Origin of the sequence: Zobellia galactanivorans (assembly GCF_000973105.1) — a bacterium.
In the GTDB taxonomy this organism is placed as follows: domain Bacteria; phylum Bacteroidota; class Bacteroidia; order Flavobacteriales; family Flavobacteriaceae; genus Zobellia; species Zobellia galactanivorans.
In genome coordinates this window covers 4,109,818-5,032,563 of the sequence record NC_015844.1, presented here as the reverse complement: position 1 = coordinate 5,032,563, position 922,746 = coordinate 4,109,818, and the positions used below count along the sequence as shown (strand labels likewise).

The following is a 922,746-nucleotide window of genomic DNA, read 5'->3' as shown; positions in this document are numbered from 1 at the left end:
CGGCCTTGTCGAACAAGGTCTTGGTCAGCTCCAGCCTATTTTTGTCCAAGGCATCCTTGGCAATGGTCCCGTTGGCAATGGCCTTTTCAAGAAATTCATAAATATTCATGAACGGTCGGTTTATGTTGCTCCGATTTGATTCCGCTGCCGAATAAAAATGCTTCGCTTGAAATACCTGGTTCGAGGAATTTCAATACATCGGCTACACGAAAATCAAAGGGGAAAATTAAAAATCTTGGGGAATTTAAAAGTACTAAAACTTAGTAAGAATACCATTACGCAAATTGTGTTTTTTGAAGTAAGTCTTGGTCCCTGCCCTATTTGGCTTTTGGGCTAAAGGTTAGGGTTATGGTATGTACGCTCTTGCGCTGTCGTTTTTTTGTGGCCCCGATACTAATGGGCGAGAGCTCTATGGAGGCGCCTCCCTCCCCTGACCGCTCCAAGGTAAAACTCGATACGATTTCAAATCCGTTTCTTGTCAGCGGATAGGGTTCTACCGATTTATAGGCCTGTATTCCATTGCTTAATATTTCAGCTAGGTCACTGGAGAATTCATAGGCGGTGAGACTCGTCTTTTCGGTAGTTTCAAATTGGTAGTTGGCCGTATAGGAATTGTCGATAGATCGGTTCCTTTGTTTTGTGAAGCTAAGGAACCAAATCTTAAACTCCAATCCGTTTTCATCGGAAACCACATCGTTGAACTTCACCGAAACATCAAAGGTGCCATTAAAATAGCCATTTTGGGCCAGTTCGGAAGTGGCTTCCTTTACTTTTTCAAGCGCAGTGGCCACGGCAACGGATTCATCGTTGAGTTTCGATTTTTGACCGGTGACGTTAAGGGGAAGGGTCAAAACGAATAAAAGCAGTATGTGTTTCATTTTACTAGGTTTTACTTTATACAAGAATCAATAAGGTGATGCATTCCACTTTAGACGATATGGATTCAAGGCCCCACTAAGGCGAACCTACTTAAAGATAAAAATAATTTAACAGGAATACAATTACATTTACATCAATATAATTTGTAAGATACTTGTTTGGTAAGCCCTAGGATGAACTTGGCAGTAGGAATCGTATACAAGCGTTTTCCGGAGATTTTCCTCCCCTTCCCTCCTAGTCCTATATGCATTGAAATGCTACCTAAGTGAAATCACAAAAAAAGGGAAATTTATATCTCGGATAAATTTGTCCGTTATTAATTTTAGGTTTAATTTCGCCCCGATAATTAGAAGGATATTGCTTCCGTATTAGCTAGATGTGGTCTTCGCACTTTTTATAAGCTGTGATGAGGTACATCTTACGAGAGTACGGTTCTAAAATGAATTTATGACGCATAACAATCTTAAATCGGATAAAAAGACCTTTTTATATTTATTAAACCAAAAGGGAGTAGACTTGCTTTATGTAAGCATCGGTATAGCAATGCAAATCACTAATTATGAATTGAACAGCTTAAGAATATAAACATCGAAAGGCTTAGGACGCTAGGCTTATCACCTATCAATATATAGAACCATGAATAAAGCATCTTTAATCGAAAACATAAGCTATCAAGACCATCAAGGTCCTACAGTGACGGTCTTGTTTAAAACCCCCAATACCAAGGAACTCAGGATCCTTATGAAGAAGGGACAATTTATGAAGGAGCACAAGGCCCCCTACCCCATAGTTATAGAACTGTTTGAAGGGGAAGTCGACTTTGGCATTAATGGCGAGAAACAACTCCTTAAACGGGGCGATATAATCGCATTGGAAGCCAACGTACCCCATGATCTGGATTGTATTTCAGATTGTATCGTACGCTTGTCCATTTCAGTCCTTGATTCCGTAGAACGTGTTAACCAAGTTTCCCAATAAAATTTAGAAGATGAAAAAAGTTTGGATTGCATTTGCCAGTGTGGTAATACTCTCGTTTATAGTGCTTATATGGGTAGGAACGGAAGTCTATCAAAAACAACCTCCCATACCTGAGCTGGTACGGGTGAAAGATACGGGGGAAACCGTATATACAAAGGAGGATATTCAAACCGGACAAAATGTTTGGGAGTCCATTGGCGGTATGGAAGTTGGATCCATTTGGGGACACGGTAGTTATGTCGCCCCCGATTGGACGGCCGATTGGATACACAAAGAGGCCGTATTTTTATTGGAATACTGGTCCGAAGCCGATTTTAACCGCCCCTATAACAGTTTGGATGTCGAGAACAAGGCGGCCATAAAAGCCCGTCTGATCAAAGATATCAAGACCAACACCTTTGATGAGACCAACAAAACCCTGACCATATCGAAGGAGCGATGGGCGGCCATTAAGGCCAATGTGGAGCATTATACCTCTATTTTCTCCGAAGGAAAGGAAGAGTATGCCATTCCGAAAGGGGCCTTGACCGATCCGGTAAAATTGGAGCAGTTGAACGCCTTTTTGTTCTGGACCTCTTGGGCGGCGACTACCAACCGACCGGGAAAGGATTATACTTATACCTCCAACTGGCCGCACGAACCCTTGATCGACAACCTTATTACCAAGGGCTCCCTGGTCTGGTCGGGCCTATCTATTGTACTATTGCTTCTGTTCATCGGTATTCTTACTTACTACTATTTAAGAAACCATGAAAAAGGGGAAATCATAACCAAGCCCGACAGTGACCCCTTGACGGGAATGAGAATGTTTCCCTCGCAAAAGGCGGTACTCAAGTACTTTATCGTGGTGTCGCTCTTGATCGCCCTACAGGTGGTTCTGGGTATCTTAACCGTACATTATACGGTAGAAGGGCAGGCCTTCTTCGGTTTTGACCTGGCCAATTACCTGCCCTATTCGATTACCCGTACCTGGCATACCCAGTTGGCGGTATTCTGGATTGCGGCTACTTGGCTGGCGACAGGATTGTTTTTGGCACCGATGATCTCGGGCAAGGAAATGAAGTACCAAGTATTCGGTATCAATTTTCTGTTCATCGCCTTGCTTGTCATTGTTTTGGGATCCATGCTGGGCGAATGGCTCGGCGTACACCAATTCCTGGATCTGACCACGAATTTCTTTTTTGGCCACCAAGGCTACGAATACATGGACCTTGGCCGCTTTTGGCAAATATTCTTGGGGATAGGACTGGTGCTTTGGGTCATTATGGTAAGTAGGCATATTGTATATGCCATCCGTAAGAACGATGCCTCAAAACATTTGTTGATCATTCTCTTGCTCTCGGTTATGGCCATAGGTATGTTCTTTTTCTCCGGACTTATGTATGGGGAGAACAGTAGTCTACCGGTAATCAACTACTGGAGATGGTGGCTGGTCCACCTTTGGGTAGAAGGCTTTTTTGAGGTCTTTGCTACGGTGGTTATCGCCTTTATCTTTTCTAAAATGAAAATCATCTCGGCAAAAACGGCAGGTCGGGTGTCCGTAGCCTCGGCTTCCATTTTTTTGGCAGGAGGGATTATCGGAACCCTACATCACCTCTATTATTCGGGTACGCCTATTCAGGCCATTGCCTTGGGGGCGACCTTTAGTGCGCTTGAGGTGGTTCCCCTGACCCTTATGGGCTTCGAAATACGGGAAAACTGGAACATTCTAAAAAGCAGGTCTTGGATGCAAAGATACAAATGGCCCATATTCTTTTTTATTGCCGTGGCCTTTTGGAACTTTATCGGGGCCGGTGTTTTCGGCTTCCTTATCAACCCACCGATCGCCCTGTACTATATCCAAGGGCTGAATACGACGGCCGTACACGCCCATACCGCCTTGTTCGGCGTATACGGTATGTTGGGGATGGGATTCATCTTGATCTGCCTGCGGTTCTATTCCGATCGGGCCTGGGAAAGCAAAAAACTGACCCGCGCCTTCTGGCTCCTCAATATTGGATTGGTGGCCATGGTGCTTTTTAGCCTACTTCCCATAGGGATCATTCAGGCCTACACCTCCATAACCGAAGGGTATTCCTTTGCCCGCGATTCGGAATTGTTGTACTCACCGACCGTGCAGACCTTGAAGTGGTTACGAATGATCGGCGATATAATTTTCTCGGGTGGGATATTCTATTTCTGTTGGTTTACCATCTCTGAAACCCTATATAGCTTTAGAAGGAAATTGAAAAGAGAATAAGTAGTCCCATATACTATTATAGGCGTCCCAAAAAAGAAGCAGAAGGTCTTATCGGCCTTCTGCTTTTCTATTTTACGATAGTTGGGATGGTTATGGCGAAGGATTTTAATCTACCTTGATGATCTGTTCGGTAACGACCTTTCGGCTGGCCAGGTCACGTACGGATACCACGTAGACGCCAGAGGAGAGTTGGCCCATATCGAGTTCGTACTTGCCCTTGTCGGTAGTAAGGCTTTGTATCAGTTTTCCGCCCATATCGTTTATCTGTATGATCGATTTTGAACCGAGTCCCTCTATATAGAGTATTCCTTTGGTCGGGTTGGGGTACATTGAAATTTCGACCGTGTCAATGGGCCGGTTTTCGGTCAATACCTCTCCATTGGTATTGTAGACGACGATAACGGGTGGCCTGGCATAGGTCCCTTGTTCGGTGTCTCCGCTCTGAACGGATAGATAGAGGTTTCCGGTACTGGGGTCAAAGGCACCCCCACCGATTTTTTTCGAGCCATTGGCCTGAAACGGGGTATTGAAAAACCCGTGGTCGTAAGGTTGGGCCTCGTAGGGTTTTAAGGTGCCGTTTTTTATGGCAATCAAATCGTTCATGTCCCACAGCCAGTAATATTGGTAATTGTCCTTGGCCTGTGGGGTACAATATCCGCCGCAAAGGTTGCCGTTGTCCTGTACACATTTATAGCAAACACCACTTTCGTATCCCCCACTGCTGCCAATGGTCAAATAGGTTCGGGTACCGGGTATGATAAAGCCATAGGTGGCCCTAGACAGATGCGTCCATATATCATTGGTCTTCGATTCGTTGCTGAGGTCGCTGTGCAAGGGATTCGTTAGACTGAAATCCAATAAGGTCGTAGTCTTTATCGTACTGCTGGTGCTCAGGGCATCGGTTATATCGAAGGCAAAGGCGGAGGGCCCCACACTGGCCCTTGATATGATCGGAATACCGCTCGAGTGACCGGTAATATGGTCACCGCCCAAAGCTTCTTGGTAGTCTTCCGGAATCGGCGATATCCAGCCCGAGCTATGTGCCGGAGGACTGCCTTCAAAGCGGTAATACCCGCTGACCGATGAGGTTTCCAAGGCATTGGCATCGTTTACGATCAAGGTACTTAAGGTATTGTCGGCAGGGGCGTCGTAATATTCATAGGCATTGACGATCAGTTTGGCCTGGCCGCCCTGGTTTACGTAATAAAGGCCTCCTACCCTATCTATTTTTTCGGGATTCCCTTCCGAGGCCTTCGATAGTACCGGGCTAAAAACCTGAATAGGTTGCTCTACCATGTTCAGCTCCGAAAGCGATTCGCTTTTTACGATTTCCGGAATGGCGTATTCCGCTACGGCCTGTTGGTGGGCATGACCGACGATAAAAAGGGAATGGTTCTCGTAATTGTAGGCAATGGGCCCTTGGGAATAGTTGAGGTCCGATACGCCGTTGGTACTGGCCTTTATGCGAAAGGCACCCTCATAGGTCAATTGTGAGATGTCGAATAAGGGTAGTTCTTCTAGGCTTTGTCCATAGCTAGGAAATAGAGAGGCGGCCAGAAGCACCCAAAAAAAACATATGGTCTTCATCTTTTTTGCGATTTTAATGAATTGGACTTAAAAAAGAGCCTCCAACTAGGGGAAACATTAAGATAACGCAAAGCATAACCGAATGTTGTTCGTGAAGTTAAGAGGATGGTATAGAGGGAATTGTGGAGTGTTACAGGAAGGTCTTTCTGTGAACTATTAAGGGGCGCTTCGGTCGAGGGCCTAAAAAAAGCTCCCTGATATTTCAGGAAGCCAATGGTTGTTATAGATGGTGTATTATTACAATTAAGTGTCTAAAAAGCAGTCGGTTGTAGTTTTACAAGAGAAAGTTTATTTACCATTTTCGGAAGTATCAATACCGGTTAGTTTGCCACTATTTTGCTTCCATTCTACTTTAAAGTTTTTATTGAATTCCATAAAGATTTCCGGTTTTACCGTGCCGTGAAACTTATGATCCGTAATTTCTACCGTATAGGTACCGGCAGATGATACTAATTGGGCTCTCATTTTCCCCTCAGGTTGAATGATAGTTGCCTTTATCTTTCCATTTTCGGTAGCGTGAACGGTGATTCTGTTTTTTCTTTTTTCCATGATATTGTATTTATTCGTCTATAAAACTTATGCCTACTCCATAATATGCTACGGGGTTTGGTCCTGTATTTTTTACCCTGAAATACATTACCAAGCCGTTTTCGGTTACCCTTGAACGTACGTTTTCAACCGATAGTTCCGAAGGTATAAGACTGTAATAATGCGGTAAAAAGACCCAAGGATGTGCGGTTACGTTAACCTGTACACTAGTTAGATTTACTCGGGTATAGTCGCTATGCGTAAGCCACCAGTTGTGCGTGGCTCCTACCTCTAGATAGTCTCCTGAATAATCCATTTTGTGAAATTCCGTTTTTGCCATGATATCTTGTTTTAAGTGATTTTTAGATATAACCCATAGGGAGCGGCGGTACGGGGATGAACCTGGGCCATTGTTCAAAACTTATACTGAATGTAAAAATTAATTCTTTTAAACGGACCTAGATATGTGTTAATGGTAAATCACACTGTATAAAAGGTTTATTGTAAGGGGCATGGGGCGCTGAAATTAATTTGAGCGTATGTGCGGCCTCTTTATGTGATTTATACATTCAAGATGTTTAGTTGTATAATTTTTCTTACATCTTACACATTATTGAACTTAATGTGTTGTATTTCAGTATATTTTTAACACTCATCTTTCCCTCGGTAATTATTTTTTAACCTTATAAAACACGTATTATGAAAAAGTATGTATTCAAACTAATTGGTGGGGTACTTTTAATGGTCATGTATCAGAGTTGTTGCACCCCTAGTGCCACAATCGGAAGTGTAAACAACACTTTAAGGCCACAAGAGACCAGAAATTGGTGTTGGGCCGCGGTAACGCAGATGATTGCGCAAAACGAAGGAAAAATCGTGAGCCAATGTGATTTGGCGAATCATAGGTTTAGTATGACCAATTGTTGTGATTTTGAAAATACGGGCGAAAGTTGCCCTAAAACAAACGATTGTAACAGGCCGGGATGGCTTGAACTTACCTTTGCGGGAGTAAAGTACAGTGAAGACACCACCGCTTTGAGTTGGGATAAACTGAAAAAAAGCATCTATTGCAACAAAGATGTTCTTGGTTATGCCTATGGAACACCGGATGTAGTGGGCCATGTAGTGGCCGTGCGGGGCTATGTGAGTATAGCTGGCACCAATTATGTAGTACTCAACGATCCTTGGTCACCCTGTAACGGGACAGAACGAATGATCACTTATGAAGAATATGTCAATCCTACAGGTACGGCCACACATTGGAGAACTTGGTACGGTATCAGTAAAATTTAAAAACATAAAACCTAGAAAGAATGAAAACTTTAAGAACGATTATAGGTATGGCACTGCTCTTTTTTATGGTCCAAGCTGTAGCCCAAAGTAATGATAATCTTGAACAGACGGTTGAAAAGGGAAAATCCGATTTGGTGGAAGCGCTGAAGCAAACGGGCGAGCAATTCGATTTCGGAATAGACCCAGAAGCTGTAAAAAATGCCCGGGCCGCCAGGCCCTTGGCATTCCACGAAGTAAATTTTGACCAATTGTTGGAGTATAAGCAAAACGGTATAGCGAGCGTATTAAAACCGGAACATAAAAAAATCGTTCCCTTAATGTCAAATAATACGGTAGTAACGACCATATCGATATCAAATAAGGAAGGTAAATATCAGGTAACGGATCTGATCAACCATCAATATGAGAACGATTTGAACCAGTTGCCCGCCGAATTAAGGGAGAATAATTTTGAAAATCTAAAGGTGGTTTATGTACCCAACCTGAATACCACGGTCTATTCCATAAACGGAAAGAGCTATACCGACTATGGCGACCGTACTTTAAGGCAAGGTATGGATAGCGAAGTTCTAATGCAGGAACTTAAGGTGGATGCCAAAAAATTCCAACAAGCATATGGTACTCCCGCCAAGCAAGGTAAATTATTGAATTAACCAAGGTACAAGGCCTTTATCGAATTGAATCCCTTGAACGATGTTTGAGGGATTTTTTGGTTTCAAGAAAGTTCCTAATGGAAATAAATACGAAAGCCTTCTAAAAAAACCAATAACTTTGCAGGCAAAACCCAGTTCAAAAAAAGCCTTCAAACCATGTCGCCTAAACCCCATATTTCCGTTAACGGCCATACGCATGTTCTATATCAAGAAAATGCCCTATCACAAGAAGAACTGATAAAACAGAGCCAGGCTTTCTATACCTATCTGAAGCAGAGAAGGTCGATCAGGGAATATGCCGATACCCCTGTACCCAAGGAAGTTATAGAAACCTTGATCAAAACGGCCGCTACGGCGCCATCGGGAGCGCATAAGCAACCGTGGACGTTTTGTGCGGTATCGAACCCCGAGCTAAAAACAAAGATACGGGCAGCGGCCGAGGCGGAAGAAAAGGAAAGCTATGAGAGTCGAATGAGTGAGCGTTGGAAAAAAGACCTGGAACCCTTGGGTACCGATATGCACAAGCCTTTTTTGGAAGTGGCCCCTTGGTTGATCGTGGTTTTTAAAAAGGTACACGACCTTGGCGCCAATGGCGAAAAACTCAACAACTACTATGTGAACGAATCGGTGGGCATTGCCTGTGGCATGCTGATTACCGCTATACATAATGCGGGATTGGTTACTTTGACCCATACCCCTAGCCCTATGAATTTCTTAGCAAGGTTATTGAACCGACCAAGTAATGAGCGTGCCTTTTTATTACTGCCGGTGGGCTATCCAAAGTCGCCTACCTACGTGCCGGATATCGAACGGAAACCGTTGGATGAGGTGGCTGAATTTTATGAGTAATTTGAACCTAGAATAGTTGCTCATCGTCATCATCGCCACCTGGCAATTCCAAAGCTTTGACAGACTGTATTGCATTTCCTGCAATACCTTTTATGGAACCGTACATATCAATGGTATTGGTGACCACCTTTTCAATTTGTTTTTCACGCTGCTTCCAGATGCGTTGCATGGAGCGTTTCTCACTTTCCAAATCGGTTTTCATCTGGGTGAAGCCTTCTACTATGGCTTCTACTTGCATTCTAAAGGTATTACCCGTTAGAAAGGTATATAGCATATCCATTTTATCTCCCTTGTTTTCTTGGGAACTAATGGCCGTATCCAATTTAACAATGGTTTCCCTTAAAACGGCGCAAAGGCCTTTAAACTCATCGTAGTTACATATCCATATGCCATCTCTCAGACCCATTCTATCCATACCGGAGGGCATAACCTCGGTAACCAGAACTCCTATATTAGCGCCTCTATCTCTAATGTCTGCTTTGAACTTTTCTATCCACGTGGGCTGAAAATCTTTGGTACGTTTACTTTCGTAATAAATGGACCCGCAATTTTGGGCTGCACGGGTATTCACAACTTGAATACAATCTCCGCCTCTAGCACCTTTCTTAATTTCCTCAATGGAATCTAACGGAAATTGAGCCGCCAACCATTCCTCAATGGCCAGTTCTTGAACTTCGCCTTGCAATTGCATAGAACCCTGCTCCTGCTTACGTTTCATTTCTTCGGTAAGCTTCTTTTGGTCTTCTAATTGCTTTTGCATTTCTTTAAAACGCAATTCATTTTTGTCCTCTTCAGATTTCTTGATTTTTTCCTTTTCTGCAATAAGAATCTCGTTCAATTTCTTTTGAGATTCTGCTTCTGCAATCTCTTTAAGCTCAGATTTTTCGCGCTTCAGTTTTTCAATTTCAGCCTTGGTTCTATTGAGCTCTTTTATTTGTTCAGACTTCTCATTCAGCTCTTTTTGTAGCGCATCAAACTGTTCAGATTGTTCTTCTTTTAATTTGAGTTTAAGTTTGGACTCTATCTCCTTCTTGCCCTCTTTCAACTGATTTTCTAAACGTTCTTGAAAAAGCTCGTTTTCTTGCTTCTTCTTCTCTAGAAACTCCGCTTTTTCTCGTCTCAGCTTCTCTTGCTCAAATTCATAACGTTTCTTTTCTACTGCTATTTGAGACTGGTATTTTTGTTTGATTTCTTCTTCAAGTTGATGCGCCAAAATATCTTGTACATCTATTGATGTACCGCAGTTTGGACATTTTATTTGAGTATCTTCTTTCATGTATTCTTCTAATTCTCTAAAAATTTACGTTTACAAACCTTTCAAAGGTACTATTTACTTTTCCTGAATCATATATTTTGAACTAAGCGAGGGAAGATTTTAATGTACTGAATTGCGCTTGTAAATACTGTTTTGAAAATTGGAAATTATATTAGGTTATTATATCAGTTTTAATTTTTCTTTAATGTTTTAATAGTAAATAGAGGCGTTTCTGAATTAGGCTTAATTGTCGGCATATTAACCTTAAGCATAACTGGCATTGGAAAATCTATTCCCATTAATATTGCTTCTCCAGCTCCGAGAACCGGTAAAAAAGATAGGGTTTCTCGGTTAGCACTTGAACAAGCATTTACTATAGCTTCCTTATCATAATGATTAATAAGTCTATGAGAAATAAATGTCCCTATTTGACTCAAGGTACCATTAGGAATATCTCTAGGCATTTGGGTTGCAATACATAAAAACAGTCCATATTTTCTACATTCTTTTGCTATACTATCAACTGAATTTAATTCTGTTGCCTCAAAATATTCATCTTTTACTTTTTTATTCAAAAATTGATGAGCTTCGTCTATAAATAGAATTAGAGGGTTTTTTTTAAACCTGCTAACTCGAGCTTCTTCTAATAAATATTTTCCAATTGCGTTGGATAAAATTTCTCTTGATTGAAAATCAAAACCTACAAACTCAAAATTAATTCTCAATAAACTTTTATCATTATTGATGAAGTCATTGATTATATTAATCAACTCTCCATTTTCATTTTTTTCTTTATTGAAACCAAATAATGAATCGAATTTCGAGTTATTTATAAGGTTATTTATTCTAAGAATTAAGCTGACACAATTATTCAAATGATTATCATTTCTACCTCCCCACTTATCTTTATTGTTGAAATCAACATCGTATACACATTCCTTGACTATCTGTAGTGATAACGATTTTATGTCAAAATCAGACTTTATACTCTCTATCTCATTAATAAATTTATTATAGACCCTATTATAGGGTCTCATTAACTGTCCTGCCTTTAAAATTGTATTATCTCGTATTGTTATATTTTCTCTAACTTGTTCACTTATTTTAATTGAGAAAGTATTCTCATCAACTTTTTCAATAAAATCATCATCAATATTATTTTTTAAAACTCGAAGAATTTTTAAAGATTTTATAGCTTCCATTAATTTTGGAGCTTGAACTTGCCCTGAAGGTCTTAATAGAACAAATAAATCACTAATCGCAAGGTTTGTATAATGAAAAAATGAATCTATTGATAGTTTTGCCGATTTTTCAGAAAAATCTTCATCATCAAAATTAATATATTCACCTGTTGAATCTATTACTATAGTTTTGCTATTATTATAAGTTACACCTTCTATTAATTTACTTACTGTATAGCTCTTTCCCCCACCGGTTGTTCCAACTATTGCACAATGTCTCCCAAAAAGGGCTTGTTGTGAAAGTTCGACTATTGTAGTTTTATCATAGGTTAGACAGCCAAATTCAATGGTAGGAGCGACACTTTTATTAACTCCCTTTAGGCCAAATCCTTTAAAATAATTTTTAATGAAATTTGAAGAGCATATAAATACTTTTGCCCCTATCATGGGCAAAGAATTCAAGCCTTTATCAATCTTCATTGGATTAAATAATTCAAAAGAAAGCAATATTTCAATTTTACCTGTTGGATGAAATTCTTTTGTATTAAATGATTTTTCGCTTAATTGAAATCTTTCTTTTTCTGGCAGACTAAGCTCAAGAATTTTACCTAAAAAACCAAATTGGTCACCTTCAACTACAACATAATTACCAACTAATCCTCCTCTTAATTGCTCTCCATAAAATGAAAAAGGTTTCATTAAAACAGAAGATGGGAAATGAACCTTAACAAATTGAGGGGTAACCTGATTTACGTAACCAATAAAGTGAGTGTGGTTAAAAGGACTATTATTCATCTGGTGTCAAGTTGTTTATAATTATCTTATTATTACTCTCTTGACTGTAAGACTTTAAGTCCGGATAATATTTAACAAAATCTACAAATTCTTCATCTACTAATGCTATATTATTATACTTTTTTGCAGCCTCAAAAAAAGGTTTGAAATTTTCTGAAGAATCGTCAATACCTTTATTCACAACCATAAGCTGAAAACTTGGGTTTTGCTCTAAAGCTTCAATGATAGCAGTAACAATATGCTTATCATTAAAACTAAATCCGATACAAATTAACAATACATTTTCATTTCTTAAATTTTGCTGAAAACGTGACATCATTTCAAAATACGGTTGTTCATACGAACTTTCATATTTACTATCTTTAGGGTAAATCATTAGGGCATAGTCTACCTTTTCTTTTTGAAGAATATCTCCATTTTCTTTAGACCAATCAACAGAACCATGCGGTTTGTATAAATGAAATACTTTTTGAATAAAATTATCATCTTCCTTTACTCTGCTTAAACTTCTAGAAACAATATCATAATCAAAATTTCTGCCACTGAAAGTTCTAGGCAAGGAAAAAGAAAAGCCATCAATTATTGTATAATTGCTTTTTCGTCCAGCTTGTTCGAATAACGTATCATAATTAAGAGTAAATACCTTTGCTCTAGGGAAAGTTACTTTCCTTTTTGTGATTTTTTCTAAAAAAACCTGGTGCGGATTATCCTCAGGGAGTGTTATTGTACAATTGTCTTTAATAAGACTTTCTATTTTTGAAATTATTGACTTTATGTCTACTTCTTCCTCACCTTCTTCTGCCTTATCCTTGACATAATCCTTAGCTATATTAGCAAGCGATAATAATTTCTCTAAATTCTTGACATAATTACCCGATGTCTTATCTTTATCTACATAGCGAACTAGTTCACAAAACTTATAAAACTTTTTCTCTGTGATTTTTGATACTGAATCGTCCCAAAGGTGAGACAGCAATTTTCCTTTTTTCGTTTTACCTACTCCAATGGAAGAGCCTGCTCCTGTTAAAACATTCAAATTCTCAAATTGATGATTTAAGAATTGGCTGTACATTTTACGTTTTACTTCTATAGCATATTCCATTTTATTGGAATTAACTATATTATCTTCTTTAAAGTCGTAGAGTGCATCATTGATATATACATTTTCAACAATATCTTGGTTCATTTGAACCTTTACCGACTTTTTCCCATTCAAATATATATACTTCATATTTTTTTTTCTTTACCCCATTGCACCCACCTATCCATCCCATCCTGATACCATCTATCGCCAGAAATAAATAACAAGTCATTATTTCTTTCGACTTCAAATTCAATGGGTTGGTTGTAAATTTTTCCAGTTTTCCAGGCATCAAAACATTGTAGGAGCAAGTCCACTTGTTCATCTTTGGTCAGGTCCATATCTAGCGCATACAGTTGTTTTATGAGCGGTACGGCTTCCGTAGACAGCTTATCATCAAAATGAATAAGTGGTGATAGCCGTATGATGCTTTCATTCAAATTCTTGCCTGTGGTGGCTTTAAAAAACATCATGGCCATATAATTGGCGGTATCTGGCGGTTGGTATAAAATGGTCTTGGCTTGGTTAAAAACGGTTTCCATAAAGAAACTGAGTTGTGGTTTAAATTTATGAAACGCCCATTTCTTTCTTCGGTGTTGTTGGGTGTCTAGCTTCCAGTTCCAAAACGTCTCTTTATTATCCGAAGACATTAACGCATTACTGGTACCAAGGGAAACAATTTGTATGTCCTTTAAGTCCACTTTTAGTTTATAGGCCTCAATAATACCCGCTAGAATAGGATTATTGAATCCGCCAAGGGCGCCATCCCAAAGTTCAAAAAACACCCCGCTCTCTTGTGCTTTAAACCGTGCCGGAAAATCAAAATATTGCACCGGAGCATTAGAAGAACCATTAATGGCCTGCGTAAGCCGCACGGAATCATAGCGCGATGGCGTTAACGCATAGGATTTAAAAAACTTAGCCCGGTTGTTTAGCGCATCATAAGTACAGACCACAATTTTAAGGGACTCTTTACCAATGATTTTTGGCAATTCTGACATCTGCACCTTATCTACTTCTGGAAACAGATATTCAAAAGCTTCCATTTTCTTAGTAGCACTATATTTTGGTCCAAATCCAATACCGAAAAAACGTAAATAATCTACCGGAAAAAAGCGGTCCCAAAAGGCATTCTTATGAAAAATACGTTCTCGGTTTTCTTTATCCTTAAACAAGGTAATGGCCTTATTTATAGAATAATTTTCTGCCAAGGCAGCCAGAACAATACTTCCACCGGAATTGGCAATGACCAGATCAAACTTACGGAGTACCTCATGCCCGTTCATATTCCCGTAGCGGTCCCGTAAAGTGAGTAGTTGTATAATGGCCCAACTGCCGCCGCCATCTAAGGATAAGATTTTATACATTTTGGTCTGTACGTGGTTTGGAGTGACTAAATATATTAAAATATACTAAGATATCTATTACAGAAAAGTGTAATAGAATTCAGAAACTTTGTTGTAAACCGGGTTTCTGTGGATTACCCAACTCCTACTCCTTTTTAGAATAGATTCCGCCTACGGGAAAACAATACGGCGGACGACGCTCAAAACCTAAAAAACCAATATCTTCGCGCGCTGTATGTGGATGTATCTTGGGCTTCTGGCCGCTTTATTCTTAGGGTTTCATAACCTGCTTAAAAAACATGCCGTTCAGGGCAATGAAGTCTTTCCGGTGCTTTTGGGCACCATTTCTTCGGGCTTTTTGCTGTTGCTGCCTTTTTATGTGGGCTCCGCTTGGTATCCGGAGTATATGAAAAGTCTAAACTTCTACATTACGAATATCCCGTGGCAAACGCATGGGTACATTGCTATAAAGTCTGCCATCATGGCGGCTTCCTGGTTGTTGGCGTATCAGGCGCTAAAACATTTGCCCATTACCATAGTTACGCCCATACGGTCCGCAGGTCCGTTTTTTACATTTATAGGCGCTATTACCATTTACCAGGAAAAGCCCAACGGGTTGCAATGGGTGGGGTTCTTTCTGATTATATTTTCGGTATTGCTGTATTCCAGGATCGGCAAAAAGGAAGGCATCCACTTTAAAAGTAACAAATGGATATTCGCCATTATAGGCGCTACCTTTTTAGGGGCTTCTAGCGGACTGTACGATAAATTCCTTATTCAGAGTCTTACCTTGAACCCACAGACCCTACAATTCTGGTTTTGTTTCTACACCGTTCTTATTCTACTCGTTATTTTGAGTATCACCTGGTTTCCAAACGCGGAAAAGCGAAAAGCTTTTACGTGGCGTTGGTCCATTCCGCTTGTCGGCATACTGTTGCAAATAGCGGATTACTTTTACTTTAAGGCGCTGCAAGACCCCGATGCGTTGATTATGTTACTTTCCGCCATTAAACGCAGCCAGATACTCATTGCCGTGGTGGTAGGTGGACTCATCTTTAAAGAACAGAATAAACGCAAGAAACTGGTGCCCCTAGCGGGCATTATGATCGGGGTTTTCTTGATTCTGTATTCATAGGGGCATAACAAGCTATACGCTCAGGTGGTGGCCAAGGCCTTCTTAAGGGCCCTAAGGGTTTCGTTCAGCTTTAATTTGGCGTAGACGATACCAGCGGTTTTTCCTAAAAGGGCCGCAATGACCAATACGGCGATTCCCTTCCACCAGGTATCGAAAAACTGTCCGTCCGTAACAAAGTAAGCGGTGGCCATGCCTACCATACAGGCAAATACCGCCATTGAGCCTTCTTGGCAACCACAGGCGTAGTAGTACTTGTTCAGTTGCTTGGAATACCGAGTTGAAAGCGGCAGGTTTTCGTCCAATTGTATTTTTCTGTAGACCTGCTTTAAATTGGGATTGCTTTTCAGTTCTTCCAAACTCGCTAAGTCTTTTACGATATAGATCATTTTCTCAAGGTTATGGCAGTATGCTGTCTCTTGCCTGTTGGGTGGTGGTAATGTAGTTCCATGTAGCCTCGGCATCGTCAAGGGTGAAATTGGCCTCTCCCGATAAGAGCAGATATTCCGGTATGGCCTTGACAATTCCTCCGCCTTCTTTGGGTGTCCACATGATTAAGGCCGGGTTGTCATGATCTTCATGGTTTAACCCGTAATAGTGACCTATTTCATGAATGGGAACGAACCTTAAGGCTACTTCGGGAAAACGGGTTCTAAAAGTAACGCCTGACGGACTAAATTCTTCCAGTTCAGGCCTGTACCATGAGGTTAACCCGTTTAGGCTAAGATCTCGATACCCGAAGACGGCTACGGTGGGAACGGTGCTCAAATCTTCATTTTCGACAGGTCTTCCCATTAAGGCAAATAACTCGCGTTGGGCCGTATCATCGGTGGTATCGGATTGTAATGGAACGTGTTGCAAGGAGCTTACGACCAAATCTTTAATCGAAGGCCATGTAAAGTTCAGGCCGATTTGAAAGCCTTTTCTTCTCGCTAGGTCGAGATATCTTTTAAACGTAGCTTTCTTAATGGGATAAGCGGTAAAGGAAGGTACCGAATTGGGCCCAAGACTTATAAAGTCGTCGAGATCGCTCTGGCTTACTTTGGTAGATGTGCCCGTATATACGACCTCTCCATCAAAAGCCGAATAAATAAACTTACCGCTACAGTTAGAGACCCTTCCTGCCAAGGCGTGTAAATTTAAAATGCCTTCATTGTGCAAGCGTCTTAAAAAATCGGAGCTTCTGATGGCCAGACGACGGGGATCTATTGTAAGTGGAACTCCGATAGGGTCCCCCCCAAGACGCGCTTTTCTTTTAGAGCGTTCCAATCTTTCAGGGTCATCTGAAAAAACTTCTTCAAGGGCCGTTTCGATTATATTTTCGATCTTGGCCTTTTCTACGAGTCCCTTGGGGCCTACGTAGAACACCTGGCCGAGTAAGCGGGTGACCGAAGGAATCAACCTGAAAATGTTTAAAATACCAAGTCCCCCTTGTATCTTACACCAATTAAAGGTTAACAGGCCAACGATTAAATCTTTGAGTCCTTCTAAGGTGTCGGCAAGAATATCGACAATATCCTCGAGCCAAGCGAATATGCCGCTGAAAAAACCGAAAATAGCGGTAAATATGGAGCACAGCACCTTCCCGAATATACAGAATGTTCGTCCTAGTCCTTCCAACAATCGACCGATGTCGGAAAGCATGCCTTTTAGGTCCTGTAACAATACCCCGATAAAATCAATGATATCTTCAATGGTGTCGACAATATCGTTCCAAAGGTCCCACAAGGTTTTGAAGGCCTGAAGCGGATCGGTAAAAAGACAAACCAGAAAGGTTACCAATCTATGAATTATTTTAAGGACGAGTTCGATCACGATCCCTATCACATGGGTCACTATTTGGCATACCAAGGTGACCACCCATTTTGTAACGGTCACCACGACCCAAGTAACGACCTTGACTACGACGACCACAATCCAACAAAACCACTTGTTACAGCAAGCACACCACCATTTGCACTTTTGTCTTTTACATTTGCGCTCTTCTTGGCTCACCCATTCTTCAATGGGTTGGTTCACCTGCTCCTCTACCCATTGCCCTATGTTTTCGCATACTTCCTTGGCTTCGGTAATGAATCGGGAAACCGGGGTTAAAATCTTTTCGGTAATCCATGTTGATACGCTTCTACATGCCATGATCTATAATTTTTAAAGATGAATAAAATCAACAAAGCGGGAGTACTTTTGTCAGACTATATGGTCAGGGGGGAAATTGGAGGGAATGGGATGGTATCAAGCGGAAACAATTAAGCTGGCCCAAACCATCAATACAAATGTATCTTGGAAGGCTATTTGGTGGTCATACAATTGTATAATCGGTAAGGTTTTGTGTCTGTTCTGTAAAATTTGGGAATTGGACGGATAGGCCACCGATAAGGGTAAATTCTATTTTAATAAGAATGCCGAAGGTTTGAATTACAGCCTATTTTATAAATTGGGTATAAAAGGAATTTTGTGGACCATTACGCCGGAAGAGGCGAATTCGGCAGTATTATAGAAACGCTCGTCCCTTTCCCCGGCGTACTCTCTATACTTAACCTGCCCTTGTTTTTCTTTAGGTAATCTATAGAAGCCTTTAGCCCGAACCCGGTTCCTTTTTCTTCTGATGTACCCAATTGGGTAAAGAGCTTTTCACCTTCGAATATGGTATCTATTTCTACTTTGGAAAGTCCCACTCCAGAATCTTTGATTATGGTATGTACCTCATGGCCTTCCGTTTTTAGGCAAACATTTATGCTACCCTTTTTCGGGGTGAACTTAATGGCATTGTGCAAAACATTTCGAACCACAAAAGCATAGTTCCGCGGGTCGGCATATATGGTGCCGTTCAAATCGCCCAGGGTAAAATCTATTTGTTTTTCGAGTAGCATCGCTTCGAACAACCCCCCGATTTGGACAATGGTTTCCTTGCACTTGAACAAGGAAGATTTTGCGGGTTTGCCTTGAATTTGGTCTTGTGACCATTGTAATAAATCGGTTAAAAATAGATCAAGGTTCGCAATGTGTTTTGACAGGCGCCCCAAATACTCTTTTTCCGTTTCCCTATCGAAGTCATTGAACGCCATAGAGTCGACCAAACCCTTTAAGGTGGCCATGGGACTCCTAATATCATGTGATATTAACGTAAACAGCTTTTTGTTAATGATGTCTAATTCAGCGAGTTCCTGCTTCTGTTTTTTGATCTTCTTGGTATAACCTATAACCACTAAGGATATGGGGTAAGATATAATTATTGGCATTACCAGGGAAAGTGTAAGGCCATAGGCAAAATTGGCCACCTCAATAAAACATGCGGATAGCAAAAATAAAAAAACGGAAAAAAGTACACAGACAACAACTATTCTATGCGGCTTACTTAATAAGTTCTCTAATTTTTCTATCGGTCTTGACATTCTGGCATAAATTATTCATGGGCCGCTATTCCTAATTTGGGGCTTCCCTTTTTTTTCCTCCGTCAACGAACAATTTATTCACAGGTGACCAAAGAAATTCAATGAATATATAAAACGCCAAAAATTATACAATATTGGACGAAAAAATCGCATGTCTTTTAAACTGTTCATTCCCCGATTTGTAGCGCAGCTTTTATACAAATTTAGGTTTCAATCGGAAAAAACCCGAGCGAAGACGGAAAAACCTGATGCGTTTGTTTATGGTTAGTGCGGGAATTAAAAGTAGTGAACTTTCGATGAAGCATGGGTAAGCACATATTTTTTCGTTTCCGTTTGTTCTCTGTATAAGTAGGAAGTCCATTTGCGAAAACAAGCTCAAGTATCTGTAAACGGTTATTTACTTTTGTAATACAATTAATTTGAGTGACGTATTTATATCATCATTATCTTCAAACTAAATGTTTTTTGATATTTCAGCATATTGCATTCCTCGTTTCTTTGGTCTTACATCAAACCCCATTTTACTATAAAACCCAATTAAGACTTCTGGTGGAGAATAATCGGGGTTGTTAGTTAGCTCACCAAATATTTTTTTAAAACCGTTTTTCTTTGAACATAATTCAAATTCAGTTAGAACATTTGTTCCTAAGCCTTCCCTTTTTCTAAATACCTTAAAATCATAAATTTTAATACTGGTTTCTTCAAAAATGCCGTAATTCAGCAAAAATGCCCTAGATCCGTCTGAAAAATATCCGCTCACCTCTATTTTTTTCTTGTTTAATGAAACGTTTAAATTTTCATTGTTATGTATAATATTTTCTATCATTTAATTGTAACCCTTTTTCTGCGTAGTTATTTTTTCGTCTGCTTTTGGATCCAATCCATAAGTTCATCTTTATTTATGGCATCCCAAGTTGATTGAGTATTCTTTTTTTCTGATGGATTGTCTTCGGGTTGTAAAACAATTAATTCTGTGTTTTTATTTCCATCCAGTTCCAATTCAGCTAAAAATCCAACCATGTCTGTCGCATTATTCTCGTATAACGTTCTTAGTTGTTTTGTCAGCTTATATTTTATTGCGGGTTCAATATAGGCTCGAATATTATAGTCTTTATAAATCTTAACATTTTCATTCTTTTCATCAAAATAACTATATGATGAGAAGTTGTAATAATTTTCGGGATTTGTTTTTGGTGTTCCTCCCAAGTTCGTTTCCAATAGATAGTTTATAAATTTTGGTTCCCAAAGGTCAATTCGGTTAATTCTTATATCCCGTTTATGTTGATACCATTTTCTTGTAAAATCCATCGTAAAATTGCAAATGACAATACCATTTATATTGAGTTGAAATTCGAAATCACTCTCTTTCATAAATTTAATATACCGCATTGCTCGATGCCCTACTAAACTAGTTCCTAAAAAGAAAATGTTGTCATTTGGTAAATTTTGGGTAGTAAAGATTTCTTGAATTAGCTTATGCGTAGAAATCATAGATGATTTAGAAAAGTAAAAATCAAGAGGAATTTCGGTTGAAACAGATAATACCGCAAAGCCTTTTTCCGATGCTTGAGTATACATCTGCTTTGAGCTCCTGTTCTTATTGTCATACTTTGAATCTTCGAGGAAAATGAGCACACCTTTTATTTGCTTATTTTCAGGAAGCATTAGGGTATAACCTTTTTGAATAAAAGGCAAAAAGTCATTTTCTCCTATTCCAACCCTTATGCTATCATTTTTTAATGGTTCGTAGTATTCAACTATTTTCTGTGAAAAAGATTTTGTACAAAAAATAGTCAAGAAGAGTAAAAACAATACCTTAAAAGGTGTTTTCATTATCGTTTGTTTTAATGTTCGTCAATATGTAAGTTACCCCAAAAAAAATAGGTTGGCCAGTGGTCTAAAAGACAAAACCGCTTTAAAAAGCGGTTATACGCGCCTATATTTTAGGAATTAGGAATTTGTGCAACGCTTACTATTGTTAGCCATAGTAATTATATTTTCTCAAATTCCAATCCCATAATTTTTATCGAAATTATCTCTCCATTTTTATTTCTTTTAAATTGTATTGGGTAATTTGGAATATTGAATAGGTCTTTAGATAATGTTTTCATTTCAACGCTGTATGCTCCTCGTCCATAATGTAATTGCAACTTACCATCTTCAAATTTAACTTCTTTAGCTACTTGTAAACTTTTATTTAAATAAATACCTTCAAGTTCTTTTAATTCTAATTCTGTATGCCCGTAAGGTTCAAATTCTTTGAATAGCCAAGGTTTTTCGTTTTCATTTGCATAAAATTTGTATTGTTTCTTATTTGCTTGAGTATCAAACTCAATAATGTTGCCACCCATCAAAAACTTTTGACTACCAAGAGGCTCTAATTTTCCTATTTCTTCTCCATCTCTTGTTTTTAAAACTAAAATATTTTCTTTTAGTTTAATTGTTCCAGTTCTTATATCTTCATATTCATTACCAAGAAAGATGTAAGAACCCTCATATTTTTTAAGCTCATCTTTAGGAAGTTCAATAATCACATTCTCTAACTTTTGATTCGTGTTATCTTGCTCTTTGTTTGTAATATATAAATCCACAAGCTGAAAGAATCGTTCTTCAAAGTCCTCTTCAAAAGTGTTTTGTGTGGTAAAAAACGCAATATCCAATTCTGGAAAGTACAAGTATTTCGAAACGAACCCTCCCATGATCATACCGTCAAATCCCATAGCGGAATAACCGTTATGTGTTTCAAATTCAACTCCTAACCCAAAGTCGATTATGGTTCCATCATTTAGCTTTGCTTTAGTATGCATTTTCTTCCACAATTCAGGTGTGCCGATAGTAGAATTACGAATTCCTTGATGCCAATTAAACATATCTTTTGATGTAGTCATAATTTGACCATCTCCATTGTAGATTGCAGAGTGCAAATGCATTTTGTAGTAAGCTCCTTCATCTTCAATATACCCTATAGCTCTATTTTTTATTATGTTGTACGTATTATTTTTTTTGATGGTACTTTCCATTTTCAGTGGTGAAAAAATATGCTCTTGTAGATATTCTACAAAAGGTTTTTCTGATACTTTTTCAATAATATTAGCAAGCAAAATGTAGTTTGTGTTAGTATATTCAAAATAATCTCCAGGTTTAAAGTTGAGCTCTTTTAAATTTACTATGATATTACTAACTCTAGATTGTGTAAGTAAGTCGTTAAAAGATAAATCTGCTAAATAGAAATATGGGTCAACTTCCGGTATTCCGCTAGTTTGATTTAACAATTGTTCTATAGTTGGGTCGCCTTTTTTATATCTAGGAAGCTTATCGATATATTTGTAAGCGGGTTCTTTTAAAGATAATTTCCCTTCATTCTCTAATAACAAAATTGCTGCTGCCGTAAATTGTTTTGCAATTGAACCAATATCAAATACCGTTTCATTTGTTATTGGAATACCATAATCAAGATTAGCCGTTCCATATTGTTTTTCAAGCAGGATTTCGTTCCCCTTAAACACAGCTATTGAAAATCCGGGTTGATTATTATTTACTTTGTATAGGCTGTCTACACTTGAAACAATACTTTGGGAAGTTGCTAAATTTGGAATCAGCAATGATAGTATTAGTAATATGTCAAACAGTTTTTTAGTCATCAATTTTCTTTTTCTAAAGACTTGATCAAGTTCTTAATGTTACAGTTGAGTGGGGGGTATTACGGCTAACAACAATGGGATATAGTTGTTGATGCCATCCTTTCTATAATACCCGCGATTCTATATCTTTCTTTTTTATACCCCTCTAATTTACCACCTCTACGAAGACCTACCTTACAGATTTACATAAGGCTTTTACATAAGTTTTTAACAGGCGCTACGCGATTGGGCTTTGGGGGCTGTTGTCTTGGCGTTCTCTGGCATGCTCCTGAAAGACGGTAATTCCGTTTTTTTTTAAGGCCGATCTTCAATTTAAAATAAGTTGTCGCCCATATTTCACTTTCACCAATGGTTGTCCCTATCTTTGCGTTTTGGAACACATCGGATTAAGAACCTCAATTTTAGTAGATAAAGCGTATGCCCTTTAGAAAATTACATCCCCACTTGCTTGAGAATTTAGAGCGTTTGGAAATTGAAACGCCAACGCCCTTTCAAAAAAGTAGCATTCCCGTAATCAAAAGTGGTATAAATGTCTTTGCCTTCGCTAAGCAAGGCAGTGGAAAAACGACCACTTTGGTCTTGACCACCTTGCAAAAGCTAAAATGCGAGGCTATAGGAGACGCCCCAAGGGCGGTGGTTATGGTAGAGAACAAAGAGAAGGTGCTGGAACTGTACCAAACCTTTATAGAATATACCAAATACAGTTCGTTACGGGTGTATGCCAGCTACGAGCAGCTGCATATAGACGTGCAGAAGTCCGAAATATACTTGGGTATCGATATTTTGATTACCACGCCCAAAACGCTTCACAACCTGTTTCTGACCAATGGCGTAAGTATTTCCGAATTGAAGATCATTAGTGTCGACGATGCCGAATTCCTATCGAACAAAAAGGAAGCTACAGGCCTGATCGCCATGGCGGCAAGCATTAAGAAAAGCCAGTTTGTAATCTATGCCGAAAAAGCCCATCCGCAGTTGAAGCGCCTAGAAAATCACTTTATGGAACACTCCCGTACCGTCACGGCCTAAACGCCAAGCTTTTTACTACCAAGAAATCGGGAAGTAATCCTTTAGGAACTTTCCGCACCAGTGCTTTCCGGTATTGATACCGTCGAACAAGGGGTCCACTACCCTGGCGGCACCATCAACAATATCCAATGGGGGTTGAAAATCATGGACTTCCTGCTTTCTTTTGGCCAATTCCGCAGGGTCTTCATCGGTCACCCAGCCCGTATCTACCGCATTCATATAAATACCGAATTTGGCCAGGTCACCCGAAGCCGTATGGGTAAGCATGTTCAGGGCGGCTTTCGCCATATTGGTGTGGGGGTGTCGCGATTCCTTAAAAAATCGGTGGAACTTACCTTCCATGGCCGATACGTTTATAATGTGTTTTTGCCCGGTATTTTCCTTTTTCATGATTTCGGAAAGGCGGTTGCACAAGACAAAGGGAGCTACGGAATTTACCAATTGTACCTCTACCATTTCAGTGGTTTCAATGGCTCCCAATTTCAAACGCCAGCTATTGGTCTTACGCAGGTCTACTTGTTGTAAATCGGCGTCCAGTTCACTTTCGGGGAAGACCTCCTTGGCGACTAGGCTCGCGTCAAAACTATAGGGGATCTGCGACAATCTTGCGGAAGAGCGTAAACCGATGCCGGGTTCGGGACCGTGCCATGAAACGGGCATGTTCTTGTTGGAGGATGCCGCGGAAGTGAGTTCGTTAAGCTCTCCTAGGCAACTCCTATGGTCGGCCAGCACATCTTGCGCAAATTTGGGTAAGCTCTCAAAGGGCCTTTCTTCATTTAGCATGAGATGGGCATAGAAACCTGCCGGACGCCGGACGGTTTGGGCCGCATTGTTGATGAGAATATCAAGCTTTTCGTAGTTCTGCTCAATGTAGTTGCAGAAAATTTCCACGCTGGGAATATGCCTTAGGTCGAGTCCGTGTATTTTAAGACGATGGCCCCACTCCATAAAATCGGCCTCTTTGGAAAAGCGTAGAGCCGAATCCACGGGGAAACGGGTGGTAGCAATAACAGTGGCCCCTCCGCGTAAGAGCATTAGGCTGATATGGTAGCCGATCTTTAGGCGTGAACCTGTAATCACTGCCACTTGGCCCTTTACGTCGGCCGTTTGAAAGCGTTTGGCATAGTTTAGGTCTCCGCATTCGGTACACATGGTATCGTAGAAATGGTGGAGCTTGGTGAATTTGGCCTTACAGACGTAGCAGTCGCGGGGCGATTCCAATTCTGGAGTATCCTTTGCCGCTAGGTCGGCCGCAGCCAGTAATTTTGGGGCCACAAACACCGAGGCCTCACGGGCGTGTCGAATACCGGTCTGGTTACGGGCACTTTTGTCTTTGGCCGCTTGCTTTCGCTTGGCCGCTTTTTTGGCGTCTTTTTTTCTTCTCGAGAACTCTTCCCTACTCGGGCGGGATAATTGCCCCGACACCTTTATGAGCGTGGTTCTTTGTTCTTTTGGGATTTCGAATATCTGATCGGTGTCGGCCACCAATCGTTCTAGCACGGCAATACACTTCTCTACTTCCTCTAAGCTTACTTCTGGGCTTCCTTCCAACGCTTCACTCATCCTTCCTCCTGTTTTTATCGGAATAATTGTACTCCGTAATCGTAAAATTTTATGCCGCGCGAAACTACATCTTTATTTTGAAGGCTTTATGCAAAATGGGCCTTTTATTTTATGGGAAATGGGGCTGGTGAATTCCCTGTGATGACCGTTAATCGATACGATAGGCTTTTTGCTATGCCGGGCCATAAAAAAGGGCCGCTACCCTTATGTCGGTAGCCGCCCTTTTTATTGCATACAGGTGTTTTTACGCTTACTCCATATCTATGATACCCACCACTTCATAGGCTCTCGTGCCATTTACCTGTACTTTTTCATAAAGGATGTTGGCGAACTCAAAATAGGTTTGCCCGTCTATATTTACTTTTTCATAACCATCGGGAAGCTCATATACTATGGTGCCTACTTCAGGCTCTACTACCTCGTACTCTGAGTTTACCTCGGTATAGAAGGTTCCGCCCACATAAAAATACACCCGGTTGTTAAAACGTACCCTTCGGTAATCTGAAGGAAGGGTTTTTATTCTAAAGCCAATTTTAGGGGCTATCACAATGTATCGTCCTCGTGATACGGTGTAAAATTTATTATTGGAATAGTAATAGTCATTGCCCTTGTGCCTAATAACCGTTCTGTTGGGCACGGTTCTTACCGATACCACCTTCTTTTTTGGGGTTCTGTAGACCACTTTTCTGCTCGATACCCTGTTCGGGGTGGTCTTCACTACAGTTTTGGTCGTTGTGACCTTTGTGCTAGTACGCTTACGGGTTTGGGCCGTAGCCGAAACAGTACATGCAATTAAAAATAAAGAAGCTACTACGTATGTTTTAATGTTTGTTTTCATGATGCATAAGATTTAAAAAGTTAAACTTTTAGGATTGCGATCACTACTTTGACACTTATTTTTCACCTCGGTTTAATTTCACATGGCTGTTTTTATCGCAAACTAGACGAGGGGATGTTTTCAATCTATGAATTGGGGGATTCTATAGATGTAGAAAACCACGGTATTTTAAATTTAGGGTACAAAAAAGGCGTATTCGAATAGAACACGCCTAGTTATACGATACTTTTCCTCCCCTATTATTTCAGCAAAGCAAGAAGGCCTTGTAGTTCCGTAAGGTTAAGACTTGAATTGTTATCCGAATCCAATTGTTCAAAGTTCTCCGAAACCGAACCGATAGCTTCCGTTGAGCTGATGGCTTCGTTCTTATCCGTATCCAATAGGCTAAATAAACTGGCCACTTGTTGAACGGTCGAATTTGAGCTCAATGAACTCAACAGTGTTGCGGCATCCGCTACATTGGATGTGTTTACGTTCTTTACACTATTACAACTTGATAAAGCGGCTACGAGAGCCACCGATGCTATTACTTTTTTCATGACTTTATGTTTAGTACTTGTTTATAGAGCTGCAAAAGTAGTCTTATAAATTGAAGGGGAAGAAGTATATAGACCAATACCGCATTTATATCTATACAACTCTTAAAGTTATAGACGAATGGGGCGCTTGTCCTTATTAAATTTTTAATGGCTTGGGAATTGATCCGGATCCTTGGCTGGCCTAGTTGAGGCCGCCACAACGAAGGCACTGTGCATGTCGGGAAGCTGTTCGGGTAAAATTTTTGGGCACAAAAAAAGCCCATCGATTAAGATGGGCTTTTGTAAAACTTAAAGTATATGTATTAGATAACTTTTACGTTCACTGCGTTCAAACCTTTGTTGCCTTCTTGTAGATCGAATTCAACTTCATCGCCTTCGCGAATCTCGTCAACTAATCCTGAAACGTGTACAAAGTGATCTTTTTCAACGCCTTCTTCAGTGATAAAACCAAATCCTTTTGTATCATTGAAAAATTTTACTGTTCCTTTACTCATTGTAATGTAATTAAAAATTTATAGTACTTATTGTTTTGCAAAGATGGCGCCAATTTCCCAACATTCAACATTTTAATTTACTTATTTTCAACTTCTTATAAAACCAACTTTTAAGTATTCATTGAATTTCGGCCCATTTGGCCTAAATATGCACTCATTGTTCAATGATTATAGACGGTATTCTGTGGTAAGTTGTGGTTTTAGGAAGATATCCGTAAAATGTGCTCGATTAAGATTAGGTGTTTTTTATGCCTTATCCATGTCTTTTTGCTCTTCAAAAGAGGGGTTTGGCCCCATTTCGGAGGGGGAATTTTAAAGGAAGCCGCTGATTGGTGACAAATAATCGGCGCCCAAGTTTAAGTTTTTCATTAAAATCAAGGGGCGATTATCGCTGTTTTTACAAAATGGAAACGCGAACTTTCTTGTTCTTTAAGCGCGAGTTGTTCAATGTTCCGACTAACTGATCGGCAATCGACAAGGGAACGGCCACAAAGGCACAATCTTGTTTGAGCTCGATAACGCCCAACTGATCTTTTTTGATACCCCCTTGCTTAAAGAAGAGTCCGGCAATATCCCCTTTTGAGATCTTGTCCTTTCTGCCGCCGGAAATAAACAGGGTTTCCCACAACTGGGGTTTGCGGGCCGTTTTTTCGCCAATAGCGATACTTTCGGCACCTTTGATGAACTCGGGTACATGTTCATTTTTGTATTGCAAGACATAGGCCGTTCCTTTGGCATCTACACGGGCCGTTCTGCCATTACGGTGGGTGAATTCCTCTACGGCCCTGGGAAGTTCGTAATGAACGATATACTTCAACTCGGGAATATCTATGCCCCTTGCCGCCAAATCCGTAGCGATCAATATTCGGCTAGTGCCATTTCTGAATTTGATCAATGAACGTTCCCTGTCCCTTTGTTCCATCCCCCCTGAAAAACAGGTATATTGGATTCTGTTTTTATCTAAAAACCCGCTGACACGTTCGATGCTCTCCCTAAAATTGCAAAAGATGATTCCGGGTTGGTCGCCAAGGTGGAGCAGCAGTTCGGCCAAGGTCCGTAATTTATCCTTATCCGTTGAAATCACGGTTTTTATGGTCAGTTTCGATTCTTTTTTGGCCGCTAGGTAATCGATGGTTACGGCTTGGTCCAATCGAACGAATTTCGGAATTTCAACCCCCTGTGTAGCGGAAGTAAGTATACGCTTGTTCAGATGGGGCAATTGGTTGATGATCGTACTCATTTCACCTTCAAATCCCGTTTCCAGCGATTTGTCAAACTCATCCAAGACCAAGGTCCTGATATCCGTTTTAGAAAAACGACCGCTACCAAAATGGTCGGCAATCCTTCCCGGTGTACCTATGAGGATCGCCGGTGTATGCTTTAATTCAATTTTATCCTTGGAAATAGGTCGACCGCCGTATACCGCATTCACCTTAAAACCGGAGCCCATATCACGGACCACTTGTTCGATCTGTATGGCCAGTTCGCGTGAGGGCACTAAGATCAAGGCTTGTATTTCGGTACACTCTGGATCTAGGCTGTCGATAAGGGGCAAAAGAAAGGCCAAGGTCTTACCGGTGCCCGTTGGCGAAAGCAAAACCGTGTTGGTGGTTTTTGCAATGGTGTCAAGGGCTTCCTCTTGCATGGGGTTCAATGCCGAAATCTTGAGTTTCGCTAAAATATCCTGTTGATTACGAATGTTGTTGGCCATGGATCAGTGCTTTGAAGACGCCTCTATTTTGTGGTTGGCCGTGGTGTGGTGCATCACATGGTCGGCCAGTACTTTTTCTATCAATTCTTCCTTGGTCAAATGATGGAAAATGGTTTTTATTTTTTCCTTAGTTTCCGGGGAAAGGTTTCGGTTCGGTTTGGTCTTGAAAATTTTCTTGGCCCACAGTACCAAATTGGTTTCTTCCCTATCTTCGGCCCCTTGTTTTTTAAGTTCGTTGAAAACGAGTCCCAGTTCCTTTTCAAATTCCGGAATGTCTTTCCGTTCCTCTTCTTGGATAATGGTTAATGAAAGTCCCTTTGCCCCTGCCCTAGCTGTACGGCCGCTTCGGTGTACATAGGCTTCATAGGTATCGGGCAAGTGGTAATTCACCACATAGGATATTTCCTTAACGTCAATACCACGGGCGGCCAAATCCGTAGCTACAAGAATATCGATAAACCCTTCCCTGAACTGCCCCATGATCCGATCTCGGATTCCTTGGGTGAGACTACCGTGAATGGATCCGGAAGAAAATTTGTTGATGGCCAATTTCTTTGCCAGTTTATTCACTGCCGCTTTGGTCTTGCAGAAGATGATTCCGCGCTCCCCTTCTTTGCTATTTAAAAAGTGGAGCAGCACCTCGAGTTTTTCAATAGGTTCGACTACCATATATTTATGGTCGATGCCTTGGTGGCCCATTTGTGCCATATCGGCCTCTAGGTGCACTACGTGCTTCGACATATAGTTCTGTACCAATTGCTTTACCGTTCCCGGCATGGTGGCGGTAAAGAGCAATGTACGTCTCGATTTGGGCATCTCGGCATCTAGGGTATCCAAGTCCGTTTTCAGGGCGGTTACCATCTCGTCGGCCTCGTCTAAGACCAAGTACCTTAGTTTTTTTAGGCTAACGGCCTTCCGTTGGATCAAGTCGATCAATCGGCCGGGTGTAGCTACGATAATATGCGTTGTTTCCTTTAACCGTTCTATTTGTGGTTTTATGGGAATACCGCCACAAGCGGAAGCAATGGATATGGCGGGACTATGGGCCGCAAAGGAAACCAGGTTCTCGTAGATCTGTTGCCCCAATTCCCGTGTTGGCGATAGAATAACGGCCTGTACCTCTGTTTTATCGGTATGTATCAATTGAAGCAAGGGCAGGCCAAAAGCCGCGGTCTTACCGGTTCCCGTCTTGGCCAAGGCCACTACATCATCCTTTTGCTTTAATAAGACGGGAATGGTTTTCTTTTGAATATCGGTGGGAACGGAAATTTTTAGGTGGGCTAAACTCTGTAGCAGTTGTTCGTTGATCCCTAAAGCTGAAAATGATTTCGACATATGATAAATTTAAGCAAAGATAGGCAGGGGACGTCGGCGAATTGTGTAAAATGACGGACGATTTGATTGAAAAAAAGGGACTTAAAAGAATAAGCCCCTTTTGTAATGGTATTAAAAAACAAGGCTTAAGCTTCTTGAAGCGTACGTTTGGATTTTCTGTAAATGTAGTTTGGGTAAATGCTACGTTTCGCAAAACGGTTCAATTTATTGGAATTGACCATTTTCATATAAACGGGCTTGGTAACACCAAAATACTCATAGGTAGTACCGTCTAAAAAGGTAATTTCCAAAAGCATGCCCTTGTGTACGTAATCGGCAATACCCGAATTGTTTATCGTTTCGGTATAGGCTTCCAAATTTGCCGCTATGGTCTCAGGGGCGATACTCACCAAAAAGTGGTATCCGTCGATGATAGCTCGGCTATTGACTTCGGCCTCTTCGCGTTTGGCGTCGCCTTCTTGAAATTTATCCGGATGCCATTCCTTGACCAAATTGCGGTAGGTTGACTTAAGTGCCTTAAGTTCAATCTCCTTTTCAATTCCAAATAACTTCTTATACTGACCGATACGCTTCATAGACTTTTTTTTGAAGCGGCAAAGCTACGCCTTTATTTTGAACCACTTAGGCTTATTCGGGCTTTTATATTTTAGTGGGAAATCGGCTCTTTTCCTTTTTGGGTAAAAATCTAGATATACACTAGGACGATAATGGAAGAAGTCAGGTGTTCAATGAATTGTCATTGATAAACTCCAAAAACTTTGGCTTGTATTGCTCCGAAACCGTAATCCGCTGGTCGTTGATAACGATTTGGCTTCGCTCAACGACTTCAATGTTTTTTAAGGATACGATAAATGAGCGGTGTACCCTCATAAATTGGGCTTCGGGTAGTTCCTCTTCCAGATTTTTTAGGCTCATCAAGGTGAGCACCGGTTTGGGATTGTCTTTCAGCCATATCTTGATATAGTCCTTTAAGCCTTCAAAATAGAGTACATCGGAGAGTTTAATGCGCAACTGCTTGTATTCCGATTTTACAAAGAGAAATTCCTTTTCATCGGAAATCGAGGTTTTGTGTTGGCCTCGAAGCAGGGTAAACCATTCCAAGGCTTTGTTAGAAGCGGTCAAAAACTCGGCATAGTCGAAAGGTTTCAACAAATAATCCAAGGCTTCTACCTTAAAGCCTTCCAAGGCATACTGGTCAAAGGCCGTGGTAAAAATGACCCGGGTATGTTTGGGCAACATTTTAGAAAATTCGAGTCCTGTAAGGTCGGGCATCTGAATATCTAAAAAGAGCAGGTCTACCGTTTCGGTTCGGATATATTCAATAGCTTCTATGGCGCTATTGCATTTCTTTTTCAGTATCAGATAGGGCGTTTTTTCCACATAACTCTCCACTAGGTTCAGGGCCATAGGCTCGTCGTCTACGATCATGCACTTCAGTTGTATTGCTTCCATTTAGGTTTTGTTTTGGCCAAAAGTAATTTTTTGTATTTAATCTACTGTGTACCTAACCAGTACTTCGTTGTCTAAAATTACATTGGTAGACCATATAAATCGGGCATCAGCCGCACTATTATCAAAAACATCCGTAAAATTGGTATATGCCGGTTTATTATCGACACCTATAGTATTGTTGGTAAACTCGGTTGCATTAGGCCATTCGCCATCATCAAAATCAGCCGATTGCCAATTTAAAGGTGTTTTCCAATGCAACGCGTAATACGATGTACCATCATTGGAGTCTTCGGTACTGCAAGCATCGCTTAACCTTAGGGATCCTTGTTCTGATGCACAGGACAAATCCCTTAAGGGTGCCGTGTAAAATGTTTGGGCCTTCCAATCGGAATTTGTTGTGGCAATTATATCACCTTTGGCATCTTTAAACACGGCCACCATACCGCCATCTCCCGGATGGAATGCCTGCCCCCTGTTGGCCTCGGAGCCCAAGCCACTGTTTTCTTCCCAATCGACCAATTTCATGGCTATCGTAAAAGGCCTGTTCACCTTAAATCGAAGGATGTTGGAATTGAACTGTGTAAAAGGCACATTGTCTTTTCCCACAGGAACGCCATTAATGTACATTTCAAAATAGTTATCGGCAAATACATAGGCCGTAATCAGTTCGCCATCGGCATCCACTTCTATTATATCCGTCCCATCCAAAGCGGCCAATGCCTCATCGGCAGATCGATATTCCACTTTTGTACAAGGATTAAACAAATCCGAAGCAAAAGGAAAGCTGTCATCGGTAAAATTAACCTCAGCGGGAACCGTCCATTGACTACCATCTGTTGCAGTAGATGTACCAATTGGCGCTTTTCTACCTCTATCACATTCAAATATGTTTTGAGTAAGCACGGTTGCCGGCCCTTGGGATACAGAAGCAGTTCCTGTATAAGTTTCTGGATTTTCAGGTTTATTTTTTTTACTGTTTTTGCACGCTATCAAGGTGAAACAGGCGAAAAAAAGCACTGGTATAAAGTTCTTTACGTACATCATTTTATGCTTGTTTTAATTTAATTAGAGTCTACAAATGTTAAAGTCGTCCTATCAATAATTTTCACGGTGGCCAATGCATTCATAAATACATTGTAATCTACACTTAAACTGTGTTCCCTAGGTAAGGAAGCAGGTGTTTCCGATAAGGCATAAAGGGCTATGGTGTATTCGTGTTTGCCTTTTCCACGAGAACAAGGCGATGTATAGGAAATGGCCGTACCATCTTTATTCGATCCCATAAACCAAGATCCTTTGGAAGCCATTTTATATGGTATTTCGGTTGTTTCAGGGTCAATGCCCCATAATAACAGATACGAATTGACCTCGGTCTTATCATCCTTTTTCGGATAATGGTACATAACGATGGCTAAAGATTTAGTGCCCTCAGGTACATTTTGCCACGAAAGCGGTATGGAGTTTTCAACATCGTTTACCTTCTCTTCACACTTGTAGGCATCCAATAAAACGCCATTCCCTATCGCGACACTTGTTAGTTTAAAATCGGAATGGATCGTTTTAAAATCATCGTGATTAACTTTTGTAATCGCTTTGTCCCGGTTTTTACAGGACATTAAACAAAGGAAACATATGGGGATTAAGTATTTTGAATAGCTCATTTTTGTCTCGGCTTATAGGTTTCAACGGTTGATGTACCATCGGGATTTATAAATTCATAGGTGTAGGTACCTGCGCTGTTCCAACCATAATTTATGGTATATTCCTTTGAATCCAGGCTGTATGTCAAGGCATATGAATTTTCTCCCAACGATTTAAAATCGATAATTTTAGCACCTCGTAAGGGTCTTAATGCAGGTCGCAGTTCCTGTGTTCTCGGTTGGGGGTACACCTGATTTTCGGGCGCTTTAGTTTTTGGGTCTAATTGTACTTCCCCTCTCATGCCCGCAATAAAATAGGGATATTCCTTAATGGTGTGGTATTGATACGAACCATCGGGGTTTGTTTTTCCTAAATAGGCATCCAAGGTGTCCGTTGTTTCACCATAGACAGGAAAACCATCTACGGCATAGGCCACGGGGTTGCCGGTGCCCACTTGATCTTGTAGGTGTAATGGCGGTAAATGATAATGATAATCGTCTGCACGACCACAATGTCCGCCCCAATTGTCCAATTCCCCAATAGCATTGGCATCTTCCCCCCTATTGTTCAAAGGGTTGAAAATGGGAATTCCGTTTACGGCAACGGCAATTGCACCTTTTAACAAATTGGTTTTTGTAGATAGCGGATGTTCCGCCATTTTTGGATGGATGGGAATGGCCCAACTATTATCTCCCGTGTAATCTTGGTTAATAGGAACTTGTTGTTGCCAGTTTGTTATACCTACCATCATGTCGTGATCCGGTAGGCCATTTGATGAAACATAGAGATAGTTTTCGTCTGAACGTGTTGTAACACCTTCAAACTTGCCAAAATAGGTTTGCATCAGTGAAACGTCATTTGATGGTACTTCCCTTCTCCCGGTTTTAGGGATGCTAGTGTCTTTGCACGATACAATTAAAACAACACCTAAACCAAGTACGCCATGGATCAGGTAAATTGATTTTTTTTGTTTTATCAATTTAAAAAGAGAGAAGCACAAAAGAAAAATACCCAAACCAATGAGCGCCCCATTATAACTTGAAAATGATTGCGAACCACTTTCAATAGTCGTATTGGTGTTTAAAGAATGGATATATTCACTTTTGTTTTTAATATACTTTTGATCTTCGTCCGAAAAATCTGAAATCTGAAAGATTCTAATAGTATGGTCGCTATCCAAAAGCCAAACTTCATCGTTTTCATATTTAATAAAATCGGCTTTGAATAATTTATTTGTTGCTAACTCCCATTGTTTTAATGGAATTCCATGTCCACCTTCATGAGCGGAAATAGAACTAAAAGATAAGACGACGAGGATAATTAAAATTAAATATTTCATAGTCTTTCGCTTTAATCTTTATAGTTGTTTTGAAATTAAAATCAGAAATTTATTCTTTTAATGTGTTTTTAATTTTATCAATATTTAAGCTATTTGCCATCGCATTAAATATTTTGAAATAAGCACTTTCATTATTATATAATGCTTCATGCGTACCCTGTTCGATAACTTTTCCTTTTTCTAAAACAATGACATTTTCGGCGTCAATTATTTGAGAAATACTGTGGGAAATAACGATTACCGTTCGCCCTTTTTTTATGGCGTCTAAACTTTTCTTGATTTTTTCAGTTGCTATGGCATCCAAACTCGCCGTGGGTTCATCAAGAAAAATAATAGGAGGGTTTTTTAGAAATAATCGTGCTATAGAAACCCGCTGTTGTTGTCCACCAGATAATAATGTTGCTTTTGAATTATAGCCCTCTGGCAATTGAATAATTTGCTCATGAATATAGGCTTGTTTTGCTGCTGCTACAACCTCGTCGTCTGTAGCATTTTCTTTTCCGTAAAGGATGTTTTCTTTAATGCTACCATTGAATATATGGTTCTTTTGTAATACCAATCCGATGTTATCTCTTAACCAATGCGTATCATACTCTTGTAAATCAACACCATCTAAAAGTATTTTACCTGAAGTGGGTGCGTAGAACTTATCTAACAAATTAATCACTGTACTTTTTCCAGCACCACTTAGACCAACTAGAGCATTTATCGTATTGGGTTTAAAAACCATGGAAACATCATAAAGGGCTTTAGTTCCGTTAGGATATGCAAAATCTACATTTTCAATTTCAAAAGTACCGGTGAATTTTTCGGGAATATAAGTACCACTTAATTCTGTTTCTTCATCGGCGTCCATAATTTCAAAAAACGCATCCGAATATATTATCGCATCTTGTACTTCGTCATATATGCGATGCAATTGTTGTATAGGTGCCGATACATTGTTGAATAGTAAAATATGAAACATTATGGCGCCGATAGTCATGCTACCATTTAAAACAAAATAAGCGGTTAATATGATAATAATTACGACTCCAAATTGTTCTGTGAATTTCTTCAATCCGTCAAATAAGAAACTTAATTTTCTTGTTTGTAATTGATTTTCAGTCATGTCTAACTGAATGGCTTCGTGCTTTTTACTTTCAAAACTTTCTCTTGTAAAAGATTTTATAACGGTAATAGAATTTATTAAACCAATAATGCCATTATTTTTTGTTTCTCTATACTTCCTCATGGTGCGTCTAAAGCCTTTCAATTTTTTAGCTTGTAGACTGCTTATGTAGAAGAAAAGTGGAATAATTGATAGACTCACTAATCCCACATATACGTTGGCGTTAAACATGATAATTAAAGCGACAAAAGCATTAAAGAATAAAGGTAATATGTCAATAAAAAAGTTTTTTACCAACTGCGTAAGGCTTGTAACGCCTAAATCTATTCTGGTTTGTAATTTGCCGCTTTCATTAGTTGGAGAACTGTAAAAGGCCATTTTGTAAGTCAATATGCGTTCTACAATGTTTTGCGCAAAGTCTTTTGAAATGTAAATTTTCATTTTTTCTCCATAGAACTTTTGACCAAATTGTACTAGTGCATAAAAACCTTCTTTTAATAGAAGAATAATGCTAATTATGGCTAATAGCGTAAACCCTTCTTTTAGTGTTTTATTAGCGTTACTTAAGGTTGTTAATTCATCAACGGTGTAGCGTAATACTAACGCATTAACCTGCGCCAATAATGCGCCAATTATGGTTAGGATTAAAGACGCAATGACCAATTTTCTATAAGGTTTAACGTAATCCCAAAGTTTTTTAAAAAGCTCTACAAGCGTTTGCTTAGAGGCATCTTTCATATATTAAAGTTTGAACGAATTGTGTCTATGAAATAAGATAACTTGAGTAAGGTTATTGTACTTATTTAATAACACTAAGAAATATTATTCACAACATAGTTATAATTGGATTAGAGTATTTGGTTTATCATTTTCAATACTATTCAAAAAAATATGGGCCCTATGATGCTTAGTTAGTTTCTATTGTTAGATGAACCCTATAAACCCCCGTTTTGAGTTCCTTTTCAAAGGTATATTTATTGGGATATAATAACTGCAAACGTTTTTCAAGATTTTTCAAGCCGATGCCCGAACCGCTTTTGTCATTGTCTTCTTTCGGGAAATTGTGGTTCTCTATAGTAAAGTTCACCGTGTTTTTTTGCGTCGTCATATCAATGGATATAATGCTTTCCCTATTGGCGGAAACCCCGTGTTTAAAAGCATTTTCTATCAAGGATATAAATAATAGCGGGGCAATTTTTATAGAGGGATCGGCAACCGGAAAACTAGATTCCACTTCCGTCTTGTCCGAAATCCTCAATTTCATAAGGTCAATATACTTTCTCATAAATTCAATCTCCTTGGAGAGGGGCACCAATTCCGTATTGGTTTCGTACAAAAGGTAGCGCATGAGCTTCCCTAGGCTATGAATGGTAGATTTGGCCTTTTCCGGGGAAATATCGACCAATGAGTAGATATTGTTCAGCGAATTGAAAAAGAAATGCGGCTGTAATTGATAGCGCAAATGCTGCAGTTCGGTCTGTAGTTTAAAATTAATGGCCTCTTTGCGTTCCGCTTCCGTCCTCATCCATTGCTTCGTGGTTTTTATCGCAATGGAAAAAAGTACGGGTGCCGCATAGGAAATCATCTGCACATATAGGAACAGTTTTATGGGCGGCCCATCTTTTGTATTATCGCCCGGAGGTTTTCGCGTAAGATCTTGAAAAAAGAGGTCCTCTATCAGTTCTTTCAAAAACATAAAGAAAGCAATGGCCATAAGGTTGATAAGGATGAACCTAAGGGTTTTCTTGGGAAACAAGAACTTATCTATCAGAAGGAAAAAATTGAGATAGAAAATAATCGCATAGAACAACATCGGGACCAAAAAGTGGGCGATAAGCCTATTGATATCCGGATCTTGCCCGTATGATAATATATAGGGCATACTAAATAGGACAAGCCATATCAGTAGATGCTGAAAGAATATTACTTTTTTGTTTTTATACATAACTGTTTTATTCATAGCGCAATGCGGTAATCGGGTCTAAGACCGAAGCTTTTCTTGCGGGGTACCATCCAAAAAATATACCTGTAACCGCACATACGGCAAAGGATATGATTATGGAATATAAGGCCACACTTGTGGGCCAATGTAAGAACTTTTCAATAAAAACGGTAGCTCCCAATCCTAAGATGACCCCAAGGACACCACCGGTAATGCTAATAAGGATGGCCTCGATCAAAAATTGCATCAAAATATCGGAACCCTTCCCTCCTACGGCCATTCGCAGACCGATTTCCTTGGTACGTTCCTTTACCGAAACATACATGATGTTCATAATCCCTATACCGCCGATCAGCAATGAAATACCCGCTACGGCTACCAAAAGAATGGTCAGCATTTCACTGGTGGAGCTAAAGGTAGAAATTAATTCTTCCATAGAACGAACATGAAAGTCATCGTCTTCGGTGGCGGAAAGTTTGTGCTGGGCCCGTAAAATTTCGGTCACTTCCTCAACGGCATCCGGAGCGTCTTCCTCACTAATGGAAGAGGCCATGATCTGGTTTAAATGGTCAATGGCCAGAATACGCTTTTGAACCGTGGTATAAGGGGCAATGACCACATCGTCTTGATCTTGGCCAAAGGTGTTTTCCCCTTTTTCCTCGAGTACCCCGATGACCATAAAGGGAATGTTGTTAAAACGGATCATTTGCCCAACGGGGTCGGTTCCATCGGGAAAGACATTATCGACCACCGTTTGCCCGATCACGGCTACCTTGGAGGCGGACTTTACTTCGGCATCGGTAAACATGCTTCCGCTTTGCAGGCCGACCACCTTAATGTCTAAATACTCGGGGTTTACCCCGTAAATCGTAGAAGGCCAGTTATTTGATCCGTTTATGACCTGACCGCCCCCATTGACCAAAGGAGAAACATAACTCAATAACTCGGTCTTTTCTTTAATGGCGTAATAATCATCTAGGGTAAGCGATTCCATGGCACTGGCATCTTGCCGTACCCCTCCGCGCACATCTTCGCCCGGCCGTATCGTGATCATGTTCGAACCCATACTCGAGATCGTACTGCGAATACTTTCCTTGGAACCTTCGCCAATAGCCAACATGGCGATTACCGAAGCCACGCCAATAATGATTCCCAACATGGTCAATAAGGTCCTTAACTTGTTAAGGACAATAGCTTTATAGGCTATTTTTAATAAGTTTAATAGTCTCATGGTCAATGGTCTTCTTTAGGTAATTTTGCTAATTCTTCTGCTGCCGATTGTATGTTGTCGTTCAAGTAATCTTGAATGATATTACCATCTTTCAATACGATAGTTCTACTACTAAAGGTGGCAATATCGGGTTCGTGGGTAACAAAGGTGATGGTGATGCCCTGCTTGTTCAGTTCTTGAAAAAGCGACATGATCTCGTAAGATGTGCGGGTGTCCAAATTTCCCGTAGCCTCATCGGCCAGGATCATTACCGGATTGTTCACCAATGAACGGGCAATGGCCACACGCTGCTGCTGACCGCCCGAAAGCTGTGAAGGTGTATGGTGCAGGCGGTCGGCCAAACCTACCATTTCCAATGCCTTTATGGCACGTTCACGACGTTCTTCGGTAGAGACCTTGCTATTGTACAAAAGGGGAAGTTCTACGTTCTCAATGGCCGAAGTACGTGCCAACAGGTTGTACGATTGAAAAATAAAACCGATTTTCTCGTTGCGGATGGTAGCCAACTCGTTTCGGCTCAGATCCTTTACTTTTAGCCCGTCAATTTCATACGTGCCCGATGTAGGTTGGTCCAAACAGCCCAAAATATTCAGTAAGGTACTTTTTCCAGAACCACTCGATCCCATAATCGTCACGAACTCGCCTTCATTAATGGCGAACGAGATACCCCGTAGCGCATGGACCGTTTCAGTGCCCATGGTAAAGTCGCGTTTTAAATCTTGTATTTTAATGATCTCTTTGCTCATGGCTGTTTGTTATTTCTTTTTGCTTCCCGGTGGTTTGGGCATAAAAGGACTTTCACTTGAGCCGCTAGGTTCAGAGGTGGCTATAGTGGATTCCGATTTTAGACTGTAGACCAATTGATCGCCTTCTTTTATTCCGCTCAAAATCTGAACCTTTACCCCATCGCTGGCCCCTAGGGTCACTTTCTGTGGAGATATGGCCCCATTGGCTCCGTAGATCCAAACTACGGTCGCTTCTTCATCCGATTCCATAGGGTGTTCGGGTCGGGCCATACTTAGGTTCTGTTGTTTGTTGTAAGCCATTAGTTCCGGCGGGCTCGGTTTAAAATTGATGGCCTTGGCTTCGACCGATAGTACATCCTTCAATTCCAAGGTGTATATGGAAATGGTAGCCGTTAGTCCTGGTTTAAGCTTCAAGTCAGGGTTGTCGGCTTTAATGACCACGGTGTAGGTAACTACATTTGAGGTTACCGTGGGGTTGAGCCTCACCTGTGTTACGATTCCGGAAAATATCTCTCCTTGATAGGCATCTACCGTAAAACTTACGCGTTGGCCTTCTTGAACCTGCCCTATATCGGCTTCATCTACATCGGCTTCTACTTGCATTTCCCTTAGGTCTTGTGCAATGGTAAAAAGCGTGGGCGTACTATAACTGGCCGCGACCGTTTGGCCTTCGTCAATATCCCTCGACAGTACGACCCCGTCTATGGGAGAATAGATATTGGCGTATTCCAGATTGGTCTTGGCCTTTTGTAGGTCCGATAAACGTTGGGTTACGTTACCTTTTGCCGTTTCGTAATTGTATACCGCATCATCGAAATCCGATTGGCTAATAACTTGGTTTTCGAACAAGGTCTTTTGTCTTTCGTAGATGGTCTTGGTGTAGTTTCTCTGACTGACCGCATTGTCATAGGCCGCTTGTGCCTGAACGGTAGCGGCCTTGAGGTTTGTTTTGTCCAACTCGGCAATCAGTTGTCCTTCGGTAACCACACTGTTATAATCCACATAGATCTTTTCGACGACCCCCGATACCTGGGTACCTACTTCCACTTGGGTGATGGGCTCAATGGTTCCGGTTGCCGTAACCATGGTCGTTACATTTCCTTTTTGGGCCGCTACCGTCTTTGCTTCAATCGTTACGCTATCACCTCCGTTTAGAAAGCTATATGCGACAAAAGCTATGAGAACCAAGGCAAGACCGCCTATTATGATTTTTCTTTTATTTTTCATTTTAGTTAAAGTTTAATTTCGTTTCCTTGATAGAATTGTAAGAGTTGATGGTAAAGAATATTTAGATATTTGGCCTGTAAATAGTTCTGTTGGGCATTGGTGTAAGTGTTTTGGCTGATCACTAGGTCCGTGGTACTTAGGGCCCCCAATTCGTATTTTTTCTGGGCCAATTTGTAGGACTGCTCCGCCGCTTCCAAAGAGGCTTGGGCCGCAATAAGCTGTTCTTGCGATGACACGGCATTTTCATAGGCCGTTTCTACTTTTTTTATGACTTCTTTCTCTACACTTTGCTTTTGTAATTGGGCTCTTTCAATATTTATTGCAGCGGTCTTTACCGCGGCCTTGGTTTGGTTTCTATTGAAGATGGGAATGCTTAGGCTTAACCCTAATTTCTGGTTGAAATTGACATCTAATTGATCACCAAAGGTGTTGTCGTTCAGGCTGGTGTATCCTGTTCCTAGGCTACCGACCAAGGATAAGGTGGGCAAGTAACCCCCTTTTGCAATATCCAGTTCCTTTTCGTTTATGGCGATGTTCGTCTGGCTCGCTTCCACTTCGGGTAAATATGCTAGGGCATTGCTATAAATGATCTCTTTGTTGAGTTCGAGGTTGATCAGGTCGGAGTTTTCGGCCATGGTCTCAATTTCCATGGTTTCCAAAGGTGATAGTTCCAATAATTGTTTCAGGGTTATGATGTGTTGTGCATAGTCGTTCTTGGCGGCGATCAACTGATATTTGTTGGTGGCGGCCTGACTTTGGGCCTCGGTGTAGTCGCTCAATGCTATAGACCCGGCATCTAGGCGTGATTTGGCCCTTAGCACTTCTTTTTCCGATGCTTCAAGATTGTTTTCGGCAATGGTGATTCCTTCTTTACTGTAAAGTGTTTGTAGGTAGGTTTCCAAGATGCTGATTACGATACTGTTCTTGGCTTCCTCTTCCAATAGACTACTTTGCTCCAGAAGCAGTTTGTTCTGTTGGATCTGGTTATTGATCTGGTTCCCTTGGAATAAGGTCACGGAACTATTGACTCCCAAATTGGTGTTGTGGATCTGGTCCGACACATAATCGCTGGTAATCGGGTCTATGGTGGTTCCGTTGGAGAATCCCTGTGAGGCGCTACCGAAAAGATTGGGCAATCGTGATGATTTGGCCTTGCTGTAGTCTACTTCGGAAATGTTCTTGCTCAAGGTGGCATCCTTGACCGTGATATTGTTCTCTATGGCATAGGAGATACAATCTTGCAAAGACCACACTTTAGGGGCCGAAGAAGTATCTGCTTCTTGGGCAAAAGCGATCTGGGCGACTAAAAAACTTGCCATTAGTATATATAGTTTCATTTAAGCGTATTTTTAATTAACACTTCAAAGGTGAAACTATGTGGCTACACTATAAAAAGGAATAGAAGTCTGGCCCTTTTGACTATACGGAACCCCGAATTTTATCGATGGAATTTTTGTGATGATATCGGAAAAGGAATTTAGAACGAAGCCATGAGCTTTTTTCTTCTATGGTAAGCATCACTGTTAAACTTCTATCAAAAAATAGTCCTTCTCCAAACCTGATGTAGTCTGTTTCCTATATTTGTAAAAAGGTGTGCTAAAAGCTATATTCATGCGGAATCTTGTAGTTGTGATTTTCGGTTTCTATTTTTCTTCCTCCCTGTATGGTCAAATAGCCCCTAAAGAACAGGTCTCCCTAGATTCCTTATTGATCACCAATTTATCGCAATACCGATTTGAGACTCCCGTGGGTATAAACGGAGAAGTCTTTACAACAGGTTATTTTGATTACCAGTTATCTGAAAAGTTCAGCGCCGGCCTAGAACGCAATTACGCCAAGTTTGGAACGCATGAGCAAATTACGCCTTCCCTAGTTTTTAAATACGATGTGAACGAGAAGACCTATTTGTTTACACGTGTGGGAAAGACCTATGACATCGATCAAGGTAGCGGGAGCGAGCAGGGAGGCCTAATCAACGTGAACTTGGGCCTTGGTTATAGAATGAAGAAAAAGAGGGTCTTGGAAGTAGGGATATTTGCCGGACAAACGAATATACCGAAGCTTCCACCCATAAACCAGTTTTCCTTATCGATACGGTTTAGGTTCTAAACCATGGTAATAATAAAAAATCCGGTTACCTATGGCAACCGGATTTCCCCCTCTAGAATTATATCAGCATCATCACACTACATCCATATTACTAATTCAAATAATTATCGACTGCCGTTGCCCTTTCCGACACATGGCTGTTCAGTTCACTTATGGCTGCCTGAAAATCGGCGCTTGAATTCAAGAAACTGTATCCTTCGACTTCAGCGGTAGCATAGGGCTCTACCAATGCGGCATAGGTCGAATATTTGGCCTGCATATTACTTACGCTAAAGATATTGCTGGCTACTTCGCGAACATAGTCGTCGTACTTGGCCTTGTAGGTGGCATCTTCGTATAGATAACCGATCAAGGGCCATTCCGTTTCATTTAGGTCGGAGAAATCCAAGGCCAAGGCGCCTTCTTGATTTCCTCTTTGTAGGGCTTCGTTATTATCCCACGGAATCCATGCCAGTTTTTCGGTATCGGGATTGTTGTAAAGAAAGTAGTTGTGTGTCATTCTACCATAGGTATCCCAGTTTTGAATAACCGTATTCACCGCCAGATAGTTTAAGAAGGTATCGGTGTCAAAAACAGTCTCCAAATTGGCTCGCCAAGCTTCGGGGTCGCTTGTTCGATTATCGGCGTGTAGTGCGGCAAAAAGGCTTTGGATATCGGAATAATCGGCTTCGTCTTCATTGGTTTTCTTAACAAAGACCTCTTCGGAGAAAGTGCCTTCGGCAAAACTGGCTCCATCGCCGTCAGGTTTGTACAAGTTGCCGTCGTTATCGCTAAACTGGGTATCGATTACGGTATCGTCTACTTCTTCTACCATGGTGTATACCCCAAAGTAAACAGGACCGTCGCCATGGTCAACATACACTTCGTAAATAGCGGCATGTGAACTGGCCAATCCGGCTTCCCTGAATACATCGGTGGCCACTTTTTCGCGTAACATCGATTTGTCGTTGTAATTGTTTTTAAGGCTTAGTTTTTTGAAACCGTAGAATCTTTGGTTGTCAATTTGTGGGTACTCATCTTCAAATTCATCAAAATCGAGCTTGAACGATAGTTTTAAGATACCACTGGACCAGCTTGATTGTAGACTTGAATTTCCTTTAAAGCGAAGGCCTACGCGATACCATTCCTTTCCATTATAGAAAACTTCACCAGGTACGAAAATCGGGTCCTCGTCGATTTCTACCAGTCCTCCCCCACCGGCTCCTCCAGCAGGTGGGCCTCCTGCCCCAGGGCCACTTCCGGCACCGAAGTCGCCCCCAAATTCACCGTATAACGACGTCATGTTGTCAAGCATGCTCTGCCAACGTTCTTCGGTAATCACTAGGTCTATACGTTTTACGGCGTTGTCGGCAAAGACTTCCTCAAAATCAGGGTCGGCCGATTTGCTGTGTGTTGCGTCGGTCCAATCCGTGGCCTCAAAATCGGTATCGGCGTACTGTTCAACATAGGCGTCTTCATCCCCTGTTTCGTCGTTGAGCTCCTCGGTAGTCTCCGAGTCGCTGTCTGTATTGGTCACATCATCGTCGGAACAGGAAACGATAAAGGTAAGTTGCATTGCCAGTACGAGCAATAGGCTTATTTTTTTCATTTTAAATGGGTTTGAGAATTTGTATTAGGGTACAAAGATGCGGAATAGAAAGACTGCTATTTTGAAGAATCAGTGAATAGGCGGTTCTTTTCAGTGAATGGCAATAGAGAATCGGTAACCCATTTGAAGGGGTTGGGATTCAAGGATATAAGCGAGGTTGATAAAGCAATCGACGGTAGCCGTTCAATATTTGTGCTGTAGGGATTATCCCTTCAATTTGGTATAGCAATGCAGTCCCGCAGCCAAGTCCTCAGAGGCGATACCCAGTGACTTGAACACCGTTTTTTTGGATGCATCGTACAGGCTGGAATCTTTCAATAGTTCCGACATATCGGCTTTTACGAAGTCAAGGGCATCATGACCGTTTTCCTTGGCCGGAAGCAACAGCTCCCCTGCCTCATTGGCCGCCGAAACCCGGTTATCTACAAACACATCAGAGGTATTGATGATTTCTGAGGCAAGTTCCCTGGTGGTTGCCGTACAGGCCCCTACGGCATTGATGTGAACATGGGGTTTTAGGTAGGCGTTTTCCAATATAGGTTCCGTAGCGGCGGTAACCGTACAGATAATATCGGCGTCGATGGCCGCTTCCCTTACGGTGTCGCAGACCTTAAAATCAATTTCCTTGTATTGCTCCATATCGCCGGCAAGTCGTACTGCACTACTCTTGTTGAGGCTCCATAGGGTAATCTTTTCGATATCGCGGATTTCAAGCATGGCCTCAATGTGCTTTCTTGCCTGTACCCCACTACCAAGAATACATAAAGTCTTGGCCTTAGGAATCGCCAAGTGCTTAGTGGCCAAGGCGCTTACGGCGGCTGTTCTGATTCCCGTAATACCATCGGCATCCAAACTTGTCATTAACTGTCCCGTACGCGTTTCATAGAGATGGATAACCCCTTGGTGCGAGCTGAGTCCTTTCTTATAGTTATCGGGAAAAATACTCAACACTTTGATCCCCATGACTTCATAGGGGCGTATGTAGGCGGGCATCATGCCCATAATTCCATGGCTGTCATTGTGTAAGGGCATGGTCGTGCGGAGTGGATTGACGATATCCGTTTCGGCATTTAAGAGAAACAGTGCCTGCATAACCTCAATGCACTCCGACATGGGTAAAAGCTTCTCTATTTGATCGTTGTCTATAAACATCTATTCTAAGTTCTCTATAATTTTGTGCAAAACCTGTTTGAACTGTGCCAATTCATCGGGGGCGATACCATTTTCCGATAGTTCCGTTATCGTATTGGCAATGCTTAAGGCCTTGTTTTCAAGTGCCTTTCCTTGTTTTGTCAAAAATATTTGTTTGTTGCGCTTGTCCTCATCAAGGCAGCGTCTTATGAGCAATCCTTTTTTTTCCAAAGTATCCAGCTGGCGGGTCATGGTACTTTTTTCTTTCTTCGACCGCTTGGCCAGTTCCTGTTGGTTGATACCGTCCTCTTTCCATAAATAGAACAAAATCCGCCATTGTTCAATGGTGATTTCAACGCCGTTTTCCTGAAAGGCGCGTTGCAAATGCGCCGATAGAAGTCGTTCTGTGGCACTTATGAGTCGCGAGGAAGAGTTGAACTGTTCTGTTTTGATGATTTTTGAATTTAATTAATTGCAATATGCAACTATTTTTTTGAAATAGCCAAGAATTTGGGGCCGCTTTTGCTAGCTTCAAGCTTAAAAGGATTTGGAAAAATAGAGTCCCAGTGTCCTATCGCTATAGCGGGGAATAAGGCTTACGTTTTTCCATTTTAAAAAGGGGTTCCATTGAAAGAGATAGTCAAAATGATAAACGAGCCGGGTCACTAGAATACCAATTCCCGCCCCGGCCAATACATCCGATAGGTAATGTTTGTTATTGGCCAAGCGTAAACCTCCCGTAAGGGTGGCAAATCCATAGCCACTATATGCCAGGTATCGATTGGTGTCTTTGTATTCTTCGTAGACTGCCGCACCCGACGCAAAGGCGATGGAGGTATGCCCGGAAGGAAAGGCATTTTTGTCGGAACCATCGGGCCTGAGCTTGTACACCGAATTTTTTATGGCCCTGGTGAACACATCGGTCAAGATCATGGAAACGGCCAGGTTTTTGGTCTGGTCGAACCAGTGGTGTCTCGCCTTGACACCGGCTACGTTTGCAATAACCAGTGTGGCTATGGGGGCATATCTCGAAAAATCGTCAATATGTGTGCGAAAGTCGTTGCCTACCCCATCCTTGATGGTGCCGTTCAGGCTTTGCTCCCACCCGCTATCGGATAAGAGGATACCGGTAGTGAGGAGCGACAGGGGTAAAATACTTTTTTTGATCAGGTTTGTTCGGGGGCGTATCTCGGTACTATCACTTTGTGCGAACAGGTTGCCCAAGGTAAAACATATAAGGATCAGGCTTATTCTTTTTGTCATATTCCGATGTTGTTCGGCCAACTGTTTTATCCCCCCGAAAATAAAATCCCATTAAGGCCAAACACTTCAGCTGCATTACAATATAGTAAATGTTTTGATGTAGTTGGAATTTGCTTTCGCGGGATGTCTCCTGATCAAGCGGTTTTCAACGGCTTAGGATGCCCCGTTCATACGGTGTAATCTATCGAAAAATGGAAAATACACATACTATTCATTTTAAAAAGGAGTTTCAATTGGTGTAAACCCCTATTTTCTATAGAAATGAGAAACCTAACAACTTACCTACTGATCTTCGTGCTGCTTTCACTGGCCGGATGTAAAAAGGATGTGCTAGACCTAGGGGGAACGACTTCTACTTATGGAGCCGATTCCGAGGACTTAGACGACCAAGGCTTGCCTAAGCTAAAGTTCAAAGTTGAATTGCCGAGTATGGCCGACACCAAGGAATATACGATAGACTTGGAGCAGTGGGATATTCCAAATGACGGAACCGACCCTCTTAAAACCACGGCAAACCTACAGGCCGCTATCGATTGGGCGCACGACGAAGGATATGGGCGGGTAATCTTGCCTGAAGGCCACTACCTGGTCGGGGAAGAGAAAAACGATATATACCAAGGGGGTATTGAAATTCATGGGAATACGGAGTTCGTATTTAGTGAAGGTGCTATTTTGGAAATCGATACCAATGACAAGTGGAACTATTGTGTAATCAGTTTAGATGGCGATAATATAATAATCAGGGACGGTATTGTTCAAGGAGATAGGGATACCCATGTTTTTACCCCACGGGAGAGCGACGGAAACACTGCTCATGACGAGGGCCACGGTATTTGTGTTTGGAACGACAGCAATATTGTTCTTGTAGATAATATGATTATCAGAAATACCACGGGCGACGGTTCCCTAGTATTGGAGGCTACCGATGTTACATTTACCAACAATGATATTTATAATAACAGAAGGCAGGGAATTTCTATTGTGGGCGGTACGCGCATTACGATTACCGACAATGAGATTCATCATATAAAGGGAACGAGCCCGCAATTTGGAATCGATATTGAGGGTGCCGGCCGAGTAGATGAAGATATCTTGATCCAAGACAACTATTTCCATCATAATACGGGAGGTGATATCGTAAATACAAGTGGTAAAAATGTCTATATATTGGATAACATTATGGAGCAAGGGGAAGGAAGTACCTATGTAGACGGCCCCATTGTAAGCTGGCACAAAACCCATAACATCATTGCCCGAAATACCATTACCATGGTCGATGGCTCGGTCAATGGCCGGTTAGGCTATATACAGTATTCTGGTGGCGGGGACAAAGGGCATAACCGTGCGACCTATGTTCATGACAATGTTTGTAACAGCTGTGGCATGTATATGTACAAAAGTTCGGATGCCGATGTAAGGCGTAATAAATTTTACGGTTATTTTATGTCATTTACCGATTTTGACAATGCCGTATTGGTCGATAATTTAGTGACCTACTCCGAAGCGCATCCCAACCTAAGGTACTGCTGGTCTTACCGTTTTAATAATGTTACGGGTATGGCCGAAGGCAATTACCTAGGCGATGAACTACAAGACCTTCCCCTATCGAAGACCGAACCCTATACCATGCAGTGTGTATTGGACGGTTGGTAAAAAAATAAGGCAAAAACGTAATGTTAATGCCCTATTCAACTAAACAACTCACTATTATGAATAGTTATTCCTCTACCAATTGATAGGTATGTATCCAGTCTATTTTCATGGTGTTGATATTGTTGTTCGACAGATGTTCCTTTTTGGCAAGTCCCCCGAGCCAATCGGCATCAACCGTCCATAGGTCCCATATGATATTTAGCTCACGGGTAAAATCACGTGCCGAAACCACGCTTCCGGCCGGTTCGCCATCTAAATAAAACTGAATGTGCGTGGCGTCTTTCCACCAAACGCCAAAGGTGTGGTATTCTTCGTTCCAAGCTACGCCCTTAAGCGGGTTGGCATCGGAGAGTTCGCGATTGTCAAAATTGCCCTTATTACGCTTGGTATCGTCATTGACCACGTGAAAATATTGCGAATTCATTTGCCAAGGGAAATCGGGCTGACAGTTACAGGAGGGGTTGGAGTTATTCTCTATAACGTCAATTTCGTTACGGTTGGAAATATTCCCATTGTTCAACCAAAAGGTATTATAGGCCGAAATATGGGCCCCTTTAATACGGCTTACGGTATACATGGGGTAATTGACTTGGGCCTTCGACATAACACGGGAGGTTTCGAACCAACGCTCGGGGTCGTTGCCCAAGGTAGCTTTGATCCACAGTTTGCCATCGCTAACTCCAGAGTTTTCGGCCTTCATTTGTACGGGTACACCATAGTTCCAAAGCGATTTGGTCCATTTATCAGTATTGAAACCATTGTTGAACTCATCGGAAAGTTGTGATATTTTTACCCATTTCATGCCTTGGGGTGCCGGAGGTGGGGTGTTTCCGGTAAAATCATAGGTCGCGTTCGCTGTAACAGTTTCTTCCTTGTTCGTTTCTTCATCGGGGTCGGTCGGGGTCAATTCTTCTTCGTTCGGTAGTTTTTCTTCCGACTTTTGAATTTCAGATTCCGGTATGGATTTTTTTTCCAGTTCGGTATCTATATCATTCTTGCAGGCGAGACAAAATAGACTTGCTGCGAAAACAGCCATTTTAGTTAAGTTCATGGGGGTATGTTTTATAATTTCTTGAGTGCAAAACTAAAATTTGTAAGGTTTTTATTTCAAAAACGCACCTCGAAAAAAACTTGACAAGTGCAGAAAATAACTCTACATTATCTCAATACAGGCTTGTAAAACATAGGTTTTCTGCAAATTATCCTTAACCTATCGGCCTTTCTAAATTTTTTGAAATTGTGCCCCTTATTTATTTGGGTTCTATTATTCCATTCTTGTTATGTGAAGTTTTTTTGTAAAAACTATTCTTCATACCCTTTGATGTATACGTTTAAACTATAGGGAGTTAATCTGGTTTTGGTGCAATTCTAGTTTAATAAATGAAGCCTTCTTTTTTGACTTACATTTTATTAACCTCTTGAATTCTTGGGGCTTGCTAATTATAAAATACTTAATATCAGGTGGTTGTGTAAAAGAGGTGGAAGGGTATAGGACCGTTACTTATAATTGGCCCCTGTCGGAAGGGGGGTTAAAGGTAAAATAGTGTTTAAGTGTATTAATTAACTTCTATATAAGTAGGAAAATACACTATATATTGCGACATTATTAACCTTAAATTCTTACAATGAAATTACAATTTAAACCTGTTTATTTAGCGTCAATTGCCATAATGGCAATAGGATGCACCAAAGAAGTGACGGAAAACGATACCTCCGAAATTTCGGAAGTTCCAACTGAATTGAGGGCCGCGGCTTCTTCATTTTATACCCCACCGGGTCAGAATGTACGGGCCAATAAAAAAAACCTGGTCACGGATTACGGTGTTAACCACAATGATCAGAACGATGATAGTAGCAAATTAAACCTGGCTATCAAAGATTTATCGGATACCGGTGGTATACTGACCCTTCCTAAGGGAAAGTACTATTTGACCAAAATTAGAATGCGCTCTAATGTACATCTTGAAATAGAAAAGGGAACGGTAATCTATCCGACCAAGGGGTTGACTCCTGCGAAGAATCACAGAATTTTTGATTTTGCCAGTAAAACAGAGGAAAAAATAGAAAACGCCAGTATAGTGGGTAAAGGAGGTAAGTTTATAGTAGACCTAAGAGGCAACAGTTCTAAAAACCAAATTGTAGCCGATGTTGGTAACGTAACCAACTTTAAAATATCGAATTTTACGATCAAGGATGAAAAAACCATCTTTGCTTCGATATTGGTAAGCTTTACGGATAAGGCAGGCAATGCTTGGCCACATAAAGGTATTATTGAGAATATAGACCAGGCGAATGCCCATACGGGATATGGCCTCATACAGGCGTACGCGGCAGATAACATTCTGTTCAACAATCTAAGTTGTACGGGCGGGGTAACCTTGCGTTTAGAAACCGACAACCTCGCTATGAAAACCGCTAAAAAAGGGGGGGTAAGGGATATTTTTGCCACAAAGATCAAGAATACCAATGGCTTGACCCCGGTAATGTTCTCTCCCCATTTTATGGAAAACGGTAAAGTGACCATAGATGATGTAACCGCCATCGGTTGTGCATATGCCGTACGTGTAGAGCACGGTTTTATAGAGATTTTCGATAAGGGGAATAGGGCAAGTGCCGACGCTTTCAAGAACTATATTGAAGGTATTCTAGGAGCTGGCTCGGTAGAAGTCGTGTACAAACGTAATAACGGAAGAACATGGGCGGCACGTATCGCAAACGACTTTAACGAAGCGGCGTATAACCACTCCAATCCTGCCGTTAGCGGAATCAAACCAGGGAAATTCGCCACATCTAAGGTAACCAATGTTAAGGCAACCTATAAGGGTACTGGCGCCAAACTCAAGCAGGCATTCTTATCCTATTTACCCTGTTCGGAACGTTCTAAGGTTTGTCGGCCAGGTCCAGATGGGTTCGAGTATAACGGACCCTCCTTGGGAGTTACCATCGATAACACGAAAAGGGACAACAGCCTTGGCAATTATAACGTCAATGTAAGCACCTCCAGTGTTCAGGGCTTTCCCAATAATTACGTTTTAAACGTAAAGTATAATACCCCTAAAGTATGTAACCAAAATCTAGGTAGTATTACTTCGTGTAACTGATCACGAAACAATTTGTAAATAAAAAGCAGCTGTCCCTTATTACGGGCGGCTGCTTTTATGTCTTTAAGCCATGTCGTGATTTATTGGCGACTTTTGATAAAGGCTTGGATTTCTTCCGGGGTAAATATCGGATTGGCCCCTTCCCTACCGGCTACCATAGCTCCTATGGCACAGGCGAAATCTATGGTTTTTTGCGGGTCTTCCATTTTTATTAAGCCGTTGGTCAATGATGCCAAAAAAGAATCGCCGGCCCCTACGGTATCTACAACTTCAATGGGGTAGCCCTTATTCTCGTAAAAGTTATCCTTGTAGTACAAAATAGCCCCATGCGCCCCACGTGTTACACAGATAGATTTTGTATCGGTACGTTTTGCTATAAAACTAATGTTCTGTTCCAAAGCATTTGATTCGGAGCCCAGTTCTTGACCGATTTCCAAAATCTCATCGTCGTTGAACTTAATAAAATCCGCCGCTTTCATCAAGTGGCCCAGAACTTCCATGTTATAATAGGGCGCCCTGAGGTTCACGTCAAAAATCTTATACTTTGCTAATTTTAATAACTCGTAAAGCGTATGTTTGGATCGTTTGTCGCGAGCTACTAAACTCCCGTAAATAAAGGCGTCGGCCCCTTGGGTCGCTTTTATCGCCTTGTCGTCTATTTTTATGTTGTCCCAAGCCCTGGGAAATGTAATCTCATAGGAAGCGGAACCGTTTTGGGACAAGCTTACCTGTACTATTCCTGTGTTCAACTCTTGATCTACTTGTAAGTTTTCGGCGTTAATCCCTTTTTCTATGATGCTTTTCTCTATCTCCTTGCCTTTTTCATCCTCACCTATCCTACTGATGATGGATACCTGGTTACCTAAGGATTGTAAGCGTAACGCTACGTTCAAGGGGGCTCCCCCAATTTTTTCGTGTGTGGGGAAAACATCCCATAAAACTTCCCCAAAACAGACTATATTTTTCATTTAATTGTTGTTCTCCTGGTTACGGTTTATAGCGATCACACATTTTTCCACACCTTGGTCCATAATGTTTTTATAGGCTTGGGTGTACGCCTCTACAAAGCTTGAATCGTTTTTGAGTTTTCCGAATACCGACTCTATTTCCAAAAAGGTCTTCGGGTTTTCTACCGCGACCTTGGCTTTTTCACTTATCAAGGAAGCCATGGCGTCCTTGATATTCAGGACATGGCCTTTTTCATCTTTCCCCAAGCTATAGATTGCCCAAGCCGCAATGACAAAGGCGGCGCGCTTTATGGGTCCGTTTTCCGTTAATTGGGCATTTACGGTCGGTAAAATAAATATGGGGATCTTGGCGGAACTTTCAGAGCAGATTCTATCGATCTGGTCTTTTATATTGATGTTTCCAAACCTTTCCAACAGGGATCGCTTGTAGTCACTTAAATCGATGCCTTCCAAATCGCCTAAAACGGGACTCACCTCGACATCCATATAGCTGTTCAAAAAGCTTCTTACGTTTGGGTTGTTCACCGCTTCATCTATGGTATCGTATCCTAGTAGCGCGCCTAGAATGCCCAGTACGGAATGTCCGGCGTTTAGAAGGCTCAGTTTCATTTTTTCATAGGGCTCGACATTGTTTACAAATTGTGCCCCTACGGTTTCCCATGCCGGCCTTCCCTCAATAAAATCATCTTCTATGACCCATTGTTTAAAAGGTTCGCATACCACGGGCCAGGCATCTTCAATACCGGTAGTTTCCCGTAAGTTTATAATATCGGCTTCCGAGGTCGCCGGGGTTATTCTGTCGACCATGGCATTGGGAAAAGACACATGGCTTTCTATCCATTCTACCAAATCAGGTGCTGCGGTGGAAACATAAGTGAGCAACATCCTTTTGGCCATATGGCCATTCCCCTGAATGTTGTCGCAAGACTGAATGGTACATCCTTTGAGACCTCTATCCTTTCTCAGTTTTAAAGCTTGGGTCAGGTAACCAAAAATGGTCTTAGGGCTGTTGGGATGTGTTAGGTCATGTTGGATCAAGGGATTGTCAAAGTCGAATTTTTTGGTGGCCTCGTTATAGTTATACCCACCTTCGGTAATGGTCAAGGTGATAATTTTGACTTCAGGACTCGCCATTTTTTCGATAACCTTTATGGGGGCTTCCGGAGCGAAGAGATATTCAACGATGGAACCGATGACCTGTCGGGTATGGGTGCCGTCCAGTTCCTTGACGATCAAGGTGTACAAGCCGTCTTGTTCTTTTAGGGTATTGTAGATCTTAGTGTCGAAATCCAAAAGGGCTACGCCACATATCCCCCAATCCGTGACGGATTCGTCTTGCAGTAGTTGATCGGTATAAAAAGCTTCATGTGCCCGGTGAAACCCACCGATACCCACATGTACGATGCCCGTTTTAAGCTTAGATCTGTTGTATTTTGGAACTGAAACTCTTTCTGAAATATGGGAAAGATTAGTGCTGTTTAATTTATAATTTTTCATGGAAGATCTTTGTTTATTTATTCTCAAATCGTTGAAGCAATACGGCAAAAATGATGATCCCTCCTTTTACGACTTGCTGTGGATATGAAGGCACGTTTAAAAGATTTAGGATATTGCTGATCAAGCCTAAGATCAATACCCCCATCAAGGTATTTATGGCCGTACCCCTACCGCCATTTAAACTGGCGCCGCCGATTACTACGGCGGCAATGGCATCCAGTTCCCAGGCCATGCCCATATTGGGTGAGCCTAGGTTGGTTCTCGAAGCTACGATGATGGCCGAAATGGCCGCCAAGGCCCCAGATATGGCATAGACCAAAAACTTATACTTGTTTACCTTGATTCCAGAGAGTCGAGAGGCTTCCTCGTTACTTCCTATGGCAATGACGATTCTCCCGAAAACGTTGTGACGGAGCATGACCATCGCCAAAATCACGATTATAAAAAACACAATGGCAATATTGGGTATGCCCAAAAAGGAATTATTGGCAAAATCCGACATAAATAAACCGCCATAGGTCTTGAAAGTTACCGGAGAGCCTTTAGAGTAAATAAAGCCCATTCCCCGTGCTACGGTCATTAACGCCAAGGTTGCGATAAAGGGCGCCATTTTTTGGTAAGCCACCAAATAGCCCGAAACACTGCCCAGGCCAAATCCGATGGCAATGGTAATAAGAATGGCCAAGGGCAAGGCGAAAATATTAACGAGAATGGCAAAGGTCACGGCCAATAGGGCCACCATGGAACCTACGGACAAATCTATTCCGCCGGTCAAGATGACGATCAACATGCCGATACTTATAATACCGATACCCGATACTTGCTTTAAAAGGTTACTTAGGTTCACCGAGGTAAAGAATACATCTGAAATGATTGCGGAAAACAGCACCAATAACAAGAAGATGAATATGGTGTTGTATTTTATTAAGAACTTAAGCACACCGCCCGGGCTGCTCAGTTGTTGTTTTAAAGTTAAAGCCATCGTTTAAGTTTTTGAGTTAATTTTTTAGTGGTTTTCCAATTGCGTAACGAAGTATGTTTTCTTCGGAAAATTTTTCTTTGGGCAGTTCCCCATAGATCGTTCCTTTGTACATCACCAGAATTCTATCGGCAATACCCATTATTTCGGGCATATCCGATGAGATGACCACAACGCCGACGCCTCTTTTGGCCACTTCGTTGATCAGGTTGTAGATTTCTACTTTTGCGCCAACATCGACACCTCGGGTAGGCTCATCTATGATGATTACCTTACTGTCTATACTCAGCCACTTGGCCAAGGCCACTTTTTGTTGGTTTCCCCCACTTAGGTTTTCGACCGGTACCCCAGAGCTAGGCGTTTTAATGTTGAGTTTTTCTATCAGCTCCTGGACCTTGGCGTATTCTTTTTCGACATTGATAAAGCCGAACCGGTTTGAAATGGACTTAAAATTGGTCACACTGATGTTCTTTCGGATGGACAGGGGTAAGAACACGCCCTCTTCCTTTCTGTCTTCACAGACCAGGCCTATTTCTTGCTTCACTGCATCGGCAGGGGATTTGGTTTGAATTTCCTTTCCGTTCAAGAAAATGCTTCCCGATTTCTTTTTATCCGCTCCGAAGATCAATTTTGCGGTTTCTGTCCTTCCGCTTCCCCCTAGTCCCGCAATACCTAGTACTTCACCAGGCTTTACGGAAAAGGAAACATTGTGTACTAGGGTGTTTTTTGCCGTCAAATCCTTGACCTCAAAAATGGCTTCGTTCCCTACCTTTATGTTCCTTGGCGGGAACATATCTTTCAATTCCCTACCGATCATCAATCGAATTACGGCATCGGCATCGGTTTCGGAAACGGGCATGCTCCCCGTATCTACACCATCCTTAAGCACGGTTACGGTGTCGGCTATTTTGAAAATCTCCTCTAGGTGATGCGAAATGTAAATGATGGAAATACCCCGCTCCCTAAGTTTGAACAAATTGTCAAATAGTTTTTGGGTGTCGGTGGGGTCAAATACCGTAGTGGGCTCATCTAAAACCAAAACCTTGGTGTCTTCCGAAATCGCCTTGGCAATCTCTACCACTTGTTTTTGTACAATACTCAGGTTCCTTACCGTGGCCGAGGCATCGATATCAAAACCTAAGGAGTTGATCAATTCTTGGGCATCCTTGGTTATTTCCTTCCAGTTCATCCAAAACTTACTGGCCCCCAACTTATGCAGGTATATGTTTTCCGCTACGGAGAGGTCATTGATCAAAGATAGTTCTTGGTATACTACGCTAATACCCATGACCCGGCCTTCATGGGTGTTTTTAGGATGTATTTCCTCTCCATTGAGCAATACGCGACCGGTATCCCTTTGGTGTACCCCGCTTAGTATTTTCATCAAAGTGGATTTCCCCGCTCCGTTTTCGCCAAGTAGGGCATGGATTTCACCATGCTTTACCCTTAAATTGACATCCTTCAGCACTGAAACGATTCCGAAACTTTTTGATATTCCGGTCATTTCAAGTCTATACTCGCTTTTTGTATTTTGCATATCGTCCATTATAAGGGGTTAAAACAATGCATCTGGATTGTAATACTGAGCAGCGTTTTCTTTGGTGATAAGCAAAGGGGCGGTAAACGATGTTTTAGAAAAATCCCGCTTACCGTTCATATATTGAATCGCATAAGTGACGGCGTTTTTACCTATCTGAACCGGACTGTTCATAGCGGTACAGCCATAGAAATCGGTATCCATGATGTACTTAATGGCCTCTTTTTGTCCGTCGGCACCCGCGACAATCAGGATGTCATCCGTTTTTCCTGCCTGGGCAATGGCTTTTATGGCACCGAGGACACAAACATCGGACTCGGTAATAACCACATTGATGTCTGGGTGGGCCACTAAAATATCTTCCATGGCCTTTAGTCCTCCAGCATAAGACCATTCCGTATACATTTGGGTTTTAACGTTCAAATCGATGTAGCCCAAACTTCTTAGCTGTTCTTCGGCTATCCCCTGTAAGAGTCCTTGTTTTCGGGTTCTTCCGACCGGATTCCCCGCATTGCCGCTAAGTAGGGCAATGTTCATTTTTTTACTCCCGAATTTTTTGGCCAACCACTCTCCCGCAAGGGCACCGTTGGCCAAATTATTGGACTGTATCGTAGTCACATATTCGGCGGAAGGGTCGATTGAGCTATCGATTATAAAAACGGGGATGCCAGCGGCCTTGGCCAATTTGGTGACCCCTACCAAGGCATCGGGGTCTTTAGGGTTCAAGAGCAAGGCGTCTACCCCCTTTGTAATCAAATCTTCCACGGCCGATACCTGTTTACTGATATCGTCTTGCCCGTCGGCGGACAAAAAGGTCATTCCGTTTTTTTCCGTGGTTTCTTGAATGCTCTTTAACAAGGCCTGATAATAAGGCGCATTTAAAGTGGGGCTGCAATAGCCAATGGTTTTTCCTGAAAGATCGATGGCACTTTCTATCAGTCCATCTTCGTTCAATTCACCCTTTTGGGTGTTATCGGACTTTTCAATGGGTTCGGCACACCCTAAGGCGTTAAGTAAAATGGTAGATACCACAAATAACCTTAGCAGGTGTTTTACGGGCAGATGTTTGTTGAGTTTCATTTGGATTTTAGTTTTCGTTGAGTAAACTACCTCGGGGCAAGCCCGCGAGGGATTAACAGGAATACACCTTGATTATGAGGCAAGCCTCGGAGTATTTAATCTCGATTATCGAGTGAAATTTTTTGATAGCTATAGGATCATAATGTCTAATTGTAAAACGGTTAGTTCCTTTTCTGGATTCCACATGGCCATTACTTCAATGGGCAGTGCATACGAGCCAAAGGCAAGGCTTCTAGTAAAGGTAGCCCCTACATTTATGATATTGCCCGAATTTGTAGTGTAAAATGTCTTGTTGGTAAGGAAAGACCATGCCCCACCGGCAAAAAGCGATAAAGAGGAGGTTTTGTTTTTCCAGACCTTACCGCTCACTTCAAAATAGTGGGTCCACGAGTTCTTTAACCTTCCGTTATCCTGCAGTTCGTAATCTCCCGACCCCCCGTTGATAATGGTCGCAAAATACAATAGGGCATTCGGAATCGGGTGGTAACCCAAGCTTAGGTCTACGAAATTGTAACCTTGGGTTTTGTCATAACCCCAATAGTGCAGGTCATCGCCCCTCTCCTCTACTCCCGTATAGTTGTTATGCGATACCGCTTCAACAAAAAACGAATCGGAAAAACGATATTTTGAATAAATCGAAACCTCCTTGTAATAGGCGGGTACATTTTCTTCGGTATCGCTATTGACCACGTCGACCGTTGAAAAACTGGCACCTCCCCAAAAACCGAAAGTAAATTTTGTGTTTTCGGAGTTGTACTCGATATGGCTCGCCAATACCGCGCCCGGATGAACCACGGACCCATGCCAGGTATGCATATTTTTTAAATGCGCCCCGATACGGAACGGCCTATATTCAACTTCCTTTACTTCTTCCTGTGCGGAAGTTGAATTGAGCACTCCAAGAACAAAACAGCTATACAAACATAAATCCTGAAAATAGCTTCTTTGTTTTTTAGAAGGTAGATCCGTACGATACTTCTGTATTGGGGTTTTGGTTTTTTTCAAGATCACAGTTTTAATTTGCTTTAAAACTAACAAACGTCATTTGTACGTTTAATTTTTCAAATGTAAATAAATAGATTTATAATATCCTAATATTTTATCAAAAAAACTTGCAAACTATTATTTTATCAGTATGTTATGAGGAATTTTGTACGCATTTGATAAAACGAATAGGTGTTATTTTATAGCGTATGAAGTACGTTTATACTTAATTTTATTATATTCACCTCAAATATTGTAAATCTCTATTTTCGTAATACAACTTACTTATGGAACCCGAAAAAATATTGAATATATCCGTTGATTGTGTCGTTTTTGGATATGATATAAACACTAAATCCTTAAATGTTTTATTGATCAAACGATTTTTGGAAAGGGAAGAAGAGGTCTTGGTAAACGATTATGTGCTGACGGGTTATCACGTTTATCAAAAGGAAACCCTTGATGAAACGGCAACCAGGGTTTTAAAGGAATTGACCGGTTTGACCGACCAGTACAAAAAGCAGTTTAAGGCCTTTGGAAATCCGGATCGATTAACGAACGAGAAAGACCTTATCTGGATTCGGAATGAAGGATTCAATTCAAGAACCATCACTATTGCGTATTACTTTTTATTGAAAACGGACGATGTTGACTTAAAGAACAATAAGTACCAGGCCAAGTGGTTTCCCGTCAACGATTTGCCCGAACTCGGATTTGACCACGAAAAGATCATATTGGAGGCTTATGAAGATCTTAAGACAAAATGCTTATCGGAGCCCATTATTTTTAAGCTCCTTCCTGATAAGTTTACCATAAATGAAGTTCAGGATCTCTACCAATCTATCTTGGGAATAGAAATCGATAATAGAAATTTCAGGAGGAAACTAATTAAGAAAAAATACATTATAGCCCTAGATGAAAAACAAGTTGGGGTATCAAAAAGACCTGCCCAGCTTTATATGTTCAGCTTAGATCTGTACGAAAAGATGTTTAAGAAAAATTACCTGATAAATATTTGATTTCTAAGACTTGTATCCTTTTGGGATTTTAGAGCTTTTGAACCTGTATTTGGTACGATTCCTTTGCCCAAGACACAAAATCGCTTGCATTTTCGAAGACCGAACCAGGTACGGTATAGTATGAAGGCAATGGGGTGTTGGTTTTAAATACGGTAATGGGGGCTTCTCCCGCTGCTATATATTTTGACTGGTTACTAAGATCGACTTTTAGGGCTACCGAATCGTTATAGACCAGACCGAACATTAGGCCTTCGTAAAATAAGCCCACACCTCCGAACATTTTTTGGGTATAGACGCCTTCCCATTGGGCCAACTGGTCTAAAACATAGGCTAAGAAACCTTCGGTTACCTTCATGGGAAAAACATTATGTCTCTGGGTTTTCTAGGGCCATCCTGATCTGTTCACTATCCCAGTGGCTATCGAACTCGACAATCCCACGTTTGAAGTCCTGTTCCAATAATTTTTCTTGTTGTTCGAGTTCTTTCCGCGCCTTAAAAATATAATTATCGTCCCCTATTTGACCTTCTTTGGCCAGACGCCTAAGGCTGTCTTCATCGTATTTGATAAAGTTCTGCACTTGGCGCTGTAAGGTGTATTTTCTAAAGCCCATTTGACTAAGGACTTCACTCGCCAGTTTAAGGGAAGTTTCCAATGATTCCCTGTAAATATGGTCTATTTCCATATTTAGAAACTCGTAGGCTACGTACCTGTTTTTGGCACGGACCATGATTTTAACCTGTGGATATTTGTCCTTAACCGTCTTGGCCAATTGCTTGATGACATCGGGGTTGTCCATGGCACAAATTAGAATATTGGCCTCGGCTATTCCCGCAGATTCCAGTAGGTCGGTTCTAGTGGCGTCGCCATAATAGACCTCAAAACCCATTTTGCGCAAAAAATCGACACGATTGGAGTCGTGGTCCAAGATGGTGGCCTCTACGCCATGGGTGCGCAGAAATCGGCCCACAGTGCTTCCAAAATGTCCGAAACCCACCAAAATTACTTTTTGCGACTTGGCTATGTGGTCCATGGGCCTTTTTATGGATTCCTTGGTGCCCAAACGGGGCAAAAGCAGACGTTCGTTTACCATGCCAATGATCGGGGTAAAGGTCATGGTCAATGCCGTAACCACCAGCATCATGTCCAATTGATCCTGTTCCAAAATGTTCAATTGAAATGCGAACGACAACAGTACAAAGGCGAACTCCCCTATTTGTGCGAGTCCGAAAGTCAACAGTAATTTCTGGTTTAATTTTAATTTGAATACCGAGCCCGTAATAAAGAGCGCCAAGGCTTTTAGCACTATAACGGCGAGTAAAATGCCCCCAACGGTCAATGGGCTGTTCGCAATTACGATAAAATTGATGGAAGCGCCTACGGCCATAAAGAACAGACCTAATAGCAAGTTTTTAAACGGTTCAAGGGTGCTTTCCAATTCGTGTTTGAATTCACTATTCGACAAGACTACACCGCCAAGGAAGGCCCCTAGGGCAGGACTCAATCCGACCAGTTCCATTAAAAAGGAAATTCCGAAAACAATAAGCAGGGCGGCGGCAATCAATAGTTCCCTGACCCCTGTCTTGGCCACTTTTCGCAACATTGGTACTATAAGGTACTTCCCTGCGACCACAATGGCCACTACCGACACCAAAATCGTCAGGGTCTGTAGACCTAGGGGGAGATTTTGAAGCAAATTGGCGTGTTCGCTACTGTGTTCAACAGTGGGCTTATCCGTATTGGCCAATAAGGGCAAGGCGCCGAGCATGAAAATCACAATGATATCCTGGAACAGCAATATGGAGAATGAAGATTGTCCAAAATTGGTATTCAACAAACCTTTTTCTTTTATGGTCTGCAGGGCAATGGCCGTGGAAGACAAGGCGGTGGCCATAGCCAATGTCAAGGCAACGGTTTTGTTAAACCCAAATAGAATAAAAAGGAAATACGAAAGCAGCATGGTGGCCGCTACCTGAAGCCCTCCCATACCGACTATGGTTTTTCGCATTTTCCAGAAATTCTTGGGTTCAATTTCCAGACCGATCAAGAACAACATCATCACCACGCCAAATTCGGCAAAGTGAAGAATGTCTTCCCCTTCGTTACCGATAAATCCCAATACATAGGGGCCGATCAATACCCCGGCCAACAAATAGCCCAATACCGAACTTAGCCCCAGTCGTTTGGCGATAGATACACAAATAATAGCGCCCAATAAAAAGACTATGGCTTCAAAAAGAATACTTCCTGTCATATCTTATCTGTTGTTTGTAATTGGGGAATATCGTTTATAAAGGAAAAGCCGCGAACATCGGCCCGCTTTAGATTTTGTTGCAATACATCCAATAACCGATCGTATTGCTCGGCGTAGGCGTGCAACTCTTCAATTGGTATTCTATGTGTGCCCATAACCGCAAAAGGTGGTAGATACTGCATACCGCACAAATTAGCCGTTTGTTCAAAAGGTCGCAAGAACTCGGTTACCGAATAACTATTGCTTCCTTGTGAGCAGTAAAGTTCCCTGCTGCCTCCGGTAGTGATAACGTTTAAGCATTTCTTAGACTGTAGAGCCGTGCCATTTGGTCCGTAGGCCCACCCGAACTCCAAGACCACATCTATCCATTGTTTCATTAAAGGTGGGCAGCTGTACCAGTAAAATGGGTGATGGAAGATAATTATATCGTGCGCACTCATGAGCGCTTTTTCGGCATCTACATCTATATTGAAGTCGGGGTAACGTTCATATAGGTCGTGAAACGTTACCCCCTCTTTATCTTTAATCTTATCGACTAGAATGACATTCGCCCTAGATTTTTCAAACTTAGGGTGAGAAAATAGAACCAATATATTTTTCATATTGCGAATTTAGTCGAAAGTACTTTGCGAAAATTCGATCTTATTTTCTTTTTATGAAAAATATATTCCCATAATCTATTCTAATGGAATATTATATTATCGCTCAATGCAAGCAACTCTTCAATTTTGGCCTTGTCGTAAGCATCGGCCCAAATTAGAGTATCATTGTACATGTACCCTATTTTAAGGAGGGTTAGATGCGCCAAAAAAACACGTTATTTTTAGATGATAGGACTTGATTAATCTTCTGGTGGATGGCCGTGAATTTGTTCAAAGACGGCATCAAAATTTTCTCTAAGATAGGCGTTGAGCTTTTTTTGGTAATCCAGTTTTAGCCAACTTATAAAATTATAGGTGCTTTTACTGATACACTTGCCATAGACTTGTATCCTATTGTCAATGTCTTCTTTAAGTAACTTTGCCAATGCAAGGGCATCATATACATCTTCGCTATTTTCTATACAGATATAGGCATGTTGTTCAATGGATTTTTCCAACACCACTTTAGACGATTCCCCGGAAAAGGTGGCTTCCTTGTAAATGGCATTAATATCTAGATAAGTCTCTTTAGATTTTGAAAATTCTGATCGAATGTCCTCGGCCAACTCATGTTTAAAGGTACTTTCAATAGCTTCATCGTCCTTGATACGGTCTATGTAGAAATTAGGTGATTTAAAAATGGCCTCCCAGTCTAAATCTGCACCCCAAGGACCAAAACGATAGATATTGTTACCAAGATCGATAACGGTAAATTTAGATTTGTTGTTCAAGACCCTAGACCCCCTACCAATCATTTGGTAGTACAAGGTCAAGGATTTTGTGGCCCGGTTTAGGATTATGGTATCTATAGTGGGTTCATCAAAACCAGTCGTCAAAATACTTACCGATGTAAGTATCGCGTCGGGAGTTTCATGAAACCACTTTAAAATATGTTTTCGTTGTTTTTTGGTAGCGGTATTGTCTAAATGCATAATGGGCAAGCCCGCACTGTTAAAGGTGTGGTATACCTGGATAGAGGTTTCTATACCGTTGTTGAATATCAGCGTTTTTTTGCCCTTGGAATGGGTCGTATAAGCTTCCAGTAATTTATTTAACATGGACGGACTCGTATAGAGGTCCGAAGAAGATTTAACCGTATAATCCCCATTGGAACCTACCTCCAAAGAAGTCAACCCCATATCATACTGGTAGGTTTCGGCCCTGGCCAAAAAATCATTTTTAATTAAATTTTCTATGGATTCCCCAGGAATCAACTCATCGTAGTTGCGGTTCATGGGTAAGTCCTTATTGGAACTTAAGGGGGTAGCGGTAACCCCAAGGATAAAGGAGTTTTCGAAAAATTTAAACAGTTTTGTAAAGGAATTGTAATGGGCTTCATCTATAATGACCAAACCAACGTCAGAGATATCCAATATGCCGTCGTTAAGCCTGTTGTTCAATGTTTCTACCATGGCCACATAGCAACTGTAGCGTTCATGGTCATCTAAATTGGCTTTGCTATCGACAACTTTATTGACCACTCCAAAACTGGTGAGCATTTTGGAAGTCTGGTTGCAGAGTTCTACTCGGTGTGTCATGACCAAGACCTTTTTCGAGTGGTTTTTAAGGTATTGCCGGACTATTTCGGAAAAAATTACGGTCTTTCCGCCACCAGTGGGTAATTGATATAACAGGTGGTAGTCATCTCTTTCATTATCGAACTTTTCAAATATTTGATTAATAGCACCTTGCTGGTAGCTGTAAAGTTCTTTGTCCGTTTTCTTTTCTTGTAGTTCAAATTGAGTCTCTGGCATGTTATCTTTTTCTGTAGCCTGCAAAGGTAATACCTTCAATAAGTTATTACTAATCTATTGAAAGGCTTTCCGGAATAATTCCTCTCGATTTTCATAAATGATATCCATTGCGGGGAATTTATCGTATCGCTCTCAGGAAGTTACCCACAATAACGTGCGTTTCCTCGCTAGTTGGCCTATTGCATCGGAAGGCCTTATCTAAAACAGAAGAAGCCACAATATGTTGTGGCTTCTTCCTTATACTGATCCGATGACAACCGAATGGATGCTATCTACCCATATTTCTAAATAATCCTTTGTTTTTTTCTTCAATGGGAAGCTGTTTACACTTCCTTTAGGTAGAACATTTTTTAGTCACTATTGGAGCGTGTGAATTTATCGAAAAGAAACCCCTTCTTCAATTGGTTTAAACCTGAAAATGTAAAACGGTTTTGTTGATTTGTCCTTCCCGTCGTTAAATACGGCCCCATGGTTTACCTGGGCGGCCGAGACATACATGTAACCATCGGTATGGTTATAACTCACCCCATCGGGCCATACCAGATTATCGTCCTTTATCATCGTATGAACATTTCGGTCTTTTGCGAGAACCACAGCGACACTCTTGGTTTCCAAAGCGGTTAAATAGAGATTGCCCTCTTTGTCAATCGACATTCCCCCATTGTTGGGTTTTTCGGAATAGGTTTCAATTTTTTGGTCCAGCTCGGCCTCTGTTAGGGTTTCGTCCACGAGGTCCAAGGTTTTGACCCTGTAGATTTTGGTGCCGTTCAAAGGTCCGTAATAGACATATTCAAAATTAGCATCGGCTGTAATTCCGTCATTTCCGATCAGCAAGTCCTTTCCATTTACTGCCAGATGCTTGCCATTGATTACGGTAGGAGTATTTTCAGGTTTCGTAGTGCGGGTACCTTCTAAAACACGACGCGTTTTGCCTGTTTTCATATCTACGATGATAAAAGCTGCCTTGCTCCCATCTCCCCCATTGCCAATGCCTTCATCGGCTATGATAAAATAGCCGTGTTTGGTATCGACCACCATATCGTTGGGCTGTGATATTGCCGGCACTGCCGATTTTGGCAAGTAATAAATACGTTCTAATTTATCGGTTTTTGTATTCCAACCCACGATTTTAGGCGTAACATCGTTGCGTTGGGCCATATCGAGCATCCAGATAATCCCGTTTTCATCATTACGGATACCCAAAACATTGCTCAGGTAATTGTCGTCGGTATCCCTAGGGGTGTTCCATTCCAAATTGGGAAATGGCGTAGTTGTGTTCGTTTCTTTATCAAACTTGACCACTCGAATTTCCGGGGCAAAAAATGGATGGTGACTGTATACCAAATCCCCTTCGTTGGTAAAGGCAATATTCCCGACAGCTTGATCTACGGTCGCAAAAACTTCCGCCCTGGCCAATGGTTTTTGGGCATTTATAGTCATGGCCGATAGAATTATACTTAGTGCGATTATTTGCTTTTTCATCTTATTCGCTCTTTTTTAAATAATCCGGTAATTCTTTGCTCAACCAATCTTTACGAACAGGAACGTGCACATCTAAGTCTACCGTTTTTTCCAAGGCCCAAAATTCATGCGGTACGTTTTCAGGGAATACAATGACCTCTCCGCCCGAAACAATTACAAACTCTTCTTTGCCATCGACCAGGGTCTTGATTTTTACCTTTCCGGACATGATATAGGTAATCTGCTCGTTCGGATGTTGGTGCCAAGGAATATGTGCGCCTTCTTCCAAATCGAAAATGGTCATTTGTCCTTTTTCGCCGTGAAACCACTTGCGTTTTATTCCCTCTCCAATGGTTTCCGATGCCATTTCATCAAAATTGAAATGCTGCACTTTTGAGGTGGCTATGGAATCTATTGTTGTTACCTGTGCATTGGCCGTAGTTCCAGCGTATAGTGCTGCTATAACCAATATTTTAAAAGTAGTTTTCATTTTCTATTTAAATTATTTGACTCATGGTGTCTAAAATCCTTCCAAAACAATCTTTCCTTTTGCTTTTCCCGTTTCCAAAAAAGCGTGGGCTTTACGGAGGTTTTCGGCATTTATGGTTCCGAAGTGCTCACCTAAAGTGGTTCGGATGGTTCCGTTGTCTATCAATTCAGAAACTTCGTTCAAGATGTTATGCTGCTCGATCATATCCTCTGTCTGGAACATAGAGCGCGTAAACATCAATTCGATATGCGTAGAAACCGCTTTTCCTTTAAAAGGCATTACGTTCAACGATTTTGGGTCGTCTATAAACCCGAATTTACCTTGGGGTTTGATCAACTTGGCAATTTCCTCCACATGTTGTTCCGTTGCGTTTAGGCTCACTACATATTCGGGAGCCGGCAAATCGTATTTTTCAAACTCCTCGCTTAATTTATTCCTGTGGTTGATAACCGAGTCGGCACCCAATTCCTTTAACCAAGCCGTAGTTTCTTCACGGGAAGCCGTAGCAATGATATTCAGTTGGGTAAGTTTCTTGGCCAATTGCACCAAAATCGAACCCACTCCACCAGCGGCACCTATGACTAAAATGGATTTACTGGCATCGTTTTTGGCGACTTCCAATCTATCGAACAACATTTCCCAGGCCGTAAGTGAAGTCAAGGGTAAGGCAGCTGCTTCCGCATAAGACAAGCTCGCTGGTTTTTTGCCCACGATACGTTCATCTACAACTTGAAACTGTGCATAACTTCCTTGCCTTGTAAAATCGCCCGCATACCAAACTTCGTCACCGACCTTAAAGAGGGTAACATCCTCTCCTACTTCTTTAACAACACCGGTAGCATCCCAGCCGATAACCTTCCAATCATCGCCCTCAACAGGCATTCCGCCCCGTACTTTATAATCCGCCGGGTTTACGGAAATGGCTTTTATTTCAACTAAAATGTCTTTTCCTGTAGCTTTTGGAGTTTCTAATTTTATGTCCTGTAAAGAATTTACGTTCTCAATTGGTAAATTCTCTTTGTATCCTATTGCTTTCATCTTGGTTTCGTATTTTGAATGAATTTATATCACCGTTAAAATTTCGCTTTCGGGCAATCTGGATTTTGGTGTTTTATCCGTAGAATTGAAATCGGATTCCGCTCTATATCCTAAGGAAACGGCTACCAAAGCAGTATATCCTTTTTCCCTTAATCCGAATTCTTCATCCAAAGCCTTCACATCGATTCCTTCCATGGGCGTTGCGTCGATACCTAAACTTGCCACGCCCAATAAGAAGCTTCCTATGTTAAGGTAAACTTGTTTCTCCATCCAGTGTTGCAGGTCCTTTAGATCGTATTTATGGATACCGGCAAATGTTTTAACGGCACCTAAAAATCCATTTTTTATATCCTCGTTGGGGAATCTTCCGTTTTTGTCTTCAGTGTCGGCAATATGCTTGTAGTAGTCTTCGTCCGCATCGGTTTTTGAACAAAACAAAACCACGGCCGAGGCATTGCTTATCTTGGGTTCGTTAAAATGAAAAAATCCTTGGGTTCCTTTTGCCATGCGTGCTTTTCCTTCTTCCGTTTCGGCAATGATAAAATGCCAAGGTTGTAAGTTAACACTGGATGGACTCATCCTTAGAAGATTCTTGATTTCCGCCATATCCGCATCGGATATTTTTTTACTTGCGTCATACGCTTTGGTGGTGTACCTCCAGTTCAATATTTCTCTTAGGCTCATTTGTGTTGTTATTATATTGATTGAATATTTTATGGCAAAGATAAATAGGTGACATGTTCGAATTGGTGTATAAAAAAAGGTGTTGTTGGTACAAAAAAAGGTTTTGGAGGGACTTGGTCATAAAATTCCCCCAATAAACAGGGTTTTTTAAGAAAAATGGGAGAAATCACTCCGTTGATTATATAGTAAGCCTTTATAAGTACAAGGTTACCTTTGGGGAAGCCACCTAAATGTCAAGTTGATCCTTGGTTTGATTTGCTTAGCGGTTTTAGGTATCTTATGCTTATAGTTTTGCTGTGTAGCCCCTTGCATCAATAAAAGGCTGCCACTCGTCAACGGAATATCAATGCGTTTTAAATCTGTTCTTGACACATGTTTTAATTGAAAGGGCTTGGTAGCCCCAAAGGTTACCGAAGCGATAGCGGTGTTCTTTCTTTGGTCTCCCTTGTAATCTTGATGCCAGTCTACGCTGTCTTTGCCATCTCTGTAATAATTCAGTAAGCAGCGTGTGAAATTAACGCTGACCTCCTGCTCTATTCGCTCTTTTATAAAAAGTAAATCTGCATTCCATAAGTGCATTTTACTTTTTGTATTCGTGTATTGAATATCCTTGCTAACATCGCCATACCAAGCGGTCAGTCGTGGGTAATTCACATTTTTACCGTGAATGGTAATATGCTCTTGTTGCCAAGGAGTGTTTTTTAATAAGTTATTGAATAGCCTATTGCTCTCTTCTAAACTAAAGAAATTCTCGAATAAGGTAACATCGGCTCCTGGTAGATCAAATTCCGTTTTACGGACTTCATTTGTTGAAAATAAGTCCCCCTGATTAAATAAATCCATCTCTTCCTTCCTTAAACCATTCTTATTTAAACCGAACTAGGAACCCAAATCTACCAGCAGCTTTTTATGTTACCCATTGCCTTACAGGATAGACCGGATCAATCCGCCTTCAACCCTAATCGATGCCCCATTGGTAGCCGAGGCCAATTCACTACAATAATATACAATGGTATTGGCAACTTCATCGACAGAGGCAAAGCGTCCAATCAAGGATGTTGGGCGCATGTTTTTAAAGAAATTCTCTTCAACGGCTTCCTCGGAAAGGTTATCGGCCTTGGCCAAATCTTTAATAAAACCACTTACGCCTTTTGATTTTGTCGGTCCTGGTAGAATGGAATTCACCGTAACATTAGTGCCTTTGGTCAATTCCGCCAATCCCCTGCTCACGGCCAATTGTGCGGTTTTTGTCATTCCGTAATGGATCATCTCATCGGGAATGAATACGGCCGATTCACTGGAGATAAAAATGATACGGCCCCAGTTTTTCTTCAGCATTTTCGGGAAATAATGACGAGACAAACGGATGCCGCTCATGACATTGACCTCAAAAAAACGAAACCAGTCCTCATCGGGAATATCGACAAATGCCTTAGGTTCGAAAATACCGGTGTTATTTACCAAGATGTCTACTTCGGGCACTTCCTTGAGCAGCCTGTCAATATCCTCCACTTTAGAAAAATCCGCTGCAACCCCCGAAACATTATTACTTTGGGTACTTGCCTTTAGTTTTTCTACCGCAGCGTCAACCGATTCTTGTTTTCTGCCGTTAATGATAACCGTGGCGCCTTCGTTTAAAAAACGCTCTGCTGTGGCGTAACCGATACCTGCGGTAGAGCCGCTGATAAAGGCGATTTTGTCTTTAATTCTTAAATCCATTTTCTTCTCTTTTAAAAGTTATTTGCTGGCTGTTTCAAGTAATTCCAGGTCTTCTGTATCTAAATTCAATTTAGGGGCGTCGAACAAGGTTTGCAATTGACTTTTGCTAGTGGCGCTTACAATGGGTGCCGCAACATGTGGTTGGGCCATTAACCAGGCCAGGGCCACCGTTGCCGGTTTGGTGCCGTGTTTTTCCGAAACGGTATCGAGGGCCTTGATGATTTCCAAACCTTTTGGGGTCAAGTATTGCTTTACGCTACCTCCACGAACACTTTTGTTCAAATCATCCTCAGAACGATATTTACCGGTCAGGAATCCACTTGCCAAAGAAAAATAGGTCATTACACTTAGTCCGTATTCTTCAACAATCCCGGCATATTTGCTTTCGTACCCTTCACGCTCCACTAAGTTGTAATGCGGTTGTAAGGCCACGTATTTGGGAAGGTTGTTCGCTTCAGACACCTTAAAGGACTCAACCAATCTTTCGGGCGATAGATTGGAGGCCGCAATATGGCGTACCTTGCCTGCCTTTATGATTTCATCGTAGGTGGACAGCGTTTCTTCCACTGGGGTAACATCATCGTCAAAATGGGTGTAGTACAAGTCTATGTAGTCGGTCTGAAGGCGTAGTAGCGACTCGTCAACGGACTTTAGAATATGCTTCTTGCTAATGTCATTGGGGTGTTCCTTGGTTTCGGAACCTACTTTGGTGGCCAGCACTATTTGGTCCCTGTTGCCCCGCTCTTTCATCCATTTTCCGATAATGGTCTCCGATTGACCTCCTACCCCATTTACCCACCAACTATAGGTGTCGGCGGTATCTATAAAATTAAGGCCGGCATCGGTAAAGGCATCTAAAATTTCAAAGGATTGCTTTTCGTCCAATGTCCAACCAAAGACATTGCCCCCAAAATTAATTCGTGATACTTCTAGATCTGTATTTTCTATGTTTACTTTTTTCATCTTAATCCTGTCTATAATTATGCTATTTTAAATGAGCCCTTAAGAACCACGCCGTTTTCTCGTGTTCTTCCAATAAGGCGGTGATAAAATCACTGGTTCCCAAATCTTTGTATGTGTCCGCCAAAGGAATAATAATCTCCCTGAGATGAATACAAATGGTCTCGTGGTCTTGCAGTAATTCTTTAATAAATCCGGTGGAACTATTATCGTTCTGTTCGCGTTCGGTCAAGTGCGTCAAGGCCAAAAACTCTTTTAGGGTGGCCGGGGCATAGTGTCCCAAAGAACGTATGCGTTCCGCAATGTTATCTACCCTTTCTGCCAATTCCTCGTACTGAGTCTCGAAAAATTTATGCTTGTCATAAAAATCGGGGCCTTCAACATTCCAATGGGCGTTTCTGGTTTTGGTGTACAATACGTATTCGTCCGCCAGCAGTTTGGCCAATTCATCGGCTACGGCCTGTCTGTTTTCTTCTGAAATACCGATATTCGTTTTCATGTCCCTAATATTCTATGGTGTTAAAAAAAACACACGCATGGGCTGCGTGTGCTGTTTGTGATCAGTTTACTATTTCTGTCATTTCGTTCAAGGTAAATTCTTCTATTTTGCCTTCGGTGACCTTTAGGTAATGAGCCAATTGTTCGTTTTTCATATGGGCCTGCCACAACTCGCGGTTTACCCATCTTTCGAAAAACAGAAAGAGATTGGGGTTTTCGTTGTCTTGGTGTAGGTCGTAACAGATATTACCTTCTTCTGCCCTCGTGCTGTCCAACAACTTGAGCAATTCGGCCTTTACAAACTCCCTGTGTCCTTCTTTTACCACAATTTTGGCGACTATGGTCAAATACGATTTTTTCATGTTGTTTTTTCTTTAGTGTTATGTGTTGTTATTAATTCGGTTTTGCCCATACCTACGGGCTCGAGTTTTTTGACGTTTAAGATTTGGAGGGGGTGTATGTAAACACATAAACCGTTCCTTTTTGATTAGCTGCCATTCCGTCTGAACGAAGGTTTAAACAGTGCTCCCCTATGACTTTATAAGGACTTCTGGTACAGCTCGTATTGATTTGTAGAAGAGGTCTTTAAAAAGCTTTGAGGGCTAAGCTCGGCACTGGCTTTATGTCATACAAAGATAAGGTAGGCTTATAGTTCGTTTGGTGTATAAAAAATGGGTATTTGTGTACAAATGAAGGTTTGTAAAAAGAAAAAGCCCAAAACAGAAATCAACTGTTTTGGGCATAGATATGAAATAGGGGGATTTACTCGGAGATAACGATTTTTTGTTTTACCGTCTCACCGGTGGCTTTGGTAATTTCCAATATATAGATGCCCTTTTTCAGGGAAGAAACATCGATTTTTTGATCGATCACATCTTTCCTTAGCATAACCCAACCTTTTAGGTTGTACACTCTGGCTTCAACATAATCGGATTGCGAAATGTTCAATACATCCGTTGCGGGAACGGGGTATACCTGTAATTTTTCCGTAGGTTGGCCTTGAGGCTCAAAACTAGCGGGTTTTTCTACAGTCGATGTAGTTTCGGCACTATTGGCGGCACTTGCGTTCACAGGTTTGTAAACCCGGATCCAGTCTACCAATAAGTTGTTGTCGTAAAAGTTGGCCATCTCCGCAGCATTGGGGGATCGATAGGCTTCGGCTTGCCAACTTTGGTCTTCCACATTAATGATGATATCCATCTCTTTGCTAAATTTTCTGCCGTTGTTTAAGTAATTAAAGGGGTCGATAACGCTAATGTTCGACTTGTTTTTGGCGTCGCTTAAGCTAGATGCGATATTCATTTTTTGATAGCCATTCTCCTTGATCAGTTGTCCGTTTACCCCTGTGCTCGTAACACCGGCCGGGTAGGTATATTGCCAAGTGCCATCGGCCAACCTTGTCTGTACGGCGTCGTTGTCCAATATCCTTACCATTTGTCCGTCTACAAAATACTCCAGTCGTGTTGGGGATACCCAGTTCACCCCGATCCTGATGGTTTTGCCTCCCCATTGGGTTACGCCGTTTTTGCCCCACCAGCTATTAAGGTCGGCGGGTTGGTAATCCTTAAAATTAGGGGGTCTGATAAAAACATGGTGGCTCAAGTGGATCTTAGATGCAAAATAACTGTTCCTGTTGTCGTTTCCAGGGCCTCCATAGCATTCCATAATATCGATTTCCTGGGTGTCATCAGGACTCAATAGCCAAATATCGGAGGCCAAGGTGGAATTCATGACTTTTACCCTGGCTTCTACGAATACCGGATATTTTACCCGCGTTTTATTGGTGATACAACCGGCCCTAGTCTCGGGTCTACTTATAGGGGTGTTGTTTGAGCCGGTAAAGGATTTTGTGGCTCCGGGAATTCGAGATGCCCAAATGTTCAGGTTGCCTCCAGAAACGGCTACATGGTTTTGCATCCATTTGGTCGGGCCGGGGCCTTCAAAATTATTGGGTTGCCCATTGGGACGATTGTGGTATTTGTTGTACCATTTCATATTTCCATTGGGACCAAAATCTACCACATTGTTCGTGGGATTAAAGGTGTAGTTGAAATCGTCACTGGCGGCGGTTTGCAGCTTCCATGTTTTGCCGGCCCCAGCATTGGCCGGTATGGGCACGTTGTCCCAATCGTATTGTCCGTAGGATGTAAAAAACTGTAAAAATGCGATAATCGCAAGTAGGATACTTCTTTTCATTTGTATTTGATTTTAGGGTTCTTAAAAAAATTAACACGTCCAAATTAATCTTTAGGACGTATAATTAAATAAAGGCGACTTGACAAAAACTAAACATGGTTTTTGTAGTCGATTAAAAGAAGTTGCATTTTACCGATGGTCCGCTGAATTATATAGGGTTAACGCAGGAATTAAAAAAAATAATTATTTTTATTTATTATTTTAATTCCTACAATATTTATAGTATTTACTTATAATATTTAAGGCGTAAACTTATAATTATGTCTCCTTGGTTGTGGTGAAAAAGGGTCAAAATGACCTTAATAAGCATCATTTTGCTATGGCTATTGGCCTATAAACATAAGGTGGTTTTGAAGGGTGTTTTTAGAAAGGAAACCTTGCGATGGGAACTAGTTTCGCTCTAGCCACGTGTGGTATAAAAATTGGATATTTTTGTACAATAAAAGGTTTTTGGGCTCGGATACACCACTTGTACTATTATTTTTTTTAATTTTAACGGATGATTTTGAATAAATCAAACAAACATGCAAGTATTAGAAGCTCATAAACCTTTTGAAATACAAGAAATAGAATTGACGGATTGGAAACAGCGTCCCGTCAAAAACAATTTTTTTGAATTGGTTCTTATTAAGGAAGGTTCGGGTACCCAGTGTATCAATTACAATCACTATCCTTATACGAAGGACAGTGTCTTTTTGCTTCCTCCTTTAAAATGTCATTCGTTTACCATAACTAGGCCGACGCGATTTGTTTTTTTAAAATTCACCGATTCTTTCTTTAAAAAGGGAAGCCGTGGCATGCATATTGACCGGAACGAGTGGTTCAATGAGGCGGCCTATATTCTTTCAAACTACAATCAATTGCCAGGTGATATCATTAAGACGGATCTTGACCGACAGCACCTTCAGAATCTGGTGACCATGATATTGCAAGAATCACGGAGCTATGAGCGGGAATCGGTACAGCTTATAACCAGTCTTATGACCAGTATATTGGAACTTTTGATCCGCAACATTAAAAAGGGAAGTTATTATGAGATGGCGCAAAAGGTCAGTGACGAGCGGATTACTAAAATGTTGGCCTATATCAATGAGCATATCGATAAGCCGGAGCTTTTGAAAATCGATAACCTGGCAAAGACTTTTATGATGTCGCCCACCTATGTAAGCGAGTATTTTAGGAAGCAGGTAAAAATATCCCTCCGCGAGTATATTATTAAGGCCAAGCTTAAGTTGGTGGAGATACGCTTGTTAAACTCCGACTTTACCCTTTCCGAGATTGCCGATGACCTTGGGTTTACCGATGTAAGCCACTTATCCAAAACCTTTAAACGTTATGCGGGGACTTCGATTCGGGAATTCAAGAACAATGGGGAATATATGATCTTAAAGAGAAACTCCTGTTCTGCTCAGGTATAGTTCAAAAATGAACTTTTAGGGGAAGTCAGTCTTCTTGTTGGTATAGCTTCTTTTCCAAATGATACTCGAGCCCATGCTGGGGTATTGGTTAGAATCGACTTCTTTGCCTTCTATCAGGTGGTCAAGGGCCTTGCACAAATCTTGGCCCGTAGCTTTTGCAATGCAGGGACGGGTCATGTCGAATCTTCCCGAGTAGGCACATTCCATGTTGTGGTCGAAAACAAAAAAATCAGGGGTGCTCTGTGCTTCGTAGGTAAGGGCGGCATTTTGGTGCTCGTCGTACAGGTAAGGAAAAGGATAGTTGTGGTATTCCGCAATTTGCTTCATAAATACCGGGGCGTCTTTGGGACTTTGTTCAACGTCATTGCTACTGATTGCAATAAATGTAACGCCTAATTCTTGGTATTTGTTAGCGATTTCCACCAATTTCGGATTGATGTGTTGAACAAAGGGGCAGTGGTTGCAAAGAAAAACTATGACCGTAGCTATATCGGATTTGATGTCGCACAGGCTCATAAAGTTATTGGAAACGGTATCGCGCAACCTAAAATTAGGGGCTTTCGTACCTAGTTCCATCATACTTGATAGTACAAATGCCATAAATGTAATTTACCATCGTCCTTGTTGGTGACAAGCACGAATATTTAAACTTCTAGAACTACTCTCCTTTTGTATTGATTTACCATGTAATATGTCGCCCTGTCATCGGTTTTGTTAACCAAGGGTGGTTTGCTGGTAAAGCAACAATATCTCTTCAGTAAATTAAAAGGATTTTATAGTAAAAAAAAAGGAATTTTGTTCAAAATTTTATATATTCTATGCTATTCTACCGCTATTTATGTGCAAAAAGGACAAATATATAGGGGTATTTGAATTTAGTACAATTATTTGTCCTTTTTTTATACAAAAAAATAATAATATTAACGTTTTTACAAAATATATAAGAAATGTAGATTTGTTACGCTCTTTATAGCGTACTTTCTTGTGGCTGTTGGTCATCTTTCCACTGGGACCTATATTTTTTCAAGAATTCCTTTTGCCTGTTTTCCATATGTTTATGCCAGGCGTCTAAATCGAAAAAATCTTTGCCAAATGGACTTTCAAAAAAGTCGTCGTTAAAAAAATGTTTGGTAAACAAGGAGTCCGGTCCGAAAACATCCTCAAATCCCTCTTGGTTAAAGTGTGAAAATCTACTGTAGAATTTTGAGCGCATTTGTTGAAGGGTGCTATCCTTATCAAGGCCCGCCAAGTCTTCTAAGTTTCCGGAAGACCATGAGTAGATGGAGTCAAAACGGATCAGGTTGCCGTTTTCGTCAAATTCCTTGTTCACTTTCCAAGTGCCCTTTGGCTCTTCGTTTATTTGTTTTTCCGCTTCTTTGTGTTCTGCTATGTCTTTGCTCTCTTGGGCGTTACAGCCTAGGTTCAAGAGAGCCAATAACAAGAAAAAAGGTAATGTTCTCATGACTTATAAATTTTAGGTTTTGTATTCGGAAAATAAGCGGACCTATACCTTGGTCCGCTTACGTTGTTATTTGTCTGTTCTATGCAATAGCAATACGTTTGGGCGGTTTCTTTTTGGCCTCTTCTTTTTTTGGCAAGTATACGCTGAGTATACCTTCTTGGTAGTTGGCCTTTATTTGGCTGTCGTCGACCGTTTCAGGAAGCGTAAAGCTCCGTTTAAAAGATGAGTAGCCAAACTCCCTACGGGTGTACTTTTCGTCCTTGGCTTCGTTCTCTTCGGTAATCTCGGCTGAAATGGACAATACCTGGTTGTCTAGGTCAATATGGAAATTCGATTTATTGAGTCCGGGTACGGCCATATCCACCGAAAAGGCATCGGGGGTCTCTTTGATGTTCACCATGGGTAAGCTTATTCCCGTGTTGAAGTTTTGTGAAAATACCGATGGCCAATCTCGCGTGAACAGATCATCCACCCAAGATGAAAGCATGGGGTAAGTTGATAAACTAGTTGAATTTGTTCTTGTCAAACCTCCTTTTTCAGGAGCATTTTTAACCAAAGTGCTCATAATAAATTAGATTTAAGTTAAACAATAAATTCATCGAAATGCCCGCAAAAAAAATACCACAATACGCCTTAAAACGGACTGTGGTTTACTTTTAAAACTTTTTAAGAAAAAGGGTTGAAAAAGCGTTAGAAAAACACTTTTGAAAATGTCATTTTGACAATGTAAAGTGACACTTTTTCAAGGGGTTAGCGCTGTACGGGGCTGCCATTTTTTCAGTGTGTTTCTCCCTTTGGCCCGTCTAGGGGCATTACATGGTTTACTTGGTGTAGAATTTGAAACAGCTTGGGGTGTTCAAACTCTAATTTCGGATTCCATATCATGGTCAATTGGGCCTTTTGGGGCGTATCGGACAATTCGTGAAAGTCTATGGGCAAATGGAGTCCCCGTATCGATGACATAGGCTCCAATGACACCCCCATGCCCGCCTCGATCAATCGTATACTGGTGCTTACCGAATCGGTTTCGTGTACCACATTAGGTATAAAACCGGCACTGGTGCAAATCGACTCTATAATATTCACATAGTTGGGGCCATCGGTCTTTGAGGGAAAGATAAAGGGCTCTTTTGTAAATGTGGCAAAGCCATTCTTTTGCAACCGCTCCATATCAAACCCCTTGGGTACCAACACGGCATAATTATCTATATGTAATACCTTGCTTTTTAATCCTACCGGCACCAAGGGGTTGGTGGCAAAACCGATATCGAGTTCCCCCGATTGCAGGCGTATATATTGGTCGCGGTTGTTGAGTTCCTTTAAAATGGTCTTGATGTTCGGAAGGTTTTGACGAATGTCTATTAGGATTTCGGGGAGTATGGACTGCATTACCGAATGGGTAAAGCCGATTTTAAGTTCCCCGGCTTCGCCTTTGTGGATTTGGTTCGTCCTCTTAATGATAAATTCATACTGAAGAAGGAGCTTTTCCATTTCCGGAATAAAATACCTTCCGGCCTCCGTCAACTCAACATTCCGCTTGTTTCGTTTGAACAAGGGGGTGTTGATACCTTCTTCCAATTGCTTGATTTTACGGCTAAGGGCCGGTTGTACAATATGTAGGGCCTCGGCGGTTTTGGTGAAATTCAGTTTTTTTGAAAGCAATATGGCGCTACGTATGTGTTGTAAATCCATTTCAGTAATACGTATTTGTTATTAGTTTATCAAAATTAAGTATTTATTCTTATTAATAAGGATGTCTAGCTTTGTAATGCTTAGGAAGATGTAGAATTAAAAAAAAGCACCCGATGATGAAAGACAATAGAGTATCGAAGGTTTACGAAGCGGAACGATTTAGGGAAATGGGAAAGGAGCTTATCGATGTTCTAGCCGACCATTTGGGAAGCCTTCAAAACCAAGATACTAAAACCGTTTACCCTGATAATGCCCCTGAAGACGAGCTGCAGTTTTGGGAAAGGGACCTAGGGCGCCCATCAGATCCTATGTCGACCTTCAAAACGATTATCGCTCGCTCGCAACAAACCCAGCACCCAAGGTATATGGGGCACCAAACTGCGGTTCCGGCTCCAATAACGGCCCTTACGGGCATGGTAACCGACCTTTTGAACAATAGTTCGGGGGTTTATGAAATGGGACCGGTTTCCAATGCCATGGAGCGAGTCGTTACCGACTTTACGCAAAAGAAAGTGGGCTATCCCAAGACGGCCTCGGGCCTTATGACCTCGGGAGGAAGCCTAGGGAACCTTACCGCCTTATTGGCCGCAAGAAAAGACCGGGCACCCCACAATGTTTGGGAAGAAGGCCATAACGAAAAATTGGCGGTATTGGTCTCCGAAGAGGCCCATTACTGTATTGACAGGGCGGCACGAATCATGGGGCTAGGCGATAAAGGAATCATTAAAGTTCCGGTAGATGATGAGTTCAAAATGCGTGCCGACCTACTCCCCCATTATTTGGAAAAGGCCAAGGAAGACGGACTCCATGTGTTTTGTGTTATTGGCTGTGCTGGCTCTACGGCTACGGGTTCTTACGATGACCTTGAGGCCTTGGCGGAGTTTAGCAAATCCCATAAGCTTTGGTTACATGTTGATGGTGCCCATGGCGGTGCGGTGGTGTTTTCCGAAAAATACAGGCCCTTGGTCAAGGGAATCGAAAAAGCGGACTCCGTAGTTATCGATTTCCATAAGATGTTGATGACCCCGGTTTTGAGTACGGCCCTCTTGTTTAAGGAGGGAAACAAAATTTATAGGACCTTTATGCAAAGGGCCCAATATTTATGGGATTCACCGGAATCTGAAGAATGGTACAATTCGGCGAAAAGGACTTTTGAGTGTAGCAAACCGTTTCTCTCGGCAAATGTCTATATGATTCTAAAGACCTATGGCAACGATATTTTTGAAAAAAATGTAGACCGTCTCTACGATTCGGCCCAAGTACTGGCACAAATGATCAAGGGGAAGCCTGGGATGGAACTGCTGCACGAACCCGAATCGAACATTGTCAATTTCAGGTATACGCCCCATAAAAATATGCCTACCGATAAATTAAACCACCTGAATACCGAAATCAGGAAGCGCTTGGTGTCCACTGGAAGTTTTTACATCGTGCAGACCACCATTGGGGATCAACGGACCCTAAGGTGTTCTATTATGAATCCATTGACCTCGAAGGCTGATTTTCAGGACTTGCTCGATGAGATTGAAAAACAAGGGGCTTCCATCTTAGGTGCGGAGCTGGTCTTGGGGTAATAGGGAAGCTTTTCTAACCGTAAAAACGAGAGAGGTCGGTTCATTTATGTACAAATTGGTAAAGTGTACCGAAATTCACCTTGGAATATGATAGTTTTGCAGCTTGATAAAATCGCTTGCCGCATGAAACTAGCATTGACCATAGGTGCCGCCCTCATTTTTATTGGTGTTTCCAACGCCCAGTTGGTGAATATTGAGTCCAAACGCATGCAAAAAGACTCGGTGCGCTTTGCCCTGAAAAGCGACCTGCTCTTCAATTATACGGACAATAATGGGGCCTATATCCTTCAGATAGGATCCAACCTTACCACCCAGTTGAAATCAAGGGATTTGAAAAAAATCCTTTTCTTTATCGGAAACTACAACCTCATACGAAGTAAGGACGAGGATTTTCAGAATTCCTATTTCTTCCATCTACGCTACAATCACAAACTGACCGATTTGTTTAGGCTCGAAGGTTTTGTTCAAAACCAGAACAACACCCTGTTATCTATACGGAACAGAAACCTGGTCGGTGCAGGGCTTCGGTTAAAGTTAATTTCAGAAGAAAATGCAAAGGTCTATTTTGGCAATGCCTATATGTACGAAATAGAGGTACAAAAAGATACGGAAGAACAATTCTATAACCATAGGAACAGCAGTTATCTATCGGCTACCTATGCCTTTCCGAAGACGCGTTTGGATTTTACCGGAACTGTATACTTCCAGCCCTTGTACCGCTATATAGCCAACCATCGTATACTAAGTCAGCTAAAGGCCGAAATGCCCCTAACGGGCCATCTTAGCCTTTCCGCCTTGTACAACTATTCCTTTAGTAGTTTTTCTACCTCTTCGGAAAGCGATCGTTCGTCTAATCTGAAATTAGGACTTACCTTTTCCATTTAAACGACAAGCGACTTATCGCGTGGCGAGAACCCTGCTCATCTCTTCCCCTATCTTAAGGAGGTCGTTACGCTCTTCTTCCGTAAAATCATAGGGTACGGGCTTGGCAATACCCAAGGTGCCGTATAACTTCCCGTCCAATAACATAGGGGCCGCAATGGAACCCTCTACTTTGGTTTCTTTGGCGGCAGGACGGGCCACGCCTGAACTGTCGGTCTGTAAATTACACATCTCAACGGCCTCCTTGCGCTCGGCCGCAATACCGGCCATACCTTTTCCGATGGGAATGGTAGATAACTTGGGTATCAAAAAGGGAGGAATGCCCTTATGGGCCTGTAATTGCAATAAAGAAGTGTCTTGGTCTAAAAAGTGGATGGTTCCCGTAGTGCAGTCAAAACCACTGATAATGTCCTCCAAGAGCTGCTGCCAATTAGGCTCGGGTTGTTTCAACTTTTCAAAAACGGTGGCTAGGGTCGATCCTTCCTTGTGATCCATAATAAATAGTGTTTACTGAATAAAATCGGTTCGGTCTAATGTGAATGCGGGCTTCCAGATGTATGGATAGTCGCTTACCTACAAATTTACTAAAGTAATCGGTAGGGAGACCACTCTATTCCCACGGAAAAACTAAACCTTTGTTAAAAAAGAATGAACGTTCATTTTTGTTCTTACCTTTGTGCCAGAACTTAGAACCATGACAGCATTAACAAAGAGTCAAATTAAAAGAAAGGCGCTGGTAGAAGCCACCATAGAATTGGTGAACAATAGCGGTTTCCATGCGGCTCCCATGTCGAAAATAGCAAAAATGGCCAATGTGTCCCCTGCTACTATTTACCTCTATTTTGAGAACAAACAAGATTTGGTCAATAAGGTATATATCGAAGTAAAGGCGGCCTTTACGGAATATGCCTTTGCTACCTACGACCCCAAAATGGATGTTGAAAAGGGCTTTGAGATCATTTGGAAACGCATAGCCGATTTTAAACTTAAGGAATGTGAGGAAGCCATGTTCTTGGCGCAGTGCGACAATACTCCCATCATTGACGAGCCGAGCCGTCAGCAAGGTATTAAGCATTTACAACCCTTATTGGATCTTTGGGAACGCGGCAGAAAAGAGGGAAGGATCAAACCTTTATCCGATTACATTTTATATGCCTATGCCATTAACCCCTTATCCTTTTTAATGATCATGCAAAAAAGGGGGGCGTTTCAATTGAACGAAGACCATTTGGAAGAAGCTTATCAATCGGCTTGGAGCAGTATTAAAAAATAAACAGAACATCATTAAACAATAAATATATATATGGAATTACTCGATAAATTAAACTGGAGATACGCAGCTAAGGCGATGAATGGAGAGACCGTACCACAGGAGAAAGTGGACCGTATACTTGAGGCGGCCCGCCTCGCTCCTACCTCTAGTGGTTTGCAACCTTTTGAAATCATAGTGGTTACGAATCAAGAATTAAAGGAAAAGATAAAAGCGGTAGCATGGAACCAGTCGGTGGTCACCGATTCATCGCATTTATTGGTTTTTGCGGCCTGGGACAACTATACCGAAGAGCGCATCAATAAAATGTTCGACCTCACCAATGAAATTAGGGGCTTTAAGAACGAAGGATGGGAAAATTACAGACAACAATTGTTGGGGATGTACCCACAGCGTGACCCCGAGGTAAATTTTCAACACGCCGCACGCCAAGCCTATATCGCATTTTCACAGGCGATTGCCGCTGCCGCCTTTGAAGGGGTAGATTCTACCCCGATGGAAGGTTTTGACCCAGATGCGGTAGATGAAATCCTCGATCTAAGATCAAAGGGGCTACGCAGCTGTGTGTTATTGCCCATCGGTTATAGGGATACAAGTAACGATTGGTTGGTAAACTTGGTAAAAGTGAGAAAGAGCACTGAAGACCTAGTTACCGTACTCGATTAAAAAAAAAGAAAATGAAAACAATCCTATTAAAGAACAGGCCTAAGGGAAGACCGACGGTCTCCGATTTTGAGTTTATTGAAAGTGAGGCTCCTTCGGAAATAAAAGAGGGCGAAATGCTTTTGGAAACCGCTTATGTTTCCGTAGACCCCTATTTAAGGGGAAAGATGAACGATGTGAAGTCGTACACCCCTCCTTTTGAATTGAACAAGCCCATTCATTCGGGAATCGTGGCCAAGGTTGTGGCATCTAAACATGCCGATTACAAGCCCGGGGATTACTTAGCGGGAATGCTGGACTGGAAAACCCAGCAGGTTTCAAATGGTGAAGGTTTGACCAAAGTAGACGAGACCAAGGCCCCCTTAAGTGCATACTTGGGTATTTTGGGGATGACGGGACTTACCGCTTATTTGGGACTCACCGAAATAGGAAAACCCAAGAAGGGTGAAACCTTGGTAGTCTCAGGGGCTGCAGGTGCCGTAGGAAGCGTTGTTGGCCAAATCGGGAAGATACTCGGTCTTAAGGTTATCGGTATTGCCGGCAGTGATGAAAAGGTAGACTTGCTAAAATCGAAATTCGGTTTTGACGAGGGAATCAATTATAACACTACCGATGATATGACCGCAGCTATTAAAAAAGCGGCACCCGAGGGAGTTGATATTTACTTTGACAATGTGGGCGGACCTATTTCAGATGCGGTCTTGTTCAACATCAATCAGTTTGCGCGACTGATCATTTGTGGGGCCATTTCAGTGTATAACAATACCGAACTGCCCAAGAGCATCAGTGTTCAACCGTTTTTGGTGAGGAATAGTGCCCTAATGCAAGGTTTTATCGTCTTCAATTACCACGAAAAATATCCTGAAGCCCTAAAACAATTATCCGCTTGGTTGGCCGAAGGAAAACTGACCTATAGCGAGACTATAGTGGAAGGTTTTGAAAACATTCCCCAAGCATTTATCGACTTGTTCGATGGAAAGAATAAAGGAAAAATGGTCGTTAAGATCTAAGGATCACAAATCACAAAAGTAAAAACGCTATGAATAATTTTGAATTTAAAAATCCTACCAAAATCATATTTGGGAAGGATACGATCCATAAAATAACAGAGGAAATTCCTTCCGATGCCAAAATATTAATGCTCTATGGCGGGGGAAGTATCAAAAAGAACGGGGTTTACGAACAGGTGAAGACGGCCTTGGCCAAGGCGGATGTCGTTGAGTTCGGAGGTATTCCGGCCAACCCAGAGTACGCCGTACTTATGGATGCCTTAAAGGTTATCAAGGAAGAAAATATTACCTACCTACTAGCTGTCGGTGGTGGTTCGGTTATTGACGGAACCAAGTTTTTATCCGCGGCAGCAGTTTATGAAGGTGAAGAACCATGGGACTTTGTAAGGAAAAGAGAGCCTATTCAAAAAGGAATGCCCTTCGGTACGGTGTTGACCTTGCCGGCGACCGGTTCGGAAATGAACTCGGGAACGGTAATCTCTAGGAAGGAAACCCAAGAGAAGTTGGCCTTTGGAGGTCCTGCCCTATTCCCGCAGTTTTCGGTATTGGATCCACAGGTAATCACCTCCATTCCAGAAAGACAATTGGTAAACGGTATCACCGATGCCTTTACCCATGTTCTCGAACAGTATATGACCTATCCTGCAGGGGGACTTCTACAGGACCGTTTCGCGGAAAGTATCTTGCAGACCCTAATCGAGATCGCTCCTAGGGTGATCAAAGACCCGAGTGATTACGAGGCCGCGGCCAACTTTATGTGGAGCTGTACCATGGCCCTTAACGGACTCATTCAACAAGGGGTTCCCGGTGACTGGGCGGTACATATGATGGGCCACGAGCTTACGGCAATGTACGGGATCGATCACGCCAGGACTTTAGCGGTCGTAGCACCAAGTCATTATAAGTACAACTTTGAGGCCAAGAAAGAAAAATTGGCCCAATATGGCGAGCGTGTTTGGAACATCACCGAAGGTAGTATTGATGATAAGGCCTATGCGGCCATAGAAAAAACCGAAGCCTTCTTTAAGGGCTTGGGTATTGACACCAAACTATCGGACTATACTTCCGATTACGAAGGTACGGCCGAAAAAATAGCACAACGTTTTACCGATCGCGGATGGAAAGGTCTTGGCGAACGTCAGGCCTTAACTCCTCAAGATGCCGAGAAGATCGTAAAAATGGCATATTAACCTCAAAAATTAAAAGATGAAAATATTATTCGTTTTAACCTCCCATGACAAGTTGGGAGACACAGGAAAAAAAACAGGATTTTGGGTAGAGGAATTCGCAAATCCGTATTACACCTTGCTTGACAAAGGGGCCGATATTACCCTGGCAACCCCTAAGGGCGGTGCCGCCCCAATTGACCCGAGCAGTGATACGCCCGATGCCAGCACCAAGGATACCGAACGTTTCAACAATGATCCGGTAGCCCAGGAAAAAATCAAAAACACAAAAGTATTGGCCGATATGAAGGCCGATGACTTCGATGCGGTTTTCTATCCTGGAGGTCACGGTCCCCTATGGGATTTGGCTACCGATGCAAATTCCAAGGCCTTGATCGAGAAGTTCAACGCGCAGAACAAGCCTATAGCCTTCGTATGTCACGCCCCTGCCGCCTTAAAAGAGGTAAAGGGTAGAGATGGAAACTTCTTGGTAAAGGGCAAAAAGGTAACAGGATTTTCCAATACCGAAGAAGAAGCCGTACAATTGACCAATGTAGTGCCATTTTTGGTCGAAGACGCCTTAAAGTCCAATGGAGGAATATATTCTAGAGGGGAAGATTGGGCCGCCTATGCTTTGCAAGACGGAAACCTGATTACAGGGCAAAACCCTGCCTCATCGGAATTGGTGGCCGAAAAACTATTGGCCAGTTTGAACTAATTGTAGTTCCCCCTTTTTGCAAAAGGCTTACCGGGTGTACCGGTAGGCCTTTTTTTTATCTTTAATATTTCCCTTGAACCATGGCCATCTTATCTGATGACGGTGGCTTCCAATTCGACTTTCAAGGTTTCAAAAAGGCTTTTAACTTCCAATACGGTACTTGCTTGTTGTATGTTATGCCCTGAAATCCAATTTTGAAATATATCAAAACAGCTAAAAAAATCATCGGTAGATGTAGTGTAGACATTTAATCTAACGATATTATTACATTCAAACCCGGCCTCTTCTATAATTTTTTCCAGATTTTGAATCGTCTTTATTAATTGTGTTTTCATACCCTCCGTGCTGGATTTTCCATGGGCATCAATTGCGGTTTGACCAGATATATAAAGCGTAGCTTTTGGGTTGATTACTTCAACCGCTTGTACATAACTCCTTTCGTTTTGCCATTGCCATGGGTTGATAATTTTTTTCTCCATTTGTTTTTGATGTTGTGCAGCTACTGACATGATAGTCGATAGCGCGATGGTTAAGATTCTTTTTTTTATAAGTCACGGCTTCGATTTGAATGTGCCTTACAAAGGTTGGAACTTTAGCATCGCTTACGGTGTGATAAACATCACAATTATGAAAAATCAGAAAATAATCAAGAAGACATTCTACTTAGCGTTTCCCGAGATACGCCCAAGTAGGAAGCTAAAAGGGTTTTGGGGAGCCGTTGAAACAAAGTGGGATGTTCCTTTAAGAGCTGCCCATATCTTTCTTTGGCACTTGAAGTTAGAAAGGATAAAATCCTTCGTTGTGAAGCGATATGGCCGGCATTGGATTTCTCTAAAAAGAAATGTCCCATTTTAGGAAGCTCTGCTGCAAGTTTGTAGTAGTTGCCCAGAGTAATACAAAACACCTGAGTATCTTCAATACATTGAAGTGCCAGTTTGGCCTTACTTCGGGTAAAATAGGCGGTAAAGTCGCTTTCCCACCAATTCTTCATCGCAAATGATGCGATGTGTTCCTTTCCATCCACATCATCATAAACCAATTTCATGAGGCCCGAAACAACATAATAGCAATGGTTGACCTCTTCTCCCCTTTGGATAAGAAAATCGTTTTTTTTATAGCTTGCTTTTGAGAAATGAGACAACACATGAGCAAACTCCTTATCCGATATTGAAACTACTTTTTCAATGTGCTTTCTAAGCTGGTCTTCCATAAAAAAATGTAAAGTTCATTTTTTTTAGATAAATATAAGGCTATTGAAAGGTTTTAAATCGTTGGACCGAAAAAGATACCGGCGTCCGACTTATCGATATGGTCCTGATTATCAGGTGCAAATCAGGTGGGCATGTATGCAATTGACCTACCTATTGTCAATCCACGCTTCGCCAGAAGGTAATTGGGTTAGGGGTCTAAAAGACATGACCGTTTAAATGATCGAACTTCCTCCAATTCACAAAGAGTCCACCGGTATGGGTGAGTTCTTTTTGTTTTAGAATATATGACCCTTAGATTAAGAGTCGTCTTGAATTAACGAAATATTGACTGGTGTTCGCATAAATCGGTTATAATTTATGAGGCTTATTGACTTGGTTGCGCTTGATCTTTTTCAAATGGTATACGTGGATCACACAGAAAACTAGGCCGGCGATGACCAAAGGAATCGATTCTAAAAACACGCCATAAATGATATAGAAAAAACTGGAGATTAGGTGCCATACCCTGAATGGCCCCATTTCCTTTTTTGTTATTGCAAAAAAACCAGTTGCAATAGCAATATATCCAAACAATTCTGTAATCAGGTTCATTTCAAATTAAGGTGGCTTAAGGTTCTTTCTTTATAATTTTTTTCACTTACTAATATTTCCATTTCTTTTAATTCTTCAACAAAATGCGGACTATTTTTGATCAAATCTTCCGTGGTCTTTGCCCCTGCATTCCAATGTTCACGAAAAACCGGTAGTTGCTCCTTTGATTTTTCCGATAGCTCAAGCAATTGTTTTCGTGAGTCATTATCGTCGGTACTTGTATTTATGTATCCTTTTTTTTTCATTTTCTTAATGATCTTTACACAGGCAGGGTGTGACATTCGCAGCTCCTGCGCTATTTCGGTAATCGTCATGCACTTGTGCTTCTCCAACAATAAGAATATTAAATGCCAGTTGGGCTCGATATCAAGGCCCACCGTCTTGTAATAATCTCTTGTGCTATAGAGCACTTCATCGCTCAATCGCTTTATTCTACTCATTAATCCTGCATACTCTATCTCCGTCAAAAAGTCATTCATAAATTTATATGTAACTGGTTACGCAAATGTAAATCATTTTTCGTAACTGGTTACGTAAATAGAAAAAAATTAAGGGGCAATTATGGAAATAAACAAAATAAAAGCTTGACCCTGAAGATGGCCAAGCTTTATATCGATCTAAAATCTATGGAATCGGATGATCAGGCCTTCTTACACCGTATCAAAAACATGGGTTGGTTTTCGTCTACCTCTATAATTTCACAGAGTCCAACTTTATCGAACTCGGCTTTCACTGCTTCGGTGTCGTAAAAGAATATGGGCACACCCTGGTGAAACTCATAACAATCCTTGCCCAGCAATTTTCCTTTTCCAAAATTGGGAGCGGTCTTTGTTATGGCCGTAAACACCATATGGCCCTTATCGGCTAGTTGGTCATAACAGTCCCTTATAAGCTTAGCCCTTTGGCTTGGATTTAATAGGTGGATTAGGGCATGACAAAAGATTCCGTCGTATTTTTTGTCGTCAAAAGGCATGTCGGTTACGGAACCGTGATGTATAACCATTGCTTCGCCGAAGTGCTTTCGGGCCAATTCAATAGCGGTTTTGGATATTTCTATGCCAGTGACCTGTATACCTTTTGATCTGAATATTTGCGCATTCCGACCATAACCGATACCTGGGATGAGTATATTTTTAACCGATGGCCCATCAAAAAAATCTAGGGCCAACAAAGCGGACTTAGCCGGTTTAAACCCCCACATTTCTTGTTTGTCTAAAAAACTATCTTCCCAAAACTCAGACATACTTTCCCTTTTTATCTACAAATTTCATCCTTGATAAGTTCGCAAAGAATACCTTCTCTCTCAATTGTTGAGATTATTTCTTTTGTGTAAATATGTCGCCCTTCGATGCGCAATATCGTATGACCGCAAGGATAGGCTAATTTCGTTTCATTCATGTCATAATCAATTTTTAACTGGTCGAATTCCTTTTCAAGCAGTTTAACCATTCTCTTTGCTTTTGAAATTTTTTCAATATTGGTAATCAAAACTTCAACCATAACCTTATTCTTTACAATGATCTTAAAATTCTTCCTGGGCGAGCTCCATATTTGCCATGGCCCCGGCCATATTTCCCGTAGAGACCGCATTGGCTATGGAACGGGCCCTTAGACTGTTGTCACCGCAAGCAAATACCCCATCAACAGTAGTTTTTTGCATGCCATCGACTTTTATAAGCCCCTGTTCATTCAGTTGGCAACCTAATAAATCAGGTATATCGGAGCTCTGTGTGAACGGAAGGCTTGCATATGCGGCATGAAAATCTTCTTTGCTATTGTCCTTAAATACAACATTTTTAATATAGCCATTTTCATGTTCGATTCCAGCGACCTCCTTTTCAATTAGCGTTATGTTGTTTTTGGTAAGCTTCAAGATTTGATCGGTATTGAAATTTGCTTTTCCCGAGGTTAAGATAACAAGGTCTTTCGTGAGATTAAGAACGAGTGATGCCAAGTGCATCGCTTGTTCCCCATTGCTTATTATCGCTGTTTTTTTATGACGGATTTCATATCCATGGCAGTACGGGCAATGCACAACAGATATTCCCCAGCAAGAGGAAAAATTATATATATCGGGCATTGTATCCTTGATTCCTGTGGCAAAAATCAATTTTTTTGCGGTAAACTCCTTTCCTTTCTTCGTGAAGATCCGAAAACCTGGGTCGCTTTTAACTCCCTGTATGGCAACATCATCAATAAACGTAACGGAGGGGTAATTTAATACCTGGGATTTGGCTTGTTCTGATATGTTACTTGGTTTTACCCCGTCATGGGTAATAAAATTATGGGCGTGTGGGGTGTACCGATTACAGGGCAAGCCACTATCGATGAGCAATACGCTTCGTAAGGAACGACCTAAGGCCATTGCCGCGGAAAGACCGGCGTAACTTCCTCCGACAACTATTATTTCAAAATGTGCGGTACTGTTCATTGCAAGATGGATTTTATTTGTAAATGCAAAATAGTCGCATTAAACTTTTGACGAATATATGCGTTTTTTATATAATTGCAACAACATCGCATTAATTTATTTATATGTAATTTTATACTATGAAAAGAAGAAATACGCCCACAAAGGAGGCGGTACTTTCCGTTTTGAGTTCCAGTACCAAGGCCATGAGTCCTGATGCCATTGCGAAGAAAATAGATGTCGCCATTGACAGAGCTACAATTTACAGGGTGCTGAACCGCTTTTGTGAGGACGGGGTTTTACATAGAGTAGTAGCCGACGACGGGAAGCAATATTTCGCCCTGTGTTTAAAGTGCGACGAGAACGAAAAACCCTTGCACCATTTTCATTTTCGCTGCAAAAATTGCGAGACCATAGAATGCTTGCCCCTTCCCGTAAATTTCACCATAGCTAAGGGCTATGAAGTGGAAAGTGTGAATTGTGTACTTATTGGGGTTTGTAAAGATTGTGCTTAAATTTTAAGAATGGATTTCCTTCCCTCGAAGTTTCCTTTTGAGTCGTATGATGCCCCCCGCAATAAGTGCCGGAACACCAGTAAGTACGGTAACCTTGACCAAGGGTAAAACATATCTCATCCAACCCATGCCCGGTCCTCCGGGCTCTTGTCCCGAGTTGCTTTCCGCACTTGTTCTAAAACCTTCGGCCCATTCGCTGAATTCAAATAAATACACTGTTAAAGACAGAACAATACTTAAACAAATCAACAGTAGTAGCTGGAGCATACGTTTTGATATGATGGTGCCCACTTCGGTCAAATGGTGTAAATCGGACTTAAATTTAAATTTGCTGAAAGCACCGAGGATCCATCGCCAATGCAAGGCGATATGAATACCAAAGACAGGCATAAAGAGGGTGGCGCTAAGGTTATGGATTTTTGTCCAAAACGGGTCGGGTTCAAAATGGATTCCAAAAACGGGCAAAGCGGCCTCTGAAATAACGATACCGGAAACCGTTATGACAATCATAAAAAAATAGAGGGTCCAGTTTAGGACATAATCGAATCGGGTTTTGTTGGATCCCCTTTGAAAGAATTTTTTCGAATTCGTAGCGATCCAATTCCAATTAATAATGAGGTGTAAAAAAAAAGGGAGGATAATGATAAAACTGGCCCATTCATGAAGAGGAATCCCTGTAGTTTGAGGAATGAGCACTAAGACCATAAGGGTAAAAAAGAACAAATCCACATATACTCTTACCTTGGACGTTTTCTTGGTTTTGGAAGTCTCGTTCATTGCTTTAGGCCTTTAAAATATATTTCATATGATGGGGGTGAAACTCGCAAATATGTGTTTAAAATCCATTCAAGTAAAGGTTAAAGTATAGGGATAAATGGTAAATGTGAAACCCGAACCTAAAAAGCGACACATAAAATCACCCTTCGGACGTCTTTACTCCAATCCTTTTTTATCAGGGTTCCAAAAAGGCTTGGTCTTGATTTGCTTCGTATCCCAATTCAATTCCTTTCTAAAGTATTTGTTCAAGGCAACGCACAACCTACTGTCGCCCGCAATATAGACCATCTTTCTGCCCTGCATTTTTTTTAGTAAGGGTCTTAGTTCGGTCAAGACCTCTTCTGCGGGATTTTCGGGCATTTCGAAAAAACGAAAGGGCGTGCTTCCATCAATATCGGGAAACATTTCGCTTAGGTCGTGATTATAAATAATGCTTTCCACCTGCTTTTCCTCTGGCAAATGTCGTTTTATCACATAGAGATGCGATAAAGCCGATAGATCGCCGATCATCAAGTAACTGTCGGCACTATCGTCTAAAAGAAAATTTCCCTTTTTCCACTTGAAGTGTACCTCGGTATCCGTTTGGCAAGTTTCGGCCCACACTGCCCCTATTCCCCTGCTGTGGGTGGCAATGGCCAGATCTATGGTCTCGTTTTCCCTGTCAATGGCCCAAACGCTATAGCTTCTTACCTTATCCTTTAAGGCAATTTCCTCTTGGCCGATACCGACCCCTAGTCGTATAAAATATCCGGGGGTAAAATCAACGTCTTTAATGTGCTTGCTTGTTATTCGGATTTTATAAACCGATTCGGAGAGCTTCAATTTTTCTACGATCCTTCCTTTCTCCAGTATCTTTTTGATGAGGGTCTCTACTATTCCCATTTTTGTTATTTTTCTAAATTAAATATGCAGGGGTAAATCGCTTTATTATAGTTTGTTAAGGCTTTTTTTGGGTGATTTACTCCTGCCGACTAGCTGCGGACTTCCTTCAAAAGCCCTAAAAGGACCGATGCGTCCTCCCCTATTGGACGGTATTTTTAGGGTAAAGTTTAATCGGCCGCCCCCAATTTTTCCAGTGGTTCCGTTTTAAAACCGGAATGTCCCATGAAGGGGGGATTCTTGGCCTTTCGTTTCGGCGCGGATACCCGGTTTGGGCTATTCTTTGTAAGTTACACTTTGTAATATAAAATCAACGATAGGAGAAGGATCTTTTAAGGAATGGGGATGATGGCCAACCCCTTTTTTTCCGATGAGTTCAATGTGGCCTCCTGCTTCCTTGAAGTTCTTGGCAAGTAGGGCCGTATTTTCCCCGTAAGGTACTACTACATCGGCATCTCCATATACATGCATTACCGGAATACCGGCTTTGGCCACTTTTACACTATTGTTTATGGGGATATCATCAAAGTCTTTGACCGAATCGGCATCTAGGCCATAGGCTTCCAGGCAGCGTTTCCAGGCTTGGGGACTCCCCTCTCCGCTAAACATGCCTCCTGGCCAGCTTTTAATATCGCAGACCGGGGCGTCGGCATAAATGGCGAATACCTTGTCGGTGTTTTGTGAGGCCCAATTATAGACGATCAGTCCCCCTCGGCTCATTCCCTCTAAAACCACTTTTTTATGGAGTCCGTATTCCGAAGTGCAAAACGTATAGAAGTCGTTCCACAGGTCCACGGCCGTCTTGCTCCCAAATAGATCGGACACATCAACATATACCACGTGAAAACCTTTTTCCAAAAGGGCTTTGTCGACTTGCGGTTCATGGCCCCAGAATCTTGCTCTCCAAATCCAATAACGGTTGGCGTTTCCTGTGTTGGGAAAGACTATTTTGGCCTCATGTCCTTGAAACGAAAATTCCTTGACCTTGTATTCCGTAAAAATGGGGTCTTGGCCATATGTGCCTAGGGAAAGGAATAGGCTAATGAATAGTAGGATTTTGCTTAGGCAGGTTTTCATCTATCTTGGCTTTTGGTATATGCGCCCACGCGATTAAACGTCTTAGGTATTCCGTCGGTTTTCTTCGTAGGGTTATGGGCACAAGTTAAATAAATTGTGGGATCCTAGCCATTTTCAATTTAAAACCCGGAGTATAATGAAGGGGAGGTTATTCGAGTAAAAAGCCCCGGAATGGGGCCTTTATCTATATCTTAAAATAAATAGAACGTGTTGGACACGATCGGTCCCACTCAGGTCCTGCCCCACCCTTATTCACAATGGGCGCTCCTTGGGTTTTTCAATGAGGCGCATTTAAACAAGTATTTTGACTGTGGGTAATTTGGTGTGGGATCATCGGTTACGACCAAGGGTTCCAGTGCCTGCCCATCGTAACTGGGCATGCTTATTTGCTCTAGGGAGCCGTTGCCCAAGGCGACCTTCTTTCCTTCAAGGTTTCCGTTAAAGCTATAATCGATCATGGCATCTAAGAGTCTGTAAATCCCATAATAATCATAGGCATCGTAGGCCGACTTCGTATTGGGCAGATTGTGTTCGGCCGAATAGGTATAGTCGTTCAAAACACTGCTTTTGATCAAGATAAAGTCCTTTTCCGCATCGGCTATGTTGATGTTCTTAAAAATATCAATGGCCATTCTATGGTCGTTGGTTACATCATCGTCATAGACCTGTGTGATAAGTTTTGTGTTCGATGGAAAATGGTCTAACTGGGTATCGGAGAGTTGGTAGGAAAACCATTGGGCCATGGCAAAAATAAACCTGCCGTTTTCGCCCCAGCCCTCTTCTACAAAACCTTTGTAGGCCAGGCTAAATGATGCCCCGCCGCCGAAGGAGTGTCCCATAAAACCGACTTTTTCCGTATCGATAATATCGGGATAATCGGTTGCGGCCTTTTTAAAACTTTCCCATAAGGTCTCGTAGCGTTCGTCGACCGATACCCCGGTCGTGGGATAGGGCGCGAAGACCACGGCATATCCCTTTTTGGCTATAAACTCATACAGTCCGATGTTATATTCACTTTCCTCACCTCCGTAAGGATGCGAATAGAAGATGGTGGGTAAAGCTTCAGTGGCTTCTTGGGGATAGAATATTTCTACATTTTTCCCTTCGTAGATAGGACTTTCAAATGTGGTCTTTGCCACCGTATAGGTACCATCGCTCCCATAGCCGCCCAAGGGTTTTGCAATGGGGCCTTGAAGTTCGTTTTCAGCAGAGGGTAAGGTGGGAAGGGGATCTTCAATGGCATCTTCGGAACAAGCGGTCAAGATCAATAAGGCGCAAAAGGCCTGGGCAATGGCTTTCATGTACGGTTTTTATAAATGATTGGATTATAGCCAACGTTTCAGTGAGGGCAATTATTATATAGATGGGAAGGAATACCGTGTCTCTGACTCCATAATAGAAGCATTTTAGGAAGTACAAACGTTAAGGGTAGCATCCCCCGCCTTACGGGCTCCTCCAGGAGGGGGGTGTTTTGGACGGTTTTTTAAATGGTACATTCGTGTTAGTTGGGAAGAGGGGCACATTAATCCCTAATCCTAACCAATAAGATGGCGTCTTTCTCGATTTCGTTGACTGCCTGTTCAAACATCTTTACTTCCGAACGCTGCTTTTCGAAAAGGCTTTCATTTAATTGATGCAAGTTGTCGGTATCGGCCTTGCGCAGGTCTTCGTCCGTTATATTCAGGTGTTTTAATTGCTCTGCGAGCTTCTTGGCGGTTTGGTAATTGATCAAAATAGGATGTTCGTCCCGTGTCCTAAATTTTTGCCGGGCCTCTTCGGTCAAACTATTCGTTATGTGTATTCCTTTTTGCTTTAGAAAATTTTGAAGGTCATCGAACATTAAAAAGGCTCGATCGTTCAATGCGCCGACCAAGCTTGTTTTCGATTTTAAGAAGTCTTTATAATTATCGACAACAACTTCTTCTTTAACCGTCCAAAACAATTTCTTCTTCTTTTTTGTAACTACCTTGTATTCGGCAGCTTCTACAAGCTCGTTCAGGTAGGAAGCCTGCAGAAGCCTAAACTCGGCCGAAGGGTCGGCTGCCTTATCGGGTTTGTCGGTGGCGGACTTTGGTCGGGCGTACTTTTTTGCTTCGTAGTTTTGCGCAAACTTTCCTGATGTTCTTCTAATCATAACAAAGGGCGTTTCTATCGTAAATTATATTTTTTTTCGGAAATCACCATCGCTATACCCTAGGTTTTTCAACTGGAAAAAAGGAACTTACGTAAAACTAACCCTCGAATCCGATTGATGTGATAAGTGGGGTGCGTACCATGGCGGGCGTATCTTCCACCTTGCCCCTCCTTCGAAATGGGTGCGGGACGCTCGCTCCAGCTGAAGACTTGATTTACCTTTGCTAGCTATGCTTGTTATTCCCGTAGTTTATTTTTAATACTTTCTGAAATGTCTTTTAACTTATATATGGGTAGCATTTCGCTTTTGTGTTCGGAGTATGTATTGGAGACTTTTTCAACATCTATAAAACCAATGATTTTGGCAAAATCGTATTCGCCAAGTGCCGTCTCTGCAATTCTAATGATAGAAGATTTAAAAGAATCATCATTGATAAATTTGTCATCGGTTACGTAGAACATGGTTTCCAAATAATAGCCATTTTCACCACTTAGATTTTCTGTATAGGTAAAAAAGACATCTTTTTCGGTAAGTTCAAAATCGTCAAGCCTGTAGTTAAACTTAGAAATATCCCGAGCTTGTATAAAGGGTATGATTTTCCAGTTTTCTATCGTATGGGCGCTATTTACCAGGTCGATTACAGCATCAAATTGTTCTACATTCCCTTCAGCCGTTATTAATAGTTCATATGGTTTTTCTCCCCCCATTCTAAACCAAATGTTTTCATTGTATACGTGCAATTTTTCTTCAAAAACATTCATTGCTTCATCAATTTCGCCTTGATGTAGTGAATTCAAATTGGCCAAAGTATACTCGTATTTCGCTTTGTTGCTATTGAACCAATTCCAAAATTGAGATGATCTGTTATCTATATTCATTGCGTTTTTTTAATGATGGCCAACTGTTACATACCATTGGGGTTGATATCGTTTCCCCTTATAGCGATTAACATAATAAATCCCTGATGTTTAGATGATGCGTGGATCTAGGGAAGATATCCCCTACTCTTCGGACAAGTCCTTTCAAGGGACAGTATGGGGTTTACCAGGTTTTTATAAGGGATTGGGGTAACACGTTTTTAATATTTTAGGTATTCTTTTTATGGTTTCGTCAGGTTATTGCTTATAATCCCAAAGAACGAATTTGTAGAAAGGATTATTGCACCAATAAGGACTAAATAAGACAAAGCGGATATAGGTTGGTTTGCTTTGTTATTGAGGGACATATAAGGCCAGGCATCCGTTAGGGAACTATGACTTTATATACCGTGTGACCAACCAATAGATGGGTGTCGATGCGACACTGCCTACAAGGACTAAGATGGGAAATTACCTATATTGGAGTTCGGTGTATTGGCCTAGGAAGCATCCCCCACCCTAGGGGCGCCCTTTAGTGCCTTGCACTGAGCCTGCCGAAGTGGGGGGCATTTTTATGTATGGTTAGCCAACATATTTTTTTAGTATAAGGGCGGCACAATGTCCTCCAAATCCAAAACTGTTGCTCAGGGCGTAATTAATATCTTTAGAGGTCTTTTTACCGAGGGATAAATTCAGTTTTTTTGATATTTTTTCATCTACTTCGGTGGTGTTTATCGTTGGGGGAATCATAGCTGTTTTTACCGATAAACAAGTTGATATCGCTTCTATGGCACCTGTTCCCCCTAATAAATGTCCTGTCATGGATTTAGTCGCACTAATTTGGATTTTATCTAGATTCGAATCAAATAGCTTTTCGATCGCTTTAATTTCAGACAAGTCTCCTAAGCCGGTAGATGTGGCGTGCGCATTTATATAATCAATTTCTTTGGGCGTAATATTCGCTTCGCTTATTCCGTTTTGCATGGCTAAATACCCTCCAAGTCCTTCAGGGTGGGTGCCGGTAATATGATAAGCATCTGAACTTTCCCCGCCTCCGACAACTTCGGCGTAAATTTTGGCATTTCTCCTTATCGCGGAATCCAAGCTCTCTATGATTAAGGCTCCAGCTCCTTCACCAACAACAAAGCCATCTCTCTTTTTATCAAATGGTTTTGAGGCGGAACTATAGTCTTCATTGTTCGTAGACATGGCCTTCATTGCATTGAACCCCCCAATTGAAGCTTCTGTAATTGGAGCTTCCGAGCCACCTGCGATAATGATATCCGCCTTTCCTAAACGGATATAGTTAAAAGCTTGGATTACACTCTGTGTTGACGAAGCACAAGCCGTTACCGGACAATAGTTTACACCTCTTAATCCGTTATTGATTGAAATGGTTCCCGATAAACCATTGGAAATTATTTTGGTTATAAAAAAAGGATTAAAACGAGGGTTGAAATGGTTATTGGTATAATCGATTATTTCCTTTTCAAAAGTTTCAAAGCCACCGATTCCACTTGAGAATATCACACCAATTCTATTCGTGTCCAATTTTGAAAATTCCAGTTCAGCATCTTTGATAGCCTCTTCTGACGCGATTAGTCCGTATTGACTAAACCTATCGAGTTTTCTTGCTTCCTTGCGGTCAAAATAGTCCAAAGCATCATAATTCTTTATTTCACAAGCAAATTGGGTTTTGAATTTGTTCGCATCAAAACGCGTTATCTTGTTCGCCCCTGAAACCCCTTTCAATAAATTATCCCAATACTCCTTTACGTTTTTGCCAATCGGCGTAATTGCTCCCAATCCTGTTACTACTACTCTTTTCATAATTGTCTTTTTTTTCATATACCGTAAGGTATATAGTGGGTTAAATTTTTTTTACTCTTGTTTTAATTGAAGAATTTCTGTTTCTAGATAGGCTATATTGTTTAATAAAATTTCTGGTTTGTTCAGTGTTTTGGCCAGTAAGATGCTACCCTCGATCATAGAAATCATTCGGTAGGAAAATTGGTTGACGTCTATTTCTTTAAGTTCCTTACTATTGACCCCGTCTTCTAAAATTGAAGTGACCTTGTGGTGCCAATTGTGAATGGTTTTTACGACTTCCTTATTCAATAGATCATTTCCATCATCTGAATCTACAGCCGTATTCAATATGGCACAGCCACCGTTTTTAAAAATGGGTTTAAAGGATGTTTTGTAATGGTTCAAGAAAGCGATTAATTTATCTATCGCCTTGTTTTCTTTTTCAATTTTATCTAGTATTTGTCTCGTCTGAAATTTATAATTGTACCGAAAAGCCTCTAGTGCAACCTCGTTTTTATCTTTAAAATTACCGTAAATACTGCCCTTTGTTAACCCGGTAGCCTTGGTTAAATCGGACAAATACGTTCCTGTATATCCCTTTTTATTGAATATTGAAGCGGTTTTCTCAATGATTAATTGCCTGGTTTTTTCCGATCGTATCATATTGCTAATATACTCTACGGTATATGGATAAGCAAATTTTTATGGGGTTTGATTCGCTTCTTCATTCTTTGCCGACGCGTTTTTTGTCTCCATTGGCCAATAATCGGATAGGACCATTGATGGCTTGGTTCCGGGAGAACATCCCCAGCCCTGCGGGTAGGAATTGATAGCACAAGCATACTGCTCGAGCTAGAGAGGGTTGAAAATCAACGCTTGTAATTTTTTCCTTTTTCCGGTCCCATAAATGTTTGAGGAGGCCTTACTTGTACACGTATCGAAAGGGGTATATGCCGTTTTATTATAGGAAATCAAGGTTGCTTACCTACCCTTGGTTTTACCTCTTGGTATGGCTTCGGTCTCTTAAAATATTGATAATTCGGTTTCTGTTGTAAACTCTTCAAGGAATCTCACTCCTTTATATGAATTTCCCTTTTCGTTTAATTTGGGACTCCAAACGGCTATGGCATATTGTTTTGGGTGCACCGCTACAATTCCTCCACCAACACCGCTTTTGCCCGGAAGTCCTACCTTGAAAGCAAATTCCCCAGATTCATCATAGAAGCCGCAGGTTTGCATTAGGGCATTTATCCTTTTGGTTTGGCTTCTTGTAAGTATTTGTTGCTTATCGCCTAAAGTAAAGCCGTCATTGGCTAAAAACAAGAATAGATTCGAAAGGTCTTCGCAACTCATTTCGAGTGAACAAAGGTTAAAATAGAAGTCAAGAACTTCTGAGGGATTGTTTTCAATGTTCCCGAACGACTTTATTAAATTACATAAGGCGGCATTGCGGTAGCCTACATTTTTTTCGGAAGTCGCTATTCTTTCGGAATAACGAATCTCCTTACTGTTTGAAAGTTTTTTTACAAAGTTCAAAAAATCTTCCTTGGGATATCTTAAATTACTTATGAGTATGTCTGCAATGACAAGAGCTCCAGCGTTGATAAATGGGTTTCTAGGGATTCCATTTTCGACTTCAAGTTGGATAAGGGAATTAAAAGCGGTTCCGGAGGGCTCCACCTTTACCCTATTCCATAGTTCTTCGCCCAATAGACGATATGCCATAATTAACGAAAGCACCTTGACGATACTTTGTATAGAAAATTTATCGGAACTATTTCCTACCCCAAAATTTAAATGGTCTATGGTTGAAATATGCACCCCGAAAAAATCGGGATTTACATTTCCTAATTCAGGGATATACGATGCTAAATTTCCCTTATCATCAATACCCTTTACTTTGTCGTATACATTTTGAACTACTTTTTTTATATCCACATTTCTGTTATTAATGGTGCCAAGGGATGAGCTCTTAACGATGGGTGACAAACCTCCTCTTGCTCTCCGCCACGCACATGGTGAAATTCTTTTCCTTTTTTTCGGCCTGCGCTTGCCCCTTCAAAGCCTTGCACTGAGCCTGCCGAAGTGGGGTAATTTATTGAGGCCATTTACATATGCTCCCATACATGGGATGCTCACGTAAGTCGTGCAATAGCTAAGCGTTAACAAAGGGCGCTTATCGGTTTATACTTTTCTCCATATCATCTATTTTTTTATTCAACCGTTCAAAATCAGGTTCTATAAAAGGAAGGGCAAATAGATTTACGGAGAACATTTTATTCTTTTTGTGAAATAATATAAAGTAACCAAATTTGCGATTATCCGAAAAAACTTCATACGTCACATAATTTGTTGAATTTATGGTAATGTTTTCGACTTTAGTGTAATCTAATTCCTTAGAATCTAATAATTCTACGGTTTGGTCCATTACAAAACCCATAAATAGATTTTCTTCTACATCTAGAGGAAAGGCTGTGGTTTTATTATATAATCCTAAGACACTTTTATTTGCTATTTGTTCTTGTTGTAACTCGTAAGTAATTATTCCATCATCTTCAACAAACTTTTTAAAATCGGATTTGACCTCTGTAAAATATTGGTCAATTTGTTCTTCGGAGTATAGATCGCTTAAGTGTATGACTTGATCCCAATCTTTTTCGGTAGTTGGTATTTCTTTCTTTTCCGCATTGCAAGAAATCAGAAACAGGACCGCAAAAATCAGCGGGTATATGCTCAGTATATGTTTTTTCAATGTATGTAGACCTATGATGATATCGAGGGACAGACCAAAGGAAGGTGTATCTGATACCTGTTGTTCCTAATTATTTTATATTTTCCCTTTCAAGGACTTCAGCCGGTGCAATTCGTCAAATTCCGCTACAACGACTTTACCATTTCTCAATCCTTCAACCTTATCTTCTGAAATAACCAATTGAAAGTCTCGGTCGATCAGATAATTCATGAAAGCATTTTTATGGTTTAATTCTACTCCACTTATTAATTGTGGGAAACAAGTCATTATTTTTTCAAAGTGGTTTTTGTCAATGCCGGGTATTTTATCGTCATCTATGGTTACAACGAGGGTTCCTTGCCCGTAATTGGCACAGTAATAGCTTTTAGAGCCAAACAAGCCACAAACCATCATTCCTATTTTGTGTTCAAAACCTTCCTCCACATTAAAATGAGGATCGGTCAATTCTTCAATATGCTTCTCTTCCCCTATGGCTTTCAGTTGGTTGGATTGAATTAACAGGTTTTCAGGCATTCCACTTTGCGTATTCGCCCAGGCCCACATCCAAGAGTTGTCATTAAAAGATAGTGAGCCTATTATTTGAATAGGAAACTCTAAGGAATCGAATATGATTTTTCCCTCTCCCATATCAAGCTCCCAAGCTTTTGAACCGATTACATCCCCGAAAATCATTTGTTTTTCAAAGGAAAGTCCAGCATTTTGTTCAACAGCTTCCTTAAAACTGTTGTAATCGGTTTTTTCAATTACTTTGAATGTGGAAGAATCAATTTCAGGTTTCCCTTTCTGTTTCTTTCCTCCAAAGAGGTTATCTAATATTCCCATAGCGAAAGCTTTTGTTTGTAGGTTTTATTAACCCGAGGTTCTTTGAATTTATTGTTCCATTATCAAGCTCTCTATTAAATATTTTCGTTTAAGCTCAGGTAAATTCATGAAATTTTCAAATGTCAAAGTTAGGTAATCGTTAATTCCTGTTTTTTTTATCAGAATCGATAGTGAAAACTTTTGAGCGACATTTTGGACAATAGATGTCTTGAGTGAAATAGGAATCAGGATTTTTCCTGTCTGCAACAAGTCCGATTAACCTTTGAATAGTAGGACCAATTTTTAGTGTTTTATCTTTTTCATCCGCTTCGGATATTATTTCTCCAATAAGCTTCCAGGCTTCACTTTTTAAACCACAAAAATATTTAATTTCCATACCGTCGTTTGAACTATAAATATATTCCCCATAGCTGAAATCCGATAATAACGGGGCGTCAAATTTATGTCCGCAAGTAGGTTGGGTGCAATTCGCCTCAAATGTAGCTATATTCATTTTTTACGCTTTGCGTGAAGTCCATTTGCATAAAATCATTTCGAAATTCCTGCGGGAATTTAATAATAATTACGGAACAGCCTATGATGATATTCGGCACCCACGATAATATTTGATCAGGGCAATGTATTTACCGGTGTGCAGATTTGACGGAATCGATTACCGTAGGCTTAAGAAAACCCAAAAGCCCCATGTTCGTAAATACGTCTATTCGATCTACTACCCCATACAATGTCAAGACTATTTTATGAGTCCCATGCGGGTATGGTAAAAAAAGGGCGAGTTGGGTTATATAAAAAAAACAGTTTATTATTACGATAATTCGTTTAAATGTTGTAAGATTTTTTTTATTAGGTAAAAACAGCTACTCAAGCCAACTATTCTATTCTACATCACTAATTTTCATTACCTTAAATAAAATTTCTATAAAATTAGAATCATTGGGTGTAGCTAAAAACGATTCGAAGTCACAGAAAGAGTATCAGAAAATGTTCATTGACCAGGCTTCTAGCGCAATGGCTATGGTCGATAATGACATGCGCTACATTGCAGCATCTCGATCATGGATAAAAGATTATGGCCTGGAAGGAATTGAAATAATAGGCCGTTCGCACTATGAAATTTTTCCTGAAATAGGTGATGATTGGAAAGCTATGCACAAGAGATGCCTAAACGGAGCTACGGATATTTGTGAAGAAACGGCTTTTAAGCGTAAAAATGGTTCCATACAATGGATCTATTGGGATGTTCGCCCTTGGTTTATATCAGAGGACAAAATTGGCGGAATTTTAATGCATACTGGCGATATTACACGTCGAAAGGAAAAAGAGCTGGAAAAAGCCAGAATTGATGACATACTTGAAAAAACAAATGAAATTGCGAGAATAGGGGCTTGGGAGTTGAATCTTATAACAAAAGTGGTGTATTGGAATAAAATAACTCGTGAAATACACGAGGTTTCAGAAGACTTTATCCCCGTTTTTGATAATGGATTTAACTTTTTCAAAGAAGGAGAAAGTAGGGATAAATTACTAAATGCGTTTGATAATGCTGAGGCTGACGGCACTCATTTTAATTTAGAATTAGAAATTATTACAGCCAAAGGTAATGTCTGTTGGACTAGGGTGATTGGAAGGGCAGAATACTCGAATGGAAAACCATCTAGGCTTTTTGGAATAATACAAGACATTGATAAAACAAAATTTGCCGAACAACAATTAAATAAGGCCCATTCTGAATTGCAGGCTATATTCGATTCTAAATCGATTATGATCGTATCAACGGATAAGAAGGGTGTTATTAAACGTTTTAACCAGGGTGCCGAGGCTTTATTGGGGTATTCTGCGGCTGAAATGGTAGGAAAAGAAAAGCCTAGATTATATATTGGCGAGGAAGAAATAATAAAATTTAGAAATGACATAGCAGAACTTAACGGAAGAGACCCGGCCACCTTTGATCATTATGTAAATTTTCATAAAATAGAGTTAAACGACACTCGTGAATGGACGTATTATAAAAAAGATGGTTCGCCGGTTTACGTCATCTCTACAATAACGGGTATAAAAAATCGCGACAATGAGAATGAAGGGTTTATTGCAATCTCAAAAGATATTTCTGAAATAAAGTACGTTGAGAATGAATTACTGAAAAAAAATCAGCTTTTGAATTTTGCGGAACAGATTTCAATGATGGCCAGTTGGAAATGGGATACAGTTGCCGATAAGGTGAAATGGTCACAAAATTTCTATAAAATTTTAGAGCTTGACGAAGACATATCCGACCTTAATTTTGACTCGTATTATAGGTTTGTCCATCCTAAGGATATAAAAATTGTCGATCAACATTTTGAGAACGTAGAAAACGACAAAAAGTGGGAGAGCTTTACGCATCGTATAATAACAACCTCGGGCAAGGTCAAAACAATTCAACTTTTTGGGGAAGTTTTTACAAACGAAAAAGGCCAGATTATAGAAATGATCGGCACTTGCCAAGATGTTACTGAAATTAAAATGGAGGAAAGGAAGTTCAGAGGGCTTCTAGAATCTGCTCCTGACGCCATGGTTATCGTAAATGATAAAGGAGTTATACAGTTGATCAATAAACAATCGGAAAAATTATTTGGATATACACCAGAAGAGTTAGTTGATAAACCGGTAGAAATCTTAATACCCGCTAGATTTTATCATAAACATTCCAACCATCGAAATCGTTTTTTCCATTCCCCGATATCACGAGAAATGGGCGATGGCAGAGAGTTGTTCGCATTAAAAAAAAATGGGAAAGAAGTACCCATTCAAATAAGTTTGAGTCCTCTTCACACAGAAGAGGGTTTGTTGGTTTCCGCTGCTATACGTGATATTACTAAACAGAAATTAGCCGAACAAAAAATTAATGACGCAAAAAATAATTTAGAACTCGTAGCTCAAACACTGTCCGCACAAAACAAGCAGCTTGCAGATTTCACCCATATAACCTCTCATAATTTAAGGGCCCCAGTGGCCAACCTTAATGCCTTACTTCAAATATATGATCAGTCAGAAAATGAAGTAGACCGTATTGATATATTTAGCAAGTTTAAAATAGTTGTTCAACATCTGACCTTAACGCTTAATACCTTGGTCGATGCATTAAAAACAAAGATCAGTGATTCAGGGGAAGACCTTGAAGAGATCAATTTGGCCGATGTGCTATTAGATACCAAAGAAATTCTTAGTGGGGCAATATTAAAGTCCGGTGTCATCATCAAGAGCGACTTTTCCAAGGTTTCTACCATTCCCTATAAGAGAATTTACATGGAAAGCATTTTCCTCAATTTGGTCGGAAATGCGATCAAATATAAATCGGAAGACCGCTTACCGGAAATACGTATTACCACAGAGATTGAAAACGAAAAAACCATACTTAAGTTCCATGACAATGGACTCGGTATTGATTTAGAGCAACACGGGCATAAATTGTTTGGATTGAATAAGGTTTTTCACAGACATCCTGATGCAAAAGGTGTAGGTTTATTTTTGACAAGAACGCAGATTGAAGCCATGGGCGGCGTTATCTCTGCATCTAGCAAGGTTAATGTAGGAACGACGTTCACAATACATTTCAAATAGTTTTGGCCCTAACACCATAAATGTGCAAGTTGAAAATAACGGCGAATTGACTTTATTTGGATCTCTGGTGGCGTTGCTCCCTTAATGGGGCCTCGGACTTTAGTTAAAACAAGGCTTGGCATTGATTTTCCGTGATGCCCAATAGTTTGGCAAGGGCAGGTTCGGTTTTAAGGGGTACTTGTATAGGTGTCATCTTCATCAACATGGGGACGGGGTTCATTTTCCCTGAAAATATTTTAAACAAATTACCGTTTATAGCCTCATAAAGTAATCCTTGTTTTTTTTTGTAAATGTTATATCCGTTCTGTGCCCATATCCCCAATAGTGCGTAGCTAAGCTTGAATTGAAGCATAGGCCTTATGGGGTCGGGGGTGAACATATTTTTTTCCACTAAAATTTAAGGGTTGGTTTAGGCTAGTAAATTAATTATAAGATTAAAAGAAAAATCCTATTTCACATATTGCCATCAAGTTTAGTAAAAACATAAATTGCCAAGGGGGCGACACTTGCCCTAATGGGGCGAATAATTTCTCGATTCCACCCGCTTTTATAGCTTTGGAAAAGGGAACCAAGCCTACCTATCCCCCCTACCCGCCTTTATCGTGTCCCCTATCTATTAACGCCTAAATTTGCTATGTGCGGTGCCATTTCCGCCTAATTAAAATAAAATCATGAACACAAAATACTACACCGTTTGCCTTTTAGTTTTTACCCTATTCTTTCAAACCGAAATAAACGCCCAAAATGACACCATTTATTACGATCACAATTGGGGCGAAACCACAAAATCAAATGCCAGTTTTTACAGGCCCTTGCCGTTAAAGCAAGACGGGAATAAATATTTGGTAAAAGACTATTATATCGATGGCACCCTGCAATTTGAGGGATGGGAGCTAAGGATGGACGCTACGGAAGCGGCACCTTTGGGCGCCAATACTTATTACGACGGTACCGTAGTGTGGTATTATCCCAATGGTCATAAAAAAACAACGATTACCTATAAAAATAAGAAAGAGAACGGAGCGATCACCTCTTATTATGAAAATGGTGCCGTAAAAAGTGATGCCGAAGTTTTGGATGGCGAATGGCAATCCTCCAAATCCTATGACAAGGAAGGTAAATTACTGACCACATTGCACTATAAAGATGGCAGGGCAAACGAAGGGATTAGTAAATGTTTTATACAGTATAAAGAGGGGCGTATAATAGCAGAGCAATTGTATTATGAAAACACTAAAATACTGGCCTATGAACGTATTTGCCCCGATAAGGGTTGTTATGATGAAAACACAGAGATCTTTTACGACAAATCCGGAAGGGTAATCCAAAAAAACAACTGTATGGACGAAAAAGTTTTGGATGGCGCGGCCATAAGCTTTTTCAAAGGAAATCGGTGTGGATACGTAAAAGGTATAAAATCCATTACAAAAATTGAACATGGGGGCTTTAACGGCCCCTATACGAGGTATGACAATAATGGCGACGTAATTTATTCCGGCATCTACAAAGATAACGAACCTTACGAAGGTACTTTTGAGACGGAAGATGAGGATAACCTGACCTATATCACAACCTATACCAAGGGGACCAAAAATGGAAAGGAAACGGTATGGAACAAGGGAAAGAAAATTGCCGAAGGATTTTATAAAGAAGGCCTAAAACAGGATGGGACTTTTGTTGAAAAAAGACAGTTTACCGGTTGGTCTAAAATCCCCATTATTGTGAATTTAAAGGATGGCAAGGAAGAAGGCCAACAAAAATTCTACAATGTAGCCAGGGATATGACCATAGGGTATTACCATGCAAAAGCGGGAATAAAAGAAGGGGCCTATGCCGCTTTTTATTATGACGGGGAAGTACTTGCAGAGGCAACCTATAAAGACGGAAAACCATTTGAAGGTATAGTCTTGTTCAATGACGAATACCGTGCTTATAAAAATGGGGTACGGATTAGGGAAAATGTAGTGGTAGACAGTGAAGAACAAGAGCGCTTACAAGCCTTTTCAAAAGGTTCCGATACGGTGGAAGGCGGGTATAACATGGGCGGTTTTGAAATGGCAAGTTCCATAGTCTTTTTAGACACCCACCGGTTTTTCTTCTCACTAAGTGTGGGCAGTATGGACCTGGTTATGTACGGAGCCTATCATTTAAAAAACGGATCCTTGAAATTACAAGTGCCCAAAGAACAAAAGCAGGCCTTTGCAGTGTATGGCAGAAAGGACGATACCCTAAAAGACACCATTCGCATTCAGTATTATAATTACGATTCTCCCAGTAAACCCTTACTGCAATTGAACAAGCAATGGTATGCCTTGGACGATGATCCCCAGCAAGCAATGGAAAATTATTCGCATAGTTATGAAACTTTTCAAGTAGATGTAAAGAAACCCACCTCCTTAAAATTAGGTATCAAAACCAAGGATGGTCAGTCCAAAATACTGCATAGCATACTTGAAGCTGAAACCCTTCAAGCGTATAACGATTTTATCATTGCCTATAATGTAACTAGCGATGAGATCAGGAAATTTGAAAACGCAGAATTTACTTTCAAAGGAGAAAACTTAATCGTTGATGGTAAGGAAAAAAAGAAACGGCTCCTTAGCCCCGAAGATAAAGAAGATGTGTTGGACTATATTATAGAGAACAGGGGCTTTCCTGCTGCCATAAAGAACAATACCTATAAAAAAATAAAGCTGAAGGATAAAACCGTTGACAAAAAAATAAAAAAGTACACCAACCTCATTAAAATCGAAGAATAGGTTTCGTGTATAGTTCGCTCTATGTTCATTCCCCAATAAGTAGGATAGCCTTTATACATATCTCGGTTAATTGATGCTACTTTTCCAAACATGTCCATCGGTCTATGATAAGCTATGGATTCATATTTTCTTTCCTTATTGTAATATTCAAAATACTCGGCCAATAGTAGGGACAGTTCCAGTCCTTCATTTGGCGGGTTCGGATACCTTCCCATATTTGACACTTCTCCACAGGCGTCTATGAAGCCCTAGCCTATTAGGGTGTAGTATTGATAAAATAGCTTCAAAAGCCTACTGTATTAATAGGATTATTCTTTACTAATATTGTAGGAAAATTTAACACAAAAAACATCTTTGTTCAGTTTTTGTCGAGTTGGTAAAACCTAGAAAACAGACACGGCATTGTATATTTGGCGATGATTCATCTGTTTGTTTGTTGAATACATTTTTATTAACCCCTAAAATTACATTATCATGAAAAAAAATTATCTTTTACTGTATTTTATTTTTCTTTTGTGTGGCTCTATCGCTGCACAGGACTGGAACGGAATTCCTGTACCTGCCAATCCCGGAAATGGTATGACTTGGCAATTACAGGATAATGTTTCGGATAGTTTTAATTACACAAGTAGTGAAGGAAATAGGCCTACTGCCTTTACTAGTAAATGGAAACCTTCCTATATCAATGGATGGACTGGTCCTGGATCAACAATTTTTAATGCGCCGCAGGCATGGACCAATGGTTCTCAATTGGCAATTCAGGCACAACCAGCAGGGAATGGAAAATCTTACAACGGAATTATCACCTCCAAAAATAAGATCCAGTACCCGGTGTATATGGAAATTAAGGCCAAGATAATGGACCAGGTACTAGCAAATGCTTTCTGGACCTTGACTGACGACGAGACTCAGGAAATTGATATTATGGAAGGCTATGGCAGTGATCGGGGGGGAACTTGGTTCGCCCAAAGAATGCATTTGAGCCACCATACATTTATTCGTAACCCCTTTACGGATTATCAGCCTATGGGAGACGCTACATGGTATTACAACGGAGGTACACCATGGCGTTCAGCATATCACCGTTATGGATGTTATTGGAAAGATCCATTTACATTGGAATATTATATTGACGGGGTAAAGGTTAGAACGGTCACAAGAGCCGAAATTGATCCTAATAATCATCTCGGCGGAACAGGGTTGAATCAGGCAACAAATATTATTATTGATTGTGAAAATCAAACAGATTGGAGGCCCGCGGCTACTCAAGAAGAACTGGCCGATGATAGCAAAAATATCTTCTGGGTCGATTGGATACGTGTGTACAAGCCTGTTGCGGTAAGTGGAGGTGGAAACAACGGTAACGACGGTGCCACTGAATTTCAATATGATTTAGGAACGGACACCTCGGCAGTATGGCCAGGGTATACACGGGTTTCCAACACCACTAGGGCTGGTAATTTTGGATGGGCGAACACCAATGACATCGGATCAAGAGATCGTGGGGCTTCTAACGGAAGGAACAATATAAACCGTGATATTAATTTTAGTTCACAAACTAGGTTCTTCACTCAAGACCTATCCAATGGCACTTATAACGTATTGATCACTTTTGGGGACACCTATGCCCGAAAAAATATGAACGTCGCGGCCGAAGGGCAAAATAAATTAACAAACATAAACACCAATGCCGGGCAATATGTTAGTAGGTCGTTTGACGTAAATGTCAACGACGGAAAACTAGATTTGCGATTTTCAGTTGGTAATGGCGGGGATGTGTGGTCCATTACAAGAATCTGGATTAGAAAAGTTACGAGCAACAGCGCTAATTTGTTAGCGGCAAAAGGATTAACATTGGAAGATCCTGTGGAAACTACGGAATTTTTATATCCTAACCCCGCAAAAACAGATGATTTTGTGACTGTTCCCAATAGTGAAATTGGAAGTAGTATAATCATCTATAATAGTGCAGGTCAAGTAGTGAAAAAAGTAAGTGTGGTTTCCGAAAATCAGAAAATATCACTAGAAGGATTTGCTAAAGGAATGTACTTTATCAATTTGAATGGTCAGAGTACAAAACTTATTGTCCAATAAACACAATAACAATTTCAATTAAACGACAAAGGCGCTCTGATGATACAGAAAGGCCTTTGTCGTTTTTTAAGTTACTTCAGGAACCAAGATAAATTTTTAGGTGGTATTGTTAGCTTCTTCTAACTAGAATATGATCTGTGTTTTGGGGCTTCTTGTACTTGCTGTAAACCGCTTCGTTTTTGTGCAATGTCGGCACATGGTGTATGCCCTGTTTACTGGGTAAATTAGGTACTTTTCTTTTTGAAGCTTGCTTTTAGTACGGTATACTGTTCGTGAAATAAGAATATAGACACCAGAAGAAAAGGTAGCCCGGACCAGAAGGCCCATTTATGAAAATCCGTATGAGGAAGTGTGGGATATGCCAAGTATCTAAATGAAAGGTAGAGTAAAAGCACACCTATAATTCCAATTGCATTTTTGGCAATGGTCTTTTTGATTACGAGACTTAACACGATAAGTAACTTGCCTAAAATAGCGGTTATTGTAGCCATCAGTAAGATATGGGAAAAAGCATCCGAAAACTTATTACCCATGGAAAACCCCCTGCCTATAGAGAAAAACTCGATTATGAACATTATGGAAATAAGGCTTTTATGAATTAGAAGAATTAAGGAATGTAAGGCTATGGTCCAAATTTTGAGTTTTTTCATACGCGGTTAAAGAGAAATTAGAGTAGGCTTTTTATCGGTGTTTAAGGTGTTGGATATGGTATTCGCTTGGTATTCGGTGTGGACCACATATTTGATAATGATTAGATATCCCCATGAATGCCTCCTACTCACAGCGACTAATATAAGAAATTCCTCACCTTTGAATGGTTTGTTGGCCTGGAAAGGACATCCCCTACCCTGGGCGCGCCCTTCAAAATCTAATACTGAGCCTTCCGCAGCGGAAATTTATTGCAAGGCATTTTTATTTACGCGGAGCGAACAGCAGGCTTGTGCCGGTTGGGTCGGTGTGTCGGCACTGTCGATTTCCACGCCATCGCATACGGAACTATTTCAGGACTTATTTTTTCTGGTAATAATACAAACGAGTGAGTCCGCTAATCCAGCCGGCAGGGTGGTGAATTCCGCCTTCATCGCCGAAAACCGTAGGTAGATCGGTTTCTTTTTTAGGTTTGCTCAGTTTGAACTGACCATCGGCCTCAAAGCCATTGGTTATGGTGCCGGTCATGGCATCCCAATCCGATTTGGAACGGTTTCCTATTCCAACGATCATACTTGCCGAAAAGTCTTCCGTATTTTCATGGAAGCCTGAGTGAAGTCCCGATATCCACTGTAAATTACCAACGGCGATTTCAATAAACCTATCGTCGTGATATAGGTTATAAAACTCCATGGCGAGGCCTGCGGCATAGCCGAAAATTTTATTATGTCCGTGGTACCATCCACTCCAGTTCAATAATCCCTCGTTTTTGTAGTATCCGGCGGGTAGTATTTTAAAAGGATTTTGATGGGTGGCCGGCAGAAAGTAGTTAAAAGCGAAACTATCGACACAGGCTTTCCAACTCACCGCATTCGGGTGATCGCCCCATAGATCCATCATCTCTATTAACGGAATCAAGTAATGGGGAAAGTGTCCGCCTTGGTTATAGGCCTTATAATTGGCATTCCATGCACCGCAGTGTATATCGGCTTTTTCGGTAAAATCATAAGAGTCGTAGGTGTAGAAATGACCGTAAAGGCCATCTTCGGCCCGGTCTTTCGGTACTTGTCTTTTTATGATTTTTGAAGCATAGTCAACGGCTTTGTTTTTATACTCCAATTCTCCGCACTTGTATAGTTCGAGCGAGGCCCACATCATCATAACCAAATCCCTGGTCATCCATTCCTTGGGCGGTCTTTTCATGCCGTAAGGCGCGCCGTGGGTGATGGCGAAATTATCGGTATTGTCCCAATGAAGCACGGGGCCATACTCTGAAATCCATTGATATGATTTTAGGGAGCGGGCTTTATATGCATTGGCAAGCGAAGGGTTTTCAGCCCGTATCAAACGCGATATTTTGGCCAATATCATGGCCGTTTTGGCCACATTTCCGGTCACGACCTTTAAATTCTCCCGGGCTTCATGAATGACGGCACCTTCCTTGAAGCCCAGTTCTTGCGCCTTGTCTTGACACAGGGCAACGTAATTCGCCCCCACTATCAATTGTTCGTGTATTTCCGATTTGTGCGCCTGGGATAGGTTCTCTTTGTCCAATTCCAATAGGTCACATAAGGCGTTTAACATAATGATATGGCTGCTTACCTCTTGTAAGGGACTGCCACAATCTTTCCATCCCCCTTCAGGTTGATAGCTCAGGCTATCGCGTATATGTAAGTGCGATAGCGCGGTTGCATACCAAGTTTCGTCCCAGAGCCGTTTTTTGCCTATGGTAATGGGTAATTCCTTTTTACTTTGGAATATAGGTTTGTTATGGTCCCTAATTTCCAAAACATAGGCGCCGGCCGTTTTACAATCTGAAAAATCGACTTTCCACCAGAATTTGTTCCACTTTTTGGTAGATTTCCCAATCTTACCTTTAAGCACCTTTTTATGGTCTGAGGCCCTTCTTAATATAAAAGTGGCATCGGCACTCAAAAATGTAGAATCGGTATTTTGAATCATGGCATGTTTGGGCATATGGCTATCGTATCCTACCTGCGAATAGGTCAATAAGGTGTAATCGTATGGCTTTTGGGAAAAACCGAAAAACGATATCAGTAAAAAAAGGAGGCTAAGTATGTACTTCATCTTCAATTTGTATTCGGGCATTATGCCCTTATAGGTTGTTGTTCTTTGGCCCGAAATAGTACGGTCTTGTAATTGGGGCCTATTATGGGACGGGACTGTAAATTACATTTCGGCGTCGGCCAATTTCTTGGTATCGACATACTGCTGAAAGGCGGTAATCTTTCCTTCATCGTTAAGTGTCCATAAATGTGCGGCCTGGGCATTATAACTTTTTCCGGTAGCCTTTACCTTGGCATTGTACCTTAGGGTAGCTAAGACCATGTTATCGCTCATGCCATGGACTTTTACGTCTTGTACGCCAAAGTGCTCGTGCTTGGCTCCAAGGCGTGCAAATACGCCTTCTAAGATCGAATCTGGACCTATGTAGGGGTTTCCGTCCGCAAGTGGATTGCTCTCGGCTTCCTTCCATTCGATTTTTGCGTGCATCAAGCCCAGAACAATGGGCATATCGCCGGTAGCAAAAGCCTTGTACAAGGTGTCAATGGTTTGAATGTTCTGTTTTGTTCCCATGATTTTGGTTTTAGTTGGTCTTAATTTTAAGATAAGTGAACTTGAACAATGAAAGTCAACAATGAAAAATGGGTATCGGTACTATATAGTTATAGGCGCTAAAGCAATACATCCCCTAAAGAAAGCTGGCCAAGGGGTATCTCTTTTAGCGGATGCACTATGGATTCTAAATTTCGGCATTCGATTCCACTATTTTCTTCCCATAAATATGATATACGGTACGGTGTACCTATGTGTTCAACTTGCTTTTTAATTGCGATTTTCCATTTTCATCCCATTCGTTTTTTAGAATGCTCAATAAAACGGAGTCGGTTCGTCCTATTCCGTTCGTTGCCGGAAAAATTCCCCGCATGATGCCTTCTTTTTTACAGCCTACGCTTTCCATTGCCGCAATGCTTATTTTATTTTCGATATAGGCTCCTAGCCCTATTCTTTCAGCTCCCATTCTCTCAAAGGCAAATTCAAACAACAGATATTTGCAATGTTTGTTTAGACCCGTTCCCCTGAACGCTTTTCCGTACCAAGTATAGCCTAACCGGATGGCTTTCAGACTAGGGGTTATTTCACAATATCTGGTGCTTCCGGCAAATTGATTCTTGATTTTGTCAAAAACGATAAATGGATACTCCTTCCCTATCTTTCGGTTGTTAATGGCCGATTGGATGTATTGGGTCAGGTTTTCAATTCCGTCGCCTTTTACGAAAGAGTATTTCCAGATATCGGCTTCGTTGGCGATTTCAATTAAGTCGTTGACGTGCTCGGTCTTAAGGGGACTTAATTTGACAAAGTCGTCTTCTAAAATGTGGTTGTTCTTACAGTCGAAATTTAGCATTTGCTTTATTTTTATTCATTGTGCCCATGGCCTAGTTATCATGTGCCGCTTTTTTTATTTTGTATTCAAATTGTAAAACCCTCAAATTCCACAAGGTCAAGGTCTGGGTAGCGGTAATTCTTTGATGTTCACTTCGTACTACAAGCTTGTCTTTAAATGAGGAAATGAACTTGGTCCATAATTGTCCCTTTGAGTCTTCCAGTAAAAAGTAAAATCCGCTATCCCCTATTCGATGTCCTGCGGAATCGAGTATGAGTTCACCGTTTCTTCCGACCTTAGGGGTTAAAATGACAGTAGCATTTCCATTGGGTAAAGGAAATATCGCTTTGATACCTGTCTGTCCCGATGGTATGGTACAGGTTTCATAAACCCCCGAATACACGATTTGATCGGTAGACTTAAAGGTTCGGAGCCAGACCGTTCTTTTGACTTCATTTGTTTTGGGGTCTACTAGTTGAATTATTTCACTTGTCAATCCTGACGGGTCCTTTATGTTTTTTATTGGGACGTTTAGTTGCTCTATTCTTTTGCTGAACAGTATGTTTAGTAAAACGCCGAAGCCCTTAAAAAAAGGATTCCATTTTACTTTTAACCGAAGGTCGTAATCAGATGTGTTTTGATAAAAGTCAACCACATCTTTAGATAAGGTATTTAATTCATTGGGAGACAGCTTGAGTTGGTCGATCGATTGAATCAATCCCTTGTTCCTTTTCCCATGATCCATATGTAAACCTTCTTTTTTGGCCAGGTAGTCGATAAATTTCAAACCAATACCATTGGTGCCGCCAAAAGGTCCTAAGAGCCATTGGTGTTCGGTCGTATCGATTTTCTTTCCAAAAAGAATAACCCATTGCTGCGTGATCCGATCTTGAAGACTTTGTTTTTTATGTGCTATTCCCATATCTACCGAAACCCTTATGTAGGGGGAATAAAATTTGATTTCCCTTTCCACTCGCCGAATTCGGCCAAAGGCTTAAACCTTAAAGTAGTAAACTCATAATGAAAGTTCTTTCTTTCTCTTTCTTTCATGGCGGCGGAATGTCTTTGAGGTCTTTCTACCGCACTATGACCATGGACCATATCGGTCATTTCTTTTTCCGTTTTCCAAATCGAAAAAGTCGAGACGGTATTGGGAAAATTGATAGACGCTAATGAAAGTACCGTACCCGGGTGGTCTCTCACCAGTTTTTCTACAGGTCTTCCCCAATGAATAAACCTTGGAAGGGCCAATGGCTTCATTCGTGCTATGGTGACTGCGACTACAGGCGCATTTGAACTTTCCGGTTGCGCTCTGTGCTTTGGTATTTCAAACCCGCTAAACTTTCCCCATTCCCTAATAAAGGACAGGCGCACGTGCCAAGCTTTAGCGAGCCTACGTCCAAAACGGTCTTCTTTCAAATAGTTTTCAAGGGCACTTTCGTTTTCCCATTGCATAAAAACGGCCACTTGCCCGAGTAAGATTCGAGACGAGGATAAGATAGGAGCGCCCAGGGTCATTGCCGTCATGTATTCCGAGTGGATCAGCCCTTTCGTATTCTTGGCAATCGGATTCGAGAATATGCCTTTCATCGCATCAAAAAAGGGAAGTTTTACTAAATGATACGAGAATAGGCTCACTTTGACTTTATTTGAATTCGTAGTTCTATGCTGTTTTCAAGTCACATACCAGGAGGGTATAGTCATTGATGCTATTCTACTTATAGCAACTAAGGTAGTAAATCTCTCGTAACCTTGTGTCAGCCGGGAAGTACATACCCCCTTCAAAGGGGGACTGTATTTGGATCTTGTATGGCTTTGATTTTTTCTGGTCAGGATGCCTATGTGGTGTGGGGCTAACCTTCCCTAACGAAGCGGGAATGCCTTATTTTTTATGGGGCATCTTCATTTGGTAAAGGTCAAAACCTTTTGCCCAAAAATCCTTTTCCGTTTTTTCAAGTTCGAATCCCATTTTTTCATAAAACTTATGGGCCAATTGTGTTGTTCGAACGACGATTGAATCCATATTTTCAATCCCCTTCAAATGATCAAGCCGGTGTTGTATCAGCGTTCTTCCCACGCCTTTTCCTTGGAAATTTGGGTTGATGATATCCCACGAAATTCGGGCAAGTCTTAATTTAGGGAAGTAATTTATCCCTCCTGCTCCAATAATGACGGCATTCTCTTCATAAACAAAGTAATCTTCCACTTCGCGATCAAGATAGTTTGATAAATCGGCTTCTTCGGAAGGAGCAAAAAAAGCAGGAGTATTCTTTCGTAGTAATTCGATTATTTTCGGTTTATCCTTATTTGAATATTTCCTGATCATTATGCGCGTTATGGTTTTCAAATGAGAGCCAGTAGTACTATACTATTTCCTTGCGTTGAAGTGAAAATATGTCTTTACCTAATTCGTTAAACTTCTCAATAACCGAATCGCTACCATTGTCCATGATTTCTTTTCTTTCCCTTTCTGATATGGGCACCATCCATAGGAAATTGATTTTTGAGCCACGATAGTCCTCTAGTTCAGGCTTAGGGAGGATGTCCAATCTATTGGTGAGCCAAACAAAATTGAATATTGAAGAATTAAAACGCATAAAATTGATGGTGTGCCCTTCGCCTAAAAACGTAATATGGTCCCAAGGGATAGAAGATTGGGCACTTATCCACCTAGCCATTTCCTGTAATTCATCATCGGAAAAAACGGAATTCAATATAATTCCGAGCTCGATCCGATTCGACTCAAACCGGTCTTCAAAGTACATCTCAACCAAGGGCATAGGGACTAAGGAAAGTCCCACTGTCGCAAAGACCGTTTTTGACTCGCCCGCTCTCAAATAGAGGCCTTTAGGCGGCCATTCGTTTCCATCTATGGCGTAATACTTGTCGTGCTTCCCAAACGATTCATCGTAGGTGCCTAATATCAAGGGTTGTTGAATTTGAAAAGGGTTCAATTCATTGCCCCAAGAATCCCAATAGGCCTTAGATTGTTGTATCCTGTCCAAAAATTCATTTGATTTTGTCAATTCCCAAGCAAAATCCCCTTGTCCGATACAATCCCTTGCATATCCATAAAAGCCATTTTTTCCTCCCCAGCTTGGGATGATGGCAATTACTTCCCCATTTGCTAAAAGACTTGCGGCATCTCCTTCTTCGGTCCAAATAATTTCCAAATCATTTGGATCCAATTTCCCCTGTCCTTCCTTGAACTTACAAAATTGTTCGGGCAGCATAGGGGGAATGCCCTTGTCCATTAATTTTTCTTCCAATTTGGCCGGGGCTTTTTTTAGATTTCTAACCCAGCAAGATTTTACCCCAAAATTTGTTTTTTCATCTCCCCATAAATAAAAGTAGACGACTCGGTTGTCTTGTTCCACAAATGCTTTAATCGGGCAAGAAGGTGATGCTTCCTCGATCAGGACTTCGGCTTCTTGAAATTCTTCTTCTTCGGATGAAAATAGATTTTTTAGGAAACTCATGCTTTGGTGTTTTGGTCGAGTTGGTTATATAAAAGGATATGATTATTGATGCTATTCTAAATTGATAACGTCAAAAATAAGCATCTCTTATATCGCTTTACGGATAACATAAGGATGAGGCTTGCCCTAGTCGAGGAATACCTCCCCCGCCCTGCCTGCGCGCGCCTTCAAAGGGGGACTCTATTCGGACCTTGTATTAGTTTGTTTTTTTTGGTCGGGGTGATGCATGGAAACTAGGGGGGCAGCATCTTTAATGAAGGGGTGGTGCTTCGGTCTTTACCGTTAGTTTTAAAGTCTAAACGGCTCCCATTTTCCCCCTATTCCATTCCGCTCTGCCCCAACTCCAATGGGCATTTCAAACAATTCGTTCAGGGTGTTATCGAGTTCCACAGCATTTTTTAAAGAAATGAGTTTTGCGTTTTCTTCCGTGTGGTCGTTCCCTCCACATAAGAATTGCCAATCTCCATCCGTATCGTGCGATGCATATAGTATCGGACATTTTTCATCAACTACATGATTGCAGGTAAAAACGGCCTTGTTTTCGGGGTCGTTAAATTTAAATTCCGGTTTGTTTTGGTCGTTTTTTCCTTTTCCGAATAGGTTAAATAGGCTCATAGCAATTAGTAAAGTGAGTGAAATTCATTTGTCATTCTTCGTAGTCTGAATTTTTCCAATGCACGCCACGAATGGGATATCATCATTAATGCTATCCTAAATTGACAACGTCAAAAATAAGTATCTCATATATCGCTGTGCGGATACCACGAGTAGGAGCCTTGCCTTAATCGGGGAATACCTCCCCTGCCCTATGGGCATCCCCCTTCAAAAAGGGGGATTTTATCAGGAGTTGAACTACTCGGCGCTGGCCAACTGTCCGCTTTCGCCAGTATAGGTCACCCTATAAATGGCATCGCCAAAATCATCGGAAATCAGAAGGGAGCCATCTTCAAGGAATAGCACATCTACGGGCCTTCCAAAGGCTTCCTGGCTTTCTTCGTCCAACCAGCCGTCTATAAAGGTTTCATAAGCTACCGCTTCATTGTTTTCGATTTTCACCAAAGAAATCCTATAGCCAGATTTTTTAGAGCGGTTCCACGAGCCGTGTTCGGCGATAAAGGCGTATTTTTTATATTTTTCGGGAAACATAGCTCCGGTATAAAACTTTATGCCCAAGGGGGCTACATGGGCTCCTAGGGTCTGAATGGGCGCTACAAAATCGGAGCATGGGCGTTGGTCTCCGAACTCGGGATCCTTGATGGTGCCACCGTGGCAAAACGGATAGCCATAATGCTGTCCGGCCTCCGTGACCCGGTTCAATTCACAGGGAGGAATATCATCGCCCATCATATCCCTGCCATTATCGGTAAAATACATTTCCTTGGTTTCTGGGTGCCATGTAAAACCTACGGTATTACGAACGCCCCTGGCATAGATCTCGCGGTTGCTTCCATCGGGGTCCATACGGCTAATGCTGGCAAAACGCTCATCTACCATGGTAGAATCACAAATGTTACAGGGAGCGCCTACGGGAACGTACAATTTGTCATCGGGGCCAAAGGCGATGTATTTCCATCCGTGATGAAAGGCCTCGGGAAAATCGTCATACACGAGCTTGGGTTCGGGTACACTGTCTAAATTGGCCTCAATATTGTCATAACGGAAGAGTTTGCTTACATCGGCCACATAAAGTGAGCCATTTCTAAAAGCGATTCCGTTGGGCGAATCAAAAATAGTATCCAACTCAATCACTCTGTCCGCCTTAAAATCCTTATCACGGTCTTGAATGGCATATACCCTTTTGTCGTTTCTAGTGCCCACGAAAAGAGTCCCGTCGTCACCCATGGCCATAGAGCGTGCACCATCGATACTGTCGGCGAATACCTCTATCTTAAATCCATCAGGTAAGTTCAGGCGGTCAATGGGGAGTTGGGACTTGGCTTCGTCGTAGCTTACCGCGGGTTCCTTTTCTTCGGTTTTTTCCTTTTTGTCGTTACAGGCCGTAAAGCCAACCATTATCAGGGCGGCTGCAAATGTTTTTAGGGTAAGGTTTTTCATGTGTTTGTTGTTAGAGGTATTTTTTTAAATTTTCTTTAAAGAACGTAGCGCTATCGGCAATGCTCTGCATGTCGTTGTGGGCGAAGTTTCCGCCTTGCTCAATATAATAATACGCTAGGGCATCAGGGTCGATTTGCGACAGCATTTTTACGTAGTCAATGGAGCCATTGCCCAGTTCGGTATAGTCGCGGCTCACTTTATCCATATCCTTGATATGCCACATGACATAACGCCCCGGATGTTGGGCAATAAGCTCTTGTGGGGTACTGTTTGACGAATGTACCACCCAATACATATCCATCTGCAACTTGACCAAATCAGGGTCGGTTTCCCTTAGGATAATATCATAACCGGTTTGCCCATTGTGGTCGGTAAATTCAAAATCGTGGTTATGATACGCAAAACCCAAGCCTGCGGCCTTTACCTGCTCCCCCATCCAATTCAATTTACCACTTAGTACCTTAAAGTTTTCAAGGGTTCTAAACTCGGGGGCCAACCAAGGCCAGGTAATATAGGGTTTGTCCAGGATTTGGGCCCCTTTGATACAGGCGTCCAAATAGGCTTTTAGCTCGTCTTCGGGTTTGTCAAAATAAGACGAAAAATTATAATGTCCGCTAGAGACGGTCAGGTCAAGATCATCCAAAATCTGTTTGAACTCCCCTGCCCTATACCCGTAATACCCGATACGGTCTGGGTCAAAACCATAGATCTCAAGGTCTTCATAGCCCATGGCCCTTGCCTTTTTAAGGCTCTCTATAGGGGCTTTCGCCATGGCATCGCGAATGGTAAACAGTTGTAGGCCCATTTTGAACTTGGGTTTACGGGCCAAGGGAAATTTGGTAATGGGCAGTAGGGTTGCGGCCGATGCCCATGTACTCCGTTTAATAAAATCTCTTCGTTCCATTATTGGCGATATCTCATTCAAAAAAAAAGGGTCTGCCCGATAAGGCAAACCCGAATATATTACAAAGTTTTGGGAGAACGAAAATTTATACGATTTATGAAACCGATTCCAGTGCTTTCCCGATAAGGGTGTCGCCTTCTAGAATTTCTATGGTCGCATTGGTAAGGGCGTCATCGTGGAGGGCACGGACTAAGGTTTGGGCTACATCGTCCCTGCTAATGGAGCCGGATTGGCCTAAGCTCGACGCGGCCTTGATCTTTCCGCTTCCCTTATCGTTGGTCAATGAACCGGGGCGTACGATGGCATAGGTAAGCTTGCTTTCCTTTAAATATACATCGGCATTGTGCTTGGCCTTAAGGTATTCCTTTAGGTCGCTTGCCTGTTCGGGCCTATCGGCGCCCATGGAACTCAGCATTACGAATTTTTTTAGATGGACGGATTTTGAGGCATCTACCAGTTTGTTGGCCCCCTCTTCATCCACCTCCTTAACTTTCTTCCCTCCTGAACCGGCGGCGAATATTGCCTTATCGATGTCCTTTACCGTATGCGATATGTCCCCTTCCAAGTCGCCCAAGACCGTGGCAATGTTATCCTTTTCAAATTGAGCCTGTTGCGATGCCTTGCGCACCATGGCCACGGGGGTGAAATATTGTGATTCGTTGAGTAAGGCTACTATCTTTTTTCCTGTGGTACCGTTGGCACCCGCTACTAATACATTTTCCATTTCATCGTTTTTTTGTTCCTACGAAGTTACGTCTAAGCTATGGCGCGGCTTGATCCAGAATGATTCCTTTTTGCCCCAAAAACATTCCGTTGCGCTTCCTTACCTTTGCGGCATAATTTTTTTTGAATGGCCCATCAGCATTATAAGATCTATAAGCCTTTCGGACTCATCAGTCAGATGGGGTCGAACAATATAAAGGAGAAACGTACCAAGCGCTTTATAAGCGAACTGTATGATTTTGTAGAAGGAAGTATGGCTATAGGAAGGCTGGACGAAAAATCGGAGGGACTCCTTTTAATGACGACGGACGGAAAATTGAGCGATACGGTGAACCGGTCGGGCATAGAAAAGGAATATTATGCCCAATTGGACGGTAGCATTAGTCCGGAAGCCATAGAAGAACTTCAGCAAGGCGTGGAAATCGGTATTGCAGGTAAAAAATACCGTACTAAGCCCTGTGCGGCGCGATTGATAAAGGAAGACCCGGGTTTTCCTAAGGCCCACCCCTTATTGCGTGTGGGGACGCATCGGCCTAATTCTTGGTTATCGGTGACCTTAACGGAAGGTAAATTTCGGCAAGTACGAAAAATGACGGCGGCGGTAGGCTTTCCTACCTTGCGATTGGTGCGGGTACGTATCGGGTCGGTGACCTTGCAAGGCATGAATCCGTCCGATGTTATCGATTTTCCGGATATGCCTGCGGTACTAAATCTCGAATGATCGAATTACTCGGTCAATTTTTGAATTGGGGTAAGCGCTACTTTTCTAAATTCGACTTCAGAACCTTCGGCCTGTAGGGCAATTTGTCCGCTCTGGGCGGTAGCCTCATAGCCATGGTTGACCATATCGCCGTTTACCCAAACCTTGATCTCGTTTTTTAGGCATTCTATGGTCATATGGTTCCACTCCCCTACGGGTTTTTCCGAACCATCGGTCAGGTTGACAATGCGTCGTTTCTTTCCTTCGGTAATACCCCATTCTTCTTTTGGCCCGCGTCGTTCCACCATATCATCTACCTTGATATCTTCGACAATACACCAAAAATCACCGGCATTCTCGTGCATCATCTGCACCTCAATGGATTTAGGGAACATCTTATAAAGGGAGCGCGGTGTAGAGGCAAAGACCAAGACACCACAATTGCCCGGTTCCCCGGCAAAACGATACTCAACGTCAAGGCGGAAGTCCTCGTACGAAGCATCCGTAATGATGTGGCCTGCAGGCGTTCCCAAGCTGACCAACATGCCATCCCTCATAATAAAAGGGTTTCTGGCATCCGTGCTATCCATGGCCGGCACATCAATATGCCACCCACTTAAGTCCTTGCCATTGAACAGGTTCTTGGCAGAGGGTGTACATGAACATAGGGTAGCAAAAGCTAGAGAAAAAACTAAGATGAATTTTTTCATAGACGTAGAAAACGGACATAACATGCTGCCCTTTTATTAAGATTGTATTATTTGAAAACGGCCGCTTAAATTTTCTTTACGCGAACGGCGTTCATACCCTTCATTCCCTTTTCAAGTTCAAAGGCTACCTTGTCGTTCTCATCGATTTCGTCGATAAGACCACTAACGTGAACAAAGTATTTTTCTTGATTTTCAGAATCGATAATAAAACCGAAGCCTTTGGAGAAATCGAAATAGGACACCTTACCGTTACGTACAGGGTCAAATTCCTCTTCTTCGCCTTCTACTTTCTTGGGAATGCCCAATACGATATCTTCGGCATCGACCTGAACTTTTTGGGATGGATCTGGTGGAGTATCTACAAGGTTACCATTATGGTCAACGTAAGCAAAAGGAATACCTTCGCCTCCTTCTTTAGCAGCAGCTTTTCGAGCTTCTTTCTTCTTTTGTTTCTCTTCTCGTCTCTTTAGACGTTTCTTCTCTTTTTCAGTCTTATTATAGGTTTGCTGCGATTTTGCCATTCGGTATTTTTCTTGTTTTAAAATTAGGAGGATAAGATAGGCATTTATTTTGATTTTATTATGATTTTCGGGCAAAGAAATTACATCTTTGGGGATGTTCGGCCCATTTTATATTAAAGAAGGTAATGTGCTTGAGCCTAGGTTGATACGGCAATTAATTCTGTAAGCTGGAAGGGCTTTTTTATTCTGGTTTCCATATGAATTAAAACTTCGGGCCCATTTTTGAAGCAAAAGAGGTCAAAACCCCAAAGCCTTCGCTTAAGATTCGTTCATTGTAATGGATAGAAAGGGATCCTTTCTAGGGCTAGTGGAATCCAAAAGGATAAAAACAAAAAAATCCCTTTATACATCGCTTTTAGCTACATACTTATTGGATTTTGTTTATATGGGAAAGCAAAAGAAAAGCCCTTATCCGATAAAGATAAGGGCTTTTTTATGTCTCTATTTATGAGGGTCAATCTTTTAATGAAATGGTCTCTTTGGTACCATCGGGATAAGTGAGTTCTCCGATATCATCACATTCGCCGTTACCGAAATCAACATCTACGGTCAATCCGTTTTTTGTTAGCTCCATAAGGCCTTTTCCGACGTAATCACATCCAAACTCGGCTTCAAGGTCGGACTTGATATTAACGGAATAGGTATTGCCATCGGCTTTAACGATCCATTCCCCGTCAACGGTAAGTTTTCCGGTTCCGAATTCCTCTCCTAATATGATGGTGGAGATCTTGTTTCCTTTTTCGCTAATTACGGAGTCGTCGGCCAGGGTCAATGACATATCACTGACCACATTGAATATGATTGAATTTTCTTCCCCGGCATCAAGGGAGATACTTCGGGTACCATCTAATTCGATGTCACCGACGATTAAATTGTCATAGCTTACGCTATAGGTATACGAATCGTCTTGTCCGCCATAGGTTACGGTCAATGAACCGCTAAGCACTTCCCCATCGTCTTCGACTTTACATTGGTCAAAAGAGACCGTAAAGCCTGTGTTGGTATACTCGGCTTCGTAGCAACTGTTGTCTTTGGCCGATTTTCCCGATTGGCGATTCGTAAAAAGGTCTTGTATCACGGTATCCGCGGCACTGGTCATTTGGTCGGTTTCCAGAACGGTCTTGATTTCGGTCTGATCTACTTTTTGGTCTTGTCCGTCATTTAGTGTGCCTTCGTCATCATTAGAACAACTAAAGGCCAAAAAGGCAAGGGCGCCATATAGGGCGAAAGGTTTCATTTTCTCGAATAAATAACTCATGTCCATAATTTTTGGGTTACGCACTAAAAACGCAATCTTCTGTGTTTTAGTATGATTCCGGGCGTTTTTCAGATGAAAGGCCCAAAAAATAGTACCAACCGTATCCTAACTATTTTCAATGGCTATATGAAGTCGAAACCTGAATTTATTCCATCTAAAATCATCGTAAAATCGTATACGATTCATATATTTACGGAATGGGAATGAGCATAATACTACGCGACAAGGTAAGGGAACATCTTTTAAGGCAAATGCAAAAGGGCCATTTGCAGCCCGGACAGGGCATCAACCTGGCCGCCTTGGCGCGACAGCTCAAGGTGAGCGTAACCCCTATTCGAGAAGCCTTGACCCAATTACAGCAATCACATATCGTACGGGCCATACCCAACCGCGGATTCGTGATTGCGGCCGTAAACCCCGAAGAGGCAAAGAACCTCTATGAGCTGGTCGCCCATTTGGAAGTTCTAGCCTTGGAAGAATCGACCTTTGACGAAGCGGCGATTTCCAAACTCAAAAAGCAAAGGGACCTTATCGCCAAGGCCGAGAATGCCCTAGAACGGGTCAATGCCTATATGGAGTTTCACCGTCTGCTTACCTCGAACTACAAAAATCCCGTTTTTCAACAAATACTCAAGGACCTCAAAACCCGTGTTTTTTTCTATGAACGCGCCTTTATGTCCAACGATTCCTTTCACTATAATTCCAACGACCAGCACGACGCCATTATCTCGGCCATTGAAGACGATAATATTCCATCGGCCGCATTGGTTCTAAAAATGAATTGGATGCTCATAAAAAGCTATATCGAAAAGCAGCTTGTGGTGTTATAGATTCTTCAATAAAAATCAGTAAACCCTTGGTTTTTTTGCAGTGATTTTGCGCTCTTGCGTCATTATTCGTATCGATATCGTACAAAGTGTTGCGTACCTTTATGTTGTTCATTTTCAATGCTTCGGTTAAATAATCACAAAGTTTTTGTAAAATGAATTACGGATCGAAAATACAGATATACATTTGATCTATAATTCGATTGAAAACCGAAAAAGAGGACAACAATTTTTAATCACAGGCGTTTTAACGATACCTAAAAAAAACAATAAGATGGGTTACTTATCTCCACAAATCGAAGTTTTGGCCAAAAAGAAAAAGCGAGAAGAAAAATCATTGGTAAAGAGGGAATACTCTTGCGGTATTTTTCAAGACTACGGTGATTTAAGCCAGGATACTGAACGAATAAAGGACTAGTAGCTACTAGTTCTTCAATAAGGTTCGGGCTACTTCCAAAACGGTTTTCGCCTCTAGTTCGGGTGTGCCGTCCAAAGGATAGATGGCATGTCCTTCACGGGCAACGAAGGCGGTTCGTAAGCCTGCCCTTTTGGCTCCTAAAATATCCCATCCGTGGGCAGCGACCATCATGGTATTTTCTGCCGGAACCTTCATGGTCTCGAGAACCGCCCTGTAAGAAGCAAGCTCGGGTTTGTAACGTCCTACGGCTTCCACAGAAAAAATAGCGTCAAAATAATCGGCAAGACCCGCAAATTGCAATTGTGCATTTAAAAGTTTTCCGTTACTATTCGATAAGGCCACGAGTTTGATTTGGGCCTCCTTCAACATTTTTAAGCCTTCTTTTACATCTTCGTGCGCAGGCAACTTCTTTATATTTCCCAGAATGGCATCCAAGCGATCTTCCGATAGGTTTTTACCGAATTTCCGCATGGTCATCTTAAGGGTGGCTTTTCCGATAGTGCCGAAATCTACATAGTTACCCGTTAAAGTTTCGGTTAAGGAGTAATGCAGTAAGGTTCTAAACCACAAGGAAAAGGCATGTTCTGAATTTAATGATTCGTTAATCGCATTTTCCAGAGGTCCCATATCTAATAGGGTCTCGTTTACATCGAAAATCAGTAGCTCGGGTTTCTTTACTTTTGCCGACATTTTAGCTGCAGTTCAGTGGCTTCCTTTTTGAACATCGGTAATAAAACGGCGAAGATTCTCGGGAAGGTTCGATTCGTTAAATTGTGACTCGTAGACTTCCTTGCCATCGCTAAACTTTACCGTATAGGTAAATCCGTCCCTTAAATGGCTATGGTCTTCGCGTTTAACACTGACGGCTTCGAGCATTTCCTTTTCCGCTTCTTTATCGAGTTTCAATTCCCCTTCAAATTGCTTGGGAATACCTGTAAAACCTCCTTCTATGTTGATTTGATACTTCATTATGCTATAATTGGGCTTAGACCTACTTGCGTAAAACTACTACTGATAGCTTCAATTGCCTTTTCGGACACCTTGTTTTCCGAAATAAGTTGTTCTGCGGTACGGGTCAAGGTTTCTACCATATCGTTAAAATCTGCCGTGCGCCAGAGCGATTTTAAGGTTTCGAACCATATCAGGGCACAGTCATCTATGCCGATTTCAAGGCAGCAGAGATAAAAGGCCTTGTTAGGAATTCCTGAATTGATATGTACGCCTTGGTTATCCCCGCTTCCGTTATAGTAGTTGTCCATATGGTCGGGCTGGGTGTCAAAATCGTTGGCCGTTCCCGGTGCCTTCATAGAGCGGATGGCAACGCCGGGAAATCCCTCGGTAACCACACTGTCCCCTATAAGCCAATCGGCCTCTGAAATATCTTGCTTTAGGTATTTCTGTTTAATAATGGTGCCGAACACATCGGAAAAGTGCTCATTAAGAGCCCCAGGCTGGCTCTGGTATTCTAAATTGGCAAAAAATTGGGTCACCCCGTGGGCCAGTTCATGGGCCACAACGTCAATAGCACTGGCAAAATCGGTAAATTCCTTTCCGTCACCATCGCCATAGGTCATCTCATCGCCGTCCCAATAGGCATTGTTATAGCCCTCGCCATAATGAACGTTGGAAATAATATCCAGACCGTTGCCATCAATGGAATTGAGGCCAAAAGTTTCTTTAAAATAATCGCGAACAAAACCCGAAGTCTCATAGGCCTTATTTACACTTGGGTCTTCTACGGCTTCCTGTCCCTCTTTTCGAACCAGCTCCAAGCGTTGTTCGAATTGGTTTTTGGAGTCGTAGATATAGCGTTCACCCTTCCCCTCTTCCGGCTTGCGTAATAAGAGGTTGTTAAGGCTGTTCCTTCTTCGTTCCGCAATCCTACCCGTATCGTTCAAAGCCCTCTTACAACTGTTGTTGCCGAGTTTGGCCAGTTTTTCGAGCAAATAGGGAGGTACAATATAGCATTGGGCATGGGTACACATAAAAAATGGGGTTTCTGATTTACGATGTAATTTCGTACGTTTTTAGCTTACCTCCAAAAATTAAGCGTTAAGTTTTTCCCTTAAATAAGAAATAAAAAAGCTTATTCTTTGGGGAACAAACTTTGATCCAATCCCGGTACCAAAGCAAGGGCATTCTTATAATACACCTTCTTTAACACCTCGTCAGGCAGGTTGAGTCCGTACATGGCCCAAAAGGCGTGGTATTTTTTGTAATAGGGAAAATATTCGTCATTCGATTCCAAGACCCTAAAATAAGTAGGGAATTCCTCGGGTTTCCAGCTATCCTTCCCGAAGAGGATACGGTCTTGATACTTGATAAAAAATTGCCGTGCGTTTTGCGGCTGTCGCCCCAGTTCGGCGATTACCGCGGCTATACCCACATACATGTTGGGAATTTCATCGAGAAAGCGGCCCAATTGCTGTAAGTTATTGGCATACCAGCCCATATGGGCATTGATAAACTTTGTATTCGGGTGTTTTTTGAACATGCGGTGCTGTTCGTCAATAATTTGCTGCCAAGGGGCCGGATCCGTATCGCTCCGTTTTCTACGGGGATGGGTCTTTAGTTCCAACCAACGCTCGTTGTCGGCATCCATATCGTCCCAAAAAGATTTTGGGTCGGCGGAATGTATCAATACGGGCACACCCAGTTCGCCACATTTGGCCCAAATCGGATCTAGGCGTTCATCGTCTACAGCCAATCGCTTTCCTTCATTATCCACGTTTCGCAACCCTAGACTCTTAAAGACCTTTAGGCCCTTTGCCCCATTTTTAATATCGGCTTCCAATTGGGCCACGGCCTTTTCCGTCCAGCCCGGCTTTCCTGCCCCATCAAAGTCGACGTTGGCAAATACCACGAATCGATTGGGATAGGTTTTGGCTACGTTATCTACGCTTTCGGCCAGGCCACTGCCCGACCCTCCACTTAGGTTGACCATAACGGCCTCATTGAGGGCATCCATATCGGCTACCAAGCTTTTCAGGCGCGAAGCCCCCATGTTGCGCTGGTGACTGTGGATGTCGACAAAGGGATATTTAGCCTTGGTTATTTCATGCCCGGGCACCACTAAGGTAGATTTGGGGTTGTAGCCTTCAAAACTCATTTCTTGCGCCCATAGACCCGTGCAGGCCAAGAGCAAAAATGCGATACTAATGTTCAGTTTCATTCTTATGCTTTAGTTGTTCGTAATCTTCGCTCGTATCGATATCAATGATGTTCTGTCCCGCAGAAACCCTAATGATATGGCTTCCTTCTTTTTGCAAGAGCTGCTTGGCCCCAAAATCCTTATTCAGTTTTAACAGGGCCTCAAAATACGGCTTGGGAAAAAGTGCGGGCACCCCTGCCCTATGCTTATATGTGGTGGCGATAATTTTATCCTTATGCCGTATGGAATGATCGATCAAGAGGTTAAGGTAGCTTTCTTCGATCAAAGGTTGGTCGGCCAGCATGATCAATATGCCTTCGATATCTTTGTCCGAGCCCATCAAGGATGCCGTTCCGTGCGCTATGGAACTCCCCATTCCCAATTCCCACGCCGTATTTTCCGTAAAGGCAAAGGGCTCTGTTACCGCAGAGCGTATTTTTTCGGCATTTGCCCCTAAAACCGACAGTATTTCTGAGGCCTTCGACGCCTTTGCGGTGCGTATGGCCTGGCCCAAGAGCGTAGTGTCTCGCCAAGGAAGTAGCTGCTTGGGTTTTCCCATACGTGAAGACGCCCCTGCGGCCAAAATCAATATTGCGATACGATGTGGAGCACTTTTCATTAGGTGTGTATTCTTCCCAATTTGTTTTTGAGCATTATGGCTTCCTTGCCCCGGGTTACCGAAAGTATTTCCGATAGAATGGCCAAGGCGATTTCTTGAGCCGTTTCCGCTCCTATATCTAGACCGGCAGGGCCGTGTATGGCATCAAAAAAGGTATCCACCACTTCGGGGTAATGCTCTATAAACTCGTTCAATAGTTTTTCCCTTCGCTTGGCCGGACCGAGCAATCCCAGGTATACGGGTTTCGATTCCCTTATCGCTAACAAATACTTTAGGTCACGTACATAACTATGTGTCATTAAAACGATTGCGGTTTGTTCGTCGATAGTATCGAGGGATAGCATTTCAGGTTCTTCGCTAAGGAAAAGGTCGGCCCCGGGAAAATCGTTGATGTTCTTTTCCTCCGCTGCGGAAGCTACGATGGTCACTTCCCAGCCCATTAAGGAAGCAAAGGAACACAATTGTACCGCATCGTGTTCCGCACCGATTATAATCAGTTTAAAACAAGGGTTCATTTGTTGCTCGAACACAGGGAAATCGTCGGATGGAACGACCTTGGGCCTTAACCCAATTCTATTTTTTCCGAAAACAAAGAACGAAGCCAAGGCTGCATGGCTTCCTTCCTTTTTGATATAGGAAGAACGAATGGTAAACTGTTCCCTATGCTTTATGGTAAGCTCAAAGGCCTCTATAAAAGATGTACTTGGGGCGAAAGGTTCTATTAAGATATAGAGAATGCCTTCGCAGCCCAATCGGTAACGCCCATCATAGATCATCATCTTGGGCACATCGTCGTTAAAGACGGTATGGGCCTGCCTAAAGATTTCCTTTTCGACACAGCCGCCACTGACCGCCCCGATCATTTTGCCGTCTTCACGTATGAGCATACGCACTCCTGGTCGGCGGTATGAAGAGCCTTCTAAAGCAACGACCGTCGCGAGGACGGTCTTTTGCTTCTTTTCTTTGGCGAGCTTATAGGCCCTAATAATGTTTTTTAGTTCATGCGTCATACAAATCGGAATCGCTTAAGTACAATCGGTCTAGTAGGAACGGTCCTCTATGGACTATCCCAGTATTTCTTCTTGTTTGGCTTGCCACAATTCTTCCTGCTCTATAAAAGGTTGTTTGTAGACCCGCTTGCCGGTGGCCGCCTTTAAGGCATTGGCTACCGCACCACCAGCAGGTGGTAAAGTGGGTTCGCCCAAACCGGTTGGCGATAGTTCGTTTTGTACCAGATAGGTTTCTACGGCGGCTGCATCTTTCATTCGGCCCAAACGGTACTTGTCAAAATTCTTTGCGGTAGGTTGGCCGTTTTCGAAACCGAAACTACCGTACATACTGTGTCCGATACCGTCTACGATACCTCCCTCTATTTGGTTCAGGGCCCCTAAAGGATTGATGACAATGCCACAATCGACCACACAGGTTACCTTTTTGACCACCGGAAGGCCTTTTTCAATGACCACGTCCGCTACTTCCGCCACATGGGTATTATGGCAATAATAGGCAACAAAGCCTTGATACGTCCCTTGGGGCTGTTTTCCCCAACCGGACTTATCGACGGCCATTTTTATAACCTTTTGCATACGTTCCGGGGAATATTCGATCCGCTCGTCCGTAGTGCCCTTTACTTTTTCCAATAAATCTAAGCGTAGCTTGATCTTGTCCACTTCCATTTCTTCGGCTAGTTCATCAAAGAAACTCTGTTCGGCATAGGCCAAGAAGTTGGTGTACGGTGCCCGCCATGCTCCCGTAGTAATATTGCTTTTATAGTTGGCCACGTCGACTTGGTAGTTTTCGACTGCACCGGCCGGAAAGAAATTCGGGATCAATCCGTACATGTTTCCATTGATGGCGGCCTCTTTTAACTGGTAGCCTGTTAATTGCCCATCTTTAATGGCCGCTTTGATCCTGTATTTTATGGAAGGCCTGTATACCCCGGTAGACATGTCGTCTTCGCGGGAAGAAACCATTTTTACGGGCTTTCGGATAGCGTCACTGATCTCTGCCGCTTCATAAACGAAATCCCCATACAGCCTTCTTCCGAAACCACCGCCCATACGGGTCATTTCCAAGTGGATATCGGCCACATCGCGCCCTAAAAGTTCGGCGACGGTATTTGCCGCATCTTCAGGGGTTTGCACCGGTCCTACCAAATGAATCTTCTCATCGGTTACATGGGCGAAAAAGTTCATGGGTTCCATACAGTTGTGCGGAAGGAAGGGAGATTCGTAGGTACGCTCCAATACTTTATCGGCCTGAGCGAATGCCTTGTTGACATCGCCATCCTTTCTCATGGTTACAAAATCTTTGCCATCTAAAAGGGCATTGAGTTTTTCGTCATGAAACTCGGTACTTTCAAGAGGGGTCGCATCGGACCAAGTGGCCTTGATGGCTTTTTTACCCTTGAAGGCATCCCAAGTTGTCTTTGCCAAAACGACCACCTTTCCGCTCCCGCTTAATTGGGCCGTCCAGTTTACTTTATCCTTTTCCAATAAAGCCTTGGCCTTATCGCCAATTTGAATGACGTCGATAACCCCGGGTATGGCTTTGGCCTCGGTAGCATCAAAGGAAACCAATTCCTGTCCGAATGCCGGTGGCCTAAGTACAGCGGCATAGACCATGCCCTCTACCTTATAATCCATACCGTACAAAGGCTGTCCGGTAATGATTTTATCGATATCGACATTGCGTTGGTCAGTGCCTATTATTTTATAGTCCTTGGGTTCTTTTAAGGTAACGTTTTCAGGAACTTCCAAAGCTGCGGCCTCCTCGACCACATCGCCATAACTTAGGGTTTCCCCGGCCTTATTCGTGATGATTCCTTCGCTAACGGACAATTCGGAAGCATCGACGCCCCAACGTGCCGCCGCGGCGTTCACCAACATTTGCTTGGCCGTAGCCCCTGTCTGGCGTAAGGCATCCCACCCGAAGCGAATGGACTGGCTACCCCCTGCGATTTGTCTGGTATAGTTTTTTGTATCGAGCACGCCTTGTTGTACATAAACATTGTCCCAAGCCACATCTAGCTCTTCGGCAATGATCATGGGCATAGCTGTTTTTACCCCTTGTCCGATTTCAGGATTGGGCGAAAAAATGGTCACGGCCCCATTTTTGGCGATTTTTATAAAGGCATTGAAATCGTTGTAATTTAAATCCGCTAAATCGACCGGAGGTTTGACATCCGATTTGCAGGCGGTAAAAAGATTGAAACCTATTAGGAGTCCCCCACTCGCCAATGACGAGGTGCGTAAAAAGTTTCTTCGACTAAAAGGTATGGATGGTGTTGACATGAGCTGTAAATTATAGAATTAAAGCTTTTCTTGTGATCAAAAGCCTAATGGTATGTTTTGTTAAGCCATTTTTTCGGCCGCTACGCCCACCGCTTTCTTTATACGGTTATATGCGGAACATCTACAAATGTTACCGTTCATGGCCTCGGAAATTTCTTCTTCCGTAGGACTGGGGTTCTTTGCCAAAAAAGCCGAGGCGGTCATCATTTGACCTGCCTGACAGTATCCGCATTGGGGTACGTCAACTTCTTTCCAAGCCTGTTGCACAGGATGCGAGCCGTCTTCAGAAAGCCCTTCGATGGTAGTGATCGACATGCCTACGGCCGAGGCCACGGGCAATGAACAACTTCTGGTGGCATTGCCTTCGACATGTACCGTACAAGCACCGCATTGGGCTATCCCGCAACCAAATTTAGTGCCGACCATGTTTAAATGGTCTCTCAAGACCCATAATAGTGGAGTGTCTTCACTTGCCTCTACCGTGTGTTCTTTTCCGTTAACCGTTAGTTGATACGTTGGCATAAATATCGTTTTAGTTTAAAGTTTTGTGTTAGATCTACACAAGGTATTAAAAAATTAAGATTTCATCTTCGTTTTAACAATTTCTTTGGTGTTGTAACAGACCATGTAGAATAAGGAAAACCGATGCAATCCCCAGAAAAAATAATTCTTAAAAATTAGTGAACTAATTTCGAAATATCCATTTCATGCCTTAATTTTAGGGCCTTAACAATCTTTAACATATTTTTTCGACTTCACAATACTTAAAAACCAAAATCAACGTTGTGATGGTTGAACGTAAAATCCACGAAAATGAATTCCTCCTCAAAACTACTTTTGTTTTTTTTCTCCATTATTCTATTTGCTTCTTGCGGAAATGCCGATGACGATGTGAACTATGCCCTAAATACAGGTGATGGACTTGGGAAAGGACAACCCGTTGACAAATGTTTGGACCTGGGTGACAATGAACTTGTCCTTTCCATACAGGACCAATACACTACCGCCCCCGGTAAGGTTTCTATTTTCTTTAAAGTATCGAATAGTGAAGGGAGTCCTGTTTCAGGATTGACCGCTGACCAGTTTACGATTTACGAACAAGGAAGGAACGACGATTGCTTCAATACCATTTCCCCATCGGAATCACAAGCGCGTATTTCTCCCAATGAGCAAATATTTTCTAGTAACACCCTTTTAATACTTGATTTAAGTAATAGTGTTTTGAGCGAGAGTGTCGATGAACTAAAGGCCGCGAGTATCAGTTTTATCGATGCCGTAATGCCGGCTACATCGCAGGAGTCATATAAAATGGCCATTTATTGGTTTGACGGGGAAGACATATTACATGAGCTAACTCCTTTGACTTCCGTGAAATCGGACTTGACCGCTGCGATCGAGACCATCAATAAGGATATCAGTAGCGATGTGTCTACCGACCTTTACGGTGCTGTCATTAAAGCTACCGATAAAGCCAGTGACCTTTTGAAGGATAGTACAAAAGGCGATAAGATCGGTGCTGCTTCCGTGGTAATCTTTACCGATGGTACAGATCAGGCTTCACGCTATGCTAAAGATGCCGCCCAGAAAAAAGTAGATACGGCCGATCCGAACATTTCCTTCTTTACCATTGGTTTGGGAAGCGAGATCGATACACAGGTCTTGAGCGACCTCGGAAAGAACTCTAGCGAATTTGCCGCTAACAAAGATGAATTGGAAGATACTTTCAATAGGATTTCCGAAATCGTTTCCGAGCGAGCCAACAGTTTTTACCTTTTCGAGTACTGTAGCCCTAAAAGAGGTGGTGACAACAACCTGGCCATTCAAGTAAAAAATGGTAGTTTACAAGGTGCCGTTCAGACCAAATTTAGCGCAGAAGGCTTTACAGGAGGCTGTGAATAATCAGCCTATCTCAATAAAACAGTAAAAAAGACGCCTAAAATAGGCGTCTTTTTTTTTTCTTTTTTACAAAAGCCTTAATCCTTCAATAACAAAGGGTTGCGCCCCCTTTTGTCGGGTTTATATAACCCTTTGCCTAGAATGTTGACCATAGGTGAAGATCCAATTGCAGACCTATTCCGTATTATAGTAGTGAATCAATATACTTTTATATCAAAACGTTTTAAAATGAAAAAATCAATTATCCTAAGTACGCTTGCCGTTACCCTAATGGCATCTTGTGTTTCTAAGAAAAAATATGTTGCTCTTGAAAACAACTTGTCCGAAACGCAAAGCGCATTGACAAAGACCCAAGTTGAAAAGGAAGAACTTGAAGGTAAAATGTCTAAGATAGAAGCTCGTGTAACCGAGTATAACGAAAAGATCAATTCTTTAAAGGAGATCAACGATAGTCAAATGACTTCTGTTGACGATGTTGCCGTAATGAGCAACAACACCAAAGCGAAGATGAGATCAACACTTGCCAAAGTGGATCCCGCTAAACTTGCCGAAGCAAAAACTTTGCAAGATTCAATGAACTTGGCCATTTCTTACAACCTTAAGAAATCTATTTCAGATGACGATGACGATGTAGATGTGAACATCGACAAGACCGTTGTTATGATCAACATTTCCGACAAACTTCTTTTCAATAGTGGTAGCTACCGCGTAAGCAGCAAAGCCAACAAGATTCTTGAAAAATTGGCGCAGGTAATCAACTCTGAGCCAAGCATGGAAGTTATGGTCGAAGGTCACACCGATTCAAGAAGCATCAGCACTGAAATGTTCCGTGATAACTGGGACTTGAGCGTTAAGCGTGCTACAAGTGTGGTTCAGATCCTTCAGAACAAGTACAATGTTGATCCTACTAAAATGATCGCAGCCGGTAGAAGTAGCTATTTACCTTTGGTGGATAACGACACTAAAGAAAACCGTGCGAAGAACAGACGTACTAAAATCGTTATCATTCCGAACTTGAACAAGTTTTTCGCCCTTTTGGACGCGGAAACACTATAAAACACAGTGGTATTGCCGATAATTTGTCTCGGCTATTGCACAACAGTTAAAAAGGAAGAACTTACCGTTCTTCCTTTTTTTGTGCGATTCAACGAATTAAAACAATATTAGGTGGGGTTTTCTTCTACTTCGCTGTTCAAAGAGAACACGAGTACCCCATATTAGAAAATGAAAACCTACATCCAGAACAAATGCTATGCTAAATGGCAAAATTTTAGAACACATGGATGTATTAACAGTTATTATTCAGAACACCGCTTTAAACGGAATGCCTAAATGGTACCAGGCCTTGACCCTTACATTGTTTGCTATCATTGCGACCTTGGCAATTTCAATGTACTTTAGAATAGCCCTTCAGGCTTCAGAGATGTCTGAAATGGCCATGCGGTTCGGCTACTAAGCGCGAATACCACTTATCGATAGATCATCGCATTCTTGAAATTCGTTTTCTTATCGGCCTCAAGGTCGATCAAAAAACCGTTGATTATGGCGTGCGTGATTTTTCCACCTTTTTCCAAGAGGAAGGTAGGGTTGAGTCCGATTTCTATTGAAAACTCGGGTAACTTATACCGCTTTCCGATGATATGTATGGGAAAGGGAGAAGACAGTTTCGACGATGGAATGTTTTCTACCCGTACATAGGTGTACCCCGATTTTAATAAGGAAGTGATATCAAGGGCGGCCAGGTCGTTCAATGTATTCACTAGCTTGGGGTATACCTTGCCCGGAACGATGGTATGGCCCGAAGCATCAAGGGTTTCGTATCCATAATAGGTAGAGAGGTCCCCTTGGTCTAGGATGCGGCTGCTGTACCAAAAATCGTTATGGTCTTTTTTGTCTACCTCTAGACGGTTCATACCTATATCCAAGATATAGTTTTTACCCAAAAGCGGATAGGTGGCATTCGCTATTTTCAAATCAAAAAGCTTCCGGTCGTTTTCAGGTATTTCCTCGTATTCCTCCAAGGCGATATCCTTATAGTTTTCCTTGGCAATGGTATATATGGCGGAAAGGATCGAAACATAGTTCAGTTTCCTTATCTCCTGCTTCTCCACATCGTTATGATAGCCTCCTGATTCTATTAAAATGGCACTGGTGCCCCACTTTTGGATATTATCACCGAAGGCCCTTGGTTCAAAATCGTCATTGTATCGCCCAACCTGGCCCGGAGCGTATTTTTGAATAATCTTGTTCATAAAGACAATGACCTTCATGGCGTTGCCCCGTACTTCATTGATGTCTTTTTCGTAATTGTATGCCGGGGCCAAGTATGAGATGGTGGCCGGTTTTTCGGTTCTTTCGGCATTGTAATAGGTACTTTGGTCGTGTAGGTTGAAGCCAAAATCGGCATTTAGACTATCACGTACCCTTTTCAGGGTCTGGCCCTCGGGAGATTGTAAGCGCAATGCATCACGGTTGACATCGATGCCCAAGCGGTTTCTTCGTTGAAAGACTTCTGCCCCATCAGGATTTAACATGGGTAAAAAATGCAAGGTGCAGTTGGCCAAGATTTCCTGTTTTTCTACAGCGAAATCATCGCTCTTGAAAAAATTGAATATATCGAAAATAGCTTGTGTTGCGGTAGGTTCGTCACCGTGCATCTGTGACCATAGGAAAACGTCGGTCGGTCCCTCCCCTAGACTGATGAGCGACAAGGAACGGCCCTCGATGGACTTGCCGACTTGGGCGACCTTAAATTTAGGGTGGTTTTTGTACTGTTCTATTAAGGGCTGCAGCTCATGGTGCTTTATACGTCTTTTTTGAAGCAAGGGCTCTTTGTACGTTTCATAGGTTTCGTAAAGTTGGGTAGTCAGATCCTTTTGCTGTGCATGGCTGAATATGCAGACAAAAAGGATAAGGGCGGTAATCGGTATTCTCATGGGGTAATCGGTTTTTTTGGTACGGGTGCAAAATTAAGGTTTTTGGTGGCTCGTCGAACCTTGCCCATAAAATCTTCGCCCGGGTCGGTCTTTTGGGTACGGTAGCCTTTGTCCTTTTCCAACCACAGCGGGTGGTTCTCAAAATAGGTGTATTCATAATGCCCTATCAGGTAATCGATGGCATATTTGTCGGCTAGGTATTTTACCAGTTCGATATTCGATTTCAGTTGGGCCTCGGTCAAGGGCAAGGCTTCGGTGCCCCCGACATTTTCTATGCCTATGGCGCAATGGTTCAAGCCAATGACATGTCGGGCCATGGTGGTCTCGGGCAACAGGCGATAAATGCTGCCATCACGGTCTACCAAAAATTGGGAAGAAACGTTTAATCCGCTTACATCCTTAATATCGGGTCGCCAATTGGGCAAGGCCGGAGGATCAAAGGCTTCGAACGCTTCTTCGAAGGTGGGTATGACCGTCCAATGCAGTACGATCATTCTCGGAATTATGGTCGGTGTCACCCTTTCCAGTCCATAGCGATTCCGAAGGTATTCTAGGCTCAGTTGTTTTCGGGTTTCGTCAAAGACAATGGGTCTATCTATAATTTCAGGAAGCTGTACCGTTTCCTTTACCGGCTTGCACTGCAAAAAGAGCAGGCAGCTGAAAATAGCTAGGTGTAGGCGGTATTTTTTGATCATTCGTTATCGGTGTTGGTTTCGCGTTTGACACGGTATTTGATCTTTAATTTTTTTCTGCCCCATTTTCTTGCTTTCGCAATATCCGTACCCATATAAATATCGATTTTGTTTTTCCAACGGCTGTGCATCTTGTCCATTACGGTATAAAACCCATCGAGGCCTTGTATTTTCACGTGGCTCCCTTGTTCCAATCCCAGGTCTAAGAGGTCTCGTGAAACCGCTATTGCCTTCATACCGGGGAGCAAGGTGTCGCCCCAAGCAGCTACGCTTGGCTCTTCGTCCGTTTGCCAATGAACGGAATTGTAGGCCGAGACGTTCACTACCTTGGTTTTCCAGATGCAACCATCATCCCCATCCTTGTCTTTTTCAGCACAAGAAAGGCACAAATAGCAGAACAATAAAAGTAAGATGGTCTTTTTGTCCATAGCCCTAAGCTTTCCCTTAAAGCTACATAATTTTCAAGATACAGGATACGGGATCGGTTCTCCTTTGTAAAAGGCAATAATATTACGGGCGGCAAAAACCGACATTTGACGCCGTGCCTCTAGGGTGGCCGAACCTATGTGCGGGGTTACCGCAACCTGTTCCATTGAGAGCAGCGGGTTATCGGCCTTCATGGGTTCGGGGTCGGTAACATCGAGTCCCGCTCCCCATATTTCGCCCTGTTCCAAAGCCGCTATCAAATCTGCTTCATTATGTACCTGGCCTCTTGCGGTGTTTACGAAAATAGCGGACGATTTCATTTTTTTAAATGCGCCGGCATCAAACTTGTGCTTTGTGTCAGGCGTAAGCGCACAGTGTGCGGAAATGATATCGCTTTGCTCCAAAAGGTCGTTAAAGGAAACTTTTTGGGCCTGTAGTTCTTCCTCGGCTTCCTTATTGGTCGAACGATTACAGTAAAGTACTTTCATTCCGTAGGCGCCCTTACAACGGCGGGCAAATTCGAGTCCTATCCTTCCCAGCCCGAAAACCCCGACCGTTTTGTTTTTTAGTTCTATTCCCAAATGGGCTTGGGGCCTAAAATGCCGCCATTCGTCTTTGGCTATGGTCTTGTGCATATAGAACATCTTTCTCGATACGGCCAAGACAAGGGCAAAGGCTATATCGGCCGTGGCATCGGTCATGGAGTTTGGCGCATTGGCAATGGGAATACCCAAGCGTTTCGCCGCTACAATATCGATGTTGTCGTAGCCCGCTGCATATTGGGAAATGATTTTAAGATGCTTGTTCGCATTTAAGAATTCGGCATCCAGTTCGTAATTGCTCGTGCTTAAAAGGGCATCGTGTTGCGCTGCGGCTTTATAAAGATCTTCTTTGGTCATCGGCAGGTCTTTGGTCCATTTGGTCACTTTCAGGCCTTCCTTTTTTAATAAATCGATTCCGGTATCGGGTATATTCAGAGGTACAAGTATTTTCATGGTAGGCAATTTATAAAATCTAATAGACGGTTGTACAAATTCATTTACTTTTACATTTTTTCTGGTGCATTTTTTATTTCAAAATTCCCGAGAACCCATGAAAACCTTCAAACGTATCCTTCTAATTTTATTTGTTATTCTTGCCGTGGCCGTATACTTTAATTTTCCCAAACTCAATTTTATTTCCGGCTATGCCGCTAAAAACATGGCTTCTACGGTCTTTTTGACCGAGCGTGGGGCCCAATCGGTAGAATTGAACGATAACGATGTGCCTTTGATAAACTTGGCCGACGTGGAGACCGACGGAGAGAGTGCTTCCGCTTCGGTATTCGGACTCATGGAGCGTAAAGCCGTGTGCCATGAAGGACTGGGCTGTACTTTGATCAATGAAAATTATGACCCCAATTTCGAAATTCCCGTTCCGGTACGGGCAGAACCGAAGTCCGATCTGTTTTTTCCCTATGGGGACAAGGAAGCCAAAGACACGGTTTTTACCCATATAGATTATGACCGTTTGCAAAAAGCCATAGATTGGGCCTTTAGTGATAACGAGGAGAAAAAGACCAGAACGGTGCTCGTGGCCTATAAAAACCATATCGTCGGTGAGAAGTATTTGGAAGGCTTTACCAAGGATACGCCAATTTTAGGCTGGAGTATGACCAAAAGTGTACTTGCAACCCTATACGGTATTCTCGAATACCAAGGAAAAATAGACTTGGACCAGGCCGTACTTTTGGACGGATGGGAAAAGGATGAAAGAAAAAATATTACCCTGAACCATCTGTTGCGTATGCAAAGCGGACTTGCTTGGGAAGAAGATTACACCTCTATTTCAGATGTAACCCGTATGCTATTTATGGATGCCGATATGACCAAGGCACAAGGCGAAAAGGAAGCCATTGCCGCACCTACGGAAATATGGAATTATTCTTCGGGAACTTCCAACCTTTTGTCGGGCATTTTAAGAAAACGGTTTAAGACCCATCAAGAGTATATCAATTTTCCATACGAAGCACTTATCGATAAGATTGGAATGAGCAGTATGTTGATTGAAACCGATATGAAAGGCAATTTTGTAGGATCTTCATATGCTTGGGCCACCACCCGTGATTGGGCCAAATTCGGACTACTATATTTGAACAAGGGGAATTGGAACGGCGAGCAGCTTTTTGATTCTTCCTGGGTCGATTATGTATCCACGCCAACTTTACATTCCGATGGCACCTACGGAGGGCATTTTTGGCTTAATGCCAATGGAAAATATCCAGATGTACCCAGGGACCTCTACTCTGCCAATGGCTACCAAGGGCAGCGGGTATTTATTATTCCCTCAAAAGATCTGGTAGTGGTTCGCACCGGCCTTGCCGAAGAACCCGATTTTGATATCAATCTCTTTTTGAAAAACATCTTGGCCTCCTTTCAATAATATTGCCCATTCTAGACGTACGAAACCCGTACGAAAAAACTTAAATATCTTTTTGTAAGAGTTACACAACAATTTTGCCTTGCCTCGCAACAATAGTTTCGATGTGATAAGGCTTCAGTGTATGTTTACAGTGTAATAAAAACGAAAGTAAATTTTTTCATTTTCATATAGTGTTCTCGACGAAAGAGCCTTTTCCTTCTAGGATGGGCTCTTTCTGGTTTTATATCGTTCGAGAAAATGGTTTGGCCGTGAATAACGACCGTTCTTTCTGTTTTTTGCGATCAAGGAATATACTTGTTCTTTCCGAAATTGGGCTTGCGTTTTTCGAGAAAGGCGTTTCTACCTTCCTTGGCTTCTTCGGTTCCGTAGGCCAGACGTGTAGCCTCACCGGCAAACACTTGCTGCCCTACCATACCGTCATCCGTAAGGTTCATGGCGAATTTTAGCATTTTTATGGAAGTGGGCGACTTTTCAAGAATCTCTTGGGCCCATTGATAAGCGGTATCCTCTAATTCATCATGAGGGATTACGGCGTTGACCATTCCCATTTCGTAGGCTTCTTGGGCGGAGTAGTTGCGGCCTAGGAAAAAGATTTCACGGGCCTTTTTTTGCCCCACCATTTTGGCAAGGTAGGCCGAACCGTAGCCTCCGTCAAAACTGGTAACATCGGCATCGGTCTGTTTAAAAATGGCATGCTCCTTACTGGCCAAGGTCAAATCGCACACGACATGGAGGCTGTGCCCCCCACCCACGGCCCAACCGGGCACTACGGCAATCACTGCTTTGGGCATAAAACGTATCTGGCGCTGTACCTCAAGAATGTTCAAACGGTGCATACCGTCTTCCCCGACATAACCTTGCTCCCCCCTAGCCCTTTGGTCGCCTCCGCTACAGAACGAATAAACGCCATCTTTGGTAGAAGGTCCTTCGGCCGATAACAAGACGACCCCGATAGAGGTGTCTTCCTGGGCATCATAAAAGGCTTTGTACAGTTCACTTGTCGTCTTTGGCCTGAACGCATTGCGAACATTTGGGCGGTTGAAGGCTATTCGGGCTACGCCGTTACACTTTTTATAGGTGATATCTTCGAATTCTATTGCTGTTTTCCAGTCCGGTTTTTGCATGGTCATAATTTAAACATTGCAAAGTAAAGCAATTTGAAAAAAACAATACGGCATAACTGAGGTTTGTAGTTATTAAAAATAAGGAAAAATGAAAGGGTGAATACGCTTGTTTTTTAACAAAGGGCTTCCATTCGTCCGATTAAAACATATAATGTCAAAACAGACGCACCATTAATCGTTTTTTTGTGTTTCGATAGAATAAATCCCTTAATTTACAATGAATTAGGCTAAATTGATTTATTTTCGTAGTAATGCATAGCGTATAAACCATTGATTTGTATTTCCCCATACTTAAGATTTTCTGTACTCGACAGCGGTCTTATTCTTGTTAATTAGGTATAAAATTCTTTTTGATGTGTATTAAAGATCGCCCCATAGAAAATATAGACGATAGAATCGCTGATTTAAACGTAATTGCCAGAATAGGTTATTGGGAGTTCGATGTCGATTTAGAAAGCTATCGACTAGACAAGGTATCGTATGATATTCTGCAGTTGCCCTATGGCGCTGCCTTAGAAGACCAAGAAACGGAAACCTATTGTCAGAATAAAGATGAATGGGCGGTTGTAAGCAATCTCATTGCCACAACGGCAAAGAGAAAAAAACCGTTCCATCATGAAGTGGAATTGGAGCTCCCCGATGGGAATCATATTTGGCTTCTATTGATAGGGAAAATAAGCTATGATACCAATAGAAATATAAAAGTGTCCGGAATGATGCAAGACATCACGGATAGAAAAGAGTTCGAGACAGAATTGACCCAGAAGAACGAACTTTTGAACTTTACGGAGAACAAAGCCGCTTTAGGGCATTGGAAATGGGACTTAAAAACCGATTTAGTTAGTTGTTCAAAAAACATTGCTCGTATAATCGGGGTCGCATACGGCACTGTTGTTACTATCGAAGAATTAATCAATGGGGTCCACCCCGAAGACCTTGAATTAGTACGTAATCACTTGGAAAAAGCCGTAAAGACCAAGTCTTTTGACCCTTTGTTTCACCGATTTCTCTTAGATGATGGCTCTGAACGGACAATTGAAGTTTTGGGGAAACCCGTTCTCGATGATTCCGGTAAGTTGGTGAGTTTTATATGTAGTTCCCAAGATATTACGACCCGAAAGCAGTTTGAAAATGAACTAATTAAAAAGAACCAACTATTTATTGTGGCCCAACAAAGGGCCAAATTCGGGTATTGGCAATGGGACCCTAAGACTGATTCCGTAAACTGTTCGGAAAATATGTCGCGCCTTTTAAGAATCGAGGAAAATACTACTTTTCCGATAAAGGACCTTATTAAGGATGTACACCCGAATGATATAGACTACGTTCGTTCCTGTTTGAACAAAGTTGTGAAGACCAAGACTTTTAATGGTTTTAGCCATCGCATAGTTCTAAACGACGAGATTCGATACGTTAAGGTGTATGGGAAGGTCAACACGGACCTGAATGATGAAATTTTAAATATTTTGGGGGTTTCCCAAGACGTTACCGAACAAAAGAAATCTGAAAATGAACTTCTTAGTAAGAACCAACTCTTAGGATTTGCCGAGCAAATTTCAAAAATCGGTAATTGGCAATGGAATATGACCACCAATATCATAAAATGGTCGACCAATCTATATCGCATTTTTGAAATTGAAGAAAACAGTGAAGTTCATTTCGACACTTACTTTGGCCATGTTCACCCAGATGATAAGGAAATGGTAACCACTAAAATAAATTCCCTTGCAGAGAACAAGAACTTTGAAAGTGTAATACACCGGATTGTATTGAATAACGGAACGATTAAGGTTGTAGAGCTATTGGCAACCGTAAACCTCGACGATTCCGATAATATCATCGAAATGTTGGGCACGTTACAAGATGTAAGTGAACAACGTTCAGAAGAAATAAAGTTCAGGGGCTTATTGGAGTCGGCCCCCAATGCAACACTTATAGTGGGCGAAGGCGATAGCATACAAATGATCAATAAGCAAGCGGAACTTTTATTCGGTTATACCCCAGAAGAGTTAATAGGGAAAAACTTTGAGATTCTTGTGCCTTCTAGGTTTGAAGAAATGCGCATTCCACAAAAAAAGAAGTTTTTTGAGAATCCGGTAGTTCAAGAGATGGATTTGGGAGAGGACTTCTTTATGAAGCACAAATCGGGAAAAGAAATCCCGGTAAAGGTTACCCTAGGCCTTTTGGAAATCGATAAGGGATTATTGATATCTATGGCCGTACGGGATATCACTACCGAGAAACTGGCTGAACGTAAAATCTTAAAGGCCAAGGAAGACTTGGAAGTCTTGACGCGGGAGCTTACTGCACAAAACCTTCAATTGGCCGATTTCACCCAAATTACCTCGCACAACCTACGCGCACCGGTAAGCAATTTAAATTCGCTTTTAGACATTTATAAGATGATGGACGATGAAGAAGAGCGTAAAGAGCTTTTCGAAAAATTCGAAACGGTTATAGCCCATCTCACACTGACGTTGAATACACTGATTAACGCACTGTCGACTAAAAGTAATACCTCGGTGGAATGCCATGCAGTTTCCTTTAGTGAAACCTTTAAGAAAACCGAGGAAATCCTTACGGCGGAAATCATTAGGACCAAGGCCATTATTAAAAGTGATTTTTCAAAAGTAGATTCCATTCAATATCATAAAATATATTTAGAGAGCATTTTTCAAAATTTAATCGGGAATGCTTTAAAATATAAATCGCCGGAACGTATTCCCCAGATAGAGGTCAGCTCCGAAATACATAACGGTAAAGTTCTGTTGAAATTTAAGGATAACGGGCTAGGGATTGACCTAGAAAGGCATGGGGACAAAATATTCGGATTGAACAAGGTTTTTCACAACCATCCGGAAGCAAAGGGTATAGGGCTTTTTATGACCAAGACCCAGGTCGAAGCTATGGGAGGTAAAATATCAGTATCAAGTAAGGTCGACGAAGGCTCTACTTTTATCATATCCTTTAAATAATATCATATGGAACCATCTTTTCATCTGTGTATTATCGATGACGACGAGATTTATCGTTTTACCACCATTCAATCCGTTAAGTTTTTAGGGAAGGAACATAAAAGCTCGGTTTTCTCAAATGGTGAAGACGCTTTGGCCTTTATAACGGAAAACCTGGATAAGCCTGCCGTATTGCCCGATTTTATCTTTTTGGATATCGACATGCCTATTATGGATGGATTTCAGTTTCTTGAAGGCTATCGGCCCCTTGTCCCCAAAATAGGCAAATCGATAGAAATCTATATGGTTTCTTCCTCGGTGGACCCAGAAGATATTGAAAGGGCCAGGGCCTATCCTATGGTAGTCGACTATATTTCCAAGCCATTGGATAGTGATAGGCTTAAAACTATTATGAACGCGGGTTAAAATCCTTGAATTTAAATGTCGGTCACTATTGTCGACCCATTATTTTTTTTCATCAATTATCTCAAAATTTATAATATTCATTAGGTTTTTATGTTAAATAATAGTTTCAAGTTTGTACTAAATGGGTGTGAATAATCATAAAAACAGTATCGATTCCGACACCATGAATTCCATTCATGAAAGGTTGAGGATGGGTACGTGGAAATTGAATGTGGTTACCGGTGAGTATACGCTTGACGACATTACTTGCGATATACTACAGATTCCCCATGACACTGTCTTAAAAAGAGGGATAAAGCCTCCAATGGACCGGCCTGACACTACGGGACTCCAAATAGAAGAAGGGTTAAGGGAACTCATACATTCAGGTACGCCTTTTGACCATGAACTAGAATTTACAACCCCAAAGGGGAACCCGAGATGGCTACACGTTATTGCCACCCGTAAACCGGAAAATGGCAAATGCATTGAGGTTTTAGGAATCATTCAAGACATCACCACAAGAAAACAAACCGAAAACAACCTTTTTCAGCATAATAAATTATTGAACCTCGCACAAAGAAAAGCGAGATTGGGCCATTGGAATTGGGATTTTAGAACAAATACGTTCAGCTGTTCCGAAAATATGAGCCGTATAATCGGTTTTGAACCCGATGTTCCCGTATCAATGAGTTCTGTTTTAGATAATATCCATCCCGATGACCGAACCTATGTTGATGCACTATTGACCAACTGTATCAAAAATAAGGAGTTCCAAAGTTTCACCCACAGAATGATACTGGAAGATGGTAGCATGCGAACCATTCAGGTGTCGGGAGATATATATGTAGATGAAGAGGGTGAAATAATCAATGTCTTGGGGATCTCACAAGACATTTCCGATTATAAGGAAATTGAAGAGGAATTGCTTAAAAAGAACGAACTCTTAATTTTCGCGGAACAAAAGGCATTATTGGGGCACTGGGAATGGAACATTATCACGGATGAAGTTTTCTGGTCCTCCAACCTCTATTATCTATTTAAGCAAGAGGAAAATACAAAACTGGAGTTCAATACCTATTACAGCTACGTACATGTCGAAGACCAAGCCAAAGTTTCGGCCCACTTCGGCAAGGCCATTGAAGAGAAACACTTTGAGAAAATCATACACCGCATTGTTTTAAACGATGGCACCTTAAAATGGATCTTGTTATTGGGTGAGGTCGTTGTGAACGAACAAGATGCAATAATTAAGCTTATCGGAACTTGCCAAGATGTGACCGAGCAACAGATGCAAGAGATCAAGTTTAAAGGATTGGTCGAATCTGCCCCGAGCGCTACGATTATTATAGATAAAGAAGGGATTATACAAATGGTCAATAAACAGGCCGAAAGCCTGTTCGGCTACACTCCCGAAGAGTTAGTCGAAAAATCGGTCGAGGTTCTCATACCTGCAAGGTTTGAAGAAAAGAGGGCACCGCACCGCGAAAAATTTCTGGCCAACCCCAAAATTCAGAAAATCGATATTGGGGAAGACTTTTATATGATCCATAAATCGGGAAGGGAAATTCCGGTAAACATAACACTTGGACCTTTACATATAGAAGAGGGATTGCTTATATCTATGTCCATACGCGACACGACCGCCCAAAAAATGGCCGAACGGAAAATTTTAAAGGCCAAGGAAGATCTGGAAATCCTTACCAAGGAGCTGACCGCACAAAACCATCAACTGGCGGACTTTACGCAGATTACCTCTCACAACCTGCGGGCTCCGGTAAGTAATTTGAACTCACTTTTGGAAATCTATAAATTGATGGACAATGAGGAAGAGCGCAAAGAGTTGTTCGGAAAATTTGAAATCGTCATCGGACACCTTACCTTGACGCTTAATACCTTGGTAGAGGCCTTGTCGGTAAAAAACCATACGTCAATTGAGAGAAGTGAGGTTTCCCTTAGTGAAACCTTACTAAAAACAGAAGAGATTTTTACTGCCGAAATCAGCAGGACCAAGGCAGTTATTAAAGGTGATTTTTCAGAGATTGATTCTGTTCACTACAATAAAATCTATTTAGAGAGCATTTTTCAAAATCTAATAGGAAACGGTTTAAAATATAGGTCGTCAGAGCGTATGCCCGTGATAGAGGTGAGTTCAGAGGTTCGAAGCGGAAGAGTGCTGTTGCGCTTCCAGGACAACGGTTTAGGGGTCGATTTGAACAGGCACGGCCATAAAATGTTCGGATTGAACAAAGTTTTTCATAATCACCCCGAGGCAAAAGGCATCGGTTTATTTATGACCAAGACCCAGGTAGAAGCCATGGGCGGAAAAATAGCAGTATCGAGTAAAGTCAACGAAGGCTCTACTTTTACCATAACATTATAACTAATCAATATTTCATGCAATCACCTTTTCACCTATCTATTATCGATGATGACGATATTTACCGTTTCACGATTATTCAATCCGCAAAATTTTTAGGAATAGAACACAAAACTTCGGTCTTTGTGAACGGTGAGGATGCCTTGAACTTTATTTTGGAAAACCAAAACGATCCGGCCGCCCTCCCCGACATTATCCTTTTAGATATTGATATGCCCGTTATGGACGGGTTTCAATTTTTAGAGGAATACGAGGCCATAGAACCGAAAATAGATAAAGATATAAAGATTTATATGGTCTCTTCATCGGTCGATCCAGAAGATATTGCCCGGGCGAAATCCTATTCTATGGTAGTGGACTATATTTCCAAACCTTTGACCCCGGAGAACCTTAAACAATTGGTTGCCGATATTTGAAAAAGCCAAGGGGCAAAAAAACTTGAGAGCTTTTAGTTTCTGGCATTCTTCTCCTCGATCCATTTAGAAAGGTACTTTGTGGCCTGCATGGTTTGATGAAGCAATAGTGCGCCTATAAAATTTTTGCGTCTGTGCGCTTCTAAATTAAGGGCCAACCCATCGATTTTCTCCTTCAATCGCTTTTCTAGCACATGACGGTCGTAGCATGTATTGACAATGGCAAGGCCATTGTTCTGTGCTTTCGTCCATTCGCTTTTATTTTGGTACAGTTGTAAGGCCGCTTCGGCAAAGCCTTCGGCCGAATTGGCAATGGCCCCGCTCCACGGCATTTCGGCGTGCATACCTTCGGCACCGATATCGGTAGTAATACTTGGGGTTCCATTTTGCATGGCCGTGCTCAATTTTCCCTTGATACCCGCGCCAAAACGCAAAGGCGCCAGATTAAGGCGGGCTCTACCTAAGACCTTGTTCGCATCTTCGGCCCAGCCTTTTACATGGAAGCCTTGGTCGGGCCGGTGTAGCTCTTGGATGCGCTGTGGCAGATAGGCCCCATAAACCGACAATTGGGCATCGGGAAGCCCTTTTCGAATAAGTGGCCAAATCTCTTGGAAAAGGAAAAGCAGGGCGTCTACATTTGGGGCATGTCTACCGTTTCCAATACAGATAAAACCCGACCTTTGGTCGAAGGCGGGCCAATGGCCTTGCCTCTCTTTATCAATAGGGTCTAATAAAAACGGGAGATGCAGTAAGAGATTCTCGTCTATAGCTAACTTTTTCGTCAAGAGTTCCATCTCGAAAGTCGAAACCATTAATGAAAGATCGGATCGGTAAATGCTTGCCACTTCACGTTTGGTCATATCGCTTTGCCGCCAGTCGTCCAGTGAAAATGTTATGCGCTTCTTATGGGCCGTTTCCCGAGCTTTCCGAAGCGAATGCAAATCTTCGGTATCAAGTATCCTAATAGCGTTCGGTAAGCTTTCGGCTATTCGCCACCCAAACTGTTCTTCGGTCAAAAAACGATCAAAAATGACAATGTCGGGGTTTAGCTCCTTTATGGAGAGGTCAAAACCGGAATCGTTCAACGTAATGGGCATCGATTCAATCGCCAATGCCTTCAAGTCTAGGGATAGCCCTGTTTGGCTCGCCGTACTCGCAAAAACAACGCGATAGCCCTCTTCCTTAAAAAAACGCAGTAATTCCAGCATACGGTTTCCTGCTGCCGTAGAAGCGGGCTCGGGCCAGGTAAAACCAATAACCAAAAGTATATCTTGCTTCACCTTGTTGTAACAAATTTATAGACTTGGTAGAATTTCCAATAACCCTACATCTTGGCCGCGAACATACGGGAAATACTCGAGCGTAATTTACGTTCGTAATCTTCTTCGAGCCATTCCTTGTAGTTCTTGGTATTGTTCATGATGCAGTACGAATATTGCCGTACGCGATAGGCGATTTCTTCCTTGAGCTCTTTGGCCAAGATACGGGCGTCGAAAACATCCTCTGAATTCTCTACACAAATCTGGGCGTGCTGCTCTATACTGCGCTCCAATACAATTTTGGACTTGAGACCTTGGGCAAAAACTTTTTTATATTCTTCCTTGATGTTAAACTCAATATTAGTAGATTTCTTGAATTTCTCACGAAGGGACGGGGGCATTTCATAAACAAATTCTTTTTCGATTTCCTCGTCGTTCTTGATGTTCTCAAGGTAAAAATCAGGAAAATGAAAGATTTCCTGCCAATCTATAGGGGCGTCCCACAATCCAAAACGCGCTACATTGTTTCCGAGGTCGACTACCGTAAACTCACTCTTGTTCGGAAGGATACGCGAGCCCCTACCGATCATTTGAAAGTACAAGGTCAATGAACGGGTGGCCCTATTGAGAATAATGGTCTCTACCGAAGGTTCGTCAAAACCGGTGGTAAGGATACTGACCGAGGTCAGAATGGCGTCAGGGGTATTGGAAAACCATTCTAATATTTCCTTTCGTTCCGAAGCCGTGTTTTTATTATCCAAGTGACGGATATTATACCCTGCCTTTTTAAAGGTTTCGTATACGTAACGGGAGGTATTGATACCGTTGTTGAAAATCAATGTTTTGGTACCATCGGCAATCTCCTTATAGGCCGATAAAAGCTTACCGAGCATGCTTTGGTTGCTATAGAGCTCATCGGAAGACTTAACGGTATAGTCTCCACTGATGCCCAGTTTTAGGCTTTGTAGGCTTACATCGTAATTGTACATATTGGCCTTGGCCAAAAACTTCTTTTTGATCAACGACCCTATAGATTCGCCCACGATCAACTTTTGGTAGTTGTCTTTCATGGGCAATTTGATGTTCGAACTTAAGGGCGTTGCGGTAACCCCGAGAATGGTAGAGTTCTTGAAGAACTTAAATAGTTTTCGGAAGGAGTTATAATGGGCTTCATCGATGATGACCAGGCCAATATCGTTGATTTCGACCTTTTCTTCCTGAAGCCTATTGTTCAAGGTTTCCACCATGGCCACAAAGCACATATAGCTGTCTTGGTCGGTAAGCTCCTTTACCTCGCTATTGATGATTTTGTTCTTTACACCGAAACTGTTGAGCATACGGGAAGTTTGGGTGCTCAATTCTATACGGTGCGTAAGTACGACCACTTTTTTACCCGTTTTTTCAATATAACGTCGGGCTATTTCAGAAAAAACAACGGTCTTACCACCACCGGTTGGCAATTGGTATAGAAGGTTACCCTTTTCTTCAGGATCCTCAAGATGCTTGAAAATGGTCTTCAGATCTTCGATCTGATAATCGTATAGTTGCTTTTCGGTAGTATCTTTTTTTAACTCCAAGTAGGGTCTAAAATTTAGCGTTCATGTATTGTAAGAAGGTGGGGCTTCCCAATTTTCTCAATTTTACAAAATTAAAGGAAATTTGTACTCTTCTGAAATTAAATCTGGGGAAATCGACAAAAGTACCGCTCAGGCCCCGTTATACTTGGGGCCAAAAGCGTGTCTTTCTATTTTTGACAAAAGAGGGAAATGTTCAGGGTCAATACCCCTTTTCCATGACCACTTCGTTCAGTAGATTCCTTCCTGACAGTAGCCTATCATAATTTTCAAGGATCTGGGGCACTACGGAACCGGTATCGGAAACACTGGCATAATGCGGGGTCATCTGTATTTTTTCATGTTTCCAAAACGGATGTTCTTTTGGTAAAGGCTCTTGATGGTAAACATCCAAGCCTGCACCCGAAAGGTGTCCCCTGTCCAACATTTCGATCAAGTCTTCGTCTACCAAGTGGCCACCACGTGCCACATTTATAACAAAAGCGCCTTTAGGAAGCTTCAAAAACAGTTCTTTGTTCAAAATGCCGGTAGTTTCTTGGGTCAAGGGCAGTAGACAAACGGCGATCTGTGTGGTTTTTAAAAAATCGGACAGCCCTTCATCTCCCACATAGCAATCGACACCGGCTATGTCTTTTTTCGAGCTGGCCCAGCCCTGAACCTTAAAGCCATATTTGACCAAATCCGTGGCCAATTCCCGCCCTAGGGCACCAAGCCCCAGAATACCGACCCTAAAATCGGAAATCCTGTGGTATTGTATGGGTTGCCATACCCCTTTCATTTGGTTGATTTTATACTGGTCTAGGTTTTTTAAATGACTTAGGATGACCGCAAGAACGTGTTCTGACATATCCTTGGCCAACATATCGTCTACCACACGGGTTATGGGCAAGTTTTTGGGCGCCGCCCCATCTTCGAAAATAAAGTCCACCCCTGCCCCGCTAGAAGCTATCAGCTCTAAGTGGGGATAATGCGCCAATGCCCCTTTTGGATGCTTCCAGACCAAGGCCATTTTAATTTTTTCCTTGGGGTGGTCTTCCAAATAACTGTATACCTCGAGTTCCGGTCGTTGCGCCAAGAGGGCCTTCTTCCAAAGTTCAATCTTGTCGTCTTGTCTAATAATAACTATTGCCATATTTAATCTATGATATCTAGGGCTCGGGAAAAGCCCTCGCCGAATTGCCAATTTTGGTCTTGTGTTGTGCTGTAAATTTTTACGATTCTTTCCTTGTATTCGGCCAACAGCCCATTGACCGATACAAACCTAAGCGCTTCGGTAAACGAGTTCATCATGCTTTTGTAAAAGGCGTCGGGCAGGTTATGGTCTTTTTCGAATACTTGGGCTATCTCCAAGTTGTAGAGCATGACGTCGGCAATAAGATGTGGGTCTACACCAAGTTTTATAAAGTGCTTTATGAATTTCTGGGCTACGGAGCGTCTTGCCCTAGGGCGTCTTCGCTTTACAGGGAAGTATTCATTACTGATTTTTGTCTTTGCTTCTTGAACGAGCTTGTCTTCCTTGGGGTTGAAGATAAAGTTGTAGTACTCCTTTACCTCGGGAAAGCGCTCGTAAAGGTCGAGCAATTGCTCTTCAATGGCCCCTTTGTCTATTTCCGAAAGGTATTTCTTTAGCTTTCGCTTGCTCATTTTTCTACGATTTGTCCTCAAAAATAGCGGAATGCGTCAAATCCACCTAGATTCGTACCTGAAATCTTAAACTTCTCATAAATTATGTATAAGAATACTCACAAGTCTTTGGATAATAGATAATAAAAATGTATACTGTATGCTTGTAGCAATCCTAAACACATTAGATATATGAGGCAACTAAAGATTATCAAGCAAGTAACCAATCGGGAATCAAAATCATTGGACAAATACTTGCAAGATATCAGTAAAATTGATTTGATCAATGCGTCTGAGGAAGTAGAACTCGCACAAAGGATCCGTGCTGGGGACCAAGTAGCCCTAGAAAAATTAACTACTGCCAACTTACGCTTTGTAGTCTCCGTGGCCAAACAATATCAGAACCAAGGCCTGAAACTACCCGATTTGATCAACGAAGGAAACCTTGGCCTTGTAAAAGCGGCTAAGCGTTTTGATGAAACCCGTGGTTTCAAATTTATATCATATGCCGTTTGGTGGATTCGCCAATCTATTCTTCAAGCCCTTGCCGAACAATCACGTGTGGTACGACTGCCTTTGAACAAAATTGGATCTATCAATAAAATCAAAAAAACCTTTTCTTACTTGGAGCAGGCCCATGAGCGCCCACCCTCTGCCGAAGAAATAGCCAAAGAGCTAGAAATGACGGTCAGTGAGGTAAAGCAATCGATGAAAAACTCAGGGAGACACGTTTCTATGGATGCGCCCCTTAGGGAAGGTGAAGACTCAAACCTTTACGACGTACTTCGTAGCGGAGAGTCCCCTAGACCGGATAAGATATTAATGCAGCAATCCCTTAATACAGAGATTAACCGTGCTTTAGAGACCTTGTCTCCAAGGGAAGCCGATGTGGTTAAATTATATTACGGTATTGGCGATCAGCAATCTATGACTTTAGCTGAAATAGGGCAGACTTTTGACCTTACTAGGGAAAGAGTCCGTCAAATTCGTGAGAAGGCCATTAGAAAATTACGTCATAATTCAAGAAGTAAACTCTTAAAGACCTATTTGGGATAGACCCGAAACAGATATAAATTAAAAAAGCCCTGACGTGTTAACGCCAGGGCTTTTTTGTACAACTAATAATTTACTTATAGACTAAGAATAATTTAGTTTGTTGATTTGTTCGCTATTCAAGATTTCATTTAAGTTTTCAATGAAACTCATGTAAGCTGCGTTGTCTGGGTTTTGATTTGCCATAGTTGTAGGTTTTAAAGGTTGCAAGGATTGGGGTTAGATTACATGTAATCTAATTCTACCAATTCATTTAAGCTCAAAATTTCGTTAAGGTCTTGAAGGAATGATAGGTACTCTTCTCCGTAGGTATCGTAAAGCATTTTTCTATAGGTTAAGTTACTATTTTGATTCGGTGTCTTAATTACTATGATGTAAACATATTCATAAACTCATGTGATTACAACAAAATGTGGTGTAACGAAAGAAAAATGTTGTAAAAGTTGTTAATCATGTAAAGATCTTCCTTTATCGGTATAAAAAATGGCATGTCATGTATCGATAAAGTATTACTCTTTATCTGTTATCTATTAAAAACCAGTGTTTTATAATTTGAGGATGCCGGTGTGTACGGCTAACCCAAGCATTTCTGGACTATTGTGGCGATTCGTTCTGCTTATTTGCAAAGCTGCTTTTGGTAAAGCTATTCAGTCAAAACTGTTGAGATAAACTTTTTTTGTTTAGTGAAAACTTTGGAGGTCTATGAGGGGTGTACTGGAAAAGAATGTGAATCGAAATTCTTTAAAACCTCACTTCGTAGGTAAGGCCTGCGGAAATTCCATAAAAGAACTTACCGGAATCAAATATCAATTCTTGCCGGGTTGCCCCAATGTTTGCGGTGTAGATGTTAGGACTCTTTTTTCCCGTAAACTGATATTCCAAACTTAATCGCTGCGACTCCACATACAAAAGGGTTTCTGCCAAAAGCTCACCCCCTGAAGTCAATTGCTGAAGTTCCGGCGAATAGCCCATGCCGACGTTCAGTCCGATATAGTTTACGGCATCCTTAAGATACTTTCGCACCAGCAGATTTCCCGAGTAGCTGGTCAGGTTGTCGGACCCAGGTGTGATGTAAGACCGTAAGGAAAAATAATAGTTGCCCGTGTAGTAGCCTAATGAATTGGTGATTATGGAAACCTTGGTGGTCTCAAAATCGATATATCTCCCGCCGGCAGAGAATTCGAAAGCTGCGGGCAGGTTTACATATAGGTCGCCTCCTACCCTGTGTTTTGGATAGATCGGGGCATTGGAGTACCCGTAGTTCAAATAGGCATAGAATCGTTTTGAAATTTTAGGGTAAAAGTCCGCTTCGTACTGAACCCCATATGTTCCCAGGCGATTGCTGTAATTTATTCTAGGTATGATACTGCCCAAAGGGGTCTGTCTTTTATAGGAAAGACTTGAATAGTACATGGGGTCGTATCGTTGATCGTAAACGACGGCAAGATTTCGCAATGAAATACTATTGTTCAAGGCCGGTTCGCCCTCGGGAGATTTGGTGTCAAGCGTATCAAGGACTTTCTTTTGGGGTGTAGTGATGCTATCACTTTTGTAAGATTCCATTTCCCCGTATTCGGTACGGGCCAGTCCTTCTTCGGCAATGGTCTTTAATCGCATTACTTCGGCATCGTCTTTTAAGAAAATCAAGGCTTTGTTCGCCAAGCCCACTGCCGTAGCGTGGTTTTTTGCGTAGAGTTCATTTTTTATGGCAGCCATCCAAACATCCCTATCCTTCCTTTCCGAAGAGGTAATGATATTGAATTCTTCCCTTGCCCTATCGTATTCGCCGCTCCAACTGTAAGTACTGGCCAATAAGGAGCGGGCGCTGTGGTCCTTACTGTCTGGTTTGACCAATTCGGACAATATGGCATTGGCCGATTTAAAATCGCCTTCAAAAGCCAAATTACGGGCCTCTGCCAAACGCACATTATCCATTTCCGCAGCACCCTTTTCCTGGGGTCGTACGGAAAGGGCCGTGAAAACGCACAGCACAAATAGATATGTGGTTTTAAGCTTCATTCTAATTCAAACGTATTTACAAGGGTCTAGGTATCAGACCTGTTCTTTTTTTTCAAGGATGCGGCAATTCCCTTCTTTTGCGCTTGCCGGCGCGCCCGTTCTATTTTATCCTTTATCTCATGGGCACTCGAGCTATTCCGTTCTACTTGGTCAATAAGCTCCATGGCTTCTTTTGGGCGTTCGGACCAGAAATACACATCGAAGAGGGCCGAATATGAATCAATGTAATTCGGGTTCATTTTAATACAGTCTTTCAATATTTCAATGGACTTGTCGTAGTTTCCCATCCAAACATTGACCCTGCCCGTTAAAATCTTGGTGTCGATGTGGCTCGGGGCTTCCGAAAGGATGTAGCGACTGAGCAAAAGCGATTTTTCATATTCCCGCTCAAAGGCCAATTCACGTGCTATCATATAGACCTTGTCAAAATTTTGTCCGTTGTACACGCTGTTGATCCATATGATTTCCGAATCGGTGAACTTTTCCTTTTTCACCGAAAAAATGGCAAGGCTATCGGGAATGATCTTGTCCTTATTGGTTACATAGGCGTTCATTGATTTAAAGGCCTTTAACTTGGCCTCACTCTTAGATCCACCAAAAGCCGAGCTTAGATCCATGTTTTCGTCCAGTTCATAAACCGAACCATCGGAGTATAGCTTTTCGCCATCAACAAATTCTTTCAATTCGTTTTTGTTGCGCATCAAGGGAATGTGTTTTTTTGACCTGAATTCTTCCGACATATCTAAGGCATCGCCCATCCATGCCACTTTTTTGGGCATTTTAAGCTCGTAATTCGCCTCAAGAAGGGCTAATAAGGTCGGGGTAACGTCAAAATGTGAATTGACGGCACTAATTTTTTTGGTTTGCTTCAAAAGGGGACTGAACATGATCAAGGGCACATGGAAACGGCTCAGGTTATTGCGTTGGGGTATCGGAATCAGTCTGTGGTCTCCCGTAATGATGAAAATGGTGTTATCGTAGTTCGGTTGTTGCCTATACGCTTCAAGGACATATTTTAAGGCATCATCGGCGTAAAGCAAGGTCGCGAAGACATTGTCGTTCTTTTCGATCACCTTTTTTGTCTTTCGATCATAATCCCTCTTAGAGAGGAGTTGGGCCACTTTGGCCTCGTAGAAATCCTTTTTGGGAGGAATAAAGGGTTCGTGGGTACTAATAGTCATATACACCTCCATACGAGGCTGTTCGGCTTCACGGGGCAGACTCATACTCTTTTTGAAAAGTTCCTTGTCAGGATAGCCCCAAGAGGCCCCTGCCGCATCTTCGGCCTGCATTTGATAGTTCTTTCCGAACCCTGACTTATCGAGTACAAAATCTACGTTTTCACTGCTCAAAAATCGGTCAACATTGTCAAAAGAGCTATTGGTTCCTTGGTAAAAAGAAGTATGGTAGCCATTGTTTTTTAGAATACTGAACAAGGTGAGTTTGTTCGGGTACTTTTCAAGTTCCATAAATCCGCTTTTGCCAAAGGGAAGCGACCCTAAAAGCGAGGGTAAAACCCCAAAGGTACGTCCGGTATTGCTCAAGCAATTTTCCCAATACAGGGATTTGGTGGTCAAAGAATCTAAAAAAGGGGTAAAACCTCCATACTCGGCCCCTTCCCCTACAAAATCCCTACCAAGTCCCTCGACCATAATAAATACAATGTTGGGTTTACTGTCCTTAAGTTGAAAATACTCGCCCAAAACATTGGGTATGGGCTTCGATTTGATCAAGGGGTACTCAACGTCGGAGTTATAGGAAGTATCTTCCGTAGAAGAGTCATAAAGATTGAGTGCCAGATATTGGGTTTTGTTATGGTCTATAGGTTTTCCCTCAATAAACAGTGTAGCAATGAACATGCTAATTAAAATAATGGTAAACGGGTACATTTTATTAATGTGGTGGTAATGCTTGGAGCTCACCTTGTACAAACCGAAGAACATACCTACAATACCTATAAAGCCCAAGGGCAGTACCCATGATATACCACCCGAATTGGCTATGGTCGTTTGAATGTCCTCAAAACTATAGCCTAAGAGGTCGGAACCCAAAGGCACCAAGGCGGTACAAAAATAGCTGATCAGCATGGCTTCGATCATCAATAGTAGGAGTAGCACCACAAAGACCAGGTTGAAACCATAACGCGGACGCAAGTTTTCCCAAAAATTAAATGGAAAGGCCAATAGCACCCCTACCAGGGAGGAATAGCCCATTTGATGAACAAGGGCTATAAAGAAACTGGTGCCGAAAATTACATCAACAACCCCCTTGAAATACAAGGTGGCATATTGATAAACGGTAAGCACCAACAGACTACCGAAGAAAGAAATGATCAATCTCGTGTAATGTTTTAAGGTGTATCGGTCTATCGTACTCGTATTCATCTTTTAGATCAAGCGGCTTTGGCAAAGCCTTTGCGAACCTGGGAACCCCAGCCCGATTTAATTTTAAACAGTTTTTTGTAATTTCCGCGTACGGCCGACCATACCACGATCGGGTGGAACAGTATCGGTTCGATAAGGGCACACAACATAAGCGTTAGAATGTCCTTCGTTTTCTTGTACTCATTGTAACTAAAGACGTCCCAAAGAATGGCATAGAACGAAAACATGACGGAGAAGAGATAAACCATTGCCGTTATGGCGATAAAAAACTCCCAGTTTAAAATACCTAGATATATAAAGGTTATAATGGTAAAAAAGCCAAAAAACTCCATAAGGGGAGCTAGCCATTCATAGAAAAACCAGTAGGGATAACTTAAGAGTCCCAATCGCCCGTATTTGGAATTAAAGAACATATCCTTATGCTTAAACAAGGTCTCGAGGTTGCCCCTCGCCCATCGGTCCCTTTGGTTGACGAGTATCTTGAGGTCTTCCGGAACTTCCGTCCAACACAAGGGGTCGGGAATGTATTCTATGGTATAAGGCTCTTTACGGTCGTGCATATACCTACGCATCTTAAAGACGATTTCCATGTCCTCTCCCACCGTTCCCGTATCATATCCGCCCACGGCCAAGGCTATTTCCCGGTCAAAAAAACCAAAGGCCCCTGAAATGATCAAAAGGCTATCGATACTTCCCCAGGCCATCCTTCCTAAAATAAAGGAGCGGGTATATTCCAATAGTTGAAAGCGAGCCAACCAATTTGTCGGTAGGCGTATTTCTTCAAGTTGCCCCCCTTCTATGACACAGGAATTGGCAACACGTATTACGCCCCCGACCGCAATGACCCGTTTTTCGGAACGTTGGTAAAATGATTTTACCACATGTAGCAAGGCATCGGGCAGCAAAAGACAATCGACGTCAATGCAACCGACATAACGATTGGTTGAAAGTGCCATACCTGTATTCAGGGCATCGGATTTCCCTCCGTTTTCCTTGTCTATGACCGTGAGTTTGGAAAATGCCCTGTGGGGGGATTTGTAGATGCCGCGAATCGGCTTATTTTTCCAGTTGGGGTCGATTTTTTGATCGACCTTGACCAAGTCGTAGGCATCGATCATCTTTTGAAGCGTATCGTCTTTACTACCGTCGTTGACGACCATGACCTCGTAGTTGACATAGCGAAGCGACATGAGTGAACGAATGTTCTCTACAATGGTAAGTCCTTCGTTATAGGCCGGGGCTATAATGGTTATACTCGGGGCTAAAGGCGAGGCCATAACTTTTGATAGGCTGCCAAAACTGTTTTTCTTTCGGTAGTGGATGGAGTTTCTGGTGGACAGATACCCCATAATGGTGAATAAGGTGAATAGGGTGACCGTAAACATTAAGAAAACGATGTTTATATAGTCTAGAATAATATGGAATAAAGCACTATCCATGCAATTTCCCTATAATTTTTTTAGGAAACTCTATAATGGAATCGAAGAAAGTGCCCTCGCCCGAAACGACTTCGCTCTCGTTTACTTCTATGTTGAGTGTTTTTTCGTCGTATTTCTTGTCAAGCACCTCGGTATCGGCAAGTTCAAATTCAAAATCGAGAAGCTTAGGGGTTTCGGTTGCTATTGGTGGCGTATGCGACCTAGGCTTGGCTTTTGTAGTTGCCGTTGGGGCAATCGGTTCCAATGACGAAAGGTCGATTGGCAGTTCTTCTACCGGTTTCGGTGCTGCCGGTTTTTCGAACTCGCTCTTTTTTGAAACTTTTTCGATCAGAAGTTTTAAGGCGTGTTGGGCCTTTTTACGGATTTTAGGGTCGGGATCTTCCAATAAACCATCGAGAAAATCGATTTCCTTTTCATCACCGACCGACACTATTTCCCCTAAAAGCACCAGTTTTGATTCTTGGTCTATATTCTTGAACAGGTCGGCAAATATGCTAAAGCTAGGAAGTTGAACCGCACGATCTTCTTCCTTTGCTTTCGTCCGGTTTAAATTCTTGGTATAGGAAAATTGGTCGATCAAACCCCGAATACGATGCTTGATGAACGATTCGCTTTCCTCTGCCAAGAGCTCGCGTAAAAGGGGTACTTCCCTATGGTCGCCCATTTCTTCCAAATCATCAAGGAGGCCCATCATATACGCTTCATGGGCGTCGTAATAAACAGGTTCGGGAATTAAATCGGTAAAGGGTTTTTCATCCTTTTTCGGGGAAACGACCTCGTAGTCCACTTCCATTTCCCGAAGTTCGTTAAGGGTCAATAGCCAGGTCATGACATCTTCGCTTTCCGTAGCTATGGGGTCGGGCTCTGCTTCCGGAAAAGTCTGCTTCGGAGTTTCGTTTAAAAAGGGTGTCAAGTTTTCGGGGTGTTCAAAATTGACTTCAAAATCGGAAAGCGTATAACCTTCCAAACTTTCAATTTTTTGAGCGCCTTCATCGGCCTGTGCGGCAATGTCGTCGGCTGCTTCCGATTCGTTATCGGTAACAATGGGCAAAAATCCGAATTCGTTTATTTCCTTTTTCAAGGCATTGTTTTCCGCGTCAGGCGTAATCTCCGTAGTATCTCCCTCAACCACCAAAGGAAGGAAGTCGATTTGGGAAATATCGAATTGGGGCGTTTCCGTTTCCGACGGTTCTTCTTGTGGCTTGTTAAAGGCTACTTCTTCAAATTGAACTTCCATACGGTGAAGTTTCTCCTTGGGGTTTTTTGAGTCGGACATGCTTGTATTTTTAATAGGTGGATTAATGTCGGTTGTAGGGGGCACGACTATGGGTAAAAAATCATAATCGAGCGATTCTTCTTCGTCGTCGATTTCGGTGGATGCATCTTTTTTCTCGGGATAAGGGAGGGTAAGCGCGTCGATTACCTCAATGCTTAAAATTGTTTGGTCTTCTTCTCCCCCGTTCAATGAAACCTTAGGGAAGCGTGTGGGTATAGATTCCTCCATTTGGATGTTTTCTGGTGCATCAACACCTTCTTCTGCGATTTCGCTTGCTTGCGCCGGCATCGTTGGCGAAATCCCTTCCACTTGATTCTCAATAGGTGATACCCCGGCTTTTGCATCGTCTTGAAAAGGTATCTCATCAACTTCCATAGTTTGGGGGATTTCTTCTACGGAAAGAGTCGGTGTTACTTCTGTGACCGGCTCTTTGTAACTTTCTGTCTTTTCGATGTCCTTCGTAGGCATTACCGATTCGGGTGAAATGGTGTTAATGGCGGTCAGGGCCTTGCTTGAAACGGAGAAATTGGACTCTTTTTGTTCCACCATCCTTAAAAAATCGATATCGTCGGTGCTACCCAGCTCGGCAATGGTACCTAAGATCGCGATCTTGGTATCCGTGGCACATTTTTTAAAAACCGATTTTAAGACGGGAATGGCCTCTACTACATAAAATTCTTTGATGCAGGCAATGGCCTCTTCCTGTATTTGTTGGTTTTTGTGCTTGACCAGCTCTATGAGTGAGGCATTGGCATCGTTCTGATTGTAATATTTAATTAGCCTAAGGGCAAAGAGTACTACGTGTTTGTTCTTAGAAGTCAACCACACTCTAAACTTAGGGGGAACAAAACCTTCTTGGTTCCGTATGACATCTAAGAGTTTGAGTTGTTGCCATTCCGATATTTTATAGCGGGTAGTATCGAGAAAATAGTTGATGCCTTCAGGTTTTAGGGTTACCGTGGCAATTTCCGCTTGCTTTCTTATGGTGCTGTTCTTATGGTTGATAAACTTGGTAATAAAGCCATAGGCCGATTCTACCTGCATTTGGGTAAGTTCAAGAATGCCTTTTGAGATAACTTCCCAACGCCAGCTCTGAAGTTTTTCAAAGGCATCCTTTTCGAGTTCGAGGTTTTGGTAGAGTTCAAAAAGTCGCGTTTGGGTATCTCCGGAAACATCTTTTCTTAAGTCAAGCAAGATTTCGACCAAAACCTTTCGGTTGAAAGGTGTTTTGAGCAATTCGCGGATTTCTAGTTTAGAGGAGATATAGCTCGATTTCTCGGTAACATCGTCACTATCGTCGTAGAACAAGAACTCGCTTATCATTGCCGAGAGTTCCCTTTTTCGTTGTTTGGTGATGGAAGCGGTGGCCGATATTTTATTCCTTACGACAAATACCGAGATAAAGTATACTACTGCCAGGCCAACGAACACCATAGATAGGTTCCACAACACCTCCGTATCGATTTTTGGGGCTGTTATGTTGGCAAGGTGATAGTATGTAATTTTTTTTAACAAATTAGATTTTGTTCAGTTCGCGGGCTACTCGAACTAAGAGCTCTGAAGGACTCACAGGTTTTGATATAAAATCGTTGGCCCCCAACTCGAATGCGTTCAGAACATTTTCTTCGTTGCCCGCAGAAGAGATTATGATAATCGGTACTTGTGATTTCAATTCATGGCGTACAAAACTGATCAGTTCCATACCCGAGAAATAAGGCATCATAATGTCACTTACGATAATGTCTGGCATATTTCCCAACAAATACTCCTTGACCATTTTTCCATTGGTCTTATGGTTAACTTCATAGCCGCCTTTCTTAAGGCGAAAATTCAACAGCGAGGCCAATAGTTCGTCGTCTTCGGCCAGCAATAGTCTTTTTTTATCCATGGCGGGCCTTAATGGTTGGTCAGTTCCGAATAGGCTCTATCTAAGGCATCTTTGACCTTTGGAAATTCGTCGTTGAAACAGTTGCATAAAAATTCAAGATGTTTGGGGTCTTTATCAAGTTTACAGCCCTTCTGTATTTGAACGACGATGTCGTGCAGGCTTTGGGTACGCATCATGGCCAGGCCGGCCTTGACCTTATGTGCGGCCAAATCTAATTTTTCAAAATCATTGCTTTTTAAATGGATTTTGGCGGCCCCCATAAATTCAAGGGCGTTGGAAGTAAACAGGGTAATCAACTCTTGTAACAAATCCATTTCCCCCATACACTCTTTAAGAATGAGCGATAGGTCGATTTCAGGCTCGGTCTTGGTTGCTTCCGAGGTTCCATTTAGGATCAATACATCTTTTTTGTCCATAGTCGTTTCAATTTTCAGCTCTTTTAAAACATCACCGTACGATTTGTAATGCTCAATAATGGCGTCATAAGTGTCTATATCTATTTCAGGATAGGCCTTTTCAAAGGTTTTGGTCCGTTGGCCCACCGGATTGTCTTGACAATTTGAGTCGGCATCGATGAAGTTCTCCTTAGACTTAAAGATGATTTCCAAAAGGTTCTTTTTAAAGTTCTGGAAAGATAATTTTAGATGGAAAGCCTCGTCGGGAGTCAATTTTTCAACTGAAAAATCATTAAGAAGCGACTCTAAATCCGTCAATTGGAAAAGTAGGTTTTTCGTTTTCAATTTTGGTTATTTAGGTTAGTAAGTGTGGGACTGATTTATATTCTTCTTTACATCAATTCTTTAGGGTTACAATTTCTATTTTATACTATCTATAGTAAAATTCCTTATTTGATACAGTGCACACAACTAAATGTTCCCTATAGTGCGATAAATGTTGTCAAAGTGCTTAAATTGTAGGTTTAAAACATATTTTATGAAGCATTTCGTCTATTTATTTAGCCTTCTAACGTTTACAGCCTGTAAAGAAAACAAACCGAAAGTGGAAGAAAACATAGAACAAAAAGCCAAAAGGATACATGAAAAGATAATTACGATAGATACGCATAACGATATCAATATCAATAACTTCAGTGATAGTATAAACTATACCCAACGACTAGATACCCAAATAAACCTGCCCAAGATGGACGAAGGAGGGTTAGATGTTACTTGGCTTATCGTTTACACAGGGCAAGACACGCTGAGTGATGAAGGCTTTGCCAAGGCCGAAGGGAATGCCATGTCAAAATTCGAGGCCATTCATCGACTTTGTGAGGAAATCGCCCCCGATCAAATTGAACTGGCCTTAAATTCGGATGACGTAAGACGAATCTATCAAGCCAAAAAGAAGGTGGCCATGATAGGCGTTGAGAATGCCTACCCTATGGGCGAAGATCTTTCCAACTTTAAAAAATACTTCGACCTTGGGGCGCGCTATATTTCATTATCGCATAATGGACATAGCCAATTCAGCGATTCCAATACGGGGGAAAAGGATAATGTGTGGCTTCATAATGGTTTAAGTGAACTGGGTCAAGAAGCTGTAAAAGAAATGAATAGACTTGGAATAATGATTGATGTGTCCCATCCTTCCAAGGAAGCCATGAAGCAGATGGTCGCCCTTTCAAAAGCGCCGATCATAGCTTCCCATTCTTCGGCAAGGGCCTTGTGCGATCATAGTAGAAACCTTGATGACGAGCAGCTCAAGTTGATGAAAGAAAACGGAGGGGTGGTACAAACGGTTGCCTTCAGTTCTTATTTGAACACCAAAAAAGACGAAGCCTATAATGCCTATATTAAAACAATTTTAGAGAAGGTGGCCGATTCCATGGGACTGGAATGGTATTCACGGGATCAATTCCCTTCTTTGACAGATGAACAGAAAGAGACCTTTATGGATAACTATCCCAAAGTCAAAAAAATCGGGATTTCCATGGTAGAGAAAATTCAGGGTGCCCCGAAAATGGTAGATGTTTCCGATTTTGTAGACCACATAGACTACATGGTCGATCTAATAGGAATCGACCATGTAGGTATCAGTTCCGACTTTGACGGCGGAGGGGGTATCAAAGGGTGGTCCGATGCTTCGGAAACCTTCAATGTTACGCTTGAACTCGTGAAACGCGGCTATACCGAGGAAGAGATTGCAAAACTATGGGGAGAGAACCTCTTACGTGTGCTTGACGAAGTTCAGGCCGTAGCCGCCGAACTACAGAAAACTTAGTCTTCCGATGCCAAACGGTCCCTAACGTATTCCACCTTTGTCTTCCCATGTGGGGCAGGTTTTCCGTCGGGGCCAAGGTTGACCATGATGATATTGTCAACGGTTACAATGGTTTCGCGAGTCATTTTATTGCGCACTTCACAATTTAATGTCAATGAAGTTTTTCCGAATTTTACGACTTCGATGCCTATTTCAATGATATCGCCCTTAACGGCAGTGCTCATAAAATTGATTTCCGACATATATTTGGTAACCACTTTTTTGTTCTCTAACTGAATAATGCTGTAAAGGGCAGCCTCTTCATCGATCCAAGCCAATACACGTCCCCCGAAAAGCGTTTCGTTGGCGTTTAAATCCCCGGGTTTTACCCACTTTCTACTGTGAAATCTCATGACATTAATTGTTTAAATATGTTGAATTTTTGTGTAAAATTAGAAAAGTATAAACTGTTAAAATAGTTTACCGTACGAATCTTCGAGCGATTTGGGGATATGGAGGTCTGTACCCCATTTTTTGTTCAATTTGTCAATAAATGAGGCTGATAATAAAGGGGATTCCACTTCCATATTTTGGTGAACGAAAAAATGGATGTTTTGTAGCCCTTGGCTTTTCCATTGGTCCAATCGTGCGATCCAATCGTTTAGCCGTTCGTAATCCGTAGGGTGGTTGGCCCCCACATACCGCACGAAGGCCTCATTGTTGGTCAAACGCATATGTAACATATCACGCCTGCCCGCAGTATCTACCAGAATATTGGCCATGTTGTTCTCTTCCAAGAGGTGGTAGAGTTCTTGGCTCACCTTTTCGTCGTTGAACCAGTCGGTATGCCTAAACTCTATGGCCAAAGGAAACTCCTTGGGCCAGTATTCAACAAAGCGCACTACCCTGTCCCAATTCTTAGGCCCGAAATTATCGTGCATCTGTAAAAATATGGTGCCTAATTTTTCCTTAAGATTGGCCGTAACCTCCAAATAGCGGTCTACTATAGGAAATGCGGCATCGTTCAATCGTCGCAAGTGACTGATGTCCCTTGAAATTTTAGGAAAAAACCTAAAATCTTCAGGGGTCTTGTCATACCATTTTTGATATTGTTCCGCGGGAAATATCCTGTAGAAGGTAGCATTGAGTTCTATACTGTTGAACTGTGAACTATAGTAAGCCAACTCGTCTTTCGTCCCCCTAGGATAAAAGTTCTTTAGTTCTTGTCGGTTCCATTTGGCGCATCCTACCGAAATGTTCAAGCGGTCCGTACCCTTGGTTCCGTTCAAGACAGCGGCGGTGTCAGGGTGGTCTTTGGGCAGGGTGAAATCGATGATTTCAGGATGGTCTACTTTTCCAAATTTCATTTTAAAAATGATTTAAAAAGCAATGTTATACTACAGGAAAAAAATAAACTTGGTCGAATCGGTCAAACCAAGGTCGGGTACGGTTCAGGACCAAACAAAAAAGCGGCTATCGAAGTAGCCGCTTTTGTACATATAGAAAAATTACTTCAAGGCCTTCTTTTTGATATAACCGGCAATGTTCTTGGCCAGCTTGGCATAGCATTCCGAAATTCGGTAGCCACTGTTGTAATCGTTACCCATGGCGCCGTATCCTTGAACATCCTTGTACGTTCCTTCCAACAAAATATTGCTAGGATTTGCGGTTTCATATACCGTTATGGTCGCATCGATTTCTGCATTTTTCCGAACTACGCCCACGTTGTAACCGGCATAAATCTTAGTGGAGTGGATTTTCATGGTGTAATCGGCAGCATCTTTGGATGCAACTACCTCCCCATCTTCAAAACGCTTGTTGAAAGACTCAATGAACTTCGGTTCATAGCGCTCTTCGCGATCGGCAAACCACGATTTTTTAAACTCCTCTCCCTTACCGGCCTCTTTTTCTTCCCGTTTAGCCATTTTATCGGCCAAGAAATCCTCTTCCGAATCATATTTCGGGATTTGGACATCACTGTAGTCGAATTCCAAGGTATAGGCCGAAATGTCCTTTAGGTTCTTGATGTCCCCCTTGTTTATTTTCATCTTTTGGGCATAGGTAGTTGCGGTAACTACCAATAATGCCAATACTAAATGTTTGCGCATCTCAATACTCGTTATTATGGTTAATGTTAATATTTCTTACAAGATACAAAGGTTTCAAAGATGTGCAAATTTTGTGGGAGCTTACCGATAATTATTAAAGTCCTTTGGTCTATAAAACTCCATGTCAAATCTTTTAATATGGCGCAACACCTGAGAGGTTATTTTAAGTAAGGTGTATTTTAAAATAAATAACAACGAACTAATTATAAGTTGTTTAATAGATTTACATAAAGTGATACATTAATTTTTAACATAGACCGTTTTCTTGTTTAAAAATTCTTTAATACCATGGGAAGACAGTTCTCTTCCGTATCCTGAAATCTTCACTCCGCCAAAGGGCAGCCTAGGGTCGCTTTTAACCAATTCGTTTACAAACACGGCTCCTTCATTAAACTTGCCGATCAGTTCTTTTACACGATTTTTATCCTTCGTAAAAATACTCACTCCGAGTCCGAATTCGGATCGATTGGAAAGTTCAACGGCTTCTGCATCAGATTGAAATGTAGTAATCCCTATAACAGGACCAAAGGTTTCCTCTTTAAAAACGGGCATATCGGCCGTGACCTCAGATAAAAGGGTCGGCTCAAAATAGGTTCCTTTTCTGTGGCCTCCTAAAATAATCTTGGCTCCCATTTCAACAGAACCCTTCACTTGTTGTTCAAGTTCTTGGGCCAAATCTTCACGGGCCATCACACCAATATAGGTTTGCTTGTCCATTGGGTCACCCGATTTGAGTTCTTTTACCTTATCGATAAACTTTTGGGTAAAGCTATCCACTATGGATTCGTTCACGAGAAGGCGTTTACCGGCAATACAACTTTGGCCCGTATTTTGAAATCTGGCATTTACGCATGTCGCTACACTTTGATCTAGATCGGCATCGTCAAAAATGATCAAGCCATTGCTTCCGCCCAGTTCCAAGACGGTCTTTTTTATATTGGCCCCGGCTATGGAGGCTACGGAAGCCCCGGCAGGCTTACTTCCCGTTAAGGTCACCGCCTGTACGATATCGTTCTCTATCACCGATTTGATTTGGTCACTATCCAATATCAAATTTTGAAAACATCCTTCGGGAAAACCGGCCTTCCCAAAGACCTCCTGGATCATTTCGGCCGATTGCATGACGTTAGAGGCATGTTTGAGCACGCCTACGTTACCGGCCATAAGATTGGGCGCGGCAAAGCGGAATACTTGCCAAAAAGGGTAGTTCCACGGCATTATGGCCAATATCACACCCAAAGGTTGGTATTTTACATAGCTGCTGGCCGCATCCGTTTCTATGATTTCATCCCTTAGTTGATGTTCTGCGTTCTCGGCGTAATATTCACATACCCAAGCGCATTTTTCTACTTCGGCAATGGATTGTGAAATCGGTTTTCCCATTTCTAGGGTAATCACCTCGGCGTATCGTTCTTTGTTCTGCCGCAATTGTTCCGCCGCTTTGTGCATTAGGCGCGATCGCTCTTCGAAGGAGGTCTCTTTCCATTCGAGGTAACATTGATGTGATACTTTAAGTTTTGATTCTAAATCGTTTTTGGTCAACTCATTAAACTCGTACAATTTCTTCCCGTTATAAGGGTTTATAGACTGTTTCATCTTCTTTGTTTTTTCCTGTAACCTTTATCCATATCATTGTTCAGGATACAAAATAACGCATAAACGGGCTGTTCATAACCTCGTTAAAAACTAATTTTGTCTTAAAAAGACCAGAGTGGCTTAATGTATATCTTTATAAAAAGCTACATCATGAGCGATCGATCCGATAGTCTATCCAGCATCCGTATTGAAATTTCATCCGCCAGAGTTACCGAGGGTATGAGCGAAAACGAGAGATTTCAAAACCTGACCCTAAGACCCATTATCAAGTTTCAGAATGACCTTTTTGTTGCGGTCTTTAAAAACTACATCAAAAAGCACAAAAACGCGTTTTACGACCTTTCCCTTGAAAGACGTTTTGACTACATTGAGAATGCGATCCAAAAAGATATTAAATTCCGGAATTCGTTAAAGGGCATGATCATAGGTCATTTTACCCTTAACGAGTACGAGATTTATACCCAAAACTCATCCGCATTGAACAAACGTATGATGAACATGGTCGTTGCTCGGCTGAAAGACCATATACAACTGTTCGAAGCCCCCGTTTTAGTCCAATAAGGACTCACCGTTCAAGTTGGTCGTAAGTACATCGCTCATATAGTCGAAAAAAGGACGTATGGCCTTATAGGCCACATCTATCTCATGGGCGAAGTTCGGCGACAAGACTTGCTTGTCGGTAAATTTTCTAACAAAAACGTATTGCTTTTTCTTAATGAGGTCGATATCGATATGGGCCTTATCAAAACCTTTGGGAGCCGTTTTTACTTCATCGCCCCCTAACTCGCCCCATATCTTTTTAAAACCTGGCTCGGCCATAATCTCGCGCATTTCCGAAGCATCTTGTTCAAATTCCTTTCGGATACGCAGTAGGTCTTCCTTGTTCGGTGCCCAAAATCCCGTAGCGACAAAAGACTCCCCGGGTTTTACGTGTAAGTAATAACCGCCACGGCGTTGAGGCCCTAAACGGGAAAAAGAACCTGCAAAATGGGTCTTATAGGGGGCTTTGTCCTTAGAAAAGCGAACGTCCCTGTAGATTCTGAACATCTTTACCTTTTCTATTTCATCATGAAGCCTAAGCTTGTTGCCTACCTCTTCGTAGAAAACCTTAACTCGGGCTTCATGGTTTTTGAACTCTTTTTTATTTTCGCTAAACCATTCGCGATTATTGTTCTTTTCGAGCCGGCTTAAAAAAATGAGCGTCTCTTTCGTAATTATGGGATCTAACATACGACCTAAATGTTGTTATTTTAGATAAAGTTAACCATTTAACGAAATCGGCTTTTAGATTTATGAGTAATTTAGCCCTTTCAGCAATTGTATATGAAACATACTTCGATCATTGACAAAATCAACAGGCATAAAAAACAGCCTAACCTACGTTATAAACTTAAAGAAAAGGTTGAAGAGTTTACCAACCTTCTTTTCTATACCCTTTTTGATATCGATACTCCGGTAGAGAAGAACCTTGATAAACTCGAGATTCTTTTTGATGAAGTAGTCGACCTTGCATGCTGGGACTCCAATAAACCTTGCAAAAAGATTTGGGAAAATTATGTAGAAAAACTCCCTAGTATACTGCAGCACCTTAATCTCGATGCAGAGGCTACGGTAAATTGCGACCCGGCCTCATTGTCGGTTGAAGAGGTCTATATGGCCTACCCAGGCTTTTATGCCATTGCTATTTATCGCTTGGCCCATGAACTCTATAGTGAAGGGTTTCCTTTGGTACCGCGCCTTATGACGGAATACGCACATCGGCAGACCGGGGTGGATATTAATCCAGGTGCCCAAATCGGAAACTCCTTTCATATTGATCATGGTACGGGTGTGGTCATCGGGGAAACCGCCATTATTAAAGACCACGTAAAAATATACCAAGGGGTGACTTTGGGCGGCTTGTATGTTGCCAAACATTTACAGAGTACCAAACGGCACCCTACCATTGAAAACAACGTTACCATATATGCGAACGCCACGATTCTAGGTGGTGAAACCGTAATCGGGGAAAACTCCATTATTGGAGGTAATGCCTGGTTGACCGCATCGGTACCACCCAATTCAACTGTTTTCCATACCCCAGAAATTAAAATAAAAACACTTCCGCATGTCTCATAGTATTTTAGACCTTATCGGTAATACGCCAATGGTTGAATCAAAGGTTTTGAACAAAAACCCGAACGTTAAGCTGTTCTTTAAACTGGAAGGAAATAATCCTGGTGGCAGCGTAAAGGATCGTGCTGCCCTTAATATGATCAAAAATGGACTCGAGCGGGGCGATTTCGGCAAAAACTCGAAGCTTATCGAAGCAACTAGTGGCAATACAGGTATTGCCCTGGCCATGATTGCCGGTATTTTCGGATTGGACATTGAACTTGTCATGTCGGAGAAAAGCACTATAGAACGGGTGAAGACCATGAGGGCCTACGGTGCCAAAGTAACCTTGACCCCGGCCGAAGTCGGTATAGAGGGTGCCCGTGATTATGCCGAGGCAAAAGTAAAGAATGAAGGCTATGTGATGATCGACCAGTTTGCCAATAATGACAATTGGAAAGCACATTACCAGAGTACGGGGCCTGAAATTTGGAAAGATACCCAAGGAAAAATAACACATTTTGTATCGGCCATGGGAACGACCGGTACCATTATGGGAACCTCTACTTATTTAAAGGAACAAAGCGAATCGGTTTCCATCGTAGGGGTACAACCTACCGATAACTCTAGTATACCCGGTATTCGTAAATGGCCTCAAGAGTACTTGCCAAAAATTTTCAATTCAAAAAAAATAGACCAGACCATAGAGGTAAGTGAAGACGATGCTCGGGAAATGGCCCGAAGGTTGGCCAAGGAAGAAGGTATATTGGCCGGTATGAGCAGCGGTGGAGCGGCGGCTGCGGCTTTGCGTTTGGCCGAAACCCTTGAAAGTGGGGTTATTGTTTCCATTGTCTGTGATCGGGGCGACCGCTACCTTTCTTCAGACTTGTTCGAATAGGGCTTTTAGTTCAATATTTTGTCCATTCCCTCCTTAAAGGTCTTGAAGTCCTGAAGATAATTGTGGCCTCCTTCCGCAATGGTCAAGAGTTCTTTATTCTTTCCAGGAATGGCTTCGTATAGCTTTTGGGCCGATTCATATGGGATGACCGAATCTTCTTTACCGTGAAAAATATAAATGGGACAGTCTATTTTTTTGACATATTCGTTTGAAGGAAACCGAAAATTCGAGAGCCAATCGATCGGTAAAAAAGGGAAGCGGTATTTTCCCAAGGCCACGGCGCTATAGAACGGGGATTCCAATATTAACTTTTTGGGTTCGTTCTTTGACGCAAGCCAGGTAGCTATACCAGTGCCAAATGAACGTCCGTATACCAGGATATCCTCTTCGTCGTACTTCTCACGGATATAGTCGTAAAACATCTGTGCATCGTCATAGAGGGCTTGTTCACTGACCTCCCCTGTACTTTTTCCATAAGTCCTATAGTCGACCAAAACCGATTCGTATCCTTTTCTAGAGAAGAGGTTGGCCACATGGGTAAGGTGTGAAATATTGCCCGAATTGCCGTGAAAATAAAGCACTATCCCTTTGGCTTCAGGTTGTTTGATGTGTACGGCGTTAAGCTTGGCCCCGTCATTGGCCGTAAGATAGAACTCCTCGAAATCTTGACAAAAATCGTAAGTGTGTGAAAGCGGCATTTTAGAGGGAAAGAACACGAGTCGCTCTTGGTAGGTATAAGCTAGAACAGCGATCAAGACATACAAAATTACAAGTATCAATCCCCATTTTTTCAATCTTCGCATGAAGTACTACGTTTGGTGAGTGTTATTTTTTTTTGGAAAATTACAAATAAGAAGGTAAAATCGCTAGATCCTATCACAACCAATTCTTCCTCTTAAAATAAATCATCATACCTATAAAAAGAGCGATCATGACGCCCCATACATAATAGTATCCATTTTCATAATGCAGTTCGGGCATATGGTCAAAATTCATACCATAGATGCCGGCAATAAAGGTCAAGGGGATAAAAATGGAGGCCATAATGGTCAGTACCTTCATCACCTCGTTCATTTTATTGCTCATATTGCTCATGTACATTTCCATAAGGCTCATCGACATTTCCCTATATATTTGAATACTTTCGTTTATTTCCAAAGAATGGTCAAGGGCATCGCGAAGAAAAACCTTGGTATCTTTGGTGATAAGTGGGTTTTCTGTATCGATCAAGCGACTGACCAGCTCTTTTACGGGAAAGATCCAACGCCGTATCCGCAACACCTCCTTTTTTATCATTTGGATTTCATGGGCGATTTCGGGAGTGGGATTGTCATAGACCACTTCTTCCAACTCCTCTATCTTATGGTTCAAATGTTCGAGAACTACAAAATAGTTGTCTACTATAGCATCGATTAAAGCAAAAAACAGATAATCGGCGCCTCGTGTTCTTATACGGCCCGATTTATTCTTGATACGATGCCTGACCCCTTTAAACACATCGTCATCCATTTCTTGAAATACGAGTACACAGCTTTCTAGCAAGACCATGGCGACATGTTCATAGACGATTTCCTGCTCATTATTGATATACAGCATTTTGAAAACCCCGAAAATATAATCCTCGTATTCATCGATTTTGGGCCGTTGATGGGTATCTACGATATCTTCCAATACCAAGGGATTGAGTCCGAAGCGTTTTCCTATTTTAGCGATAAAATCTTCATCACTGATTCCGACGATGTCGATCCATGAAATTTCGGGCAGTTCTTTATGGGCGACAATGGCATCGATATCTCCGGGAATGTGTTCGCTTAAGACATTCTCATTGTATTCCAAAATATTGACTACGCTGGTCCCTCCTTCCCTACGCCCCATATAGGTAATGGTACCCGGGGCTTTGCCCATTTTCTTCTGAAATTTGGATGCTTTTTTAGGAAGTATTTTTCCCAATCTTTTTCGTCTGGCCATAAACAGCGTAATTTTTATAAATATAGTAAGAAGTGGCCAACTAGATTTTCTGATCGGTAAAATGTAGCTCATGAAGTAGCAAACCTGAGCCTGGGGCCACATAAGTAAGCTTCATGGTAGTTTCGGGTCGTAAGGAATCTTGAATGTCGGCCATAGACAGCTCCCCCTTTCCCAGTTGGATCAAGGCCCCCATGATCATCCGTATTTGATAGCGCATAAAGCCTTCCCCTTTTACGTGTAAGGCATAGCTTTCCCTAGGAAAAAAATTGGCCTTTAAGACTTCGTTCGGTTTGAGTTCGCAAGAGATAATGGTGCGAAATGTGGTAGTGCCCTCTTGAAGGCGGGCGGTATAGGTCTTAAAATCGTGACTTCCCTCAAAAAGCTTGGCCGCCTTGATCATCACATCAATATCCAAGGGCTGTAATATATTGGCCAAAAAGGGCGCACAGAAGGGATGGTTTTTTTCACCGTGGGAAAAGAGATAAATGTATTCCTTTTGTTTTGCGTCTTGTATGATGTTAAACGCCTTATCCACCTCCTTAATGCTCAAGGCCCGGATATCGGGCGGTAAGTTCTCGTTAAAAAAGCTAAGGAATTCATTGAGGTTCCCAAGGCCCATATCATCTACGAATAGTTCAAAGGCCATATTCACGGCAGACACCTTTGCGTCGGTACGGCCTGCACCCAAAATCTTAAAAGAGCGGTCGGCCAAAACAAACTTTAGGGTTTTGGCCAGCATTCCCTCTATGGTTTTCTGTTTGGGTTGTTTTTGCCACCCACTATAGCGAAAACCAAGGTATTGAACACGTAGCAAATAGCAATAACGTTGTTTTTGCATGAATTTTCTCTTTAGGGCCAAGCTACTATTTTTTTTGTATTTTGTAGTGAATAAGCTTCTAAACCCAACCGATATGACTTCCCAAAGTAGAATAAAACCACCCGTGTGGTTTTGGATTGTAAGCGTTGTCGCCTTATTGTGGAATCTGATAGGTGCGGCCTCATACGTGGCCGATGCCTTTATGAGTGTTGAACAACTAAGCCAATTTACCCAAGAACAAAGATTGTTGTACGAATCGAGGCCGGGTTGGGTAACGGCTGCCTATGCCTTTGCCGTTTGGGCCGGAACCCTCGGCTGTATTGCGCTGCTTTTTAGAAAGAAATGGGCCCGTACCGCCTTTTTGGTTTCTTTGATAGGAGTGCTTGTGCAGAACATATATCAATTTTTCTTGAGCGATACCCTTCAAGTAATGGGTGAAGGCGCCTTGATTCTAGCCCTTATGGTGATTATCATAAGTATTGCTTTACTATTTTTTGCGAAATTTAGTTCTTCCAAAGCTTGGATCACCTAATATTGTCGGACTGAATCAGTTGAGTGGAATACAATGCTTTTTCAGTTCGGGTTTGATACCCTAGAGCAGGTAATTTGGGCTTTCACAAATAGCTCAACAAGGTATACTGTAGTTCAACGATTATTTTAAATAAACTGACAAAAAGGACGTTTTTTAGTCAGCTAAATCAATCCCTCACCCCTGGAAAACAACTTTTTATGAAGTTTATTTTAAAAATATTGCCTTGGAAAAAGACAATAAACGTGTCGATCGCGGTGATTGCACTTCTTATTATTTTTAGTTTTTATGGGCTTTATACCAATTCCTTTTATTTGTTAAAACCTAACAACTACATTTTCCCCCTATTGAGCTTGACCCATTTGACATTTTTATATGTGCTTTGGTTTAAAATCAAGGAAGATGAGCTGACAGACCCGCAAATGCGCAATATTGAATACATTCTTTACGTAGTTTTTGCCGTATACGTCTTTAAGACTTTTGAGTCTTTGTTTATCTTAACAAGCTATTCCGAATTTCAGAACCATATTATTCCTGCCAGTTTCTTTCCTTTAGGGATCCTTATTTTCTTGCTACACGTGGCTCTTTTGGGGCTTACCTTGCTAGCCATTAAATATAGAAAAGACCTGGTCGGGGATTATAAATTTGATGATATGAACCAACATATCGATTCTTGGGAATGATCTCATTTCTTTAAAACAATAAAACCCCGTTGAAAAGCGGGGTTTCTTTTTTTATAAGGCTTCCCCTATCTGGTAACGCTTCCTGAAGGAAAGCTACCATCTACATTCGTGGCGATTTCTTGGACTCCCATGGCATCAGCGGCCACCATGCCTACCAAAGGCTTCAAGGTAAACGGGGCGGTACTATTGTCTGGAAAAGGTTCGATGCTGATTACGGCGACCTTACCTCTTACATCGGTCGGAAAAACCAAGGGTGACGGGGCATTGACCAAAAGGTCTTCACCTGGAAAGTTCGGACCGGGGTTGCTTCCACTGAACGGGGCTTGCTCATCGGCCGCATCCGTTGCCGTAAAGGTTCCCGTAGTGACCGGAACACCGTCGATGACTACCCATCCTTCGTACTTCCAGCCTGCTTCAAGCTGTGGCAATTTTAGTCCGGCTACTGCGCTTCCCGAGCTGTTGTCCAAAAACCAGATTCCACTGTATTTTTCTTCATCGGCCCCTGTACCCGTTGGTGCCGCTATAATAAATTTTCCTTCGATATCATCAAAGGACGGAGCTACGGTACCTGTGCCCAAATTCGCGGTATCCCCGTTAAAATCACCTACGAAGATTTTAGTGTCGGCAGGGGCTGTCGATGGATCCGGATTCGGTTCTATGGATAATACAAAGCTTGTAGCGCTGTTCAATATTTCAGCTTCCATTTCAAATTCGGTAGCGGAAAGCTTTCCCGAGTCATCGACCGAAAACGTTCCTGTTGAAACAGGGGCACCGTTTACAATGACCCAACCTTCATATAGATAGTCATCTCCCAAATTCTCCAATCCGGTCAAATTCAGGTTTAAGGATGACGCCTCTGGTAACATCACCGTATCATCATCGTCATCACTACACGAAACTACCAATAGCCCGAAGAGCGCAATGAAGAGTCCTGTTTTAATTTTACAATTTTTCATTTTTTTTTAGTTTTTAGATTATGAGGCAAAATAAAGGGAGGAGTATAACAAGAGTATCACAGAAAGATAAACTTTCAATAACCGCTAAGTCCCACCAATGTTTATTACCTAGTGTTTAGGGCCCTAAGCCTGCATAAAGCGACTTATCCCATAAAAGTTTGTAAAGGAACGGTATAGCATTACGACCAAAGTGAAATATAGAATGAAATCCCCTGTACTTTCTCCCCAAAAGGTATGGCCCGTTAAATGAACATTGTTTAACAACCTGTTGATTATCAGTTTAAAATGCAATACGTGTAGCTAGTAGCCCTAGCCTTACCGTTTATCTGTTTTAAATGGGGTTGTGATGATTATGTGATACTTTTTGATTTCATTCGTAAGCTGTATGATGAAAGAAATATTGATAATAGAAGATGATCCAGAAATCATCAAGCTTTTGGAAATCCACCTTACGGACCTTATTTATAAGATATCGAAGGCCATGGATGGTGCGGAAGGACTGAAAATGGCCTTGGAAAACAACTATGACCTTATACTTTTGGATTTGACCCTTCCCAGTATGGATGGAGTTGAAATTTGCAAGAGTTTACGGGCCGAAAAGAACACGCCCATTATAATGCTTACGGCGAAGTCGGAAGAAATTGACCGTGTTCTAGGCTTAGAGATCGGGGCCGACGACTACATTACCAAACCCTTTAGTATACGGGAACTATTGGCCCGTATCAAGGCGGTAATGCGCCGCACGGATGTCCAAGAGGCCCAAACCGACAATACGGCTACCATTTCTTGTGAAGGACTTTCCATAGATATAGACAAAAGAAAGGTGCTTTTGAACGATACCAAGGTGGAACTTTCTCCCAAAGAATTTGAACTATTGGTCTTAATGGCCTCTAATCCGGGGCGTAACTACACCCGAACCCAATTATTGAATATGATTTGGGGCTATAATTTTGAAGGATACGAACATACGGTAAACTCACATATCAACCGATTACGGGCCAAGATAGAATCGGATATGGCCAATCCGGTGTATATATTAACGACTTGGGGCGTGGGCTATAAGTTTAATGAAGATATCACCTTATGAGTCAAAACGAAAAAACCTTGACGCCCAAGCTGATCAAAAAACTTTGGTTGGCCTTTGTACTCCTTGTTTTGTTGATGGGGTCTTCCTATATTTTTATCACGGGCTATTTTGCCAATAAATACAGCCAAGAAACCACACAACGCCTTAATGCCGACGTGGCCCATCATGTAATTGCGGAAAAATTTAAGGATGCCTCCCCCTTTCTTGAAGACGGCAGCGTAAACAAGCCCTTATTCGGTGACCTGATGCACGATATGATGGCCGTTAACCAAAGTATCGAGGTCTATTTGTTGAATGAAAGCGGCGATGTTCTGTATTCTGTCGTTTTAGACCATGGGGACAAAAGTTCCATAAAAACGGTTTCCTTGGCCCCTATTCAATCGTTCATCAAAAATAAAGGGGAACGTTTTGTTTTGGGCGATGATCCTAGAAACCCCGGGGAACAAAAGATTTTTTCGGCGGCCCCCTACTCCGTCGACGGTCGTAACGGATATATGTATATCGTGCTGGCCGGAAAGAAATTTCAAGAAATTAGCGATAACCTTATGGGGCAGTACTTTGCCAAACTGGGTATCGGGGCTACCTTTCTTACCATGCTCTTTTCGTTGGTCATCGGCCTTATGGCCATTTGGTTTTTGACCAAGAACCTAAGGTTGATTACACAGACCGTACGCAAATTTCACGATGGCGACCTTGAAGCGCGAATTGCCGATCCCCAAGATTCGGATATTGAGGTGTTCGCTAAATCGTTCAATGAAATGGCCGATAGTATTGTTGGCAATATGGATAAAATGAAATCGGTAGACCACTTGCGCAGGGAACTCATTGCCAATGTATCGCATGACCTTAGAACGCCCTTGGCCATTCTAAAAGGATATATAGAGACCTTACAGATAAAGAACGACACCCTTTCTGAAGAACAAAAAAAAGAGTATCTACAGATTACACATGATAATGTGGATAAGCTTTCGAATTTGGTAAACCAACTCTTTGAATATTCAAAACTGGAAGCGGAACAGGTTACCCCTGTAAAAGAACCCTTTTCCATAACCGAACTCTCCCACGACCTGATCGCCAAATTCAGGGTGCTTGCCGAACAAAAGCAAATAGAACTTCAATTGGATAATCCCCAAGAGAACTGTATGGTCTTTGCCGATGTAAGCCTTGTGGAAAGGGCCTTGCAGAACCTAATAGAGAATGCCCTAAAATATACCCAAGCCAATGGTAAGGTGACCTTATCCTTACAGAAAAAAGGAAAAAACGTAGAGATAAACATTACCGATACCGGAACAGGCATACCCGTGAACGAGCAACCCTTTATATTCGACCGCTATAAGCAGGTGGATAAAAGTGCCAAAAAACACGGCGTCGGACTAGGTCTGGCCATAGTCAAAAAGATAATGGACCTACATGATACTACCATTACCGTTTTAAGCAAACCCAAGGAAGGGAGTTCATTTATCTTCAACCTACCGGCCTACCAAATATAGAAAAAGGCCTAGAGCTTATAGAACTTAGGCCTTTTTTAGTATGATCTTGTCTCGGATTGATCTTTATTGGGAAATTACGCCCAAATCGCCCCCATCGGTAGCTTTTCCCTTTAAGGGAGAATCTGCACTTAAGGTATATGATGATTCATCGGAGAATTTAGGGTCTAGGTCCCATTGGTTTTCTACGAAGTATTCCTGGTCTCCCGTTACCACGAGTTTCTCGGAATTGCTCAAGGCGTTATTCCGGACTTTTACAATAGGTTCACCAACTACCAAGTGCATTTGAATCGCCTTACTGTCCCTAAAAATATTGTTTTTGATATCGATTTCCTGCACACCGTAAAGGGAGATGGCCGACTTGTATTTATTTTTCTTGCCGAACCCGACCTTATCGAATACATTGTGGTCGACTTCTAGAAAAGGCCCGAAGGTACTTTCGTCCTTACCGCCTCTATACAACCGCAATGCCGCGCCTTGTAGTTCGCTAATGATATTGTTCTTCATGATGAAGTACTCTACATTATAGGCCCCTATGTCATCGGTTTCGGTGTCTAGTGCAGTAATGCTTCCCGTAATTTTTCTGAAGGTCGAATTTTTGATACTGATGGTATCGGCAAAAGTGCCCTTTGAAACCCTTAACACATCAAAAGAATGGTTGACGACCATATCTTTAAACTCACATTTATCAATAAACAACTTATAGTTTTCTATCATCGAGTTTTTACTGGTGCTTATAACGGAATTACCTGCGTAATCCGGGGATTTCGCCCCGTCAAAGCTTATGTTCTCCAAAGACAGGCTTCCTCCATCTTGGATCTCAAAGGCCATCATTCTTTCAAAGAAGATCTTAGCCTTTTCTTTACCCTCCGTTTTAAAGGAAAGGGGATGGTTTATTTTCACGGCCTTGGTCAACAAATAGGTGCCGCCTTCTTCCAAAAGCATGATATCACCTGCTTCGGACTTCTTTACTTCATCATATAAAGTGTTGATCCCCGCTTTTACCTTGATCGTTTTACCAGAATTCAATGCAACGGTTTTATCTTCCTTGGAATACCAAGTTACCCCTGTATTTTCCTTGGTGGCGATATTCGGACTTATGGTTACCTTATGCTTTATTTTTTTTGAGGTAGGAATCAAGAAGCCCTGCCCGTTTTTTACCAATTGAATGTCGGCGTTTACAAAGCCTTTTTCAATAGTGGTTTCAGAATTCTTCCCGAGGATATTGTTTTTAAAGCTAATTCCGCTAATATCATCGTTAATGGTGAAGATATCTTTCTTGGTATCGTTATAAATGATATTCCTTGAAAATTCGGAAGTTTGGGGAGCTTGACTCCTTTCTTCATCGCTACCCGCGCCAAAAAGGATATTTTCACAATTTACAAAAGTGTTGTTGTTTACTTTTGAGTCGATTACCGGAACGTAGCGGTTTGGCGGGGAATTGGGTACGCCGTTCATCATAACGAAAGCCCCTCGAAAACGATATCCGGTTAATCCTATATGGTAATTGTTAATGACCGTCTGGCTTTCGTTAATTACCCTAACCCCTCCTGTACTCGGCTTACCGTTACCAATAAAGACATTGCCGTCAACCAAGGTTTCATTACCATGACGCATGGTTAAGGTTCCCGTACACTCAAAGAAGGTATTGTATTTAAAAGTGTTCTGGCAAGACTTGTTCGAGATGATCTCATGTTCGCCATTGCATCGGTCAAAGTAATTGGATTCTACCAAGGTGTTGGAATTTTCCATGGCATGATGGCTCGTCCCAATTCGTAAGGTTTCGCCACCATTATTTCCATAAGTGGGGCGTGGCCCGAAATAATTGTGGTCTATTTTATGGTTGTTCGCCCTGCTACCTTCTGTGTCGAGGCCGACGATCATGGTGACTCCCAAATTCTTTTTCCCTACGATATGGTTGTGGTCAATACGGTTGTTTTTACCATAGATGGTTATCCAGTAATCCTGTACCTGACGCTCGGGGTTGTTGAAGTTGTCAATAACACATTCGGTCAAGCGGCTATGATTGGCCATTTTCTCCCGGTCCTTCCTAAAGGAAATCACTGCATTGGTCGGTGTATGGCCATTTTTAAAGATCAGACCTTTTACAATCAAATGATTCCCGGCCATCCTTAGGTTCGATTCGCCTTCCAAGGTCACCTTTCCTTTTTCTTCTACCGTAAGGGTAATGGGCTTTTCTGCCGTCCCTTCTGCTTCAAACAGAAGTTCGGAGTCTTTCCATATACCATTGGCAAGAACAATACTATCGCCCGGTTGTACCGTTCGGAGCGCTTCATTAAACTCGGCTACGTTCTTGACCGTATTTTTTTGTTGGGCCGTTACAAACGAGAAGGTACCGAGAAGAAAAATAAAGGAAAAAAAATTGTGTAAGTGTCTCATAGTTCTAAATTGGTTAACCAGTTTGGTTTACCAAAAATACATATTATTACAGAACCGACAAATATTTAACACAAAATCGGTGTTTAATATATAAAACGGGTCCCTTAAATCATATCACCCCAATAGAAGGGGGGTTACTTTCCGCAGTATCACTGGGCTTCTGGGGCGCTTCCACTTCCAAGCGTCGCTTCTTTGAACCATACCTCGGCATAGCTTCCATTTGCATATTGCTTGGCAATGTCACCATCGTAAACGTCGGCCCCTGTACTCCATACCAGATTATCCTCTGGGGATTTTCCGTTGGTTTGGTTGTAGGCTCCTAGCTTAAAGTATTGTATTTCCCCGGCATAGGCATTTTCACGTTCGATACCGTCACGACCTATTGAAGCATACAGCGTCTTTATCTGTTGAGGAATATCGGACTTCTTGGTAAAATTGGATTTTAATAGGTTTTTGGTGAATTTAATGGTCTTGTGGCCTTCACTAGAAAAAGTGAGGTACATGATACCTTCATAAACGTTGATTTCATAACTAAACTCCTCCCCCAAGGCTATACCGTCTTCCGGTTCTTCGGGGTATGAGGTAGCCGTTGGGCCAACGACCGACATATCGTATCCCCAAACTGCCGTGGAGTAATCCCATCGCTTTGAATTATCACCCTTGGTGTTAATCTCGTAATTCCAAAAAACGGAGCCTTTTGTATGGCCTGGAAATTTTTTGTAAAAGATTTTTATCGGTTCGTTTTCGTGTCCTTCATCGCTGTGAATTTGGCCGACCACGACAGAGTATGACGCGGCAACCCTAGCATCGCCCGAAGTGGAGACGTGTTGAACCTTTAAGGTTGCATTCAACTTCCCTCCTGTTTCGGGAATCCAGTGTTTTTTCTGCCCTAATTCCGTTCTGGTATTACTTGAGGTCCTTGAGGTAATGCCCGAGTTCGGTGTTTTGAATACTACCCAATCTGTTTCATTTTCATGTTCAACATAAAAAAAGTCATCCTTCGCATAATTCACAAGGTCTTCTTTATGGGTGCCATCGCCTAAGAGAATTTTCCATTCATCCATTTGAGGGATAAGCTCACTTGGGTATTTAGTGGTGTTTTTCATTGCAACGGCCGATTCCGATGCACTGTCCGTAGTGGCCTTAGGTTTGTCTTTACAGGCGAAAAGGACGAATACGGTAACTGTAGCTAATACTGTTTTTTTCATTTTTAGGTTGTATGGTTTAATACATCAATTTGAGTGGGAGGTTTTCTTCAACAATCAGCTCCCCTGAATTTGTTATTTCATTGTCGGAATGCATATTGTTCTTTGCTCCCCAAAGGCGGGCCACATACTTCACTTGGTTGTCTCGGAATTTGTTTCCGGAAAGGTTTACGTTTATAATACCATAGGTGTTGAGTAAAATTTCGCTTTCTTCCTTTGCCCCGCACTGAGTGAAGCTGCTGTTGGTCACGACCAGATTGCCTCCCACGGTCGATTCGTCGTAGCCCCCTCGGTAATAATCGATTACGTTTTTGCCAACGCCTTTAAAACGGCAATTGTCAATATATATGTTTTCGGCATTGTATTCGCCTTTGTCGTCGGTCTCTTCCGACAGCTCCAGACCATTGGCACAATCGGTAATTACGGTAGATTTCAGTTGAATGTATTCGGAGAAGGAATATTTGTAGGCCTTGAGCACATAGTCAAAACCCGATATTTCAGAATCTACGACCGTTAAGTTATAGAGACTGGACATATTGTTTTTCAAACTGGCAAATGCATATTGGGCTTTTTCTCCTTTAAGGATAAGCCCTTTTAGGGTCAGTTGTCCTTTGGGGTTCATTTCAAATGCCGGGGTCTTTGCGGCACCGTTGTAATGAATGATAGCCTTCTTATGGATATCGGCCGACTGTAGGGTCAAGTGTTTATCGATTTTCAACGGGGTTTTAAGCTTGTATTTGCTAGCAGTCAAACGTATGGTATCCCCCTGTTTTGCTTTTTGCACCGCACTGATCAATTGGGAGGTTGAACGTACGGAATAGGTTTTGACTACATCCTTTTTATCGGAATTTAAAGGAAACCAATCCGGACCGTATTGGGAGATGTCTATAAGATTCGGCTTTTGGGTCGGGGCTTTAACAATGGCACCGACCGCGTTTTGTTCCGCCCTGGAGTTCCCAAAAAGGTCGGTCGTAATCTGATCAAATTCAAAACCTTTGTATAGCGCTGAACCCGACAGGTCATTTGCAGGAATCAGGACATTTTCTTCTAATTCGGAAAGGGAAAAATCTTTGGTTTCCACCCCTGGAAGCTTTCGGAATGAAAGTCCTTGATTATTTATGAGGTTGTTTCTAAAGCGTATTCCATCTAAGGAATCGTGGGCAACCACAGGCTGTTTATCTCCCTTGTCACTATAGATAAGGTTATTTGCCACTATCGTTCGAATCGGGCGCTCCGACCTGATTTCCGAGGCGGGAAGAATGTCTTTTTGATCCACATTGGAACCGACCCCGAACTGCAAAGGCGAGGTGCAATTGACCCATGTGTTGTGGACCACTACCACATCCGTAACCTGTATATATCTATTGAGGGGTGATTTTGGAATACCGTTCATAACGGCAAGTGGACTCCTAAAGGTTTTTCCTTTTAGGTTATAGAAATAATTGTTGGTAACCCAATGACCTGTTCCGATCAACCTAACGCCGCCGATCTGTTCGGAATTTGTATCTCCTATAAAATAGTTACCGTCTATGATACAGTAATTGCCGTGTCTTGTTACCAATGAGCCCTCGCTTTTATAAAAGACATTGTTCCTGAACTCATTAAAATTTGATTTGCTTGAAATGACTTCCACCTCTCCATTGCACCTATCGAAGAAATTATGCGCTACCAAGGTGTGGCTCGGGGTCATGGAAGTATAACTGTTCCCTAGTTGTATGGTTTCGGCACTAGGCCCGCCTTTTGGGGGTCTTGGGCCAAAATAGTTGTTGTTGATTTTGTGGTAATTCTTTATGTTCTGGTTTCCGGCCAAATCAATTCTGACCGTGGGGCCTCTATTGGACTTTCCGGCGATGTAGCAATGATCCAACTGGTTATGCCTTCCCTTGAACAATACCCAAAGGTCGGTCTCGTTTCTTTGGGCCTTATTGAAATCTAAGATGACGGAATTGGTAATTCGGGAGTGATTGGCCACTGTATCTTCGTTAATGGCAAATTCAATGACCGCGTTAGAAGGCGATGCACCATTGATGAAGTACAAACCGTTGACAACAAGGTATTCCCCGCCTAATTTTAGGTCCGATTTTCCGCCAATAAAGACTTTGCCAGGTGTTTCCGCCTTGAGGGTTATGGGCTGCCCTTCCTTTCCATATCCCAAAAATCGGATTTGAACATCGTTCCAATCTCCATTGGCCATGATAATTTCGTCTCCAGGATTTGCCTGATCTATGGCTTCATTCAATTCTGTGCTATTCTTTACGTAAATCCCTTTATCGTTTGGGTTTTCGATAAAGGAAAACAAGGAAAGAACCACACTTAGTACTAATAAACTGGCTTTTGTCATGTTACTTACTGATAGGATTTGTTTTGTCATTTTGTTATGCCGATTGACTCCGAACCAAGGTCGAGTACAAATGAACGGCACGAAAAGCGTTGACGTAGTGACTTAATTCGGACATTGTGGTTTCTCATACATTGAAACCGTAAAGTGCAAAGACTAAGATAACTCGTACGAATCGCCTTAATTGGTTTACCAAACTGGTTTACCAAATATAGTCGTTTTATTATTTAAAACAAATTGTTTCGCCCTTAACCGTCTTAACGCGCCTATTTTTTTCATCATTATCCTATGAACGAAAGGAACAACTTAAGCTTTTATAAAGGTAATAAGACGTTCATCCAAGAGAGATAACACTTGGTCTAAACTTCAAAATATTTTGCCAAACCGATAGTTCTTTAAGTCTAACTTAAAATTCCCCGCTATGAAGTTTAAAGATTTCTTTTTAATCTGTCTTTCCCTAGTAATTTTTAACGCCTGTTCGGATGACGATGTACAAATTGATGCGCCTGACGAAGACACAGGGCAGCCTCAGGAGGAAGTGCCAAATGGAGAGGAAGAAGGGTCGGGAAACACTGCTCCCGCCGAATTCAGTCTTGCAGGTTTGGAAGACGGTACATCGGATGTAGACTTACACCCGGTTTTAAGCTGGACCGCCGCTACCGATTCGGATGGCGACGAGGTTACCTATACCCTACTCTTGGATACCAATGAATCTCCCGAAACCATATTGGCGGAAAACCTAACAGCGACCGAGTTCACCATAGCCGAAGGTTTAGATCGAGATAAAGTATACTATTGGAAAGTAATCGCTAGCGATGGCAAGGGTGGTGAAACGGAGAGTAGCGAGACTTTTAGCTTTAGCACCAAAGGATTTTCATTTGCCGATTCGGCCTTAACTGCCAATGTAGGCTTCGGAGCAAGAAGAAACCATAGTATTACCGAGTTCGATGGAAAATTATGGATGATAGGCGGCAGGGACGATACCACTTCATATGATGATATCTGGTCATCGACAGATGGTGAAACATGGCAATTGGAAGCAGAAGATCCTTTTGGTTTTTTTAACAAAAGCAATCATACAGCGGTTGTCTTTAAAAACAAGTTGTGGGTAATTGCTGGAGGATTCAGTGATGTTTGGTCATCTACTAACGGAAAAGACTGGACCAAGGAAACTACCAATCCCGGATTTGGGTCTCGAGAAGGTCATTCTACTGTAGTCTACGATGGTAAACTTTGGGTCATAGGTGGTACCAAGGTCTCAGACCAAATGAACGATGTTTGGTATTCCGAAAATGGAATTAATTGGGTACAAGCTGCCGAAAGCACGCAATTCTCTCCACGTACCGACCATACCACCGTAGTTTTTGATGGAAAAATGTATTTAATAGGCGGAACTTCCGTTGAAGATTCATCCCCTATATTTTATAATGATATCTATACTTCTACGGACGGTGTTAATTGGACGGAAGTCGATACGGATTCTGTATTTGAATTACGGGCCAATCATACCTCCCTTGTTACCGGTAATAGGATGTGGGTCATTGGAGGTTGGCAGGCGATCGTAAACCAAAGTACTTTTCATCAAGACATTACAACCTTCGCCGATGTATGGTATTCCGATAATGGAACCCATTGGAACAAACTAACGACCAGTGCCTCCTACGGGGCCAGAATGGGGCATGCTTCGGTAATATTTAATGATAAAATACTTATTTCGGGAGGTCTTAAAATTAATCAAGAAGACAATACAAGGGCCCACAACAGTGATGTTTGGATGATTGAATAAACCTGTCATATACGCATAAAAAAAGCCCTTTCGTTAAGAGAGGGCTTTTTGTTTTTTAAGACTGTAAGCTGCTACAGCTTATCGATATAGCTTCCGTAAAGGTCTTTAAACTGGTAACCTTCCGAAAATCGGTTTTTACTCAATTTATTGTGTGATACGAGTCCCCATAAGATCAATTCCTTTAAGAAATATACATCCGCCTTGGGAAAATCGGGTTGATGTTCCTTTATCAATTGGTTCAATTCTGGAATGGCATCCAAACTACGTTTGTATTCCTCATCGGTAAACTCATCTAAAAGCTCAAAGCCTTCCCCTTGAAAGAACCAGCTTAGAAGTCCGTCATACGGCGTTTGGGCATCCTTTCTTTCCAATTTGTTAATGGCGGGAAAATATTTGGGAAACAAACGTTTTACGGCATCGTCGATCAGTATTTCGGCAACGCCATCGGCACCTTCTTGCTCCCCTTCATAGACCAGTTCGATCTTTCCGGTAATAGCGGGAATGATTCCCATAAAATCGCTCAAGCGCACCATGGTACTTTCCGCATCGGTCAATAGGGCCCTTCTTTCGGCAGTGCTCAAAAGGTTTTCAAAAGCGGTAATACTCGTACGGGCACTTACCCCGCTCTTGGCATCTACATATTCGCTCTCCCTGGCCTCAAAAATCACTTGCTCTAACAAGTCCTTGGCAATATCGGGAACGTAGACGGAATTTGTTTGACGTTCATCTAGACGGGCTTCTTGTTCCGTAATTTTTCTCGCCGTTTCAATATCGTCGGGATAATGGGTCAAGATCTGTGAGCCGATCCTATCTTTCAAAGGGGTTACAATGCTTCCCCTGTTGGTATAATCCTCGGGGTTTGCCGTAAACACAAATTGAATATCTAGGGGCAATCGCAGTTTAAATCCACGAATTTGTATATCACCCTCCTCTAAAATATTGAATAAAGACACCTGAATCCTAGCCTGAAGGTCGGGTAGTTCGTTGATTACGAAGATACAACGGTTGGCCCGGGGGATCATTCCAAAATGGATCACCCTGTCATCGGCATAAGATAATTTAAGGTTTGCCGCCTTTATGGGGTCGACATCACCTATCAAATCGGCCACGGTAACATCGGGTGTCGCCAATTTTTCGGCAAAACGCTCATCCCTGTGCAGCCAAGAAATTGGGGTATCAACCCCTTTTTCCTTGATAAGCTCCATGGCATATCTAGACATAGGCTTTGTAGGGTCGTCATTGATTTCTGAACCTTCCACTACGGGAATGTATTCATCCAATAAATTCACCATTAGGTGGGCCAAACGGGTTTTTGCCTGTCCGCGCAACCCAAGTAAATTGATGTTGTGACGAGACAGAATGGCCCTTTCCAATTCGGGAATCACCGAATCTTCATAACCCCAAACTCCCGTAAAGGTCTCTTCTCCTTTCTTTATTTTTTCGATAAGGTTGTCCCGCAACTCATCTTTGATACTCTTGGTCTGGTACCCGGCAGCTTTTAGCTGGCCTAGGGTATTTATATTTTTATAATCTAATTTCATATATCGCAATCGCTTTTCTAGTCAATATCGTTTCAAAATGAAGCTTCAGCTTTCCCTAAATCCCTAATTTTTATTTTAGCCGTTTTCTTCTGTTGTTTTCATAATCCTCAAAAATCATTTCCCCCAATCCTTTTAATCCCGTAAAGAAGGCCTTGCCCTTGTTCGCCTCGGTAAAATGCCGGATAAATTGCATTAAATAGGCATCTTGGGCAATCATAAATGTGGTAATGGGAATATGCAGTTTTCTGGCCTGCCGTGCCATATTGTAGCATTTCTCGACAATGTAATCATCTAAACCGACACTATTTTTATAGTAAGTACCGTCAGGAAGCCTTAGACAACTGGGTTTTCCATCGGTGATCATAAAAATCTGCTTATTGGTATTCCGTTTACGCCGTAAGATATCCATGGCCAATTGGAGTCCCGCTACCGTATTGGTATGATAGGGTCCGACTTTTAGGTAGGGAAGGTCTTTAATGGGTATGGGCCAGGCATCGTTGCCAAAAACCAGAATGTCCAGGGTATCCTTGGGATAGCGGGTCGTAATCAATTCTGCCAGCGCCATCGCCACTTTTTTAGCGGGTGTAATACGGTCTTCCCCGTATAGAATCATACTATGGCTGATGTCTATCATCAGCACCGTACTCATCTGGGCCTTATGTTGGGTGTCTTCTACGACCAGGTCTTCCTCATTGAGTTGAAAACTGCCAATACCATGGTTGATTTGTGCATTTTTCAAGCTTTCGGTCATGGAAATATGCTCTAAGCCATCGCCATAACGGTATTCCCTGAAATCTCCGGTATGCTCATCGCCTTGTCCCGATTTTCCCGTTTTATGATTTCCCGAGCCGCTGCGCTTAATTTTTCCGAAAATTTGGTCCAAAGCCCTTTGTCGGATCAGGCGTTCCATTTTGGCGGTAATGGAAATATTTCCCTTTCCACCGTTTTCATCGCCCTCATCCCCTTCTCCATCGGAAGGATCATCGTCAAATTCCTCCTGAATGTATCCTTTTGCCTTTAACTCCTCTATGAAATCATCGATCGTATATTCATCATCGGTCAGTTCATACTCCTTGTCCAATTCACGCAGCCAATCTATAGCCTCGTCAAAATCACCCGAAGTATGGGTAATGAGCTCTTGAAAAATATCAAAAAGTTTTTCAAAGGGAGTTTGTTCCGGTGCTTCATAGGTTGAAAACCGGAACCCTTTTCTCGTGTTCATAGCCATAACATAAAATTACTTAATAAAACCGTCAACACCTCCCTTTTTAGGAAATGTTAACGGTTACGGACTATTAGCACATACAAAGCCTTGCTCCTTTGCTATTTTATGGGGAAGGTTGTGCTTAGCTTATGATTCCCAAGGGCGCTGTCGTTTTATAGGCGCCCCGAGTAAAGTCAGGAAATTCTTGTGGAGCCCCATTGGCTGCCACGGAAGCTTCGCTTAAGGGAGAAACCGCACTCCATAGGCAACCTTCGTAAACGTTTTGGTCTAAAGGCTCCCCGTTTCTTAAACATTCAACGATACGGAATAACATTATAAAGTCCATTCCGCCATGACCGCCCATCTTTCTGGCCAGTTCACCTACCCGTTTATATAAAGGATGTTCGTATTTCTCGTAAATTTTGGCCAAGCCCTCGCCTTCTGCCCAGTGATGGTGGTCTTCCGTAGCACCTTCAACACCACCTTCCAAGGCGATTCGGGTCGGAAAGCCGGCCAAAGTGCCCTTGGTTCCCTGAATCATATTGTGACGGGTATAGGGGCGTGGACTGGTTTCGTCCCACTGTACCATAATGGTACGGCCCAAAGTACTCTTAATGATAGAGGTATTGATATCCCCTCCTTTGTAATCTAATTTATTCCATTTATGATCTGCAGGGAAGTTCTTTTCGGCATACAGTTTACGGCCCTTTGCGGGAGATGAGAACGAATTGATAAACTTGAAGTTATCTTCTGTACGTGCAATGTTCATATACTGTGCTACGGGACCCAAACCATGGGTTGGATAGAGATTTCCATCTCTATGGGCATAATGTGGTGTTCTCCAAGAACCTGTACCACGGTCTACCTCATTCATTTGAAAACGCAATTCATGGATATAGGCTGCCTCGCCATGCAATAATTCCCCGATTACCCCTTTTCTACACATGTTCAAGTACAACAGCTCATCTCTGCCGTAGTTGACATTTTCCATCATCATACAGTGTTTCTTCGTTTTTTCCGAAGTGTCAACAATGTCCCACATTTCTTGCAAGGTCAATGCCAATGGTACTTCTACAAAAGCATGGCTGCCGGCATTCATGGCCGCGATGGCCATAGGGGCGTGTAATCCCCAAGGCGTTGCGATGATTACGGCATCGGGTTTTTCTTCCTTCAGCATTTTTTTCCAATCGTTCTCACCATCGGTATACAATTTCACCTTCTTATGTCGCTGACCTTTACCGACTTCTTTACAGACATTTGCGGATTTTTTGGCCAAGTCTTCATAGAGGTCGGAAATAGCAACGACCTCTGTACCTTCTATTGCCGCAATTTGAGACACATGTCCAGATCCTCTAGCTCCTACCCCGATAAAGGCAAAACGCACCTTGTCTAATTTAGGTGCTGCAAAGCCTCCCATGTATTGGGCCGAGTAAGGCCTGTCCGTTCCTAAAAAATTAGCTTGGGAAATATTCGGTGCCAATGCGATGCCGGCCCCTACCAATGAGGTTTTTTTTAGGAAATTTCTTCTGTTCGAATTCATCTGTCTTTTTTTGTGGTTGTTTGTAGAAATGAGTCTACAATATAAAGAAGTTTTAGGTAATTTGAAGATAATAGGATACTGCAATTCAAAAAGTAGTGCCAAGGGCCCTTTATTTTTTTGAAAGGCCCTTATGAGAACCTACCTTCGTAAAAGATGATAAAAGAACAGTGCTTCGGGTTTTTGGCTACCCCTGCTTTATGGAGGGAAATGGAATTCGGAATAGAACAATTCGTTTTTCCCGATATCGATTTGCATGGATTTACTCCACGACCAATTTTAAAAAAAATGCGCCTTGGCCATCAAATGGAAGAGGTATTCTCCCGCTTGTTGATTCATGACACTACCTACGAACTACTGCTGCACAATCTGCCGATCAAAGACCATAACCGGACCATTGGCGAAATTGACTTTATACTACGGCATAGGGAGACGAAAAAATTGATACATGTGGAATTGACCTATAAATTCTATATCGTAGACCCGAGCCTACCAGAGCCCATTCACCGATTGGTCGGCCCTAACCGTAGGGATTTGTTCTTTAGTAAAATGGAAAAGATAAGGGACAGGCAGTTTGCCCTTTTGCATACGGAAAGTGGTATCAAGGCTTTATCGGAAAGAGGCATCGACCATGAAGCCATTGTTCATCAAGCCTGTTTTAAGGCCCAATTGTTCATGCCCTTTCAAAAGCCCCATATTCATATAGAACCTTTAAATACAGCTTGTGTTTATGGGTATTGGCTTCGCTTGGAGGACTTTGATACCGCCGATTTTAAAACCTACCATTATTACCTGCCCATTAAATCGGAATGGGTCGTTGCACCGCACAACAACGTTGATTGGTCTTCCCATTCCGAAATTTTAAAAGAAGTGCGCCTACGTATCGAAAATACAAGTGCCCCCATGGTCTGGCTGAAAAAATCGGATGGCCAATTCGAAAAACTATTTGTGGCCTGGTGGTAAGTAAGACCTGTGAAGGGCCTAGGTTTAAAATATGTCTATATCTCCCTTACCTTCCCTGACGACTTCGGCTTCCCCATTCGATAGGTCGATAACCGTTGACGCCACATTATCGCCATAACCGCCGTCGATTACGATATCGACCAAGTTCTCCCATTTTTCAAAAATGAGTTCCGGGTCGGTGGTGTATTCCAACAGATCATCATCATCACGAATGGAAGTAGAAACTATGGGGTTGCCCAGTCCTTCCACCAGTGCCCTGGCTATGGTGTTGTCAGGTACCCTGATTCCAACGGTTTTTCGCTTCTTGAAATCTTTGGGGAGATTGTTGTTACCCGGAAGAATGAAGGTATAGGGCCCCGGTAAGGCCCTTTTGAGAATTTTAAAGGTGGCCGTATCGATTTGACGAACGTAATCTGACAGATTGCTCAAATCGGCACAGATAAAAGACCAGTTGGCCTTGGCCAATTTAATTCCTTTGATTCGGGCAATTTTTTCCAAGGCGCGCGAATTGGTAATATCGCAACCTAGGCCATAGACCGTGTCGGTTGGGTAAATGATCAGCCCGCCCTTGCGCAAAACATCGACTACCCTTTTTACTTCCTTTGGGTTCGGATTGTCCTTATATATTTTTATAAACTCTGCCATAGCATTTCACTTATAAGACCTTATCTAAATTACTACATTTTTTTCTTCTCTCAAACCCTATGGATCACCCCCTGCCTTATGGGATTGTTTTTCTGTCTATTTATTCACTTTTAAGGAAAAGCAATGATATGGTTTAAAACAACAAAGCCCCATGAATCTATTTCTTGGGGCTTTGTTTATAGTGTAATGAATCGTCACCTAACCTATAACTTCCAATTTGGCAAAGCGAAGCAATAATTTCTTTACGTCGCCCTTTTCAAATTGGATCTCGGCCTTTCGGTCATTGCCCACACCTTCTATTTTCAATACTTTTCCTCGACCAAATCGCGTATGGTTGATAAGGCAGCCTTCTGCCAGATTGGGGTCTACCGAATTGGTGTTGCCCACGGGCGTAGCCAGGTCCGGTTTGAGTTTCCGCAGTTTTCTAAGCTGGTTTTCATTCGGTTTTTTTCGACTTGGCGGGGTGCCTTTCACCGGTTTGTTCTGACGTAACCTGCTTTTGTCCACCTCTCCGAAAATATCGCCGTCCAATAAAGGTTTGTACCGATAGCCGGTATCGATCGGAGTGAGGTTTTCTATGTATTTCTCATCGATTTCCTCTAAGAACCGACTGGGTTCGGCATCTATCAGTTTGCCCCATCGGTACCTGTTTTGTGTATAGGTAAGATAGGCTTGCTTTTCGGCCCGGGTCAGGGCCACATAGAACAACCTTCGCTCTTCTTCCAATTCGCTACGGGTATTCATACTCATTCCTGAAGGGAAGAGGTCTTCCTCCATACCTACGATATAAACATAGGGAAACTCCAATCCCTTGGCCAGGTGAATGGTCATTAGGGCCACGCGGTCATCATCGCCTTTATCGTTATCCAAATCCGTTGCCAAGGCCACATCTTCCAAGAATTCACTAATACTTCCTGTAGCATCGGCAATTTCTTTCTGTCCTTCCACAAAATCCTTTATACCGTTGAGCAACTCTTCAATATTTTCCATTTTACCGATACCTTCTGGCGTTCCGTCTTTTTTAAACTCTAAAAGGAGTCCGGATTTTTTGGCCACATGTTCGGCCAAGGTAAAGGCGTCGGTCGTTTCGTTCATGATCTGGAAACTGCGGATCATAGTGGTAAAATCTTGTAGCTTTCGCTTGGTGCCCGCGTTGATTTTTAAATCAATTTTATCGAGATTCTGAATAACCTCAAAAATGGAACGGTTGTAATGATTGGCCGCTACCGTAAGTTTATCAAGGGTGGTCTGTCCTATACCCCTTGCCGGGAAATTGATGACCCGTTTAAGGGCCTCCTCGTCTTTCGGGTTGATTACCAATCGCAAGTATCCCAAAACATCCTTGATTTCCTTCCGTTGGTAAAAGGATAGTCCCCCATAGATACGATATGGAATATCGCGCTTTCGTAAGGCGTCTTCTATGGCGCGGGACTGTGAGTTGGTGCGGTAGAGCACGGCAAATTCGCCATTGCCCATCTGTTCGTTCATCTTATGGTCCCAAATGGATCCGGCTACGAAACGCCCTTCCTCGGCATCGGTGGTACTGCGGTGTACCTTGATCGGAGGGCCGTCATCGTTCGAGGTCCAAACCACTTTCTCTAACTGGTCTTTGTTCTTTTCGATAATGGAGTTGGCCGCATTTACGATATTTCGTGTAGACCTATAGTTCTGTTCAAGGCGGTACATGCCCACATTTTCATAATCGCGTTGAAAGTTGAGGATGTTGCTGATATTCGCCCCGCGGAAAGAATAGATACTCTGTGCATCATCGCCCACCACACAAATATTATGATAGCGGTCGGCTAGGGCCTTTACGATCAAATATTGGGAATGGTTGGTATCTTGGTACTCATCTACCAAAATATATCGGAACCGGTCTTGGTACTTCATAAGCACTTCGGGGAAGCGGTTCAATAGCTCGTTGGTGCGCAACAACAAATCATCAAAGTCCATCGCACCGGCCTTAAAGCAACGCTCTACGTAGTTCTGGTAGATTTCTCCCATTCTTGGCCTTTTGGCCATGGCATCGGCTTCTACCAGTTCAGGGTTCTGCATATAGGCCTTTACGGTAATCAGGCTGTTCTTGTATGAGGATATACGGTTCTGCACCTGTTTGTACTTATAGATATCCTTGTCGAGTCCCATTTCCTTGATAATGGAAGCCAACAGCCTTTGCGAATCTTGGGTGTCATATATGGTGAAATTACTCGGGAAGCCCAATTTATCGCCATCGTACCGCAATAACTTGGCAAAAACGGAGTGAAAGGTACCCATCCAAAGGTTTTTGGTCTCTGCCCTACCCGCAATCTTGGCGATACGCTCTTTCATTTCACGTGCGGCCTTGTTGGTAAAGGTCAATGCCAATATGTTAAAAGCATCAACACCTTGTTGCATCAAATAGGCTATACGATAGGTAAGCACCCTTGTCTTGCCCGAGCCGGCTCCGGCAATGACCATTAAGGGGCCATCTTTATGCAGAACGGGAGCCCTTTGGGCGTCGTTCAGTTCATCTATAAAATTATCCAATTTACTAGGGTATTTTTTGTAGCGGTGAATTTAACCATAAATAGGTTTACCTTAAAACATAGTTGACCTCTTTTATAAACAGAGGGTTCCGTTTATGTCGAAATCAGGGAGTCCGTTCGAGGCATGGGAGTGCGTGCCGCTCTATGCGTTCAACCGTGCAACACGGTAGCCGCATATAACGATAAATTTGTAAAAATGGGGAAAAGCAGGTTATACGTTAAACCTGAAGTGCATGATATCGCCATCCTTCACGATATATTCCTTGCCTTCTACGCGCATCTTACCCGCTTCCTTAACTTTGGCTTCACTTCCAAATTGAACAAAATCCTTATAAGAAATCACCTCGGCGCGGATAAATCCTTTTTCAAAATCGGTATGGATTACCCCAGCTGCTTGAGGAGCGGTAGCGCCAACGGGAATCGTCCATGCACGAACTTCCTTGACCCCCGCCGTAAAATAGGTCTCAAGGTTGAGCAATTTATAGGCGCCACGAATCAATTTAGCCGAACCCGGTTCTTCCAAACCAAGGTCTTCTAAGAACATTTGGCGTTCTTCATAGGTTTCAAGTTCGGTAATATCCGCTTCGGTACCAACGGCCAAGACGATTACTTCTGCGTTCTCTTGGGCAACGGCGGCCTTTACTTTTTCTACATAGTCATTTCCTGTAGCGGCGGCATCTTCATCTACATTACAAACATACATTACAGGCTTATCGGTAATGAATTGCAAGGGTTTTACAAATTCGTTTCTATCGTCTTCCGATATATCGATGGCGCGAACCGAAGTTCCCGCTTCCAAACCTTCTTTCAGCTTCAAGAGCACCGCTTCTTCTTTTTGGGCTTCCTTATTACCCGTCTTGGCGGCACGCTTTACCTTGTCCAGTTTTTTATCTACCGTCTCAAGATCTTTCAATTGAAGTTCCATATCAATGGTCTCTTTGTCCCTTATCGGATCGACGGAACCATCGACATGAACAATATTGTCATTGTCAAAACAACGGAGTACATGTAGTATAGCATCGGTTTCACGAATGTTTCCCAAGAACTGGTTTCCCAGTCCTTCCCCTTTACTAGCCCCTTTTACCAAACCGGCAATATCTACGATTTCAACCGTTGCGGGCAAAACACGTTCTGGATCTACCAATGATTCCAATTTCTCTAACCGGGCATCGGGAACGTTTACCACCCCGATATTTGGTTCTATCGTACAAAAAGGAAAATTGGCACTTTGCGCCTTGGCGTTGGAAAGACAATTGAACAGAGTTGATTTTCCTACGTTTGGCAATCCTACAATACCTGCTTTCATCTTGAAATTTGTAATTAAAGTTTGAATAAATTAAAAAGGGCTTCTAAAATAGGGTGCAAAGATAACTTTTTGAATTGGTATTTTTAATAAATCTACTCTCCTCTTGCTTAGGTCTTATAAGTAGATTTAAGTGCTGTAGTCCGTGTTGAAATATTTTCAAAAAAATAAGTGTATCGTTGACATATAATCATGAAATAACCAAAAATGACAAATTAAATTAAAACATTTAACGTTATTTTAGTAATCATTGCATATATTTAGACCAAGCCCAGATCTAAAATATGAACACCTTTTCTGAAAAATCTTTATGGGAATTATTTACGGAAGGAGATCAAAACGCCTTTTCTTCATTATTCAAAACCTATTATCCACAACTCTACAGTTACGGAATAAAAATCTCTTCGGACCAATTTATTACTGAGGATTGTCTTCAAAATTTTTTTATCTACTTACATAAAAATCGAGGAAAAATTAGAAAAGTTGACCACGTAAAATCTTACTTATTTACCTCTTTTCGAAGGGCAATTCTAAAAAGTTTGAAAAAGGAACGGCAATTTAGCTCCTATGACACGTCATTTGAATTAGGTCAGTCTTTTGGATTTTCACCCGAAGAATTGAAAATCGAACAAGAATCGAGCCATATCAAGACGACTACCCTAGCCATCTTACTTAACTCACTTTCCACACGACAGCGAGAAGTCATCTACTTAAAATACTATAGTGGCCTATCTACAAAAGATACCATGGAGGTTATGGATATATCTTATCAAAGCGTATTGAACACCTTGCAGAAGGCCTTTACCAAACTAAGAAATGAGATCGAAGATCGAGAAATATCGGCGGTCTTTGAAAAAACTTAAAAATAATAGGGTATAAATAATAAACATTAGCCTCTTTATTAGTGAAGCCCCTGTTTATGAGCAAAGAAGAACTATCCCTCTTAGAGATACTGATCGACGATATATCGTTCGTAAACTGGGCAAAGAACCATAATCAAAACGATGTGGCCTTCTGGAACAAATGGATTGGGCAACATCCTGATAAAATAGAAACGGTGTACAATGCCAAGGCTATAATATTAGGTATCAAATTCAACAAGACCCAGGTTTCGGAAACTAAAATAGATCAAGCCCTTAGCGATATACTAGCCCTAGTAGAAGTGGAAGAAAAAAGTATTAATAAGGAAAGATTTTCGTTCATTACCGTAAAATATATGGCAATGGCGACCACCTTGGTTCTCATGATAAGCTTGGCCTATATTTTTATACCTGCCGATACCACGGTTACCCACACTACCCTATTTGGGGAAATCATCGATTTAAAACTGCCCGATGGTACGTCTGTCATCTTAAACGGTAATTCTCAAATAAGTTATGACAAAAGCAGCCCCCGAAATATAAATCTATCGGGAGAGGCTTACTTTAAGGTAAAAGCCATTCCCTCTACCAAAGCCAAATTCTGGGTGAATACCAAAGATTTAAAGGTAGAAGTATTCGGAACACAATTCCATGTAAGCACCCGAAACAATAAGACCGGCGTTCTTTTAGATGAAGGCTGCATTGAGCTTTTGCTGGGGAACGGCACCTCCCAAAAAATGAAACCGGGCGAATTGGTATCGTATTCCAATGAAGACAAGGCCATAACCCACGACAGGGTGACCCAAGAACTTTCCTATTCCTTATGGCGTGAAGGAACCTATATATTCAACAACACCTCGGTATATGAGGTCATGAAAAATATAGAACAGGCCTATGGCCTAAAAACGGAATTCATTGACGAAGAACTAAAACATCAAAAACTTACGGGAGGCATCCCCAACCAAAATCTAAAAATCTGTTTGTCGGCTATAGAAAAATCGACAGGAACCCGAATTGTCGAGAAAGACAATAGACTTTTAATGTTTAAAAATTAACTCAAAATCAAATCATTACTATGAGAAACACTATTATGAAAACACTGTTAGCCGCTAGCCTGTTGATCGGAAGTATTCCGATTCAGGCTTCGGACAAAAACCTTGACAGGGAAGCGGAAAATTACGTTACCCTTTCCGATTTTCTCGCCGAGATAAGTAAAAAACACAAGGTTTTTTTTACGTATAATGCCAGCCTTATATCTGGGGAGAATCTAAATCCTGAGGAATACCGATATAATAAGCTCAATAAAATCATACATAAACTCGAGAGTAAAACCAGTTTTGACTTTGAGTATTTGGGCAATAGCTATTATGTCGTATACCACAAGAAAGCCGAGAAAATAAAAACTAAGAAGCTTTTTCTTAATACTTTGGGCCACACTACCACTTTGGATCTATCCGTACTTCAGCAATCCGTTTCAGGAAAGGTTGAAGATCAAGATGGCAACCCGCTAGCAGGTGTTAATGTGGTGGAAAAGGGAACGACCAATGGTACCACTACCGATTTTGACGGAAATTATACCATTGAGGTTTCCGATAATGCCACCTTGGTCTATAGTTATATAGGATTTCCGACCACGGAAAAAAAGGTAGCGGGAAAATCGGTTATAAACGTATCGCTTAGTGAGGGCGTACAATTGGAGGAGTTTATTGTTGTAGGGTCGCGAACCGCTCCTCGAAGCAACACGGATACACCGTTACCCGTTGACGTTGTGGGTGTCAAGGAATTAACTTCTACAGGGCAAGCGACATTTGATAAAGCTTTACAGTATAGAATTCCCTCGTTCAACACGGTTCAAACACCCGTAAACGATGCCACCTCCTTACTCGATCCTTATGAAATTCGTAATATGGGTCCAAGTAGGACCCTGATCTTGATAAATGGTAAACGTAAGAACTTGAGTGCCCTTTTGTACACACAAACCTCACCGGGACGTGGTGAAACCGGTGCGGATATTTCCGCCATACCGACAGACGCCATAAAAAGAGTGGAAATCCTTAGGGATGGTGCTTCGGCCCAATATGGTTCCGATGCCATTGCCGGTGTTATGAATATCATCCTTAAAGATAGTCCCAATGAAGGTTCCGCCACGGTGCGTACGGGAATTACCTCGGAAGGTGACGGTGAAATGTTCGGGGTATCCTTGAATAATGGAAGTTCAATAGGCGAAGACAAGGGTTTTATCAATTACACCATTGATTTATCTAAAGTAAACCAGGCCAATCGACCTGGAACGGTAGATGCCGGCGGTGAATACGCTGATTTTGTTTATCGGGACCCGCTGGATACGGAAAACTACGAAAACGGTCATGATGAAGCGAGTTTGATCGCTAGAAACCAGGCAGGGTTGAACCTGGTAAACAACTTCTTGGCAGAAACCCCTGATGCGGGCAACATCAATGGTTCTCCAGAAACGGCAGCGGCCAAATTTTCGGTCAATTTCGGCTATGATTTAAGTGATAACACACAACTATACGGAAATGCAGCTTATGTGTATAAGGCGGTAAACAGTTTTGCCAACTATAGAACCCCCTACTGGAGGCAAGCCGAGTCATTATCACCGCTTGATATTGACGGAACGGATTATTCGAGCTACTTGACCGACTTTTTTCCTGATGGCCCTAACGGTGCTTATGTAGGTTATGTACCTACCTTTGAGGGTTTGCTTAGTGATTATAACGGTACTATCGGATTCAAGTCGACCATTAATGATTGGAATATAGACGCTAGTTTTACCACTGGTGGTAACTTACAGACCTATAAGGTCAATAATTCACACAATCCTAATTTTGTATACTCCCCTTCGGTCTTTCTCGATGCCAATGGAAATGGTTCGGTAGATGATGGGGAAATCACGGAAGGTTCGCAGTTGTATCGTGAAAATAGTCAACAATCCTTCAATCCTGGTGGAACCAAATTCACACACAACGTTGGGAATATTGATATCTCAAGATTGCTATCCGATAAAATAAGTATAGGTGTCGGTGCTGAGTTCAGAACAGAAACTTTTGAAATCATAGAAGGGGAACTAGCTTCATATGATGGTGGCGGTGCCGATTCATTTGCGGGTGCCTCTCCACAAAACTCCGGTAAATTCAACAGGTATAACATTGGGGGCTATTTAAGTTTAGATTACGACGTAACCGATGCGTTCTTGTTAAGTGGTACTATTAGAACGGAAAACTATTCTGATTTTGGCAATGCTTTTGTATATAAGTTTAGCTCACGTTACAAAGTGGCTGATGCGTTTACCTTAAGAGGTTCGATCTCTTCTGGATTTAGGGCGCCTACCTTACATCAGATCTACACTCAGAAAGCCCAGTATAGTTTTGTTCCCGGTCAAGGTATTCAAGTAGGTGGTTTGATCAACAACGTGTCTACACAAGCCAAACTTTTGGGCATACCGCAATTGGATGCCGAAACGTCTACGAACTTTACCATTGGCTTTGGTGGGAAAATAGCCAATAAATTCAGCTATACTTTCGATTACTACAATATTGCCGTAGAAGATAGAATTGTATTGGGGAATGAAATTGGAGGAAGCGGCGATGCTGCCAACCCGTTAGACGTTCTTTTGGCGAACAATAATTTAAGTGATGTTAGCTTTTTCTCGAACGCCATTGATACAAGGACTTCGGGTGTAGATGTAGTTCTTGCTTATAGGGGCATTGCACTTGGGGCAGGTAGTCTAGATTTGAATTTATCGGGAAACTATACGATTCAAAACGAACTTGATGGTCCGGTCAAGAACATTCCTCTAGTGGAAAACTCAGGTCAATCCGTAGTGAACGGAACCCAAGAGGCCTTGTTTTTTACTTCTCGTCCTGAAACGAAGTGGATTTTTGGAATAAACTATAATATCAATAAATTCGGTTTCTCCCTGAACAATACCTATTTCGGAAAAACAAGGTTCCAACAACAAGGATTGCAAGACCTTGAAGACATTTTTATTAATGCTGCCGATATTCCTGCAGGGGCCGCAGCAGATGGCGGTTCTGATTTGAGTACAGAGTTTACCCCAAAAATCGTGACCGATTTAGGGATAAATTTTAATGCAACCGAAAAGTTTACGATTGCATTGAATGTCAACAATTTATTTAATGTATTGCCCGAATGGAGTTTTGTTGATGCTACGGCAACCGGTCAGGCAATATTAGATGGTGCCGCGGTCGTGAATTCGCCTTCTAACCTGATTACCTTCAACCAAAGGTATTCTCAAATGACTTATGACGGCTACCATTTCAGTCAATTAGGAACCATGTTCAACTTATCGTTGAACTATAAGTTCTAAGCTATTACATTTAAGTATATTATTGCTTGAACAAAAGCCGCCTATAACTAGGCGGCTTTTATTTTGTCTATGTGAATATCAAGAAACAAAAAACCCGGGCAGTGCCCAGGTTTCTATGTAATGTCTTTCGATTAAAAAATTAGCCCAACGCCCTAGCTGTCGGGGTGCATGAATTTTTGTTTGGCCAAAAGGGTCTCTTCCGACTCTACGTGTTCATCATCAGGCACACAACAATCTACCGGGCAGACCGCTGCACACTGTGGCTCTTCATGAAAGCCCATGCATTCGGTGCATTTATCAGGTGAGATATAATAGATCTCATCACTGATCGGTTCTTGTACCTCGTCTGCGTTCACCGCCTTACCGTTTGGAAGCACAACATCCCCTTCGAGAGAAGTGCCATCACTGTAACGCCATTCATCAGCTCCTTCGTAAATTGCAGTATTCGGACACTCAGGCTCACAAGCCCCGCAATTGATGCATTCATCCGTTATAACTATCGCCATATTCGTTTTATTAAGCTGAACGGACTTTAACCCGTTCGTTATATTTTCATTTTAATCTTAAAAGCAAAAATCGATTCAGTATTCTTACTTTTGCACAAAGGTACTTCGGAATACAATTTTGAACAAATATATGAACGACCATCACAAAACTTTTATTGCTTTTGTTAAACTCGGCCACTTTCTTAGGGAGTTTGTTACATTGGAAACACCAAACGATGAATGGTCGCGAAAATTAGACGAGGCCATTGTCCTATCCAAACATAAAAATGGTTGGTTTACCCGGGAAAATGTAATACACGCACTCAAAAGCTGGGGCGAATTGCTTACCGATGAAAATCTTACCGCTTGGCTATCTGCCTACGACGTCAAACAGAACCGCCCGAAAACGGTGGCCCTGATCATGGCAGGAAACATTCCCTTAGTTGGGTTTCACGACTTTCTGTCGGTACTCATTACCGGAAACAAGGTGTTGGCCAAATTGTCTTCCAACGATAATGTGCTCAATATCTTTATTAAGGATTACTTGGTTTCTATTGAACCTTCCTTAAAAGACAGCATTGAAATTTCCGATGGGCGTCTAGAGGGCTTCGATGCCGTAATCGCTACAGGAAGCAATAATACCTCCCGCTATTTTGAGCACTATTTCAGTAAGGTACCCAATATTATTCGAAAAAACAGAAACTCGGTTGCCGTTTTGACCGGAAACGAATCGACGGAACAGCTCAATGCCCTAGGGGAAGATGTATTCCGTTATTACGGTTTGGGGTGTAGAAGTGTCAGTAAGATATTTGTTCCCGATACCTATGATTTCGATACGCTTTTTAAGGCCGTGTACCCCCACCACCCTATTGTAGAGCACGTTAAATATGCGAATAACTACGATTATAATAAAGCGGTCTATCTGATGTCGGAGTTTAAGATACTCGATAACGGATTTTTGACCCTTAAGGAAGATAAAAGCTATAGCTCCCCTATTGCTTCGCTCTTCTACGAACGTTATAAGGACCTTTCTTCATTGAAGGAAAGGCTTGCGTCTGACACGGATGAACTACAGTGCATTGTGGGGCAAGGTGTCGTAGAGGGGGAAATACCTTTTGGAAAGACCCAACAACCCTCGCTGACGGACTACGCCGACAACCTTGACACTGTTGACTTCCTGTTAAAAAACTAATGGAATTTTTCGTGATAAATAGTTACGTTTTCCCTTAAATTCAAGACCTTTATCCTCTTAAATTATTTTACACCTTATGAAAAAACACAATTTTAGTGCCGGACCCTGTGTACTACCGCAAGAGGTATTTCTAAAAGCTTCTGAAGCTATAATGGACTTTAACGAATCGGGACTTTCGCTTATAGAAATTTCCCATAGAAGCAAAGACTTCGTTGAAGTCATGGAAAAGGCACGTAGTCTTGCCCTAGAGCTTTTGGGCTTGGAAGGCAAAGGATATTCAGCACTTTTTCTTCAAGGTGGGGCAAGTATGCAGTTTCTTATGACGGCCTATAACCTTCTTGAAAACAAGGCAGGGTATTTAAATACCGGTACCTGGAGCGAAAAGGCCATTAAAGAGGCTAAAATGTTCGGGGATATTATGGAAGTTGGATCATCAAAAGACGAGAACTTTAACTATATCCCGAAAGGCTATGCCATACCCGAAGGTTTAGACTATCTTCATTTAACTTCGAACAATACTATTTTCGGTACGCAGATCAAGAAATTTCCAAAGACAAATGTGCCTTTGGTTTGCGATATGAGTTCCGATATCTTTTCGCGACAACTTGATTTCACCCAATTTGACCTGATTTACGCCGGAGCACAAAAAAATATGGGCCCCGCCGGTACAACCTTGGTCGTGGTAAAAGATGATATTCTAGGGAAGGTCTCAAGAAAAATCCCAAGTATGCTCGACTACCAAGTGCATATTTCCAAAGATAGTATGTTCAATACCCCTCCGGTATTTGCGGTTTATACCTCCATGTTGACATTAGAGTGGCTCAAAGACTTGGGCGGTATTGCGGCGATTGAGGAAATCAATGAGAAGAAGGCGCAATTGCTTTATTCTGAAATTGATCTGAATCCTGTATTTCAAGGTTTTGCCAAGAAAGAAGACCGTTCGAACATGAATGCTACCTTTAACCTGGCCGATGATAGGCTAAAAGAAACCTTCGATGCCCTTTGGAAGGAAGCCGGAATCAACGGAATCAACGGTCACCGATCCGTAGGTGGATATCGCGCCTCTATGTACAATGCCCTTTCCCTAGAAAGTGTAGGGGTTTTGGTAGATGTGATGAGCGAAATGGAAAGAAAAGGATAACAGCCTGTTCCCTATAAAATTAAGATCATAAAAAAGGACGACCGTTGGTACATGCCTTGCCGACGGACGGCCTTTTTATTTCAATACAAACCAATATTTGAATCAGATGAAAATACTTGCAAATGACGGAATGGCCCAAGCGGGCATCAAAGTACTTGAAGATTCTGGTTTTGAAGTACTGACCACTAGGGTGGCCCAAGAACAATTACAGAATTTCATTAACGATAATCAAATAAACGGTCTGTTGGTGCGCAGTGCCACACAGGTGCGTAAAGACCTTATCGACAACTGCCCTAGCCTAAAACTTATAGGAAGAGGCGGGGTCGGAATGGACAATATTGATGTGGAATACGCCAAGGGCAAGGGGCTTCATGTTATCAATACCCCTTCGGCTTCATCTTCATCCGTGGCCGAACTTGTGTTCGCCCATCTTTTTGGGGGAGTCAGGTATTTGCACGATGCCAATAGGAATATGCCGCTTGAAGGTGATAGCAAGTTCAAGCAATTGAAGAAATCCTACGCTGCCGGAATGGAGCTACGGGGAAAGACCCTGGGTATTATCGGTTTTGGAAGAATCGGTCAGGCCACGGCCAAAATTGCACTGGGCGTAGGTATGAAAGTCATCTACCACGATCCATTTCTTGAAAAGGCATCGATCGAGCTGCCCTTTTTCGACGGACGATCGCTAACTTTTGATTTTGAGTCACAAACTAAGGACGAATTGGTTTCAACCGCCGATTTTATTACGCTTCACGTTCCTGCTCAAAAAAGTTATGTTTTGGGAAAAAAGGAATTTGAGCAAATGAAACCTGGGGTCGGTATCGTAAATGCCGCCCGTGGAGGTGTACTCGATGAAGTCGCTTTGGTAGATGCCCTTGAAAACGGGAACGTCTCCTTTGCGGGACTTGATGTGTATGAATCGGAGCCTTCACCTGAAATTAGGATATTGATGCACCCGAATATTTCGCTTACACCCCATATAGGTGCCGCAACCGGCGAAGCACAGAACCGTATTTCCACCGAATTGGCAGAACAGATCATTACACTATTAAAATAAGTCGAGTACAATACGTTTACCATAACCTCGTTGAACAAGGTATCGTTCGGTGGGGATTTTTTTCAATTAAACCTCTACGGATAAAACCACAAGACTTTTTTCGCTTTTCTACGGAATTCTTGTCGGCAACTCATTACGAATCAGATAGGTATATTTTGTATAATGAAGGTTTGGGCAAGAGATTATAAGGGTTCTTCTTCCTTTCTAGTATTTTTGACCGAATCTTTTCGTAAATTGTTAATCAATTATAAACACATAAACACATAAACACTAAACATTATGTCAGGATTATTAGACTTACTAAGCAGCCCTATGGGCAAACAATTAATAAGCGGCGTAGCCAGCCAAACGGGCAACTCTACCGACCAAACCGGTAGTGTGCTTAGTATGGCCCTCCCCGTTTTAATGGGCGCAATGAAAAAAAATGCGTCTTCTCCCGAGGGGGCACAAGGATTGATGAGCGCCCTATCGGGCAAGCACGACGGGGGTATCTTAGATAATCTTGGCGGACTTTTCAGTGGAGGTGTGGATCAATCGGTAATGGACGATGGTGCAGGTATTCTTGGTCATGTCCTAGGAGGAAAACAGGCTCAGGTTGAAAATGCATTAAGCCAAAAGTCAGGAATGGATGCAGGTTCCGTTGCTACCATATTGAAAGTAGCGGCCCCTATTCTATTAGGATACCTAGGAAAACAGACCAAAGAACAGAACGTTAGCGATTCCAATGGCATTGGCGACCTTTTAGGAAACTTGATGGGTGGCGGTGATTCCGGTAACCAACAACAGTCTTTGATCGAATCTTTTTTAGATTCCGACGGTGACGGAAGTATACTTGACGATGTAGCCTCTATGGCCCTTGGTGGTAAAAAAGGAGGAATTGGCGGTATGCTAGGCGGTCTCTTCGGAAAATAGACCACTTACATTTGCAAAATCACTAAAAGTCGTTTGTTGATACAAGCGGCTTTTTTTTGTAAATTGGTATAGAAGTTGTTGCAATACTGCTAAAAGATGAAGCTATGAAAAAGATATATTTAGTTTTAGGCACACTCGGTCTTTTTTTCGTAATGATAGCGGGCAGTTGTTCAAGTTCAAAAGAAACCGTAATATCCGATAAAGAGAAAGCTGCCTTTCGTCAAAAGGAGGCGGATACGGTAAAAATTGCCGACGATGCCACCGAATACGAAATTATCATCATTGAACCCGGTTTCAATTTTTGGTTAGAGAGCATAGCCAAACCCCGAAACTATTACTCCCAAGAGTTTCTTGAAAGCAGAAACCAGATTTTCGTCACCAACTACAACCAAAGGGTAATGCAGCCCATGCGCTATGACCCCAATCTTTATGAGCAGCAGATCAACTATGATTTTCATACGGATTACGGCTACGAGGTGAATTACAAGCTCTATAATTACTTTATTTATTTCCAAAGAAAATACAATCAGCGACTAGGGCCTTTTGTACCAAGAATTTGATTCCCTATATTTGTCTAGATTCTTGTTATGAAAAAACTTAAACAACGCTGGGGCGTAGACTCCAATTTTCAGTTAGCCGTCATTTTTTTGGTCTTTGCCATTACCGGCTCCTGTGCTACCAAACTTGCTGCCCCCATTACTTCTTTTATAGGTCTTGACAGCGAAACTACGAGTGCCTGGTTATACTGGACGGCACGTATTTTCTTGATATTCCCTATTTACCAAGTGCTTTTGGTGGCCTTTGGATGGCTCTTTGGTCAGTTTCGGTTCTTCTGGAATTTTGAAAAGAAAATGATCCACAGGCTTGGCCTAGGCTTCTTGCTTAAATAATTTACCAATTCTTTAACGAAACGACTACTGTAATTTTTTCTAGTTTTGTGGCATGAATAAAATCATCGGCATTTTAACTTCAACGATTTCCGTTTTGCTGGTGGTCTGTATCCTTGCACCTTCGATCACTAAACTTGCACACGCCCTTTACGAACACCATTCCGAAGAGTGTACCGAAGCCGATAGCCTTCACGTGCATGAAGCCGAGTTGGATTGTGATTTTCAAAAGTTCCATCTCTCCCCTCAGTTCACTCCTTTCTTAATTGCCTTTACACCTTATACCCCTGAAATCACTAGGGAGAATACCAACAATTTCTACTTCTTTTTAAGCAAATACCAAAAACTACATTTTGTACTTAGGGGACCACCCCAACTTTCATAATTACCTCGATTTACAGCACCTTATTTTAAGAATTACTTTAAATCATAATTATTATGGAACGCTTTATATATGCATTGCTTTTTGCAATGTTGGGAACTTATGTACACGCCCAAAACGCTTTATCGGGAACTGTTACCGATCCAAGGGGAAACACGAAATTATTTGGTGCGGAGGTCTATTTTCCACAGTTGGAAAAGGGTACGGTCACCGATGAAAACGGAAGTTATGAATTGAACAACCTGCCAACGGGGAGCTATAAGATTGTTATCTCCCACATTGGTTTTCAAACTTTGTCGAAGTCTATTTTAATCACGACCGGCAACAACACTTATGATGCCCAATTGGCATCCAGTGCCATTGAAATGGAAGAAATTATCGTTTCGACCCCCTTTCATAAGCTACAGCGTGAAAATGTGATGAAGGTAGAAAGGGCCGATATCAAGAGCCTTAAGACCAAGGGGGCGGTTACGCTTTCCGACGGGATTACCAATGTTCCAGGGGTGGAAAGTGTCTCTACCGGCCTTGGAATAGGCAAGCCGGTCATACGAGGACTTAGTTCTAACCGTGTACTCGTGTATACCCAAGGCATTCGACTTGAAAATCAACAGTTTGGAGATGAACACGGTCTTGGTATAAGTGATGCAGGTATTGAGAGTGTAGAGGTTATAAAGGGACCTGCTTCCCTCCTTTACGGCTCAGATGCCATGGGCGGGGTACTCTACCTTAACCCTGAAAAGTTTGCAGTGGCGAACAGTACCGAAGGCGACCTTAATCTTAATTATTTTTCAAACACCGAAGGGCTTAATGCCAATGCCGGGTTTAAAACCTCTGGGGAAAAGTTCAAGTTTATTTTAAGGGGGAGCACGGCCAGTCATACCGATTATCACACAGGCGATGATGTAACGGTAACCAATTCGAGGTTTCAGGAACACGATGTAAAAACGGGTATCGCCTATCAGGAAAGCAATTTTAAAACGGAACTTCGTTATAACTACAATTACCTAAAACTGGGTATTCCAGAAGAAATAGGTGCTCAGACCAATGAACGCGCACCCCTTTCCCCCTTTCAAAAAATAGATAACCATATTGTAAGTTCAAAAACCAATATTTTCTTTGGAGCGTCAAGTTTGGAAACCATTTTGGGCTATACCTTTAATACTAGAAAAGAGTTTGAGGAAGGGGAAGAAGGTGCCGCCCTTGATATGGATTTGGCCACTTTCAACTACAATCTTCTCTATCACTTGCCAAAATGGGGCAACTGGGAAACTATTGTCGGTGCGCAAGGAATGCACCAAACCAATACCAATTTCGGGGAAGAAGTCCTGATTCCCGATGCCACGACCAACGACATCGGTTTCTTGGCCACATCACACCTTCATTTTGAGAACAATAGCGACCTACAGCTCGGACTCCGCTATGATCGGCGTACCCTGAGCGGTGAGGAAAACGGGATCTCCGGTGAAGAGGGGTATATCGCTCCGATAGATCGGGACTTCAATAGTGTGAATGCCGCCATTGGTTATAAGCTGGAACCCTTAAAACGGCTTACCGCCCGAATTAACCTGGCTTCGGGTTTTAGGGCGCCCAATTTGGCCGAATTGACTTCTAACGGGGTACACGAAGGCACGAACCGCTACGAAATAGGTAATGCCGATTTGAGCAACGAACAAAACCTGCAGACCGACATCTCTCTAGAATATAAAAACGAACACGTAGAGTTCTATGTCAACGGGTTTTACAACGCAGTAAACGATTATATCTTTATTCAATCCAATGGTCAGACCATCGACGGAAATACTGTTTTCTTATACGAACAGCAAGACGCCAAACTCTACGGCGGGGAAATCGGATTACATATACATCCACATCCCTTAGATTGGCTACATATTGAGAGTAGTTTTGAAATGGTTACCGGAAAACTTAAAGACGACAGCTATTTGCCTTTGATTCCTGCAAACGCCCTGAACAACACCCTACGTACGGAATTCACCAAAAGTAACAGTTGGCTAGAGAACTACTATGCTTTCGTCACGCTTAAATCCGTTTTTAAACAGGATAAGGTCAGTGGATTTGAACTCGCTTCAGACGGGTATAACCTTTTGAGCTTGGGGCTTGGAGGAAAGACCCTTCTTTTTGGTTACCCTATCGATATTCGCGTTAGCGCCAACAATATTTTAAACACCGATTATATTTCGCACTTGTCCCGTCTGAAAACCGATGGTATAGCGAATATTGGAAGGAATATAAATTTAGGGATAAGCATTCCGCTTTAACCCTTTTAAAAAGATGCGAAGCCGCAGGCCGACAGGAAAGCTTCCTATGGGTTTGTGGCTTTGTTTTTTCGCTTGGAATGAAAACCATAAACGAACTGGCCAATAAAGCCCTTGGGCATCTCGTTGTCCCCTTCGTAGCCCAGAGGAACGAGGCCACTATCTTCGGGGATGTAGTCGGTTTTAAAAAGATAGTCCCACATACTCAAGCTTATGCCGTAATTAACGCCATTCTTTCTTCCTTCGGGAAGTTCATAGGCATGGTGGTACAAATGCATGACCGGATTATTGAAGATATATTTTAACGGTCCCCAGGTAAGTTTAATGTTGGAATGGTTTAAATGACCGATGGCAATAGCAACAAAATGAACAATATAGGCCTGCTCCGGCTCAAAGCCTCCCAATATCATTACTGCAAAAGTTTTTAAGGGCTTATAAAAAATATTTTCCATCCAATGGTAGCGCATATGGGCTGCAAAACCCATTTCCTTTACACTGTGGTGCACCTTATGGAATTCCCATAAAAAGGCATATCTATGAAGTAGCATATGGGTAAACCATTGCACGAAATCCAAGAGCACGAAAAAGACCAATAGTTGAAAGATTTCCGGCCATTCCTTTAAATCGACCAATGCTAAAGTATTGGATGCTATCCCTATATCTAAGAACAATAGTTCCAAACACTTATAAAATCCACTAATAACTATGGTGAAAAGGAAAAAATTAAAAAAGATGTAAAAGGCATCCAACCAAAAATCCTTTCGAAAAACGGCTTGGTTTTTGCGCCACGGGAAAGCAATTTCGAGAATCCAGACCAATATGGAGAGCAAGATGATTCCCCAAAAATAATTGGTGTACCAAGGGACTTCAAATACAATCGACTTCCAGGTCCAATTGAGTGTACCCATAAAGGAATTGAGAAATGCATCAAGATATTTTTCCATAATAAAAGCAAGCTATAAACTTGGGTATTGGTCGAAAAAAGGTGTTCAATCTTTCAGTTCATACCAATCAATATCGGTTAAAACTTCCCTTCGGCCTTTTTTCTTGGGGGGATAGTTGGTTACTAAATAATCGATGATAATATCTTCATTCTTCCCTAAATCCCATAAATTCTGGGTTTCCTGCATCCATCTGATCGTGGCCTTCCAGCGCTCCTTGTTCATTCGGTTTTGGATCACCAGTTTTGCGGAATGGCAATTAGTGCAATTTTGAACGGTCTCCATCATTCCCGGGGCATCGACAAAACCGGTCCGTACGTGGATCCCGTTTTCTATTTTGTCAAAATCATCTTCCTCTACCGGCACGGTGACTATCTCGGCATCAGGTCCGTTATTCTTAAAGGCCGATAGATCGGGGTCGACCAAAAGGTAGATCAATCCGACCGCAAAAATAGCTACTATGGTACAGGTAAGGATCAATACCCTGTAGAATCCCCGAAATTCCTGTTTCAGTTTGTCGTGGTTCGGCTTCTTCATCTATGCAACTTTTACGGCTATTCTATGACAGGCATTGTTCAGGTAGCCTTTGGGGTTCCACCCCGGTAATAACATGGGCTGGCTAAATCCGTTTGAATCGGTCGCGCGCGCCCAAACCTCGTAGTACCCTTGTTGTGGAAATTCCACTTGGGCAGAAAAATGCTGCCAAGCCAATCGGTTGGCAGGTTTTTCAAGGTTACATTGCTTCCAGGTAGAACCAAAATCAATAGAGTATTCCATTTTGGCAACCTCTAGCTCCCCGGCCCAGGCATGGCCCCTGACCGTTAATTTTTTTCCTTCGGGAATAGTGGCGCCCGATTTCGGATAGGTAATCAGTGACTTTACCGGCATCGACTCTATAATGCACATATCTTCGTCCGCTACTTTTTCCCCTGGGGCAACAGGTTTGCAGGGAACCCTGTATGCGGTGCCTGTCATTTTGGTGCCGTCGTGAACGATATTTCTAATACTGATACGCTGTAACCATTTGCCCGACACCGATGCAGGCCAGCCGCCGGCAATTACCCTAAGTGGATACCCATGTGCCAAGGGGATATCTTCGCCGTTCATTTTAAAGGCCAATAGGGTTTCGTCTTGCATGGCCTTAGCCATAGGGGCCCCTCTTGATATAGGTTCTTTTCCAGGGTCTCGGCTCAGGTGGATATCGGCCGCATGGTAGCCAAAATACACGGCGTCGTCTTTTATGCCAACATCTTCGAGAACGTCACGAAGCCGAACACCGGTCCAACTTGCGCAATACACCGCGCCTACCGTCCATTGGTTTCCCTTAGCGGGTGGGTCGAATTCGCTCCTTCCGTTACCGCCACATTCTAAGGTCAATTGATAGGTATGGTGCTTAAACTTTGATTTGAGCTCCTCAAGGGTATAGGTCTTTTTTTGTTTGACGGACTCACCATCGATGGTAAGCGTCCAATTTTTTACATCTATTGCCTCAGGTATGAGTCCATTATTACGGACAAAAATATACTTGTTCGGTGTGACCTTATCGTCTAAAAGATGGGCCTGGGCCTCCATATTCCATGGTTTGTCGTTGAGTACGACCATCTCCTTGTCTTTGTTGAACAACTTAAAAGGGTCGGGATCCTGAAGAGCCAAGGGTACATAGTTTTCCGCCATTTTTGATCCGTAGACAATGTCGGCACCGATTATACCCGCTAGAGATGCAAGGGCCGCTCTTCCAATAAACTTTCTTCTTTGCATAAATTTAGGTCTGGTTTACTCTCAAAGTTATAGATATTTAATATACTACCCTGTGCTATTGTTTGATTTTAATTTTTTTTTAAGGATTTAGTTTTAAGTCGATCAAAAAAACTTAAACAAAATAAAATAAAGAATTTAAAGCCCTTTAAACATTGGGATTGCGGGCTTTTGTTAAAAAGCCACCCTAATCGATTACAAATGAATACTGTAGCTAAATACCTATTAAATCTATAGACTTTTTAGGTCATATGAAAATTCCCATTAACCTATTCCCGAGCAAAAATCAGGGATTTATTTCTGTGGTTTCGGCAGCATCGGCTTTTTTAAAAACATAGGTGTACAACCACATCAAGGTAAAGGTGGGTATCACATCTAGACCCGGAACAATTTCCTCTAAAAAAGTGATGATACCGGCACCTTGCCCGATTTTTCCCTTGTACATACGTGTCATCAGCCAACCGGCCAAAGGCGCCCATACAATATCGGAGAACTCCCCGATAAACGGAATAACGAAGGAAAGCATACCTATACCATCGAAGAGCAGGCCTAGAAGTAGTTTTTTATATTTCTCGTCCTTATTTTTTGACATATTGAAAAGTATTTATTCTTACTATCAAAAGCAATAAGAATGCCAAAAAATAATTTAGTCGAAGTGCTCCGTTATGGGCTTAAGACAAATCGGAACTGATCAGTTTTAAAAACTCGTTTCGGGTCTCGATTTTTTCGAACTGTCCACGAAAGCCAGAGGTGGTTGTCACGGAATTTTGTTTTTGAACCCCACGCATCATCATGCACATATGTGATGCTTCAATAACCACTGCCACACCTTTTGGCTTAAGGGTGTTGTTGATGCATTCGAGAATATCATGGGTCAAACGTTCCTGTACTTGAAGGCGACGGGCAAAAACATCGACCACCCTTGGGATTTTACTTAGCCCCACAATATGTCCGTTAGGAATGTAGGCCACGTGTGCCTTGCCAAAGAAAGGCAGCATGTGGTGCTCGCAGAGCGAATACAGTTCAATGTCCTTGATAATGACCATATCGTCATAATCTTCCTTGAACATCGCCCCTTCAAGAATCTCAACGGCATCCTGTTGGTATCCCTGGGTAAGGAAAAGCATCGCCTTGGCCGCTCTTTCGGGAGTTTTTACCAATCCTTCGCGAGTAACGTCCTCCCCTATTCCATCGATAATTTTTGAAAATCGGTCTTTGACTTCCGAAGTAATTTCCAAATCATATTCTTCTAAATTTCTATAGGGTGCCATATAGCTCTTTTATTTCGTTACCGTAAGGATATAAATAGTCGACAAAAGTACAGTTTTCTGCACCAATGCGCCAATTTATTCTTTTCGGAACAAAAACAGGGTGTAAAGTGAAGCCTTCGCAAACGGCAATTTTCATTACTTTTACCCTCGTATTAAAATTTAGTACACGTTTTTTGATAAAATTCACGGGGATTAAGCATCAAGATATATGATCAAAGCCAATAATATTAAAAAGTTTTACGGCGATTTAGAAGTATTAAAGGGGGTAGACCTTCATATTAAGAAAGGCGAGGTCATTTCCATAGTGGGGGCTTCCGGGGCCGGAAAAACGACCTTATTGCAGATTCTTGGCACGCTAGACGTTCAATCGAATCCGTCGGACAGCAAATTGCTGATCCACGATACCGAAGTCACCCAATTGTCGGACAAAAACTTGGCCAGATTCAGAAACGAACATATTGGTTTTATTTTTCAATTCCACCAATTGCTCCCCGAATTTACGGCACTTGAAAATGTCTGTATTCCTGCATTTATTAAAAAAACACCTAAGGCACAGGCCGAAAAAAAAGCGAAGCAGCTATTGGATTTTTTAGGACTATCGGCCCGATATAACCATAAGCCGAACGAACTTTCCGGGGGGGAGCAACAAAGGGTGGCCGTCGCCCGGGCTTTGGTCAACGACCCTTCAATTATTTTTGCGGACGAGCCTAGCGGGAACCTTGATTCGGAAAGTGCCGACAATTTGCACAAACTCTTTTTTGAACTCCGTGACGAGTTCGGACAAACCTTCGTTATCGTCACCCATAATGAGCAGCTGGCAGATATGGCCGACCGAAAGCTGACCATGGTAGACGGACTCATCGTAAACAAGGAAGTGGTGGCCGATGTTACGGAGCTTTAAAACCCACTGCCCCTGTTTAAAGAAAGCATCGAATGAACCGCACCGAACTAAAGGAATTTTTAGACGCCAAGGTCTTACAGTATGAGCATCCGAAATTTTTGGAAACGGATCCCATTCAAATTCCCCATAAATTTTTACGCAAAGAAGATATCGAAATCAGTGCCTTCCTCACGGCCACTATTGCCTGGGGCAATCGCAAGAGCATTATCAACAATGCCAATAGGCTGATGGACCTAATGGGCAATTCACCCTATGATTTTGTACTTGACTACAGACCCGACGATGCGGAACGACTCTCGGGTTTTGTGCACCGGACCTTCAACAGTGAGGATCTGGACTATTTTATCAAAAGCCTCCAAAACATTTATATCAATCACGGGGGACTGGAAGCGGTTTTTGCCGAACATGCCGAGGAAGACTCGATGCAAACGGCCATATCGGCTTTTAAAAAGACTTTTTTTGAACTCCCCCACCCCATACGTACCCAAAAACATGTGAGCGACCCCTTAAAGGGTTCGGCCGCCAAACGGATCAATATGTTTTTACGTTGGATGGTACGTAGCAACGCCACTTCCGTAGATTTCGGTATCTGGAAGCGCATTTCACCCAGCCAACTATCCTGTCCCCTGGATGTGCACTCTGGAAACGTAGGTAGAAAGTTAAAACTCCTCGGCCGTAAACAGAACGATGCCAAAGCCTTGGCCGAACTTGACAAAAACCTACGTAAACTAGATCCTAGCGACCCGGTAAAATACGACTTCGCCCTTTTCGGCTTGGGGGTTTTTGAAAAATTCTAGAGCGTTTCCTTGCGTTTTATTGATAACGCTTTTTAAACTCCAAAGGCGTACTCTGAGTCTTTGCCTTAAAAACCCTTGAAAAATAGGCATAATCTTCATAGCCCAAGAATTCGGCGACATGGGCCAAAGATGTCTGGGAATGTACAATGAGCCGTTTGGCTTCCAAAAGAATACGGTCATTGATCAATTCGGTCGTGGTCTTGCCTAAGGTGCTCTTGGTAACGCGGTTCAAATGTTTTGTGGTAATATGGAGTTTGTCCGCATAAAAACGGGCCTGTTTCTCACTTCTGTAATATTGCTCCACCGTTTGCTCCAATTCAGAAAGAATTTTTAAATAGGTGGGCGACAATACATTCTGCGTAGTGTCAAAAGCGGCATAATATCGACTAAGGTCAATGTAGGCCAAGTTGATCAGACTTGCCAATTTCTGCCTTTTGTAGACTGCATTAGCATGATATTCTTGGTTGATTTCATTGAAACGTACCGCTATATCTTGAAGCGCTTCTGGTGACAAGGTCAGGTTAGGGGGATTTTTATAGGAATAGTAAAACGGAAATTGATGCAACTTAACCCCGGAAATATTCAACTCAAAGAAGGATTGGGTGTGAAAAAAGATATAACCTTCCACTGCAGAGTCGAACTTCCAACTATGGGTTTGCCCAGGTTTTAAGAAGAAGAGGCTTCCCTTTTCAATGGGGTAGGAACTAAAATCGATTTCATGAACACCCCTACCCTTTAAAAATAACACACAAAGAAAAAAATCGTGTTTGTGTGGCCTATGCACGATGGTTTCGTTCTTTTTGAGGTGGGCGGCCAAGGCGTTACTATAAAAATCGACCGAAGAATGTTCTTCTTCAAATTGTTCTATATGTAAGACCGGTACAATTTTCACGAGATGCAAATATGTCTTAAAAGTACAAAAAATGGCGATAAAGCTGTAAGACTTAACATCAGTATTACTATTAATTTTGCTATATAATAGCAATGCAACCAGTCTGTTTTGGTGTTACATTGGTTCAAAAAGTGCAAGAAGGTCTGTATGTCACATTAGTTCATAACATGAGGTTCTTGTACTAGAAAAAAATAGCATATGAAATTTTTAAAGGGCACAAAGATTTACAGCATATTTACGGGTACTTGCCCCGTTTGCCAAAGCGAAAGTATGTATACCACTGCCAATCCGTATAAACTTTCAAGCACCCTAAAAATGAGAGAGCGCTGTAGTCACTGTCATACCAAGTACAAAATAGAACCTTCCTTTTTCTACGGTGCCATGTATGTAAGTTATCCCGTAGGACTCTGTTTTGCTGGCTTTGCTTTTTTCCTTTGTTATCTGATAATCGGTCTAGGCTTGATAAGCACCTACGCCATTATCGTTGTAGAAATGGTATTGGTCTTGCCCATAGTGCTTCGGCTTTCCCGAAACATTTGGATCAATTTTTTTATGCACTATGGTCAATCCCTTAAAAGGAAACAAAGGACCTAAGGTGTACTTTCCAAAATAGAATCAAGAAGCGATGAGTCCGTCTAAAATCGTTCTGATTTTTTCGGCATTCCAATCGGTGGCCCCTGTTTCCTTTATGATGATCTTTCCTGATCTGTCAATGATAAAATTGGTAGGTATACTATTGCCGTGAAGCAATTCAGGAGCCTGCATTCTTGGAATATATACCGGTAGACTGAATTTCTTTTTATCTAAAAAACGCTGTACCACTTCCGTTTTTTCGTGGGTCAGCAGTACAAACTCGACCGAAGTACCATAATCATCGTATAGCTTTTGAATACTGGGCATTTCTGCAATACAAGGCGGGCACCAAGTAGCCCAATAGCCAATAAAGGTAACCTTATTGCCCCCTATCTCTATGGAGGTATTCGTACCGTCTAAAGTACTGACCTTATATGCAAAGGGACTAAGTTTCGCTTGGTCTTCCTTATCAAGGGGTGATGGTGAAAAGAACTGCATTTTTACACTGCTCAAAGCTACCTGAATAGGCTTTCTGGTCTGGGGTATGACCAAGAGCAGAATAAATACGAACAGTAAAATATCAGCGATACTAAATTTTCTTTTTTTCATTACGGCAAGTTACTAAAACTGGTAGTTATGGTCAAAGAAGTATCGGCCTTGATTTGGTTAAAACTCATTGAGGAATTGGAGGCAGATTAAGTCTCCCATACCTATTGTTCGCCTTCGCTCATTTTTTTGAACTGTTTGTATATCCATTGCTTTTCTTGCAAGGAAAACTTTTTATTCTCAAACCATTCGTAAGCCGCAATTTTTTCGTTTTCAATCTGGGCCTTTCGTATGGCCTCTAAGGATACCAAGTGCCAATGTACCCCTTTTTGTCGGTTTACCGAGTAGCCAATATCTTCGGTTATATAGGATATTCTAGGCTGATTAATAAGTTTGACCCCATTTCTTAGAACCGCCAAGGTTTTGGTAAGTCTTACTACTTCGGAAAAGGAGTACCTGACAAAGTCGTTAAACCCTTCTTGCTTTGTATTGTATAATTTATCGCCTACTTTTAGTTGTCTCATGATTGTTGAAAGCCCGCAAAATTAATGGCTTCCCACTTCATTTCAAGAATCCGGGGCAAAGAAATTATCAACAAAATTGGTTTTGTAGGGTAAGGGACTGGCGGCTAAGCATCCCCATATGAAAGTGAAGCCTAAGTATAAAAAAAAGGATGCCAACAGCGAACGATAGGCATCCTTTTGAATAAAAGTCGAGCAACTAAACCGTTTCCAGCCTTAGGGCCTTTCCTTTTTTTCGTTTTCTTTTTTTCTGCAACTTGTTCCACCAGATCAATGTTCCCGTAATAGGTAAACTTGTGGCGATCAGGCAGGCCAAAAAGTATAAGGTCTTTGAAAAGCTACCATAGATATCGCCTAGGTGTAAAGGTCTGATCAAAGACGCGACCTGAACGTTCAGGGGTTTCTCGTCAAATATTTCCTTTTTTAAGACCGTACCGTCTCGATCCAAAACCAATTTATCGGTAATGACAGGAGAGCGTCCTGAAGCATCATTTTTGGTAATGGTGTATACTTCTGTTTCGGTTTTGGGCAGAGCAAGCCTAATCTGTCCTTCATAGGCCAGTTCTGTATTGACCACCTCCAGTATTTCGGCTACGGACACTACTTTCGCATCCTTGGCGAGGGAAGAGCTTACCTTAGGGCCACCTCCTCGATTTCCGAATATTTTAGCCCCAAGCACTGCGCTTCCGGCATCTCGGTACCACTGAAAGGACCAACAAAGTCCGGTCAAACACATAATCACCAAAAAAATACAGGCATAAAAACCCAAAGTATTGTGTAAATCATGGTTAATACGCTTCCAGTTGGCCGAAAACTTAATTTTAAAGCCTGGCTTGAAATTTTTCCATTTTAACCGCTTGGGGAACCATAAAACGATTCCACTGATGGATAGGATCAAGAATATGATCGTGGCTATCCCCACAATAGGCCTTCCTATTTCTATATCGAGCAACAACCAACGGTGCAGGCGGAACATGGTCATAAAAAATCCATCGAGGGAGGACTTCAATTCCTTTTGGTACTCTCCCGTATAGGGGTTTACATAATACGTACTCCCCCTTCGTTGTTTGGGGTCGGTCTTTATGGAAAAGAGATAAGGCTCCTTCGCCGTGGCAGGGAGGGTTACCGCAGTGATATCGCCCTCTTCCTTCAATTTGTCGGAGAGCAGCTCGATCGACATTTTCTCCCCTTGGGTAGCCTCGACTACAAAATCATCGGTAAAAAACGACTTTATTTCATCTTCAAAAACAAGTAGGGTGCCACTCAAACAAACAAGGAACAAAACAATACCACTGGCCAATCCTAGCCATAAATGTACATCGTTGATAAATTTTCTCAAGCTATATTTCTGCATTGCCTTCGTATTGGTTGGTTCGGCACCCTAATTGATTCTAAAACTTATAAGTAATCATCCCATAGAAACTTCTAGGGTCGGTTTGATTGATATATCGGGTACGGTAGGCATTGTAACCGATTTCATCAAAAATGTTGTTCATCAAGACACGCACGCCCCAGTTTTCGTTAATTCGGTAGGCGACTTGTGCGTTCACCAAGGTATAGGCCTCAACATCAAAAGGTTTTTGGCCAGGAACGATACCCTCGTGGGTTACGGCTCCGGCACTCCAATCATTGATCGGCCGTTCACCCGTATAATAGGCGCCGGCTCCTATTGACAAGCCTTTCAAGCTGTTTCTAAAGGCGTAATTACCGTACACGTTAAACGTATGCTTAGGCGTATTCAAGGGTGCGGAACCATACACATAGGAAGTGTGTTCTTTATATTGGGCATCGATGTACGAATATCCGGTTATGACTTCGAAGTTTTCAAGTATACGCCCGGTAAGTTCTACTTCTACCCCTTGTCTTTGGTCGTTTCCTCCTTTTTGATAGAATCCGGTAGCGATCCAGTTCTCGTCATATACGGGAAGATTAATGTTCTTATTGTTGATTTTGAAATAGGTCAGGTTAAAGCGCAAGCGACTATCGAGCCAGTTGGTCTTAATACCGGCTTCGAACTGATCAAAACGCTCGTTACCCAATTCCTTACCGTCTTCCCCTAAACGGGTACCTGTTCTTGGGTAGGAGCTATTGGTGTAGGAAGCGAACACGTTAAGGTTCTCCATAGGCGAAACAATAATACCACCAAGGGGATTGAAGGCATCGCTATCCGTAGTTTCGGTCTCGGTACTGGTTTCCGTAGTACTGTAACGGAAGCCTAAAAACGATTTTAACCAAGAGTTGAAGGTAATAACGTCTTGGGCCACAAAGCCTATGGACCTAGACTCGGATCCGGCCGTACTTGGGTCGCTTAGACCAAGGTCGTCGGGCAGTTGATTCGATATGGTAGAGAAAACGTCCAAGGTGTCCAGCACGGCTACACTACTGCTAGAGGTGTTGTACTTAGAAGTTCTATAATCCATACCTACCTGAAAGGTGTGTCCGATAGAACCTGTTTGCATATCGTCACCGATAAGGTCTATTTGAAGCACACTGTTTTTATCTTCCCTGGTAGATATAGCATACCCTCGCGTCCTTAGATTGTAAACCGTGTTGCCTTCCCCGTCGGTAATGGCGCCTCCTAAACTGGCATTTTTAAGATCTAGATCCAAACTCGAGGCGAAATAAGCCGCATTCAAGCTCAATTTATCGGAGAGCGTCTTTTTAAAGCGAGCGGAATAATTCAGGTTCTGGGTAAGGCTTTTATCATTTTTATAGCCTAAAAACTGACTATGGGGAAGGTCATATATGGCATTGGTGTCGTTTTCTGCCAAATTTACCGTACCTGGATCGGGAGTCCTACTGTCATCAAAATAATCCATTTCCATGGTCAATGTGGTTCCCTCGTCGATACGCCATTCAAAGGAAGGGTTAATGTAAAAACGTTGGGAAGAAACCCCGGCGCGATAGCTATCGGCTTGTTCCAAGGCCCCGTTGATTCGAAAGGCGGTGTTTTGCTTTTCGGTCAATGGTCCGTAAACATCGAATGTGGGACGGGTCTGCCCGAAGCTCCCCCCTCTAAAAGAGGCTTGACCGCCAAATTGATACTTGGGAGTTTTGGTAACGATATTGATGACCCCACCAGGACTACCCAAATCGGTGGCGACGCCCTGGGTAATGGAAGCTGCCCCTTTTAGGACTTGAATGTTGTCAACCCCTTGCATATCGGTAAGGATACCCGTACCCCTAAAATCGGAATGCACACGTACCCCGTTCTTTAAAATAGGAATGCCCCTAAACCCTCGTGAAGACATACTTTCGCTACGATTTCCATAAGTAGCAAAGGAATATACCCCCGGTACGTTTTTGGTAGCATCGGCAATGGTAAGGGTACCTTGGTCTTCGATGACTTTTTCAGAAATTACCGAGATACTTTGGATCTGCTCATAGGTGGCCAATGGCAAACGGGTCAAGGCCTCTATTTTGTCAGGATGTTCATAACGCGAACCGAATACTTCTACTTCTTCAAGCTCGGTATCCATACGAACGGAAAAGTCGACCGTAATATCTCTATCGCTAAGGTTTACCGCTTTTTTTATGGTTTTAAACCCAACGGCACTGACCTGTAATTCGTAGGAGCCAGGTACCACCCCGGTAATTTTATATTCCCCATTTTCGTTTGCAGCCGCTCCGTTCTTGGCTTTCAGTATGGCAACATGGGCATAGGCCACAGGCTCTCCGTCATTGCTCGTTACCCTTCCGTTAATGCTATACTGTGCTTCTTGTGCATGCCCCCAAAAAAAGCTGAATCCAAGGAGGAATAGTAGAGAAAATCTCATTGGTTTTTATTTAGAATTGTTACAAATAGTTAAATTCGACGCAAAAATATAGCGACATTGCAAAACATCCAAATTATTTATACTAAATCTAAATAGAGATAATTAACTTGTTGATATACAAATCGTAAATGTTAAACTTTAACATTTAAAAGCGGGCCAAACCCTTGATATAAGCCATAAAAAAACCACCCTTGCATGACGGTGGTTTTTTATTTAGTAATCTATATTACTTAATGAAACCCGTATTTTTCGAGTCCTTTTCTACTTATCTTAATGGCTTCCAATGGTGTTGTTTTATAGGTTTTATCCTGTTCCACCATATAGTATTTCATACCGGATAATTTCTTCTCTTTTAAGATTCGGGCAAAATCGATACTTCCCGTACCTACCGGTGCGAACCAACCGTCTTCGTTCATGTCTTTTACATGCCATATCTTAAATCGCTTCGGATATTTTTTGAAATAGGCTACAGGATCGGCACCTGCTTTGGTCACCCAAAATAAGTCCATTTGAAAATTGACCCATTTCGGATTGCAGTGTTCTAAAAGATAATCGATGACCACTACCCCATTTTCATCCTTCTCAAATTCAAAGTCATGATTGTGGTACAACAACTTGAGTCCCGCTTTCTTGCATTTTTCACCCAGTATATCTAAAATTCCCGCCAAATTCTCGGCACCTCCCGTCATACCCATTGTCATGGTTTCCTCGTCAACCGTAAAGAGTCCCATCGGGGGTACGGGAACCACAAAGTACTTAAACCCGGCTGTTTTTACATCGATAATCATGGCATCGGCATTTTCAAGGGTCACACTTCCCTGATGACTGCTTATGGGCTTCAAGCCTAGTTCTTTTAACTTCTTTTTAAATTCCAATGGCGTCATTCCGTAGAACTTTCCGTCCTCATATCCTGCCGCTTCAATATACTTGTAACCGGCATCGGCTACCGCTCTCAAGGTGCTCTCCACATCGGAAGCCATGTCATCCCTTAGGGTATATAGAGCGAGGCCCCCGTAACTGTCTTGGGCGTTGATAAATGAGCTGCTTGCCATTAGTAGGCACATACATAGTACTTTAAATGTTTTCATTTGTCGTTGAGTTTTCTGTAATAAGCTAAGATACTATATCTGATTAAAAATTATCTGGCCATAATCTTAAAATACGGCACCTCTGGTTTAGAAAAACGGAAATTCACCTACATAGGTCGAATATAATTTTTACAAGCTCTTCGAAATATGTAGTTTTAAGTCTTAAATCTCTTCGTATGCCATGTCCTTGCAACCCTCAAGTGAACTATAGCGACTGCTGTAAAAAAGCCCATACGGATATTCGTAGCGTAGCCACGGCCGAGGCTCTAATGCGTTCCCGTTATAGTGCCTTTGTTTTAGGGGACATCGATTATCTACAAAAAAGCCACCACAGCACTACCCGACCAAACAAAATTGAAAAACGTAGGATAAAGACCTGGGCCAAGGCGGTAAACTGGTTAAAACTTGAGGTCTTATATACTTCCGAAGGAAGCGAAACCGATAGTTCGGGCACCGTAGAATTCAAGGCCTATTATATGGAAAACGGTCAAATGGGCGTTATATATGAAAAATCGAACTTTAGCAAAGAAAATGGTCATTGGGTATATGTTGATGGCGTCCATAGAAATTTATAAGGTTTGAATCACATATTTCGAAATGAGCTTCTATTAAAAACAACTGTATTAACTATTAAAAAATCCTACTATGGGCATCATAAAGAAAATATTCGGCAGAAAACAGAACATCAGGAAACGTAAGGGAAACCCAGATGTTTACGATATGCCCAATGAAGATGAAAGGATGAATTGGGCAATGGAAAAGGCCAGATTAACCTTCCATTATTTTAAAACCTGCACGGAAAACCCCAAGGAAGGACAGGCCTACTTTTCCGTTAAAGCCCGAATAGAAGACGGGAGCAATGTAGAACACATATGGCTTTTAGAACCCAATTTTGACCTTGAGGGGAATGTTTACGGTCGGGTCGGCAATGAGCCTATCGATGTTAAAAATGTAAGCCTTGACGAAAATATAGGAATCGCTTTTGACCATGTTTCCGATTGGATGATCGTAGAAAATGGGAGGTTGATCGGAGGCTACACTTTAAGGGCTATTAGGGAAGGATTAACGGGTGATGCCCTTCAAAATTTTGATAAAAGCCTAGGTGGAATAGTCATAGATGAAGGGGAAGATCATTTTCTCCCCGACCACGACACACCCGAAGGCGCCATATTGGCCTTAGAGGAAGCTTATGACCAAGACGACCTGGAAAAATCATTAAACTGTAAGGATTTTAGAAAAGAAGCCGAGTTCCTCCTCAAGAAAAGCGTACAAATCGAGATTGATGAAGAACTTATCCAAAACACTGCCGAAGTACTTAGGCTTTCCTTTATAAAAAACATGCAAGAAAACGGAATGCCCAAGTTCAACGGCATTAAAAGAGCCTTTCAAAGACAAAACCTATCCGACGAACATTGCATCGTCACCGAAATCTGTCGCTACCCCGATGGCGGGCTATCCAGACAAAGGCTCAACACCTACAAGATAGATGGCCAATGGAAAGTTTTGGGACTCGAAGAATAAGCGGATTTATTCAACCTTCAGTTCATTGCATTTTATGATTTATCAAATCAGTCACCACCCAAAAGGTGAAAGGCTCCTTTAATCAATACCGTATCTTTGGTAGTAACACCTTGCATATCGGCTAGAGCTACTTCCCCATTGTATGTAGAACCGGTCTTTACCGAAACCTGGTCAAAATAATAACCATCCTCCGTTGTCTCGTTTAGCTTTAGGAGTGAATGCGCATTCTCGATGGCTACAACAGCCGTTTCGGTTATGGCGTTGACTTCGGTCGTATCCGTAATGATTTCGGCCTCTACGAACATTCCCGGTAAGAAATGCGCCTGTTCTTCATTTTTAAGATGTCCGTGTACCTTGATGGTGCGATTGTCTTCTATGGCCGTACCGATTAAGTGAACTTCTGCCTCAAAAACATCGGTGGAAGATTCAGGGACCTTAAAATTGATTTCCTGCCCTTTTTTTAATTTCATGATATCTTTTTCAAAGACCGATAATTCTAGGTGGATATGGTCATTGTTTATGATTTCCATGATTGATGAGGCCGGGGACACGTAGGTGCCACGACTCACGTTTACCTTGGTAATACTCCCTGAAATCGGGGCATAAATACTTACTATTGAACTTATATTTCCACTTTCGACCTGGGAAGGGGAAATATTCAGAAGTGTTAGTTGCTTACGAAGGCCATTGTATGTTGCCAAAGCGGTTTTGTAGGTGCTCTCGGCTTGTAAAAAACTTTTTTGGGACGTAATATGCTCTGCCATCATCGTTTTTTGTCGTTCGTATTCCGACTTTAAAAAGGCCAATTTTTCGTTGACCTCCATATAATCTTGCTGCAACCTGATAAAATCGGGGTTTTCAAGGGTTAGCAAAACTTGTCCTTTACGAACCTTATCCCCTATCAATAAGGGCACGGTCTTGATGTATCCGCCCATAGTAGCACTGACCGATGCCCTGTTTTCAGGGGGTACATCTATCGTTCCCGAACTCTGTATGGTTATGGGAAAGGATTTTACCTCTATATGGCCCAAGGCCATCTCACTGCGTTCAAATTGGGCCTTGGAAACAAAGAGCCTATGGTCTATCTTTTGGGTGTTCTGGTCTGCGGCTGATTTATCTTCCGAGGCTTTACTGCCACAGCCCAGAAGGATCATAAACAAGCTTAATGTTGTGATGTTGTATATAGTGCGTTGCATAATGCTAATATTAAAGGGTTAAGTAATTTATGGCGATAACGATGCCGTTGTACTCTTCGAGTTTGTCCAGATAATCCAGTTTCACTTCATAAGCACTTTCCAAACTCTGTATATACTGGTAAAAATCGACTTCGCCGTTTTTGAAGCTACCATTGGCCGTTTTTAAAATTTCATCGGATAAGGCGGACCCTTCCTCTTCGTAGTAAGTAAGTGCCTGCGACAACTGGTCCATCTGGTCCTTTAATGCCCTATACTTGGCCGTAAGTTGAATTTCATATTCATTGAATTCTTCCGAAGCTATCGCTTCGGCAATGCCTGCGGCCTTTATTTTAGAAGCTTGCCCTCCGAACAAAAGAGGAATCTTTACCCCCAATTGATAGCCGTACAGATTACTGTTCAGCCCCGAATTCGTTCCCTGAAAGTAGTTCAGGCTAATGTCGGGCAAGAGCCGTTGTTTCTCCAACTTACGCTGTACTTGAAATAAGGCTATCCTATTTTGGTAAAATTCCATTTCCGAACTTCCTTCAAGATCCACAGTTTTAAGTCCCACTTTTAGCTCCCGTGCATTTGCTATCTTCAACGGGTTTTCCGATTGCACCGTTTTCGTTAAGTCAACATAGGCCCTGCTTACGTTCTGTTGTGACTCGAGATACTTTATATTGATTTGTTTTTGCTTAGAGGCAGCCGTGATTTTTTCCAGGTAATTGGTCTCGCCCAATTCAAAACGTCTCGCCGCCATATGGGAAAAGTTGGAATAGAGACTGTCAAGTGTTCTTAACACTTGCTCTTTCTCTCGGGCGATTTGATAAGTATAATAAGCTGCCGTGACCTTTCGTTCCAAGGCCTTTTTCTTGATGTCAAAGGAACTCGTTGCCAAGTTGTGGTTGGCCTTGTTCACTTTCCTTTCGGAAAAATATACGGTTGGAAACCGAAAGTCTTGTTGCACGCCATAGACGCGTAAGGCTTCATTGTTCGCAGCCAAGTTATTTTCGTCAAACTCGTAATACACTTGGGTCTTATCAAAGCTAAATGCACTGTTGATTAAGGCATGGGATTGCTCTACCTCTAGCCTATTCGCATTGAGGCCTGCGTTATTTTCAACGGCCGTTGTAATCAAATTTTCAAGATCCATTGGGGCTTGCTGTGCATGGGCGGGTAGGGTCATCAAGCCAAAAAGCATTAGTAAGCCCATGAGCTGATTGGCGTTTGGTTTGGCTTTTTCTTTCAAGGAGTGGAAATAGGCATACAGTACCGGTAAAACCACTAAGGTCAAAAGGGTGGCGGTAATCAATCCTCCAATAACTACCGTGGCCAATGGCCGCTGCACTTCGGCCCCGGCATTCGTTGAAATCGCCATGGGCAAGAAGCCCAGTGCCGCGGCCATTGCCGTGAGCAATACCGCTCGCAATCGGTCTATGGCGCCATGTTTGATCAGTTCATTGATATCACTGTAGCCTCCTTCCTTTTCCAATTCTTTAAAATGCTCGATCAACACGATACCGTTGAGTACGGCAATTCCGAACAAGGCGATAAAACCGACCCCTGCGGATATACTGAAAGGTAAACCCCTTAACCATAGTAAGAGTACACCGCCCACCGCTGCCAGAGGTATGGCCGAATAGATCATCAGGGCTTCTTTGACCGAGCTAAAAGCAAAATAGAGCAAGACAAAAATCAGGATAAGGGCAATGGGCACGGCAACCAACAACCTCGATTTTGCACTTTGGAGGTTCTCGAATTGGCCTCCGTAGGCAATCGTATACCCAACAGGTAGGCTTATGTTCTCGTTGATCAAGCGCTGTACATCGTCTACCACCGATTGTAAATCGCGATTACGCACATTGACCCCCACTACGATCCTGCGTTTGGTGTCGTCACGTGATATTTTGGCCGCCCCCTTTTGATAGGTGATATCCGCCAATTCACTCAAAGGAACTTTACCTCCCCTAGGCACATCGATATAAAGATTTTTTAGGTTATCGATATCTTGCCGCAAGTTTTTGTCCAATCGAACAACAAGGTCAAAACGGCGTTCCCCTTCAAAAACGTTTCCTGCACTACGGCCGGCAAAGCCCATGGAAACCATGTCGTTCACCTCTTGGATGTTGAGTCCGTACCGAGCAATTTTGGCCCGGTTGAACTTTACGTTCATTTCGGGCAGGCCGGCAATTTTCTCTACCGAAATATCGGCAGCCCCATCTACTTTTTCGATCAGGGCACCTATTTCGTTTCCTTTTTGGGCCAAAATATCAAGATCGTCCCCAAATATCTTAATGGCTATATCGGCACGGACCCCGGTAATAAGTTCGTTAAACCGCATCTCAATGGGCTGGGTAAATTCTACTTCCATTCCGGGTATGACGGCAAGGGCTTCCTTAAACCTATCGGCCAACTCGTCTTTGGAATCGGCCGAAGTCCACTCACTTTTTGGTTTCAGTACAATAATAACATCGCTTTCTTCCATAGACATGGGGTCGGTAGGTACTTCCGCGGCGCCAATACGGGTTACAACCTGTTTCACCTCCGGAAATTTATCCAATAAAATCTTCTCTATTTCCGTTGTGATTTTTACCGTGTTACTTAAAGACGTTCCAGTCTTTAATACCGGTTGGATAACAAAATCACCCTCATCCAAGGTAGGTACAAATTCGCCTCCCATATTGGAATATAGAAACACTGACACCGCTAAGAGCAAAGCTGCTATTCCTAAAACAATAGGCCTGCTGTGAAGGGCCCAGTGAATAATCGGTTCATATTTGGCCCTCAACCATTTCATAATACGTACGGAGATGTTCTTGTCGGATACGGTAGAGGGTTTTAAAAACAAGGAGGCCGCTACGGGTACATAGGTAAAGCACAGTAACATGGCACCTATAAGGGCAAAGCTAAAGGTCAGGGCCATTGGTTTGAACATTTTCCCCTCCACTCCGGATAGGGAAAGAATAGGGATGAATACGATCAAAATGATCAACTGCCCAAAAATGGCGGAATTCATCATTTTTGAAGCTCCTGTAACCGTAATTCTATCCTTTATCCGTTGTTGCTCGACTCTTGAAACGGCGATAATCTCATCTTTTTTCCGGGTGATCTGAAAGGCGATGAACTCCACTATAATCACCGCACCATCAATGATAATTCCAAAGTCAATGGCACCTAGGCTCATTAAATTGGCGTCCACACCAAAAACATACATAAGCGATAGCGCAAAAAGAAGACAGAGGGGGATTACCGAGGCAACGACCAGTCCCGAACGGAAGTTCCCCAATAAGAGGACCACCACGAAGATTACGATCAAACATCCTAGGATCAGGTTCTCCGATACGGTAAAGGTGGTTTTAGCTATAAGTTCGCTACGGTCTAGAAAAGCGTTGATATACACGCCTTCCGGGAGTGATTTTGAAATGGAGGCCACGCGCTCCTTTACCGCCTCGATTACTTTTTTTGAATTGGCGTCCTTCAACATCATTACCTGCCCCAAAACCTTTTCACCTTGACCATTACCGGTAATAGCACCGAATCGCGTGGCACTTCCAAAGCCTACGCTGGCGACATCTTTGATATAAATCGGTAAGTCTCCCTCGTTTTTCACTACAATATGTCCAATGTCGTCCAAAGACGTTATCAAGCCTTCCCCTCGAATAAAATAGGCTTGATTCACCTTTTCTATATACCCGCCTCCAGTGACACTATTGTTTGCCTCCAAGGCATTGAACACCTCTTGGGCGGTGATGTTCATGGCATTTAATTTTTCTGTATTGATCGCTACCTCGTATTGCTTAAGGAAACCTCCCCAAGTATTGACTTCAACCACACCGGGGATCCCTGAAAGTTGTCGTTTGACCACCCAATCTTGAATGGTACGCAAGTCTTCTATGCTATAACGATCCTTAAACTCGGGATTTACGTCAAGAATGTATTGGTAGATTTCGCCAAGCCCTGTAGTTATCGGCCCCATTTCAGGAACTCCAAAACCGTCGGGGATTTTTTCCGATGCCGATTTGATTTTTTCCGCAATAAGTTGACGTGGCAAATAAGTGCCCAAATCGTCGTCAAAGACAATGGTGACTACGGACAATCCGAATTTAGAAATGGACCGGATTTCTTGTACCCCCGGTAAATTTGCCATTTCCAACTCAATAGGATAGGTTATAAACTGTTCGATATCTTGGGTCGAAAGGTTGCGAGACGTAGTAATGACCTGCACCTGATTATTGGTGACATCGGGTACCGCACCAATAGGTATTTGGGTCAAGGAGTACAAGCCAAAACCTATAATAAAGCTTGTAAACAATAGAACGATCAGCTTGTTCCTTATGCTGAAATTAATGATATATGATAGCATTTTTTATGAAATAATAAACGTTAGTCGTCCGTTGATTCACCAGAGTGAACGGACCTTAAAAAAAATGAACGCGATTATTTTATGAATGCCGGGGCGGCTGAAGGATTCCCTCTGAATGAAGTGAGGAGGAGGGTGCCTGATAAAAGAAATTATGCGATTTATATTCCGGAATTTCAACCGTTTTAAAATCTTCTTTTTGGGAGTTTAAGACGAGGGCCGTAAGGGATGAAAAGTGTGATTGTTGTTGAAACGGCAACTGCTCATGATCCTCTTTTTCTTCTTGGTGCTCTTCGTTATGAATTGCTTTTAACTCCCCATAATGTTTTGAAATGAACACAAAAACATTATCTCCATATTGCTCACTATGAAATTGGGCGTGCTCTATAAATTTGTCTATTTGGGAAATATCATAGAGACTTATTCCAAAGCTTTGCAATAGAATAACAAATGATAGTGATATGGAAACGAGTCTACTCACGAGTATAAAGGTAGTGATTTGTGGGTTTGCTTCATCCCGGAGAAATCAATTCTTCGCTAATATAGAATCTGTCTACGTTATCATTTTTGGGTTTGAATCCCTTGAATATATCGAACTAAAACACTATTCTCTAGTACAGCCCCGCTGGTATAAATTTTAATGGCTTATTGAGTGCCTTGGCCTATGAAGCGCTAAGCTACCTCGATCCGATAATCGATGAAGCCTGCGTCGGGTTTTAGTTTTTTAAACCCTAGGCTTTCATACAGACCTTGTGCCGCAAAATTGTCGACGGCCGTTGAAAGTTCAACAAATTTTGCGCCTTTGCTTTGGGCAAATTCCATGGCCGTCTTGACCAGGGCTTCCCCTATCCCCTGTTTTCTGTGTTTTGCCTCGACAAACAGGTCGTTGAGTATCCAATTTTTTACCGCACGTACGGATGAAAATTTAGGATAAAGTTGCGTAAAGCCAACAGGGATTATTTCTCCGTCCTTCTCGGTTAATGCCACGAAGATTATGGACTCATTATGCTCCATTCGCGACTGTAAAAAGTCATGGGCCAATTGAAGGTCCGATGCTTGCTCGTAAAATACCCGATATTTATCGAAGAGCTTGACGACCAAACTAAGTTCGGAACTTGTTATTCTTTTTATCTGCATTGCAAATCTTTAGGAAAACGAATCATTGGAATTAAGAATGAACAAGTTAAAAAATTTTCCTTTTAAAATATAGGTTTATAAAAAGGGCCCATACTAATCGGTCCAATAATCCAATACCAAAACATCGGCAATTATAGGTCCTATCTGGCTTACCAAATCTAAATGCGCTTTATGGAAAAGGTAGATTTCCCTAGCATGCTCATCATTGAAGGTCAGGGTAAAGCAATGGGTCAAACCTTTGCTGTTCCCTTCGGCGCTATCATTTATCCCCCACTCTATATCGGCAATTTCAGGAATGTCTTTACCCAAATCAACAAAAGCTTTGACTGCTTCCGCTACCTGTTCATCGGTAGCTTCCTCTTTGTATTTCAGGCCGACCATATGTCTTAAAACTTTGCCCTCCCTATTGATTTTCGGGGAAACTTTGTAGGTGGCTATCTTTTTTAAATCAAATCGGAAAGAACCGGCAATAAGAAAATGGCTTCCTTCTATCGTATGGGACCTTAAACCGTAATAGATGGAAAACCCTGTTTCCAAATAATTTATGGGTGATAGTATGCCTTCTTCATTGAGTTTACACAGTTGTATACTAGCATCATCCCTGGTTCCGACCGCCAAAATAGCTTCATTATTATCTATTGAAACCACTTCAATTCTAGTTTGCCCCTGCAATTTGGTAGTGTCATCATCCTTTAGGACAAAATGAGGCTCGAGCCCGCCTTTTTTGTTCACTTTAAAAACACTTACCCCATCGCCGTGATAAACGAAATCCGGTCTTTTTATAAAGCCCCCTCTCTTGTAATACTTATGGTGTCTGTGACCTACAATCACATAATTGTTGTTGCCCAATGTGACACCGGTCACCGGGTAGGCCCCGGTTAGGAATCTATCGGTTGTATTGTCGCTTATATTGTTGATGTTTTTAAACCTACCATCTTCATACACCCTAAAACTACTCACCCCATTATCTTGAAATCCACTTGTATATAGAAAGGTTTTCCCCTTGATTTTATGGGTGAACATTCCTATGACACCATCGGTATGAATGGTATCATCGTCTTTCATAGACTGTACATGGGTCAATTTTCCGTCGTTCTGAATTTTGAAACTGCTTAAGCCAGGTGTTTCCTCTAGTCCGCCAATAAATAGGTATGACGATTTGTTCATATGAATAACCTCTAAAGTAATGGCCGTTCCTAGGTAGGTCTCCTCCGTATCTTCAACCAAGGCCACCCTTTTAAGGGAACCGTTGTTCAAAATTTCAAAAGTCTCGATTACGTTTCCGTGTTTGTTGGCTACAAAGAGAAAGTCGGTGCCATTAATGTTATCGGCCACCATGCCCCTTGCCGGTCCTTCTTTCCGGTAGAGTTCATGATTGCTTATCGGGGTAAGTATGCCTTCTTTGCTTAGGCTGTAGACATCTATATTTCCAACACCTCCGGCAAATACGTAGTGAGCGCCCCCTTTTTCATAGCTCGTTACCGAAACCGTATTGTTTCCCGATATACTTTTAAAGTCTTTTCGGTAAAGCATTAGTTCTTCGGATACTTGGGCCAGGCCTACTTGGGAGAAAACCAAAACTATGGCGAGAACGACTTTTTTTATGCAATTCATAATCTTATGCTTTTCTAATTTGATCCATCTATAATCGAGCTTGCTCCGGCCATGGCAATAGTACGGTCTTCGTCTATGGTACCGCCACTTACACCTATCGCCCCAATGATTTGGCCCTCTTGATTTTTGATGGGTATGCCTCCCGGAAAAGTAATCAAACCTCCGTTAGAGTGTTCTATGTTATAAATGATACCCCCTGGTTGTGTCAACTCCCCTAATTTTCCGGTATCAATGTTGAAATATCGGGCTGTTTTTGCCTTTTTTATGGCAACATCAATACTTCCGAGAAAAGACTCATCCATTCGTATAAAGGCTTTTAGGTTGGCTCCGGCATCGACTACGGCAATATTGACGCAGACCTTCGATTCCTCTGCTTTTTTCTTTGCGGCCAAAAGGGCTGTATGGGCTTGGTCGTGTGTAATATCTTTGGCCATCTGTGCCTGTCCTTTCCCTGTTAACAATAGTAATGCAAGCGTAGCGATACCTATTTTGAAGTGTTTTCGTAAGTCCATAATCCTATTTATAATTGTATCCTGCAAAAATTATGAACTATTCTAGAAAAAAAGTTGAACAAGTTCAACTCTATTGAAATTTTATAGGCCTTTGGACGATTTTTTAATTTTACTCAAAAACTCATGGGTAATGCCTAAGTAGCTTGCTATTTGTTTGTCTGTCAGTTTTGACACTATATTGGGATAGGTCTCCGCAAAATCGTGGTATCTTTCCTTTGCTGTTTGGCAATGGTTGTTAATCAAACGGCGTTGCCATGCTACGATGGCTTTCTGCGACATAATACGGAAGAGTTTCTCGGTCGCGGGAATGGTATCGTAAAGTGTTAATTTATCTTTCCTGTTGATGAGAAGTATTTTACTGTCCTCCAATGCCTGTATGTTCAAATTGGAGGGGTTCTGATTCATAAAGCTATCTATATCCATAAGCCACCAATCCTTGATCGCGAAATACAAGGTATTTTCTTTTCCTTTTTTATCTAGGATAAATACCCTGAAACACCCTTCCAAAACAAAACCTTCAAACTTACAAACACTGCCCTGAGTCAATAAAAACTCTTTTTTTTGAATAACTTTTGGTTCAAAATAACTACAAAGCTGCTCCAGTTCCGGTTTAGAAAGTTGCAGGCTTTTTTCGATATTCTGGATTAATAGTTCGTTCATCATGCTTTGTGCTTTGCGTTCGTATGTTTCCTGTACAGCGCTTATTTCGTGACTGATATGCTTATGCTGTCTTCAGTGCGATTCATAAATTCGTCCACGGCCGTAAATGTCAATTCAAAATGGCCTTCATAGGCGGGCACACCCGATAGGGTCATATTTTTATTATCGAATGTCAACCAATCGAATTGGTCATGATTACAGTCCAACACCAAATTGCCGTTATCAATATCTTTAAAATAATCCGATGGAAGGGTCAAGGTGAATTTTTCTCCAAGCGGTACCGTGATATCTTCCAGTGGGTGAAAAACAAAGGGTTTAAAGACCTTTGACGTATTGGTCCAATAAATATCGGATTCGGTCAGGCCCTTTTCCCCGATCTGTAAACGCGTAAAAAACAGAAATTTGTTGTCAATGCTTACAAAGGGTCTGCGGTCCCAATCTTTGGAATTTATTGGGGCATCAAGAGCTACTGCCGGGGTCCATTGTTTATGGTAGTCGCGGTAACTGATGTATAGGTCCACAAAAGAATTGTCATCGGTATATCTGCAAAACAGGATATAATCTTCATTTGGAGAGATAAATACACTTTCTTCATCGTTTGGCGAATTTAATTCGGAAACTCCTTTCGCGCTTTGATAGGTCTTGTCCTCCATTGTGGAATAGAACAAATCTGCCGTGGAGCAGTTTTCGATTCCTTGACAATTTCTATTCGACGAAAAATAGAGGCTTCCGTCATATGTCATACTAGCATTGGCTTCCCTGCTTGTGGAGTTAATAGGGACATGCATTTTTTTAGGTACGCCCCAACCGCCATTTTCCTGTTTCACTCTCCAAATATCGGTGACATACAGGTTGTTCGTATCCGCTATGCTTTGGGCGTAAAGCAGGGATTCCCCATCGGGTGTAAAATAAGGTAGGAATACACTTTTGTTTTCCAAAGATTTAAAAATCTCGGGGGTAGTCCACTTACCACTTGTCTTTTCCGAATAGAATATGCTTCCACTAAAATCGCTTGGGTTTAAGATACCAAAGGCCAATTGTCGCGTATCGGGCGTAAACGAGATACCGTGCTCGAATCGACCTTTGAGGGAAACGATATCCGGCGCGAAGATAACAGGAGTAGCACCAGGAAGGTTTTGGTTCAAATAATCGACAGGCTCCTCTCGCGACGCACAGCCCATTAAGCCAAGAATAAAAATATAGGACAGAAGTATTTTAGTCATTAGCGCTTCGTTTTTGCTGTAACGGTTATATATGTTCGGCCTTTGTTTTAAGATTATGTGCATTCGCAATCAATGTTGAAAAAATCGGAGCACATTTTTGTCTTTCACGGGCATCTACTAAGGCCTAAAAATAAACTATCCTTAAGAATAGGGCGTAAAAAAAGATTGGGAAAAGCTTTCTATTACTTTTTAGACAAAGCTTACGGGATTCCTGTTTTTATTTTATCTGGATATGTGGTAAAGCACTTCTGATTATTGGCTAGGTAATAATAGATAGGTCAAGGAAGCAAAAGCAACATCACCAAACCGGCCCTAAATAAAAAATCCTACCAAGAAAACTTGATAGGATTTTATTTTTACAAGCTACTGCTTGCTTGCGGAGAAAGAGGGATTCGAACCCCCGGAGGTGTGACCCTCAACAGTTTTCAAGACTGCCGCATTCGACCACTCTGCCATTTCTCCTGAGTGCCTCATCAGGTATTCCCTGAATGCGGGTGCAAATATAGTAACCTTTTTCTACTCTGTAAAATGTTTTGTTATTTTTTATTCTTTTCAAATTAAAATTCGCCTTCAATTTTGCTAAATTGCCCCCTTATGGAACAGCCCCTTGTTAGCATACTCATCCCTTTTAAGAACACCGAAGCCTTTCTTTCCCAGTGTATTGACTCCATCTTAAAGCAGACTTACCCGAATTGGGAGGTACTGGCCGTTAATGATGGTAGTAGTGATGGCAGTAAAAATTTGGTGGAATCTTATGCTAAAAACGAGCCTCGTATACATTTGTTTGATAATGAAGGAAATGGCATTATCGAAGGCCTAAGAATGGCATATAAGCATAGTAAGGGGGAGTTTGTCACCCGAATGGATTCCGACGATATTATGACGGAAGACAAGTTAAAAACCATGGCGGAATCTTTATTGGAACACGGAAAAGGCCACCTCGCCGTCGGACAGGTCCGTTATTTTTCGCACCGCGGTATCAGCAATGGTTACGAACGTTATGAACAATGGTTGAACCAACTCACCCAAACAGGGGACAATTATTCCGAGATCTATAAGGAATGTGTTATCCCCTCCCCTTGTTGGATGGCCTATCGCGAAGATTTTGAGCGTTGCGGGGCCTTTGAACCGGACCTCTATCCAGAAGATTACGACCTTACTTTTCGTTTCTACCAAAACGGATTAAAATGTATTCCCTGTTCTAAACTCCTACATTATTGGCGCGATTACGACACCCGTACCTCTAGGACCAGTGAACACTATGCCCAGAATTATTTTCTAGACATCAAACTTAGATATTTCCTCAAACTGAACCACGAGCCCGACCGACCGTTGACGGTTTGGGGTGCCGGTACCAAAGGGAAGGAAATAGCAAAAGGCCTGCAAGCGCAAAACATCGACTTTTATTGGCTATGCGACAACCCGAAAAAGATAGGCAAACATATATATGGGAAGGAAATGCTGCACTTCAGTAAACTCAAGGAACTCCCCAATCCCCAAAGTATCGTTACCGTAGCCAATGAAGAAGCCCAGCAGTATATCAGAAAGTTCTTTTCAGGCCTAGGACAAAAACCTATGGTAGATTACTTTTTTTTCTGTTAATTTTAAGGCTAGGGTCGCTATTTGGCAAGATACCGCCCTTGTAAAATAACTTTTCACTAAGCCATGTTATAAAGCGTGAAATGTATATCTTTACCATCTCAATTCAGGAAATGCAGTTTAAATATCCGGAACTTTTTTGGGCCCTTTTTCTCCTCCTGATCCCTATTTTCATTCATTTGTTCCAATTACGACGTTTCAAGAAAACGCCCTTCACCAATGTCAAGTTCCTAAAGAAGGTCGTTTCGGAGTCGAGACAGAGCAACACCCTTAAAAAATGGTTGCTATTGTTTACCCGAATGTCGCTCTTAGCTGCCTTGGTCTTTGCCTTTTCACAACCTTTTTTCGCTGAAAAGTCCGCCCTTAAACAAAAGGAAACGGTTATCTATTTAGATGATTCCTTTAGTATGCAACTCAAGAGCGAAGGCACTACCCTATTGGAAAATGCTGTTCAGGACTTGATTAAAAAGCTTCCTAAAACGGAACGCTTTTCACTGTTCACCAACACCAAAACGTTTAGAAACACGAGTCTTCAAGATATTCAAAATGAACTTCTCGCCTTGGGTTTCCATAACAAACAGTTGAAGATCAACGAAGTGTTCCTAAAGGGGCAGACCCTCTTTTCTTCCGACCCTTCAACGGAGAAAAACTTGATCGTCCTTTCCGACTTTCAACAGCGTATGGCCGGTGGTTCTGCCGAAAAGTTATCTCGATTACAGCTGCACTTGGTGCGTTTGGGAGCGGATGCGGTTACCAATGTCGCCATAGACTCGGCTTATATTACCTCGGAAACCTCGGAAAACCTTACGCTTTCGGTAGAATTATCAAGTACCAACCAAAAAGAAAGTGTTCCGGTCTCCTTGTTCAACGGTGATAAATTGGCTGCAAAAACTTCGGCTTCCTTTGACGCATCCCCGACAGTTACCATAAGTTTCAGCCTTCCTAAAAACGAGGTTTTCAATGGGAAAATCGAAATCGATGATTCTGGATTAAGCTATGACAACCGACTCTTTTTCAACATAGGCGAACGGGAAAAAATAAAGGTTTTGTCGGTGGGCAACCAAAAAAACGATTTTCTGAAACGTATTTTTACCGAAGACGAGTTTGCCTATACGGCCTTTGAGCTCAAAAACCTAAATTATAGCACTCTTGCTGCACAACACCTGATCGTGCTTAACGATCTGCCGCAAATTCCTGCCTCCTTGACGACCAGCCTAAAGGCTTTTATCGCAAATGGGGGGCATTTGACCATTATACCCGCCGTAGGTATTGATATGGATTCATACAATCTATTGACCTCAAATTACGCCACAAGCTTTGTCCAATCGCTTCGTGATGAACGCGAGATTACCAACATCTCTTTTTCGCATCCTTTGTACCAAAACGTATTTGAAAAAAACGTTACCAATTTTCAATATCCGAAAGCTTCCGAATTCTATCAAATCAAGACCTCGGCACCAACGGCATTGGGTTTTCAGGGCGGTATACCCTTTTTAGTGGGCGATGAGTCCTTCTTTTTGTTCACGGCATCCCTGGGACCCGAAAATTCGAATTTCACCAAATCCCCCCTGGTCGTACCTACCTTTTACAATATGGCCATGGGCAGTTTAAAACTCCCTCCGCTTTATACCGTATTGGGAGAATCTACGACCATAGACATTGCTACTACCCTTGCCCCGGACCATATCTTGAAATTAAAGAAACCGGACTTTGAATTTATTCCGCAACAGCGGTCACTGGCCCATAAAGTATCTCTTTTCTTTAATGGCGACCTACAGGAAGACGGCATCTATGCGGTGATGGAAGACCAGAAAACTACAAAGAATATAAGCTTTAACCACAACCGAAACGAAAGCAAATTGGCCTATTTGAATACCGAGCAATTGGGAAGCGATCTGTCCGCAACCTCTATTGCATCGCTATTCGACACCATTGAAAAAGACAACAGCGTAACCGAGCTTTGGAAATGGTTTGTTATTTTAGCGCTGCTTTTGCTGTTTGTTGAAGTACTCATTCAAAAATATCTTAAATGAACATCCTCTTAAAATCGGCGAAAATAATTGATCAAAACAGCGAAGAGCTTCATTTAAAGACCCGCGACATACTTATCAAAAAGGGAACTATTGCCAAGATAGCGGCCAAAATAGAGCCCGAAGGAAAAACAAGGGTCATTAAACATAAAAACCTTCATGTTTCCATCGGTTGGTTCGATAGTAGCGTGGCCTTCGGGGAACCTGGCTATGAAGAACGGGAAACCATCGCCAACGGTCTACATACCGCGGCCCTGAGCGGCTTTACCGATATAGTCCTCAACCCCAGTACCCATCCCGCACCCGATAGTAGTTCGTCTATTGTGTTCTTAAAAAATGCAGCGGCCGATCAATTGACCTCCCTTCACCCCTTGGGCACCTTAACGGTAGATGCCAAAGGCATAGACCTGGCCGAATTGTACGATATGAAAAATGCCGGGGCGGTCGGATTTTTCGACTTTAAAAAACCGTTGACCAATCCCAACCTCTTGAAAATTGCCTTGCAATATGTCCAGAATTTTGAGGGACTGGTCTACTCCTTCCCCATGGATACCCGAATCGCCGGTAAGGGCATTGTCAATGAAGGCGAGGTGTCGACCAAACTAGGACTTAAAGGGATTCCTATTTTAGCGGAAGAACTGCAAGTGGCCAGAGACCTTTTTATCTTGGAATATACAGGAGGAAAACTACACATACCCACTATTTCTACGGCCAAATCGGTGAAATTGATTGCCGAGGCCAAAAAGAAAGGTTTAGATGTAAGCTGCAGCGTTGCCGTACATAACCTAAGTTTTACCGATGACTGCCTTGAGGAATTCGATTCGGCCTATAAGACCCTGCCACCTTTACGGACAAAGACCGATGCGAAGGCCCTTATCAAGGGGTTAAAAGACGGTATTATCGACTTTGTCGCCAGCGACCACAGCCCTATGAACATTGAGGAAAAACGTGTGGAATTCGACAATGCTTCTTACGGAAGTATCGGACTTGAAAGTGCTTTTGGCAGCCTCAATACCCTTTTGGACACCGAAACTACCATAGGCTTGTTGACGAAAGGAAGGGAACGCTACGGATTAAAATCACCGGTTTTAAAGGAAGGGGAAAAAGCCTGCCTTACCTTGTTCGATCCCGAAGTAAACTATATCTTTGAAGAAGGACATATAAGCTCTACCTCAAAGAACAGTATGTATATGGGTTCCCCATTAAAAGGGAAAGTATACGGAACAATCAATAAAGGATTGTTCGTTACGGAGGAAGCATAAAAAAATAACACCTAAAACCAACACAATGGACCAAACTACGATCGACAAGGGTAAAACCATGGCAATTATCAGCTACATTACATTAATAGGAACCTTAGTGGCCTACATCATGAACAACAAAGAACAGAATGAGTTCGCCAAGTTCCATATCGGGCAGGCCCTTAGGGCATGGCTTACGGGAATTGTGGTATCGATTATCGCTGCCGTGTTGATTGTGGTCACGGGAATAGGCCTGCTCAGTTACCTTCAATACATCGGGTTGATTTTGGCCGTTATAGGCCTTATGAACGCCGTAAACGGGAAGGCGGAGAAAATTCCATTGGTCGGCGATATCGGGTAAGCCCTTTATTTATATACGATACAAAAAAGGGACCTTATAGGGGTCTCTTTTTTTTGTGCAAGACTAGCTCATATCTTAACTTTGACGGCATGAATACAGTAAAGGAAGGAAAAACCACGGCCTTAACGGCTTATTTTACCATTATAGGTTCGCTTATTGCCATAAGCATGAACTCCGATGCCAAAAATGAGTTCGCCCGCTTTCACACGAGACAGGCCTTTGGGCTTCACCTCTTTTTTTTGGGCTTTGCCCTATTTTTGAGCCAGTGGTTCAATGAGTATGCTTGGTACGGCCTGTACATCTGTTATTTTGTACTTTGGTGGTACGGCTTTCTCGGAGCCCTGAACGGAAAAAAACAGTCCGTTCCCCTAGTTGGTGATTTCTTTCAAAAATGGTTTACATTTATCCAATGACAACAGCCCCCCTATCATTAGAACACCTGATCAGACCCTCTAGCCTCAAAGAAGGAAAAGCCCCGGTTCTTTTTATGTTCCATGGCTATGGAAGTAATGAGGAAGACTTGTTTTCCTTTGCGCCGGAACTTCCCGAAGAACTTTGTATCATCTCGGTTCGGGCCCCTTACCCCTTGGAGCCTTTTGGTTACGCGTGGTACGCCATTAATTTTGATGCCCAACAGGGCAAATGGAGCGATGATGAACAGGCCAAAAGTTCTAGGGATAAAATCGTGGCCTTTATAGATGAGGCCTGTGCGACTTATGCCCTTGATGCGGAACGTGTCACCATTTTAGGTTTTAGCCAAGGAACGATATTGAGCTATGCCGTAGCCATATCCTATCCCGAGAAAATAAAAAACGTGGTGGCCTTGAGCGGTTATATCAACGAAGCGATCTTAAAAGAAGGCTATCAAGAAAAGGACCACTCCAACTTAAAAATCTATGCTTCACATGGTCAGGTGGATCAAGTGATTCCCCCTGAATGGGCGCAGAAAGCCCCTGAGTTTCTTAAAAACCTCGACATTGACCACTTATACGAAGAGTTTCCTGTGGGACACGGAGTCGCTCCCCAAAATTTCCATTCGTTCAAAAAGTGGTTGGAAGGTAAAATATAGCTATTCACTTCGTGTATAAAGCAAATGGTCAAGCATTGTAAAATCGACGCTTAGATCATCTTTTAGCTCGTACTTGATCAATAGCTCTCCCCAATATTTTCCGTCCGAAAAATCGGTCAATATCCATTTGTGGTTCAAGACTTTGATCTTGTTGATCTTAAAGTCGCTATCCATACCCTCATACGGCACCAAAGGATTGTCACCCTTGCTTTCATTGGTTTCCAATAGCTTGTCGGCAATATAACGGGATGGGTCCTCCAATTCCAAATGGTCGTAATAGGCCAAGGCATCATCGTTGTTTTCCAAGGAAAAATATTGCATTTCCAAAACTTTCAGCTGCGTATCCCGAACCGAATCGCGCAATTGCTCGATCTGCCCCCCAAGTTTGTTAATTCGGGAATCTTTGGCCTTTACCATATTGCCGTTGCTGACAAAAAGGTAAAGACAGATCAGTGACACAAAAATGAAGAGGTATAAAAATATTTTACTTTTCATAAAATGAAGAATTATTTACTCTTTAAACGGTTAAGGTCAAGTTATCGTAAGCCAAATGTACATTTTTTGGTAATTTTTTTTCAACTTCCTCATGAAAGCCGAGCATATGGCTAATGTGGGTAAGGTAGGCCTTTTCGGGTTGAATCTTATCGATGAAGGCCAAGGCTTCCTCTAGGTTAAAATGCGAATGGTGGGGTTCTTCACGAAGTGCGTTGACTACCAAAAACTTAGTGCCCTTTACTTTTTCGGCCTCTTCATCGCTTATGGTCTTTACATCGGTCAGGTAAGTAAAATGTTTGATTCGAAAGCCCAGTACCTTGATTCGGTTATGACTGGCCTCGATCGGCATAACGGAAACATCGCCGATAGTAAACCTATGGTCTTTGTCTATTAGGTTGACCGCCACCGCCGGTGCCCCGGGATATCGGTTTTCATCCGCAAAAATATAATCGAAACGCCGTTTAAGGGAATCGGCAACGCGTTTATGCAAATATATAGGTATATCGCCCTGTCTAAAGAAATAGGGACGAATATCATCTAGTCCCGCAGTATGATCGGAGTGCTCATGGGTGAAAAGGACCCCATCGAGCTTGCTTACCTGACTGGTCAACATCTGTTGCCTGAAATCAGGACCGCAATCTATCACATAATTGTAGTCTTTCCATGATATCAAGAGGGATACACGTAGCCTCTTGTCCTTAGGGTCCGTACTGTGGCAAACCGGGTGATTACTGCCTATTACGGGTATTCCCTGAGAAGTGCCCGTACCTAAAAATGTAATTTTAAACGCATCGCTCATCTAAGCTCAAATTTATAACTAAATAATTTAATAGATTAGCTGAACTTGTTAACTTTGTTGAAAGCAAAATCCAACTAAATGGCCTCAGTTCTAAAAAGGGACAGCACCTTTGAAAATATTCCTTCCATCAAAGCCAAAACTTTACGGATCAACCTAAACCCTGACATCTACGGAACTTTTGCTGAAATTGGCGCAGGCCAAGAAACAGCGAGACATTTCTTTCGTTCGGGCGGAGCGTCCGGTACTATTGCCAAGGCGATGAGTGCCTACGATAAAGATTTTAGCGATGCCATTTACGGTATTGAAACCGATGGTAGGTACGTAACACAATCTCGTTTAAAAAAGATGCTCTCGCATGAAATGACGCTCATGGAAGAGCGTATCAGCCGCGAGACCCATCCAGACCGACTTTTCTTTTCCTATGCCAATACAGTGGCAACCATTGATTTCTCGAAAAGATATAAGGGTCACGGCTGGGTAGGCATCCGTTTTCAACTCGATCCCACTCAAAAAGAGTTGGACGAAATCATACTGCACATTCGTTTTAAACAAAACGAAGCCCGATTGCAACAGGAAACATTGGGAATTCTTGGCGTTAATTTGATTTACGGTGCCTTTTACAAGTATCACAAACCAAAAAAGATGCTTAAGTATCTCTATGACCACATTGACAAGGATACCGTGGAAATCGACATGGTAAACTTTTCAGGTCCTAATTTTAAGGATGTGGACAACCGATTGATGAGCTTGCAGTTGATCCGAAACGACATGACCGATGCGGTGATGTTCGGCCCTGATGGCAACAACTTCTTGCCGGCGGCCGCATTGTACAAAAAAAATATCTTGGCCCTGCGCGGAAGCTTTAGGCCGGTTACCAAAGTGAACATGGATATGTTTCATAAATCGTATGACATTTTTATACGAGATCCGGCGGTCAACCAAGAAAGCACCATGGTCATTTTTGAAATCACCCTATCGAACCTTAAGGCTTCGGGGGAAATAGACGAACAAGATTTTATGGATCGCGCCGAATTGCTCTGTGCCCTCGGCCACAACGTAATGATATCCAAATTTCAGGAATACTATAAACTGGTAGAATACTTCAATCGGTATACCAAGGCCAAAATAGGTCTTACCATGGGAGTCAACAATCTGGTGGATATCTTTGACGAAAAGTATTACCGACATTTATCGGGAGGCATCTTGGAAGCCTTTGGTAAGTTGTTCTTCAAAGACCTTCAGGTGTACCTCTACCCTATGAAAAATGCTGAAACCGGTCAAATTATGACCAGTAACAACATTAAGGTCCACCCGAGAATGAAAGAGCTTTACAAGTTCTTCAAGTACAACGGTAAGGTGATGGACATTATAGACTATGACCCCGAAATCATGCATATTTTCTCGAGAGACGTGCTAAAGAAAATCATCAATGGTGATGAAGGCTGGGAAGACATGTTACCGAAAGGCATTCCCGAAATCATTAAAGAAGAAAAGCTGTTTACCAGAAAACTGCTGAAATCGGAAGATGAAGATAAAGTAAAATAGAAAGAGGGGCCTAAGCCCCTCTTTAATTTATATCGCAAATGTATGGATGTAAAATCAGTCCAATAGTTGGGCGGCGTGGTCCTTGGTCTTTACCTTATCGATTACCTTGGTCACTATCGCATTTTCATCGATGACAAAGGTCTTTCTGTGGATACCGTCGTATTCGCGTCCCATAAATTTCTTAGGGCCCCATACCCCGAAAGTATTGATTACCGTACGGTCTTCATCGGCCAACAAGGGAAACGGAAAACCGTATTTCTTTTTAAAATTGCCCTGTCTTTTTTCTGAATCGGCACTAACACCCAATAGTTCGTACCCTTGTTCCTGAAGTTCTTGGTAATTGTCCCTTAGGTTACAAGCTTCTGCCGTACACCCTGGGGTGCTCGCTTTCGGATAAAAGAACACAATGAGCTTTTTACCGCTGTAGTCAGATAATTTAATTGTATTCCCGTCTTGGTCTTTCGCTGAAAAATCGGGTACTTTGTCCCCTACTTGTAATGTATTCATAGCTATCGTTCTTTTTGTATACGAGGCTAAAATTAGACAAAAATGACAAAAGCGGAAAAGATTGATTTCACCATTACGACTTTACGTGATATTTATCCCTCTATACCGGTGCCCTTAGACCACAAAGACCCTTATACTTTGTTGATCGCCGTATTGTTATCGGCACAAAGTACCGATGTTCGGGTGAACAAGATTACCCCCCTATTATTTGAAAGGGCCGATAATCCGTATGATATGGTTAAGATGTCGGTAGAGGAAATTCGTGAAATCATAAAGCCTGTGGGCCTCTCCCCTATGAAATCAAAGGGAATCTACGGCTTGTCAAAAATACTTATCGATAAATACGAGGGCGAGGTACCGAAAGACATAGCGCTTTTGGAAGAGTTGCCCGCCGTGGGACATAAAACGGCCAGTGTGGTGGTCTCACAGGCTTTCGGTATACCTGCTTTTCCCGTAGACACCCATATTCATAGGCTTATGTACCGTTGGGGGTTTTCGAATGGTAAAAATGTGGTTCAAACCGAAAAAGATGCCAAGCGCCTGTTTCCAAAAGAACTTTGGAACGACTTGCATCTTCAGATAATTTGGTACGGAAGGGAATACTCTCCGGCCCGGGGATGGGATCTAGAAAAAGATATTATAACAAAGACCATCGGTAGAAAGACCGTAATCGATGCTTACTACAAAACAAAAAAGACCCGATAAACGGGTCTGTATCTTTAGTTTAAGCTGTTTTCAAAACGAAAATTATTGTATTCAACAATATGAAATTGTTTAGAAAAACTTAGTAAAAAGTTGATTGTTTCCTTCGTAGCTTTTACAGCATTGCCTCTTTCAAGGTTTTCAGAGTAAATTTTTTCCATAATAGTAGCATAGTTATACAATGGATAACGCAACTAGATTGGAAATATTGTTGAGAATTCTCAGCTACTTATTAATTCGTTAAAACAATATTATGTTTGTCAATGATTTTTCTAAGGTTAATAAGGGCATAACGCATTCTTCCCAAGGCCGTGTTAATGCTTACTCCGGTGTTTTCAGAGATTTCCTTAAAGCTCATGTCTTTGTAGATACGCATTACCAAAACTTCTTTTTGATCATCTGGTAATTCTTCGATCAAATGTTTAAGGTCAGAAGTAATTTGGTCTTTAATAAGCTGCTTTTCCGCATTTAACTTATCATCTCCGATTACGGAAAAGATATTGAAATCATCATTTCCTTCGAACATCGGCATCCTTTTGTTCTTTCTAAAATGATCGATGATCAAGTTATGGGCGATACGCATTACCCAAGGTAAAAACTTTCCCTCTTCACTATATGAACCTCTTTTTAAAGTTTTGATCACTTTAATAAATGTGTCCTGGAAAATATCTTCGGTCACATCGCGATCCAAAACCTTAGAGTAAATAAAACTAGATATTCTTTGGTTGTGACGGTTGATCAAAATCTCAAGAGCTTTTTCGTCTCCGCTGATATAATCTCTTACTAGTATTGAATCTTCGATTTGTTGGTTCATTGTGTAGGGTTTTTTAGTTTAAGATTTGAGACTTTCCTAAGAAAGACTACCGTTATTTAGTTATTTTAAGAATGTAATTTTATCCTTTGGTGGATGGCCTTGTTATTAATTATGATATAAAACTAGATAATAGAGGGGTCTAGAAAAAAACATTGTTGTAAAACCGCTTGTTTTTGATGTGAAAACCTACTTTTCCCTTTTTCAACAAAATAAAATGGTTCGAAGTGCGTTAGCCACACAAAATCAATACCCTGAAGATGTATGGCCTGGTATTGTTTTAAAAGGAGAATATACATATCATACAATACTTATTATAAACACAGGCTTTATGGGTACTTATTTCCTACAAAAAAGGCCCTTGCACAATTCGTGCAAGGGCCTTTTATATAATATAAGGTTATTCGTCAGTTCATATTTGACTCAAACTGTAAACCTTTGGCTTCTGTAATACTTAGAGATTTGGAATAAGCCAATAGAAACTCAACGGTTTCAGGCTTCGCTTTTACCAATCTACATTTGTCCGATTCTGTAGCGTAAATTTTTCCCATATATATTCAGTATTGTTACCGCATAATAACGCAACTGATATAAATATAATGAATTGCTTCGACCTATGGTTAATTAATTCGTCAAAGCAATGTTGTTCTGTTCAATAATCTTCCGCAAATTAATAAGGGCATAGCGCATACGGCCCAGTGCGGTATTTATACTTACCCCGGTATTTTCCGAGATTTCCTTAAAACTCATATCCCTATAGATACGCATGACCAAAACCTCCTTTTGGTCTTCAGGTAGTTCATCTACCAAAATTTCAAGGTCACAATCGATCTGGTCTTTTATTAACTGTCGTTCTATATTTAGCTTTTCGTCCCCTATGTGGGCGAAAATATCAAAAGTATCGGACCCCTCGAACATAGGCATTCGGCTATTTTTTCTAAAGTGGTCTATAATAAGGTTATGGGCGATACGCATCACCCATGGCAAAAATTTACCTTCTTCATTATAGGTGCCCCGTCGAAGTGTTTTGATGACCTTAATAAAGGTGTCTTGAAAAATGTCTTCGGTAATATCACGGTTGTTTACCTTGGAGTAAATAAAACTGCTGAGCCGCTGGTTGTGCTTTTCAATCAGAATCTCCAAAGCTTTTTCATCACCCGAGATGTAATTTTTAATAAGAAGGGAATCTTTTGTCAATATATCCATAACAATTACTTTAATAGTTAAAACCTGACGTCCTTTTCATAGAAAAGGTCTGGTAGATAATGTTTTAATCTTTCTAAAAGTAATTTTTCGCTATAGGCGTCTTAACATTTTGTTGGGGTCAAATATAGAAAAAATTAAATGACTTTAGAAAATTTCTGACGTTATCGACACATTTTTTAATGTGAACTGTACAATTTTAGCTATTGAAATCATCATATCGTATCTTTGTAAGCTTAGATAAGCACATGGCAGAAATAGTAGACGTAAACCCCAAGTACAACATAATCATTAAGGGAGCAAAACTGCACAACTTAAAGAATATCGACGTTGTCATCCCCCGAAACAAATTGGTGGTCATTACCGGTCTTTCGGGTTCCGGAAAATCGAGTTTGGCTTTCGATACGCTTTATGCCGAAGGCCAAAGAAGGTATGTAGAAAGTCTTTCGTCTTATGCAAGGCAATTCTTGGGCAAGCTAGACAAACCCAAGGTTGATTATATAAAAGGTATAGCGCCCGCCATCGCCATTGAACAAAAGGTGAATTCTACCAACCCACGTTCTACCGTAGGTACTACCACCGAAATTTACGATTACCTCAAACTGCTCTACGCCCGTATCGGCCGTACCATCTCCCCTATTTCCGGGCGAGAGGTCAAAAAAGATACGGTTACCGATGTGGTCGAACAGGTAAAGACATACGAGGAAGGCACCAAGTTACTTTTATTGGCCCCGATCCAAATAGATGCGAACCGAGATACCATCAAATCACTACAATTGCTCTCAAAGCAAGGCTACGCGCGTATCAAATATAAGGGCGAAGTACTTCGTATAGACAACGTACCTGATGATATTTCACGGAATTTCGATTTGGTCGTCGATCGGATTATTGTCAAAGATGACGAAGATTTCTACAATCGTTTGGCAAATGCCGTCGATACCGCTTTTTTTGAAGGAAAAGGTGAATGTGCCATTGAAGAACTCAACAGCAAAGAGCGCATTCCCTTCAGCAATAAGTTTGAGCTTGATGGGATGACGTTTTTAGAACCAAATGTACATCTGTTCAGTTTTAACAACCCTTATGGGGCCTGTCCGAAATGCGAAGGCTATGGCGATGTTATCGGTATTGATGAAGACCTAGTGGTGCCCAATACAGCCCTTTCTGTTTATGAAAATGCCATTTTCCCATGGCGAGGCGAAAGTATGGGGTGGTACAGGGACCAACTGGTAAACTCTTCCTACAAATTCGATTTCCCGATACACAAACCTTGGTTCGAACTTTCCGAAGAACAAAAACAACTGGTCTGGGACGGAAACGAACATTTTATCGGCCTACATAAGTTTTTTGGTCAACTAGAGGAAAAAAGCTATAAAATTCAAAACCGGGTGATGCTTTCGCGCTACCGGGGAAAAACCAAATGCAACGTTTGCCACGGAAAACGCCTGCGCAAGGAAACGGACTATGTAAAAATTGCCGGTAAGAACATTTCCGACTTGGTCGAACTTCCCATTAAAAAGTTGATTCCGTTTTTTGATGATTTGGTTTTGGATAAATACGATTCGAAAATCGCTTCCCGCCTTTTAAAGGAAATCAATACCAGGCTCGGTTTTCTCGATAAGGTAGGATTAAGCTATCTGACCATGAACCGAAAGTCGAATACCTTATCGGGTGGTGAAAGCCAACGGATCAACCTAGCAACCTCTTTGGGCAGTAGCCTTGTAGGAAGCATGTATATTCTTGATGAACCCAGTATCGGACTACATCCTAAAGACACCGAAAACCTGATCGATGTTTTGTTGTCCTTACGCGATTTGGGCAATACCGTAATCGTAGTCGAACACGACGAAGACATTATGAAGGCTGCCGACGAAGTCATAGATATTGGCCCGGAAGCGGGAACACATGGCGGTGAGGTAGTGGCCCATGGGACCTTGGACGACATCTTAAAATCGAATTCACTGACTGCAGGATACTTGAACGGCACGAAAGAAATCAGTGTGCCCACAAAAAGACGGACCTCTCCCGATTATATTACGATTAAAGGGGCCCGCGAAAACAACCTTAAAAATATAGATGTTACTTTTCCATTAAACATGCTTACCGTAATAACCGGTGTTTCCGGTAGTGGAAAGAGTACCTTGGTCAAAAAACTCCTCTACCCTATTATTTTAAAGGAAGTTGGTGGTTACGGCGAAAAGGCCGGACAGTATACCAAAGTAGAAGGAAAATACAAGACCATAAAACATGTCGAGTTCGTAGACCAGAACCCCATTGGTAGGTCTTCACGCTCAAATCCCGTGACCTATATAAAGGCCTACGATGATATCAGAAACCTCTTTGCGGCACAGAAACTGAGTAAAATCAGGGCTTATCAGGCCAAACACTTCTCTTTTAATGTCGATGGAGGCCGGTGTGAAAAATGTAAGGGGGAAGGCGAAATTACGGTAGAAATGCAGTTTATGGCCGATGTACACCTTCAATGCGATACCTGTGGGGGTAAGCGTTTTAAAAAGGAAGTCTTGGAAGTAAAGTTTCATGAGGCCAATATCGATGACGTTCTTAATATGACCATTGATGATGCCATTGCCTTTTTTGATATCCATAAACAAAACAAGATCGTAAACAAACTAAAACCTTTACAAGATGTTGGCTTGGGCTATGTAACCCTTGGACAGTCTTCTTCTACCCTTTCGGGCGGTGAGGCACAGCGTATTAAACTGGCTTCCTTTTTGGTCAAGGGCACGACCAAGGACAAGGCCTTGTTCATTTTTGACGAACCCACTACAGGACTACATTTTCACGATATCAAAAAACTTTTGAAGTCATTTGATGCCCTTATAGAAAAGGGCCATTCGGTCATTGTGATCGAACATAATGTAGAGCTCATCAAGTGTGCGGACTATATTATTGATCTAGGCCCGGAAGGCGGTGAAAATGGAGGGCAACTTTTGGCGGAAGGCACGCCCGAGGAAATAATCAAAAGCAGCACTTCGTTTACGGCCAAGTATCTAAAGGAAAAATTGTAGCTAGCCGTATAGCCCTTACAAATCAAATTAGAGACCCCATTTTAGCTTAAAGAATGGGGTCTTTTTTATGGATTTGATTCCGTATCAAATTATTTATAAAGCCTATTTCCTCCCTTTTTAAAATAACAATTCGATTTAATTAACTCAATATCAGATAGTTGCATTTGTGTTCCGATTTTTGGCACGCTGTTTGTTTATTACAACTCGAATGTAAATAATTACACTCAGGAATTTAAAACCTTATAGCATGAGAAACTTACTACTCTTTTTTTCGGCCCTTATTTTAGGCACTACCGGTGCCATGGCCACAGTTACAGTAGAAGATAAGGTTGCAGAACGCAATGCTTATGGATACAACGACTCATTTATTTTTGTCGAAAATGGCATTACGTTTTCGGTATATCCTGATGGTGAGTTTGATTTTTACATTGATGGTCGCGTCACCGGACGTAGAAACGGTGTTACCTTTAACTCTGGTTATGATTATAGCCCGTACGCCCAATATGATGATTACGGTGCGGTAATTCAAGTAGAGAACGTACCTATTTATTACGATTATTACGGACGTGTTACCCAAATAGGTGATGTTGACATAAGTTATAACAACGGACGCATCCGTAGATTGGGAGGCATGAGCATCTATTACAACCACAGAGGTCTATATGATTATCATACGGGGTATATAAACATTTACAACAGACGCTATGTCCACAGACCCTTCCATGCCTTTTTTACCAGACCGTCAATTGGCTTTTGTCTTGTGTACAACAGGCCTTATAGAAGATATTACAGTCCTGTTCGTTATACCTATTATTCTCCTTACAGACATAATACAAGACGATTCTATGCCAAAATCGGTAAAACCCATCGCTATAATAAAATTAGGAGCGAAAGATCAAGGGTATATAGAAACGATAAAAGGGTAAGCGTACGAAGCAGTGCCCGCAGAACTAACAGTTTGGCTTCCAATAGAAGCAGCAATGTTTCTAAATCAAGGAATACTACGGCCCGTCATAGTGCCGCTGTAAGAAGCACGAACAGAAGTAGCGCGGTGCGCAATGGAAAAACCAGCAAGGCCACGGTAAACCGGTCATCGACCCGTGTTCGCCCGAGTAACGGTACTTCTGTAACCCGAAAAACGACTACCGTACGCAAACCGAATAGAAGTACGGTAACCAAAAGAACAACGGTGACCAAAACATCATCGGCCAAGAGACCAACGCGCAGTGCGGTAAGCTCTAGCAACCGTAACCGCTATAGCTCTTCTCAAAATAAAAACACGGTCCGAAGCACAAAACGGACACCTACCCAGAGTAGAAGCAGCGTGTCGAACCGTAGTTCATCAAGAAGTTCCGTGAGCAAAGCCCCTTCAAGAAGCAGCTCGAACAACAGCGCTTCAAGATCGACTTCATCGAGAAGCTCAAGAAGATATTAAAATAGTTTTTAGGTTGGTTAGTTGTTGCCCCCGCAGTAGATTCGTCTGCTGCGGGGGTTTTATTTTAGATGGCTTTCTCAACCGTAACCTTAATCGATTTACTGATCGGTGTTTTGCTCTTATCGGCGTATTGGTCATAAGGCACCAAGACATTGGTTTCAGGGTAGTAGGCGGCCAAATCACCTGAAGGGATATTATACGGTACTACCAGAAACTTATGTGCCGTACGTACCTTTCCATTATAGGTACTTTTAATATGTACCACGTCCATCTTTTTCAAGTTCCTTTTTTCCATATCCTTGGCATTCATAAAAAGAACCCGCCTTTCATTGTAGATTCCGCGGTACCTGTCATCCATTCCATAGATCGTAGTGTTGAACTGATCATGGGAGCGAATGGTCATCAACATGAGCTCTTCATCCTTTAAATCGTGTTCGGGCAAGGGGTTTCGGGTCAGCTGGGCCCGACCATTGGGCAGCATACTAAAATCGAGATCACGAACATTGTTGGGTAGATAATACCCTATTCCTTTTGACCTTTCCTTTGTATTTTCAAACCCTTTGATGATTAAGTCGATACTCTCCCGAATTAGCTCATAATCCTCTCCCATGGCTTTCCAGTTTACCGAATGCCCGGCTCCAAAATGAGTATGGGCCAGTTCGGCGATAAGCTCTGGTTCACTTTTTATGTTCTCGGAGGTCGGTTTTAGAAGTCCACGTGATTGGCGTACACGGCCCATGCTATCTTCCATGGTCTGGTATCTCAACTTGTCACCTTTCATATCTTTTTCCGACCTACCGAAAGTGGGTAGAATGAGCGCCGTTTTTCCGGTCACCAAATGCGATCGGTTCAATTTCGTACTTATCTGAACCGTAAGTTCACAGTTCTGCATGGCCTCGGCCGTATACAAGGTATCGGAAGCCGCCATTAAAAAATTTCCTCCCAAACAAATAAAAACCTTACCGCTTTCATCATGCATGGCCTTAATGGCCCCAACAACATCAAGTCCCTCTTTATCAGGGGCCTTAAAGCCTAAATGTTTTTCAATACGCTCGTTGAGTTCTGGGTTTACAAAATGCATAATCCCCACACTACGGTCGCCCTGAACGTTGCTATGGCCGCGTACAGGACAGGTGCCAGCGTTGGGTTTTCCTAAGGACCCTTTTAACAAGAGTAGGTTCAAGTATTCGCAAATAGTAGCTACACCGTTCTTATGCTGGGTCAGTCCCATCGCCCAACATATCACGATATTACTACTTGTAGCCAATAAGGCCACGGTTTCATCGATAATGGCTTCCTCTACCCCACATAGTTCGAGTAATGACGATTCGTCGTAGCGGGCCAAGTCGTCCAAAAGTTCTTGGTAACCGTCTACATACTCGCCCAAGAAATCATGGTTAAATACTTTCTGACCGGCTTCATCCAAGGCGGCCAGTCGTTTTAAAATCAATTTCATCAGGGCTATATCTTGATTGATACGCACCTGAAGATGAATATCGGTAAGATTTTCACCTCCACCTATGAGTCCTTTTACATGTTGTGGATTCTTGAAATTAATGAGTCCGGATTCTTCAAGGGGATTGATACTAATCACCTTGCCTCCATTTTTCTTGCATTTTTCTAAGGCCGAAAGCATACGGGGGTGATTCGTTCCCGGGTTTTGTCCGGCCACGATTACCACATCGGCACCGTATAGGTCTTCAAGTTTTACCGAACCTTTACCGATACCCAAGGTCTCTGAAAGGGCTACGCCACTTGATTCGTGGCACATATTGGAACAGTCGGGCATATTATTGGTGCCTAGGGCCCTGGCAAACATACCGTAAAGGTAGGCCGCTTCGTTACTGGATCGCCCGGAAGTATAAAAAATGGCATCATCGGGTGATTTCAATCGCCCTAATTCTTCGGAAATAAGTTCATATGACTCTTGCCATGAGATAGGCTCGTAGTGAATACTGCCCGGCCTAAGAACAAGAGGTTCGGTAAGCCTACCGAATTTGTTCAATTGGTATTCAGTGAGTTTCGATAACTCTTCTACGGAATACTTCTTGAAAAATTCTCGGCCGATCTTATCGGTAGTGGCCTCATCGGCAACTGCCTTTGCCCCATTTTCACAATATTCCGCTATAGTGGAAGGTTTTTCCGGATTGGGCCAAGCGCAACTCGGACAGTCAAAGCCGTCTTCTTGGTTCAGCTCTAAAAATGCACGCATAGAGCGTACAATGCCCATTTCCTTAAATCCGTGGCGCAAGGCCTCTTTTACACCTAATTTTCCGGCAGCGTACCGTACCGGTTCTGTTATCTTGATATTCGAGAAATCTTCGGAACCAATGACCGATACCTTTCTTCGAAAGTTTTCATTCTGCATACTCAACTTATATTTCTAGTGTTGCAATTTAGGGTTAGGGTAATTATCGGACTCGTCTTCCCCCCTATCCTCTATACATGTAAAGTCTTTTTCAACCAAAAGTAATAGGTTTTGTCCATCTCCGAGTGGGACCGAACCATTAAATCCTATGCGGTTGTTGTCTTCCCAGTCTTTCACCAATTCTTGAGGCAAGACTACGGTAATGGTATTATCTTGAAAATCTGCCGTAAGACCAGACACATCTTGGGAACGCAAGGCGTAGGTAAATGAACCGCTTATAAATGGCGTAACCTCTTGTACCACGCCTTCTTTGCAGAGTTGTGTGACTTCTGATTTTGTAATCCGTACGCGAACGGAATTACCTTTGATCCTTATTTTCATCTTAGGTTCTATTGATAACGACCATTAAAAATGGTCTCAAAATTTAATTAGTGTTAAATATACAAGTCAATATCGAAACAACGCGGGATATTCTTCCTTTCTTGGGTCTTGCCCTTGTTTCTGTCTTCCTCGTACAACAAAACTCCTTCTGAAGAGTATATTTTAAAATAAACACCTGGTCCAGGTATGGAAGATATCGGGGTTTCAACACGGATCATCGGCGATAGAAATGTCTGTTTGAAATCAAGTCCCTTATAATCTATTCGAAACTGACCCTTGCTATCGGTCAGGGCACTTCCTAAAAAGTCGTCATTGATCCAGTCCGTATCAAATGCCGCAACGGTCACTCCCTTTACAGGGGTATTATGGTCTTCTTTGGAACGTATATGTCCGATAATCGTCCATATATCAAGTTCCGTGCGAACCTGGTTCCAAAACTTAAAATTGAAGCTATAATTAAAAATGAACTCCTTATCTTCTTGATTCTTACGCCAAACCGGATTCAACCGCCTTAGGGTGAACTGAACCGTGTGCGTCGCCTTTTTTGATTTGCCCTTATCACTAACCACCACATCAATTTCCAAGGGGCCACTACCGTATCGATCGGACAAAGGGATGTTATAGTTGCCCTCATCATCCGTATACCCACTGCCTATAAGATGTTTTGTTTTTTGGATAACGGTCTTAGAAGATAAAATAACAAGCTTACCCTTTTCGATATGGAGTTCATCGGCTTCCGGTAGTACTTTATAAACCCGTATTTCGGCATTTGTCAAAGTCTCATAGAACTCTAAATGCAAACATGCCCTCAAACAACCTCTAACTAAATGCCCCATGTACTCTTAATAAATCAATTGAAATCTAATTTCTTAATGCCTAATGCCATTTATGGCTTAATGTAAAAATTGGACAGAATGTCCACATTAAAGTGACTATCAAATGTTAAGGTAAAACTATTCGCCTTTCTTTCCAAATAGACCGTTCAGCACTTGGTAAACATCTTCTGAAATCTTGAATTTATACACCACCCCAACATAGAGTAAGCTAATCCCCAGTCCTTTGATCATGATATTTAAAATTGGATGAAAGGGAAGCGTAACAAAGTAAAAAACCAATACCGTTCCGATCATCAATAGGGTAACCGCGATGGTTTCCTTGGTAAAAGGAAGTATGTTGAACTTCATCTTAACATAGACCAGTTTTACGGTATTGTAGATAAAAAAGGCCAAAAAACTGGCGATTGCGGCACCATCGAGTCCGTATGCCGGTATAAGCCAAACATTTAGAAGCACGGTAACAATGGCCAAAAAGACCCCCATGAACAATACGGCCCTGTAGTAATCGGAATTGTAAAGAATGGAATTATTATTCCCCAATAGGGCATCGTACAACTTGGCGAGTCCCAACCAGACAAAGATAAAATACCCGTGCCTATAGGCGTCGGGTAGCAATTTGTACAAATCGTCGAGATTAAGGAAGATAAGAACAAAAAGCAGTCCGGAAATAACATAAAGTGTAAGCGAACTTTTTTGGTAAAGCCGCTTTAGCCCCACAGCATCCTTTCTATTTAGGAGTTCCGCGGTAAGGGGGTAGGTTATCTGGTGCATCGACCGCGAGGGTACGGCTATGACCAAAGCAATAAAGCTGGCCACACTGTAGTAGGCTACATTCTCGATCTTGATAAATTGGTTGATCATGACCTTGTCGATTTCCAATAAGACAATGGCCACGGAACCGCCTAAGATAATAAGGGCACTATATACTAAGATTTTAGGTGTATTTTCAGGAAAGTCAAAAACCAATCGAGGCCTATGTAAGCGATAGGCATATAATTTCATAACGAGCATTCGTAAAATATAGACGATTACGAGTCCATCTATAAAAGACGTAACCGAAATCACCTTAAAATATAACAGGACCAGTAGCGTAGTCTGCCCCACCCTACCGAAAATCTCTTTCATGAAATTGCCGAAAACCGATTTCATATGCACCCTGGCCCAGGCGTAAAAAACTTCAAAATAGGCCATAACCATGGCAATCAAAAAGATATGCCACACATAGTCTTTTACGATGGGATTTTCCTTGGATAAAAAACTTCCGATGGCATCGTTCACCACATATGTGATTCCGGCAATAGGAAGCATAAGTGCCAAAGGCAAAAAAAGCATAAGGGTCAAAAATCCGTCAGTAGATTTGCTATCGTTGAAGCCACTATAGAATTTGACCAGCGTATTCGGTACCCCAAAGGCCAATAAGGGCATTAAAACGACCGAGGCCGACAAGACCACCTGTAAGAGCCCGTAATACTCGGGGTCCATAAACTGCAAATAGAGAACCAAAGTATTCAGTGCCCCGAGTCCGAAACCGAGGTATGTAATAATTGAATTGTTGAGCGATTGCTTGAATACAATTCCCATTACAAGAGTTTTGAAAGTTCTTCGGTTAGGGCGCGTCTGCTAAAACGCTCCACATCCACCGATTCAGATACAATACTCCCTTTTTTATAGGCCTCATACCAAGCTAAAATGGTGTTTTTTAACGGCTCAAGGGCGGAGTAGTCGAATACCTTGCCCGCGTTTGTACCTTGAATGATCTCGCCCGCTTCCCAACCTTGGGGGCCGACCGCCAAAATAGGTCGCTTCGCCGCCATGTATTCAAACAGTTTGCCAGGGATAATTCCCTTGGTTTCTTCGCTATCGATCTCTACCAGAAGCAACAATTGGGAGCTTTGTTGTTTTCGTAAGGCTTCCGCATGTGAACCGTAACCCCTCATTTTAATATACGGCCCTAATTCATAACGGTACATGGTATCCATCACATCTTGACTTACCACTCCCATAAACTCCAGCTGTAAATCGCCCCTGAAGACGGCATTTTCCCTTGCTATTTGTGAGAGCACTTTCCATAGGTTTTCCGGATTTCTTCCGCTAAGCAAAGAACCGATATGGGAAATGGTAAATCCTTTATCCAAATCTACTTCCCCGCTATGCTCCAGATCATAACCGTTGGTAATAACCGAAATGGGCTGTTTTGTAATACTTTCGAACTCTTCTTTTGTGGTCTTACTGGTTACCACTATTTTATCGGCTTCATTGAGTACGGCATGCTCAAGGGCCTTGTGTTCTTTTTGTGAATTTTTTGAAAGCCGCAGTTCTTTATGGTAGCCTATAGAGGTCCATGGATCGCGAAAATCGGCCAACCATTGTAAACCGTGTAATTTCTTCAACTCTCGCCCAATGAGATGCACACTGTGTGGCGGGCCTGTGGTAATAATGGTTTTTAATTTTTCCTTGGCAATAATATCGCTCAAATATTTCACCGAAGGTTTTACCCAGTACTTTCGGGCATCCGGAATAAAAAAATTGCCCCTCACCCAAAGCATGGCCTTTTCAAAGACCGACTGGTTTTTGGTTTGGATAATTCCCGAACTGATGCGTTTTGTTTTTTTTGAGGAGAAAACCTTCGCTATGCCATAAGGCTCAAAAAGCGGCTGCGAATAAACGGTTAGGTTTTCGACAACTTCAGAGGCCAAAGTGGCGTCTTCTATAGGGTAATGCGGATTCTCGGGAATGTAGACCAAGGGTTCAATACCGAAATCACGAAGGTATTTAACGAATTTTAGCCATCTCTGCACCCCTGGGCCGCCCGCAGGAGGCCAGTAATAGGTGATGATGAGGACTTTCTTCATAAATAATTTTATTGTTGGATATCAGAATAACTCAACCTTTACCAGCTATTTTTTTTGTCGTTCAGTTCCTTTTCTTTCTTAGGGACAAAAAAGGTAAAACCAATACCGCCGAGAACGATAAGGGCCAAAAGGATGTTACTGGCCAAGGTAATCTTGCTCCCGGTCGCCACGACCTCCGGTTCGAAAATAAACTCGATTTTATGGCTTCCTTGTGGGACTTCCATGGCCCGCAGCGTATAGTTTACCCTAAAGAAATCTTGTGGTTTTCCATCGATATAGGCATGCCATCCATGTGGATAATACATTTCGGAGAAAACGGCCAGTCCGGGATTCTGGTTTGCCGATTCGTAGACCAAGTGATTCGGCCTATAGTCCGTTAAGCGAATGGAAGCCGTAGAATCAAGCGCAAACTCCAATCGGTCCAATTCTTTTACCTTGGCTTGGTTAACGACCGCTTCGGTCTTTGTATCCAAATCGTTTAAGGCCAAGATTTCTTCATCGGCCGAATCTACCTTGAGCACTTTACTTACGAACCAGGCATTGCCATTGGCGTTGGGGTTGACCGCAGGGTAGCTTTTGCCTTCTTCGTCTTGCTGCACTACATATTTTACATTGAGCATATTGAGTACCCCCAAATTCCCTTTGTATATATAGAAGCTGAATAGGTCTTCAAGACCTGCCGGTTTGGCGGCGTGATAACCTCCGATACTTTGGTGATAATACGATGTACGGGCCCCATTGATACCTTCTTGGGGGTCATATACGCGAAAAATGGATTTATCCTTACTGATTTCTTGATCTATGGCCGTTTCGGGAAAAGGCTGTGTCATTCTTCTCTTTGAAACAAAGTCTTCACCGTCTACGTATCGCAAACCAACACCGACCAAGTCAAATACGATCAAAGCTCCAAGGGCCACTATCGCCAAATTTTCCTTTAGCTTTCCCTTTATGTAGAACCAAAGTGCCAAAGCGGCCAAAATAACATATATCAACGAACGCAAAAGATCGGAGTTATATACGGCCTTACGGTCGGCCTGTATCAAGGAAACGAGCTCGTCTCCATAATTTCTTTTTAGGAATTCATCACTTGGCCCCACAAAATCGAAGCCCGCTTTAAAGATAAACAGGGCTACACAGAGGCCCAATACGGTAAAAAAGGAAATTTTTAAGGCATTGAGTTTTTCCTCTACCCGAACAGTAGGTGTAAACAGTTCACGCAGGGCCAAAATGGCCAATACGGGAGCACACAATTCCAAGATCACCTGTATGGACGACACCGCCCGAAACTTATCGTATAGCGGAAAATAATCGATCATAAAGTCGGTCAATAGGCTAAAGTTCTTTCCCCATGAAAGTAACAATGACATAATCACTCCGCCCAAAAGCCACCATTTGGTCTTTCCTTTGACCAAAATGAGTCCTAAAACAAAAAGAAAGAAGATGATTGCGCCAATATAGGCAGGGCCCGATGTACCGGGTTGATCCGACCAGTACAAAGGAAGTCCCTTAGAGAAATTTAAAGCTTGACTTCGGGAAACTCCTTGGTCGACCAAGAAATTAAAAGTTTTGGAACTCTCCCCCAGATTTTCACTATTGGATCCACCGAACAAGCGGGGTACGAAAAGATTCAATGATTCGGTAATCCCATAACTCCATTGTGTGATGTAGGATTTATCCAATCCGTTCGTATTCTCCTTAGCCGTACCGTCAGGATTGATCGTAAGTTCCGATTTTCCACGGGTACTCCAATCGGCATATTCCTTTGTGGCCATAAGGCTTGTGGCATTGGCCGCAATACCCAATAGAACCGCCGCCAATAGAATACCCACCGAACTGAAATAATGTACCAGCTTTCCGTTGCGAATAGCGTCATAAAGATAGACCGCACCTAGAATCAGTACTAAAAGCATGAAATAATAGGTCATTTGGTAGTGGTTGGCCTTTATTTCTAGGGCCATGGCAAAAGCGGTAAGGATAAAACCCCAAAGATATTTTTTGCGGAACACCAATACAATCCCTCCCAAAACCATGGGTAAATATCCAAGGGCATGGGCCTTGGCATTATGCCCGACCCCCAATATGATGATGAAATAGGTAGAAAAACCAAATGCCAATGCGCCTACAATGGCCAAACGATAATCGACCTTTAGACAACAAAGCAATATATAAAAGCCAATAAAATAAAGAAATAGGTAGTCGGCCGGCCTCGGTAAAAACCGAATCGCACGGTCTAATGTCTTGATATAGTCATGTGGATAATATGCCCCCAATTGATATGTGGGCATGCCCCCGAAGGCGCTATTGGTCCAATACGGTTCATCACCGGTCTTTTTCCTGAAATCATTCTGCTCTTTGGCCATTCCCGTAAATTGAACAATATCAGACTGTTCAATTACCTTCCCCTGAAGTACGGGATAGAAATATGCCAAAGCGGCGACAACAAAGAATACGGTAACAAAAAAATGTACGAAGAAGGCCTTCAATCCTTTTTGCATAATGGGAGATATCGATTGTTTCGGCTAAAATAATGAACTTATCGCTACTTTGGAATCAGAACGCACTATTAAACTTATAATGCCGTAGGTATGGCCCAAGCGTACCGAAAAAAATAAACCAAGGGATGGGAGGGAAAAAGACACCGCACCGAAAGAAATGGAAAAAACGGGAATACAATTACTCTACTTCCTCAAAGTCGATATAATCGCCTACTTTATTATTTGATTTACTGCCTTTGGAAGGTTTTTTTTCTATAATAACATCGCCGACGCGCTCTTGGGTCGCTTGCTCTTGTTGTGCAAATCCCCCAAACTTTTCATTAAAGTGCTCTTGTGTTTTGCGGGCCGCATAACCGAATATCTTAGGAGCGAACATCTTTACTACCAACTTGAACAGATAGTAGATCAATACGATGATCAATATAGTTTTTAAAAATGCCATACTTTTTTCGAAATAATTATATCAAAAATACGATTCTAACGTTGTAATAGCTGTGTAGAAGTGCTAAAATATTACTAAAGTACCATTTCAAATATATGTGTATACCCCATAAAACTCGCAAAATACAAGACTATGGAGGTATTGGCCTATAAAAAATGGTGTTCGTTCATAGCCTTCTACCTTTACAAAACGAATACGAGTTCAAAGTTAATCTAGCGACACCAAGATGAAAAAATATCTTTTGACTTTATTTTTTGCCCTACCCTTTATTGGGGCTTCACAATATACCGATGTAATCAACTCCAACAGGCCTGGACTTTCGGTCAGTGCATATGCCGTTGGCCGCAATGTGCTTCAAGTCGAGGCGGGCGTACTGTTCGAACAACGTGACCATAGCTTGCTCAATACCGAAAGTAATATTTGGGGTTCCGATATATCTTTACGGTACGGACTTCTTTTTGAGCAGTTGGAAATAAATTATGAGGGTACCTATGTCAACCAGAATATCACTTATACCGATTTTGGCACTTCAGAAAACCTGACCGATTTTTCAAGAAACCGGGTCGGACTGAAATATATGATCTACGACCATTACAAAAACCCGGAACGGAACAAACCCAACCTTTATAGCTGGAAGGCCAATTACGGTTTTAAGTTCAAGAATTTAATTCCGTCCATATCCCTTTACGGAGGGGCTACCTTTAATTTAGGCGATAACCCTTTTTATGTCGGTGACCCAACTGTGTCGTACCGTGGGATGATAGCTACGCAAAGTAGACTGACCCCTCGTTTTGTGTTGATCACCAATATAGCGTATGACCGGATTACCACCGATTACCCTGAGTTGAGTTATATGATATCCCTCTCCCATGCCTTCCGTAACCCTAAATGGAGTGCCTTTGTAGAAAACCAGGGTATTCAAAGCGATCGTTATTCCGATGCCCTTATTCGAGGAGGTATCGCGCATTTGCTCACAGATGACCTTCAGGTAGACTTTAACCTTGGCGCAAGTTTCAAGAATACCCCTTCACGTATTTTCATTACCGTCGGCGGCTCGTACCGTTTCGATATGCACAAAGACAAGTTGAAATCGATAGATGAGCAAAGTGCCGGCGAAAATGGAGGCCCCATCAAGAAGAATTCGATGAAGAAGAAAAAGAAGGAAGCCCGCAAAAAAGGGGAAAGTGGTAGCGGTGCCGAAGACATCGACCTAGGCCCTTCTAAAAAAGAACTCAAAAAGATGAGAAAACAAGAAAAGAAGCAAAGAAAGAACAAAAGTAAAAATCGTGATAACGGCGCCATTGATTTTTAAAGGGGCCAAGCTTTCACAATTTTGCAAAATTCAGTTTCATAATTTTATTCTCATCCTATTTATCCCTAATATTGACCTTACAAAAAAAATGGTATGGTCACTCTGAAAGAAGCGATTTCAAAAGACGAACTAAAGCAGTTCGTGAAATTTCCTTTTGCGCTTTATAAAGATTCAGCCTATTGGGTTCCACCTTTGATTGCCGATGAGATGGCGACATTCGACAAGGACACCAATCCTGCTTTTAAAAATGCCAGCGCTTGGTTCTATCTCGCCTACAAGAACAATAAGATTGTAGGCCGTGTCGTAGCCATCATCAATCACCTTGAGGTCAATCAACAGAACGTTAAGAAAATGCGGTTCGGTTGGTTCGACTTTGTTGATGACCCCGAAGTATCGGAAGCCTTGCTAAAAAAGGTGGCCGAGATAGGAGCTGCGCACAACTTAGAGTTTATGGAGGGTCCGGTAGGTTTTTCCAATTTGGACAAGGTAGGCGTGCTTACAGACGGCTTTGATCAGCCTGGAAGCATGGTTACTTGGTACAATCACGCCTACTATGTTAACCATTATGAGCGTTTGGGATTTGTAAAAGAGAAAAAATATGTCGAAAACAAGTTTCCCGCCAAGAATGCCGACCCCGCACTGTTCACGAAATTGAACGAATTGGTCAAACGTCGTTATGGTCTGCGTGAGATAAATTTTAAGAAAACGAGTGAGGTAATGCCCTTGGTCGACCAAATGTTCGACCTTTTTAACCAAACCTACTCCAAACTTTCTTCTTTTGTACCTATAACCGATGTGCAAAAGGAATACTTCAAGAAAAAGTATATCACTTTTATAGATCCCGAATACATCAAGTTCATTGTAGATAAAAACGATAGCTTGATCGCATTTGCCATTGTTATGCCTTCGTTCAGCAGTGCTTTGCAAAAGGCCAAGGGAAAACTGTTCCCTTTTGGTTTCTACCATCTATTACGTGCAAAAAAGCACAACAAGGATGCGGTATTCTATCTTATAGGCATTCACCCCGATTATCAAAACAAAGGGGTTACGGCCATTATCTTTAACGAATACTACAAGACCTTCAACAAAAGGGGGATTGAAATGTGCTACCGCACGCCCGAACTTGAAGACAATATTGCCATCCGTCAAATGTGGAAGCATTTTGACCCTAAAATCTACAAACGGCGCTGTACTTACAAAAAGAGCTTGTGAGGTATAGGCCGCTTCCGCCCTACCGGCATCAAAAATAGGTCATAAAAAAGCCCCGTTTTATAAAAACGGGGCCTTTATTTTTTAACGAAAAAGCTTCACTTACTCTCCCATTGCCGCAGCAACAGCTGCAGATAATCTTTTGTAGGTGCCGTTTTCCAAACGGTCCCTAATCGCGGAAAAAGCTTCCAATGTTTCTTCTATATCTTGCATGGTATGTGTGGCGGTAGGAATCATTCTCAATAGAATCAATCCTTTAGGTATTACAGGGTAAACCACTATAGAACAGAAAATTCCGTAGTTTTCACGTAAATCCTTAACCAGTGCCATCGCTTCTGGAATACTACCGTTAAGGTATACCGGAGTAACACATGTATTCGTGCTTCCTATGTTGAAGCCCCTATCTTTTAATCCATTTTGAAGCGCGTTTACGTTTTCCCACAACTTGGCCTTTAGCTCAGGCATGGTGCGTAGCATATCCAATCGCTTCAATGCCCCTTTTACATAAATCATCGGCAAGGACTTAGCGAACATTTGTGACCTCAAGTTGTACTTGAGATAATCGATAATTTCCTTATCGGCCGCGATGAAAGCCCCAATACCCGCCATAGATTTGGCGAAAGTGGCAAAATAGACATCAATACCGTCTTGTACGCCTTGTTCTTGACCCGTACCGGCACCAGTAGCGCCTAAGGTTCCAAAGCCATGTGCATCATCAACGAACAAACGGAAGGTATATTTTTTCTTGAGTTCGATAATCTCTTTGAGTTTTCCTTGCTCGCCCCGCATTCCGAATACACCTTCGGAAATGACCAAAATACCACCTCCGGTATGTTCGGCCATTTTTGTGGCACGCTCAAGGTTTTTCTCAAGACTCTCGATATCGTTATGTTTAAAGGTAAATCGTTTACCCATGTGTAGACGAACGCCATCGATAATACAGGCGTGCGAATCAACATCATAAACGATGATATCATCCTTGGAAACCAAGGCGTCTATGGCAGAAACCATTCCTTGGTAACCAAAATTCAATAAGTAAGCGGATTGTTTATCAACAAACTCGGCCAATTCTTTTTCAAGCTGCTCGTGAAAGTCGGTATGACCACTCATCATTCTAGCCCCCATCGGGTAGGCCGCTCCAAATTCTGTAGCCGCTTCTCCGTCTACCTTTTTAACTTCCGGAAGGTTGGCCAAGCCCAAGTAATCATTGATACTCCAAGTGATTACCTCTTTTCCTTGAAATTTCATCCTGTTGGAAATCGGACCTTCCAACTTAGGAAAAACGAAATATCCCTCCGCCTGTGAAGCCCATTTTCCTAACGGACCCTTGTTCTCTAGAATTCTGTCAAATAAATCTCGCATTTAGGTTTACTTTGTATTTAAGGGCAAAAGTAAGATTTTAAGAGCAACATTCATAAAATATTATTCCGAAACAAAAAAGCAATGACCTATAGTCATTGCTCTTTAACTTTTGCAAACCTCGTTGTTATTCTTTAATATATTGTACTTTTTGAATTTCGCCAACTTCCTTGGTGTCGAAAAAACCTTGGTCTTCCATCCATTGGTCACTATACACTTTACTCATATATCGTGAGCCATGGTCGGGAAAAATAACGACAACGTTATCATCTGGTCCAAATTCGTTTTCTTCGTTCAATTGTTTAAGGGCCTGCATGACAGCTCCACTGGTATAGCCGGCAAAAATACCTTCGGTCTTGGCGATTTCACGTGCGGTATGCGCACTTTCCGAATCGGTAACCTTTATAAATTTATCGATCACATCAAAATCCGTTGCGGAAGGAATCAGGTTCTTACCTAAGCCCTCTATACGGTACGGATAGATTTCGTTGACATCGAACTCTCGGGTTTCATGGTATTTTTTTAATACGGAACCAAAGGCATCGACACCGATAACCTTAACGTCGGGATTTTGCTCCTTCAGGTACTTTGCAGTACCGGAAATGGTGCCCCCTGTTCCGCTACAAGCCACAAAATGGGTAATCTGACCTCCGGTCTGCTCCCATATTTCAGGCCCCGTACTTTCGTAGTGGGCATGCATATTAAGCTCGTTAAAATATTGATTGATATAAATCGACCCACTGGTTTCCCTGTGCAAGCGTTTCGCCACCTCGTAATACGAACGGGGGTCGTCTGCGCTCACGTGTGCGGGACAAACATAGACCGTTGCGCCCATTGAACGCAACATATCGATTTTATCTTTTGATGATTTTGAACTTACCGCCAAAATACATTTGTAACCTTTGATGATGCTCACCATCGCAATACTAAAACCCGTATTGCCCGATGTGGTCTCAATGATGGTGCTCCCTTCGGTTAAAATGCCCTTGCGCTCTGCCTCTTCTATAATATGCATCGCTATGCGATCTTTGGAAGAGTGGCCCGGGTTGAAAGCTTCTACCTTGGCGTAAAAGTTACCTGTGAAGCCTTTTGTTATTCTGTTTAACTTTACTAGCGGTGTGTTTCCTACAAGTTCTAGGATACTGTTGTAAGCCTTGATTTTGTTTTCCATAAAGGATGTCTGGTTTCGGGAACTATCTATGGTATTCTAAAGATATCCACAAAATTCTTAAAGCAAAATTACTATTTTTTTTGAATATGTCATTTTAACATCGAAAATACCTCTAAAAAATGAAGATTTTGTGGCTTTTATATGAAATCATTAACATTTCGTTAGCATTATACACAAGATTTGAACAATTTAAAGGTTGTAAAATCACGGATATTCACTGAATTTACCTTTATCATAAAACCAAACGGTACAATTACCTATATTATTCTGTAACCTTACCTTCCAAATCTAAAAAGAAGGCGTATTCTTTGGCGACTTCCCGTAATGATTCAAAACGTCCGGAAGCTCCTCCGTGTCCGGTATCCATATTAATGTCCATCATCAATAGGTTCTTATCGGTCTTCATCTCCCTAAGCTTGGCCACCCATTTTGCGGGTTCAAAATATTGCACCTGTGAATCATGGAGCCCTGTAGTCACCAACAAATTCGGATATTCTTGTGCGACTACCTGATCATAGGGCGAATACGACTTCATATAATCGTAATACGTTTTGTCGTTCGGGTTTCCCCATTCGTCATACTCACCCGTGGTCAACGGTATGGAGTCATCGAGCATGGTGGTGACCACATCGACAAAGGGAACTGCAGCAATTACCCCGTTATATAGGCCAGGCGCCATGTTGATAACGGCACCCATTAGGAGTCCTCCCGCAGAACCACCCATAGCATATAAATGCTGGGGGGAAGTATACCCTTGTTCCAAGAGATACTTTGAGCAATCGATAAAATCGGTAAAGGTGTTTTTTTTCTTAAGCAACTTGCCATTTTCGTACCAAGGCCTTCCTAGGTACTCCCCTCCCCTTATGTGCGCCACGATATAGACAAAGCCCCGATCTAAAAGGCTAAGGCGTACCGTAGAGAAATAAGGATCAATGGTATGCCCGTACGAACCATAGGCATATTGTAATACCGGGGTCTCTTGGTTGAGTTCAGTGTCTTTATGGTATACGATCGACATGGGTATCTTTACCCCGTCGCGGGCCGTGGCCCAAATGCGTTTTTCCTTATAATTGTTCTTGTCAAATGCTCCCCCAAGTACTTCCTGTTCCTTTTTGACCTCTTTTTCTTTAGTTCTCATATTAAAATCGATTACCGAACTGGGGGTGGTCATCGAATTATAGGAATAGCGCAAAATTTCAGTATCGAAATCAGGATTCCTGCCTACGCCTGCCGTATAGGTCTCACTATCAAAAGGTAGATAATACGAATCGGAACCGTCCCATCTATTGATCTTGATTTGGTTCAATCCGTTTGATCGTTCCGATATCACATAGTAGTCCTTGAACATATCGACATCTTCCAGCAGAACATCTTCGCGATGGGGAATAAACTCTTCCCAACGATCCGAAGTGGTCGCATTTTCATCGGTTTTCATCAATTTGAAATTCGTGGCGCCATCTTTATTGGTCAAAATGTAAAAATGGGATCCGTAATGGGAAACACTGTATTCCACACCTCGTTCACGGGGCGAGAACATTTGTAACTCACCATCGGGATCATCGGAACGCAGGTATTGATATTCCGAAGTCAAGGTGCTGTACGAACCGATATAGATATATTTTTTAGATTTCGATTTGTATACGTATGTACCGAAGGTATCGTCCTTTTCATGAAACACCAGTACATCTTCTTCAGCCGGGGTACCGAATTTGTGTTTCATAATTTTGTCGGACCTCAAGGTAACCTCGTCTTTTTTGGTGTAAAAAAGAGTCTTGTTATCATCTGCCCAGACCGAGCCTCCCGTAGTATTCTCTATGGTATCCTCATAAATTTCACCGGTTTCAAGGTTTTTTATGCGGATGGTATATTGCCGTCTAGAAACGGTGTCAACCCCAAAGGCGGCCAATTTGTTATTAGGACTAATGGCTATTCCACCAATACTAAAGTACTCGTGCCCCTTTGCCATTTCGTTTCCATCGAACATGATTTCCTCAGAAGCATCAAGGCTACCTTTCTTGCGCGAATAAATAGGATATTCCTTTCCCGTCTCGTACCTAGTGATATACCAGTATCCATTTTGCTTATAGGGAACCGAAGCATCATCTTCCTTTATCCGGGATTTCATTTCGTTAAAAAGAAGTTCTTGAAAAGGTTTGGTGTGGGCCGTAAGGGAATCGTAATACTGCTTTTCGGCCTTAAGATGGGCAATCACCTCCGGATTTTCCTTATCGCTCAGCCAATAGTAGTTATCTACCCTGACATCTCCATGTTTTTCCAATGTAAACGGAATTTTTTTCGCTATCGGTGCTTTTGCTTCACTCATATTCATTTGTTGACTTTGAACTAAGGGCACAAATGTAAGGCATAAGCCTAGAACGATATACTTTTTCGCCAAATGGTTCATTGTAGACATATTTTAGCTACAATTTAGTAATTTCGCAAATTAGTCTAACAAAAAAAAAGAAAACTATGTTCGGAGATATGATGGGTATGATGGGGAAACTCAAGGAAACCCAACAAAAAGTAGAAGAAACCAAAAAACGCCTTGACACGGTGAGCCTAGAAGAGTCTTCCGCAGATGGTTTGGTCAAGGTGACAATTACGGCCAATAGGGAGGTAAAACAGATTCAAATCGACGATAGTCTTCTCGAAGACAAAGAGCAACTGGAGGACTTTCTGATCCTGACCCTTAACAAGGCCATAACAAAGGCTACACAGGTCAACGAAGCGGAACTTGCCGCCGTAGCAAAAGAAGGTATGCCCAATATTCCGGGGATGGACTCGTTATTTAAATAATGGCAGGCTATTTGCTTGTTAACGACTTAAATCCGTCAGCTATGAAATTCTTATTACTTTTCTTTCTGCCCCTTTGCCTGTTGGGCCAGACCGACACCCCTGCCAAGGAAGTCGATTGGCTAAAGAATTACGACAGTGCCATGCATATATCGAAAGAAGAAAATAAGAATGTTCTGGTGTATTTCACCGGAAGCGATTGGTGCCCTCCGTGCAAAATGCTAAAACGCGACCTTTTTGACACGGACGAGTTCTACGAACTATCAAAAAACTACGTGCTACTCTATATTGATATACCGCGGAATAGGGATTTATTGAGCACGGAACAATGGGAGCACAACCAAGGGCTATTTAAAAAACTGAACAAGAAAGGAGTCTTTCCCTTACTGACCGTACTAAGTCCTAAAGGAAAAGTTGTAAACGAATATTCCGGCTATGGTATGACGGGCGAAATAAGCTACCATCTGAAATTCTTAGAAAAAAACAAATAGAAAAAGGCCTCTGATCAGAGGCCTTTTTTTTATTGCAAATTTGCAGGAATTAGTTATTGATCAACCTAAATTCGGTCCTTCTATTTACCGCATGCTCCCTAGAGGTACAAGAAACCCCATCCTTACAACGGTTCTTAGGTTTTGTTTCCCCATAGCCGTTAGCGACCAAAAGACTTGAATTGATGCCTTTGGAAATCAAATACTGGGCCACGGCCTGCGCCCTTCGTTCCGATAGATCCTGGTTTGAAGATGCACTGCCCTGGGCATCGGTATGTGAGGCCAATTCTACTTTAACCCCGGGATTCTTGGCCAACACGGGCAATAAACGGGCATCGATAATGCTTTTGGCCTGAGCGGTCAAAGTAGCACTGCCTAAATTCCAATTGATAGGAAGGGCTTGATAGGTAACCAAGGAACACTCTACTTCTTTCCAAGTCGTTAACCCTCCTTTTTCTTTCAACACCTCTTTGGTGTAAGTCTTGGTTACGGGCGGCACAACTTCCTCAACGGTATAGGCATCTTTATCCAAGACCGTTCGGGTAATTTCGTCATAAACCGCAGGAACAACTTCTTCTACCACCTTGGCCGGAGAAATAAGGACCCTTTTAGTGTAGCTTGCGTTTTTTTCGGGAACCGGAGTCTTTGATGCACTGGCATCACGGACCAAGGTAGCCGTTTCAATAGTCTGAAATTCCGCAGGGTATCCTTTGTAACACCAATACCTACAATCGTCAGGGTTGCCGGAATCACAATCAGGAGCCGCCGCCCCTAATTCCCATTGTGCATAGGCAGGCTTCACTTCGATCGTTTCAGAGGCCGTGCCAAAACTGGCCGGACTTATACTCAAGGTATTACCGCCTTCCTTGGAAACATAGGTCACCTTTTCAGTGCCCCACTCTTCGGGAATAATGCGGAGTTTTTTACTCTCTTCCTTGACCAAAACACGCTCGGTAACGGTTTTGTAGGTTGCGGGAATCGTCTTTAATACCTTGTAACCGGGCTTTATCGTAACCGTAACGGTTTCGTTTACATAAACGTCCGGGGTGGTACATCGTACATAACACTTTCCGGGTTCAGGATTGGTGGGCAAATCTTGTGCCGCACCCAATGATGCCGTCAATACGGCAATAGAAAAAAGAATCTTTTTCATAGTTTAGTTAATGTTTATAGTTTATAGTGAACTCCAAGTTAATGATTTAATAAATTTTTAACAAGTACATTCTTATTAAAAACGAAAAACGTCGTTGAAATACATCATTTTAACCAGAAAAAAATATAGTAGCATAGCATAGACTGATTCTTGCGTAAAAATTGTTATTTCAAAAATCCGTAAATTTATTATCCATGAAGACATCTATAATAAAGACCCATTTTACCGATAGCAAATACAAATTTTCAGTTAGTTCCCTTAGTGGAAGCACTATATTAAACAGTATAGCCTACACTAATGAAGATGCCATGAAAAAGGCTATGGCTCAACTGCAAGGTATGCCCGTTGGCCGTGGCAATTTTGAACGAAAAACAAACCACGATGGTCAGTTTCTGTTTTATTTAAAGGACGCGAACGGACAAATACTAGGGCATAGTCTACCCTACGGCTCGGAGGCCGGCATGGAGAACGGAATTAAAAACCTTATAAATTCCTTAAACGCCCTAAAAGAAGAATACGATCTATAATCTAAAGGCTTCTTAGAATATCGATGAATTTATCGTGCATGGTATCGGTGTAATCCAAATGGGTGACAATGCGAAGTTTTCCTTGTCCCATACCTATAATATGTACCCCATTTTCCTTGAGTTTTCCCAAAAAAGCATCCGCTTTGAGGACATTTTCATCGATTTCAAAAATAATGATGTTGGTTTCAATGGGCTCAACCCTCTTAATATAAGATAAGCCCTGTAGCTCCTCTCCTATTTCACGGGCCTTGCTATGATCTTCTGCCAGTCGCTCCACATGGTGGTCGAGCGCATAAATACCCGCAGCGGCCAAATACCCCGCCTGGCGCATGCCTCCTCCGAAGATCTTTCGAATACGAAGTGCTTGGTCCATTTGCGCCTTGCTTCCTACAACGACAGAACCTACCGGGCAGCCCAGTCCCTTGCTCAGGCAGACACTAATGGTATCAAATAATTCCCCATAAGCTAAAGGACTTTCATTTTTCTGTACCATGGCATTCCATAAACGGGCACCGTCTAAATGATAGCTCAAGTTGTGTTCTATGCAGACTTCCTTGATTTTTTTTAATTCCTTGATGTCCCAGCAGGCTCCACCTCCTTTGTTGGTCGTATTTTCAATACACACCAATGAGGTCAGCGGACTGTGATAGAAATCCGGCGGATTAATCGCTGCTTCAACTTGATCGGAGGTAAGCATCCCCCTATGTCCATCGATCAGCCGGCACGAGACTCCACTATTAAAACTGACTCCTCCCCCTTCATAATTATAGACATGGGCATATTTATCACATATCAACTGTTCTCCCGGTTGGGTATGTAGCTTTATAGCGGTCTGATTGGCCATTGTTCCCGATGGGAAAAACAAGGCCGCTTCCTTCCCGAACATTTGGGCCACTTTTTCCTCAAGAGCGTTCACGGTAGGATCGTCTTTAAACACATCATCGCCCACTTGGGCAGACATCATGGCATCTAACATTTCCGGGGTGGGCTTGGTTACGGTATCACTGATTAGGTTGATCTGCATACTAATTGTATAATAAATTACTTATAAAAAGCATTCGTGCATTTAGCTCAATATCCTTAAAAATAGAGCGCGCCAAATGTAGCCAAATTTGACAAAAACGAAGGAAATTGTTTCTTTTTCGTACAAAATACAATAAAAAAGTCCCTTTATTATTGCTTGAATACTAATTTACCATTTCAATAATTACATTATTATTTGCTGTAAAGAGCTTAAAAACGAGTATCTTAAGTACAAACAAATGTACTATGGTAAATCTCGAAAATCAGATTTTTTCTTCCTACAAAAGAAACCCTGTCCTGTTTGATGAAATCTTTGATAAAAAAGGGCAAGTGAAGGATGTCTACTCCAAACTGTTCAACCTCTATGGAGAGCATTCCATAAAGGATTATGTCAATCTAAATGAAAAGGCAAAATCATCATTCTTTAACCAGGGCATCACGTTTCAGGTATATGATAAAAAGAAAACAGAGGAAAAAATTTTTCCTTTTGACCTTTTCCCACGAATAATCCCTCCCGAAGAATGGAACATTATCGAATCGGGAGCCATACAGCGAAGCAGGGCGCTAAACCTGTTTCTATGGGATATTTACCATGACAAAAAAATAATAAAACAGGGTATAGTCCCCATGGAGTTGATAAGCTCGTCCGCCAACTACTTGGATCAAATGAATAAGGTCGACCCGCCTGGTGGAATCTATAACCATATTTCCGGCACCGATATCATTAAACATACCGATGGACAATATTACGTGCTTGAAGACAATATAAGATGTCCAAGTGGGGTAAGTTATGTTATCTGTAACCGCACCGCCCTAAAGCGGGCCCTCTTTGGAGTTTTTAATCATTACAAAACCTATTCGGTTACCAATTACGCCGAAAATCTCTTGGACTTGCTTGAAACGGTTAAGCCAAAAGGTGTAGACGTCCCTAATGTTGTGGTCATTACTCCAGGCATGTTCAACTCAGCCTTTTATGAGCATTCTTATTTGGCAAAAACCATGGGAGTTGAACTGGTAGAAGGCAGGGATTTATTTGTGGAAAACGACTTTGTTTATATGAAGACCATTCAAGGACCACAAAAAGTAGATGTAATATACCGAAGAATCGACGATGCCTTTATCGATCCATTAGAGTTCAAGCCTGATTCTTCCCTAGGCGTACCGGGCCTATTTGCCGCTTACAAAAAAGGCAATGTAACTTTGGCCAATGCCCCGGGGACCGGTGTTGCCGATGACAAGGCGGTATACACCTATATGCCTGAAATTATAAGGTATTACCTAAACGAAGAACCTATTCTCAACAATGTGCACACCTACCATTGCAGTAGACCCAAAGAATTAAAGTACGTTTTGGAACATATAGAAAACCTAGTTATAAAACCAGTGGACGAAGCCGGTGGTTATGGTATCTCTATTGGAAACCGACTTAGCAAAAAGGAAATAGAAGTCGTCAAGGCGGAAATTCTTTTAAATCCAAGAAAGTATGTAGCACAACCTATTATGTCTCTTTCGGTTCACCCTACTTATATCGATAAAACCGAATCTTTTGAACAACGGCATGTAGACTTAAGAACGTTTACGGTTTTGGGAAAGGACAAGGAATTCGTCCTGAAAGGAGGCTTGACCCGAGTAGCCTTAAAAAGGGGCAACTTGATCGTCAACTCATCACAGGGTGGGGGATCCAAAGACACTTGGGTTTTAAAAACTTAATGGGAACGCAATAAAAAATTTACTCGAACACAAGGTTCACAACCCTAATACGGACTAATATTTAAAAATTGCCTATGCTAGCACGAGTCGCCAATAACCTTTTCTGGATGGGACGCTATATTGAACGTTCAGAGCACATTGCCCGGTATCTTCGGGTCAACTATTTTTCATCCCTGGATGCCCCTAACCAACTTTCGCAATCACGGCAATTCGTCTTACGTTCCATGCTCAATATGATAGGTGACCCCATAGAGGACGAATCCATCGTACACAGTGAAGAAAAAGTGCTGTATAAGATAGGGTTGGACCCGAATTATCCTTCTTCCATTATAAATAACGTGAGAAGCGTACGGGAAAATGCCAATAGTGCCCGAGACCTCATTTCCACTGAGCTATACGAATCTATCAATAAGTTTTACCACTTCATCTCAAAATACGACCCTAAGGTCTATACAAAAAATGGGCTTCACGACTTCACCCTTAACGTTACAGAGATGTCCGCTATATTGAGGGGAAAGGTAAGAAGTACGCTCATGCACGATGAGATTTACGCCATAATCATGATGGGCGCCAATATCGAGCGGGCCACACAAATTATACGTATCATCAATGCCAAGAGCAACGACGCACTAAAGGCACAGGGCAGCTATGGGGACAAATTTAAAAATAGTTTTGAGTGGACTACCCTTTTGAAATGTACGGAGTCTTATGATATGATGCGCCGGTACTACAAAAAAACCCCGAGCAGTATATCTACTTTGGAATTTTTGATCCTCAACCCCGATTGCCCCCGGTCAATTATGAACAGTTTAAACCAAGTGTTTAAACATATGCAAATTTTAGACCCCAATAAAAAAATAGATCGTGACTCTACAGCTTTTTTAGTTGCCAAGGTAAAGGCGGAATATGAGTTTAAATGTATAATAGAAATAGAAAAAGACATTCAATCGGTCATTGACAATACCTTGGACAGTCTTTATGAAATAAGTCAAAAAATGGAAGAAGAATTTTTTAGCTACTGATTCCCACCCCCGCTCAACTCATATCAAGACCGAACATAAACAGTACCCTTAACTAGTTTAACCAAATTTATATGCCATTAGAATATTTTATTACCTATAAAGCCCAAAACACCTATGAAGAATCGGTACATGAGGCCTATTGGCAATTTTTGGTCATCCCGGAAGAAAATGAATCACAGCAATTCATCGGAATCGACTTTGATTCTTCTATCGGCCCCAAATTTGAATTTTCCATAAACGGATATGGCTTTAAGACCATACGTGTCCATATGAAACAAAAGTTTGAACAAATTGCCTTTGAAGCCCGATTCAGACTAATAAAAAAAGAAATCAACCCCTTCGATTTTACACCTGAAGCCGATAAATCAAAGTCGATTGAAAAAATTCAGGGGCTAAATTTTAGAGTCGATTACGAGGCCTTCCTAAAAACAACCCCTTACACTCATATTCCCTACACTAAAAACATTTTGTTCGAATTTGATTGGGGCAATTCTATTTTCGACAACCTAATGGCCCTTAATAGTTATACTTACCGCTATATTCAATTTAACACTACGGCAACAGATGTACACACCACATTAGATGAAGTATTGGATATCCGTCAAGGGGTTTGTCAAGATTTTACCCATTTGTTTTGTGCTTTAGCAAGGACAAACGGTATTCCTGCCCGATATGTTTCGGGTTATCTACATCAAGGAAACGGTTATTTTGGGGATTCACAAATGCACGCATGGGCAGAAGCCTATATCCCCTATGCCGGCTGGATCGGTTTTGACCCTACCAATAATATTTTGGCAGCAACCGATCACATTAAGGTTGCGCACGGCAAAGACTACTCAGATTGCTCTCCGTTAAAGGGTGTTGTATACACCTCGGGAAAGAACCAAACCGTTCATTCCGTTCAGGTGAACAGCCAAGACCAACAATAAGGATTTCAGTATAAAAAACCTGAGTGCAGGGCATTGGCCGATCAACAAACCCGTGTTTGTCCCCTATCATAAACATTCGAAAATTTACTGCAGAATAGATAAAAAAGAGTAGTATTTTTGTATGAAAATAAAATACAATGACAATTACTACGGACCTGTTTAAGGGTCTTCAAGATCGCCTTGGTGCGTTAAGGAGGTATCTTTGACGTCGATGCCAAGCTTATTGAAATAGAAAACGAACAAGAGAAGACCTTGGCTCCGGATTTCTGGGACAATCCCCAGGAAGCCCAAGCCCATATGAAGTTCATACAGTCTAAAAAGCAGTGGGTGGATGATTACAATACCGCCAAAACACTGGTTGACGACTTAGAAATTTTGATGGAATTTTTTCAGGAAGGGGAAGTCACTGAAACCGAGGTTGCCGCCCAGTACGAAAAGGCCATTAACCAGTTAGAGAAGCTCGAGTTCAAAAACATGCTTTCGGAGGAAGGTGATGAACTTTCGGCTGTTCTGCAGATTACGGCCGGTGCCGGTGGTACCGAAAGTTGCGATTGGGCCTCTATGCTCATGCGTATGTATATGATGTGGGCCGAAAAGAACAAATACAAAATAAAGGAGCTCAATTATCAAGAAGGGGATGTTGCGGGTATAAAGACCGTAACCCTAGAGATAGAAGGTGACTTTGCGTTCGGATGGTTAAAAGGCGAAAACGGGGTGCACCGATTAGTGCGTATCTCCCCTTTCGACAGCAATGCCAAACGGCACACCTCATTTGCTTCGGTATACGTATACCCCTTAGTGGACGACAGTATTGAAATTGACGTAAACCCTGCAGATATAACCATTACCACCGCACGGTCTAGTGGGGCCGGTGGTCAGAACGTAAACAAGGTGGAAACCAAGGTACAACTGGTGCACCATCCTACGGGCATACAGATTTCTTGCTCAGATTCAAGGAGTCAGCACGACAACAGGGCTACGGCCATGAAAATGTTGAAGTCGCAACTCTACGAAATCGAACTTCGGAAGAAAATGGAGGCACGACAAGAAATCGAATCCTCTAAAATGAAAATTGAATGGGGGTCGCAAATACGCAACTATGTAATGCATCCTTACAAGCTTATTAAGGATGTGCGTACCGGTCAAGAAACAGGTAATGTCGATGCCGTAATGGACGGAGATATCGATGCTTTTCTAAAAGCTTACCTTATGATGATGGGCCAAAAAGAAGAAGATTGATTACAACAACAAATTAGCTATAAGATAGTATTACGATGATAAAGATATATCACAACCCTAGATGCCAAAAATCACGAGAAGGACTACATATACTCGAACAATCGGGCAAGGAATTTGAGGTCATAAAATACTTGGAGGACGTACCCAGCAAGGAAGAGCTTCGCAAAGTATTGGATTGCCTCGGTATCACCCCGGAAATGTTGGTCAGAAAAAATGAGGCTATTTGGAAGGAGAACTATAGGGGCAAGCTTTTGTCGCAAGAAGAAATTCTAGATGCCATGATCCTTCACCCTAAACTCATAGAACGCCCCATAGTAGTGAACGGCGGGAAAGCGGTAATCGGCCGCCCTCCAAAATTGGTGGAAGATATCCTTTAAGAATATCGTTCTTTCCTAAAAAATAAAAAGTAGGTATTTCACTAGAAATCAAGTGGATGCCTACATTATTTTTTAGTATATTTTCACCCTTAAGAATTTGGTACATTTGTTGCGTTATTATTTTAACAAAGCTTTAACCAAAGCAAGGTTAAACCATTCTATAAAAATATAATCTTACACCCTGATATCGTCATGAAAAACAATATCCCATACGTTATTTTACTTTTTGTTCTATTGTTTACAAGTCCCGAGCTAGTGGCCCAATACGGTTATGGTGGCGGTGGATACGGCTATGGTGGCGGAGGTTATGGTTATGGAAGGCAACGAAGTGCCATCCCTCAAGTTCAGGAAACACCAAAAGCCCCCGAGCCCAAAACTGCCGAGCAAATCGTTAATGACGAAATGCCCGGTATAGCCCAAGCCTTGGAGCTAAACGAATTTGAATCGGCCGTAATGAGTTCCGTATTGAAAAAGTATCTGCAAAAACGAATTGAAATGCAGATTCTTGAGCTAAGTCCCGAGCAAATGCGCGAGGGTATGGAAAAAATCACCAAGGCCCAAGACGAAGAACTGAAGGCCGGTTTGCCCATTGAAAAATATGAGGCTTTTGTAGAAATGCAGAAAAAGGGACTTCAAAAGACACAAAAGGAAAAGAAACGGGAGAAAAAACGAAAGAAAAAAAAATCTAAAGACTGACATGAGAAAAACCTTCTTGATCACCCTGTTACTGTTATCGATAAACGCATTCGCACAACGGCCACAGCGGCCCCAAGGTCAAGAACGGCAGCCCATAAAAATCACCGGAACGGTATTGGACAAAGACAATGGCGATCCACTTGAATACGCTACTTTAGTACTTCAAAGCGTCGATAACCCTGAAAAAGTTACGGGGGGCATCACTGATATCGACGGTAAATTCTCTGTTGAGACCCTTCCCGGAAAATACAACATCAGTGTTGAATATATCTCCTATAAAACTTACAAACTACCTAACCAACTCCTAAACGAATCTACCGATTTGGGTACGGTAAAATTGGCCCTTGACGTGGCACAATTGGAAGGCGTAGAAGTGGTCGGCGAAAAAACCACCGTTGAAGTCCGCCTCGACAAAAAAATCTACAATATAGGTAAAGACCTTACCACTAGTGGGGCGACCATTAGCGACGCCCTCAACAATGTTCCTTCGGTAAATGTAGACGTGGAAGGAGCCATTAGTTTACGGGGGAATGAAAACGTAAGAATCCTTATCAATGGGAAACCTTCGGCCTTGGCCGGTTTTGGTTCTACGGACGCCCTAAGGGAACTGCCCGCCGATGCCATAGAAAAGGTAGAGGTCATAACAAGTCCCTCGGCGAGGTATGATGCAGAGGGTACCGCCGGTATCTTGAACATTGTTTTAAAGCGGGAAAAAACCCTAGGTTTTAACGGTTCGGTAAGCGTAAACATAGGATACCCTTCACAAAGCAGCATGTCGGTCAATGCCAATTTAAGAACAAATAAATTCAATGTTTTCAATACCTTGGGCTACAGATATAATGAATCGCCTGGTCATGCCTTTTATGAAAACTCGTACAACGACGGCCAATACGATCAAATTAACGAAAACCGCGATTATACCCGCTCGGGCAAAGGTTTCAACAATAATTTTGGCGTTGAATATTTCTTTAATGAAAAGTCCTCGCTTACAGGAAGTTTCTTTATGCGTTTTCAAGATGGGGACGACCTAACCGAAAATTATAGTGACTATTTTGAGAGCGGACTTTTAACGAGAAAAAGTTTCAGGGAGGAAATAGAACTTGAAGATGAAGAGAACTACCAGTTCTCATTAAATTATGTGAACAATATCGATGACGATGGCCAAAAGCTCACAGCAGATTTACAGTATTCCAATGGTGACGAAGTAGAGAATTCTACCATTGATGACAACAACACCTTTCCTAACACAAGTTTAAACACGCTTGAAAGTATCTATCAGAATGAAATTGACGACGAATATCTCGTACAGGCCGATTACGTGCTCCCCATGGGAGACGCCCAGTTTGAAGTAGGCTATAGGGGTACTTTTGAAAGAGAGATTACAGATTATAAACTTGACTCGTTAAACAGGTCTACCAATCAATTTGTTACAAATGAAGATTTGACCAATAAATTCACTTACCAAGAAAATGTAAATGCCCTGTACACCCAATACGGTAATAAATTCGGTAAATTTTCTTTCTTGGCCGGGTTACGATTGGAAAACACACAACTAAAAGGAGAGGTCACCTCAGATTTTGATACATCTGCCATTGAGGATGCCTTAGGAGAAGATGTCGATTTAAATTTTGATAAAAACTACTTAGGCCTCTTCCCTACCCTCAACCTTATATTTGAAATTGGGGAGATGGAAAACATTTCTTTAGGTTACAATAGAAGGATCAATAGACCTAGAGGGCGTTTTATAAATCCCTTTCCATCTAGGGCCAGTAGAGCCAATATTTTTCAGGGAAATCCAGATTTGGACCCAGCCTATTCAAATTCGTTTGATCTAGGCTACCTAAAGCGTTGGGACAAGCTTACACTTACTTCCTCGGTTTATTATAAGCGTGAGACCAATTCATTTGAGTACATTCAGGAAGCCACTGGGCAGACCACAACGGACAGTGTACGAATCATTAGGTCTTTACCCATTAATTTATCCTCAAACGAAAGAATAGGCGCCGAAGCCGGTGTGCTGTACAATCCAAAAAAATGGTTGCGTTTAAATGGTAGTGTCAACTTCTTCCAATTTTCAAGTGAAGGGGAACATAACGGAACGGATTATGGAACGGATAACACAAGTTGGTTTGCCCGTTTCAGCTCAAAAGTAAGTCTGCCCGAGAAAATAGAATGGCAAACCAATGCCTTTTATATGGGGCCACGTCAAAATTCACAGACGGAGACCAAGGGTATGCTGTCTTTAAACTTGGCGTTCAGCAAAGACATTATGAAAGATAAAGGCACCGTATCGCTAAATGTAAGTGACCTTTTGAATTCAAGGAAAAGACAATCTTACACCGTTTCCGACGACTTTACCTCTAGAAGCGAATTCCAGTTTAGGCCCAGATCAATAAACCTCTCTTTCAGGTATAGGATCAACCAGTCTAAAGACCGAGACCGTAAAAATGGTAGAGGTGGAAATGAGAACGGTGGTGGAGAAGATGAAATGGAAGGTTAAAAAGAGAATAGGCTCAATAAAAAATCCCCGCTAATTTAATGTTAGCGGGGATTTTTTTATTCGATCAAGGGCACAAAAAAGCAGGAAAGCGAATATTCGTTTTCCTGCTTTTTCTATGTAAAAACGCAACTATGCGCTACGTTTAGCTCTTTTCTTTTCTCTCCACTCTTTATAGAGTTCCATAATATTTCCCCCTAACCAATAAGGTACTACAAAGGTCAATAAAAAAATCATCAACCAAAAACCGATGGTTAAAATGGTTAAGAAAGCTAAAAATCCAAGGTACTGATCAAATTCCATGTGCTAAATTTTGCTATACAAAGATACTTTAGAAAGAATGATAATTGCAAATGGAAATCAAAAAAAATGGAAGAAGTTGAAAAATCTAAATTTTTAAACTTACGAAGACGAAATAAAATGGTGAAATGCTACCTTTGTCATCTAACGTAATACTACCAGAAATGAGCTTTAGAATAGAAAAGGACACTATGGGCCAAGTACAGGTTCCAAGTGATAAATACTGGGGTGCACAAACAGAGCGTTCCCGTAATAATTTTAAAATCGGGCCTTCTGCCTCTATGCCCTTGGATGTAGTCTACGGTTTTGCCTTCCTTAAAAAAGCGGCGGCCTATGCCAATGCCGAGCTTGGCGTTCTTGCCCAAGAAAAAAGGGATTTGATCGCCCAGGTCTGCGACGAGATTCTAGAAGGAAAGCTTGATGACCAATTTCCATTGGTGATATGGCAAACCGGGTCGGGAACACAGAGCAATATGAACGTTAACGAAGTGATTGCCAATCGCGCCCATGAAATTGCCGGAAAAAAAATTGGCGAAGGCGAAAAAACGATTCAGCCTAACGACGATGTCAACAAATCACAATCATCGAACGATACCTTCCCAACGGGAATGCATATAGCCGCTTACAAGAAAATTGTAGAGACGACCATCCCGGGTATTACCCAGCTTCGTGATACTTTAGACAAAAAATCCAAAGAGTTCGCCAATGTGGTAAAGATCGGTCGTACGCACCTTATGGATGCCACTCCCCTAACCCTGGGACAGGAATTTTCGGGCTATGTTTCACAATTGGACCACGGCTTGAAAGCTTTGAACAATACTCTTGATCACCTAAGCGAATTGGCTTTAGGGGGAACTGCTGTCGGAACCGGTTTGAATACCCCAAAGGGTTATGATGTTCTTGTTGCGAAATACATTGCCGAGTTCACCGGTATGCCCTTCCGTACCGCCGAGAACAAGTTTGAAGCCCTTGCGGCACATGATGCCATTGTAGAGAGCCACGGCGCCTTAAAACAACTAGCCGTATCATTGAACAAAATAGCCAACGATATCCGTATGATGGCCTCTGGACCTCGTTCAGGTATCGGTGAAATTATAATTCCCGCCAACGAACCGGGAAGTTCCATTATGCCCGGAAAGGTTAACCCGACGCAATGTGAAGCAATGACCATGGTATGTGCCCAAGTCATGGGGAACGATGTAGCGATTTCAGTCGGAGGTACCCAAGGACACTACGAATTGAACGTATTCAAACCTATGATGGCCGCCAACATCCTACAATCCGCCCAATTGATCGGCGATGCCTGTGTGAGCTTTGACGTTAACTGCGCGGCCGGTATAGAGCCTAACCACGAAGTTATCAAAGAGCTTTTAAACAATTCCTTGATGTTGGTTACGGCATTGAATACAAAAATCGGCTACTATAAAGCTGCCGAAATTGCCAATACGGCCCATAAGAACGGAACCACTTTAAAAGAAGAAGCCATTAACCTCGGTTATGTTTCCGCCGAAGATTATGACGAATGGGTAAAACCCGCCGATATGGTAGGTAGCCTTAAATAAGTTGGACTTAGAAAAGTGTACAAATAAAAAGGGGCAATCTGTTAAGATTGCCCCTTTTCTTATATAAATGGTAGTGTTTATTATTTCAATGTGAACTTAGAAGTTCCTAGCAACTTAAGTCTATCATCATAAACGTTGACCATGTAGTTTCCTTCTTTGAAGTCCCCCGCAGGCTTACTGATGTAATCACAAACGTCCAATGATTTGTTTTCGTAGTAGAAGCCAGTTCCTTTGCTGTAAGTTACAGATGCGCCGGAATCATTGGTTTTAGAATAGCTTTCCCCTAAAACGTTACCTTGTGGGTCAAGAACTTCAATAAAGAATTCCCTGTCTCCAGCTTGGGCGATTACGTTATCGGCAACCGTAAAACAGATTTTGAATTTATCGGTTCTTTTTGCTCTTGACGTAGAAACCAATTTACCACTGCTGCGTTCCTTAACGGCGTCAACACTGAATTTAGATAAGTTAAGTGCAGATCCTTTTTCAACAACGTCGGCCAATTGCGTATTTTGAACAACCAAAGAATCGTTAAAAACAGTTTGCTTCTCTAGTTCAGTATAAGTACTGTCCCTTTGCATGGCAATAAGCGTGTTCGATTTGGTAAGCGAATCTACCTGCTTTAACAATTGCTCCCTTTCTTGCTTTAAGATGCTAACTTGTCTTCTATATCTAGACAAAGAAGAAATATCGGCTTTCATACTTTTTACAGAGTCGATATATTTTGCAATGTTGTCCCTTGCGGATACCAACTCTTCATTGGTTGCATTGCTTTCCAAAATAGCTTTGTCGTATTCAGACTTTAAACTATTCAAGTCTTCAACAACCAACTCTTTTTCTTGTGTAAGTGCAGTTTCGTTCTTTTTCTTTTCTTGATATAGACTAACGGTATAGATGATGGTACCCAAAAGTACCACACCTAGCAAGCCTGCCAGCACCTTCAAACCATTGTTACTTTTTGTTTCAGTCATAATGTTAAGATTTATTTCTAATAAGAATTTATTTGTTTGTATCGGTGTATATACGATAAGTTTTAATTTTTAGATTTTTTAATGTAAAAAAATCGTTTATTAAAGAAAATAAATCCTTACGAAACCTTAATTTTAAATACATCTATATATCACCTTCTTATAACTGAAATGGAAATAGTACCTTTTAATCCTCTGTACGCCTCGGCATTTAGGGACTTGAACCTGAAATGGATCGAAGAGTTTTTTGCGGTAGAACCGCTGGATACCTATTTATTGGAAAACTGCGAAGCAAGCATAATCGATAAAGGAGGTTACATCTTTTTTGCAAAAAAGGAAAACGATATCGTAGGGTGTTGTGCATTACTTCCTGCCGGCCCCACTACCTTTGAATTGGGAAAAATGGCAGTAGATCCCAACTATCGCGGTCATAAAATTGGACAAAAACTCTTGTCGCATGTATTGGACTTCTCAAAGAAAAAGTCCTTGCGCCGTTTGATTCTATATTCAAACACCAAATTGAACAACGCCCTGCACATCTATAAAAAGTTTGGTTTTGTAGAAGTTCCCATTGAAGAAAACCTTGAATACACACGAAGCAATATTAAAATGCAATTAACCCTATAAACCTAAAACACCATGAAGCGTATACTATTTGTATTGATTAGTGCAAGCATCCTTACTCTTGGGTGTAAAGAGAATAAAAAAGAAGTCGCCCCGGATCAAAAAGCCCTATCAGAGGCCAATGAAACGGCCTCGGTTCCCGCTATGGCGGAAAATGTACCTTCCAAAGTAACGATAAGCCCTATTGAGCACGCTACCGCTGTCTTGGAATGGAACAATATAACGGTCTATATAGACCCTGTAGGAGGCATAGACATGTTCAAAGGCCATAAATCGCCCGACCTCATATTGATAACCGACATCCATGGCGACCATTTTGACCTAGAGACCCTAAAAGCTTTGGGCACGGATAAAGCAAAAATTATAGTGCCCCAAGCCGTAGCCGACAAAATACCCGATGTCTTTACCCCTCAGATTGATGTATTGAACAACGGCGACAGCAAGGAACGCTACGGAATTACGATTGAAGCCATACCAATGTACAACCTAAGGAAGGAGGCCCTAAAGTTTCACGAGAAAGGCCGTGGTAATGGCTATCTTTTGAGTATCGATGGCCAACGTATCTATTTTTCTGGCGATACGGAAGACATTCCTGAAATGCGAAGCCTTAAGCACATCGATAAGGCCTTTATTTGTATGAACCTTCCCTATACCATGACCCCTGAAAGCGCTGCCGATGCCGTATTGGAATTCAAACCCAAACAGGTCTACCCTTACCATTACAGAGGTAAGCCCGATGTAAGCGATGTTTCTAAATTCAAACAATTGGTCAATGCTGCTGATCCCAATATCGAAGTGATCCAGTTGGATTGGTACCCTAAGGCTGATTATTAAAATACGTTTCGAGTATAAAAAAAAGCTCTTGAAAATTTTTCAAGAGCTTTTTTTCCTTAAAATCGATTTTATCTATCGAATCAATTTCTTGTACTTAATACGTTTCGGAATCAAATCCCCTCCCAATCGTTTTTTCTTGTTCTCTTCGTAATCGGAGAAGGAACCTTCAAAGAAATAGACCTGTGAATCGCCTTCAAAGGCCAGGATATGGGTACAGATACGATCTAGGAACCAACGGTCGTGGGAAATCACCACTGCACAGCCTGCAAAGTTTTCCAGACCTTCTTCCAAGGCTCGTAAGGTATTAACATCTAGGTCGTTGGTAGGCTCATCCAAAAGTAATACATTACCTTCTTCCTTTAGGGTCATGGCCAAGTGGAGTCGGTTACGCTCACCACCGGAAAGCATACTTACTTTTTTATTCTGTTCACTTCCTGAAAAATTGAACCTGCTTAAATAGGCCCTTGAATTCACTTGACGACCGCCCATCATAATAAGCTCTTGCTCATCACTGAAGTTTTGCCAAATGGTTTTTTCGGGATCTATATTCGAATGACTTTGGTCTACATAGGCGATTTTAGCGGTCTCGCCCACTTGAAAATCTCCTTTATCAGGAGTTTCCTCTCCCATGATCATTCTAAAAATTGTCGTCTTACCGGCTCCATTCGGGCCAATAACCCCCACGATACCCGCTTGTGGTAATTTAAAGTTCAGGTCCTCGTACAATAACTTGTCGCCATAGGCCTTACTAACGCCATTCGCTTCAAGCACGTTCGTGCCCAATCGCGGTCCGTTCGGAATATAAATTTCAAGTTTTTCGTCAAGTTGTTTTTGATCTTGGCTCATCAACTTGTCGTAATTCTTCAAACGCGCCTTTTGTTTGGTCTGACGTCCTTTCGCTCCCTGACGTACCCATTCCAGCTCGCGCTCCAAGGTTTTTTGTCGTTTAGAGGCCGTCTTGCTCTCCTGCTCCAGACGTTTTGATTTTTGGTCCAACCAACTTGAATAGTTTCCTTTCCAGGGAATACCTTCACCTCGGTCCAATTCCAATATCCATCCCGCTACGTTATCCAAGAAGTACCGGTCGTGGGTAACGGCAATGACCGTACCTTTATATTGGGCCAAGTGATGTTCCAACCAATGTACCGATTCGGCATCAAGGTGGTTGGTAGGCTCATCGAGCAATAATATTTCGGGTTCTTGAAGCAATAGGCGGCAAAGGGCCACACGCCTTCTTTCCCCTCCGGACAGTACCCCGATTTTTTTATCGGGCTCAGGGGTGCGAAGGGCATCCATGGCGATTTCTAATTTCGTGTCCAATTCCCAGGCATTGGAAGCATCGATCTTATCTTGAAGCTCGGCCTGCTTATCCATTAACTTCTGCATCTTATCGGCATCTTCATATACTTCAGGAAGACCGAACATATCGTTGATTTTGTTGTACTCGTCAAGTATGGCCACGGTTTCGCTAACGCCTTCCTTGACAATCTCCAACACGGTTTTGTTTTCGTCCAACTCCGGTTCTTGTTCAAGGTAACCGACTTTATATCCTGGGGAGAAAACGACATCGCCCTGAAAATTCTTGTCAACTCCCGCAATGATCTTTAACAAGGTTGATTTACCCGACCCGTTTAGACCTAAAATACCAATCTTGGCACCATAGAAAAAACTTAGGTATATATTCTTAAGAACAGGTGTATTCGCGTTCTTATAGGTTTTAGTGACCCCCGACATGGAGAAAATCACTTTCTTATCGTCAGACATATAATGGTTTTAAGTGTTTTAGAGGATATTAAAAAGAGTGGACTAAACCCGTCCTTTAAGTGCGTTGAATACCCAAGCAATAGCAAAGAATCCTATGCCTACGGAGGCAAAGCCCCATCCTGCTACTTCATCGTATCTAAAGGCTCCTAAAGCGATTAGGGCCAAGCCCACAAAAATCATTATAAAAGTGGCCCAGGCCAATACGGTATTTTTATTCATTCCCATGGTTTTTCGGTTTCGATTTTGGTAACTTCAAATATCGTAATTTTTAGGGTATTTCAAGGCTACACGCCCTCTTTTTGTTGTTCGAAAGGAAAAATAATGTTTGATTTTTGCCGCACCTCATAAAGAAGCCGGGCCAAATCGACACTATTGCGATGGCTCCACATCGAACTTTGCACCTTGCCGGAAGCCAAACAGCTGTGTACTTCCTCAATTTCATAAGTGTATCCCTTACCCTTGGTAGGCAAATTGTAATCGACCAATTCACCCTCCTTTTCTATAGAATACCCCTGTGCCTCATGCCATCGCGGCGATAAAAAAATACTGCCTTCACTTCCCGAAATCTCGGCTTTCATTTCAGATTTGGAATTTAATCCGCTATACAGAATGGCCTGCGCGCCTTCATAATCAAAGATCATTGAGGTCTGCATTTCTACCCCCGTCTTGTATAAATGCGACGAAGCTTGTATGTTTTTTGGCATGCCCAACAGTAAATAGGACAGAAAAATGGGATAGATTCCTATATCGAGCAAAGAGCCACCGGCCAGATCAGGGTTGAGCAGTCGGTTATCGGGATCCCTGTTCAGGGCATAAAAGGCAAAATCGGCATGAACAAAACCTACAGAACCAATTTCACCGCTTTCCACTAGTTGTTTCGCTTTCCGTATCGATGGATTAAAACGGCTCCAAAGCGCCTCCATTAAAAACACCTTGTTCTTTTCGGCCACGGCAATCATGCGCGCTACCTGATCTGGGTTCACCCCCATCGGTTTTTCGCAGAGCACATGTTTGCCATTTTCCATGGCACGTATGCTCAAGGCTTCATGTGAGGTGTGCGGGGTTGCTATATAAACCACGTCTACCTCCTTACTTTCAAACAGGGCATCGTAAGTATCAAAAGTATGGGCCACCCCATATTCACCGGCAAATGCCTTTGCTTTTTCAAGGCTTCTAGATGCCACCGCGGTCAAGGTTCCGCCCGTAACCAGGGCCAAATCTTTCGCAAAGGTGTGAGCTATACTTCCCAAACCAACAATTCCCCATCGTATTTCTTGTACCATATGATTTTCGATTTTTTCAAATGTAAACAATTTTACTCCTTATCTTTAAGCATTGAAAAGTCAAGGTAAAAAAATGGATATAAAATTCAACAAGAACGAAGACCATAACAAATTACTACTAAGCGACCTTAAAAGGCGCTTGGCCCAAGTAAAACTTGGAGGAGGAAAAGCACGCATCGAAAAACAGCACGCCCAAGGAAAAATGACGGCCCGTGAGCGTATAGACTACCTCTTGGACGCAGACAAGGACAGTATTGAAATAGGTGCCTTTGTGGGCGATGGCATGTACGAAGAACATGGCGGTTGCCCTTCTGGCGGAGTGGTCATTAAAATGGGATACGTTTCCGGGAAGCAATGTCTTGTGGTTGCGAACGATGCCACGGTAAAGGCGGGTGCCTGGTTTCCCATAACGGGCAAGAAAAACCTTAGGGCCCAGGAAATCGCCATGGAAAACCGCTTGCCCATTATCTATTTGGTAGATAGTGCGGGAGTATACCTTCCCCTCCAGGATGAAATTTTCCCAGATAAAGAACATTTTGGCCGAATTTTCAGGAACAATGCGATAATGAGCAGTATGGGAATTACCCAAATTGCAGCGGTCATGGGCAGTTGTGTGGCCGGCGGGGCCTATTTGCCCATCATGAGCGACGAGGCACTGATCGTAGATAAAACAGGAAGCATTTTCTTGGCCGGAAGCTATCTGGTGAAAGCCGCTATTGGCGAAAGCATAGACAATGAAACCTTGGGAGGGGCCACTACCCATTGTGAAATAAGCGGCGTAACCGATTACAAGGCCAAAGATGATGCCGATGCCCTGAATACCATTAAGAACATCATGGACAAAATCGGTGATTTTGACAAGGCCGGATACAATAGAAAAGAGGCGGTAAAACCCAAGGAAAATCCCGATGATATTTTCGGCATTCTACCCGGCTCCAGAACGGATCAGTATGATATGGGCGAAATTATAAAACGCCTGGTTGACAATTCCGAATTTGAAGAATACAAAGAAGGTTACGGTAAAACCATTTTAACGGGCTATGCCAGGATTGATGGTTGGGCCGTAGGTATAGTGGCGAACCAACGCAAGGTCGTAAAGACAAAAAAGGGGGAAATGCAGTTCGGCGGGGTCATCTATTCCGATTCCGCGGATAAGGCCACCCGCTTTATTGCCAATTGCAACCAGAAGAAAATCCCACTTGTCTTCCTGCAAGACGTTACCGGGTTTATGGTAGGAAGCAAAAGTGAACATGGCGGTATCATTAAGGATGGGGCGAAAATGGTAAATGCCGTAAGTAACTCCGTAGTTCCGAAATTCACTATCGTTATCGGCAATAGTTATGGTGCCGGAAACTACGCCATGTGCGGAAAGGCTTATGACCCAAGGCTTATAGTAGCTTGGCCAAGTGCGGAACTTGCCGTTATGGGCGGAAACTCTGCCGCTAAAGTACTTTTGCAAATTGAAAAGGCCTCGCTCAAGAAAAAAGGGGAAACGATTACCGAAAAGAAAGAAGCCGAGCTTTTCAATAAAATCAAAAGTAGGTATGATAATCAGGTTTCGCCTTATTACGCGGCTTCCCGTTTATGGACCGATGCGGTAATAAACCCTTTGGATACCCGTAAATGGATTTCTATGGGAATCGAGGCGGCCAACCATGCCCCTATTGAAAAGGAGTTTAACCTGGGTGTTATACAAGTATAACCCCATTTCTATAGCCAAGATGTTATAAGGCGACCTTGTTTAGGGTTGCCTTTCTTTTTATTTTTCCACTAGAGGTTTCTACAAAGGCCTCCACGGTAAAAATTTCCTTGGGCACTTCAAACTTTTTAAGGGATGTAAGATTCGCAATCTTATTTCTTAATTGCGCCGTTTCTTGAACTCCTTCCACTAGCAAAACCAATTTTTGACCTAATACTTCATCGGGCAGGGCGGCCACAAAAAAACGGTTTTCCATAATCGAGGCCAGCTTGGCCTCTATCTGTTCAGGGAATAATTTTACACCCCCGGAGTTAATGACATTATCAAGACGCCCCAACCACTTAAAAGTCTTTTCCGAAGTTAAGCGAACCATATCATTGGTATGGATGGTTTCATTGGATACCAATGGCGCATCGATTACCAAGCAGCCCCTTTCATCCGTGGTAACACTAACATCGGCCAAGGTCGTGAAAACGTCCAAATCTATATTCGATTCGATCAGTTCTGCCAATAAGGGCTTCACCGCTATGTGGGTTATGGTTTCCGTCATACCATAGGTTTCGTAGACCTTGGTACGCTGCGCCGCTTTAAGAAAGCTTTGTTTCAATTTATAGGAAACCGGTGCGCCCCCAACAATAAGTTTTTTCACCCCGTCAAGTTCATTCAAGGAATTTTCAAACTGCAGGGGAACCATGGCTACAAAGTCATACGATGCCGAGGTTTCCGTCAATGGTTTGGAGGATGGATGAACACAATCAAGGGAAAGCCCTAAGACCATGGCGCGGACCAACATCATCTTACCGGCAATATAACTGGCGGGAAGACATAGCAGGGCCGTGTCGCCAGGTTGGAGCTCAAAGAACGCGCCCGTAGCACGGGCCGAATTTACCATATGTTGCTTTTGCAAACTTATAGGCTTGGGCTTTCCCGTTGATCCCGAAGTATGAACGGTTAGACTGGGCGCATCGTTCAACCAATCGATAAGAAAATCGCCGATGGCTTGTTCATAGGCCTCCCCTTCCTTTACCAAACTATAGGCAACTTCCTTTAGTTCTTCCTTGGAATAGGAACATCCGTTAAGTTTAAATTGGTGATGAAGGGTCTTGTACGTCTGCATTATCGTTATTTAAGGCTAAAAATGTCTCTTTTGACGGCACATCCCCTGTTAGGCGTTCCTTCCAATCGGTCCACTTGTACTTTTTGGAAAACATATAAAGTAATAACGGATAGATGACAAAGACCGGCACCAAAATATCCCAACCTAAAACAGGGTCGGAAACATCACGGTACAAAGAGTTGGTCTGAAAAGCCGTCCAATCGGCCGTGACCAAAAGTGCTGCGGTCAAGTTGTTGGCCGCATGAAAGCCCAAGGCCAATTCCAAACCTTCGTCCATCAAAGTAATAATACCGAGAAAAAAGCCTGTGCCTATATAGAAAATCAAAATACCATAGCCCATTTTCGCAACTTCAGGATTAAAAACGTGCATGATCCCAAAAAGCAAGGAAGTCACGAACAAAGGCACCCAACGGTTCTTGGCCATAATTCCGAGCCCCTGCATCATATAGCCCCGCATGTAGTATTCTTCCATGCTCGTCTGTAGCGGAATCATCAAAACGGCGATAACTGCCAAGATTAAAAACGGCTCCAAGTTAAAATTGAATTCATAATTCTCCGGGGAAAGCACGATATCGACAGAGATAAAGGCCGTGGAAATCAAGGCCCAAACGAAAAAAGCAAAGAAGACCCTTTTAAAATCGATTTTCTTACGCGAAGTCGTAAGTTGGGTGATTTTCTGTTTATGTACCAAGGACACATAGGCAAAAAGGCCGATCAAACCGATTACAAAGGTCAACAACATCAAGAAAAACAGGGTGTTGGCCCCTAAAATATCGGCCATTACGCCCATATCCCCAGATCCTAAAACCGCAAGGGAATCGGCCTTGACCAAAAGCGCAATAATCAAGGGAATACCTCCTATAAATTGCCATACAAAAAAAACAACCAGGAGTCCGATAACATACCTCCACGAATCACTCAATCCTCTATACGCTTGTGCTATATACATAAATCTTCAATTAAATTACTTTTCCATTTTTTATTATCCCTATAGAACAATTGTCCCTTTTGCACCGTTAAGGGCGAATCGAGGTTGTTGGTATACAGGCTTCCCGTGCCCAAACCTTGTGGCATCGGGCTTTGCAAGGTGTAGGTCCACTGTGCGATGGCATTCAGCCCCACATTACTTTCAAGGGCACTTGTAATCCACCAGCCGATATGCATTCTTTCGGCAATTTCGATCCATTCTTTACAGCCCCTATAGCCTCCGACCAAACTTGGTTTCAGAATGATATATTGCGGTTGTATGGTTTGTAAGAGTTCTTCCTTTTTCGTTACACCGAAAACCCCGATCAATTCTTCATCAAGGGCTATGGGCAAGGGTGTCTTGGCACATAAATCGCGCATCAGTTGAAATTGGCCCTGCTTTACAGGCTGTTCTATGGAATGTAAAGAGAACCGGCCTAAAACACTCAGTTTGTGCAAGGCATCTTCGGCGGTAAAGGCCCCGTTGGCATCTACCCTTAATTCTATTTCCGAAGGGTCATATTTTTTTCTGATGGATGATAGCAGGGCTATTTCCGTATCAAAATCTATGGCCCCGATTTTCATTTTGATGCATTTGAAGCCCTCGCTCAATTTGTGGGCGATTTGTTCGTGCATAAAACTTTCATCTCCCATCCAAATAAGACCATTAATGGCAATCGGTCTGGACTTGTTCGTAAATTCCGATGGAAACAGTACAAATGGATTGTTGGATTCAAGAGAGGTAAAGGCCTGCTCTACCCCAAATTGTATACTCGGAAATTCCATCAAGGCTTCCCAAAGCGCTTCTTTCCCCAAGTGGATATTTTCACAGGTCCATTTTAATCGCTCCTCATAATCGGAAACATCATCAATACTCAGTCCCCTTAAAATTCCACATTCCCCTATTCCATAATTTCCATCCTCATGAAGAATAAGGAACCAGGTTTCCTTTTGGGTCAGTACGCCCCGCGAAGTTCCACTCGGGCGCTTAAAATTTAGGATGTATTTTTTATAGTGTGCCTGCATAATTCGCTTCAAATTTAGCTATATTTTACCTCTTAAATACCCAAAATGGCAAGCATAAACCACAAAACTGTTTGGATTACCGGGGCCTCTTCAGGAATTGAGGAAGTGAAGATAGCGACAATGCCAATGGCATGACGGTTAAAGATTTTGCCCAGAAAATGGTAAAGGCCATAGAAAAGGAAGAATTTGAAGTGTATATGGGCGGCGGCGAAGTCTTGGGCGTTTATTTGAAACGCTTTTTTCCTAAATTATTACATCGTGTAATGGTAAGGCGCAGTGCAAAAAAAGAGAGTTCTAACAGAAATTAAACCAATAACGTACACCGTCTTCGGCGGTCTTGTCAATGTTCAAAGTGGTCTGTAGTTGGTTGGCCAAGCGGTTCATCAACCTAATACCCATGGATGAATTGGCCCTTTCATCGGTGTCATCCGGCAGACCGATACCGTTATCGGAATATTCAAAATATCCTTCCTTTTCACCGATTTTTCGAATGTGGATGTAGATTTTTCCGTTTTCATCATTATCGGGGAAAGCATACTTAAAGGAATTGGAAACAAGCTCATTGAGCATGAGGCCAAAAGGAATGGCACGGTCAATATCGAGTTCAACACCTTCGGCATCTACCGTGATATTGATATTGTGTCCCCCTTTTTTATAGACCGACTGCACGCTATTGATCAGACTCTCGATATAGCTCTGCATTTCAATAACGGACAAATCTTCGTTTTGATATAGTTTTTGATGGATCAAGGCCATGGCCTTCACCCTACTCTTTCCTTCTTCCAAGGCTTCAATGGCCGCCTTGCTCCTCGTATTTTTGGTCTGCAGGCTCAACAAACTGGAAACCATTTGAAGGTTATTCTTTACCCTGTGGTGAATTTCCTTTAAGAGCGAATCTTTTTCTACCAAGGAATTTTCAATGATATATTTCTGTTCGGCGATCAGTCGTTGGTTTTTTATACTCTTCAAATAGGCATATACCAAGCCGGCAAAACCTAACAAGGTGAACAATAAAGAAATAAGTACCAAGTTGATACTGCGGTCCTTGGCCATCATATCGTTTCTTGATTTTTCAAGAGCACGCTTTTGCTCGGCCAACATGGTTTGCGATACCGCAAGATCCTGCCCCATTACCGCTGCCAATTGTTGCTTTCTCAGCTCCGACTCGTTGTTCAATATAGAATCGCGCACGCGAATGTTCTTCTTAAAGTAAAGGGCGGCGTTCTTGTAATCTTCCGTTTTCTCGTAATACATGGCCAACAACCTGTTTTTTCGCAAAAGGTTAGTGGTCGTTCTGGTCTCAAGATTATCACTTAGGTAATCCGTTGCCTTTTCATAGTTGGCCAACTGCAAATAGCATTCGGAAATGGCCAGACTATTTTCGGTAATTTCTGATGAGAGCTCTTTGCTTTTGTATTTTTTCAAGGTATTGATGGCACTTTCCAAATGTGGGATGGCATCTTTGTACTGCTCCAGTTCCACATGGCATTTGCCTATATTGCCTTCTATGATTCCCTTTAAAAGATTGGCGCTCTCTATCTCTTTATCCGATTTTTTTCGGGTAATGAGGTTCAAGAAAACATCGATATAGCCTTTGGCTTTTTTGTAATGGCTTAAGGCGGTAGGCGCAGATTCATCCAACCTTAAGTAGTTCCCTAGATTATTGTAGTATTCGGCTTGGGCATAAAAATCGTTCTCTTCTATGGTTTTCTTTACATTATCAATGTAATGTTCCATGGCTTTTCTATACATGCCCAAATTGGCATAGATATCATAGAAGGCGACATTCTCGTTAATACCGAGTTCCCTTTGTTCTTTGCGTATTTCAATTTGTTCGGTATACATGGTAAGCTGACCGTAGTTGTCATCCATGATATCCAACAATTTGCTTTTCATATTGTTATCAAGGTCTTCTTTATCGACATATAGTTCTTTAGAAATGGCCAAACTTTTATCGTAGTCGCCCAAATCGTAATAAATTCTGGCCTGCATGAGCTTGTAATACTCAATTTCCTTGACATTATCTTCTTTGATAGCCGCGTTCAGGTAGATATTGATAAGGTCTAACCAATCATAGGTAGAGTTTTCACGGTAGAGGTCGGGCGAATTAAAAAAGAAGTTCAACTGCTCATTGACGGCCTCAATATCTTGAAACCGCTGATAAGGGTTTTTCTCACTGTCATCTTCTTGGGCGCGTAGAGCTACCGCTAGAAAAAATACAGCCAAGAGTACAAGGGCTTTTTTGAATGAAAGGTTGTTCATATTTTGAAATGAAACAAAATCAGAGAGCATTATGCTAATTTATTACTAGATTCTATTCAGCTTTTGGCCTTGGGTCTTATACTCATAAAACGTTACCATTATGCATACCGGTAGCCAATTCAAATTAACTCATTTTAATTAAATATTCCGTTCATTTATCCATAAAGTTAAACAAAAGCTCGGGAACAAAATAACAGCACTTACATAAGGCTTTATACGCCCGAAAACATGGAAAAAAAAGTAAGGCTACCGTATGTGCCGTTCATCGACAATAAAAATACCACTTGTCGATCAGAACCGTTCAGCATTGTTGTGTAGGACGTTATTCTTGTTGTAAAAACCAGATCTGTCCACATTTTCGACCTACATTATATTGTTGACGGAAACATTTTATTTTAGTTTCCTACTACCCGAAAATTCCACATCACCTAATAATCTGCCTTTTTGTGGTACAGTTCTTGGGAAATTCCCGCTATTCGTCCTCCTTAGCTTGAACGTATCATCAAATTTTAACGTGATGTATATTAACAAATGAAATTTGCGATTGTTTATGAATAAAAAAAGGAACCATCAATGATGATTCCCTGGGATATATATATTTCCTTTTTCAAGAATTCATTGCCGAAATGATAAACTCTTTAAAATCTTTCGAAATCGGTATCAAGGTATCCTTTATCATGATATCCTTAGAATTGATTGCATCGATGTGGTCTACATTTACGATATAGGATTTATGGGCCCTATAGAACTTGTTTTTCGGTAGTTTTTCCAAATAATCCTTTAAGGGAGAGCGTACCAAGAACTTCTTGTCAACGGTATTCACTTCTAAGTATACGTTATCGGCCTTGATAAACCGGATATCACTAAACTGAATACGGTAGTAAAGATGTTGTTTTTTTACAAAAATAGAATCTTTCAAAACGGTGTTCGACATGGGAACATCTTCATTGCTGTTGACCACTGCCGCAGGCGATTTATCGGAGCGCGTGAAATTGGAAAGAGCGATTTCGATAGATGTATACAGGTCTTGCTGTTCAAAAGGTTTCACCAAATAACCGTTAGGTTTTACGGTCTTAGCGTTCTCTACAGTAGCCCTATCCGAGTTCGAAGTAACAAAAATAAAGGGAATGTCGTAGTTTTCACGGATGTGCTTTCCTAAATCGATACCCGTTTTGTCAGAGGCCAAAATAATATCGATCAAAACCAAATCTACATGTTGTGTCTTTAAGACTTCTTCCGCCTGTTCGTAGACGATGACATTATCTACAATCTCATACCCTATTTCTTCGAGCATAGATTGCATATCATCTGCGATGATCACATTGTCTTCTACTATTAATATTCTAATTGGTTGTTCCAAAATGGTTATTATTTAGTGTGTTTATATTCTAAATTTACAAAAAAATATTACAACTGATGTACATCAGTACTGACAAAAGAAAGGTGCTTAAGGCCAATTTCTTCAGTTCGGGATCTATTTGGTCATTTCTATCCGTTCGATATACCCTTTTCAAATGTAAAAAAATGGGTATAAACGCTAATAAAGGTAAGTAAGTCGCCCAACTTTTAAAATTCAAAATTGAAAAAACCAAGATACATATGAAGGCCGAAACCAATAATGCATAGTGGTACTTCTTACCGTTTGAAAAACCAATATAGACAATGAGCGTATTCTTATTTGCTTTTTTATCGGACTCGTAATCGCGTAGATTATTGAGGTTCAATACTCCTGCACTTAAGAAACCGATGGCCGCTGCGGGCAATAATGCCATGGCATTCAAGCTTTTTGTATATAAAAACATGGATCCCATAACAGCCAAAAGGCCAAAGAACAGAAAGACAAAAACATCTCCCAGTCCCCTATATCCGTATGCCGAGGCACCAATGGTATACTTTATGGCGGCCCAGATACTCGCTGCCCCCAATATGAGGAAGACTATAGGGTAAAACATATTTTCAAATCCGAAGGCACAATATACAAGGGCTACGACCAAAAGAAAGTCGATGACAATCGAAATGATTACCCCTTGTTTCAATTCCTCCCGGGTCACGATTCCACTTTGCAAGGCCCTTTTAGGACCTATGCGGTCTTCGTTATCGGTACCCCTTACCCCATCGCCGTAATCGTTGGCAAAATTAGAGGTGACCTGAAATCCTATGGTCGTCAATAGGGCCAGGACAAAAATGAGCATATCCTGTACACCGTATAAATTGGCCAGCGCGGAACCTACTACAACACCGGAAACCGATAAGGGTAGGGTTCGTAACCTAGCTGCATTTATCCAAGGACCTACTTTTGTCAAAATTATTGCGGGGATTCTATCCGTATTCTTTTTCCATCTTTATAAGACGCCACAAAAGCATCCTGAAAACCGAGTTCCACCAATTGTTCCCTGAATTTCTGCGCTTCCTGTAAGGTTTCAAAATTACCTAGGGAATAGGAATAAAACGGATTAGTTTTCACAAACATGGTATTGGTAAGTGCCTCTGAGGCCAAGGTCATATTGTTGTCAACAAATGATTTTACCTGTACGGAGTATATCTTCTCCTTTTCTAAAAATTCCTTTGCCAAATAGAATTCCCTTACTAGGCTCAACTCTTCGTTTTGTTGCTTCAAGTTGTCAATTCTAGACTTAATAGCGTCTAAACTATCTATAGATACCAATAAATTACTTGGGCTCTCGTAGTTGTTGGAAACGCTACGTCCTGCGGAAAAGGAAAAAACGATAAGACCGCCTATAAGGAAAAGTCCCGTTATACCCGCAAAGATATTGCGTTGCCATCGTTTGTTTCTAATCTCCTTGTTTTTGAACTTAATCTGATCTAGAAGACGCTCATTAATTATCTGCGCCTTGTCTATATCTTTGTGCAACTCCAGTAGGTCGCTTTCTTCTATAAATGGCATATAATTATTTTTTATGAGGTTACACTGTTAAAGTTAACCAAAATACCGAAAGATCGATGAAATGCACTTCCGGAATGTTGCAAAATTACCATATTCTGTGGTATAGATGTATATATCCGATGTTAAAAACTTTCCGTTCATCGATCAATCAGTGATTACACGGTAACGGAAGCAATTTCTTTTTCATCAGATAGCGTGTATACCATCTTCCTTAATTAAAATTTTTCGTTCCCTGTATAAGGTTCCCACTCCCTTTTTAAAGGTTTTCTTACTCATTTGAAGTTCCTTCTTAATGAGTACCGGGTCCGATTTGTCGTGTAAGGCCAAAAATCCGCCATGGGCCATTAGCCTTTTATAGATAGCCTCGGCCGCTGGCTCTAGGATTTTTTCGCCGATAGGCTGTAGGGAAACGTCTAATTTGTTGTCAGGACGAATATGCTTGATATACCCTTTGGTTCTATCACCGACCGCTACATGTTTATAGATCTCATTGGAATAAACCAGGCCTTTGTGTTGATCGTTGATTATGACTTCCCATCCCAAATCGGTCAATCGGGTAAAGAGTAGGTCTACTTCTTGGCGCTCCCTAACCGTCAGTTCTTCGTTACTTAAAAATTTATCGATTTTGTTCGAGCCGACCAAGCGGAACGAAACATCATCCATATAACAGCGAACGACATACCATTGCCCTTCTTTCATTTTCTCGCGCTGCTCACTAAAGGGAACCAACAAATGCTTTTCAAGGCCCCAGTCCATAAACGCCCCAATTTTATTCACTTCGGCAACTTGTAGAAAACCGAATCTATTTCTGATTACACTTGGGGTCAAGGTAGTGGCAATAGGTCTTTCTTCATGGTCTAGATAACAGAAAACCTTTATCATGTCACCAATATCTATGGTTTTTGGCACATACTTGTTGGGCAGTAGTATTTCGGTACCGGTATTGCTCCCTAAAAAGAGACCAACACTGGTATCTCTTAACACTTCCAGCTCATTATAATTTCCGAGTTCTATCATACTGCAAAAGTAACTTTAAAATTTGGGTATAAAAAAACCGCTCACTATTAATGAACGGTTTTTAGACATTATGCAATTTACATTAATAAGCAGATGCTTTATTAAAGTGTTTGCAGAGCATGTAATAAATAACTGCTCTATGCTTGTTTCTGTTGCTAGCACCATATTTTTCTACAACAGACTTGATAGCTTCCATCAATTTTGGGTCATCGCTCATACCTAATTTCTTCATTAGGTAATTCTTCTTAACCGTTTCCAACTCCTTATCATCGGAACCTGAAACCTTGGAAGCATCGATATTATAGATTGCAGGACCGAGGCCTACAGTAACTTTGGTCAAAAGATCCATATCTGGAGTTTCTCCAAATTTTTCCTTAATATCCTCAGCGTACTTTACAATCAAATCGTCTCTTTTACTCATAATAGTTAGTGTTGATTTATGTTAATGGTTTATATTAATCTCCTCGAAGATATAAAATCAAAATAACCGAGCAAAATTTTGTTGTTTAAAATTCTTGGGGTGTGGATTTCAAGAATTTTGGGGGTATCTGATTTTTTATAAAAATCTTTGAGCCTGTCTTTCAGGCTAGTTAGGTCGTTTGCCAACACATATTCAAAGCCGAATTGGGCACTTAGGTGCGCTACATTTTTTTCGTGGGCGGTTTCAAAGAAAGTTTCATAGTTTTCGGTTTCCTCCTGGCCCGGCAGGATCCTAAAAATCCCGCCACCGTTATTATTGATCACCACAATCCGAAAGTCGGAACGAATATAGTTGTTCCAAAGGCCATTACTGTCGTATAAGAAGCTAAGGTCGCCGCTAATCAGCAAGGTGGGGGTTTCCGAATAAAATGCAGCACCGACCGCCGTAGACGTGCTCCCGTCGATACCACTGGTTCCCCTATTACAAAAAATACGCAAGGAAGGGTCTAAATCGAACAACTGGGCATAGCGTACCGTGGAACTGTTGGCCAACTGCAATTGGTAGGCGTTGGGAATGTTCCGCAAAACATGTTCAAAGGCCAGCATATCGGAAAAGGGTATTTGGCCGAGGTAGACCTCTCTCCTAGCCTCGTATTGGGATCTTCTAGTATCTAAAAAGGCATAATAATCACTAGCCCTTGACCGAAGCCCGTCCATAAAATACTTAAAAAAAGTATTGGCATCGGTCTTAAAATGATGGGTCAACGAAAAGAACGTATCAAAAGCCTTCAGTTCATCAATATGCCAATGGTGGTCGGGTCGGTACTCCCTTAAAAAAGCTTTGATTTTTTTTGAAACTACAAGTCCCCCAAAAGTCAGCAGTATCTCGGGGCGTAGCCTTGAAAAAAGACTATCGGCCTCATCGCTCTTTTCCATAGGGGCGACCAAACTATCGATACTGGTAAAGAAATTCGGGTGGTGCAGGTTCGATGTCGTCTCCGTTAAAACAACAACGGATGGATCGGTGGCCAATACATCTAAAAACCTTTGCTCTACGGCATTCGGCGGGTTTACCCCTACCAACACCATTTTCTTGGCAGAGGCCTCCCAGATATCGGTAAAGTCCCCTATTTCCGAAAAATCCCATTCATTTACATCGGTATCCTGCACAATGTCGGCCGTTACCGTGGGTTCTACAATGGTATCGTACAAAGGCTCTTCGAAGGGCACGTTGATATGTACGGGCAACTTTAAGCGTAAGGCCAGGTTCAAGGCGATATTCAGCTCTTCATCATTATTTTGCTGTACTTCTTCTTGCAAGGCTTCCACACTACCTCCGGACAAATACTCCGGGGCATATTTTTTAACCCTGGGCAAGGCATGGGACACATCTTGCCTCAAGTTCGCCGAATACCCGATATGCCTATCAAAAACGTTGTCTTGGCGAATGGTCTGTCCGTCCCCAACATCAATTTTATAGACGGGGCGATCGGCCGAGATTACGACTATGGGAATGCCACTATAAAAAGCTTCCGCAACCGCCGGGTAATAGTTTAACAAGGCACTACCCGAAGTACATACTAGCGCCACGGGTTCGTGCAACTGCTGTGCTATGCCTAGCGCAAAAAAGCCTGCGCTGCGTTCGTCTACAATACTAAAACATTTAAAGTAGGGGTCTTCGCTAAAATCAATCGTCAAGGGTGCATTTCGCGACCCTGGGGATATCACTATGTTCTTTATTTTTTTCGCCTTGCAGTGTTGCACTACCAATTGGGCGGAGGGTATGCTGGAGTATCTCATGAGCCACAAAAATACAACGGTTGTATTTCTTAAACCAATCTTGTTTAAATTACTCCGTAGCCAAAATTACTTTAAGCATGGTCTTGCTCTTGGCAACGGTTTCCCCCCATTCCTTTTCGGGGTCCGAGTCCTTTGTGATTCCTCCTCCCACATAAATTTGTATCGTATCGTTTATCCTCTGCATACAGCGTAAGTTGACAAAAAGGGTGGTATTTTTCGAAATGGAACGATATACATTGTTTTCGGTATTTCCCGGACGGGTGTTCCTGTTCCGTTCCGTTTTAAAATTAAGTTCCCCTAAAAAACCGGTATAGAACTCCCTATCATAATTTTCTTCCCTAAGGATAAAAGCCTTGGTCTCCCCTTTGGGCATACCGCAAACGGCAGGTGTAGGATGTAGTGCATTTATAATCGCCCCAAGGTTTTCCTGGGTGGCGTTTCCTGAAATCTTGGTACGCAAATGCATCAATGCACCGGCCTTGACCGACTCCGTTGGCGTTCGTTCCAAATTGGAAACCTTGCCCTCAAGCGCCTTGAGGATATAGTTGGTTACCAACTGCTGCTCTTCAAGCTCTTTATTGCCCCAGGTAGGGTTAACGTTATCCGTATAATCTTGGGTACCCGCCAATGACATGGTGGTTAATTTTCTATTGTGAAAGGTCAATAATATTTCTGGGGTCGCCCCAAGCCACATTCCCACTTTCGGATGGTACCACAGGTAGCAAAAGGCTGTTTTATACTGATGCAATAGCGCTTGAAACAAACTCAAAGGTGCCGTATCGGTTTTGACCGTAATACTTCTGGAGAGCACGACCTTGTCAAATTTTCCGGCCTTGATATCGGCTATCCCCTTTTTTACCAAATCCAAATGAAAGGCATGCTGTTCCTCCCCCGGCTCTTCTCCAATATTCTTTGAAGGACTATTGGTTTTGTCGGGAAAAGCATCCAAATGTAGTACTTCATCCAGTCTCAGGAGAATGGCAGGCGCATCTGAATCAAAAGGGGCAAAAACAAAGCCCGTTTCCGAGTAGTCGTTCAGATGGAGCAGCCCATCATCGTTTTGAAAAATAGCCTTAACGCTTTCTTCATTAGGTTTACGGTAGGCCACAAAAGGTAATTCTTTCTCGAGGTGAGAATCAATTTTGTCAAAAAAATCCAAGGGCATTATTTTTTCTTAGGTAAGGCAATAGTGGTCAATTTACACACGGATATCAGTTTTCCTTCTCCATCCGTAATCTTAATGTCCCACAGTTGGGTCGTTCTTCCTTTGTGTAAAATCGTAGCTTTGGCAAACACCTCGCCTTCACGGACACTTTTAACATGATTGGCGGAAATTTCGATACCACGGATAGCAAATTGCTGGGCATCGAGAAAAATATACGAGGCCATACTGCCTATACTTTCGGCCAGAGCCACCATGGCACCTCCGTGAAGAACCCCGTCGGGTTGATGCACCCTTGGGTTTACAGGCATCTTTCCCACCAGAAAATCTTCCCCCACATCCGTATATTCGATTTGTAGGGTCTCCATTAGCGTGTTTTTCGAAGATTCGTTGCAAACCTTCAGTATTTTTTCTTTGTAGCCGTCCATATCATCTATTTTTGTCAAAATTAAGCATTACACCTTCAATAAAAGCCATTACTTTTATAGAGATTTTTGTTCTATGGATTATTCTGAAAACACGGTGTCGTATACCACCACAAATAGTTATGCTACACTCAATACGCTAACCGACAAAACCAAAAACGTTTGGGTCGTATTGCACGGTATTGGCTATTTGAGCCGTTATTTCCTGAGGTATTTTGATGAATTACCACCTGAAGAAAATTATATTATCGCACCTCAAGCGCCTTCAAAATACTACCTAAAGAACAGCTACCGCCATGTTGGGGCCAGTTGGCTTACCAAGGAAGCCACCCAGCAAGAAACGCAGAATGTCATGGCTTACCTAGATGCCGTTTATGCCGCGGAAAAATTCCCCATAGACCTGAATTTCATTGTATTCGGATACTCACAAGGTGTTTCGGTCGCCACCCGATGGGTCGCGCAAAAAAGAATACAATGCGACCATTTGGTCTTGTATGCCGGAGGAATTCCTGAAGAATTACGGGCGTCGGACTTTGAATTCCTAGCTAAAAACCAAAGTAAGATTACCACCCTTGTGGGCGATGCCGATGAATATTTAACCGAAGAAAGGCAAGCCTTGGAAACGAAAAAAATAGAACGCCTATTTGGAGGAAAGGCCAAACAAATTTTGTTTAAAGGCGGACACGAAATAAAAAAAGAGCTTATCTTAAACCTGGTAAAATGAATGCGGATATAAGCTTGGAAAACGAGTTGGTACAACTGCTTCCCTTATCTGAGAACCATGTAGATATACTTTGGCCCATTGCCCAAGAAATGGACCTGTTCCAATACGGCTCCAATGACATTTCTACATTTGAAAAACTAAAGGCTTATGTCGATACGGCCCTTAAGGAGGCCCGGGAAGGACGATCCATACCTTTTATCATTTATAACAAGATGACCCATGAATGTGTAGGAAGCACCCGTTTTGGACATATCGACCCAAAAAACAAGGTTCTTCATATTGGCTGGACATGGATTTCCCAAGCCTCACGCGGTACTGGCCTCAACCATCAAATGAAATTTTTGATGTTGCGCCATGCCTTTGAAGAAATGGAATTTGAGAAAGTAGAGTTTCGGATCGACGAAAGAAACCTCCGATCTCGAAAAGCCGTAGAGAAATTGGGGGCGACATTAGAAGGAATCCTAAGAAAGAACGTCGTTACTAAAAATAATTTTAGACGAAGTTCTTGCTGTTACGGCATCTTAAAAGAGGAATGGGGCCAAATCAAGGAAGCAAAATTTAAAGATTTTATATGAAACAAGCTATTGCACAAGTTACCCTTGTCGTACAAAACTACGATAAAGCCATAGAATTCTATACTAAAAAATTAGGATTCAACCTTGTAGACGATATCGCTCTGGAAGGTGGCAAAAGATGGGTGACCGTTTCGCCCCCGAGCCTTAGCGGGCTTTCCCTTCTATTGGCCGAGGCTACCAATGAAGAACAGCGAAAAGCCGTAGGCAACCAAAGCGGCGGCCGTGTTTTTCTGTTTCTCCATACCGATAATTTTTGGAGGGACTACAAGCGTATGAAGGAACAGGGCGTAACCTTCAACGAAGACCCTAGGGAGGAACCCTATGGCACCGTAGTAGTGTTTAAAGACCTGTACGGCAACCTTTGGGACCTTATCGAAAGAAAATAGTCCGCCTTTAGTAACTTGTTTCATCCAATTGCACCTTGCCCCTGAAGGTCCGATAGACAAAAAAGGTATACCCCAACACCAAGGGACCTCCTATGGCGACCATGGTCAACATGATCTTTAACGACTTTGTCGATGCCGCCGCATTATAGATGTCGATACTGTGTGCGGGATCCAAGGTGGAAAACAATAGGGTTGGGTAAAGTTCTATTGCTACAAGGGCCAATAGAAAACTGATGGTCAGGGATGAAAAAAAGAAAGCCCACTTATAGTTTTTCTTATTGGCCAACCTTGGCACATTGGCTATGCTTAAAAAGGTTGCCAAGGGCACGGCAAACAAAACGGGATCACTTCTAAAGGCGTCGGAAAGATGCGGAATATACAGCAAGGTATAGAGAGTCGTAACCGCAAAACTCACCATAAAGAAAATCATTCCCTTCTTTAATAAAAAGGTCAATTTGGCGAACAATCTACCTTCCGTCTTTAAAAGTAAATATATGGCACCGTGCGCCATAAAAAGAGACAAAGTGGTAAGTCCCGTAAGAATGGCATAGGGATTCAAAAACTCAAAAAAACCGGCTCCTTGGTATTGATAATCAGGACCAAGGGCAATCCCTTGAAGGACGTTTCCCAATACCACGCCCAATAAGAACGCCAAAAGTATACTGGAGACGCTATACCCAATATCCCATGTTTTACGCCACCATTTCATTTCTTCCTTCCCCCTAAACTCTATTGATATCGCCCTAAAAATAATACAGATCAAAAACAGCATAAACGGAATGTATAAAGAAGAAAACAGCGTGGCATACATCACGGGGAAACCGGCAAAAAGGGCGCCACCGCCTATGACCAACCATACCTCGTTTCCGTCCCATACGGGTCCCACCGCATTAAGCGCGATTCTTCTGCTCTGTTCTTTCCTTAAGAACAAATGCCAAGCCCCTGCCCCAAAATCAAAGCCATCAAGAATGGCATAACCGGAAAATAATCCTCCTACTACCAAAAACCACCATGTGGGATAATCGAGTCCTAAAAACGTTTCCATGCTATATTAATTTCCGGTTACTATTTGGGTTATTTCCTTGGTCAAGGGTCGATCGTCTTCATCGCTATCGTCATACGGACCGTGTTTTATCTTTTTATTCAGCAAATACACAAAGAGCAAAAACAGCAAGGTATATACGAACATAAACAAAATCAAGGAAAACAAGACCTGATTGGCACTGACCGCCTGGGAAAAGGCTTCGGAGGTACGTAAAAGTCCGTACACCACCCAAGGTTGCCTTCCCATTTCCGCCGTAAACCACCCCACTTGATTGGCTATTTGCGGCAATAGGGCCGTAAAGACAAAAGTCCAAAGCAGCCACCGTTTATCAAAAAGATTACCCCGCCACCACAAGTAACAGGCATAGAGGGTCAATAAAATCAAGAACATGCCTATGGCCACCATAATATGGTAGAACTGAAATACGGCATTTATCTGCGAGGGCCTATCTTTTTCAGCAAATGCGTTGAGTCCGGTTACAGGCGTATCGAAATCATAATCGAGCAAGAACGAAAGCCCCCCGGGTATTTTCAATCCGGTCACTTTTTGCTCCTCTTTATCGACCCATCCGAAAAGATACATATCGGCTGGGGCGGAGGCTTCAAAATGCCCCTCCATGGTAGCAAGTTTCGCGGGCTGGTTTACCGCCACACCTTCGGCGGAACTATGGCCCGTTGCCAACTGGCCCAAGGAAAAAACGGTAGCAACGACCAAGGTAATCTTAAAAGCTTTTTGCGAAATATGGACAAAGCGCCCCCTGAGAATGTAATAGGCATGTACGCTCAAGATCAAAAAAGTACCGGCCAGAAAGGCACCTAGCCAAACATGAAGAATACGATCCACACTCGACGGATTAAAGACCATGGCCCAAAAGTCTGTAATTTCGGCCCGGGCCTCTAGGCCCTCACCAACGATATGGTACCCGGCAGGGGTCTGCTGCCAGCTATTGGCCACTACGATCCAGATCGCCGAAAACATCGACCCGAGAAAAACCCCGATAGTAGAAACCAAATGCACCCAAGGTTTTACCCGGTTCCACCCAAAAATAAGCACCCCTAAAAAACCACTTTCCAAGGCGAAGGCAAAGATACCTTCCGCCGCAAGTGCACTACCGAAAATATCCCCCACATAACGGGAGTAGACTGCCCAATTCGTTCCAAACTCGAACTCCATTACAATTCCCGTTACCACCCCTATTCCAAAGGTCAGGGCAAAAATCTTGGTCCAAAATTTGGCGAGGGTATGGTATTCTTGATTTTTGGTCCTCATATACAAACTTTCGAACACGACCATTACCAAGCCGATACCGATACTCAGGGGAGGATATATGTAATGAAAGGCTATAGTGAAGGCAAATTGAATACGGGAAAGAATCTCAACATCCATAACGGTGGGTTTTGTAGTACAAAGATACTACCCACCCTTCTTTTTACCCAGTAACAATGGTTACGTTTTGTTCTATTTTTGTGTTAAATATCAAAAAGTTACAAGTGGATATTTAAAACCTTCTATCAGGGGAAAAAGCTTTGATATCCATAACGGTATTTCGGTCACCAATTATTTCCGATACCAATTTTCCGGTAACAGGCCCCAAGCTCCATCCCATCATGGCGTGGCCCGTAGCGAAGGTCAGGTTCTTCAATTTATTCGACCTTCCTATATAGGGAAGGCCATCGGGAGAAACAGGTCGTAGCCCCGTCTTGGCATTGGCTATCTCATTGTCGTTTATATCCACCGTAGGATAAAAGCTATGGGCTCCCTTGGCGATGGCCACGGCCCGTTCTTTTCGAATATGGTCGTTGAGTCCCGAAAACTCCATGGTGCCGGCAAAGCGGGTAAACCCTTGCATAGGGGTGACTGCCATATTAGACTCCATCAAAATGGCGGGGATAGATATTCCGGTAGGTCGTGCAACGTTTATACTATAGCCTTTACCTCCTTGTAGGGGTAGGTCTAAATTTATCTTTCGGGCGATTTTCCCGCTCCACGAACCCGCGGCCAGAACTACTTCGTCGGCCGTATAATTCCCTTTTGAGGTTTGAACCTCTTGAATATGGTTGTCCTTCACCTTTAGGTCCACTACCTCTTCGTTCAATCGTATCTCTACGCCTACCTTACGTAGGTGATCTAGCATTTTTGGCATAAATTGCGTAGGTGTGGTGTGCCCGTCACACTCGTAATGAATGGCTCCTTTGGCATCAATAGCCACATTGGGTTCCAGACGTGCCAATTGTTTTTGATCCAGTTCGGAAACTTCAAGTCCCAAAAAACTGGCCTTGTCCGCCACTTCCTTCTCATGAAGATATGCTTCCTTGGTTTTATAGAGCATTAACAAGCCTTTTCGTTCCAGTTGAAAGTCGCCCAAATCACCGGAAGCCTTAATAAACTGAAAGAGTTCACGGCTCAAGACATTAACCTCCTTAATTACGGGAATTGCCCTGGCTACTTTTTCCTTGGTAGAGGATTTGTGAAAATACCACGACCATTTGAAGAATTCGATATCCCACCGGGGTTTCATATAAAAGGGGCTGGCCGAATTGAACATCATTTTGATGCCCTTTGCGATCATACCGGGTGACGCCAATGGCACAATATGGCTAGGCGTAATATATCCTGCATTTACAAAAGAGGCTCCCGAGGTCATATCGGACTTATCTATAATGACGACCTCATGTCCTTCCTTTTGAAGAAAATAGGCCGAACACAGTCCGACGATCCCTCCTCCTATAATGATTACTCTTTTGCTCAATTTCCCTATTTGTTTATATCACCTGAAACCCATGTGCGTATGGGTCGTCGTCATCGATTGTAATGGTATTATGGCCATATATCCGGGCCCAACCTTGTATACTGGGAAAAATGGCAACCTTACCATCTAGTAGGGTTTCCTCTTCCACCCTTCCTATAAATTTAGAACCGATAAAGCTTTCATGGACAAAGTCCTCTCCCTTCTTCAATTTACCCTTGGCATACCATTGCGCCATTCGCGCGGAAGTACCGGTGCCACAGGGCGACCTATCTATGGCCTTATCCCCGTAAAAAACGGCGTTTCTAGCGGTAGCATCGGAGGAAATCGTGTCTCCCGTCCATAAAATATGGCTAACACCCTTGATGGTTTCGTTCTCGGGATGGACAAATACATTCGGGTATTCGGCATTGATTTTATCGCGGATTTCCTGACTTAGCTGCACCAGCTTCCCGGCCGTAAAATCTTGAATGCCCGAGAAATTTTCCTGTGGGTCGATGATGGCATAAAAATTCCCTCCATAGGAAACATCGAATACCAATTCGCCCAAAACCGAACTTTGTACGGTCAGTTCCGTAGCCGCCAAATACGATTTCACATTGGTCAACTTTACCCAATCTACCTTTTTTCCGGTCTGTTGATATGCGATTTTCACTAAGCCTGCGGGGGTTTCCATTCTTATGGTGCCTGGGATTTTCGGTTGTAGCAGTCCTTCTTCGATCCCTATGGTAATGGCCCCAATGGTGCCATGGCCACACATGGGCAAGCAGCCACTGGTTTCAATAAAGAGAATGCCAAAATCGTTTTCAGGATCGGCCGGGGGATAAAAAATGCTGCCGCTCATCATATCGTGTCCCCTAGGCTCGAACATCAGCCCTTTGCGTATCCAGTCATATTCCCTAAGGAAATGCTGGCGCTTTTCGCTCATTGACGCCCCGTTAAGTTCAGGGCCACCTTCGGCGACGACCCTAACCGGGTTTCCGCAGGTATGTGCATCTATACACCTGAAAACACTTGTAGCCATATTTCCATTATCAATTGTACGACCTAGATCTTATTCTATTTTTTTGTTGGTATGCTCACTGTCAACAATACGCATTATGGAAAGCGGATTGTTATCGCGTAATGCTTCCGGAAGGGCCTCTTGCGGCCAGTTTTGAAAGGAAACCGGTCTGACCCAACGTTTAATGGCGGAAACCCCTACAGAAGTGAAGCGACTATCGGTACTTGCGGGGAAAGGTCCCCCGTGTTGCATGGAAGGACACACTTCCACACCGGTGGGCACCCCGTTAAAAATCAATCGCCCTACCCTTCCCTGTAAAGCATCTATTACCGACCCGTAGCGTTCGATCTCTTCGGCATTACCCAGAACGGTACCCGTTAGCTGCCCTTCCAAGCAGTTCAATACTTCCGTTAATTCATTGGCATCGGCACACCTCACCACTAGGGAAAAAGGACCGAAAACTTCTTGATGCAGTTTAGGGTTCTTTAAGAAATTCACCCCATTGACGGTCAGCACTTTTTGCCCCGCATAATTCGGTGCTGTCTGTTTTTTATATTCGGCCACTACATCGGTTCCCCCTTGGGCCGACACTTCTTCCTTCCCTTTTTCGTAGTTGCTATGTATGTTGGGGTGGAGCATACAGCTAGGCTCCAATTTTTCTATTTCTTCGCCCAAGGCGTCAATAAAGGCATCTAAGGAAGTACTTTTTACCCCTAGGATCAACCCGGGATTGGTACAAAACTGTCCCGCTCCCAACATGACCGACCCAGCGTATTGTTGGGCCCAAAATACTCCTTTTTCCTGCAAGGCCGAAGGTAGGACTACCACTGGGTTAATACTGCCCATTTCCGCAAAAACAGGTATAGGTTCCTTACGTTCGTTTGCCAATTTATAGAGTGCGGTGCCCCCTTTTATACTTCCCGTAAAGCCAACACCCTTAACTTTTGGGTGGAGTACCAACTGCTGGCCTACTTCTATTCCGCTGCTGTTCAGGTTTGAAAAAACACCATCGGGCATACCGGTACGTTCGGCGGCCTTTATGATTGCCGAGGAAACCAGTTCTCCGGTTCCCGCATGCATCGGATGGCTTTTTACGATTACCGGGCAACCTGCGGCCAAGGCACTGGCAGTATCACCGCCCGCCGTAGAAAATGCAAAGGGAAAATTACTTGAACCAAAAACAGCAATAGGGCCGATAGGCAACAGCATTTTTCGCAAATCTAGCTTAGGAAAAGGTTGTCGGTCCGCTTGGGCCGTATCTATGGTTGCCTCTACCCATGAGCCTTCTTTTAAAAGTTCGGCAAAGGCACGCAACTGCCCCATGGTACGCCCACGTTCGCCCATGGCCCTTCCTTGTGGTAAGCCCGATTCCTTACAATACGCCTGTATCAATTCATCGCCCAAAGCATCAATCTCTTCGGCTATAGCTTCTAGAAACTGGGCCTTTTTTGCCCCGGAAAGGTTTTTGTACAGCTGAAAAGCCTTATCGGCCTTACCCACCGCACTATCTATCTCTTCCTTGGTAGCCTCGTAGAACGTCCACTCCGTAGCTTGATTCGCATTCGGGTCAAAGGTGTTGTATGTTTGGTTTCCTTTAGATGAAAGGTCTTTTCCTATGTAGTTTTTTCCTGTAATCATATTATCGTATTTGAAGTCTATTCAGCAGCCATGAAGCTACTATAATTGACCTTAAGCAGCAAGAATTTCCGCAAAAGACTTTCAGCTCCCCAGACCAAGGCGGGACCTATGTCCCGCTCATCTCGATCGGAGCATTCTTAAACCAAGTGTCAATCGCTTTTTAGCCTTAAGCCAAGGTTACGTTCAAAGGCTTTAGATTTTTATAATCGGGCAGTTGGGGCCTTGTCTTCAATCCTTCTTGAATCACCTTTAGCACTCTTTCACGTTCTGCTCCTTGCAATGGAAGCCTAGGTTTACGCACATTTTCGGTACCGATACCCGTGGCCACCTCGGCCAACTTGATATTTTGCACCAATTGAGGGCTTATATCCAATTCCAATAAAGGCAAGAACCATCTATAAATTTCGGTAGCTTCCTTGGCATAACCCGCTTTGGCCAGCTCGTAAATAGCTACGGTTTCCGCAGGAAAGGCACAGACCAAACCAGCGACCCAACCATCGGCGCCGATAAGAAGACTTTCTAGGGCCAATGGGTCGACCCCCGTCAAAATACTCAGGTCGGAACCGAATTCGTTTCTCAACCGTCCTATATTTATGATATCGCGGGTAGATTCCTTTACGGCCGTAATATTCTTTAGTTGCAAAAGTTCTTTGAACATGTCTACCGTAACCTCGATTTTATAGTCCACCGGATTGTTGTAGATCATAATCGGAAGCTCCGTGCTACTGGCAATTTCCTTAAAAAATTCAACGGTTTCATGGTCCGTGGATTTATAGCGCATGGGAGGAAGAACCATTAGTCCGTCCGCACCACTTTTCTCTGCATCCTTTACCGCTTGCAGGGCCACTTTTGTAGCCTGCTCCGCAATTGTCATGATTACAGGAATTTTCCCGTCAATGATTTGAACGGTTTCTTTGATCAAAATCTTTTTTTCTTCCGCTTCCAAGGTACTGGCCTCGCCAAGCGAACCGCCCAAAACTATACCGTGTACCCCTGCTTCTATCTGTGCTTCAATATTTGTACGGAACATGTTTAGATCCAATGTATCGTCGCTATTGAATTTAGTAGTTACCGCAGGCATTACACCCTTCCATTCAAATTTCATAAGGTCGTTTTAAAATTGTCTTAGACAAAATTAGTTGCGGAAGACCAAGGATAATAAGATGATTTTATCAAAAAATTAGACTATATTATCCATTCAGTATACCTTTACAAGAATAAGTGCATTAAATACGCTCAACACACCTATGAAAGTCCATCCGTTTCAGGTTCCAAAACCACTTCACCAAAACTTGATCGTTCAAGTAGACCGTGAACCGATCTTTTACAACAGGCTGCACCAACATGCTGAAATTCAGTTTACCTTGATCGTGAAGGCCAAGGGAAAACTAATTGTGGGCGATAGTATCCACCCCTTTAAAGACGGTGATTTTTTTGTGATCGGGCCGCATTGCCCGCATATGTTCAAGAACGACAAGAGTGATGCTATGTCGCATAAAATCTCCTTGTTCTTTACGGAGCATACTTTTGGGGCATCGTTTTTTGAGCTGCCCGACCTCGAAGAGTTACAACCTCTACTCGATATTTCAAGGGAGGGGTTTCAAATTATAGGAAATACCGAGCCGATACAAAAGCTTATGGTACAACTACCGGGTTTGGAAAAACTAGACCGCTTTGTGGCTTTCTTTCAGTTACTGAAACGATTGGGCCATGCCGATAAAAAAACCTTGACGAATTTTGTTTACCCAAAGAAGATCGGTAACTCCCAAGGACGACGTATGCAGACCATATTTGAATACGTAGTTACCCACTTTCAGTCCGAAATCGATTTGAACACGGTAGCCGCCCAAGTGCATATGACGCCCAATGCGTTTTGTAAATTTTTCAAACAGCACACCAATAAAACCTTCTTTCAATTCTTGATCGAGCTCAGGATAGAACATGCCTGTCAATTGTTGAACCGATCGGAAGACCAACTTTCGATCCTTGAAATATCGGAACAGTCGGGCTTTTCCTCCATATCGAATTTCAACAGGCAATTCAAAAAACTAAAAGGTATTACGCCCTCCCGCTTTTCCGCCCAACAAGAGGACGGAAAAGCGGTAAGCATCCCTATCTAGTTTTCTACAACCCCAAATTTATAGGTACAATGCGAGGTATAGGTTTCCCCTGGCTCCAATCGCGTACTCGGGAACTCAGGTTGGTTGGGCGAATCAGGGAAGTGTTGCGTTTCTAAACAGAAAGAGCCCCTACGGACATAAGCCTTTCCACTTTTACCGATATCGGTGCCGTTGAGAAAATTTCCCCCATAAAACTGAACTCCCGGCTCATCGGTATACACCTCTAAGGTTCTACCGCTATTGGGTTCTACCACTCTCGCTGCAAAAGTCAGGCCTTCCGCATTTTTAGGGGTTTCGTTAAGCACGAAATTATGGTCGTACCCATTCCCTAGCTTCAATTGTTCAAAATCAGCTTCAATATCTTGCCCTATCGCCTTCGGTGTTTTAAAATCAAAAGGGGTTCCGGCTACATCCTGTAGCTCACCGGTGGGAATCAATCCATTGTCAACCGGTGTAAACTTATCGGCATTCAACATCACGATATGGTCATTGACCGTACCTTCCCCTTCCCCTTTCAGGTTAAAGAAGGAATGGTTGGTGAGGTTTACGTAGGTAGGCTTGTCCGTCTTTGCCTCATAACTTATTTCCAAGGCATTATCATCGGTAAGCACGTAACTGACCTTTACCTCTAGATTACCCGGGTAGCCTTCCTCCATATCAGGAGAGGTTCGAGTAAAGGATATGGAGTTATCGCTTTGTTCTTCTACGTTCCAAACAACGCTTTCAAAACCGAGCAATCCCCCGTGAAGGTGGTTTTCATTATTGTTGACGGCCAAGTCATAAGTTTTTCCATCCAAGGTAAACTTCCCTTTAGCAATACGGTTTCCATATCTACCGATTACGGCCCCGTAAAAGTTCTTTTTGGCACGGTAATCCTCTAGCTTATCGAAGCCAAGAACCACATCGGTAAATTCCCCATTTTTATCGGGCACGTATAATGACACCAAACGTAGTCCGTAATTGGTAAAGGTGGCTTCCATTCCGTTAGCGTTGGTCAAAACATAGAACCCTACGGAATCACCTTCAATAGTTGTGATAAAGTCTTGGGCGTTAATATTCTTTTCAAATTTGGCTTTTGGGGTTTCAGAAACGGATTCCGTCATTTTTTCTTTTTTGATTTGGTTACACGACATGGATATAGAGCCTGTTAAGGCACAGGCGATTAATAGTTTTAAAGCTTTCATAATTTATTTGGATGTTGGAATATAGTCAAAGCTCGAGCAAGTTAGTTAAAAAAGTGATTCTTTTCGAAGCATAATTATTGTCTGGGCAACAGACCTTTTCTATTTGTTTTCGTTATTTTTGGAAACTTTATATAAGTATAACCCATAAGACATGAAAAAACTCATTATTCTTGCCATAGGATTGGCCATGGCCTGCAATTCATCACAAACAACGGTTTCGGATGGAGATAAAAATGCAGCTAACAAATCTACCAATTCCCCAAAAACATTCGCGGAGACCATAACCGAGAGTGAACTCAAAGATCATTTATATACATATGCTTCCGACGAATTCGAAGGAAGGGAAACCGGTCAACCCGGACAGAAGAAAGCCGTGGAGTACCTAAAGGCCCAATATGAAAAAATGGGTATTCCTGCCGCCCAAAAAAACGGCGATTATTTTCAAAAGGTACCCCTTCAAGTTAGCCAATTGCCCGTTGGTTCCCTTACCGTTGATGGCAAGGAATATCCTTTAGGGGAAAGCTTTCTTACCTTTTCAAAGGCCCAAGGCACCTTTAGCGAGATCGTATACGCCGGTTATGGTATAGAGGAAGGTACTTATTCGGATTATAAGAACCTTGATGTAAAGGATAAAGTGATATTGATCAAATCGGGAGAACCGGTAGACGCCAACGGCAATTATCTATTATCGGGCTCGACCGAAAAATCGATATGGAGCAATATGTCCGAATCTTTGGGCAAACGATTGGAGCTTGCCAGCTCTAAAGGCGCCAAGGGTATCTTATATTACGATGAGAGCAATTTTTCACGATTTAAAAGTCGCTTTAAATGGATGGAGACCAACGATAGCGGAAGAATGGAATTGGCCAAAGACGATAGCGACGGCTTTTTTAATTTTTTGATCAACTCGACCTTGGCCAAAGCCATCTTACCTACGATCGTATCGGATCACAAGCCTAGAAAAATAAGCAAAAAGATTTCGATCGATGTGGAGAGCGATAATGATGAGATTTCATCTGAAAACGTAGTTGCCGTATTAAAGGGCTCAGAGAAGCCTGACGAGTACGTGGTAATTTCATCTCACCTAGACCATATTGGAATTACGGCCGACGGGGAAATCAACAATGGTGCCGATGACGATGGTTCGGGTACCGTGGCCCTTTTGGAAATTGCCCAAGCCTTCAAAAAGGCCGCCGATGCTGGTAAAGGACCCAAGCGATCTATTGTTTTCCTACATGTTACTGGTGAAGAAAAAGGACTTTTAGGCTCACAATACTATACCGATGTAGACCCCATATTTCCATTGGAAAATACAGTGGCCAACCTCAATATCGATATGATAGGACGGATAGACCCAAAACGTGACGGCGAACGCAATTATATTTACTTGATAGGCTCTGACAAGCTCAGTACCGACCTACATGAGCTTTCCGAGGAAGTCAATAACAAATACACCCAGATAGAATTAGATTACACCTATAACGATGAAAACGACCCAAATCGCTTTTATTACAGAAGTGATCACTACAATTTTGCAAAGAACAACATTCCGATCATTTTCTATTTTAATGGAACCCATGATGATTACCACAGGCCTGGGGATACGCCCGACAAGATCAACTATGATCTACTCGAAAACCGTACTCGTTTAGTTTTCTATACGGCATGGGAAGTGGCCAACAGAGACCAACGCGTAGTCGTGGACAAAGCTTCTAAATAATATCCTTAATCTCTATAAACTGAAAACCTGCCCAAAACGGCAGGTTTTTGGATCAAGCTCAAAAGTTGTGTGTGAATTGAAATAGGAGTTCGATATTTGCAGTAAAACGAACAGCATTGGAATTATCTATCGACCTATTAAAGCTTATACTGCCGGAACTTTTACTAACCCACTTTAAACTAGTTTCCCATGAAACTGAAGATGGTATGCTTCATTTATATTTTGAAGAAAAAGAGGATACCCCTAAAGAGGAAAAACACCGCATTTTAATAGGCCATGGATTTCATAAGGAGATCGTCGTCCAGGACTTTCCATTGCGGGGAAAGTCGGTCTTTCTCCACATTAAGCGCCGCCGTTGGCTGGACAAGGCCACGGGGCAAGCCGTGCAAAGAGATTGGGAGTTGGTGGCCCAGGGAACTCGTATGACCGTAGAGTTCGCTGCTTTTTTAAAAGTACTTGGTCAGTACTAAAGCAAATGACTGTCATACCATCGGCCAATTCTATGGGGTAAACGGCAAAAAACTACAGCGACAGTTTAGGGATTATCTAAGCGATTTCAGGCAGTGGAAGGAGAAATCCCATGCCAAGCAATGGCTTATATTCCCCGAAAACATAGGGCCTAATCTGTCCATTGACGAAACAGCACTCTCCAAAGGAGAACTCTACACCATAATCACCAATAAAAAAGGCAAGGGCAAGAAAGGGTCCATAGTGGCCATATTCTCCGGTACCAAGGTGGGGCCGATTATAGAGCAGCTGTTAAAGATATCTGCCAAGAAAAGGGCCATGGTCAAAGAAATCACTCTGGATATGGCCAACTCCATGAAGACCATCGCCAAGACCTGCTTCCCAAAGGCGATACAGGTAACGGACAGGTTCCATGTGCAAAAACTGGCACTGGAGGCCCTTCAGGACATCCGAATCAAACACCGATGGGAGGCCATAGACCAAGAGAACCAACAGATTAAAGAGGCCAGGGCAAAGAACGGGACATTCGTCCCAAAAGAGTTTAGCAATGGGGATACCAGAAAACAACTCTTAGCCAGAAGTAGGTACCTACTTTACAAATCACCAAACAATTGGACGCAGAACCAAGCCGAAAGAAGTAAAATATTGTTCGCCCAATATCCCGATATAAAGGTCGCCTTCGATCTTGTGCAGGGGCTCAGGAACATATTCAATACAGCAGCTTCTATACAATCTGCATATACAAAGCTGGCACATTGGTACAAAGATGTACAGAACACAGGCTTTAGGGCCTTCAATACCATTGCCAATACGATATCACTCAATTATAGGTCGATCCTAAACTATTTTATAAATAGAAGTACGAATGCTTCTGCGGAATCCTTCAACGCAAAAATTAAAGCGTTCAGGGCACAGTTCAGAGGGGTGAAAAATGTAGAATTCTTCCTTTACAGATTGACGACAATTTTTGCATAAACACAACAATTGGTCATGATCCAGGTTTTTTTATGTTCGATCGATAGATACCATATAAAACCAAAAAAGCCCTGTCAAAATTGACAAGGCTTTTTATTTCGGGGTGGAAGACCGGTTTCGAACCGGCGACCTCTTGAACCACAATCAAGCACTCTAACCAGCTGAGCTACAACCACCATTTGTAAGCGGTGGCAAAGGTAATTTTTTTTATGTAATCTTTCAAAATAAAAAGGGCGTATTTTTTCCTCTACCCTCAATTCCTTCTAAAACAAATTGATAATGAGGCAATAAAATCTTTCGTCTTCCTACAAATAATCGGTAAAATGCGTAAAATTCACGACAAAACACACAATTTTTGGCGTTTCACAACAAATATTATAAAGATCTACAACCTATGAATAAATTAGACTCCTAATTGATTCAAAATGTCTTTTGTCAAAGCTAAATTTTTGACCTTTACCCTACTTCCCAAATTGGGCATTGTGCTATTTGGGTGGGCCATTTTTTTTAGCCCTCCGCTTAAAGCCCAGACCAAGGCAAAAGATAGTATAGAAACCCTGATCAAGGAAATGAGGGCCCAACCCGGTTTCTCCGCAAAGGATAGCCTTCATATCGATTTGCTCAATGAACTCGCAAGGAAACAGCGTTTCTACCATACCGATAGTATTTTACTGCTCTCACGACAAGCCTTGGCCTATAGCCAATCGATTTTTTATAAAAAAGGAGAAGGTGATGCACTTGTAGGTTTCGGAAATTACTATACCGACAAGGGAAACCATGAAAAAAGTATCGCCTATTTTCAAAAGGCGCTTTCACTTGGCCAGAAAATCAACAACTCAAAATTAATCTTACGGGCGAGGAACAATCTAGCTATGCAACATAGCTATATCGGCGATTATGCACAATCACTGATACATTATTTAAAGGGCATCGATTTGGCCAGTGAAACCGATAACAAATTCATGCTATCGGTTATGAACGAGAATGTTGCCAACCTTTATGCTTCGCAAAAAGACTATACCCAAGCCCTGGCATTTTACAAAGAGGTCAAAAAGCTCAATGAAGAACTGGGCAACGAGATCTATTCAGCGGAAACTATGAGCAATATGGGTTCAATCTATGCGGATATAGGTGAACTTGAAAAAGCTATGTACAATATCAACTCGAGCATTTCGGTTTTTGAGAGACACGGCATTATGGAATGGCTGGCCTACGCTTACGAGACCAAGGGAGAAATTTATTTAAAGGGCGGAAAAAACGAATGGGCCCTCTACTGGTACAGGCAGAGTGAAATGCTACATGAAAAACTTCAGGATGACCGTGGAAAAATAGAGCTATTCAACGGTATGGGTAAAGCTTACTTGGGTATGAACCAAGATAGTATTTCAGAGTATTATGCCCAAGAAGCGTATAAAATTTCTACTGTAATAAAAGACATGGAAGGCTCTAAACAATGCGCGAAGACCCTTTATAAGGTACATAAGAACAAAGGCGACTATGAAGAGGCATTGAAATACCATGAAATTTATCAATCTTTGTCAGATACCCTATCAAGAAACGAAAACAAAAAAAGCTTGACCATGCTCATAACCAAAATGGAGCATGAAAAACAAAAAGTCGATCTTATAGCGGAAAACAAAAAACAATTGGATACCCAGCGAGCCTATGTTAATGTAGCCCTAGGAATTCTCTTTATTTTCATTGTAGTGACCCTTTTGGTCGGGCGAAGTGAAAAAATACAAAAGAACCTAAACGCCGAACTAAAGAAAAAAACCAAGGATTTAGAGAAAAATGAGTTGGAGTTACAGGAAATCAACCGTACAAAAGATAAACTTTTCTCAATCATAGGGCATGACCTTAGAGGCCCCATAGGCGCCTTTCAAGGCTTGTTGAAACTTTTTAAGAACGGAGAAATCGAAAAGAACGAATTTATAGGCTTTATGCCGAAACTTGCCAATGACATCGACCATATTTCGTTTACCCTGAACAATCTATTGACTTGGGGCCAAACCCAAATGAACGGAGCCATCACCCAGCCGGCCGTAGTCGCGCTCGATTCCTTGGTAAAAGACAACATCGACCTATTGTCGGAAACGGCCAAAAACAAGTCGATCCGACTTATAAGCCATCTTAACTCGAATACCTTGACCTGGTCTGACAGTAACCAAATAGACATTGTAATCCGCAACCTGATAAGCAATGCCATAAAGTTTACGCCCGAAAACGGAATGGTGACTATTTCGGCCATTGAATTAAACCAACAGTGGCAAATATCAATTCGAGATACAGGTGTCGGTATGGACCAAGATACCATTGAAAAGCTCTTTATCGCCACTTCTTCGGTTACCACCTATGGTACCAATAATGAAAAAGGCACCGGTCTGGGACTCTCACTTTGTAAGGAAATGGTAGAAAAGAACAATGGCGCCATCTGGGTCGAAAGCAGTTTGCGCAAAGGCAGTACCTTTCACTTTACCCTGCCCAAGGCCAACAAGAATTACCAAAAAACCGCTTAAATCAAGTCGTCGATATTGTTGACGCCCACAAAACGTTCAACAGTAAAACCTTCCGCATAGTCCACCCCTATCAGTCTACCGAGATCTCTGGCCCTATAGTTTACACTATCTATAAAGTTTTTACTACTAATAGGTGTTTCCGGCTCTTTACTTTTGGGATCGTGAAATTGTGAGGAATAGGCCAATATCGCTTCCGTTTTCTTTGCGATATATCCCGACACATCTACAACAAAATCGGGTTCAAGATTTTTCCATTGAATGTAGTGGTAAACGACCTTGGGCCTCCATTGCGCTTGCACGTCATCCGCATCGTCAAGTCTGGTCTCGATTTTTATCAATCCACTTAAAAAACAGGCATCACTGACCAATTTACTGCCTTTGCCATGGTCGATATGCCGATCATCTATGGCATTGCACAGCACTATTTCAGGCCTGTACTTACGCACCATCTTAATGATTTCCAGTTGATGTGCCCTATCGTTGACGAAAAAGCCGTCGGCAAAGCCTAAATTTTCCCGTGCCACTACCCCAAGAACCTTGGCGGAAGCTGCAGCTTCACTATCCCGTATTTCCGCAGAACCCCTTGTTCCGAGTTCTCCACGGGTCAAATCTACGATACCTACTTTTTTTCCGTTCGCAATGGCTTTGGCAATGGTAGCCCCGGCACCAAGTTCAACATCATCGGGATGGGCGCCAAAAGCTAATATATCTAATTTCATTCTTTTTTTCTTGAATTTATTCTATGTACTGGGCAGTACCACTAACTAGTCGTTGCTACCCTGCCCAACCTTACTTTTTCCAAGGCCTGTTCGATATCGGCAATTAAATCTTCGGGCTCTTCTATTCCTACCGAAAAACGGATCAAACCATCTAAGATACCTTGTTTTGCCCTTTCTTCGGCCCCCAAAAGGGCATGAGAGGTCTTGGTTGGCGAAAGCATGGTGCTCTCTACACCTGCCAAACTCATGGAAGGCTTTATCAATTGTAGTTCTTTTTGAAACTGGGTAGCATCGTAATCTTCATGTAATTCAAAGGACAGCATGCCCCCAAAACCGTTCATTTGCGATTTGGCCAATTCGTGATCGGGATGGCTCTTTAAGCCTGGGTAATAGACCCGGGTAACCGCTTTGTGCCCGAACAGGTATTCGGCCATATGCTGGGCGTTGGCGTTTTGGGCCTTTACACGCAATCCCATGGTCTTCAAGCTTCTTTCGAGCAGCCAGACCGTATAATCACTAAGGCTTCCGCCAAAGTTCTTCGCCAAAGCGAAAATTCGATTGATATTTTCTTCGGAGGAAGCCACTGCTCCCGCCAAAATATCCGAATGGCCTCCCATATACTTTGTAGCACTATGAATGACCACGTCAATACCGAAGTCTATAGGGTTTTGGTTTACCGGACTTGCGAAAGTATTATCGATCATAGAGATGAGTCCGTGTTTTTTGGCCAACTTCCCGATGGCATCCAAATCGGTTATGGTCAAAAGTGGATTGGAAGGCGTTTCTATATATATCACCTTGGTATTCGATCGGATCTTTTTCTCGAAGTCTTCAGGGGCCCATCCATGGGTAAAGGAATATTCGATACCAAATTTATCGAATTCCTCCACCACTAAATTATAAGTACCTCCGTACAACACTTGCTGGAGTACCACGTGGTCCCCTGCCCTTAAAAATGCCATTAAGGAGGTAGTAATGGCCGCCATGCCACTACCGAATATCAGACCGGCTTGGGTATGCTCCAAAGCCGCTATTTTCTTGCACAGGGCCTCTTGGTTGGGAGTGTTGAAATATCTGGGATATCGTTTTACATCAACGTCTTCAAAGGCATACGAACTACTCATATAAAGTGGGGAAACCGCTCCTTTAAACTGTTCATCTTTCACCTCGCCCACATGGGTACATATCGTATTGAGGCCTATTTTCTTCTGCTGCATAATTTCAAGAATTTAGAAGGATAAAGTTACAAAAAGCCGATTAGACACTGACCTTTTTCCACTTCCCTTTTTTAAACCACACCATAGAGATGACGGCCAATAGTATCTCTGCGGCAGTAATGGCGACGAATACGCCCATTGCCCCCCATTGAAACGCAATGGCCGTTAAATAGGCGAAAGGCAACTGAAACAACCAAAAAGCAATAAGGTTCAGTTTGGTCGGTGTACCGGTATCACCTGCCCCGTTAAAAGCTTGGGTCACGACCATGCCATAGGCATAGAACACGTAGCCCACCGCTATAATCTGAAGGCATAGACCGCCATTTTCAACCACTACAGGATTCGTATTGAACCAACCTACGATATCATATGCAAAGAAGAGGTAGACCAAAGAAACAATGCCCATAAACCAGGCATTGTATTTTCCCGTCTTCCAAACCGAGGTTTCCGCGCGATCGGGCTGTTTCGCCCCAAGGTTTTGGCCCACTAGGGTTGCCGCTGCATTGCTCATCCCCCAAGAGGGCATCAAAGTAAACAGCATGACCCTAATGGCTATAGTGTAGCCTGCCAAGACCTCACTGCCAAATTCCGACATCATCCGCATGAGAAATACCCAACTGGATGTACCTATCAGGAATTGGGCGATACCTCCGAGCGATACCTTTACAAGGTTGAGCATTACCCCAAAACGGATTACCATGTCCTTAAACCCGATCTGTATTCGGCTCCAACCAAAGAACAAGACCGCCAATTGAAACACAACGGCCGCTCCCCTGCCAATATTGGTAGCTATGGCCGCCCCCATGACCCCATACTCCGGTATAGGCCCCCAACCAAAAATAAATACGGGGTCTAGAATAATATTGAGTCCATTGGAAAGCACCAAGGCCCACATGGCCACGGAAGCATCGCCTGCCCCCCTGAATATGGCGTTGATCAGGAACAATAGCAAAATGGTGATGTTACCGCCCAACAAGAGTTTCGTATAACCGGAGCCTTCGGCTATCAAGTCGGGTTCCGCCCCCATTAAGGCCAGAATATCCTTGGCATATATAAACCCTAGTACCCCGACTATAAGCGAAACCAAGACACCCAAGGCTATGGCCTGCACCGCCGCTTCTTGGGCGCCCTTTACATCCTTCGCCCCTATTCTTCGGGCTACTATGGCCGTTGCCGCCATGCTAAGTCCTATGGCAACGGCATAGACCAAGGTCACTACCGATTCGGTCAGACCAATGGTGGCGACGGCATTTACACTTACCTGTGAAACATAGGCAATATCTACAATGGCGAAAATAGACTCCATCATCATCTCCAAGATCATGGGGATGGAAAGCATAAAAATGGCCTTACGGATGCTTCCGGAAGTAAACTCTGTTTCTTTGCCCGTAACGGCAACGATAAAGTGCTGAAACAGTCTTTTTAAGGTAATTCTATTTATATGTGGCATTTGAAAAGAAATTATGTTGAAAAAAGGAAGACATGTCAAAACCGAACGAAGAAGGTTCGATTAATTTAGGACAAAGGCCTAACGACATCTATACGAAACATAATTTCTATAACTTCATGATGGGGCAAATATCGATTTTTTTTGGATAACAAAAAACCGTTCCTAGTACAAAATACTGAAAAAGAACAGCTTCTACACTAGGAACGGTATGTATTATGGACCTGAGTTCGATTAAAACAAAGTTGTTTGATTAGTTTTTATGGTTTGAAATTTGATACTTGGTTTTTTGGCAGGAAGCTATATGCAATAAGCCCTGCGATAATATTTACCAAGAAATTACCAAAGCTTCTATGTCTTGAATGTTCTATTTGGCAGATGTTTTTGAGTTCATCATTGACGGTCTCTATTACGGAACGTTTTCTAAGTAAAATTTTATCACTCATGGTCATTAGTGAATTCTTCATGTTGTTTCTAACCGATGTGATTAGGTGTACGCCATCAACAAAGAGCATCTGCATTAAATCTTTTCCTATGTAGCCTTTGTCGGCGAATAACTTCCCGTAAATTTTGTCTAGAAACCGCTCTTTCTTTAATGGCTCCCTATCGTCTACGTTAGCCTGTGTAATTGTGAAGTTTAAAATCTCCCCTTTGTCATTTATGATAATGTGCAACTTAAAACCGTGAAACCAACCCATGGTAGACCTACCAGTAGTAGCAATACCCTTAAAGACTTTATGATTGTGTATTCGTTTATTCTTGCGGACCCTTACAGGAGTAGAGTCAATAAATGATATTCCAGAGCAATCACCCAAACAGCAGGTTTTTAAAAACAAAGTCATAGCCATTAAGTTCTCTTGCATTAGTTCTGTAAATCTATTATAGGAAACTGTGGCAGGAAAATCATTTTTCATATGAGTCTTTACATAGAAAACATAGAAGTGTTTAAAGGTTCTAAACCCACTTAATTGGAAAATAATTGCTAGTGTGATTATTTCACTTTGAGACATTATCGAAGGACGCTTTGCTTTATTCCCAATAAGGGCTTTATCCACTACTTCAGCATATTCCTTACAAAATTCATCGACTAAACAGAAAATTTCTAACTTTAGAGTAAATTATCATAGATAGATTTTTAGATTAAAAAATTGATTTTCAACACTTTAATTTACTAAAAATCTATCTTTTTTGCTGTCTAATAATCAAATATTATTAATCGAACTCAGGTTATAAAGTAAAAAAACAAGGATAAACCACAATATGTTACCCTTATAAATCACTATTCAAAAATCGTTATTTATAGGTATATTATTTCTCTTAATGCTTCTTTAAATTTACTTATAACAATTCAAGTGCACAATACTAAATTGTATAAAAAAATAAACTAATGAATATCTTTAGTTTTACCGCTCATTTTGATAGCGAGGAATCATTTTAAGCAAGAGTGGAGATAAGGTATATGTTTCTTCTCTCAGTTCTCCCATACTGAGTATTATTGGAAAAAGAGCCGTTGGAGTTATGAGTGCAAGAAGTGTTGTTCTCGGACTTCGTTGCTTAGTGGTACGATTATGTAGAGTTCTAATCTTTCATTTTTGTATGGTATAAGACTATGTTTCTGATGAGTGTTACTAAGAAAAGATTTTCTACCAAGGTGATAAAGAAAAAGCTAGGGTTGAAAAGTTACGAGCCTGTATGGGTAGTGGTACATAAACCTTGTGGCCATTGGGGAATAGGGGTGCAGATATACACTTGTAAAACATTAATTTTAAGCATTCATTTAATAATGTTATCAACAATTATTATGGACCAAACACACACAAACCCAAAACAACTATTTGATCCAACACCTTATGGTTTTTGTCATTCTGTAAAATCGCCTTCCAATGGTGAATACATTTTCATTTCTGGACAAGGTGGTGATCAAGATTTAGATCATACCCTTTCAAGTGACTTTAGAACTCAATTACAATTTACTCTAAAAAATATTAAAATTGTACTAGACGAATATAACCTAGAACCTGAAAACATTGTTAAAATTACCGTACTGATTGTTAATCATAATGAAGAAAAATTAAAAATTTGGAGTGAAGAAATGAGTGAATTTTGGACAAATAAAATTTACCCTGCTAGCACATTAATCCCCGTCCCAAGGTTAGCTCTAGACGCTATGCAGGTTGAGATAGACGCGATTGCTTTTAAGACAAATAAATAATATTGCTATAGGAATTTTTATCGCTTCATTAATACCACTCTATATATTATATCTGCAACCAAATTACAGGGCTTTAACATTTAACTTAACAATAAACATCCAAATGAAAAACACCTCAAATAATAAAAAGATAATACTCCTAAAAAAGGAGCTTGACAAAGTAGGAATCAAATATGAAGAAACTAAGGGAGAATACTTCCCCACGTATTCTCAAATGCATAATCGCGCAGCAATAATTCCTCAAATTGTAGTATCACCTTGTAGCGATTGGGGAGTAGCCAGAGTATTGTCTTTATTAACATCATTAGAAATTTATGAGAATACTTCGGTTTCTGTTAGATCTGGCGGACATGGATATTTTAATGGCGCTTCTTGTGACGGTATAATGATAAATTTATCTATGATGGATAACTGTGATTTAAATGAAAACATCATCTCTCTTCAGCCAGGATGTATTTTAGGGAAAATAATATACCTACTTCATCAAAACAATAAAGCTCTTCCTCATGGTGATTGTTTTGACGTACATGCTGGGGGACATTTTACTACAGCAGGTTGGGACTTTATACTTAGTAAAAAGTATGGTCTTGGGTGTCAACATGTAGAAAGTGCTAAAATAGTTCTTTGGAGCGGAGAGACATTAGTCGTAAATGAACATTCTCATCCTGATATTCTTTGGTCTTTAAAAGGCGGTGCTGCAGCCGAAATAGGTGTAGTGACAGAATTAAATTTGAAAGTCATAGAAGCCCCATCTACGGCAAGTTGGTGTCTGAAATTAATGTCAAAAAACCAATTGAAAGTTTGTGTAGCAAATAAAACATTTTTGAAAGCCCATCATTTACCTAGAGAGATTAGCGTTTCATTTAGAATCCACTTTGAACCAGGTTATTCAGAACCTATGTGTTCGTTCAATGTTTTTAGTTTATTCTCTATTTCAGAAACATTAAAAATTTTGAGACAAGAACTTGGCGAAACAGTTGTCAAGATAATTGAAAACTCTGATGATTGGAAGACAGGTTCTATATTGGATGTTAGGATGATCACCGCATCAGATTATCTTACTGAAACTCCCGAAGCTATATCAGAAGTAACAAGCGAAAAATTAAGACGTTCACCTCTAACATACTGGGAAGAAACGTCTTGGAAAAGAGAAATGGTAGATTCATATTTTACTACCTTATCAAGTTGGAGTATACCTGATTGTGATCAAATGTTTTTAGATTTAATAAATGCTTGCGAAAAAATAAAAGATCATCCATTAAAATGGCGAATGTACATTCTTACAGCAAGCGGAGGAGCAAAAATAAAAGAAAAAAGGTGCTCTATGGAGTTAGGAGAAGTGCTTACAAGGTTTGAACTACACTGGGACGAACCAAATGGAGAAGATGAATATTATGCCAAAGAGTTTACTGAGGATATAAATATCATCATTCAAAAATATAGAGACTCAGGTCCTAAACGGATTTATAGAGGTGATATTTGGCTTGCTGAGCAAGGTTATTGTGAGAAGTTGGAAAAAATCAAAGCAAAATACAGTCTATCAACAAACAAAATCTCAAGTCATAAATTAACTTGCTCTAGTTTAGTTATGCGTTGATATTAATTTCTCATATTGATATTGGATTTGGTCAAACCGCAGTAGTGAAGTTTGTCGTAAAACCAAATTACTATAAACCTGAGTTCGATTAAAACAAAGTTGTTTGATTAGTTTTTATGGTTTGAAATTTGATACTTGGTTTTTTTGGCAGGAAGCTATATGCAATAAGCCCTGCGATAATATTTACCAAGAAATTACCAAAGCTTCTATGTCTTGAATGTTCTATTTGGCAGATATTTTTGAGTTCATCATTGACGGTCTCTATTACGGAACGTTTTCTAAGTAAAATTTTATCACTCATGGTCATTAGTGAATTCTTCATGTTGTTTCTAACCGATGTGATTAGGTGTACGCCATCAACAAAGAGCATCTGCATTAAATCTTTTCCTATGTAGCCTTTGTCGGCGAATAACTTCCCGTAAATTTTGTCTAGAAACCGCTCTTTCTTTAATGGCTCCCTATCGTCTACGTTAGCCTGTGTAATTGTGAAGTTTAAAATCTCCCCTTTGCCATTTATGATAATGTGCAACTTAAAACCGTGAAACCAACCCATGGTAGACCTACCAGTAGTAGCAATACCCTTAAAGACTTTATGATTGTGTATTCGTTTATTCTTGCGGACCCTTACAGGAGTAGAGTCAATAAATGATATTCCAGAGCAATCACCCAAACAGCAGGTTTTTAAAAACAAAGTCATAGCCATTAAGTTCTCTTGCATTAGTTCTGTAAATCTATTATAGGAAACTGTGGCAGGAAAATCATTTTTCATATGAGTCTTTACATAGAAGTGTTTAAAGGTTCTAAACCCCTTAATTGGAAAATAATTGCTAGTGTGATTATTTCACTTTGAGACATTATCGAAGGACGCTTTGCTTTATTCCCAATAAGGGCTTTATCCACTACTTCAGCATATTCCTTACAAAATTCATCGACTAAACAGAAAATTTCTAACTTTAGAGTAAATTATCATAGATAGATTTTTAGATTAAAAAATTGAATTTCAACACTTTAATTTACTGAAAATCTATCTTTTTTGCTGTCTAATAATCAAATATTATTAATCGAACTCAGGTTATGGGTGAACTGTGAGGTATCCTTCGATAAAAATCACGAAAGACAAGACCGTTTAAGAATCGATTATTTCAACTCCAGTTCTTTGATCTCAACGTCATTCTTTCCCCTTATGGCTTCAAAACCTTGAATCATTTCCTGAAGTTTTTCAGGGTTTTCCTTGGCCAAGTTCTTGGTTTGGCCAATATCATCCTTAAGGTTGTACAGTTGATATTCACTATCATTACCCAATTCTATATTCACCTGCTTGTTTATGGCAGCACCTTTATAAGGAGGGATCATGGCCCAGTCCCCTTTTCTAAAAGCCGTTCTTGAACCCGCCTCTAAAACCAATTCTGTTCTACCTTGGTCGCTTTTCCCCATTAGGACGTCCAAAAAGTTTTCGCTATCCTCGCCTTTTTTATCACTACCTACCAAAGCGGCCATTGAGGTAAGTAAATCTACCTGACATACCAAGGCCTCCGATTTGGCCGGAGCGATCTTGCCTTTCCAATATGTAATAAAAGGTACGCGTGTACCTGCGTCGAACAAGCTGTATTTTCCACCACGCAAAGGACCTGATGGTTTGTGGTTTCCTAGCTTCTCTACCGCATCATCATAGTAGCCATCATTTACCACAGGGCCATTATCACTGGAAAATACGATTAAGGTATTCTCTAAAAGACCTTGTTCCTCTAAGGTCTTCATGAATTCACCAACAACCCAATCCGCTTCAAGAATAACATCGCCACGTGGACCCATTCCCGACTTTCCTGCGAATCGTGGATGTGGCGTGCGCGGTACGTGAGGTTGTTGCAAAGCGTAGTATAAAAAGAAGGGCTCGTCTTTATGATCTTTAACATAGGCTTGGGCCTTGGCCAAAAAGTGGTCGGCCATATCTACATCGCTCCATTTTGCCGCTTCCCCACCTTTCATATATCCGATACGTGGAATACCGTTCACAATGCTGTTGTTATGACCGTGATGCCATTTCATTGTAGTCAATTCCGGGTTTTCCAATCCTGTAGGTTCTCCTTCAAAATTTTCTTTGTAGCTCACTTCTATAGGGTCGTTGGGATCTAAACCGTCAACATGGCCATCTTTAATATAAACGGTAGGCACCCTGTCTTGAGTGGCCGCCAAAATATAGGAATAATCGAAACCAACCTCATTTGGACCAGGGGAAACCCTTTCGTTCCAGTTTACGTTTCCGCTTCCCAGACCTAAATGCCATTTACCTACGATACCCGTAGTATAGCCTTTTTCCTTAAGCATTTTCGGAACGGTCAGTTGATCGGTACTGATAATCAAAGGAGCCGTGCCCGGAAGTATTTTGGCATCTTTGTTCCTCCAAGGATAGCGTCCGGTGAGTATGGCATAGCGACTTGGCGTACAGGTAGCCGAGGTGGCATAACCGTTGGTGAACTGCACACCGCCCTCTGCCAAGGCATCGATATTGGGCGTGCTCAATTCAGTGGCGCCATATGCACTTAGGTCGCCATATCCCAAATCATCCATATAAATGAAGACAATATTGGGTTGCTTGGGACTATCGTCCTTTACGACCGTTTTTTCCTCTTTGGACTTACAGCCCGACAACACCAGTAACAGGATGGCGCCATTCAAAAAATAATTCCTTAAACTTGTCATGAATCGTTTTGTATTTATAAATTAATTTACACTCAAATTTATAGCTTTTCACCTATACAGAAATCACCTTTCTAGAATCAATAGTTATTTCTATACCACTTATGGTTTTTTTCGTGTCTCCTTCTCCTATGACTATAGTGTATTTGCCCAATTGATAAACTGAAGGGACATAGGTATCACCTTTTACCCTCATGGCGTGCACCAATTCTTTAGTGTCTTCATTAATGACCTTCACGACTTGATCGGCGATGGCCATTTTCAATTTAGGAAGATACCCAACGGGACGTCGACCATCATTATCAGTTTGTTGAATGGTCAAGGGCCATCCTGGGAAGGTATTTGCCTCGGAAGTACGTTCCAAATCGGCCAAAAAGCGAATGGCTTCCATTTTTATGGTCCGTTCCATGGTATCAAAAGTAACGATACCATAGCCCGATGACTTCTTTTGTGCCCTTTTGTAGCGATCGGTCTCTTCATCAAAATCATCGGTTGGATTTCCGACCGCATAAATATAGTTATCATTACCAAAACCATCGCGGTAGCAGCCTGTATTCGGCAAACCGTGTTCGGGGCGATCCGTAAAGGGAACGTTTACCGAATCGGGTTGTCCCCACCTTGGGTATCCTGTGGAAATGGCCGGTGTACAAAAGGTCCATCCCCCATCCCTAGGCTCATCTATACTGTATTGTACCACAAAAGGCAAATGCTGGTCTCCATTAATATGAAAGGCACAGGCTTTTCTAATGGTCTCAATTACTTTGTCCCTTTTTGATTTCGGCCACCCGCCCGAATCGAGGTCTCCGAATAGAAACTGTTTTTTGGGTCCGTGATGTGTTCCCACATTCGAAAACAAGGTCTGGCTGAGCAACACTTTCATATTGGCCCCTTTCCAGTCCGCTACCCAATCGTTTAAGAAATCGAGTTGTCGTTGTCCTACAAAGGTCAGTTCATCCCCCTCCAGTTCCCCGGGCTTGGCCGGTTCGGTAAGGTGATCGATCCTCCCCTTACCCGGCCTCACCATTTCGGGCCCCGATTTAAAGAGTCGGTCACTGACAATGGCAAAACTTACCTTACCATAGACCAAATGGGTATACCATGTACTGATATTCGATTTCATCGGTGTCCGATCATAGGCATCCGGCATATGACCACATTGGGTCTTGTTCACTACATTGACAAAGTTGGGCGTTTGTACAAGACCTCCATGGGCATCACGTACATTTTCCCAATCTTCAAATGAGATTCCCTCGCCTCCTTCTCCCCAGAGGTTACCTTGATAGACATCGTGATCATCAGGGGTACAGATACTAGGTCTATCCCTCAGCACTTCGCCAAAGGCCCAGCCGAACATATACCATTTGCCCAAATAATTCAAGATGGCCTTATCCTCGGGTTGTCTTTTTATGGGATAACCTCCGTTACCTTCATATAACTGGTCCCCTGAAAAATAAAGTATATCGGGGTTCGACTTCTCAAGATTTTCAACGAGCGGACGATACGGGAAGCCCATAGCATGCTGACAAGTGAGTCCGCCAAAAACCAAGGACCTGTCAAAGGGTTCTTTACGTATGACCCCTTCATAACTATGTCGTTCTTTATCTAAACTATACCGCAAACGGTACTTGATATCTTCGGAAGCATCCCAAGCGTCAATAGTAAAAATGGAGGTAAAGGAAACCGGGTCTACCTGGCCTTTCGCCTCTTTTACCCATTTTCCCTTCCTTAAAAACTGAAGTTCTACCTTTTGTGAATCTTTGGCCCCTATAGGAGGAAGTTGGGCCGTAAGCTTCAACTTACCCCTTGAGAGCGTGTACATGGCCCATAAAATGGGACCAAAACTCTGTTCGGGCCTATGTTGGATCTTTGTGCCCGACAATTGCATCCCGCCCCACCAAAAGGTGCTTTCCTTTTTTTGTTTCCCCTTGTTTTCCAAGGCGATCAAACCGTTCAGCTTCCCTTTTACAGGATGTTGCAAACGCTTTGTCTTTCCGTTGGCATCGGTAAGTAGAAGGGTCAGTTCCGTAGAACCGGCCGTATGCTTTCCTTTGAGCTCTAGTGAGAAATTATCGAAATTGAAGCCAGTGGGCAGTATTTCCACTTTGTCTTCGATGTAGGCCTTACCTTCCAAGGTTGCCCCGACGGAAATACCTTTTCCAAAATAACAGGCGGCCTTTACACTATCGGGGTCGGTATGGTCTTTAATCCCTATGGCAAAACCGACACCTCCTTTATTGCCTTTGTTTTCCAACAAACCCAAGTTTCCCGAAATGGCAAAATCACCTTCGCCATCACCAAGTACATGGGTCAGTACATGGAGCCTTGATTGGGTTTCCGCTCCTGAAAATTCAAGACGGCGGTTCTTAATTTCCCAATCTTCCATAGGTACGGCCCAGAAAGAACTACCGATCCAGACCCTCTCGTTCAGCTTGGTGAAATCTACCAAAAAAGAAGAGCTATCACTCCGAGGTGGCATTTCGTTGGTAAAAGCCATTTCTTTTGCAAGAATGGGATTTAAAGGACTTGCCAGCATGGGCACGGCAAGTCCTAGGTTTTGTATAAACTTTCTTCTTTTTATCGTCATGTTTAGTTGCCTAATTTAGGATTAACGTTCACCTCAGATTCCGGTATAGGCCAAACATCATCTATTCCAACTCTAAAGTCCTTTGAAGTAACATACCACCTAGACTGCGGATCGAGTTTCTTTGATGTGGTTGGATACAGGGTAGAATCGGGAAAAGGAGCGCCCCAGAAATCACCTACCAGAACCTCGTCACCAATACCCCATCTAAAAATATCCCATAGACGTTGGCCTTCAAATGCCAATTCGATCCTTCTTTCATTTCTCAAAATAGGACGAAGGGCAGCGGCATCGGTCTCGGTTATAGGAGGAAGTCCTACCGAAGCCCTCCCACGCACTTTATTAATCGTCTCATCCAACAATTGTTGTGTAATAGGGTTGCCTGCCTCGAGTTCGGCTTCCAGGTAGCTCAACAATACCTCGGCATATCTGATAATAGGAATGTTCCCGCCATAATCGGATTGAAGGTTACCGCTGAACGATTCATCAAAAAACTTTCGAAGTCCGTAGCCGGTTCTCGTGGCTTGTTTTGAATAGGTCAACTGATCGAGTGATTCACTATGGTCTGGGTGGCAATCATAGATTTTATCCCCAAATGAAGAACCGTCCCAAAGAAGGTTATATCGAAAACGCGGATCGCGATTCGCCCCCATATCGTCATAATCAAACTTGGGGTCATCATAAGACAAAGGGGTTCCGTCATCAAAACCATAGGCATCGGCCAAACTTCCCAAGGGGTTTACAATATGCCATCCCGAAGCTACTGCCGGATAGGCATGTTGTGGCAAGGCGTTACCCGCTTGTCCTCCAAAATATTGGGTACTGAAAATGTTCTCGCTACTGGCCTCATTCACCGGAGTAAAAAGGGAAGCATAGTCGGGATCGATGGTATTTTCCCCCATGTCGATGATTTCTTTGTACACTTTAGAGGCTTCGATAAAATTCTTTTCGCCCAGATACATTCTTCCCAAAAAAGCTAAAGCTGCCTGTTTGCTCGCACGCCCCGCCTCTGAACCGGTGAGTTCACCAAAAGACGGTAAATCTTCTGCTGCGGCCTTGAGTTCACTGATTACAAAAGACACCAATTCCGCCTTGGTGGCCTTATCTACGTTATTGGCCTCTTCAGGTGTTAAAGTGCTGGTAACCAAGGGCGAACTACCCCAGAACTGGGTGATATAAAAATAGGTCGCTGCACGAAGAAAACGTACTTCGGCCGCCATTCTATCGATTTGCGCTTGATCCATAGGTACGTTGTCTATGTTTTCAAGAAAATCGTTGCAAATCGCTATACGCTTATACGAGCCTTTCCAGTACCCGTTTACCACATTATTGTTCGGTAAAAGCGTACCATTGGTCAATCTATTTTGCGTTGAATTATCCCCTCTACGGTCATATGCATTATCGGTTGCGAACTCCATAAAAACAATTCCACAGTAGGTCCACCAGTCTGATGGCACTACCTGCGTACCGTATTCAATAGCGCCGCGATAGGCACCCGTAAGGGCTATATTGGCATTCGATTCCGAAGTCCAAAAATTATCTTTTGCAAAGGCGTTGCTCGGAAATTGCTCCAATTGTTTGTCACAGGCCGAAACCATTAGCAATACCATTGCCAAAACAACAAACCTGCCAAAACCTGATATGCGAGTTCTATGTGTATATAAAAAGTTTGTCATGTTCTAAAATTTTAAGTTTAAACCAAAGGTGTAGGTCGTTAAAATAGGGTAATAGCCTCCTGCCGAATTAATTTCAGGATCCCATCCGTCCCTGTAAGAGTTGAAAGAATGTAAATTCTCGGCCCCTACATAGACCCTAAGGTTATCAATACCGATAAGGTCGGTTACCGGATTAGGGAAATTATAGCCGAACTGAACGTTTTTAACCCGAAGGTAACCTGCGTTTATCACCCAGAAATCAGAAGTGGTCGTGTTCGGTGTCCCACTATTGGTAACCACCTCCAGTCTCGGATAATCAGGGTAACGCACCGGATTGTTCGGGTCAAACCGACCATCCATCTGCCATTGCTGAATATTTCCAAGATTAAAGAAGGCATAACCCGCATAATTGGTCAATTGTCCTTTTACGCCCCCAACGCCCTGAAGAAAAACGGAAAAGTCGAAATTCTTATAGTTCAGGTTGATATTTGCCCCATAGGTATATTTAGGAATACGACTTCCCAAATACGTCCGGTCATAGGTAGGGTCGACCTTTCCATCGGGTACGCCATCGGGTCCACTAATATCCTTATATCTAAAATCACCCGCCTGAGAGGTCGGATTTACCGCCGATTGATCGGGCCAATTTGCTATTTCCCCATCATTCAAGAATACCCCGTCGGTCTTATAACCATAGTACATTTGCATAGGAAAACCAACAAAGAGGTCAGAGCCGTTACCCACGTAACCATTGGGTTGTTCTACATTACCCAGGCCTAAGGTTACTACCTCGTTATCTATCACCGAAAAGTTTCCGTTTATCGAATAGCTAAAGTCTCCTTTTGTGTCACGATAACCCATATCGAATTCCCATCCTGTGTTCTTTACGGCACCGGTATTGGTTTCACTGATACCCACCCCAAGTACAGAAGACACACTTGACGACGGCTTGAAAAGCACATCTGTGGTATTTCTTCTAAAATAGGTGGCATTGAAGGTCAGTTTTCCATCGAAAAAGCCCGTTTCAACACCGACATCGGTAGTTTCGGTAGATTCCCATTTGATATTGGCATCCCTATAGGTAGAGTATGCCGCCCCAGTTGAAAGTCCCCCTCCAAGCGCGTAATCACGACCCGAGGCCAAAACGGTTTGATAGGGATAATTTCCGATATTTTGGTTTCCTAGAATACCCCAAGAAGCTTTAAACTTCAAGTTCGACAACCAAGATACATCTTGTAAAAAAGACTCTTGGGAAGCCCTCCAGCCCAAGGCTGCAGCAGGGAAAACCGCGTATTTATTGTTTTTTGGGAATCTAGACGACCCATCGTAACGAAGGGTGGCCTCAAAGAGATAGCGTTCATCAAAACTATATTTCAAACGGGAGAAAAACGATTGCAAGGCCCATTCCGCATCAAAGCCTGACGATTGTTGATTTTCGGCACTACCCAAGTCAAGAACGGTATAATCGTTGCTTGCAAAATTCTGACGGTATCCGTTGAAAAAGGAAAATTCCTCGTTTTCAAAAGAATATCCTCCCAAAAAGCTAAAATCGTGTACCCCAACCTCTTTAGACCATTCACCCGTAAGCTGTAAGGTCTTGTAGATTTCCTTATTGCTGTACTGATTGAGATAAGACTGTCCTAAAAATATATTCTCGTCCAAACGTTGTGATGCATAGTACGAGCGTTCCTCATGCAAAGTGAAGTTATATCCCCCAATGGCCGAAAACACCAAATTGTCGTTCGGCTTGTAATCCAACTTTACGTTTACGCCCGCCTTTGTCCGCGGGTTTTCCAAATATGAATCAGAGGCCAACCATGCTACGGGCGTACCGCCACTTTCAGGTCCGATACCGAAATTACCCTGGGAATCTTGCCCGAGTTCAATGGCCGGATATCTCACGGCATTCGAAACCAATTGGCTCATAAAACTACCTGCATTATTTGTGGCATCCGTAGCCCTATTCGCTTCACTTTGGTATCCCGGTCCTTTATTTCCAGTTACCTGTGGTTCTTCCCTTTTTTCCACAGAACCAAAAAAACGCGTGCTCAATTCAAACTTATCGCCCAATTTATTCTGCAAGTTCATACGGAAATTATACCGGCTGAAGCTATTTTTCGGGATGATTCCATCCTGTTCGAGAATACCTGCAGAGACGTAGTATTTATTCTTTTCATCACCTCCGTTAAGGGTAAGGGTATGCGAAGTTTGAACCCCATTTTTAGAAAATAGGTCTTCAAGAAATTTAGTATTGGGATAATTATCGGGATCGTCTTGCGCCTTGTACTTGGCAATATCCTCTGCAGTAAAACTGTTGCTTCCAGAAGCAATATTATACATTTCGGCATATTCCCAAGAATTTACAAATTTAGGAAGTTCGGTTGCTGCGTTAAAACCGACATAGCTATTGTAATTGACAGAAAATTTGTTCTCGCTACCCGATTTTGTGGTAATCAAAATAACACCATTTGCTGAACGTGCACCATATATAGCTGCGGAAGAGGCATCTTTAAGAACGGAAATGGATTTGATATCATCGGGGTTGATGTCGTTCATACTACCCGCTATCCCATCAATTAAGACCAGTGCATCGGGTGTTGCCCCAAAAGAACCTACTCCCCTTACACTGATATTACCACCGCTTTGACCTGGCCTGCCCGATCTCTGTACCACGGTAACTCCGGGCATCTGACCGGTAATGGCTTGTGAAACTTGGGTAACGGGCCTGTTCTCAATGTCCTTGGAGGACACTTGGGACACCGAACCGATAACGTTCACCTTCTTTTGTGTACCGAAACCGACTACCACGACCTCTTCTAGGCCAGCGGCGCTTTCCACTAATTGAATGTTAAAAGTGGACTGTCCGGCAACAGGAATCTCTTTTGTAGCAAAACCTATATAGGAAATTACCAAAACGGCATCATCGGAGCTCAGTTCAAGACTAAAGTTCCCATCAAAGTCGGCCGTAACTCCGTTGGTCGTACCTTTTTCTACCACATTTGCGCCCGCCAAGGGCACACCCATTTCATCGGTAATGACACCGGTAACCACTCGTTGCTCTTGATCGATTTTACTTTTACGGAGTGGATTTTCGATGGGATTATCAGGCCGTTTACTTTTAAGAACAATCTGATTTTTTACCATGGTGTATGTGACACCATCCCCAAAAACCATTTGCAACACTTCTTTTATCGGGGTCTTTTCTATACTGAGCGTCACCCTTTTAGACACGTTAAGTTGTCCGGTCTTATAAAAGAAACGGAACTGGCTTTGGTTCTCTATTTTTTTCAGTACACTTTCAATAGTTTCGTTATTGGCCTCTATAGAAACCTTCTTGTTTTGCGAATAGGAATTCGCGTGAAGATTGAACAAAGCCAAAGCAAACATTAGAACGGAGATTTTCACTGTACGATTCTTGTTAAGAATGTTTTTCATAAGAATGAAAAACAATGGTTTTTTTTCCATATTTTTAAAGGATTTTGATTTGTTTTTACTTGGATTAAAATCACTCTTATTCGGGGGACGTGGCCGCGTTCCCCGATTTTTTTAAGTTTTTGGTCACTTCATAATTACACGGGTTTTTTAATTCGTATTTGGTTATTGGCTATCTCGTAATCGAACTCTGCACTTTCTTTAAAGGTATCCAGTAAATCTTGAATGCTCTCATTCTTAAAAGCTCCCCTGAACCGTACCGATTCCAATTCGGTATACCCATTTTCAATACGCACGCCATAGCGACGCTCTATCTTTTTTATAATATCTTTGAAGGGCTCATTGTTAAAGGTTAAATCCCCATTTCGCCAGTTCAGGTAATCGTTGATATCGACCTCACTAATGACCAATGCATCTTCTGCCATAGCCGCTTTCTGACCCGGTTTTAGGATGCTTGGCCCCCCACCGCCCCCATCATTGCGCTTGTCATTGATGGCCACACTGCCCTCGGCCAGTACGGTATAATTTTCTTCATCGGTATAAGAGCTTACGTTAAAATGGGTGCCCAAGACTTGGACGTCCATATCTTTGGCCACTACGGTAAATTTATGGTCGGGGTCTTTGGCTACTTCAAAGTAGGCCTCCCCATTTAAAAAAACCTTTCGGTCTTGACCTGCTATAAAGCTGACCGGATATTTTAGGGATGTATCGGCATTTAAATGAACCAAAGTACCATCGGAAAGCATTAGCTCGAACCTTTTTCCTTTAGGAACAATAATTTCATTGTACACCAGTTCGGTAGTCGATTTGGCCCGATATTCCATTCGGTCATCGGATTGCGATGCCAGAACGTTTCCTTCGGCATCGGTAATGATACCCTCCTTCCCTGTAACGATTTCACGAATCTGATCGTTGGCGGTCTTTAATACGATAGCGTTGTCTTCTACAATTAACGTCGGTTGCTCAATGGTATCCGACCTTAAAAATTTAAAGAAGACTATTGACCCTACCAAAGCAATAAACACAGCCGCGTATTTGAACACAAAGTGATTGAAATAAGATCTCTTTACCTTTTGTGGCTTGGTCGTGCCACTTATCTTTTGCCAAAGTTCCTGCTTCGTTCCGTTATCGAAACTAAATTCGGATAAGAGGGCATCTTTATCTTGGTACGATTCAAGAAAACGTTCGAGCAATTCTATCTCTTGGGGCGAGCATTCATTGTTCACGTATTTCTTGAAAAGTTTTTTGGCACTTTTTGCATTCATTTTAACTCGATTAAAAAGGGGGTGTCATTATTAAGTACCCAAACTCATACGATAGTACACGTCAGATGGTCGTTTTTTTCAAAATTTAATAAAATTAACCGGCAAGAATTAGGGAATCCTCAAACAGAGTAACCCAAAAAAGCAGTCTGAACAGGCTGAAATACAGTGCCGTAAATAATATCAGACCGGTATTAATGTAGAAGGACAAGACAAAGAAAAACCGCATCCTCTAGCTGAAGATTACTACGAAGAAAGGCAAGAGCTTTTGAAATTTGGTTTTTTACGGCCTGTACGGAAATTTCCAGCTCCTCGGCGATTTCTTTATTCGATTTGTGTTGGTAACGACTCAGAACAAAAATATGACGACATCTTTTGGGCAATTTGGCCACGTAGTCGCGTATGATCTGGTCAAGTTCCGAATACTCCAATTTCTGGGAAACGTTCATCGACACGTCAATGATATTCAAACGGGTCAAATCTTCTTTCGAAAACTTATTATTTCTGAAGTGATTGAAAATTTGATATTTTACGGCTTGAAAAAGATAGGGTTTCAACGAAGTTATCGTATTCGATTTCCGTTTTGACCAGAGTGATATAAAAACCTCTTGGATAATATCTTCACAGACCGCCCTATCCTTAATTATGTTATGGGCATAGAAGAACAAGGCTTTGGCATATTTGTCATATACCGCCTTGAAAGAGGCGTTATCTTCTTCTTTCATACCTTTTAAGAGCCTACTATCTTCTGTTATCATTTTCATCACACGGCGAACAAGATGCTAAATCTATAAAAAATAGACTGGAAATTACTAATTTCTAAAGAAAACATAACGATTTGAAACAATATAACAAACGTTTGTTACCCTATACTTCAATAGCATAGCCCGTTCCCAGCCATTTCTTCTATCGTTCTTAATGTAAAAAATGGGGGCGATTATAACTTCGCCCCCATTATCCACTATTTAAACTCACTCAACTTATTCTAAAAACATCCCATAGATAAAGCTTCTATGGAAACTAAGCCCCCATTGGAAATATGACCTTATCACATTATCGTGCGAGCGGTTCAAACCATCAATACAAAGGGTTTTGTATTAACAACTCGTTTTTGTTCAACTCTTCCAATTTGATCGGAAAAAAATAGAATCGGTCTTTCCATTCGCGTTCCTGGACTTGAATAATGTTATATCTAGGTCTTTCCTCATTCAAGTGGTATTTGATGTCTACACCAAAGGCATTTTGCATGACTTCCGGGGCGATCATCCACCTTCTGATGTCAAAAAAGCGTTGGTCTTCGCCCATCAATTCAATTTTTCGCTCGTGTCGTACGGCATCGACGAGATCGGCATCGACTTGGGTCAAATCAGGCATCCCTACCCTTTTCCTAAGCATGTTCGTATAGGTTCTTGCTTCGCCATACTCGCCCAATTCGGCGCATGCTTCGGCATAGTTCAATAGTATCTCGGCATATCTGATAAACCTCCATGGGGTAGTCGTCCTCACTTTAGGGGCTTCTATGGAGATATCTTGAAATTTCCTAAAATAATAGCCCGTGTGGGTTCCGCTCCAGGTGGTAACCGGGGTATCGAAAGAATCTAATCCACCTACCCAAGTTCCGTCAGGTTGCTCGTAGCTTCCGGTCTGGATAATACCATAAGGGTCGGCCGCCACAACGTCTTCTGGCCTCTGTCTCCATTGGGCCCCATCAAAAAATATGTTGACATAAAAACGGGGATCTCTGTTTTTATAGGGTTCCGCGCGATGTTCGGGGTTATCCCAGTCAAATTGCTCTCCCGTTGCCATCTCAAAATCATCTACCATTCCGTTGATCGGAGCCATATTTCCCCACCCCTTATAACCGGTCGGAAGGTTTTGTACCCCTATGTTCAAACTCCAAATCTGACCCGATTCGGTAAAATTGCGTATAAAGATATCTTCCTGTGTTTGTTTTAATGTAAAAACCTCGTCATAGTTTCGGGCCAAGGAATCATTTTCGGTCGGCTCTCCTTTATACAAGCTATAAATTCCCATGTCCATTACGGCCTTGGCCGCATCCTTGGCCAGTTTTAGCCTGTCGGTCTGGGATCCTCCTACATAACCAACCAGTTCGGGGTTGCTATATCCCTGCGCCCAAGCGGCATCAGAATTGTACAGTTCACTGGCCGCATAAAGCAGCACCCTTGATTTTAAGGACATTGCCGCCCCTTTGGTCGCCCTGCCCAAATTGGACCCTTCATGCATTTCCGGCAATAATTCGGCGCCTTTTTCACATTCTTCGACAATAAAATCAATACATTCTTCAAAAGTGTTCCTTGCCAAGAGAAAATCGTCGGTAAGTTCATAAGACTTTGTAATCAATGGTACCCCTCCGTACTGGAAAACCAGGTTGTGGTAGTGATAGGCCCTTAAAAAATGTACTTCTCCGATCAATCGGTTCTTGAATTCCTGATCTTCATATTCGTTATTCTCCACTTGTTCCAAGAACACGTTGCAAGCGCGAATATACTTGTAATGATGTTCCCAACGCATTTTAGATGTTCGGGACCAAGTATCGAATACGAGGTAATCACTAGGCGTAATCAATGATTTTACAACGTTCCCGTGGCCTTGGTCCGATCCCGGATCGAACATGGTCTCATCGGTAAAGACCGACATCATAGGACGATCAAAACTATGCCCTACGTTCCAATATATGTCGTTGACAAATTGCTCCATCATCGGCAATTGGCTCCAAACATCATCTTCGGCAAATTGATTCTTCGGACTCCTGTCAAGAAAATCCTTATCACAAGAGGTAAGCAGAATAACACCTAGTAAGCCAAGCGTTATATATCTATATATATGTTTAATTTTCATAGTTCTAAAATTTAATTTCAATTCCTCCATTAATAACCCGTTGTACAGGGTAAGGTTGTGAGCCCCCGCTTAAGCTGCGTTGGTCACTTTCAGGATCAAAATCCTTGAGGTCAGGACTATAGGTCAAGAGGTTATACCCATTTACGTACAATCTGGTTCCCTTACTTCCGAATTTATCGCAAAGGTCCTGTGGTAAATTATATCCTAGTTCTAAAGTTTTAAGTCTTAAATAGTCCGATTTACGAAGAAAGTAGGTATTCCTATTGTTCCTCCAGTATTCGGAGTCCCTATTGTGCGCCCTTGGGCCCGGTGCATCTGGGTTATCGGGTGTCCATCTGTTATCGTAGTAATCCTTAAGGAAATTACCGATCAGACCAGACTCGGTAGAAATATACCTGACCGCACCTGCAGCCCCTTGAAAAAGCATGGAAAAATCGAATTGTTTGTAATTCAAGGCCAAGTTCAAGCCTCCTGAAAAACGAGGGATGTTATTTTTTTCGTCCCTAACCCTATCCAAGCCATTGATTACCCCATCTTCATTCACATCCTTGAAAATAATATCACCAGGTCGTGCCCCTTCCCAATGCGGAGTGGCATCTACTTCAGCTTGGTCGTTAAAAATACCTTCGGACACGTAATATAGGTCTTGGTCTATATCTTCGGGAACCGTAGGAATAGGCTTCCCTGTAGATTGCTGCCATTCAGGTCTTCCCGGGGATTCATCCCAAAAGGTGATCTTGTTTTTTGCATATCCTCCGTTTAGGCCTACGCTATAGCCCAAGTCGTTGATGTTTCCACGATAGCTCAAATTAAAGTCGAAACCTTGGTTGGTAACCTTTCCGATATTCTCCCTAGGTAAATTGATACCCGCCGAAGTGGGTACGGATGCATTCCTCCACCATAATATATCGGACCTTCTATAGTCGAAAAAGGCCAAGTCGAAGTAGAGTTTCTTATCTAAGAAATACGACTCTATACCTATATCGAATTGATTGGCAACTTCCCATGAAACGTTTTCATTTGGGATTCTTTCTTCAAATAGGAGTTTGTACGATTCGTTGACCCCAAAATTGTAGATAAAATCGCTATAGCCATACGAAGCCAAATACTGCCATTCGCCAATTCGGTCGTTTCCTGTTTGTCCGTAGGAAGTCCTTATTTTAAACTCATCGACAAAAGACAGGTTCTCTTTCCAAAACTTCTCTTCCGACATCCTCCATCCTAAGGAAACCCCTGGAAAAAAGCCAAATCTGTTTTCCTCGGGAAAAATATAGGAGCCATCGTATCTCCATACGAATTCAAAAAGCAACTTCTCCTTAAAATTGTAATTCAACCTACCGAAGTAGTTTAATCTTGCACTTTCGTAAGACCCACCGGTATTGTCCTTATCCTGGTCCCCTCCCGCGAACAATTCTGGGGTGGTACTCGAAACATAATGACGCCTAAAGGCATTAAAATTGCCTCCTTTGTCTTCCCTTGATTCAACCCCACCAAGAAGTTTGATATTATGTATCTCGTTAAAGGTTGTCTCGTAGTTCATGACGGCATTGGTGAGGAGCGATTGTTTCTCGGCACTATACTGTGTCAATCTCGGGTCATTGAACGGAACCATGGCCGAATTTAGAATAGGCTTGTCGTTCGCATCATAACTCACTTGGTCCCATGAATTTACTTCCCATGGTGTTTCGAAGCGTTTTCTGTTTTCGAAGGATTTATCAAAATTCGTGCTTAAGTTAAGTGAAAGCCCTTCGATCCACGGAATTTTAAAATTCAACTTAAAACTACTGTTCAGTGAGTAGTTTTTTGTTTCATCGAAGCCCGCGGCACCTGTACTTATGGTTACCGGGTTTTGACCTCCAAGGATGTCGGGACCGGGACTACCATCGGGCCAGACTGCAGGAATGTTCGGGTTACCCACGGTGGTAGTTCTAAATATGGCACCAAAACCCTGTGTAGGGGAATTTGTATCGGCAAATCTTCCATAGAGGTCTACGCCCCAAGAAATATTATCGGAAAATTTCCCATCGATATTGGTCCTGAAATCGTATTGTTTATAGTTACTTACACTATTGCGATAATAGGCGTCTTGAAACTTATATCCCCCGGAAATGAAATAGTTGACATACTCACCTCCACCTGATATTTGACCATTTACATTTTTCTGACCCGACCAGGGTTTTAAAACTTCATCAAACCAGTCCGTATTCGGGTAAAGCCATGGGTCAGAGTTGGAAGAAAACATGGCAATTTCTTCATCGGAATAACGCGGCGATCGACCGGCATAAATATCGATTTCACTTTGCAATCTAGCATATTCGGAGCCGTTGGCCATTTCAGGAATCCTTGTTGGCTGATTAAACCCCTGATTATAATTGAAGGTCAAAGACGGCTTGCCCAATCTACCCCTTTTTGTTTTGACCAATATGACCCCATTGGCCGCTTGAGAACCATAGATTGCCGCGGAAACATCTTTCAGTACCGTGATGCTTTCTATGGAATTTGGGTCGATCCTTGACAACGAACGCCCGGGAACACCGTCAACAACGACCAAGGCGGAATTATCCCCTAAGGTATTGGAGCCCCTGATTCTAATAACGGTATCATCGGCACCCGGCTCACCACTTCTTTGAACCGTAGTTACCCCTGCCATTCTTCCCCCTAGGGCCTGACTGACGTTGGTTGTTGGTGATTTCAGTACTTCCTCGCCTTTTAAATTGCTAATGGCCCCGGTAAGGGTAACTTTCTTTTGCGTTCCGTAACCTACTACTACCACTTCTTCCAAGCCGGCGGCGCTCTCTTTTAATTGTACGTTGATGTTCGCCTGCCCTTCGGCCGACACCTCCATTGTAGAGAAACCGATATAGGAAATCACCAAGGTGGCATTTTCATCGGCCAATTCAATCGAGAAATTACCATCAAAATCAGCGGTTACCCCGTTGGTCGTGCCTTTTTCTACAATATTTGCCCCCGGTAGCGGGTTTCCGTCTTCATCGGTAACCATTCCCGAAACCGAAAACTGATCTATAACCGGCAAGGACTGTCCCGTTAAGGGAAGTACGACCGGTTTTTTTATGGGGATTTTGGCTTTTTTTAGAATAATCTGCTTGTGCAAGACCTCAAATCGAATATTGGTCCCCTCAAAGAGTTCGTTCAAAATAGTAGAAATCAACTTCTTCTTTACTTTTATCGATACTTCCCGATAAAGGTCAACGTCTTTTCTGTTTAGCAGAAACTTATAGTCACTGAGCTGTTCTATCTCTTGAATGACCTCTTGCACCGTAGCATCGGGCATATCAAGCGATATTTTTTTGGATTGGGAATACGTATTGGCCTGTATTTGAAACAAGGATATTATCGTAAGAAGCACGGTAAGTTTCATCTTCAAGCTTAATTTTAACGTGCATACGCACACACCCCTTGAGTTAAAGAGTTTTTTCATAATTTTACGGTGTTAATTGGTTTAATTTAGTTTAGACCACTTTAAGCTAATCGGGAAATGTGTCCGCATTTTCCGATTTTTTTTGCCCCAATGGTCTTTTGGTCATTTTTACTCTATGATCACTTCATTGTCTATTATTTTATAGGTTATGGCATAACTTTTACTAAACGACTGCAGTATTTGATCGATCGATTCAATGTCAAAGGTGGCATCGAACAATTGTTCATCGAGATTTTTGTTCCCGTTATGGATCTTGATGTTGTATTTTCTTTCTAGGGTCTGGCGTATCTGTCGAAAAGAACTATTCCTAAAAATCAGTTTTCCTTGGATCCATGCCGTGTATACCCTGGTATTCACTTTTTCTATGGAAATCTCGGTGTCACCCTTATTCATTTCCGCCTTAAATCCCGGCTCAAGAGGCACAGCTTCTCCACTAAGGCTTCCTTTATTGTGTAGCTCCACGGCCCCTTCAACAAGTACGGTGTTGATACTTGAGTCTTCGAGATAATGGGAAACGTTGAATTTTGTACCCAACACCTTTACGTTCATTTCATCGGCATTGACCACAAAGGGGTGGCCATCATCCTTGGTTACCTCAAAATAGGCCTCCCCTTCCAAGAAAACCGTTCGATCCCTGTCTTTATGAAATGTAACCGGGTAACGCATGGTAGTCCCTGAATTTAAAAATACACGGGTGCCGTCAGATAAAACAAGATCGAACCTTTTGCCATAGGGCACATGTAAGGTATTATAGACTAATTCTTTGGAGTTGGGGTTCCCCGTGTAAATCAGTTTTCCCTTGTCTTGATTTCCTACCACATTGCCCTTGGCATCCTTAACCTTTCCTTTTCTGTTGGGGTCCAAAGATTCTACCGTACCATTGTCCATGGTTATGGTTATCTGGGCTTCGCCCGGAACAAGGGCCTCGTTTTTCTTTTTGCCGAAGAAATCGATTTGGTACAAATAGCCAATAGTCAAGAACAAAACGGCCACAGCGGCATATTTGAGCATATTTTGAAACCGCGCACCAGAGGTCTTCCGTTTATCACGTTTGATTTCCTCTAAAAGCTTTTTCTTTATCTTGTCCGTATCCGGTTCGTTCATAGCCAACATTGTTTCAAAATATATTTTAACATATGCCTCAAAGCGTGATTCGTTCTCGCTCACGAGAATCCAATCGGACAGAAAGTCCAGATCATCAGCACTTGCTTCGTTGGTCAGATATTTTAAAATACGGTTTTCCGTTTCTGGAAGTATCACATTTATGCCTTTTCTATTAGTAATGACAAAGCAAATTCACAATACCCTAATTATTTTGTAATTTTTTTTACATATTTGTAATAATTCCCCCTTAAGACCATGACCAACCTTAATATTTTATGAATAACGAAAAGGATATATTTTTAATTGAGCGATTAAAAAACGGAGAAGAAGAAGCTTTCATTTATTTGGTCGACCATTACAACAGACGCTTGTATGGATATGCCTTGACCTTAACCAACAATCATGCTTTGGCAGAAGATATATTGCAAAATGTATTTTTAAGGACCTGGGAGCAGCGCAAAAAAATAAGTATTACGGCCTCTTTACAGAATTACCTTTTCAAATCGGTACATAACGAGTTTATCAACCAATACAAAAAGAAGCGCTCAACAATGGTGTTGGAGCAGAAGTACTTCAATGCTTTGGAAAAAGCTACGGCCGCCCATGACGATATTTCCTTGGAAGGAGTGATTTCAAAAATTAAAAGGGAAATAGAAAACCTTCCTCCCAAATGCAAGGAAGTATTCTTGCTCAGCAGAAATGAAGGATTGACCAATCTAGAGATTGCCCACCATCTCAACGTTTCCATAAAGACGGTCGAGGCCCAGATTACCAAAGCCTTTTCTACCCTGAGAAAGGAGCTCGCGACCGAATACAAAAGTATGTTCTTTATTCTATACCCAATGACAAAGCCTAACTAAAACCCTAAGGGCTATTTTACATAGTTGACCCTATACCTCCAATTACTGATAGCCCCGAGAATCACGGCTCCGAGAGCAATGTACCATACGTAATCGGGTGTTATGGCCGCGGCACCACTCTGTCCGTAACTGTGCAGTCCGACCAAATAGTAGTTCACCCCAAAGTAGGTCATCATAATACTACCGAAGGCTATAACACTTAAAAAATTAAAGGTCCATTTGCTGCGCAAACCGGGTACCAGGCGTGCATGAAGTACAAAAGCGTACACCATAATCGAAATCAGTGCCCAGGTCTCCTTGGGATCCCAACCCCAATATCGCCCCCAACTTTCATTGGCCCACTGCCCCCCAAGGAAGTTCCCTATGGTCAACATGACCAAACCTACCGTCATCGACAATTCGTTAATTATGGTCAATTCCTTAATATTCAACTCCATTGCCGCCTTGTTCTTCTTATTCGTAAAAATCATAAGAATCAAGGAGACCAAACCTAGGATCATGGCTACGGAAAGCGGTCCATAGCTCGCCACAATAACCGCAACGTGTACCATTAGCCAATAACTATCCAGTACGGGAACCAAATTGGAAATTGCAGGGTCGACCCAATTCAAGTGGGCTATGGTCAATAGCATACTCGCAACAAAAGCCGATGCAGCGATAGTCATATCACTTTTCCTCGCAAAAAGTAGTCCCATCCCCATGGTTGCCCACGATACATACAGAATACTCTCATAGGCATCACTCCATGGTGCATGTCCTGAAATATACCAACGCAATATTAACCCTGCCGTATGCCACAGGAACAGAATAAAAATCGTTCCCTTAAAAAAGTAAACGGTGGCGCGCCAGATGGAACGGTCTTTAAAGATCTGGAAAATCAACACAAAGAACATCAACACTCCTACCATGGCATATAAGCGGTAGAGGTAGTTAAAAATATCGAGCTTATTGTACACCACTTCTGTATTGATCTTGGCCTGTGAGGGCAAGACTTCCGCACCGTGGTTCAATTGGTTCTGTTTAAAGGCCTCCAAAAGCTTATCGGCATCAGTGTAATCACCTGTTTCCTTGGCTTTGCGCAAGGTCATTAGGTAGTAGGGAAGTGAATTCTTTATAAAATTGGCATAAAGGGAATCGGAAACCTGGTATTGGCCTCCCCTAAATTCCACGGCCGAAATCCATTTGTTGTTCTCGTCGTTCAACAAGGGGAAGATCTTTACGATCCTACCACTTAAGGCCTGGTCTAAAAGGCTCAAACGGATATTGGCCTCTTTAAGGTCCTTGTCGAACTGATTTGGAATATTGGTCGCGGTAGCCTGTCTCAAAAAGGGCTCCAATTTGTAATTTCCCTTTTCATCAAAGAAATCGGTAGCCTTGGCGTGGGTCTGACCTTCCGGAATACCGATTACGTGCCTTATACTATCGTTCTTTCCTTTTTTGTCGACCGCTAAAAACTGGGCGTTATACCATGCGGCAGGGCGCAACATCATCGATAAGAATACCTGGTCGGCATTCATATCCTTATAAATATCGTCTAAACTAAGTTTTCGAAGCAACTCCGATGAAAATGTATTGATCGGCTTCATTCGCCCGCCATCGTCTTGGATCACCAGTTTTCCGAATTTTTCGGCATGGTCTTTAGATACGATGGTCGTACGCAACACTGAATCGATCTGTTGCTGTGTAGGTGCGGAACTGTTATGGTCGTGACCGTCATCGGCGGTATGTTCTTGGGCGTTGACGTTCAATAACATTCCCAGAACAAGAATACCGGTAAGTTTGGCCTTCTTGCCCTTGAGCTTTTCCAACGATGCCCCTAAATCCTTAAAGCGTGTTTTTCCAAAGAACATAATCCCCATAAGTCCGATATAAAGTAAGAAGTATCCCAAGTAAGTGATGCCGGTTCCCCATTGGTCATGATTGACCGATAAGACCGTTCCCTTTTCATCGGGATGGAAACTCGACTGAAAGAAGCGGTAGCCCCTGTGGTCTAAAATATGGTTCATATAGATACTATAGTCGAACGGACGGTCATCTTCTACGGTCACCTTGCTCATAAAAGATTTGTAGCCCTGTTCCGTTCCGGGGTATTTTTCAGCTATAAAATCGTTGAGTTTAATACTGAAGGGCAATTCGTAAATTTTAGAGCCATAACTAAGCTTAAAGTCAAGACCGCCCAAACTTATCTTATCGGTAAAATCGGCACTACCCCTACCTCCCAATAATTTTTGCCTGGTTTTTTCACCGTTGACATTAATTTCAACGACCAAGGCATCCATGGTAGCATCGGTCACTTCCTCCTTAGGCACTTTAACTACGCCATACTTGCCTTTTACTACCGGTTCGGGAATAACAAACTGCATACCCGCCGTATTGTACAAGGAGCGCAATTGCAGTTCTTGTAAACTATCTTTTGCCACTTGGCCCTGAAACTGGTCGGCCATACGCATAAAGCTCGCGTCAAAAGCGGATTTGATCTTATATTCGCCCTTATCCTCAAAAATGTTGATAGCGCCATCGGTTTCTTTGTTCAAGGCGAAAAGTACGCCATGAATGCTCGTAACCGTCCCGCTTTCCAAGAAATGCTCGTGACGCTGGCCATCTCCGGCCTCAACGATCTTTAAATAGGTTTTTCCGTTTTCATCGGGAACCAATCCTTGTTTGGCCCCTTTGATAAAATCTACATATGAAATGGTAAAAGGAATCCCTTTGAAGTCCGATTTCCAGGGTAAATTCGATTTTAGTCCCTCAGGCGTAACAATGATATCTTCTTGAAGCGTTTTTCTTTGGAACTCCTTTTTCTCTTCACCATCTACCTCTACTTCGACCTCACCTTCAACATGGGCCGTTAGATAGGTCTTATCGGAATAGAATATTTTTTCAGAATTCCCCTCACGTATGGGCATTACCCCTTCATAACTGATATATCGGGTAACGAAAGCCCCTATGATAATGAATATCCATGAAAGGTGAAGTACCAAGACCGCCCATTTTTCCCACCTCAAAAGACGGTAGCGAAACATGTTCCCGATAAAATTGATGACAAAAAAGACCATGATCGCCTCAAACCACCACGCGTTATATATCCAGATCCTAGCCGTTTCAGTGCTATATTTACTTTCGACAAAAGTGCCTAGCCCCATTGCTATCGCAAAGACTATAAAAAGAACGGACATCAAGCGAGTGGAGAAAAAGAATTTTTTGAGCATGTTCATCGTCAGCAGCTGAATTGGTTTTCAGCACGCAAAAATACGCCCTTTTTATTATTTACAGGAAAATTGACAGCCCTAAAGTCTTGACAATACTGTTAATTATAAGTGAAAATTTTATGAAGTCTTTTTGAAAAAAAGAAGTCCATTTCAAAAATATAAAACCTTGGGGCCTCTTTTTACGAATCGCTTATCTTACAAAAAACTCCCCGTTCTATTTGCAATGTTCAAGCTATCTGGCGAAAGCATATTTTTCAAAGGAACAAAGCCTTCTATACGTAAATATATGCTTATTTTCGCCCCATGATCAAGCTTAGTATTTTAGGTACCGGCAATGTGGCCACTCACTTATTCAAGGCTTTTTTACAGGCCGACGGCGTAAAGGTCGTAGAAGTTGTCGGCCGGAACGAAGAAGCCCTATCCAAGTTTGCAACACAGGTCCAAACGTCTTCCGATTTTTCGGCACTAGCGGACGCCGATATTTATATTATCGCAGTAAGTGACAACTCCATAAAAACTGTATCAGAGCTTCTTACGGATAAAAATAAATTGGTGGCGCACACCTCCGGAAGCACCCCCATGGAAGAACTTTCGCGACACAAAAGAAGCGGGGTCTTTTATCCTTTACAGACTTTTAGTCCGTCCAATCCGGTCGATTTTAGCAAGGTGCCGATTTGTGTAGAGGCCAAAAACGAGAAAGACTTAAATTTATTAAAGGAACTCGGGGCCCGCATCTCCGAAAGTGTGTATGAGATAGGGACCGAAGAGCGAAGAAGCCTTCACTTGGCCGCCGTTTTTGTAAACAATTTTACCAATCACCTATACCATATAGGCGCACAAATTTGCGAAGAGAACAAGGTTCCATTTAAAATTCTGGCCCCCCTCATTCAGGAAACCGCAAAAAAAATAGAGACCCTTTCACCTTACGCCGCGCAGACCGGACCGGCCAGGCGAAACGACTCCAAAACGATCACGAAGCATTTAGAACAAATAAAAAATCCCGAGTTCAAAACAGTTTATGAACTCCTGAGCAAATCAATACAAACAACTTATGGAAAAGAGCTATAAAGAGTACCTTAAAGATATAGATACCTTTATTTTTGATGTTGACGGTGTATTTACCGATAGCACCTTAGTGATAACCACCGATGGCGAAATGCTGCGACGCATGAGTGTCAAAGACGGTTACGCCGTAAAGACCGCCCTGAAAAAAGGTTATAAGATCTGCGTTATCTCCGGAGGTACCAACGAAGGGGTACGTAAGCGTCTGCAAGCCTTGGGAGTCACCGATATCTATTTGGGGGCCCACCATAAAATGGAGGTATTGGAAGAGTACATGGACATTCACGGCATCGATACGAGTACCCTGTTGTACATGGGCGATGACATTCCCGACATCCCCCCCATGCAAAGGGTAGCCCTCCCAACATGCCCTCAAAACGCGGTGCCCGAAGTAAAGGCGATATCAATGTACGTTTCCCATAAAAATGGCGGCGAAGGTTGTGTCAGGGACGTCATTGAACAAGTACTGAAAGTAAAGGGCGATTGGGCCGGCAATTTTAGCGCAGCAAACGATTGATTATGCTAGACCTGAAACACCACACCCTGATATTGGCCAGCGGTTCCCCTAGAAGACATCAATTTTTAAAGGAAATGGGACTCCCCTTCGAGGTCCGGCTCAAATCGGTCGACGAGGTGTATCCCCCTGAGTTAAAGGGAAGCGAAATCAGCGATTATTTGGCCCAACTAAAAGCCAGTGCCTTTAAAGGCTCCTTGGCCCCTGGGGAAATACTGCTTACCTCCGACACCGTAGTTTGGCACAAGGGCGTATCATTGGCCAAGGCAGCCGATGCCCAAGAAGCTTTTGAGATGCTCAAGGCCCTTTCCGGTGATTGGCACGAAGTCATTACCTCGGTCTGTTTTACCACTTCCAGCTCACAAAAAGTTGTCCACCAGGTGACACAGGTGAAGTTCAGGGAACTATCCGACGAGGAAATCAAATACTATATCAACACCTACAAGCCCTTTGATAAGGCCGGGGCATATGGCATTCAAGAATGGATAGGCCTAACAGGCATTGAAGAGATAAAAGGATCGTACCCCAATGTAGTAGGACTCCCTACCCAATTGGTATACAAAACGTTAATTGAAATGGTCAAGTAGTTCTTTTTGATTATTTTTAAACAAAACTACTATCCTATGAAAACTGCAATACCGAAAGGCTTATTGACCATACTTCTTGCCCTATGGGTTTCATCTGTCCAATCTTGTAAGGAAACCAATAAAAATGAGGAACAAGCTATGGCCCTTCATTCCGAAAAGGCCCAGAAGCTCCCCAAAAAATCCCTCTCGGAAGAATTTAAAGCCTATTGGTACGCCGGTGATGCCGAGATTACATCCTATAAACTAGAACTGGCTCGTTATGGCGAAATCCGGGATGGCAAATCGGTCCTTATATATGTCACCGAGCCTTTCTTGAAAGAAAAGCAAGTGAAAGCGGACGAAAACCATCCTGACAATATCCCCGTACTAAAACTCAACGCGACCAAAAAATACCTTACGGGCATCTACCCCTACTCAATAATGACGAGTACCTTTTATCCGGTACACGATAACGACCATGCAGTCAAGGTTTCATTTTCGGCACAAGAGTGGTGCGGACAGGTATATGCTCAGCTGAATAATCGGGAACAATTTGATATTACATCGCATTCCTATTTCGAAAGCGAGGCCGACCAAGACTTCAAACTAGAGAAAACCATACTTGAAAACGAGCTTTGGAACAAAATCCGGATCTCTCCTGAAAGTTTACCTACGGGAGATTTGACCATTATCCCCTCGTTGGAATATATTCGCTTGTCCCACAAAGAATTAAAACCATATAAGTCAACTGCCAGTCTAAGTAGCAAAGACGGCATTTCCACTTACGAAATAACCTATCCCGAGCTAGAAAGAAGCTTAAAAATCAATTTTACGACCGCTTTTCCGCATAGTATCGAAAGCTGGTCCGATACCTTTTCGAGCGGTTTTGGCAAGAACGCAAAAATTATGACTTCTACGGCTACGAAAATCAGCACATTAAAAACGCCCTATTGGCGACAAAACGGAAATAAGCATATATCTTTGCGCGATAGTTTAGGCCTATAGTTAGTGCTATGCAAGAATTTCTTTTTTCCTACAGACACGAATTGATCGGAACCGTCATTACCTTTGGCCTGCTGATCATTCTAAAATTTATAACCGATAAGACTATTCGTAAAATCGGCAGGATCAGTGATATTGTCGAGGCAAGAACCCTGTTGATCACCAAATATGCATCCACCTTATGGACTGTAATCGGTTTTGGTGTCATCTCATTTATTTGGGGCGTTAACTTTAGGGAAGTAGGCCTCGTATTTTCTTCGGTATTTGCGGTTATAGGGGTGGCCCTATTCGCCAGTTGGTCTATTTTGAGCAATATAACGGCAGGTGTCATCTTATTTTTCTCCTTCCCGTTTAAAATTGGCGATCGAGTGAAGATCATGGATAAGGACATGGAAATTGAAGAACCTTTTTTAATAGAGGATATAAGGGCTTTTCATGTGAGTTTACGAAAGAAAAATGGCGAACTCCTCATCTATCCGAACAACCTGATGATGCAAAAAGCGGTTACGCTTATCTATAATTCGGAGGACGATCCTGACGGTAGTGAGGAAGCCTAGTGCCCTAGAGGATTCTTTAGTGCAACAAGAGGGAAATCTATTTTGTTAAAGAAGTTTTAAAAAAGCAGTCGAGCCCTTTAAACTTTCTATCTTTGGTATGGTGCCACCTCTACTAAATAGTGGCTTCTACCGAACAAAAACCAACTTTATGCGCTATTTTCTAGTATTCTTTACAGGAATACTTTTATCATCGTCCCTGATCGTTGCACAAAAACCCGAGCAACGGTCCTCTTCCGAAATATACCATTCTCTGGAAAAATTAAACTTTTTGGGTACCGCGCTTTATATAGCGGCCCACCCCGATGATGAGAATACCCGTTTGATTTCCTATCTCTCGAACAAGCTTAAGGCTCGTACGGGATATCTTTCGTTGACGAGGGGCGACGGAGGCCAGAATTTGATCGGTTCGGAACTTCGTGAGCTGTTAGGGGTCTTACGTACACAAGAACTTTTGGCGGCGCGGCGCATTGACGGCGGGGAACAGTTTTTTTCGAGGGCCAATGATTTCGGCTACTCCAAACACCCTGATGAAACCTTAAAAATATGGAATAAGGAAGCCGTATTGGGCGATGTTGTCTGGGCTATCAGAAAATTCAAACCCGATGTGATTATTAACCGTTTCGATCATAGGAGTCCCGGTACCACACATGGGCACCATACCTCTTCCGCCATGTTGAGTTTTGAGGCCTTTGACCTCGCTAATGACAAGAATGCCTATAGCGATCAATTAGAACTCACCGAAACTTGGCAACCCAAAAGGTTGTTTTTCAACACTTCGTGGTGGTTTTATGGCAGCGAGGAAAAATTCAAAAAAGCGGACAAGTCCAACATGGCCCATTTAGACATTGGCACCTACTACCCTATTTTAGGAAAATCGAATAACGAGATCGCCGCTTTGGCGAGTAGCCAACACTTGTGCCAAGGCTTTGGCCGATTATCACAAAGAGGCTCAGAAAACGAATATATAGAGTTGTTGAAAGGAACGATGCCGAAAAATTCGGGCGATATTTTCGAAGGTATCGACACTTCTTGGTCTCGCGTATCGGGTGGTAAAGCCGTTGGGGATATTTTGTATGAAGTGGAAAGGAACTTTGACTTCACCGACCCATCAAAACATCTGCCCCAATTGGTGGCTGCATACGACTTGCTTCAAAAAGTAGACGACCCTTATTGGAGGAAGCTTAAGACAGAGGAATTAAAAGACATCATTGCCGATATAAGCGGCCTATACCTCGAAGCTTCAGCGGAAACGGCTTTGGCCAATCCAGGAGGAAAGGTTAAAGTAAACATTGAAGCCGTTAATCGTAGTTCCGTGCAAATGAAGTTAAAAAATATATCTATTTCTTCTTCAGATGCCCGTATTGCCCCTTCCATCCCCTTAGCGAACAATAAAAAGGAAACTTTTGAAATCGAATTGCAGATTCCAAAGACCACAGAATTCACCAGTCCGTATTGGTTAAAGGAAAAAGGGAGTTTGGGCATGTACAAGGTAGACGACCAAAAACTTATCGGCAAGCCCGAAACCCCACGCGCCTTTGTGGCCAAATTTGATATTGAACTAAGCGGTCGCACCATAGCATTTGAACGCCCCGTTATACACCATTATGCAAAACCTGACAAGGGAGAGCTATTTCAGCCCTTTGAAGTGCTGCCCGAAGCTACCGCCCGATTTAACGACAAAGTCTTGATCTTTGCGGATGGCAAGTCTAAAAACATACCGGTGACCATCAGGGCCCATGCCGATAATATCAAAGGCGAGCTAGAACTGCAGCATTCGAAGGGATGGAAGGTAGATGTGGCATCGCAAGCCTTTGAAATTGCCAAAAAAGGCGACGAGCAGACCCTTGTTTTCACCTTGACCCCACCGGAAAACGAAGATGAAAGTTATATTTCACCGATCATAAAATTAAACGGGAAGCAAATCTCCAAGGAATTGGTGACCATAGCCTACGACCATGTTCCTACCCAGTCGGTATTGCTACCTTCAGAAGCCAAGGTCGTACGTTTGAACATTAAAAAATCGGGGCAACATATCGGCTATATTGTAGGGGCCGGCGATGAAGTTCCCGAAAGTTTGAGACAAATTGGTTACATTGTACATATTATTGAGCCCAATACGATTACTAAGGGCTCCTTAGACAAGTACGATGCAATCGTTGTAGGCATTCGGGCCTATAACGTGGTAGAGGAACTGAAATTCAAACAGCGTTATCTTTTCGACTACGTTGAAAACGGAGGTAATCTGATCGTTCAGTACAATACGGCCAGCAGACGAGGTAAGCAACTTGAAAATTTGGCGCCCTACCCCATCACCTTATCCCGTGATAGGGTAACGGATGAAAATTCAGAAGTAAAGATATTGGCCAAAAAACACGCACTTATGAATTACCCGAATACGATCGGCCAAAGTGATTTTGAGGGATGGGTACAGGAACGCGGACTTTATTTTCCAAATGAATGGTCCAAGGAGTTTACACCTGTTCTCTCTATGCACGACAAGGGGGAATCTCCGAAAAAGGGAAGCCTTTTGGTGACACCTTACGGAAAAGGGAACTATATCTATACCGGATTGAGTTTCTTTAGGGAATTGCCCGCCGGTGTGCCAGGGGCCTATAAGTTGTTCGCCAATATGCTTTCTTTAGAAAAGAACGTACAACCCACCAAATTGAATTAAATACTATGTTAGACAAGTTCGATTGGAAAAAGGAATATTCGCTAGTACTCATACTGAACATCGTATACGTGCTGATTTTTTGCTATTTAATGACCGCTTTTACGTAAATGGGAACATTAGACTGGATTATTTTATCGAGTACACTGCTGTTCATTGTGGCCTACGGCGTATATAAGACCCGTGGCAGCAAAAACGTGAACGATTATGTCGGTGGTGGGAAGGATGCCAAATGGTGGACCATAGGTCTGTCTGTTATGGCCACCCAGGCCAGTGCCATTACATTTTTATCTACGCCAGGGCAAGCCTTTCACGATGGTATGGGCTTCGTTCAATTCTATTTCGGACTCCCCTTGGCGATGATCATCATATGTTTGGTCTTCGTGCCTATATATCACAGGCTGAAGGTATATACGGCCTATGAATTTTTAGAGAATCGATTTGATTTAAAAACACGCTCCTTAGCGGCCATTCTATTTCTGATCCAACGCGGCTTGGCGGCGGGTATCACTATTTTCGCGCCCTCCATCATTCTTTCTGCCGTGCTCGGATGGGACTTACGCACCCTTAACATCATTATCGGGGTGCTCGTTATCATTTATACCGTTTCCGGAGGAACCAAAGCGGTAAGCGTTACCCAAAAGCAACAGATGTTCATCATCATGACGGGTATGTTCATCACGTTCTTCTTTATCCTCGGTTACCTGCCCGCCGATATCAACTTCGGAAAGGCCCTTAAAATAGCCGGTGCCAGTAATAAATTGGACATTGTGGACTTCAGCTTTGATACCAAAAGCAGATATACCTTTTGGAGTGGCATTACTGGAGGACTCTTTTTGGCCTTGTCGTACTTCGGAACCGACCAAAGCCAAGTACAGCGTTACCTTTCGGGAAAATCATTGCGCGAAAGTCAACTAGGGTTAGTCTTTAACGGTATTCTAAAAATACCTATGCAGTTCTTTATCCTTTTGGTGGGGGTTATGGTATTTGTATTCTACCAATACAATCCCTCCCCCTTGAATTTCAATCCTGCGGCTACCGAAGCGGTTATGAATTCTGAATACGCCGACGACTATAGCATTCTACAAAAGGGACAAGAGCGTTTGGAAGAAGAAAAGAAAATGGCCCAACACAAATTTTCTGCGGCCCTTGAATTAAAGGAATACAGCGTGGTCGAAGAGGCCAAATTGCAAATCATCAGCCTTAACACCAAAGACAGTACCAATCGCGCCGCGGCCCGAGCCCTGATCAAACAGGCCGATGACATCGTCGAAACCAATGACAAGGATTACGTTTTTATCCATTTTATCCTTAACAACCTACCTAAAGGACTCATAGGTTTACTCCTCGCCGTCATTCTTTCGGCGGCCATGTCTTCAACGGCATCGGAGCTGAACGCCCTAGGTACCATAACGGCCCTTGACCTATACAAAAGGAATGCGAAGGCCGACTTGGGCGAGGCCCATTACGTAAAGGTCACCAAGGGATTCACCCTGCTATGGGGAATCATAGCCATATTCATTGCCAGTATCGCCAACCTTTTTGACAACTTGATCCAACTGGTGAATATTATCGGCTCCATCTTTTACGGTAACGTACTTGGTATTTTTCTATTGGCATTTTTCTTTAAGTTCGTAAAGGGCAACGCCGTATTTTTTGCCGCCCTGTTGACCCAACTTATAATTTTCGTACTCTTCTATAACCTTATCTATATCTACCCTACCGGGGAAGAAAAACTAGGCTATTTATGGTTGAACTTCATAGGTGCGGGCATGGTAATTCTAATGGCCCTTGTCTTTGAAGGCTTCGACCGCTTACTGAAGAAACCGCCGATAGAATCCTCCAATACATAGATACTAGGGAATACGACTTGCTTTGTATTTTCACAAGCCATAAAAAAATCCCGGCTCCTTAACGGAACCGGGATTTTTTATAGCTTATAAAGTAAAGGCTTGTTTAGCGCTTCCACTCTTCGATTGATTCGGTATTCATTTTAACGTAATCATCGTTACCTGCTTCCTTCGCTTTTTTCAAGGATTTTTTAGCGGTTTTGATAGCTGCCTTTTTATCCCCTGACTTAGCTTGGATAAGCGACTGCTGACGCAATTGCCAAAACGCAGGCTCTTCGATCATTGACATGGCCTTGTCCATCCACTCGGAAGCCTTTTTAATGTCTTTTCCTTCACTTGAATAATACACGGCCGCTCCATAGTAATCATCGGCCTTAGGGCTTCCTGCCATAGTCTTTTCGATACTTGCCATTACCTTGCTGTCGGTTGGAAACTCAACAGGCACGGCCACATAGGTTCTTTCCCACATCAATCCTAAATTTGCGGTGTTGGTACCCAAGTCGTCCCAAGTAATCGTAAAAGTTTCGATATCGACAGGCAATTGATACACCTGCGCCGTAGTTTTTGCGGCTACCTTGCTATCATCCCATTCTTTAGGTGTTCCCCCTCCATCGGCTTCCGTATAGAAGAAAACTTCCCAAGAGGTTTTTCCTGGTTTTGTGTAAAGGGCATAAGAACCCGCCTTGAGCTCTTGTCCGTCTACTTTTACGTCGTCGCTAAAGGTGACTTTGGTTCGGGCATTGGCACCGGTTCTCCAAAGTTTACCGTACTCCAAAAGTCCTCCAAAAATCGTCCTTCCACGCATAGAAGGCCTTGAATATTCAACGGTTACCTCGGTCAAACCGACGGTCTGCTGCAACTTAGAGGCCGGGCTCGGTGCCGGCGTCGCAATCTGGGCCTGCATTGTAACAGAAGCAAGCATTACACTCGCTAAGAATAGAATTTTTTTCATTTTGAATTAATTTTTAGATTTTTACAAATCTAAATATAAACCCCTCCTAATCTGTTAACAAACTCTTAAATAAAGCCGAATTATGGGGCGATAAAAGCCCGGGAAAGCACCTCGTTCTCCAGAACCAATGTAACAAAATAAAGTCCCGTCCTTAATCCTGAAATATCTATTGAATTACTATCGATACGACTGCCCAATGTATAGGCCATACGCCGGCCCGAAGCATCGTATAAAGCCCTTCCCAAAACCCTATCGTCATGACTTAAACGATATTCCAAAAACGGACTGCCGAATTGTTTTTTCAAGATCAATCTATCTGATGGAAGTCCATCCGTTTCTGGGTCGGGCCCTCCTATTATAGGATCGACCGCTCCTTCATCTTCCCCTTCGTCAATTGACTCTTGATTTTCTTCCTGCCCTTCTTCCTCTTCTTCCTCTTCTTCAGCCTGTTCTTCCTCTTCCACTGGCTCCTCCTCTTCTTCGGTATCTACAGGGTCGGTTGAAAACGCATATAATTTTGACTTCAGTAAAAAACCAAGGTCCGCTCTTTCAAAACGCTCCGAACTCAGGAAATAGGTTTCGGCATCCACTTGGGCAATACTCTCTATTTGTGCCATGTTCACGTCTACTTTCAGCCGTTCAACGGGCCCTTCAAAAATATTGGTTTTGCTTGCCCCATCGATCTTGTACAAGAAAGGGGAAAGACTTGGACTATATCCCACAAGATAGAGTTGCCCGGATACGGGGTCATAATCGGCCCCCGTGACCAAACCATCCACAGCATATCCATCCAGTCTTTTGGCCTTATAACTTCCGGGTTCGATGGGCACGGCATAGGCCACCGTTCCTTGGGTATTCCATTGTTTGGTCAGCACGACCAGCTGGTCTTCCATAACAAACAAGGCCTCGGCATCCCAATCGCTATTCCCGTTGTTTTCAAAACTCGTTTGGTCTTCGTAGCTAAACTCAATTTTTTCGGCCATCAGGGTATTCGATGTCAAATAATCGGATTTGGCAATTCGATAAATGGCCAGGTTTTCCCTGGTTCCGTTATTATTACCAAAATCACCAATGTAGATAAAGGTTTCATCTTGGGCGATATCTTCCCAATCGTGGTTGGATACGTTCCCTATGGTTACGGTACGGCTTATGGTAAGCGAAAGGGTATCGATTTCATACAGCTCGGGCAAGTTTCCCGAATCGTTATGGGTAATCAGTCGATCATTAAAAAAAAGGAGTCCCGAACTTTCAGACAGGCCATCGGGCATCTCGCCTACTTCCCTTATGGCTTCTTGGGCCGACAGGGATAGACCGATAAAAAAAAGCGCCAGAAACAATCTTTTCTTTCCCATAATCCGGTTCTGAGGGAAATGTACAAAATCAAAACCAATATTCCATCCTCCTTATTTCATTTAAAATCAAGAAGTCCCGTAGGAGTGTCGTATACCGATGATGTTATTTTGTTTATCAATAAAGCAAAATTATTAAACAAAATACAGCTATATTTGTATATGAAGTTATACCAGTTACACGCCAAACAATCGCTTCCGATAACTCCGGAAGCCGCTTGGGCATTTTTGGCCGATCCAAAAAACCTAAAAATCATCACCCCCGAACACATGGGTTTTGAAATATTGTCTGGCGACGACCGGCCCATGTTTTCCGGACAGATCATTCACTATACGGTTTCCCCCTTTAAAGGCTATACTACCAAATGGGTCACCGAGATTACCCATGTACAGGAAGGAAAATACTTTGTAGACGAACAACGTTTTGGCCCCTATGCCTTATGGCATCACAAGCACTTTATCAAAGCCGTTGAAGGTGGTGTGGAAATGGAGGATATCATCGATTACAAAATTCCTTTTGGCATCTTTGGTCGCCTTGCCCACCCTATTGTTGTCAAACGACAGCTGCAGCAGATTTTTTCCTATCGGGAAAAAAAGCTGATCGAACTCTTCGGCACCCTAGAAAACGGAAGCAGGGAACTTTACTTTAGATCCTTTTAAACCTAAGCGAGAGATGAAAAAAAATATACTATTAATCGGGGGTTCATACGGTATCGGACTTGAATTGGTAAAACAACTTCAGAACGAATATTCCGTATATGTAGCCTCTCGAAGTTTTGGACAACTAGGTAATACCAACGCCATACACCTGCCTTTTGATAGTAATAATGATACTATCGACACCACTGCCCTTCCCGACCAACTGCACGGCTTTGTATACTGCCCCGGCTCTATCAACCTAAAGCCCTTTCAGATGATGGGCCTAGATAATTTTGAAACGGACATGCAACTCAATTTTTTTAATATGGTCAAAGTGGTAAAAACTATTTTACCTTTAATGGACGTGAGTAGTTCCATAGTACTTTTTAGCACGGTAGCCGTGGGTACGGGTATGCCCTACCATACGAGCATCGCTGCCGCCAAGGGGGCCGTTGAGGGTTTTGCCCGTTCATTGGCCGCGGAATGCGCGCCCAATATTCGGGTCAACGTAATTGCGCCTTCCTTGGTAGATACCCCATTGGCCAAGCGCCTGTTGAACAATGATAAAAAAATAGAAGCCATGTCGCATAGACATCCGCTAAAGCGCATCGGAAAAGTAGAGGATATTGCCAGTGCCGCCGCTTTTTTACTCAGTGAAAAAAGTACATGGATCACCGGTCAGGTCATGGGAGTGGATGGTGGAATGTCAACCTTAAATTTAAGCTAAGCTTATGTCGGATACAATTTCCATATTTTGGTTTCGAAGGGATTTACGCCTAGACGATAACTTGGGCTTTTTTGAAGCCCTGAAAGGCAATCATGCCGTTATGCCCATTTTTATATTCGACAAGGAAATTCTTGAGAACCTCCCAAAAGATGATGCCCGTGTCACCTTTATCTTTGAACGCCTCCAGGCCATGCGCGATACCCTTCAAGATGATAACCACAGTTCCATAGCCCTATATTACGGTACTGCGGAATCCGTTTTTAAAAACCTTCTTGAAACCTATACTATCGATGCCGTGTATACGAATCACGATTACGAGCCCTATGCACAAAAACGAGATCAGGCCGTAAAAGAACTTTTAGCCTCAAAAGAGGTTGGTTTTCATTCGTTTAAGGACCAAGTCATTTTTGAAAAAGACGACATTCTAAAGAACGATGGCGACCCCTATATTGTTTATACCCCCTATAAAAACAAATGGAAATCACTTTTTGAAGCCGATAAGCACTTAAAGATCCATTACACCAGCACCTATAGGGACCATCTCCTTCGAAATACCCGTTTACCCAATCTTAGCCTATCGGATATGGGCTTTGAGACCTCTTCCATACAAGTGCCCGATTACACCCTTACCCCAACCTTGGTAGCGGAGTATGAAGATACCCGAAACTATCCGGCCATTGAAAACGGCACTTCCCGTTTAGGTCCCCATCTGCGATTCGGTACCGTTTCGGTTCGAAAGATGATGAAAAAGGCCATAGCCGAAAAGAATGAGGTCTTTTGGAACGAATTGATCTGGCGTGAGTTTTTTATGCAGATCCTATGGCATTATCCTAGAACGGTGCATGAGGCCTTTAAAAAGAAATACGATCGCATATCATGGAGGAACAATGAGGGTGAGTTTGAAAAATGGAAAAAGGGGGAAACCGGATTTAAGCTGGTCGATGCCGGAATGCGTGAACTCAATGCTACCGGATATATGCACAATCGCGTACGTATGTTGGTAGCCAGTTTTCTATGCAAGCACTTACTCATAGACTGGCGCTGGGGCGAAGCCTATTTTGCCGAAAAGTTGTTGGATTATGAAATGAGCAGCAACGTAGGTAATTGGCAGTGGGCCTCAGGTAGCGGTGTGGATGCCGCACCCTACTTCCGTATTTTTAACCCAATGACGCAGGTCGACAAATTTGACAAAGACCATACCTATATCTCCAAATGGGTCCCCGAACACAACACTAAGGAATACGCCGATAAAATGGTCAACCATAAGGAAGCCCGTGAACGGTGTTTAAGCACCTATAAGGAAGCCTTAAGCTAAGGCCATTGTCCAACTTTCGCTTAACGTGAAAGTTGTCGCTCTAACTGACGCTTCTCGGCCATACGGTATTTCAGTATGTTTACATAACGTAAGGCCTCTCCGTTATTATAATCGGTATACGATTTTGAAGCCCATTCCATGGCCTTTTCAAGATCGCCGTTGATTTCATTGATGATGGCCATATTATAACAGGCCCTACCCGCTACCTTGGCATCGGGGTTGCTTACTTCTTTTTCCCATAGTGCGGCAGCTCCGTCCCAATCTCCGGTCTGGGCGCGTCTTTTGGCCACAACAAAATTGTCGGTTCCTTTTACGAAATAATCCCTTGAAATTCTTTTATGTAACGGACGCACATCGTAACCGTATGAATTACCGATATGGCTACTGCGTTGTATAACGGCTTCCTTCCTCCCTATTACCGCCTCAACGGCTTTCATGGGGTTGACCCCTGATCCTACCGATGTAACATAATCATTGGCGATATACTCATCCAAGATCAACTTACTCTGTGGATCGTACACCCTCCAACCGTTTTTAATGGCGGTATTGAGTGTTACTTTATGCCCCGGTAAAGAAGCCTTTATTCCAAGGCTATTGGGAATGGTCACCGTAGTCGCCTCATAATTCACCTTGGTCTCGGTATCGTAAAATTCCAAAGAGAAAAGTACGTCTACATTATTGGCTTCACAGATTTCCTGAACATCTTGCCAGTTCAAGGCCGCGGGAAAAACCCCTAAACCCTTTCTTTGCACATCGATATCGTTAATGATGGTAATATTCTCAAAACGTTCGTTACGGGTAAGCTCATCAAAGAGTCCCGTTACCGCAGATTCGGCACCTTCCTTGTCAAGGTTAAGCCCTTCGAGCGATAAGACCTTGTCTATTTTATCGACTACCTTATTTTCTTCTGAGGGAATACTCCTATTGATCAGCCCAATGCGAACGGCATTGGAGGGCAAAGTAATTCGGGCGGGTTCCGTAGCCCCCATCGTAAGTTTGTTGGTCGATGCACAACTAGAAAAAAGTAGTAGGATAACACATGCGGAAAACAATCGGTTAAGATTTCTCATGGGACAAAAGTTATATCGTTAGGCTTTTCAAAATTTTTTAGAAAAGCAAAGTAGGTTCGATATTAAACTAAAAGCGCCCCCAATTATTGCCTCAGGCCTAGCTATGACCCATAAACTCGACCAACAACACTACAAAGTAGGGGAAATCTTAAAAAACCGGACTTTAAAATCCTTACTTACAGCTATCCACCCCCTGGTTTTAGTTCCACATTAAAATGCTTTTGTATCTTACGTCCCGTTACAATAAGGTGCTGGCCCAGTGGCAAGCATTTCCATAAACCATACTTTAGTCCTTACCCATGAAAAACCTATTCCTTGCCCTCTTTTTTGTTACCGGCGTCCCCCTCTGTGTTCAAGCGCAGACTTTCGATTTTAAAATCGACCATTTTGCCTTGGTCGTTGAAGATTCTGATGTAAGCGCCGACTTTTATGCCAACATCCTAAAACTGGAGGAAACTCCCCACCCGGATAAAAAGCCCGGTTTTCGCTGGTTTATTGTAAGTGGAAATTCTCAGATCCATCTTATAGAAAAAGATTTCGCCCCTTTTGAAAAGAACAAATCGATGCACCTGTGCCTTTCTACCCAAGATTTGGATGGTATGATCGCCCACTTGGAAAAGAACAACATTCCGTATTGGGACTGGCCCGGAGAGCAAAACGCGGTTACCCTGCGTTCCGACGGTGTGCGTCAGATTTACATTCAAGACCCCGACAAGTATTGGATAGAGATCAATACCGCAAAGCACTAAAACACAAAAAGAGGCCACATGGGCCTCTTTTTTTATTCTCTCTAAACGATTAAAACGTTTATTTGATGTTGTACCCTGGGGCCAGAATACCTTCCCCAACTTCGGGATGCCTCTTGAGGTAGGCCGCAACAAAGGGACACAAAGGTGCTATTTGCTTTTTTTCCTTCTTCAAAAAATCGAGCACTTTCCCTACTAAGGCACTTCCTACACCTTGACCTCCCAATTCAGAAGGTACTTCGGTGTGGGTCAGATAGACAATATCCTGTTTTGAAACCATGTATTCCACAAAGGCGATATGCCCGTCAACATCTATTTCAAACCTAGCCTTCTCACCTTTCTTATCCACTAAGGGTATCTGGGAATAATCTCTTTTTTCCATGGTAAAACACACTAATTATACTCGGGAAATCTTGGCGCCGATAGCACGTAAGCGTGTATCGATGTCTTCGTATCCACGATCGATCTGTTCAATATTGTGAATGGTAGACGTACCCTTTGCGGATAGTGCGGCTATCAACAAGGAAACCCCTGCCCTAATATCGGGAGACACCATGGTCGTAGCCTTTAAGGTCGATTTAAAATCGTGGCCGATTACCGTGGCGCGGTGTGGATCGCAAAGAATGATCTTGGCGCCCATGTCGATAAGTTTGTCCACAAAGAACAAACGGCTTTCAAACATTTTTTGATGGATCAGCACTTCACCTTTGGCCTGGGTGGCCACTACCAAGATAATACTCAATAGATCGGGAGTGAGTCCCGGCCAAGGCGCATCGGCTATGGTCAAAATGGAGCCATCGATATAATTCTGTATTTCGTATCCGTTGGTATGTGCGGGAATAAAGATATCATCGCCCTTCTTTTCCAAGGTAATGCCCAACTTTCTGAAGACAGTGGGAATTTGTCCTAGGTCGTTCCAACTTACGTTCTTAATCGTCAATTCGCTTTTGGTCATAGCGGCGAGGCCGATCCAGCTTCCTATTTCGATCATATCGGGAAGCATGGTATGATCCGTTCCCCCTAAGGATTCTACCCCCTCAATTTCCAATAGGTTCGAGCCTACACCGGAAATCTTGGCGCCCATACGGTTCAACATTTTACACAGCTGTTGCAAATAAGGCTCACAGGCCGCGTTGTAAATGGTCGTTTTTCCTTCGGCCAAAACGGCGGCCATCAAAATATTGGCCGTACCTGTTACCGAAGCTTCATCGAGCAACATATAGGTGCCCTTTAATTTTTTGGCCTCGACCCCGTAAAAGTATTCTTCCTTGTTATATCTGAACTTGGCCCCTAATTTTATAAATCCTTCAAAATGGGTATCCAAACGACGCCTACCGATTTTATCACCGCCGGGCTTAGGGATGTATCCCTTTCCAAAACGCGCCAACAAAGGTCCGACCAACATAATAGATCCACGAAGTCCGCGACCATCTTCCTTAAACTGGTCCGACTGTAGGTAATCTAAATTGATGTCGTCAGCCTTAAAGCTGTACGATCCCTTTGCCTTCTTTTGGATTTTTACGCCCAAATCTTCAAGCAATGCGATCAGTTTATTGACATCTACTATATTAGGAATGTTGTGGATCGTAACAGTGTCGTTGGTAAGCAATACGGCACATAGTATTTGTAAGGCTTCGTTTTTAGCGCCTTGTGGCGTGATTTCACCAGAGAGTTGGTGACCGCCTTCAATTTTAAAGGTACCCATGTAAGATTGAGGAGTGTTAATATCGCTTTTTACCGCGATTGTTATTGTTGCGTTGGTTATTTTTCTTTCCCGAGTTGTTGTTTCTTGGGGTTTTTGCCACCCTGTTCTTCAAGAACTGGCCACTATCGGTAAGACTCTCTCCCGTCAGGTCTATTTGACCGTCACTAAGTTCAAGAAGATGCTTGAAAATAGCCTTATCGTCTACCGTGTCTTTATTCCAGTTCAGGTAACATTTTTTCATGTGGTTGGCAATGGCGTATTCCAATCCATCGCGCATATCGCCTTTTTCCCATTTTACGGCCACATCGATCATACGTTTGATGTTGTTTCCGTAGAAACGGTATTTCGGGAAATTCTGAGGATATTCCAAAGGCTCGGGACGCTGTCTCAAGACCTCTTTACTGGTAATGGGAAAGGGCGACTTTACATCCAATTTAAAATCGGACATAATGAATAACTGGTCCCATAATTTATGTTGGAAATCGGGTACGTCCCTTAGGTGTGGCTGAATATTTCCCATGACGCTAATAATCGCCTGGGCCACTTTGTTTCTTTCTTCGTCGTCTTCTATGGAAATGGCGTGATCCACCATTTTTTGAAAATGACGTCCGTATTCTGGAATGATCAATTTTGACCGTTCCGTATTATATTCTAGGTTTTCTACTAAATTCAAATTGAAAAGTTTTGCTTAAAAAATAAGGAAGTGTTCTTATAACGTCTGCAAATTAAGAAAATTATGGGTCAAATACTATTTATAGGCTGATAACCCCCTTAACCTTGCCCACTTCCTTGTATTTTGCTATTACATCGTCAGGGTTTTTCATGTTTACCGTAATCGACAGACTGGTGTACTTTCCGTTCTTGGAACGCTTCGATTCGATTACGGCACCGGTATTGTCGAATATCTTATGGATCCGGTCTACCTTTGATGCATCGCTCTGTACAATAAATTTATAGAGGTAATTGGAAGGCCAAGTGGTACTCTCCCCTAATTGCTCACGCAAGCGTTTATAGAACGCTTCTGGATTCTCATTTTCCATATTACGATTTTGTACAAAGGTAACGGTTCGGGCCCAATTTTAAAATCATTCGGGAATGATTACTTTTGCAAGAATAAGATTTAACTATTGGAGCTTAAAAAAGTAGTCATTACAGGCGGCCCGAGCACGGGCAAAACTTCGGTCATAGAACATTTGGAGAGCAAAGGCTTTCCCTGTGTGCACGAGCTTATACGTAGTATGACCCTCTCTGAAAAGAAGGAAGCGGGCAATACCGATTTTTCGGTCAACCCCATTGTTTCGGTCAAAGACCCGAAAAAATTCAACCAACAGCTTTTGGAGGGACGGATAAAACAGTATACCGATGCGGGGAACACCGTGGGCGAAGTCGTCTTTTTTGACCGTGGCATACCCGATGTACATGCTTATATGAATTGTTTCGGACAGGAATACGACGAAGCCTTCGAGCGGCCATGCCACATCTATCGCTACGACAAAATACTTTTGATGCCGCCATGGAAGGAAATCCACGTAGTGGACAACGAACGTTTTGAGTCTTTTGAGGAGGCCGAACGTGTTTATGAATATCTCAAGTCTACCTATGAAAAGGTCGGCTACCCTATTACCCTTGTCCCCAAAGGAAGCATAGAGGAACGTACCGAATTTATCTTAAAACAGCTAAACCTATACTAATGCACGAAGACCCGATATCCATTTTACGGCAATATTGGGGCTTTGATAGTTTTAGAGGGTCCCAAAAACAGATTATCGACGCCATTTTAGACCGGCGGGACGTATTGGCTTTGCTGCCTACGGGCGGCGGAAAATCGATTTGTTTTCAAGTGCCGGCCATGGCGCAAGAAGGACTCTGTATTGTGGTCTCTCCCCTTATCGCCCTGATACAGGACCAAGTGGAAAACTTGAGAAAAAGGGGAATCAAGGCCATAGCCCTTACGGGAGGCATTCCCTTTAACGAACTCTTGGACCTGTTGGACAATTGCCTTTACGGCGGGTATAAATTCGTATACCTATCGCCCGAGCGCCTGCAACAGGAATTGGTACAGGAGAAAATCCGCCAGATGAACGTAAACCTGGTAGCCATTGACGAGGCCCACTGTATTTCACAATGGGGCCATGATTTTAGGCCTGCCTACCTAGAATGTGCCGAGATCCGCAAACTTTTGCCCCAGACCCCTGTGGTAGCCCTGACCGCTACCGCTACCCATAGGGTGGCCGACGATATCGTAGAGAGCTTGCATTTGACCGCCCCTATTATCGTTAGGGATTCCTTTGCAAGAAAGAACATTGCCTTGAAGGTACTTTGGGAAGAAGATAAACGCCATCGTCTGGTAGAACTGTGTTCACAGGCCCGGAAGAGCGTGATTATCTATGTAGGCACACGCCGGGGCACCGTAGAGCTCTCCCAGTTACTGAATTCCAAAGGCTGTAGCGCCACCTTTTTTCATGGGGGAATAACCAAAAAGGAGAAAACCCAGCGCTTAGAGCTCTGGTTGAACAACAAGGTGCAGGTTATGGTCGCCACCAATGCCTTTGGTATGGGCGTAGACAAACCCGATGTTTCCTTGGTGGTGCATTACCAGATTCCCGACTGCCTAGAAAACTATTACCAAGAAGCAGGCCGGGCCGGCCGTGATGGCCAGGCCGCACAAGCCGTGCTCATTACGAACGCCAATGACGAGCAACAACTCAAAAACCAGTTTTTGAGCGTACTGCCCGATACGGCCTTCTTAAAAAAGATATACAACAAGCTCAACAATTACTTTCAAATAGGATACGGCGAGGGCAGTAATGAAACCCTGCAGTTCAATTTCAACAAATTTGTGAGTACTTATGGACTGAATTCGTTTTTGGCCTACAATGCCCTCCGTATATTGGACCGTAATTCCGTCATTGCCCTTTCCGAGGCATTTTCAAAGAAGACCACGGTGCAGTTCATTTCGAGCAAAGAAACCATATTCGACTATATCGATACCCACAAGGCCTCGGCCGATGTCATCCAGACCATCTTAAGGACCTATGGGGGTATTTTTGATTTTGAGACAAAAATCAACACCCATTTATTGGCCAAAAAGACCAATAGCTCCGAAAAACGGGTGCTCGAAGTACTGGAACAAATGAAAAAAGACGAGGTCATTACCTACGAATCACAGCATAGCGATCTAGAGATTACCTTTCTTGTACCCCGTGAAGACGATCTTGTTATCAATGTTTTTGCGAAAAAGGTAGAAGAGCAAAACCGCATCAAAACCGAAAAGGTATTTCAGATGCTGGACTATATAAAAAATAATAAGGTATGTAGGAGCCGACAGGTTCTGGGTTATTTCGGGGAAGAAGACACCCAAGATTGCGGTGTTTGCGATGTCTGTTTGTCAAAAGCCCGATCTGACCGACCTGATTACGGACGTATTCAGAAAGACATCGCGGCCTTATTGCAAAAGGGGCCCTATAGTTCAAGGGCATTAATCGCCCATACATCGCACGAACAAAAAGAGGTATTACATGTTTTACGGGCCATGCTCGAGAACGGAAAGATTCAAATAAACACCAAGAACGAGTACCAGTTGACCTGATGTGGCCAGACCTACTCTTATATAACGATATAATAAATACGATATACGAATGAAAGATTTACGCATAGTCTTTATGGGAACCCCAGAGTTCGCCACAACCATTTTGGCAAAACTGGTCGAAAACGGCCATAAGGTGGTAGGGGTCATTACCGCACCGGACCGACCCGCCGGCCGGGGCCGAAGCCTGCAGCAATCACATGTAAAACAATATGCCGTTGAAAAAGGGCTTAAAGTCTTACAGCCCACCAACCTGAAGAACGAAGCGTTTTTGGCCGAGTTAAAGGCCCTGAACGCCAACATACAGGTAGTCGTGGCATTTCGAATGTTGCCGAAGGCCGTTTGGGCCATGCCCGAATACGGTACTTTTAACCTGCACGCATCGCTATTGCCCGATTATCGCGGTGCCGCCCCCATCAACTGGGCCATTATAAACGGGGAAAGGGAAACCGGGGTCACCACATTCTTTATAGACGATAAGATCGATACCGGGGAAATCATATTACAGGAAAAAACGGAGATCGAAGAAGATACCACCGCGGGTGAACTGCACGACAAATTGATGGTCATGGGCGCCGACCTGGTATTAAAGACCTTAAAGCTTATTTCGGAAGATAAGATAAGTACGGTGGCACAGCCCCAGAACAAAAAACTAAAAGAAGCCTTTAAAATACATAAGGAAACCTGCCAAATCGATTGGCAAAAACCCATGGATGCCATTTACGATCATATTCGTGGACTTAGTCCCTACCCTGCCGCATGGACCCATCTAAAAAACGGGGAAGAAGAGATTTTTGTAAAAATCTACGAAGCGATGAAGGAAAAAACGCACCACGATTTAAGGGTGGGCGACATCGTGTTCGATAAGAAGGAAATGAAAGTGGCGGTCGAAAACGGGTTTATCAAGCTCCTAGAAATACAGCTTCCGGGCAAGCGAAAAATGAAAACCAAGGATGTTTTAAATGGTCTGAAAATCGAAAAAAACGCCCAAATGGCCTAAACCCCCACCACCATTGGGCTGCGAGAAGCGTAAAAAAAGCCCTACTTTATCAACAAACGCCTATAGTTATTAACAAAAACATGGATTTCATCCCTTTTTACTTGCGTTCGACACAAATCCATATAAATTTGTTCAACATTAAAATTCGTTTAACAACAATTAATTATTTAAATTATGAACAAAACAGAATTAATCGATGCAATGGCAGCAGATGCCGGCATCACTAAAGCCGCAGCCAAAAAAGCATTAGAGTCTTTCTTAGGAAACGTTGAGGGTTCTCTAAAAAAAGGTAACCGAGTTTCTTTGGTTGGTTTTGGATCTTGGTCAGTATCTAAGAGAAATGCAAGAGAAGGAAGAAACCCATCAACTGGAAAAACCATCAAAATTGCAGCTAAGAACGTTGTTAAGTTCAAAGCAGGTTCTGATTTGGCAAATTCAGTAAACTAGTAGTCGTTTAGACCACAATATAGAAAGGCGTCCACATTGTGCGACGCTTTTTTTATTTCCCCTTGTTTGGTTTTTATAAGAAATGTCTTATTTTAGATAATAATAGTTTACAAAACCATGGTAGAACTTAAACCAACTAAGGGCAAACTCCTAATCGCCGAACCGACCTTGACCGGTGACGTTTCCTTTAACCGTTCGGTTGTTCTTTTGGCGGAACACAACGATGAAGGTTCTGTTGGATTTATCTTGAACAAACCTTTGGAATACAGTATCAGCGACCTTATCACCGAGATAGAGATTCCTTTTCAAGTCTATAACGGAGGCCCTGTAGAACAAGACAACCTATATTTTATCCATAAGGTACCCGAACTCATTACCAATAGCATAGAAATCTCCGATGGGATTTATTGGGGCGGTGACTTTGAGAATACGATCCAACTGATCAATAAAAAAGTAATTTCGGAAGAAGACATCCGTTTCTTTTTGGGCTACTCGGGCTGGTCTTCCCTACAACTCGACCAAGAGCTCTCGTCTAGATCGTGGATAGTGGTCGAAAACGATTATGAAAGCGCCCTTATCCATAAATCGGCGGATGCCTTTTGGAAGGAAAAAATGGTAGAACTGGGCGGTAATTACCTCCTATGGTCCAACTCCCCTGAAAACCCTAGCCTGAACTAAAGGCCTCTATGCGAGTCTTGCTATGGCATTTAGTTTGCCCAGCAGCTCCTTGGCCACCTTGTTCCCAAATTCTTTTTTACGGTACTTTGTAATGGGGCGTATGCCCACTACACTATTGGTTACAAACAACTCATCGGCCTTTTGTAGTTCAAAGGGCGATATGGATGCTTCCTCAAAATCGAAATTTTCGAGTTTAGAAAGTATCTCGATCATTTTTTTACGCACGATTCCGTTCAGGCAACCATCTTCTAGAGGTGGGGTCTTCACCTTTCCATCCTTCACCAAAAAAACATTGGCGTTCAATGATTCTACGATCTGTTTGTCGTTATTGAGCAAAAGACAGTTTTGATAGCCGTTTTCTTCGGCAAAAATACTACCCACCACATTAATGATCTTATTATTGGTCTTTAGGGTCGAAAGCATATCGCGATTCACATAGAAATCCTTGAAAAGTTCTACTTCATACGGACTTTCGTCTACCACATAAAAGGCCTCTTTTAGGGGCGCTACCTCGATGATATATGAAATATCGTTGGTTAAGGGGGTGTAGAGGCCGCCATCGTTTCGGTGGACGGACAATCGCACCCGGAGCTGTTCGCCTATACCCTCGTTGGCCGCAATGGTCTTTTTGATTTCCTCCTCCAAAAATTCCATGGTAAAATGCATAGGGATTTCCATACGGAGGATACGCATAGATGCCATAAGCCTAAGATAATGGTCTTCCCAAAAGAACAACTTTCCCCCGACCATTCTCATGGTTTCAAAAAGAGCGTCGCCATAGCGTAGTCCGCGATTGTTATGGTTTAAAAAATTCGTGTTTTTTCCTAAAAGGTCTCCGTTGTAGTTTACCATAAAAAAAGTCCCGATAATTATCGGGACCAAATATAAGGTGATATTAATAATTTAAGGTTATACAGAGCCCAAAACCTGTTTGAGATCACTTACCTGGTTACGCCAAAGCATCTTAGCTTCGTCAACTTCATCCTCTTCGGCAAAATCGGTTATAAAAAGGGATACGTCTTTAGTGATTTCGTCTACTATGATCTTCATTTCAAAATATGAATCATCATCGTTATCGACCCATGTGAACCGAACGAACTCATCACTTTTACGTTTCAATAATTTGGCTTCTTCTTCAGAGCCATCCCATATAAAACTGAACATTTCACCTCTGGAGTTCACGTTATCGGCAAACCATTCGGAAAGCCCTGATGGAGTTGACAAATACTGGTATAGCAACTGTGGCGAGGATTGTACTACAAATTCTAGTTCAAATTTTATTTTATCGTCCATTCTTTAGTGTTTTCTTTGGGCAATATATAGATTTCCTTATGATAAAAAAATAAAACGCATAGAATAATTTTTTAGCAAAGAATTGTTGAAGAACAAAAATAAACTTTATATTTGCAGCCGCTTTCAAATAACAACGCGGCGAGGTAGCTCAGCTGGTTAGAGCGTCGGATTCATAACCCGGAGGCCGAGGGTTCAAGTCCCTCTCTCGCTACAAGGTTCAAAACCTGCAAAAAAAACGGTTTGTGTAGAAACACAAGCCGTTTTTTTATGCCTTTAGTTTCCGTTCTTTAGAAAGCCACTCCCTTACAAAATGCTTTTTTATTGAATTCTATCTTTGGCGCTCCGAAATTATATTCCTGCAAAATGGCCCCGGCCCTATATGGTGATTTCTAAGTTGGAGATTGCCCTATTCACTTTGATGTTGCCTTGTTTTTTTTTGGACATGTCCGTGTAGAAAGGCTAAAAAAGAAAGCAAGCGAGCGAAGAATTACTTAGCCACCAAATTCTAGACATTATAAGATTGTACGAGTGCGCTTATTTCCTTCTTCCTTGCTCCCAGCCTATTTTTAATTCTATCGGGGTTCTAATGCATTCATATGCGTAATTGAAGCCATTAGCCGGGCTTTTGTTCCAACAACCTCGTCAGATCATGGCTGTACACGCAAGAATTAAGTCCTCCTTGTGTAAAACGCCTTAACTAGACCGAGGGTTCGGTATCGACTGTTGCCTCTAAAACCGATTCTACGGGATCGGATAGGTTCTCAAAAAGGTCATAACCGGTCAAGCTTTCTATGTTGTCTACCGTGGTTTTGAATTGAATCCAATCCGTATTGATGTCTTGGTCATTGGGAACCAGTACGGCAATCACCCTTGTGGAGGTGGTCACACGTTGAATATCATTGCTTCCATTAGGCAAGATCAAGGCTACTTTCCAGAAGGCATCCGGTACGTTTATCTCCCCATTTGATATGGTGTTTGCCGCCCCCTTACTTCCCGAGCCCCCGGTTCCTAGCACTCCGGAAATGATATGGACTTCATTACCTTCCAAGGTCAACGAACGCAGATAGTTCTCAAGATTGGCCCATGACCTCTGGTTATTGTCCGGTGCCTGCGGTGCGATATTGGTCATATAATAGGTATTCTCATTGGAGTCCTCGCTACCATTACGGTCTGCCGAAGGACACAAATGCCCTCGGTCAAAGCCCGAATTGGTATAGTCGCTGGTGGTCGCCCTAAAGAAAGTATTGGGCAGGGTGGTATCCGATTTAAAACAGTTACACCTTGAGGTAGTACCCGTCCATGCCGTACTCAAATGCCAGCTAACCCAATTGGCCGTTCCATTGCTATTATTGTAGGAAAGGCTAAAATCCGGTTTTGAGAGGAAGTAATTATCGGGCGAAGATGCGGCGTTGGAGGGATTGCCAAAGGTTAGGTTACTATCCATAGACGGGTTATCGCCTCCACCCGATGTATTTATATCAATTTCAATATTATCGATATTGATCCTATTGGCCCCGCCAGAAACCTTATAGATTCCGTACCGAACGCTTTGCGTTTCATTTACCTCAAATGTCACCGTATTCAAGGTGGTGGAATCCGTTGTTATGGTATCCCCGACAAAGTACCAGCTTGCACCGTCATCGTAGGACGCTACCAACCTCCAATCCGATGGGCCATTATTACCGTAGGCCGCATGGCGTACAAGAACGCTGCTCGCGCCATTCTCCATATTAAAACTCATGGTCAATGCCCCGCTATTCCTAATTCGCACCGACTTGGCCCCAAACTTTCGATCATTGGCCAAAGCCCCTAAAAGGGCATCGTCAAGATACCACTCCCCTGAAGGGGATAAAGTTACACTGCCCGCCGCATAACTTCCCTTGCTGCCCGATTCAAAGGTTTCGGTAAAACCGACCACCTTAGCCACTAAGCCCTTGGGTTTGTGTTTATGTGGCCCCTGATTATCATAGTAATACGTAGGTACATCCAATTCGCCATTAATGGCAAGTCCTTCTAAAGGAACTTCCTGGGCCGTATAAGGATCGGGACGGTAATCCTCTTTAGAACAAGCAACGAAAAAAAGAGAGGACAGAACAAAAAGAGCAAGGTAATTCGGGGCGAAATACTTCATAGGGCTATTACTTTATATCGTACAGTGTAGTACGACATAAAGATAATGTAATATTTTACTTACTTATTACTAGGGCGATATTAAAGTTTTACTTGTTTGCGTAATTGCTAATTTGTTTAGAGCTTGGGATGAAGCCATGATAGTCATACCATGCCATTAACTATGCCTGGTCTTTCTAAAAAAACGACAGCCTCAGTTAAGCCGACCTCAGATAAAACAAGGACAAAATATTTTAAGAAAACCACTTAATTACTTCTTCGCCCAAGTTTTCATTTAGCTTGTCCCCGCTAAGGACATTTAATCTTCCAATTGCGCATTGATGCCTTACATTGTAAGCTTCCCCTAAATAGAACTGCTTAGTTTTCTAAAACTTCATTATTTGTGGTCTTCACATTGAATACCTCTGACCAAAAGATGCTTATAGCAAAGCAGTTTGATAATTCTATTAGTTTTGTATAACACCTGTCCTAAAGATTGGGGCATCTACACTATTTAAGCACAAACATGCGATTCTATATCCTTTATAAATTTTGCTAGTATTCAATATTGCTGCAAAATCTCAAAACCACTTACTCCTGAACTCCCTACCAACCTAACACGAAGTCTAACCCCTACCTTCTTTTCCTAAAGAAATGATAACATTTTGTGAATCTCCCTAATTTGCTATTCCCTCTTTGGGCTCAATTGAATGCTTTATGTATTTTTATGGGATGCGCGAACCAAAAATTAATTTTAATAACATAGCATGAGCAGTTACTTTAAAAAATACCCGAATGACCAAGGGTTTTTCGAAGATTACGGTGGGGCCTTTATACCACCGGCCCTAGAGGTCGAAATGAAAAAAATAACGGATGCCTATCAGACCATTAGCAAATCGCACAACTTTATAGAGGAGTTGCGTAGCATCCGTAAACATTACCAGGGACGCCCTACCCCGGTCTACTATTGTTCCCGTTTGTCCAAAAAATACGGGGGACGGATTTATTTAAAACGGGAAGACCTGAACCATTCGGGAGCGCATAAGCTGAACCACTGTATGGGCGAGGCCTTGCTGGCCAAGCACCTCGGTAAAAAGAAACTGATTGCCGAAACCGGAGCGGGCCAACACGGGGTGGCCTTGGCCACTGCCGCAGCCTATTTCGGATTGGAGTGCGAAATACACATGGGCGAGGTCGATATTAAAAAACAGCATCCGAACGTGGTGCGTATGAAAATATTGGGGGCCGAGGTGGTGCCCGCGACCCACGGTCTAAAAACCTTGAAAGAAGCCGTCGATTCGGCCTTTGAAGCCTACCTTAAGGATCCCGAAAACACTATTTACTGCATCGGTTCGGTGGTGGGTCCCCACCCCTTTCCCATGATGGTCCGTGATTTTCAACGGGTGGTGGGAATCGAAGCCCGAGAGCAGTTTATGGATATGACCGGGGAATTGCCCGACCATGTCGTGGCCTGTGTGGGCGGAGGAAGTAATGCCATAGGGATATTCTCGGCATTTCTCGAAGACGATGATTGCAAACTGCACGGCGTTGAACCGGGAGGTCGCTCCTTGGAAATGGGTGAGCATGCCGCTACCATGACCTTTGGTACCCCAAACATCATCCACGGTTTTAAATGCTATACCCTACAGGATGAGAATGGCGACCCGGCACCGGTATATTCCGTGGCGAGCGGACTCGATTATCCGGGTGTCGGACCCGAGCACAGTATGCTCAAAGACATGGGGGCCGTCAACTACGACATCATCAACGACAAGGAAACCATAGACGCCTTTTACGAGCTAAGCCGACTGGAAGGGATCATTCCCGCCCTTGAAAGCTCCCACGCCGTTGCCTATGGTATAAAACTGGCCCAAGAGCATCCCCAGAAATCCATACTCATCAATTTGAGCGGTAGAGGGGATAAGGATATCGACTATGTGGTGGATACCTACGGCCTTCCGGAATAGAACACCTAAGCTTCCCCTAGCCTATGAATTTATGGGGACTAGAAAACAAAAGGACCATGCCTGTGCATTGGTCCTTTTTTTGTTTTTATGAGTATTGGAATCGCTCTCGCAACAATTTTGATACGATCTGCTTCATAACTACCATACACGAAGCTAAAGGACTGATAGCTTTGTAATTGAGCAATCATTCATGACCAAAGGTCTCACTTTATTGCGAAGACCTTCGCCAAAATATCGGCCTAATGGCCCTATCGGGACAATCGCTGTTTATCAACCATTTAAACCTAAAACACTATTATGGGAAGCAAAAGAATCACCTTAATCGCCTTATTCTTCGTTTGTATAGTTCAGGCACAAGCCGAAGTGGAATTTCCAGTTGAAGTGGGCATGAAACCGGAGAGCATTACCAAGGGCTTTAACGACAACTATTACGTAACCGTAATGAACGCAAAAGAACCCGGGGATGGCGAAGTGGTAGAGATTTCCAAGAAGGGTGTAAAGGTGTTTGCCAAGGGTTTTGATGAACCCAAGGGAATCGTCTACCTAAACGGGGAGCTGTACTTCTCCGATGTGACCCGTATCTGGAAGCTTGATGAAAAAGGCCAAGCCCGTATTTTTGTAGATAAAAGCGACTTTCCCGAAACCGTCCTCTATTTGAACGATGTTTCCCTAGATGCTCAGGGAAAGGGAATCTTGGTAGCCGATATGGGGGCGACCCAATACATGCGCGACCCCGAAAATAACTTATGGCCCCTAGATAGTGAGGAAGCCAAGAAAGTCCCAAAACTTGGGCGTATCTACCATATAAGTTCAGAAGGGCTCATTACCATAAAACAAGATACTTCCCCACTTATGCCAAACCCCAATGGCGTGGGGGTTGACAAGGATGGAAACCTTATGGTAGGTGCTTTTTTCAAGGGAAATTTCCTGATTACCGAAAATGGCGCGCTTCGTCCGCTTAAAGGTGAATATAGAGGGGCCGATGCCGTAGAGCAAGATCGTAAGGGCAACTACTACGTTAGCAGTTGGGTTTCTGGAAAAGTTTGGAAAATAGACCCTAAGACCGAAGCCTCTACCGTACTGATCGAAGGATTGGAATCGGCTGCGGATTTTTATCTGGAGGAAGATAGGGGAAGGTTGTTGGTGCCCGATATGATGGCCGGAAAAATATATGCGGTTCCGCTTAAAAATTAGTTGTGGAGGGAAGTCCTTCCTCCCTCAAGAAACCTTGTAGAACCTTGGTTGGACGCCTTCCCGTGAAGGGTTTGAACCCATCCAAATCGCCTTAGAACTATGCTGTTTTAATTTTACGGCAAGTTGGATGGGTTGGAATTCCCCTTAATAACTCACTTTTGATGTATTGTTAAGCTTATCTTCTACGATAGGATACAGATCATAGGTAGGATAAATCTCGGAACGAAAGGCTTTCCAAGCGCTTCTTTCTATGGCCAAATTTACATCCTTAAGCTTTGAGGCGGGCAACTCCAGCACCACCATTTGGCCAATCCCCATTACTACGTACCAGTTCACAACGGAAACCCCTTCGGGCGGGAAGTTTTTATAGAAGCCCTGCTTCTTTCTAACCTCCTCTATCTCGTTCAGGTTCATCGACTGATCGTGTTTTAAGAAGATCGTCAACAGCAATTTGTCCGAATCCCTCTTATCGGCATCCGAAGATTGGGCATAGGAAAGACTTGTTATACATAGCATCGCCCATACGGCAAAAATCACATTTTTCATACGTTGTATTTATTTAACTATTTGTAATGGAAACTTTCTTTATTTTACGGTTTCTAAAATGGCCTCTTTGGCCAATTTTGGTTTTTTGTCCCGGTCATACAAAAGGGGATAATTGGTTCTATTGGGGATGGGATAGCCATTCTTCCAAGACAATCCGTCATGTACGCCCCAAAGGGTAACCCTATCGATTTTATCGCGGTTCTTTAGGAAGATCTCAAAAAGCTCCTTGTAACGGGCGGCCAATTCCACCGAAACCGAATCCGGAAGCCCTTCTTTATAGGGGTCTAGGAAGGATTCAAACTCCTCTAACTGAAATTGGGGTTCCATCATACTTGTGCCAATGATCTGGCCTTCCTTGGTCAAGGGAAGCACGTCTACATCCAACTCGGTTATCATCACCTTCACCCCCAGGGCGGCATAGGCGTCTATGGCTTGTTGAATGTAATCGTTCTTGGGAAAGTTGAGTCCCCAATGGCCTTGAATACCTATTCCGTCTATTCGGATACCTTCCTCCTGCAACATCTTTACCATACGTACGATCCCGTCTCTCTTCTCGGGTCGCCATGCATTAAAATCGTTGTAATAAAGTTCGGTGTCAGGGGCGTATTCACTGGCGTACTTAAAGGCCAATTTTACCATTTCATCCCCATCGCCTATATATTGTATCCAGTTCGTGGGCCTATAAGAGCCATCATTGTCCATAACCTCATTGAGCACATCCCAGGCATGCACTTTTCCCGCATATCTTCCGGCTACGGCTTCGATGTGCTTTCGGAGCTGCTCCTTTTGCTCCTCGGGCGAATTCGGCGCTCCATTTTCATTGGTAAAAAACCAATCGGGAGTCTGGTTATGCCAGATCAAGGTATGGCCTACGATAAACATGTTGTGTTCCTGACCAAAGGCCACAAACGCATCCGCTTCCTCAAAATTATACACATTGCGTGCCGGGCTCACGGATTCCGCCTTCATACAATTCTCGGGCGTAATCGTATTGAACTCTTGGGTTACGATTTGTAGCGAGGTCGCATCCTTCCCCGAAACCACCGCCCCGTTTATGGCGGACCCCATCTTAAATTGGTCCTTAAAGGCTGTTTTTAGGGGGATTTCCTTGGTATCGGACTTTATATCCAAGCTCGTGTTTTCACTACTTTCCTTTTCCTTGCAGCCCATTGACATCAGCAACAGAAGACCTAGCAGCCGAATGGTCCTTAGCTTAATACCTCTTGTTTTTAGCATCTTTTTCTTTTAATATATCTCTATTCTCGCTTATTGCAATCCCTCTAAAAAGCCATCATAGGCCTGTTTTTTATTATAATTCCCATCGAAGAGCAAAGGCCATTCCGGTACACCGTAGTAATCGACCAACCAAGACTCATTGTCGCGAAGGCCCCATACGGTAATCCCAAATTTATTTTCAGGGGGAACCGCATTGTATATGTTTACCACTTCCTTGAATTTGGCCTTTTGGCGTGCGGCCTTTTCCGCGGATAGCGAAGATAGGTTCTTGTCGTTCTCCAAGTTGGTGCGAATGTCGAGTTCCGAAAAGTGCAGCTTCAATCCTCTTGAAACGGCCCCATCGACCACGGCTTGAATATCCTCGGCCGAAGGATTATCGATTGAAATGTGCATTTGCGCCCCGAGACCGTCGATCAGATCTCCCAAGTCATCCACCAAATCAAATATGGCCGCCCTCTTGCCGGAACTGGCCGCTATATTGAAATCATTGTAGAACAAAATAGCCTCGGGGTCGGCATTACGGGCAAACTGAAAACACTTTTTGACATAGTCGTCCCCCATTCTTTGCCTAAAAACCGAGTTTCTTAAGGGATTGCCCGCACTTTCGTCCACGGCTTCATTAACGACATCCCAAGACCGTACCTTACCCTTGTATCGCGTCATGGTCGTGGTAATATAGTCTTCTACCATCTTTTCGAATTCAGCATCGCTACCCGTAAAATTCTCTACCCAATCGGGAGAGGCTTCATGCCAAATTAAGGCGTGACCATGAACGTACATATCATTTGCCACTGCAAAATCAACAATGGCATCGCCCGCACTAAAATCATAGCTGTCTTGTGAGGGATACATGATGTTCATCTTCATCTCGTACTCCGCTGTCAAACTATTGAATTCCTTTTTCAATACTTGAGTGTGGCTCCCTCCTTCGTTAATTCGGTACGATTGGGTTATTACCCCAACGCTAAAGGTATCCGTCCCATCCTTTAGCCCCTTGTCCGATAGGTCCTCGCAACCACTGGTAGGGCAGACACCATACCGCTGGTCTACCTTTATCGTTTTTTTGGCGATTGAAGTCCCGGCCGCATTGCTTACCTCAAGTGTAATCGTGTATTCGCCGGTTTCCGTGTAACGCACTTCTTCGAGCCCCGCTTTGTCCGCAACTTTCTCGCCTCCCTTTCCAAAATCCCAAACCGCGGTATACTCACGCTCCGATTCCGTGGCATTGTCCAATAAAATGGCATAAGGATCTTCCTCGGAAATCGTATAGTCGAAGGAAGCTTCTACCTTGGCCTCCGGAATTTCATCGCCCGCAACATCGTCATTGAACCCTTCCTTATCGGAAGAGCAGCCTAAACCAAAGATGATAAGGGGCAGCAGTAAGTATTTCTTAATTTTTTTCATTTTAAATTCCATTTCAAAATTATTTAACAAGATTACTGTTGATTCCATTAAAAACACATGCTTCGAAAGTATAGCTTAGCCTATCGGAATGCTATAATAAATTGTGCATTGTCTAGTAAGGATGTAGCATTCCCTCATGCTTCACCCCTGTTCTTTCCTACTGATCACGCCACTCTACCGCCTAGGACCGGAAGAATGGCATCATCCCGATATAGGATGCCCTGTTCCTTTTTAACGGGAAACGCGACGATCTGCAACAGAAATGATAATTATGGCTTCAAAGATTATAGTGTGACGCCTAGGCCTCCTTTAAATTTACTACCATAAAAATGAAGAGGAATGACCAACAATTTGCATTTACATCGTTTCACTATTACGTCCGCGCTATTCTTTTTTCTAATGGGAAGCTGTCCCCTTTTTTCCCAAATGCCCATCCCGAAACAATCGGAAAGATTGGAACAGTATTTAGGCTTTTGGGTAAGTTCGGTCGACCCGAAAACGGACAGTATCGCCCCCTTGCCAAGTATCAAAATGAACAACTATCCTAAAATAGATCATTCCACAATGTCGGTAGATGTATTTCAAAGGGATGGGAAAACCTACAAACACACCTTAATAGAACTTATCGGATACGACACCAAGACCGATTCCGTTTTTGCATTGGGGAAAAGCGCCCAAGGTGAAATGTTTCTGGGGAAAGGCGGATTTACAAGTAAAAAGCATTGGGTAATGAAAGACCGCGACTTTACAGGCCGAGAAACCATGACGGTCACTTTTGATTTTAAGCACCAGACCGATGTTTATGTAAAGGGGACCGACCCACAAAACGAGGTGCTTTGGGAAACCCGCTATATCAAGAAAAACCCTAAGGACAAAAACATAGGTATCCAGCTCGTATCGGTACACAATAAAATGCTGGAGGATCCTAAGCAAACCTTGAAGTATTTGGATAGGATGGGCTATAGCTATATTGAGACCTTTGTCTATAAAGACCGCTCGTTTTATGGACTGTCCCCCTTAGACTTTAAAAAATTGGTAGAAGAAAACAATTTGAAGTTTACGGGATCTATGACGTTTTACGACCTGCCTACGAAGGACGATAAAGCGTGGAAAAAAGCCATGAAATGGTGGAAGGAATGCATCGATGACCACAAACAGGCCGGTGTTGAATACCTCACCATATCGAACAATCAAATCAAGGAAATCACCACCCTTGACGAACTCAAGCGCTATTGTGCCTACTATGATGCCATTGGGAAACTTTGTAAGGAAAGGGGAATTCAATTCGCCTACCACAATCACTCCGATGAGTTTAAAACCATAGAGAAGCAGGTGGTCTATGACTACTTCATAGAGCATACCGACCCCGAATATGTTCATTTTCAAGCCGACCTATACTGGATGCATTTTTCGGATGTCGACCCAATCGACTACTTTAAAAAATACGACGACCGCTTTATAAGCTGGCATGTAAAAGATTACGAAGAATTGGGCCAAAGCGGGAAAATGGATTTTGAGGAATATTTTAAATATTCGAAAACCGCTGGCCTAAAATATGTTGTGGCCGAAGTGGAAGCCTTTAATTATCCCGTGTGGTACAGCATCAATGCCGCTTGGAACTATTTATACTTTAACATCTTATAACAATCGACTCTCAACACTCAACACTTCAACTTTATGAAATCCAGAATTTTACAATTCACCTGTTTTATCATTTTAACTTTCAACCATATGGCTTTTGCCCAAGACCAATTTAAGGTGTTGTTATTTACCGTACAAGACACCTGGCACTACGAATGTATTCCCAATGCGGTAGACGCTTTTCACAAAATGGCCGCCGAACATCAGTTTAAGTTTGATTGGACGCAAAGTTCCGAAGACCTCGCCCTAAAATTACCTTCCTACGACGTGGTGGTATTTTTAAATGCGAATACCGACAATTTAACCAATGAACAGCTCAAGGTTTTACAAACGCACATTCAAAACGGGAACGGCTTCGTGGGAGTCCACTCCACCTCCGATAGTGAGATTAGAAACCCTTGGTTCGACAATCTTATAGGCGGGGTTTTTAGGGACCATCCGCAATTTCAAGCTGCCGTTCTAAGCAATCATGATGCCAATTTCCCCTCAAACCTACATCTGCCGGAAAAATGGTTGTGGAGCGACGAATGGTACAATTTTGACCTCTTGAAATCTGATGCCATCAAAGTACTTCTATCCGTAGACGAAGACACCTATGATTACCAGAAGGGATATGACGAAATACCGCTAAAAGGTATGGGCAAAAACCACCCTATAGCATGGTATCAATTCTACGATGGTGGGCGTTCTTTTTATACGGCACTGGGCCATAAGCCCGAAGCGTTTGAAGATCAAATGTTTTTAGACCACCTGTTCGGAGGTATCTACTGGGCCGCCCAGGGGGAAAGTAAACTACCTGGGGGCAAGCCCGCGAGGCATTAAAAGGAATACCCCTTGATTTCGAGGCAAGCCTCGGAGCATTTAATCTCGATTATCGGGTAAATGATCAGGGATTTGGGTTCACTAAGGCCACAATGGCTTTTTTGAGTCCATGCTGGTCGTTTATTCCAGTTTAGTGTACCTTGAAATGCCGCAGTGCATTACTGATATGTGCTTCGACCGTTCGGATAGAGATATCGAGCTCTTCGGCGATTTCCCTGTTTTTGTACATTTTGATCCGACTGAGATAAAATACGTTCCTACATTTTTTGGGAAGCTTGTTCAAGGTGGTCTTAAACTCCTGTTCCAAATCATTTTCACGCAACTTATCATCTATCCCATTCGGGCTGGGAAGGGTCGCAATGATGGTCTCATCTAAATCTACGTACTTATTGTTACGATATACATTGATAATTTTGCGGCGGAGTGCCGTAGTCAAGTAGGCCTTTAAATGTACGATTTCGATAGTGGACTTCTTTTCCCACAGGTGTATAAAAAGTTCCTGTATCAGGTCTTCTGCCAGTTGCCGATCTTGCAACAGTGCCGAGGTATAGCCATATAGGTCGTTAAAATATCTATCGTAGACCTGTCTGAATGACTCTTGGTCGCCCAATCTTACTTTATCAAGTAGCTCCTTGTCAGATAAATGGTCACTCATTTTCGGGTTGGTATTGAGCCTCTAAATTACGTATGCTATAGTCGCGTGAAGTAATTTAGATTATATGCCTTTGTTAAGAAATGGTTAGAAAGGATAAAATAAATGCCGCCCACTTTTATGCAGCAGGCGGCATTTTAAACATGACATTAACGTAAACTAACAATTACCTTGATAGGAAAGTGGTCGGAAATATAATTGCCTCCCCTTTGCCCGTCTATAATGTGGTGCTTATGGACTTTTACGCCTTGGGCAATAAAAACATAATCTATTCGTTCCCTACTTTGATCAGGCTCCAAGGCAAAACCGTTGAAAGTGTAGTCGGGACCGTAAACCATTTGGGCGCTATTTTTACTATCGATTACGACAAGGCTTTTGGGCTTTCCGCTCGTCAATTCGGTATAGGCCTCTTCGGAAGGCGCAAAATTAAAATCGCCCGTAATCAAAAATGGCTTATCCCCCGCTATCTTTTGGATCTCTTGCCGTATGAGCTTGGCACTTTCCAATTGGGCCGTCTTACCACGGTGGTCAAAATGGGTATTGAAAAAATAAAACGCCTCTCCCGTTGCTATTTTTCGAAGTTTTACCCAGGTCATGATTCTCGGCAAAGCTGCATCCCAACCTTGGGAATTCACCTTTTCCGGCGTTTCTGAAAGCCAAAACGTGCCGCTGTCCATGAGTTCAAAGGTCTCTTTTTTGAAGAATACGGGACAAAACTCCCCTTCCTTGTCCCCATTTCTTCCAATACCGACGTAATCGTAGGCAGGAAGCCTTTCGACCATGTCGTTCAATTGGCTTTCTATCACTTCCTGTGCCCCAAAGACATCTACATCAAAAAAATTGATGCCCTCGCAAAGCCAGTCCCTTCGGTTTTCCCAAATATTGATACCGTCCTTGGGGTTGGCATACCTAATGTTAAAGGTCATGGCACTTATCACTTCGGCGCTCTGTGCACGGGATAAAAAGGGTCCTAGCAACAGTAGGGCCAGTATACTTATCTTCTTTATTTTTTTCATTTGCCTCATATTATTCCCAACCCGGATTTTGGGTCAGGTTCGGGTTTAATTGCAACTCCACTCTCGGTAAAGGGTATAGATAGTCCCTCTCTTCGTCAAACATCCTATTGTTGAAATCAGGTTGTGGGTCGATTAAATTATCGGCGTCAAAGAAGATATCCGACCCGATCTTAATGTACTGCACCCCCTGTACCTGGCCTTCTGGCTCATCACCTTCAAACAAGACCACATCGGCATTCCCATCGGAATCCATATCGTACTCTCCCGCCCCGGGAAAATAGAGTCCGCGTAAGGGCTTGGTCAATGCTTGACCGGCCTTCCAACGCACAACGTCGTTCCAACGATGGTTTTCCATATAGAGCTCTATACGTCTTTCCCTTCTGATTTCAAGAATTACGCCTTTGTTCGCCCCGCTAACATTGGGGTATTGGTCTTCCAAAAAGGCATCGGGATTACTATTGGCATCATCGAGGCTCATGGCGGGCATTCCTACCCTATTTCTCAACAATTGAACCGATGCATCCAAATCTGCCTGGCTAAGGGTGCCAAGTTCGGCTTTGGCCTCGGCAAAATTCAACAGTACTTCCCCAAAGCGAAGGACTGGTAGGTCGGAAATCGACTCGTCATAGGTATCGTATACCGGCTCCGAAACATACTTGATCAATTGGTAGCCGGTCATGGTCGCCCCAAGGTTCGGGGCAAGCTCCATAGCTTCTCCCTTACGGGTGTAACCCGGGGTACGCACGGTCTGCGAAAGCCTTGGATCCCTATCTGCCACTTCATCGGTAAAAAAGATTTGGTTGTAGTTCGGTAAATCGGTAAAGCGTGAACCATCGGCCATCAAATAACTGTTAACCAAGTCTTTGGGCATACCAGGCCTACCGTAAGAAGACGTGGTAGTATAGTAGTTCACATTGTGATCTACGGCAACCGTTTGGGTAAACTGCCTACTTAAGATCATTTCGCTGGTCTGGGCATCTTGGGAATTGAAAAGGTTCATGTAATCAGTGCCTGTACTTCCTGTACTATACACACCGTATGGCGAGTTTTCCATCAGTTCGAGGGAAGCATCGACACTGGCATTTAGATAGGTTTCAAATCCGGGCAGATTGCGGTATTTGCCAAAGGTACCTTCATATAGGGCCACCCGTGATTTTAGGGCAAGGGCACTGTATTTCGTAATACGATAGGCTTGGACTTCCTCGTTCAAGTTGGCGATTGCACGATCCAGATCCTCTAAGATCCGATCCGTTATAAACTGACGGCTCTCGCGTGGTGCCTGAAGGCTTTCCATATCATCGGCACTAATGGTCGTCTCGTAATAGGGCACTTCGCCAAACCTTTGGAGTTTCTGGAAATAGAAATACGCCCTAAAAAAATAGGCCACTCCGCTATAATGGAGCTTGGCGGACTCATCTTCACACTTTTCGTAGTTCTCGATAAAATAGTTGATGTCCCTCAGATAGGCCCAATCCCATCCACCGCCTGTGGTAGGTATGGTCCTGGCCCCTCTCATTTCCTCACTTAGGGTCGTTGAAACGATATTGTCGGCAACCGCGTCCCCATCATAGATACTCGTACTTGGTAACATTCTATAAAAGCCATTGGTGTACAGCTGTAAATCGCTTGCCTTTAAAAAGAAATTGTTCTCGGTGACGTCGGAGAGCGGTTCCTTATCGAGATAATCATCGCTACAGCCAACCAAAAGCAAGATGCAAATCAGTATTGTATATTTAAATTTCATAGTGGGTGTATTTTAAAATTGTAGTGAAATACCTAGTGAATATATTTTGGAAAACGGCGTTGATTGGGCCGTACTCCTATTCGTGGAAGTCGAGGGAGAATTAAGGTTTACCGAATTACTGGCCGCTTCGGGGTCGATGTAATCGGTGAGTTTACTAAAGGTCAAAAGGTTCTCACCGCTAAAATAAAGTCTTAGTTTATTGAAGGGCATGCGTTCGGTAATACCACTTGGCAAGGTATAGCCCAAAGTCAGGTTCTTCATCCGTAGGTAGGCCACACTCTGCAAATATCGATTGTTTACCGCTCCCAGTGCATCGCTTTCGGAAAGTGCGATATACCCAAAAAGCCTTGGGTAATACGCATCGGTGTTTTCGGGCGTCCAGATCTCACCGACCATATCCTTTCGGATAAAGGAATCATAAGGTCGGTTGTACATGGCCCAAAACAATCTCGAATCGCGATTCGGATACCAATCTTGCTTGCCAACACCTTGAAAGAAGGCGGAAAAGTCAAAACCTTTGTAGGCGGCATTCAACTTAAAGCTATAAAGGTATTGAGGGGCAGTATTCCCTAAAATCTTTCTATCGCCAGGATTCTCCAAGGTATTTTCACCATCATCGATTACCCCGTCGTTATTCAAGTCGGTATACTTTACATCACCGGGCTGTAGACCTCCGGCGGCCACAATTCGGTTCGACACCCTGGTCTGATCGGCATGGGCGGCCACTTCCTCTTCCGTTTGAAAGAGTCCCTCCACATCATAGCCCCAAAGCTCGCCGATCGTCATACCTTCATAAAAATCGGATAGACTATTGTTCGGGTTATCGAAGCGGGTAATTTTTGTTTTGGAATTCGACAAGGTACCTACGACCGAAAACTCAAAAGAATCATTCCCAATTTCGAAGGAATCATTATAGCCCAAAGACAGTTCAAAGCCCCTGGTTTGCAAATCGGCCGCATTCTCTTGGGGCGATGGCGCACCCAATACACTCGGCAAAGTCGCTCCTTTGGTCAACATCCCTTCGGTATTGCGCTGATACCAGTCGAAACTAGTGGTCAAGCGGTTCTTAAAGAAGGAAAGGTCGGTACCCAAATTCAAGGTCTTTACCTCTTCCCAAGTAATTGCCCTTGGGTTCAGGTTGGGCGACTCGATATAATCTAAGGTAGACCCATCCATGGCATAACCGAAATCAATATCCTTATTCAAAGTAGGGATATAGGCGTAGTCATCAATGTTTTGGTTGCCCAATGACCCATAAGAGGCACGTAATTTCACTTGGCTGACGGCGTGGACCTCCTTTAGGAAATCTTCGTTAGAAACTACCCAGCCTGCAGAAACCGAGGGGAAAAAGCCCCAACGATAATCAGACGGAAATCTCGACGATCCATCGTAGCGACCGTTCATCTCCAAGAGATACTTTTTCTTATAGTCGTAAGACAAGCGGTAAAAAACACCCTGCAAGGCCCAGGCCGAGGCGCTACCACTGGCTTCGGCGTTGGAGGTGGCCAAACCTAGGGAGTTTAAATCATCTGAAATACTATTCAGCTTGCTGGCTTCAAAACTCTTGGTTTCAAAAGACTCTTGGTTGAAACCTACCATACCGCTCACGAAATGGTCGCCCAATTGTTTTTTGTACTCTCCATAGATATTAAAGGCATCGTAACTCGATTGGGTGTTGTACTCTTTTAAACGATCACTACCCATGGTACCGACCTCCCCAACAAATATGGAATAAGGTATTCGCGTTGACCTTTGGTACCTGTTGTAGGTTTGCTTTCGCAAGGCGTAGCTCGTAGTAATATCCAAACCTTCAAAAGGACTAATGACCGCTGTAGCGATATTCGAGAATTCCTGATTTACGGTTTCTTGCTTTGACTTACCGTGCAAGAGGGCCGCATAGACCCCGTCGCCGACCGTATAGTTGTTCAATTCGGTTCTCCATAGTGCGTTACCGTCGGGATTGGTAGGGCTATAGGCCGGAATGGCATGTACCCACAATAAACTGCCCCAAGGGTCGGCATAGTTTCCGTATTGACTGCCCCCGTGTTGTAGGTCGTTCGAACGGTTGAACTGCATGTTGTTCGTAAAGGTCAGCCAATCATTCGCATCTACCTCTATCTTTCCCCTTAAGTTGTATTGCTTATAGATATCATCTTGAACCTTTAGAATACCCGTAGATTCATAGTTTCGGTACGAGAAAAACGTCCTAACCTTATCCGAGCCTCCCGAAAGGGAAACATTGGTAATGTTCGAAGGTGCGCTTTTTCTAAAGAAGGTATTCCACCAATCGGTTGCCCCATAATGCACGTACTGGTCGCGCCCATTTCTATTATCGATGACCACCCTAGCCTTTGAAGGATCTTGGGACACTTCCAAAAGTGCGTCGTAATCTTGTTCGGTATAACCGGTATACGACCTTCCTACCGCCGTTCTGAACGCTTCATCGACCAACATGGTAGACTTATACGGGTCGGTTAAAAAGTCCGTGTTCATGGTCGGGGAACTAAAGGCCGTGGTATGGTTTACATTCACTGAAATATTGCCCTTCTTCGCTTTTTTTGTCGTAACCAAGACTACCCCAAAAGCACCTCGGGCCCCATAAATGGCAGATGCACCGGCATCTTTCAATACACTAACGGACTCAATATCGCTAGGGTTCAAATTATTGATATCCCCTTCTACCCCATCGACAATGACCAAGGGAGACCCTCCATTAATGGAAGTAAAACCGCGAATATTTATTCGAGGCGATTGCCCCGGTTTACCACTTGACTGGGTAATGTTCAAACCTGGGCTCACCCCCTGCAAAGCATTGGCCGCATTTGACAGCGGTCTGTTTTCGATAGTGGAAACATCGACCTTGTTTACGGCGTCGATCAGCTTTTCCTTGCTTTTGCTACCGTAGCCGATAACGACTACCTCTTCCAACATTTGTTCGTCAGACTTAAGAACAACGATCAATCCCGATTGATCTTCCGAAATCGTCATGGTCTGGGTCAACATCCCCATGTAGGAAAATTCCAATGTTCCCCCACGTGCCATTTGAATTGAAAAATTGCCATCAAAATCGGTAACAATACCATTTTGGGTCCCCACTTCCATCACACTGACCCCCATTAAGGCCACGCCTTGTACATCTTCTAGGGTTCCCGAAACTTTCACCTTGTCTTGTACGATATCGGCAAGGGTTACGGTGACCGTTTTGGCGATAATCTTATAGTTTATGGGGAATTCTTTTGAAAGACGGTACATTACCGCTTCTAGTGAAGCATCTTTAAAATCGACACTTTTGGTAATATTCAAACGCTGTATCCTTTCACTGTAAACAAAGGAGGCATGGGAAACCGCTTCAACATGATCGAATATTTCGACCAAGGTCTTATTGTTCTCCTCTAGCGTAATTTTGATTTCATCGACCTCTCCATTGCTTGGCTTTGCAAGCGCGGTAAAACAGGTCGACAGAAGTAAAAATCCAATGACTTTTAGCTTCAATCTATTTTTTAGTACTTTTATTTTCATTTTAGGTTTTCTATTAGTTCTTCAGGCTTTTAGTAAAATCTTCGGCCTTTTCTATTCGTGTAGGAAAGGCTTTTTTTGTTCAGGGGGACATGTTACATAGGCAAGCGGGTTTTAGGAATAACTGTATACGTAGATGGCGACTTCTCCTTAAATTCTATTCCGAGTAAAAAACTCAAGCTCTCCATGGTCTGCCGTAAATTGGGATTACGATATTTCCCTATTACTTTTTTATCTGCCAAGGAGGGGTCGGATAGACGTATGGACACATCGAACCATTTTTCCAACATATATAGGGCCTCTTCAAGCCTTATGTTATTGAGATAAATGGTGTTGGAGGTCCAAGCTGCATCTATAGCAGATTCATCGGCCGATTTTCTATAAGCATATGTGGTTTTGTGATAATGCAATTGATGGTCGGGAAGTAGAATTTCCTTTAGCCCATCGCTGTTTTTTACCATGACCTTCCCAGTGGCCACACTTACGGTAATGCTGTCTTTCTCAGCAAATGAATTGATATTAAACGAGGTGCCCAACACCTCGGTGGTCAGCTCTTGGGTCTTTACACGAAAAGGACGGCTCGTATCTCGGTGCACCCTGAAAAAGGCTTCCCCTTCCAATACAACTTCCCGTAAACCTTCTTGGAACTGGTCGGGAAACTGTATGGAGCTCCCAGAGTTCAGCATCACAAAAGTACCATCGGGCAATAGCACTTCCTGCTTTTCGCCATAGCGGGTTTGTACCGTACGCATTGTGGGCTCGGGCCCGTAGCCTAGAAATATAAAGAGGCCGATCACAAGAAGAATACTGGCCGCAATGCCTATGCTATAAAAGGACCTGTACGAGGGACCTATATGCTTGACCTCTTTCATCTCCCCTTCTATTCGTCGATACAGATTCGACTTTGTCTTCGCTGTAGATAGAGGTGTAAGGTCAGATGGTAATTGTTGTTTATCAAAATACGCATCCACGATCTCCCTTTCCTCTTCCGTGGCGTGACCCGAAGCATACTTCTCTAATATTTTTATGAATTCATCGGTATTCAAAAGCACAATTTTTAGTGTTGCTACTACTAAGTAGACACCTAAAAATGGCTATACACGTAAATGGGTTTCGAGAATATCGGGTATTTAATCATTACGTAACATTCCTCTATCCCTACACAATATTCCCTTAACATTAGAGGTAAGAACGCTAGTAGTGCCTTCGTCTTTTGAATTATGAGGAGGCCGTCAAAGAATAGCCCTTCCCGCGTAAGCCAAAAATGCTTTTCCGCTTCGTAAACCAACTCGGGGCATTTAATCTCGATTATGGCGTAAAAAAGCCATGATTGGCCTATCCATAAAACAACAGATCCCCACAACTTATCGTTATGGGGATCCGGGAATAATTTAAGCTTGGTAGGGCCTAGGCTTCCAATAATTCCTTTAGCTCCTTGGCCGCTTGGGTAGGGTCTTCGGCACCGTAAATGGCGGCTCCCGCTACCGCTACGGTTACTCCGGATTGTTTTACGGCCGTAATACTGCCTAGGTTTACACCTCCGGCAATAGACACGGGTACTCCCGCCCTGGCAGCTTCATCTATCAATACCTGAATGGAATATCCTTCTTCGGCCTGTTCGTCAAGACCGGCATGCAATTCCACAAATTCGGCCCCCAAGGCAATGGCCTCTTGGGCACGTTTTACCCGGTCTTTTACGCCAATGGTATCGACTACGATACCCTTGCCATGCGCTTTTGCCGATTTTACCGCCCCGGCTATGGTCGCATCACCCGTTGCCCCTAGCACCGTAATGTAATCGGCTCCGGCACCAAAGGCCATATCGGCTTCCAACTCCCCTGCATCGGCCGTTTTTAGATCGGCCAAGACCAATTTATCGGGAAAGGCATCTTTCATCTTCCTGATTCCCGATAGGCCCTCACTCTTAATAAGGGGCGTTCCCAATTCTATGATGTCGATGTACGGGGACACCTTGGTCGCCAATGCAATGGCATCTTCTATTCTTAATAAATCTATTGCTACTTGTAACTTTGCCATAATTCTATGTTTAAAATGTTCTATTATTAATTCAGTATTGAAATCGAATATGTTATTCCATATTGGCGTGCCGCTTCCAAAGTTCGGAAGCCGGACTCCCGTCCAATTCCCAAAGGGTCTGAAATAAAGCGTCTAAACCCAATAAGAGCGATTGTTCAAAAAGACTGCCCGCATATTGCTTGGAAATAGATTCGTCACGTCCCTGCTTTTCTGCCGCGGGTATGCGCACCACATGGTCAGACAATAGGGCCAATCGTGAATCGGGGTTGGTCGTAAAGCATATCAGTCCTGCCCCTACCCGCTTCGTGGTTTCCGCGGCGTTGACGATACCCAGGGTCGTACCCGAACCCGAACCGGCAATCAGTACATCGCCCGCACCTATGGCCGGTGAGGTGGTTTCCCCCACTACATGTACCTCGTAGCCTAAGTGCATAAAACGCATTGCCGCCGCCTTCATCATGAGTCCGGTGCGCCCCGCTCCCATTATAAAAATACGTTTGGCCTGCGTAATCACGGGAATTAAAGCGGCCCATTCCCCATATGGGATAAGCTCCATTAACCTAAGGTGCTCGTTTGCAATGGACTTCATTGCACTTTCCACTAATCGGGTCTTGCTTTCATCAAGTATGTTCTCCATCTCTAAATCGTTTCCTTCCTTAAACTCGAGTACAAAATTAGGCGGGTACCCATGGCGAATAGTTATACAATCTGATAGATATGTGGTACAATTTGCCCACATCGCCATTTAGGGTGGTGCTATTCGCTATTTTTGTGGTACATTTTGGAAACGGGGTGCCATCGGCTATTTAAACCCCTCGTCCGCAAACAATAAAACAGAGGTTTTATGCTCAGTGATAAAGTGTTATATATTCGAGATTTGGGCAATTGCCCCCCGGCCTATTTAAACGACCCGGCAAGAAAGGATTTTTTTGAAATCGTATGGTTGCGCAATGAAGATGCCCTTCATGTTCCGCAACACAGTTTTCAAACCTTAAAAGGGGATTGGATCTATTTGATTCCCCCCTATAGGGTCCACCAATTGAACAAGGCAGGAAAAAACGGGGTATTGATTTCCTTTAAACAAGAATTGTTGGAGGGCGACTTAAAGGAATTTCTGTTGGATGTGTTCCGGATGTTCAATATACAAGGGGAATTTTCCTGCCTTCAGGTCAACGAGGAGAGTTCAAAGGGACTCATTTCGGTTCTTGAACTTTTGGAAGCCGAGTACAATCAGGAAACCATCAATTTAATCATGGTAAAGGCCGTCTTAAAGGTTTTTCTTCTCCAATTGATCCAGCTAAAAGAGCAGCATTTTACCTTGCACGATATTAACGAAAAGCGGGTCTACGAGTTTATGCTCTTGCTCGAAAAAAATTACGAAGATCAACGCAATGCCGAGTTCTACGCCGGAAAACTGGGGATAAGCGCTAAGCGCCTCAACCAAATCCTCAAGGAGAAACTGAACAAGACCGGGGTGCAAATCATACACGATAGGCTCATATTGGAAGCCAAGCGGCAGATCATACACAGTGAGAATACCATTAAGGAAATAGCCTATAAACTTGGGTTTAAGGACCACTCCTATTTTAGCCGCTTTTTTAAACTACATGCAGGACTCACCCCTTTGGAATTTCAAAATAAGGTGAAGGAACATGTGATTTCCCATGAAAATACTTTGTATAGCTAAATCAAGTGGATTCTTTGGATGGGAAACCGGCCCTTAATACCGAAAAGAGTTTCGGGTCTATATGACATGATATTAAATTCCTGAGGCAAAGAGAAATAAAAGATAACTTCTTACCGTTAGACCTTTGCCGTAACTTTAGCAATTTCAGTTCGTACTTGTTATTTTGCCTTAGGTATCGTAAGGTCGGTATAGGCCAATGCTTAAGTATAAAAGCGAAAAGTCAGTGGGAACACATTTGAAGTTCTACCGGTTGAAATCCCCCGTAGACGTATTAAAAAAGGCATCGAAAAATGAATAGGCTTAGCATAAAACTCAGGGAAGTTTATTTCCCTTTTTTGATCATCTCCATAGCTACCATTCTGTCCTACAACCTTTTCAGATGGATTTTCGATATCAAATTGGGCATTCTCCCCCTAAAAGAAGACTTGCTGAACTTTTGGATTCCCTTTGCCATTCCATGGGTACCGATATTACTTTGGCTAAGACGAAGGATTCGCATCCTAAAAATAAGTAGGAAAGGCGGGGACGGAAACTTTGCCTATCAATTTGCAATGGCACTGGCCATGACGGTGCCTATCATCATCAGTCAGAATTATCTTCAAAAAGCTTCCTATGATTTAATCTTCGTCAACAACATTCAACAGACCAAGGCCCATGAAAAGGAAAAATACTTTAAGGTCAATACCTATAGCCTTGACAAGGGCACGCTATTGCCCTATGTAACATCACGGACTTCCGGAAAGTATAATAGCCGCCTTAATTTCCACCTGTACATATCTTGTCCGTTTAAGAACGCCGAGAATGTTTGGTATGGTATTACTTTCAAAAAAACGATCAGCAATAGATTAAATGATCACGAAAAAGATGTCGCCTACAAAAATTTCATACAGGCATCGGAACGAAAATTAAAAACCTACAGCTTTCAAAATGCCAACTACTTTCAAAAGCTAGGAAATTCAGATGACAGGGACGGCTTTCTAGGGGCCATCAAAACGGCGAATAAGGGTGTAGATGAAAAAGGGCAAATCATTCTGGTACCAAAGATGGAATCTTTTGTCGATAAGCACGACAATAGCTTTACCTGGATCTTTGCCTCATTCGGCATAGGGGCCTTCGTTTTGCTTTTGATGACCACCCTTCCCGGAATTAACAAGAAGGAGTTGAACAACTTCAAAAAAAGAAAAGACCTCAAAGACGACGACCTCAAAGAGTTTTTAGAATACTTGAATCCCATGGGGCCCTATAAGTCCACCTCGATCTTATTACTCTTGAATATCGCGGTATTTCTGGTGATGATGTTTTCAGGATTGAACATCATCTCCCCCACACCACAAGAACTTTTGGAAATTGGGGGAAACAGAAGGGCCGAGGTAATGACCGGGGAGTTTTCGAGACTTCTTACATCGACCTTTATCCATGGCGGTTTGCTACACCTTGTTATGAACTTGGTCGGTTTAGGATTGGGAGGAATGCTATTGGATAGTATTCTCGGAAGATTCCAATTCATATTGAGCTATATCCTTTGTGGAATCGTGGCCAGTATCGCCAGTATACTTTGGTATGAAAATACGGTAAGCGTTGGGGCTTCCGGTGCTATTTTCGGACTATATGGTATCATTCTGGCCTTTACGATCTTTAAAATCTTCCCGCGTTATATGCGCTCAACAACGTGGATTCTATTAGGACTTTATGCAGGAGGAAGTTTATTGTTCGGATTTTTTGGAGGAATCGACAATGCGGCGCATTTTGGCGGCTTGATAAGTGGATTCGTAATTGGAGGAATCCTCATCGTAACCCAAAAGGAAGCCCTAATGCAAAAGGCAAAATGATAATAGGGCCACAACACCCCTTCATATAAAAACGGCAGGCTTTCAAACCCACCGTTTTTCATTTCTAAATTTCTGTACCCCTCTAGCCCTTCCGATATCGACCTGCCCTTTTTAAGGAATTTATTAAAGGGAAGGACGACAACCTAAAAAGGACTACGGCATTATGCGGTAAGGTCTACCTTTATGCGTTTGAGCGGTTCCCGCCCCGCTTTTACTTTGTATTGCTTGTTAAGTGACGGGCTACCTATAATTTCTAAGGAAATACGATATTTCCCCTTGGCAAATACGCGTGGACTATACGTATTGGAAGGTAATCGCAATACATATAGCAAAGAACCGTCTTCTTCAAACACCTTTAATAAGGGAAGCTTTTCTGAAGTGATATGCAATTCGGGTAAAAACAGATCAGCCTTTGAAAGGTAATTGTCTTCCTGTTTCACGGTTATCGGCCAACCTGGGTATTGTGCATCGCTTTGTAAGGGGTCGTAGAAGCGTTTATAGCAATCGGTCCTTATGGTGCGTTCCTTTTTATTAAAGCTTACTATTCCGTAACCATTGGCCCTGTTGTGCAAAATGACCGGTTCTTTGTGCGAATTATACGGATTGCCCACAGCCTCTACGGTAATCTTATTTCCAAATCCATCGATATGGTCGCCCGTATAGGCCGGGTTATCGTGGCTATGTCCACTGCCATCGACCGGAGGCCAGAACCTTCTCGGCCATACATTGTTTAGGGCAGGACCGGTATAAGCATAACCGCAATCGCCAAATTCGTCTACCCCATATTTAATAAAGGTGCTCAAATGCTGATCTCCCGCGATGTGGAAGGTCATGGCTTTTCTGATGGTCCTTAAGGCTTTGTCCCTTTTATTCTGGGGCCAGGCGTTGCTATCGGCATCCACGGTCATCACATCTCCTTCAATGTATTCCCCCTTTTCCGGAACATGCAAGGTCGGCACCATGGTTTCGCCCGTATTATTGTCTTTGGGCAAGGTAGCGACCGCGGCAAAAATGGTCTGTGACAAAAGGGCCTTCATCTGTGTGTCTTCTTGCCAGTCTTGTACCCAATCTTCAAGAAAGGCCTCTTGGCGTTCCCCCAGTAGATCGGCCTCAATATTCCTGTGTTTTTTGATATCGAAATTTTCGCCCACGATAAAACCGTTATAGACTTCGGCCTCGGGCGGTAATACCATTTTTGGGGCCGATTTAAACTTACGGTCTTCCAAAATGGCAAAACTCAGTCCGGCATAATCCCATTGCGTATAGTATACATTGATCCCTTGCTCCACAGGCGTAGCATCGTAGGGGTCGGGCAAATGGGCCGTCTGTGTAAATTGAAGGATATTCACCCATTCGGGATCCATTTTATATCCTCCCGAATCTTGGGCATCCGAACCGTAGCCCAAACTAGGGTCCGTATGGCTCCCTCCGGCACCCCATAGGTTACCTTGGTACACATCGTGGTCATCGGTAATGACGGCGCAGGGTTTATGCCGGAATACTTCGCGGTACGACCAGCCGAACATCATCCACTTTCTTAAAAAATCAAGACAGCGTTTATCGAAGTCGCCCGTAAATTGAGATCCGTAACCACCATTCCGTTCATAAAACTGATCCCCAAGAAAGGCGCAGATATCGTAGTCCAGTTTACTCAAGGCCTCATGGATATCACTATCGGGAAAACCGTAATCGGCATTGCAATTCAATACGGCCAGTTTAAGCTCATCTTTATCCTTGGGCTCTTCGGCGATAGTCCCTTCATAGTAGTATTGAAGAACGCCATCTTTTCTGGGCAATTCTACGGCAATACGATAGGGCACATCCTTGTTTCCTTCCCAATTGTCAATAACAAAAAGTTCCGTCCTCCCGGCATGCGTCAAGCTTATTTCCTTTTCTACGGCCCATCCGCCCTCTTTTTTAAATTCCAGCCTCAGTTTATGTCCCGGTATTTTTTCAAAGGGGGCAAACTGTCCCTTAAGCTTTAATCGCTTTCTATGTAAGGTGTATTGGGTAAAACAAATGGGTCCGAATATCTGGTCCTCGTTTTCATACAATGATGAAGATTGAATGCTCCAATCGGAGAAGGCACAAGACGGGCGATCTTCGGTAAGGCCCTTCCCTTGAAAATCCGCCATAAGGGCAAAATTCCCAAGTACCTCCGTTTTTTGCACGACTAAGTCCTTGCTAAGGAAGAGGGTTTTATTTCCCGCTAACACTTCAACTTGAAGCTTCTGGCTGTCATTTGGCCCAAGGGAAGTGCTTACCGATAAGGTAAAGTGTTTGGGCAGCTCCTCGAAACCCGTTTCGATTATCGCCTCGCCCACCTTTAACTTACCTGTTGGTGTCAGCCCTATAACCAATCCGTTTCCAAAAATGGCGGACCTATAATCTTCAAAATCGCCTTTCCCCCCTAAAAGCATTCCCACGCAACCCTTATCCAATTGTCGTATTTCGGGGTTTACCACTTCAATGGTGACCGAGGTACGCACCCCGGCATCGCCGTTATGGTTTTGAACGGTCAGCAGCTGCAAGTTTCTGTTCTTTGCCGTTATATTACAAAGCAACCTGCCGTCACGTATTTCCCAGTCTTGTAACCTGTTTCCCCAGTATTCGGGGCCTACCCACTTCATATCGTACCACAGGTCCCAAGCACTCTTAAACTGTACGGGAACATTCTTCCCTAATTCCTTTTTAAAAAATCTAGACATCCCATAGCCCGAAAACGCCATAGGTATGATCGCTCCTAGCGACACCGTCTTTATATAATCCCTACGTTTCATGTTACTTATAGTTTAGTGGACTAATCCACATTCAAATAGTTTCCCGATTTATCTACCAATTCATCTTCTACTTCTATGCTGTAATCGGGTATTTTAAAATAAATGAATTCGTTATCGGGATCGGGAAACTCGGTCAGTTTCAACCTAAATTCATGTTTGCGATCTGCCTTTCCACTATTATTTTCCCTCCAACCGCTAATAAAAACAGCTGTACCATCAGGACGTACCGAATCGTCACTTTCAGGGCCGCTCAAGGTACTCGGGTCCAACAAAATCCTTCTCAGGTCGTAAAAGGAACGCTTCCCGTTTGCGGTGGCTTCCGGATTTTTATCAAGGTTCAACCCATAGACTATGGGGCCTCGCATGAGGGCCACCCGTCCCGAATTTCTTTTCCTTCCTTTTATAAAACGGATATCCATCGGAAAATCTAGAAGTACCCGATCCTTCGACGTCCATTTTCTAGTAATATCCACAAAAGTCCCCGGTTTGATTTCTCCCTGCCATTTTTCGCCATTGACCATTATAGTCGCCTCCTTGGCCCACGAAGGGATCCGCAAGGAAAGCGGAAAAGTCGATGCCTTGTTCGGGGAGACCGATAACTCTACCCTTCCCGAGGTCGGATAGCTGGTCTTCTGTTGTACGTCTACCGTAATACCGTCATTGAGCTCTACCCTTGCTTCGGATTGGGCATAAAGGTTCACGGCCACCCCATCTTCTTTCGACCGGTAATAAACCATTCCGGGCAGCTCGGAAATAATCCTTCTAAAATTGCCGGGGCAGCACATGTATTCCACATCGTAGTAATGACGCTCCCCTTCAAAGGGGGTATAGTAGCGTAACTTTCCCCCGTCTGGTGATTGGGCGCCAAAGAGTCCGTTATACACGGTTCTTTCAATGAGGTCGCCGTACTCTGCCTTTCCGGTCAAACGGAGCAAGCTTTCATAAACCCTGGTTTGATATGCGGTAGCACAGGTCTCCCCCAATTCGTTTTCCCCATCTTGGTCGTCGGTCCAAATCTCACGTTGTCCGGCACTTCCCGAAATGGTCAGGCCATCTTCCGCCAAGAAAAACCGCATGGCATTCTCGGTCTGTTGCAAGAGCTCCTTGTTTCCCGTATACCGGTAAAGTTCAATTTGCGCCATGCACATGGCAAAATAGGCGAACATATGTCCACTTACCCCAGGTCTACGGCCGATTTCGATCTTGGTATCCCATTGGTACAAGGACTTGGTCTTTTCCGAAAAATTCAGGAAGCGTTTTTCACCCGTGGTTTTATACAGTCTGAAAATAGCCCAATCGATTCCCGTGTCGAGCACGTGCATATCTACTTCGGCGGCGTAATCATCGGGCATTTCGTGCCAATGTTCCATAATAAAATCAGCCGTCTTTATGGCCGCTTTGAGCGAGCGTTTGTTCCCGAACAGTTCATAGTCGGATGTTAGCCCGTCTATGATAAAGGCCATTTCATGGATATCCCAATTATCACCACCCCCTTGGCTGTTCCACAGTCTACGTTCCGGCTTATAAAATCCAGAATACCCATTTTTCAGCTGTTCGTCAATAACCTTATCGACAATCTCGTTCTTTATTTCCATCATTTTCGGATCATGGGAATAGGCCGCCAATCGTACGGAGGCATCTATGAGCATTCCCATACCGATAAAGGCCCCTACCACTTCGGGTCCGGTTTTGGCCTTAAAGTGATCCGTGAAGTTTTCATCGAGATGGAGTTTTTTGATGTTGTTGTCCATGGTCACATCAAGTCGCCTTCCGATTTCGCCTTCTATCTTGACGTTCTTTACCAAAACTTGATGAAACTCATCCGAAACTTTAGCCGGTACAACATCTTGGGCATGGAGCAGTGGAATACCTACCGCAACTAAAGCGATGTATACAAGAGTACTTTTCATTATCTTAATTGTTTTAAATTTTTATTATTCATCTATCCTTATAATTTTGCTGTTCAGCGCTTCCCCAAGCTTATCGTAAAGGTCTTGGTTTCTCCCTCTTCAAATGAAATTTTCAACGGACCGCCTTTACTTGTAAGCTCTTTTCCCGAGTTATCTTCGCTGGTCCAAGTGGTGTGATAGTCCCTGATCAGTAGATTGATATCCTGCTTTTTATTGGAGTAGATGGTACAATGCACTACCCCCTTGTTAAAATCCCACGATAGCTCCTTCACCCGGGCTTGGGTCCGGCACACTATATTTGTGATCTTACCCACGGCGATATCTTCCTTCCAGGCCGGCAACAACTCAATAAACCCCGGGCGAGAGTATACCAAGGCTTCGGCCACGACGGTGGGCAAACTACAGAGTGCATCGGAGTTAAAAATTTCGAGATCCGGATTATGGGAGGTAAACATCCCCCTGTAAATAAACTTTTTAGACAGCATATAGCCCAGGTTTTTATACAGTAAATCGGCCTGTTTAAGTCTTGCGCCGATCAGGGCCCGATGCATGAGTCCATGCGCGGAAAAGTTACCGGATTTTCTCTTATTTGCCGCTATTATGGCCGCATCAAAAAGCTCGGGCGTCTCCTCAGGGTTAATCTCATGTCCCGGCCACACCGGATAAAAGTGCGATGCGTGGCGATGGTCGTAGTTGTCCTCTAAATTGGGGGCGGCCCATTCCTTTAAACCTCCGATATCGTTGATAAGGTAAGGAGGAAGCTTGTCTATTAGTTCCTGTAATTGCTTTCTCCTTTCTGATTCAATTCCCAAATCATCGTACACGGTAATCAAGTTGGTAAAAATCTCCTTGGCTACGGCAATATCCATGGTAGCGTTTATTACCCCGCCCACCTTTAAGTTTGACGGTGTATTTTCCGGAGAATAGGAAGGAACGAAAACAAAATTTCCCTTACTATCCTTAACGGTGAGGAAGTCCTCATAAAAGAGAGCGGTCTTTTCCATCATCGGCAACAAACGTTCCTTCAAGAACTTCTCATCCCCTGTCGTTTGATAATACTCATAGCATGGGGAGAGCAGCCATCCTGCCCCTGACACCCAAAACTGACCCGGAAAGGAGGCGTTAAAATGGGTATGTAAGCCCCTTCTCCCCGAGGTCCTGAATCCTGATAAATACCCTCTGCAACCGTAAATGTTCTTAGCATTTATTTCCCAATCGGGGGCAATCCGCTCCAACATTTTCATATAACTGTCAATCGCCTCGGGCATGTCGGTAATGTTCGCCGAGGAAATCTGTAGGTTTACATTGGCATCGGTGGTAAAATCACCTGACCATTCCGGTCTCCATTGCCCGTTCCATATCCCCATTAAATTGGGCGGGTTTTCGCCACTCGAAGACAATAAGGCGTACCGTCCCATATAGAACATGGTTTCTAGAAATTCGGGAGAAATACGATCGGGGTTTTTAATCTGTTGGGCAATCAGTTCTTCTGTCGAGTGCCGGACCGAATCGTTGGGATAAATATCAAAGTCTACCCGGTTGAAAATTTCCCCATGAACTTTAGCGTGACGTGCCAATAAGGATTTATAGTCTAGCCCAACTTTGTTTATGGCTTTTTTGGCCCCTTCAATTTGGCTTTTTCCAAAATCTTCCAAAGGAATGATTTTACTGATCAGCAAAACTTCTTCCGCATCCCGAATACTCAAAACACTGTCGTTTACAGCAGTATTTCCTTGGTTTACAACCACCTTGGTAAGCACTTCATAACCCCGTTCATTGACCCGGTAATTCACCCGAAATGTAAGCCAATCGGAGCTTAGCGACCGTGTAACATCTGACACCCCATAGGGAACTTCTTCCCTAGTGGCCCAATCTTCCGGCTTTGCCCCCTGCATATCCATTGAGATTTCGCAATTGATAGCCCCATCACCGCCAATTTTTTGAACGATGACATGGTCTTTTCTGCTTACAAAAGATCTGCGGTCAAAGCGGTGTCCGCCATCTTTCCAACTTACTAGCACTTCCCCTGTTTCAAAATTTAGGCTTCTTCCGTAATCCTCGATAGAATTGATCTGTGGTTGTTGGATGTTCATGACAAGGGCCGGATGGTAAGGATCCGTCCATAGCAATTTTGGGAGGCCTTCATCTTTTGCCCTATCAATGGAATAGGTAATGGCCCCTTCATAATCGCCATTCATCAACATTTTTCTGGTCTGCGGTAAGTACTTGGCAATATCGGGTGGTTCAACATTTTCATTCCCGATAGGTTCATAGAGGAATTCGTGATTAAAGATGACCTGTTCATTTTCAGGTTGACCAAATACCATGATACCCATTGCCCCATTACCACTCACGAGGGCATCTTGCCACATATCCGCGGGTAGCACACTATATATAGCTTTGGAATAGCTTTCTTTCTTGGTATCGCTTTGGCGGTCACAGGAAAGGAAGGTTATGGCCACTATAAATAATTTGACAATGTTGTATTTCATTATATTTTCTTTCTTTTGTTTCCTTCAATAAGTTACCTGTTTATATACCACTTGCGCCAGAATAAAAATTAAATATTGGGGCGATAGTTATCGCCCCAATTTCAATTGTAAATAGCGGTAAATTAAGGTTTACCAACCTGGGTTTTGTTCCAACTTTGGGTTTATATTGATTTCCCTTGTGGGCAAGGGCCTCAAATAGTGTTTTCCTTCATCGAAATATCGCCTTTCGGAAGGCTCTACGATAAGGAAGCCATTCGCATCGGTTCGGCTCTGGTAGTCTTCCTTGAGATATATGTTCTTATCGTCGTCATTGATGATAATAGGATCGGTACCCCATTGTGAACCTACTATTTTGATACCTAAGACGGTCTGTGGTAGAACTTCCTCGGCGATCTTCCATCTTCGCAAGTCGTCGTAGCGATAGCCTTCCAAGGCAAGTTCAACGGTACGCTCCCTTCGTATCTCCTCCTTCATGTCCAATCCGTTCGAACTAACAAAGGTGTTTTTTAGAGGCAGCATCCCTACCCTATCACGGATCACATTGATCGACTTATCTAAATCGATATCACTGATACTACCATTTTTTTCGTACAAGGCTTCCGCATAGATAAGCAATACTTCGGCATAGCGAATCACATGGGTATCCCATCCGAATTGGTTCTGTTGGGTGGTATTCCCAAACTCGTTTTCAGATCTGTACTTGTTGGTCATATACCCCGTATTCCCATTTCTTGACGGGAAAAATGGCCAACTTTCAATAGGTTCCGGGAAAAGTGACCAGACCACGGAACTACCGGGACGGACAAAGGTCATTTCCATACGGGGATCACGGTTTTCGTATTCCGAAGTCCTTGTATCATACCCATTGAAATCATCCGATTTATCGATGGGGAGTCCATCGGTACATAAATATTCATCGGCCAATTTCTTGGTAGGGATATATTCCCCACCTAAAATACGGTCACTGAAATTCTGACCGCGTACGTTCACCTCATAGCGACTGTCCAATATACTTTCAGGGGAGTCGTCTCCTTCCTCGATAAAGAGGTATCTATAACTTTCGGCACCCTTACCCGTAAACAAGCTGAACTCATTACTATCGATGACCTCACTGGCCGATGCAATGGCTACATCTAAGTATCCCCCATCACCAGTGCCGTGATATTTCCCCCAAGTTCCTTCAAAAAGGGCGATTCTAGCCTTTAATGATAGGGCGGCACCTTTGGTGATCCTACCCACGTCAGCTGAAGCAAGACTTGATTTTAAAGGCAGGTCTAGGGTAGCATCGGTAAGGTCTTGTAGCATAAAATCGACAGTTTCCTTTCTTGTGGCCCTTGCGTCGTATAATCCTTCCGAATCGATATCGGGTACATCCTTTATCAAGGGAACTCCCCCATACAACCTAAAAAGCATCCAATAGTTCCAAGCCCTGAAAAATTTAGCTTCCGCAACAAATCTTTTTACATCGGCATCCTCTAATTTTCCAGAATTTTCCGCTTCGGCAAAAATCTTATTGCACTGTCGAATGTAGGTATAAGGGGTATTCCATTTATCATCGGTATCGGAAACCACATAGGTTCCGTTACTTATGGAATTATCGGTAAAATACGCAATTTCAGACTCTACATCGGCTTCTATCTTTTGCTGAGACAGCGAATAGTAAAGGTTGTTGGAAGCCAATTTAAAATCATCGGCAGTCTCCCAAAAGGTGGCATCTGAAATAGAGTCAAGAGGATATAGATCCAAGTCTTTGGTACACCCGGAAATTAGCAAAACAACCAAAATAATATAATTATATAACTTTTTCATTTTTCTATTTGTTAGGGTTTAAAATTTCAGGTCAACGCCCAGTGAAATGGTTTTGGTAAATGGGTAATTCTGGTACGTCTTGTTTCTACCCGCGAACAAACTTTCGGGATCATAAGTATTGCCCCATGTGCCCTTACTAAAAGTAAAAAGGTCATCGGCACTTGTATAAAGTCTAAAGCTCTCCAATCGCAATGATTCACAGATGGACTCTGGCAGGTTAAAGGCAAGTACCAAGGACTTAACCCTTAGGTAGGAAAGCTTGTTTACCACCCGATCGGAATATTTGTAGTTCCAGTCCCTTAGTTCATCCCATCCTACACCACCGGGGATGATTCTAGGAAATTCGGCATCGGTTCTTTCGGGCGTCCATGTTTTTCCGTGAAAGTAACTTATAGAAGGGTGCCATACGTAGTACAAGGGCATGCTAGGTACACCTTCCCTGATACCGACACGCTTGCCCACTCCCTGAAAGAGCATGCTAAAGTCAAAATTCTTGTACGATAGACTGATGTTCGAAGAATAGGTATACCTCGGGTTGGTATTCCCTAAATACTTCATATCGCCCGTGGTACCCGCTTCGGGGTTGCCAAATGCCGTAATTTTTCCGTCACCGTCCAAATCGTTGTACATGGCATCACCGATACCGATATTCTGGGGAACGTTTTCCAATTTTTTGTATTCGTCCAACTGCTGTTGATTTTGGATAAAGCCGTTGGATTCAAATCCGAAATACGAATTTATGGGGTAGCCCTGTCTTGTCGACACCAATCCTTCGGCATAGGAATCGTTTCCTTCCAGTTTGGTCAGTTTGTTTTTGGCATCACTCACGTTGGCCGAAATGGAATACTTAAAGTCGCCCTTGGTATCGCTCCAACCTATGGAGAAATCCCATCCCTTGGTTTCCAAATCACCGATGTTCAATGTAGGGGCCGTACCACCGAGGGTTGCCGGCAAGGTTACATTGACCAACATATCGCTGTTCTTCTTTACGAAATAATCGAAACTACCGGCCAACCTTGATTTAAACAAGGCAAAGTCGATACCGATATTGGAAGTCTCTATCGTCTCCCATGTACGCGATTCGGAGGCTATACTGGCAACCGCACCTGGCAAACCAACATTGGGCGAGCCCAGAGGATAGTTCCCCGATACCGTAATAAGGGGAATATAATCGTAGTTACCGAAACTTAGGTTTTGGTTCCCCGATTGGCCCCAAGAAGCCCTTAATTTTAAATCGTTGATCGTATTCGAATTCTTTATAAAATTCTCCTCTCCCAAATTATATGAAGCCGATACGGCGGGAAACAAGGCACTCCATCTTTCGCTGGCCGCAAATTTTGAACTTCCGTCTATTCTTGTGGTTACATCGACAAAGAATTTACGGTTGTACGAATAACTGAACCTTCCGAAGTAGGAATTCAATGCCCAATCGGTCAAGGACCCTGTATAATCCATAAAGGCTACATCGGTCCTGTCGGCCAGGTTTAGGGTAAATATGTCGTTCGATTTAAAGTTATAGCCCGTTATACTTTGACTTTCGTATTCATTTTGCTCGTGCGAGACACCACCCATTAAATTAATGCGATGATTGTCGAACAGGGTTTTATTGTAATCTAAGTATGCCGTATATGAACCATAGGTGTTTTTAGAATTGAAATAGGTTGCGGAATTCGGATTGTTTCGCGTACCGAAGGTTTCATCGTCCCAATTGATCAGATCGAAGGTACGATTAGAAGCATTGGAATCGTATATTTCGAAATTCACCCCTACCTGGGTTACCAGCTTTAAATCGTCGGTAATACTAAGGTCGGCCTTTAAGTTGGTTTGAAATTTCTTTAGGTCTGAACTCTTCTCCCCGTTTTCCTCTAACAATTGCACCGGGTTTTGATAGTTTTGATACCAGTAAAACTGGCCATCGGGCGTATATGTAGGGGCATAGCTCCACATCAGGTGTGCACTTTCTATGGCGCTTCCCAAAGCCGATGGTTCCTTAACCACATTGTTGTCGAATGCCGTACGTAGGTTTACCTTTAACTTGTTCTTAAAAAGATTGAAGCCGAAATTCACCCTGAGGTTGTACAGGTCCGATTTTGATACACCATGGGTGATGACACCATCGTTCGATTTGTAGCCTGCCGAAATCAGGTAATCATGATTCTCTTCCCCACCTGAAATCGATAGGTTGTGCATGCTTTGGGTTCCGGTTCCGTAGATATCCTTCAACCAATCGTGCGAGCCGTAAAAGCCAGGGTAGTTTTCCAAATACTTCATCCACCCATTGCCCGGTTCTGGCGCAGCGTTGTTTCTAATTTTATCGAATACTTCCTCGGTCACCCCGGGCTGCCCGATGTTTCGCATTCCCTCATCGTACATTTCCGCCATTTGCAAGGTGTTGGTCATTTCGCTTATGTAGGTTGGAATATTGACCCCATAGTTATAGGAGTAATTTACCGACAAGCGACCTTTCTTTCCCTTTTTCGTGGTCACCATCACCACCCCATCGGCCGCACGCGCACCGTAGATCGAAGCTGCCGCATCTTTTAAAACGGTAACATTCGCAATATCATTAGGGTTTATGGTGTTGAGATCTCCGGGAATTCCATCGATCAAGATCAAAGGACTACTACCCGCTATGGACGAGGCGCCCCGAATATTTATGGAATAGCCTTCGCGACCCGGTTGCCCGCTACTTCGGGTTACGGTAACCCCTGGCATGGCCCCTTGCATGGCATCCAAGGTATTGATCACCGGACGGTCTTCAAATATTTTATCGCCTACTTTCGATACCGAACCTGTCAATTCCCCTTTTAGCTTGGTTCCGTATCCCACAACAACGACTTCATCCAAACCCGAGGCACTTTCTTCCATTTGTACACTTACCGAAGTCTGTCCCTTTAGGCTGACCTCCTTGGTCGCGAAGCCTATGTAGGAAATCACAAGTATGGCGTTTTCATTGGCCACGTTTATGGCAAAATTACCGTCAAAATCGGCCGTGACCCCGTTTGTAGTGCCCTTCTCTACGATATTCGCCCCTGGAAGCGGTTCTTGGTTCGCATCTAACACAACGCCCTGAACTTGCCGTTGGACCACCGTGGCTACCTTTGATTTCTCGGGCACGACCCGTGTTGTTTGGGCTTTCGAAGCATCGACCTTGATAACGATCTGCTTTTTCAGGATGATATAATCAATGGGCGTTCCCTTAAAGAGTATGTCCAATATTTTCGCTACCGGCTGATTGGTAACCTTGACCGAGACCAATTTCTTTATATCCAATTTTTGGTTGTTATAAAGAAATTTAAAATCCGTCATCGACTCTATTTCCTCAAAGACCCGGCGTATTTCTACCTCGTTCAGGTCAAGGCTGATCTTTGTTTTTTGCGCGTATCCGTTAGCCTGTACGGAGAAAATAGAGAGCATTATAAGAATTGCCGAAAGTTTCATTCTTAAATTTAATTTTAACGAATGGGCACTGTAGGTACCCATGCCAGTACATTTTTCCATATTTTTGTAAAGTTTTTTAGTTGACTATTGAATAGTTGATTATCGTAAGTCGGGAAATGTTAGCGCATTTTCCGATTTTTTTTGTTCGATAACACCTATTCGATTTTATTCAATTCACTCTTTTTTGGTTATTTCATAGGCACTTGGTATTAGTTGGTTTTGTGATTATTTTGGTGGGAAAATGATAATATGGTTATCTGTTATTTGATATTCAAAAGGGGTTTCGAGCGTAAAGGAATTTAAAACATCGTCTATGGTCTCTACATCAAAGGTGGCGGTAAACACTTGGCCATTTAGTTTTTCATACCTATTCTCTATGGTCACGTTATAATGCCTTTGTAGTTTCTCTATAATCTGTTTAAAGGAAGTACGCTTTAGTACCAATACCCCTTTGACCCAATCGGTATAGGTATGGGTATCGACTTTTTCAAATTCTATTTGTTCATAGAACTTATCCCAGTCGGCCTTGTATCCGGGTTGCAATAAAGTTCCCTCCCCATTTTTGTCTCCTTTTTGGGCGGGATACAGCATTACCGACCCCTCCACCAAAACGGTACTTACTTTTCTATCTAATTTATAAGACGATATGTTGAACTGGGTGCCCAAGACCTGAACATCCATTCCTCCGGCACTTACAACAAATGGGTGCCTTTTATCTTTGTATACATTGAAATAGCCTTCACCCGAAAGAAAGACTTGTCGGTTTTGCCCCGGTATAAATTTGACCGGATACTTTAAGGAAGACCCCGCATTGAGGTGCACTACGGTACTATCGGATAAGATCAACGTAAATCTTTTACCATAGGGCACTTTTAAGGTGTTATAGGAAAGTTCCGTGTCCTCCCTATGTATGGAATAGTCCAATTGCTCTTCTACCTGTTTTACCAATACGCTTCCCTTTTTGTTGGTAATGGACTTTATCTCGTTGGGGGCAATCACCTTGACTTCACCATTGCCCAGTTGTAAGGTAATGGCATCGGTCGGTGCCACAGGGCTATCGGTATCGTCACCGTATTTCAAATAGCCCAGACCCAAGGCCAGTCCCACAACAAGCAGTGCGGCATATTTCAAAGGAAACCGTTGGAAAGAACGGAGCTGTGTTTTTCTTTTTTGTAATTGTGAACGCGCTACAATACGGTGCCAATCCGCTTCGATATCGAGTTCCAAAACCTCTGAAACGTTTCCTCCCCGCTTTTTAACAGCTTGAAGGCGACGAAACAAAGATCTATTTTCCTCGGAATCATTTATCCAAGCATCAAAATAGAACCGTTCTTCATCGGTAAGTTTGTCCTTTAGTTTTTTAACTATAATCGGGGCTATGTCCATAGTCTTCATTCCGTTCGATCAGGCTTAAAAATTGATCGCTTTGGTATATGACCCAGGAATGATAAAATAGGGTGATGCTATTTTGAAAAAAGTTTAAAATTTTTTGAGTAAAAACTAGAAAATCCAAAAAAAGAAGAGGGTATAGTGCACATTTCCCAAATTACTTCGCAGAATGCGATATGCCTTTTTCATTTGGGTCTTTACCGTATTCACCGAAATCCCTAAGGAATCGGCGGTAGAATTGTATTTCTGGCCCTTTACCACACAAAGTTCAAAAACGTTCTTGCATTGGGGAGGAAGTTTTTCGAGCGCATCTTGCACCTTCAATCTTAGTTCATCATCCGGCTCCTCTTCCTCCAAGGCGATTATCAAGGCATTTTGATTTAAGGGCTCTAATTTTTTGGAACGTTCCAAATGTTTCAGGCTTGTATTCTTAACGGCCCTCCAGATATAGGCCTTTAGGTTTAGAATTTCGGCTGCCTGATCTTTGACCAAGATTTTTACGAACACATCTTGAACAATATCCTTTGCCTGGTCCATACAAGCCACGTAACTATAAGACAACAAACAGAACTCTCTATAGCATTCCTTGAAAATAACCTGCACCTCTACCCGTATACCATTTTCTTCTTTGGTATCCACAGGTTTCCGTAAAGAGCTATTAGCTGTTAGTTTCATCGATTCCATCCGTTCATAAGAGCTTAATGGTAAAAAAGAGAATAGCCTCTGTACAGCATCCATACAACGCAAGCTTGTCTTAAAAAAGAAAGACAATGCGCCTGAACGTCTTAGAAAATTTCCATAAATTTTGAACCAGAGGGAACATCCCTTAACAGATATATCTCTTTCAAGTCCCAACCCCCCAAATCGGATTTGTAATTTTCTTAAATATCCTTATGTATTTATAAGAAAACCATAATTTGAACGATGTTAAAATATTGATTTCACTACCCAAAAGAAGCTTATACCGCTTTGTGGCAAAACGAAAATCGGGTTAAAAAAATGCATGTGTAGTCGTTACGTGCAGTTCGTTCGCCGTTGTAGATATGATAATAGAAAGAATAGCAAGATCCTCCCCCATAGAGCTAAAGGTTTTTTTGAAAGCCTATGGCGCGTATACTAGCCGACCTTATCAACCACTAGGGTTTGCCGATTACTCGGTCTCTTCGCCAATACCGATATTCTTAAAGGTTTGGATGATCAGCTGCATTTCCTTTTCGTGTAAGTGCTTATCGGAAATCGCCATATTTTCAAGAATCTGTGCCAATACCTTCTTTTTAGGGAAGGTCATATTATGAAGGGACACCAATGCTTCGTCAACCGTTGTGTTTTTGGCCTCATTGATCAAATCATTGTCCATATCGATATCTTCTTGAAGTTGTCTCATAGCTTCAAGCTCGCCCGGATGTACGGTCCCATCGGCCATTACCACCTCATGGGCCATAACATAGATCGCTTTCTTTTCAACGGCTTCAAATTGTGCTTTTTCTAAATTCTTAGTTTTCATAAGGGTCTTATATCAACTTCACTTGTTCATAGATTCAAAGATATAGGCCATTAAGCTACTTTCCTTAGTATGCTTAAAACCGTCGGAAATAGCCGTCATCTCTAAAATCGATTCTAGGTTTTTCTTTTTTTCCTGGGGCATTTGCCTCAAAATGGAAAGGGCCTGTTCACTTTCAATATTCCGGGCCTGCATGATAAAATTACTATCAAAATCGATTTGCCGCATCAGTTGGGAAACGGCGTTGATTTCCCCATTATGCACCTGTCCGTCTGCCAAGATAAGGGAATTTACAACGTGTACCATGGCCAGTTTTTCGGCCAATGTAAAGACCGCTATTTTCTCTTGCATAAATGCTTAATGGTTTTTGTTTATTCCGGTAAGATAGTAAATTCTTTGAAAGTGCTTCCAATTTTACACCAATAGCGGTTAGAAGACAGAGAGTGTAGGTTTCAGCTTGGAAGACAATTGCAATTTTGAGGGGATTATCCCAATGCTGCCATAGAGAATTTCATATACGGCTTTCCTTAGCAAGCCTTCTTGGCGGGAGTTATTTTATCTTTTTTCTTCTTCCTTTTTCATATCTATAATTCGAGTCCCTTCCATATCCAATTTCATCTATCACTTCAAACCTAAAGTTTTTCAAATCCTTGGTCTTTATTACCTTGATGCCGAAGGGTGCGTTAACAAAATAGGCATACTTGTCATCCTTGGCATAATAATGAATATCACATTCCAAATAATATGGGGCATCCTCCCCTATGCATTCTTCCAAGAATTCAAAAGTGTCCGGATTGGCCCCTTCTACTATTTCATTTTTAAAATACAGATGGTCTTTGTCCTTAAAAAGGGTTTGGACTTTTGGGTGGACTTGCTCAAAAGTATCGACATCACAAGCCACTTTTCGGGTATGGCCAAAGAATATGGTGTCTTTTACCCTTTGATAGCAGCCATTGATCGGAATCATCTCGGAAAGCGCATAAGGCAATTTGTCTTCGTACCAATAATCGGATTCCCCCGAAGTGGAATAGCCGTTATCGATATCTACGATTTGAAAATCGTTTGGGTCTGCATTCGGCAAGGTGGCGAAACCGCACATATAACTTTTTAGGTATACGGCCTTTTTATCTTTAAAATAAATGGTGTTTTCGGCTTCATTTGCTTCAATTAGGCTAAAGCTGGCAATATCGATGTTCTTAAGTTCTTTCTCAAAACAGGTGTCGCCATAGAAGTAAATCCACTCGCTGTTCTTTGAATAACTGTGTCCTAAATGTACCCAATCGGTGTCATAATCCTTCCCCCGAAAAATTTCGAATTCCCTGCCAGATTTATCTTTGACCAGTTGTCTATCCCAAAATAAATCCAAGATTACTAAATCGTCCATGCTTAATTATTGTTAGGCTTATACTGTTGTTTTACGTTTTGATATCCATTTTTCGCTATCGAGCTACATCTTATGCCCTGCCAACAACTTCCACCGCCTTTGTCTGTGCCGGTAAAACGAACGGGCCCAACTAGAGATAAACCCGGTTAAGATTCCGCCGAAAATAACAATTTCATCTTCATAGGAAATAGCTCTATCCCCTATGGACCTCATGGAAATTTTATGGTTCCAAACTTTTGCGAAACTGTCTTTTTCAACGGTTTCCAAGATATAATTATTGTCATCTATTTTGGAAAAATGCAGGGTATGGAGTCCCCCAAAAGGTATAAAGCCGTATACCCTCATTTTTGTGGTCACCGTCATTCCCTCTTTCCAGGTCTCCGGAAATTTCCCGCCCGTTGGTGTAAACTCTATTTTCCCCTTCGCTATAAATTCAAGCGTGGCGCTTTTTTTTACTTTTTCCCAAGCGGATTCAAGGTCGATTTCAATTTCAGAGCTTACCGTCAATCTATGGGCGCTTACTTCTTTGTTCCCATAAGGTATTTTTATCTTTTCAATTCTTGAGGTCATGGCTTTTAAATCGATAGGTGTTGGAATGCCTTTTCGGCACTAAATTTCCCTACAAGTTATAGTAAAAATAGATTTTGCCCCTATTGTGGCCAACGAAGGACCTAATTTTTGTAGAAAGCGGCCTTTCGTTTTTTGAAGGGTACAAAAAAACAAAGAGGGCCATATGCCGCTGTTTTTGCTATGGTGGTTTTTAATGGTTTTGCAAGGTTTCCAATACTATTTTCCAAGAATCATCTGCCTGTCTTTTCCAATTGGCAATATAGCTTCCTGTATTTTTAATGGTATCCAAGCTTTCTGCAATAAACCCAATACTCTAAACTCAAAGCTGCTGAAGGATAAGGTCTTGGAACTAATCACCGGCATAAATTTCATCCTTGTCGTTTAGACCAAAAAGAAAAAATGGCAATAGGATTATGGCATTATTTATTTTAAAAAAATAAGGATGTTGGACTCCATGTCGAGTTGTGCAACGCTTACCCTTGTTGTAAGCCGTTTTATTCCGCAGTGGTATTCGGGTTATGTCTGATTTTAAAGTTACAAGAATTAGCGATAAAACACATTTTATTTGCTTGTCCGTGTAATTCATTTGCTTTGTCAATCATATTCAAATCCGTGATTTTCACTTTAGGATTTAGAGTAACCTCCGTAAATTTTCCGCTTCCATTTTTAGTTTCCTCCATAAGTCCTGTTGCGTTATCTAAATATTCGGTAACTACAATTTTATGTACTGAACATAAATGTAAATACCAAAGCATATGACAAGCTGACAATGAAGATAGAAAAAGGTCTTCAGGATTATATCTCGTCTTATCTCCCAAAAATGATGGATCAGATGAACCCTTAATACCATCATATTTTCCGTCAGCCATGATTTTATGGTTTCTATTGAAAGATTTATAATTCAGAGTTCCGTTTCCCTCGTTTCCTGTCCATTCAACTTTGATTTCGTAATAATGTTTTTTCATTATTCTCACTTTAATATTTTGATTTAAAATGGCTTACGCTTCTTGTATGGTGCGTACGCTTCCCGTAGGGGGCATATGCATTATACAAATTATCAGCAAATGTCACTTTATTATCTTACCCTTTGAATTGATGATGACATCTTTGTTGCCAACTTTTGCATTCGCAGTATTGTTATCAGAAAACTCAGAAATAAAATCAAATTCATAAGGTATAATCAAATTTCCCGTTTTATCAATTGCTCCGTATTTGCCTCCTTTTTGTGTTTTATAGGGACCGTTTTCAATGACTTCAAATCCCCTTCGTACAATAGCGATTTTATTTTTGAAGGGAGTAACACTTTCAAATTTAGCCTCGACAACTATTTTTCCGCATTGGTTTATAAATCCTAGTTTTTCATTTTTCTTAAATCTGGCGAAACCTTCATGAAAATCATCAATAAAATTTCCCATTTTTAAAACAGGTATATTTAATTTTTTTCCAGTTTTGTCAATAAAATAATTTCCATTTACACTATCTCCAACGGCTGCAATACCACAGTCAGTAAATTCACTAGCTATTCCAAATTTAGGTTGAATTATAATTTCCCCATCTTGTTTATACCCCCAACCTTTATCGGTTTCAAATGGTATAATTTCCTTCGACTGCGAATTACAGCTTGTAATTAAGAAAAGTGCTATTAATTGAAAGATTTTTTTCATCTTCTGCATTTTTTATTTTAATACCTCCCAAAATTCCATTGAGTGAGCTGTATTAAATAAATTATAAGTTTTTACCTCTCCTTTTTCCCATAGGTTAACATGAGCATTTAAGCCAGATATCTATTCTTGAAATATGATTATTTCTTGTTCGTTTTCAATTTCTTTAGCAAAGTCATCCCTACCTGGATTACTTGTGCCTTCACATTTTTTTTAATAGGAGACCGATATTTACCATTATTGCCTGTTACATCATCTCTAATAGACAACCCAGCTGCCCGAACCTCACTTAGTGAAATTCTATGGGAAATCGTATTTTTTAAGGCGTAACGTAAGCTAACACAACAAGTGTTATAAAAATAAGTGTGAAACCAATATCGAGCAGCTTCACTTGTTTAAGGGCTATTACTTTTACTGAAGGATTTTCTAACACTGTTGATTGATCTGGATACGACATCCACATTGCTTGAAATTCATTTAATTTAGTTGTTGCTTTTTTTTGATTTTAGAGTTACTAATTGCCAACAATGGGATATAGTTATTGATGCTATCCACCCTATAACCCCGGCAATCCTATATCTTTCTTTTTTAGACACTTCTAATTTACAGACCCCTGTGTACAGCTTTTTATTTCAGTCGTTTTTTTATTTGCATTCGCTGATGTAGAATTCTAAGGACTTCAACAATTTCATTTTCGGCTTTTCTGTAAAAAATAAGATGCGATTTGATTTTCGTTACTCGATAGTTTTTTCGAGTTTGTTCAGCGGATTTGCCAATTTGATAGTTGTCCGCAATAAATTCAATTTCCCCTATTATTAAGTCGTAACATCTATCCGCTTGTTCTTTAGACCATTTATTAAAAGTATAGACCCAAATATCATTTAAATCATTAATCGCTTGTTTACTGATTCGATATTTGTTTTTACTCATGAGTGTTTGCGATGTAATTCAGTCAGGTTTTGTTTTGGGTCAAAATCTTCCACAAATCCGCTATTTTCTCCAACTTCGAGGGCTTTAATCAGTTCTCTTTCCTTTTTTTCTTCATGTTCTAGCAAACGTAGCGCTGAACGAATTACTTCGCTAACCGAACTGTACCTACCCGAATTTACTTCTTCTCTGATAAAATCTTCAAAATGATTTCCGAGTGATATTGAGGTGTTTTTTCCCATTTTGACTAACGTTTTACTCAAATGTACCAAATCTTGGTAATTTAGCCAAATTGCACACAACGGCAGCCCCCTGCAACACCGAATCTGCCCATCCTGTAAAAAGGGAGAACTGGTGACCCTGCATACGTTTTCCGCACGGGGACCAGCGGCACACTGGATCGCAAAACTTAAAAAATACACTAAAGCACAGTAAGAAAATAAACGCCCCTTGGACGGGATAGGGAACCCTATGTCCGAAACCAAGCAAAAGCCGCCAAAATACCCCCGAAAACAGGAAATTCAACAGCATCTAAGAAGTGATTGCATACTCGGGAGAAAACAAGACCTCCAAATCACTATACGGGTTCAAGTGCAGACCTCAAATAACCCATCCCAAAACAGACCAATACCCATAGAAGGCTGACCGACACAGAACCGGTTCAGTCAACACGGTGTTCATGCTGGGTCGTACCGACCACACGAATGCTTAGTTATTCTAAACCGTTTTATTCTTCAGAAGGATAAGGTTCATCGTATTCCTTAATGATTTTTCCCGTAACACCATCTATTATTATAACACCTAAAAGCATATCTTCCTCACTTTTATTATAGGTTATAGCCCAAAAAGGTTTTTCGGTTTCCTTACCAATATTTGCAGTACCGAAGCCAAAACTTCTTGTAACTTCAAATCCATAGGCATCCATATCTAATTTTCTGTCTTTGATAAGTTTCGAAATATCTTCCCAAGTAAATTTATAGGGAGCATCATAATCTGTTTCTTTTATTAAATTTCCTTTTTCGTCATATTCTTTCATTATTCCTGCTAAAAAATCATTGGGAAAATCTTGAACAGTTGATTTCAACTTGCCATTTTCATAATAGTCATTTCTAATTTGAAAATTTGAATTTTTAGATTTGATTATTTCATAATAACCAAATTGACGTTTTCTTTGTTCAACTACTGCACTGTCTTTAGTAAGAAAGTTATATTCGTTTAATTGGTTTTTGTTCCTATTAAAGGTTTCTATGTCAAAAGTCTTCATTTTTGTATTTTTTTGTGGTTTGTTTTGTGCTTTGCAGTTAGTGAAAAGCATTAAAAGCAAAATGTATTTTAAGATTGTTTTCATACGTTTATTCTTTTCTAAGATCTTTATTTTTCCATAGTTTTTTCCATTGCCATAACCAAGTATTTGTTCTTGTAGCAGAATAATCCATTATGTTTTGGGTTGCTTTCTTTTTGTAACTAAAAGTGGCACTATTATCGAAACTATGTCTTAACCCCATACAATGTAATAGCTCGTGTGTTACAGTTGCTTTGCGTTTACCAACAAACATAATAGCTGATTGAGAGTTGAAGCCGTTAGCATATCCTGCTAGTTTCACAATTTTCACTACTTTATCTGTTCTACCACCTGTATCTCCAAAGAAGAACACTTTAAAATAGTCCTTATATTTTGGCAGTTCTTTGTTCAAGGTCTTTTCCATATACTCGGCTAAACTATTTCCTCCTTTATTATGATATTTGTTAAGTATTTTTTTTCCATTTAAATCTAATAATGTATAATTTTTGTTGAAATCGGGATATTTTGGTTTTTTAGTTGTTGAATCTAATTCAGTCAACTTAAAATCAATTTCGTCTAATTCTAATTTAGTATAGGCTTGTTTTAAATAACGCGCTAACATCTCCTTTTCAGGCTTCCCTGTTTTGTTGGTTGTATTACCAAATTTAGGTTTTCCACTATTCAATTCAGTTTCGACCTTAACAAAGACAACCTGTGCTTTTTTACGATTGGCTTTATCATTTTTAAGAATATTCAGTTGTCCCAACTGCCGTTTTTGGCACATTGCTTTTATAACTTGGTCTGTACTAAACTCTTTAATACACTCAATGGTTAAATGGTCGTCCAACCTTTTTTTTCCTTTGCTTTGTGCGGGTATTTTATCGGTATTTAGTTTAAAAAGTGTTTTGTCGTACTCAAAAGTTAAATCTAGCTTTTTAGGGTTTTTAATGGTCTCTATCTGTAAACTTAATATCTGTGTTTCTTTTGGGTATATGGTCAACCAACTTTGTATGTATTCATATGCGCTACCATCTGGGTTTTTATGCCAATCTATAGGTATAGTATCGTAAATATCACATTTTAATTCTTTGTATTTAGTGTCTGTTTTATATTTGGTAAATTTATTTACGCCCTTTATGGATTTGTTTGTGCCTAAGATATCTTTATAGGTCAGTTTGTCGTCCTTGTCCTTTTTATCTCTCATGAAATCAAAACCGTATTCGCCATCGTAATTTTTGCTTGGTCTAAAATCTACAATTACCTTTGGAGGAGTTATGATTTGCAGAACATTACTTTCTTTTTTAGAGCCTTTATGGCTTACTTTAGCAATAAGCCCGTCAGTTTCGGAACTTCTAAATTCATCCCATTCTTCTTTGATTTTTAGGGAGCTTATTTGCACAGTTCCTTCATCGGTTAAATACTCGGTAAATGTTAATGATTTCGTACCTTCTTCGAACTCGGTACCATCTTCTTTTTCAATGGTGATTTCAACGCTACCGCCTTCGGCATTCGCTACTTTGACCTCCAATGCTACTTTTTCTTGGTAGGTGGTCTCTTCAATTGTTTCTCCTTCAACAGTTTTCCACTTTACCGATGCCAATTTTGGTTTTGGCACAATGGGTTCGGGCGTTATGTTATTCGTCAAATTAGAAAGGTCGGTTATCTTCCATGGTTTTTCGAATACCATATCGCCAATTCGCAGTATGCCCGGGGAGAATACGTAGGTATCTTTGGCGGTGGATAGGTCATCATAATTTCTTTGGCAGCTTACCACATAGGTATCAAAGAACTCATAATCAGTAAGTTTTGACATTCCGCCCCGATTGTAAAATCGTATATATCCGCTGCACATTGTATCTCGTGCCAAGGCCAGAGCCAATATATCGGTTGTGCCATCTGCCTCTACGGTAACGGTAAATATACCACCTTGCGGGAGTGAAGTTGGTTTAAAAGTATAAGGGTCAATGTTTTGGTCAAAGTGTATATCAGTATCTAATACGTTTATTCTTCTACCGTTGATAAAGAGTTTCGCTAAAAAGCTCATTTCATATTCTTTTTATTCTTTTAATCATTATTTGAACAACGTTAGTATAAGAAAATTCTTATGATATTAGGTTGTTTATCTGTAAACGGTTTAGAACGTACATAGAGGTGTACAATTACACATATACCTTTTTATTCGGGTATAAAAGCAATATTTTCAACCACTTAAACCCACACGAATACAAAAATTCTTACAATTCCGGTCTTACAGAAAAGCGTAATCCTATTAAAATGAAGTGGTTTTGTATTCGGGAGAAGAGGGACTGTAGCTGGTGTTCTTAAACATCCCCTACCCTTCGCCCCCCTTCAAAGGGGCTAAACTGCACGTTATACGATCAATATAAAAGCAGGGCATACGTCCATATGGCCAGCAAGAACATATTGCAAAAAACTAAGTTAAGCCTGGCATTTTCGGTAATCGTTTTGCTTAAAAAAACATATAAAATTGAAACAAGGATCACGCTGGTACATAAAATCAACAACACCTGATTCAATCCGTTAAAACCCGAAGCCAATGGTATCGTCTTTTTTGAGGTATCCACTGTTTTTACCGTCTTAAGAAGTGGAGTTACCGTCAATGTTACCTCAGATGACCTTATGGGCGTTCCGAGCGTGGAAAATTTGAGGTTGGTCGCGGTAATGTATTTATACCCCAAGCTTTTACTGGTCCTCACCGATGTTCCCCCGGCACTTTGGGGTATCCTTACATTCTCACCGTAAGCGAGAACATCGGTTATTTGCCTTTCTGGGAGGATAAAATAATCGGTTAAAAATACAAGACTTGCCAATAATGGCCCCGAAACCAAAAGCAGGAATTTTGTTTTGAACCTTTTTTTAAAAAACAGGTTGACCTTTCTGGTTATATCGTTAATGTCCATTATCTCCATAAAACGTAAATAACTTATAAAAGAATAGTTTGTGTAAGGGTTACTTTTGTTGGCAATTGGCTTTTTATTTAAATAACTGTCCTATTGTTTTCATAGGAAGGAACATTTTACCACAATCAGGTAGATCAATAAAGCCATATTTTAAATAGAACCTTTTAGCTTTATCGTCAATGGGATCCACAATTACTGCAATTGAACCAATGATATCCTGAGAGACATCAAATGCTCGCTTTAGTGCATCAATTAACATCAATTCTCCGAATCCGTTTCCTTTTATCGTGGTATCTATTGCAAGTCTGCCGAGCAGAGTAACAGGTAATTCATTGTAGCTTTTAGGGAGTCGCTTTGTTACGGCCTCTGGAAGTAAATTTCGCTTAATTGATGCATTTGAAAGTGTATAATAACCTTTTACGATATCTGATTCGTCTGATAAAACAAAACATATCGATAGGTTTCTTTTTATATCTTGACTAGCTTGCTTTTTTAGATAATTATCTAATAAATCATAGCCACAGTCAAAATTACCTCTATCATGATTTGACTGTAGAGGCCCTGTTTTGTAACCCATCTGGTTCAATTATGTCAAGATATCTTTTAGCAGCTTTCTTAAGTTTGGAATTAGGAGCAGGAGGATTCATTAGGGCATTTGCAAATATTTCTTGATCTCTTTTTGTAGAGATAATTTGCTCATGTTTTTCAATAATCTCCTCAGCACGCTGTTGTACTGCGAAAAACACAAACTCAGAAAGGGAGCGAAAACCACCTAATTTTGATGCACGTTCGAACAAACTCTTTTGTTCCTCAGTCCATCGGGTATCGAATCTTGCAACTTTTGTACTCATGACACAAATGTACGGAATATTACCGTACAAAAAAATTATTTATGTTTGTTGCCAACAACTGCATATGCGTACAATTCCACATATAATTCGGGCTTAAAAGCAACATATTCAACTACTTAAACCCACACGAATATAAAAATTCTTACAATTCTGTTCTTACATAAAAGCGTAATCCCTTAAAAATAAAGTGGTTTTTTGTTCGGGAGAAGAGGGACTGTAGCCGGTGTTCTTAAACATCCCCCGCCCTTCAGGCACCCCCTTCAAAGCGCAGCACTGGGCCTGTAGAAGTGGGGGATTTACAGGGTGTTGTTTTCATCATTACGGCTTGTGCAAGGGCTAGCTTTGTTGGGAGCAGTTTTCTTTCCACGTTTAATGTCTATTCTAATTTTGTCCGCATCTTCATTAAGCGCTTGAATAAAGAATTACGTATGTTATATTGTAATTCGTGCAGAGATTTAATCGTATCATCTTTGTTTGAATCCAAATCCTGCGTTTTTAGCAATTCCAATCGGTTGTTCTTAAGTTCTTCAATAAAATCAATCGCGGATTTGCAATCGGCGATTGAAAGGTCAGCTATTTTCATTTCCTAAGTATTTAAAATATTGATGCTAAAATAAAAAACAATAGGAAATATTGATATCGAATAATTCGTTAGTTATTAACTTATTATCAACTAAGGTTGTTTTTTTGTTCAGCCTATGTTATATGCCTCTTTTAATGATTTTGCAAGGTTTCAAATACTATCTTCCAAGAATCATCTGCCTGTCTTTTCCAATTGACAATGTAGGTTCCCGTATTTTTAATGGTATCCGAACTTTCCTTATTAATAAAAATCTCATTAAAGGTGTTGTAGGATATGGCCATATCTTCCGAGGGTATAATTGTGGGCCTTCCCCGATGGACGAGCTGTACATCGTATTTTTCGTAGATCCGTTCCCAATGAGTTATTAAAGAATCTTTTGTCAAATTCTGAATAGGGCCATCTGGGTAAATAGCTACGTAATTGTCCGCGTAAAATTCTATCCAATCGTAATCGAACCGTTCATAGACAGCGTAAAGGCTGTCTACCTGTTTAGTTATTAGCGCCGTTAGCTCAGCGTCGGATGTTTTTGCAAGAGGTAGGGGCTTTTTGTCACTTTGGCATCCAATGATTATACATGGAATTAGGATCAATAGCGCGGATAGTAATTTTAGGCTTTTCATACCGGTTTGTTTTAATTGTAAATAACAGAATAGGATTGTCGTTATTAAATTACTGATAATTAGCGATATATAAAATAAAACACTAACCCAAGGGACTTGTAGGTGTTTTATTGTTCCGCTTAGAGGGTACAATGGTTTGTGTTGTTAGTCGGGATACAGCATTCTAGGTTCAGCAAAGCACAAAATCCTTATGCCCATGTTGGTATTCCCTTCCCCTGTCGTCCCTGATTGTTACGGTACAGGCAAAGGGAGTTTCGGTAAACCGGGTATCCTTCGGATAAGGCCGGCTGGCGTTCAAATCAAAGCACAGGGTCATTTTTGCGGATTTGACAAAGTCCATTGACGAGCCGCTATGCTTGACCAATTCGGGAAACCAGTCGTTCCAGCTTCGTATGGCAGCTTCAATTTCAGTGGTAATCAATTCTTTTGGTGTGGCCTCGTTTTTTAAAATATCAATGTCAAGACGGTCTTGTCCGGTTTGGCGCATTTTTTTCAACAAAAGATCGAGAAAATAGTCGGTTTCCACATAATTGACCAAGCTGGTAAATGAACGTCCAAAATTATGTGAAACGCTCTGTAATGTTTTACGACTGGGCATTTAAATCTATCTTTTTTTGTGGCGTTACACGTAGTGCTGTTGTGGGCGTTTTTCTAATTCTATGTCGGGCCAAAGATTATGGTTATTCGAAATGGAATGCCCTATTTTTCCATTTTTTAAATTAACACTAAACCGTTTATAAATACAAGTTCCTATTCCATAGGAAAAATATAAAAAATATCGTAGTCCGCAGAATGTGAGTCGGCGTCGTGTAGGCTAAAAATAAATGTGATCATAGAAAATAAAAAAAGGCCCTGTATTGCTACAGCGCCTTTTTGACACAAACAAACCTATGTTAGAAAGATCAGGTTATTTTCGAATAAGCTACATACCAAATTTGTACCCGAAAGTCACCAATAGGGCTGTATTTTTCAAAACGTTTTTTTCATTACCCGAAAAATCTAAAAACCCGCCTTCGTACGATAGGCCCAATTGAATTTGATCGTTGAAAAGAACCCCCAATCCAACGTTCAAACCAAAATCAAATCCCTTTACATCCGTTCCGATCTTGTAGGTAGTGTTCCCTTGTTTGGCCGATAGTGCCGTAGCTAGGTAAAAGCCAGAGGCGGCGTAGAAGGCACCGGAACCTCCTATTTCAAAAATGTTGTATCGGGCGCTTAACGGCAATTGAAGGTAGTACATGTTCAGATTGTCTTCCGTAGTGGATGCCCCCTTTTTGGCAAACATCAACCCGGAGCCCAAATAGAGGTCATCGGTAACATCAAATTCAATGGTTCCTCCCAATTTGACGCCCAAAGTCCGACCATACAAATCGTTCACATAGGTATCGGGCGAAACGGCACTGCTCAAGCCTAGCCCGGCCTCTATCCCAAAAATTTGGGCCTGTGATGAAACACCTGCCAACGCCATGAATAAGACGACTAATACTTTTACTGAATTTTTCATATTTTCATTTTAAAGTTTGCGGGTGTCCGTGTTCTCGAAAACCCCGATTAATTTATGATGGCAAGGTATAGGAAGGCCATATTTTTTGAAATACCGCCTTTATTGTATTTTTTTCTACCTGATTTCCAGTAGAAACCGGGTGGGGCCCTACAAAAAAGTCCGACTTCAATAAAGCCGGACCCCTAACAATACATCAACTTAAAAAATCAATTTTGCTTTCCGCGATAATAAGAAGGGCCGAAAACCCCGTTATCGGCTACGACCAAAGGCACGATATGGGAGCCAAACCTAAATAAGGGGTTGAGCCATAAGGTCTCGCCCGTATTGGCATCCATGGCCAACAAACCCACACTGTCCTCGTCGTTTTTGTTACGTAGGATATCGTGTCCATGGGTAAACAAAATACCGTTTGCGTAAACCGGGCTAAAATCTACACTTACATCTTCGTTGTTCCATAACTCCTCGCCATTTTGCAGGTCCAAAGCAAAGGGTTTGGCATTGGTGGCCCCAGCAAAACTGGAGCCTTTGTCGTAATTTCCGAACACAACGTTTTCCTCTATTATAGGATTCCACAGTGTATCGGCCCCCGTATCTTTTTGCCATATTACCGACGTGGTATTTAAATCTATGCAATAAAGGGCGGAAGTGATACCTTGTCCCGCAGGTATGCCATTTACGACCAACTTATCCCCCGATATAAATGGTGTGCCGACACCATTGGCCTCAAACTTCCATAAAGTGTCAAGGGTATTCAGGTCTATGGCATATAGGTTTTTGGCCGGCATATACAGTATACCGTCATCGACCAAGGGTGTGCCTGTCAATTCATAGGGCAATTTGATCTTTTGGATCAAGTTGCCGGTTTCCTTATCAAGTATGTGCATGTAAGGAGGTAAATCGCTCAAAAAACTTTCTTCTGAAAACACGTATACCTTATCTTCATGCAATATTTGAGTACTGTTGCTGTGCAATATATTGTCAAGTTCACCAAAAAGTTCAGTGGTATAATACCATTTGATATTACCTGTTGTTTGGTCTACGGCCACTACCACTCCCGAGGTGCCCGAGGCATAACAGGTGCCGTCGACGCAGATGGGCGAAGTAACCTCATAACTGCTGTAATGATACTCCAACATAAATTGTTCCCACATAAAATTTTTATCGCCCACGTCAATGGCATTAATGGAATTGTCGTTCGCCGTCACGTAAAGCATACCCGCTCCATAGTGTGGAACCGAGACGTATTTGGTTTGGTAGGGGAAAGAATAAAGTTCGGTTTCTTCACCGGTTTGGGCGTCAACGGTATAAAGGTTTTCATCATTTGCCGCTATAAGAAAATTGTTCAGCTCCGGATCGCCCGATACGATCTGCCCACCTTTTTCCGGATGGATCACCTCCCCGTCTTCATTGAGTTCCACCCCGTCATCCTTGGTACAGCTTGCCACAAAAACAAGCACGATACCCCAAAAGACCGTTCTTGACAAAAATGTATTTTTCATTTATCCTACTTTAAAATTAAAAACCTCCGACTGCGATGTGTTTCCCTTGCCGTCCATCACCGGAACGTCCTATTTCGACGATGTTATAGCGAGCGCTTTGCCATAATTGATGAAAAACCGATGAATGCGACTGTTGCAACCTCTAGTACTTTTACGATTTTTCATAATTCTGTTTGTAATGATTTCGGGTATCCGTGTTCTCGAAAACCCCGATTAATATATGATGGCAAGGTATAGGAAGGCCGAATTTTTTGAAATACCGCCTTTTTTGTATTTTTTACTCCCTGATTTCCCGTAGAAACCGCGTAGGGACCCACAAAAAAGTCCGACCTCAATAAAGCCGGCCCCTTAGCAACATATCAACTTAAAAAATCAATTTTGCTTTCCGCGATAATAAGAAGGGCCAAAAACCCCGTTATCGGCTACGACCAAAGGCACAATATGGGAACCATATTTAAACAAGGGGTTGAGCCATAAGGTCTCGCCCGTATTGGCATCCATGGCCAACAGGCCCACACTGTCCTCGTCATTTTTGTTACGTAGGATATCGTGTCCATGGGTAAACAAAATACCGTTTGCGTAAACCGGGCTAAAATCTACACTTACATCTTCGTTTTTCCATAATTCTTCCCCGTTTCGCAGGTCTAGGGCAAAAGGCTTTGCATTGGTTGCACTCGGAAAATTTGTGCCTTTATCGTAATTGCTAAAGACCACGTTCCCTACAATCAAGGGTGCCCAAAGACTGTTCGCCCCGGTTTCTACCTCCCAAAGAGTACTTTTGGTGTTTTTATCCAAACAATACAGCACCGAACCGATACTCTGCCCGTACGGTATGGCACTTACGACCAATTTATCACCCGAAACAAACGGGGTTCCAACACCGTTGGCTTCGAACATCCAAAGGGTGTTCAAGGTATCTAAATCTATAACATAGAGGTTTTTGGCCGGCAAGTACATGGTGTTTTCCATAAATACGGGGACTCCCGATGGTTCATAGGGTAGTTTTTGCTTTTGTATAAGCCCCCCTGTTTCCTTATCCAAAATGTGTAGGTAGGCGGGTAGATTGGAATAATAGCCCTTATTGGAAAACACATAGACCTTATCCCCATAAACTATGGGGGGCTTGTTAACGTTTAAAACATAGTCCAATTTCCCATTGGGGTCCGTGGTATAGTACCATTTTAAATTTCCTGTGGCTTCATCAACGGCAACTACCACCCCTGATCCCCCTGAGGCATAACAGACCCCATCGATGCAAATGGGCCGGGTCTCCCCCATGCTACCAAAATTAAATTCCAGCATGTACCGATCCCATAAAAAACGCCTATCGGCTACGCTCAGTGCATTTATTGAATTATCATCAGATGTTACGTAAATAGTACCGTTGTTATAATCCGATGGCCCCACAAAGTCCGTAAGGTCGGGAAAAGCATAAATTACGGTTTCTTCACCGGTTTGGGCGTCGACCGTATAAATGGTTTCATCTTTTGCGGCTATAATAAAATTGTTCAGCTCCGGATCGCCCGATACGATCTGCCCGCCTTTTTCCGGATGGATCACTTCCCCGTTTTCATTGAGTTCCACCCCATCATCCTTGGTACAGCTTGCCACAAAAACAAGCACGATACCCCAAAAGACCGTTCTTGACAAAAATGTATTTTTCATTTATCCTACTTTAAAATTAAAAACCTCCGACTGCGATGTGTTTCCCTCGCTATCCTTCGTCTTTACCTGCCAATAATAGGTCCGTCCCGAAACCACATCGGTCTCCATCGTAGTCTGCCCGGTAGTACCGAGAAGTATCGACGGCGTGGTTTCCGTGCCAAAAAACACCTCAAAGGCCACAATATCGTCATCAACATCCGAGGCCTGCCATTGAAGGCTTACCTTGGTGGTAGCGGGAATGCTTCCTCCCCTTTCGGGATACTCGGCCTCGGCAGGAAACGGGGCGTAGTTTACCACCCCGGCACCGGCATTGTAAAATTTCCATGTGGCACTTTTAAGGGCCATATCGGAGGCGTTGCTTTTGCTGACCACAAACCATTCATAGGGCGTATTGCTCGCAAGGGTAATGGTCGATTCGTTATTTCCGGCCTCGGTCAACCGCGTACTTCCATCGATAAGGTTTTTCAGGTTCACCTCGTAATAATCGGCGCTTTCCGAGGCTTCCCATTGAAAGGTAACCGCACTCTGCAGTTCGTCGACAACGGCCCCTTCCGTACACTCCGAATTGTTTTCGGGAAATATCAGGGAAACACTTCCGGGATCCCCTAGGGAGTCTGGATCTACACCGTCGTCTTTACTGCCCGGACACGCCGTTAAGGTTAGCAGCAACAACAGCGACATTGCGAATTGGGTCGTTCTCATTGTTTGATGATTTTATAGGTTTTTGTTTCATCGTTGATTTGAACCGACAATACGTAGACACCGGCCGTTAGGCTTTCCGCATCCAAGGTGATGGTATTCGTCTGGGGCGCTATGGCCTTTTGAAAGATGATGCGTCCGTCGAAGGAATTTAATTGAACGGGAATGGTGTACCCATAGGTTTTACCCAATACCACGGAAATCGCTCCGCTTTCTACAGGATTGGGATATACGATCACCTCTTCGTGCAGCATCAGGTCTTCGCTATAGGTCCCTTGGCAACTCTTATTGGTTTTAACGGACAATTTTGCGGTAGAGCTTCGAAGGGGCAAGGTAATCTGCGCTTCTTGGGTAACCACCGTTTCGTTGTCGAGTGAAATGATGTATTCCTCAGCTCCCGATAGGTTCAGGCTTACCGACCTTGCGGATAAATTAACTTTTGAGCTTACCGAAAGGGCTTCGGGTTCGGATACGTTCACCTCAAAACAACGTTCATAGTCCGCCTGGCCTGCTACGGTAATGCATACCGAATACGAACCACTTTTTAAATTTGAAAAAGAAACGGAGCTTGTAAAACTTTGGGTTTCACTCACCCCGTTTCCGGCTAGTGTAACTGTATAGCTATGGTTACTATTTGCAGAAATATCAATACTACCGTTATGGCTGTCCATACACGATTCCCCTTTGGCCGATACGGTAAAATTGGTACTCGGCAGGGAGAAAATCTCACAACCCGTAAGGTCTACCGTAGCCCCTAAGGGGGTATTGGGACATAGGTCGTCGGCATTGGGTACGCCGTCGTTATCGGTATCGTTGGGGTCGTTGGCCATTAAACGCACCGTAAAGTCCTTGGTCGACCCATCCTCTGCCGTTACCGTATACACCACGGGCTCGGTAAAGTCGTTAAAACTCACCCCGCTCTGCTGGGGCAGGCCCGATACGGAAACCGTGGCCCTGGCCGATGTGGCGAAGGTGGCCACTAGATTGCCAGGGTTAATGTTCGCGGGCAAGGCCATAACAATCTCATTGCCGTTGATGCTTCCTACCGTGGGCGGGGAAGTAACATTGAACCTGAAATCGGTGATTTCCTTTTCACTGCTCAAGGTACTTCGGGATCCGACCGTATACCAGATGCCCCACTTGCCGTTCGGGATCAATTCCTCCGCACTGCCCGTCGGGGTCATTTTGTCGGCGGCCAGGCCAATGGCCATGATGTCCTGGTCGGAACCGTTGTAGGTATCAAAAATGATCTTGTCATCGGTTTTTGAAAAATTGGGGAAGCCCAACTTGTTGTTGTCATAAACCTTTTTTACATCACCTGTTTCAATATTGACGGTGATGATACTGTATTCCCCTTCGAGTTCGTTGAAGTAATCAAAGGCGAGGATATTGCCCGATGTTTTAGAAAAGGAAGGGTTACCGATACTGACCCCCTCGGGCAGGTTCGTAAATATTTTTTGAATACTGCCGTCGCCAAAAGTATTGGTTTGGTTGTCCCACACCTGCAAGGCCCCAACATCCCAATATTCGATATTGGTACCATCGGCATTGTTCAGTCGGTTTAGGGCATCGTAGATCAGGTACTGCCCCGAATAATCCCATTCCAAGGCATCGGGATATAGCACCTCTCCCGTGGTGACGCCATCGGCGGAAGTAGGGTTGTACAGTTCAAACTCCTTGAACTCACCGGTGACCAGGTCGGATACATAAATGATATTGGACTCGTCGTTTATGACCGATGCCAGTTTGGTACCGTCTTTGGAAAGTGAGACCGCCGCCCATACGGGGTCTTCGGAAATAACCGATTCTTCGGGGGCGTTTACGTCGAGCGATATGGCGTTTACCTTGTTCTCTTCGGTGACGAAGATGGCAAAGCTTCCATCGTCGGATACACTGGGTTTTCTATGGACCCCGGTCGTGGTCAACGGATAATAGATCGTAGCTTCCGTATCGGACGCATAGATGGTATTGGGGTCGGTGTCCCTAATATCCAAACTTAAGATAAACTCGTCCCCTTCCGCTAAGGGAATGTCGTTATCGGTATCGGTAGAGGTGCCCGCGGTAATCCCCACGGTATCAAAGGCCGTTTCAATGGCCGCTACTTCGGCCGAGTTTTCGCCATGAAGATCAAGGGCCGATTGAACGACGGCGATCCGAAGATCGATGAATTGGGAAGATGCGGTCAGGTAAGTGGACAGGGCGCGGTAATAGATCTGCTCCGCCTTATCTTTCCCTATATCGGTGGCAATCAAATAGTAGGCCCGGTTTACGATTCCACTGTTCATATGTACCCCGCCGTTATCCTCCTCGCCGGAATAGTACTCCGTCATGTCTTTGGGCTGCCATCCCCTTTGCCCCTGGCTTGCTCCGTTGTTTGGGTCTTGCAAATTGCGCATGGCCCCCGAATTAAAATATTCCCGGTTTACAATATCCTCCCCCAGTAGCCAATCGTCGCGATCAATCATGGTTCCGAAAATATCGGCAAACGATTCGTTGATCGCGCCCGATTGATAGGAATACTCCAAATTGGCCGTAGCCTCGATCACACCGTGCGACATTTCGTGTCCCCCTACATCCAAGGCGCCGGCCAAGGGCGAAAAAGCGGCCTTCCCGTTTCCGTAAAAAATGGCCTTTCCGTTCCAAAAGGCATTGTCGTAGCCCCCGCCATCGTCAGCAGCCACGTTAACAATCGATATGATGGTGCCTCCTTGGCCATTGATCGAACTTCTGTCAAAGTTTTTTTCAAAATAGTCGTACGATACTTCGGCATTGTACTGTGCCGAAACTGCCACAGGGTCGTTCCAGGTACTGGTGGTAGAGGTTACGTAATAAAAAGTGGCGTCCTCCTCCGGGGCCTTGTTTTTTAAATCCCATGTCATGATGGCCCCTACGGGATTATCGGGTATTTTCGATTGCCCTGAATTGAACATCGATTTTGAGGTGTTGATCATATAATTTTTACCGTCAATGCTATAGGTATCCAGCTGCCGGGTCACCCCGTTTAAGTCCGTTCCCGAAGTATTCGAAGGCGGCGGTGCCAAACGGCCCCTCTCATGGCCTTCCTTCCCATACTCATGGTAGAGCGTACAGGTATGGTATATTTTATTGAGGATACGCCCGTTCTGCGCATCGATAAAATACTCCCACCTGTCCTTTATATTCGGATGTACGGTCAAATGCCTGGCCAAAACGTTCTTCCCTTCAAAGGGATAGATCAAAAGTTCCTCCTCATAATCGGAATTTAAAAAAACGGAATTTGTCTTTCCGGTCTTGGTAGGGAAGGAAACGCCCAAATCCTTTTCCACCCGTTGCAAGGCGTCTTGTACACTTAGTTTGGGTTGCGTACGCTCTATACTTGGGGTAGGCTTGTTTCTGCCGTTCATGGCATCGACCTTGTTGCCTTGGTCTAAATGCAGGATCAGTTCGCCCCCGTACACCTTTATCCCTTTGAACACCTGCTGCATTTTAATGTGCTTCTGGCCCAAGGCATCGGTATGCTTCGATATTTCTACAAATTCGGCATCGGGATCCTTAACTTGGATAAGGTGTTTCACTCCGGCCAAATAATCCTTGATCACTTGTTCCGATGACTGTTTTGCGGTCAAGCTCGCTACTTCCTTTCCCGCCTTGCTTTTAATAAACAAGGGGATACCATCTTCCGACCTTCCAATAACCTCGTGCTCATAAACCGCATCCCCGGAAGTGATTTGAAAGACCGAAGGCATCTGAAAATTGGTGCGCCCCGGTAGGCTTTGCCCCTTCTTTTTGGCCGCAAGTTTTAAGGCGTTGAACTTTTTTATACTCCCGGTCTTGGCCGTAGTGCCCTTGTCGTGTCTTTTATCATCAAAGGTATCTTGTGCCCTTAATGAAGAGGCCGCCAATACGACTAGAACAAAGGTGAGCAGATAAGGTCTATTTTTCATGGTCGGTTATTTAATGTGACTTTTCAACTCTTTATAAAATTCCAAGCAGTCTTTGGAAAATTTGTGATCTTTGGCTCCCCATACGATCCTGTGTCTTTGATTTTCCTTGACTTCCTCCAAAAAAAAATAGCTATTGCCCGGGTGGTAGAAATCGATTTCCGAAAGGCCGAGTTCCTCGATTCCCATAAAAAAGGCGCTGGCCTCTTTTTTTGAGAGCGCTTGTAGTTCTTTGGTCGTTTCGGTTACGGAATTGTGATGGAACAATTGTCCGTTTTGAAGAAGGATATAAGTGTCTACCATTCCTGCCATTCCGCCCCCCTTTCCGAAGACCAGTTGCACATCGGGCAGCTCGTCAAAAGAGTAGCGCGGAGATTTACATCCCAGTAGGGCCAAGAAAAGTAAAATCGAAAATACTAGCGTCCGTTTCATTAGTTATTATATATTCGTTCTTTAAAGGTACCTGCGCGAGACACCGTGACCATTGGTTTTTATGCGTTCTACCCGATAGTTTGGGCGAATACGGATTTGTTGATGGCAAGGTATTTTGAAAATGCCGCCCATGAAATACCGCCTTCGTTGTATTTTTTTCTACTGGTTTTCCGGTATATTGATTATGGGGTGTTTATTGTGCGGTATAGATATGGTATCTTGGCTATTGATAAATAAAAACCCATCGGACTAAATGCGTTCAACTGTATTTGTTTTCATTCTTCTTCTATCGTTTTTCGGGAGGTCTCAAACGGGGCGTGAAACGCGAATCGATAGCCTTGAAAATGCACTTAAAATGGCGGAGCACGATACCACCCGTGTACTTGTCCTTAGCGAACTGGCGCGAAGCTATGGCGGCGTAGATTCCTTAAAGTGCTTTGAAAACGGGTTTAAGGCCATCGGCCTAAGCAAAAAAATCAATTATTTAAGGGGAATGGCCGATGCCCACATTAACTTGGCTGGTGGTTATCTCGATTATTTTGACGTTGAAAATGCCAAAAAGTATTTTGAGGTCGGAAACCGTTTGGCCGATAAGCTCGTGGCCAAGGATTCTTCTGCGGCCAATATGAAAATTTGGTTGCGGGGCTATTACAATTTAGGGGTGGCCTACGGCTACGAAGGCAATGTCGCCAAAGAAATTGAAATGGCGGCGAAAACCATACCCATAGCACAAAAAATGGGCGATAAAATGTTCGTGGCGAACGGCAATACCAACCTGGCCGTAAAATACAATAGTCTAGCGATGTTGGACGAGTCTTACGAAATGTTCAAGATTAGCCAAAAACAGTTTCAAGAAATAGGCTCGCCCGAAGATATGTTATACCATAGCATCTCTTTTTCGTCATGTTTGGCGAGTATGGATTCTTTAGATCAAATGAAATCTGTTCTGGACATCGCAAAAATAAATCTGGACAAGATTCCCAACTCGTTCTATCGAGGGCCTTATTATGCGGAATTAGGACTCTATTACGGAAAGGTAGAGGAGTATGACAAGGCCTTGGAAGCCTTGGATACATCCTATGCGTTTTATCAAGGCAAAAAATCGTATCACTACTTAAAACTACTGTACCAAAGGTATGCCACGATTTATGCCAAAATGGGCGATTTTGAAAAAGCGATAGCCTATACTTTAAAGTACATCAACTTTAGTGATAGCGAACACTCCCCCTCCGACAAAGTAAATTCTTATTTTATCCTTGCCAAATATGAGGCCGCACTTGATAATTACAAGGATGCATACCACTACCTAAGGGATTATGTAATCGCCGTTGACAGCATTCGGGCGAGGCAATTGGGTAATGATATGCAACAGTTGGAGATACAGTACAAAACCGCTAAGAAGGAAAAGGAAATACTGGCCCTTAAAAACGAAAAGAGCGAGGCCGCCCTTGCACTTCAGGTCAAGAGGTCACAAACCTACCTCCTGGGAGCCATTGCCAGTTTATTGGCCTTATTGCTCTTTGTCGGTTTCTATGCGTACAACGACAAGCTCAGAAGGGCAAGAAAAAAGGAACGCGAGCAAGAGAAGGAAGTAGCACTTTTAAAGCAAAAGCAAGAAAACGAAGTATTTTCGGCCATGATAGAAGGCCAAGAAAAAGAACGCAAACGCCTTGCCATAGATTTGCACGATGGTTTAGGCGGAAGGTTGTCGGGCATTAGCCTTAACCTCTCAAAACTCAACAAAGACGAACCCAAGGAATACCCCAAGGCCCAATTGCAAAAGGTAACGAAGGACCTGAATGACGCCCTGACCGAATTGCGTTCCATTGCGCGAAACATGATGCCGGAAACCTTGGTCAAGTTCGGTCTTCAGGCAGCCTTAAAGGACTATTGCAGTAGCATGACCGGGAATGGCACCAAGGTTACCCTGCAGTTTTACGGTACCGAAAAAGGAATCGATCTCAATCAACAGGTGACCATGTACCGCGTTATTCAAGAATTGATCAATAATGCCGTTAAACACGCCAAGGCTACGGAAGTACTGGTACAATATATGAGGGATGGCAATAGGGTCGACATTACAGTTGAAGATAACGGCATAGGCTTAAACAAAAACGATTTTGAAGAAAAGGAAGGTGGTATGGGCATCTCTAACCTTAGGACCAGGGTCGCCTACCTCAAGGGCGATCTGGAGTTCCACTCCGAAGAAAACGAGGGTACCACCGTTAATGTACAAATTACCGTAGATGCAGCATAAACCTATACAAATTTTAATAGTAGATGATCACCCCATGGTGATCGAAGGTCTTAAAACCTTATTGAGCGACGACAACCGGGTGACCGTCAAGACCCATTTTATGAACGGCACCGATACGCTTTCCTACTTGGAAAAGGATACCGCGGATGTTATTTTGTTGGATGTAAACCTGCCCGATATCAATGGGGTGGAAATGGTGACCAAAATTCTCAATATTAGGGCGAATATTGGTATTATCGGGCTGAGCACCTACAGCGAGCCGAGCATTATCAACCAAATGATCAAAAATGGGGTCAGGGGATACCTGCTCAAGAACGCCACGGCCGACGAGTTGGTCAATGCCATTTCGCAAGTGCACCAAGGCCATTTTTATTTCGGGAGCGAGGTGCAAAAAATACTTGCCGATTCGGTCACCCAAGAACACAACGATTTGCCCAAGTTGACCCGAAGGGAAAAGCATATCCTCACCTTGATCGCCGATGGAAAAACCACCAACAACATTGCCGAAGAACTGTTTATCAGTCCCCTTACCGTAGAGACACACCGGCGAAACCTTATGCAGAAATTGGAAGTTTCCAACGCGGCCTCCCTGATCAAGGTGGCAGTCGAAAAACAATTGATATAAAGGCAAATAAAAATCCCTTTTTAACAAAGCAGAAGAATGTTCTTAAAAAGAATGGAAATAGGATATACAAACACCAAATAATTTAAGTCGACCATCTTTGCTACGATAATCATTCCAATATTTGATAAAATTAAATCATATTCCATATCAGGTATGTAAGATTTTCGTTACTTTTATTAAAAAGCAAACCCTCCTTACATGACCCAACCTACCTCCCCAAGCACTGAAAATCAGCATATTAAATCTCAAAAAAACGAATTTTCAATAATAGGCGTCGGAGCAAGTGCAGGAGGATTGGAGGCTTTAAAATCATTTTTTGAGGATCTACCCGCCAAATTTGCCCATAGCTTTGTGGTTGTTCAACACTTGAGCCCCGATTACAAGAGTCTTATGGGGGAACTCTTGTCTAAAAACACCGACATGCCCATAATCGAGGTCAAGAAAAAGACCAAGGTCGAACCTGGTACGATCTATCTTTTAACCCCTAAAAAAAATATATTCGTCAAGGATGGACACCTGCTCTTAGAGAACAAGCCCACGGATAGAACCTTGAACCTTCCTATCGATTTATTCTTCAAGTCCTTGGCCAGGGAAAAGACGAACAAGGCCATTGCCGTAATCTTAAGCGGAACAGGTAGTGACGGAACCTCTGGGGCAAGGGACATTAAGGAATTCGGTGGAATGGTTATGGTACAGGACCCCGAACAGGCCGAGTTTGAAAGCATGCCGCAAAATGCCATTAACACCCATTTGGTAGACTATGTCTTACCTACCGAACAAATGGGGGAAGAACTACAACGCTTCATGCAGCACCCTGCCGTATACGGATCTCTCGAAGAAAGTATTTTAAAGGACGAGGAGACCCTTATTAAGATTTTGAACTTTGTAAACAGTCAGACCAAATTAGACTTTGAATACTACAAGAGGCCTACTTTAATCCGGATGATTGCCCGAAGAATTGGTGTAAAACGCCTAGATTCCCTTCAAGAATACAAAGATTTCCTATTGGAAAGACCTGAAGAAGCCCACTTTTTGATAAGGGAATTTTTGGTCGGGGTAACCAGTTTTTTTAGGGATGATACGGTTTGGGATCTTTTGACCAATGAAATCATCCCCAAATTAATTTACGATAAAAAGAAAAATGACACCATAAAATGTTGGTGTGTTGGGGTAAGCAGTGGCGAAGAAGCCTATTCCTTGGCTATAATTATCAACGAGGAGCTCGCCAAACAAAATAAAAAAAACCTGGTCAAAATTTTTGCTACCGATATTGAGAAAAACCACCTCAAAGATGGCTCTAAAGGCATATATAACGAAAGTTCGGTTTCAAACATTCCCGAAAAGCGTTTACTTGCAAATTTCACGAAGAAAGGTGATAGTTACCATATTAATGAGAACATAAGGCGTATGGTCATTTTTAGCAAGCACAATGTGCTAAAAGACCCTCCTTTTAATAAAATGGATATTTCCTTTTGCCGAAATATGCTCATTTATTTGCAACCCGCCGCCCAAAATAAGGTGCTCGATGTATTGCACTACTCGCTAAACAGGAACGGCATTCTAGTACTTGGAAGCAGTGAATCTTTGAGCAGGCAAAAAAATGCTTTTGAGGAATTACATCGAAAACAAAAAATATACCGCAACATACGACCAGCCAAAATTTTAGGGCTTCAACCCTACAATTCAAAAAATACACTAAGAAATTCCTTCGGCACGGAAACCATAGGCTATGAGCGAAATACAAAACAGTTTATAGTAGAGGCTTTAAGTGACAATCTACACCTAGCTTCCATCGTAATCGATAGCAATTTCAACATTGTGGATGCTTATGGGGAACTGAGCAACTACATCAGCCTACCTAACAAAGGCTTCAGTATGAATCTTTTAAAAATGGTGCCTGAGAGTATAGCTATGGTGTTGAGCTACTCTATAAGAAAAGTAGGCACTACCAATCAAAAACTTAAACATGAAAATCTAAATTTTTCAACGGGTAAAGAACCTGTGATGGCCAATATGCACGTGGCTTCCTTCCAGAATCCCTTAAACAGCAACCCCTCGAATTTTTTGGTGATCATAAAGCCTGTTGAACTACAATCTTCCCACACTTTAGTGCTCGAAGAAACCAATGTTGTCCCAAAAAACACAAGAGAACGCGAACTAGAGTCCGAATTGAAAGAAACTAGGGAGAGTCTTAAAAATATGATCGAAGAGGTAGAGACCAGCAATGAAGAATTGCAAGCTACCAATGAAGAACTCTTAGCCTCAAACGAAGAGTTACAGAGCACCAATGAAGAGTTGCAAAGTGTAAACGAGGAGCTACATACCGTAAATGCGGAACTTCAGGAAAAAATAGAGGAACTAGCAATGCTTAATTCAGATTTGGACAACCTTTTTAAAAGTACGGATATAGGCACCGTATTTTTAGATAAGGAACTGAGAATACGAAAATTCACCCCTAGCGTAGCTAAGCACTTTAATCTATTAGAAAACGATGTCAATAGACCTCTCGAACACTTCGCCAGCTCGTTTCACAAGAACAACTATAAAGAGTTCATCTCAGATATTAAATCCGTAATAATCAACCATGTCCCTAAAGAAAGTGAAGTAAAAGATGCCAAGGGCCAATGGTTCTTGCAAAAGATCGTGCCTTTTCAAGATGGTGGAGGAAATGTGGCCGGAGCTACCTTAAGCTACGTTGACATCAACAAACTTAAATCGGCGGAACAACGCTTGCAAAACCAACAACTTGCCATTGAACAAACCACCGATAGTTTTTGGGACTTGAACATAGCCGATAATACCTATTATGTAAGTCATTCAATTGCCGAAGTTCTGGGTTACCATAAGGATGAAATCGAAGAAACTATCGAGTTTTGGAGCGCCTTGGCCCATCCTGGCGATTTGAAAATTCAAATAGAGGCCATGCAAAAGCATATTGACTCACAAGGCAAGGAACCCTATGCGGTGGAAACAAGATACAAACATAAATTGGGCCATTATGTTACCTTACTATTAAGAGGTAAAATTATGGAGTGGACAGAAGACGGACAGCCCAAAAGAATGATAGGCACCACGACCGATGTTTCCATGCTCAAAAAATTGCCTAAACTGGAACAGGACCTACTCGACCGAAACATGGTCTTTGAACAGGTGTTGGAAATAACCATGGCCGGTTTCTGGGACTGGAACATTGCCGAAAACAGCGAATACCTTAGCCCTACCTTTAAGAAAATGTTCGGTTATGATGAACATGAAATGACGGGCTCCGCTGAATCATGGCAGAGAATCGTACACCCGGACGATTTGCCCGGTGTACTCGAAAAACTTGATGCCCATGTAAAAAGTAAGGGGGAAATACCTTACGATAATGAAATCAGGTACTTCCACAAAAACGGCAGCATTGTATGGGTATGGTGCAAAGGCTTGGTCATAGAATGGGGCGAGAACGGCGAACCCAAGAGAATGGTGGGCAGCCACATCAACATAACCCAGTTAAAGCAACTATCGCGAAGCAATAAGGAGCTAGAGCGCTTTGCTTATGTGGCCAGCCACGACCTGCAGGAACCTTTACGTACGATACGTGATTTTGTAGCATTGTTCAAAGATGAGTACAATACCCTTCTCGACAATAGGGCCAACACTTATCTCGAATTTATAGAAGAGGCCTCCTCAAGAATGGGCGAATTGGTAAAAGTGATTTTGGCCTATTCAAAAATAGGGAGCAACACCAAAAAAGAAATCGTAAATTTAAAAGAGGTAGTCGAAAACGTGCAGAAAGACCTTCAAATCCGTATCGACTCCACCAAAACCAAAATTCTTATTAAGGAACTGCCTACCCTAACCGGACATAGGGTCGAACTGCATTCCCTTTTTCTTAACCTTATCGGCAATTCCATAAAATTTATAAGCAAAGATGAAAGTCCCAGAATAGAAATCGGCACCCTAACTTGTGAAAAGGGGGAACATATTTATATAAGGGACAATGGAATAGGAATAGACAAAAAAAACCAAGAACACATTTTTCAAGTATTTAAAAGATTGCACAACCAAGAAGATTATGAAGGTACCGGAATAGGTCTGGCACACTGCAAAAAGATCGTAGAGCTTCATAACGGAAAAATTTGGGTGGAATCAGAAATGGGAAAGGGAAGTACCTTTCACTTTAACTTAAATCTATAACTTTCTTTACTATGATAAATACCATCGTACTTGTAGACGATAACAACGCTACAAACTTCATTCACGAAACTTACTTAAGACGGGTCAATTGTGCGGAAAACATCTTGGCTTTTACTATGGGGCAAAAAGCTATCGACTATCTCAGCAATGCGGAAGCCTTTCCCGAACTCATATTCATCGACATAAATATGCCCACCATGGATGCATGGGAGTTTATGGACCTATATAGTGAACTAGACCCAAAATTAAAGATCAATACCCGGGTAATCTTATTGACTACTTCCATTATACCCAGTGATGCCGATAAAATGACCAAGTATAGGGAAATCAAGGATATGATGTACAAGCCTCTAAACGAAGAAGCTATAAGGGGAATAATGCACGAGCACTTCAATCTTTCCTTTTAGACCTCCCTAGTTTTTGTCCATTTATATATCTACAACATGACCTAGCCTTTTCTTCAATCCCTTAAAGTCTTCTACCGCCCTACCCTTTAGTTTGGGGCGGCCGATATCAAAGAGGTTCCGACCTTCTCCATGACCGATATTACCATCACCGATAAACAAAGAAAGCCAACACAGATACATCCGAGTTGGCCTTCTCCTTAATCAAAAATTATTTATGGCGCCCAGTTAAAGGTTACGTAAGACGCCTTGGAATGTGAGCTACGTCTAAAGACATAACCGGAAAAGCTTCCCAGAATAGCCCTATCCGAAGTTACCATTCGTATTCCATAGGCACAGTCAACATTGGCATTGATAGGATCGGCAGCCATATTATCGATTGTCGTCAACAACTTGCCTTTTCCAGGATCGCTAGCTCCTACAATCCCATTGCTATCGAGCTTGCCCCCTTCATCGTAGCGATTTACGGCAGGGGTTATCTTTATACCTGCAGAGGGCAAGTTTCCGCCAAATATCTCTAACGAAAAAGCGTTGAAGTGGTCATCTTTAAAATTACCATAAACCAGTACCTTTTCAGCTCCTTTGTACTTGCCACATTCTTTTACCTCACCCGCACTGTTCTTTACGGTAAGTCCCAGTTGTGGTATGGGGCTATCGGTAAAACCATAATGTTCTGGGTTTTTATTGTCCAAGAAAACCGAGACCTCGCATGATTGAATCGGTGTTTTTGAGGCGTCCGCACACTCTAAACGCAGGCGGTATTTACCTGTTCTACTTTCCGAATCCCAGTTCGCCAGAGGGGTGTCGCTATAATTCCCCAAATCGTTATTATACTCATCTATACGGAACCATCCGTTTTCATCGGGTACGCGCAGGCCTATAGTGAACAATCCTTGCTTATACCTTCTTCCGTCTTCAACTACAGTCCATGAACTTTCGCTCTCTTTCCGGAAGAGCATTCGAAAATACTTGCTTGTCGGCACATTTATATGGCCCCAGATCGCAACAATATGTCCGAACGGACGGTCGAACAGATTTGGCGATAAGGTCGTACCGTTGATGTATTTACGAGCATAGCCATCGCTATTAATATCTTCGACCAAGACCTTGTTCACATGTTGGATCTCGCAATTATTATTGGCCCCATCATATGTTCTTACCTGAACGCGACATTCCTTAACATTGCCCCATGCAGGTCTATAATTCGGTCCGGTAGGAGCGACTTCCCAACTGAGGATGGCCCTTACCTTTATTATATTTTCCACCTTACATGATTTCGACTTTCTATCCATATCGTCTACCCGAAGATTCACCGCATACATTAAGGGGTTGACGTTTCTAGGGATGTCATGTACCTTAAAAAATCGGGTACCCTCGTGGCGATAGCCCAGACCATCGCCCCAATCGACATAAAAGGCAACATACTCTTCACTGCCCAAGCTACACAGATTGCCCTTATAACCATTTTGGCGCTTTACCGCTACTACCGCCTCGAGCGTATTTTGTTCGGGGAACAGGCCTACACAGCTCAGTTCCTCAAACGAAGTGTTGTACTTCAAGGGTTTAATCGGAAACAGCCATTTGGGATCGATCAACTTTGGCTTGAATTTTTCCAAGATCTCGGGCGGTAGCATATGGACTTGATCATAGGCATTCTGGATCTCGTTTTCATCTGCCATTCCCGCGTAATAATTCGGGTTCTTTAAAATGTTCTCCTTAAAATCGACACGGTCTTCCTCAAGGTCTTTTTTGTTATAGTCAAGCGAACCTTTCACTTTCTCTAGGAGTTCTTTCTTGAGATGCTGCAGGTCGCTATACGATTTTACGAGGCTTAGTTCCTTGAAATCACCTGTAAGAATCTCCCATGCTTTTTTACTTGGGTTAATTTGTACCCACGCCTCTTTTACATTACCCCAAGTAGGTACATAATGGGGTCCCATAGGTGGGGTATTCCAACTTAAAATAGCCCTTACCTTTACCAAGTAAGGGGTTTTACAGCTCTTTTTTTCAAAATCCACAACCTGTTTTACCGCATAGCACAAGGGGCCTTTTCGGGCCGCCCCGAGGTTATGTGCGCTTACCGAAACCGCTGGGCCGACTGGTTCAAATCCCGAACCATAGTCCACATAAAAAGCAATGAATTCCTTACTGCCAGAGCCGCATAGTTCACCTCCGTATCCGTAAGGCAATTTCACTTTAAAAACCGCCTCCAGTTCGTCGGTTTCAGTGTAGAGCCCTATACATTCAAGTTCTTCATACTTGGTATCTCCCTTCTTCGGCTGTATGACCGGTATCTTTATCGGTAGCTTTAGCTTTTCGAAGGCCCCAAAGTAATTCGGGTTGATGCTTACCAATGATTTGAACTGAAATCTTGAGAAGTCGTAAGATGCCGCCTGTATCGCCTCATCCGGCACGACAAGCTCAATCTGGTCCAAGGCGCCCCCTTTTGAAAAAATTTCGGAATCGGAAACAAAAATGGGCGCCCCGTCTTTGTTCAGCACTTGCAAGTAACCCTTGGGTTCCGATTCCTTTTTTGAGCTCTCAACGGCCAAACTGAACCGACCTTGCTTATCGGTTATTGCCGGTTTTACCCCTTTCATTTTAAGAAGATTCCCGTCTACCAATTCTACGGCCAAGCCTTCTAACGAGCTACCGTCCTTTTTACTAGATACCTTACCATAAAGCATCTGTTTAGATGATGATTTTACCATAACATTTTCATTTTTATATAGATTATTATCCTTTTTCCTATGCAACAAAGTCCTTAACACCAATTGATAAGGGTATGGGGCGTTAAAATTTTCTAGGGGGAATAATCGGGAGAAAGCTGTATCAAGCACTCAAGAATCGGCTTGTTCGTAAGGAAGGTGGTTGGTCTTGTCAATTACCGTATCACGGAAATCAACGAATCAAATATATACGGACTCCCGCATCTTGGGGAGTAAATTTGTATGGACCGTCGGTATTTTTGTATAAACAGTACGCTTCATTACCATCAACGATCCGGCCGGGGCCGAGGAGAAATAGTTATAAATAGCTCTATGATAACCACATCATCTTAAAAAGTCCGGATTTAGTCTAAAGGGGCTTTTTGGTCGAATTTCTAACGATAAGGCTGGTTTTGACCACCTTTGTTTCAAATTCCTTTTTAGAGTCTTTGTTCTCGATACGGTCGATCAGTATGTCGACAGTCGTTTCGCCAATGTATTTTCCGTGTTGACTTACCATGGTCAGGGAAGGCGTAACATATTTTGACAGCTCGCCGTTCGTAAAACCGATAATGGATATATCCTCCGGTACGCGGTAACCTCTTGATTGCACTATGCTCATCACTTTAACCGCGGTTATTTCGTCGAGGGTCATTATAGCATCGATAGGTCGGTAATTTAAGAGAAACGACATAGTTATGTCTAAATCATCTTCCTTACCTATAGGAACTATTAACTTTTCATCGAAGTCCACCCCCATTTCATCCAATGCCTTTTTATACCCGTCTATCCGAAGTTTGCTTATATTGGAATCTTCTATAGGGGTAACTACGGCAATGGTCCTACAGCCGGTATTGATAAAAAAACGCGTCGCCTTATATCCCGCCTCGTAATCATCGACAATAACTTTGTCACACTGGATCAAGTCGGTTACCCTATCGAACATGACCATGGGTATCTGATTATCGTGAAGCTTTTTTATCTGTGGCACATGCCCAGGCAGTTCCGATTCGTCGGCAGCCGATGAAATGATAATGCCGTCAACGGAGCCCGCACTCAATAATTCCAAGGTTTTGGTTTCCTTTTCAAGGCTCTGGTTGGTGATGCAGGTAATTATACTATATCCCTTTATATCTGCCACACTTTCAATACCATATAAGACTTGAACGAAAAAATAGTTCAATATGTTGGGGATTACAATACCTATGGTCTTGGTGTTTCTGTTCAACAGGTTTAACGCCACCTTATTGGGGCGATAGTTATTGGCCTTGGCGTAGTCTTGAATTTTAGTCCGTAGCTGCTCACTTATTTCATAACTATCGTTAATGGCCTTAGATACCGTGGAAATAGACACGTTAAAATGGGTCGCTATTTTCTTGAGTGTAATTTTAGACATTTCTTCAAGTATGGATAGGTTTAAAAACTAGAGCCGATTCCTTTTAATTTGGCCTCGGCTTATAGGTTTATGTATTCATGGCCAACATAAGCCGTTTACATAAGATTAGCAAGCTTCTTGCCACAAGATACAGTTTACTCGGGCCATACCGCTCTTTACCCATCCAATTCTTTATACTCAAACCATTTGAAATCGGCATGATGGTTATGCATGGCCAGATCTTGACAACAAATGCCTACGAAACTCCCCGTAAACGCCGGTCGATACCTACTTCTTCCATCGCGCACATAATCATCCGACAAAATGCTCGCATCGAGCTCCTCGCCTAGTTCTTTGAAATTATTGCCATCGGCACTCCAATAAAACTGTAAACGGTTCCTGTTCATCACCCCCCTAAGGTATACCGCTTCATAGGCCGTGGTATCTTCCAGTTCTTCTTGAAAACTCATCTTAAAGTTATCGGAAGAGATCACACACAAGTACTTTTTCGTACCTTCGATATTAGCGGTGATACAGGCATAATGATAATGGCCCGCATTGTAATAAAACACCAAGCCGGCCATATGATGGATATTTTCGGGGCGAAACTCTATACAGGTAGAAACCTGAACATGAAAGGCCTGAACCCTTCTTGCCAAAAGACTTTGATAATGGAGGGAATTCAACGACTCCCTTCCATAGAGCCTTAAATACCCCTTTCTATGGGAAAGGCTACACCATTCCCCTGAAATGGGCACCCGAAGTGACTGAAAATCGATAGGGATTTCCGAACTGTCGAAATCTACCCTTTCGGGGGACTTTTCAAAAGGAAATTCAGGTAAATCGGGTAAGGGGATCTCTTGCCTTGGCACTCGGCTTCCGCCTTTCAGATAGGGCCAGTCATCCCTCCAAACCACTTCCTCTATGGCCGTTTCCCTTCCTAGTGTACAATTCCCGTGTACGGTCAGGGGCCTTCCCACCAAAAAAACGGCATACCAATCGCCCTTCTGGGTCTGTACCAAATCGCCGTGTCCTGATTTTTGTAAAGGATTTGTTTTGTCGCTAGCCGCCGAGACCAATGGGTTATTGGGGTGAAACTCATAGGGTCCGAAGATATCCTTACTTCTTCCAACGGTCATGGCATGGCCATACTCCGTTCCTCCTTCAGCCAAAACAATATAATAGAATTCGTCTTTTTGATATAGGTGGGGGCCTTCGGACAGTCCCAATGCCGTGCCAGGCGTGAGGTAATGTACCTCGCCTACGAGTTTCTTTTGTTCCGCATCATAGGCCTGCATTTCAATCCCTCCGAAAAAACGGCCATTGCGGTGATCAACCAGCATGTTCAGAAACCATTTTTTACCATTCGTATCATGAAAAAGGGAGCCGTCAAACCCTCTTGAGGACAGATAGATCGGTTCGCTCCAATCTCCCGTAATATCGTTTGTGGTCACCAAATAGTTCGGTGTGTCCTTCCATACCCCGTCAAAAGACCTAACGTTGGAGTATACCAAATAAAAGGTACCCTTGTCATAAGAAAGACATGGAGCCCAAACCCCGCACGAATCGGGATTTCCCCGCATATCCAATTGTGATATACGGTTTAGGGGGCGCGCTATCAATTTCCAGTTTTTCAAATCCCTGGAATGGTGGATCTGTACCCCAGGGAACCACTCAAAGGTAGATGTGGCAATATAGTAATCGTCTCCTACCCTACATATTGAGGGATCAGGGTTAAAGCCTGTCAATATCGGATTTTGTATCGTACTCATTCTCTGATTAATTCTTTTTCAAGTTCTTCTAAAGACTTCCCCTTGGTTTCCGGCAGTATTCTGTACAGTACGGCAAAACCGATTATGGCCAGTACGCCGAAAATGAAAAAACTCATGGCATTGCCTAGGTTGGATAATTCCCAAGGGAAAAACTGTTGTACCAACCAACTTGCAAGACTATTGACAAAACCAATGACACCAATGACCAAGCCCCTGTACTTATTGGGATACATTTCAGAAAGCATCACCCACATTACCGGGCCTAAGGAAAAAGCGAAACACGCTATAAACCCTAGAATTCCGATCAGTACCAAATTAGGGTTCATGGTTGTAGCCGCTTCCATAATCGCCCCTTCATTCTTGGTGAATTCCCGTATTCCGAAAGTAGATTTCATGGCATTTTTAAAATCTACGTCATTTTCAAATTTGATGTTGCTCACCTGAAACAGCTTGTCTTGATCTAGCATATTTAGGTTGCCACTAGTTTCGGTCTTGAGTTCATATGTGGCATTGTTAAAGGCGTACGCACACAAGAGCATACTAATGCCTATTCCTACCAAACCGGATAACAGCAAGGGTCTTCTGCCCAGTCTATCGATAAGGAAGAGGGCCAATACGGTAAACACTACGGTAGTAAAACTTAAAAGAACCCCCGAAGTAAAGGCGGCATCGGTTCCTATACCGGTTTGTTTGAAAATACTCGTCGCATAAAAATACACCGCATTTATACCTGTAACCTGCTGGATTACGCCCAGAATAAGGCCTACGACCAGCACAAACCGCAATGAGGGCTTCAACAAGGTCATAATCGATACCTCTTTATTCTTGCTCTGTGCCTCAATATTTCTTTCTATACTTTCCTCTTCGGCCTCGGCCTTTTCGATGCCGTGAAGACTTATCAAGACCGCTTTGGCTTCTTCCTTGAAGTTTTTTTGGTACAACCAACGGGGACTCCGTGGAACGAAAAACATCAAAATCAAATAAAGAAGGGCAGGAAACAACTCGACCCCGAGCATCCATCGCCAGACCGTTTGATCGTTCAAATAAAGACTACCGGGACCATTGAGACCGTTTAAAATGTTATTGCACAGAAAAGCCGCAAAAAAGCCGAGTACTATATTCAACTGCTGCATGGAAACCAGTTTGCCCCTATTCTCCGCATTGGATATTTCGGCAATATAAGTAGGAGCCAATACGAGGGCCGCCCCAAAGGCCACACCCCCTATCATTCGGGTTATATATAGCATTTCGTAAGAGCTGGCATATGCCGACAAAAGGGCAGAAAGTGCATACAGGAAAGCTACGACCAAGAGAATTTTCTTTCTCCCCAACATATCACTCAGCCTACCGGCAAACAGCATGGAAAACATGGCCGCAAAAGAAGGGGAACTTACCGCCCATCCCGTTTGTGCATCGTTCAAACCAAATTCTGGCGTAACATAGGAAATAACACCCGATATAATACCGGCATCAAAACCAAAGAGAAAACCACCAATGGAAACAACGAGGGCCACAAAAAACGTCTTTCGACGAACTACTCTATCCATACGCTATAGAAAGCTTATACCTTCTAAATTTTTTATTTGAAAACAGTTTGTTTTCATAAGATTACGACTCCTTCTAATACCTTTATTAAGGCCTTAGTTTTTGAAAAATACAAATCAAAAGGTAAAGCACAGTGACATTGTGCTATTACCTTTTGAAACTAACTAAACAACAAAGTCTTACTTAAAATATATCGTTCATTAATAACCTGGGTTTTGAACCAAGTTTGGATTCTTTTCAATTTCACCGATGGGAATAGGAAGAAAATCAAAATGCTCCCTATAGGTACGGTCTTCCTTTTCCGGATAGGTATAGACAAAACTTCCGTCAGACTGCCTAACCGCAAGGGCCTCATGGATGGGCTTATTGAAGACCTCCATGCCCTTTTTCCATCTACGTACATCAAAAAACCGGTGTTCCTCATACACCAATTCTACCCTTCTTTCATTCCAAATCCGGGATCTCATTTCATCTTTTGAAAGTCCTTCCGGCAAATTGGGTTGACCGGCACGGTTCCTGACTTGGTTGATGGCGTCGTACACTCCTTGATCCGGCCCCACCGCCTCATTTTGTGCTTCGGCGTAGTTCAACAATACCTCGGCATACCTAAAAAGCATATAGTTGTTCTCTTGCGCATAAGAACCGTTGGACAGAGCCGTACCAATGGGGGCCTCTTCATCGAACTTCTTCAACCCATAACCGCAGTTTACCGCCTTATTGGTGTGTGCATTTCCCGCCAATTGGGGGTCTTCGCTATAATCTGTATAGAACCCTACGTTCTCTACGCCTCTCCAACTCGAACCGTTATAGACTATGGTCGCATCGAGACGGCTGTCCCTATTCTTATACGGATCGTTCGGGTCATACCCTGAACTGGAATCGTTAATAGGAAGGCCATTCGTCATTTCATAGGCATCGACAATATCTTGGGTCGGACTAAAACCGCCCCATGTACCGGCACCGGGCACTGATCGAAACCACATTCCCCACGTAACATCAATGGTATGCACCGATTCGGGAAATTGAAACTGGCGTTCAAAAATAGACTCCTCATTTCCTTCATTGGCCGCTAAAAAGAGCCCTCTATAATCAGGAAAGAGTCCGTATTTACCTAAATCCATAACATCCTTTGCGGCATCGGCGGCATCGCTCCAACGCGCGATATCGTTACCGGGGTTGTTCAATGGACTCGCATAATAGAGCATGGCCTTTGACTTCAAGGCTAGGGCAGCTCCCTTTGAGGCATGTCCTGAAATCACATCGGTTTCCAAATTATCGGCCGCAAAATCACATTCGGAAAAAATAAAGGTATAGACCTCTTCGATAGAATTTCTAGGCAATAGAATATCGTCATCACTTATCCCCTGTACTCGGTCTATAAGCGGTACGCCGCCGAAGGTCTTGACCAATTCAAAATAGGCAAAGGCCCTTAAAAACCGTACCTCGGCTATATAGGTAGCCACTTTGTCGGCAGCAATAACATCATCCGATACCTTTGCGACACCCTCTAAAAACACATTGGCCCTACGGATCAACTTGTAGTTTTCAGACCAGAACTCGTTGGCATAAGGGGCGTTGGAAGGCGTTATCCCACCAGTATTGAATAACTGAATGGCCGCATCGATTTTCCCATTTCCATCATCCGTAGCCAAATCGATGTGACTAAAAGCCGGTATATCGTACAAATCGCCCTTTCTTGTAAACGGGGTCAGCGTGGTACCATATATATTGGCCAAATTCTGTTCTATGAGTCCCTCTTCTTCCCAAATCGATTCATTTGAGATAAACGTAGATGGTTTTACGTCTAAAAGGGAATCATCGCATGCCGTGAACATGCCTGAAATTACTATGGATAAAATGAATAACTTTTTCATTTTGTATTGTTTTCTTGATTAAAAATCTATTTTGATACCGAAGTTGTACGACTTAATGTTCGGATAGGTCTGCCCCATACTGTTGATCGTTTCGGGATCTACTTGGGGAACATCGGAAAAGGTCAGTAAATTTTGCCCTCCCAGATAAATGCGAACATTCGTGAGGTTCAATTGCGAAACCACTTCTTGGGGAAAGGAAAAGCCCAATTCTATATTCTTCAACCTAAGATAAGAGGCGTCATATACATAAAGACTACTCGTAGCATCGGTCGGGAAATTGTGGTTATTGACATCTATATTCGAGTACTGTGCGTTCGGATTGCTCGCCGACCAATGATTATCGGCCCAGAATTGCGGTACGCCCCCATCGTTAAAGAAGGGCCATACAATTTGCGATTGTAATTGATACTGAACATCTGCAGCACCTTGGAACATAAAGGAAAAATCGAAATTCTTATAATCGAGGCCTCCTGAAAACCCATAAATGATATTGGGTACGTTTCCTTCCCCTAAATAAGTTCTATCACCCGCATCAACCTTTCCATCACCATTGACATCGGCGTATTTTACGTCTCCCGGTTTTGTCTGGTAACCTTCCCCTTGGAGTTCCTGTGCTGCAAAGCCATCAATTTCGGCCTGCGTCTTGAAAATTCCAAGCGCCTTGTAACCGTAATAGGCATCTATGGGGCGGCCTTCCCTTCTTAGAAATTCAGAAGTACCCTCGGCTTCATCCATGTTGATGATCTTATTCTTGGCATAGGTGAAGTTCCCGTTTAAATAGAAGGTCAGTTCTTCCAATCGCTTGGTATAGCCTAAAGCGACCTCAAAGCCTTTGTTCTCTACCTCCCCGATATTTTCAAGGGGCAAGGTGGCCCCAAAGTGAAGCGGAACCGAAGCCGAACGTTGGGTCAAAATGTCGGAACGTTTTTCCGTGAAATAGTCGAAGGTAAAATCGATATCCCTAAATAACTTTGCATCTAGCCCAATATTGGACTTAGTGGAGGTTTCCCAGGTAATACTTTCATTACCGAGTGCCCCAGGTTCATAACCCTTAACATAGGATCCATCAAAAATGTAATCTCCATAATTCAGTTTACTGTTCAACCAGTTTTTAGCCGTGTATAGGTTGTATTTGTTATAGTATGGAAATCGGTCGGTGTTTATCTGGTCATTACCCAGTGTACCGTATGACCCCCTTATCTTAAGGAAATCTATGCCCTTTACATTCTCAAAGAAATTTTCTTCGGAAAGGATCCAAGCCCCGGAAAAGGAAGAGAATGTTCCCCATCGATAATCAGGCGCAAAATTCTCGGTACCGTCACGACGAACATTAGCCTCGAACAAGTATCGTTGCTTATAGGAATAATTTAATCGCCCGATATAACTCTGACGTCCAAATTGATCGGTATTACCCGTAGATACATTCTGTGCCGCTGCATTTATTTGCTGTAAGACTTCCGAGGAAAAATCAAATGCCCTGATGTTCGAATAGCTGACATTCGTTTCCTTTTGAAAGAACATGGCCAGACCTGAAATACTGTGATCTCCGAAAATCCGGTTATAATTAAAAGCCAATTGGGTCTCGAGAAACTCCGACTCATTTTGGGTCAAGTTCAATTGGGGTTTTTGCCGTGGCGATTTTATATATTCCCCATTAGCTTCTATGCTATAGGTCTGGGGGTCACTGCTCCAAGTCTCCCGTTTGTAATAATTCTTATCCAAGGAAACCACTCCCTTAACCGATAAACCCGGTATCCATGGAAGTTGCTGTTCGAGCTGCAACCTAGTAAGAATACTGTTGTTTTCGGTATTGGCATAACCACCATCCTTTATGGCCGCATAGGTATTGTTGTGCCCCCCAAAGGGCGAGGCCAAATTCCCGTTCGAAAAAACAGCCGGCATTATCGAAGCATTCCGAAGAGATTCGGCAAATACCGCTTGACTCGAAGTGTTCGACTCTTTCGTTTCTTCCATGCGGCCCGAGATATCTACGGAAAATGTAGTGTTCTTGCTAAAGTCGATATCAACATTGGTCCGTAGGTTGTAGCGGTCAAAGTTCAAGGCATCGTAAAGTCCACCCTGATCCAAATAGCCCAAGGAGGTAAAATACTTTACCATTTCGCCACCTCCGCTCATAGAAAGGTTGTGCTGTTGTTGCAAGGCAAAATCGTTCTCAAGAATTAGATTGTACCAATCTGTATTCGGATAGCGGTCAGGGTCGGAACCATCTTTAAACTTTTGGATTTCTTCGTCGGTAAACCGTGGCGTAGTACTGGTGGGATTCATAAGCTTCTCCCTTTCATTGGCCAAGGTCGCATACTCGTATGAATTGGTGAATTCGGGTAATTGGGTAGGACTTTGAAAGCCGAAATTAGAAGAAAATTTGGCCGATAGTTTACCTACCTTACCCCGCTTCGTTTTGATGACGATAACCCCATTGGCCCCACGCATACCGAAAATAGCCGCGGAAGCCGCATCTTTCAACACGTTTACCGATTCGATTTCATTGGGATCTAACTGCGAGAAATCGGACATATTACGTTCGATACCGTCAATAATGATACCTGGCGTAGTGTTTCCTTGATAGGTAGCAACCCCTCGTATATAAATATTCGAACCATCCTTTCCAGGTTCCCCGCTGGCCTGTTTGGCCACAACACCAGGTGTACGACCTACAATGGCATTACTGGCGTTGGCAACATGGGCCTTTTCAATTTCCTCGGTCTTGACAATACTGACCGCACCGGTAAGATTCGATTTTTTCTGTGTACCGTATCCTACCACAACGACCTCGTCCAACGATTGCGCATCGTCTTCCAAAACGACATCTATATTGGTTTGCCCGCCGATCAAGACCTCTTGGGTTCTGTACCCAATGTAACTAAAGACCAAGACCGCATCTGCTGTAACATCTTCGACCGTATAATTACCGTCAAAGTCGGTCTGTGTTCCCATAGTTGTTCCCTTCACTACAACACTTGCCCCAGGCAGAGGGCCACTTTTATCCTTAACACTGCCTGTAACTGTCTGCCCTAGAACGTAGTTCGAACTTGTTATAAAAATAAAAAGTGCCAATACATTCTGAATCAACCTCCTGCTCATAAATTTTCAGATTAATTAGTTTCTTTTATGGAATGGAAGATTACCCGTCATCGATAATTTCATTCCAACCAAATGTAGAGTCAAGCCTTGTTGTTTTATGATTTTTTAACAAATGGAAGCAACGAAGACGATGAAATTCATTTTTTTTAAATACACGGAAAAATAATTTTAAACCACTCTAAACCAATTAATTAAAACTGAATCCAAGATTTTAAAGGAACAAGCGAAAACGCTTTCGTAGAAAAACGTCCTTTTCATTGCTCGACTTAATGAATTGACATTATTTTGCTATAAATATTTACATATAAACAATTTAACCCTCAATAGACTGACTTATCTACATCTAAATGAGGCGATAATCCTATAATTGATTAAACCAGAGCCATATGAAACCATCCTCATTTTTCCTCTTAGCCATTGTCGCTTTACTAACCAATGTAGACATAGCCCATGGGCAGGAAATACATGTAGCCAAACACGGAAGTGATCAAAATAACGGAACCAAGAAAAGTCCTTTTTTGACCATTTCAAAGGCCGCTAGCGTAGCCGTTCCCGGAAATACCATTATGATCCACGAAGGCACCTATAGGGAGTATATCGACCCTGCACGCGGAGGGAGCTCCCCGTCAAATAGGATTACCTATAGGGCCGCCGATAAAGCACAGGTTTACATTAAGGGCTCTGAAGAATTCGATACTTGGGAAAAACAAGCAAACGGACTGTGGAAACTTGAAGTGCCCATTTCTTTTTTCAAGGGGTATAATCCCTATACGCTAACGGTTGACGGTGATTTTCAAAATTACGGCCAGTGGCACCATAGGGGCGATGTTTACTTGAACAATGGGGCTTTTCACGAAGTACAAAGTTTAGAGGAATGCCAGACCAAGACTTATACGTGGTACACTACTTCAACCGAAGAGACGACAATTATCTATGCCAATTTCGAGGGCTACGACCCCAATAAGGAGCAAACGGAAATCAATGTACGCGAACTCATCTTCTTCCCTTCCCGCCTCAACATAGACTACATTAGCTTAGACGGACTCAGGTTTTTACATGCCGCGCCCAACTGGCAGGCACCCAATGTAGGTGAGACCGATCCGAATCCACTTACACAAAAAGGAGCTATAGGTTCTAAAATGGGACAAGGTTGGATCATTGAAAACTGTGAAGTAAGTTATTCTAAAACAGCAGGAATAATGATGGGGGAATCGTTTGACGATTTTGATTCTTTTGAAAACATAGAAACCTTTGGCAACCATCTGATAAAGAACAATATCATTACCAAGTGTGGTGAATACGGAATTGCCGGTCAAAAGGGCCTCTCTAGATCGACCATCATCGGCAATAGAATAGAAGATATCAATTACAGAAATGAATTTGGGGGCTATGAACCTGCAGGTATAAAGATTTGGAACTGTACCGATGTACATATTGAAAATAATCTTATCAGGAATATCACCTCAAAGCAAGACAGTTCTTCGCAATCGTATTGCATTTGGATAGACTTTGCCAACCAAGGAACCCGAATTACCCGGAATTTCTTGATCGGTGGGGAAAGGGCCACTACTCCATTATTTTTAGAGGCAAATATCGGGCCGACCCTTGTTGACAATAATGTTATAATCGATTTGCCGAGCAAGGCCGTTCAGGTATTCTCCGGAGGCTCGATATTTGCCCATAACCTGTTTATCGATACCAACTTTCACTTCGCCATACAAGAATTCGGAAATGGGGGTTCGGGCGCAAGAAATGCTTACACCGTAGTACCACATACCTTAAAAAAGGTAAATGACGGACTTAAGGTCGAGATTGAAAACAACAAATTCTACAATAATATTTTCGTCGGCAAAAACGGAAGTTTCGATCTTGAAATCACCCCGCATAACGGTAATGAAGTAGCCTATAACCTTTATGTCGGTGGAATACGCCCGAACAAAGACCATAAGCACTCGGCCGAAAGTCCGTTTGACTTTACCTATCGGATAAAAGAAAGCAAAAAAGGCCTTAGTTTCAAATTTAGGTTTGACCGTTCTTATGAAAACATCAACGCCCCATTTGTCGATCCCGATCTTATAGGACAGATTCCGCATGCCGAACAGAGTATAGCCGACAAGTCGGCAACCCCTATTACAGTAAACACGGATTTCAATGGAAGTAGAAGAATAGGAGCCCACCCTAAAGTAGGTCCCTTGGAAAGTCTTTCAAAGGGAACAAATACCCTACATATAGAAACAGCCATGCAGCCCACACCGGGAATCAAGTATTAATGGTTTCACCCTTTTCCAATAAAAAAGCAGTGTCAAGCACTGCTTTTTTTTGTGGTATAAGCTTTATTTTAATCGGTATTTCTCTAAGGTAGCATCCATATCCAACATAAACTGGGCCCCTTGGATCAGGTCTTCCATATGGTCAATAATAGCTTCGTCGACTTTTAAGCAGATATCGACCAAAGGACTGGAGCACCAAATCTTATTGCAATGATTCCCACCACAATCGGCACAGGTACAGGGCTCGTTAGATTTACGAACAATGCCCAAAAGGTGGTCTAGGTCGTCCCTAGACATAAACACGCCTACGGTATCTACAATCATTTGCAGTTCGCGTACCCCCGTTGTTCTATTGTTCATTTTATACATCGCTCCATAACCATTTTGATATAGTAGTTCCATTTTATCCTATTTATTGATTCATAAAAACTATTTCGTTTAGTTTGAGTCACTTTGTTTGCAGCTGTTTTACACTTTTTTAAGTTAAAAAAACCGGACACCTGTCCATGTCCGGTTTCAATGTTTTCAAACAGACTTTAGGTCAAGGGCTATTGAAGAAGTGTGTACTCAAAAGCGGGGTATCCCCTAACACCACTTTCATTTACCAAAGCCGTAAATTTCAATTTATAGTAATTGCCATCGCCATCCTTTACGATAAAGAATACATCTTCTTTTAAGGAAGGCAGGGTACCTGGTCCGCCTCCATTTCGCCAACTGCTTCCAATAGCTCTTTGGTCGGTGTCCAAGGCTTCCGTATCAATGTCGGATATCGTAAATTCCTCGTAAGACTTACTTTCGGCATCTACCTTATAGGCCGAAACCTCGCCTTTGCTATTGGTAGCAACAAAATCGGCATAGCCATAAGACCCATACCCTTCAATCTCATTGGTAAAAACCGTAAAATTGAGATCCCATTTATCCTTTTCGGGTTCAACACTAACGAGCGTATCGGATATAAGACTGACAAATTGAAAATTGAATGCCGCATCCTTGGAAACACTTATTTCCTTATGCGTGGTGTCCTCAAGACGGGCATATTGTAAGGTATAGTCATTACCGTTTCTCAGCACCCTGATTTTCATCCATCCACGGGAATCACCTGAAGTATTCACCCCACCGGTTTCCGGTTCTTCCGTACCTATTTTTGATCCCATGTTGAGCAAATACACTTTGTTCGCCGCATCGACTTCGGGTACTTCTTTAATGGCCGTTCCCTTGATATCACCACTGGGCGCATCTACATATGCCGTATTGGCCGCATCAAAGGTCCCAACGGCCACACTGGCCTGAAGCCCGGCTACCTGCTCCGCCGTAACGGCATCGATATCTATATCATCAAGCTCGGCCACAGCCATGTAAAGGGAGCCGTTAATGGCTACCCTAAACGCATCCCCATTATAAAATGCCAAGTCCCAGGCTTCGCGACTTATACTGCTTTGGTTTTGGGCACTAAGGTCAATGTAGACCTGATTCGGCTCATTGGGGCCTCCTACCTCAGGTGCCATTTGACCTCCAAGGGCCGCAGTTTCCTCGAAGGCCACTTGCATACTTGTGGTTCCATTCGACAGGCCATCGGAAAGATGAACAGCGCTTATCTCTAGGGTTATCGATTTTTCGGTGCCTTCAACCGCATCTTTTAACTTCTTAAAAACAAAGGAAGCACGCTCTGCCCCACTTGCGATATCTAGGGTAACAACCCCGTTCACAGCGGCCGGTACCGTTACAAAATCTTCGGTATCGCCATAGGTGGCATTGGTACCCGTAAACGAAATTTCTACAGAACCGTTTTCCGGCGCCGCCGTTGAAAACACCAGATCGATATTTTTTTCGTCTTCCGAGGCCCCGAAACTCACTGACGGATTTTCAAAAGCGACAACAAAATCTTCCTGTACAACAGTAGCGTCATCAGAACTACAGGCCGAGACCAACACAAGAAGCAAAAGGGTTAAAATAGGTTTGATGGTAATTTTCATAAGTATAGTAATTAGAGATTAAGATTGTACGATAGTTTTAAAAAGTATGACCTTCCGTAACCGAGCAAAACGCTACTTGTAGCGTTCGAATGGACGGTCCCTCCCCCAGCCGAAACGGTGTTCACCCGGGTTATGTCCATGAGGTTTCGAGCGCCAAGGGTTAGCTGAAGTCTGTTGTCGTAGAAGGATTTTTTTACGGTGGCATCTAGCCAACCGTATTGATCTTGTTCCCCCTTGATAAAGATGACCTCCCCCTCTTCATTCTGATCTTGTAAAAACTGATATTGCTTCCCCGTGAACTTGTAGTATGCCGAAAAAACGGTATTCCACTTCGGAAGACGGTACGATAGGTTTCCATTCAACTGTACGGAATAGAGGTAGTCATCATTGAAATCTTCCTGACTTTCCAAGCTTTTGGATTGCCCGGAGAAAGAGATGCCACCACTCAGTTGCAGCTTATTATAAGATAACGTATTCGCATAAGAGAGACCCCATGTTTTATAACCGTCAATATTGTTATACTGAAAAGCCAAGGGATTGGTATTGACTATCGTCAACTCTATTCGATCATCTACGGAAAGGTACCAAGCGGATAGTTTTCTTTTTAAAGACCATGCGCTGTCTTCCGCCCAAAACTCCTTATTTAAATGTAAAAAGGCAGAGTAACCCCGCTCGGGATCCAGGTCTTCATTCCCTCTAAGGTCATGGTTGATATCTACGAAATAGGAGAACAATTCATCGTAATTCGGACTCCTAGGTGAAGTGCCTAGTACCGCCCGCAATTGATAACCGTTCTCAAAAAAATAGCGCAAGCTTAAAGAGAGGGCAGTCTGAGGGTCGAACTTTGAAGAAAAAAGGGAGCGTACCCCAGGCCGTACGGAAAACTTTTTGCTTACGATGTACTCGGCCGAGGCAAATATATCGTACGATTCCAATCGTCGTTTGATATGGTCTGTCTCAAAATCGCCTGCCAGCGAAGAAGAGTAACCATCAATAGCGTTCACCTCGTATCCGAACTGGTAATTAGACCACTTATTTCGAAACAGGTTATTGAGGGTTCCCCGAGAATAAAACCCTTTACGGGACTCATATTCAAAAGACTCTTGGTCAAACTTTTCATTTGCCCTGATCCTATAATTATAGGTTTCAATATCGCGTTTTTGTTGCTGATATGAGAATGAAGCATCATAATTTATGGTCTCGATAAGGTTTCCCGAGAGGTTGAAGTGGTGGTTGAAGCGTTTTGATAAGAAGATTTCATCGGATGCGGTAGGGTTCGTAGTTTGAGTGGCCGAATTTAGATTGGTACGCACCAGTGAGTCATATAGCGCAACTTCCTCGTCGAAATACTCGAACCTGTAAAAAGCCTTAAGCCCATCACCATTATAACGCACAAGGGCTTTGGCATTGTTCTGCAATTTGGGCAACCACTCATGTCCCCTATGACCATCGTTCCGTTCGTAATCCTGACCCTTTCGATCTCCGAAGTGACCGGCGAAATCGTTGCGGGTATAGGTGCCGTTCATATACCACTTTTTCGAAATGTTATGCCCTACTTTCAAGGATTGGATATGGCGTCCCTTATTGGCAAATCCATATTCACTACCAATAGTCTCTTCTTGAACATAGGGGTTGATCTGCCATTTATAGGCGGAAGATTTTTTCGTAATTATATTGATTATACCCGATACGGCATTCGATCCGTATTGTACCCCCATAGAGCCCTCTACAATTTCCACCTGTTCCACATCATCTAAGTTCAATTGTGTCAGGTCGGTATTATTCCCTAGACCTTCATCATTGATCAGGGGCACATTGTCTATCAAAATCTTGAAATACTGTGAGTCCAATCCAAATAACTGAACCCCACTTTTTCCACTTGAAGGATTCGGAACAATATTGATGTTCAAGGTTTGGTTCAGTACATCGGCCAAATTGTTCGCCGCTAGATTATCGATAACCCGACGAGGGACAACCTTTACTTGAAATACGGATTTATCGACACTCTGCCTATTGTACTGTCCGGTTACCACAACCTCTTCCAACTCGGTCGTACCTGTAGAATCGCGCTGTTCTTGGGCATTTATGGTAACACAGAAAAGGGTCGATAACACGGTAAGCGATACGCGAAGGGACATGTATATTGTTTAGATTGATTCTTAATAGCGAGCAAATATATGTATTATTTTTAATCAGTCTAAATAAATTTTATAATTTTGCGGCTCAAACATTTGACCAAAATAAATTATGATCATCATGAAAAAATCCCTTTTTCTAGCCCTTGCCTGTACCGCTATAAGCTTTCAAGGAAGTGCCCAAAAAGACAAAAAAGAACAAGATGCCGAAGCCATAAAAAAAATGTGTGGCTGTTACGAGGTAACCTTCAATTTTGCCGAAACCTTCAACTATAGTAACGACTCCCTGTACAAGCCTTCAAAAACCAAAATCGACAAGGGCCTTGAGTGGGCGCAGCTCGTAAGCGATGAGTCCGATAAAATATCCATACAGCATATCCTACAGGTAGGAAATCCCGCCGACCCTATGATCATTAAGCACTGGCGTCAAGATTGGTTATTTGAAAACAGGGACCTCTATCTGTACAATGCCGATAATGAATGGGTCTACCAACAAAAAACAGAAGAAGAGGTAACGGGACAATGGACACAAAAAGTGTATCAAGTAGATGATAGTCCCAGGTACGAAGGCTCCGCCACATGGGTGCATGTAGATGGAAAAAGTTACTGGGAAAACACAACCCCCGCCCCCCTTCCCCGTAGGGAATACACCACCCGAGGCGATTACAATTTGACCTTACGAGGCAATAGGCAGGAAATAACCGACTACGGTTGGGTACATGACCAAGACAACACCAAAATTTTACGACAAAAAGGTCAAGAAGATGTCATCATCGCCAAAGAAAAAGGCTATAACACCTATGTAAAGGTAGATGATTCGCGCTGTGCCCCTAGCGCCGAGTGGTGGAAGTCCAATGCTAAAAAATGGGCCATGGTACGTACGAAGTGGGACGAGGTTTTTGCTCGTAAAACAGATTTACACCTCGCCGAAAAAGTAGACAACAAAGTGCTCTACAAGTATCTCTTTGATGAGGAGATGGTAAAAAAGAAGCGTATAGAAAAAGTAATCGAATCATTTGTAAAATAGATGTAAAACAAAAGGACTGTATGCGGTTTATACCCCTTATTTTTCCATTGGTAAGCTATCTGGAAAACGATGTTCTTCGATTGCGCTCATAAGGAATTTTCTGCCCTAGAATCTGACATGGTCGCAAAGGAAGATACCCCCTTTCATTGCGGCTCCTCCTTGGGTCAAACACCTTCCTGTTTAGCATATCGTTTGAAACACGGGGGCATATAATCGCTAAAACGAAATTATGGACATTGCTTATCACTTAGGCCCTGAAAACCCATACAACACCAACTGATTATTGTAATAAGTATCTGATTCCTACAACATAAAAAACATGAAAAAACGATATCTGCCCCTTGTCTCTATTACCCTATGCCTAGTGGGATTGACCAGCTTTACCTTTCCCCAGGAAAGAATCGGTTACAAATGTTTGATCCAACTGACTAATTATACGGGAGAAGGGGCCTATATCGTAGTATCCTTGCTCAACAGCAAGGAAGAATACGTAGAAACCCTGTATGTACAAGGCGACGATAACGAATGGTACCGCGACCTCGAGGAATGGTGGAAACAACTTTACGGTAAAAAAAGACCAGACATCGATGCTATTGTAGGTGAAACCGTAACGGGTGGACAGCGTAAAATGACCGTATTGGGAATTCCCCTAGACAAGATAGATGCGGGCTACAAAATCCGTTTTGAATCTGCCGTTGAAGACCAAGAGTATTATAAAAACGATGTGGAATTTGAACTTACTAGCGAAAACCTAAAATCGAAGATAAAAGGTAGGGGCTTTATCCGTTATGTACGTTTGCTTCCTCAGTAAACCTACCCTCGGCCCTTTCCCTACTTCACCCCTCAATGCCCAATACCACTAAGGAGCGAGCTCTCTTTTCCTTAACTCTCAATTATCAAGGCCTCCACTTATTCGATGCGGGACCATTGCTTCCGGCCAGCTTCAAAAGGAACTGATCCAAATCATGTTCCACCACCCTAACAAGAAGTAACTTTCGCCTAAAATTGAGGCTCCTATTTATCCAGGGTTTGGTGATAGACAGGAAGGCCCACAAGCAAATAAAAAACCTCAATACATCCTATCAAAATATGTCTAAAAACGGAGAAGCACCAGGTGCTCCAGGAATTGAGGCCAGATGGAGCTCTAGTACAAAATCAGGAATCGGAAAGGCCCTAAATTCGGCTTCCGACGTAACTTTCACCCTTAGCCACGGTATTCTGAACGAAGCCTACTACCCACGTGAAGATATTGCCTGTATACGTGATATGGGACTCATCGTTACGGATGGACATGGATTTTTTTCTGAGGAAAAAAGAGATACGGAACACTTTACAAAAACAATCGAAGAAGGTATTCCCGCCTATCATATCGTCAATAGCGATCCCTCCGGGAAATTTAAGATTACCAAGGAAATCATTGCCGATCCTTTTCGCAATACTATTCTGCAACGTATAAGGTTCGAAGCAAACCATCCCGAACCCCCATTACAATTATTCGCATTGCTCGCACCCCATTTAAACAATGAAGGGGGCAACAACTCGGGCTGGCTTGGCGAGTATAAGGGGGTTGAAATGCTATTTGCCAAAAATGGCGACATAGCCGTAGCCATGGCCTGTTCCACCAAATGGCTGCATCGGTCCGTCGGCTTTGTAGGTACTTCGGACGGATGGACAGATTTACACCAACACGGTAAGTTAAAATGGCAATATGAGCGTGCTTCGCGTGGGAATATCGCCCTTACCGGCGAAATAGACCTAAGCGAAAATGACTTTGTTTTGGCCATAAGTTTTGGCCGCACCCATTTAGAGGCGGCCAACCATGCCAGGTCGAGTATCCTAAACGGTTTTAACTCGGCAAAAAGACGATATGTACAAGAGTGGCAAACCTGGCAAAATACCTTGCCCAAAATATCTGCCAAAAATTTTAAGACAAGCGCCGCTACCCTACGTATGCACGAGGCCAAAAACTTTCCCGGCGGCATTATAGCGAGCCTTTCCATTCCTTGGGGAAACACAAAGGGAGACTCCGACAAAAGCGGTTACCACGTTGTATGGCCCCGTGACCTCGTGGAAAGTGCCGGTGGGTTCAACGCCCTTGAAACCAAGGCGGACATATCGCGTATTGTAAACTATCTGATGTCTACCCAAAATGCCGATGGGAGTTGGCCGCAGAATATGTGGCTTCAAGGGGAACCGAACTGGACCGGTATTCAAATGGACCAAATTGCCTTGCCTATTTTGGAAATGCTCAAAGGTTATTTGCGCAACACCATAGGAAAAAATCGTATGAAACGATATTGGCCCTTGGCCAAAAAGGCCCTTACCTTCCTATTGATAAACGGCCCTTATACCGACCAAGACCGATGGGAAGAAGAAAGTGGCTTTTCGCCCTTTACCATGGCCACAGAAATTGCCGCCTTATTGGCCGGGGCAGAACTGGCCGAGATAAACGGGGAAGAAACCTTAGCCGCCTATTGTCGCGAGACAGCCGATACTTGGAACGATACTATCGAATACCGAACCTATGTTACCGGTACGCCCTTAGCACAAAAACATGGGGTAGACGGCTATTACATCCGTATCAATCCCTTTGCCGATATTCCCGCTGCCGAATTGGGGGACAGAACGATCAATTTAAAAAATCATCATTTTGACCATGGCAAAACGCCCATTAACGAACTGATCAGCGTAGACGCATTGGCCTTGGTCAGGTTCGGCCTTCGTGCACCCGATGACCAAAGAATCTTAAATACCCTAAAAGTAATCGATGCCGAACTAAAAGTCGACACCCCCAATGGCAGCTGTTGGTACCGTTACAATAATGACGGCTATGGGGAACATGAAAACGGCGACCCTTATGACGGTACGGGAAAGGGTCGGGCATGGCCCCTATTGACAGGAGAAAGGGCCCATTATGAAATCGCCGCGGGCCATATCGAATCGGCCCGGAAACTCCTAAACGCTATGGATGCCTTTGCCAATAACGGCTTACTGCCCGAACAGATATGGGACAAAGACGATATACCCGAAAAGGGACTATATCGCGGTAGGCATACAGGGTCGGCAATGCCCCTGACATGGGCCCATGCCGAATACATCAAACTCTGTATTTCTATAGACCATAAAAAGGTATTTGATATGCCCGAACAAACCTGTGAAAGGTATTTGCGCAAAAACACCGTATCGGATTACCAAGTGTGGCGATTTGATAACGGAACCCGTGTCTTACCCAAGGGAAAAACATTACGGATCGAGACCTTGGCCGATTGTACCCTTCATTGGACGGACGACCATTGGAAAACCACCTATCAAACGCAGGCAAAGCACCTTAATATCGGACTATTTATCACCGACATTCAGCCCTGCCACAAAGAGGCCACATCCTTGGAGTTCACATTTTATTGGAAAGAAGCGAAGAAATGGGAATGCAAAAATTTTTCGGTGCGTATTGAAAACGAATGAGTTTTATGGAAGGGCTTTTCAACCTAATTTAACAGAAAGTATTGCGCTAAACCTGAATCATCAGTTCTAAACGGCCGTCTCCCCCTTGTTTAAAATTCGTTTTAGCAAAATGGAGTATATCGGAGCATTACCAAGCATTGTCGTACAGACCGAAGCCGTAACCGCAGTAAAAATCAGAGGTAAAATCAACTCATAGTTTGCCGTCATCTCAACCGAAAGGGCCAATCCCGTAAGCGGGGCCCTAATGGTCGAGGCAAAGATACCGGCCATACCCGCAACACCAAAGATGGCCGGGTCTTGAACCACATCCGGAAAAAAATATTGGGCCATCCCGCCAAAAAGCATTCCCGAAATTACCCCTAGCGTTATAAGGGGCGTGAAAATCCCTCCCGGCACCCCTGACCCATAACTCATAATCGAAAGGAAAAACCGCACCACAAATAAGGCCAGTAGAAATTTTAAGGTAAAGGAATCGTTGTAAGCATTCGCAATGGTGCTATATCCCGAACCAATCATATCTTCGGAATACAGTCCTACGGCAGTAATGACAAAGGCGATACCCAAAGCAATGACCATAGGGTTTATCCTTATTTTTTTAAAGAAATCCAAAGCTTCGATCAACAGTTTATTAAAGGCAATTCCAATGAAGCTGAGTATGAGTCCGAATACCACGAACAGCCATAGTCCCGATAAGTCTTCAAAAGTAAAAATCGTGGTTTTTAGTATCGGCCCGCTTCCTACCAAGAACCTGACCACCATATCGGCAGAACCGGCACCGATCATAAGTGCCGCAAGCGAATAAAAATTGAACTTAAAATGCCCGTTCATTTCCTCTATGACAAAAATAATTCCCGAAAAAGGGGCATTAAAGGCACTTGCCAAACCAGATGCGGCCCCTGTACTGATCAAAGGGTTATCTTCCTCCACAGATTGTTTAAAAACATCTTCCACCATTTTGCCTACGTTGGCCCCTATTTGAACGGTCGGTCCTTCACGGCCTAAGAGCAAGCCGCTACTCAAGGAGAATATTGAGGCAAAAAACTTTATCGGTAACACCTTGCGCCATCTCACAGCTCGTACACCATCAAGGGCGCCTTCTATTTCCTGAATACCACTGCCCGCGGCTTCAGGTGCGTATTTTTTTACCAAGAATATGGAAAACCAGATACCGAAAAAAGTAAAAAGCATAGGCCAAAACCAATCTTGCCATAGCTGATCGGCCTGTCCTATTTGAAATGTTGTCCTAAAAGTTGATAATCGCGCAAGCACCAACCTAAAAATCGAACTCAAAAGGCCGGTGATCACACCTATCAAAAGGGCATTCAACAAAAGCTTATAATTCCTTATGTCAAGGTTTACCGACCGATCTTTACTACTTGTTCCGTTTCTATTGCCCATTGATTTCATATAAACTCCCCCATAGAAAAACGGGATCGCACAAAATTAAACCTTGGCTATGCCAACAAGAATGACCCACATCAGCATTTTGACCAATATGCTTTTTTTTCTTGGCATGACCCAAATCATTCAAAACCCCTCGTAAGACCTTTACATTTGAGGTTACGCACGTAACCAATTCAGAAAATAGATTTGAACTTCAAGACTCCAAAAAAGATAAGGCAATGGCTGATCGAGATCGGGGAGCTCTCCTATTTCGCGGCTCGTTTTTTCAAGGAAGCCTTGCGGCCACCGTATGAATTCAATGAGTTTTTGAGACAGTGTTATCAAATTGGCTATCGATCCCTCACCTTGGTATTGGTCACCGGTTTTATTATAGGCCTGGTCATGGACCTACAATCACGACCGACCATGATACAGTTCGGTGCCGTTTCTTGGATGCCCAATATGGTAGGAATCTCGATCGTACGCGAACTCGGGCCCGTAATCACCGCCTTGGTCTGTGCCGGAAGGATATCTTCGGGTATAGGTGCGGAACTGGGATCGATGCGGGTTACCGAACAGATTGACGCCATGGAAGTATCGGGAACCAACCCTTTTAAATTTTTGGTGGTCACACGCGTTATGGCATCCATAATGATGCTCCCCCTACTTGTGGTCGTGAGTGATGCCGTTGCCCTTTTCGGATCGGCCTTGGTTGAAAATATAGAAGGAAACGTTTCCTTTCAGCTCTATTTCAATACTGTTTTTGATGTACTGACCTATACCGATATTATACCCGCTACCATCAAGACCTTCTTTTTTGGTTTTGCCATTGGAATCGTAGGTTGCTACAAGGGCTTTTACAGTAAAAAGGGAACGGCAGGTGTCGGTATTGCAGCCAATACGGCCGTAGTAATGGCTTCCTTGCTCTTGTTCGTTATTGATTTTGTGGCCGTTTTTATCTCGAATATTTTTTATGACGTATGATGGATGAAGAGAAAAACATACCCGTAAAGAATCGTCCTAAAGCCCCTACAAAGGAGGTGATCATGGAAATCAAAGATCTCTATAAGAGTTTTTCGGGCCATAAGGTGCTCAATGGCTTCCATATGAAATTGCATAAGGGGGAGAACCTAGTGGTCATGGGGAAATCGGGCTCGGGAAAATCGGTGATGATAAAGTGTTTGGTGGGGCTTATACAACCCGATACGGGGTATATTTCGGTTATGGGGAAGGAAATTAAAAACCTAGATCGCGAAACCCTCGATGAACTCCGCTCCGATATCGGTTTCCTATTTCAGGGAAGCGCATTGTACGATTCAATGACGGTACGTGAGAATTTGGAGTTCCCTTTACGACGGCACAAGGAGAAATTCGGAAAACAGACAGATACCCAGGCCTTGGTAGTCGAAGCCTTGGAAAATGTGGGGCTGGCACATACCATCGACCTGATGCCAGAAGAACTGTCGGGAGGAATGAAAAGAAGGGTAGCCTTGGCCCGAACATTGATCTTACGCCCAAAAATCATTCTTTACGATGAGCCTACAAGCGGCTTAGACCCGATCACTTCCAAGGAAATCATTGAATTAATGCGCAACATACAGTTAAAATATGGCACCTCTTCATTGATCATAACACACGATGTCGATTGTGCCAGGGTCATCTCGGACCGAATGATCCTATTGGTCGATGGTATCAACTACGCCGAAGGTAGCTACGCCCAACTCTCACAATCTAAGGACCCCAAAATAGAGGCCTTCTTTAAAAAATAGATTATGGAAAAATCAGCATCGGAGAAATTTAGGTTAGGGATTTTTGTTCTCATAGGTACGGCACTACTGGTTCTGGTCATCTATTTCATCGGAAACCAACAAAACATGTTCGGCAATAGCTTTACCCTAAAGGTTAGCTTTAAGAACATACGGGGGCTACAGAATGGCAACAATGTTCGTTATGCCGGTATCAGCATCGGTACGGTAAAGTATATTGAAATGATCAACGATACCACAATCGAGGTAGATATGCTCATCGATGCCAAAATGCAAAAACACATCAAAAAAAACGCTATAGCCAATATCGGCTCAGATGGCCTAGTGGGCAGTATGATCATTAACATCGTTCCTGGCGTAGGCGAAGCACCCTATGTTGAATCTGGGGATGAAATCAATTCGTTTAGTGGAGTGGCCACTGCGGATATGATGAATACCTTAAGCGTAACCAATGAAAATGCCGCCCTATTGACCGAGCAGCTCCTTCATATTACCCGCTCTATCAATAACGGAGACGGAACCTTGGGCCGTTTACTCAATGACACGCTTATGGGAGGTGACTTAAAACAGACCTTGATCAACCTAAAACAGACCAGTAACGATGCCCGCACGACCATGCATAAACTAAATGAACTTGTACAACATTTCAATTCAAAGGAAAGTGTTGCCGGAACTCTCTTGGGCGACTCGCTTTCCGGGGCAAAAATCCGAAATGTATTGGATAACCTTGAAAACGCATCCGTAGAAATTGAGGGAACCGCAAAAAACCTCAACACCATAGTAGACCGGATAAACAAAGGCAAAGGGGCCATAAACTATTTGGCAACGGATACCACCTTGGTACACCAGCTTCAAAACTCCGTAAAGAACGTAGATGAGGGGCTGGTCAAATTCAACGAAAACATGGAAGCCTTAAAACATAATTTTTTGACCCGTGGCTATTTCAAAAAGCAGGAAAAGCAACAGGAAAAGAATCAAAAAGAATAATTGCGTAATTACAGTAAACACCTAGTAAAGACGTATAGAAGCTATACTCTTTTGATCGCCCCATGATGATATGACATAAATCATATGGCGTTTTTTAATACTGTAATACCTTCACCCCTGTTAACCGATTTGCCCGCATACAAACGGATAAGACCTAGCTAAATAATTGAAAAACAAATGGCTGAATTAAATAATTAGCTTAACTTAAACATGAAGTTCCCTTCCAATAAAATAGAAGCCCCATCATTCAAACCTTAATACTTATAAAACACCCCATTTATGAATGAAATCTCAGTTAGTGAAAGTACCAGTATCCTTAGAAAAAATTACACCGGCCATCTGGCGTATATCTCAGACGGAAAACCCTATGTAGTACCCATAACGTACTATTTCGACCCTGAGGACAATACTCTCATAAGCTACACCACGGAAGGTCATAAAGTGAATGCATTGAGAAAAAATTCATCCGTTTCCCTGGTAGTGGAAGAAATCCAATCCATGGTGAATTGGGAATCCGCCCTTGTCCTTGGCGAATTTGAAGAGCTTAATGGCGAAAAGGCCAAAGAGAAACTTCATACCTTTGTAGAAGGCATAAAAGGGATTATCCATAGGCAGGAGCATAAAAATGTTGAATTTATCAATGAGTTTTCAAGTAAATCCTATTCTAGGGGCAATCCTATCATATATATAATCAAAATCCTTGAGATTACCGGTAGGCGTCGCGAGACCTAAAAAAACTATGATGGGGTTAATGAACACGGAACACCTATCCAAATCTGGAAACAGGTATAAACCGGCCTTTAGCGTGCCATAGCACCCTTGGTCGATACGCTTGGTGTTAGCCCCCCAACTTCCTGTCTTTCTTCAGGGCCGTAAAACCGGAGACCACATCAAAAAGTTCTTCGTCTATTGAACTTTGCCTTAAACGATGATAGGTGTGGCCTATATCATCGAGCAATTCTTCAATGTTCTTTTCTGCGCGTTGCATGGCATTCAACCTGCTTAAATTTTCACAGGCCAATGATTCCGTACAGGTTTTATATAGGCTAACAAAGAGATATTCACGAATTAAACTCCCTATAAGCCTAGCACTGTCGCCAATCACTTCGGGTTGTTTTGGGGAAGGCCATTTTAAGCGTCCGTTTTCTTGTTGCCATTTTACATCTAGGGGAAATAGACGTGATTTTTCCTGTCGGTAAGAACCTTCCTTTTCCAAATGGTTATGAAAAAGGTAGTACTCATCTATGCTTCCATTCTCATGGTTTTCCTCTATCTGCAGCAAAATAGACCCGATAAGGGCGGTAATGGCGTGAATGGAGTTGGGTAGATTGAATTCCTTGGTTACGGTCATGCCCCTATCCTTCAACAATAGAGGTACGCGCACCCCTACGGTCCAGATTTCCATTTTCCCCTCGTGAGCGGATAAGGACTCTTGCACGTATTCCGAAAGGGCATCGTTAAACTGCCCGACAAAACCTTGATCCGATCCAAAAACAATAGCGCAAATAGATTTCGGGCCTTTTTTAGGGTTTTCGCCCTGCTTTACAATAGGGCTTTCCAATCCGATGTATTTTAAATATGCTACAAGTCCCCAAGAAACGTTGGCCCAATAATCCCCTAAAGATTCCATGGCCCTTTCATACTGGCCGATATTAGCGGCGGCCATAGCCTTCATAGTACGCACTATGGAGTTAAGCTCCTTGGCCCCGGTAATCTGTCTCGTTAAACTTTCCAATGAATCCATGCCTCTTATTTTTGGTGCTTACCCTTCCGCTTGAAAGGCGCTAAGTGCCCTTTTGGCTGCCGCTAATATGCTTTCCCGCCCAGTCTCGTCTACAACATCATTAGAGTAAAAGCTTTTTTGAACGGACTCAGGCAAGGCGTCTATGCTTTTTATGACCGCCTTTTCGGCCTCATACATATCTGCAATAGGAATCGTATCAAAAAGGCCTTGGGTGAGGGCCAGAAGTACACCTATTTGTTCCGCTACGGATAAGGGTTCTAGTTCATTCTGTTTGAGAACTTCCCGAATACGCTTACCGTGTTCGATCACCTTTTTTGTTTCTTCATCTAAGTGGGAACCAAAACGGGCAAAGGTCTCCAATTCCTCAAACTGGGAAAACCCAAGTTTTAAGTCGCCCGTAATGGCCCTATAGGCCGGTAGCTGGGCCTTTCCCCCCACTCGAGAAACCGATTTACCCACCTCAACCGCAGGTAGAATACCCAATTCAAATTGTTTGGGCGATAGATAAATCTGTCCATCGGTTATTGAAATCAAATTGGTAGGTATATAGGCCGAAATGTTCTGTGCCTCGGTTTCGATTATAGGAAGGGCGGTCAACGAACCACCTCCGAGTTCTTCGCTTAAATGAGTAGAACGCTCCAACAGTCGGGAATGGATATAAAATATATCGCCGGGAAAGGCCTCGCGTCCCGGAGGTCTTTTCAACAATAGGGAAAGCTCACGATACGCCCTAGCGTGGTTCGTTAAATCATCATAAACGATAAGCACATCCTTCCCCATCTCCATAAAATATTCGGCTATACTCGTAGCCGCATAGGGAGCAATATATTGAAGCCCTGGTGAATTATTCCCCTCGGTTACCATAACGATGGTATACCCCATGGCTCCATTTTCCTTTAAATCGGCAATAACCTTGGCAATCGATGATGCCCGTTGCCCAATGGCGCAATAGACACAAATGACATCTTTATCTTTTTGATTGACTATGGTATCTAAAGCAATGGCCGTCTTCCCGGTTTGCCGATCACCCAAAATCAATTCCCTTTGCCCCCGCCCTATGGGAATAAGGGCATCTATTACCTTAATTCCCGTTTGTAAGGGCATGCTGACCCCGGCACGGTCCATAATAGGTGTCGCACTCCTTTCGATAGGTAGTCTTTTTTCATAGGAAATCGCCCCTTTTTCATCCATAGCCTGGCCCAATGGCCCAATGACCCTTCCAAGGAGGGCCTTGCCCACAGGAACGTCCATTACGCGATTCGTACGTTCAACAAGGTCACCGGTATTTAAATCGGAATCCTCTCCTAAGAGAATGGCGCCGATTTCATCTTCATCGATATTAAAGGCAATACCGTACCAGTCTCCCGGGAATTTCAACAACTCCTCATATCCCGCATTAGGCAAGCCCGATACTTTTACCACACCGGCGGAAACGCTGGTAACACGCCCTATTTCTTTTGGCGATAGCTTGAACTCGTGATGTTCCGTTTGTTTGGCAAGTTCATTAAACGTATCGTCTACTAAACCATTATAATCCGTTGCTCCCATTTCATTTCGATTTCCATTCTATCTAGCTTTCTATTTCCACAGCTTCTTCAAAAGGTTTTAAATAGTCCCTTATACTCCAAGACAACCTATAACCATTCGACAACATTTCAATTCCGTTGATCAATTCCGGTCGGGTTTTAAACTCAAGAACAGCTTCTGTTTTCAACAAGCCTTTTACCGCGGTTCGTATGGCTTCCCGTTGTTTTTCCGATAGCGGAAAAGTACTGTGTACCAATATGGGTTTGCCTCCCTCAAGGGCTTTTGAAAGTTTTATTTTTTCATCGGCTTGCAAGCCCTTTATTTTATTTAAAAAGACCTCAAGGGTTTGCCCTTCCAGACTAGCGGACGACAGGTCTTTCAGGGTTTTTCGGGTAATATCGAGCACTTTGCCCTTTATCCTTTTCGCCATACCATTGTTTTTGATGGTTTGGTCTTCGGCAAAAGCCTTTTCCAAGCGCTCCTTCAGTTCATTGGCTTCATTTCTCGCATTTTCCCTTAGCCTATCCCCTTCGGCCTTGGCTTCCATAGCTGCCTTTCGCATTAACTCATCCTTCTCCTTATCAAAAATCTCATTTTTGTGGTTGAATTCGTCCCTTGCCTTGGCCGCTTCCCTTTTTTGCGATTCAGCATCCAAGAGTTGCTTCTTTATATTCGTTTCCCGTTCATCTATGGAAGCTAAAATGGGCCTATAGAGAAAACGTTTCAATAACCACATCAACACCAAGAAATTGATGATTTGGGCTATTACGGTAAACCAGTCGATTTTCATGTTTTATTTATTTAGCGATGAAATGGTTCCAGAAAGGATTGGCGAAAATCAAGATCATTGAAATCACAAAACAATAGATGGCCAAAGATTCAAGCATGGCCAGCCCCACAAAAAGCGTTCGCGTCACCGTCTGACTTGCGTCGGGTTGTTGGGCCATTGAAGTCAATGCCGTTGAAATAGACTTACCCTGCCCCAGTGCCGGTATCATACAACCGATTCCCGTTGTTATACCTGCGGTAATAATTGAGACCATAGCGATTATCGTAGTATTATCCATAGTGTTAAATTTTATTGTTAAACCAGTTTTGAATTAATTTAAAAAAGGAATACCCTTCCTTGTCATTTTGAGTTCGTTACCCTTATAGATTTGTGTTTCATTTTCTTGACCCGAGCCTTCTTTTTGTCCGATTCCTCGGTTGCGGCAGCAATATAAACCGTTGCCAAAATGCTAAATATATAGGCCTGTATAACCCCTGTTATAAGCCCTAAAACCGTCATTAACACCGGAAAGAACAAGGGCGCTATACTCAAGAGGATGCTTACAATAAGTCCCCCGCTCATTATATTACCGAAGAGGCGAACCGCCAATGCCAAGGTACGAGACACTTCACTAATAATGTTAAAGGGAAGCATTATGAACGTAGGCTCTATAAAGGTTTTCAAATAGCCCAAGACCCCGTTTTCCGCAATACCGAAAAGGGGTGTCGCCAGAAAAACACAGAGCGCCAAAGCCACCGTGGTAGACAGAGAACTGGTGGGCGGTTCATAGCCTGGGAAAATAATACACAAATTGGCAAAGGCAATGAAAATGAACAGGGTTCCAATAAAGCCCAAAAACTTTTCCGACTTCTTTAGTCCCACTTCCTTTATCTGTTGGTTCATTCCGGTTACGAGCATTTCCAAAATGCATTGCCACCGCGATATCTTTAAATCGCTACGCAGTTTTCGGGTTACCAAAACAGATGCCACCACCAGTACGAACATTAACACCCAAGTGGTGACCAAGGTTAGGTTAATGGTGATAAAGCCATTTTGCCAAAAAATCGTTTCGTCAGGACTCAGTTCCATATCAATATTCCTTTTCTACAGGTACGGGTTTCATCGCTTTGGTCTTGGTCATCCGAATGACCATAAAACGGGCGGCAACAAAGCCCAAAAGACAAATCAACATATACTTAAAATTGTTTTGGCCCATATAATAGAATCCCAAAAGGATAAGGCCCACCCTTATGAACAAACTTCCCAAATACCACAATACCGGCTTTTTAGACGATAGCATCTTTTTTGATGTAAACCAGAGACCTCCAAAAAACAGGAATCCAAGGCAAGCTCCACCAAAGAGCACGGATAAGGTCATTACTAAATCATTCATCTTTTTTATTTTTATGTTCGTGCATTGATTTATTCTCTTTGTCTATCCACTGCCAGGCAAGGGCACAACCGACAAACAGACCGGCAAGTAACAAGGTCAGCGTCCATGAAAAAGTCTGTGGGTATCTCTTGTCCAACCATAGTCCTAACACAGCTCCCAATACGGTCGGTACGGCAACGGACCACCCCACCATCCCAAAAGTGCCAAAGCCCCTCCACTCACTCCTTTTCTCTTCATTTCGGGCGTGTAACATTTGTTTTTCCTTACTATCCACTTGTTCTAAAAAGCCCTTTCCCCTTTTCTTATTCACGGTTTTCCCACTCATGATTGACGAAGTTTTTTAATCCCTTGAATAAATTCACTTTCCAGTTTGGCCACCGCCTTCCGCACGTCTCTTTCCTTTTCATCTAGATCGATAAATTCTCGCTCTACGGCATCCCTTAATTTTCCTAGATCAGCCCCCGCAATGGCATTTCGTACCGATATCCCTACATAGGCGTCCCTTTTCGTGAGTATACCTTCATCCACCGCTACATAGTGTTCTTGTCCATCCTCCGTCTCATATATCAATATTCCCGGAACCAGCGCGGCAACGCAATCGAGCCTATGGGGCAAAAAACCGTAGGAACCGGCATTGGTATCTACTACGATACGCCGCACCCCTGAAATTTTCAGGAATATCTTAAACGGAAGTAAAATATGTAGCTCCATGGTTTTTTGTTTCGTTCTATGCCTTTGCTATCTCTTTATCAGAAGTAGCCGCGTTTTGTGTCCCAGCTTTGCTTTCTTTTTTACTTTGTTCCTTTTTAGCCTTTTCGATAGCTTCGTCTATGGTGCCCACCATATAGAAAGCACGCTCTGGCAAATCTTTAAATTCATCTTTGAGAATACGTTCGCAACCATCAAGGGCCTCTTCTAATTTTACGCCTTTCCCTTTGAGTCCGCTAAACTGTTCCGTAGTAAAGAAGGGTTGTGTAAAAAACCGTTCTAAGCGCCTCGCCCGGTTTACAATAGCCCGGTCATTTACCGAGAGTTGTTCCAAACCTAACATGGCTATGATATCCTTTAGCTCCTCATATTGGGCCAAGGTTTGTTTTATTTGCTGTAGAAGGTGGTAGTGTCGCTCCCCAATAACCCCAGGAGTTGCCATTTTGGAGCTTGACTGCAATAGGTCTATCGCAGGGAAAAGTCCTTCGCCCGCTCTCTTCCTTGATAAAGTGATCGAGGCCGAAAGGTGGGAAAAGGTATGTACCGCCGCGGGATCCGTCAGGTCGTCCGCAGGTACATATACGGCCTGTATACTGGTAATGGCCCCAGTATCGGTATTGGCTATCCGCTCTTCCAATTTTGCAAGTTCGGTTCCCAAAGTAGGTTGATAGCCCAATCTTGAGGGCATTTGCCCCATAAGGCCGGAAACTTCCATCCCCGCTTGAATAAAACGAAACACGTTATCGATAAGCAAAAGCACATCACGATGTTCGTCATCCCTAAAATATTCTGCCATGGTCAAAGCGGCATGACCTACCCGAAAGCGCGCTCCGGGCGGCTCGTTCATCTGCCCGAACATCATCACCATATCTTTCAGTACATCGGCCTTTTTCATATCATGGTACAGTTCATGGCCTTCACGGCAACGTTCACCAATACCGCAAAACATACTTATACCCTGGTGATAGCCCACCATATTATGGATCATCTCGGTCAACAGTACCGTTTTGCCAACACCTGCCCCACCGAACAAACCGGCATTACCACCATGTTGTAAGGGCACCATGACATCGATAGCCTTTATTCCAGTTTCAAAAATTTCAGATTTTGTAGAGCGTTTAGATAGGGGTGGCGGCAATTGGTGTACACTTTTACGAGGCAATTCCGATAAAGCTTCTCCGTGGTCGATAGTATTGCCAAAGACATCGAACATACGTCCCATGATTTCTTTGCCTACAGGAACAGATAACTGTCCGCCATCGGTTTCCGCTACCATTCCTCTTGCCAAACCCTGTGTAGGCGTTAAGGCAATGGCCCTGACCCTATGCTCATCTAGTTGTGATAACACCTCGACAACAATGGTATTATCGGGCCCAGTACGTATTACAGTATTGATCGAGGGCAAGTCGCTATCGAACCAAATGTCCACTACACTTCCCTGTACGGCAACTACGCTACCGAAAATGGGGGTACTGTTATGATTTACATCCCTTGCCATACTTCTCTGCTTGTAAATGAGGTGGTAAAAGTATGGCCCCGTAGTTCCAGAGGAAATGACCTAAGTCATGGAAGAAAAAATGGGGTATGACCTAGGTCATTTCCATTGGCAGGGAATCATCGGAGATTCGTATTCTGAAATCTTGGTCGGGAACGACCTTATAAACACATAGCCATGAAAAATTACATACGTCACTTTAACGAAATTGACATTAACGATGTTCCTACCGTAGGTGGAAAAAATGCATCCTTAGGTGAAATGTTCCAAAAGCTGACCTCTAAAGGCGTACAGGTACCTGATGGCTTTGCTACCACAGCGGAAGCATACTGGCATTTTTTACAAGAAGTACATATACAGGACGAAATTTTTGGCCTTTTGGCAAAATTGAATACTAAAGATTTTTCGAACTTAAAGGAAATTGGGGCCTCGGTGAGAAAGGCTATACTGGGCACCGAGCTTCCTGAAGATATAAAGGAAGCCATTAAAGAAGGATACAATTCCTTAGCAAAAAAGTATAAAGGAGATATTTCACTGGCGGTACGCAGTAGCGCTACGGCCGAAGATTTACCCAACGCCAGTTTTGCGGGCCAACAAGAAAGTTATTTAAACGTAAAGGGGAAAGATGAGCTTATAGATGCCTGTAAAAGATGTTATGCCTCGTTATTTACCGACCGGGCCATCAAATACAGGGAAGACAACGGTTTTGACCATACCAAGGTAGCCCTCTCCATTGGTGTACAAATGATGGTCCGCTCAGATTTGGCCGCTTCCGGGGTAAACTTCACCCTAGACCCCGATACGGGTTTTGACCAAGTAGTAATGGTCTCCAGCATATATGGATTGGGCGAGAATATCGTACAGGGCAGCATAAACCCCGATGATTATTTTGTTTTTAAGCCCAGTCTAAAAAATGGCGTTGAACAACCTATTGTCTCTAGACGTTTGGGCAGTAAGGAAAAAACCATGGTCTACGATAAATCGGGAAGCGGTACCGTGAACCTTGATACTCCGGTGGAAAAACAAGAACAGTACGTACTTACCGATGCCGAAGTGGTAAAACTGGCACAGTGGTCATTGATTATTGAGGACCATTACCAACGCCCTATGGATATTGAATGGGCGAAGGACGGACTCACCAATGAACTTTTTATCGTACAGGCCAGGCCAGAGACCGTACAGAGTGCCAAAAAGAACAAACTCAAAATCAATACCTATACCTTACTGAACAAGGGAAAGGAAATTACCCGCGGAATGGGCCTCGGCAATAAAATCTCTTCCGGTAAGGCCCGTATATTACACAGTCCTGAAGAATCCGACAAACTACAAAAAGGAGAAATCCTCGTTACCGAACGTACCAATCCCGATTGGGACCCCATTCTAAAAAAAGCAGCAGGTATTATCACGGACCAAGGCGGGCGAACCAGTCATGCGGCCATCGTGGCACGGGAAGTAGGTGCCGCAGCAATAGTTGGTAGCAACAATGCCACCAAGGTCATTAAAGACGGACAAGACATCACGATTTCTTGTGCCGAGGGCGATACCGGTATTGTTTATGACGGACTCTTGGAATGGAATGAAAACGAAGTGGATATTGCCGCCCTTGGAAATCCGAAAACCCAAGCTATGCTTATTTTGGCCGATCCCGAACAAGCCTTCAAATATTCATTTTACCCTTCTGCTGGAGTGGGCTTAATGCGCTTAGAGTTCGTTATCAACAACTCTATTCAAATCCACCCCATGGCCTTAAAACATTTTGATAGGTTGAAAGACCCTGCCGTTAAAGAGAAGATTCAGAAGTTAACGCACCACTACCCTGATAAGTCCGATTATTTTGTGCACAAACTTGCCGAAGGCATTGCCACAATTGCAGCAGCCTTCTACCCCAAAGACGTTATCGTTCGTACCAGTGATTTTAAAACCAACGAATATGCCAACTTAATAGGCGGAACCGAATTTGAACCCGTAGAATCTAACCCAATGTTAGGGTTCAGGGGAGCATCGAGGTACTATAACCCCAAATACCAAGACGCCTTTGCATTAGAGTGCATGGCATTGAAAAGGGTACGTGAAACTATGGGCCTTACCAACGTAAAAGTTATGATTCCCTTCTGTCGTACCCTAAAAGAAGCTGCTAAAGTCGTATCGGTTTTAGAAAAAAACGGTTTGAAACGAGGGGAAAACGGACTTCAACTGTATATGATGACCGAAATACCCAACAACATCATCTTGGCAGAGCAATTTGCCGAATACTTCGACGGATTTTCAATCGGCTCCAACGATTTGACACAGTTGACCTTGGGTGTGGATAGAGACTCCGAATTGTTGAGCGACATTTTTGATATCAACGATATCGGGGTGAAAAAGATGATTGCCATGGTCATCGAATCGGCCCGTAAGACCCATACTAAAATAGGACTTTGTGGCCAGGCGCCAAGTGACTACCCCGAATTTGCCCAATTTCTTGTGGAAAAAGGCATCAACTCCATATCCTTTAATCCCGATGCATTGATCGCCGGTATCAAAAACATCACTAAAGCTGAGAAAAACAAAATCGGATATGGTATGGCCCAAAGCAGTAATTAATGTCAAGGTCAATATCCATTAGTTTTGAATTATACTAGAACTTAAAAATGAAAATAGCAATATTCAATGTACATAATTGGGAAAGGGACTATCTGCAAAATGCCAATAACGGCAAGCATAGCCTAAAAATGCTCGATACTTACCTGAGCTTGGATACGGTAGATTTGGCCAAAGGCTGTGATGCCATATGTATCTTCACCGAAGACAATGCTTCTGCCCCCATCTTAGACCGCTTGCACGAACTTGGTGTTCAATATGTAGCCCTACGTTCGGCCGGTTTTAATAATATAGATGTGCCCCATGCAAAAAAGTTGGGTATCCGCATGGCACGGGTGCCCGAATATTCGCCCTACGCCATTGCCGAGTTTACGGTAGGCATCATGCTGGCCCTCAACCGTAAATTGGTCAGAACCCATTACCGGATAATGGAAATGAATTTTTCATTGAACGGGCTCGTCGGCTTTGATATGAACGGAAAAACGGTAGGCATCATAGGCACGGGAAAAATTGGACGCGTAGTGGCCAAGATTTTACATGGGTTTGGCTGTAAACTATTGCTTTATGACATTGTTGAAGATAAATCCTTGGTAGAAAAATACGATGCCACTTATACCGATCTGGATGCCTTGTGCCAACAATCCGATATTATTACCCTTCATGCCCCCCTAAACGAAAAGACCCATCATCTTATTGATGCGGATAGGATTTCGAAAATGAAAAAAGGGGTAATGTTGATCAATGCCGGACGGGGAGGCTTAGTAAATACCCAAGATGTCATAAACGGACTCAAATCTGGGCAAATAGGCTATTTCGGGATGGATGTCTATGAAGAGGAAAAAGGACTCTATTTTGAGGACCATTCCGATGATATCCTTCAAGATGATGCCATGGCCCGTTTAATGACCCTTAGAAATGTATTGATCAGCAGTCACCAAGCCTTTTTGACCGATACCGCCCTTGAAAACATTTCACAAATCACCTTTGACAATTTGGAATGTATGGAAAAAGGAAATGCTTGTAAAAACGAAATAAAATAAGCCTATCATGGGAAAATTAATATTGGTCAGGCACGGAAAAAGTCTTTGGAACGTAAAAAATGTTTTTACGGGATGGACGGACATTGACTTGGCACCGGAAGGTATGGAAGAGGCCAGAAAAGCCGGGGAACTGATAAAATCCAACCTTATTGAGATAGACCTTTGTTTCTCCTCCTATCTAAAAAGAGCCATCCGCACGGCCTGGATCATATTGGAAACGGCAGAGATGATGCACGTAGACACCCGCTATAGCTGGAAGTTGAACGAAAGACATTATGGCGATTGGCAGGGAAAGAACAAGGACGAAGTGCTAAAAGAGGTAGGTGAAGCCTTCTTTTTAAGCGTTCGTAGAGGTTACGATACGCCCCCTCCCAGCCTTTCCAACACCGATAAAAGGAATCCTGAATTCGATTCTAATTATAAGGCCTTGGACACCTCTGTTTTACCCTTGGGCGAATCGCTTAAGGATACTTCAAAACGAGTGGTCAATTACTTTTTTGAGGCCATTGCACCTGAATTGGCCAAGGGCAAAACCATATTGATTGCCGCTCACGGAAATTCATTACGGGCCCTTATCGAATATTTAGAACATATTTCATCCGATGAGATCGCCAAAGTAGAAGTGGCCACGGGTGTACCCCATATGTACGCCTTTGACGATAAACTCAATATTACCGAGCACTACCCATTACGATAAAACGAACGAATCTGTATTAAAAATTCCTAAGATGGCACAAATAATCACACTTACCGTAAACCCTGCGATTGACAAAAGCACTACCGTGGCAGGCATGAGCCCTAACACGAAATTACGCTGTGCCGAACCCAGTTATGATGCCGGTGGCGGAGGCATAAACGTATCACGGGCCATTCGAAAATTAGGGGGAACATCACTTTGTAGCTACTTTGCAGGTGGGCCAACGGGAGAATTTTTAAAAAAGCTCTTAACCGAACAAAACATAGAACAATCGGTAATTCCCATTGAGGGATGGACCCGTGAAAACCTTGCGGTAACCGATACCACTACGAACCAGCAATATCGATTTGGGATGCCGGGTCCGCCCGTAAAGGAAGTAGAATGGAAATCTGCCTTAACGCAACTCGAACAACGACTCCATGAAGGAGACTATTTGGTGGCCAGTGGAAAACTTCCTCCCCATGTACCAGAGGACTTCTATTTAAAAGTAGGTCGCATGGCCGAAAAAAAAGGAGTCCGGTTTATTCTTGACACTTCGGGCGAAGCGCTTATGGAAGCCGCTAAGTCAAAAGTTTATATGTTGAAGCCCAATTTGGCCGAACTAGGGGCCCTATGTGGGGTGGCTTCTATAACCGATTTAGACTTGAAGCCCTTGGCCCAACAGTTTTTAGAGCGTCATGATTGCGAAGTTCTTGTCGTTTCCTTAGGGCCAAAAGGCGCTTTATTGGCCACAAAAAATACAATGGAACAGATACCTGCTCCCGTGGTTCATCAAAAAAGTACCATTGGTGCCGGAGATAGTATGGTTGCCGGAATGGTCATGAGCTTGATATGGGGCAAACCCTTGAGCGATATGGTCAGATACGGCGTAGCCTGCGGAACTGCCGCTACCATGCACCACGGTACCCAACTCTGTCATAAGGAAGATGCAGACCGGCTTTATGATTGGATAAAAGGACAAAAACCTATTTAAAATACAAATAAAGCACCCAAAATGGAACTTGAATACTATTTGAAAGAAGAAACGGCGTCTTTGTTAGATCATACATGTACGACCATTCCCAACGATAAACTGAACCTGCCCGGACCTGATTTCACCGATCGCATTATGGCACCGACAGATAGGTCTAACCGGGTTTTAGGAAGCATACAACAGTTATTTGATCACGGTAGGCTGGCCGGTACGGGCTACCTTTCGCTCTTACCGGTCGACCAGGGCGTAGAACATTCCGCAGGGGCCAGCTTTGCGCCCAATCCCGACTATTTTGATCCCGAGAACATTGTAAAACTCGCTATTGAAGGAGGGTGCAACGCCGTTGCCTCAACCCTCGGTGTGCTCGGTGCCGTCTCAAGGAAATACGCCCATAAAATTCCTTTTTTGGTCAAATTGAACCATAATGAGCTCCTATCCTACCCCAACACTTTTGATCAAATCTATTTTGCCCAAGTAGAACAAGCCTGGAACATGGGCGCCGTAGCCGTTGGGGCCACTATTTATTTCGGCTCTCCAGAATCTGACAGGCAAATACAGGAAACCGGCAAAGCCTTTAAACGTGCCCATGAATTGGGCATGGCCACGGTTCTTTGGTGCTACCTGCGCAATGATGCTTTTAAAAAGGGCAAGGACTATGCCCTTAGTGCCGATTTGACCGGACAGGCCAACCACCTTGGGGTAACCCTGGAAGCCGATATCATCAAACAAAAACAAGCGAGTAACAATGGCGGTTTTCTTGCCCTAAAAGACTTTGGAAAAACCAGCGACCTTGTCTACAGTACACTCACTAGCGATCACCCCATAGACCTGACCCGTTACCAAGTGGCCAATTGCTATATGGGCCGGTCGGGACTCATTAACTCCGGAGGGGCTTCGGGCAAAGACGATTTTGCCACAGCCGTACGTACGGCCGTAATCAATAAAAGAGCGGGTGGTATGGGACTGATTTCCGGTAGAAAGGCCTTTCAAAGACCGATGAAGGAAGGAATCAAGTTACTAAACCTTATTCAGGATATTTATTTAGACCCATCAATTACGATAGCTTAAAATAAAAATAGACCCTTATGAAAATGATAGAAGGACGCTCTTTTCCAATACTCCGAAATTCCCTAATACCATTGGCCATAGGGTCCCGAAAGAACCTAGGCCATAAAAACGGCATTGTATTGGCCGGGGACATAGGGGGCACAAAAACCAATCTCGCCCTTTTTGAATACAAAGACGGCCATCTTTCCCCCTTAAAACAAAACTCGTACAAAACCAAAGACTACAATTCCTTACTCGAGATCATACATGAGTTTGAAGTAAAGGAAATAACCCCAATCGATAGTATGTGTTTTGGTGTAGCGGGGCCCATAACCAATGGCAAGGTGTACGGTACTAATTTCCCCTGGGGCATCGATGCCCAAGAACTGACCCGTGAACTTCACCTTAGATCCGTTTTTCTAATAAACGATATGCAGGCCAATGCTTATGGTTTGGCGGCCTTAGGGGAAAAAGACCTTGACCCCTTAAAATACGGCTCGCAAATAGAGGGTAATGCCGTGATTATATCCCCGGGCACAGGCTTAGGGGAAGCCGGTCTGTATTGGGACGGCAAGGCCTACCACCCCTTTGCCTCCGAGGGCGGTCATTGCGATTTTAGCCCGAGAAATGATTTCGATTATGAGATTTGGAAGTACTTTCAGCAGAAATATGGCCATGTAAGCTGGGAACGCCTATTATCGGGACAAGGCATTCGCGATACCTATCAGCTCATTCGCAATGTCAGTGGTGAAAAGGAATCCGATGCCTTTAAGGCGAAAATGGCCAAGGAAGACCCTGCGGCCGTAATTACCAAGACCGCTATAGAAGGGACAGATCCGGTCTGTATGGAAACCCTTGATCTTTTTGTCCGCTTTTTGGCCATAGAGACTTCTCAACTAGCCTTAAAATTCAAGGCTACCGGAGGGATTTTTATTGGTGGGGGCATCATGCCCAAAATAATAAAGGGAATGAACCGGGAAGCATTCAACGATAATTTTATGCAATCGGGACGTTTAAACTCCCTTTTGCAAATGGTTCCCGTAAACGTTATTCTCAACGACAATACGGCATTGCTCGGAGCAGGCTACTATGCGGCCATGTCACTTGAGTAAAACACTTGTTAGTAGATAAAAAAAGACCGTGGACTTAAGGGGTTCACGGTCTTTTTTTTAGCTATAACTTATCCATTTCAACATCGTATTCGACCACTTTAAAAAGTCGCCTTCTATTTTCCCTGACATTCTTGACAAATTCAGCCATGTCTTCCTCGAGCTCGGCGTGTTCCTCCCTAAAGGCCTTTTCGTCTTGGCTTTCGGAATTGCCAATAATGTTGGAAAGATGCGATAGATGGGTATCTACCCGCTCTAGGAGTTGGTCACAATCCCTTGTGTCTTTCAAGATACTTTCCCCTACTCTACGGATGTTTTCCAAATCAGCTTCGGCCTTTATCCATAAAAAATATTTATCCTCAAGATGTCGCAAGAACTTAAGGTCGTCCTTATAGAACAAAAGGTCAGACTTCCAATGCTCGGTCAAGACATACAGTTCTTGCCAATTGCCTTTCTCGATAAAATCGCCCTTGGGCCTAGTTCTAAAATTATCCATGTAGTAACTATTTTATAGAAAACAATGATTTTTTCTTTTCTTCAATATGAATCAGGACTACTCCAATACAAGAATGGGCACCTTGGAATTTTGAATCAACGATTGCGTCAACTGTCCTTGGGAAGGAGCGCCATGTTTCGCATGGTTTCGGGGAAGGATGGCGACAAGGTCTATATCATGCTTTATGGCATAATTGGAAATTCCTTCTAAAACATCATCATTTTTAATGAAAACACGTTCTTTATAAAAGGTTTCAAGATAATACTCTATGGCTTTCTCGTTCTGCTCTTCCTCTTTGCTATAGCCATAGATGCCAGGCTCGTTTTCAACGGTCAGCACATGCACTTTGGCATTGCACTTTCGGGCTATCCTCAAAAGACTTCCCAACACCTTGGCGTCATCGATCTTTTCCTTGCCCAAAACCAAGGCTATCTGCGCCAGATTGTACTCTTTATAGCTATGCGGAACCACCAAAACCGGACATTTACTATCCAATACAAGTTCTTCGGTATTGGTATGCTGCTTTTCCCCATGGCCTTCAATACCCGATGTTCCCATTATAATGAGGTCTATCCGCTCGGTTTTCTTAATATCCAACAAAGTCTGGACGAGACTTCCGTTTTGTATTTTCCATTCAAGTTTGTTCTTCAGCTTTCCCCTATATTTTTTCTCCAATTTCTCAAAATTCTCTGGCAATAACTCGAGATTACAGCTTCCTGAAACATAAGCCAATACAATTTTAATATCATCAAGCCGACCTACAAAGCCTATGGCATATTCCAATGCCTTTTTTGATGCCTCCGTAAAATCGAACGGTACTAGTATTGTCGATATTCTGTCCATATTAATTTGTCTTTGAATAAGGTTTTATAATCCTATTAAACCAAAAATACCCTGAGGTCTCAAGAAAACCCATGACCTGTATCATATGCCGTTATTTTAAACAAAGGGTCTAACTATTCAGGCTTATCCCTAATTTTGGCAGTTCTAAAATTTGGGCTTTACAATTTTCCATTTGTTCGCCTTGTCCTTTACGGCCAAGAGATGGTCCGAAATCATCTTGGCCTGTAATTCCGGTAGCTTATATAATTTTCCAGACATTACGATATTCTGCCGTTCTTGTATGGGCCATATCATTTCACCTACTTCATTGACCACGACCTCGGTAAAGTCATAATCGTAAATCTTTAATTGAAAGGTATTTTTCCCTCTTAGCGATTTACTTTCGTAAATACCCACGGCATGGCCTTCACTGAAGGGACTGACGTTCAAAAATTCAGCCGGTATGGCCATGTTTCCCTTTTTATCTATAAAGCCGTATCGGGCAATACCATCCTCTTTTACTTCCCTCACCACACAGCGTCCGTTCTTGAACTGGGGATAGCCAATACCTTCAACCCCCGGATTATCGGTTTGTGGATTTTTATTCCAAACCAGGTCATTCCTAAAACCAATAACCAATTGTCCTTCTTCATCAATAAATCCCCATTGGTCTCCCTTTCTAACCGCCGCCAAACCATCACTAAAAGGCGTGATTTGGTCGAGTTCGGCCACTGTGGGTTTATTGATTTGTTCTACCGTCTGTGAAATACCTAAATAAGGTATCAACAATAAACATGTGATAATAAGTAAGTGTTTCATCTTTCATTATTTTTTTGTGTTCACCCAAAGGTATGTGCTGCTTGTTTGGCCGGAAATGACTTGGGTCAGTTGCTTCATAGTTTTATAAAGCCCGCAAAAAAATGTGATACCGGGCCTTATCTTGTATAGGCTTCTGGCCTATCATGGCCATGCCTAGCGTTGTTTTCCCCTTCCAAACGCATAAATTCCCCTTCTTCCCTGATTTAAATCATAGTTTACCATAATCCTTTAAAATAGTTTTGAGCTTGTTTTAAGTACACGATCAAATCACTCCAATAGTTTAAACTGAAAAACATAGCGCCATGATCAAAGACTATTCAAAACGGTATAACGACCTTACCCGATCAATAAAAGAATTAGGTGTCAACATTCCCGACACCATCGGTGGCTTTAATAGCCTTCACAAGGCCAGTACCGCCGAGGGCGTACTTTCCTCAAAGACCAAAGAACTCATTGCCCTGGGCATCGCCATTACCGTCCGCTGTGACGGTTGTATTGCCTTTCACGTAAGCGACGCCTTAAAATCGGGAGCCAGTGCCGAAGAAATTCTAGAGACCATAGGCGTTGCGATAATGATGGGCGGAGGCCCTGCCCTTATATATGGCTGTGAAGCTTTGGAAGCATTGAACCAATTTGTGGTAATGGAATAATATGAAACAGCAATCGAACACAAATACCCCCAAGGGGAAGAAAGCCCCAAAACCAAACCCGCCTTCAGGCGGACTAGGATACTATTGGGTCTACTTGCTACTTTTTATCTTTTTAATGGCATTTACCTTTTTCTCCAACCCTATTTCAGGAGCTAAGGAAATCAGTTGGACCTTTCTTCAAGATTCGCTTTTAACGCAGCAGAAGGTTTCTAAAATCACCGTGGTCAACAGGGAGTTCGCAGAGATCTTTACCAAAAACCAAGCCGTTAAAGACCCAAGCTCCACAGGTCAAGCCCCTAGTTGGTTCAGCTCCGTTGAAAGTGCGAAATACCGCATAACCATCGGCTCGGTCGAGAATTTCGAGAGTAAGCTACAGACGGCACAAGCCGATTTTTCGCCTGAGGACAAAATCGACATTCAATACCAAAACAGGACAAGCTGGATAAGCCTATTATCATGGATTTTTCCCATAGCCCTATTGATCCTATTCTGGTTCTTTATACTCAAGCGCATGGGAAGCGGAGGTCCTATGGGTGGTTCAATGCTCAACATAGGAAAGTCTACGGCAAAACTGGTGGAAAAGGGAACCAAGAGCACCGTCACCTTTAATGACGTAGCCGGCCTCAAGGAAGCAAAGGCCGAGGTTATGGAGGTCGTAGATTTTCTCAAACACCCTGAAACCTATACCGAATTAGGCGCTAAAATTCCCAAGGGAGTTATGCTCGTCGGCCCACCGGGAACGGGAAAAACACTGATAGCCAAAGCCGTGGCGGGAGAGGCCCAAGTACCTTTCTTTTCCATGTCCGGTTCCGAGTTCGTTGAAATGTTCGTAGGCGTTGGAGCCTCTCGGGTTCGCGACCTCTTCAAAAGGGCGAAGGAAAAGACCCCGAGCATTATTTTTATCGACGAAATAGATGCCGTGGGTCGCTCACGTGGTAAAGGCGGCGGATTTCAGTCTAACGACGAACGCGAAAACACCCTGAACCAACTCCTGACCGAATTGGACGGGTTCGGCCCCAATACCGGGGTCATTGTCTTGGCAGCTACCAACCGCCCCGACGTACTGGACAAAGCCCTCTTGCGCCCCGGAAGGTTCGACCGCCATATTTATCTCGAACTCCCCACCAAGGAGGAGCGCATGGAAATATTCAAGGTCCACCTTCGCCCACTCAAACTGGCCAAAGATGTAGATGTGGTAAGCTTGGCCGAATTAAGTCCCGGATTTTCAGGAGCCGACATTGCCAATATCTGTAACGAGGCAGCCCTTATTGCCGCCCGGAAAAAGAAAAAAACGGTACACTACCACGATTTTCTCGAGGCAAGGGACCGTATCGTAGGCGGAATGGAACGAAAAAGTAAAATCATATCCCCAAAAGAAAAAGAAACCGTAGCCTATCATGAAGCCGGTCATGCCGTAGTAAGCTGGTATCTAAAGCATGTTGATTCTTTGGTAAAAGTGTCAATCATACCGAGGGGCAAATCATTAGGTTCTACCTGGTACCTCCCCGAAGAAAGACAAATTGTTACCAAGGCACAGTTCATCGATCAGATGTGCGCCTCCTTAGGCGGGCGGGCGGCAGAGGAAATTGTATTTGATGAAATCTCATCCGGCGCCCTAGACGACCTGGAAAAGGTCACCAAGCAGGCCTATGCCATGGTTTCTTATTACGGACTTGACAAAAAGATTGGGCCTATGAGTTTTTATGACTCCTCGGGTCAAAACAATCAACTGCTAGGCAAACCTTACAGCGAAGCTATGGCCGAACTGATAGACAATGAGGCGCAAGCCCTGATCCAAACAGCTTATGAGAAAACCAAGACGTTATTGTTGAGGCACCGAAACGAACTGGAAAACCTGGCGCAGCTTCTACTCAAGCAAGAGGTTGTGGAAAAAGACGATCTGGAAAAACTTTTGGGAAAAAGGATAGAAAATAAAACCAAGGATAACAGCACCCATGACGACAGCCCATTGTCGCTTCTAAACACACATAAGCCCTAAGGCCAACCGTGTCATCGACCTTTGATTTCCGATAGACCGAAGCTTCAAATATAGCTTGTCTGGATAAAAGTCGAAAGTATGACTTTCGTCATACCAATTGTGCCCAGATAATTACACCTTTGGTCATAGCATTTATTCAAAGTGAAATTCTTACGAACCTAATTTATAGAGCGATTATGAAAACAGCAACAATTTACAATTCCGACTTACATTTTGAACACCAACAATGGAAATCTGAGCTGGCCTTTTGGAAAGATGAACTAAAATCTTTTAACAACCGATTGAAGGAGTTGGTAAACCGTTGGACCGATAAGGAAGTACTCGCACAACTAGAACATTTTCAAAATGAATTTATCTTACACTCAGGTGTTATTGAAGATTTGCAGGAAACCATAGCGGAACACGAAATGAATATTTCAAAGCAAAGAGACAATAACCATGAGTCGATGGATGTCACCATGGTCAAGAACCACATACAGTTTCGCGAGAAAATGGAAACCCAAAGACAGATTTACGCCGACCTTAAAAAAGAGTTCTTCCGTTTTCTAACGAAGTATATGTAATACATCCATAGCATATGGCAGCATTCAAACTCCCGAAGCAACAGGAAATAAAAAGGTACGCCACACTGTTCAACGTCCTCGCCAAATATGGTTTTGAGGACGTTTTGGCAAATAGCGGTATTATAAAGGCTATCCCTAAAACCTACTTAAACCAACACCCCGATACCGAAAAAAACCTTTCATTTTCTACTTACGAACGTATTCGTATGGTGCTCGAAGAACTGGGGCCCAGCTATGTCAAGCTAGGCCAGATCTTTAGCAATCGGGAAGACATGCTTCCTCCTGAACTCATTAAGGAGCTTGAAAAATTACAAGACCATGCGCCCCAATTAAAAAACTTTGATGTACAAAAGGTACTTGAAGAAGAACTAAACATTTCCCTCCCCGACCATTTTCTCTCGGTGGATCCCGAGCCCTTGGCCGCTGCATCTTTGGCCCAGGTGCACCGGGCACAATTGTTGACCGGCGAAGAAGTGGTCTTTAAGATTCAGCGCCCCCTTATAAAGGAAATCATAGAAAGTGATCTGCTGATCATGAAGCAGCTAGCCCGAGCCCTTGAAAAATACAGTACCCATGCACAAGCCTTACAACCCGTACGTATCGTCGCTTCCTTTGAACAAAGTATTCACGAGGAGCTTCAATTTTTACGGGAAATAGAAAACACAGAAAGGTTCGCGAGGAATTTTGAGGACAATGAGCTGATTCATGTACCCGTAATCTATCGCCACTTTTGTACCGACAGCCTTATCTGCATGGAATTTCTCGACGGTATCAAAGTCTCTGAAATCGATAGGCTCAAAGCCGCAAATATAGACCCTTCGGCCGTAGCCAAAGTTGGGGTCGACCTCTACCTGGCCCAAATTCTTGAGCACGGATTCTTTCATGCCGACCCACATCCGGGAAACATTTTTGTGCTTCCTACAAGCGGACAAATCTCCTTTTTAGATTTTGGTATGATGGGTAGCATCATGCCGAACGACAAGGAAGTCCTAGGAGACCTACTCCTGTATTTCTTGAGGAAGGACGTCAAAAAAATTAGAATCCTCCTTGAGAAAATTGCCGTAAAAACCGATATTCCCGATCAAAAGAAGCTCGAGCAAGATATATATGAATTGGTATCAGGGGTCAGCGATACCGCCCTACAGAACGTAAAGATAGGAAGCACCCTCACCCAGTTCAAAACCGTACTGTACGAAAACAAAATTGTCTTGCCCCACTATCTCTACATGTTGATAAGGGGACTTATCATCATAGAGGGCGTAGGCCGAAAGCTAGATCCCGCATTCAACATTTCCGATAATCTAGAACCCTATACCGCGAAAATCATCGGCAGAAGGTTTAACCTAAAAAGGCTCTTTAAAAAGAACCTAAGCCGCTTTCAAGACCTTAATGAGCTCATAGACACCCTACCCGATGATATCAACTCCATTTTAAAAAAGATAAAAGATGGTAAATTAGTGGTGGTGCATGAACATAAGGGCTTAAAAGAATTCCAGACCGCAACCAGCAAATCGGTGAACCGTTTGGTCTTTGCCGTCATTATAGCCGCCCTTTCCATCGGGTCGTCTATTCTGGTCATGGCACAAATGCCTCCCTTGATCAACGGCATTCCCTTGTTGGGAGCCATGGGCTTTGTTCTTTCGGCCCTATTGGGGTTTTATATTGTGATATCCATATTCAGGAACGATCAATTCTAAATGTTCTACGACCACTAATCTAAAAGCCTATGGTGACTTTTGAAGGTATAAACGAATTTATGGACAGCTATATTCTCGGCGTACTCATCAGTATGGGAATAGGCCTTATCATCGGCTTGGAACGGGAGTATAACAAATTGAAGGATCAAGGTTTTGCGGGCATCCGTACCTTTCCCATTGTCGCCATACTGGGCTTCACCCTAGAAAACCTGAGCGACAAATTTACGGTTTGGCTATTGATCGTCGGCCTTGCCTCCTTTATATTGTTCTTGGCTTTCAACCATATTTATCAAAAACAAGAAGAATATAGCAAGGGCCTGACTACCAATCTAGCCTTGATCGCCACTTTTATCTTAGGGGTCATGGTATCGGCGGAATACTATAGGGACGCAGTGGCCACATCGGTGATTCTCGTAACGCTACTTTCCCTAAAAACAAGGTTTCGAACGGTAATCAGCAACATCACTTCCGAAGAGCTTTTTGCCTTTATCAAGTTTTCCATTATTGCCCTTTTGATATTGCCCTCCCTACCTAACAAAAGCTACGGATCAAATGGCTTATTGAATCCGTTTGAAATCGGTTCTATAGTAGTAATCGTATCCTTTTTAAACTTTATAGGTTATTTTTTGGTGAAATATGTAGGTTCTAAAAGGGGCATATTGCTAACGGCCATCCTTGGCGGTCTAATATCGAGTACTGCCGTTGCATGGAGTTACGCCTCCCGTAGTGAAGAATCACCCGAACTCTCAAAAAAATACGCTGCCGGAATCATTATTGCGTCGGCCATTATGTTTCCTAGATTGGCTTTTTTGGTATATATCTTCAACAGCGCCCTTTTGACCTATTTGGCACTTCCATTTACCTTGTTGACCTTGATCTGCCTGGTCGTATCCTTAGTACTCATCCAAAGGGACACCAAAAAACCCGATACCAACATTAAATTGGGCAACCCGCTCAATATACTGAACGCCATTGGTTTTGGCGCCATTTATGTGGTCATCCTATTCGCTGTTTTCTATAGTAATAAATTCTTTGGCGAAAGCGGATTGTATTATTCTGCCCTTATTTCAGGCTTGGCCGATACCGATGCCATTACCATTAGCATGGCGAAATTTTCACTCGATACCGATAAGCTAAATTTGGCTTCTTTGGTAATCATTGCCGCTGTTTTAAGCAACATGCTGGTCAAACTGGGAATCAGCATCCTCAAAGGCTCAAAAACTACCGGAAAACTTGTTGCCTATACTTTTGGGGCCATCATTCTTGTCAGCGTAATCTATATTCTTTCCCACAACATTTAACAAAATATCCCAATTATTCCATTGGTATGATTTAGGTCATTCCAATTGGTATCGAGACAGGGCACCTTTGCACCTGATAAGGTTAAACTCTTATATACAGATGAAAGATCGGGTTAGAAAAAGGTGTAAAGCGTCATTCACCAATATGACGCTCCTGCTGTTGATAATGCTCTCGTCATATATACAGGCGCAAGAGCAAGAAATAAGTATTTCAGAAGCATTGGAACTCAGTTATGCCAACAATGAAAAAATCAAGCAATATAACGAGCGTGTACAGCAGAAAGTCTACAACGACAAAGCGGCCAAAGGCAACTTTCTCCCTTCCTTGAACCTCTTGGGCGGTTATACTTATCTCAACGAAAACATTCAGGTCAACACCTCTCAGATTTCCACTTCCCTAGATGATCTGGGGGGGAAATACGGTGCGGCATTTGTAGCCGCTTACGGCGAGCAAATAGGTTTGTCAGGGCTAAGCACAGAAAGTGCCTATAGTACATTGGTAAGTGTATTGGGCCAATTCCCACCCTACCCGAATATGGAAATAGACAACCGGCAATTCCCTACAGCGGCATTAACGGCGACACAACCCTTATTTACCGGTGGAAAAATCATTGCCGCCAAGAGATACGCCAAGGCGGAGTTGCGTTCGGCCGATATTGAACTAAAACAGGTAAAGGATGAAATCGCGAACGAACTTATCGAACGCTATCTAAACGTAGTGCTATTACAACAGGTGGTCAAGACCCGACAGGAGGTTTATGACGCAATGCTCAAGCATAAAGAGCAGGCAGAGCGTTCGGTCCAACTGGAAATTCTCCCTAAACACGTATTGCTAAGGGCCCAAGTAGCGGTAGCCGATGCCCAAAAGGATTTGAACAACGACCTGAACAAAGAAGAATTGGCCACCATGGCCTTACGTACTACCATGAACTTGGCGGATACGATTCCCTTTAAGGTAATGGATAGCATTTCTTACAAAGAACTCTATCTCGATTTCAACGAGCTGTTGACCACGGCCTATGCAAAACAACCTGTTTTAGGCTTAATAGACCAAAAAGAGGAAATGGCCAAACAGGCACTGGCTTTGGAAAAATCGAAGTTTATGCCCAACATAGCGGCTTTTGGTACGTACAATATGTTCCGCGATGAACTGCCTGTAGTCCCTCCCCAATTTATGGTCGGCGTTCAGGCCCAAATCAATCTCTTTAACGGGTTTAAGGACATCAACCAATTGAAATCAAGCAAACACTTGGAAAAAGAAGTCAAAAATGCCAAGGATTATGCCTTTAAGCAAATTCATTTATTGGTACAATCCAACTACGTTACCGCACGTAACCAGCAAAAACTATACAACAGCCTAACAGCTACGGTAGAATTGGCGAAAGAGAATTTACGGATCAACACCAGAAGGTTTGAAGAAGGTCTGGGAAAATCCATAGATGTAATCGATGCATCGCTGTTGTACAAGCAATCCAAAATAGAGCAATTGGTAGCCCTCAATGGGTACTACCAAGCGATTGCCAATCTCTATACCGCCATAGGAGAACCCGAAAAAATAATACCGTTTATCAATAAATAGGCACATCATGAAAAAAGCATATATAACCTTGGCCCTACCTATACTGATCATCGTCTTTGCCATTGCCTTCTTTTTCATTAAGGCGAACAGCAAGGAAGAAACCATCTATTCCGGCATGTTGGAAACCACAGAAATAAATGTGTCCTCTGTGATTTCCGGGAGGGTACTCAACCTATTGGTAGAAAAAGGAAGCACCGTAGAAAAGGGAGATGTACTGGCCAAGTTGGAACCCGATATATTGAACGCTAAGAAGGGCCAGGCCCAAGGCATGGTCAAAGCTGCCAAATCCCTTTTCAACAAAGCGGAATACGGAGCGCGACAAGAAGAGATAAATGCGCTTCAAAACCAATATCAAATGGCTAAAAGTCAATTTGATTTTGCCGAAAAAACCTATAAGCGGTACCAAGCCCTTTATGCCGATAATATCATCTCAAAACAGGAAATGGATGAACTCCAATTCAAGTACGATGCGGCCAAAGAGCAGATGAATGCGGCCAAATCGGTTTGGGACATGGCCAAAAAAGGAGCGAGAAAAGAAGATATAAGTGCGGCCTACGGCAGTTATGAAAGTGCTAAAAGCGCATATAACGAAGTTGAGGCATTTTATGACGAGCTACAAATCGTAGCCCCTGCCGGAGGAATTATCAGTAATCAGATTGCGGAAGAAGGAGAAGTCATGGCGGCCGGATATCCTATCGTGACCATACAAATTCCCGAAAAGGTCTATGCGATCGTCAATGTAAGGGAAGACGACCTGTCCGATTTTAAAATGGGCCAAGTCTATAAGGCCACAGTGCCAGGACTTAGCAATGAAGAAATAGATTTTAAAGTCAGTTACATTGCTCCCATGGCCGATTTTGCCACTTGGGTTCCGGTAAAGGCAAAGGGCGAATATGACCTAAAAACTTTTGAAATTCACTTAAAGCCCCAAGACCGTATATTGGAACTAAGACCGGGCATGTCCATACACTTTCACAAATAATATTATGTTAGGCAACTGGGGTATATATCGTGTTTTTAAGCGGGAATTGCTGCGACTGGCACAGCAAAAATCCGTTCGGAACCTATTTATTATCGTGCCGCTTTTGGCATTTTTTATACTTGGCGCCATATACTATAAGGGAGCGCTAAGAGAATTGCCCATTGCTGTTTACGATAACGACAACAGTTCTATGAGCCGTACCTATATCAGGTTTTTAGAGGCCTCGCCCACTTTTAAGATTACCCATTACATTTCCTCTGATGAAGACATTGAAAGGGCCTTTGTAAAAAATGATGTCGAGGCGGTATTTTACATTCCTAAGGATTTTTACAAAAACGTATTAAAAAAAATACCGGTACAAGTAAAAATATACAGCAACTCTACCAACATTGTCTTTGGAAACCTGGTATACCGATCAGCGGTTCAGATAAGCCAGTTGCTAAGTGCTTCCGTTGCCATCAAGCGAATGGCACCCTTGGGCATAGACCCAAGTAAAATATCGGGAACCGTTCTCCCCATTCAGGTAAACTCCCGGGTTCTGGGAAATCCCCAATACAATTATAGTTACTACTTAATTCCGGGGCTAAGCATCGTACTATTGCAAATGATCGTATTCATTGCTGCCTCTAGGGCCTTTAATAACGAATGGAAAAACAACACTTTTCAAGGACTGGTTACGGCTTCAAAAGGAAACTTTCTTTCTATGCTCTTTGGAAAATACTTAGCGTTTCTGGTCTATGGCCTTAGTTTATGTGGAATGGTTCTGGCCGTATTGTTTCCCGTTTTCGGAATACCGGTTTATGGAAACATAGGTGGCCTAATGGCCCTACTCTTTCTTCTGATTACGGTAAATATCTTTTTGGGGTTTGGACTCTCCTTACTGTTTAAAAATGAGCTTATAGCACTTGACCTTGCCATCTTCTATAATTCGCCGGCATTTGTCTTTAGTGGGTTTACCTTTCCCATATGGGCCATGCCTTGGATCAACCGAGCTTATGCCGATATCATTCCCTTTACCCATTTTCTGACCGGCTTCCTTAAGATTTACCAGTTAGATACTCCGGTTCATTTTATATGGCCCGAAATAGGGAAGTTGCTGGTATTTCTCTTGGCTGGATTTATATTGATTTTAGGAGGATTGACCTTGAATGGAAAGCTCATTTTTCCCGTAAAAAAAATAGAGGCGATATGAACTTAAAAATCATCTGGAAACTCATACAAAAGGAAGCGCTTTTAGTAGTTAACGACAAAAGCATTCTCCTTGTTCTTTTCGTTGCCCCCTTTCTATATCTTTTTATGATAGGGACCACTTACATCAAAAAAGACGAAGAAAAAGTAAGCGTCGGTGTGGTCGATATGGACCATACAAAAAGTAGCAGAACATTTTTAAATAAGCTCAATGCGACCCAAAAAGTAGACTTGAACCATGCGTATTACAGTCTACCGGAAGCCCATATGGGTATTTCCGCCTTTGATGTGCAAGGCTATGTCTATATCCCGTACGGCTTTGAAAAAAAACTAAAAAGAAAAGAAACCGCCCCTATCGGACTCGTATTGAACAACACCCGTTTTTTACCCTCTAACGACATCAACAAAGCCGTTAATTTGGTCTCCTTGGACTACGCCCTAGAGTCTCGGGAAAAATTCTTTGAATCAAAGACGATCCTACCACAGTTGGCCAGCAGTAATGCCGATCCTGTAAGGGCGCAAGTCAATTCGGTCTACAACCCTACCAATAATTACGGCGATTTTTTATTGCCCTTCGTACTGTTTCTCATACTGCATCAAACCCTACTCATAGGTCTGTCGGAAAGCGTGGCATCGGATCGTGAAAAAGGACTCATGAAAGTTGGTTTTAAGGATAGCAACAACAACTTTATCAATTATATATCAGGAAAAACCGGAATCTACCTTCTCTTGTTCCTAGCTTATAGTTTCTTTGTGCTTTTGGTAGTGTTTCCTTTTTTTGATTTACCCATCCACGGAAACTTCCTTGCCCTCATGGGAGGCTCCATCATTTTTCTTTTGGCCACCCTCTTATACGGATGGTTCTTTGCCTCTTTCTTTAATACGGAAACTGGGGCTATGGAGGTCATTGCTTTTACCTCTTATCCCGTATTTTTAATTACGGGGGTAACCTGGTCTATAAATGAGATGCCATTGTTCGTTCAATTTATATCAAACCTTATTCCCCTAAGACCTTTTTTCGTCTTGCTAAAAAAACTTGCCATCATGGGGGTCGACAGTCATTTTTACCTCAACGAGGTCATCCACCTTTTAATTTTATTGCTTGTGGGGTATGTGGCCGCGTTTTTCAGGTTTCGTTACCTACAAAAAGGAGAGCCAAAACTAGCGGACAATAGGCCGGTTCCCCTATCGAGCGATTGAAATTTTGTTGCCACCCCCTTCTTTTTACACATCTTCGGCCGAACCGATCAAGGATCCATCTGCTTATTATATAAAAACAGCCCTTAGTTTCAATGACTGAAACCAAGAGCTGTTTTACTAGGGGCTAAAAACCCCTAAACTATTGAAATAAAACGTGTTTCTTTTGCTTACGGATACCCCATCCCCACAACGTTATACCCGTAAGCTTAGAAACTTAAAGATTTTTCACATAACCGAAAACCATCTTTTTAAACTCACGAAAGTTATCCGTAAAGGTTTCCATTCGTTTTTTGAGTTGACGGTGCTTCTCCCTGTAATCCGCATCGGCCAGACCGCTTTCTCCCATTTCCAAGCGAGAGAGCAACCTTTCGTGCTCTTCGATATCATCGGACAAATAATCGAACAATTCGGAATGTACCGCATCCAAATTTTCAAGAATTTGGTTGTATGCCGTTTGTGCGGCATCTTCGGTCTTTCCCTTCTCTATCAAATCGGCAAAAAAACGGGCCTCATCTTTATAAAAGGCTATATTGCTCAACCATTCCCTACTCTCAAAATGAAGCACCTCTAAACTTGCCCCTAAAAGTAATTCGGTTTTTGGATTCAGTGTTTGTGTTTTCATACTCCTATGCTTTTAAAAGTTTTAATATTTATGGCACCAATGAACTCATGGTGGTCTTAAACATATATCAATTGTTGACGGCCTACTTATTTCTTAACTTCATATCTATTAAAGAAACTGACTTCAAGGGTCTTTCTGGCATTTTCCAAAAGTTGCTTCACTTCTTCCAAGCTTTGGTTTCTGATCATGGCGATTTCATCTACCGAGAAATGAAATTCCGTGGCCAGTTCAAATACCGTACGCATGGGCAGTGGAAGATTGTGCAGTACCATGGTGGTATGCCTCCTAATATTTTCCCGTCCCAATTCCTTATCTAATTGCGCTATCAACTCTTTATTATGGTCTTCTATAAAGACATGGTTCAATACGTAGTCGTTCTTAGCATAAGATATATCATCGAGTTCGTCGATCATGACAAAATCACCATCACCATCGGTACTGAACTTTTCCTCCATGGCATCCCATTCAGGTCGGGAATAATCATCGATATTCTTCAGAAAGTAGTCGTCAAACTCCTCATCTACAATCGTCTCTTCCAAAAGCTCATCGGCTTTTTTGAACAACCATGGATGTAGCTGTTCTTCGCTGTCCACCTCAAAAAAGTTCGTATAAGCCTCTATAAATAGCTGATCTACAAAATCATCTACTTTGTACTTTCCCTTCGGAAGATTTCCCTTGCTCAGGGCCGCGGCCAACCTTTTGCCAATGTAGCGCTTTACCTGATACAGGTCTTTTAGCAGCAGCTTATTGAAGGAGGTTTGGTCGTTCTGTTCTTTGAAGCGGGTAAGGTCAGAAAAGGTACTCGCTACGAATACGTTAAATTCTTTTTTATTTTCATAATATTCAAGAGTGTCCATGCTATGTGTTTTTGATTAGAATACATCATAAAATTGCGGCTATATGTGCTAGAAAACTATGACCTAGGTCAGTCGCATCATATAAAGCGTATTAGGGTTTGTCCATATCGACCGAAGTGTCCAATTTCAATTCCAATTTTTCAAGATCGAAACGATGGCCCCTAGCCACGAACAGAGTTGCACCTTCACTTAACTTTTCAACACATGCCAAGGCTTGTTCCTCGCTCACTCCCAATCCCCTTAATATACCATAAGGTCCTCCGGAAAGCACCCCTATCGCGCGGTTGCCCACAGGGTCAAGAAAGGTCGAGACCAAGAAACCTGCAACGAACAAACGCCCTAATTCGGGGTTATAGAAGGTGTTGAAGGCGGTATCTTCACCTAGAAGTTCCTTAAAAAAATGTCGTAATTGCGTTTCTTTGAACGTCAATTCTTTGGAATTGTCCGTATAATCATCTTGTAGATTACCGATTACCGATATTACAATTTTATCAAAATCCATCTGACCGACCACTTTTAAGGCCTTTTCCAAATCTGAAATTTGGTCGTACGGTTTTAGAAAAACCTGTTTTTGTTCTGTTTTCGGGACGTGCATATTCTTTTAAATTAGAGACCGCATGGTCATAAACTCGGAGCATTCTCCTTCGCTAAAGTACAAGTAGATATTTTCTATATGCCTGACCTAGGTCATATGGTCAAAAATTTTACCTGACTAACTTTACCATTCACAATTCATACTAATTAAAAACAAAAATCATGGCAAACGATAGTGGAAACATTCTTCTTGCTCTATTGACAGGAGCAGCAATCGGTGCGGGTATCGGAATACTTTATGCCCCCGACAAAGGAGTTGAAACAAGACATAAAATCAAAGACAAGGCTTTGGATGCCAAACACGACCTAACGGAACGAATGGCACATGCCAAAGACGAACTGACCAAAACGGCCAACGAAAAGAAAGAAGAGTTCGAACAAAAACTAGATGAGACCATTAGCAATATGAGTTACAAGGCCGATGATATCATATCTACTTTAGAACGTAAACTGGAAGACCTTAAGAAGAAAAACGCCCAACTACACAAATAGTGCGATATGGCATTTGAAACATTAAAAAAAGACCTCATTGACGTAGATGCGGATATGAGGTCTTATCTTGAAACCAGCGAAGAATATTACAAGCTCAAATTCTTTAAAGTACTCATGGGCTCCATTACGACCCTGGCCCAATCTTTAATCATAGGGGCTGTACTATTTTTAGCCTTGTCCATGGTATCCTTGGGTATCTCCCTCGCCCTTAATGAGGCTATGGGAAGTTTCTATTCGGGCTTTTTGATCGTGGGCGCTTTTTATATAGTTGTGGCCCTTATCTTTTATTTCTTCAGAAGTGTATTGCAGCGGCCATTGCTACAAAAATTCTCAAAACATTATTTCGACCGGCCATGACAAAAAAATATAGTTCGTTTTCGGAAATAGACCATGATCTGAAAATTTTACGACTCCAACGTGAAATTGCGAAGGAAAGCTTGAAACTTGACCTAAAAATCACAAAAGACCACCTCGAGCCAAGGCAAATGATACAAACCGCAAGCTTTGACATTAAACGGTCGTTAATCGATTTTGCCCTGAGCAAGGGACTTGAATGGCTACGTCGCCTAGGGCGGAAGTCATAGCCTTAACCTAGCAGGTCAACTAGCCAAAGTCGGCCACCTGTTGCAATTGTTTTTTATCCGAGAGTATAATTCTACGCGATTCGCCCAATTGGATCAACCCTTTATCCTTAAAACTCGATAGTACCCGTATGGCCGTCTCCGTCGCCGTACCGATCAAGCCCGCAAAATCTTCCCTAGAGATACTGATACCCATATCATCATCTTTGATAAGCCCTTTATCGTACAGTTCCAACAAAGCGGTAGCGGCCCTTTTACGTACCGAATCGAAGGCCATGCCCATCAATTGGTTTTGCATATGAAGAACATTGTTCGAGATCATACCGATAAACTTATGCGATACCTCTTTATTGTTGAACAACAGTTGGGTGAAATCTTTCTTGGGAATACTACATATTTCACAGTGACTAAGGGCCACGGCCGTTTCCGTATACATACCCGAACTTCCCAAGACACAAAGTTGCCCTATAAAATCGCCCGCACTGAACATGCCGGTCACATACTCTTTACCGTTTTCATTGTGCTTGTACGTTTTAACCTCCCCACTTTGTATAAAGTAGAGATTATGGGCCATGCTCCCTTCCGAAAAAATCTCTTCTTTAGGCCTATACTGGGTCAAGCTACGGTCAGCCGAAAGATCTTTTAGGTTTTGATATTTTGAAGCCTCCTTTATAAAATCATTGATGCCTTGTACATTTCTTGAAAATTCTTTGCGCAAAAAGGAATTCTTCCTGAGCCGTGCCTCTATGGCTTCGATCAAATCTATGGCCTCAAAAGGTTTGGTCAAGTAATCGTCGGCCCCCATGGCCATTCCCTTCCGCAAATCGGATTTTTCCGATTTGGCCGTTAAAAAGATAAAGGGGATACAGGCCGTTTTTTGGTCTTGGCTCAGTTGTTCAAAAACGCCATAACCATCCATTTCGGGCATCATTATATCGCAAAGAATTAGGTCGGGGGCGAAAGACCTCGCCTTTTCAATACCGATTTTGCCGTTTTCGGCGGTGGCTACCCGGTAATTTTCAAGTTCCAGAATTTCCGCGGTCATTTCACGTACATCGTAATTGTCTTCAATAAGCAGTATTTTTTTCATTTGTCAAAAGATTTAAGGGGAGTTCTACGATAAAAGTGGTGCCTTGGCCAAGTTGGCTCCGAAAGCTGATAGTTCCGTTCATTAAAAGCGTGTATTGCCTTACAATGTTCAAACCTAACCCTGTACCTTGAAAATTGGTGGCATTTTTTGCCCGATAAAAACGCTGGAACAGGTAATCTTGATCCTCTGCCGGTATTCCGATACCCCGATCCGCAACCTCAATAAAAAGCTTATCGTCCTTGGTATCGATTTTTAACGTAATAGGCTTGTGCTCTTCAGAATACTTTATGGCGTTAGACAATAAATTATGTACAATATGTCTTAGTAATTTGGTGTCAAGCCCTACTTCTATACGCGAACGGCTGTTAATGACATCTATGGTCTGTCCGTTCTTTTTCACACCTTGGACCTCTTCTACCAATACCTCTATAAATTCAACAAAATCGAACAAGATGGGCTGGGCCACTACCTTGCCCTCTTCCAATTTACTTAAAGATAGGAAATCGTTCAGTATGTCTACCAAATTTTTCACACTGCCCTTTATGGTTTGAATATACTTTGTTCGCTTTTCTTCCTGACCGTCGCCATTTCGCCTTTCAATAAGGTTGGTTGCCGATAGAATGGCACTTAAGGGAGTTCTGAACTCATGGGAAGCCATTGAAATGAATCTAGATTTCAACTCGTTGAGTTCCTTTTCCTTTTGCAGCGTATTGCGAATCTCGACCTCTACCCGTTTTTGGTCGGAAATGTTATTATAGACGATCAAGGCCTGAACCACCTCTTGCTCCTCATTGAACAAAGGGGTGGTATTGACCAAATACGATTTGCCTTGTACTTTCGCCTCAAAGGAGCGATGTTCGCCTTTTAAGGTCTTTAGTACGTTTTGCTTCACTTTTTTCTTTAGTTCGGCAGGAACATTGTTTAACTCGTCAATGGTATCCCCCACTTGTATAGCCTTCCTGAAATTGAGTGTATCGAGATCTTCGCCCTCTATGAACACTACACGTAAATGCATATCGACCACCCCTACAAAGCCCTTGGGAAAATTTCTAAAAATGGTAACCAACAACTCTTGACTGGCAATAGCACTGTTTTCGGCGGTCTTGGTAATCTGAATTTGATCTTCGAGATTCATATTCGACTCCACCAACTTCCGCACCATATCCTTTAATTCAACGGTACGTTCGGCCACCTTGTTTTCCAGTGCTTCGGCATAGACGGCCAGTTCTTCCCTACTCTTCCGTAGCGCTGCGCTGATATTGTGCTGCTCAATGGCCACACTTGTGGCCTGGGTGATATTATATATGATTTCCTTTTCGGTATCGAGCGGTATTCTCGAAACATTGAAGTAAATGGCAAAGGTGCCCAGCAATTCTTGGTTGGACGAAAATATAGGGAAGGACCAACACGCCTTAAGGTTGGCTTCCTCGGCCAATTCCCTAAATGCGCTCCAAAGCGGATCACTAGAGGTATCGGAAACAATGATTTCTTTTTTTAAATAGGCCGCTGCACCACAAGACCCGTTTTCTGCTCCTATTTGCATTCCCTCAATGGCATCCGTAAAGCTTTTCGGCACGTTTGGTGCCGCCAATTGCCTTAAACTGCCCGTTTCCTTATCCAATAACAGAATTGACCCATGGCAATTGGGAATGGCGGTTTCAATGGTCTCTACAATTTTATAGGCAATGTGTTCCAATGGTTCATGTTGAATGATCATATCCATAACATGGGATTGCCCGATCTTAAAAAACTCCTCTACCTTATGGGCCGTAACATCGTTATGTACCCCAACAAAATGGGTCAACACCTTTTCTTCATTGTATATGGGCGTAATACTCACCTCGTTCCAAAACAAGGAACCATCTTTTCTATAATTACGCAACACCACACGGCAATCCTCTCCATTTCTAATAGCCTCGGACATTAATTTGATCTCGAACTGATCCTTGTCCTCACGCTGTAAGAAACGACAATTCTTCCCCATAAAATCGTCCTCATCATATCCCGTGGTCTTACAAAAGGCCTCATTGGCATATATAATAGGATGGTCGGGCTCTCGGGCATCACAAATAATAATCCCGTTGGCCGTTGCCGCCAGAGCCTGATTGCGCACATATAGAATATTCTCTATGGCCCTTTCGTTCGTAATATCACGGATAATGGTCAGAAGGCGGTTTTTGTCCATAGGGACAATACGGCCTTCGTAAAATTGCCTTCCCTTCTCCCCGTCAAAATTGTACTCTACAAATTGTATTTCGTTAGTTTTAATAGTTTTATCGATTCCATCGCGAATCGCCTGGCAAATATGGGGCGGCAAGAGTTCTTTTATATGCCCCCCTATTATACTAGACGCCGGAGCGAACAATTTTTCGGGTTCGGGTACATAGTAGTCAAGAAATTCCCCTTCATAATCCAATATAAACATCATATCGGGCAAAGCCTCTAGCAAAGCTTTGTTCTTGGTCAGGTTTTCTTCGAGTTGCTGTTCGGTTGCCTTTTGTTCCGTGACGTCTTGTATGGTGCCGAACCATTCCAAGGGCTTGCCCTCATTGTCATATGAGGCCTTACCCCTTGCCGTGATATATCGTATGCTACCATCGGTTCTGACCATTCTTTTATTGTTGGAATAGGAAGTTTTGTTTTCAATGGCGTATGCAATGTCGTCTATGGTAGCTTGACGGTCGTCTGGATGAATGAATTGTAGGACCGTATCAACATTTAACCGCTTATCACCAGGAGGCAGGCCGCATATTCTATAAAATTCATCCGACCAGTTTCTTTCATTGGTCCTCAGGTTCCATACCCAGCTACCGATATGGGCCAAACTTTGTGCCTCGTTCATTTTCTCGGCACTGACGGCGGCCTTTTTTTCGGCCAATAAACGATCGGTTATATCTATGACAAAGGCAACCACAACGTTTTCATCGTTGATTTGGGTCGGACTCAAACTGATTTCCACAGGAAACTGTGAGCCGTCTTTTCTCAGGGCCCATAGATTCCCTCCTTTTCCCATAGGTCGGGACGTAGGTTTTTTGGCAAAGTTCTTTCTATGGTTTTGATGGGATTTTCCATATTGGCCCGGCACAAGGTCTTCTACCGTTTTATGGGCCAATTCACCCGGTCCGTAGCCGAACATTTTTTCTACTGAAGGGTTGGCCCTGAAAATGCGCCCCTTATAGTCCACCACAATAATACCTTCTACCGAAGATTCAAATATTCCTTTGAAAAGGTCATTGTCTTTTAGTTTTTCTACCATTGGGTACAGTCTAGAAGCCTTATTTTCAAACTAAATTACAAAAAAGGCGGGGCCACGTTGCAAAATTGGGCCTATAAATATGCATACCTAGACCGACTCCGAATAGTGGGGCGTAGTACGCTCCGAATACTATAGAGGAAAAAAGCGTCCATGTATGATTTTAACAAATATATAATGGTCTTCCTTATAGAAACATGACCTTTGTCATGATTTCTACTTTAACCGACACTATTTGCTATACTATTCAACCGTAAACTGCAATGCTACGTCGTTTTCTTCAAGATTTTTTTTAGCGGCCCGATAGCCCAATTCAAATATGGCATCGATACTGTTCATATCGAAGGTGCCGAAAGCGGAAAGACCTTCAGGGGAGATAATCATGTCAAATTCCGCGAATTTTAGCATGGATTCGGAAGCGGACTTCAATTTATAGGCCCGCTCCACGACAGTATAAGAATGTTTTAGATCTTCCATTCTTATTTTTTTCAGTGGATTGACATAGACCCCGATAATTTTATCGCACTTATTCTTTAGCGGTTCAATGGGGAAATTATTGAGAACCCCCCCGTCAATATAATAAGCGTCACCTATTTTTGTAGGGGTAAACATTCCCGGAAAGGAAGCCGAGGCCAATACTGGTCGAATGAGTTGCCCCTTATGGAATATTTTGAGCGTACCCTTTATGATGTCGGTACCCGTTACGTAGAGCGGTTTCTTTAATACACTAAAATCGTCCTTGGGAAAAAATTCCTTGAAATTATCATAGTACTTCTCCGTATCTAAAAAGCCCGGTTTGCTACGGGCATACTTCTGTGTACGAAATAGGGGGATGGTTTTAAAAAAATGTAATATTTCGGCCCAACCGACACCTCCCGCATAGAGTGCTCCCACAATGGCTCCGGCACTGGTACCCGATATATGTGTCGGGAATATCCCGTGCTCCTCTAAAGCCTTTATAGCGCCAATATGCGCCACTCCCCTAATTCCTCCTCCTGAAAGTACAAGACCTATATTCATTTGTTTTGCGCTAATTGTGGAAATTTACGAACTATACCTCTATCTAAATATGATCCAAATCATAGGTCATATTACAAGACGGGACTAAATACTTTGGCGAGTCCCTCTTTAAAACGCTCGGACTTGGGTCGCCGTGTAAATTCCTTATAATTTATTTCTTGGCTAATTTTGCAATCATTTAAAAAATCACGTTTTAGCTGCTTTGTCAGTTCTTTATCATAGGCCAAAACATTGACCTCGTAATTTTGTTCAAAACTCCTCACATCGAGGTTGGCGGTACCTATGGTCGTCAGTTCATCGTCGGTAAACATGAGTTTACTGTGCAAGAAACCGTCAGGATATTGGTAAATTCTAACCCCGGCTTCCAAAAAGTTTTCAAAATACGAGCGTACGCCCCATCTGACCAAAAAACTATCGGAGTTGGATGAAAGCAAGATCCTGACATCGACCCCGCCCAAAGCGGCTACCTGTAAAGCTTCCATAAGGGCTTCCCCCGGAATAATATAGGGGTTTACGATGTAGATGTACTTTTTGGCGCTGTTGATCAATGAAAAATACAGTTGATGCACCGACGGAAAATCGGAATCAGGGCCGCTCGAAACGGTCTGTACAATAGATTTTCCAATCTTGGGTATGTTCGAAAAATACGACAATGTCAGCATATCGTCCTTGCCACTGGCAAAACTCCAGTCCATGGCAAATACCGCCTGAAGGCTATTGACTATAGGCCCCCTAAGTCGCAAATGCATATCGTGCCAAGTACCCAACACCGGGTCACCGTTAATGTACTTGTCCGATACGTTAACACCGCCCGTAAAGGCGGTATGCCCATCAACCACCACAATCTTCCTATGGTTTCGGTAATTAATGGACGAGAGCAGCCTTTTGAACCGAATGGGCAAAAAACTAAATACTTCTACCCCTGATTCCTTGAGTTGGTTGACATAGGCCTTACTTAAGGTATTGCTTCCCAAACCGTCGTATAGAAAACGGATTTCAACCCCTTCCTTTATTTTTCGTTGCCAAAGGGCCAGAAATCGATCGGCCAGTTCACCTTCCTCAAAAATATAGTATTGAACATGTATAAACTTTTGGGCACCTTCCATAGCCTGAAAAATGGCGTCAAAGGTTGCCGGTCCATCCTTTAGGGGAGTCAGCTCATTACCTAAACTAGGTAAAAAGCTGGAGTTTTTGGCTATGAGCTTTACCAATTTGATGTGGCCTTTTATCGGTTCGGGCACGTTCACCCCATTATTTCGATCTATGTCATCACAATAGGCCTCGACCGTTTTTAGGTATGCCGATATCTCTTCGGTCTTTTTAAGGCGGTAAAACTTGTTTTTTCTTCTGTTACGCCCCAGAACGAAGTAAAACAACATACCGCCGACCGGTATGGTAAAGATGGCCAAAAGCCAAGCAAGGGTCTTTGTGGGGCGTATACCATAGAGCAGTAACCTGCCTACCAAGAACAGGGCCAACGAAAAGTAAACGATAAGTGCGATGGTCATATTCCAAATGTTATTTTATCCAATGCAAACAAATCATCTTTTCCTGAAGACCTACTCACTGATGCGCATTTCAAAATTAACCACACCTCCATCAATAGTAGCATGATGCAAAATACCTTTTTTATAAAAGTATAAGTTTTCCTTGCCATTCGCATTGATTTTCTTGTAGCTATGGTTTCCTAGGGCCACTATGGTATTCATAGTACCATCTTGTTCCGAATAGCAATAATCGATATGCTTTGGCTCCTTAAAGTACAGCAATATAGTGGTATAGTCGATAGAATCTTTCAAGTTACTTTCCTTTTTGTTCTTTAGGATACGATATTGATCATTTTTCCACAAAGTACTTGTCTCGGCGTGGGGCCTATTGTTGACCAAAATATTGACATTGGCCTTTTGAAGGTGGTCATTGTCAAAGCTTACATCATACTTATAGTCTACCGCTATCGGTGTCAATAGCTTGGTTTTGATGCTGGTAAAACTCTGATAAGTAGTTACGGTGCCCACGGTCTTTCGGCTTACTTCTAAACTCCCTATAAGCTTGTTTTTCATTAGGATATCGTATTGCAATACCGTATCGGGAACAAGGCTATCGCCCATAAGACCAATGCAAAAAATAAGTCCGATTACGTATTTGACCATAATGTTAAATATAGTAGGGTATTTGTATTTGTACAAATTACCGTAATTAAATACGGTCTCTCCCTGACCAATATCATAAAAGAAAGTGAAGTTTTTTTGGACCAAACGCCGAGCAAAGGTTAATGGCGCCTTACATATGGCAGGTCAGAGGGTTTATCGTCAAACCCAAGAAGAAGAAGAAGAAGAAGAAGAAGAAGAAGAAGAAGAAGAAGAAGAAGAAGAATTATAACAAAAAGAAAGCCCTCATATCTAACCTACCTACATGGACGCATACAGGTTTTGATAAGAAGGCTGTTCTAACGATTAGTGTTTCTTATGATATCTCTACAGTTTTCGGACTGTGTTTTTTGGCTTCTTCTTTTTTGGCAATTTTGAATTTGAGAAGGCCATCTTTATAGCTCGCCTTTATTTTATCGTCGGCTACGCTTTCAGGCAATCGGAGTGATTTTTGAAAAGAGGTATAACTAAACTCCTTACGGCTATAGTTATCTTCCTCTTCTTTTTTGACATTGGAATTTTCCGCTGAAATGTTCAGGCACCCATTATCGATACTCACATTGAAATCTTTCTTGTCATAACCAGGTGCCGCAAGTTCAATTTCAAAATTATCTTCGTTTTCCTTAACATTCATGGCCGGCTCTTCTAGTTTTCCCAACCAAGAACCTCCATTAAAAAAATCGTCGTTGTTGAAAAAATCATTACTTACAAGATTTCCCCAGGGTCTTTTGTTAAATTTAATTAGTGACATAATATCAACTTTTTAGTTAAACAATTAACGTACGGCTAAAGTATAATGGAAGCACAACCAAAAGAATGACCTAGGTCAGGATGTAGGATTTTAACAAAAAAAATAAAGAAGTATTTGAAAAACTAGATCTTCGAACTCAATTTCAACATTTTACCACTAAGGGAAAAGAGCCAACGCAACTGTTCGAGTATGAGATAGGCTTCCTGCAAATTTCTCACCTTACCGGTCTTTACGGCATTTTCAAAATCCCAGGCAATCGTATCGAACCTAGAACGATTGTCCTCAAAAGAGCGTTCAAGGTTTTTGATTGAAAAATCAGTATTTTCACCTTCATGGGCCAAGCTATGCATGGCCCGATCCATATTCTCCCCTATTTGGGCTATGGCCGATTTAAAACCTTCGGAAGCTTCCGTAGTGTTGTGGTTCTGTATGTAAGAGCTTAAAGAGGCCAAGGAGGCTAAAAAAGCATGGCTAAGCGCCACAAACTCATACACCTCGTCTATATTCCTTTGCTTTGACCTAGGTTCTTGGACCATTTGTTGAAAGGCAGAACTCAGGTTAGAGGTTTCTACAAAAGCTTTCTTTCGGGTAACGCGAAGCGGGGCAAGCAATTTTTCCTTCGCACTGTAAAAACGGCCTATTTCAATTAAAAAGTTCTTGTGGGCCCGCAAAGAGTCCTCAAAATTCTTAGCGATGTTCAGAAAGCCCCATGTAGGCCAAAGCCATAAGGTGGCCAAAAACGACAATGCCGCGCCCACTACCGTATCGAGGATCCGAAATTGGATGACGGTCAAAATATCGGGCCTTAAAATACCGTAAATGAATATCACGCTCAAGGTGATAAAGGTAGCCGCCGTTTTATAATTCCGCTGTAGCATAGAAAATGCAGCTACCAAGGAGGCTATGCCCAACACGGCAAAAACATAGGTATTCTGTACAAGGGAAACTATAACAAATGCAATGGCCCCTCCGATAAGGGTTCCTATGATCCTGTCTTTTGAACGGGCCTTGGTAAGGCCGTAACTTGGCCTAAGGATAATGATGATGGTCAACAAGATCCAATACGGGTTCTGAAACTCAAAAATCGTACCCACCCCGTAACCGATCATTACGGTGACCGCCAAGCGCAAAGCATGCTTGAATATAGACGAGGCAAAACTAAAGTTCTGAACAAGTACCTTGGGGTCATAATCGGGCAAGGCTACAAATTTACGGGCATATTCTTCGTCGATCAACTCTAGTTCCTCGGGTTTGGGGTCATCGAGCAGCCATTTGATCTTTCTCAGCATTTCCACCTGCTTCTCCTGATATTCAAAAAGGTTTTGAAGCATTAAAAAGCCTTCCAAGTTTTCGTTCTTCGGTATGGACCTTAATTTGGTAATCTCTTCCTTGATTCTCCCAACACACTCTTTCAACTCCCTATTGTTCGGCAACTTCCTCCTATCACTACCGGCATGGCCGATTTTTTCCAATTGGTCGGAAATTCGGAACATAAGCCTTTGAAACATTTCCATGTATCCTCGATGCCTTGAAAAAATATCATCCATCTTCGCATAGTTGACGGGGTTGGAAATGGCCGTTTCTAGCATCTCGACCAACTGGGTAAGTACCAATAACCGTTTTCCGTTGTACATGGATTGTCCGGAACTTTTTCGCGAGACGATAAGCATCTCCCGTAAGCTATCGTGGTTCTCGGTGAGCTGAACCTGTATTTTCTGTAATTCGGAAAGTAAGTCATCTCGCTTGGTATTTGATTCGATCAAACGCCCCCGGATATGCAGGAATTTTGCCGTCAAAAGATAAGTTTCCGTAAACACCTCTTCAACTTCCCCTGTGGGGTTGATACGGTGCCAAACGACGGCCAAAAACAAATACCACAGACCGCCCAAGCCGACAAAGAGCGCATACTGATATACCTCCAGATTTTGAAGTTCATGGGCAAAACTCAATACCAAGGCCAAAAGCCCCGAAAAACTGATCAATGAAGCCCGAAAGCCAAAAACGGAGAGGTAGGCTATGGTAAAGGTCAGCAGCCCCAAAACGGGAATCAAGACAAACAGGTTCAAATCGAGATAGCCCCCAATAAAGGTAACCACGACCACCAATGCGGCAGAGCAAAGAATACCGATCTTTTTATGCCTATAACTACCACTGACATCACTGGGCGAGCTCCAAAAAGCCCCAAAACAAAGTGCCAGTCCAATTTCGAGCCGATCGAAATACAATCCCAATAAAATAGGGACGGTAACGGCAACCGCCACCAATATGGCCTTTGAAAAATCGGTGCTTTTCAAAAACTGTAAGAGTTCCCTAAAGTTTACTGCGATGGTATTGTTCAACATACTGAAACGGCCCTTTACCATGGCAAAGATAAGCTATAAACAGGGCTTCACATCAACTGCGATAGCTTCTTTTAAGAATCTCCCCCTAGAACGACAAGGAGGGGCCAAAGATTATTAACACCCGTTTCTTTAGTCGGTTTTACTTTGTTTAATGCAAATCCTGACCTAACTTTAGCTCTAAATTAGCCGTATGAAGAACACGATTTCAGCAAGGGTCGCCGATTTTTTAAAAAACTATCCCCCCTTCAATGAAATAGATATCAAAGAAATAGAAAGCCTATCGGAAGAAATAAGCATTGTCTACAAAGTAAAGGGAGAGGCTATTTTCGCCATCGATGAAGAAGCGCACAAGTATTTTTATGTCGTGCACAAAGGGGCGGTCATACTCACCAAAGAACCCAATGACGAGGTCGTGGACCTGTGCGACGAGGGTGACATCTTCGGACTGAGGCCGCTTATTGCCAATGAAAATTATAAGATCGGGGCCAAGGCCTACGAAGAGACCATTCTTTACGCCATCCCGATAGTGGATTTCAAACCGATCATAAAAAAGTACGACGAAGTAGGCACCTTTCTTATCGAAAGCTTTGCGTCGAACACCAGAAATCCCTATTCAAAGAGTCATAGGGGCAAACTCTACGGGGCCTCCGAATCGACAGAAAATGCTAAGGTAGGCGACAATCAACTCCTAGACCTGCAGTGCGTCCACTATTCAAAAAAGCTGGTCACCTGCACCGAAAACACCATGATCAAAACCATTGCCTCTACCATGACCGAAAAAAAAGTAGGGGCTATGTTGGTCTTAAAAGACAAGCTTCCCGTGGGAATCATAACGGATAAGGACATTAGGAATAAAATTGCAACGGGACTCTTTCCTATCACCTCAAGGGCAAAAAGCATTATGAGCTCCCCAGTTATTACCTATCCGAAAAAAATGACCGTGACCCAGGCCCAGATGGCCATGATGAAGAGTAACATCAGCCATCTATGCCTAACCTTGGATGGTACACCGAATACAGAGGCCGTAGGTATCATAAGCAAGCATGATATCATGTTCGAGTTGGGCAACAACCCTGCGGTATTGATCAAGGCCATCAAACGTGCCAATGGTTTCAAAAAGCTAAAGGCCGTACGCCGGCAGATCATGAACCTGCTTCAAGGATATCTCGACCAGAACATCCCCCTCACCCTGACCTCGAAAATCATATCGGAACTTAACGATGCGTGCATCAAACAGATCATCAAGATTGCACTTGATAAGATGGAGAGTCCTCCTCCGGTTAAATTTGCCTGGTTGGCCATGGGCAGCCAAGGGCGCAGCGAACAATTACTGCATACAGATCAAGATAACGCCTTGGTCTTTGAAGACGTACCCGATTATTTATTAAGGTCGACCCGAGCCTATTTTTTGAATCTATCCAAGATTGTCACAAAAGGTCTTTTTAGTATAGGCTATGAGTACTGCCCTGCTGAAATGATGGCTTCCAACCCCGAGTGGTGTTCCAGTATTTCGGAATGGAAGGAGCGGATTTACCATTGGATCACCAATCCCGGTCCTGACCAGGTCTTGTTGTCTTCCATATTTTTTGATTACAACCTATCGTACGGAGATCCCGATTTGGTAAGCGAGCTTAGTGCCCACATATTCGATACGACGGAAAAATTCCCGAACTTCTTTTTACACTTGGCCAGTGGCGCATTGCAGAGTCCTTCCCCTAGTGGTTTTTTCAGAAGTTTCTTGGTAGAGGAAGATGGCGAGTACAAAGACTTTTTCGATGTAAAACGAAGGGCCTTGATGCCCTTGATCGATGGTGCACGTGTGTTGACCCTCTCCCATAAGGTAAAGTCGATCAACAATACGGCGGAGCGATTTGAAAAATTGGCCGAACTGGAGCCCAACAACGAGGAATTGTTCATGGCCTGCTCGTACGCTACAAAAGCCCTTTTGAAATTCAGGACCAGACATGGACTCCTACACAATGACTCGGGGCGTTTTATAGCGCTTAACAAATTGACCAAAGAAGAAAAAATCAAGTTGAAGCGATGCTTTAAAACCATTAAAGACCTCCAGGAGCTTCTAAAAATACGCTTTAAAGTGACAAACCTATTGGGCTAATGAACCTGTTTAAAAAACGAAAAAAGAACTATCCCGATTTTTGGATGGATTACTTAGAGCGGTTCAACGCCAAGCCGGAGAACGACCTCTCAAAGATCCGCTTTGTGGTACTCGATACGGAAACTACGGGCTTTGATTACGAAGCCGACCGTATCTTATCTATCGGGGCCCTAAGCCTTCAGAACAACCATATCAATGTAAACCAAAGTCTTGAGGTCTATCTATACCAGCATTTCTATCATGCCGAGAACATTCAGATACACGGTATTTTACAGGAAGAGCCCAAGGAACGTATTACGGAGTTGGATGCCCTGATCCAATTTTTAGATTACATCGGCAATTCGGTTCTTGTGGCCCATCATGCCGGCTTCGACCGAACCATGATCAACAAGGCCCTCAACCGGCACGGGATGCCCGACCTAAAGAACAAGTTTCTCGATACTTCCGTCCTTTACAAGCGAACCCTGATCCAATCGCCACTGTTACCGGTCAAGCCCCAATATTCACTCGATGAGCTGGCCGAAAAATTCGATATCTCCAAAAAAGACCGGCATACGGCACTAGGCGATGCCTACATTACCGCCATTGCCTTTATGAAGATTCTGCAAAAATTAAAAACAAAGAAAAATTTTTCGGTTAAAAAACTACTGAAGTAGGCCTTCAAGCCTTTAAATAAGCCAACACGTTCTTTTCAATACGGGTTTGGATATCCGATATATCGGCCTTTTGAAAAGCTTCGCCCGTTATGTTTTCGTACAGTTCGATATAACGTTCGGAAACCGTTTCTATATACTCATCGGTCATATGGGGCAAGGTTTGCCCTTCAAGCCCCTGAAAGCCGTTTTCAATAAGCCATTGGCGTACGAACTCTTTCGACAATTGTTTTTGGGGCGCGCCTTTTTCCTGTAATTCCGCATAGGTGTCGGCATAGAAATAACGCGAAGAATCGGGCGTATGGATTTCGTCTATCAAAACAATCTTACCGTCCTTGGTCTTTCCGAATTCGTATTTGGTATCTACCAGTATGAGTCCTCTTTCGGCCGCAATTTGGGTACCCCTTTCAAAAAGGGCTTGTGTATATTGCTCTAAAACTTCATAATCCTCCTTAGAGACGATACCTCTTTTTAAAATATCCTCTTTAGAAATATCCTCATCGTGATCTCCCATTTCAGCCTTGGTAGCCGGGGTAATAATGGGGTTGGGGAATTTATCGTTTTCCTTCATTCCCTCTGGCATGGCCACGCCGCACAACATACGCTTACCTGCTTTATATTCACGGGCCGCATGCCCCGAAAGATAGCCCCTAATGACCATTTCCACCTTGAAAGGTTCACAGGCATGCCCTACCGCTACATTGGGGTCTGGCGTAGCCATTAACCAATTGGGAACGATATCTTTGGTAGCATCCATCATTTTAGTGGCGATCTGATTCAGGATCTGCCCTTTATAAGGAATACCTTTGGGCATCACCACATCAAAGGCCGATAGGCGATCGGTGGCAACCATGACCAAGATTCCATTATCAAGTTCATATACTTCACGTACCTTGCCCTTGTAAATACTTTTCTGGCCAGGAAATTCAAAATTCGTATCTGTAATGGTACTGCTCATTCTATGCGGGTAATTTTCTATTAAAAGAGGGTTTCGTATTAATTTTGGTGTTCTATATTCTTGTATGCGTCAATCACCTTTTTTACCAGCTTATGACGAATCACATCTTTATCGTCGAGATAAACAATTTCAATACCCTGGGTATTTTTAAGGATCAAAAGGGCTTCCTTGAGTCCTGAAATCACCCTTCTCGGCAAATCGATCTGTCCGGGATCACCGGTAATCATAAATTTGGCGTTCTTTCCCATACGGGTAAGGAACATTTTCATTTGTGCATGGGTCGTGTTCTGGGCCTCATCCAAAATAACAAAGGCATTATCCAAGGTACGTCCGCGCATAAAGGCCAATGGGGCTATTTGAATGATTCCGTTCTCTATCAAGTGGGCCAGCTTTTCCGAAGGTATCATATCCCTAAGTCCGTCGTACAAAGGTTGCATATAGGGATCTAATTTCTCCTTTAAATCCCCTGGCAAGAAGCCTAGGTTCTCACCAGCCTCGACTGCAGGTCTTGTTAAGATAATGCGCTTTACCTGCTTTTCCTTCAAGGCTTTAACCGCCAAGGCTACGCCGGTATAGGTCTTTCCCGTACCTGCCGGGCCAATGGCGAAGACCATATCGTTGTTCTTGGCCGCATCGACCAACCTTCGTTGATTGAGGGTCTGTGGTTTTATAAGACGGCCATTAACCCCATGTACCAAAGTTTCCCCACTGTTCTCGGGAGACTCATAGTCTTGGGACGTATTGCTGGTCAGCACACGTTCAATGCTATTTTCGTCTAATTTATTGTACTTGCCAAAATGGGCGGTAAGCATATCAAAGCGGCGTTCGAACTCTTCGAGGAGTTCTTCATCACCGTAGACTTTAATTTTGCTTCCCCTTGCTACGATCTTGAGCTTTGGAAAATACTTTTTTAGTAAATCTATATTTTGATTTTGTTGCCCGAAAAATTCGCGTGGGCTAATCTCTGTAAGTTCTATTATCAGTTCGTTCAAAAAGTGGAGGTGTTAAAATGAGAGCCCGTGAACATAATATTTCGCCTGACTGTTTTTTTGTTATAATTTTGTTTAACAAACTTAACGAAAATTTCAGTTTGCCTAACTAAAACATATCAACATTACTGTATGATAGCGAACTTAAATAATCAGATTTTTACATTTTCCAGTAGCATCTTGCATTCCTTTCTATATCGGTTTAGCGTAGTTATTACCGTTGCACGCCTCATCGTCCGACCCTCCCAAGCTCGTTTAACACCTACTTTTCTTGATATAAATGAAAAGAATTCATGACTCCGATTATAACGCTTACTACAGATTTTGGTCTAAAAGACTACTTTGTCGGTACCCTTAAGGGAACTATCTATAAAGAGCTCTCCGATGCAAAAATAGTTGATATTTCCCATGATATAAGTCCGTTCAACATTCAGGAATGTGCCTATATCTTAGAGAATGCCTACAAACATTTTCCTGAAGGCACCATACATATCGTTGGTGTAGATTCGGAACCCACCCCAGAAAACCAACATATTGCGGTTCTAGTAAACGGCCATTATTTTATCAGTGCCAACAATGGGGTGATCGGACTCATTACCAGTGAGGTCCAGCCCGAAAAAGTCGTGGAACTGAACATACCCAACCCCAGCCACGGTTCCTTTCCCGTGCTTGACGTTTTTGTACAGGTAGCCTGCCATATTGCCCGTGGAGGTACCTTGGAAGTTGTGGGCAAGCCTTTTGACGGATTGAAGGAGCTTAGGGAATTTGCCCCCAGCGCCACCGATAACGGTAACAAAATCATCGGCAGCGTTATCTATATAGACAACTACGGAAACGTGGTGACCAATATCCATAGGAACTATTTTGAAGCCTACCGTAAGGGACGCGATTTTGAACTCAACGCCCGTACGACCAAAATCAAGAAAATACATAATAAGTATAGTGACATTATCAATTTTGACCTAGAAAGAAGCCAGCGTAAGGGAGCTGGTGATCTTTTGGCCCTTTTTAACAGTGCCGGATATGTGCAATTGTCCATATACAAAAGTGACCTGAACACCGTAGGTGGGGCCTCTACCCTACTCGGACTCGATTACAGGGATACCGTTACCATTAGCTTTGTATAGAAATCGCCTACAAACCGATTAAGAATGAATCGAACAAATACTGGTTTAAATTGAAATTGTTTATAAATTTGATGACATGGTTTTAAGCTTTCATCATAAAACAACCTCAAACCTAGCTGTATTTCAGACCGACCGGAAGAAATACACCACAATCTAGAAGCTTTATATATGCTCGCCATTTTCAAACGTGAAATACAATCGTTCTTTACTTCGCCCATAGGGTATTTGGTCATCGGCCTTTTTCTTGTTCTCAACGGACTGTTTCTATGGGTTTTCAAGGGACCGTTCAATATTTTCGACTACGGATTTGCCGATTTGGGCAACTTTTTTCTGTTGGCCCCGTGGGTCTTTCTTTTTTTGATTCCCGCCATTACCATGAAAAGTTTCTCGGAGGAGAAAAAACTAGGCACCTTAGAATTGCTCTTTATCAAGCCACTTACCCTTTGGCAAACCGTTTTAGGTAAATTTCTGGGCACCTTGGCTTTGGGAGTAATTGCCCTGATCCCGACCTTGCTTTATGCTTACACCGTATCCCAGTTGGGCACTACGGCAGGTAATATAGATACGGGCCTGGTCATAGGTTCGTATTTCGGGACCCTATTCCTAATGGCCTGTTATACCGCCGTGGGGCTTTTTGCGTCTACGCTCTCGGAAAACCAGATCGTAGCCTTCATTACGGGGCTCGTACTTTGTTTTATACTGTATTATGGTTTTGAAGGTCTGGCTACCATTATGGATACCAGTGAAACCGTTGTTTTTGTTCAAAAATTGGGTATGAAACATCACTTTGAGAGTATTGCCCGGGGCGTACTCGACACCCGAGACCTGGTTTATTTTGTTTCCTTGACCGCTTTCTTTCTTTTTCTTACGGTAGAAAAGCTTAAAAACACAAACCGATAATGAAGAAAAATGCTATTGGCGTAGTTGCCGCATTGATCGTTCTACTGATAATCAATTTTGCCTCCGGTTGGGTGTATACCCGTTTTGACCTTACCGAAGACCAAAGGTATACCCTATCGCAGGAAGCCTTGAACACGGTAGAAAATTTTGACCAACCGGTTATCGTAGATGTGCTCCTGGAGGGCAACCTCCCTCCTGAATTCTTAAGACTAAAGACCGAGACACGCCAGTTGCTGGAGGAATTCGCCAGTAAGAACAACAATATAAAATTCAATTTTGTAGACCCGCTTGAAGATACCGAAAACATTGAAGGCACACTTACCGACCTACAGGCATTGGGCCTAAAACCCGCACAAGTTACCGTAGAGGACAGTGGCAAGGTGTCACAAGAAATCGTTTTTCCTTGGGCCATGGTCAACTATAAGAACAAGACCGTTAAGGTGCCCTTGCTCAAGAATAAGTTAGGGGCCTCCACCGAGGACCGGGTCAACAATTCTGTACAGAACTTGGAATATGCCTTTAGCGATGCATTTGCCAAGGTAAACCTTACCGAGAAAAAACGAATTGCCATATTAAAGGGGAATGGCGAACTTGATGATATTTATATCGCTGATTTTCTCACCTCCATTCGTGAGTATTATAATATAGGTGCCATTACACTTGATTCGGTGACCAACAATCCGCAGGGGACCCTAGACCAATTAAAGGAATTTGACCTTGCCCTGATCGCCAAACCTACCGAAGCCTTTACCGATGCCGAAAAATATGTGCTCGACCAATACATCGTAAACGGGGGCAAGTCGATGTGGCTTATCGACCAGGTGAATATGGAATTGGACAGCCTTTTTAATCAAAGTGGTACGGCCATGGCGCTTCCGAGGGACTTAAACCTTACCGATTTCTTCTTTAAGTACGGTGTACGGGTCAACGGCAATTTGGTGAACGATATGTATTTCACCCAAATCGTAATTGCATCGGGAGAAGGAAACGATTCACAGTACAATCCCGTTCCTTGGTATTACCACCCGATGGTCTTTTCAAAAAACGACCATCCTATAAACAATAACCTTGAGGCCATACGGTTTCAATTTGCCAACTCTATAGATACCTTGGCCAATAGCAATAAAAAGACCATACTACTGTCGAGTTCGCCCCTGTCAAAATTAGACGGTACACCTAAGCAAATCAGTCTAGACCTTATAGACCTAAACACCCCTCCCGACAAAGAACGCTACAACAAGGGCAACAACCCCTTGGCCGTTCTTATCAACGGTAAATTTACATCGGCATTCGCCAATCGGGTCAAGCCGGTAGCCTTGAAAGGCACCCTTGACCAAGGTCAAGAGAATGCCATGTTGGTAATTTCGGATGGCGACATCATACGCAATCAGGTACGGAACAATAGGCCCTTGGAATTGGGTTACGACAAGTGGACAAACAACTATTATGGAAACAAAGAATTTTTAATAAACGCCATGAATTACCTTTTAGACGAAAAAGGACTTATAAACATTCGAAATAAAAAAGTGGCCGTACCCCTCATGGACGCCAAAAAGATTGTCGACCATAAAAGCTATTGGCAGCTAATAAATATTGGGCTTCCCGTAGGATTGACACTTCTTTTTGGGGCATTTTTCAACTATTTTAGAAAGCGCAAATACGGGGCCTAGATGTTAATAAGTTTGTTTCGGTAAAAAATGCATTTCAAATATCTTTGTTTCACTGAGTTTTTCGGAACTTGGTTTAATTTCGAGACATTTTTAGACACTATATCCCACAAATTGAAATAACGATTCTCCTATGAAATTCATAGTATCCAGTACGTATCTCTTAAAGCAGTTACAAGTTTTAGGTGGTGTTATCAACAATAGCAACACGCTACCTATTTTAGATAATTTTTTATTCGACCTTGACAACAATAAACTAACGGTCTCCGCTTCGGATCTTGAAACTACAATGAGTTCGGTACTGGATGTGGATTCTGACAACCAAGGGACCATTGCCGTTCCGGCGCGTCTTTTATTGGAAACCCTAAAGACTTTTCCCGAACAGCCCTTGACCTTTGTTGTAGAGGATAACAATACGGTAGAGATCAGCTCAAACCATGGTAAGTATGCCTTGGCCTATGCAGATGGTGCCGAATTTCCGAAAGCCGTTGAACTGGCCAACCCTAGTTCAACTACCCTTCTCGGCGATATTTTGGCCACGGCCATTGACAAAACCATATTTGCGGCCGGTAACGATGACCTTAGGCCGGTGATGAGCGGTGTCTTTTTTCAATTCTCACCCGAAAACCTAACCTTTGTCGCTACCGATGCCCACAAATTGGTAAAATATCAAAGAACGGATGTTACGGCTTCGCAAGTAGCCGAATTTATAATGCCGAAGAAACCCTTAACACTCTTAAAGGGAATTTTGTCCGGTAGCGAATCTGATGTCGTTATCGAATACAATGACAGTAATGCCAAGTTCAGTTTTGAAAATACCGAACTTATCTGTCGTTTGATCGATGGAAAATATCCGAACTACGAAGCAGTAATCCCTAAGGAGAATCCTAATGTACTTTCTATTGCCCGAAATCAATTTTTGAGCTCGGTAAAAAGGGTCGCTATTTTCTCTAACAAGACTACCCACCAGATACGTTTAAAAATCGCAGGGGCCGAATTGAATATTTCTGCCGAGGATATCGATTACAGCAACAAGGCCGAAGAGCGTTTGACCTGTTCTTACCAAGGTGACGATATGCAAATTGGCTTTAACTCCCGATTCTTGACCGAAATGTTGAACAATCTCAATTCCGATGATGTTTCCTTGGAAATGAGCTTGCCGAACAGAGCAGGTATCCTTACCCCTATCGACGGACTGGACGAAGGTGAAAATGTAACCATGTTGGTTATGCCGGTTATGCTTAATAGCTAAGAACATTACCCCAATATAAAGTAGAGCCCTGGAATATGTTCCGGGGCTTTTTTTATTGAAAAAAATCCTTACGCTTCATTCTGCCCTATATTAAGTCGGAATGCCCTGATGCGCCTGCCAATCTCTAAAGGAAGAAGCATAAAACGAAGTAAATCACCAGCTTACCACTCCCTTATTCCTTCAAAAAAATTATAATACAACAACTAGACCGTCGTTTATTTCGTACATCTTTAAACCCCGAAATTAAAATTGTATGAAAAAGTTGAAGATTTATCTATTCTTATTAAGCATCGGTTTCTGTGTTATAAGCTGTACGAACGACAACTTAGGCTTGGTTACGAATGACGATTCCGAGGAACAAGAAACGGAAACCCCTACCGAAGAAGAGAACACCGAGGAAGAGGAAGATACCGATGAAAATACCGAGGGCGAAAACGAAACCCCTATTGATGTAGCTACGGAACTAATCGCTAACGATTTAGAGCCACACCCCATGCAAGATGTAGCAAAGCCCGAATACTTAAAGACCATTGTCGACCCATCCTTTGGAACGATCATCCGTAGAATCTCAAATGGCGGCAACGGTAGTGTCATTAAACCCATGTACAGTACCATTCAAGCATGGAATGCCGATGAGAGCAGAATGATCCTATACGACCAGACCAATGGCGTACATCAATTACTAGACGGTAAGACCTATGCCTTTATCAGAAACCTCGACGATGTTCGCCCCGATGACCTAGAGCAGCTGTTTTGGGATTTTAACGAAGCCGACATTCTATATTACCTCGATAAATCTACCGACGATTTTATCAAGTATACCGTGTCATCGGGTAACAAAGAAATCATGGTAAACCTTAAAGAACTTACAGGCTGTAACGGAAGCATCAGTATGGGCAACGATGTACAGATGATGTCGTGGGATTCAGATGTTATCGGTTTCCGCTGTAATAACGACCAAACCTACTCCTATCGCTTTTCGACCAAAAAACTAACCCTTCTCAAGGTAGGCGATGTTAATTATACGGCCGCCATGCCTGCTCCAAGCGGTAATCTTTTTTACCACAATGTATCCTCATACGATACTAATGGCAATTTAAAGGCCCAACTGAATAAAAATAAGCCCGAACATTCGTGTTTGGGTCAAATGGCCAACGGAAGCGATACCGATTTTTCAGTGAGTTTTGGCGAAGGTCCGCGTGGAGGCTGTTTGGGCAATATCATTGCCTATGATTTGAATACGGGCGATTGTATCCCCGTAATATCTGAAGATTTAGGGTATGATTATCCTAAAAGTGGTACGCATATTTCTGCCGTAGCCCATAAAAATCCGGGATGGATCGCAGCCTCTATGGTCGGTTTTGAAAAAGACGGACAAAAACTATTAGACCAAGAATTGGTCATAGCCCGGGTTGAACCTGGAAATGTAGAAGTATACCGTATTGGACACCACAGGGCGGACGAGGACGAATTCGGTTATTGGGGTGAGCCACATGCCGTCATCAGTCCCACAGGAACACGCGTACTTTTTGGTTCGGATTGGAGCGGTAGCGAAGATGGCAAATCTGTAGAATCATACGTTGTTGAGCTACCTTCTTATCAACCCTAATCGTTAAATTGTTTTATCGCAAGCCATATAAGGTTAACACCTTGCACTTTTAACGCACTTAAGAACAAGCCCCAAAAAAGGGCTTGTTCTCGTTTACACCTATTCCATTTACACAAAAAACGGGGTCAAGCGAACATAAAAAACTTCGCTTTACACAGAACTGCATTGTTTTTTTTATTTAATTAATATATTAGTAATTACATAGTTCTGTGCAACTTAGATTGGGATGATTTCAAAAGGGAGGTCCTATGCCCATGTTAAACTTTCTAACATCGAAATAGACACCAACCGAACCATTGATATCATGAATAGTAAAAAGTCGAAAAGACTTATACCGAGAATTTAGATAACTTAAGGCAAAACGGATGGTCACTTATGGGGCTCTACCAGAGTTTAAGGCTCCAAGGAAAAAAAAGAGGAGGCCCAGACCATTGAAGCCGAATTTTATAAGGCTTGGGGCATGCCGATATAAAAATCGAAACATCGGTACTATAAATTTAACAATGCCATGAGTGCATCAAAAAAAACGAAGTATTCTTTTATCGCCATAGCCTTACTACCTATTTGCGTTGGCCTTTTTTTATTCCTTCTTTTTTCCACGGAGAAAAAACTCCCTATTTTTAACGCTACCGACTTCAATTCCGAATTAGTAGACCTTTCCATTCAGGGCAGTTTAAACAAGCACAAGGTCGCCAATTTCAGTTTAATCGACCAGAACAATACCCCCATTACCCAAGAGAATTACAAAGACAAAATTTACGTGGCCGATTTCTTCTTTACCCGGTGCCCCAATATTTGCCCTATTATGGCCAACCATATGAAAAAATTGCAAAAGGCCTTCCTGAACGACGATGATGTGATGTTTCTATCCATGTCCGTTACCCCTGAAATTGACAGCGTATCGGTTTTAAGGAAATACGCCAACAAACACGGTGCCATTGACGGAAAGTGGCATATTACCACGGGCGACAAAAAACACATTTACGAGCTGGCCCGTAAAAGTTACTTTGCCGTGATAAATCAAGGGGACGGTGGGTTACAGGATTTTATCCATACCCCAAACTTTATTTTAATCGACAAAAAGAATAGAATTCGGGGTGTTTACAACGGCACAAGCGACAAGGATGTTAGCCGGTTGGCCATTGATATCAAGACCTTACAAAAGGAGGATTTATAAAACCAAGCCCTTATTTACGTGTAGGCCTGGGTGCCTCTAGTTTTTCATTATAATACTTTAACGCTTCTTTCAACTCTTCTAATTTATCTGCTCGGGTTTGCGCCACATTATGCTCCTCTGAGATATCTTCCTTCAAATTATACAATTCATAGAGGTCATCCTCATAAAAATAGATGAGTTTCCAATCCCCTTTTCTAACGGCTTGCCCTGGAGTCCATCCACTACCGTGATAATGCGGATAATCCCAAAACAAACTCTTATGGGACACATTTTCCTTTCCATCCAGTAAGGGGGAAAGACTGATTCCGTCTTGATGTAAATCTGGCCGAAGCGGCAAATCAAGTTCGCTTAAGATTGTAGGGAACATGTCCATACTAATAACAGGAGCATCAATTTCATTTCCCTGCTTTTGTCCCGGTCTCTTGATCAAAAGCGGGATCCTAATTCCTCCTTCATAAGCCCAGCCCTTACCCGCTCTTAACGGTCTTACACTGGTTGGCGCCTTTCGGTTGGCCATAAGCGTGGTCAGTCCTCCATTATCAGAAGTAAAAATCACCAAAGTATTATCCATTATATCCAAAGCTTCCATTTTTTCCAGAAGCCTACCTACATTCTCATCCAGTGCATATACCATAGAAGCATAGGCTGCATTGTATTGGTTGATTACCGTTTGCCCTATTCCTTCTTTTTTGAACAATGCCACGCTATCTTTTAAGGCCTGCTTCTTTGCCTCGAATTTCGCTATGTGTTTTTTTGAGGCCTGAATAGGCGTATGAACGGTGTAATAGGATAGATATAATAAAAACGGATGGTCTTTATTCTCCTCTAAAAACGCCATAGATTCATTAGTAAGCCTGTCGGTTAAATATTCGCCTTCCGGGCCATCTGAAAGTTTCGGGTTTTTATAGGGCGAATAATAGCCTCCTGGCGGACGCCCCTTGTGATGACCGCCTTTGTTTATGTCAAATCCTTGGTCTTCCGGATAAAAACCGGTGTCGCCCAAGTGCCACTTCCCTGCAAAAAACGTTTTATAATCCGCTTCCTTTAGTACCTCCGCAAGAGTGACTTCCTCCAAAGGCAATTCATACAAGTCTTCAGGCCCCTGTAGTAAGGTGTTTTTATTTTCATAACCGGGAATCCAATCCGTTATCCCTACCCTAGTGGGATATTTACCCGTCATTAGGGCCGCTCTACTGGGCGAACAAACGGGATTGGGGCTATAAGCATTGGTAAACCGATTACTTTGAGCCGCCAACTTATCAATATTAGGCGTCTCATAAAAGGAACTACCATAGCAAGCCAAATCTTTCCACCCCAAATCATCGACTAAAATAAAAACTACATTTTTAGGTTTCGTTTGACCTTTAGCCTCCGGTACTTCTCCTGCCGGTTTTTTCTCTTTGCAACCTATCAAAATTAGGCCAAGGGCCACCAGGGTCATTATTCCGTTTTTCATTATCTCTATATTTTTTTCTCCGTAATCTTAGATCGAGAACCCAAGACCGGAGGTGTTCTCACATCTTTCCCTATGGTCTTCTAAAAAAAGGCACGACTACTTTCCCCCTAAATATATTGAAATATAGATAGAACAAGAGATATCGGCATTGCAATGGGGAATTTAAATTCTAGGATAGGAAAAAAGCCCAACTAAATTTTCAATAGTTTTGCGCTCCAAAGAAAATGATATGACCGTTCAGGACCTCGTTGGCGAGTATTCGATTATAGGAAGCAATCAAGATGCCGAACCGCATTCGTATAAAGGAAAACTGGTTTTATCTTTAGACAGGAATGCCAGAATCGTTGCCAAATGGACTATCGGCGCGAAGCAAGAGCAAGCCGGTACCGGCTTTTTCAAAAACAATATCCTTGTTATAAACTTCAGGTATGTCGGCGAAGACCAAAATATTTACAAGGGCGTTGCCGTATACCAATGCATCAGCAAGGACATCCTCGATGGCTTTTGGTCTGAAAAATATGGGGATCCGCTTTATTTAGGGGAAGAACGTTGTTTCAGGATCCCTACCAAGCCCGAATTACTAAATTAAAAGGCAAACATAATATGGCAAATAATGAACCCTATCACCGCTAAGACGATGCCCACCAAGAAGACATGAAAAGAGGTTCTAAGGAGTTTGAATTTTTTATCTATGGTCTTTCCCAAATGAAAAGTATCTTTTGCTATGGTCTTGTAAAGTTCGTCTCCTTTGTACATTAAGCTGGTGAGCTCTTCGGTGTACTGCTCTTCTTCCATGGTATTAAAATTACCGTAGAACAAAAGGTTGTTCGTTGCCTTATTTCCGTGTGTAAGTTCGGGTCTCGTAGCAAATATGGCATACCCGATAGAGATGAGATTGGTTCCCAACATTATGATCGCCGGAAATATAAGATGCGGGTCTTTGTCCAATTGCGTGAGTACCGTTCCCAAGATAATGGAAAGAATAAGGGCGTTGATGGAAATAAGAATGTTCGATTTTCTATCGATCATGGTATTCAAGGTATACTGGTTTCTAGATACCAAGCGAAACAAAGTTTCCGCACCCCGTTCCGAGCGCGGTTCTACTTTTAAAAGTTTCTTCTTTAGTTCTTTTAGCTTCTCCTTATCAATTCCCAGTTCGGCAATCAATTGCGTATCGATTATTTTTGCTTTCGCCTTAGCGTCTTTCATATCGTATTATAAAGCGATTAGTTGATTCTTTGAAAAATCAGGCATCTCTACATTAAAATGTCTATAAACAGCCTTAGGGATTCCCAAATCGGCCACAAACACTTCTATGCCACTTGGCAATTGCTCCAATATCGTTTTAGGCGCCGCCAAGGTCATTACCTGGTCTGCTTCAAATCCCGATAACTCACCATTTTTGGAAATACCGATGGGAATATCCAATGATATTCTAAATGCCGATGATGCGTTGGCCAGCCCAATACTTTTGGCAAAGGCATCTGACAAGGGTAACCGTTGTGAAAACCCTAAATAGGCATCTACCCAAATATCCGTTGTTTCCGGTATGCCTTCTTTAGCCCCGAATAACAAGGCTCGTTCCAATTGTGTTTTGGGCAGGTCTTTGGTAATAGGCACTACCACATCTAAATACACCTTAAACCCCCAAGCAGCCAGTCTACGGGCTGCTACCAATCCGCCACCACCATTGTTTCCATTACCCACACCAATTGTGACGACTGAACTCTGAGTTGCCTTTTTAGCGACTAATCTGGCTAATTGAAGTCCGGCATTTTCCATCATCAATTCAATGGACAGCTTATATTTTTCAACTGCCCAATAATCCATCTCTTTAAAGGCTTCTAATGAAAGACTGGTTACCTGCATATTTACTTTTTATAGGTATTGATAGCTTCCGTAAAAAAATGTACGACTTGAGCTTCGTTAATTTTTGTAGCCGGTAAAACTGCTCCTTTAAATCCTTCGTTTTTCCATTCACCCATAGAAAGCGAAGTAAAATTTGATGTTTCTATGCCATCGTGACCTTTGTATCCGCTGATATAAAAATAGTGCTCATTGATCATCGTATCGGGTACAGCTAAACCAAAGCCAATAGACAAATCATCAGAGATAATAACGTAAGCACCTGAATCGAAGTGATGGGGCCAAATACGGATGTCTGATGATAAACCATTTGCCTCAAGTGTCTTTTCTAAACTAGATTGCGCCAAAGTCCTTAAACCGGTAAGCTCCTTTAATTTATGCGCATCTAGTTTAAAGGTGAAAGAATCATCAATTGAATACGGCAGGTCATAATGAAAATCATAGGTATACTTCTTACCCAAAAATGCATCCGCCGAATTCGTTAGCCACTCCAATACTTGCTCATGGGTTTTTCCATCCAGTGCAAAAGAAGCATTGTTCTTAGGGGAATTCCATTCTAAGGAAAAGGTATTATAGTTTAAGGCAAGAACATCGCCATCTATTGATAACGGGTGTGTTTCTAGACCTTGTTTATCAATTGACCACCCAAGATTCGTATGGCTATCATCTGCCTTCTTCTCTACAAAACTTATTCCTGCCGCAGCTAAATATTGTGCTGCTAAATGCATCATTTTTTCCATAGTTATTTTTTTAGGCGTTTACACCGGCGTAATTAATTCCGGTTAGTTTATGCATATCATAATTGTACGTAGCGAGGTCATCAAAGTTGAATTTTGAAACATCATCATGGCCACAAGCTCTTGCGACCACTTTTATCAAGTTATTTGTTGCATCGAAATAGTTGTGTAATTGTTTTGCCGAAGACTCAATTATCAACCTACTGCGCAGCGATTCTTTTTGTGTAGCGATCCCTACCGGACAGTTATTGCTTCCACAGGCCCGCATACCCAAGCAACCGATAGCCTGTAAAGCCGAGTTGGAAACCGCAATAGCATCTGCACCCAACATCAAGGCCTTTGCAAAATCTTCCGCAATTCGCAAGCCTCCGGTAATTACTAAAGTTACGTCAGTTGCACCGACTTTGTCCAGATACTTTCTTGCCCTTGCCAAAGCGGGTATAGTGGGTATGTTGATATTATCCCTTAAAATGGTAGGCGCAGAACCGGTACCTCCCCCTCTACCATCTAAAATGATATAATCGACACCCACATCTAATGCAAATTGAATATCTTTTTCTATATGACTTGCTGCAATTTTGAATCCAATCGGTATACCCCCTGTACGCTCTCTTACCTGCGCTGCGAAAGATTTGAAGTCATCTACACCATGAAAATCTGGGAAAGTGGCTGGTGAAATTGCAGTCTCTCCTTCTTTTAAACCTCTTACCTCAGCAATTTCCTTACTTACTTTAGCACCTGGTAAATGACCACCCGTACCTGTTTTAGCTCCTTGTCCGCCTTTAAAATGAAAAGCTTGAACTTTGTCTAGCTTATCCCAAGTAAATCCAAACTTTGCCGAAGCCAATTCGTAAAAATACTTGCTGTTATTTTCCTGTTCCTGAGGCAGCATTCCGCCTTCTCCCGAACAAATACCCGTACCCGCTAATTGCGCACCTTTTGACAATGCTATTTTAGCTTCGCGCGATAAGGCGCCGAAACTCATATCACTGACAAACAACGGAATATCTAAGGTCAATGGTTTCTTTGCTTTAGGTCCGATCACTACCTTTGTTGCCACACCGTCTTCATCTAGCAAAGGCCTGCTCGCCAATTGGGCCGGCAAAAATTGAATATCGTTCCATTTTGGCAAGGTATTTCTATCCACTCCCATAGATGCGGAAAAACCATGGTGACCCAGATTCTTCAATCCGTTAGTAGCTAACTCTTTTATATACCCCGTATAAGGTTCTGTCTCTTCAGGATGGGTATCTGCGTAAGCGCCTAAATAGGCATCCCTGTTAAAGGGCTGTGGACTATCTACCAAATAGGCATCGATCTCTTCCTCATCTACAAAAAGACTGTCGCCTTCAATTTTAGTAGAAAACTTATGTAAAACCTCAGCATTATTGTATTCCGAGACCCCGGTATCTACTCTATAATCCCAACCGTGAACCCCACAGATAAGATTATGGCCATCTACATGGCCGTCTGACATCAAAGCTCCCCTATGCAAGCATCTACCGTACAATACAGAAATATCATCGTCAAATTTTACGATAACCAAATCCAAACCGTTGACCAGTGCGTGTTCCGGTTTCTTATTTTCTAAGGATGATACTTGGGCAATTGCAATTGGTTTTTTCATAAGATGAGTTTTTAAATATTAAAAAGAAAAGCCGAGCACGAATACAATTCGCCCGCCGTCTGCACTACTAAAATAACCTAAATTAGTTGTAAATGCCTCTGCGCCAATGAGCCAAAGCGAACCTCCAACGGAATTGTGCCATGTATTGGAGATATCATTTTCGGTCCAAACCCTACCATAATCGAAACTGCCGGTAACCCCAAATCTAAACGGAACAAGGCTCGTTCGCACGCCACCTAACGGAAACCTAAGGTCTGTATTCTGATAAAAGGATTGTTTTCCCGTAAAGCGTTCATTTCTAAAACCTCTTAGACTTTTATTGCCTCCTATGGTTGCAGCATGATAAAACTCAAAGTCATCACCTATAAGGGCCTCTCCTCCCAACTCTGTTGCCAAAACAATGCTTCCGCTTTTTGTTAACTTATGATTTACCGTTAACTTGGGCTGCAGATAGGCGAAACTATTATCGGACTCCGTATTATCAATATTGGTTTTATAACCTATTGTTAATCCTGCATCTAGTCCTAAGGTAGGGAAAGCATTACTATTTTTATTTTTAAAATTATAAGCGGCCTCTATTCCTCCGTAAGTTTGCCGGTTAAACATAGTGTTGTCTACAGGAAATTCCTCTACAAATCGATCTTGGGTATTTTCTACACTAAAAGATTCTATCAAAGGTTTAAAATAAAAGGAGCCACCACTAATTCCTTCCCATTTTAATGCCAACGCAGCTTTAAACTTTCGAATCCTCACCCGGTTAAAATCTAAGTCTACCGCATCATTATCGTATTCCGTATCATTTCCGAAACCGAAAAAGTTTTGTGCAAAATTAGGACTGGTATATAAACCTTCTATGCCAAAATTCCAGTTGTGGAATATGTTCGAAAACTCCCCGCTATACGATAAATCATAACCTGAAGTACTGGTGTAAAAGGCCGCATTAATACTATGCTTATAAGTGAAAGGATTGCGTTGTAAACTATAGGAAGTGTGGTTACTTACTACACCAATTTTGAGTCCATCGTCTGGATTCACAGCTAGTACAGGAAGTAATTGATTAAAGTTGTACTTTACTTTTTTATGGTCGTAATTATTTAATTCATAATCATTTACCAGCCACTTCTTAGAGCGTTTGTTCACTATAGTATTCTCTTTGTCCTTGTAATCGTATAACTTTACATTTTTGGTGTTTCTAAAATCATAGGTATCATTCTTCTTCCCCCCAACAATCTTAATTTTAATAGGATGGTCTCCCTCTCCTTCTATCGTGAACGTATCTTTGCCGTCTAAACCAAAAAGCCATATTTCCTTGGTAATATCTTTTGAGTACGTATGGTTTAAAATCCCTAAATCCTTCCGGTCTATTTTTAAGGAGGTTTTTCCATTGGGCAACCTAGTTATGGTAAAATCATCGGCTTTTTGGGTACCGGTAACTACCTGAAATTTGTTGAGATATAAGTAATACGCTTTAGCGATTTCCATAAGGTTATCCCGCCTGCCTTGCAACTTCACTTTAATATCTTCTATTACGGGCCCCTTTACTTCTTTAGGAATAGCCTCAAAAGCCTTTTCTATATCCGCATTGGTAAGCCCATTTTGAATATGACTGGCCTGCTTTTCCCATTCGTCCCAATCTGATGCATGTATCAATGTCAAATCTAAATGATAAGGCGATGATGCAAACCATTTTACACTTCTTAGCTCCTCGTCATACGTTTGCATTTTACGCAAACCTGGTATAAGTCGGGTTAGGGTACTGATTAGTGTACCGTCATATTTAGAAAATGCCTGATCACGGTCTCTTGGGATAGGACTGCAATACTCCGTGCCATCTTCATTTTTATAAAGTGCCCAACGCCATTGATCTTCATGGCGGTCCCAATCTCCCAAGAGCATATCAAACAACCTAGCTCTTATATAGGAAGGCTCGTCTACAACCGATTTTCCCGATTTATTTATTTCCTGCAAAACATCGGCCGTACTCAATATATCTTCAGGCGTTCCAAAACTTTCGGATTCTATTTGTGTATCCCCTACATGCTCTTCGATCATATACAATTCATCGCCAAAATCATCATTGTAATTCCCCAATACTTTCTGTTTGGGGATATAGTATAATACCGGATTCGTATGGTTTACTCCAACTGCCGCAGAAAGACTTCCAATGGCAAAAGGAGTATATGGGTTAGAAGTGGTGTAAAAATCCGCCAAGAACTTATCTACGACCGTACCGTCTAAAACATCGCCAACGTAAGTTTCTTGAAAAGCGTTGGCCTGTAGAAATTTAATGGTACTCTTTTTTAGGGCACGCATCACATATTGCTTACCTGTTTTATCTACTAATCGTAAAGATTTTGATTGCTGCCCACCGCCACGTTTTACAGGCGTTAACCCTCCCATTAAAGTATCTAATAAAACTACGGGTGCATTCACCTCCTTACCATAAAAATTGCGGTAATGCTCTCCCCAAAGTGCTTTGTAAAATCCACTTTTTGTAGCTGCTTTTTTAGTGTAAACGGAAGCCAATTGCGTACTAGGATAGTTTTTCTTAAAAACGTATGATTCCGTATGGTCCTTACCTCCCCTTAGGACTATGGTCTTAAAGACTTCCTTAGCAGCTCCATTCTCAAGTATTTCATAGTGTGCAATTACCTCACCATCCGTTGTTATATCTAAACGGACATATCCATTCTTTCTCAAGGAAAAATCGCCTTCCTCCCCTTTTTTAACGGCTTCCAAACTACCTGCCGCACCGCTATTAATTTGGGGGACACTTCCTTTTATATACTGTAGATTCCTTCCTTGTCCCGATAAAAAAATTACATTCTCTCCTCCTCGAGCTATGGTTTTTAACCTGTTTCTGAGCGTTCTATATTGTTTATTCTGAAAATCTTGACTAGAAAACCCTCCAATATTTCTAAACAGTCCTTGTTTGCTATTGGTCTCTATAGGGTGATACATGGCTACAAGAATGATTTTTCCTTGTGCCTTTTTTATTCTGTTCTCAAATTCCAAAAAGAATAAGGTTCTATTCTGAATTTCAGAATCTTCATTGATATACACATGCTTATCCCAGTCCTCTAAAAACCATTGGGAATCTACCGTAATCAATTCTACGTTTTCGCCCAGATCATGATGCTTAATAGGTTCGGCATCATCTGGGGAAAATTTGGCGTTACTATTGTCTTGAATATAGTCTTCAATGTTCCTAACGCCTTTATGCCCTTTTGCCCATTCCTTGTAACCCGGAATAAACAATACCTCCTTGGCACCATTTAAAACTTTAAGCTGAGGGGCGACAGTCTGCTTAAAATCGCTATTCGATACTGCATTTCCTATAATAAGAAGAGATGAAGTTGCTTGGCCGTTCACTTCTGAAACGATATGTTCCAATACTCCCGAATCGTTATCATCCGCTGTGTTTGCAGTTATGAATATCGACCTTTCAATTTGTTGGGAAAATACTGTACTGGCTACAAAAAAAAGAAGGTAGGCAATAAAATGGTTGATTCTAAAACACTTCACAATAGGTTGGTTTCGACCTTTTGTCGTAAAAAAGAGGACTTTCTTTCATTTATATATTTATGAAGAGGATAACATATAAAAAAAAGGAAGTCCCGCTACTCAAAACAAACCCAAACTTTAGGGTTTACCGCGTAACCGCTTGAATTGTTTGTAGGCCTTATCGACGGCTTCTTTCGGTGCTTTTTGGAATTCCCTATCCGTTACCTTGTACACCTTTTGGAGGCTATCAAGTTTATCATGCATTTGATCGATAATGGAAGTATAGGTTCGGTCATCGATGAGATTATTCAACTCCTTAGGGTCTTTGTATAGGTCGTAAAACTCCCAACTGTCTATATCATCATAAAAATGCATGAGCTTATACCGTTTGGTTCGAACCCCATAGTGTTTCTTGACCATATGAAAAGCGGGGTAATCGTAATAATGATAGTAAATAACATTACGAAAATCATCGGGATCCATACTTCCATCCAGCAAACCTTTGAATGATTGCCCCTGCATGGCTTCAGTTTTATCCGTCACCCCCGCAAAGTCTAGAAAGGTCTGTGCGAAGTCTAGGTTTTGGACCATGCCATCTATTTGGGTATTAGGGGGAATCGTGCCTGGCAATTGCATCAACAAAGGTGTACCAAAGGAGGTTTCATACATAAAGCGCTTGTCGAACCAACCGTTCTCTCCCAAGTAGAATCCCTGGTCGGAAGTGTAGACCACCAAGGTGTTTTTATCGAGTCCGCTTTCCTCTAGGTAATCTAAAATCTCACCAACACCTTCATCTACTGCGGCAATGGTAGCCATGTAATCTTGCAGGTAGCGCTGTCCCTTCCATTGGGCAAGGGCCTTTCCTTCCAGCTTTGCCTTATGAAAAGCATTGTTTTTGGGCAAATAGGCCTTATCCCAAGCCTTGCGCTGTTCGGGCGACATACGTTCAAAATCGGTTGTCCATGGGTTGTGAGCCAATTCGGTGCTGCCGTACCCTTGGGTCATTTTTAAATCATGCCCTTCGTACATATCATCATAAATGGTCTGTAATTGCGCTTCTGCCGCCCTTTGCTTTTTAAAGGAAGAAAAATAGGTATCGGGAAGGGGAAACTCTACGGAGTCATATTTATTCAAGTGACGTAAGGCGGGCATCCAGTTGCGGTGTGGGGCCTTGTGATGCACCATCATAAAAAAGGGAAGACTATCCTTTCGTTGATCTTTCAACCAGCTCAAGGCTTCTTCGGTTATGATGTCGGTAGCATAGCCTTCCACCCTTGTGGTATCCCCATTTTGAACAAAATCAGGATTATAGTAATTCCCTTGGTCTACGAGTACCTTGGAGTAATCGAAGCCTTGGGGTGCGCTGTCTAGATGCCATTTTCCAATCAAAGCGGTCTGATAACCTGCTTGTCCGAGTATTTTTGGCAAGGTGGTTTGGTTACCGTCAAAATGGTCTCCGTTCTGTCTAAACCCATTCAGGTGACTGTGCTTACCGGTAAGAATAACCGCCCGACTTGGACCACAAATGGAATTCGTTACATAACTATGCGTAAAAAAGGCCCCGTTCTTGGCCAGCCGGTCTATATTCGGTGTAGGGGCCAATTGTGCAATCGGATGATTATAGGCACTTATGGCCTGAATAGCATGGTCGTCGGCCATGATGAACAGAATATTCGTCTTTGGCACCGTCTCTTCCGCGTGTGGGGGATTCTCTTTACAAGCTATAAAAGCAAAGGCAAAAAATACATATATGAAGGGTGATCGTAAAAGCATAGTAAACTGATTGAGGCTATTTTAATCTAAAGGATGTTTTTAAATCTGCCGTAGCGTCGGTTCCCACAAAAACTTCAAATTCCCCTGGTTCTGCAACAAATTCCAAGGCAGCGTTATAAAACTTCAGGTCTTCGGGCCGCAAGGTCAATTCAACGGTTTTTGTTTCCCCCTTTTTTAAGAATATTTTCTTGAAACCCTTTAGTTCGCGCATAGGCGGGGTTACCGTACGTACTACATCCCGTAGATATAACTGTACCACTTCTTCCCCGTCATATGCGCCAGTATTGCTCACCTCTACAGAAACCGAAATCGATTCGCCCTGTTCGATTTCATCTTTGTTCAATTGGATATTCGAATAACTGAAATCGGTATAGCTCAGGCCATGCCCAAAAGGTAAGAGCGGCGTATTCTCCACATCGAGATAATTCGATTTAAACTTTTGGAAGTTATCTCCCTCTATGGGCCTGCCCGTATTTTTCATACTGTGATATACTGGAATTTGCCCTACGTTTCTGGGCCAAGTTGCCGTTAACTTTCCTGAGGGATTGTAATCCCCAAAAACCACATCGGCTATAGCATTGCCCGCTTCTACACCGGGATGCCATACTTGAAGTATACTTGCGGGAAGTTCCAGTTCTTCGGCAATGGTCAATGGTCTTCCGCTCATCAGGACAATTACCAGAGGCTTTCCGGTCTTTGCCAACTCCCTTAAAAGTCGCTTTTGGCTTTTTGGAAGGGAAATATCGGTTCTACTGGCCGCCTCTCCACTAAACTCACTGGCTTCCCCTACTACGGCCACAACGACATCGGCTTCTTTTGACAGATCCAAGGCTTCCTTCAACAAGACCGCAGAAGGGCGCTCGTCTATTTCTACCCGTGTTCCAAAAACATTGGCCCGTTGGGCCAAATCGGGGTCATCTGTAATATTGGCGCCTTTGGCATAGCTTATTTTTGCTTTTGGGGCCACATTCTTGAAACCTTCTAAAACAGGAACGGACAACTGTGGGTCACCTGTAGGGGCCCAAGTTCCCAACATATTGTTCTTATTGTTGGCCAAAGGCCCTATCAATGCTATTTTGGACTTCTTCTTCAGTGGAAGTATATCTTCTTGTTTTTTCAGCAGTACAAAAGAGCGCTTTGCTGCCTCACGGGCCAAACTTCTGTTCCCATCCGTAAGAATGTCTTTTGCCGGTCTACTCTCATCGGAATAGCGATAGGGGTCGTCAAAGAGTCCCAATTTATATTTGGCGGTCAATATTCTACGGCATGCCTCGGTGATTGCCACTTCGGTAATCTTGCCCTCGGCTACCGATTGCTTTAATGTGGTAAGAAACCCTTCCCCGACCATATCCATATCAAGTCCCGCATTCAAGGCCAAAGCCGATACCGTCTGCAAATCACCTAGCCCATGGGCAATCATCTCGTTTACCGAGGTATAATCGGAAACCACGAAGCCCTCAAAACCCCATTGGTTCCGCAAAAGGTCGGTAATCAACCATTTGTTGCCCGAAGCCGGAACCCCATCAATATCATTGAACGAAGTCATGGCACTACCTACCCCAGCATCTACCGCCGCCTTATAAACCGGTAAGTATTGGTTGTACATTTTCAACCTGCCCATGTCTACGGTATTGTAATCACGCCCCGCTTCGGCCGCACCGTACAGGGCCAAGTGTTTTACCGTGGCCATCATCGTATTAGGAGCTGAAAGATCGCTTCCCTGATAGCCCTTTATCATCGCCTTGGCAATGGCACTCCCCAGATACGGGTCTTCACCGGCACCTTCGGCAATACGCCCCCAACGGGGATCTCGGGCTATATCTACCATAGGTGAGAAATTCCAGTTGATTCCATCTGCCGTAGCTTCCTTGGCTGCGGTTTCCGCCATTTTTTGAATTAGCCCTACATCCCAACTAGCGGCCGTTCCCAAGGGTATGGGAAAAGTCGTTTTGTAGCCATGTATGATGTCCGAGCCAATAAGCAAGGGAATCTTTAGCCGTGAATTTTCAATGGCTATTTTTTGGGCCTGCCTTACTTTTTCAGGCCCGGAAACCCCAAAAAGTCCACCTACTTGGCCCGCCTTGATCTTTGCCTCTACATTTTCACTCACTACCGAACCTGTAGCAATGCCCCCTCCAGGAGTCAATAGATTGAGCTGGCCGATTTTTTCATCCAAGGTCATTTGGGATAGAAGCTGCTCCACCGCTTCTATCGTTTCTTGGGAGCGCACAAAAGTCGAAAAGCCGAGTACAAGCGTCAAAAAACAGATTCTTCTCTTTATATTCCTCATTTTCTGTTATTTATATTTTATATCAAATTAGATTTTGGCAAAACCATCCCTTTGACAAATCAGTTTAAACCGATTCCCACGGGGTATTCGTTTATTCTTAAAGTGAATTCCTAATAGGTAAAACCTAAACTATCGAGTCCGCGCTGCACATCTTCATTTTGCATAAAGAGCCGCCATAGCAATCCCGATCTATGATTCTCTATCATTACTAAAATAGGACCTTGGTCAATGGCCAAATAGGCATCGGCTACCCAGAAATTGTATTGGGGACTAAAAGCATCATAAAAACCGGCCGGACCTAAAAGTTCGTCCTTGTTGCTATAAAAATACCGTAGCGCCCTCATGGATTCCTCTGGTGTATAGGGCATAGAGCTTAAAGCCGCAGTAGGGGAAATCACCCCCGTGTCATTTGAGGGACTATGCGCATTATAGCCTAAACTTCCATCTGCATTTCTACTATAACTGGCCGTAAGCCCCCAACAATCTTTACCGTAATCTTTATAATTCTTGGGGTTATCCACACAATAGGCATGATTGATCTTGGCATGGTTTAGCGTGGCATCCGCATAATTCACAAAGGCATCGGCCAAGTTACTAGGGTCTAAGCCCATATAGGAATAGTGTGCCCAGAACAATGGCCCGCCTTTTGAGGAACTACCTGCATGATTGACAATGAGTGGAATATCGTAGGTCGAAGCCCCGTTGGCAATCGCCCCATTAGAGGCCCAGCCGTTTTCGTACACTTCTTTGGCAATGGGGTAATCAGGGGAAGCCGCTGCCATGACATAGGTAATCAGCACTTCATTATACCCCTTCAACTCAAGACCGATATCAAAACCGAAATCAGGACTCCAATGCCAGTACAAGGTGTTTTTATTTTGTGTAAACCAGTCCCATTCAACAGCTTTCCAAAGTTCATCGGCTTTTTGGGCCACTACTTGTTCTTCGGAATTGCCCTCTTTCAAATATTCTTTTACACAGATCAGCCCTTGTGCCAAAAAGGAAGTTTCCACCAAATCGGCGCCATTATCCTTTTCACTAAAGGGAAGGGTATTCCCGTTCCGTCCATCCAACCAATGGGGCCATGCCCCGTGAAACCTATCGGCACCTTCTAAGAAAGAAATGATTTTCTCCAGTCTTTCAACTCCCTCGATACGGGACACAAAACCTCTTTCCATAGCGACCAAAATCCCCATAAGGCCAAAGCCCGTTCCCCCAACGGTTACCGTATTAGGGTCGTTTGACGGGTCTTGGGGATGATACCTTTCGCGGGCGGCACCCGATTCGGTCTGGGCGAAATCCCAGAAATACTTAAAGGTTTCTTTTTGGGTTAGGTCGAGAAGCTCCCCATCGGTCAACTCCACTTCTATTTCAGGTTCATTTTCCTCGGGTACTTCTGGAAGTTCGGAAACCCCGATTGCACCACCATCTGCATCATCCGAAGTACAAGAAGCAAAAACCAAAAACACCAAAACGAAACCCAATGCTCTACTCATCATCACTGTTTTCAGAACTAAACCCTAATTTTTTCAATCCCTTTCGAACATCGGCATTCTTCATAAAAAGCTTCCATAGGAGTCCACTTCTATAGTTTTCGATCATCACCGGAATAGGTCCTTGGTCGATGGCTAGGTATCGAGGTACGTACCATTTGTTTTCAAGGCTAAAGGCATCATAGGGCCCGTATTTTCCGATCAAGGAGTCTTGTTCGGCATACATATACCGTAAAAAATCCTTGCTCTGTTGAGGCGTGTAAGGCATGGACGAAAGGGCGGCCGTAGGAGAGATGACCCCTAAGTCCCTATCGGGCCTATGACCCGCATATCCTTTCATCGAATAGCTAGAGGTCAAGCCCCAAAGATTCTTTCCATAGCCTTTATATTCATGTGGATTTTCAAGCGCATGGCGGTATTGGATCAGGGCGTGGTTTTCGTTCAGCTTCCAATAATCGGCATATTGATCCCTTAGTCCTTTGGGGTTAAGTCCCAAATACGAATAATGTGCCCAAAACATGGGGCCTACAGGAGACCTATCATGCTCGTAATGGTTCAGTACCGTTCGAAGGCCATAAAAAGTCGTATCGTTCATAATTTTCCCATTTTGGGCCCATCCTTGCTCATAGACCTCTTTACCGATAGGATGTGTAGGCGATGCTGCAGCCAGAATGTACATGATCAAGGCTTCATTATATCCTCCTACCGGAAAATTCATTTCCCATTGGTACTCAGGAGACCAATGCCAATAGAGCACATTCTCCCCACCCTTGGTATACCAGTCCCATTCGACCTCTTCCCAAAGTTTTTGAATGCGGTCCGCCAGTTTCTTTTCACGCGCGTTACCGACTTCAAAGTATTCCTTAACGGTCAATAGGCCCTGGACCAGAAAAGCGGTTTCAACCAAATCCCCACCATTATCCTTCTTGCTAAAGGGGGTCATTTTTCCATCGGGCATAAGCCAATGGGGCCAAGCTCCGTGAAACCTATCGGAGGTTTCGAGAAAGGAAACACATTTTTCATAGCGTTCGAGAGCTTCTTCACGGGTAATAAATCCCCGTTCGACCCCCACTAGAATGGCCATAAGTCCAAAGCCCGAACCTCCCGTAGTAATGATATCCTTATCGTGAGCAGGGTACACATTGTCCATGTGGATGCGTTCCCGGGCCAAACCCGAAGTAGGTTCGGCTCCATCCCAGAAATAATCAAAAGTCTGCCTTTGGATCAAGTCGAACAATTGGTCATCGGTCAGTTCTTGATCGGCCTTTACCTCTTGTTGGTCTTTTTTAGAAGGATTGCCTCCGCAACCTAGTGAAAGTGCGCCCATGATCAGGGCCAATAAAACTAATCTCATATATTTTTTTAAAGTGATTTTCAGACAGGTTTTCTTGGGAATTACAAATTGTGGTTCATAATCCCCTGTATTTCTTCTTGGGTCAAGGCCTTATCAAAAAACCGAAGTTCATCGATCAGGCTTTCGTTGGACAAGTGGCCCCATTCGGTAAACCTAGGTGCTCCCGATCCTATTGAAAGTATATCGCAACCCGACCAATCGATACCGCCATCTACGCTATTCTGGGCAACGATCTCTCCGTTAATATAGAGTACGGCATCGCTTTCTGAGATAGAAAATGCCAAATGAACCCAACCAGCCGTTGTCGGATCTATAGCTGCCGCATCTGCCCCATCGAGCCATACGTCAGATTCACCGGTACCAACATTCAGTTTAAAGACCTGTCTTGTAGCATCACCTTCCCTAAAGAAACGAAAACCACTGGTCCTTAAATTTTGCACTTCGGGGAAGCCCTCTTTTTCAGTGTCTTCAGGACTCATTACCAAGATGCCCCCATTACCCGATGAGGCATCCACTTTATACCAAAGTGTAGCACTAAACGCATCGGGAGTCAATCCGTTTGAAGGAACGGTCAAATAAGAATCCGTAGCACCCATGTAAGAAGCATCACCGGCAACCACATCATCCTCAGAAAAACTAGGGGTGCCGACAAGATCAGCCGCTATGTCAGTAAACAAATTTTTATAGGTACCATCGAAAGGCATGTAGAACATCTCTCCCGGAAAATTGGGAGGGTAATCAGAAACGACGATACCCGAATCATCTTGAATGATCTGTCTGATTTCATCTTGGGTAATCGCGCGGTCAAATATGCGCAACTCATCCATTAAGCTTAGGTCCGATTTATGGTTCCATCCCGAAAAATTAGGTTCTCCCGACATTATGGAAAGTACATTGACATCATTCCAGTCGATTCCTCCCAAAGGTCCTTGAGAAACAATTTGTCCATCGATATACACCACGGCTTCCGAACCGGAAATGGTAAAGGCAAGATTTACCCATTCTTCCGAAGCTGGGTCTACTTCCGCAGCTTCACCTCCATCAAACCAAGTATTCTTGTCCCCTTCCCCTACGTTTAACTTGTAACGCTGTTGGCCATTGGCATTCTCACGAAAGAACCTAAAACCACTGGTCAGTACATTTCCTCCTGCATCATCGAGCGGCGGACTCATGGCCAAAATACCGGCACGGTCGGGCATCGCATTTAATTTTACCCAAAAAATGGCACTTAACTCCGTATTCTTAAATCGTTCGGAGTCTAGGGTAAGATAAGCCCCTTCAGCGCCGGCATACGCCCCACTTCCGGCCAAACTTTCTTCACTGATCGCCGGAGACCCCACTTGTTCGGCCTCTTCAAAGCTCAGCAGGTCGACATATCCTCCATCGAAGGGCATGTACAATATCTCTCCAGGGTACTTTGATATATAGGCCGGTTCTTTGGTAAAATTGATCACCTCACTAGTCGATTTGCCGTCTAAATCTTTGGCTATAACCGTAAGTTGATGCGCTCCATCTTCAAGTTGGTCGTATACTAAATCATCTACGATCAACTTGCGGTAATCTTTAAAAGTATTGTAGTTGCCTATTCTTGTTCCGTCAAGCAATACTTCTACCGAACCCAATTCTATATCGTCTTCGGCCTGAAACCTAACGGTTATGGTTGCCAATTCTTCATTCACTTTTACGGCAGCGCCTTCGGCAGGTGACGTAATAGTAATGGTCGGGGCCGAGGCATCTGCCCCTGGGTCGACTTCTGTTAAGGCATCGATACCTTGGTCACAGCTGTAAAAAAGTGTAGCGACCATCAGGCACGATACTAGGTTTTTGATATTTTTCATCTTTCTGATTTGTTAGTTGATTCGATTAATTGTCCAATACAGGAAACTGATCAATTTGCGGCTGTGGATAAGGAAGGTATTTCTTGTCTTCCGTAAAGGTTCGTCCGTCATAGCTTAGCTCATCGTATTTTTTCAATCGGAGCATATCGTAGTAACGTTTTCCCCATTCCATAGCGAGTTCGGCAAACTTTTCATCTACGATCTGATCTAAGGTCACACCGGACAAAGCAGGCATTCCGGCTCTTTCCCGTACCAAGTTTACCGCTTGGTCGGCAGTCATTACAGAACTTGAAGCCCCTTGCTTTAATGCTTCGGCATACATCAGTAGAATTTCGGCATAACGGATAACGTTATAGTTTTTATTACTGCCATAGGCGGTTCTTCCCGCAATTAGCTGATTGGACGGCAGATAGTGTTTCCCACTTGAAAAATAGCCTCTGGAAAAATCGTTTATTTTATCACCGTCCCTAGTAACATTGGTCATAAAAGAAGGTAAATCGGAATAGGCCGCATCGGTTTGTAATTCGGCAATACCTCGATCCGTAAAGAGCACACTAGTCTCTAAACGAACGGTTTCGCCACGGTCTAACATAAATTTGATAAACTTGAAGCTAGGTTCATAAAAACCCCATCCACTTGCGGCCCCTTCTACTGCGGGTGTCCAGTTTACCGAACCGTAAGGAGCGTACAAATGGGCGAATCGATCACCTTCCCCTTGATTAAAATCGGAATATTGCAGGTCGAGTATACTCTCGTCGCTCAACTTGCCCGGAGTTTTAAATAGCTCATAGAAATCTGGGTAAAGACTGAACTTGCCCGAAGCTATAATCTGTCCTGTGGCATCGGCAACTGCTTGGTAATTTTCCAACTCTTGGTTTGCCAAGGCCTTAATCGCCAAGGCAGTATATTTAGTCACCCCTCCTTTTAAATCGGTACGTTCGTTGGGACGCATTTCGGGTAAAAGTGGTATGGCCAAATCCATCTGATCGGAAACATGTTGCATCACTTCCGCCTTGGTCGGTAAGGTTTCTACCTCTAACAAGAGTTCCGTATCGGAGGACTCAGGAATGAACACATCGCCATACACCTGTGAAATCTGGAACAACATCATACCACGCAACACCTGAATTTCGGCTATGTATTGGTTCCCCAAGGCAATTTCCTCATCGGAACCGAATTCTTGGTAGCGTGCAATCTGTTCCATGGCCGTATGTGCGGAAATCACATCGGCATAAGTGTTTTCCCAAAGGGAATTCACCATCCAATGATCTTTACTGTAGTTAAATTTATCCATTTCGGTAAACTCGGGCTGATCGCCCAAACCACCGGAATTCACATCGTCGCCCCGAACGGAAATGATCAAAGGCTGCTCCCACCCCCTCGAATAAAAAGCCTCATAGGCACCAACGGTAGACAGTAACATCCCCGATGAATCGGTAAAGTCCGTTCCCCCGGCAAAATTATTGTTCAGTTCAGGTTCGTCAAGCTTATCGGTACATCCCCAAACAGCTAGGACGAAAAGCAACACTAGGGAAGGTTTTGAAATTTTTATAAATCGTTTCATAGTCGCTCTTTTTTATATTTTAATATTTACGCCTATCGTATAGATAGCAGGAATTGGATAAGTTTCATTGTCTACACCATTGGATACTTCAGGGCTAAAACCGTTATAATTGAAAACCGACAAAGGTTTCTCGGCCGTTACGTAGATACGGGTCTGCGGAATACCCTTTGTTGCCCCGTTTTTATTGATGGTATACCCTAAGGTGATGTTCTGGATCCGAAAGAAGTCCCCTTTCTCGATAAAGAAATCGCTTAACTGCTGGTTCCATCCTTTTCTGATACCTGCCGAAGAAGGGTAACTGTTTGAAGTACCTTCGCCATGCCAGCGGTTCAAAGCAAAATCGCGATCCCAATTAGTGTCATTGGTAAAGATGACCTCCCCACGTTTACGGTTCAAGATTTTATTCCCGCCTTGGCCCAATGCCGCTGCCGAGAAATCCCATCCTTTATAATTAAAGCCCATATTGAAGCCAAAGGAATAGGTTGGTAAATAATTGCCCAACATAACGCGGTCATCCGCGGTAATACCATCTACCCCGTCTTGATCCTTAAATTTCAAATCTCCGGGAACAATGGCATTTCCATTGGCGATTTCTATTTGTGCTGCGGGATCAGCAGCAATTTCCGCATCGTTTTGATAGACACCCTCGACTTCCAAACCAAAGAAGGAGAAAACGGGATCACCAACCCGGGTCCGTTGTCTGAATTCGGCAGAACCTGTATCAATATTCAACTGACGGTCGGTGTCGAGTACTTCATTTTTCAAGGTGGAAAAATTAGCCCCCAATGAGTAACTAAAGTCATCCGAAACCTGGTCGTTCCAGTTTAAAGCCAATTCCAGACCTTGATTTCTAATTTCACCTACATTCTGTCGCGTTGCATCAGGAATTAAAGGAACTTCAATAGGAATTACCGCATCTTTGGTATCCCTCACATAATAATCCGCCTCCAATGAAAGCCTATTATTAAAGGTACGTGCCGATAGACCTAGGTTCACCTCTTCGGTAACCTCCCATTTTAGGGCCGTAAAATTACTTGTTGTATTCACCCCACTGACCATAGTGTCACCAAAAGCCGTGGTGACCACAGTAGAGGTAATGGCGCCTTCGCTACCAGGTACTTTATCGTTCCCCAGTTTACCCCAGCTACCGCGAAATTTCAGAAAGTCGAAAACGCCATTGTTCTGCATAAAATTTTCTTCGGAAACAACCCATCCCGCACCGATTGTTGGGAAATACCCCCATTTTTCTTGATACTTATTGGTTCCATCCGCTCGGTAGGTACCGTACAACAGGTATCTATTATCGTAGTTATAGGAAACCCTGCCGAAGAAAGACAATCCATATTCACGACGGCCATCATCCTTAACATCGTCTTGAACAATGGTCTGAGCCTGATCTAGATAATAGGCCTCTTCACCCGACAATGGAAAATTCAAGCCCTTGGCCTCCAATCGCTCGAAGGATTCATCCCTAAAAGAAGAACCTCCAAGAACGGTTAGATTATGTTTGCCAAAAGATTCGGTGTAGGTTAAGGTGTTGTCCCATATTTGATTGGAATAGGTATCGTTGCGCTTTATAAGCTCCGCATTTTCCCGCTGAAATCCGTTACCGATAAAATAGGGCAAGCGAACCTCTCTGCGCTCAACGGTCTCAAAGTTGTGGTTATAGGCCGTTTTAAAGGTCAATTTTTCAGGAATGATATGTACCTGGGCGTAAAAATTGGCCAGTACGTTCCTTATTTTTGAGCGCAGCTCACTATTGTCCATGGTCGGAAATGGATTCTGCCCACCGCGGTAACCCAAATCCTGGGCATTGGCATAATTGGTAGGAAATACATTTTCATTTCCGGCAAGGTTTTCGTCGTATACGGGAAGGATCGGAACCGCATAATAGGCTAAGCGAAAAGCCGAGTTTTCGGCATCGTAACGGGTAGCGTTACTGATGACCGTATTCCCCCCAATGGTCAAATGGTCATTGACCTTGAAATCGATCTTACTTCTAAGGTTAAAACGCTCGTATTCATTCTTCATTTTAAGAATTCCCTCTTGTCCAAAATAATTGGCGCCAATAGCATAGGTAGCATTATCGCTGCCACCGGTAACCCCTATACTATGGTTTTGAATTAAAGCGGGTCTCAAAATTTCGTTATACCAATCCGTGTTTACATTAGGTACATTCGGGTTAATTCGGCTACGCCCGTAACGCTGCATGGCATTGTCGATAAATTCGATATCAGGAGCCGAACCGGACTCTTGTGCCAAGGTCACAAATTGCTCAGAATTAGCTAATTTTAACACATTCTGTGCCACTTGAAAGCCCGAATACCCATCATAAGTAATCTCTGCCTTTTTATTATATGCCCCCGATTTGGTTTCGATGAGTACTACCCCGTTTGCGGCACGCACCCCATAGATTGCGGCGGCGGAAGCATCTTTCAAAACTGAGATAGAGGTAATATCGGCCGTATTCAAAAAGTCGATATCATCAAAGAACATTCCGTCTACAACATAAAGTGGACCAGAGGCACCGGTATCATATGAACCGATACCACGCACCCGAATAGTAGGCCCTTGACCCGGGCTCCCATTACTCACCACCTGTAGGCCCGCCACCTTGCCCTGTAGCGCCTGCATGGGTGAACTAGTAGGTGTGGCCGATAGTTCTTCCGCCTTTACCGTTGTAATAGAAGACGTAAGGTCTTTTGACTTCATTTCACCATAACCGATGACCACCACCTCATCTAAGGCTTGCGCATCTTCCGATAAGCTTACGTTAATGTTCGTTTGTCCGTTCACGATAACTTGTTGCGTGGTAAAACCCATATAGCTTATTACCAATGTCGCATCTTTTGGCACATCGTTGAGAGTATAGTTGCCATCAAAATCAGTTTGGGTACCCGATGTGGTACCTTTCACCACAATACTTGCTCCCGGTAATGGTTCCCCATTGATATCGCTAATCGTACCCGTAACGGTAATATCGTCTTGAGCAAACAATACCACCTGAAACAAAAAGAAGCATATCAACAAAAAAATGTTCCTTATTTTCATAATTGTCTAAAAGTTGAGTTATAAATTTATCAATACGTTAAATTCAAGCACAAGTTATCAATTCCACCCCCTCACGCTTTTGAGAAAGGCTACATAAAAAGTACATCAAGCCCATTAAGGCACTTAAACCCAGTAATACACGATATTTGCAGTAATGTGAAAGCGGAATAAACTTAAAACTTTAACAGTATGATGTAGTAGTGATGTAGTATCGTAATTCCATAAAAACTAGATATGTAGGAATTAGACTTACTTTAAGCACCCCTATTTGAACTTGATGAGGAAATTCGATAGGTTCTGTGAACTATCTATCCCCAATTTCTTTCGTAAACGGTACCGATGTATTTCCACTCCCCGAATAGAGATAGCCATTAGCGGGGCAATTTCCTTACTGGTAAGGTTCATCTTCAAATAGGCACAAAGTTTTAAATCTTTAGGTGTAAGTTTTGGAAACTGTTGCAATAAATTGTCGAAAAAGTCATCGTGCAGTTCTTTAAAATTGACCTCGAAATTCTTCCAATCTTCATTCTCATTGATCGAGCCGTCCAACTTCTTGGTCAATGAGCGGTAACGTTGCTTGTTCGGAAAGGCATCCTTGTTCAGCACCATCAAATCTTTAAGCTCTAATATGAGCTCGTTCTTTTTGGCTACGCTCATGGTGGTTCGGGCCAGTTCGGTCTGCTTGCGTTTGATTTCCTTTTCCAACTTTTCTTTCTCCAACTGTGCCAAACGCTCGTCTTGTTCGCGCTGCAGACGTATTTTTAAAAGTTCGTGCTTTCTTTTTAACTTTTGTCGATTGTACCATCTCACCCCCAAAATCACGGCTATTACCAACACCAAGTACCCTAACATACTCCAGTTTGAAAGGTACCAGGGCGGAGCTATATTGAAGGTAATGGTCTTTGGGGCGCTCTTTCGGTTATCCATACTTACGGTATGAACGTTCAAATCATACCTGCCATGGGGTAAATTTTGAAAATTGAGGGTACCCTCGGTAGTGTATGCCCCTTGGTAAAATGGCCCTTTAAGTTCATAATAGTATCTCGGTTGGATCATACGCGGGGCCGCAAACTGAAACCGCAAATCACGGGACTCCGCATAGGCCACCTCAAACACCGTATCGTTGATGGAATAGCGCCTATCATGGGCTCCAAAAAATGAAAGTTCCGGAACGGGAATCGTCGCGTTATGCAACTGACGTTGTAGTTGGGTAAGGTTCATTTGGGCGAAGCCATCGCTCAAAGTCAAAAGATATGTAGAATCGTTTCGCCTAACGGCCCGTTCCATATCGGGCATCAAGCGCTGGTTCAACTGAACCTCGCTGATAGCAATGGCATTCTCTCGTAGATCCGTATATAACAGTTCTTTGGTCTCCCCGTCCTTTAAAAACCAGAAATGCTCTCCATCCGTATAGATCAAGGACTTACCCGTAAAGGGTTCGAACTCCTTTAAAACATCTATTTTACCTACCAAGGGATCGTACTTAAACCATTTTCCCTCGCTCTGTAAAACAATCTGGTTTTTGATGTGATACAGTTTTACGTTATAAATATTAGGGAGTACCGACGTATCAAAAACCGTCCTTTCCTCTACCTTCGATAGATCGGCGTTCAACCGAAAGCGGAATAGTCCCTTATAATGATGGGCGGCCCAAATGGTCTGCTTATCTTCAAAGCACAGTTGTTTCACCGGAAAATCGATACCTAAAATCGTACTAATATCCCATTGCCCGTTGGGCTGCTTTTTGAATTTGGCCACGCCTGTATAGGTGCCCTGCAAAAAAATATCGTTCGTTTCAGGTACTTTAACAAATTGATACCCCCCTGCCCGATCCGATATTTTGGTCAGCCTTTCGCCTTCCAATTTAAAGGTTCCGGTATTGTGGCCGGCCAAAACATCGCCACCGATCGACTCAACGTCCCAAACATGGCCCTGTGAACCTTCAAAAAAATGCAATTCGTCTTCCTTAAAGTAATAGATACCCGTATTGCTTCCCAAATACATGGTGTTTTCTTGTATGGCCACATCGTGTACCGTGCCCAAGGCTCCCGTATGGTCGGTGTAAAAGGTAATGGGTGAATTCACTTGTACACGGTCGATACCATTTTCCAGACCTACCCAGAACTGATCGTTGAACCCGGCCAAAGAAAGCACCGTATTGTTCTGAAGTCCTGTTTTTCTATTGAGGTTGCGAAATATTCCTTCATTATAATCAAATAGGTAAAGTCCGTTCTTGATCGTTCCAAAAACAATTTCCCCCGTGTCCAAAGGCAGAATTTTATTCAACTGGTACTCCTTTAACCGGTCGTTCATATTTTTGTCGATCGGGGTAAACTCTCCGTTATTTAGAACCACACAACCATTCAATTGCGTTCCGATCAAAAGTCCCCCCTCAAAAGATACCATGTCAGTTATGGTCTGATCCTCAAATATTTCATTGTTAGCTACGGGCTCCAATTTTTGTCCCTTGAGCCAATAGAGCCCCATGTTTTTTGCCGCTACATAAACTTCGTTATCGTAAACTGCCAAACCCGTTATAACGAAATCGGGGTCTATGACGTTTATCTGCCCCTCTTCATATTTGTATAGGGTGGAAAATGAACGAAAAACAATAGCATCTTGAAAAGGTTGTATTTGCCAAAATTCCTCACTGGTAAAGGTGTGGTCCTTAATAAGGTGGGTCAACGAAGTATAATCAAGCCCTCCCTGATCCGTGGTCTGCCAATATCCGAATTCTTCGTAAGACCCGGTGTAGATCTTATCCTTAACCGAGGCTACCGAACGAAGAATGGTAGCATTGGGGAGTTTGTTCAACACCCATTCTTCGCCGTTAAAAGAAAGTAGCCCCTTGTCATTGGCCGCAAAGACCCTTCCGTTATCATCTACCGTAATCCCCCAATTTTGCGCCCCTGCATTGTACTCAAAGACTTTATAATTATAAATTGGGGGCAGCAAGGTTTGGGCGCCTAGGCTTAAGGACCAAAGAAATACAAGGGAACCTATGTAATACCCTATTCTCATCAACATCTCTACTTTACATATTAAATAAAGGGCTTCGCCCCCACTAGAATTACGAACAAAGATAGGTAGTTTATGGAAGCTTGGGTGCGCTGTTCTTCCGTGAAAACCCTAGTCATATCGTAATCCTAAGAAAATGTATCTTAAATACCACAAGCCAAGTTGTAAAAAACTAGCTTTTACCAAGAATCGTTTTATACGCTTCCATCCTATGGATATAAAACGGCACAGCCCCCAAAAAAGGCTTATAAAAACCCGTAAAAAAATGTAATTTACACCTTTATTGAATTGATGCATATACCCTTATTTCTGGACGAAATACTTGTAAGGAAGCACATTTGAACAAGTACTTTTCTTTCGTACAGTCACGGTATCAACAACTTATAGTTATAATTTATGGATTTAATGAAAGAACACGAGATGTTTATGCGACGTGCCATTGAAATGGCCGCAAAGGGAATGAACTCAAATGCAGGCGGTCCTTTTGGCGCCGTAGTCGTTAAAGACGGCGAAATAATTGCGGAAGGACATAACAAGGTTACCTCTACGAACGACCCTACCGCCCATGCCGAAATGGTAGTTATTAGGGAAGCCTGTCAAAAATTGGACAGTTTTCAATTGACCGACTGTATTATTTATACCTCTTGCGAACCCTGCCCCATGTGCCTTGGCGCTATTTACTGGGCCCGACCCAAAGCGGTTTTTTACGGTTGTGACAAAGCAGATGCCAAAGCCATAGATTTCGATGATCAATTTATTTATGACGAACTCGACAAAGATATGGAAGACCGGCAAATAGGTTTTAAACAAATGCTTCGGGACGAAGCCGTAGAGGTCTTTGATAATTGGGCCTCAAAAAACGACAAGACGAAGTACTAGGGAAATATCCGAAGACAAATACGGAACAAACGTTTCGCCCTTTATTCATTATCCCAACCTAAACTACCATGACCGAAAAAGAAAAGATGATGAAGGGCGATGCATATGATTCGCGTGACCCGGAATTACTCAAAATGTATCACAGGGCCCGTAAACTACTACAGGCCTATAATAGCCTAGACTCCGAATTACCCGAGGAAAGGGAAAGGCTTTTGACCGAATTACTATTACACAAAGCCTCCGGTGTATGGATTGAAGCGCCGTTCTTCTGTGATTATGGGGCTAATATTTCTATTGGCGAAAATACCTTTGTGAACACCAATTGTATGTTTATCGATAATAATAAAATTACCATTGGCAAAAACGGATTGATAGCCCCTTTTGTTCAGATTTATACGGCTACGCACCCTTTAAGGGCATCTGATAGAATTATTGAAGATGGGAATTCTACCCGCTATTTAACCAACACAAAACCCGTTGTAATTGGAGATAATGCCTGGATCGGAGGAAACTCCATCATCTTTCCCGGTGTAACCATTGGCAACAACGTAACCATAGGTGCCGGTAGCGTTGTCACCAAGGATATACCGGATAATGTACTAGCTTATGGCAACCCTTGTAAAGTCATCAGAAGCCTGTAAGTAAAGGGAGAAACAAGAAATCCCCAGATTTTTTATCCCTATCGAGGCATCCCTTTATTTCAGATACTTTACCTGAAGGGGAAACTGTATTTTTTTCGAGAAGTCCTCCAAGTAATTTTCCCATTCTTTCGCATTGGCAAATTGCTTGCTTTCCTTCCATGTAAAACCGGCATAGTATACGACGCTGCCCTCTTGTACACTTAGGCCCGCGTAGACATTGTTTTCATCAGGGCGGCCGTTTTGGTATTCTTCCACCTCTACAATACGTTTGGGCTCGGCTACAATGGCGGTTCCCAATTCCGAATCTTCATGTGGCTGCCAATAACTTACATAGCCTTTATCTTGGGCTACGCTCACTTGTCCGTCATTTTCATGCATGGTCAAACCAACCGAAAGCTTATCCGTTCCCCTAACCTTAATTTCAAATCGAGAAAGATTGGAGCCATTATCAAGTGAAATGTGTTTTTCTTCCTTTATTATATCTTCCCCGGCCTTCCAATCCTCATATTTTAGAACAAAGCTAGTGCGAATAGGTCCCTTGGTAAGCGTTTCATAACTGGTGAAATTCTTGGAAACGTGGTAGCTAGAATCCCTTTTTACGGCTATACCGCCTACGCCCCTACTAACACCTACATGAAAATTGTCTAGACCTTCCCCGGTATCCTCATGATAGCTGCCGTCGGTTTCGAGTTCCTTCTTGTACCATTTGTTTATGATAGGGTAATCTACCTTTTTTAACCAAGCGTCAATCCCGCTGGACAAGGTGCCTCCGGGGACCCCGTCTTCTTTTAATTTTTGCGCTGTTGGACCATAGGTTCTAAACGCAACCCGATTATTTTCCCATGCATAGTCGTCGGTACGTTCGGGAACGAACCTTGAATAACAAAGGGGATCGGCTTCCTCAATTGTTTTTTCTTCGGAAGCGATTATTTCAAATAGTTTGCTCTCTCCGGCATCGACCTCGGGCTGAAACAAGAGTTGGTCCAAACTTCCATCACCATCCAAATCTACCGCTTGTGAAGTGACTTTGTTTTGGGTGGCCAAATCAAAGATTTCATACGATTTTGCCGACGCCCGAATAGCGTTCTTAAAAGGTATTGCCGCTAAATCGATTTCCAACGTTTCAAGCGACCTCGCTTCGTTCAAGGGGTTGACGATTTCAATACGATAGCGGCCCTCTGTGGCGTCAGTGCATCCCAACTGTAACAATGCCCCGCATACGCCTAAGGTAAAAAAGAATTTTAGTCCCATAGCATTAGTTCTCGTTAGAAGGTTTTCCGATGGTAGCCAAAATTCCCCCATCGACATACAGTACATGTCCGTTGACAAAATCACTGGCCTTAGAGCTTAAAAAGATTGCGGCCCCTTGAAGCTCGTTGGGGTCGCCCCATTTGGCGGCCGGTGTTCTATTGATAATAAATTCGTTGAACGGATGCCCATCGACCCGAATAGGTTCGGTCTGGGAAGTCGCAAAATACCCTGGTCCTATTCCGTTCACCTGTATATTGTGTTTGGCCCATTCCGTAGCCATGTTCCGGGTCAACATTTTGAGTCCGCCCTTGGCTGCGGCGTAGGCTCCAACGGTATTTCTTCCCAATTCGCTCATCATGGAGCAAATGTTGATGATCTTTCCCTCTTTACGGGCGATCATGCCTTTTACCACGTGTTTTGAAACAATAAACGGACTCACCAAGTCAACATCGATAACTTGCTTAAAATCGGATACTTCCATATCCTCAAGGGGCGTTCTTTTGATGATTCCCGCGTTGTTCACCAGAATATCGATTTCACCGACTTCCTGTTCTATTTTTTGGATCGCTTCCATCACGGCCCGCTCATCCGTCACGTCAAACTTATATCCGTGGGCGGTAATACCTTCTTTTTTATACGCCTTTAAGGCCGCGTCTATCTTTTCTTGGGATGAATTTCCGTTCACAATCAGTGTAGCGCCCGCATTGCCCAAACCTTTGGCCATAGCCATACCCAAACCGTGTGTACTGCCTGTAACCAAGGCTATTTTTCCTTTTAAATCAAATAAAGAAATGCTCATATCTATCGTAGTTCTGTAATTTTAGCCACATCCATATCGTTGTAATCGAGGTTCTCTCCGGCCATGCCCCAGATAAAAGTGTAGTTCGAGGTTCCTGATCCACAGTGGATAGACCATGGTGGGGAAATGACCGCTTGATGGTTCTGCATCCAGATATGACGGGTTTCCTGGGGCTGCCCCATAAAATGACAAACAGATTGGTCTTCAGACACATCGGTATAAAAATAGACTTCCATACGACGGTCGTGAACGTGTGCTGGCATAGTATTCCAAACACTTCCGGTCTTTAGTTCGGTCATTCCCATCTGAAGCTGGCAGGTGGTAACGATACCCCCAATGATCATTTGGTTAACGGTTCGGTGATTCGCCGTTTCCAAGCTACCTAACTCTAATTTATTGGCCTCCGCCCTACTTACTTTTTTAGTGGGATAGGCCCTATGCGCAGGAGCGGAATTAAAATAGAACAAGGCCGGGGCATTGGCATCATTACTCTTAAATATTACCTTTTTGGCCCCTTGACCTATATAAAGGGCATCCTTATGATCGAGTTCGTAGGTAGTACCATCAACTTCGACGCTGCCCGAGGCCCCAACGTTAATTATACCTATTTCCCTTCGTTCTAGAAAATAGTCCGATTTCAACGGATCTATTGCCTCAAGTGCCAAAGGCGCTTCCGGAACGACTCCCCCGGTAATGTATCTATCGTAATGGGAGTAGGTCATGTTTATTTTTCCCGGCTCCAGTAAATTTTCAATCAAAAACTCTTCACGCAATTGAGTTGTATCATATTTTTTTACCGCTTCCGGACTTGAAGCATAGCGCGTTTCATAATTCACATTCATATCTAATTAAGGGTTTGTTTTTTTTAGAATTTCAGCACATAAAAGTAGCCTTAACCGCACTAAACATAAGGGGGATATCATTTTAAAACAGGGGGTGTATAAGTTTTTATCGCCTATAAGCCTCCCTAACACAATATAGACTGGTGAGGTAACAAAAGATTCGCTAACTTTTGGCCTAAGAAACCAAATCAATCCATGAAGTTTCATTTCGCCATTCTTATATTATTGACCCTTTTCGGACAAGTTCAGGCCCAAATACCTGATGTCCCCGCAAAGGAACTGGAGTTTAAAAATTATTCTACCGAAGACGGACTCTCACAGCGTTCCGTGGTTTCAATAATTCAAGATACCAGAGGTTTTCTTTGGTTCGGCACGCGCTACGGACTCAACAGGTTCGACGGCAAAAAATTCAAAAACTACTACTACGATGCCACGAACAAAAACAGCCTTAGCAACAGCTGGGTAAAAGTACTCTACCTCGGCCCTAAGGGCACGGTGTGGGCGGGGACCAAAAACGGACTCAACAAGTACAATCCCGATACGGATGATTTTACCCGTGTACGTATGCCCAATAACGGGGACAGGCCTTTTGAAGGGGAAATTTTCGACATTGGCGCTGCCGACGATGAACATATTTGGGTGTCCGCCGAAAAAGGTCTGATGCGCATTAATACCATATCTGGGGAAGTGCACGATTTCAATCAATTGCACAGCGATTTAGAACTAGACCCCCATACGGTACTTTCCGTTCTAAACCCTAAAAAGACCCATCTTTGGTTTGGCAATCCTAAAAAAGTTTTCTTTTATGACGATACAAAAAAGCAGCTAGAAACCTATGACTACCCCTCAAACCAATCACCTGAAAAAACTAAAAATTACCACACCGTTCTATTCAAGGACCAAGGAGGCACCGTTTGGCTGGGCTATAACGGAGGGCTGGCATATTTTAATGAGATAACACAAACTTTTTCGGATCTTTTAGACCCACAAGGAGCCTTAAGAATAGACAGTCCCGTTCGCACCATCCATGAAGAAAACGGAGAGGACTTATGGGTCGGAACGTACAACGGACTCTATATCTACAACCGTAAAACTAAGGATTGGACCCTCTATAAAAACAACCCGGACAATCCCAAGAGCCTCAGCCAGAATTCCATTTACGATATTACGGCCGACTCTAGGGGCGACCTCTGGATCGGTACTTGGGCGGGCGGAATCAGCTACCTGAATCGAAAATCAAGCATTTTCAAAAACTACCAAATCGGCTCAAACGGATTGAATTACCCCGTGGTCAGCTCGATCATAGAAGATAACCATAACAACCTATGGATCGGTACCGAGGGCGGTGGACTCAATTACTTCGACACCTCACAGAAGAAGTTCACCTATTTCACCCATGTCAATTCCGAAAAGAATTCTATTGCCAGCAACAATGTCAAGGCCATGGACAAAGACCGGTTCGGCAATCTTTGGGTAGGCACGCACGACCAGGGGCTTTCTTACGCCTCCGTTCAAGACGATAAACTTTCCTTTAAAGATTGGAACTCGATAGCCACCCCCTCATCAAGGCCGAACAAAAACCGTATCACCTGTCTGTTCGAAGATGGTCACGGCAACGTCTGGATGGGTACCGACAATCGCGGATTGAATTTTTACGACATTAAATCAGGAAACAGCTTCAGGGTGGGAGACCCTAAAAACATATTGGGCACCTTTGTCTCCATCATTACCCAGCCCCAGTCCGATGGCAATATACTTGTTGGAGGAGAAAACGGCCTAGGTTCCGTTTCGGTCGATTCAAGGGAAATCACCCGGATAGCCTTTAAAAAAGAAAGCGATGACCCTTACGACATCAAAAAGGTAATTAGTATTTACGCCTCTACCCCCACCCTCCTGTGGATCGGGACCGAAGGTGATGGCCTATACCAATACGACCTAAAAACCCATAAATCTACCCGCTATGGCGTCAACAGCGGCCTTCCCGATGAAGTCATTTACGGAATCTTGCCCGACGACCTGGGCCATATATGGCTTAGTACAAACAAGGGACTCAGCAGATTGAACATCAACTCTGGGGAAATAAAGAACTATTCACGGGCCGATGGCCTGGTCAACAATGAATTCAACTACGGCGCACATTTACGGACGCAAAATGGGAAATTGGCTTTTGGCGGGGTTAATGGTTTTACCATTTTCGACCCTAAAGAGATAGAACGCGATTCTTTTATCGCCCCAGTGGTCATTGAAAAACTGAAAATCGCCGATGCCTCCGAAATAACCATAGCCCCCTCCACTTCACATTTTGAACTGAAGCACGACGAAAACGACATTACCTTCGATTATGTGGCCCTCGATTTTTCAAGGCCCCAAAATAATAAGTACGCTTATAAACTCGATGGTTTCGACACCAAGTGGAATTTCAGCGGCAACCTAACAAGAGCTACCTATACCAATCTAGACCCAGGCAACTATACCTTTCTCGTAAAGGCCTCCAACAGTGACGGCATCTTCAATGGGGAGGTGGCTTCCCTTGAAATAAGCATAACCCCACCTTTCTGGAAGACTTGGTGGGCCTATCTACTCTACTTTTTGGCCCTAGGGGGGATTTTCTTGCTGGTAAGAAGGTATACCCTTATCCGCATCAAAGAACGGCACGATCTTAGAAGGGAACGACAGGAAAAGACCCAAATGCAGGAACTGAACCGCTTAAAACTACAGTTGTTCACCAATATATCGCATGATTTCAGAACACCGCTAACCTTAATTACGGCCCCGCTACAGCGACTTATCGAAGAGAAAAAGGATGATCCGCAGCTACACAGACAATTAAGCGGTATGCAACGGAATGCCCGTATTTTACTTCAACTTATAAATCAATTATTAGACTTCAGAAAGGCCGAAAACGGAAAGCTGAAACTAGCGTTTTCAAAGAATGACATTATACCCTTCGTAGAAGACACCAAGGCTTCGTTCAACGAACTTGCCCAAGACAAAGGCATCAATTTTGTGCTCATAGCCCCAAAACCACCATTGGAAGTCTGGTTTGACCGTATCGAAATGAAAAAGGTAATCCTGAACATTTTGAGCAATGCCTTTAAATTTACCCCTCCCAACGGAAAAATAAGTATACAGATCGAAGCCAAGGACGATTCGGTCGACATTCTAATAAAAGATACCGGAAGCGGCATCAACCAAAAAGACATCGAATTTGTTTTTGACCGCTATTTTCAATTGGGCCAGAAAAACGATTTGCGTTCAGGAACAGGTGTGGGGCTAGCCTTGGCCAAAGACATAGTAGATCTGCACCACGGTAAAATCTCCGTAGAAAGCGAACTCGGTAAAGGCTCATGTTTTTCGATCAGCCTTCCTTTGGGCAAGGCCCATTTAAAGCCCGAAGACCTCACTTATGATGAACGTTCCGAAGAAAACGACCTTTTAGATTATTACGACCCCTCGATTTTAAAATCGACCTGGGTCAAAGATGAAATCGAGACCGCCCCGAACCTAGACGACAGCAAACAGACCATATTGGTGGTCGAAGACAATAAAGAGGTCAGAACCTTTGTAAAGGGAATCTTCAATGATGAATTTAACGTGATAGAGGCCAATAACGGTCGAATGGGAATAGAACTGGCCAAGACCAAGAACATAGACATGATCATTAGCGATGTCATGATGCCCGAAATGGGCGGTATTGAAATGTGCGAATCCTTGAAGTCCGACGTACTTACCAGTCATATTCCCGTAATCCTTCTGACGGCAAGGACCTCTTCCAAAATTCAGAAAATAGGATTCGAAACGGGAGCCGATGCCTATGTCACCAAACCTTTTGAAGCCCACCTCTTAAAATTACAGGTACAAAACCTGCTAGCTACGCGAAAAAAATTGGCCAAGAAATTCAGAAAAGACCTGGTTCTTGAACCCAGTGAACTGAAGTTAGTATCTACCGACGAGGTCTTTCTGAAAAATGCGGTCGACATTGTAGAGAAAAACCTCTCGAACGCCGAACTCAATGCCAGTTTCCTAAGTGAACATATCAACATGAGCCAATCGGTACTATACCGAAAACTCAAGGCCCTAACCGGCAATACCATATCGGAATTCATCCGTGGCATTCGCCTCAAGAAAGCGGGCCAACTCTTACGGGAAACCGAATTGAACATCAACGATGTGGCCTATGAAGTAGGCTTTAACGACATCAAATATTTCAGGGCCTGTTTTAAGAAGGCCTACGGAAAAACGCCTTCCGCTTATAAAAAACAACAGCCTTTTGACCCTGAGCGTGTCTAAAAATCTTAAAGTCCCCCTTTAAAAACGCATTTCCACCCCCTTTAAAAGTAGTATCGGCGGTAGTTTAGCACCAAACCGAAGACAGGAAACAAAATACGCTCATACATTTAATCGCGACCTGACTTCATAATCTATACCAATGAAACTAACAAAAATCGTTTTACATGCTGCATTGGCCTTTTTAATGTGCGGCTGTACCTTTAAAAAAGAAGGGACTAAACCCGACCACAAAGAAACAACCACTGTTAATGTCGATGAAATTGTCATCAAGGCGACCAAACAATTAGACCTACAATCTAAAGTTGCGGAGCAAGCAAACCGCATCCCCAGAACAGTGACGCCAGAGGGGGAAATGCATTGGACCGGACAACAATTTGACTGGACGGAGGGCTTCTTTCCCGGGAGCCTATGGTATCTTTTCAAAGCAAGCCAAGATGATATTTGGAAAACAAGGGCCGAAAAATTCCAAGCCCTTTATGAAGATCATAAATACAAGACCACCAATCACGACCTAGGCTTTGTCTTTAACACCTCGTACGGTAACGGATACCTTCTTACCGAAAATGAAGCCTTTAAAGAAGTAATGATCGTAGCGGCCGATTCGCTTTCCTCCCGGTTCAACCCCAACGTGGGGTGTATTAAGAGTTGGGACGTTGATCGAGGATGGCAAGCCTCACGAGGTTGGTTGTTTCCCGTGATCATAGACAATATGATGAACCTTGAACTACTCTTTAAGGTTTCGGAATACACAGGCGACCCCAAGTACAAAGAGATAGCCATTACACATGCTGAAACTACCTTAAAAAATCATTTTAGGGACGATAACAGTTCGTATCACGTAGTCGATTACGACCCCGAAACCGGAGCGGTACGATCGAAACAAACGGCACAGGGCATTTCCCACGAAAGCTCTTGGGCCCGAGGTCAGGCATGGGGACTTTACGGCTATACCATTTGTTACCGTTATACCAAAAATCCCGAATACTTGAATATGGCAAAGAAAATCGCTGCTTATATCATCGGTCAGAAGGCGCAAAAAAACGGTATTCCCTATTGGGACTATCACGCCGAAAATATTCCTGACGAACCCTATGATGTATCGGCCGCGGCCATTACCGCTTCGGCGCTGCTAGAATTGAACCAATATACCAATGATACCTATAAAAATGAGGTAGAAACCATTTTGACCGCTTTGGCTTCGGATGAGTTCACCGCCCCAATCGGTACCAACCATAATTTTATCCTTAAACACAGTGTGGGCAGTATTCCTCATAAAGCTGAAATCGATGTTCCCTTGAACTATGCCGATTATTACTATCTTGAAGCATTACTAAGGTATAAAGAACAGTATCATGAAAATTAAGCTAGTTGGCTTGTTCTCCTGTATTATAGGCATGGGCTGCGCCGCACAGGAAACTGCGGTATGGACCAATTATAAGAATGCCGCGAAGTCCCATACCGAACCCATATTGCCCAATTTTTCCTATGCCGGCTACAAGTTCAGTGAAATCGGTATTCCCGAAGAAAAGCACCGGGTTTTTAACGTACAGGATTTCGGGGCACGGGCCGATGACGGTATTTCCGATAAACAGGCAGTCGTTGAAGCCATAAAGGCTGCCGAGGCAAACGGAAGCGGAATAGTCTATTTTCCTGCGGGAAGGTATCATTTCAACACCCCTGCCGACGATTTAGACCCCATACAGATCAGGTCTTCCAACATCGTTTTTCGGGGGCCGAAAAAGACTTCCGAAAAGGCCGTCCTGTTCTTTGAACGCGATATACCCCCCACTGTACCAGAAAAAATATGGACCTCGCCCTATGCCATACAGACCAAGGCTTCCGAAAAAAGTCGGTTCATAACCGATATCAAAGGAAATGCCACAAGGGAAACCCATACCATAGAGGTTGCCGACGCTTCCCAAATTAAAAAGGGCGATTGGGTCATTGTGCAGCTTAAGGATAATGACCCCGAATTTGTTGCCCAAGATATCCACCCCCTTCCACTAAATCCCAAATGGAGGACGATCATTGAAGAGGGCGTACAGGTCAACGAACGCCATAAAGTGGCATCGGTATCGGGAAATACCGTTACTTTTGTCGACCCTATCCACTACAGCATTTCCGAGCGACAAAACTGGAAACTGTATACCTTTCCCCACCTTTCCCATGTGGGCTTTGAAAACCTAAGTTTTGAAGGCAATTGGAAAAAAGAGTTCGTACACCATAGATCGGCACAAGACGATGGCGGATGGAGTATTTTAAACTTATCGGGGCTCGTTGATTCTTGGGTAAAAGACTGTAGGTTCACCAATATCAACAGAGCCATATATTTTTCACATTCGGCGGCCACTACCGCCATTAATGTGGTCATCGACGGAAAAATAGGACATAGTGCCATTACCGTAGGCGGTGGCTCCACGGGGGTTCTATTGGCCCATATCGTTGACGAGGCCGGCATGCAGCACGCTTCGGGCGTTGGTGGGGGCAGTACCACGGGTACGGTAATCTGGCGCTCGAAACACCCCGCTCATACCAGTTTTGAATCGCATGCCTCACAACCCCGCTCTACCCTTTTCGACAATGTTGAAGGTGGCTTTTTCAAGGGAAGGGCTGGCGGCGCCATACAAAACTTACCGAACCACGGACGCCATCTCGTATTGTGGAATTATAAGGAAACCGATGAAGCCGAAACGAATTTTCCCTTCGTCGCTACCGAAACCTATTACTGGCGTATGGTTCCCCCCATTATCGTAGGGTTTCATGGGGCGGGCACCACTTTTAAAGAAGACGAAGTACAATTGATAGAAAGCCTAGGCAGCCCCGTACAGCCAGAATCCTTGTTCGAAGCACAACTGCAATTGCGCTTGGGCAAATTGCCCCAATGGATATTAGACTTAAAAAATAGCTTAGCAAAAAAATAAAAACGACTTGCCATAATGCGAATAGTTACGATAATGACAGCCTTGCTTCTTGCTGTGGGATGCGCCGAAAAGAAAGAAGCTATAACTACCGCTTCCAAGGATGCAAAGCAGCCCAATGTTTTGATCATTTACCCTGACCAATTAAGACGCTACAGTGCCGGTTTTTGGTCTAAGGAGGAATACAGAAAATACGTCATAGGAAAACCTGACCCCGTAATTACCCCTAATATTGACCAATTGGCCGAAAATGGGGTGGTCTTCACCCAAGCGGTCAGCAATTTCCCCTTATGCAGTCCCGCAAGAGGCATGATCTTATCGGGGAGGTACCCCGAACAAAACGGGATATGGAACAATTGTAGAAAAGACCGAAGCGAAAGCTTAAGAGACGACATCCCTACGATAACCGACCTGTTCTACGAGGCGGGTTACAACACCTCCTACTTTGGTAAATGCCACTGGCTCAAGAACGAGGCCCTGTTCGACGAAAACGGGACATACGTAGGCTCTACCGAGGAACCGGGAGGGCATTACATCAATCGATACGACACTTATGTGCCTCCAGGGAAATCTCGCCATAGTATCGAGTATTTTTACCAATCTATTCGAGATACGCATTACGATCCGTTGGTCTACAGTAACGACCCGAATACCGTAGCGGGTAAAAAAGATGGCGAATTGCATCAACCCAAGACATTTACACCCAAGAACGAAGCCGAAAAAATCAAGGCTTACCTTGAAAACAAGCATAAGCTCCGCGATTCCGACAAGCCGTTTTTTATGATGTGGTCGATCAACCCACCACATAACCCCTGGGACGATGAAAACACCGATATGGAAACCTTGGCGAAATATTACAATACAGATAAGTTTCCGCAAGACAGTTTATTGGCGGTACGTGAAAATGCCGATTTAAAGGTAGCCAGCTATGTACGTCATTATTTCGCCAACCTCACTAGCGTAGACCATTATATTGGCGAAGTAATGGAAACCCTGAAGGAAATGGGGAAACTCGACAACACCATCATTATCTTCAGTTCAGACCATGGTGAAATGCTGGGCAGTCATGGTAAGGAAGGTAAAAATGTATTCGAAACCGAAGCCTTGGCCATACCTTTTATCGTGCATTGGCCTAAAGGAATAAAGGCCGGAGGCATCAACGATGTGCTTTTCAGCGTACCGGATGTGCTGCCTACCGTTATGGGATTGGCAGGTATGGGGCAAAAGATTCCCGAAGCGGTTCAAGGATATGATTTCTCCCCTCTTATAATCCCTTCTAGCGATACAAGCATTGAAAAACCGAAGGGAGTTTTACTTATGCTCGCCAAATCGAGGGGCATACTTACCGACCGCTATACCCTTTGCGTAGAACAAAAGGCCGACCGTAGGAACAGAACACCCGATGATAAGGATATTTATCTCTACGACAACCTAAAAGATCCTTACCAGCTGAAAAGGCTGGGTCTTGACGAAAGGCCCCAAGAAGCTGCTGCGCTTTTACAGCTTTTAGGTTCGGAATTAAAGCGGACCAACGACCCTTGGTACCAACAAAAAAAGTTCAAAGATGTTATACGGTACGAATAAGGTACCCTTACATCTTTGAACTTAACAACACTATTACGTAAACTATAAAAATTACCTTAAAAAGTCTTTCATAGGCCTTGTTTCATCGAAGACCTTGATTTTTATATTCCTATAAAATATTTCAGCAGTTTCTGCCTGTAGTCCTATTTCCCCTTCGGAATGACTGAGGTTGGTCAGCACATTTACCACTTTTCCGTTGAGTTTGTAAATGGCATACGCCTTGCCCATCACGATTACCTCGCATTGGTTCCATTGTCCATCAAGCGCATGGTACTCCGCATCTTTATGGGCCTTGTGCTCCCCTCCGCGATGTTCTTGGGCCACGCCCCCATCCTCTTTTGATAGATAGGTCCTTAATTTAGGGTTCGCCTCGGAATTGTCACCATACCAATCAAAGCTTGCCCCCGAATTCCACACACAGCCCGTGTGGTTCTCGTTTCGGGTATCATCGTAACGCACTTGATACTCCAATCCCTTAGGCCAAATATTCACGTCGAAAACATGAAAGTACATACCGGCATCATACTGAAACTTATCATAATTATTAAAAACTTTATCACCCCACTTATATTCAAACTTAAAGCTGTAGCGACTGTACTTCTCTTTGGTAAAAAACATACAATGGGTGCCATTTTTTCCCGTAACCCTTCGGTCTCCATCGGGAAAATTTTTATATACATGCATTTCCCCATTATCGCCCGCAGAAAATACCTTTTCGGCCAAACCGGGCGTTTTGTCTCGGCACATAATGTTCCAGTTCCCCATATCCTTCCCATTGTAAAGGGAAACGTAACCGTCCTCATCCTTAGCGGAATCGGACGGCGAAACGTTCTTGGCCTTACATGAGAAAAGGAAAACGCTTATACCCGCTACGGCAATAAATCTCAAGTGTTTCATCTAGCGTTTATTTAAGCCTACGTACCAAAATAGTCCAATCTAGCTGCTTTTTATCGGGAGACTTCCCTAGGTCGACCATACCTCCCCCTCTTACTTTCTTAACCTTCGATTTTTTGAGATCCCCTCCTTTTTTAGGATTGAACCAAAGTACCTCAAACTCTCCGGAAGCATGGGACAAATCTAGTTGGGCCGTAGGCTGTGAATTCAAGTATACCATATAGACCTCATTTTCCTTGGCCAAACAGTACACCGTGTTTTCATTCTTGCTATTGCCTACCAGATCATTTCTGTTTTCTGTTTCCCAGAAAGGAATATCGTTGTTTTTAAAGAAATTCATGGCATGTACCGCTTGATCCCAGAAGAGGTCCCTAGAACGATAATCTTCACAGGTAAGGTCTGAATGGGGATGCGCATATCCAAAATACCATTCATTGCCCCATCCGCCGGCCATAAAAGTGCCCCAAAGTGCATTTCTACGGGCATTATCATGATCCGGATCTTCTCCATCGGTAATCAATGAATGTTGTGCATCACCAGGTTCATCGACCGCTACGGCCCACTGGAAACCTGCTTTTTTAGAGGCGTCTAGCCAATGCAATACCGCCTTGTGAACCCTACTGAAATCTTCTTTGTTGGTCTGTACCGAAGGTCCCGTAAGACCACTGTCCGGTCCTAACAAATCATCAAACTCAATTCCGTTGTGGATGACCAAATGATGGTGATAGGGGTCGTTCTTTTTAAAATACGCGGTCATGGCCAAACGTTGTTCGGTTTCCTGCGGTGGTGTTGTAGGGTTGCTTACCCACTCCCCATTTTCCTCACAAAGATTCCAGTTCAATGCCAGGTGATGTCCGAAGCGCGCCATAAGCTCGCGGTAGTACAATTTCGTGTTCGCTCCTACCCCTCCATTGTCCAATAGACCTTGGTTTTCCACTTCAAACATCTTAAAGTGTAAAAACAATCCCAGTTTTTGGGCGTGCTCAAAAATAATTTCCCACTGGTCCATTTTCGAAATATCGATTCGATCATAGGTATCGTAATCGACATACGGAAAAACATTTTGATCGTCTCCAGCGATATTATTGGTCAAGAACGAAACGGAATTCAAGCCTTTAGACGCCAGGTAATTCAAGGCTCCGATAATGGCTTTCCCCTTTCCGTTTTTCCATGTGGGGTCGTTCTGCTTGTAATCTTGCAAGTGGGCCGACCAAGTTTTTACCATATTATCTTTATGTCCGTCGTTCTTAAAAGTTCCGTCAAGGTCGGCATACGATAGAAAATTCTCGGGAGCATCGGGGCCCTGTTTCAAGAAATACTCGCCAGTTTCTGCAAATTTCAAATAACGCTCGCCTACGTACTGCAACCTTCCTTTTGCCCTAAAATCGTTGCCGGTCTTATCGGTTTCATCTATTTTGAAGCTACCCGTTGCGCCATCCATATAAGAGCCGCTTAACCCTGTATTGGGCTTGGTGCTCACAGCGGCATAATTTCCCTTTCTAAAATCTACTTTATAGGTCCATTCACCTGTTTCATCGGGAGCAAAATGTACACGCCATTTGTTGCCTTCCTTGGCGGAAGACTGTCCGGCATCCCCATCGGCGGCATAATAGCCCGGTACCAAATATGATTTACCGCTCTGCTTATGGGTAAAGGTTACATTAAACCTATAGTTCATAAACGGATTGTAATCTGCATCCTCCGAAGTATTTGGACCGTCGAAGGTCAAGGTTACCTTGTGCCACTTCTTAAGCTCGCCCGTAATTTGCATCTGGGTTCGGGCTGCCATTTCTTGTTGTAATTCTTGTATCAATTTTTTACCCGTATCGGCCTTCACCAATACCAATCCGCTCCATCGGGCACGGCTAAACTCCTTACCGTCCCTGCTCTTGGGAACGGCCTTCACCCCAATAACATCATCGGTATTTAGCTTGATATTCGAGTATACCTTAACATATTCAAGTCCTTCCTCAAACATATTGCTGCTTAGGGGCGTTCTAAAATCTTGAAAATTTTGGTCGTTCTTTTTCAAGGTATAAACCGAGCGGCCATCGTTTTCACCTACGGTAAACAATACGACGTCATAGTCTCCTTGGGCTCCATCAAAAGCAAGGGAAGCTTCGGCCTCCTTAAATTTTTCAGGGTCTATGGCCAACCACTCCTTATCCTTATAAAAAGAGTTTTTTGTACTCTTGAACCATTGTGCCGGATATATTTTGGCACTTGGCCTCACATCCTTTACGGTAGCCAATAAACCTTTATAATCCGAAGAGCTGGCCTCTTCTTTCTGGGGATGGAAAGTCCTATCGGTGGTTAAAATAAATTGGTCCATTTCAAAACCGTCTTCACGCATACTGAACTGAATGTCGTGTTCACCGGCCTTATCTATATCGAGATAAATAAACCCTGGGATACCACAGTGCCTTTCCTCGGTGCGCTGGTTATTGCCCCAAGTCCAAGTATCTTTACCCTCGCACCATTGCATACGCTGCCCCGATTCAGGCCAGGTTCCATCAACACCCACGTGAACACCGTTATCTTCACTACCCGTGCTATAGGCCCGTACCCAAACGTAATATCTCCCCGGTGTAGAAAAATTGACCCTATAATGTAAAATACCGATTTTACCAGGCTCATTGGAGAAGTTGACCCCAACGATCAGTTTTTCGTCATGGTTGGTTCGCGTATCGGGTAAGATCTCTATATACTTACCGCCATTCGCCCCTTGGGTGTGTAAATCGCCGTCGTTGGCTTTTAAATCGGTGCTAAAGCCCTTATCGACCACAAACCATTTTCGTTGATCGGTATTGGTCTGCTTATAGAAATCTTCGGCTTCTACAACCACATGGCCTTTTTCCTCGGTATGCACCTTGACCTCTTGTTGATGGGGCTTAAATGCGGAAAAAAGGAAGCATAAGGCCGTCAGGGACCAAAAAAGCGTGAATTGTTTTTTCATGTGTCGTGGTTTCATAGGTTCATTGTTTTTGTGTTCATGTTTAATATCAACGCCGTAAAGGCTGGGTTCAGTTTTTTTTATTCTTATTTGTAGAATTCCGTATCACGATGAAGGAATTGAGCACCTTCTTTTCATAATTCAGCTTAAACTCGGTAGAGGGTTGCAGCAGTAGCTTCGCCGATTCTTGCCCCATAGCGAAAGCCGGTTGGTCGATACTGGTTAGGGAGGGTTCCAACAGCTCACCCACCGGTTCGTTGTTAAAACCTATAATGGAGAGTTGCTCTGGAATGGAAATCCCTCTTTCCTTTGCGGCCAACATAACACTGATGGCCATTTGGTCACTGAAGGCCAAGATACCGTCGGGATATTCCGACTGATAAAGCAGGTCCCTAGCGGCGCTCATCGCACTTTCGCGATCGAAGGTGCTGAACCTTAGCAAGCTTGCGTCTTGCCTTAGTCCGGCTTCCTTTAAGGCTTCCTTATAGCCTTGCGCCCTGTCTCGATTGATCTGAAGGATTTCAGGTCCGCCCAAATAGGCTATTCGTTCACATCCTATGGAAATCAAATGTTGTACCGCATTATAGGCGGCCAACCGGTTGTCTATCGTTACCTTATGGGTCAAGACCTCATTGCATTCCCTATTAAAGAAAACCAAAGGGACTCCATTTCGCTTCAACTTCTCAAAATGTCCAAAAGTTTTGGTCTCACTGGCCAAGGACACAATTACGCCCTTGACCCCGATATTGATCAGTTCGTTTACCAAATCTTTTTCGCGTTCACTCGATTCATTGCTTTGGCAAACGACAATGCGCATACCGAACTGCTCGGCTATTTGTTCAATACCACTGATAGCCGTTGCATATAGGTGATAACCGATCTTAGGAACGATAACCCCGATCAATTTAGAGGCACTTCCTTTTTTTAGCCCTAAGGTATCAATGGAGACATAGCCTAGTTCCTCGGCCGCACGTCGAACCTTTTCTTTGGTAAAACCGCTGATACGAGGGTTATCTTTTAACGCACGCGAAACGGACGATACCGATAAGTTTAACTTCTCGGCTATATCTTGTAAAGTGGCATTTCGTTTGTTCGGACGCTGTTTCAAAAGATATTCTTTAGCAAAATCAATTGAGCAAAATATTGCGCAATAATTTGTATTATTATCAAAATTGATAACCAAATTTACATATATTTGTCAAAAATACTTAATTAATCGATAAATTAACATTTAATATTTGTGCAAATTTGTGCAACAAAAATTTAGCTTTATTCAAGAACTATGGGCAAAACATATAAAATAGCCGTTGTAAAAGGAGACGGCATAGGATCCGAAATTGTACCAGCGGGCGTATCCGTATTAGAGGCCGTGGCAGCAAAACACAATTTTTCCCTAGACACTACCGATTTTTCATGGGGTGCCGGTCATTATTTAAAGCATGGGGAATTCATGCCCTCAGACGGCATAGAGCAACTAAAGGCCTTTGATGCCATATACTTTGGGGCGGTTGGCCTACCTGCGGTGGATGATACCCTTCCGGCAAGGGACTACACGTTTAAAGTACGTACCCAACTGGAGCAATATGTCAACTACAGACCGGTAAAACTTTTTTCCGGGGTAAAAAGTCCCCTAAGGGACAAAACCGAAAAAGACATCGATTTTGTCATTCTTCGTGAGAACAACGAAGGGGAATTTGTCCAAAACGGCAAAATACTTTACCCTGACACCCCCAATGGCGTCGCCGTCGACACCAGCATGGTCACCCGATTAGGCGTTGAACGTATCGCCCATTACGCCTTTAAATTGGCCCGCAAGCGCCGAAAGCACGTGACCAACGTAACCAAATCGAACACCTTGATCTACACCTTGGGCTTTTGGGACAAGGTCATAGCGGAGGTTGCGGAGCAATATCCTGATGTTACCTATACGAAAATGTACATTGACAATGCTTCGGCCAGCTTTGTTTTGAAACCTGAAGTTTTTGATGTTATCGTCACTACCAATATGATGGGCGACATCCTCTCCGATCTTGGCGGTGCCATAATGGGAAGCTTAGGCCTCGGCGGTAGTGGAAACATCAACCCTGAAAATAATTTTCCTTCAATGTTCGAGCCTATTCACGGTTCTGCACCCGATATTGCAGGACAGAACATTGCCAACCCTATAGGTCAAATCTGGTCCGCGGCCATCATGCTGGAACATTTGGGCGAATCAGAGGCTGCCCAGGATATTCTTGCCGGTATAGAACACACTACCGCCAAGGGCAATTTAACCAAGGACCTCAAAGGAAACGCCACAACTTCCGAAGTGGCAGAAAGTGTAGTCGCATTCATAAAGGCCAATTAAAACTGAATTCCCAAATGGGTGAAAAACGAATCATAGACCTAACACAGACCATTGGCAACCATATGCCCGGGGCATCCATAGAAAATGCTAAAACAGTAGCCGATGATGGATGGAACGCCACCACCTTGCACCTATACTCGCATAGTGGCACCCATATGGACGCCCCGATTCATTTTGAAACCACTGATCAGACCATAGACGAGTTGCCGGTAAGCCATTTTATTTCAGAAGCCTGGGTCGTAGATATCACTTCCATCTCCCCTAGCGAAGAAATAAAGGTTTCCCATTTGGGAGACGTGGCCCATTCGTTCAGAAAAGGGGAAAGCATATTATTGCGTTCCGGTTGGAGCAAGCGGGCGGGGACCGATAGTTATAGAAACAGCTTACCGCGTATCGGCAAGGAGCTCGCCCTTTGGCTCGGCAACAACGGCGTTAACATATTGGGCGTGGAACCCCCATCGGTGGCGGATGTCAACAATATTGAAGAGGTTACCGAAATACACACGATCTTATTTAAGAACAAGGTAATCATCATAGAAGGGCTAACCAACCTTGAGGCACTCTCAAAACCCAAGGTCACGCTCATCGCCCTTCCTTTGAAAGTAGCAAAAGGCGATGGCGCGCCGGCCCGGGTCATAGCTATAGAAACTGAAAATTAATGGAACAAACGGCAATTTTACGTTCGATTACGGAAGGTGATGCGCTACCCGGATACGAAAGGGCTATTCTTAAAGCGTTGGAGACATCCCCCAAAAGCATAGTCGTTCTAGATGATGACCCCACCGGTACCCAAACCATATACGACATACCGGTAATAACGGAATGGACCCAAGAGATCTTAGAACGGGAACTAGTTGATAACCGTATTTTTTTTATCCTGACCAACTCAAGAAGTTTACAGGCCGAAGAAGCCAACTCCCTTGCCGAATGCATCGGTCAACGCTTAAAGATAGCGGCCGACAAACTTGATAAGTCCGTTTTGGTAATCAGCCGTAGCGACTCCACCTTACGAGGCCATTATCCGAACGAGGTAGAAGCCCTGGTCAAGGGATTAGGGTGGAAAAACACCAAACAACTGTTGATTCCCGCTTTTTTTGAAGGGGGAAGATACACCTTCAATGATGTGCACTACGTTGCCGAAAAGCAACACTTTGTACCAGCTTCCAAAACACCGTTCGCCCAAGACAATACTTTTGGCTATTCTTCATCCAACCTTAAGGAATACATTCTCGAAAAGTATGGGCCCCGCATATCTCCCGATGAAATCGGGTCGATATCGCTAACCGACTTACGCGCATCGGATTTGACGAAGGTCCAAAAAGCTTTAACCTCTAAGACGAAAACACATTTTGTTGTCAACGCCACAAGTTATTCCGACTTACAGGCCATAGCCTTGTCCTGTCTTTTACATCAAGGCCATCTCGTTTTTAGAAGCGCCGCCTCCTTTGTCAACGCCTTGGGAGGAATCGCCCCTAAAAAATGCCTTGAAAAAGGCGAGATATTAAAGAACAAAGTTTCCTATGGAGCCCTGACCGTTGTCGGTTCTTACGTCCCCAAAACAACGGCCCAATTAAACTATCTCAAAAACAGAAGCTCCGCCCTCTTCCTTGAGCTGAACGCGAATTTGGTCTTCGACATAAATGCCTTTAGCGCCCAAATATCCGATTTGGCCGAACAAGCCGACAAGGCCATAGACAAGGGGCAAAACGTTGTAATTTACACCAGTCGCACCATCGTAAAGGGCGCCGATAAAAAAGAAAGCCTGGCTATTGTCAACGAAGTGGCGAACGGACTGAACTCCCTTATAAGACAGCTAAGGGTTCGGCCGCGATATATACTGGCCAAAGGAGGGATAACGTCTAGCGATATCGCAACCAAGGGTTTGGGTGTAAAACGCGCCATGGTTCTCGGACAGGTCATTAAAGGGGTTCCGGTATGGCAATTGGGAAATGAGTCGAAATTCCCTAATTTACCTTATATCGTTTTCCCTGGAAATGTTGGTGATGAAAAGGCAGTGGCCGAAGTAATAGAACTTTTGAATTAATAGATAAAGATGAAAGAACACGGTTATTTCCCTAAACGTTATTTTATGGTGGTCGGCACATTTTTGCTGGCCCTGCTTTTATATATTGACCGCATCTGTATTTCTGTTGCCAAAGACCCCATTTCGGAAGCCCTGAACCTCAGCGACAAACAAATGGGATGGATTCTAGCCTCCTTTTCCCTTGGCTATGCCTTTTTTCAAACCCCGTCGGGTATTTTGGCCGACCGCTTCGGGCCACGCCGGGTACTCACTATGATCGTAACCTTATGGTCGGTGTTTACCGCATTGACGGGAGCAGCATTTAATTTTATATCGCTTTTGATCGTACGTTTTCTCTTTGGCGCGGGTGAGGCGGGTGCCTTTCCCGGCATGTCAAGGGCCATTTTTAGCTGGATCCCCCTAAAGGAACGGGGATTGGTAACCGGCATCAATTTTTCCGGTTCTCGACTAGGTGCGGCCTTCGCCCTACCTGCCGTTGCCTGGATGGTAAACGACTTCGGATGGAGGATCACCTTTTTCATTTTAGGTGCCGTTGGCGTGCTCTGGGCATTGGCCTGGTACTTTTTATTCCGTGACACCCCCGAGGAACACAACGGTATTTCAAAGGTGGAAAAGGAATTTATCATTGCCTCCCGACAAAACAAAAAAGCTACAAAAACCAAGGAAAAAATACATTTCGGAACCCTGCTTAAATCAAGGAACATGTGGTTGGCCATGGGCCAGTACTTTGCCAGTAATTTCACCTTTTTCTTTGCCCTTACCTGGCTCTTTCCCCATATAAAGAGCGAATACGGACTAGAAACGGTCGAGGCCGGATTCTACTCGGCCATACCCCTCACTTTTGGGGCCATAGGCAATTGGGTCTCAGGCTGGCTGATCGACAGGATATTCAAAAACGGCAATTGGAACAAATCGAGAATATTGCCCGCATCTATCGGTTTTGGCCTTGCGGCCATTGGTCTTTTGGGAAGTATTTATATGGATTCGGCCGTTGGAGCCATTGTTTTTCTAAGTATCGCTATTTTTGGGGCGGACATGACCCTTCCCCCATCTTGGGCCTTTTGTGTTGATATTGGCCAAAAGCACTCGGGAACGGTATCGGGCACAATGAACATGGCCGGAAACATAGGAGCCTTTATTACAGCCCTATTATTCCCTTATTTATTGGCATGGACAGGTTCCACTACCCTATTTTTTATAGTAGGTGCGGCCCTCAACATTATGGCCATATTCATTTGGTACAATATGAAACCATCAAAACACTTTTCACTATACTAAAATGAAAAAGTTAACAGGAGTATGTATCGGGGCAGGTTATTTTAGTCAATTTCACTTTGATGCCTGGCAACGCATAGAGAATGTAGAGATTGCAGCCATTTGCGACCACCAACTCGCAAAGGCCCAAACCGTTTGTGACACCTATGGTTTCAAAAAGGCCTATGACGATGTGGTTACCATGCTCGAAACGGAAAAACCTGATTTCGTTGATATTATAACACCCCCTGAAACCCATTTAGAACTCTGTAAACTTGCCATTGCAAACGGAATCGATATCATCTGTCAAAAACCCTTGGCCCCTACTTATGGGGAGTCCGTTCAAATAGCAGAAATGATAAAAAGCTCGGGAGTCCGTATGATGGTACACGAGAATTTCCGGTTTATGCCATGGTACCGCGAAATCAAAAAGCTATTGGAACAGAATACAATAGGCGACAAAATACAGACCATTCAACTTCGTATGCGCATGGGAGATGGCTGGCAAGACGACGCCTATATGAACCGACAACCTTATTTCCGTAAAATGGACCGCCTGCTTATCTATGAGACCGGTATCCATTTTATTGACGTCTTCAGCTTTTTGGGAGGAAACATCAAAAGTGTTTACGCCAAGTTACGCACCTTGAACCCCAATATTAAAGGGGAGGATTTTGCTTGGGTAAATTTTGATTTTGAAAATGGAACCCTAGGCTTTTTAGATGCGAGCCGTTATAACGAAAATACGGCCGAAGACCCCAGGTTGACCTTTGGCTCGGTACTGATCGATGGTCCCAAGGGCAGCATAAGGCTCTATGACGACGGCACCATTACCGTGCAGCCCCTCGGCAAAAAAGAAACCAAGCACACCTACCACTTTGAGAATAAGAACTTTTCGGGCGATTGTGTCTTCGCCACACAATCACATTTCATAGAACGACTGTGCGATAACAAGCCCTTTGAAACGGAGGTATCTAAATACCTAAAGAACATAGAGGTTCAAGATGCCATCTACCGTTCCAACGATGAAAAATCGCCTGTCAACATCGCGTAAACACAATATTTCCGCACTTTTTACATTTGTATAAGATAGAGGCATACCTTTGCCCAGTATCTTTGTTGATACATCTTACATAAGTCTATAGAATTCAATCCGCCCGATCTTGAAGAGGATATTATTAGCCCTTTGCGTGTTTACCGCTATATACGCTCGATCACAAGAAAGTTATAGCCGTACCCTAAGGCTTATGGGCAGCAGGTTCGACATCACCGTTGTCGATACCGATTCGACCAAGGCCCATAGATATATTGATATGGCCGTTGCCGATATTTCAAGAATTGAAAAATTGATTTCTTCTTGGGACAGTCTGTCGCAGACCTCACGAATCAATAAAAACGCAGGAATCAGACCGGTAAAAGTCGACAAAGAACTGTTCGACCTTATCGAACGGTCCCTTGCCATTAGCCAACTCACCGACGGTGCTTTTGACATTAGTTACGCCTCCATGGATGCCCTTTGGAAGTTTGACGGGAGTATGACCACAATTCCCGCCCCCGAAGCCATAAAACGATCCGTTTCTAGAGTCGGTTATAAAAAAATCGTTTTAAACAGAGAAAACCGCACCGTCTTTCTAAAGGAAAAGGGCATGAAAATAGGTTTTGGGGGCATAGGGAAAGGCTATGCGGCCGACCATGCCAAAAAAATGCTCATGAGCGAAGGTGTGGTTTCCGGTATCATCAATGCCTCTGGCGATATGAACACATGGGGCAAACAAGCAAACGGCGAGCCTTGGAAAGTGGCCATCACCAATCCGATGGATAAAAATAAGGTGTTTGCACTGCTTCCCATACAACACGGAGCCGTTGTAACCTCTGGCAATTACGAAAAATACGTAACGTTTAACGGTATTCGTTATTCCCATATCATCGACCCGAGAACAGGCTATCCGTCCGCGGGCATCATCAGCGCAACCGTATTCGCCCCAAAAGCCGAACTTGCCGACGCCTTGGCCACTTCGGTCTTTGTTATGGGGAAGGAAGTCGGGCTTAACAGAATCAACCAGATACCGAATGTTGAATGCATTTTAATTGACGGGAAAGGAAACATCCATACATCCGACAAAATAGAAATAGAAAAATTATGATCGCTCGATTTTTGACAGTAGTATTGTTTATCATAACCCTAAACAGTTGTGTGGTGGTAAAAGAGTACGATAAAGTAAACCTCAACGATCCCGATATGGCCCTGTCGGACAAAAAGTGCGACCGAAATGTAACGATCGCGCATTCATATCGCGAAGCGGCCGCAGGGGCAAATGGAGGAAAAACCGGTGGCGGATGCGGCTGTAACTAAAAAAGTGTCAGATATGACGATCCACATAAAAAATATACTCCTGATCTTGCTGGTTTTCGCTTTTGCCGAAGCAAGGTCACAAGAAGAACCCACCTACAAAAAACGGGTTCTTGAGAGTACCGAAGTCGATATTTTATCAAGCTACTACTCGCAAGATGGAGATAATGCAGCGGTCAGTGGCGGCATTGGAACAGAAGAGCTAACGGATATTACCGGTACCATAGTAGTATCGATACCCTTGAACGACGATGATGTCTTGACCATAGATGCAGGCGTATCGGCCTATACCTCGGCCTCTTCAAGCAATGTCGATCCGTTTGACGGAAAAGGTAGCGCCAATGCATTTGTGGCCAGTAGCGGGGCCTCAAAAGCCGATAATTGGGTCAACCTAAAAGGTAGTTATACCCATAGTTCAGATAACAGGAACGATGTTTGGTCGGCCAGCGCTTCGCTCGCTTCGGAATACGATTACTTCTCTTTGGGATTTGGCGGGAGCTATTCCAAACTATTCAATGAAAAAAATACTGAAGCCAGTATAAATGCCAATGTCTTTTTGGATAGCTGGACTACCGTTTACCCAATAGAACTTCGTCCTTTTTCCGATGGAGGGCTAGGTTTTTTCAGACCCGACGAAATTTCAGGAAACCCAAATTACAGTCCACAATTCACGGAGTTAACAAAGAAGAACAGAAACTCATACTCCATGGGTTTTGGACTTTCGCAAATATTGCACAAGAATGTTCAGGGATTGGTATCGATAGACCTCGTGCAACAACAAGGCCTACTTTCCACGCCTTTTCAAAGGGTTTATTTCAGCGATGTAGCGGATAGCTTTATTGAAGATTTCCATCTCGCCGACGATATCGAACGCCTTCCTGACAACCGCTTCAAAATCGCTATAGGAGGCCGTTTGAACTGGTATGTGAACGAAATACTGTCGCTACGCACCTATTATCGCTATTACTTCGATGACTGGGGCATCAACTCACATACGGCAAGCGTTGAAATCCCCATAAAACTATCGGATAAGTTTACCGTATATCCTTCCTATCGTTTTTACAATCAAACGGCAGCGGATTACTTTGCACCCTATGAAACCCATTTGTCTACCGAAAATTTTTACACTTCGGACTACGACCTTTCTAAGTACAATGCGCATCAATATGGTTTAGGCGTATCTTATACCGATATTTTTACCCAACTACATATTTCTAAATTCGGACTAAAAAGTATCGACCTTAAGTTCTATCGATACGATCGCGACACCTCCTTTGGCTATCAAATTGTTACGGCTGGTTTCAACTTTGTAATGGATTAAAAGACAAGAAAAGTCTATACTTCAAAATCGGGAAGCACTACCTTACATCTTTCAAGCCATAGTAGATAATTTTATGGATTGACCGAGGTAGGGCAATCGCTCCGACAGGCTCAAAGGAAAAGATCCTCCTATGCCGCCTTTCTTCAGGGTTCCAAAGCGTTTCCAATAGATAAGGTCAGCTTATAAAATTTGAACGGCGTTCAAATGGCCCTCGAAACGAATTTGAAACCCTATTGGAAAGTATATGGGCAAAAGTTTTACAATTGGGCAAGGTAGGGAGTTCACCATAATTTCATTTCTTTAGGAGGCCATTCTTTGGCAGCCCTACGGCTTACGCCCCGTATCAATGAGGAAATAGAATATAATTTTCCCTTAAAAAAGATATTTGAATTGCCTACTATTGCAGAATATTTAAAATATATAGAAGAGACCTTAACCTTTTTATTAAAGGAATAGAACGTACCCGTTCAAGATTACGTAAACTTCCTCGAGGCAAGCCTCGGAGCATTTAATCTCGATTATCGAGTAAAATAGGATTGTATGCATTGCGCCAAACAAAATTCGGCTAAAGTCCTAAAATCAAGGCTTATCAAATATATGGCCTTGATTATTGCGCTCTGTTATATCATCAATCCTTTACACCAGCAAATCCAAACCGTACTTCACGAGGTCTCGCATATATTAACAATTCATGATAACCTTATTTCCCATGCTTCGGTTACGGAAAAACACCATCGGGCCCACCAACATTCCGGTCAAGAAACACTTCACCAACACGAATTCATCGATGTTTTTAGCGCACTCTTTGATGCATCCGACGAAGAGGGGCATCACGATGAAGAACTGCACGCCGATTTTAAATTCGACAAACACCTGGTCAAAGATTCTGACGACTACGACAGTATTGTATTCACAGAACCACGAACCACTTATTTTTGTTTCGACAACTTTCTAGAATCAAGCTACTACAATGCCATAGAAGAGCCACCGAAACCTATCCGGCCATATTTTTTTTGATATAAGACCCTATAGATCGGGGCTTACAATATACCGTACACACCGCTTTTCTTTATTGTGGTGGTGTGCCTATGGCTTCTATTTTATACATCAAACTATACACGATGAAAAAACAGATTATATATATATTATTAATGCTTTTTTGTACTAGCACTTATGCCCATGACCTGAACGGCAAAGTACTAAGCGAAAATAAAACCGCCTTAGAAGGTGTCGGGGTCTATAACAAGACTACAGGCGGGTATACCTACACCAATGTTTCAGGATATTTTGAACTGGACGATATTTCGGTCGGTGATGTGATTTACTTCTACAGTTTGGGCTATAAAAACCAACAGCTTACTATTACCGAGGCCCAATTGAATAGCACAGTAGAAATCATCCTTCAAGAATCGGCCGTCTCACTCGACCAAGTCGTATTGGTTTCAAAAGTAAATGCGCTGAGCAATTTTGTCAATGTAGACGTAAAGGCAAATCCCGTAAAATCTTCACAAGAAATATTGCGAAAAGTACCGGGGTTAATTATAGGGCAGCATGCCGGTGGAGGAAAAGCCGAACAAATATTCTTAAGGGGATTCGATATCGACCATGGAACCGATTTGGCCATAAATGTAGACGGACTTCCCGTAAACATGGTATCGCATGCGCACGGACAGGGTTATTCCGATATGCATTTCATTATCCCAGAAACCATAGATAACATCGACTTCGGAAAGGGGCCCTATTATGTCCACAAGGGAAATTTCAATACGGCCGGCTACGTCGATTTGAAAACGAAACGAAAAATCGATAAGAATACGGTCTCCCTTGAGCTAGGACAGTTTAATACACTCCGTACCCTAGGTATGTTCAAAGTTGCCGAAAGCGACTTTAGCAACGCTTATTTGGCTTCTGAGCTGGTTCTGACCGATGGTCCTTTTGAATCATCGCAAAACTTCAATCGCATCAATATTATGGGACGATACTCATTCAATAATAGAAAAGATCAGGACCTGACCCTTACCCTATCGCACTTTCAAAGTAAATGGGACGCTTCGGGCCAGATACCACAACGTAGCGTTGACGCGGGTAGCATCAGTAGGTTTGGGGCCATTGATGATACGGAGGGAGGAAATACCAGCAGGAGCAACCTTCTTTTGAACCATACCAAACAGCTTGATGAGCATTCAAGGGTAAAATCTAAAGCCTATCTGACCCAATATGACTTCGAGCTTTTCTCCAATTTTACATTCTTTTTGGAAGACCCCGTAAACGGCGACCAAATAAGGCAATCTGAAGACCGCACCATAATCGGGGCCGAAACCAGTTACGAGCATTCCGTTCATATTGGTGATCACGATTCACAGTTCAAGTACGAGTCCGGTATAGGGTTTAGGTACGATGATGTCAATGACGTTCAACTCTCCCGTACCAAGAATCGCCAAACCCTATTGGAGCGACTGGCTTTCGGCGATGTTGACGAACTTAATGCCTACGGTTTTTTTGATATCACCTACAAGAAAAACAAATGGACCCTGAACACAGGGCTCAGGTTAGACTATTTTAAGTTCGATTATATCGATAAACTTTCCGAAACCTACGATAGCAAAAGTGAAAACAAACTTTTTCTCGGGCCCAAACTCAATATCATCTATGCCCCCACGTCAAACTTGCAATTATTTGCCAAGTCAGGTATAGGCTATCATTCAAACGACACCCGAGTGGTTACAGCCAACAATGGCAAGGAAATTTTACCCTTGGCCTATGGGGCGGACCTGGGTGCTATTTATAAACCCATAGACAGACTTGCGATCAATGTAGCCCTATGGTCCCTCTTCCTTGACCAGGAATTCGTTTACGTTGGCGATGCGGGCATCGTTGAACCCAGCGGAAAAACCAAGCGCCTTGGGCTAGATTTCGGTTTAAGATACCAACTTACCGACTGGCTCTATGCCAATGGTGATATCAACTATACCTACGCGAGAAGTAGTGAAGACCCAAGCGGTCAAGACTATATTCCCTTGGCCCCCGACCTAACGTCTTCGGCGGGACTCTCCTTTAGTAATATCAATAATTTTTCAGGAGGGATCAATTATAAGTTCGTGAAGGATAGACCTGCCAACGAGGATAATTCCATTGTGGCGGAAGGATATTTTGTAACCGACTTGAACATCAACTATTCCATTAAGAATTGGACCTTGGGCATAATTGTAGAAAACTTGTTTGACACCGAATGGAACGAAACCCAATTTGCCACTGAAAGTCGACTTTTTAACGAAACCGAACCCGTAGAAGAAATTCATTTTACTCCGGGTACACCCTTTTATTTAAGGGGAAAAGTTTCGGTCACCTTTTAGTTTTTTCAATTTTTATACAAACGATGGTAAGGTGAATTCACCTTACCATCGTTTTTGTTTTTAAGACCGATCAAAGTTTTTAAGAATTGTTCCGATTATAGCGGTTCTAACTTATCTTTGTATAGAACCAAACAAAACATCATAAATATCGGCATTGTCCGTTATACCTCTTACGATACTAACGAAACCCTTATAAATGTTTCACTTTTTCAGTAAAAAGAAATTCTTGTCCGATTACCTAGAAGGGTTTATCGATATCCATAACCACATCTTACCGGGTATTGATGATGGGGCCAAAACCGTAGACGAATCGATTGGCCTTATCAAAGCATTTTCCGAATTGGGCGTAAAGCATTTTATTGCCACCCCACATATCATGTCTAACTATTACCCCAACACCAAAGAGACGATTCAGGCCGCCCTATCGGAATTAAAGAATGCCCTTTTACAAAATGGATTGACAGATATTTCCATAGAGGCATCGGCCGAACATATGATCGATGACAATTATGAATTTTTATTGGAGAGCTCGGGCGTAATGCCCATGAAGAAGGACTATCTTCTTGTAGAAATGTCCTATTTGCAGCCACCTATAAATTTTGATGACGCCATTATAAAGACGGCCTCCAATCGATTTTTTCCGATTCTGGCCCACCCGGAGAGATATGGCTTTCTACACCATCGAATGAAACGATATAACCAATACAAAGACAATGGGATATTGTTTCAGATGAACTTATTGTCGCTGAGCGAGTATTACGGCAAGGAAGTGCCAAAAGTAGCCCATGAACTTTTAGAAAACGGTTTCATCGATTTCCTGGGTTCGGATATACATAACATGAATCAATTCAACGCCCTTAAAAAACTTACGGTATCGAAAAAGACCTTGGAGCAGTTATTACCATTGATCAATAATACCATCGAGACCTTTTATTAAGATAGGTCAAATCGAAGGAAAGAAATTTCGCGTATTCAAACAAAAAAGCCGCTGTATAGCGGCTTTTTTTATATTCAGTTCAAAATAATCTAATTCTTCACCAGGAACTTTATGGTAACCGGGTCACCCATATTGTTCACTATGTTCAGGAAGTAAATACCATCCCTTAACAGATAAACGGGTATGTTATAGGCATTATCCCCGGAAAGAACAATATCCTCGGCACTAATATCGCTAATCAATCGTCCTTGTTGATCGTGCAAATTAACCCCCAGCATCATAAAGTCAGCAGGTTGGTTGAGCACCCGAACGCTTACGACGCCTTCGGTAACGGGGTTGTCTTTTAAAATATACCCCATCTTATCCCCTTCAAGGGTTTCCGAAACGATTATGGTCACCGTTGCGGTATCGGTAACCCCTTCAGCATCGGTAACGGTGAGCTCTACATTGTAAGTGCCGTTTTCAACAAAGGTATTAGCAGTATCCGAATCGGTCGATGTTTTTCCATCTTGAAAATCCCATAAATAACTAACGACATCACCGAATGACTTACTACCCGTAAAGGTTACTTCTAGTGGCGCACTTCCTTCGGTAGGAGCCGCTTCGGCAACAGCCAAAAGTCCATTTTCATTTACAACAGTAACCGTAACGGTATCAGAATCCGATTCTCCCTCATCATCGGTAACGACAAGAGTAAATACATAGACTCCGGCACTCAAATTGCTAACGGTCAAACTTGCCGTATCGGCTCCACTCAACGTTGCCAAATCAGGTCCGCTTTTTTGGGACCAAGCATAAGAAACTTCTCCTCCATCAGGATCCGATCCAAACCCGGTAAGCACGACATTGCTTATTGGCAAGGTCAATACTTGGTCATCACCGGCATCGGCCGTAGGTGCCCCTTCCACTACCGGTTCAATTATTTCAATACCTGATATTTTCGGGTATTCTGTGACCGGTGTCAAGGTAATGGTCAAACTGCCATCCGTAACATTTATACCGCTAAAGGTCTCTATTACGGCCGTTGCCGCACCTCCAGCCGCTACAAAAATATCGTAGTTTTCCTTTTGCTGCTGACCTTCAACATCGATATTAAAAATACGTGATCCAGCTCCTCCTGCAGCTCCTCCTGCCACACCATAATATATCTCCGCAAAATGGAGATTGACACTAAGCTCTCCGTTATTCACAGGAATCTCATAAATCAGGCTTCCGGTAGCGCGGTAACGTTCGGTTTGATACAGTTGATCATTCTCCGTATTGGCTATATCTATAATATTCGTTATCGTTCCCCCTCCATTATAATACTGATCTGCAGACCAACTATTTCCGTCAAAAGTAAAATTTGGTCCTCCCGCATTAACACGGGATACTGATGTTTGACTATCACTTACCGTAATAGTCACATCGTCAAACGCCGTATCCCCTTCATCATCCGTCACACTCAAACGAAAAACGTAAATGCCTTCTACCAAGCCGTTGATGGTTACATTTTGAGTATCGGTATTACTCATACCGGTATCGTTTGGCCCACTCACTTGCGTCCACTGAAATGCAACAATATCCCCGCCATCAGGGTCACTTCCTTGACCATTCAGCTTTAAGCTTACCCCGGGAAGAACGGTTCTGTCATCACCCGCATTAGCTATAGGCCGATCATCTTCTGGCCGTATGGTGGTATTTTCATAAATTCTTGGTCTGTTATCGTTTCTCCAACCATTTGAGATAATATCCAAATCGCCATCATTATCAATATCAACAACCCTTGCCCCATCATGATGTTCCAAAGGACCTCCTGCGTCAAGAACCTTAAGGTTAAATTCCCCGGAACCACAAAGGTCGTTTTCAAAGGCTATTAGACGATGACTACCTCTCCACTCTCCTACGATAATATCTTGGTCGCCATCAAAATCAATGTCGGATGCAAATACACTGAGACTTCCTTTTATATCCGTATCCAATAGGTGTCTAATCCATGGTTGGGTCGGATCGGAAGGCGCTTCAAACCAAGCAAATTCATCTCTCGCGGGATCAGAGGTATCTGCACTTAGTTGCCCCACCACGGCATCTAAATCACCGTCACGGTCAAAATCGGCTAATTGGGCACGGTCAGGTGTCGACACATAGCTTATACCCGTATCGAAAATTTCAAAATTTCCACTACCGTCATTTCGTAGCCAGTTCACTCCTTGAAATAAATCCAAATCCCCATCACGGTCAATATCCCCGGCTTGAATATCTTCTCCAGAAGACTCCCCCTCTTCACTAATATCCACTAAACTCCATGTTCCTTCGGTCGGATTGGCCGAGGGGGTAAGCATTTGAATCGGTGCTTTGGTTTTTTCGGCCCCATTCCAGTTAATGGCCATTTGATAAGGGCCATTTACACTAAAGACCCCTCCAGCCAAGCCTGCCACAAATGGTTCCCAATATCCGGTATTACCGGCCGGGATGTTATTATAGATCGTAAAGTTACCGGCGCCATCACCTTTTGCCCAAAGAAGAACCTCACTCTCATATTGACTATCGGGAGCAATACCTAAGGCCGTTCCCAATAAATCGTAATTGCCATCCCCATCAAAATCATACACATGAACTACGTTTCCAAAGTTTTCTCCAATATCGTTTCGTATCCAATCCCCGCTTACAGAGCCTGGGTTCTTATACCACCAACTACCGGTTACAATATCCTTTAGACCATCTCCGTCAAAATCATATTTGGCGAATGTATATACCGAAGGATAAGGCAGTGAAGATTCTTCCAGTTGCTTTACGGACCAGGATTCGGGAAATGGAGTTTCATTACAAGTTATCTGACCGGTAACGTTGACGACAACTTCGTCATAGATGCCCGTACCTGTATGGTCTGCATTAAAAAGTTCCACTTTAATCGTATGCTGCCCAGCTCCGTATCCATCGATAGGAATAGGGTCATAACCATAATACTTGTCGACCAATGTACCATTGACAAAATAATGTACATGGGTATCCCCTTCGTTTATCACCCAGTTTTCTACGGCAAAAGCCACCTGAAAAGGTTCATTTACCTCCCAGCCGTTCATTGGGGAAGTAATAGTTATTTTGGGCCTGCTCTCCTCCCCTACAAAAGTATCAGGAGGCAAAACTTCTATCCCCGATAATTTTGGGTTTTCTTCTATGGCGGTAAACGAGATGCTAACAAAACCATCCGTTACCGATATATTATCGATTTCCTTTCGTAATGCTGTCGCTGCCTCTACTTCCGAGAGGATATCAAAATTCGTGAGTACCGGTTTATTCTCTATGGAGATATTGAACACTCGACTTCCTTGTCCTCCCGGTCTACTACCTACACCAAAATAAAGCTCCGCAAAATGTAGGCGGATATCATACTCACCTGATGCCGGCACCGGTATTTCGTACGAAAAGGTACCATATCTTTCGGTTTGGTAGAGTGTATCGTCGGTAGTACCATTTATAGGTATGGCCGCATCAAACTGATTTCCCCCACTTGCGTAGGTATCCGCTAAAAATATCTGGTCATCAAGAACGGTCTGATCCCCCCCAACATTGATTCGAATTGCATTTATCGTAGAAAGGGAATGATCCTCCGCAACAATAGAAATGCCCGAAGTATTCTTTACGTTCTTTATATTGATTTCATAGGTGATGCCCGAATCTAAAGAAGAGGTAGACAGAATAACAGTTCGATTATCGGACAAAAGCTCTGCCGAACTTATGGTCACTCCATTATTTATAGTATAATTGGATAGTTGTTCGGCCGTAGATGCGGTAACATATTCAGAAAATACAACTCGAACCTCTGTCGGAGTGTTTACCCTTACCGAGTTCACCAAGGGGGGTGACATATCTACAGAAACTCCCGCCCCTACAAATTCGATGAAATTTATATCAAAACTGTTTTGCTGGCTTGTCGGATTTTTAAAAACAAAGTACAAATCGTGCTTTCCTCCCGGTTCCACAAAATTGGTCTCAACATATTCCCAATTTGAGGCCCCTCCTGTATTTGGTACATTTGAAGTCGCTAAAAGTGTACCGTTGGTACTATCTAAGCGAAGTTCAATACTTCCTCCGTCATTATTGGAAGCTACGTAGTATTTTACAGAGGAAATATTGGCCAAGTTCCTTCCCTCCAAAACAATATAACTATTATGGTTGACTCGAATGGCCCCTTCGCCCCCTTCAAGCGGATCGGTATTGTCTATTAACTGAACCCCACTTTCTTGATCATAAAATTCAGCCTCTTTTCGTTTGGGGTGCAATTGAATTTGACCAAAGGAAACAAGGTTGCCTTGGTCTTTGTAATTACTTCCCAAAACATAGTAAAGATCATCGCCCCCATCAATATTATGACCACTATATTCCAAGGTATAGTCTCCGGGACAGCCATCCAATGTGTTCCCATCGTGAAAATGATTTAAATGGCCCAAGGAAGGAATAATATCCACATCCTTACAATCAATCCCCCCACCTGAGGTACTTCCATCTTCGGCATCGCTAACCTCCAAATCTATCGTAATATCGTCACCCCATCCGACCAAACCTCCGTCGGGCGGAGAATTGAAAGTAAATTCAGCTTTGGTATTTCCTGCGTATATCGTTATATTTTTAACCCCCTGTGCCCCGTCACCATCAATTACTTTTAACTGGGCATTATATATACCTTCCGTGGTATAGGTATGCTGGGTTTGCGTTACTCCCGATACTTTGGGGCTCCCATCGCCGAAATCCCATTCATATACTAAGCCGGTATCCCCGTCCGGATCATAGGTGCCATCACTAGAAAAGTTGACCGTTAGGTTTAAGGCTCCACTGGTAACATCGGCTTCGGCCAAAACTATTGGGGGAGAATTGGTAACGATACCGGTATAATCAACCCTTACCAAGCGACCACTACCATCCCCATCTTCACAACAGCCTACCCCATATTCCAAAATATACATATGCCCATCAGGGCCAATTCCCATGTCGATATAACCATCCTCAGCATTTGTCGGAAAAACAGAGGGGGCCAATTGTTCGGTGCTCAAAATCGTACCATTTGCGTCCATCTTTACGGCATATACCTTACTATCATTAAAGTTATAATAGAACAAGACCCCGTCAAAAGCGGCGGGAAGTCTTTGCTGATCGCTCAAATTCGGATCGTAGTAATAACGAGGCCCAGAAAATATGGACCATTTACTACCATTTCCCCTCTTAAACTCCATCCAAGAGCCCACGGCGGGCGGCAAATCCTCTAATCCCGTATTCCAGGTCGAAACATTTTTTGGGGAGTTGGGATTATTATACACAGGGGTAGCATGACTTATTTTATAAGGCTCATTTTTTCCGGAAAAATAGGGCCACCCATAATTACCCGCTTCCTTGGTCAGGTTCATTTCGTCCATACCGACCGGCCCTTCCCCATTCTCCCCCGAGTCATTAGCATCAGGTCCTACCTCTCCCCAAAAAATCCAATCGTTGTTCTCTTTATCGATAAAAAAGCGGTAGGGGTTTCTAGCCCCCATGACATATATTTCAGGTCGGGTATTTGGTGTACCTACTGCAAACAAATTGCCAGTAGGTATATCATAAGTACCATTAGGCAATGGCTTGATACGTAAAATTTTCCCCCTTAAATCATTGGTATTCGACGAACTTTTTTCTGCACTATTTGGACTATAGCCCTCATGTATTGCTGCATAGCTCCCATGATTGGTATTATCTCCCGTAGAAATCAATAAGTTACCTTGCGAATCGAAGCCCATATCCCCTCCGGCATGATAACTCGTTTTTCGCTGCGTCTCCCACTCCAACATATTTTTTTCCGAAGACAGATCAAGGAGATCTCCATTCATTGTAAACCTGGAAATCCTATTCTTGTCTTCGTTCTCAAGGGAGTAATAAATATAGACCCAATTATTAGTCTCAAAATTAGGATCAAAGGCCATGGCCAAAAGGCCGTCTTCAGCTCCGTGATACACAGGTATGGTTCCCGCACTTACCGTTGTAAAAAGCTCGGGTTTATGAATAAAAATCTCTCCGAACCGATCTAAAACGAATATTCGACCATCGGGAGCGAATTCCATAGAAGTCGCATTGGTAAAACCCGAATGCAACTCTACTAACTGAAACTCATCGGGCAATTGTGCCCCGACACGAAAATTCCCCGCAAAAAAGATGATCAAACAAGTAATTAAAAAACTTGTTACGTAATTTTTTTTCATATCAAATAGTGTTTGCTTTTTCCTAATTCCTGTGTCTTACACAGCCAACAAATATAATCTATTAACACCCTGAGGGTTGAATACCCTACTTCTTTTCGTTAAAAGCGGGCTGAACTTCGGTAAATGACAAAGCCTAGCTTAAACTGATGATTCACCAAACTTTACACATACACCACATACCTCTTTCCATATACTAAGAAGAGGGGTTCTGTTTACTGTTAAGTTCTCTAGGGGAAGATTTCTATATACGCGCGAAAATAGGTGTTTTTTTAAAAGATCTTTACCCTCGAATGTTAAGAAGTTCTCCATTCAAGGTATAAAAATAAAAACCCTGAATAAATTCAGGGTTTTTATTACTTTTTAAGATGTTTTTTCCTTAAAATTTCCACCATTTCTTTTGGGTCTTACCATAGCCGTAGCCATATTTACCACCGTATCCTAAATTAGAAGCGTCTACATCATTCACTACAAAGGACAAACCTTTGATTTTTCCTTCCTGTTGCAATTTTAACGGGAACTCGACCGCACTGATTTCAGTAACCCCGGCTCGAGTAACATATACCAATAAATCGGCATAATCACTTATTAGCAAGGTATCGGTCACCACCATTAAAGGCGCGGTATCCACAATAACATAATCATACGCTTTTGATACCTCGGTCAATAAGTCCTCTACCCTTCCACTCATGAGCAATTCCGCCGGATTGGGAGGGATACGCCCTGAATAAATAACATCTATGGTATTTTGGTGAACCAACATAGGGTTGACAATATCTTTAACATTCAATGTATTATCATAGAGATATTCGGTCAACCCAGCATCCTTATTCCTACTAGGTTTGGCCATTTTATCAATATCCCCACTTGTAAAAAAGCTATACAATTTAGGATTTCGTATGTCCGCACCTACCAAGAGTACCCTTTTATTGGTACTGGCCAAAATCATGGCCAGATTGGTTGAAAGAAAAGTTTTTCCTTCTCCCGGAACACTTGAAGTAACATACACCACATTGCCTTTTCCATCTTTCTTCTTGGTCTTTAAAATATAGTCAAGATTCGTACGGATTATCCTTAAGGATTCGGCCAAAACCGAGCGATCTTCCTTTACGACCAATTTTTCGTCTTTTTTACCTATACTAGGTAGTTCCCCAAGTACCGGCACATCACTCACATACTTCTCCAAAGAATGCATATTATGGATTTTATTGTCCAATAAGTCCTTAACATATATAATAGAAAATGGAATAAAAAGACCAAGAATAAAGGAGGCCAAATAAATTATATTCTTTTTGGGAGAAACCGGCATTTTACTAACCGCATAGGCCTTATCGATAATTTTTGATTTAGGTGAGGTTGAGGCGACCGCAATTTGTGACTCCTCGCGCTTTTGCAACAAATAGAGGTACAAGGATTCTGTCGTTTGTTGCTTTCGGGTTATGTCCCTTAAGGCTTTTTCATTGGCCGGGGCCGAATAAATCTTGGAATTGAATCGCGCTTGTTGTCCACTTAGAGAATTAACGGTCATTCCTAGGTTGTTGACCGTACTACTTAGGCTCGACTGCATACTGCGCTTTAAACCGGCTATTTGCTGGTCTAAGTTTACGATTACCGGGTTCTTTTCATTCGAACTCTTCAGCAGTCTTTTTCGCTCCAAGACCAACTGGTTGTAACGATCAGTCGTACTCGCTATCGTAGGGTCAGAAAGCCCTATATTGGTAGGCAGTACTTCATAGCCATCTTGCTGCTGAACAATTTCCTGCATGGAAGCGGCCATATTAAGTTGATTCCGCGCATTCGCCAGTTCTTGCTGGTTTGCTACCCCTACATTTAAATTAATATTGGCTTCGGACGCAATATCGGTAACCCCCTTTTCCGTCTTAAAATCCTTGGCAGACTGATCCACATTAGAAAGCCGCGTAGCAATATTCGCAATACGCTCCTCTATAAAATTTGAGGTTCTATCCGCTATGATTTGCTTGTCTTCTATGGCATTCCTATTATAAACACGTACCAAGGCATCCAAAATATCCTTGGCCTTCTCCTGAATCGCATCCTCCATCTGAATATTCAAGATATTCGAATATTCATCCACGGAACTTACCTGTAAACGTCCTCTATAGGACTGTGCTGTATCGTCAATCGGTTTGATAGAAACACGCAAGGTTTTATCCCTATAATTTTCTAACGTCGCCACATTGGGCGTAATAACAATATCCCCAATGGGAGTTGAAATATTCTTGCCAAAAGCATAAATCTTCACCGGCTTGTCTTCCTGTTCTGTATAACCAAAGGTGGTCGAAGATGAAATGGTAAGAAAGAAATTCAAATTTGCCCGGTTTATAACCGAATCAGGGGCGATAAAGTTTATTTTTACAGGAGGGTTCTTATAGAGTTCCGACTCTATAATATTACCTTGAACGTAAATTTTTGTACTCAACCCCAACTCCTTAACTACTTCTACCCAATTGGATCTCGAATTGATAATTTGAATTTCATCCTCTACCTTCGTTGTTTGTCCTCCAAAGACTTCCAAATCCCGAAACATATCGAGCTCTGAACCCGAACTTTTTTCATCCAAAATCTGAATTTGGGTCTGCACCGCAAACTTCGGGGTAGCATACCTAATATTAACATAGGCAAGCAACAAGGCAAATACGACCGAGAACAAAAACCATTTCCAGTATGCCGTATAGGTATTGAGTATTTCCTTAAAATCAAATGAATTATTTGACATAGAATTCTGGGTATTCAAGCTCATTTTATGCTTTTAGTAAATATTAGTGTCTTCAAATTAATTACGCGTAATCAATAACACCGTAGAGGTAATCAACAAGGAAGCAACGGAGACATAAATGGATGCCCGATTATCCAAGGTAGAGGATTTGATGGCCGAATTGTTCGGCTCTACATAGACTATATCATTTTGGGTCAGATAATAGACGGGCGAACTTAGGGCTTCCTTTTTTGTCAAGTCGATACGCGTGTACACCTTGGTACCATCAAAGTCCCGAATGACCATTACGTTTTCCCGCTTCCCTTTAATGGTCAGGTCACCTGCCAATCCTAAAGCCTCCATAATAGTAATCCGCTCCCCATCTACTGGATAGGTCCCTGGACGATTCACCTCGCCTAAAACCGAGATACTAAAGTTTCTTAGCCTGATATTAATAATCGGGTCTTTCAGATAATCCGAAAGCCTATCCCTAAGCAAAACCCTGACTTCCTCCCCTGATAAGCCGGCAATTTTTATTTTTCCTATTACCGGAAAATCAATTTCCCCTTCCTTATCAACCAAGTAATCCACTTGTTCCGGGCGAATTCCACCTTCGGAACTCCCTCTAAACAGATTAAATGGAGCGCTCGCCTCACTGTCTAAAGTGGACACAAAAATACTCACTAAATCATCTACCTTAAACTTAGGGGTAAAACTATTCTTATCGACCAAGGTTTCAAAGTCTCCCGTATTTTGAAAATAAACCACTTCTTTTCTTGTGGCACATGAAGAAAGTAGAACGGCTGACAATACCAAAAGGGGTATAATCGACCTTAAAGAACTAGTAATCGCGGTAAGACTTCGTTTTTTCATAGACATAGTGTTTCAAATTTTGGTGCAATGATAACAAATAAAAAATTTATAAAACTTTTTTAAGCGGATGATTCTTAGTTGTGTTCTGCTTCTTTTTATCAAGCAAACACAACTCCGAATTATTGGAGATAAATTCTGGGACAATTTCCTTCATTAAACTTACCGTGCTTTCATTAAAGAACATATTGGACACACAAAGTTCATCTATTTTAGCATGTACCAAGGTATAATCCAGCTCCCTGGTCTTACCGATCATAATTTTTTTATGATAGGTAGGCAAGGTATTTTCCCCATTAGCCAACAGTTCTTCGTACAACTTTTCACCGGGTCTCAAACCTGTGATTTTTATATCGATATCCTCAGGATATCGAAGTCCGCTCAGTTTGATCATATTTTTGGCCAAATCGAATATCTTTACCGATTCACCCATATCAAAAATAAAAATTTCACCGCCTTCTCCCATCGCACCGGCCTCAAGAACCAATTGTGACGCCTCGGGTATGGTCATAAAAAAACGGGTAACGTTTTCGTGGGTAACGGTCAATGGCCCTCCTTTTTCTATTTGCTTTTTAAACAGAGGAATGACAGATCCGTTTGACCCAAGCACATTTCCAAAACGCGTGGTTATGAATTTCGTCTTTCCTTTTTGCTGCATACAACTGATATACATTTCAGCAATTCGTTTGGTAGCCCCCATGACATTCGTCGGGTTCACCGCTTTGTCGGTAGAAATGAATATAAACTTGTCGACATTATGACTGATAGACAAATCGGCCACTACCTTTGTACCTGCAACATTGATCTTAATGGCCTCATAGGCATTGTATTCCATTAAAGGAACATGCTTGTAGGCGGCGGCATGAAAAACAATATTCGGCTTGTATTCCTGAAAGAGGTTGTTCAATCTATTTTTATCGCGTACATCCCCCACAATAGGCATAAAATTGTGGTAGCCATTTTGTTTTAATTCTTGTTGCAAATCGTACAAGGCCGATTCCGATTGATCGATAACAATCAATGATTTATAGTTATAAGTACATACCTGACGTACGATTTCACTACCGATAGACCCCGCGCCTCCCGTAACAAGAATAACCTTGTTTTTGATTTCGCCTTCGATTTTTGAATTTTTGATGTTGATCGGCGCACGATCCAACAAATCTTCAATCTGAATCTGCTTGATTTGCGATACTTTCAACTCACCGTTGATCCATTGCTCTACCGGAGGAACAATTTTAACCTGGACCGGAAAGTCCACCAAACCTTCGACCAAAACCTTTAAACTTCTTGGGTCAATATTCTGTATAGAAAAAATAACTTCTGAAATATTGTTCTTTACAATAAAATCGCGGTTCAGTACATCTTTATGAAATACTTTTACCCCATTGATTTGCTTGCCGACCTTTTTTACATCTTCATCGACATAACCCACTACCCTAACCCGGCTTTTTGTATGGTTGACCAAGGCGTTCTGGGTCAATATACCCGACTCCCCCGCCCCAAAAATCAAAACATTCTTATTGACCTTAAAATCGCGGGCCATAAGGTTGTTGTAAAGCGCCTTAAACACATACCTTGAAGCCGTAAGGGCCACAAAGCTCAACAAGCTATGGATAATGATGATCCCCAAGGGAACCGTAAAATTCTCGAATACGCCAAGCTCCCTATTGAACAAGACCATGGAAATCAGCAAAATGCTTGAAAGACAAATGGCATTGAATATGTTGTATACATCCCTTACCCCCGTATGCCTAATAACCCCTTTATGAGAGCCCGTAAAAATAAAAGAGGCCAAAGCTATCAAGGCAATAATAGGCAATTGAACAAATAGTCTTTCTATTTCAAAATCTAAAGTGAGATTAAAACGTATGATATACGATAACACAAAGGAAATAGAGATCATAACCACGTCAATGGCCAAAACCAACCACTTAGACGCATATTTATGAGCATTACTTACTAAATAGTCTTTTATCATCAGATTAAATTTTGGTTAGAATTAACTCCACTATTCTTTCCAGATCATTTTGGGAAAGGTTAGAGCCACTTGGCAAACAAAGCCCCCGGTTGAAAAGGTCTTCCGATGTACCATCGCTATAATGGGGAAATTCATTGAAAACCGGCTGCATATGCATCGGCTTCCATAAAGGTCTAGATTCGATATCGACCTCTAAAAGGGCCAATCGTATTTTTTCCCTAATCTCAAAGGAAGGGGTCAACACGCAAGTCAACCATCTATTGCAATAATATCCCTCTGGTTCCTCTAAAAATTCAAGTTGGGAAAGATGCCCAAGATGTTTTTTATAAAAATCGTAATTAAATCTTCTTTGTCCTACACGTTCTTGAAGCACTTCCATCTGACCACGGCCAATACCTGCAAGGATATTGCTCATTCTATAATTGTAGCCTACATTTGAGTGCTGGTAGTGGGGCGCATCGTCCCTTGCTTGCGTGGCCAAGAATACGGCCCTTTTCTTCACCTCCTCTTTTCTTGACACCAAGGCGCCTCCCCCAGAGGTGGTAATTATTTTATTTCCGTTAAAAGAAAAAATCCCTATTTCCCCAAAAGTACCGCATTTTTTATCCTTGAACGCGCTCCCCAGGGCCTCGGCACTATCCTCCACGACGGGAATATCATATTTTTCTGAAATCTTCCCTATTTCATCTACTTTATAGGGCATTCCATATAAATGGACCGCTACGATAGCTTTCGGTTTTTTCCCATGGGCCATTCGATCCTTTATGGCGGTCTCCAATAATTCAGGGGAAATATTCCAAGTATCCCTTTCACTATCTACAAAAACGGGAGTTGCCCCAAGGTACATAATGGGATTGGCCGATGCCGAAAAAGTAAAACTTTGACAAATTACTTCATCGCCCCGGGTTACGCCCAGCAATTCTAAAGCGAGATGAATTGCGGCAGTACCTGAACTAAGTGCGGCTACGTGCATGTTGCCACCTACAAACTGGGTTATGGATTTTTCAAAGTTATCTACGTTAGGCCCTAAAGGAGCGACCCAATTCGTATCAAAGGCTTCTTGAACGTATTTTTGTTCACCTCCTCCCATATGGGGAGAAGACAGCCATATTTTATCTTTTACAATAGTTTTCACCGGAAATTGGTTTTTAGTTCATTATCGTTTGGGGGTTGCCGACATTTTCAAATCCATGGCGGCCAAACATATAAATATAATCTCAATATTGCCAAGCAATACTTCCTTGATTATCAAAAACAAAACTAAACCTTAACATTAGAACCCTTCATTAATTTTGTTGTACGCCCCAAAAAATCGGCTAATCACACCTTACACCGAACTCCAACATCAACCTTGAGTCACATATGTACGATATAAAACGAATATTAGATGTGTTTTTTTCACCCCTAAATTCTTTCAAAAATAGGAAACCCAAAGGCATTCTCCCTATAAAAACATCAAAACCAAAGGCTTAGAACAAAAAAAAGGAGCGAAGCCAATACGAAACACCGCTCCCCATAAGTTCATTTCCAAGGTTTCTTAGATTCGATTATAATCCTTAAAATCCTTGTGTTCTTTTTTATACAGTTCATCTTCCGGCAAGGATTTGAAATACTCGTAGGTCTTTTTCATGCCTTCCGCACGGGACACCTTGGGCTCCCAGCCTAGGATCTCTTTGGCCTTTGTAATATCAGGTTGCCTTTGCATTGGGTCATCTTGCGGTAGAGGCTTATAAATAACCTTCTGGTCGGTACCGGTCAACTTTACAATTTCCTCCGCAAAATCCTTAATAGTAATTTCATGTGGGTTACCAATATTTACGGGCATATCATAATCGCTGAGCAATAGACGGTATATCCCTTCCACTTCATCATCGACATAACAAAAGGAACGGGTTTGACTACCATCACCGAACACGGTCAAATCTTCACCTCGCAAGGCCTGTCCAATAAACGCAGGTATTACCCTACCATCATTCAGTCGCATTCTAGGCCCATAGGTATTAAATATTCTAACTATTCGTGTTTCAAGACCATGAAAGCGATTATAAGCCATGGTAATAGATTCCATAAACCTTTTGGCTTCATCGTAAACCCCTCTAGGGCCAATGGTATTCACATTACCATAATATTCTTCCGTCTGAGGGTGAACCAAGGGATCCCCGTATATTTCGGAAGTAGAGGCAATTAATATCCTGGCGTTTTTAACCTTGGCCAAGCCCAATAGGTTATGGGTTCCCAATGCCCCCACCTTCAAGGTCTGAATCGGAATCTTTAAATAATCGATCGGACTGGCCGGAGAGGCAAAATGAAGAATATAGTCCAATTTCCCTGGCACATTCACGAATTTAGTAACATCGTGATGGTAAAACTCAAAGTTCTCTAACTTAAAAAGATGCTCAATGTTACGCAAGTCGCCTGTAATCAGGTTATCCATAGCAATTACATAATATCCCTCCTTTATAAATCGGTCACACAGATGGGATCCTAAAAAACCGGCCGCCCCGGTAATCAGTATTTTCTTCATTTCGTACATTTAATATTCCGCCCAACGAATGCCAGATACTTTAACATTGAAAAGCAGAACCATTTATCACTAGTTGGCATTACAATCGGCACGAATATAAATACATTGTATCAAACCCAAGACGTTTTTTTCTCAAAATGCTATGAACTTCAAATATTTAAGATAAAAGGTAAATAGTCTTATTCTATAAATGCTTCGTATATAATTTCAGACAAGTATCGGCTTGCTTCAATTACAAGCCCTATAAAAATAAATCGTATTCCACCTCATGATTATTAATACATCGATAAATTAGTCCCATTTGTAACACATAATCTTGAAATAAATCTTTTTAACCGAAAAAATGCAAGGTAGTTTTGAGTTATTTAGTAATCTTTGCAACCTAATAAAATGAACCTATCCATGAAAAAAGTAAATAAAATATGCTGTATCGGTGCAGGATATGTAGGTGGACCAACCATGTCCGTTATTGCCAGCCAGTGTCCTGAAATTACGGTAACTGTTGTGGACATTAACCAAGCCAGAATCGACCAATGGAATGATTCGGACCTAGATAATTTACCCGTCTACGAGCCAGGGCTAAAAGAAATAGTTGAAAAAACCAGGGGAAAGAACCTTTTCTTCTCCACTGAAGTGGACAAAGCCATAGATGAGGCCGAGATTATTTTCATATCGGTAAACACCCCAACAAAGACCTATGGAAAAGGGAAAGGGCAGGCAGCAGATTTAAAATTTGTAGAGCTCTGTGCCCGTAATATCGCCAAAGTGGCCAAAACCGATAAAATAGTCGTAGAAAAATCTACATTACCGGTACGAACGGCCAGTGCGATCAAAAGTATTTTGGAAAACACCGGGAATGGCGTAAAATTCGAAATTCTTTCCAACCCTGAATTTTTGGCCGAAGGTACTGCCATAGAAGATTTGCTCCATGCCGACCGGGTGTTGATCGGCGGTGACGAAACACCTTCGGGACAAGAAGCTAAGGACACCCTCAGTTCCATTTACGAACATTGGCTTCCCAAAGAGCGTGTTTTACAGACCAATGTATGGTCTTCCGAGCTCTCTAAATTGGTTGCCAACGCATTTTTGGCACAAAGGGTTTCTTCCATCAATGCCATTTCAGCATTATGTGAACGTACCGATGCCAATGTGGCGGAGGTGTCAAGGGCGATTGGCACCGACAGTAGAATTGGACCTAAATTCCTAAATGCCTCTGTTGGTTTTGGAGGCTCTTGCTTTCAAAAGGACATCCTGAACTTGGTGTATATATCAAGAACTTTCGGACTTAATGAGGTTGCCGATTATTGGGAACAGGTCATCATTATGAACGATTATCAAAAAAGACGTTTTGCCGAAAATATAATTTCAACCTTATACAACACGGTTTCAGGCAAGAAAATTGTTTTCTTCGGATGGGCCTTTAAAAAGGATACCAATGATACTAGGGAATCCGCCGCCATTAACATAGCCGATGCCCTACTTGAAGAAAAGGCGGAAATTGTGGTATACGACCCAAAAGTTTCGGCCGATAGAATTTATGCCGATTTGGATTACCTAGATACAAGGACTCCCGAAGAGAACCGACAACTCCTTACGGTAGTAAACGACCCTATGGAAGCCGTTCAAGAGGCGCATGCCATAGCCATTCTAACCGAATGGGATGAATTCAAGACCTATTCTTGGGATACGATTTTTGAAAAAATGTTAAAACCTGCCTTTGTTTTCGACGGCCGTCGCCTATTATCAAAAGAAGAAATGGAAGAAAAAGGCTTCCAATACTACAAAATAGGACAATCATGAAAATTCTTGTCACCGGTGCAGCCGGTTTTATAGGATATCATCTCTGTGAAAAACTCTTGCATCAAGGTTTTGAGGTCGTCGGCCTAGATAACATCAACGATTATTACGATGTAAACCTCAAATACGACCGTCTGAAGCAATTGGGCATTGAACGGAGCGATGCCCAAACATTTCGTAAAAAATGTTACGGCTCCATCTATGGTGACAAATTTTCTTTTGTTCGAATGAACCTCGAAGACCGGGACGCCCTTCCCAAACTTTTTAAGGAAGAGAAAGTGGACCGGGTCTGTAATTTGGCTGCGCAAGCCGGTGTCCGTTACAGCATTGAAAATCCAGAGACCTACATTGATAGTAATATTGTGGGCTACCTGAATTTACTAGAGTGTTGCAGACACAATAAAGTCGAACACTTAGTTTACGCCAGTAGCTCCAGTGTCTATGGTTTGAACGAAAAAATACCTTTTTCCACTTCAGATAGTGTAGACCATCCGATAAGCCTGTATGCCGCAAGCAAAAAGAGTAATGAACTTATGGCCCACACCTATAGCCATTTGTTCGGGTTTGCAACCACGGGACTCCGATTTTTCACGGTATATGGCCCTTGGGGACGTCCCGACATGGCCCTGTTCCTGTTTACCGATGCCATTGCCAAAGGCAATCCGATACAGGTATTCAACCATGGTAAGATGGAACGCGACTTTACCTATGTCGACGATATTGTTGAAGGGATTGTACGTGTACTCACCAAAACGGTTCGTAATAGGGATTTGTACGAAATCTATAATATCGGCAATAATAATGCCGTTAAATTAACCGATTTTATAGAAGCCATCGAGAGCAGTATGGGGCAAAAAGCCACAAAAGAGTTGATGCCCATGCAGCCAGGAGATGTTGAACGTACCTGGGCCGATGTAAATGACCTGATTAGGGACTACGACTACCAGCCCAATACCAGCGTAGTCGAAGGTGTCCAGAAATTTATTGAGTGGTATAAAAACTATTATAAAAAATAGATTTACTTTTAATGTAAAAAGCCTCAATAAATATTGAGGCTTTTTATTGATTTTCAAATACTCAAAATCTAAAATCCTATCTTTTATAACAGGGCATCAACCTATTTAAAAAAAATATGCTATTCAATTCTGTAGATTTCGCACTTTTCCTACCAATAGTATTTATTTTATACTGGTTTGTTTTTAATAAAAATATTAATCTTCAAAATTTCCTTATTGTAGTCGCCAGTTATTTCTTCTATGGTTGGTGGGATTGGAAATTTCTTGGTTTAATTGCCTTTAGCACTTTTGTTGATTACTCAATCGGTGTAGCTTTATCAAAAGAAAACAGACCGTTAATACGAAAAATTCTATTATGGACTAGCATTTCTGTTAATCTAGGTTTTTTAGGCTTCTTTAAATATTATAATTTTTTTCTAGATAATTTTGTCTCCGCCTATTCTTTCTTTGGTCAAGAAATCAATGTTCAATCCCTTAATATTATTTTACCTGTTGGTATCAGTTTTTATACCTTCCAGACTTTAAGCTATACTATAGACGTTTACAGAAAGCAACTAGAACCAACAAGGGATTTTATCGCTTTTTCCGCCTTTGTTTGTTTCTTTCCACAACTCGTTGCAGGACCAATTGAAAGGGCCACCCATTTACTGCCACAATTCTACAAGAAGCGAGTTTTTGATTATTCAAAAGCGGTAGACGGTATGCGTCAAATCTTATGGGGCCTGTTTAAAAAAATTGTGATTGCCGACAATTGCGCGGAATATGCCAATGAAATATTCAATAATTCAGGAGAATATTCCGGAAGCACCTTATTGCTAGGTGCTTTTTTCTTTACCTTTCAAATCTATGGCGATTTCTCAGGATACTCCGATATCGCCATTGGCACATCAAGGTTGTTTGGTTTTGATTTAATGAAAAATTTTGCTTTTCCCTATTTTTCCAGGGATATCGCTGAATTTTGGAGAAGATGGCACATCTCCTTATCAACTTGGTTTAGAGACTATCTTTATATCCCTCTTGGCGGAAGCCGGGGAGGTACCTGGATGAAAATCCGTAACACCTTTATCATTTTCTTGGTAAGTGGCTTTTGGCACGGAGCGAATTGGACATTTCTTGTTTGGGGAGCCTTAAACGCTATTTACTTTTTACCCCTAATGCTCTCTGGCAAAAACCGACAGAATATAGATATTGTAGCCCAAGGCAAATACTTGCCAAACTTTAAGGAAATTCTACAAATAATCTATACATTTCTTTTAACAGTCTTGGCATGGGTCTTTTTTAGGGCTGAAAATGTGGCTCACGCACTAAGTTATTTAGCCAATATTTTCGACACAACCCTTTTCTCTCAACCACAAATATTACCCACGACCCTAATAGCCTTGCTTGCCCTGTTTATTATCACAGAATGGCTTCAAAGAGAAAAAAATCACGGTCTTGAAATCTACGGCAACGGATTATTAAAACATAGACCTATCCGATGGGGAGCTTATATAGGAATTATTATCATTATTTTCTCGTTTGGAGGCTCACAACAAGAATTCATTTACTTTCAATTTTAATAAATGAAAAAGTTTATCACAACCGTTTTTCTTTTTTTAGTTCTCGGCATGATTGTTGGCGAATTAATAGCTCGCTTTTTTGTCATTAGCCCAGACATCCCCAAAAGAAGTATTGATCAATGGGGAATACAAAAATACATCCCAAACCAATCCGGAAAATGGAAGGGAGGACAACATAAGTGGCAGATTAACAAGTTGGGCTGGCCAGGTATTTTACCCAACTCCACAGATAGCTTAATCACTATAATTGGAGATTCTTTTGTGGAAAATTTCATGAATCCCGATTCGTGTCACCAAAACATGTACTTAAAGAAAAAATTGCCTCAATTCAATTTCTTGGAAGCCTCTCGTTCAGGAGTTAATTTTCTAGAAGCAACTATGATTGCAGACCAACTTGATTCCCTGAAACCCTTATATCAATTACTTTATGTTGATGATATCGATTTCAAAGAGAGCATAGTTCAAATTAGCCCAAACACTCAGCTCACACAATTCGACATATCAAAAAAGAAAATAACAAAAGCAAAACTAAAGTCTTCTTTTGCAAAAAATGCACTATACACATGTAAATTTATTTACTATCTCTACAGCAACTATTGGCAGCGTAAAAATATTAAGACCAAAAAGACCAAGAAAAAAAAGGTTCTTTCCTATTTAGAGCCCTATAAAATTTTACTCTCATTCTTTAACGACTCAAATCGAACAAATAATCGGATTTTAGTTTTTCGCCCAGATACAGACCATAATATTATAGAGTTATGTAAAAATATGGGATATAAGTATATTCTACTGAAAGAGTCCAAAAACGAAGAATGGTCCTTTGATTACGACCCGCATTGGACCTGCTTTGGCCATAAAAAAGCTGCTTTACAGATAGCAAAAGATTTGGAGCTCAAACTAAAGTAATCTTTATATAAAAACTATTTTTCAACTTTTCCTTTCACTGTTAATCCAAAAAAATCTTGTTCTCGGTGGTATAAAATCGATTTTCATACAACGCTTTTTTGTTGTTAGGCCTATGGGGATACTGCCAAAGGGTCTCTAAAAAAGCATCCCAATTCGAATACGGTTTGAGCTCTAGAACAGGCTCTAAGGGATTGGATAAAATTTCCAAGGTAATTACCCCCGTCTCTTGGTCGCCACTGATAACCCAATCAATCCTTTCGTTCCTTAGTTGAAAATCCTCAATTTCCACAGGCAGTTTTTGAGGTTGCACCTCCAATAGGTTTGTTTTAGAATCCACGTAAAACGCCGTAACGAGGGACCGTAAAGACCATAGGCAGCTTCCCGCTCCGGAATACGAATTAAGAACACTCAAATCGTCAGAATAAAAACCTTGGGTCACCTTCCCTTTGGATAGAGCTCCGTTCGAAATAAAATAAGACCAAGTATAATCCAATGCCCGTAATGCCTCGCCTGGAGAAACCACTTCTTGATTCAACAACGAGGCCGCAATTATTGGAGACGGCACCGCCATTCGATAACAAACACTGCGCCCCATCATAGGAAAACCCTCGGGACCAAAAAAATGTTTAAAAAATTCGGAAAAATCCGCGTTGGCCTTACAAATAAATTCCGAATGGAAATCAGGGTGCATTTGATTAAGCCAAAACAAACAATACTGTATGGCCCAGGCATTGTAATAATCAGGAGGTGCTTCCCCATCTTTAAACCACCCCTTCCCCAAATAGTCTTTTTTTATATATCGCTCGAATTTTTTATGGGCCACCTCCACATCTTTCGGTTCGGCCATTCCAAGAGCCTCTAAAGATTTTACCACCATTACCGGAAATAAATTCCAATTGTTATCCCCATGTTTTTTTTCCCTAATCTGCATCAGCCAAGTATAAACCTGTTCCTTTTCACCTTCATCAAACGTATCCCAGATAAATTCCTTGGAAATCCACAAACCTAAGGCTATATCTGCGGCTTCAGCTAGTTTCTGATCATAATCCCCAATCACCCCCCAATATTCCGTCGACCTAGGATCAGAACCTTTTAAAACCGCTTTACGGAATAGCTCGGCTATATTAGTAGCATTCCCTTCCATTTCCATAGGGGCATTTTGGGTATTTAACACATATGAACACCCTAAGGGAAAGAATCGGGAAAAACCTTCCAAAGCATTAATACTTTGACCGCCACCACTAAATTCCCCTGGATAATAGACCAAAGCCCCACTCTTAGACTTGTATTCTTGATACCCCCTAAAGAAGTACTCAAATAATTTTTTAAACCGTTCACGTGGCGCATAGGAAAGTGTATCCAGAAAAACAGTTTTTACCTCTTTATCATAAGATTCTGCATTTTCAAAAGCGGAAATCTTATTTTCCCAATTCTCCACTTTGACGCGTTGCAACCTCCACCAATAAAGACTAAGGCCTAAAAAAAATACAACTATAAGTATTGGTACTAATTTTATCTTTCGCATTCCGTATACACAATTAATTTAAGGCAAACAAAGGTTTAGATTACTCCTTTGTCCCAACATTGGTCCAACCCTGTTATAAAGCGCTAAATTCCTAAATTAAAAGTAAACCTTGGTGGTTTGCAAAAAAAACTTCTGCCAAAGGCTTTCTTTTTAATTCCCTCCTGATTAAAAGAGGTCTCTAAAATGCCTTTGTCCGTTTAACTCCCTTTTAAGTCATTTACCTCCTCATGCTTATATAACAACAAAAGACAGATGAAATGTTAATAAAAAACGTATTTTATCGATTTTTTATACCATTCAACGTCCAAAGTGTACTTAAAATCCGTACAACCCTCGATGAAAAACATAATCTATACAATTTATTAACACATTTCATCGATTTTTTTTGTTCTTTTGTCGACAATAAAAACGTATTGGTCCAAAATTAAATCGGTAAATCATATTTCCTATTCAACTGAACACTTATGAATTTTTCCCACCCCACTAGTAAAAGGATAACCCTTTCCTTGTTATCCACCTTAACTCTTTTTTCCTGTTCCAAAGACACCGAACTCCTTGAAAGCTATTTAGATGCTTCGGCCCCAACCAATGAAAGTCCCCTTGGGGTCAATGATTTTTATAAGGTAGGGGAAAACGGACGTATTACTATGGATGTGCTTTCCAATGATAGGTTCTCCAACCCCAACAATGTTAAGATCATCGGAGTATCGGAACCCAAAAATGGTTATGTAGTCATTAATGACGATAACACCATTACCTATGTCCTAGGGGACAGATCGGCACAGGAAGAGGCCGAAGCGGCTGAGGCCGAACGCAAGGCCCGTGAAAAAGAGGAGGCCCAGGCTTTACAGGAACAAGCGCAAGTAGAAGCCGAAGAAGAAGCAAAAGCCCAAGCAGAAAGAGAGGCCCAAGAAAAGGCCGAAGCGGAAGCAAAGGCTCAAGCAGAAAGGGAAGCCCAGGAAAAAGCCGAAGCTGAAGCAAAGGCACAAGCGGAAAGGGAGGCCCAAGAAAAAACAGAAGCGGAAGCCCAAGCCCAGGCTGAGAGAGAAGCCCAAGAAAAAGCAGAAGCAGAAGCAAAGGCCCAGGCCGAAAGAGAAGCCCAAGAAAAAGCAGAAGCAGAAGCAAAGGCCCAAGCTGAAAGAGAAGCCCAAGAAAAAGCGGAAGCGGAAGCAAAAGCCCAAGCTGAAAAAGAAGCCCAAGAAAAAGCCGCTGCCGAAGCCGCGGCCCAAGAGGAAGTTGATGACTCCTTTACCTATACCACCGAAACCACCGACGAAGAAGGCAATGTAGTCACCGAGGAGGTCAATGTGACTGTAACAACCAAGGCCTTTAGTGAATTAAAGGCTTTCCCTACCGCTGAAGGTTTTGGGAAAAATGCCACAGGAGGCCGTGGAGGTATTGTGGTTGAAGTTACCAACTTAAACGATTCAGGTCCTGGAAGTCTTCGGGCAGCCTTGGAAATGAAACAAACTAGAACTATTGTTTTTAAAGTAGGAGGAACTATTAAAGCAAAATCACATTTACCTATTTATCCTGGCTCAGAAAATGTCACTATCGCCGGCCAAACCGCACCTGGGGACGGGATACTTATTAAAGGAGGTGAATTAAGAATTGGAACTGGAAATGTTATCGTTCGTCACCTAAGAATTAGAATGGGCGACAATGGAAACGATGACGATAACTCAGATGGAATAAAGATTAAATCTTTCGAACCGAATGGACTTAAAGATGTAATAATCGACCATTGTTCTATTTCTTGGGCTGATGATGAAAATATTTCAATATCTAACGCAAAAAATATTACCGTTCAAAATTCTGTTATAGGAGAAAGTGTCAGAGCTGTTTTAATGGGAGACTCAAAAAATGTATCATTTATAAACAATCTATTTGCCTTGAACAATAGCAGAAATATTATGGCTGGTTCTGTTGAGCATAAAGATTTAACTTTTGAACAAATCAACAATATTGTCTATGGCTTTAAATGGGCCACAGCAGGTACCGAAGGTATGACTTTTAATGCTATTGGCAATAAATACAAATTATCCAAAGACTTTAAAACTTCTACCGAATATGCTATTACCTTGAGCCCTCCTGCCATAGAAAGAAGCAACACAAATCGAATTGAAACTACACGTGCTTATCTCAAGGATAATATCATCGACACTGAGTTATTAGGAGTATACCGTTGGGAGATAAAACCGTACCTCATCTCCTCTCCAGTAAATAAATCAGACTATAAAGCAACAAATGCTAGTAGTCTAGATGATAAGTTACTACCCCGTGTTGGCGCTAGTGTTCCTAAAAGAGATGCTGTGGATTCGCGTTTAATTAATCACTATAAAAACGGTAGTGGCTCATTGAAAAGTAACGGTTCCTTTCCTAGCATCAACAACGGCACGGCCTATAAAGATAGCGATAAGGACGGTATGTCCGATGACTGGGAAAAAGCCCACGGACTCAACCCTAATGATAAAAACGATGGCAATAAAGACCGAAACGGAGATGGTTACACCAATTTGGAAGATTTTTTATACTACCTCGCCAACAACTAATTTAAAATAGGTTATAACTATAAATCAACACACTCGATAATTATTGTTTAATAAAAAAGACTGCAAGTAAAAAAACAGGGAAGCACCTCAATTCAGGTTCTTCCCTGTTTGTTTTTGCTAGAACCACCACTTTAAGGTCATAAATTTCACTCTCTCTTTAAAACCTCCCTCTTTTCGGGAAAGAACAGGATTTCAACGAAATTCAACATTATAATTCATTCCGAATCTTATCTTTGCTGAGAAATGAATGAAACCCCATCATGATAAAAAAAGCTTTCTATTTAAGTTTGTTACTTTTAGCCTTGTTTTACGGAGTAATGATTGGAAAGTACAGAGTGTTTCCTTATGAATTATTCAAAAGTTTGCAAGACATATCTGAAGAACAAATATCAAATCCTTTGGAAAGCTATGTCTATACACAGAACGACCTTGAAGCCTTAATATCTGTAAAGCCAGATAATATTGATTCTCTTAGAAACGTTTTAAGAGATGTTGTTTTTGGCTCAAAGAGCTTACCCGAATTACTGCCTGTCAAAGTTTTTGATACTAGTGATGATTTTTACTCTGACTTAAAAAATCTAGACAAAATCGAACAATTTGAAATTAACCAAGCCCACGGATTAAAGTCCATAGGATATATTTTTCATCCCAATGCTAAAAACAATAGATTAATAATTTACCATCAAGGCCATAGCGGAGGATTTAACCTTGGAAAAAACACGATTCAATACTTCCTTAAAAAAGGCTTTACCATATATGCCCTAGCAATGCCTCTTAAGGGTAAAAACAACCATCCTGTAATCGAGGTAAAAAAAATAGGGAAAATTCATTTAGAAAATCATGAAGAATTAAAATACCTTGATAACCCCTTACAATACTTTGTCGCCCCTGTAGTGGCCATGGTCAATTATGCCAAAAAACAGAATTATAACGAAATCGCTATGATCGGCATAAGTGGTGGGGGATGGACTACTACAGTAACTGCCGCCCTTGACCCTAGAATAAACTATAGCTTTCCTGTTGCCGGCACCTACCCGATGTTCGTCAGGTATTCCAAACCATCCAGAAATTATGGAGATTTTGAACAAACCCATGAAGACCTCTATCAAAAGGTAAACTATCTAGACATGTATATTATGGGGGCAACCGGGAAAAACCGATACCAGTTCCAAATACTCAACAAATATGACTCATGCTGTTTTGAAGGTGATGATTATAAAAAATACGTAGATTTTGTTTCGGAAAAAGTATCAGAATTTGGAAGTGGTAAGTTTCTTTTTTATTCCGATACCAGCCATAAACAACACAAAATATCGGATATAGCTCTTGAACAAATAGATGATGTATTGAGTACTAATCATCCAAATTAGCCAGATGTAGGATTCAAATGGGGTTATTCGCAAAAATTGACTATGTTAAAAACGAAAAAAAACGAGGATTTCTTTTTTTTAAGCAGAACAGACAACAAGTAAAAATTTCACTTAAGAGTTCGGTCGTAATGTCCTACAACGGATAATTTTGACGATCTTCCCATTAATACGGTAATTCTCTAATCATTTTGTTTACTTTGCCTCCTATTTATATAAATGACCACTAATTAATTCGATTGAAAATTATGTCCATAAAAGATTTAGAGCTTTCCCTTAACCATAAAATACTAGTCACCGGCGGTGCCGGCTTTATCGGATCCAATCTATGCGAAGCCTTATTAGACAACGGAAACCGTGTCGTTTGCCTTGACAATTTTGCAACAGGCAAACGGGAAAACATCCTCCCCTTTACCTCCAACCCTAACTTTAGCCTTATTGAAGGAGACATTAGGGATTTATCCACTTGCCATAAAGCTTGTGCCGATGTGGACTTTATATTGCACCAAGCGGCATTGGGGTCCGTTCCCCGATCTATAAATGACCCTATTACCAGCAACGACGTAAATGTTTCCGGATTTCTGAATATGCTCGTCGCTGCCCGGGATGCGAAGGTAAAACGCTTTGTATACGCTGCCAGTTCTTCCACCTATGGGGATTCAAAATCAATGCCGAAAGTAGAGGACGTTATAGGGAAACCTCTTTCCCCTTATGCCATTACCAAATATGTAAACGAATTATATGCCAACATTTTCAGTTCTACATACGGACTGGAAACTATAGGGCTACGATATTTTAATGTTTTCGGGCAAAGACAAGACCCCAATGGGGCCTATGCGGCCGTAATTCCAAAATTTACCATGCAACTTATGGCCCATGAGTCGCCAGTTATAAATGGTGATGGTAGTTTTTCCCGAGATTTTACGTATATCGACAATGTCGTTCAAATGAACATAAGGGCTTTGTTGGCAAAGGACAAAGAAGCCATTAACACCGTATACAACGTAGCCTTTGGCGAACGTACCGATTTGAACGAACTTGTAAGCTTGCTAAAAACCTATTTAAGTGAATTTGATCCGCAAATTGCAAATATCGATATCACTTACGGCCCAGAAAGAAAGGGAGATGTCCCCCACTCTTTGGCGTCTATAGAAAAGGCTGAAAAATTGCTAGGCTACGCGCCTCAATTCGATATAAAAACCGGACTCAAAAATGCCGTTAATTGGTATTGGAACAATTTAAAATAAAGAAGAATGAAAAATATTAAAATAGCAATAATAGGATTGGGTTATGTTGGCCTACCTCTTGCACGATTATTTGCTACGAAGTATCCGGTAATCGGATTTGACATCAACGAGGAACGGATTAAAGAATTGCAATCCGGCACGGACAGTACCTTAGAGGTAGAAGACGATATTTTGCAACAAGTGTTGCGCGATACCCCTCAAATGGAAACCGGGCTACATTGTACGAACCAAATGGAGGCAATTTCCGATTGCAACTATTACATCGTAACCGTCCCCACTCCTGTGGACCACACCAACAGACCTGTTCTAACGCCTTTGTACAAATCAAGCGAAACGGTTGGGAAGGTGTTGAAAAAAGGAGACACCGTCGTCTATGAATCCACGGTATACCCTGGCGTAACGGAAGAAGAGTGTATCCCTGTACTCGAAAAAGTAAGTGGACTCGTCTTTAACAAAGATTTCTTTGTTGGATATTCCCCTGAACGTATCAATCCAGGTGACAAGGAACATACCGTAGAAAAGATTCTAAAGGTTACTTCGGGCTCTACTCCGGAAACCGGAAAAAAAGTCAATGCCCTATATGCTTCGGTAATCACTGCCGGCACCCACCTTGCCCCCTCCATAAAGGTAGCAGAGGCCGCCAAGGTAATTGAAAACTCTCAAAGGGATATCAATATCGCCTTTGTAAACGAATTGGCAAAAATCTTCAATTTAATGGATATTGACACGAGTGCCGTACTTGAGGCAGCGGGGACCAAATGGAACTTCTTGCCCTTCAAACCCGGACTGGTTGGTGGCCATTGTATTGGTGTTGACCCCTATTATCTCGCCCAAAAAGCACAAGAGTTCGGTTATCACCCCGAAATCATCCTAGCCGGTAGGCGTATGAATGATGGTATGGGGAAATACGTAGCTTCTGAAGTTATCAAATTAATGGTTCAACGGGAGATAAAGATAAAAGGAGCCAAAATGCTCGTTTTAGGTATTACCTTTAAAGAAAATTGTCCCGATGTACGAAACACTAAGGCGGTAGACGTAATTACCAACCTTAAGAGCTACGGGGCCAATATCAGTATCTTCGACCCATGGGCCTCCAAGGAAGAAGTTGAAGAAGAATATGGCCTAGAAATAGTAAACCAAGTACCTAACGAAAAGTACGATACCATTGTTCTTGCCGTTGCCCATAATGAGTTTTTAAATATTGACCTACGAGCCCTTTTAAACGAAAACGGTGTGTTATACGATGTAAAAGGCATCTTAAAAGGTAAGGTAGACGGTAGACTTTAAACTTAGTTTTAGTTCTTTTATTAGAGACCTATATAAGGTCCAAGAAAAAAGCCCGGCATATGTCGGGCTTTTTTCTTGGACCTTAGTTTTTTTTCTCGATTCTATTTTTTTTTAAAACACTACCAACCAATTATTTATAAAAAAAATAAGAGCCAAATACGTAACCTATCCTTCCTACCCTATTACTTCTCTCTTTTTGTTAAAAAGAATCGTTTTATATGAGAAATACACCGTTCATCGATCTTATAAAAAGATACAGTGCATTTCATCTATTAAAATGATGTTTCAACAACAATATTTGGCTTTACGGGTTACTATTTTGTCAACGGATAATTGCTATATGTCCCCAGACAAAGAAAATTAATCTATGTAATTCAATAATTTATAAGAAAAGGGTCCCCAAATCCCAAATCTTAACACCTACTTATGAAAATAACAAAACTAAAAGTCATTAATTTGACTATGCTATTACTTGCACTATTTTTAAGTATCTCATGCAGTAAAGACACCGATTTACTCGCTGAGTATGTTGTCTCCGACGCAGAACAGGCCCGTTTGACCGGTAACATTTTAATAAACGACTCCTACGTAATCAACGGGAAAGAAGCCATTGTTTTAGACGTATTGTCAAACGACATATTGGAAAATCCCGAAAAAGTAAAAATCGTAGAAACCTCGCAACCTAAAAATGGATCGGTTATTATCAACGATGACAATACCCTTACCTATGTTCCGGATGGTGTAAACGAAAAACCAGAGACGAACAATCCTCAAGAAACTCCAGCTGAGAGCGAAGAAGAAGAAGAAGAAGAAGAAGAAGAACCTTCTGAAGATACCGAAGAAAAATCAAAAGATTCGTTCACTTACACTACCGAAATCGAACAAGAAGACGGAAAAAAAGAAACCGAGGAAGCCTCGGTAATAGTATCCAACGATTTTGACGAGCTAAAAGCCTTTCCTACTGCTGAAGGGTTTGGAAAATACACTACCGGAGGGAGAGGTGGTGTTGTTGTAAAAGTCACTAACCTAAACCTTTCAGGGCCAGGAAGTCTACGCGATGCTTTGGAAGACCCCAGACCTAGGACTATCATATTTGATGTCGCTGGAACGATAAGAGGTTCGGGCTCAGGAGAAGAATGGTACATCAAAAGTGGTAATTTCACTATCGATGGATTAACCGCTCCAGGTGAAGGAATTGAAATACAAAATATATCAATCATTTTGACCGCCTCTAATGTAATTATGAGGAACTTGAGGATTAGAGGGGGCTTTGGTTCAAGTACCGATTTGAAATGTTTGAGAATAAGAGACGTTTATGGCCCTATCAAAGATATCATAGTAGATAGATGTGATTTTTACTATGGTACCGACGAAAATTTCGCATTAACCGGAGTCAACAATATAACTATTCAAAGATGCATAAGCGGTCACGGAGGTTATGGCTCTTTAATAGGCAGAGGGACATCTACAAGCATAATCAAGAACTATTATGGGCTAAACAATTCAAGGAACCTAGCAAATAGCTATAGAAATTCAACTGTTGGCAAAGAAGTAATTAATAACGTCAGTTATAATCAGTATTGGTCTTTGATTATAGCAATGTACGAGGAAAGAAGCGACTGGATTGGCAATGTTGGTAAGGTTCCAACAGGAGGTTCAGCCAAATCAGACTACATGATAAATCTAGATTATACGGAAAATTGCAAAACTTGTGTGCCTGAAAAAACATACGTATATGAAAAAGACAACATCCATTTAAATTACACCCATGCCAAGGGAAAATATGATCCGGTATGGGCTGCTAACGCGAATGAGTCGAGACAAATGACAGGAAATATAACAACCCCACTTCCTTCTTCCTTGACTGTTGCTACGGTCCTAGGGGAAAATGGAGCTGGATATAAGCCATGGGATAGAGATCGTATTGACCAACAACTTATCGATCATTTCTATGCCGGAACGGGGTCTCCAAAAACAAAATGGAGCTTTACTGACAACACAGATTTTGTAAACCCTTCGTTTTCTTCCCGTTCCTCCGACTATGACAAGGACAATGATGGTATTGCTGACGACTGGGAAGTCAACATCGGAGGCACTATTGGTATTGCAGACAATAACAAAGATCACGACAAAGATGGCTACACCAACCTAGAAGAATTTTTACATTTCTTATCTAGAGATTAACTCAATAACTTCCTCGTATTTTTCAGTAAAATGAAGAATACCATTTTTTGAGGATTAACCAGTTTTTTTTTACATCTTTGTAACTTGAATAGAGCAAATAGTAATAAGCGGCACCTTAGCTGCCAGATTAATTAGTTGTTTGTATTTACCTATCAAAGCAAAAAAATCTTATGTCTCGATTTAGAGATTCTGTCCCAACAATCAATAGGAAGGAGCCCTCACTTTCGGTTATTGTACCCGTTTACAATGCCGCCCCATATCTAAAGCGTTGTGTCGAAAGCATTTGCAACCAAACCTACAAACAAATGGAAATCATCCTTGTTGATGATGGATCTACGGATGAAAGCTTCAATATTTGCAAAATTTTAGAAAAGAACGATTCTAGAATAGTGGTTGTGCAACAAGCCAATGCAGGGTCTAGTGTAGCTAGAAATACAGGGCTAGATTTTGCCACGGGTGATTATATTGCTTTTATTGATAGTGATGATTCCATAAATGAAAGAATGTTTGAGACCATGATTAATTTTATCCTGGAAAACGAACTCGAAGTTGTTGAATGTGGTTTAACCTCTACAAATAAAAAACAAAACGTTTCAGATTCAAACACCTTCATTGAAAGCAGGGAAAAGGCCATGGAGCGGTTAATTCGTGAAAAAAATTGGTCAGTTTGGAGAAGAATCTATAAAAAAGAATTAATAGGTAATCTAAGGTTTATACCTGGTAAAATTCATCAAGATGTTTTTTTTACCGTTGACATCTTAAATAGAGCCGAAAAGCAAGGATATATTGCAGAGCCCTTCTATATTTATAACACGGAAAATGAAAGCATCACAAGAAGTCCTTATAATATGAAAAAATTGGCGGCCAAGGACGCCCCTTATTATGTTTTTGAATGTACACAGGGTTACAACCTAAATGTGCGGACCCTTGCTAGTCAATACCTCATCAGGACACTTCTAAGTCACTATGACCGTTTATTTTCCCACAGTTACTTAGATCCAAATTATACGTATAGGAAAGAAATAAAATCAGAGATTATTGATCAATTAAAATTGAAGTATAAAAACAATTCTTTCTTTGCTCTATTAGCTAAATATTCTCCATTTTGGCTTTACGGTATCATTCTCAAACTAATTGCACTTCGAATTAAAATCCGGTTAATGCTGTTAAAACGATAATGTCTAGACTTAAGAACACCATTCAAAACGCGAAGGTTAGCGTTTTTTTTCATGTCATTTTTATTTTTACCCAATTCTTTGCCCGAAAAATTTTCCTTGAAAACCTTGGGGATGACTTTATGGGCCTTACCTCTACCCTTCAAAGCTTCCTAAGCTTCTTAAATCTGGCCGAACTGGGAATCGGAACAGCTATTGGTTTTACCCTCTACAAGCCTATTTTTGATAAAAACCACCAAGAGATCAACCATATCATCCGATTTTTTGGTAATATCTATAAAAAAATCGGATGGGCAATCATTGGTTTGGCCTTGATACTTTCTGCCTTCTTTCCGCTCATATTTGAAGATGTAGATATCTCCCTACCTCTTATTTACTATGCTTTTTTCACCTTTTTAGCAAGTTCCTTATTGGGGTATTTTTTTAATTACCATATGCTTTTGTTTCAGGCCGACCAAAAAGAATACATGGTAGCCAAGTACCTTCAAAGCTATAACATAACAAAAATTGTTTTACAGATCATCCTTGTATTCTATTTTCAAAGCTTTATTGCCTGGGTGACCCTTGAACTATTGAGTTCCATAATGTTTACCATATCCTTACGCAAAAAAACAACCAAACAGTACCCTTGGCTATCATTGTCTCTCAACAATGGGCAAAAAAGCAAGGATTTTAAATCCTACCCCGAACTCATAAAAAAAATAAAACAGATTAGCCTACATAAATTGGGCACTTTTATCTCCAATGGCACGGATAATATTTTAATATTCTCCTTTATCAATGTCGAGACCGTGGCTTTCTTTGGCAACTACCAACTGATTATTCTCAACTTTGCCACCCTACTGAACAAATTCTTTTCAGGAACCAATGCCAGTGTAGGCAATTTAGTGGCCGAAAAAAATGAAAATTCCATTAAACAGGTATTTTGGGAATTAATGTCCTTCCGCTTTTTTATCGCGGGTATTGTAACGATTGGAATCGTTACTTTAGTAAACCCATTTATCATTCTTTGGTTAGGCGAAAAATATGTGCTTTCTGAAGTCACCGTTGCTTTTTTTGCCCTCAACTTTTTTATACTTCAAGTGCGTCAACCGGTTGATGTATTCAAACAAGCTTATGGGCTATATTCCGATACTTGGGCTCCTGTAGCCCAAAGTATTATTAATTTAGGAATGTCACTGCTTTTGGTTAATAAATTTGAACTTACAGGTGTCTTAATGGGTACCAGCTGCAGCCTAATCATTATCATTATGTTCTGGCGCCCCTATTTCCTCTTTACAAAAGCCTTTCATTGGCCTTTTTATGAATATGCTCTTGGATTCTTAAAACTTTTGCTAACCTTTGTTCCTGTATACTTTTTAGTCCGATATGTTATTATTCGTTTTTTTAACTCTGACATAAATAACTTTTACGATTTTGCGATTTACTCTTTCTTGGTAGCTTGTACAATCATTATTCTTTACGGAGGTATACTTTACGCTAGCAATCACTTTTTCCGAGATTTAATAAAGCGCTTAAAGAATGGTTTATTAAAACTCTAATAGAAGCCTAGGTTTATTTTAAAGAACTTGAACCATACATCCATCCCAATTGCAAATTGAACGGATAATTAATTCTAGCCAATAGAAATAATGTATCTTAGCAATCCGAAATTCAGCAATGGACCCCTATTGATATTTTCTCCTTTGCATTCCATTTTAAGTTATTTACTATGTTTAGCATTCTCACCCCTACATATAATCGAGCCGATGTGATTGATAGGGTTTATTATTCACTAAAAAAACAAACCCTAAAAGATTTTGAGTGGATTATAATCGATGATGCAGGAACAGACCACACCTCCGAACTTGTTCGAAAGTGGCAAGAAGAACCTGGCCAATTTAACATTACCTATCACAAACTAGAAACTAATATGGGGAAAGCTCCGGCGGTCAATTATGGTTTGAGCCTATGTTCGCGACCAATTACTATAATTGCCGACGATGACGACACATTTATATCTACGACTTTAGAAGATTTAAAACAAGTATGGGATACGGTGAACAAAACCGAAAACGGACACAAAATTGCAGCAGTTTGGACCTTAGTCCAAGATGAAGACAACAAAATAATAGGCGAAAAATACCCCTCTGATTTTTGGCAAGTGAATTTTAAGCAAAGAGTATTGGAACGTAACGCTCCCCCGCTTGGAGAAAAATGGCACAGTTGGCGCACCAAAGTTCTGAAAGAATACAAAATGCATTACAATCCTAATTCCCATATAGGTCCGGGTGTTACTTGGAACATAATTAATAAGGACTATGATTTTTTATGCCTTAACATGGTTCATCGCACCTATTGGTATACCAAGGATGGCATTATTCAACAAAAAAAGTCAAGACTTAAGGTAGAAAAACGAAACTACTATTCGTCATACTACCAATTAGAAAAAGTTAACACATACCTAATATTAAGAGAACCCTATTATAGAAAAGTCGCTTTTAATTATATTAAAGCTCGTTTTTTTTATAAAGACAAAACAACGCGATTAGGTAATCTTCGTTTTTTAGCATGTGCAATCGCATTTTGTATTACATTACCTAAAAGAATATTAATGCATATCTAATGTAACAACTACATCTTCGTATTGATAAGTTTCTGCTTTTGCTAGATTTAAATGCGCATGCTCACAACAGCGATTATATGGCCAAAAAAAAAATTTCCTTTGTTATTTACAGCCTTAATTCCGGAGGTGCCGAAAGGGTTATAACTGAATTGGCAAACAGTTTTGTTCATGATTTTGACGTTTTTATTATTACTTTGGTTAAGACCGAACCATTTTACAAACTCAATCCCGAAGTAAACCTGTTGTATTGTTCCGAAAACATTAAAAACCACACAACTCCCCTCAAATCAATTATTGACGGGGTATCTAGAATTAGAACCCTTACCAAGATTATAAAAAAGAATAATATTAGTCTTGTTATTGGATTTATGACCACCTCTAACATCTATGCTATATGGGCTGCTAAATTATGCCGTATATCATGCATCGTTAGTGAACGCGCTAATCATAGTATTTATAAGTTACCTAGATTACAGGCATTAGTAAGAGATATAAGCTATAAACTATGCAATTATTTAGTGGTACAAACAGACGCTAACAAGCGATTCTACTCAACAAAGCTTTCGAGTTCAAAAATAATAGTGATTCCCAACCCTATTGCACCAGCACTTTCAACTAAAAGAAACCTGCAGCTAAATAAACCCAAAGACAACATTATTCTTAATGTGGGTAGTTTTAAAAAAGGAAAAGCGCAAGAATTGTTGATATCTGCCTTTTCCAACATTGACAATGAAGGGTGGCAAGTTATTTTTGTGGGGGATGGACCTACTAAACAAAAAAATTTAGATCTCACTAAACAACTTAAACTAGAAAATAGAATAAGCTTTGTTGGAAAACAACAAAATGTTCACGAATTTTACAACAACGCGTCCTTATTTGTTTTCACTTCTGAACATGAAGGATTCCCTAATGCGCTATTGGAAGCCTTATATTTTGGAATCCCAACTATATCAACCAATTGTGAGCATGGTCCTTCTGAGCTAATTACAAATGGAGAAAACGGCTTTCTGATTCCAGTAGGAGACCAAAAAGCCCTAGAACAAAAAATAACTACGTTGATAAATGACAAAAAAATTCAAAAGGAGTTTCAATCCAAATCTATGATTTCTACGAAAAAGTATCAAATTGAAAACATTGTAGAAGAGTGGCGAAGGTACATTGATAAATTAATTTAGAGCTATGATAACAAAGCATCTATTTTCTTTGAACAAAGTTTTAAAATTTAGCATTTTAGGTCTTTTCATGTTAAATATACCAAGCTTTATTCTAACTTATTTAAATCCGGTATTGTCTTCAGCTCTTAGTTATCTATCCTTTGGCCTCCTTATCTTATTTTTTCTAACGAACAGTAGATCCGAAATTAATAAATGGCTTTTAGTTATAGGAGTACTTTACTTTTGTATCGGAAGTCTTTCAGGCCAAACTTACATACCTCCCTTTGATGTTTATCTGATAGAATGGGTCAAGTATTTCATAATAGTAATCTGCGGCAACGAAGTTGTAAAGCGAACAACCACCAAAGAGATGTCTATATTTTTACTTATTGGAGCCTCAAGCATTATTTTACAAATTTTTCTTTTTAATAATCCACTAAAGGACTATGGGAGATATAGCGGTTTCTTTTTAAACCCTAATGCAGGTGGTTTTATATGTATATTAGGCTATGCACTGAGTTATTCTATAAAAAATAGAAAATTTAAATTTTTTGCCCAATGGACTTTTACATTAATGGGCTTATTAACTTTTTCCAGAACTTTTATATTACTTTGGGTAATTATTAATTTAATTTCAATTAAACTCTCCATAAAAAATGCAAATAAGCTGCTTTTAGGGGCTGGATTATTATTTACACTCGTGGCCTACAACTCTTTTTTACCTGTGAAAAACCAAAGATTAACACAACTAGCAGGAACAATAAGTGGGGATTCCAATGCTGCGAGAGATCTAAATGAAGGATCAAGAACAGAGACATGGGCAAAGTTCTATGAATTTGTACTTGACAAACCCCTTTTTGGCAATGGTTCCGGATCTTTTGGAGGGGGTGGCTTAGGGGGGTTTTTAGGAGCCCATAATTCCTATTTAAAACTCATAGGAGAGGCTGGTATTATCCCTTTTTTGCTTCTAGTTTTTTATTTTATTTATTTAATTAAGAATGGTTATCATTTATTTGACCATGCCCCTTATTTGTTTTTTATGGCAATTGCCCTGGCCAGTATATTAATGACCAACCATAGCTTTTTCAAAAATGGATATCTCTTATTTAGCGCTTTGTGGATATATGCTCAAATTAATCTCTTAAAGCGACAAAAAATAATAGAACCAGTCAACAATATGAATGCTAGAAAGACATCGTTGGAGTAAATACAACTTGGTTTTAACATAAAGTTAGATACAAAAAAAACACCATCGTAACTAAACATCAAATAGATACCTCTATTAGGGTTTTATATTTTAAGATTAAAAAAATCGAAATATGTCTAAAATTATATGTGCTCATTTCAAAAACCCTAACAGTAAAAATACTGAGAAAAAGCTCATTTCAATCTGCAAGAAAATAGCACCCAATAATATAACCCCAAACCCCACAAAAATACTCTACAGTAAATCTGGCATTTCTGCAATAATGAACCCAATGAAAACCTTGTCAATATTCGGAGACAATATCCTTTTGGGTAATGCCTTCTCCGGGACAGATAAGCCATGGCATTCATGTGATGTAAATGAATTGGATGGTTCTTTTGCTATATTTAGAAATACCCCTGAAACAAGTGAATGTATTACGGATTCCGTAGCTACAAGAACCATTTGGTATTATTTTGACTCCCATACTTTTTTGGCTTCTACATCGCAAAGAGCTATTATTCTTTTTTTAGAAAGTTTTGAGTTCAATGACCAATGTATCCCATGGATGTTATCTACAGGGTCATTAGGTCCCGTTCATTCTTGGGACAAACGCATTAATAGAATACCTCCATATAGCAGTCTCACTTTAGACAAAAAAAAATGGACGATTAAAATCAATACAAAACCTATTTTTTTCAAATCATCAAAAAAAACACGTTCGTTTTACAAAAAACAGTTTTACACTGTAATAACCAATACGATAAAAAATAGTAAAATTGATTTAAGCAAATGGACGCTTCCTTTATCTGGTGGATATGACAGTAGAGGTCTCCTTTTTTTCCTACTAAAATCAAGCGATAAAAAGCCAAAAACTATAACTTGGGGACTAAAGTCATCAAGGTTTAAAGAAAAAAATGACGCATTCATTGCTAAGGAAGTTGCCAAAGCTTTGAATGTTTCAAATAAATATTATCACACTGACCTTAGTAATAAAGAATCTACAGAAGATATATTTAACAGGTTTATTCTAAATGGAGAAGGTCGAGTTGATCATATTGGAGGCTATATGGACGGTTTTCACATTTGGAAAACTTTGTTCGAGAACAATGTCGAAGGAACCATTAGGGGCGATGTTGGATTCGGTCTATCCAGAAGTGTCTCAAGTGAGATTAATGTGAGGTACGCTATTGGTATGGCAACATGTTCTGATTATATAAATCTAAATACATATTGTAAACAATATAATCTCCCCTTTGAACAAATTCCATCACATTTAAATAAAAAAGCCAATGAAACATTAGAAGAGTGGAGAGATAGACTGTACCACCAATTCAGAATTCCCACTATTTTAGCGGCACTATCAGACCTTAAATTGGGATACGTTGAACAAGCTACTCCCTTTTTATCCAATAAAATCCTTGAACTAGCAAGAAGTACACCTGATAACTTAAGAACGAAAAAAAAGCTGTTTAAAGAAATCGTTAACTCTTTTGAACCAAAATTAGAATATGCTACACAAGGAGCTAACGAAAATTACACCAGCACTTTAAAAAAACAAGAGGTAGTTGAAGTATTAAAAGCGATGTTAGTTTCTAGCGACGCAAAAAAAATATTCCCAACACCCTTCTTAGATAAGATAGAGAAAAGTATGAAAACGGAGGCTAGGCTTAATGGAACAAAAACAAGTAAAAAAGATTCGATGATCTTATATGCAAAGAAAATAACCCCGAATTTCGTTAAGAAAATGATTGCAATAAAACAACCCTACCTCTCATTAGATAATAATTTATTGGCATTTCGTATCTATATCATCACCTATATGTTTCGTTTACTACATTCAGAAGTTAAGGAGCTCTAAAAAATCCAGGTAGATACACAACAATATATAGGACTCCATCTAGTTATAAAGGGGATTAACAGTAGGTTTATAAATCATTTAACAGTAATCAACAATATGTGCGGAATATATGGCTCTACAATAAATTATAGTGAAGATAAGGTCAAGGCAAAACTGGCTATTACATCTTATAGGGGACCAGACCAAATGGGATGGCAGAATTACAACTACTCTAAAGGAAATATTATTTTTGGTCATAACCGATTATCCATCATAGACCTTGACCCTAGATCGAACCAACCTATGGCTTACGCCGAAAAGGTGCATATTGTTTTTAATGGAGAAATCTATAATTTTAAAACCTTAAAGCAAAATTTAGAAAAAAAAGGATATTCTTTTACCACCACCAGTGATACCGAAGTTATTTGTGCGGCCTATCTAGAATACGGGGAAGAATGTGCCTCTCATTTAAATGGAATGTTCGCTTTTGTAATCTACGACATTGAAAATCAAATACTTTTCGGCGCAAAAGATCGCCTAGGACAAAAACCTTTTTATTATTATTTAAACGGAGAACAGTTTGAATTTGCAAGCCAAATTTCCTCTATCCAACTCTTTCACAATAAACTTAGTATTTCAGAAAAATCGATTCAGGAATATTTTACATGGAATTCCGTCCCCTCCCCTAGCTCCATTTTTAATGAAATAAAAAAATTGGAAGATGGTCATTCCTTCACCTATAACTTAAGTAATTCCGATTTTAAAACACAGCAATATTGGGACATTGATCTTTCGAACAAGGGCGGATTCAATGGTGATTTTCAGAGGGCACAAAATCAATTGGAGGAATTATTAACCGATGCCGTAGGAATTAGATTGGTTGCCGATGTCCCCGTTGGTGTTTTTCTTTCAGGAGGAGTCGATTCATCTCTTATTGCCGCTATGGCCTCAAAAGTTAGCACAGAAAAAGTCAAGACTTTTTCTGTAAAATTCAATGAAAAAAGATTTGACGAAAGCACCTATGCCCAACAAGTGGCCGACCATCTACGCACTGACCATCATATTATAGAGTGTGATTATAATGAAGGTATTGCCTTAATCGATAATTTTTGCGACTATTACGACGAACCCTTTGCTGATCCTTCGGCAATACCCTCAATGTTACTTGCCAAACATACCAAGCAGAAAGTTACCGTAGCCCTTTCAGGAGATGGAGGTGATGAAGGTTTTTTAGGATACCCACGCTATCAATGGGCAAAAGCGAATAAAAAAATTTATAAGCTTCCTTTATTTACTCGAAAAATAGCAGCAACTCTTTTGAATCTTTCCCCTTTCAAAAACAATCGTTTAGAAGCCTTATCTCACTACATTCGATTAAACAGTATAGAAAACGCATACCTCAGATCTATGACCAATTCGGAGGCTTCATGGTTTGAACCAACTTATGAAACCTTAAAAATTAAAGAACTCAAGTACCTTTTTCATACTCAAAAGAACATTTATGAAAGAATTTCAGATTTTGATTTAAAAACTTACTTGCCGTGGGACATTAACACCAAAGTAGATCGTGCAAGTATGGCGTATTCTTTAGAAACACGCTCCCCTCTTCTAGACTATCGAGTTATAGAATTTGCACAATCGCTTCCTACCAACTATAAATTTGACGGGGATAATCAAAAACGAATACTTAAAGAGGTTTTATATTCCCATGTACCAAAACATATTTTCGACAGACCCAAATCAGGGTTCGGCGTACCATTAAGCCTTTGGTTTAAAAATGAACTTAAGGACTACGTATTATCTGAATTATCTTATGACAACTTAAAAGACATTCCATGTATCAAGCCAGAAGGCGCTCAGAAATTAATCGACCAACATATGAGCGGTCAATGGGATAATTATAAGATAATATGGAAGTTGTTGGTTTTAAAACAGTGGCTATCTAGAAATGGTGATGGTTTCTCAATAAAATAGATGATTAGGGAGGAGGGGGCGATGAACTCCTCGTTACAGTGATTTAAGTATAAGGCTATTTCTAAATTAGCTCACATAACAATTATGTTAAATGAATTCCCAAAAAAAAATATCCATTGTTTTTATGATTCCAACACTTTCTACGGGAGGAGCAGAACGGGTCATTTCATTCATTTCCCAAAATTTGGATTCTAAATTATTTCAAAGTCAACTTCTTGTTATAGACAAAAAGGAAAATTCTACTTTCAATATAGAGAAAATACCAGTAACCTACTTAAACAAAACAAGGGTTTTACATGCTGCCCCACAAATAATACATTTTTTATATAAACAAAAACCTGATATTGTTTTTAGCTCCATTGGCCACCTAAACACTCTTATTGGTATATTGTCCCCCCTGTTTAAAAATATAAAATTTGTAATACGTGAAGCTAGCGTGGTTAGTGTAATGCAAAAATTTTCTGCAAAAAAAAGCATAGGTAAAAATTTTCTTTCTAAATGGGCTTTTAGTAATGTCGATAAAGTTGTATGCCAATCAATTGATATGGCGAACGATTTTAAAAATTTGTACGATTTAAATGATACAAATATTGTTATAATCGGTAATCCTATTACGTCTGGCCAGCCCGCATCTATAAAAAAGAAAAAAACACCTTCTAATACGAAAAAGTTTATTACGGTTGGACGGTTAAGTAAAGAAAAAGGGCATCATCGTGTTTTGAATGTTTTAGCTAGATTAGAACGGGAGTTTTCATACTTAATTATTGGTGATGGCCCCGAACGAGCCAATCTGATTGAACAAATGGATAGATTAGGGCTATCTGATAAAATCACCCACATTCCCTACACCGATAATGTTAATTATTATTTATCTGAAAACGACTTGTATTTACAAGGTTCTTATGTCGAAGGTTTCCCAAATGCCGTTTTAGAAAGTTGTGCGGCAGGCACCCCGGTTTTAGCGTTTGCTGCTCCTGGAGGCACCAATGAAATTCTTGAACATAATATAAATGGTTTTATAGTAGAAAACGAAGAGGCCTTTCTGAAATGTCTTTGCTCTGACAAAGAATGGAACCACGAGTTCATTCAAAATTCAGTTTATTCAAAATTTAGCGCACAAATCATTTTGGAAAAGTATCAAAACCTCTTTACTTCACTATGCTAAATCTTTACTTTTTTGATTACCTACAATATAAATATGATTGACCTGTTTATATAGATGTCGTAATATTCTGTATTGTTTAATAATTACAACTACACTTTTTACAAATCTGGAATTAATCTAACATGCCTTAAATGGTTTAGTTTAAATTTGTTTTTCAAAAGATTCAATTTATGTGCGGAATATACGGGACTACTATACCTTATAAAGAGCAAGAGGTAAGAGAAAAATTAAAAAGAACAAGCTTCCGAGGCCCTGATCAAATGGGGCTAAAAACCTACCAAAGTATACTGGGGAAAATCACATTCGGACATAACCGTCTATCGATTATAGATCTTGACTCTAGATCAAATCAACCTTTAGAATATGCTAAAAATATACATATAGTATTCAATGGTGAAATTTATAATTTTAAAGAAATAAGAGAAATCCTTAAGAAAAAAGGACATTCGTTTTCTACAACAAGTGACACAGAAGTTATTTGTGCCGCTTATTTAGAATACGGGGAAGAATGTGTCAAACATTTTAACGGAATGTTTGCCTTCGTTATTTTTGATGCAACCAAACAATTGTTGTTCGGAGCGAAAGACCGCATGGGGCAAAAACCTTTTTATTATTATTTAAATGGAAAAGATTTTGAATTTTCCAGTCAAATTTCGTCTATAGCACTGTTTAATACGAATCTAACAATCTCCAGAAATAGCATTCAAGAATATTTAGCATGGAGCTCTGTTCCTAGTCCCCATTCCATATTTAATGAGATAAAAAAATTGGAAGATGGTCACTCTTTTACATTTGACCTTCAAAACGGAGTGTTTAAAGAAAAACAATATTGGGATATTGATTACTTAAACCCACCAAACTATAAAGGGTCATTTTTATCAGCTCAAGACCATCTAGAAGAACTATTGAGTGATGCTACTAGAATTAGACTCTTCGCAGATGTGCCTGTCGGGGTATTTTTATCTGGCGGGGTAGATTCCTCTTTAATTGCGGCGTTAGCTACGAAAAGTACTTCAAAAAAAATAAAAACATTCTGTGTTAGATTTAATGAAAAAGGTTTTAACGAGAGTCATTATGCTCAACAAGTTGCTGACCACCTAGACACTGAACACGAGGTAATAGACTGTGATTACAAAGAAGGTATTGACCTGTTGGATAATTTCTCGTTTTATTATGACGAGCCATTTGCCGATGCTTCCGCCGTACCCTCAATGCTATTAGCAAAACATACAAAAAAACAGGTTACGGTAGCTCTATCAGGTGATGGTGGGGATGAAGGCTTTTTGGGATATCATCGATATAATTGGATAGATAAAATAAACATTTTTATGAAGTTTCCCTATCCAATTCGCAAACAAATGACAAAATTAATAACTTCAGTACCTAATTATCGCTTTAAAGTTGCTGCAAATGTAATTGATTCTAAAGACATTGAAGAAGCTTACCTAAAAACGGTTTTCTCCCCTGATCAATCATGGATGAGTACTCCAAATTCAAACCCTGAGTTTGAAGAGCTTAAATATTTAATGCATAACAACAAAAACATTTATGAACGCGCTGCTAATTTCGATATTAAGACTTATCTAAATTGGGACATTAATCAAAAAGTCGATCGAGCTAGCATGGCTTATTCTTTGGAAACAAGATCTCCATTTCTTGATTATAGGATTATGGAATTTGCTCAAACACTTCCAACCTCATTTAAATATAAATCAGGAAATCAAAAAAGAATTTTAAAAGAAATATTATACAAGCACGTACCTAAATCAATTTTTGACAGGCCAAAAGCTGGATTTGCCATGCCTTTTAAAGTTTGGTTCCGGGAAGATTTAAAAGAATTTGTGCTTGATCAACTTTCTTTAGAAAACCTAAACTCCATACCCGGAATAAAACCCGAAGTTATTTCTTCAATGATTGAAAGTCATATGAATGGTTCTTGGAATCATTACCCCCTTATTTGGAAACTCTTAGTACTTAAACAATGGCTAGACAAAAACGGAAAGGGTTTTTCTATACAATAGCCAGATTACATCTAAAAAAAGAATGAACGTAACCCTTTTTATATATTCCATGGCCGGTGGTGGTGCCGAACGAGTAGTTTCCTATCTACTACCCTACCTAAAAGAACAAGGATTTTCCGTTCATTTGGTGCTTATGAACGACACTATCAGTTATGACATTCCCAAAGACATTAATATCCATTATTTAGAAAGGTCAAAGGGCGATGAAAATGGAATAATCAAACTACTAAAACTACCTTTTTTAGCTTTTAAATATGCTAGACTACTGAAAAAATTAAATGTTAGCCATTCGTTTAGCTTGCTTACACGACCAAACTACATTAACACTTTATCGCAATTATTTACTTCGTTTCGCCCCAAAATCATTATAAGTGAACGATCTTTTCCCAGTCTACAATACGGTTATGGGAATTTTCAATCAAAAGTGAATAATTGGCTTATCTCCAAGTTGTATCCGAAAGCCGATTATATTCTTTGCAATTCTCAAGGAAATGCAAACGATTTAATAACAAATTATGGTATTGATTCAAATATAACCGATGTTATTTATAACCCAGTCGACATTGAGAATATTACAAACAGGCAAGCAGCTAACTCGTTTTTCGACCCCCACTATTTCAACATGATTACGGTGGGGAGACTTGATACCGGTAAAAACCATGAACTTTTGATTCGTGCCCTACAAAATCTGCCCCAGGCCAGGTTATATATTTTGGGCTCGGGAGTACTATCGGAATATTTAACCGAACTCGCAAAAGAATTGAGATTACAAGACCGCGTATTCTTCCTTGGCTTTGACAACAACCCTTATCAATACTTAAAAGCGGCCGATTTATTTGTTTTCGGCTCCAATCACGAAGGCTTTCCTAATGTTCTCTTAGAAGCCATGTGCTGCGGGCTACCTATTTTGACTACAAATTGTAAATCCGGCCCTAGTGAGATCATGAAGCTCGAAGAAGCCCATGATGAAGATATAATGAAAACACCTTACGGGATTTTAACTCCGGTCGGTGATGTTGACCTTATGGCCAAGGGCATGACGTTTTTCTTAGAAAACCCCCAATACCTAAACGATTGCAAAACCAAGGTTCTTGAACGAATAAAAGATTTTAGCAAAGAAGGCATTCTAAAAGCCTACGAATTAGCTTTGTCCAAACAATAAAAACCCGAACCTTTAGTTTTGCTAGATAGAACACCTCCTTACATAGGTTATGAAAAGAAAACTATTTAGAATTGCCGCTGCCCCAGGTTCCCTTGCCGTTCTACTCAACGGCCAGTTACGTTATATGAACGATTTTTTTGACGTAACAGGTGTAGCTTCTGAAGGTTCACAGCACCAAACGATAAGGGACAGTGAAGGTATTCGTACGGTAGTTGTCAATATTGACCGAAAAATAAATCTTTGGGCCGATATCGTATCCCTATACAAGTTGTTCGTTCTTTTTAAAAAGGAAAAGCCCGATATCATTCATTCCATCACCCCTAAAGCGGGACTGTTGAGCATGGTTGCCGGTTACCTGGCCGGGGTCCCTTATCGCCTGCATACCTTTACGGGCCTGGTTTTCCCTACCCAACAAGGTCTAATAAAGCATATGCTTATCTTCTTCGACCGCATCATCTGTTTTTGTGCGACCCATATTTATCCAGAGGGAAGGGGGGTAAAGAAGGATCTTACTGCATACAAAATCACCCGTAAACCTTTAAAGATTATTGGTCACGGGAATGTGAACGGTATTGATTTAGACCACTTCGACCCTATGCTCTATCCTAGCAATATTCAAAAGGAAATAAGGAAAAATCTACATATCGACGAATCTGATTTTATATGGTCTTTTGTGGGCCGAATTGGGTTTGATAAAGGGATAGAGGAAATGATCACTTCCTTTGTTCAAGTACAAAAAGAATCAAAAAACTCTAAATTATTGCTCGTGGGGCCTTACGAAAAGGATATGGACCCCTTGCCCCCATCCATAGAAAAGGAAATTGAAGAAAACGAGGGCATTATATCCGTGGGTTGGCAACAAGATGTTAGACCCTATTTTGCCATTTCGAACGTATTCGTATTTCCCAGTTACAGAGAGGGATTCCCAAATGTACTTCTCCAAGCCGGCGCTATGGGCAAATACAGTATCGTTACCAATATTAATGGTTCTAATGAAATTATCGAAGACGGAATAAATGGTACGATTATACCCGTAAAGAACAGCGATGCCCTAACCCATGCCATGCTAAACTGCTTAAATACCCCATCCGACTACTTCGGTTCCAATCCAAAATACAGACAACTGATTTCCGAAAAATATAGCCAACAGTTCGTTTGGTCGGAGCAGCTCAAAGAATACCGATTGCTCAAGTAGGCCCGAACGCCCCCTATGGGTTAGCATAACCAAAAGTATGGGTTTCCTCCCTTTCGTCTTATTACAACAGACATCGATATGCAGCAAACTACCTTGGGGCAAGCCCTCAAGGCATTAAAAGGAATACTCCTTGATTTCGAGGCAAGCCTCGGAGCATTTCATCTCGATTATCGAGTAAACTTGCATTTTAACAAAAATGCAAGTACTTGGTCTATAACCAAAATTTATAAGGCGTTTTTATCTGTATTTTGCAAGGGTTATTAGACGCTTCATGATTTACCGTTATTTTTTTAAAAGACTAATCGATTTTATAATGGCATTGTCAATTTTGACTTTGGCCCTGCCTATCATATTGCTCGTTGTTCTTTTTTTAGGAATCGCTAATCGTGGAAGTATCTTTTTTGTTCAAAAACGCCCTGGAAAAGACGGCAAAATCTTCACCATATTGAAGTTCAAGACCATGAACGACAAAAAAGATGCAAGCGGAAACCTTCTTCCTGACGAAAAAAGACTTACCTCTGCAGGTAAATTCATTAGAAAAACATCCCTTGATGAACTCCCCCAATTATTAAACGTGCTCAAGGGAGATATGAGCCTAATTGGCCCCCGCCCATTATTAGTCTCGTATTTGCCCCTCTACAACGATTATCAGAGGCGAAGGCACGAGGTCAAGCCGGGCATAACGGGATGGGCACAAGTGAACGGGAGAAATGCCATATCTTGGAATAAAAAATTTGAATATGACGTGTGGTATGTTGACCACATCTCTTTCCCCCTCGATCTCAAAATATTGTTTTTGACCGTACTGAAAGTAGTCAAAACCGATGGGATCTCATCCGATACCAGTGCCACAATGGAATTGTTTACAGGAAATAGCGAACTATGCGATTAAGTATTATTATACCGTGTTACAACATGGAACTCTATTTAAGCGAATGCGTCAATAGCTTATTAGACCAGCAAATGACGGATTCCGAATACGAGATTATTATTGTAAACGATGAATCTAAAGATAGAACGTTAGAAATCGCCCAAGAATACGCTTCGCAACACTCTAATATAAAGGTTATCGACAAAAAGAATGCGGGCGTAGGTGCGGCAAGAAATTCGGGATACGACCTCGCTCAAGGGGAATACATTTATTTTCTCGACCCCGATGACTATGTTGCCCAAAATACTTTGCCCATTTTACTCGACCTATGCAAAGCCAACGATTTAGACATCTTGACTTTCGTAAGCAAATCGGTCGTCACCAAACCTTATCCCTATTCTAAAAACATTGATTCCTTTGATGCATCCGCTCAACCTGACATCTGCGACGGCATTACCTATATAGCGAACAAAAAGCACAAAAACGAAATTTGGTGGTATTTGATCAAACGTGATTTTATTCAAAATACCGGAATCCGCTTTATCGAGGGCAAATGGATGGAAGATGCCATTCTTACCTCCGAACTCTTCTGCCAGGCCAAAAGAATGGCCCATGCCGACTTAGACGTACACCGATATCGTATTTTGCCAACATCGGCCATGCGCAATAAAAGTCCGGAACACTACAACAAAGTAATCTACGACAATGCAAATGCAGCCCATGTGTTCAACGAACTAATATCGACCATACCTAGGGAGCATAAAGACGCCGAGGCCTGTATCAAAAGACTTAAAACACGTCAGCAGTCCTTTGTCTTCTTTCTAATGGTTCGCCTGATGAAATCAGATATTCCGGTTTCTGAAATTCCCGCCATGCTCTCGGGTTTTGAAAAAATAGACGCATACCCATTAAAGAAATTTCTAGGGGAAGATTACCACGGGATAGGCTATTCGTGCTTGGTTTTCGTATTTAACAGAAAACCTTTGATCAATCCTTTCATAAAGATGTTCCGATCTTTTTATACTTTAGTACGATGAATATTCTCATATCTTCTGCCGGGAGGCGTGTTTCTCTCGTTAGGGCCTTTCAAAAGGAACTTAAAAAAATATATCCCGAGGCTAAAGTGTATGCATCGGATGCCGACCCAACACTTTCCGGTGCCTGCCAAATAGCCGACGGCTATTTTAAAGTGCCTTTTGTGACCCATGCCGATTATTTCGATGTGTTGATCAGCGAATGTAAAAAACGTGATATCGGCCTGTTGATTCCTACGATTGACACAGAGTTATTACCACTGGCACAAAACAGACTGCTTTTGGAAAAAAACGGGATCGTACCCGTGGTTGCCTCCTCCGATTTCGTCGGAAAATGTAGGGACAAAAGACAAATCCACAAGTTCTTTGAAGCCCATAACGTAGAAGTTGCCAAAGAATATTCAAAAGACAAATATCGCCTTCCACTGTTCATCAAACCTATTGATGGCAGTAGAAGTGTTGACACCTATCTGATCAAGGAGGAGAAAGACCTAACGGACTATCATTTTCAAAATGATAAACTTATGTTCTTAGAATACCTCGATCATGATCAATACAATGAGTTTACCTGCGACCTATACTACGGTAAAGACCATGAACTGAAATGTGTCGTTCCTCGAAAAAGAATCGAAGTAAGGGATGGAGAGGTCTATAAGGCCTTGACCGTGAAGAATCTTCTCGTTGACTACATCAAAAAAAATATGGCTACCGTAAACGGTGCCGTGGGTTGCCTTACAGCCCAGTTTTTCGTCCATAATACGGAAAACAATGTTAGGGCCATAGAGATCAACCCAAGATTTGGTGGTGGCTACCCCCTATCTTATTTGGCAGGTGCCAACTACCCCAAATGGATTATAGAGGAATTCACCCAAGGGAAACAAATTGATCAAGATTTTGATTGTTGGGAAAAAGACCTTCTCATGATCAGATATGACGATGAAATTTTAGTCCATGGATATAAAGGTTGATGAAAAATCCGTCATCGTTTTTGATTTAGACGATACACTCTATAATGAAATCGATTATCTAAGATCTGCTTATTCCGCCATTGCCATGGAACTCGCCCCCAAGCAATGGAAAAAACTTTTTGTACAAATGTTCTCAATGTATCGAAACAAAGAGAACGTGTTCGAATACTTGACCACTACTTTTGGGGTTGAAAAACAAATGCTCATAAACCTTTATCGAAACCACCAACCAGCTATCGTTCCATTCGAAGGGGTTCTACCTTTGTTAAAACACATAAAGGACAAAGGTGGAAAACTGGGTATCATAACCGATGGGAGGAGCAAAACCCAAAGAGCCAAGCTCTCAGCCTTGGCCGTAGTTGACTACTTTGATACCATTGTGATATCGGAAGAACTAGGTTCCGAAAAGCCCGACCAAAAAAACTATCGGGCCATAGAAGAAGCTTTTCCAAATCATCGCTATTGTTACATTGCCGATAATATAAGAAAGGATTTTCTCGCTCCTAATACCCTTGGGTGGGATAGTATCGGGCTCATCGACAATGGCCTGAACATCCACAGCGATGCTTTTCGCTATTTTACCGAAGACCACCTTCCAAAGACCTTCGTTAAAAATATTGGCGAAATTGCAGTTACATAAAATACCATCGCTTTTTTCTTTGATCGTGTTAAAAAGTTGACCTGGGTTTTTTGAAAGTCTATTTCAAAGTGGTAAATTTATGTTAGTAATTATGTAGGTATAATCTGGTTCGGACAACGGATTCCAAAATAATGGAATACACCTAGTTTTAATTAAATTTTTATCAAATGGCTTTAACAAAGAGTTATTTACCTATCATTACCCTTTTAGTCCTATTTATGAGTCAACGTTACGGATAGCCCCCATTTTATCAATAGTACCCATCCCAAACCAAAACACTCTGATGACAGGGCCAGCACTGTCTATTCGGATATTTAGACCATATGCATGATCAAAATCATAACTGAAAGGAATGAGTGGAACGACCTCATAAAAAAAGTCGACCACTGTGACTTTTACCATACCTACCACTACCACTACCTCTCAAAAGGAGATGATGAAACCCCTATTCTGATTCATTACGAAGAAGAAGGTACTCATATCATCCTCCCCCTAATGTTACGGGAAATAGAGGGCACCTGTTACAAGGACGTTACCTCTGTGTATGGCTATGCAGGCCCGCTATGTAGTACCAAGAAGCTTAATTTCGACAACACCAATTTCAAAAACGAATTACAAAAGCTATTCTTGGCACACAAAGTGGTATCCGTTTTTTCAAGACTCCATCCCTACATTGACCACCAAGATGAAATTCTGGCCAATATTGGGGAAATCTATAGCCCTGGTGAGGTAGTTTACATTGATCTCACCCTACCACTTGATCTACAACGGCAACAGTACAGTAGTCGCTTAAAGACTTATATCAATAAATCGCAAAAGCTCTGTTCCGTTCGTAAAGGGACTTCGGAAGAGGACATCCGGACCTTTATCGAAATCTATTACGAAAACATGAGAAGGGTAAACGCCGATGAAAGTTATTTCTTCAGTGACCGTTACTTCTACCAGCTCATGCTCAGTTCGTTCTTTGAAACGGAACTATTGCTATGCGTATTAAACGAGACCAATGAAGTCATCGGTGGCGCCATGTTCATAAAGACCGACGAAATAGTACAATACCATTTGTCGGGACATAAAGAAGAATTCTTGCACCTCAATGCCATTAAACTGATCATTGACACCATGCGCATCAATGCCACCGAAGAAAAATACAAGTATTTCAACCTCGGTGGTGGAAAAGGCGTTAAGAGCGATACGCTCTTTGCCTTTAAGTCCACTTTTTCAAAAAACCACAGACCTGCTAAATTTTGGAGATATGTAGTAAACCCTAAAGTGTACAAGGAACTCGTAAAAATGAACGAGGACCAACGGTGTGAAAGTACCAATGATGGCGAAAGCAACTTTTTTCCCGCCTACCGACAAATACCAAAATCCAATTAATCCCAGTCCGTTTTGATAAAAAATAATCCCTTTCTATCAGACACCTACACCTCGATTTGGTCGAATCATTTTGACGGAGGCAAGAAGCCCTTGACTGTCGATTTTTTAGAAAACATACAATTTTACAAGTATGCGGGACTCCCCCTTTATATCAATTCAGGAAAAACCCTTACCAAGGGTATGGACTATCGATTACACCCCGCGCCTATAAACGACCATAAAAAAAAGGTATTTCTCATTTACGATGTCCCTACCTATTTCAATACCATTCGCGACATCCCCGAAAATACCACTTTAAAGTTGCTCCGATCCAAGCAATACCCCGGCTTTGCCATCGAATTAGGGCCATACACCAACTTTAACGAGTATATGCTCGCTACCTTCGGCAAGAGCAGCAGGTACAAGTTGAACAAATACAAAAAGCGTTTTGAAGCCTGTTTCGATATTAGATACAAAATGTACCACGGGGACATCGGCAAAGAAACCTACGATTTTGTATTTGATTCTTTTAAGGAATTACTCACCAAACGATTTGACGACAAACAAATCACCAACAATAATCTCAATCCGGAAGAATGGCAGTTCTATTACGATGTCGCCTATCCGTTGATTCTTGAAAAAAAAGCCTCCCTATTCGTTATTTACGACAGGGAAAAACCGATCGGGGTAACCTTGAACTATCATTCCGACAGCGTTCTCTTTGATGCTATTACCGTTTTTGATATTGATTACGCCAAATTCCATTTGGGTTCGGTGACCATTATGAAATTGATAGAATATTGCCTAGCGGAAAAAATAGAAGTATTCGATTTTTCCAAAGGTTACTTTGATTATAAAACGAGGTGGTCGAATACGACCTATGATTTTGAATATCATATTTTCTACGACGCCTCATCCCTTATCGCCAAGACCTTGGCGTCTACTTTGAAGCGATTCTTCGATTTCAAACAAAAGCTGCGCGATAAGAACATAAACGAAAGATTGCATCGGTTCACTTATAAACTAAGGCATAGAAAATCCGAAGTCAAAACTATAGATGCTCCCTTTACATTTCATGATATTTCTTCGGACCCCCTACCCAATGGGCTTACCGAAGTCGATTTAAACCTGGCCGAGAACCATAAATTAAAAATGCTGGCGTTTGAATTCTTATATCTGAACGATGAGTGTTTTACCTCGCTTAAAGCGTTCACCGACCTAACCGACCAATATTATTTTATAGGGACGAAGAAAAAAGTGAAAGTTTCCATAACTTAATTCGACCTTGAAGAGATTACAACAATTAAGGATAAATAACATCAATAAAAATAGATAACAGTGCTGTTCAACTCACTCGATTTTTTGATTTTCCTTCCAGTGGTATTCATACTATATTGGTTCGTTTTCAAAAAGAGCCTCAAGGTGCAGAATCTATTGGTCATTGCAGCCAGTTATGTCTTCTATGGCTGGTGGGATTGGCGTTTTCTTATCCTTATCTTTTTCAGTACCGTTCTCGATTTTTTCGTTGGCCAGCAAATTTTTAAAAATCAAGACAATAAGCAAAGAGCCAAATATTGGCTATGGGTAAGCGTTGCCTTTAACTTGGGCCTATTAGGCTTCTTTAAATACTACAACTTTTTTGTAGACTCGTTTATCGAGGCGGTTAGCGCCTTGGGCTACAACATTAAAAGCGTATGGACCTTACGTATCATCCTACCCGTAGGTATCTCCTTCTACACTTTTCAGACCATGTCATATTCATTTGACATCTATTACAAAAAGCTCGAGCCCACCAAAAATTTCATCTCCTTCGCAGCTTTTGTAGCTTTCTTTCCGCAATTGGTAGCGGGCCCCATAGAAAGGGCCTCCAACCTATTGAACCAAATCAATACCCTCCGTAGTTTTAAATACGAACAGGCCAGTAGCGGATTAAAGCTTATTCTTTGGGGCTTTTTTAAAAAACTCGTTATCGCCGATTCCCTAGCCCCCATAGTTGATGATATTTTTACGAACTATACCGACTACCCGGCCTCTACCTTGATTCTTGGGGTCTCGCTTTTTAGCTTTCAAGTGTATGGTGATTTCAGTGGCTATACCGATATCGCCATCGGTACGGCAAAACTCTTTGGGGTAGAGCTGATGTCCAACTTCAAATTCCCCAATTTTTCACGGAACATTGCTGAATATTGGCAAAGATGGCACATTTCGCTCAGCACATGGTTCAGACATTACCTCTACATTCCTATGGGAGGGTCGCGGGTGAGTAAATTAAAGTCATTGCGAAACATTGCCGTCATTTTTTTGGTCAGCGGACTTTGGCATGGGGCCAATTGGACCTTTGTTTTTTGGGGAGGAATTCATGCCTTGCTCTATATGCCCGTATTTTTAATGGGCCGAAACAGGATTTATGCCGACAATGTTATAGCCGAACGTACTTGGCTTCCGAGCATTACTGAAATCCTTCAAGTGTTACTGACTTTTATTCTCGTAACCTTTTCGAGGATATTCTTCCGGTCGCCCACCCTATCCTCATCCTTCGATTTTATCGAAAGAATAGGAAGTAATTTTTATTACGAACCCTATATGCACCCCATGGGCTATAGAATGTTCGATTTTTATTTACTGATAGCCCTGTTTACCTTTTATGAATATTTGATACGAAGGGATGAACGCAACCCGTTCAAGTTTAAATCGCCCGTAGTCCGGTTTCTCTTGTATACCCTAGTGGTTTTGAGTATATTATTGTTCTATGACGATGGGGTCAACCGTTCGTTCATTTATTTTCAATTTTAAGATAGGATGAAAAAGTTTATTCTAAAATCCGTTCTCTATATGCTTCTGATCCTCCTATTATTGGAAGTGATCGTAAGGGTATTCCATCTCTATACCGAAGACCCTCCTCGCTTTATTGATGCATATGGAGTTGAAAAACGAGTGCCCGACCATAGTGGATACGCTGTTACAGGCAATAGAAACCAAAACTTCTCTGAATTCCATATCAACAAGGCGGGCTTCAATTCCTTCCGAGAGTTCACGCCTTCAGCGGACAAGTTTGAACTGGCCTTGATCGGGGATTCCTTTATTGAAGGTTTTCACCAAGACGTTTCAAACTCCATAGGCAAGCAAATTGAAATTCAGACCGAAGGTATAGAAGTATATGAATACGGATACGCCGGCTATGACTTTGCCAACCAGATGCATTTGGTACATGCCTATAAGAACGATTTTCAACTCATAGACCAAATCATCTTATACCTAAATTACGATAACGACTTAAACCGAGGGGTTTACGAACCAAATAAGGACCGGATCAAAATGCTCTCCTCTACCCTTTTTAAAATACGCGACAATATCAAACTACTGGCCTACGGCAGCAAAATAGGGATTATAGAGCCCCTCAAAAAATTGGCCCAACGTGGCGTAGCCTTTAACGACACCAAAGAAGGCTACCGTACCAATGAACTTACCCTAGACAGTGAAGACGAAAAGTTAAAACGCGACCAAAAAAGAATAGCCAATTTCAAAAGCTTGATCCACCTTTACGGTTTTGACAAAACTAAAACCACCCTGCTGCTAGACCGTAGAAAAACCAGTAAACGCTTCTTGGACTTCTGTCAGAGCAATGGGATACGGTACATTGACTTTTCATCCAGTTTTGAGAACTCCAAGAAACCTACGACCCTGATATACGACCACCACTGGAACGCACACGGTCGAGCCCTTATTGCCAAAGAGATAGCCGACTATGTAAAGGAGACCCAAAAGCACTGAACGCGTTAACAAAATTCTTGCACGACCTGCCCCCTATGAACTCCACGAACTTTTTTTTCGACGCCTACACCAAAGAACTGCTGCCGACACATTACAGGCAATTGCAAAACAGGTATACGGGTGACGTGGTCTTTACCAATTCCAATACCGATGAATTTCACTTTGAAGGACCGGCCTTCGTAGTTGAGGACGTACCTGGTTATTTCAAGGTAGAGACCGAAAAACTTCCAAAAAATATAGGGCGCCATACCATAAAACAGTATCCCGGCTTTCTAATCAATTTTGAGAATGTACCTTCCTTAGGCGCTTACCTAAACGAGCGCTTCGGTAAAACGAGCCGCTATAAACTACGTCGAGAGCAAAGAAAACTAGAACAATGTTTTAATATTCGTTATGTCATGTACTTTGGTGCCATGGAAAAACCGGAGTACGATTTTTTAATGGAAGAATTCTATCGACTGTTGGAATTGCGCTCGCTTGAAAAAGGAATCAAGGATAATATCAATTTAGCTACCCAAGATTTTTACCGTGCCAACGTCTATCAAATGATCTTAGACAAGAAAGCTTCATTCTATGTAATTTACAATGGAAAAAAACCTATCGATATCTGCCTGAACTTCCACATGAAAAATGTTATTTTTCAATATATACGAACCTACGATATCGATTATTCGAAGTTCAACACCGGTTACACCGACCTGATGAAGCAGATAGAATGGTGCATTGCCAATGGCGTACGATTGATTACTTTTTCAAAGGGCGATTTTTATTGGAAAAGACGCTGGTGCAATACCGTCTACGATTACAATTACGATATCTTTTTCAAAAAGAATTCCTTAAAAGGAAGACTAAAGGCCCAATTGTACTATCTGATCAAAGCCTTGAAGCAATTTGTTCGCGAAAAAGGCCTTATTGAGAAATATCACGATTTTAGGGACAAACATCGAAAACCCATAAATTTACCGAACGACCCTTCAAAAATTACACGGACCCCGATACCCTTCGAAAAGGAATTCGAAAAAATAGAAGCTATTGATTTTAAGAATAGCAAATTCGATTTTCTTAGACGGACTATTTACGATTTTCTCTATGAGAACGACGAAAAAGAGTCCGAAATTAACATTTATGCAATTTTAGATCATCCAAAATCGTACTTGGTCGTAGGTAAAAAGAGTAAAATATTGCTTTCAAATACTTCCGATAGCCCGATTTTCTGAATAAAAACCGTAAATAAACCTTTAATTTTGCCGTATTTATGCGGTTCATCGAGTTTTTTCCCAATATTTTCTTAAAAAAAATCCAGACATTGCACTTCACCGTATATATTCGCAGTTGAACCCCGTAAACGAGAACACTGTGGCTGATTTAACCAAGACGTCTGAAAATTTCAATATACAATTGTGGCTTGCTGAATTAAAAGAAAATATAATTCTTTCTATTTACCATAAATCCCCCATTATTTTTCTACTCTTTATTAGGTAGTAGAGCACCCCAACCTAGTTTTAATTTAGTCCCCCTTGAAAGACCTGAAACGAAGAATTTCGCGGTTTGATGATCGAAAAGTTCTTTTTACGGACTTTTTTGATACGCTGGTCCACCGTACCGTACACCCTAATTACGCCATACGGTTATGGGCCAAGTTTATGGTTCGTGAGTTGGCCATACCCATGGAGGGCGAACAATTGTTTACCATTCGTACCGAAGCACTTGCCTATCTCGGCAAAAAGCAAGGTCGCTCTACCCTAGAGATCAAATACAAAGATGTAATCACCGAGGTATATCACAGGCTTGTGAATACCGAAAACTTACACGACGTTCCCTTCCCTAGATTCAAAAAATTATTTGAAAGGGCCGACTTTACCGCTGAAATTTCAGTGCAGTTCAAGAACGAAACCCTTATTTCCACTCTCGAACACTTTAAACAAAAGGGATATCGCATTTACCTAATGTCCGATTTCTACCTTTCAAAAAAGGTAATCGAAAAAATTCTTGACTTCCATAAAATAGACCATTTATTCAATGCCGTTTTTCTCTCTAGCAGCGTAGGACACAGCAAAGAAAAAGGTTCATTATACCCCTATGTACTGGACAAACTGTCCTTAGATGCCAAAGAGGTTTTGATGATCGGCGACAATATGGGCAGTGATGTGAACAATGCCCATAAACACGGTATACCCTCATTGCACCTGAAACACTTTTCCCATAAGTTCAGGAACAAAAAGAACCTTTTGGGTTCCGATAAAAACGACTTTAAAAAAGTTTGCCAGACCATTGAATCCCGGTGTAAAAAAAGCGGACATCCGTTTAGCGAATACGTGCTCCATTTTTACTTCTTTACCGAGCGACTTTATATCAATGCCAAAAAAAACAAGGTAAACGACCTGTTCTTCCTTGCCCGCGAAGGACACTTTTTAAAACAACTGTTCGATTGCTACCAAGACATGAACCTGTTCAAGAGCGAGGCGAAAATTCGAACGCACTATCTCAAGGCTTCAAGGCAATCGGCTACTCAACTGGCCCTTCGACCATTGCCCGAAGAAGATTTTGGGGGCTTACTCAAAAGATTCGGAAAGATGTCATTAGATCATTTCCTTGACTGGTTCCCTTTTTCCGATGAGACCAAAAACGATATCAAGCAGGAAATCCCTAAAACTACGGACAGTAACCATGCTGCGTTTTTTCAATCGGAAACCATGCAGTACCTAAGAAGCAGCCCTAGATTTCAAGAGGCCTACGACCAAAACCGCTACGACCAAAAAATGGCATTCCTCAACTATTTGAAATCCTTCGGAGCCGATTTTGATAAAGATGGTCTTGCCCTAGTTGATGTGGGATGGGGAGGCACCATGCAAGAAAGCATATACAAGTTCCTCAAAAGGAAAATACCGGTAACGGGCTACTACCTTGGACTTAAGGAAATATACAATATTGAAAAGGGCACCAAGAGATACGGTTTGAATTTTTCAATCTATCCGAGCCAAGATTTTTCCGATGATGTACTCATGGCCAACGGACAACTTTACGAACAATTGCTGGCAGCGCCACATGGCAGTACCCTATCGTATACCATGGGCGAAAACGGCCAATCCCCCACAGTGGAGTTCCACGAACCCAATGAGAAAATGGTTTTTGACCAATACGTGAGTCCGATTCAGGAATATATGTTTTCCGAATTCAAGAACCTTTTCAACGATTTGCGTGCCATTGACTATTCACAGGCTATGGTACAAAACTACATTACCGACATGGCCTTGCGTACAGGTATTTTTACCAACAGGAAAAAATTAAAGTTCGTAAACCAGATTACAAAGGGGTTTTACCAAAATGTAGGCGAGAATAAAGTAGGCCTTGAGTACAACCCGAACCAAGTTAAAACTTCAAAGGTGGCCCTTATCAAGACATTTTTGAAGTCTCCCGAAAAAGTCTTCCGATATTTGGTGAAAATCAAACCATTCATGTATGCTAAAGGCTATTATTGGATGTCATGGCCCTTAAACCTAACGTACTATTACATTAAGTTTAATTTTTGGGCCAAGCGAAAATGGCTGAACAAAGGTTTGTTATCGTAACTAAAACTTGGTAATAACAAACTCCGACCTTCTATTTTCTTGATGTTTTTCCTCATCGCAATAGGTGTTGTCATCACATTCGTTCAACAAATGGGTTTCGCCATAGGCTTCCGTATCAAGACGTTCAGCCGATACGCCCCGCTTTACCAAATAGGCCTTGGTATGGGTTACACGTCGTTCCGACAACCAATCGTTGTAGGCCGATGTACCCCTTGAATCGGTATGTGAAGTGATTTGAAGCTCCAATTCCGGATATTTCGCCAAAATATCGGCGAGACCGTCAAGAACCTTTTTCGATTTTGCATTTAAATACGAAGAATTCAGGTCGAAATACGCAAAGCCCAGAGCGTCAATCTCATTTCTGATTTCCGTTTCACGCTGTTTTAAGGCATCTAGCCTAGCTTTTTCGGCTGCGGCCAATCGAGCTTCCTCTTTTTCTTTGGCCAGTCTTGCAGCTAGGTCCGCCTCTTCCCTTTCCCTTTCTGCAGCCGCGATCGAATCTTGTTGCTTCTGCCTTTGGGCATCCAACTCCTCGATCAAGGCGAGTTTGGCCTCGCCCTTTTTCGATAGTCCTTTCGTAATTCCAAATTGATATACCACCCCAGCCGCATGCTGTAAGTGATTGGTGGCCTGGTCATTGTTCGCCGCCCATTTTCCCGAAGAACTGAAATCGAGTCCGAAACGATCGGAAAACCAGGTTCTAAACCCAACTACGGCATTATAAGTGGCCCGAGGTTCATTATTGGCTTCCATATAACCCGCACCAACACCCAAGTAGGGGTCGAACCATCCGGTCTGCCCAATGATCTTATTCAAGTCATAGGTCAACCGGGCGTCTATCCCATAATAATCGGTTTCTTCAAGGTTAGTCCTTCCATCGATAAATTTACCCACGGCGTATTTGTTGTAGGTACCGATAGCCTCTACGCCGATTCCACTATCAAAATATCTTCCGATACTGATTCTTGAGGGATATGGCAGTACGTTCCATTGATCTCCCGGAGCCAATAGTTCATCGAACACATCTCCTGAGTCATCTACAATATTATAACCAAGGCCAATAATCCACGAACTTTTTACAATACTGTCCTTTGCTACAAGTTTTGGTTCTTCTTGCGCCTGCAATAGGTTTGCCGTGGCACATAACAATAGAACCATATATTTTATATGGGGTTTCATAAGAATACAATTTGGGTGTTCTCACTACAAAGTAAGAACTATAAGGGCAAGAACCCGAATGTACACTTCGAATGGCACCAATAATCGATAGCCCGTTCAATACCAGCTATATATCGGTTTTACTCTACAATAATTTGCTTTTGGGTAAGTGGTAGGCTATAAATTGAAAACGGACTCGTCAAGGCGGTAGAAGACGCCTCCCCCTTGGTCGTTTCAACGCCTAAGACCAAACGGCTGTCGGATGTATTCTTAACGAACAATCGAGGCAAGGAAGCTCCTTGCTGTTTTCCGGCGCAGTAGATGAGCAACATTTCCTTGCCAAAGTCAACTTCGGGTACCGCCAGTCCCGGTTTTCGGGTTCTGTTGACCTGTGCGTAGAATTTAAGCAGGCTTTTTCTATCGGTAACGACTATCATCCCCTCTTCATCGGTCCCGCTATAAAAATCGCTTTCAATAAGTTGCATTAGGTTTTCCTGTTCGGAAACGTCTTGTTGGCGCCCTCTTTTTTCCTGCCCTTTACAAGATGAGAAAAGTAGAATCAAAACCAAGAAAGCACATTTCATATTACGTCAAAGATTTGTCAAACCTTGCTTTATAGGCCTTTTCATAGAGTGCTTCATATAAGGGCAGCACCTTTTTGATATCGAACCGTTCCGCAGAGGCTACCGCATTTTGTTTAAATTGCTCCAAAGTATCCTCATCTTTCAAAATACGCAAGGCGTTGTGTGCCATATCGGCAACGTCGCCAATATCGCTCAAAAACCCGGTAATACCGTGTTCATTAACTTCAGGTATACCCCCCGCATTACTCGATATTACAGGTACCTTATTGATCATTGCCTCCAAGGCCGCCAAACCAAAACTCTCAGATTCGGAAGGCAAAAGAAACAGATCGGAAAAACATAGAATTCTATCTATTTCATTACTGTTGCCTAAAAATATGACCTTATCGACCAAACCCTTTTCTTCGCACAACCTTTCGGCATTTTCCTTTTCAGGTCCTTCCCCCACCATAACCAACTTGGCCGGTATTTCCTTTTGAATACGGTCAAAGATCTCGATGACATCGGGTATGCGTTTTACCTTCCTAAAATTACTGATATGCGTAATAATTTTCTCGTCGTCCTTAGCCATTAAAGAACGCTGGCAATCGGTAAACGTAAGACTGTAATTTGATTTATCTATAAAATTGGGTACCACCTCGATTTCCTTCTTAATATCGAAGAACTCCATGGTACGTTGTTTTAGGTTTTCGGAAACGGAAGTCACCACGTCGGATTGATTGATACTGAAGGTAACCGCCGGTTTATAGAATGGATGGTTGCCCACCAAGGTGATATCCGTACCGTGCAAGGTCGTTATCATTGGCACATATATTCCCTCTTCCTCCAACATTTTTTTGGCCATATAACCTGCATAGGCATGTGGTATGGCATAATGAACATGAAGCAAATCGATGTTGTGCAACTTCACCGTATCTACCAATTTACTTGACAACGCCAGTTCATAAGGTTGATATTTAAAGAGCGGATATTCGGGTACATGCACTTCGTGGAAGTAAATTTTATTACCTAAGAGCCCTAGGCGCACGGGTTGCTTATAAGTTACAAAATGAACCTCATGCCCTCTATCGGCCAAGGCTATACCTAGTTCCGTGGCTACTACACCGCTCCCTCCAAAAGTTGGATAACAAACAATTGCTATTTTCATCAGTCAAATTTAGCTAAATCTATAAAGTAAGTCGGTAAAAGCCCTTTTTAATTTCAAGACACCGCAAAGTATATGGCAAGTAAACCGAGCATCTTCGCCCAATTCTTTAATTATCAAGGATGTGCCAAAGAATTATAGTTCCTAAAAAAAACCATCAATTTACAATAGCGTCGTAAATTACTTTTTGAATACGTGTTCGTAAACCCGATTTTATCAAAAGCGTATTGGAAGAGGAAGGGTAAGTTCTGTTCGACAAGAATACGTAAACGATTTCCTCTTCGGGATCGGCCCAAGTATAGGTGCCGGTAAAACCACTGTGGCCAAAACTTTTTCGGGATACACAACCACAGGTAGGGCCGCCATCTTTTAATTGGGGTTTATCAAAGCCTACCCCACGCCTCACGTTCTCATCGCAGAAATAACAGGTATTGAACTTTTTGACCGTACGTGCATCCAAAAAACGGGTGCCTCCGTAAATGCCGTCCTGTAAGTACATTTGCATGATCTTGGCGATATCACCTGCATTACTGAAAAGTCCGGCATGGCCTCCGACCCCACCTTGCATGGCCGCCCCCATATCGTGCACATAGCCTTGAACGGTCTCGTAACGGTAATATTTATCGACCTCGGTGGGTACAATCCTGTTTTTAGGGAATTTCTCAAGAGGATTATAACTCGTATTCAATGCCCCGATGGGCTTATACAGAAATTCATCCACCTGCTTGTCCAATCGCTTCTTGCCAACTTTTTCAATGTATTTTTTCATCACGTAATAACCTACATCACTGTACCTATAGCGATTCGATTTTAAGCTCTGTCTCCCGATCCGGTTATAGATGGAATCGTTATACGCATCGGTAAGATAAAGTTTATCGGTTACCTTATACGAAAAACCATCGGTAGGTTCCGTTCTATAGAACTCTTTCGATGGTTTTCGGTTCTTGTCAAGCGTAGCGACATAAAAAGCGATCCACGCGGGCAGTCTTCCATAATGTGACAATGCCTTTAGTACGGTGACGTTCTTCAGTTCCGATTCGGCATATTCGGGAATCAGTTCCTGAAAGGTATTGTTCAGTTTGATATCCCCCTCCTCTTCCATTTTCATGATCATCGGCAACGTACCCAATATTTTTGTTATGGAAGCCAAATCATAAATATGTTCGGTGGTAATACTGTCCTTAGAATCGTAGGTCGGCTTACCAAACCCTTTATTATAGACCACCTTTCCCTTTCGGGCCACCAGTACCTGGGCACCCGGAAACATTAAAGAATCGATCCCATGCCGTACCAGTGTATCGATTTGGGCCAATTTGGCCGCATCGAAACCCACCCGCTCGGGATAACTGTACCCCAATCGCAATAACGACTTTAACCGAACCTGGGTGTTTACCGGAAAATCGCTATGGGCGGTAACCGGCAACTTACCTTCACCGGGGATGGCCCCGAAAATCAACTGAGCCGTCTTACGCTGTGCCAACTCGCTGTTTTGATACGCTACCACTACCCCGTCGATACTCTTAAAGGAAGGTACATCTAAGAGCGCGTAAGGCTTAGCGAATACCGACAATATCAAGTTTGATGTTCGTTGGTTCGCTATTTCCTCCAACCACTGTAGTTCTCTTTTTGAAAACTTATACGCTTTCCAAGGGCTTTCATTACTCTTATGAAGTCCCACGATTACCAAGTTATAATCTTTAAGCTTCGTCTTTAAGGTTCCGATATCACTGGCGTTCACCTGTTTTACCGCAGCATATTTGTTCAATTCTTCAAGAAAGGGATCACTATTGGCATCGCCGAACTTTACATAGGCGATTTTCTTGTTCTCCAACTGCTTGACTCCCATCAGGTAAAAATTGTTCTTTACCACGGTCAAGGCCTTTTCTATGGCCTCTTCGTAAATCAGGTCATCGGTTCTCGAATTCAGGTCCTCATAAAGGTTTTTGAGCTCCACCGGCTTATACCTGTTTAGCCCGACCTTATATTTCGCCATTAAAATTTTCTTTACCGAACTGGCCAACCTTTCTTCGGTAATCCTTCCCTTTTCATAAGCTTTGGCCAGTTTTTCCTTGGCCTTGTCCACTTGTGTAGGCATTAATAGGATGTCATTGCCCGCCATGAAAGCGGCCAACTCGGCATCACCATCTTTACCGTGGTTGGTTACACCCTTCATATTTAGGGCATCGGTAAAAACCAATCCTTTAAAATTCATTTCCTCCTTTAACAACCCGGAAATGATCTGCTCCGACAAGGAAGACGGAAGTTCTTTTTGCAACTCGAGCGCAGGTACCTCTAGATGGGCGACCATAACACTACTCAAGCCTTCGTCGATCAATCTTCTGAAAGGATACAATTCTACACTGTCAAGTCGTTCGCGGGTAAAATTGATCATGGGCAAGGCCTTATGCGAATCGGTTTCCGTATCCCCATGGCCCGGAAAGTGTTTTCCACTGGCGAGTACCCCGGCACTTTCCATTCCTTTCATAAAGGCAATTCCCTTATTGGCTACATTCTCACGGTCTTCCCCAAAAGAGCGATTACCTATTATAGGGTTTTTCGGGTTTGTATTGATATCGATGTCGGGAGCAAAATTGATATGCACGCCCAAACGCTTGGCATGCTCCCCGATGCGCCTACCTACCTTTCGTACCACGGTGTTATCGGTAATGGCCCCTAGGGTCATATTCCATGGAAAGGCATATGTAGAGTCTAACCTCATGGCAAGTCCCCACTCGGCATCTAGGCCGATCATCAAGGGAAGTTTTGAAACCGATTGAAATTCGTTCGTCAGTTTGGCCTGTCTCATAGGGCCACCCGTAGAAAAGATTACCCCTCCAATATGCTGTTCCTTAATGAGTGCCTTTATTTTATCTGTACTGGATTTAGCCTGATCCGAGCCCACCATGACCATAAAAAGTTGTCCTAACTTTTCGTCAAGCGTCATCTCACTATAGCGCGCATCGACCCATTTACTTTGGGCCAGACTGTCTTTGGTCACCAAAGGATGTTGCGCTGCAGCACCTAGAATTACAAAAAAAAGTAAGGAAAAAACAGAAAAAAAACGCATTGTTCAGATAGATCTATGGCAATAACTAAAAACTAAAAGGAATATTGCATTTCATCCGATATATATAATGAAACCAATACTTCAGGAAACATGTCGAACCGATTTCACTACATAAACCGGGCATGCCAACTCTCCCCGGCGGGTACTTCCCAATGTTCTTGGTACTCCTGTTTATTGGCAACAAGATTGTTAAAAACAATAGTGTTTTTAGACACTGCCTTTTGTTTGGCCATTTTTTTGAAATCTATCAAGGTCTTATAGGCAATGTGCTCGCCTTGCTTATAAGAAACGTTCATCTTATCAAGAAGTTCTACATTGTATTTTTTTTCTAAATGTTGGATAAAGTGAACCGATGCGTCTATTGAACAACCTGATGCGGCCACCTCACTTTGGTCGAGGGCCAAAACAATAAACCTTTTGTATTTTATTTCATATCCTGCTTTCAACTGACTACCATGGGCGGTCCATTCGGTTATAAAGTCGTTGAGCTCGTTACGTATTTCGGCCAATTCGGCTTCGGTAAAACTGCGGTTGGCCTGATAGATCCATATGCGTGAAGCATCGGGCAAAGTATTAAATTCTACTAGCATTTTCTTGTGTTCTAATTGGGGGTTCTTAATCGAGGGGCCCTACAGGTCTTGCGCAGAGGCAATCAGCTCGGCAATATCCATCACGGCAATGGCGCCCTCCTTTTCTTTATTCTTAACTCCGTCTGTCATCATCGTATTGCAAAATGGGCATGCGGCGGCAATAATTTCAGGCTGGGTCTCCATTGCCTGTTCCGTACGCTCTATGTTCACGTCCTTATCCCCTTTTTCCGGTTCCTTGAACATCTGTGCCCCACCGGCACCGCAACAAAGTCCCTTTTGCCTACAGCTCTTCATTTCAATAAGCTCGGCATCAAGTTTTCGGATCATTTCCCTTGGCGCTTCGTAAACATTATTGGCCCGGCCCAAATAGCACGGGTCATGGTAAGTTATACGCTTTCCTTTGAATTTTCCACCTTCAAGGGTAATCCTTCCGTCTTCGAACAGGGTCTTTAAAAATTGGGTATGGTGAACCACCTCATACTGCCCCCCTAAACCGGGGTACTCATTTTTAATGGTATTGAAGCAATGGGGACAAGCCGTTACGATTTTATTTATACCGTAGGCATTCATCACTTCGATATTGGTAACCGCCTGCATTTGAAAGAGAAACTCGTTGCCCGCCCTTTTGGCCGGATCACCGGTACAACTCTCCTCCGTACCCAAAACGGCAAAGGAAACATTCGCCTTGTTGAGCAATTGCACAAAAGCCTTTGTTATTTTTTTCGCCCTATCGTCAAAACTACCCGCACAGCCGACCCAAAACAAAACTTCTGGTTTCTGACCTGCGGCAAAGAGTTCTGCCATTGTTGGAACTTTCAATTCGTTCGCCATTGTAAAAAATTCAAATTCTAAAATTAGTATCGCGGCCCAAGTACCTTGTTTATTCTTCTTTGGCCCAGTTGAGTCGATCCATCTGGTTGAAAGGCCAAGGCGCCCCGTTATTTTCTATATTCCCCATCATATTGTTCAAATCCGTAGGCGCAGCGGATTGCTCCATTACCAAATATTGACGCATATCCATGATTATGGAAAGGGGATCTATGCTCACCGGACAAGCCTGAACACAAGCATTACACGTAGTGCACGCCCAAAGCTCCTCCCTAGAGATATAATCGTCTAGCAATTGCTTTCCGTCGTCTACAAACTGCCCCTTGTTGGCATCTATATTCTTACCCACTTCCTCTAAGCGGTCACGGGTATCCATCATGATCTTTCTGGGCGACAATTTTTTTCCGGTCTGGTTGGCCGGGCACTCGTCGGTACACCGCCCACATTCAGTACAGGTATAAGAATTCAACAACTGCACCCAACTCAGGTCGGTAACGTCGGAAGCCCCGAATTTTTCAGGTTCCCCAGCATCTTCTTCCGTAGGAGCGGCAAAAGGGTCGGCAGAAGGATCCATCATCAATTTTACCTCTGCGGTTACGGCATCCAAGTTTTTAAACTGTCCCTTTGGCTTCAATTTACCGTAATAGGTATTGGGAAATGCCAAAAGAATATGTAAATGTTTGGAATAATAAAGGTAATTCAAAAAACAAAGTATCCCTATAATATGAAGCCACCATGCCGTACGTTCCAAAAGTATCAACGAAGACATGGACATCCCCTCAAAAAGAGGTGCCATAAACTGGCTTACCGGAAACATACCGGCCTTTAAATAATGGTCTGCCCCCATTTGCTGCAATTGGTAATCGGCCCCGTTCATAGTCAGGAACAATACCATAAGAACCAATTCTATATACAGAATAAGATTTCCATCTTGCTTGGGCCAACCCGTCATTTCCGGTTTGATAAAACGTCTGACCCGAATAATATTACGGCGTACCCAAAATACGGTTACGGCAACAATGACCAAGAAAGCCAATACTTCAAAAGAGCCGATCAGCACATCGTATACCGAACCAAGGGGCGCAAAAAGGCGGTGTGTCCCCAAGATGCCGTCGAGTACGATCTCCAACACCTCGATATTGATAATGATAAAACCGACGTATACTATAATATGCAGAAAGCCCGCTACGGGACGAACCACCATCTTCGTCTGCCCCAAGGCAATTTTGGCCATGTTTTTCCAACGTTGGCCTTTGTCATCGCTTACGTCTACATCTTTACCCAGTTTAATATTTCTTGACAGCCGTTTTACGTTTCGGGCAAAAAAACCGATACCGGCTATAAGTACGATTACAAATAAAATATTTGGGAAGTATTCCATCTATTGTTCGGGTTGTGGTTGTGGTTGAAGGTTGGCTGGATCGTCTTCCGGTAATTCGTAATCTACCTGCTTCTTACCGAAAACGGATACGTTTACGTAACGCTTGGGGTTCAAACGAAAGTCTTGGAGCAATAGATCCAGTTCCCTTGATGCATTGTTCAAATTTGTATAAAGTTCTTCGTCTTTCATAAGCTTGCCCAAAGTACCGTCCCCCTTCTCTATATTCGACATCAATTTGTTCAAATTGACCATAGTGGACTCTAGGTTTGCCAAAGTATTGCCGAGACCGGCATTGTTCAACGAGTCTGATAGTTTAGCGAAATTAGAGGTAAGTTCCTGAAAATTGTTCAGCGATTGGTTCAAGTTCTCCTCGTTGGTACTTAAAATCCGGCTGAGCATATCGGCGCTTTTTTGAAAACTGGCTACGGTAGCGTTCAGACCGCTCAAGGTTTCCCTCAAATCTTTTTTGGCCCTATCGTCCAGCACTTCGTTCACGTTCATCAACAAGCTATCGGCATTGGTAACGGCCCCTTCCACTTTTTGCTGTAAGGGAGTCAGTTGTTTCTGTACCAATTGTGTCAGCCCCAGCTGAACCTTGCTGGTCAAGGTGTCGCCCGACTTTGCCATCGGTGCCCCGTCAAATATGGGTTTAACCTGAATGCCCTTTCCCCCGATAATTCCCGTATCGTAGAGCTCGGCAAAACTGTTCTTACTGAATTCAAAATCACTTTTAATAAACAAAGTGACCAATAAATGACCGCTCTGGTCCTTGAACTTAACGTCGGTCACCTTACCTACCACAAAACCGTTTATGGTTACGGGCGTGCCCACTTGAAGTCCTCCGACCTCTTTATACACTGCGTATATGGTTTTACCATCTTCAAATAAAGGCGATGATTTCAAATAGCTAAAACCTAAGATGAACAATAGAATACCGCCTATTACTATTATTCCTGTTTTTATTTCCCTGGATAGTTTCAAAAGGATCGATTTTGGGTTAATTAGAGACTTCTTTCAATATATAGGTCCCTAACAAAATTAGAAATAAAATATGGAAGGTAATTATTTATTGTATCGAAACCTACTTGAGACTGTCTTTAAAAGGTATCCGTTCGCCATTTCTATAGGCAACGATATACGAAGTGGTATACCCTTTTAAGTCGGCGTTCGATTTCAACATTTTTGCCTCTTCCAATGATGGTGTGCTACCATATACATATCTATAAAGCCCTTTATAAGGTTCTTTGGCCACCCGATTGAGTCCGTTGAACGATTCAGGTCGTAACGGGAGGTTCTTTGCACTGGCCATAATCTGAACCTTGTACACCACATCGGATTTTTTTTCCGCTGGGGCCACAGTAGTTTCCTTCGAAACCGAAGGTGCTGTCTTTTGTGGTTCTGGGGGAGTCTCTTTTTTTACCGCAACGTCCTGATCATTTCCCTTGGCCTCTTCGATGATTTGAATAGCCTCCTTCTTTGGCTCCGCGGGCACCTCGGTAGTCTTGGCCACAATAGGCTCGTCTTTGATTTTTTGCGATACCGTTTCTTTTTTCGGGGCAGCGACCGGTTCCGGTTTAGGCTGTTCTTTCTTTTCCTCTATCGGTTCGGGTTCGGGCGTACTGGCTATGATACTCGTATCGAAATCGGCAATATTGGCCCTAATATTCTCTTTATACGTAAGGATTGCCTCGGCTATGGAGGTTCCCATCTCCGACTGTCCCCTTTTTGAATTCAGGTAGGCCCCTTCCTCCTTATTCGTCAAAAAACCGGTTTCCACCAATACACTCGGCATAACGGTCTGGTGCAAAACAATAAACCCGGCCTGCTTGACCTTTCTATCGGTTCTCTTGAGCTTTTTCGTAAAGTTGTCTTGAATGGCCTTCGCCAAAGCTATACTCTGATCCAAAAACTCTTCTTGCATTATGGTAAGTCCGATTACCGACTCAGGCGAGTTAATATCGTAATCGGCGTACTTGCTCTTATAATTATCCTCCAAATAAATTACCGAGTTTTCCTTTTTTGCGATTTCAAAATTTTGTTTGTTCGCATGAAGTCCCAAAACAAAGGTTCCCGCACCGTGTGCATTTGAAGTATGTGAATCGCAATGAACCGACACAAAAAGGTCGGCATTGGCCTTATTCGCAATTTGTCCCCTTTCATAAAGATCTACGAAGGTATCATCCTTACGGGTATAGATTACTTTTATATTCGGATTTTTCTCTAAAATAGAGCCAGCTTTTAATACAATGTTCAACGCGATCTGCTTTTCCAAATACCCGTTGCCCATATTGCCTGGATCATGTCCACCATGCCCAGCATCAAGCACTACCGTGAATTTTCCATCGTTTCTGTTTTCAGGATTCTTGGTGTAAAAAGAAGATAAGATTAGTGCTAAAAAAATAATAGGAAATAGGAAAAACCGTTGTACACGGGTATTCACTCTGTATTTAGAAGCCTTCATTATGGTTAAATTTATGGTAACACCCTGTATAGGGAACGAAAAATATATGTAAGTTTGAGCTCCGAAAAATAAGCCGAACGGTTACAAAAATAGGATATATAGCCTTGCAATCAAACAAACATCTTTTACTTTTACTAGCATTGCTATTTGTTGGCGCTTTCAATTCACTCGCTCAAGAAGACGGTTTAATATGGCTACCCATCAAAGCAGACAAGGATACTATTATTGCCCCACTTTTCCCAGACCCTGTACAAAAAGACAGTATAGCGGGAGATTCAACCGCACTTGGCCCCAATAATGGCAAGGAGCCCTTACTACTTGACAAAATCAAGTACAAGGCCAAAGATTACGTCAAACTGAGCCAAAAAGACCAAAAGATATACCTCTATAACGAAGCCGAAATATATTACCAAGATACCGAATTAAAAGCCGGTATTATTACAATGGACTATATTAAAAACGAGGTATACGCGGGGCGGATCAAAGATTCTTTGGGCAATTATACCCAGCTCCCCTATTTTAAACAGGGTGATAACGAGGTACGGCCCGACAGTATCCGTTTTAACTTTGACACCCAAAAAGCCTTGATCTGGAACTCAAGAACCGAGCAGCAGGCCGGTCTGGGACAATTGGGAAGCGACGCCATGAAGGTTTATGCGGAGATCACAAAAAAGGAAAACGATTCGGTCTATTTTCTTCACGAAGGAAAATTGACCACCTCACAAGACACCATAAATCCCGATTACTACATTCGGATCCGAAAGGCGAAATTTGTCCCCAAAAAGAAGGTCATTGCAGGCTTCAGCAACCTTTACATAGCCGATGTGCCGACGCCCGTGGCCTTGCCCTTTGCCTATTTCCCTTTAACGGTAGGCCGCTCCGCAGGATTGATGATGCCTACATTCGGTAACGACCCCGATAGAGGCTACTTTTTACAGAATGGAGGGTATTACATACCCTTTTCCGATTATGCGGATATTACCCTTACGGGGGATTTCTATACCAACGGAAGTTATGGTTTTAGAACACAAAGCGTGTACAGCAAGCGCTATCGCTACCGCGGTAACGTTAATTTCAGGTACGAAAATTTGGTCACGAGCCAGAAGGGTTTTGACGATTATAGCAACAGTAAGGTGTGGAACATTCAGATATCACACTCACAAGACACCAAGGCCAGTCCCAATTCCCGGTTTTCGGCATCGGTAAACCTAGGAAGCAGTTCGTATTACCAAAACTCATTGAACCAGGTAAACCTGCCCTTGACCCAGAACAACAACCTATCGTCATCCATTTCATATTCCAAGACCTTTCCGGCCTATCCTTCGGTCAACATGAGCCTTACGGCAAGTCACTCACAGAATACGAGCCCTACGGCACGTGCCAACCCCGACCAAGACAACATACAGATGACCCTTCCTACCTTTCAGGCCAGTATGGAACGTATATTCCCATTCGCCAAAAAAGACGGAATCAAAAAAGGGGTGATACAGAATATTAATTTCCAGTATGACGTCAATGCACGTAACTCACTGACTACGAACGACGAAAACTTTTTAAAGGCGGCCATGTTCGACAATGCCAAGGTCGGTGCAAAACACCGCATCCCTATCAGCACCAATTTTAAGGTCGCCAAATTTTTCAGTGTTACCATGGGCGGTAGCTACGAAGATGTATGGGCATTGGAAACCTATACCCAACGCTACGAGCGCAGCGAAGACGGTGAGATCGGTTCGGTCGTAAAAGATACCATTTCAGGTTTTGACCGTTACAACAAATACAATATGAGTGCCAGTATAGGAACCACGGTCTACGGTACTTTCAATTTTGGGGAAGACAAAAAGATACAAGCCTTACGCCACGTTATGCGGCCCTCGTTAAGCTACGGTTACTCCCCTTCTTTTGACCAGTTCTACGATGAATACCTGAACAACGATACCGGAGAGGTTGTACAGTATAGCCGCTTTGAAGGCACGCTAAACGGTGCCCCTAGCCTCGGCAAGAGCAACAGCCTTAGCTTTTCTTTGGCAAACACCCTCGAAGCCAAGGTAAGGGATAAGGATTCAACGGCCACCGAACCCAAAAAGATTCCGATCCTTAGCAATTTCAATATTTCCACCGGATATAATTTTGAGTCGGATTCCTTAAAATTAAGCCCCCTAAGAATTAACGGCGGAACGAACATTTTAGACAATAAAATGTCTATTAACTTTTCTGCAGGCCTTGACCCATACGCCATAGACAACAATGGTAGCAGAATCGACAAATTCAACATCGATAACGGAGGAAGCCTTTTTAGATTGACCCAAGCCAATATAAACATCGGGTATTCCATAGACAGCAAGACCTTTGGAAAAAAGAAAGAAGAAGAGGAAGAAGAGGAAGAGGCCGGTGCCTACGATTACGTAGCCCAAAGCGGAGGTAGGGACGACGACCTTTTCGGAAGGGCGGACGACTTTGACAGGCGAAGAATAGATGACGACGAAAAAGATAAGGGTGAAGACGTAGATAACCCGCGCTACGCCACCAAAATCCCATGGAATTTCCGATTGGCCTATTCCGCAAGTTACTTCAACTCGGCCCGACAGAACGAATTCAGCAGTCATTCATTGATGTTCTCGGGCGACATTGAGCTTTCTCCCCGTTGGAAGGTGGGCGGCTCCAGTGGATACGATTTTAAGAACAAAGGTTTTACCCTTACCCAGTTACGCTTTGAACGCGACCTAAAAAGTTTTAGGATGAACTTTAACTGGACCCCTTTTGGTCAATACTCTCGATGGTATTTCTTTATCGGAATAAAAAGCTCCATCCTTAGCGACCTGAAGTGGGAAAACCGAAGTCAGCGCTAACAAGGTCGACATTCTTAGCTACATTTGCTAAAACAGCCTACAGCTAAAAAACAAAAATCACAGAACGATGAAAACAATAATCAACACCCCTAATGCCCCTGCCCCTATTGGTCCTTACAACCAAGCCGTCTTAAGCGGAGATACCCTTTATATATCAGGACAGATCCCTATAGACCCCGCCACAGGAAAGCTTATTGAGGGTGACATCGCAAAAGAGGCACGACAATCTATGGAAAACCTAAAAGCGGTACTTACCGAAGCCGATATGACTTTTGAAAATGTAGTCAAGAGCACTATTTTCTTGAAGGACATGAAGCAGTTTTCAGAGGTCAACGAAGTGTACGCGACTTATTTCGACAGTGAAACGGCACCCGCCAGGGAAACCGTAGAAGTCTCAAACCTGCCCAAGTTCGTCAATGTTGAAATTTCAATGATTGCGGTACGCTAACCCAAAACAAAACAGGCCTTGACTTTCATCAAGGCCTGTGATATATTGCAATAAACAAAGCTAGATGGTTTCTACATGAAACTCCATCAATCCTTCTATCGGTCGTTGTCTAATAACCCCAACGATCAAGTCGTTACGCTCAAGGACCGTTACCAGTTCATCCCTTAAGTAATGCGCTATACTTCCCACAAAGTTGATCGGCACCTTGGTCGCCAGTTCAAACTGCATGATATAGTTGTTTACAAACTGCTGGAAGCCCTTATCGATAACCCCTTTACAATACGGATGGTTTTTGTTTTCCACTAAAAACCGGGCAAAGGTAGCCAAATAGGTATTCGGATTCGGTTGTTTGTACAAGTTCTCTTTTATGACATCGGCATCCAAATTATACTCTTTGGCAAACTTGATACCTAAGTCTTGGGGCATTTTGTGAAAATAGTAGTCCCTTATCAACTTTCGTCCAAAGAAATTACCACTACCGTCATCCATGGGTATATAACCTAAGGAAGTCACTTTCTGAAACAGCTGATGCCCGTCGTAGTAACTACAGTTAGAGCCTGTTCCCAAGATACAAACGATTCCTTGGTGACCTATTTTGGTCGTGGAAAAAATTGCGGCATAGGTATCTTCCTTTACATCGGTTTTTGCATTGGGGAAAAAATCCTTAAAGATATCCCCAAGGAATTTTTTCATACGGTCGGTACCACATCCGGCCCCGTAAAAATGCAATCTGGAAACCTTCTCCCTATTTTTAGAAAGCTCAAAGTTATTGGCCAATCTATCCTCGATTACCTCTCTAGTCAAAACTTCTGGGCTCAACCCTAAGGTTTGGGTCATAAACAACTGGTTACCCTTTTCATCCAAGGCAATCCAATCTGATTTTGTGGCCCCACTATCTACAATTAAAATCATAATCTTCGTTTAAAAAAATAATCCTGAAAATAAGCAATTTTTTGCCCACTCTCAGGATTACCATTAGTAATATTCAGAAAAATTATAAGCTGGCAACGTGCTGAGTCAAATCTACCATTTTGTTAGAAAAACCAGCCTCGTTATCGTACCAACAAATCAATTTGAAGAACTTAGAGTTCAATTCGATACCTGCACCGGCATCAAAAATACTTGTACGTTTATCACTTACGAAATCTTGAGAAACAAGAGCCTCTTCAGTATAACCCAAAATACCTTTCAACTCGCCTTCAGAAGCCGCTTTGAACGCTTTTTTGATTTCTTCGTAAGAAGTGTCTTTTTGAAGACGAACCGTTAAATCCACTACAGATACATCAGCCGTAGGAACCCTAAAGGCCATACCTGTAAGCTTACCTTCCAATGCTGGAATAACCTTAGTTACCGCTTTGGCAGCACCTGTAGATGCAGGAATAATGTTCAACATAGCACTTCTACCACCTCTCCAGTCTTTTCTAGAAGGACCATCAACGGTCATTTGAGTTGCTGTAGTAGCGTGAACCGTAGTCATCAATGCCTCCTCGATACCGAAGTTATCGTTCAACACTTTGGCCATTGGAGCCAAACAGTTGGTAGTACAAGATGCGTTAGATACGATAGTGTTAGAAGCCGTAACCTCTTTATGGTTAACACCCATTACGAACATTGGGGCATCTTTGGACGGAGCGGAGATCACTACTTTTTTGGCACCCCCATCGATGTGGTATTGTGCAGTTTCCAAAGTGGTGAAGATACCGGTACACTCGGCAACGATTTCAGCGCCAACGGCATCCCACTTGATATTTTTTGGGTCACGCTCAGCTGTGATCCTTACTGTTTTTCCGTTAACGATCAAGTTACCATCTTGAACCTCAACAGTACCTTCGAACTTACCATGTACGGAATCATACTTTAAAAGGTAGGCCAAATGCTCAACGTCCAACAAATCGTTAATGGCGACTACATCTACACCTTCTCTTCTTACAGTTTCCCTAAAGACCAATCTTCCGATACGGCCGAATCCGTTAATTCCTATTTTTAAATCTGACATGTTCTTCTTGTTTTGAATTAAATTATGTTGTCATTATTTCTGAAACTCGAATAAGTTCCTTATCTATTTTCGTATGTCCTTTGATAGCTTTGCTAATCGGCGTAAGAATAATTTTGTTGTTCTGGACCCCCACCATAAAGTTGGTCTGCCCTTCCAACAAGCTTTCTACGGCCTTCACTCCCATTCTACTGGCCAAGACCCTGTCGTAACAAGATGGCGCCCCTCCACGCTGCATATGCCCTAATACGGACACCCGTACATCGTAAATAGGTAAGTGTTCCTCAACATATTCCTTAAGTTCAAAAACACTTTTACCGATCTTATCACCTTCAGCCACCACAACGATACTAGATGACTTACCCGATTTTTTACTACGCTTTAAAGATTCGAGCAAACGCTCAAGACCTCGGTTCGCCTCAGGAATCAATATCTCTTCGGCACCCGCACCAACGCCGGTATTTAAAGCGATATGACCTACATCCCTACCCATAACCTCAACAAAGAAAAGTCGGTTATGCGAGCTGGCGGTATCCCTAATCTTATCGATTACCTCAACCACCGTATTCATGGCCGTATCAAAACCTACCGTATTAGATGTACCGAATATATCGTTGTCGATAGTACCCGGAATACCTATAATCGGAAAGTGATACTCCTGGTTAAATACCATAGCTCCGGTAAAACTACCGTCGCCCCCGATAACCACGAAAGCATCGATACCCTCTGCCCTTAATTGCTCATAGGCTCTTTTGCGCCCTTCGGGCGTTCTAAAACCATCACAACGGGCCGATTTGAGAATCGTTCCTCCTTTATTGATTATGTTATTGACGCTACGTGCGTCCATCGGCTTAAAATCCCCCTCGATCATGCCCTGATATCCTCTATAGATACCTACGCAATCTACTTTCATGTAGGCACAAGTTCTAACCACGGAGCGTATTGCAGCATTCATGCCGGGGGAATCACCTCCGGAGGTCAAAACACCTATTTTCTTTATTTCTGAAGCCATTAAAAAAAACTAAGTTGCAAAACTAACAAACTTATTCGAATTCCGATCCTGTTATCCATCTAATTTAACGTCTTGATAACTCAGCTCACATTTTCTTAAAATATGTAACCAATTATAACATTTTTACACCCCTAGCTTTCGACTTACTAAGAATATGGCAAAAGCCTGATTCTGCTACAAATGCGAAATTTTAGTATTTTTTTAGATGCGTTTTTTAAGAAAATACACCCGTTTTAGACCGATTACCACTAAAAAGAACCGTATAACCCCTTTTAGTTTAACTGCTTATCCTTAGGATAAAATTTCAGCAAACTATCTTTACCCATTACGGCACTAGGAACCTGGCCGGGTTCGGGAAGCTCTTCTTTAGCCGCTTCCTTTTTTAGAATATTCCGGAAGAGCTCCCTAAAACTATTGAAATCTACTTCATACGAAATACCTACACCTTGGGTATACCCCAATCTATCGGCCAAATATTCCTGTATCTCGTTCTCCCTGTTGAAAAATTTGGCACTTAAGGTCCCTTCTTCGTTCAACAACAATTGTATCTCAAAATTTCCCGCTACGACGGTTTCCGTGGTCCCCCCTACCGGAACCCCTACTTTTCCATTAAAAAGCATGCGGTCACTGATCCGGGTAGAAACGGTCACCCCTATTCTGTTTTCCGTCTGGTAATCGGCACTTCTATCAAGAATTCCCTGCTCGTACGAAAGACCAAGGTTAAATTTATCGTTATTGCCCAACACTTGGTTCAACAGTCCCGAGGCCGATTGCAAAAGATTACCGGTTACCGCTTGTTGGTCGATGCCGGTCTGATCGTTCACGAAAGAGCCCTGAGCCAGTAAGAAAAGGGCATTGCGCTCTTCGACCGTAGGATCCTGCAATCGATATTCCAGCTCAGACTGCACGATACTATTGGTCCCCGGGAAATCAATATTAAACTCGATATCAGGACTCTCAAGGTCATCAGTAAGCTTAATCACCACTTCCGTAGGTATACGTCGCGTATACCCCGGATTATCCAACAGAGGCGCCGGGTTGGCATTCAAGGCATATACCGCCTCGAGGTCCAAGGTCGCCTTTAGAGGCTCACGATCCCATACGATGGTACCCCCCGGTTTCACCTGAAAGGTTTTATTGATCACCCCACCGAACTTATAGTTATACTGTCCTTCGACCACAACAAAATCTCCGTACATTTCAAAGGCACCACGGGTATTGATACGGATCAACAAAATACCGACCCCGCTTCCTTTTAAAGAACTTCCGGTCTTGGTATCGGTCACGATCTCTACCTCTGCATCAGGGGTAACATCAAGGTCAAAAGTAAGCTCAAGTCCCTGAAACTCGTCTAGGGTGCGTTCTTCTTCCACATGGTTCAACTGATTCTTCTCCACAAAATTGATAAAGGAATAATCCCCAATGGAAGCCACATCACTAAGCGGAATCTTTAAGGAAGTCCCCCTTGCCGTTTTTCCTTCCACCTTAATATTCAAAGCCTTGGTAGGCCCGAAAATCCGACCTTTTCCGTCTAAGTAACCGGTACCATAGTACAGCACTTCCTCTTCAAAGTCGGTATTCAAAATCAAAAGCCTGTCGTTATTCGTATCTACATCGATATCGAGCAACCAATTATCAAAAAAGGAATGACTTATCGTTCCATCCAAGACTGCCTTGGTCTTCTTATCTACGTCCGTAATTTTTATCTGATCGAAATCAAAGGTCTGCTTACTCAGGTTCACCCTAGAGTTCGCCGCAAAATCATAGTCAACATTTAGATACGGAATACCCAGACCGGCCTTATCCAAGGTAAGTACACCGCTAAAATCAGGGTTATCTACCGAACCTTGGATACGTGCATTACCGCTGACATACCCCCGTATATGGCTAATAATATTTTCCCCCAGGGGAGCAAAAGGCTCCAAATCAAACCGATCAAAGCTTACCAAAAGGTTGGCTTTGGGCATATCTTCCTTATTGTCGATACTCCCTACCACGCTCAATTTTTCCAATCCCTTATCGGTAATCTGTGAATTTACCGCAAACTCCGTCAAATCTTTATTACCGACAATACCTACGGTAAGATCCCCCAAGCGCATATCATTAATGGAGAAATCATCGACCGCAAGGTTGGAAGAAGGCAAATAAATATTGTCTTTCTGCAAGATATTGAGCGTTCCGTTCACTTCTCCCTGCAACCGAAGACTATCTATAGCAGGCGTTATTTTGTTCAGCGAAACAATCTTGAACTGAAGCTGCAAATCTTTATAGGTAGAGTCGGCCAACTGCCCTTTCAGACGAATCTGTTCCTGGGCGCTATTGTTCATTACGATTTCCCGTATATCGATACTATCGAGCGTACGGTTAATGACTACCTTGTTTTTATTGTCGCCGTCTTTATTGAGAATCCATTTATTCCCCTTAAAGTTTACATCGGAAGTCTTTAAACCGATCACCGACTTGTTGTCTTTATTAAAGGTGTGATAAAAGTTAAGATTATAACTGTCGTTCAAATCACTCCCCCCTTTAAATTCCGTCCTAAAGAACAAGGTGTCTTTTAGAGTCGTGTTGATCAGGTTAAAATCTTTTACATCGTAATAGTTGGTAGAAAGATCACTAACCGATATATAGGTATTGAACAATGGGTTTTTATTATCGATCTTGATATCTATATTATCGGCCTCATTACCAAATGCGACTATACTAGGGGACTTAAAGTTCAACTTAAAGTCACCCTCATCGGCCACAATATTTCCCTTGATAAAGGTATTTGGGTCAAATTTCACTTCAGGAAAAAAGACATCGACAATCTTGTTATAGATCTTAAAATTAAAGGCAAGGGTCTGCCCTCCCGATATCTTAAAAGGCCTATAGTTGGTATAGATACTCCCCAAGGAGTTTTGTACCAAACGACCCAACTCACCCACTTTAAACTTTCCTTTCATATAACCGGTGATAATATCCGGCGAGTTGATATCGATCACGCGAACCGTATCGTTCTCAAAGGTCGAGGACACTTTAAAATCTTCAAAGTAATAGGTGTCGTTCTTATTCTGAAAGATGGTCTTGGTGAATTTGACATCCCCCACAAGGTTATCCAGGGTATTTCCGGTAACGTCCATATTCACATTTCCCTTAAATATGGAAACGCTGTCGTTGACAAAATTCAACTTATTGAGGTCGGCGTAATCAACGGAGGCTATAAAATTAAAATCGTTTCGATCTTCCCCGAAATCGGCAAGCCCTTTAAAGCTGAATTTAATATTCTCGTCATTGCTCAGTACCGTACCATCGAACAACTGCTCCTTTAAAATTCCCGAGACCTTGAGATTCTTATAAGCGTAGTTGTTAAACTCCACCGAATACACCTCACCTATAACCTCGGTATTCAAAGTTTCCTGAACAAAGCCCTGCCCCTCCACATTAAAATCCAAGGAGGTCTTGCCCAATCTTTCGTTTTCGGTAAAATCGCCCAAATCAAAATCAATAAGGGACACAAAACCTTTGTAGGTTGCGTTGTCGATATTGTTGATATCGGAAAGCTCAAGATCGGCATAACTGCTTCCTATAGCTGTATTAAGGTTCACCTTGGCGTCTATTGAATTTTCGGTAATGACCGCATCGCCCCGTATGGTGAACTGCCCCAGTTTCTGAAAACTTGAAGGCAAGGATTTTCCCAATATATTCGGCATAAGGGCACGTAGCTCATAATAGCTTGACGTAACGTTCTTCATATCGGCCCGCATAATGAAGGGCTTTTTACGATCGAACAGGCTTTTAAAATTAAAATTGCCCCTGATACCCGTATTGTCGGACTGTAAGAACAATTCTTCGGTATTAAGGTCATTTAACACCCCAGATATCTTAGACGAAAAATTGACCTCCTTGCCCCTACCGAACTGATCGTAGAGCATGTTTATCTCGTCAAAGGACACGACAGATTCTTCAAATTCGGCCGTTAAGTTGACCTTGTTTAAAAAGTCGGCAAAATCCTTTCGCTCATAATCAAAGACCAAATCCCCTTTTAAGTGCGAACCAACAGTCTGTATCTTCAACGAGTCAAAACGCATTTGCTGTTTTGTATACTTGAAATCGGTAGACATTTGCTGAACGTTGATGCCCCGCTGACTATTAAAGGCCATGGTATTGATTTTGGCCGACACCTGAGGACCAAGAATAAGAAAATCGCTTGCCCCGATATTCAGCTCTTCAAAATCAAGCAAGAGTTGATTTTCAAAATTCTCATCGATCAAGCGAAAAGTACTATTGGCAATCTCAACATCAGAAGACGAAAAGAGAAAAGGATCCGTACCGGGCTTACGCGGTTTTCCGTCATCGAACTTATCGATGAACACCTCAAGGTTGGTACTCCTATTGTCCAAATAGGTTTTCAACTTAAAATCCAGCTCATCTATTTTTATGTCACCAAACTCGAGTTTGCCCTTGCTCAGGTTTCTAATACTAAGAATGGAAGTCGTAAGCTTGTTTACGTAAAAAAGGGTATCTTTTCTGTAGTCCTCAATATAGATTCCTTCAAGATTGGTATCCCACGTAATCAGTGAAATTCTGAGTTTATCGATATTGATATTCGTACCAAAATCATTGTTGATCGTATCCGTGGCATATTTGGCGAAACTTGTCTGAACGAAGGGCAAGGAAAGTATGACCGTAGCTAAAATACAGATCAGCACGAGTACCATCATGGTTCTAATCAGTATTTTTCTCAGTTTTTTGATAGGTCTATATGTTTTACCTTTGCGCGTTCAACTTTTATTCCAAACTCGGTGAAAAACGAAACTATTTATATCCTTGCCATAGAATCTTCATGTGACGATACTTCTGCGGCTGTCTTGAGCAATAAAAAAGTACTCAGTAACATCACGGCCACACAAAAAATTCACGAAGAATATGGAGGTGTTGTACCCGAACTCGCTTCACGGGCGCACCAGCAAAACATAGTTCCGGTAGTACACCAAGCTTTGAACAAAGCAAATATCGACAAAAAACAATTATCCGCCATAGCTTTTACGCGCGGTCCTGGATTGATGGGCTCGCTTCTTGTCGGAACCTCGTTCGCAAAGTCGCTTTCATTAGGCCTGAACATTCCACTAATCGAGGTCAACCACATGCAGGCACACATCTTGGCCCACTTTATAGAAGGGCAACAAGACGGCGCTCCCGAGTTTCCTTTTTTAGCTATGACCATTAGTGGCGGCCACACGCAAATTGTTCTTGTAAAAGATTTTTTCGATATGGAAATTCTCGGCGAAACACTTGACGATGCCGTTGGGGAAGCCTTTGACAAGAGTGCCAAAATTTTAGGCCTACCCTACCCCGGAGGGCCGCTGGTAGACAAATATGCCCAAGAAGGAAACCCCAAAGCCTTTCCTTTCCCTAAACCAAAGGTCGAAGGACTAAATTTTAGTTTCAGCGGATTAAAAACCAGTATTTTATATTTCATACAAAGGGAAACCGCAAAGAATCCCGATTTTGTTCAAGAAAACCTGAAAGATATTTGTGCATCGATACAAAAAACAATCATCCATATCCTAATGGACAAGCTCAAAAAAGCCGTAGAAGAAACCGGAATTACCCAAATAGCTATCGGAGGCGGGGTAAGTGCCAATTCAGGTATTAGGAACGCACTTAAAATGGCCGAAAAAAATAGGGGCTGGCAAACCTTCATACCCCGATTCGAATACTGCACCGACAATGCGGCAATGATCGGCGTAGTAGGCTACCTAAAATACCAACAGCATAAATTCTCCGAACAGGACATCTCCGCCAAGGCCCGTTATATGCTTTCCCAAAAAAAACTCTAACAATAGATTCGCTACAACCCAACCTTGAGTGTTAAACAAATTTCGTTCCCACCATATTGTTCATATCTTAGACCTATGCAATTATTTTACAATCCAGACTTAGACCAGAGCGTTTCACAGTTCACCTTCTCACAGGAAGAGAGTCGACATATAGTTAAAGTATTACGTAAAAAAGAAGGCGACACTTTACACATTACCAATGGAAAAGGATTTATTTTCGAGTCCGAAATCTTACTCGCCGACCCCAAAAGATGCAAGGCCCAAGTGGTCTCGACAACAAAGAAACACCCTCAAAGACACTGGCTACATATGGTGGTCGCCCCGACGAAAAACAATGATCGTTTCGAGTGGTTTTTAGAAAAAGCTACCGAAATTGGGGTAAACGAAATTACCCCTATCTTTTGCGATAGATCGGAACGAAAAGTTATCAAAAAGGAGCGCTTGGAAAAAGTGGTCCAATCGGCCATGAAACAAAGCCTACGCACTTACCTCCCCAAATTGAACGACGCCATAGCCTACAAAGACTACATCGCCCAAGCACAAAACGGACTCTTGTTCATCGCACACTGCGAAGAAGAAGAAAAAGTAGACCTAAAAAGAAGGGTCGCGGCCGACACGGACGTCACCATATTGATCGGGCCCGAAGGTGACTTTTCACCCGAAGAAATACGATTGGCCCGTAAAAGCGGCTTTTTACCCGTTTCTTTGGGCGAATACCGCTTACGAACCGAAACAGCGGCCATTGTAGCCTGCACCACCGTCACCATGATCAACAATTCATAGGAAGCCAAACAAGGAACACAAGCTTTTTTACCCGCCCGTTACACAAGATTTCACATGTTCGCAAAGACCATAAACCAACTATGACGGAAAGCTTCGCCCCACCTCTTCAACGAAAATATTTTTCACATACCTATTGTCTCCCCCAAACAATCGATATCTAAACAATTCGTTTATACTTCATAATTCATACATTTGAATAATAGTTCTTTAGTCTGACATCAAAATGAAACGATTGACCCATTATTTAGCATTCCTTACCCTGTTGACAACAGTTTCCTTACCTGCCCAAGAGATTGCCATATTAAAATATAAGGGAGGAGGCGACTGGTACGCCAACCCCACCGCCCTACCAAATCTCATCGTATTTTGCAATGAAAATATCGGGACCGCCCTGCCCCCGAAACCCGAAACCGTTGAAGTAGGAAGCAGCACCATTTTTCAATATCCCTTCATTCATATGACCGGACATGGCAACGTAGTCTTTTCCGACGAGGAAGCAGAAAACCTAAGAACCTACCTTCTATCCGGTGGGTTTTTACATATCGACGACAATTACGGTATGGCCCCCTACCTCAAAAAAGCCCTTGAAAAAGTCTTTCCCAACAAAACTTTGGAAGAACTCCCCAGCGACCATCCTATTTTCAAGCAAGTCTATTCATTTCCCGACGGACTACCCAAAATACACGAGCACGATGGCAAGCGCCCCCAGGCCCTAGGCATTTTTGACGAAAACCGACTGATACTGCTCTTCACTATAGAAAGCGACCTTGGGGACGGATGGGAAGACCCCAGCGTACACAACGACCCTGACGAAATAAGGACCAAGGCGCTTCAAATGGGGGCCAACATCATTCAATACGCCTTTACCAAGTAAATATACGCCCACAAAACGCAACAAAGAGATGAACTCAAAAACTATCAGCAACGGAATTCTGCGCGCCGTAGGAATCATTCTCAGCACCGCCCTGCTACTCTATTTTTTATGGAAAATCCAGTCCGTTATCGCCTATTTGGCCATTGCAGCTGTCGTAGCCCTTATTGGCCGTCCTGTCGTGTTCTTTTTCAGGCGCAGGCTCAAGTTACCCAATACCATTGCGGTAATCTTGACCATGGCCCTAATGGTAGGTGTGTTGAGCGGGATTATCGCTCTTTTCGTTCCGCTTCTAACGGAGCAGGGCAAAAACCTCTCACTACTCGATATTGACCAACTCGAACGGAACCTAGATTCACTGCACGAGCAAATCATCAATTTCATAGGCACAGCGCCAAACGTAGTGGACGAAATAATTGAAGACACCGACTTTGAAAAAACGATTGTAGACAGCCTTAATATCGGATTTATACCTAATTTTCTCAACTCTTTCCTAGACGTCCTAAGCACCGCCAGTATCGGACTCTTTTCCGTTTTGTTCATTTCCTTTTTCTTTTTAAAGGACAGTAATCTTTTTCAAAGCGGCATTCTGGCTTTTGTCAACGAAAAAAACGAAAAAAGGACCGTAACCTCTATTGAAAAAATAAACAATTTATTGTCGAGATACTTCGTTGGCTTGCTGCTTCAAATTTTTATCCTGTTCGTAATTTACACGATAACACTATTGATTTTAGGTATAGAAAACGCCATTGTCATCGCCTTTTTGTGCGCCCTCTTCAACATCATTCCATACATCGGTCCGATCATTGGCGGGGTCATTATGGTAGTGCTTACAATGACCAGTAATTTAGGCATGGATTTTAGCACCGTAATCCTCCCCAAAGCCGGCTATGTTTTAATCGGATTATTGATAGGACAACTCGTTGATAATTTCTTTTCACAACCCTTCATTTTTAGCAACAGTGTAAAGTCACACCCTTTAGAAATCTTCTTGATCATTATCATTGCCGGATTGCTTTTCGGTGTGGTCGGAATGATCGTCGCCGTACCCGGATACACCGCCATAAAAGTGATTTTAAAGGAATTTTTATCAGAAAACAAGCTCGTTAAATCGATCACAAAAAGTTTATAGTTAAGGTTTGAATAAAAATATATTAAATACTGGTGTACAGAATTTTATATTAAAAAATTTGAATACTGACATCATGTCAGTATTGCTTAAAAAACCCTATTTTGGGCTAGTTTCCAACAAAGAGCTAGCCGAGCAATTAGAGTCGCGAAAAAAGAGCGAAAAAAAACTCAATACCTGGTTCAATGCCTCGAACATCTACTACCCCAACAAGCTAAATATTGAGCAAACCTCTTCTGAAATTACGGCTCGCTACAAGTCGGAAATAGTATCGGGGAAATCACTTGTCGACCTTACCGGAGGTTTTGGTGTAGACAGCTATTTTTTTAGCAAAAAAATAGACCGTGTTTTCCACTGCGAAATCGACAAAAACTTGTCCGAAATCGCGTCCCATAACTTTGAGGTTTTAGGTGCGAATAACATAGAGACAAAAGCGGAAAGCGGTTTGGATTTTATCAGGAATTCGGAACGGCATTTTGAATGGATCTACATCGACCCTTCAAGGCGAAATGATATCAAACAACGAGTTTTTTTATTGTCGGATTGCCAACCCGATGTAATCGCAAATCTAGATCTATTGTTTTCCAAAACGGAGCACATCTTAATTAAAACAGCGCCCCTCCTCGATATTTCCGCAGGGATAAACGAACTGAAACACATCAAGGAAATACATATCGTTGCCCTAAACAACGAAGTAAAAGAACTCTTATGGGTTTTAGAACGAGGTTTTAAAGGCGAAGTAACCGTCAAAACCGTTAACAAAACCAAATTAGACGACCAAAGCTTTAGCTTCGGCCTCGAGCAAGAAAGGAAATGCGACTCAAGCTTTTCCCTTCCCCTATCGTACCTGTACGAGCCGAATGCCGCAATTTTGAAATCCGGGGCCTTTAAAACCATTGGCCATAGCTATCAACTAAAAAAACTGCAGGAACACACTCATTTATACACCTCCGATGAACTGATCGATTTTCCGGGAAGACGATTCAAAATCGAAAAAGTGCTTCCTTACAACAAAAAGGAAATCAAGCGAAATGCCATAAGGAAGGCCAATATTACAACACGCAATTTTCCCGATAGCGTAGCCGATATCCGAAAGAAGTTCAGTATTAAAGATGGGGGCGAGCTCTATATCTTCTTCGCTACAAACCTAGAAAGAAAGGCCACCGTTATAATCGGCTCTAAAGTTTAGTTTTAGGGAGGGGATTTTTTCTTTTTTAACACCTCCAGCCCTATTTTTTCCCACTTGTCCCCTTGTTAATGGCCCAATAGAAGACTTTACCCCCCCTACAACCTCACAAATAAACATCCCTCCCACAGGAAGTCCACGGTTCGTTTAAGTTCCTTTCATTTATAAAAGCAGGCAAAACACTATATCACTCTTGGCGTTTTTGTGCCACAAACCATTCGTACAATTCTTCATTGTCGTAAGCAGGCACCCATGCGTCGTGGCCCACACCTGGATATCGAGTGAAACGCACCTTGTACCCCATACTTTTTAACTTGGCCACCATAGTTTCCGATTCGGATATGGGAATGGACTCATCTTCTTCCCCATGAAAAACCCAGATAGGCATTTTCTTGTCGATCCACGAAGCATATGGCAAGGGAGTCATACCGCAAACTACGGCCATGGCCGCAAATTTTTTAGGATACTGAACGGCCATTTCCCATGCTGCCCCTCCACCTCTACTAAGTCCTGTTAAATAAATCCTAGTCGTGTCCACCCGATTGTTTTTTACAATCGTATCGAGCAATTGTATGACAGAGCGGGTATTCCACCACATTTTCTTATAGGGGTTTTGAGGCGCAAGAATTAAAAATGGGAATTTTTTGCCCCGTTTTATCAATTTAGGCGGACCGTTTCTCTTTACATATACCAAACTATCCCCAGACTCTCCTCCCCCATGTAAAAACAGCAAGAGGGGGAATTTTTCCTCTGGACGCTCCTCATATTCCTCTGGATAGTACAGATAATAGCTGTAGTTCTCGGTTATGACCGTTTCTTGTTCGGCATCTATGAGTTTATATTTTGATTGGGCGGCACACCCCTGTAGGACACCACAAAGTAAAATGAAATATAATTTTCGCAACATTGATCTCTTCTTTTCCGCAAATAGGTATGACAGAATTCATCGGTTAAAGTACAATTTTAAATGTAGCGCAAAAAAAACGGATGCCAAAATTGGCATCCGTTTCTATATGATTTATATTATAAAAGTTTATCGATACAGGGTAAAATGTCCAACGTAGCGTATATCTCGGTCATCGTTTTGATTCACCACGTACCAATAATCACCACTTGGTAGTTCTTTTCCTTCGTAGCGTCCGTCCCAATTACTAACTTGGTCCAGTTCAGCAACCACCCTACCGTAACGGTCATAGATAATCACCTCTATGTTAGGGAAGAACTCACGATTGCCCGGTGCCCAGAAATCGTTCTCATTATCGCCATTGGGCGTAAAGAAATTGGGTATTTCGAGCATTCCGGTAAATTCGAACGGAATCACCGCTATAGCCTCACAACCATTTTGGTCGACTACCTTAATTTCTACAGTACCGCTTTCCGTAGTGGTATAAAGACCTTCACTACCGTAAGACACGCCATCAAAGAAGAATTCATATCCACCAAAACCTCCTTCGGCAGTGGCCGTAATCTCGTTCGGTCCGGTTTTTTCCGCTGTCAATGTTAACGGATCGTACGCTTCTATAGTAAATTCAACAAAGTTGGTACAACCGTTTTCATGGTAGATATATACCGTATGGTCTCCTGCCGGTAAATCTCCCCAGGAGCGTTCCGATCCGGCCAAGGCCGTTATGGCATCCGTAGGATCGATCGGATCTAACGCGAACAACAATTCGGACAATAGACTTTCATCTTGCATCTGTACGGAGGCCGTGCTATTTGGGAAAATACCCTCACAACCATATTGTACCAATGGGTCCGCCGTAAGGTCCACCCCAATTTCTATAGGAATGAACACATTCGTCTCACACATATTGGCATCGCGCACATAGACAATATAACCTTCACCTCCAATCAAACTATCGAACGAAAGGTCATCATTTCTTAAGAAAACCTCTGTTCCGTCTGAATTCGGCCCCACTAATCGGGTTTCGTAGTATTCTACAAAAGTCACCGGATCCACAAAAGGCGTTCCTCCCGTTACGTTCAAACGTGCCGTACCATCTTCAAAACCGATACAGGTTTCGGGCGTTGAGCTAAAGTCTACAATTTGCAACTCTTCAGGTGCCGTTACTATAATTTCAAAAGTTTGCGGACAACCTTCGGCATCTTGTGCCAACACGGTATACGATGGATTGCTCGGGGTATTCGCCGGCAAATCGGTAAACGTATAGGACGTTGGATTATCAGGGTCGCTAAAGAACTCGCTCAAATTCGGCTCTATGGCAAATTGCACCAATCCTGATGCCCCACTGTCTACCGTCATGGTAATGGTTCCATCGGAAGCCCCATAACATGTTGTCGGTGTCGAAGTCGGCGATAGAACAACCGGTACTGCAGGAGCTATGGTGAACGGACCTTCTACGAGTCCACATGTAGCACGACTGATTACCGATATCCAATAATCACCCGCATCTAAGTTTTCAAAAGTACCGAAATCTTGAGCCGGTAAACTTCTATAGGTCGGCATACTTTCGGCCGCAAAGGCATCGGAACCTGGATCATAGTCATAAATTCTAAATTCATAAATACCGGTACCTCCGTTGGCAATCGCCTCTATCCTACCATCAACCTCATAGGCACAAGACACATCAAAAGTAGGCGAAGCCGGGTCTAGACTTAAAGGTTCGGCATCGGTAATGGTAATACCATTGGTTTTCCGAGCGAGACATGAACTTGCACTTCCCACCTTACGAACCTCATAGCGATACGAATTTCCAATAACACCGGGCAATCCAGTTTTTACAGGAAGTCCATTTCCGTCAACCTCATCAATTGGCAACCATGGCCCTCCTGAACCATTGACACTATATTCATATGTACCCCCTTGTGGGTTGTTCACCCGAATCATCATTGTTGCTTCATTACCACAAGCTGGAACCGAAGTTTGAATCAAGGCAGGATTGATCGCTGGTGGCGGAATTACCTGAACCGGAGCGGTTATCACACGACAATTTAAAGTAGAGACCACCTCAACGGCATACCAACCTCCCGGAATCACTCCGGTACCTGCGGTTCCAACAAATTCAGGACTAGTTTGCAAACCAGTGCTCGATTCTATATCGGTAATATCGTTACTACCCAAATGTAACAACCTATATTGGTAGCCACCGCCAGGTACACCCCCTATGGCCCCTGGTGTGGTGGTACCAGGTTCTACGGCAACAATTACCGCATCGTTTCCTGTCGGACATTCAAGTTCTCGAGTAACAATAGCATCCGCCTCAATTGGAGGCACAGGTAGCAATTCGAGTTCCGCGGTATGGGTACACCCTTCGATATCGCGAACAGTTACCCTATAGTTACCACTTGACAAACCGGTAAAACGGTTATTGGTTCCGTTAGCGGCAAATGAGGCATAGGCCGCATTACTATGTGGCGCAAAACCACTACCTATGGGATTTTCATACTCTAACATATATTCATATGGCGAACTATCCCATCCTCCTTGTGTAGTGACAAAAATTTCACCGAGATTATCGTTACAACCCACACGACCGATTTCTTCCATGTTTGTAATAAGAAGTTGTTCGTTAGGCATTTCTATCGTACTCATGTTGCTAAAAACATCACAGGTTGTCGCAGATTTACCCTGCTCACGAATAACCACCCTTAAGTTACCCCCTTCCAATCCGGTAATGGTTGCCGGGTTATTTACGGTGGCATCAATAGTCCCCGTGGAGTTCCCTCCTACCGGAGCACCGAAGGCCCCTCCGCTAAAACCTGGGTCCGACGCATCGTAAACCGTATATTCATACACTCCTGAGAAGTTGGTCAAACTGGCCAAATTGGTTATTTCTATATTCAATATACCATCGGTAGTACCAAAACAACCAACAGGTTCATTCTGGCTGATGGAAACCGTGGGCAAAACAGGCTCATCTACTACATAGGCGACAATCGGATACGAACATCCCCCTATATCGTTTACCCGTAAATTGTACTCCCCGGCCACCATGGGCAGATCAAACTCAACAAAACTGCCACTAGGTTGGGCCTGGTCGGCCACTGGTGCTACGGAAAAACCTTGATCTTCAATTATAAAATTGGTGCTTCCGGTAACATCTATTCGAATACGTTCTGGATTCTCACAATCCATTGGCGATATTTGGGTAATCGTTGCGGTTACCGTATTAGGCGCCAATACCGTTACCGAGTCAAAGAACTCACAACCATTGGAATCCCTTGCGTAAATGGTAATGACCTGATCAGATCCCGTATCGACTATTTCAAAATCAGGACTTGACTGATAACTATCCGCAAGATTTATTTTGTATCCATATGGCGCCCCGTTACCTACATTTCCACCAACTATAGCTGCACTTACAATCGTAGTACTATATTGGTTGGCTGCCGGATTACAGACCAATGTACCCGAAGTCACATCAATTTCAAATGGGGGCGGCTCGTTGATCACCACTTCCTCCCTATCGAAACAATCCCTATCGGTAACTACCTCTATTACATAGGTCCCTGGTGCCAAGGCCGTAAAAGAACCCGATAGATTAGTGTTGATTCGGCTTGAAGTATCCAAGTTTAAGGGTAGTGCCCCTATAGTACCCGAATACAGGTTGTATTCCTTAATACCATCTACGTCGGTGCCTGCAATCAATGAAGCGGAAATACTTCCATCATCAGCTCCATTACAACTTACGTCGCTCTCGCCCGTATCATCAATATCGGGACTTGTAGGTGCAGACCTCACAATACCATCTACGGTAAAGGTACAGTTATCGATACCATCATCCACTAGATTATCGGTTATCACAACTTCGTAATCTCCCGCAGGGATATTTTCAAAAATACCGTCGTCATCTGGGTCGGTTATATCTACGGCCCCTCCAAAGATATCGGTTCCGATAAGTCTATAAGTAAAGTCACCACTACCTCCATCGGCAGTAATTGTAATAATCCCATTGTCTACCTCACAGCTCGGTTCGCTGGTAAAGTCACCCGAAGCCGACAAAACCTGAAATACTTCGGCCACGCCGTCTATGTCACACCCATTGGCATCGATGATATTGTAATCATAGGCCCCAACGCTGTTAACGATAAATGTTGCCGTGGTATTGATAGCAGGATCACCAGAATTGGCTACTGTCTGACTAATACCGTTCAAGGTAAAGGTAGGTGTATCGAAATCGCCCGGTAAACTTAAGGTGATTTCAAATCCGCCGGCAGCGGTAGCGGTTACATCACATTGATTCTCAACCACAGGGTCCAACAAAGGTAAATCGGGGTTCAGCTGTATAATTGCCGCAGAAATACGATACGCACAGTCATTAGCATCTTTTACCCAAATATCGTATTCCGTACCCGGTGGCAGAGATCCCGGCAAGGCTACCGTAGCGGCATCACTAAAATCTGCATTCGTCGGTGGTGTTCCGGCAGGCATAAAAGCGTATAGATAAGGACTACCCGTAGCAAAAGGCGTACCTCCACTTCCCCTGACCGTCAATTGGCCCAGGGCGTTACAGTTGGCATTTTGATTGTCAATAATATCTACTCGAGGTAGGTTTATAACAGTATCTACCGTTGCCCCATCCGTACAACCATTAGCATCTACGATAGAAATTCCATAGCGCCCTAAATCTACTCCAGTAGGTACGATTACTTCAGTTCCTAAAACCGGGGACACCCCAGTTTCGGTATGAACGACAGCACCAGTATCTAAATCGGTTATTACAATATCAAACGGGGCAAGACCCGAGTTTATCATATACCTCAACTCTACTTCCCCCACACCACAACGATATTCACTTGTTAAGGCAACATCTGAACCTGGGCCACTTGGCAATGTTATTTCTTCAGAATAAATACATCCTGTATTGTTATCGCGAACATCTACGGTATACGTTACCCCAAAAAGCAAATTGTCAAAACAATGCCTGTCCGGAGGACTACTCGGAGAAGTCCACCCTGCAAGCGGATCTGGATCCGTTAAACGGATACTGTAATCTAAAGGCAGTGTACCTCCGGTTATATTCACACACACCGTAGTTCCACTTGCTGTACATGTAAATCCTGGAAACGGTTCAGGGATGATATCAAGGGAGCCACTATCGATCGTAAAAGGCTCAATATCCCTACATCCACGTGAATCCAACACAATCACCTGATAATCTCCCGGTTCCAAACTTGCATCCTCTATGGTCAACGGAAAATCACCTGGTACCACGTTATCTAAGGTCACAAGGGGATTCCCAAAATTATCCTCTACTATAACCGTATAGTCAGGCACCCCTGCTCCGGGTGCAGGTGTAAGCGGTAAATTTACAACAACCCCACCAGAGAGCGGTGCCGGTGCACAAGTAGCATCGATTGGCGTTACCGTAATATCCGGGGCCGGATCGGTGTCCTCGGCTACCGTAATCGCCATAACCCCTGTGGTACAGTTTCTGGCATCCTTTACCACATACTCGTAATCGCCCGCCGCGAGTCCCGAATAAATGGTTTGCGAAGAAAAATTATAATCGATCGGATCCGGGCCCGCGGGATTGTTGGGGTCCAATGGATCGTTCTGCAATTCGCCTACCGGGGCAAATACCACTTCAAATGGGGGTACGCCCGACGCCACAGTAGGAATTATTTCTACAAAACCACTATTGGCATCGCCACAACTGGGGCCGACGATTCGGTGTGTAGCCGCGATATTGGTCGGCTCGGCAAATGTCAAGGGTTCGGATATGGCGCTACAGCCATTGCTATCGGTCACCTCAACGGTATAGTCGCCATAGTCGGAATACGACATGGTATAGGTAAACGAAGCGGACGGAAGCGGGTTTCCGGTATATCCGGCCACCGCAGCACCGTCTTTGTATATGGTATAGGAGGTTGCGGCGAGATTGGAGACATCCCCTCCCGAAACGTCGATCTGCATTTCTCCCGTACCTCCACAGGCAATCTCTTCGTTGATATCGAGACTCACCTGGAGCTGGGGCGGTATTCGAACTGCCGAAGTAGAAGCGATACAACCGTTTCCATCAACGACTTCAATGGTGTAGTTACCGGGGACCAAGTCCGTAAACGTATGGGTTCCGGGCGTGCCCGGTGTCACCAATGCCCCTCCATTAATTCGGTACTGATGCGTACCTATTGCTGCGGAGCCCGGAGTAGAAGAAACGGTAATTTCTGCGGTGTTGGTAGTTGAATAACAGTAATCGGCCGAGTCAAAGCTAATTGCCGGAGCATCAACACTGGTAAGGGTGAACGTTGTAGAAGCACTACAACCCTCAGAATCAGTAACCGTTAAGGTATAGGTTCCTTCCTCGGTCAAGTTACCGAATGTCCCTCCTGTTTTTGGCCCATCTGTCCGTCCATCGGAAGGAGGCCATTCCAATTCATAGCGGTATCCACCGAAACCTCCTGTGGCACTTCCAACGACCCTACCAATATTGTTGTTCTGACAACTCATATCGGTTAGGCTGTAATTAACGCTCAAGGGGGTACCGGCTTCTTCGACGTCGAAGGAAACGGTAGAGGTACAATTGGTATCGTTATCGGTTACCGTAATCTCGTAGGTACCGGCACCTAAACCGGTTATAGGAATTTCCAAATCACTGCTCGTTCCACTCACAACAGGTGTAGCCGGCAATTGAACCACGGCATAGTCATAATCCGTAGCAAAACCATCGACCAAGAAGGCGCCGTTACCATCAGTGGCACCAGGACAAACCTTTCTATCCCCTCCCGATTTTACCCTGGCACGGATAGAACTAAAACCTCCCGTGGTAAAACTGGCCGTATAAGTACAACCATTGGCATCGGTAATCTCAAATTGGTAAGATGTATCCAACCTTAATCCATTAAAAACATTGCTCGCTTGCGGTCCGGAAAGCGGTGCTGCGGGAATAGCGGAAATCACTTCATATTGAGTAGCAAAACCTGCTGGCAACACATCAATAGTAACCCTGCTCGTGCCCGTTGAACAATCTAAATTATCTTGTGCAAAACTTATGGATGTGGGCGGTACCGGTTCCGATACGGTGATCGGCGAAAGGGCCTGAAAACAGCCTGCATCGTCCTTAACATAAGGTATATACGTACCTGGAGCTACCCCTGTAAAAGTAGTTCCCGATTGATAGGTAACATTATCTAGACTATATTCATATCCTGAGCCCGATCCACCTGTAGCCGGTGTAAAATCAATAATAGCCCCGCCATTGATACACGTATAATCTTGGGTCAGCGATGCACTACCACTGAGACCCCCAGCGGAAGTAACGGTAACGGCAGGCAAAGACAGAACACAACTGAACGCCCCTTGCGAGTAACGCACTTCTACAATAGTGTAGGTATCATCCGTAACAGGTATGGTAGGTGAAGAAGTAAAGGGATCTCCTGCATTATTGGTAGCCCTAAACTCCAGGTTAAACCCTTTCGGATCAGTAACATTAAAATCGACTTTTCCTCCACCATTGGTACAGGTTCCTATAATAGGAGCGGCCGTAACGTCTGGAGGTGTCAATTCGGCGACATACTCCGATTTTTCCGCCGTACAACCCTGATCGTCGGTAATATAAAAGGTATAGGTTCCCGGACTTGTTACGGTATACGAACTCGTACCCGAGAAAAATCCGCCCGAATCACCGCCATCACTAACCGTATAGCTATACGAGCCAGAACCTCCCGAAGGGGTTACATCGATATCTACACTAGATATAGTAGAGCAGCCAAAGCTCATACCGTTTGTGTCAGTTACTACACTGATCGGACTCAAGCCCGTACCGACTTTTATCGGATTACCACCGGTATCGGTATATTGTATAGGCGCAGCTATCCCATTCGGAATATCTTCCTTACAGTCATTGGTCTCAACTTTAACGGCATATGTACCTTCACTAACAGCCCCAAAAGTATAGGTATTACTAGATATGGTAGAGGTAAATTCAATTTCCGCTCCATTTTCATCCAATAAGGTATACACATAAGGCCCCGGAACTTCGGAGTTAACGGTTACATCAATACTACCGGTCTCACCGCTACATACCGGATTGGTATAGGTGACATCGATTTCGATATCTACTTGCTTAATCTCGATAACGTCATATAAATATTCACAAACCTCGCCCGCTATGTTCAAACGCGCCTGAACGGTATAGAACCCAGGGTCAAGGTTTGGGAAAATAGATGAAGATTGGTACGGCCCAAAGGTTCCGCTCGCTTCGCGAATTCTAAATTGGTAACTATTAGGAAGGCCGGTAATCTCGATTCGACCCGGGTTATTACAAACAAAATCTTTCTTCGTATAACTCTGGGTAATCGTACTTTTTATTACTTCAAAATAATAATACTGACCTCCGTTTACCTGAACCCTATATTCGGCCCCTGTTGCAGCTGAAATGGAACTGGCATCTAAATTAAAAGTCGACGCGGTAGACACTTCGGTATAATCCCCTCCATTGGTATTCGGACAAGGTAAGTTTGTATTTGGAGCAGCTCCCGTTAATCTTTGCCAAGAAACACTTCCGGAAGTTGACAAGGTGATGTTTCTATCATCGGAATCACCACAAAGAATAAAACGGGCAATAGTAGAACCATCGCTCGTACAGTTATCGACATCGTCATAACCTTGAATAATAGTCGCGAACATAGGAGCTGCGGTAGCGCTCACCGTTTCTTTTTTCTCGGTTATGGATGAATTCTTGAGCGCAGTCTTTTCAACGGCCCCAGTCTTTGAAGAAGTGGCCTCTTTGATTGCCGAAGCGACCTCCTCGTAAACCGAGAAAGCCTTCTTGCCTGCAATTGCTGAAGTACAAACTACTGAAAATGTCATTAACAGTAGGGCATAAACAATATGCCTTGTTTTTTTTGGGAGCATAGGTTAAGTCGTTTTTAAAAGAAAATGAGCGATTTGGGCTGCATCACTTTCTCTTGTCTAATTCTTTTAAACTTATAAATTCTCGTTATCTTTAACCACAACGAGGTACCTTAAATTATTATCATTTAACGTCAAATTATGCGAAATAGTGTACTATCGATTACCCTAGCTGCCATAACACTTAGTTATTCATGCGCGCAAAGCACTGAAAACAAGGTAGATACGCCCGTAAACACCCCCTACTCGGCCGAGCTTATGATCGATGAACTGCAGACTCCGTGGGGATTTGTTTTTCTAGGGAAAAACGAACTGTTGATTACGGAAAAATCAGGGGAACTGATCCATTACAAAGATGGAAACAAAACAAAAGTTAAGAATGTACCCGAAGTCTATGCTCGTGGCCAAGGCGGTCTATTGGATATTGAGCTACATCCCGATTTCAAAAACAATGGTTGGATCTATATTTCATACGCCTCTCAGGAAGGGGAAGGCAAGGGGGGACACACGGCATTGATGCGCTGCAAACTAAAAGACAACTCACTAAGCCATAAGGAGTTGTTATATAAAGCATCTCCCAACACTACCAAAGGCCAACATTTTGGTTCACGTATTGAATTTGATAACGATGGTTACCTTTATTTGTCAATTGGCGAGCGCGGGGCCCGTGATGAAAACCCTCAAGATATTACCCGTGATGGCGGAAAAATTTATCGCTTTTACGATGATGGAAGAATTCCTGGAGACAATCCGTTTACAGGAAAGAAAAATGCCAAAACCGCCATTTACAGTTATGGGCACAGAAACCCGCAAGGCTTGGCCATACACCCCGAAACTGGGGAGATTTGGGAAAACGAGCACGGTCCGAGGGGCGGGGATGAAATCAATATCATAAAGGCCGGTGCCAACTACGGTTGGCCTTTGGTCACCTATGGCATAAACTACAGTGGCACCTCCATTACCGACAAAACCGAAATGGAAGGAATGACCCAACCCATTCACTATTGGGTACCAAGTATAGCCCCTAGCGGAATGGCATTTGTAACCACGGACACGTATAAAGGCTGGAAAGGAAGTATTCTCGTCGGTTCTTTGAAATTTCAGTATATGGAACGGCTTCAGATGGAAGGCGACAAAGTGGTCAAACGCGAAAAACTATTGTCCGATCTAGGCCGCGTCCGCGACATTAAAGAAGGTCCGGACGGACTGATTTACGTGGCCGTAGAGGGAAAGGGCATCTATAAATTAGTGCCAAGCCCATAACCTCCTACCCTATATCCATCCCTATGAAAACCTTTGGTATAAAATCATTTATAACGCCCCTTGCACTTTTCCTTTTCGGATCGGTCGTCCATGCACAGGAATCCGTATTAGCGGAAAGTATGATGCGGGGTAGTGAAATCTATGCCGACTTTTGTGTTAGCTGCCATCTAGAAAACGGAGAAGGCATCCAAAGTACCTTTCCCCCCTTGGCCAATTCCGATTATCTTGCCCAAAACCGAGAGGCCAGTATTCGCGGGGTAAAATATGGCCAACAAGGTAAAATGACCGTAAACGGAATATCCTATAACAATATCATGCCCTCCATGGGACTAGAAGATGAAGAAATTGCCGATGTCATGAATTATATAATGAATTCTTGGGGCAACACTTCAAAGAAAATGGTAACTGTCGACGAAGTAGCCGCTATAGAAAAATAAGCTAGCTCCCGGCATCTATTGCCGCTTTTACCGAACCGTGTTTTTTCAATAATTTCTCGGCCTCGGCATAATCAATGCCCAATCCTTCCGAAACGTACCTGGTTCCCCTGTCCACCAACTTGCTATTGCTCAGTTGCATATTGACCATTTTATTTCCCTTTACCCGTCCGATCCGTATCATCAGGGCCGTAGAAATCATATTGAGGGCCAATTTTTGTGAGGTACCGCTTTTCATACGGGTGCTTCCGGTTAGAAATTCGGGTCCTACGTTAATTTCTATAGGGATATCTACCGCCAAAGCTAAGGGAGAACCGGGATTATTGGTTATACCTGCAGTCAACACCCCGTGTTTCTTGGCATCTGCTATACCTCCCAATACATAAGGTGTAGTACCCGAAGCAGCTATTCCCACAACAACATCATTATCGGTAATATGGTGTTCCATCATATCTTTCCACGCCTGTACCATATCGTCTTCCGCATTTTCTACCGACTTTCTTATTGCGGTATCTCCTCCGGCTATAAGTCCAATAACCCGGGAATGGGGCATTCCAAAGGTAGGGGGGATTTCAGATGCGTCAAGAATACCCAGCCTACCACTGGTTCCGGCACCGATATAAAACAAGCGCCCGCCCTTTTCAAAACGTTCGGCGAGTCCGTCTACAAGTTTTGATATTTGTGGAATGACCTCGGCCACCGCATCGGCCACTTTTTGATCTTCCTCATTTATCTTTCGTAAAAGGGACAAACTGTCCATCTTCTCCAAATCATTATGGTTTGAAGGGGTTTCGGTTATTTTGGTATACTCCATAGTACTTAGAGAATTCTAATATCGTGGTTTCTAAATGAGCTTAACAAGTCGTTCTCGGGATCCAGCTCCGTTATAATCGTATTAATGGCATTAATATCACAGGTTTTATAACGATGCTGCGAGTTCAGTTTTTCCGAGATGGACAAAAGTACCGTTTTTTTCGAGCATTTTATTACCGCTTTTTTCACTTGTACAATATCCCAATCGAATTCGGTCAATCCGTAATGGGAATCTACATAGCCTGTTCCTATAAAGCTAAAATCCACTTTTATTTCGGCCAAGTTGTGTATGGCATTGGCCCCTATAGCCGTTTGCGATTCCCTTGAAAGCTGGCCACCGACGGTTATAACCGTAACATTCGGCTTTGTAAGCAGCTCCATGGCCACCGGCAAACTATGGGTAAAACAGGTGAGCCTAATATTTGAAGGAACCAGATGTGCCAGTTCCAAACAGGTGGTACCCCCATCTATAAACACGACCCCACCGTCTTTCAACAGTTTCAGGGCTTTTTCGGCTATTTTTATCTTTTCCTTTTGCTTGTAGATATTGCTGTTTCGGGTACTATTGGTAGTAAAGCCCAAAGAAATGGCCCCGCCATGGACCCGTCGCAATTTATTCTCGGCATCAAGCTCTTTTACATCCCTTCGGACCGTATCGATAGACACGTCCAAGGTTTCGGCAATATCGGTCAGTAAAATCCGGTTGTGCAGCTCCACTTCGTTCAATATGGTCTGCTGCCGTTCTTCTTTTAACATGAGAACTATATATTATATTCTTAATACAAAGATAGCAATTTACGAATTATGCAGTTTTATACTACCTTAAAGTTAAATAATCATTAAAAGTTGCAAAAAGCAGCACAAAATACAGCAACAAACAGCAAACTATCATCCTGTTGCCTATATTTGCATGATTCAACACAAAGAACACAGAAAAAACGAACTGCATGAAAACAATTCTAGAAAAAAACGGAACCGACATCAAGTATAGACCGGTGGGCCAATTTGAAGAAACCCGATTCGAAAAGATACACAATGTCATATTTTCCGATTCCAACGAGGCCTCGATAAAGGTGGCCGAAGAAATTGCCGACTTGATACAAAAAAAACAGGAAGCCGGAAAAAAATGCGTCTTGGGATTGGCTACGGGTTCATCGCCGATTCGGGTCTACGAAGAGCTCGTCCGTATGCACAAAGAAGAAGGGCTCAGCTTTAAAAACGTAATCACCTTCAACCTTGACGAATACCTGCCCATGGAAAAAGACAATCGGCAGAGCTATTGGTACTTTATGCACGAACATCTTTTCAACCATGTAGACATTCCTACAGACAACATACATATTCCCGACGGTACTATTGCCGGTGAAAAGGTAATTGAATACTGTATTGCCTATGACAATGAAATCAAAAAGAACGGGGGACTCGATTTTCAACTTTTAGGGATAGGCCGAACCGGACATATCGGTTTTAACGAACCTGGATCACACTACAATTCAGGCACGCGTGTGATAACGCTCGACCACATTACCCGTGTTGATGCCGCCCCTGCCTTTTTAGGAATCGACCACGTGCCCAGAAAGGCCATAACCATGGGTATCTCAACCGTAATGGGCGCCAAACGTATCGTTCTTTTAGGATGGGGACAAAACAAGGCCGATATTATCAAAAAGACGGTAGAAGGCCCCATTTCGGCCCAAGTACCCGCCACCTACCTACAAAACCACAAAAACTGCACCTTTGTATTAGACACCGGAGCGGGAAGCGAATTGACCCGAAACAAGACGCCATGGTTGGTTGACGAATCGCTGGAATGGACGGAAGAACTCACGGCAAAAGCCATTGTTTGGCTTTGTAACGAAACCGGCAAATCGATTTTAAGCCTGACCGACAAGGATTATAACGATAACGGTATGTCGGGACTATTGGCCCTTGAAGATTCGTACGACCTTAACATCAAAATGTTCAACAGGTTGCAACACACCATTACGGGGTGGCCCGGTGGAAAACCGAATGCCGACGATTCAAGCCGGCCCGAACGTGCGGAACCGATCAAAAAAAAGGTCATCATTTTTAGTCCCCACCCTGATGACGATGTCATTTCCATGGGAGGTACCTTCGACCGCCTAGTAGAACAGGGCCACGATGTACATGTCGTATACCAAACCTCAGGAAACATTGCGGTATCGGATACCGACGCCCTTCGTTACGCGGAAATCTCAAAACGGATTTCACCTTCTGAAGAAGCGCAAAAGATCATCGATAGCATAAAAAACAAAAACGACAGCAGTTTCGATTCACTGGAAGTAAGAAAGCTCAAGGGAAATATTCGCCGAGGGGAATCTTATGCCGCAGTACGGTACTTAGGACTTGACGATTCGAACGTTCACTTTTTAGACCTCCCCTTTTACGAAACGGGCACCATAAAGAAAAACAATCTTTCCGAAGCCGATATTGAAATTATGATCGATATCATTGCCCAGATCAAACCGCACCAGATTTTTGCCGCAGGTGATTTGGCCGACCCGCACGGAACGCACAAAGTATGTTTAGACGCTGTTTTTGAAGCCATGAAACGCTTGCAATCAGAACCTTTTATGAAAGATTGCTGGTTATGGCTTTACCGAGGTGCTTGGCATGAATGGGATGTCAACGAAATAGAAATGGCCGTACCTATGAGTCCGGATCAGGTCCTTAAAAAACGCTATGCCATATTCTGCCACCAATCACAAAAAGATGGGGTCATGTTTCAGGGAGACGATTCCCGTGAATTCTGGATGCGTGCAGAAGAACGCAACAAAGACACGGCCGAGCGCTATCGGGCCCTAGGTCTTTCGCACTATGCCGCTATGGAAGCTTTTGTACGACACAAATTCGAATAGTTTACAATAAAAAAGAGGTCGGTTCCTTCACTGGAACGGGCCTCTTTTTTAACTTTTACCCCCATTGCCCCTTTCCTTATTCCATTGAAAACGAAGGTTTTTGACCTGAAAACCAAATACTTCCTAATGGAAAAGAAGGGCGAAATCACAAAAAACAAAGAAACATTACCAAAAAGGATATCGCCTATCCGTATTTATCCTTCCTAAAAAATCATCCAAAAAAATGGTAGCTTTAAAGCACAATTAAACCTCAAGCAAGATATTTCGCTACATGATAGAAAAAGATAAAGGGGCGTGGATATGGGTTCCCATTCTATATTTTACCCAAGGATTACCGTATGTACTGGTCGTAAGCGTCTCGGTCATAATGTACAAACAACTTGGCGTAAGCAATGAAGACATCGGTCTTTACACCAGTCTATTATACCTTCCATGGGTCTTAAAGCCTCTATGGAGTCCTTTTGTCGACCTTAAAAGCACCAAGCGCAAATGGTTCTTGGCCATGCAGTTTTTAATTGCCTTGGCCCTTTTTGGGGTCGCCCTTACCATACCCAGCAATATGTTTCTTACCGCTACCCTAGCCTGCTTCTGGATGGCGGCTTTTGCCTCGGCTACCAATGATATTGCTTCGGACGGATACTATATGCTAGGATTGACGGAAAAGAAACAATCCTTTTTTGTAGGGATGCGGAGTACGTTCTACCGTTTGGCCATGGTGACCGGGGAAGGCCTTATCGTGGTCATGGCCGGATTTTTGGAAAACAAATATGGCGACAACTCCAAAGCATGGAGCCTTACGATGACCGCTGCAGCCTTTTTGATGCTGGCCTTAACGGTCTCCAACTTTTTTGCCGCCCCAAAGTACGAAGCGGAACAGAACGATGACACCGAGAGTCCAAAAGGCTTTTTTGAAGTGTTCGCCTCCTTTTTTAAAAAACCGGGTATCGGCATGGCCCTGGCCTTTATATTGACCTACCGGCTGGGCGAATCGCAATTGGTAAAAATGGCCGCCCCCTTTCTGCTAGACGCCCCCGACAAGGGCGGATTAGGCTACTCCACCGAACAATTGGGAACGATTTTTGGCACGGCTGGAGTTATCTTCCTTTCCATTGGTGGTATTTTGGGAGGTATCTTGATTTCTCGGGACGGACTCAAAAAATGGATGCTGCCCATGGTACTTTCTTTAAACCTTCCGAACCTGCTCTATGCCATATTGGCCATGAGCAAGACCACGAATATCTACGCCGTGACCGGTACGGTAATTCTCGAGAAATTCGGGTACGGATTCGGTTTTGCCGCATTTCTCATGTACCTTATTTACATCGCCGAGGGCAAGTCAAAAACATCCCATTATGCCATTGCAACAGGTTTTATGGCCTTGGGCATGATGCTTCCGGGAATGATAAGCGGATTTATGCAGCAATGGTTAGGCTATGGCGGTTTTTTTGTATGGGTGGTCATTGCCGCGCTACCGGCGCTCTTCCTTTTAAACTTTATTAAATACCCCGCAGATTTCGGAAAGAAAAGCAGTACTGAAAATGAGTAGTACCCTACCCTATATCGAAGCAAAGCAGACCCTTGCCCTAAGAGAAAAAATAGGACAATTGTTCATGCCCGCCGCCTTTATAAACGATAGCGAGATCGAAATACAACGGCTTGAAACACTGATTAAGGAACACTGTATCGGTTCCATCTGTTTTTTTCATAGTAGGGCCAGTGCGGCTACCAACTTCGAAGGGAAGAAAAAAATAATAGCCAACGAAAAAAGCTTCGAGACCCTACAAGAATTGATACGCCGCTACCAAAAGGCCGCAAAACACCCCTTATTGATCGCCATAGATGCCGAATGGGGATTGGCCATGCGTATAGAAAATACACCACAGTACCCCTACGCGATTACCTTGGGAGCCATTCCCGATGACTCGGAGGTTTTGATATATGAAGTAGGAAAGCATATTGCCCAAGATTGCAAAACCGCGGGAATACACTGGAACCTAGCGCCTTGCATTGATATCAACAACAACCCCAACAACCCCGTCATTGGCTACCGCTCCTTTGGTCAAGACCGAGACAAGGTTACCAAAAAGGCCCTGGCCTTTATCAAGGGTACCCAAAGCGAAGGCGTACTAAGCAGCATCAAACACTTTCCCGGCCATGGCGATACCGCTACCGATTCGCATCTGGGGCTACCGGTTATAGAAAAAACAAAAGAAACCCTATTCGCCAACGAATTGTACCCCTTTCAAAAATTGATCGCACAAGAGATCGATTCCGTTATGGCGGGCCACCTTTCCGTTCCTGCGCTTGCCAATGGTTCGAACACCCCTTCCAGCCTTTCCAAAGACATGATCAAGGGAGTTCTTCGCAGAGAAATGAAATACGATGGCCTTGTTATTTCCGATGCCCTGAACATGCATGCGGTTTCAAAGAACTACCCTGTAAAAGGGGAGCTCGAATGGCTGGCTTTCGATGCCGGAAACGATGTACTCTGCTTTGCGGAACATATTCAAGAAGGCATAGAATACATTTTAAAAAATGCCGACAAAGAACAGATTGAAGCAAGTTTTCAACGCCTTTGGAAGCTAAAGGAAAGAATTGACTTTCATTTGCCATCCGCACCGAAGAACCTAACACCACCCGATAGCCTAAACCTAAAAATAGCCGAAAAAAGCCTTACCTTATTGCAAGGTAGCCCCCAAACCATAACTGAATTTTCAAAAACCAATTTTACTTATATCTGTAATATAAAGGATACTCAAGATCATTTTTTAGAGCACCTCCGTTCAGAAAAAAAGCCTAGTATCATCAGGTGGAAGGAAACACCCCCTAGAAACGAAAACAATGTTCTATTGGTCCTCTTTCCCCCTCAGGTTAAACCGACCCATGGTTTTGGTTTCACCGAAGAGGAAATCAGCTATATAAACCATCTTATCGCTACTCAAAAGGTAGTGCTCTATCTCTTCGGAAATCCGTATGTACTCAATCTTATCAATTATAAAAAGACAAAGGCCCTTGTTCTCGCATATCAAAATTTTGAAGTTTTCCAGACCACGGCGGCCCGGCATTTTTTAAACCAATTAGACGCCCAAGGCTCCTTGCCCGTAAGCATATCGTCATGATAAAAACACATAAAATACTTGGACTCATGTCGGGCACATCACTAGATGGGCTTGATTTGGCCTATTGCCTAATCCAAGAAAAAGACAATCGCTACACTTTTGAAATAAAGGCCGTTGATAGCATATCGTACACCAATGAAATGCAGTTAAGACTTAAGGATGCGATCCTACTCCCCAGTGACGCCCTACTCAAGTTCCACAATTCATATGGCACTTGGCTCGGCGAACAGGCCAAAAAATTTATTGAGGCCAACGCCCTAGAAGTCGACTATATTGCCAGTCACGGCCATACCACCCATCATCAGCCTGAAAACGGACTCACCTTTCAAATTGGCAGCGGTCAGCATTTGGCCAACGCCAGCGGACAAAAGGTCATCTGTGATTTCCGAACCAACGATGTGGCCCTCGGCGGACAAGGTGCTCCTCTCGTACCTATCGGCGACCGTCTTTTCTTCGGGACCTACGATTTTTGCCTCAACCTAGGGGGCATCAGCAATGTCTCGTTCGAACATCGAGGTCAGCGAATAGCCTACGATATTGGCTTGGCGAACATGATATTGAACCACATTACCCGAAAAAACGGCCTTGAATACGACAAAGGCGGAAAACTGGCAAAAAGCGGCAAGATTATCCCTGAAATGCTTTCAAGGTTAAACGCCCTTGAATTCTACCGACTTCCCTTCCCGAAATCCATCGGCTATGAATGGTTTATAAAAGAAGTTGTACCTATAGTAGAGACCTTTCCCCATCGCATGGAAGACCTTTTGTGCACAAGCGTCCACCATATTTGCGACCAAGTAGCCATGCAGGTAAAGCAAAATAGTAAAAAGGAAGGCAGCACCCTCTTTATAACCGGAGGCGGGGCCCTAAACGACTACTTGATAGAAACCTTAAGGGAAAAACTTGGAAATACGGCAGAACTGGTCGTTCCCTCAAAACAACTCATTGAATTCAAGGAAGCCTTGGTATTCGCCCTTATGGGGGCACTACGGGCCGAACAAAAAATAAATGTCCTTAGCTCGGTTACCGGGGCGAAAACGGACTCTTCTAGCGGAGTAATTTTTCTACCGAGTTAAAAATCTTTAAAAATTCCCCTAAAAATCGCTATTTTCAACACCGATAAACCACCAAACATGTCAAAAAAGCAAAAACACGCCACCGCATACTGGAAAGAGAATATAAAATACCTCGCCATTCTTTTGTCGATATGGTTCGGTGTATCATATGGTGCGGGCATCTTGCTTAAAGATGAGTTGAACGAAATAAAAGTAGGCGGATTCAAACTCGGCTTTTGGTTTGCGCAGCAAGGTTCGATCTATGTGTTTGTCATTCTCATATTCGTATATGTCCGCCTTATGAACAAACTGGATAAAAAATACGGCTTCAACGAATAAACCAACCAAAAAACAAGCCCTATGAGCGTTCAAACATGGACCTATCTATTAGTCGGCATTACTTTTGCCCTTTACATTGGTATCGCGATCTGGTCGCGGGCGGGTTCTACCAAAGATTTTTATGTAGCCGGTGGAGGTGTTTCGCCTTTGGCCAATGGTATGGCCACCGCAGCGGACTGGATGTCGGCCGCATCTTTTATTTCAATGGCGGGCATTATTTCCTTTGCAGGCTATGACGGTTCGGTATACCTCATGGGGTGGACGGGCGGCTATGTGCTCTTGGCCCTGCTTCTGGCCCCCTACCTCCGTAAATTCGGAAAATTCACCGTACCTGATTTTATAGGGGATCGCTATTATTCGAAAACCGCCAGAATCGTTGCCGTAATTTGCGCCTTGATCGTTTCCTTCACTTATGTTGCGGGGCAAATGCGAGGTGTAGGCGTGGTATTTTCCCGATTTCTTGAAGTCGATATCAATACCGGGGTAATCATCGGTATGGTCATTGTGCTTTTTTATGCCGTTTTAGGAGGAATGAAAGGCATCACCTATACACAAGTGGCCCAATTCTGTGTATTGATATTCGCCTTTATGGTGCCCGCAATTTTTATCTCCATACAAATGACCGGAAACCCTATTCCACAATTAGGAATGGGCTCTAAACTCAACGATGGGTCGGGCATGTTTCTCTTGGACAAGCTGAATGGACTATCAACCGAGCTTGGTTTCGCCGAATACACCGAAGGGAAAAAGTCGACCATCGACATATTCATGATTACCTTGGCCCTTATGGTAGGTACCGCCGGCCTGCCTCACGTAATCGTTCGCTTCTTTACCGTAAAACGGGTTAAAGACGCCCGAAAATCAGCTGGGTTCGCCCTTTTGCTTATTGCCATTCTTTATACCGCGGCACCGGCCGTAGCCGTATTTGCCCGTACCAATATGATCCACACCGTCAGCAATCAAGAATATGCAAAAATGCCCGAGTGGTTCAAAAACTGGGAAACCACGGGCCTGTTGAACTTTGAGGACAAAAACGGGGACGGAAAAATTCAATATGTTGCCGACCGGTCAAAAAACGAATTGATCGTCGACCCCGATATCATGGTTTTGGCCAATCCGGAAATCGCCAATCTTCCTGCTTGGGTCATCGCACTTGTAGCCGCTGGAGGTCTGGCCGCCGCACTTTCTACCGCTGCAGGGCTACTTTTGGTTATTTCCGCCTCGGTATCGCATGATTTGATCAAAAAAATATTCGTTCCGAACATTTCCGAAAAAGGGGAACTTTGGACCGCTAGAGGTGCCGCCACCGTAGCCGTTGTCATTGCCGGTTACTTCGGCATCAACCCGCCCGGATTTGTGGCCGCCGTAGTCGCCTTGGCCTTCGGTCTGGCAGCGGCCTCGTTCTTTCCGGCCATCATACTCGGTATTTTCTATAAAAAAATGAACAAGGAAGGCGCAATCGCGGGAATGATCGTGGGGATATCTTTGATGCTGTTCTATATGCTAAAGTTCAAGTTCGGCATATTCGACGGAGGAAAAGAAGCCGTAGCAAGTCTTGAAAAAGACTGGTGGTTCGGCATATCCCCGGAAGGTTTCGGCAGTGTGGCCATGTTGGTCAACTTTATCGTTTCGATCGCAATTATGAAGTTCACACCCGAACCTCCCATAAATGTTCAGGAAATTGTTGAAGATATTCGAATTCCCAGTGGGGCAGGTACTGCCATAAACCACTAAATTTTGTAATTTTAGGCAAACATCGTCCCCATTTTATTCTCGGTCCTGATGATGCCATTAATATAGATTCGTTCAAATAAAAATAGGTTAGGCATAATGAGTAATTATCACATTAAACACTTAGAGGAATATTATCAAGTATACAGAAAATCAGTAAGAAACCCCGAAGCCTTTTGGGAAGAAATCGCCGAAGAGCACTTTGTATGGCGAAAAAAGTGGGACAACGTTCTAAGCTGGGACTTTAGCAAACCCGAAATAAAATGGTTTGAAGGCGCAAAACTCAACATCACCGAGAACTGCATAGACCGGCACCTCCCTACGCGGGGCGAAAAGACGGCCATTCTATTTGAACCGAACGACCCTAATGAAGAAGCCCAGCATATTACATATAGACAACTTCACGAAAGGGTCTGCCGTATGGCAAACGTACTGAAAGACCACGGTGTCAAAAAAGGCGATAGGGTCTGTATCTACCTCCCCATGATTCCCGAGCTGGCCATTTCCCTTTTGGCCTGTGCCCGAATCGGAGCGATACATTCCGTAGTCTTTGCCGGTTTTTCATCCAACGCATTGGCCACCCGCATCAATGATTCCGATTGTAAGGTAGTTTTGACTTCCGACGGTTCCTATCGCGGTTCAAAAACCATAGACCTGAAAGGTCTTGTCGACAAAGCCCTAGAAGAATGTCCCGGCGTACATACCGTACTTGTCACCAATCGTATCAACGGTAAAGTAGAAATGAAGGAAGGCCGTGACAAATGGCTACAACCTTTACTTGATGAGGCATACGCCGATTGTGTGGCCGAAATAATGAATGCCGAAGACCCACTTTTCATTTTATACACCTCAGGTTCAACCGGTCGCCCAAAAGGTATGGTGCACACCACCGCAGGTTACATGGTATACACTGCATATACATTTAAAAACACATTTCAATATAGGGAAGAGGACGTATACTGGTGTACCGCCGATATCGGATGGATTACAGGACACTCGTATATCGTTTACGGCCCCTTGGCCAACGGGGCCACGACCGTTATGTTCGAGGGCGTGCCCTCATATCCCGATTTTGGGCGCTTTTGGCAAGTGGTCCAAAAACACAAAGTCAATCAATTTTATACGGCACCTACGGCCATACGGGCCCTAGCGAAGGAAAATCTCGAATTTATAGACAAGTACGACCTCTCTTCCTTAAAAGTACTAGGTTCGGTAGGAGAACCTATTAACGAAGAAGCATGGCACTGGTACAACAATAATGTAGGTAAAAAAATGAGCCCGATAGTAGATACTTGGTGGCAGACCGAAACGGGAGGTATCATGATCACCCCCATACCCTACGTCACCCCTACTACCCCAACATACGCCACCCTGCCTTTTATAGGCATACAACCGGCCTTGATGGACGAAGAAGGAAAAGAGATCAAAGGAAACCAGGTATCGGGAAGGTTATGCATTAAATTTCCATGGCCTTCTATCGCCCGAACCATTTGGGGAGATCACGACCGGTACAGGGACACATATTTTTCAGCCTACAAGAATATGTATTTTACAGGCGACGGTGCATTGCGCGACGCCGTAGGTTACTACCGAATTACCGGGCGTGTCGACGATGTTATCATTGTTTCCGGCCATAACCTGGGTACGGCCCCTATAGAGGATTCCATCAACGAACACCCTGCCGTGGCAGAAAGTGCCATTGTAGGTTTCCCTCACGACATAAAGGGCAATGCCTTGTACGGCTATGTAATTCTCAAAGAATTTGGGGAAACCCGAGACCGCGAAAACCTACGAAAGGAAATCAATCAACAGATTACCGAACACATCGGGCCTATCGCCAAATTAGACAAGATCCAGTTCGTTACAGGACTGCCAAAAACCCGAAGCGGAAAAATTATGCGCCGAATTTTGCGTAAGATCGCTTCAAAAGACATCTCCAACCTTGGGGACACCAGCACACTCCTGAATCCCGAAGTCGTTGAAGAAATTATAGAGAACTCCCTATAAACAAAAAAAGTACAGGGGAAATATATACGGTTCAGTCCGTTTTTATTTCCCCTGTACTATATTTTTCAAAAATCAATAAGTACGTTATCTCAAGCGGTAACCACCACCTTTGGCCTTCGCACCAATAGCATGGTACCCAAGGAAAGGAGTCCGCATATGGCAAGACCTACGAACATAGGCCAAACCGTATCCTGCACAAACCCACCGATAAAATTGGCGATAGGCACGCTCAGTATAGTCGATACAAACCCGTTGATTGCAGCTCCAATACCGGCAATATGACCGATAGGTTCCATGGCAATGGAACGGAAATTACCCCATAGAAAGCCCAGACATAAAAACTGTACGAACAGAAATGCCACTAAAATCGGTACGCTGGGGTTCGGTCTTCCCCAAAACAAAACCACATAGGTCAAGGCTATTATACAAAATGCCGTCATGGCCATAAAGGCCAGTTTTCGCATACCAAAACGAAGCACCAAGGTTCCGTTTAAAAACGTGGAAAGACCAACGGAACCCGCCAGTCCGGCAAATATATATGGGAAATTTTCCACTAGCCCGTATTGATCCTCAAAGACGTGCTGTGAAGAACTCAAATACACCAAAAAGGCGCCCGTTACAAAACCGGAAGCAAAAGTAAAGGCTATGGTTTCCCTGTATTTAAGAAACTCTTTCAATCCGCTGGCAAACACTCCCATGGAAAAAGGAACCTTAAACTGTGGTTTCAGGGTTTCAGGTTGGCGCTTCCAAAACCAGATACAGACCAATAAGCCAAAAAATAATTGCACATAAAATATAGACTGCCACCCAAAGGCGTCCATAATCCATTTACCTATAGCCGGCGCCACCACTGGAACAAGGATAAAAAATGCGGTGACAAACGACATGATTTTCGCCATATAGTCCCCTTTATAGGTATCCCTGATAATGGATATAGCAATGGTTCTGGGAGCCGAAAGGCCAATTCCCTGTAAAACCCGACCAATGATCATAATTTCAAGGGACGGGGCCAACACACAGATTACGCTAGCTATAGCGAACAGTCCAAAACCAACGTAGACCACTGGCTTTCTGCCATAACTATCGGACAAGGGCCCGAAAAACAACTGTCCTACCCCCAAACCCAAAAAGATCATGGTGATAAGGAGCTGGTTCTTAAGGGGATCCAAACTGTTTATGGTTATACCAATATGTGATAAGGCGGGCAATAAAGCATCGATTGCCAAGGCCACAATAGACATCAATGAGGCCATCAAAGCGATGAACTCGAAATTGGGTCTTACATTCTCTTTTTGCATGGTACAAAAATAGGTATATCCCCATGAAAGCCGAGGTCGAAAAGTTCATTTTAGATATAAACCTTAATTTGAGTTACAAATATGTATTTTTGACAAAAAATTGAAGAGCATGTTGATAATAGGAATAGCCGGAGGCACTGGTTGTGGAAAAACCACGGTAGTAAATCAGATCATTGACGAACTGCCGGATGGAGAAGTAGGCGTAATATCGCAAGACTCCTACTATAACGACCTATCGGACCTATCATTGGAAGAACGGAGAAAGACCAATTTCGATCACCCGCAGTCTATTGACTTTACCTTACTTGAAGAACATTTAAAACTATTAAAATCGGGGCATTCCATCCATCAACCGGTATATTCGTTTTTGGAGTGTAACCGTACGGAAAAAACGGTATTGGTGCACCCGACCAAGGTGTTGATCGTTGAGGGGATTCTTATCTTGACCAATTCCCTACTCAGAAAAATGATGGACATTAAGATCTTCGTACATGCGGATTCCGATGAACGACTGATACGCAGATTGAAGAGGGATGTAAACGAACGCGGATGGAACTTGGACGAAACCCTTGAAAAATACCAATCGAACATCAAGCCCATGCACCTGCAATTTATAGAACCGAGCAAAGAATACGCCGATATCATCATTCCCAACAATAAGTACAACACGGTCGCCGTCGATATTGTACGGACCATCATCAACGAAAAACTGGCCTAAAAATGGGATTAAAAGATTTGAGACAAAAAAAATGGTTCGGCCTATTGACCAATATGTACGTATTGGTACTTACCGTTTTTGTAATATGGATGGTCTTTTTCGATACGAACTCCCTTCTTATCCATCTTGAATTGAAAAAGGAAATCAAGAAACTTGAAAAGCAACAAGAATTCCTAAGGCAGGAAATCGCCAATGACAAAAGGATACTTGAAAGGCTATCCGATCCAGATGAGCTTGAAAAGTTTGCCCGAGAGCAATATTTCCTCAAAAAAAAGAATGAAGAAATCTATTTGATAGAATACGAAGACAGCCTCGACCTGAAGAAAAAGGAGTAAATACCAATCCCAGACTTGTGTGATCAGTCGAAATGTTGATAACTATTTCCTGTATGTTCTGGTAGTGAATTTCGGACGAAAAAGAAGAGCCAAGGTTAACAAAACATCAAATATAGACATTCGACAAGGGAAGAACCTCAACAAACATTACCCATTAATTATCAATAAGTTAAATACATATACATAATTGTAAAACTTCTTGGTTCGGCCATTTTTTTCCGTCGCCGCTTTACCATATCACTTGATACGATCGTAAAAAATATTCGCTTCATTTCGTTTCTACGAGGCGAAAAATAGGCCGATGCATTAACGAACTTTAACGAAAAACGGGGCAATTATTCACGCGCTGTTAACAAAATGGTTTCAATAGCATTGTAAATAATCGTATTTTTACTCCCTAACTTAGACTGAAAATGGGCAAGATTATTGCTATTGCGAATCAAAAGGGAGGAGTGGGTAAAACCACTACAACAGTTAATTTGGCGGCTTCCTTAGGTGTTTTGGAAAAGAAAGTGTTGCTAATAGATGCCGACCCACAGGCGAATGCCACATCGGGTTTGGGTATAGATGTTGAAAGTGTAGAGTTTGGCACATACCAACTTCTCGAGCACACTATGAGCGCCCAAGAAGCCATTATTAAAACCGACTCCCCTAATCTAGACCTTATTCCCGCACACATTGACTTGGTGGCCATTGAAATCGAATTGGTAGACAAGGATGAACGGGAGTATATGATGAAGAAGGCCATATCCCACTTAAGGGACAGCTACGATTATGTATTGATCGATTGTGCCCCTTCCCTAGGTTTACTTACCCTAAATGCATTGACTGCGGCAGATGCGGTCATCATTCCTATTCAATGCGAATATTTTGCTTTGGAAGGACTTGGAAAACTCTTGAACACCATAAAAAGTGTACAAAAGATCCACAACCCCAACTTGGACATCGAAGGTATGTTATTGACCATGTTCGATTCAAGGCTGAGACTCTCTAACCAAGTGGTAGAGGAAGTCCGTAAACATTTTGCCGATATGGTTTTCGATACCATCATACAGCGTAATGTACGCCTGAGCGAGGCACCTAGTTATGGGGAAAGCATTATAAAATATGACGCGAGTAGCAAGGGGGCGACCAATTATTTGAACCTGGCCCATGAAATCGTCAAGAAAAACAAAGAAATAGCTTAATGGCGAAAGCAACCAAAAAACAAGCACTGGGTCGCGGTCTGTCCGCACTTCTAAAAGATCCAGAAAATGATATTCAATCGGCAACTGACAAGAATGCGGACAAGGTAGTCGGCAACATTGTTGAGCTCGATGTCGAGGCCATTGAAATGAACCCTTTTCAGCCGCGTTCAAATTTCAATGACGAAGCCCTTAAGGAATTGGCATCGTCTATACGGCAACTTGGGGTAATACAACCCATTACCGTTAGAAAGCTAGAGTTCAACAAGTACCAGCTTGTTTCGGGTGAACGAAGGTACCGGGCATCACGCTTGGTCGGCCTTACCACAATACCGGCCTACATACGTATTGCCAACGACCAAGAGTCCCTTGAAATGGCCCTGGTCGAGAATATTCAACGCCAAGACCTTGACCCGATTGAAATTGCGCTTTCATACCAACGCCTGATCGACGAAATTCAACTCACCCAAGAGCAATTGAGCGACAGGGTGGGCAAAAAACGCTCGACCATTACCAATTACATGCGGCTTTTACGCCTTGACCCTATTATTCAAACCGGAATGCGAGACGGTTTCTTAAGTATGGGCCACGGACGCGCCTTGGTCAACATTGAAAAGAAGGCGGATCAAATAGCGCTTTACGAAAAAATCATAGGCCAAAACCTATCGGTCCGTGAGACCGAACGCGCCGTAAAGGCCTACCATGAAGGCGGAACATCTGAAAAACCAAAACCAAAGAATACTAAAATACCTGAATTTGCCGAAGGCAATATCAAAAAATTTACTGACCACCTTTCCGTTAAAGTCGCTATTTCCGCATCGGAGAAAGGCAACGGAAAAATAACCATTCCATTCCATTCAAAGGAAGAGTTTCAACGAATCAAAAAATTGATCTTAGGTGAGTAAATCCCTTTTAACACTTGTTTTTATTGCTTTTTTGTCCTTTGCCGTCAGTGCCCAAGAAGAAACGCCCGCCAATACAGAGGTAGACTCCCTTCAATCGGACTTAAAAGAACAAGGCATCGTCGTGGTCGACACCCTGAAAAAGAAAAGAGTAAAAATCAATCCGCTCGCCCCGAGCAAGGCGGCTTTCTATTCCGCCGTTATTCCGGGCTTAGGACAAGTTTACAACAAACGTTATTGGAAAGTCCCCATCGTTTACGGTGCCATTGGGGCAGCTGTATACGGCTACACTTGGAACAACAATCAATACCAACGCGTACGGACCGCTTTTAAAAGACGGCAAGCCGGCTTTACCGACGACGAACTCTTCGACCCTCAAAACACAGGGAGCACTACCCCCGCCTTTGGTCTGGACGACCTGCAGAACGAACAGGAAAGATACCAGAGAGATCGTGATTTATTATTGCTCGTATCCATTGCCCTATATGCCTTAAATATTGTAGATGCCAATGTAGACGCGCACCTAAAACAATTTAATATCGATGACGACTTAAGTTTCGATATGCAACCCTTTTTAGATTTAGATCCCGTAACCAATAATCCCAATTACGGTATGGCACTTATTATTAAATTTTAAAATTCTAAATTTAAACCAGTTACATCTTATTAACCTAACAAGAACACAAAGTGAAAATAGCACTATTCGGATACGGAAAAATGGGAAAAATGATCGAACAGATCGCCCTTAACAGAAATCATACCATCGTTGCCAAAGTTGATGTCGACACCGTAGATATCGATTTTTCGGAAATGGATGTGGCCATTGATTTCAGTATGCCCTCGGCCGCTTATGGCAACATCACCAAATGTTTTGAACACGGCGTACCCGTTATCTGTGGAACCACAGGTTGGCTAGACAAATACGATGAGGCCGTGGCTTTATGCAAAGCTAAAAACGGGGCCTTTATCTACGCTTCGAACTTCAGCTTAGGCGTAAACGTCTTCTTTGAACTCAACCGTTACTTGGCCACCATGATGAAAAACCTAGACCAATACAAAGTGTCGATGGAAGAAATCCATCATACCCAAAAACTTGACGAACCCAGTGGTACGGCAATTACCTTGGCAGAAGGCATAATAGACAATACCGAATACAAGGGCTGGAAATTGGAGGAAGCCGGCGATATGGAAATTCCGATCACTTCCAAAAGAGTGGGCGCCACACCCGGCACCCATAGCATTGATTACAGCAGTACGGTCGATTCCATCGAAATCAAACATACCGCCCATAATCGCGAAGGCTTTGCCCTTGGTGCGGTAACCGCTGCGGAATGGATTGTTGGAAAAACCGGTATTTTTACCATGAAAGACGTGCTCAACCTTGAATAACAACAGGGGGACCAAAAATTAATTACGCTTATTTAGCTTAAAAAAACTTACTGTTCATTACTTTACATCGATTTTGATCGAGTATAGAACTAATAAAACAAACAAATGGACGCAATACAATGGTTACTTTTTATTCTGATCGTTCAGATCATCCATTTTGCAGGAACTTGGAAACTATATGTAAAAGCAGGTAGAAAGGCATGGGAGGCGGCAATACCGGTCTACAATGCCATTGTTCTAATGCAAATTATCAATCGTCCGAAGTGGTGGACCGTACTTTTGTTCATCCCCATTATCAACCTATTGATGTTTCCAATAGTTTGGATCGAAACGATCCGAAGTTTCGGTCGCAATAGCACGGCCGATACTTGGTTGGTGATTCTAACTCTTGGGTTTTATATCTATTACGTCAACTACGCCCTAGATGTAAAATACATCGAAAACCGTAACCTTCACCCCCAGACCGCTACCGGCGAATGGGTAAGTTCCATTGCCTTCGCCATAATTGCGGCTACCTTGGTCCATACCTATTTCATTCAGCCCTACGTGATCCCGACACCTTCATTGGAACGTACTTTGCGGGTAGGAGACCTTTTGTTCGTCAGCAAGTTCCATTATGGGGCCCGAACCCCAATGACCACCGTAGCAGCGCCCATGGTACACGATACACTGCCCCTACTCCATGTAAAATCATACCTCGACAAACCCCAGCTTCCCTATTTTAGGATTCCGGGTTTTACCAAGGTCGACCGAAACGATATTGTTGTCTTCAGCTGGCCTGCGGATACGGTACGCCAATTTTTCAAAAAGGAAAAAGGGGTCAGAAAGCCTATCGATAAAAAGTCGAATTACGTCAAACGCTGTGTGGGCATCCCTGGCGATTCACTCGCCGTTATAGACGGATACGTCTACATCAACGGTAAGCAACTGCAGCTTTCCGATAGGGCCAAGCCTCAGTATGACTATGCCCTCTACTCTAGCAAAGGGGTTTCCTCTAAGCTTCTGGAAAAAGTAGATGCTACCGGTTACGACCGAAAGTATATCATCAACTCACTGAACCAACAACAACTGAATGCCATTCAAAAATATGTTAGAGGCTACAGACAAAGAAATGATGGTAAACTAGAAGTCTACACCAAATATACAGGCATCCCCCAGTCGGTGGCACGTAAAAACGCCATTTCAATGGTGGAGGAAACCGCCCTGAAACGTATCGTTCCCCTGACCGATGAAATGGTCGAAGTTTTGAAAAAAGAATCTAGCCTTGATTCCATCGTAAGAATCGTTGAAGCGAAAGGGGTTGCCGGAGGGAACATTTTCCCACAGAGTCCCGACTATCCTTGGAACTACGATCAAATGGGCCCGATTTACATTCCCGAAAAAGGAGCAACGGTGTCCTTGAACCTCAAAACCTTACCTCTTTATAAAAAAATTATAAGGGACTACGAAGGCAACACCCTTAACGTTTCAGGAAACCAAATCATTATAAACGGACAGGCAACCGACAAGTACACCTTTAAACAAGATTACTATTGGATGATGGGTGATAACCGCGATCACTCGGAAGACAGTAGGGCCTGGGGCTATGTGCCTGAAAACCACATTGTGGGTACTCCTATATTTATATGGCTGAGCGTTGACAACTTTAACGATGGCATTCTTAACTGGAAACCTAGATGGGACCGTATTTTTACAACGGTAAACGGTGAAGGCGAACCCGTTTCTTATTTCAAATATTTCCTAATAGCATTGGTCGCTTATTTTGTAGGAAGTTGGTTATGGAATAAAAAGAAGGCCAAAGCTTGATTTTTAACACCTTTTCAAAAAAATAGGCTTGCGATGATTTCTTTTAAGAATGCTTTCGACCATGTTTTACGGCACACACCGGATTTCGGAAACGAAACGGTAGCGCTCACGCACAGTACTGGAAGAATTCTTGACGAGGATGTTAGGGCCGACAGGGATTTTCCCCCGTTCCACCGATCGACCAAAGATGGCATTGCCCTTGCATTTTCAGCTGTTGAAAGAGGTGAAAATCGATTCAAGCTCGAAGGGGTTCTTAGCGCAGGTATGCCACAAAAAACCCTCTCTTCAGACCATAATTGCCTCGAAATCATGACGGGGGCCGTACTTCCAAAAGGGGCGGACACCATCGTAATGTACGAGGAAATAGAAATCCATGACGGATGGGCCACCCTCACCAAAACACCGAAAAAAGGACAAAACATACACCGACAGGGTAGCGATGAGCAAGAAGGTGCCATCCTATTAAAAAAAGGAAGCCTTATTTCCGCAGCCGTAATCGGAGTGTTGGCCTCGGTAGGAAAGACAGAGGTGTCGGTTAAAAAACTTCCGGAAATCTGTGTTGTTTCTACAGGAAACGAACTTGTGGAAGTAAACGAAAAGCCCCTTCCCCATCAAATTCGAAAATCGAACGTTCTATCATTGGCATCAGCCCTTGAAAAGGTAGGAATTACACCTAGCCTCCTTCATTTGGCCGATGAAAAAAACAGTATAGAAACCAAACTGGCCGAGGCTCTTTTGACGCATGACATTCTTATGCTCAGCGGAGGGGTTTCAAAAGGAAAATTCGACTTTATCCCCGAGGCACTTGAAGCTTTGGGCGTAGAGAAAATATTTCATCGTGTTGCCCAACGCCCCGGAAAACCGTTTTGGTTCGGAATCCAAAAGGAAAAACAAAAAATTGTCTTCTCCTTCCCCGGCAATCCCGTTTCAACTTTTGCCAACTATCACGTGTATTTCTTGCCCTGGCTCAATAAATGCTTGACGCTAGAGCCCCAAAGGCAAACCGTTGTCTTAGAGGCTCCCTTGGATCCCCACCCTTCCCTCACCTTGTTCGTTCAGGTGACCGTAAAATGGGATCAAGGACAAACCTTGGCCCGCCCCATTAAAGGCAATGGCTCAGGTGATTTGGTAAGCTTGGCCCAAGCGGACGGGTTCGTTTGCGTACCGGTAGGTGATAAAGAAATAGCCAAGGGAAGTGTATTGGACTTCTTTCAGGCCTCATAAATTAACTCCCCTCGTTTTCGGCATACCCACAAGCTTAAAAGCTTAAGGTTTAAAGGGGGTGCTTCTCATGATACCCGACCATTAATTCAACGATCTTGCCATAACTCTTAATCCCGTCTTTTTGTTGGTTGGCCTTTAAGAAGGTATTAAAGACCGACTTGAATATAGGTTCGAAGGGGTTTACGTATTTTAAACTATGCTCATAGAGTTCCCGGTAGTTTTCTTGAACCCCAAAATTCAATTTGGCGTAAAGCTCTTGGAACAGGGCTTCGTCAGAACGCCTTACAGCACTCAAACAGTGGCTCAGGGCATAAGCGGAAGCCGAATATTGAAAATAGGTATCATCATTCCTTAGGGTAACCAGATACCCGATAAAATTGGTTTCATTCTCCTTACTATACCCCACTTGATGTCCTACTTCATGCGCACTGACCACCGGAAACCGAAACAAGGGAGTAGTCGCATTTACCTGGGCTTCATTGGTAAACGGATTTAAATAGCCCCCGATACCCATATAACTGGCAAGCGTACTGAACATAGATGCCTTTAGACTGCTATGCCGATATTCCAAAAAAGGATATTCTAGTTCCAATTGCCGATAACCCTCAACGGTCTTATCAAAAATCTCCTCACGACTATAAGGCACTTCCACTCGTTTTGTACTGTCAGCTGTTAGTTCGAATTGAAGTTGATTTGTCCTTAAAATCAATCGTTCGGCCAGGTCGACCACTTCTGAGGTTTGTACGCTGTCACGTATGGCAAAGTTTTCGGCAATGGGCTTTCGGTAATAGTTCAGGCCCCAGACCAGATTAAAGGTGAAATAAAACACCGACAGTACCACGACTACGTTCCTTAGAAACAAGAGGGGGCGTTTCTTTATTTTTAATCGGTTCTTGTAAAGGTAGCGCAGCCCAAGAACAATGAGCAAGGCATAGAGTATTTCGCCTATTGAAAAGGGAAGCCACCCAAAGAGTATGCGAAAAAATTGACTTATGGGCGGATAAATACCATTGCTGTAATAGGCCTCGACCAAATCAGGCCTCCCTCCCAACCATGCAACTAAAAGAATCTGCGGAAGTAAACTTAAAGCTATTCCGTTTTTTAATTTATCCTTCAAAAATTCAAATTAAAGATTACCAAAGCCATTTTTGTGCCGACACATTTTTACCGAACTACCAAATAGGCACTTTATCGCTCGTCAAGCATCAAAATTAACCAATTATCGCCCATACCAATTTTTGACTATGTATTTTTGCAAAAAAATAACAACGTATGAACGAAGCTATAAGAGAATTGATCCCCAAATCGGTCTGGAACAAGTTTGCCGACCTAAATGCGGTACCACGCCCCTCTAAAAAGGAAGAGCGCGTAATCGATTTTATGATCAATTTCGGAACATCGCTAAATCTCGAAACCATTAAGGACGAAGTCGGTAACGTAATCATCAGAAAACCTGCCAGTAAGGGAATGGAAGACCGAATGACCATCACCTTACAATCCCACCTAGACATGGTGCACCAAAAAAACAATGATACCGAGTTCGATTTCGACAGACAAGGTATTGAAATGTTCGTTGATGAAGACTGGGTCAAGGCCAAGGGAACCACCCTCGGTGCCGATAATGGCATGGGGGTAGCCGCTATAATGGCCCTATTGGAAAGTACCGATATCGCCCATCCACCGCTAGAGGCACTTTTTACCATAGATGAGGAAACAGGCATGACCGGGGCTACGGGACTTAAAGGAGGGATATTACAAGGGAAAATCTTATTGAACCTCGACACTGAAGAAGACGATGAGCTCGATATAGGATGTGCCGGAGGAATAGACATTACAGCAACCCGACAATACAGCGAAAAACCGGTACCACGCGCCAGTGTTGCCTATAAAATTACGGTCAACGGGCTTCAAGGTGGCCACAGTGGTATTGAAATACACAAGGGTCTGGGCAATGCCAATAAAATCATGAACCGCGTACTGTATACCGTTGGAAACAAGTACATGCTACGTATTTCAGAAATTGACGGGGGCAGCCTAAGAAACGCCATTCCACGAGAAAGCGTATCCACCATAGTACTCTTAAAAAAGCAAAGTGAAGCTTTTGAAGCAACTATAGAAGAATTGGCAGAGATCATAAAGAAAGAATTGAATGCCATAGAACCCAACCTAAATATCGCCATAGAACCCACAAAATTACCAAAGACGGTAATGGGACTCGGTTCTCAAGAACGGCTCTTACAAGGTATCTACGCAGCCCACAACGGGGTCTACGCCATGAGTGCCACCATACCAGGCCTTGTTGAGACCTCAAACAACGTGGCCCGCGTTTTGGTCAAGGACGGAGAGGTTAAAATCGGATGTTTGACACGGTCTTCCGTCGATTCGGCCAAGATGGACCTAGCCAATGCCCTTAAGTCTACCTTTGAGCTCGCCAAGTGCGATGTTGAATTGAGCGGCACCTACCCGGGATGGACCCCGAACCCCAATTCAAAAATATTAAAAGTGGCCGAAAACAAATACACGGCCTTGTTCAATGAAAAGCCAAAAGTGGCCGCATGCCATGCGGGACTGGAATGTGGAATCTTAGGCCAAAATTATCCCGACATGGATATGATCAGTTTTGGACCTACCATTCTTGGTGCCCATTCACCGGATGAACGCGTTAGTATTTCATCGGTCCAGAAATTCTGGAAATTCTTACTGAGCATTTTGGAAGAGACTCCAAAAGCATAAACAAAAAAAGGGGCCTGTCGTCTGACAAGCCCCTTTTTACTATATATCGACCATAATTAAACTTTCTGTAAATCGGATACTTCTTCCGCCTTCGGATTTGGACCATATTGGTTATCACCCTTTTCACTATCCGTACAGGCTAAAATCAAATTGTAAATAGGTACTAGGATAAACCACCCGCTCTTACCCACATCATGCATACGACGTATAGCCACAGCAATACTGGGAATCAAAACACCAAAGGCATAGATCATATACAGGAAGCCAAGTGCAGGTATCTCAAGAAGACCGGCTAAAATTAACAGCCCGTATGAGATAAGCGTATTAAACAAAAAGAACATCCAATACTCCTTTCTTCGCGCACGACCTCCAAAGCCAGCGTAGTTTTGTAAAACTTTTAAATACCAATTCATAGGTTATAAGATTAAGGGTTTATAAATGCTACAAACGGAGATCTATGCGAAGTATTATGATTTTTAGACGAACTGCACATAAAACACAAAAAAACGTGGTAGTTAGTACAAAAAACAGGGACAAGGTGCCTAAGCCCCTTGTCCCTGAACCACTAAAGACGATAAACAACTATAGCTTTAAGAATAGGACCTTACCCTTTTGAACCCGCAGGTATAAATCAACAAGGAAGCCCTTCTTACTATGCTTTGATTCAATCCGCGCCCTTTTAAAATTTAGGGTTTTTCGCCAATATTTCGGCACGGACCATACGTCCTGATTGGGTAAGCTGGCTTTCAGACCAACCACCTTGACCGCTCGCCCCTGGTGTAAGTGCAGCCGAGCTTTCCTCTTTATCGGCTATAGACCAATTACACCAAGAAATAGAATTGTCGTCTAAAAACTTCCACCATTGCTCTACCGATTCAACATCGATATAACCATTGCCCGTATATTCGGTTACACCGTACTCGGTTACGAACAAGGGTATATTATTGTCTATGGCTACCTGTGCCGCATTGCGCAAATCTTCTTTATGGGAAGAAGCATAGTAATGTAAGGTATACATCACATTGGGATCATTAAGTTCGTTCCCTACCACTTCGTCTACAGCTTGAGACCAGTTTCGCGTTCCACATACCACTATATTGTCAGGGTCGTACTTTCTGATTTCAGCCACTACCGCTTCATGGTATGGTTTTAATACCTGTGTCCAGGAAACCCCCAAAGGCTCATTATAGGTTTCATAAATAATATTCGGATGCGATCCGTATTTCTCGGCCACTTCGGCAAAAAATCGTTTGGCCTCGTCAAGATGGTCTTCGGCATGATGGCTATGCCAATCGACCAAGACATAGATACCTTCTTCTATGGCCGCATCTATCACTTCAAATACCTTTGCTTTTTCCTTATCTGGATTAGATAGATAACCATCTGAGTCCTCAACTCCCATAGAGGCGCGTACAATGCTAACGTTCCAATCATCCTTGAGCCATTTCACGGCCTCCTTGGTGTAGAATTGGCCCATCCACTGGCTCCAGAACAAAGACATACCCCTCAATTGTACTTTTTCACCATCTTGGTTTACCATATATTTTCCATCTACACTAAGCTGCCCGTATTCGGCTACCACCGTGTTTTTTGAAGTATCGTCCCCGTCATGGCAATCATCGGTTTCTTCAGAAGATACATCCTCCGCCTTGACCGTAACATCGTCTTCTACCAAGACCTCCTCGGTATCCGGATTCGGATCACATCCTACCAAAACCATACATACCACAGCACAAATTAATTTAATCATTTTCATAAATTCTACTTTTTAAATTATTAGGTTAAGTTCATATTACTAAAGACCAAGATGTTACCTTACAACTAGCCTTTAATACCACAATAGTTGTACGTATATACTTATGTTTTTGGACTTTCAAAGCATAAAAAAACCCGCATAAAGCGGGTTTTTAACTTTTCTTTAAAACAGCTTATTCAGCTATACCGGTGATTTCCAGGTCAAACACTAAATTCGAATTCGGTGGGATCGGCCCTGCGCCTTGCTCCCCATAACCTAAGTGTGAGGGAATGAAAATTCTGACCTTGTCTCCAATCTTCATATTTAAAAGTCCTTCTTTAAATCCAGGAATAAGGGCGGCATCAGGACTGTATTCCATAGGTATCGGCTCGTAGCCTCCTCCTTGTTTCCTTCTCTCATCGAATTGGTTGTACTTTGTAGCCACTTCTTCATAATTGCTATCGAAAAGAGTTCCATCTTCCAAGAAACCGGCGTAGCGAACCAATACCTGTTGCCCAGTTCTAGGTGTATCTCCCTCTCCTTCTTTGGTTCTCATAATTTTGAGACCACTGGCCAATTCTTCAGCCTCGGCCTTTTGCTTTTCGAGTTCGGCCTTGAATTCACTTTTCATTTTATTAAAGGCGGCGATCAGTGCTTCCTCTTCCGCAAAATAATCGGTCATGACCTTAACGGCATCGAATTTTTTGGCCTCTTTACCATTTCTCACAATTTCCACACTGGTCATAATCACGTCTTCCAAAGGTCGGTCTTGGGTCATTCGGTCTTGGGAAGTTTCAACATTAGCAATAGAATCCACAACATCCAAACCTTCTATCACATGACCGAATACGGTATGTCTACCGTTTAAAAAAGGAGTTTCCTTATGGGTAATAAAAAACTGACTCCCATTGGTTTTAGGTCCGGAATTGGCCATGGACAATATCCCTTTTCTATCATGTACCAAAGAATCGTTAAACTCATCCTTGAACTTATAGCCAGGATTTCCCCTTCCGGTACCCGTCGGATCGCCCCCTTGAATCATAAAGTCTTTGATTACCCTATGAAATATGATGCTATCATAAAATTTCTTTCCTTTTAGGCTATCGGTAACGAAGGGGTTTTTTCCTTCGGCCAAGGAAACGAAGTTTGCCACGGTAACCGGTGTCTTTTTATACTCCAATTTTACGATAATATCACCTTTAGTGGTATGTATATCGGCAAAAAGACCATCGCCCAATTCGGCATATTGACTTTTACAACTGGCTAGCAATACGGCTAGGGTAATCAAGTAATAGAATTTTCTCATGTTTTAATTCTTTGTTTATAATTTCTTTTGTGATTAAATATTTATGGGGATTACTCGGCCGCTTCTTGATCTTCCTTTTTTTCGATTTTCATTACCGAAACGGTTGCCCTGACCGGCACGTTGATTCCGATCCTATCGTTATCGCCATGATAACCGTATGCCAAGGACGATGGAAACAAAAATGTAGCGGTCTCGCCCTCTTTCAGCATTTTAACGCTGTTTCGCAAGCCCGGAAACAACTCTTGTTTATCTACTTTATACTTTAAGGTACCTATATCGTCCATACTATAAATGGTATCGTTGTTGAAACCGACCAAGTTATAGCCCATCACCACCAAATCGTCGGTTTGGGGCGTATATTCGGCGGTATCGTTCTTAACGTCATAATAGAACCACGAGCCACTGGCGCTATGGGCATATTCGTGTACCGTATCGCGTTCGATAATTTCTTGGATCATCTTTTCTTCTTTGGCCAAAAGCTCTTTGCTCCGTTTTACCGATTGCTTAAAGAAACTGCCCGACTTTACCTCTACAGGTCTTCGGGCTTCGGGGCCTCCACAACCGACCAATACGATTAAAAATAATATACTTACGATTCTCATGCCGTCAATTGCTCTTTATAGTTCACCAACAAAGACTCAAAAAACAAGGTGGTCTCCTTAAGGCTTCTGTCACTTTTCCCCCCTGCCGCATTATTATGTCCACCTCCTTCAAAATGGGCCCTGGCAAACTCGTTTACCGAGAAATCGCCGATAGAGCGAAAAGATATCTTTACAATGCCTTCTTCTTTGTTTTCAATAAAAATAACCGCAAATATAATACCTTCAAGTGTAAGTCCGTAATTCACAAAACCCTCGGTATCGCCTTTTTGGTATTCATGGGCGTCAAGTTCTTCTTGACTTAGGGTAATATATGCGGTTCTGTACTGATCCAAAATCACCATATTCTTCAAGGCACACCCCAAAAGATGGAGTCTCCCCGGTGTATTGGTATCGTATACCCTATGGTGTATCTGTGTGTTTTCTGCGCCCTTGTCTATTAAATCGGCCACTATACGATGGGTTCTTCCCGTAGTCGACCTAAATTTAAAAGAACCAGTATCGGTCATGATTCCCGTGTACAGGCAATTGGCAATTTCAAGGCTGATCTTATCCACGTCACCCATAAACTCAATGAAGTTATAGACCATTTCACAGGTTGAACTCATTGAAACATCGGAATACATGATTTCGGCATAATCCGAAGGAGCCTGATGGTGGTCTATCATAACGAAAGGCACCGCCAAGTCTTCCAAAACCGACTGCATCTGCCCTATTCGGCCCAAATGATTAAAATCTAATGTAAAAACTACGGTAGCCTCGGCTATTTTCTCCTTCGCCTGGCTATTTTCCCTTTCAAAATTCAAGATGTTCTCGTTTCCAGGCATCCATTTTAAAAACTTTGGGTAATCATTGGGCGCGATAACAACGGCCTCTTGCCCCCTATCGACCAAGTAATGCCATAGGGCCAAAGTTGAACCAATGGCATCACCATCGGGATTTTTATGCGGTACGATTACGATTTTTTGCGGTTGGGAAAGTAGTTGCTTAACCGCTTTTATAGACTCCAAATTCATGCTTGTAAATATACAATTTAATAACGTAGTCCTTTTAAGACAATCGCTTATTTTTGTGCTAACGTACAAAACGAAACCATGAGCCACAAGTACATTGCCCTTTGCTTGATTTTTATAACCCTTGGTTGTAAACCACAAAGCCACACCTCAAAAGACACGCCCACAACCTATTTGGATAGCACCGTTACGGCCGATTTTACTTTGGCCTTCGGCTCTTGCAACAAGCAGGACGAAACCAATTTTCTCTGGGACGACATCCTAAAAACCCAACCTGATGTATGGGTCTGGGGCGGAGATAATATTTATGCGGATACCGACAACATGCAACGGTTAAGAGCCATGTACGACCAACAGAATGCCATAGAAGGCTACAAGAAACTAAAGGAAAACACTACCGTTATAGGTACTTGGGACGATCATGATTACGGACTTAACGACGGCGGTGTAGACTTTCACAAAAAGAAGGAAAGCCAACAAGAATTTTTAGACTTTATGGGCGTTGAAAAAAATGATCCCAGAAGAACACAGGAAGGCGTTTATACTTCACACACCTATAAAACCCCTCAAGGAAGTATAAAAGTAATCGTACTCGACACCCGATATTTTAGAACAGCATTAACGCCAGACACCAAGACCAAGAAACGCACCAAACCGAACGCCTATGGTGATGGCACGGTTTTGGGCGAGCGCCAATTGACATGGCTTTCCAATGAGCTTTACGATTCGACAGCCGATTTCAACGTTCTGGTAAGCAGCATACAAATACTATCGAACGAACACGGCTTTGAGACCTGGGGCAACTTCCCCCATGAGGTCGACCAACTTAAAAAACTCATCGCAGATTCTAAGGCCAAAGGAGTTATGATCCTCTCCGGAGATCGACATATTTCGGAATTTTCCAAAACGGAAATTGAAGGCCTGCCCTACCCCCTTATCGATTTTACGAGTAGTGGACTTACACATTCGTATACCCGATTCAAGAACGAGTCCAATCCGTTTAGGGTCGGAAAAGTCGTCTCCACAAAGAGTTTCGGCCTCATCCGATTTAACTTTAAAACCAAGGAAACACACATGCAAATGCTCGGTGACGGCCTAAAACTATTGGGAGAACTACATCAAGTCTATTAAAAGTTGCCTGTTGATGAATAAAACGTATTTTTGCAAAAAATTTTTAAAATGACAACGAACAGAACTTTTACGATGATTAAACCCGATGCGGTTGAAAATGGCCATATTGGCGCTATTTTGGAAAAAATAAGTTCCGCTGGCTTCAAAATCGTCGCCATGAAATATACGCAATTGAGCATACGTGATGCCCAAGAGTTCTATTCAATCCACAAAGAGCGTCCGTTCTTTGGCGAATTGGTAGAGTTTATGACCCGAGGCCCTATCGTTGCGGCCATTTTAGAAAAAGACAATGCCGTTGAAGATTTCCGTGCATTGATCGGTGCTACCAACCCAGCCGAAGCTGCCGAAGGTACTATCAGAAAATTGTTCGCTACCGATATCGCAGAAAATGCCGTACACGGTTCCGATAGCGATGAAAATGCTGCTATAGAAGGTTCGTTTCATTTTTCAGGAAGGGAAATCTACTAAAAAACCGAACACTTCTTATCGATATAAGGCCCGGAAGCATCAATTCTTTGATGTTTACGGGCCTTTATCGTAATACGAGTTTCTTTACCAAGTTTTTGCCCAAGTCTTCATTGAGCATGGTTACGATTTTAGATTTGCCCAAACTCAGCTCTTCACGAAGAACCGACGAAGATAGCGCCACAAAAAGGGTGTCTCCCCGTAGTTCAATGTCGGTGGTATAATTATTCACGCCGTTACCCATAAGTTTACGCCAGGCCTCTCGGGCATCTACCTTGTCCATACCCTTCTGCAAGCGGTTTTCCTTTATAAATTCTTGCAAAGCCTCGCTCATGTTCAGGTTCTCGTTTCTTCTCTTTGCCATCTTTTATTGAATTGAAATAGGTTCAAATCGTTTGTAATCGTAGCGGATACCCTCTGGATTGACTACCGAAAAGGCATCATCGTCTAGTTCGGTCAATAGCTCCGACCACTCACTAAGTTCGGTCTTGTATTGAATCGAAAGCCCCTTCTCTTCTTCGACAACGGTAAAGCTTTCGGCATCATCGGAAGTTTCGAAAGTACCGTTCAATTTTGGGTGTACTTTTTTCCTAAACCCTTTCCGGTCTTCGATCTTGATATAATCTACACTGGTATTCACCTTATACTCCTTGGTGTTTCCGTCAGCAAAAGTTACCCGGGTAATTTCCCAATAGCCGTTAAGCTTGCCCAAATCATCTACCGACACCCTGGAAGAGCATCCTAAAAACAAAAAAATACATCCTATTAAAAAAAATCGTTTCATCTCTATGCTATCAATATTTACAACTTACCCATAACCCTAACCTTAATCATTCAATCGAAACAACTTATAGGTCTGATGGATCTGTTTTACTACATCTTCCGTTCTATCGGCATGGGTATCGCTTATAAAAATCTGTCCAAAATTCTCATTGTTCACCAAAGCTACAATATGTGACACCCTATGCTCGTCTAATTTATCAAAAATATCGTCTAACAATAAAACGGGCGTCGTTTTCGATTGCATCTTTATAAATTGAAATTGCGCGAATTTCAACGCGATCAAGAAAGATTTTTGTTGACCTTGACTGCCGAACTTTTTAATCGGGTGTCCCGATATCTCAAAACCTAGGTCGTCTTTATGGATCCCCACACTGGTATACTGCAAGGCCTTGTCCTTTTCCACATTACTTTCAAGAAGTGCCAACAAGCCTTGATCCTTCAGCTTGCTTTCATAACGTAGGGAGACCTCTTCGTGCCCTCCTGAAATAGCGACATACTGTTCCTTAAAAATAGGGATAAAACGCTCAAGGAAGCCTATCCTTTTTTCAAAAATCTTGCTGCCATAATCGTTTAACTGCTCATTATATACCGATAAGGTATCTTTATTAAACGTATGGTTGGCCGCAAAATATTTTAAAAGGGAATTCCGTTGGGCCAATACCTTGTTGTACTTCAGAAGGTCTTGAAGATAGTTCTTATCGGATTGCGATATAACACCGTCAATAAACTTCCTACGGGTATCGCTCCCTTCAATAATAAGATCCCTATCGGCCGGAGAGATAATTACCAGCGGCAATAGTCCGATATGGTCTGACAACCGATCATATGCCTTGCCGTTTCGTTTGATTATTTTTTTAGATCCGCGTTTTAAACTGCAAACTATTTTCTCTTGACGGTCTTCTTTTTCAAATTCTCCCTCGATTACGAAAAAATCTTCGTCGTGACGAATGTTTTGTGTCGACACCGGATTGAAGTAACTTTTACCGAAGGAAAGATGGTAAATTGCATCGAGCACATTGGTCTTCCCTATCCCGTTCGGCCCCACCATACAGTTGATCTTTGAGTCGAACTCAAAATCTTTGGAGTCAAAATTTTTGTAATTTATAAGGGATAATTTGCGTAAAAACATGTGCCAAATTTCGAATTAAAATAGGGTTCGTTTCGAAAACATCAAAAATAACGAATAAATACCCTTTCGGTTTTCGATAAAACCATTATTTTTGCGCGACCAATAAAAAATAAAATGGCAACATACAAAAAGCGGGGCTTCAAACCGAAAGACAAAGCAGAAGAGCAAGAAGTTACAGAACAGGAAAGCGCAACTGCAGAAGTTTTTAGTACGCTTGACGAAAGCGCCTCTAAAACAGAAGCATGGGTAGCCAGTAACCAAAACTATATTTTGGGGGTAATTGGTGTGGTAGCAATCAGTGTTCTTGGCTATTTGGCCTACGCACAGTTCGTAGAAAAACCAAAAGAGTCGAATGCGGCCAATGAAATGTACTACCCGCAACAATACTTTGACCAGGCATTGAACAGCCCGACGGCGAAAGACTCGTTGTACAACCTCGCCTTGAACGGCGCAGAGGGCAAATACGGCTTTCTCGATATCATTAATGAATACAGTGGTACAAAAGCCGCCAACCTTGCCAACTATTCCGCAGGTATGGCCTATTTGAACATGCAAAAGTACCAAGAAGCCATTTCGCACCTTGAGGATTTCAAATCTGAAGACGATATTCTAGGAGCTTTGGCCAAAGGTGGACTTGGTGATGCCTTTATGCAATTGGGACAACCCGAAGATGCTTTGGAGTATTACGACAAAGCGATCGCACATAGCAACAACGATTACACCAGACCTAAGTTTTTATACAAGGCCGGGGTTACGGCACTTGAATTGAAGCAAAACGATAAGGCCCTAAAATACTTTCAGAAAATTAAAGATGAATATTCATCTTCTGATGAAGCCCGTACCGTTGATGCTTTCATAGGAATGGCTAAAACCCCCAATTAATGGCTACGGCGAATAAGAACCTTTCGGTTTACGATAAAACGAAAATCCCAAATGCGAAGCATCTTCGATTTGGGATTGTTGTTTCTGAATGGAACACTGAAATCACCGAAGGCCTGTACTCCGGGGCTATTGAAGCCCTTTTGGATTGCGGCGCGCTTGAGTCGAATATACTACGCTGGGATGTACCCGGAAGCTTTGAGCTTACTTACGGCTGCAAAAAGATGGCCACCACACAAGAGGTCGATGCCGTTATTGCCATAGGAAGCGTTATTCAAGGCGAAACCAAGCACTTCGATTTTGTTTGTAGTGCTACCGCCCAGGGCATTAAAGATTTGAACGTTCAATTGGACACCCCTGTAATTTTCTGTGTGCTGACCGACAACAATTTGCAACAAGCACGGGAACGCAGTGGAGGAAAGCACGGCAACAAAGGTACCGAAGCCGCCATTGCCGCCATTCAAATGGCCAGCTTAGGCAAGTAAGCCTTAAAGCGCCCCAAACTTTTTAAGTATACCGTTGTGGGTATGTCGGCCTATTTTAGCACGGTCAACATCTTAAAACTCCAACTATTCGGACCGCAACAACTTAAAACACTGCAAACCAAGGAGTAGATTGCTTCGTTTTTCTTTAATTCATCTCTTATCGGGCTCTTGTTAACAAATTTTGGCATTGGCAAGACGGCATATTTTTTGATTTTAAGTAACTTTGGAGTTCATGGGAATGCTAAGTAAATTCACGCGCTTAAAGCGAAACAAGAAGTTTGGATACGCCCCTCGTTATTTTGACGATAAGGGAAAAGGCAGTCCGTTCAAAATTGAACCAAAATTCGATCAATATAGAAGTACGCTCAATGCCCCAAGAGGACTAAAAGGGAAATTCGGTAATGCCATGGCCGACATGAGACGCCAAGGTGACAACAACCTAAAAATACGGATGGCCATCATTTTGGCCATTTTAGTACTGATCGTACTTTTTATCATCGATTTTGACCTTTCTATATTCTTTCCGAACTAATGGCAGATATCATAAAACTTTTACCGGACCATGTTGCCAATCAGATTGCAGCGGGTGAAGTGGTTCAACGCCCTGCCTCGGTGGTCAAGGAATTGCTTGAAAACGCTATTGATGCGGGTGCCACCACTATAAAACTCATCATTAAAGAAGGAGGTAAAATCCTCATTCAAGTTGTTGATGACGGTATGGGCATGAGTGCGACCGATGCACGCTTGAGTTTTGAGCGTCACGCTACGTCAAAAATACAGAAGGCCGAAGACCTTTTCAACCTGAACACCAAAGGGTTCCGCGGCGAGGCCTTGGCTTCCATTGCGGCGATTGCCCATGTAGAAATGCAGACCAGGCCCGAAACCGAGGAATTGGGTACCCATATCAAAATTGAAGGCAGTAAAATCATTTTTCAAGAAGCCAGCGTTACCCCCAAGGGTACGTCTATGGCGGTAAAAAACCTGTTTTTCAACATTCCGGCCCGACGGAATTTCCTAAAAAGCAATCAAGTCGAGCTCAGGCATATCACCGACGAATTTCACCGTGTGGCCTTGGCCCATCCTTCGATAGCCTTTCACTTTTACAATAACGGGAATGAACTTTTCAATCTTCCTTCGGACAATTACCGAAAGCGTATCGTGAATATCTTCGGAAGCCGTACCAACCAGAAATTGGTGCCGGTAGAAGAAGAAACCCCGATCGTAAAGATAAAAGGGTTTATTACCAAGCCCGAATTCGCCAAAAAAAGCCGTGGCGAGCAGTTCTTCTTTATCAACAACAGATTCATTAAAAGTCCGTATTTACACCATGCCGTAGTGGCGGCCTTTGAAGGACTGATAAAATCGGACTCTTACCCTGGTTATTTTCTTTATTTAGAAGTGGATCCGGGTTCTATAGATATCAATATACACCCGACCAAAACGGAGGTCAAATTTGACGACGAGCACAGCCTGTACGCCATTTTACGGTCTACGGTAAAGCACAGCTTGGGCCAATTTAACGTGGCCCCTGCCCTAGACTTCGAGCACGACCCGAATTTACAGACCCCATACGAGTTCAAGAACAAATCCGCCGTGCCTCCCAAGGTGACTGTAGATGCAGGCTTCAATCCTTTTCAAGAGTCCAAAAGCCCATCACCGTCCCCCGCTTCAAGAAGCTATCAAAAGCCAAGTTCCGGCAATTGGGAAAGCCTATACGTTGGCCTCGAGTCAAAAATGGGCGCCGATGACGAACCCGGTAGTATCAGCTTTGAATCCGATACGATTACAGGCTCTATCTTTGAAGGTGAAAAAGAAACCACAGAGGCGGTTACCACCACCTTCCAAATCAGAAGAAAGTACATTGTAACGACGATAAAATCAGGAATGGTGGTCATAGACCAAAGTCGGGCACACCAAAGGGTCCTCTACGAAAAATTCTTAAAGAACAGTACGGTAAAACAAGGAGTAAGCCAGCAGTTGTTATTCCCACTTCACCTTTCTTTTTCAAAGTCTGAAATCAATGCCCTTAAAGAAATTCAGGATATTTTGGTCTCGATCGGCTTCATTTTCGAAAATATAGAAGGTGAATCGATTACGGTTACCGGAGTACCCCTATTAGTGGCCGAAAGCGAAGTTGGCATGATATTGGACCAACTGATATCGGATTACCAACAAGAGGTGACCGACGATAGTTTTTCGCATACGGACATACTTTCAAAAACCTTGGCAAAGACTTTGGCGGTCAAAACCGGGGAAACATTGGACAACGCCTCGCAAATTGCCTTGGTAAACGACCTGTTTGCCTGTAAGGAATCTATGGTAAGTCCGTTTAATAAACCGGTATATATTACCATTACCGAAAATGACATCGACAAAAAATTCATATAAATGGGAAGACTTACAGAAGCCATAAAGCATTTGCTCATAATCAACATTCTGTTTTTTGTGGCTACCTCTATGTACGGCGACCAAATGTACCAATGGTTTTCCTTGTGGTTTCCCAAGAACGAGCACTTTGAAATCTATCAAATCATTACACACATGTTCATGCATGGTGGCTTCACCCACATTGCATTTAACATGTACGCCTTATGGGCCTTTGGTACTCCCCTAGAACAATTATGGGGGCGTAACAAGTTTCTATTTTTCTATTTTTCCGCAGGCCTTGGTTCGGCACTGATCCATACAGGGGTCAATTATTACTATTTTAGCGAAGGCATGCAAGCCTTGGTAAATAGTGGTATGACCGAAGCCAACGTCATGGAGATTATCTCTTCGGGCCAGTACAGTCCCGATTGGTACAATATTGCATCAAAAAGCACCATAGACAATTTCTTATCGGCCTATAGCACTCCTGCCGTAGGGGCCTCTGGGGCCATCTATGGCGTTTTGGTAGCCTTTGGAATGATGTTCCCCAATAGTGAGCTTTTCTTGATTTTCCTTCCCATCCCCATTAAAGCGAAATACTTTATTCCCGTTTTAATAGGATTGGACTTATTTTCAGGAGTGACCGGATATAGTCTTTTCGGTCAAGGCATTGCCCATTTCGCCCACATTGGCGGTGCTTTATTCGGCTTTTTAATGATGTGGTATTGGAAAAAAAATCAGTTTAACAACAACCGCTGGAACTAAGATGACGAACGGAGACTTAAAATATCAGTATGCCCGATTGAGCGTTTCCGAAAAGCTCATAGTAATTAACGTTATCGTTTTTATCGTTATGGGGCTTATTTCGGCGCTTATTAGCCCTAGGTTTGAAGAATGGTTCGCCCTGCCCAAAGATTTCTTCGACTTCTTAATGCAGCCTTGGTCCATTGTGACCTACTCTTTTTTGCACGGTGGAATTTTCCATATTATCTGGAATATGTACGTGCTCTACGTGGCGGGCCGTATTTTACTTAACCTTTTTGACGGCAGGCGATTCTTGAACATCTATTTTTTGGGCGTTATTTTAGGTGGACTCCTATTTCTCTTAAGCTATAACATTTTCCCAACACTAATAGGCGTTAACGCTTCCCTTATTGGGGCATCCGCCGGGGTCATGGCCGTGCTTATATTTGTGTGCACCTACATACCCAATCAAGAAGTCCGTCTTATTTTCTTTAACGTAAAACTCTGGCAAATAGGTCTGTTCGTTGTTCTGATGGATTTGGTACAGATTCCCATGGGAGGCAATGTTGGGGGACGCATAGCGCATTTGGGTGGTGCCCTTCTAGGTTATATGTACGCCAAACAGCTATACAATGGAAAGGACATCGGCGAAGGTTTTTCAAAAATGGTAGATGCCATAGCCAACCTTTTCAAAAAAACCGAAAAGAAAGCCCCTTTGAAAACGGTTTACAAGAATAGGCAATCGACCACAACAACTTCAAAAGCCAATTACGACAAACAGGCCCATCAAAAAAAGATAGATGCTATTTTAGACAAGATCAGCAAGTCGGGTTACGAAAGTCTTTCTAAAGCGGAAAAGGACTTTCTTTTCAAGGCCGGCAAGGAAGATTAGCTTATGAAGGGACTTTCATTTTTCAATAAAATCGCTTACTTCTTTAATCTAATTTTTGCCCTAGTACTTCTAGCGGCCTGTGGGGTACCCTACATTTCCCTTGAACTTTTTCCGTTTTTGTCGATTTTGAGTTTGGGCGTGCCCGCTTTGGTGGTCGTCAACGGACTCTTTTTTCTCTACTGGTTGTTAAACCAAAAATGGCAAGCGCTTACCTCATTGTTCGTTTTGGTCTTTGGCTATTTTACCTTGGGCACTTTTATCAAAATCGCCCCAAAATCAGTTGATTTTCAAGAAGACGAACTAAAGGTAATGACTTATAACGTACGGGCTTTCAACCGATATCATTTTTTAGACAACGACAACATCCCGCAAGAGATCGAAAATTTGGTCAAACAAGAGAAGCCCGACATCATCAGTTTTCAAGAGGTAGGCCATGATATGCAGGTAGATTATTTAGACTACCCTTATCACTTCCTAAAACGAATCCCGACAGGTGGAAAGGTGCACATGGCCATATTTTCAAAATATCCTATAATCAATGCGGAAATCATTAATTTTCCGAACAGTATCAATAATGGTTCCTATGCCGACATCCTCTATAAAAAAGACACGATACGGCTCTACAACCTACACATGCAGTCATTGGGCATTACCCCTGGCACGGGCGTGTTGCGCTCGCAATCTTCAGAGCGCTTGTACCGAAGGGTAACCAACGCCTTCAAGCGCCAACAGCACCAAGCACAGATCATAGCCGAACACAAGTCCAAAAGTCCCTATAAAACCTTGGTTTGCGGCGACTTCAACAACACTCAATTCTCTTCGGTCTACCATACCATCAAGGGCGATATGCAAGATACCTTTATAGCAAAAGGCTCGGGTTACGGACGTACGTACAATTTTTTAAAGATTCCTATTCGCATCGACTTTATCATGGCCGATGCCAACTTTGAAGTTATGGCCCACAAAAACTACGACAACAAGTATTCGGACCACTTTCCGGTTATGGCCTCATTCCGATTGAAAGAGTAAGAAACAATCGGTAGCGTCGGCCAAGATATGTATCAACAAGGCCCAGCCGAAAATTCTCGTCTTTTTAAAATACAGCAATCCAAAATATAAGGCTATGGCCCAATAACTGTGTAAGGGATGAAAGCCGATACTACAACGATCGGGATCAAAGATGGGGTTTGCCAACAAATGGTCAACATCGATAATTATACCCGCCAATAGTATAAATATGGCCTTCGTTCGGTATTCTTTATAGAAATACCATCCTACCAGAACGGGAACCAAAAAATGGATCCCATAGTGCAAGAATAACCTAAGCATTTAGAAAGCTTAAGTCCTGCGCCTTTAAATAGCTCAAGGCATTGGTTCCCTCATTAAACAACAAATCGAGTATACTGGTATTGGCCACAAAACTATTTCTATCGGAAAAGACTTGCGTATACGTTTCGGGAGCGAAATCCAGCTTTTTTTTTGCATTCACAAGAAATCGACCGTCTACCATGCTTACCGGTGTGGTTTCGTACGTAACCGTCTTTTCTTCGGGCATATCCAACTGAAGGCAATCGCATACGGTCTGTATGCTCAAAAGATTGAAGTCTAACAAATACTCGTACGGCCTTTCGTAAAGCGGCGCAATTTCATCTTCGTAGAATTCAAAAAAGGGCGAGGTTCTGTACGCGGTTTGCAAGGTTCTCCAATGCTGACGTTGCCACTGATACGTGTTTTCCAGTTTAACGTCTTTGTATTTCTGCCTGCCTTGGCTTCCCCCAACATGGCGAATGGGTATGCTGAGCATATGTCTTCCCAAATCATTACAAATGTAGGCCCGGTTACGGTAGGTCTGTTTCTGAAAATTATCTTCCATTTCCCAACAAACCTCGTGTTGGGCAATTACCGAAAAACTTGCTATATCCGGAACATAGGCCGGGTTCAAAAGAATCTTCAATGCTATTACTTTTTAAAAACTATTTGTTCAGAATACCTGAGGAATATATTTGAGCAAAATACGAACCCCTACAACAAAAACCAATAAGGCGGTAATTCTTTTGATGCCTTTAGGGGTAAATCGTTTTAAGCTGATACGAATTCCAAGTTGACCACCGACAAGAACCGATACCACAAGGGCCAGAGTTTCCTTCCAAGGAAGGTCTAACATCCCCCCTTGAACCAGACCGGCAAGTCCCGAAATTGAATTCACCAAAATAAAAAAACTGGCCAATGCCGCAATTTTAATAGACTTGTCCCATTTCAGATGGTTGAGGATGGGCGCCAAAAAAATACCCCCGCCAATACCTACGAGTCCTGACAAAAGACCGATACCACCTCCCAGCAAATAGGTCATCCACTTCGGGTAGTCCGCCACCTTTTCAGAGGGGTCCCTTTTTGAAAAGGTCTGCAAGGCCAGAAAAATGGCCGAAGTCACTAAGGAGAAGCCTAGCAACAGAAAAAAAACATGTTCTTCCAAACGAAAAGAAGCCCCTATAAATGCCATGGGAATACTAGCCAAAACAAAGGGCAAGAAATCCTTTAACTTGCCATGGCCGTTCTTGAAGTACAAATAGGTACTGCCGGAAACCACCACCAGATTACAGATCAAGGCGATGGAACGAATAGCAAAAAAACCGCCCAAAAAGAGTGTCAACAAAGCCAAATAACTAGATCCGCCCCCAAAACCCACCGAAGAGTATAGGGTGGCCACAATAAAGAAACCCAAACACAAGAGCACCAGGTTTTCAGTACTTAAGAGCATGCCTTGTAATTTGGTTCATTCCTCCTTCAACATTGATCAAATGGGCCTTAGCGTAGATTCCCTTGAGTTTTTCCACGGCTTTTCGGCTTCGCACCCCAGATTGACAGACTACATAGATCGGCCCATCGGTTAAAATTTCACCATGCCGTTCATCAAGTTCGGAAAGTGGGATGTTTTTAGCGAAAGACAAGTGCTTCCTTTCGAATTCCTTTGGAGTACGGACATCTATAAGCTCTACTTCGCCCTTTTCAACGAGCTGTTGGAAAGCTTCAGGAGTAATGGATGCCATGGGCAGGCCACAGTCAAAATCATAGCTTTCACGAAGTGCTTTTATCTTTAGGTTTTCGGGGTTTACCGTAAACCGAATTTTCTGAAAATTGTTCAACAACCCATCAAAGAGCAACAATTTCCCCGAAAGGGTCTCCCCTATTCCCGTTATCATTTTTACAGTTTCCAAGGCTTGAAAATTACCGATGATTCCGGGTACAATGCCCAAAACCCCATTTTCATCACAGTTGGGCACCTCATCGGCCTTCGGCATTTCAGGAAAAAGACAGCGATAGGTTGCCCCCCCTTTAAAATTAAAAACGCTTACCTGGCCTTCAAAGCTGTGCAAGGCACCGTAAACAAAGGGTTTTCCTAAAATAACACAAGCATCGTTTACCAAATATCGGGTAGGAAAATTATCGGAAGCGTCGACGACCACATCATAATCCGCTATAATTTCAAGCGCATTCCCTTGGGTCAAAAAAGTTTCGTACGAAATTATTTCGGTCTCCGAATTCTGCGCTTTTAGCTTATGAACAGCAGTAGCAACTTTAGGCGTATTCACATCTTTTTCAGAATACAGTACTTGTCTGTGCAAGTTTGAAAGTGATACCACATCATTGTCTACAATGCCCAAAGTACCTATCCCCATAGCGTTAAGATAGGTAAGCACGGGTACTCCGAGTCCGCCCGCGCCTATCACCAGTACTTTGGCCGACTGTAATTTCAGCTGGGCCTCCATACCAAACTCTTTTAGAATCGTTTGTCGGTCGTAGCGTTCCGCATTCATTCCACCGCCAGTTTTACGATAGCTTCCTTATATTCTTCCTCTGAATTGGCATTCAAAAGCACATTCGGGTTATCGGGAAAAACCAATTTCACCTCGCTGTTAATCAAATATTTTCTAGGACAGGTCCCGTTTCCACTTTCTAGATAGGCCAAGCTTTCCTTAAAAGCCTTGGGTTCCCAAATAGCGCAGAGCGGTTCGGGCAAAGGGTTTTCTTTTTGGGCAAATGAAGTCGCCACCATATTCGGGTCGCGAGCTGCAATCAATTCCTGTAAGGCCTTAAGGTCGATCAAGGGAAGGTCGCAGGCCAACACCAACCAAGCCACATCAGGGTGCTGTAAATGCGCGGATAGGAGTCCGTTATACGGCCCTCTATACTTGTTTTCGTCAATAACCACTTCAAGGTCTTCGGCTATCTCTTGAGCTTGTTCCGGCCTGATACTTAAAAAGGTCTTTTCACAAACCCTGCCCAGCAGCTTATAGAGATAATCGCGTTGTGGCATACCGTGATAGGGAATCAAACCCTTGTCTTTTCCCATGCGGGTACTTTTTCCTCCGGCCAGCACCAAACCGTATATTTTAGGACCTATAATCATTCTTTCCTCCTGTTTTTTCTTCTAACTGAACATTGGTAATGCGTATATCGTGTGACAAGGCCTTGCACATATCGTAAATGGTCAATGCACTAACCGAAACCCCTGTAAGCGCCTCCATTTCAACTCCCGTTTTTTCGGTACATTTTACGGTACAGCTAATTTCTAAAGCCTGCCCTTGGGGCACAATATCGATCTGTACTTTTGACAGGTTGATCTGATGGCAAAGCGGAATAAGCTCTGACGTTTTTTTTACGGCCTGAATACCGGCAATGACCGCTGTTTGGATAATGCTTCCCTTTTTACCCAGAAAATCTTGGGCCGCCAAGGTCTCAAAAACCTCCTTGGGAAATTCTACTTGGCCCGAGGCCCTTGCCATTCGTGCCGTTACTTTTTTTTCGGATACGTCTACCATTGCCGCGTTACCCGAGGCATCAATATGTGAGAGTTTTTTTTCCATGAAATTAGCCTCCTATTGAAGTCATTGAATTGGCGAAAACGCCTTTGTACTTTTGTTGCGCCTCGAAGCCCGTTTTAGAACGGCTTCCTATGGCCTTCAAAATACTTTTCTTTATTTTTTCCGTTGACCCTTCCCCCCGTAAAATATCGCGTATGTTCATGCTCGGTTGCGCATACAGACAGGTAATGACATCTCCCGTAGCCGAAATTCTCAGACGATTACACGAACCACAAAACGTTCTACTAAAGGAAGGAATAACCCCGAAGGTTCCTTTAAAACCCGGAATTTTATAATTGATGGATGTTGATGTTTTGGGCGATGGCAACTCGTAATAATCGGGATGGCGTTCTTTTACATAGGCCAAAATCCGCTTATAGTCCCACGCAATACTTTCAAAGGTCTTACTTCCTCCATTAAAGGGCATTTCCTCAAGGAAGCGTACCGAAACCTTATAATGCTTGGTAAGCTCCAGCATCGGCAATATGTCTTCGGTATTCTGTCCTTCCAAGGCAATGAAATTGATCCTTACGTTAAAACCTTCGGTAATCAGTCTAATGATATTGTTATGTACGGTATCATAATGGTCGCGACGGGTGATTTTTTCAAAGGTCTCACGGTTGATGGCATCCATACTAACATTGATGTTTTTTACGCCCAATTCCTTGAGTTCATCAATGTAGGGGCCGATCAAAGTAGCGTTCGTAGTCACGGAAATATCGTTAAGCCCTTCGAGTTGGGACAAATGGCGCATGAGCACCATCAGGTCTTTTCTGACAAAAGGTTCCCCTCCCGTAATCCGTATTTTATCGACGCCCTGTGACACCAGGATCTCACTCAATCTAGAAAGCTCATCAATAGTGAAGAGCTTATCGTTCTTGGCAAAATTGATCCCCTCGGCAGGCATACAGTAATTACATCGCAAATTGCAACGATCGGTCACTGCCAAGCGAACGTAATTAATGGTTCTATTATGATTGTCTATCAACATACATCTATCGTTCTCGTTTCGGTTTATTCAACCGTTATCGCCCCAGTCGTTTTTACAAAACCCGACTTTTCCTTCTATTTATGGATGGGCCGAAACCCAAACCGTCTTATTCTTAAAAATTTCCTTCTTCCAAATCGGCACCCGTTCCTTTAAGGTGTCTATTAAATAGCGACAGGCCTCGAAACAGGCCTCGCGGTGTGCCGACGAAGCCCCTACTACCACAACGGGTTCCTCTACCTCTTTTTTTCCTACGGCATGACGGATGACCACCTTGTTCAGCTCCCATTTTTGGGTCGCTTCGCCAGCTATTTTTCCCATTTCCTTGAGGGCCATGCTTTTGTAGGCCTCAAACTCAAGTGCCGTTACCTCCTCGTTATTGGTGAATTCCCTAACGGCCCCTACAAAAACACAAATACCTCCGCTATTGGGGTGTGAAAGCTCGGCATATACCTGCCCAGGGTCAATTTCATCTACAATTTCTACAACCATATTTCAAGATCATCCGCCGCTTACGGGGGGAATTATAGCTATTTCATCACCAAGGTTCAAGCCCTTGCTATCATCGGCATATTCACTATTTACGGCCACTGCCAAAGAAGAGAGATTATCAAACTCGGGAAAGGTCTCACTGAGCCTTTCCTTTAATTCTAAAACCGATTGTGGCACGACATCGCCCCCTTCAAAACGAAATGACGACGTACCTACAATATCCTTGGCAATCCCGAATAACAATACTTCCATATTCAAATAAAAGTTTAAAGATACAATTTACTTAAAAAAACAGCATTCCTTAGTCCTTTAAGACGACTTTGGCATTTTCAGGTTTCGCGTAAAACGAATCGGGCCTTGATGTCTCTTCCAAACTAATATTCTCAAAAACGGTAGGCTCTTTCGCCTCTTTGATCGTACGGCCCTCATAATTGTGCCATGTCATAGATTTCGGCAATTGTATACCCTCTACCTCTATCCAATCATTGTAATGTATCCAACGCACATTTTCAGATTTTTCATTGCTACCGAAGGTAAAGGTATACCCCAACCAAGCCATTTTATAGGTTTCGGGATCGTAGTGCAAGTAATAATCGTCTTTTGAAGAAGCCCCGACCCCATCGTTGTAACTGATATGGATTCCCGGATAGCTCTTACCTTCATACACTAAATCCTCGGCGGGTTTATAGTTGATTCCCGAATCGGAAAAAACAAAGGGCATGGCATAAAAATAGAACATCAGGTTATGATATAGTGCCGGATTGCCTTTATAGGAATCCTGTTCGTCGAGCAACCAAACCGCATCCCCATCGAAACCCATTGTTACCGGGGGAATTTCGACCTTATCCCTTCTCGAATATAGATCTACCGTGTGCACCTCTACCGATTTAGGCTTCGGCAGGCTAAAGCTCAAAGTGCGTTTGCTCTTCCAGTTTTTCAATCCCCCATGGGCGTCAAACACCTTGACCAAGGCTTCCGGATACCTCTCATTCGCTACAACCGTCTCCGTTTTTACATCCGTTTCTACCTTTTTTTCACTCTTGGCCACCTCTTTACAGCTCGATAGTCCCAAAATCAATACAATCGTTAAAATTCGCTTCATCTGTTTGTTTTAGTTTTAGCTCTATAGGTCGCACAAAGGCTCTTTTATTTACATTTGCGGTATGCACAAATCTAAGCAAATCTCGAGCGTTCAAAATACGCTGGTCAAGAAAATACTGCTTTTAAAGGAAAAGTCTAGGGAACGGAAGAAAACCGGACTTTTTATTGTGGAGGGCCAAAGGGAAATACAATTGGCCCTGAAAGGGGGCTACCACTTTGATACGGTGCTTTTTCAACCCGAGCTGATCGACTTCAAAGAAACCTTATCGCTTTTTGAAAGTAGTTCGTCGACACCCGATTATATCGAGATCAGCAAGGAAGTGTATCAAAAGTTGGCCTATAGGCAAACTACCGAAGGTATCTTGGCCATTGCCCAAAGTAAGCCTACCCTGTTAAGTGAATTAAAGCTAGGCAAGAAAGACCCCTTGATCCTTGTTGCGGAAGCACCTGAAAAACCCGGAAACATAGGGGCACTGTTGCGTACTGCCGATGCTGCAAATCTTGACGCCGTGCTCATTGCCAACCCTAAGACCGACCTCTACAACCCTAATATAATACGTTCCAGTGTGGGCTGCGTTTTTACGAACAACATAGCCATGGGCAGCAGCACGGAGGTCATCGATTTTCTCAAGGCCCAAAACATCAATATTTACTGTGCGGCCCTTTCGGCCTCCGAAACCTATACCGAAACCGATTTCAAGCCAGGGTCGGCCATTGTTGTCGGCACCGAAGCGGACGGACTCTCAGAAGAATGGCTCAACAGCTCAAAACAGAACATCATCATACCCATGCAGGGTGAAATCGATTCTATGAACGTATCGGTCTCGGCCGCTATTCTTATCTTTGAAGCAAAAAGACAACGGAATTTTAAATAATCCCTGTTTTATTCTTTAGGAGACCTACACCATTTTACCAAAAACCACTATCCAATGAGTATGCTGTTTTATATTATAATCACCATTCTCGTACTTCAATTCATTATTGAGACCGTACTGGACTATTTAAACTCCAAACGCTACAACGACCCCATACCGGAAGAACTCAACGACGTATTCGACGAAACCGAATACAAAAAATCGCAGGCCTATAAAAAGACCAACTATCGTTTTGGACTTATTACTTCTAGTTTCTCGTTTCTTTTGACCATAGGCTTTTTGATTTTTGGGGGATTTGAATGGATAGACCAATGGGTACGCACCATTACCGACCAAGCTATTCCCATGGCTCTTTTGTTCTTTGGTGTCATCATGATAGGAAGCGATGTGGTAACCCTTCCCCTTTCGTATTATTCGACCTTCGTTATCGAAGAGAAATTCGGGTTCAACAAAACCACCAAGGGTACGTTCTTTTTAGATAAGATAAAGGGATGGGCAATGACCGTGGTGGTAGGGGGGCTCCTACTGTCCGTTATCATTTGGTTCTTTCAATGGACGGGCACCAGCTTTTGGATCTATGCCTGGGCGCTCATAACGCTTTTTACGGTATTCATGAATCTCTTCTACAGCAAGCTGATCGTACCGCTCTTTAACAAACAGACCCCGCTTGAAGACGGAAGCCTCAAAACCAAGATAGAATCCTTTGCCAAAAATGTCGGTTTTGAACTCAACAACATCTTTGTGATAGACGGATCAAAACGATCTACCAAGGCCAATGCCTATTTTTCTGGTTTTGGTAAGGAAAAACGGGTCACCCTTTACGACACCCTGATCAAGGACTTGGAGGAGGAAGAAATTGTTGCCGTTTTGGCACATGAAGTCGGTCATTACAAAAAAAAGCATATCATTTTCAACCTTATAGCTTCAATTTTGCTAACCGGACTTACCTTGTTCGTACTATCACTATTCGTCAACAACCCCGATGTATCTATGGCCATTGGCGTATCACGGCCCAGTTTTCATGCCGCCCTGATCGGTTTTGCCATTCTCTACAGTCCTATCTCAGAAATCACTGGTTTAATTATGAACCATTTTTCAAGAAAATTCGAGTATCAGGCCGACGATTATGCCAAGGCTACCTATGCCGCCACCCCCCTGATCACCTCCTTAAAAAAGTTATCCAAAAACAGTCTGAGCAACCTTACGCCCCATCCGGCCTTTGTTTTTATGCATTATTCGCACCCTACCCTTCTGCAACGCATTCAAAACCTAAAACGATAGTCTGGATGATGGCCGTTACAATATAAGGACACATTGTCCGCAGCTTAAAAAGAGGTATAATTTTTGTTGTAAGGCTGCTAAGATTGTGCTATTTTTATTTGACTATGACGCAGGAAGCTATAGAAAAAGAAAACAAACAGATAGCCAAGCAATATAAAGAATTGCTACGCATAAGCTATCAACACTTATCGGACGACGATAAGACACTGATTCGCTCTGCCTTTGAAATAGCGGTAGACGCCCACAAAAACCAACGTAGAAAATCTGGGGAAGCCTATATATTCCATCCGATCGCCGTGGCCAAAATAGTGGCTTCGGAAATCGGCCTCGATGCCACTTCCATTGCTTCGGCCCTTTTACACGATGTTGTAGAAGATTCGGAGTATACGCTAGATGACATTGAGCGCATGTTCGGCAAGGTAGTCGCCCGTATAGTTGACGGACTCACCAAGATCGCCCACCTTAAAAAGGACATGAACACCTCGCAACAGGCGGAAAACTTCCGGAAGATGTTGCTGACCCTCAACGACGATGTGCGTGTCATCATCATTAAAATCGCCGATCGCTACCACAACATGCTCACCATGGATGCCATGCCCGAGCACAAACAGGTGCAGATGGCCTCGGAAACCCTGTACATCTATGCCCCTTTGGCCCATCGTATCGGACTTTACAATATAAAGACGGAACTTGAGGACCTTAGTCTTAAGTATACGGAACCCGATGTCTACAACGACATCAAAGAAAAGATCGAAGACTCAAAAGAGGAACAGCAAGCTTATATCGATGCCTTTTCGGGCGTAATAGACAAATCGTTAAAAGAAGAGGGCTTAAACTATTACATCAAAGGACGGATGAAATCGATTTTTTCCATCCGCAGGAAGATGAAGGCCCAAAATGTCGCCTTTGACGAAATCTACGACAAATTTGCCATTCGTATTATTTACAAATCGGATCGACAGAACGAGAAATTTCTGGCCTGGAAAATCTATTCCATAGTTACCGACCACTTTACCCCCAACCCCGTACGACTTCGGGATTGGATATCCTCCCCGAAAACCACGGGTTACGAGGCCTTGCACATAACGGTAATGGGACCAAAAGGTCGATGGGTAGAAGTACAGATACGCAGCGAACGTATGCACGAGATTGCCGAAAAAGGCTATGCGGCCCATTTTAAGTACAAACATGGGGACCAAAAAGAACAAGGCATCGAAATTTGGCTGAACCGTTTACAGGAAGCCCTAGAAAACGCCAACACCAATGCCGTCGATTTTGTAGAGGAGTTCAAGCTCAATCTTTATTCCAAGGAAATTTTTGTATTTACCCCCAAAGGGGAGCTGAAGTCCTTGCCCAAAGGGGCCACCCCTCTCGACTTTGCATTCAACATACACACCGAGGTCGGTATGCGCACCCGGGGCTCAAAGGTCAATGGCAAACTCGTTCCTTTGAACACCACATTACATAGTGGTGACCAAGTTGAAATCATTACCTCCGACCAGGCAAAACCGAACCAAAACTGGCTCGACTATGCCACTACCGCCCGCGCAAGGGCCAAAATAAAATCTTCCCTACGTGAAGAGAAAAAGTCCATTGCCGAAGAAGGCAAGGAAGTCTTGAGGAGAAAACTGAAATCGCAAAAAGTAAGCTTGAACGAAGATACGGTGAACAAAATGGTCACCTTCTTTAAGCTAAAAACCAGTCTCGACCTGTTTTATAGGGTAGGAATAGGTGCAATCGACAATCAGATGATCAAAGATTTTACCTCTTCGTATTCCAATGCCTTCATCAGTTTCTTTAAGAACAAGATCCGCCGGGCCTCCGCCCCCAACGAAATCAACAAGGAGGAGATTACCAGCAAGTACGATGTTCTGGTTTTTGGGAAGGAAGAAGAAAAACTCGAATACAAACTATCGCAATGCTGTAACCCTATCCCTGGGGACGATGTTTTCGGTTTTGTCAGTGTTAACGAAGGTATTAAGGTACATAAGAAGAACTGTCCCAATGCCATACAGTTACAATCCAATTACGCCTACAGGATCATCAGTGCCAAGTGGATCGATTCTACCCAGCAGGAATTCCAATCGGTCATACGTTTAACAGGTATAGACAACCTCGGACTCGTAAGCGAGATTACCGAGGTTATATCGGACAATATGCATGTAAATATCCGAAACCTTAACTTCAGTACCGACGGAGGAACTTTCGTTGGAGAAATCACCGTAGTGGTCAAAAATATCGGCATCCTCAAAAAACTAATCGTCAATTTAAAGAAAATCAACGGAATCGATAAAGTCACAAGAATTTAGAATTCTAATTAAAATATAACCGTACATTTGCAAATTGACGAACAGAACCTAATTATGGCAGAGAACAAAAATCAAGAGATCGTAAAGAATGTTTTCACCAACTTTTTAGAAGAAAACGGGCATAGGAAAACACCCGAACGTTACGCCATACTTCAAGAAATTTATGATAGCGAAGACCATTTTGATATTGAGTCGCTATACATAAACATGAAAAACAAGAATTACAGGGTAAGTCGCGCCACCCTTTACAATACCATTGAACTTTTGTTAGAATGTAAATTGGTTCGCAAGCACCAATTCGGTAAAAATCAGGCGCAATACGAGAAATCATACTTTGACCGTCAGCACGACCACGTTATCTTGACCGACACCGGTGAGGTAATGGAGTTCTGCGATCCTCGTATTCAATCGATAAAGAAAACCATTGAGGAAGTATTTGATATAAAAATCAACACACACTCCCTTTATTTTTATGGTACTCGAAATAAAAAAGAAAACACAAACAGCTAACCAAAATTTTAGATGGCAGTAGATTTATTGTTAGGATTACAGTGGGGAGACGAAGGAAAAGGAAAAATCGTTGACGTTCTTACCAAAGATTATGATATTATAGCCCGATTTCAAGGTGGGCCCAACGCGGGACACACTTTGGAATTTGATGGAATAAAGCATGTATTACACACCATTCCATCCGGAATTTTCCACAAAGAGTCCATAAACATCGTAGGTAACGGCGTGGTTATCGACCCCGTTATCTTTAAAAAAGAGCTTGACGCCTTAGACAAGTTCAATATAGACATCAAGGCTAAATTGTTCATTTCAAGAAAGGCCCATTTGATATTGCCAACACACCGTTTGCTCGATGCCGCTTCCGAAGCATCAAAAGGTAAGGCCAAAATCGGGTCCACCCTTAAAGGGATCGGACCTACGTATATGGACAAGACCGGACGTAACGGTATGCGCATCGGAGACCTAGAATTGTCTGACTGGAAAGAGAAGTACCGTAACTTGGCCAACAAGCACGAGGCCATGATCGCCTACTACAATGTAGACGTACAGTACGATTTGGCCGAATTGGAAAAAGATTTCTTCGAATCGGTTAGCGAGTTAAAAAAATTGACCTTTATCGATAGTGAGGAATACCTTTTCCAAGCTCAAAAAAGCGGAAAGAAAATATTGGCAGAAGGAGCCCAAGGTTCTTTATTGGATATCGATTTCGGAACCTATCCCTTCGTTACCTCCAGTAACACCACTGCCGCAGGTGCCTGTACAGGTCTTGGGGTCGCCCCGAACCAGATAGGTGACGTCAAGGGTATTTTCAAGGCTTACACCACAAGGGTCGGCAGCGGTCCTTTTCCAACCGAACTCTTTGATGAAGACGGTGAAACCATGGCACGTGTCGGTAACGAATTCGGCGCCACCACAGGACGTCCGAGACGATGCGGCTGGCTAGACTTGGTCGCCCTTAAATACGCCGTACAAATCAATGGCGTTACCGAATTGATGATGATGAAAGCCGACGTTTTAAGTGGTTTTGACAAGATAAAAGTCTGTACCGCCTATAATTACAAGGGCGAACAAATAGAGCATCTTCCCTTCAACATAGAGCCTGAGAACGTAACCCCGATCTACAGTGAAATGAAGGGCTGGTCTGAAGACCTTACCAAAATGAACAATGCCGATCAGTTACCGGAAGCCTTACAGGCCTACATCGACTTTTTAGAAAAAGAACTCGAAGTACCGATCAAAATTGTATCCGTAGGTCCCGACCGTACGCAGACCATCCATAGATAGTCTAAAGATTTTTAGCAGAACTTCGGAATATATTATAATGATATAGTTTAGGATGATGGTGGATAAACTAGGTTTCCCACACTACCTACAATCGTCCTAAATCTATCCTAAACTATATCACTTCCTTTAAAAAAAGCCTATTTTTGGGCAAAATATCCGATAGCCTTGAATCTACTTCGTATTTTTTTACTACTTCTTTGCCCCGTCTTTATAAGCTATGGGCAAGACAAAAAGACGACCGTAACCGATACTACCCAGAGTAAACAGATCAATATTGTTTACGGTGCCAACTTTACAAAAAACGAAGCCCAGTTTCCCGGTGCCTCAATATTCAGTAAAGACGACAGACAGGTTCAATTCGAACACCAAGGAGCCGACCTATGGTGCGATATCGCTATCTTTTATCAAAAAGAAAACCGCTTACGGGCCTTGGGCAACGTTCGTTTACAACAGGGTGACTCCATTGAAATGACCAGTGGAAAAATCAATTATGACGGTGAAACCAAACTTGCCAAGGCTTTTGAAGAGGTTCTTTTAGAGACCGACCAAAAAAGTGGCAAAATGACCTTAAAAACCGACACGCTCTATTTTGACCGCCAAAAACAAGAAGCCTACTACAACAGCTCGGGCACCATTGTCGATTCAACCAATACCCTTACCAGCGAAATTGGCCGCTACTTTATGGAACTCGACAAGTACCAGTTTTTAGACAGTGTACACATTGAAAACCCCCAGTATACCTTAGATTCTGACCGCCTCGATTATTACACCACATCAAAGAACGCCTACATGTACGGTCCTTCGACCATAACGGGTGAAACCTATAAAATTTATTGTGAACGCGGGTTTTACGATACGAAAGTCGAAAGTGGCTACGGAATAAAAAATACCCGTATCGACTACAACAATCGTATCATACAAGGCGATAGCGTATATTTTGACAAGGCTAGCGAATTTGCCTCGGCCACCAACAACATTGTAGTCACCGATACCATAAACAAGGGAATTGTTCGTGCCCACTATGCCGAAGTATTCAAGGCAAAAGATTCGGTTTTTGCCACCAAGCGGGCCGTATCCATAAGTTTGGTAGAGCAAGATTCGCTTTATATGCACGGCGACACTTTAATGATAACGGGAAAACCCGAAAACCGTGTACTTCGTGCATTTAGAAATGCGAAATTCTACAAGACCGATTTGAGCGGTAAGTGCGACTCTATATTTTCTTCTGAGAAAACGGGAATCACCCAACTGATTCGCAATCCGGTCATATGGAACGGCGAAAACCAGATGACGGGCGATAGCATACACCTTATATCAAATCTTGAAACCGAAAAACTAGACTCCCTAAAAGTACTTGAAAACGCTTTTATTATTTCCTTGGACAGTATTGGAAAAACCGGTTATAACCAGGCTAAGGGAAAAGACCTCTTCGGGAAGTTTGAAGACAATGAACTCAAGTATATCGACTTGATCAAGAACACCGAGGTCATCTATTACATGTACAATGATGACGACGAGCTTATAGGCATAGACAAAACCATTTGCAGCCGGATCAATATTGTCATGGCCAATAATGATGTGGAAGACCTTACCTTCTTTACCGAACCCAATGGCGATATATTCCCTGAAAAGGAACTCCCCGTTGAGAGCCGGAAACTCAAAGGTTTCATCTGGCGTGGCGATGAGCGTATCAGGACCAAGGACGACATTTTCGACGAAGACGACAACAATCTTGTGCTACCGGTCATACGGGGCATTGACAACCCTATCGACATTGATGCCGAAGAGGCGGAACGCAGCCAAAACTCGGGCGATCCGGTCAACAAAATCCCTTCTTCAAATGACAAGGCCCCGGCTCCCAAGCTTAGGCCCAAAGTTCAAAAGGTGACTTCAAGTCCGATACAATGAAAGAAGATTTTTTAAAATACCAGGCACAAACCTCCCCTTACCCGTTGGCTTTGCCAATTTCGCATGCCAAAGGCAGTTATATTTACGATACCGATGGCAAGGCCCATTTAGATTTTGTTGCGGGAGTCTCGGCCTGTAGCCTCGGACACTGCCATCCCAAAGTAGTGGAGGCCGTACAAAAACAAGCCGAAACCTATATGCACGTAATGGTATACGGGGAATACATTCAAGAACCGGCGGTAGCCTATACCAAACTACTCGCTTCACTTTTGCCTCCTTCCCTAGAAACCACGTATATGGTGAACAGTGGTACCGAAGCGGTCGAAGGCGCCATGAAACTAGCACGTAGGGCTACCGGAAGAAGTCGATTGTTGGCCGCCCGACACGCCTACCACGGCAACACCATGGGCAGTTTGAGCGTAATGGGCTACGAAGAACGCAAAAGTGCCTTTAGGCCCCTCATACCGGATGTAGGGTTTATCCGGTTCAACAACGAAGACGACCTCGATAAGATCACCGACAAGACCGCGGCCGTAATTTTGGAAACCATACAAGGCGGGGCGGGTTTTATAGAACCTACCAATGGCTATCTAAAAAAGGTGCGCCAGCGTTGTAACGCTACCGGCACTATGCTGATCTTAGACGAAATCCAACCCGGTTTTGGCCGTACCGGAAAACTTTTCGCCTTTGAACATTACGATTGCGTACCCGATATCTTGGTCATGGGCAAGGGCATGGCTTCCGGACTACCCGTAGGAGCCTTTACCGCTTCCAAAGAGCTTATGTCTACCTTACAGGACAGTCCGAAATTAGGACACATCACCACATTTGGTGGAAACCCGGTTATTGCCTCGGCCTGTTTGGCCACCCTAAAGGAAATTACCGAGACCCAACTGATCGCGGACACCCTAAAAAAAGAAGCCCTTGTCAGAAAGCTACTAAAACACCGACTAATCAAGGAAATTAGGGGAAAAGGCCTAATGCTCGCCTTGATTATGGAAAATGCCGAAATAGCAAATCACGTAATACTGAACTGCGCCAAAAGAGGTTTAATCTTATTTTGGTTGCTCTTTGAGCCCCGTGCGGTACGAATTTCACCTCCCTTAACCATGTCCACCGAGGAAATTGAAAGTGGTTGTGGCATAATACTTGAAGTTTTAGAAGGTTATAAGCAATAAGCTGTTAACTAATTTGTTAATAATATAGCGGTAACCAGTTTTAAAAGAACCTATCAAAAGGCTACTTTTAATAACATAGTTTAACCAAAACGTTTCTATGGCGTTAGAATCCAACGAAAGGCCCAATAGGCCAATTGCCAAGTTTGAATCGATGCTTAAAACCGACGACGTCTATTTCTTTGACGCCGAAGATTTTGAAGACATCATACATCATTATTTGAACAATGGCAAAATAGCACTGGCGAAGAAAGCGATCAAGATCGGTCTGCAACAACACCCAGGTTCTATTGAACTCAAGTTGTTGGATATTGAGGTTTTGGTTTTTGAAAACCACCTTGACCTTGCCGAACAGTATTTGGACGAACTTCAAATATTGGACGGGACCAACGAAGAGATCTTTATCCAACGTGCCAATATCTATTCAAAGAAAGATAATCACGAAGCCGCGGTCGCGCTTTTGAACCAAGCACTCGACCTGTCGGAAAACAGCTTTGATATTCATTCCTTACTGGGGATGGAGTACTTGTTCATGGACGATTTTAAACTGGCCAAAGAGAGTTTTATGCGCTGTGTTTCCTTCGATGAACAGGACTATTCATCGCTTTACAATGTAATCTACTGCTTTGAGTTCCTGGAAGATCATGACGGAGCCATTGTGTACCTGAACGATTACTTAGAAAGAAACCCGTATTGCGAAGTGGCCTGGCATCAATTGGGCAAGCAATATATTTACAAAAAGATGTATCCCGAAGCTTTGGGTGCCTTTGACTTTGCCATCATTTCCGACGATACCTTTATAGGTGCTTATTTTGAAAAGGGAAAGGTGCTCGAAAAAATGGGCAAATACAATGAAGCCATCGACAATTATGAGGCCACCATTAAAATGGACGACCCCACCTCCCATGCTTATTTGCGTATCGGCAAATGTCACGAGCGACTGGAGAATGACGAAATGGCCAAGTATTACTACTACCATACGGTACACGAAGATCCCTTACTCGATAAGGGTTGGTTGGCCATTACCGATTTTTACTATAGACGAAACAACTACAAAAAAGCCCTCTATTACATAAACAAGGCTTTGAACATAGATGGAGAAAACCCATTGTACTGGAAGAAATGCGCCTACATCAACGCCGCGCTCAAAAAGTACGACCAAGCCGATTTCGCCTTTAAGCAGGCCGTAGACCTCGGCAATTACGAATTAAAGACTTGGCTAAACTGGGCCGATGTGGTCTATAACAACGAAGATGCCGCTACAGCACTTCAAATACTGTCACAAGGTCAAGAATTCTATCCCGAGAGTGCCGAGCTTAAATATAAAATGGCGGGCTTCCACTTAGCGAACAACGATACGATCAACGGTCGGATCTGCTTGATGGACGCCTTAAAACTAGATTTACAAAAATTATCGCTTTTCTTTGAGGAATTTCCCCAGTACACCAAATCCGAATGGGTTTTAAAAGCTGTGGAAAAGGCAGAAAAAGCAGCAAAATAACCACCTTACCACCAAGCCCTTATATTTTTAATCCATAAAAATCATAAGGGCTTGTTCCATTTTTTCCTAGGTTCAAATTTTAAAAGCTATTTTTGCTTTTCAACGAATAATCTACATGGAAAAAAGAAATTTTCTTGACTATACATTCATTACTTTAAAAGGCATGGCCATGGGCGCTGCCGATGTTGTACCAGGTGTTTCCGGAGGTACCATAGCCTTTATTTCGGGAATTTACGAAGAGCTGATCACCTCGATCAACAACGTAGACCTTTCCCTTTTTAGGGAACTCAAGGAAAACGGACTGAAGGCCGCATGGACCAAGTTGAACGGGAATTTTCTTATGGCCTTGTTCTTGGGGATCGGTATAAGCGTACTCTCTTTGGCCAAACTGGTGAGCTGGTTGTTGGAGAACAAGCCCATTCTGATTTGGTCTTTCTTTTTCGGACTGGTCATTGCAAGTATTTTGCTCGTGGGCAAGGAGGTCCAAAAATGGGATGCAAAAACCATTATCGCATTGGTACTAGGGGCCGCCATCGCCTATTATATTACCATTTTACCCCCCTCTGAAAGTGCCCATAGCCTGCCCTATCTTTTTCTGTCGGGAGCTTTGGCCATCTGTGCCATGATCCTGCCCGGTATTTCAGGGGCCTTTATCTTAGTATTGCTGGGGTCGTACAAAACTATAATCGATGCGGTGCACAATCTCGACTTCAAGATTATCGGGGTCGTAGGTGTAGGGGCCATTTTCGGTCTCTTGAGTTTTGCCAAAGTATTAAAGTGGATGTTCAACCACCAAAAAAACCTAACCCTTGCCTTACTGACCGGTTTCATTGTAGGTTCATTGAACAAAATATGGCCTTGGAAGCGCGTACTCGACACCAAGACCATTGGCGAAAAAATCATTACGATAGACGAAAATGTGAGTCCCTTTAATTTCGAAGGCGAGAATCAACTTATGATCGCCATAATTGCCGCATTGACCGGCTTTTTGGTTATTTTTATTCTCGAAAGAACTGCTTCGAAAAAATAAGTCCCCTATCATGTACAATACCAGAACATTTCTTGACAAATTCTTCTTGGTCATAAAAGGTCTGTGCATGGGTGCCGCTAACAAAGTGCCCGGTGTTTCAGGAGGTATAGTTGCATTTGTCGGAGGTTTTTATGAAGAATTTATCTACTCGCTACAAAAGGTAAATGGCAAGGCATTCAAATTGCTTTTGAACGGAAGGTTCAAGAGTTTTTTCCGTTACATCAACGGAACCTTCCTCTCGCTTCTTATTTTTGGTATGTTGGTCAGTTATTTTAGCGTTTCCAAACTGCTCGATTACTTTTTAGAACGCAAAGAGCTATTTGTTTGGGCCGCTTTTTTCGGTATGATCCTAGGGTCTATCTATTACATTTCAAAAGACTTTGAACACTGGAACCGTAAAACCATTACGGCCGGTATCATCGGGCTTATCGTGGGTATATCTATAAGCTTTCTTAATCCCGCTAAGGAAAATGATAACCTTTTCTTCATTTTCGCCTGTGGTATCATCAGTGTTTCAGGTATGACCCTTCCCGGACTTTCGGGCTCTTTTATCCTTATCCTCTTGGGCAACTACGTGCTCTTATTGGTCGATTCGGTAAATGCCCTCTACGATACCTTTGCCGAAATACTACGCGGCGATTTTAGCTTTACCCAAAATGCCGAACGGATCGACACCTTGACCATTTTAGCCGTATTCACTGCGGGCTCGGCTACGGGACTCGTAAGCCTTTCGCATTTATTGACCTATGTACTCAAACATTACAAACACATTACCACTGCGGTCATCATCGGTTTTATAACCGGTTCATTGGGTGTGGTCTGGCCATGGAAACGCACGATATTTAAGACCGATGCTTCCGGGGAGTTGATACTGGATAGCAACGGAAAGGAAATCATCAGTAATTACGAACGCTTCTTTCCCGATCTCGGAAGCTCGGAAACCTGGTGGGCCATCTTTTTCATCGGGGTCGGCATTGCCATATTGCTGTTGCTCGATTGGTACGGAAAGACCCAAAAAGAAACTAAACTATCAGTATAAACGATTTACCCTTTATCCTTAAAAACAAAATATGAAAAGAACACGGTTCGGATTGGTCGGTAAAAACATCTCCTATTCCTTCTCTCGCGGATATTTCACCAAAAAATTCGCTTCCTTGGGCCTGAACGACCACTCTTATGAGAATTTCGACTTTCAAGCCATCGAAGAAATTACCGATGTTCTAAAAAACAATAAAGACATCAATGGTATGAACGTGACCATACCCTATAAACAAGAAATAATGCCCTTTTTGACGGAACTCGATCCCGAGGCCGAAAAAATTGGCGCGGTAAACACTATACAGTTCAACAAAAACGGACTCAAAGGTTTCAATACCGATGCCTATGGTTTTAAACACGCCATGTCACCTTTTCTAAAGCCGCACCACACAAAGGCGTTAATCTTGGGAACAGGTGGAGCTTCAAAGGCCGTGGCCTATGTTTTGGGAGAGCTTTGCATTTCCTATCTTTTTGTTTCAAGGAGTGAAGGGAAAAATAAGATCAGTTACGACCAGGTCACCGAAGAAGTATTAAAAGAACATACGGTATTGGTGAACTGCACCCCATTGGGTACACACCCCAATATTGAGGAACGCCCCACCCTGCCGTACGAATTCATCAGTGACCGGCACTTTTTGTTCGACCTTATCTATAATCCTGAAAAATCTGCTTTTTTAACGGCCGGAGAGGCCCAAGGCGCACAAATTTCCAACGGTTTACGCATGTTAGAGCTACAAGCCGACCGTTCTTGGCAGATATGGCAAGAGCGTTAGTCGTCTTTTCCTTGCACTTTCCAACACTAACTATCTAGGCAAGAGGACCTATAAAAAACGGTACCTTCCCTACCTCCAAATCAAAGTCCGACGTCGTGCAGAAAAGCTAAAATACGAGCATACCTTTTGTCATTAGAGCGGTTGTTAGTATCTTACCCTAGCAATCTGCATAATCAATATCTTATAAACGATGGAAGATAAGGAACGGGAACTACAACATAACGTAGGGGAAGAAAACATACAAGAAACCACTGAAAATACTGAAGCTACGGCACCAAAGGAAGTACCGGAAGCCGTAGAAATCCCCGAAAAAGAACCATCTAAAGCAACGGACGAGGCGCCAACGGAAAAGCCGTCGGAACCCCTCGAGGCCGAAACGGAAACTACGCCCGAAGCTGACGCTCCGCCTGAAACGCCCCAAGCGGAAGAACCGGCCCCGACAGAAACCGCAAAGACAAAGAATGAAGACGATGCCGTACTCGAAGAAATAGACGAGAACAATGCCGAGGACGCCGAAGATACCGACAATCAAGAGCGACATACCATTCCGCTTTTAGATTACCATGCGATGTCTATGGAAAACTTGGTGGGCGAACTTCAAAAATTGGTCCGTAACGAAAAGGTACAGGCCATTAAGAAGCATGTTGAAGGCATCAAATACGAGTTCGACCTGAAATTTCAGGAATTTATAGAAGGGAAGAAAGAAGATTTTATAAACGCAGGCGGCAACGAAGTCGATTTCAAGTACAATTCGGTGACCAAAAGGCAGTTTAACGAAGTCTACAGTGACTACCGTGAAAAACGCAACCAATATTATAAGAACCTTGAAAAAAACCTAAAGGAAAACCTAAACCGGCGACTTGAGATCATTGAAGAGCTGAAAGGTTTAATAAATGTAGATGAAGATATGAACTCCACCTACAAGGCGTTCAAAGAACTTCAGGAAAACTGGCGCAATGCCGGTCCCATACCGCGTACCGAGTACAACAATGTATGGCGCACCTATCAGCACCACATAGAGATTTTTTACGATTTCCTACATTTGAACCGCGAGTTGCGCGATCTAGATTTCAAACACAATCTAGAGGAAAAGGAAAAACTGGTACGAAGGGCCGAAGCCCTTGCAAACGAACCTGACCTCACCGTAGCCTTTAGGGACCTGCAGACCTTGCACAAAATCTGGAAGGAAGATATAGGCCCCGTAAGTCAAGAACACCGCGAAGAAATCTGGGAACGCTTCAGTAATGCTACCAAGGTATTGCACCAAAGGCGCCAAGACCATTACAAAGAGCTTGATGCCCAATACGAGAACAACCTGGTCCGTAAGAACGAAATCATTGCTTCCATTAAGGAACTTTCGGAAAACGTTGCAAGTAGCCATAAGGCCCTGCAACAGCAGATCAAAAAACTAGAGGAGCTCAGAACCGCCTTTTTCGCCGCCGGAAAGGTCCCTAGAAACCAAAACGAAAAAACATGGGACGCCTTTAAAACCGCGGTCCGAAATTTTAATAGGAATAAAAACGCCTATTACAAGAACCTTAAAAAAGAACAACAGGAAAACCTTGATAAAAAACGGGCCCTGCTCGACCGTGCCGTTGCCCTGAAGGACAGCGAGGACTGGGACAGCGCTACCCCTGAAATGAAACGAATTCAGAGCGAATGGAAGGAAATAGGACACGTACCCAGAAAATATTCCGATAAGATATGGAAGGAATTCAAAAGTGCCTGTAACCATTATTTCGACCGACTCCATGCCCTAAAAAACGAAGGCCTAAAAGAAGAACAGGAAAACTACGACAAGAAAAATGCCTGTTTGGAAAGACTGTCGGCCTTTGAACTCTCGGGTACAAGGGAAGACGACCTAAAGTCGATAAAAGCCTTTATAGCCGAATGGAAATCCATTGGAAGAGTGCCTTTTAAGAAGAAGAACATCGACCAAAAATTCAATAAGATCCTCGATGGCATCTTTAAAAAGCTCGATCTTGACCGCCAAGAATCGGAACTGCTGAAATACGGTAATAAAATTCAACAATTGGCCGATGCCGATAACGAGCGGGCCATACAAAACGAACGTAGTTTTATTCGTAAAAAAATAGAGGAAAGCAAGGCCGAAATCCGCCAGCTAGAAACCAATCTTCAATTTTTCTCCAACGCATCGGAAGACAATCCCTTGGTTCGTGATGTCATAAAAAGGGTAGAAAGCCATAAAGAAACGCTCGAGACCTGGAAGGCAAAGCTAAAAAAGCTCAATATCATGAAAAACGACCTGAACCGGGCAAGCGACGCCGAAGAGGAAGAGGCCGCTGCCGGAGAAGAAGAATAAACATGTACATTAGCTAGAAGGGGACGGCATCGGGAGGGTGCTCGTGCCAATAAAGAAAAGATAGGGGAACGAAGTCCGGCACCATGGAATTGCCCAGCTATTTTACCCCTAGCTTCGAAATACGCGAATACCAGTTTTTTTTTAATCGGAAACCTAAAGTAGCCGAAGAGAAATAACACTCCTGCCATGCATGGATCCGACCAGAAGGAAGATCGCCTTAAATAGCCTGTATACGTTTAAATAAAAAATCTCTGTTGGCCTTACTCAACGGAATCGCCTTTCTATTGATCTCTAAATGGTCATCAGCAATTACATCCAACTTGGAAAGGTTGACCACATAAGAACGATGTACGCGCATAAAACTGGAATTAGGCAATCGCTCCTGCATTGTTTTGAGCGTACAGCTCAAAACAAAATTACCGTTTTCGGTCACTACGGTGCAGTAGTTACGATCGGCTTCCATGTAAAGGATATCGTCCAATAACACCTTTTCCATTTTACCATTATAACGAATGAATATGCGGTCGCCCAAAACCTCCAAATCTAAAAAAGAATGCCGAACCGGATGCTCTTGCACCCATATCTGGTCTGCCACCAACTCTACGGTCCGTTGTAAGTTCAGTTTGTTGAAAGGTTTGGTGATAAATGCCTTAGGTCTCGTTTTCTTGGCCGATGCAAATGTGGCTTCATCTGTATTGGCGGTGAGAAAGATAACGGGAATATCCTTAAACGTTTGGATGGCCTTTGCCGTTTCAATCCCGTTCAAACTTCCCTTAAGGTTAATATCCAACAACAAGATATCCGGAGGGTTTTCCCTGACGTGAAGTATAGCCTCTTCCCCCCTGGTCACGATTCCTGTAACCTCATATCCCAAATTCCCGAGTTGTAATGAGATATTGGCAGCAATGATCATATCGTCTTCTACAATAAGTATCCGAACTTCCCTTTCCATAATTAAGCAGCTTTATGCAGTTGAAATTGAATCGAAACCGAAGTACCTTGATCTACATTAAGTTTCATCTTTCCATCCAATTGTTTTGTGAGCAGTCCTACGAGCTGTGTGCCAAACCCGCTACCTTTGGGTTTCGCATCAAATAGTTGACCTATACCGTCGTCCCTCACATCTAGCTGGAGTATATGGTCTATTTCCTTAAGACTTATTCTAATGTTTCCTTTCCTTCCATTCGGAAAGGCATATTTCAGGGCGTTGGTAAATAATTCATTTACAATAAGCCCAATAGGGATAGCCATATCCACATCTAGTTCCAGGCGTTCCATATCTACCTCTAACAAGACCTGTGGGTCGAAACCAAAGGCATCGATGATATATTCCCCCAATTGCTCAAAATACCCTTTCATTTCAACGGCCGCCAAATTCTTTCCCGTATACAACTTCTGATGAATCATCCCCATGCTTTGCACCCTGTGCTGACTTTCGCGCATGGTCTTAAGCATATCTTCATCATCTATACGGGCGGCTTGAAGCGACAGAAGGCTAGAAACTATCTCTAGGTTATTTTTAACCCTATGATGAATCTCTTTGAGTAAAAACTCTTTTTCCCCATTTTGCTTTTGCAACATTTTGTTGACCTTGAATTTATTCTGAATGACCTTATAGGATAGAAGCAAAAGCAACAATAGCAATGCCAAAATAACAACACTTAGTTTTTGTGTGGTCCGTTGTTTTTAAATAAGCGCCTCTTGGGCCAATATCCTATCTTCTTTACTGGCCACATCAAATTCGGTCCGCAACAGTGATGTTCTTTTATCCGCCTCTGCTGTAAATACCGCGGCTTTCAGTTCATCGTAACGGGCAAATGCGGCATATGCTTCCTTATATTGGTGGTTCCCTGCATGAGCCTTGCCCAAGGCCTCATAGGCCTGACTCAAGAAAAAGGTATCGCCAAAATCTTCCGTGGCAATGGTAATGGATTTTTCAAGACATTCAATAGCGGTAGCGTATTGACCTTGTAGGTTTTTCAATTTACCAATGGCCAGCCAGCTTCGCATCGTCATAAAATTATTATCCAACAGATCGGCATACTTTAAAGCATTGACACCGGCCTCTTCCGCCTTTTCAAATTCGTTCAAATAGGCATAGGTGTCGACCAAAATCATATACACATCACTCAAATTATTGTAGAAACCGTAACGCTCCCCAATGGTTATTGAATGTTCAAAATAGTTCAATGCCTTTTCATGATCTTTTAGCGACAAATAATTATTACCGACCACATACAAGGTAAAATCGTAGTCCAAATCATTTATACCACGTTCTTCATAAAGGGATAAGGATTTAAGGCCATACTCCAATCCGGCAGTGAATTTCGACTGTTTCCAAAAAAGGTTGCTTAAATCACTATAGGCCATGGCCATGGCCCTTTTGTCCTTCAGTTTTTCGCCCAAGCGAAGGGTTTCTAGGGCATAGTCTGCTGCTTTGCCCAATTTTCCACGTCGTTCGTATACGTAGCCCAATTGGGTATTGAGGAGGGGTAAATCTTTTTCTGGTATTTTGCAACGTGCACTTTCCAATACGGCTTCGGCAGAATTTAATTTTTCCTTTCTCAGTAAAATGGCAGCTTCGGTAATTTGAAAACGCCCCCTCCAAACGCTATCATGGGAAGCCCTGGTAAGAAACAAGCCCCTTTTTGTAAAATTCATGGCTTTGTTCAAATTTCTGGTATGCCAGTAATACGCTAGGTCGTTCAGCATGGAAAACTTGAGGGAATCGGGTCTTGCCAAAGGGTATGCCCTTTCTAAAACATCAAGGTAGGAAGCCCCAAAATTATCGGTATCCACAAACACTTTTCTGTAGGAAATATCGCGGCCATCATTCACGATTTCGGCAAAAAGCATACTGCAACTCCATATGGAAAGGGCGTAAAAAGCAATAGCTTTTTGAAAGTTGGTTCTCATTGTTTGGTGTGCTTCTCACCGGGGGACATGAGGAAAATTTAAATATACAACAAAGTTGTTAGAATCCCTTCGATAAATAGAAAGGCGTATTCGGACAGTATTCCTAGGGTTTCGTCCTAACACGATTATACCCTATTGTTGAATCAGATAGCTTCACCTCAAATTAATATGTCAAGCAGCCCCCAGTTGATTTGTTAACCCTGATAATTTTAGGAAAGCATGAAACCTATAGGACTTTTATTGACTCTTCTTATTTCCATTATGGCTTCGTCATGCAAAGACAATGGCCAATTACATTCGGACGGTTTACCAAAGCTCGAGCACCTTATGGCTACTAACTACAACAACTTCATAGAGGCCTCTTGGAACAAAAAAAACATGGATACCCTTCAATCGGTTTCAGCCGAAAATTACATTCACAATCAAAACGGAATACGGGTAGCGGATAATCAAAATGAAATGAAAGCCTTTATGAATATTTATTTTATGGGCTTTCCCGATGCCTATATGACCGTTGACGCTACCGTAATCAAGGGCCAGCAACTTTTTACACATTGGACATTGACAGGAACGAACACCGGAATATTCAGTGAAACACCGGCCACGGGAAAAAAAATAAAACTGAGCGGCCATGCCACCGTTTCATTTAACAATAAAGGTAAAATCATACAAGAAGACGTGTACTACAACGAACTTGAACTGCTTCAGCAGTTAGGCTATACCCTAAACCCTCCCGTCTTAAAATAATTAAATACATATAACCAATTAAATATAAAATTTATGAAAGCAATTAAATCGCTTCTGGGAACCTTACTTCTACTGCTAGTATTTATGCCAACCTCAGGTACGGCCCAAGATGGACATTATTACATGGCAACCACATGGAAATTACAAGTACCGGAAGATGGCAGCAATAAGCAACTCAAGGAACTTCTAAAAGAATTTTCAGAAAAGACAGTCTTTAAAAACGAAAAGATCATAAGCGAAAAAGTAATGTACCATATTTCTGGGGCCGATCTACGTGATGTTGTCGTTATTACCGAATATGCGAATTGGAATGATATTGAAGCCGCTAAACTTATGGAAACAGGGTGGCCCAATGAAGAGGAAAGAGCCACTTTCATGAAGACATTTGGTAAATATGTAGTAACCCATTCCGATGAAATCTTTAAGGAAATTCCGGAACTGGCCAAAAAGTAGTTGTTCTACCAAAATCAAGACTAAACCGGGCAGTATATCCTACGGCGGATTTCGGGGGAAACCAAAGTGGGGTTCTGCCGGTTTAACACCTTATAAAATACCGAACAGATGGGTTATCCTATTCAGGGGAATTGAAAAGACAATGCTCTCATGGTAAATAACCAATGAATTAGCTAAAACGTATTGTCCCGATAGCCTGTCTGTTTTTATATCATTAGTTTAAGGCCTTTCCTATAAAACCGAAAAAAACAGCAAGTCGTTCTTCAGGTCTAAAATCATGAATTCACCAACAAGACTCGAGGTTTCCTTTGATTGATACCCCAAGCCAAAAAGTCGCTATTCCCACTATATCGGGGCAACATTCCAAAATCGGAGCGTGCCACTCAATGGGTAATGAAAAAAGTTGGGGCATAAATAATCAAATGGCACAAAAAAATGTGACCTTTGCCCGTGCAATTGGATAAAGTAAGAATGAATGTTTAGACATCAAGGCAAGAGCAGGACCCTCAAACACAATCTGCAGATTGCAACGGTATTGTCTTTTGTGGCCGGTATTGTAAATGTAACGGGTTTTTTATCGATCAAGCAGCTAACTACAAATGTCACCGGACATTTTGCACTTTTTATTTACGATGTGGCCAATTTTAAATTCTGGAGGGGTACCATCTATTTTCTCTATATTTTTTCCTTTCTCTTCGGTTCGTTTTTATCAAGCTTTCTGATCGAAAAGTTTCGGGCCAATAAAAAACTGAACGTTTTTGTGCTCCCCACCACAATCGAATGTCTTGTTTTGATATCCATAGCCCTATCGAGCAATGTGATGAAACTAGAGTCGTTCGATACCATCGCTTGTTTGTTGTTATTTGCTATGGGACTCCAAAACTCCTATGTTACCAAAATTTCCAACGCCATAGTCCGAACTACGCATTTAACGGGACTCTTTACGGATTTGGGAATAGAAATTTCCCAATTGTTCTTTCCCAAACTGCATCCTAACAGGGAAAAACTTAAGTCGAATATTCAGTTGCGCGTCTATATTATCCTTTTCTTTTTTGCCGGGGGATTAGTAGGCGGGTTTCTCTATTCTAAAATGGAATTTAAACTGAATACCCTAATTGTTGGGGCCGCCATTCTTCTTTCCAGTCTCTTTTACGACGACATCCGTTACCGTTTGATCAAGGCACGGAGAAAGTATAGCCAAAAGAAAATCGCAAAGCACAAACATGCGTTTCGCAGATGACCGTATCGGCTTGCCATTGTTCAATTCCCTTTTCTTTGAATTCGTTTCTATGCCTTAACTTGTACCCTTAATCCCATTCTTTATAAAAATCGCTTATACCGAAATACATATCGTAGCGCAACTTGACGCCCCTATCCGTATGCAAGAGTATGGCGTGGGCGTGTTTCCTTCCGTCCCCACAAAATCGGCCTGGAAAAAAGCACTAAAGAAAAAGCGTGTCAAGGTAAACGGACACTTGGCCCATACGTCCACCTTCCTCAAGGGAGGCGAGAAGATCGAACTTTCCCTAGCTGAAGAAAAACCCTCAAGCAAGACTTTGATTTTCGACCTCAAGGTGCTTTTTGAAGACGATTATTTGGCCATAATCCACAAGCCCGCAGGGATACTGGTGAGCGGAAACAGTTTTAAGACCATTGCAAACGCCCTGCCCCAAAACCTAAAACCGAGCCATTTATCCGACGCCACCAAGCCGCAGCCCGTACATCGACTGGATTATGCTACAACGGGACTTTTATTAACGGGAAAAACGGGTGCGAGCATCCGTAAACTCAACCAACTTTTTAAAGAGAAAAAAGTTCAAAAGGTCTACTATGCGGCAACGATCGGAAAAATGCCGCTCTCGGGAAAAATCACCGATCCTATAGACGACAAACCTGCCGAAAGCCATTTTGAAACCATCCGTTCGGTTTCCTCTAAAAAATACGGATACTTAAATTTGGTCAAGCTCGACCCCAAAACGGGAAGGCGACACCAGTTACGGAAACATCTGTCGACTATGGGAAACCCTATTCTCGGTGACAAAACCTACGGTAAAGAAGGCTTTATCTTAATGGGTAAAGGCCTCTACCTGCATGCGTATTCCTTGGAATTCATTCATCCCTTTACCGGGGAACATCTCAAAGTAACAGACGATCTACCGGAAAGGTTCACCAAGATTTTCGGTGAGCTTTAGGCGATGTGAATACAGCGTCATCAGGCGAAAACCTCCCAATCTTTAAACACGGGCTCATAGCCTTGCTTTCGTATCATTTCCTTGATTTCCCCTGTAGAACGTTCATCTGAAATCTCAAACTGCTCCAAAGATTCGGGCTCGGCCGTATACCCTCCCGGATTGGTCTTAGACTCGGCACTGATGGAGGTAATCCCCAATTTTATAATGTTGTTTCGGAAGGTTTCACTTTCACGGGTAGACATTGAGAGCTCCACATCCTCATCTAAAAGACGATAGGCGCAAATCAGCTGAACCAAGTCGGCATCGGTCATTTCCACTTTGGGCTGCACGTCGCCCTGATGCGGTCTTAACCGAGGAAACGAAATGCTGTACTTCGTCTTCCAATACGTCCTTTGCAGGTATTTTAAGTGCAGGGCCGTATAAAAACTATCGACCCGCCAGTCTTCCAAACCGAACAAGGCCCCCAATCCTATTTTATGGATTCCGGCCTTTCCCAATCGGTCAGGTGTATCCAATCGATAATGGAAATTGGATTTTTTTCCTTTAGGATGATGTACCTTATACGTGGCTTCATGATAGGTTTCCTGGTATACCAAAACCGCATATAACCCAGCTTCCATCAACAATTCGTAATCTGCCTGCCCGAGGGGCTGCACTTCTATACTGATATTGGAAAAGTGGTCTTTAATCAGTTCTATGGCATGTTTCATATAGGAAACCCCAACGGTTCTGTTCGCCTCTCCTGTCACCAATAAAATATGGTCGTACCCCAATTTTTTTATATGGGCCACCTCTTTTAGAATTTCGGCATCGCTCAAGGTTTTTCGGGGGATTTTGTTCGTCATACTAAACCCACAATACGTACAAATATTTTGGCATTCATTGGAGAGGTACATGGGCAGGTACATCTGTATGGTATTCCCAAAACGCTTTTTGGTCAACTGATGGCTACGCTGCGCCATTACTTCCAAGAAAGGTTTGGCGGCCGGGGAAATCAAGGTCTTAAAATCATCCAAGGAAATACGTTCCTTTTTTAACACCGCTGCCACCTCCGCTTCGGTCACGGCATAAATTTCCTGCTCCAGCGTATCCCAATCGTATTGCTCAAATGTATCTTTAAAGGCCATATATTCGGTTTTAATTCAAAAATGAGGTCAAGGGGCTACTGGCTTCGGCCACTTCCTTTATCGGGGCCAATTTCGCGCAATATGCCATTCGACCTGCCGCGACCGCCATTTTAAAGGCGACCGCCATGTCAACCGGACTTTGGGCTACCGCAATGGCCGTATTCACCAATACGGCATCGGCGCCCAGTTCCATAGCATAGGCCGCATGCGATGGCGCCCCGATACCGGCATCTACGATTACCGGTACATTGCTCTGTTCAATGATGATCTTGAGGAAATCATCGGTTTTCAAACCTTTGTTACTGCCAATGGGTGCACCCAAGGGCATTACACATTGCACCCCAACATCTTCCAAGCGTTTGCACAAAACCGGGTCGGCATGAATATAGGGCATTACTACAAAACCCAATTTCACCAATTCCTCGGCCGCCTTCAAGGTTTCAATCGGGTCGGGCAATAAGTAGCGTGGGTCTGGGTGGATTTCCAATTTCATCCAATTCGTCCCTAGGGCCTCACGCGCCAATTGTGCGGCAAAAACCGCTTCTTTGGCCGTTCTCACCCCGGAAGTATTCGGTAATAAATTGATATGTTCCGCATTAAGGCTTTTGAGCATATCGTCCGACTTATTCCCTACCTCTACCCTTTTAAGGGCTACGGTAACCAGTTCGCTTTCCGAAGCCAAGATAGCTTCCCGCATCTTTTCAGAACTTGAAAACTTGCCCGTACCGGTAAACAATCTTGACGAGAAAGTCTTATCCGCTATTTGAAGTATATCTGTCATATTTAAAATTTTGTTTCCCTATTCCAAATCTGTTCATTGGTGGAAGGGGCCTTCAAAAGTTTATGAAAGGCGTTTATTTTATTGAAATCCTTTGTAATCTCGCCAGATGCCGCAATACCATAAACCCCTGTTTTTAAAATCTCGGGAACGTCATCTATGGTAATGCCACCAATGGCGATAATGGGCATATCCGAATTTAATTCCCCAACAATACCCTGATATCCGATCAGTGGAATAATGGGGCTCAGGTTTTCCTTGGTGGTCGTAAAACGAAAAGGTCCTAAACCAATATAATTGACGCCCTTCTTTACCAAAGCCAAGCAATCGTCCAAGGTATTTGCCGTTCCCCCTATGATATAGTAATCGCCCAATAACTTTCGGGCCACTACGGGATCGGCATCGGTTTTCCCCAAGTGTACCCCATCGGCTTGTACCTCTTTGGCAATTTGATAGTGGTCATTGATAATTAAGCGTGTCTGAAAATGCGCCGTTAGCTCCCTTGCCTTTTCCGCTGTTTTGAGCACCACGCTTTTTTTTACGTTCTTTAAGCGCAATTGCACCAGTTCAGCTCCCGATGTACAGGCTTTCTGAATATTTTCCAGATGCTCTTCCGGTGTCTTTCCTTGCGATATGTAATGCAGTTTCGGTATGTTCATGTTCACTAGTTTCTATAAAATTCTTGCATCGCCCTGAACTCTTCAATTGGCGTTTTACTGTTCCATATCCCTCCTAAAACCCCAACGCCCCGAAATCCTAATTTTTGAATTTCAGGCAAGTTGTTCTTGGTTACGCCCCCCATACCTATGATTCTTTTGTCGATATGGTTGACATTGAATCCCCTACCCTCATATCCCTTCTTTGAAATGGAAGAAAACACGGGACTCAATAGGTGGTAATCGAATTCAAAGTTACAGCCTTGCAGCTCATTCGGTTCATGAAACGAAGAACTTATGCTCTTGATCTTGGAACGGTCTACTTCCAATAATGCTGCGTAATGTTGCATCACCGTATCGGGAGTCTTTTCATCTAATGCCCCCTTTTCAAGTACCTCCCTTCGCTTTTGCTCCTGAAAATGAATTCCCTTTAAATCAAAATCAGCGATTAAGCGATGGTACAGGTGTACTACGACCCTATTATGATAGGCTTTATCGATACCGTTCATATACGCCACATGCCCCGTATAATCCTTATTAGGTTTACGTAGGTGATAGTATTCCAACCCTTCTTGAAACAAATGGTTTAAGGTTTCAAGCTCGTTGGGCACATCGGTTTCCGGGGCAATGAGAACGATCATGGTTCAAGGGTTACAAATACACTTCCGAGCCCTTATCCTTAAACTCTTTTGATTTTTCTTCCATACCTTTCTGAATGACTTCGTTATCTACGATATCATTGGCAGCGGCAAAATCACGTACTTCCTGAGATATTTTCATGGAACAAAATTTAGGGCCGCACATAGAGCAGAAATGTGCAATCTTGGCTCCATCCGCAGGCAAGGTCTCATCATGGTACTCACGGGCCAGCTCTGGATCCAAGCCCAAGTTGAACTGATCTTCCCAACGGAATTCGAATCGCGCTTTGCTCAAGGCATTATCACGATGTTGTGCCCCAGGATGTCCTTTTGCCAGATCTGCCGCATGGGCCGCCAATTTATAGGTAACTACCCCAGTTCGTACATCATCTTTATTCGGTAAGCCCAAATGTTCCTTTGGTGTGACATAGCACAACATGGCGCATCCGTACCAACCGATCATGGCCGCACCGATTCCTGAGGTTATATGGTCATAACCAGGGGCGATATCGGTCGTTAACGGGCCCAAGGTGTAAAACGGGGCTTCGTCGCAAACCTCTATTTGCCTTTCCATATTCTCCTTGATCATATGCATGGGCACGTGACCTGGACCTTCGATAAAACATTGTACTTCGTGCTTTCTGGCAATTTTTGTCAATTCGCCCAAGGTCTCCAACTCGGCAAATTGGGCTTCGTCATTGGCATCGGCCACCGAACCCGGTCGTAGTCCGTCACCCAATGAAAAGGCCACATCGTATTGCTTCAGGATTTCGCAGATATCTTCAAAATGGGTGTACAGGAAACTCTCTTTATGATGCGCCAAACACCACTTCGCCATGATGGAACCGCCACGGGAAACGATACCGGTAACCCGTTTGGCCGTCATAGGAACGTAACGTAACAAAACGCCCGCATGGATCGTAAAGTAGTCCACTCCCTGTTCAGCCTGCTCGATTAAGGTATCCCTAAAAATTTCCCAAGTAAGATCTTCGGCAACACCGTTTACCTTTTCGAGTGCTTGGTAGATCGGTACGGTACCTACGGGAACCGGGGAATTACGGATGATCCATTCCCGGGTTTCGTGAATATTTTGACCGGTAGAGAGGTCCATTATATTGTCGGCTCCCCAACGACAGGCCCAAACCGCTTTTTCCACTTCCTCTTCAATGGAAGAGGTCGTAGCCGAGTTACCGATATTCGCATTGATCTTTACCAAAAAGTTACGGCCCAAGATCATAGGTTCCGCTTCTGGGTGGTTTATATTGGAAGGAATAACCGCACGCCCCCGGGCCACTTCATCACGAACAAATTCCGGTGTTATTTTTTGGGGAATAGCCGCTCCAAAATGTTCGCCCTTGTGCTGCTTGGCAATCTCCGTCATCTCATCGATCCTTTGGTTTTCACGGATGGCGATGTATTCCATTTCAGGAGTAATTATACCCTGTTTGGCGTAGTGCAACTGGGTTACGTTTTTACCCTTTTTCGCCCGTAGGGGTGTTTTCAGGTGTGAAAAACGCATATGGTCAAGGCTTGGATCCTTCAAGCGTTGGTTACAGTATTCAGAAGAGAAGCCCTCCAGTCGTTCCACATCACCACGATCTAATATCCACGGTTCGCGTATGCGTTCTATACCATTGTGTACGTTTATTTCCTTTTCGGGATCTGTGTAGGGTCCCGACGTATCGTATACCGTTACAGGTTCGTTAGGGGTTAGCTTACCCGTGAGGGAATCTTTGGTATCGCTCAAAGTAATCTCACGCATGGCCACTTTAAGCTCTGGGTGGATCTTTCCACTTACATAGATTTTTTTCGAATTCGGAAAGGGATGTCTTGTAATTTGACCTTCTTTTGGGGCGGTGTCTCTTTTTTTCATTTTTCTATGGCTAAGTGCATCAAGCTATTCGCTATTGGCGTTTTTATATGAATTTTTATGTTTTTTATTGGAAATGGTAAGGGACGGGACGATATATGGCCCTATTCCTATCCGCCTTGGGCGGCCTGAATGATTAGAACGGTATCGTCGTCTTGCAGAGAACGGGTTTCCCAATGGCTTCGTGGCACGACTTGGTCGTTAATGGCAACTGCAACGCCACTTACGGAGGAATCGATTTGTTGTAAAAATTGATGGATGGTGGTCTTGGCACCGACCTGCAACCGCTGTTGGTTCATGTTTATCGTTATCATACAGAATAAATTTTATGCTGTAACGATAGAGGTCCGAGAAGTCTTTGAAACGAAGGTACCCAGAGAGAAAACAGGGTACATCAATGAAAAGGCTGTAAACATTTATTGCAAAATGTTTTTCAACTTTTCCCTTCGGCGGTACTAACCGCATCAGGTTCAAAGGGTATGTCTCAGTTCCATGTATTGGGAACACCCCTAAAGTTTACTCTACAAATGTATAGAATGAAAATGTTATAAAATTGAAAAAACGTAAGAAGTTTGTTTTTTTGATCAATTGGCCATAAAATGAAAAAATAAAACTCCCCCTTCCCTACTTAGGTCCGAGGAGTATTTCTGCGGTATAAAAAAAAGGGAAGAGCATGGCTACTTCCCTTTCTTCCCTTCAGGTATTTATTTCGTCTTATTCCACCACTATAAATTCAGAACGCCTGTTCATTTGGTGCTGTGCTTTGGTACAGGGCACCCCATTGCTACACTCGTTCGTCAGTTGGGTTTCCCCGAAGCCTTCAAAGGATATCCGGCTTTCAGGGATGCCCTGGGCGATCAGATAATTTGCCGTGGACTTCGCCCTGTTGGATGACAATTGCATGTTATAGGCATCGTTGGCACGCGAGTCGGTATGGGAGCGTACCTGTACCTTTACGTTCGGGAATTCCCTCAAGTAGGCCAAGACCTTGTCGATACCAATCTTGGCATCTTCCCTAATAAAGTACTTGTCGAAATCGAAATAAATCGGTTCTATATTCAGGTATTTGGCCAGGTCCGTACCTATGGGCGCCGAGTTAACGGTTTTGTTCAGTACCACTTCTATACCCGTAGCATCCTTGGCGTTGACCGAAGTGAACATTTTATCCCCTTCGTCATAGTCCGTTTTGGAAGCGACCACTTTATACCTTCCATCGGTACAATCGCCTTTGGCGGCAAAAGTCCCGTTGGCATCCGTTTCGGAAGTGGTTACGATATTGTTTTCCCTGTCATAGATCGTGATAGAGGCCTTGGCCAACAAAGCCCCCGTCTTCCCGTCCCTGACCACGCCCGTAATATCGGTATGGCAAGAAAAGTCCAAAGGCTCCCTTTCTACAAAACCGTAGATATCGTCGTTACCCTGACCTCCGTCTCGGTTAGAAGCAAAAAAGCCCGTTCGGGTCTCTTCGTTCACGATATACGAAAAATCGTCCTCTTCCCCGTTCAAGGGCCTTCCTACGTTGATAACCTTACCGCTGTCGTCTTTCAGGTCCGTTCCGAATACATCAAGACCGCCCAGACCGGGATGTCCGTCAGAAGAGAAATATAAAATATCGGAACCTGTAACAAAGGGAAAGGTCTCCCTCGCCTCCGTATTGATCTGTGGGCCCAAATTTTGCGGTGCCCCGAAAGTTCCGTCCTTGTTGATCTCTACAGAAAAAATATCCGACTCCCCGGCCGTTCCCGGCATATCCGAAGCGAAATATAGTTTTGTCCCATCCTTGTTCAAGGTTGGGTGTGCCACCGAGTAGCTGTCGTCGTTGAAGGGCAGCTCTACGATATTGCCCCATTCTTCATCAATTAGATCGGCGCGGTATATCTTTAGTCTGCTCACCCCCTCCCCGTCCCTAGAGAACTTTCCGTTGTCGGAGTTGTTCCGGGTAAAGTACATGGTCTTGCCGTCCTTGGTGAAGGCCGTGGAGGACTCGTGTGTTTTTTTGTTCAGTTTCCGGTCCAGCTTGTCCAGTGCCGTAAAATTACCCTGGTCGTCGCCCGTGGCCCTGTAAAGGTTCAAAAAGGCCCCGTCGTTCCACCTGTGGATGTTCTTCGATATGAGCCCGCTGTCCCTTGCCGTGGAAAAGACCAGGTCATTCCCGTAGAAAGAGGGCGCGAAATCGGATACCTTCGAGTTCAGCCCCAGGTTTTTCAGTTCATAGCGACCCGAATTCGCCTCTATACGTTCAAGGTAGTCCTCGTTATTGCCGAAGGCCAGGGCGCGCTGGTCGTTCGACCTTGCCGTCTTAAACTTGTTCATCCAAACGTCCGATGCATCGTACTTCTCCAACGATTTTAAGGTCTGGGCGTAGCGGTACATATATTCCGGGTCGATATCCGTTATTCCCAACTGAAACAGTTGGGCGTACCAATTGGAGGCCTCATCGTAATTGGCGTTGTAGTAGTTCGCGTTGCCGAGGTTCTTGAAGATCTCCTCTTCCGTATAACCGTCCGCGACCAGGCCCTCATAGGACCGTATCGCAGAGGCGTAGGAATAGTTCGTGAACTTCGTGTCGGCCTTGCGTATCTTTTTCTCCTGTGCCCGTGCCACCATGGCCAGTAGCGCCAGTCCACAGAATATGTATCTTGCTTTTTTCATATCCTGTATATTAAAAGAATCTTGGGGTGATCACGCGTTTGTAACGGTTCAGGAACTCGTACCTGAGAAAGATCTCGAAGGAGCCGTCGTTGAACCGTGTCGCCCCCAAATCGGTCACCTCCCGGTCATAGGCTACCCCTACCATGAACTGGTCGCTCAACTGGAACCCGAAGAGCGCGCTCACCGCGGCGTCCCAACGATAGGCGGCACCTAGTGAAAACTTATCATTATAAAGAAAATTGGCACTTAGGTCTATCTGAAGCGGTGCTCCCTTCACCATTTTCACAAGGGCCGCAGGCTTGAACTTCCACCTTTGGTTCATATCGAACACATAGCCCGTGATAAGGTAGAGGTTCATACGCTCCTCCGCCAGAAAAGAACTGCTGTCGGTGTTGGAATTGTCGAAGTGCTCCGTCTGTAAAAAGTTCGGCACCGATAGTCCCGCATAGAAACGCTCCGTATGGTAGTAGATGCCCGCACCGATATTGGGAGAGAACTTGTTGTCGATGTTCGGAAGGTTGCTCTCCGCACCGTAGTTCCTCAGCTTCGAGAAATCGATGTTCAAAAGGTGGCCTCCCGCCTTCAGGCCGAAAGACAGCTTGCCCTCGCGCGAGGTCTTGACCGTATAGGAGAAGGCCGCGTCGATATAGGTGTCTTGGTTGGTGCCGTTACCGATCTCGTCGTTCACCACCGAGAGGCCCAGTCCCACTTTATTGGAGACCGGCGTATGGAAGTTCAGCGTCTGCGTCGTCGGAGCCCCGTCAAGGCCCACCCACTGCGAGCGGTGCAGGGCCACGATACTGAACACACCACGGGAACCCGCATAGGCGGGGTTCACCGAAATCGTGTTGTACATGTACTGGGTATATTGGGCATCCTGCTGGCCACAGACCGAGACAAGGCCCGCGAACAGGGACAGGATGGTGATTATCGTTTTTTTCATGCTTACTTCGTTTTTGAGGAAATATTTTATCTGTTGATGTATAGGTAGCCTGCCTTGCTTAGGTTTTCTCCCTTGTTCTCGTACTTGATCACATAGAAATACACGCCCACAGGAAGTTTCGAATCCGTACTAATGGTTGTTCTGCCATCGGAAGTACCCGTGAATACATTGGTCATATTATCGTAACCCGACATTTCATAGACACTGACGCCCCAACGATTATAAATCTGCACCGTATTGTTCGGAAAGGATTCTATGTTTTCGATTATAAAGGAATCGTTGGTACCATCGTTATCGGGCGTAATGATTTCGTTGCTCACCGAAATACCGGAGTTCACCACTTCGGGGTTACAACCCGCGTCAATTGTCGGCACTCCGTTTAAGGAGTCGCAAGGATTAAGGGGGTCTGTTCCGTCCTCGATCTCCTGTCCATCGGATATGGTATCCCCATCGGTATCGGCTTCATAGGCATCCGTTCCGATCGCATCCTCTTGGGCCGTGGTAAGTCCGTCACCATCACAATCGCTGTTCGGAAGTGCGGTACCCCCATCATGGTCGCAGTCATCCAATGGATTGGTTCCATCCAAGACTTCGTGGCCATCGAAGATTCCATCGTCATCGGAATCTGAATCTTTAGGATCCGTATCAAGATGGATTTCCTCTCCGTCCAACAGTCCGTCGTTATCGCTATCGGGGTTATCGATATCGGTGCCTAGGGCCATTTCCTCATCAGTGGTTAGTCCGTCATCATCACAATCGCTCCCTCCCAAGGGATTTCCGTTCACGGAACTACAATCATCCAAGGGGTCGGTATTATCCATATTGACTTCCTGACCGTCGTTGATCCCATCGCCATCCGTATCGGGGTCATTGGGGTCCGTGCCCAATGTAGCTTCCGTATTATCGTTGATCCCATCATTGTCGGTATCAACGGAAACGCTTACCCTTCCTGTTCCCGTATTTCCGGAAAGATCGGTGGCTGTAATATTAATTGCATCTTCATCTACCAGAACCGGGAAACTTCCGGAATCGGGTGTTGCGGTTTCGGTATCCAAGCTCCAATCACCATTGGTATCGGCAATTACCGTGTAGCTTACATCGGGAACATCATCACCGTCCGTATCCAACTCGATCAACAAGGTTTCATTCGCGTCACCTTTACCGGTTAACACGGGAGTGATATCAATGGTCGCAAAACTATCGACCGTAGGATCGTCAAGATCCAGTACGGCGGTATCCGAAGCACTATCAGGCCCCACATTGCCCGCGGCATCCGTAAGGTGGGCGGTTACCACGACCGTACCCATATCCCCGGGATCGGCAACGACCACGTCGACAAATCCATTGGCAATATCGTCCGCGGCAAGCAGTACGTCTTGCGAGTTTCCGTTTCCATCGGTAAACGTAAGCGTATCCCCGGCAGCGGCATCGGCGGGAAGTGTTACCCGGACATCGATATCGTCGGACAGTTCATTCCTACCGATCAAACCATCGTTGTTCGTGTCTTCGGTAATTGCTACCGTAGGCGCGCTTGGGTCGGTCAAATCGAGCAAGGCGGTATCCGTTAGGCTATCGGGGCCTTGGTTTCCTGCGACATCCGTAATGTTCGCCATAAGGACAATGGTTCCATTGTCACCGGGATTGGCGATAACAACATCGACAAAGCTATTGGCAATATCCGCTGCCGTAAGCACCACATCTTGGGCATTTCCGTTACCGTCGACAACGGTTACCGTATCGCCTTCCAAGGCATCCAGAGGAAGGCTTACACGGGCATCGATATCCCCGATCAGTTCATCTTCACCGATCAAACCGTCATTGTTGGCATCTTCCAAAATTTCTACCGTAGGCGCACTCGGGTTCGTGGTATCAAGTACCGCCGTATCGCTTGCACTATCGGGACCTACATTACCGGCCACATCCGTCAGGTTCGCGGTTACTACGATCGTACCCCTCTCGCCCGGATTAAGGATTACCACGTCAATATATGCATTTGCAATATCCGTTGCGGTAAGCACCACGTCTTGGGCATTTCCGTTGCCGTCGACAACCCTTACCGTATCGCCTGCCACCGCATCAGCGGGAAGGCTTACACGGGCATCGATACCACCGGATAGCTCAAGGTCATTGATCAATTCATCGTTATTAAGGTCTTCCGTAATTTCTACGGTCGGGGCACTTGGATCCGTAAGGTCGAGCACGGCCGTATCGCTTGCACTATCAGGACCTATATTGCCGGCCACATCCGTAATATTCGCCGTTACAATAATAGTTCCGGTATCGCCGGGACTGGCGATGACCACATCGATAAAGCCATTCGTAATATCGGTGGCCGTTAGCACTGCGTCTTGGGGATTTCCATTGCCATCGACAACCATTACCGTATCGCCTTCCAAGGCATCTGCAGGAAGGCTTACCCGTGCGCCAATATCACCTATAAGTTCGTCTTCACTGATCAAACCATCATTGTTCGTGTCTTCGGTAATGACCACGGTCGGGGCCCCGGGAGCCTCTATATCGATTTCCGCGGTATCGGAGGCACTATCAGGACCTACATTGCCAGCCACATCCGTAAGCTTGGCCGTTACTACGATCGTTCCGTTATTTCCAGGGTTGGCGACAATAACATCAACATAGGCATTGCCAATATGCGTTGCCGTAAGCACTACGTCTTGGGAATTTCCGTTACCGTCGGTAACCGTTACCGTATCACCTTCTTCCGCATCGCCAAGGAGGCTTACCCGAACGTCGATAGCACCCGATAGTTCATTCTGACCGATCAGCCCATCGTTGTTGGCATCTTCGACAATTTCTACCGTAGGGGCGCTTGGGCCGGTAAGGTCGAGTACGGCCGTATCGCTTGCACTATCGGCGCCTACATTGCCGGCTATATCGGTAAGGTTCGCCGTTACTACGATCGTTCCCCCATCACCTGGGTTAACGATAGTTACCAGGATAAACCCATTGGAAGCTTCAGCCGCCGTCAAAATTACATCTTGGGCATTCCCGTTTCCATCGGTAATGGCTACCGTATCGCCTTCAGCTGCATTACTAGGCAAAGAAATTTCAACATCAATATCACCGGATAATTCATTGTTGTTTATAAATTCGTCATCATTACCGTCTTCCGAAATAATCACCGTTGGAACGCCAGGGGCAATGATATCCAGTACCGCGGTATCAGTAGGACTATCGGGTCCGACATTACCGGCCACATCCGTAAGCTTGGCGGTTACTACGATCGTTCCCTTGTCGCCGGGATTGGCGATTACCACATCAACATAGGTATTTCCAATATCCGTTGCAGTAAGCTCCACCTCTTGGGAATTTCCGTTACCATCGGTAACCGTTACCGTATCTCCTGCCACCGCATCAACCGGAAGGCCTACACGGGCATCGATAGTACCCGATAGTTCAGCTGCATTGATCAATCCATCATCATTGGTATCTTCGGTAATCGTTATCGTTGGGGCACTTGGGGCCGTAAGGTCAAGTACTGCGGTATCGGTAACACTATCAGGACTTTCATTGCCCGCTACATCGGTAATTATAGCCGTAACTACGATCGTTCCGGTATCTCCGGGACTGGCGATGACCACATCGATAAAACCATTTGTAATATCCGTTGCCGTAAGTACCACGGTTTGGGAGCCTCCATTTCCATCGGTAATGCTTACGGTATCGCCTTCAGCGGCATCGGCAGGAAGGGTCACCACGGCATCAATATCGCCCGATAACTCATTATCACTAATTAAACCATCGTCGTTGGTGTCTTCGGTAATCTCGACCGTTGGGGCGCTTGGGGCCGTAAGATCCAGTACCGCGGTATCGGTAGGACTATCGGGCCCGACATTGCCGGCCACATCAGTGAGGCTTGCGGTTACTACGATCGTTCCCGTATCGCCCGGATCGGCGATGACCACATCAACATAGGCATTGCCAATATCCGTTGCGCTAAGCACCACCTCTTGGGAATTTCCGTTACCATCGGTAACCGTTACGGTATCGCCTTCCACCGCATCACCGGGAAGGCTTACACGGGCATCGATAGTACCCGATAGTTCAGTTGCATTGATCAGTTCATCATCGTTGGTATCTTCGGTAATCGTTATCGTCGGGGCACTTGGATCCGTAAGGTCGAGTACGGCCGTATCGCTTGCGCTATCGGCACCTACATTGCCCGCAACATCGGTAAGGTTAGCGGTCAGTACGATCGTTCCGCCATCTCCCGGATCGGCAATAACAACGGCAACAGTCGTATTGGCAATATCCGTTGCCGTAAGTACCACGGTTTGGGAGCCCCCATTTCCATCGGTGATGGTTACGGTATCGCCTTCAGCGGCATCGGCAGGAAGGGTCACCACGGCATCGATACCGCCCGACAACTCATCTTCACTTATAAAACCGTTATCGTCGGTGTCTTCGGTAATCTCGACCGTCGGGGCGCTTGGGGCCGTAGTATCGATAGTCAACTCTAAATTCGTAATATCGACCGCAGTGTTACCAGCGGCATCCTCACTTGTTACCGCTACCTCATTTGTACCATTTTCATTCGGACCGAAAATTCCGGATGTCGGGGTAGCCGTATCGACACTCCAATCCCCCGAACCATCGGCAAGGGTTTCATAGGTGGCCCCACCAACGACCACGGTAACCTTAGAACCCGCTTCCGCAGTTCCGGTAACAACCGGTGTCGTGTCGTTCGTAACTTGAAAATCTATCGTAGGCACCTCAGGGTCCGAGGTATCTATGGTCAACTCCAAATTGGACGTATCTATCGCACTATTGCCCGCTGCATCGGTACTCGTTACCGCTACTTCGTTAGCCCCGTTTACGTTGGGCGTAAACGTCCCGCTATCGGGGGTAAGCGTTTCGGTATCGATAGTCCAATTCCCCGAACCATCGGCAAGGATTTCATAGGTGGCCCCACCAACGACCACGGTAACCTTAGAACCCGCTTCCGCAGTTCCGGTAACAACCGGTGTCGTATCGTTCGTAACTTGCATATCCACTGTAGGTGGAAGCGGTGGCGTTACATCGACCGTAAGCAGTGCATCCGATGAAGTCAAAGGGGAACATACAAAGGAAGTTTCCGTAAGGACCACTCTATACCGATATCCGTTTTCCGCTATGGTGATACCGGTCAAGGTTAAGGTTGCACTTGTACTACCCGTATATATATCGGTGGCATTGGCATCGTCTATATCGACAAAACCACCACCCGATTGATCATCTACTTGCCATTGGTAGATCAATTCCGTACCCGTGGCAGTTACCGAGAAGGTCTCCGGGGAACTCCCGTTCGTCAAAACATCTTGAGGTTGTTCGGCCGCCGTCGCTATGGTCGGAACAACACCTGGCTGTTGAAAATCAAATGCGGTATCGGTAGCGCTATCTACATTGTCAGGGGTGGTGTATCCGTCAGAAACATTGGTTCCCGTTACGACCCCATTGCCATCTACTACCGTTAGCCCATCACCCAATACGCCATCGGCATCCGAATCGGTATATCCGGCTTCGATAACGTCGTTACACCCGTCACCATCGGCATCCAGCTCAAGAAAATCGGCAATACCATCAGGAGTGGTTTCAGAATCGGATACGGTATAGTTTACAGTACCGCCATTCTGTTGTCCGCTTGCCTGTACCGTATTGGGTATACCATCGGTACCCACGGCACCATCAAGAACGCCAGCGGTAAAGGCCTGTTCGCTTCCGGATTCCACCACGTCATAAATACCATCGTTATCGGAATCTAGATCAAAATGATTAGGAACGCCGTCACCATCGGTATCGGTACTTGGGTCGCCTCCTGAATATTCCAGCGTATCTAAAATACCATCGTTATCATCATCTTGATCAATTGAATCGGCTATGCCATCCAGGTCGTTATCGTCGATACCGTCTTCACGATAATCTACCTCAGGCGTTGCGGTCTTAGCTATGTTAGGTAAGTCTACGGCACCATTATCTTGATCATCATTGGTATCGAAAAGGGTTCCCGGGGTGTCCACATCATCGTATCCGTCCAATAAACCATCATTGTCCCCATCTAGGTTGTTGGTTGCGGCAGCAAATCCTGCTTCGACCCTATCGGTCAATCCATCGTCATCCGAATCCAAATCCAAATAATCGGGAATTTGGTCACCATCGGTATCGACGACCGTTAAACCTTCGTCGCCGCTTCCTTCATAGGGATCACCCAAGCCATCAACATCGGTATCGATGGTACCCCTTGCCGTGTAGGAAGAAGTAAGTTGAGCCTCTACATTATCGGGGATACCGTCATTATCGGAGTCGATATCCAAATGATCCTCGATACCGTCATTATCGCTATCGATACCTTGGTAGATCTTGTACACAGGTGAAGTGCCCGGGCCCGACGGGGTATTAAGGGGCGTACCATTCGAATTAAGGCCCGATGTGGTATTGGAGGGGGTGAACAGACCATTGATATCGCAGGTTTGAAACAAAACAGAGCCCAAATAATCGTTCGTAAGAAAACCGCTTAGCAGCTCACCGGTAAATGTGATATTGAGGTTTGTCGTTTCGTAATAATTAAAATATACGGCCAACCTCGGTCCTAAATCGACCCCGGTCCATGTTTGTTCAGGCCCCTCAAAAGTGACCGTGCCCGGGGCGGCACTTTCCGATACGGTTATCAAGGAATTACTATCAACGGCGTACAGACCTGGACGTTTAAGGGTTACGCTTTCTTTGGTGTTCGCACCGTCGATATCATAAATGACTCCCCCAAACCGAATAAGATTGACCTGGGTATCGGTTCCGGTGGCCACCAAACGTATATTAAAGGACATACTTCCAATGGCACCGACCCCGCCACCTACGTCAAAAGTAGGCTGCCAAGCCTCGTTACTACCCGAGACATTGGTATCGATCGAGGTCAAAGTAGCGTTAGTTACATCGGTAATCGTAACAATGGCGTCCAAAACGCCCAAAGAGGATGTAACCACGGTCGGGAATCGATATTCAGAACCTTCACTGCCCTCTCCCGTACTGCCCGTTCCGTTTATATAGCTACCGCCAATAAAGGATCCAGAAGGCACATTACAAGGGTCTAATTTTGTATCCGTAGGTTGGAATCCCAAGGATTCCACATAATCTAAAATACCATCATTATCGTTATCGATATCAATACTATTGTCAACATTATCGCCATCGGTATCGATCGGTTTCTCGTGTACATTGCTATCCCTAAAATCCACCTCACTGGTAAAGGGATCTTGGGTATTTAGGAAACCGGTAACATCTTGGTCATTATTGGTCGCCCCGTCGGGATCCGCAAGACCGTCAGGTGCCACTATGCTTAAGTCAAAGGCATCATCCAAACCATCGTTATCGGCATCCGTTCCCGAAGGAAGAACATCGGCAGCGAGATCATCATTATAATCGTACACCTCGATGATATCATCCAAGAAATCTCCATCGGCATCCAAATCCCTAAAATCAGGATTACCTTCACCATCAGTGTTTGTCGGTTCGTTTATAGACTCTCCCGAACCGGCCGAAACCTCGTAATTATCGGCCAGACCATTACCATCCGAATCGACGGATGGGCTAAGATGGCCCGATGTGGATTGCCATTCAATATTATCGATGATGCCGTCACCATCACTATCCAAATCCAAATAATCGGGACGACCGTCGGAATCCGTATTTACGGGAAGGCTGCTGAAACTACCCCCATTATCCGCATCGAAAGCATCGTCTACCCCGTCATTATCGGAATCGTCGCCACTTAGTTGTACCAAGGTCGCATCCGATTGGGCTTCCACTAGATCTTGTATACCGTCATTATCGGAATCGATATCCAAATAATCAGGACCGGCCGTACCGTCAGAATTTAATGGAGCCGTTCCTACTCCCGCTTGATCCACTCCACCGTCTTCGGCAGCATCAGGAATACCATTTAGCCCTACACCGCTTTCAGCGGCATCTATGGAGCCATTTCCATCGGTATCAAAGCTACCATTCCCTGTTTCCACGACATCCGGAATACCGTCGTTATCACTATCAAGGTCCAAACGATTTGGAACACCGTCACCATCAAAATCGGTATTACCCTCCACGGTATCGGGAATACCGTCGTTATCATCATCTTCATCACAATCGTCCGGAAGGGCATCGTCATCGGCATTTATGGCATCATCAAAGCCTTCACAGGCATCCGAGGAATTAGGTACACCGTCGCCATCGCAATCACTTGTTGGCAAAGGAGTTCCGCCAATGGAATCACAATCATTTAAGGGGTCGGTATTATCCGATGCTTCCTGGGCGTCGTCAATACCATCGCCATCCGTATCCGAACTATAGGGATCCGTGCCATTGGTCGTTTCCGTAGCATTAAGTACGGTATCGCCATCACAATCCGCTGCCGACCAAGTTAGGTTCGTAGCGTCGTAACCCGTGTACCCTGCAGCTTGTACCGGGGCACAAGGATCCAATGCGTTGGTATCTACGTCATCCGCAATACCATCGCCATCGGTATCGTCACTATAGGGATCGGTACTGTTGGTATCTTCGGTACCGTTGGTAACCCCGTCGTTATCACAATCGGCCGCTGCCCAAAGGGCATTGCCGGCATCGTAGCCGTTATAACCCGCGGCCTGCATTGGACCACAGGGATCCAATGCACCGGCATCCACATCATCTTGAACACCGTCGCCATCGGTATCGGTATTATAGGGGTCCGTGCTATTGGTCGCTTCCGTACCGTTAAGCACATTGTCGCCGTCACAATCCGCCGCTGCCCAGAGGGCATTGCCGGAATCGTAACCGGTGTAACCTGCGGCCTGTACCGGGGCACAAGGATCCAATGCATCAATATCCATATCATCTAGAACACCATCGCCATCGGTATCGGTACTATACGGATCTGTAGTATTGGTAACTTCCGTACCATTGATCACTCCGTCGCCATCACAATCCGCCGCTGCCCAGAGGGCATTGCCGGAATCGTAACCGGTGTAACCTGCGGCCTGTACCGGGGCACAGGGGTCCGATGCATCGCTATCCATATCATCTTGAACGCCATCGCCATCGGTATCGGAACTATAGGGATCGGAGCCATTGGTCGCTTCCGTACCGTTAAGCACATTATCGCCATCACAATCCGCCGCTGCCCAAAGGGCATTGCCGGCATCATATCCCATATACCCTTCAGGCCGTGCCGGATCACAGGGATCTAAGGGGGCCGTATCCGATCCGTCCGGTTCCCCGTCGCCATCGGTATCGTCGTTATAGGGGTCCGTATTATTGGCAACTTCCGTACTATTGATCACGCCGTCGCCATCGCAATCGGCCGATGCCCAAATAGTGTTCGTAGCATCGTATCCGGCATACCCTGCCGCTTGTACCTGGGCACAGGGATCCAGTGCATCGGTATCCATATCATCTAGAACGCCATCGCCGTCGGTATCGGCATTGTACGGGTCAGAACCATTGGTCGCTTCCGTACCGTTAAGCACATTATCGCCATCACAATCCGCTGCTTCCCAAAGGGCATTGTCGGAATCATAAGCTTCATACCCCGCATCCTGTACCGGGGCACAGGGGTCCGATGCATCGCTATCCATATCATCTAGAACGCCATCGCCATCGGTATCGGAACTATAGGGATCGGAGCCATTGGTAACTTCCGTACCGTTGATAAGCCCGTCGCCATCACAATCCGCCGCCGCCCAAAGGGCATTGCCGGCATCGTAACCGGTATATCCTGCGACCTGCACGGGATCACAAGGATCAAGAGCACCTGAATCCACGTCATCTTGAACCCCGTCACCATCGGTATCGGTATCGAATGGATCGGTACCCTTGGTAACTTCCGTTCCATTATCCAGATTATCACCATCACAATCGACTGCCGCCCAAACATCATAGTTTTCATCCGTTGCCGAACGTACGGTGGCCACCGTTACTTCACAAGGGTCCGATGGATCGGTATTGTTGCTTACTTCAAATCCATTGCTTTCACCGTCGCCGTCACAATCCAAGGCATTCCAACCTGCCTCGGCATTCGCCGCAACTTGATCGGTACTGTATACACAGGGGTCTGCAGGATCTGGATCGGTCGTATCCGGATCGCCATCACCGTCATCGTCCAAATCACAAACACCTACCAAACCATCGCCATCCAAATCTAAATCTTCAGTGGTTACCGCACTTACCACTCCCGTAGTATAGGCCGCCGATGCGACCGATCCGTTCGCCAGTATGCTTCCCGAACCATCGGTAAGGGTTGCGGTATCGGCATCGTTGTATTCCGCCCCATCGCCATTATCCGCCGAACTATCGTTATAGGCCTCATTGGCATCCGAACAACCATCGGCATCACTATCCAGACTTAGAAAATCAGGAGTGCCCGTCGTTGTTTCCGTTGGGATTGTCCCTGTTCCTGCCGTACTGGGGATGCCCGTTGCGCCAATGCTTCCATCGGCAATACCATTGGCGTCCGCATCCGTGCCCCCTGCTTCCACCACATCGTAAATTCCGTCGTTGTCACTATCAAGGTCGAGTATATTGGGAACACCGTCATTGTCTAAATCGCATGACAAAACCGATCGAAAGGCAAAACCTTCGTTTACATGGTTGGCACTGGAGTTTATGGTTCCGTCCGCATAGTAAACGATGTCCATAGGAAAAGTTATTCCCGTGCTGGTATCTATCAATAAAGACCATTGGGAATCGGGCACAAGTCTCGAAAGTCCCGCTGCATCGGGAGCCACCTGAAACGGTGTTCCCGAGGTAATGACCGCGCCATTTCCCAAATCGGTTTCGCCCAATGGGTCGGACAGCACGGCCGTTCCGCCTCCGGGCCAGGTAATCGTTACGGTTTTATCGGCATTTTGTACTGCCCCTACTTCACTATTCGGTTCATAGGAAGAAACACGAACGGCTTGTTGAACCGCATTTACAGGCGCTTGCAAGGTGAGTGTCATTTGAACCGTGGGATCCGTACCTTGATTCCATCGCACTTGTAAACCGTTATAGGCCGGCCCAGTTTTATCCTCTATATTGTATTCCGTTGATGTAATCGTAAATTGTTGATCGACCCCGTTGCCATTATTATACTCCCCGGCAAGCAAAAGTGTGCCGTCTCCCGATGACACCGAACCTTTTGCCGGAGTACACTCCAAGGCATCGGTTATACCGTCATTGTCATCATCCTCGTCGCAGGCGTCACCGATGGTATCGCCATCGATATCTTCAAATAAGGGATGGTCGGGATCACATTCCGAACATTCGTCGGCCTGTTGCAAATTGTCCAACGACGTTCCCCTACCTTGGGAAGTTCCCCCAGGAATACCGTTCGCATCTACGGTTGCCGTAAGTCTAAGGTTTCCATCAATATCGCCGTAATCATAACTTGCATCGCCCTCCAAGGCATCGGGGCAACCATCGTTATCACTATCCGAATCTTTACAATCCACGATGCCGTCACCATCGGTATCGGTAGTCACTATTCTTGGGAATTCACCGATTTCCATTCGAAACTGCTGGGTACTGGGAACAATATTATCGTCCCAATCCATATAAAAATAGGTCGTACCGTAACTCTCCGCTACAATGGGACTCGATCCCCCACTACCGTTTGCTTCGATACCTGCAATACCCGAACCATCATCGGTAGTAACGGTAACACTAGCCGGCGTATCGCCGTAAACGTAGTGCATTTGGCTACCTGACTGGTAGGTTTCGATCTCACCGGAACTGAAAGCAACGCCTGCCGTGGCCTCCCTTCTAATATCAACGGGCTCCGAGAATTCGAGGATAAACCCCGCATGCCCGCCTAGGAAACTTCCCGACGATGCCCCCATATAAAGTCGGGCATCATCCGGTTCATTGGAAACCGTGGTAATCGTGACCGTAATTCCCGCCAAATTTGAATTTAAGGGACCTAGGTCGAAAGTGCCTATTGGTCCCCATTCATTATCGCTGCCACTTCTACCGGACCAATAGGTGTTTCCTATTATCTTGTTAAATTCAAAATCGATCCAGCTCACTGAAATGTCCTGTACCCCGATAACCGATGCCGGTAGCGGAACACACTCGTCCGAATCGGGAATTCCATCATTGTCATCATCACTATCACATCCGTCGGGAATTCCATCCTGATCGGTATCGAGGGTATCGTCGTATCCTTCACAGACATCGGAAGTATCGGGAACCCCATCGTTGTCATCATCTAAATTTTCTATAGTGATCACCTCTGTCGTATCATCTACGGATGAATTGGAATCGCTTTGATCTTGGGCGTTGGAGATGGTATTCGTTATACTTCGCGAGGCAATCGGGGCATCGATATCGTCAGCCGAGGCGACGATAACAAGCGATTGTTTTTCGCCCTTTACCAAATCGCCCACGTTCCAATTGGGAGCGGACCACGTTCCCTTGCTCGGCGTTGCGCTAACAAGGGTCAAACCTGGTGGCAGGGCATCGGTAATTACGAGGCCCGTTGTATCGTCTAAACCTAGACTTTCCACGGTGATGGTAAAGCTTACCGTTTCCCCTTCCGACAGGCTTGTTTTGTCAGCGGTCTTATTAATGTAAATGTCCGGATTACAATAAAATACCTGGATTACGTTAGAGTTGTAATCGCAACCACTTTTAGAAACATTTACGTAATGCTCCCCAATTTCGGTAGGCGTATAGCTTCCACTCGTGGCCCCCGGTATGGCAACCCCATCGTTAAACCATTGGTAGGTATCAAAATTTTCCGTAAGTGTAATGGTGCTTCCAAGACATCCCGATCCTGAAATGGAGTAATCCACCACAGGTACCGTGTCAAAACCGGAGAAGTACCCGCCTGTTCCCAATGCGCCACTCAAACCGACAACCCCAACAGCGATTGCCCCTGAAGATTGCACATAAATATTCCCGGTCAAATTTGGAATATAAAAGCTTTTCCAAGGTAAGCCCGTGGCCGGTATAGCAGCAGGCAAGGTGACCGGAAGACCATTGGCGGTTACAACAATATTGGCGTCAGGAGTACTGTTGGATGCCAAGATGGTCAATCCGCCATCTATTGTTTTTCCTGCCAGATCTTCAATAGTACTAATGTTGTTTACATTATCGGGAAGCAAACAATTCACCGGGGCTATAAAGTTCATTCCAATAGTTGCCCCCGAAGAACTACCTGCCAAACATTGGTAGGCATATACGTTTTTAGACGTAGTTACGGTCATGTTATTACCCGCCGTACTTCCTGAATAGTTCGATCCTGGCACTACAAAGTATTCGCCATCATTTATAGTGGCAATAGGTGTTGTAGAGCCATTTATAAAAATATCGGTGCCACTGGCCGTTCCAATTATTATTGGAAATTCTAAGGCATCGGTTCCCCCCCCCCTAATAAAAACATATTCCCGCCCGATGATATCTATAGGTACGGGCTGATCCGTACCCCCATCCTGTATATTGGACCCGGGAATAACACCAAGTAAAATATGACCTGTACTAATAGCGATATCCTTATCTGATATAATATCTGCACCTAACCATCCATATCTATTGGCGTCCCCATTATTTCCTTCAGCCTCCAAAACATAAGATTCTCCTTTATTTAAAGTAATAGTAATCGTGTCATCGGTTAAGCCTTTACCATTATTTCCTAATCTAAAAACACAATCAGGATCATAATCTGAAACTGTAACTGTTGTATTATCTTCCGTAGCCATAACCCCTAAGACAGCATTAAAAATATTTCTGTCATGTAGAAAAGGAATACCGCCCCATTTAAAATGCCTTCCTAATGCCGCACGTCCCTTAGAGGTTAAAGAAACGCCTTGGGCATTACTATTGCCTCTATAATTGGCGTAAAATTTTTGTCCTCCCGGTGCCTCTAAGCGCAAGCCGGCAGTACTGCTAACCAACCCGACTTCCGCATTGGGCAGCAATGTTATTCCATTCTCTTTTTCGGGCAATACATAGGTATACGGTACCGTATTGGAAACAGGGACCGTTGCTACCGGGGTTGATGAAGTTCCTATGTAAATGTCTACATCAAAAGGTATCAGTTCGGGAGTGGAAAGATATACAGATTGATCAATGATATAATTTTGGTTCGTCTCGGTAAGCGGTGGCAGGTAATGCAAATCACTCAGCTGGGCAAAAGAACTGACTACGGTGAATAGTAGAAACACCATTGTCAGTAACTTGTTATTTGTTTTTCGGGGATTTATTTTCATAATGTGCTATTGAAGGGAACAGTCTTATCACCAAAAAAACAAACAGGTTATTTCTTTGATATATCTTGATTCTTATTTGATTCAAGTAGTGATTTGCTAACGACTAACTTGTTTTCAAATAATTGGAAATTCTAAGGGCAAAAAAGCCCTTTTATTCTTATTGAACTGGCTTTTGAGGTCCTATACGCCATATGTATAGTTGAATGGGGACAAAGTGACTTTTAATGGTCAAAACGATACTTAAAACCCCAAACGTAAGTAAGTTGAATATCCCTAAGAGTTTTAAAATGGTTTTTACCATTTATAAGTAAACCTTAAGAAGAATTATAGAAACCTTTACAGGTTGCTAAATTTTGAGGACGAAACTGAGTAGTATAATTTACCTGCTATTGACAATCAGAGCATTTATACTTATTGTAAATAATAATTCATAATGTAATGGTTAGTGTTCTTGTAGTACTTTGTAAGCAAAAGCCTACTACAATATAGTTAATGTTCTTAAATATAGTATCAGAAAATATAATATTATGAATATTGTTGTCAAGCACAGCTAATTGTATGGGAAAACCTATACTTTGTATGCGAAGAGAAACGACAAAAGTGCATTTCATCGATAAACCCAACAATAGACACAGTTGACGAATCATGAATTATCATCTCCCTTTTAAGCTTTAAACTGAGTATTTAAGAGCTATAGCGCTTTTCAATATTCTGTTACGTACGAGTTTACCTAAACGAAAAAATGTGATATAAAAAAAGGGACGAAGCCATGCTCCATCCCTTCTTGGTTGGTCGGTCTATTTTCCTTTATTCCACCACTATAAATTCAGAACGCCTGTTCATTTGGTGTTGTACTTTGGTACAGGGCACCCCATTGCTACACTCGTTCGTCAATTGGGTTTCCCCGAAGCCCTCAAAGGAGATCCGGTTTTCAGGAATGCCCTGGGCAATTAGATAATCCGCCGTGGACTTCGCCCTGTTGGTCGACAGCCACATGTTGTAGGCATCGTTGGCACGCGAATCGGTATGGGAACGTACCTGTACTTTCACCTCCGGAAATTCGTTCAAATAGGCCAATACCTTTTTGATGCTTATCTTGGCGTCCTCCCGGATAAAGTATTTGTCGAAATCGAAATAGATCGGTTCGATGCCCAGGTACTTCGCCAAGTCGGTTCCCAGCGGTGCCGGTCTTACGGTTTTGGCCAATACCACCTCTATGCCCGTGGCATCCTTTCCCTTGACCGTGGCGAACACCTTGTCGCCATCGTCGTAATCGCTTTTTGAGGCCACTACCTTGTAATTTCCGTCCTTGCAGTCGCCTTCCATGTTAAAGGCCCCGTCGGCATCGGTCCGCGATGTGGAGACCACATGGTTTTCCTTGTCATATAAAGTAACGGCGGCATGGGCCAACAGCTCGCCGGTCTCCTCGTCCCTGACCGTTCCGGCTATCAAGGTATGGCACTTGAGGTCCAATGGCTTTGTCTCCGTAAAACTGTAGATATCGTCATCCCCATGTCCGCCTTCGCGATTCGAGGCGAAGAAGCCTTTTAGGGTCTCTTCATCGATTATATACGAAAAATCGTCCTCCTCCCCGTTCAGGGGCCTGCCTACGTTCACCACCTGGCCCGCTCCCATTTCCTTTAGATCGATCGCGAACACATCGAGTCCGCCCAGCCCAGGGTGCCCGTCACTGGAAAAATAAAGTACGTCGGAACCCGTTATGAAGGGAAAGGTCTCCCTGGCCTCCGTATTGATCTTGGGGCCCAGGTTTTGGGGCGTGCCGAAGCTACTGTCCCCGTGGATGTCCACCACAAAAATATCCGACTCCCCGACCGTTCCCGGCATATCGGAGGCGAAATACAGCTTGTTTTCCTCTTTGTTCAGTGCAGGGTGGGCCACCGAGTAGCCATCATCGTTAAAGGGAAGCTCCTCGATATTTTTCCATTCGCCGTCCACCAACCTTGCCCTGTAGATCTTCAACCTGCTGATCCCTTCTTCATCCCTTGAGAACTTGCCGTTGTTGGAGTTGTTCCGGGTAAAGTACATGGTCTTGCCGTCCTTGGTGAAGGCCGTGGAGGACTCGTGTGTTTTTTTGTTCAGCCTATTGGAAAGTCTATCTACCCCGATAAAATTTCCCTGCCCATCTTGTGAAGCCTTGTACAGGTTCAAAAAGGAGCCGTTGTTCCACTTGTGGATCTTCTTTGACAGGAGGCCGCTGTCACGGGCGGTCGAAAAGATCAGGTCCTCCCCGTAAAAGGAAGGTGCAAAATCGGACACCTTGGAATTGAGCCCTAAATTCTGGATCTCGTACCTACCCGAATTGGCCTCTATCCGCTCCAGATAGTCCGTGTTCTCGCCGAAGCGTTCCGCGCGCCGGTCGTTGGCCCTGGCCTCCCTGAACCTGTTCATCCACCTGTCGGAGGCTTCGTAATCCTCCAAGGACTTGAGCGTCTGGGCGTAGCGGTAGATGTATTCGGGGTCGATATCGGCCGTATCGAGCTCGAAGAGCTTCCCGTACCACTTCGATGCCTCGGCGTACCTGGCGTTGTAGTAATTGGCGTTGCCGAGGTTCTTGAATATCCGCTCTTCACTATACCCGTCGGCCACCAGGTCCTCATAGGACCGTATGGCCGGTGCATAGGCGAAGTCGGAGAACCTGTTCTCGGCCTTTTCCAGTTTTCTCTCCTGTCCTTGGGCGATACAGGTTATTACGGCGAGGGCGCAGAAAATATATTTTGCTCTTTTCATATCGGGTCGTTAAAAGAATCTAGGGGTTAGTACTCGTTTGTAGCGGGTAAGGAACTCGTATCTTAGGAATATCTCGAAGGAGCCGTCGTTGAAGCGTGCCGCCCCAAGATCGGTGACCTCCCTGTCGTAGGCCAGCCCCAGCATAAGCTGGTCGCTCAACTGAAAACCGAAGAGCGCACTCACTGCCGCATCCCATCTATAGGCCGCCCCCAAGGAGAACTTGTCGTTAAACAGAAAGCTCGCGCTGAGATCGATCTGCAAGGGCGCCCCTTTAACCGCTTTGACCAAGGCCGCAGGCTTGAACTTCCACCTTTGGTTCATATCGAACACATAGCCCGTGATAAGGTAGAGGTTCATACGCTCCTCCGCCAGAAAAGAACTGCTGTCGGTGTTGGAATTGTCGAAGTGCTCCGTCTGTAAAAAGTTCGGCACCGATAGTCCCGCATAGAAACGCTCCGTATGGTAGTATACCCCTGCCCCGAAATTGGGCGCGAACTTGTTGTCGATGTTGGGCAGGTTGCTCTCCGCACCGTAGTTCCTCAGCTTCGAGAAGTCGATGTTCAAAAGGTGGCCTCCCGCCTTCAGGCCGAAGGACAGCTTCCCTTCCTCCGAGGTGTGCACCGTATAGGAAAAAACCCCGTCGATATAGGTATCCTGGTTGGTGCCGTTGCCGATTTCGTCATTCACCACCGAGAGGCCCAGGCCCACCGAGTTCGATACCGGGGTATGGAAGTTCAGGGTCTGGGAGGTAGGCGCCCCCTCGAGGCCCACCCACTGCGAGCGGTGCAGGGCCGCAATGCTGAACACGCCCCGGGAACCCGCATAGGCCGGGTTCACCGCAATCGTATTGTACATATACTGTGTGTACTGGGCGTCCTGCTGGGCACGGGCCGAGACAAGGCCGGCAAAAATCGACAGGACCGCTATAACTAGTTTTTTCATGTTTATCGTTTGTATTGGAGGAAATTTATCTGTTGACATATAGGTAACCTGCCTTGCTCAGGTATTCTCCCTTGTTTTCGTATTTGATCACATAGAAGTACACCCCTACAGGCAATTTGGAATCCACTTGGATCGTCGCCCTTCCGTTGGAGACGCCCCTAAAGGAAGCGGGACCGTTGTCGTAGCCCGACATCTCGTACACCAGTACGCCCCAACGGTTGTAGATCTGTACCTTGTTGTTCGGGAACGACTCGATGTTGTCGATCTCGAAGTAGTCGTTTACCCCGTCGTTGTCCGGTGTTATGATCTCGTTGGTGACCGAAATGCCGGTCTCTACCAATTCCGGATCACAGCCTGCTTCCAAGGTAGGTACTCCATTTATGGAATCACAAGGATTCAAGGGATCGGTACCGTCCTCCAGTTCCTGGCCATCGGGGATTGTATCCCCATCGGTATCGGCATTGTTCGGATCCGTGCCTATGGCCTCTTCTTGTGAAGTGGTCAGACCATCTTCATCACAATCGGAGATCAGATAATCGCCTCCTTGCTCCAAGCTTATGCTAGCCTCATCGTAATCACATGGATCTTCCGGATTGGTCCCGTCTTCCAACTCTTGACCATTGGTTACCCCGTCCCCGTCACAATCGGCAACTAGGTAATCGCCAGAGAAATCCAAGGTAACATGCTCGATTACGTAATCACAAGGATTGTTCGGATCGGTACCATCGGCCTCTTCTTGGGTATCAAGTACGCCGTCGCCATCACTATCTCCCATCTCCCTAAAGTCTACTTCAGGAGTTGTTGGGTCATCATCATTATCGGTTCCGTCGGCCCCAGTATCCAAATCGTTGTTCACGTCGTTGCCCGGGGTATCGTCGAAGCCGTCGTCAAGACCGTCGTTATCGCTGTCGGTTCCCGTAAGGCTGCCTTGTCCTGCTTCTTCAATATCCAGAATACCATCATTGTCGGAGTCGGCATCCAAATAATCGGGCGTACCGTCACCATCGGTGTCCTCAGGTGTGATACCGTTAGGATAGTTCGTATCCACTCCGTTGGCATCAAAGGCATCCGCGGGAACTACATAACCCGTTGTAGGCTGCGCCTCCACATTGTCGGGAATACCGTCGTCATCGGCGTCGATATCGAGGTAGTCGGGGTTGCCCGTACCATCGGTGTTCACCGGTGTGGTACCCTCGGAGCTATCGGCCTGGCCGTTGTTGTCCGCATCCGCGAAGCCGGTATCGTTGCTATCGATCATACCGTCGTTGTTCGTATCCAAATCTCCGTTGCCCGATTCTAGGACGTCGAGGATACCGTCGTTGTCGGAATCCAAATCGAAGTGGTTCGGTATGCCGTCACCGTCAAAGTCGAAGTCCGGCTCCACCATTCCATTGTCGTCCCCGATCGTTGGATCGGCAGGGTCATCGTCCAAGTAGTTCGGAACGCCGTCGTTGTCGTCGTCCGCACTTGGATCGGTGCCCTTGGACTCGTCCACGTCGGCAATGCCGTCGTTATCGTCATCGAGGTCCACCGTATCTGGAATACCATCTTGGTCGTGGTCAAGTACCGATCTAAAGTCCACTTCCGTTAGGTCGGCATCGTCTTCATTATCGGTTCCGTCGGCCCCAGTATCCAAATCGTTGTTCACGTCGTGGCCCGGGGTATCGTCGAAGCCGTCGTCAAGACCGTCGTTATCGCTGTCCGTACCTGTAAGGCTACCTTGTCCGGCCTCCACTACATCTGAATATCCATCATCATCGGAGTCGGCATCCAAATAATCGGGTGTACCGTCACCATCGGTGTCCACGGGTGTGATACCGTTTGGATAGTTCGTATCCACTCCGTTGGCATCGAAGGTGTTGTCAGGAGCCTCATAACCCGTTGTAGGCTGCGCCTCCACGTTGTCGGGAATACCGTCGTCATCGGCGTCGATATCGAGGTAGTTGGGGTTGCCCGTACCATCGGTGTTCACCGGTGTGGTACCCTCGGAGCTATCGGCCTGGCCGTTGTTGTCCGCATCCGCGAAGCCGGTATCGTTGCTATCGATCATACCGTCGTTGTTCGTATCCAAATCTCCGTTGCCCGATTCTAGGACGTCGAGGATACCGTCGTTGTCGGAATCCAAATCGAAGTGGTTCGGTATGCCGTCACCGTCAAAGTCGAAGTCCGGCTCCACCATTCCATTGTCGTCCCCGATCGTTGGATCGGCAGGGTCATCGTCCAAGTAGTTCGGAACGCCGTCGTTGTCGTCGTCCGCACTTGGATCGGTGCCCTTGGACTCGTCCACGTCGGCAATGCCGTCGTTATCGTCATCGAGGTCCACCGTATCTGGAATACCATCTTGGTCGTGGTCAAGTACCGATCTAAAGTCCACTTCCGTTAGGTCGGCATCGTCTTCATTATCGGTTCCGTCGGCCCCAGTATCCAAATCGTTGTTCACGTCGTGGCCCGGGGTATCGTCGAAGCCGTCGTCAAGACCGTCGTTATCACTGTCCGTACCTGTAAGGGTGCCCTGACCGGCTTCCAGTACATCGTCGATACCATCATTATCGGAGTCGGCATCCAAATAATCGGGCGTACCGTCACCATCGGTGTCCTCGGGCACCAATCCTCCCGGATAGTTCGTATCCACTCCGTTCGCATCGAAGGCATCCGCGGGAGCTACGTAACCCGTTGTAGGCTGCGCCTCCACGTTGTCGGGAGTACCGTCGTCATCGGCGTCGATGTCGAGGTAGTCGGGGTTGCCCGTACCATCGGTGTTCACCGGTGTGGTACCCTCGGAGCTGTCGGCCTGGCCGTTGTTGTCCGCATCCGCGAAGCCGGTATCGTTGCTATCGATCATACCGTCGTTGTTCGTATCCAAATCTCCGTTGCCCGATTCTAGGACGTCGAGGATACCGTCGTTGTCGCTATCCAAATCGAAGTGGTTCGGTATGCCGTCACCGTCAAAGTCGAAGTCCGGCTCCACCATTCCATTGTCGTCCCCGATCGTTGGATCGGCAGGGTCATCGTCCAAGTAGTTCGGAACGCCGTCGTTGTCGTCGTCCGCACTTGGGTCGGTGCCCTTGGACTCGTCCACGTCGGCAATGCCGTCGTTATCGTCGTCGAGGTCCACCGTATCTGGAATACCGTCTTGGTCGTGGTCCAAAATCGACCTAAAATCAACCTCATCGGTATTTGTATCGTCATCATTATCCGTATCGATGGCACCGGCATCCAAATCGTTGTTCACGTCGTTGCCCGGGGTATCGTCGAAGCCGTCGTCGAGACCATCTCCATCGGTGTCCGTACCTGTAAGGCTACCTTGTCCGGCCTCCACTACATCTGAATATCCATCATCATCGGAATCGGCATCCAAATAATCGGGCGTACCGTCACCATCGGTGTCCTCAGGCGTGATACCATTCGGATAGTTCGTATCCACTCCATTGGCATCGAAGGTGTTGTCAGGAGCCTCATAACCCGTTGTAGGCTGCGCCTCCACGTTGTCGGGAATACCGTCGTCATCGGCGTCGATATCGAGGTAGTCGGGGTTGCCCGTACCATCGGTGTTCACCGGTGTGGTACCCTCGGAGCTATCGGCCTGACCGTTGTTGTCCGCATCCGCGAAGCCGGTATCGTTGCTATCGATCATACCGTCGTTGTTCGTATCCAAGGCTCCGTTGCCCGATTCGAGGACGTCGAGGATACCGTCGTTGTCGGAATCCAGGTCTAAATGGTTGGGTACATTGTCCCCATCAAAATCATCTATCGGTAGTGCCGTACCAGTGCCATCCGTATCCACTATATCAGAAAGTCCGTCACCATCGGCATCCTCAATAGGTCCGGTACCAATGATACCATCGTTATCAGGGTCTGAACCACCTGCTTCGGTTACATCGGAAATACCATCGTTATCCGAATCCGTATCCAATCGATCATCCCTTCCATCACCATCGGTATCCGGATTTTCCAAAGGTGTACCCGAGGTAGCCGGACCAACAGGGTCTACGCTATCGGCCAGACCGTCATGGTCAGTATCCGTAGCATGGGTATCGATAACTCCATCTCCGTCGGCATCCGATCCGCCCGCTTCGGTTACATCGGGGATACCATCGTTATCGGAATCCAGATCCAATCTATCCTTTACCCCATCGTTATCGGAATCTTCGTCCGGAAGCGGGTTGGTTTCAAATTCATCGGCCAAACCATCGTTATTGGCATCGACCATAGAAGTTGGATCACCGGGAGTCGGGTAGTCTACACGTCCGTCACCATCGGTATCGGTACCTCCGGCTTCGGTTATATCGGGAATACCATCGTTATCGGAATCCAAATCAATACTATCGGGAATACCATCCCCATCGGTATCACAATTCTCGGTCTTAATTCCGTAAGTTATGTTGGCCAGGTTGTCATCGAACTGTCCGTCGTTGTAATAGAAATATAAGGATCCGCTATTCGTTGATACCGGAATACTTGTGGGCACCAAGGGATCTACAGGCCCCAACAGTTCGTCCACACCGTCTTCATAAGTTCCGTTTCCGTTCAAATCTACAATGGCGTAGAACAGGTAATAGCCATTGTTTACGATTCCCCCACTCGATGGATCTACCGTATTTTGGGTGAAATCGGAATAATAAACGGCCGTACTGCCATTAATTGTCGCCCCTCCCCGAGCAGGCTCGGTCAAGTAAACATTGATGGTCCTTCCTTCGAAAACTCCATCTTGGGCCACTCCGGTCAGAATACCTCCGGTAGCCACGTTCTCGATGTCGAAGAAGTATTTTACCCCAGCTTCCACTACGGCATTGGCACTTTGTAAAGTACTAATATTCGAATGTAAGGTTTGACTGGTAGTGATATAGCTACAATTATTTTCATCCACATCCAAAATTCCGTCATTATCGTCATCGATATCGACCGTATCCATAATACCATCGCCATCGGTATCCAATATTGACCTAAAGTCTACCTCGTTCGGATCTAGGTCGTCTACATTATCGGTAGCAAGGGCCCCTATATCCAGGTCGTTGTTGACATCATTACCGGGCGTATCGTCAAAGGCATCGTTCAGTCCATCGTTATCGCTGTCGGCCAAAGGATCCATAATGATACCTTGCCCTGCCTCGAACACATCGTACACCCCATCGTTATCGGAATCAGGGTCTAAGTAATCAGGAATTAGGTCGCCATCCGTATCTACAGGGGTCAGTCCGGTTGGATAATTGGTATCCAATCCATTGGTAGCCTCTGCATTGGCCGGGGCCACATAACCTGCTGTTGTCTGTGCCTCTACATTGTCGGGAATACCGTCATCATCGGCATCGATGTCCAAGTAATCCGATTTACCGTCCTCATCGGTATCAGGAATTAGTAAGGGAGAAGCTGCCGTAGCATCGTCCCAACCGTCGGTAGTCGTCGTATCATCGAAACCATCGATCCTTCCGTCACCGTCCACGTCCGTACCCCCGGCCTCGGTAGTATCGGTAATGCCATCGTTATCAGAATCAATATCCAAATAATCGGGTAGGCCATCGCCGTCAAAATCAGATATCGGCAAGGCAGTTCCCCCGCCATCACCCGGAGTACCTTGGGTGGTATTATCGTCCGTATCCACAATATTCGAAAGTCCGTCGCCGTCATCATCCGCTATGGCCCCTGTACCGATCCTACCATCGTTGTCGGGATCCGTACCTCCAGCTTCAAGCACATCGGGAATACCGTCGTTATCGGAATCGAGGTCCAATCGATCATCCAAACCATCGCCATCGGTATCCGGATTTTCCAAGGGCGTACCCGCCGTAGCAGGCCCTACAGGGTCTACACTATCGGCAAGACCATCATTATCGGCATCGGTCATAAACGTATCTATGATACCATCGCCATCGCCATCGACGCCTCCAGCTTCGGTTACATCGGGGATACCATCGTTATCGGAGTCCAGATCCAATCGGTCTAAAACACCGTCATTATCAGAATCCCCATCAGGCAGCGGTGTAGCATCCACACTATCGGCAACACCATTGCCATCGGCATCGGTAAAACCATCAATGGCCCCATCGCCATCGGTATCGGCACCACCGGCTTCCAATGTATCGGTAACACCGTCGTTATCGGCATCGAGGTCTAGGTAATCAGGGTTACCATCACCATCGGTATCGATGGGATCAATGCCATCGGTATCGGTCCCCACCACGGGAATGCCCGTTGCCGGATCGATTGCTCCTGGAGCGTTAAAGCTACTTGTGGCCTGTGCCTCGACCGTATCCAGAATACCGTCGTTATCACTATCCAAATCGTAAGCATTAATAATTCCGTCCCCGTCGAAATCTCCCGAATTATCAGTTGTACCATCGCCGTCCGTGTCAAAAATATTCGAAGTGGAATTGGTCTGTACACAACCGATTTGCGGCGTACATGGAACACTACCTTCGGGACCATCTGTCGTATCGTTATCGACAACATCCGCAAGTCCGTCGTTATCCACATCGGTTAGGTTATCCAATACCCCATCGCCATCGGCATCTTTATTTCCTTCTCCCAACTCAACGATATCGGTAATACCGTCGTTATCGGAATCCAAGTCCAAATGGTTGGGAACCCCGTCTCCATCCGTATCAAAATTGATACAAACCCCATTGGCGTTCAGTCCGCCACAGGCAGGGAAATCGGTATCGTAATAATTGGGGGTTCCATCGCCATCCAAATCAGCATCGGGGTCTGGCAAGCCCATGGTGGCGCAATCCCATCCGTCGACGCCATCAAAATTGGCAGCACAGAAATCCGGATCCTCATAGTCCAAAACCCCGTCGCCATCGGCATCCCCGTTATATACCTCTATCACATCGGGAATACCATCGTTATCGTTGTCCAAATTCAGCGGAGCACCGGAAACTACCGGAACCTCAATCTGTATGGCCTCACATTGACAGTTGGTACTTGAAGGCAGAAACTCTACGATAAGGTTGTTGCCCGAACAAGCGGCACCCGCAGTGGTAAACACGATTTCCTCGACAATAGTCGAAGAATTTGGTACCGTAGAAGCGACCGTTCCCGTGGCAATGGCGGCTCCCAAAATTTCCCCGTTTACATCGGCACAGTACACATTATAGGTATAACCAGCAGCGGCATCCAAGGCACTGAGGTTCTCTATATCTATCGACAAGTTATATTCGTAGTTATTGCCGGTATCTACCGTAAAGAAGCTGTCGTTCGCGGTGCCCGCCAAAACCGGTTTCTCCAAAGGCATGGTCTCGTACGAGAACCCTGTGGATACCTGAAATTCGGAACAGGCAGTGCCCCCGCAAGACATGGTACCTACCGTTACATAATTTGTAATATGTATTTCTTCGGTATCATCGCAAATACCTTCATTGGTCGTTATAAAATCAAAGTCGAAGGAAATGCTCTCGCCCGGTGCTACCCCGGCCGGATATTTTATAATAATCTCTTGATGGTCGCCCACGGTCGTAACAGATTCAAAGGTTGCCACATGGGTTCCCGTACCTGTAAACGAAGCATCGACATATTCAATGCCCGGCCTTAGCTCAATCAAGGCATAATCGGAAGCCCCGGTGCTATTGGAACCGGCTATCAAAGTCTCCACATTTATGGTTTCGGTAACGCCACACCCTTGGATCGGGGCTCCAAAACCTGGTAGGTTAATGGTGCTTAAAGCGTCATAGGGTGCCACGGCCCCCGTTGCCTCTATCGCATCGGAAACCACACGGGAACCATTGCCAAAAGCCGGGTCGCCACACGGACTCTCACCATATACCTTAAAGGTAAGTGGTGAGTTGGAAATAAAATCGCACATCAACTGCAGCTCAAGGTCTACATGTGCAGTTCGGTCGTCGACCGAATTATTGGCCGGATTACCGGCAATACCGCTTATGGCGGCAATACCCGAATGTTCCATCAGGTTTACCGTTGCCGTCCCATCGGTAATGGTAACGCTTACCGTTTCGGAATTACCCGAATTTTTGGGATATTCTACCTCGGCTTCCACAATATCGATACCTGTAGCACCTCCGGGAATGGCAAATTCCAATCTCGGATTGACCAAGTCGGCCAATTGCGCACTTATGATGTCCAATTCTACATGAAAAGGGGTACACAAATCTTGTGATGACACGGGCTGATCGGTAATACCTATCTGAACCTGTGCATTTTTAGGTTCCAAGGTAATGGAGGTCGAATTCTGATAGCAAGACGCACCGACCGCCTGAAAATCGGATACATCGACATGGGTATCGGGATACCCTGGATAGCCCAAACAATCCCATCCATGTTCTACCAAGACCGTTAGATCGGAGCAATCCTCAAAATCGCCCTTAAAGCGAATCGATTTGGTAGCGCCAGAAGCTATGGCCCCGGCCTCTATCCATGTTTTATCCCCTGCCTGATAAAAATTGACCGCAGTCTCGACACCTCCGGAAACACTGAAGGCATCGGTAATGTTTATTCCCACGGGTACCGTAACCTGTAACCAGTTGTAGTCGATATCCTGGGGACTCGTATTGCTAATATTTACGTCGAAATCTACTTTATAGGCGTCTCCGTTGACCGTAGGCAAGGGAGATTGCACAATAAAGGTAGGCTGTGTATAGCTGAATTTATTGGTATTCGTAAAACTCGTACTGACAGGGCTTGCATAGGCAAAATCCTGATAGTTGATCGTATAATCGTACGAAGCCTCCGTAGGCGAATTGCAGGTACCCACAAACTCTACCTCGAACCTTTGGTACACCAAGCCCGTTTGGTCCCTGTTCACAAAATTCGGTCCCGGTGTTATTATCACCTGTCCGTTGCTCTCCGTTGCAACAAACTCGCCCGTTGCGGTAGAATAGTTGTTGCTGCTGAAAGCGTTGGACGTAACGTTACCGGTAAACCTTGCCCCTTCGGGGATATCTACGACCGTGGACTCCCAAATGGTCATAGGGCGGTACTCATCGGCAAACATGTCGCTAGGTGACATATTATGTGTAAAGTACATATAGCCCAGTGAAGGCGTACAGCCCTCGCCCGATCGGGTTTGGTTACTGCCATAAATATTGGGTCTGGAGTAATAGGCGCGATCGCCCCAAGTATCACAACCTACCCTGTTCGCTTCCGTATGTGCGGAATCCGTATAGGCATAAAACTCTCCCCTGAAGTTGGTAAGCTCAAAATAATCGACAACTTGAAAATCTTTACTGAACTCAAAGATCAGTTCCAGTTCGACCACATCGCTCTCTGTAGCGTCGCCTTCATATTCGTAACCCGGACCTATCAAACTTCGATCGTCGCTTAGGTCAAAGGTCAAAAGGTGTTCCGTGGAACCGTTGGTGGTCAAAACAGGGGCATTCGCCAAAACTCCCGATTGGGATGTAGACGGGGTATCATTGATCGTAATTTTAGAATCGACCAAGGTAATTATTCCCGCACCTCCTGCAGCGGCACTGGCCGTATTATAAGTAAGGTCGAAATAAAGGTTATCGAGGGAAACATTGTTAATGGAGGCCTTGGTGGTCACTTTCATTTGATCTCCCGCCAAATACTTTTTGATACCGTCGGTATTCTCGTCGAGCACAACCGTCGTAGACATGGTTTCATCCGTCCATCCGGCCGTAATCCTTTCAGCGGTAAAATCTTCGATTACCGGACCGACACAACCGCCTGGGCAATGCGTAAAAATATTAACCGTACCACAGTGTATGTCTTGGCTCCAACAAACCCCGCTCGATCCCGTAGCCGTAAAATTAGTGGTATAGGATATGCTTTTCATTCCGTTGGTACCACAGGTATATGTCAATGGAAATTCTACCCATTCCTTAAAAGTGTTACCACTCATGTTCGTAGTGGTATACGTAATCTGGCTTCCCGATTGCGAAAAATCAGGGGAAGCCGATGCCTGGAGCTCCATTCCGGCAGGCACATCGATGGTTATGGTCCACAACGAGCTGGCCTTGTTGGAGAATATGGCATCGCCGTCGATGGTAGGCCTACCCGAACCGCCCGCATATATCGAGGGAGCTATTTTTAAGGTAAAATCCTCATTGTTTGTAATATCGGTGGGCGCCTCAATTTCGGTTACGCTCTGGTAATCACGAAGGATATTGAAGTAGTTAAGGTCTATACGCTCAGGGACACGATCTCCTTTACACTGATCTTTAAAATAGACATCGAAATAGGTGTGCTCCCACCCCATATAATCATATCTTCCTGTACCACAGACATCCCTAGGGGATATTTCAAAATCGAAGGACAGTTCCGTTGAAGCATTCGGAGGCAAATCGTCATAGAAGCCGTCTTTGTCCAAATCATCAAAACCGTAGTTCGGCCCATCGGGATCCGAAGTAAAGAAATTAGGCGGTATGGATATGGTATTGCCAGACCCCCTGCCCGGATATGATGTACTAGGCTTTGTACCCGGTTCAAAAGAAGCATTGGTCCCAAACCTGAAATTTGAGACCTGTCTTGTATTGTAATAATCAAAATCCCAAAGGGGATTCGTATATTTAGTGGTTACGGCCGAGGTGTTGTGGCCCATTCCCAAGTTAATACCCACGTCCAAGGCCATGGAGCCTTCGGTCGTTTTGGTATTCTCTATTTTAACGGTATAGGTAACCGCATTACATAAATCTGGCGTTGTAGATCCTACTTTGGTCAAGGCTATGGCAGGTACGCTCGTCCCAAAATTCAAGGAACCCGTCTGTGGCGACGCCGCCTGACATGTTTCCCCCGGGCTACATCCCCAATAGGCATTATGCACTACGGCCGTGTCTATACAATCGTCTACCCTAAATTCTTCCTGTAAGACAATGGTCTCGCCGTTTTCGAAGCAACTGTTGATATTGCCCACAGCCTTTTCGAACGGGGATACATTTAAATCTATGTTATACGTATACACCCCGTCTACTTCCGATATAGTTTTCAAGGGAGTTCCGTTATAGGACAAGGAATAGCCATCCCTTACGTCCTCACCTATATTTACATAATAGGTAAAGCTTTCGGTACAGCCATTTCCCCCTTGTGCGATTACAATATCCCTTACATAAGTTTGGCCTACGTTGGCATTTATTGTAGGTATGGAAGAAATGTTCAACGATGCCGCCATTAAATCGTAGGAAGGGGGATCGCTCTCCGAATCTGAATTGGCCCCACCCGCATCTTGGAAGTTGATCGTATAGGCATCTTTGAAGATGCCTCCAGAACCGGAAAACTCAACGGCATCGCAATTGGCACTCCGTTCAAAGGTAAAGGTTACCACATCGTTTACTTGCCAATTTTCATCATTGGGCCGCAGAATGGTAAAGATGGGATCGGACGACGTTCCCCCCTCGGAAATGACATAGTCCCCTGAACCGGATTGGGCCGTAATAGTTACCGTGCCCGATACATACTCAATACCTAGGGGAAGATCGAAAGTGATACTAAAATCGTGACAATTGGCATTTTTACCTAGGATCGTCACTTCTTCCAACGAGTTGTTGACACCCCCACAGGTTGCAAGATCTTGCGGATTTACATCAACCTTGTAGCGGTTGTTTTCAAGTTGCGCATTTGAATTAATTGCATAGACAAAAGTCAAAACTACGGCAAGAATGCCGGTCTTAAGGGAGAACTTCATAAAAGAATGGTTAGCGTAATAAATAATTACCGTAAACTACAGGCAAATGGTGTTTATAGTTACCCAAATATATTGTTGAAGAAAAACCTAGACCATTTAATGTTGTGTGTTAAGGGCGGAGTGTATGGGAAATCTTAAATTTTGTATACGAACTCATTTTTCAACTGTGTATTTCATCGGAGATCCTTTTGGTACCAGTACCTAACAGAGGTGTTGTTTTCCTTTCAGATTATTGGGCATAATTAAAATCCGAAGTAAACTAGCTCTATATCACAGATCAGAACAAGGGAAATATGGCCTCAATGCCTAGCCTCCCATTGCTGCAATACAGTGAAAATTTCAGGGCTAGCAACAAATTTTGGTTTTATTCATTTGTTCGTTTTTCCAAGACAAATCTCAGGCGTTGTCACCCGACTCCTTCTAAAATAATTTGATACATTTGAGCTTCTTTTATGACCATCGTATTCCCTGCCTTGTATGAATTCAACTTATAAGAGTGTATTAACCATAGCCGGAAGCGATTCCGGAGGCTGTGCCGGTATTCAGGCCGACATTAAAAGTATCAGTGCCAATGGGGCTTTTGCGGCATCGGTCATAACCGCCACTACGGCCCAGAACACCCAGGGTGTTTTTGACATTCACCCCATACCCGTACCCCATATAAAAAAACAGTTGAAAGCCGTTCTTGGGGATATTGTCTTCGGTGCGGTCAAAATAGGAATGCTCCATTCTTCCGAAGTCATAGAAGCGGTACAAGAAACCCTTAAGGAATACCGTATAAGAAATATCGTCATAGATCCCGTAATGGTGGCCACGTCGGGTGACAGACTCTTGAACTCGGCAGCCCTGAACAGTCTAAAGTCATTTTTGGGCGATGCCCTCCTCATTACCCCTAACCTACCCGAGGCCGAACTCCTGATCGGCAAAAAAATAGATTCCGAAAAACTGGGTGAGGCCGCCAAGGAAATCGGGAATCGATTTCAAACCTCGGTATTATTGAAAGGGGGACACTTGGAAGTCTCAGATCAAATGACCGATACCTTATTTCTTTACGAAACCCAGAACACGGTTTTTATTTATAACAACTACATCGCCACAAAGAACACCCACGGAACTGGTTGCACCCTATCCTCGGCCATTGCGGCACAATTGAGCTTGGGTTTAACTCTAGAACCCGCCGTAAGAAAAGGGTGCTCCTACCTAAATGAAGCCATTGCCCATGGTAAGGACAGACGCCTTGGCAAGGGCCATGGACCCGTTCATCATTTTTTTTGACAATAAGTGTTATTTTTTATAAACACATATCTATAATTTTAAATATCCATTTCATTAAATATTTAAACAACGGCAGAAATAGATGAGTGCCTATCAAACCTAAACCGTATGTAAGTTATGGAGTGGTTAGGGGAGCCCGAAAAAAATCCCCCATAAAACCATAAAACATTTTAACGACGGTGCTTGTGCTTCCTATTTTGCCCTAATTCCTTCAATATAAACATATGTGGTAGTATATAAAATATCTGTTGCTCCGATATAAGTCCTAAATTTGGAATTTCCCCCCTAATTTAGAACACCACACCAATGAACAGAAAAAGAATTTCGATTTTCACGTCAATTCTATGGCTTTGCGTATCCTTTTGCGCTACGGCACAAGAATCATTACAGAAAGAATCATCGGTAAAATGGACCAATCCGTTTCCCCAAAACGAACTCGGCATCAGCTATACCATTACACCGAACGTCCTTCCCGACAATCAAGAGTTATTTGAAGTAAAGAAAAACAAAATCAAGGTCCTCTATGACTGGAAAGGTGATGAGGCCCCTTTCGGAATGATTACCTCTATACGTGAGTACAGTCATTTTAACCTAGAATTGGAATATAAATGGGGCAAACGCAAGTTCGCTCCCCGACAAGACGCCAAACGTGATGCCGGCATAGTTTTTCACGTACAAGGCGAAAAAGTCATCTGGCCCACCTGTTTGGAATGCCAGATTCAAGAAGGTGACACGGGCGACCTATGGGTCATAAAAGGCCCAAAGGTAAGGTGGTTCCAGAAAGACGGTTCTGAAAAACTACTCGATTCAAGCGGTAAAAAAACATACCTAGAAGGTGACAAATACGGTAATTACGAAGTAGACGGTTGGAACAAGGTCCGTGTAGAGGTCAGGGGCTCACAAAGTGCCCGATTCTTTGAAAACGGACATCTGGTCAACGAGCTAAAAGACTTTTTAGATGCGGAAGGCCATCCTTTGGAAAAGGGCAATATAGCCCTACAGGCCGAAGGCTCAGAAATCATCTACAGAAACATAAGAATACAAGAGCTGAATTGATTAGATATTCTTAATACCAATATGTTCTATGAAAAAATATGTTGCCATATTACTAATTGCCTTTACCCACCTAGGCTTGGCCCAGCAAAAATTCAAACCCGAATGGGAAAGTTTGAAACAACATAAGGCCGCTCCCGATTGGTTTGCCGATGCCAAATTGGGCGTTTACTTCCATTGGGGCGTTTATAGCGTACCTGCTTGGGGAAGTGAATGGTACCCGAGGTGGATGTACATTTACGACCGTGAAGGTTGGGGTGAGGACATTTACGATTATCACAAAACAACCTATGGTAAGGATTTTCAATATCATGACTTTATCCCCCAGTGGAAAGGCGAAAAATTCAATGCCGTCGAGTGGGTCGATATGTTCGAAGGTATGGGGGCCAGATTCATCGGCTCCATTGCCGAACACCACGATGGCTTTTCGTTGTGGGACAGCAAGGTGAACGAATGGAACTCAAAAGCCATGGGTCCCGGTATCGACGTGGTCAAAGCTATAGGGGAAGAAACCAAAAAACGCAAGCTAAAGTTCATGGCCACCTTTCACCACGGTTTCCACATGATGTTCTACCCTAAGAACGAAAACACCTTTTTACGGCCTGTAAGCCAATTCAATTGGGTATACGATTCGGTTGAAGTACCCCAAGCCCCCAAATACCGTAAACTTTATGGCAATTTAGGCTATGATGAGGCGAACGACCTTTGGTTGGAAAAACTAAACGAGGTCATAGAGGCCCACTGCCCCGATTATATTTGGATGGATTTTGGGCAACGTTTTATCAAGGAAGGCCACAGAAAACAATTCTTGGCCAACTATTTCAACAAGGCCGAGGCCTTGGGCAAAGAAGTCGTGGTCAATACCAAGGGCACTTTTTTTCCCACCGAACTGGCCGTGGTAAACGTCGAGCGGGCCACGATGGAGGATATTACCCCCGATGTTTGGATCACCGATTTTATATTAGGAAGTTCTTGGTGCTACAATCAGGCCAAACGTACCGCGATCAATCCGCATAAGGCCATTCGTATGTTGGCGGAAGTGGTCAGTAAAAATGGGGTAATGCTTTTATCGGCAGGTCCCATGGCCGATGGCACCATCCCCGAAGAACAGGTAAAGGCTATGGAAGGCATCGGTGCCTGGCTCAAGCTTTATGGGGAAGCCATTTATAACACCAAGCCCTTCGTAGCCTTTGGTGAAGGCCCCACCATCTTGAAACGCGACCCCAAAGACGCCTGGAACGCCTATGGGGCGATAAAAAAAGGTTTAGCCGACTTAAACTCCAATGATATCCGCTACACCCAAAAAGACAACACCGTCTATGCCATTCAACTCGGTTGGCCAGGTGAAAACAAAGAAAAGCTACTGACCGTTTTTGCCGATAAGGCCAAAGACAAAAAAATAAAATCGATTTCGGTCTTGGGCAGCAGGCAAAAAATAAAGTGGAAAAAAACAATGGAAGGCCTGTGGGTGACCTCCCCAAGAAAGAAGCCCGAACAGGCCGAAGCCGCACTAGTCTATAAAATAGTATTCAATCAATAACAACAGATTTCCTTATGAACACAAAATTTCTATACGCACTTGCTTTAGCGCTTATGACCGCTTTTTCAAGTTTGGCACAAGAAAAAAAACCTAACATTATTGTCGTATTGACCGATGACCAAGGTTGGGCCGATGTAGGTTTTAACGGGGCGACCGACATCCCCACCCCTAACCTCGACCGATTGGCTTCGGAAGGTATCGTTTTTGACAATGCCTATGTATCGCACCCCTATTGTAGTCCATCTAGAGCCGGACTCTTGACCGGACGCTACCAAGCCCGTTTTGGGCATGATTGTAATATGCCTTACGATTCCGAGAACGATGATACGGTAGGAACTCCCCTTTCCGAAAAAATGATTCCCGAAGCCCTAAAGGAACATGGGTACCGCACCAGCGCCATCGGTAAATGGCATTTGGGCGACCACCCCAGCCTTCACCCGATCCACCAAGGTTTTGACCACTGGTTCGGTTTTGCGGGAGGCGGCATGAATTACTGGGGAATACCTGACGGCCCGATAAAAACTATCGTTCGCAACGGAGAACCGGTTCCCCAAAATGAACTAAGGTACCTAACGGACGATTTTACCGATGAGGCCATAGATTTTATCACCAAAAAAGACGACAAACCTTTTTTCATGTACCTGGCCTATAATGCACCACATGCCCCAGACCAGGCCACCAAACAATATCTTGAGCAGACCAAACATATAGAGTATGGTGGCCGTAGCATCTATGCCGCTATGGTAAATGCCGTTGATGCCAACGTAGGTCGAATAGACTCTACCCTGGTTGCGAACGGCATGAAAGAAAATACCATTTTGGTCTTTTTGAGCGACAATGGCGGACGTGGCGAACATGCCGATAACAGACCCTATCGTGGGCATAAAGGGATGCTTTTCGAAGGCGGGATAAAAGTTCCTTTCTTTATCACTTGGCCAAAAAAACTAAAAGGTGGCCAGCACTATGAAAAGATGGTTAGCTCCCTTGACCTCTTCCCCACCTTTTTGGAAGCTGCCGGTGGCAAGGTGAAAAAAGAAAGCCAATTAGACGGCACCACCCTCCTACCCTACATTTTAGAGGGTAAGAGCGGGAGCCCACACGACAAACTGTTCTGGCGTTCCGTAGGAGGATTCGAGTACGCCGTTAGAATTGGTGATTATAAGCTTTACAAGAGCGCATACAAAGGCAAAACCTTGCTTTTCAATTTAAAAAACGACCCGTGGGAACGCACCGATGTTGCCGATAAGCATCCAGAGATAATTGCCCAATTGGAACAAGCCTACACCGCTTGGGATGCCAAAAACCTGGTGCCAGGTTGGATCGACCCCCATCGTGAAAACGTTATCAAGGAGGAAAAAGCCTTTCAAACCCTCAGAAAAAAAGCCATGGGCCCCACAGGAAAATAAGAACGGAAAAAGCACTTTTAAGTATTTGAAAAAATGACACGGAATTTACAAGTAAGATCCCTTAGAAATTTACTCCTAGTATGTTTGGTCTATACGGCCTCTACATTATCGGGATGGGCGCAAGAACGGCCCAATTTTATATTCATCCTAACCGATGATCAACAATACGGACTCATGGGGTGTACGGGCAATACCATTGTTCAGACCCCCAACCTAGACCAATTGGCCAAAGAGGGCGTTCTATTCACCAATGCCCATATAACCAGCGCCATATGCACCCCAAGCAGGGCCAGTATACTCACCAGTCAATTTGAACGAAAGCACGGTATAAACTTTAATTCCGGCACCAGTATGTCTGAAGAAGGCTGGGCCAACACCTATCCTATGGTGATGCGAGAAAACGGTTACTATACGGGCTGGATCGGAAAAAACCATGTACCCGTAGGTAAAGGCGGCTACGCGAGTGGCCTTATGGAAAAGAGTTTTGATTACTGGTATGCAGGACACGGCCACCTTGGTTTCTACCCTAAAGATCGCCATGAAATTTTCAAAGATGCCAAATACGACACCCAAGTAGAAGTGATCGACGAAGGCGTACAAGATTTTTTATCGAACGAACAAAAGTTGGGTGGGGCCTTGAAGTTTATTGACCAGAGACCATCGGACAAACCCTTTATGCTTTCCGTTTGTTTTAACCTACCCCATGGTGCGGGCACAGGTTCTATGCAAATGCGCGATTCAGACGATGAAATTTACAAGTCGCTCTACCGCGACCAAAACATTCCCCTACCGGAAAATTACGTGGCCCGAAAAGATATCACAACGCCCAAGCTTCCCGCGGAACTCCTTCATGCCGAAGACCGGCAAACGGGATATGACTATGTAGATACCCCCGAAGGTTTTAAGGAACGCTATATAAGGCAAATGGAAGCCCTCACCGGCATCGACCGCCTTCTCGGTCAACTGAGAAAAACCCTGAAGGACCAAAAGTTAGATAAGAATACCGTTATTGTATTTACTTCCGATCACGGACTATTTATGGGCCAGTTCGGTTTAGGGGGAAAAGCTTTGTGTTATGAAGAGACCACGCATGTTCCTATGATCATCTTCGATCCCCTAACAAAGAAATCAAAGCGCGGGAAAACATCGGATGCCCTCGTGCAAAGTATCGATATTGCCCCAACCATGATGTCCATGGCAGGTATACCCATTCCCGATTCTTACCAAGGAAAAGACCTGACCCCACTTTTGGCCGGAAACCAAGAAAGTGTACGCCCTTATCTATACACCGAAAACTTATGGTCGACCCAATTTGGAAACCCAAGGTGCGAATCGGTTCAAGATCAAGAATGGAAGTATATCCGTTACTACAAAAACGAGAACTTTTCGGCTTTAAAGAAAATAGCAACGGCCAAAGCGATGGGCATCAACATGAGTTCCATGCTTTATAAGGTACATGATCCCGATATTGCCGTATACCGTGATTATGCCGAAGGGCCTTTACAAGGAGAACCTGCGGTTTACGAAGAGCTTTTCAACCTAAAAAAAGACCCCAAGGAAACCACCAACCTAGCCAATGACGCTTCTTTATCCGATAAGCTGAACACCATGCGAAAGGTCTGGAAGAAAGAGATAACCAAGGCCCGAGGCACCGGTTTCCCCAAGGTGGTCAGATACACCGCCGATAGCGAAGCCGAGAGAAATGTACTCATAGAACCCAAATAAAAGGTAATTTTATACGTAAAATACTTTTTAACCTAAGCCCCCCGATTGAAACGAAGAGACTATGAAAAGTTACATGTATGCCGTTTTGATATGCCTTTGCTCCATAGCTCGGTTGAATTCCCAACATGCCGGCGTCAAAAGTGAAAAATGGGGTGTGGCCCAAGGTAAAGAAGTACTATTGTACACCCTGACAAACGAAAACGGTATGGTGGTCAAAATCACCGATTTTGGTGGGACCATAACCGCTATACACGTTGCGGATAAAGAAGGGGTTTTTGAAGATGTGGTGCTCGGTTTCGATAATTTAGAACAGTACAAGGCCGAGCACCCTTGTTTTGGGGCCACGATTGGACGCGTAGCGAACCGCATACGAAACGCCAGATTTGAAATTGACGGAACCCCCTACCAGCTAGCGCAAAACAGTAATGGCCATTGCCTGCACGGCGGCAACGAATTTGACCGTGTGGTATGGCAGTCGAAAATCGTAGCGAACAAACTAGGGCCCTCCGTTCAGTTACACCACCTATCAAAAGAGGGCACCATGGGCTTTCCTGGTAATTTAGATAGTTACGTTACCTATACCCTGACCGACGACGATTCCATTCACGTTCATTATGAAGCCACTACCGATAAGGCTACCCACGTCAACATGACGCAGCACAGCTATTTTAATCTGAATGGTGGAAAGGATAAAATTTACGACCACATCATCAAAATCGATGCGGACAACTATACCGAAATTGATGAAGAAATTATTCCTACCGGGAAATTGGCGACGGTAAAAGGTACCGATTGGGACCTAACTTCCCCTACCCCAATAGGAAAGAACATCCACAAATTGAATTTCAACGGCTACCATTACAATTATGTTTTCAACAAGCCCAATGGAGAACTCAAGGAGGTAATACAAGTTGTAGAGCCCAAATCGGGCAGAACACTAAGCGTTTTCACGACCCAACCCGGGGTACAATTCTATTCGGGCAATACCATAGGCGATACCTTTACGGGAAAGAACGACATCCGATATTCCGATCATATGGCGTTTTGCCTAGAGACCCAACATTTTCCCGACACGCCCAATCATCCTAATTTTCCTTCCACACTATTGCTTCCGGGAGAAAAATACGACGAAACCACCATCTTCCGTTTTGGGGTGGAAGAGTAATTCCCCCCTATTGATCTACAGGAAGCAAGGTATACGACCTTACCCAATCATAATAGGTGGTATTCTTTGTATCGTCGGCTAATTCTTCGGGGGTCGGCGGTGTTTCCCAATTGTAGGTTTCCGTGACCATGTGCATATACATGGGCTTATTGAAGGGAGTGTCCCTAAAATGGGTGCTGGGGTTCATGGTGAATTGGTATTCGCCATCCAAGTAGATCTTAATGGTATTGGCATCTACCCACCAGCAGCCATAAACGTGATAGGCCTCATCGGCCGGAGGATCGATCTTAGCTTCGGTTCCCCCTGCCGATTTTACGGTTTTCTCCCCATCACAATCCGTATAAAAAATATGGGTATTTGACTTCAGGTTGGTTCTAAAGTCCCACCCCGTCTTTTGCTGGCCCACCACCTCAACTATATCCAATTCCTGTACTTCGAAGGGGCATTCTTTGGTGTCGGGTTTATTTTTCATCCAGAACGTAGAGGACATACTGATGCTTGATGCCTTCATTCTCGCTTCGTAATAACCGTATAGGGCATCTTTCGCCACGGAGGCGACTGCCCCTCCGGCTATATTGTATTTTTTATCGCCATCTAAAACCGAATTTTTGATTTGAAGCTTACCTTCCTTTACCGAAACCGAACCGGCCCTAAACGTTGCGGGGGGCCTGCCGTTTACCCAATAGGGCGAACGAGCATACCACTTTGTAGTATCGAGCACTTCCCCATCAAATTCATCACTAAAACTTTCGTTCTTTACCCATCGAAAACCTTCCGGCGGCGGCGGCGTCTGCCCATAAGCGGCAACTACGACCAATAATAGGGTCAAAAGCATTGTATTTCCCATCGTATCTTTTTTAAACCGTTACAATTAAAAACCGCTCCAATTTACCAAGTGGGAGCGGTTTTTCCTAAATAATCAAAACACTACAAACAAACAAATTTTCACTTAAGGTCTATTATCATCTACTTGAATGATATACTCATCATAATACACATCGCTTATGCCTGCCGGTACAGGCTGAATACGAACAGTTCCGTTGGTTGTGGAAGCTGCGGTAAAGGTAAACTCGACCAACTGCCACTTGCCCAACTCATCTTCGGGATCGTTCCAATTATCGTTGATCTGCTGGTTTCCGAAAAAATGCTTGGCAAAGGTGGTAGACGTGGTGCTGCCCAAGTAGCGCTTGAACTTCACCCGGTACACCACCCCGGCCTCAAAAGGATAGGTGCCACTCGTTATGGTGTTGGGCTTATTCCCGTCAGGGGCCGATAGATGCATTACATTGCCCGAAGGAGCTACTGCTGAAGGAAAATCAGGTGTTGGCGGGGCTGTAATACTTGCCGCTCCCGTACCGTTCGAACCTGTGTTCAACCAATCGGTTCCGATGGCATTCTCGAACATACCTACATCCCCTAGAATATTATCTTCGTCGGGCGTGACGATGTCGGGACCAAAATCGGACAGCTCGCCCGCGCCGATGGAGCGAATATCGCCCGGGGCCATATATGAAATGGCTATTTCATCATCCCTGTACAACTCTTCGTTCAAGTATAGTTTTAAGATAGAAGGGTCGGTCGCATCGAGCTCAACAGAACTAACTCCGGAGGCCACTCCATTTACGGTCGCCGAAAAGCCCATGGTAGGATCTGCAGAAGCGGTAATAGAAACCGGATCCAACTCTTGGTCGAACTGTAATAAAATGGCATCGTCAGCAGTTTTCTTTTGTGCCGTTCCGACCCGAAGAACCGGTACGGGCACGTACACCTCGACCGCTACATCGGTAAAAGCCTCGAGCAAACGCTCATCTATTGATTTTAAGGTAGCATTTCCGCCGTCATACGAAACCGTAACCGGATTCACCGCATCGCCCCCTTCTAAGGGAGTGGCCAGTGTAAGCCACAACTGCGCGGCATTGGTCGGGTTTTGGGCTACCGTGGCCACAGGTCTTTTAACCCCGTTGACCTTTACCGAAAAGTGCGTAGAAACATCTTCGGTCAATGGGGCCAACTTTGAGCTCACGGGCACCACAATGGTATTATCGGCAAGTTCCATTACATCTCCCGACAGCTCCAAAGCCTCATCCAACGCGGTTACGTTAAAGATTACGGGTATTTCATAAATCTCCTCATCTGCCTGCACCGTTTCGGTTCGCTCCCGTTTTGAGATCAGGCGACCTTTAAACTGTCCGATACGCTTGTTGAAGGTAAGGGTATCGATCGTTTTTTCTTCGTTGACGTTGATGATATTTTCTTCGTCTTCCTTGTTTTCGGCAATGGTATGGATCGTCCATACCGTAGTGTTAGGGCGAGACGTATTATTGTTACGGCTCAGGTCTTCGAAGATCAATTGATCGCCAAATTTCAGGTCGATAACATCCTGATTTTTAAAATCGATTTTATTGCCGGCCATATTCCTGATTTCCATATCGGCCACAATAGTATCGTACACATCAATGATCAGTGTATAGTCCAATACCCATACCGAACCTTTTTTCACAGTTTTCAAGGTGTCGATTATAGTTGAATTGGTTTCCGCATCCCATCCGGTAGGCAAAGCGAATTCGGTATACTCCTCATATTCGTTGTGCAACTTTATCGGTGTAAGCGAATCGCCCTTGGAAAACAGTACGTGTACCGTGCCCTCTTCCGAAACCTTACCGGCATCTTCAATGATATACTTCTCAAAATTATCGGCATTTGTAGGCAAGGGACCTTTTAGGAAAAACGTGCCTTCCGGAATGGTCCACTCATGTTTGATCGTACCGTTGGACAGATCCATAAAGGACCCATAATTATTGATATCGATATCTTTATTTACCGCTGTACCCCAAGTGGTGGTAAATGCGGCATCGACAAAACTATTCGGGGCCACATACTCATCATCGTCTTCGCAACCGATGATGATCAGCAGCAAAAACAAAAACCTAATACTATATTTTATATCTCTCATCTTCTTTTGTTTAGCTTTGATTATTGAACAAACTCGTCCCAATTCAGGTTGGAATCAATCTCACTCTGTGGCATGGGCAGGTACGAATGGATACTTTCATTGAACTTTTGTGCCCCTACCGTTACATCTTGGATCTCGGCAGGCTGATTGAACACCTTCAACCCGGTAAAGGTCGTTGGCTCTTCGCCCGAAACCGTAAGGAAGCATTTGTATCGGGTACCGTGTTTGCCATTCAAATTTTTCTCAAAATTCCAGTAGTCATATGAAATGGAAGCCATGTGTACCAATTGCTCCTTGAACTTGCCCCAACGTCTTAAATCTACCGAACGATCATCTTCCAAGCCCATTTCCAAGGGTCTTTCGGTGAAGCGAAGGTGTTCCATCAAATTATCAAGGGTAACGGGCTGTTCACCGTTAGAAGAATCAAAATCGATATCATCCATATATGTCGTTTCCAAATTATTGAACTCGGCACCGGCCTCGGTAGACTTGCCCAATAAAATAAGATGGGAACGCTTCCTTACCCGATTGATGTACCGTAAGGCTTCGGAAAGATTGCCCAATTCGATCATACATTCGGAATACATCAAGTATACATCGGCCAAACGGATTACGGGAATATTGATACCGGAACGGTTGTTCATCAACGTAGAGCGATCTTCACCGGCACCGCCCCCTATCGTATTCCAGTGCAAGAACTTTTTAAACATGTTGGCACGGTTTCTTGCAAAGGGCGCAACGCCCGTTGCATTGCCATACTCCCCGCAGACTACGCCGTACATGGGAGCGTCGGGATCATCGACTTGGCCCATACAATCGCCCATTCGCTTACTGTACAACCTCATACGATCTTCGGTTCCGATGATTTCGCCATTCTCGTTGTATACATTCGCCCCTACATTGATATTGGCAGGATCGGCAGGGTCGGGCTTTTCGGCCCGGTACTTCATGACCAACCAAGAACTCGGCTGAATATTCGCATTGAAGACCATGTGGGTAATGTTCTGGGCCAAGGACTCTTCCCCATTGGTTTCAAGATTGACATTGGTGGTATAATTGATTTCAAAAATAGATTCGGAATTGAACTCGGCTATACCCGTCACGTTGGTGGCTATATCTTCTACCAAGGCATAGTTATAGTTCTCTATTACATTTCTAAAGTGTATTTCTGCATTTTGAAAATCGTTTTCGGCCAAGTAGCTCTTGCCCAATAGGGCTTCACACGCCCCGGCGGTAATCCGCCCTAGGTTATTGCTTCCGAGGGACTCCCATTCCGCATAGGTTTTGGGCAGGTTATCGACTCCAAATTGCAAATCCTCTCGATAAAATGCCTGAACGGCATCGGAAGAGGACAGGGCCTTTTGAAATTCCTCAAAGTCTTTGGGAACCGAGCTTACCAAGGGCACATTGCCATTATTAAAACTTACGTTCAATACGTGGTAGAAGTAGCCTCTCAAGGCACGGGCCTGGGCATATACCCTTAAACCTTCTTCCCGAGCTGCATCGCTATTATAATCGACCGCCAAGCGCTCGTAGTTCTCGATGACCTGATTGGCCCTAAAAATGCCCAAATAGAGGGCGTTCCATTTATTTTCCACATATTTGGTGTTGGCCGTAAAATCTTGAAAATACATTTCATCCGGCCGGGTTGCCTGTCGGTATCCACTAGGAACGGCAATATCGGTACGTACGGCCTCATCCCTAATCCCCAGCACATTACTATTTTTCAATGCACTATAGGTTGAATTCAACCCTTGGTTCAGCTGTGAATTATTTTTCCAAAAACTTTGGGTGGTCAGCGAGTTGGGGTTCGTTTGATCTAAAAAGTCATCGCTACATGCCTGTGACACCCCTATCAAAAGGCATAACGTCATAGCTCTCTTTAAGAGACCTTTTGTCTTTCTCAAATCTGTTTTATATGTTTTTTTCATCTTTCGTTGTGTTAGAATTGTAATTGTAGCCCCACTTTATACTGTGACGTTACCGGATAGGTACCCTGATCTATTCCCCTACTACTAAAACCATTGTTACCTACCTCTGGATCAAAACCGGAATAGTTGGTAATGGTTAGCGCATTCTGGGCTTGAACGTAAATCCTAAATTTGGCAAGCCTCATCTTGTCTATTATTTTTCTAGGGAAGGAATAACCCAGACTAACGTTTCGAAGTCGAATAAATGAACCGTCTTCTAAAAAGTAATCCGAAGCATCCCGATATGAATTGGTATTGGGCGACCCATCGTAGTAAGGTATATCGGAAGATGTATTGACCGTGGTCCACGAATAATAGATATCGGCATGGGTCCCTGATTGGTAGGCATATGCCTTACTTCCGTTCATCACTTCCGCACCCTGCGAACCGTACCAGTTCATTGAAAAGTCCACTCCTTTGTAATTGGCACCGATATTCAGTCCCATATTAAAATCTTCCGATCCACTACCCTTGTACACCTTATCATCTTGATCGATCTTGCCATCACCGGCATCGGGTATACCATCTCCATCGGTATCGACCGTAAGTTGGTCTACATAGCGCAGTTGCCCTAGGGAAGCAGCCGGATCGATTTCACGATAGGCTTCCAGCTCTTCTTCGGTTTTGATGACACCATCGGTCTCACGTAAGAAAAATGCGGCAGCTTCGTAACCTTCCCTAATCACACTGACCAATTCTTTGGGACCACGTTGCGATATATAGCTGTTATCTAGAAATATCACCGGATTGTTCGGACTGGTTTTGGTTACCAAGTTGACGTTCTTGGCATAGGTAACCCCCACATTCCAACTAAATCCCTTCTTACCGTGATGATTGTATTTCAAAGCCATCTCATGACCCGTATTACGCATATCGCCAATATTAAGAATGCTATTTCGATTACCTCCGAACACCCCTGTTGACGGTGGGTTTACGACCCCGAACAACAAATCTTTCTTCTCACTTACATACACATCATTGGAAAAGGTCAATTTATTATTGAAAAACGCCAGATCAACCCCGAGGTTTCGCTCTACCGAGGTTTCCCATTTTACGTTTTCGTTCGCGTATCTTTCTTGGGTAGTACCCAATGCCGGGGTTTCGGTGGTTGAGTTCAAGCTGGGATCTACATCGGCACTTCCGAATACATAATCCTGTCCTAAATCAACAACGGCCTGATTGCTATAGGAAGCAAACCTATCATTCCCCGTAGTACCGTATCCGACCCGGATCTTAAACGAGTTTACCGTTTCCTTTACCGGTTCCCAAAAAGGCTCGTCGGAAACGTTCCACCCTATGGAAGCACTTGGAAACCATCCCCATCGGTTTTGAGGGCTAAACTGAGACGAACCGTCCCTTCTTAGGCTCCCGCTAAAAATGTATTTTCCATCATAGTTATACTGTACCCTACCGAGATAACCGATCAGTGTTCGCTTATAATCCCTTCCATCGGAAGTAATCAAGTCTCCGGTAGTATAGCCATCAAAAACCGTAACGGCCGCATCGGCATTGTCTCTTTTTTCGGCCCTGAAATATTCGTTTTCGGTCTGCTCTAGGGAATTCACCAAAAGCAGGGTCACATCGTGCTTACCTATTTTTTTGTGATAGTTCAACATGCCTTCGAAAGTCAATTTATTGTTATCGGTCACCGAGGTTTGCATCAAAGAGATATCCCAAGGGTTGGGCGGGATCAAATCGCCCGCAGTGTTGTACACATCAAGACGGGGTATAATACGAACCCCTTTGGTATGTGAGAAATTGGCACCTCCCCTGGCCGTGAACTTCAAGGCTTTGGAAAGCTTGTAATCGATCTGTACATTGGCTCCGTTACTGGTACCGTCCCTAACCTCTTTCGTATTAAGGTTTCTGGCTACGCCCCCAAGGTTTTTGATAGGTCCTATGCCCCCGGGTTCGTCAATATCGTCTTCGGTTACATCGGTCAATTCCGTTTGCCCCAGTTCTATATCGGGCTGAAAGGGTTTGTACTCTAAAATTTTATTGAAAACCCCATAGTTCGGCACGGTCTTCTCGTCACGCTTAAAGGTAAGACCGGTCATGATTTTCCATTTGCCCTTGGTAAACTGGGTGTTAGAACGAATATTGAACCTACTATAATCCGAATTGATCATTATACCTGCCTGATCATAGAAACTGGCGTTGAAATTATAGGTCAGGCCGTCTTTCCCTCCCGAAACATTGATTGAGTGGTTTTGGATTGGCGCCAAATCGTTCAAGATCAAATCTTCCAACTGGGTATCATTGGTGAACCAAGATCTATTCCTATGTATTTCGGCATTTACGCCCCCTTGCGACTTACCGGTCGACAGCGCCCCACGGAGCATTTCCATATAGGTCATCTGGGAAGATGTCATCAAAGGTGTGCCCGAAGTAATATCCTGTACCCCATATTCGGAGTTTACCCGAATATCCATCTTACCGACCTTACCCTGTTTTGTGGTTATCAAAATAACACCCCCGGCACCACGCGTTCCGTAGATAGATGCCGAAGCGGCATCCTTTAGTACATCTATAGATTCTATTTCACTAATGCTTAACTGGGGGTCGCTATTGTACGGTATACCATCAACGACATATAACGGTCCGTTTTGCCCATCTAGCAAAGAGCTAAACCCACGAATTAGAATATTGGCCTCTTCCCCAGGTTGCCCCGAACTGGCCGTAATGTTAACACCTGCAATCTGCCCTTGCAATGCGGTACCGATATCGGCCGTTGTAGTCTTGGCCAAATCTTCGGACTTGACCTGTACCACCGCCCCGGTAAGTTCTTTTTTACGTTGGGTACCATACCCTACTACGATAACCTCGTCGAGTTGGGCCGCGTCTTCCTCCAACGTAATATTTATGCTCGACTTGCCCTTAATGGCTACTTCCTTGGTTGCAAAACCAATATAGCTGAATATCAATACATCGGTCGCTTTGGCCTTAATGGTGTACAAACCATCAAAATCGGTAACGGTTCCCGTCTGTGTCCCTTTTACCACCACACTTACACCCGGTAATGGCGCTCCATCTGCAGACACCATACCGGAAACGGATTGTGATTGCGCATTCGCAAAACCAAAGCATAGACACACTATAAGTGTGATAAGCCTTAGCTTGGAATTCCTAATTAATAATAGCTCGTTTTTCATACATTCTCCTTGTTAAAATTTAGTTAAACAAATGTGTCTTTTTTATTTCGTTCCCCTAATGACATATGATCTGATCCTTAGGTCAAATGATTAAGTCTCAAAACTAGATCTGCCGTATATGGTTAATCAACAAGTTTTTAAATAGAAGACATTCTGTAAAAACAAAGCTTCTGAAGGTACTTTGATGAATTGAGGGAAGTAAGGATCGAAAAGGGCCTAAACGTTAATATTATGTTAGCAAAACCCATAAGGCACAAGCATCCTAAAAAAGAGTGTACAGGCTTAAAAAGCCGCTCGATTAATCATATGTTCCATTATCAAAACCATTTACTCCATTTCAAATATTAGTTTTACCTTACCTTGTATCTCAAACGTGGATGATGTTTGGCAAAGCGATCTTAACAGCTTTATAGGACCCTAAAACGAGTCCACACGAGTAAAAAAAGAACAATTAACTATTGATCATTAGACAGACCATAACCCTTAATTCATTTTACTAAATGATGTTTGTAGTACCGAAAAGAATAAGTTTATATTGGTTTCTCGTCCTTGTTTACCTTGGCCCGACAATAAAGACCTTAGGGCAAAACCAAATTTCATTTCAACATATTTCTACGGAAGACGGACTCTCACAAAGTGATGTCAATGCCATATATCAAGACAAATATGGTTTCATGTGGTTTGGCACCCATGACGGCCTCAACAAATATGACGGTTATGAGTTTACCGTATACAATCTCGATGACAAGCATCCCGATAACATAAACAGTAACCTGATTTTTGATATCGTAGCCGATAATGAGGGAAATCTTTGGATCGGTACCACGGGCAACGGCCTCAATTTCTTCAATGTCACCACCGGGAAATTCACACAATACGTACATGACCCCAATGATCCTACGAGCATATCGAGCAACCACATCACCGATGTTTTTATCGATAGCAAACAACGCCTATGGGTAGGCACCAAAAACGGTCTCGACAAATTAGATCTCAATACAACGGGCGACAAGGTAAGCTTTGAACATTTTAATTCACAGGTTTCGACTACCATGGCCAAATACGACGGTTCCTTCGTAAGTATGATCTACGAAGACACAAAGGGCAGTCTATACGTTGGAGGCAAAGCGGGCCTGCACCGGCTGAAAAAAGACGAAAAAGGCAATGATTTTTTTGTAAACGTCACTACCGAGATCGGTCTTCCCCAAACCAATGTCAAAAGTATAACGGAAGACGCCACTGGACGCCTTTTTATGGCTACGGGAAGAGGGCTCTATTGCCAGACCAAAAACCCGGAAGAACCTTTCAAACGTTTTATTCAGGGGCATTTCAACAATATTTTATTGGACAAGGACAATCACATTTGGGCCGGATCCGACAACGGCCTCTATTATTTCGAGAATTTTACCGATGATAGACTGCCCGTTTTTTTAAAACGTTTTAGATACGACCCCAAAGACCCGACCAGCTTGAGCAAGAATATCGTCCGGTCGCTCTTTATAGATGATACAGGTATTATTTGGATCGGCGTGAACGGGGGCGGCATCAATACCTACGATCCAGAAAGAAAACAATTCCAACATGTAAGGAACACCTCCGCCCCACAGAGCTTAAGCTACGATAAAATCAGAGCCATGTTCGAAGACAGCAACGGCACCCTTTGGGTCGGTACCGAAGGTGGTGGACTCAATATGTTGAAAAAGGAAAACGATAGCGGGTCGTACAATAACTTTAAACATTTTAGATCCATTTCAAAGATTTTTGCCATTGAAGAGACCAAAATCGGCGCCAAAAAGACTTTGTTAATCGGTTCAGAGGGATTTCCGGGCCTCTATTTTCTAGATATTTCCGACCCGAACAAGGTATCTACTGAAGATTTGACCGGCACGAACTTGAATAATGGCGTATTCAGCCTTTTGACAGATTCCAACGAAAATATCTGGATCGGCACCTATAATTCGGGCGTTCATCGTTGGATAAAATCAGACACCATAGGACAGTTCAAAAAACAGTCGTTCAGCTTTTATCCAGGAAAACCTAGCTCCATTCCCAGCAATATTATACGATGCATACTCGAAGATCGAAAGGGCAACATCTGGCTCGCCACGGGAGACGGCCTCACCATGTTATCGGCCAAGGAACGCTACAAGAAACGGCCCAAGTTTATCGTATTCAAGAACGACCCCAACGACCCGAACTCGATTAGCCACAACTATGGCCTTTCATTATACGAAAGCAGCTCGGGCACCATATGGATCGGCACCTTCGGAGGCGGTTTGAACAAACTGATACCGGGTACCGATGAACAACCACCCACATTTAAGCACTATACCTCACAAAACGGCCTTCCGAACAATGTGATCAAAGGCATTTTGGAAGATGGCCAGCAAAACCTATGGCTTTCCACCAACAAAGGCCTTTCGCGTTTTGACCCCGAAAAGGAAACCTTTAAAAACTACAATTCAAGTGACGGACTCCAAGACAATGAATTTCAAGAGCTTGCCTGTTTAAAAAGGGCCGATGGCGAAATGCTTTTCGGAGGCGTAAACGGTTTCAATGCCTTCTACCCCGATGATATCCGAGAAAACAAATATCCAGCGAAGGCCGTCATTACCGACCTTTTGATTTCCAACCGATCCGTAGGAATTGGCGAAGAAATAAACGGAAGGGTCATTCTCGACAAAAACATCAGTAAAATCCCTGACCTTGAATTAAAATATAGTAACAATAACTTTTCCTTTGAGTTTGCCGCCCTTCATTACGCCGCTCCGACCAAGAATCAATTTGCCTACATGCTAGAAGGCTTTGATCAGGGCTGGACCCAGACCGATGCAAAGAAAAGATATGCCACTTACACCAATCTTAAGCCCGGCGACTATACCTTTAAGGTCAAAGCCTCGAACAACGATGGGGTCTGGAACGAAAACCCTACTAAGATCCATATCCGTATCATTCCTCCCTGGTGGCGCACCAACATCGCATACGTGTTCTATGGCCTCTTGGTTTTAGGCCTACTTTGGCTATTCTGGCGCTATACCTTTATCAGAACCTCGGAAAAACACCAGTTGGAACTCGAATCGGTCGAACGCGAAAGGTCTGCCGAATTACAGCGAATGAAACTGGAGTTCTTTACCAATATCTCCCATGAGTTCAGAACCCCCTTAACCTTGATCAAGGGGCCATTGGAGTACGTTCAGAACAACCTATCGAGCCTCGACCAAACCTCGTTAAAGGAGCAGCTCGCCCTAATGCAGAAAAACACGAATTACCTACTGCGCTTGGTCACCCAACTACTCGACTTTAGAAAGATTACCCAAGGAAAAATGAGATTGGTAATGCGAAATAGCGATATCGTAGCATTCATTCGTGAGGTTGCCGAACCCTTTCAATTTATGGCCCACAAACAATCTATAGATTTTGAAATAGATACCGATTCACCATCTTTGGTAACCTGGTTTGACCATGAGGCCCTTGAAAAAATCATGAACAATCTGGTCTCCAACGCCTTCAAGTTTACCGAGGCCGGAGGACACATAAAGGTTAAGATTTCGGAGGAAGTCATTGAAGGAAAGAACAAAGTAGTGATCAAGGTCAAAGATTCGGGTATAGGCATACCTAAGGATAAAATGTCAAAAATATTCGAACGTTTCAATTCGGTAAAGGAAAATGAAAAGAACCTAAAGATCAATCCGGAAGGTATAGGTATAGGACTGTCGTTTACTAAAAACTTGGTGGAGCTTCACCAAGGTAAAATAGAAGTATATAGCAAGCCTGAAAAAGGCACCAAATTTGTTGTTTACCTTCCCAAAGACAAAGAAGCCTATACCGATATCGACGAAATCAGTTGCAAGGATGTATCGGACAACGACTTTTTGGTAAGGTCTTCCGAAACCGAGTCCTTCGCTATCGGCCTTAACGATGACCTTATTGACGAAGGCATGTCTAAGACAAGATCTAAACTGCCCGTTCTTTTGGTCGTTGACGACAACCCCGATATTCGCACCTTTATCAGTAAGGTATTGGGCAAGACCTACACCGTATATAAGGCTGAAAACGGTAAAAAAGGACTAGAAATAGCCAAAAAAGTTATGCCGAACATTGTCATTTGTGACATTGTTATGCCGGTAATGGACGGTATTGAATTCTCCCGCATCTTAAAAAGCCAGCCCGAAACGAGTCATATCCCCATTATTATCCTGACCGCCAAATCTTCACAAGAAAGCGAGTTACAGAGTCTTGAACTGGGTGTGGACGAATATTTGCGAAAACCTTTTGACTTTGAGCTTTTGAAGCTTAAGCTTTCGAATATAATCAAGCGCAGGGAAACGTTAAGAAAGCGTTTCAACAGGAAAATCACCGTACAACCGAGCGAAGTAGTCGTCACCTCCATGGACGAGAAGTTTTTGAGCCAGGCCATAGCCATTGTCGAGAAACACATGATGAACACCGATTTCAACGTAGAAATGCTGGTAAAGGAAATGGGCTTGAGCCGAAGTACGCTCTATTTAAAGTTTAAGGAACTCACTGGATTATCGTCGAGTGAATTCATTAGAAGTGTACGCTTAAAACGCGCCGTACAACTCTTCAACCAAAGCAACTTTTCGGTTAAGGAAATCATGTACAAAACCGGTTTCAGCACCGCATCGTACTTTTCGAAATGTTTTAAAAAACAGTTCGGGGTGGTACCCAGCGAATACGTAAAGCAAATCAGCAAGAAGAAAGAATCTGCCAATACCGAATAAACACATCTTGGCATGACAAGGCCATAATCTAACATAAAATCAAATAGCGATCTATGGATACTACTTAAAGAAAAGCTCCCGAACGGAATAATATCTATTTCGATTCATTAGATTTACAACACCATTTTTAACCAGAGTACAAACCAATTACCCTAAAATTTAATCCTTTGAAAAAATTAACGCTTGCCCTTATCTCGGTACTGCTCTTTTCATGCAAAACCGAAAAAAAAGAAGTCCCCGCCCCAAAACCCAATGTAGTTTTCATCTTCGCCGATGATATGACCTATTCGGCCATCCATGCTTTGGGTAACAAAGAAATCCAAACCCCCAACCTAGATAAGTTAGTACAAAAAGGGACCACCTTTACCCATGCGTTTAACATGGGAGGATGGAACGGCGCTATCTGTGCCGCTTCAAGGGCCATGATCATTTCAGGACGCAAACTATGGGAAGTCAGCGAGTTCCGACACAATTGGAGCGAGGGTAAAGAATTCGATAAAACCTGGGGAAAACTCATGGAAGGTGCGGGTTACGACACCTATATGACCGGTAAATGGCACGTTGATGCCAAGGCCCAAAACGTTTTCCAGAATGTGGTCCACGTACGCCCCGGAATGCCCGGTGATGCATGGGCCAAGGAAAATATAGGCGCCAAGTTCAAAACACTCAAGGAATCGGGAAAAAAACCTGAAGATATTATGCCCGTGGGCTATAACAGGCCCCAGAACGAGAACGATACCACATGGACCCCGACCGATAAAAAGTTCGGAGGTTTCTGGCAAGGGGGCAAACACTGGAGCGAAGTCTTAAAAGACGATGCCCTTGGCTTTATTGAGCAGACCAAAACAAGCGAGAAGCCTTTCTTCATGTACCTGGCTTTTAACGCCCCACACGATCCAAGACAAGCCCCACAAGAGTTCGTAGACTTATACCCTATCGAAAACATCAGCGTTCCCGAAAGCTTTCTCCCCCTCTACCCTTATAAAGATGGAATGGGCAACGGCCCAAGTCTCAGGGATGAGGCCTTGGCGCCTTTCCCCAGAACGGAATACGCCATAAAAAAACATACCCAAGAGTACTACGCCCTGATTTCCCATCTTGATTTTCAGATCGGCCAGATTTTGGACGGATTGGAAAAAACCGGAAAAATGGATAATACCTATATCATCTTTACGGCCGATCACGGACTGGCCATGGGGAAACACGGTCTTATAGGAAAGCAAAGCCAATTTGACCATAGCATACGCGCCCCCTTTATGATCGTTGGCCCGAAAATACCCGAAAATAAAAAAATCGATGCCGATATCTATTTGCAGGATGCCATGGTTACCAGTTTAGAACTGGCCGGCATTGAAAAACCTGAATATGTATTTTTCAACAGTGTTATAGACCTCGTAAACGGGGAACGCAAAGAAAGTCACTATGATGCCATCTACAATGGCTATAGAGACTTACAGCGAATGATTCGTAAGGATGGGTACAAACTGATCGTTTATCCGAAAATGGATGTGGTATTGCTATACAACCTTAAAGCCGACCCACAGGAAATGAACGATTTGGCCTCCAACCCTGAATACAAGGAAAAGGTTGAAACCCTATTCGCCGAGTTAATACAACTTCAAAAAGATATGGACGATTCATTAGACATAAGCAAGGTGCTTCAAAACTACCAAGAAAAGAAGTAAACTACGCTTGCCATAGTAACTTAAAAATCCGGCCTATTCATAAGTCAATGAACAGGCCGGATTTTTTTATGCTTGTACCAAAACATCATCACAGACAGCATAAGTCCCTGTAAACCTACGGTGTAACAAACAAAAAAGTGCATCGACCATAAAACATCGATGCACTTAAAACTAACACAAAAAAAACAATCTTTTAAAAGAACTTTCCCTTAAATCGAAATCTCTAACACATGGGCGTATTCACCCGATTTATCACCTAAATCCTTAATCGTAAGGGCTTCCTTGGTTTGCTCAAAATCTATTTTAGCTTCGCTCCCCAAGAGTCTTACACCCTTGATATCCAAACCTTCGGCGTATGCATTGGCACTTCCTAGGGAGGCTATATCTATTTTACCGTCCTTCGGCCAAGCCAACATAATAGCATAGAGCTTATCTCCCTTTTGGGTAAACCGAATGTCTTGTCCTGTAAATTCTTTGTTCTTTCCTTCGGAATGATGTCCCTTCTTAACCTCTGTAGGACCTTCTCCAAAGGTTTTCCAATATCGGGTATCATATATGGCATCACCGTTAACGGCAAGCCAATCACCGATCTGCAACAAGATTTCCTTTTGGTCCTCAGGAATGGTTCCGTCTGACTTCGGGCCTACGTTCAACAATAGGTTTCCATTTTTAGAAACAATGTCTACCAAATCATCGATAATTTGGTTCGGGGTTTTTGAAATCCAGTTAGTAACGTGCGACCATGAATTTTTACCTATTGAAGTATCGGTCTGCCAAGGCAACTTACGAATACCCGGAAGTTTCCCCCTTTCAAGGTCATAGATTACGGTACCTTCGGGAAAAGCCTCATGACCAAAGTTTTTATCGTTGATCAAAACCTCTTTTCCCCATTCAATACCCTTATTATAGTAGTAAGCGGCCAACTTAGGTCGTAAATCGGCAAAATCTTCAATATCTACATAGAAGTCAAAATAAAGAATATCAGGTTGATAGTTGTCTACCAAGTCAATGGTTCGCTTCCACCAGCGTTCTTTGAATTTTTCGGAAACCGGTTCCTTAAGGTCTTTTCCTTTGCTCGAATATAGGTCGGCGTACTCAGGGTCTACCGTATCGAACTTATCTTTCTTATTGTAAAAAGACCAGTTAAAGGCAAAATGCGACGATGCCCCCATCTTTAGGCCTTGTGCCCTACCCTCTTTGAACAGTTCGCCCAAGACATCCCTTTTAGGGCCCATATCGTAAGCATTCCAGCGGGTCGTATTCGATTTGTACATGGCAAAACCATCGTGGTGATCCGCCACCGGCACCACATAACGGGCTCCCGACCGTTTAAAAAGGTCGATCCATTCCTTGGCGTCGAATTTTTCGGCCTTGAACATGGGGATAAAATCTTTGTAACCAAACTCCTTTTGATCTCCCCAGGTCTTTTTATGATGTGTATAGGTTGCATTGGGTCCTTTCTTACCGGGTTTTAAGGTAGCAGAAAAGGTTGCGGTATCCATATACATCTGCCTAGGATACCATTCCGAACCAAAAGCAGGTACCGAATAGGCGCCCCAATGGATAAAAATTCCAAATTTATCATCGCTGAACCATTTAGGGTCTTTATAGTTTTTCTTGATAGATTCCCAATTCGGCTGAAACACTTTAGCTGTATCCGCAGCGCTCAACTGAGCCGTATTCTTCCCTTTCTTTTTATCTGAACTACCACAAGAAGCAATACAGACAATAGCGACAGACATTGCCGCTAAGTGTTTTAAATTCATAAGTAATGGTTGTTATTGACGATGCTATTTTTTACCGTCATGTTTACCTTGGCTAAATTCTATTTTTATAGACGATCGCCGCGCCACGAATGTTCTAAAGGCTACAACAAATGGGCATTTTAAATTTCTTGTCGCCCTATACCTAGTAAAGCAAGGCTTCTCTTTCTGTCTGGAACTTGACAATAAATTGACATCGGTGCTTTCCTGATATTTTCGGCATATCCAGTCAAACCGAGACGAATTTGGACCACTTAGGGCCCGCAACCGCCAAAAAAACCATCTGTTCTATTTTTTCGGTTGTACGTGGTCTTTTTCCACATAATTATTTTAGAATTTCACCACAACAAATATTAACGTAAAATGATGTTACGAAACAGCTTTCTTTTTATTCTTTTACTACAGTTCTCTTTTTCATTCGCCCAACTGAATACCGAGGCCGCTTATGGCGACATATCTTTCAATACGGATTGGCGTTTTCAAAAAGGTGATCCCGCCGGAGCCGAAAAAAGTTCGTTTAACGATGCCGCTTGGCGGCAATTAGACCTACCACATGATTGGGCCATTGAAGGCCCCTTCGACAAAAAATACAACGCCCGTACGGGGGGCTTGCCCGTACACGGTACTGCTTGGTACCGCAAACATTTTACTATCGACAAAAAATACGCCGGTCAACAAATAGCAATTGCCTTCGATGGTATTATGAACAATAGCAAGGTCTATATCAATGGAACCTTCGTAGGCGAACGCCCTTTTGGCTATATGGGGTTTGAAGTCGATTTGACGCCCTACATCAAATTCGGGGAAGAAAACGTAATCTCCATTCGGGTCGCCCCCGAAGATTTAGCTTCCCGCTGGTACTCCGGAGCGGGTATCTACCGAAATACCTATCTAAAAATAAACAGCCCCGTTCATGTTCCCCAATGGGGCACCTACATTACCACGCCCGAGGTTTCCGATCAAAAGGCCATCGTAAAAATAGAAACGACCGTCAAGAATGCCGTTGACAAAAAAGCAAGGGTGACCATGACCACTACAATTCTAGATGCCCATAAAAAGGAAGTGGCCTCGAACAGCCAAAAAATCAAACTCGATAAATCTTCCGAGCAAGTCGTTATAGAAGAAATAGCAGTAAACTCCCCTACCCGATGGGATATTGAACATCCGTATCTGTACGAAGTAGTGACCCAGATCAAAAAGGGCAATACCTTAATAGACGAATACCACAGCACCCTGGGTATCCGTACCATTTCCTTCGATGCAAAAAAAGGATTCTTCCTTAATGAAAAGCCCGTAGAACTTAACGGGGTATGCATGCACCATGACCTTGGTCCCTTGGGTGCCGCGGTAAACTATAGGGCTACCGAACGCCAAATGCAAATTATGCAAAGTATGGGGGTAAATGCCTTGCGAACAAGTCACAACCCTCCTTCCCCCGAAATGCTCGAGGTTTGCGATAAACTAGGCATTGTCGTCATAGATGAAGCCTTTGACGAATGGAAAATACCAAAGGTCATAAACGGTTACAACAAATTCTTTGACGAATGGCACGAACGCGATTTACGGGATATGATTAAGAGAGACCGCAACCATCCGTCCATAATTATGTGGAGTATTGGTAACGAAATCATAGAACAACGTGAAAAAGACGGTTGGAAAGTCGCCAAAATGCTAAACGACATCTGTCACGATGAAGACCATACCCGACCTACCACGGCCGGTTTCAACAACTACGGCGGGGCTTTTAAAAACAAACTAGCCTATCAGATAGATATCGTTGGCCTGAACTACAAGCCTTATGATTATGCCGCTACTATAAAGGAAAATCCCGGTATGATCCTCTATGGCTCCGAAACCTCATCGCAGACCAGTAGCCGTGGCTCCTATCATCTGCCCATAACTTACGACCACCAAAAAGAAACCCTGCAAGTATCGAGTTACGACGTAACGGTAGGACCACCTTGGGCCTATCCTCCCGATGTTGAATTTGACGTACAGGCCGAAAACCCTTCTTTTTTAGGGGAATTTATGTGGACGGGCTTCGATTATCTCGGCGAACCCACTCCTTATGGCGGCCGAGACAATTCTACGGATGGCTATTGGAACGCCGATTGGCCCGTACATGCCTCTTACTTTGCCCCAGTAGATCTATGTGGGTTTCCCAAAGACAGATACTATCTCTACCAAAGCCAATGGACCACAAAACCTATGGTTCACGTATTGCCACATTGGAATTGGGAAGGAAAGGAAGGGGAAGAAATTCCCGTATTCGCCTATACCAACTGCGATGAAGTTGAATTGATCGTGAACGGAAAATCAATGGGAAGAAAAGTAAAAGGAGTCGATACTACCGATATCCCAGCGGAATTCCGTGGATTTGAAAAAGGAATGTACACATCTAAATACAGATTAAGCTGGAATGTTCCTTACCAACCCGGAAGCTTAAAAGTAATTGGTTATAAAGACGGAAAAGCCGTGGCCGAAAAAACCATCAAAACCGCTAAAAAGGCATCAAACATTCGCCTAACGCCAGATCGTACCGAAATCACGGCAGACGGAAAAGACCTTTCCTTTATCGAGGTCGATATTACGGATGCCGATGGCAACCTAATACCCTTAGCCGACAACCAAGTGCACTTTAGCGTTGAAGGCGTAGGAAGTCTTGTTGCCGTGGGCAACGGAAACCCAGCCTCTTTAGAATCGTTTCAAGACACTAAGATCAAGGCTTTTAACGGAAAATGTTTAGTTATAGTGAAATCTGCCAAGGCAGCAGGGAACATCACAATATCAGCCACTTCCAAAGGACTAGAGAGCTCAAAAATCATAGTAAGGACAAAGTAATCCAAATGAAAATATCTCAATTCATCTGTTTTGCCATATGCTCATTGTTTTATTGGCAGGCAGTTGCCACAGATTTTAATGTGCTTGACTATGGCGCTAAGGCAGATGGAGTGACGGTAGACACCAGAGCCGTTCAAGATGCTATTGATGCCTGTACCAAAAATGGCGGCGGCCGAGTTTTGATTCCGGCCGGCAAAACCGTGGTCACGGGTACGATTTACTTAAAGGATTTTGTTACCCTCCATATTGAAAACGGAGCCACACTCCTTGGGAGCCCGAATTACCGTGACTACGCAACGGACACCCATAAGAACATGTACAAGAACGAACCGCACATGGACCGTTGTTTGATCTTTGCCAAAGACGCACGCTCCATTGCCATTGAGGGTTATGGTACAATTGACGGAAATGGACATCAAAAAAACTTCAACAAGAAAAAAGGAGGCAGGCCTATGATGATTCGGTTTGTTAATGTGAAAGACATCCATCTGAATAACATTACCCTTATCAACCCTGCCGCATGGACCTCTGCTTGGCTCTACTGTGATAATATTTCGGTGAGCGGCATCACTATCATCAGTCGGGTAAACAATAACGGAGACGGCCTCGATTTTGACGGATGCACGAACGTTCGCGTAACCAACAGCAATTTTGACAATAGTGACGACAGCATTTGCCTGCAGGCCTCAAGACCCGATAAACCTTGCAAAAACATTACGGTCAGCAATTGCCATTTTAGTACCAAATGGGGCGGAATGCGCATCGGCCTCCTCTCTCGGGGAAATATCGAATCGGTTACGGTGACCAACTGTACTTTTAAGGATATTCAGGATTCGGGACTTAAGATCCAGCAATGCGAAGGAGGTGAAATGAAGAACATGGTCTTTAGTAATTTGGTGATGGAAAATGTGCCACGCCCCATTTTTATGACCTTCGCCCAGCAACGTGCCTCAGTCGATACACCGGAAGGCCAATTAGAGCCGCTAAAAAGTATGCACAACTTTAGCTTTAGCAATATTGTGGTAGACAATTCCAAGCTTGATAAAAACTCAACCTTTTTTTTGACCGGGTTTCCAGGACATCGTATAGAAGACATTACCATTACGGATGTTCAATTTACGGTATCCGGCGGAGGAACGGTGGAGGATGCAAAAAAAACAGATCTCAAAGAATACACCCAAGAAGTACTTAATGGCTGGTGGCCCGAATTCAGCTTGGTCGGTACCCTGCCCGCTTCGGGACTTTACGCTCGCCATATCAACGGCTTGGTCGTTGACAATTTCAGTATTAAAACGATAAACGAAGACCAAAGAGCCCCCATAGTCCTAAAAAATGTTGAAAACGTGGAAGTAAACAGGATTTACCTCAACAAAAAAAAGCTCAGCAAAGACCAAATCCAAAACAACTAAAATGAAGGATAAGTTACACTTTACAAGTCTATTGATAGCCTGTATGCTATTTGTCGGCTGCAACCCTAAATCAGACGTCTACAAGGCTACCGATTTTGGGGCCATTGCCAATGGAAAAACCGTAAATACGGAAGCCATACAGCGTGCCATTGACGCTTGTAACGAAGGAGGAGGCGGTACAGTGATCCTTGATAAAGGGGATTATGTTTCGGGAACGCTGCTACTGAAAGACAAGGTTACGCTTCATATTGCCGAAGATGCCCAACTGATAGGAAGCTCCAATCCCTTAGATTACCAGAGCATCGATACCTTTACCGATGCTACGGGACAAAAACGGGGCAACTGCCTTATCGGCGCAAAAAATGCCACGAACATTGCCGTAACCGGAAAAGGGACTATCGATGGAAACGGGGAAGCCTTCCTTGCAAAAAATATAAAGGCAAAAATTAAGGAGCTGAACCTTGCCCAAACCGAAGGTTTTGGCTCAAACAGGCCCTTTCTTCTGCGCTTTGTTAATTCCTCCCAGATTAAGGTACAGGATGTTCACTTACGCCAACCGGCCGCATGGACATGCCACTTCTACCAATCCAATGACATCCTGGTCGAGAACGTATCTATTTACAGCCATGCCCATAAAAACAACGATGGTATTGATCTAGATTCCAGTTACGATGCCATTATTAAAAACTGCGACATCAATACAGGTGATGATGCCATTTGCATCAAAACTACGAGTCCAAAACCCACCTATAACGTACAGGTTAGCGATTGCAAACTCAGAAGCGACTGGGGTTCGATCAAGTTCGGCACGGAGTCTATGGGAGATATGTACAACATCGATATTACAAACTGCCAAATTTACGATACTAAGGGCGGCGGTATCAAGGTTTTGAGTGTTGACGGGGCCAATATTCACGATGTGACCATAGACGGTATTCAGATGGACCGAGTAGATATGCCCATTTTCATTCGTCTTGGAGAACGCCTACGCACCTATCGCAATGCCGAAAAACAAGAAGTTGGCTCTATTACCGATGTAATCATCAAAAATGTAAAAGGCAGTGCACGGGCCCTCGATAGCTCTAGGGTAAATCCGCCTTCAGGTATATTGATGACGGGCACTCCCAACCATAAAATCGGGAAAATCCTCCTAGAGAACATTGAACTGGAATTGCCCGGTGGTGGGATCGAAGAACACACAATGGCCACGGTTGCGGAAGATGAAACCCGCTACCCTGAGTTCAGCTTCTTTACAGTACTGCCTGCCTACGGCCTTTACGGAAGACATATAGAAAATCTGCAAACCAACAACGTCGTGTTCACGTTAAACGGCACCGATAAAAGAGAATCTCAAGTTTTAGTGGACACCCATACAACCCTATCAGAATAACATTATGAATTTCAAAAAGCAATTCACCGTTTACGTTTTAGTCTTTTTCAGCGCACTCTTGGGCCTTCCTATCCAAGCCCAAAAGCGCAAAACAAAAAAGAAAGACCAACCCAATGTACTCATCATCTATACCGATGACCACCGTTTTTCAGGTGTTCATGCCTTGGGTGGAATGCAAGTAAAAACACCAAATATAGATGCCTTGATAGCCGATGGGGTATCATTTTCCAACGGTTACTTGATGGGCGCATTTTCCGGGGCCACTTGCGTACCTAGCAGGGCTATGCTATTGACCGGAAGAAACGTATTCGATCTACAGGGACAAGGACACAGTATTCCTCCCGAACATACCACCATAGGCGAAGCGTTGCAAGCTAATGACTACAACACCCATATCGTGGGAAAATGGCACCAAGACAATGCTTCCTTGGCGCGCTCCTTCGATTCGGGAGACCGGCTTATGTCAAGAGGCCTTTACCTCATCGACCATTTTCGTATGCCCTTGTGGGATTGGAAAAAAGATGGCGACTACAAATTTGAAGACGGCTACCTATTGGAATATGATAAAAACGGAAAAGTCGTTCGAAGACCGATAAGCAAAGAAGATAAAAGAGGTCCGACCGGTACGAAGAAAAATGGCCCACATACCTCTGAAATCTATGCAGAAAGTGCTTCAGAGTATATTAAGGGCTACAAGAAAAAAAATCCTTTCTTTATGTATCTGGCATTTCACGCGCCCCACGACCCACGACAGGCACCACAAGAATATAAAGATATGTACCCTGTTGAAGACATTGTACTCCCCCCTTCCTATATGGCGCAACATCCTTTTGACAACGGCGATATGTTCCTAAGGGACGAAGAACTGGCCGTATGGCCTCGAACACCGGAAGTAGCCAAACAAGAACTTTCCGATTATTATGCCATTATTACCCATTTAGATGCCCAAATAGGCAAAGTCATCGCTTCATTAAAAGAAAGTGGGGCCTATAAGAATACCCTAATCGTTTTTGCCGGTGATAGCGGTCTGGCCGTAGGTAACCATGGCCTGATGGGCAAACAGAATATTTATGACGAAGACGGGGTTCATATTCCCCTTATCTTTTCAGGAAACCTCATAAAAGATAAAGGCAGTAAGAGAGATGCCCTGGCCTATAACTTCGATATCTTTCCTACCATCTGCGCTTTTATAGGTGTAGACATTCCAAGTTCCGTGACCGGCAAAAGCCTATTGCCCGTTATCAACAAAGAGAAGGCCAGTGTTCGCGATTATACCTATCATGCCTACAAACAATTCCAAAGGGCCTATAGAAAAGGGGATTATAAACTCATCGAATACGTACGCGCCAAAAATTACGACAAGAAAAATGGTGAAACCGTAAAAGGATCCCGTGTTACCCAATTGTTCAATATAAAAAACGACCCTTGGGAAGTCTACGACCTTTCCTTCTTTCCCGAATACGCCGATCAGGTGAAGACCATGCGTAAGGAAATGAAAGAGAAAGCCAAAGAATTGGGCGATATCAAGGAAAATATTGAGGGAGAGAAATACGGGTTTTGGGAGTTTTATTGAATTCAGACAATTTAAAAACCGCTTCAAAACCAGAACAATGAAAGTCACAAACCACAAAACCCTATGGGCCTTGCTAGGAAGCATCATCATTTCCTCCAATGCAATGGCCCAAGAAAAACCGAACATCATCCTTTTGTATGCCGATGATATTAGCGCTCGGGAACTTCCCATTTACGGTTCTACGGTTTGGAGTCCTCCGAAAGGGGGCAACAGCTCCGATATTCAATACCGCGCCAAAACCCCGGTACTAAACCAACTGGCCGAAGAAGGCTGTTATATAAAGACCGCTTGGGCAGCCACGGTATGCGGCCCAAGTAGGGCCATGATGATGACCGGTAGATATGCCCACTTACACAAATGGTGGCATAACAAAGACAAGGGCAAGGCACCCGACGGCAAGGGCTCTTGGAACTTATACGATAGTTCCCCCCACTCCATTGCAAATGTGGCCAAAGCGGGTGGGTATGCCACTTTTTGGGCGGGAAAAACCCAAATGAACATAGAGGGCTTCGCTTTTGACGAAGGCTGTTTTACCCCTGGTGAAGGCTCTTACAACAAAGCCATTCATACTACGGACTTCCGGTTAGAGACTAGAAAAGTAAACGGGAAAAAGAAGATTTTCAATGCGGATACCAATAAAGAAATTCACAAGAAAAGCTATGTGCAATCCGGTTGGTACTGGAAACCGCACGTACAACTCATGAACCACCCGGGCACCAACAAAAAGCTGGTTTGGTGGCCGAACACTAAAAAGGCAAAAAAAGAATTTGGCCTGAACACCTTTGGTCCCGATGTAGAACTCGATTTCATCTTTGAGTTCATGGAAAGAAAACAAAAGGAAGGCGAACCCTTCTTTGTTTACCACACCAGCCACCTAGGTCATGATGCATGGGACTTTCTTCACCCAGGTTCTGGAAACAAATGGCCCGGCACCCCGAAGATTAACTGGGACGGCACCAAATACTCCCGTATCGAACCCCATATCACCGGAGACAAGGGAGTATACAACACCCATGGTACGGTTACCGAAAGTGGTATCCACCATCACATCAACTATCTCGATTATCAAGTTTGGCAGTACATAAACAAATTCAAGGAGCTCGGTATCGAAAACAACACCATTTTCATTTTCTGTGCCGACAATGGTACGAGCGGTTATGGGAAATCGAGCCCTATTTCGCAAAAGGGAACCCATGTCCCCTTGATTATCTATGCCCCCGGTATGCATATGACCAAGAAAGGCTTACAAGATGTGTTGGTGAATATCTCAGATATGCTTCCTACCATTGCCGACATTGCCCAGGTTGAAATACCCGACAGCTACGAAATTAACGGAGAAAGCTTGCTTCCGTTTTTAACTACCGATAAAAAAACACATAGAAATTGGATTTACGCATATCATAAGGAAACCCAGATCGTAAGAGGAAATCTTGTTCTAAAGGATGGAAACAATGTCTGGTACGATGTGAGCCGAACACCCGAAGACCTGATCAGTTTTCCAAAAATCACCGACTGGGGCAAAGTATCGCAAGCCCATAGAAAAGAACGCGATGAACTATTGCGGGTCATTCCTCAATATGACCTTCATGAAACGGCACATGACGCTCCGGTGAACGGCATAGGCCCCGTAACTCCGCTAATCTTAAAAAAATAATACCTATTAAAAATGATTCTTAAACAAGCTATTTTGACCCTCGTTCTTGTAAACGCCAATCTTTTTGCCCAAGAGCCCCCTAAAACCTATAGTTCCACCGACAAAGAAACACGCCAAGGTCCACCCAAACCACCTATGGGCAAGCGATGGGTGCTAAACCCTGACTTTTCCGACGAGTTCAACGGTACCGAACTCGACACCACCAAATGGCTCGACCACCACCCGACCTGGATCGGCAGGGCCCCAGGTCTTTTTATGTCCTCACAGGTTTCGGTAGGAGACGGGTTTTTAAAGATGGAAGGAAAAAAATTAGAGAAAGACACTATTGTACATGCCTACGGCAAAGACATTACCTTTAACATAGCAGGTGCCGCAGTAGTGTCTAAAAAGGCGACGAAATTCGGGTATTACGAATGTCGCGTCAAAGCCGCGGCCACAACGATGTCTACCACCTTTTGGTTTTCAAGCTCCAATAATTTCAAAGGGCCTAAGGATTGTGACCGCTACGGTTTGGAATGGGACATTCATGAATCTATCGGACGCGAAGGCGATTTCAATGGAAGTTATTTTGCCAGTGGCATGCATTCCAATGCCCATTTTTGGTATACCGATTGCAACGGAAAAAAATATGACCACAGGGCACCTCAAGTAAAGTTCGAAGACGCCAAGCTTACCTCCGAAGACTTTAATGTTTATGGAGGATGGTGGCGCGATGAAAGCACCGCTAGCTATTACTATAACAACAGGCCGCCCAAACACCAAAAATTCTATGACAAGGTAAAGAAGAAACCTTTTGACCAGCCAATGTACATGCGTCTGGTAAACGAAACCTATCCTTTTCCCTGGATCGAACTTCCTAATGCCGAAGAGCTATCTGACCCGAGCAAGAACACAGTCTATTACGATTGGGTCAGGGCCTACCGATTGGTCGATGTAAACGACCCTAATTCCGAAGTAGAAAAAGACCCCACCCTAAAACTGTACCACGAAAACGTAACGTTTCCTAGTGCGACCATCGAACACAAACGATCAAAATCCCTAGAAATCCCCCTTTCGTATCAAGCGAACGAAGACCGTGAAATAGCATTTATACTGTTTGACAACGAAGGCAAAAAAATAAAGGAAGCGATTCTCACGGCCTATGCCGGATATGCCAACCTGGAATACACCTTGCAATTGGATCAAAAATTACCGCTCGGATCCCCTTATAAGCTCTCGGCCCATATACGTCCGTTAAAGGGGAATAAAAAAAATAGCCTTGACGAAAGTACGGTCTATATCCATTTGACCAAATAAGGTCCCTAGGTCGTTCACTTAAATAAAAATGACATGAATAAAAAGATGATAGCCCCCAAGATAACATTGTTATTCACGGTTTTATGCGGTATATCGACCTACGGGCAAAATACGGATGGGAACAAGGACTTTTTTGAGCGCCTAAAGACCCAAGACCTAGCCTCCGACCCCTCGGTGGTTTGGCAGCAATTCGGCCCGGGAATGAGCGGAAACAACAAATGTGCCTTTTGGCATCCGACCGACCCCAACTCCCTTTATATCAGTCCTAATATGGGAAATTCCTACGTTTCTTTCGACCAAGGAAAAACCTACAATACCATGCTCGATGAAGATGCTACGGGTTACAGGGAAGGCCAACGAGGCCCCATGCAGTTGTTCAGTATCGATTTTTCACGTCAAAACCCCGATTTCGGTTTTTGTAGCGATGACAAGAACAAGGGCATCTTTGTTACCCATGACCGCGGGCGATCATGGCAGAACCTGAACCATCCGGTATTCGAGGGCAAATATGTGTCGTGTGTAGCGGTAGACCCGAAAAATGATGCCATTTGGTATGCAGGAGGTGGCGAAATGCGGCATTTGGGAAGAATGCTCTTTCCGAATAGCCAACCCCATGGCTCAAAAGAACATAAGCCCAGCCTCAACAAACTATGGAAAAGTACCGACAAGGGAAAAACCTGGAAACTCATGAACAAGGGGTTTCACCCCGATACCCAATTCGAAACCCTATTGGTTGACCCGAAAGATTCGAACACGATCTATGCCAGCACCAACTACGGTTTTTACAAAAGTACCGATGGGGCAAAACACTGGAAACAGAAGACCAAGGGCTTCGATTATGACGTAATGCGGGCCATGGCGCACCATTACGACCCTGGCACCAACACCCTTACGCTCTACGTTATCTCCAATCCTATGTGGAAACCCGACGGGAAGACATTGACCGATGACAAAGGGGGTATCTTCAAGAGTGTAGACCGTGGGGAAACTTGGCAAAAACTACAAGGCAACCTAAGCCTAGACATGCGTCAATTTCAAAACAACGCCGATATCAAAAAGAGCTATGTACACTGTGCCGCCTATGTTTTTGGTATGAAAGACGGTGAATTCAAAAAGAAATATCCTGAGATGCCCTCGGCCATTACCATTCGTTTCAATACCATTGCGGTAGACCCCAATGATGCCAACAACATTTACCTGAACAACGAATATTCCAATGCCTCGCGAAATAATTTCAAACCTGGGCAAATATGGCGCAGCAAAGATGGGGGGAAGACATGGCATGTTGCCCTGCGAAACGGAAAGGCATGGAAAAAAGGTTCTAAAGACTACGCCTATTGGACCGACAGGGGCAACCCTATGGGAACCAATATTTCCCTCCGTTATTTGAAAGATTGGGTAGACCGTGATTTTTACGAACGTAAAGGTTCCAATTTTGTTCGGTGGAATGCCGACGGAACCGTACTTCATACCCAAATGGCCAAAATATCGCTTATGAGCTACGACAAAGGCGAAACCTGGGTAGATATCGATGACGAGTATACCACTCCCGGTACGGAAAGTTATGTCGGAGCGGGAAACAGCAATCTGCCCGGCCACGGTTTCTACCAACATCCCGAAGTAAGGCACAAGGTATTCTGTATGGCCGGCGAAAACAGTCTATGGATTACCAACAACGAAGGACCTAAGTTACGTCCAGGGGCACAAGCTGCGGAGTCACATAATTTTCTTGACAATGAAACCTCCTTGAGTTGGTACGCCATACATCCTAAAGATACGATGATCCATTACGCTTTGTTCTTTAGACAGGCGGCAAAAGGCAAATTTCTAAAGTCCATTGATAATGGAAAAACGTGGCAAGAGCAGGGCATAGCAATCCCTAAATGGGAAACAAAACCCCACAGTGGTGACCAAAGTGTACACCAAAACCATCTTATCATAGACCCTGACAATCCCGACAACATGTATTTTGTGGTACCCAAGCGTTCTACGGACCTGGAATGGGTCGGGAATTCGGTAACGGGTTTTGGAGTACACAAAACATACGACGGCGGAAAAACATGGCAAGAAGCGAATACAGGCCTGCCCGATTCCCGTGATGCAACAAAAATCGCCTTCGACCCTAAGGACCCCAAGACGCTTTACGTAGCCATACAGAACAAAGGAGGGGGACTCTTTAAATCGATTGACAACGGCAAGTATTGGAGTAAGGTTTCCTCCACCGAAAAAATATCGGGCGACCAAGGCATTAACGACATCCATTTCTCTAGAGACGGAAAAGCCTATATTACCGCAGGTAGCAAAAGGGGAAAACCCAATGCCGGAGGGGTTTGGGTCAGTAACGACGGCCTTCGTACTTGGAAACGGATTTTTGACCACCCTTGGACCAACCGTATTGAAACGGCCTACTACAACCCGAACACCATTTTGGTCTCTACCTTGGGCAATGTCTCCATCGGTACAAAAAATGCAGGCACCTACCTTTCACAAGATGGAGGAAAGTCATGGTCAAAAATAAATAAGGGCAACGGCCAAAGCGATCGCATCAACGATATTGCCATAGACAACTATACCCCGGGCAAGTTTTACGCTTCAACACGAGGTAGTGGATGGTACGTAGCACAGCACCCAAAACCGAACAAGTCCATAACCACCCAGAACTAACCAGAACACCCAAGAAGCATGAAAAACCTTTCCTTTTTACTCTCGACCCTATGCGGTATAACCTACGGCCTACACGCCCAAGCAGAGCTTTTGGTACCCGAACAGGCCAATCAATACGTACGCGTATACAAAGCGGACGGAGACTATTTTTTCGGTCCCGACACCCCAAACCTGAAAGAGGGCAAATGGTACGACGAATGGGTGCCCAACGACCACACCTTTGTAAAGGGCGATGACGGCTTATGGCACATATTCGGCATTACCCACCCCCTCGTGGAAACCAAACCGCTCAACAAGGGGATACATGAAGGTGAATACGCTTCTTTTCACGCCGTGTCACGGGCTACAAATTTCAAGGAAACCCTAAAAGAAAACCATTATAACGACCTTCCCAAGATACTCGCCCCTAGAGACCGACCCGGTGAAATACCTGCAAACCACGCCCCTTATGTCGTTAGAAAAGACGGACGCTTTCAAATGGTATACGGCCATAGCCCTATCCGTTTGGCTGTTTCCGATAATCTCTATGATTGGGAACCAAAAGGAGAACTCTTTTCAGACCCCGATGGCGCACGAGATCCCAATTTACTTTTATATAAAGGCACATATTACCTGACCTACTGTTCCATTAAAAGTGTCCGTATGGTGACTTCCAAAGATTTAATACACTGGAGCGAACCCAAAACCATTCTCAAAACGAATCAATTCGACCCAGAATCTCCCAGTCTATTGTTTCATAACAATTCCTTTTACCTTTTTGTCTGTGCCTGGGAAGGTGGATGGGACGGCAAGGATATTCAAGGCGCCTATACCCACAAAGCCTATGTCTATCAGTCGAATGACCTAACCAATTTTGGGGTTGACCAAGAAAAGGAAATTACCGTGTTAAAGGCACATGCCCCCGAGATTTTTCAGGGTGAAGATGGGCAGTGGTATATATCAAGTGTAGAATGGCCTTACAGAGGGGTGAGTATAGACCGCTTTACCTGGAAGCCACAAAACCATAAACAAAAGTAAACCATGCATTTCAAGCTCCTTTTATCGCTGCTTATCACTATTGGTTTTCAGAGCCTCGTCGCGCAGGAAAACAAGCTCTGGAACACTAAAAAATGTGCCGTAGTGCTTACTTACGACGATGCATTAAACGAGCACCTTGACAACGTAATTCCCGCTTTGGACGAACATGGACTTAGAGCTACGTTTTATTTGATCGGCGAATCGGAAACCCTGAACAAAAGACTTGACGAATGGCGTTCAGCGGCCCAAAACGGCCATGAACTGGGCAACCATAGCTTAACCCATCCTTGCATCAATAAACCTGGTCGAAAAAAACCGCTTTCACCCGAAAAGGACTTGGCCAACTTTACCTTAGACCGGGTAGTCAATGAAATTAAGATTACCAACACCTTACTCCACTCTATTGACGGTAAAACCGAACGCACCTTCGCATATCCCTGCGGTCACATGAAAATAGACTCCGTATTGTTCTTCCCCTACCTTAAAGGTGAATTTATTGCGGCCCGGGGAGTTAAACGAAACATGATGACAGCAGGGCAAATAGACCTTGACGATATCAATTGCTTCGGCATGAAAGGGCACACTGGACAGGAAATGAAACAATTGGTCGACCAAGCTATAGAAAGCAATACTCTTTTGGTCTTTCTCTTCCATGGTGTGGGAGGTGGTAGCCCCCTGAATGTTTCGGTAGAGGCCCATCAAGAATTGATAGCCTATTTGCGCGAAAAACAAGATGAAATATGGATCGCTCCCCTAGTCGAGGTTGCGAAATACATAAAGACCCGTACACCACAAAATAAACCGAAAACCATTGAAAAAAACAAATAGATGAAAAAAACGACTTTATTTCTAGTATTGGGATGTCTTACTATGACACTTCAAGCCCAGACCAAAGACTTTTTTCAACAGATCAAAACGGAGAAAATAGCATCGGATCCTTCCATTGAATGGAAGAATTTCGGTCCGGGAATGTCTGGCTATTGCGAAGAATTCTGGAACCACCCCACCGACGCCAACGTGATGTTTATGGGCCCCGATATGCATGTGAGCTACGGAACATGGGACAACGGAAAATCTTGGCATTCGCTAAAAGACCACGATGGGTTGGGCCACGACATGAAACGGGTCTTAGATATTGAATTCTCCCTGCAAAACCCCGACTACGGTATGGCCATCGATTGGAACGGTTGGGTCTTTGAAACCCTTGATCGGGGCCGAAGCTGGAAAAAGACCACGGAATTGGGCGGAAGCCATAAAGACGTAAACATAGACCCCAACGACCCCAAATCATTTGAAAAGGGTTGGTATTACGAACAAGAGGGAACGCGTTTGAGCGAACTGGCCGTAGACCCTACCGACGACAATATCTGGTATGCAGGGGCAGGCGATTTTTGGAACGTAAAGAGCAACCATAGATCGGCCGCCAACCCCAACGGCATTTTCTTCAAATACGCAGCCTATGGCTGCATCTATAAGTCTACCGATAAAGGCCGAACATGGAAAAAAATAACTAAGGGCCTTCACGAAAAGACCGACGTGGGAAAGATTATTGTAAACCCAAAGAACCATCGATACATTGTTATGGCTACCAACTTCGGGTTGATGCGTAGTACCGATGGCGGACTTTCTTGGAAAAAAGGCGGTAAGGGACTCCCCAACAACCTTCCCCGTGACCTGAGCTCCTACTACGATCCAAAAACCAATGAATTTGTTCTGTACTTGGTAGACCAAACCGTTTATGAAGACAAAGGAAATACGGTAAGCGCAAAAGGAGGCGTATTTAAAAGTACCGATGGTGGCAAAAGCTGGAAAGACATTACCGGTAATCTCTATTTTGATATGACTGCCCTCCACTCCAATGCCGAAGTTGACCGTTTCCATAAAACCATGGGATACTGGTTCGGAACCTCAAAGTCGGAATCGAAGAAAAAGTTCACCGCCCTGCCCACAAAAACACTTCCGGTTTTCAATCGACTGGTGGTCAACCCCTTGAACAAAGACGAAATCTATGTGAGCTACAATCGCAAACACGATTTTACCTTCGGCCCAGGCGATGTATGGCGAAGCTTAGATGGTGGAAAAACTTGGATTACCTGTGCCAGATACGGTCCGTATTGGAAAGGAAACAAGGATCTGGACTATTGGAAAAGCAGGAACAACCCTACCGGAACCAATATCGAGTTTGCCCACCTACAGACCTATATGGACGGTACCGCGGGTTCCTCCGGTAACCGAATGATGTCAATAGCCCCTAATGGCAACCTTTATATCGGTATAGACCAACAAACCCTACGATCAACGGACAAGGGCATGACCTGGCAGCAAATAGACGATTATGAGACCTCACCGGGCAGCAACAAATGGATCGGCCGAGGGGGCAGTAATCTTCCGGGAAGGTTTATGCTTTTAGAAACGGGTATTAAAAACAGAAGATTGCTCTGTAGCGGCGAACACGGATTGTGGCAAACCACAGATCTAGAAGGGTGGCCCGACAAGCAGGCCGTAGCCGTTCAGCAGATTGAAGGACAGGTACATGACCATAGCGGTAATCATGGTGCCCATTCCATATCGACCGTAGCGGTACATCCGCAAGACCCCAATACTATTTTCATTTTGTCTTGGCGCCAAGAACACCGCGGGAAATTACGCAAGACTACCGATGGCGGAAAAACTTGGGCGAATATCGCTACCATTTTTGAAGCCGACAATAATTCATGGCAAGGTCTGGCCCCGCAGAACTCCCTATTGATCGACCCGAACAACCCCGATACCATGTATTTCTGTTCGACCTCTCGCAAAATTTCTGAAATAGGTGGGGGAAAACCTGAAAAACTAACCAAAGGGGGGTATGGTTTCTATCGTTCTTTTGACGGAGGCCATACTTGGGAATTGAGCAATACCGGTTTTCATAAAAATGCAAGTGTTAGGCGTATCATTATGCATCCTGATCAACCGGAAACCCTATACGCGGCCCTGAACGATAAAAACGGGGGGCTCTATATGTCTAGGGACAAAGGGAGTAATTGGGAAAAGATGGCCATTCCATCCATCATAAATTCGGTGAACAATGTATTCATAGATCGCAATACCAAGGATATACTTATTTCTACCGGACAACGTAGCGGCACTTATGAAGAAGGCGGAGTTTGGCGGAGTTCGGACGAGGGTGAAACTTGGCAACAAATATTCAAGGCCCCCTTTGTTTGGCAGGCCGAAACCTCTCCCCTTGACCCGAAACTTATCGTTCTCAGCGCTGCGGGACAACAAGTGAGTATGTCCGGTAAATTCATGAATCCGGGGATCTACCTCAGTACAAATGGCGGTAAAAGCTGGAAAAAAATCAACAAGGGCCTGGGCCAACCCGACAAAATCGTCGACGTTAAACCTGATCCCTATAACAAAGATGTGCTTTGGTGTGCCGGATGGGGAAGCGGTTGGTTTATAAGCTATTTGAACGGCAACACCGGCGGGTGGGCCCAATAACAACCAAAATAAGAACCGAAATGAAGCTATTTAGAACCCTTTTTGCTTTCTGCTATGTATTACTGCTTCCTATCGCGGGCATATCGCAGTCTAAAACCTATACCGACCCAAAACCAAGCACCGGTATACAATGCCAACAGTGGGAGGTCATCGACGTGGTCTTCCCTGTAAACAAAAGACCAAAGGCCCCTTTTGAGGTTGTGGCCACCGCCCAAGTGACAGATGGAAAACAAACACAGCAGATTCCCCTATTTTACAATGGCAAGGGTACATGGGTGCTACGATACTCCAGTGGCGTCATGGGCGATAAATCCTTCCTAATAACTTCCGAACTAAAGGGTTTGAACGGAAAAAAGGGAAAGATTACCGTCGTTAAAAACCAAAAAAGCGACCGCCATGGAGGCATTGTATTGAACAAAGACAACCCACGGCATTTGTTCTATGAAGACGGTTCACATTACTTTAATCTGGCTTTTGAATGCGATTGGCTCTTTGCTCTCGATTACGGAAAAGAAGACATGGCCAAGACCAAGCACCTCTTATCGCTTTTAAACGAATACCGCTTCAATCAGGTCGTGATGAACGTCTATTCATACGACGTTTCTTGGCCAAAAGACAAACGTCTGGCCGAGCATCCCGAACACGAATATGGGGGACGCGAAGATATTTTCCCGTTTTTGGGGTCCAATTCCAATCCGGACTACAGTTCGCTCAACCTTGACTTTTTTAAACATTTTGACAAGGTCATCTCAGAAATGCACGATCAAGAAATCGTTAGTCACCTTATGATCTACGTCTGGAACAAACTCGTATCATGGCCGGAAATGGAATCTGAGGCCGACAATAGGTATTATGACTATATCATAAAACGCTACCAAGCTTTTCCGAATATCATCTGGGACGTTTCTAAGGAAGCCCTGCACAAAACCAGGGCCACTGCCGCCTATATTTCAGAACGTATTGAACGGACTAGAAACCTAGATTCTTATGATAGGTTGGTATCCGTCCATGATTATGGCTTCTGTAGAAACCATGCCGATGAAGTCGATTTTATATCGATGCAAAACTGGCAACATACCCTATACCAGAATATGTTGAATGCCCGAAACGACTTCCCCAACAAACCTATTTTCAATATCGAACACGGGGGATATGAAGAATCGCCTTATGTGGTCTTTCCGGGAGCTTACGTAAATGCCGAAGTGTGTTTGCGAAGAAACTATATGTGTCTGTTCGCAGGCGGATATACCACCTATTATTGGCAAGGCGCTTCATGGAATGCCCTGATCCACAACCCTTTTGAACAACCTGAAGATTTTAAAAAACCCCATTTTGAATATTTCACCCACATGCGAAAACTATTTGATTCCGCACCTTTCGAGAATTTTGAACCCAATGCCAGATACAATGGTAGCGGATACAATTTAACCAATGAAAAGGATGGCATCATTTTAATATATACCCCAAAGGAAAACCATTACACCTCGGCCAAGGTTCAGGTTTCAAAGGAGTTCGACTACGAAAACGCCACCCAACAGTGGTTCAATACCCTTACGGGCGAATTGACTCCCGAAGAAAAGTACAATATGAAGGAGCTTGGTTTTTGGGATTACCGCCCATGGCGGTACGAGGCCGATGCCATTCTTATCATTCGCAACCTAAAACCGAAAACTAAATGAAAACCTTAGCCCCTTCTTTCCCTTTTAAATTATGCCCCTGCCTTGTTTTTTTCGTGACATCGGTAATCGGCTTTGCCCAAAACCCGCCTAAGAAAAACGAAAAATCGGCCGCGCCCTATCAAGCGGATTGGTCGTCTTTGCAAAAGCATACTACGCCCGATTGGCTTTATGGAATGAAATTCGGAATCTATTTTCACTGGGGACCACAGACGGTACAAGTAGCTTCCAAAAATCCCGAAATGACGGTTCTTGAAGCTATCGATGCTTGGAAAGGCGAAAAGTTCGATGCTAAAAAATGGGTCGATTTGATACAAGATGCAGGCGCCCAGTTCGGCGGGCCCGTAGCATGGCACGGTAGCGGGATCGTAAATTGGGATAGCGATATAACGGATTGGAATTCCGTAAACAAAGGACCTAAAGTAGACCTATACGGAAGCCTGGCAAAAGAACTTCGCAAACGCAATATGCCTATAATATCCTCTTTCCATACGGGTGATTTTTGGAGCCGTATGTGGGGCCGATTATCCAAAGACGACCCTACTTACCTCAATCCCCATGAAGATAATTCAAAATACGCTACAGCTAATCAAGGTCGAATAGCGGAAGTTATATTTAAAGCTTGGTTTGACCGTATTTCAGAAGCCATCGATAAATACGAACCGGATATGATCTGGTTCGACACCGGCTTTGGCGGAACCGTAAAGGGCGAATTAAAAAAGTACACAGACCGTGGCCGCCTGTTGCCTGAGGGGGATAATGAACTGATCAGTGTACCGGAAAGCTATCAACAAAAATTGCTCAGTGATTATTTCAACAAGGGGCAAGAACTAGGAAAAGGAGTAGAAGTTTTTTATAAGACCCATGATATCCCTCCGGGAATAGGGATTCGCGATATCGAAGACGGAAACCTATTGGGAATGCAATATGATCCATGGATGGCCGACATCAATATGCAACGCCACTTTGAATGGCGTAACACATGGTTTTACAACCCTGTGAACAAGGTAAAGGATGCCGGTACATTGGTCGACATGTTAATCGATATGACCAGCAAGAATGGCAGAATGCTTTTAAATGTCCCCCCTAAGGCCGATGGAAGTTTTCCTGAGGAAACAAAAAAGGAACTATATGCCATGGGCGATTGCCTAAAGATCAACGGGGAAGCGATTTACAGCACCATGCCGTGGATATTTTTTGGTGAAGGCCCTACGGAAGTAACTAACCCAGGCCATCACGGGCAAGGGAAAAACCACGGGGAATTGATTCCGAAATACACTTCAGAAGATATTCGGTTTACCCAGAAAGGCAAAAACCTGTATGCCATCTGTATGGAATGGCCAGGGGAAGAAATTACCATTAGAACCTTAGGCAGTAAAGGGAAGCTCTATCCCAACGATATCAAAAGCATTTCAATGTTGGGAAGTCGTGAAAGCATCAAATGGGAGCAGAAAGCGGAAGGTCTCCTTGTTCAATTTCCCAAAGAAAAACCATGCGACTTCGCTTATGTACTAAAAATCGAGCGCCATTAAATTTTCCCGCTTAAAATAATAGAACACTAATATAGTACTATAAAAAATGACACCTCTAAATCACCGCCGACAAAAAGAAAATAGCAACCTTGCATTCACTTTTCTGTCAATTGCCTTGCTTCTTTTTTGCCATTTGAGCTTATCGGCACAAAGTGTTCTCCTTGGGGACAACGCTCCCTACCCCAATGTAAACGATGGTGATTTTAATTTAACACAGGCCGGTTCTTGGCGCCTCGGATTGCAATCCCCATTCTGGACCCCCTCTATGGAACCTCAAAAAGAAGGACACTCTATGGGCCTGTTCGCCGGTCGCTATTTTAGCTCTTTTGATTATGCCTATATCGATTCCAAGCCCTTGAGCACCACCCCTGCTTATCAAGACCTAAAAGTGGGCGATGAATTGAACTGGAGCCTTGGGGCCGATCTGGAATACATCAGCAAGGGTTCCCTTTCCTTACACCTCTTCTTTGGTGAACAAGAGCGCATCTTGGCCGAAAAAGTAAAACTCATAGGTTCGGACAAAACCATAGAACATTTTTCAGGGACTTATACCGTAACCCAAAAAGACGTAATGGCGGGACCTCCCCGTGTTCGGGTGGTATTTTATTCCAGTGAAGACGTTAAAGTTTTTCTAGATTATGTCAACCTTAGCGTAAGAGCTCCCGAAAAAGAAGGTCCTACCCTCTCGGGAAAAACAGTAACCGAAGGTATCCGTTTGGATTGGACGGACAAAAAAGCGAATTCAGGCAGCAAGTTCTCGGTATACAGAAGCAAAGGAAAAAGCGAAACGTACAAAAAACTGACTACGACCGCTGATCTTAGCTTTACCGATACAAACCTTATCAACGGTATGGCATATAGCTATGTCGTAACCCGTCTCGACACCTCAGAATCGTCAGGATCCAACAAGGTGCTTCTTAAAAAAATAGACCATGAGGCTCCTGCTCCTCCTACAACACTAAAAATTGAGGCCCTTGAAACTGAAATTAAACTGGAGTGGAACAAAAGTGTCGATGTTGATGTGGCCCATTATTCGGTTTATAGAGGAGGGGCCAACGGAAATCATCTTCGCCAGATCGCCCATGACCTTACAAGCACCGAATATGTTGATTTCACCCCGAAAAAAGGGGACTATAACTCGTATGTGGTCTTTACCCATGATCATTCGGGGAATAAGAGTGAGGCTTCACAACTGGTAAGGGCCAAAGTAAAAGCGATATCCGGCACTTCGTTTAGCGACCTTATCCTACCCATGCCCATCCATAAGCAATTGCGGACCGATCTATGGGGAGCGGAAGGCGTTGTGCCCCGTGACCCTGATAATGGCATAGAAGATCCCGAATGGAGCTATTGGGGCGGCAGACCGGTAAAGGACCAAGATAACAAATACCATATGCTGGTCACCCGATGGCCCGCAAACGCAACCAAAGGCCATTGGGAATGGCCCAATTCAACGGTGGCCCATGTAGTCTCCGAAACACCGACCGGACCGTACAAGGTTAAAGAAGATACGGCCTATGGTTTTCATAATGGACTAGGCCATAATCCCGATATAATTCTATTGAACGACGGCACATATATGCTGTATTCCTTGATAGATTGGGAAGCGACCCTATTCACCTCCAAGACCATGAACGGCCCATGGAAGCGTTTGGGAACCATGACCGTCGATTGGAAAAGTACCAATGAAGACGAAAAACTTTCATATCGGTATTATCGTAACCTTTCTGGAGTTCAGTTAGAAGATGGCCGCTTTCTATTTGTAACCAAGGCCGGGGAAATGATGCGCAGTGCCACAGACGACCTACTCGGGCCCTATACCGTGCTGACCGACCAGGTCCGATACAACCCCATTATTCCCGAAAAATATAGAAACTCCAATTACGAAGACCCGGTTCTTTGGAAGGATGAAGTACAGTATCATATGATGATTAACGCATTCTGGGACTATCGCGCCATTTACCTACGTTCACCTGATGGCATCCATTGGAAGTTCAACCCCGGCACGGCCTATACGCCTGACAATACTTCCTACGAAGACGGTACGCGAACCCATTGGTACAAGTTAGAGCGCCCGCATATATTGCAAGATGAATACGGCAGGGCCACCCATCTTTCCCTTGCCGTAATAGATGTCCCAAAAGCAGATGATTTGGCCAGGGATAAACACAGTTCAAAAAACATCATTGTTCCCCTTACCGTACACAAGCGCATTCAGCTCTTGAACAAACACAAGATAGGCCCATCAACAAAGAAGATAAGGGTCTTGATACATTCAGAAGCGGATTTTGACGCCCAAAACGATATCGACCTTGCCTCTTTACGATTCGGCGCTTCAGAGGAAGTCGATTTTGGAAAGGGCTCAAAAGTTATTAAATCCAAGAAAAAAGGGAAGGATCTCATCGTGGAATTTGACGGCTCTGGAAATGGAATTACGGATATGAATTTTGCAGGAAAACTGCTTGGAAAAACAAAGGAAGGAAAGTTGATTATTGCTTTCTCTAAGCTTGCAGCGGACAAAGGTTAAGCGCTACAAACATTTCAAATAATAGTATAGTCCCCAAAACTTACGATAGAATCACTTAAACAAATCTATGAACCTATAAACCCAAATTAAATGAATCTGTAAAAATCTCAACAATTTATGATCAAGGAACAACGCTTGATCGCTAACAGTAATTAACAAAACTCAAAAACAAATTAGATTATGTATAATTTAAAACGAATTAGGTTTGCTACGGTAGTACTATTATGCCTAGGAAATATATATCATAGCTGGGCCCAGACCGAAACTGCCGATGTCAACGATATAGACCAGATTATTGCATGGGGAAATGATGGTGTAACAAAAAAAATAATCTTTCCCGAAGGAGTGTATAAATTTTCAAAAACCATGACTTTTGTAAATGATGGATTAATCTTAGAGGGAAGCGGCAAAAATAAAACGATTCTTCAACTGACCTCTAAAAAAGGAGCTTTAATCGATGCCAAGGGCAATAATTATAGAATATCCGACCTAACCCTAGATGGAGGAAAAAACCAAAAATCTTGGGGCAATACTATATTTCGCTTCAATAAGAGCAAGGGACATCAATTTAAAAATGTAGAATTCACCAATTCCCTCTGGAATGCCATTACCGCCATTACCGCTTACGCTACCGATGGCTTGGTTTTAAAGAACTGTATTTTTTCGAACATAGAATTTATGCCGGTTCAAATTTTTAATCGCAACACGAACAAACGAGGAGGAGAAGTCGTTTTAAGTGTTGATAAGGTACTGATCGATGGCTGTATCTTTAAGGAAGGCTATAAAACCGCCATTTCATCGGATAATGGAAACGATAGGGAAGACAGTGGCGATGGTACGGGAAGAAGGTATACCGAAAGCACAAGCCTAAACGGCTCGATCATTGAAAATTGTACGTTTGAAAAAAGTAAACAATTTCATATCGCAATGGTACAATCAAAAGATGTGATTATACGAAGGAATACATTTGCGGGTATGACGGATGATGCAGGAGGAGGCTGCCAACCTATCCATATGGAACAGTTTACCCAAAACATCGAAATTTACAACAATACCTTCTCCATGTCCAATACGGTATCTCGACCATATACCTACATCCACATAAATGGTACCGAGGGACATAAAAGGGTAACCCAGTCACGGCCCTCCGATACGTACAAAACATGGACATACAATGTATACGGAAGTAATGAAAGGAGGGCAAATACAAAATGTGCGAAAACAGGGCACATTAACAAAGATTGTAAACGAGATGTACACGCATATGGACCTAGAAACATCTATATTGCCGGAAACACCTTCAATTCTTCTACAAAAATCGCAAAGTACATCACAATCAATGAGGGAGAAAATATACAGATCGGAACCAAAAAGGGTGGTGCAATCAAGTTGAACAATTTCATGGGCGGCGATGCAAACACTAAAAAAATATCCTTTGGCGGAAATGATGAAGGAACGGGAGATGTGCTGATCAAAGCAGGCCAGAATATCGTAAAGACCAATGTTGATATTCTAGATGTCAGTTTTGACAAAGACCCTATTCGGTTGCAAAAGCCGATTGTTATCGAAGAAGAAAACAAGGCTTCTAAAAACGAGGTCGATAAAGAAGAAACACTGTTTTATCCAAACCCGGCAAAAAGCACCATAACCCTTACCACAGAACTTACCGATTACTCCGTCGTAATCCTGACCGTATCAGGACAGGTCCTAAAGGTTCTAAAATCTAACAAAATACCGAATAAGACCATTGACATAAGCGAGTTTGACCCCGGTATATACGTGTTGATAGTCAAAACAAAGGATGGAACTAAAAAATCGCAAAAATTGATTATAGACCGCTCTAATAAAATCTAATCCCAACTTGGTTGACGACATCGAATTACAATGATATTGTAGAAGATGCCTCGACGAACAAAGGTGTGTAAAACAAATGCCCCAAGATACAAGGTAAAATATCTTGGGGCTATTACACATTTTTTTGAAGGTTTTGAAAAAGGACTATTTAAAACCTACTAAGAAGGGATAATACAAAAAATACTAAGGACCAAAACACTGTTTCAAAAAATAGAACACTATGAATCGATTTACATTAATACGAAAAATATGTTTTCTAGTTTTCCTTGCGGGACTTAGCAGTTCCCTGAAAGCCCAAGACCACCCTAATATTGTAATCGTAATGGCCGATGATATCGGTCTTGGCGATATTGGTTTTTACCACAAAGAAAGAACGGGCAAAGACCCTTTGGTTCCCACACCTAATATAGATGAACTCATAGCAAATGGCATGCGATTTTCCGATGCCCACTCCCCTGCTTCTTTATGTGCTCCTACCCGATATTCAATGATGACCGGTAATTACCCGTATAGAAATACAAATAGCCCTTGGGGCGTATGGTCCCCGTTGACCAACGACGGCATTGGCGATAATGCCACGACCCTATCCCGTATCGCTAAAAAGGCGGGCTATAATACCGCATTCTTCGGAAAATGGGGATTGGGCGGCGTTTGGAACGGTGCCCCCGACGATTACTCAAAGACCGAAGGAGGCGCGCAGCGTTTCGGTTTCGATTACTCTATAGAATTGCCCCAAGGCATACAGAACAAACCCTATATCTATTATGAAAATGGGGAATGGATGAAACTACAAGCCGATTCCAAATTGGTACACATTCCTTTTGAACAGACCGAATATGAAGAAGATAATAGAAAACGCAATCGCGACGGCATCGGTGATTCCCACTGGAACCCTTCCTTAGCCGGACCCATATTGGCCAACAAGGCCGTAGACTATATTAAGAACCAAAAACAAAAACCCTTCTTCATCTATTACTGCAGTCAGGCGGTACACGTTCCGCACACCCCTGCCGAAACCTTAGACGGCGTAAAAATCAAAGGGAGCACTTTGGGCAATCACGGTGATATGATCGCCGAACTCGATGCTCAGGTCGGCATGATGATAAAGGCCCTAAAAAAAACCGGCACATACAAAAACACCCTTTTTGTATTTACTTCCGATAATGGCGGTCTCAATCACGACAGGGCCTTGACCCAAGCAGGTCACGATTCGAGCAATGGCCTAGCGGGTAAAAAAGCTTCGATCTACGAAGGTGGGCATCGCGTTCCCTTTGTAGCCGTATGGCCCGGAAAAATTGCTAAAAACTCAGTATCCGATGTTGCCATTGTGGGCCACGACATGGTCGCTACCCTCTCAGAAATCGTCAACCTACCTTTAGACGATAAGGTCTTGGACTCCGCCAACCTCTTGCCGATTTTTACACAAAATTCCGATCAGCCCGTCCATAAATACCTCATGCACATGTCGCAAGCCGCTAACGGTCCCTTTTACGCCATACGTGATGGCCACTACAAATTGATCCTGCGTGGCAAAAACAAAAAAAACTTCAAGGACCTAAAGCCTATAGAGTTATACCATTTAAAGGATAACATACAGGAGCAAAAAGAAATGAACCTTATAGACCGCCCCGAACAGGCCAAGCGTGTGGCCCGAATGCACAAGAAATACCTTGAATTGAGAAACAACGATACAAGCACGCTTTTTTAAAAACATGTAAACACATACCAAAACCATATACCAAGAAAAAAGAATGATCATGAAAAAAAGCATTTTTAAATTGCTAGCCATTTTGCTATGGCTCCCCTCATTTTTATCGGCCCAAGAAAAGAAGTACGAACCTGCCTGGAATTCATTGCAAAACCATCACACCCCTGAATGGTTGGTCAATGCCAAGTTCGGAATCTATTGCCACTGGGGCATTCAGACCATCAGTTATGAAAAAGGAAAAGAAAACTGGTCGAACGAAGAATTGCTCAAACAATTTAAAGGCGAAAATTTCAATGCGGACGAGTGGGCCAAGCTATTCGAAACCGCCGGAGCCAAATTCGGTGGGGTAATCGGCTGGCACGGCAGCGACTTAAAACATTGGGACAGCGATATATCAGATTACAACACGGCTAAAGTTGGACCTAAAATAGATATCGTAGGCGAAGTTTTTAAGGCCGTCCGTAAGCGAAATATGAAAACCTTGGTTTCCTATCATTCCATTGCAGGTGGTGAATGGGTTGATTTTGCCAAGGAAGGAGTAGACAAATACGATCCGGATATTTTTTGGGTCGATGCCAGTTTTGGCGGTACCAAAGGCGCCCACAACAAAAAAGTGACCCGTAAAAGCAAGTTTATCGGTGAAGGAACCTTAGCATCGCCCGTATTTGAAGACAAATACCAAAGGGAGTTTATATCCTACTTTTACAACAAGGCTATTGAGCGCAACAAACAAGTGGAATTTGTATATAAATCCAATGACATTCCTCCTTCCGTCGGTATGCGCGATTTGGAAAACGGTATTCTGACCGAAACGGCCTATGACGTCTGGATGACCGATATGGATATGAACGTACCTCCCGATTTTCCCACCCACGGTTGGTTTTATAGGGAGCAAATTCCTTTACGTTCTACCAATGAATTGATAGATATGTTGATGGATGTTATCAGTAAAAATGGAATCCTTTTGTTAAATATCCCACCTAAAGCAGATGGTACCTTTCCCAAGGAAGTTGTCGATAACCTAACCCGAATGGGTGATTGGTTGAACAAAAACGGAGAAGCCGTCTATAACACCGCCCCTTGGTTTATCTACGGTGAAGGACCTACCGATATTGACGAGGGCAATTACACCTATCACCATAACAACCATTTTGCCCAGATTCAATACACCAAAGAAGACATCCGGTTTACCGTAAAAGGCAATAACCTCTACGCCACTTCCTTGGGCAAGCCCGATGGTGACCTAGTCATAAAATCCCTAAATTCCAATTTTAAACTCCGCAAAGGCGATATTCAAAAAATCGTTCATTTAGGTACCGGTAAAGCTGTTCAATTTGACCACAATGAAAACGGACTTCATTTAAAATTAAAGGGCATGGTGCTTGATGAATCGGCCAATGTTTTCAAAATATTACTTAAATAGCTTTGTTCATGAAAATCATTCGCGCCACTATATTAGCACTGCTCTGTTGTTTGGAAGTCGCCTCCCAAACACCTGAAACGACATCAAATCGTTATGGGAAATTACTGCAAGATTTTGTCGATATGCGTTTTGGCATGTTCCTATGTTACAATATCATGTCTTACGGAGCCAGTTGGGGCGAAGCCAACTACGACATTTCTACTTTCAACCCAAAGAACCTGAATACGGCCCAATGGGCCGATGCTGCCGTTTCCGCTCAAATGAAATTTGGCCTACTGACCACAAAACACCACGAGGGTTTCTGTTTATGGGATAGTAAGGTAACCGATTACGATGTTGCTTCTACTCCGTATAAAAAGGATATCGTAAAACAATATGTGGAGTCTTTCAGGAAAAAAGGATTGAAAGTAGGGCTCTATTATTCCATTTGGGACAGTACACATGGTATCGATAAAGATAAAATCGGGCCTAAGGAACTCGATTTTATAAAAACCCAGATAACCGAACTGCTGACCAACTATGGTAAAATAGATTATTTTGTTGTAGATGGCTGGTTTTGGCGCATGGGCCATCATGAAGTACCCTTCTCTGAAATCCGTGAATTGATCAGAAAGCTACAGCCCGATTGTTTATTGACGGACCATACCCATTTACAAGCCCCTTACCAATTGGACATTCCTTATTTTGAAGGTCCCTTCGGTGCTTTTCCCAAGGAAGACAACCAAATGGCCTCGGCCTTGGGACATTGCAGCTTTAAAGGAAACGGATGGTTCTGGAGCCCTGAAACCCCGAACGGTATGTTCAAAAAAGAAAGTACCGAAAAGCTGGTTTCAAAATTGAAGACCCTTGAAAGCAGGTATTGTAATTTTATGCTCAATTGCATGCCCAATAGAGATGGTCTTTTAGACCCGGCATTCATTTCACTTTTGAGCGACATTGGTAAAAAATGGTCTCCCAATGAATCCAGAATAGACCTACCCCTAAAAAAGCGTCTTATTTACTCGGCTCCTATTGTAAGAGCAACCGCATCAAGTGGCGAGGCTTCCTATCTAATTGATGCTACCCAATACAAAACCGATTTTAAACATTGGGTTTCCGATGCTTCCTCGATTCAGACCCTAACTTTTGATTTGGGGCGTCCTAAAAATATAGACATCATTACCTTGGTCCCTAACCACAAAAGCAAGCCAGCTCCGGAAACGGCCCTCTCCGAGGGAAATATTTTGGAATGTAAGACCTACATTAGCAATGACAATGAAAAATTCAAACGGGTATCTACAGATTCATGGCCTGCGAATACAACATATAGAAGCATTGATTTTGATGTCTCCAATGCCCGATATGTCAAAATTGAAATTTTAAAATGGAAGGGTAAAAATGCCATTATAGCCGAAGTAGAGATCGGAAGTTCCACCCGTCCAATGAATTAAAAAATTACGAATAAACCTTAATGAACATGAAAAATAAATTTTCCTTTCTTTTGCTTTTACTAACCATTTATGGCTTTGCCCAAGAAAAAAACAAGCAGCCCGAAGGGTTTCCGTTCATCCTTCCCAAAGAAAAACCCAATCGGCCATTGAGTGCGGCCATGCAACGCAACTACGACAACTATATGGCCCCGAGGCCCGAAAACAACGAACTGTATACGCAATTCAAGTATACCGAATTAAAGGGCTTTGATTACAACGGCCATGATGGTACCATTTCGCGAAGAGACCCCTCAAAAGTCATCTACGAAAACGGCAAATATTACGTGTGGTATACCTATCGCAACACCCCGACCCCTCCGCAAGGCGCAAAAAACAGCAATGATACCATTCCCTCGGCAGATTGGGACTTGGCTGAAATTTGGTATGCTACCAGTAAGGATGGTTTTACTTGGGAAGAACAGGGCGTGGCCGTGCCCAGACCTCCCAAACCGAACGTAGGCTGGCGCTCGGTTACCACTACCGACATTTTAAAATGGAAAGGAAAATTCTACCTGTATTATCAAGGCTTTATGGAAGCCAGTGGAACAAGGGGCGATGATTGTCCCGTTGCCGTTTCCTATGCCGATTCCCCTGACGGCCCCTGGACGCCCCATACCGAGGTGGTCATTCCCAACGGGAAAAAAGGGGAATGGGACCAATATTCCATTCACGATCCTTACCCCATTGTCTATAAAGACAAAATTTACCTGTACTACAAGTCCGATTTTGACGGCGACCCCAATTTGGTGCGTATGCAAGGTTTGGCCATAGCCGATAATCCCTTGGGGCCTTTTAAAAAGAGTCCCTTGAACCCGGTAATCAACTCGGGCCATGAGACTACTTTGTTTCCCTTCAAAGAAGGTATGGCCGCCTTGGTCATACGTGACGGCACCGAACACAATACCGTGCAATACGCCGAAGACGGGGTCAATTTTAACATTGCCTCCATAGTCGAGTTTATGCCCAATGCCGCCGGGCCATACGTAGCCGACGCCTTCACCAACACCAAATACGGACGGGGCATTTCTTGGGGCATATCGCATTTTACCAATGCCACGACCTGGGACCAAAACCATGCCGTATTGGCCCGCTTTGACTGCGATCTAAGCCTAGATGTAGACGACCCACATATGAAGCGCTTGGGTACTTATTTCAAGCCCGAATTCTACTACCAAATGGGACTTTCAAAAAAACAACGCGAACGCATCGAAAAACAACCTAAATAATCTAACCTTTATAAAAATTAAATACACTCATAAACAACAAATATGTATCAAACCATCTACCACCTTAAAAGAAGTCTCCTAAAAAGAGGTAATTTATTTTTACTGCTACCCGCCATCATGATGACGCTTAGCAACTGTAAAAAAGAAAAGCCGGTCTATACAGACCTTATTTACACCAAACCCGAATTGGTAAAAGATCCCCCTTCGACTTTTATGTCTCCCGAAGAAAGCATGAAGAACATGTACCTTCCCGAAGGCTACCATATGGAACTCGTAGCCAGTGAACCCATGATCAACGAACCGGTTACTATTGCTTGGGGCCCCGATGGCAAACTCTATGTGGCCGAAATGTTGACCTATATGCAAGATATAGACGGTACCGATGAAAACGAGCCATGGAGCCGGGTCTCGGTTTTAGAAGACCTCGATGGCGATGGAAAAATGGACAAAAGTACCGTATTCGTAGATAGCTTGATCCTGCCTCGAATACTGCTTCCGCTCGATGACCGTGTCATTATCGGGGAAACCTACAATCGTAGCCTATACACCTACCGTGATACCGATGGCGATAACGTGGCCGATGAAAAAAAACTCATCCTTAAAAATGACAAACGCGACAACGCCAACTTAGAACATCAGTCCGCCACCATGATATGGGGCTTAGACAATTATCTTTATCTATCCAACGGTTCCCTACGATACCGTTTTGCCAAAGGTGAAATGGAAATCGACACCCTCATGGATGCCCCCTCCGGACAATGGGGTATGACACAGGATGAAATCGGCCAAATCTATTATTCCAGCGCAGGAGGCGAGACTCCCGCCTTGGGCTATCAACAACACCCCTATTACGGCAATTTGGAAATGGAAGGAAAATGGGAAGAAGGTTTTGAAAAAGTATGGCCCATTATCGGAACACCTGACGTTCAGGGTGGTTTTGGCCGCTTGCGCGAAGATGGTACATTGAACCATTTTACGGCTAGCTGCGGACAGTCGATTTTCTTGGGCGACAAACTCCCCATGTACGGCGACCTCTTCATTCCTGAACCTGTCGGACGCTTGATCCGCAGGGCCAAAGTCAATATCGTAAACGGTAAAAAAGTATTGTCAAACCCTTATGGTGAAACCGAATTCCTGGCATCTACCGACACCAACTTTAGACCTGTGGATACCCAGACCGGCCCTGATGGCTGCCTGTATGTGGTAGATATGTACCGAGGTATCATACAAGAAGGCAACTGGGTCAGAAAAGGTAGCTTTCTACGTCCCGTGGTAGAACGAAAAGGCTTTGACAAGAACATAGGAAAAGGACGGATCTACAGAGTGGTCCACGACCAAATCGCCCCTTCAAAACAAGAAGACCTATTACACAAATCCAGTGATGCACTATTAGACTATTTACACCATCCGAACGGCTGGTACCGGCTAACCGCCCAAAAGCTATTGGTACTCAAACAAGACAAGGCTATCGTTTCCGATTTAAAGGATATAGTTACCGGAGGCGAACCCTTTATCGGTTCTATGTTCGGGAATGCCGACTATGCCTTGGGCAGGCTCCACGCCATCTGGACATTAGAGGGCCTCGATGCCATTGACAAAGCCCTTGTATTGACCGCGCTACAAGATAAGGACGCCCGCGTACGCATGGCGGCCTTACGCGTAGGAGAGCCCTTGTTGGCTGCTGGAGATTCAAGCGTTCTTGAGGCTGTAAAAGCCCTGAAAAATGACAACGAACCCGAGGTGTTACAGCAAGTGGTACTCTCCCTAAGGTCGGCCAAGGACAAGGCGGGCAAAGAAACCATTTCCGAAATTATGGCCAACCACCCAAGCAATGAGGTTATAGCGGTTATCGGTAAGGAAAGCCTAAAAGAGATTCCCCGGGAAATCGAACAGATCAAAAGGCAATACGTTCTAGAGAGTAGCAATACCCGAAATAGAATTGTTAACGGATATACCCATTTCAAAAACCTATGTGCCTCTTGTCATGGCAAAAACGGCGAAGGAATTGAAGGTATGGCCCCTTCATTGATCGGCTCCCCTAGGGTAACCGCAAAAAAATGGGATATCCCGGTAAAAATTCTTCTAAACGGACTAACAGGTCCTATTGACGGCAAGGAGTACTCAGGGGTTATGGTCGGCATGAAACAACAAGACGATGACTACATCGCCAGTGTATTGACCTATATCAGAATGCACTTAAACGATTCGAAGGGTATTGGCGCATGGCAGGTTAGAAACGTTCGGAACAGTCAAAAAGATCGTGAAGACTATTGGACGATCGAAGAACTGGAAAAAGAGAAGTAAGATCTTTTAATTCAAAACACTTAGATCGTTATAGTATGAAAACATTTAAAATAATGCTCTGTGCGCTATTTTTATCCGTAGCGGCTTGGAGCCAAAATGCAAACTTGCCAGAAGGTTTTATAAAAACGGACCGTAGTAAACTTAATATTAACCAAGGTTGGAAGTTCCATTTGGGCGATCCCGACGCCGATTTCTATACATTGGATACGGATGATTCGAAATGGGAGACGGTCAACGTTCCCCACGGATTGGAACTGACTACGATGGACCTGAACGGCGCCCAAGATGATAAGTACCAAAAAACCTTTATGCGAAAAGTAGGATGGTACCGAAAAGAGGTTCAGGTTTCGGAAAATGCGAACACCAAAGTTTTTCTTGAGTTTGAAGGCGTTCACCAAGTAACGGATGTTTGGGTCAATGGCAAACACATCGGTCAGCATGCCGTTGGAGGCTACACCCCTTTCCACTTTGATATTACCGATTTTGTAAATCGAGGGAAAAAAAACCTAGTTACGGTTCTGGCCGATAACCGTAGACGCGAAGACGTTCCACCTGATCCAGGGCCTATGGACTATATCAAGTTTGCCGGCCTATACCGCGATGTATATTTGGTCGAGACCAATCCCTTGCACATTACCTTTAACTGGGAAGCCGAAAATGCCGGCCAGTATATTACCACCCCGACCGTAGATCCGGTAAACCTAAATGCTACGATCAATATCAAAACAACGGTCCGTAATGAAAGTGGCCAATCTAAAAAGACCACGGTAGTAAACAGGATTATAGATGACAACGGACTGGTTGTATTAAAGTTGAAGCAGACCAAAACGATCCCTAGCGGAACGGACGTTCAGTTTAATCTTATCGGAAGTATAGAAGACAATTTAAAACTATGGTCTACCGACGAACCTAATTTGTACCGTGTACATACTTTGGTTTTTGACGATGATCAGGCCGTAGATCAAGCCGAAGTTAAAACAGGCTTTCGTAAAATTGAAATGAACAACCACGACGGTGTCGTCCTTAATGGAAAGCCCATAAAACTCATTGGCACCAATTTGCACCAACACTATGGCTTTATAGGTGATGCCATGCCCAATTCTTTACATTATAAAGATATTCTTCAATTGAAGAAATTAGGCATGAACGTAATTCGTACCGCCCATTACCCACATGACAACTCTTTGCTCGAGGCCTGCGACGAACTCGGTATGTTGGTATATGAAGAAGCCCCGACATGGATGTTAATCGGTAACGAAGCGTGGTTCGACAATTATGAAAAAGCGGCTAGAACCATGGTCAGGAACCATAGAAACCATACCTCTGTATTTATTTGGGGAGCGGGTATCAACCATAGGGGCTATGTGCCTAGGGCCCATAACGTCATCAAACAGGAGGATCCGTTCAGATATACCGCTTCGCAAAGTAGCCGGTGGACGGGTTGGCAAACTTCCGGCCTGACCGATATTTATGGACAAATGGTTTATGGCCCCTATTATTGGAGTGGCGATGAACCCGTTCTGGCCATGGAAGGCCGTCGTGGCCCCGAAGCCGTCAATGCATATATGAACGACCCTATGAAACTGGGACTCATTTCGTGGACGGCCCACGCCTATTACACCTTTCATCCTACCAAAACCCCAAAAAACAGAAGTCGCGGTGGCTTTATGACCGCTTTTCGTTATCCAAGACCCGAGGAAAACTTGGCCTGGTACCCCGCCGAACTTACCGACTACCCCTATCTACATATCGCCACCGATTGGAAAGAAGGCACCAAGGAAGTCGTAGTCTTCAGCAATTCTGAAGAAGTAGAATTAAAAGTGAACGGTAAGACCATAGCCACACAGCATCCTTCCAAAGCCGATAAGTACAAATACCTCAAACATGCCCCGTTCGTTTTTTCCATTCCCGAATACGAAAAAGGAAAACTCACCGCAAATGGTCTGATCGAAGGAAAAGTAGTGGTTTCGGAAACTACCCAGACCCCCGAATCCGCTTATAAAATCGTACTCGAGCCCGATACCGAAGGACGAAAATTTGTTGCCGATGGTTCCGATATCCTTGTAGCCTACGCCAAAGTGGTCGATAAGAACGGAACCCTTTTACAAGATGCCGAGATGAATATCGCATTTTCGGTTAAGGGCGATGCGGAGATTATTGGCGACAAAGAAGGCATAGGTTCCAACCCCATGCCTACGGAGTACGGTGTGGCACCTGTATTGATACGGGCCGGTAACACTCCTGGAAACATAAGCATAACGGCCAAGGCAAAAGGCCTAAAATCAGCTAGTGCAAGGGTAACTACCCAAAAAGCAAATTTTGATGTCATCGCGACTAATGCAAAACCTATTTACGACTTTGAAACACTTAGAGTGGATTTGGGTGGCGAAGAACAATTGGTACAGTTCGATTGGACGCCCTGGAACGGGAAAGACAACGCCCCATCAACCAAAGAGTTCAAAGAATTCGGAGGTTTTTCCGCTACGGTTCAAAGTAAGGGCCATGCCAGTTCGACCCGTTGGTTAGGCGAAATAAATGTTATCGGAAAGTACGGTTTTGCACATGGCGAAGGTGTCTTGGGCATATCTAAAGAAGGACTCAGCCTAGAATTTTCAGGTCTAAGAAAAGGAAGGTACAAATTGAATACGGTGCATCATGCCCCAAGGACCAATACCGATAGTATGGACCCCAATCAAGAAAAAATGGCCACTTATAAAATCTATAAGATTCCCTATGCCAGAGAAATCGGTATTACGCTTAGCGATGCGAACGGTACCTCTACCCTACCGAACATTACGGTTACTGAAGGAGAAAATATGCAGACCACACCGTTTCAACCTACTGAAATCTATTTTGAATCGGATGGAAAAAACAAGGTGATCCTTGTTTTCAAAGGCTCCGACGAAAAAGCGGTTTGGCTCAATAGTTTTATTTTGAGCGAGTGGCATTAAAAAATCACCTTTGAACCTTCTAAAAATCCCTTCGGTTATGCCGAGGGGATTTTTTTTTAAATCTATAGCTTCCCTTTCCCCAAACTATCAAATCCATAAATTCCTCCTACAAAACCTATTAACATCACTTATTATACCCCCGATATTTATATTAAAAATAATTTTATATATTTACCGAAACCATACCAGACCGTACTAGATTTACAAAAAAGATAGTTCCGTACCTGATTTAATATTCCCACTATGAGAAATGTATTGACCTTTTTATGTATAATTTTCAGCTCGTTTTATGTCTTATCACAAGATATGCTTGTTGAAGCAGAGAGTTTTGACAACCCTGGCGGTTGGGTCGTAGATCCACAATTCGTGGAGCAAATGGGCTCGCCTTATCTCAATGCGCACGGCATGGGCAAACCTGTAGAAAATGCATCTACAAAGGTTAATTTTAAAAAATCGGGCACCTATCATATTTGGGTACGTACCATGAACTGGGTTCCCGGCGAATGGGAAGCCCCCGGAAGATTTCAATTAAAGGTAAACCAAACCGTGCTCGACACGGTTTTAGGAACCCGCTCCGGTTGGGGATGGCAGTACGCCGGACAGGCCAAAATCAATAAAAAACAAGCCACTCACATTGAACTGCAAGACCTTACGGGCTTTAACGGGCGTTGCGATGCCATCTATTTTTCGACAAAAAAAACCACGCCCCCCTCTTCCTTAAAAAAATTGACCGCTTGGCGTCAAGAAATTACCGCCGAACCCAATGCCCCCGAAGACTTAAAAACCTATGACCTGGTAGTTGTCGGTGGCGGACTGGCAGGTTGTGCGGCAGCCATAGCAGGAGCCGAACAAGGACTGAAGGTTGCCTTAATTCATGACCGGCCCGTCTTAGGCGGGAATGCCAGTGAAGAAATTCGGGTACACACCGAGGGCATTTATGGTAATTTTGAGCGCATCCTAACAAAAATTGATACCAAACATTATCCTAATGGATCGGCCGAGGCCAAGTTCGACCAACAAAAAAGAGATCAAAACGTTAAGAGTTACGAGAACATCGACTTATTTCTGAACTGGCGTGCCTATGATGCCATTTCCGAAGATAACAGTATCAAATACGTAGATGCCAGACAAACCTTTACAGGGGAAAGAAAACGGTTTACGGCCCCCTATTTTGTCGATTCTACCGGTGATGGTTGGATCGGTTTCTGGGCAGGTGCCGAATTCTCGTACGGTCGGGAAAGTGTCGATACCTACGGAGAACACTGGGAAGAACATGGCGAACTATGGAGCCCGAAGGAAGCCGATAACGCCGTCATGGGTTCTTCCGTACTTTGGGGGTCTACCGACACCGATACGCCCCAGAGCTTTCCTGAAGTACCTTGGGCCATGCCGGTCGCAAAAGACTATGCCGAGGTCAATGGCGAATGGCAGTGGGAGTTTAGCCGAAACGACCTAAGCCAAATTGACGACGCCGAAGAAATACGCGACCATATGCTTCGTGCCATATATGGTTCGTTTTCCAACGCCAAAAAAGACGAGGTCAACAAAAACCGAAGGCTGGAATGGGTTTCTTATTTGGTCGGTAAGCGCGAATCAAGACGATTGGTGGGCGATCATATCTTTACGTTTAACGATGCCAAGGAAGGACGCAAATTTCCCGATGGTGTAGTTATCGAAAAACGAGCGGTAGACGTGCATTACCAAACGGTCTTGGAAGACGAGAAAAATCCAGATTTCATTTCCGAAGCCCTTTTTTATAGAGGACCACAATACTACATTCCTTACCGAAGCCTGTATTCAAAAAACATCAAGAACCTGTTTATGGCCGGGCGTAACTTCAGTTGTTCGCATGCGGGACTCGGCGGACCGAGGGTTATGCTTACCACGGGACAGATGGGTGCGGCCGTAGGCTATGCGGCTTCCCTATGTAAAAAATACGAGGTTATGCCCCGTGATATATACACCGGCTATTTAGACGAATACCTGAATTTGATCGAGGAGCAGAAATACGAAAAAATTCCCACCTCTAAAAAATGAGACAGATTGCCATAGTCTTCCTCTTGCTTGTATCCCATCTTTGTGAAGCGCAATTCGGGTCGGCTATCGCATTTCCCAATAATTCCAAAAGAACAACCCTGGATACCAGTCCGGAGTTCTTCGTCTTAAACTGGGAAGAAGGCTCCGTGCTTGATATCGCGGAAACGCCTATGACCATAATGGTAGATTCGGTCGGGGCCCAAAAAATAAACATACTGCGTAACAAAGACCGCGCGCCCGTACTGTATTCCTCCAATATTGTTACTCCCGTTTGTGCCGATGGCGACTGTAAACTGATGCATATTACCTTATACTGGACGCTCTTGGGCGATTATGCCGGATTTGACCGCTCTGTTGAAGAGCCATTGACCAAACACGACCATGACGAGTTTTTATTCACCGATTACTGGAAGCTACACGAATTGCTTCAAGACCATAATTCCATTTTAAAGAGAAGGGCCATCGATGAACTGGTCACCAAACCGAAGCCCTCTAAAATAGAAGGTGTCGATGCCTTGTCGGGAGCAACGGTAAAAGAGGTGAAAGAATCCGTTGTGTCGGGCGCACTCTACTCCTGTTATGTGGCCTGGCACTTGGTCCATGGTAAAATCAAGGAAGAGCTAAAAGCATATACGCTTGGGCAACAAAATGAAGATATGTTGCTTCGTATGCTCAACAGTACACATACCAATTACCAAATGTATGCCTTGGAAAACCTTGACCAGAATCAATACAAGGCCAATTTCCCTAGAATTTCGGAGCTTTTTAAATCGGGAATTCCTCTGGTCCGGTCCTTCATCATTAAAAACCTGGCCGATATGTTTACCCAATCGCCATCGACCATGCAGCCCTTTTGGGATGCCCTACCGCATATTGACATCAATACCCGAAGTCTACTCCTGAAGCATATCGATACCGCTTCGGAGGCTACGGTAACCGCGATTTCGACACAATTGGGTGTATTGACCAAAAACCAGCTTCTCAAGTTTCTATCGCATTTGGAAGATAAAAAGTCATTATCTGCCGAAATATTGGAAAACCTACGGCGCTTTGCCGCTTCATCTAAAGAGAAGAATGCCTATATTGTTGTTCAATTTTTAGAAGATTACAGCTAGTTGCCCCTTTAAACCCTTACTTTATGATATCGTTCGTTATTGCTATTGCTGTGTTGGTTATCGGATATTACACCTATGGAAAATTGGTGGAAAACATCTTTGGTATCGATACAAAAAGGGAAACCCCGGCAATACGCTTACGTGACGATATTGATTTTATGCCCCTGCCCGCTTGGCGCATATTTCTTATCCAATTTTTAAATATCGCGGGCCTAGGCCCCATTTTCGGGGCCATTGCAGGAGCCATGTTCGGTCCTGCCGCCTTTCTGTGGATCGTACTGGGAAGTATTTTCGCAGGAGCCGTCCACGATTATTTTTCGGGCATGCTCTCCGTTCGCCATAATGGATTAAGCATAAGTGAAATCGTTGGAATTTACTTAGGACCTAAAATGAAACATATCATGCGGTTCTTCACGGTGATACTCTTGATTTTTGTAGGTACCGTTTTTCTGATGGGGCCGGCAAAAATCATAGACGGCATGACCGGTAATATGTGGAACCTTTGGGTTTGGGTAGGAATAATTCTCGCCTATTACATTTTATCTACCCTGCTGCCGATTGATAAAATGATAGGCAAACTTTATCCCGTTTTTGGTATTGCCATGCTTTTAATGGCCTTGGGTTTGCTCATTGCCCTATTTTTCGGCGATTACCAGATTCCAGAACTGACGCCTGCCAACTTAAGGAACATGACCACCGACCCCAAAGCAACCCCACTTTTTCCCATACTTTTCGTAACCATAGCCTGTGGAGCCATATCAGGCTTTCACGCGACCCAGTCGCCACTCATGGCACGTTGTATGCAAAACGAGAGATTGGGCCGAAAAATCTTTTTTGGTACGATGATTACCGAAGGCGTAGTGGCCCTTATATGGGCGGCGGCGGCCATGACTTTTTTCGGAAATGTAGGCGGACTCAATGAAGCCATGTTGGCCAACGGGAATAACGCAGCTTGGGCGGCCAATGAAATATCGCTGAATATGTTGGGGCATGTAGGCGGCATTTTGGCCTTATTGGGTATTGTAGCGGCCCCTATTACATCTGGTGATACCGCTTTTCGCTCGGCAAGGCTGATTTTATCCGACATTTTCAAGAACGACCAAAAGAAAATCAAGAACAGGCTCTATATCAGTGTCCCTCTTTTCATCATCGCTTTTGCCCTTACCCAAATCGATTTCGGAATAATATGGAGGTATTTTGCCTGGAGCAACCAAACCTTGGCCACGGTTGTCCTATGGACGATTACCGCCTACTTGATCTACGAACAAAAGATGTTTTGGATTACCCTTATACCTGCCCTTTTTATGACGATGGTATGCACCACCTACATTCTTATCGCCCCGGAAGGCTTTCAATTGGACAATGACTTGGCCTATATGGGAGGCGGTATCCTTACCTTAATAATCTCGCTGCTTTTTTGGTATTATGCCGTTCAGCGCAAGAAAGTATTTGCGCAGCTGATGTAATCGGAATGTTAGAGCGAGCTTCTTAAAATCAATTTGGTTTCATTGCCCTTTCGCTCCCTTCGCCCCTCCAATATCATTTTGGCGGCCTCCTCGCCCATTTTCTTGAAGTCGGTGCTGATTACCGAAATACCTCCATCTAAAATCTCCTTGGTGCTAGTGTCGTTATAACTTATGAGTCCGATTTCCTTGCCAAGCTTCCAGTTCGATTTACGCGCCAGTTTTATGATCTCTACCATATCACGGTCATAGGCATCAATGGTAATATACAGACTTCCCTTTTCAAAATAATCAGGAGAAAAATCATCGTATACATCGCCTTTAAATTGGTGTTCCGAACAGAACCGCTCAAAACCTTTTTGGACAAAATCACCATGGGGTGCATTCCTGCGGTTGAAAAGGACCAATCTTTGATATTTATTGACCAATTCGATATGTTCCTCCAATAGATTGAAAATATCGTTTTCAAAATCTTGAAAGACCATGCCGCATCCATTGTTGACATTAGGTTCATATTTATCAAGAATGATCAACTTTTCCGGCGGTATCTTGTTCAACACCTTTTGAACGGATTTAGAATCCTTGATATAGGTGGTTATTACAAAATGGGTGTAATTCTTTAAGTTATCCAGAATTAACGGAGCAAATATCTCAATATTCTGATGGTGAAAATACAGACGCACTTTGACCTTATCTCCTAAACTCGAAATCAATGAGTTATAAAGATCTTCCTTAAAAGGCGTAAACTTATCGAGCATAAAAAACACCTTGTACTCGGTCTCTACCGAAAGATCGTTCACAAAATAACCGATTTTGTCGACCGCCCTAACGATTCCCTTTTCACTCAAATGGTTCAATGCCTTAAAAACCGTTTCCCGACTGAAATTAAAATGCGCCGAGAGCTTGTTCACCGATGGCAACCTTTCGTCCAGTACCAACTGCTTCTGTTCGATCTGTGACGTAATACTATCGGCAAGTAAAAGATATTTGGGCTTCTTCGAGTTCTTTTCGATACTAAGTTTTACCATTTATTGTTTCTTGGTGGAACGGAATGACGACAAAAATACTAAAACTAAAAATGCCCTAGTCCGTATTGGTATGTCTTTGAATTTTCCTGAAAAATACAATCTATTTTCAAAAAATCAAGATTAAAACGGCACATCCTACTTCAAATCACTCCCTTCACACATCTCTCATTTAAGACAAAACAATAAGGAAAAATCTTATTAAACCTATTTAATATGAGAGTTTTACAATTGTAAGACCCTTAAAATCCATATTTCACAAAAAAATATTTGGCAAACTTAGATTAATGTTATTTATTTGTTAACGGACTAGACCAGACTAGACTTGTAATCTAGTACGGTCGACCCTATATAACTCACTATTCACCTCTCAACTAAAACTAAAGCTTATGAAAAAAGCGGTCTTATTTTTTCTCCTATCGATATTCGCGCTTTGCGAAATATCGGCACAAATTACGGTCTCAGGTACCGTAAGCGATGAACAGGGTATCCCTATACCCGCTGCCAACATTGTTGAAAAGGGAACGACCAACGGAGTTGTTGCCGACTTCGACGGAAACTTTAGCATTGAAACCCAAGAAGGGGCAACCCTTGTTTTCAGCTCAATCGGTTATGGAACCGTTGAAAAAACCGTTAACAGTGAAACAACCTTAAACATAACCATGGCAGAAGAAGCCTCACAACTCGATGAGGTGGTCGTAGTAGGGTACGGAACACAAAAGGCGGTCAACCTTACCGGATCGGTAGAAACCGTAAAGGCCGAGGAAATAGCTAAGCAACCCGTTGCCCAGGCCTCGCAGGCATTGGCAGGTCTTGTTCCCGGTCTTACAGCTACCCAATCTAGTGGCCAACCGGGCTCAGACGGTGCTGCCATTCGTATTCGCGGGGTGGGAACTTTAGGTAATGGCGCCAAAAACAACCCCTTGATTTTGGTCGATGGTATTCCTGACGACATCAACGGATTAGATCCCAGTGACATTGAATCCATTTCCGTTTTAAAAGATGCCTCGGCAGCGGCCATATATGGTTCACGTGCTGCCAACGGGGTAATCCTTATTACTACCAAAAGAGGTAAAGAGGGAAAAATAAGTACTTCCTATAATACCTATGTTGGAATACAGAGCGTAGCGCAAAACTTAAAGTTCTTGGATGGACTTGGTTATATGGAAGCTTTTAACTCTGCAGAACCTGGTGCTTTTTCCGATGACATACTCAACCAATACCGTTCTGGTAATGGCGTAGGTACCGAAACCTTGCCCGACACCGATTGGGTAGACCTGCTTTTTAATTCGGCCGCCGTACAGCAATACCACAGCCTTTCGGTTCGTGGGGGATCTGAAAAACTTAAAGTGGCCAGTTCCATATCTTTTACCGACCAAGACGGTAACATCGCCAACTTCAAGTTTAAACGATATAACGGTAGGTTCAACCTAGATTATGCCCTAAGCAAAAAGCTAGATTTGGCCTTTGACCTCAACTTTAGAAGGGAACAAAAAAGTCAACCCGCCCGTCTTCAAGACATTACCCGTTCAGCATACCGCCTTCAGCCCCTGTTCATCGCCTATAACGATGATGGCACTTACGGTCCTGGTTTTGGAGGTAGTAACCCTGTGGCCTTGGCCAATTCGTCCGCAAAGGATGAAACCATTTCAAACTACTTCAGGGCTTTGGCAAAAGTGACCTATAGACCTTTTAACAACTTTTCTATCTCGGCCACCTATGCCCCTCAATTCTTTGACAGGGACCAAGATGATTATAGGGCTAAATACACCTATTACGAAGGTTCTGGCGGACCTGCTCAAAGTACTCTTGGCGCCGGTAAGTCTGAAAGTTCCCTATTTAAAGAAACTTTCACTACGTTCCAAGACAACTTTAACGCCGTTGCCAACTGGGGCAAGAAATTTGGTGATCACGACATCTCTGTCTTAGGAGGATATGAATTTCTAAAATTCAAATCGGAAGTATGGTCCGCTAGCAGGAGAGGATTCGTTCTAGATGAATTTAGGGGCTTAGACAACGGATTGCCCGATACGCAATTAAACTCAGGTAGTTCAACCCTTAACGGATTGGAGTCCTTATTCGGACGGATCAACTATACCTATAAGGATAGATATCTATTTGAGGCCAATGTTAGAAAAGATGCTTCTTCCCGTTTTGCCAAAGGTTATCGTTCGGCCACCTTCCCCTCTTTTTCAGTGGGCTGGGTAGCATCGGAAGAGAACTTTCTAAAAGATAATGAAACGATTAACTTTTTAAAGTTCAGGGCTTCTTGGGGACAATTGGGCAACCAGTTCATCTTTTCGGCCAACAAGACCGACAATAATGGGGATGCCGTACAAGGTGCCGACGGTTCGGCCGTGGCAGAAGAAGTCAACTTCCCCTACACCTCGCTTTTCGGCCTTGGTAATGCCAATGCCGTTATCGGTGGTACACCTACCGTAGGTGGAGCCCAATTGGTTTTGGCCAATTCGCAATTGCAATGGGAAACCGGGGAAACCCAAAACATTGGTGTAGATGCCAAATTTCTCAATAGTAAATTATCCTTTACCGGTGAGTATTATGTTCGTAAAACAAAAGACATCCTTTTAGGCGTTACCATACCCACATCGGTTGGTTTAGAGGCCCCTGTACAGAATGCGGGTGAAGTCTGGAACACAGGATACGACATCAGTTTGGGTTGGAACGATATGATCGGCGAAAACTTTCGCTATGGCATCAACATCAATTACTCCGGTTTTGATAACGAGATCAAAAGCTTGGGCGGCCTTGACCAATTGCCTCCAGGAAACACCATTAATCGTGTTGGGGAAGAAATTGGTGCAATCTACGGCCTAAAGGTAGACGGTCTTTACCAAGAAAGTGATTTTGACGTAGACGGAAACCTCAACGCTTCCTTGCCCACACCTGGTTTTGGGGCCATTCAAGCAGGTGACATCAAATATTCAGATATTTCAGGTCCAGAAGGGGTTCCAGATGGCTTGATCACCAATGATGACCGAACCATTATAGGTAGCAATATTACTACTGAAAACTGGGGACTTGAGCTATTTTCCGCTTACAAAGGCCTTGACCTTTCGGTTTCCTTGTTAGGTGCCGGAGGAAGGGATGTGGTCTTGGAAGGAGATGCTGGTTGGGCCTTTTATAACGCAGGAAAAATCCAAGAATGGCAAGCCGACTATTGGACACCCTCCAATACGAACGCCCAATACCCCCGCTTGACCCCAGGAAGTTCACACCCGAACTGGCGCGTGAACGAAACCTGGATGCACGATGCCTCCTATGTAAGGTTAAGAAACGTAACCCTCGGGTATAAATTACCCTACGACCTGATCGACAAGTTCAGTATTTCTGCCGCTCGAATCTATGTGTCGGGTCAAAACCTAGCCACTTGGGACCATATGCCAGAAGGTATAGACCCATTGACCCCACAATTTTCACAAGGTAGTTTTTACCCTGTAACCAAGGTTTTCACAATGGGCCTTAACGTAACATTCTAATCGCATAATTTCTATACAATGAAAAATATAAAATATATCATCTTGATAAGTCTAAGCTTGCTGGTTTTCCCTGCTTGTGAAGACACCGTATTGAACTTAGAAGACCCGGGCAGTCCTACGGATGCAACTTTCTTTAGAACCGAAGCGCAACTAGAAGTTGCCCTTACGGGAGTCTATGAAAGTCTAAACTACGTGCGAAATGTTCCTTTTCCACAATTATTGGATCACACCACCGACTATGCCTACAACAGGGGTAATGTCGGAGGTACCGTAGCGGTCACTACCGGTGGTGTTACTTCTACCGAGGCAATCGTAAACGGTTTCTGGGACAATTTCTACACAGGCATCCAACGCGCCAACAACTTGCTCACCAACATGAACAAGGCCGAAGACGCTTCAGACCCCAATCGCTTCGAACAGATCAAGGCCGAGGCTTTATTCTTAAGAGCCCTCTTCTATAGCTATTTGACCGAGCTCTATGGTGATGTTCCCTTTAGGACAGAGGTAACCTCATTGGAAGATCTTGAAATAATCGCCAGAACGCCCAAAGCTGAAATCGTTGCGAGCATCATTTCTGACTTAGAGGAAGCTGCCGCGATCTTGCCCCCTACCCAATCGGCCAACGAAAGAGGACGGGCTTCGGGCAATGCCGCCAATGCACTGATTTCACGTATCGCGCTTTACAACGAAGATTATGAACTGGCCGAAAAGGCTGCACTCAAGGTTATGAACTCCCCCGAGGCGCCTAGCCTATACCCCGACTACGAAGCCTTATTTACCGATTCAGGTGTTGGCTCCGCTGAAGTCTTACTTGACCTTTCGTACATGAACGGCACAAAAACACACAGTCTTTCTCAAGTACAAGGAAGTCGTTTCGGTGGATGGTGCCAATTGGTACCCAACCAACAAACAGTCGATAGTTATGAGACCGTAAACGGACTTCCCATTGATGAAGATCCTGATTTTGACCCTGCCAATCCGTTTGAAAACCGTGATCCCCGTTTGGCGGCTACGATTGCGCTACCAAATAACATATGGACAGGTCACATCATTCAACAACACAGTGACAGTATCGCGACTTGGCGTATAGAAGATGGTGTAAAGGTGGAAAGAGTCTTTAACCCTAATGCGGCCAACCCGGCAGGACGAAAAATCATAGATCCCTATGATGGTACCGAGTATGTAACCGGAGGAGCCAACCGCTTTACGGCCTTTACGGGTTATTTCTGGAAAAAATTCTCTGACGCCCCTAGGTTATTGGGTTCATTGACCGGAGGACCAAGTCCCCTTCAATCGGAACAGACCATTTACCTTATGAGGTACGCCGAAGTATTATTGAACTATGCTGAAGCCAAAATAGAGGCCGGAACCATAGATGCAAGTGTATTAAATGCCATCAACGATGTACGTGAACGTGCTTACAACAATAGTGGCTTTACATATCCCGAGGTAACGACTACCGATCAGGCCGAACTCAGAAAAATAATCAGAAGGGAACGCAAGGTAGAATTTGCCGACGAAGGTTTACGCCTCTTCGATATAAGAAGATGGAAAATAGCCGAAAAAGTATTAAATACCACCGTTTTGGGCGGACCTGCAAACGGCTTCAGCAAAATAGGGGATTTAGACTTTGTTCCCAATATTGATGATGACGGTTATATCGATTACACCGGGGCTCCCTCACAACCAAGGGTTGAACTGGGGAACCTTGATTATAGGGAATTGGAAGAAAGAACATTCGATCCCGGAAAGCATTACCTATGGCCCATACCCCAAGCCGAGATTGATGCTACCGAGAATGTCGTAACCCAAAATCCCGGGTATTAAAATTCATTGATTTTGTTTTTGTTAGTTTTTTTGAAAATAGGGGATATTAGGTCTATCCCCTATTTTTTCACTACATAAACAAGAATAATAAAGTATATTCATAAACAAGAATGGGCACCATAGATATTACGGTAATACTAATTTTTACTTTACTCGTGTTTGTATGCGGACTAAGTTTCTCAAAGTCCGGTAAAAACATGAAGTCATTTTTTGCCGCAGGCGGGGCACTGCCCTGGTGGATGAGCGGACTTTCTCTCTTTATGAGTTTCTTTTCCGCGGGTACCTTTGTGGTATGGGGCTCCATAGCCTATTCCAGCGGCTGGGTAGCTATCACCATTCAAACGACCATGTGCATAGCCGGTGTACTTATCGGTTTTTTCATCGCCCCGAAATGGCAAAAAACCAAAGCGCTGACCGCCGCCGAGTTCATTACGGACCGCTTAGGTTACAGCACTCAAAAAATTTATACGTATCTGTTCCTGTTAATATCCATTTTTACTACTGGTGCATTTTTATATCCCGTAGCCAAGATTGTAGAGGTATCAACAGGTTTCCCCATAAGTACCAGCATAATCGTACTGGGAATCTTAATTTTAATTTACACGGCAGTTGGCGGCCTTTGGGCCGTAATCGTTACCGATGTACTTCAGTTTGTAGTACTTACTGCGGCCGTTTTAATCGTGGTACCGCTTTCACTTGATAAAATTGGGGGCATAGGGAACTTTGTTTCGCAAGCACCCGAGAATTTTTTCAATTTGGTAAATGAGGAGTACACATGGGGCTTTATGATTGCCTTTGGATTGTACAACCTCTTCTTCATTGCGGGCAATTGGGCCTATGTACAACGCTATACCAGTGTGGCCACCCCAAAAGATGCCAAAAAAGTAGGATGGCTTTTCGGCGGACTCTATCTCGTTAGTCCGTTAGTTTGGATGTTGCCCCCTATGATCTATAGGGTACTGAACCCAGATTTGGGCGGCTTGGCCGACGAAGGGGCCTATCTCTTAATGTGTAAGGAAGTACTGCCCGTAGGAATGTTGGGGTTAATGTTAGGCGGAATGATCTTTGCCACATCGAGTTCGGTCAATACAACTTTAAACATCTCGGCAGGTGTCCTGTCCAATGACCTTTACAAACATTTTAGGCCCAATGCCGACAACGATCAATTGGTCAAAGTCGGTAGAATGGCAACCATAGGTTTGGGCATACTGACAATTATAATCGCCCTCTTGGTACCATATATGGGCGGCATCGTAGAAGTGGTCATGAGTTTGGCGGCCATAACGGGCGGTGCCATGTTCTTACCTCCCATGTGGGCCTTGTTCAGTAAATACCAAACGGGCAAAAGTGCCTTGATCGTTACCGTAGTCACTTTGGCCATCAACGCTTTTTTTAAATTCTTGGCCCCTAGCCTTCTCGATTTTTCGTTTGACAGGGCCCAAGAAATGGGATTTGGCATGGGTATTCCCGTACTGCTTTTAGCGGCATTTGAAATATATGCCCGTACACAGAAAAAACCGACCATAGCCTACGACAACTATCAACTTAAAGTTGCCGATAAAAATTTGGAGGCGGAAGAAGAATCCGCTTCCGGAAACCAAAAAGGCACACGGGTCATAGGTATAGGCGTAGCCCTAACCGGTCTATTGATCGTAATACTATCATTCATGGCCGAAACCGGAGCGGTACTCGTAGGTGGAATGGGACTTTTTGTCTTACTGTTAGGCAGTTTTATTATCTATAAATCGAGTCAAAATATTTCAGGCTAAGCGGCTCTACCTACATTTTTTCCTTAACACACCAAATCAAATTATTAAAGTTCAAATTGCATTTTATGATTTCAGAAGCATATAGTCCACAAACGAGAAATACAAAGACCGTAAAACTACAGGCCGACCTTGTTGTCGTCGGTGGAGGTCTTTCAGGTGTCTGTGCCGCCATAACCGCGGCACGATCCGGCCTAAAAGTCGTTCTTATACAAGACCGTCCCGTACTTGGTGGAAACGCCTCGTCAGAGGTTCGGCTGTGGAGCCTGGGTGCCACCTCTCACATGGGCAACAACAACCGATGGAGCCGTGAAGGCGGATTGATCAATGAAATCCTTTTGGATAACCTAAAACGAAATAAAGAAGGCAACCCATTGTTGTTCGACACCGTACTGCTTGAAAAGGTATACGAAGAGAACAATATTACCCTTCTACTTAATACAGCGGTCTATGAGGTTGAAAAAGGCAAAGACGACCTGGTAAAGAACGTAACCGCCTTTTGTAGCCAGAACTCAACGACCTATATCGCCAGCGCCCCACTTTTCTGTGATGCTTCCGGTGATGGTATTGTTGCCTTTATGGCCGGAGCCTCGTTCCGTATGGGGGCGGAGACCAAAGAGGAGTTTGATGAGGGATTCGCACCGAATATCGAAGATTATGGCAACCTTTTAGGGCACTCTCTGTACTTTTACACTAAAGATGTAGGCAAGCCTATTAGCTATACGCCTCCCTCCTTTGCCATAAAGAATGCAGAAGAACTTCCACGTATCAAAAACTTTCAATTAGGCGACCATGGTTGTAAATTGTGGTGGGTAGAGCACGGCGGACGCCTCGATACCGTCCATCAATCGGAAGACATTAAATTTGAACTGTGGAAGGTGGTTTATGGGATTTGGGACTATGTAAAGAACAGTGGCAAGTTTCCCGAAGCGGCCAACCTAACGTTAGAATGGGTAGGCACCATACCCGGCAAACGGGAAAGCCGTCGTTTTGAAGGCGACTTTATGCTGACCCAAAAAGATATTGTCGAACAACGCGATTATTACGATGCGGTCTCCTTTGGCGGTTGGGCCATGGATTTGCATCCCGCCGATGGCATCTATAGCGAACACAACTCTTGTACCCAATGGCATGGTAAAGGCGTATATTCCATACCCTACCGTTGCTACTATTCAAAAAACATCGAGAACCTGTTCCTTGCGGGCCGGATTATCAGTGCCAGTCATGTGGCCTTTGGTTCTTCAAGGGTTATGCTCACCTGTGCACACGGAGCCCAAGCGGTAGGTCAAGCCGCAGTTCTATGTAAAGAAGAAGGTTTACTTCCTAAAGACATTGCTTCCAAAGAACACATTGCAAAGCTGCAACTGGCCTTGAACAGAAACGGACAAAGTATTCCCCGCATCGCCCTGAACGACACCGATGACTTGGTAGCAAAGGCGAATGTAGAAGCGAGCTCTAGCTTGAAATTCAAAGGTTTTTCGGAAGCCGACGACTGGCACCCCCTAAAGTTCGGACTTGCCCAAATGCTACCGCTTAAGGCGAACGAAACCTATAGTTTTGAAATTGAAGTAGATGCCTCGGAAGCAACCAGCCTAGAACTTCAGCTTAAAAGTTGTTCGACCCCTAACCATTTTACCCCAGATGTGGTTATTGATAAAAAGGAAGTCGACTTACAAAAAGGAAAACAAAAAATTACTTTTACCACTACCAAAACACAGGAGCAAGATCATTATTCGTTCTTCTGCCTAATGAAAAACGAAAAGGTAAAAGTCCGTCTTTCAGATGAGCGTATCACAGGTTTAATGACTGTTGAGAATAAAATAAATAAAGCGGTATCCAATTACGGAAGACAAGACCCTCCGGCCGACATCAATGTTGACAGTTTTGAGTTTTGGACCCCCGAACGCCGTCCTAAAGGAAAAAATATAGCCCTTCAAATGGCAAAGGCCCTACCTATTTTTGAACCCGATAATATCAAAAACGGCGAAGTTCGGCCCAACGCTAACGGAAACACCAATGCTTGGGTTGCCGAAATAGAAGATAAAAAACCGACACTGCACTTAAAATGGGACGATAAAGTCAATATAAAAAGCATAAAACTCTTTTTTGACTGCGACTATGACCACGCCTTGGAAACTACCCTTATGGGACATCCGGAAGATGTCATTCCTTTTGTGGTGGACAATTATACGGTCAAGGATGCTTCCGGCAAACTCTTAAAGGAAGTCAAAGGAAATTACCAGGCCATAAACACCATTGAATTGGACGAAGCAATTAGTACCGATGCATTGGTCTTCGAGTTTAGCAAAAAAGAAAGGCATATACCTGTTTCCCTATTTAAAATATCAGCTTATAACTAATCCCTATAAAAACAAAATGGTTAAGAACGTAATTGGAATTTGTATCATTCTAATTCTGGGTACTTCGCAAGTCGATGCCCAGAAAGATACCCCTGTCCGATTACCTGATATCGCTTCCTTTGACCAAGACCTATTTGTTCCTGATATCACCCAAGGCCCACCTGAAGCGGGTAAGCGGGTGCGTCAAACCTTGGCTTCGTACCAAAACACCGAAGTCTACCACTTGCTCTACCTGCCCAGCAATTATAAAGAGGGCAAAAAATACCCGGTCATTGTCGAATATCCGGGCAATGGGCCATATACAAGTGCTGCCGGTGACCTTTCAACGGGCCAGGTAGACGGTTGCAATTTAGGCTACGGCCTAAGCGAAGGCAAAGATTTCATTTGGGTGAGCATGCCCTTTATCAGTGTTGATGGCCAAGAAAACCAAAAATGGTGGTGGGGCGACATCGAAGCAAGCAAAAAATACTGTATGGACGCGGTCAAAGAGGTCTGTGACAAATATGGAGGTGATGCTTCCAAGGTCGTTTTGGCCGGGTTTTCACGAGGAGCCATTGCCGTAAACTATATCGGGCTTCGCGATGATGAAATTTCCCCTCTTTGGAAGGCCTTTATCGTCAATTCGCATTACGACGGCCTAAAGACATGGGACTACCCCAATTCCGACAAGGCTTCCGCCCTTGAACGGCTGAAACGGCTGAACGGGAGGCCCCAGTTCATTTGTGCCGAGGGTCATGGAACAAGTAAAAGTAAAAATTACCTTGCCCACTCAGGAATTCAAGGAAATTTTACTTTTATGGATATTCCCATTAAAAACCATACCAATACTTGGCCCCTATACCAATTGAAAGAACGGAAGATTATAAGGGCATGGCTATCGGAAGTAATCGAAAAAAACTAAAAAACAACAATGTACCATGAGAAAAGTAATCTTGACATCGGCATTCGCTATCGCCATTCTGATAAGCATTACTTCATGCAAAAATGCGACCGAGGAAAAAAATAAAGTCCTTAGCATGCGCTATGGCAATACCGTGGTTTCCTTGTTGACTGCAGCCAACGGCCAACTAGCCTTCCTTATCAACAAAGACCGGCAGGTGGTTCTAGATACTTCGCTATTAGGTCTTAAGGTCGATGGCAAACATTTAGGAAAGAATGCCTCCCTATCGCTTTTAGAACAAAAAGAAATAGCCCTAGAATACCCTCTTAACGGCATAAAAAGTAAGGCCTCGTACACAGGAGATCTATACATATACGAGGTTTCCGAAGCGGATGGAAGCGATTGGAAATTGGAATTTCAACTTTCCGATGAAGGTGTGGCCTACCGTTATACGGTTTCTGGCGAAGGTACCCAACATGTACAGGGCGAAGAGAGCAGTTTTAAACTACCGAACGAAACCAAAGTATGGTACTTTGAGCGTGATAACGATTGGAAGTTGAAATCGCATGCCGGTGAATGGCTTTCCGCCGATATTTCCGAGATGCCAACGGTTTCCAAAATGGGTCCGATACAAGGCTTGACCCTCACTTGTGAACTTCCACAAGGGGGATATGCACTGTTGGCCGAAGCCGGTCTCTTTAATTATAGCGGTATGCGTTTGGAAGCCATAGGCAAGAATTCGTTCAAGGCGAATTTCGAAGAAGGCGATGCCGGGTTTGATGTGAAAGGTAGACTCACCACTCCTTGGCGCTGTGTTCTTTTGGCCGATACCCTGAACGATTTGGCGAACAATACCATGGTAGCTTCCCTTAACCCTGCTCCAGATGCCAATTTATTTGCCGATACCGACTGGATCAAACCCGGAAAGTCCGTTTGGCACTGGTGGTCGGGAAAATACGTCAACTATAAAGAAGAGCACGATATGGTCGATGATGCCCAGTCGCTTGGTTTTTCATATTCCATGGTAGACGAAGGTTGGGAAAGATGGCCCAATAAATGGGAGTCGGTTACCAAGCTTTGTGATTATGCGAAGGAAAAAGGAGTCGGTATTTTTGTTTGGAAGCATTCCAAGGAAATCAATTTCCCCGAAAACGATTATGCGGTAATGAGGCATTTTTTAGACAGCGTAAAGCAGACCGGTGCCGTTGGGGTAAAAGTCGATTTTATGAACGGCCAGGGCAAATCGATCATCTCCTTTGATGAAGCCTTACTAAAAAAAGCGGCAGAACTGCAATTGATGGTCAATTTTCACGGTTGCCAACAAAGTTCGGGCGAATATCGCACCTACCCGAATGAGGTTACCCGTGAAGGTATACGTGGCCTAGAGGTGAACCATATGAAAGAGGGTCCCCTACCCGCTTCCCACAATGCCGCATTGCCGTTTACAAGATACGTTACCGGTCATGGCGACTATACCCCACTCGGCCTTACCGAGCCAGGTGAAACTACTTGGGCCCATCAATTGGCTACTTTGGTCACTTTTTATTCGCCCTTTAACTGTATTGCGGAAAACACCCAGTTTCTACTGAAAACCAAGAGTGTTCAGCCTGCATTGGATTTTATTAAGACCGTGCCTTCGGTCTGGGACGAAACCTTTGTCTTGCCCCAAAGTAAGATCGGGGAATTGGCGGCCATAGCCAGACGTAAAAACAACGACTGGTATTTGGGCGTACTCCGTAGTGGTCCTTCCCAAGAAATGCAAATCGACTGTAGTTTTTTAGGGGATGGTGAATACCTCGCTGAAATCTTTACCGACGATACCGAGGCCGAGCGTATTAATTTGGAAGGACTTAATAAAGAAGCCAACCTACGCCAATGGAATACGGCCCTACCCTTTAAAAAATCGACCGAAACGGTTTCTCAAGAAAAAACGATAAGCATTCATTTGGCCGAGCACGGTGGTGCCACCATAAAGTTTACCAAAAAATAAATAAGACCCATGAGAGATTTTGCTTGCCTAGCACTTTTTACAATCGTTTTTCTAAGTTCATGTTCACCTAAAAAAGCTGATACGGTTCTAAAAAACGAAACCCTTTCCCTTAACGGGGAATGGCACTTTTTAGCTTCTAACGAAGAAAGTGAAGAACAGCTATTGACCGTAGATTACGCCAAGTGGGATACCCTGAGCGTACCCGGAAACTGGGACGTTGAGAACAAATACGCCCATTTTAAGGGCAAGGGGTATTACCAACGTAGTTTTACCCTTCCCGAAAATTGGCAAAAAAAACAGGTCCGATTAAAGTTCGATGCCGTTTACGAAACCTCCAAAGTGTGGTTGAACGGTAAGTTATTGGGCGAACATGAAGGGGGCTACACCCCTTTTGAATTCAACATAACCGACGAAGTACGCACCGATAAACCGAACTCGATTTTGGTCATGGCCGACAATACCTTTAGAAGAGGTGCTTGGTGGGCTTGGGGCGGTATAAGCAGAGACGTATCCTTACTTGCCCATAACGATGTTCGCTTGGTTCGTCAACATATTTCAGCTGTGCCCGATTTTGACAACGGCGTAGTGGACTTTGCCATTTCCTATAAAATTGAAAATAATTCCGACACCCCACAAAACCTGAAGATCAATCCTGATATCCTTGGGCCCGACCATAAATCGTGGCAACCGCAAACCCTTGAAGTGACGGTAGCCGCAAACGAGACCATAGAAAAGGTATTGACCTTTAAAAAGGAGTTGAAGGAAGTAGAATTATGGCATTTTGACCGACCACACCTTTACGTTTTAAATAGTAGCCTCGTTTCTAACGATCAAGAAGTCGATGCCGTTTCCGATAAATTCGGTATTCGAAAAATGGAGGCCATTGGTGAACAATTATTTCTCAACAACGAGGCTGTTCGGCTAAACGGTTTCAACCGGGTACACGACCATCGCCTGTACGGCAATACCGAGCCCGACGAACTTATAAAGAACGATATTCTAGACATCAAAGCCCTTGGTGGTAACTTCTCAAGGATCATGCACGCGCCTGCATCGAAGAACCTTTTACAGTTCTGTGATAGTATTGGCTATATGGTTATTGAAGAAATTCCCGTTTGGGGCCGTGGCGCACCCAATGCCACCCCCGATAACCCACGAACAAAGAAATGGTTGGACGAAATGATTGCGCGCGACTTCAACCATGCCAGTGTGGTCGGTTGGAGCATGGGTAACGAAATTGGCAACCCTGACGGTGAATGGCAAGATATGACCATGACACCCGGCCAGTACGAATATGTAAACGATATGCTAGACCATGTGGCCTCCCTAGACTCTACACGCTTGAAAACCGTGGTAAGCTTTACATCGCACCTGCCCTTGGCCCAACCTGGTAACGAGCCCTACGAAAAACTTGATTTGCTCTGTATGAACTCCTACGGGGAAACCTATGAAAAAGTGGGCAGGGCCCATGCAAAGTTTCCCGGAAAACCTATCTTCATTTCAGAGATCGGTGACAAACAGATCGGACTCACACCCGATGCCGGGTTCAGTGATACCCTCATTGAGCAACTTGACAAAATAAGAACGCTTCCCTACGTCGTAGGTTCCGCGCTATGGACCTACAACGATTACCGAAGCGACTACAAGGCTACACCTCCCTCCGAAAACAGGGCTTGGGGCGTGGTCGATGTATGGAGAAACAAGAAAAAAGCCTACAAACAGATTCAAGATATCTACGCGCCTGTTCAAGGTTTAAAAGCTAGTGTTGGTAAACAGTCCCTTGCAATCACTTTGCTCCCCAGAAACGAACAAGACATTCCCGCCTACATTATGGAAGGATATACCCTGGTATATGAGCTTTTTAACGCCGAAGACCAATCAATCGGCAAAGAGCGTATTGAACTTCCCATCATAAAACCCGGGGACGACGCCCTGGAGTTTAACTTCAAAAAAGAAAACAACGTCGCCCGAATCGATGTCGGTCTATGGTCACCCATGCAAATCGAGGTAAAAACCGCTTCATCAAAAGTATGGAAAAAGCCCACCGTAGAAGCCTCCGACTCCCCTGTAATAGAGTTTTTGGGCCGGAAAAGCGAAAGTATTTCCATAGGCTATACTGTAAGCGAAAAAGATTCTATTTTCACTTTTAAATATGGAAACGCCCCTGAGCATCTGACCGAAGAAATAACTACAGATCTAAAGGGGGCCATCAAAATTAAATGGCCTTCATCAGAACCCTTTTTCGTGAAATTAAAATCCGACGTCACGGATTGGTCCACTACAGAACAACTCATAGAGTAACATAAAAAATTTCAGAACCAAAACCAGAATCCTTGCATATGAAACTGATAAAAACCTTTTGTTTGGCATTACTGCTCATTCCATGCCATGCAATGGCCCAAGACAGTACTAACGACCGTCCGAACATTGTTTGGATCATGCTCGAAGATTGGGGTCTTGACCTGGGATGCTACGGCACCCCGGGAATAGAAACCCCTGTTACCGACAAGCTCGCCTCCGAAGGCATACGCTACACCAATGCCTTTTGTACCTCCCCGGTTTGTTCCACTTCGCGTTCGGCCATGCTTACGGGCTACCACCAAAACTATATCGGGGCGCAACAGCACAGAACGGCCAAAGAAGACAAGAAACCTTTGCCTTATGGCATTAAACCTATGCCCGTACTCTTAAAAGAGGCAGGGTATTTTACGGCTTTAATGATCTACGACAAAACCGACGCCAATTTTAGCGGCGATTTGGGTTTTATGGGAAAAGATTGGAAGGAACGTGAAAAAGGACAGCCCTTTTTCGCCCAAATAACCTTGGGCGGTACACACCGAAAATGGAATCGCGATGCCAAAAACCCCATAGACCCTGCCGATGTAGTACTCCCACCCTATTATGTTGACACCCCTTTTGCCAGACGTGACTGGGCCAATGGTTTGGAACAGATGCAAATTTGCGATCGCGAAATCGGTGACATTCTCGATCGATTGGAAAAAGAAGGTCTTGCCGAAAATACCTTGATCTTTCTTATTGGCGATAACGGCCGCTGCCATATTCGCGGAAAGCAGTTCTTGTATGATCCGGGACTTCAAGTGCCTATGATCATCAAATGGCCCGGTAAGGTCGCTCCCGCCCAAGTAAACACAGATATGGTACAGACCATTGATATTACCGCTACCATTCTAGACGTCGCCGGGGCCAAACCGAAACATGAGCTACAGGGAAAAAACCTTTTTGAAGAGGAATCGAAGAATAGGGAATACATTTTTGCCGCAAGGGGACGAATGGGCGGTACCCACGATGCGATGCGTACCATCCGTTCAAAAAAATACAAATTGATCCATAATTTGATGCCGGAACGTGCATGGTTGCAATACAGTGGCTACAAAGAAGATATGTACCCCATGTTGGCCGAGATGAATATCATGTATATGGAAGGAAAGCTTAATGAAGACCAGGCGAAATTCTTCGCACCTTCAAAGCCCGAGTTCGAACTCTTCGATATAGAAAAGGATCCCTACGAATTGAACAACCTTGCCAACGACCCGCACTATGGGGATATTAAGGATAAACTCTTGGAAGAACTGTACGTTTGGAGAAGATCGATCAAAGACGAAGGGGTATCGCAAGAATTCAGGGAAGGCGGACTCTCGTCCAAATACCCTACCCGAACACTTGAAGAATGGAAGGAACGCTACGAAGCTTGGAAGCCCTGGGTATTTCGCAAGCCTAAATCAAAAGTGAAGCATCCTTTCGTTAAGAAAGACTATTAAAAACAAGACTTATGCAGCTCAAATCCTTTGTATTCCATACGCTATTCCTAGTATTCGGAATTTGCCATGCCCAGACCGAAAAAGTCGACCTCCCCGGCGAGGAGCGGATGTTACTTAGCGGAAATTGGAAATTCCACGCTATTTATGGCGAAGGCTCGAATTACATTGATATTTCCGAAACCCTTGAAGATATTGTCATCGACAATACCGATAAGGACCGGGTTTCGGTAAAAGGAGATTGGAAAACCCGATCGGAAGGAGAACGCGGGTCCGGCTTTTTGGGTACCGATTATTTACAGCGTGACTTTAAATCCGGCGAGTCGGATCAAAACTATGTACGTTATCGTCCCGAATTACCCGAATCAGGGTTTTACGAAGCATTTGTCCGCTTTCCCTTTGCCTCACATCTAACGGCGGAAGTGAATGTCAACCATGCCCAAGGAATTACGGCTGCCTATTTTAACCAACGAAACCGTTGTGACCAATGGTTGAGCCTTGGGGTATTCAGTTTTGACAAGACTTTAGACAGCTATGTGGAAGTAACCGCCATCACGGCCAGTACCGTAGTTGCCGATGCAGTGATGTTCAGACCGGTATCGAAGGAAAAAATGGAAGAAGCGGATATTGAAAAGTCTTCCGTTTTTCAGGTTGATTTTGATGATTCCAATTGGAAAGACCTACGGGTACCCGGGCATTGGGGCATGCTCAACGCATATTCGAACTATACCGGTAAAGGCTGGTACCGGAAAACCTTTGAGTTGCCCAAGAACTGGAAATCGGTTTCAAACGAGCGGATTAGGTTAAAATTTGATGCCGTATACCACATTGCCCGAGTCTTCTTAAACGGGGAATTGGTCGGGCTACACCAAGGGGGCTTTACCCCATTTGAATTTGATATTACCGACAAACTAAATTATAACGGCCAAAACGTACTGGCCGTAGAAGCCGACAACAATGCCCTTGTAGGGGCTACTTGGAACTGGGGCGGCATCATTCGCGAGGTACATCTTATAAAAAATAATGATGTGCGCATCAGTTATCAATACATACATGCCGATCCCGACCTAAAAAAAGGTTCGGCAAACCTGAAGCTTAAGGTTCGAATCAAGAATTCATCGACTCGCCAACGTACCGTTTTGCTGGCTGCGCATATTGAAGAAGCCTCAAGTCCTGTTGATTTGACGTACAAGGTAAAAGTACCGGCCAACAGCACCCAAGAAATACAACTGGCCACAACCCTACCCGCCACCGATGTAAAACTTTGGCATTTTGATACCCCTAACCTATATCATCTCACAACAACGATATCGGAAAACGGGCAGGTTTTAGATACCCAAAAAGACCGATTCGGTATCAGAAAAATAGAGTTGACCGACTCCCAACTGATTTTAAACGGCGAGCCCGTACGCTTGTCCGGTTTTAATCGGGTTAGCGACCATAGGTATTGGGGCTCTTCCGAACCGCAATATTTGATCGACAAAGATGTAGACCTCATGAAAAATGCCGGGGCCAACTTTATGCGCATCATGCACGGCACCCAGAACAAAAAATTAATGGACCGCTGTGATGAGAAAGGTATTTTGATTTTTGAGGAAGTCAATGTGCGCGAACTCACCAACCCCGAGTTTACGCCCCCGCATTATCCCTTGGCCAAGCAATGGCTTAAAGAAATGATTGAACGCGATGTCAACCACCCCAGTATTATCGGTTGGAGCGTTGGCAATGAACTAAAAGACCACTTTGATTATGCCAAAGAAACGATTGACTACGTCAAGAAGGAACTAGACCCATATCGCTTGGTTACCTGTGTAAGCAACAGCGGATGGCGCGATTCGGCAACTCCCGAAAAGGACCCTAACACCTTAGTGGATATCATTATGCACAACCTCTATCCTTTTCAAGGGACTCCCGATAAAGTGTTTAAAACCTTACGCGCGAAATGGCCCGACAAACCGATATTCATCTCGGAATACGGCATAAAGCCCATGGCCACCACTTCCTTGGATGGCGACATTCCCGAACTATCGGAATGGAACGATCATTTAAGGGGCAAAAACACCTATGTAATCGGGGCATCGTTGTGGACGTTCAACGACTATCGGAGCGGTTACGCGGCTACTTCACCTGAGGAAAACCGAGTTTGGGGCCTGGTCAATACATGGCGACAAAAACGAAAGTTATACCATCGCATCCAAAAAGAAAACAGTCCCCTAGCCGATTTGAAAATCGATGGGATCGATTTAAAAAACGGAGGGGCCAAGGTAAGAATCACACCAAAACCCGTAAATGGTTACCCCGTCTATAGCCTCAAGGGCTATACGCTTGAATTTACGATGTATGATAAGCAAGGGGAAATTCTTTTTTCCAAGACCCACAGCCTTCCCCATATCGTTCCTGGTGGCAAGCCTACGGAAGTCGCTATCGATTGGCAACGGTATATGACCGGTATGGCCCAAATACATGCCGCGGTGATTTCACCCAACGGCTATATTAGGCACCAGACCTCGATCTCCCTTGAGCTTCCTGAAAAGACATCTATTCTCGCCATAGAAAAGGGGCATGGCACCGTACGCGTGCATTACCGGCCTGTTTTCGGAGCCGACACCTATTACGTCGCATATGCCGATGGAAAGGGCCTCGAAAGGAAGTCCGACACCAGCACGACCCATAGTATTGAAATAAAAGACCTCGACCCTGAAGAAGAGTACGCCTTCAGCGTAATTGCCCAAAATTCGAAAGGAAAAAGTGTTCCTTCCGGCACGCGTACCACCAAGGCGAACGCTGATGTACTTCCTCCTATGATCTGGGATGCCTTTCTATCGGACGGAAAGCTCGTCGTTGGCTATTCGGGAGCACCGGACGATGTGGAATATATAGTGAAATACGGTTTACGAGACAGTTATTTCCCCTATAAAAACAGTACGCGGACCAAGGGTATGACCGTCATCGATTTTGAAGGCGACGACCCCCACTTCGTGAGCATCAAGAAAAAGACCAAGACCGGAGAAAGTGATTGGTCAAAACCGATCCATGTTTACACGATAAGAAACAAGGAGAGATATAGAAACTAAGTAAAAAAAATTAACCCATAAAAGTTTAACATGGGAAACCACCCATGGCATTTCAGCTCCATTAAAAACAACAATATGAAAACACTCAGCCTAGTCATTGCTTTTGCCGGTATTTGCCATCTAACGGCATGTAAGAACGAAAAAAAGACCCTCTCGGCAACCGAGACACCAGCAGTAAGCCAAGTATCGGAAAAAAGTAAAATCTCCGACTACAAAATAGAATTCGGAAAGGTCTCGCCCAAATCCATATTCAGAAACGACAGTCTCAGTATCTGGGGCGGTTCTATGGTCAAGGGCGAAGACGGACTTTACCATATGTTTTACTCCCAATGGCCTAAAAATATTGGTTGGGAATGGGTAAACTACTCCGTAATAGCCCATGCGGTATCAGAATCGCCCTTCGGCCCTTTTAGACATAAAGATGTTACCTTACCGGACCGCGGGGCGGAATTCTGGGACGGTTCTACGACCCATAACCCGACCGTACATAAGTTCAATGGAAAATATTACCTGTATTATATGGGGAATACGGGCGATAAAAAAATAGTAAGTACGCCCGGAAAACCTAAAATAAACTGGGTACACCGCAACAACCAACGCATAGGGGTAGCCGTAGCCGATTCGCCCAACGGCCCTTGGAAGCGGTTCGACAAACCTGTTTTGGACATATCTCATAACGACGATGCCCTTGATGCCTTAATGACCTCAAATCCGTCGGTATGCCAAATGCCCGATGGAAAAATCTTAATGGTCTATAAGGCCGTAGGGAAAAAAGACCCCTTACCAGGTGGTGGCCCCGTGGTTCACATGGTAGCCATAGCGGACAGTCCTACCGGTCCGTTCAAGAAATATCCCAATCCCGTTTTCACCTTCGAAGGCGAACGCTTTCCTGCCGAAGACCCATACATTTGGTATCAAGATGGTAAATTCAGGGCCATTGTAAAACGTATAAAAAACGACGGTAAAACACGAGAATTCTCTTTGGTACACTACGATTCGGAAGATGGTATCCAATGGGAGAAAGCCAAATATTTTGAAATTTCCAAGCGCATCGTCGAATGGGAAAACGGAAGAACCCAACAGTTCGAACATTTGGAACGTCCGCAAGTATACATGGAAAACGGCGAACCTATAGCTCTCTTATGTGCGGCCGACACCCTTGATGCCAAGGGAATTCGAGAGTCGTTCAACATTCAGATTCCTTTGAAAATAGAAAAAATAGCCCCCTAAAATAGGACTCAAAACAAAAGCTGTTCAAACTCTAAAACAACACCTATGCAAATCAATCTTTTTCTCAAGCAATCGACCTTTAGTCTTCTAATGGCCCTATCGCTTATCGCTTGTTCCGAACAAAAAACGGAAACCAAGTCGACCCCAACGGAAGATTCCGCAACTACGGAACACAAAGTATTTCCCCATAAAATGCCCTCCGAAAAACCGGATATGCCCTTAAGTGCCGCCGCGGAACGTATGTTCAGCTATCCCGCTCCCCGGGTACAGGATAACGAGCTTTTTTCGCAGTTCAAATATACCCGTCTTAAAGGCTTTGATTACAATAATGGGGATGGAACCATCTCTCGACGAGACCCCTCAAGACCCATTTTAGTGAATGGGAAATATTATATCTACTACACTAAAAGAGATACCAAAGTGCCCCCCATCGGTTGGAACCGTGCCAAGGAAGCTACCGATGAGATTCCATCTACCGATTGGGACCTATGTGAAATTTGGTATGCTACCAGTGAAGACGGAACAACATGGAAAGAAGAGGGTGTTGCCATTGCAAGACCCGAAAAGCCTAAGCCCGGATGGCGTTCAGTGGCTACACCCGACATCTTGGTTTGGAAGGGAAAATATTATCTATACTACCAAGCGTTTAACGAGCCGAGCGGACTAAGAGGCGATTGGTGCCCTGTTTCGGTTTCCTATGCAGATTCTCCCGACGGACCATGGACACATGGTGGCGACTCCGTAATTCCTTTCGGAAAGAAGGGCGAATGGGACCAAGATGCCACACATGATCCACAGCCCATAGTCTACAAAGGAAAAATTCACCTCTACTATAAGGCCGCCTATAACAAATGGCCCGATATTCGCGATAAATATGCCGTGGGACACGGTCTTGCCATTGCCGATGATCCATTAGGCCCATTTGAAAAACACCCCTTGAACCCCGTAATGACCTCCGGGCACGAAACCACCTATTTCCCCTTTAAGGAAGGAGTGGCCACATTGGCCATAAAGGATGGTAACGAACGATATACCATGCAATATGCCAAAGACGGTGTCAATTTTGAAATTGCCTCGGTAGTTTCACTGGCCCCAACCGCAGCCGCTCCTTTTGCCGCGGATGCCTTTACCGATTCGGGTAACGGAAGAGGGGTTACTTGGGGGCTATGCCACTTTACCAATGCTAGTAACAACCCTAAAAAAGGCTATTCGATCATCGCCCGATTCGATTGCGACCTAAGCCTTGACGTTGATGACCCATTCTATAAAAACACAGGGGTATGGCACAGACCAGAGGTTTATTTTGCCCAGGCACCCCGCAAAAACCTAAGTCCCGAAGGACGATAAAATCAGCTCATTATCAAATTATAACAGTAACAAGAGCGGTTGTTAAACGGTAGTAAAAACGTAATTAAAAGACTAAATTTAGCAAGGACCTTTTTTTAGGGTACGGAAAACCCTTTATCATTCTCTTTTCCTTTAAAAAGGTCCTTTTTAACAAAAACGAAACTACCAAACCTCTACTTTTATGAAATTCAGTCCTTTTGCCCTAGTTCTAGTTACATTGCTGTCCTTTAATTTTTCCATCGCCCAAAACCAAGATAGCAAACGCCCCAATGTGGTTCTTGTTTTTATCGATGATGAAGGATATGGCGATGTAGGCGTCTATGGTGCCACCGGTTTTGAAACGCCCCATATCGACCAATTGGCCGCAAAAGGCACACGCTTTACCAACTATTACTCGGCACAACCTGTTTGTAGTGCTTCCAGGGCAGGTCTTATGACCGGCTGTTATCCAAATCGCATAGGGTTCTCGGGAGCGCTTTTCCCACGACATGAGATCGGCTTGAACAAAGATGAGCTTACCATGGCCGAAATGTTCAAGGAGCAAGATTATAAAACGGCCTGCTTCGGCAAATGGCATATGGGTTGGCAAAAAGAATTCTTGCCATTGCAACATGGGTTTGATGAATTTGTTGGCCTACCCTACTCCAACGATATGTGGCCGCACGACAGTGCTACGGGGGAACATCTTTCCGCTGAAAAAAATAGAGCTAAGTTTCCTGATTTACCAATTATTGAAGGGAACAAAACCATAGCGTATGTCAAAAGTTTAAAAGACCAAGACAAGTTGACAACCCTATACACCGAAAAAGCGGTAGACTTCATCAATAGAAATGCCAATGAGCCCTTTTTTCTATATGTACCCCATACCATGGGCCATATTCCCCTCGGCGTATCGGATAAATTTAGGGGAAAGAGCGAACAAGGCCTTTATGGCGATGTTATGATGGAAATCGATTGGTCGGTTGGCGAAATCGATAAGGCCCTTAAACAGAACGGTATAGCTGACAACACTATTTTTATTTTTACTACGGATAACGGACCTTGGTTGAATTTTGGAAACCATGCGGGCTCTTCAGGAGGTCTTCGCGAAGGTAAAACCACAAGCTGGGAAGGCGGCCAAAGAGTGCCCTTTATCATTCGCTGGCCAGGAAAGACCCCAGAAGGAACGGTCTCGGACAAATTGGCCTGTGCAGTAGATTTGCTTCCTACCTTCGCGGCGATTACCAATGGAAAACTATCCGACAATAAAATAGACGGCGTAGACATATCACCGCTTTGGAAAGGACAATTTTCAGAAACGCCTCGTAATACCATACTATACTATCACGGAAAGAACAACTTGAACGGAGTTCGAAAAGGCAATTGGAAACTGGTATTGCCCCACACCTACAGTAGCTATAATACCGAACCCGGCAATGATGGCAAAGGAGGAAAAAGAATAAAAACCGTAGTAGAGCAGCCCGAACTCTACAATATGATGCGCGATCCGGGGGAAAGATATAACGTAATCGCCTATCATCCCGAAAAAGTAAAAGAACTGATGCTAGAAGTTGAAAAGGCCCGTAAAGCATTGGGCGACCTGAACGTCGGCATTGAAAGAGGAACTGAAAACAGGGAAATCGGCAAACTCTAAAGAACATTTTTGACATCCATAATTTACCAAAACCAAAATGACATTTATATGAAACTGAATCGACTCATCTGCTTGCTGGCCTATCTTCTACCTTTGATTACCATGGCCCAAGAAAAGAAGCCCAACATCGTCTGGATTTTTTCCGATGACCATTCCTATCAAACCATTGGTGCCTACGGTGGTAGGCTACAAAGTCTGAACCCAACGCCCAACATCGATAAATTGGCAGCGGAAGGTATGCGCTTTGACAAAGCCTATGTTGAAAACTCAATTTGCGCCCCCAGTAGGGCCACGTTGTTAACGGGAAAAATGAGCCACCTCCACAAAAAAAAGGACAATACCAAAAAGACCGTATTTGACCACGACCAACAACAGTTTCAAAAAATTCTTCGGCAGAACGGCTACCAAACAGCCATGATCGGCAAGATCCACCTTCCCGGAAAAATGCAGGGTTTTGATTATTGGGAGGTACTTCCTGGACAAGGCAAATATTACAACCCTGATTTTATTACCGAGGAAGGTGACACAAACTACAAAGGCGAATACGTTACCGATGTTATTACCGACCGTGCCCTGAATTGGTTAGAAAACGAACGCGATCAAGACAAGCCCTTTATGATGATGGTACACCACAAAGCACCACACCGTAACTGGGATCCGGCAGAACGCTACATGAGCAAATACGAAGATGTAGAAATACCCGAGCCCGATAACTTTTTTGACGACTATGCCACCCGCACTACGGCAGCCCATAAACAAGAGATGGACATTGCTACCAGCATGAATACCCATATTGACCTAAAGGCCGAAGGTGACCGCTATGCCAATGACCCGAGATATAAGGAACGCTACGCTAAATTCGCCGCAGCCAAGCTTAAGGGAGAAGCCTTGGTGAAATGGAAATATCAGACCTATATGAAAGACTATTTACGTTGTATCTGGTCCGTAGATGAAAGTGTGGGCCAGATAATGCAATCGCTTAAAGAACAAGGTCTAGACGAGAACACCATCGTTATCTACTCCTCTGACCAAGGCTTTTACATGGGCGAACACGGATGGTTCGACAAGCGCTTTATGTACGAGGAATCGTTTCGTACGCCCCTGATCGTAAAATGGCCGGGAACGGTAAAACCAGGAAGCGTAAACACCGACTTGGTACAGAACATTGATTTTGCAGAAACCTTTCTTGACTTGGCCGACGCCCCCATTCCAGATGATATGCAAGGAAAGAGTGTCGTACCCCTATTAAAGGGCAAATCCCCTAAAAAATGGCGTAAATCTATCTACTACCACTATTATGAATACCCCGGGGCCCATGCGGTCCGCCGCCATGAAGGTGTGGCCAACCAGCGTTACAAACTGATTCGTTTTTATGGGGAAGATGTGCCCAATGGGGAAGAATGGGAATTTTACGACTTAGAGAAAGACCCTTCGGAAATGAACAATATATATGGCGTATCTACAGTGGCGAAGCAAATTTCAAAAATGAAAAAAGAGCTCGCCAAATTGAAGCTTCAATATGCCATAGCCGAGTAAATAAAATTGCAGTTACAAACAAAATAGACGATGAAAAAAATACTACTGGCCGCCTTGTTATGCGCTTCAGCCTATGGTTCTGCGCAAGAATCAACACCTGACCCAAAAAAATTCGAACCCTACGTTAACCAATTGGGCTATAATATGGGCGAATCTAAACGCTTTGTCTGCTATGGCGCCGAAGACGACACTCCTTTTCAGATTATAAATACCCGTACGTCAAAAACGGTATTTGAAGGTAAAATCCTGAATAATGAAGGATGGTTTTCAGGGTTTAACCCCACAGGCTCAAACGATGAATATATCATCAAGGTTGAGGGCCATGGAAATTCGGTTCCATTTTCCGTAGCCGACCACCTTTTGGAAACCGCATCTTCAAAATTGGCCTATGACTTTTTTGTCGATGCCAGGGGGTTTGCCGATTTGGAAACCTATGATATGGCTTCGGTCTATGGGGGCGGGCCCACTCGTGACGTCGGGGCATACGGACTCGAAGCCGTCTTCGAAGTCTTACAATATGCCAGCAACCCGGCCCTCTTCGACAATTGGAAAACCGAACTGGGCGACAAAAAAGTGGCCGATCTTATCGACCTTATTCTTTGGCACGCCGAATTCGCCTATAAATACATTGACTATAATGGCCCCGTAAAAACCCGTCACGGCACCTTGGGCTATCAAGGACAGCCGAGAATGACATACGATTATTGGAATACCTTAGACCAACTGGCTGCCGTTTGTGCCGCCTATCATTCCTTCTTAAAACCATACTTGCCCGAAGAAACCTATCAAAAATATCGAAAAGCCTGTTTAGACCATTGGGAAGCTTATGACCGTCATAAGGTTGTTCGATTTTGGACGTACAGTACAAAATGGGTCGATAAAGGCTTTCAGGAATTTAATGAAATGGGCAATGCCTACGGGCAATCGGTCTTTCGTAACCTCTTCATGTACGAATGCGAAAGACATGAAAAAGACGGTAATCCCGAAAAGTTTTTGAAATGGGCGCAATCAGGCGCTTCCGATATCATTAGCAATTGGGACTTTAATAACCCCCGTCATATGTGGTGGATAAGAAATGCCGAACATATAACGCCACAGGCCCTGTCGTTCTTTTTATTATTGGCACCCGACAAGGCCCCTGAAGGCACAAAAGAAAAGCTGGAAGCCTGGGCACTTCATATGAAACAAAAGAGCAATAACTTCTGGAAATACCGCAAACATAGCGAAACCGAATGGGCCCACCCCAAAACCAAGGAATTGGGCGGGGCTCCGGCCTTAGGAGGCTCCATGTTCGCCGTGGCACATTTACTGAACGACCCTGATCTTCGTGCCTTGGGCTGGGCGCAAACCGATTTTGTTTTCGGTGTGAATCCCGTAGGAACCCATCTTAGCAACAAAAGTGAGGATCGCGTAAAAATCGGGGGCTATTGGCCGGGAGTCGAAAAAGGATGGCCACAGTCGCATCCACATGGCTACGGCGAACTCGGTAAGGTCAGGGGCACCCTAGACGGCTCGCCCTTAGACGGACAATTTCCCATTGCCGAAAAACTCGAAGCTATTGAAGGGAAAAACGAAGGTCGCATTTTCGGAAAAAATGCCTACGCGACGGAAGGTTGGGGTATCTCCAATCGAGGGTGGCAGGCCACAGTGACCTTCTCTACCCTAGGAAGCCATAGTCTCAAAGTTTTTGATGCGAAACACAAAGAGGAAATATCAAGTGTAAAACCAGGCCAAAACATTACCATTCAATTGAAGGCGGCCCTAAACCTTGACCGAAATGCTATTGACCAAGGATGGGTGTTGTTAAAGCATGGGGAAGAAACTAAAAAAATCAATTTGAAGGAAAGCGGAGCCAATACCGGAACCTTTGTTGGTAGCTTCAAAATACCGAAAAATTCGTCGGTAAGCTTTTTAGTTTTATCTTACGGCTATCTAGGCCTTGACAAATCGGTCAGGCTAGACGTGAAAAACTAAACCAACACCTCTTTTAACATGAAACATTTTTTAGATTATTCAGTTTTTTTTATCCTCGTAATTGCAGTGGTATCCTGCAAGAATAAATCTGAAAAAATGACCATGGGAGAGGTGAAACAAGAAGTTCTTGAGCCAAGTATAAAATTGTTGGTCGGCACGCATGCCGAAGGGGATGATGCGGGCATATACCAACTGGATTTCAACACCTTAACAGGTGAACTATCCAACCCAAAGCATGTGGCCAAGGAAGGAAGGGCCGGTTACCTCTACCTGTCAAAGGACGACAAAAGGGTATACTCTTCCAACGGGACAAAGCCTGGGAGCGTTTCAGCCTTTGTATGGAACGAAGACGGAAGCCAGTTGGAAAAAATCTCCAATTTACCGAGTGAAGGTGATGGGGCCTGCTATATTGAATTGAGTCCAGGTGAAGACCTTCTAGCTGCCGCCAACTACGGCTCGGGAAGCATTGTTATGTATGCCGTTGACGAAAACGGGGAAATAACCGGAAAGCCCGTAGCCCGACAACACAAAGGCAACGGCCCACATCCCAATCAAAAATCGGCCCATGCGCATTGTGTAAAATTCAGCAAATCGGGCGATTTTCTCTATGCGGTAGACCTTGGTACGGACCAAATTTTGGCCTATCCGGTCTCCAATGACGGTTCACTGGAAAAAGCACATGTGGCCTTACAGTTAGAACCCGGTGACGGACCGCGCCATTTGATATTTCACCCAACGGAAAATAGGGCCTTTATCATCAATGAGCTCTTCAGTTCGGTAATTTCGGTAGAAATGGATACCAAGACCGGTACTTTTACGGCCATTGACAAAAAGAGCACACTTCCCTTAGGATATGACGGTCCGAATGCCTGTGCCGATATCCATTTGAGCGATGACGGAAAGTTTTTATATGCCAGTAACCGCGGGCATAACAGTATTGCTATTTTTTCGGTATCGGACGATGGGCATATGACCTCTTTGGGCACCGAGCCCGTTCAAGGGGATTGGCCTCGTAATTTTACTTTGTCGCCTGACAATAATTTTCTGCTCGTCGCCAATAGAAAAACCGACGACATTGCCGTATTTAAACGGGACAAAGCCTCGGGATTACTGTCATTTACGGGTAAAAAAATAGGCCTACCTCAACCGGTATGCCTTAAATTCAGATAGTTATTCTCCCCTCTTGGCTGATAAATGTAAAAAAATTGCCATGGATTTACGTGTCGCCAAAAGGAGAGAGCAAACTACTTCGAAGCAAGCCCGCGAGGCATCAAAAGGAATACACCTTGATTTCGAGGCAAGTCTCGGGGCATTTAATCTCGATTATCGAGTAAAACTAACTATCCGTGCTTTCTAAATTATATCTAAATTGATATACTTATGTTCTTGATCTACTTCTTCTATGACCATTCGCTGCTCTCCGGCAGGAAAGTCCCATACTAAAGTATCACCTTGGGCATAACCGATCACGGCCGCACCCATGGGGGTCAAAATTGAAATTTTATTACTGTTCACATCGCTCTCGGTGGGCACTACCAGTTTGAACTTTTTGCGCCATCCCGTTTCAGATACAATGCTAACGGTCGAATTAAAACGAATAACATCTTCCGGCATCTCGGCTTCGTCCCGAATTTGGGCAGACTCTAATTCGCCTACTAACTTCTCGACCGATTTGCGAAGCGTCTTGTCTTTATAATAGCCCGTCAGGTTCATGAACCTTTTCAACAGCACATACTCTTTCTTCTCTATTACTAAGCCACCATACTTCATGATTCTATTATTTATGGAAAAATACCTCGTTGAACATAAGCTTCTTCTAAGCGTTCTATGGCTATGATGAAAGCCGCAGTACGCATATCTATCTTCCGGTTTTCGGAAGTTTCTACTACCTTGACAAAAGACTCCCTAAGCTTTTTCTCTAGCTTTTGAAGAACTTCGTCCAATTGCCAAATCTCACCGTTACGGTTTTGAAGCCATTCAAAATAACTTCCGATAACCCCTCCTGAATTACAAAGGATATCCGGTAAAATAGCCACTCCTTTTTTCAATAGGATCTCTTCAGCGGCAACATCGGTCGGGCCATTGGCTCCCTCGGCAATCAAATAAGCTTTGACCGAAGATGCATTGGCCTCCGTAATCTGGTTGCCCAGTGCGGCAGGGATACAGATATCGCAATCCAATCCGAAGAACGCGGCATTATCTAGGGTTTCAGCCTTTGCAAAGCCCATGATACTGCCCTTATTGGCCTTAGTGTACGCCAAGAGGTCTTCTACAGGAATACCCTCTTCGTTTACAATACTGCCATAGGCATCTTGAACGGCGATCATTGAAGCGCCTTCCTTTTCTAGAAAATGCGCTGCCCAATACCCTACATTACCGAAGCCTTGAACAATAAACCGTTTGTCTTTCAGGTCTATGTTCTTGTGCTCCGCCCAAAATTTGATATTTAGGAACACGCCGTAGCCCGTAGCCCGGTCACGCCCTTGCGAACCTCCTGCCCCAATTGGCTTACCGGTAACCACATGCATATTGGTAGACCGCTCTGCCGGCGATTTTGTCGACATGTACGTATCTAAAATCCACGCCATGGTCTGGGGATTGGTATTCACATCGGGAGCGGGTATATCGAGCTCTGGACCTATATTATCGCCCAAGGCATACGTAAACCTGCGCGTGATGCGCTGTAACTCGTCATTCGAGTATTTGGTAGGATCCAACTGAATTCCTCCCTTGGCACCGCCGTACGGCAAACCTGCCAATGAAGTTTTCCAGGTCATCCACATAGCCAAGGCACGCGCTGCATCGATATCTACCGTAGGGTGATAGCGAAGTCCCCCTTTATAAGGACCCAACGAATTGTTGTGCTGCACCCTGTACCCCGTAAAGATTTCAACCTCCCCATCATCCATACGTACCGGAAAATGAACGACGAGTTCGTTGTTGGTCACCTCTAATATCTTTCTGATATTTGGGTTAAGATCAATGATGTCGGCAGCATTATCGAACTGTCGCATCACGTTTGCGAGCATGCCTTGCTTTAAGGCTTTTTTTTGCTCGGGTGTTTTAACTATCATATTTGTATACTTAAAATAAGACCTCTTCGGCCTTGCGATTTCTCTTGTGACGTTGCGTTTTCGGTTTGAGATGACCGTTATCCGCTTTAGTTTGGTCGTGTACATGCATATATTCACTACACGAACGGATAAAATGTTTGTTGGATGTAACTACGCAACTATTTACATGTTGACACGTATTGCAAATACTTCTGGTATATAAGTTCATACGATGCTAGTTTTTTTAGATTAACAACTAATGAAACCTGCCCGATAACCTTACAGGGTAAGCCATAAGGCGCGGACAACCGGGCAGATTTTCATAACCAACTATCAAAACTAATTTGTAAGCAACTCGCCCGATGCCAATGCATCGTCGATATCTGCGGAGATGAGCGTATGGCTCCCGAAAAAACGACCGCCATCTTTGCGCTTTATTTTTATCTCGGTAGCGCCGTCTTTTCCTTCTTCAATAGACGTTACCACTACCTTGTTTCCTTTTAAAGACTTATAATTGGCCAAACCTCCCCTTTTTATAATGAAATTGGCCCTAGGTAATTCTATATGCCTGTATTTCTGACTAGTAGGCACTCCTATTTCAAGTACATCGCCTACCTTTACCTGCTCTCCTTTCTTATGGGTATCCCCCTGTGCATGCAACAGATTCGCCGAAAAGAAAAACACTACCAAATATTTAATCATCCTTTACTCCTTTTAAGATTAATAGTTCTACTTTTTAAACCGGTAGATTTTCTATTTCCATAGCCCCTTTCAACTCATCGTGATAGTGATCTACCTTTACAATTTTTAACGAAATACTATCTGCAGGGGAACCATATTTAAAAACATCGTCTTCGGAAAGCCCCAAAACGGAAGCCCCAATCTTACTGCACAGGGAAAATCTTTCGTTTTCAATGCATGCATCCTTGGGCCGGACCACCTGAAATGCTTTCTCCCATCCGAATATACTGCTCACCGTAACCATGGAATTCAACCGTACCACATCTTGTGGCATATCATCGGCCTCGACCACCAAGGCGGTCGCTAAATTCCCTTGAAAAACCTCGAGCACATCCTTATGGCTGTAATCCTCTATATACTTATTTCGTTCAAGGCATTTTTTAACCTCTTTAAAATCGTTCTTGACGAACACCAAACTACCGTACTTCATATGTATTTGTTTTTTAAGTGTCCGCTCAAATTTGTTGTGCCAAGACTTGAGCAAAAGCCATACCCATACGTAGGCCAAAGCCAAAAACAAATACAAATGATTGACAATCAACCACAAACAGTTAATTATTTTTAAAATGGAGATAAACGAACCGAGGAGAATTTACCCATTAGGAGAAAAACTCCCCATGTCTTTACTTGAGCTTTTCACGTAAGGTCTTACGGTCTATTTGAAGAATTTCGGCCGCCTTGGTCTTATTGCCCTGTGTATGTAGCAGTACACGCTGTATATATTCCTTTTCCATTTGTTTTAAGGAAGGAAAGGAGGTCTGTGGAAAATCGATTTTAAACTTTAGCGTATCAGGAAGCTCCTTGACCGTTATAACCCCGTTAGACATGATAACGGCGCGCTGGATTACGTTTTCCAACTCCCTGATGTTCCCGGGCCAATCGTAGCGTTTCAATACCTCCAAGGCGTCTGGGGTCATCTTTAGCAAACGGTCTTTGTACTCTACCCCGTACTTTCTTAAAAACTTATCGACCAAAAGGGGGATATCGGACTTCCGCTCCCGTAATGGCGGTACTTCTATTTCTACCACCGTTAAACGGTAATATAGGTCTTCTCGAAATTTATGGTCCTTAATGTCTTGTTGTAAATCGGAATTTGTGGCCGCAATCACACGAATATCCACTGCTTCCGTTTTTCTAGAACCCACCTTGGTCAGCTCTTTCTCTTGAAGTACCCGCAACAATTTGGTCTGTACGCTCAAGGGTGCCGTTCCTATTTCATCTAGAAACAAGGTGCCGCCCTGTGCGGCCTGAAAGAAACCGTCCCTATTGTCATTAGCTCCCGTAAAGGCCCCTTTTACGTAACCAAAAAGTTCGGCCTCCAATAAATTTTCGGGTATGGCCCCGCAATTGACAGCCACAAAAGGAGAGCGGGAAAACTTGCCCGAATAATGAATGGCCCGGGCTACAAGTTCTTTTCCGGTACCACTTTCCCCCTTTACCAAAACCGTAGCCTTATTATCTTTGACCCTCTCGATTACATCGGTAATCTTCTGAAATGCCTCAGACTCACCGATCATTTCATTATTTATATTTACGAACTTCTGCGTACCGCCCTTATTGATCGTTTTCGTCTTACGGCTTTCACCGTGCTCGAATGCTTTTTCTACCGCCTGACGCAGCTCTTCCTTGGTAAACGGCTTGGTCAAATAATCGATGGCTCCCGACTTAATCACCTCTAAGGCCCCATCTACCGAAGGATAGCCCGTAATCACCAACTTTGGCAATTCAGGATAATGCTCATCTGCGAACTTCAACAATTGCAAGCCGTCTATCTCGGGCATTTGAATGTCGGTGATAAGAAGGTCTATGAACGTATCTTTCATCACATGTAGGGCTTCCTTGACCGAAACCGCCTTGTAGGTGTGATAGTTCATCGACTGAAGATGACGCTGTAATAACTCCAGGATATTGATGTCGTCATCGACCAATAAAATATTCTCTTTTTGAAGCATATCTACAATTTAGGAAAATCTAGAATGAAAATCGTTCCTTTGGGTTTGTTCGGCCTGTGTTCAATGGTACCTCTATGGCTACTGATAATACCGTGTACCACACTTAGGCCCAAACCAGAGCCCTCGCCCAAGGGCTTTGTGGTAAAGAAAGGTTCAAAGATCTTATCTTCTATCTGTGCCCCTATGCCCTCTCCCTGATCCGAAATACCGATTTGAATTGTCTTTTCTTTTTCCTCGACCGATACAACGACCTCTCCTTTAACGGGTGAGTAATAGATAGCGTTCATCACTAAGTTAAAGAGTACCTGGGTAAGCTGTACCTTATCGGCGCGTAGTTGAATGGACTTTGAACTGATCTTTTTGGTCAGGCGAATGTTCTTGGCCCGTAACGAGGGGGTCAACAATTTTAGGGTGCTTTCTACAATGGGGTTCAGCTCCACCATTTTCATCTCTTGCGGCATTTCGCAGGCAAAGAACATCAGTTTCTTGACTATCTCCCTACTGTAGATGGCATTTTCAACAATTTTATCAAGATCCCTCAAGGCCCCTTTATCTTTTACCCGCTCTTTGAGCAATTCGGTAAAGCCTAAAATATTTGCCAAGGGAGTATTGAGCTCATGTGCGATACCGGCCGTAATTTCGCCCAATATGTGCAACCTATCGGCACGTTCCATTTGGCGTTTGACCTTCGCCTCGCTATCCCTGATCTGTTTTCGTTCAAGTAGGCTTCCTATGGCTATGGCTACATTGTTAAGCAGGTCTTTTTCTTCCTCAAGAAAGTCCACATAAAAATACCGGTCCTCCGGATAACCGACTTCTATTACCCCACTCACCTTGTTGAACACCTTGATGTCGGCGTGCATAATAGTCATCTTGGAATGAAAACCTTCGGTCTGGACCGAGTAGTCTTCCAAATTCAGGTAGGCCTCTGCCACATTGTTGAACTGTAAAGCCTTTTTGAGCGAATGTACAATAGCCTCCAATGAGGTTTCAAGCTGGTCAAAATCTGAATTTACAATTATGGAAGTTACCTCGTAGAGACAGGTCAACTCCTTGATGCGTTCTTTTAACTTATGTTTGATCGTAGCCATACTTCAGAAATACTTCTAACTACAAAGATCACATTTATAGTAGACTTCGTCGAAGTATAAACAAAAAAAGTTGAGACCGTACAAAATGGGGGCGGTCTCAACCTAAAAAAATAACCAATGGGTCGGTACAGCCTATTTGTCAAACGTAAAATCGGGTAGTTGTATAAGCCCGCCTCCCTTTAGGGCCGACTCATGGGCCAAGATACCAGGCCAATAAAACCTTCATGGGTTCGTAAACGAAATACGGATCGGCCATACCTGTAAATTACTTATCGATAAAAAAATGACCGCTTTACAAGCCTGTTACCAAAATGGGTTTAGAACCTTGTCCAACTTTAAGCGACAGTTTAAGGCCGCTACCCACCATACCCCTACAACTTACAAAGAAGGCTATCAACTGAAATAAGTCAAAAACTCTCTCAAAAGCTTAAAATCAAAGGATTTATGGAATATTTACATGCCTTTAGGGCACTTTTGGACCATTTTCATCATTTACAGACAAAAAAACAAAAAGCCAAAGCCCTCATCAGTAAATTATAACTATCTTGAAGGTATATTCTTATAAACCCAGCCAACTTGGAGAAATCGACCGAAAAAGCGGAATCAAAAATACCATACCATAAAATATTCATCGAACAGGCGCCCACTACTATTGTAATGCTCGATAAGAATATGCATTGTATTGCCGCATCACAGCGTTGGATAAAAGAATATAAACTACAAGGGGTAGAAATAGTGGGGCGTAGCTACTATGACTTATTCCCTAAAATAAGTGAAAGCTCAAAAGAAATCCACCAACAATGTCTTACCGAGGCGATAAACACGACCGATGAGGCCGGTTTTATGGATAAAAACGGGGTGGTAAAATGGCTCCATTGGGAGATTTTCCCCTGGTTCATTTCTGAAGGAGAGATCGGGGGGCTTTTTATCAATACCATAGACATTACCCCACACAAGGAAAATGAACTCAAAAAAGAACGGACGGAGGATATTTTCGCCCAAACAAAGGAAGTGGCCCGATTGGGCACTTGGGAAATCGATTTAACCGATAACAAAGTATACTGGAGTAAAATAACCCGTGAAATACATGAGGTTGCCGAAGACTACTCCCCTAACCTTGAGGAAGCCGTAAATTTCTTTGAAGAAAAGTACAGCCGGCCCAAAATCAAAAGCCTCATTCAAGATGTCATAGAAAATGGGAAGCCATTTGACCTTAACTTTGAACTTATTACCGCCAAGGGCAATCGCCGATGGGTCCGTGTCATCGGAAAACCCGAAATCGTAGACGGCAATTTAAAAAATGTGGTCGGTCTTGTTCAAGATATCAGTGATGTTACATTTTCAAAATTGGAACTGAATAAGGCCCATGCCCAGTTGAGATCTATTTTCAATTCGAACCACAACGTAATTTTCTCTACGAGCGAATCGGGCTTTATCGACCATTTTAACAAAGGGGCCGAAAAGCTTTTAGGCTATTCGGCCGAAGAAATGATCGGAAAAAAAACACCTGCCGATTTCCTGCCTTTAGAAGAAGTAAAAAAGTTCAAGTATGATGTAGCCACCCTGATCGGCAAATCGCCCGTAAATTTTAACCACTATTCCGATATCACCTATGAAGACCTCAGTGATACAAGGGAATGGAACTATATCCGAAAAGATGGTACAAGTGTACCCGTTCAGGCCACGGTATCCAACCTAAGAAACGAAGAAGGAATAAATATCGGTTTTACCGTAGTGGCTACGGACATATCAAGATTAAAGGAAATAGAACGCAGACTGGTCATTAAAAACGAGCGTTTGAATTATGCCGAACAACTTACAAAAATAAGTCATTGGCGTTATCGCCCGTATACCAATGAGACCTTTCACTCAAAAAACCTTTTGCGAATACTTGAAATCGATAATAGCACTACTATGCTTACATTCGAAGATTTTCTGAGCTATATACACCCCGATGACCGTGAGGTGATAATTATGCATAATAAAGAAAGTCTAAAAAGCAAAGTATTTCAAAGCTATACACATCGTATCATTTCGGCTAAGGGCAATATAAAGATCATAAATAATATTGGCGAGGTAATTCTCGATAAGAAAGGTGAAGTTGTAGAACTGATCGGTACGGCCCAAGATGTCACCGAACTCAAAATGGCCGAAAAGAAATTTAAGGGACTTTTAGAATCGGCGCCAGATGCCATGGTCATCATTAACAGCTCTGGTTATATCCAACTCACCAACAAGCAAACCGAACACCTATTTCAGTTTACCTCAGAAGAATTGTTGAACCAGCCCGTTTCCAAAATCATACCCCAAGAGGTCTTACCTATCAGCAAGAAAAATATAAGTTCATTCTTCAACGGTTCAAAAGTGAAGCAATTGGGTATAACCGAACCGCTTTTCGGCATTCGAAAAACAGGTCAAAAAATACCGGTTCAAATAAATATGGCCCCATTACAAACCGAGGAAGGCACCTTGGTTTCATTGGCCGTTCGTGATATTACCAAACAAAAGGCAGCACAAAGAAAAATTCTTAAAGCAAAGGAAAACCTTGAAATACTCGCCAAAACATTAACGGACAAAAACCAACAACTGGCCGACTTCACCCATATCACCTCACATAACCTTCGTGCCCCGGTAAGCAATCTGAACTCATTACTAGACATTTACAAAACTACCGATAGCAAAACCCTTCGTGAAAGTTTATTCGACAAATTCGAAACGGTAATAAATCACCTTACCTCAACACTAAATACTCTAGTTGAAACGTTAAAAATCAAAAGTGAACATAATGAAGACGATATTGCCGAAATTAAGTTTAAACAGGTGCTTCACCGAACCGAAGAAATTTTAGCCGGTGAAATATTAAAATCGGGAGCCCGAATTACCGCTGATTTTTCGGAATGTCAGACCATACGTTACCATACCATATATATAAAAAGCATATTCTTGAATTTAATAAGCAATGCCATAAAATACAGAAGCGAAGAACGTATACTTGAATTAGAGATAAAATCAATGATGGTAGATGGTAAAATAATGCTGCAGTTCAAAGACAACGGCCTGGGTATTGACCTCGAAAAGCACGGCAATAAACTGTTCGGACTTAACAAAGTATTCCATAGGCATCCTGAAGCCAAAGGTGTGGGACTATTCTTGACCAAATCGCAGGTAGAGGCTATGGGGGGAACTATTACCGCTAGCAGTCAAGTCAACGTCGGAACTACGTTCATAATAAATTTTAATTGAGCATAACACATGAGTAAAACCCCGAAAATCTGTATCATCGATGACGATTATATCTATCGATATACTGTTGTAAAAAAAATGGAAAATATGCGTTTAGACGCAAGTACCATGGACTTTGAGGATGGAGAAGAGGCCCTCAATTATATAACCGACCACCTTGATAGCGACACCGAATTACCCGATGTTATTTTTCTCGACATCGATATGCCGGTTATGGACGGATTTCAGTTTTTAAAGGAATTCGATAAGATCAGGTATCAACTCAAAAAGAAAATAAGCATCTATATGATTTCTTCTTCTTTGGATCCCATTGATATCGACAGGGCAAAAAGGGCAAATGAAATTTGCGACTATTTTGTAAAACCCATAAAAACCGAACAGCTCGAACTCGTATTTACCCAGCTGAAAGCCAGCTAGTCTTAAGCCTATTAAGCTATTAGTCTATTCGGGACTGTATTCAGACAATATCGTTTTATAAAACTTATAATAAAGTTAACTAGAAAGTCACCAAGCCTTTCTGGTTAGCTTTCTTTGTTTATAGGAGTACCCTTTTCAATTCAACCTGTAAGCACGAAGAAATACTTCCCTTCAAAAAAGCCCACCTTGCGGTTGAGGCTTCCTTCGCCCTTCATAAACTGAATTTTTAACACTATTACCGCCATTAAACCTGAAAAATGGTAAAATAGTGTTACCGCTAGTTAAATTTCGCAAATACTCCCCTCTTTTTTTATGCTTCTTTTGTAAAATTCAATTGCATATTATCAAATTCATATTTCGACCTAACGCATTAAAATATTGAACCCTAAGTGAAAAAACACAAGATGTAACCGACCAAAAAAGGAGAATGCACCAACATTCCCCTTTAGAATTTCATGCCAAGCATGATGTAAAGTATTACCCCATTGATCCTGGGGCATGTTTAACTCTAACTAATTCAAATTTATGAAAATCAAATGGTTTACTGATGCGGGCTGCCCAAGCAACTCCATCAAGAGATTAATCGTTCTTAAGTTCGTAATGATCTTAACAGTAACGATTCCAATCCAATCACACGCGATTTCCGGTAGTACGGAGCCGTCATTGGAAAATGACCACACCACCAATCCAATCCAACGAACCGTAACCGGTACCGTTTCGGATGCCATGGGCCCATTGGCTGGTGTAACTATCCTCATTAAAGGAAGTACTAAAGGTACTTCTACAGATTTTGATGGAAATTACAGTATTGAAGTAGACGACGATCAGAAGGTGCTGGTATTTTCATATATCGGTTATTCTACAAAAGAGGTACAAGTAGGCAGCCAAACTGAAATTAACGTTACACTAGAAGAAGATGCGGCCAAACTTGAAGAGGTGGTTGTATTGGGGTATTCAACCAAGAAAAAAGGAGAGGTAACGGGATCGGTAAGTACTATTGACAACAAGGCAATTGAGCAATCATCAAGTAAAGATGTAGCTAAATCTTTAGCTGGTAGGGCTTCTGGGTTAATCATTAGTGACCGTGGTGGTGTACCAGGTGCAGGTAATGGCGGTGGTGGTAATACAGATGATGATGCCACAACAATCTTGATTAGAGGTAAGTCTACCCTTGGTAACAACAGTCCTTTAATTCTTATAGACGGTGTTCCCTCAGGATCATTCTCTCAATTGGCTCCACAAGATATTGCATCACTTACAGTACTTAAAGATGGCGCTGCTGCAATTTATGGTTCTAGGGCAGCCAACGGGGTAATTTTGGTAACCACAAAAAGAGGTAAATCAGGCAAGCCGAAAATCAATTTCTCTCATGCTTACAACGTTTCATCTTTTACCAAGCGGCCAGAATTGATGAATGTAAACCAGTTTGCAACCTACGAAAATGAAATAAATGCAAGAGTTAATGGTGCTGATGCAGATCCTGTATTTACACCTGAGGATATTGCTGGTTTTCCAAATACTGATTGGGCCGATGAGGTATTGGCAAAGACTTCTCCTGAATCTAGAACATCTCTTTCTGTTTCTGGAGGTGCCGAAAAAGCAAAGTATTTCGTAAGTGGTGATTTTATAGAACAAAAAGGTTTATACAAATCAGGTTCTTTAGGTTTTAAGCAATACCAACTTCGTTCTAATATTGATGTCAATTTAACCGATAACTTTAAATTAGGAGTGGATTTAGCTACACGTTTTGGTAAAAGGACTGCGCCAGGTGTTAATGCCAATAATATTTATAAACTAATTTTTGGTTTACCGCCAAATGAAATTGCAAGATACCCCAATGGTCTTCCTGCACGAGGAGGCGATGAAGGAAATCCTATTTTAACCTCTAGTAATGCCTCTGGGTTCGATGATATCTTTACAAATACCATAACAGGACGTTTTACGGTAGATTGGAATCTAGACAAATTGATAAAAGGTTTAAGCATAAAAGGATTTACAGGGTTTAGAAAAATAGAGACCAATAGAAAGACTTGGTATTCTCCTTGGACATTTTATGCACAATCGGATGACGGAACTTTTGAGCCAAGAATTGGATCTAATCAGCAAGGAACAGAACGTATCTTGACCGAGAGATTTGATAAATTTGATGAACAAATCTATAATGCACGTTTACATTACGATAACAAGTTTGGTGACCACTCCATAAGCACCTTCGTGGGAATGGAAAGGCTGAATAATGCTTCAAATGATTTCTTTGCTACTAAAGTTGGTGGATTTCCTGATGCTAGAAGAGGAGAATTATTTCAAGGTAATAATGATGATAGGCAGTCTTCGGGCGGAACTAGTTCTGAGTTTAAAAGACAAGATTTCTTTGGATCGCTATCGTATGATCTTAAGAAAAAATATTTTATCGACTTTACAATGCGATATGATGGATCCAGTAGATTTGGAGAAGGTAATCGTTATGGGACATTCCCGAGCGTTGCTGCCTCTTGGGCAATAGACAAAGAGAGTTTTTTAGAGAATGTTAGTTGGATCGACGGTTTAAAACTTAGAGCTTCTTTGGCAAAAATGGGTAACGATCGTATTGGTCCCAACCAATTTCTTTCCTTGTTTGATCTTGGAACAAATACGGACAACACAAATAATCCATTAGGCACAAGATTTCCAAATTATTATGTATTGGGAGAAAATGGTGAAAATTTTTCCAATACCTATAATCTTGCTAGGCTAGCAAATCCTGATGTTACTTGGGAGACGGCTAAGCTATGGAACATTGGTTTGAACTTTACCTTGTTTGATAGTAAATTATCAGGTGATCTCAACTACTACGAACAAGATAGATCTGATATTTTAGTGAATAGATCAGGGGCCATTCCTGGGTTTATAGGATTACAGAATAGTCAAATTCCGGCTGAAAACATAGGTGAGACCAGAAGCTGGGGTTACGAATTTGAATTGGCTTGGAATGATCAAGTAAACGATAACTTCTCTTATAATTTAGGAATGAATTTTACAAATGCTCGTAACGAAGTAGTTTCATTACCTGAGGGAGAAAATATTCTAGATTCCCAAAAGCAAGCTGGAAAACCAATAGACTCCTATAATAATGTTTTCCCGACCAATGGAATCTTTAAAGACCAAGCCCAGGTTGATGCTACTCCTATTAAAAGAGAGGGCACTGTACCGGGAGAACCAATTTACGTAGACGTAAATGATGATGGTGTAGTTGATGGAAATGATTTTATCAGAACATCAACTTCAAACATTCCACAAGTACAATACGGTATATATGGGGGCTTCAATTACAAATCTTTTGGTTTCAATTTCTTGTTTCAAGGGCAAGCTGAAGCAGAAACGTTGGTATTCTTTGATCAATCAGGCGCAAAACCAGAATTTGTATTCAATGAAAGATGGACGCCAAACAATACAAACTCAATCTACCCAAGAGCGTTCGCGCAAGGAGATGCTATAAGTGGAGGGCAAATAGACGGAATTGATGGTTTTGCTGACATTTACTATTTTGACGCCTCTTTCGTACGCCTTAAAGAAGTGGAACTTTCGTACACTTTAAAAAGCGATGTTATCAAATTTGCTGATGTTCGCCTGTTTGCCAGAGGGTTTAACCTAGCCACTTTTTTCTCAGATATCTGGGACTTGGGCCTTGACCCTGAAGCTACAGGGTATAACAATTTTAGAGGAGCACAATATACTCCCCTAAAAACATATACTTTGGGTGTTAATTTTAGTTTCTAAAAAAAGAATTATGAGAAATAATAAAGCAATAAAAAAAATAAGCATTACAATGCTGATGGCGTTCTTTATGACCTTTAGCAGTTGTGAAGAAAGCTTGGATATAGACGTAAGGGACTCTTTTGCCAGTGATTTGGTATTGAGTACACCTGAACAAGTTGAACAGTTATTACTTACTACTTATAACAGTACGGAATCATTTGGGGCTGGCAGCCAATTTTGGGCACGTTACATGAATGTGGAGATAGCATCCCTTGAAGCTAGAATGAATTTCAACGCAGCAACACAAGCCTTGGACATCTTTGGTGTTCTTAAGGGTTGGTCTTCTCAAAATGTAGGACAGTTAGGTCAAAAATGGCAAGACCTTTATACCTATGTAAGACAAGCCAATGTATTTTTAGAATTGGTTGAAGGTAGTGAGGCTCAAATAAATAATCCTGATGAAATAGAAGCCTTAAAGGCAGAGATGCGTTTTTTACGGGCTAATCAGTATTCAAAACTATTAAAGTTCTTTGGGGGCGTACCATTATTAACCTCGGCTACAACGCTAGATGATGACTTTAATATTCCTCGTAATAGTTATCAAGAGGTCGTAGATTTTATAGTTAGTGAAATAGATGAAATCGCTCCACTTTTGCCGCTAACTAGAGAAAGTGGAGAATTTGGCAGAGCTACAAGATTGGCTGCATTGGCCTTAAAATCTAGAACTTTGTTATATGCAGCGAGTGATTTGCACGACCCGTCTATGGCTCCGCAAACATCTAATTTGGAATTGTACACCTATGACAAGCCCAACAAATGGCAAGATGCCGCAGATGCTGCTAAAGCGGTCATTGATTTGGTAGGGGATCGAGATTTGATAAGTACTCCAAATGCTAAGGCTTACCAAGAACTATTTTTATCAGCCAATCAAGATATCTTGTTCGCAAGACCTTTTGGGGGAACTGTTTTTGGCTTCGGCACCGATGTAACGACGCAACCTGACAATGCGCAATCGCCTAGAGGTTTTGATGGATGGAGTCTTTCTACACCATTGCATAACCACACCTTAATTTATAATATGGACGACGGTAACACTACCAACAGTCCTTCTTATGATACTGCAAACCCGTACGAGAATCGCGAAATGCGTTTTTATGCCAACATCAATTATCAAGGGGCCATTTTTAGAGGAAGACCTATTGATTATTCTATTTCTGTAGATAATAGCATTGTCCCAGATGGTTTGGACTCCTTTTCACAAGACCAACAAACCTTAGGAAACTTTAGACATGGTTCTACAACTGGGTATGCAATGCGAAAATTTCAAAATGAGGCCTTAGGTACGGATGTAAAACAAGCCAGCCCAGGAAGACCCTATATCATTTATAGGCTTGCGGAAATTTATTTAAATTATGCGGAGGCTTCATTTAGAGCTGGAGATGAAGAGACGGCAAGAAGATATGTAAGTAGAGTATCGGAAAGAGCCTTGCAACCCGCTATTACAGCTAGTGGTCCAGAACTATTAGAGGCAATAAAAAGAGAGCGACGGGTAGAGCTTGCCTTTGAAGGCCATAACTTCTTTGACGAAAGACGTTGGTTAAATGAAGATAATCTTGGTTTTGACGTAAAAGGTATTCGCTGGACAAAAGATCTTGATGAAAATGTTTCTTTTGAAGAATTTACAATTGAAACAAGACCATTTGATAAAAAACAGTACTACTTACCAATACCGCAATCAGAAATTAATAGAACTGAGGCACTTATTCAAAACGAAGGATATTAATTAAAACTAAAAGCAGCAGACGGCACCTTGACCAACGAAGAGTACACAGTTGTTGAGCGACCATGGTTCGAAAGACAATATTACCTTCCTATACCACAGTTAGAAATAGAAAAAGCGCCTTCAATGGTTCAAAACACGGGATATTAACATGCCGAGTTTCAAAGATACATATTGAGTTGTTTGTTGAGTTAGTTTGTCGCCAGGGAGCCTTAGGGTTCCCTGGCTTTTTTTTGCCTAAAGCACAAGAATCCGAAAACCCCGAAAATAAAAACAGGGAACCTCCTATTATAGATTGGCTCCCCGTTTTCAAATACTACAATTCCCTAATACAATCTCGTCCCTATTTGGTTTCCTTTTGGTCGGATAAGGCCCCCACCTTTCTCAAATAGACATAAAACGCTCCAAAACGAACACCGTCTTCCCTAATAAAACTCGTTTTTAAACGTTTACGGCCTTTCACCAAATACGCCTTAAAGGTTACGTTAGTTGACTTCATGTCAACGGGACTATCCAGATGCAGTGCATCAATATCTAAACTCGCACTTTTTAGCGGATACGAAACACCTTGGGGCAAAACCTTATACCATTTTTCCGCCTGTCCGAACTGTGGTGGCGTAGCATTGAATGCCAGGTTCGATTCCTTGGGCCATCTACGCAACTCAATTTCATAATATCCGTCCTGTTGTACATCTATCATATAAAACCCATCGGCAAAGGCCGGTTTTTTGCCAGATTCGGGATCTCGTATATACGATTGGTTCCACGCTATGGGATCCGAGCTATGCAGGTCATGAACGGTAATCGTGGTTTCTTCAATTGAAGGCACACCAACTTTATAGGCCTCGTAACGCGAAAAATCACGCGACGTATAGTCCCACCACTTTTCATAGGCTTCACGCATCTCCCTTACCTTTTCAGGATGTTTTGAAGCGATGTCTTTTTCTTGTCCGGGATCTTTCCTAATATGATATAGTTCTTTGCCATCTATAAGTCTCCAATCGTCATCCATAACAGCACTCATCCTCCATTTTACAGGTTGCTGTAAACGATTGTTGTCTACTACGCAATAGCGGTGCGGAAGCTTCTCCACTTCTTGGTTCAACAAGGGCGCCAAGCTTTTTCCATCATAACCTAGATTTGGAACTTTCCCCAAATCACATAGGTCGATCAAGGTAGGAAGCACATCAAAATTCATAGCCAGTTGATCGATCGAGCGACCCCCTGTTAGCTTGCCGTCTTTCCAACGCATAAAGAAAGGGACACGATGTCCGCCTTCGTATTGTGAACCCTTATGCCCACGCATACCCGCGTTATAACCTTGAACTTTTCCCTTAACCACTTTATGTCCCGTCTGGGTACCGTTATCCGTCATAAAAATCAAAATGGTATTGTCTTTCAAACCCAAGGCTTCCAGTTTTTTATCTAGAAGGGCGATATTGTCGTCAATATTTGTGATCATACCATAATAGGCCTTTTGGTCATCGTTGATGGTTTTTTCGCCCTTGTACATATCGTAATACTTCTGGGGTACGTTCAATGGGCCGTGAGGGGCGTTCAATGAGATATAGAGGAAAAAAGGATGGTCCTTTTTTCTTTCCATAAAATCCATTGCCTCCGAGAAAAAGATATCGGTGCAATAGCCTTCAAACTTTTCGGGAACCCCGTTTCGCCAATACGTGTCATCAAAATAATTGTTCTGCCAATAATCGGGGGTTTGACCTACACCTCCTCCTCCGTGTACTACGGTTTCTTGAAACCCTCTATCTTCGGGGCGGTACGGATAGGCATCGCCCAAATGCCATTTTCCGTACATTCCGGTAGCATATCCGTTTTCCTCAAAGATCTGGGGCATCAATACAAACTTTTCACGAAGCAAACTGGCGCCGCCAATGGTATGCCATACTCCCGCACGGTTACCGTCCACTCCCGTTAACAAACCCGACCGGCTAGGCGCGCAGGTCGTTCCACTATGAAAATTCGTGAAACGGACGCCCTCATCGTGTAGCTTGTCCATTGTTGGCGTTTTGATAACCTTGTTGCCATGGGCCGCAATATCCCCATAGCCTTGATCATCGGTCAAAATTATGATCACATTTGGCTTTTTATCTGTTTGTGCCATTGCCATCGTACCCAAAAGGCTAGAACCTAAGGCCCATGCGTACAATACTTTACTTAGTATTCCCATTTATTATTTTTTATGAATGTTCTTATTTTTCTTCTTTTTGGCCTCTTGCTCAAGCAACTTTGTATAGGTATGATATTGTAGTGCTCGTGCCTATAAAACGATTCCTTTCCTTTCTACTCCAAAATAATTGGGACTCCAACTAAAAAACAAACATCGGTACACAGGTAGAAAACCACTTATTAAGTATTAAAGAAGGCAACTAGCTCATTGAGACGAAAAAATGATATCCCCTAAACTATTTTTTTGAGGTTTTTAAAAATTCCAATCGACGGACGACCTCCGATTTCTTTTTCCTGAAATCAGGGGAAATCTTACGCTCGTCAATCGGGAAATTATATCCGTAGTCATGTGACCCCAAAAGCACAATGGAATTTAAGATCAATAGGGCTTCGGTCTCGTATTGGGCCGAATAAAGTGCCTCTAGCATAATAGGAACGGGATCACCGGTCTTGGTCATTCCCAGAAATTCCGCAGCCCTTACCCTATTGACCGCTTGCCCGTCATTTTTCGCTATTTCTTTAATGTCAGGGACAAGGGCCTTTACGCCGTCACCGAAACTACTACAGACGATCAATGCCCAATACCGTTGCCATGGATCCGAAGATTGCAGCAAGTCTTTTAATTGTGCTTGTACAGCTGCAGCTTCTTCCAACATTAGGTTGGCCGTTGCTATATAATCTTGAATTTCCTTCTGATGTGTCCTTCCAAATTCTACGGGCGCATCAAAGGCATTTTCTATCAAGTAAAATTCAGGATAAAACGACAGGTCGGGCATACCTTCGACCCAGTCGTTCAGTAGACCGCGCATTTCTTGAACCTTGGCTTCGAATTTAGGGTCACCGGCCAAATTGACGGTTTCATAGGGATCGCTTTCTACATCGTAGAGCATTTCTGGGGCCCGCGATTTGAAAAAGGCGGACTGTTGCTCGTTTAACCTTCCTTCTTCGTACATTTTTTCCCATTCGCCATAAGCTGCTTGTTTGTAACGATACTCATTCATCAATCCGTCAAAATTAAAGGGCTGGTAGTTTCTTATGTATTTGTATTTGCCCATACGCACGGAGCGCACCATATCGTACTTTTCATCGAACCGATCGGCATATCCGTAGGTGACATTTTCTTGATCTAGTTCTTTTGCGTCTACCCCATTTCCCAAAATCGGCTTGCCGTCTATTTGTTCGGGTATTTGAACGCCGGCCAAGTTCAGTACCGTTGGTGCCAAATCGATAAAGCTTACGAAGCGATCGGTTTTACTTCCTATTTTTAAGTCGACCCAATCTTTATAGTTTTCAGGAATACGAACTACCATAGGCACGTGTAGTCCGGTTTCATAGAGGTAGCCTTTACTGCCCGGCAATACCCCGCCATGGTCTCCGTAGTAGAAAATGAAGGTATTTTCCAAAAGGCCATCTGCTTCAAGAGCCTTGACCACTTCTCCCAATTGGCCGTCCATTTCCTTGATTTTATCGCGATAACGGGCGTTCGTATAATGGAAAAGCTCAGTATCGGGATGATTCGGTTGCACCTTATATTTTTCCCCTTGGGTGATGGTCGGCACATTTTCCATATCGCTTTCAGGAAAGTGTACCCGCGATTCATGGGTAGTTCCTATATTATGTACATAAAAAAAGGGCTGGTTCCCCTTGCGTTTTTTCCATGTGGCCTTTCCAGACGATTCGTCCCAAGCATCATCACTTTTTACAAGGTTGTAATCTTCCTTGCTGTTATTGGCCGTGTAATAGCCTGCATCACGGAGATAGGCCGGAAACATTCGTAAACTATCGGGCATGGGCACCAATTTCGAACGCCTATGGAACTGTGCCCCGATTCTAGGCGCGTAGCAACCCGATATAATCGTAGACCGTGCCACACTGCAAACGGGAGCGTTCGAAAACGCACGATCGAATTGTATGCCATGTTCTGCCAAAGCTTCGATATTAGGCGTCTCTATTCCGTTTTCATCGAACAACTTCAAATAGTGTTTTGAATTATCCTCCGAAACGATCCAGACAATATTCGGTGGTTTTTGGTCGACTTTTTCCTCTTCCTTACAGCACAGATTAAGTAGTAAGGCAAGTACAGGAAAAACAAGGTGTAACTTCATAGTTTTTATATTTGGAATAAAAATCGAATTTAAAAATGACGCGCTTTAGGTCCTTCCCCAAAAATGTCATTAATCTTTCAAATTCCATAAAACTATCACTCTTAATTGTAGAACAAATGTCTTTTGTATAGAAATCGTAGCGTTGTTTTGGCCTAAACAGCCGATAGCTTCCCCTCTCCTTTTAATTCATTGGTTCGTCCCAACGCATCGTTTTTGTCCCTAGGGATCGAAACATATGTTTAAAACCATAACACTTTTGATTTTTTAAGGGTAAAAGCAGGCGAAATATATGGGTTCGATTAAATTTATTCGTCACGATGGGAATTGAGAAACTATATGCAACGTGAAGTTATGCTGTCGCCAAGTGAAATAATGGTTACATCACCCGACCAAGAATTTTTAAACCGTGTTATTGAACTGCTCGAAATGAACATAATGGACGCCAAGTTCAATGCAGAATCGCTCACTAGCGCACTTTCTATGAGCCGAAGTGCCGTTTACAATAAGTTCAAGGAATATACTGGACTATCCACTGGGGAATTTATTAGAAGATTCAGGCTTAAAAGGGCGAAACAGTTATTGGAGACCACTGACCTGACCGTTAAGGAAATCCTATACATGTCAGGATCCAATACGGCTTCGTATTTTACCAAATGTTTTAAAAAGGTATACGGGGAACTTCCAAAGGAATATCAGGCCTCACGGCGCCAAGAAGACAAAGCTACGAAGGAAGCCTTGCTTTGACCTAGAGCCTTTATCATGTAGTATACAAAGACGGCCTTACTCGTAAAGGCTCAATTTGTTCTTAAGCCTTGTGAGCTCTTCTTCGGTTCGTTCGATACGTTCGAGCAGCCGTGTAATGACTTCTACTCCTTCAAGGTTAATATTCAAATCGGTGTGTAACCTCAGTATTTTTTCGGCCTTGGGAAGCTCTTCCATAGGAATGTACAAGCTATCACTACGCTGTATGACCCTTACAAGTCCAAATTCGTTCAACTGACTAATGACCGTTGTAGAAATACTATGGCCGTTACAGAATTCGGTAACCGATACATATTCTTCTTGCTGCATAATCTTAGTTTTTAAGGGATGCCAATTTTTTGAACAGTTCCTTTTCTTGATCGGAAAGACCGGTAGGGGTCTTCACATTGTATGTAATGAACAAATCTCCGAACTGACCTTCCTTTTTATAGATAGGAAAACCTTTGCCCTTTAATTTTACGGTAGTACCACTTTGGGTTTCAGGTTTGACCTTGAGTTTTGCCTTTCCATCGAAAGTATCGACCGTAATTTCCCCCCCTAAGATGGCGGTATACAGATCTAGGTCAACGTTCTTGTACAAATGGTTTCCGTCTCTTTTGAACGGGGTATTGTTATCGATGATAAAGGTGAGATAAAGATCTCCTTTGGGTCCGCCATTACGGCCCGGACCGCCGTGCCCCGCAATTTTAATGGTCTGGCCGTTTTCGATTCCGGCAGGAATGGTGATTCTTATGTTCTTTCCATTTACGGTCAGGGTCTGCTTTTGGGTCTTATAGGCATCATGCAAATTTAACCGGAGTTCGGCGTTCAGGTCTTGCCCCCTGTACCGTACCTGTTGTCCTCCCCGAGAGGAAAAGCCTCCTTGGGAAAATCCGCCCCCACCGAACATAGACTCGAAGAAATCGGAAAAATCGCCTCCACCAAAATCTTGGCCCTGCCCTGAACTTGCCCGAGAGCCCCGTTGTTGGGCCTTGGCTTTCTCAAATTCTTCGGCATGCATCCAGTCTTTTCCGTACTGGTCGTATTTCTTTCGCTTTTCAGGATCGCCCAAAACCTCATTGGCCTCGTTGGCCTCCTTGAATTTTTTCTCGGCAGCCGCATCGTTGGGGTTTACATCAGGATGGTACTTTCTTGCCAGTTTTCTGTATGCTTTTTTAATTTCCTTTTCAGTGGCATTCTTGGGTACGCCCAAAACCTTGTAATAATCTATATACTCCATCTTGATGTTTATTTAAACGAAGACGTAAATCTCAGCATGAAATTAACTAAAAATCACCGCTAGGTCAAGCCTTTTCGGTAATGTTTTTATGGGAAGAAAAAGATAAATAACATCATATGACCCCAGTCATCTTTCTGGAATAAAACATAAAAAAAACCATAGGCAAGTAGTTTGAACAAAGGGGGAACTACCTATGGTTTTATAAAACTATTTAGACAGCGCCGAATCATAAGCTCACGGGCGCGACCAAAGCAAAAGAAGGATTTTCTTATTTCTCTACAGGTTTATAGATCCTGATCCAATCGACCCCGAACGTATTGTTTTCTATATTGCTCAATTCATTGTCCGTTGGCGTATAGGTATTAGACTGTAAACCCGAGGCCGGTGAAGACCGCCAAGTTTGGTCTTCTGTATTGATAATAATATCCATTTCTTTATTGAGACCGGTGCGGGTATCGATTTCCGTATTACCGGGATCCGTTGTATTCGTAAAGTGTTTGGGGTCGATAATGTCCTTTCCCGAAACGGTCCTCACCAGAACACCGTCTATGTAATATTCTAGATGCCATGGATCCCTCCAATACACACCAAACCTATGGAACTCTTTGTTCCAGACGGTGCCGTCTTCGAACCAAGAACCGGCATCCTTTGGTTGATAATCTTGAAATGGGTCTCGAATAAAGACGTGATGGCTTATGTGTACCTTTTTAGAAAAATAGGAATGATCCTTTCCGGCACTTTCGGAATAATCGGCCCCATATGCCTCTAGAATATCTATCTCTTGGGTGTCATCGGCACTTAAGAGCCAAACATCCGAAGCCAAGGTAGAGTTCATGACCTTTGCCCTTGCTTCAATATAAACAGGATAGACCACTCGGGTCTTAGAAGTAATGCACCCCATGTTTATTTTATCGGAGCCCGGTTTTCTTGTCGCCCACATCTTTAGCTCGCCATCGGCTACATAGGACCTGTCCCGTTTCCATTCGGTCAGCCCTGGGCCTGCCCAGGCATTGTGATAAAAATCGTCCCACTTTTCGAGAAATTCACTCCCCTTATTATCCGCAGGGGCCTCATATTCAAAATTATCGGAAATCTCTTGAAACTCCCACTTCATATTCGGTCCTGCATCGGCGGGTACGGGAATATCCTTCCAATCGACCTCCTCGACAAGGTCTTGCTCCGAACTTTCTTCGGGTTCTCCCTCTTGTTCCGTTTCCTGTTCTTGTTCTTGTTCAACCGGCAAATCCGTTGCACTATCAAATTTTGAATTGTCGCCACACCCCAACAAAAGGGCACAGCAAAAGACCAACCTAAGATATATTAAATACATGTTTATACGTAATTTGTTTAAAATGAAAAAAGGATAAAAAGGGAGAATATTTCAATTCTCCCTCTATCTCAAACACTCAACAATTGTTATGGCCTCTCTTCTTTTTCAATGATAGAGAAGTTATCGTAATACACGGTTGCAGCCGTAGTTTTGTCAGCATTAGTAAGAATTCTAAGATAGAATTGTGATAAAGACGAAGTATTGACATATTCATTTGTGATTGTTACCCAAACGCCTTCAGGATGCTCAAAAAGAGTCCGTACTTGGAAATTCCAGTTCTGAAGTAGGAATAAGCCCATCTCCGCATCAGCTGAACCTACCACACCTGGTTTCACGTACATATCATAAGAAACTATATACGATTTTCCTTCTTCAAAAATGATTGGGTTTTCAAACATAGCACTAGCCTCTGCATTATCTTGACCCGGTTCAATTTGGAGTTTCAGGCTATAATTACCAGTTGAAGCCTGCTCAGTTGAATACTCCACAGTTCCCTTATTACTCCAAAATGTACCCCAGCTATCCGCACCGGTCTCCAAACCTGATATTGCCTCGGGCACTAGGTTCACGGTACTCATGATTACAGGTTCATCGGTAAATGGCAAGGCCTCTCGTGTATCGGTAGACTCGATGGTACCTCCGGAATAAGAAACTGTAATTACATCAGGTCGGTAAATAGGTGCCGCCAATTTAATATCCATTTTTGTGGCATCATCTTCGTTAACGGTAACCGAGGCAACCTCAAAAGCCTCTCCGTTCACCATTACCGTAAAAAACTCTTCTTGACCACCAAAGGGTGTGAATTCTCCATTATAGGGTACTTGTATGGTTTCATCTTCCAATTCCCGAATCGCTCCGGTCAGTTCAAAAGGTTTAGAAGAGGGTATAACCTTTACAGGTGCGGTCATTTGGTAACTTGCAAAAGCACCCGGTAAATTTTGCCCTGAGCGCGACGAGTTCATGCTTACCCTAAAGCTTCCCAAGGAATTAAAGGTTATATTTGCGATAGAATCACCACTACTGTTCAAAACCGGATTTTCCGCCACTTCATCCCCTGGCTTTAAAGCCTTACGTACAGACCATGTGCGGCCCGTAGGTTCACCTATGGTGGTCAAGTCGGTAAACTCTAAGCTACTACCGGCCTCTATATATACCGTATCGGTAGCTTCGTGGTTTACTACGACATCGTCATTTCTAACTTTAATCTTAGGAACCAATCTCGGATAAACCTTCACTAAAAAGGTAGTATCTATAACGTATACATCGCCCTCTTTTTTCGCAGGCATTTCATAATCTACATCTCCACGATTCCCCTTAAAGACAACCATTTCATTAAACGTATTGTGTAGCCTTACCTTTTTCGTACCCGAGGACTGAAAAAGTACGTGTACGGTCTTTTCATACGAGGTTGTTGTTCTTGGTTCAATGATAAATTTCTCTAAAATTGTATCCTGTCTATCGATTGGCCCCTCCAAAAAGGCATCCGAAGCTTCTATTGTCCATTTGTGCGACACTGCACCTTGGGAGAGATCGGTAAAAGACAGGTATTCATCTATATTAACCTGAAGGTTATCGACAGTACCTTTACTGGTATAAAACCCTATATCGGAAAAGGGGAAGGGCGCCTCATATTCGTTATCGTCACAGCCCACGAACAGGATGGCCAAGACCGCTAATATTCTTATTGCGTATTTCATATTATGATATTTTAATTGCTTGTTTTTAGACATTTTCAATAATCTAACCCGAACATCTTCTAAAATATTACTCATTTAATTGAGGGTTGGATATGATTTCAGAATTTGGCAGTGGCCAATAGGCATGAAGATCATCGTTATAGTTATTGGCTGCTTCTTGAAACTCGTTCCAATTTTCGTCTATGTCTGGATCACCTGCAGGAAGTTCCTTTAATATAGAAGCCCATCTGGTTACCTCTTTACCTTCTTCATCCAAAAGCGTATAATGATCAGCCGTATAACGTCTTTGTGCCAATTCTTTAAAACGTTCGGCTTTAACCCCCCATCTTCTCAAGTCGATATTTCTGTTTCCATCTCCCTCAGCAGATAGTTCCAAAGGCAATTCGGTATACATAAGATGTTCCATCAAGCTTTGGGCATCATAGCTTTTATTATCGTGATCGTTCGCCGGAAACTCGCCTGTGCCATTAAGTCCCAATAACTGAACACCAGACCTTCTCCTTACCCTATTGATATAGACCAAGGCTTCATCTACATTACCCAATTTAATTTGACACTCGGCGTACTGAAGGTAGATTTCGGCCAAACGGATCAAACGTTCGTTAACGCCAGACCTGACCTTTCCAGGCGATAATTCTTCTTCTGACCGCGTGATATCCCAATTCGTGTGTTTTCTCCAAAAAGCGGTCATCCGAACGTTAAAAACAGAACCTTGCCCTGTTTTTTCCCTTAAGTAATATCCCATATCTTCATCGTCTACCAAAGCGACGGACCACGATGTTCTTAAACTAAACTTTCTAAAACTTTCGTTCCCCTCTTCATCGACGACCTTATTTCTAGAATCGGAAAAATCCAAGGGCTCATTACGATATTTCAAAATAAGCCAGTTTGCCGGAATCGCTCCTCGCCAAGTACCATCACCTCCCGTAAACTGTCTAACGTAAGCCGAATTGGCTACATCCCTTCCATCCCAAGCGCCTAATTCGTTCTTAAAATCCAAGGAATAACCAACTTCAAGTATAGACTCTTCGTTGAACTCGTCCATAGTGGTAAAATTGCTACCAATATTGGGCGTTAATGAATACCCATAATCATCGATTACACTCTTAAAATAAGTCGATGCGGTTTCGTAATCGCCTTCATAGAGATACGATTGCCCCATAACGGCCACGGCGGCACCTGCGGTTACACGGCCTTTTTCCTTATCTTCCCAACTAACAGGAAGGTTTTCGGAAGCGAACTTAAGATCTTCCATGTAGAATTTCTTTACTTCCTCGGCCGATGCAATGGGCTGATAAAACTCACTTTCTTTGACAGGTACGAAATCAAAAATAGGTACCGCCCCTTTATTAAATGTGTTATAAAGATTAAAGTAAATGTATCCTCTTATAAACCGGGCTTGTGCAAGAATTATAAGCCCTTCTTCTTTCTCCTTTTCGGTAGTGTAGGTTTCGCCTATTTTTGCCGCCGCCTCAATAACTTGGTTGGCCCTGAATATAGTGGTATAGTTTGCACTCCACTTATTATTGGGTACGGAAGAAGCGTCGTTAAATATCTGTAAATAATACTCATTTGTATTGTTGGGACGCTGATACCCACTTGCCCAAGCCAAATCGGTTCTAGCAAGTTCACCTACCAAATTTATGTTGTTAGCATTTGCAAAACCTTTGTAGGTTCCAATTAGACCTTGTTCAAGGTCTTTATTGTCTTTCCAAAAGGTTTCCGTAGAAATTTGATTAGGATTGGTCTGTTCAAGAAAATCGTCAGAACAGCCCACAAATGCCAGCACAGGTATTATTATGGCAAATAACCGTTTTGTTATCGTTGTTTTCATAACTCTTATTTTTTCATTTTTTTTATCGGAATAGCTCATCTTCATATCAAATTATATTAAAATTCGATTTGAAGTCCGGTTCGTATTTGAGAGCTTACAGGATAGGTTCCCTTATCAATACCTCTCGTACTAAGTCCATTATTACCGACCTCTGGATCGTATCCGTCATATTTGGTAAACGTAAGCGGATTCTGGGCGGCTACATAAACCCTGAACTTTGTAATCCCCAATTTTTCCGTGTAATCCCTAGGAATAGTGTAACCCAAGGAAATATTACGTAGCCTTACGAAAGTGCCATCATCTAACCAATAATCGGTCTGCCCCCTGTAGTTGTTATGGGTAGCATTTCTGTTAACAGGAATATCGGAGGTGTTGTTCTGAGGTGTCCATTGATACACTAAATCTTGGTGGTTTCCGAGTTTATAAGCCAATGCTTTATTTCCATTTATAATTTCGGCCCCAAAGGATCCGTACCATTGCATGGAGAAATCAAGTGATTTGTAATAGGCCGAAAAATTAAAGCCCATTTCAAATTCAGGAGTACCGCTTCCCATATACTGTCGGTCATTGATATCAATGGTTCCATTATTATCAAAATCAACATATTTTAAATCACCCAGTTTGGCATCGGGGACGATTTTCTGGTATTCCACTAGTTCTTCTTCATTTTTAATGGTCCCATCGGTCTCTACCAAAAAGAAGGCTCCACCTTCGTACCCTTCTGCCAAGGCAGAGATTAGATCTTGATCGTTATCGTGTCCGGAGATACTACTATCATCAAAATAAATGATTTTGTTACTACCACTCATTTTGGTGATGACATTGTCATTCTTGGTATAGGTAAGTCCCGCATTCCAAGAAAATTTACCGGAGTGGCGATAGTTCATGGCAAACTCCACCCCTTTGTTGGTCATATCCCCAACATTCAAGGTCACCTCGGCGTTTGCCCCACCTCCTGCTGTTGGTGGTAGCAATACAGGAAACAACATATCTTCCTTTTTTGTTTCATAGAAATCTCCCGAAAAGGTCAATTTGTTATCAAAAAAGCCCAAATCAAAACCTCCATTCAATGAAACCGAAGTTTCCCAACTTACCAAAGGATTTGCAAAGCCCGTTTGGATAGCTCCCAGAACCAGGTTCTCATTTTTATCGGCCCCAAAGACATAATCATTATCTAGAGTAATGGTAGGCGTATAGGTATAATCGGCGATACCTTGGTTACCTGCGGTTCCCCTACTTCCTCTTAATTTAAAAGAAGAGACCGTATTTTTTATGGGATCCCAGAACCCTTCATCCGACACGTTCCATCCCGCGGATACAGAAGGAAAAACTCCCCAAGGTTCTTCTTTGAATTTAGAAGACCCATCCCTTCTAACAAATGCGTTTAAAAGGTATTTTCCCTTGTAGTTGTACTGAAGTCGTGCCAACATACCGATCAATGTACTTTCCCTATTCTGCGTCCATGGATTATTACCCGATCCCACATTGGGGTCGGCCGTTGCTCCGTTGAGCACCGTAATATCATTGGAAGCCAAATCGCTCTTTTCCGCAAAAAATTGGGAATAGGTATATTTTTCGGAAGAATATACGCCCGTAAAGTTTATGTTATGATCGCCAAAACTTTTGTTGTAGTTTATAATACTCTCCAAAGTAGACTTCTTCGCCAACAAACTCAAGTTTCTAACTTTTGAACGTTGGGTAGAAACCTCGGATCCATCGTCTCGATAAGCAATAAACTTAGGATTGATGGTTATTCTTGTACCATTGTCATAGCTTGATGCCACCCTCGTTGTAAATTTAAGATCATCGGTTATATTATAGGTAACACTTAAATTTCCATCAAAGTACTGGTTTTCTTGATTGTCTTCTTGCAAAAACTGATAGCCTAGATAAGAGAGATTGGTAGCACCTGTTCCATCACCGGCATTTTCCAATACACTGGTACTCGGATCTAGAATAGGCTGATACGCATTGTACCCAATGGCATTTCTCAAAAGGCCCCATGGCTCATACTCCCTATCTTCTACCCTAAATGAGATAGCCGTGCTAATATCCCATCTACCTTTTTTAAATTGGGTATTGGCCCTTACATTGAATCTTTCATATCCAGACTTAATTACTATACCCTCTTGATCAAAATAGTTTCCTGTTACGTTATAGGTGAGTCCGTCTTTACCGCCTGAAAGTCTAAGACTATGGTTTTGAATCGGTGCCATATCGTTCTCTACCACGTCCATCAAATTAGTATTATTGGTAAGGAAATGCGGACTCTGCTCTATGGTGGTCCATGTGTTACCATACCTTCTATCGCTCAAGGCGGCAGATTGAACAAATGTGGCATACAATTTATCCTCCACGTTCAATAGCGGGGTTCCAGAAGTAATATTTTGTAGACCGTAATAACTGTCTACGGCAATTTTCATTTGACCTTCCTTACCCTTCTTAGTGGTAATCAGAATAACCCCCGCAGCACCACGAGTTCCATAAATCGCTGCAGATGCCGCATCTTTCAAAACATCAATGGTCTCTATTTCGTTTATACTCAACCTTGGATCGCCTTCAAAAGGAATTCCATCTACCACATAAAGCGGTCGGTTAGCACCATTGATCGAGGTAAGCCCCCTAATCTGAACGTTAGCTTCCGCTCCCGGAGACCCTGAACTTGCCGTTACGTTTACCCCGGCTATCTGGCCTTGAAGTGCGGCACCGATATCTGAGGTAGAGGTTTTCATAAGCTCTTCAGATTTCACCTGTGCCACCGCACCGGTCAATTCCTTTTTCTTTTGGGCACCGTATCCTACTACCACGACTTCATCAAGTTCAGATACGTCTTCCTGTAAAATAACGTTTAGGGTTTTATTCCCTTTTATAGCTACCTCTTTGGTCTTAAAACCGATATAACTAAAGACCAAGACGTCACTAGATTCCGCCTTTATTGAATAAAGACCGTCAAAATCGGTTACAACTCCATTGTTGGTCCCTTTGACCACAACACTAACTCCAGGTAAGGGCGCATCATCGGCCGATACCGTTCCACTTACAGTTTGAGATTGCACGGCCGCTGTACTTAGACAAAAGACCAAGAACAACCCCATGCGAAAAATGTGGGATTCGAAATGAAAAATGTGTTTGAAATTCATATAGTTTCTTGTTAAATTTTAAATGGACATAGTGAAATAAAAAATTGGGGGAATCTTACTCCTGAAGCCTCTATCCAAGCCTGACCGAAACGGTCTCCTTGATAAAAAATTAGCGACCAATACTTATTTATAGATGAATATGTTGAGCTATCATTCTAGTTTATGGACAGTCTTGATCTATTGTAATCTTTAATTTGCTTTCGAGGCGTAAGATTCTGCTATTGTACCCCTATACAAAAATGAAATCAACATTATGTCCGTTGTGATTTTTTTTGAATACACGTAGGGGAACACCAAATAGATTTGGTGGGGCATGGTTAGAAGGAAAGTGATTTTTACTTTTCATAATACGAGTTGGTTTAAAATGAGTGAAGTTTATTTATTGAATTATCAATTAAGAGTACCTTTAATTTTCATATACCCTTTAATTGATGTCCAAAGTAGAGATATTGTTAATTTACTCCTAAAAATTGCGCTTGACAAAAACTTGACAAAACCCATTTATTTGTCTACTACACCGCTGCAACCCCCTATTTTACTTTGCTTTCCGTAAGTGTTAAAAGAAACTACAACTTGACAAAATGCCCGATTTTTAAAATGTTAAAATAGAGGGGGCCACACCACAAAAAAGAGGGGTAAATACGTACAAAAATAAATGACTCGACACACGACTATACCCGTGTACACCGTCTTTTTACCCATTTTTAACCTTCTAATCAAACATGCTTTTTTTCTCGTTCCATAGCCCTAAAAAATGGAATACCGAGGCCCTTGTAGCTTGAATAGAACAAATGGTTTTGAGTATAACATATGATCTAAACGGAAGGATCAGAACTCAAAATGGAGACGCATGAATCCTGCAGCAATTTCTTTTCATCGATTCTTGAAAAGCTGGTTGCCACAGCTAATAAAACAATGAATACGTTTTAATTTTAGAAAGTTAGCTTGAAAACAAAGGCATGTTTCCCAACAGGCTTCTTTGGTAAGTAGATATATAAACCGTCTGGTTTTCTATTAAACTTCAGTTTGTCGGAAGCCCCAAGCAGTTCAATGGATTTGATTTGCTTCTCAAGCTGTTTGCTGTTCTTCCCCAATGTTCTAATGACCGTCTCACCGGAACTCGGCCAATCTAGTTGTATGGCATATAGCGTATTGCCTTTTACCGTAAACCGGATATCATCTGCCGTATTATCAGGGTTCTTTCGTTCAATTAAATGCCCTTCTATCACGCGGGTGGATCCTTCACCATATACATGCCAAGGGCGTGTACCGTAGATGGCCTCCCCATTTTGTTTGAGCCACTCCCCTATTTCCAATAAGCGCTCTTGTACCGGAGCGGGAATTTCACCATTCGCCTTAGGGGTAATATTCAATAGAAGACAACCATTTTTACTTACCACATCTACCAAAAAGTCTATAATTCGATTGGCCGATTTATAATCGGGATTGCTGATATGGCTCCAAGCCTTCCAATCGATAGAATCATCGGTCAACCATGGGAAACTCTTCATTTCGCTCATCCGCGCGCGTTCTACGTCTAAAACGGCCGTGCCCTTGGCAAAATCATAAAATTTATAGGTAGCTACTACCTCTTGATCGTTCTTTAGGGCATGATTGTAATAATAGGCCAGAAACTCCTTTCTATAAGCTTCGTCAATAACATCCATCTTATTATCGAACCATACCAAATCAGGATTATAATTATCAATGATCTCTTTGAGCCGTGCCAACCATTCTTCGTTGAATTTTTTATCCCCAACGGGATAGTATCGTTTTATTCCTTCGTCAATCTCTTTGGTACTATATGGATATTGAAAATCGCCCTTTTTTAACTTCGGGCCGTACAGATCGGCATATTGTGGGTCGGAGGCATCGGTCGATTCGTCCCATGTAGGAAACCAACCGAAGAGCCACTGACGGTGGTAGGTGGCAATAAATTTCATGTCGCGTTTTCTGATTTCCCGGGCTAGCTCTCCCATTATATCGCGCTTCGGCCCCATATTTTTGGCATTCCAAGGTGTGAGCTTACTATCCCACATAGCAAAGCCGTCAGCGTGTTCCGATACCGGCCCTGCAAATTTGGCGCCGGCCTTTTCGAAAAGATCGGCCCATTCCTCTGGGTCGAACTTTTCGGCCTTGAACATGGGTATAAAATCTTTATAACCAAACTCATTTAAAGGGCCATAGGTTTTTATATGGTGCTCGTAAAATCGTTTTCCCTGTTTGTGTTCGGGATTGTTCGGTGAAGTATACATCCAATGTGAATACCATTCATTTTCATACTCGGGAACCGAATACGGCCCCCAATGACAATAAATACCGAACTTCGCATCGCGAAACCAATCCGGGGTTTTATACTCCTTTAGGGATTGCCAATCGGCTTCATATTTTTTCTCTTGTGCGCTGCCCCAATTTCCGGCGAGTAGCACTATCAAAACAAAGTAAATCCTTCTCATTTTCCTAAAATTTGTATCAAGCTTACGCTTCCCTCCAAAAGAAGGAAATATTGGTAACCGAAAATTACGGCTTTTTACCTCCAATACTAAAAAATAAGGGCATCTATACCGGCCTGTTGAGTTTATGTATAGTGTATTTTACCGGTAAATTCTGGTCAAATTTTATCTCCATTCTCCAATTTCCCCTTAATCTCATCACAGATTTCAATCCTCCAAAAAATTTACCTTCTAAAATAGAAATTTAAGATAAGAGAGTAACATTGTTATACTGAAAATCACCATACAGGCGACATTGTCACAAGATTGGAATGCATAACAATAAGCTCTTGTTGGAAGCGAAAGCATCGGTAATTTTGATAAATGAAAGAAATTAATTAGACTTGATCTTACACTATCCAATAATCGTCCATTATTTAGGAATTGCTTATTTTACGATTAAAAGCCCTAGCTTTCGATACGATTGATATAAGAAAGTATTAACAAATTATAGAACTGAATGTTATTATCAAAAAGACTTAGCCCTACTCATGGTCTTGTTGTTTTATCACTGCTCATTAATTTTTCGCTTTGGGGCCAAGACTCCTCCATTCCTAAAAGCACACCTATACCCCGAACAAATACGTCTGATGACATTGAACAAGACAGTGCCATTGTGGCCATAGAAAACGAAATCGATACCTTTCTGAAAGCGGGCGAATCTACAAAGGCCCTTTACACCCTGATCAAACTTACCGAAGAATACGGCCATCGCGGTAATTATTCCAAATCATATGAGACCGCCTGGAAAGCCCTTAGTATAGCCGACACGAACGATAACGAAGTAGTGAAGTCGCATATTTACCGTAGGCTCGGCGCTATGTATAGCTTTAGCAAAAGGAAGGATGAGGCCATAAAATATTTACGGTTATCACGTGATATCATCAAAGGTCTCGTTGAAAAGGGGAAAATGAAGGAGGAATATCTTTTGAACAACTACTATACCTTTGTCTATACTTATCGAGGACTTAACGAACCTGAATTGGCAAAAAAATATCTTGATAGTTGTTATATCTACTATTCCGATAAACAAAACGAGGTGGCCCTGCCCTATATAAAGTTTGAAGAAGCTTATGTGCTTCGAGAGGATAAGAAGTATGATGAAGCTGAAAGAATATTAATAGAAATTGAACCGTGGTTTCAAGAAAATGCCCCTTCATACCTTGTTCTAGTATATGCCTATTGGGCGGTTATTTATAAGAATACCGGACAATTAAAAAAAGCAACGGACTATTACAAAAAGGCTATTGCCATTTCCGACCAATACAAAAGCCATATGGATTTCACCCCATACATTCATGAAAAATTGGCGGAAATCTATAGACTTATGGGAAATTACAAGGATGGCTACACCCATCTAAACAAGGCAAAAGCACTTACCGGTAAATTTTTCGATGGCAGGAGCAAAAACAATATTTCCTTAATGGAAATCAAAAATGAATATAGACTCGAAAAAGAACGTCAACAAGAAATCATTAGACAACAACGTATGGAAACATTGGAGCAACAAGACAAAATCTTGATGCTTCAACGTATTATATTGGCCAGTTCCCTCATATTCGTGATAATCATTGGGTTCGTCTATGTAAAGCACATACGTTCAAAACACAGGGCCGAAAAACGATTGTTAGAAAAAACCAAGGCCCTTGAAATGCAGAAAGCAAACGAACTCTTGGAAACCAAGAACAAAGAATTGGCGGCTTCTACACTTCAACTGGTTGAAAAAGAAGAATTTTTGAAAAAGCTCAAAAATGAATTACAAGGAGAGGACGGCAGTGTAAAAATCTCTGAAATCAACAGGGTCTTGAAATCGATTTCAGCGGGTAATGCCAACAACTGGGAAGAATTCAAGCTTAGGTTTACCGATGTCAACAAAGACTTTTACGAAAAGCTCAACAGCACCTACCCCAACCTAAGCCAAACCGACCAAAAAATCTGTGCCCTGATCAAACTGAACCTAAGCAGCAAGGATATGGCCCGACTATTGGGAATCTCCACAAAATCGGTACATACCACAAGACATCGTTTACGTAAGAAAATGGGACTACAACGCAGCGATAACCTTGAAGAGCTCATTGCTTCACTATAAACTGCGTTTGGAATTTATACCTTTCCTATAAGGAAGAAGCATCGCCCATTTTTTATTGAACCAATATTTTATCGTATCACAAGGGCTATGGTAGCTCCGAAGGGTTAATTTGCGAATCTATTTTATCCCGACAAAAAACACCCTTATGAAAGCCAAAAGCTCGATATGGATATTAATGGGGCTACTGTTCCTTATTTCCGACCTAAACGCACAAGCCCTTACCCGACAAGAAGTGCGCGATACCATGCAAAACATACCGAGGTTCTCGATACATAAAGACAATTATTTTATTACCGGTATACCCTCGAACAAACCTATTAACAGTTCAACCGCCAATGCCAAGTACCAAATCAGTTTTAAACAGATCATTACCAGAAGTATGTTGCCTTGGGAGACGTACCTCTATTTGACCTATAGCCAAAAAGCATTTTGGGATATCTATAAAGATTCATACCCGTTCAAAGAAATCAACTTTAACCCTACCATAGGCGTTGGGAAGGCCTTTTACGATTCAGACGACAGAATTAAGGGCTTGGCCAGTTTGGTGTTCGAACATGAATCAAACGGACGTGATAGTATCTTTTCTAGAAGCTGGAACCGTTTGAGCCTTGAATACACTACCTTGTTATCACAAAAGACCATGCTCCAGGTTAAAGCTTGGTTACCCTACGGTTATCAATCGGGAAACCCCGATCTTATCGATTATGTGGGCCTAGGGGAAGTAACCCTTTCACACGACTTTATACGCGACAGGCTTATATTTGAAGTAAAGCTCAGAAAGGGGCTAAGCAACGACTTTAAAGGTATGATACGAAGCCGCCTACAATACAGGCCTTTCAAACATAGCTCCAACCAATACATAATGCTTGAATGGTTCAGCGGACATACCGAAAACCTTATCGACTACGAACAATACCATAGCATGCTACGTATCGGTTATGTTATAAAGACCAATGAGTTCGACATCTTAAAAAGAAACCGTAAAAGACCTTGACCATTTTACATAAAACAGCCCCTGGTCAGGGGCTGTTCCATTACAAGGTTTCAATATGTATTTACCTTACGTCTTCCAAGGTTTTTATGGTCTTCAAGTCATCTAGCAACCAATCTCTTTGTTTTCTGATTACTGCCGCCGCCTTAAGGGGCAGGTGGGTATCCGTCAACACCTCGTTGTATTCATCTATGGCCGCTTTGTCTCCTCGAATGGCCTCTTCCAACATGGCCTTATCATTGTCGCCCGAAAAGAAAGTCTTTATGTCCATCCATGTTCTATGCAAGGCTCCGGTAACGCTACCTTCTACCTCTTCCCTCGTTTGTAATGCAGGGGTTGCCGCCTTTAACTCCAAAAGAAAATTTCGCCTTTCGATCGCCTTATTTTGGAAGTAGCTTTTTAGTCCGATTTCTTTGGAGTTTTCCACAGCCTGATCATATCCCTTTATCGCGTCTTCATTCTTTTGTATAATATCATTTATACTTTCTTCGATCTCTTTTATATCACTATTCATATATTCATTTTTTAGCGGTAACTCTAATGCCTACCGTTTGGCATATCGATAATCTATACATTATAGTTGATGCCGATCAACTCATAAACATTATATATGGCCGTAAAAAAAACACTGCTGCTAAGCCACTATTTTGCCACGGGTCAGCTTTACTATACAGATATAATCTTCATTTTCCAGCTTGCATTCGCCCAAACGTTTCATTTGGGCCTCGATGGCGATATATTCAAAAAACCCATCTTTAAGCAAGACCCCTATTTTACTTAAATCCATAATCTCCCTAAAAAAGGTTTTACCCGAATTCTTGGAAATAATGGTGTACTTATAACTAAAATCGTTCATCTTTCTTCTTTTTTAATTCAACTTCGAATTTACTTTTCCCAAAAGGGCCTACGCCCTATCAAGGTGCATAACCGTTGAAACCTCTGACAAATATAGCTGGTGACCAAAATTGAAATGAACCCTTTACAATGGAGTTTGGACTTGATTGCGTATCCATAAAAAAGGGTACGCTAAAGCAAGCGTACCCTTTTATTCTTATTTTGGTTGTAATTCTAACAACCCTAGGAACGCTGAACGTCTTCAAGTAGAAAATCCTCTATCGGGCGTCGATGTTCTTTGTGGAGTACCGAAATATCGCCAGTGGTTTCAAATACTACTGCTTTAACCTCCGATAGCTCGGTTATATTGGCCTCTCTCAATTTAGCCCGCAAATCGGACTTTGCCACACGGCCTTTCCTTAGGTTTTCCTCTAAAATAATCGCTCCGTCCATGAGCAATAAGGGAGTATTGTCCATCATTTTTTTCACCATGTCGTTCCTTCTGGCGAAGGCCGCCCCCATTTGTAAAAGGTATACGGCCACTATACCTACAACCCCATCAGCCAGGCTTACCGATTTTGAAAGAATGGTAGTTGCAATTATGGAACCCACGGCTACGGTCATGGCAAAATCGAAACTCGACATTTTTGAGAAACTACGCTTCCCGCAAATACGGGTCATAATGATTACGGCCGCATAAATACCGACAGCCGACAGACCGATTGCGAACAAGGCATTCCATGAAAATTCAAACCACTCCTCCATAATATTCTTTATTTAACTGATTCAATATTTTTCTAGTTCAAGTCACAATTGATCATCCAATTGATACCGTAACGATCCGTGAAACGTCCATAAAGGGCATTCCATTCACGTTCCCTTAGTTCGTGGTGTATACGTCCTCCCGCGGAAAGCTTCCCGTACAGTTCCTCGGCTTCTTTTTTATCGTTCAAATCAATACTCAAGTGTATTTTGGTGCCTTCCGTTAGTGGCGTGTCGGGTGCGGCATCATAGGCCATAAAATGTACTCCCTTTCCTTTTAGTTCGGCATGTTGCAACCGGTCGCGATACGATGCGGGCACATCTATTTTCTTATCGGCGTAGGTCTGCCTATTCTTGATTTCGGCCCCAAGGGAATCGGCATAAAAATTAAGGGCTTCCTGACAATTGCCGTCAAAGGCTAAGTATGCTTGTGTCTTCATTTTATTGCGTTTTAAAGTTTAGACCAATTTACTTGGAGTCTCCCAGTATGATCGATTACATCGCACTTATCCTTAACACAAAAGATGTGTACGATAGCCCTACCCTGCTACCGTATTAATATATAAGGGCCATAGGGGCTTCGAAACCGTACCCTTTCCACAAAAATCCAAGCATGCCCATTCCAAACGAACAGGCCATTCGAGCATCATGGGCAATTGCACTAATAATGTTTTTTTTACAGCCAAAGATATTCTCCCCGCACCGATAATTTTATAACGGTACAAACAAAGCTTATTGAATTATGGAGGGTCTTGAATGTCTTTTGCAAGTTTATGCTATCGGTGAGGTACGGTATACAGAAAGGGCCGTCAGCACCAAAAATCCACTTATACGCACGTTTATGGAGCGATGCGCACTTGAACGTTCCGATTTTATAATGGATATATGGCAAATGGTCATAAGAAAGAACCAACCTACCGATATAGGTGGATTACTGGCTTGGCACAAGAATTTATACGGGAAGGATTACCTGATTACTAAGCCCCTCTATCATTTGAACATAGCATCGCTCGACCAAACGGCCTTCGAAATTTGTCAATATATGATGCTTTCAAACCTTTCCGAAGAACTGATCGCCCTATTTATTGAACAGGCCGTAAAGCTAGAGGTAAACCTATTTACGCTAAAGCATTTTAAAATCCTATCACGAGATTGATGGAAGCCCTTAGCCCAACACCAAAGCATTCCCCTATAATCCATAAAAAGAACTTATATGAAATCTGAAGAAACACACGAAACAGTATCGACCCGTAAAGACGAGCAGCTTGAAAAGCACAGGGTCGATTATTCAAACCAACCTTTGACCACAAAACAAGGTTTAAAAATAAACGATACCAATAATTCATTGAAATCGGGCCCAAGGGGAGCTACCCTTTTAGAAGATTTTCTTCTTCGGGAAAAGATCCACAATTTCGACCACGAGCGTATTCCAGAGCGAATTGTTCATGCCCGGGGGAGTGGAGCCCATGGCTATTTTGAATTATACGATAGCATAGAGGAATACTCCAAGGCAGGTATTTTTACCGATACTTCGCGAAAAACGCCGGTTTTCGCACGTTTTTCTACCGTTGCTGGCTCAAAAGGCTCAACCGATTTAGCTAGGGATGTACGCGGCTTTGCCGTTAAATTTTATACAGAGGAAGGCACTTGGGATTTGGTCGGCAACAATATGCCCATTTTCTTTATTCAAGACGCCATGAAGTTCCCCGACCTCATTCATTCGGTTAAACCCGAACCCAATAACGAAATCCCACAAGCGGCATCGGCACACGACACGTTCTATGATTTTGTTTCGCTTACACCAGAAACTTTACACAACCAAATATGGGTGATGAGCGACCGCGCCATTCCACGTAGTTTACGTATGATGGAAGGCTTCGGTATACATACCTTCAGATTGATCAATGCGGAAGGAAGAGCGCATTTCGTTAAATTTCACTGGAAACCAAAACTAGGGGTACACTCGGTAACTTGGGACGAAGCTGTAAAAATCAGTGGGGCCGATTCCGATTTTCACAGGAGAGACCTATGGGAAGCCATTGAAGCAGGGCACTATCCCGAATGGGAATTGGGACTACAAATAGTGGCCGAAGAAGATGAACATAAGTTCGATTTTGACCTCTTGGACCCTACCAAACTTATTCCCGAAGAAATGGTACCCGTTAAGATAATCGGGAAAATGGTACTGAACCGCAACCCTGAAAATTTCTTTGCGGAAACGGAACAGGTCGCCTTCTTGCCGGGCAATATAGTTCCCGGTATAGATTTTACGAACGATCCCCTGTTACAAGGTAGGTTGTTTTCCTACCGAGATACACAGCTCTCTCGATTAGGAACACACAATTTCCATCAAATTCCTATCAACAAACCCATTGCCGAAGTTCGAAACAATCAGCGCGACGGGCATATGCAGACCGAAATCCCAAAAGGGCGTACGGCCTATTTTCCGAATTCCATAGGTGGCGGATGCCCCTACCTCTCCACAGTTGCAGAAGGCGGTTTTGAATCATACCAAGAGCGTATTGACGCTAAAAAAATAAGAACGCGTAGCGAAAGTTTCAACGACCATTTCTCTCAACCCGCCTTATTCTACAGAAGCCTTAGCGATTGGGAAAAAGAACATGTAACAAGTGCATACTCCTTTGAATTGGGCAAATGCGAGATCGAGCATATCAAAGGGCGAATGCTATACCTGATCGATCGAATCGATTCGAGTCTGGCGGAAAAAGTAGCTAAGAACTTAGGTATGAAAGTCCCTTCTTCCATTGAGAAACCGATCAATCAAGCCATAGGTGCCGATGCCGATGTTGAGTCGCAGCAACCCACGGAGAAGAAAATCTACCTAGATGAGTCGCCTAAACTGAGCCAGGCCCATACCACCTTCGACTCGATTGCAACAAGACAGGTCGCGGTTCTGGTAGGTGACGGCTTTCGTATGAGCGAATTCAAAATTGTAAAAGATGCCCTTGAAAAAGAAGGCGCTATGGTAAAGTTAATCGCTCCACATGGGGGTACGGTTACATGCGATGAAGGCATGGAACATCAGGTCGATGCCGCAATCATGACCACGGAAAGTGTACTGTTCGATGCCCTTTACATCCCTGGCGGAGAGCCCTCTATTGCCGCCTTAAGGGCACAGGCCAAATTCACCAAATTCGTAAACGAAAGTTACAAGCACTGTAAAGCCATTTCGGTAAGTGGTGAAGCCGAAGATTTTCTAAAACACACGGCCATAATCGATATACATGAGGATGAGGCCATTTTTATCAATGAAAATCCGGAAGGTTTTATAAAAGCGATTGCCCAACACCGCAATTGGAAAAGAAGGAAAAAAGCGGAAAACATACCCGCTTAAGTTGAACATCTAAAAGAAAAATATTATGAGTACAGAATATGCAAAACACGAGACCGATTACATAAAACGCTATGAAAAATTAGGGTATACCGACTCGTATCGCTTTATAAACGAAAAACTAAGGAGTACCAAATCAGATAAAACATATGCCGCAAAGGATATAACAATTGTGAAAGAGCATCGCTATGAAGGAATGAGCAACCCCTCAGATATGTCTTTACTATATGTCTTGGAAACTAGCGATGGTGGGAAAGGGACCTTATTGACCGGTTATGGCCCCAGTGCAAATACAGACCTCTATGCATTTTTGGAGACCATTCCAGAACAGAATATCAAAGACAAAGATATATTCCCGCCCGATGCGCAATAATACGATTTAAACTATATGGTAAAGACCCCTGAAACTCAATTTTCCGGGGTCTTCCCATTTGAAAGTTGTCTTTATAAAAACTTTGGTACAAATACCCCACGGCCCATGATAAGTGTTAAAAACAGTGAGGAAAGTACTCTTATCACTGAAACATGCCTCGTAACAAAAGCATTCAAAAGTTTTTTACCTTGGCCACCAGCCTTGTTCCGACCCGATGCTTCGGGATAAGATTTTTAGTTATAGCATTCTTCCTAAAAAATAGACCGCATTACTTTTATAAAAAATTATATATGAAAGCGCCACGTATAGCAAAAAAACGAAATGTAATAAAAATACTAGCCGACACCAACGCGCTGAAAGCCCGATTAAACCAGTTAAAAAGGCGGACTTTCGAACTTCAGAAAACCTTTGAAGGGAACTTTCCCAAATACCCATCCAGTAAATTTGAGGATGTTCGCGAGTTTAATATCAAACTCATAAACTTAAAAGCCCGACTGAACCACCTGACCCCTATGCTAACCCGGAATAGAAAGAAAGTAAGTGAAAGAATCGTGTTTCTCTCTAAGGACATCCAAAATTTACAAGAGGCCAACAAGCAATTGTCCAACTCTTAAAGGGCCACTTATCCTGTTGCCCCTTCCCCTATCCTTTGTCCTATGCATAATTTCCAATGTCCGATACACTCGCAGCTACAATGGGACCTTAATTTCGTGTGCGAACACAAAAGCCCCGTAGCAGTTTTATAAAACTAGATTTATACGTACATTTGAAACTCAATCCATTCAAGAACAATTGGCTAAACCAGTGGATTGAACTCAACTACCAGACCTTTTAATTTATTCTATTGAAAACGATAAAAGATATTGCCGAAGAGGCCAAAGTCTCTACAGGAACAGTGGATAGGGTTATTCATAATCGCCCTGGGGTATCGCCAAAAACCAAGGAACGCATACAGAAACTACTTGACAAGTACGATTTTGAAAGAAACATCCTTGCCAGTACCTTGGCTTTCAAGAAAAAATATACCATTGCCACTTTAATTCCGACCCCAGCCTCTAAAAACCAATTTTGGAGCGGGCCGAACAAAGGTCTCAAATCCGCCGCCAAGGAAATCCAGAAATACGGAGTTATCACCCATAGGTACTATTTTGACCAGTACGACCTAAAATCGTACGAACGGGCACTTGAACAAATACTCAAACTCAAGCCGAACGGTGTTGTCTTTGCCCCCTTTTTTTATAATACCTCCCTAGCATTTGTAGAAAAGTTAAAGGCCAACGACATTCCCTTTGTTTTGATAAACATTGATTTGGAAACCGGCGATAAGCTATCGTATATCGGTCAAGATTCCTTTAAAAGTGGTTATCTATGTGGGAAGATGATGAATATCATTACCGCCCCTAAGGAGTCTATTGCCATACTAACGTCAAAGAAAAACGTCGATAGTCACTTGGCGATCGAAACGCGTATCAAAGGTTTTATGAACTTTTTTGAAACGAACAAAAACGAGAAACCGATACATAAGATATTCGTAGAGAGCTTTGCCCCTAAAGAGGTTTACAGGGCCTTGACCGAAGAATTTTCAAAACCCGACCATATCACGGGCATATTTGTTCCTTCGAGCGCCCTGTTTACGGTAGCGGATTTTTTACAAAGCGAAAATTTACAGAACATACGTACCGTTGGTTTTGACGTACACCAGAAAAACCTTGACTATATCAGAAAGGGTACCATAGATTTCGCCATTGACCAGCATCCCTTTGAACAGGGGTATATGGGCGTAAAAATTCTATTTGAATACTTGCTCCTGAACAAAACCCCAAAGCCGGAATATCGTTCCCCCATGAACATTGTCACCAAGGAAAATGTCGACTCCTTCAATGTTGCTTCGGCCATTGAATATAGCGTTTAACCGGTAGGCCGATTTCTTTTATTCCGGGAGAAACACCAAAATCCCGTTGTAGCCAAGGGCATCCTTTCACGCGCCCTATTGGCCCTAGGCCCTATGGCGTAACCCATTGCCGTATCCGCTACTTCTTTGACAGCATTTCCATAAAAAAGTCCGTATGAACGAATCATACGGACTTTAAAAACTAACACAAAATTTAAAATCAACTGTTGAGGAAACCACTAGGCTTCCACATATTATAACTTAGGCTCCCAACCTTCGGCGTATTCACGCTTCCAATGGGCCATAGCTTTTTCATTGTTCAATATTTTTCCAGTGGCCTGGTCAATTTTTAAGGTTTCCCCAGCATCTTGGGCCATATTCCCTAAATGGCAGAGCATTGTAGAGATACTGGCATCACTTATATCTGAATGTAGAGACTTATCGGTTCTAATGGCCTCAAAGAAGTTACCAACATGATTTACATCTAACTGCCCCTGTCCCATGGTATTGGTCGTGGCACTGGTCGCCCCTTCTTTTTCCTCCTTAAGCAGATTACCGTCAAGGTCGTACAACTTATAGAAATTACGGTCTAGTTGAATGATGCCTTTGCTTCCGTAAATGGTAGCGCCACGGCCTGGTTGTTTGGGCATTATCTTCCCGCGACTATGCCCGGTCCAAGTAATAAACTTGTTATCGGGATATTTATAGGTCACCTGCTGGTTGTCAACAAACTGCCAATCATCGTCATAGGCATATTTCCCGCCAAAAGAAGTAACGCTTTCCGGAAGGTCTACGCCCAAGGCCCATCGGCAGATGTCGATTTCATGGGTACCATTGTTATGTACTTCACCCGTTCCCCAGGTTTTGAACCAATGCCAGTTATAAGGGTGTACGTTATCCCTATATTTTTCCCTAGGGGCGGGCCCTTGCCACATTTCCCAATCTAAGGTGTCGGGAACGTCTATAACGTTGCCCTTACCAATTGAACCGCGGTTACTGCTGTAATAAGCCTCACCTTTATACACTTCGCCGATTACGCCATTCCTAATATCCTCTATTCCCATAATCGAGGTACGGGCCGATCGTTGTTGATTTCCCATTTGTACCTTTTTACCGTACTTTTTATGGGCCCTTACCAATAAATCGTTTTCGTAAGGGTTGTGGCTACAAGGTTTTTCTACATAGACATGCTTGCCCGCCTGTAAGGCCATAATGGCCATTGGTGCGTGCCAATGCTCGGGTGTAGCGATGAAAACGGCATCTACATCTTTATCTTCCAAGACCTTCCTAAAGTCCTTTTCTATTTTAGGAATATATCCAATATTTTTCTGGCACCATTTATTGTGTTCTTCCAATATGGTATCATCAACGTCGCAGCTGTATACAATTTTAGCGTTCTTCTGCTGGTGAATGGCCATCACATGGGCCTTGGCCCTACTTCGAACCCCGATAATGGCACAGTTGATATGGTCATTGGCTCCAAGGATGTTCGCATTGGCCATAGAAGGCAATACTAGTCCGCCAAAAGTCAATGCCACTGAACCGGTTGCCGTTTTCTTTATAAAGTTTCGTCTACTGGTCATTACTATTGGTTTTTAGGCGTTTTTATTTTGATGTTCTTGAAGCTAACCCTGTCACCATGGTCTTGCAATAAGATCTGACCGCTATCGAGTTCACCGAAATTAGGCCACTTTACGTATTTGCTTTCAGATACCAATTTTCTATAGGCTTCACTTTTTCTTTCATACTCCAATACCTTTGCCCCGTTCAAGTAGTGCTCCACATGGTTGTCTTTAGAAACGATTCGGGCAGTATTCCACTCACCAATAGGTTTGATCGGTTTTTTGGGATCCGCTTTGATTAGGTCATAAAGCGAAGAAACGGTACGGCTTCCTTCGTGGTTTCCCTTTTTGGCATCAGGATGTTTGTCATCGTCCAAGATTTGATATTCCAAACCAATGGAAGAACCTTCTCCCTTGTTGATGTTGGTATCCACATAGTATTTTATACCACTATTGGCGCCCTCGGTCAATTTAAAATCGACCATAATCTCAAAATTACCGTAATTTTTGGTAGTGACAATATCACCCCCTGCAGCGGACTCTTCCCCACCGGAGGACAATACCGTTAAGATACCATCTTTGATTTCCCAGCCTTTTGTCGGGAAAGTTTCCAATTTAGCGCCTCTCCAACCATTGGTCGTTTCTCCGTCCCAGAGCAATTCCCAACCTTGATCCTTTTCGTTCTTGGTCAATTTGTTGGCCATATTAACGGCGGGAAGAGGACTCTCCTTTGCATATTTCTGTAGATCTTCGGTAAGGATCTTGATGTTCTTCCACGCGATCTCGGTTCCCGCTTTTTGGTCTTTATGTATAGAATGTACCTGTAGGCCGATAAACCCACTGTCAGTCTGGCTATCGATAAGATGAGCCGCCGGCACGCCGTTGATCCAGGTCTTTAGGGTATCACCGATCGCTTCAATACGATAATGGTTCCAATCGTTTTGCTTAAAGGCTTGTTTGGCCTTTACGTTATCGTCGGCCAGCGGATGTAACCACCCTCTTCGCGCCTCGTCGTAAATACCGGCACTCCATGCCCGATCAGATGGGTCGATCTCAACTTGGTACCCATGTATCCTTCCGTTCATATAATACGGAAAACTATTGCTTCGGATCTGAATACCCGAATTCATTGAAGGATCTACTTTAAAATCCAATTCCAAAATGAAATCATCGTACATTTTATCAGTGGTCATAAAAGAGTTCGGAGTATTTTTGACCGTGGTCCCGACAATGGCATTGTCCCTGACCTCATAAATAGCTTCTCCCCCTTTTTGCGTCCATCCCGTTAAGGTTTCTCCATCAAAAAGATCGATGTATGGTATGGCTTCCTTTTCAGGTTCACAACTCAATAATAGACCGGATGCCATAAATAAAAAGACACCGCCATAACGGATGGATTTTAACTTGCTAAGGTTTAAGTACTTCATTTCTATAATTTCTAAATGGTTTGAATTTATAATTTTACGTTTTCGATAAGGGCCTTGCTTTCTTTTAAACCTAGGACCTCGCCCCTACCCTTTTATATCGTTATCCTATACTCTACAAGCTAATTTTCGAACGATCATCCCTTATGATGTCGTAAGATTCCAGCGGATTCCATAGCATCTTCCTTCATTAAAACCAAAGACACAAAAGGATCATGAATCTACGAATGTAATTTTCTATTTTGAAAAAACCTAGGGATTTTACAATAATTGTGTGCGCACACAAAAACCAACCGTGGCCGAACACGAAATATCGGCTGCGAATACGATATTATTTTTTAGCGATTAAGATCCCACAATCTTACGCCATCTTGACTCAGCCGGGCGAACGCATCATATAGAGACGACATATTGACCCGAGAACGTATTGAGTCAATATTTATCGCAATCCCCTCCCCTTATACAGCCAAAGGGCCATATTTTGCAGCGTAAAATCCCCCTTTAATTTTTTAAAATGAGATATGCTTAAGGTGCTACACAGTTCAACAAGTTGATTTCGATCACCTCTAGACCGAGCCTAAGCAAGACACTAATATGCATCCTTATTAAAGATATACACCTTATTCGCTATTTATGAAAAACCTAAACCTATATTTGGCCGATGATGACAATGATGATAGAGAGTTGTTCGTAGAGGCCCTTAGTGAAATCGACATCCCCACCACGGTGACCCAATTCGACAATGGCGTTGACCTTATGGACGATCTTTTCTCCGCCAAACCCTTGCCCGACGCTATCTATCTTGACCTGAACATGCCCTTGATGAACGGCTTTGAATGTTTGACCGATATCAGAAACTTTCAAAGGTTCGATGCCATTAAAGTGATCGTATATTCTACATTCCACCGTGACAGAGAGGTAAACCAACTACAAACGGATGGTGCCAATCAATATATTCAAAAACCAACCTCGTTCGAAGACCTAAAAATCATGCTCCACAAAAGCCTTGAGTCAATGGCTAGTGCCTCTACTACCGAAGAAGGGAACACTCCCTTCGTTATATTGGTCTAATCCCCCTAGAGTTTTTCTTTTTTTATTACAACCAAAGCGCTTTATTTCTTAAGGGACGACCTTCTTTTTTTGCATCATAATTTCAATGCATAGCGCTAATATGGGTTGATATCGACCGGTAATTTTGTATCGAAATCAATGCAAGTTGATTTTTAAATGAAGTTAAATTTAAACATAGTGATATGAAAATGAAAAAATCGATTTTAACCATGGTACTCGTATGCATAAGCTTTGTTTCCTTTGCCCAAGACAAAGATGACCAAAGAGTTATATCCGATGCCGAGAAAGCGAAAATTAAATTACAATCTGACAAGTACGGACTCGATCAGTTCTTTAAAAATGCATCGGGATACGTTGTATTTCCCAATGTCGGTGAAGGCGGACTTATCATCGGAGGGGCATCTGGTAACGGTGTACTTTATGAGAAGGGCAAAGCTGTAGGTATGGCCGACCTAAAGAAACTAGATGTAGGTCTTCAAGCCGGAGGACAAGCGTTGACCGAAGTTATATTCTTCGAAACAGCGGATGCCTTAAACGAATTTAAACGAGGGGAATACGAACTTTCTGCCCAGGCCACAGCGGTAGCCCTAAAAAAAGGTGTTGCTGCCAATGCCAATTATGACGACGGTGTAGTGGTATTCGCCAAGCCCAAAAAGGGATTGATGGCCGATCTTTCCGTTGGGGGACAAAAGTTTGAGTATACCGACATGGAGCTGCTCGACAAAGATTAATTTTAGAAGGTAAATTAAAGCCGGTCGTTATGACCGGCTTTTTTTTTACCATAGCCTTAAAACCGCTATGTTTTTTCTAATCACCTGTACCGCATTTTATATCAGTACAGCTCCCCTTTTTGCAGCTAAAAAAAAATTCGACGGTATAAAAAAGGCCTTGTTTTACCAAGGCCTACTACTAAAACTGATTAACTCAAAACAAAGATTGCAAGCCTAACTGTAAAAGCAATTACAATCTTTGATGAGATAGCATAAACTCTTCTATTTCCGCAGCAGAGCCCGGCAATCTATTACCGAGTATCCTACCCCCTTCTTCCGGGGTAATCAAGAACACGTCTTCAATTCGAATTCCCCCAAAATCCCTATATTTTTCAAGCATCTCATAATTTACAAAGTCTAGATACTTGCCTTCTTTTTTTCTAAGGTCAATTAGCTCGGGAATGATGTAAATACCAGGTTCAACGGTTACTACCATGCCTTCTTCCAAGGCACGCCCCAATCGCAAGGAACGGAAACCGAAATCGGTCCGTTGTTTTAAGGTATCGGTATAGCCTACATATTGCTCCCCTAGGTTTTCCATATCGTGTACATCAAGTCCTAACATATGCCCAAGGCCACATTGAAAGAACATGGTATGGGCGCCTTCCGCAACCGCTTCCTTTGCATTTCCTTTCATAAGACCGAATGCTATCAAGCCTTCCACAATTTTTTCGCAGGCCGCCAAATGAACGTCTAAAAACAATCTCCCCGGCTTTAGCAAGGCCACGGCCGTACTATATGCCTCAAAAACAATATTGTAGATTTCCTTTTGGTCTTTACTGAACTTTTTAGATACCGGAAAAGTACGTGTCAGGTCCCCTGCATAGCCGGAAGCTATCTCCGCTCCACAATCGCAAAGTAGCATATCCCCCTCTTTCAATTCATTACCCCTATAGTGGTTATGTAAAATCTGTCCATTAATGGTTACGATGGGCGGAAAAGAAGTACCAACACCCTTTGCCAATGCAATCTGACTGACGGCCCCATATACATCGGACTCCTTAATTAAAGGTTGGGCCATTTCCATGGCCTTATAGTGCATGTCTACCGTAACATTCAATGCCTTTTCTATTTCTACCACCTCAGCTTCCGACTTTATGGTGCGCAGTTGCACAATAGCCTTTATAAGTTCAGTAGAACTCTGCTCTTTAAGCTTCGATGTAGGCACATGTAACAAATCTGTAAGTTTCAAGGCATGTTCCGCCCTATAAGGCGGCAAGTAATGCACTTTTTTACCTTTAGAAACAGCCTCTCCTAGATAATCGGATAGATCTGTACCCGACTTCACATGGGTCACCCCTACTTTCGCCGCTTGGCTTTGCAATGATTCTATCGGTCCTGAAAATACGATATGATCGATAGACGGGTCATCGCCGAAAATCAGTTCTTCCCCGCTTTCCAAATCAATAATAGCGGCCAAACCATTTGTCTGTATTCCGAAGAAATAAAGAAAGCTACTATCTTGCCTGAACGGGTATATATTGTCTTCAAAATTTATACCTACCTCTTCATTGCCCATAAG

The 922,746-nt window shown here is 43.0% G+C and carries 722 protein-coding genes, 3 tRNA genes, 5 pseudogenes and 1 riboswitch (2 of these 731 cut by a window edge); of the genes and pseudogenes, 324 read left to right on the top strand and 406 right to left on the bottom strand.

Features of this window, described 5'->3' with window-relative positions:
- Positions 1-109, bottom strand: the beginning of a protein-coding gene (locus ZOBGAL_RS20335; protein ID WP_013995639.1) for a patatin-like phospholipase family protein. It extends 1,448 nt beyond the left edge of the window; only the first 109 of its 1,557 coding nucleotides appear in the window; it begins with the start codon at positions 107-109; its stop codon lies off the left edge, out of view.
- Positions 110-317: 208 nt separating this feature from the next.
- Positions 318-878 carry a trypco2 family protein gene (locus tag ZOBGAL_RS20330; RefSeq protein ID WP_013995636.1) on the bottom strand — a complete coding sequence of 187 codons (561 nt, stop codon included), beginning with the start codon at positions 876-878 and terminating at the stop codon, positions 318-320.
- Between the two features lie 637 nt (positions 879-1,515).
- Here ZOBGAL_RS20330 and ZOBGAL_RS20325 point away from each other — a divergent pair.
- Both ZOBGAL_RS20325 and ZOBGAL_RS20320 read left to right on the top strand, forming a co-directional pair.
- Positions 1,516-1,857: a cupin domain-containing protein gene (locus ZOBGAL_RS20325; RefSeq protein ID WP_013995635.1), complete on the top strand. Its 342-nt coding sequence runs from the start codon at positions 1,516-1,518 to the stop codon at positions 1,855-1,857.
- Between the two features lie 10 nt (positions 1,858-1,867).
- Positions 1,868-4,096, top strand: a complete 2,229-nt coding sequence (locus ZOBGAL_RS20320; RefSeq protein WP_013995634.1) for a nitric-oxide reductase large subunit — start codon at positions 1,868-1,870, stop codon at positions 4,094-4,096.
- 105 nt (positions 4,097-4,201) lie between these two features.
- Here ZOBGAL_RS20320 and ZOBGAL_RS20315 read toward each other — a convergent pair whose 3' ends face one another.
- The 3 genes from ZOBGAL_RS20315 to ZOBGAL_RS20305 form a co-directional block, all read right to left on the bottom strand.
- Positions 4,202-5,683 (bottom strand): T9SS type A sorting domain-containing protein, encoded by a 1,482-nt coding sequence (locus ZOBGAL_RS20315; protein ID WP_013995633.1) that lies wholly within the window; start codon positions 5,681-5,683, stop codon positions 4,202-4,204.
- A 288-nt stretch (positions 5,684-5,971) separates the two neighbouring features.
- Positions 5,972-6,232 carry a hypothetical protein gene (locus ZOBGAL_RS20310; protein ID WP_013995632.1) on the bottom strand — a complete coding sequence of 87 codons (261 nt, stop codon included), beginning with the start codon at positions 6,230-6,232 and terminating at the stop codon, positions 5,972-5,974.
- A gap of 10 nt (positions 6,233-6,242) precedes the next feature.
- The gene (locus tag ZOBGAL_RS20305; protein WP_013995631.1) at positions 6,243-6,551 is read right to left on the bottom strand and encodes a hypothetical protein; all 309 of its coding nucleotides are present in this window, start codon (positions 6,549-6,551) and stop codon (positions 6,243-6,245) included.
- Between the two features lie 359 nt (positions 6,552-6,910).
- On the opposite strand from ZOBGAL_RS20305, the gene ZOBGAL_RS20300 reads away from it, so the two are divergent.
- From ZOBGAL_RS20300 to ZOBGAL_RS20285, 3 genes are all read left to right on the top strand, one after another.
- On the top strand, positions 6,911-7,504 hold the full coding sequence (locus ZOBGAL_RS20300) for a C39 family peptidase (protein WP_013995630.1): 594 nt from the start codon (positions 6,911-6,913) through the stop codon (positions 7,502-7,504).
- A 20-nt stretch (positions 7,505-7,524) separates the two neighbouring features.
- On the top strand, positions 7,525-8,157 hold the full coding sequence (locus tag ZOBGAL_RS20295) for a hypothetical protein (protein WP_013995629.1): 633 nt from the start codon (positions 7,525-7,527) through the stop codon (positions 8,155-8,157).
- A gap of 156 nt (positions 8,158-8,313) precedes the next feature.
- The gene (locus tag ZOBGAL_RS20285; protein WP_013995627.1) at positions 8,314-9,006 is read left to right on the top strand and encodes a nitroreductase family protein; all 693 of its coding nucleotides are present in this window, start codon (positions 8,314-8,316) and stop codon (positions 9,004-9,006) included.
- A gap of 7 nt (positions 9,007-9,013) precedes the next feature.
- Here ZOBGAL_RS20285 and ZOBGAL_RS20280 read toward each other — a convergent pair whose 3' ends face one another.
- The 4 genes from ZOBGAL_RS20280 to ZOBGAL_RS20265 all read right to left on the bottom strand — a co-directional run bounded on the left by ZOBGAL_RS20280 (position 9,014) and on the right by ZOBGAL_RS20265 (position 14,685).
- Positions 9,014-10,282 carry a DUF2130 domain-containing protein gene (locus ZOBGAL_RS20280; RefSeq protein WP_013995626.1) on the bottom strand — a complete coding sequence of 423 codons (1,269 nt, stop codon included), beginning with the start codon at positions 10,280-10,282 and terminating at the stop codon, positions 9,014-9,016.
- 170 nt (positions 10,283-10,452) lie between these two features.
- Positions 10,453-12,237: an ATP-binding protein gene (locus ZOBGAL_RS20275; protein WP_013995625.1), complete on the bottom strand. Its 1,785-nt coding sequence runs from the start codon at positions 12,235-12,237 to the stop codon at positions 10,453-10,455.
- Positions 12,230-13,468 (bottom strand): SIR2 family protein, encoded by a 1,239-nt coding sequence (locus ZOBGAL_RS20270; protein ID WP_046287618.1) that lies wholly within the window; start codon positions 13,466-13,468, stop codon positions 12,230-12,232. Before ZOBGAL_RS20270 ends, ZOBGAL_RS20275 begins: the two co-directional genes overlap by 8 nt.
- Positions 13,465-14,685 carry a patatin-like phospholipase family protein gene (locus ZOBGAL_RS20265; protein WP_013995623.1) on the bottom strand — a complete coding sequence of 407 codons (1,221 nt, stop codon included), beginning with the start codon at positions 14,683-14,685 and terminating at the stop codon, positions 13,465-13,467. The genes ZOBGAL_RS20270 and ZOBGAL_RS20265 overlap by 4 nt, the downstream gene beginning before the upstream one ends.
- Before the next feature lie 214 nt (positions 14,686-14,899).
- Between ZOBGAL_RS20265 and ZOBGAL_RS20260 the strand changes: the two genes are divergently transcribed.
- Positions 14,900-15,799 (top strand): EamA family transporter, encoded by a 900-nt coding sequence (locus ZOBGAL_RS20260; protein WP_013995622.1) that lies wholly within the window; start codon positions 14,900-14,902, stop codon positions 15,797-15,799.
- Between the two features lie 20 nt (positions 15,800-15,819).
- Here ZOBGAL_RS20260 and ZOBGAL_RS20255 read toward each other — a convergent pair whose 3' ends face one another.
- The 6 genes from ZOBGAL_RS20255 to ZOBGAL_RS20230 all read right to left on the bottom strand — a co-directional run bounded on the left by ZOBGAL_RS20255 (position 15,820) and on the right by ZOBGAL_RS20230 (position 22,829).
- The gene (locus ZOBGAL_RS20255; protein WP_013995621.1) at positions 15,820-16,185 is read right to left on the bottom strand and encodes a hypothetical protein; all 366 of its coding nucleotides are present in this window, start codon (positions 16,183-16,185) and stop codon (positions 15,820-15,822) included.
- A gap of 10 nt (positions 16,186-16,195) precedes the next feature.
- Positions 16,196-17,932, bottom strand: coding sequence for a phage tail protein (locus ZOBGAL_RS20250; RefSeq protein ID WP_013995620.1), 1,737 nt, complete (start codon positions 17,930-17,932; stop codon positions 16,196-16,198).
- Between the two features lie 326 nt (positions 17,933-18,258).
- A complete protein-coding gene (locus ZOBGAL_RS20245) occupies positions 18,259-19,035 on the bottom strand; it encodes a sensor histidine kinase (RefSeq protein ID WP_158499755.1) in 777 nt (258 codons plus the stop codon).
- A 607-nt stretch (positions 19,036-19,642) separates the two neighbouring features.
- Positions 19,643-20,014, bottom strand: coding sequence for a hypothetical protein (locus tag ZOBGAL_RS20240; protein WP_013995617.1), 372 nt, complete (start codon positions 20,012-20,014; stop codon positions 19,643-19,645).
- Between the two features lie 26 nt (positions 20,015-20,040).
- On the bottom strand, positions 20,041-21,021 hold the full coding sequence (locus ZOBGAL_RS20235) for a hypothetical protein (RefSeq protein ID WP_013995616.1): 981 nt from the start codon (positions 21,019-21,021) through the stop codon (positions 20,041-20,043).
- Positions 21,022-21,179: 158 nt separating this feature from the next.
- Positions 21,180-22,829 carry a serine hydrolase domain-containing protein gene (locus ZOBGAL_RS20230; protein ID WP_013995615.1) on the bottom strand — a complete coding sequence of 550 codons (1,650 nt, stop codon included), beginning with the start codon at positions 22,827-22,829 and terminating at the stop codon, positions 21,180-21,182.
- 417 nt (positions 22,830-23,246) lie between these two features.
- Between ZOBGAL_RS20230 and ZOBGAL_RS20225 the strand changes: the two genes are divergently transcribed.
- Positions 23,247-23,858: a DEAD/DEAH box helicase gene (locus ZOBGAL_RS20225; RefSeq protein WP_013995614.1), complete on the top strand. Its 612-nt coding sequence runs from the start codon at positions 23,247-23,249 to the stop codon at positions 23,856-23,858.
- A 15-nt stretch (positions 23,859-23,873) separates the two neighbouring features.
- Here ZOBGAL_RS20225 and ZOBGAL_RS20220 read toward each other — a convergent pair whose 3' ends face one another.
- The 17 genes from ZOBGAL_RS20220 to ZOBGAL_RS20140 all read right to left on the bottom strand — a co-directional run bounded on the left by ZOBGAL_RS20220 (position 23,874) and on the right by ZOBGAL_RS20140 (position 42,364).
- The gene (locus ZOBGAL_RS20220) at positions 23,874-25,421 is read right to left on the bottom strand and encodes an SDR family oxidoreductase (RefSeq protein ID WP_013995613.1); all 1,548 of its coding nucleotides are present in this window, start codon (positions 25,419-25,421) and stop codon (positions 23,874-23,876) included.
- A gap of 250 nt (positions 25,422-25,671) precedes the next feature.
- Positions 25,672-26,259, bottom strand: a complete 588-nt coding sequence (locus tag ZOBGAL_RS20215) for a DUF6515 family protein (RefSeq protein WP_013995612.1) — start codon at positions 26,257-26,259, stop codon at positions 25,672-25,674.
- Positions 26,260-26,498: 239 nt separating this feature from the next.
- The gene (locus tag ZOBGAL_RS20210; RefSeq protein WP_013995611.1) at positions 26,499-26,798 is read right to left on the bottom strand and encodes a hypothetical protein; all 300 of its coding nucleotides are present in this window, start codon (positions 26,796-26,798) and stop codon (positions 26,499-26,501) included.
- Positions 26,799-27,100: 302 nt separating this feature from the next.
- Complete coding sequence (locus tag ZOBGAL_RS20205) at positions 27,101-27,292, bottom strand: cold-shock protein (protein WP_013995610.1); 192 nt, start codon at positions 27,290-27,292, stop codon at positions 27,101-27,103.
- Positions 27,293-27,689: 397 nt separating this feature from the next.
- Entirely contained in the window at positions 27,690-29,003 is a 1,314-nt protein-coding gene (locus ZOBGAL_RS20200) for a DEAD/DEAH box helicase (RefSeq protein ID WP_013995609.1), read from the bottom strand.
- A gap of 3 nt (positions 29,004-29,006) precedes the next feature.
- A complete protein-coding gene (locus ZOBGAL_RS20195; RefSeq protein WP_013995608.1) occupies positions 29,007-30,338 on the bottom strand; it encodes a DEAD/DEAH box helicase in 1,332 nt (443 codons plus the stop codon).
- 125 nt (positions 30,339-30,463) lie between these two features.
- Positions 30,464-30,913, bottom strand: coding sequence for a KTSC domain-containing protein (locus tag ZOBGAL_RS20190; RefSeq protein ID WP_013995607.1), 450 nt, complete (start codon positions 30,911-30,913; stop codon positions 30,464-30,466).
- 142 nt (positions 30,914-31,055) lie between these two features.
- Positions 31,056-31,790: a LytR/AlgR family response regulator transcription factor gene (locus ZOBGAL_RS20185; RefSeq protein ID WP_013995606.1), complete on the bottom strand. Its 735-nt coding sequence runs from the start codon at positions 31,788-31,790 to the stop codon at positions 31,056-31,058.
- Between the two features lie 36 nt (positions 31,791-31,826).
- Positions 31,827-32,834: a hypothetical protein gene (locus ZOBGAL_RS20180; RefSeq protein ID WP_013995605.1), complete on the bottom strand. Its 1,008-nt coding sequence runs from the start codon at positions 32,832-32,834 to the stop codon at positions 31,827-31,829.
- 17 nt (positions 32,835-32,851) lie between these two features.
- Positions 32,852-33,406, bottom strand: a complete 555-nt coding sequence (locus ZOBGAL_RS22935) for a YbhB/YbcL family Raf kinase inhibitor-like protein (RefSeq protein ID WP_052725623.1) — start codon at positions 33,404-33,406, stop codon at positions 32,852-32,854.
- Between the two features lie 41 nt (positions 33,407-33,447).
- The gene (locus ZOBGAL_RS20170) at positions 33,448-34,770 is read right to left on the bottom strand and encodes a YHYH protein (RefSeq protein ID WP_013995603.1); all 1,323 of its coding nucleotides are present in this window, start codon (positions 34,768-34,770) and stop codon (positions 33,448-33,450) included.
- 49 nt (positions 34,771-34,819) lie between these two features.
- The gene (locus ZOBGAL_RS20165) at positions 34,820-36,619 is read right to left on the bottom strand and encodes an ABC transporter ATP-binding protein (protein WP_013995602.1); all 1,800 of its coding nucleotides are present in this window, start codon (positions 36,617-36,619) and stop codon (positions 34,820-34,822) included.
- Between the two features lie 169 nt (positions 36,620-36,788).
- A complete protein-coding gene (locus ZOBGAL_RS20160) occupies positions 36,789-37,763 on the bottom strand; it encodes a sensor histidine kinase (RefSeq protein WP_231854776.1) in 975 nt (324 codons plus the stop codon).
- A gap of 70 nt (positions 37,764-37,833) precedes the next feature.
- Positions 37,834-39,054, bottom strand: coding sequence for an ABC transporter permease (locus tag ZOBGAL_RS20155; RefSeq protein WP_013995600.1), 1,221 nt, complete (start codon positions 39,052-39,054; stop codon positions 37,834-37,836).
- A 2-nt stretch (positions 39,055-39,056) separates the two neighbouring features.
- Positions 39,057-39,800, bottom strand: a complete 744-nt coding sequence (locus ZOBGAL_RS20150) for an ABC transporter ATP-binding protein (RefSeq protein WP_013995599.1) — start codon at positions 39,798-39,800, stop codon at positions 39,057-39,059.
- A gap of 9 nt (positions 39,801-39,809) precedes the next feature.
- Positions 39,810-41,027 carry an efflux RND transporter periplasmic adaptor subunit gene (locus tag ZOBGAL_RS20145; protein ID WP_013995598.1) on the bottom strand — a complete coding sequence of 406 codons (1,218 nt, stop codon included), beginning with the start codon at positions 41,025-41,027 and terminating at the stop codon, positions 39,810-39,812.
- Positions 41,028-41,032: 5 nt separating this feature from the next.
- A complete protein-coding gene (locus ZOBGAL_RS20140; protein WP_013995597.1) occupies positions 41,033-42,364 on the bottom strand; it encodes a TolC family protein in 1,332 nt (443 codons plus the stop codon).
- A gap of 274 nt (positions 42,365-42,638) precedes the next feature.
- On the opposite strand from ZOBGAL_RS20140, the gene ZOBGAL_RS20135 reads away from it, so the two are divergent.
- Complete coding sequence (locus tag ZOBGAL_RS20135; RefSeq protein WP_013995596.1) at positions 42,639-43,136, top strand: hypothetical protein; 498 nt, start codon at positions 42,639-42,641, stop codon at positions 43,134-43,136.
- A gap of 91 nt (positions 43,137-43,227) precedes the next feature.
- Here ZOBGAL_RS20135 and ZOBGAL_RS20130 read toward each other — a convergent pair whose 3' ends face one another.
- The 4 genes from ZOBGAL_RS20130 to ZOBGAL_RS20115 form a co-directional block, all read right to left on the bottom strand.
- Complete coding sequence (locus ZOBGAL_RS20130; RefSeq protein WP_013995595.1) at positions 43,228-44,724, bottom strand: CotH kinase family protein; 1,497 nt, start codon at positions 44,722-44,724, stop codon at positions 43,228-43,230.
- A 204-nt stretch (positions 44,725-44,928) separates the two neighbouring features.
- Positions 44,929-45,876, bottom strand: coding sequence for an ornithine cyclodeaminase family protein (locus ZOBGAL_RS20125; protein ID WP_013995594.1), 948 nt, complete (start codon positions 45,874-45,876; stop codon positions 44,929-44,931).
- The gene (locus ZOBGAL_RS20120) at positions 45,877-46,239 is read right to left on the bottom strand and encodes a MarR family winged helix-turn-helix transcriptional regulator (protein WP_013995593.1); all 363 of its coding nucleotides are present in this window, start codon (positions 46,237-46,239) and stop codon (positions 45,877-45,879) included.
- A 153-nt stretch (positions 46,240-46,392) separates the two neighbouring features.
- Positions 46,393-47,118 carry a phosphatase PAP2 family protein gene (locus ZOBGAL_RS20115; protein ID WP_013995592.1) on the bottom strand — a complete coding sequence of 242 codons (726 nt, stop codon included), beginning with the start codon at positions 47,116-47,118 and terminating at the stop codon, positions 46,393-46,395.
- Positions 47,119-47,379: 261 nt separating this feature from the next.
- Between ZOBGAL_RS20115 and ZOBGAL_RS20110 the strand changes: the two genes are divergently transcribed.
- Entirely contained in the window at positions 47,380-48,771 is a 1,392-nt protein-coding gene (locus tag ZOBGAL_RS20110; RefSeq protein ID WP_013995591.1) for a right-handed parallel beta-helix repeat-containing protein, read from the top strand.
- 64 nt (positions 48,772-48,835) lie between these two features.
- On the opposite strand, the gene ZOBGAL_RS20105 is transcribed toward ZOBGAL_RS20110, so the two are convergent.
- A complete protein-coding gene (locus tag ZOBGAL_RS20105) occupies positions 48,836-49,822 on the bottom strand; it encodes a LamG domain-containing protein (protein WP_013995590.1) in 987 nt (328 codons plus the stop codon).
- Between the two features lie 574 nt (positions 49,823-50,396).
- On the opposite strand from ZOBGAL_RS20105, the gene ZOBGAL_RS20100 reads away from it, so the two are divergent.
- On the top strand, positions 50,397-51,872 hold the full coding sequence (locus tag ZOBGAL_RS20100; protein WP_013995588.1) for an iota-carrageenase: 1,476 nt from the start codon (positions 50,397-50,399) through the stop codon (positions 51,870-51,872).
- 80 nt (positions 51,873-51,952) lie between these two features.
- Here the strand turns inward: ZOBGAL_RS20100 and ZOBGAL_RS20095 are convergent, their stop codons facing one another.
- The 6 genes from ZOBGAL_RS20095 to ZOBGAL_RS20070 form a co-directional block, all read right to left on the bottom strand.
- Positions 51,953-52,840, bottom strand: coding sequence for a carbohydrate kinase family protein (locus ZOBGAL_RS20095; protein ID WP_013995587.1), 888 nt, complete (start codon positions 52,838-52,840; stop codon positions 51,953-51,955).
- Positions 52,841-54,337, bottom strand: a complete 1,497-nt coding sequence (locus tag ZOBGAL_RS20090; RefSeq protein ID WP_013995586.1) for a mannitol dehydrogenase family protein — start codon at positions 54,335-54,337, stop codon at positions 52,841-52,843.
- 13 nt (positions 54,338-54,350) lie between these two features.
- Positions 54,351-55,319 (bottom strand): ABC transporter permease, encoded by a 969-nt coding sequence (locus ZOBGAL_RS20085; RefSeq protein WP_013995585.1) that lies wholly within the window; start codon positions 55,317-55,319, stop codon positions 54,351-54,353.
- Positions 55,320-55,335: 16 nt separating this feature from the next.
- Positions 55,336-56,853: a sugar ABC transporter ATP-binding protein gene (locus ZOBGAL_RS20080; protein WP_046288110.1), complete on the bottom strand. Its 1,518-nt coding sequence runs from the start codon at positions 56,851-56,853 to the stop codon at positions 55,336-55,338.
- 18 nt (positions 56,854-56,871) lie between these two features.
- On the bottom strand, positions 56,872-57,933 hold the full coding sequence (locus ZOBGAL_RS20075; protein ID WP_013995583.1) for a substrate-binding domain-containing protein: 1,062 nt from the start codon (positions 57,931-57,933) through the stop codon (positions 56,872-56,874).
- A gap of 129 nt (positions 57,934-58,062) precedes the next feature.
- Complete coding sequence (locus tag ZOBGAL_RS20070) at positions 58,063-58,938, bottom strand: hypothetical protein (RefSeq protein WP_231854775.1); 876 nt, start codon at positions 58,936-58,938, stop codon at positions 58,063-58,065.
- Between the two features lie 266 nt (positions 58,939-59,204).
- Here ZOBGAL_RS20070 and ZOBGAL_RS20065 point away from each other — a divergent pair, with 266 nt between their 5' ends.
- Positions 59,205-59,936, top strand: a complete 732-nt coding sequence (locus tag ZOBGAL_RS20065) for an NUDIX hydrolase (RefSeq protein ID WP_013995581.1) — start codon at positions 59,205-59,207, stop codon at positions 59,934-59,936.
- Positions 59,937-59,964: 28 nt separating this feature from the next.
- On the opposite strand, the gene ZOBGAL_RS20060 is transcribed toward ZOBGAL_RS20065, so the two are convergent.
- From ZOBGAL_RS20060 to agaD, 14 genes are all read right to left on the bottom strand, one after another.
- Positions 59,965-60,291 (bottom strand): TfoX/Sxy family protein, encoded by a 327-nt coding sequence (locus tag ZOBGAL_RS20060; RefSeq protein WP_013995580.1) that lies wholly within the window; start codon positions 60,289-60,291, stop codon positions 59,965-59,967.
- Positions 60,292-60,301: 10 nt separating this feature from the next.
- A complete protein-coding gene (locus ZOBGAL_RS20055; RefSeq protein ID WP_013995579.1) occupies positions 60,302-62,188 on the bottom strand; it encodes a monovalent cation:proton antiporter-2 (CPA2) family protein in 1,887 nt (628 codons plus the stop codon).
- Positions 62,185-62,790: a glutathione-regulated potassium-efflux system oxidoreductase KefF gene (gene kefF, locus ZOBGAL_RS20050; RefSeq protein ID WP_013995578.1), complete on the bottom strand. Its 606-nt coding sequence runs from the start codon at positions 62,788-62,790 to the stop codon at positions 62,185-62,187. The genes ZOBGAL_RS20055 and kefF overlap by 4 nt, the downstream gene beginning before the upstream one ends.
- Before the next feature lie 239 nt (positions 62,791-63,029).
- Entirely contained in the window at positions 63,030-64,583 is a 1,554-nt protein-coding gene (locus ZOBGAL_RS20045; protein WP_013995576.1) for a DEAD/DEAH box helicase, read from the bottom strand.
- Between the two features lie 375 nt (positions 64,584-64,958).
- Positions 64,959-66,065 (bottom strand): L-dopachrome tautomerase-related protein, encoded by a 1,107-nt coding sequence (locus ZOBGAL_RS20040; RefSeq protein WP_013995575.1) that lies wholly within the window; start codon positions 66,063-66,065, stop codon positions 64,959-64,961.
- Position 66,066: 1 nt separating this feature from the next.
- On the bottom strand, positions 66,067-66,534 hold the full coding sequence (locus tag ZOBGAL_RS20035; protein ID WP_013995574.1) for a cupin domain-containing protein: 468 nt from the start codon (positions 66,532-66,534) through the stop codon (positions 66,067-66,069).
- A 30-nt stretch (positions 66,535-66,564) separates the two neighbouring features.
- Positions 66,565-67,572 carry a zinc-binding alcohol dehydrogenase family protein gene (locus ZOBGAL_RS20030; protein ID WP_013995573.1) on the bottom strand — a complete coding sequence of 336 codons (1,008 nt, stop codon included), beginning with the start codon at positions 67,570-67,572 and terminating at the stop codon, positions 66,565-66,567.
- Between the two features lie 24 nt (positions 67,573-67,596).
- Positions 67,597-68,256 carry an oxygen-insensitive NAD(P)H-dependent nitroreductase NfsB gene (locus ZOBGAL_RS20025; RefSeq protein ID WP_013995572.1) on the bottom strand — a complete coding sequence of 220 codons (660 nt, stop codon included), beginning with the start codon at positions 68,254-68,256 and terminating at the stop codon, positions 67,597-67,599.
- Between the two features lie 207 nt (positions 68,257-68,463).
- On the bottom strand, positions 68,464-69,099 hold the full coding sequence (locus ZOBGAL_RS20020; RefSeq protein WP_013995571.1) for an alpha-ketoglutarate-dependent dioxygenase AlkB family protein: 636 nt from the start codon (positions 69,097-69,099) through the stop codon (positions 68,464-68,466).
- Positions 69,100-69,180: 81 nt separating this feature from the next.
- Positions 69,181-69,975 carry an SDR family NAD(P)-dependent oxidoreductase gene (locus ZOBGAL_RS20015; protein ID WP_013995570.1) on the bottom strand — a complete coding sequence of 265 codons (795 nt, stop codon included), beginning with the start codon at positions 69,973-69,975 and terminating at the stop codon, positions 69,181-69,183.
- Positions 69,976-69,993: 18 nt separating this feature from the next.
- Complete coding sequence (locus ZOBGAL_RS20010) at positions 69,994-70,938, bottom strand: aldo/keto reductase (protein ID WP_013995569.1); 945 nt, start codon at positions 70,936-70,938, stop codon at positions 69,994-69,996.
- A gap of 22 nt (positions 70,939-70,960) precedes the next feature.
- The gene (locus tag ZOBGAL_RS20005; protein WP_013995568.1) at positions 70,961-71,434 is read right to left on the bottom strand and encodes a Dps family protein; all 474 of its coding nucleotides are present in this window, start codon (positions 71,432-71,434) and stop codon (positions 70,961-70,963) included.
- A gap of 61 nt (positions 71,435-71,495) precedes the next feature.
- The gene (locus ZOBGAL_RS20000; RefSeq protein WP_013995567.1) at positions 71,496-71,795 is read right to left on the bottom strand and encodes a putative quinol monooxygenase; all 300 of its coding nucleotides are present in this window, start codon (positions 71,793-71,795) and stop codon (positions 71,496-71,498) included.
- A gap of 400 nt (positions 71,796-72,195) precedes the next feature.
- Positions 72,196-73,629, bottom strand: a complete 1,434-nt coding sequence (gene agaD / locus ZOBGAL_RS19995; protein WP_013995566.1) for a beta-agarase AgaD — start codon at positions 73,627-73,629, stop codon at positions 72,196-72,198.
- Between the two features lie 524 nt (positions 73,630-74,153).
- On the opposite strand from agaD, the gene ZOBGAL_RS19990 reads away from it, so the two are divergent.
- Entirely contained in the window at positions 74,154-75,047 is an 894-nt protein-coding gene (locus ZOBGAL_RS19990; protein WP_013995564.1) for an AraC family transcriptional regulator, read from the top strand.
- A gap of 15 nt (positions 75,048-75,062) precedes the next feature.
- On the opposite strand, the gene ZOBGAL_RS19985 is transcribed toward ZOBGAL_RS19990, so the two are convergent.
- The 4 genes from ZOBGAL_RS19985 to ZOBGAL_RS19970 all read right to left on the bottom strand — a co-directional run bounded on the left by ZOBGAL_RS19985 (position 75,063) and on the right by ZOBGAL_RS19970 (position 78,201).
- Entirely contained in the window at positions 75,063-75,647 is a 585-nt protein-coding gene (locus ZOBGAL_RS19985) for a thioredoxin family protein (RefSeq protein ID WP_013995563.1), read from the bottom strand.
- Between the two features lie 367 nt (positions 75,648-76,014).
- Entirely contained in the window at positions 76,015-76,509 is a 495-nt protein-coding gene (locus ZOBGAL_RS19980) for a hypothetical protein (protein ID WP_013995561.1), read from the bottom strand.
- A 79-nt stretch (positions 76,510-76,588) separates the two neighbouring features.
- The gene (locus tag ZOBGAL_RS19975) at positions 76,589-77,074 is read right to left on the bottom strand and encodes an Hsp20/alpha crystallin family protein (RefSeq protein WP_013995560.1); all 486 of its coding nucleotides are present in this window, start codon (positions 77,072-77,074) and stop codon (positions 76,589-76,591) included.
- Positions 77,075-77,286: 212 nt separating this feature from the next.
- Positions 77,287-78,201 (bottom strand): LysR substrate-binding domain-containing protein, encoded by a 915-nt coding sequence (locus ZOBGAL_RS19970; RefSeq protein WP_013995559.1) that lies wholly within the window; start codon positions 78,199-78,201, stop codon positions 77,287-77,289.
- Between the two features lie 113 nt (positions 78,202-78,314).
- Between ZOBGAL_RS19970 and ZOBGAL_RS19965 the strand changes: the two genes are divergently transcribed.
- Together ZOBGAL_RS19965 and ZOBGAL_RS19960 are read left to right on the top strand one after the other, a co-directional pair.
- Positions 78,315-79,775: a pyridoxal phosphate-dependent decarboxylase family protein gene (locus ZOBGAL_RS19965; RefSeq protein ID WP_013995558.1), complete on the top strand. Its 1,461-nt coding sequence runs from the start codon at positions 78,315-78,317 to the stop codon at positions 79,773-79,775.
- 123 nt (positions 79,776-79,898) lie between these two features.
- Entirely contained in the window at positions 79,899-80,660 is a 762-nt protein-coding gene (locus ZOBGAL_RS19960; RefSeq protein WP_013995557.1) for a DUF481 domain-containing protein, read from the top strand.
- 12 nt (positions 80,661-80,672) lie between these two features.
- Here ZOBGAL_RS19960 and ZOBGAL_RS19955 read toward each other — a convergent pair whose 3' ends face one another.
- Positions 80,673-81,152 (bottom strand): GAF domain-containing protein, encoded by a 480-nt coding sequence (locus tag ZOBGAL_RS19955; RefSeq protein ID WP_013995556.1) that lies wholly within the window; start codon positions 81,150-81,152, stop codon positions 80,673-80,675.
- A 199-nt stretch (positions 81,153-81,351) separates the two neighbouring features.
- Here ZOBGAL_RS19955 and ZOBGAL_RS19950 point away from each other — a divergent pair, with 199 nt between their 5' ends.
- The 5 genes from ZOBGAL_RS19950 to ZOBGAL_RS19930 are packed head-to-tail and all read left to right on the top strand — an operon-like array spanning position 81,352 to position 85,484.
- Positions 81,352-81,930, top strand: coding sequence for a TetR/AcrR family transcriptional regulator (locus tag ZOBGAL_RS19950; protein ID WP_013995555.1), 579 nt, complete (start codon positions 81,352-81,354; stop codon positions 81,928-81,930).
- A 30-nt stretch (positions 81,931-81,960) separates the two neighbouring features.
- Positions 81,961-82,593: a nitroreductase family protein gene (locus tag ZOBGAL_RS19945; RefSeq protein WP_013995554.1), complete on the top strand. Its 633-nt coding sequence runs from the start codon at positions 81,961-81,963 to the stop codon at positions 82,591-82,593.
- An 11-nt stretch (positions 82,594-82,604) separates the two neighbouring features.
- Positions 82,605-83,600, top strand: coding sequence for an NADP-dependent oxidoreductase (locus ZOBGAL_RS19940; RefSeq protein WP_013995553.1), 996 nt, complete (start codon positions 82,605-82,607; stop codon positions 83,598-83,600).
- 29 nt (positions 83,601-83,629) lie between these two features.
- On the top strand, positions 83,630-84,790 hold the full coding sequence (locus tag ZOBGAL_RS19935) for an iron-containing alcohol dehydrogenase (protein WP_013995552.1): 1,161 nt from the start codon (positions 83,630-83,632) through the stop codon (positions 84,788-84,790).
- Positions 84,791-84,806: 16 nt separating this feature from the next.
- Entirely contained in the window at positions 84,807-85,484 is a 678-nt protein-coding gene (locus ZOBGAL_RS19930; RefSeq protein ID WP_013995551.1) for a type 1 glutamine amidotransferase domain-containing protein, read from the top strand.
- An 89-nt stretch (positions 85,485-85,573) separates the two neighbouring features.
- Here the strand turns inward: ZOBGAL_RS19930 and ZOBGAL_RS19925 are convergent, their stop codons facing one another.
- From ZOBGAL_RS19925 to ZOBGAL_RS19895, 7 genes are all read right to left on the bottom strand, one after another.
- The gene (locus tag ZOBGAL_RS19925; RefSeq protein ID WP_046288104.1) at positions 85,574-85,963 is read right to left on the bottom strand and encodes a RidA family protein; all 390 of its coding nucleotides are present in this window, start codon (positions 85,961-85,963) and stop codon (positions 85,574-85,576) included.
- Positions 85,964-86,130: 167 nt separating this feature from the next.
- Positions 86,131-86,694: a Crp/Fnr family transcriptional regulator gene (locus tag ZOBGAL_RS19920; RefSeq protein ID WP_013995549.1), complete on the bottom strand. Its 564-nt coding sequence runs from the start codon at positions 86,692-86,694 to the stop codon at positions 86,131-86,133.
- Positions 86,695-87,043: 349 nt separating this feature from the next.
- A complete protein-coding gene (locus ZOBGAL_RS24085) occupies positions 87,044-87,286 on the bottom strand; it encodes a YgjV family protein (RefSeq protein ID WP_013995548.1) in 243 nt (80 codons plus the stop codon).
- Positions 87,283-87,765: a MarR family transcriptional regulator gene (locus tag ZOBGAL_RS19910; protein ID WP_013995547.1), complete on the bottom strand. Its 483-nt coding sequence runs from the start codon at positions 87,763-87,765 to the stop codon at positions 87,283-87,285. The genes ZOBGAL_RS24085 and ZOBGAL_RS19910 overlap by 4 nt, the downstream gene beginning before the upstream one ends.
- A 161-nt stretch (positions 87,766-87,926) precedes the next feature.
- Positions 87,927-88,529: a class I SAM-dependent methyltransferase gene (locus ZOBGAL_RS19905; protein WP_013995546.1), complete on the bottom strand. Its 603-nt coding sequence runs from the start codon at positions 88,527-88,529 to the stop codon at positions 87,927-87,929.
- An 11-nt stretch (positions 88,530-88,540) separates the two neighbouring features.
- Positions 88,541-88,786 (bottom strand): hypothetical protein, encoded by a 246-nt coding sequence (locus ZOBGAL_RS19900; RefSeq protein ID WP_013995545.1) that lies wholly within the window; start codon positions 88,784-88,786, stop codon positions 88,541-88,543.
- A 22-nt stretch (positions 88,787-88,808) separates the two neighbouring features.
- Positions 88,809-89,717 (bottom strand): NAD(P)/FAD-dependent oxidoreductase, encoded by a 909-nt coding sequence (locus ZOBGAL_RS19895; protein ID WP_013995544.1) that lies wholly within the window; start codon positions 89,715-89,717, stop codon positions 88,809-88,811.
- Between the two features lie 119 nt (positions 89,718-89,836).
- Between ZOBGAL_RS19895 and ZOBGAL_RS19890 the strand changes: the two genes are divergently transcribed.
- Positions 89,837-90,211, top strand: coding sequence for a Fur family transcriptional regulator (locus ZOBGAL_RS19890; protein ID WP_013995543.1), 375 nt, complete (start codon positions 89,837-89,839; stop codon positions 90,209-90,211).
- A 3-nt stretch (positions 90,212-90,214) separates the two neighbouring features.
- Here the strand turns inward: ZOBGAL_RS19890 and ZOBGAL_RS22930 are convergent, their stop codons facing one another.
- From ZOBGAL_RS22930 to ZOBGAL_RS19825, 12 genes are all read right to left on the bottom strand, one after another.
- Complete coding sequence (locus ZOBGAL_RS22930) at positions 90,215-90,988, bottom strand: DUF4405 domain-containing protein (protein ID WP_013995542.1); 774 nt, start codon at positions 90,986-90,988, stop codon at positions 90,215-90,217.
- A 156-nt stretch (positions 90,989-91,144) separates the two neighbouring features.
- Entirely contained in the window at positions 91,145-91,870 is a 726-nt protein-coding gene (locus tag ZOBGAL_RS19880) for a siderophore-interacting protein (RefSeq protein WP_013995541.1), read from the bottom strand.
- Positions 91,871-92,143: 273 nt separating this feature from the next.
- Positions 92,144-92,944, bottom strand: coding sequence for an alpha/beta hydrolase family protein (locus ZOBGAL_RS19875; RefSeq protein WP_013995540.1), 801 nt, complete (start codon positions 92,942-92,944; stop codon positions 92,144-92,146).
- A 248-nt stretch (positions 92,945-93,192) separates the two neighbouring features.
- Positions 93,193-94,245 (bottom strand): alpha/beta hydrolase, encoded by a 1,053-nt coding sequence (locus tag ZOBGAL_RS19870; protein WP_013995539.1) that lies wholly within the window; start codon positions 94,243-94,245, stop codon positions 93,193-93,195.
- 221 nt (positions 94,246-94,466) lie between these two features.
- The gene (locus ZOBGAL_RS19865) at positions 94,467-95,078 is read right to left on the bottom strand and encodes a hypothetical protein (RefSeq protein ID WP_013995538.1); all 612 of its coding nucleotides are present in this window, start codon (positions 95,076-95,078) and stop codon (positions 94,467-94,469) included.
- A gap of 236 nt (positions 95,079-95,314) precedes the next feature.
- A complete protein-coding gene (locus ZOBGAL_RS19860; RefSeq protein ID WP_013995537.1) occupies positions 95,315-95,956 on the bottom strand; it encodes a hypothetical protein in 642 nt (213 codons plus the stop codon).
- 561 nt (positions 95,957-96,517) lie between these two features.
- On the bottom strand, positions 96,518-97,765 hold the full coding sequence (fabF, locus tag ZOBGAL_RS19855) for a beta-ketoacyl-ACP synthase II (protein ID WP_046288102.1): 1,248 nt from the start codon (positions 97,763-97,765) through the stop codon (positions 96,518-96,520).
- A gap of 51 nt (positions 97,766-97,816) precedes the next feature.
- Complete coding sequence (locus tag ZOBGAL_RS19850; protein ID WP_013995535.1) at positions 97,817-98,407, bottom strand: TetR/AcrR family transcriptional regulator; 591 nt, start codon at positions 98,405-98,407, stop codon at positions 97,817-97,819.
- 360 nt (positions 98,408-98,767) lie between these two features.
- Positions 98,768-99,682, bottom strand: a complete 915-nt coding sequence (locus tag ZOBGAL_RS19845) for a glutaminase (RefSeq protein ID WP_013995534.1) — start codon at positions 99,680-99,682, stop codon at positions 98,768-98,770.
- Positions 99,683-99,920: 238 nt separating this feature from the next.
- Complete coding sequence (locus tag ZOBGAL_RS19835; protein WP_013995533.1) at positions 99,921-100,496, bottom strand: hypothetical protein; 576 nt, start codon at positions 100,494-100,496, stop codon at positions 99,921-99,923.
- Positions 100,497-100,571: 75 nt separating this feature from the next.
- Complete coding sequence (locus ZOBGAL_RS19830; protein WP_013995532.1) at positions 100,572-101,318, bottom strand: DUF6882 domain-containing protein; 747 nt, start codon at positions 101,316-101,318, stop codon at positions 100,572-100,574.
- A gap of 139 nt (positions 101,319-101,457) precedes the next feature.
- Positions 101,458-101,811: a hypothetical protein gene (locus ZOBGAL_RS19825; protein WP_013995531.1), complete on the bottom strand. Its 354-nt coding sequence runs from the start codon at positions 101,809-101,811 to the stop codon at positions 101,458-101,460.
- A gap of 440 nt (positions 101,812-102,251) precedes the next feature.
- On the opposite strand from ZOBGAL_RS19825, the gene ZOBGAL_RS19820 reads away from it, so the two are divergent.
- Entirely contained in the window at positions 102,252-104,918 is a 2,667-nt protein-coding gene (locus ZOBGAL_RS19820; protein ID WP_013995529.1) for a PAS domain-containing sensor histidine kinase, read from the top strand.
- 103 nt (positions 104,919-105,021) lie between these two features.
- Here the strand turns inward: ZOBGAL_RS19820 and ZOBGAL_RS19815 are convergent, their stop codons facing one another.
- Entirely contained in the window at positions 105,022-105,309 is a 288-nt protein-coding gene (locus ZOBGAL_RS19815) for a hypothetical protein (RefSeq protein WP_013995528.1), read from the bottom strand.
- Between the two features lie 280 nt (positions 105,310-105,589).
- On the opposite strand from ZOBGAL_RS19815, the gene ZOBGAL_RS19810 reads away from it, so the two are divergent.
- Both ZOBGAL_RS19810 and agaA read left to right on the top strand, forming a co-directional pair.
- On the top strand, positions 105,590-107,677 hold the full coding sequence (locus ZOBGAL_RS19810) for a toxin-antitoxin system YwqK family antitoxin (protein ID WP_013995527.1): 2,088 nt from the start codon (positions 105,590-105,592) through the stop codon (positions 107,675-107,677).
- A gap of 474 nt (positions 107,678-108,151) precedes the next feature.
- Positions 108,152-109,771, top strand: a complete 1,620-nt coding sequence (gene agaA / locus ZOBGAL_RS23225; protein ID WP_013995526.1) for a beta-agarase AgaA — start codon at positions 108,152-108,154, stop codon at positions 109,769-109,771.
- Between the two features lie 224 nt (positions 109,772-109,995).
- Here the strand turns inward: agaA and ZOBGAL_RS19800 are convergent, their stop codons facing one another.
- The 12 genes from ZOBGAL_RS19800 to ZOBGAL_RS19740 all read right to left on the bottom strand — a co-directional run bounded on the left by ZOBGAL_RS19800 (position 109,996) and on the right by ZOBGAL_RS19740 (position 120,990).
- Entirely contained in the window at positions 109,996-110,421 is a 426-nt protein-coding gene (locus tag ZOBGAL_RS19800) for a hypothetical protein (RefSeq protein ID WP_046287612.1), read from the bottom strand.
- A gap of 358 nt (positions 110,422-110,779) precedes the next feature.
- Entirely contained in the window at positions 110,780-112,507 is a 1,728-nt protein-coding gene (locus ZOBGAL_RS19795; protein ID WP_158499754.1) for a cellulase N-terminal Ig-like domain-containing protein, read from the bottom strand.
- Between the two features lie 102 nt (positions 112,508-112,609).
- Complete coding sequence (locus ZOBGAL_RS19790) at positions 112,610-113,017, bottom strand: nuclear transport factor 2 family protein (protein WP_013995523.1); 408 nt, start codon at positions 113,015-113,017, stop codon at positions 112,610-112,612.
- A gap of 229 nt (positions 113,018-113,246) precedes the next feature.
- Positions 113,247-113,849 carry a GNAT family N-acetyltransferase gene (locus ZOBGAL_RS19780; RefSeq protein ID WP_013995522.1) on the bottom strand — a complete coding sequence of 201 codons (603 nt, stop codon included), beginning with the start codon at positions 113,847-113,849 and terminating at the stop codon, positions 113,247-113,249.
- Between the two features lie 31 nt (positions 113,850-113,880).
- The gene (locus tag ZOBGAL_RS19775; RefSeq protein ID WP_013995521.1) at positions 113,881-114,750 is read right to left on the bottom strand and encodes a hypothetical protein; all 870 of its coding nucleotides are present in this window, start codon (positions 114,748-114,750) and stop codon (positions 113,881-113,883) included.
- Between the two features lie 14 nt (positions 114,751-114,764).
- Positions 114,765-115,466: a hypothetical protein gene (locus ZOBGAL_RS19770; protein ID WP_013995520.1), complete on the bottom strand. Its 702-nt coding sequence runs from the start codon at positions 115,464-115,466 to the stop codon at positions 114,765-114,767.
- 244 nt (positions 115,467-115,710) lie between these two features.
- On the bottom strand, positions 115,711-116,154 hold the full coding sequence (locus ZOBGAL_RS19765; protein ID WP_013995519.1) for a GNAT family N-acetyltransferase: 444 nt from the start codon (positions 116,152-116,154) through the stop codon (positions 115,711-115,713).
- 37 nt (positions 116,155-116,191) lie between these two features.
- Entirely contained in the window at positions 116,192-117,307 is a 1,116-nt protein-coding gene (locus tag ZOBGAL_RS19760) for a suppressor of fused domain protein (protein WP_013995518.1), read from the bottom strand.
- Between the two features lie 288 nt (positions 117,308-117,595).
- Positions 117,596-117,922, bottom strand: coding sequence for a hypothetical protein (locus ZOBGAL_RS19755; RefSeq protein WP_013995517.1), 327 nt, complete (start codon positions 117,920-117,922; stop codon positions 117,596-117,598).
- 237 nt (positions 117,923-118,159) lie between these two features.
- The gene (locus ZOBGAL_RS19750) at positions 118,160-119,362 is read right to left on the bottom strand and encodes a PQQ-dependent sugar dehydrogenase (protein WP_013995516.1); all 1,203 of its coding nucleotides are present in this window, start codon (positions 119,360-119,362) and stop codon (positions 118,160-118,162) included.
- Between the two features lie 10 nt (positions 119,363-119,372).
- Positions 119,373-120,266: a sugar phosphate isomerase/epimerase family protein gene (locus tag ZOBGAL_RS19745; protein WP_013995515.1), complete on the bottom strand. Its 894-nt coding sequence runs from the start codon at positions 120,264-120,266 to the stop codon at positions 119,373-119,375.
- Positions 120,267-120,360: 94 nt separating this feature from the next.
- Complete coding sequence (locus tag ZOBGAL_RS19740) at positions 120,361-120,990, bottom strand: SDR family oxidoreductase (protein WP_013995514.1); 630 nt, start codon at positions 120,988-120,990, stop codon at positions 120,361-120,363.
- Positions 120,991-121,116: 126 nt separating this feature from the next.
- Between ZOBGAL_RS19740 and ZOBGAL_RS19735 the strand changes: the two genes are divergently transcribed.
- Positions 121,117-121,710, top strand: coding sequence for a pseudouridine synthase (locus ZOBGAL_RS19735; RefSeq protein ID WP_013995513.1), 594 nt, complete (start codon positions 121,117-121,119; stop codon positions 121,708-121,710).
- A 5-nt stretch (positions 121,711-121,715) separates the two neighbouring features.
- On the opposite strand, the gene ZOBGAL_RS19730 is transcribed toward ZOBGAL_RS19735, so the two are convergent.
- The 3 genes from ZOBGAL_RS19730 to ZOBGAL_RS19720 form a co-directional block, all read right to left on the bottom strand.
- A complete protein-coding gene (locus ZOBGAL_RS19730; RefSeq protein ID WP_046287610.1) occupies positions 121,716-122,399 on the bottom strand; it encodes a 3-keto-disaccharide hydrolase in 684 nt (227 codons plus the stop codon).
- 65 nt (positions 122,400-122,464) lie between these two features.
- Complete coding sequence (locus tag ZOBGAL_RS19725; RefSeq protein ID WP_013995511.1) at positions 122,465-122,920, bottom strand: cold-shock protein; 456 nt, start codon at positions 122,918-122,920, stop codon at positions 122,465-122,467.
- A gap of 454 nt (positions 122,921-123,374) precedes the next feature.
- Positions 123,375-124,178 carry a hypothetical protein gene (locus tag ZOBGAL_RS19720; RefSeq protein WP_148560735.1) on the bottom strand — a complete coding sequence of 268 codons (804 nt, stop codon included), beginning with the start codon at positions 124,176-124,178 and terminating at the stop codon, positions 123,375-123,377.
- Positions 124,179-124,381: 203 nt separating this feature from the next.
- On the opposite strand from ZOBGAL_RS19720, the gene ZOBGAL_RS19715 reads away from it, so the two are divergent.
- Together ZOBGAL_RS19715 and ZOBGAL_RS23700 are read left to right on the top strand one after the other, a co-directional pair.
- Positions 124,382-125,008, top strand: a complete 627-nt coding sequence (locus ZOBGAL_RS19715) for a GntR family transcriptional regulator (RefSeq protein ID WP_231854774.1) — start codon at positions 124,382-124,384, stop codon at positions 125,006-125,008.
- 271 nt (positions 125,009-125,279) lie between these two features.
- A complete protein-coding gene (locus ZOBGAL_RS23700) occupies positions 125,280-125,423 on the top strand; it encodes a hypothetical protein (RefSeq protein ID WP_173427285.1) in 144 nt (47 codons plus the stop codon).
- Between the two features lie 6 nt (positions 125,424-125,429).
- Here ZOBGAL_RS23700 and ZOBGAL_RS19705 read toward each other — a convergent pair whose 3' ends face one another.
- The 8 genes from ZOBGAL_RS19705 to ZOBGAL_RS19670 form a co-directional block, all read right to left on the bottom strand.
- Positions 125,430-126,113, bottom strand: coding sequence for a haloacid dehalogenase type II (locus ZOBGAL_RS19705; protein WP_013995506.1), 684 nt, complete (start codon positions 126,111-126,113; stop codon positions 125,430-125,432).
- Positions 126,114-126,125: 12 nt separating this feature from the next.
- Positions 126,126-126,392 carry a protealysin inhibitor emfourin gene (locus ZOBGAL_RS19700; protein ID WP_013995505.1) on the bottom strand — a complete coding sequence of 89 codons (267 nt, stop codon included), beginning with the start codon at positions 126,390-126,392 and terminating at the stop codon, positions 126,126-126,128.
- The gene (locus tag ZOBGAL_RS19695) at positions 126,392-127,408 is read right to left on the bottom strand and encodes a M4 family metallopeptidase (RefSeq protein ID WP_013995504.1); all 1,017 of its coding nucleotides are present in this window, start codon (positions 127,406-127,408) and stop codon (positions 126,392-126,394) included. Before ZOBGAL_RS19695 ends, ZOBGAL_RS19700 begins: the two co-directional genes overlap by 1 nt.
- Positions 127,409-127,509: 101 nt before the next feature.
- Positions 127,510-128,595, bottom strand: a complete 1,086-nt coding sequence (locus ZOBGAL_RS19690; RefSeq protein WP_013995503.1) for an amidohydrolase family protein — start codon at positions 128,593-128,595, stop codon at positions 127,510-127,512.
- Positions 128,579-129,193: a nucleotidyltransferase family protein gene (locus ZOBGAL_RS19685; protein ID WP_013995502.1), complete on the bottom strand. Its 615-nt coding sequence runs from the start codon at positions 129,191-129,193 to the stop codon at positions 128,579-128,581. The genes ZOBGAL_RS19690 and ZOBGAL_RS19685 overlap by 17 nt, the downstream gene beginning before the upstream one ends.
- A complete protein-coding gene (locus ZOBGAL_RS19680; protein ID WP_013995501.1) occupies positions 129,193-130,203 on the bottom strand; it encodes an XdhC family protein in 1,011 nt (336 codons plus the stop codon). The genes ZOBGAL_RS19685 and ZOBGAL_RS19680 overlap by 1 nt, the downstream gene beginning before the upstream one ends.
- A gap of 54 nt (positions 130,204-130,257) precedes the next feature.
- Positions 130,258-132,486 carry a xanthine dehydrogenase family protein molybdopterin-binding subunit gene (locus tag ZOBGAL_RS19675; RefSeq protein WP_013995500.1) on the bottom strand — a complete coding sequence of 743 codons (2,229 nt, stop codon included), beginning with the start codon at positions 132,484-132,486 and terminating at the stop codon, positions 130,258-130,260.
- Between the two features lie 60 nt (positions 132,487-132,546).
- Complete coding sequence (locus tag ZOBGAL_RS19670) at positions 132,547-133,008, bottom strand: (2Fe-2S)-binding protein (protein ID WP_013995499.1); 462 nt, start codon at positions 133,006-133,008, stop codon at positions 132,547-132,549.
- Positions 133,009-133,299: 291 nt separating this feature from the next.
- On the opposite strand from ZOBGAL_RS19670, the gene ZOBGAL_RS19665 reads away from it, so the two are divergent.
- The 3 genes from ZOBGAL_RS19665 (at position 133,300) to ZOBGAL_RS23625 (ending at position 135,838) form a co-directional block, all read left to right on the top strand.
- Positions 133,300-134,385: a vWA domain-containing protein gene (locus ZOBGAL_RS19665; protein WP_013995498.1), complete on the top strand. Its 1,086-nt coding sequence runs from the start codon at positions 133,300-133,302 to the stop codon at positions 134,383-134,385.
- Between the two features lie 225 nt (positions 134,386-134,610).
- Positions 134,611-135,438 (top strand): OmpA/MotB family protein, encoded by an 828-nt coding sequence (locus ZOBGAL_RS19660; RefSeq protein ID WP_013995497.1) that lies wholly within the window; start codon positions 134,611-134,613, stop codon positions 135,436-135,438.
- 223 nt (positions 135,439-135,661) lie between these two features.
- Complete coding sequence (locus ZOBGAL_RS23625; protein WP_158499753.1) at positions 135,662-135,838, top strand: hypothetical protein; 177 nt, start codon at positions 135,662-135,664, stop codon at positions 135,836-135,838.
- Between the two features lie 13 nt (positions 135,839-135,851).
- Here ZOBGAL_RS23625 and ZOBGAL_RS19650 read toward each other — a convergent pair whose 3' ends face one another.
- Genes ZOBGAL_RS19650 through ZOBGAL_RS19635 form a run of 4 tightly spaced genes read right to left on the bottom strand, consistent with a single transcriptional unit; the run spans position 135,852 to position 139,431 of the window.
- Positions 135,852-137,318, bottom strand: a complete 1,467-nt coding sequence (locus ZOBGAL_RS19650) for a M14 family zinc carboxypeptidase (RefSeq protein WP_013995495.1) — start codon at positions 137,316-137,318, stop codon at positions 135,852-135,854.
- On the bottom strand, positions 137,315-138,013 hold the full coding sequence (locus ZOBGAL_RS19645; protein WP_013995494.1) for an N-acetylmuramoyl-L-alanine amidase: 699 nt from the start codon (positions 138,011-138,013) through the stop codon (positions 137,315-137,317). The genes ZOBGAL_RS19650 and ZOBGAL_RS19645 overlap by 4 nt, the downstream gene beginning before the upstream one ends.
- Complete coding sequence (locus ZOBGAL_RS19640) at positions 138,010-138,438, bottom strand: 3D domain-containing protein (RefSeq protein ID WP_013995493.1); 429 nt, start codon at positions 138,436-138,438, stop codon at positions 138,010-138,012. Before ZOBGAL_RS19640 ends, ZOBGAL_RS19645 begins: the two co-directional genes overlap by 4 nt.
- A 33-nt stretch (positions 138,439-138,471) precedes the next feature.
- On the bottom strand, positions 138,472-139,431 hold the full coding sequence (locus ZOBGAL_RS19635) for a 2-hydroxyacid dehydrogenase (protein ID WP_013995492.1): 960 nt from the start codon (positions 139,429-139,431) through the stop codon (positions 138,472-138,474).
- Between the two features lie 97 nt (positions 139,432-139,528).
- Here ZOBGAL_RS19635 and ZOBGAL_RS19630 point away from each other — a divergent pair, with 97 nt between their 5' ends.
- Positions 139,529-140,857: a serine hydrolase domain-containing protein gene (locus ZOBGAL_RS19630; RefSeq protein ID WP_013995491.1), complete on the top strand. Its 1,329-nt coding sequence runs from the start codon at positions 139,529-139,531 to the stop codon at positions 140,855-140,857.
- A gap of 281 nt (positions 140,858-141,138) precedes the next feature.
- Here ZOBGAL_RS19630 and ZOBGAL_RS19625 read toward each other — a convergent pair whose 3' ends face one another.
- Positions 141,139-141,981, bottom strand: a complete 843-nt coding sequence (locus ZOBGAL_RS19625) for a 1,4-dihydroxy-2-naphthoyl-CoA synthase (RefSeq protein WP_046288096.1) — start codon at positions 141,979-141,981, stop codon at positions 141,139-141,141.
- A 353-nt stretch (positions 141,982-142,334) separates the two neighbouring features.
- Here ZOBGAL_RS19625 and ZOBGAL_RS22925 point away from each other — a divergent pair, with 353 nt between their 5' ends.
- The 4 genes from ZOBGAL_RS22925 to ZOBGAL_RS19605 all read left to right on the top strand — a co-directional run bounded on the left by ZOBGAL_RS22925 (position 142,335) and on the right by ZOBGAL_RS19605 (position 148,136).
- Positions 142,335-144,956, top strand: coding sequence for a PAS domain-containing sensor histidine kinase (locus ZOBGAL_RS22925; protein ID WP_013995489.1), 2,622 nt, complete (start codon positions 142,335-142,337; stop codon positions 144,954-144,956).
- Positions 144,957-144,962: 6 nt separating this feature from the next.
- On the top strand, positions 144,963-145,361 hold the full coding sequence (locus ZOBGAL_RS19615; RefSeq protein WP_013995488.1) for a response regulator: 399 nt from the start codon (positions 144,963-144,965) through the stop codon (positions 145,359-145,361).
- Between the two features lie 121 nt (positions 145,362-145,482).
- Complete coding sequence (locus ZOBGAL_RS19610) at positions 145,483-147,723, top strand: PAS domain-containing sensor histidine kinase (RefSeq protein ID WP_013995487.1); 2,241 nt, start codon at positions 145,483-145,485, stop codon at positions 147,721-147,723.
- A 14-nt stretch (positions 147,724-147,737) separates the two neighbouring features.
- Positions 147,738-148,136 (top strand): response regulator, encoded by a 399-nt coding sequence (locus ZOBGAL_RS19605; RefSeq protein WP_013995486.1) that lies wholly within the window; start codon positions 147,738-147,740, stop codon positions 148,134-148,136.
- Positions 148,137-148,168: 32 nt separating this feature from the next.
- Here ZOBGAL_RS19605 and ZOBGAL_RS19600 read toward each other — a convergent pair whose 3' ends face one another.
- The 4 genes from ZOBGAL_RS19600 to ZOBGAL_RS19585 all read right to left on the bottom strand — a co-directional run bounded on the left by ZOBGAL_RS19600 (position 148,169) and on the right by ZOBGAL_RS19585 (position 152,610).
- Positions 148,169-149,413 carry a glycosyltransferase gene (locus ZOBGAL_RS19600; RefSeq protein WP_013995485.1) on the bottom strand — a complete coding sequence of 415 codons (1,245 nt, stop codon included), beginning with the start codon at positions 149,411-149,413 and terminating at the stop codon, positions 148,169-148,171.
- Positions 149,414-149,457: 44 nt separating this feature from the next.
- Positions 149,458-150,969, bottom strand: a complete 1,512-nt coding sequence (locus ZOBGAL_RS19595; protein WP_013995484.1) for a DEAD/DEAH box helicase — start codon at positions 150,967-150,969, stop codon at positions 149,458-149,460.
- A gap of 199 nt (positions 150,970-151,168) precedes the next feature.
- On the bottom strand, positions 151,169-152,098 hold the full coding sequence (locus ZOBGAL_RS19590; protein WP_013995483.1) for a 2-hydroxyacid dehydrogenase: 930 nt from the start codon (positions 152,096-152,098) through the stop codon (positions 151,169-151,171).
- A 2-nt stretch (positions 152,099-152,100) separates the two neighbouring features.
- Positions 152,101-152,610, bottom strand: a complete 510-nt coding sequence (locus ZOBGAL_RS19585) for a DUF6155 family protein (RefSeq protein WP_013995482.1) — start codon at positions 152,608-152,610, stop codon at positions 152,101-152,103.
- A gap of 171 nt (positions 152,611-152,781) precedes the next feature.
- Between ZOBGAL_RS19585 and ZOBGAL_RS19580 the strand changes: the two genes are divergently transcribed.
- On the top strand, positions 152,782-153,645 hold the full coding sequence (locus ZOBGAL_RS19580; protein WP_013995481.1) for a sigma-70 family RNA polymerase sigma factor: 864 nt from the start codon (positions 152,782-152,784) through the stop codon (positions 153,643-153,645).
- Positions 153,646-154,383: 738 nt separating this feature from the next.
- Here the strand turns inward: ZOBGAL_RS19580 and ZOBGAL_RS19575 are convergent.
- The 6 genes from ZOBGAL_RS19575 to ZOBGAL_RS19550 are packed head-to-tail and all read right to left on the bottom strand — an operon-like array spanning position 154,384 to position 163,388.
- Positions 154,384-155,661 carry a YaiO family outer membrane beta-barrel protein gene (locus ZOBGAL_RS19575; protein ID WP_013995479.1) on the bottom strand — a complete coding sequence of 426 codons (1,278 nt, stop codon included), beginning with the start codon at positions 155,659-155,661 and terminating at the stop codon, positions 154,384-154,386.
- Between the two features lie 26 nt (positions 155,662-155,687).
- A complete protein-coding gene (locus tag ZOBGAL_RS19570) occupies positions 155,688-158,045 on the bottom strand; it encodes a sulfatase-like hydrolase/transferase (protein WP_013995478.1) in 2,358 nt (785 codons plus the stop codon).
- A gap of 8 nt (positions 158,046-158,053) precedes the next feature.
- Entirely contained in the window at positions 158,054-159,484 is a 1,431-nt protein-coding gene (locus ZOBGAL_RS19565; protein WP_013995477.1) for a glycosyltransferase family 2 protein, read from the bottom strand.
- The gene (locus ZOBGAL_RS19560; RefSeq protein WP_013995476.1) at positions 159,477-162,275 is read right to left on the bottom strand and encodes a HEAT repeat domain-containing protein; all 2,799 of its coding nucleotides are present in this window, start codon (positions 162,273-162,275) and stop codon (positions 159,477-159,479) included. Before ZOBGAL_RS19560 ends, ZOBGAL_RS19565 begins: the two co-directional genes overlap by 8 nt.
- A gap of 1 nt (position 162,276) precedes the next feature.
- A complete protein-coding gene (locus ZOBGAL_RS19555) occupies positions 162,277-162,648 on the bottom strand; it encodes a response regulator (protein ID WP_013995475.1) in 372 nt (123 codons plus the stop codon).
- A gap of 8 nt (positions 162,649-162,656) precedes the next feature.
- Complete coding sequence (locus tag ZOBGAL_RS19550) at positions 162,657-163,388, bottom strand: Hpt domain-containing protein (protein ID WP_013995474.1); 732 nt, start codon at positions 163,386-163,388, stop codon at positions 162,657-162,659.
- Between the two features lie 193 nt (positions 163,389-163,581).
- Between ZOBGAL_RS19550 and ZOBGAL_RS19545 the strand changes: the two genes are divergently transcribed.
- Complete coding sequence (locus tag ZOBGAL_RS19545; RefSeq protein ID WP_046287608.1) at positions 163,582-164,871, top strand: dipeptidase; 1,290 nt, start codon at positions 163,582-163,584, stop codon at positions 164,869-164,871.
- Here ZOBGAL_RS19545 and ZOBGAL_RS19540 read toward each other — a convergent pair.
- From ZOBGAL_RS19540 to ZOBGAL_RS19525, 4 genes are all read right to left on the bottom strand, one after another.
- On the bottom strand, positions 164,868-165,263 hold the full coding sequence (locus ZOBGAL_RS19540; RefSeq protein WP_013995472.1) for an acyl-CoA thioesterase: 396 nt from the start codon (positions 165,261-165,263) through the stop codon (positions 164,868-164,870). The genes ZOBGAL_RS19545 and ZOBGAL_RS19540 overlap by 4 nt on opposite strands.
- Positions 165,264-165,320: 57 nt before the next feature.
- Positions 165,321-166,217, bottom strand: a complete 897-nt coding sequence (locus ZOBGAL_RS19535; RefSeq protein WP_013995471.1) for a DUF72 domain-containing protein — start codon at positions 166,215-166,217, stop codon at positions 165,321-165,323.
- Between the two features lie 141 nt (positions 166,218-166,358).
- Positions 166,359-166,958 (bottom strand): hypothetical protein, encoded by a 600-nt coding sequence (locus ZOBGAL_RS19530; protein ID WP_013995469.1) that lies wholly within the window; start codon positions 166,956-166,958, stop codon positions 166,359-166,361.
- A 240-nt stretch (positions 166,959-167,198) separates the two neighbouring features.
- On the bottom strand, positions 167,199-168,554 hold the full coding sequence (locus tag ZOBGAL_RS19525; RefSeq protein ID WP_013995468.1) for an NAD-dependent succinate-semialdehyde dehydrogenase: 1,356 nt from the start codon (positions 168,552-168,554) through the stop codon (positions 167,199-167,201).
- 150 nt (positions 168,555-168,704) lie between these two features.
- Between ZOBGAL_RS19525 and ZOBGAL_RS19520 the strand changes: the two genes are divergently transcribed.
- On the top strand, positions 168,705-169,115 hold the full coding sequence (locus ZOBGAL_RS19520; protein ID WP_046288094.1) for a hypothetical protein: 411 nt from the start codon (positions 168,705-168,707) through the stop codon (positions 169,113-169,115).
- Here ZOBGAL_RS19520 and ZOBGAL_RS19515 read toward each other — a convergent pair.
- Positions 169,104-169,784 carry a DUF2461 domain-containing protein gene (locus ZOBGAL_RS19515; RefSeq protein ID WP_013995466.1) on the bottom strand — a complete coding sequence of 227 codons (681 nt, stop codon included), beginning with the start codon at positions 169,782-169,784 and terminating at the stop codon, positions 169,104-169,106. The two genes, ZOBGAL_RS19520 and ZOBGAL_RS19515, sit on opposite strands and share 12 nt — an antisense overlap.
- 93 nt (positions 169,785-169,877) lie before the next feature.
- Between ZOBGAL_RS19515 and epsC the strand changes: the two genes are divergently transcribed.
- Positions 169,878-170,672: a serine O-acetyltransferase EpsC gene (epsC, locus tag ZOBGAL_RS19510; RefSeq protein ID WP_013995465.1), complete on the top strand. Its 795-nt coding sequence runs from the start codon at positions 169,878-169,880 to the stop codon at positions 170,670-170,672.
- Positions 170,662-171,546 (top strand): cysteine synthase CysM, encoded by an 885-nt coding sequence (gene cysM, locus ZOBGAL_RS19505; protein ID WP_013995464.1) that lies wholly within the window; start codon positions 170,662-170,664, stop codon positions 171,544-171,546. The genes epsC and cysM overlap by 11 nt, the downstream gene beginning before the upstream one ends.
- A 5-nt stretch (positions 171,547-171,551) precedes the next feature.
- On the opposite strand, the gene ZOBGAL_RS19500 is transcribed toward cysM, so the two are convergent.
- The 3 genes from ZOBGAL_RS19500 to truA all read right to left on the bottom strand — a co-directional run bounded on the left by ZOBGAL_RS19500 (position 171,552) and on the right by truA (position 174,352).
- Positions 171,552-172,349: an alpha/beta hydrolase gene (locus tag ZOBGAL_RS19500; RefSeq protein ID WP_013995463.1), complete on the bottom strand. Its 798-nt coding sequence runs from the start codon at positions 172,347-172,349 to the stop codon at positions 171,552-171,554.
- A 73-nt stretch (positions 172,350-172,422) separates the two neighbouring features.
- Positions 172,423-173,514 carry a magnesium/cobalt transporter CorA gene (gene corA / locus ZOBGAL_RS19495; protein ID WP_013995462.1) on the bottom strand — a complete coding sequence of 364 codons (1,092 nt, stop codon included), beginning with the start codon at positions 173,512-173,514 and terminating at the stop codon, positions 172,423-172,425.
- A gap of 40 nt (positions 173,515-173,554) precedes the next feature.
- Positions 173,555-174,352, bottom strand: coding sequence for a tRNA pseudouridine(38-40) synthase TruA (truA, locus tag ZOBGAL_RS19490; RefSeq protein ID WP_013995461.1), 798 nt, complete (start codon positions 174,350-174,352; stop codon positions 173,555-173,557).
- Positions 174,353-174,425: 73 nt separating this feature from the next.
- Between truA and ZOBGAL_RS19485 the strand changes: the two genes are divergently transcribed.
- Positions 174,426-174,863 (top strand): hypothetical protein, encoded by a 438-nt coding sequence (locus tag ZOBGAL_RS19485; RefSeq protein WP_046288093.1) that lies wholly within the window; start codon positions 174,426-174,428, stop codon positions 174,861-174,863.
- A gap of 197 nt (positions 174,864-175,060) precedes the next feature.
- Positions 175,061-175,543, top strand: coding sequence for a hypothetical protein (locus ZOBGAL_RS19480; protein ID WP_013995459.1), 483 nt, complete (start codon positions 175,061-175,063; stop codon positions 175,541-175,543).
- 65 nt (positions 175,544-175,608) lie between these two features.
- Here ZOBGAL_RS19480 and ZOBGAL_RS19475 read toward each other — a convergent pair whose 3' ends face one another.
- Positions 175,609-176,499: an anti-sigma factor gene (locus ZOBGAL_RS19475; RefSeq protein ID WP_013995458.1), complete on the bottom strand. Its 891-nt coding sequence runs from the start codon at positions 176,497-176,499 to the stop codon at positions 175,609-175,611.
- Between the two features lie 388 nt (positions 176,500-176,887).
- Between ZOBGAL_RS19475 and ZOBGAL_RS19470 the strand changes: the two genes are divergently transcribed.
- Positions 176,888-177,586 (top strand): response regulator transcription factor, encoded by a 699-nt coding sequence (locus tag ZOBGAL_RS19470; RefSeq protein WP_046288092.1) that lies wholly within the window; start codon positions 176,888-176,890, stop codon positions 177,584-177,586.
- The gene (locus tag ZOBGAL_RS19465) at positions 177,583-179,076 is read left to right on the top strand and encodes a sensor histidine kinase (protein WP_013995456.1); all 1,494 of its coding nucleotides are present in this window, start codon (positions 177,583-177,585) and stop codon (positions 179,074-179,076) included. The genes ZOBGAL_RS19470 and ZOBGAL_RS19465 overlap by 4 nt, the downstream gene beginning before the upstream one ends.
- 63 nt (positions 179,077-179,139) lie before the next feature.
- Here ZOBGAL_RS19465 and ZOBGAL_RS19460 read toward each other — a convergent pair whose 3' ends face one another.
- The 3 genes from ZOBGAL_RS19460 to ZOBGAL_RS19450 form a co-directional block, all read right to left on the bottom strand.
- Positions 179,140-181,473: a chondroitinase-B domain-containing protein gene (locus tag ZOBGAL_RS19460; protein WP_013995455.1), complete on the bottom strand. Its 2,334-nt coding sequence runs from the start codon at positions 181,471-181,473 to the stop codon at positions 179,140-179,142.
- Between the two features lie 149 nt (positions 181,474-181,622).
- Positions 181,623-182,681, bottom strand: a complete 1,059-nt coding sequence (locus ZOBGAL_RS19455) for a polysaccharide lyase family 7 protein (RefSeq protein WP_013995454.1) — start codon at positions 182,679-182,681, stop codon at positions 181,623-181,625.
- A 16-nt stretch (positions 182,682-182,697) separates the two neighbouring features.
- Positions 182,698-185,019: a chondroitinase-B domain-containing protein gene (locus tag ZOBGAL_RS19450; RefSeq protein ID WP_046288091.1), complete on the bottom strand. Its 2,322-nt coding sequence runs from the start codon at positions 185,017-185,019 to the stop codon at positions 182,698-182,700.
- A 418-nt stretch (positions 185,020-185,437) separates the two neighbouring features.
- Between ZOBGAL_RS19450 and ZOBGAL_RS19445 the strand changes: the two genes are divergently transcribed.
- Complete coding sequence (locus ZOBGAL_RS19445; RefSeq protein WP_013995452.1) at positions 185,438-186,802, top strand: Kelch repeat-containing protein; 1,365 nt, start codon at positions 185,438-185,440, stop codon at positions 186,800-186,802.
- A 71-nt stretch (positions 186,803-186,873) separates the two neighbouring features.
- On the opposite strand, the gene ZOBGAL_RS19440 is transcribed toward ZOBGAL_RS19445, so the two are convergent.
- From ZOBGAL_RS19440 to ZOBGAL_RS19430, 3 genes are all read right to left on the bottom strand, one after another.
- Positions 186,874-188,343, bottom strand: a complete 1,470-nt coding sequence (locus ZOBGAL_RS19440; protein ID WP_013995451.1) for a magnesium chelatase — start codon at positions 188,341-188,343, stop codon at positions 186,874-186,876.
- Between the two features lie 70 nt (positions 188,344-188,413).
- Entirely contained in the window at positions 188,414-189,571 is a 1,158-nt protein-coding gene (locus ZOBGAL_RS19435; RefSeq protein ID WP_013995450.1) for a vWA domain-containing protein, read from the bottom strand.
- Between the two features lie 118 nt (positions 189,572-189,689).
- On the bottom strand, positions 189,690-191,087 hold the full coding sequence (locus ZOBGAL_RS19430; protein ID WP_013995449.1) for a Gfo/Idh/MocA family protein: 1,398 nt from the start codon (positions 191,085-191,087) through the stop codon (positions 189,690-189,692).
- A gap of 153 nt (positions 191,088-191,240) precedes the next feature.
- On the opposite strand from ZOBGAL_RS19430, the gene ZOBGAL_RS19425 reads away from it, so the two are divergent.
- A complete protein-coding gene (locus ZOBGAL_RS19425) occupies positions 191,241-192,047 on the top strand; it encodes a DUF1853 family protein (protein WP_013995448.1) in 807 nt (268 codons plus the stop codon).
- Between the two features lie 24 nt (positions 192,048-192,071).
- On the opposite strand, the gene ZOBGAL_RS19420 is transcribed toward ZOBGAL_RS19425, so the two are convergent.
- The 3 genes from ZOBGAL_RS19420 to ychF all read right to left on the bottom strand — a co-directional run bounded on the left by ZOBGAL_RS19420 (position 192,072) and on the right by ychF (position 196,523).
- A complete protein-coding gene (locus tag ZOBGAL_RS19420; RefSeq protein ID WP_013995447.1) occupies positions 192,072-192,692 on the bottom strand; it encodes an L-threonylcarbamoyladenylate synthase in 621 nt (206 codons plus the stop codon).
- 198 nt (positions 192,693-192,890) lie between these two features.
- Positions 192,891-195,218 carry an ATP-dependent helicase gene (locus ZOBGAL_RS19415; RefSeq protein WP_013995446.1) on the bottom strand — a complete coding sequence of 776 codons (2,328 nt, stop codon included), beginning with the start codon at positions 195,216-195,218 and terminating at the stop codon, positions 192,891-192,893.
- A gap of 210 nt (positions 195,219-195,428) precedes the next feature.
- Positions 195,429-196,523, bottom strand: a complete 1,095-nt coding sequence (gene ychF, locus ZOBGAL_RS19410) for a redox-regulated ATPase YchF (protein WP_013995445.1) — start codon at positions 196,521-196,523, stop codon at positions 195,429-195,431.
- Positions 196,524-196,804: 281 nt separating this feature from the next.
- On the opposite strand from ychF, the gene ZOBGAL_RS19405 reads away from it, so the two are divergent.
- Genes ZOBGAL_RS19405 through ZOBGAL_RS19395 form a run of 3 tightly spaced genes read left to right on the top strand, consistent with a single transcriptional unit; the run spans position 196,805 to position 201,728 of the window.
- On the top strand, positions 196,805-197,383 hold the full coding sequence (locus ZOBGAL_RS19405; protein WP_013995444.1) for an RNA polymerase sigma factor: 579 nt from the start codon (positions 196,805-196,807) through the stop codon (positions 197,381-197,383).
- A 56-nt stretch (positions 197,384-197,439) separates the two neighbouring features.
- Positions 197,440-198,435 (top strand): FecR family protein, encoded by a 996-nt coding sequence (locus ZOBGAL_RS19400; protein WP_013995443.1) that lies wholly within the window; start codon positions 197,440-197,442, stop codon positions 198,433-198,435.
- 35 nt (positions 198,436-198,470) lie between these two features.
- Entirely contained in the window at positions 198,471-201,728 is a 3,258-nt protein-coding gene (locus ZOBGAL_RS19395) for a TonB-dependent receptor (protein WP_084724407.1), read from the top strand.
- A 152-nt stretch (positions 201,729-201,880) separates the two neighbouring features.
- Here ZOBGAL_RS19395 and ZOBGAL_RS19390 read toward each other — a convergent pair whose 3' ends face one another.
- Entirely contained in the window at positions 201,881-202,234 is a 354-nt protein-coding gene (locus ZOBGAL_RS19390; RefSeq protein ID WP_013995441.1) for a 4Fe-4S dicluster domain-containing protein, read from the bottom strand.
- 130 nt (positions 202,235-202,364) lie between these two features.
- Here ZOBGAL_RS19390 and ZOBGAL_RS19385 point away from each other — a divergent pair, with 130 nt between their 5' ends.
- The 8 genes from ZOBGAL_RS19385 (at position 202,365) to ZOBGAL_RS19350 (ending at position 210,060) form a co-directional block, all read left to right on the top strand.
- Positions 202,365-203,405: an acyl-CoA reductase gene (locus ZOBGAL_RS19385; protein ID WP_013995440.1), complete on the top strand. Its 1,041-nt coding sequence runs from the start codon at positions 202,365-202,367 to the stop codon at positions 203,403-203,405.
- A 76-nt stretch (positions 203,406-203,481) separates the two neighbouring features.
- Entirely contained in the window at positions 203,482-204,546 is a 1,065-nt protein-coding gene (gene serC / locus ZOBGAL_RS19380; protein ID WP_013995439.1) for a 3-phosphoserine/phosphohydroxythreonine transaminase, read from the top strand.
- Positions 204,547-204,652: 106 nt separating this feature from the next.
- Positions 204,653-205,603: a D-2-hydroxyacid dehydrogenase gene (locus tag ZOBGAL_RS19375; protein WP_013995438.1), complete on the top strand. Its 951-nt coding sequence runs from the start codon at positions 204,653-204,655 to the stop codon at positions 205,601-205,603.
- 279 nt (positions 205,604-205,882) lie between these two features.
- Positions 205,883-206,515, top strand: coding sequence for a DUF937 domain-containing protein (locus ZOBGAL_RS19370; protein ID WP_013995437.1), 633 nt, complete (start codon positions 205,883-205,885; stop codon positions 206,513-206,515).
- A gap of 104 nt (positions 206,516-206,619) precedes the next feature.
- Positions 206,620-207,075 carry a DUF6146 family protein gene (locus ZOBGAL_RS19365; protein WP_013995436.1) on the top strand — a complete coding sequence of 152 codons (456 nt, stop codon included), beginning with the start codon at positions 206,620-206,622 and terminating at the stop codon, positions 207,073-207,075.
- 27 nt (positions 207,076-207,102) lie between these two features.
- A complete protein-coding gene (locus ZOBGAL_RS19360; RefSeq protein ID WP_013995435.1) occupies positions 207,103-207,405 on the top strand; it encodes a DUF6787 family protein in 303 nt (100 codons plus the stop codon).
- Between the two features lie 52 nt (positions 207,406-207,457).
- Entirely contained in the window at positions 207,458-207,787 is a 330-nt protein-coding gene (locus ZOBGAL_RS19355; RefSeq protein WP_013995434.1) for a hypothetical protein, read from the top strand.
- A 53-nt stretch (positions 207,788-207,840) separates the two neighbouring features.
- Complete coding sequence (locus ZOBGAL_RS19350; RefSeq protein ID WP_013995433.1) at positions 207,841-210,060, top strand: TonB-dependent receptor; 2,220 nt, start codon at positions 207,841-207,843, stop codon at positions 210,058-210,060.
- A gap of 44 nt (positions 210,061-210,104) precedes the next feature.
- Here the strand turns inward: ZOBGAL_RS19350 and ZOBGAL_RS19345 are convergent, their stop codons facing one another.
- From ZOBGAL_RS19345 to folE, 5 genes are all read right to left on the bottom strand, one after another.
- Entirely contained in the window at positions 210,105-211,001 is an 897-nt protein-coding gene (locus ZOBGAL_RS19345) for a sterol desaturase family protein (RefSeq protein WP_013995432.1), read from the bottom strand.
- A 45-nt stretch (positions 211,002-211,046) separates the two neighbouring features.
- Positions 211,047-211,535 carry a hypothetical protein gene (locus tag ZOBGAL_RS19340; RefSeq protein ID WP_013995431.1) on the bottom strand — a complete coding sequence of 163 codons (489 nt, stop codon included), beginning with the start codon at positions 211,533-211,535 and terminating at the stop codon, positions 211,047-211,049.
- Positions 211,536-212,756, bottom strand: a complete 1,221-nt coding sequence (locus ZOBGAL_RS19335; protein ID WP_013995430.1) for a sulfite oxidase — start codon at positions 212,754-212,756, stop codon at positions 211,536-211,538.
- A 283-nt stretch (positions 212,757-213,039) separates the two neighbouring features.
- Positions 213,040-213,345, bottom strand: coding sequence for a hypothetical protein (locus ZOBGAL_RS19330; RefSeq protein ID WP_013995429.1), 306 nt, complete (start codon positions 213,343-213,345; stop codon positions 213,040-213,042).
- A 79-nt stretch (positions 213,346-213,424) separates the two neighbouring features.
- Positions 213,425-214,024, bottom strand: a complete 600-nt coding sequence (folE, locus tag ZOBGAL_RS19325; protein WP_013995428.1) for a GTP cyclohydrolase I FolE — start codon at positions 214,022-214,024, stop codon at positions 213,425-213,427.
- Positions 214,025-214,232: 208 nt separating this feature from the next.
- Between folE and ZOBGAL_RS19315 the strand changes: the two genes are divergently transcribed.
- Complete coding sequence (locus tag ZOBGAL_RS19315) at positions 214,233-214,925, top strand: ABC transporter ATP-binding protein (protein WP_013995426.1); 693 nt, start codon at positions 214,233-214,235, stop codon at positions 214,923-214,925.
- A 32-nt stretch (positions 214,926-214,957) separates the two neighbouring features.
- Positions 214,958-215,722, top strand: coding sequence for a TIGR02757 family protein (locus ZOBGAL_RS19310; RefSeq protein ID WP_013995425.1), 765 nt, complete (start codon positions 214,958-214,960; stop codon positions 215,720-215,722).
- 16 nt (positions 215,723-215,738) lie between these two features.
- Here ZOBGAL_RS19310 and ZOBGAL_RS19305 read toward each other — a convergent pair whose 3' ends face one another.
- Entirely contained in the window at positions 215,739-216,614 is an 876-nt protein-coding gene (locus ZOBGAL_RS19305; RefSeq protein WP_046287606.1) for a helix-turn-helix domain-containing protein, read from the bottom strand.
- 198 nt (positions 216,615-216,812) lie between these two features.
- On the opposite strand from ZOBGAL_RS19305, the gene ZOBGAL_RS19300 reads away from it, so the two are divergent.
- The gene (locus tag ZOBGAL_RS19300) at positions 216,813-217,208 is read left to right on the top strand and encodes a DUF983 domain-containing protein (protein WP_013995423.1); all 396 of its coding nucleotides are present in this window, start codon (positions 216,813-216,815) and stop codon (positions 217,206-217,208) included.
- Positions 217,209-217,229: 21 nt separating this feature from the next.
- Here the strand turns inward: ZOBGAL_RS19300 and ZOBGAL_RS19295 are convergent, their stop codons facing one another.
- The 5 genes from ZOBGAL_RS19295 to ZOBGAL_RS19275 all read right to left on the bottom strand — a co-directional run bounded on the left by ZOBGAL_RS19295 (position 217,230) and on the right by ZOBGAL_RS19275 (position 223,118).
- Positions 217,230-217,796 (bottom strand): TlpA family protein disulfide reductase, encoded by a 567-nt coding sequence (locus tag ZOBGAL_RS19295; protein WP_013995422.1) that lies wholly within the window; start codon positions 217,794-217,796, stop codon positions 217,230-217,232.
- A 101-nt stretch (positions 217,797-217,897) separates the two neighbouring features.
- On the bottom strand, positions 217,898-218,257 hold the full coding sequence (locus ZOBGAL_RS19290; RefSeq protein ID WP_013995421.1) for a hypothetical protein: 360 nt from the start codon (positions 218,255-218,257) through the stop codon (positions 217,898-217,900).
- 196 nt (positions 218,258-218,453) lie between these two features.
- Positions 218,454-219,608, bottom strand: coding sequence for a PepSY-associated TM helix domain-containing protein (locus tag ZOBGAL_RS19285; RefSeq protein WP_013995420.1), 1,155 nt, complete (start codon positions 219,606-219,608; stop codon positions 218,454-218,456).
- A gap of 37 nt (positions 219,609-219,645) precedes the next feature.
- Positions 219,646-222,030 (bottom strand): TonB-dependent receptor, encoded by a 2,385-nt coding sequence (locus ZOBGAL_RS19280; RefSeq protein WP_013995419.1) that lies wholly within the window; start codon positions 222,028-222,030, stop codon positions 219,646-219,648.
- 230 nt (positions 222,031-222,260) lie between these two features.
- Positions 222,261-223,118 (bottom strand): sugar phosphate isomerase/epimerase family protein, encoded by an 858-nt coding sequence (locus ZOBGAL_RS19275; RefSeq protein WP_013995418.1) that lies wholly within the window; start codon positions 223,116-223,118, stop codon positions 222,261-222,263.
- Between the two features lie 176 nt (positions 223,119-223,294).
- Here ZOBGAL_RS19275 and ZOBGAL_RS19270 point away from each other — a divergent pair, with 176 nt between their 5' ends.
- Both ZOBGAL_RS19270 and ZOBGAL_RS19265 read left to right on the top strand, forming a co-directional pair.
- Entirely contained in the window at positions 223,295-223,693 is a 399-nt protein-coding gene (locus ZOBGAL_RS19270; RefSeq protein WP_013995417.1) for a YchJ family protein, read from the top strand.
- Between the two features lie 70 nt (positions 223,694-223,763).
- Positions 223,764-224,639, top strand: a complete 876-nt coding sequence (locus ZOBGAL_RS19265) for a YegJ family protein (RefSeq protein ID WP_013995416.1) — start codon at positions 223,764-223,766, stop codon at positions 224,637-224,639.
- A 47-nt stretch (positions 224,640-224,686) separates the two neighbouring features.
- Here the strand turns inward: ZOBGAL_RS19265 and ZOBGAL_RS19260 are convergent, their stop codons facing one another.
- The 9 genes from ZOBGAL_RS19260 to ZOBGAL_RS19215 all read right to left on the bottom strand — a co-directional run bounded on the left by ZOBGAL_RS19260 (position 224,687) and on the right by ZOBGAL_RS19215 (position 235,782).
- Positions 224,687-225,835: an efflux RND transporter periplasmic adaptor subunit gene (locus tag ZOBGAL_RS19260; protein ID WP_013995415.1), complete on the bottom strand. Its 1,149-nt coding sequence runs from the start codon at positions 225,833-225,835 to the stop codon at positions 224,687-224,689.
- A gap of 10 nt (positions 225,836-225,845) precedes the next feature.
- Positions 225,846-230,177 carry a CusA/CzcA family heavy metal efflux RND transporter gene (locus tag ZOBGAL_RS19255; protein WP_013995414.1) on the bottom strand — a complete coding sequence of 1,444 codons (4,332 nt, stop codon included), beginning with the start codon at positions 230,175-230,177 and terminating at the stop codon, positions 225,846-225,848.
- A gap of 79 nt (positions 230,178-230,256) precedes the next feature.
- Positions 230,257-230,655, bottom strand: coding sequence for a hypothetical protein (locus ZOBGAL_RS19250; protein ID WP_013995413.1), 399 nt, complete (start codon positions 230,653-230,655; stop codon positions 230,257-230,259).
- Between the two features lie 191 nt (positions 230,656-230,846).
- Positions 230,847-231,311 (bottom strand): GNAT family N-acetyltransferase, encoded by a 465-nt coding sequence (locus ZOBGAL_RS19245; protein WP_013995412.1) that lies wholly within the window; start codon positions 231,309-231,311, stop codon positions 230,847-230,849.
- Between the two features lie 93 nt (positions 231,312-231,404).
- On the bottom strand, positions 231,405-232,925 hold the full coding sequence (locus ZOBGAL_RS19240) for a Dabb family protein (RefSeq protein ID WP_013995411.1): 1,521 nt from the start codon (positions 232,923-232,925) through the stop codon (positions 231,405-231,407).
- Between the two features lie 14 nt (positions 232,926-232,939).
- Positions 232,940-233,437, bottom strand: coding sequence for a GlcG/HbpS family heme-binding protein (locus ZOBGAL_RS19235; RefSeq protein WP_013995410.1), 498 nt, complete (start codon positions 233,435-233,437; stop codon positions 232,940-232,942).
- Between the two features lie 81 nt (positions 233,438-233,518).
- Positions 233,519-234,100, bottom strand: a complete 582-nt coding sequence (locus ZOBGAL_RS19230) for a Crp/Fnr family transcriptional regulator (protein ID WP_013995409.1) — start codon at positions 234,098-234,100, stop codon at positions 233,519-233,521.
- Positions 234,101-234,138: 38 nt separating this feature from the next.
- Positions 234,139-235,320: a putative Ig domain-containing protein gene (locus ZOBGAL_RS19225; protein ID WP_013995408.1), complete on the bottom strand. Its 1,182-nt coding sequence runs from the start codon at positions 235,318-235,320 to the stop codon at positions 234,139-234,141.
- A gap of 377 nt (positions 235,321-235,697) precedes the next feature.
- A tRNA-Ser gene (locus ZOBGAL_RS19215) sits at positions 235,698-235,782 on the bottom strand.
- A gap of 132 nt (positions 235,783-235,914) precedes the next feature.
- On the opposite strand from ZOBGAL_RS19215, the gene ZOBGAL_RS19210 reads away from it, so the two are divergent.
- The 6 genes from ZOBGAL_RS19210 to ZOBGAL_RS19185 all read left to right on the top strand — a co-directional run bounded on the left by ZOBGAL_RS19210 (position 235,915) and on the right by ZOBGAL_RS19185 (position 241,620).
- A complete protein-coding gene (locus ZOBGAL_RS19210; protein ID WP_013995406.1) occupies positions 235,915-236,922 on the top strand; it encodes a glycosyltransferase family 2 protein in 1,008 nt (335 codons plus the stop codon).
- 80 nt (positions 236,923-237,002) lie between these two features.
- On the top strand, positions 237,003-238,952 hold the full coding sequence (locus ZOBGAL_RS19205) for a BatA domain-containing protein (protein WP_013995405.1): 1,950 nt from the start codon (positions 237,003-237,005) through the stop codon (positions 238,950-238,952).
- On the top strand, positions 238,949-240,211 hold the full coding sequence (locus ZOBGAL_RS19200) for a dihydroorotase (RefSeq protein ID WP_013995404.1): 1,263 nt from the start codon (positions 238,949-238,951) through the stop codon (positions 240,209-240,211). Before ZOBGAL_RS19205 ends, ZOBGAL_RS19200 begins: the two co-directional genes overlap by 4 nt.
- 25 nt (positions 240,212-240,236) lie before the next feature.
- Positions 240,237-240,551, top strand: a complete 315-nt coding sequence (locus ZOBGAL_RS19195; protein ID WP_013995403.1) for a DUF4870 domain-containing protein — start codon at positions 240,237-240,239, stop codon at positions 240,549-240,551.
- 89 nt (positions 240,552-240,640) lie between these two features.
- Positions 240,641-240,964: a membrane protein gene (locus ZOBGAL_RS19190; protein WP_013995402.1), complete on the top strand. Its 324-nt coding sequence runs from the start codon at positions 240,641-240,643 to the stop codon at positions 240,962-240,964.
- Positions 240,961-241,620, top strand: a complete 660-nt coding sequence (locus tag ZOBGAL_RS19185; protein WP_013995401.1) for an alpha/beta hydrolase — start codon at positions 240,961-240,963, stop codon at positions 241,618-241,620. Before ZOBGAL_RS19190 ends, ZOBGAL_RS19185 begins: the two co-directional genes overlap by 4 nt.
- Here the strand turns inward: ZOBGAL_RS19185 and ZOBGAL_RS19180 are convergent, their stop codons facing one another.
- Positions 241,621-242,115: a hypothetical protein gene (locus ZOBGAL_RS19180; RefSeq protein ID WP_013995400.1), complete on the bottom strand. Its 495-nt coding sequence runs from the start codon at positions 242,113-242,115 to the stop codon at positions 241,621-241,623.
- A gap of 22 nt (positions 242,116-242,137) precedes the next feature.
- Positions 242,138-242,914, bottom strand: a complete 777-nt coding sequence (locus tag ZOBGAL_RS19175) for an MBL fold metallo-hydrolase (protein ID WP_013995399.1) — start codon at positions 242,912-242,914, stop codon at positions 242,138-242,140.
- 78 nt (positions 242,915-242,992) lie between these two features.
- Between ZOBGAL_RS19175 and ZOBGAL_RS19170 the strand changes: the two genes are divergently transcribed.
- Positions 242,993-244,459, top strand: coding sequence for a hypothetical protein (locus tag ZOBGAL_RS19170; protein WP_013995398.1), 1,467 nt, complete (start codon positions 242,993-242,995; stop codon positions 244,457-244,459).
- Between the two features lie 54 nt (positions 244,460-244,513).
- Here the strand turns inward: ZOBGAL_RS19170 and bcp are convergent, their stop codons facing one another.
- On the bottom strand, positions 244,514-244,966 hold the full coding sequence (gene bcp / locus ZOBGAL_RS19165) for a thioredoxin-dependent thiol peroxidase (RefSeq protein WP_013995397.1): 453 nt from the start codon (positions 244,964-244,966) through the stop codon (positions 244,514-244,516).
- A gap of 42 nt (positions 244,967-245,008) precedes the next feature.
- Here bcp and ZOBGAL_RS19160 point away from each other — a divergent pair, with 42 nt between their 5' ends.
- The gene (locus tag ZOBGAL_RS19160) at positions 245,009-245,671 is read left to right on the top strand and encodes an endonuclease III domain-containing protein (protein ID WP_013995396.1); all 663 of its coding nucleotides are present in this window, start codon (positions 245,009-245,011) and stop codon (positions 245,669-245,671) included.
- Between the two features lie 229 nt (positions 245,672-245,900).
- Here ZOBGAL_RS19160 and ZOBGAL_RS19155 read toward each other — a convergent pair whose 3' ends face one another.
- Together ZOBGAL_RS19155 and ZOBGAL_RS19150 are read right to left on the bottom strand one after the other, a co-directional pair.
- A complete protein-coding gene (locus ZOBGAL_RS19155) occupies positions 245,901-246,482 on the bottom strand; it encodes an RNA polymerase sigma factor (protein ID WP_013995395.1) in 582 nt (193 codons plus the stop codon).
- A 621-nt stretch (positions 246,483-247,103) separates the two neighbouring features.
- Positions 247,104-247,685, bottom strand: coding sequence for an RNA polymerase sigma factor (locus ZOBGAL_RS19150; RefSeq protein ID WP_013995393.1), 582 nt, complete (start codon positions 247,683-247,685; stop codon positions 247,104-247,106).
- Between the two features lie 245 nt (positions 247,686-247,930).
- Between ZOBGAL_RS19150 and uvrA the strand changes: the two genes are divergently transcribed.
- Positions 247,931-250,708: an excinuclease ABC subunit UvrA gene (gene uvrA, locus ZOBGAL_RS19145; RefSeq protein WP_013995392.1), complete on the top strand. Its 2,778-nt coding sequence runs from the start codon at positions 247,931-247,933 to the stop codon at positions 250,706-250,708.
- 247 nt (positions 250,709-250,955) lie between these two features.
- Complete coding sequence (locus tag ZOBGAL_RS19140) at positions 250,956-252,143, top strand: hypothetical protein (RefSeq protein WP_046287604.1); 1,188 nt, start codon at positions 250,956-250,958, stop codon at positions 252,141-252,143.
- Positions 252,144-252,207: 64 nt separating this feature from the next.
- Here ZOBGAL_RS19140 and ZOBGAL_RS19135 read toward each other — a convergent pair whose 3' ends face one another.
- From ZOBGAL_RS19135 to ZOBGAL_RS19105, 7 genes are all read right to left on the bottom strand, one after another.
- Positions 252,208-254,511 carry an FdhF/YdeP family oxidoreductase gene (locus ZOBGAL_RS19135; protein ID WP_013995388.1) on the bottom strand — a complete coding sequence of 768 codons (2,304 nt, stop codon included), beginning with the start codon at positions 254,509-254,511 and terminating at the stop codon, positions 252,208-252,210.
- 15 nt (positions 254,512-254,526) lie between these two features.
- Entirely contained in the window at positions 254,527-254,892 is a 366-nt protein-coding gene (locus ZOBGAL_RS19130; RefSeq protein WP_013995387.1) for a DUF7009 family protein, read from the bottom strand.
- 53 nt (positions 254,893-254,945) lie between these two features.
- Positions 254,946-255,728: a transthyretin-like family protein gene (locus tag ZOBGAL_RS19125; RefSeq protein WP_013995386.1), complete on the bottom strand. Its 783-nt coding sequence runs from the start codon at positions 255,726-255,728 to the stop codon at positions 254,946-254,948.
- A gap of 117 nt (positions 255,729-255,845) precedes the next feature.
- A complete protein-coding gene (locus ZOBGAL_RS19120) occupies positions 255,846-257,309 on the bottom strand; it encodes a lipopolysaccharide biosynthesis protein (protein ID WP_013995385.1) in 1,464 nt (487 codons plus the stop codon).
- On the bottom strand, positions 257,309-258,580 hold the full coding sequence (locus tag ZOBGAL_RS19115; protein WP_013995384.1) for a glycosyltransferase family 4 protein: 1,272 nt from the start codon (positions 258,578-258,580) through the stop codon (positions 257,309-257,311). Before ZOBGAL_RS19115 ends, ZOBGAL_RS19120 begins: the two co-directional genes overlap by 1 nt.
- Positions 258,581-258,618: 38 nt before the next feature.
- Positions 258,619-261,075 (bottom strand): YfhO family protein, encoded by a 2,457-nt coding sequence (locus tag ZOBGAL_RS19110; RefSeq protein WP_013995383.1) that lies wholly within the window; start codon positions 261,073-261,075, stop codon positions 258,619-258,621.
- Positions 261,076-261,253: 178 nt separating this feature from the next.
- On the bottom strand, positions 261,254-261,517 hold the full coding sequence (locus tag ZOBGAL_RS19105; protein WP_013995382.1) for a DUF4834 family protein: 264 nt from the start codon (positions 261,515-261,517) through the stop codon (positions 261,254-261,256).
- A gap of 226 nt (positions 261,518-261,743) precedes the next feature.
- On the opposite strand from ZOBGAL_RS19105, the gene ZOBGAL_RS19100 reads away from it, so the two are divergent.
- Both ZOBGAL_RS19100 and ZOBGAL_RS19095 read left to right on the top strand, forming a co-directional pair.
- Positions 261,744-262,829 (top strand): transporter, encoded by a 1,086-nt coding sequence (locus ZOBGAL_RS19100; protein WP_013995381.1) that lies wholly within the window; start codon positions 261,744-261,746, stop codon positions 262,827-262,829.
- A gap of 93 nt (positions 262,830-262,922) precedes the next feature.
- Positions 262,923-264,041 carry a hypothetical protein gene (locus tag ZOBGAL_RS19095; RefSeq protein WP_013995380.1) on the top strand — a complete coding sequence of 373 codons (1,119 nt, stop codon included), beginning with the start codon at positions 262,923-262,925 and terminating at the stop codon, positions 264,039-264,041.
- Between the two features lie 99 nt (positions 264,042-264,140).
- Here ZOBGAL_RS19095 and ZOBGAL_RS19090 read toward each other — a convergent pair whose 3' ends face one another.
- The 3 genes from ZOBGAL_RS19090 to ZOBGAL_RS19080 form a co-directional block, all read right to left on the bottom strand.
- Positions 264,141-265,400: an aminotransferase class I/II-fold pyridoxal phosphate-dependent enzyme gene (locus tag ZOBGAL_RS19090; protein ID WP_013995379.1), complete on the bottom strand. Its 1,260-nt coding sequence runs from the start codon at positions 265,398-265,400 to the stop codon at positions 264,141-264,143.
- Positions 265,401-265,524: 124 nt separating this feature from the next.
- Positions 265,525-266,568, bottom strand: a complete 1,044-nt coding sequence (locus ZOBGAL_RS19085) for a PLP-dependent cysteine synthase family protein (RefSeq protein WP_013995378.1) — start codon at positions 266,566-266,568, stop codon at positions 265,525-265,527.
- Between the two features lie 262 nt (positions 266,569-266,830).
- Complete coding sequence (locus ZOBGAL_RS19080; RefSeq protein ID WP_394331321.1) at positions 266,831-268,897, bottom strand: S9 family peptidase; 2,067 nt, start codon at positions 268,895-268,897, stop codon at positions 266,831-266,833.
- A 140-nt stretch (positions 268,898-269,037) separates the two neighbouring features.
- On the opposite strand from ZOBGAL_RS19080, the gene ZOBGAL_RS19075 reads away from it, so the two are divergent.
- Both ZOBGAL_RS19075 and ZOBGAL_RS19070 read left to right on the top strand, forming a co-directional pair.
- On the top strand, positions 269,038-269,364 hold the full coding sequence (locus tag ZOBGAL_RS19075; RefSeq protein WP_013995376.1) for a YbaB/EbfC family nucleoid-associated protein: 327 nt from the start codon (positions 269,038-269,040) through the stop codon (positions 269,362-269,364).
- 41 nt (positions 269,365-269,405) lie between these two features.
- The gene (locus ZOBGAL_RS19070; protein ID WP_013995375.1) at positions 269,406-269,852 is read left to right on the top strand and encodes a thioredoxin family protein; all 447 of its coding nucleotides are present in this window, start codon (positions 269,406-269,408) and stop codon (positions 269,850-269,852) included.
- 49 nt (positions 269,853-269,901) lie between these two features.
- Here ZOBGAL_RS19070 and ZOBGAL_RS19065 read toward each other — a convergent pair whose 3' ends face one another.
- The gene (locus tag ZOBGAL_RS19065; RefSeq protein ID WP_013995374.1) at positions 269,902-271,002 is read right to left on the bottom strand and encodes an OmpA family protein; all 1,101 of its coding nucleotides are present in this window, start codon (positions 271,000-271,002) and stop codon (positions 269,902-269,904) included.
- 194 nt (positions 271,003-271,196) lie between these two features.
- On the opposite strand from ZOBGAL_RS19065, the gene ZOBGAL_RS19060 reads away from it, so the two are divergent.
- Positions 271,197-271,529, top strand: coding sequence for a YegP family protein (locus ZOBGAL_RS19060; protein ID WP_013995373.1), 333 nt, complete (start codon positions 271,197-271,199; stop codon positions 271,527-271,529).
- 1 nt (position 271,530) lies between these two features.
- On the opposite strand, the gene ZOBGAL_RS19055 is transcribed toward ZOBGAL_RS19060, so the two are convergent.
- Positions 271,531-272,553 carry a threonine aldolase family protein gene (locus ZOBGAL_RS19055; RefSeq protein WP_013995372.1) on the bottom strand — a complete coding sequence of 341 codons (1,023 nt, stop codon included), beginning with the start codon at positions 272,551-272,553 and terminating at the stop codon, positions 271,531-271,533.
- Between the two features lie 245 nt (positions 272,554-272,798).
- Here ZOBGAL_RS19055 and ZOBGAL_RS19050 point away from each other — a divergent pair, with 245 nt between their 5' ends.
- The 7 genes from ZOBGAL_RS19050 to ZOBGAL_RS19020 all read left to right on the top strand — a co-directional run bounded on the left by ZOBGAL_RS19050 (position 272,799) and on the right by ZOBGAL_RS19020 (position 281,025).
- Positions 272,799-274,262, top strand: a complete 1,464-nt coding sequence (locus ZOBGAL_RS19050) for a circularly permuted type 2 ATP-grasp protein (protein WP_013995371.1) — start codon at positions 272,799-272,801, stop codon at positions 274,260-274,262.
- 74 nt (positions 274,263-274,336) lie between these two features.
- On the top strand, positions 274,337-275,284 hold the full coding sequence (locus ZOBGAL_RS19045) for an alpha-E domain-containing protein (RefSeq protein ID WP_013995370.1): 948 nt from the start codon (positions 274,337-274,339) through the stop codon (positions 275,282-275,284).
- Positions 275,285-275,355: 71 nt separating this feature from the next.
- Positions 275,356-276,213: a transglutaminase-like domain-containing protein gene (locus ZOBGAL_RS19040; protein WP_013995369.1), complete on the top strand. Its 858-nt coding sequence runs from the start codon at positions 275,356-275,358 to the stop codon at positions 276,211-276,213.
- Between the two features lie 137 nt (positions 276,214-276,350).
- Positions 276,351-277,452, top strand: a protein-coding gene (prfB, locus tag ZOBGAL_RS19035) for a peptide chain release factor 2 (protein WP_231854773.1) whose coding sequence is annotated in 2 segments (ribosomal slippage) — positions 276,351-276,416 and positions 276,418-277,452 — 1,101 coding nt in all. Because the reading frame shifts where the segments join, the coding sequence is not laid out codon by codon here.
- A 35-nt stretch (positions 277,453-277,487) separates the two neighbouring features.
- The gene (gene arsC, locus ZOBGAL_RS19030; RefSeq protein ID WP_013995367.1) at positions 277,488-277,829 is read left to right on the top strand and encodes an arsenate reductase (glutaredoxin); all 342 of its coding nucleotides are present in this window, start codon (positions 277,488-277,490) and stop codon (positions 277,827-277,829) included.
- Between the two features lie 192 nt (positions 277,830-278,021).
- On the top strand, positions 278,022-278,525 hold the full coding sequence (locus ZOBGAL_RS19025) for a hypothetical protein (RefSeq protein ID WP_013995366.1): 504 nt from the start codon (positions 278,022-278,024) through the stop codon (positions 278,523-278,525).
- Position 278,526: 1 nt separating this feature from the next.
- On the top strand, positions 278,527-281,025 hold the full coding sequence (locus tag ZOBGAL_RS19020; protein ID WP_013995365.1) for a TonB-dependent receptor domain-containing protein: 2,499 nt from the start codon (positions 278,527-278,529) through the stop codon (positions 281,023-281,025).
- A 129-nt stretch (positions 281,026-281,154) separates the two neighbouring features.
- On the opposite strand, the gene ZOBGAL_RS23695 is transcribed toward ZOBGAL_RS19020, so the two are convergent.
- Complete coding sequence (locus ZOBGAL_RS23695) at positions 281,155-281,325, bottom strand: hypothetical protein (RefSeq protein ID WP_013995364.1); 171 nt, start codon at positions 281,323-281,325, stop codon at positions 281,155-281,157.
- Positions 281,326-281,486: 161 nt separating this feature from the next.
- Between ZOBGAL_RS23695 and fumC the strand changes: the two genes are divergently transcribed.
- Positions 281,487-282,884: a class II fumarate hydratase gene (gene fumC, locus ZOBGAL_RS19015; RefSeq protein ID WP_046287601.1), complete on the top strand. Its 1,398-nt coding sequence runs from the start codon at positions 281,487-281,489 to the stop codon at positions 282,882-282,884.
- 80 nt (positions 282,885-282,964) lie between these two features.
- On the opposite strand, the gene ZOBGAL_RS19010 is transcribed toward fumC, so the two are convergent.
- Entirely contained in the window at positions 282,965-283,852 is an 888-nt protein-coding gene (locus ZOBGAL_RS19010) for a hypothetical protein (RefSeq protein WP_013995362.1), read from the bottom strand.
- Between the two features lie 168 nt (positions 283,853-284,020).
- On the opposite strand from ZOBGAL_RS19010, the gene ZOBGAL_RS19005 reads away from it, so the two are divergent.
- Complete coding sequence (locus tag ZOBGAL_RS19005; protein ID WP_013995361.1) at positions 284,021-284,476, top strand: GNAT family N-acetyltransferase; 456 nt, start codon at positions 284,021-284,023, stop codon at positions 284,474-284,476.
- 12 nt (positions 284,477-284,488) lie between these two features.
- Positions 284,489-285,307, top strand: coding sequence for an MBL fold metallo-hydrolase (locus ZOBGAL_RS19000; protein WP_013995360.1), 819 nt, complete (start codon positions 284,489-284,491; stop codon positions 285,305-285,307).
- A 72-nt stretch (positions 285,308-285,379) separates the two neighbouring features.
- Here ZOBGAL_RS19000 and ettA read toward each other — a convergent pair whose 3' ends face one another.
- From ettA to ZOBGAL_RS18985, 3 genes are read right to left on the bottom strand one after another with little or no spacing between them, the layout of a single operon-like run.
- Positions 285,380-287,071, bottom strand: coding sequence for an energy-dependent translational throttle protein EttA (gene ettA, locus ZOBGAL_RS18995; protein WP_013995359.1), 1,692 nt, complete (start codon positions 287,069-287,071; stop codon positions 285,380-285,382).
- A gap of 42 nt (positions 287,072-287,113) precedes the next feature.
- Positions 287,114-287,296 (bottom strand): CAL67264 family membrane protein, encoded by a 183-nt coding sequence (locus ZOBGAL_RS18990; protein ID WP_013995358.1) that lies wholly within the window; start codon positions 287,294-287,296, stop codon positions 287,114-287,116.
- Between the two features lie 59 nt (positions 287,297-287,355).
- A complete protein-coding gene (locus ZOBGAL_RS18985) occupies positions 287,356-288,354 on the bottom strand; it encodes a Gfo/Idh/MocA family protein (protein ID WP_013995357.1) in 999 nt (332 codons plus the stop codon).
- A gap of 73 nt (positions 288,355-288,427) precedes the next feature.
- Here ZOBGAL_RS18985 and ZOBGAL_RS18980 point away from each other — a divergent pair, with 73 nt between their 5' ends.
- Positions 288,428-290,056 (top strand): acyl-CoA carboxylase subunit beta, encoded by a 1,629-nt coding sequence (locus ZOBGAL_RS18980; RefSeq protein WP_013995356.1) that lies wholly within the window; start codon positions 288,428-288,430, stop codon positions 290,054-290,056.
- Positions 290,057-290,078: 22 nt separating this feature from the next.
- Here the strand turns inward: ZOBGAL_RS18980 and ZOBGAL_RS18975 are convergent, their stop codons facing one another.
- From ZOBGAL_RS18975 to menC, 3 genes are read right to left on the bottom strand one after another with little or no spacing between them, the layout of a single operon-like run.
- Positions 290,079-291,170 carry an AMP-binding protein gene (locus tag ZOBGAL_RS18975; RefSeq protein WP_013995355.1) on the bottom strand — a complete coding sequence of 364 codons (1,092 nt, stop codon included), beginning with the start codon at positions 291,168-291,170 and terminating at the stop codon, positions 290,079-290,081.
- Positions 291,136-292,119 (bottom strand): CPBP family intramembrane glutamic endopeptidase, encoded by a 984-nt coding sequence (locus ZOBGAL_RS18970; RefSeq protein ID WP_013995354.1) that lies wholly within the window; start codon positions 292,117-292,119, stop codon positions 291,136-291,138. Before ZOBGAL_RS18970 ends, ZOBGAL_RS18975 begins: the two co-directional genes overlap by 35 nt.
- Positions 292,110-293,162 carry an o-succinylbenzoate synthase gene (menC, locus tag ZOBGAL_RS18965; protein ID WP_013995353.1) on the bottom strand — a complete coding sequence of 351 codons (1,053 nt, stop codon included), beginning with the start codon at positions 293,160-293,162 and terminating at the stop codon, positions 292,110-292,112. Before menC ends, ZOBGAL_RS18970 begins: the two co-directional genes overlap by 10 nt.
- 131 nt (positions 293,163-293,293) lie before the next feature.
- Here menC and ZOBGAL_RS23620 point away from each other — a divergent pair, with 131 nt between their 5' ends.
- On the top strand, positions 293,294-293,470 hold the full coding sequence (locus ZOBGAL_RS23620) for a hypothetical protein (RefSeq protein WP_013995352.1): 177 nt from the start codon (positions 293,294-293,296) through the stop codon (positions 293,468-293,470).
- Here ZOBGAL_RS23620 and ZOBGAL_RS18960 read toward each other — a convergent pair.
- From ZOBGAL_RS18960 to ZOBGAL_RS18920, 9 genes are all read right to left on the bottom strand, one after another.
- The gene (locus tag ZOBGAL_RS18960; protein WP_046287600.1) at positions 293,457-295,424 is read right to left on the bottom strand and encodes a sensor histidine kinase; all 1,968 of its coding nucleotides are present in this window, start codon (positions 295,422-295,424) and stop codon (positions 293,457-293,459) included. The genes ZOBGAL_RS23620 and ZOBGAL_RS18960 overlap by 14 nt on opposite strands.
- A gap of 607 nt (positions 295,425-296,031) precedes the next feature.
- Positions 296,032-296,784, bottom strand: a complete 753-nt coding sequence (locus tag ZOBGAL_RS18955) for a LytR/AlgR family response regulator transcription factor (protein ID WP_013995350.1) — start codon at positions 296,782-296,784, stop codon at positions 296,032-296,034.
- 34 nt (positions 296,785-296,818) lie between these two features.
- Positions 296,819-297,727: a 1,4-dihydroxy-2-naphthoate octaprenyltransferase gene (gene menA / locus ZOBGAL_RS18950; RefSeq protein WP_013995349.1), complete on the bottom strand. Its 909-nt coding sequence runs from the start codon at positions 297,725-297,727 to the stop codon at positions 296,819-296,821.
- 2 nt (positions 297,728-297,729) lie between these two features.
- The gene (locus ZOBGAL_RS18945) at positions 297,730-298,329 is read right to left on the bottom strand and encodes an SPOR domain-containing protein (RefSeq protein ID WP_013995348.1); all 600 of its coding nucleotides are present in this window, start codon (positions 298,327-298,329) and stop codon (positions 297,730-297,732) included.
- A gap of 186 nt (positions 298,330-298,515) precedes the next feature.
- Positions 298,516-299,346: a CvfB family protein gene (locus ZOBGAL_RS18940; RefSeq protein WP_013995347.1), complete on the bottom strand. Its 831-nt coding sequence runs from the start codon at positions 299,344-299,346 to the stop codon at positions 298,516-298,518.
- Between the two features lie 82 nt (positions 299,347-299,428).
- Positions 299,429-299,767, bottom strand: coding sequence for a DUF2853 family protein (locus tag ZOBGAL_RS18935; RefSeq protein ID WP_013995346.1), 339 nt, complete (start codon positions 299,765-299,767; stop codon positions 299,429-299,431).
- Between the two features lie 29 nt (positions 299,768-299,796).
- Positions 299,797-301,566, bottom strand: coding sequence for a 2-succinyl-5-enolpyruvyl-6-hydroxy-3-cyclohexene-1-carboxylic-acid synthase (menD, locus tag ZOBGAL_RS18930; RefSeq protein ID WP_046287599.1), 1,770 nt, complete (start codon positions 301,564-301,566; stop codon positions 299,797-299,799).
- Between the two features lie 49 nt (positions 301,567-301,615).
- Complete coding sequence (locus ZOBGAL_RS18925) at positions 301,616-302,731, bottom strand: chorismate-binding protein (RefSeq protein ID WP_013995344.1); 1,116 nt, start codon at positions 302,729-302,731, stop codon at positions 301,616-301,618.
- Entirely contained in the window at positions 302,731-303,156 is a 426-nt protein-coding gene (locus tag ZOBGAL_RS18920) for a PaaI family thioesterase (RefSeq protein WP_046287598.1), read from the bottom strand. Before ZOBGAL_RS18920 ends, ZOBGAL_RS18925 begins: the two co-directional genes overlap by 1 nt.
- A gap of 73 nt (positions 303,157-303,229) precedes the next feature.
- Between ZOBGAL_RS18920 and ZOBGAL_RS18915 the strand changes: the two genes are divergently transcribed.
- From ZOBGAL_RS18915 to ZOBGAL_RS18905, 3 genes are read left to right on the top strand one after another with little or no spacing between them, the layout of a single operon-like run.
- Entirely contained in the window at positions 303,230-303,877 is a 648-nt protein-coding gene (locus ZOBGAL_RS18915) for an alpha/beta hydrolase (protein ID WP_013995342.1), read from the top strand.
- On the top strand, positions 303,874-304,452 hold the full coding sequence (locus ZOBGAL_RS18910; RefSeq protein WP_013995341.1) for a GNAT family N-acetyltransferase: 579 nt from the start codon (positions 303,874-303,876) through the stop codon (positions 304,450-304,452). The genes ZOBGAL_RS18915 and ZOBGAL_RS18910 overlap by 4 nt, the downstream gene beginning before the upstream one ends.
- The gene (locus ZOBGAL_RS18905) at positions 304,449-304,838 is read left to right on the top strand and encodes a VOC family protein (RefSeq protein WP_013995340.1); all 390 of its coding nucleotides are present in this window, start codon (positions 304,449-304,451) and stop codon (positions 304,836-304,838) included. Before ZOBGAL_RS18910 ends, ZOBGAL_RS18905 begins: the two co-directional genes overlap by 4 nt.
- 7 nt (positions 304,839-304,845) lie before the next feature.
- Here the strand turns inward: ZOBGAL_RS18905 and cydB are convergent, their stop codons facing one another.
- The 6 genes from cydB to ZOBGAL_RS18875 all read right to left on the bottom strand — a co-directional run bounded on the left by cydB (position 304,846) and on the right by ZOBGAL_RS18875 (position 312,375).
- Positions 304,846-305,883 carry a cytochrome d ubiquinol oxidase subunit II gene (cydB, locus tag ZOBGAL_RS18900; RefSeq protein ID WP_013995339.1) on the bottom strand — a complete coding sequence of 346 codons (1,038 nt, stop codon included), beginning with the start codon at positions 305,881-305,883 and terminating at the stop codon, positions 304,846-304,848.
- A gap of 6 nt (positions 305,884-305,889) precedes the next feature.
- Positions 305,890-307,269, bottom strand: coding sequence for a cytochrome ubiquinol oxidase subunit I (locus tag ZOBGAL_RS18895; RefSeq protein WP_013995338.1), 1,380 nt, complete (start codon positions 307,267-307,269; stop codon positions 305,890-305,892).
- Between the two features lie 112 nt (positions 307,270-307,381).
- Positions 307,382-308,632, bottom strand: coding sequence for an NAD(P)/FAD-dependent oxidoreductase (locus ZOBGAL_RS18890; RefSeq protein WP_013995337.1), 1,251 nt, complete (start codon positions 308,630-308,632; stop codon positions 307,382-307,384).
- 13 nt (positions 308,633-308,645) lie between these two features.
- Positions 308,646-309,653: a 4-hydroxyproline epimerase gene (locus tag ZOBGAL_RS18885; RefSeq protein ID WP_013995336.1), complete on the bottom strand. Its 1,008-nt coding sequence runs from the start codon at positions 309,651-309,653 to the stop codon at positions 308,646-308,648.
- Positions 309,654-309,683: 30 nt separating this feature from the next.
- The gene (locus ZOBGAL_RS18880; protein ID WP_013995335.1) at positions 309,684-311,270 is read right to left on the bottom strand and encodes an aldehyde dehydrogenase (NADP(+)); all 1,587 of its coding nucleotides are present in this window, start codon (positions 311,268-311,270) and stop codon (positions 309,684-309,686) included.
- Positions 311,271-311,436: 166 nt separating this feature from the next.
- A complete protein-coding gene (locus tag ZOBGAL_RS18875) occupies positions 311,437-312,375 on the bottom strand; it encodes a dihydrodipicolinate synthase family protein (RefSeq protein WP_013995334.1) in 939 nt (312 codons plus the stop codon).
- Positions 312,376-312,517: 142 nt separating this feature from the next.
- On the opposite strand from ZOBGAL_RS18875, the gene ZOBGAL_RS18870 reads away from it, so the two are divergent.
- The gene (locus ZOBGAL_RS18870; protein ID WP_013995333.1) at positions 312,518-313,390 is read left to right on the top strand and encodes an AraC family transcriptional regulator; all 873 of its coding nucleotides are present in this window, start codon (positions 312,518-312,520) and stop codon (positions 313,388-313,390) included.
- Here ZOBGAL_RS18870 and ZOBGAL_RS18865 read toward each other — a convergent pair.
- Complete coding sequence (locus tag ZOBGAL_RS18865; RefSeq protein ID WP_013995332.1) at positions 313,387-314,574, bottom strand: aldose epimerase family protein; 1,188 nt, start codon at positions 314,572-314,574, stop codon at positions 313,387-313,389. The two genes, ZOBGAL_RS18870 and ZOBGAL_RS18865, sit on opposite strands and share 4 nt — an antisense overlap.
- A gap of 151 nt (positions 314,575-314,725) precedes the next feature.
- Between ZOBGAL_RS18865 and ZOBGAL_RS18860 the strand changes: the two genes are divergently transcribed.
- The 3 genes from ZOBGAL_RS18860 (at position 314,726) to ZOBGAL_RS18850 (ending at position 317,737) form a co-directional block, all read left to right on the top strand.
- Positions 314,726-316,294, top strand: a complete 1,569-nt coding sequence (locus tag ZOBGAL_RS18860; RefSeq protein WP_013995331.1) for a M28 family peptidase — start codon at positions 314,726-314,728, stop codon at positions 316,292-316,294.
- A gap of 116 nt (positions 316,295-316,410) precedes the next feature.
- Positions 316,411-316,764, top strand: a complete 354-nt coding sequence (locus ZOBGAL_RS18855) for an ISAon1 family transposase N-terminal region protein (protein WP_013992360.1) — start codon at positions 316,411-316,413, stop codon at positions 316,762-316,764.
- Entirely contained in the window at positions 316,751-317,737 is a 987-nt protein-coding gene (locus ZOBGAL_RS18850; RefSeq protein ID WP_013993329.1) for an ISAon1 family transposase, read from the top strand. Before ZOBGAL_RS18855 ends, ZOBGAL_RS18850 begins: the two co-directional genes overlap by 14 nt.
- 101 nt (positions 317,738-317,838) lie before the next feature.
- On the opposite strand, the gene ZOBGAL_RS18845 is transcribed toward ZOBGAL_RS18850, so the two are convergent.
- A tRNA-His gene (locus ZOBGAL_RS18845) sits at positions 317,839-317,914 on the bottom strand.
- A gap of 248 nt (positions 317,915-318,162) precedes the next feature.
- Between ZOBGAL_RS18845 and ZOBGAL_RS18840 the strand changes: the two genes are divergently transcribed.
- On the top strand, positions 318,163-320,253 hold the full coding sequence (locus ZOBGAL_RS18840) for a tetratricopeptide repeat-containing sensor histidine kinase (protein ID WP_013995330.1): 2,091 nt from the start codon (positions 318,163-318,165) through the stop codon (positions 320,251-320,253).
- Here ZOBGAL_RS18840 and bshB1 read toward each other — a convergent pair.
- The 4 genes from bshB1 to ZOBGAL_RS18820 form a co-directional block, all read right to left on the bottom strand.
- A complete protein-coding gene (bshB1, locus tag ZOBGAL_RS18835; RefSeq protein WP_013995329.1) occupies positions 320,250-320,972 on the bottom strand; it encodes a bacillithiol biosynthesis deacetylase BshB1 in 723 nt (240 codons plus the stop codon). The genes ZOBGAL_RS18840 and bshB1 overlap by 4 nt on opposite strands.
- A gap of 41 nt (positions 320,973-321,013) precedes the next feature.
- Complete coding sequence (locus ZOBGAL_RS18830) at positions 321,014-322,189, bottom strand: trans-sulfuration enzyme family protein (protein WP_013995328.1); 1,176 nt, start codon at positions 322,187-322,189, stop codon at positions 321,014-321,016.
- A 40-nt stretch (positions 322,190-322,229) separates the two neighbouring features.
- Entirely contained in the window at positions 322,230-323,639 is a 1,410-nt protein-coding gene (locus tag ZOBGAL_RS18825) for an MATE family efflux transporter (RefSeq protein WP_013995327.1), read from the bottom strand.
- A 257-nt stretch (positions 323,640-323,896) separates the two neighbouring features.
- Positions 323,897-324,736, bottom strand: a complete 840-nt coding sequence (locus ZOBGAL_RS18820; RefSeq protein WP_084724375.1) for an IS982 family transposase — start codon at positions 324,734-324,736, stop codon at positions 323,897-323,899.
- Between the two features lie 287 nt (positions 324,737-325,023).
- Between ZOBGAL_RS18820 and ZOBGAL_RS23865 the strand changes: the two are divergent.
- From ZOBGAL_RS23865 to ZOBGAL_RS18810, 3 genes and pseudogenes are all read left to right on the top strand, one after another.
- Positions 325,024-325,347: pseudogene (locus ZOBGAL_RS23865) on the top strand (IS1595 family transposase); the annotation flags it as partial.
- A gap of 72 nt (positions 325,348-325,419) precedes the next feature.
- Positions 325,420-325,848: a RidA family protein gene (locus tag ZOBGAL_RS18815; protein WP_173427294.1), complete on the top strand. Its 429-nt coding sequence runs from the start codon at positions 325,420-325,422 to the stop codon at positions 325,846-325,848.
- Positions 325,849-325,951: 103 nt separating this feature from the next.
- Positions 325,952-327,445: an FAD-binding protein gene (locus ZOBGAL_RS18810; RefSeq protein ID WP_046287597.1), complete on the top strand. Its 1,494-nt coding sequence runs from the start codon at positions 325,952-325,954 to the stop codon at positions 327,443-327,445.
- Between the two features lie 88 nt (positions 327,446-327,533).
- Here ZOBGAL_RS18810 and ZOBGAL_RS18805 read toward each other — a convergent pair.
- From ZOBGAL_RS18805 to ZOBGAL_RS18760, 10 genes and pseudogenes are all read right to left on the bottom strand, one after another.
- A pseudogene (locus ZOBGAL_RS18805) lies at positions 327,534-328,415 on the bottom strand (IS982 family transposase).
- A gap of 167 nt (positions 328,416-328,582) precedes the next feature.
- Positions 328,583-330,145 (bottom strand): sulfatase family protein, encoded by a 1,563-nt coding sequence (locus tag ZOBGAL_RS18800; protein WP_013995322.1) that lies wholly within the window; start codon positions 330,143-330,145, stop codon positions 328,583-328,585.
- Positions 330,146-330,197: 52 nt separating this feature from the next.
- Positions 330,198-332,726, bottom strand: coding sequence for an alkaline phosphatase D family protein (locus ZOBGAL_RS18795; RefSeq protein WP_013995321.1), 2,529 nt, complete (start codon positions 332,724-332,726; stop codon positions 330,198-330,200).
- Positions 332,727-332,728: 2 nt separating this feature from the next.
- Positions 332,729-334,399, bottom strand: coding sequence for a RagB/SusD family nutrient uptake outer membrane protein (locus ZOBGAL_RS18790; RefSeq protein WP_013995320.1), 1,671 nt, complete (start codon positions 334,397-334,399; stop codon positions 332,729-332,731).
- A 3-nt stretch (positions 334,400-334,402) separates the two neighbouring features.
- Positions 334,403-337,843, bottom strand: a complete 3,441-nt coding sequence (locus ZOBGAL_RS18785; protein ID WP_046287596.1) for a TonB-dependent receptor — start codon at positions 337,841-337,843, stop codon at positions 334,403-334,405.
- 104 nt (positions 337,844-337,947) lie between these two features.
- Positions 337,948-339,075 (bottom strand): FecR family protein, encoded by a 1,128-nt coding sequence (locus ZOBGAL_RS18780; RefSeq protein ID WP_013995317.1) that lies wholly within the window; start codon positions 339,073-339,075, stop codon positions 337,948-337,950.
- Between the two features lie 191 nt (positions 339,076-339,266).
- Complete coding sequence (locus ZOBGAL_RS18775) at positions 339,267-339,797, bottom strand: RNA polymerase sigma-70 factor (protein ID WP_158499752.1); 531 nt, start codon at positions 339,795-339,797, stop codon at positions 339,267-339,269.
- 352 nt (positions 339,798-340,149) lie between these two features.
- Positions 340,150-341,931: a RagB/SusD family nutrient uptake outer membrane protein gene (locus tag ZOBGAL_RS18770; protein ID WP_013995315.1), complete on the bottom strand. Its 1,782-nt coding sequence runs from the start codon at positions 341,929-341,931 to the stop codon at positions 340,150-340,152.
- Positions 341,932-341,935: 4 nt separating this feature from the next.
- Positions 341,936-345,310, bottom strand: a complete 3,375-nt coding sequence (locus ZOBGAL_RS18765; RefSeq protein ID WP_197541278.1) for a SusC/RagA family TonB-linked outer membrane protein — start codon at positions 345,308-345,310, stop codon at positions 341,936-341,938.
- A 168-nt stretch (positions 345,311-345,478) separates the two neighbouring features.
- Positions 345,479-346,630 (bottom strand): FecR family protein, encoded by a 1,152-nt coding sequence (locus ZOBGAL_RS18760; protein ID WP_013995313.1) that lies wholly within the window; start codon positions 346,628-346,630, stop codon positions 345,479-345,481.
- Between the two features lie 119 nt (positions 346,631-346,749).
- Here ZOBGAL_RS18760 and ZOBGAL_RS18755 point away from each other — a divergent pair, with 119 nt between their 5' ends.
- On the top strand, positions 346,750-347,334 hold the full coding sequence (locus tag ZOBGAL_RS18755; protein WP_013995312.1) for an RNA polymerase sigma factor: 585 nt from the start codon (positions 346,750-346,752) through the stop codon (positions 347,332-347,334).
- A gap of 11 nt (positions 347,335-347,345) precedes the next feature.
- Here ZOBGAL_RS18755 and ccsA read toward each other — a convergent pair whose 3' ends face one another.
- Complete coding sequence (gene ccsA, locus ZOBGAL_RS18750) at positions 347,346-350,549, bottom strand: cytochrome c biogenesis protein CcsA (protein WP_013995311.1); 3,204 nt, start codon at positions 350,547-350,549, stop codon at positions 347,346-347,348.
- A gap of 297 nt (positions 350,550-350,846) precedes the next feature.
- On the opposite strand from ccsA, the gene ZOBGAL_RS18745 reads away from it, so the two are divergent.
- From ZOBGAL_RS18745 to ZOBGAL_RS18715, 7 genes are all read left to right on the top strand, one after another.
- Positions 350,847-351,611, top strand: a complete 765-nt coding sequence (locus ZOBGAL_RS18745; protein WP_013995310.1) for a Rossmann-like and DUF2520 domain-containing protein — start codon at positions 350,847-350,849, stop codon at positions 351,609-351,611.
- A complete protein-coding gene (locus ZOBGAL_RS18740) occupies positions 351,595-352,122 on the top strand; it encodes a KdsC family phosphatase (RefSeq protein WP_013995309.1) in 528 nt (175 codons plus the stop codon). The genes ZOBGAL_RS18745 and ZOBGAL_RS18740 overlap by 17 nt, the downstream gene beginning before the upstream one ends.
- Positions 352,123-352,124: 2 nt before the next feature.
- Positions 352,125-352,706: a Maf-like protein gene (locus tag ZOBGAL_RS18735; RefSeq protein WP_013995308.1), complete on the top strand. Its 582-nt coding sequence runs from the start codon at positions 352,125-352,127 to the stop codon at positions 352,704-352,706.
- Positions 352,707-352,742: 36 nt separating this feature from the next.
- Positions 352,743-353,690, top strand: coding sequence for a hypothetical protein (locus tag ZOBGAL_RS18730; protein ID WP_013995307.1), 948 nt, complete (start codon positions 352,743-352,745; stop codon positions 353,688-353,690).
- Between the two features lie 8 nt (positions 353,691-353,698).
- On the top strand, positions 353,699-354,244 hold the full coding sequence (locus ZOBGAL_RS18725; protein WP_013995306.1) for a mechanosensitive ion channel family protein: 546 nt from the start codon (positions 353,699-353,701) through the stop codon (positions 354,242-354,244).
- Between the two features lie 148 nt (positions 354,245-354,392).
- Complete coding sequence (locus tag ZOBGAL_RS18720) at positions 354,393-356,918, top strand: PIG-L family deacetylase (protein ID WP_013995305.1); 2,526 nt, start codon at positions 354,393-354,395, stop codon at positions 356,916-356,918.
- A gap of 107 nt (positions 356,919-357,025) precedes the next feature.
- Positions 357,026-358,768: a sodium:solute symporter gene (locus ZOBGAL_RS18715; protein ID WP_013995303.1), complete on the top strand. Its 1,743-nt coding sequence runs from the start codon at positions 357,026-357,028 to the stop codon at positions 358,766-358,768.
- Positions 358,769-358,871: 103 nt separating this feature from the next.
- On the opposite strand, the gene ZOBGAL_RS18710 is transcribed toward ZOBGAL_RS18715, so the two are convergent.
- Together ZOBGAL_RS18710 and ZOBGAL_RS18705 are read right to left on the bottom strand one after the other, a co-directional pair.
- A complete protein-coding gene (locus ZOBGAL_RS18710; protein ID WP_013995302.1) occupies positions 358,872-359,717 on the bottom strand; it encodes a DUF2911 domain-containing protein in 846 nt (281 codons plus the stop codon).
- A gap of 80 nt (positions 359,718-359,797) precedes the next feature.
- The gene (locus ZOBGAL_RS18705; RefSeq protein WP_013995301.1) at positions 359,798-361,069 is read right to left on the bottom strand and encodes a T9SS type A sorting domain-containing protein; all 1,272 of its coding nucleotides are present in this window, start codon (positions 361,067-361,069) and stop codon (positions 359,798-359,800) included.
- Between the two features lie 159 nt (positions 361,070-361,228).
- On the opposite strand from ZOBGAL_RS18705, the gene ZOBGAL_RS18700 reads away from it, so the two are divergent.
- From ZOBGAL_RS18700 to ZOBGAL_RS18690, 3 genes are read left to right on the top strand one after another with little or no spacing between them, the layout of a single operon-like run.
- The gene (locus tag ZOBGAL_RS18700; protein WP_046288082.1) at positions 361,229-361,726 is read left to right on the top strand and encodes an SRPBCC family protein; all 498 of its coding nucleotides are present in this window, start codon (positions 361,229-361,231) and stop codon (positions 361,724-361,726) included.
- A 13-nt stretch (positions 361,727-361,739) separates the two neighbouring features.
- Positions 361,740-362,432, top strand: a complete 693-nt coding sequence (locus ZOBGAL_RS18695; protein WP_013995299.1) for an SDR family NAD(P)-dependent oxidoreductase — start codon at positions 361,740-361,742, stop codon at positions 362,430-362,432.
- A 4-nt stretch (positions 362,433-362,436) separates the two neighbouring features.
- Entirely contained in the window at positions 362,437-363,747 is a 1,311-nt protein-coding gene (locus ZOBGAL_RS18690; RefSeq protein ID WP_013995298.1) for a cryptochrome/photolyase family protein, read from the top strand.
- Between the two features lie 20 nt (positions 363,748-363,767).
- Here the strand turns inward: ZOBGAL_RS18690 and ZOBGAL_RS18685 are convergent, their stop codons facing one another.
- Complete coding sequence (locus ZOBGAL_RS18685; RefSeq protein ID WP_013995297.1) at positions 363,768-364,817, bottom strand: DUF6340 family protein; 1,050 nt, start codon at positions 364,815-364,817, stop codon at positions 363,768-363,770.
- 299 nt (positions 364,818-365,116) lie between these two features.
- On the opposite strand from ZOBGAL_RS18685, the gene ZOBGAL_RS18680 reads away from it, so the two are divergent.
- Positions 365,117-365,566: a VOC family protein gene (locus ZOBGAL_RS18680; RefSeq protein WP_013995296.1), complete on the top strand. Its 450-nt coding sequence runs from the start codon at positions 365,117-365,119 to the stop codon at positions 365,564-365,566.
- A gap of 58 nt (positions 365,567-365,624) precedes the next feature.
- Here the strand turns inward: ZOBGAL_RS18680 and ZOBGAL_RS18675 are convergent, their stop codons facing one another.
- The 4 genes from ZOBGAL_RS18675 to ZOBGAL_RS18660 form a co-directional block, all read right to left on the bottom strand.
- The gene (locus tag ZOBGAL_RS18675; RefSeq protein WP_013995295.1) at positions 365,625-365,945 is read right to left on the bottom strand and encodes a GNAT family N-acetyltransferase; all 321 of its coding nucleotides are present in this window, start codon (positions 365,943-365,945) and stop codon (positions 365,625-365,627) included.
- Positions 365,946-365,960: 15 nt separating this feature from the next.
- Complete coding sequence (gene murA / locus ZOBGAL_RS18670) at positions 365,961-367,268, bottom strand: UDP-N-acetylglucosamine 1-carboxyvinyltransferase (RefSeq protein WP_013995294.1); 1,308 nt, start codon at positions 367,266-367,268, stop codon at positions 365,961-365,963.
- Positions 367,269-367,284: 16 nt separating this feature from the next.
- Positions 367,285-367,941, bottom strand: coding sequence for a DUF4290 domain-containing protein (locus ZOBGAL_RS18665; protein ID WP_013995293.1), 657 nt, complete (start codon positions 367,939-367,941; stop codon positions 367,285-367,287).
- Between the two features lie 79 nt (positions 367,942-368,020).
- Positions 368,021-368,308 (bottom strand): DUF493 family protein, encoded by a 288-nt coding sequence (locus ZOBGAL_RS18660; protein ID WP_013995292.1) that lies wholly within the window; start codon positions 368,306-368,308, stop codon positions 368,021-368,023.
- 87 nt (positions 368,309-368,395) lie between these two features.
- Between ZOBGAL_RS18660 and ZOBGAL_RS18655 the strand changes: the two genes are divergently transcribed.
- The 5 genes from ZOBGAL_RS18655 to ZOBGAL_RS18635 all read left to right on the top strand — a co-directional run bounded on the left by ZOBGAL_RS18655 (position 368,396) and on the right by ZOBGAL_RS18635 (position 372,979).
- Positions 368,396-368,959, top strand: coding sequence for an AAA family ATPase (locus ZOBGAL_RS18655; RefSeq protein ID WP_013995291.1), 564 nt, complete (start codon positions 368,396-368,398; stop codon positions 368,957-368,959).
- The gene (locus ZOBGAL_RS18650; protein WP_013995290.1) at positions 368,959-370,857 is read left to right on the top strand and encodes a RecQ family ATP-dependent DNA helicase; all 1,899 of its coding nucleotides are present in this window, start codon (positions 368,959-368,961) and stop codon (positions 370,855-370,857) included. The genes ZOBGAL_RS18655 and ZOBGAL_RS18650 overlap by 1 nt, the downstream gene beginning before the upstream one ends.
- Positions 370,858-370,906: 49 nt before the next feature.
- Positions 370,907-371,854 carry a methionyl-tRNA formyltransferase gene (fmt, locus tag ZOBGAL_RS18645; protein ID WP_013995289.1) on the top strand — a complete coding sequence of 316 codons (948 nt, stop codon included), beginning with the start codon at positions 370,907-370,909 and terminating at the stop codon, positions 371,852-371,854.
- A gap of 174 nt (positions 371,855-372,028) precedes the next feature.
- A complete protein-coding gene (locus tag ZOBGAL_RS18640; protein ID WP_013995288.1) occupies positions 372,029-372,301 on the top strand; it encodes an HU family DNA-binding protein in 273 nt (90 codons plus the stop codon).
- 117 nt (positions 372,302-372,418) lie between these two features.
- Positions 372,419-372,979 (top strand): YqgE/AlgH family protein, encoded by a 561-nt coding sequence (locus ZOBGAL_RS18635; RefSeq protein ID WP_013995287.1) that lies wholly within the window; start codon positions 372,419-372,421, stop codon positions 372,977-372,979.
- Positions 372,980-372,985: 6 nt separating this feature from the next.
- On the opposite strand, the gene ZOBGAL_RS18630 is transcribed toward ZOBGAL_RS18635, so the two are convergent.
- Both ZOBGAL_RS18630 and ZOBGAL_RS18625 read right to left on the bottom strand, forming a co-directional pair.
- Positions 372,986-373,831, bottom strand: a complete 846-nt coding sequence (locus tag ZOBGAL_RS18630) for an aminotransferase class IV (RefSeq protein WP_013995286.1) — start codon at positions 373,829-373,831, stop codon at positions 372,986-372,988.
- Positions 373,832-373,888: 57 nt separating this feature from the next.
- Complete coding sequence (locus tag ZOBGAL_RS18625) at positions 373,889-374,272, bottom strand: START-like domain-containing protein (RefSeq protein WP_013995285.1); 384 nt, start codon at positions 374,270-374,272, stop codon at positions 373,889-373,891.
- A gap of 137 nt (positions 374,273-374,409) precedes the next feature.
- On the opposite strand from ZOBGAL_RS18625, the gene ZOBGAL_RS18620 reads away from it, so the two are divergent.
- Positions 374,410-374,483: transfer RNA gene (locus ZOBGAL_RS18620), tRNA-Met, on the top strand.
- Positions 374,484-374,969: 486 nt separating this feature from the next.
- On the opposite strand, the gene ZOBGAL_RS18615 is transcribed toward ZOBGAL_RS18620, so the two are convergent.
- Entirely contained in the window at positions 374,970-376,403 is a 1,434-nt protein-coding gene (locus tag ZOBGAL_RS18615) for a DNA/RNA non-specific endonuclease (protein ID WP_013995284.1), read from the bottom strand.
- Positions 376,404-377,148: 745 nt separating this feature from the next.
- Between ZOBGAL_RS18615 and trpB the strand changes: the two genes are divergently transcribed.
- Both trpB and ZOBGAL_RS18605 read left to right on the top strand, forming a co-directional pair.
- Positions 377,149-378,348, top strand: a complete 1,200-nt coding sequence (gene trpB / locus ZOBGAL_RS18610) for a tryptophan synthase subunit beta (RefSeq protein WP_013995283.1) — start codon at positions 377,149-377,151, stop codon at positions 378,346-378,348.
- A gap of 297 nt (positions 378,349-378,645) precedes the next feature.
- The gene (locus ZOBGAL_RS18605; protein WP_013995282.1) at positions 378,646-379,542 is read left to right on the top strand and encodes an SMP-30/gluconolactonase/LRE family protein; all 897 of its coding nucleotides are present in this window, start codon (positions 378,646-378,648) and stop codon (positions 379,540-379,542) included.
- A gap of 144 nt (positions 379,543-379,686) precedes the next feature.
- Here the strand turns inward: ZOBGAL_RS18605 and ZOBGAL_RS18600 are convergent, their stop codons facing one another.
- The 3 genes from ZOBGAL_RS18600 to ZOBGAL_RS22920 are packed head-to-tail and all read right to left on the bottom strand — an operon-like array spanning position 379,687 to position 382,728.
- Positions 379,687-380,088 (bottom strand): hypothetical protein, encoded by a 402-nt coding sequence (locus tag ZOBGAL_RS18600; protein ID WP_013995281.1) that lies wholly within the window; start codon positions 380,086-380,088, stop codon positions 379,687-379,689.
- Positions 380,089-380,127: 39 nt separating this feature from the next.
- Positions 380,128-381,324 (bottom strand): endo-1,4-beta-xylanase, encoded by a 1,197-nt coding sequence (locus ZOBGAL_RS18595; RefSeq protein ID WP_013995280.1) that lies wholly within the window; start codon positions 381,322-381,324, stop codon positions 380,128-380,130.
- A 30-nt stretch (positions 381,325-381,354) separates the two neighbouring features.
- Positions 381,355-382,728 (bottom strand): endo-1,4-beta-xylanase, encoded by a 1,374-nt coding sequence (locus ZOBGAL_RS22920; RefSeq protein ID WP_158499751.1) that lies wholly within the window; start codon positions 382,726-382,728, stop codon positions 381,355-381,357.
- Between the two features lie 339 nt (positions 382,729-383,067).
- Between ZOBGAL_RS22920 and ZOBGAL_RS18585 the strand changes: the two genes are divergently transcribed.
- On the top strand, positions 383,068-384,372 hold the full coding sequence (locus ZOBGAL_RS18585; protein ID WP_013995278.1) for a sugar phosphate isomerase/epimerase family protein: 1,305 nt from the start codon (positions 383,068-383,070) through the stop codon (positions 384,370-384,372).
- Between the two features lie 33 nt (positions 384,373-384,405).
- Entirely contained in the window at positions 384,406-385,191 is a 786-nt protein-coding gene (locus ZOBGAL_RS18580) for a ThuA domain-containing protein (RefSeq protein ID WP_013995277.1), read from the top strand.
- Between the two features lie 130 nt (positions 385,192-385,321).
- Here the strand turns inward: ZOBGAL_RS18580 and ZOBGAL_RS18575 are convergent, their stop codons facing one another.
- The 7 genes from ZOBGAL_RS18575 to hxlB form a co-directional block, all read right to left on the bottom strand.
- Positions 385,322-385,846 (bottom strand): RNA polymerase sigma factor, encoded by a 525-nt coding sequence (locus ZOBGAL_RS18575; RefSeq protein WP_013995276.1) that lies wholly within the window; start codon positions 385,844-385,846, stop codon positions 385,322-385,324.
- A gap of 146 nt (positions 385,847-385,992) precedes the next feature.
- Complete coding sequence (locus tag ZOBGAL_RS18570) at positions 385,993-386,859, bottom strand: endonuclease/exonuclease/phosphatase family protein (protein ID WP_013995275.1); 867 nt, start codon at positions 386,857-386,859, stop codon at positions 385,993-385,995.
- A gap of 10 nt (positions 386,860-386,869) precedes the next feature.
- Positions 386,870-388,603, bottom strand: coding sequence for a RagB/SusD family nutrient uptake outer membrane protein (locus ZOBGAL_RS18565; protein ID WP_013995274.1), 1,734 nt, complete (start codon positions 388,601-388,603; stop codon positions 386,870-386,872).
- A gap of 12 nt (positions 388,604-388,615) precedes the next feature.
- Complete coding sequence (locus ZOBGAL_RS18560; RefSeq protein ID WP_013995273.1) at positions 388,616-392,122, bottom strand: SusC/RagA family TonB-linked outer membrane protein; 3,507 nt, start codon at positions 392,120-392,122, stop codon at positions 388,616-388,618.
- A 92-nt stretch (positions 392,123-392,214) separates the two neighbouring features.
- Positions 392,215-393,165: a FecR family protein gene (locus tag ZOBGAL_RS22915; protein WP_148560733.1), complete on the bottom strand. Its 951-nt coding sequence runs from the start codon at positions 393,163-393,165 to the stop codon at positions 392,215-392,217.
- A gap of 361 nt (positions 393,166-393,526) precedes the next feature.
- Complete coding sequence (gene hxlA, locus ZOBGAL_RS18545; protein WP_013995270.1) at positions 393,527-394,156, bottom strand: 3-hexulose-6-phosphate synthase; 630 nt, start codon at positions 394,154-394,156, stop codon at positions 393,527-393,529.
- Between the two features lie 52 nt (positions 394,157-394,208).
- The gene (hxlB, locus tag ZOBGAL_RS18540; protein ID WP_013995269.1) at positions 394,209-394,793 is read right to left on the bottom strand and encodes a 6-phospho-3-hexuloisomerase; all 585 of its coding nucleotides are present in this window, start codon (positions 394,791-394,793) and stop codon (positions 394,209-394,211) included.
- Positions 394,794-395,000: 207 nt separating this feature from the next.
- Here hxlB and ZOBGAL_RS18535 point away from each other — a divergent pair, with 207 nt between their 5' ends.
- Entirely contained in the window at positions 395,001-395,843 is an 843-nt protein-coding gene (locus ZOBGAL_RS18535; RefSeq protein WP_013995268.1) for a helix-turn-helix domain-containing protein, read from the top strand.
- A 290-nt stretch (positions 395,844-396,133) separates the two neighbouring features.
- Positions 396,134-397,672: a rhomboid family intramembrane serine protease gene (locus ZOBGAL_RS18530; RefSeq protein ID WP_013995267.1), complete on the top strand. Its 1,539-nt coding sequence runs from the start codon at positions 396,134-396,136 to the stop codon at positions 397,670-397,672.
- Positions 397,673-397,833: 161 nt separating this feature from the next.
- Here the strand turns inward: ZOBGAL_RS18530 and ZOBGAL_RS18525 are convergent, their stop codons facing one another.
- The 15 genes from ZOBGAL_RS18525 to ZOBGAL_RS18455 all read right to left on the bottom strand — a co-directional run bounded on the left by ZOBGAL_RS18525 (position 397,834) and on the right by ZOBGAL_RS18455 (position 417,778).
- Complete coding sequence (locus ZOBGAL_RS18525; RefSeq protein ID WP_013995266.1) at positions 397,834-400,452, bottom strand: alkaline phosphatase D family protein; 2,619 nt, start codon at positions 400,450-400,452, stop codon at positions 397,834-397,836.
- Positions 400,453-400,472: 20 nt separating this feature from the next.
- Positions 400,473-402,362: a beta-L-arabinofuranosidase domain-containing protein gene (locus tag ZOBGAL_RS18520; RefSeq protein WP_013995265.1), complete on the bottom strand. Its 1,890-nt coding sequence runs from the start codon at positions 402,360-402,362 to the stop codon at positions 400,473-400,475.
- Between the two features lie 53 nt (positions 402,363-402,415).
- Positions 402,416-404,854, bottom strand: a complete 2,439-nt coding sequence (locus ZOBGAL_RS18515; RefSeq protein ID WP_013995264.1) for a glycosyl hydrolase family 95 catalytic domain-containing protein — start codon at positions 404,852-404,854, stop codon at positions 402,416-402,418.
- A gap of 129 nt (positions 404,855-404,983) precedes the next feature.
- Positions 404,984-406,663, bottom strand: a complete 1,680-nt coding sequence (locus tag ZOBGAL_RS18510) for a RagB/SusD family nutrient uptake outer membrane protein (protein WP_013995263.1) — start codon at positions 406,661-406,663, stop codon at positions 404,984-404,986.
- 18 nt (positions 406,664-406,681) lie between these two features.
- Entirely contained in the window at positions 406,682-410,164 is a 3,483-nt protein-coding gene (locus tag ZOBGAL_RS18505) for a TonB-dependent receptor (protein ID WP_046287593.1), read from the bottom strand.
- Positions 410,165-410,329: 165 nt separating this feature from the next.
- Positions 410,330-411,499, bottom strand: coding sequence for a FecR family protein (locus ZOBGAL_RS18500; protein WP_013995261.1), 1,170 nt, complete (start codon positions 411,497-411,499; stop codon positions 410,330-410,332).
- Positions 411,500-411,604: 105 nt separating this feature from the next.
- Positions 411,605-412,168: a sigma-70 family RNA polymerase sigma factor gene (locus ZOBGAL_RS18495; protein WP_013995260.1), complete on the bottom strand. Its 564-nt coding sequence runs from the start codon at positions 412,166-412,168 to the stop codon at positions 411,605-411,607.
- 475 nt (positions 412,169-412,643) lie between these two features.
- Positions 412,644-412,997, bottom strand: coding sequence for a tellurite resistance TerB family protein (locus ZOBGAL_RS18490; RefSeq protein ID WP_013995259.1), 354 nt, complete (start codon positions 412,995-412,997; stop codon positions 412,644-412,646).
- 18 nt (positions 412,998-413,015) lie between these two features.
- A complete protein-coding gene (locus ZOBGAL_RS18485; RefSeq protein ID WP_013995258.1) occupies positions 413,016-413,345 on the bottom strand; it encodes a hypothetical protein in 330 nt (109 codons plus the stop codon).
- Positions 413,346-413,544: 199 nt separating this feature from the next.
- Entirely contained in the window at positions 413,545-414,378 is an 834-nt protein-coding gene (locus tag ZOBGAL_RS18480) for a DKNYY domain-containing protein (RefSeq protein WP_013995257.1), read from the bottom strand.
- 63 nt (positions 414,379-414,441) lie between these two features.
- Complete coding sequence (locus ZOBGAL_RS18475; protein ID WP_013995256.1) at positions 414,442-414,948, bottom strand: hypothetical protein; 507 nt, start codon at positions 414,946-414,948, stop codon at positions 414,442-414,444.
- Positions 414,949-415,442: 494 nt separating this feature from the next.
- Positions 415,443-415,913 (bottom strand): OsmC family protein, encoded by a 471-nt coding sequence (locus ZOBGAL_RS18470; RefSeq protein WP_013995253.1) that lies wholly within the window; start codon positions 415,911-415,913, stop codon positions 415,443-415,445.
- Positions 415,914-416,015: 102 nt separating this feature from the next.
- Positions 416,016-416,612 (bottom strand): WG repeat-containing protein, encoded by a 597-nt coding sequence (locus ZOBGAL_RS22910; RefSeq protein WP_158499750.1) that lies wholly within the window; start codon positions 416,610-416,612, stop codon positions 416,016-416,018.
- Positions 416,613-417,236: 624 nt separating this feature from the next.
- Entirely contained in the window at positions 417,237-417,539 is a 303-nt protein-coding gene (locus ZOBGAL_RS18460; RefSeq protein ID WP_013995250.1) for a type II toxin-antitoxin system RelE/ParE family toxin, read from the bottom strand.
- A complete protein-coding gene (locus tag ZOBGAL_RS18455) occupies positions 417,536-417,778 on the bottom strand; it encodes a type II toxin-antitoxin system ParD family antitoxin (protein WP_013995249.1) in 243 nt (80 codons plus the stop codon). Before ZOBGAL_RS18455 ends, ZOBGAL_RS18460 begins: the two co-directional genes overlap by 4 nt.
- Before the next feature lie 67 nt (positions 417,779-417,845).
- On the opposite strand from ZOBGAL_RS18455, the pseudogene ZOBGAL_RS24110 reads away from it, so the two are divergent.
- A pseudogene (locus ZOBGAL_RS24110) lies at positions 417,846-417,971 on the top strand (IS91 family transposase); the annotation flags it as partial.
- Between the two features lie 292 nt (positions 417,972-418,263).
- On the opposite strand, the gene ZOBGAL_RS18450 reads toward ZOBGAL_RS24110, so the two are convergent.
- The 14 genes from ZOBGAL_RS18450 to ZOBGAL_RS18385 all read right to left on the bottom strand — a co-directional run bounded on the left by ZOBGAL_RS18450 (position 418,264) and on the right by ZOBGAL_RS18385 (position 433,512).
- On the bottom strand, positions 418,264-418,884 hold the full coding sequence (locus ZOBGAL_RS18450; RefSeq protein ID WP_013995248.1) for a hypothetical protein: 621 nt from the start codon (positions 418,882-418,884) through the stop codon (positions 418,264-418,266).
- A gap of 4 nt (positions 418,885-418,888) precedes the next feature.
- A complete protein-coding gene (gene tssD, locus ZOBGAL_RS18445; protein WP_013995247.1) occupies positions 418,889-420,862 on the bottom strand; it encodes a type VI secretion system tube protein TssD in 1,974 nt (657 codons plus the stop codon).
- Between the two features lie 334 nt (positions 420,863-421,196).
- On the bottom strand, positions 421,197-421,748 hold the full coding sequence (locus ZOBGAL_RS18440) for a hypothetical protein (RefSeq protein ID WP_013995245.1): 552 nt from the start codon (positions 421,746-421,748) through the stop codon (positions 421,197-421,199).
- Between the two features lie 64 nt (positions 421,749-421,812).
- Entirely contained in the window at positions 421,813-422,316 is a 504-nt protein-coding gene (locus ZOBGAL_RS18435) for a GNAT family protein (protein ID WP_013995244.1), read from the bottom strand.
- A complete protein-coding gene (locus ZOBGAL_RS18430; protein ID WP_046287590.1) occupies positions 422,279-422,590 on the bottom strand; it encodes a type II toxin-antitoxin system TacA family antitoxin in 312 nt (103 codons plus the stop codon). Before ZOBGAL_RS18430 ends, ZOBGAL_RS18435 begins: the two co-directional genes overlap by 38 nt.
- A 376-nt stretch (positions 422,591-422,966) precedes the next feature.
- A complete protein-coding gene (locus ZOBGAL_RS18425) occupies positions 422,967-423,173 on the bottom strand; it encodes a hypothetical protein (protein ID WP_013995241.1) in 207 nt (68 codons plus the stop codon).
- A gap of 131 nt (positions 423,174-423,304) precedes the next feature.
- On the bottom strand, positions 423,305-423,793 hold the full coding sequence (locus ZOBGAL_RS18420; protein WP_013995240.1) for a YybH family protein: 489 nt from the start codon (positions 423,791-423,793) through the stop codon (positions 423,305-423,307).
- 169 nt (positions 423,794-423,962) lie between these two features.
- Complete coding sequence (locus ZOBGAL_RS18415) at positions 423,963-424,391, bottom strand: hypothetical protein (protein WP_013995239.1); 429 nt, start codon at positions 424,389-424,391, stop codon at positions 423,963-423,965.
- Positions 424,392-424,715: 324 nt separating this feature from the next.
- Positions 424,716-425,297: an outer membrane beta-barrel protein gene (locus ZOBGAL_RS18410; protein ID WP_013995238.1), complete on the bottom strand. Its 582-nt coding sequence runs from the start codon at positions 425,295-425,297 to the stop codon at positions 424,716-424,718.
- 206 nt (positions 425,298-425,503) lie between these two features.
- Positions 425,504-426,796, bottom strand: a complete 1,293-nt coding sequence (locus tag ZOBGAL_RS18405; protein ID WP_013995237.1) for a PQQ-binding-like beta-propeller repeat protein — start codon at positions 426,794-426,796, stop codon at positions 425,504-425,506.
- A 372-nt stretch (positions 426,797-427,168) separates the two neighbouring features.
- Complete coding sequence (locus ZOBGAL_RS18400; RefSeq protein WP_013995236.1) at positions 427,169-428,461, bottom strand: PQQ-binding-like beta-propeller repeat protein; 1,293 nt, start codon at positions 428,459-428,461, stop codon at positions 427,169-427,171.
- The gene (locus ZOBGAL_RS18395) at positions 428,462-429,163 is read right to left on the bottom strand and encodes a fibronectin type III domain-containing protein (RefSeq protein ID WP_013995235.1); all 702 of its coding nucleotides are present in this window, start codon (positions 429,161-429,163) and stop codon (positions 428,462-428,464) included. It lies immediately after the preceding gene.
- Positions 429,160-433,083 (bottom strand): M4 family metallopeptidase, encoded by a 3,924-nt coding sequence (locus ZOBGAL_RS22905; protein ID WP_013995234.1) that lies wholly within the window; start codon positions 433,081-433,083, stop codon positions 429,160-429,162. The genes ZOBGAL_RS18395 and ZOBGAL_RS22905 overlap by 4 nt, the downstream gene beginning before the upstream one ends.
- Positions 433,084-433,089: 6 nt before the next feature.
- Positions 433,090-433,512, bottom strand: a complete 423-nt coding sequence (locus tag ZOBGAL_RS18385; RefSeq protein ID WP_013995233.1) for a hypothetical protein — start codon at positions 433,510-433,512, stop codon at positions 433,090-433,092.
- A gap of 253 nt (positions 433,513-433,765) precedes the next feature.
- Here ZOBGAL_RS18385 and ZOBGAL_RS18375 point away from each other — a divergent pair, with 253 nt between their 5' ends.
- From ZOBGAL_RS18375 to ZOBGAL_RS18360, 4 genes are all read left to right on the top strand, one after another.
- Positions 433,766-435,769: a tetratricopeptide repeat-containing sensor histidine kinase gene (locus ZOBGAL_RS18375; RefSeq protein ID WP_013995231.1), complete on the top strand. Its 2,004-nt coding sequence runs from the start codon at positions 433,766-433,768 to the stop codon at positions 435,767-435,769.
- A complete protein-coding gene (locus ZOBGAL_RS18370) occupies positions 435,759-436,394 on the top strand; it encodes a response regulator (RefSeq protein ID WP_013995230.1) in 636 nt (211 codons plus the stop codon). The genes ZOBGAL_RS18375 and ZOBGAL_RS18370 overlap by 11 nt, the downstream gene beginning before the upstream one ends.
- 198 nt (positions 436,395-436,592) lie before the next feature.
- Positions 436,593-440,573: a chemotaxis protein CheB gene (locus ZOBGAL_RS18365; protein WP_013995229.1), complete on the top strand. Its 3,981-nt coding sequence runs from the start codon at positions 436,593-436,595 to the stop codon at positions 440,571-440,573.
- Between the two features lie 11 nt (positions 440,574-440,584).
- The gene (locus tag ZOBGAL_RS18360; RefSeq protein WP_013995228.1) at positions 440,585-440,980 is read left to right on the top strand and encodes a response regulator; all 396 of its coding nucleotides are present in this window, start codon (positions 440,585-440,587) and stop codon (positions 440,978-440,980) included.
- A gap of 212 nt (positions 440,981-441,192) precedes the next feature.
- On the opposite strand, the gene ZOBGAL_RS18355 is transcribed toward ZOBGAL_RS18360, so the two are convergent.
- From ZOBGAL_RS18355 to ZOBGAL_RS18330, 6 genes are all read right to left on the bottom strand, one after another.
- Positions 441,193-443,688, bottom strand: coding sequence for a hypothetical protein (locus ZOBGAL_RS18355; protein WP_013995226.1), 2,496 nt, complete (start codon positions 443,686-443,688; stop codon positions 441,193-441,195).
- Between the two features lie 367 nt (positions 443,689-444,055).
- On the bottom strand, positions 444,056-445,081 hold the full coding sequence (locus ZOBGAL_RS18350) for a LacI family DNA-binding transcriptional regulator (protein WP_013995225.1): 1,026 nt from the start codon (positions 445,079-445,081) through the stop codon (positions 444,056-444,058).
- Positions 445,082-445,236: 155 nt separating this feature from the next.
- The gene (locus ZOBGAL_RS18345; protein WP_013995224.1) at positions 445,237-446,832 is read right to left on the bottom strand and encodes a glycoside hydrolase family 43 protein; all 1,596 of its coding nucleotides are present in this window, start codon (positions 446,830-446,832) and stop codon (positions 445,237-445,239) included.
- Positions 446,829-448,379 carry a sugar porter family MFS transporter gene (locus ZOBGAL_RS18340; protein ID WP_013995223.1) on the bottom strand — a complete coding sequence of 517 codons (1,551 nt, stop codon included), beginning with the start codon at positions 448,377-448,379 and terminating at the stop codon, positions 446,829-446,831. The genes ZOBGAL_RS18345 and ZOBGAL_RS18340 overlap by 4 nt, the downstream gene beginning before the upstream one ends.
- A gap of 198 nt (positions 448,380-448,577) precedes the next feature.
- Positions 448,578-450,251 (bottom strand): RagB/SusD family nutrient uptake outer membrane protein, encoded by a 1,674-nt coding sequence (locus ZOBGAL_RS18335; protein ID WP_013995222.1) that lies wholly within the window; start codon positions 450,249-450,251, stop codon positions 448,578-448,580.
- Between the two features lie 18 nt (positions 450,252-450,269).
- Complete coding sequence (locus tag ZOBGAL_RS18330; RefSeq protein ID WP_013995221.1) at positions 450,270-453,353, bottom strand: SusC/RagA family TonB-linked outer membrane protein; 3,084 nt, start codon at positions 453,351-453,353, stop codon at positions 450,270-450,272.
- A gap of 386 nt (positions 453,354-453,739) precedes the next feature.
- Here ZOBGAL_RS18330 and ZOBGAL_RS18325 point away from each other — a divergent pair, with 386 nt between their 5' ends.
- Positions 453,740-455,623, top strand: coding sequence for a right-handed parallel beta-helix repeat-containing protein (locus tag ZOBGAL_RS18325; RefSeq protein WP_013995220.1), 1,884 nt, complete (start codon positions 453,740-453,742; stop codon positions 455,621-455,623).
- A gap of 63 nt (positions 455,624-455,686) precedes the next feature.
- Here the strand turns inward: ZOBGAL_RS18325 and ZOBGAL_RS18320 are convergent, their stop codons facing one another.
- From ZOBGAL_RS18320 to ZOBGAL_RS18310, 3 genes are all read right to left on the bottom strand, one after another.
- Positions 455,687-456,025 (bottom strand): hypothetical protein, encoded by a 339-nt coding sequence (locus ZOBGAL_RS18320; protein WP_013995219.1) that lies wholly within the window; start codon positions 456,023-456,025, stop codon positions 455,687-455,689.
- 146 nt (positions 456,026-456,171) lie between these two features.
- Complete coding sequence (locus tag ZOBGAL_RS18315) at positions 456,172-457,596, bottom strand: HmuY family protein (protein WP_013995218.1); 1,425 nt, start codon at positions 457,594-457,596, stop codon at positions 456,172-456,174.
- 11 nt (positions 457,597-457,607) lie between these two features.
- On the bottom strand, positions 457,608-459,734 hold the full coding sequence (locus ZOBGAL_RS18310) for a TonB-dependent receptor plug domain-containing protein (protein WP_013995217.1): 2,127 nt from the start codon (positions 459,732-459,734) through the stop codon (positions 457,608-457,610).
- A 118-nt stretch (positions 459,735-459,852) separates the two neighbouring features.
- Here ZOBGAL_RS18310 and ZOBGAL_RS18305 point away from each other — a divergent pair, with 118 nt between their 5' ends.
- The 3 genes from ZOBGAL_RS18305 (at position 459,853) to ZOBGAL_RS18295 (ending at position 464,220) form a co-directional block, all read left to right on the top strand.
- Positions 459,853-460,758, top strand: coding sequence for a DUF6607 family protein (locus ZOBGAL_RS18305; protein WP_046288068.1), 906 nt, complete (start codon positions 459,853-459,855; stop codon positions 460,756-460,758).
- 319 nt (positions 460,759-461,077) lie between these two features.
- Positions 461,078-461,569: a DUF2271 domain-containing protein gene (locus ZOBGAL_RS18300; protein WP_013995215.1), complete on the top strand. Its 492-nt coding sequence runs from the start codon at positions 461,078-461,080 to the stop codon at positions 461,567-461,569.
- Positions 461,570-461,847: 278 nt separating this feature from the next.
- Positions 461,848-464,220, top strand: a complete 2,373-nt coding sequence (locus ZOBGAL_RS18295; RefSeq protein ID WP_013995214.1) for a glycoside hydrolase family 15 protein — start codon at positions 461,848-461,850, stop codon at positions 464,218-464,220.
- Positions 464,221-464,286: 66 nt separating this feature from the next.
- On the opposite strand, the gene clcA is transcribed toward ZOBGAL_RS18295, so the two are convergent.
- A complete protein-coding gene (clcA, locus tag ZOBGAL_RS18290) occupies positions 464,287-465,618 on the bottom strand; it encodes a H(+)/Cl(-) exchange transporter ClcA (RefSeq protein WP_013995213.1) in 1,332 nt (443 codons plus the stop codon).
- A 192-nt stretch (positions 465,619-465,810) separates the two neighbouring features.
- Between clcA and ZOBGAL_RS18285 the strand changes: the two genes are divergently transcribed.
- From ZOBGAL_RS18285 to ZOBGAL_RS18270, 4 genes are all read left to right on the top strand, one after another.
- Entirely contained in the window at positions 465,811-466,587 is a 777-nt protein-coding gene (locus ZOBGAL_RS18285; protein WP_013995211.1) for an MlaE family ABC transporter permease, read from the top strand.
- A 62-nt stretch (positions 466,588-466,649) separates the two neighbouring features.
- Complete coding sequence (locus tag ZOBGAL_RS18280; protein WP_231854771.1) at positions 466,650-467,372, top strand: ABC transporter ATP-binding protein; 723 nt, start codon at positions 466,650-466,652, stop codon at positions 467,370-467,372.
- A gap of 3 nt (positions 467,373-467,375) precedes the next feature.
- Entirely contained in the window at positions 467,376-468,356 is a 981-nt protein-coding gene (locus ZOBGAL_RS18275) for an MlaD family protein (protein ID WP_013995209.1), read from the top strand.
- A 279-nt stretch (positions 468,357-468,635) separates the two neighbouring features.
- Positions 468,636-469,088, top strand: a complete 453-nt coding sequence (locus ZOBGAL_RS18270) for a pyridoxamine 5'-phosphate oxidase family protein (RefSeq protein ID WP_013995208.1) — start codon at positions 468,636-468,638, stop codon at positions 469,086-469,088.
- A gap of 106 nt (positions 469,089-469,194) precedes the next feature.
- Here ZOBGAL_RS18270 and ZOBGAL_RS18265 read toward each other — a convergent pair whose 3' ends face one another.
- From ZOBGAL_RS18265 to atpD, 9 genes are all read right to left on the bottom strand, one after another.
- Complete coding sequence (locus ZOBGAL_RS18265; protein WP_013995207.1) at positions 469,195-470,100, bottom strand: F0F1 ATP synthase subunit gamma; 906 nt, start codon at positions 470,098-470,100, stop codon at positions 469,195-469,197.
- Positions 470,101-470,118: 18 nt separating this feature from the next.
- A complete protein-coding gene (locus ZOBGAL_RS18260; protein ID WP_013995206.1) occupies positions 470,119-471,648 on the bottom strand; it encodes an alternate F1F0 ATPase, F1 subunit alpha in 1,530 nt (509 codons plus the stop codon).
- 22 nt (positions 471,649-471,670) lie between these two features.
- Positions 471,671-472,417, bottom strand: a complete 747-nt coding sequence (locus ZOBGAL_RS18255; RefSeq protein ID WP_013995205.1) for a F0F1 ATP synthase subunit delta — start codon at positions 472,415-472,417, stop codon at positions 471,671-471,673.
- A gap of 7 nt (positions 472,418-472,424) precedes the next feature.
- Positions 472,425-472,694: a F0F1 ATP synthase subunit C gene (locus ZOBGAL_RS18250; RefSeq protein WP_013995204.1), complete on the bottom strand. Its 270-nt coding sequence runs from the start codon at positions 472,692-472,694 to the stop codon at positions 472,425-472,427.
- 62 nt (positions 472,695-472,756) lie between these two features.
- Positions 472,757-473,485, bottom strand: a complete 729-nt coding sequence (locus ZOBGAL_RS18245) for a F0F1 ATP synthase subunit A (RefSeq protein WP_013995203.1) — start codon at positions 473,483-473,485, stop codon at positions 472,757-472,759.
- 1 nt (position 473,486) lies between these two features.
- Entirely contained in the window at positions 473,487-473,789 is a 303-nt protein-coding gene (locus ZOBGAL_RS18240) for an N-ATPase subunit AtpR (RefSeq protein ID WP_046287585.1), read from the bottom strand.
- Positions 473,782-474,114, bottom strand: coding sequence for an AtpZ/AtpI family protein (locus ZOBGAL_RS18235; protein ID WP_013995201.1), 333 nt, complete (start codon positions 474,112-474,114; stop codon positions 473,782-473,784). The genes ZOBGAL_RS18240 and ZOBGAL_RS18235 overlap by 8 nt, the downstream gene beginning before the upstream one ends.
- A complete protein-coding gene (locus ZOBGAL_RS18230; RefSeq protein ID WP_013995200.1) occupies positions 474,111-474,500 on the bottom strand; it encodes a F0F1 ATP synthase subunit epsilon in 390 nt (129 codons plus the stop codon). Before ZOBGAL_RS18230 ends, ZOBGAL_RS18235 begins: the two co-directional genes overlap by 4 nt.
- Before the next feature lie 16 nt (positions 474,501-474,516).
- The gene (gene atpD, locus ZOBGAL_RS18225) at positions 474,517-475,995 is read right to left on the bottom strand and encodes a F0F1 ATP synthase subunit beta (protein ID WP_013995199.1); all 1,479 of its coding nucleotides are present in this window, start codon (positions 475,993-475,995) and stop codon (positions 474,517-474,519) included.
- A 174-nt stretch (positions 475,996-476,169) separates the two neighbouring features.
- On the opposite strand from atpD, the gene ppsA reads away from it, so the two are divergent.
- From ppsA to glk, 6 genes are read left to right on the top strand one after another with little or no spacing between them, the layout of a single operon-like run.
- A complete protein-coding gene (gene ppsA, locus ZOBGAL_RS18220; RefSeq protein ID WP_013995197.1) occupies positions 476,170-478,578 on the top strand; it encodes a phosphoenolpyruvate synthase in 2,409 nt (802 codons plus the stop codon).
- A gap of 47 nt (positions 478,579-478,625) precedes the next feature.
- Positions 478,626-479,615, top strand: a complete 990-nt coding sequence (locus ZOBGAL_RS18215) for a 2-hydroxyacid dehydrogenase (RefSeq protein ID WP_013995196.1) — start codon at positions 478,626-478,628, stop codon at positions 479,613-479,615.
- Between the two features lie 7 nt (positions 479,616-479,622).
- Entirely contained in the window at positions 479,623-480,312 is a 690-nt protein-coding gene (locus tag ZOBGAL_RS18210) for a 2,3-bisphosphoglycerate-dependent phosphoglycerate mutase (RefSeq protein ID WP_013995195.1), read from the top strand.
- Between the two features lie 31 nt (positions 480,313-480,343).
- Entirely contained in the window at positions 480,344-481,285 is a 942-nt protein-coding gene (locus ZOBGAL_RS18205; RefSeq protein WP_013995194.1) for a 1-phosphofructokinase family hexose kinase, read from the top strand.
- Between the two features lie 21 nt (positions 481,286-481,306).
- Positions 481,307-482,353 carry a class I fructose-bisphosphate aldolase gene (locus ZOBGAL_RS18200; RefSeq protein ID WP_013995193.1) on the top strand — a complete coding sequence of 349 codons (1,047 nt, stop codon included), beginning with the start codon at positions 481,307-481,309 and terminating at the stop codon, positions 482,351-482,353.
- A gap of 17 nt (positions 482,354-482,370) precedes the next feature.
- A complete protein-coding gene (gene glk / locus ZOBGAL_RS18195) occupies positions 482,371-483,444 on the top strand; it encodes a glucokinase (RefSeq protein ID WP_013995192.1) in 1,074 nt (357 codons plus the stop codon).
- A 61-nt stretch (positions 483,445-483,505) separates the two neighbouring features.
- Here glk and ZOBGAL_RS18190 read toward each other — a convergent pair whose 3' ends face one another.
- From ZOBGAL_RS18190 to ZOBGAL_RS18180, 3 genes are all read right to left on the bottom strand, one after another.
- On the bottom strand, positions 483,506-483,937 hold the full coding sequence (locus tag ZOBGAL_RS18190; RefSeq protein WP_013995191.1) for a hypothetical protein: 432 nt from the start codon (positions 483,935-483,937) through the stop codon (positions 483,506-483,508).
- Between the two features lie 57 nt (positions 483,938-483,994).
- Positions 483,995-484,780, bottom strand: coding sequence for a universal stress protein (locus ZOBGAL_RS18185; protein ID WP_013995190.1), 786 nt, complete (start codon positions 484,778-484,780; stop codon positions 483,995-483,997).
- Positions 484,781-484,924: 144 nt separating this feature from the next.
- Positions 484,925-485,578 carry a WG repeat-containing protein gene (locus ZOBGAL_RS18180; RefSeq protein WP_013995189.1) on the bottom strand — a complete coding sequence of 218 codons (654 nt, stop codon included), beginning with the start codon at positions 485,576-485,578 and terminating at the stop codon, positions 484,925-484,927.
- A gap of 302 nt (positions 485,579-485,880) precedes the next feature.
- Here ZOBGAL_RS18180 and ZOBGAL_RS18175 point away from each other — a divergent pair, with 302 nt between their 5' ends.
- From ZOBGAL_RS18175 to ZOBGAL_RS18135, 9 genes are all read left to right on the top strand, one after another.
- A complete protein-coding gene (locus tag ZOBGAL_RS18175; RefSeq protein WP_013995188.1) occupies positions 485,881-486,228 on the top strand; it encodes a carboxymuconolactone decarboxylase family protein in 348 nt (115 codons plus the stop codon).
- A gap of 1 nt (position 486,229) precedes the next feature.
- Positions 486,230-488,227: an ATP-dependent zinc metalloprotease FtsH gene (gene ftsH, locus ZOBGAL_RS18170; RefSeq protein ID WP_013995187.1), complete on the top strand. Its 1,998-nt coding sequence runs from the start codon at positions 486,230-486,232 to the stop codon at positions 488,225-488,227.
- 176 nt (positions 488,228-488,403) lie between these two features.
- The gene (locus tag ZOBGAL_RS18165; RefSeq protein WP_013995186.1) at positions 488,404-488,790 is read left to right on the top strand and encodes a hypothetical protein; all 387 of its coding nucleotides are present in this window, start codon (positions 488,404-488,406) and stop codon (positions 488,788-488,790) included.
- A gap of 14 nt (positions 488,791-488,804) precedes the next feature.
- Positions 488,805-490,487, top strand: coding sequence for an ABC1 kinase family protein (locus ZOBGAL_RS18160; protein WP_013995185.1), 1,683 nt, complete (start codon positions 488,805-488,807; stop codon positions 490,485-490,487).
- A gap of 29 nt (positions 490,488-490,516) precedes the next feature.
- Positions 490,517-491,788 carry an MgtC/SapB family protein gene (locus tag ZOBGAL_RS18155; protein WP_013995184.1) on the top strand — a complete coding sequence of 424 codons (1,272 nt, stop codon included), beginning with the start codon at positions 490,517-490,519 and terminating at the stop codon, positions 491,786-491,788.
- A gap of 100 nt (positions 491,789-491,888) precedes the next feature.
- Positions 491,889-493,367: a TolC family protein gene (locus tag ZOBGAL_RS22900; protein ID WP_013995183.1), complete on the top strand. Its 1,479-nt coding sequence runs from the start codon at positions 491,889-491,891 to the stop codon at positions 493,365-493,367.
- A gap of 7 nt (positions 493,368-493,374) precedes the next feature.
- Complete coding sequence (locus tag ZOBGAL_RS18145; protein WP_013995182.1) at positions 493,375-494,349, top strand: HlyD family secretion protein; 975 nt, start codon at positions 493,375-493,377, stop codon at positions 494,347-494,349.
- A gap of 4 nt (positions 494,350-494,353) precedes the next feature.
- Positions 494,354-495,541, top strand: coding sequence for an ABC transporter permease (locus ZOBGAL_RS18140; RefSeq protein WP_013995181.1), 1,188 nt, complete (start codon positions 494,354-494,356; stop codon positions 495,539-495,541).
- Positions 495,538-496,737 carry an ABC transporter permease gene (locus ZOBGAL_RS18135; protein ID WP_013995180.1) on the top strand — a complete coding sequence of 400 codons (1,200 nt, stop codon included), beginning with the start codon at positions 495,538-495,540 and terminating at the stop codon, positions 496,735-496,737. Before ZOBGAL_RS18140 ends, ZOBGAL_RS18135 begins: the two co-directional genes overlap by 4 nt.
- A gap of 214 nt (positions 496,738-496,951) precedes the next feature.
- Here the strand turns inward: ZOBGAL_RS18135 and ZOBGAL_RS18130 are convergent, their stop codons facing one another.
- The 3 genes from ZOBGAL_RS18130 to ZOBGAL_RS18120 all read right to left on the bottom strand — a co-directional run bounded on the left by ZOBGAL_RS18130 (position 496,952) and on the right by ZOBGAL_RS18120 (position 498,811).
- Entirely contained in the window at positions 496,952-497,359 is a 408-nt protein-coding gene (locus tag ZOBGAL_RS18130; RefSeq protein WP_013995179.1) for a hypothetical protein, read from the bottom strand.
- An 86-nt stretch (positions 497,360-497,445) separates the two neighbouring features.
- On the bottom strand, positions 497,446-498,216 hold the full coding sequence (locus tag ZOBGAL_RS18125; RefSeq protein ID WP_013995178.1) for an RNA polymerase sigma factor: 771 nt from the start codon (positions 498,214-498,216) through the stop codon (positions 497,446-497,448).
- Between the two features lie 91 nt (positions 498,217-498,307).
- The gene (locus tag ZOBGAL_RS18120) at positions 498,308-498,811 is read right to left on the bottom strand and encodes a hypothetical protein (protein WP_013995177.1); all 504 of its coding nucleotides are present in this window, start codon (positions 498,809-498,811) and stop codon (positions 498,308-498,310) included.
- Between the two features lie 161 nt (positions 498,812-498,972).
- Here ZOBGAL_RS18120 and ZOBGAL_RS18115 point away from each other — a divergent pair, with 161 nt between their 5' ends.
- Genes ZOBGAL_RS18115 through ZOBGAL_RS18105 form a run of 3 tightly spaced genes read left to right on the top strand, consistent with a single transcriptional unit; the run spans position 498,973 to position 499,886 of the window.
- Positions 498,973-499,302: a YtxH domain-containing protein gene (locus ZOBGAL_RS18115; RefSeq protein ID WP_013995176.1), complete on the top strand. Its 330-nt coding sequence runs from the start codon at positions 498,973-498,975 to the stop codon at positions 499,300-499,302.
- Between the two features lie 6 nt (positions 499,303-499,308).
- Positions 499,309-499,659 (top strand): hypothetical protein, encoded by a 351-nt coding sequence (locus ZOBGAL_RS18110; RefSeq protein WP_013995175.1) that lies wholly within the window; start codon positions 499,309-499,311, stop codon positions 499,657-499,659.
- Complete coding sequence (locus ZOBGAL_RS18105) at positions 499,656-499,886, top strand: DUF6327 family protein (protein ID WP_013995174.1); 231 nt, start codon at positions 499,656-499,658, stop codon at positions 499,884-499,886. Before ZOBGAL_RS18110 ends, ZOBGAL_RS18105 begins: the two co-directional genes overlap by 4 nt.
- Before the next feature lie 19 nt (positions 499,887-499,905).
- Here ZOBGAL_RS18105 and ZOBGAL_RS18100 read toward each other — a convergent pair whose 3' ends face one another.
- The 5 genes from ZOBGAL_RS18100 to ZOBGAL_RS18080 all read right to left on the bottom strand — a co-directional run bounded on the left by ZOBGAL_RS18100 (position 499,906) and on the right by ZOBGAL_RS18080 (position 507,396).
- Entirely contained in the window at positions 499,906-500,973 is a 1,068-nt protein-coding gene (locus tag ZOBGAL_RS18100; protein WP_013995173.1) for a response regulator, read from the bottom strand.
- Entirely contained in the window at positions 500,951-504,229 is a 3,279-nt protein-coding gene (locus ZOBGAL_RS22895; RefSeq protein WP_013995172.1) for a PAS domain S-box protein, read from the bottom strand. The genes ZOBGAL_RS18100 and ZOBGAL_RS22895 overlap by 23 nt, the downstream gene beginning before the upstream one ends.
- Before the next feature lie 240 nt (positions 504,230-504,469).
- Positions 504,470-505,246: a patatin-like phospholipase family protein gene (locus ZOBGAL_RS18090; RefSeq protein ID WP_013995171.1), complete on the bottom strand. Its 777-nt coding sequence runs from the start codon at positions 505,244-505,246 to the stop codon at positions 504,470-504,472.
- A gap of 71 nt (positions 505,247-505,317) precedes the next feature.
- Positions 505,318-506,754, bottom strand: coding sequence for a cardiolipin synthase (gene cls, locus ZOBGAL_RS18085; RefSeq protein ID WP_013995170.1), 1,437 nt, complete (start codon positions 506,752-506,754; stop codon positions 505,318-505,320).
- 51 nt (positions 506,755-506,805) lie between these two features.
- Positions 506,806-507,396 carry a DUF6134 family protein gene (locus ZOBGAL_RS18080; RefSeq protein ID WP_013995169.1) on the bottom strand — a complete coding sequence of 197 codons (591 nt, stop codon included), beginning with the start codon at positions 507,394-507,396 and terminating at the stop codon, positions 506,806-506,808.
- Positions 507,397-507,481: 85 nt separating this feature from the next.
- Here ZOBGAL_RS18080 and ZOBGAL_RS23615 point away from each other — a divergent pair, with 85 nt between their 5' ends.
- A complete protein-coding gene (locus tag ZOBGAL_RS23615) occupies positions 507,482-507,625 on the top strand; it encodes a hypothetical protein (RefSeq protein ID WP_158499749.1) in 144 nt (47 codons plus the stop codon).
- Between the two features lie 84 nt (positions 507,626-507,709).
- Here ZOBGAL_RS23615 and ZOBGAL_RS18075 read toward each other — a convergent pair whose 3' ends face one another.
- On the bottom strand, positions 507,710-508,144 hold the full coding sequence (locus ZOBGAL_RS18075; RefSeq protein ID WP_013995167.1) for an Hsp20/alpha crystallin family protein: 435 nt from the start codon (positions 508,142-508,144) through the stop codon (positions 507,710-507,712).
- A gap of 122 nt (positions 508,145-508,266) precedes the next feature.
- Positions 508,267-510,507, bottom strand: coding sequence for an FUSC family protein (locus ZOBGAL_RS18070; RefSeq protein ID WP_013995166.1), 2,241 nt, complete (start codon positions 510,505-510,507; stop codon positions 508,267-508,269).
- 169 nt (positions 510,508-510,676) lie between these two features.
- Between ZOBGAL_RS18070 and ZOBGAL_RS18065 the strand changes: the two genes are divergently transcribed.
- On the top strand, positions 510,677-512,602 hold the full coding sequence (locus ZOBGAL_RS18065; protein WP_013995164.1) for a DUF294 nucleotidyltransferase-like domain-containing protein: 1,926 nt from the start codon (positions 510,677-510,679) through the stop codon (positions 512,600-512,602).
- Entirely contained in the window at positions 512,602-513,258 is a 657-nt protein-coding gene (locus ZOBGAL_RS18060) for a 3'-5' exonuclease (RefSeq protein ID WP_013995163.1), read from the top strand. Before ZOBGAL_RS18065 ends, ZOBGAL_RS18060 begins: the two co-directional genes overlap by 1 nt.
- A gap of 4 nt (positions 513,259-513,262) precedes the next feature.
- On the opposite strand, the gene ZOBGAL_RS18055 is transcribed toward ZOBGAL_RS18060, so the two are convergent.
- Together ZOBGAL_RS18055 and ZOBGAL_RS18050 are read right to left on the bottom strand one after the other, a co-directional pair.
- Positions 513,263-514,213 (bottom strand): phosphoribosylaminoimidazolesuccinocarboxamide synthase, encoded by a 951-nt coding sequence (locus ZOBGAL_RS18055; protein ID WP_013995162.1) that lies wholly within the window; start codon positions 514,211-514,213, stop codon positions 513,263-513,265.
- A 38-nt stretch (positions 514,214-514,251) separates the two neighbouring features.
- Positions 514,252-515,205, bottom strand: a complete 954-nt coding sequence (locus tag ZOBGAL_RS18050) for a PhoH family protein (RefSeq protein ID WP_013995161.1) — start codon at positions 515,203-515,205, stop codon at positions 514,252-514,254.
- A gap of 290 nt (positions 515,206-515,495) precedes the next feature.
- Here ZOBGAL_RS18050 and ZOBGAL_RS18045 point away from each other — a divergent pair, with 290 nt between their 5' ends.
- The 6 genes from ZOBGAL_RS18045 to ZOBGAL_RS18020 all read left to right on the top strand — a co-directional run bounded on the left by ZOBGAL_RS18045 (position 515,496) and on the right by ZOBGAL_RS18020 (position 522,934).
- Entirely contained in the window at positions 515,496-516,329 is an 834-nt protein-coding gene (locus ZOBGAL_RS18045; RefSeq protein WP_013995160.1) for an SAM hydrolase/SAM-dependent halogenase family protein, read from the top strand.
- A 168-nt stretch (positions 516,330-516,497) separates the two neighbouring features.
- A complete protein-coding gene (gene gldF / locus ZOBGAL_RS18040; RefSeq protein ID WP_013995159.1) occupies positions 516,498-517,229 on the top strand; it encodes a gliding motility-associated ABC transporter permease subunit GldF in 732 nt (243 codons plus the stop codon).
- Positions 517,229-518,899, top strand: coding sequence for a gliding motility-associated ABC transporter substrate-binding protein GldG (gene gldG / locus ZOBGAL_RS18035; protein ID WP_013995158.1), 1,671 nt, complete (start codon positions 517,229-517,231; stop codon positions 518,897-518,899). The genes gldF and gldG overlap by 1 nt, the downstream gene beginning before the upstream one ends.
- A gap of 130 nt (positions 518,900-519,029) precedes the next feature.
- On the top strand, positions 519,030-520,148 hold the full coding sequence (gene dnaN, locus ZOBGAL_RS18030; protein WP_013995157.1) for a DNA polymerase III subunit beta: 1,119 nt from the start codon (positions 519,030-519,032) through the stop codon (positions 520,146-520,148).
- 253 nt (positions 520,149-520,401) lie between these two features.
- On the top strand, positions 520,402-521,757 hold the full coding sequence (locus ZOBGAL_RS18025; RefSeq protein WP_013995156.1) for a hypothetical protein: 1,356 nt from the start codon (positions 520,402-520,404) through the stop codon (positions 521,755-521,757).
- A 508-nt stretch (positions 521,758-522,265) separates the two neighbouring features.
- Entirely contained in the window at positions 522,266-522,934 is a 669-nt protein-coding gene (locus ZOBGAL_RS18020; protein WP_013995155.1) for an SCO family protein, read from the top strand.
- A gap of 10 nt (positions 522,935-522,944) precedes the next feature.
- Here ZOBGAL_RS18020 and ZOBGAL_RS18015 read toward each other — a convergent pair whose 3' ends face one another.
- Positions 522,945-524,390, bottom strand: coding sequence for a sulfatase (locus tag ZOBGAL_RS18015; protein WP_013995154.1), 1,446 nt, complete (start codon positions 524,388-524,390; stop codon positions 522,945-522,947).
- Positions 524,391-524,619: 229 nt separating this feature from the next.
- Here ZOBGAL_RS18015 and ZOBGAL_RS18010 point away from each other — a divergent pair, with 229 nt between their 5' ends.
- Complete coding sequence (locus ZOBGAL_RS18010) at positions 524,620-524,979, top strand: hypothetical protein (RefSeq protein WP_013995153.1); 360 nt, start codon at positions 524,620-524,622, stop codon at positions 524,977-524,979.
- On the opposite strand, the gene ZOBGAL_RS18005 is transcribed toward ZOBGAL_RS18010, so the two are convergent.
- The 13 genes from ZOBGAL_RS18005 to ZOBGAL_RS17945 all read right to left on the bottom strand — a co-directional run bounded on the left by ZOBGAL_RS18005 (position 524,976) and on the right by ZOBGAL_RS17945 (position 548,514).
- Positions 524,976-525,599 carry a Pycsar system effector family protein gene (locus tag ZOBGAL_RS18005; RefSeq protein WP_013995152.1) on the bottom strand — a complete coding sequence of 208 codons (624 nt, stop codon included), beginning with the start codon at positions 525,597-525,599 and terminating at the stop codon, positions 524,976-524,978. The two genes, ZOBGAL_RS18010 and ZOBGAL_RS18005, sit on opposite strands and share 4 nt — an antisense overlap.
- A 6-nt stretch (positions 525,600-525,605) precedes the next feature.
- On the bottom strand, positions 525,606-526,259 hold the full coding sequence (locus ZOBGAL_RS22890) for an NAD(P)H-hydrate epimerase (RefSeq protein ID WP_013995151.1): 654 nt from the start codon (positions 526,257-526,259) through the stop codon (positions 525,606-525,608).
- A 2-nt stretch (positions 526,260-526,261) separates the two neighbouring features.
- Positions 526,262-526,996 carry a hypothetical protein gene (locus tag ZOBGAL_RS17995; protein ID WP_013995150.1) on the bottom strand — a complete coding sequence of 245 codons (735 nt, stop codon included), beginning with the start codon at positions 526,994-526,996 and terminating at the stop codon, positions 526,262-526,264.
- Between the two features lie 10 nt (positions 526,997-527,006).
- Complete coding sequence (locus tag ZOBGAL_RS17990) at positions 527,007-528,620, bottom strand: glutamate synthase-related protein (protein ID WP_013995149.1); 1,614 nt, start codon at positions 528,618-528,620, stop codon at positions 527,007-527,009.
- Between the two features lie 18 nt (positions 528,621-528,638).
- Positions 528,639-532,145 (bottom strand): BamA/TamA family outer membrane protein, encoded by a 3,507-nt coding sequence (locus ZOBGAL_RS17985; RefSeq protein ID WP_013995148.1) that lies wholly within the window; start codon positions 532,143-532,145, stop codon positions 528,639-528,641.
- A gap of 117 nt (positions 532,146-532,262) precedes the next feature.
- Positions 532,263-533,897, bottom strand: a complete 1,635-nt coding sequence (locus ZOBGAL_RS17980) for a sulfatase family protein (protein ID WP_013995147.1) — start codon at positions 533,895-533,897, stop codon at positions 532,263-532,265.
- Between the two features lie 16 nt (positions 533,898-533,913).
- Entirely contained in the window at positions 533,914-536,187 is a 2,274-nt protein-coding gene (gene bglX / locus ZOBGAL_RS17975; RefSeq protein WP_013995146.1) for a beta-glucosidase BglX, read from the bottom strand.
- 110 nt (positions 536,188-536,297) lie between these two features.
- A complete protein-coding gene (locus ZOBGAL_RS17970) occupies positions 536,298-537,686 on the bottom strand; it encodes a glucoamylase family protein (RefSeq protein WP_013995145.1) in 1,389 nt (462 codons plus the stop codon).
- Positions 537,676-539,034 carry a glucoamylase family protein gene (locus ZOBGAL_RS17965; RefSeq protein ID WP_013995144.1) on the bottom strand — a complete coding sequence of 453 codons (1,359 nt, stop codon included), beginning with the start codon at positions 539,032-539,034 and terminating at the stop codon, positions 537,676-537,678. Before ZOBGAL_RS17965 ends, ZOBGAL_RS17970 begins: the two co-directional genes overlap by 11 nt.
- 41 nt (positions 539,035-539,075) lie before the next feature.
- Positions 539,076-540,872 carry a LamG-like jellyroll fold domain-containing protein gene (locus ZOBGAL_RS17960; RefSeq protein WP_013995143.1) on the bottom strand — a complete coding sequence of 599 codons (1,797 nt, stop codon included), beginning with the start codon at positions 540,870-540,872 and terminating at the stop codon, positions 539,076-539,078.
- A gap of 25 nt (positions 540,873-540,897) precedes the next feature.
- Positions 540,898-542,436, bottom strand: a complete 1,539-nt coding sequence (locus ZOBGAL_RS17955) for a RagB/SusD family nutrient uptake outer membrane protein (protein WP_013995142.1) — start codon at positions 542,434-542,436, stop codon at positions 540,898-540,900.
- A gap of 12 nt (positions 542,437-542,448) precedes the next feature.
- The gene (locus tag ZOBGAL_RS17950; protein ID WP_013995141.1) at positions 542,449-545,487 is read right to left on the bottom strand and encodes a SusC/RagA family TonB-linked outer membrane protein; all 3,039 of its coding nucleotides are present in this window, start codon (positions 545,485-545,487) and stop codon (positions 542,449-542,451) included.
- Positions 545,488-545,751: 264 nt separating this feature from the next.
- Positions 545,752-548,514 carry a helix-turn-helix and ligand-binding sensor domain-containing protein gene (locus tag ZOBGAL_RS17945; protein WP_013995140.1) on the bottom strand — a complete coding sequence of 921 codons (2,763 nt, stop codon included), beginning with the start codon at positions 548,512-548,514 and terminating at the stop codon, positions 545,752-545,754.
- Positions 548,515-548,910: 396 nt separating this feature from the next.
- On the opposite strand from ZOBGAL_RS17945, the gene ZOBGAL_RS17940 reads away from it, so the two are divergent.
- Positions 548,911-549,384: a nucleoside deaminase gene (locus ZOBGAL_RS17940; RefSeq protein WP_046287582.1), complete on the top strand. Its 474-nt coding sequence runs from the start codon at positions 548,911-548,913 to the stop codon at positions 549,382-549,384.
- Between the two features lie 68 nt (positions 549,385-549,452).
- Complete coding sequence (locus ZOBGAL_RS17935; RefSeq protein ID WP_013995138.1) at positions 549,453-550,025, top strand: sugar O-acetyltransferase; 573 nt, start codon at positions 549,453-549,455, stop codon at positions 550,023-550,025.
- Between the two features lie 54 nt (positions 550,026-550,079).
- Here the strand turns inward: ZOBGAL_RS17935 and ZOBGAL_RS17930 are convergent, their stop codons facing one another.
- The 3 genes from ZOBGAL_RS17930 to kduI are packed head-to-tail and all read right to left on the bottom strand — an operon-like array spanning position 550,080 to position 552,917.
- Positions 550,080-551,276, bottom strand: a complete 1,197-nt coding sequence (locus ZOBGAL_RS17930; RefSeq protein ID WP_013995137.1) for a DUF4861 domain-containing protein — start codon at positions 551,274-551,276, stop codon at positions 550,080-550,082.
- A gap of 4 nt (positions 551,277-551,280) precedes the next feature.
- Positions 551,281-552,075, bottom strand: a complete 795-nt coding sequence (locus tag ZOBGAL_RS17925; protein WP_013995136.1) for a gluconate 5-dehydrogenase — start codon at positions 552,073-552,075, stop codon at positions 551,281-551,283.
- A gap of 2 nt (positions 552,076-552,077) precedes the next feature.
- Entirely contained in the window at positions 552,078-552,917 is an 840-nt protein-coding gene (gene kduI / locus ZOBGAL_RS17920) for a 5-dehydro-4-deoxy-D-glucuronate isomerase (protein ID WP_013995135.1), read from the bottom strand.
- A gap of 195 nt (positions 552,918-553,112) precedes the next feature.
- Between kduI and ZOBGAL_RS17915 the strand changes: the two genes are divergently transcribed.
- The 4 genes from ZOBGAL_RS17915 to ZOBGAL_RS17900 all read left to right on the top strand — a co-directional run bounded on the left by ZOBGAL_RS17915 (position 553,113) and on the right by ZOBGAL_RS17900 (position 561,709).
- Positions 553,113-557,207 (top strand): hybrid sensor histidine kinase/response regulator transcription factor, encoded by a 4,095-nt coding sequence (locus ZOBGAL_RS17915; RefSeq protein ID WP_013995133.1) that lies wholly within the window; start codon positions 553,113-553,115, stop codon positions 557,205-557,207.
- Positions 557,208-557,346: 139 nt separating this feature from the next.
- On the top strand, positions 557,347-558,570 hold the full coding sequence (locus ZOBGAL_RS17910) for a glycoside hydrolase family 88 protein (RefSeq protein WP_013995132.1): 1,224 nt from the start codon (positions 557,347-557,349) through the stop codon (positions 558,568-558,570).
- On the top strand, positions 558,560-560,128 hold the full coding sequence (locus ZOBGAL_RS17905; RefSeq protein ID WP_013995131.1) for a DUF4955 domain-containing protein: 1,569 nt from the start codon (positions 558,560-558,562) through the stop codon (positions 560,126-560,128). Before ZOBGAL_RS17910 ends, ZOBGAL_RS17905 begins: the two co-directional genes overlap by 11 nt.
- Positions 560,129-560,161: 33 nt before the next feature.
- On the top strand, positions 560,162-561,709 hold the full coding sequence (locus tag ZOBGAL_RS17900; protein ID WP_231854770.1) for a sulfatase family protein: 1,548 nt from the start codon (positions 560,162-560,164) through the stop codon (positions 561,707-561,709).
- Positions 561,710-561,760: 51 nt separating this feature from the next.
- Here ZOBGAL_RS17900 and ZOBGAL_RS17895 read toward each other — a convergent pair whose 3' ends face one another.
- The 3 genes from ZOBGAL_RS17895 to ZOBGAL_RS17885 form a co-directional block, all read right to left on the bottom strand.
- Complete coding sequence (locus tag ZOBGAL_RS17895; protein ID WP_013995129.1) at positions 561,761-562,606, bottom strand: 3-keto-disaccharide hydrolase; 846 nt, start codon at positions 562,604-562,606, stop codon at positions 561,761-561,763.
- 7 nt (positions 562,607-562,613) lie between these two features.
- Positions 562,614-565,559 (bottom strand): DUF5060 domain-containing protein, encoded by a 2,946-nt coding sequence (locus tag ZOBGAL_RS23760; RefSeq protein ID WP_197541277.1) that lies wholly within the window; start codon positions 565,557-565,559, stop codon positions 562,614-562,616.
- A gap of 67 nt (positions 565,560-565,626) precedes the next feature.
- Positions 565,627-566,664 carry a LacI family DNA-binding transcriptional regulator gene (locus ZOBGAL_RS17885; RefSeq protein WP_046288060.1) on the bottom strand — a complete coding sequence of 346 codons (1,038 nt, stop codon included), beginning with the start codon at positions 566,662-566,664 and terminating at the stop codon, positions 565,627-565,629.
- Between the two features lie 174 nt (positions 566,665-566,838).
- Here ZOBGAL_RS17885 and ZOBGAL_RS17880 point away from each other — a divergent pair, with 174 nt between their 5' ends.
- The 12 genes and pseudogenes from ZOBGAL_RS17880 (at position 566,839) to ZOBGAL_RS17835 (ending at position 579,162) form a co-directional block, all read left to right on the top strand.
- A complete protein-coding gene (locus tag ZOBGAL_RS17880; protein ID WP_013995126.1) occupies positions 566,839-567,903 on the top strand; it encodes a tartrate dehydrogenase in 1,065 nt (354 codons plus the stop codon).
- 14 nt (positions 567,904-567,917) lie between these two features.
- Positions 567,918-568,562, top strand: a complete 645-nt coding sequence (locus ZOBGAL_RS17875) for a cyclase family protein (protein WP_013995125.1) — start codon at positions 567,918-567,920, stop codon at positions 568,560-568,562.
- Positions 568,562-569,947 (top strand): four-carbon acid sugar kinase family protein, encoded by a 1,386-nt coding sequence (locus ZOBGAL_RS17870; RefSeq protein ID WP_013995124.1) that lies wholly within the window; start codon positions 568,562-568,564, stop codon positions 569,945-569,947. Before ZOBGAL_RS17875 ends, ZOBGAL_RS17870 begins: the two co-directional genes overlap by 1 nt.
- 9 nt (positions 569,948-569,956) lie before the next feature.
- Positions 569,957-571,225 carry an MFS transporter gene (locus tag ZOBGAL_RS17865; RefSeq protein ID WP_013995123.1) on the top strand — a complete coding sequence of 423 codons (1,269 nt, stop codon included), beginning with the start codon at positions 569,957-569,959 and terminating at the stop codon, positions 571,223-571,225.
- A 1-nt stretch (position 571,226) separates the two neighbouring features.
- Positions 571,227-572,255, top strand: coding sequence for a Gfo/Idh/MocA family protein (locus ZOBGAL_RS17860; protein WP_013995122.1), 1,029 nt, complete (start codon positions 571,227-571,229; stop codon positions 572,253-572,255).
- A 109-nt stretch (positions 572,256-572,364) separates the two neighbouring features.
- The gene (locus ZOBGAL_RS17855; RefSeq protein WP_046287581.1) at positions 572,365-573,345 is read left to right on the top strand and encodes an FAD:protein FMN transferase; all 981 of its coding nucleotides are present in this window, start codon (positions 572,365-572,367) and stop codon (positions 573,343-573,345) included.
- Positions 573,342-573,554 (top strand): DUF4266 domain-containing protein, encoded by a 213-nt coding sequence (locus ZOBGAL_RS23215; protein WP_013995120.1) that lies wholly within the window; start codon positions 573,342-573,344, stop codon positions 573,552-573,554. Before ZOBGAL_RS17855 ends, ZOBGAL_RS23215 begins: the two co-directional genes overlap by 4 nt.
- A gap of 13 nt (positions 573,555-573,567) precedes the next feature.
- Entirely contained in the window at positions 573,568-574,872 is a 1,305-nt protein-coding gene (locus tag ZOBGAL_RS17850) for a DUF3570 domain-containing protein (RefSeq protein ID WP_046288058.1), read from the top strand.
- 291 nt (positions 574,873-575,163) lie between these two features.
- Positions 575,164-575,328: pseudogene (locus tag ZOBGAL_RS24080) on the top strand (phosphopantetheine-binding protein); the annotation flags it as partial.
- Positions 575,329-575,412: 84 nt separating this feature from the next.
- Positions 575,413-575,889 carry a hypothetical protein gene (locus tag ZOBGAL_RS17845; RefSeq protein WP_013995117.1) on the top strand — a complete coding sequence of 159 codons (477 nt, stop codon included), beginning with the start codon at positions 575,413-575,415 and terminating at the stop codon, positions 575,887-575,889.
- Positions 575,890-575,993: 104 nt separating this feature from the next.
- Positions 575,994-578,225, top strand: a complete 2,232-nt coding sequence (locus tag ZOBGAL_RS17840; protein ID WP_013995116.1) for a TonB-dependent receptor — start codon at positions 575,994-575,996, stop codon at positions 578,223-578,225.
- A 196-nt stretch (positions 578,226-578,421) separates the two neighbouring features.
- Positions 578,422-579,162: a tyrosine-protein phosphatase gene (locus tag ZOBGAL_RS17835; protein ID WP_013995115.1), complete on the top strand. Its 741-nt coding sequence runs from the start codon at positions 578,422-578,424 to the stop codon at positions 579,160-579,162.
- 89 nt (positions 579,163-579,251) lie between these two features.
- Here the strand turns inward: ZOBGAL_RS17835 and ZOBGAL_RS23980 are convergent, their stop codons facing one another.
- The 6 genes from ZOBGAL_RS23980 to ZOBGAL_RS17805 all read right to left on the bottom strand — a co-directional run bounded on the left by ZOBGAL_RS23980 (position 579,252) and on the right by ZOBGAL_RS17805 (position 593,459).
- Positions 579,252-585,371 (bottom strand): malectin domain-containing carbohydrate-binding protein, encoded by a 6,120-nt coding sequence (locus ZOBGAL_RS23980; RefSeq protein ID WP_013995114.1) that lies wholly within the window; start codon positions 585,369-585,371, stop codon positions 579,252-579,254.
- Between the two features lie 376 nt (positions 585,372-585,747).
- Positions 585,748-588,129 carry a GumC family protein gene (locus tag ZOBGAL_RS17825; protein ID WP_013995113.1) on the bottom strand — a complete coding sequence of 794 codons (2,382 nt, stop codon included), beginning with the start codon at positions 588,127-588,129 and terminating at the stop codon, positions 585,748-585,750.
- A 33-nt stretch (positions 588,130-588,162) separates the two neighbouring features.
- Positions 588,163-588,957 (bottom strand): polysaccharide biosynthesis/export family protein, encoded by a 795-nt coding sequence (locus ZOBGAL_RS17820; RefSeq protein ID WP_046287580.1) that lies wholly within the window; start codon positions 588,955-588,957, stop codon positions 588,163-588,165.
- 46 nt (positions 588,958-589,003) lie between these two features.
- Positions 589,004-590,935, bottom strand: coding sequence for a polysaccharide biosynthesis protein (locus ZOBGAL_RS17815; RefSeq protein ID WP_013995111.1), 1,932 nt, complete (start codon positions 590,933-590,935; stop codon positions 589,004-589,006).
- A 4-nt stretch (positions 590,936-590,939) separates the two neighbouring features.
- Positions 590,940-592,025 (bottom strand): aminotransferase class I/II-fold pyridoxal phosphate-dependent enzyme, encoded by a 1,086-nt coding sequence (locus ZOBGAL_RS17810; protein WP_046287579.1) that lies wholly within the window; start codon positions 592,023-592,025, stop codon positions 590,940-590,942.
- Between the two features lie 447 nt (positions 592,026-592,472).
- Positions 592,473-593,459 (bottom strand): UDP-glucuronic acid decarboxylase family protein, encoded by a 987-nt coding sequence (locus ZOBGAL_RS17805; RefSeq protein ID WP_046288056.1) that lies wholly within the window; start codon positions 593,457-593,459, stop codon positions 592,473-592,475.
- 402 nt (positions 593,460-593,861) lie between these two features.
- Between ZOBGAL_RS17805 and ZOBGAL_RS17800 the strand changes: the two genes are divergently transcribed.
- The 4 genes from ZOBGAL_RS17800 (at position 593,862) to ZOBGAL_RS17785 (ending at position 598,737) form a co-directional block, all read left to right on the top strand.
- Positions 593,862-595,259, top strand: coding sequence for a nucleotide sugar dehydrogenase (locus tag ZOBGAL_RS17800; protein WP_046288055.1), 1,398 nt, complete (start codon positions 593,862-593,864; stop codon positions 595,257-595,259).
- Positions 595,256-596,272 carry an NAD-dependent epimerase gene (locus ZOBGAL_RS17795; protein WP_013995106.1) on the top strand — a complete coding sequence of 339 codons (1,017 nt, stop codon included), beginning with the start codon at positions 595,256-595,258 and terminating at the stop codon, positions 596,270-596,272. Before ZOBGAL_RS17800 ends, ZOBGAL_RS17795 begins: the two co-directional genes overlap by 4 nt.
- Positions 596,273-596,388: 116 nt before the next feature.
- The gene (locus ZOBGAL_RS17790; RefSeq protein ID WP_013995105.1) at positions 596,389-597,831 is read left to right on the top strand and encodes an MBOAT family O-acyltransferase; all 1,443 of its coding nucleotides are present in this window, start codon (positions 596,389-596,391) and stop codon (positions 597,829-597,831) included.
- 3 nt (positions 597,832-597,834) lie between these two features.
- Positions 597,835-598,737, top strand: coding sequence for a hypothetical protein (locus ZOBGAL_RS17785; RefSeq protein ID WP_013995104.1), 903 nt, complete (start codon positions 597,835-597,837; stop codon positions 598,735-598,737).
- Between the two features lie 40 nt (positions 598,738-598,777).
- On the opposite strand, the gene ZOBGAL_RS17780 is transcribed toward ZOBGAL_RS17785, so the two are convergent.
- Positions 598,778-600,175: a DUF2264 domain-containing protein gene (locus ZOBGAL_RS17780; protein WP_158499748.1), complete on the bottom strand. Its 1,398-nt coding sequence runs from the start codon at positions 600,173-600,175 to the stop codon at positions 598,778-598,780.
- A 551-nt stretch (positions 600,176-600,726) separates the two neighbouring features.
- On the opposite strand from ZOBGAL_RS17780, the gene ZOBGAL_RS23440 reads away from it, so the two are divergent.
- The 26 genes from ZOBGAL_RS23440 (at position 600,727) to ZOBGAL_RS17645 (ending at position 636,585) form a co-directional block, all read left to right on the top strand.
- On the top strand, positions 600,727-602,814 hold the full coding sequence (locus tag ZOBGAL_RS23440) for a pectate lyase, family PL1 (protein WP_013995102.1): 2,088 nt from the start codon (positions 600,727-600,729) through the stop codon (positions 602,812-602,814).
- 260 nt (positions 602,815-603,074) lie between these two features.
- Complete coding sequence (locus tag ZOBGAL_RS17770) at positions 603,075-604,184, top strand: alpha/beta hydrolase family protein (protein WP_013995101.1); 1,110 nt, start codon at positions 603,075-603,077, stop codon at positions 604,182-604,184.
- A gap of 245 nt (positions 604,185-604,429) precedes the next feature.
- A complete protein-coding gene (locus ZOBGAL_RS17765) occupies positions 604,430-605,428 on the top strand; it encodes an SDR family oxidoreductase (RefSeq protein ID WP_013995100.1) in 999 nt (332 codons plus the stop codon).
- Positions 605,429-605,434: 6 nt separating this feature from the next.
- Positions 605,435-606,715, top strand: coding sequence for a nucleotide sugar dehydrogenase (locus tag ZOBGAL_RS17760; RefSeq protein ID WP_013995099.1), 1,281 nt, complete (start codon positions 605,435-605,437; stop codon positions 606,713-606,715).
- 426 nt (positions 606,716-607,141) lie between these two features.
- On the top strand, positions 607,142-608,899 hold the full coding sequence (locus ZOBGAL_RS22875) for an Ig-like domain-containing protein (RefSeq protein ID WP_013995098.1): 1,758 nt from the start codon (positions 607,142-607,144) through the stop codon (positions 608,897-608,899).
- Positions 608,900-609,069: 170 nt separating this feature from the next.
- Positions 609,070-610,077: a glycosyltransferase gene (locus tag ZOBGAL_RS22870; protein WP_013995097.1), complete on the top strand. Its 1,008-nt coding sequence runs from the start codon at positions 609,070-609,072 to the stop codon at positions 610,075-610,077.
- On the top strand, positions 610,077-611,615 hold the full coding sequence (locus ZOBGAL_RS17745) for a lipopolysaccharide biosynthesis protein (protein ID WP_013995096.1): 1,539 nt from the start codon (positions 610,077-610,079) through the stop codon (positions 611,613-611,615). The genes ZOBGAL_RS22870 and ZOBGAL_RS17745 overlap by 1 nt, the downstream gene beginning before the upstream one ends.
- A gap of 170 nt (positions 611,616-611,785) precedes the next feature.
- Entirely contained in the window at positions 611,786-612,679 is an 894-nt protein-coding gene (locus ZOBGAL_RS22865) for a glycosyltransferase family 2 protein (RefSeq protein ID WP_013995095.1), read from the top strand.
- A 77-nt stretch (positions 612,680-612,756) separates the two neighbouring features.
- Entirely contained in the window at positions 612,757-613,854 is a 1,098-nt protein-coding gene (locus ZOBGAL_RS17735; RefSeq protein WP_013995094.1) for a glycosyltransferase, read from the top strand.
- 28 nt (positions 613,855-613,882) lie between these two features.
- Positions 613,883-615,040: an O-antigen ligase family protein gene (locus ZOBGAL_RS17730; protein WP_148560732.1), complete on the top strand. Its 1,158-nt coding sequence runs from the start codon at positions 613,883-613,885 to the stop codon at positions 615,038-615,040.
- 112 nt (positions 615,041-615,152) lie between these two features.
- A complete protein-coding gene (locus ZOBGAL_RS17725; RefSeq protein WP_013995092.1) occupies positions 615,153-616,880 on the top strand; it encodes a hypothetical protein in 1,728 nt (575 codons plus the stop codon).
- Positions 616,881-616,976: 96 nt separating this feature from the next.
- Positions 616,977-618,833 carry an asparagine synthase (glutamine-hydrolyzing) gene (gene asnB, locus ZOBGAL_RS17720; RefSeq protein WP_013995091.1) on the top strand — a complete coding sequence of 619 codons (1,857 nt, stop codon included), beginning with the start codon at positions 616,977-616,979 and terminating at the stop codon, positions 618,831-618,833.
- Between the two features lie 124 nt (positions 618,834-618,957).
- Positions 618,958-619,998: a glycosyltransferase gene (locus ZOBGAL_RS17715; RefSeq protein WP_158499747.1), complete on the top strand. Its 1,041-nt coding sequence runs from the start codon at positions 618,958-618,960 to the stop codon at positions 619,996-619,998.
- Between the two features lie 170 nt (positions 619,999-620,168).
- Positions 620,169-622,019, top strand: coding sequence for an asparagine synthase (glutamine-hydrolyzing) (gene asnB / locus ZOBGAL_RS17710; protein ID WP_013995089.1), 1,851 nt, complete (start codon positions 620,169-620,171; stop codon positions 622,017-622,019).
- Positions 622,020-622,041: 22 nt separating this feature from the next.
- Complete coding sequence (locus ZOBGAL_RS17705) at positions 622,042-623,181, top strand: glycosyltransferase (protein ID WP_013995088.1); 1,140 nt, start codon at positions 622,042-622,044, stop codon at positions 623,179-623,181.
- A gap of 49 nt (positions 623,182-623,230) precedes the next feature.
- Entirely contained in the window at positions 623,231-624,376 is a 1,146-nt protein-coding gene (locus ZOBGAL_RS17700) for a glycosyltransferase (protein WP_013995087.1), read from the top strand.
- A gap of 274 nt (positions 624,377-624,650) precedes the next feature.
- Positions 624,651-625,268, top strand: a complete 618-nt coding sequence (locus ZOBGAL_RS17690; RefSeq protein ID WP_046288049.1) for a sugar transferase — start codon at positions 624,651-624,653, stop codon at positions 625,266-625,268.
- Positions 625,259-626,284 (top strand): glycosyltransferase, encoded by a 1,026-nt coding sequence (locus ZOBGAL_RS22860; protein ID WP_013995085.1) that lies wholly within the window; start codon positions 625,259-625,261, stop codon positions 626,282-626,284. The genes ZOBGAL_RS17690 and ZOBGAL_RS22860 overlap by 10 nt, the downstream gene beginning before the upstream one ends.
- On the top strand, positions 626,281-627,249 hold the full coding sequence (locus ZOBGAL_RS17680) for an ATP-grasp domain-containing protein (protein WP_013995084.1): 969 nt from the start codon (positions 626,281-626,283) through the stop codon (positions 627,247-627,249). Before ZOBGAL_RS22860 ends, ZOBGAL_RS17680 begins: the two co-directional genes overlap by 4 nt.
- Positions 627,233-627,889 (top strand): HAD family hydrolase, encoded by a 657-nt coding sequence (locus tag ZOBGAL_RS17675; protein ID WP_013995083.1) that lies wholly within the window; start codon positions 627,233-627,235, stop codon positions 627,887-627,889. Before ZOBGAL_RS17680 ends, ZOBGAL_RS17675 begins: the two co-directional genes overlap by 17 nt.
- A gap of 327 nt (positions 627,890-628,216) precedes the next feature.
- A complete protein-coding gene (locus tag ZOBGAL_RS17670; RefSeq protein ID WP_013995082.1) occupies positions 628,217-629,266 on the top strand; it encodes a GNAT family N-acetyltransferase in 1,050 nt (349 codons plus the stop codon).
- Positions 629,267-629,278: 12 nt separating this feature from the next.
- Complete coding sequence (locus ZOBGAL_RS17665) at positions 629,279-630,523, top strand: GNAT family N-acetyltransferase (protein WP_013995081.1); 1,245 nt, start codon at positions 629,279-629,281, stop codon at positions 630,521-630,523.
- A 144-nt stretch (positions 630,524-630,667) separates the two neighbouring features.
- Positions 630,668-632,038, top strand: coding sequence for an MBOAT family O-acyltransferase (locus ZOBGAL_RS17660; RefSeq protein ID WP_316932899.1), 1,371 nt, complete (start codon positions 630,668-630,670; stop codon positions 632,036-632,038).
- A gap of 6 nt (positions 632,039-632,044) precedes the next feature.
- Entirely contained in the window at positions 632,045-633,016 is a 972-nt protein-coding gene (locus tag ZOBGAL_RS17655; protein ID WP_013995079.1) for a hypothetical protein, read from the top strand.
- Between the two features lie 35 nt (positions 633,017-633,051).
- On the top strand, positions 633,052-634,233 hold the full coding sequence (locus ZOBGAL_RS17650; RefSeq protein ID WP_013995078.1) for a GNAT family N-acetyltransferase: 1,182 nt from the start codon (positions 633,052-633,054) through the stop codon (positions 634,231-634,233).
- A gap of 300 nt (positions 634,234-634,533) precedes the next feature.
- Complete coding sequence (locus ZOBGAL_RS17645; RefSeq protein WP_013995077.1) at positions 634,534-636,585, top strand: HAD family hydrolase; 2,052 nt, start codon at positions 634,534-634,536, stop codon at positions 636,583-636,585.
- Here ZOBGAL_RS17645 and ZOBGAL_RS17640 read toward each other — a convergent pair whose 3' ends face one another.
- From ZOBGAL_RS17640 to ZOBGAL_RS17600, 9 genes are all read right to left on the bottom strand, one after another.
- Positions 636,586-637,764, bottom strand: a complete 1,179-nt coding sequence (locus ZOBGAL_RS17640; RefSeq protein ID WP_013995076.1) for an OmpA family protein — start codon at positions 637,762-637,764, stop codon at positions 636,586-636,588.
- A 119-nt stretch (positions 637,765-637,883) separates the two neighbouring features.
- Complete coding sequence (locus tag ZOBGAL_RS17635; RefSeq protein WP_013995075.1) at positions 637,884-638,327, bottom strand: hypothetical protein; 444 nt, start codon at positions 638,325-638,327, stop codon at positions 637,884-637,886.
- A 1-nt stretch (position 638,328) separates the two neighbouring features.
- A complete protein-coding gene (gene bshA / locus ZOBGAL_RS17630) occupies positions 638,329-639,474 on the bottom strand; it encodes an N-acetyl-alpha-D-glucosaminyl L-malate synthase BshA (RefSeq protein ID WP_013995074.1) in 1,146 nt (381 codons plus the stop codon).
- A gap of 154 nt (positions 639,475-639,628) precedes the next feature.
- Positions 639,629-642,538: a glycoside hydrolase family 3 N-terminal domain-containing protein gene (locus tag ZOBGAL_RS17625; RefSeq protein WP_013995073.1), complete on the bottom strand. Its 2,910-nt coding sequence runs from the start codon at positions 642,536-642,538 to the stop codon at positions 639,629-639,631.
- 107 nt (positions 642,539-642,645) lie between these two features.
- Positions 642,646-643,128 (bottom strand): hypothetical protein, encoded by a 483-nt coding sequence (locus ZOBGAL_RS17620; RefSeq protein WP_013995072.1) that lies wholly within the window; start codon positions 643,126-643,128, stop codon positions 642,646-642,648.
- A gap of 39 nt (positions 643,129-643,167) precedes the next feature.
- Positions 643,168-643,959, bottom strand: coding sequence for a (Fe-S)-binding protein (locus ZOBGAL_RS17615; protein ID WP_013995071.1), 792 nt, complete (start codon positions 643,957-643,959; stop codon positions 643,168-643,170).
- Positions 643,960-644,008: 49 nt separating this feature from the next.
- Positions 644,009-645,337 (bottom strand): (Fe-S)-binding protein, encoded by a 1,329-nt coding sequence (locus tag ZOBGAL_RS17610; RefSeq protein ID WP_013995070.1) that lies wholly within the window; start codon positions 645,335-645,337, stop codon positions 644,009-644,011.
- Complete coding sequence (locus ZOBGAL_RS17605; protein WP_013995069.1) at positions 645,338-646,318, bottom strand: MlaD family protein; 981 nt, start codon at positions 646,316-646,318, stop codon at positions 645,338-645,340. It abuts the gene before it with no gap.
- A gap of 100 nt (positions 646,319-646,418) precedes the next feature.
- Entirely contained in the window at positions 646,419-647,798 is a 1,380-nt protein-coding gene (locus tag ZOBGAL_RS17600; RefSeq protein ID WP_013995068.1) for an N-acetylmuramoyl-L-alanine amidase family protein, read from the bottom strand.
- A gap of 104 nt (positions 647,799-647,902) precedes the next feature.
- Here ZOBGAL_RS17600 and ZOBGAL_RS17595 point away from each other — a divergent pair, with 104 nt between their 5' ends.
- Together ZOBGAL_RS17595 and ZOBGAL_RS17590 are read left to right on the top strand one after the other, a co-directional pair.
- Positions 647,903-650,644 (top strand): putative LPS assembly protein LptD, encoded by a 2,742-nt coding sequence (locus ZOBGAL_RS17595; protein WP_013995067.1) that lies wholly within the window; start codon positions 647,903-647,905, stop codon positions 650,642-650,644.
- A gap of 67 nt (positions 650,645-650,711) precedes the next feature.
- Positions 650,712-651,092, top strand: coding sequence for a RidA family protein (locus ZOBGAL_RS17590; RefSeq protein ID WP_013995066.1), 381 nt, complete (start codon positions 650,712-650,714; stop codon positions 651,090-651,092).
- A 60-nt stretch (positions 651,093-651,152) separates the two neighbouring features.
- Here the strand turns inward: ZOBGAL_RS17590 and ZOBGAL_RS17585 are convergent, their stop codons facing one another.
- The 4 genes from ZOBGAL_RS17585 to ZOBGAL_RS17570 all read right to left on the bottom strand — a co-directional run bounded on the left by ZOBGAL_RS17585 (position 651,153) and on the right by ZOBGAL_RS17570 (position 658,800).
- Positions 651,153-652,004 (bottom strand): hypothetical protein, encoded by an 852-nt coding sequence (locus tag ZOBGAL_RS17585; protein WP_013995065.1) that lies wholly within the window; start codon positions 652,002-652,004, stop codon positions 651,153-651,155.
- An 82-nt stretch (positions 652,005-652,086) separates the two neighbouring features.
- Positions 652,087-653,088 carry a type I glyceraldehyde-3-phosphate dehydrogenase gene (gene gap / locus ZOBGAL_RS17580; protein ID WP_013995064.1) on the bottom strand — a complete coding sequence of 334 codons (1,002 nt, stop codon included), beginning with the start codon at positions 653,086-653,088 and terminating at the stop codon, positions 652,087-652,089.
- Positions 653,089-653,110: 22 nt separating this feature from the next.
- A complete protein-coding gene (gene pfkA, locus ZOBGAL_RS17575; RefSeq protein WP_013995063.1) occupies positions 653,111-654,097 on the bottom strand; it encodes a 6-phosphofructokinase in 987 nt (328 codons plus the stop codon).
- Between the two features lie 272 nt (positions 654,098-654,369).
- A complete protein-coding gene (locus tag ZOBGAL_RS17570) occupies positions 654,370-658,800 on the bottom strand; it encodes a translocation/assembly module TamB domain-containing protein (protein ID WP_013995062.1) in 4,431 nt (1,476 codons plus the stop codon).
- A gap of 81 nt (positions 658,801-658,881) precedes the next feature.
- Between ZOBGAL_RS17570 and tsaD the strand changes: the two genes are divergently transcribed.
- The 5 genes from tsaD to ZOBGAL_RS17545 all read left to right on the top strand — a co-directional run bounded on the left by tsaD (position 658,882) and on the right by ZOBGAL_RS17545 (position 663,891).
- Positions 658,882-659,919 carry a tRNA (adenosine(37)-N6)-threonylcarbamoyltransferase complex transferase subunit TsaD gene (tsaD, locus tag ZOBGAL_RS17565; RefSeq protein ID WP_013995061.1) on the top strand — a complete coding sequence of 346 codons (1,038 nt, stop codon included), beginning with the start codon at positions 658,882-658,884 and terminating at the stop codon, positions 659,917-659,919.
- Between the two features lie 75 nt (positions 659,920-659,994).
- On the top strand, positions 659,995-660,702 hold the full coding sequence (locus ZOBGAL_RS17560; RefSeq protein ID WP_013995060.1) for a 16S rRNA (uracil(1498)-N(3))-methyltransferase: 708 nt from the start codon (positions 659,995-659,997) through the stop codon (positions 660,700-660,702).
- A 223-nt stretch (positions 660,703-660,925) separates the two neighbouring features.
- Positions 660,926-661,576 (top strand): DUF4159 domain-containing protein, encoded by a 651-nt coding sequence (locus tag ZOBGAL_RS17555; protein WP_013995059.1) that lies wholly within the window; start codon positions 660,926-660,928, stop codon positions 661,574-661,576.
- Between the two features lie 28 nt (positions 661,577-661,604).
- The gene (locus ZOBGAL_RS17550; protein WP_013995058.1) at positions 661,605-662,705 is read left to right on the top strand and encodes an AI-2E family transporter; all 1,101 of its coding nucleotides are present in this window, start codon (positions 661,605-661,607) and stop codon (positions 662,703-662,705) included.
- Between the two features lie 73 nt (positions 662,706-662,778).
- Positions 662,779-663,891 (top strand): THUMP-like domain-containing protein, encoded by a 1,113-nt coding sequence (locus ZOBGAL_RS17545; RefSeq protein WP_013995057.1) that lies wholly within the window; start codon positions 662,779-662,781, stop codon positions 663,889-663,891.
- A 184-nt stretch (positions 663,892-664,075) separates the two neighbouring features.
- Here the strand turns inward: ZOBGAL_RS17545 and ZOBGAL_RS17540 are convergent, their stop codons facing one another.
- Positions 664,076-664,795: a carboxylesterase family protein gene (locus tag ZOBGAL_RS17540; RefSeq protein WP_013995056.1), complete on the bottom strand. Its 720-nt coding sequence runs from the start codon at positions 664,793-664,795 to the stop codon at positions 664,076-664,078.
- 126 nt (positions 664,796-664,921) lie between these two features.
- Positions 664,922-673,660 carry a T9SS type B sorting domain-containing protein gene (locus tag ZOBGAL_RS17535; RefSeq protein WP_148560731.1) on the bottom strand — a complete coding sequence of 2,913 codons (8,739 nt, stop codon included), beginning with the start codon at positions 673,658-673,660 and terminating at the stop codon, positions 664,922-664,924.
- Positions 673,661-673,843: 183 nt separating this feature from the next.
- On the opposite strand from ZOBGAL_RS17535, the gene ZOBGAL_RS17530 reads away from it, so the two are divergent.
- The gene (locus tag ZOBGAL_RS17530; RefSeq protein WP_013995054.1) at positions 673,844-674,965 is read left to right on the top strand and encodes a PQQ-dependent sugar dehydrogenase; all 1,122 of its coding nucleotides are present in this window, start codon (positions 673,844-673,846) and stop codon (positions 674,963-674,965) included.
- Positions 674,966-674,988: 23 nt separating this feature from the next.
- Positions 674,989-675,402, top strand: coding sequence for a c-type cytochrome (locus ZOBGAL_RS17525; RefSeq protein ID WP_013995053.1), 414 nt, complete (start codon positions 674,989-674,991; stop codon positions 675,400-675,402).
- Position 675,403: 1 nt separating this feature from the next.
- On the opposite strand, the gene murQ is transcribed toward ZOBGAL_RS17525, so the two are convergent.
- Both murQ and ZOBGAL_RS17515 read right to left on the bottom strand, forming a co-directional pair.
- Positions 675,404-676,213, bottom strand: coding sequence for an N-acetylmuramic acid 6-phosphate etherase (murQ, locus tag ZOBGAL_RS17520; RefSeq protein ID WP_013995052.1), 810 nt, complete (start codon positions 676,211-676,213; stop codon positions 675,404-675,406).
- Positions 676,214-676,218: 5 nt separating this feature from the next.
- The gene (locus ZOBGAL_RS17515; protein ID WP_013995051.1) at positions 676,219-676,968 is read right to left on the bottom strand and encodes a DeoR/GlpR family DNA-binding transcription regulator; all 750 of its coding nucleotides are present in this window, start codon (positions 676,966-676,968) and stop codon (positions 676,219-676,221) included.
- Positions 676,969-677,159: 191 nt separating this feature from the next.
- Here ZOBGAL_RS17515 and nagB point away from each other — a divergent pair, with 191 nt between their 5' ends.
- The 7 genes from nagB to acs all read left to right on the top strand — a co-directional run bounded on the left by nagB (position 677,160) and on the right by acs (position 687,342).
- On the top strand, positions 677,160-679,091 hold the full coding sequence (nagB, locus tag ZOBGAL_RS17510; RefSeq protein ID WP_013995050.1) for a glucosamine-6-phosphate deaminase: 1,932 nt from the start codon (positions 677,160-677,162) through the stop codon (positions 679,089-679,091).
- A gap of 271 nt (positions 679,092-679,362) precedes the next feature.
- Positions 679,363-680,637: an MFS transporter gene (locus ZOBGAL_RS17500; RefSeq protein WP_013995049.1), complete on the top strand. Its 1,275-nt coding sequence runs from the start codon at positions 679,363-679,365 to the stop codon at positions 680,635-680,637.
- Positions 680,630-682,210 carry a glycoside hydrolase family 3 protein gene (locus tag ZOBGAL_RS17495; RefSeq protein ID WP_013995048.1) on the top strand — a complete coding sequence of 527 codons (1,581 nt, stop codon included), beginning with the start codon at positions 680,630-680,632 and terminating at the stop codon, positions 682,208-682,210. The genes ZOBGAL_RS17500 and ZOBGAL_RS17495 overlap by 8 nt, the downstream gene beginning before the upstream one ends.
- Positions 682,207-683,286, top strand: a complete 1,080-nt coding sequence (locus tag ZOBGAL_RS17490; RefSeq protein WP_013995047.1) for an anhydro-N-acetylmuramic acid kinase — start codon at positions 682,207-682,209, stop codon at positions 683,284-683,286. Before ZOBGAL_RS17495 ends, ZOBGAL_RS17490 begins: the two co-directional genes overlap by 4 nt.
- A gap of 57 nt (positions 683,287-683,343) precedes the next feature.
- Positions 683,344-683,604: a DUF4212 domain-containing protein gene (locus ZOBGAL_RS17485; protein ID WP_013995046.1), complete on the top strand. Its 261-nt coding sequence runs from the start codon at positions 683,344-683,346 to the stop codon at positions 683,602-683,604.
- Positions 683,605-683,625: 21 nt separating this feature from the next.
- Positions 683,626-685,338 carry a sodium:solute symporter family protein gene (locus ZOBGAL_RS17480; RefSeq protein WP_013995045.1) on the top strand — a complete coding sequence of 571 codons (1,713 nt, stop codon included), beginning with the start codon at positions 683,626-683,628 and terminating at the stop codon, positions 685,336-685,338.
- Positions 685,339-685,434: 96 nt separating this feature from the next.
- Entirely contained in the window at positions 685,435-687,342 is a 1,908-nt protein-coding gene (gene acs / locus ZOBGAL_RS17475) for an acetate--CoA ligase (protein WP_013995044.1), read from the top strand.
- A gap of 89 nt (positions 687,343-687,431) precedes the next feature.
- Here acs and ZOBGAL_RS17470 read toward each other — a convergent pair whose 3' ends face one another.
- The gene (locus ZOBGAL_RS17470; protein ID WP_013995043.1) at positions 687,432-688,640 is read right to left on the bottom strand and encodes a multidrug effflux MFS transporter; all 1,209 of its coding nucleotides are present in this window, start codon (positions 688,638-688,640) and stop codon (positions 687,432-687,434) included.
- A 109-nt stretch (positions 688,641-688,749) separates the two neighbouring features.
- On the opposite strand from ZOBGAL_RS17470, the gene udk reads away from it, so the two are divergent.
- From udk to ZOBGAL_RS17430, 8 genes are all read left to right on the top strand, one after another.
- Entirely contained in the window at positions 688,750-689,358 is a 609-nt protein-coding gene (gene udk / locus ZOBGAL_RS17465; RefSeq protein WP_013995042.1) for a uridine kinase, read from the top strand.
- 2 nt (positions 689,359-689,360) lie between these two features.
- Positions 689,361-689,693, top strand: coding sequence for an FtsB family cell division protein (locus ZOBGAL_RS17460; RefSeq protein WP_013995041.1), 333 nt, complete (start codon positions 689,361-689,363; stop codon positions 689,691-689,693).
- 413 nt (positions 689,694-690,106) lie between these two features.
- Positions 690,107-690,880: a ParA family protein gene (locus ZOBGAL_RS17455; protein WP_013995040.1), complete on the top strand. Its 774-nt coding sequence runs from the start codon at positions 690,107-690,109 to the stop codon at positions 690,878-690,880.
- A complete protein-coding gene (locus tag ZOBGAL_RS17450) occupies positions 690,880-691,782 on the top strand; it encodes a ParB/RepB/Spo0J family partition protein (RefSeq protein ID WP_013995039.1) in 903 nt (300 codons plus the stop codon). Before ZOBGAL_RS17455 ends, ZOBGAL_RS17450 begins: the two co-directional genes overlap by 1 nt.
- Positions 691,775-692,416: a DUF5683 domain-containing protein gene (locus tag ZOBGAL_RS17445; RefSeq protein ID WP_013995038.1), complete on the top strand. Its 642-nt coding sequence runs from the start codon at positions 691,775-691,777 to the stop codon at positions 692,414-692,416. Before ZOBGAL_RS17450 ends, ZOBGAL_RS17445 begins: the two co-directional genes overlap by 8 nt.
- 50 nt (positions 692,417-692,466) lie before the next feature.
- Complete coding sequence (dapB, locus tag ZOBGAL_RS17440) at positions 692,467-693,168, top strand: 4-hydroxy-tetrahydrodipicolinate reductase (protein ID WP_013995037.1); 702 nt, start codon at positions 692,467-692,469, stop codon at positions 693,166-693,168.
- A gap of 105 nt (positions 693,169-693,273) precedes the next feature.
- Complete coding sequence (gene lepB / locus ZOBGAL_RS17435; protein WP_013995036.1) at positions 693,274-694,974, top strand: signal peptidase I; 1,701 nt, start codon at positions 693,274-693,276, stop codon at positions 694,972-694,974.
- A 33-nt stretch (positions 694,975-695,007) separates the two neighbouring features.
- Positions 695,008-696,198, top strand: coding sequence for a molybdopterin molybdotransferase MoeA (locus ZOBGAL_RS17430; protein ID WP_013995035.1), 1,191 nt, complete (start codon positions 695,008-695,010; stop codon positions 696,196-696,198).
- Positions 696,199-696,247: 49 nt separating this feature from the next.
- Here the strand turns inward: ZOBGAL_RS17430 and ZOBGAL_RS17425 are convergent, their stop codons facing one another.
- On the bottom strand, positions 696,248-697,315 hold the full coding sequence (locus tag ZOBGAL_RS17425) for a DUF3810 domain-containing protein (protein ID WP_013995034.1): 1,068 nt from the start codon (positions 697,313-697,315) through the stop codon (positions 696,248-696,250).
- Between the two features lie 155 nt (positions 697,316-697,470).
- Between ZOBGAL_RS17425 and ZOBGAL_RS17420 the strand changes: the two genes are divergently transcribed.
- Positions 697,471-698,931, top strand: a complete 1,461-nt coding sequence (locus ZOBGAL_RS17420; RefSeq protein WP_013995033.1) for an aminoacyl-histidine dipeptidase — start codon at positions 697,471-697,473, stop codon at positions 698,929-698,931.
- Between the two features lie 56 nt (positions 698,932-698,987).
- Here the strand turns inward: ZOBGAL_RS17420 and ZOBGAL_RS17415 are convergent, their stop codons facing one another.
- From ZOBGAL_RS17415 to ZOBGAL_RS17395, 5 genes are all read right to left on the bottom strand, one after another.
- Entirely contained in the window at positions 698,988-699,344 is a 357-nt protein-coding gene (locus tag ZOBGAL_RS17415; RefSeq protein WP_013995032.1) for a DUF805 domain-containing protein, read from the bottom strand.
- A gap of 266 nt (positions 699,345-699,610) precedes the next feature.
- Positions 699,611-700,687, bottom strand: a complete 1,077-nt coding sequence (locus ZOBGAL_RS17410; RefSeq protein WP_013995031.1) for a glycoside hydrolase family 5 protein — start codon at positions 700,685-700,687, stop codon at positions 699,611-699,613.
- Between the two features lie 172 nt (positions 700,688-700,859).
- Entirely contained in the window at positions 700,860-701,972 is a 1,113-nt protein-coding gene (locus ZOBGAL_RS17405) for a peptidylprolyl isomerase (RefSeq protein WP_013995030.1), read from the bottom strand.
- A gap of 50 nt (positions 701,973-702,022) precedes the next feature.
- Positions 702,023-702,574: a gliding motility-associated peptidyl-prolyl isomerase GldI gene (gene gldI, locus ZOBGAL_RS17400; protein ID WP_013995029.1), complete on the bottom strand. Its 552-nt coding sequence runs from the start codon at positions 702,572-702,574 to the stop codon at positions 702,023-702,025.
- A complete protein-coding gene (locus tag ZOBGAL_RS17395; protein WP_013995028.1) occupies positions 702,571-703,587 on the bottom strand; it encodes a DHH family phosphoesterase in 1,017 nt (338 codons plus the stop codon). The genes gldI and ZOBGAL_RS17395 overlap by 4 nt, the downstream gene beginning before the upstream one ends.
- A gap of 78 nt (positions 703,588-703,665) precedes the next feature.
- Here ZOBGAL_RS17395 and ZOBGAL_RS17390 point away from each other — a divergent pair, with 78 nt between their 5' ends.
- Together ZOBGAL_RS17390 and ZOBGAL_RS17385 are read left to right on the top strand one after the other, a co-directional pair.
- On the top strand, positions 703,666-704,715 hold the full coding sequence (locus tag ZOBGAL_RS17390) for an alkaline phosphatase D family protein (RefSeq protein WP_013995027.1): 1,050 nt from the start codon (positions 703,666-703,668) through the stop codon (positions 704,713-704,715).
- Between the two features lie 48 nt (positions 704,716-704,763).
- Positions 704,764-705,183, top strand: a complete 420-nt coding sequence (locus ZOBGAL_RS17385) for a nucleoside-diphosphate kinase (RefSeq protein ID WP_013995026.1) — start codon at positions 704,764-704,766, stop codon at positions 705,181-705,183.
- A gap of 64 nt (positions 705,184-705,247) precedes the next feature.
- Here ZOBGAL_RS17385 and ZOBGAL_RS17380 read toward each other — a convergent pair whose 3' ends face one another.
- Genes ZOBGAL_RS17380 through recF form a run of 3 tightly spaced genes read right to left on the bottom strand, consistent with a single transcriptional unit; the run spans position 705,248 to position 707,092 of the window.
- Positions 705,248-705,544 (bottom strand): DUF721 domain-containing protein, encoded by a 297-nt coding sequence (locus tag ZOBGAL_RS17380; RefSeq protein ID WP_013995025.1) that lies wholly within the window; start codon positions 705,542-705,544, stop codon positions 705,248-705,250.
- A 3-nt stretch (positions 705,545-705,547) separates the two neighbouring features.
- Entirely contained in the window at positions 705,548-705,964 is a 417-nt protein-coding gene (locus ZOBGAL_RS17375; RefSeq protein WP_013995024.1) for a hypothetical protein, read from the bottom strand.
- A 42-nt stretch (positions 705,965-706,006) separates the two neighbouring features.
- Positions 706,007-707,092 (bottom strand): DNA replication/repair protein RecF, encoded by a 1,086-nt coding sequence (gene recF / locus ZOBGAL_RS17370; protein WP_013995023.1) that lies wholly within the window; start codon positions 707,090-707,092, stop codon positions 706,007-706,009.
- A 114-nt stretch (positions 707,093-707,206) separates the two neighbouring features.
- On the opposite strand from recF, the gene ZOBGAL_RS17365 reads away from it, so the two are divergent.
- From ZOBGAL_RS17365 to ZOBGAL_RS17335, 7 genes are all read left to right on the top strand, one after another.
- Positions 707,207-707,974 carry a tetratricopeptide repeat protein gene (locus ZOBGAL_RS17365; protein ID WP_013995022.1) on the top strand — a complete coding sequence of 256 codons (768 nt, stop codon included), beginning with the start codon at positions 707,207-707,209 and terminating at the stop codon, positions 707,972-707,974.
- Positions 707,974-708,456, top strand: a complete 483-nt coding sequence (gene ribH, locus ZOBGAL_RS17360) for a 6,7-dimethyl-8-ribityllumazine synthase (RefSeq protein ID WP_013995021.1) — start codon at positions 707,974-707,976, stop codon at positions 708,454-708,456. The genes ZOBGAL_RS17365 and ribH overlap by 1 nt, the downstream gene beginning before the upstream one ends.
- 232 nt (positions 708,457-708,688) lie before the next feature.
- Positions 708,689-708,988, top strand: a complete 300-nt coding sequence (locus tag ZOBGAL_RS17355; protein WP_013995020.1) for a hypothetical protein — start codon at positions 708,689-708,691, stop codon at positions 708,986-708,988.
- Positions 708,988-710,844 (top strand): DNA mismatch repair endonuclease MutL, encoded by a 1,857-nt coding sequence (gene mutL, locus ZOBGAL_RS17350; RefSeq protein WP_013995019.1) that lies wholly within the window; start codon positions 708,988-708,990, stop codon positions 710,842-710,844. The genes ZOBGAL_RS17355 and mutL overlap by 1 nt, the downstream gene beginning before the upstream one ends.
- A complete protein-coding gene (locus ZOBGAL_RS17345) occupies positions 710,845-711,588 on the top strand; it encodes a rhomboid family intramembrane serine protease (RefSeq protein WP_013995018.1) in 744 nt (247 codons plus the stop codon). It begins immediately after the preceding gene.
- 1 nt (position 711,589) lies between these two features.
- Complete coding sequence (locus ZOBGAL_RS17340; RefSeq protein ID WP_013995017.1) at positions 711,590-712,459, top strand: rhomboid family protein; 870 nt, start codon at positions 711,590-711,592, stop codon at positions 712,457-712,459.
- Between the two features lie 3 nt (positions 712,460-712,462).
- Positions 712,463-713,488, top strand: a complete 1,026-nt coding sequence (locus ZOBGAL_RS17335; protein WP_013995016.1) for an endonuclease/exonuclease/phosphatase family protein — start codon at positions 712,463-712,465, stop codon at positions 713,486-713,488.
- Here the strand turns inward: ZOBGAL_RS17335 and ZOBGAL_RS17330 are convergent.
- The 10 genes from ZOBGAL_RS17330 to ZOBGAL_RS17285 all read right to left on the bottom strand — a co-directional run bounded on the left by ZOBGAL_RS17330 (position 713,468) and on the right by ZOBGAL_RS17285 (position 719,903).
- The gene (locus tag ZOBGAL_RS17330; protein WP_013995015.1) at positions 713,468-713,788 is read right to left on the bottom strand and encodes a DUF6122 family protein; all 321 of its coding nucleotides are present in this window, start codon (positions 713,786-713,788) and stop codon (positions 713,468-713,470) included. The two genes, ZOBGAL_RS17335 and ZOBGAL_RS17330, sit on opposite strands and share 21 nt — an antisense overlap.
- A complete protein-coding gene (locus tag ZOBGAL_RS17325) occupies positions 713,781-714,413 on the bottom strand; it encodes a WbqC family protein (protein WP_013995014.1) in 633 nt (210 codons plus the stop codon). The genes ZOBGAL_RS17330 and ZOBGAL_RS17325 overlap by 8 nt, the downstream gene beginning before the upstream one ends.
- Positions 714,414-714,440: 27 nt before the next feature.
- A complete protein-coding gene (locus ZOBGAL_RS17320) occupies positions 714,441-715,217 on the bottom strand; it encodes a sulfite exporter TauE/SafE family protein (RefSeq protein WP_013995013.1) in 777 nt (258 codons plus the stop codon).
- A complete protein-coding gene (locus ZOBGAL_RS17315) occupies positions 715,201-716,274 on the bottom strand; it encodes a HesA/MoeB/ThiF family protein (RefSeq protein ID WP_013995012.1) in 1,074 nt (357 codons plus the stop codon). The genes ZOBGAL_RS17320 and ZOBGAL_RS17315 overlap by 17 nt, the downstream gene beginning before the upstream one ends.
- On the bottom strand, positions 716,271-716,867 hold the full coding sequence (locus ZOBGAL_RS17310) for an NTP transferase domain-containing protein (RefSeq protein ID WP_013995011.1): 597 nt from the start codon (positions 716,865-716,867) through the stop codon (positions 716,271-716,273). Before ZOBGAL_RS17310 ends, ZOBGAL_RS17315 begins: the two co-directional genes overlap by 4 nt.
- Positions 716,851-717,324, bottom strand: coding sequence for a cyclic pyranopterin monophosphate synthase MoaC (gene moaC / locus ZOBGAL_RS17305; RefSeq protein ID WP_013995010.1), 474 nt, complete (start codon positions 717,322-717,324; stop codon positions 716,851-716,853). The genes ZOBGAL_RS17310 and moaC overlap by 17 nt, the downstream gene beginning before the upstream one ends.
- 4 nt (positions 717,325-717,328) lie before the next feature.
- The gene (moaA, locus tag ZOBGAL_RS17300) at positions 717,329-718,312 is read right to left on the bottom strand and encodes a GTP 3',8-cyclase MoaA (RefSeq protein ID WP_013995009.1); all 984 of its coding nucleotides are present in this window, start codon (positions 718,310-718,312) and stop codon (positions 717,329-717,331) included.
- A 78-nt stretch (positions 718,313-718,390) separates the two neighbouring features.
- A complete protein-coding gene (locus tag ZOBGAL_RS17295; protein WP_013995008.1) occupies positions 718,391-718,801 on the bottom strand; it encodes a molybdenum cofactor biosynthesis protein MoaE in 411 nt (136 codons plus the stop codon).
- Between the two features lie 9 nt (positions 718,802-718,810).
- On the bottom strand, positions 718,811-719,053 hold the full coding sequence (locus ZOBGAL_RS17290) for a MoaD/ThiS family protein (RefSeq protein WP_046287574.1): 243 nt from the start codon (positions 719,051-719,053) through the stop codon (positions 718,811-718,813).
- A gap of 49 nt (positions 719,054-719,102) precedes the next feature.
- A complete protein-coding gene (locus ZOBGAL_RS17285; protein WP_013995007.1) occupies positions 719,103-719,903 on the bottom strand; it encodes a DUF6503 family protein in 801 nt (266 codons plus the stop codon).
- A gap of 61 nt (positions 719,904-719,964) precedes the next feature.
- Here ZOBGAL_RS17285 and ZOBGAL_RS17280 point away from each other — a divergent pair, with 61 nt between their 5' ends.
- From ZOBGAL_RS17280 to ZOBGAL_RS17225, 12 genes are all read left to right on the top strand, one after another.
- Positions 719,965-720,777, top strand: a complete 813-nt coding sequence (locus tag ZOBGAL_RS17280) for a TrmH family RNA methyltransferase (RefSeq protein ID WP_013995006.1) — start codon at positions 719,965-719,967, stop codon at positions 720,775-720,777.
- A 54-nt stretch (positions 720,778-720,831) separates the two neighbouring features.
- Positions 720,832-722,058: a M48 family metallopeptidase gene (locus ZOBGAL_RS17275; protein WP_013995005.1), complete on the top strand. Its 1,227-nt coding sequence runs from the start codon at positions 720,832-720,834 to the stop codon at positions 722,056-722,058.
- A 104-nt stretch (positions 722,059-722,162) separates the two neighbouring features.
- Positions 722,163-724,367, top strand: a complete 2,205-nt coding sequence (locus ZOBGAL_RS17270; RefSeq protein ID WP_013995004.1) for a RelA/SpoT family protein — start codon at positions 722,163-722,165, stop codon at positions 724,365-724,367.
- Between the two features lie 54 nt (positions 724,368-724,421).
- Positions 724,422-724,877: a Fur family transcriptional regulator gene (locus tag ZOBGAL_RS17265; RefSeq protein ID WP_013995003.1), complete on the top strand. Its 456-nt coding sequence runs from the start codon at positions 724,422-724,424 to the stop codon at positions 724,875-724,877.
- Positions 724,878-724,889: 12 nt separating this feature from the next.
- Positions 724,890-726,161 carry an adenylosuccinate synthase gene (locus ZOBGAL_RS17260; protein ID WP_013995002.1) on the top strand — a complete coding sequence of 424 codons (1,272 nt, stop codon included), beginning with the start codon at positions 724,890-724,892 and terminating at the stop codon, positions 726,159-726,161.
- A 165-nt stretch (positions 726,162-726,326) separates the two neighbouring features.
- Complete coding sequence (locus tag ZOBGAL_RS17255) at positions 726,327-728,069, top strand: OstA-like protein (RefSeq protein ID WP_013995001.1); 1,743 nt, start codon at positions 726,327-726,329, stop codon at positions 728,067-728,069.
- On the top strand, positions 728,066-729,247 hold the full coding sequence (locus tag ZOBGAL_RS17250; protein ID WP_013995000.1) for an aspartate aminotransferase family protein: 1,182 nt from the start codon (positions 728,066-728,068) through the stop codon (positions 729,245-729,247). Before ZOBGAL_RS17255 ends, ZOBGAL_RS17250 begins: the two co-directional genes overlap by 4 nt.
- Before the next feature lie 97 nt (positions 729,248-729,344).
- Entirely contained in the window at positions 729,345-730,745 is a 1,401-nt protein-coding gene (locus ZOBGAL_RS17245) for a tetratricopeptide repeat protein (protein WP_013994999.1), read from the top strand.
- Between the two features lie 115 nt (positions 730,746-730,860).
- Positions 730,861-731,775 carry a DUF368 domain-containing protein gene (locus tag ZOBGAL_RS17240; protein WP_013994998.1) on the top strand — a complete coding sequence of 305 codons (915 nt, stop codon included), beginning with the start codon at positions 730,861-730,863 and terminating at the stop codon, positions 731,773-731,775.
- A 10-nt stretch (positions 731,776-731,785) separates the two neighbouring features.
- Positions 731,786-732,814 (top strand): DUF368 domain-containing protein, encoded by a 1,029-nt coding sequence (locus ZOBGAL_RS17235; RefSeq protein ID WP_013994997.1) that lies wholly within the window; start codon positions 731,786-731,788, stop codon positions 732,812-732,814.
- 31 nt (positions 732,815-732,845) lie between these two features.
- Positions 732,846-733,586 (top strand): shikimate dehydrogenase family protein, encoded by a 741-nt coding sequence (locus tag ZOBGAL_RS17230; RefSeq protein ID WP_013994996.1) that lies wholly within the window; start codon positions 732,846-732,848, stop codon positions 733,584-733,586.
- A gap of 190 nt (positions 733,587-733,776) precedes the next feature.
- Positions 733,777-735,909, top strand: coding sequence for a DUF349 domain-containing protein (locus ZOBGAL_RS17225; protein WP_013994995.1), 2,133 nt, complete (start codon positions 733,777-733,779; stop codon positions 735,907-735,909).
- A gap of 217 nt (positions 735,910-736,126) precedes the next feature.
- Here the strand turns inward: ZOBGAL_RS17225 and ZOBGAL_RS17220 are convergent, their stop codons facing one another.
- From ZOBGAL_RS17220 to ZOBGAL_RS23840, 3 genes are read right to left on the bottom strand one after another with little or no spacing between them, the layout of a single operon-like run.
- Positions 736,127-736,861: a LytR/AlgR family response regulator transcription factor gene (locus ZOBGAL_RS17220; protein ID WP_013994994.1), complete on the bottom strand. Its 735-nt coding sequence runs from the start codon at positions 736,859-736,861 to the stop codon at positions 736,127-736,129.
- A 2-nt stretch (positions 736,862-736,863) separates the two neighbouring features.
- A complete protein-coding gene (locus ZOBGAL_RS23845) occupies positions 736,864-737,559 on the bottom strand; it encodes a sensor histidine kinase (RefSeq protein WP_231854769.1) in 696 nt (231 codons plus the stop codon).
- Positions 737,560-737,595: 36 nt separating this feature from the next.
- Positions 737,596-738,825, bottom strand: coding sequence for a tetratricopeptide repeat protein (locus ZOBGAL_RS23840; RefSeq protein WP_013994992.1), 1,230 nt, complete (start codon positions 738,823-738,825; stop codon positions 737,596-737,598).
- A gap of 219 nt (positions 738,826-739,044) precedes the next feature.
- Between ZOBGAL_RS23840 and ZOBGAL_RS17210 the strand changes: the two genes are divergently transcribed.
- The 4 genes from ZOBGAL_RS17210 to ZOBGAL_RS17195 all read left to right on the top strand — a co-directional run bounded on the left by ZOBGAL_RS17210 (position 739,045) and on the right by ZOBGAL_RS17195 (position 742,217).
- Positions 739,045-739,572 (top strand): ester cyclase, encoded by a 528-nt coding sequence (locus ZOBGAL_RS17210; protein ID WP_013994991.1) that lies wholly within the window; start codon positions 739,045-739,047, stop codon positions 739,570-739,572.
- 33 nt (positions 739,573-739,605) lie between these two features.
- The gene (locus ZOBGAL_RS17205) at positions 739,606-740,025 is read left to right on the top strand and encodes a hypothetical protein (RefSeq protein WP_013994990.1); all 420 of its coding nucleotides are present in this window, start codon (positions 739,606-739,608) and stop codon (positions 740,023-740,025) included.
- 475 nt (positions 740,026-740,500) lie between these two features.
- Complete coding sequence (locus ZOBGAL_RS17200; protein WP_013994988.1) at positions 740,501-741,265, top strand: YoaK family protein; 765 nt, start codon at positions 740,501-740,503, stop codon at positions 741,263-741,265.
- Positions 741,266-741,404: 139 nt separating this feature from the next.
- Positions 741,405-742,217 (top strand): RluA family pseudouridine synthase, encoded by an 813-nt coding sequence (locus ZOBGAL_RS17195; RefSeq protein ID WP_013994987.1) that lies wholly within the window; start codon positions 741,405-741,407, stop codon positions 742,215-742,217.
- Positions 742,218-742,237: 20 nt separating this feature from the next.
- Here ZOBGAL_RS17195 and thiH read toward each other — a convergent pair whose 3' ends face one another.
- The 12 genes from thiH to ZOBGAL_RS17135 form a co-directional block, all read right to left on the bottom strand.
- Positions 742,238-743,344 carry a 2-iminoacetate synthase ThiH gene (gene thiH / locus ZOBGAL_RS17190; RefSeq protein ID WP_013994986.1) on the bottom strand — a complete coding sequence of 369 codons (1,107 nt, stop codon included), beginning with the start codon at positions 743,342-743,344 and terminating at the stop codon, positions 742,238-742,240.
- 10 nt (positions 743,345-743,354) lie between these two features.
- A complete protein-coding gene (locus tag ZOBGAL_RS17185; RefSeq protein ID WP_013994985.1) occupies positions 743,355-744,125 on the bottom strand; it encodes a thiazole synthase in 771 nt (256 codons plus the stop codon).
- Between the two features lie 2 nt (positions 744,126-744,127).
- Positions 744,128-744,781, bottom strand: a complete 654-nt coding sequence (gene thiE, locus ZOBGAL_RS17180; protein ID WP_013994984.1) for a thiamine phosphate synthase — start codon at positions 744,779-744,781, stop codon at positions 744,128-744,130.
- A gap of 5 nt (positions 744,782-744,786) precedes the next feature.
- Positions 744,787-745,419, bottom strand: coding sequence for a thiamine phosphate synthase (locus ZOBGAL_RS17175; protein ID WP_013994983.1), 633 nt, complete (start codon positions 745,417-745,419; stop codon positions 744,787-744,789).
- Between the two features lie 10 nt (positions 745,420-745,429).
- The gene (gene thiC / locus ZOBGAL_RS17170; protein ID WP_013994982.1) at positions 745,430-747,289 is read right to left on the bottom strand and encodes a phosphomethylpyrimidine synthase ThiC; all 1,860 of its coding nucleotides are present in this window, start codon (positions 747,287-747,289) and stop codon (positions 745,430-745,432) included.
- Between the two features lie 107 nt (positions 747,290-747,396).
- The gene (thiS, locus tag ZOBGAL_RS17165) at positions 747,397-747,600 is read right to left on the bottom strand and encodes a sulfur carrier protein ThiS (RefSeq protein WP_013994981.1); all 204 of its coding nucleotides are present in this window, start codon (positions 747,598-747,600) and stop codon (positions 747,397-747,399) included.
- Positions 747,601-747,710: 110 nt separating this feature from the next.
- A riboswitch (TPP riboswitch) is annotated at positions 747,711-747,807 on the bottom strand.
- A 193-nt stretch (positions 747,808-748,000) separates the two neighbouring features.
- A complete protein-coding gene (locus ZOBGAL_RS17160; protein WP_013994980.1) occupies positions 748,001-749,938 on the bottom strand; it encodes an OmpA family protein in 1,938 nt (645 codons plus the stop codon).
- 10 nt (positions 749,939-749,948) lie between these two features.
- On the bottom strand, positions 749,949-750,881 hold the full coding sequence (locus ZOBGAL_RS17155) for a PorP/SprF family type IX secretion system membrane protein (protein ID WP_013994979.1): 933 nt from the start codon (positions 750,879-750,881) through the stop codon (positions 749,949-749,951).
- Positions 750,882-750,907: 26 nt separating this feature from the next.
- A complete protein-coding gene (locus ZOBGAL_RS23200; RefSeq protein ID WP_013994978.1) occupies positions 750,908-765,046 on the bottom strand; it encodes an Ig-like domain-containing protein in 14,139 nt (4,712 codons plus the stop codon).
- 849 nt (positions 765,047-765,895) lie between these two features.
- Positions 765,896-767,836, bottom strand: a complete 1,941-nt coding sequence (locus ZOBGAL_RS17145) for an OmpA family protein (protein WP_013994977.1) — start codon at positions 767,834-767,836, stop codon at positions 765,896-765,898.
- A 9-nt stretch (positions 767,837-767,845) separates the two neighbouring features.
- Positions 767,846-768,778, bottom strand: a complete 933-nt coding sequence (locus tag ZOBGAL_RS17140; protein WP_013994976.1) for a PorP/SprF family type IX secretion system membrane protein — start codon at positions 768,776-768,778, stop codon at positions 767,846-767,848.
- 25 nt (positions 768,779-768,803) lie between these two features.
- The gene (locus ZOBGAL_RS17135) at positions 768,804-780,371 is read right to left on the bottom strand and encodes a T9SS type B sorting domain-containing protein (protein WP_013994975.1); all 11,568 of its coding nucleotides are present in this window, start codon (positions 780,369-780,371) and stop codon (positions 768,804-768,806) included.
- A gap of 477 nt (positions 780,372-780,848) precedes the next feature.
- Between ZOBGAL_RS17135 and thiD the strand changes: the two genes are divergently transcribed.
- From thiD to ZOBGAL_RS17105, 6 genes are all read left to right on the top strand, one after another.
- On the top strand, positions 780,849-781,646 hold the full coding sequence (gene thiD, locus ZOBGAL_RS17130; protein ID WP_013994974.1) for a bifunctional hydroxymethylpyrimidine kinase/phosphomethylpyrimidine kinase: 798 nt from the start codon (positions 780,849-780,851) through the stop codon (positions 781,644-781,646).
- 306 nt (positions 781,647-781,952) lie between these two features.
- Entirely contained in the window at positions 781,953-782,702 is a 750-nt protein-coding gene (locus tag ZOBGAL_RS17125; protein WP_013994973.1) for a 3-keto-disaccharide hydrolase, read from the top strand.
- 28 nt (positions 782,703-782,730) lie between these two features.
- The gene (locus ZOBGAL_RS17120; RefSeq protein WP_013994972.1) at positions 782,731-784,239 is read left to right on the top strand and encodes an alpha-L-fucosidase; all 1,509 of its coding nucleotides are present in this window, start codon (positions 782,731-782,733) and stop codon (positions 784,237-784,239) included.
- A 14-nt stretch (positions 784,240-784,253) separates the two neighbouring features.
- Positions 784,254-785,645, top strand: coding sequence for a sulfatase (locus tag ZOBGAL_RS17115; RefSeq protein WP_013994971.1), 1,392 nt, complete (start codon positions 784,254-784,256; stop codon positions 785,643-785,645).
- A 33-nt stretch (positions 785,646-785,678) separates the two neighbouring features.
- Positions 785,679-787,370 (top strand): sulfatase family protein, encoded by a 1,692-nt coding sequence (locus ZOBGAL_RS17110; RefSeq protein ID WP_013994970.1) that lies wholly within the window; start codon positions 785,679-785,681, stop codon positions 787,368-787,370.
- A gap of 61 nt (positions 787,371-787,431) precedes the next feature.
- Positions 787,432-788,535, top strand: coding sequence for an aldose epimerase family protein (locus ZOBGAL_RS17105; RefSeq protein WP_013994969.1), 1,104 nt, complete (start codon positions 787,432-787,434; stop codon positions 788,533-788,535).
- A 7-nt stretch (positions 788,536-788,542) separates the two neighbouring features.
- On the opposite strand, the gene ZOBGAL_RS17100 is transcribed toward ZOBGAL_RS17105, so the two are convergent.
- From ZOBGAL_RS17100 to ZOBGAL_RS17085, 4 genes are all read right to left on the bottom strand, one after another.
- A complete protein-coding gene (locus tag ZOBGAL_RS17100) occupies positions 788,543-789,382 on the bottom strand; it encodes a family 16 glycosylhydrolase (RefSeq protein ID WP_013994968.1) in 840 nt (279 codons plus the stop codon).
- Between the two features lie 102 nt (positions 789,383-789,484).
- Positions 789,485-791,488 carry a SwmB domain-containing protein gene (locus ZOBGAL_RS17095; RefSeq protein WP_013994967.1) on the bottom strand — a complete coding sequence of 668 codons (2,004 nt, stop codon included), beginning with the start codon at positions 791,486-791,488 and terminating at the stop codon, positions 789,485-789,487.
- 20 nt (positions 791,489-791,508) lie between these two features.
- Positions 791,509-793,419, bottom strand: coding sequence for a RagB/SusD family nutrient uptake outer membrane protein (locus ZOBGAL_RS17090; RefSeq protein WP_013994966.1), 1,911 nt, complete (start codon positions 793,417-793,419; stop codon positions 791,509-791,511).
- A gap of 11 nt (positions 793,420-793,430) precedes the next feature.
- On the bottom strand, positions 793,431-796,610 hold the full coding sequence (locus tag ZOBGAL_RS17085; RefSeq protein ID WP_013994965.1) for a SusC/RagA family TonB-linked outer membrane protein: 3,180 nt from the start codon (positions 796,608-796,610) through the stop codon (positions 793,431-793,433).
- Positions 796,611-797,110: 500 nt separating this feature from the next.
- Here ZOBGAL_RS17085 and ZOBGAL_RS17080 point away from each other — a divergent pair, with 500 nt between their 5' ends.
- A complete protein-coding gene (locus ZOBGAL_RS17080) occupies positions 797,111-801,352 on the top strand; it encodes a two-component regulator propeller domain-containing protein (RefSeq protein WP_013994964.1) in 4,242 nt (1,413 codons plus the stop codon).
- 167 nt (positions 801,353-801,519) lie between these two features.
- Positions 801,520-803,037, top strand: a complete 1,518-nt coding sequence (locus tag ZOBGAL_RS17075) for a sulfatase-like hydrolase/transferase (protein ID WP_013994963.1) — start codon at positions 801,520-801,522, stop codon at positions 803,035-803,037.
- Positions 803,038-803,246: 209 nt separating this feature from the next.
- On the opposite strand, the gene ZOBGAL_RS17070 is transcribed toward ZOBGAL_RS17075, so the two are convergent.
- Entirely contained in the window at positions 803,247-804,803 is a 1,557-nt protein-coding gene (locus ZOBGAL_RS17070; protein ID WP_013994962.1) for an alpha-L-fucosidase, read from the bottom strand.
- Positions 804,804-805,163: 360 nt separating this feature from the next.
- Here ZOBGAL_RS17070 and galB point away from each other — a divergent pair, with 360 nt between their 5' ends.
- The 23 genes from galB to ZOBGAL_RS16955 all read left to right on the top strand — a co-directional run bounded on the left by galB (position 805,164) and on the right by ZOBGAL_RS16955 (position 845,415).
- Positions 805,164-807,641: a beta-galactosidase GalB gene (gene galB, locus ZOBGAL_RS17065; protein ID WP_013994961.1), complete on the top strand. Its 2,478-nt coding sequence runs from the start codon at positions 805,164-805,166 to the stop codon at positions 807,639-807,641.
- A 5-nt stretch (positions 807,642-807,646) separates the two neighbouring features.
- Positions 807,647-809,050 (top strand): glycoside hydrolase family 28 protein, encoded by a 1,404-nt coding sequence (locus ZOBGAL_RS17060; RefSeq protein ID WP_013994960.1) that lies wholly within the window; start codon positions 807,647-807,649, stop codon positions 809,048-809,050.
- A gap of 1 nt (position 809,051) precedes the next feature.
- Positions 809,052-810,440, top strand: a complete 1,389-nt coding sequence (locus ZOBGAL_RS17055; protein WP_013994959.1) for a glycoside hydrolase family 28 protein — start codon at positions 809,052-809,054, stop codon at positions 810,438-810,440.
- 4 nt (positions 810,441-810,444) lie between these two features.
- Complete coding sequence (locus ZOBGAL_RS17050; protein ID WP_013994958.1) at positions 810,445-812,013, top strand: sulfatase-like hydrolase/transferase; 1,569 nt, start codon at positions 810,445-810,447, stop codon at positions 812,011-812,013.
- 37 nt (positions 812,014-812,050) lie between these two features.
- Positions 812,051-813,667: a sulfatase-like hydrolase/transferase gene (locus tag ZOBGAL_RS17045; protein ID WP_013994957.1), complete on the top strand. Its 1,617-nt coding sequence runs from the start codon at positions 812,051-812,053 to the stop codon at positions 813,665-813,667.
- A gap of 12 nt (positions 813,668-813,679) precedes the next feature.
- Positions 813,680-814,963: a LamG domain-containing protein gene (locus ZOBGAL_RS22850; RefSeq protein ID WP_013994956.1), complete on the top strand. Its 1,284-nt coding sequence runs from the start codon at positions 813,680-813,682 to the stop codon at positions 814,961-814,963.
- Between the two features lie 33 nt (positions 814,964-814,996).
- Positions 814,997-817,627, top strand: a complete 2,631-nt coding sequence (locus ZOBGAL_RS17035; protein WP_013994955.1) for a VPS10 domain-containing protein — start codon at positions 814,997-814,999, stop codon at positions 817,625-817,627.
- 18 nt (positions 817,628-817,645) lie between these two features.
- Complete coding sequence (locus ZOBGAL_RS17030; protein WP_013994954.1) at positions 817,646-818,644, top strand: family 43 glycosylhydrolase; 999 nt, start codon at positions 817,646-817,648, stop codon at positions 818,642-818,644.
- Positions 818,645-818,647: 3 nt separating this feature from the next.
- A complete protein-coding gene (locus ZOBGAL_RS17025; protein WP_013994953.1) occupies positions 818,648-819,472 on the top strand; it encodes a polysaccharide deacetylase family protein in 825 nt (274 codons plus the stop codon).
- Complete coding sequence (locus ZOBGAL_RS17020; RefSeq protein ID WP_013994952.1) at positions 819,473-822,127, top strand: WD40/YVTN/BNR-like repeat-containing protein; 2,655 nt, start codon at positions 819,473-819,475, stop codon at positions 822,125-822,127.
- Positions 822,128-822,147: 20 nt separating this feature from the next.
- Positions 822,148-823,806: an apiosidase-like domain-containing protein gene (locus ZOBGAL_RS17015; protein WP_013994951.1), complete on the top strand. Its 1,659-nt coding sequence runs from the start codon at positions 822,148-822,150 to the stop codon at positions 823,804-823,806.
- Entirely contained in the window at positions 823,803-825,335 is a 1,533-nt protein-coding gene (locus tag ZOBGAL_RS17010; protein WP_013994950.1) for an alpha-L-fucosidase, read from the top strand. The genes ZOBGAL_RS17015 and ZOBGAL_RS17010 overlap by 4 nt, the downstream gene beginning before the upstream one ends.
- A gap of 46 nt (positions 825,336-825,381) precedes the next feature.
- Positions 825,382-827,862 (top strand): hypothetical protein, encoded by a 2,481-nt coding sequence (locus tag ZOBGAL_RS17005; protein ID WP_013994949.1) that lies wholly within the window; start codon positions 825,382-825,384, stop codon positions 827,860-827,862.
- 180 nt (positions 827,863-828,042) lie between these two features.
- A complete protein-coding gene (locus ZOBGAL_RS17000) occupies positions 828,043-829,716 on the top strand; it encodes a T9SS type A sorting domain-containing protein (protein WP_013994948.1) in 1,674 nt (557 codons plus the stop codon).
- A gap of 220 nt (positions 829,717-829,936) precedes the next feature.
- On the top strand, positions 829,937-831,424 hold the full coding sequence (locus tag ZOBGAL_RS16995) for a sulfatase family protein (RefSeq protein WP_013994946.1): 1,488 nt from the start codon (positions 829,937-829,939) through the stop codon (positions 831,422-831,424).
- 49 nt (positions 831,425-831,473) lie between these two features.
- Positions 831,474-832,847 carry an alpha-L-fucosidase gene (locus ZOBGAL_RS16990; RefSeq protein WP_158499745.1) on the top strand — a complete coding sequence of 458 codons (1,374 nt, stop codon included), beginning with the start codon at positions 831,474-831,476 and terminating at the stop codon, positions 832,845-832,847.
- 8 nt (positions 832,848-832,855) lie between these two features.
- On the top strand, positions 832,856-834,277 hold the full coding sequence (locus ZOBGAL_RS16985) for an alpha-L-fucosidase (protein ID WP_013994944.1): 1,422 nt from the start codon (positions 832,856-832,858) through the stop codon (positions 834,275-834,277).
- A 26-nt stretch (positions 834,278-834,303) separates the two neighbouring features.
- Positions 834,304-835,542 (top strand): glycoside hydrolase family 117 protein, encoded by a 1,239-nt coding sequence (locus ZOBGAL_RS16980; RefSeq protein ID WP_148560729.1) that lies wholly within the window; start codon positions 834,304-834,306, stop codon positions 835,540-835,542.
- Between the two features lie 42 nt (positions 835,543-835,584).
- Positions 835,585-837,846 (top strand): DUF7133 domain-containing protein, encoded by a 2,262-nt coding sequence (locus ZOBGAL_RS16975; RefSeq protein ID WP_013994942.1) that lies wholly within the window; start codon positions 835,585-835,587, stop codon positions 837,844-837,846.
- 35 nt (positions 837,847-837,881) lie between these two features.
- Positions 837,882-840,797 carry a glycoside hydrolase family 2 protein gene (locus ZOBGAL_RS16970; RefSeq protein WP_013994941.1) on the top strand — a complete coding sequence of 972 codons (2,916 nt, stop codon included), beginning with the start codon at positions 837,882-837,884 and terminating at the stop codon, positions 840,795-840,797.
- Between the two features lie 243 nt (positions 840,798-841,040).
- On the top strand, positions 841,041-842,834 hold the full coding sequence (locus ZOBGAL_RS16965) for an FAD-dependent oxidoreductase (RefSeq protein WP_013994940.1): 1,794 nt from the start codon (positions 841,041-841,043) through the stop codon (positions 842,832-842,834).
- Complete coding sequence (locus ZOBGAL_RS22845) at positions 842,831-843,949, top strand: hypothetical protein (protein WP_013994939.1); 1,119 nt, start codon at positions 842,831-842,833, stop codon at positions 843,947-843,949. The genes ZOBGAL_RS16965 and ZOBGAL_RS22845 overlap by 4 nt, the downstream gene beginning before the upstream one ends.
- A 23-nt stretch (positions 843,950-843,972) precedes the next feature.
- Positions 843,973-845,415, top strand: a complete 1,443-nt coding sequence (locus ZOBGAL_RS16955; RefSeq protein WP_013994938.1) for a carbon starvation CstA family protein — start codon at positions 843,973-843,975, stop codon at positions 845,413-845,415.
- Positions 845,416-845,423: 8 nt separating this feature from the next.
- Here ZOBGAL_RS16955 and ZOBGAL_RS16950 read toward each other — a convergent pair whose 3' ends face one another.
- Entirely contained in the window at positions 845,424-846,440 is a 1,017-nt protein-coding gene (locus ZOBGAL_RS16950; RefSeq protein ID WP_013994937.1) for a GntR family transcriptional regulator, read from the bottom strand.
- Between the two features lie 386 nt (positions 846,441-846,826).
- On the opposite strand from ZOBGAL_RS16950, the gene ZOBGAL_RS16945 reads away from it, so the two are divergent.
- From ZOBGAL_RS16945 to ZOBGAL_RS16875, 15 genes are all read left to right on the top strand, one after another.
- The gene (locus tag ZOBGAL_RS16945; RefSeq protein ID WP_013994935.1) at positions 846,827-849,934 is read left to right on the top strand and encodes a SusC/RagA family TonB-linked outer membrane protein; all 3,108 of its coding nucleotides are present in this window, start codon (positions 846,827-846,829) and stop codon (positions 849,932-849,934) included.
- An 18-nt stretch (positions 849,935-849,952) separates the two neighbouring features.
- On the top strand, positions 849,953-851,761 hold the full coding sequence (locus ZOBGAL_RS22840) for a RagB/SusD family nutrient uptake outer membrane protein (RefSeq protein ID WP_013994934.1): 1,809 nt from the start codon (positions 849,953-849,955) through the stop codon (positions 851,759-851,761).
- A 197-nt stretch (positions 851,762-851,958) separates the two neighbouring features.
- A complete protein-coding gene (locus ZOBGAL_RS16935) occupies positions 851,959-853,530 on the top strand; it encodes a sodium:solute symporter family protein (protein ID WP_231854768.1) in 1,572 nt (523 codons plus the stop codon).
- A 65-nt stretch (positions 853,531-853,595) separates the two neighbouring features.
- The gene (locus tag ZOBGAL_RS16930; RefSeq protein ID WP_013994932.1) at positions 853,596-855,887 is read left to right on the top strand and encodes an FAD-dependent oxidoreductase; all 2,292 of its coding nucleotides are present in this window, start codon (positions 853,596-853,598) and stop codon (positions 855,885-855,887) included.
- A 16-nt stretch (positions 855,888-855,903) separates the two neighbouring features.
- Positions 855,904-856,788 carry an alpha/beta hydrolase gene (locus ZOBGAL_RS16925; protein WP_013994931.1) on the top strand — a complete coding sequence of 295 codons (885 nt, stop codon included), beginning with the start codon at positions 855,904-855,906 and terminating at the stop codon, positions 856,786-856,788.
- A gap of 16 nt (positions 856,789-856,804) precedes the next feature.
- Complete coding sequence (locus tag ZOBGAL_RS16920) at positions 856,805-858,757, top strand: glycoside hydrolase family 97 protein (protein ID WP_013994930.1); 1,953 nt, start codon at positions 856,805-856,807, stop codon at positions 858,755-858,757.
- Positions 858,758-858,766: 9 nt separating this feature from the next.
- Positions 858,767-861,058: a glycoside hydrolase family 2 protein gene (locus ZOBGAL_RS16915; protein WP_013994929.1), complete on the top strand. Its 2,292-nt coding sequence runs from the start codon at positions 858,767-858,769 to the stop codon at positions 861,056-861,058.
- Between the two features lie 38 nt (positions 861,059-861,096).
- The gene (locus ZOBGAL_RS16910; protein WP_013994928.1) at positions 861,097-862,536 is read left to right on the top strand and encodes a sulfatase family protein; all 1,440 of its coding nucleotides are present in this window, start codon (positions 861,097-861,099) and stop codon (positions 862,534-862,536) included.
- 11 nt (positions 862,537-862,547) lie between these two features.
- Entirely contained in the window at positions 862,548-865,607 is a 3,060-nt protein-coding gene (locus tag ZOBGAL_RS22835; protein ID WP_013994927.1) for a glycoside hydrolase family 2, read from the top strand.
- 75 nt (positions 865,608-865,682) lie between these two features.
- Positions 865,683-866,837, top strand: a complete 1,155-nt coding sequence (locus ZOBGAL_RS16900) for a glycoside hydrolase family protein (protein WP_013994926.1) — start codon at positions 865,683-865,685, stop codon at positions 866,835-866,837.
- Positions 866,838-866,882: 45 nt separating this feature from the next.
- On the top strand, positions 866,883-868,184 hold the full coding sequence (locus ZOBGAL_RS16895) for a glycoside hydrolase family 117 protein (RefSeq protein WP_013994925.1): 1,302 nt from the start codon (positions 866,883-866,885) through the stop codon (positions 868,182-868,184).
- 181 nt (positions 868,185-868,365) lie between these two features.
- The gene (locus ZOBGAL_RS16890; protein ID WP_013994924.1) at positions 868,366-869,817 is read left to right on the top strand and encodes a sulfatase family protein; all 1,452 of its coding nucleotides are present in this window, start codon (positions 868,366-868,368) and stop codon (positions 869,815-869,817) included.
- Between the two features lie 48 nt (positions 869,818-869,865).
- A complete protein-coding gene (locus ZOBGAL_RS16885) occupies positions 869,866-871,353 on the top strand; it encodes a sulfatase family protein (protein WP_013994923.1) in 1,488 nt (495 codons plus the stop codon).
- A gap of 30 nt (positions 871,354-871,383) precedes the next feature.
- Positions 871,384-873,327 (top strand): cellulase N-terminal Ig-like domain-containing protein, encoded by a 1,944-nt coding sequence (locus ZOBGAL_RS16880; protein WP_013994922.1) that lies wholly within the window; start codon positions 871,384-871,386, stop codon positions 873,325-873,327.
- An 18-nt stretch (positions 873,328-873,345) separates the two neighbouring features.
- Positions 873,346-874,497: a lactonase family protein gene (locus ZOBGAL_RS16875; RefSeq protein ID WP_013994921.1), complete on the top strand. Its 1,152-nt coding sequence runs from the start codon at positions 873,346-873,348 to the stop codon at positions 874,495-874,497.
- A 183-nt stretch (positions 874,498-874,680) separates the two neighbouring features.
- Here the strand turns inward: ZOBGAL_RS16875 and ZOBGAL_RS16870 are convergent, their stop codons facing one another.
- The 6 genes from ZOBGAL_RS16870 to ZOBGAL_RS16845 all read right to left on the bottom strand — a co-directional run bounded on the left by ZOBGAL_RS16870 (position 874,681) and on the right by ZOBGAL_RS16845 (position 880,164).
- Positions 874,681-875,097 (bottom strand): GreA/GreB family elongation factor, encoded by a 417-nt coding sequence (locus tag ZOBGAL_RS16870; RefSeq protein WP_013994920.1) that lies wholly within the window; start codon positions 875,095-875,097, stop codon positions 874,681-874,683.
- Between the two features lie 11 nt (positions 875,098-875,108).
- Positions 875,109-876,401 (bottom strand): Glu/Leu/Phe/Val family dehydrogenase, encoded by a 1,293-nt coding sequence (locus ZOBGAL_RS16865; protein ID WP_013994919.1) that lies wholly within the window; start codon positions 876,399-876,401, stop codon positions 875,109-875,111.
- A 318-nt stretch (positions 876,402-876,719) separates the two neighbouring features.
- Positions 876,720-877,082: a hypothetical protein gene (locus tag ZOBGAL_RS16860; protein ID WP_013994918.1), complete on the bottom strand. Its 363-nt coding sequence runs from the start codon at positions 877,080-877,082 to the stop codon at positions 876,720-876,722.
- A 34-nt stretch (positions 877,083-877,116) separates the two neighbouring features.
- Positions 877,117-877,551 carry a GreA/GreB family elongation factor gene (locus tag ZOBGAL_RS16855; RefSeq protein WP_123772411.1) on the bottom strand — a complete coding sequence of 145 codons (435 nt, stop codon included), beginning with the start codon at positions 877,549-877,551 and terminating at the stop codon, positions 877,117-877,119.
- A gap of 193 nt (positions 877,552-877,744) precedes the next feature.
- A complete protein-coding gene (locus ZOBGAL_RS16850; RefSeq protein ID WP_013994916.1) occupies positions 877,745-879,073 on the bottom strand; it encodes a sigma-54-dependent transcriptional regulator in 1,329 nt (442 codons plus the stop codon).
- 2 nt (positions 879,074-879,075) lie between these two features.
- Positions 879,076-880,164: a sensor histidine kinase gene (locus ZOBGAL_RS16845; RefSeq protein WP_013994915.1), complete on the bottom strand. Its 1,089-nt coding sequence runs from the start codon at positions 880,162-880,164 to the stop codon at positions 879,076-879,078.
- A gap of 235 nt (positions 880,165-880,399) precedes the next feature.
- On the opposite strand from ZOBGAL_RS16845, the pseudogene ZOBGAL_RS23195 reads away from it, so the two are divergent.
- From ZOBGAL_RS23195 to ZOBGAL_RS24075, 6 genes and pseudogenes are all read left to right on the top strand, one after another.
- Positions 880,400-880,570: pseudogene (locus tag ZOBGAL_RS23195) on the top strand (helix-turn-helix domain-containing protein); the annotation flags it as partial.
- A gap of 170 nt (positions 880,571-880,740) precedes the next feature.
- On the top strand, positions 880,741-883,407 hold the full coding sequence (locus ZOBGAL_RS16840) for a PAS domain S-box protein (protein ID WP_046287567.1): 2,667 nt from the start codon (positions 880,741-880,743) through the stop codon (positions 883,405-883,407).
- 9 nt (positions 883,408-883,416) lie between these two features.
- Entirely contained in the window at positions 883,417-883,824 is a 408-nt protein-coding gene (locus tag ZOBGAL_RS16835; protein ID WP_013994911.1) for a response regulator, read from the top strand.
- Between the two features lie 525 nt (positions 883,825-884,349).
- Complete coding sequence (locus ZOBGAL_RS16830) at positions 884,350-887,580, top strand: SusC/RagA family TonB-linked outer membrane protein (protein ID WP_013994909.1); 3,231 nt, start codon at positions 884,350-884,352, stop codon at positions 887,578-887,580.
- A 10-nt stretch (positions 887,581-887,590) separates the two neighbouring features.
- Positions 887,591-889,342 carry a RagB/SusD family nutrient uptake outer membrane protein gene (locus tag ZOBGAL_RS16825; RefSeq protein ID WP_013994908.1) on the top strand — a complete coding sequence of 584 codons (1,752 nt, stop codon included), beginning with the start codon at positions 887,591-887,593 and terminating at the stop codon, positions 889,340-889,342.
- Between the two features lie 27 nt (positions 889,343-889,369).
- Entirely contained in the window at positions 889,370-889,489 is a 120-nt protein-coding gene (locus tag ZOBGAL_RS24075) for a RagB/SusD family nutrient uptake outer membrane protein (protein ID WP_013994907.1), read from the top strand.
- A 193-nt stretch (positions 889,490-889,682) separates the two neighbouring features.
- Here the strand turns inward: ZOBGAL_RS24075 and ZOBGAL_RS16820 are convergent, their stop codons facing one another.
- The gene (locus tag ZOBGAL_RS16820) at positions 889,683-891,527 is read right to left on the bottom strand and encodes an arylsulfatase (RefSeq protein WP_013994906.1); all 1,845 of its coding nucleotides are present in this window, start codon (positions 891,525-891,527) and stop codon (positions 889,683-889,685) included.
- Positions 891,528-891,762: 235 nt separating this feature from the next.
- Entirely contained in the window at positions 891,763-893,631 is a 1,869-nt protein-coding gene (locus tag ZOBGAL_RS16815; RefSeq protein ID WP_013994905.1) for a sulfatase-like hydrolase/transferase, read from the bottom strand.
- Between the two features lie 336 nt (positions 893,632-893,967).
- Between ZOBGAL_RS16815 and ZOBGAL_RS16810 the strand changes: the two genes are divergently transcribed.
- Positions 893,968-894,375 (top strand): helix-turn-helix domain-containing protein, encoded by a 408-nt coding sequence (locus ZOBGAL_RS16810; protein WP_046287566.1) that lies wholly within the window; start codon positions 893,968-893,970, stop codon positions 894,373-894,375.
- Positions 894,376-894,411: 36 nt separating this feature from the next.
- On the opposite strand, the gene ZOBGAL_RS16805 is transcribed toward ZOBGAL_RS16810, so the two are convergent.
- The 7 genes from ZOBGAL_RS16805 to ZOBGAL_RS16775 form a co-directional block, all read right to left on the bottom strand.
- Entirely contained in the window at positions 894,412-894,702 is a 291-nt protein-coding gene (locus ZOBGAL_RS16805) for a chaperone modulator CbpM (protein WP_013994903.1), read from the bottom strand.
- A 4-nt stretch (positions 894,703-894,706) separates the two neighbouring features.
- Entirely contained in the window at positions 894,707-895,612 is a 906-nt protein-coding gene (locus ZOBGAL_RS16800; RefSeq protein ID WP_013994902.1) for a DnaJ C-terminal domain-containing protein, read from the bottom strand.
- Positions 895,613-895,880: 268 nt separating this feature from the next.
- Positions 895,881-896,942: a family 16 glycosylhydrolase gene (locus ZOBGAL_RS16795; protein WP_013994901.1), complete on the bottom strand. Its 1,062-nt coding sequence runs from the start codon at positions 896,940-896,942 to the stop codon at positions 895,881-895,883.
- 86 nt (positions 896,943-897,028) lie between these two features.
- The gene (locus ZOBGAL_RS16790; protein WP_123772401.1) at positions 897,029-898,639 is read right to left on the bottom strand and encodes a hypothetical protein; all 1,611 of its coding nucleotides are present in this window, start codon (positions 898,637-898,639) and stop codon (positions 897,029-897,031) included.
- A gap of 67 nt (positions 898,640-898,706) precedes the next feature.
- Positions 898,707-900,473 (bottom strand): RagB/SusD family nutrient uptake outer membrane protein, encoded by a 1,767-nt coding sequence (locus ZOBGAL_RS16785; RefSeq protein ID WP_013994899.1) that lies wholly within the window; start codon positions 900,471-900,473, stop codon positions 898,707-898,709.
- A gap of 56 nt (positions 900,474-900,529) precedes the next feature.
- Entirely contained in the window at positions 900,530-903,529 is a 3,000-nt protein-coding gene (locus tag ZOBGAL_RS16780; protein ID WP_231854767.1) for a SusC/RagA family TonB-linked outer membrane protein, read from the bottom strand.
- A gap of 1,016 nt (positions 903,530-904,545) precedes the next feature.
- Entirely contained in the window at positions 904,546-906,069 is a 1,524-nt protein-coding gene (locus tag ZOBGAL_RS16775) for an alpha-L-fucosidase (protein WP_013994896.1), read from the bottom strand.
- Positions 906,070-906,565: 496 nt separating this feature from the next.
- Here ZOBGAL_RS16775 and ZOBGAL_RS16765 point away from each other — a divergent pair, with 496 nt between their 5' ends.
- Both ZOBGAL_RS16765 and ZOBGAL_RS16760 read left to right on the top strand, forming a co-directional pair.
- Positions 906,566-908,194 (top strand): hypothetical protein, encoded by a 1,629-nt coding sequence (locus ZOBGAL_RS16765; RefSeq protein WP_013994895.1) that lies wholly within the window; start codon positions 906,566-906,568, stop codon positions 908,192-908,194.
- Positions 908,195-908,339: 145 nt separating this feature from the next.
- Positions 908,340-909,188, top strand: a complete 849-nt coding sequence (locus ZOBGAL_RS16760; protein WP_013994894.1) for a phospholipase A — start codon at positions 908,340-908,342, stop codon at positions 909,186-909,188.
- Positions 909,189-909,249: 61 nt separating this feature from the next.
- Here the strand turns inward: ZOBGAL_RS16760 and ZOBGAL_RS16755 are convergent, their stop codons facing one another.
- The 4 genes from ZOBGAL_RS16755 to ZOBGAL_RS16740 form a co-directional block, all read right to left on the bottom strand.
- The gene (locus tag ZOBGAL_RS16755; protein ID WP_013994893.1) at positions 909,250-909,699 is read right to left on the bottom strand and encodes a ferritin-like domain-containing protein; all 450 of its coding nucleotides are present in this window, start codon (positions 909,697-909,699) and stop codon (positions 909,250-909,252) included.
- A gap of 120 nt (positions 909,700-909,819) precedes the next feature.
- Positions 909,820-910,041 carry a hypothetical protein gene (locus ZOBGAL_RS16750; RefSeq protein ID WP_013994892.1) on the bottom strand — a complete coding sequence of 74 codons (222 nt, stop codon included), beginning with the start codon at positions 910,039-910,041 and terminating at the stop codon, positions 909,820-909,822.
- Positions 910,042-910,262: 221 nt separating this feature from the next.
- The gene (locus tag ZOBGAL_RS16745) at positions 910,263-910,784 is read right to left on the bottom strand and encodes a DUF421 domain-containing protein (protein WP_013994891.1); all 522 of its coding nucleotides are present in this window, start codon (positions 910,782-910,784) and stop codon (positions 910,263-910,265) included.
- Positions 910,785-910,816: 32 nt separating this feature from the next.
- Positions 910,817-911,221, bottom strand: coding sequence for a VOC family protein (locus ZOBGAL_RS16740; protein WP_013994890.1), 405 nt, complete (start codon positions 911,219-911,221; stop codon positions 910,817-910,819).
- A 302-nt stretch (positions 911,222-911,523) separates the two neighbouring features.
- Here ZOBGAL_RS16740 and ZOBGAL_RS16730 point away from each other — a divergent pair, with 302 nt between their 5' ends.
- The 5 genes from ZOBGAL_RS16730 (at position 911,524) to ZOBGAL_RS16710 (ending at position 916,418) form a co-directional block, all read left to right on the top strand.
- Positions 911,524-911,937, top strand: a complete 414-nt coding sequence (locus ZOBGAL_RS16730) for a hypothetical protein (RefSeq protein WP_013994888.1) — start codon at positions 911,524-911,526, stop codon at positions 911,935-911,937.
- Between the two features lie 57 nt (positions 911,938-911,994).
- A complete protein-coding gene (locus tag ZOBGAL_RS16725) occupies positions 911,995-914,136 on the top strand; it encodes a catalase (protein ID WP_013994887.1) in 2,142 nt (713 codons plus the stop codon).
- A 25-nt stretch (positions 914,137-914,161) separates the two neighbouring features.
- Entirely contained in the window at positions 914,162-914,506 is a 345-nt protein-coding gene (locus ZOBGAL_RS16720; protein ID WP_013994886.1) for a hypothetical protein, read from the top strand.
- Positions 914,507-914,796: 290 nt separating this feature from the next.
- Positions 914,797-915,120 (top strand): hypothetical protein, encoded by a 324-nt coding sequence (locus tag ZOBGAL_RS16715; RefSeq protein WP_046287563.1) that lies wholly within the window; start codon positions 914,797-914,799, stop codon positions 915,118-915,120.
- 230 nt (positions 915,121-915,350) lie between these two features.
- The gene (locus ZOBGAL_RS16710; RefSeq protein WP_013994884.1) at positions 915,351-916,418 is read left to right on the top strand and encodes a LacI family DNA-binding transcriptional regulator; all 1,068 of its coding nucleotides are present in this window, start codon (positions 915,351-915,353) and stop codon (positions 916,416-916,418) included.
- A 233-nt stretch (positions 916,419-916,651) separates the two neighbouring features.
- Here the strand turns inward: ZOBGAL_RS16710 and ZOBGAL_RS16705 are convergent, their stop codons facing one another.
- Both ZOBGAL_RS16705 and ZOBGAL_RS16700 read right to left on the bottom strand, forming a co-directional pair.
- Positions 916,652-917,980, bottom strand: a complete 1,329-nt coding sequence (locus ZOBGAL_RS16705; protein ID WP_013994882.1) for a Gfo/Idh/MocA family protein — start codon at positions 917,978-917,980, stop codon at positions 916,652-916,654.
- A gap of 2 nt (positions 917,981-917,982) precedes the next feature.
- Positions 917,983-919,326 (bottom strand): 3-keto-disaccharide hydrolase, encoded by a 1,344-nt coding sequence (locus ZOBGAL_RS16700; protein ID WP_046288027.1) that lies wholly within the window; start codon positions 919,324-919,326, stop codon positions 917,983-917,985.
- A 690-nt stretch (positions 919,327-920,016) separates the two neighbouring features.
- Here ZOBGAL_RS16700 and ZOBGAL_RS16695 point away from each other — a divergent pair.
- Both ZOBGAL_RS16695 and ZOBGAL_RS16690 read left to right on the top strand, forming a co-directional pair.
- Positions 920,017-920,454 carry a response regulator gene (locus tag ZOBGAL_RS16695; RefSeq protein ID WP_013994880.1) on the top strand — a complete coding sequence of 146 codons (438 nt, stop codon included), beginning with the start codon at positions 920,017-920,019 and terminating at the stop codon, positions 920,452-920,454.
- A gap of 182 nt (positions 920,455-920,636) precedes the next feature.
- On the top strand, positions 920,637-921,185 hold the full coding sequence (locus tag ZOBGAL_RS16690) for a lipid-binding SYLF domain-containing protein (protein ID WP_013994879.1): 549 nt from the start codon (positions 920,637-920,639) through the stop codon (positions 921,183-921,185).
- A 229-nt stretch (positions 921,186-921,414) separates the two neighbouring features.
- Here ZOBGAL_RS16690 and ZOBGAL_RS16685 read toward each other — a convergent pair whose 3' ends face one another.
- Positions 921,415-922,746 carry the 3' portion of an aminopeptidase P family protein gene (locus ZOBGAL_RS16685; RefSeq protein WP_013994877.1) on the bottom strand. The gene runs 72 nt beyond the window's last position, so 1,332 of the gene's 1,404 nt are visible here — the last part of the coding sequence; its start codon lies beyond the right edge, outside the window; its stop codon occupies positions 921,415-921,417.

Bases quoted from the DNA above. Each gene is read 5' to 3' on its own strand.
- ZOBGAL_RS18080 (WP_013995169.1), bottom strand. From the start codon at position 507,396: ATGGTCAAATACGTAATCGGACTTATTTTTTGCATTGGTCTTATGGGC.
- gldG (WP_013995158.1), top strand. From the start codon at position 517,229: ATGAAGAAAAATGCTATTGGCGTAGTTGCCGCATTGATCGTTCTACTG.
- ZOBGAL_RS18400 (WP_013995236.1), bottom strand. From the start codon at position 428,461: ATGAAAAATACATTTTTGTCAAGAACGGTCTTTTGGGGTATCGTGCTT.
- ZOBGAL_RS19965 (WP_013995558.1), top strand. From the start codon at position 78,315: ATGATGAAAGACAATAGAGTATCGAAGGTTTACGAAGCGGAACGATTT.
- ZOBGAL_RS18505 (WP_046287593.1), bottom strand. From the start codon at position 410,164: ATGGAAAAATGTACTGGCATGGGTACCTACAGTGCCCATTCGTTAAAA.
- ZOBGAL_RS18975 (WP_013995355.1), bottom strand. From the start codon at position 291,170: ATGCAGACGTACAAGACCCTTCATCACCAATTTAAACTTAACGGATGT.
- ZOBGAL_RS18475 (WP_013995256.1), bottom strand. From the start codon at position 414,948: ATGACCTCAAGAATTGAAAAGATAAAAATACCTTATGGGAACAAAGAA.
- ZOBGAL_RS18115 (WP_013995176.1), top strand. From the start codon at position 498,973: ATGGCAAACGATAGTGGAAACATTCTTCTTGCTCTATTGACAGGAGCA.
- ZOBGAL_RS17870 (WP_013995124.1), top strand. From the start codon at position 568,562: ATGGAACAAACGGCAATTTTACGTTCGATTACGGAAGGTGATGCGCTA.
- ZOBGAL_RS23625 (WP_158499753.1), top strand. From the start codon at position 135,662: ATGGATGTATTAACAGTTATTATTCAGAACACCGCTTTAAACGGAATG.
- ZOBGAL_RS19245 (WP_013995412.1), bottom strand. From the start codon at position 231,311: ATGCAGATAAAAAGAATAACAAGTTCCGAACTTAGTTTGGTCGTCAAG.
- ZOBGAL_RS19675 (WP_013995500.1), bottom strand. From the start codon at position 132,486: ATGTCAACACCATCCATACCTTTTAGTCGAAGAAACTTTTTACGCACC.
- ZOBGAL_RS17915 (WP_013995133.1), top strand. From the start codon at position 553,113: ATGAAGTTTCATTTCGCCATTCTTATATTATTGACCCTTTTCGGACAA.
- ZOBGAL_RS17290 (WP_046287574.1), bottom strand. From the start codon at position 719,053: ATGGAAGTATTGTTATTCGGGATTGCCAAGGATATTGTAGGTACGTCG.
- ZOBGAL_RS17790 (WP_013995105.1), top strand. From the start codon at position 596,389: ATGCTATTCAATTCTGTAGATTTCGCACTTTTCCTACCAATAGTATTT.
- ZOBGAL_RS19470 (WP_046288092.1), top strand. From the start codon at position 176,888: ATGAAAGAAATATTGATAATAGAAGATGATCCAGAAATCATCAAGCTT.
- ZOBGAL_RS19265 (WP_013995416.1), top strand. From the start codon at position 223,764: ATGGGCATCATAAAGAAAATATTCGGCAGAAAACAGAACATCAGGAAA.
- ZOBGAL_RS16900 (WP_013994926.1), top strand. From the start codon at position 865,683: ATGAAAACACTCAGCCTAGTCATTGCTTTTGCCGGTATTTGCCATCTA.
- ZOBGAL_RS20000 (WP_013995567.1), bottom strand. From the start codon at position 71,795: ATGAAAAAATCGTATTTGACCATAGTCGCCAAAATTGTGGTAAAAGAA.
- ZOBGAL_RS17835 (WP_013995115.1), top strand. From the start codon at position 578,422: ATGTTTCACTTTTTCAGTAAAAAGAAATTCTTGTCCGATTACCTAGAA.
- ZOBGAL_RS18895 (WP_013995338.1), bottom strand. From the start codon at position 307,269: ATGGATGTTGAGATTCTTTCCCGTATTCAATTTGCCTTCACTATAGCC.
- ZOBGAL_RS18520 (WP_013995265.1), bottom strand. From the start codon at position 402,362: ATGAAAAGTACTCTTGTATACATCGCTTTAGTTGCGGTAGGTATTCCA.
- ZOBGAL_RS18320 (WP_013995219.1), bottom strand. From the start codon at position 456,025: ATGGAACTACTATATCAAAATGGTTATGGAGCGATGTATAAAATGAAC.
- ZOBGAL_RS22905 (WP_013995234.1), bottom strand. From the start codon at position 433,083: ATGAAAAATAGACCTTATCTGCTCACCTTTGTTCTAGTCGTATTGGCG.
- ZOBGAL_RS20225 (WP_013995614.1), top strand. From the start codon at position 23,247: ATGCCCTTTAGAAAATTACATCCCCACTTGCTTGAGAATTTAGAGCGT.
- ZOBGAL_RS22860 (WP_013995085.1), top strand. From the start codon at position 625,259: ATGCGATTAAGTATTATTATACCGTGTTACAACATGGAACTCTATTTA.
- ZOBGAL_RS19130 (WP_013995387.1), bottom strand. From the start codon at position 254,892: ATGAAAATAAGGATCAAAGGTAATTCCGTTCGCGTACGGATTACAAAA.
- ZOBGAL_RS17025 (WP_013994953.1), top strand. From the start codon at position 818,648: ATGCATTTCAAGCTCCTTTTATCGCTGCTTATCACTATTGGTTTTCAG.
- ZOBGAL_RS16880 (WP_013994922.1), top strand. From the start codon at position 871,384: ATGAAAAAAATACTACTGGCCGCCTTGTTATGCGCTTCAGCCTATGGT.
- ZOBGAL_RS19690 (WP_013995503.1), bottom strand. From the start codon at position 128,595: ATGAAACTGAACATTAGTATCGCATTTTTGCTCTTGGCCTGCACGGGT.
- ZOBGAL_RS18360 (WP_013995228.1), top strand. From the start codon at position 440,585: ATGATAAATACCATCGTACTTGTAGACGATAACAACGCTACAAACTTC.
- thiC (WP_013994982.1), bottom strand. From the start codon at position 747,289: ATGAAAAAAAGAGACACCGCCCCAAAAGAAGGTCAAATTACAAGACAT.
- ZOBGAL_RS22850 (WP_013994956.1), top strand. From the start codon at position 813,680: ATGATTCTTAAACAAGCTATTTTGACCCTCGTTCTTGTAAACGCCAAT.
- ZOBGAL_RS17500 (WP_013995049.1), top strand. From the start codon at position 679,363: ATGATAGAAAAAGATAAAGGGGCGTGGATATGGGTTCCCATTCTATAT.
- ZOBGAL_RS20230 (WP_013995615.1), bottom strand. From the start codon at position 22,829: ATGACTAAAAAACTGTTTGACATATTACTAATACTATCATTGCTGATT.
- ZOBGAL_RS18990 (WP_013995358.1), bottom strand. From the start codon at position 287,296: ATGGGAATGAATAAAAATACCGTATTGGCCTGGGCCACTTTTATAATG.
- ZOBGAL_RS19935 (WP_013995552.1), top strand. From the start codon at position 83,630: ATGAATAATTTTGAATTTAAAAATCCTACCAAAATCATATTTGGGAAG.
- ZOBGAL_RS17585 (WP_013995065.1), bottom strand. From the start codon at position 652,004: ATGATTTTAATTGTAGATAGTGGGGCCACAAAATCAGATTGGATTGCC.
- ZOBGAL_RS19230 (WP_013995409.1), bottom strand. From the start codon at position 234,100: ATGATGAACGAACTATTAATCCAGAATATCGAAAAAAGCCTGCAACTT.
- ZOBGAL_RS16950 (WP_013994937.1), bottom strand. From the start codon at position 846,440: ATGGTAAAACTTAGTATCGAAAAGAACTCGAAGAAGCCCAAATATCTT.
- ZOBGAL_RS18630 (WP_013995286.1), bottom strand. From the start codon at position 373,831: ATGGTAAACTACAACGGAGACCTTTTAGGAAAAAACACGAATTTTTTA.
- ZOBGAL_RS16775 (WP_013994896.1), bottom strand. From the start codon at position 906,069: ATGAGAAGGATTTACTTTGTTTTGATAGTGCTACTCGCCGGAAATTGG.
- ZOBGAL_RS19705 (WP_013995506.1), bottom strand. From the start codon at position 126,113: ATGTCGGCAAAAGTAAAGAAACCCGAGCTACTGATTTTCGATGTAAAC.
- ZOBGAL_RS17050 (WP_013994958.1), top strand. From the start codon at position 810,445: ATGAATTTCAAAAAGCAATTCACCGTTTACGTTTTAGTCTTTTTCAGC.
- ZOBGAL_RS17245 (WP_013994999.1), top strand. From the start codon at position 729,345: ATGGCGTTAGAATCCAACGAAAGGCCCAATAGGCCAATTGCCAAGTTT.
- ZOBGAL_RS22895 (WP_013995172.1), bottom strand. From the start codon at position 504,229: ATGGTAGAAAAACTAAAAGACAATGACCTTTTCAAAGGAATATTTGAA.
- ZOBGAL_RS18735 (WP_013995308.1), top strand. From the start codon at position 352,125: ATGCTAGACCTGAAACACCACACCCTGATATTGGCCAGCGGTTCCCCT.
- ZOBGAL_RS19300 (WP_013995423.1), top strand. From the start codon at position 216,813: ATGAAATTTTTAAAGGGCACAAAGATTTACAGCATATTTACGGGTACT.
- ZOBGAL_RS19155 (WP_013995395.1), bottom strand. From the start codon at position 246,482: ATGAACCAACAAATCGAAGATTCAATACTAGTAAGAGATTATATCAGC.
- ZOBGAL_RS20220 (WP_013995613.1), bottom strand. From the start codon at position 25,421: ATGAGTGAAGCGTTGGAAGGAAGCCCAGAAGTAAGCTTAGAGGAAGTA.
- ZOBGAL_RS16990 (WP_158499745.1), top strand. From the start codon at position 831,474: ATGAAAAAAAGCATTTTTAAATTGCTAGCCATTTTGCTATGGCTCCCC.
- ZOBGAL_RS16870 (WP_013994920.1), bottom strand. From the start codon at position 875,097: ATGAAGTATGGTGGCTTAGTAATAGAGAAGAAAGAGTATGTGCTGTTG.
- ZOBGAL_RS19755 (WP_013995517.1), bottom strand. From the start codon at position 117,922: ATGAGCCTATTTAACCTATTCGGAAAAGGAAAAAACGACCAAAACAAA.
- ZOBGAL_RS19055 (WP_013995372.1), bottom strand. From the start codon at position 272,553: ATGCAGATCAACCTAATCAGTGATACCGTAACCAAGCCCACCCCGGAA.
- ZOBGAL_RS20135 (WP_013995596.1), top strand. From the start codon at position 42,639: ATGCGGAATCTTGTAGTTGTGATTTTCGGTTTCTATTTTTCTTCCTCC.
- glk (WP_013995192.1), top strand. From the start codon at position 482,371: ATGAAAATGATAGAAGGACGCTCTTTTCCAATACTCCGAAATTCCCTA.
- ZOBGAL_RS20180 (WP_013995605.1), bottom strand. From the start codon at position 32,834: ATGATGTACGTAAAGAACTTTATACCAGTGCTTTTTTTCGCCTGTTTC.
- ZOBGAL_RS18200 (WP_013995193.1), top strand. From the start codon at position 481,307: ATGGAACTTGAATACTATTTGAAAGAAGAAACGGCGTCTTTGTTAGAT.
- serC (WP_013995439.1), top strand. From the start codon at position 203,482: ATGAAAAAACACAATTTTAGTGCCGGACCCTGTGTACTACCGCAAGAG.
- ZOBGAL_RS20130 (WP_013995595.1), bottom strand. From the start codon at position 44,724: ATGAAAAAAATAAGCCTATTGCTCGTACTGGCAATGCAACTTACCTTT.
- ZOBGAL_RS20195 (WP_013995608.1), bottom strand. From the start codon at position 30,338: ATGTCGAAATCATTTTCAGCTTTAGGGATCAACGAACAACTGCTACAG.
- ZOBGAL_RS19800 (WP_046287612.1), bottom strand. From the start codon at position 110,421: ATGAAAAAACTCAAAATTTGGACCATAGCCTTACATTCCTTAATTCTT.
- ZOBGAL_RS19120 (WP_013995385.1), bottom strand. From the start codon at position 257,309: ATGGGAATTGTATTCAAGCAATCGCTCAACAATTCAATTATTACATAC.
- ZOBGAL_RS19390 (WP_013995441.1), bottom strand. From the start codon at position 202,234: ATGGCGATAGTTATAACGGATGAATGCATCAATTGCGGGGCTTGTGAG.
- ZOBGAL_RS18860 (WP_013995331.1), top strand. From the start codon at position 314,726: ATGAAAAAACTCATTATTCTTGCCATAGGATTGGCCATGGCCTGCAAT.
- ZOBGAL_RS19240 (WP_013995411.1), bottom strand. From the start codon at position 232,925: ATGAATTGCATAAAAAAAGTCGTTCTCGCCATAGTTTTGGTTTTCTCC.
- ZOBGAL_RS19135 (WP_013995388.1), bottom strand. From the start codon at position 254,511: ATGCAGAATGAAAACTTTCGAAGAAAGGTATCGGTCATTGGTTCCGAA.
- ZOBGAL_RS20320 (WP_013995634.1), top strand. From the start codon at position 1,868: ATGAAAAAAGTTTGGATTGCATTTGCCAGTGTGGTAATACTCTCGTTT.
- ZOBGAL_RS16835 (WP_013994911.1), top strand. From the start codon at position 883,417: ATGAGTAAAACCCCGAAAATCTGTATCATCGATGACGATTATATCTAT.
- ZOBGAL_RS17210 (WP_013994991.1), top strand. From the start codon at position 739,045: ATGAAACCTATAGGACTTTTATTGACTCTTCTTATTTCCATTATGGCT.
- ZOBGAL_RS19775 (WP_013995521.1), bottom strand. From the start codon at position 114,750: ATGGGAATAGCACATAAAAAACAAAGTCTTCAAGATCGGATCACGCAG.
- ZOBGAL_RS16910 (WP_013994928.1), top strand. From the start codon at position 861,097: ATGAAACTGATAAAAACCTTTTGTTTGGCATTACTGCTCATTCCATGC.
- ZOBGAL_RS19955 (WP_013995556.1), bottom strand. From the start codon at position 81,152: ATGGATCACAAGGAAGGATCGACCCTAGCCACCGTTTTTGAAAAGTTG.
- ZOBGAL_RS18455 (WP_013995249.1), bottom strand. From the start codon at position 417,778: ATGGGAAAAAACACCTCAATATCACTCGGAAATCATTTTGAAGATTTT.
- ZOBGAL_RS19450 (WP_046288091.1), bottom strand. From the start codon at position 185,019: ATGACAAAAGCCAGTTTATTAGTACTAAGTGTGGTTCTTTCCTTGTTT.
- ZOBGAL_RS17610 (WP_013995070.1), bottom strand. From the start codon at position 645,337: ATGGAATACTTCCCAAATATTTTATTTGTAATCGTACTTATAGCCGGT.
- ZOBGAL_RS19270 (WP_013995417.1), top strand. From the start codon at position 223,295: ATGCCATGTCCTTGCAACCCTCAAGTGAACTATAGCGACTGCTGTAAA.
- ZOBGAL_RS17965 (WP_013995144.1), bottom strand. From the start codon at position 539,034: ATGAGATTAGTTTTATTGGCCCTGATCATGGGCGCACTTTCACTAGGT.
- ZOBGAL_RS17970 (WP_013995145.1), bottom strand. From the start codon at position 537,686: ATGATGAGTAGAGCATTGGGTTTCGTTTTGGTGTTTTTGGTTTTTGCT.
- ZOBGAL_RS18695 (WP_013995299.1), top strand. From the start codon at position 361,740: ATGAAAAAAAATATACTATTAATCGGGGGTTCATACGGTATCGGACTT.
- ZOBGAL_RS17590 (WP_013995066.1), top strand. From the start codon at position 650,712: ATGAAAACAATAATCAACACCCCTAATGCCCCTGCCCCTATTGGTCCT.
- ZOBGAL_RS17185 (WP_013994985.1), bottom strand. From the start codon at position 744,125: ATGACAGATATACTTCAAATAGCGGATAAGACTTTCTCGTCAAGATTG.
- ZOBGAL_RS16795 (WP_013994901.1), bottom strand. From the start codon at position 896,942: ATGTATTTAATATATCTTAGGTTGGTCTTTTGCTGTGCCCTTTTGTTG.
- ZOBGAL_RS19530 (WP_013995469.1), bottom strand. From the start codon at position 166,958: ATGCGCAAACATTTAGTATTGGCATTATTGGTAGTTACCGCAACTACC.
- ZOBGAL_RS17795 (WP_013995106.1), top strand. From the start codon at position 595,256: ATGAAAATTCTTGTCACCGGTGCAGCCGGTTTTATAGGATATCATCTC.
- ZOBGAL_RS17990 (WP_013995149.1), bottom strand. From the start codon at position 528,620: ATGAAAAAACCAATTGCAATTGCCCAAGTATCATCCTTAGAAAATAAG.
- ZOBGAL_RS17455 (WP_013995040.1), top strand. From the start codon at position 690,107: ATGGGCAAGATTATTGCTATTGCGAATCAAAAGGGAGGAGTGGGTAAA.
- ZOBGAL_RS19970 (WP_013995559.1), bottom strand. From the start codon at position 78,201: ATGGATTTACAACACATACGTAGCGCCATATTGCTTTCAAAAAAACTG.
- ZOBGAL_RS20010 (WP_013995569.1), bottom strand. From the start codon at position 70,938: ATGAAAAAAGTAAACATAGAAAATACAGATCTAGAAGTATCACGAATT.
- ZOBGAL_RS17085 (WP_013994965.1), bottom strand. From the start codon at position 796,610: ATGAAAAACGAGCTATTATTAATTAGGAATTCCAAGCTAAGGCTTATC.
- ZOBGAL_RS19650 (WP_013995495.1), bottom strand. From the start codon at position 137,318: ATGAGAATACCGATTACCGCCCTTATCCTTTTTGTCTGCATATTCAGC.
- ZOBGAL_RS20245 (WP_158499755.1), bottom strand. From the start codon at position 19,035: ATGCCAATAATTATATCTTACCCCATATCCTTAGTGGTTATAGGTTAT.
- ZOBGAL_RS19930 (WP_013995551.1), top strand. From the start codon at position 84,807: ATGAAAATATTATTCGTTTTAACCTCCCATGACAAGTTGGGAGACACA.
- ZOBGAL_RS19395 (WP_084724407.1), top strand. From the start codon at position 198,471: ATGAAAACACTGTTAGCCGCTAGCCTGTTGATCGGAAGTATTCCGATT.
- ZOBGAL_RS19765 (WP_013995519.1), bottom strand. From the start codon at position 116,154: ATGATCAGGAAATATTCAAATAAGGATAAACCGAAAATAATCGAATTA.
- fumC (WP_046287601.1), top strand. From the start codon at position 281,487: ATGAGCTTTAGAATAGAAAAGGACACTATGGGCCAAGTACAGGTTCCA.
- tssD (WP_013995247.1), bottom strand. From the start codon at position 420,862: ATGAGCTTTTTAGCGAAACTCTTTATCAACGGTAGAAGAATAAACGTA.
- ZOBGAL_RS19695 (WP_013995504.1), bottom strand. From the start codon at position 127,408: ATGTGTACCCATGCCCAATGCTATATTGTACCTCCCTATTTGCTCGAA.
- ZOBGAL_RS19285 (WP_013995420.1), bottom strand. From the start codon at position 219,608: ATGCAGAAATATAGCTTGAGAAAATTTATCAACGATGTACATTTATGG.
- ZOBGAL_RS22835 (WP_013994927.1), top strand. From the start codon at position 862,548: ATGCAGCTCAAATCCTTTGTATTCCATACGCTATTCCTAGTATTCGGA.
- ZOBGAL_RS16945 (WP_013994935.1), top strand. From the start codon at position 846,827: ATGAAAAAAGCGGTCTTATTTTTTCTCCTATCGATATTCGCGCTTTGC.
- ZOBGAL_RS18960 (WP_046287600.1), bottom strand. From the start codon at position 295,424: ATGAACAACCTTTCATTCAAAAAAGCCCTTGTACTCTTGGCTGTATTT.
- ZOBGAL_RS19025 (WP_013995366.1), top strand. From the start codon at position 278,022: ATGAAAAACAATATCCCATACGTTATTTTACTTTTTGTTCTATTGTTT.
- ZOBGAL_RS20235 (WP_013995616.1), bottom strand. From the start codon at position 21,021: ATGAAAACACCTTTTAAGGTATTGTTTTTACTCTTCTTGACTATTTTT.
- ZOBGAL_RS18640 (WP_013995288.1), top strand. From the start codon at position 372,029: ATGAACAAAACAGAATTAATCGATGCAATGGCAGCAGATGCCGGCATC.
- ZOBGAL_RS18675 (WP_013995295.1), bottom strand. From the start codon at position 365,945: ATGGAAAAAAGAGATTATTCCCAGATACCCTTAGTGGATAAGAAAGGT.
- ZOBGAL_RS19105 (WP_013995382.1), bottom strand. From the start codon at position 261,517: ATGGCATTTTTAAAAACTATATTGATCATCGTATTGATCTACTATCTG.
- ZOBGAL_RS18635 (WP_013995287.1), top strand. From the start codon at position 372,419: ATGGTAGAACTTAAACCAACTAAGGGCAAACTCCTAATCGCCGAACCG.
- ZOBGAL_RS24085 (WP_013995548.1), bottom strand. From the start codon at position 87,286: ATGAACCTGATTACAGAATTGTTTGGATATATTGCTATTGCAACTGGT.
- ZOBGAL_RS23760 (WP_197541277.1), bottom strand. From the start codon at position 565,559: ATGAAAAAACAATTCACGCTTTTTTGGTCCCTGACGGCCTTATGCTTC.
- ZOBGAL_RS16830 (WP_013994909.1), top strand. From the start codon at position 884,350: ATGAAAATCAAATGGTTTACTGATGCGGGCTGCCCAAGCAACTCCATC.
- ZOBGAL_RS16975 (WP_013994942.1), top strand. From the start codon at position 835,585: ATGTATCAAACCATCTACCACCTTAAAAGAAGTCTCCTAAAAAGAGGT.
- lepB (WP_013995036.1), top strand. From the start codon at position 693,274: ATGGACGCAATACAATGGTTACTTTTTATTCTGATCGTTCAGATCATC.
- ZOBGAL_RS20095 (WP_013995587.1), bottom strand. From the start codon at position 52,840: ATGAAAAATATAGTCTGTTTTGGGGAAGTTTTATGGGATGTTTTCCCC.
- ZOBGAL_RS16805 (WP_013994903.1), bottom strand. From the start codon at position 894,702: ATGCAGCAAGAAGAATATGTATCGGTTACCGAATTCTGTAACGGCCAT.
- ZOBGAL_RS20285 (WP_013995627.1), top strand. From the start codon at position 8,314: ATGTCGCCTAAACCCCATATTTCCGTTAACGGCCATACGCATGTTCTA.
- ZOBGAL_RS19570 (WP_013995478.1), bottom strand. From the start codon at position 158,045: ATGAATACGAGTACGATAGACCGATACACCTTAAAACATTACACGAGA.
- ZOBGAL_RS19425 (WP_013995448.1), top strand. From the start codon at position 191,241: ATGATAAAAGAACAGTGCTTCGGGTTTTTGGCTACCCCTGCTTTATGG.
- ZOBGAL_RS19430 (WP_013995449.1), bottom strand. From the start codon at position 191,087: ATGAATTCGAACAGAAGAAATTTCCTAAAAAAAACCTCATTGGTAGGG.
- ZOBGAL_RS19480 (WP_013995459.1), top strand. From the start codon at position 175,061: ATGAAGTTTATTTTAAAAATATTGCCTTGGAAAAAGACAATAAACGTG.
- ZOBGAL_RS19960 (WP_013995557.1), top strand. From the start codon at position 79,899: ATGAAACTAGCATTGACCATAGGTGCCGCCCTCATTTTTATTGGTGTT.
- ZOBGAL_RS17925 (WP_013995136.1), bottom strand. From the start codon at position 552,075: ATGAGCATTTCTTTATTTGATTTAAAAGGAAAAATAGCCTTGGTTACA.
- ZOBGAL_RS17205 (WP_013994990.1), top strand. From the start codon at position 739,606: ATGAAAGCAATTAAATCGCTTCTGGGAACCTTACTTCTACTGCTAGTA.
- ZOBGAL_RS19555 (WP_013995475.1), bottom strand. From the start codon at position 162,648: ATGGATAAAAAAAGACTATTGCTGGCCGAAGACGACGAACTATTGGCC.
- ZOBGAL_RS19210 (WP_013995406.1), top strand. From the start codon at position 235,915: ATGGAACAGCCCCTTGTTAGCATACTCATCCCTTTTAAGAACACCGAA.
- ZOBGAL_RS19745 (WP_013995515.1), bottom strand. From the start codon at position 120,266: ATGGAACGAAGAGATTTTATTAAACGGAGTACATGGGCATCGGCCGCA.
- ZOBGAL_RS20190 (WP_013995607.1), bottom strand. From the start codon at position 30,913: ATGAAGCGTATCGGTCAGTATAAGAAGTTATTTGGAATTGAAAAGGAG.
- ZOBGAL_RS18025 (WP_013995156.1), top strand. From the start codon at position 520,402: ATGAAAAAGTTGAAGATTTATCTATTCTTATTAAGCATCGGTTTCTGT.
- ZOBGAL_RS23700 (WP_173427285.1), top strand. From the start codon at position 125,280: ATGGGTTACTTATCTCCACAAATCGAAGTTTTGGCCAAAAAGAAAAAG.
- ZOBGAL_RS20270 (WP_046287618.1), bottom strand. From the start codon at position 13,468: ATGAAGTATATATATTTGAATGGGAAAAAGTCGGTAAAGGTTCAAATG.
- ZOBGAL_RS17430 (WP_013995035.1), top strand. From the start codon at position 695,008: ATGATTTCTTTTAAGAATGCTTTCGACCATGTTTTACGGCACACACCG.
- ZOBGAL_RS17330 (WP_013995015.1), bottom strand. From the start codon at position 713,788: ATGCTTAGGTTATTCTTGCACTATGGGATCCATTTTTTGGTTCCCGTT.
- ZOBGAL_RS18460 (WP_013995250.1), bottom strand. From the start codon at position 417,539: ATGAGTAAAAACAAATATCGAATCAGTAAACAAGCGATTAATGATTTA.
- ZOBGAL_RS20080 (WP_046288110.1), bottom strand. From the start codon at position 56,853: ATGCAAAATACAAAAAGCGAGTATAGACTTGAAATGACCGGAATATCA.
- ZOBGAL_RS18335 (WP_013995222.1), bottom strand. From the start codon at position 450,251: ATGAAAAAGTTATTCATTTTATCCATAGTAATTTCAGGCATGTTCACG.
- ZOBGAL_RS17460 (WP_013995041.1), top strand. From the start codon at position 689,361: ATGGGATTAAAAGATTTGAGACAAAAAAAATGGTTCGGCCTATTGACC.
- ZOBGAL_RS23980 (WP_013995114.1), bottom strand. From the start codon at position 585,371: ATGAAAAAAAATTACGTAACAAGTTTTTTAATTACTTGTTTGATCATC.
- ZOBGAL_RS18045 (WP_013995160.1), top strand. From the start codon at position 515,496: ATGACTCCGATTATAACGCTTACTACAGATTTTGGTCTAAAAGACTAC.
- ZOBGAL_RS17280 (WP_013995006.1), top strand. From the start codon at position 719,965: ATGCACAAATCTAAGCAAATCTCGAGCGTTCAAAATACGCTGGTCAAG.
- truA (WP_013995461.1), bottom strand. From the start codon at position 174,352: ATGCAAAAACAACGTTATTGCTATTTGCTACGTGTTCAATACCTTGGT.
- ZOBGAL_RS19360 (WP_013995435.1), top strand. From the start codon at position 207,103: ATGAAAAAACTTAAACAACGCTGGGGCGTAGACTCCAATTTTCAGTTA.
- ZOBGAL_RS17540 (WP_013995056.1), bottom strand. From the start codon at position 664,795: ATGTTGCGAAAATTATATTTCATTTTACTTTGTGGTGTCCTACAGGGG.
- ZOBGAL_RS20155 (WP_013995600.1), bottom strand. From the start codon at position 39,054: ATGAGACTATTAAACTTATTAAAAATAGCCTATAAAGCTATTGTCCTT.
- acs (WP_013995044.1), top strand. From the start codon at position 685,435: ATGAGTAATTATCACATTAAACACTTAGAGGAATATTATCAAGTATAC.
- ZOBGAL_RS17620 (WP_013995072.1), bottom strand. From the start codon at position 643,128: ATGCTAGTAGAATTTAATACTTTGCCCGATGCTTCACGCATATGGATC.
- ZOBGAL_RS20040 (WP_013995575.1), bottom strand. From the start codon at position 66,065: ATGAAAAAGCAAATAATCGCACTAAGTATAATTCTATCGGCCATGACT.
- ZOBGAL_RS18985 (WP_013995357.1), bottom strand. From the start codon at position 288,354: ATGGTACAAGAAATACGATGGGGAATTGTTGGTTTGGGAAGTATAGCT.
- ZOBGAL_RS20060 (WP_013995580.1), bottom strand. From the start codon at position 60,291: ATGAAGGTAACCGAAGGTTTCTTAGCCTATGTTTTAGACCAGTTGGCC.
- bglX (WP_013995146.1), bottom strand. From the start codon at position 536,187: ATGAGGAATATAAAGAGAAGAATCTGTTTTTTGACGCTTGTACTCGGC.
- ZOBGAL_RS17265 (WP_013995003.1), top strand. From the start codon at position 724,422: ATGGCAGAGAACAAAAATCAAGAGATCGTAAAGAATGTTTTCACCAAC.
- ZOBGAL_RS19500 (WP_013995463.1), bottom strand. From the start codon at position 172,349: ATGCGAAGATTGAAAAAATGGGGATTGATACTTGTAATTTTGTATGTC.
- ZOBGAL_RS18395 (WP_013995235.1), bottom strand. From the start codon at position 429,163: ATGAGAACGACCCAATTCGCAATGTCGCTGTTGTTGCTGCTAACCTTA.
- ZOBGAL_RS19255 (WP_013995414.1), bottom strand. From the start codon at position 230,177: ATGCTATCATATATCATTAATTTCAGCATAAGGAACAAGCTGATCGTT.
- ZOBGAL_RS19545 (WP_046287608.1), top strand. From the start codon at position 163,582: ATGAAGCATTTCGTCTATTTATTTAGCCTTCTAACGTTTACAGCCTGT.
- ZOBGAL_RS19895 (WP_013995544.1), bottom strand. From the start codon at position 89,717: ATGAACAGTACCGCACATTTTGAAATAATAGTTGTCGGAGGAAGTTAC.
- ZOBGAL_RS16825 (WP_013994908.1), top strand. From the start codon at position 887,591: ATGAGAAATAATAAAGCAATAAAAAAAATAAGCATTACAATGCTGATG.
- ZOBGAL_RS17490 (WP_013995047.1), top strand. From the start codon at position 682,207: ATGATAAAAACACATAAAATACTTGGACTCATGTCGGGCACATCACTA.
- ZOBGAL_RS18205 (WP_013995194.1), top strand. From the start codon at position 480,344: ATGGCACAAATAATCACACTTACCGTAAACCCTGCGATTGACAAAAGC.
- ZOBGAL_RS17055 (WP_013994959.1), top strand. From the start codon at position 809,052: ATGAAGGATAAGTTACACTTTACAAGTCTATTGATAGCCTGTATGCTA.
- moaA (WP_013995009.1), bottom strand. From the start codon at position 718,312: ATGTTGATAGACAATCATAATAGAACCATTAATTACGTTCGCTTGGCA.
- ZOBGAL_RS18615 (WP_013995284.1), bottom strand. From the start codon at position 376,403: ATGAAGTATTTCGCCCCGAATTACCTTGCTCTTTTTGTTCTGTCCTCT.
- ZOBGAL_RS18075 (WP_013995167.1), bottom strand. From the start codon at position 508,144: ATGTCACTAATTAAATTTAACAAAAGACCCTGGGGAAATCTTGTAAGT.
- ZOBGAL_RS16890 (WP_013994924.1), top strand. From the start codon at position 868,366: ATGAAATTCAGTCCTTTTGCCCTAGTTCTAGTTACATTGCTGTCCTTT.
- ZOBGAL_RS19605 (WP_013995486.1), top strand. From the start codon at position 147,738: ATGCAATCACCTTTTCACCTATCTATTATCGATGATGACGATATTTAC.
- ZOBGAL_RS18210 (WP_013995195.1), top strand. From the start codon at position 479,623: ATGGGAAAATTAATATTGGTCAGGCACGGAAAAAGTCTTTGGAACGTA.
- thiD (WP_013994974.1), top strand. From the start codon at position 780,849: ATGAATTCAACTTATAAGAGTGTATTAACCATAGCCGGAAGCGATTCC.
- ychF (WP_013995445.1), bottom strand. From the start codon at position 196,523: ATGAAAGCAGGTATTGTAGGATTGCCAAACGTAGGAAAATCAACTCTG.
- ZOBGAL_RS16715 (WP_046287563.1), top strand. From the start codon at position 914,797: ATGAAAGCGCCACGTATAGCAAAAAAACGAAATGTAATAAAAATACTA.
- ZOBGAL_RS18185 (WP_013995190.1), bottom strand. From the start codon at position 484,780: ATGGACAGAATATCGACAATACTAGTACCGTTCGATTTTACGGAGGCA.
- ZOBGAL_RS16985 (WP_013994944.1), top strand. From the start codon at position 832,856: ATGAAAATCATTCGCGCCACTATATTAGCACTGCTCTGTTGTTTGGAA.
- atpD (WP_013995199.1), bottom strand. From the start codon at position 475,995: ATGGCAAGGGATGTAAATCATAACAGTACCCCCATTTTCGGTAGCGTA.
- ZOBGAL_RS18255 (WP_013995205.1), bottom strand. From the start codon at position 472,417: ATGAAAATCGACTGGTTTACCGTAATAGCCCAAATCATCAATTTCTTG.
- ZOBGAL_RS19860 (WP_013995537.1), bottom strand. From the start codon at position 95,956: ATGAATATAGATAACAGATCATCTCAATTTTGGAATTGGTTCAATAGC.
- ZOBGAL_RS19475 (WP_013995458.1), bottom strand. From the start codon at position 176,499: ATGAAAAATTGTAAAATTAAAACAGGACTCTTCATTGCGCTCTTCGGG.
- ZOBGAL_RS18420 (WP_013995240.1), bottom strand. From the start codon at position 423,793: ATGAAAAGCCTAAAATTACTATCCGCGCTATTGATCCTAATTCCATGT.
- ZOBGAL_RS19680 (WP_013995501.1), bottom strand. From the start codon at position 130,203: ATGACGCATGAACTAAAAAACATTATTAGGGCCTATAAGCTCGCCAAA.
- ZOBGAL_RS18840 (WP_013995330.1), top strand. From the start codon at position 318,163: ATGTCTTTTGTCAAAGCTAAATTTTTGACCTTTACCCTACTTCCCAAA.
- ZOBGAL_RS16935 (WP_231854768.1), top strand. From the start codon at position 851,959: ATGAAGTCATTTTTTGCCGCAGGCGGGGCACTGCCCTGGTGGATGAGC.
- ZOBGAL_RS18945 (WP_013995348.1), bottom strand. From the start codon at position 298,329: ATGCCATTTATAGAAGAAAGCGACCTACTGGAGTTGCACAAAGATATA.
- ZOBGAL_RS20020 (WP_013995571.1), bottom strand. From the start codon at position 69,099: ATGGATTTATTTAATCAGGGGGACTTATTTTCAACAAATGAAGTCCGT.
- ZOBGAL_RS17135 (WP_013994975.1), bottom strand. From the start codon at position 780,371: ATGAAGTTCTCCCTTAAGACCGGCATTCTTGCCGTAGTTTTGACTTTT.
- ZOBGAL_RS20025 (WP_013995572.1), bottom strand. From the start codon at position 68,256: ATGAGCCTAAGAGAAATATTGAACTGGAGGTACACCACCAAAGCGTAT.
- ZOBGAL_RS19790 (WP_013995523.1), bottom strand. From the start codon at position 113,017: ATGGGAACAAAACAGAACATTCAAACCATTGACACCTTGTACAAGGCT.
- ZOBGAL_RS19980 (WP_013995561.1), bottom strand. From the start codon at position 76,509: ATGAGAACATTACCTTTTTTCTTGTTATTGGCTCTCTTGAACCTAGGC.
- ZOBGAL_RS18875 (WP_013995334.1), bottom strand. From the start codon at position 312,375: ATGAAATTTGAATGGAAGGGTGTAATGCCTGCGGTAACTACTAAATTC.
- ZOBGAL_RS17405 (WP_013995030.1), bottom strand. From the start codon at position 701,972: ATGAGAAAATTCTATTACTTGATTACCCTAGCCGTATTGCTAGCCAGT.
- ZOBGAL_RS20210 (WP_013995611.1), bottom strand. From the start codon at position 26,798: ATGAAAAAAGTAATAGCATCGGTGGCTCTCGTAGCCGCTTTATCAAGT.
- ZOBGAL_RS19825 (WP_013995531.1), bottom strand. From the start codon at position 101,811: ATGAATATAGCTACATTTGAGGCGAATTGCACCCAACCTACTTGCGGA.
- ZOBGAL_RS17110 (WP_013994970.1), top strand. From the start codon at position 785,679: ATGACACGGAATTTACAAGTAAGATCCCTTAGAAATTTACTCCTAGTA.
- gldI (WP_013995029.1), bottom strand. From the start codon at position 702,574: ATGAGAATCGTAAGTATATTATTTTTAATCGTATTGGTCGGTTGTGGA.
- ZOBGAL_RS19005 (WP_013995361.1), top strand. From the start codon at position 284,021: ATGGAAATAGTACCTTTTAATCCTCTGTACGCCTCGGCATTTAGGGAC.
- ZOBGAL_RS22935 (WP_052725623.1), bottom strand. From the start codon at position 33,406: ATGTCCTGTAAAAACCGGGACAAAGCGATTACAAAAGTTAATCACGAT.
- ZOBGAL_RS18490 (WP_013995259.1), bottom strand. From the start codon at position 412,997: ATGAAAACTAAGAATTTAGAAAAAGCACAATTTGAAGCCGTTGAAAAG.
- ZOBGAL_RS17760 (WP_013995099.1), top strand. From the start codon at position 605,435: ATGAAAAATATTAAAATAGCAATAATAGGATTGGGTTATGTTGGCCTA.
- gldF (WP_013995159.1), top strand. From the start codon at position 516,498: ATGCTCGCCATTTTCAAACGTGAAATACAATCGTTCTTTACTTCGCCC.
- ZOBGAL_RS19455 (WP_013995454.1), bottom strand. From the start codon at position 182,681: ATGAAAAAAACAGTATTAGCTACAGTTACCGTATTCGTCCTTTTCGCC.
- ZOBGAL_RS17515 (WP_013995051.1), bottom strand. From the start codon at position 676,968: ATGTTAAAAGAAGAACGGCAGCAGACCATATTGAACGAAGTGGAGCTG.
- ZOBGAL_RS20205 (WP_013995610.1), bottom strand. From the start codon at position 27,292: ATGAGTAAAGGAACAGTAAAATTTTTCAATGATACAAAAGGATTTGGT.
- ZOBGAL_RS16920 (WP_013994930.1), top strand. From the start codon at position 856,805: ATGAGAAAAGTAATCTTGACATCGGCATTCGCTATCGCCATTCTGATA.
- ZOBGAL_RS20005 (WP_013995568.1), bottom strand. From the start codon at position 71,434: ATGAAAACGAATATCGGTATTTCAGAAGAAAACAGACAGGCCGTAGCC.
- ZOBGAL_RS17125 (WP_013994973.1), top strand. From the start codon at position 781,953: ATGAACAGAAAAAGAATTTCGATTTTCACGTCAATTCTATGGCTTTGC.
- dnaN (WP_013995157.1), top strand. From the start codon at position 519,030: ATGAAATTCATAGTATCCAGTACGTATCTCTTAAAGCAGTTACAAGTT.
- ZOBGAL_RS18325 (WP_013995220.1), top strand. From the start codon at position 453,740: ATGAAACCATCCTCATTTTTCCTCTTAGCCATTGTCGCTTTACTAACC.
- ZOBGAL_RS18785 (WP_046287596.1), bottom strand. From the start codon at position 337,843: ATGGAAAAAAAACCATTGTTTTTCATTCTTATGAAAAACATTCTTAAC.
- ZOBGAL_RS18175 (WP_013995188.1), top strand. From the start codon at position 485,881: ATGATCAAAGACTATTCAAAACGGTATAACGACCTTACCCGATCAATA.
- ZOBGAL_RS17355 (WP_013995020.1), top strand. From the start codon at position 708,689: ATGGGAATGCTAAGTAAATTCACGCGCTTAAAGCGAAACAAGAAGTTT.
- pfkA (WP_013995063.1), bottom strand. From the start codon at position 654,097: ATGGCTTCAGAAATAAAGAAAATAGGTGTTTTGACCTCCGGAGGTGAT.
- ZOBGAL_RS17375 (WP_013995024.1), bottom strand. From the start codon at position 705,964: ATGAAACGATTTTTTTTAATAGGATGTATTTTTTTGTTTTTAGGATGC.
- ZOBGAL_RS16875 (WP_013994921.1), top strand. From the start codon at position 873,346: ATGAAACATTTTTTAGATTATTCAGTTTTTTTTATCCTCGTAATTGCA.
- ZOBGAL_RS18560 (WP_013995273.1), bottom strand. From the start codon at position 392,122: ATGAAAATAAAAGTACTAAAAAATAGATTGAAGCTAAAAGTCATTGGA.
- ZOBGAL_RS18570 (WP_013995275.1), bottom strand. From the start codon at position 386,859: ATGAAAAAAATAAAGAAGATAAGTATACTGGCCCTACTGTTGCTAGGA.
- murA (WP_013995294.1), bottom strand. From the start codon at position 367,268: ATGGGTACCTTTAAAATTGAAGGCGGTCACCAACTCTCTGGTGAAATC.
- ZOBGAL_RS19275 (WP_013995418.1), bottom strand. From the start codon at position 223,118: ATGAAAACATTTAAAGTACTATGTATGTGCCTACTAATGGCAAGCAGC.
- ZOBGAL_RS19200 (WP_013995404.1), top strand. From the start codon at position 238,949: ATGAACATCCTCTTAAAATCGGCGAAAATAATTGATCAAAACAGCGAA.
- ZOBGAL_RS18605 (WP_013995282.1), top strand. From the start codon at position 378,646: ATGGGAAGCAAAAGAATCACCTTAATCGCCTTATTCTTCGTTTGTATA.
- ZOBGAL_RS18140 (WP_013995181.1), top strand. From the start codon at position 494,354: ATGTTAGGCAACTGGGGTATATATCGTGTTTTTAAGCGGGAATTGCTG.
- ZOBGAL_RS17545 (WP_013995057.1), top strand. From the start codon at position 662,779: ATGTCAGTATTGCTTAAAAAACCCTATTTTGGGCTAGTTTCCAACAAA.
- ZOBGAL_RS18260 (WP_013995206.1), bottom strand. From the start codon at position 471,648: ATGGGAGCAACGGATTATAATGGTTTAGTAGACGATACGTTTAATGAA.
- ZOBGAL_RS18790 (WP_013995320.1), bottom strand. From the start codon at position 334,399: ATGACAAACTTTTTATATACACATAGAACTCGCATATCAGGTTTTGGC.
- ZOBGAL_RS17615 (WP_013995071.1), bottom strand. From the start codon at position 643,959: ATGGCGAACGAATTGAAAGTTCCAACAATGGCAGAACTCTTTGCCGCA.
- ZOBGAL_RS16750 (WP_013994892.1), bottom strand. From the start codon at position 910,041: ATGAACGATTTTAGTTATAAGTACACCATTATTTCCAAGAATTCGGGT.
- ZOBGAL_RS17570 (WP_013995062.1), bottom strand. From the start codon at position 658,800: ATGATGGTACTCGTGCTGATCTGTATTTTAGCTACGGTCATACTTTCC.
- bshA (WP_013995074.1), bottom strand. From the start codon at position 639,474: ATGAAAATAGCAATTGTTTGTTATCCAACTTTTGGAGGGAGCGGTGTA.
- ZOBGAL_RS16845 (WP_013994915.1), bottom strand. From the start codon at position 880,164: ATGGCTACGATCAAACATAAGTTAAAAGAACGCATCAAGGAGTTGACC.
- ZOBGAL_RS17395 (WP_013995028.1), bottom strand. From the start codon at position 703,587: ATGAATTTGGAGTCTATAAAAGCGGTTAAGCAACTACTTTCCCAACCG.
- ZOBGAL_RS17175 (WP_013994983.1), bottom strand. From the start codon at position 745,419: ATGATCGTTCTCATTGCCCCGGAAACCGATGTGCCCAACGAGCTTGAA.
- ZOBGAL_RS17640 (WP_013995076.1), bottom strand. From the start codon at position 637,764: ATGAAACCCCATATAAAATATATGGTTCTATTGTTATGTGCCACGGCA.
- ZOBGAL_RS19435 (WP_013995450.1), bottom strand. From the start codon at position 189,571: ATGGCTATGAACACGAGAAAAGGGTTCCGGTTTTCAACCTATGAAGCA.
- ZOBGAL_RS19920 (WP_013995549.1), bottom strand. From the start codon at position 86,694: ATGGAAGACCAGCTTAGAAAGCACATTGAAAAAGTAGTTTCAATATCG.
- ZOBGAL_RS19095 (WP_013995380.1), top strand. From the start codon at position 262,923: ATGGTCACTCTGAAAGAAGCGATTTCAAAAGACGAACTAAAGCAGTTC.
- ZOBGAL_RS19515 (WP_013995466.1), bottom strand. From the start codon at position 169,784: ATGTTAGATCCCATAATTACGAAAGAGACGCTCATTTTTTTAAGCCGG.
- ZOBGAL_RS19295 (WP_013995422.1), bottom strand. From the start codon at position 217,796: ATGAAAAAAAGAAAATTTAGTATCGCTGATATTTTACTGTTCGTATTT.
- ZOBGAL_RS19575 (WP_013995479.1), bottom strand. From the start codon at position 155,661: ATGAAGCTTAAAACCACATATCTATTTGTGCTGTGCGTTTTCACGGCC.
- ZOBGAL_RS18410 (WP_013995238.1), bottom strand. From the start codon at position 425,297: ATGAAAAATTCAGTAAAAGTATTAGTCGTCTTATTCATGGCGTTGGCA.
- cysM (WP_013995464.1), top strand. From the start codon at position 170,662: ATGTCTCATAGTATTTTAGACCTTATCGGTAATACGCCAATGGTTGAA.
- ZOBGAL_RS20015 (WP_013995570.1), bottom strand. From the start codon at position 69,975: ATGGATTTAAGAATTAAAGACAAAATCGCCTTTATCAGCGGCTCTACC.
- ZOBGAL_RS19665 (WP_013995498.1), top strand. From the start codon at position 133,300: ATGAATTCCTCCTCAAAACTACTTTTGTTTTTTTTCTCCATTATTCTA.
- ZOBGAL_RS17005 (WP_013994949.1), top strand. From the start codon at position 825,382: ATGACACCTCTAAATCACCGCCGACAAAAAGAAAATAGCAACCTTGCA.
- ZOBGAL_RS19750 (WP_013995516.1), bottom strand. From the start codon at position 119,362: ATGAAAAACCTTACCCTAAAAACATTTGCAGCCGCCCTGATAATGGTT.
- kduI (WP_013995135.1), bottom strand. From the start codon at position 552,917: ATGAATGTGAATTATGAAACGCGCTATGCTTCAAGTCCGGAAGCGGTA.
- ZOBGAL_RS18905 (WP_013995340.1), top strand. From the start codon at position 304,449: ATGAAACAAGCTATTGCACAAGTTACCCTTGTCGTACAAAACTACGAT.
- ZOBGAL_RS17365 (WP_013995022.1), top strand. From the start codon at position 707,207: ATGGCAACATACAAAAAGCGGGGCTTCAAACCGAAAGACAAAGCAGAA.
- fmt (WP_013995289.1), top strand. From the start codon at position 370,907: ATGAAAGATTTACGCATAGTCTTTATGGGAACCCCAGAGTTCGCCACA.
- ZOBGAL_RS20325 (WP_013995635.1), top strand. From the start codon at position 1,516: ATGAATAAAGCATCTTTAATCGAAAACATAAGCTATCAAGACCATCAA.
- ZOBGAL_RS20100 (WP_013995588.1), top strand. From the start codon at position 50,397: ATGAAATTACAATTTAAACCTGTTTATTTAGCGTCAATTGCCATAATG.
- ZOBGAL_RS20330 (WP_013995636.1), bottom strand. From the start codon at position 878: ATGAAACACATACTGCTTTTATTCGTTTTGACCCTTCCCCTTAACGTC.
- ZOBGAL_RS17220 (WP_013994994.1), bottom strand. From the start codon at position 736,861: ATGGAAAGGGAAGTTCGGATACTTATTGTAGAAGACGATATGATCATT.
- ZOBGAL_RS19580 (WP_013995481.1), top strand. From the start codon at position 152,782: ATGAGGCAACTAAAGATTATCAAGCAAGTAACCAATCGGGAATCAAAA.
- ZOBGAL_RS22910 (WP_158499750.1), bottom strand. From the start codon at position 416,612: ATGAAAAAAATCTTTCAATTAATAGCACTTTTCTTAATTACAAGCTGT.
- ZOBGAL_RS18280 (WP_231854771.1), top strand. From the start codon at position 466,650: ATGGAAATCAAAGATCTCTATAAGAGTTTTTCGGGCCATAAGGTGCTC.
- ZOBGAL_RS18690 (WP_013995298.1), top strand. From the start codon at position 362,437: ATGTCGGATACAATTTCCATATTTTGGTTTCGAAGGGATTTACGCCTA.
- ZOBGAL_RS17555 (WP_013995059.1), top strand. From the start codon at position 660,926: ATGAAACGATTGACCCATTATTTAGCATTCCTTACCCTGTTGACAACA.
- ZOBGAL_RS19870 (WP_013995539.1), bottom strand. From the start codon at position 94,245: ATGAAAGCCATTGCCCAGGCCTTTTGCGCCTTATTGATCTTGACCGCT.
- ZOBGAL_RS18425 (WP_013995241.1), bottom strand. From the start codon at position 423,173: ATGAAAATAGCTGACCTTTCAATCGCCGATTGCAAATCCGCGATTGAT.
- ZOBGAL_RS16690 (WP_013994879.1), top strand. From the start codon at position 920,637: ATGAAAATGAAAAAATCGATTTTAACCATGGTACTCGTATGCATAAGC.
- ZOBGAL_RS19090 (WP_013995379.1), bottom strand. From the start codon at position 265,400: ATGCGAGATTTATTTGACAGAATTCTAGAGAACAAGGGTCCGTTAGGA.
- ZOBGAL_RS18880 (WP_013995335.1), bottom strand. From the start codon at position 311,270: ATGATTACAGGAAAAAACTACATAGGAAAAGACCTTTCATCTAAAGGA.
- ZOBGAL_RS18720 (WP_013995305.1), top strand. From the start codon at position 354,393: ATGCGCTATTTTCTAGTATTCTTTACAGGAATACTTTTATCATCGTCC.
- ZOBGAL_RS19760 (WP_013995518.1), bottom strand. From the start codon at position 117,307: ATGAGTTTCCTAAAAAATCTATTTTCATCCGAAGAAGAAGAATTTCAA.
- ZOBGAL_RS18055 (WP_013995162.1), bottom strand. From the start codon at position 514,213: ATGAGCAGTACCATTACAGATACGAATTTTGAATTTCCTGGCCAGAAA.
- ZOBGAL_RS18010 (WP_013995153.1), top strand. From the start codon at position 524,620: ATGACCGTTCAGGACCTCGTTGGCGAGTATTCGATTATAGGAAGCAAT.
- ZOBGAL_RS18725 (WP_013995306.1), top strand. From the start codon at position 353,699: ATGCAAGAATTTCTTTTTTCCTACAGACACGAATTGATCGGAACCGTC.
- ZOBGAL_RS19535 (WP_013995471.1), bottom strand. From the start codon at position 166,217: ATGAAATTTGGAAAAGTAGACCATCCTGAAATCATCGATTTCACCCTG.
- ZOBGAL_RS17020 (WP_013994952.1), top strand. From the start codon at position 819,473: ATGAAAAAAACGACTTTATTTCTAGTATTGGGATGTCTTACTATGACA.
- ZOBGAL_RS16760 (WP_013994894.1), top strand. From the start codon at position 908,340: ATGAAAGCCAAAAGCTCGATATGGATATTAATGGGGCTACTGTTCCTT.
- ZOBGAL_RS18495 (WP_013995260.1), bottom strand. From the start codon at position 412,168: ATGAAACTAACAGCTAATAGCTCTTTACGGAAACCTGTGGATACCAAA.
- ZOBGAL_RS18215 (WP_013995196.1), top strand. From the start codon at position 478,626: ATGAAAATAGCAATATTCAATGTACATAATTGGGAAAGGGACTATCTG.
- ZOBGAL_RS18070 (WP_013995166.1), bottom strand. From the start codon at position 510,507: ATGGTAAAGGGCCGTTTCAGTATGTTGAACAATACCATCGCAGTAAAC.
- ZOBGAL_RS17625 (WP_013995073.1), bottom strand. From the start codon at position 642,538: ATGCGTTTTTTTTCTGTTTTTTCCTTACTTTTTTTTGTAATTCTAGGT.
- ZOBGAL_RS19040 (WP_013995369.1), top strand. From the start codon at position 275,356: ATGCCATTAGAATATTTTATTACCTATAAAGCCCAAAACACCTATGAA.
- ZOBGAL_RS20110 (WP_013995591.1), top strand. From the start codon at position 47,380: ATGAGAAACCTAACAACTTACCTACTGATCTTCGTGCTGCTTTCACTG.
- ZOBGAL_RS19830 (WP_013995532.1), bottom strand. From the start codon at position 101,318: ATGGGAATATTAGATAACCTCTTTGGAGGAAAGAAACAGAAAGGGAAA.
- ZOBGAL_RS18825 (WP_013995327.1), bottom strand. From the start codon at position 323,639: ATGCCACATATAAATAGAATTACCTTAAAAAGACTGTTTCAGCACTTT.
- ribH (WP_013995021.1), top strand. From the start codon at position 707,974: ATGGCTACGGCGAATAAGAACCTTTCGGTTTACGATAAAACGAAAATC.
- ZOBGAL_RS19900 (WP_013995545.1), bottom strand. From the start codon at position 88,786: ATGGTTGAAGTTTTGATTACCAATATTGAAAAAATTTCAAAAGCAAAG.
- ZOBGAL_RS19945 (WP_013995554.1), top strand. From the start codon at position 81,961: ATGGAATTACTCGATAAATTAAACTGGAGATACGCAGCTAAGGCGATG.
- ZOBGAL_RS18740 (WP_013995309.1), top strand. From the start codon at position 351,595: ATGGAAAAGAGCTATAAAGAGTACCTTAAAGATATAGATACCTTTATT.
- recF (WP_013995023.1), bottom strand. From the start codon at position 707,092: ATGTTTTTACGCAAATTATCCCTTATAAATTACAAAAATTTTGACTCC.
- ZOBGAL_RS17900 (WP_231854770.1), top strand. From the start codon at position 560,162: ATGACAGCCTTGCTTCTTGCTGTGGGATGCGCCGAAAAGAAAGAAGCT.
- ZOBGAL_RS16700 (WP_046288027.1), bottom strand. From the start codon at position 919,326: ATGGCATCCGGTCTATTATTGAGTTGTGAACCTGAAAAGGAAGCCATA.
- ZOBGAL_RS22920 (WP_158499751.1), bottom strand. From the start codon at position 382,728: ATGAAAAAAATTAAGAAATACTTACTGCTGCCCCTTATCATCTTTGGT.
- gap (WP_013995064.1), bottom strand. From the start codon at position 653,088: ATGTCAGATTTAAAAATAGGAATTAACGGATTCGGCCGTATCGGAAGA.
- ZOBGAL_RS20260 (WP_013995622.1), top strand. From the start codon at position 14,900: ATGTGGATGTATCTTGGGCTTCTGGCCGCTTTATTCTTAGGGTTTCAT.
- ZOBGAL_RS18970 (WP_013995354.1), bottom strand. From the start codon at position 292,119: ATGTATATAGCACAAGCGTATAGAGGATTGAGTGATTCGTGGAGGTAT.
- ZOBGAL_RS19630 (WP_013995491.1), top strand. From the start codon at position 139,529: ATGAAAACCTTCAAACGTATCCTTCTAATTTTATTTGTTATTCTTGCC.
- ZOBGAL_RS18300 (WP_013995215.1), top strand. From the start codon at position 461,078: ATGAAAAAACGATATCTGCCCCTTGTCTCTATTACCCTATGCCTAGTG.
- epsC (WP_013995465.1), top strand. From the start codon at position 169,878: ATGAAACATACTTCGATCATTGACAAAATCAACAGGCATAAAAAACAG.
- ZOBGAL_RS19020 (WP_013995365.1), top strand. From the start codon at position 278,527: ATGAGAAAAACCTTCTTGATCACCCTGTTACTGTTATCGATAAACGCA.
- ZOBGAL_RS19225 (WP_013995408.1), bottom strand. From the start codon at position 235,320: ATGACTAAAATACTTCTGTCCTATATTTTTATTCTTGGCTTAATGGGC.
- ZOBGAL_RS20030 (WP_013995573.1), bottom strand. From the start codon at position 67,572: ATGAAAGCAATAGGATACAAAGAGAATTTACCAATTGAGAACGTAAAT.
- ZOBGAL_RS16745 (WP_013994891.1), bottom strand. From the start codon at position 910,784: ATGGAGGAGTGGTTTGAATTTTCATGGAATGCCTTGTTCGCAATCGGT.
- ZOBGAL_RS16865 (WP_013994919.1), bottom strand. From the start codon at position 876,401: ATGATAGTTAAAACACCCGAGCAAAAAAAAGCCTTAAAGCAAGGCATG.
- ZOBGAL_RS19180 (WP_013995400.1), bottom strand. From the start codon at position 242,115: ATGAAAAGTAAAATATTTTTATACCTCTTCATTTTTGTGTCACTGATC.
- ZOBGAL_RS19635 (WP_013995492.1), bottom strand. From the start codon at position 139,431: ATGAAAATACTTGTACCTCTGAATATACCCGATACCGGAATCGATTTA.
- ZOBGAL_RS18680 (WP_013995296.1), top strand. From the start codon at position 365,117: ATGAAAAACCTATTCCTTGCCCTCTTTTTTGTTACCGGCGTCCCCCTC.
- ZOBGAL_RS17945 (WP_013995140.1), bottom strand. From the start codon at position 548,514: ATGTTGATGAGAATAGGGTATTACATAGGTTCCCTTGTATTTCTTTGG.
- ZOBGAL_RS18135 (WP_013995180.1), top strand. From the start codon at position 495,538: ATGAACTTAAAAATCATCTGGAAACTCATACAAAAGGAAGCGCTTTTA.
- ZOBGAL_RS19890 (WP_013995543.1), top strand. From the start codon at position 89,837: ATGAAAAGAAGAAATACGCCCACAAAGGAGGCGGTACTTTCCGTTTTG.
- ZOBGAL_RS18385 (WP_013995233.1), bottom strand. From the start codon at position 433,512: ATGAAACGGACGCTAGTATTTTCGATTTTACTTTTCTTGGCCCTACTG.
- ZOBGAL_RS19340 (WP_013995431.1), bottom strand. From the start codon at position 211,535: ATGAAGAAGCCGAACCACGACAAACTGAAACAGGAATTTCGGGGATTC.
- ZOBGAL_RS17550 (WP_013995058.1), top strand. From the start codon at position 661,605: ATGAACTCAAAAACTATCAGCAACGGAATTCTGCGCGCCGTAGGAATC.
- ZOBGAL_RS17960 (WP_013995143.1), bottom strand. From the start codon at position 540,872: ATGAAAAATATCAAAAACCTAGTATCGTGCCTGATGGTCGCTACACTT.
- ZOBGAL_RS17745 (WP_013995096.1), top strand. From the start codon at position 610,077: ATGTCTAGACTTAAGAACACCATTCAAAACGCGAAGGTTAGCGTTTTT.
- ZOBGAL_RS16850 (WP_013994916.1), bottom strand. From the start codon at position 879,073: ATGCTTCAAAAAGAGAATATTTTATTGGTCGATGACGACATCAATATC.
- ZOBGAL_RS18770 (WP_013995315.1), bottom strand. From the start codon at position 341,931: ATGAAAATTAAACATATATATAGATATATAACGCTTGGCTTACTAGGT.
- ZOBGAL_RS17385 (WP_013995026.1), top strand. From the start codon at position 704,764: ATGACAACGAACAGAACTTTTACGATGATTAAACCCGATGCGGTTGAA.
- ZOBGAL_RS19485 (WP_046288093.1), top strand. From the start codon at position 174,426: ATGACTTCCCAAAGTAGAATAAAACCACCCGTGTGGTTTTGGATTGTA.
- ZOBGAL_RS19405 (WP_013995444.1), top strand. From the start codon at position 196,805: ATGAACACCTTTTCTGAAAAATCTTTATGGGAATTATTTACGGAAGGA.
- ZOBGAL_RS17860 (WP_013995122.1), top strand. From the start codon at position 571,227: ATGAAAAAGTTAACAGGAGTATGTATCGGGGCAGGTTATTTTAGTCAA.
- thiE (WP_013994984.1), bottom strand. From the start codon at position 744,781: ATGAACATACCGAAACTGCATTACATATCGCAAGGAAAGACACCGGAA.
- ZOBGAL_RS18130 (WP_013995179.1), bottom strand. From the start codon at position 497,359: ATGAAAACACAAACACTGAATCCAAAAACCGAATTACTTTTAGGGGCA.
- ZOBGAL_RS23840 (WP_013994992.1), bottom strand. From the start codon at position 738,825: ATGAGAACCAACTTTCAAAAAGCTATTGCTTTTTACGCCCTTTCCATA.
- ZOBGAL_RS19875 (WP_013995540.1), bottom strand. From the start codon at position 92,944: ATGAAAACCTGCCTAAGCAAAATCCTACTATTCATTAGCCTATTCCTT.
- ZOBGAL_RS17805 (WP_046288056.1), bottom strand. From the start codon at position 593,459: ATGAAGAAAATACTGATTACCGGGGCGGCCGGTTTTTTAGGATCCCAT.
- ZOBGAL_RS19925 (WP_046288104.1), bottom strand. From the start codon at position 85,963: ATGGAGAAAAAAATTATCAACCCATGGCAATGGCAAAACGAAAGGAGT.
- ZOBGAL_RS18145 (WP_013995182.1), top strand. From the start codon at position 493,375: ATGAAAAAAGCATATATAACCTTGGCCCTACCTATACTGATCATCGTC.
- ZOBGAL_RS17260 (WP_013995002.1), top strand. From the start codon at position 724,890: ATGGCAGTAGATTTATTGTTAGGATTACAGTGGGGAGACGAAGGAAAA.
- ZOBGAL_RS17680 (WP_013995084.1), top strand. From the start codon at position 626,281: ATGAATATTCTCATATCTTCTGCCGGGAGGCGTGTTTCTCTCGTTAGG.
- ZOBGAL_RS16705 (WP_013994882.1), bottom strand. From the start codon at position 917,980: ATGACCAGTAGACGAAACTTTATAAAGAAAACGGCAACCGGTTCAGTG.
- ZOBGAL_RS18925 (WP_013995344.1), bottom strand. From the start codon at position 302,731: ATGCCCTTGGATTTTTTTGACAAAATTGATTCTCACCTCGAGAAAGAA.
- ZOBGAL_RS17410 (WP_013995031.1), bottom strand. From the start codon at position 700,687: ATGAAAATGATTAAATTAATTTGTGCTGTGGTATGTATGGTTTTGGTA.
- ZOBGAL_RS18265 (WP_013995207.1), bottom strand. From the start codon at position 470,100: ATGGATTCATTGGAAAGTTTAACGAGACAGATTACCGGGGCCAAGGAG.
- ZOBGAL_RS17140 (WP_013994976.1), bottom strand. From the start codon at position 768,778: ATGAAAAAACTAGTTATAGCGGTCCTGTCGATTTTTGCCGGCCTTGTC.
- ZOBGAL_RS23215 (WP_013995120.1), top strand. From the start codon at position 573,342: ATGATCGCTCGATTTTTGACAGTAGTATTGTTTATCATAACCCTAAAC.
- ZOBGAL_RS19070 (WP_013995375.1), top strand. From the start codon at position 269,406: ATGAAATTCTTATTACTTTTCTTTCTGCCCCTTTGCCTGTTGGGCCAG.
- ZOBGAL_RS23695 (WP_013995364.1), bottom strand. From the start codon at position 281,325: ATGGAATTTGATCAGTACCTTGGATTTTTAGCTTTCTTAACCATTTTA.
- ZOBGAL_RS16730 (WP_013994888.1), top strand. From the start codon at position 911,524: ATGGAGGGTCTTGAATGTCTTTTGCAAGTTTATGCTATCGGTGAGGTA.
- ZOBGAL_RS19170 (WP_013995398.1), top strand. From the start codon at position 242,993: ATGGCCTCAGTTCTAAAAAGGGACAGCACCTTTGAAAATATTCCTTCC.
- ZOBGAL_RS19385 (WP_013995440.1), top strand. From the start codon at position 202,365: ATGAACGACCATCACAAAACTTTTATTGCTTTTGTTAAACTCGGCCAC.
- ZOBGAL_RS16725 (WP_013994887.1), top strand. From the start codon at position 911,995: ATGAAATCTGAAGAAACACACGAAACAGTATCGACCCGTAAAGACGAG.
- ZOBGAL_RS19850 (WP_013995535.1), bottom strand. From the start codon at position 98,407: ATGATACGATCGGAAAAAACCAGGCAATTAATCATTGAGAAAACCGCT.
- ZOBGAL_RS20185 (WP_013995606.1), bottom strand. From the start codon at position 31,790: ATGGAAGCAATACAACTGAAGTGCATGATCGTAGACGACGAGCCTATG.
- ZOBGAL_RS19640 (WP_013995493.1), bottom strand. From the start codon at position 138,438: ATGGACAAAAAGACCATCTTACTTTTATTGTTCTGCTATTTGTGCCTT.
- corA (WP_013995462.1), bottom strand. From the start codon at position 173,514: ATGGCCAGACGAAAAAGATTGGGAAAAATACTTCCTAAAAAAGCATCC.
- ZOBGAL_RS18920 (WP_046287598.1), bottom strand. From the start codon at position 303,156: ATGGACGGCTACAAAGAAAAAATACTGAAGGTTTGCAACGAATCTTCG.
- ZOBGAL_RS22870 (WP_013995097.1), top strand. From the start codon at position 609,070: ATGTCTCGATTTAGAGATTCTGTCCCAACAATCAATAGGAAGGAGCCC.
- ZOBGAL_RS16785 (WP_013994899.1), bottom strand. From the start codon at position 900,473: ATGAAAACAACGATAACAAAACGGTTATTTGCCATAATAATACCTGTG.
- ZOBGAL_RS18865 (WP_013995332.1), bottom strand. From the start codon at position 314,574: ATGAAAGCTTTAAAACTATTAATCGCCTGTGCCTTAACAGGCTCTATA.
- ZOBGAL_RS17000 (WP_013994948.1), top strand. From the start codon at position 828,043: ATGTATAATTTAAAACGAATTAGGTTTGCTACGGTAGTACTATTATGC.
- ZOBGAL_RS19565 (WP_013995477.1), bottom strand. From the start codon at position 159,484: ATGGATAGTGCTTTATTCCATATTATTCTAGACTATATAAACATCGTT.
- ZOBGAL_RS18585 (WP_013995278.1), top strand. From the start codon at position 383,068: ATGACCAACAATTTGCATTTACATCGTTTCACTATTACGTCCGCGCTA.
- ZOBGAL_RS18090 (WP_013995171.1), bottom strand. From the start codon at position 505,246: ATGAATATAGGTCTTGTACTTTCAGGAGGAGGAATTAGGGGAGTGGCG.
- ZOBGAL_RS16720 (WP_013994886.1), top strand. From the start codon at position 914,162: ATGAGTACAGAATATGCAAAACACGAGACCGATTACATAAAACGCTAT.
- ZOBGAL_RS18120 (WP_013995177.1), bottom strand. From the start codon at position 498,811: ATGCACGTCCCGAAAACAGAACAAAAACAGGTTTTTCTAAAACCGTAC.
- asnB (WP_013995089.1), top strand. From the start codon at position 620,169: ATGTGCGGAATATACGGGACTACTATACCTTATAAAGAGCAAGAGGTA.
- ZOBGAL_RS19615 (WP_013995488.1), top strand. From the start codon at position 144,963: ATGGAACCATCTTTTCATCTGTGTATTATCGATGACGACGAGATTTAT.
- ZOBGAL_RS18005 (WP_013995152.1), bottom strand. From the start codon at position 525,599: ATGAAAGACGCTAAGGCGAAAGCAAAAATAATCGATACGCAATTGATT.
- ZOBGAL_RS18330 (WP_013995221.1), bottom strand. From the start codon at position 453,353: ATGAGCAGGAGGTTGATTCAGAATGTATTGGCACTTTTTATTTTTATA.
- ZOBGAL_RS18315 (WP_013995218.1), bottom strand. From the start codon at position 457,596: ATGAAAATTACCATCAAACCTATTTTAACCCTTTTGCTTCTTGTGTTG.
- ZOBGAL_RS18155 (WP_013995184.1), top strand. From the start codon at position 490,517: ATGGTGACTTTTGAAGGTATAAACGAATTTATGGACAGCTATATTCTC.
- ZOBGAL_RS19140 (WP_046287604.1), top strand. From the start codon at position 250,956: ATGAGAAACTTACTACTCTTTTTTTCGGCCCTTATTTTAGGCACTACC.
- ZOBGAL_RS16815 (WP_013994905.1), bottom strand. From the start codon at position 893,631: ATGAAGTTACACCTTGTTTTTCCTGTACTTGCCTTACTACTTAATCTG.
- ZOBGAL_RS20165 (WP_013995602.1), bottom strand. From the start codon at position 36,619: ATGAAAGATGCCTCTAAGCAAACGCTTGTAGAGCTTTTTAAAAAACTT.
- ZOBGAL_RS17950 (WP_013995141.1), bottom strand. From the start codon at position 545,487: ATGAAAATAAGGAACATTTTTTTGTTGATATGCTTCTTTTTGTTTCAG.
- ZOBGAL_RS19010 (WP_013995362.1), bottom strand. From the start codon at position 283,852: ATGACTGAAACAAAAAGTAACAATGGTTTGAAGGTGCTGGCAGGCTTG.
- ZOBGAL_RS17045 (WP_013994957.1), top strand. From the start codon at position 812,051: ATGAAAGTCACAAACCACAAAACCCTATGGGCCTTGCTAGGAAGCATC.
- udk (WP_013995042.1), top strand. From the start codon at position 688,750: ATGTTGATAATAGGAATAGCCGGAGGCACTGGTTGTGGAAAAACCACG.
- ZOBGAL_RS20310 (WP_013995632.1), bottom strand. From the start codon at position 6,232: ATGGAAAAAAGAAAAAACAGAATCACCGTTCACGCTACCGAAAATGGA.
- ZOBGAL_RS17090 (WP_013994966.1), bottom strand. From the start codon at position 793,419: ATGAAAAAAACATATAAAACAGATTTGAGAAAGACAAAAGGTCTCTTA.
- ZOBGAL_RS18435 (WP_013995244.1), bottom strand. From the start codon at position 422,316: ATGGGTTACAAAACAGGGCCTCTACAGTCAAATCATGATAGAGGTAAT.
- ZOBGAL_RS18365 (WP_013995229.1), top strand. From the start codon at position 436,593: ATGACCCAACCTACCTCCCCAAGCACTGAAAATCAGCATATTAAATCT.
- ZOBGAL_RS18575 (WP_013995276.1), bottom strand. From the start codon at position 385,846: ATGAGTGACCATTTATCTGACAAGGAGCTACTTGATAAAGTAAGATTG.
- ZOBGAL_RS18980 (WP_013995356.1), top strand. From the start codon at position 288,428: ATGGATATAAAATTCAACAAGAACGAAGACCATAACAAATTACTACTA.
- ZOBGAL_RS17935 (WP_013995138.1), top strand. From the start codon at position 549,453: ATGACCGAAAAAGAAAAGATGATGAAGGGCGATGCATATGATTCGCGT.
- ZOBGAL_RS20085 (WP_013995585.1), bottom strand. From the start codon at position 55,319: ATGGCTTTAACTTTAAAACAACAACTGAGCAGCCCGGGCGGTGTGCTT.
- ZOBGAL_RS17940 (WP_046287582.1), top strand. From the start codon at position 548,911: ATGAAAGAACACGAGATGTTTATGCGACGTGCCATTGAAATGGCCGCA.
- ZOBGAL_RS17480 (WP_013995045.1), top strand. From the start codon at position 683,626: ATGAGCGTTCAAACATGGACCTATCTATTAGTCGGCATTACTTTTGCC.
- ZOBGAL_RS23200 (WP_013994978.1), bottom strand. From the start codon at position 765,046: ATGGTGTTTCTACTATTCACCGTAGTCAGTTCTTTTGCCCAGCTGAGT.
- ZOBGAL_RS19060 (WP_013995373.1), top strand. From the start codon at position 271,197: ATGAAGACATCTATAATAAAGACCCATTTTACCGATAGCAAATACAAA.
- ZOBGAL_RS18440 (WP_013995245.1), bottom strand. From the start codon at position 421,748: ATGGAGATAATGGACATTAACGATATAACCAGAAAGGTCAACCTGTTT.
- ZOBGAL_RS17980 (WP_013995147.1), bottom strand. From the start codon at position 533,897: ATGCTTTTACGATCACCCTTCATATATGTATTTTTTGCCTTTGCTTTT.
- ZOBGAL_RS19730 (WP_046287610.1), bottom strand. From the start codon at position 122,399: ATGAAAAAATTCATCTTAGTTTTTTCTCTAGCTTTTGCTACCCTATGT.
- ZOBGAL_RS16755 (WP_013994893.1), bottom strand. From the start codon at position 909,699: ATGAATAGTGATATAAAAGAGATCGAAGAAAGTATAAATGATATTATA.
- ZOBGAL_RS19910 (WP_013995547.1), bottom strand. From the start codon at position 87,765: ATGAATGACTTTTTGACGGAGATAGAGTATGCAGGATTAATGAGTAGA.
- ZOBGAL_RS18355 (WP_013995226.1), bottom strand. From the start codon at position 443,688: ATGGTAAAATCATCATCTAAACAGATGCTTTATGGTAAGGTATCTAGT.
- ZOBGAL_RS18295 (WP_013995214.1), top strand. From the start codon at position 461,848: ATGTCTAAAAACGGAGAAGCACCAGGTGCTCCAGGAATTGAGGCCAGA.
- ZOBGAL_RS19160 (WP_013995396.1), top strand. From the start codon at position 245,009: ATGACAAAAGCGGAAAAGATTGATTTCACCATTACGACTTTACGTGAT.
- ZOBGAL_RS18815 (WP_173427294.1), top strand. From the start codon at position 325,420: ATGTTATCAACAATTATTATGGACCAAACACACACAAACCCAAAACAA.
- ZOBGAL_RS17815 (WP_013995111.1), bottom strand. From the start codon at position 590,935: ATGATAAAAGACTATTTAGTAAGTAATGCTCATAAATATGCGTCTAAG.
- ZOBGAL_RS17450 (WP_013995039.1), top strand. From the start codon at position 690,880: ATGGCGAAAGCAACCAAAAAACAAGCACTGGGTCGCGGTCTGTCCGCA.
- ZOBGAL_RS19660 (WP_013995497.1), top strand. From the start codon at position 134,611: ATGAAAAAATCAATTATCCTAAGTACGCTTGCCGTTACCCTAATGGCA.
- ZOBGAL_RS18625 (WP_013995285.1), bottom strand. From the start codon at position 374,272: ATGGACGATAAAATAAAATTTGAACTAGAATTTGTAGTACAATCCTCG.
- ZOBGAL_RS17705 (WP_013995088.1), top strand. From the start codon at position 622,042: ATGAACGTAACCCTTTTTATATATTCCATGGCCGGTGGTGGTGCCGAA.
- ZOBGAL_RS18535 (WP_013995268.1), top strand. From the start codon at position 395,001: ATGCTCAGTGATAAAGTGTTATATATTCGAGATTTGGGCAATTGCCCC.
- ZOBGAL_RS17320 (WP_013995013.1), bottom strand. From the start codon at position 715,217: ATGCTCTTAAGTACTGAAAACCTGGTGCTCTTGTGTTTGGGTTTCTTT.
- ZOBGAL_RS19685 (WP_013995502.1), bottom strand. From the start codon at position 129,193: ATGAAAAGTGCTCCACATCGTATCGCAATATTGATTTTGGCCGCAGGG.
- ZOBGAL_RS19520 (WP_046288094.1), top strand. From the start codon at position 168,705: ATGAGCGATCGATCCGATAGTCTATCCAGCATCCGTATTGAAATTTCA.
- ZOBGAL_RS16925 (WP_013994931.1), top strand. From the start codon at position 855,904: ATGGTTAAGAACGTAATTGGAATTTGTATCATTCTAATTCTGGGTACT.
- ZOBGAL_RS17655 (WP_013995079.1), top strand. From the start codon at position 632,045: ATGAAAAAGTTTATTCTAAAATCCGTTCTCTATATGCTTCTGATCCTC.
- ZOBGAL_RS17955 (WP_013995142.1), bottom strand. From the start codon at position 542,436: ATGAAACGATTTATAAAAATTTCAAAACCTTCCCTAGTGTTGCTTTTC.
- ZOBGAL_RS20115 (WP_013995592.1), bottom strand. From the start codon at position 47,118: ATGACAAAAAGAATAAGCCTGATCCTTATATGTTTTACCTTGGGCAAC.
- ZOBGAL_RS17485 (WP_013995046.1), top strand. From the start codon at position 683,344: ATGTCAAAAAAGCAAAAACACGCCACCGCATACTGGAAAGAGAATATA.
- ZOBGAL_RS19260 (WP_013995415.1), bottom strand. From the start codon at position 225,835: ATGCAACGCACTATATACAACATCACAACATTAAGCTTGTTTATGATC.
- ZOBGAL_RS17635 (WP_013995075.1), bottom strand. From the start codon at position 638,327: ATGAAATGTGCTTTCTTGGTTTTGATTCTACTTTTCTCATCTTGTAAA.
- ZOBGAL_RS20300 (WP_013995630.1), top strand. From the start codon at position 6,911: ATGAAAAAGTATGTATTCAAACTAATTGGTGGGGTACTTTTAATGGTC.
- ZOBGAL_RS19280 (WP_013995419.1), bottom strand. From the start codon at position 222,030: ATGAGATTTTCTCTACTATTCCTCCTTGGATTCAGCTTTTTTTGGGGG.
- ZOBGAL_RS19310 (WP_013995425.1), top strand. From the start codon at position 214,958: ATGAACCGCACCGAACTAAAGGAATTTTTAGACGCCAAGGTCTTACAG.
- kefF (WP_013995578.1), bottom strand. From the start codon at position 62,790: ATGAAAAATATATTGGTTCTATTTTCTCACCCTAAGTTTGAAAAATCT.
- ZOBGAL_RS18480 (WP_013995257.1), bottom strand. From the start codon at position 414,378: ATGGACGATTTAGTAATCTTGGATTTATTTTGGGATAGACAACTGGTC.
- ZOBGAL_RS17850 (WP_046288058.1), top strand. From the start codon at position 573,568: ATGACGATCCACATAAAAAATATACTCCTGATCTTGCTGGTTTTCGCT.
- ZOBGAL_RS18165 (WP_013995186.1), top strand. From the start codon at position 488,404: ATGAAAACAGCAACAATTTACAATTCCGACTTACATTTTGAACACCAA.
- ZOBGAL_RS20065 (WP_013995581.1), top strand. From the start codon at position 59,205: ATGGAACCCGAAAAAATATTGAATATATCCGTTGATTGTGTCGTTTTT.
- ZOBGAL_RS17010 (WP_013994950.1), top strand. From the start codon at position 823,803: ATGAAAACCTTAGCCCCTTCTTTCCCTTTTAAATTATGCCCCTGCCTT.
- ZOBGAL_RS16885 (WP_013994923.1), top strand. From the start codon at position 869,866: ATGAAACTGAATCGACTCATCTGCTTGCTGGCCTATCTTCTACCTTTG.
- ZOBGAL_RS18250 (WP_013995204.1), bottom strand. From the start codon at position 472,694: ATGGATAATACTACGATAATCGCTATGGTCTCAATTATTACCGCAGGT.
- ZOBGAL_RS17345 (WP_013995018.1), top strand. From the start codon at position 710,845: ATGGGAAGACTTACAGAAGCCATAAAGCATTTGCTCATAATCAACATT.
- ZOBGAL_RS16915 (WP_013994929.1), top strand. From the start codon at position 858,767: ATGAGAGATTTTGCTTGCCTAGCACTTTTTACAATCGTTTTTCTAAGT.
- ZOBGAL_RS19315 (WP_013995426.1), top strand. From the start codon at position 214,233: ATGATCAAAGCCAATAATATTAAAAAGTTTTACGGCGATTTAGAAGTA.
- thiS (WP_013994981.1), bottom strand. From the start codon at position 747,600: ATGATAACGATAAACATGAACCAACAGCGGTTGCAGGTCGGTGCCAAG.
- ZOBGAL_RS19100 (WP_013995381.1), top strand. From the start codon at position 261,744: ATGAAAAAATATCTTTTGACTTTATTTTTTGCCCTACCCTTTATTGGG.
- ZOBGAL_RS18745 (WP_013995310.1), top strand. From the start codon at position 350,847: ATGATCAAGCTTAGTATTTTAGGTACCGGCAATGTGGCCACTCACTTA.
- ZOBGAL_RS19625 (WP_046288096.1), bottom strand. From the start codon at position 141,981: ATGCAAAAACCGGACTGGAAAACAGCAATAGAATTCGAAGATATCACC.
- ZOBGAL_RS17865 (WP_013995123.1), top strand. From the start codon at position 569,957: ATGAAAGAACACGGTTATTTCCCTAAACGTTATTTTATGGTGGTCGGC.
- ZOBGAL_RS17875 (WP_013995125.1), top strand. From the start codon at position 567,918: ATGGGTGAAAAACGAATCATAGACCTAACACAGACCATTGGCAACCAT.
- ZOBGAL_RS18065 (WP_013995164.1), top strand. From the start codon at position 510,677: ATGAAGAACACGATTTCAGCAAGGGTCGCCGATTTTTTAAAAAACTAT.
- ZOBGAL_RS18240 (WP_046287585.1), bottom strand. From the start codon at position 473,789: ATGAATGATTTAGTAATGACCTTATCCGTGCTCTTTGGTGGAGCTTGC.
- ZOBGAL_RS19085 (WP_013995378.1), bottom strand. From the start codon at position 266,568: ATGGAAAACAAAATCAAGGCTTACAACAGTATCCTAGAACTTGTAGGA.
- ZOBGAL_RS17230 (WP_013994996.1), top strand. From the start codon at position 732,846: ATGAAAAGAACACGGTTCGGATTGGTCGGTAAAAACATCTCCTATTCC.
- ZOBGAL_RS19585 (WP_013995482.1), bottom strand. From the start codon at position 152,610: ATGAGCAAGCGAAAGCTAAAGAAATACCTTTCGGAAATAGACAAAGGG.
- ZOBGAL_RS19150 (WP_013995393.1), bottom strand. From the start codon at position 247,685: ATGGATATATTGACAAAAGATTCCCTTCTTATTAAAAATTACATCTCG.
- ZOBGAL_RS17060 (WP_013994960.1), top strand. From the start codon at position 807,647: ATGAAAATATCTCAATTCATCTGTTTTGCCATATGCTCATTGTTTTAT.
- ZOBGAL_RS20305 (WP_013995631.1), bottom strand. From the start codon at position 6,551: ATGGCAAAAACGGAATTTCACAAAATGGATTATTCAGGAGACTATCTA.
- ZOBGAL_RS18500 (WP_013995261.1), bottom strand. From the start codon at position 411,499: ATGAAGACTATGGACATAGCCCCGATTATAGTTAAAAAACTAAAGGAC.
- ZOBGAL_RS19990 (WP_013995564.1), top strand. From the start codon at position 74,154: ATGCAAGTATTAGAAGCTCATAAACCTTTTGAAATACAAGAAATAGAA.
- ZOBGAL_RS18275 (WP_013995209.1), top strand. From the start codon at position 467,376: ATGGAAAAATCAGCATCGGAGAAATTTAGGTTAGGGATTTTTGTTCTC.
- ZOBGAL_RS18125 (WP_013995178.1), bottom strand. From the start codon at position 498,216: ATGGACACTCTTGAATATTATGAAAATAAAAAAGAATTTAACGTATTC.
- ZOBGAL_RS22890 (WP_013995151.1), bottom strand. From the start codon at position 526,259: ATGCAGGTAACCAGTCTTTCATTAGAAGCCTTTAAAGAGATGGATTAT.
- ZOBGAL_RS22900 (WP_013995183.1), top strand. From the start codon at position 491,889: ATGAAAGATCGGGTTAGAAAAAGGTGTAAAGCGTCATTCACCAATATG.
- trpB (WP_013995283.1), top strand. From the start codon at position 377,149: ATGAGCAGTTACTTTAAAAAATACCCGAATGACCAAGGGTTTTTCGAA.
- ZOBGAL_RS19735 (WP_013995513.1), top strand. From the start codon at position 121,117: ATGGCCCATCAGCATTATAAGATCTATAAGCCTTTCGGACTCATCAGT.
- ZOBGAL_RS17765 (WP_013995100.1), top strand. From the start codon at position 604,430: ATGTCCATAAAAGATTTAGAGCTTTCCCTTAACCATAAAATACTAGTC.
- ZOBGAL_RS18705 (WP_013995301.1), bottom strand. From the start codon at position 361,069: ATGGGAAAGAAAAGATTGTTTCTGGCGCTTTTTTTTATCGGTCTATCC.
- ZOBGAL_RS18375 (WP_013995231.1), top strand. From the start codon at position 433,766: ATGCGTTCAACTGTATTTGTTTTCATTCTTCTTCTATCGTTTTTCGGG.
- cls (WP_013995170.1), bottom strand. From the start codon at position 506,754: ATGACCATCGCACTTATCGTTTACTTTTCGTTGGCCCTGTTCTTGGTA.
- ZOBGAL_RS17845 (WP_013995117.1), top strand. From the start codon at position 575,413: ATGCATTGCGCCAAACAAAATTCGGCTAAAGTCCTAAAATCAAGGCTT.
- ZOBGAL_RS18020 (WP_013995155.1), top strand. From the start codon at position 522,266: ATGAGTGCATCAAAAAAAACGAAGTATTCTTTTATCGCCATAGCCTTA.
- ZOBGAL_RS19065 (WP_013995374.1), bottom strand. From the start codon at position 271,002: ATGAAAAAGATTCTTTTTTCTATTGCCGTATTGACGGCATCATTGGGT.
- ZOBGAL_RS17380 (WP_013995025.1), bottom strand. From the start codon at position 705,544: ATGGCAAAGAGAAGAAACGAGAACCTGAACATGAGCGAGGCTTTGCAA.
- ZOBGAL_RS16970 (WP_013994941.1), top strand. From the start codon at position 837,882: ATGAAAACATTTAAAATAATGCTCTGTGCGCTATTTTTATCCGTAGCG.
- ZOBGAL_RS17240 (WP_013994998.1), top strand. From the start codon at position 730,861: ATGGAAAAAAGAAATTTTCTTGACTATACATTCATTACTTTAAAAGGC.
- ZOBGAL_RS19330 (WP_013995429.1), bottom strand. From the start codon at position 213,345: ATGTCAAAAAATAAGGACGAGAAATATAAAAAACTACTTCTAGGCCTG.
- ZOBGAL_RS18405 (WP_013995237.1), bottom strand. From the start codon at position 426,796: ATGAAAAATACATTTTTGTCAAGAACGGTCTTTTGGGGTATCGTGCTT.
- ZOBGAL_RS17105 (WP_013994969.1), top strand. From the start codon at position 787,432: ATGAAAAGTTACATGTATGCCGTTTTGATATGCCTTTGCTCCATAGCT.
- nagB (WP_013995050.1), top strand. From the start codon at position 677,160: ATGAAAACAATTCTAGAAAAAAACGGAACCGACATCAAGTATAGACCG.
- ZOBGAL_RS22845 (WP_013994939.1), top strand. From the start codon at position 842,831: ATGAGACAGATTGCCATAGTCTTCCTCTTGCTTGTATCCCATCTTTGT.
- ZOBGAL_RS19110 (WP_013995383.1), bottom strand. From the start codon at position 261,075: ATGCAAAAAGGATTGAAGGCCTTCTTCGTACATTTTTTTGTTACCGTA.
- ZOBGAL_RS19440 (WP_013995451.1), bottom strand. From the start codon at position 188,343: ATGAAATTAGATTATAAAAATATAAATACCCTAGGCCAGCTAAAAGCT.
- ZOBGAL_RS17095 (WP_013994967.1), bottom strand. From the start codon at position 791,488: ATGAGAGATATAAAATATAGTATTAGGTTTTTGTTTTTGCTGCTGATC.
- ZOBGAL_RS18510 (WP_013995263.1), bottom strand. From the start codon at position 406,663: ATGAAAAAGTTATATAATTATATTATTTTGGTTGTTTTGCTAATTTCC.
- ZOBGAL_RS19865 (WP_013995538.1), bottom strand. From the start codon at position 95,078: ATGATTAGAAGAACATCAGGAAAGTTTGCGCAAAACTACGAAGCAAAA.
- ZOBGAL_RS17670 (WP_013995082.1), top strand. From the start codon at position 628,217: ATGATCAAAATCATAACTGAAAGGAATGAGTGGAACGACCTCATAAAA.
- ZOBGAL_RS17295 (WP_013995008.1), bottom strand. From the start codon at position 718,801: ATGGTTGTAGAAATTGTAGATGAAATTGACCCTGGGCAGGTATATGCC.
- ZOBGAL_RS20315 (WP_013995633.1), bottom strand. From the start codon at position 5,683: ATGAAGACCATATGTTTTTTTTGGGTGCTTCTGGCCGCCTCTCTATTT.
- hxlA (WP_013995270.1), bottom strand. From the start codon at position 394,156: ATGGCAAAGTTACAAGTAGCAATAGATTTATTAAGAATAGAAGATGCC.
- ZOBGAL_RS17880 (WP_013995126.1), top strand. From the start codon at position 566,839: ATGGGCAAAACATATAAAATAGCCGTTGTAAAAGGAGACGGCATAGGA.
- ZOBGAL_RS19370 (WP_013995437.1), top strand. From the start codon at position 205,883: ATGTCAGGATTATTAGACTTACTAAGCAGCCCTATGGGCAAACAATTA.
- ZOBGAL_RS18940 (WP_013995347.1), bottom strand. From the start codon at position 299,346: ATGATAGAACTCGGAAATTATAATGAGCTGGAAGTGTTAAGAGATACC.
- ZOBGAL_RS16820 (WP_013994906.1), bottom strand. From the start codon at position 891,527: ATGGGAATACTAAGTAAAGTATTGTACGCATGGGCCTTAGGTTCTAGC.
- ZOBGAL_RS18180 (WP_013995189.1), bottom strand. From the start codon at position 485,578: ATGAAACACTTACTTATTATCACATGTTTATTGTTGATACCTTATTTA.
- ZOBGAL_RS19445 (WP_013995452.1), top strand. From the start codon at position 185,438: ATGAAGTTTAAAGATTTCTTTTTAATCTGTCTTTCCCTAGTAATTTTT.
- galB (WP_013994961.1), top strand. From the start codon at position 805,164: ATGATGTTACGAAACAGCTTTCTTTTTATTCTTTTACTACAGTTCTCT.
- ZOBGAL_RS17725 (WP_013995092.1), top strand. From the start codon at position 615,153: ATGTCTAAAATTATATGTGCTCATTTCAAAAACCCTAACAGTAAAAAT.
- ZOBGAL_RS18470 (WP_013995253.1), bottom strand. From the start codon at position 415,913: ATGAAAAAACATTATTACGAAATCAAAGTTGAATGGACAGGAAACGAG.
- ZOBGAL_RS17495 (WP_013995048.1), top strand. From the start codon at position 680,630: ATGAGTAGTACCCTACCCTATATCGAAGCAAAGCAGACCCTTGCCCTA.
- ZOBGAL_RS18415 (WP_013995239.1), bottom strand. From the start codon at position 424,391: ATGCCCAGTCGTAAAACATTACAGAGCGTTTCACATAATTTTGGACGT.
- ZOBGAL_RS17270 (WP_013995004.1), top strand. From the start codon at position 722,163: ATGACGCAGGAAGCTATAGAAAAAGAAAACAAACAGATAGCCAAGCAA.
- ZOBGAL_RS19950 (WP_013995555.1), top strand. From the start codon at position 81,352: ATGACAGCATTAACAAAGAGTCAAATTAAAAGAAAGGCGCTGGTAGAA.
- ZOBGAL_RS22840 (WP_013994934.1), top strand. From the start codon at position 849,953: ATGAAAAATATAAAATATATCATCTTGATAAGTCTAAGCTTGCTGGTT.
- ZOBGAL_RS16810 (WP_046287566.1), top strand. From the start codon at position 893,968: ATGCAACGTGAAGTTATGCTGTCGCCAAGTGAAATAATGGTTACATCA.
- ZOBGAL_RS19725 (WP_013995511.1), bottom strand. From the start codon at position 122,920: ATGGCAAAATCGCAGCAAACCTATAATAAGACTGAAAAAGAGAAGAAA.
- ZOBGAL_RS18780 (WP_013995317.1), bottom strand. From the start codon at position 339,075: ATGAATGCAAAAAGTGCCAAAAAACTTTTCAAGAAATACGTGAACAAT.
- ZOBGAL_RS18530 (WP_013995267.1), top strand. From the start codon at position 396,134: ATGAATAGGCTTAGCATAAAACTCAGGGAAGTTTATTTCCCTTTTTTG.
- ZOBGAL_RS16930 (WP_013994932.1), top strand. From the start codon at position 853,596: ATGATTTCAGAAGCATATAGTCCACAAACGAGAAATACAAAGACCGTA.
- ZOBGAL_RS18595 (WP_013995280.1), bottom strand. From the start codon at position 381,324: ATGCTAAAAACAAGAGGTATTAAGCTAAGGACCATTCGGCTGCTAGGT.
- ZOBGAL_RS18685 (WP_013995297.1), bottom strand. From the start codon at position 364,817: ATGAGAAATCTTAACCGATTGTTTTCCGCATGTGTTATCCTACTACTT.
- ZOBGAL_RS17770 (WP_013995101.1), top strand. From the start codon at position 603,075: ATGATAAAAAAAGCTTTCTATTTAAGTTTGTTACTTTTAGCCTTGTTT.
- ZOBGAL_RS17820 (WP_046287580.1), bottom strand. From the start codon at position 588,957: ATGAAAAAACGAAGTCTTACCGCGATTACTAGTTCTTTAAGGTCGATT.
- ZOBGAL_RS19175 (WP_013995399.1), bottom strand. From the start codon at position 242,914: ATGAGCGATGCGTTTAAAATTACATTTTTAGGTACGGGCACTTCTCAG.
- ZOBGAL_RS18245 (WP_013995203.1), bottom strand. From the start codon at position 473,485: ATGGAACTGAGTCCTGACGAAACGATTTTTTGGCAAAATGGCTTTATC.
- ZOBGAL_RS18660 (WP_013995292.1), bottom strand. From the start codon at position 368,308: ATGGAAAATGAGAATCCAGAAGCGTTCTATAAACGCTTGCGTGAGCAA.
- menC (WP_013995353.1), bottom strand. From the start codon at position 293,162: ATGCAGGCACACTATAAAAAATACATCCTAAATTTTAAGCGCCCGAGT.
- ZOBGAL_RS20170 (WP_013995603.1), bottom strand. From the start codon at position 34,770: ATGAAATATTTAATTTTAATTATCCTCGTCGTCTTATCTTTTAGTTCT.
- ZOBGAL_RS20275 (WP_013995625.1), bottom strand. From the start codon at position 12,237: ATGAATAATAGTCCTTTTAACCACACTCACTTTATTGGTTACGTAAAT.
- ZOBGAL_RS19880 (WP_013995541.1), bottom strand. From the start codon at position 91,870: ATGGGAATAGTAGAGACCCTCATCAAAAAGATACTGGAGAAAGGAAGG.
- ZOBGAL_RS18810 (WP_046287597.1), top strand. From the start codon at position 325,952: ATGAAAAACACCTCAAATAATAAAAAGATAATACTCCTAAAAAAGGAG.
- clcA (WP_013995213.1), bottom strand. From the start codon at position 465,618: ATGGGCAATAGAAACGGAACAAGTAGTAAAGATCGGTCGGTAAACCTT.
- ZOBGAL_RS19540 (WP_013995472.1), bottom strand. From the start codon at position 165,263: ATGAGATTTCACAGTAGAAAGTGGGTAAAACCCGGGGATTTAAACGCC.
- ZOBGAL_RS18715 (WP_013995303.1), top strand. From the start codon at position 357,026: ATGGGAACATTAGACTGGATTATTTTATCGAGTACACTGCTGTTCATT.
- ZOBGAL_RS19715 (WP_231854774.1), top strand. From the start codon at position 124,382: ATGAGCATAATACTACGCGACAAGGTAAGGGAACATCTTTTAAGGCAA.
- ZOBGAL_RS18485 (WP_013995258.1), bottom strand. From the start codon at position 413,345: ATGCAAGAGAAAATAGCGGTCTTTACATTGGCCGAAAAACTGGCCATG.
- ZOBGAL_RS18765 (WP_197541278.1), bottom strand. From the start codon at position 345,310: ATGAAACTTACCGTGCTTCTTACGATAATATCCTTGTTTCAAATACAG.
- ZOBGAL_RS18105 (WP_013995174.1), top strand. From the start codon at position 499,656: ATGACAAAAAAATATAGTTCGTTTTCGGAAATAGACCATGATCTGAAA.
- ZOBGAL_RS18525 (WP_013995266.1), bottom strand. From the start codon at position 400,452: ATGAAACGTAGGGATTATATAAAGACGGTGTCGCTAGGAGCGATCATA.
- ZOBGAL_RS18775 (WP_158499752.1), bottom strand. From the start codon at position 339,797: ATGAAAGAAGAAGATAACGCCTCTTTCAAGGCGGTATATGACAAATAT.
- ZOBGAL_RS17080 (WP_013994964.1), top strand. From the start codon at position 797,111: ATGATGTTTGTAGTACCGAAAAGAATAAGTTTATATTGGTTTCTCGTC.
- ZOBGAL_RS17600 (WP_013995068.1), bottom strand. From the start codon at position 647,798: ATGAAGGCTTCTAAATACAGAGTGAATACCCGTGTACAACGGTTTTTC.
- ZOBGAL_RS18565 (WP_013995274.1), bottom strand. From the start codon at position 388,603: ATGAAATTTAAATATACAATACTGATTTGCATCTTGCTTTTGGTTGGC.
- ZOBGAL_RS19195 (WP_013995403.1), top strand. From the start codon at position 240,237: ATGGACCAAACTACGATCGACAAGGGTAAAACCATGGCAATTATCAGC.
- ZOBGAL_RS22925 (WP_013995489.1), top strand. From the start codon at position 142,335: ATGTGTATTAAAGATCGCCCCATAGAAAATATAGACGATAGAATCGCT.
- ZOBGAL_RS17340 (WP_013995017.1), top strand. From the start codon at position 711,590: ATGACGAACGGAGACTTAAAATATCAGTATGCCCGATTGAGCGTTTCC.
- ZOBGAL_RS19670 (WP_013995499.1), bottom strand. From the start codon at position 133,008: ATGCCAACGTATCAACTAACGGTTAACGGAAAAGAACACACGGTAGAG.
- ZOBGAL_RS17895 (WP_013995129.1), bottom strand. From the start codon at position 562,606: ATGAAACACTTGAGATTTATTGCCGTAGCGGGTATAAGCGTTTTCCTT.
- ZOBGAL_RS19000 (WP_013995360.1), top strand. From the start codon at position 284,489: ATGAAGCGTATACTATTTGTATTGATTAGTGCAAGCATCCTTACTCTT.
- ZOBGAL_RS19050 (WP_013995371.1), top strand. From the start codon at position 272,799: ATGGTAAATCTCGAAAATCAGATTTTTTCTTCCTACAAAAGAAACCCT.
- agaD (WP_013995566.1), bottom strand. From the start codon at position 73,629: ATGAAAAGAAGTATCCTACTTGCGATTATCGCATTTTTACAGTTTTTT.
- ZOBGAL_RS16895 (WP_013994925.1), top strand. From the start codon at position 866,883: ATGCAAATCAATCTTTTTCTCAAGCAATCGACCTTTAGTCTTCTAATG.
- ZOBGAL_RS18060 (WP_013995163.1), top strand. From the start codon at position 512,602: ATGAACCTGTTTAAAAAACGAAAAAAGAACTATCCCGATTTTTGGATG.
- ZOBGAL_RS18700 (WP_046288082.1), top strand. From the start codon at position 361,229: ATGAAGTTATACCAGTTACACGCCAAACAATCGCTTCCGATAACTCCG.
- ZOBGAL_RS16765 (WP_013994895.1), top strand. From the start codon at position 906,566: ATGTTATTATCAAAAAGACTTAGCCCTACTCATGGTCTTGTTGTTTTA.
- ftsH (WP_013995187.1), top strand. From the start codon at position 486,230: ATGAAACAGCAATCGAACACAAATACCCCCAAGGGGAAGAAAGCCCCA.
- ZOBGAL_RS18270 (WP_013995208.1), top strand. From the start codon at position 468,636: ATGAATGAAATCTCAGTTAGTGAAAGTACCAGTATCCTTAGAAAAAAT.
- ZOBGAL_RS20160 (WP_231854776.1), bottom strand. From the start codon at position 37,763: ATGCCCTATATATTATCATACGGGCAAGATCCGGATATCAATAGGCTT.
- ZOBGAL_RS19290 (WP_013995421.1), bottom strand. From the start codon at position 218,257: ATGAGACAACTAAAAGTAGGCGATAAATTATACAATACAAAGCAAGAA.
- moaC (WP_013995010.1), bottom strand. From the start codon at position 717,324: ATGGAAAAAAAACTCTCACATATTGATGCCTCGGGTAACGCGGCAATG.
- ZOBGAL_RS18110 (WP_013995175.1), top strand. From the start codon at position 499,309: ATGGCATTTGAAACATTAAAAAAAGACCTCATTGACGTAGATGCGGAT.
- ZOBGAL_RS19985 (WP_013995563.1), bottom strand. From the start codon at position 75,647: ATGGCATTTGTACTATCAAGTATGATGGAACTAGGTACGAAAGCCCCT.
- ZOBGAL_RS17840 (WP_013995116.1), top strand. From the start codon at position 575,994: ATGAAAAAACAGATTATATATATATTATTAATGCTTTTTTGTACTAGC.
- ZOBGAL_RS20045 (WP_013995576.1), bottom strand. From the start codon at position 64,583: ATGCCAGAGACTCAATTTGAACTACAAGAAAAGAAAACGGACAAAGAA.
- ZOBGAL_RS18935 (WP_013995346.1), bottom strand. From the start codon at position 299,767: ATGAGTAAAAGAGACGATTTGATTGTAAAGTACGCTGAGGATATTAAG.
- ZOBGAL_RS17535 (WP_148560731.1), bottom strand. From the start codon at position 673,660: ATGACATTTTCAGTAGTTTGTACTTCAGCAATTGCAGGCAAGAAGGCT.
- ZOBGAL_RS19795 (WP_158499754.1), bottom strand. From the start codon at position 112,507: ATGAAGTACATACTTAGCCTCCTTTTTTTACTGATATCGTTTTTCGGT.
- ZOBGAL_RS19365 (WP_013995436.1), top strand. From the start codon at position 206,620: ATGAAAAAGATATATTTAGTTTTAGGCACACTCGGTCTTTTTTTCGTA.
- ZOBGAL_RS20125 (WP_013995594.1), bottom strand. From the start codon at position 45,876: ATGTTTATAGACAACGATCAAATAGAGAAGCTTTTACCCATGTCGGAG.
- ZOBGAL_RS16790 (WP_123772401.1), bottom strand. From the start codon at position 898,639: ATGAAATACGCAATAAGAATATTAGCGGTCTTGGCCATCCTGTTCGTG.
- ZOBGAL_RS22930 (WP_013995542.1), bottom strand. From the start codon at position 90,988: ATGAACGAGACTTCCAAAACCAAGAAAACGTCCAAGGTAAGAGTATAT.
- ZOBGAL_RS18915 (WP_013995342.1), top strand. From the start codon at position 303,230: ATGGATTATTCTGAAAACACGGTGTCGTATACCACCACAAATAGTTAT.
- ZOBGAL_RS19205 (WP_013995405.1), top strand. From the start codon at position 237,003: ATGTATATCTTTACCATCTCAATTCAGGAAATGCAGTTTAAATATCCG.
- ZOBGAL_RS20075 (WP_013995583.1), bottom strand. From the start codon at position 57,933: ATGAAACTCAACAAACATCTGCCCGTAAAACACCTGCTAAGGTTATTT.
- ZOBGAL_RS18100 (WP_013995173.1), bottom strand. From the start codon at position 500,973: ATGAAAAAAATACTGCTTATTGAAGACAATTACGATGTACGTGAAATG.
- ZOBGAL_RS18340 (WP_013995223.1), bottom strand. From the start codon at position 448,379: ATGGATAGAGTAGTTCGTCGAAAGACGTTTTTTGTGGCCCTCGTTGTT.
- ZOBGAL_RS17015 (WP_013994951.1), top strand. From the start codon at position 822,148: ATGAAGCTATTTAGAACCCTTTTTGCTTTCTGCTATGTATTACTGCTT.
- ZOBGAL_RS19720 (WP_148560735.1), bottom strand. From the start codon at position 124,178: ATGAGTTATTTATTCGAGAAAATGAAACCTTTCGCCCTATATGGCGCC.
- mutL (WP_013995019.1), top strand. From the start codon at position 708,988: ATGGCAGATATCATAAAACTTTTACCGGACCATGTTGCCAATCAGATT.
- bshB1 (WP_013995329.1), bottom strand. From the start codon at position 320,972: ATGAAATTAGATATATTAGCTTTTGGCGCCCATCCCGATGATGTTGAA.
- ZOBGAL_RS23620 (WP_013995352.1), top strand. From the start codon at position 293,294: ATGACGGTTAAAGATTTTGCCCAGAAAATGGTAAAGGCCATAGAAAAG.
- ZOBGAL_RS16955 (WP_013994938.1), top strand. From the start codon at position 843,973: ATGATATCGTTCGTTATTGCTATTGCTGTGTTGGTTATCGGATATTAC.
- ZOBGAL_RS19975 (WP_013995560.1), bottom strand. From the start codon at position 77,074: ATGAGCACTTTGGTTAAAAATGCTCCTGAAAAAGGAGGTTTGACAAGA.
- ZOBGAL_RS17825 (WP_013995113.1), bottom strand. From the start codon at position 588,129: ATGAGCTTGAATACCCAGAATTCTATGTCAAATAATTCATTTGATTTT.
- ZOBGAL_RS17390 (WP_013995027.1), top strand. From the start codon at position 703,666: ATGAGCCACAAGTACATTGCCCTTTGCTTGATTTTTATAACCCTTGGT.
- ZOBGAL_RS18430 (WP_046287590.1), bottom strand. From the start codon at position 422,590: ATGAGTACAAAAGTTGCAAGATTCGATACCCGATGGACTGAGGAACAA.
- ZOBGAL_RS18800 (WP_013995322.1), bottom strand. From the start codon at position 330,145: ATGACAAGTTTAAGGAATTATTTTTTGAATGGCGCCATCCTGTTACTG.
- ZOBGAL_RS19420 (WP_013995447.1), bottom strand. From the start codon at position 192,692: ATGGCAGAGTTTATAAAAATATATAAGGACAATCCGAACCCAAAGGAA.
- ZOBGAL_RS19460 (WP_013995455.1), bottom strand. From the start codon at position 181,473: ATGAGACACTTACACAATTTTTTTTCCTTTATTTTTCTTCTCGGTACC.
- ZOBGAL_RS20140 (WP_013995597.1), bottom strand. From the start codon at position 42,364: ATGAAACTATATATACTAATGGCAAGTTTTTTAGTCGCCCAGATCGCT.
- ZOBGAL_RS18345 (WP_013995224.1), bottom strand. From the start codon at position 446,832: ATGAGTACGATACAAAATCCGATATTGACAGGCTTTAACCCTGATCCC.
- folE (WP_013995428.1), bottom strand. From the start codon at position 214,024: ATGGCACCCTATAGAAATTTAGAAGAATATGATTTGGAAATTACTTCG.
- ZOBGAL_RS20240 (WP_013995617.1), bottom strand. From the start codon at position 20,014: ATGATAGAAAATATTATACATAACAATGAAAATTTAAACGTTTCATTA.
- ettA (WP_013995359.1), bottom strand. From the start codon at position 287,071: ATGTCTGACGATAAGAAAGTGATTTTCTCCATGTCGGGGGTCACTAAA.
- ZOBGAL_RS20200 (WP_013995609.1), bottom strand. From the start codon at position 29,003: ATGGCCAACAACATTCGTAATCAACAGGATATTTTAGCGAAACTCAAG.
- ZOBGAL_RS17310 (WP_013995011.1), bottom strand. From the start codon at position 716,867: ATGATTATAGGTCCTAAAATATACGGTTTGGTGCTGGCCGGAGGAAAA.
- ZOBGAL_RS19115 (WP_013995384.1), bottom strand. From the start codon at position 258,580: ATGAAGAAAGTCCTCATCATCACCTATTACTGGCCTCCTGCGGGCGGC.
- ZOBGAL_RS20215 (WP_013995612.1), bottom strand. From the start codon at position 26,259: ATGAAAACAAACATTAAAACATACGTAGTAGCTTCTTTATTTTTAATT.
- menD (WP_046287599.1), bottom strand. From the start codon at position 301,566: ATGAGATACTCCAGCATACCCTCCGCCCAATTGGTAGTGCAACACTGC.
- ZOBGAL_RS17120 (WP_013994972.1), top strand. From the start codon at position 782,731: ATGAAAAAATATGTTGCCATATTACTAATTGCCTTTACCCACCTAGGC.
- ZOBGAL_RS17905 (WP_013995131.1), top strand. From the start codon at position 558,560: ATGAAAATTAAGCTAGTTGGCTTGTTCTCCTGTATTATAGGCATGGGC.
- uvrA (WP_013995392.1), top strand. From the start codon at position 247,931: ATGGCAGAAATAGTAGACGTAAACCCCAAGTACAACATAATCATTAAG.
- ZOBGAL_RS17235 (WP_013994997.1), top strand. From the start codon at position 731,786: ATGTACAATACCAGAACATTTCTTGACAAATTCTTCTTGGTCATAAAA.
- ZOBGAL_RS17030 (WP_013994954.1), top strand. From the start codon at position 817,646: ATGAAAAACCTTTCCTTTTTACTCTCGACCCTATGCGGTATAACCTAC.
- ZOBGAL_RS17675 (WP_013995083.1), top strand. From the start codon at position 627,233: ATGGATATAAAGGTTGATGAAAAATCCGTCATCGTTTTTGATTTAGAC.
- ZOBGAL_RS19645 (WP_013995494.1), bottom strand. From the start codon at position 138,013: ATGATCAAAAAATACCGCCTACACCTAGCTATTTTCAGCTGCCTGCTC.
- ZOBGAL_RS16980 (WP_148560729.1), top strand. From the start codon at position 834,304: ATGAAAAATAAATTTTCCTTTCTTTTGCTTTTACTAACCATTTATGGC.
- ZOBGAL_RS17910 (WP_013995132.1), top strand. From the start codon at position 557,347: ATGAAACTAACAAAAATCGTTTTACATGCTGCATTGGCCTTTTTAATG.
- ZOBGAL_RS17315 (WP_013995012.1), bottom strand. From the start codon at position 716,274: ATGAATGCGGAACGCTACGACCGACAAACGATTCTAAAAGAGTTTGGT.
- ZOBGAL_RS19590 (WP_013995483.1), bottom strand. From the start codon at position 152,098: ATGGCAATAGTTATTATTAGACAAGACGACAAGATTGAACTTTGGAAG.
- ZOBGAL_RS17470 (WP_013995043.1), bottom strand. From the start codon at position 688,640: ATGCAAAAAGAGAATGTAAGACCCAATTTCGAGTTCATCGCTTTGATG.
- ZOBGAL_RS20150 (WP_013995599.1), bottom strand. From the start codon at position 39,800: ATGAGCAAAGAGATCATTAAAATACAAGATTTAAAACGCGACTTTACC.
- ZOBGAL_RS18710 (WP_013995302.1), bottom strand. From the start codon at position 359,717: ATGAAAAAAATTCTATTCTTAGCGAGTGTAATGCTTGCTTCTGTTACA.
- ZOBGAL_RS19810 (WP_013995527.1), top strand. From the start codon at position 105,590: ATGAACACAAAATACTACACCGTTTGCCTTTTAGTTTTTACCCTATTC.
- ZOBGAL_RS18755 (WP_013995312.1), top strand. From the start codon at position 346,750: ATGAATAACGAAAAGGATATATTTTTAATTGAGCGATTAAAAAACGGA.
- ZOBGAL_RS19940 (WP_013995553.1), top strand. From the start codon at position 82,605: ATGAAAACAATCCTATTAAAGAACAGGCCTAAGGGAAGACCGACGGTC.
- ZOBGAL_RS19235 (WP_013995410.1), bottom strand. From the start codon at position 233,437: ATGGACTTACGAAAACACTTCAAAATAGGTATCGCTACGCTTGCATTA.
- ZOBGAL_RS19075 (WP_013995376.1), top strand. From the start codon at position 269,038: ATGTTCGGAGATATGATGGGTATGATGGGGAAACTCAAGGAAACCCAA.
- ZOBGAL_RS19190 (WP_013995402.1), top strand. From the start codon at position 240,641: ATGAATACAGTAAAGGAAGGAAAAACCACGGCCTTAACGGCTTATTTT.
- ZOBGAL_RS17100 (WP_013994968.1), bottom strand. From the start codon at position 789,382: ATGGGAAATACAATGCTTTTGACCCTATTATTGGTCGTAGTTGCCGCT.
- ZOBGAL_RS17420 (WP_013995033.1), top strand. From the start codon at position 697,471: ATGAACGAAGCTATAAGAGAATTGATCCCCAAATCGGTCTGGAACAAG.
- ZOBGAL_RS18730 (WP_013995307.1), top strand. From the start codon at position 352,743: ATGAAAACTGCAATACCGAAAGGCTTATTGACCATACTTCTTGCCCTA.
- ZOBGAL_RS20145 (WP_013995598.1), bottom strand. From the start codon at position 41,027: ATGAAAAATAAAAGAAAAATCATAATAGGCGGTCTTGCCTTGGTTCTC.
- ZOBGAL_RS16695 (WP_013994880.1), top strand. From the start codon at position 920,017: ATGAAAAACCTAAACCTATATTTGGCCGATGATGACAATGATGATAGA.
- ZOBGAL_RS20280 (WP_013995626.1), bottom strand. From the start codon at position 10,282: ATGAAAGAAGATACTCAAATAAAATGTCCAAACTGCGGTACATCAATA.
- ZOBGAL_RS18885 (WP_013995336.1), bottom strand. From the start codon at position 309,653: ATGGCTACAAGTGTTTTCAGGTGTATAGATGCACATACCTGCGGAAAC.
- ZOBGAL_RS22875 (WP_013995098.1), top strand. From the start codon at position 607,142: ATGAAAATAACAAAACTAAAAGTCATTAATTTGACTATGCTATTACTT.
- ZOBGAL_RS18650 (WP_013995290.1), top strand. From the start codon at position 368,959: ATGCACGAAGACCCGATATCCATTTTACGGCAATATTGGGGCTTTGAT.
- ZOBGAL_RS18230 (WP_013995200.1), bottom strand. From the start codon at position 474,500: ATGGAGCTACATATTTTACTTCCGTTTAAGATATTCCTGAAAATTTCA.
- ZOBGAL_RS18870 (WP_013995333.1), top strand. From the start codon at position 312,518: ATGAAAGTCCATCCGTTTCAGGTTCCAAAACCACTTCACCAAAACTTG.
- ZOBGAL_RS19525 (WP_013995468.1), bottom strand. From the start codon at position 168,554: ATGAAACAGTCTATAAACCCTTATAACGGGAAGAAATTGTACGAGTTT.
- ZOBGAL_RS18795 (WP_013995321.1), bottom strand. From the start codon at position 332,726: ATGACGATAAAAAGAAGAAAGTTTATACAAAACCTAGGACTTGCCGTG.
- ZOBGAL_RS18305 (WP_046288068.1), top strand. From the start codon at position 459,853: ATGAAAAAATCCCTTTTTCTAGCCCTTGCCTGTACCGCTATAAGCTTT.
- ZOBGAL_RS17530 (WP_013995054.1), top strand. From the start codon at position 673,844: ATGCGAAATAGTGTACTATCGATTACCCTAGCTGCCATAACACTTAGT.
- ZOBGAL_RS20090 (WP_013995586.1), bottom strand. From the start codon at position 54,337: ATGAAAAATTATAAATTAAACAGCACTAATCTTTCCCATATTTCAGAA.
- ZOBGAL_RS18830 (WP_013995328.1), bottom strand. From the start codon at position 322,189: ATGCAGCAGAAGAAAATAGGCCTCAATACGATATGTACCCATGTGGGC.
- ZOBGAL_RS18190 (WP_013995191.1), bottom strand. From the start codon at position 483,937: ATGGATAATTTTAGAACTAGGCCCAAGGGCGATTTTATCGAGAAAGGC.
- ZOBGAL_RS16995 (WP_013994946.1), top strand. From the start codon at position 829,937: ATGAATCGATTTACATTAATACGAAAAATATGTTTTCTAGTTTTCCTT.
- ZOBGAL_RS20250 (WP_013995620.1), bottom strand. From the start codon at position 17,932: ATGGCATGTAGAAGCGTATCAACATGGATTACCGAAAAGATTTTAACC.
- ZOBGAL_RS17275 (WP_013995005.1), top strand. From the start codon at position 720,832: ATGAGTATGCTGTTTTATATTATAATCACCATTCTCGTACTTCAATTC.
- ZOBGAL_RS19125 (WP_013995386.1), bottom strand. From the start codon at position 255,728: ATGGGGCATTTAGTTAGAGGTTGTTTGAGGGCATGTTTGCATTTAGAG.
- ZOBGAL_RS17650 (WP_013995078.1), top strand. From the start codon at position 633,052: ATGAACTCCACGAACTTTTTTTTCGACGCCTACACCAAAGAACTGCTG.
- ZOBGAL_RS17115 (WP_013994971.1), top strand. From the start codon at position 784,254: ATGAACACAAAATTTCTATACGCACTTGCTTTAGCGCTTATGACCGCT.
- ZOBGAL_RS17700 (WP_013995087.1), top strand. From the start codon at position 623,231: ATGAAAAGAAAACTATTTAGAATTGCCGCTGCCCCAGGTTCCCTTGCC.
- ccsA (WP_013995311.1), bottom strand. From the start codon at position 350,549: ATGAACATGCTCAAAAAATTCTTTTTCTCCACTCGCTTGATGTCCGTT.
- ZOBGAL_RS18910 (WP_013995341.1), top strand. From the start codon at position 303,874: ATGAATGCGGATATAAGCTTGGAAAACGAGTTGGTACAACTGCTTCCC.
- ZOBGAL_RS18235 (WP_013995201.1), bottom strand. From the start codon at position 474,114: ATGAGTGGGAAAACCGTGAATAAGAAAAGGGGAAAGGGCTTTTTAGAA.
- ZOBGAL_RS20055 (WP_013995579.1), bottom strand. From the start codon at position 62,188: ATGACAGGAAGTATTCTTTTTGAAGCCATAGTCTTTTTATTGGGCGCT.
- ZOBGAL_RS19375 (WP_013995438.1), top strand. From the start codon at position 204,653: ATGAAAATACTTGCAAATGACGGAATGGCCCAAGCGGGCATCAAAGTA.
- ZOBGAL_RS18450 (WP_013995248.1), bottom strand. From the start codon at position 418,884: ATGAAAACAATCTTAAAATACATTTTGCTTTTAATGCTTTTCACTAAC.
- ZOBGAL_RS19335 (WP_013995430.1), bottom strand. From the start codon at position 212,756: ATGCAAAGAAGAAAGTTTATTGGAAGAGCGGCCCTTGCATCTCTAGCG.
- ZOBGAL_RS16740 (WP_013994890.1), bottom strand. From the start codon at position 911,221: ATGAAGACACAAGCATACTTAGCCTTTGACGGCAATTGTCAGGAAGCC.
- ZOBGAL_RS17035 (WP_013994955.1), top strand. From the start codon at position 814,997: ATGAATAAAAAGATGATAGCCCCCAAGATAACATTGTTATTCACGGTT.
- ZOBGAL_RS18600 (WP_013995281.1), bottom strand. From the start codon at position 380,088: ATGAAAAATGTGATTTTTGCCGTATGGGCGATGCTATGTATAACAAGT.
- ZOBGAL_RS18580 (WP_013995277.1), top strand. From the start codon at position 384,406: ATGAAATCCAGAATTTTACAATTCACCTGTTTTATCATTTTAACTTTC.
- ZOBGAL_RS18370 (WP_013995230.1), top strand. From the start codon at position 435,759: ATGCAGCATAAACCTATACAAATTTTAATAGTAGATGATCACCCCATG.
- ZOBGAL_RS19355 (WP_013995434.1), top strand. From the start codon at position 207,458: ATGAATAAAATCATCGGCATTTTAACTTCAACGATTTCCGTTTTGCTG.
- ZOBGAL_RS17785 (WP_013995104.1), top strand. From the start codon at position 597,835: ATGAAAAAGTTTATCACAACCGTTTTTCTTTTTTTAGTTCTCGGCATG.
- ZOBGAL_RS18310 (WP_013995217.1), bottom strand. From the start codon at position 459,734: ATGTCCCTTCGCGTATCGCTTACCGTGTTATCGACCCTTTTCTGTGTT.
- ZOBGAL_RS16860 (WP_013994918.1), bottom strand. From the start codon at position 877,082: ATGATTAAATATTTGGTAGTGTTTTTCTTTTCGGCGAATCTGTTGCAT.
- ZOBGAL_RS19350 (WP_013995433.1), top strand. From the start codon at position 207,841: ATGGAACGCTTTATATATGCATTGCTTTTTGCAATGTTGGGAACTTAT.
- ZOBGAL_RS17155 (WP_013994979.1), bottom strand. From the start codon at position 750,881: ATGAAAAAAACGATAATCACCATCCTGTCCCTGTTCGCGGGCCTTGTC.
- ZOBGAL_RS17995 (WP_013995150.1), bottom strand. From the start codon at position 526,996: ATGGAAAAAATGATGCATTTAGCAGCACAATATTTAGCTGCGGCAGGA.
- murQ (WP_013995052.1), bottom strand. From the start codon at position 676,213: ATGGAGTATACCAAAATAACCGAAACCCCTTCAAACCATAATGATTTG.
- ZOBGAL_RS20265 (WP_013995623.1), bottom strand. From the start codon at position 14,685: ATGTATAAAATCTTATCCTTAGATGGCGGCGGCAGTTGGGCCATTATA.
- ZOBGAL_RS17560 (WP_013995060.1), top strand. From the start codon at position 659,995: ATGCAATTATTTTACAATCCAGACTTAGACCAGAGCGTTTCACAGTTC.
- ZOBGAL_RS18160 (WP_013995185.1), top strand. From the start codon at position 488,805: ATGGCAGCATTCAAACTCCCGAAGCAACAGGAAATAAAAAGGTACGCC.
- ZOBGAL_RS17285 (WP_013995007.1), bottom strand. From the start codon at position 719,903: ATGAAGCGAATTTTAACGATTGTATTGATTTTGGGACTATCGAGCTGT.
- ZOBGAL_RS17160 (WP_013994980.1), bottom strand. From the start codon at position 749,938: ATGAAAAAAGCAAGATACATATTCTGTGGACTGGCGCTACTGGCCATG.
- ZOBGAL_RS17225 (WP_013994995.1), top strand. From the start codon at position 733,777: ATGGAAGATAAGGAACGGGAACTACAACATAACGTAGGGGAAGAAAAC.
- ZOBGAL_RS23440 (WP_013995102.1), top strand. From the start codon at position 600,727: ATGAATTTTTCCCACCCCACTAGTAAAAGGATAACCCTTTCCTTGTTA.
- ZOBGAL_RS19780 (WP_013995522.1), bottom strand. From the start codon at position 113,849: ATGCTAAATTTCGACTGTAAGAACAACCACATTTTAGAAGACGACTTT.
- ZOBGAL_RS17715 (WP_158499747.1), top strand. From the start codon at position 618,958: ATGATTCCAACACTTTCTACGGGAGGAGCAGAACGGGTCATTTCATTC.
- thiH (WP_013994986.1), bottom strand. From the start codon at position 743,344: ATGGCCTTTAAAGATACATTTGAGCAATACGATTGGGATACGCTGGAG.
- ZOBGAL_RS19905 (WP_013995546.1), bottom strand. From the start codon at position 88,529: ATGTCTGAGTTTTGGGAAGATAGTTTTTTAGACAAACAAGAAATGTGG.
- ZOBGAL_RS19185 (WP_013995401.1), top strand. From the start codon at position 240,961: ATGACAACAGCCCCCCTATCATTAGAACACCTGATCAGACCCTCTAGC.
- ZOBGAL_RS19610 (WP_013995487.1), top strand. From the start codon at position 145,483: ATGGGTGTGAATAATCATAAAAACAGTATCGATTCCGACACCATGAAT.
- ZOBGAL_RS17195 (WP_013994987.1), top strand. From the start codon at position 741,405: ATGCAAGAGTATGGCGTGGGCGTGTTTCCTTCCGTCCCCACAAAATCG.
- ZOBGAL_RS19345 (WP_013995432.1), bottom strand. From the start codon at position 211,001: ATGGAAAAATATCTTGATGCATTTCTCAATTCCTTTATGGGTACACTC.
- ZOBGAL_RS17335 (WP_013995016.1), top strand. From the start codon at position 712,463: ATGAAGGGACTTTCATTTTTCAATAAAATCGCTTACTTCTTTAATCTA.
- ZOBGAL_RS17250 (WP_013995000.1), top strand. From the start codon at position 728,066: ATGAAAGAAGATTTTTTAAAATACCAGGCACAAACCTCCCCTTACCCG.
- ZOBGAL_RS20295 (WP_013995629.1), top strand. From the start codon at position 7,525: ATGAAAACTTTAAGAACGATTATAGGTATGGCACTGCTCTTTTTTATG.
- ZOBGAL_RS19465 (WP_013995456.1), top strand. From the start codon at position 177,583: ATGAGTCAAAACGAAAAAACCTTGACGCCCAAGCTGATCAAAAAACTT.
- ZOBGAL_RS17800 (WP_046288055.1), top strand. From the start codon at position 593,862: ATGAAAAAAGTAAATAAAATATGCTGTATCGGTGCAGGATATGTAGGT.
- agaA (WP_013995526.1), top strand. From the start codon at position 108,152: ATGAAAAAAAATTATCTTTTACTGTATTTTATTTTTCTTTTGTGTGGC.
- ppsA (WP_013995197.1), top strand. From the start codon at position 476,170: ATGAAAAATTACATACGTCACTTTAACGAAATTGACATTAACGATGTT.
- ZOBGAL_RS17810 (WP_046287579.1), bottom strand. From the start codon at position 592,025: ATGGGAGGAGGTGAACAAAAATACGTTCAAGAAGCCTTTGATACGAAT.
- ZOBGAL_RS17735 (WP_013995094.1), top strand. From the start codon at position 612,757: ATGGCCAAAAAAAAAATTTCCTTTGTTATTTACAGCCTTAATTCCGGA.
- ZOBGAL_RS20255 (WP_013995621.1), bottom strand. From the start codon at position 16,185: ATGATCTATATCGTAAAAGACTTAGCGAGTTTGGAAGAACTGAAAAGC.
- ZOBGAL_RS19045 (WP_013995370.1), top strand. From the start codon at position 274,337: ATGCTAGCACGAGTCGCCAATAACCTTTTCTGGATGGGACGCTATATT.
- bcp (WP_013995397.1), bottom strand. From the start codon at position 244,966: ATGAATACATTACAAGTAGGGGACAAAGTACCCGATTTTTCAGCGAAA.
- ZOBGAL_RS16855 (WP_123772411.1), bottom strand. From the start codon at position 877,551: ATGAAGTACGGTAGTTTGGTGTTCGTCAAGAACGATTTTAAAGAGGTT.
- ZOBGAL_RS20105 (WP_013995590.1), bottom strand. From the start codon at position 49,822: ATGAACTTAACTAAAATGGCTGTTTTCGCAGCAAGTCTATTTTGTCTC.
- ZOBGAL_RS22865 (WP_013995095.1), top strand. From the start codon at position 611,786: ATGTTTAGCATTCTCACCCCTACATATAATCGAGCCGATGTGATTGAT.
- arsC (WP_013995367.1), top strand. From the start codon at position 277,488: ATGATAAAGATATATCACAACCCTAGATGCCAAAAATCACGAGAAGGA.
- ZOBGAL_RS17145 (WP_013994977.1), bottom strand. From the start codon at position 767,836: ATGAAAAGAGCAAAATATATTTTCTGCGCCCTCGCCGTAATAACCTGT.
- ZOBGAL_RS19400 (WP_013995443.1), top strand. From the start codon at position 197,440: ATGAGCAAAGAAGAACTATCCCTCTTAGAGATACTGATCGACGATATA.
- ZOBGAL_RS17200 (WP_013994988.1), top strand. From the start codon at position 740,501: ATGTTTAGACATCAAGGCAAGAGCAGGACCCTCAAACACAATCTGCAG.
- ZOBGAL_RS16800 (WP_013994902.1), bottom strand. From the start codon at position 895,612: ATGGAGTATATAGATTATTACAAGGTTTTGGGCGTACCCAAGAATGCC.
- asnB (WP_013995091.1), top strand. From the start codon at position 616,977: ATGTGCGGAATATATGGCTCTACAATAAATTATAGTGAAGATAAGGTC.
- ZOBGAL_RS19080 (WP_394331321.1), bottom strand. From the start codon at position 268,897: ATGAATATGAGTGAAGCAAAAGCACCGATAGCGAAAAAAATTCCGTTT.
- fabF (WP_046288102.1), bottom strand. From the start codon at position 97,765: ATGAAAAGAGTAGTAGTAACAGGATTGGGAGCAATTACGCCGATTGGC.
- ZOBGAL_RS20035 (WP_013995574.1), bottom strand. From the start codon at position 66,534: ATGAAAACTACTTTTAAAATATTGGTTATAGCAGCACTATACGCTGGA.
- ZOBGAL_RS17930 (WP_013995137.1), bottom strand. From the start codon at position 551,276: ATGGGACTAAAATTCTTTTTTACCTTAGGCGTATGCGGGGCATTGTTA.
- hxlB (WP_013995269.1), bottom strand. From the start codon at position 394,793: ATGGAGAACATACTTGATGAAAGCAAGACCCGATTAGTGGAAAGTGCA.
- ZOBGAL_RS18515 (WP_013995264.1), bottom strand. From the start codon at position 404,854: ATGAAATACAACATTGTCAAATTATTTATAGTGGCCATAACCTTCCTT.
- ZOBGAL_RS18015 (WP_013995154.1), bottom strand. From the start codon at position 524,390: ATGAAAAACGGAATAATGACCCTGGTGGCCCTTGGCCTAATTTTGATA.
- ZOBGAL_RS19700 (WP_013995505.1), bottom strand. From the start codon at position 126,392: ATGAAGTATCAAATCAACATAGAAGGAGGTTTTACAGGTATTCCCAAG.
- cydB (WP_013995339.1), bottom strand. From the start codon at position 305,883: ATGGAAACGTTTTTAGGACTCGATTATCCCACATGGTGGTTTTTGGTA.
- ZOBGAL_RS17525 (WP_013995053.1), top strand. From the start codon at position 674,989: ATGAAAACCTTTGGTATAAAATCATTTATAACGCCCCTTGCACTTTTC.
- ZOBGAL_RS17070 (WP_013994962.1), bottom strand. From the start codon at position 804,803: ATGAATTTAAAACACTTAGCGGCAATGTCTGTCGCTATTGTCTGTATT.
- ZOBGAL_RS16965 (WP_013994940.1), top strand. From the start codon at position 841,041: ATGAGAAATGTATTGACCTTTTTATGTATAATTTTCAGCTCGTTTTAT.
- ZOBGAL_RS19740 (WP_013995514.1), bottom strand. From the start codon at position 120,990: ATGGAAAATGTATTAGTAGCGGGTGCCAACGGTACCACAGGAAAAAAG.
- ZOBGAL_RS17415 (WP_013995032.1), bottom strand. From the start codon at position 699,344: ATGAATTGGTATTTAAAAGTTTTACAAAACTACGCTGGCTTTGGAGGT.
- ZOBGAL_RS18350 (WP_013995225.1), bottom strand. From the start codon at position 445,081: ATGTCTAAAATTACACTCAAGAAAATAGCGACCCATTTTAACGTGTCT.